Genomic DNA, 922,746 nt, shown 5'->3' on the forward strand with positions numbered 1-922,746 from the left:
CAGCCAGACGATGTTCGGGCGGATAAATTCCGCGAAATGGTTGTTCTAGCAAATAGCATAGAATCCACCAACTTCAAAACGATTACCGATGCTCTTCCATTAACAATTAACAGCAAGCCGTGATTAAAAGCTTAGTGCTGGCATTCCCCTTTTTATCGCATGGAGTTACTCGCTGCATGGACATGACAGAAACAAACAAGATCGTAATTCTCGTTGACGCTTACTCATCGGGCAATGGATTAGCCCCTGAATTTAATCAGCAAGGCTACCGCTGTGCACATATACAAAGTCGCAGTAACCTTCCTCAGAAACTGCTGGACAGCTATCAGACCGATGATTTCTTTATCAACCTGCTATACGCTGGTAATGAGACCATCAAGCAGCTCGAGAGCTATGACATAATCGCGGTGGTTGCAGGCAGTGAAACAGGGATTGAACTTGCCGACCGTTTGGCTGAGGTGCTTGGGCTTCCCGGTAATAAGACACCGAGCAGTCCTTCCCGGCGCAACAAGTATTTGATGCAGGAGAGCCTGAGAAACAGCAACCTGAGCCATATCCCCACACATCGCCTGACCAACCCAGATGAGGCGGTTCGGCATGCCGCCGACTTGTTGAAGACATACAACAAATTGGTCTTAAAGCCCGCTGACAGTGCAGGTACGGACTCCGTATTTGTGTGTAAAACCATTGAAGAGGTTATGACGCACGCGACTAGTCTGTTCAAAAAAAGCAATCAGCTTAATTTGAAAATGAAATCCTTATTTTACAGCCCTTTATCGAGGGTGAAGAGTATGTTGTGGATACCGTTAGTTACAATGGGCATCACAAGATTTGTGCGGTATGGAAAATGGGCAAAGGCAGCTACAACGGCTTCGATTCTATCTGTGAGTTCACAGAGCTGACCTCACTTGACGAGCGGCAACACACAATACTCAAAAACTATGTCTTTAACTGCCTAAATGCCCTCGGTATCGACTTTGGAGCCGGCCATTCCGAACTATTCTTGACCAAAGACGGCTGGAAACTAATCGAAACCGGAGCCAGACCTCATGGCGCTGGCTTCCCTGCACTGTCATCTCTGGCACTTAAGCGAACACAAATTGACGAGCTGGTCCTGAGCATCTGTTCAAGCGACAGCTTCCTGTCATCTGTTGATGAGCACTATCAGCCGTTAAACCACCTGAAAATTAAGGAGCTGATCTCTTTTAGCGCAGGCAAGGTAAAATCGCTGAGGCATATCGATACCATCGTCAATCTGCCATCCTATAAAAAGTCGAACATGCCGAGTGTTGGTCAGGAAATAAAACGCACGACCGATGTGTTCAGTTCCCCAGGCTGGATTGCTTTAAGTCATCCCAATGCCGATCAGTTGGATGCCGATTATCAGCGCATCGTTGACCTCGAAAGAAAGGGCATGTTTGATCTCTATGACAACTAAAATCAAGATGTCTGGCCCAGCCTATATACTTGGATATTGTATTTTGGGCGCGGCAATAGATGTATTGCTCTCTGGCCTGTTGCAAAGCATCGACCTGTTTGTTTTGTTGTTTTTGACCTTCGCCTTAACTTGGCTGGGATTCTTCCTAGCCTCTGTTTTATTCTTTCCAGTCAGGCTGAAAACGGTTATTGGCTCTTATCAGATCATTATCTTATTGAATATATCAACGCTGGGTTCATGGCTAGGGCTTTTCATTGGCTTAAAATGGACCGAGCCCTCAATTATGGTAGCCATCATCTTTGGCCTTAGCCCGATAATCTCTGTTCTCATCGAAATTTATAACAGAAACGCCATTGGCGTAAAAAACATCGTCATATCCGTATTACTCGCTTTTATTGTGACCCTGCTGATGATTCTGGCGGTAAAAGGCCAGAGGTTTAACCCGTTTGACTCAGACATGACGTTTGTCTTGGCACTTGGCTTGGTCTGTATTATTACCTCAGCCTGCCTGACCAGCGGCACCTACATCGCCAAATCACTTTCCAGTAAGGGATTTAATGCCGTAAACGTGCAGTCGTTCAGGTTTCCACTGCTGATTTTAGTATGCTTTGCCATGTTACCGAGCGAGCACGTGCTGCCCTGGATACAGTCCGACTTTTGGATGTATCTGCCAGTCATTGTGATCTTGGGCAATATACTGCCGCTATGGATGCTCCAAAAGGGCATTGAAGTCACCAGCGCATTGACGACGAATATAATTATTAATATTTCCCCCTGTATCACGCTGCTACTGGAGATGTTTGATCCTTCGATCGCTTACAGCAATATGAAGCTATTGGTGTTACTCATGCTGATGCTGGTTATGCTTATCGCCAATGACGGTACCAGCAAATTTGTCATCGGCAAGCTTAGAGGCAGGGTTGAAAAGATCCGTTAACCCCTTCCCCTTAAAAGTCAGCACGATAAGCTATAAAAAGACTATTACCGTTTAGCGTGGTCTCTTCTGCTTTCACTCTGCTTAAACAGAGGAAAATAGGCTCAGTGCAATTTCACTGAGCCGGCGGTGTTTATAGTGGTGAGGTTTGCCAGCCACTAAAGTAGTGACCAATCGCGGAAGAGTGGTCGAGAGGGGCGGTGGCGGCGATATAGCCATCTGGCCGAACTAACAGGTACTGATCGGAATAAGGGCTACTTCCCGTTGCAACGTGCAGGACATTGACGATATCAGGCAGTGATGCAGGTACAGCTGCCGTGCCAATGATGAGCAAACTGTAATGGTGATAATTTAGCTGTGAGTAAATGCGGTTTGGCTGACTGGATTGAGAATCACGCCACATAAAATCATGCAGCCTGTCGCCAACACACCCCTCTTCTCCATAACGAACGCCCATACCCGTGATGTAACCCGCACGTTTTTCGACAATCTTGACGTAGTCATCGGCATGGGTGCCGGTATCTGAGGTTTTGGTTGAACGCACGAGTTCCGCTGACGTTTTTACCACTTCCAGCGCGACCGCTTTTCGCTCTGTTTCGTAAGTCTGTAATAACGTTTGGGGCGCATGATGATGGGTAATCATCGCGATTTTCCAGATGAGGTTAAAGGCATCAGCCAACCCGGTATTTAACCCTTGCCCACCATTTACCGAGTGAATGTGGCTCGCATCACCAGCGATAAATATTTTATTTTCAAGGTTATAGTGTTCTGCTACAGACTCTTTAACCGAGAATTGTGAATACCACTCAATAGACTTGAAGCGCAGACGGTGTGGTTGCAGAGCATGGTTAATTTTATCTATCGCCTGCTGTTGCGTGAAATCCTCACTTTCCATCTGGATATAGAAACGATCAATCTTACCTTCACGTGGTATCCAGGCGACATCGGCGGTTTCTGCCTGGAAAACAATAATTTCCGGAACTTTGGGAAAATCAGTGTCTATTTCGCCATCAATCACTGCCCAGGTAATCTGTGGTCGAGTAATCTCAAACGGGATAGCGAAGTGTTGGCGCACAAACGATCGTGACCCATCGGCGCCAATCACGTACCGGGAGCGAACTACCTCACCGCTGGAAAGCGTGGTGAGGCAGCCGTCTTCCTCTAACACAATATCTTGCACGGCGGTATTGCGGCGCACGGCTTTGTTTAATTCGGTGAGCTTAGTATCGAGCGCCTGTTCTACATAAGCCTGACCAATCATTAAGAAATGTTTGTGAAAACAGCCTTGTAGAGCCTCCCACCAGGTAGACTGGCGTGAAATAAACTTGCCTTTTGACCAGACAGAGCTGGTATTGCAGGTTTTACCCAAGGGGTAAAGCTCATCGAATAAACCTATAATTTCAAGCAGTTGCAAGCTGCGGGCGTTTAGCGCATCAGCACGGCCGACCGTTAGCGGCCCTTGCGATTTGTCGATAATGACGGTGCTTAAACCGGACAGATGGGCAAGATAAGCACAGGCCAAACCGACCGGCCCCGCGCCGATAATCATGAGATCAACATGCTGTGGTTTCATGACGGTTGCACCAAATGTGGGTTATTCAATGGCTGTTTAGCATGGATATGCACCCGGCGGAGATGGCGACCACTTTGGCTCGAATAAGATTCTCGGCCGTGTAATAACGAGTAGTTATCTGCAATCGCAATATCTCCGCTTTGCCACTGGTGGGCATAATAAACCCGTGGATCATATAAGGCGTCTTGCAAGCTGCTGAGTAGGTGTTCTTGCTCTTCAGGTTCAATACCTGAGAAGTGATAAGTCGATGGATTCAGGAATTCTTTATCGCCCGCAATCGGTGGCTCACAAAAACGAATGACGGGATAAGTGCGGTAGGGGTGCTGTTCTATAATAGGCGCCTGTGCGGTACTGCTGTACAACTCGACTGCACGCTGATACTGACCGGTTGCACGCTGCCACAATGCTTTGGTTTCGGGTGATGCCAGGCGTAACGCCGCGGTGGTACTCGAAAACGTGGTTCTCCCCCCCTGCTCTTTACCAATGGCTGATACGCATTGGAAAACTTGTAGTTCAGGCACGGTTTTCAGGTACATGCCATCCCAGTGCAAGGGGACATAGTTGTTAGCAAAGATATGGTCGGTCGCATCGGGTTGTTCAACCAGTTCTAACACAGAGCCAAACGGCCATTGCATAATGTCACCCATGGCTGTGCAGTATGTTGTTAAATTTTCTGCACTGGTAAAGCTATCAAAGCCCCGCAGTATCACTAATTGCTGGGTTTCTACGAGTGTACGCAGCCAGTTAGGTGATAATTCGCCAATATGCACGCCTGACTGTTTAGGTTCAATACGTACACCAAAATGACAGGTTTCACCTTGAGAGTTAATTAAAGGTTGATAATCAAAGCGATCTTCTAAAGTGAATGAGTCCATTTTACTTCTCCGTGTATTATCCATTGCTGAAAGATCTTTCAGATAATATCGGCAACAAATATTCAACACCACGGATACAATTATAATAATTAGGGTGATTTGAATAGAGAATCACTCTCTCCCTATTTTTTCACCAATAGATAATAGACCTTAATAAAAACCCATAAAAAAACCCCAGATAAATATCCTAATACCGATCGTTTAAGAATCGAGATACCGGGAGCTACCACGGTGCGAGGTATCCCTACGGGAACCTCATCACCGTGTTTCCCCCTAAATCCATGCTTAAGCGAACAGCATTACAGATAAATATCCAGGGTTTTTAAATCATGAAAAACCGTTGCCATTTCAGGCTTAGCCGCGGTTCTCTTCAATGTAGCGAGCCAGGTCCGCAGGGGTTTTCAGAACGGTCGCGACTTCGGTCGGTGGGATCACGCAGCCGTAAACATCCTGCACTTCCAGCACCAAATCGACCGCCAGAATAGAGTCGAGAATATCAGACTCAATCAGCTCATCGTTAAAGCCCACTTTACGGGATAAGATCTTTTCAAACAGCGCGAGTATTTCTTGTTCCATCATTTTCCTAAGTCATTAGATCGTGCGGGCATGGGTGTCCAGCAGCTTACGGTCGATTTTGCCGTTAGGATTAAGCGGCAACGCATCTTTGATAATAATTTGGGAAGGTACCATATAGGGCGGAATCACCTTCGAGAGCGATGTTTTAATCACTTCTGGCGCTAAGTTCGTCACGCAGAACGCCGCGATACGCAACACACCGCCGCCCGATTTCATCAGCGGCAGAACCACCGCTTCGCTGATGTCGGACATCGCCAGCAGGCGGTTTTCAATCTCGTTGATTTCAATGCGGTAGCCATTCAGTTTGATCTGGCTGTCATTACGACCCTGACAGTATAGCAGCCCGTCCTCGTAGCCCAGATCGCCGGTTCTGTAACCCCGATACGCTTCACTTTCCCGATGCAGCAATTTTTCCGCATTCTCTTTCGCCAGCCCAAGGTAGCCGCGCATCACGTTTTTACCCCAAATGATCAGCTCACCTTCAGCGGTAATTTCCATTCTGGAATCCGGCATCATCGCACCGACCGGCAGCAGATCGTTGTCACTGTGCAGGATTTCATCGGTGATTTCGATGACGGTGGTCGCGATAGTCGCTTCCGTTGGACCATAGGAATTGAGAATTTTGGCGTGCGGGAAACGGCGGCGTAGCTGTTTGACCAGCGCTTTATTCAGTACTTCACCAATGAACACAAAAACGTTGAGTTCAGGTAAATATTCACTGTTGAACTGGGGGGAAAGCAGCCTCTGGTAAGCGAAAGACGGCGTTGACACCCAGGCGGAAACGCCGTTGTCTTTCAGGCGATCGAGCCAGTTTTCTGCCGCGATATCCTCTTTCGCATTCAGAACGATATGTCCTCCGGTTGCCAGATTTGCCAGCAGCGGGATCAACGAGAGATCGAAGCTGAACACCGCATGGTTCATCAGCACTGGCACGTCCGGTAGCGCAAAGTCCTGACGCACCCACTTCATGAAGTGCCACAGACTTTCACGTCCAATCTGCACCCCTTTCGGTTTTCCGGTGCTGCCGGAGGTGAACATAATATAGGCGAGATCCTGCTCGACCAGCGGCTGTGCGGCTTCTCCGGTCGCAATGAACTGTCGGGTCGCGACATCGTAATAGTAAGGGGCGCTCGCCAGATGACAAATCTCGTTAAGCCGCTCCTGCGGATAGATGCAGTCCACCGGGATATACGGAATGTTATGCAATAGGCAGCTATAGATCGCCACGGCAAACTCCGCCTGCTGGTGCCCATATAACACGACCGGCGGCCCCGCAGGTTGCCGACATTGCTGGTAGCGCTGCGCCCAGTCTGTCACGGCAACGGATAGCTGTTGCCAGGTCATCGCTTCATCGCTGCCACTAATCGCCAACCGATCGGGGTTAGCGGGGTTAAGCAATGCCGCACGGAGGAAATCTTGCAGTTCCTGAAGCTCGCAGTGTTGGTTCATAGAGGAGACATTCCGCTAAAGATGTAAAGGGAGGCCGCAGCGCTTGCCAGCGTCAGAATACGACCGATGAACGCAATAACCGGATGATGTAGACAATTGCTCAGCGCAGGGCTGCGTTTGGCTGACCACAGCAACATGTTATGAGCAACGGAAATGGCGCCAAACAGCGCGCCGCTGATGACATAGTGTCTTTCAAGCCCGTTCCATGCCCCCATACAAAACAAGGTGCAGAAGATGCCAATATTCTGCGCCAGCGTTTTGTTCTGTCGGAAAAAGTCGAGCTTCATCAGATTCATATAAATTGGCATAAAGACCACGTCCCTCAGCCATTCAGACAGGCTGATGTGGAAGCGCCGCCAGAAATCCTGCGGGTTTTTAGCCAGAATAGGCAGATTAAAGTTCGCCGGGATATTCAGGCCAAATAAGCGCCCTGCCCCGATAGCCATATTGCTGTAGCCGGCAAAATCAAAATAGAGATAGGCGCTGTAGGCCAGCGACATCACGACGCCCACGCTTAACGTAAACGGGCGCTGGCTCCACGATTCAATCACCAGGTTATTGATCAGCATGGCAAATAAGAACTTCTGAATAATGCCGGTAAAAATTTGTTCCATCGCCACTAAAAACTGCTCACGGGTAATGATGAAGACGGGCTTATTAATATCATTAACCCATGTCCGCCAGCGATACATCGGGCCGGCCAAAATAATAAAAGGCATAAAGAGATAGCAGAAGTAATGCAGGAAATGCTGCCCGTCTTTTTTGCTGCGATAAAGCAGCACATCAATGGCGCGGAAGGTCATAAAGGACAGACCGATCATGCCCCAATGGTTATTGAGGTGTAATTTCACCAAAAACAGCGGCAGCAGCGTCAGGCTGACCGCCTGCCAGGTTTTTAACCAGCCTTTCTCTTTTAAGGTCACGAGAATATAAAAGCTCAGGAAAACCGCCACGGGAACAATGTAATCCCCCTGGAAAATATATCCCCAGCCCAATACCGCCAGCACGGAAAAGGCGGATAAATACGTCAGTCGATAGCTGAATACGCGATTAACCAGCGCGAACAGTAACGCTGATGAAAACAGAAGGAAAAAAAACATTCCGGAGCTGTACATCATTTATCCTTCAGAATTTTTGATATTCAAAATGCACTTTTAAACTCATGCTTTCATCAACAGAGGTCCATGCAACGATGGTGACTGCCAGAAAGAGATAAAGGAAAAAAAGGCGAATGGCGGTTTTCATCATTTAAAACTCTCAGCAATAAATTGATCCATCGCGACCCATGCCGGATCGGTTGGGTGCAGGCGATCCCAATTCCAGCCGTTCTGATAAGGCTGCGCATACATATCAAAATAGCGAACCTGATTTTCTTCCAGCATCGTTCTGATTTGGCTGTCGACGGACTGGAATTTCTCGGAATTCTTAATCGCCCACGGATTAATCGGATCGACAATGACCACAAACTGGGCGTTGCGTGCTTTCAGCAGTTGGATCGTCGCCCGTAATGCCTCCATTTGTGCTGGCACAATCGGCGCGTCATCCCACTCTTCCTGCGTTGGATCGTCTGCAAAAACAGACTTATCCATCCACAATGTATCTGCACTTTGCTGGCGGGACTGGTTGAGCACCCGAGCCTGCTGCAACTCGCGAGGCCAGTCGGGGACCGTGTTGACCGTTGGCTGCTGAGGCCACGGTTGTGTCGGTTGGGGGATAATGCCCAGCATCGCCAGCCAGTCGTTTTTTATCAGCTCGCAGAAATTAGCAAATTGATAACTCACTTCCTGCCAGATAATTTGCGGATCCCAGCCATAGACTTTCATTTGGCCGAACGTTAAATGGCTGATCTCGTCTTTATCAATATGGCGTAAGTAATTGACCAAAAAGGGGCGCGTCTGGTCATCCTGCATCAAAGGATTAAAAATAGATGCCGGAAAATTGTTGGCGAAAATTGCCGGAGGAATGCCGTCTGAATAAAAGCTATCGGGCGCCAGCAGTAAAACAACTTTACTGTTAGCGTTCAGCTCATTTTTAAAACGTGAGAGCAGTAGAAAATGCGTAACGTTATCGACATAGCTATCGCCATAGGCCACGACCGGGCGCTGTAGCTGGTTATTAAAATAATTATAGACAGCGTAATGTTCATCTTCAGATGTGGAAACTTCGGACGCCCCGAGAAAGAAAATTGCATTGCCCTGCAACGCATGAGAAAGGGTGGCGATCTTTTCCTTTTGCTCCTTTTCTGTCCCTTCCATGGTTTTAATCAACGGCAGGAACGTCAGCGTCGGATCCACGCTTTTCACCAGCGGAGGAACGCTAAGCAACAGGATGGCAAGGGTCGCCATCAGGATATGTAGGCAGAGAGTATTTTTGATTTTCATTATAAAATAAGGCTACATGATATTTATTGTTTGAAATTTGTGAATTTTTATCTTCACGGTAAATCAATCCCTGTGTTTTTTGGGATTATATACCAGGCTTATCGCCGATGATGAGCGTTGCTGTGTAACGGTATGTACAGTGTTTACATCCGTCACAATAATCAGGCTGATAACCCGGTAAGAGAAGGGGTTTCCGGCATTCAACCTCACTTGCGCCGTCAGAATATGCCATAGCCAACGCGCGTTGACAGGCACCGTACACTCAGGATTATGAGTGATTTCAGGAGTGATTGAGTTCAAGAATCTTTGAGGCGATGAATAAGTGTCATAATAGCGCGATTCTCGCCTTCCTTTTTTATTTCATCTGACAAACCGTTCACTTAATGTTAGCTTAATAAATTCGTAATATTGCCTGCCCGCCCGGTATACCTTTCCCGGTTTACAGAGTTATCTGTCATTGCAAAAAAAGTAAAAGGAGGGTTGATGAAACGCTACCAAGCCAGTATCCGGCAGCTATTAATTACCTCGCTAGCCCTGTTTGCTATCGCCTGTTCATCGGGTGCAGCCCCCCCCAACAGATGAAACGCCAGCGTGTATGAAGTACCGTTCTATGATGACAGCGCCCTTGCCACCAGCGGTGGTGATGAGGCTAAAAAACCAGTGTGAACAGTCCAGATATTAATACGGTGGTATTTTATCCGCGGCCAAAAAGGAATCGTTTTATTTATAGAAAATAGGGTTATCCATAAATAAAAAGATTCCTTTAAGAGATAAGCTAACAAATAGCAGTCATGATTAAAATGGCCGCTATTTATATCACGTGGCTACTTGCTCCAAATCGCCATAAAATGAATACGGATAGCCATTTTCCAGCCACTCAGCTTCGTCAACGACACAGATACCGTCCTCTATATAAATATCTGATGCCATTATTTTTATTGCAAAGCCATTGGTTTTATATTCCGAGCGATAATTATCATAAGTGATTTCACCTCTGCCAAAATAATCCTCGAGCGCTTCCCGCCATACCAGCTCTATCTCAGCACTAAACGGGCCACTCCCCATTTTCCCTTTCAGGCTGGCGATAATCCTTTTCTTCTCAACAAAAACCCACCTTACCGCATCCAGCGTCCAGGCATCGTCGCTCACGCTAAACTCACCGGAAAAAACATCGAAACACGCGTCATTCTTATCAGAGTGCATTTCATTTCCTTGAATATTAAAAAAATCAACATTCCAACCGCTAACGCGGGTAGCGCAGCGCTTCCACAAACAGTGAGAAGGCGGTGGTGTGCTGTTTACGGCTGGGATAGTAAAGATAGTAACCTGGGAATGGCGGACACCACTCCGTCAACACCCGAGTCAGGCGTCCGCTGGCAATCTCATCTCGCACCGCATCTTCCGGCACATAAGCCAGACCTAGCCCGATGAGTGCCGCATCGACTCGCTGACGCAGACTATTCATCGTCAGTTGTCCTTCAACACGCACCTTGATTTCCCGACCGTTTTTTTCAAACTCCCACGCGTAGAGCCCCCCCATCGTCGGTAAGCGCATGTTGATACAACGATGATGCTGCAAATCCTGTGGCGTCGTCGGGGCGGGATTACGCGCGAAATAATTCGGGGAACCGACCACCGCCATACTCATTTCCGGTGCGATACGCACGGCGATCATGTCTTTCGCCACCTGTTCACCCAGGCGAATCCCCGCATCGAATCGCCCAAGAACAATATCGGTTAACGCGTTATCTACCGTAATTTCGACGTTAATATCGGGGTAATTTGCCAAAAATGGTTTTAACACCGGCCATAAGAGGGAATCAACGGCATGTTCCCCCGCCGTGATGCGAATATTCCCCGCAGGCCGCTCGCGCATATCGCCCAGCGCCACCAGCTCGTTTTCAATATCTGCAAAGCGCGGGGCGAGGCTATCTGCCAGCTTCTTCCCTGCTTTCGTTGGCGCGACGCTGCGTGTGGTTCGGGTCAGTAAACGCACGTCCAGTCTCTCTTCCAGGCCACGAATCGAGAGAAACAGCAAAGCCACTCAGCGTGAAGACTGAATGGCTTTTCTACTTACTCTGCGATGCGGTTAGCGTATGTGGAGATTAACGCCAGAGACCTCTTTCCTGAGCTCGATAATCTCTTCAGCCAGTTCACGGCACAGCATCGCGTTCATCAGATGATCCTGTGCGTGCACCACGATAAGCTCGAGAGTCGTTTTTTCCTTACTCTGGTTGCCAATGAATCCGGTCTGAATCAATTGTGCCCGGTTCAGCGCCACCGCAGCCATTTTTAATAATTCATCGACATGATCCCACTCCCCTCGGCGAGCGGATCTCAGAGCTTCCATTGCGCAGGAACGTGTTTCGCCAGATTTAACGATGAGCTCAATCATCCGCGTTTCTACATCCATTTTTCACTCCCCCGAATATCAGTTGCTGTGTCACTTTTTTGTCGGTCAATTAACCCCAAATTGCAGACAAGCGCACGTGACACCGAAGAAATACGGTGCATTTGTTGTATCGCTACTCACAGCCTGCACAGTAAATATAGATGATGAATCAGGATTTGTTTCTGTAAATCATGATGTTATATCTCATTTCTGGTGAAATAAATTTCACACACGTACCCGACTGTTTTTTAAACCATGGGTTTATACAATTTCACACTGTGACATGGACTGAAATAAAGTGATGACCGCTATGTCACACCCAGCAAAACCTTAATTTAACCTTAAGAAAGCGAAATAATAATAACTATCATTATTATTACCGATATGTAGAATCCCTCCTCGACTGCCGCTACATATCGGCCAGTGTCGCTAAAATAGCGTGGCTATCGTGAGCGACACACGGGCTTACATGTAGGCCAGCAATACGCAAACACGACAGGTATTGATAAGGGTAAATAATATGAAGCTTGGTTTTGGATTACTGAGTTCAGCCGTTTTATTCGCTTCCGGCTTGGCTCTCAGCGCGTCGGCAAATGCAGCAGAAAACGATGAAGGGATTGTGATTTACAATGCCCAACATGAAAACCTCGTGAAATCCTGGGTTGACGGTTTTACCAAAGAAACCGGCATCAAGGTAACATTGCGCAATGGCAGCGACACCGAATTGGGCAACCAACTGGTGCAGGAAGGGAAATCATCCCCTGCCGATGTGTTCCTGACCGAAAACTCACCGTCAATGGTGCTGGTCGATAACGCCGATCTCTTTGCTCCGCTGGATAAAACCACCCTCGCGCAGGTGCCGTCTGACTATCGTCCGTCCCACGGCCGCTGGATCGGGATTGCCGCGCGCTCCACCGTTTTTGTCTACAACCCAACCAAATTTACCGACGCGCAGCTGCCGAAATCTTTAGCCGATCTGGCGCAGCCAGAATGGAAAGGCCGCTGGGCCGCCTCCCCGTCTGGTGCAGATTTTCAGGCCATCGTCAGCGCCTATCTGGAGCTGAAAGGTGAGAAAGCCACGCAAGACTGGCTGAAAGGCATGAAAGAAAACTTCACCGCCTACAAAGGCAACAGTACGGTGATGAAAGCCGTAAACGCGGGTCAGATTGATAGCGGCGTGATCTATCACTATTACCGTTTTGTCGATCAGGCTAAAACCGGTGAAAACAGTAACAACACGAAGCTGTACTACTTTAAACATCAAGATCCGGGCGCGTTTGTCAGCATTTCCGGTGGCGGCGTACTGGCTTCCAGCAAACATGCGAAAGACGCACAGGCCTTTATTAAGTGGATTACGGGCAAGTCCGGTCAGGAAATCTTGCGCACCAACGATGCCTTTGAGTACGCCGTTGGCGTTAACGCGGCCTCAAATGACAAACTGGTTCCGCTGAAAGATCTGGATGCACCGAAAGTCGATGCCGCCAAGCTCAACAGCAAAAAAGTCGTGGATCTGATGACACAGGCAGGTCTGCTGTAATCGATAGATCGTAATACGTCGGTTATCACACATCGATTGCTATACATCAATTGCACGGCATCGATGGTAACGACAGCCCTTTCGTCAGGGCGTTCCCGCCCTGACGAATCATCACCCAGAGAGCCTGCTCAGCAGGGTCTCACCGTCACCACACATCGTCCTGACGAGGCAGCAACAAGCCGTATGACAAACGTTAGCTACAGCGAAACCACCACGCTCACCGCATCCTCTCCGCCACGGCGTAAGCCAGCCGCATTGCTGACCCTCGTCGCCCTGACGCTATCCCTGCTAGGGTTTATTCCACTGGGATTTGTGATTGGCGTAAGCATTGATACCGGTTGGGAAACGGCGCGCGTCCTGCTTTTTCGCCCGCGCGTCGGCGAACTGCTGACCAACACGGTGCTGCTGATCGCCCTGACACTGCCCATTTGCACCGTTTTAGGCGTGCTGCTAGCCTGGCTAACGGAACGTACCACCCTGCCCGCCCGGCGTCTGTGGTCACTGCTGCTCACCGCACCGCTGGCGATCCCCGCATTTGTGCAAAGCTATGCCTGGATCAGCGCCGCTCCCGGTCTGCACGGTCTACCGGCTGGCGTGTTTTTATCCGTCGTCGCCTATTTACCGTTTCTGTATTTACCCTGCGCCGCAACGCTACGACGGCTTAATCCCGCACTGGAAGATGTCGCCGCCACGTTGGGCATCCCCCCTGTGACCGTCTTTTTTCGCGTGGTACTGCCGCAACTAAAGCTGGCAATAGGAGGCGGACTGCTGCTGATTGCGCTGCACCTGCTGGCGGAGTATGGCCTGTTCGCCATGATCCGCTTCGATACCTTTACCACCGCGATTTTCGATCAGTTTCAGTCAACGTTTAATGGCCCGGCGGCCAATATGCTGGCTGGCGTACTGGCACTGCTGTGCCTGTTTCTGCTGTGTGCCGATGCGCGCGTACGCGGCGTCACCCGTTATGCACATGTCGGTTCCGGCGCACCGCAGGCTGTCACGCCAATACGCCTGTCGCCGCTTTATCTTTCACTGGCGTTGCTGCTACTGACAGCGCTGGTCGTGCTAACGCTCGGCGTGCCTTTTATTACGCTGTTTCGCTGGCTGTGGTTTGGCGGCTGGGAAGTCTGGCTGCGCCGCGAGTTGCTCGCTGCGTTTCGCCAGACCATGACGCTGTCGCTGAGCGGTGCCGCACTGACGACGCTGGCGGCGATCCCGATGGCCTGGCTGACGATCCGCCACCCCAGTCGCCTGTATCGGTTGCTGGAAGGATGCAATTACATCACCAGTTCTCTGCCGGGTATCGTCGTCGCGCTGGCGCTGGTGACCACCACGATTCACCTCATCAGGCCACTCTACCAGACTGAATTCACCGTACTGCTGGCTTATCTGTTGATGTTTATGCCAAGGGCGCTAGTTAATCTGCGCGCGGGTATCGCGCAGGCGCCCGTGGAGCTGGAGCAGGTCGCGGCCAGTCTGGGGCGTTCACCGTTGCAGACGCTGATGACCGTGACCATTCGGCTGGCCGCGCCCGGCGTCGCCACCGGGGCAACGCTCGTCTTTCTGGCGATCGTCAACGAACTGACCGCTACGCTGCTGCTGGCACCCAACGGCACCCGCACGCTGGCAACCGGATTTTGGGCGCTCACCAGTGAGATCGATTATCCCGCGGCGGCACCTTACGCGCTTATTCTGGTGTTACTGTCACTACCGTGGACCTGGTTTCTCTACACGCAATCACAAAAAATGGCGGGGCTATAATCATGTTGGAACTTCATCGCGTCAGTAAAGGCTTTAACGGACGCACCGTGCTGTCTGACATTCATTTGACGTTAGAAAACAGCCGCCGCACGGCGATTGTCGGCCCGTCAGGCTCGGGAAAAACCACGCTGTTGCGCCTGATTGCAGGTTTTGAAAAACCGGATACCGGCGTCATCACGCTGAATGGACAAACGCTCTGCGATAACGGGCTTTCCGTCCCCGCCCATCAGCGTGGAATCGGCTATGTCCCGCAGGATGGCGCGTTGTTCCCACATCTTTGCATCGCGGACAACATCGCTTTTGGGCTAAAAGGCGCAAAGGCGGAAAAACAAAAACGCGTGGATGAGTTGATGGCGCTGGTTTCCCTTCCCGCGCATTTACAGAAACACTCGCCGCATGAGATTTCCGGCGGACAGCAACAGCGTGTCGCTCTGGCTCGCGCACTGGCACAGCGCCCTGCGTTGATGCTGCTGGACGAACCCTTTTCCGCGTTGGACACCGGCCTGCGTGCCACCACCCATAAAGCGGTGATGGACGTATTACAACAGGCTAACGTGGCATCGATTCTGGTGACCCACGATCAGGGGGAAGCGCTGTCTTTTGCCGATCGGGTCGTCGTCATGCGTGACGGCCAACTGTCGCAATCCGGCTCGCCGTGGATGCTTTACCATCAGCCTGCCAGCGAAGACATCGCGACCTTCCTTGGCGAAACGCTAATTCTCGATGCGCAGGTGACTGGCGGTCAGGCCGACTGCCTGCTTGGGCGCATCGCAGTGGATCGTCCAACCGCAAGCGGTAAAGCCCGCATCATGCTCCGTCCGGAACAGATCGCGATTCATGATGCAGGGGTCGATAGCGCTGAGATCGATAATATTGTGGGGAATCGCGCAGCGACGATTCGTGCAACCATCCGTAAAGTTGATTTTTCCGGCTTCGTCTCTACGCTGACGCTGCACGTCCACCATGCCACAGCCGACATCATTGAACTGAAAACCGTCAGCCACGCCGCTTTCTCCGTTGGCCAACAGGTCAGCCTGAGCGTCACAGGGACCGCACACGTCTTCAGTCAGTAATCAACCGCTAGCGGCACGCTCAGGCGGTTTAGCGCGCCGTCTGAGCGTGACGACTCACCAGCCAGACGCCCAGCATGATAATCAAAACGCCGAGGTTTTTACGCAGGCTCATCGGTTCATTCAGCCACGGCAGGAAAACCGCCGCCAGATAGACCACCGCATAGCTCAGGCTAATCAGCGGATAGGCACGACTGAGCGACAGATAGCGCAGCACCATGAACCAGCACACCATCGACAGGCCGTAGCAAACTATCCCGCCGATCACCGTAATCACAGGCCAGCCGCCCATTAAGGTACTCAGCGGAGGCCAATGCGTCAGGGAAATACTCGGCAGCGCCAGCATCCCGCTTTTCATTAACACCTGCGCGGCGCTGGCTAACACGATACTACCAAGCGCCCAGGCATAGCCTTTCTTCGCCATCATCCCCCCTGCATCAGGTAGATACCGGTGACAATCAGCGCAATACCCCACCAGTGGTGACGGTCCACGCGTTCGCCAAACCAGTAGTGCGCCAGCAGCGTAACCAGAACAAAATTGACGCTCAGCAACGGGTACGCCACGCCGAGCGGAATATGCTGCAACACCACCAGCCACAGCAATAGCCCGATACCCAGCAGCAACGCCGCCAGCATCAGCCACCCGAGCGTTACGCGCTGGCGTCTCTCCGTCGGCAAACGCCGCCAGCACTCCGCCGCCTGTTTCTGGCACAGTTGTCCCAGGCTGGTCAGCAGGCAGACGATAGCCACCAGTAGATAACTCATGGCGCTATCTGCTTATAAAACAGCAACACGTAGCGGTGCGATTTTTTCAACTGATCGGGCGCGGGCAGGCTACGGTATTCCTCATCGGTATCCCTATCAACCTTTAGCACCAGCGCGACATTTCCGCTCCGCCGTTTCTCAGCAAGCCAGGCCGGGAAAGCCCCCTCGTCCACAAAACTGTCAGTGGAGTCGGCGTAGTTCAGCCCGTAATTCAATTCGCCCCGCGCCTTGAACAAGGTGATATCGCTACGTTTGAGCTCCCACGCCAGCCCGGCTGCCAGCCCAACTTCATCGCTAAGGACATAGCGGCTCTCCTCCAGCAGTGGCTGGTGGCTACGAATGAAGGTTTGAGGATTCTTTGAATCGACCACACTCGCCGGAATGCTTCCACCGACGAGCAGCGCCAGAAATAGCGGACAGCCTGCGACCAGATACCCCCACGATCGCTGCTTTTTCAGGCTGACAACGGCAAAGGCTACCCAACCGATAAAACAGACAACGCCCGATACGATAGTCAGCCCTTCTCCCGGTTGATAGAGATGCGGCATGATGATGCCGAGGCCAAGCGCCGCAACAGCGAGCGCCAGCAGGCCACCGAACGCAATATTGAGCCAGCTATTGATGCGCAATAGACGCTCGCGTACCGCAGGAGCCAGCCCGGAAATCCATGCCGCCATCAGCAATGCCAGCGGGGCAAAGCACGGCAAAATATAAGTCAGTAGCTTGCCTTTAGCGATGCTGAAAAACAGCAGCGGCATCACCATCCAGCACAGCAGGAGGAACCGTTCCGGGTTCGCTTTTCGTTCCGTCCAACCGCTACGCAACGCGCCCGGCAGCAGCGCTAGCCAGGGGAATGCGCCGACAATCAGGACTGGCAGGTAATACCAGAACGGTGCTTTATGCTGCGCATCGTCTTCTGCAAAACGCTGGATATGCTCAATCCAAAAGAAGTAATGCCAGTAATCGGCTTCTCGCGCATGCACCGCCAGCGCCCACGGCGCACTCAGCAATACCGCAACGACAATCGCCAGCGGCCCGAACAGCAGCAATTCCTTAATCCGCTTTTGCGCCAGCGCTACCGGCAGCACGCTGATGACCGGCAAGGCCAGCGCCAGAAAGCCTTTGGTCATAAATCCCATGCCACAGGCCAGCCCCATCAGCCCCCAGGCCATAAGCCGTTCGCGCGTCAGCGTAGCACGCTGAATCAGCACGTGGCTGAACAGCGCCGCCGTCATCCAGAGCGTCACCATGGGATCGAGCACGCTGTACGTGCCGATACCATACACGAGCAGCGATGTCAGATAGATCGTCGCCGCCAGTAGAGCTGTACGCCGGTTTTTCCACAACAGCATCGCCAGCCAAAACACCAGCAGCGCGCTCAGCGCAGTAGAAAATACCGAACCAAAACGCACGGCAAAATTGGTATGACCCAATAACCACTGGCTGATGTTATTCAGCCAGTAGCCTGCAACGGGTTTCTCAAAGTAGCGAACGTCCAGCAAATGCGGCACGATCCAATCGCCACGCTGAAGCATCTCGCGGCTGATTTCCGCATAGCGCGTTTCATCCGGTGACCACAGCCAGCGGCCATTAAGCGGCAACAGGTAGAGCAAAGCAAATAACACCAGTATTACGGTACTTTTTAGCTTTATCATGCCTTTTTCCATGCTATCTCCTGCTTTATTTATTCTTCCGTTTGCACGCCAAGCCACCCTTCCCGTCCGGGAAACGGCGCGCGGTCAATCCGCCCGACGGGCAGCGTGGCGCGGTCATCAGGCAGCAATGAGGAAAGCGGACAAAATTCGATGTGCTGCTGACGGGCACGAAGCAGCAATTGGCGGAACAGCGCCAGCTTCGCGCCCCCTTCTACCTCCGCATGGATGGTGTAGACCGGCACGCCGCGATCCTGCTGGATCGCCTCAAGTATAAAGTCGTTGAATTCACCGTCACTCACGCGCTCACCGATAACTTCATCGTAAGTCGGCAGCGTTACCGGGATCTGCACGGTACCCAACTCACCATTTTTCAGGCGGGGTCGAAAAGGTCGGGTGCCGCGACAGTCGCTGTTATAGTCCAGATTCCAGCGCTGCTTCATCTCAACAACGCGCGAGTCGGCTCGCCAGCCCGCCACCGCAGAACAACGCACCGGTGATGGCAGCATCGGTGTCAGCGCATCTATTCCTTCACGGAACTGCGTGGCTAATTGCGCATCCGACCAGCGGGCGACATTCGCCTGCCAGCCGTGATGATCCCAGGCGTGTAACCCCACTTCATGCCCGGCATCGTGCGTCTGGCGGATTAACGAACCAAACCGTGCGCCGATATGGCGCCCCGGCCACGCCGTGCCGGCCAGCAAGATATCCCAACCGTAGAGCGAGGCCGCGTTGGAACGCAGCATCTTCCATAAAAAGCGCGGACGCAGCAGGCGCCACAGGTGACGCCCCATGTTGTCCGGCCCGACGCTAAAAAAGAAACTCGCCTGGATATCGAACTCCGCTAACACATCCAGCAGCGCGGGCACACCGTCCCGCGTACCGCGCCAGGTATCGACATCAATGCGCAGGCCGACGCGCGTCATCCCTGCGCATCCGTGGCGTCATCAGCGTGCTGGAGATCAACGGTACGCAGGAAATAGTCCAGCGTTTCCGCGACGGTTTGCTCCATCTTCACCGTCGGTTCCCATTCCAGCAGTCGTTTGGCGTTGCGAATGCTCGGCGTACGATGCGCCACATCCTGATAACCTTTGCCGTAATAACTGCTGCTTTCCACTTCAATAAACCCGGCGAACGGCGGGAAGCGGTCACGCAGCGGATGGTCATTAAAGCTGGTCAGCAGCATTTCGCCCAGTTCGCGGATACTGGCTTCATTGTGCGGGTTACCGATGTTGATAATCTGCCCGTCACACTGGCCGTTGCGGTTTTCAATAATACGGAACAATGCTTCGATGCCGTCGTGAATGTCGGTAAAACAACGCTTCTGCGCCCCGCCATCTACCAGTTTGATCGGCGATCCTTCCACCAGATTGAGGATCAATTGAGTAATGGCGCGAGAGCTGCCGATGCGCGCGGCATCCAGCGTATCCAGACGCGGCCCCATCCAGTTAAACGGACGGAACAGCGTGAAACGTAAACCACTTTTCGCACCGTACGCCCAGATCACTCGATCCAGCAACTGCTTGGACACAGAGTAAATCCAGCGCTGCTTGTTGATCGGCCCGACAATCAGGCGTGAGTTATCTTCATCAAACTCTTTGTCATCACACATGCCGTACACTTCTGAGGTGGACGGGAAAACAATGCGTTTGTTGTAGCGCACGCAGTCGCGCACAATTTTCAGGTTCTCTTCAAAATCCAGCTCAAACACGCGCAGCGGGTTACGGGTGTATTCGATAGGTGTCGCAATCGCCACCAGCGGCAGAATGACATCGCATTTCTTGATGTGGTATTCGATCCATTCGTTATGGATGCTGATATCGCCTTCCACAAAATGGAAACGCGGATCGCCAAGAAAACGGGCGATAGCATCTGAGCTGATATCCAGCCCGTAGATCTCATAGCGATCGTCACGCAGCAGGCGCTCGGTCAGATGGTTACCGATAAAACCGTTCACACCGAGGATCAGGACGCGCGTGCGGCGTCGTTGCACACGGCTGGCGAGGTTACCCAGTTTCGCCTGGGGCACCATGCCCATTTCCGCCGCCAGTCGGCTACCCGACATATACAGCCCGGTCTCACTCTGTCCGCTGACGATCTCAAGCGCGTCTTCACCACAGGCCACCACCAGCGGCGATGTCGAGATAATCGAGCCCGGTTTATGCTTCACGCCATTGGCTCTCACATCGTTGCTTTTAACGCGATTAACCTTCACTACACGAGCACGCCAGACGATCACTTTACGCTCACCGAGGAACGTAAACGCCCCCGGATACGGCTCCGTCACCGCGCGAATCAGGTTATTGATCTCGCGGGCGCTTTTTTGCCAATCGATCAGCCCGTCTGCCGCCGTGCGGCGTCCGAAATAGCTAGCCTGACTGTCATCCTGCGGCGTTAGCATAATGTCACGCGAGCGGATCAGCGGTAATTGCTGCGCCAGTAAAGCCGCAGCGGCGGTACGGCATTTTCCATGCAGCGTCAGCGCGGTATCTTCATCGTCAATCGCCACCACAGACTGGGCAACGATATCGCCGGCATCGGCGCGGGACACCATCTTGTGCAGCGTCACGCCCGTCTGCGTTTCGCCGTTCACCAGTACCCAATTCACCGGCGCCCGTCCACGGTAGCGCGGCAGCAGCGACCCGTGCAGATTGAAAGCGCCAAACGACGGCAACTGGAGAATGTCGTCACTTAATAGCGTGCGGTAATAGAAGGAAAAAATAACATCCGGTGCCAGTTCGCGAATGCGGTTCACCCAAAGCGGGTGGTTAACGTCTTCCGGCGCAAACACCGGCACATCCATATCGGCTGCCGCTTTCGCCACCGACGCATAGAAGTGATTCTCGCCCGGCGCATCGCTGTGCGTGAACACCGCCTGAATCTCATAGCCTGCGAGCTTTAACGCCTCAAGGCCGACGCAGCCGATATCGTGGTAGGCAAATACGATCGCTTTCATTCTTCTTCATCCCGTAAACTGGTGGTCAGTGGCGTTGCCGCACTCACTGTTTTTTGCACAAAATAGCGTGGCCGGGCCCGCACATCGGTATAGATACGACCGATGTATTCCCAATAGCCCCATCCCGACGAACTGCGCGCCGATAAACATAAACAGCACGGCAAACAGCGTGAACACCCCCTCTGCCGCCCATTCCGCCCCTAAGAACAAACGCAGGCCGATCAACAACAGCGCCAACAGGAAACCCGACAGCGCGACGACGCTGCCAATCAGGCTGAGTATGCGCAGTGGCGTCGTCGTCAGGCAGGTCAGCAGGTCGTACATCAGGTTAATCAGCTTCAGAAAGCTGTATTTGGACGTGCCGAATTCGCGCTCGGCATGCATCACATCGATCTCGATGGTTTTCCGCGCGAACGTGTTGGCCAGAATAGGAATAAAGGTGCTGCGTTCATGACAGTGCAGCATCGCGCTGACAATGTGACGACGATAGGCACGTAGCATGCAGCCGTAATCCGCCATAGATTTCCCGGTCGAACGCCGGATCATCAGGTTGATGGTTTTCGAGGCCAGCTTGCGAAACAGCGAATCCTGCCGGTTTGCCCGCACGGTGCCAACCACGTCATACCCTTGCGCGGCATACTCCACCAACCGTGGAATTTCCTCCGGCGGGTTTTGCAAATCGGCATCCAGCGTAATGACCACATCCCCCACCGCCTGCTGAAACCCAGCCATAATGGCCGAGTGCTGACCATAGTTACGGTTCAGCAGCACGGCGATAATGTGCTTTTCCGGGTCGTTCGCCGCCTCAGTCAGCAGGTCCGCTGAGCGATCGCTGCTGCCATCATCAACCAGAATAATTTCCCAGGGTTTACCAGTCTGCCGACAGGCCGCCAACGTGCGTTCAATCAGCGCCGGCAGGCTCTCTTCTTCGTTATAAACGGGAATCACAATAGATACATTTTTGATGTCATCAATCACGAACAGACTCCAGAATCGAGGTTAGCGCCGCGACAACGCGATCGACATCGCTGTCCTGCATATCGGGAAACAGCGGCAGCGTCATAAGCGATGCCGAATTCCATTCCGTTTCCGGCAGGTGCAAATGGGGATAGCGCTCACGGTAATATTTCTGCGTATGCACCGCTCTGAAATGCAGCCCGGTGCCAATGCCGCGCGCTTGCAGTGCCGCCATCAGGCTATCGCGCGATATACCGCACCGCGTTTCATCCACGCGCACCATAAACAGATGCCAGGCGTGCAGATGGGGATAGTCAGGAACCGCCAGCGGCTTGAGCGGCAGCGAGCGCAGTTGTGTGAGATAACGTGCGGCAAGCTGCTGACGGCGGGCGTTGATTGCCGGGAGTTTATCCAGTTGAACCAGCGCAATCGCTGCATTGATATCCGCCAGATTGTATTTAAACCCCGGCATCACCACTTCAGCCTGCGGCTTGCGACCTTGTCGCTGCCTGTCGAACGCATCAACGCCTAGCCCGTGAAACTTCAGGCTGCGTATACGCTCTGCGAGCGCCTCGTCGTCCGTCACCACCATGCCGCCTTCCGCACAGGTGATATTTTTAATCGCGTGAAACGAGAAAATGGCGGTGCCGCGTGCACCGATCCACTCATGGCGATATTGCGTCCCGACGGCATGCGCCGCATCCTCTATCAGCGGAATACCGTAGCGCTCGCTGATATCCCGCAGCGCCGTCAGATCGGCCGGAGCGCCAGCATAGTGCACGGGAATAATGGCTTTGGTTTTCGGTGTGATGGCTGCCTCGATATCCTGCGGTCGCACCATCAACGTATGCCGATCCACGTCAACCATCACCGGTTCCGCTCCCAGGAGCGTGATGATATTGACGGTTGAAACCCAGGTCTGGGACGGCGTAATCACCTCGTCGCCGGGGCCAATGCCAAGCGCCATCAGCGTCACGTGCATCCCGCCCGTCGCAGAACTCACCGCAATCGCCTGTCGGCACCCGACCTGCTGGCAAAATGCCTGTTCTAATTGCTGGCACTTCGGGCCCGTGGTTATCCAGCCGGAACGTAATACTTCCGCCACGGCAGCAATTTCCTCTTCGCCCATATTCGGGCGGGAAAAAGGCAAAAAATCCGTCATAACGTATTCCCAAAATAAATAATGGCGACAAATCATCATTGAGCAGTCTAAATAACGAAGCCTTAAGCCAACCTTAATTTATTACGACAATCATAAAACCATAGATAAACGGCACAACGTGACAAGCGGCAAAAAACATAATTAATTACAATGCAAAAATGAACTTTCCGCTAATAGCGAAATGTCGATTTATTTATTTACAACAAGAAATCAATCTTCACCAAATAAGTCTCTGGTATAAACTTTCCCTATCACATCTTTTAATTCGTCGGCATAACGGTTGGTAATAATAATGTCACACTGTTGTTTGAAACTATCGAGTTGGTGAATGACAGGGAAATCCAGGAAATCATCGCCATCAATCCCCGGTTCATAAACCACGACATTGATTCCTTTCGCTTTTATCCTTTTCATAATGCCCTGAATGGAGGAAAAGCGAAAATTATCCGACCCGGCTTTCATGATAAGACGATGAACGCCGACAGTTTTCGGATGACGGCGAATAATCGTGTCGGCGATGAAGTCTTTCCGCGTATGGTTTGCGTCCACGATCGCCTTGATAAGGTTATTCGGAACCGTACGATAGTTAGCCAAAAGCTGTCGGGTATCCTTCGGCAAACAGTAGCCGCCATAGCCGAAAGAAGGATTGTTGTAGTAGTTGCCGATACGCGGATCGAGGCACACACCTTCAATAATTTGCCGGGTATTCAGCCCCAGCGATTCGGCATAGCTGTCCAGTTCGTTAAAGTAGGCGACGCGCATTGCCAGGAAAGTATTCGCAAACAGTTTTATCGCTTCGGCCTCTGTCGGGTCGGTAAACAGCACGCGAATATCTTTTTTTAATGCGCATTCCATCAATAGGTTAGCGAAGAATCTGGCCCTTTCCGAGCGTTCACCCACCACAATCCGCGACGGGTAAAGGTTGTCGTGCAGCGCCTTTCCTTCACGCAGAAACTCGGGTGAAAAAATGATGTTATCCGTATCCAACTGCTGGCTGATTTTCTCGGTGAACCCCACAGGTACCGTCGATTTAATCACCATAATGGCCTGCGGATTCATCGCTAGCACATCGCGAATGACTGCCTCTACCGACGACGTATTGAAATAGTTCGTCTGCGGATCGTAATCTGTTGGCGTCGCGATAATCACGAACTGCGCATCGACATACGCTTCATGTTTATCCAGCGTAGCGGAAAAATTCAGCGTTTCGTGTTGTAAAAAACGCTCAATCTCGGCGTCATTAATCGGCGATTTTCGTTGATTCAGCATCGCCACTTTTTCAGCTACAATATCTAATGCCACAACCTGATGCTGTTGTGCCAATAATAATCCATTCGATAAACCGACATATCCCGTTCCGCTAATCGCTATTTTCATGAAGGGCTCTTTATTTCACCACTGGCTGAAAACCATATTGCACCGCAGTATCTTTCTTATTTTTCACTCTGAATAGAGAGGTTACATTTCAATTTATTTCTTGTCCCTTTCTCACGATGGTCACACCACATACACGTCACTCTCATTATCCGAAACGTAAAAAACACAATAGCCTTATCATTAGCAATTACAGTTAAACGCCAATTAAACATAGCGTATTTAATGATAAATAAAAATTTCCTTACACCTTGTGACGTTCTCTAATCGTTAGCATAAAAACGAATTTTCATGACGTTATGTGACACAACATCATTTATCGTAGATGATTTTAGTAAATAAGCATGATGATACCGCTTTATTTTAGCGTTTTTATCAACGGTAGATGGAGACGAAATCCAGAGGGGTTACCTTATTATCAAAGCGACTTATTGTTCGATAAAATCCGGCAAAAAATCATAAGCAATTCTCATCAATCACAGCGCAAATGGCAGAAACGTCTACACTTATCATCAGTCATATTTCTGGCTAGGGATGGGACGCACAATGAAGGACAGCACGCACGACAACGCTGACCACTATCAAATGCCGCTGCAAAAATTGATGATCATTTTTATGCTCTTCATTATCACGACTATAGTGACGTTGAACGGGTGGGAGATCGTCAATTCTCGTCAACAGCTTATCAATTCCACAGAGCGAGATGTCAAAAATCTGTCTCTGTCGCTGGCACGCCATGCTGAAGATACCTTTTCGCAAATAGATGTTCTGTTACAGGATTTACAATCACGTATCGATAAAGAGGGGTTAGCGCCAGAGCAACTCATCAAACTCGGTGAAATATTAAAAGTCAGAAAGGCCACAATGCCTCAGTTACACGGCATTTTTATCTACAATGAGAAAGGAGAATGGGTCACCAACTCTGGAATTACCAACCCATCAAAGAGTAATTATACAGACAGAGAATATTTCAAATATCATCAAAATAATGTAGGGCAAAGCCCGCACATCGGCAGTGTCATCAGAAGCCGTTCTACAGGGGATCTGGTCATTCCTGTTTCTATGCGTATCAACAATCCAGACGGCAGTTTTAAAGGGGTGTTGCTCGCCTCACTCTCTCTCGATTATTTCAAACAGTATTACGGTTACTACGCGATGGAAGACACAGACACGATCGCGCTCCTGCTCTCTGACGGAAAAATACTGTACAACCGCCCTTATGACGATTCTTACATCGACCGTAATCTGTTCAGTGGCTCGCGCGTGTCTGAATATCTGAAAAAGTCCGAAAGTGGCACCACAACATTCGTCCCCACACTGGATAACATTGAACGGATTTATGGCTACACAAAATTAAAACGCTACTCCATTGTTATGGCGGTAGGTTACGACCTCAATCTTTCACTCAGTCAATGGAGGACTGACAGCATCATCTACGGTGTGATTACGCTAAGTTTATTGTTCACCATGACACTGCTGAGTCTAATCATCCTAAAACAAATCCGCATCAATTTAAGAAACCAACTCAACTTGGCCCTTGTTCGTGATGAATTGACCTCCGTCAACCGCACCCTTCACACACTGGCTCTGTTTGACAGCCTGACAGGATTAGCTAACCGTCGTCAGTTTGATATTTTCTTGCAGCAAAATTTGCTACGTGTTTCAAACACAGAGCAATACATGGCACTGATCATGATCGACGTTGATGCCTTCAAAAAATATAATGACCATTACGGGCACGTAGCGGGCGATGAATGCTTACGCAAGATTGGTCAGATACTGGAAAGCATGCCAAAACGTAAAGAAGACTTGGTTGCCCGCTACGGCGGCGAAGAATTCGCCATTATTATCACCGAGACGGACAGACAAGGCGCCATCATGCTGGCTCAACGGGCATTGGATGCCGTGCGTGAGGCGCGAATCCCGCATGAAATCACATTGTTCCCGGAAAAAATTGTCACCATTAGTGCAGGTGTCTATATCTTTAACGTGACAAACCCACCACAAGAGGTATCGAAAGTTATTGAGATCGCTGACGAAGCGCTGTATCGCGCCAAAAAAGGCGGTAAAAATCGTATCGAGGTCTGTGAATAGCGAAAGCAATCTCAATAATATTGATGCAATACCTGACAGCACGCACAGCTTCTGACAGAATAGCGGCCATCTCCCCCCTATTTCACATTGATGGGTCTCATCTCAGATGGCAGCAAAGATTATTGATGGTAAAACGATTGCGCAGCAGGTCAAAGACGAAGTTGCCGCACGAGTCACGCAGCGTTTAGCAGCAGGAAAACGCGCACCGGGTCTGGCTGTTGTGCTGGTCGGCGAAAATCCGGCATCACAGATTTATGTCGCCAGCAAGCGTAAGGTGTGTGAAGAAGTCGGCTTTATCTCTCGCTCTTATGATTTACCCATCACCACCACGGAACCCGAGCTGCTAGCACTTATCGACCAGCTCAACGCCGACCAGACGATTGACGGCATTCTGGTTCAGCTTCCTTTACCGGAAGGCATTGATAACACCAAAGTGATCGAACGCATCGCGCCAAGTAAAGATGTTGATGGCTTCCATCCTTACAATGTGGGTCGGCTGTGCCAGCGAGCTCCGCTGCTGCGCGCCTGTACGCCACGTGGCATCATCACGCTGCTTGAGCGCTATAATATCGATACCTTCGGGCTGAATGCCGTGGTCGTCGGCGCGTCTAATATTGTGGGCCGTCCGATGAGCTTGGAGCTGCTGCTGGCAGGCTGCACCACGACCGTCACGCACCGCTTCACCAAAAACCTGCGTCACCATATTGAAAATGCCGATCTGCTGGTTGTCGCTGTGGGTAAACCGGGCTTCATCCCTGGCGAATGGATTAAACCAGGCGCGATTGTGCTGGACGTGGGTATCAACCGTCTGGAAAGCGGCAAAGTGGTCGGCGATGTGGAATTTGAAACCGCGCAGGAAAAAGCATCCTATATCAGCCCCGTACCGGGCGGCGTCGGCCCAATGACCGTTGCCACACTGATTCAAAATACGCTACAGGCGTGCGAAGAGTATCACGACCACGCCGAGTAACGCCGTGGGTAGAACACCGATAAGCAGGAATTTATGACAACGTTTCATCTTGAAAAGCATCCGCACGTTGAGCTGTGCGACCTCTTGAAATTGCTGGGCTGGAGTGAAAGCGGCGCAGCGGCCAAACTGTCTATCGCCGCTGGCGACGTGACTGTTGACGGCCAGACGGAAACGCGTAAGCGTTGCAAAATCGTCACGGGTCAAACCGTTCAGTTCGATGGCCAAACGGTAAAAATCGCCGACTAACACTTAAGGCATCGATCATTTAAAACATCGATCATTTAAGATATCGACAATGGTGAAAAAAAAGCCCGCAATGTAGACGTTGCGGGCTTTTTATTTACAGAAAGATCGGCGTTACTTACGGCGCCAGATCGTTCCTTGCGGGCCGTCTTCCAGCACGATCCCCATTTCATTCAGTCGATCGCGTGCCTGATCTGCCAGCGCCCAGTCTTTCGACGCGCGCGCATCTTTACGCTGCTGGATTAACGCTTCGATTTCTTTCACTTCGTCATTATCCACCTGCGCGCCGTTTTGCAGGAACTGCTCTGGCTCCTGTTCCAGCAGGCCAAGCACGCCAGACAGTTTACGCAGTGCCGATGCCAACTGATTCGCCGCCTGCACATCTTCCGCTTTCAGGCGGTTAACTTCACGCGCCATATCAAACAATACCGAGTAGGCTTCCGGCGTGTTGAAATCGTCATCCATCGCTTCGCGGAAGCGGGCTTCAAACTCGTCACCGCCGTGCGCCGCAACCTCCGGATCCGTTCCGCGCAGCGCCGTATACAGACGTTCTAACGCCGCACGCGCCTGTTTCAGGTTGTCTTCGCTGTAGTTCAACTGGCTACGATAGTGGCCTGACATCAGGAAGTAACGTACGGTTTCTGGATCGTAGTACGCCAGCACATCACGAACGGTGAAGAAATTGTTGAGCGACTTTGACATCTTCTCGCGATCAACCATCACCATGCCGGAGTGCATCCAGTAATTCACATACGAACCGTCGTGTGCACAGTTGGACTGCGCGATCTCGTTTTCGTGGTGCGGGAACATCAAATCGGAACCGCCGCCGTGAATATCAAAATGCGTGCCCAGCTGTTTGCAGTTCATGGCAGAACATTCGATGTGCCAGCCAGGGCGCCCTTCTCCCCACGGAGAAGACCAGTGCGGTTCACCCGGCTTGGACATTTTCCACAGCACGAAGTCCATCGGATTGCGCTTCACTTCAGTAATTTCAACGCGTGCGCCAGCCTGCAATTGTTCCAGATCCTGACGAGACAGCACACCGTAGCCCGGCGCGGTATCAACGGAGAACATCACATCGCCATTACTCGCAACATAAGCGTGGCGACGGGCAATCAGCGTTTCTACCATCTCGATGATATCGGCAATGTGGTGCGTCGCACGCGGCTCGGCATCCGGGCGCAGAATATTCAACGCATCAAAATCGGCGTGCATCTCTGCAATCATGCGGGTCGTCAGTTGGTCGCTGGTTTCCCCATTTTCGGCCGCACGTTTGATAATTTTGTCGTCAATATCGGTGACATTACGCACATATTTCAGTGAATATCCCAGATACCGTAAATACCGCGCCACCACATCAAACGCCACGAAAGTACGCCCGTGACCGATATGACACAGGTCATAAACGGTGATGCCACACACATACATTCCCACCTGACCGGCGTGGATGGGTTTAAATTCCTCTTTTTGGCGACTCAGCGTATTAAAAATCTTTAGCATCAGGGCGTTCCAGTGTTTTTATAAAAAATGGTTTTCACAAAAAAATGGTTTTCAAAGAAATGGTTTGCACAACCGCACAACGTTCAAAAGGCATCGTGTTAAAAAACATAGCACTCAAAAACGTAGCATACACACGATAGGTCAATCACAGCCGCCGTTAGCGTCAGTAACATCAATGCATTCAGGGTTGATACCCAACGGCGTATTGAAACCTGAACCCTACTGTATTGCAAGGTGAATAAGAAGAGGGAATCGGCGAGAAAGGATAAAAATGAAATGACCCGGATTTTCCGGGTCATTTCACACCATTAGTTGCTACTGACAAAAAAGAATCCGCCGACAGAAAACCATTAACGCCAGCGCGGATTCGACATCACAGAGTATTTACCGCTACCGAGCAGAGCAATGGCGATGCCCGCAAAGAAGAACACAGCCGCCCCTTCAACCGCCCACGCACCGGTTTTTTCCAGAGACAAGAAATCGCCGGAATGAACGAGCAACGCAGCAACGACCATTGTGAAAGAAAAAATCAGCGCCGCAGGACGAGTCAGAATACCGAGAATCATCATGATAGGGATAATGATTTCCCCGATATAAACCCCGTAACCGACAAAAGCAGGGATACCAGCATTGGTCAGCATACCTTCAATGAAACCAATGCCACCATGTAGTTTATGCCAGCCATGAAACAGCATCAACACGCTGAAAGATACGCGCAAAAACAGTTTGCCAAAGTCCGGTTTGTCTAATAAACGGTTAACACCATCCAGAATACCCAGCATAGTTCACCTATCTCTTTAGAGTTATGTAGGAAGAATAAGAATTACTCTCAGATTAATCTGAGCCACAAAAAAAGAACACGTTGATTACGCAAAACATTGATCTGGGGCAATAAAAATTTCATTCAAATTAATTAACTATAATTACGAAAATTGATCAATTTATTTGTTTTTAAAAGTCTCTCTTACCTGATTAACGCCTTAATTGCGCACTATTCTGCCGTGCATTCGTGATCTAACGCCTACCAAAATCAGAGTAGTAAACCTTTTTATACGATTTTCTCATCCAGCTAACCGCCAACCGCTGCGCGGTAAAACGTGAACTGCTGACTCAATCGACCAGTTATGCTATAACAGCGCTCTTGTTGTTCACCGCCTTTTGTGAACAACACTCTTATCACTAAGGCTATCTAGGGTTCATTATTATGATTACGCTTCATACCAATCACGGCGATATCGTTATTAATACGTTTGCAGACAAGGCGCCGGTTACCGTAGAAAACTTCCTGAACTACTGCCGCAGCGGTTTTTATGACAACACGATCTTCCACCGTGTGATTAATGGTTTCATGATCCAGGGCGGCGGCTTCGCTCCCGGTATGGATCAAAAAGAAACCAACGCGACAATCAAAAATGAAGCCAATAACGGCCTGAAAAACGCGCGTGGCACGCTGGCCATGGCTCGTACCAACGATCCACACTCTGCCACTGCCCAGTTCTTTATCAACGTTGTTGACAACGACTTCCTGAACTTCCGTTCAGAGCGTGCTGATGGCTGGGGCTACTGCGTTTTCGCTGAAGTCACTGAAGGCATGGACGTCGTTGATAAAATCAAAGGCGTAGCCACCGGCCGCAGCGGCATGCACCAGGACGTACCGAAAGAAGACGTGGTGATTACCCACGTAACGGTCAGCGAATAATTCGACTTGCATGGCAACGCTGTTCATTGCCGATCTGCATTTAAGTCTTCATGAACCGGCGATTACCGCCGGTTTTCTGCGTTTTTTACGCCATGATGCGATTCATGCCGATGCGCTGTACATTCTTGGCGATCTGTTCGATGCCTGGATTGGTGACGACGATCCCCAGCCGCTGCATACGACCATTGCTGCGGAACTCTATGCCTTACATCAGCGCGGTATTCCCTGCTATTTCGTACACGGTAACCGTGATTTCCTGATCGGTAAGCGTTTTGCCAGACAAAGCGGAATGAGGCTGCTGCCAACGGAAACCGTGCTCGACCTCTACGGCCAGAAGATCCTTATTCTGCATGGCGATACGCTGTGTACCGACGATTATCACTACCAACAATTCCGTCGCCGGGTCCACAACCCGTTCATTCAGCGACTCTTCCTGCTATTGCCTTTGTCATTACGCGTGAAAATCGCGGCGAAGATGCGGGCGACCAGCCAGCAGGAAAACCAGAAAAAATCGCAGCAGATTATGGATGTCAATCACGACGCCGTGCTTGAACGCCTACGGCATTATCAGGTGAAGACGATGATCCACGGCCACACCCACCGTCCTGCCATTCATCAGGTCGATCTTGGTGAGTCTGATGGCCGCCGCGCGGTTCTGGGAGCCTGGCATGAAGAAGGGTCGATGATTAAGGTCACGCCACAAAATATCGAACTGATTTCCTTCCCATTTTAATGCGTTTCCAGCCATTGACTTAACAGTCTCTCACCTTATTCCCCCAGCATTTCCGCATACGCAACCGTTTTCCTCGCCATAATGGCGTGATATGCTCTACGCCCTCAACGCCAGACCCTCCCTGTCTGGCCGACGCGAACGCGTCACGAACACGTACAATTATAGGTACAACTACAGGAGCGTTACAGGCATGTCATCCAACGTTGCCCCGGCTAAAATTGCCATCGTCATGGGTTCAAAGAGTGACTGGGCCACCATGCAGTTTGCTGCGGAAATCCTCACCACGCTGAACATTCCTTTTCATACCGAAGTCGTTTCCGCACACCGGACGCCAGACAAGCTGTTCAGCTTTGCAGAACAAGCGGCACAAAATGGTTTTGATGTGATTATCGCAGGCGCAGGCGGCGCGGCGCACCTGCCGGGTATGCTGGCAGCGAAAACGCTGGTTCCCGTGCTTGGCGTACCGGTACAAAGCTCAACGCTGAGCGGTGTAGACAGCCTGTATTCTATCGTCCAAATGCCTCGTGGTATTCCGGTTGGCACGTTGGCCATTGGCAAAGCGGGCGCTGCAAATGCGGCGCTGCTGGCCGCACAAATTCTCGCCCTGCACGATCGTGGCATCGCCATCCGACTGGCCGACTGGCGTCAGGCGCAAACCGATGACGTGCTCTCTCATCCCGATCCGCGGGAGGAGGCATGAAACCGGTCTGCGTATTAGGCAATGGTCAGTTGGGCAGAATGCTGCGTCAGGCGGGCGAACCGTTAGGGATCGCCGTTTATCCCGTTGGGCTGGATGCTGAGCCGGAATCGGTGCCGTTTCATAACAGTGTGATTACCGCCGAGATTGAGCGTTGGCCGGAAACCGCCCTCACTCGTGAGTTGGCCGAACACACGGCGTTTGCGAACCGTGATATTTTCCCCCGTCTGGCCGATCGCCTGACGCAAAAGCAACTGCTGGACTCACTGAATCTGGCAACCGCCCCCTGGCAATTGCTGGCCGGTGCCGATGAATGGCCACACGTCTTCGCCTCATTAGGTGAATTGGCTATCGTTAAACGCCGCGTTGGTGGTTACGACGGTCGTGGACAGTGGCGCTTGCGCGACGGCGAACAACAGACGCTGCCCGCTGATTGCTACGGCGAATGCATCGTTGAGCAAGGCATTAATTTTTCCGGCGAAGTCTCGCTGGTTGGCGCGCGCAATACGCACGGTAAATGCGTGTTCTATCCGCTCACCCACAACCTGCATCAGGATGGCATTCTGCGCACCAGCGTCGCCTTCCCTCAGCCCGATCCACAGTTGCAACAGCAGGCTGAGCAGATGTTGTCCGCCATTATGAATGCGCTGGGCTATGTAGGCGTGATGGCGATGGAATGCTTTATCGTCGGCGATCGCTTGCTCATTAACGAACTGGCACCACGCGTACACAATAGCGGACACTGGACACAAAATGGCGCGTCGATCAGCCAGTTTGAACTGCACCTGCGCGCCATTCTCGATCTGCCGCTGCCGGAACCCGTCGTCGAAACACCGTCGGTGATGGTCAACCTGATTGGCACCGACGTAAATATCGACTGGCTGACACTGCCGTTGGTACATCTGCACTGGTATGAGAAAGCCGTTCGCCCTGGTCGCAAAGTGGGACATCTCAACCTATCGTCGTCGAATGCCGCACAGTTAAGACGCTCGCTGCAATCGCTGGCCCCTCTCTTACCAGAGGAATACCACAGCGGTCTGGCGTGGGCAGAAGAAAAACTCACCGCCTGACGGCCAGGCAACCGTTATCCGGCAGGTTACAGCCTGTCGGATAACCGCCTCGTCTGTTAATCGTCCACGGTGAATAACAACACGATTCGATGCGTGCGCAGGAAGCACACTTGCGATACCGTCTCGTCAAACAGAGAAAAACCATCATCGCGCGTGACATCAGAAAAATTGCGTTTATTATTTCAGCTACCCTTTATTTTATTTATTGTTCATTTTTTATCACCCAGCAATTAAATAAAGTATCAATAACGAGCCGTTAAAAATATTTAAAATAAAGTATCAGGATTGATATTTTAATTCCCGCGGAAATTTATTAAAATATTTCCCGTCAATTCATTTATGTGATCGCCTCAATATTATTCGCTGACCACCACGATATAGAATGCCGCCACAAAACAGTATTGACCTGTTGACATAATTAGCAATATGTCTTGTTCGTTTTTCAAACTCTGTAACGGCAAGTTGCCGGTACTGTAATTTTTATACCCCAGTACGACGGGTATTAATGTGTTCACCGAGGAGAAACCAGTAAATGAGCACAATTCAAGATAGCAGCCAGGTGTTAGAACAGGCTTCAGGATGGCGTAAAAGCGATACCGTCTGGATGCTGGGCCTCTACGGCACAGCCATCGGCGCTGGTGTGTTATTCTTACCTATCAATGCAGGTATTGGCGGTTTAATTCCGTTAATTATCATGGCGCTGATTGCTTTTCCGATGACATATTATTCTCACCGTGCTTTATGCCGTTTTGTATTATCTGGCAAAAAAGGTGGCGAAGATATTACCGAAGTTGTTGAAGAACATTTCGGCGTTGGTGCAGGTAAATTAATCACTTTGCTTTATTTTTTCGCTATTTATCCGATCCTATTAGTTTATAGCGTCGCCATTACCAATACGGTAGATAGCTTTATTACTCACCAATTACATCTGCCTTCTCCACCGCGTGCCGTGCTGTCATTAATATTGATTCTCGGGCTAATGTTTATTGTTCGCTTCGGTGAAGCAATGATCGTTAAGGCAATGAGCATTCTGGTTTATCCTTTTGTTGCCGTGCTGATGTTGCTGGCGTTTTATTTAATTCCAAACTGGAATACCTCTGTTTTTGAAAACATTTCTCTGAGTTCCAGCGTCACGGGCAACGGTCTGTTGGCAACATTATGGCTGGCTATTCCGGTGATGGTTTTCTCCTTCAACCACTCGCCGATCATCTCTTCTTTCGCCGTTGCCAAACGGAAAGAATATGGCGATGACGCAGAGAAAAAATGCTCACGCATTTTGTCTTACAGCCACATCATGATGGTACTGACCGTGATGTTCTTCGTCTTCAGTTGCGTACTGAGCCTGTCTCCGGCTGAGCTGATGGAAGCGAAAACACAGAACATTTCTATTCTGTCCTATCTGGCGAACCACTTTAACAACCCGGTCATGGGCTATTTGGCACCGGTTATTGCCACCATCGCGATCTCTAAATCGTTCCTGGGTCACTATCTGGGGGCGGGCGAAGGCTTTAACGGCATGATCGTGAAAACCCTGCGCAGCAGAGGAAAAACCATTTCCCACACCAAATTGAACCGCATCACTGCGCTGTTCATGCTGGTCACAACCTGGATTGTAGCGACGCTGAACCCAAGCATTCTGGGCATGATCGAAACATTGGGCGGCCCGATTATCGCATGCCTGCTGTTCCTGATGCCGATGTACGCCATTCAGAAAGTCCCGGCAATGAAGAAATACAGCGGCCACATCAGTAACGTTTTTGTCACCCTGATGGGACTGATCGCTATTTCTGCCATCGTTTACAGCCTGCGCGATCTGCTGTAAGCCCCCCACTCGACTTTAACGCCGATACGTTATTTAACTATCGGCGTTTTTTTAAGGAAATCGCTATGGTCAGCGTATTTGATATCTTCAAAATCGGTATCGGCCCGTCCAGTTCTCATACCGTTGGCCCAATGAAAGCGGGCAAAATGTTCACCGACGATCTGGTGAATCGTGGGCTTATCTCATCGGTGACACGCATCGTCGTTGATATTTACGGCTCGCTCTCCCTGACAGGAAAGGGACACCATACCGATATCGCCATCATTATGGGGCTAGCTGGCAACCTGCCAGATAGCGTCAACATCGATAGCATTCCGGCGTTTATTCAACAGGTGAAAGAGACTCAGCGATTACCGATACTCAACGGTCAATATGAGGTCAGTTTCCCTCTGGATACGTCCCTGCGTTTCCAGCCTGAGAACCTGCCACTGCATGAAAACGGTATGACCCTTCGTGCCTACAGCGGACAAGAGCAGGTTTATAGCAAAACGTATTACTCCATCGGGGGCGGATTCGTCGTCGATCAGGAAAACTTCGGCAAACCCAATCTGGCTGAGGAAAGCGCACCCTATCCGTTCTTTTCTGCCCAGAAACTGCTGCAACACTGCCACGATCACTGCCTGTCTTTATCCGCCATCGTCCTGAAAAACGAGATTGCGATGCATGGTCGGGAAGCGCTTGAGCACTACTTTGCCGATGTGTGGAAAACCATGCAGGACTGTATGCATCGCGGCATGAATACGGAAGGCGTGTTGCCTGGCCCGTTACGCGTTCCCCGCCGGGCATCGGCGCTGCATCGTCTGCTGTTCATCAACGATCGTTTTTCTAACGACCCGATGGATGCGATGGACTGGGTTAACATGTTCGCAATGGCGGTGTCGGAAGAAAATGCGGCAGGCGGACGCGTGGTCACTGCCCCCACTAACGGTGCGTGCGGCATTATTCCCGCCGTGCTGGCCTATTACGATCGCTACGTTCAACCAGTCACCCCAGAATCTTACCTACGCTACTTCCTGGCATCCGGCGCTATCGGCATGCTCTACAAAATGAACGCCTCTATTTCCGGTGCGGAAGTGGGCTGTCAGGGAGAAGTCGGCGTGGCCTGTTCGATGGCCGCGGCCGGTCTGGCAGAGCTTCTCGGCGCTAACCCGGAGCAGGTGTGCATCGCGGCAGAAATCGGTATGGAACATAATCTGGGGCTAACGTGCGATCCGGTTGCGGGTCAGGTTCAGGTGCCGTGCATCGAACGCAACGCCATTGCCTCCGTGAAAGCCATCAACGCTGCAAGAATGGCAATGCGCCGCGCCAGCGAGCCACGCGTATCGCTCGATAAGGTGATTGAAACCATGTATGAAACAGGCAAAGACATGAACGCCAAGTACCGTGAAACCTCTCGCGGGGGGTTGGCGATTAAAGTGGTCTTATGCGAATAGCGAATACTAAAGCCGCCTTGCCGCGTTAACTACCAAGCGGCTTAACGCGACAATCAGGGTTCATGCGTAGGGATTTATACATAAGGGTTAATGCATTGGCATTAACCCTTTATTTTTTATCGCTTTCAGGCAGCGACCAGACGATGTTGTTTCAGCCGCCGCGATATACCAATCTACCGTGCTATTAGCCGGCTTCTTGATATTTTCATGCTTAGTGAGTGATTTGGCAGGAAACGTGGCGGCTTTCTTTCTGATACGCAGCGGCGTCTGTTTTTTCTCACCGCTGATCTGCGCATGGAAGGATTCCACTTCGGCATCGAAAAGCACGCCTTCAATCTGATGCAGACGATTTAACCCACGCAAAATAGAGAGCAGGCTGCTAAGCGTAATAGATTCGCCCATTTCTGCACGCTTGATCGTCGCAATCCCCAGCCCCGCCCGTTCGGCGAGATCGACCTGCGATAGACGCTGTTGGATTCTGGCGTCTTTTATTCTCCGGCACAGTTCGGTAATAATTTCGCCTTCGTTCATGGTACTGAATTTCATCTTACCCGCCACTTGCCAGAGTCAAAAAATTTGCGCGCATTTTATCATCAATTTTTCAAATGGCACGGAAAATTGATGAACGGTATCCATAATTTTTTTATGGTCGATACACACTGACAAGGAGACTACCGTATCTCACTGTCAGTACTGATTGCTTTTAGCTCAAAACATTAATTAATTGAATAATTAAAACCATTAATAAATCACTAAAAAAACTAATCAATTGATTTGTATGATTAAAATAACAATATTGATTTTCGAGTGTGAATAACAAACAAAAACACATAAATTAAGGTAAACTTTATTCCATATTCGTACGATTGCACCGTACGCTGATTCTCTACTATTGAACCTCAATCCCATAGGAAAGGAACTTCCGTAATGAGCATCACGAACCTTAATAGTATCAACTACTCAGTCCCCTCGCTGAACCGTAAGGAATCTGCGGAAAATGCGTTTTCACTCAGTGGCAACACATCAAAGTCAAACCTCCATTCAGTTTCTACTATGACTAATCCCCCTTCCACGACTCAGTCAAGCAAGCGTTATGATTTTTCCAATATGACGCCACAGGAAGCGATTGATGCGACAAGAGAGCTCACCGCCTCCGGCGATATGTCATTTGAAGAAAGTTTGGAAATCGGTATGGCGGCACTACTCATTTTGCACCCTCCTGTTGACGATGTCTCCTCCACCGATCCCAATCGGAAAATCAATTTTATACAAATGCTAAAAAATGGGATAAGCGGTTCGCTATCACGCGGCGAGCACTTACATGCAGAACAGCAAAAAACAGTATTAGATAAACTAGCACAACTTAGTTACACGCCGATTAGCGTAAAGGCATAATGAAAAGCAGGTTCTCTTTTAAGGGAACCTGCTGAGAATGCGGTATTATCGAATATTCAGTGAAGTACTGAGCGTTCTAAAAGGTGCATTAGTCGAAGTAGATTGATAGCGGAAAGGACCTGACTGCATACCATCGCCATTGAAATAAGCCATCCATCCCACATAAGTCGAGCCTACAGGGCATGACTCGGTATAATAACCACCGACGACACAGACGCCATTAACCTGATAGGGACTCTTTTGCGTACCATTCACCCAGCCAAAGCGGTTATTACCATAGCCCACTTCCAGCACTGCAATTCGCAGTTGCGCTCCACCATGATCCTGAGTTGTCGCAAGTTTATTTGGGCCAATATATTCCCAGGCTCCGCCATTCTGTGTTGACGCCACAGCATAGACATAGACAGAACTCAAAGCAGGCGCTGGCGCACGAAGTGGCTTATAGTCCTGAGAAGAGGGTTCATTTGCTGATGTTGGGTTCTCCAGAAGGGGGGAGTCGAATGCTGTAATTACCTCCGCTACTGGCTCTTCCTGAGCCTGAGAATAAACCGGAAACATCACACTAACCAACATACTGAATGCAACACCAATATATATTTTCTTTCTCATCCTGAGTAATTCCATTTAAATACAGCCAATCGCTGCATATAAACTATGAATCAAAATTTTATTTTTTCAGTAATTAGATCACAAAAAAACAAAAACTTTTAAATTAAAAAACAATAATTAATCGGTTATTTATTTTTATGAAAACTTAAAAATATTCGCAATATCATTACCATTCATAATAAAATGATACGCATAGAAATGATATTGCATTCTATTATTTAAGTACGATTCTAACCAAAGCGACCCGTAATATAATCCTCCGTGCGGCGCTGCGTCGGAGAGGTAAACAGATCGTCCGTACGGTTGTACTCAATTAATTTGCCCTGATTGATAAATGCGGTGTAATCCGATACGCGGGCCGCCTGCTGCATGTTGTGCGTCACCAGCACCAGTGTGAAATGCTGCTTTAGCGTTCCCATCAGTTCCTCGACAACTAGCGTCGAAATGGGATCGAGCGCGGAGGTCGGCTCATCCAGCAACAGCACTTCCGGCTCAATCGCGATCGCCCGGGCTATCACCAGGCGCTGCTGCTGCCCGCTGGATAGCGTCAACGCGTTGTCGCTCAGCCGATCCTTGACTTCATGCCACAGCGCCGCCGCCCGCAGCGCCCGTTCAACGGCATCATCCAGAAAGCGGCGATCGCGTAGCCCCTGTAATCTCAGGCCATAAATCACGTTTTCATAGATCGATTTGGGAAACGGATTCGGGCGTTGAAAAACCATGCCGACCCGGCGACGTAACACAGCAACATCCAACTGGGGATCGTTAATAGGCATGCCGTTCAACCAGATATCGCCCTCGGTACGACAGTCGTCCACCAGATCGTTCATACGATTAAAACAGCGTAACAGCGTGGATTTACCACACCCCGACGGCCCAATCAGCGCCGTGACCTGCTTCTTCGGAATACGAATCGAAATATCGTTCAGCGCCTGCTTGTCACCATAGTACAAATTCAGATGTTCCACGGTTAACATCGTCTGTTCATCACTCAGTTGATGAACATCAGGTAACGGTGCCATCTCCTTTTGTGTCATAAATCCCATAACTTCATCCTACTTTCAAAGTGATAACGAACGATATTTCTCACGCAGAACGTGGCGGATTCCAATCGCCGCAAGGTTCAACCCGACGACAATCAACACCAGTAGCAGCGCAGTAATGTATACCAGCGGCCTGGCGGCTTCCACGTCCGGGCTTTGGAACGCCAAATCGTAAATCTGGAATCCCAGATGCATAAATTTTCGCTCAAGATGCAGGTAAGGGAAAATGTCATCAACCGGTAACACCGGCACCGACTTCACCACGCCGACCAACATCAGCGGCGCCGTTTCCCCTGCGGCACGCGCCACGGCGAGGATTAAACCGGTCATCATCGCAGGAACCGCCATCGGCAACACGACGTGCCACAGCGTTTCGGCCTTGGTGGCACCTAACGCCAGTGAGCCGTGACGTACCGACATCGGGATACGTGACAATCCTTCCTCCGTCGCCACAATAACCACCGGCAGCGTCAGCAATGCCAGCGTCAGCGACGCCCACAGCAGCCCCGGTGTACCAAATGTCGGATTAGGCAGCGCTTCAGCATAGAACAGCTGATCCAGCGTGCCACCGATGAGATAAACAAAAAAACCTAATCCAAACACGCCATAAACAATGGAAGGCACCCCAGCCAGATTGACCACGGCAACCCGCACCCAGCGCGTTAAGCTGTTTTTCCCTGCGTATTCATGTAGATAAACCGCCGCGATCACGCCCAGTGGCATCACCACAATAGACATCAGCACCACCATCAAAACGGTGCCAAAGATGGCAGGGAAAAGATGGCCTGCGCTGTTGCTGTCCGGCGAGTAGTGCGCCAGCATATATTTCGCCTGACTGCCCCAGTGGCTGACTTTTTTCCACAGATTCATCGCATTCGGATACCAGGCCTGTTCAATGTCCCTGAGCGGAATAAGATGAATGCTGCCGTTCGCATCCTGTAGCTGCACGGTATCGCGATTAATATCCAGATTGAGTGCCGTTAACTGACGCGACAGCTCATCGAAGCGGCGTTGCAGCTCAATACGTTCAGCCTGAAGGCGAGCCAGTGCTTGATTATCTAACGTTCGGGTCTGCTGCCGCTTTTTCTCCTCCAGCCGTAGCGCTTCAAACTGCTGGTTGATCTTCGCCATCTCCCCCATGCGGATGGCCTGCGCCTTCGCGAGCAGCCCCTGCACCTGCTCGACGCGGTGCTGTAAGGTCGCCGGGAGATCCGTCGCCACCAACGGCTGTTCACCCTCCAACATGCCGGCAAGGTAACCATAGGCGGTGCCGTTGTTGGTTCGCTTTAACACCAGAATGTCGGCAGGTTTATCAAAACGAACAATGTCACGTGACAGCAACGAACGAAAACTTTGACCATGAATTTCACGCTGGCCAATCTTAATCAAATAGCGTGTTTCAGTATCCCCAGATGCAGAGGTTAGACCTGCCTGTACTAACTGCTGAGGTGAAAGCGTCTGCTCGGCATAAATTTCCCCCATTAGCGCGCGCTGCACACCCTGTTCCGGCTGTAGCGTCAGCAGCCAGACAGGCTGCGGCCACAAATAGCGCATGCCCTGCCCCGCCAGCAGCACGATGATTGCCAGCATCGCCAGCAGGCTAATGGAAATGGACGATGCGGTCAGCCACACCCAGGGCCTTCCCGAACGGAACCAGCGCTTCACGCGTTTTCTCCTTCATCACGGTAGCGTTGACGCAAACGCTGCCGGATAGTTTCAGCCAGCGTATTCACAATGAATGTGAAAACAAACAGCGTTAACGCCGTTAAGAACAGCACCCGATAGTGACCGCTATTCGTTACGGCTTCCGGCATTTCGATGGCAATATTCGCCGCCAGCGAACGCAAGCCCTGAAGCAGGCCTTCATCCATAATCGGCGTGTTGCCCGTCGCCATAAGCACAATCATGGTTTCCCCCACGGCGCGGCCAAAGCTCAGCATCAGCGCGGCGAAAATCCCGGCACTGGCGGACGGCAGCACGACGCGCCACAGGGTTTGCCACGCCGTCGCACCCAGCGCCAGCGAGCCCTGACTTAAACGCGCCGGTACGCTGAACAGAGCATCTTCCGCCAGCGAAAAAATCAGCGGAATCAGAGCGAAGCCGAGAGCGACGCCCGCCACCAGCGTATTACGTTGCACAAAGTCATCACCCAGCCACTTGTACAGCGGCTGCCCTAATACCCAGATTTCCATGCGTGGCGCAATCCAACAGCCGACGACAAATGTCAGCAGGATCGTGGGGATAAGGAAGAGTACGTCCCAGCCGACGGGGAAGCGGTGACGCCAGCGCGTCGGCAGGCATTCAATCAGCCAGCCGCAGCCGAGCACCGCCAGCATCCATAAAATCGGCATAACCAGAATGGCGGACAAGTATGTCGCAAAATGCGGAGCCAGCCAGATGGCGGCAATCAAGCCAACGACGACCGTCGGCAGCGCCCCCATGATTTCCAGCGTGGGTTTAATCCAGCGTCGCAGCGTCGGCGACATAAAGCAGGCGGTATAAACCGCTGCAGACAGCGCCAGCGGCGTGGCAAACAGCATGGCGTAGATCGCCGCTTTCATCGTACCCAGCATCAGCGGCATCATACTGAATTTGGCCTGATAACTGTCATCCGCAGACGTGGATTGCCAGATATAGGCAGGCTCCGGGTAATTCTCATACCACAATTTTTGCCACAGCCCGCGCCAGCCGATATCGGGATATGGATTATCAACCTGATAGCGGTGCCACCCCTGCGCCGTTTCAACCAGCATGGCAGATCCGTGCGGCGAAAACGCCAGTCTCTGCGCATGAGCCGGTAACGTCTGCGTCAGCAGCGCATGCGACTGCTTGCTGGCAAACAGCGACAGTTCACCCTGTGCGCTCAATGTGGCAAAGACGCGCCGCTGCCTCTCCGTTGCCAACAACACCGACTCGCCCGTAACGTGCGGAAACTGACGAATCTCTGTCAGCGTCGCGCCCTTTTCGCCCGGAACGTCAAACCATTGGCTAATCTGCCCGTCAGCAGCCTGCACCAACAGCGATCGTCCACCGGACAACAGCGCCAAATGCAGCGGTTCCGCCAGCTGCAACTGGCGCTCTTCCCGCAGCGTCAGCGCATTCGCCCCCACCTGCCATAGTGTTAATGTCTTACCGCTGAGCAAATACACCTGCTGCCCGTCGGGTGTCAGCAGCAGTTGGTTAATCGTCCCCGCCGGAAGCATAATCTGTGCCCGTTTCCGCACACCACTTTCATCAACATCAGCGATGATCAACGCATTTTCCTGCCCGATAGCCGCAACAACGGCATGCGTTTCGTCCACCGCCGCCACCGCCAGATGACGCAACGGCTGCGCAGGCAGCCCAAGCGAATAGGCCTGCTCCCCCAGCGGATAAACCCAGACGGGAGAACGGTTTTCCGTACGCGATAACACGGGCTGCACAAAAACCAAACGGCCGTCAGGCTGGCTCAGCGCGTAAGTCTGTCGATCTCCCTGACTTTGCGCCACTAAACTCAGCGCAGGAATCAGTCGAATGCGCGACATAGGCTGGTTTTCCGCAAACGGAATAAACTCCCCATAGCCCTGACGGTCGATGCGAAACCCAATTTGCCCGTTGTCGCTAAGCCCCAACACCAGTGACGCTTCCCCAGCCTGACGCTGCACCGTTTTTTGGCCATTAACCGTGGGGGAAAGGAACAGTGGCGTCACCACATACAGGAGATAAAAGAAGATTAACAACAGCATAGCCAATACCAGCAGCCCGCTGCCCGCCACAATGCGGTGAACCAAACGATCTACCCACGCTCGTCGACGATCCCGATACTGTGATGTGTTGACTGTTTTTACCATTATTCTCGCCGTTAGAGTGAAGCTGCCAGAGTCGTGTTGTTAACGTATTGCGGGTAGCATATGTTGCCTTTACGCCCATAATATGACAATGGTAAGTCTGTCTATGAATTAGATTTTATCGTCATCAACACGCCATAATGTTGTTGTACCCTATCTCCACAACGGAAGGGTATGAATATTGGATGAACCTTCAGTACATGAGTTGAGCGGAGTGACAATGGGTCAGGACAAACTCTACATAGAGAAAGAACTAAGTTGGTTATCCTTTAATGAGCGAGTACTTCAGGAAGCAGCAGACAAAAGCAATCCGTTAATCGAACGCATGCGCTTTCTGGGCATCTACTCCAGCAACCTTGATGAATTTTATAAAGTCCGTTTTGCCGATTTGAAAAGACGCATTCTGATTAATGAAGAACAAGGTCTGGACGGCAATCTACGGCATCTTTTAGGCAAAATTCAGGCGCGTGTTCTCAAAACCGATCAAATTTTTGACAGCTTGTACAATGAACTGCTGCTGGAGATGGCGCGTAACCAGATTTTTCTGGTCAATGAACGTCAGGTTTCCCCTAATCAGCAAGAGTGGCTGAGAGATTACTTCCGGCAATATCTGCGCCCGCACATCACGCCGATACTGATCTTTGATGAAACCGATCTGGTGGAATTCCTGAAGGACAGTTATACCTATCTTGCCGTCGAGATTATTCGTGGCGATGAGATCAACTACGCCCTGCTGGAAATTCCTTCAGATAAAATACCGCGCTTCGTCAACCTGCCAGCGGAAGCGCCGCGCCGTCGTAAGACCATGATCCTCATCGATAACATTCTGCGCTACTGTCTGGATGATATCTTCAAGGGCTTCTTCGATTATGATGCGCTGAACGCGTACTCCATGAAAATGACGCGCGATGCGGAATACGATCTGGTGACGGAAATGGAATCCAGCCTGCTGGAGCTGATGTCTTCCAGCCTGAAGCAGCGCTTAACCGCCGAGCCGGTGAGATTCGTTTATCAGCGTGACATGCCGGACGCGATGGTTGCCATGCTGCTGGATAAACTGGGCATCTCTTCCTACGATTCCGTCATCCCCGGCGGGCGTTACCATAATTTCAAAGATTTCATCTCTTTCCCGAACGTCGGACGCGCCAATCTGGTCAACAAACCGTTGCCACGTCTGCGACACACCGGATTCAACCATTTCCGCAACGGGTTTGATGCGATCCGTGAGCGCGACGTGCTGCTCTATTATCCGTACCACACCTTCGAGCATGTATTGGAACTGCTGCGACAAGCCTCTTTCGACCCCAACGTGCTGTCCATCAAAATCAATATTTACCGCGTCGCCAAAGATTCGCGCATCATTAATTCAATGATCCATGCGGCGCACAACGGTAAGAAAGTGACGGTCGTGGTCGAGCTACAGGCACGCTTTGACGAAGAAGCCAACATCCATTGGGCCAAGCGCCTGACGGAAGCTGGCGTGCACGTGATTTTCTCGGTGCCTGGGTTGAAGATTCACGCCAAGCTGTTCCTGATTTCCCGCCGTGAGGGGGAAAAGATTGTGCGTTACGCGCACATCGGTACCGGTAACTTCAACGAGAAAACCGCCCGCCTGTATACGGACTACTCGCTGCTGACCGCCGACGAACGCATTACCAACGAAGTGCGCCGCGTCTTCAACTTCATTGAAAACCCCTACCGTCCGGTTAGCTTCGAGCATTTGTTGGTGTCGCCGCAAAACTCCCGCGACAAGCTTTACCAACTGATCGACACCGAGATCGAGAACGCGCTGGCGAATCGTGATGCAGGCATTACGCTTAAGGTAAATAATCTGGTGGATAAAGGGCTGGCGGAAAGCTGTATCAGGCTTCCTCTGCGGGCGTGAAAATTAATCTGCTGGTGCGCGGCATGTGCTCACTGATTCCTAATTTACCGGGGATCAGTGAAAATATTCAGGTCATCAGTATTCTTGACCGCTATCTGGAACACGATCGGGTGTATGTCTTCAACAACGGCGGGGACAAGAAAGTCTATCTTTCTTCCGCAGACTGGATGACACGCAACATTGATTATCGCATTGAAGTCGCCGTGGAAATTCTTGACCCCACGTTGAAAACTCGCGTGCTGGAAACGCTGGATATCCTGTTCAGCGATACGGTGAAAGCCCGTGTCGTTGATAAAGAATCGAGCAACCGCTATGTATCCCGCGGTAACAAGCGTAAAGTACGCGCGCAAAATGCCATTTACGACTACATCAAGGCGTTGGAGCAACCTGGAGATAAGCCTGAATAATGCCGTTAACGAACAATGAAAAAACCGAGATGAAGCCGCAAGAATTCGCGGCCATCGACCTGGGTTCCAATAGTTTTCACATGGTGATCGCACGCGTGGTAAACGGTGCGCTTCAGGTATTGGGGCGTTTAAAACAGCGGGTACATCTGGCCGATGGGCTGGACAACAAAAATGTACTCAGCGAAGAGGCCATTCAACGCGGCCTGAGCTGTCTCGCGCTGTTTGCTGAACGCCTGCAAGGCTTCCCCGCCATGAACGTGTCCATCGTCGGCACGCACGCGCTGCGTCAGGCGGTCAACGCGCAGGAATTTTTGCGCCGCGCGGCGGACATCATCCCCTACCCAATAGAGATCATTTCCGGCCACGAAGAAGCCCGTCTGATCTTTATGGGCGTGGAGCATACGCAGCCGGAAAAAGGCCGTAAGCTGGTCATCGATATCGGCGGCGGTTCTACCGAGCTGGTTATCGGTGAAGATTTCGAGCCGATGCTGGTGGAAAGCCGTCGTATGGGTTGCGTCAGCTTTGCACAGCAATTTTTCCCGAACGGTGAAATCAGCGAAACCAACTTTAAGCGCGCCCGACTGGCTGCGGCGCAAAAGCTGGAGACACTGTCTTGGGAATACCGTATATACGGCTGGAAATTCGCCCTCGGCGCGTCTGGAACGATCAAAGCCACGCACGAAATTCTGGTGGAGATGGGAGAGAAAGACGGCCTGATTACCCCCGAACGGCTGGAAATGCTACGCACGCAGATCTTGCAGTTTAAGCATTTCAAATCACTGAGCCTACCGGGTCTGTCCGAAGATCGTCAGTCGGTGCTGGTGCCCGGTCTGGCTATTCTGTGTGGTATTTTCGATGCGCTGGCGATCAAAGAGCTACGCCTGTCCGATGGCGCGCTGCGTGAAGGCGTGCTGTACGAAATGGAAGGGCGTTTCCGCCATCAGGATATTCGCATCCGTACCGCGCAGAGTCTGGCGACCCATTACAATATCGACCGCGAGCAGGCGCGACGCGTGCGGGAAACCACGCAGCAGCTTTACGCGCAATGGGCACAGCAGAATCCTAATCTGGTACATCCCCAGTTGGAAGCGATCTTAAACTGGGCTTCCATGCTGCATGAGGTCGGGTTGGGCATTAACCATAGCGGTATGCACCGCCATTCCGCCTACATTCTGCAAAATACCAACCTGCCCGGTTTTAATCAGGAACAGCAGCTTGTGCTGTCGATGATCGTGCGGCTGCACCGTAAGGCGATCAAGCTGGAAGAGTTGCCGCGGCTGAACTTGTTCAAAAAGAAACAATATTTGCCGCTGGTACAGCTCCTGCGTCTGGCCACGCTGTTGAACAACCAGCGCCAGGCAACGACAACGCCGGAATCGTTACAGCTGCATACCGATGACAACAACTGGACACTGACGTTCCCACACGATTTCTTTAGCAACAACACGCTGGTACAACTAGATTTGGAACGGGAACAGGAATATTGGCAGGACGTCACCGGCTGGAAGCTGATGATCGAGGAAGAAAAAGCCTGATGACTGAAAATGTTGTCGGGTAATACGCGCATACGCCAAACCGCAGCGTGACGAAAAATTGTGCAATCGGGCTGTCTGATGAAGTCTGGTTAACATAAAGTTTACAGGGATAGGGCCGATACCAAATTGATGGCTGGCGAGAATTTTCGCTACCATCATGCAACCTCGGTGAAAAGGCGTACTTCCTTTTCGTCGGATAGGGCTCCCTACTCAGCTATGAGGAGAGTAAAATGGATGTATCACAGATTGCATCATTCGCCAGTGACCTCAGCACCATGCGTACCAGCAGTGAGGCCAGCGCGCTTATGACGAAAAAAGCGATCGATAATCAAGAAGCTGTCGTTTCCGGTATTCTGAAGGCATTACCACCTCTGCCTGCAAATCCGGCGATTGGGCGTAACGTCAATACTACGGCGTAATCCCTTGCACTACTCAACCCGCTTACCCGCTGTGGTTTGAGCGGGTTTCTGGTGTATCTTTCATTCCCCTCAGGCTCCCGCCTCTTCGTACTTACCCCCCTATTTCTTTGTACCGAACGTGCGAAAACCAAATCAGCCATCATCTTTTTCACTTCGGCAGATTGACCTCTCCTACTGCTTGTGCCTAAATAAACAACAGCGAATGTTCGCTTTCACAGAGGATTCACTGATAATGTCCACACTTATCCACAAACGGCGATTATCGATACGCCCACGACGAAGTGGCTCTCGGATCGCCCGTGCCGTTTTACTCATCAGTTTCATTATTCTTTTAGGCCGCTTTGCCTACTCCACCATCACCGCGTTTGGTCATCATCAAGACAAACAGCAGCAGCGTGCGGAACAATTACTGCTTCCTGCCAACGTACTCGTCAATCAGAAAGAGTAGCGCTTAACCCATCCGCACCTCACATTTTTCCTTTTCCTCATCGGGCTTATTGCTTACGTATTCTTGTGCCCGCTATTTACGTTTACGTCCGCTCCCGTTGCCTATTCAGACGACACCGTACAAATAAAAAAACGGCAGTGCGAATCTTCGCAGCCACCGTTTTCATCAATTAATCGTGTTCATCAATCAATAATAGACTGACGTCAAGCCGGGCTTAGACGATAGTCAGCGTCACGTCGATGTTGCCACGCGTTGCATTGGAGTATGGGCAAACGATATGGGCTTTCTGCACCAGATCTTCAGCCACCGCGCGATCCAAACCCGGCAGGGAAATTTTCAGTTCGACTTCGATACCAAATCCGGTAGGGATGGCACCGATGCCTACGCTGCCGTTTACTGTGGTATCAGCAGGTACGGCGATTTTCTCACGTGCGCCAACAAACTTCATCGCGCCCAGGAAGCAGGCAGAGTAACCCGCGGCAAACAGCTGTTCTGGGTTCGTGCCTTCACCGCCAGCGCCACCCAACTCACGTGGGGTCGTCAATTTAATATCAACCGCGTTATCGGAAGATACTGCACGACCATCACGACCACCCGTGGCCTGAGCATGAGCAACGTATAATACTTTTTCAATAGACATAATATGACTCCAGATAGTTAGGAATGGCCTAAGCGAGTGTCGATAGAACTCAGGCGTTATTTATATAGTGAAAAATTAAATCGCAAACTACTTATTTACTTAAAAAAAGCGACGCCAACAAGATGCTGCAAGCTAACTGACTGACTTCGCGGTGTATAAACCAACCGCTAACATCGTCAAAGATGTCCGATCAGGCTCTTACGCAGCGTTTCCAAATCTTTTTTGATCGTCTGTAATTGTTCGAGATGACATTCCGTCGCACAAAACACGCTTTCAGGAATCTCTCGCGCCTGTTGCTGAAGTGCTCGACCTGCTTCAGTTAAGCCAACCAGCACCTGGCGTTCATCTTCTGTTCCCCGGTTACGCACCACTAAACCGGCGCTCTGTAAACGTTTGAGCAGCGGTGTCAACGTAGCGGAATCCAGATACAGGCGTTCACCCAACTCAGATACCGTCAAACCATCACGCTCCCACAGCACCAGCATCACCAGATATTGGGGATAGGTCAGGTTCAAGTCAGACAGCAAACGACGATACAGTTTATTCATCGCCAGATTGGCTGAATACAGCGCAAAGCACAGCTGTCCATCCAGTTTGTAAGCGTTGTCGTTCATCGTCTCTGCCATCGGTGTTGGTTACGTTTCTTGCACTGACTATATATCGCTAAAAACTAAATAGCAAACGATTTAATAACTCATTAGACGAATGACCACAATAAAAAAACGCCTCAGGACACCATCGCCCTGCTTTTCAGACTGCGATTCGCCAGTAATCCTATTCTTAATCCACTGATTTTGCGCTACGTTTAATAAAATACGGACAAAAAACAGATCGAGCATAAAACATTATGTCGAGTGTAAAAAAACTTACCGACCTCCGGCGCCACATCTCCCTTCTGCTGTTGGAAAACAAGGAACTGGTTGAAGACATTATCAACCGGCAGCCGCGCGTGACAGAGCGCGATGGCGCACCGTTAAGCGACAGCGACGTATTAAGTAACAACATCGGGCTGCGTGAAAAAAGCATTCTGCTCGACCAAACCGCAGAAATCAGCGAGCTTATCATCGGGCTGCACGCCGCTGACCTTGCCGATTTACTGGAGTCTTTACCGCAGGATGAGCGTCTGGCGCTCTGGCGACTGATCCCCATAGAGAAGCGCGGCCGCGTGTTGATTGAGGCCTCAGACAGCATTTCCGACGACCTGATCGGCGATATGCAGGATAAAGAAATCCTGAGAGCCGTTCGAATACTGGATGTCGATGAACAGGCTCAGCTTTCTCGTCTTGTTCCTCGTCACCTGTTAGGCAGAATACTGACCTCGCTTGAGCCGAAGCAGCGTGCGCAGCTACGCGCCGCCATCAATTATGATGAAGACTGCCTCGGGCACATGATGGATTTCAAACTCATCACCGTGCGCGCCGACGTCACGCTCGCAGCCGTACAGCGCTACCTGCGCTACCGCAAAGCCATCCCCGAATCGACCGACAAACTGTTCGTTACCGATCGCAAGAACACGCTGATCGGTGAGCTGTCGCTGGCCAGTATTCTGCTTCACGCACCTCAGACAAGGGTTAATGACGTCATGGACGATCAGCCATTGAGGTTTCAGCCTGAAGATAAAGTCGAAGAAGCCGCGGGGGCGTTTGAACGTTACGATTTAATTTCCAGCGCCGTGGTCGATAGCAAAGGAAAACTCATGGGACGCCTGACGATTGAGGATATCCTCGACGTCGTGAACCGGGAAAGCGACAGCAATCTGCGGCGTTCAGGGGGGTTGACGCCCTCTGAAGATGTTTATGCTCCCGTGTATAAATCGTTCCGCAATCGCTGGGCATGGCTGGCCGTCAATCTTTGTACGGCGCTCATCGCCTCGCGGGTCATTGGCCTGTTTGAGCACACATTATCTCATTTGGTGGCGCTGGCGACGCTGATGCCGATTGTCGCGGGAATTGGCGGGAATACCGGCAACCAGACGATCACCATGATTGTGCGTGCACTGGCGCTGCATCAGCTTGAACATGGTAAAAAATCGTACCTGCTGCTCAAAGAGCTCGGCGTCGCACTGGTTAACGGGGTGATATGGGGCACGATTATGGGCGTGGTGACCTTCCTGCTCTACGGCAGCGCCGCTATGGGTGGCGTAATGATGCTGGCGATTCTGCTAAATTTATTGCTCGCCGCGCTAATGGGCGTTGCGATCCCACTGATCATGATGAAACTCGGCCGCGATCCGGCCATCGGCTCCAGCGTAATGATTACCGCCATTACCGATACCGGCGGTTTCTTTATCTTTCTTGGGCTGGCAACCCTGTTTCTGCTGCCTTGATAAAAGCACTTAAGTTAACACCTGCGTTTCATTAAGAAACATATAAGTTGTCATTTTATACAAATAAGTTAATGTAGCTATAGGGTGAAAACTGAGCAACATGGCGGGATGCCAAATGAAATACTCTGAATTCAGACGCTGGCTTCTGCAACAAGGAGCAGAATTGACTAAAGCATCAGGAGGTGGGAGCCACCTTAAAGTTAAATTAAACGGAAAAGCATCCGTTCTGCCTTTTCATGGCGCAAAAGAAATACCTGAGCCTCTTCGTAAGAAAATCATGAAAGATTTGGGACTATGATACTTAAGGCTTACCAGCCAATTTGGCTTTTTTATATACCAAAATTTCTGTAAATTCAGCGAATTGGTTAGAAGAACCACTAATATGATTAAGTTGATACCACTATAATCTATGTAAGTGCGATTCTCGTTACATAGGGGGAAACCCCATTTAGAGGTAAAAGTATGTTCAACTATCCCGTAAAACTGGAACTCGACGAAGTAACCGGACAATACGTGGTTTCTTGCCGCGATTTGCCATTAATGAATTCGGTTGGTGACTCCGTTGACTCAGCCCTTCTGGAATCTGTTGACGGAATTGTTACCGCCATAGCCATCGAAATTGAAGAACGCCGCCCTGTTCCTTACGCTAGCGCGCCAATAGCAGGAGAGCACGTTGTCACGATCCCAGTATTAGTGACGATGAAGGCAGCATTACATAATGCAATGATTGAAACAGGAACGCGCAAAGCTGAACTTGCCAGACGGTTAGGCCAAAAAGGTCCGCAAATCGATCGCCTTTTGGACGTTGAACATTCATCAAAAGTTGAAACGATAGAGCTAGCTCTGCGCCAGCTTAACCGTGATGTTAATGTCTCTATTTCCCCACAAGTTCGACAATAAACTGAAAAGGTGAGGTTCCCCTCACCTTTCCCCAGCCAGAACTTAGCTTACGCGCCCGGCACCGCCGGATGCCTGACACAGATAGATGGACGGCTGAAGCCCGGTGCGCGCCGGATATTCACGTTCAATCACCTGTTTGACTTCGTCAGTCAGCGCTGAAGGGATAAGGGCGACAATGCAGCCGCCGAAACCACCGCCAGTCATGCGCACACCGCCCCGCTCGCCGACATAATCCTGAATCAGCGCGACCAGTGTATCGATCGGCGGCACGGTGATTTCAAAATCCTCGCGCATGGAGACATGGGATTCCGCCATCAGCGTAAACAAACGGTGAGCATCCTGACGCGCCAGCGCATCAGCCGCTTCCAGCGTACGGCGGTTCTCGGTAATAACATGTCGCGCACGACGTACCGCTACCGGATCCAGCCCCTCGATTCCCGCTTCAAACTGCGACAGTGAAACATCACGCAGCGCTTTAACGTTAAAGTGACGCGCTGCCGCTTCACACTGCTGGCGACGCGTGTTGTATTCGCTGTCCACCAACCCACGACGCACGTTAGAGTTCACGATCAGAACATCAACGCCGTCGAGCATACGCACCGCGCGCCCTTCCAGAGAGCGGCAGTCGATCAACATCGCCTGCCCTGCACGCCCTTGAGCGGAAATAAACTGATCCATAATGCCGCAGCTACAGCCGACAAAATCGTTTTCCGCCTGCTGCCCGTTTAACGCAATATCCAACTGGCTGATGTCCAGATTATTCAGCTCTTTGAACGTCTGCCCAATTGCCACTTCCAGCGAGGCCGATGAGCTTAGCCCTGCGCCAGACGGCACATTGCCGGAAACCACCATATCCATGCCAGTGAGCGGCAGGCCACGTGCCTGCAAAAACTTCACCGTGCCGCGGATATAGTTCGCCCAGGTGTATTCTGGATGAGGCACGATCGCGTTGGCGAGATCGAACTCGTCCTGCTGGTTGTCAAAATCCACCGCCACGACCCGCACGATGCCGTCCTGACGCACCGCCGCGCTGACCACCGTCTGGTAATCAATAGCACACGGCAAGACAAAACCATCGTTATAGTCGGTGTGTTCACCAATCAGGTTGACCCGACCAGGTGCCTGAATAGCGGCATGCGGCGCATAGCCAAATAATCGGACAAAAACAGACTCGGTTAACTGACGCAGAGAATCAATACGGCTCATAAAATGACCTCAAATTTGCTCACGAAAATGGATATCACTTACGCTGCGTAAACGTTCAGCGGCCTGCTCTGCCGTCAGATCACGCTGTGCTTCGGCCAGCATTTCATAGCCAACCATAAATTTGCGCACGCTGGCGGAACGTAATAGCGGAGGATAAAAATGGGCATGCAGTTGCCAGTGCGCAATGTCGCCATCTTTAAATGGCGCGCCATGCCACCCCATCGAGTAGGGAAATGAACACTGGAACAGGTTGTCGTAACGGCTGGTCAGCTTTTTCAGGAGCAGCGCCAGATCGTCACGCTGAACGTCACTCAGTTGCGGCAACCGCTGTACGGCGAACTTGGGCAGGACCAGCGTTTCAAACGGCCACGACGCCCAATAAGGGACAACCGCTAGCCAATGATCTGTTTCCACCACGATGCGCGAGCCGTCAGCCTGTTCGCGGCGAACGTAGTCCAGCAGTAACGGCGAACCATGACGTAAGAAATAGACGCGCTGCTGCTCATCTTCACGCTGTACTTCATTCGGCAGGAAGTCATTAGCCCAAACCTGCCCGTGTGGATGGGGATTCGAGCACCCCATCATCGTTCCTTTATTCTCAAAAACCTGAACCCACGGATACCGCTTGCCCAGTTCCTCGGTTTGATCGCTCCACGTATCAATCACCGCTTTCAGCGCTGGCAGCGAAAGTTGCGGCAGGCTTTTACTGTGATCGGGAGAAAAACAAATGACGCGGCCGATGCCACGGGCCTGCTGAACGCGGAAAAGCTCGTCGTCACCCGACGGTGCATCCGGCGTGTCTTCCATCAATGCCGAAAAATCATTCGTAAAAACAAAGGTGCCCTGATAGTGCGGGTTGATATCGCCAGTAATGCGTTTGTTGCCCGCACACAGGTAGCAGGTCGGATCGTAAGACGGTGGCGTGGAACGATCGGGCTCATCCTGCTGTCCCTGCCAGGGGCGCTTCGCGCGATGTGGCGAAACCAGAATCCACTCGCCCTTCAGCGGATTAAAACGACGATGCGGATGTTCAGTTGGCTCAAACTGCATAAGCTATTCCTCAATACAAAACACAAATTCGGTACAACGGCGTCGCCATCCGCGGCCAATTGTATGGCGCCAACAGCCCGTCAGCGGCCTGGAAGAGGCATCCGGCCAGCCGGTAAACACAGCCAGAAAAACCCCTAAATGTAATCAGTTTCACTATATATTATGAATAAAATAGCTGTAAAAAAGCCGAATACCGATAGTTCGCTATCGTTTAGCCATCATATAAGTGTAATCGGTTACCCTAAATTTAAACCTCAGAATGGTATTTTGGAAGAGAGAAATGACCGATGATTGTTGATAGCGATCACATAAGTACGGTCTGGATCAAAAAGGCAAGGAGGTCGGATAGGTAACATCACCCAAAAACCTGTACATTTATAAATATTAAGTAATCGATTTTTTCCTTTTTAACTTCTGCGTTAGGCTGCGGTTCGCCTCATAGCGCATTTGACCGTTCAGGAATGCCAATGGCCACAATAAAGGATGTCGCTCGTCTATCAGGTGTATCAGTCGCTACGGTTTCGCGCGTAATTAATAATTCGCCCAAAGCCAGTACCGCCTCAAGGGAAGCCGTACACAAGGCCATGGCGGAACTACAGTATCATCCGAACGCCAATGCCAGAGCGCTCGCGCACCAGAGTGCAGAAACTATGGGTCTGGTTGTTGCGGATGTCTCCGATCCCTTTTTTGGGACGATGGTTAAATCTGTCGAACAAATTGCCCAGGCAACCGGCAATTTCCTGTTGATTGGCAACGGCTATCACAATGCCGAGCAGGAAAAGAAAGCCATTGAGCAGTTGATTCGTCACCGCTGTGCGGGGCTTATCGTGCATGCAAAAATGCTCTCAGATGAAGAACTGGCTGCCTTGATGAGTCACATTCCTGATATGGTGCTGATCAACCGTACTTTGCCAGGCTATGAAAACCGCTGTGTTGCGCTCGATGATCGCTATGGTTCCTGGCTGGCAACGCGTCATCTCATTCAGGAAGGGCACCAGAAGATCGGTTTCCTCTGCTCTAATCACCAAATTTCCGACTCCGCCGATCGCCTGCAAGGTTATATGGATGCGCTGCAAGAGCACGGCATCCCACGGGATGAACGGCTCATTGCGCGCGCCTCACCGGACGAAGTGGGCGGCGAAGCCGCCATGATGGAGCTGCTGAGCCGAGGCGGCAATATGACGGCGGTGGTGTGCTACAACGATTCTATGGCCGCAGGCGCCCTTTCCGTCCTGAGCGACAACAGCATCAGCGTACCGCAGGATATGTCGGTAGTGGGATTTGATGACGTATTGATCGCCCGTTACCTTCGTCCTCGCCTGACAACCGTGCACTATCCGGTTTCCGCCATGGCCATTCAGGCGGCAGAACTTGCCATCGCCTTATCCCACGGTAAAGAGCTTAGCGAAACCACGAACATGTTTAGCCCGACGCTGGTACGCCGCCATTCCGTCAGCCCCCCAACCCGTAAGAAGTAACCACCGTTTATCGACACCACTTGCCTGATACCGAACGTCCTCGCATCAGACAAGTGGTGCTTCTGAACCCTCTTGTTTTCTGTTTCCCTTCATCAGATATCTTTCTCTATTTTCCAGAAACGTTTCCTATTCGGCATCGCGCCACACTTTTTATGCAACGTTTCCGACTCTGCTATAAAAAAATTTTATGCTGTATTTGAAGTATACAGACAAAATGTGTAACCAGTTACACAGCATTACCTAGCAAATAACATCACAATAAGACTAAAAAACATGCAAAACACAGCCTGTAACATCGTTAATTCAGTGTAAATTTTGGTGTAACTCTTTTGTATTTTGTGAGAACAATCATGTCACGCACCGTTTTATTCCCCATAATCCCTCGCCATGAGTGGAAGCGTTTTACCTCCGTTCACGTCATGTTATTTGGAACATCCACATTCTTACCCGAATAAGCGAAAGGTATATTATGAAAAGAAAACTGCTGACAACGTCCATTGCGCTGAGTTTGGCAATGCTGGCACCCCCTTCTTATTCTGTTGATTTTTCAGGTTACTTCCGTTCTGGCGTGGGTGTATCAAACCACGGGAAACAACAAACTGCCGATAAAAATTATGTGGGAAGATTAGGTAACGAAGATGACACCTACGGCGAAATCCAATTAGGGCAACAGCTGTATAACGAAAATGGGAAAACGTTTTACTTCGACAGTATGATTTCCATGTTCTCAAATGGCTCGAACGATAATGAAACGACAAAGGATGACGATGCCGAGTTTGGTTTACGCCAGTTGAATCTTCAGGCGAAAGGCTTTGTACCTGGGCTGCCGGATGCCACGGTCTGGGCGGGGAAACGTTACTACCAGCGCCATGACTTGCACATCATTGATACCAAATACTGGAATATCTCCGGCGCAGGTGCCGGGATCGAAAACGTCAAAGCCGGTGAAGGCGCGTTCTCGTTTGCCTGGATCCGCGCCGATGCCGAAAATATGAACGTCGACTGTAGCAACAGCCAGAACAGTCAGGAGTGTACGTCCAGACGAGATACCTACGACGATCTGAATATCAACTATCTGGACGCACGCTATGCAGGCTGGAAGCCGTGGGACGGCGCGTGGACAGAGTTCGGTATCTCCTACGCGATGCCGAATGAAGCGGACACTCAGAAAAATATCTTCCTCGCAGAAGGCCAAAAATTCGATCCTAAAAACTCGATGATGATCACGGGTGAACTCAGCCACTACTTCTCTGGCCTCAAATCCAGCCAGAAACTGGTGCTGCAATATGCCGACAAAGGGCTGGCGCACAACATGGTCGATCAGGGCGGCGGCTGGTATGACGTCTGGAGCATCAACGACAACGCCAAAGGCTACCGCGTCATTCAGGCCGGTGACCTGCCGATCACCGATGCTATTTCTCTTAGCCATGTTCTGACCTACGGCAAAGCGGATGAAATCAGCCGTTGGCGCGACAGCACAGAATTATTGTCAGCGGTAGGTCGCGGCCAATATGCCTGGACCAAGAACCAGAAAACCTATCTGGAAGCGGGTGCCTATCAGAAAAAAGATAGCTGGACGAGCGGTACGGAAAGCAAATATAGCGGCCAAAAATACACGCTGGCCCACGCCTTCAGCGCCGATATTCCGATGCTGACCCGCCCGGAACTGCGCTTCTTTGTTTCTTACCTGAACGGCGGGAACGAAAACAAAAACCGCTTCAACGACGATCGCAGCAATGCAGTGAACTTCGGTATTCAGGCAGAAGCCTGGTGGTAATACGGCTCTAACCCTCAGCCCGGCGGGCTCATCATTCCCGCCGGGCATTTCCCAAAAGGCCTTCGGTAGAAGGCCTTTTTCCATTTCTGATATCTATGCACTCACTGTTTTTCTTACATCGGCGTAAAAAATCGCGCTGAGATGTACATGATCGCCGGATGAGCGGCATGGACGCCGCGAAAGTCTGCGCCGTGCCGGACAAAAACGTCAACGACGTTTTTGAACAGCACTTGTGCTGGCCCGTAGGGCGAGTCCCGTTTATGGGACGAGTATTCACGTCGCAGGCGGTCCGAGCAGCGGACATGAACACCGAAGGAACCGCATAGCGGCGCGAATCACGCCGAAAAGCCAGTGGTCAAGGCGCTGCGGCGATTGAGCGCGCCTTGTCGGGCGTGTAACGATGTTACAGAGAAATAAGATGCCTAACACGCACGAAACACTTACACCGCATCAGCATAAAGAAAAACAGTTTCTACAAGAGGCCGTAGACAGCGGAAGCAAAGCCAGCGCCCACGAAGGGCGCTGGTTATGTTTAGTAGGGATTTGGGCTGAGATTCAGCGATGCCATTGCTTAACTAGGCGCTGATACGCAAACCATCGGCGTTGAACACCAGACAGTTATTCGGGGAGAAGAACACCTCAATATGCTCATAAGGCTTGAAGGCGCTGTCGCCCGCCAGCAGCAGTTTGAAGTTATCAATCCCGCAGCATTGGCCGAACAGGTAGGTACTGTTACCTAAACGCTCGACAACCTCACAGCCGAATGACAGACGAATGCCCTCGCCTTCCGGTGACACATGTTCCGGCCGCAGCCCCAGCGTTACCGTGCTGCCAACGCGCAATTCGCCAGTACGAATCGGCAGTTCAAGCTGTAGCTGTTCGGCAATATTCACCGTCAGGCATTCCGGCGTCCAGTCGATCACCTGCGCTGGTAGGAAGTTCATTTTCGGCGAACCGATAAAGCCCGCCACAAACTGGTTAACCGGATGATAATAAAGCGCCATCGGCGATCCAACCTGCTCAACTTTGCCGTAATTCATGACCACGATTTTATCCGCCAGCGTCATGGCCTCGACCTGATCGTGCGTCACGTAGATCATCGTCGTTTTCAATTCCTGATGCAGCTTGGCAATATGTAACCGCATATCCACGCGCAGCTCTGCATCCAGGTTCGACAGCGGTTCATCAAACAGGAACACTTTCGGATTACGCACGATGGCACGCCCGATCGCCACACGTTGGCGCTGGCCGCCGGACAGCTCTTTCGGCTTGCGCTCAAGCAGATGAGACAGTTGCAGCGTCTTCGCCACCATCTCGATCTGGTGCTTAATCTGGTCTTTCGGTACGCCATTCACGCGCAGGCCATAGCCCATATTCTCAGCGACGGTCATGTGCGGATACAGCGCATAAGATTGAAACACCATCGCAACGCCACGGTGAGCGGGGGCGACATCATTGACCACCGCATCATCAATCATGATTTCACCGCCCGTGACATCTTCCAGCCCGGCAATCATTCTCAGCAACGTCGACTTACCACAGCCAGACGGCCCGACAAAAACAGCGAACTCACCATCTGCAATCGTCAGATTCACATCGTGAAGCGTAATCGTTTTGCCAAAATGCTTACTCACTTTATCCAACTGGATAGACGCCATAACGGTAACCTCTTGATAATTTTACTTTTCAGTATATAAGCGTTGAGTCGAGATAGCCTGGTGCTCACCCACTCAAAATGGCTCGACAGCCCTTCCAGACGCGTCAACATCTGGTCAGGCTGGCCTGTACGCTGGTCATAATCTCAATATAACAGCATGGTGTAACCGTTTGCACAAACAGGGGGTTACTTTTGTGCATGAGATCACAGCCTTTACATGTTTCGCTGGCAGACGTGGCGCACTCTGCTTAATGTAATCGCAACTGGTGTAACCGTTACCCTACATTGTGGCAAACGCGCAATAAAGCGCCAGCCGCCATACAGAGACGATGACCAGAAAACACGTACCGTCAGATGCTTCATTTCCTGCTTTGTCGTGCCGTGCGGTGTAACGTTACACCAACACCGCACAGAGGCCGCAAAAAGGGCAAAAGAGAACAGAGTACGCGACGATTTCCGACCATGATGGGCCCACCAGGGCTTTGAGGATTAATGATGAAAATGAAAACACTGACCACCGTCATTATGATTTCACTGGGTATCACTGGCGTACTCAGCAAATCAGCGCTGGCAGCCGATAAAACGCTTCTGGTATGGGAAGATATCAAGAAATCCGACGGCATCGCCGATGCGATCAAAGCCTTTGAAAAACAGAATAATGTCAAAATCACTGTGCTGGAAACGCCTTATGCTCAGCAGATTGAGAAACTCCGTCTGGACGGCCCGGCGGGTATCGGCCCGGATGTGATTGTCATGCCGCACGATCAGGTGGGCACCGCCGTCGTTCAGGGGTTGATTAGCGAACTGAAACTGGATCAGACGTTCCTGTCGAGCTTCACCAAACCGGCTCTGGAAGCCCAGACCTATAACGGGAAGCTGTACGGCGTGCCGAAAGCCGTTGAAACCACCGTGCTGGTGTACAACAAAGACCTGATGCCGCAGCCGCCGGAAAAATTCGACGACCTGTTCACCTTCTCCAAACAGCAACGAGCGGAAGGCCGCTACGGCCTGCTGGCAAAATTTGACGAAATTTATTACGCCTATGGCGTCATCGCCGGAATGGGCGGCTACATTTTCGGACAGAACAGCAACGGTTCACCGAATGTAAAAGATATCGGTCTGGATAAGCCAGCCACCATCGATGCGGTGAACTACATCAAGAAATTCTATGCCGATGGCCTGTTCCCACCAGGCATCGTCGGTGAAACCGGCGCTAACGCCATCGATTCTCTGTTTACCGAGAAAAAGGCCGCCGCCGTCATTACCGGCCCGTGGGCGTTCCAGCCGTACAAGAACGCCGGCGTAAACTATGGCGTGGCGCCACTGCCGCTGCTGCCAAACGGTGAGCATCCACGTTCGCTGCTGGGCGTGAAAGGCTACAGCATTTCTACCTACTCCAAAAACAAAGCGTTAGCGCAGAAATTCATTGAGTTCATCAATCAGCCTGAATACGCCAAAGTTCGCTTCCAACTGACCGGTGAAATCCCACCGATCGCCGCGCTGATTGACGATCCGCTGATTAAGGACGACGAGAAATCCCGCGCTGTCGCGATCCAATCCAGCTATGCCGTCCCTATGCCAAGCGTACCGGAAATGCAGGAAGTCTGGACGCCCGCTAACAGCGCGCTACAGCTGAGCGTGACTGGCAAGCAGGACACCAAAGCGGCGCTGGAATCCGCCGTGAAAGTCATAAAAATGCAGATCGAAGCTAACCACAGTAACCAGTAACCCCCTGCTCCACCGTGGGTCAACATGGGTTTCCTCCTTTTCCCCCAATAAATTTCGGGGTGTGAGGATACCCATGTTTTTAAGAAAATGGAGGTAGATGTGACCGTCAACGCCAGCGGCCTTGCGCCACAAGAGAGAGGACGTCGCCATGCCAGAACAGCGGTATTATTGGCGCTCGTCCCCGGCCTTGGGCAGATTTATAACCGTCAGATCGTCAAAGGCGCGTTTTTCTTTATCGTCATGGTCTGCTTCATCAGCATATTCCATGATTTCCTGCGAAACGGCGCGTGGGGGCTGATTACGCTGGGCACCGAGCTACCGCGCGATCACTCTATTTTTCTGCTGGCAAAAGGCATTATCAGCCTGATCGTCGCTGCTTTTGGCGTCGGTGTTTACTATTGCAGCCTGCGCGATGCCTATGTGTGCGGCACCCGACGCGATAAAGGTCTGCCGCTGAACAGCGTGAAGAAGCAATATCAGATGCTGCTGAGCGAAGGCTTCCCTTATCTGATGATCACGCCCGGCTTCATCCTGCTGGTATTTGTCGTGGTTTTCCCGATTATTTTCGGTTTTTCCATCGCCTTTACCAATTACGACCTCTACCACACGCCACCCGCCAAGCTGGTCGACTGGGTCGGGATGAAGAACTTTATCAACATCTTCCGGCTCGATCTCTGGCGATCGACGTTCTTTGACGTGCTGCAATGGACGGTTATTTGGACGCTGATTGCGACCACGCTTCAGTGCGCCGTGGGCATCCTATTGGCGATTCTGGTGAACCAGAAAGGCCTGCGTTTCAAACCGCTCATCCGCACCATCCTGATCCTGCCGTGGGCAGTACCGGGTTTCGTCACCATTCTGGTCTTCGCGGGGATGTTTAACGAAACCTTTGGCGTAATTAATAACGGTATTCTGGCCGCGCTGGGGATTGAACCCAAGGCGTGGATGACCGATCCGTTCTGGACCAAGACCGCACTGATTTTGATGCAAACGTGGTTAGGTTTCCCGTTTGTGTTCGCCATGACGACTGGCGTCTTGCAGGCGATTCCTGACGACTTGTACGAGGCCGCGACGATTGACGGCGCCAGCAGTTGGTACAAGCTGACCACCATCACGCTTCCGCTGGTGCTCTACTCCATTGCGCCGATCATCATCACGCAGTACACGTTCAACTTTAATAATTTCAACATCATCTATCTGTTCAACAACGGTGGACCGGCAGTAATCGGTTCCAACGCTGGCGGAACGGATATTCTGGTGTCCTGGATTTATAAGCTGACCATGTCTTCTTCCCAATATGCGATCGCAGCCAGCATCACCATTCTGCTGTCGATCTTTGTCGTGGGAATCGCGCTGTGGCAGTTCCGCGCCACCAATTCCTTCAAACAAGACAATATGGCATAGGAAAGCGCGCAGATGAAAAAACACAGCGTTAAACGCCAGAATTTTATCAAACTCGGCCTGACCTACCTGCTGCTGACGATAGTCTCCATCATCATTATCTATCCACTGATCTGGACGGTAGGCGCGTCGTTGAATCCCGGCAGCAGCCTGCTCAATACGTCAATCATCCCGGATAACTTCTCCTTCATTCACTATGAGGAGCTGTTTAACGGCCAGATTGACTACGCCGCCTGGTACTGGAATTCGATGAAAATCAGCTTCCTGACCATGATTCTGACGCTCGTCAGTGTCAGTTTCACCGCGTATTCGTTCTCTCGTTTCCGTTTTCGCGGTCGCCAGAACGGGCTGATGCTGTTTCTGCTATTGCAGATGATCCCGCAGTTCTCGGCACTGATTGCCATCTTTGTGCTGGCGCAGATGTTAGGGCTGGTGAACAGTCATATTGCGCTGGTACTGGTTTACGTCGGCGGCATGATCCCGATGAATACCTACCTGATGAAAGGCTATCTGGATGCCATTCCCAAAGATCTGGATGAGTCCGCGCGTATGGACGGCGCAGGCAACTTCCGCATCTTTATCGAGATCATTATGCCGCTGTCCAAGCCGATCATCGCGGTGATTGCCCTGTTCTCATTTACCGGCCCGCTGGGCGACTTCATTCTCTCCAGCACCATCCTGCGTACGCCGGATCAGTACACGCTCCCCATCGGGCTTTACAACCTGGTCGCGCAGAAAATGGGAGCCAGCTACACCACCTACGCTGCGGGAGCCGTGCTGATCGCGGTACCGGTCGCCATTCTTTATCTTTCATTACAAAAGTACTTTGTCTCCGGCCTGACGTCAGGTGGAACCAAAGGGTAATTACTCAACATCTGTACATACTCCAGGAACGTAAAATGAAAATGAAAAAACGCGTACTGATGGCTGCCATGCTCGCAACGGGCCTGCTGACCGTCTCCCTGCCGCAAGCCCTGTATGCAGCTGAGAATGTGACAATCAATAAATTGACGAACGTCCCTGCCGACTTCATTAAAGGCGCGGATATTTCCATGCTGAACGAGGTGGAAAAGCACGGCGGAAAATTTTATGACGAGCACAGCAAACAGAAAGACGCCATGCTGATTCTGAAAGAGAACGGGATTAACTACATCCGACTGCGTATCTGGAACGATCCGAAAGATGCGGCGGGCAACGCCTACGGCGGCGGTAACAACGATCTGGCGACCACGCTGGCGCTGGCTAAGCGCGCCAAAGCGAACGGTATGAAAGTGCTGCTGGATTTTCACTACAGCGATTTCTGGACCGATCCGGCTCACCAAAACAAGCCTAAAGCCTGGTCTGGCCTGAACATAGCGCAGCTCACAACGGCCGTACATGACTACACCAAAGCCACCATTAGCGAATTCCAGAAAGCAGGCGCCATGCCGGATATGGTGCAGATCGGTAACGAACTAAACGGCGGGATGCTGTGGCCGGAAGGAAAAAGCTGGGGTCAGGGCGGTGGCGAATTCGATCGTCTCGCGGCACTGCTGAAAGCCGGTATTCAGGGCGTTAAGGACGTACAGGGCGCGAATAACGTTAAGATCATGCTGCATCTGGCAGAAGGCACCAAAAACGACACCTTTATCTGGTGGTTCGATGAAATCGTCAAACGCAATGTGCCATTCGATGTCATCGGTGCCTCGTTCTACACCTACTGGAACGGCCCTATCAGCGCGTTGCAGTACAACATGAACGACGTCACCAAACGCTACAATAAAGACATCATCGTGGTGGAAGCCGCCTACGCCTATACGCTGGAAAACTGCGATAACGCGGAGAACAGCTTCCAGCAAAAAGAGCAGGATGCGGGTGGCTATCCGGCTTCCGTACAGGGTCAGGCCAACTACCTGCACGATCTGATGCAAAGCATCATCAACGTCCCCAATCAACGCGGCAAAGGCATCTTCTATTGGGAGCCGATCTGGCTGCCGACTCCCGGCGCAACCTGGGCGACGAAAGCCGGTATGAAATACAACAACGACGAATGGAAAGAAGGCAACGCGCGAGAAAATCAGGCGCTGTTCGACTGCAAAGGCAACGTCCTGCCTTCCATCAAAGCGTTTAAGCCGTAAACCGAATTCAACACGTTGACAACCCGTTTAGGAGAGAACGATGTTCAAATTCCCCCCGCTAAGCAGCAAAGTCCCTGTTCTGCTACACGGTGCTGACTATAACCCCGACCAATGGCTGGACAACCCAGAGGTGCTGGAAAAAGACATTGAAATGATGAAGCAGACCCAGTGCAACGTCATGTCCGTGGGGATTTTCAGCTGGTCCGGGCTTGAACCGGAAGAAGGTCGCTACGAATTTGGCTGGCTGGACAGCATCCTCGACACGCTGTATGCCAACGGTATTTTCGTTTTTCTGGCCACGCCCAGCGGGGCGCGCCCTGCCTGGCTGTCGCAGAAATACCCCGACGTGCTGCGCGTAGGTAGCAACCGCGTACGGGCACTGCACGGCGGTCGCCACAATCACTGCCTGAGCTCGCCGAACTATCGCGAAAAAGTGAAACAAATCAACACCCAGCTGGCAAAACGTTATTCACATCATCCTGCGGTGATCGGCTGGCATATTTCCAACGAATACGGCGGCGAATGCCACTGTGATACCTGCCGCAGTACCTTCCAGAACTGGCTAAAAGCCCGCTACGGCACGATAGACGCGCTGAATAAAGCGTGGTGGAGCAGCTTCTGGAGCCATACCTACACCGATTGGTCACAGCTAGAACCGCCGTCGCCCATTGGTGAAGTCTCCATTCACGGCCTGAATCTGGACTGGAAACGCTTTAACACCTCACAGGTCAGCGATTTCTGTGCCGCAGAAATTGCCCCGCTCAAGGCCGAAAATCCGTCTCTGCCAACCACGACGAACTTCATGGAATATTTCTATGATTACGACTACTGGCAATTAGCGAAGGTGATCGACTTCATCTCCTGGGACAGCTACCCGCTGTGGCATAACGCGAAAGATGACTGCACGCTGGGCGCCTATACCGCGATGTATCACGACCTGATGCGTACGCTGAAAGGCGGAAAGCCTTTCTATCTGATGGAGTCCACGCCGAGCCTGACCAACTGGCAGCCGATCAGCAAGCTGAAAAAGCCGGGTATGCATATCCTGTCTTCCCTTCAGGCCGTCGCGCACGGTTCAGACTCGGTGCAGTATTTCCAGTGGCGTAAGAGCCGCGGTTCCGTCGAGAAATTCCACGGTGCCGTGGTCGATCATGTCGGGCATATTGATACTCGCGTCGGGCGTGAAGTACAGGAATTGGGTGACATACTCAACAAACTCGCTCCCGTGGCAGGCAGCCGGGTTGACGCCAAGGTCGCCATCATTTTCGACTGGGAAAGCCGCTGGGCGATGGATAACGCCCAAGGGCCGCGCAACGCGGGGCTGTTCTATGAAAAAACCGTCACCGAGCACTATCGTACGTTCTGGGAACAGGGCGTGGCGGTGGACATTATCAACGCCGATGTCGATCTCAGCGGCTATCAGCTTGTGATTGCACCGATGCTCTACATGGTACGCGATGGCTTTGCCGAACGCGTCGATGCATTCGTCAAACAGGGCGGCCGCTTCGTCACCACCTACTGGTCTGGCGTCGTCAACGAAACCGATCTGTGCCATCTGAACGGTTTCCCTGGGCCGCTTCGTCCTATCATGGGCATTTGGGCGGAAGAGATCGACGGGCTGTACGATCATGAAAGCAACAGCATCAGCGGCCTGAGCGGTAACGAGCAGCGTCTGGTCGGTCCGTATCAGGTCACGCACCTGTGCGAGCTGATTCACCTTGAGGGTGCACGAGCGCTGGCGACCTATGACAGCGATTTCTACGCTGGACGTCCCGCCGTTACGGTCAATGATTACGGCAAAGGTCAGGCCTATTACATCGCCTCACGCAACGACCTCGCCTTCCAGCGTGATTTCTTCACCACGCTGATACAGGCGCTGGCTCTGTCGCGCGCGCTACCGACCGACCTGCCTTATGGGATTGTCGCTCATCGTCGCGATGACGGGGAAAGTGAGTTTATCTTCGTACAGAACTACACGGCAACGGCACAGCAGGTCACGCTGCCTGCCGCCTACGAAGAAATGACCACCGGCAGCACGCTTTCAGGATCCATCACGCTGCCAGGCTACGGCTGTCGGATCCTACGCCGCGCGTTGCAGTAACTACGCCTGCTTGCCGGTTAAGCATCACGGGACTGGGGTGGTCACGGTGATAGGTGTTCCGACGAAACCTCATCACCGTGTGTCGCCTAACAGTAATGTTACGTGAACCGCATTATCATACGCACGCTGATAAACAAACGAAGAGGTGACTACGATGGGCAAGATTCACAATTTTCGGAAATTGTTCGCGTCAATGTTGGGTAAGCAAATTACCGAGATTGAAATCGCTTCACCGCTAGATAAAGAGAATTTGCAGCAGTTAGTGAACGCCTTTGGCGGCAAAGAAAATATCGTCAGCCTGGATGCCTGCATCACCCGCCTGCGCGTCGAGGTTCACAGCCTGCGGCTGGTTAACAGCGACAGTCTGCAAAAACTGGGCGCTATCGGCGTGATCATCGTCGGTCATCAGGTACAGGCTATTTTCGGCACACAGTCGGATAACCTGCGCCGCGAACTGGCCGCCTGGTTTGAGGATGATGGCGCAGAAGCGCGGTAGCGGTTTTAAACCTGCTTGGTCGCTGTTTCTATGCCACTATTGGGGCAGTTTCGTGCGCGATAATACCGTCATTTTCATGCTACCTCCTAGCACGCGCCCGACACGGGGCGGCTCAAACGCCACTCGCCCCGTGACCCCTAGGCTTTTGGCGGAAATTATGCCGCTACGCGGTCCCATCGGTATTCATGCCCGCTAATCGAGCCGCCAGTGACGCGTTCCAGACGCGGCACTGGCTTTCGCGGCGTCCATGCCGCTCACTCGGCGGTCAAGCCTACCGATGCATAATTTTTTACGCCGGATAACAACAAGGTCATCATAAGTCACGACATTTGTGGCGCACGAAACCATTTCCAAGCCTGCATAAAATGTGACGAAGAAAGCCGCTTCCTAATAACGACTCGCGCGATTCAGCAACTCAATATCTTCTGCCGGCAGCACCAGTCGCGTGGCGCTCGCCAGTTCAGCTACCTGCTCCAGCGATGTCGCGCTGGCGATCGGGGCGGTAATGCTCGGACGTGCAATCAACCAGGCCAGCGCCACCTGCGACGGCGTCGTCTGGTGTGCATTCGCCACGCTATCCAATGCCTCCAAAATGGTGCGGCCGCGCTCGTTGAGGTATTTCTCTACCACGCCCTGTCCGCGCGCACTTTTCGAGGCATCCTTCGGCTGACGATACTTGCCAGACAAGAACCCACTCGCCAGCGAATAATAGTTAATGACCCCGATCCCTTGTTCGCGCACCAGCGGTTCCAGCGCGGCTTCATAGCCTTGTCGATCGTACAAGTTGTATTCCGGTTGCAGCGTTTCATAACGTGCCAGATGGTTGGCTTTACTGATTTTCAGCGCCTCAGCCAGACGTGTCGCGCTGTAGTTAGACGCGCCAATCGCGCGCACTTTTCCCTCTTTAATCAGCGCATCAAACGTGGCCAGAGTTTCTTCCAGTGGCGTATCTTTGTCGTCCGTGTGTGCCTGATAGAGATCGATATAGTCCGTTTGCAAACGCTGTAATGAAGCCTCAACCGCCTGACGAATATAGCGAGGAGACAGCCCTTTTTTGCCGTCCCCCAAGTCCATCCCCACCTTAGTCGCGATAATGACCTTGTCACGCTGGCCGCTTTTTTTCAGCCAGTTACCGATGATCGTTTCAGATTCACCCCCCTGATTACCGGGTGCCCAGCGCGAATAAACATCGGCGGTATCAATAAAATTCAGCCGATGCGCCAGCAACGCATCCAGCAGACTGAATGATGTCGGCTGGTCAACCGTCCAGCCAAAGACATTACCGCCGAACGAGAAAGGTGGAACCACGATCCCAGAACGTCCAAGCTCACGTGTGGTATTTGATACTGACATAATCACTCTCCTTTTGAATCATGCAGAAAACATCATAAAAATACTCGCCAACCTGCAACCTAAAGCAGGGCAATGCCACTTTACGTTTGGGATAAGAATAATGAATGACCAGAAAAGTGCGAATAACGAGACGTAGCATTTAGTTTAGATAAAATCCCAAGGTATAATTGTTTTTTTGCGTTCTTCCTCTCATTTTTAATGCACGCGTTACATAAAATGACGTGGAAAATTTGGCCTGCCTCATATTTGGAGCACACATGTCCCTGTCCCATATCGCGCAATTTATTCTGGCGCTGGTTGTTGTTACGGCGCTGGCGCTGCTTGTCTGCCGCGATCGTAAAAGCATTCGTATTCGTTTTATTATTCAGCTACTCGTCATCGAAATTCTGCTTGCTTACTTCTTCCTGTACTCAAACATTGGGTTAGGTGTCGTCAAAGGATTCGCAGCGGTATTCGACAAATTACTCGGATTTGCAGGCCAGGGGACGGACTTCGTATTCGGTGACATGGTGAATAGTGAGAAGAACCTGATTTCCTTCTTCTTCAAAGTGCTCTGCCCTATCGTCTTCATTTCCGCGCTGATCGGTATCCTGCAACACATTAGAGTGCTGCCGATCATCATCCGCGCCATTGGTACGCTCCTGTCCAAAGTGAACGGCATGGGTAAACTGGAATCCTTTAACGCCGTCAGTTCACTGATTCTCGGCCAGTCCGAAAACTTCATTGCCTATAAAGATATTCTGGGCAAGATGTCTGAAAAGCGCATGTACACCATGTCCGCAACTGCCATGTCGACCGTGTCGATGTCTATCGTCGGGGCGTACATGTCTATGCTGGATGCCAAATTCGTCGTTGCTGCGCTGATTCTAAACATGTTCAGTACCTTCATCGTGCTGTCGCTGATTAACCCCTACAAAGTCGGTGAAGAGCCGGAATTGCAGTTGGGTAATCTGCATGAAAATCAGAGCTTCTTTGAAATGCTGGGCGAATACATTCTGGCGGGCTTTAAAGTCGCCGTTATCGTGGCAGCCATGCTGATCGGTTTCATCGCACTGATTGCCGCGGTCAACGCGATTTTCAGTGCCATTTTTGGCATCAGCTTCCAGGAAGTCCTCGGATACGCGTTCTACCCGTTTGCCTGGATCATGGGTATCCCCTCTAATGAAGCCCTGCAGGTGGGTAGCATCATGGCGACCAAACTGGTTTCTAACGAGTTTGTTGCGATGCTGGAACTGCAAAAAGTGGCAGGCGAACTGTCTCCACGCAGCGTGGGCATTCTGTCCGTGTTCCTGGTGTCCTTCGCCAACTTCTCATCCATCGGGATTATTGCCGGCGCGATTAAAGGCCTGAACGAGCAACAGGGCAACGTGGTTTCCCGTTTCGGTCTGAAACTGGTTTACGGTTCCACGCTGGTGAGCATCCTTTCCGCCGCTATCGCCGGTCTGGTGCTGTAACCCTTCATCGTGTTATAGAATTTTTATCTCTATCCGGCAGCCTCGCGCTGCCGGATTTTTTTTCCCTACAAACCCTGACATATCTTCCATATTTCCTTCATTTTTATCCGGCATCTCCTGTTTAAACTAGTAAAATAAGGCCATTGGTCCCACAACCTGCTTGCTAAAGTGACAACGCACGCAAGTGCAGTTTGAAGTATGACGGCTACGCCGTGCTTCCCGCGCAACCTGGAGAGAGTAATCCATCACTATGAATGCCAAACGTATCCGAGGCCTGCTGGTACTTGCCGCCGTTATCGCTATTGCCGTGCTGATCTGGCGCCATTTTACCCAGACGTCGCCTGCCGCTTCTGGTGCAGGTGAGCAGCACGCCGCCCGTACGTCACATTCGGCAAGCAGCAGCGGTGGCGGTGGACGCCGTGCCGCCATGCGTACACTGGCCCCCGTACAGGCTGCGCTAACGCAATCCGCTTCCGTGCCCTACTACCTGTCCGGTTTAGGCACCGTCACGTCGGCCAATACCGTGACGCTGCGCAGCCGGGTGAACGGTCAACTGATGGCGCTACATTTTCAGGAAGGGCAACAGGTTAAGGCTGGCGACCTGCTGGCGGAAATTGACCCACGTCCTTTTCAGGTTGAACTGACGCAAGCACAAGGGCAGTTGGCAAAAGATCGGGCCGTGCTGGCTAATGCTCAACAGGATTTGGCGCGCTACCAGCAACTGGTGAAAACCAATCTGATCTCCCGTCAGGAGCTGGATGCCCAAACCGCCGCCGTTCGTCAGGCGGAAGGCACGCTAAAAGCCGATGAAGGTGCCGTCGCCAGCGCACAGCTCCAGTTGGATTACAGCAAGATCACTGCGCCTATCAGCGGTCGGATCGGCTTAAAGCAGGTCGATGTCGGGAATTATATCACCAGCAGCGACACCAATGGCCTTGTCGTGATCACACAGACCTACCCGATTGATGTCGTCTTTACCGTACCGGAAGCGGAAATTTCCACCATTCTGAACGCGCAGAAATCAGGCCAACCGCCCGTGGTGGAAGCCTGGGATCGTGCCAATCAAAAGAAACTCTCACAGGGCACGCTGTTGAGCATGGACAACCAGATCGACGCCACTACGGGCACGATCAAACTCAAGGCACGTTTTGATAATCTGGACGATGCCCTGTTCCCGAACCAGTTCGTGAATATCCGCATGAAGGTCGATACGCTGAAAAACGCTGTCGTCGCCCCTTCCGCCGCCGTGCAAATGGGGAATGAAGGCCGTTTCGTCTGGATTCTGAATGATAAAAACGAAGTCAGTAAGCGTCAGGTGACCACCAGTATTCAGTACGGCCAGTTGGTTGTGGTAACGGCCGGATTAGACGCCGATGTGAAAGTCGTCACTGACGGTATCGACCGCCTGACCGAAGGGGCGAAAGTAGAAGTCGTGCCCTCAACGCTGACGGAGAAAACGCCCGCCATCGCTGGGGAGAAATCCTGATGCAGGATACCGTTCCAGCCAGCGGTGGCGGGCCGTCACGCCTGTTCATTCTGCGCCCGGTCGCGACGACACTGCTGATGATCGCCATTCTGCTGGCCGGTATCATCGGCTATCGGGCGCTGCCGGTTTCCGCGCTGCCCGAAGTGGATTACCCAACGATTCAGGTCATTACCCTGTATCCCGGTGCCAGCCCCGATGTGGTGACGTCTGCGATTACCGCGCCGCTGGAGCGGCAGTTCGGCCAGATGTCCGGGCTGAAACAGATGTCGACGCAGAGCGCAGGCGGTGCATCCGTCATCACGCTTCAATTCCAGCTTGAGCTATCTCTGGACGTCGCCGAACAGGACGTACAGGCCGCCATCAATGCGGCCAGCAACCTGCTGCCTAACGATCTGCCCTACCCGCCAACCTACAGCAAAGTGAATCCGGCGGATCCGCCGATTATGACGCTGGCTGTGACCTCCAGCGCCATGTCGATGACGCAGGTGCAGGACATGGTGGACAACCGCATCGCGCAGAAAATCTCGCAGGTGGCAGGCGTCGGTCTGGTGTCGTTAGCCGGTGGGCAACGTCCGGCGGTACGGGTCAGGCTGAACGCGCCAGCGCTGGCAGCGTACGGCTTGAGCAGCGAGACGATCCGCACCGCGATTACCGCCGCCAACGTGAATTCCGCCAAGGGGAGTCTGGATGGCCCGACGCGCTCGGTCACGCTCTCCGCCAACGATCAGATGAAAACCGTTGATGATTACCGCAAGCTGATTGTTGCATGGAAGAATGGCGCGCCGGTGCGGCTTCAGGATGTCGCAACGATTGAGCAGGCCGCCGAGAACATTCATCTCGGTGCCTGGGCGAATCGGCAGCAGGCGATCATTATCAACGTTCAGCGCCAGCCGGGTGCCAACGTCATCACAACCACGGACAGCATTAGTAAGATGCTACCGGCTCTAAAAGCCAGTCTGCCAAACTCTGTCGAAGTCACCACGCTGACTGACCGCACCACCAGCATTCGCGCCTCAGTGAAAGACGTCCAGTTCGAGCTGCTGCTGGCTATCGCGCTGGTCGTGATGGTGATTTACCTGTTCTTGCGTAACGCCGTCGCCACGCTGATCCCCAGCATTGCCGTGCCGCTGTCGCTGATTGGCACCTTTGCCGCGATGTATTTTCTCGGTTTCTCCATCAACAACCTGACGCTGATGGCGCTGACCATTGCCACCGGTTTCGTGGTGGATGATGCCATCGTAGTCATTGAAAACATCGCCCGCTATATCGAAAAAGGGGGAAAAAACCGCTTCACGCCGCGCTAAAAGGCGCAGGAGAAATTGGCTTCACCATCATTTCTCTCACCTTCTCGCTCATCGCCGTGCTGATCCCGCTGCTGTTTATGGGCGATATCGTCGGACGCCTGTTCCGCGAATTCGCCGTCACGCTGGCGGTATCCATCCTGATTTCCGCCGTCGTGTCGCTCACGCTAACGCCCATGATGTGCGCTCGAATGCTGAGTCATCAGTCGCTGCGTAAACAGAACCGCTTTACCCGCGCCAGCGAACGGTTCTTCACTCGCCTGATTGATGCCTACGGCGTCTGGCTGCGCAAGGTGTTGAATCATCCGTGGCTGACGCTCAGCGTCGCGCTTGGTACGCTGCTGCTAACGGTTCTGCTCTATATCTGGATCCCGAAAGGCTTCTTCCCGATACAGGATAACGGCATCATTCAGGGCACCGTGCAGGCACCGCAGACGGTCTCGTTCAACAATATGGCCGACCGCCAGCAGCGCGTCGCATCCATCATCATGAAAGATCCGGCGGTGGAGAGTGTCTCTTCATTCATTGGTGTTGACGGCACCAATGCCGCGCTAAACAGCGGCCGACTGCAAATCAATCTGAAACCGCTCAGTGAACGCAGCGAACGTATCCCAGAGGTCATCAGTCGTCTGCAACAACAAACCGCGCAGATTCCCGGTATTCAGCTCTATCTGCAACCGGTGCAGGATCTCACCATCGACACCCAGATTAGCCGCACGCAGTACCAGTTCACATTACAGGCGATGTCGCTTGATGAGCTGAGCCAATGGGTGCCGAAGCTGATGGCTGAACTGAAAAAGCTGCCACAGATTGAGGATGTCAGCAGCGACTGGCAAGACGGTGCCGCCGTTGCCTACGTCAACGTAAATCGCGACAGCGCTAGCCGTCTGGGCATCACGATGTCACAGGTCGATAGCGCGCTGTACAACGCCTTTGGTCAGCGACTGGTTTCCACCATCTATACGCAGGCCAGCCAGTACCGCGTGGTGCTGGAGCACGATACGACCAACAACACCGGCCTGGACGCGCTGAACGACGTGCGCCTCATCAGCAGCGACGGCGGGACCATTCCGCTCAGCAGCATTGCCACCATTGAAGAGCGTCAGGGGCCGTTGGCGATCAACCATATCGACCAGTTCCCGTCGACGACAATCTCCTTCAACGTCGCCAGCGGCTATGCGCTGGGGGCAGCGGTGGATGCCATTACCCAGACCGAACAGCAGATGAACCTGCCTGCGGATATCACCACTCGTTTTCAGGGAAGTACGCTGGCGTTCCAGTCAGCGCTGAGCAGCACCGTGTGGCTGATCGTGGCAGCGATTGTCGCGATGTACATTGTGCTTGGCGTGCTGTACGAGAGCTTTATTCATCCCATCACCATCCTATCTACGCTGCCCACGGCAGGCGTCGGCGCGTTGCTGGCGCTCATGATGGCCGGGAACGAGCTGGATGTGATTGCCATTATCGGGATCATTTTGCTCATCGGGATCGTGAAGAAGAACGCCATCATGATGATCGACTTCGCGTTGGCGGCAGAGCGAGAACAGGGGATGACACCGTATGACGCGATTTATCAGGCCTGTCTGCTGCGTTTCCGGCCGATTCTGATGACCACCATGGCGGCGCTGCTGAGTGCGCTGCCGCTGATGCTGAGCACCGGCGTCGGCGCGGAACTGCGTCAGCCGCTGGGGATCTGTATGGTCGGTGGCCTGATCATGAGCCAAATTCTGACGCTGTTTACCACACCAGTAATTTATTTGCTGTTTGACCGTCTGGCGACGCGTTTCCGCCGGACGCCGCGTCAGGAGGAAGAAACCGAGTGAAGTTCTTCGCCCTGTTCATCCACCGCCCCGTCGCCACCCTGCTGCTGACGCTGGCCATCGCGCTCTGTGGCGTATTGGGTTTCCGCCTGTTGCCGGTGTCGCCGCTGCCGCAGGTGGATTTCCCGGTGATCTCGGTCAGCGCCTCGCTGCCCGGTGCCTCGCCGGAAACCATGGCCTCTGCGGTCGCGACGCCGTTGGAACGGGCACTCGGCCGGATCGCGGGCGTCAGCGAAATGACCTCTACCAGTTCGCTCGGTAGTACGCGCGTCATTCTGGTATTTAATCTCGACAGGGATATCAACGGCGCGGCGCGTGATGTACAGGCGGCCATTAACGCGGCACAAAACCTGCTGCCATCCGGCATGTCCAGCCGCCCAACCTACCGCAAAGTCAATCCGTCCGACGCCCCCGTCATGATTCTGACGCTGACCTCGGACACCTACAGTCAAGGACAGCTGTACGACTTTGCCTCTACCCAGCTGTCGCAGAAAATTTCGCAGATGGAAGGCGTTGGCGATGTCTCCATCGGCGGGAGCTCGCTGCCCGCCGTGCGCGTCGCGCTGAATCCAGTGGCGCTGTTTAATCAGGGAATTTCCCTCGATGAGGTGCGGCAGGCTATCGCGCAGGCGAACGTGCGCCAGCCGCTGGGGAACGTGGAAAACAGCCAGAAAAGCTGGCAGATAAAAACCAACGATGAGCTAAAAACCGCCGATGCCTATGCGCCGCTGATTATCCACTACAACAACGGGGCCGCCGTCCGCCTGAGCGACGTCGCCACGGTAGAAGATTCGGTGCAGAATTCCCGTAACGCGGGGATGGCGAACTCGAAGCCTGCGATTCTGGTGATGATTCGCCGCGCGCCGGATGCCAACATTATCACCACGGTAGACAATATCCGCGCCGCGATGCCGGAACTGCGCGCTAGCCTGCCTGCCGAAATTCAGTTGGACGTCGCGCAGGATCGTTCGCCCACCATTCGCGCCTCGCTGGCGGAGGTCGAGCAATCGCTGGTTATCGCCGTCGCGCTGGTTATTCTGGTCGTTTTCCTGTTCCTGCGTTCAGCCCGTGCAACCGCCATTCCAGCATTGGCCGTACCGGTATCGCTTATCGGCACCTTCGCGGCCATGTACCTGTGCGGTTTTAGTCTGAACAACCTGTCGCTAATGGCGCTTACTATTGCCACCGGTTTCGTGGTGGATGACGCCATCGTGGTGCTGGAGAATATTTCCCGCCACATCGAAGCTGGCATGAAGCCGCTACAAGCATCGCTTCAGGGCGTGCGCGAAGTGGGGTTTACCGTCTTATCGATGAGTCTGTCGCTGGTGGCGGTGTTCATCCCGCTCCTGCTGATGGATGGCTTGCCGGGGCGGTTATTCCGCGAATTCGCCGTCACGCTGTCGGTGGCGATCATGATTTCGCTGCTGATCTCGCTGACGCTGACGCCGATGCTGTGCGCCCGCCTGCTGCGTGCTGTTCCCAAGCGTAGCCAGCCGCGCACCCGTGGCTTTAATCGTGTCTTGCTCGCCATGCAGCAAGGCTACGGGCAATCGCTAAAGTGGGTGCTCAACCATGCACGTTGGGTGTTGCTGCTCCTGCTGGGCACCATTGCGCTCAACGTCTGGCTGTATATCAGCATCCCGAAGACCTTCTTCCCGGAACAAGATACGGGCCGATTGATGGGCTTCATTCAGGCCGACCAGAGCATTTCTTTTCAGGCCATGACGGTGAAACTCCAGAACTTCATGACCATTGTCAGCAGCGATCCGGCGGTGGATAACGTGAACGGGTTTACTGGCGGATCGCGCACTAACAGTGGCTCGATGTTTATCTCACTTAAGCCGCTGTCCGAACGTGATGTATCGGCACAGCAGGTGATCAGCCGCCTGCGCGTCAAGCTGGCAAAAGAACCCGGTGCCAACCTGTTTTTAATGCCGGTGCAGGATATTCGTATCGGCGGGCGGGAAGCGAGCGCGGGATACCAGTACACGCTGCTGTCTGACGATCTAAGCGAGCTGCGCACCTGGGAACCCAAGATTCGTGCTGCTTTCAGCAAACTCCCTGAGCTGGCCGACGTGAACTCCGATCAGCAGGATAAGGGCGCGGAAATGGCGCTCACTTACGATCGCGATGCGATGGCGCAGCTCGGCATCAGCGTTTCTGCCGCTAACGCGCTGCTCAATAACGCCTTCGGACAGCGTCAGATTTCAACCATTTACCAGCCGTTAAACCAATACAAGGTGGTGATGGAAGTGGACGACGCCTACACGCAGGATGTCAGTTCACTGAACAAGATGTTCGTGATCAATAACGAAGGTAAACCCATCCCGCTCTCTTATTTCGCCAGTTGGAAGCCGATCAATGCACCGCTATCGGTGAACCATCAGGGGCTGTCTGCCGCGTCGACGATCTCTTTTAACCTGCCGGAGGGTACCGATCTTTCCAGCGCGACGGCAGCGATAGAAAGAACCATGACGTCGCTGGGCGTGCCGTCAGCAGTGCGCGGTCAGTTCTCCGGTACCGCACAGGCGTTCCAGCAGTCGCAGTCTTCCCAACTGTTGCTGATTCTGGCGGCGATTATCACCGTGTATATCGTGCTGGGCGTGCTGTATGAGAGCTATGTGCACCCGCTGACGATTCTGTCTACCCTGCCCTCGGCGGGCGTAGGCGCGCTGCTGGCACTGGAGTGGTTTGGCGCGCCGTTTAGTCTGGTGGCACTGATTGGCATCATGCTGCTGATTGGGATCGTGAAGAAGAACGCGATCATGATGGTGGATTTTGCGCTGGTGGCGCAGCGCAGCGGCAAGCTGAGCGCACAGGATGCGATTTTCCAGGCCTGCCTGCTGCGTTTCCGCCCGATTATGATGACCACATTAGCCGCCCTGTTTGGGGCTCTGCCGCTGGTGCTGACCAGCGGCGACGGTGCAGAACTGCGACAGCCGCTCGGCATCACGATTGTCGGCGGGCTGGTGATGAGCCAAATCCTCACGCTGTATACCACACCGGTGGTGTATCTGTTTTTCGACAAACTGAGGCATATTCGGCGCAAAGCACCAGAGAAGGATTTGTCACTGTCGTGACGGAATAGAATTAACGTTAGCTATCTAATTAATATGCTATTTATGGGGATATTTCGTGCGCTTAACGTTCACTGTTTTTCTAGTAGCGCCCCGAACGCGCCCGACCAAGGGCGGCTCAATTGCCGTCGCCCTTGGAACCCTGGCTTTTGGCGCTAAATTGTACCGCTACGCGGTGCCTTCGCCGAAAGCCGTCTCTTTACGGGCCGCCAGTGACGCGCTCCCGGCGCGGCACTGTCTTTCGTGGCGTCCATGCCACTCACCCGTGAGCCAGCTTCCGTCTCAGTACAATTTTTTACGCCAGAGGCAACAACGATGAATTCCGCCTCCGTCCGCTGGCAGCTCTGGATTGTTGCCTTTGGCTTTTTTATGCAGACGTTGGATACCACCATCGTGAATACCGCGCTGCCTTCGATGGCCGCGAGTCTGAATGAAAGCCCGCTGCATATGCATTCGGTGATTGTTTCCTATGTGCTGACCGTGGCGGTGATGCTGCCTGCCAGCGGCTGGTTGGCGGATCGTATCGGCGTGAAGAATATCTTCTTTGCCGCGATTCTGCTGTTTACGCTCGGCTCACTGCTGTGCGCCCGTTCGGAAACGCTGAATGAACTGCTGGCCTCACGCGTTATTCAGGGCGTCGGCGGCGCAATGATGGTGCCGGTAGGACGGCTGACGGTGATGAAGATCGTCCCGCGCGATCAGTATATGGCGGCAATGACATTCGTAACGCTACCCGGCCAGATTGGCCCATTGATGGGGCCCGCGCTCGGCGGCTTTCTGGTGGAATATGCCAGCTGGCACTGGATTTTCCTTATCAACCTGCCCGTCGGCATTATCGGCGCGCTGGCAACCTGGTTCCTGATGCCCAATTACACTATGCGAACGCAGCGCTTTGACATCAGCGGCTTCCTCTGGCTTGCGGTTGGCATGGCCACCTTAACACTGGCGCTGGACGGCAACCGCAGTCTGGGCATTCCACCGATTGCCATTTTCGCGTTAATCGCTATCGGACTGATCGCCCTGTTAAGCTATTGGCTGCACGCTCGCCACAACAAACGCGCGCTGTTTAATCTGCATCTATTCGATACCCACACCTTCTCTATCGGCCTGACTGGCGGGCTATTGGCGCGCATCGGCAGCGGTATGCTACCGTTTATGACGCCGCTATTTTTGCAGTTGGGAATGGGGTTTTCTCCCTTCCATGCCGGGCTGATGATGGTGCCGATGGTGTTAGGCAGTATGGGCATGAAGCGGATCGTGGTACAGGTCGTTAATCGGCTCGGTTACCGACACGTACTGATTGTCTCCACGCTGCTGCTGGCACTGGTCACGGCACTGTTCGCGCTGGTCGCGCTGATGCAATGGATCTGGATGATCCCGATTGTCTTGTTCTTCCTTGGCATGGTGAACGCCATTCGTTTTTCCACCATGAATACACTGACGCTGAAAGATCTGCCGGATACGTTGGCCAGCGGCGGCAATAGCCTGCTGTCGATGACGATGCAGCTGTCCACCAGTCTCGGCGTCAGCATCGCAGGCATTCTGCTGGGCATGTTTTCCCAACCGCATATGGCGGCGGGGAGCGGAGAAACCCACATGGTGTTTATTTACACCTACCTGAGCATGATCGTGATCATCGCCCTGCCAGTGCTAATTTTTAACCGCGTTCCACTGGACAGCGTCAAGCAGTCCGTGCTGCCGAGTAAATCGTGAGGTCGTTATGAAATTCGGAATCACCGCCAAACTGTTTCTCGCGATTTTCGCCACCTGCATGCTGGTACTGATTACCATGCATTGGGGTGTGCGCGTCAGCTTCGAACGCGGCTTTATCGACTACATTAAGCGCGGCAACGAACAGCGGGTCACGCAATTGCGCGATGCGCTGGCGGAACAATATCAGCAGCACGGCGACTGGTCATTCCTGCGCAACAATGACCGGCTGGTGTTCAAAATGCTGCACTCGTTGGATCAGAACAACGACACCGACAACAATATGCAGGGGCTACGCGTGCGCCTGTGGGTGCTCGATACCGGCAAGCGCAAGCTGTTCGGCTCTCCGGCACCGATACCGAACGAAGGCACCTGGCAGCCGATTCAGGTGCAAAACCAGACGGTCGGCTGGATTGTTGCCTCGCCCGTTGAACGCCTGACCCGCAACGCCGATATCAGTTTCGATCAACAGCAGCAGCGCACCAGTTGGCTGATTGTCGCGCTCTCGACACTGCTCGCGATCATCGCCACCTGGCTGACCGCGCGTGGCCTGCTCGCGCCCGTCAAACGGCTGGTCAACGGCATGCACAGTTTGGCCTCAGGAGATTTCAGCACCCGCGTGACGGCAAGCTCGCACGATGAACTGGGCAGGCTGGCGCAAGACTTCAACCAGCTAGCCATCACGCTGGAAAAAAACGAGCAGTCGCGTCGTGCGTTTATGGCCGATGTCTCCCACGAATTACGCACGCCGCTGGCGGTGCTGCGCGGTGAGCTGGAAGCCTTGCAGGATGGCGTACGCAAGCCTGACGCGCATTCGCTGCATTCGCTCCAGTCTGAGGTGACGACGCTCACTAAACTGGTGGATGACCTGCATCAGCTTACGCTGTCCGATCGCGGGGCGCTGGCCTACCGCAAAACGGCGGTGGACGTGGTGCAACTTCTGCATATTGCTATCGCCGCGTTTCATGAACGCTTCCAGAAAAAACAGATTACGATCACCACGGATCTACCCGCTCAGGCTGGCGTCTTTGGTGACCCTGATCGGTTAAGCCAGTTATTTAACAATCTGCTGGAAAATAGCCTGCGCTACACTGACGAGCAGGGACAGTTGATCATTACCCTCATGCAGCAGCATAAACACTGGGCTATTATCTGGCAGGACAGCGCCCCCGGCGTGACCGACGAGCAACTCACGCTGATTTTCGAGCGCTTTTACCGTGCGGAAAGTTCGCGCAACCGCGCCAGCGGCGGCTCCGGGCTGGGGTTGGCTATCTGTAATAATATCGTTGAGGCGCATAGCGGACGACTGTATGCTGAACATTCGCCGCTAGGGGGAGTGATGATTACCCTTGAGCTTCCCTCGCACGTACCGGATTAAGCGTTATCCCGATCGCTATTCCTGAAACCGACAATAAGCAGAGCTATGACAACCGCATCCGATTTCGCTATGGCATCACCTATTCTGATTGTCGAAGATGAGCCCAAGCTGGGGCAACTGCTGGTGGATTATCTTCAGGCAGCGGACTACGCCACGCACTGGCTGTCCGACGGTAACGATGTCGTCGAGTGGGTGCGGCTGCATTCCCCTTCACTCATTTTGCTGGATTTAATGCTGCCGGGCTGCGACGGCCTGACGCTCTGCCGCACCATCCGCCAGTTCTCCAACGTGCCGATTATTATGGTCACCGCCCGTAGCGAGGAGATCGATCGCCTGCTGGGGCTGGAAATTGGTGCCGATGACTATATTTGTAAGCCCTTCAGCCCACGCGAAGTCGTCGTGCGCGTCAGAACGCTGCTGCGTCGCTGCGGCTGGCAGAACGACGGTATGAAAGCCATCGAGAAAACCGAAACGGCTCTGCTGATTGATAAAAGCGGCTTTCAGGCCAGCTATCTGGGGCAGAACCTTGACCTGACGCCAGCCGAGTTTCGCCTGCTCAAGACGCTTTCTACCGAGCCGGGGAAGGTGTTTTCCCGCGAGGCGCTGCTGGATAAGCTCTACGACGATTATCGCGTCGTGACCGACCGCACCATCGACAGCCACATCAAAAACCTGCGTCGTAAGTTAGAGCAGTTGGACGAAGAGACCTCATTTATCCGCACGGTATACGGCATCGGCTATCGCTGGGAAGCCGCCCCCTGCAATGAGGTATAACACCAATCACGCGATGCTGTTATTGGATATTATGCTGCTACGGAGGCCATTTTGAACGGACCCGATCCGGATAACCGCTACCCCATGGCCGGTTTTCCCCAAGTGTGTTTCATCAAGAATATTGTCACCAACCCGAATATCGAAATTGGCGACTACACCTATTATGACGATCCCGACGGCGCGGAAAATTTCGAGCAAAATGTGCTCTACCACTATCCGTTTCTCGGCGATAAATTAATCATCGGTAAGTTTTGCGCCATCGCGCGCGGGGCAAAATTTATCATGAACGGCGCAAATCATCGGCTTTCCGGCCTGTCGACGTATCCCTTCCAGATTTTTGGCAACGGCTGGGAAAAAGTGACGCCGAAGCCAGAGGAACTGCCTTATAAAGGTGACACGTTCATCGGCAATGATGTCTGGATTGGCTATGATGCACTGATCATGCCCGGCATCCGCATCGGAAATGGCGCCATCATTGCGTCACGCGCCGTGGTCACCGCCGATGTGCCCGCTTATACGATCGTCGGCGGCAATCCGGCAAAAATCCTGAAATCCCGTTTTACGCCAGGCGTCATCAATACGCTGGAAGCGCTGTGCTGGTGGGACTGGCCGATAGAAAAAATCACGCGTCATCTGGACATCATCGCCGCGGGTGATATTGCGACACTACAAGCGTGCCATCTGTCAGAGTAACCGTCTTCCATTCCATACGAATCCATTCCACACAGAAGAGGCTTTCGCGATAATGACCAGGCTATTTTCCGAAACGACCAAAATCGAGACACCTCGCCTGCTGCTGCGCCCGCTCTATCGTGATGATGCGTCTGCGCTGTTCGTTTTTATGTCCGATCCCGTCGTGATGCGTTTCTGGAATCATCCGCCCTGGCAGCACCTCGAACAGGCGCATGATGCGATTGACGAATACTGGAGCGCACTGTGCGCCGGGCAATACATGAAGCTAGGTCTGGAAGTAAAAGCGAGCGGCGAACTGATCGGTACCTGTGTGCTGTTCAACCTTGAGATTGACTCTAAACGCGCCGAGATCGGCTACTGTCTGGCGGCAAGTGCGCAAGGGAAAGGTTATATGGCGGAAGCGCTCTCTGCACTGCGGGATTTTGCCTTTGAAACGGCGGGACTAAGCCGACTGGAAGCGGAAATCGATCCCCGCAATGTGGCCTCAGCCCGATCGCTGGAGCGGCTGGGGTTCACGCAGGAAGGGCTGTTAAAGCAGCGTTGGATTGTGGACGGCGAGGTGTCAGATTCCGCGCTGTACGGCCTGCTGGCAGCCAAACGCTAGCGACCTCATTCCCAGACTGGTCAAAAATACTGTCTGACTTAATGAAAATTTTGTCATTTTCTCTTTTCCCAAGGCTGTTACTCTTTTAAGCCTACAATAATAACGGGTATCACCCCGCACACCGTGCGGGACATTGGTCACCTGCAACAGAACGGACAAGGGGAAAAGAGATGTCAGGCTTAGTGAATGGCAAATGGGTTAACGGCGATGTCGCGGCGGAAGAGATCAAAAACGGCGCGTTCCATCGCGAAGAAACCAAATTTCGGCAAACCGAGCTGGTGCCAGAAGCGGGGCGTTACCAGCTTTTTGTCTCCTATCTCTGCCCGTGGGCGTCACGCACGCTGATTTTCCGCAAGCTGAAAGGGCTGGAGAGCATCATCTCGCTTTCGGTTGCCAATCCGCGCATCGCCGATAACGGCTGGGAATTTGCCACCCCGCAGGATGCGGGTGAGCATGTGGGCGAGATTCGCTATCTGCACCAGTTGTATACCGCCAGCGTACCCGACTACACCGGCAAGGTTTCGGTGCCGGTGTTGTGGGACCGGGTGGAAGGCCGCATCGTGAATAACGAATCGGCGGATATCATCCGTATGCTGAACAGCGAATTTAACGACCTGACCGGCAACTCCCTCGATTTCTACCCGTCAGAACTGCACGCTGAGATCGATCGCTGGAACGAAACCGTGTATCACAACGTCAATAATGGCGTGTATAAAACCGGCTTCGCCAAAACACAGGAACACTATAACGCTGCCGTCACGACGCTCTTCACTACGCTCGACGAGTTGGACGAACATCTGGGCAACCATCGCTATATGCTCGGTGACACGCTGACCGAAGCCGACTGGCGTCTGTTTGTGACGCTGGTACGTTTTGACGTGGCCTACCACGGCGCGTTCAAATGTAACCTGAAGCGCATTGCCGACTACCCGAACCTGTCGAATTACCTGCGCGAGCTGTACCAGTGGCCGGGCGTCGCAGAGACGGTCAATATCGACCACATCAAAACGGGCTATTACGGCATTGCCTGGCTGAACCCGACGCAAATTGTGCCGGTTGGCCCATTGGTCGATTTGTCTCAGCCCCATAACCGTGAAGCGTTCGGAAAATCCCGTATCGCCACGCGTTAATACGGCTTTATCTGGCCTGCTCGATTAATGGCAGGCCATTCTTTATTTAGGTCAAAAAATTGATTTGCATCAAACGATTGATTTATGTCAAACAAAGGCCCCACTTTTCGTGTGTCGTCTACTGCAATTTTCCCCTATTAGCGCTAGAATCCTCCGCCTTTACTGCTCCCGCCGCGGAGCAGCCTGACTTGTGATCAGAATCGAGAGATACCATGTTTAAACCGGAACTTCTTTCTCCGGCCGGTACGCTGAAAAATATGCGCTACGCCTTTGCCTATGGCGCGGACGCGATTTATGCCGGTCAACCTCGCTACAGCCTGCGCGTGCGCAATAACGAATTCAACCATCAGACGCTGGCGCAAGCCATTAACGAAGCGCATGAACTGGGCAAGAAATTCTACGTCGTCGTTAACATCGCACCGCACAATGCCAAACTGAAAACCTTCCTGCGTGACCTGCAACCCGTCATCGAAATGGGGCCGGATGCGCTGATCATGTCCGATCCGGGTTTGATTATGCTGGTGCGGGAAAACTTCCCACAGATAGATATTCACCTTTCCGTTCAGGCCAACGCGGTAAACTGGGCTACGGTGAAATTCTGGCAGCAAATGGGGCTGACACGTGTCATTCTGTCCCGCGAACTGTCGCTGGAAGAAATTGCAGAAATCCGCCAGAACGTGCCGGATATGGAACTGGAGATCTTCGTTCACGGCGCACTGTGCATGGCCTACTCTGGCCGCTGCCTGCTGTCCGGTTACATCAATAAACGCGATCCGAATCAGGGTACCTGCACTAACGCCTGCCGCTGGGAATATAAGGTTCAGGAAGGTAAAGAAGACGACATCGGCAATATCGTCCATCAGCACGAACCTATCGCGGTGAAGAATGTTGAGCCCGCGCTGGGCATCGGCGAACCGACTGACAAAGTCTTTATGCTGGAAGAAAGCATGCGCCCCGGCGAGTACATGAGCGCCTTTGAAGACGAACACGGCACCTACATCATGAACTCCCGCGATCTGCGTGCCATCCAGCACGTTGAACGCCTGACGCAGATGCAGGTGCACTCGCTGAAAATCGAAGGCCGCACCAAGTCATTCTATTACTGTGCCCGTACTGCACAGGTTTATCGCCGTGCCATCGACGATGCCGTGGCGGGTAAACCGTTCGATCCAACCTTGCTGGAAACGCTGGAAGGGCTGGCGCACCGTGGCTACACCGAAGGCTTCCTGCGTCGCCACGTGCATGAAGATTACCAGAACTACGATTACGGCTATTCTGTCTCCGATCGTCAGCAGTTTGTCGGTGAATTCACCGGCATGCGTCGCGATGGGCTGGCGGAAGTCGAGGTGAAGAACAAATTTTCCTGCGGCGACAGCGTGGAGATGATGACGCCAAACGGCAATATTCAATTCACCATCGACTCCATGCAGAACGCCAAAGGGCAACCCGCCGATGTGGCGCCGGGTAACGGCCATATCGTTTACCTGCCCGTGCCGGACGATATCTCGCTGGACTATGCGCTCTTGCTTCGCAATCTGCCGGGCACTACCACGCGTAACCCTAACGCGGAATAAACCGGTCATACCGCCGGATGTCCCGTACATCCGGCAATGCCTCCCACAAGCGATCCCTTCCTTCTCGTATGCCCCCCTATTCTCGACCGTTCTCAACCGCGACTCGGTACGTCAATCGCTCGACGGTATCGTTACAAAGCTCAGGGTTTTTAACGAATATTAGAAACAGATCACATCAATTCACCGGTCTTGTGGTTAGTATTGCGTCGCTGAGAAAACATAGAACGAAAAATAAGCGTAGTGATACTACTAGGAACCACCTCCTTGGCCAGCTCAATCTCCCTTGAGCTGGCTTTTCTTTTTCTCCCGCCCGCGCATTTTCCCCACCGCACATTCACCGACTCTTCTGATGTCTACCTATCGATTTAGTGACTATTATTAATCCCACGATCCTGCTTAGGAGAAATGGCCATGGAAAAAAATCCAATCACACTGCTAATTCTGAATGGGAAGAGTGCGGGTAATGAAGAACTCCGCGAGGCCATTGATACGCTGCGACAGGACGGCTATACGCTGCATGTCCGCGTGACCTGGGAATATGGCGATGCCAAACGCTATGTAGAAGAGGCGATTCAGCTCAGCGCGGATAACGTGATCGCCGCCGGTGGCGACGGCACCGTCAATGAAGTCGCCGCCGCATTAGCGGTACAGCCGGAAGCGGTGCGCCCGTGTTTGGGGATTGTCCCGCTGGGTACGGCCAACGATTTCGCCACCAGTTGTCAGATTCCGATGGAGATGCACAACGCGCTAACGCTGGCGATCAAAGGCCGCGCCACCGCCATTGATGTCGCCAACGTGAACGACAGTCACTATTTCATCAACATGGCAACGGGCGGCTTCGCCACGCGCATTACCACCGAGACACCCGCCAAGATGAAGGCCGCACTGGGAAGTGCGTCTTACGTGCTGCACGCGCTCTTTCGCATGGACATGCTGCAAGCCGAGCGCTGTGAGATTAGCGGGCCGGATTTTCACTGGTCAGGCGATACGCTGGTCATTGCGGTGGGGAATGGTCGTCAGGCAGGCGGCGGACAACAGCTTTGCCCTGAAGCGCTGGTCAATGATGGGCTGCTGGAACTGAGCGTACTATCGGCAACCGAGCTGCTGCCGAATATGCTTCAGGCCTGGTTTACCGGTAGCGAAAATCAAAACATGATTTCCGCTACCCTGCCCTGGCTGGAGATCACCGCGCCGGATGATATGACATTTAATCTGGACGGCGAGCCGCTCACCGCCAAACGCTTCCGTATCGAGGTGCTTCCCGCCGCGATTCGCTGCCGGCTGCCGCCCCAGTGCTCTCTGCTGGAATAGCGGTGCGTTTCGACGATTCCTGTTTCTCCTATTCCCGTTTCAGGCGATTACTGTTTGCCAGGTACAGCGTCACGACTAGCAGCAGGATCGCCGCAGAATACACCAGCGTATCCGACGGGCTTTTGTGATCGACAATAATCAGGCGAATGATGGCCGTAATGCCGATGTAGATAAAATAGCGCAGCGGGAAGTGATAGCCGGACTGGAAATACTTCACGATCAGCGCAATAAACTCAAAATACAGGAAATAAATTACAATGCCTTCTATCAGCTGATAGGAGGAATCTTTCTCATTGGAGATCAGCAGCACCTTCGCCAGATGAAACGTTTCTTTGACTAAAAAAATCACCAGAATAGTCGCCAGCACCAGCAGGCCGATATTGAGTATCGTCTGAAGCGCTTTGGCAGCCATCGCACTGCGAGCAGAACCTGCCATATGTTATCCCCACACCCTGTTTCACATTAACGCCAAGATTTCACAGCAAAGTAACCGGATGCCCCCACACTGTCACGCCAAAAGACGCTTTAATTTATCCCATAATACTTCAAGTTGCATGTGTGTTGGCTTTCCTCGCTCACCCCAGTCACTTACTTATGTAAGCTCCTGGGGATTCGCTGTGTCGCCGCCTTCCTGCAACTCGAATTATTTAGGGCACAGTTTGAAATTACTGGCAAAGATGTCACGCAAAGTACAAGTCAATTTACTTATGGTTTTACCACCAGCGATGGAAATGGTGAACGGGGCCGATGCCGTGCCCGACCTCCAGCGTGTCGGCCTGTTGTAATGCCTGCTGCAAATAATCCTTCGCGGCGTAGACCGTTTCGCTCCAGCTATCGTGGCGCGGTCGCAACGCGGCCAGTGCGGCAGACAGCGTGCAGCCGGTGCCATGCGTATGACGGGTATTCACTCGCGGGGAACTAAAGCGCTGCGGTTCGGCCTGTCGGCTGAACAGCCAGTCCGGGCTTTCCGCTTCACTCAAGTGACCGCCTTTCATCAGCACCGCCTGACAGCCCATTGCCAGCAGCGCCTCCCCCTGCTCACGCATTTCCCGTTCGTTGGTGGCCGGTGACGTATTCAGCAGCGCCGCAGCCTCGGGCAAGTTGGGCGTAATCAGGGACACCAGCGGCAGCAGTTCACGGCGGATCGATTCCACCGCCTCGGGTGCGAGTAGCGGATCGCCACTTTTCGCCAGCATCACGGTGTCCAGCACCACAAAAGGCACCGCGTAGTGACGCAGGCGCTCGGCAACCGCGTCAACAATATCGGTCTGCGCCAGCATCCCAATCTTGGCGCTGTCGATGCGTACATCGCTCAGCACGGAATCCAACTGCGCCGCGACAAAATCCGGCTCAATTCGGTAGACGGACTGCACGCCGCGCGTATTTTGCGCCACCAGCGCGGTAATGACTGACGTCCCATAAGCCCCCAGCGCGGAAAAAGCTTTTAGATCCGCCTGAATACCCGCCCCGCCGCTCGGATCGGTGCCTGCAATCGTCAACGCATTGATACGTTTCATGCCAGATCCTCCGCGCGCAGGGTATAGAGCCTGTCGAGAAAGTTGGGGATAAAACTGCCTGTACCTTGAGACACCGAAGCCGCCTGCTGCCCCGCGAAAGCCATGACATAGCACGCCGCCGCTACGTGGGATAAGCGTTCCCCCTCCAGAGCACAGAAACCCGCGACGACTGCCGACAGCGCACAGCCCGCACCAACCACGCGCGTCATCATGCTATCGCCACCAGTCACCGCGATATCACGTACGCCGTCCGTGACATAATCCACCACGCCGGTCACCGCGACGATCGTCCCCACTTGCCGCGCCAGTTCGCGTGCAGCAGGAAGCGCTGCCAGCGAGTCATCGGTGCTATCCACACCCCGCCCCTGTGCGGCTAAGCCCGCCAGCGCCATGATTTCAGACGCATTGCCGCGAATCGCCGCGGGCTTCCACGCCAGCAATTCCCGACAGAATTCACGCCGAAAGGTCAACCCGCCTACGGCAACCGGATCGAGCACCCACGGCGTCCCCGCCTGATGCGCGCGGTTTACCGCCGCTCGCATCGCCTCGGCGCGCGAGCGCTCCAGCGTCCCGACATTAATCAGCAGCGCATCGGCCACCGCGCTGAACTGCGCAGCTTCTTCAGGATCGACCACCATTGCCGGCGACGCATTCAGCGCCAGCAGCACATTAGCGGTAAAAGATTGCACCACGTCGTTGGTCAGGCAGTGCACCAGCGGCGAGGCAGAACGGAATTGGGTGAGTGAGGTTGCTGCCTGAGCGGCAGAAAGGTCGGTGGGTCGCGTGTTCATAGGTCTCCCAACCGGCGTGGAAGAAGGCGGCAACCGGTGGGCATACCGTGACTTCCCTACGCTGGCATTATCCAGATCAGGTGGTACGGGTATTTCTCAGCCTTCACAAAGAAGGGCACCCCGAGTCATGTACTACGCTTTGCAGCATAAGTAAGTGGGTAACGTAAAGCAAGCGCTCCCCCGCTTCTCTTGCCCACCCGACACCCAATGAAAAACCACAGGCACGTTGTGACATAGAGAAAAACGCCATAACCCTTTAGACTGGTTAATCAAACCCATACTGAGGAGATTGTGATGACGATGATAAAGAGTTATGCCGCACCGGAAGCAGGCGCAGCGCTGGAGTTGTATGAGTTTGATGCGGGTGAACTACAGGCGGAAGACGTAGAAGTTGTGGTGGATTACTGCGGCGTGTGCCATTCCGATCTCTCGATGATCGATAACGAATGGGGCATATCGAGCTATCCGCTGGTTGCCGGGCATGAAGTAATTGGCCGTGTGCACGCCCTGGGCAACGCGGCGAAGAACAAAGGATTAAAGGTTGGTCAGCGTGTCGGTATTGGCTGGACGGCACGTAGCTGTGGGCACTGCGATGCCTGTATCAGCGGCAGCCAAACCAACTGCCAGCAAGGCAGCGTGCCGACCATCCTGAATAAAGGCGGTTTTGCCGATAAGATCCGTGCGAACTGGCAGTGGGCTATCCCGCTTCCTGATTCCATTGATATCGAATCTGCAGGTCCGCTGTTGTGCGGCGGTATCACCGTTTTCAAACCGCTGTTAATGCACCATGTCACCGCAACCAGCCGCGTCGGCGTGATCGGTATCGGCGGTCTGGGGCATATCGCGATTAAGCTCCTGCACGCAATGGGTTGTGAAGTCACGGCGTTCAGCTCAAACCCAGCCAAAGAGCAGGAAGTGCTGGCGATGGGTGCCGATAAGGTCGTCAACAGCCGCGATCCTCAAGCGCTGACGGCATTAGCGGGTCAGTTCGATCTCATCATCAACACCGTGAGCGTCGATCTGGAATGGCAACCCTACTTCAACGCACTCGCCTATAACGGGAAATTCCATACCGTCGGCGCGGTGATGAAGCCATTTAGCGTGCCGGCCTTTACGCTCATCGCAGGTGACCGCAGCGTTTCCGGCTCTTCTACCGGCTCACCGCATGAACTGCGTTCTCTGATGAAGCTCGCCGCGCGTGCCAACGTGAAGCCGCAGACAGAGCTGTTCCCGATGTCAAAAATCAACGAGGCCATCCAGCACGTACGCGACGGCAAAGCCCGCTACCGAGTCGTACTGAAAGCCGATTTCTAATCGGTAAAGACGCCTGAGCAATCGGGCGTCTGCTTTTTGCACATCAGCTCAGCCAACGCCATTCTCTGGACTACACCGCCCCGTACAACGATGCTGAATGTATTCAATCGGTTTCATGATAGGATTGAAAGGTGATGCAAGAGGAGAGCCGCAATGCCTTTTAAAGAATATGACCACGATTTTATTGATAGAAATAAGAAAGCCTCCTCGTCTGTAAGGCTCGCCCTGCTATTGTCTGCATTGGTCATTATATTCAACCTTGTATTCTTCAAGCACCGTGACTTTCAAGAACAGTTGCACAATAATCCAGGGTCTTATACCGATTCGATTGCGCTGATTTTGCTTTTTTTTATCCTGTCCTGTACCAGTAAAATATCACTGAACCATACCTCCGCGTTATCCATTCGCCTCGGGCTGCACGTCTGGATATGCGCCGCCACGTTTGATTTTATGGATGAGTTCATCTATCAGCCCAGACTGGTTGGGTATTATGTTGAAGATCTGCTGAGAATCATTGGGATGTTTGGCGTCGGATTTGGTGTCTATACCCTGATACAGCAAATCAATAATAAATATGTCGAAGCCAGAATACAGTCATTCAGCGACGAACTCACACAGCTCCCTAATCGTCGGTTTTTTATTAACGAATTAAAAAAACTCGAAGCGAAAACACCCTATTTATTTATTATCGACATCGATAATTTCAAAGTCATTAATGATAAATATGGCCATGCAAAAGGCGATGAAATATTAAGTAAGTTCGGCCATATTCTTTCCCGTTTCGATAACAGTGAGATCGTAGCAACCCGAATCGGGGGCGAAGAGTTCGCGATTATTCTGTATGCCGGAACGCAAGAGCGGGCAGAAACGCTGGCAAGGTCGGTATTAAAAAACGCGAACAAAATCATTATCAAGAATATGCACCACCTTTCTGTCAGCATTGGCGCGGGTAAAAAACAGCCGCAGGAACCCACTGAACACTTTATGAAACGCGTGGATGTCGCACTTTACCAGGCTAAAAACACCGGTAAAGGCAAAGTGGAATGGGCTCCTGAGCCGAAAGAAAAAACCCAGTAGCCCGACGTAGTTTCATTCCCACAATACGGCCGCACGGACGCGCCACTCAGCTAATCATCATAAAAACTACTGAAAACGATATTCCCCTCGCCTTTACTCGCTCCTCCGCCAGCTATCATTTTGTAACAAAATTAAATACTTCCTGATTAATCAACTTTTCGGCCAGCGTGTACCCTTTTATAGGTAGAATCCAATACATTACCTCTACAACACATTCCCCCCACAACACATTCAGTAAAAGGAAGACGAATGAAAGCAGCCATCGTAACGAAAGACCATTCCGTTGAGATTCAGGACAAAAAACTGCGCCCCCTCCAGCACGGAGAAGCCCTGCTGAAAATGGAATGCTGCGGCGTGTGCCATACCGATCTACATGTCAAAGACGGGGATTTTGGCGATGTTACCGGCATCACGCTCGGCCATGAGGGTATCGGTATCGTCAAAGAAGTGGGACCCGGCGTAACCTCACTGAAACCCGGCGATCGCGCCAGCGTCGCCTGGTTCTATCAGGGCTGTGGCCACTGTGAGTATTGTAATAGCGGTAACGAAACCCTGTGCCGCGAAGTAAAAAACGCGGGCTACTCCGTTGATGGCGGGATGGCTGAAGAGTGCATCGTCGTTGCCGATTACGCGGTAAAAGTACCGGAGGGTCTGGATTCTGCCGCCGCCAGCAGCATTACCTGCGCGGGCGTGACAACCTACAAAGCGGTGAAGGTCTCGCAAATCAAACCAGGACAGTGGATCGCCATTTATGGTCTAGGCGGATTGGGCAATCTGGCGCTGCAATATGCCAAGAACGTCTTTAACGCGAAGGTCATCGCGATTGATGTCAACGATGCACAGCTGGCCTTTGCTAAAGAGATGGGCGCAGATCTGGTCATCAACCCGGCTAAAGACGATGCCGCCAGAATCATTCAGGAAAAAGTAGGTGGAGCACATGCGGCCGTGGTCACTGCCGTGGCGCGTGCAGCATTTAACTCCGCGGTCGATGCCGTTCGCGCCGGCGGGCGTATTGTCGCCGTCGGCCTGCCGCCGGAATCCATGGATCTGAATATTCCGCGTCTGGTGCTGGACGGCATTCAGGTATTGGGATCGCTGGTCGGCACGCGTGAAGATCTGAAAGAAGCGTTCCAGTTTGCAGCCGAAGGGAAAGTGAAACCGAAAGTGACGCGTCGCCCGCTGAAAGACATCAACGCCATTTTTGCGGAAATGAAAGGCGGAAAAATCACCGGTCGCATGGTGATTGATCTGTCAATGTAAACGGCGTTTTTTATATAAACGGGATAGCACCGCGCTATCCCATTTTTTATATTTTAGCCAAACGCTTGGGTATTACCGGGGCATACGAGCTGCTTACTTTTAATATGGTAAACCTCGACGTCAGGGCGCGTGAAAAAGGCGATTTCCCACGGATTCTTGGTGACGAATTCATGGCGCACTTTTTCGTAGAGCGGATTGTCCTGTGCGATAATAAACGCTTCCCCTTCAATAAGGGTGTAATTCCATTCAATTGCCCGCTCGAAGGTATAATGGCTGCGCTCATCCATCGCAAAAAAGCAGTGCGGATTGCGTTTCAGCAGTTGAGATTTAAAGGTTTCAGGGAACGTAATCAGGAAGATATCGTTATCCACAGAGGACAGGAACGCCAGTACCGTGGTATGTGGCTGCTCTTCCGCCATCGTAATAAGTACGCCGACCTTATTAGTGAAATCTTGCTTTTCCGTTGGAGGAAAATCGACCATCGGCGTCAGTGGTACCGGCTTTGACGGGCGATTATCTTCTGGAAACTGGTAGCCCGGCTCGCGGATATCCAGCACAGGGGTGAAACCGTGTAAAAGCTGGCACTCTCTATTTAAAGGAATAAATAGGAATTAAGAGCGATAACGATGATGTTTCACACCATTATTTCAGCACCAACATCGTGATACCCACGCCGACCAGCATGAGACAAAACGCGCCGCGCAAATAAGCAACCGGAAGTTTGTGAGCAACAGCGACACCCCAGGACACACTGATGATCCCTCCCAGCGCCAGTGGTAAACCGATACTCCAGTCAACATTACCCGCCTGCGAATAAGACAGTAGTGCCGCCAGCGCCCCCGGAACCACGAGAATCAACGCCATTCCCTGCGCCTGCGTTTGCGCAAAGGCAAACAGTGTCACCAACACTGGCACCACCACCAGACCACCGCCAACGGTAAAAATACCGGACATAAACCCACTCGCCACGCCAATCAACGGAAGATATTTGGGCGACAACACAATCTCAGGCTTTTTGCTGCGCTTCTTGTTATACCACTGCCACATATAGTACGCCGCCAGCACCAGCAGGAAAGTGGCGAAAGCGCGCTGGAGGTGGTGAACATCAATCGATGACGCAATGTGAGCGGCAAGGTAGGCAGATCCCGTCGCAAAAGCACACAGGGTTAACGCGACTCGCGTATCAATACGGTTACGTTGACGATAGCGTAGAAAACCAATCAGCACGTTAGGCGTAATCATCACTAACGCGGTTCCCTGTGCCATATGCTGATCCATCCCGAAGAGCACACCCAGAATAGGAATCGCAATAAGCCCACCGCCGATCCCCAACATACCTCCGCAAAACCCCAACCCAATCCCCAAAAGCAAACACAACAACATATCGCTGAACATCATTAAGCTAAACATAACGTAACCAGGTAACCCGTAAGGTAAAAAGAGAGAGGAGAACGCCATCCTAGGCGCAGAGCCGCATTTTGATAATCCCTGAATAGTCAATGACCCTTTCCTGTCAGGAAAACCTCCAGCTGTGTTAACGTATAGATTGACATAAACCATGTGACGACATGCTGCGCGGAATCAAACTGCCAGCTATTGTGCTGGTTTCCAGTTCTGCTGAGGGCTCTCAATACATCATGATTAATCCTGCGCATTTTGACCTTCAGTCGCTCCGCATCTTTTTGCAGGTTGCCCAGACGGGAAGCCTGACGAAAGCCGCAGAGAAGTTTCACATCACGCTTTCAGCCCTGAGCAAGCGTATCGCCGAACTGGAGCGTACCGTGGACTGTGCGCTATTTGTCCGCATGCCGCGCGGCCTGGCGCTAACCCCAGCAGGCAAAGAATTGGTGAATCTTGCAAGCAATGTGTTGAGCAACGTCGAGCGCATGGCGAGCGAAATGAACGACTACGCCGTTGGCGTGCGCGGCCACGTGCATATGTGGGCAAATACCTCGGCGGTTATTCAGTTTCTTCCACAGGATCTGGCGTCATTCCTTCAGACTCGCCCACTCATCCGTATTAACCTGGAGGAAAAGCTCAGTAAAACCGTGGTGACCGCGCTGGCGATGGGGGAAGCGGATATCGGCATCTTCGCGGACAATGTCGGCTCACAGGGCGTCGAGAAAATTCCTTACCGTCAGGACAAGCTGGTTGTTCTCGTTCCTCCTCAACATCCGCTTTCCGCACGGTCAGAAGTGAGCTTTAACGACACATTGCACTACGATTATGTCGGCCTCAATAGCGGCAGCTCTCTGCTGAAACAGCTGAGAGATGCGTCGGATGAACTAGGGAGAGTGCTGCGCCTGCGGGTGCAGCTCAGCAGCTTTGACGGTATTTGCCGGATGATAGAAGCGGGACTGGGTATCAGCGTCTTGCCGGAAGGCGCGATTCGCCCGGAAGTGCTGGGGACCGGGTTACGTGCCATCAACCTCACCGATGAGTGGGCTTCACGCCAGCTCTGGCTGGGCGTGAAATCCGGCGCGATTCTGCAACCCGAAGTCGCCAATCTGCTGACACACCTGCGACAATGCGGAACGTAAGGAAGAGATGCTACGCTTAGCCTTCTTCGCGACCCGTTTTCTCATAGCCGAGACGGCCAACAAAAGGCAAACGCAGCGCTGGCGGGTTAATATCCACGCCCATGTTCAGCCCCAGAATATTGGCTTCGATGCCCTCTTCAACCCCCATCGTGATACCCAGCACACCTAACAGCGAGATCTGCACGCCGCTTCCCGATGGCGACAACCCAACCGGACGCGTGATCGGGCGGTAATCCTTACCAATAGCGTTAGCGGGCATGTCCAGTTTGAGCGCAGGCACTTCGCGGCCAATGTGTGCGAGAAACGTATTGCTATTCGGCCCCGGCCAGGCGTGGTAAGTCTTTGGCCAGATAGCTCACAGAAAAGAGATGGAACGGAATCGATACGCCCGCGGGCGAGCGCCCACAGTGAAGATCGGTCAAAAAAAGCATTTCACCAGTTTACTGCCTGTTGTCGGTAAGGTTAAGACATTGGGTGAAATATTGACCTATTTTTACGTTGCGTGGGGACTATAGGCGAGAGCCTTCCTTATTCAGACCGCATACCACATTCTATCCCCGATGTTCCGCATGAAACCAATTGCGCTCGGGGATCCGCATGATTTTTATCGAACGCTGAAAAATTTCATCTCAGCAAGCAATATCATGGCGTGTAAAATAACTTACTATGAAAATAATATATTCAAAAAACATATTCATTAAATAATCAATCAACATTCCTCTATCTATTTTACGATTTTTAACGTCATTAAATAATCGCTGACTATAATCAATGGGCGAGTTCTATTAACGACACACCTCTGGAAATAGAGAATGGAGTAATTAAATGAAAAAAAAATAATAAGCAGATTAAGTCTACGGTATGTGCACTATCATTAGTCGCATTAACGCTAGGCTCAGCGGTTTCGCTTGCCTGTACACGGCTCGTTTATAAAGATATCAATAATCCTGATTACCCTATTACCGCCCGATCAATGGACTGGGCCGAAGATACGCATACTAATCTCTGGATTTTCCCACGAGAACTAAAACGTTCTGGTGCAGCTGGTCAGTATTCTCTGGAATGGACATCAAAATACGGCAGTGTTATTGCCTCTGCTTTTGATGGCAACGAAAAAATGGCTTCCACAACCGATGGCCTGAATGAGAAAGGGTTGGCGGCTAACGTGCTCTGGCTGGCGGAGTCTGAATACCCTAAAACCAAGCCGACCGCGAAAAAACCGGGCTTAAGCGTCGCCGCATGGGCACAGTATGTGCTGGATAATTTTGCTACGGTCGATGAAGCCGTGAAATCGCTACAACAGGAAAAATTTATACTGGTAACCAAAGACGTACCAGGACAGGATCGCATGGCAACGCTCCATCTGTCCTTGTCAGATTCGTCTGGCGATAGTGCCATTATTGAATACATCGACGGCAAACAGGTTATTCACCACAATAAGGATTATCAGGTAATGACCAATTCTCCAACCTTCGATCAACAGTTGGCGCTGACTGCCTACTGGGATCAGATTGGGGGGAATGTGATGCTACCGGGAACGAATCGCGCGGCCGACCGCTTTGTTCGTGCCTCATTCTATGTGAAAAGTGTTGCTCCCAATAAACTCATTCCCGGGGTAGCAGAAAAAAGTAAAATAGAAAAAGATAAAGCGGACTTAGCCACCGCATTCAGTATTATACGTAATGCATCGGTTCCTTATGGTTATTCCTTACCGGGTATGCCAAACATTGCCTCAACACGCTGGCGCACGGTCATCGATCATAAATCGCTACAGTACTTTTTTGAATCTGCCGTCTCCCCCAATATTTTTTGGGTTGATTTGAAAAAATCGACTTTGCTCCGCGTGGAGATAACGCCAGCAAATTAGATTTAGGGCCAAACCAAAGCACCATTTATTCTGGTCAGGCTTCGGCACACTTTAAGCCCGCTACGCCATTTAAATTTGCTGGGCTGTAAATAATAAGATTATTTACGATATTATTTTTATTCCACGATGATGTTAAAGCGCCATATTCATATGGCGCTTTAATACAGGCATAATAAATAAGGATATCGATAGGCTATTTACAGCACCTTCGCATTCCCTACCCATTCGGCATAGAAATGGCTCGAACAGATTCCAGGTTCGATTGCCTTTATCTCTGTCTTAACTAATCCCAGATTGATGAATGGATCGTCCGCCAGAATGTCTTCCATGTCAGCACTATCTAACCCGTAGGCTAAAATAAGGTTCATCGCGCTTAAGCGTGAACCAATAGAAAACGGCGGTAAAAGTGGTTAGTTTTGTATTCGCCAAAACACTAACCGACCACTCAACCGCCGTCTGCCATGAATGCTAACCTCTCTTCCCTTTTCTGGGAAGGCTTTACCGTTGACTCCTTTTCCCATTCCTCATCTGATGCGCTGCTTATTACGCTTCGCCCAGACCCCCGTTTTGCACCCCAGTGCCGCCGATGTGGCCGAAGAGACTGTGCCGTTCATGATGTCTCTGTACGTCAGGTTCGTGAGCGGGATTTGCTGCACTGGCGCGTCACCCTTCTGGTTCCTGTTCGTCGTCTTCGCTGCGCCTGCTGCGGTGTTGCCACCGAACGTATCTCCTGGTTGCCTGAGAGGCAGCGTTACACCTCTACATTATCCGTCTGGGTTGAGTCTCTTAGCCGTCTACTCCCCGTGAAGCACGTAGCACAGCTGACAGGCCTGCACTGGCACACCATCAAGAATATCGACCTCCGCCGTTTGCGTCGGGAATTGCAGGAGCCAGAGCGACATACACTTCGCCGCCTGATAATGGATGAGTTCGCCCTGTTTAAAGGCCATCGCTATGCCACTGTGGTCGTGGACGCTGATACGCAGCAGGTGCTGTGGGTCGGGGAAGGTCGCAGCCGCGCGGCCTTCCGCCCGTTCTTCACCTGGCTGGGACCGGAAGGCTGCGCGGCTATCGAGTCTGTCGCAATGGACATGAACACGGCGCTGGACCTTGAAGTCAGGGAGCAATGCCCACAGGCGGAAGTGGTCTATGATTTGTTCCACGTGGTGGCGAAGTTCGGTCGCGAGGTCATCGACAGGGTGCGGGTTGACCAGGCGAATCAGCTACGTGACAACGCGAAAGCCCGGAAGGTTATCAAGCGCAGCCGCTGGCTGTTGCTGCGTAACGCTGAAAATCTGCCAGCAGGTCATGATGTAAAGCTGGCAGAGTTGCTGGAGGCCAACCAGCCGCTGAACACCGTGTACGTGATGAAAACTGCGCTGAAAGAGCTGTGGTATGCGCCGGATAAGGAGGTGGCCCGGCATCGCTGGGATGAATGGTACAGGCAGTCTCAGGAGAGCGATATAAAAGCGCTGCAGCAGTTCGCAGATAAGCTCAAGGGCTACGTGAGCGGGATAATCGCCAGTGCTGAACATCGTCTGAATACGAGTGTGCTGGAGGGGATGAATAACAAAATCAAGGTACTAAAGCGAATGGCTTATGGATACCGGGATAACGACTACTTCTTCCTGAAAATTAAAGCAGCGTTCCCCGGTAAAGCGCGATGAACCTTATTAATACCGTACACCCCTTGCTGCTGCGTGCTGAACAACTCATCCGCTATGAGAACCCAGCAATTACCGCAGAAGAATTAGCCAGCGCCCTGAATTTCAGTGACCGAACGCTTCACCGCAAGCTCAAAGAGCTCACAGCGGAAAGCCCAAAAAACTTTATTACCCGCGTCAGGATCGAAATGGCCTGCCGGCTGCTTGAAAACCCGATGACCAATATCAAGCAGGTCGCCGCCGAATGTGGTTACAGTGAAGACACCGCCTTCCGGCGCGCCTTTTCCCAGCAGATGGAGATGACGCCAACCCAGTTCAGGAAATGGGCGCTGTTGAGGAATAATCAGCAGACAGCGCTGGATCATGAGGATGATGATTAAGGCGATGACTCTGAAAGACACGACTTACGGTAAACCACCGTCTTGATTGGCGTCTTTGGTACACATTGCTATTCACTCAGGGAATGTATTAAGGACATAAAATCGATGATAAGGAAAACCGTTATTGCCACGCTGATCGGCCTATCGGCAGTATCCATCAGCCAGGCAAATGACAAGATAGATACGCTCTACGAACGCCTCACGCAGCAGGATGCGACTGCATTAACCGCGTTGACGGCGCTAGCAAAAGACAACGACCCGCAGGCATTGAGCACGCTGGGGTTCATCTATGAATACGGCATCACCGTCCCGCAAAATACGATGCAAGCGCGCCAGTATTATCAGCAGGCCTGTGAAATAGACGGCAATTTTGGCTGCTACAACGTCTGGTATTTTTATCAATACGGCAAAGGTGTCGAACAGGATAAGGCACGTGCCAAACAGTTCGCAGAAAAAATGAACCGAACCGACATAAAAATACCCGTTGATGTGATGGATAAGGTTGTCGACTACATTTATTCCGCGAAAGCCGATGCCGACAGTGATATATCCTATCGTCCTAAATTGATTCGAGCAGTGAGACGATATTTGACGAGCGGTGATGCCGATACTCAACGCTTCTTCACCCATATTGGTTTTAGCAAGCAGGATATTCTGCGACTCGCGACATTCTGGGCAAAGGATGGAGATCCAAAAATTAATTTCCATGTCGGTCATTTCTATAATTTTGGCTATGCCGATATCAAAAATGAGAATATTGAGGCGTTAAAGTGGTTCCGTGTCGCCGCTGAAGGTGGCCATCGAGAAGCACAGAATATACTTGGGTTCGTCTACGAAAAAGGGCGTTGGGGTGTTTTCCCTGATGGGGTAGAAGCTGAAAAATGGTATGAGCGTGCAGCAAAGCAAGGCGATGATGATGCATTAATGAATCTGGGAAAAATGTATTATAACGGTGTGCTTATCAAGGCCAATTACAGTAAGGCCTATACCTTACTTGAACAAGCCTATAAGCGTGACCTGACTGGTGCCAGCCGCTATTTATCTCAGATGTATTACAGTGGGCAATACGTTGACGTAGATTGCCATCAGGCTCAAAAATACGCAGGGAGCACAGATAATAATTATCTTCGCCAGTGTGAAAAAGATAAACGCGAGAGAATAGCGACCCGCGACGTATTACCGTTTTTAACGTTAAAACATGAATCTAGCCCATACGGTGGGAATAATAATCCCTATAAATGCGAGCTTAATTTCTCTATCAATACGAATAAATTAGGCGAAGTCGCCAATTTTCGCGCCACGCTGCGACTCAAAAATAGTGAAGGTGCTTCGGCCGAACAAACACTCGCCTTCCCGCCTTTTGGGTTGAGTAGCCTTGATGCCGGAATGATCGGAGAAAAATTCATTTTTTCCCAGGAATCAACCCTGCTCCCGCAGTACCAATCCGATTTTTGCCAGTTCCACGCTTTGGAATATCAGGTCACCGCAGCTACCGCTACGATCAACGGCGAGGAGGTCGATGTGCTTAAGGCGGGGATTTTGAAGCAACTGGAAAAGCGTTAGCGCTCACGATGAATGCTTGATTCTCCCTACTGATAGCCCAGAGATCTGGGCTATTTAACCTTTCAGCGCATTCGCCGACGTGGCTACAGTTAGTTCTCACGAACAGAGAGGAAATTAGACAGAAAAATCCTCTACATCTCATGCACGATGTGAATATAATATTGTATGGATAACAGAGATCGTAAAGAAAATGGAAACAGACAATAAAGAATTCATTATTCATCAGACGTTAACACAAAACGACTATGAAAAGAGTATTAAGTCGATATCTAGCTGGAATGAAAAGAGACAGAGTTATAAGCACAGGATAATTAATTCCCTGTCAATGCTTTCATTTGTTTTGTTACTTTTGTCGCTCTTTATATTACTGGCGATCATTTTCTTATCCAGCGAACGTGAAGCCCATCCAGTCATAAAACTATTTTCTTACCTTACGGCTTCACTAGTCGTACTTTATATTTTACTTTCATTACTCACCAGAAAAATAAAAAGCTATCCTTCAGGGGTATTTCCAACAAAGGTAAAAATAACGATAAACAATGATGGCATCTACGGAGAAACGGAAAGTTCACACAGTCGCTATAAATGGCATGCAATTTCTCACCTTAATAAAATCGATAATCATTTATTTTTACTCGTTGATAATATTATTGCTATTTCTCTTCGTAATTTTTCTGATGAAAAAGAAGCTGAGTCACTCATTCTTTTTATTGAGGAAAGAATGGGGAACCCAGAAGCAACGCCATAGCGGTGGTCTCTGCATGACTCGGTCATGTGGCTGAGTCATTTAAACAAAGCGCCGTCATTCGATGGCGCTTTCTCGCTTATCTCTCCTACTCCCTGCCCTCATTTCACGCCTGAATAACGCGACGGCCAAATCTCTTCCGGCCTTTTCCCCATCGCTTCGGCAATCAGCCGTTCGCCTTTCGGCCAATGTCTGGTGAGCGCATTCGCCAGCGTGGATGACGCCAACCCCGCTGCTCTGGAGACCGCCGCCAGCGTCGTCCCTTTCTTCCGTAATCCCGCGATGATATCCGCCGGGTGCCAGTCAGTGTGATTCATTCCATTCCCTCCACCTATCAAAAGCCCTTTTTGATTTCCGAGTGGGTAGGATCGCGTGTTGTAATGCGTAAGACCACGGACGATGAGTCACAATTTTAAGGCGTTAGACGAGTGTTATGATTCTGACTATCTATTTATGCGAGTAGATACAAAAGTTTCGTGCGTACTAACCGCCGTATTTTTCTGTCATTTCATCACACGCCCGACAAGGCGCGTTTGTGCAACAAAGCAATTCATTACCTATCACGCACGAAACCTCCCCCATCCGTAAATAAAAAACTCAGTTCCAAAGCCTGATGTACCAATACGCTCGAAGGCATCCTTGCAAGATTGTCGTTTTTAAGTTACAAACATTAAAGGACTAAGGACTTGCGAGGACGCTATCTTGTATGCAGTAAAACGTTACAAATGCAGTGACGGTAAAGTCCCTTACACTGAATGGATACAGAAACTACGCAAGAAAGATCCTCGCGCTGCTTCAAAAGTAGATATCCGAATAGACCGCGCAGAAAAGGGAAATTTCGGCGACCATAAATTTGAAAGAGACGGTGTCTGGGAGCTCAGAGTTGATTATGGTCCAGGCTATCGAGTGTATTACGCGATAGAAGGCGATAAGATAATTTTGCTCTTCACCGGCGGAGATAAATCAAGCCAAAGCAAAGATTTAGATAAAGCAATGCAATACTGGCGGGATTATCAAAAGAGGTAACATAATGGCAATCATCACCCAATCCACTACATTCGAAAAAGCCATTAGCCACGATGATGCAATGGTTGCAGAACTACGAGAAAACCCTCAATACGCAGAAATATACCTCCAGACAGCACTAGAGGATATTTATGAGGAAGGTGGCATCGCTGCATTCCTGACAGCATTACGCCGTGTTGTTGAAGCGCGTGGTGGAGTGGGCGAAATAGCCAAAAAATCGGGACTGTCTCGCCAACAGCTATACAGAACATTGTCTGAAAATGGCAACCCGACGCTGACGACGCTCACCGAAATCACCAGAGCCGCAGGCGTTCGGCTTATTCCAAATGCTCACAATAATTAAAAATATCCGTAGCTCAATTATGTAGTCAGACGTAAAAAAACCCGCAGTTACGCGGGTTTAGATTTTTTGTGGTTTAGCACAACGCTATTTCAGACGCAGGCTTACTCCCACTCAATCGTCGCAGGTGGCTTGCCCGATACGTCGTAAACCACGCGGGAGATGCCGTCGACTTCGTTGATGATGCGGTTGGAGACACGGCCTAAGAAGTCGTATGGCAGGTGTGCCCAGTGCGCGGTCATAAAGTCGATGGTTTCTACCGCACGCAGCGAGACAACCCAATCGTATTTACGGCCATCGCCCATCACGCCCACGGAACGAACCGGCAGGAAGACGGTGAATGCCTGGCTAACCTTGTTGTACAGGTCGGCTTTGTGCAGTTCTTCGATGAAGATCGCATCCGCACGACGCAGCAGGTCACAGTATTCTTTCTTCACTTCACCCAGTACGCGCACGCCCAGACCTGGACCAGGGAACGGGTGACGGTACAGCATGTTGTACGGCAGACCCAGTTCCAGACCGATCTTACGCACTTCGTCTTTGAACAGCTCTTTCAGCGGCTCAACCAGACCCAGCTTCATCTCTTTCGGCAAGCCACCCACGTTGTGGTGGGACTTGATGACGTGTGCTTTGCCCGTCGCAGAGGCTGCGGATTCGATCACGTCAGGATAAATGGTGCCTTGCGCCAGCCATTTCACGTCTACTTGCTTGCTGGCTTCTTCATCGAACACTTCAACGAACACGCGACCGATGATTTTACGCTTGGCTTCTGGATCATTTTCGCCAGCCAGTTCGCCTAAGAAGCGATCTTCCGCCGCCACATGCACAATGTTCAGACCGAAATGATCGCCGAACATTTCCAGCACCTGATCGGCTTCGTTAAGGCGCAGCAGGCCGTTATCGACAAACACGCAGGTCAGGCGGTCACCAATCGCACGGTGCAGCAGCATCGCGGTCACAGAAGAATCCACGCCGCCAGACAGACCCAGAATCACTTTGTCGTTGCCGACCTGCTCACGAATACGGGTCACCGCATCGTCGATAATCTTGGCGGGCGTCCACAGTGCTTCACACTGGCAGATGTCACGGACGAAACGCTCTAACATGCGCTGCCCCTGACGGGTGTGCGTCACTTCCGGGTGGAACTGTACGCCGTAAAAACGCTTCTCTTCATTCGCCATGATGGCAAACGGACAGGTATCGGTGCTGGCAACGGTGGTAAACCCTTCAGGGATTGCCGTCACTTTGTCGCCGTGGCTCATCCAGACATCCAGCAGCGGTGCACCTGCGGCGCTCAACGCATCCTGAATATCACGCACCAGCGCGCTATCGGTCTTCACTTCTACCTGCGCATAACCAAACTCACGCTCGTTGGAACCTTCAACGTGGCCACCCAACTGCATCGCCATCGTCTGCATGCCGTAACACACGCCTAATACCGGTACGCCAGCATTGAAAACGTATTCTGGCGCACGCGGGCTGCCAAACTCCGTAGTGCTTTCCGGGCCGCCGGACAGGATGATCCCGTTCGGATTAAACCCGCGAATCTGCGCTTCCGTGACATCCCATGCCCACAGTTCACAGTAAACGCCCAGTTCACGCACGCGACGTGCCACCAGTTGCGTGTACTGCGAGCCGAAATCCAGAATAAGAATGCGGTGTTGATGAATATTTTGAGTCATGAGGAGCATGTTCCAAAAAGCAAAAGACAAAAGCGAAAGAAAAAAAGTAAACCCATCTGGCCGCTCGGCCTTACACAAAGGCAGAGCGGCGCAAAATAGTACAGGGTTTATCGCGTTAAATCACCTTATGAACCCATACGGTAGTTCGGTGACTCTTTAGTAATGGTAACGTCGTGAACGTGGCTTTCCTGAATGCCCGCGCCGCTGATGCGTACAAACTCAGCCTGCGTGCGGAGTGCGTCGATAGTCGCGCAACCGGTCAGCCCCATACAGGAGCGCAAACCGCCCATCTGCTGGTGAACGATCTCTTTCAGGCGGCCTTTATAAGCTACGCGGCCTTCGATACCTTCCGGCACCAGTTTGTCGGCTGCGTTATCGGTCTGGAAGTAACGGTCTGAGGAGCCTTTAGACATCGCGCCCAGTGAGCCCATGCCGCGATAAGATTTGAATGAACGACCTTGATACAGTTCGATTTCACCCGGAGATTCTTCCGTACCCGCCAGCATCGAACCGACCATGACACAGGCAGCGCCAGCCGCGATGGCTTTAGCGATGTCGCCAGAGAAACGGATACCGCCGTCGGCGATGACCGGAATGCCCGTGCCTTCCAGCGCTTCAACTGCATCCGAGATCGCCGTAATTTGTGGTACGCCGACGCCCGTTACGATACGCGTCGTACAGATAGAGCCAGGGCCGATACCCACTTTCACGGCGCTAACGCCCGCTTCAACCAGCGCTTTCGCACCTGCACCCGTCGCGACGTTACCGCCGATAATTTCGAGGTTCGGGTATTTCGCACGCGTTTCACGAATACGCTGCAATACGCCTTCGGAATGGCCGTGTGAGGAGTCGATCAGCAGAACGTCAACGCCTGCGGCAACCAGCGCATCAACACGCTCTTCGTTACCCGCACCCGCCCCCACCGCTGCGCCAACGCGCAGGCGACCGTGCTCGTCTTTACAGGCGTTAGGCTTACGTTCTGCTTTCTGGAAATCTTTTACCGTAATCATGCCGATCAGGTGGAATTTGTCGTCAACGACCAGCGCTTTCTCGACGCGTTTTTCGTGCATTTTTTGCAGCACGACGTCACGCGCTTCACCTTCTTTAACGGTGACCAGACGCTCTTTCGGCGTCATGAACGCGCTAACCGGTTTTTCCAAATCGGTCACAAAACGCACGTCACGACCGGTGATGATACCGACCAGCTCGTTGTCTTTCGCGACAACCGGGTAGCCCGCGAAGCCGTTGCGCTCGGTCAGCTCTTTCATTTCACGCAGCGTAGTTTCTGGCGTCACTGTTTGTGGATCAACCACAACGCCGCTTTCGTGTTTTTTCACGCGGCTCACTTCTTCAGCCTGACGCTCAATTGACATATTTTTGTGAATAAAGCCCAGACCGCCTTCCTGCGCCAGCGCAATGGCCAGACCGGATTCGGTAACGGTATCCATCGCTGCGGATAGCATAGGAATATTCAGGCGAATGTTTTTCGTCAACTGCGTGGACAGATCGGCAGTGTTAGGCAGAACGGTAGAATGAGCGGGAACCAGGAGGACGTCGTCAAACGTCAGTGCTTCTTTAGCGATACGTAGCATGGGCAATATCTCACCAAGGTAGATGTAAGAATAGATAAAATATTGCCGTGGCATTATACAGAGCGTAATCGGTTGCCTCCAGCATTATTTTACTAAAATGCTTGATTACCTGTTTCAGGTAGGTAGTATCGATCAATTAAGTGACTGTTTTAAAATTTGATCTGGCTCACAATGTCTCAATTTCCCTCCTCTGCAATTTTTACCGTTAGCCGACTGAATCAGACGGTTAGACAACTGTTGGAAATGGAAATGGGCCAGATTTGGCTCTCCGGCGAAATCTCCAACCTCTCTCAGCCCTCATCCGGCCACTGGTATTTCACGCTGAAAGACGAGCGTGCGCAGGTGCGCTGCGCGATGTTCCGCACCAGCAACCGCAGGGTAACGTTCCGTCCGCAAAACGGCCAACAGGTACTGATTCGCGCCACCATTACGCTGTATGAACCGCGTGGCGACTATCAACTGCTGGCAGAAAGTATGCAGCCTGCCGGCGACGGTCTGTTGCAGCAGCAGTTTGAACAGCTCAAGCAGAAACTTGCTGCCGAAGGATTGTTCGACCAGCAATTTAAACAAGTGCTTCCTTCTCCCGCCAGACAGGTCGGCGTGATTACATCAGCCAGCGGTGCCGCCCTGCACGATATCTTGCAGGTATTGCAGCGCCGCGACCCGTCGCTGCCGGTGATCGTGTATCCCACCTCGGTGCAAGGCGCGGACGCGCCGCTACAGATTGTTCGCGCTATTGAACTGGCTAACCAGAGAGATGAGTGTGACGTGTTAATCGTCGGGCGCGGCGGCGGTTCTCTGGAAGATCTGTGGAGCTTTAATGATGAACGGGTCGCACGTGCCATCTTCGCCAGCCACATTCCTATCGTCAGCGCCGTCGGCCATGAAACCGATGTCACCATCGCCGATTTCGTCGGCGACCTGCGCGCGCCCACACCGTCGGCCGCTGCCGAGTTAGTGAGTCGTAACCAACTGGAGCTATTGCGCCAGATACAGTCCCAGCGCCAGCGTCTGGAAATGGCAATGGATTATTACCTTGCCCAGCGCAACCGAGACTTCACCCGTCTGCACCACCGTTTACAGCAGCAGCACCCGCAGCTGCGGCTGGCACGTCAGCAGGCACAGTTGGTCAAACTGCGTCAACGGCTGGATGATGCTATGCAGCAGCAGCTACGGCAGACGTCACGCCGGAGTGAACGCTTACAACAGCGTTTGATGCAACAACAGCCGCATGCCCGTATTCATCGTGCACAGCAGCGTTTGCAGCAGTTGAGCTATCAGATGCAAAGCGCGGTGGAGCGCCAGTTAAATCAGAACAAACAAAAACTGGGCATCGCCTGTTCGCGACTGGAAGGTGTAAGCCCGCTGGCAACGCTGGCGCGCGGCTACAACGTCACCACAGCCCCGGACGGTAAAGTGCTGAAAAACGTCACGCAGATTACCCCCGGTGAAACGCTGAAAACCCGTTTGCAGGACGGCTGGATAGAAAGTCAGGTCACAACGCTAATGCCGAATCCAGATTCCGTGAAAAAGCAGCGAAAACCCTCATCCCGGACGCCAAAATAACGCGATCGGCATAAAATGCATGAATGGGGATTTATCCTAAAACAACGGCGATCCCCCATTATTGACCCTGCCATCTGAACTATACTCATTTCCAGTTCACTAATTCATATTAACCGTTTTCACCACACGGGTTCCGGCCTCTGCGCGGTGACACGGATAGGATAAAACTAGTGAGCTTTATTGATCGTCTGTGTTACCCCAATGGTTGCCTTTCAAGGAGATGAGGTATGAAGTCCAGACCGATTTGTAGCGTGATTCCCCCTTATATTTTGCATCGCATTATTGCAAACGGCACAGACGAACAGCGCCACTGCGCGCAACAGACGCTGATGCACGTTCAGTCATTAATGGTCAGCCATAATCCACGCCCGGAACCCCATGAGAAATTACCCGCCAGACAGGCCAATCGCAGCATCCACGATGCCGAACAACAGCAACAGTTACCCGGCAAGCTAGTCCGTGCAGAAGGCCAGCCCGGCAACGGTGATATCGCCGTCGATGAAGCCTACAGTTACCTGGGCGTGACCTATGATTTCTTCTGGAAGATTTTCCAACGCAACTCGCTGGACGCCGAGGGACTGCCGCTGACTGGCACGGTGCATTACGGTCAGGATTACCAGAACGCCTTCTGGAACGGGCAGCAGATGGTATTCGGGGATGGCGACGGCAAAATCTTTAATCGTTTCACGATTGCGCTTGATGTGGTCGCGCATGAACTCGCTCACGGCATTACCGAACATGAGGCAGGACTGATTTATTTTCGTCAGTCCGGCGCGCTGAACGAATCACTATCCGATGTCTTTGGCTCCATGGTCAAACAGTACCATTTAGGACAAACCGCTGAGCAGGCGGACTGGTTTATCGGCGCCGATTTACTGGCAGACGGTATTCATGGCATGGGGCTGCGATCGATGTCTCAACCGGGCACGGCGTATGATGATGATCTACTGGGTATCGATCCCCAGCCCGCTCACATGAATGAGTATGTGAATACGCGCGAAGACAACGGCGGCGTACACTTAAATTCAGGCATCCCCAATCGGGCATTCTATCTAACGGCCATCGCGCTGGGCGGGCATTCCTGGGAAAAAGCCGGTCGCATCTGGTACGACACACTCTGCGATAAAACGCTGCCGCAAAATGCAGACTTCGAGATTTTCGCGCGCCATACCATTCAGCATGCCGCTAAGCGTTTTAACCACACCGTTGCCGACATCGTCATGCAGTCGTGGGAAACCGTGGGCGTGGAGGTTCGTCAGGAGTTCTTATGAAGACGTTGCCGGAGCTCAACGAGGACGCCATCATTGAGCTGGCGCGTGAAGGGATTCGCCTGGATCCCCAAGCTGGCGGGGCCGCGACGCTTCGCACTCGCCAGCGTGCCGTCATCCGAACGGGAACGCATTTGTAATGCGATCCGTAATGCCTTTCCTCAGGCTCGCAACCCCGGAGAACCGGATGGTCCAGGACGTGGCGACCAGTTCTATTACCGCATCCATATCAGCTACCGTCACCCGCAACAGAACCAGTATGCCGATGTCATTTTGCTGATCCCCGAAGACCATGCACCACCAGAGCTGACCGAGCTGTGGCGCAACGGCGTACAGGAGTAACCAACAGGCTTAATCAGCAGGTAAATAGCTGAACACAACGCGCCGTTTGGAAATCATCCCGTGCTGCTGGCAGAAGTAATCTACCGCACCACAGGCTTTCAGTTCCTGAAGCAAGTGCTTACATTCAGGGCACACAGCCTCACGCAGATAACGCTGTTGGCACTCTTCACATCGGAATGAACCATCAGGCTGCCACAGCATCATGTGGTGACAATCAGGACAATGTGCATCCATCTTTTCTCCTCCATTGTGCTATATAACAAGCGGTGTTAGACGTTAAATCACACCGAGGGAACGCAGCACGTACAGCCCAATAGCAATCATGAAAAACGCACCAACCGTCGTCAATCCGATAATATTCGCTGCCAGCGTGGCGTTTCCGCCCATCGCGCGAGTCATGGCATAGCTACCTGCTGCGGTTGGCGTTGAGGAAAACAGAAAAATAATCCCCAGCTCAACACCGCGAAAGCCGACAAGCCATCCGCCCAGCGTGAGCAGCCCCGGCACAACGAATATCTTCGCCACAGAAGACAGCACGGCCACATTGGACGAACGAAACATACTGCGCCACTCCAGACTGGCTCCGGCACACAGCAGCGCCAGCGGTAACGCCATTGAGGAAATAAAGCCACCGGTCTGCTTAATGACGCCAGGCATCGGCAGTTGGCTTTGCCCATAGGCCGCACCAAGCAGCAGACCAATAATCAGCGGATTGGTCACAATGCCCCGCAGCAGTTGGCTTACCGGAATCTTCTGTTCAGGCGATTGCCGCTGCAAGCTGCGCGTCAGCGTAATGACAGACAGGGCGTTAAACATAATGACCGTCACCATCAAATACAGTGAGCCAACAGCAATACCTTCATCGCCATAAGCACTCATCGCAAACGCCAGCCCCATTACACCCGTATTCGAGCGGAACCCGCCTTGTACAAAAATACCGCGTTCTTTTGGATTCTTGACCAACTTCACTGCCGCGATTTCCAGCAGCAGAAATGTCGCCAATGTCCCTACCGTGCCATACACCACCAGCGGCCACTGGCTCGCGAAAGACTGGTGATTGCCTGCAACACTAAAAAACAGCAGACAGGGAAGAGAAAGATTAAATACCACCCGCATTGCCGTATCACAAAACGCATCATTCAGCAGATTGAATTTGCGTAACGCAATACCTATCAACAACATCAGCACATTGGGCATCGTGACGTTGAAGGCAAAACTCCAGGTTTCCCAGGACATGACTTTCCTTGATGATTATTGGTTTTGTTAACCAGGCTTCGTCTATGACAAAACGGGGCGAATATCACTATTCGCCCCGTTAATAAATTACTTACCTTTTTTAATGTGTGACATCAAACGCTTACGCTTGCGTAGCTGGTTTGGCGTCAGCGTGTTGCGCTTGTCTGCAAAAGGGTTTTCCCCTTCTTTAAACTGAATACGAATCGGCGTGCCCATGACGTCCAGCGAACGACGATAGTAGTTCATCAGGTAGCGCTTGTAAGAATCCGGCAGATCTTTCACCTGATTACCGTGGATCACCACGATCGGTGGATTGTAGCCACCGGCATGCGCATATTTCAGCTTCACGCGACGACCGCGCACCAGCGGCGGCTGGTGATCGTCTGATGCCATCTGCATGATACGGGTCAACATCGCCGTGCTCACGCGACGGGTAGCGCACGCATAGGCTTCGGTGACGGACTCAAACAGGTTGCCCACACCGCTGCCGTGTAGCGCGGAAATGAAATGAATACGGGCAAAATCGATAAAGCCGAGACGTAGATCCAGCGTCTCTTTCACCTGCTCACGCACTTCCTGTGACAGGCCATCCCACTTGTTCACCACGATCACCAGTGAGCGCCCACTATTGAGGATAAAGCCCAGCAGTGAGAGATCCTGATCGGAAATACCTTCACGCGCGTCGATGACCAGCAGTACCACGTTGGCATCTTCAATCGCCTGCAACGTCTTGATAACGGAGAATTTCTCTACCGTATCCGTTACTTTACCGCGCTTACGCACACCAGCGGTATCAATCAGAATGTATTCGCGTTCGTCGCGCACCATCGGAATGTAGATACTGTCGCGCGTCGTACCCGGCATGTCGTATACCACCACGCGTTCTTCACCCAGAATACGGTTAGTCAGCGTAGATTTACCCACATTCGGGCGCCCGACAATCGCCAATTTGATCGGCAAATCTTCAGGATTGAAATCATCTTCGGCTTCTTCTTCGCTGGCCTGTCCTTCCGCTTCTAACTCTGCCCAGTAAGCCGCGTTCTCTTCCTCTTCAGTCAATTCGACCGGTTCTTCGATTTCATCCTGTACAAATGGCAGCAGAACCGTTTCCAGCAATGAGGTCACACCACGGCCGTGAGACGCGGCGATAGGGTACACTTCGCCCATACCGAGCGAGTAGAAATCTGCCGTGACCATATCCGGGTCAAGGCCATCAGTTTTGTTCGCGACCAGCACCGTCGTTTTTTCACGGCTGCGCAAATGTTTGGCAATGCCTTCATCCGCAGGCATCAATCCCGCGCGAGCATCCACCATGAACAACACGATATCCGCTTCTTCAATCGCCACCAGCGATTGACCCGCCATACGGGTTTCCACACCATCTTCAGTACCGTCGATCCCACCGGTATCAACGATAATAAATTCATGCCCTTCCACTTCTGCACGACCATACTTGCGGTCACGAGTCAGCCCTGGGAAATCCGCCACCAATGCATCACGAGTGCGCGTTAAGCGGTTAAATAGCGTGGATTTCCCCACATTAGGACGCCCGACCAGCGCGACGACAGGTATCATTGTTACAACCTCATTACTTATATTTCAATACGTTACAGCGAAATACTCGCTGACGATAAAAAGACGAAACGGCCCCTGATAGTGTCAGGAGCCGTTGTGGTTACACATGGAAAAGTGGTAACACATTCAAAAGTACGAGCACATTCAAAAGCACGGTGCTCCACATCAATACGGGGTTACCTAGCGGGTGAACGCGTAGACGTCACCGTTTTTCGCCTGAATCAGCAGTTTGTCACTGGCAATCACAGGCTTGCTCAGGAAGCCAGAGCTATCCACTTTTTGTTGCGCCACGAAGCGGCCATCCGCCGTATTCAGCCAGTGCAGATACCCTTCGGCATCCCCCACCACCAAATAACCGTTATACAGCGCCGGAGCCGTTAAGTTGCGGTGCAGCAGATCGCTTTGACGCCACAGGCTTACGCCACCGTTAGTATTCAATGCAACAACGCGATCGTCCTGATCGACCAGATAGATACGGTCACCGTCGATGATGAAATCATGCACTGAGCCCAGTTCACGTTTCCACAGAATCTGGCCGGAACGCAGATCCAGCGCGGTCATATTGCCATTGTAGCCCAGTGCGTAAACCACTTCGCCCGCGACAACCGGCGTCGTATCGACATCGTTCAGACGATCGATTTCGGTCGCGCCACTCGGCTGCGAAATACGCTGTTGCCAAATGAGCTGGCCCTGATTAATCATCACGGCGTTCACACGGCCGTTGTCACCGCCTACAATCGCCGCACCAAATGCCGTTGTCGGGGCTGATTCGCCGCGCAGAGACAGCGTTGGCATATCCAGGTTGACGCTCCATTTGATGGCGCCATCCGCTTCATTCAATGCCTGCAACATACCGTTGCCAGTGTGAATCAACACTACACCGTCGCTGACGACAGGGCGAGACAGCGCTTCACCTGCCACTTTCGTCTGCCATACTGGCGTACCATCTTCTGCATTCAGCGCATAGACCTGCGCCTTTTCACTACCGACATAGACATGGTTGCCAGAAACCGTTACGCCGCCAGACAGCAGCGCTGGGTTATTGCGGGAGAAGAAGTTAGTCTTCTCCGACAGGTCGGCACGCCAAATTTCTTTGCCGTCATTCAGATCCATCGCTTTCACCGTGCCACGACGATCGGCGGCAAAAACGCGGTTATCCTGCCATGCGGGGTGAAGATTGGAATAAAATTCACCAATACCACTCCCTACCGAGCTGTTCCACACCTTGGTTGGCGTGAACTGGTTTTCCACCTGCGGCAGTGGAGACATAGTGACGACATCTTCTTCGCTGTTAAACAACGAGCATCCGCTCAGCAGGGCAACAGAAACCAGTCCTACCAAAAGTGTTTTACGCAATTGCATGGAATTCCTCTTAGCTGGACAGGTTATTCAGTTTCATACGCAGTAACGCTTGCTGTGCCTGCGATGGATTGGAAGACAACCCTTTGTTGTAGGCATCACGCGCGGCCTGATTATCCCCTTTGCTCACCAGGATATCGCCACGCACTTCCGCAGCCTGCGATGCCCAGCCTTCCAGCTTGATGGCATCCAGTGTTTTCAGCGCGTCATCCGCTTTATTTTCCTGTAGCTGAACCCGCGCCAGACGCAGGTTCACTACCGCCAGCAGGTCGGCGTCTTTAGTCTGCGACTGCGCCTGTACCAATTGCTGTTCTGCTTTCGCAAAATCTTTCAGATCGACGTAATGACGAGCCAACTCCAGAGAAGCCAGCGCGCCATAGGCGTTTTTATTCTCAGCCGTAAACTTCTCGGTTGCCGCAATCGCGTCGGTTTTGCCTTCGGCCAGTTGCTCTGTCACCTGCTGGTAGGATGCAGACGCTGCCATCACGCTATCATTCTGGTGGTTTTGCCAGAAACGCCAGCCAACCAGTGCGCCAACACCCAGCACAACACCGACAACTAACGCCTTTCCGTTCTCCGCGAGGAAACGACGTAGTGCATCAACCTGTTCATTCTCTGTGGTATAGACTTCCACGGTGTCTCTCTCCTCAATCCAGTAACGTTGCCAGCCGCGATGCGACGTCGGCATGTGCCAATGTATCCTGCTCGCCATTGCTCAGGTTTTTAACCACAACCTGACCGGCCGCCACTTCATTTTCACCTAATACCAATGCGACGCGAGCGCCCCATTTATCAGCGCGGGCGAACTGTTTCTTAAAGTTGCCACCACCGTAGTTGGTCATCAGCTTCAACTGCGGTAGCGCGTCACGTAATTTCTCCGCCAGTTGCATTGCGGCAACCTGCGTTCCCGCACCGGAAGAAATCAGATAAGCATCTACGCCTGACTGCGCGTTGAAATCCGGGTTCACCGACTGCACCAGCAGTACCAGACGCTCCAGCCCCATCGCAAAACCGACCGCTGGCGTCGCATGGCCGCCCAATTGTTCCACCATACCATCATAACGCCCACCGGCACAGACCGTGCCCTGCGCGCCCAGGCTGGTGGTGACCCATTCAAATACAGTGCGGTTATAGTAATCCAGACCACGAACCAGACGCGGATTAACGGTATATGGGATACCGGACTGCGTTAAAAGTTCACCCAACGCCTCAAAGTGTTCACGCGATTCGTCATCCAGATAGTCCGTCAGCACGGGTGCGTCGTTCAGCAGCACCTGAATTTGCGGATTTTTCGTATCCAGAACGCGCAACGGATTGGTGTACATCCGGCGCAGGCAGTCTTCATCCAACTGATCTTTATGCTGTTCGAGGAACGCAACCAGCGCTTCGCGATAGCGCGCGCGCGCATCTAATGAACCGATCGAGTTCAGTTCCAGCTTCACGTGATCGGCAATCCCCAGCACACGCCACCAACGAGCCGTCATCAGGATCAGTTCGGCATCGATATCCGGCCCTTGCAGACCAAACACTTCACAGCCCAACTGATGGAACTGGCGATAGCGCCCTTTCTGCGGACGCTCGTAGCGGAACATCGGGCCGACATACCACAGGCGCTGTTCCTGATTGTAGAGAATACCGTGCTCAATACCGGCCCGGACGCAGCCAGCTGTCCCTTCCGGGCGCAGTGTCAGACTGTCGCCATTGCGATCGTCAAAGGTATACATCTCTTTTTCGACGACATCCGTCACTTCGCCGATAGCGCGCTTAAACAGCGGCGTTTGCTCGACAATCGGCAAACGAATTTCATTGTAGCCGTAGCTGCTGAGCACCTGTTTCAGGCTGTTTTCAATACGCTGCCACAATGCCGTTTCGGCTGGCAGGTAATCGTTCATGCCGCGAATGGCTTGAATATTTTTTGCCACGTCAGTTCTCTATGCGTTTTTCAAAAAATAAACCCGATTATAGAGGGATTGTCGTCGCATCTTCAATGCGGGGCATCCCCATCGGGTTCAGGAATCGTGAATTAGGCGGGTGACGGCATACCGCCACGCCGTCAGGGTTATTTATCCACCAGATTGACGGTAATACGCTGATTTTCGTCCATCATGGAGGCTTTCGCGCGGATCTTGGCTTCTAACTGATCGATCATCTGTTCGTTATCGAAGCGCTCTCTCTGCCGCACGCCGTCTTCATAGAAGCCGCTCTTGTTGTGTCCACCAGTAACACCAATGGTCGACACCAGCGCTTCACCAGGGCCATTCACCACACAGCCGATAATCGACACATCCATCGGCGTGATGATGTCTTCCAGTCGTTGTTCCAGCGCGTTCACCGTCCCGATCACGTCAAACTCCTGACGAGAGCAGGTCGGGCAAGCAATGAAGTTAATTCCGCGTGAACGAATGCGCAGCGATTTCAGAATATCGAAGCCGACTTTCACTTCCTCAACCGGATCGGCCGCCAGCGAGATACGCAGCGTGTCGCCAATGCCTTCAGACAGCAGCAGTCCGAGGCCGATAGCCGACTTCACCGCACCACTACGCGCGCCACCCGCTTCGGTGATGCCGAGGTGCAGCGGCTGATCGATACGGGCCGCCAGCAGGCGATAAGACTGCACGGCAAGGAAAACATCCGAGGCTTTGACGCTGACCTTAAACTGATCGAAGTTCAGGCGATCGAGAATATCGACATGGCGCATCGCCGATTCCAGCAGCGCTTCCGGCGTTGGCTCGCCGTATTTTTCCTGCAAATCTTTTTCCAGCGAACCGCCATTCACGCCAATACGGATCGGGATATTGTTGTAACGCGCACAATCGACAACAGAGCGGATGCGCTCCTCGTTACCAATATTGCCAGGATTGATACGCAGACAGTCAACGCCGTACTCCGCGACTTTCAGCGCGATGCGGTAGTCAAAATGGATGTCGGCGACGAGCGGAACATTCACCTGCTGTTTAATAAGCTTAAAGGCTTCCGCCGCGTCCATCGTTGGCACGGAAACGCGGACAATATCCCCCCCCACGCGCTCCAGCGATCTGATTTGATTGACGGTAGCTTCAACGTCGGTGGTTCGGGTGTTGGTCATGGATTGCACCGCAATCGGCGCACCATCACCTACAGGCACCTTGCCGACGTAAATCCGTTTTGATTTTCGACGGGTTATGGGTGCAGCGTTATGCATTACTTCATCTCCAACATTGCAGTCTTACCTGAACAACACGTTATTCTGCGGTCAGCGTCAGGCGTGCAACCTGATTGCTGCGCACAAAGCGGCTTAAATCAACCGGCTTGCCTTGAAATTGAATCTGTACCGCAGCAGGTGCGCCAATTTTAAGTTTATAGGGTGACTGACCATCCAGATTCAGCGTGCCACCATTACGCTGCATACCGCTGAACAGTTTTTTGCCGCTGGCATCGGTCACTTCCAACCAGCAATCGGCCGTGAAAGTCATGACCAATGCATGGGCAGCAGAGACGGGATTGCTCTCCGCTACCGTACCCGTAGCAGGGGCAACTGCCCCAGCGCCTAACAGCGCACTACCCGCAGCCTGAGGCTGCGCGGCGTTCGCCTGTGAAGGCGATGGGCTGGAAGAGACTGGTGACGGGGTTGTTGCAGAAACGGAAGAAGAAGGCGCTGAAGGTGTCGCCGCGACAGTCGCAGACAGGTCAACCGGCGTTGAAACCGGTACCGCAGCAGAATTCTGTGCCGCTGTTTCCTGCGGTGCGCTGTTGTCCATCAACGGGACGGGCTGCCCTTCCGTCTGCGCCTGCATCGAACTGGCGTGATCGACCATGCTGTTGATTTCCGCCTGCTGAGCCTGATGGTTTTGCCACCACCATGCGCCCGTTAGCCCTAGCACAACCAGCACGACCAGCCAGGTGATTGTCATCAACCAGCCATCACGCTTTTTGCGGCTTTTTTTCAGCGAAAAACTCTGCATCGGCGAGACAGAGATCGTTTTAGGTATGGCCTGTTTATCCACAATGGGAAGCAGCTCATCTTCGGGTAAATGAACCAGCTTGGCATAAGAACGGATATAGCCGCGCAGAAAAGTCGGCGCTAAATCGGCAGGCGTCGTACCGTCTTCAATATCACGAACGGTGGAAATTTTAAGGCACAAACGCTCGGCAATAGTTTGCTGGGTAAATCCAAGACGTTCACGCGCCTCACGCAGACGTTCACCGGGTAGTTTTGCTTCTGTTGTATCTTGGGTGGCTTCAGTATTCATTAGCTAAGAAGTGCTGGTACTGTTTAGATTGTGGAAAACTTCGCGCCAGCAGGTTGCCATAACGTTTTTTATCGCCATCATGGCCCGCCAACGCGGCGAAACGAATCTGTAACCATAAGCTTTCGGCACTGGCCGAAAGAGTATGCTGATAAACATCAAGCAGCAGCCGCGCTTGCTCATTTTTCCCGGCATCAAACTGTCTGTTTGCTTCCGCCAGCAAGGCACTGCCTTTCGTCGGGTCATATTTCAGCGCCCGACTTAATAAATTGCGCGCGTTTTCAGTCTGTCCGGCATGGAAAAAGCAGTATCCCGCATTTTCCAACGCATCAGCAACCTGACTGTAATCAGGAAGTTGTGCAGCCGCACTAAACTGTCGCTGCGCCGCTACATACTGCCCTAAACTACACAGAAACGCACCGTAATTATTCATGACGCTGCCATTTTCCGGCGCCATGTTCAACACATGCTGATAACGCTGTTCGGCAAGGCGGTTTTCACCTATCCGCTGTTCGTAAAGCGCCATCCCCAATTGTGTTCGATAATCCTGCGGAGCAATCGCCACCGCTTTTTCAAGATTCTGCCGAGCCGAATCCAGATTATTGTGCGCCAGATACGCCAGCCCCAGTTGCAAGCGGGTTTGAGCGAGCGCTGGGCTTGTCGCCTCCTGAGGCGAATGCATACACCCCACCAGCAACAGCACCGCGAACAGGCCACTCAGCCCGTACGTTCCGCGTAATAACGCGATTCTCTGTGATAGAGACCATCCCTGTGATAGAACCTTTGCCATCCCTGTTCCCTCTCATTGTCATCCTAGCCAGACATCCTTGTGTCAGAGAGGTTACCTGAATATAAGCAGAGTGGCAGTCAGGCCTGGCAACAACGCGGCGCGCCTCGCAATTTGCTCACGTTTGTCCTGCAAATTACCTCAGCGGCAGACACCGGGTTAGCGTTTCCACGCTAACCCGCGCGCCATTTGATCTTAGACCGCTTTCACCGCGATAGGTTCACCTGCCATTTTCTTCTTCAGCGTACGTTTAGTTCTGTCCACGACTTCGCCCGCCAACTGGCCGCAGGCCGCATCAATGTCATCCCCACGGGTTTTACGTACGATCGTCGTGAAGCCATACTCCATCAGTACCTTGGAGAAACGGTCAACGCGGCTGTTTGAGCTGCGGCCATACGGCGCGCCCGGGAACGGGTTCCACGGAATCAGGTTAATTTTGCACGGCGTATCTTTCAGGCATTCAGCCAGTTGATGTGCGTGCTCGGTGCCGTCATTGATATGATCCAACATCACGTACTCAACGGTAACACGTCCCTGATTCGCATTGGATTTTTCCAGATAGCGACGCACCGCGCTCAGGAACATCTCGATATTGTACTTTTTGTTGATCGGCATGATTTCGTTGCGGATGTCGTCGGTCGGCGCATGCAAAGAAATCGCCAGCGCAACATCAATCATATCGCCCAGTTTATCCAACGCAGGCACGACACCAGACGTGGACAGCGTCACACGACGCTTGGACAGGCCGAAACCGAAGTCATCCAGCATGATTTCCATCGCTGGCACCACGTTGGTCAGGTTCAGCAGCGGTTCACCCATTCCCATCATGACGACGTTGGTGATGGGACGCTGACCAGTGACTTTAAAAGCGCCGATAATCTTCGCCGCACGCCACACCTGGCCGATAATTTCCGATACGCGCAGGTTACGGTTAAAGCCCTGCTGTGCCGTTGAACAGAATTTGCACTCCAGCGCGCAGCCTACCTGAGAAGATACGCACAGCGTGGCGCGATCTTCTTCAGGAATATAAACCGTTTCGACCCGCTGGCCGCCCACCAGAATCGCCCACTTAATCGTGCCGTCGGAAGAACGTTGTTCATCTACGACTTCAGGCGCGCGAATCTCAGCGACTTCCTGCAATTTGCTGCGGAAGACTTTGTTAATATCCGTCATCTGGTTGAAGTCATCACAGCAGTAGTGATAAATCCATTTCATGACCTGATCGGCGCGGAACGGTTTCTCTCCCATCGACATGAAGAGGTCACGCATTTGCTGGCGGTTAAGATCCAACAGGTTGATTTTTTCCGCACTGGTTTTAACGGATTGAGAGGCATCAGCGGACGCCGGAGAGAATTCGGACACGGTTTGCTCGGATACGGTAGTTGTTGTAGATGCGACAGTCGTAGATGCGGTCGTTTCAGGCACGACGGTTTCAGACGCGATTTGCTTAGACATTGTCAATCCTGGCCTCGTTATTACACGTTATGGCGCTAAAAAGAAGGTTGAATTCGATGGTTATGACCAAAGAAACGCCCCGGATAAGTGCAGGCTCATCTGGGGCGCAGCATTGTACAAAGTTTAAAACAGGTAAGCTACCATCACCGCTTTTTTTCTGTGTCATTGCTTCGACACGGCACATTAACGCAACGAAAAAGAAGCAACATCACACGCGCTAACCTGTTTATTACCCGCAAGATTACGCGCGCGGGCAGATTTCATCATCGCTGAAGAAATACGCGATTTCACGCTGAGCAGATTCAATAGAATCAGAACCGTGTACCGCGTTCGCCGTGAAGCTGTCAGCGTAATCCGCACGCAGCGTGCCCGCCAGTGCATTTGCCGGGTTGGTGGCACCCATGATGTCACGGTTACGTTGAACGGCGTTTTCACCTTCCAGCACCTGCACCATGATTGGGCCAGACATCATGAATTCAACCAGGCCATCAAAGAACGGCTTGCCTTTATGCTCAGCGTAAAAGCCTTCCGCTTGCTCACGGCTCAGGCGCAGCATTTTAGCCGCAACAAGGGTAAAACCGGCGCTTTCAAAGCGTGCGTAAATCGAACCAATGGCATTCTTGGCAACCGCATTCGGTTTTACGATGGAGAAGGTACGTTCTATCGTCATATTGACCTCATTAACTAAACTGTCAGATTGCAGCCGGATTATAAGAATTGTCTACCCAGCCAGTGAAAGTGGCGCAAATTATAGGTGCAGAGACCTTTGTTGCCTACCAAGGAAATAACATTTTATTAAAAAAATGTTACCTCTCATTTCCTCTTCATTAACGATTACGCCTCGCACTTTTTCGTCCCCCACAGCCCTTGCGCGGGATGTAACAAATCATCAGCGATCACAGTTCTGAAGGTTACTTGTAACGTTATAGGTTATTTGTTTTTAAAACAATAAGATAACTAGAATTCTCTTATCGTTCACTGCTAGCCTTGCTGCTGTACCCACCATAATGGCCAGTAAGAGGGCTGATAATGAAAAGAGCGGTCAATGCATTGCAAAATTTCGGCAAGTCCCTGTATGGGCCAGTGCTGATACTCCCGATTGTCGGGCTATTCATCGCATTTGGGAACGTGTTTGGTAACGGCAACTTAGCGGGCTATGTCCCTTTACTTAATCACCCTTTAATTCAGGATTTTGGTCAACTGGTTTCCAAATCTGCTGTAGCGATTCTGGCTAATTTGGCGCTGGTATTCGCCGTTGGGATCCCGATTGGATTGGCAAAACGCGATAAGGGCTACGCTGCGCTGATCGGTCTGGTGATGTTCATCATCTTCATTAACGCCATGAATATCACGCTGCAATTACAGGGCAAACTCGTGCCAGTCGCAGAGATGCGCTCCGCCGGACAAGGCATGGTGCTGGGCGTTCAGGTGCTGGAAATGGGCGTTTTCGCCGGTATCCTGATCGGCGGATTCGCAGGCTATCTGTATAACCGCTATTCCAGTAAACAGTTTAACGGTGTCATGGCGATTTATTCCGGCCACTGCTTCGTTGCCATTCTGGTTATTCCGCTGGCGATTGCGCTGGGCTTTGCGATGAGCGCGCTGTGGCCGTTTGCTCAGCACGGCATTACCTGGCTGGCTTTCGCGATTAAGGGGGCAGGCCCTGTTGGCATCGCCATTTATGGTTTTCTGGAACGCGTGCTAATCCCCACCGGGCTGCATCACCTGGTCTATACCCCATTCCTGTACACCGAACTGGGCGGCACCGCAGAGGTATGCGGCAAGTTGTATCAGGGCGCACGCAACATCTATTTTGCTGAAATGGCCTGTCAGGACGTCAAACAGCTGAGTTCCACCGTAGTCTGGGACGCACGTGGCATCAGTAAAATGTTTGGTCTGACTGCCGCCGCATTGGCGATGTACGTCACAGCGAAGCCAGAAAAGCGTCTGGCAGCCAAAGCCATTCTGATTCCGGCCGCTTTTACCTCTTTCTTGCTGGGTGTCACCGAGCCGCTGGAATTCTCCTTCCTGTTCGTCGCGCCCATGCTATTTGCCGTCCACGCCGTACTAACTGGCATAGGCATGATGCTGTTCTCCATCATGGGCGTGCATGCCATTGGTGCCAACGGCGTCATCGACTTCCTGCTTTATAACCTGCCGCTGGGCATCGAGAAATCTAACTGGCCGATGTACATCGCGGTTGGGCTGACTATGTCGGTGATTTACTTCTTCGTCTTCCGCTTCCTGATTCTGTATTTCGATATGCCAACACCCGGACGTGAAACCGATGAGGAAGAGACGCGCCTGTACTCTAAAAACGAATATCAGGCGAAAGCCGAGAGCCAGGTAAAAACGCAGGACGCAGTGAAGAACGATGCTCCGCCTGTCGGCGCTACCATTATTGCCGGACTGGGCGGTAAACCAAACATCGAGGTAGTGGATAACTGTTACACGCGCCTGCGGGTCACGCTGATCGACCCGAATCTGGTAGACGAACAACAGCTTAAGAACACCGGTGCGAAAGCCGTTATCCGGCAGGGTAACAACGTACAGGTGGTTTACGGACTTCACGTCAAAACGATACGCGAAGCAGTTGAAAACGCGCTTTAACAGGAGACTGACCATGACGAAACCCCCATTCATTCTGACCATTGCCGGCGGCGGCAGCACCTATACCCCAGGCATCGTAAAGAGTCTGATGGTACGTCTCGCGGATTTCCCGCTGGCAGAGATTCGTTTGTATGACATCGACGGCCCACGGCAGGACATCATCGCGCCGGTGGTGGAAAAGGTCATTCGTGACCACAGTGACAGCATCGTTTTTACCGTCACGACCGACGCGGAGACCGCGTTTAGCGGCGCCCACTTTGTCTTTGCCCAGATGCGTGTCGGGCAGTACAAGATGCGCGAGCAGGACGAGAAAATCCCGCTACGTCACGGCGTCGTCGGGCAGGAAACCTGTGGCCCCGGCGGACTGGCCTACGGCCTGCGCACCATTCTGCCTATGGCTGAGCTGATCGATCTGGTTGAGCGCTATGCGCATAAAGAGGCGTGGATCGTCAATTACTCCAACCCTGCCGCAATCGTTGCCGAAGGCGTACGCCGCCTGCGTCCTAACGCCCGCGTGCTGAATATCTGCGACATGCCGGTTGCCGCGATGCGTAACATTGCCGCCGTGCTGGGCGTCGATCGTCACGACATCACGGTGGACTATTTCGGGTTGAACCACTTCGGCTGGTTTACCCGCGTGCTGGTCGATGGTGTCGATCGTATGCCGGAGTTGCGCGAACACATCGCCCGCTACGGTCTGCTGACCGCCGATGCCGCCGATACTGACCCACAACACGCCGATCCATCGTGGGTGAAAACCTGGCGCAACATCAAACCCGTCATGGATCATTTCCCGGAGTTCGTGCCAAATCCGTATTTGCAGTACTACCTGATGCCGAATCAGATCGTGGAGCATCAGGACCCTGACTACACGCGCGCCAATGAAGTGATGGACGGGCGTGAGAAGAAGCTGTTTGCAGCCGCCGCCAGCTACAAAGAAACCGGTATTCTGTCGGATGCGTTCCACGTTGGCGTACACGGCGCGTTCATTGTTGATGTCGCCTGCTCGCTGGCGTTCGATCTGCGTCAGCGTCATCTGGTGATCGTCGAGAATAAAGGTGCCATCGCCAATCTGCCGTACGACGCGATGGTCGAAGTGCCCGCCTATATCACCGCGCAAGGGCCGGAGCCGGTGCGGATGGGGAACGTACCGCAGTTCCATCGTGCCTTACTGGAACAGCAGTTGGCGTCCGAACAATTGCTAGTAGAAGCCACGCTGGAAGGCAGCTACGAGAAGGCCTTGCAGGCATTTACCCTGAACCGTACCGTGCCGACGATGCAGCACGCCAAAGCCATTCTGGATGAGATGATTGAAGCCAATCAGGATTACTGGCCGCAATTAAAACAAGCATATAGAGACGGTATCGCCCAATAATCTGCGACTTGTCGGATGAGGGAAAATCGCTGACAATGAATCTACCATTGAATATCAATGGTAGATTCGGGGCTGAATTCGTCGGCCCCAACGTGGAGGATCTATGTCAGCATCGTCTTCTGATTTGCCCGTTTCTCATGAGCGGTTTGTTTCCGCAGACTGGCTTGCCAGCCGCCTGAATAACAGCAGTATCACACTCATTGATGCCCGAATGCTGCCACCGGGCAACACCACCCGTGATATTCATGCCGAATACCGCGCCGGTCACCTACCTGGCGCGGTTTTTTTTGATATTGAAACCCTGTCCGATCACAGTACCGATCTGCCGCATATGATGCCAACTCGCGAAAACTTCGCACGGGCGATGAGCGAGTTGGGGATTGATAACCAGCAGCATCTGGTGATTTACGATGAAGGAAATCTCTTCTCAGCGCCGCGCGCGTGGTGGATGTTGCACACCTTCGGTGCGACATCCCTTTCAATCCTGAGCGGGGGTCTGGCAGGCTGGAAAGCGCAAAATATGCCGTTGGAACAGGGTGATGTGACACCGAAACCAACCACGTTTCACGCTACGTTGGATGAAAGCGCGATTCGCTCACGCGATGATGTACTTTCCATCAGCCGGGATAAATCAGAACAGATTGTCGATGCCCGTCCCGCGCCGCGCTTTCATGCCGAAGTGGACGAACCGCGTCCCGGCCTGCATCGCGGCCATATTCCCGGCAGCCTGAACGTGCCGTGGACCGATTTAGTACATAACGGTGCGCTGAAACCCAACGCTGAACTGGCAACCATTCTGCATAAGAATGGGGTGGATTTCACTCGCCCTATCGTCGCTAGCTGTGGCTCCGGCGTCACGGCATCTGTCGTTGTGCTGGCGCTGACGCAGTTAAATGTCCCGAATGTGACGCTGTACGACGGTTCATGGAGTGATTGGGGTAGCCGCGATGATGTTCCGATTGCGCGCGATTAATCCCGTTCAGTGTGTTATTTGCCGTCAATCAGGGGTAGCGGGTGGATAATCGGCTGGCATCCTTAATGCAGCATGGTCAGGTACTGACGCGCGCGGAGTATCGCGTGCTGGCTTTTATCGCCGAACATTCGTCGTTGATAGGCAAAATAACGGTGCGTGAACTGGCGCAGAAGACCTATGTCTCCACCGCCACCATCATGCGGCTGTGCCAGAAAATCGGCTTTAGCGGCTACAGCGAATTCATTTATCACTGTAAAACGCTGCTCACGGATAATCCGCGTCTTGCTCCCTCGCCCGTCGACACGCCTGATGACGCTTCGCTTCCCGATGCCTTCCCGCATTTTGTCGATAATTACCGCCGCACATTTGCCTACATTAGCCATCAGGATAGAGCGACGTTCAGCGCTATCCTGCGACAGGAAAGCCATTTTTTCCTCTATGGCGCGGGGTTCTCCCATCTGTTTGCCGAGTATTTGGCGAAGAAGTTACAGGTGTTGGGGAAAGATGCGTTCTCTTCCGGGCTAGGAGACAGCCGAGGCATTTTTCTTAATAACGCACCGAAATATCAGGTGTTTATCGCTATCTCCCGCAGTGGAGAGACCGAACAAGTGTTGGATAAGGCGCGTATCGCCAAAAACATTGGCATGAAGGTGATCGCGTTTACCCGAGCGTCGTTGAATTCATTAGGCGAGTTGGCCGATTTACACTTCCGGCTCTACGATGATGCGGTTCACTATGCGGCGGAAGCTGGCGAGATTAGCTCATTTGAATCGAATCTGGTGATGCTGATCGATTTACTGTTGTTGCAGGCAACAGCGGAAAAATCGTAATCCGCTGTCGCCTGTATCAAATTTACATAATCGGTATCAGGCGTTGCCGGTGGCCTTAAACTCCCTCAGGAAACTCCCCCACTTGCGTTCATAGAACGGCGTGGTGTGTTTAATCATGTAGTGGCTGATCCCCGGCTCACCTTCTTTCACCAAACACAGATCGACAGGACGCTCGTCCGGCAAGGTATCACTGGCGACGCTGCCCGCTTCACGGATGATGGTTTCTTCATCCTGATCGACATCAATCCCAATCAGCAGGTGGGGCTGTTCTTCGCCCGGCTCCTGAATCTGCGCCAAAAACGCTCGTTTTACATGGCGATGCTTGGTAAACAGCTGCGTCAGGGAATCAATCATCTGTGCTGGCATCTCGGCTGGCTGACTCAGCAAGACCTGCATCTCTTCTTCGACGATACGCTGCTGAACAAAACCGTGACCTTCGCCAGACAGAATATGTTCAATTTCCTGCGGCAAAAACTCTTTGCCATACGGAAGTTTAGGATTGAGGAACAGCGTGACGCCCTGTGTCATTTCAAACAGCGAACGCGTCGGTAGAGCCAGAAAAGACGCTTCTTCCGTAATCACGCTCTGTAAAGCTTCCAGAGAAGAGAAGAAAGGAATAGCAGATGAGCCATCGTCTTTTTCCCAGTGTTGGATATTCACATTACTGCCCGCATGCAACACCACCTCACCGGATTCATCCCCGTCATCGGTCGTGCCCAACACAAACACCGTGGCTTCCATCAGTTCACTGAAAAACTCAGGACGATGTGCGGGTTCCGTTGCAGCCAGAATCAGCACTTCTTCCAGTTTATTACGTGGCGAAAACTCCATACTTTCCTCAACATGATTACGTTAAAAAACCGACGCGTGAGGCTCTAATGCCGATCGGTTAAGGATCGAGATACCGGGGGCTACCACGATGCGAGGCATCCCTGCGGGAGCCTCATCACTGTGTTTCCCCCTAACCCCATGCTTAAGTGACTAGCATTACGCATGAGGCGCGGCGTTATGTCTCAACACATTCGGTAAATGGCAGATAAGTCTGAAACGACTATTTGGCGTTGCTCAGCAAGAGATTCGCCAGCGTGCGTACGCCGAGCCCCGTTGCACCTGTCGCCCACTGATCCACCGCGCCTTTACGGTACGTCGCGGAACAGTCGATGTGCAGCCAGCCCTGTTGGTAATTTTTCACAAAGTGCGACAGGAAAGCCGCCGCCGTGCTGGCACCGGCGGTGTGCGCACCGCTGGCAATATTGTTCAGATCGGCAAAGCTGGACGGCAGGTGACTACGGTGGAACTCTTCCAGCGGCAGACGCCAGAACGGCTCATTCTCTTCTTTCGCACTGTCCTGCAATGCCGCCACCAGCTCGTCATCAAAGCTGAACAGCGCGTGATAGTCGTTGCCCAGCGCCGTTTTCGCCGCGCCCGTCAGCGTTGCACAGTCGATAATCCACTGCGGGTTCTGCTCGGAGGCATCGATCAGGCCGTCCGCCAGTACCAGACGCCCTTCCGCATCGGTGTTCATGACTTCAACCGTCTTGCCGTTGCGGTAGCGAATAATATCGCCCAGTCGGAATGCATTGCCACTCACCATGTTGTCCGCACAGCACAGATACAGTTTCACGCGCTGTTGCAAACCACGCGCCGCCGCCAGCGCCAGTGCGCCAGTCAGAGTAGCTGCACCGCCCATATCTGATTTCATGGAATCCATAGAGCTGCTCGGTTTCAGACTGTAGCCGCCGGTATCAAACGTAATCCCTTTCCCCACCAGACAGGCGAACACTGGCGCATCCGCATTACCCGTTGGGTTATAGTCCAGCGCCAGTAGCACCGGCTGACGTTCAGAGCCGCGGCCGACCGTGTGCAGGCCGGCATAATTTTGCTCACGTAGATCTTCACCTTTGGTGATGCGGTAGCTAACAGCATCACAGGCAACGTCACACAGCAGATCGACCGCGCGGGTTGCCAACTGCTCTGGCCCCAAATCTTCAGCAGGCAGGTTAATGGTGTCACGCACCCAGTCCACAATCTTCAGCCGATCGTTAAACTCTTTCTGATCGGCCTCATTCAGTTCCGCCCACTCAACCGTTCTTTGCCCTTTCGGCCCGCGATAACCCTGCCAGAATGCCCAGCTGTTTGCCAGATCCCAGCCTTCACCTGCCAGTTTAACGTGTTTGATCCCCTGCCCATCGATTTTGCGGGCAGCACGCTGGATCACCGCCAGTGCAGCTTTACCATTCAGCGACGTCGTTCCAACATGAATGGTAAACCCCTGCTCATTCACACTCAGCGTCGCTTTTTCTCCCCAGCGCGCATCAGCAGGTTGAGTGGAGAGTGAAATCAGCATGGTATTGTTCGTCATAGTGCTTCTCCGATAATGGGTATGCCTGCCACTTTTCATGTTTGCAGGTGCTTTTCATAGTTGCAGATACGTTATTTATCAGTGCTTGTTTATCAATATTCAGCTTACCGATAAATAAACTGTGCATCATGACATGAAAATGTTACGAATTTTGGCACGAGAATAAAACGGGCCACCCAAGGCAGCCCCGTCATTGTGCTATTCAGCTTCATCTAACCAGACCAGCAGGATCGCTTCCAGAATTTTTTCATTGGAAGCGTCCGGCCGATCATCAAATTCATCCAGTTCGCAGATCCATTGGTGCATGTCTGTGAAACGCACGGTTTTCGGATCGAGATCGGGAAACTGATCGTAAAGCGCTTCGCCGATAGCCCGGCTGTCTGTCCATTTTAATCCCATCGCGGTTTCTCCTTATTCAGATCAATGCTCGCGTGCATGGTTGATCGTGTAGCGCGGCATCTCGACAACCAGATCGTCCCCGGCGATACGCGCCTGACAGCCCAGACGGCTTTCCGGCTCCAGCCCCCACGCTTTATCCAGCATGTCGTCTTCTTCTTCCGTGCTTTCCGCCAGCGAGTCAAACCCTTCACGCACGATGCAGTGGCAGGTGGTGCAGGCGCAGGATTTCTCGCAGGCGTGCTCAACGTCAATACCGTTACGCAAAGCGACTTCCAGAATGCTTTCACCGCGTTCCGCTTCCAACACCGCACCTTCAGGACACAGATCCTGATGCGGTAAAAAAACTATCTTAGGCATGTTACACCTCATCCACAGAATGGCCTGCCAGCGCGCGACGGATAGAGGCATCCATACGACGAGCCGCGAATTCCTGGGTTTGTTGATCGACTGTTTTAATCGCGGCTTCAATCGCCATGGGATCGCTGCCCTGCATTATCGTGTGCAGGTGTTCGGATGCCGCGACAATGATGCCTTTTTCGTCATTGCTCAATAACTCGGCGTCGGCCACCAGCGCGCTTTGCAAACTTTCCAGCACGCGTGCCGCTTCCACTTTTTGCTCTGCCAGACGACGCGCGCCGACATCTTCCTTCGCGTTCAGCATCGAATCGGTGATCATGGTGGCAATTTCTGTATCGCTCAGGCCGTATGACGGTTTCACCTGAATGGATGCCTCAACGCCCGTCGATTTCTCCATCGCCGTCACGCTCAGCAGGCCATCCGCATCCACCTGAAAAGTCACACGAATGTGGGCTCCACCGGCAGGCAACGGCGGCAAGCCGCGCAGCGAGAAGCGCGCAAGCGAACGGCAATCCGCCACCATTTCACGCTCGCCCTGCAAGACGTGGATCATCATGCCACTCTGGCCGTCTTTGAAGGTGGTAAATTCCTGTGCGCGGGCAACCGGGATCGTGGTATTGCGCGGAATGATTTTTTCCACCAGTCCGCCCATCGTCTCCAGCCCCAGCGACAGGGGGATAACATCCAGCAGCAGCATGTCACTATCTGGCTTGTTACCCACCAGAATATCCGCCTGGATCGCCGCGCCGATAGCCACGACTTTATCTGGATCGATCGACGTCAGCGGTGTACGGCCAAAAAACGTCCCTACCTGCTCACGCACCAGCGGAACGCGCGTCGATCCGCCCACCATCACCACTTCCAGCACGTCTTCTGGCGTCAGTCCCGCGTCTTTCAGCGTACGACGACAGGACAGCAGCGTGCGTTTCACCAGTTGAGCGATCAGCGAATCAAACTGCTCGCGAGTCACATCACCTTGCCAGCCAGCAACATCTACACGGGCTGACTCGGCGCTGCTAAGTGCAATCTTGGCTTTCACTGCCGCGTCGCGAAAGGCATGATCCAACTGGCGATCGTCACGATCGTGAATGCCCGCCTGCTCACGCAACCACTCTGCCAGCAGATGATCGAAATCATCACCGCCCAGCGCAGAATCCCCGCCCGTTGCCAGCACCTCAAATACGCCGCGGCTCAGGCGCAGAATAGAAATATCAAAGGTGCCGCCGCCCAGATCGTAAATAGCGATCACGCCCTCTTTACCGGAATCGAGCCCGTAGGCAATCGCGGCGGCGGTCGGTTCATTCAGCAGGCGCAAGACGTGCAGCCCAGCCAGACGTGCTGCGTCTTTGGTGCCCTGACGCTGTGCGTCATCGAAGTACGCAGGAACCGTAATCACCACGCCATCAGGCACGCCGCCTAATGCCGCTTCCGCGCGCGCGGCCAGTGCGGACAAAATATCCGCCGACACTTGTACAGGATTGAGGTTGCCAGCTGAGGTCTGAATCAGCGGCAGGCCGTTATCGCTGGCATGAAAACGATACGGCAAATGAGGATAGCGCTGCTGAATATCATCCAGAGAGCGCCCCATCAGGCGTTTAACTGAACTGACGGTATTTTCCAGATCGTGTGCAGCATTATCGCGCGCGTGCCAGCCAACGCTGTGACCATCGCGGCGGTAGTGGACAACCGACAGCAGCAGATCGCGCCCGTCGCTATCTGCCAGCGTCTGGGCTTCGCCACTGCGTACAGTGGCAACAAGAGAATGGGTGGTACCTAAATCAATACCGACAGCCAGACGGCGCTGGTGCGGTGCGGCACTCAGGCCAGGCTCACTAATTTGTAATAAGGCCATATTGAGCTTCCATCAATTGGCTAGCGAAAAATCCAATCTGGCAATGGCCATCGGGTTTCCCGCCGAATTAACCCGTTATTTGTCCAGCAGTTGTTCTTCGAGTGCTTCAACTTGTTGCTGGAGCTTGTCTAAAAAGCGTAGCTTGCGCACGGTGTCTGCGGCGTCTGTCCACGTCTCACTATTGAGTTCATCACGCATCTGCGAACGGCGTTTGGCAATCGTTGCCTGCAACCGCTCGGAAAACGCGGCTAGCGCCTCATCCGCATCAGAACGCTGCGAGATCGCATCCAATTCTTCGCGCAATTCCAGCTGTTCCATCAGGAATGTCGTATCCTTCATCGTATGCTGTTCGTTGTTCACATCAAAACCGTGCAGCGACAACATATACTCCGCGCGTTTCAGCGGATGCTTGAGCGCCTGATAAGCATTGTTGATCGTCGCCGCCTGTTGCACCGCCAGCATACGCTCGCGCTCCGGGCTGGCAGCATAACGATCAGGATGGAACTGACGTTGCAGCTCCTGAAAACGGGATGAAAGCAGGCCGCCATCCACATCATAGCGAATCGGCAGCCCGAATAACGTAAAGTAATCCATAGTGGTACTCAGGGAGTGCTGGGTAGCTGCGCCGATCATTCACTGACAGCACGCGACTACCCAAGAGGGGTCAGACGTTGAAACTTTCGCCGCAACCGCATTCGCCGGAAATGTTAGGATTATTGAACTTAAAGCCTTCGTTCAGCCCTTCTTTGACGAAATCCAACTCGGTTCCATCAAGATAGACCAGGCTTTTGCCGTCCACGATGACTTTGACGCCTTTGTCTTCAAAGACCGTATCGCCATCGTTCAAATCATCAACAAACTCCAGCACATACGCCATACCGGAACAGCCGGATGTTCGTACGCCAAGACGCAGCCCAAGGCCTTTACCCCGGTTTGCGATGAAAGCGCTCACGCGTTGTGCCGCACTTTCGCTCAGAGAAATCGACATACTGTTACCTCGATCGTTCGCCGCCTCGACGGGAACAGGCACCGAGAGAAACGGTGACCCGCCGAGTTCAGCCGCAGAGATTACTGCGCGTCGCGTTTACTTTTGTAATCCGCAATCGCTGCCTTGATAGCGTCTTCCGCCAGAATGGAGCAGTGAATCTTCACCGGCGGTAGCTCAAGCTCTTCGGCAATCTGCGTGTTCTTAATCGCTTCTGCTTCATTCAGCGATTTGCCTTTTACCCACTCTGTGACCAGCGAGCTGGAGGCAATGGCAGAACCACAACCGTACGTCTTGAAGCGGGCATCTTCGATGATACCCTCATTGTTGACTTTTATCTGCAACTTCATCACATCGCCGCACGCTGGCGCGCCGACCATGCCGCTGCCGATAGAAGGATCGGCGTTGTCAAATGAACCCACGTTGCGTGGGTTTTCATAGTGATCAATTACTTTTTCGCTGTAAGCCATGATAGTCGTCCCCGATCGGGTGAATTAATGATGCGCCCATTCGATGCTGCTGATATCCACGCCCTGCTTAAACATTTCCCACAGCGGAGAAAGATCGCGCAGACGACCGATGGATGTACGCACCAGCTCGATGGTGTAGTCGATCTCTTCTTCGGTGGTAAAACGCCCCAGCGAGAAACGGATCGAGCTATGCGCCAGCTCATCATTCATGCCCAGCGCACGTAACACGTAGGAGGGCTCCAGACTGGCCGACGTACAGGCAGAACCGGACGACACCGCCAGATCCTTGAGCGCCATAATCAGCGATTCGCCTTCAACATAGTTGAAGCTGACGTTCAGGATGTTAGGCGCGCCCTGCTCAATGTCACCATTCAGGTAGACTTCTTCAATATCATTAATTCCGTTCCACAGACGATCGCGCAGCGTGCGCAGGCGATCCATTTCTGCGGTCATCTCTTCTTTCGCGATGCGGTAGGCTTCGCCCATACCGACAATCTGGTGCACAGGCAAGGTGCCAGAACGCATGCCGCGCTCATGGCCGCCGCCGTGCATCTGTGCTTCGAGACGAATACGGGGTTTACGACGAACATACAGTGCCCCGATCCCTTTCGGCCCATAGATTTTATGGCCGGAGAAAGACATCAGATCCACTTTTAACTGGTTGAGATCGATAGGCAACTTGCCTACGCTCTGCGTGGCGTCGACGTGGAACACGATACCGCGACTGCGGCACAGGTCGCCGATCGTTTCGATATCCTGCACAACACCGATTTCATTGTTGACGTGCATGATGGAAACCAGAATGGTGTCTTCACGCATTGCCGCTTCGAGTTCCGCCAGATCGATAATGCCATTACGCTGCGGAGCCAGATAAGTCACCTCGAAGCCTTCGCGTTCAAGCTGACGACAGGTATCCAGCACGGCTTTATGTTCGGTCTTGCTGGTGATGATGTGCTTGCCCTTCTTCTGGTAGAAGTTGGCAACACCTTTAATCGCGAGGTTATCGGCTTCGGTCGCGCCTGACGTGAAGACGATCTCACGTGGGTCGGCGCCGACCAGCTCAGCAATTTGGTTACGGGCGATATCTACCGCCTCTTCCGCCTGCCAGCCAAAACGGTGGGAACGGGAGGCCGGATTACCGAACGTGCCGTCCAAAGTCAAAAATTGCATCATTTTCTCAGCGACGCGCGGATCAACTGGCGTGGTGGCTGAGTAGTCGAGATAGATAGGTAACTTCATTGCTCATAAACTCCGTACATCACTTCAAAACGTACAATGCGTTTTGTTTTATTGACAGGCTGTTTATACCCGCAACCTTTCGGGCCAATGCAAAAACCCTGACGATGTTATTGTTGGCACAATTTATCGTCGGAACACATTATCGTCAGAACACGCCGTGATAGTCGGGCTAGCACCAACGCCACATTGGACAATGTGGTCAGGATTATGCGGCTATCAGAAAGGCAAAACGTGACGAGTAAAATGTTTACTCGTCACGTTGAAAGTGTGTCAGGCACGCAGGTTAACGTTGATCGTTTCCTGAATACGTCCGTTAGCGGTGCGGCGAATGTCCGCATCCTGACGATCCGCCACATCCAGCACTTCCTTATTGTTCACCAGCTCATCCAGCGTGATATTATTCAGGAAATCAGTGATACGGTCGCTCAGATCGCGCCACAGCGTGTGCGTCAGGCAGCGATCGCCACCCTGGCAGCCTTCACGCCCCTGACAACGCGTGGCGTCAACGGATTCATCGACGGCCGAAATGACCATGCCGACAGCGATTTCATTCGCGTTTTTACCCAGCAAGTAGCCGCCGCCCGGACCGCGAACGCTGGCAACCAGTCCATTCTTGCGCAGGCGCGAAAACAACTGCTCCAGATAGGACAGTGAAATACCCTGGCGTTCAGAAATATCCGCCAATGGAACTGGCCCTTCCTGGGAATGCAGAGCCACATCGAGCATGGCGGTAACGGCGTAACGGCCTTTGGATGTCAGTCTCATGATAGTGGTACCTGTAGGTAAAACATGTATTATGAAAACATGTATTGGCAGAACATACCGCGAGTCTGACATTCCTGAGTATTTTAGTCAACTATTTAACCGAGCAAAATACTCAAGTATTATTCGTCGTGTGTTTTTTGTACCGAGCTTAATATGCCACGCAGGATGTTAAGTTCCTGAGCTTCAGGCCTGGCGCGGGTAAACAGGCGGCGCAATTTGTTCATCACCTGGCCTTGATGCGCCGGTCGGATAAATCCGGTTTGCAGCAGCGTCTGTTCAAGATGCTGATAAAACCGCTCCAGATCGTCAACCAGCGGATACGGGGATTCTTCGTGTTTCGGCTGCCCAGCCTGTAACCGATCCAAATACGCGATGCGCACTTCATAAGCGATAATCTGCACCGCCATCGCCAGATTGAGCGAGCTGTATTCCGGGTTCGCGGGAATCGCCACATGGTAATGGCATTTCTGAAGCTCATCATTCGTCAGCCCCACACGCTCGCGCCCAAACACCAGCGCCACTGGCGCGTGCTCCGCTTCCTGTGCGCTGCGAACGCCACACTCACGCGGTTCCAGCATCGGCCAGGGTAAGGTTCGGGAACGCGCGCTGGTGCCAACGACCAGGCCACATCCTTCGAGCGCCTGATCGAATGAATCAACAATGGTGGCATTACCGATAACATCGCTGGCGCCTGCCGCCAACGCAATGGCCTGTGAATCAGGCTTAACCAACGGGTTGACCAGATAAAGTTTGCTTAACCCCATGGTTTTCATCGCCCTGGCCACTGACCCCATATTGCCAGTGTGCGACGTTTCAACCAGAACAATGCGAATATTGTCTAACATATGAACTCTGTTGTGCGAATAGATAGAAGGAAGTGGTGCGAAAAGGAAATCGCCATACCTTAACACAAACTTAGCTATTTTACTTTTCTGCTGCTATACTCTGCGCCGCTTTCCGTTCTTTAACATTCCAGTGGACCGATACCATGCATCCGATGCTCAACATCGCTATACGCGCTGCGCGTAAAGCCGGCAATTTGATTGCCAAAAACTATGAAACGCCAGACGCCGTCGAAGCCAGCCAAAAAGGTAGCAACGATTTTGTAACCAACGTCGATCGGGATGCAGAACGTCTGATCATTGAAGTCATCCGCAAATCTTACCCACAGCACACCATCATTGGTGAAGAGTGTGGCGAGTTGGCTGGTGAAGATCCGGCAGTACAATGGGTTATCGATCCTCTGGATGGCACCACCAACTTCATCAAACGTTTACCTCACTTCGCTGTATCTATCGCGGTCCGCATTAAAGGCCGTACCGAAGTTGCCGTCGTTTACGATCCTATGCGCAATGAACTGTTTACCGCGACTCGTGGTCAAGGCGCGCAGTTGAACGGCTATCGTCTGCGCAGCAGCACTGCCCGCGATCTGGAAGGCACCGTACTGGCAACAGGCTTCCCCTTCAAATTAAAGCAACACAGCAAAAGCTATATCAATGCTATCGGCGCCCTGTTCACCCACTGTGCGGATTTCCGCCGTACGGGCTCTGCCGCACTGGATCTGGCGTATGTTGCGGCAGGTCGCGTTGACGGCTTCTTTGAAATCGGCCTGAAGCCGTGGGATTTCGCTGGCGGCGAGCTGCTGGTGCGTGAAGCAGGCGGGATCGTAACGGACTTCGTGGGCGGCCATAACTATATGGCGTCCGGCAACCTGGTTGCAGGCAATCCACGTGTGGTGAAAGCGATGCTGGGCACCATCCGTGAAGAACTGAGCGACGCGCTGAAACGCTAATTTCGATCGACTCCGGCTCCTACATAAAAATGCAAGGGGCTGGAGTTGTTATTTTTCTTTACATATGAATCCTGTATACGCATTGTTTATCCTTATACGATAATAATTATCAACCGCATTACACTGATAACTTCATCACATTGATAAACTGTGAATTAGGATCGCCACCATGTTAAGAAAATCAGTCAGATCACTCTTTCTGACCGCACTCTGCACCGCGCCATTCTTCAGCTACGCTACCCAATATCCTCTTACCGTCACCGATCTCGCCGGAAAAAGTGTCACCATTAAACAAGAACCACAGCGCATCATTCTGCAAGATGGCCGCGATATTATGGCGATGGCATTGCTCGATCGCGATAATCCTTTCCAGCGTCTGGTCGCCTGGAACAATCTGGCGAAAAAGCAGGACACCGCAACCTGGGACATGCTGAAAGGAAAATGGCCTCAGTCCGTCGGTATTCTGGATATGGGGTTCAGTGACAAAGGCAATGTCGATCTGGAAAGCGTGCTGTCAAAACAGCCTGACCTGATGATTGCCCAACTGCGTGCCAAAGCTGCGCTGAAAGAAAGCGGCGTAATCGACAAGCTCAACGCGCTCAATATTCCTGTCCTGTTTGTCGACTATGAAGTCAATCCGGCTCAGGATACCGCCCCCAGCATCGACTTGTTAGGTCAGGTTCTGAACCGTGAAGCCAATGCCAAAGCGTATACCGATTTCTACCGTAAACACCTCAACGACATTCAGCAGAAAACCGCTGCAATCACGCCAAAACCGAGCGTCTTTGTTGAGCCGATTGCCGGAAACTCGGACTCCTGCTGCTTCACACACAGCAAAAGCGGCTGGGGCGGATTAGTTGAAGCGGTCGGCGCGAAAAATATTGGTTCAGATTTGCTGCCGGGCGCAACGGGTTTTGTCTCGCTGGAAAAAATCATCAGCATGAAACCTGACGCCTACATCATGACGGGCTCTAAACGTGGCAACAGTCAGGTGTTGCCATTAGGCTATGGCGCCAGCGTCGACGATGTCCGCGCTCAGGCCAATACGTTGTTAAGCCGTACCGGTATTAGCCAGATTCCGGCTGTTGAGGCGAAACACGTTTATGGCATTTACCACCATTTCTACAACCATCCCTACAACATTGTCGGTATGGAATATCTGGCAAAGGATATTTATCCTCAGGCGTTTACCAGTTTGAATCCTGATGACACCTATCACCATATCATTCAAAATTTTACCTCGCTGCCTGACAGTGGCTTTATCTTTGCCTGGAAACAAGGTGAGTAATTTTTCATGAGTACAACCACTGAACCGGGCATCCGCCAACCTATAGCGGATGCCAACACCGTTATGGACAACTATCGCGGCATCATTCGACGCCGTGTGAGTGTTATGGCGATACTGCTGTTGATCATCATCGGCTCGTTGTTATTGGATTTTACGATGGGGCCTTCTGGCCTGACGCTTGATGTGCTTTGGCAGACGCTGACCGATCCGGCCAGCGCCGATGCGGGTACGCGCGTAATCGTCTGGGATATTCGTCTGCCTTACGCGCTGATGGCGATTATTGTCGGGCTGTCGCTCGGGCTGGCGGGTGCAGAAATGCAAACCATCCTGAACAACCCGCTGGCCAGCCCGTTTACGCTCGGCGTGTCTTCCGCGGCCGCATTCGGCGCCGCGCTGGCTATCGTCCTCGGCATCGGTATCCCCGGTATTCCGGCTCAGTGGTTTATCTCTGCAAACGCCTTTATCTTTGCGCTGCTGGCAGCCTTGCTGCTTGATGGAATTACGCGCTGGACGCAGGTAGCCACCTCTGGCGTTGTGCTGTTCGGCATCGCGCTGGTATTCACCTTCAACGCGCTGGTTTCCATGCTCCAGTTCATCGCCAACGAAGACACGCTGCAAGGTCTGGTGTTCTGGACGATGGGCAGTCTGGCACGCGCCTCGTGGGAAAAACTGGGTATCCTCCTGCTGGTGCTCGCTATCGTGATGCCAATTTCACTGATGAGCTCCTGGAAACTGACCGCACTGCGGTTGGGTGAAGATCGCGCCGTGAGTTTTGGCATTAACGTTCGCCGTCTGCGTCTAGCGACGCTGTTGCGCATCAGTATTTTGTCCGCTATTTCAGTCGCGTTTGTCGGCCCCATAGGCTTTATCGGTCTGGTTGCTCCGCATATCGCACGTATGATTTTCGGTGAAGATCACCGCTTCTATCTGCCTGCCAGCGCGTTAACTGGCGCGCTGGTGCTGTCGATGGCGTCCGTGGCCTCGAAAAACCTCATCCCCGGCGTCATTATCCCGGTTGGTATCGTCACATCACTGGTGGGCGTGCCCTTCTTCCTGAGTATTATCCTGCGCCACAGAGGAAACGTATGAGCCAGCACACCTCTTCTGGATTACGCCTTTCCCACTTTCGCGCCGGTTACCCCAAGCGTCAGGTGATTCGCGATCTGTCCGTACCACAGCTGCCGCGCGGGAAAATTACCGTGCTGCTTGGCCCCAACGGTAGCGGTAAATCCACGCTGCTGCGTGCAATGGCGGGTCTGAACGCTTCTGAAGGCGAACTGTGGCTGGATGACACCAATCTGATGACGTTGCCGTTCGCTCAGCGGGCGGAAAAAGTCGTTTATCTGCCGCAGTCACTGCCCGCAGGCGTTCACCTGCACGTGCTGGAATCGATCATCGTCGCCCAGCGAGCCTCCGGCGGCATGCACAGTGTCGAAAAGCAGGATGAGGTGATGAGCCTGCTGCGTCAGTTGGGCATTGAGCATCTGGCGTTGAGCTATCTCGATCAGCTCTCCGGCGGACAGAAACAACTGGTTGGATTAGCGCAATCGTTGATCCGCCAACCCTCGCTGCTCCTGCTGGATGAACCGCTCAGCGCGCTGGATCTGAACTATCAGTTCCACGTGATGGATTTGGTGCGCAAGGAAACACGTAAGCGCAACATCATCACTGTGGTGGTGGTACATGACATCAATATCGCACTGCGTCACGGCGACCACGTACTGATGCTGCAAAACGGCAATCTGATTGCCAACGGCGCGCCGGCTGAGGTCATCAGCTCGGAAAGCCTGTCTGCAGTCTATGGCGTTCGTGGACGCATTGAGCGCTGTTCACAGGGCGTGCCACAGGTGATTATCGACGGATTAGTTAGCGAACCCACCATCTAAGCCCGTCGCCGGACGAAAAGACGGTGAGGGCACTCACCGTCTTTGCTTCCTTACCTTATCGGAACCACTCGGCACTATTCAACACTACGACGTTTGATTCGCCGCACCCACACTATTTATATCGCATACGCTGCGTTGACGTTGGCAATGCCATTATTCAACACAGGACAGGCGTTCAGAGCCAAGCATATCGCGCATGTTCGTCACCATGTTCTCAAACAAACGCAGCGCCAGACCAACGCTGTTTACGTTGTAGTATAACGGCGCGTCATAATGCTTCAGATAATGTTCGAACTCTGGTTTATCGAGCAGCTTATAAATTGCCGTAAAGCGCAAAATAAGGTGACGGCAATTATTGAGGTAGAGATCGAGCGTGCGGTAATCGCTTTTCATTAGCTGAGTAAGCAACGCGGTCATATGTTCGAATTCCGTCAGCAGCGACGCATAATCCTCCAGATTTTCCGCTCTGTGCTCAGTCGATTCCATATCGTTATCTCCCTGGGTTTTTCACCACGGGCCAATTGAGCCAATAACCGCATGCCGTTTCACCTCACAGCATGCGATTTGAGGGATCAGAAACGCTGCCAGTCTGCTTCATCCTGAGCAACAGCACTTTTTTTCCTCACGGGCGAAAGACGCGGCGTGGATATTCCCGGTAACACGGATGCCGAGGCGGAAGCCAGCGCCAGAGAAGGCACCTGCCCTACAATAAACTGCCCCACCAACTGGCTCAGCGTACTCGCCTGCTCTTGTAGCGACTGCGATGCCGCAGAAGCCTCCTCCACCAATGAGGCGTTTTGCTGAGTGACATCGTCCATCTGGTTAACAGCCTGATGCACCTGACTAATACCCCGGCTTTGTTCGTCGGTTGCTGCCGCGATTTCATTCACCAAATCCGTCACCTGCTGGATCGCGTCTTTCATCGCCGACATGTTTTTCCCTACATCGCTGGCTTGTTCAACCCCTGCCGATACCAGCGAGTTTGAGGCGTCAATCAAATCCTTGATCTCACGCGCCGCCGTGGACGAACGCTGTGCCAGCGTGCGTACTTCACCCGCAACCACCGCAAAGCCACGCCCCTGTTCCCCGGCGCGTGCCGCTTCTACCGCCGCATTCAGGGCAAGAATATTGGTCTGGAATGCGATGCCTTCGATAAGCGCAATAATGTCGGTGATCTTGCCTGAGCTGGTGCGAATATGTTCCATCGTATTCAGCATCGTACTGACTGAATCCGCGCTATTGATGGAAATCCGGCTGGCGTTCCCTGCCAGCAGACTCGCCTGTTGCGTGTTCTCGGCGTTCTGGCGCACCGTCTCGCTGATTTCCGTCATACTGGCAGCGGTTTGTTCCAGCGACGCGGCCTGCTCTTCGGTGCGAGATGACAAATCTTCATTGCCTGCTGCAATCTGCGTTGCCGCACTGCTCACGGACTGCGATGAAGCACTCACCGAAGCCAGTGCAGAAGAGACCCGATTCATTAGGTTATTAAAGGCACGGGCGGTATCTCCCACTTCATCCTTGCGTCGATCGTCAGCTTGAATCGTCAGGTCGAGAGTAGTGCTAACGCTTTCCATCGTTTGACTCATATTGTTCAAACTCTTTCTGATGCCCAGAATGGTTCTCACCGCGAAAAAGCCGATCAACAACAACACCAATAAGGTTCCGGACAGCAGACCAAACCACGTTTGTTCATAGATCCGTTGATTCACCTGACGCAGGTCATCGCCAATCTTGATATTCAGATCAAACTGTTTGCGATAGTTGGCGATCAAATTACGTACGGCCTCACCTGGCCCTCCCATGCCCTGGAGAAGGCCAAGCGCAGTGTCATTTTGATTTGCACGTGATGCATTCAAAAAGGCAGGCAGTGAGGCCTGCAATTTTCCGATGAGATCGATCGCCTTGTTTGTCAGTTGAAGATCTTCTTCACTCGATATGTCATTCTTCAGGTAATACTCATTAAGCGCCTTCAATTCCTCAATGGTTTTAGTGATGTCCTGCTCGATCGCCGGCAGCTTACGATCGTCACCCGCAGTCTGATGGCGATACAGAAAAAGCACCAGCGAATTGCTTTTATCCACCAGACTATTTAAATCTTTGATGCTCGGAATTGCATTGTCCTGCACATATTCAAAACGGGACTGGAACCCCGATAACAATGATAAAGCGACTATAACTGATGAGAGAAGTGCTAATGACATTAGTGAAAACGTCAGCAGCAGGCGTTGCGTGATATTCATGACCGCTCCATTTTTGAGTTTATATAGCGTATTTTTTTCTGATTCCTATATGTCAAATAAACAATGTCGTCCTCCGTATATGGCATATTGAGTAAAAATCAGACATACCTTTACCACTTTCAGTTATCGACACAGAAGCGAGCAGCTTGATAGCAAAAACAAATTAAAAAATACAAAAATAATAAATAATAACTATTAAAGAAAGGTAATTGATCGTCAAAAACAACTGACGATCCTGTAACCAAGTAAGTAGAAAAGTAAAAATTTGCTTTGCTCTCTCGCCAAACTAAAGAATGCGGAGAAGTCAATAGGGAGTTGAACCAGCAAAAAAGGCATAAAAAAGCACTGAACGATGAGATTCAGTGCTTTTTTATTACAGAATTTAGTGTATGGCAAATATCGCGTTATTTCTTCGCAGGCAACGTAACCCAGTAGCCAGGCTGATACGGCAGCGGCAGGAACTTCTCATGGAAGGTACGGAACGTCGCGTCAGGATCGATATCCTTAAACAGCTCCGGGTGCATCCATTTTGCTAATACCTGAATCGCTACAAACTGATATGGGCTGTCATAGAACTGATGCCAGATTGCATGAGCATTGCCATTGGTCGCAACAGGTAGCGTTTTAAATGCTGAACGTTCCATCAGTTTTTGCAGGCGTTGCAGCGCTTCTTTCTGATCGGCACCTGGCCCAACGCCAACCCAGCCATTCGCCGTGTTGTAGTTTTTCCAATTCGCCCCTGTCACCACCACCACATCCGGGCGCGAGCTGATAATCTGTTCAGGGTTCAGTGTACCAAACGTGCCGGGGATGATGTTCTTGGCAATGTTGTCACCGCCAGCGGCCTCAACCATACGGCCAAAGTTCTCATCACCGAATGACATACAGCACTCTTCATCATAGCCGCCCGCGCGGTCGATCATCACTTTCGGGCGCGGGCCCTGATAGTTCTTCAACCGATCGGTGACCAGCTCAATCTGCTCACGACGGAATTTAATAATCTCTTCCGCACGCTGTGGTTTACCCACCAGTTGACCCATGATGTGAATGCTTTTCTCAGCGTTTTCAAACGGCTTCTCGCGGAAATCGATAAACACGACCGGAATACCCAGCGAATTGAGTTTCTCGATCAATTTGCCTTCATCCGTCGCCGCTTTTGACTCCAGATTCATCAACACCAAATCTGGTTTCAGCGTCAGTGCCTGCTCAACGTTGAAGGTACCGTCTTTCGCGCCGCCGAAGGTCGGCAGCTTTTTGATTTCTGGGTATTGCTTTTCATAAGCCAGATAGCCGTCGTAATCCGCTTTTGGCAGATCGTCACGCCAACCAACCACACGCTGGAACGGGGCTTCCGTATCAAAGGCAGCCAGCAGATAAATCTGTCGGCCTTCACCCAAAATAATCCGCTTCACTTCGGATTTAATTTCTACCTTCCTGCCACTAACATCTTCAATAACAATCGGGTTAGCGCTGGCGATAGCACTCGCACTCAGCCCCAACAGAACAACGACTGAGAACAGCCATTTCTTCATTATTATTCCCTTCTGAGATTACGGTTATAAATGATAATGGTTATCATTATTGAAATAATATCCCGCCGTGATTATCGGAAGCAATGGATTTTTAGCGCGAGGTTAATAAAAGGTAAAATTAGCCGGAGAATGGCCGAATACCGCCCATCATCGCAGGCTGTGCACTGAGATAAAGCAGGACGCCGGAGCCAACCAAAATCAGCCCGCCAGCAAACGCCAGAAGAGAAAACGTCGCGCGTTGCCATACGGGCGATGCACGATTTGCACCTAAACGCTCAACGATACGGCGGCAGTAAAAAACCAATACGGCCAGCGCCGAGATCGTGATCGCCGTTCCGGCAGCCATCACCAGCGCAGAGGCGACGCCCCACAGATAAACGCCGATCACTTTAGAGAAAAGCAGCACCAGAATAGCGCCTGAGCACGGGCGCATTCCCATCGCCAGCACAATCATCAGGCGCGTGCGCCAACGGCTATCGCGCTCCAGTTCCTCATTGCTCGGGAGATGGCGGTGCCCGCAGCCACAGTCGGCATCGTGCTGATGCAAAGAATGGGATAGAACGGGCGTAGGGCGAAGCGTCATCGGTCTATCCGTGGCGGGATGAAGCGGAGTGACACGCAAAATAGTCGCGGGTTTAGGCTGCTGTGCGAGGGCGGTATACAGCTGTTTTAACGCACGAAAACAGAGCAGTAGCCCCAGTCCCGCGACCAGCACAAAGCTCCCCTTTTCCATCCAGAAACTGCTGTTATGCAACGTTCGGCTGGATAGCTGCAAGATCCCTAATACCAAGGTCACCAGCGCCACCGCCACCAGCCCCTGAACCAGCGACGCCGCAAGTGTCAACTTCAGGCTGCTTTTGAGCTTCGACGGGTGTGTCGCCAGATAGGTCATGATGACCACTTTACCGTGCCCTGGCCCGACGGCATGGAGTACGCCATAGACCAGACTGAACATCATCAGACTCAGCCCCGCCTGATGCGGCTGCTGTTCCACCATTTGCAACAGGTGCGACATTTGCTGATGCAGCGATTTCTGCCAAATCGCGCTTTGCAGCACGAGTTGCGGCCAGTACCCTACGATGTAATGCAGCGCCGAAGCCAACAGTGCCAAAAACAGCCATAGCGGCCACAGATCGCGCAGCCGATTCAACAACGAACGCTGACGCGGCAACGACCCCAGGTTCACTGACATTGCAACGTCACCCGCTGTGCAAACTGTTTACCCAGCTCCATATCTTCGTCCGGCGTATCGTTCTTATCCAGCGACAACGCATAGGATTGCAGGTCAGCATTAGGTTCCGGCGTGACGAGCGAGGTTTTACAGCGCGCAGCTAACTCAGGTGCGAGCTTCACAGCGTTGTCGTTCTGATAGGACATATCGACAAAATAGGTAGGATCGTAAGTAGAAATCAGTAAAGGTTTTCCGGCCAGCGGCTGTGGATGTGCCAACGGCAGTACAAATTCCAGCACCGCCTGATTACCTTTGCGAGAAAGGTGATACTCGGTTGGCAGCGGCGTATATTTCACGGGCTGACCATCACGATAGATATCAGTAAAATAGTGCTGCCCCCAGACATTAGCCATGACTTCCGCCGCCAGTTTTTTCCAGATTTCAGAATCCGTTTTCGCCTTTCCTGCGTCATACAGCAAATCGGCCGACGTGATGGGATCCATTGTCCATTGCATACGTAAACCGGTGATGTGGTCGTTCTGGCTCTCAACTGTGGTCTGCATATCAATAAAACTGTGTGGGTGAGCGAAAACGGGTTGGCCGAATGCCAAGCCTGCCATCAGCAACGTTATCCGTCCGCACCTGCGTTTCAAAGCGTTATAATGTAACATTATTTTTACCACACGACGTTATCTTGACAGTAGATACCACTTTATTAGACCTTTTCGACTGCGGCACGGTGACTGACGGAAGGCCGGATAAACAGTGCTGGCACCGCCAGCAGCGCCATCACCCAGAACGTACCGCCCTGTAAATGTTCAAACAGGAAACCGGATACCATCGTCATCACCGCGATGCTTCCCCCCATTGCCAACGCGGAATACACCGCCTGTAGCCGCAGGATGTCACCACCGGAACGCGCGGCGATAAAGCGCATAGCAGCCAGATGGCACACGGTGAACGTGCCACAGTGCAATATCTGTATCACAATCAGCCACGGCAGAGCCACCGTCGAGCCCATTAGCCCCCAGCGCACCACACCACACACGGCAGAGAGCAGCAGAAGCTGTCTGGCGCTCCAGCGTCGGAACAGACGCTGGCTGAAGGTAAAGATGATAATTTCCGCGACCACGCCTAACGACCAGAGATAACCGATGATCGAGGCGGAATAACCCGAATCCTGCCAATAAATGACGCTGAAACCATAGTACGCCGCGTGTGCGCCCTGTAGCAGGGATACGCAAAGCAGGAAACGCCATACCGCCGGTTCAGTCAGCAAGGTTTTCCACGGCGTCACGCTAACCGACTGCGCGGTTGACGCTGCCGCTTGCGGCATCACGCTGGGGCGGAGCAGCATGCCTAACAGCATGACAACCAACCCCGCGCTGAGAATGGCCAAAATCGCGGGGTGTCCCCAAATGGCAACCAGTTCGCCCGTCGCCGCAGAAGCGATAACAAACGCGATCGAGCCCCAAACCCGCACCTTACCGTAATCCATCACGACCTGCCGCTGCCAGGTCGCGGCTAATGCATCGGTCAGCGGCACCAGCGGCGCGAAAAACAGGTTAAACCCAATCATCACGATCATCAGCCACAGCCAGGCATTTCCCAGCCAGAAACCGACGACTAACGCCAGTGACAGCAACGCCAGCCCGCGTAATACTGTAATCAATTTGGACGGATCTTTTACGCTGGGCGTGATAACCAGACTGCCGACAAAACGCGCCACCAGCCCCGCTCCCAGCAGCATCCCGATCGACTCGGCGGACAGCCCCTCGCCTTTCAGCCATCCTCCCCAAAATGGCAGGAAAACGCCATAGCAAAAAAAGTAGGTGAAATAGCTCAGCGCCAACCAGCGCGTCGATTGCAAAACCATGATGTCTCCCTTTCGATGGCGAAGACTCCCGTTCACCATCCTGCGAACCGTCGCAAATGCGATGTTTCTTTACTGGTTACTCTTTTTTGCCGATTACTCTGTCAGAGAGCATGCGACGGCGCAACGCGTTATTCACCATGAAACGTAAACGAGGGTATCGACCCGCCCAACTGGCATAATAATTTCCGGGCAACGCTCTTAACGTGTTGTCAGTTGCGGCTTGTAAGAGCACGGCGAGGAATCGCACGCCATAAAAAAACGTGGGGAACGTTTTTCAACGTCGCCTACGACGGCCCGCAGGGTGGTGGCCAGGGATGGCCGCCATAAAAAAACGCCAGCACACGGGCTGGCGTTCAGGACATGTTCCGACAGTGATGTCAGAGAAACGACCGAATTATGCGTAAACCGGGAAGCGAGCGCAGATATCCAGCACTTTCTGTTTCACGCGCTCAATGGTCGCTTCGTCATTGATGTTGTCCAACACATCACAGATCCAGCCAGCCAGCTCACGCACTTCCGCTTCTTTAAAGCCGCGACGGGTTGCCGCCGGTGTACCGATACGGATACCGGAAGTCACGAACGGACTCTTCGGATCGTTAGGCACGCTGTTTTTGTTCACGGTGATATTCGCACGACCCAGTGCAGCATCAGCCTCTTTACCAGTCAGGTTTTTGCTAACCAGATCCAGCAGGAACAGGTGGTTGCTGGTTCCGCCAGAAACGACGTTGAAACCACGTGACAGGAATACTTCAACCATCGCTTTGGCGTTTTTCGCGACCTGCTGCTGATACACCTTGAATTCAGGCTCCATCGCTTCTTTCAGCGCAACCGCTTTACCCGCGATAACGTGCATCAATGGGCCACCCTGACCACCAGGGAACACAGCTGAGTTCAGCTTTTTGTACAGCTCTTCGTCACCACCTTTCGCCAGAATCAGACCACCGCGTGGGCCAGCCAGCGTTTTGTGCGTCGTCGTGGTCACGATGTGGGCATGAGGAACCGGGTTAGGGTAAACATCTGCGGCAATCAGGCCAGCAACGTGCGCCATATCGACAAACAGGTAAGCGCCGATGCTGTCAGCGATTTCACGCATCTTCGCCCAGTCAACCACGCCAGAGTAGGCAGAGAAACCGCCGACGATCATTTTTGGCTTGTGCGTACGCGCCAGTTCCGCCATTTCGTCGTAGTCGATTTTGCCGCTTTCATCGATACCGTAAGGAATAACTTTATACAGTTTGCCTGACAGGTTAACCGGAGAACCGTGCGTCAGGTGACCACCGTGCGCCAGGTTCATACCCAGAATGGTGTCGCCCGGTTGCAGTAGCGCGGTGTAAACGGCAAAGTTAGCCTGGGAACCAGAGTGCGGCTGCACGTTGGCATAATCTGCACCGAACAGCGCTTTCGCACGATCGATCGCCAGTTGCTCAACTACGTCAACATACTCACAGCCGCCGTAGTAACGTTTGCCCGGATACCCTTCAGCATACTTGTTCGTCAGCTGAGACCCTTGAGCCTGCATAACGCGTGGGCTGGTGTAGTTTTCTGACGCAATCAGTTCAATGTGCTCTTCCTGACGCACCACTTCTTGCTCCATTGCTTGCCACAGGTCGGCATCATAATCGGCAATGTTCATTTCACGCTTTAACATCCGGATCTCCTGACTCAGCTAACATAAATATACTGGGAATTAATGGCCCGTTTGGGAATTGGGCTACCCTCTTGGGGAATGTCGTATAGTGTAAACCGTTTTTCACTAATGAAGATAGGTCTTGACAGAGGTTTTTACGCAAACGATTAGCTACAGGCAGCACAAGGCTTCAGCAAATATGAGTCGCGTGGTGGTAAACGGATTTTTCTTCATTCTCAACCTGCTCTTTCTTCATGTTATTCCCTTTAGCTCCCACCTAAAAAAGCCCTACCACTAAAAAGGTAATTTACAGTGACGGACAAACCCAATAAGATGTATTTAAAATGCAATTTATAAGTCATACCAATAATAAGGAGTCACCATGCTGGATAACCAAACTATCGCCATTGTTAAATCGACCATTCCTCTGCTGGCGGAAACCGGCCCGAAACTGACCGCGCATTTTTACGATCGCATGTTTACCCATAACCCTGAACTCAAAGATATTTTTAACATGAGCAACCAGCGCAATGGCGATCAGCGAGAAGCGCTGTTCAATGCCATCTGTGCGTATGCGACGAATATTGAAAATCTGGCCGCGCTGCTGCCTGCGGTTGAGCGTATCGCCCAGAAGCACGCCAGCTTTAACATTCAGGCCGATCAGTATCAGATCGTGGGTAATCATTTATTGGCAACGCTGGATGAAATGTTTAGCCCAGGGCGAGACGTGCTGGACGCCTGGGGTAAAGCCTATGGCGTGCTGGCGAATGTCTTCATTCAGCGCGAAGGCGATATCTACCGCAACACCGAAGCGAAAAACGGCGGCTGGAGCGGTGTACGACCTTTCCGCATTGTGAACAAGCAGCCGCAAAGCGCCGTGATTACCAGCTTCACGCTGGAACCTACCGATGGCCAACCGATTGCTGATTTTCAAGCAGGTCAATATCTGGCGGTTTACGTCAGGCATGACAGTTTTGCCAATCAGGAGATTCGCCAATACTCTCTGACTCACGCGCCAAATGGAAAATCCTACCGGATTGCGGTGAAACGTGAAGCACAGGGCACCGTTTCTGGCTATCTTCATGATACCGCACGCGAAGGCGACATCATTCATCTGGCGGCTCCGCACGGCGATTTCTTCCTTGATATCTCCTCTTCCACACCAGTTGCCCTGATTTCCGGCGGCGTGGGGCAAACCCCCATGTTGGGCATGCTGCATACGCTCAAACAACAGGATCATCAGGCAAAAGTGTTATGGTTGCATGCGGCAGAAAACGGCGCAGCGCATGCGTTTGCGAATGAAATCAAACAGACGGGGCAGCCGCTGCTGCAGTTCCAGCAGCACATCTGGTATCGGGAACCGCAGCAGAACGATCGTCCAGGGGAAGATTATCACCATAGCGGACTAATGCAGTTGGCCTCGCTAAAAGAAGAGTTAACCACGCCTGCTATGCACTATTACCTATGCGGCCCTGTGGTTTTCATGCAGTTTATCGCTCAGCAACTGCTGGCACTGGGGATCCCGGCGGAGCAGCTACATTACGAATGCTTTGGTCCACATAAAGTTGTCTAACCCTCATTGATTCTGGATCAAACCCAAAGGCCGCTTTTGCGGCCTTTTTTCATCTTTTAGAGAATCACCTTCTCAGAAACACTTTATCGATCACACTTTTATGCGCTGATACACAGGCTCTCTGCTAAAAAAGAGGTCGGTCACAAAAAATCACAGCTTATTAAAATAACATTTCATTTTTAATGAATGGTTATTTCATCAAAAGGACCTGCGTTTAAGCATCGCCCTTGAGTCGGCTTGGGTGCACAATAAAAGCCCCGACGTTTCTCTAAAGGCCGTGACAAGAACGATAAAAAACAGCGACCTTCCTTTGATAACGCTTGGGTCCATTAACCGTTTTCGATTAACCAACAAGGGATATGTCTGACCATGGCAAAACGTTTTTCAGAAAGTGTCGCTTTAGCTCTGATACTTTCCGCCCCTTTCACACTGGTACATGCTAAAACCCCCGCTGCGGCACACCCAACCACCGCAACAGACAGCGTTAAATTACTGTCGGGTTCAACACTGGGTGAGAAAACCGGTTTATCCGGTAATGTCACCGCACGGGATATCCACCTGCCTGCCACCATCATTATCAGAGACCAGCAGGGCCAGAAGCGGCAGACACAGACCGATGATCAAGGAAAATACCACCTTGATATCTCGGGCCTCACGCCGCCACTACGTCTGTTAGCCATCGAATCCGGCGGCAATAATTGCCTGCTGAATAATATCTACCGTGCCATTTGCCTGTCCGCTGTCGCCCCTTCGTTACATGACGGCAAAGAAAACACCGCCAATATCAACCCGCTGACTGACCGCATTACGTCTGATATCGCGGTAGCGGCAGGCTACATTGGCCCACAGCAGCTCACGGACGATACAGCATCACCAAAACTGGACGCCGCAGCCTGGAAAAAAGCCTACTCGGATTTCAATGCAGGCTTTAATCACGCATTAAAACAGGTGGGCATCAGTGCACCTACCCGTTTCGATCCCCTAACCTACCCTGCCGCTCAGCAGGACGCAGTCACCAAAATCGTCAGCGTCATTAATCATAACCGCAATTATCATAACAATACGGGCTACTCAGGCCATACGGTGCTGACCGACAGCGCGTTCCACCCGATTGTCGGCTTGAACGATAAAGGCAACTATGAACCGTTAGATTATCGCGCTGCTCGCCAGAGTCTGGACGCGATCCAGAAAGCGCAAACCCGTATTTTCATCGTCGGCGACTCAACTGCGGCAACCTACGAAAAAATGCGCTTCCCGCGCATGGGATGGGGACAGGTTTTTGAACAACAGTTCAGCAAAAACAGCGGCGTAAAAGTTGTTAACGGCGGACGCGCAGGTCGTAGCTCGCGTGACTATTTTTATGAAGGCTGGTTCCGTCAGATGCAGCCACTGATGAAAGAAGGCGATTTCCTGTTTATCCAAATGGGACACAACGATCAAAACTGCAACGGGGCCAAAGCGGTACGTGGCCCTGCTGATGTCGCTAACCTCTGCACTTACCCAAACGATGCAGCAGGGAAAAAGCAGGCACCGCAGGGCAAAGCCGATATGTCATTCCAGACGTCACTGGAACGCTACATCACCTTCGCCCGCCAGCACAAACTCACGCCCGTTCTGCTGACGCCAACCACCCGAGTGAAAACGGCTGAAGGCAAAGAGGGTACACCCGCCGTACACAGCCATTTTACCAAGCAAAATTCAGATAACGGCTACGCGTTCATTGGCGATTACAGCCAGACCATCAGGGATACGGCAGCGGATAACAAGGTGATTTTACTGGACGTGGAACCTGCCACTATCGCCCTGGCGAATCAGGGCAACAGCGACCACTGGAAACAGTATTGGTTAGTGATCGATCCCAAACAATACCCTTACTATCGCGATCAGGCAGGTAGCCTGAGCAAACCGGATACCACCCATTTTCAGAAAAAAGGCGCGATTGCCGTGGCAGAGATTGTCGCTGACGCCATTCGGCAGGAGCCCGCTTTAGCTGCTCTGGCGGAGAAAACCGTCAGCAAGCATAAGTAGTTATCAGTCAGGCAAAACGATAAGACAGAACCACGCGCGGCGTTATTTAGCCGCGCGTTATAGACCTTCCTCTTTCCTTTACCGATTACAGGACTCTGGACATGATAAACACCCCACACCTCTGCAAGACGCTGACCTTAGCCATGTTAATTTCTTCCCCCTGGGCATTAGCACAGGCAGCCGACTATAATGCGCTGGTTTCCGCCAATGCAACGGACGCCAAGGCCTACAAAACCATTACTGAAGCCATTGCCAGCGCCCCGGCAGACAGCTCCCCGTTTGTTATCTATGTCAAAAATGGCGTATACCACGAACGCCTCACAATTACGCGCCCCAACATTCATTTAAAGGGCGAAAGCCGTAACGGCACCGTGATCACCGCGACCACCGCCGCTGGGATGCTCAAACCCGATGGCAGCAAATGGGGGACTTACGGCAGCAACACGGTGAAAGTCGATGCGCCTGACTTCAGTGCCCGTTCGCTGACCATCCGCAATGATTTTGATTACCCCGCCAATCAGGCTAAAGCCAGTGACGACCCGACTAAACTAAAAGACTCACAGGCCGTTGCGCTGCTGGTTGCCGAAAATAGCGATCGTGCATGGTTCCATGATGTCAGTTTGGTCGGCTACCAAGACACGTTGTATGTGAAGGGCGGACGTAGCTTCTTCTCACAATGTCGGATCAGCGGTACCGTTGATTTCATCTTTGGCAACGGCATTGCGCTGTTTGACGACTGTGACATCGTCGCGCGTAACCGCACCGATGTGAAAGATCAGCCGCTTGGCTATCTCACCGCCCCAAGCACCGACATTAAGCAAAAATATGGATTGGTCATTACCAATAGTCGGGTGACCAAAGAGAAAGACGTTCCGGCGAAAAGCTATGGTCTGGGCCGCCCGTGGCACCCAACGACCACCTTTGACGATGGTCGCTATGCCGATCCTAACGCGATTGGCCAAACCGTCTTCCTGAACACCAGCATGGACGACCACATCTATGGCTGGGACAAAATGTCCGGTAAAGATAAACAAGGTGAAACAATCTGGTTCTATCCGCAGGACTCACGCTTTTTCGAGTATAAATCCAGCGGTAAAGGAGCAGAGAAAAACGCTCAGCGCCGTCAGTTAAGCGATGCGGAAGCAGCAGAATACACCGCAGACAAGGTGTTGGCTGGCTGGGTTCCTACCGCGCCTAAAGGGAAGTAGACATTAGAGTAGACGTAAATGTGACGAAGCCAGCCCTCGTCAGGCTGGCTTCTAAAACGGAACAACGCGAGGCGAGACGATTAAATCGCTTCCTCGTCCTCTTCGCCGGTACGAATACGGACAACGCGCGCCACGTCAAAGACAAAGATTTTACCGTCGCCGATTTTACCCGTCTGTGCAGTCTGCGTGATAGTTTCTACACAGGTATCGACGATATCATCGGACACGACAATTTCGATTTTTACTTTTGGCAGAAAATCGACCATGTATTCTGCGCCGCGATACAGCTCGGTGTGGCCTTTCTGACGACCAAAACCTTTAACTTCTGTTACCGTCATCCCTGTGATGCCCACTTCAGCTAACGCTTCACGCACATCGTCCAGTTTGAACGGCTTAATAATCGCATCAATTTTCTTCATGGAGGAACCTTTGTGTTATCTATGTTGCGGCCAAAGCCGAGCATCAGCAAATAAACAGCATGTCAGAACTCAGGCAGACAATCCATATCCGTCATACTTCAAGCAGCTTATGCGTTAACTGCGCTTACTCACCTCTGTCACTGATGTAAGCTCTTGAGGATTCGGACGGTTGCCGCCTTTACGCGGCTCGAATTATTTCGGATTACCCCACCTCGCATCACGCTGCAAGCGTGCTGCCAGCTATCTCAACGCTAGTCTTTAAAATCGTTGGCATCCAGTTCATGGCGACCCAACAGTTTATAAAATTCTGTTCGGTTACGCCCAGCCATTCGCGCAGCCTGTGTCACGTTGCCTTTTGCCATCTGTAATAATTTTCGCAGATAGTTCAGTTCAAACTGATGACGTGCTTCAACAAACGTTGGCAACGCCGTGTTTTCACCTTCCAGCGCCTGTTCAACCAGCGCGTCACTGATGACCGGAGCGCTGGTCAGTGCCACACACTGTTCAATGACATTCACCAGTTGACGCACGTTACCCGGCCAGCTTGCCGTCATCAAGCGCTTCATCGCATCGGTTGAGAAAGTGCGCACAAAAGGCTTGTGGCGATTGGCGGATTCACGCAGCAGATGATTTGCCAGCAGAGGAATATCTTCGGCACGTTCATGCAGCGCGGGCAACTTCATATTCACCACGTTGAGTCGATAATACAGATCTTCGCGGAATTCATTTTTCGCCATCGCCTTCGGCAAGTCTCGGTGCGTAGCGGAAATAATCCGCACGTCGATATCCAGATCGCGGTTGCTCCCCAGCGGACGGACTTTTCGCTCCTGCAGCACGCGTAGCAGTTTAACCTGCAGAGACAGCGGCATATCGCCGATTTCATCTAAAAACAGCGTACCACCTTCCGCCGCCTGAAAAAGCCCCTCACGGCTGCTCACCGCACCGGTAAAAGCGCCTTTTGCATGACCGAACAACTCAGATTCCAGGAGTGGTTCCGGCAGCGCACCACAGTTAATGGCAATAAACGCTTTCTTCGCACGTGGGCTGGCCGCATGAATGGCCTGAGCCAGCACCTCTTTCCCGGTTCCGCTCTGGCCATTAATCAACACGCTGACATCCGACTGTGCGACCATTCTAGCCTGTTCCAGCAGGCGCAGCATAATGGGGCTGCGCGTCACGATAGTTTCGCGCCAGCCTTCATCACCCGCTGGCGCGGACAGCGCCAGCGCTTCATCTATCGCTTTATAAAGCGCATCACGGTCTACCGGCTTCGTCAGGAAGCTGAATACCCCCTGCTGCGTGGCAGCAACGGCATCGGGAATCGAACCGTGAGCTGTTAAAATAATCACCGGCATACCCGGCTGATAGCGCTGAATTTCAGAAAACAGCGCCATGCCATCCATCTCGTCCATGCGGAGATCGCTGATCACCAGATCGAACGTCTCGCGCGTTAACAGCCGCAGCGCCTCTTGACCGCTCTCCGCCGTCATCACGCTAAATCCTTCGCTGGTCAGGCGCATGCCTAATAGCTTCAGCAGACTGGGGTCATCATCCACGAGCAATAAATTCGCCGTTTTTCGGGCTGTCATTGTCTTGTTGACTCCTTCTTCGTCGTCGGTTTATCCGTATGCGATTCCATCGGCGGCGTATAGGTGTCATCCGCATCCACTGGCTCACTTCTGGATTTCACTGCCGAATTACGTGAACCGTCTCTATTCGCCCCCGCCCCGCCACGGCGATCGGTATCGTTATCCGGCATTTCTCCCGACAGTTGCTTACGCGACGACAGCTGACGTTCAATATCCGTCAGATTTTCCAGTTTCTGCGTGGTCGTTTCTAACTGGTATTGCAGGTGACTTTGCTGAACGCGCAGGGCATCTAACTGCTTGTCGCTGGACTCCTGTAAACGCTTATAGCGCAGGCGCTCATCCGACAGCGCCAGAAACAGCGTTTGCCTGTCACGCCAGGTTTGCATCAGCGGGCGCAGCGCCGCAGGAAAAGCCAGACGGTATAAATTGATCTGCTCCAGCACCTGACGTCGCTCGGCCTGAGTAATACCGGCATTATCCAGCAGAATGCCCTGCTTAAACACGCGATCCCAACTATCCCCCGCAACCAGCCCGGCTTCCTCGCGAGCCTGGAATTGCGTCAAACGCCCGGCACAATCCATCGCCCGTAACCAATAAAGGGCGTTATTCATGGATTCACGATCGTCTATCTGCCACAGGTGCTCGCATTGCGCGATACGGAAATCCGCAACCTGCTCTTTCGGCGGAGTAGCTTCTGTTTCCAGCAGCGCCGAACTATGATTCACATGGCTATTACACGCTGCCAAAACGAGTGGCGACGACATAAGCGCCGCCTTCAAAAGACGGGAAAATACGCTATTCGTAAGCCATCCCTTCATAACCCATGCATTCATTATCTATTCATTCTCAGACTTTATTCATTATCGGACTATTCGTTATCGGGCAATAAGGGTAGCTCAATGCGGAAACACACATCAGCATAATCCACGGTAATCAGGCTCAATTCACCACGCATACGACGAATGCAATCACGCGCGATACTTAGCCCCAACCCGCTTCCTTTAACCGCACCACGGCGCTGATGGCTTCCCTGATAAAAAGGCTCAAAAATCATGCTCCGTTCTGCCTCAGGAATAGGCGTACCATTGTTGGCGACATCAATCTGAATGCGATTGCCAATTTGACGGCTATAAATCCAAATGTTACCGGATTCCTTACCGTAGTGCACCGCATTGGAATAGAGATTATCAATCACTCGCATCAGTAGGGTCGTCTCCGCCCAGCAGTGCCCAACAATCAGCGCCACATCGGTATGAATCATTTTGGCGCGGGCAGGCAGACTGTGGGACGACACGACAATATCGACGATCTCTTCAATTTCAACCCGTTCCAGTTCGGTCGGCGTATCCGCCAGCTTACGGTTATAATCCAGCAGTTGGTCGATCAGTTGTAACAAATGGCGACTGCTGCTATCGAGGATAGCGACAACCTCTTTTTGATCGGCAGTCAATGGGCCCACCACCTCATCAGCCAGCAGTTCAGTGCCTTCCCGCAGGCTCGCCAGCGGCGTTTTAAGTTCATGGGAAATATGGCGTAAGAATTCATGTCGCTGCGACTCCAGCCAGGACAGACGTTCACTCAGCCAGATAATGCGCTGCGCCAGCGTCCGAATCTCACGCGGGCCTTTGAAGGTGCTGGTGTTCCCCAGCGATCGGCCTTCACCAAGGCGGTTAATCATCCGCTCTACGCCATTAACCGGACCGATAATCATCCGTGTAAAGAGAACCACCAGCATCACGCTGACCAGAAATAAGATCAGCGCCTGCCAACCAAAGAACTGGCCACGTTCGGAAATAGCCTGCTGGAGCTGTTGCCCGCGAGAGAAAACAACGTCACGCGTCACCTGCACCATCTGTCCGTTGGCGCGAGAGAATCCCTCTAGCAGACTCGATGCGGTTTGTTCCGGACCGCTGTTATGGCAGCGAATTTCGCCAAGCTGAGTAAGAAGCTGACGCAGCGTCTGGTAATAGCGGGGATCGGGTAGCACCTGCGCGTGGGAATCCAGCATTTGCGAATACTGTTTACGCTGATTCTGGTAGAGCGTTGCCAGCGTCTGATCGTCCAATACGCAGTACTGGCGGTAGCTACGCTCCATTGCCAGCGCCACGCTGGTCATCGCCTCACTGCGGCGGGCATCCGCCAGCGTTGTCCGGTTGATATCGGCAGCCTGTTCGCTCAGCATGTTCAGGCTTTGGTAAGCCTGATAGGCCAGCACCAACAGCGGCAACAGCACCAACAAGAACGCCATAATTACTAATTGCCGCAGGGAACGCGGGAATAAACGCCATCGTTTCAAAGAAATCATCTCGTTACTTATCGAATCCGCATTGATGCTAACCGAGTCTTATAAAAGTTCAACGTTTTCCCTTGTGACATGCGCAACGCTTCGCAATACGGCGTGAATGCCAATGTAACGTCGTGAAAAAGTAGCGCCGTAAAAAGCAATCAAAGGGATTGGATTCTAGAGGTGACGGGGGGTAAAACGTCACGCGGCCAGAAGAATCGCTCCCTCTGGCCGCATAACTGAATAGGCGGTGCCTCACTCAACGTGTCGCCCGATGCTTGATAACGTTCGTTTTCACGCCCGGTTATCGGTCTGGTGGACGATAGGCACCCTTTCTTTTGGCATCATTCCAGATGTTATGAGCGAAAATATTTGCCAGTCAGCAACGCAATCATAACCAGTTGAATGAGCAACATAAGTTATATAGCACTTATCATGCCAATCATTAATGATTTAATTTAAAACCATGATTATAAATGACATTTAACTAAATTTTTGCCGAAAAAATCATTATCCAGGATAGCAATAACGGAAATACGCGCGAAAGTAGCCATTTATGTCGCTAAAAACAGACAGCTTTATAACAACACCATGTTACCACTATAAATCAATTAGTTAAGTGTCACCAATTAGAGACAACAAAAAACCAGTACGTCGCAAAAAAACGACAAACGGAGAAAACAGACGTAAAAAAGGGGCCGAAGCCCCTAATGCCGATCGTTTAAGGATCAGTTGAACGATCCAGCCGTTGGTGTACAAAAGGTTCATGACATTCATGGACCTTTTTTTATGCAACTTTCTCAGGCTCTTGGCATTATCAATCTTACTGCGCCGGAACAGATTCATACTCTGGCTGATTTCCTGCCCGTTAGCATGATCGAACAGGCATTTACGCTCACTGATACCGTCACGCTGCGCAAGCGAAAACTCCCCCTTGAGTCCATGGTGTGGCTGGTTATTGGCATGGCTGTATTCAATCAGCGACCTCTTTCCCACATCGTTAATCTCATGGATATCGCCGACCGCTCCGGCTCCCCGTTCATCGCCCCCAGTTCAGTCATACAGCGGCGGAAGACGCTCGGCGAGGCCGCTATCAGGGAACTGTTTGATATCACACAACGACACTGGAACGAACAGGCTCAGCATCCGCAATGGCATGGGCTCAACCTGTTTGCCGTCGACGGCGTGGTCTGGCAAACACAGGATACACCGGAAAATGAGGCGGCCTTCGGCAAGGCTTCGAATCAGTACGGTGACAGAGGCTATCCTCAGGTGAGAATGGCTTGCCTGATGGAGTTGAGCAGCCATCTGATAACCGCCAGTGCGTTCGGCCGTTACGATGTCAATGAGATGCGGCTGGCAGCAGAGCTGACCGAAAAAACACCAGACAACAGCATTACCTTGTTCGATAAAGGGTTTTACTCCGCAGGCTTATTACATCACTGGCAGAGTATGGGAGAAAACCGGCACTGGTTGTTGCCCCTGAAGAAAAATACGCAATATGAAGTGATAAGCAAGCTGGGCAGGCAAGACAGACTGGTGCGGATTAAGACATCGCCGCAGGCGCGTAAACAATGGGCAGAACTGCCGGAGAGCATCACCGCACGGTTGTTAACGAAGACGATAGAGGGAAAAACGCGCGAGGTGCTGACGTCACTGACGGACCCGATGCGTTATCCGGCAGCGGAGGTGAACGCACTTTACGCTCACCGATGGGAAATCGAGTTAGGATATCGCGAGGCGAAACAAGTTTTACTGGGTAACAGGTGGCATTTACGGAGCAAACTGCCGGAAATGGTGAGGCAGGAGTTGTGGGGCGTGCTGCTGACGTACAATCTGGTGCGTTATCAGATGGTGAAAATGGCGTTTAGGCTGAAAGGAGATTACCTGCCGTATCAGTTGAGCTTCAGCGGCGCCCTGACGGAAATCTGGCGATTACTTATCAGTCTGCCGGGTTCATCACCGGGTGCAATACCAGGACATCTGAAGCATTTTTATGAGCAGGCAGTCTATCTGGTATTGCCGTTGCGCAGGGAGCGAAGTTACCCCCGAGAAATCAGGGGAAGACGAGCGAAATATCCGTTAAAAAACAATGCCGGTCACCTTAATTGACCGGCATTAGGCCGAAGCCCCTTCACTATCAGACACTCACTCAGCCGAGCTGTCTGCGTGCATTACGGAACATACGCATCCACGGACCATCCTCGCCCCACTCTTCCGGATGCCAGGAGTTGCTAACGGTACGGAACACACGCTCAGGATGCGGCATCATGACCGTTGCCCGACCGCTGGTGCTGGTGACCGCCGTAATACCGTTTGGTGAACCATTCGGGTTAGCCGGATAGTTTTCGGTTACCTGACCGTAGTGATTGATATAACGCAGCGCCACCAGGCCGTGCTCTTCAATCGCCGCTAAATGTGCATCATCACGGACTTCAACCTGCCCTTCACCGTGTGAAACGGCAATCGGCATACGCGAGCCAGCCATGTCGTTCATGAACAGCGACGGGCTTTTCTCCACTTCGACCAAGCTGAAGCGCGCTTCAAAACGATCAGACTTATTGCGGACAAAACGCGGCCAGAGATCGGCACCCGGAATCAGTTCACGCAGATTGGACATCATCTGGCAACCGTTACATACGCCCAGCGCCAGCGTCTGCGGACGAAGGAAGAATTCCGCGAATTCATCACGCACGCGAGAGTTGAACAGAATGGATTTAGCCCAACCTTCACCCGCGCCTAGCACATCACCGTAAGAGAAGCCGCCGCAAGCAACCAGCGCCTGGAAATCCTGCAAATTACGACGATTTGCCAGCAGGTCACTCATATGGATATCGATCGCATCAAAACCAACGCGATGGAATGCCGCTGCCATTTCGACATGAGAGTTCACACCCTGTTCACGCAGGACAGCCACTTTAGGGCGGACATTCTTAGCGATATAAGGTGCAGCAATATCTTCCTGCGGATCGAAGGTCAGCGACACGTTAAGACCGGGATCGTTATCATCCTGTCTGGCGATATGTTCCTGATCGGCACACTGCGGGTTATCACGCAGGCGCTGCATCTGCCAGCTGGTTTCTGCCCACCAGCGGCGCAACGTTGAACGGCTTTCCTGATAGACCGCTTCCGCACCCTTATTGATGGTAAAACGCGTTCCTTCCTCAGCGTGACCGAGGTAATGCACACAGTCGGCTAACCCATGCAGCGCCAGAACGGCATTCACTTCAGCACGACGTGCAGCAGGAATCTGGATGACGGCGCCAAGCTCTTCGTTAAACAACGTCGCCAGCGTATCTTCACCCTGAGAGGCGATATCGACGGTAATGCCACAGTGGCCAGCAAAAGCCATCTCTGCCAGCGTCACCAGCAAGCCGCCATCTGAACGGTCGTGGTAAGCCAGAAGCGCTTTGTCCGCGACCAGTTGCTGCATAGCGTTAAAGAAGCCCGCCAACTGCTCTGGACTATGCACATCAGCCGTCTTACGACCCAACTGACGATAAACCTGTGCCAGCGCCGTCGCGCCCAGCGCTTTATTGCCTGCGCCCAGATCGATCAGCAACAGCGCATTATCCTGCCCGGTACGCAGCTGTGGCGTTACCGTGTTACGCACGTCTTCAACACGGGCAAACGCAGAGATCACCAGCGACATCGGCGAGGTGACCGCACGATCTTCACTGCCTTCCTGCCAGCGAGTTTTCATCGACATGGAATCTTTACCGACCGGGATCGTCAGACCCAGCGCCGGACACAGCTCCTCACCCACGGCTTTCACCGCTTCGTACAGCCCGGCATCTTCACCTGGGTGCCCCGCAGCCGCCATCCAGTTCGCGGACAGCTTCACGCGAGTCAGTGGGCCAATGTGCGTAGCAGCAATGTTCGTCAGTGCTTCACCGACGGCTAAACGCGCAGAAGCCGCGAAGTTACGCAGCGCCACGGGTGCACGTTCGCCGATAGACATTGCCTCACCGTAATAGCTGTCCAGGCTGGCGGTAGTCACCGCACAGTCAGCCACCGGCACCTGCCACGGGCCAACCATCTGATCGCGCGCCACCATGCCGGTAACAGAGCGGTCGCCAATGGTAATCAGGAAGGTCTTTTCTGCCACCACAGGCAAATGCAGCACGCGCTCGACCGCTTCGGCCAGATAGATTTCGTCACGCTGTAACAGTGCACCTTCAACCCGCTTACGCTCAACGTCACGCAGCATCTTCGGCGTTTTACCCAACAGCACATCCAGCGGCAAATCGATAGGCTTGTTGTTAAAATGACGATCGTTCATCGTCAGATGCAGTTCTTCCGTCGCCTCACCGATCACCGCATAAGGTGCGCGCTCGCGACGACAAATTTCATCAAACTGTGCCAACTGTTCTGGCGCAACAGCCAGAACGTAGCGCTCCTGCGATTCATTACACCAAACTTCCAGCGGGCTCATGCCCGGCTCATCGTTCAGAATATCGCGCAGTTCAAAGCGGCCACCGCGGCCACCGTCGCTCACCAGCTCCGGCATGGCGTTGGACAAACCGCCCGCACCAACATCGTGAATGAACAGGATCGGGTTGGCTTCACCCAACTGCCAACAGCGGTCGATCACTTCCTGACAGCGGCGCTCCATTTCCGGGTTATCGCGCTGTACTGAAGCAAAATCCAGATCCGCATCAGACTGACCCGATGCCATAGAGGAAGCAGCACCACCGCCCAGACCGATATTCATGGACGGCCCGCCCAGAACAATCAGTTTGGCACCAACGCTAATTTCCCCTTTCTTGACGTGATCGGCGCGGATGTTGCCAATGCCGCCCGCCAGCATGATCGGTTTGTGGTAGCCGCGCAGTTCTGTGCCATTGTGGCTATCGACGCGTTCTTCATAAGTACGGAAATAGCCCGTCAGTGCAGGACGACCGAATTCGTTGTTGAATGCCGCGCCGCCCAGAGGGCCTTCGGTCATAATATCCAGCGCGCTGACAATACGCTCTGGCTTGCCAAACTCTTCTTCTTCCCACGGCTGAATAAAGCCTGGAATACGCAGGTTCGAGACGGAGAAACCCACCAGACCCGCTTTCGGCTTGGAGCCGCGGCCTGTTGCGCCTTCATCACGAATTTCACCACCGGATCCTGTTGCGGCGCCCGGCCACGGCGAAATCGCGGTTGGGTGGTTATGCGTTTCAACCTTCATCAGGATATGTGCATCTTCCTGATGGTAAGCATATTGCCCGTTGGTATCCGTGTAGAAACGGCCGACGGCGGATCCTTCCATGACGGCGGCGTTATCTTTATAGGCGGAGAGAACGTGATCGGGCGTATGTTCAAACGTGTTTTTAATCATTTTGAACAGTGATTTCGGCTGAGCGACGCCGTCGATCACCCAATCAGCGTTAAAAATCTTGTGGCGACAGTGTTCAGAGTTCGCCTGTGCGAACATATACAGCTCGATATCGTTAGGATTGCGCCCCAGTTTGGTGAAGGCTTCCAGCAGATAATCAATCTCATCTTCCGCTAATGCCAGCCCCAGACGGACGTTAGCCTCTTCCAGCGCCTGGCGCCCTTGCAGCAGAATTTCGATGCGTTTGAAAGGTGCAGGCTTATGATGAGAGAACAGCGCTTCGGCCTGTTTCAGGTCGCTAAATACGCTTTCCATCATCCGGTCATGCAGCAATGCCCCCAGTTGCTGCCACTGTTCATCGCTCAGCGTAGGCGCATGAATATAGAAAGCCAGACCGCGTTCCAGACGCAGCACTTTGCTTAATCCACAGTTATGGGCGATATCCGTTGCTTTGGAAGACCACGGTGAAATCGTGCCGGGACGCGGCGTGACCAGTAACAGATGGCCTTGCGGCTCGTGCTCCGCGAGAGAAGGACCATACTTCAGCAAACGTGTCAGTTTGGCCTGTTCATCAGTGTTCAGCGGGGCGCTGACATCGGCGAAATGTACGTATTCAGCATAGATATCGCTAACCGGCAAAACGTGCTCTTTGCAGCGGACCAGCAATTTATTAATACGAAAAGCCGATAAAGCAGGTGAACCACGCAGTATTTCCATAATCTAAAGTTCTCTCGTCTTCGATGCTCTGGCTGCGATACAGCCATTGGGCACAACAGGGGGGAAACGCGCACATTATAGAGAATCCTTCCCCCGGACGAAACCGTTTGCGTGGCGATAATTTCATATCGCATCGGGAGAATGATGAATCGGTGACCAAATCAATAAAAGTTGCACACTGGCGGTTTGTTAAGCAAAATGCCCCCACTCTGGGAAATGACGTATAAAAAAACTGCCGTTACAGACAGACAGGCCGCACGGCCGCCGAGAGATAACTATTTGAAGCCTTTAAAATTAAATTATTTTTTCATCGGGATTATCACGTTACTGCTGGCGTTAGCGCTATGGCCTAGCATTCCCTGGCGCAGTAGCCAGGATGCTCAGCTCAGGCAGATCCTCTCACGCGGTGAGTTGCGTATCAGCACCGTTAATTCACCGCTGACTTATGCATTGAGCAACGGATCCCCGACAGGTCTGGATTATGAACTGGCAAAACGTTTCGCCGATTACCTCGGCGTCAAGCTGGTGGTCTCGTCACGTAAGAACCTTGACGAACTGTTTGACGATCTGGACGGTGATGACGCCGACCTGCTGGCTGCCGGGCTGATCTACAACCATGAGCGTCTGGAACGCTTCCGTGCTGGCCCAACCTACTATTCCATTTCACAGCAAATAGTCTATCGCCTCGGCTCGCCCCGTCCGAAAACGCTGGATAAGCTGCAAGGCCGGCTCGTCGTTACATCCGGTTCCGCGCACGCGGCAACCCTGCGCGATCTAAAAGCAGAGAAATACCCGCAGTTGAACTGGGAATCCGCCTCGGACCAGAGCACGCAGGAATTATTGAAGCAGGTTGCTGACGGCAAGCTGGACTACACGCTGGGTGATTCGGTCACGATTGGCTTGATGCAACGCATTCACCCGCAGCTCGCCGTCGCCTTCGATCTCAGCGACGAAGAACCCGTCACCTGGTATATGCGCCGTTCGCACGATGACAGCCTGTCTGCCGCGCTGCTGGACTTCTTCAGCCAGATTGTCGAAGACGGCACGCTTGCGCGTCTGGAGGAGAAATATCTCGGTCACGTGGGCGAATTTGACTATGTCGATACCACCACATTCCTGAGTGCAATTGATGACACACTGCCGGACCTACGCCCGCTGTTTGAAAAATACGCCACCGATATCGACTGGAAGCTGCTGGCCGCCATCTCCTATCAGGAGTCACACTGGAACCCGCTGGCGACGTCACCGACCGGCGTACGCGGGCTAATGATGCTCACACGCAACACCGCAGAAAGCCTGAACGTCACCGATCGCGTCGATCCTGAACAAAGTATTCGCGGTGGCGCGCAGTATATGTCACACATGATGCAGAAAATGCCGGACACCATCCCAGAGGATGAAAAAATCTGGTTTGCGCTGGCGTCCTACAATATGGGGTACGCCCATCTGCTTGACGCGCGTAAATTGACGGAAAAACAGAAAGGTAACCCCGACAGTTGGGTCGATGTGAAAATGCGCCTGCCGATGCTAAGTCAAAAGCGCTATTACACGCAAACCACCTACGGCTACGCGCGCGGACACGAAGCCTATAACTACGTGGAAAACATTCGGCGCTATATGGTGAGTCTGGAAGGTTACCTGATAGAAAAAGAAGCGAAAGCGCAGCAACAGACCCAGATCGCCCAAGGCTACCCTGCCGTGCCGCTCAGCAAGGTACCGGAATAAAAAGCACCGGAATAAATCCGTATGGAAGGGAAAACGCACCGCTACTCCTGCGCGGCGTTTTTGACTGCGGCACGACGGGCTTTATGTTGCTCACGGCGCAGGCGAAAGAAGGCGCTGAGCGTAGCAGAACATTCATCAGCCAGAATGCCGGATTCAATCACAATCTGATGATTCATTCCTGGGTGGCGCAGAATATCCACCAGCGACCCCGCCGCCCCCGTTTTCTCATCTGACGCGCCGTAAACCAGACGACCAATTCGGCTGTGTATCATCGCGCCTGCGCACATAATGCAGGGTTCCAGCGTGACATACAGCGTGGTATCCAGCAGGCGGTAATTTTGCAGCACCAGTCCCCCCTGCCGCAGCGCCATAATCTCAGCGTGCGCGGTAGGATCGTGATGCCCTATCGGCCGGTTCCACCCTTCACCGATCGCGTCGTTATCCAGCACCAGCACCGCTCCAACCGGCACTTCACCTTCATCCTGAGCACGCTGAGCCAGCGTTAATGCGTGGCGCATCCAGTATTCATCGTTACGCAGGCTACTCACGTTTCCTCACTTAGAACCTATCCCATTAGGACTATTTTACTTGCCATTTTGGCGGCGCATTATACCTATATGGATGGCGTATTGAAGGCGTTACTCCAACTGTTGCAGACTGCCTTCGGGCGTCACGCGCCAGCGGTGTTCACAGAAATAAAGCAGCGGATTGTCTTGCTTACTGTCGCTGTAACCGCTGTAGAGCTTGAGCGGCGCGCCCAGACGCTGCTCCATCTGAACGACTTTTTCATGCCCCAGACAACGCAGCGTCAACACCCAGCCGCCGTAGCGGCGTGTAATCTGGCTACCCATCAGGCGAACGCCGGGTAGGAAAGGTGAATCATAATAGACCTGTTCCACCAGCCGCTGCGGCGATCCGGTCACCAGCCAAACCTGCGCATCGCTGTCTTCAAGATAGGTTTTCAGCCGCTGCTGAACCTGTGGAAACGGGATGACATCATGGCGAAACGCGCCGACAAACTGCTTTTCCAGTTGAACCAGTTCATCTTCAGAGCGCCCAAACGTAATCGCCCACAGCAGCCAGCTCATCGGCCAGCGCGCCGCGCGACCGCGAATCAATAATCCCAGTCCAATAATAGGTAATAGCGGGATAACCAAAACCAGATTTAGCGGCAGCCGACGAAGTAAAAAGCGCAGAAAACTGCCAAACATGTCCTGCTGATGCAACGTGCCATCCAGATCAAAAAAAACAATGCGTTGCTCTCGCTTATCACTCAAAACGTTTCTCCCGATTTACCTCAAAATAGCACCGACACCAAAATAATCTTATCCGCCAATCAGCGCCTCACGCAGGTAGCCGTTGTGCTGTTTCAGGCGCTCACGCGCCGCGTCGACATCAATATTAGCCAGAAGCATCAGAATCGCAGGCTTCACTTCGTTATCCGCCTGCACCAGCGCCTGCCGCGCCCTTTCCCGCTCGGCGCCCGTCGCTTCAACGACAATGCGGCAAGCGCGATCCAACAGCTTCACGTTGGTTGCCTTCACATCCACCATCAAATTCTGGTACACCTTTCCCAGCTTAACCATTACGCCGGTAGAAATCATATTCAGGACGAGTTTTTGCGCCGTTCCTGATTTCAGCCGCGTCGAGCCCGTTAACGCTTCCGGGCCAACCACCGGAGAAATCGCCACCTGCGCCTCCTGCGCGATAGGTGAATGTGGATTGCAGGAGATCGCCGCCGTCCGGCAGCCTACATCACGCGCATAGCGTAGCGCGCCAATCACATACGGCGTCCGGCCTGATGCCGCAAGGCCGATCACCATATCCACAGCGGTTAAATCCAGTGCTTTCAAATCCGCTTCACCGAGTGCGGGATCGTCTTCCGCACCTTCCACAGCCTTCAGCAGCGCGCCCGGCCCACCGGCAATCAGGCCGATCACCAACCCGTGTGGTACGCCAAACGTTGGCGGACATTCTGAAGCATCTAGTACACCTAAACGGCCACTGGTGCCCGCACCCAGATAGATCAGCCGCCCACCCGCCTGTAGCGACGCCGTCGACAGATCGACCGCTTCGGCAATCGCAGGTAAAACCTGCGCAATGGCTTCAGGCACTTTCCGATCTTCCTGGTTAAACGCGTGCATCATCTCCAGCGTAGAGAGCTGATCCAACGCCATCGTTGCCGGATTTCTCGTTTCGGAAACCAGTTTCCCTAAATTAAGGTTATCGCCATTCATCACATCTGAATGCATTCCACTACCTCATGCTTTATCTACATGTTTATGACAAACCACTATTTTCACCACTATACTGCTTTTGAGACCTATGAAAGTACGCTATTCTGCATCGAATTCACTCTCCACATTTATCTCGCAAGGTAAACAGAGAAACCTCAGTGCGGCTCCTCGGGTTCAGACTCTCCAGTTACAAGCTCTTCTTTATTAGCTGTCTGCTGTTTCTGCTGGCGGGTTCGCTACGTGCTGACTGGGATTTTATTACCATTAATCAGCGAACCGAGCAGCTTTATGGCCCGGCAACGCCCGATGCTCGTCGCCGAATAGATGAATGGCAGACGCTGCTGGTCAATTCCCGCAATAAAGAGGAAAAAACTCTGCTGAGCAGCGTGAACCAATTTTTCAATGACCATATGCTGTTTCGCGATGATATCGTCGTCTGGAATCAGGAAGATTATTGGGCAACCCCGATTGAAGCACTGCGTAAAGGTGCCGGGGACTGCGAAGATTACGCGCTCGCCAAATATTTTACGCTGCGCCATTTAGGCGTCCCGGCGGATAAATTACGTATTACCTATGTTAAAGCCGTGCGTCTGAATAAGGCGCATATGGTGGTGACTTATTATCCCACGCCCACCTCGATTCCACTGGTGCTGGATAATCTGACCGACAAGATCCAACCGGCGACAGAACGCAATGATTTAGTGCCGGTGTACGCCTTTAATGGCGGCGGGCTATGGCTGCCCGGTGCCAGCGGCAGCAACAAACGCGTCGGTGACAGTAAACGACTTTCACGCTGGCAGGATGTATTAACCAAAATGCGTGCCGAAGGGTTTTTAATTGAGGAGTAAGGGTAGGCTATGTCTCTATACAAACAATTACTGATAGCCATTTGCCTGTTTGTGCTAATTATTTTCAGCGGGAGTTTTTTCGTCAGCCTGGAAAATTCGCGTGAACAGTACAATAACCAGCTTCACTCTCACGCGCAGGATGCCGCCACCGCGCTTGGGCTTTCCCTGACGCCAAATATTGATGACCCGGCAATGGTAGAGCTGATGGTCAGCTCAATTTTCGACAGCGGCTATTTTTCCAGTATTCGCGTGCGAGATTTAAAAACCGGCAACGTCACGCTGGAGCGTACCGCCTCGCCAGATATCCCTGACGTACCGGCCTGGTTTGTCCAGTTAGTGAACCTGCAACCCGGTGCAGGCGAAGCCATCGTGATGCGCGGCTGGGAACAGGCGGCAAAAGTTGAAGTCATCAGCCACCCGATGTTCGCAGTCACCCGCCTGTGGCGCAGCAGTACCGCGTCTTTCCTGTGGCTGCTCGGCTGTGGCACGCTGGGCGTGTTTATCGGCGCGCTGTTCTTGCGCCGTCAGTTACGTCCGCTCGATTATATCGTCGATCAATCGCTGGCAATTACCCGCCGCGAATTCCTTAGCCAGCCAGATTTACCCAATACGCCGGAATTTCGCCGCGTCGCACAGGCGATGAATCTGATGGTCAGCAAGCTCAAAACGCTGTTCGAAGAAGAAGCGGAACGAAGCGAGCGCTTACGTCAGGAAGTCTATCAGGATCCTCAAACAGGGTTGAATAACCGCCGCGCGTTTGACATGCAGTTCAACGATAAGCTGGCTGATGAGGAAACGGCACCTGGATTCCTTATCATGATTCGCGTTCAGGATCTGGCGGGAATGAACCAACGGCTGGGCGGTCAGCGTACCGATGCGCTATTAGCCTCCGTCGGGCATATCCTGCGTAACACACAGAAACAGCATACGAATGCAGAGAGCCTGCTGGCGCGCATCCGCGGGGGAGAATTTGCACTATTCTGCCCAGGGCTGGTCGATAAAGAAGCCTATGCGCTCATTGGCGAACTGACGCGCAATATCGAAACGTTGCATCTGACAGGCGAAACCGACGTTTCCCCTGTCGCCCAATTCGGCATGGTGCCTTTCCGTCCCGGCGATACCGCACAATCGCTATTTATCCAGGGCGATCAGGCGCTCACGCGAGCCGAAAGCAATACCGATACCAGCGCCCCTCATGAGATTCCGTCCGTCAGCGCCGAACAGGTCGAAACCGATCGCCATAGATGGTTTAACCTGCTCGACCCTATCCTTGAACAGGAACGTTTGCAGCTTTTCCTGCAACCCGTCGTCGCCTGTGACGATCCCAGTCGGGTTCTCCATCACAAGGTGCTGGCTCGCATTCAGGATGAGCGAGGAAACAGTATCGCCGCAGGTCGTTTCCTGCCGTGGATCCAGCGCTTTGGCTGGGATACGCGTCTGGATCAGACGATGCTGCGCGAAGTGCTGGACTACCTTCGCCAGCACGACGGCAACCTCGCATTGAGCCTTTCCGGCACTACCGTCCTGAACCTTCATCTGCTCGCCGATCTGCTTGCTCCGCTAAAACACCAGCCGGATGTCGCCAGCCGACTGATTCTGGAGCTGGATGAAAACCAATTGCCAGACAGCGCCCAACTGGAAGCTTTAATCAAGTTATTGAATGAACATGGCTGTGCGCTGGGGCTACAGCATTTTGGTGGGCGCTTTAATATGATAGGCAACTTGTCCCAGTGGGGGCTGGCGCATCTGAAAGTCGATGGCAGCTACATCCGTAATATCGACCAGGAAGACGATAAGCAAATGTTTATCGAGGCGCTGTATCGCGCCACCAACAGCATTGCTCTGCCGCTCATCGCCGAACGTGTTGAAACTGCAGGTGAGATGAAAGTACTTCAGGAGATGGGTTTACAGGGCGCGATGGGACGGCTGCTGGGTGAACCGGCACCTGCGGTTAGAGTCTGATTGGCTAACCGCGTTTAATGCCCCCGGCTTCTCGCTACGATGTTGAGAAGCCGGAAACGGCTGAACGAAACGGTAGACATGGTTTATTCAAAACATGGTCTATTCAAAACATGGTCTCTTCGTCGTCACCAATCAGCTTGTTCAATCCGCCATTTAACGCTTCACGCGCCTGCGCGCGATTAATCAACTTCAGCTGTGCCGCCTGAGGGAAATCAGTAATGCTCACCACACCTTTCTGAATCAACACCTGAATTAAATCCTCCAGCACGCGTACCATTTCCAGATCGCTTTGCCGTAGCTGCTCCAAACTGGACATCGCCGCCTGATGGCTGCGGAACCAGGCCTGTGCCTCGCGCGAATCATCCGGCAACTCGCCATTCATTTCAGGAAAAGGACGCTTTTCTACCTTCATCAGGTGGCCATCACTGTCGCGCTGGATATAAAACATTCTCGGAGACCTTTTAAATTTTTGATAAAGAAAGGAGCCGGACAGGCTCCCCCTTTTCGTCAGCTCGACTGTTCTGGTTTGCTGACCAGGCTTTCAAGCGACGGCAATGCACCGTTATAGTGTTCCAACGTAATCGACACTGCAACCGTTCCGCCTTTATCCGCCGTAAAGTTCCCCGCCGTGCTAACCTCAATCGTCGGTGAACCATGATTATCGGTGATACGAATATAGCGGCTAATATCGGTCCCTTCCTCCAGTTCGCCCACCAGATCGCTTAAATCAATCCGGTCACCTTCTTTGGCATTGAAGTCTTTGATCACATCGTTGCCGATATCGCCAGCCTGCCACTTAAAGATATCCGCGCCCGCGCCGCCGATGAGCGTATCGCCCCCCGGTCCACCGATCAGGATGTCATCCCCCGCACCACCGTAGAGCAGGTCATTCCCTTCTCCACCAATCAGCGTGTCATTTCCGCCCTGACCGAACAGAATGTCGTTCCCCGCTCCACCGTTGAGTGTGTCGTTGCCATCTTTCGCAGACGACAGATCAAACTCCGCGCCGTGCGTGGCAATATAGCTATGCATCTCTTTCGCCGTCGGTACGCCGGTTTGCATACCTAACTGCTTGCCAATGTAGTTCTGCAAGGCGGTGATACCGTTGCCGTCGATATTAGGAAACGACACCACATCGCCGAACAGAATGTCATTCCCCAATCCGCCATTAAGTTGGTCATTACCTGCATGCATTGACTCACTGCTGCCCAGAATCGCTTTATTCAGGTTAGCAGGGTCAATATGATCCTGAACCACGCCATCGGTGTCATAGCGCTTCAGCGTATTACCATTTAAATCCGCACCAATACCGATCGCTTCAATGGTTGACTGCTTCTTCAGTAAACTGAAAGCCTCAGTCGCATTGGTGTTGCTGACATCACGGTTACCAGAGTTATCGACCCAGTACCATTTGCCGCGGTAGTCCTGCGCCCAGTAGCTGCTGTTATTACCCACGCCGCCCAGAGAGGAGATTTCATACGTTCCATCCCCCTGTGCGTGTACCTGACCAATCACCGTACCCGTGACTTGATTGCTTTTATCACTCCATGCATATTGATAGACGTTCCCTTTGCTATCAATCACTTCACGCACTGCACCGCGAACATCCATAGAGTAGGACTGCCCGGGTTTGTAGGCGAAACTATCGATGTTCAGCGTTTGGTTCCAGTCACTCACTTTCACGACATCGGTTTCATTCTTCTGATAGAACGTTGGCTCACCATCGGTAATGAAGTACGTCAGGTTATTACCCACATTCTTTTTCACCGCATCGCTTTGGAACCAGTTAGCCGTCGTCTTGAATACATCTTCATAGTTGGTTCCACCGCCTTTCTCCGATCCGCCAACCATTGAGTTCAATACAGCGGTCAGCTTATTCAGCGCATTGGTGTCGCTCAGGTTTACGGATGCGGTTTTCCCCACCTGCGTATCAAAGTCAGCCAGGAAAATGTTCACCGTACCGGAATTCACACCACTTGCGCTGTTGATCAGGCTTTTGAACACATTACTCAACGACGTACGCGTATTCTCAATATCCGTTGACGACATACTGCCGGATGAATCGACCATAAAGGCAATGTTGTAATTCTGTCCTTCAATGATCTGCAAACCAGACACATCCGCGACCATCACATCGTGGCTGTGCGTACCGGACATGTTGTCATCGCCTATCGTACCAACGCTCATGCCATACTGCTCAACGCCTCCGGCAGAGTAACCCGTCGCCGTGTCATGGTTGGCAATTTCTGTCGATGTCGCCTGCGCCACCACGTTGAATTTACCCGCATCGACAGGCACTTCGAGCGTAATCTTGCCAGCCAGCGTCTGGGCATTGTTGGCGTTCTTGATGAGATACGATCCATCGTCACCAACGGTATACGTCACATTGTTAATGTGGTCAGTCAGCACTGTTCCTTTCGGGATCCCTGTGAGTGTAATCCCTGACAGGGTTTCACTGCCGTCACGATCGGTCAGGGCTGCCGACACATCCAACGTATGCGTCTGCGTACCAGCCTGACCAGGCACCGTTTCAATCTTCGCGCTATTAGTGCCCGGCGTGTATGTCGTACCGTCACTGTAGATCACGCCTTCAATATTGTTACTGACCTGCGTGGTAAACGAGCCTGACTTGCCGCTGCTATCGGTATAGTTAACTTTCAGTCCGTCCAGCGTGTTAACCGACGTATCCTGATTGTTGTTCGTGCTATAGGTTGCGTTATAGGTGTAACCCGTCTCTTTCATAACGAACACATAGTCAGAATGTGCGCTGCTGCCGTTATTCGTCCGGTTACCGTTAAACGAATCCAGATCGCGATGATCCTTACGATCGGCTGGCCAGTCACTCTGTCGATAGAAATACCCGCTGTTGGAATGCACAACAAAGATATCGCTGTAGTTGCCATCCCCGCTGGTATTGCCCTGACTGTAGTACGCGACCTTACCAGTACCGACCACCGTGGGTACCGGATCCCCTTCGGTTAGCCAAACGCGGACACCGTCGCCCACGGCGACAATTTTCCCATTTTGTACGTCAAAGCCACCGTTGGCGCTACCGCCATTGACCTTAATAATTTCCGAAGAGGTCGGCGTTGTCGCACCGCTGGTGATGCTCAGGCTCACTACCGGCGCATCTGCTACAGGTGTTATGCCAATATGCAGCGCAGCTTTATCACCGGTGTTCCCCGCGACATCAAAGGGCCGATAACCAATATCACCCAGCGATGCGCCTGAGATATTGCCCACTGGCGTAAAGCGCAGATCGGTGTTGCCAGCGGTAAAGGTTTGCCCAACCGTGACCGCTTTCCAACTTCCGCTATCGTTAAAATAGAGTGTGCCAGCGCTGGCTGGCGGTAAAGACGAAATCACGATACTTGTGGTATCGCTCGATACGCCCAGATCGCCCCAGCCAATATGGAGCGGCGTGTCTTCCGTGCCAGACACCGAATTGTCGTGTGCGGTTGGCGGCGTAATATCCATGATCGCCTGGCTCTTATCATGCGCCTGATTACCTGCCGCATCGGTCGCCGTCGCGCCAGCGGTAATCTTGCCTTCCGCTAACGAGCTCAAGTCGACATTCGCCTGCCATTTACCATTCGTCACAGGCACATCATGCAGCGTAACCGACTTACCATTCACATCGGTAAAGACCAGATCGACCGTTTTCTCGTTACTGGTACCGCTGATTACCGTATTTTTCGACTCACTCTGGCTGACATACCCATCGTTACCAGCGAAATTCGTAATATCAATTTCTGGTGCAGTCGTATCCACACCGTATGCATGATGGATATTCGCTGTGGTGACGTTACCCGCCGGATCACGGGTGGTAACCGTGGCGCTCACATCGCTATTGGCGGCCAGTACGGAACCCGGCACGTTCACGCTCCAGGTTTTACCATCGGCATTGACCGTCGTCTGGTAGGTTTCCGTGCCGACTTTGACCGTCACCGCATCGCCCGCTTTGACGTCGTTATCGACGTTACCGGTGACGGCGATGGTCTGACCGGACTCGGTGGCGTTAATCACATTATCGGATGTCACATCGTCGATAGATATCGACGCCGTTGGTGCGACGGTATCGACACCGTAAGCGTGACTGGTATTGGCGGTGGTGACGTTACCCGCCGCATCACGCGTGGTGACCGTGGCAGAGATATCACCGTTGGCGGCTAACACCGAACCGGGAACATTGACGCTCCAGGTTTTACCATCGGCATTCACCGTAGTCTGGTAGGTTTCCGTGCCGACTTTAACCGTCACCGCATCGCCCGCTTTCACGTCGTTATCGACTTTACCGGTCACTGCAATGGTCTGCCCGGACTCGCTAGCATTGATGACGTTATCGGACGTCACATCGTCGATAGATATCGACGCCGTTGGCGCGACGGTGTCTACACCGTAAGCATGAGTCGTGTTAGCCGTTGTGACGTTGCCTGCCGCATCGCGCGTGGCGACGGTAGCGCTCACATCGCTATTGGTGGCCAGTACAGATCCCGGAACATTGACGCTCCAGGTCTTGCCGTCAGCATTCACCGTCGTCTGGTAGGTTTCCGTGCCGACTTTCACGGCCACCGTATCGCCAGCTTTCACGTCGTTATCGACTTTACCGGTGACGGCGATGGTCTGCCCGGACTCAGTCGCATTAATCACGTTATCCGACGTGACATTGTCGATAGTAATCGAGGCAGTTGGCGCCACCGTATCGACACCGTAAGCGTGGCTGGTATTCGCCGTCGTGACGTTACCTGCGGTATCGCGCGTGGTAACCGTCGCGCTCACATCACTATTCGCCGCCAATATGGATCCCGGAACGTTGACGCTCCAGGTCTTACCATCGGCATTCACCGTCGTCTGGTAGGTCTCGGTACCGACTTTAACCGTAATGGCATCACCCGCTTTCACGTCGTTATCGACGTTACCGGTGACGGCGATGGTCTGACCGGACTCGGTGGCGTTAATCACATTATCGGATGTCACATCGTCGATAGATATCGATGCCGTTGGTGCGACGGTATCGACACCGTAAGCGTGACTGGTATTGGCGGTGGTGACGTTACCCGCCGCATCACGCGTGGTGACCGTGGCAGAAATATCACCGTTTGCAGCAAGAACAGATCCCGGAACATTCACGCTCCAGGTCTTGCCGTCAGCATTCACCGTCGTCTGGTAGGTCTCGGTACCGACTTTGACCGTCACCGTATCGCCGGCTTTGACGTCGTTATCGACCTTACCCGTTACCGCAATCGTCTGGCCGGATTCGGCGGCATTAATCACGTTATCCGACGTCACATCATCGATAGTAATAGACGCCGTTGGCGCCACCGTATCGACACCGTAAGCATGAGTCGTGTTAGCCGTTGTGACGTTGCCTGCTGGATCGCGGGTCGTGACCGTGGCACTCACATCGCTATTCGCAGCCAGTACGGAACCCGGCACGTTGACGCTCCAGGTTTTACCATCGGCATTCACCGTAGTCTGGTAGGTCTCGGTACCGACTTTCACGGTAATGGCATCGCCCGCTTTCACGTCATTATCGACGTTACCAGTGACGGCGATGGTCTGCCCGGACTCGGCGGTGTTAATCACGTTATCGCTGGTGACATTGTCGACAGTAATCGACGCCGTTGGCGCCACCGTATCGACACCATAAGCATGAGTCGTGTTGGCGGTGGTGACATTGCCTGCGGTATCACGCGTGGTCACGCTGGCACTTACATCGCTATGCGCGGCCAACACAGTTCCCGGAACATTCACACTCCAGGTCTTGCCATCGGCATTCACCGTGGTCTGGTAGGTATCGGTACCAACCTTAACCGTAATAGCATCACCGGCTTTCACGTCGTTATCGACGTTACCGGTGACGGCAATGCTCTGGCCGGACTCGGCGGCGTTAATCACATTATCGTTGGTGACGTTATCGATAGTAATCGAGGCAACTGGTGCCACCGTATCGACACCGTAAGCGTGAGTCGTGTTCGCCGTCGTGACATTGCCCGCCGCATCACGCGTGGTAACCGTGGCACTCACATCGCCATTGGCGGCCAGTACAGAGCCGGGAACATTGACACTCCAGGTCTTGCCATCGGCATTGACGGTGGTCTGGTAGGTCTCGCTGCCGACTTTAACCGTCACCGCATCGCCCGCTTTCACGTCGTTATCGACCTTACCCGTCACCGCAATGGTCTGCCCAGACTCGGCAGCGTTAATCACGTTATCGGATGTGACATTGTCGATAGTAATCGACGCGGTTGGTGCCACCGTATCGACACCGTAAGCGTGAGAAGTATTGGCGGTGGTGACGTTGCCTGCCGGATCGCGGGTGGTCACCGTGGCGCTCACATCGCTATTCGCGGCCAGTACGGAACCGGGAACATTGACACTCCAGGTTTTATCCGTCGCGACAGTGGTCTGGTAAGTTTCGGTGCCGACTTTAACCGTCACCGTATCACCGGCTTTGACGTCGTTATCGACTTTACCCGTCACCGCAATGGTCTGCCCAGACTCGGCGGCGTTGATGACGTTATCTCTGGTGACGTTATCGATAGTAATCGACGCCGTTGGCGCAACGGTATCGACACCATAAGCGTGAGTCGTGTTAGCCGTTGTGACGTTGCCTGCTGGATCGCGGGTCGTGACCGTGGCACTCACATCGCTATTCGCAGCCAGTACGGAACCCGGCACGTTGACGCTCCAGGTTTTACCATCGGCATTCACCGTAGTCTGGTAGGTCTCGGTACCGACTTTCACGGTAATGGCATCGCCCGCTTTCACGTCATTATCGACTTTACCCGTCACCGCGATGGTCTGACCCGACTCGGCGGCGTTAATCACGTTATCGCTGGTGACATCATCGATAGTAATCGAGGCAACTGGCGCCACCGTATCGACACCGTAAGCATGAGAAGTATTGGCGGTGGTGACGTTGCCTGCCGTATCTCGCGTGGTAACCGTCGCGCTTATATCACTATTGGCGGCCAGTACAGAACCGGGAACATTCACGCTCCAGGTCTTGCCGTCGGCATTCACCGTGGTCTGGTAAGTCTCGGTACCGACTTTCACTGTGATGGCATCGCCCGCTTTGACATCGTTATCGACTTTACCGGTGACGGCAATCGTCTGCCCTGATTCGGTGGCGTTAATCACGTTATCCGACGTCACATCGTCGATAGTAATCGAGGCAACTGGTGCAACGGTATCGACACCGTAAGCGTGAGTCGTGTTCGCCGTCGTGACATTGCCTGCGGTATCGCGCGTGGTAACCGTCGCGCTCACATCATTATTGGTGGCCAGTACAGATCCCGGAACATTGACGCTCGAGGTTTTGCCATCGGCATTCACCGTGGTCTGGTAAGTCTCGGTACCGACTTTAACCGTAATGGCATCACCCGCTTTCACGTCGTTATCGACTTTACCGGTGACGGCAATGGTCTGCCCGGACTCGGCGGCGTTAATCACGTTATCCGACGTCACATCGTCGATAGTAATCGAGGCAGTTGGCGCAACGGTGTCGACACCGTAAGCGTGACTGGTATTCGCAGTCGTAACATTACCTGCCGCATCGCGTGTGGTGACCGTGGCAGAGATATCACCGTTTGCAGCAAGAACAGATCCCGGAACATTGACGCTCCAAGTCTTACCATCGGCATTCACCGTGGTCTGGTAGGTCTCGGTACCGACTTTAACCGTAATCGCATCGCCCGCTTTCACGTCGTTGTCGACTTTACCGGTGACGGCAATGGTCTGCCCGGATTCGGCCGCATTAATCACGTTATCCGACGTGACATTGTCGACAGTAATTGACGCCGTTGGCGCGACGGTGTCTACACCGTAAGCATGAGTCGTGTTAGCCGTTGTGACGTTGCCTGCCGCATCGCGCGTGGTGACGGTAGCGCTCACATCGCTATTGGCGGCCAGTACGGAACCCGGCACGTTCACGCTCCAGGTTTTACCATCGGCATTGACCGTCGTCTGGTAGGTTTCCGTGCCGACTTTGACCGTCACCGCATCGCCCGCTTTGACGTCGTTATCGACGTTACCGGTGACGGCGATGGTCTGCCCGGACTCGGCGGCATTGATGACGTTATCGCTGGTGACGTTATCGATAGTAATCGAGGCAACTGGCGCAACGGTATCGACACCATAAGTGTGGCTGGTATTCGCAGTCGTGACGTTGCCTGCTGGATCGCGAGTGGTGACGCTAGCACTCACATCGCCATTGGCGGCCAGTACAGAGCCGGGAACATTGACACTCCAGGTCTTGCCATCGGCATTGACGGTGGTCTGGTAGGTCTCGGTACCGACTTTAACCGTCACCGCATCGCCCGCTTTGACGTCGTTATCGACTTTACCGGTCACTGCAATGGTCTGGCCGGACTCGGCGGCGTTGATGACGTTATCGCTGGTGACGTTATCGATAGTAATCGAGGCAGTTGGCGCCACCGTATCCACGCCATAAGCATGAGTCGTGTTAGCCGTTGTGACGTTGCCTGCTGGATCGCGGGTCGTGACCGTAGCGCTCACATCGCCATTGGCGGCCAGCACCGAGCCCGGAACATTCACGCTCCAGGTCTTACCATCGGCATTCACCGTCGTCTGGTAGGTTTCCGTGCCGACTTTAACGGTAATCGCATCGCCCGCTTTCACGTCGTTGTCGACTTTACCGGTGACGGCAATGGTCTGCCCGGATTCGGCCGCATTAATCACGTTATCCGACGTGACATTGTCGACAGTAATTGACGCCGTTGGCGCCACCGTATCCACGCCATAAGCGTGACTGGTATTCGCCGTCGTAACATTGCCTGCCGCATCACGGGTGGTCACGCTGGCGCTCACATCACTATTGGCGGCCAGTACAGAACCCGGCACGTTGACGCTCCAGGTCTTGCCGTCGGCATTCACCGTGGTCTGGTAGGTCTCGGTACCGACTTTAACCGTCACCGCGTCACCGGCTTTGACGTCATTATCGACTTTACCAGTGACCGCGATCGTCTGGCCGGACTCGGCGGCGTTAATGACGTTATCGCCGGTGACATCGTCGATAGATATCAAGGCAACTGGTGCCACCGTATCGACACCGTAAGCGTGAGTCGTGTTAGCCGTCGTGACATTGCCTGCGGTATCACGTGTGGTGACCGAGGCAGAGATATCACCGTTGGCGGCCAGCACGGAACCGGGAACATTCACGCTCCAGGTCTTGCCGTCGGCATTCACCGTGGTCTGGTAAGTCTCGGTACCGACTTTCACCGTCACCGCGTCACCGGCTTTGACGTCATTATCGACTTTACCAGTGACCGCGATCGTCTGGCCGGACTCGGCGGCGTTAATGACGTTATCGCCGGTGACATCGTCGATAGATATCAAGGCAACTGGTGCCACCGTATCGACACCGTAAGCGTGAGTCGTGTTAGCCGTCGTGACATTGCCTGCGGTATCACGTGTGGTGACCGAGGCAGAGATATCACCGTTGGCGGCCAGCACGGAACCGGGAACATTCACGCTCCAGGTCTTGCCGTCGGCATTCACCGTGGTCTGGTAAGTCTCGGTACCGACTTTCACTGTGATGGCATCGCCCGCTTTGACGTCGTTATCGACTTTACCGGTGACCGCAATCGTCTGGCCGGATTCGGCGGCGTTGATGACGTTATCGCTGGTGACGTTATCGATAGATATCGAGGCAACTGGTGCCACCGTATCGACACCGTAAGCGTGAGTCGTGTTAGCCGTTGTGACATTGCCTGCGGTATCGTGCGTGGTAACCGAGGCAGAAATATCACCGTTGGCGGCCAGCACGGAGCCCGGAACATTGACGCTCCAGGTCTTGCCGTCGGCATTCACCGTCGTCTGGTAGGTCTCGGTACCGACTTTTACGGTCACCGCATCACCCGCTTTCACGTCGTTATCGACCTTACCCGTTACCGCAATCGTCTGCCCGGATTCGGCGGCGTTAATCACGTTATCGCTGGTGACATCATCGATAGTAATCGAGGCAGTTGGCGCCACCGTATCCACGCCATAAGCATGAGTCGTGTTGGCGGTGGTAACGTTGCCTGCGGTATCGCGTGTGGTAACCGAGGCAGAAATATCACCGTTTGCAGCAAGAACAGATCCCGGAACATTCACGCTCCAGGTTTTGCCGTCAGCATTCACCGTCGTCTGGTAGGTTTCCGTGCCGACTTTAACCGTAATGGCATCGCCCGCTTTGACGTCATTATCGACTTTACCGGTGACGGCAATGGTCTGGCCGGACTCAGTCGCATTAATCACGTTATCGCTGGTGACATCATCGATAGTAATTGACGCCGTTGGCGCGACGGTGTCGACACCGTAAGCGAGACTGGTATTCGCAGTCGTAACATTACCTGCCGCATCTCGTGTGGTGACCGTGGCAGAGATATCTCCGTTGGCGGCTAACACCGAGCCGGGAACATTGACACTCCAGGTTTTGCCATCAGCATTCACCGTGGTCTGGTAAGTCTCGGTGCCGACTTTCACGGTCACCGCGTCGCCCGCTTTGACGTCGTTATCGACCTTACCCGTCACCGCAATGGTCTGCCCTGACTCGGCAGCGTTGATCACGTTATCGGACGTCACATCGTCGATAGTAATCGACGCGATTGGTGCCACCGTATCGACACCGTAAGCATGAGTCGTGTTAGCCGTCGTGACATTGCCCGCTGCATCGCGCGTGGTGACCGTCGCGCTCACATCGCTATTGGCTGCAAGAACAGAACCGGGAACATTGACGCTCCAGGTCTTACCATCGGCATTCACCGTCGTCTGATAAGTCTCGGTGCCGACTTTAACGGTAATGGCATCGCCGGCTTTGACTTCATCGCCTACCTTGCCGGTAACGACTATCGTCTGCCCGGACTCGGCGGCGTTAATCACGTTATCGCTGGTGACATTGTCGATAGTAATTGACGCCGTTGGTGCGACGGTATCGACGCCGTAAGCGTGAGAGGTATTGGCGGTGGTGACATTACCTGCGGTATCACGGGTGGTGACCGTGGCAGAGATATCACCGTTTGCAGCAAGAACAGATCCCGGAACATTGACGCTCCAAGTCTTACCATCGGCATTCACCGTGGTCTGGTAGGTCTCGGTGCCGACTTTTACCGTAATGGCATCACCGACTTTCACGTCGTTATCGACCTTACCCGTCACCGCGATGGTCTGGCCTGACTCGGCAGCATTAATCACGTTATCGCTGGTGACATCGTCGATAGTAATCGAGGCAACGGGTGCCACCGTATCCACGCCGTAAGCGTGAGTCGTGTTAGCTGTCGTGACGTTACCTGCCGCATCGCGCGTGGTAACCGTCGCGCTCACATCGCTATTACTAGCCAATACAGCGCCGGGAACATTCACACTCCAGGTCTTGCCATAGCCATTCACCGTCGTCTGGTAGGTCTCGGTACCGACTTTGACCGTCACCGCATCGCCCGCTTTGACGTCGTTATCGACGTTACCGGTGACGGCGATGGTCTGCCCGGACTCGGCGGCATTGATGACGTTATCGCTGGTGACGTTATCGATAGTAATCGAGGCAACTGGCGCAACGGTATCGACACCATAAGTGTGGCTGGTATTCGCAGTCGTGACGTTGCCTGCTGGATCGCGAGTGGTGACGCTAGCACTCACATCGCCATTGGCGGCCAGTACAGAGCCGGGAACATTGACACTCCAGGTTTTACCATCGGCATTGACCGTCGTCTGGTAGGTCTCGGTGCCGATTTTAACGGTAATGGCATCGCCGGCTTTGACTTCATCGCCCACCTTTCCGGTAACGGCTATCGTCTGACCGGACTCGCTGGCATTAATCACATTATCCGACGTGACATCGTCAATTGAAATTGAGGCCACAGGAGGCAGAGTATCAACCGTTACCGCTTCACTTCCGCCTGTACCAGGAATGCCTGCGGCATCGGTGTAACTGCCATCAGGGATGCTGACCAGAACTTCACCCTCAAAATTGGCGGCTGGCGTTAATGTCGCCGTCCAGCGAGTGGGATCGTTAGGATCCTGCACCAGATTCGTTACTGAGCCGTTTGTTACGATGATATCCGTGAGGTCAAAACCAACGGGCGGTTTTGTAAAAACGAAATTTATTGTGCCGTCACTGTTTATGACAAGAGTGACAGAGGGAGGTGTAGTATCGGTAGTATCCGCTGCGGCAGTCAGCAGCGTGGATGAATCGACGCCATCCAGAACGGACGAGGCACGGTCAGTAAACGATAGACCAGCGGTATCATACCCAATCGGGGTCGTCACAACCTCGGCTGTTAAGTTCAAAACGACCGCGGGATTAAAGTGCCCGCCGCCGCCGTCACCCGCCTCTCCGGTGCTGTCATTACCTGCGGCAGTCGCTTCAAGCACCTGTGTCGGGTCAGCGCCCTGAGCAATCGCATCTTGTATCGCGGCGACATCATTCGCAACATCCGCACTGCTCTGAGAAGACGCATTGCTGACATCGCTCCAGCGGCTATCACGTCCCAGATCCAATGTTTTGCCATCCGGTAATGTGATTGAAACCGCGCCATTAGCCCCGGTCACGACCTCTTCACCGCTGTAAACCCGATCGCCAGCAACCAGCAATCTCTGGCTCCCATCAAGCGCGACGATAAAAACCTGTCCAATAACGAATTTAATGACGCCAATCACACTGTTCAAAATACTTTCTCCTTGATATCTATAATTATTTTTATAATGTGGCGATATTGCGGCTATAGATTTTTGCTATCATCCTGATAGGGTTGGTTTGCTGTGTGTCATCCTGACATTTTATTAAAAAAAGCGTTACGATAGGGTTGTTGTGATGCGTCAAACGCTTGACTCAATGCACGATATAATAAAAAATTCAGAATATTCTTTCCAGAACTTTACTCACTTAGAGTAATTTCTATTTTTTTCGCCTTAGATGCATCAGAAAAATAAATTAAAACATTGATATAAATGGAATAAAATAAAATCAATTCGTTAAGCGTTTATATAACATTCAAATACTCCAATAGGAATAATCACAAATAAAGTTTTTGTGAAGGAAAACTGCTGATGATTCGTAGATACCAATTTGCTTTATTGCCTTTTATTACTGTTTTTTCCACAGCGCTCCATGCCGAGACGATTCAGGAAGCCATTAGAAGCACGCTCTACACCCACCCCGAAGTGAGTGCATCCATTAATAATCGTTTTTCTGCCGAACATGATTTACGCGCAGCAAAAGGAGGATATCTTCCCTCCATCACCCTAAGCGCAGGCGTGGGCCGCGAAGAAACCGATAGCCCCTCAACACGTGCCAGCGCTAATAAGCGCGTTGAACTCAGCCGTCAGGAATCGAGTATTAATCTAAGCCAGACGGTGTTCGATGGTTTCGCCACCTCAAGTGAGGTCGGCAGACAACGCGCCACCGTCAATTCACGCGCCTATAAAGTATTAAATACTAGTGAGTCGACAGCGTTAGATACGGTTCAGGTTTATCTCAATGTGTTACAGCGTCAGGAATTCGTCCGTCTGGCGCAAGCCAACCTGACAAGCCATGAGCGTATTTACGATCAAATCAGACTGCGCAGCGAACAGGGCGTTGGTCGATTGGCCGATTTGGATCAGGCCGAAGCTCGTCTCGCACAGGCTCGTAATAACGTGCTGACAGAGCAAACCAATCTGGACGATGCCAAAATCAACTACATGAGCATTGTAGGCAAAGTACCCGATAATTTGGTGATGCCCGATGCTTCTGTGATAAAACTCCCCGCCTCGTTGGAAGAAGCCCAGCGCATCATGCTGGCTAACAGCCCGGCGCTGAAATCCGCGGAGTCAGATATTGAAGCCACACAGCAACAATATGAGGCTTCAAAATCAACATTTTATCCACGCCTCAACGTTGAACTCTCTCGTACGATGGATAACAACGTTGACGGGACGCGCGGCCAAAACAATGAATGGCAGGCGATGGTGCGGATGCGCTACAACCTGTATGAAGGCGGTAGCAGCAAGGCGAATATGGAATCAAAAGCCTATCAGGTAAAAGAAGCGCAGGATGTGCGAAATAATGCCCTGCGCCTGCTGAGCGAAGAGCTAAAACTAGCCTGGTCAGCGTTAAATAACTCGCGTCAACAGTTGCCGATCGCCGCCGAGTATGCCGACCGCAGTATGAAAGTGCGTACCGCCTATCAAAAACAATTTGGCCTGGGGGAAAGGACGCTATTGGACTTGCTGGACAGTGAAAACGAGCTGTTCACAGCACAACGCCGTCTGGTCGAGGTTCGCTTCACTTCACTCTATACCGAATACCGGATCGCATCACGCATGGGAGAACTATTAAATCGTTTGGCGATCCCAGCACCTGAGGCCGGTACCAGCTTGACAAACGTAACCACCCACGCAGAGTTGCCGAGCCTTAATTAATATATTTCATTGGTCAGACGGCGATAAATTATGGTTTATATGCGAGGGAATTACGTTGCGTAAGGGAACGTTCCGTTAAATGAAGTTGCATTCAGTACAAGAGACTCATGGTTCTGATACATCAGTTACCCAGGAGCCTGTCGCCCATGAGTCTGCTGTTTTTCATGAATCAACGGTTGTTCATGAGTCAACGGCCGTTCATGAAGCGACTGCCGCGCATGAAAATAATAGTGACCCTCGTAGCCGTCATGATGACCCGCTATTGGATAGTTTACTGATCCTCTGTGCCTTGCAGGGGAAATCGGTCAGCCGTACCACACTCACCGCCGGGCTCCCCTTAGCCAACCAGCGGTTATCGGTAAAATTGCTTCCGAGAGCTGCGGCGCGTGCAGGGCTGCAAGGGCGTGTTCTCAAACGTTCGTTGAATAAAATTTCCGACATGTCACTCCCCGCGATGTTGCTGTTACGGGAAGGACGCGCGGCAATTCTGCTAGGCTGGAACGCTGACGGTAGCGCACGCCTGATGCCCAGCGAAACAGAAGGCGGGGAAATTTCCGTCGAGCACAATACGCTGCAACAGAATTATCTGGGCCTGGTGATGTTCGCCCAGCCTCGTCACCAGTTCGATCTGCAAAATCCGTCGCTGATCCCCCGAACCAAATCCTGGTTCAAGGATACGCTTAAGCTTTCACGTTCGCTCTACCTCGATGCCATCCTCGCCACGCTGCTGGTGAACATCATCGCACTGGCTACGCCGCTGTTCGTGATGAATGTCTATGATCGGGTTGTGCCGAATCAGGCAACGGCGACATTGTGGGTGTTGGCTATCGGCGTTACTGGTGCTTTTGTTTTCGATTTGATACTCAAAACGCTGCGCGGCATTTGCCTTGATATGGCCGGTAAAAAAACCGATCTGATTATTTCCGCCACGCTATTTGAACGCATTACCGGTATGTCGATGAAGGCCCGGCCACCACGTGTCGGTAGCTTTGCGCAGAATATTCATGAATTTCAATCGCTCAGAGACTTCCTTTCCTCGCTGACGCTGACGACACTGATCGACTTTCCTTTTACGCTGCTTCTGTTGTTGGTTATCGGCATTATCGGCGGCCCGCTGGTCTGGGTTTCCATCCTCGCCTACCCTATCGCCCTGTTGGCGAGTTGGGCGATGCAAAAGCCGCTATCCGCCACCATTGAAAAAACAATGCACCTTGCCAGCGAGCGGCAGGCTACGCTGATCGAAACGCTGAGCTGTCTGGATGCAATCAAGGTCAATAATGCAGAAAGTGAACGTCAGCACCAATGGGAACAGACTATTGGTAGCCTGAGCAAGCTGGAAATGCGGGCCAAGGCGTTGTCTTCACTGGCAGTAAACCTGACGCAATGGTTCCAGCAATTTGCCGGTGTTGCCATGATCGTCGTCGGCGTCTACATGCTGATTAACGGTAAGCTCAGTATGGGTGGATTGATTGCCTGTTACATGCTGAACGGCAGAGCGCTTATGCCGCTGGGCCAACTGTCTGGTTTGGTCAGCCGTTACCAGCAGGCGCGTTTGACGATGCAAACCACCGAACAAATGATGCAGTTGCCACAAGAGCGTAGCGATAACGAACGTCCGCTGAAGCGCGAGAGCATCCGGGGCGGTATCGAATTTCGCGATGTGACGTTCAATTATCCAGAACAAAAAACCAGTTCGCTGCAAGGCATCAGCCTGACCATCGCTCCCGGCGAGAAAGTCGGCGTTATTGGTCGTAGCGGGTCAGGAAAAAGCTCACTGCAAAAACTGATAGTGAACCTCTATCAGCCTAACACCGGCAATATTCTGATCGACGGCGTCGATGCCCGTCAGTTGGATGTCAGCGATTTACGCCACAATATCGGCTATGTTCCTCAAGATATTCAGCTATTTAGTGGCTCACTGCGCAATAACCTGATTAGTGGCGCACGCTATGTCGAAGATGAAGCGATGCTGCGAGCCGCAGAGATTTCAGGGGTGAACGAATTTGCCCGTCTGCATCCGGATGGCTACAACCTTCAGGTTGGCGAACGCGGTCAACAGCTCTCCGGCGGGCAGCGTCAGGCTGTCGCGATAGCCAGAGCGCTGTTGCTCGATCCGCCGATTCTGGTGCTGGATGAACCCACCAGTTCGATGGATAACACCAGTGAAGATCGGTTAAAGCAGGCTTTGGCCCCCGTCATTGCGGAAAAAACGCTTTTACTGGTTACCCATAGGGTTTCCATGCTGGCACTGGTCGATCGTTTAGTGATCGTCGATAAAGGCAAAATTATCGCGGATGGGCCGAAGGCGATCGTGATGGATGCGTTGAAGAAGGGGCAGATCAATGCGTCTCGGTAAATATATCAAACGAATCAAACGCTATTTTGTCGGCGGAGATGAAGAAAGCCTGCAAACGATGCCTGAAGTGAGCCGGGCAATGGCTGAAGATTCGCCACGTTCTATTCGCTTTACACTATGGGCTATCGGCGCTTTTTTCCTGTTTTTCATCCTGTGGGCCGGGCTGGCGGATATTGATGAAGTCACGCGGGGTGACGGTAAAGCCATCCCCTCTTCCCGATTGCAAAAAATCCAAAACCTGGAAGGTGGGATCGTCACGGAAGTGTTCATACGTGAAGGCCAGGTCGTCAATGCCGGCGATCCTTTGCTGCGTCTTGATGATACACGTTTTGCGTCCAACGTCGGTGAAACAGAGGCCGATCGGCTTGCGCTGCTCTCGCGCATTGAACGTCTGAACGCCGAAATCAACGATCGGGATCTGGTGCTTTCGGAAGAAATTACAACGCAAGCGCCCAAAATCGCAGCAGGAGAAAAAGAGCTGTATAACAGCCGCCGCCAGCAGCTCCACAATGAGGTGTCCGGTTTGGAAGAGCAGTTGATCCAGCGTCGCCAGGAACTGAGAGATTTCTCTGCCAAGGAAATTCAGTTCCGCAATAGTCTGGGTCTGCTCCAGCAAGAAATTAAAATGTCAGAACCGCTGATCGCAGAAGGTGCAATTTCTAAAGTAGAAGTTTTACGCCTGCGCCGCGCAGAGGTCGAAACCCGTGGCCAGCTTGATTCCATCAAGCTTTCGATTCCGCGGGCGGAGTCTGCGATTAAAGAGAGCGAGAATAAAATAGAGGAAACGCGCAGCCGTTATAAAAGCGAGGCGTTATCTCAGCTAAGTGAAGCACAAACCAACCTGAACAAAATTGAAGCCACGGGCAAAGCACTTGAAGACCGGGTAAACCGAACGCTGGTCGTCTCCCCCGTTCGCGGTATTGTGCAGCAGGTTTTAGTGAATACCATCGGCGGGGTGATTCAGCCGGGTAGCGACCTGGTGGAGATTGTTCCACTGGACGATAACCTGTTGGTGGAAGCCAGGATTCGGCCACAGGATATTGCGTTTTTGCACCCAGGTCAGAACGCCATCATAAAATTAACAGCCTATGACTACACCATCTATGGTGGTTTAAAAGGCCAGTTGGAACAAATCAGCCCAGATACCGTAACCGATAAAGAAGGGAACAGCTTTTATATTATTCGCTTACGGACTGATAAGAATTATTTAGGCTCAGCCGATAAACCACTTCTTATCATTCCAGGTATGGTAGCCTCTGTTGATATAATAACGGGAAAGAAAACGATCCTCAGCTATTTGTTAAAACCAATTATTCGAGCAAAAGCAGAAGCACTACGGGAAAGATAATAAAAAAGGCGCCCAAACAAGCGCCTTTTTTCTATTCCATTTATCAATGATCGTTCATATTGTGATAAATCTGAGTTTGACTACGCCCCATGGCCTTAGCCTGATACATGGCAGAATCAGCATTAATTGCCAATGTCAGAGAGTCTGTACCGTGTTCTGGATACAACGCAATACCGATACTGCATGATATATCCAGCGTTTTCCCATCGATCTCGAAAGGCTTGTTCAACGCATTATGGATTTTATCTGCCACATAAAGCGTATTGTCAATTTCCTTAAGCCCCTGAAGCAGAATAATAAATTCGTCACCGCTACGGCGATATACCGTATCTGAATCACGAACCGCACCGCGCATACGCGCCGCGGCTTCTTTCAATAGCAAATCGCCAACAGCATGCCCGAACGAGTCGTTTATCTGTTTAAATTTATCGAGATCCAGAAACATCAGCGCAATTTTCCTGCCCGTTTGTTTGGATAACAGAATCGCCTGCTCCATCTGCTCGGCAAATGTCAGGCCATTAGCCAATGACGTTAATGAGTCATAGTGCGCCAGTTGACGATAGTGTTCCTCGCTGCGCCGCAGCATATCAATGGCATGATACCGCTCTATGGCTATCGCAATCAGCTGTGCCGATTTCTCAATAGAGAAGATTTCCTCTTCAGCCGGGACATACACTTTGCGATGGTAAACGCTTAAAACACCTAATATTTCTTTGTTCTGACCGATGATAGGTTCAGACCAGCAGGAACGCAGCCCAGCATACAATGCGAGCCCTTTGTATAACGACCAATGCGGATGGACAGAAATATCATCAGCAATGACGCGCTTTCCGGTATAAGCAGCGGTACCAAAAGAAGCCACACCATCGGCAATTTTCACATTGTGAATGGCATTTTTATAAAAGCCCGGCAGGCTCGGCGCCGATCCAAGCGTCAGGCATTTTTTGTCTTTATCGACCAACAAGACAGAACAAACGATACGACCTGGATTTTTTTCCTCGACGCTGAAAATGATCGCATCCAGAATATCTTTCAGTGGTGCGCCACTTGATAACAATTCCAGTGCACGATTGTATGAATTATCATGATGTTCCTGTGATTTTCGTTCCGTAATATCTAACTTAATGCCGACATACTGGGTTGTGTTACTCGCCTTATTATATATTTTAACGATATTGGCCTTTTCCCAATACAACTGTCCATCTTTGCGTCGGTTAACGAACTCACCACTCCAAACATTACCTTTATTTATGGTAGACCACAGATCTTCATAGACGCTGGCGTTAGTCATACCCGAGTTTAATATATTCGTTTTTTTGCCGATAACCTCATCCGGCATATAGCCTGACATGGTAATAAACTGACGATTGACGTAAATAATTTCACAATTTTCATCTGCGATCATAATTGAAGCTGGACTATATTCCATCGCAAAGAAAGTCATGTTGAGAAAATCTTGCTTTTTCTGCTCAGTTTTAAACTTTTGTTTAATTTTTCTATTTTTTACAGAAGAAAACAATAACAACAGCAATAGTAGGGTTATTATAATTTCATACACAATAACACTCTCCTCAGGCCCGAGTGGTCCTGATCGTACAAATCACAACGCTGATGACGAAAAATCCCGGTAACAAACCCCTACCCCGTCGATTTTCGGGACTGGTGCATTTCCGGAGAGCAGAAAGGATGAAAGAAAAAACGCTCCATGAAGCAGGAGTATTTAGAAACATAGCAACGTCAGCATAAAGCCCTCGCATATGACTGTGCGCAGATAAAAACAACAAATTCAAAAGAGTATCTTAATTTAATAGTAGTAATTGTTCGGGTTATAAGCTTCTCTAATGGAATAAAAGAATATTCCTAAGGGTACATGGCGATATATTCTGAACATCAATTTTTTGTAAGCAAATCAATTATACCAATAAGTATCATTGTTTTAATCAACAAAATCTATCACAAAATGATTTTTGATCGTTAACAGTAAACATTATATTTTTTTACCATTAAAAATCAAATAATTAAAAGAAAAAAATAAAATCATTAACGCAAGCGTTTGATTATATATGTCATAATTTGATGCAAAATCAGCAGTCCTTCTTCTTATCATCTATCTAAAATTAAATACTGCCATAACAAATAAAACAAGAACTAAATAACAAAATTAAAACAAAATTCAGTATTATGCGTTGTAAATCAGAGGGGAATGCTGAGCGGCTAAAGAGGAGATATTTTGTACGACAATGATATATTAGAAAATATAATGAATGAATATAGCGGGGAGGAGTAGAAGGGCATATAACAGTACGTTAATACAAAAAGTGATAGCCTAAACAACAGGTTACCACTTAAAGTTCGAGCTTCAGTGCCTCAAAGTTCTCAAATGGCTGAGGGCGCGAGAGATAGTACCCTTGTGCGGCGTAAGCATGAGATGCTTGCACAATTGCCCACTCCTCCTTAGTTTCGATCCCCTCAATCACAACATAGTTGCAAAAACGCGATAGCAAAGCGATCAGCGCCGGAAACACGGTCTTCCCCTCACCACTCTGTTGCAGGAGAATAAAGAGCTCACGCGCTACTTTAATGCAATCGTATTGAGCCAGCATCAGTGATGAAAAATTCGCCATACCGCAGCCGAAATCATCCAGCCACAGTGTTTGCGCTTCAGGAAGCTTGGTTAATATTTCTTTTGGCAGCCCTCCCTGATTTTCGACCATTTCAAAACGAATCCAGGGCATTGCTGCGATCAGGCGTTTGGCTTCAAGATTATTTTGCAGCGCCAGTAGCGTCATACCATCAATATTGACGGAGGCAAAAAGATCGTCGCGAGTAAATCGAAAACTCCACTCAGATAAAAGTTGCAGCTGTTCTACAATAATTAACAGGCGGGTTTCAACATCAATATTCGCGAAGTATTTTTCAGGAGAGATGAATTTTTGCGGCAGGGTAGGAGAAAAAACGGAAGTCAGTAACTCAATAGCCATTAATTTACCTGATGTTCGATAAATTGGCTGAAAAGTATACCGCCGTTGACATTGATGCCAGTAATCAGCGCTTAATGACTCCTCGTTTCCCTGTTGGAAAAATCCGGCCCCAACCTGATTAAAATGACCTTCCTGCTGCACTATGAGTTCCGCCATTAAACTGACACTATTAGTTATAAAATTATATCATACGGACATGCACCGTCATCGACTCTCCAGATGCAAACTTCATCGGCAATACCGATTAAATCAATGTCCATTGATATGACAAAAATAAGTGGTTCAATATCACAACTAAATTTATTTAAATTGTAAATCAATAAATTAAAACCCAAGAAACACAGTCGCACTGGCTGATTCATACAGTCTAAAGCATGCGTATGAAACCAATTTAACGAACAGATGGTAATTTTACCCTGTAACCTCACTATTTATGCAGCCAATCGGTTACATGCTGAAGGGCCCCGAAAACACGTAAAACCCGCAATAAACCGCCCGGAAAAAGGGTTGGTCAAAAACAACCAGAACCGATTCTGGCAGTATATTCTGCATCCATGACGGTTACGCGTGTTTAAACGCGCCCCAACGGGTATAATCTGCGCCCTGTTTGTAAGGTAGAAGAACATCATGGCGTTACTCATCACCCATAAATGCATCAACTGTGACATGTGTGAACCTGAATGTCCTAATCAGGCCATCTCCATGGGCATGGACATTTATGAAATTGATACCACTCGCTGTACGGAGTGTGTTGGTCACTATGACACGCCTACGTGTCAGAAAGTCTGCCCGATCGACAACACGATCGTTAAAGATCCAAACCATGTTGAAGGTAATGAACAGCTGTGGGAAAAATATGTGCTCATGCACCATGCCGACAGAATTTAAGCATCCAGTTACAGATAATCAGCTTTCGACAATCACCGTCGCACAGGCATAGCGTCTTTCGTCAGCCAGCGTCACATGGACGTGTTTGACGCCCATCTGTTCAGCCAGCTCTGCCGCTTTAGCAAAAAATCGCAAACAGGGCTTACCCAGTTCGTCATTAAAAACTTCAAACTGGTTAAACGCGAGCCCGTTGCGAATTCCGGTCCCGAAAGCTTTTGCAGCCGCCTCTTTCACGGCAAAACGCTTGGCAAGGAAACGAACAGGCTGCTGATGCTGCCGATAATGTTCCCATTCAGCATCCGTCAGAACGCGGCGAGCTAATCGCTCACCTGAACGCTCAATCACCGCTTCAATACGGGCAATTTCGACAATATCCGTTCCGAGCCCAAGAATCGCCATCAGCGACGCGCTTCCCGCATCAAACTTTTCATTTCGGCAACCGCATCCTTCAACCCGCTCATCACCGCGCGCCCGATAATCGCATGCCCGATATTTAATTCATGCATTTCCGGCAACGCCGCAATCGGCTGAACGTTATGGTACGTCAAACCGTGGCCAGCATTGACTTTCAGCCCTTTGGCCGCAGCGTAAGTCGCCGCATCACGAATGCGCTCGAACTCATGTTGACGTGCTTCATCATCTAGGGCATCGGCGTATGCCCCGGTATGAATCTCGATATAAGGCGCACCGCTGGCAACAGCAGCATCAATTTGCCGTTTATCCGCATCAATAAAGAGCGAAACCAGTATGTTAGCCTGACTGAGCCTGGCAACCGCGTTATTGATTTTTTCCTGCTGGCCCGCGACATCCAGCCCGCCTTCTGTTGTCACTTCCTGGCGTTTTTCCGGCACCAGACAACAAAAATGCGGCTTTACCTCACAGGCAATGTTCAGCATTTCTTCCGTGACCGCCATTTCAAGGTTCATGCGAGTTTGGAGCGTTTCTCTCAGGATCCGCACATCACGATCCGTAATATGGCGACGATCTTCACGTAAGTGCACCGTGATGCCGTCCGCTCCCGCTTGCTCAGCGACAAAAGCCGCCTGAACAGGATCGGGATACGCCGTTCCACGCGCATTACGCAGCGTTGCAATGTGATCGATGTTAACGCCAAGCAGCAGTTCAGCCATGATAAATCCTCGGTAAAGTCATGCACGTTACGTGGCAGTTTACACCGATGTCACAGCGGCAGGGTACAGAGGAGACGGGATTATTTATCAGAAGGTGTGGGTTTGGACAAATTAACAGCAGGAACAAACTGACGGAACAGTTCGCGACTTTTCAGTGGTTTTCCCCCCAGATAGGGCTTTAACGCGATGCGGGTGAAACGCTTTGCCGCCTTCAGTGTGCCACTGTCAGGAAATTCACGCGATGCCAGAGAGCGTAGCTCATGCCCGGTAAAACTTTTATTATCGATCACCAGGCTGGCAATAAATCCCCTTTCCTCTCGATATTGATAGGTCATGGTATCTGCCACAGGTTCACCGCTACCGGCACAATGCAGGAAATCCACGCCGTACCCCAGATAGCCCAGCAGCGCTAACTCAAAACGTCTTAATGCCGGTTCAGGGGAGGCATCCTGTGCAGCAAGATGTTGTAAACAGTGGAGATAATCGAAGAAAAGAGCGGAGTAGTTGGTTTCATGCTCCAGCACGCGAGCCAGCAGTTCGTTAACGTATAAACCGCTATAAAGCATCGTGCCAGTCAGGGGTAACGCAAGCGAAACAGGCTCGGCGCTGCGTAACGTTTTCACTTCTCCCCGGCCACTCCAGCGCACCAGCAGCGGAGTGAAAGGCTGTAAACAACCTTTCAGGCTAGAGCGACGGGCTCGCGCGCCTTTGGCAAGCACGCGAACGCGGCCATCGCTTTCGGTAAACAGATCCAGCAACAAGCTGGTTTCACTATAAGGTCGCCCATGTAAGACAAATGCGCGCTGCCAGCCTTCCATCGGCGTGAACCTTACAGGTCTTCGCTATAACCCAGGCTGCGCAGGGCACGTTCGTCATCTGCCCAGCCGGATTTCACTTTAACCCACAGCTCAAGGTGCACCTTGGCCTCGAACATCTCTTCCATATCCTGACGAGACTCAATACCAATGGTTTTAATTTTGGCGCCTTTATTGCCAATGACCATCTTTTTCTGGCCTTCACGCTCAACCAGAATCAGGCCATTGATATCATAACCACCGCGTTCGTTAGTCACGAAACGTTCGATTTCGACCGTGACGGAATACGGCAATTCTTCACCCAAGAAGCGCATCAGTTTTTCACGGATGATTTCCGATGCCATAAAACGCTGTGAGCGATCGGTAATGTAATCTTCCGGGAAGTGGTGCGTTGCCTGCGGTAAGTGCTTACGTACAATGCTGGCAATCGTATCGACATTCGTCCCCTTCTCCGCCGAGATCGGAACAACATCAAGGAAATCCATCTGCTGGCTGAGGAACTGGATATGCGGCAGCAGCTTGGTTTTATCCGTGACGTTATCGACTTTATTGATCGCTAACAGCACGGGGAGTTTTTGATCGCGCAGTTTATTCAATACCATTTCATCGTCGTCGTTCCAGTGTGTCCCTTCAACAACGAAAATGATCAGCTCAACATCACCGATTGAACTGCTGGCGGCGCGATTCATCAGGCGGTTAATCGCCCGTTTTTCCTCAATGTGCAATCCCGGCGTATCCACATAAATAGCCTGATACGGCCCTTCAGTGTGAATGCCCATGATGCGGTGCCGCGTCGTTTGGGGCTTACGTGACGTAATGGAGATCTTCTGCCCCAGTAATTGATTCAATAACGTCGATTTACCGACGTTTGGTCGACCAACAATCGCGATAAAACCGCAGTGTGTCTGTACTTCGCTCATTCAAGCTCCAGTTTTTTCAACGCTTGTTCAGCCGCAGCCTGTTCGGCTTTACGACGGCTCGATCCTGTACCAATGACCGACTCGCTAAAGCCGCTCACCTGACAGTGGATAGTAAACTCCTGATCGTGTGCTTCCCCACGAACCTGTACCACCAGATAGGTCGGCAAAGGTAAGTGACGCCCTTGCAGAAACTCCTGCAACCGCGTTTTCGGATCTTTTTGCTTATCGCCGGGACTGATTTCATCCAGACGCGTTTGATACCAGTTCAGGATCAAACGTTCGATGGTCTGAATGTCGCTGTCGAGGAAAATGCCGCCGATCAGCGCTTCAACCGTATCAGCCAGAATTGATTCCCGACGGAAACCACCGCTCTTTAATTCACCAGGACCGAGGCGTAGGCACTCTCCCAGTTCAAATTCACGTGCGATTTCCGCCAGCGTATTTCCCCGTACCAGCGTCGCCCGCATCCGGCTCATATCCCCTTCATCAACCTTGGGGAAACGATGATACAGCGCATTGGCGATCACAAAACTCAGGATGGAATCACCCAGGAATTCGAGTCTTTCATTGTGCTTGCTGCTGGCGCTACGATGCGTCAACGCCTGTAACAAAAGCTCGTACTGCTGAAAAGTATAGCCCAGCTTTCTTTGTAAACGATTTATCAGGATGGGATTCATGTGTTACCAATAGATCAACGATGCGTCAAAAACAGCAGCATACGGAACAGCCCTGCTTACCAATTCGGTCAAAACTGTTTCGTTTGCATTGGCTCCCGCGAGGGAGCCTGCCTTTCTGCCCATCATACTTCGCGTTGCCTGTCCATTAGCGTTGTGAAAACGGACATATTTTGTTCTGCAACTCGCATTATTTAGGGCATGTTCTTTTAAAAAGAGCGTTTCAAAAAATATTCTACAACGGACAGCATCAGAATGCTGCCTGTATCTTATTTTGCTGAATGCTTACTTCGATTAATGCTTACTTTGGTTAATGAATACCGCCAATGCGACTCAAACGAACACCGGTAGGCCATTCACCTTCCTGTTTCTCAAAGCTCATCCAGATCGCGGTGGCTTTACCGACCAGATTTCTCTCCGGCACAAAGCCCCAGTAGCGACTATCCAGACTGTTGTCACGGTTATCACCCATCATGAAGTAGTGCCCTGCGGGAACCACCCATGTTGCAAGCTGCTGTTGCGATTGCTGGTAATAACCACCGAGCTGATCCTGTTGGCCCGGCACCAGAAGAATATTGTGCGTTACATTGCCCAGTGACTCTTTGCGCGTGCCCATACGGACACCATCCACGCTGTTATCATTGGCAGGAACCTGATAAAAACCACTACGCGACTCCAGCCCAGGCTGATTGAAGGTCTGAACAAAATCACTAGGCTGTACATTACTGTATGTAACCGCCAGCGCCGTATCACACGCCTGTTGTCCCTGACAGGATGGACGAATCGTCACCTGCTTGGTCATCGGGTTATAACTGACACGATCGCCCGGTACGCCCACCACACGTTTGATAAAGTCAACTTTAGGGTCGGACGGATATTTAAACACCACCACGTCGCCGCGCTTCGGATGTCCCGTTTCGATCAGCGTTTTTTGCGTGAAGGGTTCTTTAATGCCATAGGCAAATTTTTCCACCAGAATAAAATCACCGATCAACAGCGTCGGCATCATAGAACCAGATGGAATTTGAAACGGCTCATAAATGAAGGAGCGCACAACCAATACCAACGCCACGACCGGGAATACTGACGCGATGGTTTCAATCCAGCCGGGTTGTTGAATGGCTTTCGCTGAAACGGCACCATCAGCCAGATCGGCACCGCTCATGGCGGCAAATTTTTTCCGGCGAGCAGGTGCCCAGACAAAGCGCTCTAAACACCAGACAATCCCCGTGACCAGCGTCACCAATGCCAGAATTACGGCAAACATATTGGCCATGCCAACTCCTCAGAATTTATTTACTGTCTTTGCCGACGTGCAGAATTGCCAGAAACGCTTCTTGCGGCAGCTCGACGTTACCGACCTGTTTCATACGTTTCTTACCATCTTTCTGTTTCTGCAACAGTTTTTTCTTACGGCTGACGTCACCACCATAACACTTGGCCAGTACGTTCTTACGCAATTGCTTAACCGTGGAGCGTGCAATAATGTGGTTACCAATCGCAGCCTGAATCGCGATATCAAACTGCTGACGCGGGATCAGATCTTTCATTTTTTCGACCAGTTCACGGCCACGATATTGTGAATTATCGCGGTGCGTGATCAGCGCCAATGCATCCACACGCTCGTTATTGATCAACACATCCACACGTACCATGTCTGATGCCTGGAAGCGTTTGAAGCTGTAATCCAGCGACGCATAACCACGAGACGTTGATTTCAGGCGGTCAAAGAAATCAAGCACCACTTCAGCCATCGGAATCTCATAGGTCAGTGCAACCTGATTACCGTGGTAGACCATGTTCGTCTGCACGCCGCGCTTCTCGATACAAAGCGTAATCACGTTGCCCAGATACTCCTGAGGCAGCAACATGTGACATTCGGCGATCGGTTCGCGCAGTTCCTGAATATTATTCAGCGGCGGCAGTTTGGAGGGACTATCGACATAAACGGTTTCTTTTGCCGTCGTCTCAACTTCATACACTACCGTCGGTGCCGTGGTGATCAGATCCAGATCGTATTCACGTTCCAGACGTTCCTGAATGATCTCCATGTGCAGCAGACCCAGGAAGCCGCAGCGGAAGCCGAAGCCCAGCGCGGTAGAACTTTCTGGCTCATAGAACAGAGAGGCATCATTGAGGCTCAGTTTGCCCAGCGCATCACGGAATGACTCATAGTCATCGGAGCTAATCGGGAACAGGCCAGCATAGACCTGCGGTTTGACTTTCTTGAAGCCCGGCAACGCTTTTTCAGCCGGTTGGCGGGCCAGCGTCAGGGTATCCCCTACCGGAGCGCCCAAAATATCTTTGATGGCGCACACCAGCCAGCCCACTTCGCCACAGTTCAAGACATCGCGGTCGATCTGCTTCGGTGTAAAAATACCAAGACGGTCAGCGTTATAAACCTGGCCGGTACTCATCACCTTAATTTTATCGCCTTTGCGCATCGTGCCGTTTTTGATACGAACCAGCGACACAACGCCAAGGTAGTTATCAAACCAGGAGTCGATGATCAGCGCCTGTAGCGGCTCATCCGGGCTACCTTCTGGCGGAGGAATATCACGCACCAGACGATCCAGAACGTCCGGCACGCCAATCCCGGTTTTCGCGGAACAGCGCACGGCGTCGGTAGCATCAATGCCGACAATGTCTTCAATTTCCTGAGCAACACGATCCGGATCAGCGGCAGGCAAGTCGATTTTGTTCAGAACCGGCACCACTTCCAGATTCATATCCAACGCGGTGTAGCAGTTAGCCAGCGTTTGCGCTTCAACGCCCTGCCCAGCGTCAACCACAAGCAGCGCGCCTTCGCAGGCAGCCAGCGAGCGGGAAACTTCATAAGAGAAGTCAACGTGCCCTGGGGTATCAATGAAGTTTAACTGGTAGGTTTGGCCATCCTGCGCTTTATAATCCAGCGTTACGCTTTGCGCTTTAATCGTTATTCCACGTTCACGTTCCAGATCCATGGAATCCAGAACCTGCGCAGCCATTTCACGCTCGGTCAAACCGCCGCAAATCTGGATAATACGGTCAGATAACGTTGATTTACCGTGGTCGATATGGGCAATAATGGAGAAATTTCGTATGTGCTTCATTATAAAAATTTTTCTACCTTGATATTCCTGAAATTCTTGCCGATGGGCATGCGCATAGGTGAAAACAGCAGCGATGTTATTCCACCTGAATCGCAGCATTCTACATGCGAGAAGCGTGAAAACCTAGTCATGTCCGGTGCATTCCCCTTGATTATGACGGTTTTATTTGGAATAGCAGAACAACAAGAGGAAAGCAGGAAGTAAAGTGTCATTACGTGGCAAACATCGTGTCGAAAAATCACAAACATGTGAATAATCTACGTGTGGACAACGTTTCCTTCCGCTCCGCGCGTCATTTACGCCCGGTTAAGCAGGTCAATTTTGTAAGAGCGTGCCAGGCAACGCAATTTGCAGGATAACGGGTTCATAACGTTTATTCTTACCCAATTGCTTCGCCCAGCGTTTCACGCCGATAAACGCCAGCCCACCGCCCAGCAACGCGCCGATGACCGCAGCCAGATCGGTGCCAAATAACGTTTGACAGATCGCCGCACCAATCAGCAACCCGACCAACGGCACGAAATAAACCAGAGTGGCGGAGAACAGCAGCCGCCCCTCAGAAATCCCCAATTCGACTTTTTGCCCGACTTCTAAGGGCCGATCGTAAGGGACATACAGCGTATTGTCGGCAGAAAGCCCAAGCTGACTTAATAAGCCGGTTCCACACGACGAACGGGATTTACAGCTACCACACCCCGCACTCGGCTCACACCGCAGCTCTGCAATGCCATCCTGCCATGAAACCACTGTCGCCCATTCTTTGATCACGGTTGCCCCTTCAAGATAATGCTGTCAGCCACCCGTTTAGCCGTAGAAGGTGGAATGTCACCGACGACGGTAATCTCGCGGTTGCCTTTCATGACAGTGTGAATGGAGCGTCGCCCCGTAAGCAGCGACTGTTCTTCACTCACATCAGAAGACGGGCTAATGTTAATGGAAAAACTGAATAAACCATCGCTATACAGACGAGTTTCGATCGGAACGGACGAACCTGGCAATATTTTTTTGCTGTGTGAACGTTCTTTCATCCCGGCAGGCAGCCATTCAGGCTCCCAGGTAAAATCACCTTTTTCCCCAGCAAGCGTGGGGGGTAACACAGGAGGCAGTTTAATGCCTTCCAGCGGACGCATCACGCTCACCACATCATCATCAACAATCAGCGATGTCGTTAAGAATTGTTCCAACCGCTTGTCACCATTGCGATCCTGCAAATCGATACGCAATGGAAGTTTCGATTCCGCATCAATCCACACCATATAACTGTAGCGTGTCCCATCGCGTGAAATGACTCGAATGCCTGATGCCAGACGATCGGCAATACGCACCCGTCCGTCGGCGGGAATGAAATCATAATAAGGCGATAGTTTCTGGAAATCGGCAAAGACCAGCGCAGGGAGAGAGTCAACGATATGATCGCTGGTGAGCGTAAATGGCTCAAAACCGGGATCGAAGTAGCTCACTTCATTACCACGCAGCACGATCTCGCGTCGCGGCCCGTCCATAAACAGCAATTGCGCTAAGGAACGATTGTTGACCACGGCATGACGATACCGTACCGACTCGAACCCTTGCAGGGTAATGTTGATAAAGGAAATTTCGTAATTCAGAGAACGAACGGCGCTGTTCATCTGTTGCAGCAACGCACCCGGCTCAACATTCTGAGCCGGGGCGAACGTAGAATAAAACAGACTGCCAATCAGAAAACAGGCGGCGGACCAAACACGCTTCATTACCGAGGCTGCGTTCCTAATGATTGAGTACCAGGAACCTGAATGGCCGCTTGCTGATCGTCCTGCGGCAGAGCGTGTTCGGCATGCAGCCGACGCTGTAATTCGTAGTCCTGCAAAATAGCGTTAAGGCGGTTGCGCTGCATATCGGATTTCTGCTGACCGCTGTGAGGGGCAACATTTTCTGACGGCACGCCCAGACTCACAGGAGAGGCGGTGCCCATAGCAGGTAAGGTACTGAACACGCCGGATTCAACCACCGGTTCGGATACATTTCCCTGCTGGTAATTTTGTACGCCGACAATCACGGCTAACGATACGCAGGCAGCAACACCAACTTGCGTCAGTTGGCTGCCCCACGGGCGGATTTTGTGCCAGAACGGCATCTTCGTCCATTCGACAGGTTGTGGCTGAGATTCAGGCTGCGCTTGTGGAACCAGACGAACAGGTTCTTTCTCGATTGCAGCAGCAACACGAGAAGCAATGTCCAGATGAATCACGTTTTCACTGACATCACCACGCAACGCATCACGAATTAGATGATAACTTTGCCAACTTTGCTGCAACGCATCATCCCGTGACAATGCGCTTAGCAGTTCGGAATCTACTGCTTCGCCATCCATTAAAGCGGAAAGTTTCTCTTTCTGCATACCGACACCCTTACCTTGTCAAATCCATCATTAGTCATGCGGATAGCTGAAAACGCTCGCTAGCGCTGAATAAGCGGTTGTACTTTATTATCAATCGCTTCCCGCGCCCGGAAAATACGAGAACGAACAGTGCCGACGGGACAATCCATAATCACGGCAATCTCTTCGTAGCTTAAACCGTCCAATTCGCGCAGCGTAATCGCTAAACGTAAATCTTCTGGCAAAGACTCGATAGTGCGGAAAACAATGCTTCGTAATTCTTCAGACAACATTAAATTCTCAGGGTTCGATATTTCTTTCAGTGCACCCGCATTTTCATAGTTTTCCGCGTCATTCGCATCAATGTCGCTGGAAGGCGGACGCCGCCCCTGAGCGACCAGATAATTCTTGGCCGTATTCACTGCAATACGATACAGCCATGTATAAAATGCACTATCGCCGCGAAATGACTCTAACGCGCGATAGGCTTTAATGAACGATTCCTGTACCACGTCCGGCACGTCTCCCTGAGGAACATACCGCGATACCAGGCTCGCTACCTTATGCTGATAACGAACGACCAACAAGTTAAACGATTTTTGATCGCCTTTTTGGACTCGCTCGACCAGAACCTGATCTGCCAGTTGCTCGCTCATCCGAGGTAATCTCTACTCAAACCGTTCTCCACGCGTAAACGTAAAATAGTACTGCCAGCTATATAAGTCATGTTTAGAGCAAGCTCCTCATTAGAACCAAGACATCCAATAAAGTTCCGAGCTATCGTTTTTCTTTTGCTTAGCGCCGTTACTTGTCTTTGCGATGCGTATCATGACGCATTCTCTTCATCACACATTGCCTTTATCAAAAATGGTCTTCATTTGAGGCTCTACGTACTTCCGGGGGATGATACGATAAATCTGGGGTATTCGCACGATTCCCCCTGATCTGCCATGCGTTTATTTATAGCGCAGAGAAGGGGCTAAAAACCAATGCAGCAATCAAGCATTGGGTGCTAACATCGGATTTCCTCTTCTTTTTGCATCCACGACACAACCATGCAAACGACCACTGAATACGTCTGTGATGTTTTAATCATTGGCAGCGGCGCTGCCGGGCTTTCACTGGCGCTGCGTCTGGCTTCTCATGCCAACGTGACGGTATTAAGCAAAGGCCCGCTCAACGAAGGCGCGACGTTTTATGCTCAGGGCGGCATCGCAGCCGTTTTTGATGAAACCGACACGATTGACTCCCATATCGAAGATACCCTGATCGCTGGCGATGGCCTGTGTGAACGGGAAGCCGTTGAGTTTATCGCTAGCAATGCCAAACACTGCGTGCAATGGCTTATCGAACAAGGCGTGCTATTCGATACTGAAACCAGCACCAGCGGCGAAGAACGCTATCACCTCACGCGCGAAGGCGGGCATAGCCACCGTCGAATTCTGCACGCGGCGGATGCAACCGGAAAAGAAGTGGAAAATACGCTGGTGCAGAAAGCGCTATCCCATCCGAATATTCAGATTATGGAACGCTGCAACGCCGTCGATTTGATTACCTCAAATAAGCTGGGTTTGCCCGGTACACGTCGCATTGTCGGTGCTTATATCTGGAACCGTGAACGCGAGCGCGTCGAATCCTGCCGGGCAAAAACGGTAGTTTTAGCGACGGGCGGGGCATCCAAAGTTTATCAATACACCACGAATCCCGATATTTCCTCTGGTGATGGCATCGCCATGGCCTGGCGCGCGGGTTGCCGCGTGGCAAATCTGGAATTCAATCAGTTTCACCCGACCTGCCTATTCCACCCACAGGCGCGAAATTTCCTGCTGACGGAAGCGCTGCGCGGTGAAGGCGCATACCTGAAACGCCCTGACGGCACGCGTTTTATGCCCGACTTCGACGCCAGAGGCGAACTGGCCCCACGCGACGTGGTCGCCCGCGCGATTGACCATGAGATGAAACGGCTCGGCGCAGACTGCATGTATCTGGATATCAGCCACAAACCCGAAGCGTTCATCAAACAGCACTTCCCGACCATCGATGAAAAGCTACAGTCTCTCGGCATCGATCTGACACGTGAACCGATCCCCATCGTCCCTGCGGCACACTACACCTGCGGTGGCGTGATGGTCGATCAACATGGCCGTACCGATCTTGACGGCCTGTATGCGATTGGCGAAGTCAGCTACACCGGATTGCACGGTGCGAATCGCATGGCGTCCAACTCATTACTGGAGTGTCTGGTTTACGGCTGGTCCGCCGCGGAGGATATCTTGCAGCGCTTACCGCAAATCAAAGCAGTGAAAAAATTACCAGATTGGGATGAAAGCCAGGTCGACAACTCCGACGAACAGGTGGTGATCCAGCATAACTGGCACGAACTGCGTCTGTTTATGTGGGATTACGTTGGGATCGTACGAACCACGAAGCGGCTGGAGCGGGCACAGCGCCGCATCCATCTGCTTCAGCAGGAAATCAATGAGTATTACGCCCACTTCCGTATTTCCAACAATTTGCTGGAGCTGCGTAATCTGGTGCAGGTCGCCGAACTCATCGTCCGCTGCGCGCTGGAAAGAAAAGAAAGCCGCGGGCTGCACTATACTCTGGATTATCCAGAACAGTTCGACGCGCCGACGCCAACCATTTTAGTGCCGTAGTTTATAAAGACATAGTTTATAAAATCGTCGTTCACAGAGAATCATTCGTTCAGCAAAGGCAGACGCAGCAACAAGGCGTCTGCTTTTTACATAAAAGAATAAGAGTTATATAAAGAGATAAAAATCTTTTGTCAGCTGTTGGAAAGCCGTCGAGTAACGTCTTTCTGCATCACGAATTGCGAGCGAGGCATTCACACATTCTCTTGTCTGACGAGACAACGCCAGCAAAACACGGTGCGCGGGTTTATCTTCCTGTTCAGATACGCGAAGCTGCTGGTGAACGTACCAGTTATGCTGCTGTGCCAGCGGAATAAATTTCTCCGCAACCTGAACGGGCAGCACCACGCAAAAAAGCCCCTCAGGGGCCAGCAGTTGATGCGCACAGCGCAACAGGGCGTCATGAGTTAATAAGGTGGTATAACGCGCCTGCTCACGTTCAGCCGATCCGCACGCGATCCCCGGCGGGAAATAAGGCGGATTGCTAATAATCAAGGAGTAGTCGGCGATTCGTGTCTCAGCAAACCCCACGATGTCCTCAGCATAGACCGTAATTCTGTCGGCCCATGGCGAAGCTGCAACGTTTTCCTTCGCCTGCTGACTCGCTGCGCTATCCAGTTCGACGGCATCAATCCGAACATGCGGTTCAGAACGTTGCGCCAGCATCAGCGCGAGCAGACCGGAACCACTGCCGATATCCAGAATCCGCGTGGCAGAGCACACTGGCGCCCAGGCCCCCAGCAAAATACCGTCGGTTCCTACCTTCATGGCACAGCGATCGTGCGCCACAAAGAATTGCTTGAAGGTAAATCCATCCCGACGCAATGTCAGTTTATTATCAGCCTGATGACTCATGAAAATAAGATTCCAAACGCAAACCGCAGTAGCATAGGTGAAACGTCAGTACAGGAAAAGCGCCGTTGTCTGCTTAAACAGGTGAAGAACCCGGCCAATGCGTCTATAATCGGCGCCCCAAACAGAGGTAGACCATGACTGTAACCAATTTTTCCGAGCTCGATCTTGATGAAAGCCTGTTAGACGCCCTGCGTGACATGGGCTACGAACGCCCGACCGCGATTCAGGCTGCGGCAATCCCACCGGCGATGGAAGGCCGCGATGTACTGGGTTCTGCGCCGACAGGAACCGGTAAAACCGCCGCTTATCTGCTGCCGGTTTTGCAGCATCTTATCGATTTCCCTCGTAAAAAATCAGGTCCGCCTCGTATTCTGATCCTTACGCCAACCCGTGAACTCGCCATGCAGATAGCCGATCAGGCGCGTGCGTTTGCGGCACATACGCACCTGGATGTCGCCACGATCACCGGCGGCGTTGCCTACATGAACCACGCTGAAGTCTTCAGTGAAAATCAGGATATCGTCGTCGCGACAACCGGTCGTCTGCTGCAATACATCAAAGAAGAAAACTTCGATTGCCGCGCAGTAGAAACGCTGATTCTGGATGAAGCGGACAGAATGCTGGACATGGGCTTCGCTCAGGATATTGAACACATCGCCGGGGAAACCCGCTGGCGTAAGCAAACGCTGCTCTTTTCTGCGACGCTGGAAGGGGACGCGATCAAAGATTTCGCCGAGCGTTTGCTCAACGATCCGGTTGAAATCGAATCCGATCCATCTCGTCGGGAACGCAAAAAAATTCTGCAATGGTATTACCGCGCCGACGACATCAAACACAAAACCGCCCTGCTCTGCCATCAGCTTAAACAGCCGGATGTGACGCGTTCTATTGTCTTTGTGCGCAAACGTGAGCGTGTGCATGAACTGGTTGCCTGGCTGCGTGAAGCGGGCATTACCGCCTGCTACCTCGAAGGTGAAATGGTGCAGGCCAAACGTAACGAAGCGATCAAACGCCTGAGCGACGGGCGCGTCAACGTGCTGGTTGCTACGGACGTGGCGGCACGCGGCATCGATATTAACGATGTCAGCCACGTCTTCAACTTCGATTTACCACGCACATCGGACACTTATCTTCACCGTATTGGCCGCACTGGCCGCGCGGGCCGTAAAGGCTGTGCTATCTCTTTCGTCGAAGCGCACGATCATCTGTTGCTGGGAAAAATCAGCCGCTACCTGAATGAACCGCTAAAACCGCGCGTCATTGATGAACTTCGCCCAACGACCAAAGCACCAAGCCCTAAAACCACGGGCAAACCGTCGAAAAAAGTGCTGGCTCAGAGAAAAGAGAAGAAAGCGAAGGAAAAAGAAAAAGTTAAGGTGAAAGTTCGCCATCGCGATAGCAAAAATATCGGTAAGCGTCGTCAGCCAACGCAGAAAACTAGTGAACCGACCGGCGAATAAACCGTTGGTGTGAACACGATAAAAACACAGATGTAAAAAAGGGAGCTTCGGCTAATGCCGGTCACTTAAGGTGACCGGCATTGTTTTTTAACGGATATTTCGCTCGTCTTCCCCTGATTTCTCGGGGGTAACTTCGCTCCCTTCTTAACGGCAATACCAGATAGATTGCCTGCTCATAAAAATGCTTCAGATGTCCTGGTATCGCACCCGGTGATGAACCCGGCAGACCGATAAGTAATCGCCAGATTTCCGTCAGGGCGCCGCTGAAGCTCAACTGATACGGCAGGTAATCCCCTTTCAGCGTAAACGCCATTTTCACCATCTGATAACGCACCAGATTGTACGTCAGCAGCACGCCCCACAACTCCTGCCTCACCATTTCCGGCAGTCTGCTCCGTAAATGCCACCTGTTACCCAGCAAGCCTTGTTTCGCCTCGCGATATCCCAACTCGATTTCCCATCGGTGAGCGTAAAGGGCGTTCACCTCCGCCGCCGGATAACGCATCGGGTCCGTCAGTGACGTCAGCACCTCTCGCGTTTTTCCTTCTATCGTCTTCGTTAACAACCGCGCTGTGATGCTCTCCGGCAGCGTCGCCCATTGTTTACGCGCCTGCGGCGATGTCTTTATCCGTACCAGTCTGTCTTGCCTGCCCAGCTTGCTTATCACTTCGTATTGCGTATTTTTCTTCAACGGCAGCAGCCAGTGCCGATTTTCCCCTGCTGTTCGCCAGTGATGCAGTAAACCGACGGAGTAAAACCCTTTGTCGAACAGGGTAATGCTGTTATCGGGTGTTTTTCCGGTCAGCTCTGCTGCCAGCCGCATCTCGTTGACATCGTAGCGGCCGAACGCACTGGCGGTTATCAGATGACTGCTCAGTTCCATCAGGCAAGCCATTCTCACCTGCGGGTAACCCTTGTCGCCGTGCTGATTGGAGGCCTTGCCGAAGGCCGCCTCATTTTCCGGTGTATCCTGCGTTTGCCAGACCACACCGTCGACGGCAAAGAGGTTAAGCCCATGCCATTGTGGGTGCTGAGCCTGTTCGTTCCAGTGTCGTTGTGTGATATCAAACAGTTCTCTGACAGCAGCCTCACCGAGCGTCTGCCGCCGTTGTATGACTGAACTGGGGGCGATGAACGGGGTGCCGGAGCGATCAGCGATATCCATGAGATTAACGATGTGGGAAAGAGGGCGCTGATTGAATACGGCCATGCCAATAACCAGCCACACCATGGACTCAAGGGGAAGTTTTCGCTTGCGCAGCGTGACGGTATCAGTGAGCGTTAATGCCTGTTCAATCATGCTAAGGGGCAGGAGATCAGCCAGAGTGTGAATCTGTTCCGGCGCAGTAAGATTGATAATGCCAAGAGCCTGAGAAAGTTGCATAAAAAAAGGTCCATGAATGTCATGAACCTTTTTTACACCAACGGCTGGATCGTTCAACTGATCCTTAAACGATCGGCATTAGAGCTTCGGCTCCCTTCTTGTTAAGACTTCAGTAACAACTTACAGGCTTGCAGTAAAAGTACGGGCGATAACATCGCGCTGCTGTTCTGGCGTCAGTGAGTTGAAACGCACAGCATAGCCAGATACACGGATGGTCAGCTGTGGATATTTTTCTGGATGCTTAACGGCATCTTCCAGCGTCTCACGGCGCAGAACGTTCACGTTCAGGTGCTGACCGCCTTCCACACGCACTTCAGGTTTGATTTCCAGCGGAATTTCACGATATTCGATCTGACCCAGATCGCTCACTGGAACGATTTGATCTTCGCTATAGCCTGATTTAGCACACACGCAACGCGCCTGTGATTTTTCTTCGTCCAGCAACCAGAAAGAATTGATCAGCGCGCTGTCGTTAGCCTTGGTGATTTGAATACCCGTAACCATAATTGCCTCCGTAAAACGGCGTGTTATTGTCTTAGTTAAAACTGATTTAGTTAACATCGTTATCGGTAAAAATTGACGAATTTCGTAACGATCGTATAAAACCGTTTGTATCTGCCTTCTTATATACCAGCCTGATAGCCAAGCATCCTTGACTTAAATCAATTTTAAAACCCCACCATGCCACCACACGAAGGCAATTTATTGTTTTATATCAATTTTACCAGAACGCCAAGTTGCAAATATTTTTGTAAATTTTCAATTTTTTTTCAAAGAAAGCCCTTTTCATCCAGAGAACGACGGTTACGGTTTTACCTAGGCACGATAGATCGGTAAGCTACCCACAACACCATTAAACCTGTAAAAGAAGAGTGCATGATGGCGACCTCTCTCACCTGGCATGACGTGCTGGCACAAGAAAAGCAGCAGCCTTATTTTATCGATACCCTTGAATTCGTTGGAAAAGAGCGTGCCGCGGGTAAGACTATCTATCCCCCGCAGAAGGATGTTTTCAACGCATTCCGCTTTACCGAACTGCATCAGGTCAAAGTCGTCATTCTGGGGCAAGACCCCTATCACGGCCCGAATCAGGCACACGGGCTGTCATTTTCTGTCCGTCGAGGCGTACCCGCTCCGCCTTCTCTGGCCAATATTTATAAAGAATTGGCGAACGACATCCCTGGATTTGAAATTCCACGACACGGCTTTCTACAAAGCTGGGCAGAGCAAGGCGTTTTACTGCTCAATACGGTATTAACCGTTGAAGCCGGGCAGGCACATTCGCATGCTAATCTGGGCTGGGAAACGTTTACCGACCGAGTGATTGCGGCACTCAATGAGCAACGGGAAGGTCTGGTCTTTCTGCTGTGGGGTTCGCATGCCCAGAAGAAAGGCAATATTATTGACCAACGGCGCCACCATATTCTGAAATCGCCGCACCCTTCTCCACTGTCTGCACACCGCGGTTTCCTCGGCTGCAAACATTTTTCGCAGGCTAACCGGCTTCTCGAGCAGCAAGGGCTATCGCCAATAGACTGGACGCCAAGGCTTCCAGAAGAGGCCTAAGCGATAACGGTTTGGTTGCCTTCAAAGCACGAGGGCGACCAGCGATCCTTTATAAGGAAACATTCACAAAGAACCGCTCACACGCAATTACTGACAAACGTATTGAGCAAATTAAGCATGTCGATTGAATCGGAATAAATCGAGATAACAGGATAATAAGAAAGGATAAGAGAATTTGGTGGAGCTAAGCGGGATCGAACCGCTGACCTCTTGCATGCCATGCAAGCGCTCTCCCAGCTGAGCTATAGCCCCACAATGTGTGGAATGTTCGTGATAATCAACCAAACAGAGGGAGTGTTTGGTGGAGCTAAGCGGGATCGAACCGCTGACCTCTTGCATGCCATGCAAGCGCTCTCCCAGCTGAGCTATAGCCCCGTATCTTACAGCATCACCGTAAAGGCGAGTACTGTGCGAACGCGTCGCATAATATGAAACCCGATTAACAGTGTCAACGGCTAAATCCGGTAATCCGATTAACCGCTGAAAAAGACGCCAAAGGTGAGAAAAAACAGACGACAATTTCGATGTTGTCCCATCATAAGCACAATAAAAAGCTGCTAACGATAACGCGATTTATTATCATCACTCTACGTTACGCTTCTGCCTTCTACTATAAGCCCCATCACATGCGCTATTTTCCTATGATTGTATTCTCTCTGATAGTATCAGCGTCTGGTATTTTGCCCGTCCGGGCACAGCCAACCATTCCTGATATTACCGAACACGCAAAAGCTCAATTTGAGATCAGGCAAGTCGAGATGAAAAGCGACGCGCAACATGCTTATCGACTTTTTATCGCACTTCCCCGCCACCCGGCACCAGAAGGTGGCTATCCGGTTCTGTATATGCTGGATGGCAATGCCCAGTTTCCTGTTGCCGTAAACAGCTATAACGCAAAAAACGGCGCGGCACCGCTGATTGTCGCGATCGGTTATCCGATCGATAAACCTTACGATGTTCCCGCTCGCACGCGCGACTACACGCCACCAACCACCATTACCGACCCAGATTTTGCCGCGGGCGGCGAAGCGGAGGCGTTTTACCAATTCCTGCAATCCACGGTAAAACCCTGGGTTGAAGCAAACTACGCCGTCAATAAGCAAAAACAAACGCTGGCTGGGCACTCTTTCGGCGGTCTGTTTACGCTCTATACGCTTTTTAACCACACCGAATCTTTCCAGCGTTATGTTGCCGCCAGCCCATCTATCTGGTGGGGAAATGGCGTTGTGGTTCCCGCCAGAACGCCGCTGCTTTCCACATCGCCGTTATCAATTACTGTCACAGTTGGGGAAAATGAGGATGAGCCTGTGAAAACACAGGCGGGTAAACCGGTCGATGAGAAGCGGGCAGAACGACTCAGCCAAAGAAAAATGGTGGAAAGGGCAAAAACGCTGGTCGCGCAGCTCAACGAACAGGGCACAAAAACTGACTTTATTCTGTTCCCCGGTAAAGGACACGGCGACGTGATCCCAGATGCCATCGGCAAAGCGGTCGCTATCGCTGGTGAATAGTTATCAGGCAGCACCGTTCTCAAATAAAACGGTTCTCAGATAAAACAATAAAAAAACCCCGACTCTCAGGCCGGGGTTCGTTTTGTATAGCGCTATTTACGCAACAGCGATTACTGCTGTGCTTCACGCTCGCTAATGAACGCCAGCGCTTTATCAATACGCGTCAGCGAACGCTGCTGACCAATCGCATGCACTGTCACATCAACACCCGGAGATTGGCCTGCCCCCGTAACCGCAACGCGCAGTGGCATACCGACTTTACCCATGCCTTGACCCAGTTCATCTGCCGTGCCCTGAATGGCGTGATGAATGTTCTCCGCCGTCCAATCGGTAATCGCTGCCAGCTTCTCACGTACCAGCTCAAGCGGTTGACGTGCAACCGGACGCAGATGTTTCTTCGCAGCATCGGCATCAAACTCAGCAAAATCTTCATAGAAATAACGGCAAGAGTCCGCCATTTCTTTCAGCGTTTTGCAACGTTCGCCCAACAGGCCAACCAATTCACTCAACTGCGGTCCGGTACGGGTATCAATTCCAGCTTGCTCAATATGCCATGACAAATGCGTTGCCACGTATTCTGCTGGTAAATGGTTAATATAGTGATGGTTCAACCATTGCAGCTTCTCAGTATTGAAAGCGCTCGCAGACTTGCTGACGGCGTCCAGCGAGAACAGAGACTTCATCTCATCAATAGAGAAGATTTCCTGATCGCCAGATGACCAGCCTAAACGCACCAGATAGTTCAGCAACGCTTCCGGCAGATAGCCGTCATCGCGGTATTGCATCACTCCAACCGCACCGTGACGTTTGGACAATTTCTTGCCATCATCGCCCAGAATCATCGACACATGCGCATATTCCGGCACCGGTGCGCCCAACGCTTTCAGAATGTTAATCTGGCGCGGCGTGTTATTGATATGGTCTTCACCACGAATAACGTGCGTGATTTCCATATCCCAGTCATCGATAACGACACAGAAATTGTAGGTTGGTGAGCCGTCGGTGCGGCGGATAATCAGATCGTCGAGTTCCTGATTGCTGAATTCGATCGGCCCGCGAATGCGGTCATTGAAGATGACCGAACCTTCCTGCGGGTTAAGGAAACGCACAACGTGTGGCTCATCATCAGCATGATGCTCGTGAGAACCACGGCAATGGCCGTCATAACGCGGTTTTTCGCCGTTTTCCATCTGCTGTTCACGCAGCGCTTCCAGACGCTCTTTAGAGCAGTAGCATTTATATGCCGTTCCGTTTTCCAACATCTGGTCAATAACCGCGTTATAACGGTCAAAACGTTTAGTCTGGTAGTACGGGCCTTCATCCCAGTTCAGGCTCAGCCAGTTCATACCATCCATAATGGCATCAATCGCGTCTTGGGTTGAACGCTCCAGATCGGTATCTTCAATACGCAGCACGAACTCGCCGTCCTGATGACGGGCAAACAGCCAAGAGTAAAGCGCGGTACGAGCGCCACCGACATGAAGATAGCCAGTAGGACTAGGGGCAAAACGGGTTTTGATTTTCATTTGGGATTACAGCCTTATTACGCAACGGCTGTCGGCACAGACCGACATAAGCTCAGAGAACAAAAGTGGGCAACATTCTATCACTCTGCTTCGATTCCTCAACGCCGTAACATGCCGCCCGTGCTTTTATTCTGGCGGAAATAACAAGATAGCAGGCTAAATTGCGCAAGGATGCAGCGCTAGCGGCGATAAATACGACGCCTTGCCTAATTTTGCAACGAACAATCATTTTAGTTTTAAAAAGCGTTGACTCACATTCAAGGATCCCTATAATGCGACTCCACACAGCGGGGGTGATTAGCTCAGCTGGGAGAGCACCTCCCTTACAAGGAGGGGGTCGGCGGTTCGATCCCGTCATCACCCACCACTCTTTACGAAATTTATGTAAAAGTGTCTCGCTGTGTAGAGTAAGAAGATTTGAGATTGGGTGATTAGCTCAGCTGGGAGAGCACCTCCCTTACAAGGAGGGGGTCGGCGGTTCGATCCCGTCATCACCCACCAATCTCATACCAGCTGGTCTTCTTATTAGAAGTTGAAGTAAATCAAGAAGTAAATGTAGTTCAGAAGTGGGTGATTAGCTCAGCTGGGAGAGCACCTCCCTTACAAGGAGGGGGTCGGCGGTTCGATCCCGTCATCACCCACCACTTCTGCGGGTCGTTAGCTCAGTCGGTAGAGCAGTTGACTTTTAATCAATTGGTCGCAGGTTCGAATCCTGCACGACCCACCACTTCCGCAAAGTGATTCCTCTCTGAAGTAAATCCATTAAATTTTACTTACCGCACTTATCGTGCAGGTGAGAAGCTGCGTTCAGGTTCGAGCCGAGCGAAGCGAGACAGCAACGCGCCAGCGTTGACCCCAAAGGGGCGAGGCCAAAGGCCGAGTCATCCTGCACGACCCACCACTTCCGCAAAGTGATTCCTCTCTGAAGTAAATCCATTAAATTTTACTTACCGCACTTATCGTGCAGGTGAGAAGCTGCGTTCAGGTTCGAGCCGAGCGAAGCGAGACAGCAACGCGCCAGCGTTGACCCCAAAGGGGCGAGGCCAAAGGCCGAGTCATCCTGCACGACCCACCACTTCCGCAAAGTGATTCCTCTCTAAAGTAAATCCATCAAATATTCTATTTCTCTGTTTCATCTGTATTTCAAACCAAACTACCTCGTTCGCATTAACGCGAAGGGCAAGTCGAGCGATAACATCAGCCTGCACATCTCACCTATTTTGATGTATTACCAAAATCAAAATGAAAAAATAATTGAAGCTAGGGAGCCACCCAACCATCATGATGGTGACCCTACCCTATTTGACCTGTGAAGGCGGGAATCCATACTGCTTCTTAAACGCAGCGCTGAAACTACTGACATGTTCATAGCACGCCAGCGCGGCCGCTTCATCGACAGACACGGCATGTCGGTGGAGCGCCTGATAGGCTCGTTCCAGCCGATGCTTACGTAGGTAGGCAGCAATAGTGATACCGTTACGGGTACGAAAACCATTCTGCAAATCAACCGGGTTAGTCCCCAACGTCTTAGCCATCTGGCTGATGCTCAGGCGATCGGCTTCTCCGCTATCCAGCCAGTCTTTCAAGCGTATCAGGCAACATTCAAGGTGAGCGCCAAAACGCTTTTGCTGGGGCGACGCATCAATACTCCGTAATATATCCGTCGCCAGATCCAGCGCAAAACTCTCGCATTGCAAACGCTGGATAAGCGAAACCGGAGACCGATCGTCGAAAACCAGCCGACAGGCACGTTGCAGGACATCCGGAGCGGGTTGCCATGACAGGCTTTGCCAGTGCGCACGCCTGAATTGCAGCAAACTGCTGCTGCACAGGCCACTCTCGTTGGCAAACCGTTCAAACCAGGCAGGGCTGAAACTCAGGCAGATCTTGGTTTCCCGTCGGCCCGCCTGCCAATGACGTTGAAACTGATCGCTATCCGTCAGATTAACTAGCATTGCGCGCTGACGGGCGGAATGAGCATCGAAACGCAGACGCTGACCAGCCAGACTCACATCCGCTTGCCCCTGGAGCAGAAATGCGGCAGTAATACCCGGTGACAGCAAATTCTGACTAAACGCATCGATCAAATCTTCACTCTGGCTCAGATACAGTACCAGACCATTACCCAAGGACTGAATCCGCTGCCAACCAGCCAACACGGGCTGGTCGCTCGGCAACTCCTGGCCGAAATGCAGCTTTCCTCCCTGTTCACTGGCTGCCTGACTTAATTGGTCGCAGGTGAATACACGCATGAAACGTACCTGAATAAATATCGTCGCGCCTAACTTTTTCTTTTTTTAGCCTAAGCGAACGATTTGAATTAGAAGTATTCTCATTTGTAACATGACGGCAATCGACTGTCTAAGGTCTGTGACATTTTTCATTTTAAGGGTAACAACGCATGGTTTTACGTGTCACGCAAACCGCGCTGGTCGACGCGGTGTTTCAGGAGAGTGTCAGCGCAGAGGAAATACGTGAATGGCTGGCGTGCATTGAGCAGCTTCTCGAATCGAAACAACCCTTTTTCTTCATCGCTAGCACGCTAGCGCACACCGAGTTCGCTCCCGATTACCGATCCATTCAGGCATTCTGGTATCGACAGCACAAACCCGCGTTTCAGCACTACTGCCGTGGTCTGGTGCGCATTGCCCGTGACGCAGCCGAACAGGCTCGTCTGGATGTCCCCGCCCTACACCGAACCTGGGGCGTGCCGTACTTCGTCACACTTGAGAGGTCCAGTGGCTATCACTGGATTGCTGAACGCATGATGGGCATGGGTGAATGATGAAACGAGCGAGTGAGTTCGCGCCGATCGGCCGATTAGGGCTGACGGCGATCGTGATTCTCTATTTAGCGCATGCCCTGCCGCTGTATTTCTACAACGTCGCTCTACCGAGCATTCTGCGTAGCCAGGGAGTGGATCTACGCTGGATAGGCATGCTTTCACTGCTTTATCTGCCTTGGGCCTGCAAATTTATCTGGGCACCGGTAATTGACCGTTACTATCTGCCTGTGCTGGGGCGTCGTCGCACCTGGTTATGGCTGACGCAACTCGCACTGGCAGGCGGTGTATTGGTTCTGGCGTTCACCGGATTGGATTATGGCTTGCTTCCCTTCGTACTGATTGGGTTATGGATCTCGACCTGGGCTGCCACACAGGATATCGCCATCGACGGCTATACGGTGGAATCACTGGCAGAATCCGAGCATCGTCTTGGAAGCATGGCGCAAAGCATCGGCGTGGCGCTGGGCAGCATGATCGGCGGAGCTGGCATCCTGCTGTTGTATCAATTGTCCGGCTGGCGCAGCGCCTTGCTGTCTCTGGCGGTATTAACTGCACTGACCATGATCGCCGTCACCTGGATTAATGAACGTCCGCAACTATCCCCGGCATCCGAACGCCCAAATTTCGCCAATACGTTCAGGCGTCGTGAAATACGCTGGGCTTTACTGCTCATTCTGCTTTACCGACTGGTTGAAGCCCCCGCCATGGCAATGCTGACTCCGCTGCTGGTCGATCAGCAATGGACACTGGTGGAAATCGGCCTTTTGATGTCGGTGGCGGGAGCGGGAGCCGGGTTGCTGAGTGCTGTCATCACCGCATGGGCGCTCAAACGTTACTCGTCCGACGTACTGCTGGTTCGCGCTGGCTGGCTGCGCAGCGGCGTCTATCTGTTGCTCGCCGCGCTGCTCTACAGCGGCTCAGCCATGATGTCAGGATTTTGGCTCGGCACACTGGTCATCGTGATGTTGGCGATCCGCTACATGGCGATGACCAGCCTTTATGCGCTGTTCATGCGCCTGTGCTCCCGTCAACAGGCAGGCACCGACTTCACCGTGCTGGTGTGCTTTGAACTTCTGGTGTTTTTCCTTGGCGGTTCGCTTTCCGGCTTTCTCGCCGCAGGGCTGGGCTATGGCGCTTATTATCTGCTGCTCGGCGTGCTGTCGCTACTTAGCGTTCTGCTGTGCCGACCGCTCATCAGACAACATCTGACCAAAACTATTTAACCCTTATCATTCAGTTATTCAGGAGACATTATGCGATATCTTGCGCCCCCCGCGCGGGTAACCTTCTTGAGTCTGGCCATCAGTGCTCAGGTATATGCACAGACCGATACGCCTCCCGTGCAGGACACCGATGTCATGACGGTAACGGCTGCCCGCTCGGTGAAAAACATTGCCGACATCGCCGGGACGGTTTACAGCATTGAACGCGAAGATATCGCCAAACAATCCTCCGCAGGCAGGTCTACTGCCGATATTCTCGGTCAGTTAGTACCTGGCCTGGCTACCGCTTCCGGGACCACCAGTAACTACGGTATGACCATGCGCGGACGCACGGTACAGGTCATGATCGACGGCGTGCCACTCACCGGCTCGCGTGACGGTTCGCGGCAGCTCAACAGCATCTCACCGACAATGATCGAACGTGTCGAAGTCGTATCGGGTGCCACAAGCCTCTATGGCGCGGGTGCTACGGGCGGCATAATCAATATCATCACCCGTAACGCCGATGATGAACCTTATGCTTTCAGCAGTCAGTTTGGATTGAAAAGCGTAGATAAGCCGTCTACATCCGATCTGGCTTACAGCGGTACGCAAACCGCCTCTTTCCATAACGATGACGTCAGCGGTTTTGCCGGACTGAGCTATACCTCACAAGGGGACATGCGCAATGCCCACGGCGATCGAATCGGGCCGGAAATCGCCCAAACCGATCGTCAGAACACGACCAGTCTCGATTTCAACAGTCGGCTAACCTGGAATCTGGATGACAACCAGCAGTTGAGCGGCGCGTTCAGGTATTACAATGATGAGCAAGACAGCGACTACGGCCCCGATTATGGCCCCGGATTGGCCGCACTGTTCACTCCCGCAACGTTTCAGCCCAGCCTCAAGGGCATCAAAGGGCTGCAACTTGACGACCAACCCCGTACCCGGCATTACGGTTTCAATACCCAATACCAGAATCGAGACATACTGGGCGGTCAGCAACTGACAGCTGAGGCCTATTATCGCAAAGAGCAATCACGCTGGTTCCCTTCCGTCTCTGCGGTCACACACTCAGCGCTGCCTGGCGGCAGCACGTATGTAGCAATGCAATCGAATACGGATATTGATGTCTGGGGAGTGCGTACCGCATTGCAAAAGAACCTAAGTCTGGCAGGACGTGACCTACAGTTAACCTATGGTCTTGACTACGAACAGGAAAAAGACAGCCAGAGTGGGCAGTCCTATGGTATCAACACCTTCATCGCCAGTAACGGCTTGCGTTATCAAGCCGAAAACCGTTACGCCATGGGGCCGGATGTTCAAGTGGACAAAACCGGCCTATTCTTGCAATCGGACTATGCGCTGACTCAACGTCTTAACCTACAGGCGGGTCTGCGCCACGAGATCATCCGCAACAAGGTTTCCACCTCAACGCCTTACAGCGAAGCCATCACGGCAGATCGGGTAGCTGGCTATCAGGCCAGGCAGTTAGAAGGCGGTCAAGTGAAGCACGGCGAAACGTTGTATAACCTGGGATTAGTGTACCAGTTGACCGATACTCATCAGTTATTCACCAATTTTTCTCAAGGCTTCAGCCTGCCCGACACACAGCGCATGTTGCGCGACGTACCAGCGACATTCACCATTAACGGCGACAGTATCGACTCCATCAAAGTCAACAACTATGAGCTCGGTTGGCGTATGAGGGATAACCGTGGCCTGAATGCTGGCGTTACTGCGTTCTACAACACGTCCGATAAAGTGGTGCAGTTCAACCGTGACTACAGTGTATCAGTAGCCGATACCGACGAACGTATTTGGGGCATGGAAGGCAACCTGCAATATCCGCTGTCTGAAAGCTGGAATGTTGGCGGCACGCTTGCCTATACCCGAGGCGAATATAAAGACGCCGCTGGCAAATGGCGCGAACTCAACGCGTTCCGAGTCGCTCCGCTGAAAGCCACGTTATACAGCGACTGGACATTCGCTGATGGATACGGATTACGTCTGCAATCCCTGACCGTCGGCGGAACCGACCGCGCTTATAATGACGCCAAATCCGCAGCTGTCAGCTCAAGCATCCGTTCCACGCCAGCAGCCAAGATTCAGGGTTATACCGTGTTCGACCTCATCGCGCATGCTCCGTTGTTGGGCGGCCAAGTTGGCTTTGGCATCTACAATCTGGCCAATCGTGACTATAAAACCGTCTACAGCCAGCAGGCCGAAGCCACCTATGGCAAACTTTCCAGTCTGCCAGCACAAGGGCGCACATTCGCTCTGACGTATTCGATTGACTATTGAAACGCAAGGTAGCCGATACGGCAGCGTGATGTTCTGCACTGCCATTACGTGCCTTCTCAAACATCAGCGATAGATGGGTGTTGAACGCCCATCTATCGTTAGCCCTCTAAAATCGCGGTGTGATGCTTATCCAGGTTGACGCGCTTCACCTAATTTTTTGACAGAAAATATCAAATTTATTTGTTTTCTATTCAGGCGTTAAATCGACGACACTGCCGCCTTATATCCAATAGCACTTTAGCACTTTTCGCTAACTCACGAGGTTGTCTAGTATGATTTCTCAGTTGAATCAGTGGTTCACGCGTTTAACCGATCATCCCGATGCAGGTAAACTTTTACTGCGTTTAACCGTGGGTATTCTGCTGCTGTTTCACGGCGTAGCAAAAATTGAGCACGGTGTGGGTTGGATCGTACAGATGCTGCAAGGCGCAGGCCTGCCAGGTTTTATCGCTTACGGTGTCTACGTGGGCGAAGTCGTTGCACCGATTCTGATTATTCTGGGCGTATTTACCCGTATTTCCGGCCTGATTGCCGCGCTGACGCTGGTTGTGGCAACGCTGATGGTTGGCACGGGTAAATTCTTCACCCTAACCGACGTTGGCGCCTGGGCGCTGGAACTGGAAGCACTCTATTTCTTTGCTGGCATTATCATCATGCTGGTGGGCAGCGGCCGTTACTCTGTTGCCTCTAATCCCGCTTATCGGTAATCCTTACCATACGGCAGGCATTTCCGATAAAAGCAAAAAACCCGCGAATTTCGCGGGTTTTTTATTTCTACGATCTACCCATCAAATTTCCCAATCGTGGCTGTAGCGCTTAGGCTTGAACTGAATCACATCGCCTTTCTGTAGTCCGTTCAGGCTTGCATCATCTTTTGCGACTTCCGCTTCAATCAGCTCTGACTGTTCACCCAGCTTCAACGACAGACGTGTTAAGGCACCAAGTGGACGAATATCCCGTACCGTCACCGCCTGATAACCTTCCTGTGCCTGAACAGATAGCGACACCTCATGCGGACGGAACAGAATCGTCTCTTCCGTCTGCGCCACTTTCAACCGGTTGCTGTCGCCAAGGAAATGGTAAACAAATTCGCTGGCAGGGTTGTTATACACCTCCGCCGGCGTACCGATTTGTTCAATCACGCCTTTATTCATCAGCACGATGCGGTCAGCCACTTCCATCGCTTCTTCCTGATCGTGCGTCACAAATACCGACGTCAGATCGATATCTTCATGCAACTGAGACAGCCAGCGGCGCAGCTCTTTGCGCACCTTGGCATCCAGCGCGCCAAAAGGTTCATCCAGCAGCAGAATGCTCGGTTCGACGATCAAGGCACGCGCCAGTGCAATACGCTGGCGCTGACCGCCGGAAAGCTGCTCAGGATAGCGATCCCCCAGCCAGTCCAGTTGCACCAGATTCAGCAGCTCATGCACTTTCTTTTCGATTTCACTCTTTGATGGCCGGATATTTTTCGGCTTCATGCGTAGCCCAAACGCGACGTTATCGAACACGGTCATGTGACGAAACAGCGCGTAGTGCTGGAATACAAACCCTACGTTGCGTTTGCGCACATCGTGGACGGACACATCCTGACCGTGGAAAATAATACTGCCGCTATCGGGCTGTTCCAGCCCGGCGATAATACGCAGCAGCGTGGTCTTACCGCAGCCCGATGGCCCCAGCAACGCCACCAGCTCGCCGCTGTGGATCGACAAATTAATCTCGTTCAGCGCCCGGAACTGGCCAAATTGTTTATTAATATTGCGAATCTCAATGCTCATTTTTGGCCAACTCCTGTTGTTTCTGTATTTGCTTCGTCAATCGACCTTCACTCCACTGGCGCAGTAACAGCACTACCAGCGACATGATCAGCAGCAGAATCGCCACGCTGAAGGCCGCAACGATGTTGTACTCGTTATAAAGAATTTCGATATGCAGCGGCAGCGTGTTCGTCAAGCCGCGAATATGGCCGGAAATAACGGAAACAGCACCAAATTCCCCCATCGCGCGCGCAGTACACAGCACCACGCCGTAGATCAACGCCCACTTCACATTCGGCAGCGTGATGTGCCAGAACATTTGCCAACCGTTCGCACCCAGCAGACGCGCGGCTTCTTCTTCCTGCGACCCCTGTTCTTCCATCAGCGGAATCAGCTCACGGGCAACATAAGGCAGTGTGACGAAAATCGTCGCCAGCACGATGCCCGGCACGGCATAAACAATTTGCAGATCGTGTTCAAGCAGGAAGGGATAAATCTTGCTTTGTGCGCCAAACAGCAGCACATAAACCAACCCCGCCACAACGGGGGAAACGGAAAACGGCAGATCGATCAGCGCCAGCAAAAAGCTCTTGCCACGAAATTCGAATTTCGTCACACACCACGCCGTCGCCAGCCCGAACACCACGTTCAATGGCACGGAAATGACGGTCGCAAGCAGCGTCAGCTTAAGTGCGGAGATCGCATCCGGTTCAGTAATTGCGTCCCAAAATGCATCGATCCCCTTATCCAGCCCCTGAGTCACCACCATCATCAGCGGCAGCACCAGAATCAGAAAAAAGACGATCCACGCCAGTGAAACCAGAATGTAATAGGCTGCGGGCTGCTTTTTTCTTTTAGCCGCGCTGGCCTGAGCGGAAATAACCTGTTCCATGACGACCAGCCCTTACAGTTTCGGTTGAATGCGGCGCTGCAACACGTTAATCAGCAGCAACATAATGAAAGAAACCAGCAGCATGAACACGCCGATCCCAGTAGCGCCTTTATAGTCATACTGATCGAGCTTGGAGACGATCAGCAGCGGCAGGATTTCGGTTTTAAACGGAATGTTCCCCGCGATAAACACCACGGAGCCGTATTCCCCAACGCCGCGGGCAAAGGCCAGTGCAAAACCCGTCAGCCACGCCGGCAACAGTGCAGGCAGCAACACATGGCGGAAAACCTGAAGCGGACGCGCGCCCAGACAGGCGGCGGCCTCCTCGACCTCTTTAGGAATATCAGCAAGCACCGGTTGCAGCGTTCTGACCACAAAAGGCAGCGTCACGAAAATAAGTGCCAGCGTGATACCAATACCGGTATAGGCAATTTTGAACGGAAACAGCGAGCCAATCAGGCCATTCGGTGCATACAACGCCGTCAGGGCAATCCCCGCGACTGCGGTTGGCAGCGCGAAGGGCATGTCGATCATGGCATCGATCACTTTACGGCCGGGAAAGGTATAACGCACAAGCACCCAGGCCAGTAACGTCCCGAGAATGCCGTTAATAAAAGCCGCCGCCAGCGCCGTACCAAACGAAAGCCGCAGGGAAAAAAGCACCTGACGGCTGGTTATCAAATCCCAAAATTGCCCAAACGTTAGTTGGCTGGCATATAAAAACATCCCCGCCAACGGAATGAGGACAATTAATCCTAAATAGCTCAGGCTGAACCCTAACGTTAGCCCGAAACCGGGAATCACTGAGGAAGAACGCTGTGACATACCGTGCCTTTAATTTTCATACTCACTAACCAGCCAACAACTGCTTGCCGACACGCGCTACCTGACAGAGGGTTTAGTGCAGCTCTCGCCAGCCTTTTAACCTGAAAAAAGCCGCTATGTGATAGCGGCCTTAATCCGTCAGACGTTAAAACTTACTTATTGATCTCTTTAAAGATTGCGTCGAACACGCCGCCATCGTTAAAGAATTTGTCCTGTGCCGCTTTCCAGCCACCGAAGTCCTTATCAATTGTCACCAGATTCACTGGCGCAAACTGATCTTTAAACTCTTCGGCAATCTTGGCGTTGCGCGGACGGTAGAAATTTTTACCGATGATACGCTGCGCTTCATCGCTGTAGAGGTATTGCAGATAGGCTTCAGCCTGTTTCTGCGTTCCCTTGCGCTCAACGACTTTGTCGACAACGGCAACCGGCGGTTCAGCCAGAATCGACAGAGACGGTGTGACGATCTCCAGCTGATCGCCGCCCTGCTCTTGCAGAGACAGGTACGCTTCGTTTTCCCATGCCAGCAGCACATCGCCTAACTGACGCTGTACAAAACTAATGGTTGCCCCACGCGCACCGGTATCCAGAACTGGCGCATGACGATACAACTCAGTCACAAATTTCAGTGCGCTTTCATCATTGCCGCCCGGTTGCGCTTTAGCATACGCCCACGCAGCCAGGAAGTTCCAACGCGCGCCGCCAGAAGTTTTAGGGTTTGGCGTGATGACTTCAACGCCCGGCTTCACCAGATCGTTCCAGTCTTTGATTTGTTTTGGATTACCTTTACGCACCAGAAAAACGATGGTGGAAGTGTAAGGCGTGCTGTTGTCAGGCAAACGTGCCTGCCATTTAGGATCGATCAGCTGTTGATTCAGATTTAATGCATCGATATCCCCAGCCAGAGCCAGCGTCACCACGTCAGCCTGCAAGCCGTCAATCACCGAACGCGCCTGCTTTCCAGAACCGCCGTGCGAGTTTTTGATGGTGATATCTTCACCGGTGGTCGCTTTCCAATGCTTAATAAACGCCGCATTGTATTGCTGATACAGCTCACGTGTCGGATCGTAAGACACGTTTAATAATTCGGTAGCCGCCGAGGCCACACCGGAAAACAACAGTGCTGCCGTAGCAACAGATAACCCCAGACGACGTATTGACATTCTTATCACTCCCTAATGCTCGAAAGTATCAGATAAAATCATGACGGATGTGACTGATTAATAAATTAAATAATTCAACTTGCAGGACAAAACGCTATCGTTTTGCACAGCGCGCATGCAGCTTGAAATAGGACGGGTATATCAGGCTGACAACATGGAAGTGACAATAGTGGATATAGGGAGGGGGCAAAAATATTGTTTCGCGATAATTTATGCTATCGCGTTATATTGTTAATGGTTATGTAATAGTTTTCAATCTAAGCAATTTTGTCGCCGTTGACGACATTTTGTGAGGGAAGATGGGGTAGCCCTGATGCCCTACGGCATCAGGTGAGTGCGGCGGAAAAACCAGCTTGAGTCAGGATGGGCGTAAACGCCGTTTCTTTCGGCCCTACTCTTCTTCATCGAGTTGCAAAGCCACGTACAGCAGCAAACGATCGTCGAAATTCCCCAAATCTAACCCCGTCAGTTCAGAGATACGGTTGAGACGATACTCCAGCGTATTGCGATGAATAAACAGCGCTTTCGCCGTCGCACCGGGCTGAACATTATTACGGAACCAGGCACCCAGCGTCCGACGCAGCAGACCATTTCCATCCATTGCTTTCAGCTTCGAGAGTGGCCGCACCAGCTCGTTTGCCTGCCAGCCGCCGCGCAGGCTGTCCAACAGTACGGGCAACATCAGATCCTGATAGTAATAACAGCGCTGAGCGGGCATACGTTGCTTACCCACGCTCATGGTCGTACGTGCCGTGCGATAAGAACGCGCGATACTGCCAGGGCCAGCAAAATAGTTTCCTAGCGCCAGCCGTACCCGTAGCCGGCTGCTTTCAGCCATGCGCGACATCAGTGTATCCACCCGACGCCGGTGATCTTCTGCATCCCAGCGTCCGTGGGTATTTAGCGCCGGTTTCAGCACCACCATTTCCGTCAACGAAACGATAGCGATAAGGTTGTCACGTTCCGGCGTGGTCAGCAGCGTTTGCAACTGCTGTAGCTCCGCCATAGCGGAATCCACCCCAAGCTGCCCGCTGTCCACTTCGATCACCGCCGCGACGCGGGGCTTATTCAGATCGATGCCCAAGCGCTGCGCCCACTCCATCAGGGCGGGGGAGAGATCGTCGGTGCGAATCAGGTTCAGTACCAGCTCTTCGCGCAGGCGGCTATCCTGCGCCAGCATATGCAGCAGCCTCGCCTGTTCCAACATCATTTCCGCCGTCATGCAGACCAGTTCGCCGTATTGCCGTAGCTGGCTGGGGTTGCCCGTCAGGCCGATAACGCCAACGATTTCACCGTCGATGCGCAAAGGTAAATTAATGCCCGGACGTACGCCGTGCAGATGGCGCACCACGGCATCATCAATATCGACAACCCGTCCCTGCGAGAGCGCCAGCAAAGCCCCTTCATGTAACTCCCCCAATCGTTCCTGATCGCCACTGCCGATAATCTTACCGCGAGCATCCATCACGTTGATATTGCTATCAATGATCTGCATGGTTCGCGCGACAATATCCTGTGCCATCTTGGCATTGAGATGATACGACGCCATTTTTACCTCTGAGAGGAACATTGACAATTGCACCAGCATACCGCCACACGGTACGCCACACATTGTGCAAATTAACAAAGAAACGGGAATTAGATTAAATCTGTGGAAGAACTCACAAAAGCACGTTTATGAAAAAGTGGGAAACGGTCGGGCACCTAAGTGCCCGACCAGTCTATCAACTCAACACATTGTCTTAAAAGGTAATTATCCGCTTAGGTACTGAGCGGTGCGGTTATTGAGCCAGCAGATAAATCGTGCTGCCGCCACGACGCACATTCAGCGCCAATACTGCCGGTTTGCTGTCGAGAATTTTACGCAACTCGCCAATATTCTGTACCGCCTGCTGGTTAACCCCGAGAATAATGTCGTCCTTCTTCAGACCAATTTTAGCCGCGGCGGAACCGGGTTTGACGTTATCCACTTTGACGCCTTTCTCACCGTCGACCTGCGTGTTGCTCAGCTCGGCACCTTCAATGCCAGAGTAGAGATTACCGGAAGCCACCTGAGCCTGATTGCTTTGTTGCAGCCTCACTTCAACCGTCAGCGGTTTACCCTCGCGCAACAGCCCCAGATCCACCTTGCTGCCCACCGGTAGCGATCCGACTTGCGCCCGCAGCGCGGAGAAGCTGCTGACCGCTTTTCCATTCAGCGTCACGATCACATCGCCCGCCTTGATGCCCGCTTCATCGGCTGCCGATTTCGGCCGAACCTGGCTTACAAACGCGCCACGCTGGGCATCCACTTTCATTGCCTGCGCCAGCTCAGAATTCAGCTCCGTCCCGGTAATGCCCAGCTCGCCGCGCTTCACTTCGCCAAATTCGACAATCTGTGCCACGACACTTTTCACCATATTGCTGGGGATAGCGAAACCAATCCCGACATTGCCGCCATCTGGCGCAAGAATCGCGGTATTCAGACCAACCAGTTCTCCATTCAGGTTCACCAGTGCCCCACCGGAATTCCCCCGGTTGATCGCCGCATCGGTCTGAATAAAGTTCTCATAGTTTTCAATATTCAGCCCACTACGCCCCAGCGCGGACACAATGCCCGAGGTCGCCGTTTCGCCCAGACCATACGGGTTACCAATCGCCACCGTATAGTCACCGACCCGCAACTGGTCAGAATCCGCGACCTTGATAGCCGTCAGATTTTTGAAGTCTTTCAACTGCACCAGTGCGATATCTGAACGCGGATCTTTTCCTAACATCTTGGCGTCATACTTGCGGCCATCACTGAGTCGAATCTGAATCTTATCGGCGTTCTCCACCACGTGGCTGTTAGTCACCACATAGCCTTTCTCCGCATTAATCACGACACCTGCACCCAGCGCCTGGAAATTTTCCTGTTTTGGTTGCTGTTGGCCGTTGTCATCATCGTCCCCTTCTCCCTGACACACAGGCGACGACTGGAACGGCGATCCGTCCTGGCAGAAAGGCGAGTTTTCACCAAAAAATGGCTGAAGCTGCTGTGGGATACCTTCTTTTCCCGCATTGCCCGCATTGGTGGTATGCCCTTCCACATAGATGCTCACTACGGAAGGCATGACCTTTTCCAGCATGGGAGCCAAACTAGGGAGCTGACCCGATGACGCGGCAGACGCCGCTGACTCAGCCGCATTCGCCGTGGTGGAGCCCATCGCCATCGCCAGACTTAACGCCAGCGCACTCAGAACCAGTGATTTTCTTTTCATAGGAGTATGTCTCATAGTAATCAACACGCGAGTCTTACGGCCCGTGTACCCGACACCAGGTACACTCAGTGGTCGTGCTGTATGAGATAAATATGGACCAACAATGTTCCCAAGGGGAAGATCGTGAAGCGTAAGGAAATATTGAACGGCTTTACAAAACTCGCGATTTCCATTGCCGTCTGTTCGTCGTTAATCTGCCGCCATCAGCTTGCGGTATTCGTCGTAGGCGTACAAATCCGTCATGCCGCTGATGTAATCCTGAATCAGACGCGCCCGATAATAATACTCACGGACGATTCGCTCACTTTCGGGTAAGGCTTCCAACGCGGCAACCGCTTCGCAATAAGCCAGACAGTGCTTGCTAGATAGCTTGTGATAAAGCCGCGTTTCAATCGGATAACGCCTGTGTGTATCTTCGCGAACGAGCTGGCTGAAATCCTGATAGGGCATGTCGAGCAGTGGGCTATAAATATCCAGCAGACCGCGAATCACACGATCCCCCTGTAGCTCCAACTGTTCAACTTCATGATGATTAAAAACGTGTTTTAAGGCGACGCGTTTGAAAATCCCTAGCAAGCGATTCTGTGGGCTATCGTCTTCAAGCAACGCCTGATTGAACGATCCGGCATACACCTCCGGCAGGTTATCAATAAAACGCAGCGCGGCATGCGGCACCATTTGCCCCACGGTATAAACGCGAAGATTCATGAAGAACTGATCGTCGTGGCTACGCCATTGAAAGCGCTCGCGTTCTTTGTAGGCACGTTCAATCGTTTTCGCGAAGATGTCTTTCTCTGCCCCCTCGCCCCAATTCTCACGCAGGCGATCGTAAAGCTCTTCGATCGTGAGAATCTCTTTCTCCACAGCATCTTCTAAATCCGCAATGCAGTAGGACACATCATCCGCCGCTTCCATAATGTAGCTCAGCGGATGACGATGAAATTCCCCCATATCCAATTCTTCACGCAGTCTGGCGACAAACGCTTCTTCTGCCAGATAGTAGCCCGGCTTCTTCATTAAATAGTGGTAATCCGCCGGCAGTTCGCCGTGCCAATATGCGGGACGGGTATATTTCAAAATACACGCCACCTGCCCGTAGGTCAGATTAAGCTTCAGCAACGTGTGTACCAGTCGGATCGCCTGTGCGTTACCTTCAAAGTGGCTCAGATCCTGCCGGATTTGCCCACGCAATTCGTCCAGCCCGTCCTGCTGCATCCGCAGCGTAGGGACTTTACAGTCATCGACCCGTTCCAGGGATTCATTGTCCAGATAATGGCTATCCAGCAATGTTCTAAACCATTGGTTAATCGCGGATTCGCCAAAATGCCCAAACGGCGGATTGCCGATATCATGCATCAGGCACGCCATTTCGACCATGCTTTCAAATGGCGTTTGTCTGTCTTCCAGACCCAGCGACGCCAGCCGGCCATCGGCTTGCAGCCGGTGCAAAATCTCTTTGGCGATATAGCGCCCCACCTGCTGAACTTCCATCGAATGGGTCAGACGGGAACGGACTGCCGCATTACGTTCCAGCGGAAAGACCTGGGTTTTTTGCTGTAAGCGACGGATGGCGGCGGAGTTAATAATACGACCACGATCGCTCTCAAACTGGCGCACAATCGCATATTCACTGTCAGCCGTTTTAGGTCGGCTGAAATGCCGCTGAAAGCTCATTTTTTTGGCGAAATCGATATCAGACATACAGTTCTCCATGTCATCCCGCTACAGCACAATGATGGACACTCCATCTCATCCCGCTAGCCATGATAGACTAACGTCCGTGATGCACACCTTCCATTTATAACAGAATTTGCGGGGAACCTTATGAAAGTCGGTATTATCGGCGCGATGGAACAAGAAGTAACACTGCTGCGCGATCGGATTGAAAACCGTCAAACCTTCCAACGCGCAGGTTGCGAAATTTACACTGGACACATCAACGGCGTAGAAGTCGCGCTGCTAAAATCCGGTATCGGCAAAGTTTCCGCCGCACTCGGCACCACGCTGCTGCTGGATCACAGCAAGCCTGACGTCGTCATTAACACCGGTTCCGCAGGCGGGCTAGCACCTAGCTTAAACGTGGGTGATATCGTGGTGTCTGATGAAGTTCGTTACCACGATGCCGACGTCACGGCCTTTGGCTATGAGCCCGGTCAGATGGCAGGCTGCCCTGCCGCTTTCCCTGCCGATGAAAAACTCATCGCGCTGGCACAGGAAACTATTGCCGATTTACAACTGAACGCCGTGCGCGGTCTGGTTGTCAGCGGTGATGCCTTCATTAATGGCGCAGAACCATTAGCCCGTATCCGCACGACCTTCCCGAACGCCATTGCCGTGGAAATGGAAGCAACGGCAATCGCACATGTCTGCCACCAGTTCGCCGTTCCGTTTGTGGTGGTGCGTGCCATTTCTGATGTAGCCGATAAAGCATCACACCTGAGTTTCGATGAATTCCTGAGCGTTGCGGCACAGCAATCCACGCGGATGGTGGAAGCGATTCTGGCCAAGCTGGCCGCACGCTAATCGTGACAGTCAGGTTCTTCTGCTGGCTAACCGGGCTACTGCTCTGCACCGCCGCTTACGCCATTCCACAGCGCGTCATTAGCCTCGCACCGCACGCGACGGAAATGGCCTATGCGGCAGGCATGGGCGAACAGTTGGTTGCGGTCAGTGCCTGGTCAGATTACCCGCCAGAAGCGAAAAAATTGGAACAGGTGGCTTCCTGGCAGGGAATCAATTTGGAGCGAATCCTCGCCCTCAAGCCCGATCTGATTCTGGCCTGGCGCGAGGGCAACCCGCAGCGACCACTGGAGCAACTTGCCAATTTCTCGATACCCATCGTTTATCTGGATGCGAAAACGTTAGACGATATCCCTGCATCATTGAGGCAGTTGGCGACCTACAGCCGCCATCCTGAGCAAGCAGAAAAAGCTGCGACAGATTTTCAGCAAGAAATAGGCAAACTCCAGCACGCTAACGAGAGGCATAATGCCCCTCCGTTGCGGGTGTTCATTCAATTCGGCACTCAGCCGCTGTTTACGTCTTCTCAAGCGACGCTGCAAAGCCAAATCGTTTCACTATGCGGTGCAGAAAATGTCTTTAGCGACAGCCCGGTGCCCTGGCCGCAGGTCAGTCGCGAACAGGTGCTAAGACGGCAGCCACAGGCCATCATTGTTGGTGGGACGCCAGAAAGGATTGCCAGCGTGCAGGCGTTTTGGCAGCCACAATTAGCGGTGCCAGTGATGACCGTCAATGAAGACTGGTTTAGCCGCAGCGGCCCTCGTTTGCTATTGGCAGCCCAGCAAATTTGTTCTCAACTGGCAGAAGTAAGATCCACATTTTCGTCAACGAAGTGATTGTTAATTAACACAGTGAAATCATTCCGATAACAATAGCTTCATTAGTATACAAGTTGTAACACTAGCAGGCTTTTATTTCGCCAATATTTGCCGATAATCTGAACGCAACGGTGGAATTATAGGCATCACTCATGGTGTTGATTACCACCCGGCGATAACGCCAAAGCAATACGAAATGAGAAAACTTTGAACCGGTATCGGTTCCTTTAACACCAGGTAGCTTTAAATATGAAAAATGCGTTGCTTTACGCGGGCTTACTGATGGCGGCCTGTAGCACGGCATATGCAGGTAGTCAGGGTGGGCAAATTAACGCTCAACTGACCATACAACCGGCGTGCGGCGTAACGCCTCAATCCGGTCAATATCAAATGACATGTAACGTAGCCTCTGTACCACAACCTAAGATTACGGAGTCACGTATTCAGATCGATCAGGCAAAATTTTCGACGTCTGCGGCAAAAACAACGCAGGGTACGGAAACGCGTTTGATTACGGTCGAATGGTAATCACAGTAAAAACACACCTGCGATAAAAAAACCGTGTCTTTTTGCCAGGACACGGTTTTTATTTTTTAGTCGGTCAATAACCGCAATGCAGAATCAAATGCTGAAAGAGGAACCACAGCCACAGGTGGATTTCGCATTCGGGTTTGTCACGACAAAGCGAGAACCTTCCAGCCCTTCGGTATAATCCACCGCTCCGCCAACCAGATATTGCAGGCTCATCGGGTCAACCACCAGCGACACACCTTGCTTCTCAATCGTCATATCGCCGTCGTTGATTTGATCATCAAAGGTAAAACCATACTGGAAGCCACTACAGCCGCCGCCCGTGATATATACACGCAGTTTCAGCTCTGGGTTTTCTTCATCAGCAATCAGGTTTTTCACCTTGCTTGCCGCTGCATCAGTAAATTGCAGAGGCAGTGCTGCTATATCGTCGCTCATATTTTTACTCCCAACTCAGGGCTTATCAGGTGATAGACCCACATTCATACGCTCATTATCCGGCAGGATGAGAAAACGTTCAAGATTTGACAGCGGTTGTTGAATTTATCTCCGCCTCAGCCTGTAATTGGCGCTGTAACGTTCTGGCCAGAATGGACGAATACAACGGCTTGCCTCCCAGGAACTGAGCTAACAATGTCGCCCCCAGACAGGTCACTATCATCGGCAAAATCAGCTGATAATTATCCGTCATTTCCAGTACCAGCACGATCCCAGTCAAGGGCGCCCGTACGGAGGCCGCGAACAGCGCCCCCATTCCCGCAATCGCAAAGGTACTCGCATCAATCGCATAATCAGGGAACAGAAGCGCTGACGTCATACCGAATGCCGCACCTAATAGCGTTCCTAATGCCAACATGGGGGCAAAGATACCGCCGGGAGCCCCGGAGCAAAAACACAGCAATGTCATCAGCACACGTACGGCAAAAATAACGAGCAGCATGCCAATGCTGTAATGCGCGGCCGCCGCAGCAGGAATTAACGCAAAACCACCGCCGGTTGCCTCATTGAATACCAGAGACAGTACGCCACAGATGCCACCAGCCAGCGCGCCAACCAGTAAAAATCGAGATAAATGCTGGCCGTGAAAGCGTAAAAAAACGGCCTGAGTCCGCAACACAAGTTGGTTAAAGATCACGCCAACCACACCAAAGATCATGCCGAGCAGCAAATAAAGCCACAGCGTACCCAGCGGCGCAGAAGCAAGCTGCCCGACATCGATCACCGCTCGCTCGCCGTTAAACACGCGGAAGACAATACTCGACATAATCACACCGATAAAGACGGCTTTGATCGAGATAGGGTTATAGCGAAACTGAGGACGCATTTCCTCAATAATAAAAAGAATGCCCGCCAGAGGCGCATTAAACGCAGCGGATAACCCCGCCGCCGCCCCCGTGGCCAAAAGCGTATGCCGCCCTTCCTGTCGTTTTCGGAGAAATAAATCGGCAATCATTCCACCAACATTACCGCCGAGCTGAACCGTTGGCCCCTCTCTGCCCAGCACCATACCCGAGCCGAGCGTTCCAATGCCGCCAAAGAATTTTACTGGAATCACGCGCCACCACCGCACAGGACGCAGCTCTTCAAGCGCCCCTTCAATTTCAGGAATCCCCGAGCCGCCAGCTTCCGGTGCAAAGTAACGCACCAGAAAGTAACCGCATAGCGCCAACAGCGCTGAAACCCCAAACGCCAGCACCCAGATAAAACTGCGGTCCGAGAATTCAGCAAGCGTTGTCATACGAAGCGCCATCACCCCATTGACTGCTTTTTCAAACGCGACCCCGAGTAATCCCACCAGAGAGCCGACAGCGGCTGCCAGCAGTAAAATCAATACGGGCGTTTTATCCTGCCGCATAAACTGTTTTATTGCGGCTTTGCGCGTTGCAGAGAAAGAAGACGAGGAAGCGGTAGATAATTTAACCACAGGTCGTACTGCCACATCAGAATAAGAGAGAAGTCAATCTTACTCCTTTTAAGGTAATGGTACCCATGATCGCTCAGAGCAAAACAAAGAAAACTCAATGGTATTCGCACAGCGATTTCATAACGGCGGTCAGTTCATTAGAATACCCCTACATTTTACGATCAAGACCAGTCAGGACCGCGTAATGAACAAATCTGAAAGCCTGTATGCTGCGGCACAGCAACTTATTCCCGGTGGCGTGAACTCACCCGTTCGTGCTTTTAACGGCGTTGGCGGTACTCCGCTGTTCATCGAACGGGCTGATGGCGCTTATCTCTACGACGCTGACGAGCAAGCGTACATTGATTACGTGGGGTCGTGGGGTCCGATGGTGCTGGGGCACAATCACCCGGCAATTCGTGATGCGGTGATCGCCGCCGCAGAACGCGGCCTGAGCTTTGGCGCGCCGACAGAGATGGAAGTACAGATGGCGCGTCTGGTGACCTCCCTGGTGCCCAGCATGGATATGGTGCGGATGGTCAACTCCGGGACAGAAGCCACCATGAGCGCAATCCGTCTGGCGCGTGGTTACACCGGCCGCGACAAAATCATCAAATTTGAAGGCTGCTACCACGGCCACGCCGACTGCCTGCTGGTGAAAGCCGGTTCCGGTGCGCTGACGCTCGGTCAACCGAATTCCCCCGGCGTTCCGGCCGACTTTGCTCGCCACACACTGACCTGCGTCTATAACGATCTGTCATCCGTTCGTGCCGCATTTGAGCAATACCCTGACGAGATCGCTGCAATCATTGTCGAACCCGTCGCAGGCAACATGAACTGCGTTCCACCGCTGCCAGATTTCCTTCCCGGCCTGCGCGCCCTGTGCGACGAGTTTGGCGCCCTGTTCATCATCGATGAAGTGATGACCGGCTTCCGTGTCGCACTGGCAGGTGCACAGTCACACTATGGCGTGGTGCCGGATCTGACCTGTCTGGGGAAAATCATCGGCGGCGGTATGCCAGTTGGCGCATTCGGCGGTAAGCGTGAAGTCATGCAAGCGCTGGCACCGACCGGTCCGGTTTATCAGGCAGGCACGCTGTCCGGCAACCCCATTGCGATGGCAGCAGGCTTCGCCTGTTTAACGGAAGTGGCGAAACCCGGCGTACATGAAAAGCTCACCGCGTTGACCAATCAGCTGGCAGAAGGCTTGCTGGCTGCGGCGAAAGCCGAAAATATTCCGCTGGTCGTGAATCAGGCGGGCGGTATGTTTGGCCTGTTCTTCACCGATGCAGAGAGCGTCACCTGCTATCAGGATGTGATGAAGTGCGACGTCGAACGCTTTAAGCGGTTCTTCCACATGATGCTGGAAGAAGGGGTTTATCTTGCACCGTCCGCTTTTGAAGCTGGCTTTATGTCGCTGGCGCATACGCCACAGGACATCGAACGCACCATCGAAGCCGCGCAGCGCTGCTTCTCACGCCTGTAAAAGCGCATCTCGACGGCGTCATTCACTAACACTGACGCCGTCGTATTCATCCGTTGTTTCAGCCTTCATGACGTCCCCTCCCCGCTTTTTTCGTCAGGATTCTCGTTTGAGAATGACAAGCCGTCTCAAATTGGTTATGAGTAAGTCTATGTTCCTGAAAATAGCAGAGAGATCATGTTAAAGATTCTAGGACGCACGTCGTCGATCAACGTTCGGAAAGTGCTGTGGCTGTGTGATGAGTTGGCGATTTCCTTCGACCGCGAAGATTGGGGTGAGGGCTATCAGTCACCGCAATCACCGGAATTTTTAGCGCTCAATCCCAATGCCATGATACCGGTTATTCAGGACGAGGATTTCGTCATGTGGGAATCGAACGCGATTATACGTTACCTCGCCAATGCGAAGGACGGAGCCTGGCTCTACCCGCAAGATCCACGCATCCGAGCTTCGATCGATCAATGGATCGACTGGCAGGCCAATGAGCTCAATCCTTCATGGCGTTACGCCTTTATGTCGCTGGTACGCCAGTCTCCCGCCCATCAGGATCCACAACTGCTGGCCGCCTCCTGCAATCTTTGGTCACGCACCATGGGTATTTTGAATCAACAACTGGAGCGAACCGGCCACTACGTTGCTGGAGACGCCTTTACACTGGCCGACATTCCCATCGGGCTGTCGGTAAATCGCTGGTATGAAACGCCGCTAGAGCACACAGACTATCCCGCCGTCCGTGCCTACTATGAGCGCTTAAGCGCACGTGCAGGCTACCTGACCTGGGGACGAAACGGCACGCCATAAGCGATGTTTATTCAGCTACGTTCATAGGGATAGGACTACGTTGCGCTACCCGGCCCGATACCGCTCATTTCACACGCCAGCGCCCCCGCGCGCTTAAGTGCATAGGTGTAGCGTTCATCAAACGGGTAGCAGCACGAAAGCCGCAGCGCGTGCTTACAGCGGCCACTCAGCGTATAAAGCTCGCCGGGCGTGACGCAAATCTGCTCTTGTAGCAGACGATGGAATAACTCAACCCCATCCACATTACCCGGTAATTCCAACCAAAAGACAAAACCGCCCTGCGGCTGCGTCGCCCGTGTCCCCTGCGGAAAATGCCGGGCGATCAGCCAACGGGCCTCATCCATCTGTGCGGCATAGCGACGGCGCAGCGTACGCAGATGGTGATCGTAACCGCCGGATTCCAGAAACTGCGCCAGTGTTTCCGATAGCAGCGCCGATTCCGCCATTGACGATACCGCTTTCAGCCTCGCCACTTTGGCACGGAAACGGCCCGATGCCATCCAGCCAATGCGAAAATCCGGTGCCAGCGTTTTCGTGAAACTGGAGCAGTAAATCACCCACCCTTCGCGATCAAAGGCTTTCACCGTCGGCGACAGCGGCCAGGTAAATTGAAGTTCGCTGTATAACCCATCCTCAATGAGCGGAACCTGATAGTCATTCACCAGCTTTGCCAGCCGCTTTTTATCCGCCAGTGTCATACTGCATCCCAGTGGATTTTGAGCATTCGGCATCGCGATAATCGCCTGTAGCCGCCCTTCTGACAGCAGCAATTCCAACGCGTCCAGCGCGAGGCCACGTTGCGGATCGGTGGGAATTTCTACCGTTTTCAATCCCAGGCTGGCCAGCAGAGGAAAGAGATAGAAATAGGTGGGCGTTTCCAGTCCAACACAGTCACCCGGTTGCGTGACGGTGCGCAGCGCCAGCTGTAGTGCCTCCATGCAGCCATGAGTGATCGTGATGTCTTCACGCGTCAATGTCATACCCAAGTCCATGGCTCGCCGCGCCACTTCGCGCCGCAGCCGTTCACTGCCCGGCGGTAACGCATAGCGACCAATCAGCTCAGGCTGTCGCCGCAGCAAGGAAGCGGTAATACGGCTGATCTTTTCGGTTGGATAGAAATCGGCATGTTGTGGGCACGCCAGAGAAATGTTGGTGTAATCCGGGTGCGTCTGAGCAGCAAACACCGTATCAATCAGATCCAGTTTCTCACTGCCCGGCACAATCACCTGCGCACGATGAGGCTTACTTTCCGTCAGTGACGGCAAACGTCCTCGTACAAAATAGCCGGACTGCGGCCGTGCTTCGATCAACCCGCGATCTTCGAGGATACGCCAGGCATTCAATACCGTATTCACGCTCACCTGATGCGATCCGGCGACGCGACGAATAGAGGGCAAGCGGCTTCCCGGTGCTAACGTCCCTTGATGAATAGCAGTGGCGAAGGTTTCCGCGAGCTGTTGATAGAGCGTACTTTCTTGTGAGTCGATGATGGACACAGTTCCCTCGCCAGCCAATGAGTACAGTTAAGGATTAATGCATTTTGTACCCATTACAATAATCGTTTTGTGTATCTGTAACCATTTCTTTTTTCTGCCTACCATAGTGTTCTTCCCCATCATCAGGATAACACCATGCTCGATCCTTCTTTTTTCAGCTACGTCACCGTCATGTCCATCACGCCGGGACCCAATAATCTGCTGTTAGCAACGTCAGGCGTCAATTTTGGCCTGCGTCGCACCTTACCCATGCTACTGGGAATTTTTCTGGGCTGCGGGATACAAACGGGGCTGATGGGCGTGGCATTGGATCTGTTGTTGAGCTGGATAAGCATGATTCGCCTCCCACTCACCGTGCTGGGATGTGTCTATCTGCTGTGGCTATCGTGGAAAATTGTGCGTTCATCCGCGCCCGAATTAAAAGAGCGAGTACAGCCTATGACGATACTGCAAGCTGCGTTATTTCAGGCGGTTAACCCAAAAGCTTGGCTGATGACCAGCAACGTAGCGCTGCTCTATACCACCAGCAACGGTGTCTTCACCATTATGCTTGGCTTTATGGCGCTGAATCTACCTTGCATTTTAGTCTGGGCGCTACTTGGCGATCGCATCGGCAAACATCTTCAGGAACCGTGGAAACTGAAAGCCTTCAACGGCGTCATGGCGTTTTCTCTGCTACTCACCACATGCTGGATGCTGGCTGAAGCCATCAATCTCTCCCGCTAATCACACAGTTGAGGCGGTTTTTTCTTCCCGCCTCAGCCCGCGTTATCGTTATTTTACCTGCTTGCGGAGCAGATAAACGAAGTAAGGCGCACCGATAAACGTCGCGAGCAGCCCCGCCGGAACCTGTGCCGGAAAGAGGATCATGCGACCAAACCAGTCCGCCATCACCATCAGCGCGCCACCAATCAATGCTGAACTGACGATTTGCGGCAACACGCGGTTAAAGCCCAGCATTCGCGCCATGTGAGGCGCCATTAAACCGACAAAACTCATCGGCCCAACCATCAGGGTTGCCATCGCAGTCAGCACCGATGCCAGCAGCAACACCAATAGACGAACTGGCGTGACAGCCACGCCGAGCGCTCTGGCCGTTGTGGTACCAAGCGGCAGAATACGCAGCCAGCGCTGGCACAGCGGGACTATCAACAGTAGCAGAACGGCAATCACCGCCGTGCGTATTGCGTCTGCCGGCTCGACCGCGTAGGTTGAGCCTGACAGCCAGGTCAGCACCGTCCCCATCCGCGGATCGCCACTGGCTAACAGCAGCGCAATTACCGTGGAGAATGCCATACTCAGCGCAATCCCCGCGAGCAGCATACGCTGCGTCGAGAAACCACCGCGTCCGGCGATAATCACCATGACCAGCAGCGTTAGTGCCGCACCCGCGCTACCGGCAGGAAGTAGCCATACGAATGCATTGCCCGGAACGAAGAACAGCAAAATAATGACGCCAAACGACGCGCCGGAACTAATTCCCAGCACTTCCGGGCTGCCCATCGGGTTACCCGTCAGTTTCTGTATTAACGTTCCTGCGATCGCCAGCATCACCCCGGCCGTTAGCGCCGCCAGAACCCGGGGCCAACGCCACGAAAGCAATTGCGCGAATACATCGCCACCGCCCCACTGCCAGCCTTCAGCATTCTTCCCTAGCATCAGAGCCGCAAGCACCACCATGCCCAATAGTACAAGACCGAGTACCAGCCATATTCCCCACAGGTGCCGTTCAGGCGTCGGCGTGCTGTTGCTGTCGATCATCGCGGGCTGGCCGCTATTACGCAGGCGCGGCAGTAGCCACAGTAGCAAAGGTGCACCAATCAGCGCCGTCGCGGCACCCGTTGGAACCTCAAACCACACACGACTCAGCCAGATAACGCCCTGATCGGCGACACCGAGCAACAGCGCCCCCAACAGCGGCGCGAGCAAAAGGCGGTGAAACAAGCGCCGTGCACCCAGCATTTTCGCCAGCAGCGGTGCAAACAGGCCGATAAAACCGATAATGCCTGCCGCATTCACCAACTGGGCACACAGGAAAATCCCCAACCCCAGCGCACTCAAACGCGCCAGCGACAGCCCAAGCCCCAGATTACGCGCGACGCCATCATCCAATCCCAACAGCGTTAGCGGGCGAATCAACAGCAGCGCCAGGCAGAAGCACACCAGAAGACGTGGAAGCACAAACTGTACACTGCTCCAGTCCTGCTGGTTAAGTACGCCGCTGCTCCATAGGAACAAGCCCTGAAGCTGCTCATGGTGAAAGAGCACCAGCAGTTGATTGACCGCGCTACAATAGAAATTCAGCACCAACCCCGCCAGTATCAGCGTCACCGGCGATAACCGCTTGCCCCAGGCGACGCCAAAAACTAGCACCCCCACCACCAGCGCGCCGATCATCGCCGCAGCCTGCTGGATCCATATGCCGCCGGGCAGCGCCCACAGCGTTACCACCGTGATCCCGAGCTGTGCACCCGTGGCAATCCCCAGCGTTGACGGTTCGGCCAGCGGATTACGCAAAACCTGCTGGAATAACACGCCACACAGCCCCAGCCCCGCGCCAATCAACAACGCCAACACCATGCGTGGCAACAGACTGTAATGAAAAAGAAGCTGTTGCATATTGTGCAAGACGGGCTGAGTCAGCCCTTCAAGCCACTGTGATACCGGTAATTGCTGCTGCAAATTGTAGCTGCCCATACCCAGCATCACGATCAGTAGAAAACCAATCACGACCACCGGCAGCAACAGCGGATGACTCACGCGTTGATGCGCGGGCGAGGAACCAACGGACAGAGGATTAGCCATGATTTCTCGCCTCCAGAGCCTGATTCAATACGCGGCAGAAGCGCATCGCCGAGAGCGTTCCGCCATACAGCCAGACAGCCGGCACGCGCTGCACATGCTGTTGACGTAAAAACGGCATGGCCTGCCAGATCGGATTGCTATCAAGCCGATCGAGAGCGGCACTATCACCGTGTTCAAAACAGAGCACATGGGCATCGCCGATCTCTGCCAGACGCTCAATACCCACAATCGTACTGCCCCAGAAGCTGGTTTCACCACGCCAGGCATTCTCTATCCCGATGTGATCCATCACTTCCTGAAACAGACTGTTCTTGCCAATAACCAGCACATGGCGACTGTCGACCAGCGTGATCAACAGCAGAGGTCGCTGGGTATACGGCTGAAGGGTGATTTTTTCCTGCTGAAGAAATTGAGCTAGTTCCGTCAGATGCCGCTCCCCGGCAGCTTTCAAATTTAACGCATCAGCCAGTTTCATGACCGAGGACTGTGCCGCCGTCAGCGGTTTTCCTTTTTCACTGCTAAAGCCAAAGCCCAGCATCGGAGAGATACGGGACATTTTCGCGACCGAAGGGCCATAACCTTCAGAATAAAGAATCATGGACGGACGAATCTGCGTCAGCAATTCCAGATTAGGCTCAGTACGCAGCCCCACATCAATCACCGATTCAGGTAGCGCAGGCTCTTTCACCCACAGGTTGTAGTTATGTTTATCCGCGATCGCGAAGGGGGTGACGCCCAACGCCAGAAGCAGCTCAACCGGCAGCCACTCCAGTGCCACAATACGGTTTAGATCGGGAAAATCACGTGTTCCCCCCCTGCTCGCCGCCGAATAAACCAGCGGCGACAGCAGCAGCGCCGTCAGCAAACGGCGGCGGATCGGATCGGGAGAGTGCGGGGAAGAAAAAAATTCAGGCATCATAAGCAGGGAAACCGAGTTAACAAACGAAGCTGACCGGTGCGCCACCAGCCGGATGGGGCAGAATGCCCATGGGAATGCCGTAAATGTTTTCGAGCACATCCCCTTTCATCAGCGCGACAGGCTCACCCTGTGCAATCATCTTGCCACCGCGCAGTGCCACCAGATGATCGCAGTAGCGGGCAGCCATATTGATATCATGCAGCACCGCAATGACGGTGATGCCGCGCTCACGGCTCATGCGCTGGATCAGTGCCAAAACCTCAACCTGATGCGCAATATCCAACGCGGAAGTCGGCTCATCCAGTAACAGACAGCGGCTATCCTGCGCGACAGTCATCGCCAGCCAGGCTCGCTGCCGTTCACCGCCAGACAGGCTATCCACCAAACGGTTAGCAAAGGGCTTCAACCCAACCAGCGTGATGGCTTCTTCGACCTTTTCCCGATCGGCGCTGCCGAAACGGCCTAATGCGCCATGCCACGGGTAACGCCCTACGGCCACCAGCTCACGCACGGTCATCCCTTCGGCAGCGGGAAGCTGCTGCGGCAAATAGGCAACCTGACGGGCGAATAATTTGCTGTCCCAGCTTCCGGTCGCCTGTTCCCCCAGCAATGCGGTTCCGCTGCTGGCGGGCTGGTGCCGGCCCAGAATTTTCAGCAAGGTCGATTTGCCTGAGCCGTTGTGCCCAATCAGACCGCACACTTTTCCGACGGGAAAAGTGATAGAGAGCGGGTGTAGCAGCGTGCGTCCGGCGACGGAAAAGCTGACGTCGTCCAGTCTGAAGGTGGTATCAGGCAGTACAGTTTGATTTTGCATAGCGTTTTTGGTTTTTAGTGTCACTGAAGGACAGAAGTAAGCCGCGATCGCGACACCCGTCACTCTCGAATTCCCCGCGTAACAACCGGGCTAAAAGAGAACGATAATGATTACGATAAAGGCAGCATGATAGGCGCAACAGAATACCAATCGCAAGACTTTTACCTGTCAGCAACAGAATGGCATGTCAGGAAAAGCGGTCTCAGGCAGGATGCGGTGCTCGACTCAAAATAGCAGGCACAAAAAAATACCCCCAAATTAATCCTGTCCCTTATACACAAGTCTAGAAGTATCGCGGTTTTTGCCGTGGTCAGGCGTAAAAAATTATGCTGAGGAGGTAGCTGGCTTCGGATGAGCCGCAGGACGCGGCGAAAGCTTGCGCCACGTAGGGAACGTGTCGCAAGCGGTCCGCTAAGCCAGATACAGACGAAGGTACCGCGTCAGCGGCATAATTTCCGCCGAAAGCCTGGGGTCACGGGGCGGCGGCGTTTGAGTCGCCTCGTGTCGGGCGCGTGCTACGCGGTAGCATAAAATAACCGTATTGTAAGCGCACGAAACCGTCTCTCAGGCTGCATAAGATATAGCTAAGAGACGGCAACCAGTTGAAGCAACGATAGATTATTGACCAAACATTTGTTTGATCCAATCGGCGACGCCTTCTCCATCTTGCTGTTCCTGCTGCGCGGAAGGCTGCGGCTGGCTGGCCTGACACAGCGCCTGCGGATTATCCGTCCAGACCGGCAATACCCGTCCGGCGCTGCTGCCGTTGCAGATAAAGTTACCGCTGGCATCCACCGTCATCGTCGTGATGCCTTCCGGCGGCGTCAGCATTAACGGCAGCGGCGTTTGGTTTTCCAGATAGCGACGGTAAATCGTCAGCGCACCGTTCGCCCCGGTCAGCTTGGCCGGGCCGTTGTTATCACGCCCTACCCAGCTAATCGCCACTTCTTTACCGTCGATACCGGCAAACCAGCTGTCACGCAGGTCATTGGTGGTACCGGTTTTCGCCGCCAGATGATAATTCGGGAATTTCACCGCCAGCGAACGCGACGTACCGCGTTCAACAACCTGCTGCATACCATACAGCGTCAGATAGGCCGCCTGCGCGGGGACCGCTCGCTCAGCCTGCGGGAAGCTCTGGTACAGTACCGTACCGTCTTCCGCAATCACCGAACGCAGTGAGGAAAGCGGTGCACGGTTGCCGCCGCTGGCGATCGTCTGGTATTCCTGCGCCACTTCCATCGGCGTCAGACTGATCGCACCGAGCAGCATCGCCGGTACAGGCTGAATCACGTTTTCCGGAATACCCAGACGCTTCAGCGTTTCCGTGATCTGATTCAGCCCCACGGCCATCCCCAGATTAACGGTCGGCACGTTCAGCGAGTTCGCCAGCGCATCAACCAGCATGACGCGGCCACGGAACTCACGATCGTAGTTCTTCGGCTGCCACAGCTGTCCGTTAGGCTGTTTGATCGACAGCGGCTCGTCCGCCAGCAGGGTATTCAGACGATAGGTATCCGGCTGACTCAGCGCGGTCAGATAGGTCGGCGGCTTCGCCAGCGACCCGACGGGACGGCGCGCCTGTAGCGCACGGTTAAACCCGGCGTACTGCGTTTGAGAACCGCCAACCATCGCGCGAACTTCACCGCTAAAACGATCGACAATCACCATCGCCGCTTCCAGATCGCTGACATTACGGCCTGCGCGCAGCGCCGGAACCCCGACTTCCACCGCTTTTTCCGCCGCATCCTGCGAAACCGGGTCGAGCGTGGTAAAGATCTTCACGCCAGAGAGATCGTTAACCTTGTCGCCAAGCCGCTGTTGCAGTTCCTGCCGCACCAGTTGCATAAACGCGGGCTGAGGGCTGATCACGCCGCCTTTTGGCTGCACACCCAGTGGACGCGCGCTCAGCATGTTGTACAGATCGGCATCAATAACTTGCTGATTCTGCAACAGGCGCAGCACCAGATTACGTCGTTCTAACGTAAGCTGCGGGTTACGCCACGGGTTATACAGCGACGCACCTTTCACCATCCCCACCAGCAATGCCTGCTGATCGAGGCTCAGTTCATTCACTGGCCGGCCGAAGTAGTACAGGCTGGCAAGCGGGAAACCGCGGATCTGGTCGTTACCGCTCTGACCGAGGTACACCTCGTTGAGATACAGCTCAAGGATACGATCCTTGCTGTAGCGGTAATCCATGATCAACGCCATATAGGCTTCATTCGCTTTACGCCACAGCGAACGCTCGTTAGTCAGGAACAGGTTCTTAACCAATTGCTGTGTCAGCGTACTGCCGCCCTGCACCGCCCGTCCCGCCGTGATGTTAGCTAAAAATGCACGGCCAATGGAGTACAGGCTGATACCGTCGTGCTCATAGAAATGGCGGTCTTCGGTCGCAACCAGTGTATCAACCAACAGATCGGGGAAGCCGGAACGCGGCACGAATAAACGCTGTTCGCCATTTGGCGACTGCATCATGGTGATCAGTTTTGGATCGAGACGGAAAAAGCCGAAGTTGCGCTGGTTGTCCAGATTCTGGATCTGCGACAGGCGATCGTTGGCAAACGTCAGACGCGCCTGAATCTGCCCTTCTTTTCCATCGGGGAAATCAAACGGACGGCGCAGCATATCGATACTGTTGCCGCGCACGCTAAATTCGCCCGGACGGGTAATCCGGCTTACCTGACGATATTGCATGCCTTCCAGCAAACTAACCATCTCTTTCTGACTGTAGGCCATGCCGGGTTCAAGGTTGACCATGCGGCCATAGACGGCAGCGGGCAACTGCCAGACTTTGCCTTCAATACGGCTGCGGATCTGGCTGTCGAGGTACACACCATAGATCGCCATCGCCACGGCAAAGATCAGGAACAGTTTAATCGCCAGTCCTAGCCAACGTCGCCTTCTCTGCGATTTACGCGTCATGGTTTCGTCGCCGTCGTCATCATCGTCGTCATAGTCGTCCTGATAATCATCGTAGTCATCATCATCATAGTCGTCATCCCTGCGACGTCGTATAGCCTGTTTGCGTTCAGGTTTACGTTTTGGCGCTCTCCCTTTGCGTCCGATAGGTTCGCGGTCATCCCCAGACATTACAATAACTTCTCCATCAGGTTGTTCACGGCTATCTGCAGTGCGCTCAAGCCGCCTACTCTGTTTCCAGCCCCTTTTTTGGGAAAGCGGAAACGTCTGAAATTAGTGATTCTGATATTTCTTGGTACGCCTCGTCGGCGCCGTATTCGCCGGATCGTCCGGCCAGACATGCTTGGGGTAACGCCCCTTCATCTCTTTCTGTACCTCACGGTAAGCACCTTGCCAGAATGCGGCTAAATCCCGCGTAATCTGTAATGGACGCTGCGCTGGCGATAAAAGTTCCAATACCAGCGCGACACGTCCCTCCGCCAGCATCGGGCTCTGCTGCTCACCGAACATTTCCTGCATCCGCACCGATAGCACCGGTGGCTTATCGTCATAATAGGCGATAGGCAGGCAACTGCCGCCGGGTGCCGTGTAGTGCGTGGGTAATGCGCTATCCAGCCGCTGACGTAGTGACCAGTCCAGCAACCGCAGTAGCGCCTCACTCAAATTAATCTGGTGTAGCGCGCGTAAGTCACGCACGCCAGACAGCGACGGCTGTAGCCAGATGTCCAGTGTTGCCAACAGCGTGTCATCATCCACCTGCGGCCAGTCAACCTCGGGCAACCACTGGTGGGCGCACTGTAGCCGGGCGCGGAGCTGTAACGCCGCAGCGTCCCAGTTTAATGCCTCAATCCCCTGCTCCCGAATCCAGGATAACAGCGCCAGTTGCAATGCCTCATCGGATGGCTTGTTCAACGGACGTGTTCGCAGCGTCAGGCAACCTATCTGGTCGCGCTGGCTGGCGCGCAGAGTACCCTTTTCTTCGTCCCAGTGCACCACGTTATGTTCATTTATTAATCCCGGTAGCCGCCGTTCCAGCCGTTCAATATCCAGTGGCAACGCCAGCAGGATCCGTGCATCCGCGCTTTGCTTGTTTTGCACTAATCGATCGTTCTGTAAGAGCACCGGAGCCAACAACCACTCCGTACCCGACAGTGCGTCATCAGCCGACATCATCGCACCGCTGCCATTAGCAAGCTGGTAGCGCCCATCCTGACTGCGCCGCCGGGCGATGCGATCGGGGAAAGCCAGTGCCAGCAGCCAGTCGGCTTCTCCGCTGTCAATATGTCCAAAATCAGCGATACGCCCCGAAGCCGTCGATAAACGACGCGTCAGCTGTTTTGCCCGCCGCAGCCAGTGCGGCAGCGGACGATGCAGCCAATCGGCCAGATTGATCGACCCGCTACGCGGCGGCTCTTCCAGTATCGCCGCCAGACATCCGGCGGTAGCCAGCGCATCTGAATTTTGCTGTGACGCGGCATATAACATCGTCGCCAAACGAGCATCGCTACCTAGCGCGGCGATCTTGCGCCCCTCTGCGGTCAATCGCTCCTGTCCATCGGTAATGCCAAGCTGACGCAGTAGCTGGCGTGCGGCATACAGCGCGGGGGCTGGAGGCCTATCCAGCCAGGTTAACTGTGCCACATCGGTACAGCCCCACTGTAATAAATCCAGCCAGACGCTGCTTAAATCGCTGTTCAGTATCTCAGCGTCGCTTTGCGCCGCTGCGCGTTCTGCCTGTTCACGCGAGCACAGGTGCCAGCAAATGCCGGGGCTTAAGCGTCCGGCACGTCCGGCGCGCTGTACCATAGAGGCCTGGCTGATTCGCTGCGTCACCAGTCGGGTGACGCCACTTTTCACATCAAAGCTGGCGACACGTTCAAGACCGCTATCCATCACCAGCCGGATACCTTCAATCGTCAGGCTGGTTTCAGCAATATTGGTAGCCAACACCACCTTACGGCGCCCCGGTTCGGCAGGTAGAATCGCCTTTTGCTGTTCCGCCAGCGTCAATGCACCGTATAACGGGCAGAGATCCGTCTCGCCCGACACGCTATTTTCCAGCAGCGCCTGCACACGACGAATCTCCGCGACGCCGGGCAAAAACAGCAGCAGCGACCCTTCTTCTTCACTGAGCAAACGTCGTACCTGCCGCGCCACGCCCTCTTCCAACCTTTCCTGATTATTCAGCGGTGCATAACACCGCTCAACCGGATAGCTGCGGCCTTCAGACACCACGCAAACGGCTTCTGGCAGCAGCGCCGCCAGCCGCGCATTGTCGAGCGTCGCGGACATAATCAGCAGTTTTATATCGTCACGTAGCCCTTGCTGTACATCAAGCAGCAGCGCCAGCGCCAAATCAGCCTGTATGCTGCGCTCATGAAACTCATCAAGGATAATCAGCGCCACGCCTTGCAGCTCCGCATCCTGCTGTAACAGACGGGTCAGCATCCCTTCGGTGACAACTTCCAGTTTCGTTGCGTCGCTCACGCGGCTTTCTGAGCGCATGCGATAACCTATCGTCTCTCCCGGTTCCTCACCGAGCTGCTGCGCCAACCGCCAGGCTACGCTCTTCGCCGCCAGACGACGCGGCTCCAGCATGATGATGCGCCCGTTCAACTTACCCTGTTGCAGCAATTGCAACGGCAGCCAGGTCGATTTTCCCGCCCCTGTTGGGGCATTGAGCAGCACCTGAGGCGCAGTATGTAGCGCCGTTATGACATCATCCAGCACGGCGCTGACGGGCGGTAAAATCACAGACATCTCCGTATAAGGTTAACTTTCAGCGGCGAGCATTGTAGCATCATGATGAATGTAGCATCGGATGGAATCAGAACAGAGAGATCGCCATGTCAGCCCCCCGCCGCCTGTTTTTTGCCCTATCACTACCGGAAACCACACAGCAAGAGATTATCCGCTGGCGTGCCGAGCGCTTCGCTCCAGAAGCCGGTCGTCCGGTCGCGGCGGCCAATCTTCATCTGACGCTGGCTTTTTTGGGGGACGTTAGCGAACAAAAAGCGCAGGTTCTACAGACACTGGCAGGCCGCATTCGTCAACCCACTTTTTCCCTTACGCTGGATGACGCCGGACACTGGCCACGACCCGGCGTAGTCTGGCTGGGCTGTCGCCGCGCACCACGCGGGCTGCTGCAACTGGCAGAACTGCTGCGTTCCCAGGCCGCACGCAACGGCTGTTATCAAACGGCATTACCTTTTCATCCACACATTACGCTACTACGCGGCGCGACTCGTCCCGTTGCGATTCCCGCCGCGACCTTCAGTTGGCAGGTTGATATGACGCACTTTTCGCTTTACGAATCACTTTTCGATAATGGCAAAACCCGCTATCAACAGTTGGAAAGTTGGTCATTTATTCAATAAGAGACCACGCGGATAAACAATAGAATAGGATACGCATGGACTATACCCCACGTTTACAACCTGCCCGGTTGATTAAACGTTACAAACGCTTTTTGGCCGATGTCGTGACCCCAGAAGGCGAGACGCTCACGCTGCACTGCGCCAATACGGGAGCGATGACGGGCTGTGCCACGCCCGGCGATACCGTCTGGTATTCAACGTCTGATAATCCTAAGCGTAAGTATCCACAGAGTTGGGAACTGACTGAAACGCAAAAAAATCACTGGATTTGTGTCAATACTCTGCGTGCCAACACATTATTGTACGAAGCCTTATTGGAAAATCGCATAGAAGAGCTGGCTGGCTATTCAGACGTAAAAACAGAAGTGAAATACGGTACGGAAAATAGCCGAGTCGATTTGCTTTTACAGGCGCCGGGTAAGATTGACTGCTATATTGAGGTGAAATCCGTCACATTATTGCAACATGAATGTGGTTACTTTCCCGATGCGGTTACACTCAGAGGGCAGAAGCATCTACGTGAGCTGCAACAGATGGTTTCCAATGGAAAACGCGCGGTACTGTTTTTCGCCGTGCTCCATTCAGGAATCCAGCAGGTTTCTCCCGCCCGGCATATCGATTCACGCTATGCGGAATTATTTACAGAAGCGCGGCGGGCAGGGGTTGAAATTATATGTTACGGCTCCACATTATGCCCTGACGGTATTACATTGACGCACAAACTACCGTTGTTGGGATGACGTAAAAGCATTGCATAACACGCCAAACGCACCATAAAAGGCGTAACACATTGTTTATTATTTAATGTACACCCTAAATAATTCGAGTTTCAGGAAGGCGGCAAGAGAAGGAATCTCGATGAGCTTACTCAAGTAAGTGATTCGGGTGACTGAACGTAGCCAACGCACATGCAACTTGAAGTATGACGGGTTAAGCAGGTTGTTCCTCACACTTTATCAGGCCGGTGTCAGGAAGCATTGCCAACCCCATCTCCATCTGCTATTTATAGCGGCCTGTTTTTTCCCCCTTTGGGGCCGATATACCCAGATAGCTGAAGTTCTGGTCAACAATGCCGCAACTTCACTGCATAAAAGGGTATTATGCGTGTCGTGTTATGTAGGAGAAGCAACATGCAAGAAGGGCAAAACCGTAAGACATCTTCTCTGAGCATTCTCGCAATTGCCGGAGTAGAGCCGTACCAGGAGAAGCCGGGCGAAGAGTATATGAACGATGCTCAACTCGCTCATTTCAAGCGTATTCTTGAAGCATGGCGCAACCAACTCATGGATGAAGTGGATCGTACTGTATCGCACATGCGCGATGAGGCCGCTAACTTCCCTGATCCTGTGGATCGTGCGGCGCAGGAAGAAGAGTTCAGTCTCGAACTGCGTAACCGTGACCGTGAGCGCAAGCTGATCAAGAAAATCGCCAAAACTCTGGTGAAAATCGAAGAAGAGGATTTCGGATTCTGTGAATCCTGTGGCGTCGAAATTGGCATCCGCCGTCTGGAAGCACGTCCGACAGCCGATCTGTGTATCGACTGCAAAACACTGGCAGAGATACGCGAAAAGCAAATGGCAGGATAATCTTCCTGCTCAGAATCGGCTCCTGCCCGTCGCAGGGGCCGACTTCAGGCACACTACCGCTGATGAATAATGATGTTCATCACGCTATTTTTTGTCTGGATAAAACGCTGACGAGATAGCACCGACCCCTTATGTCTGGAACAGCTTGTTTTACACAAAAAAGTCGTTTTACCGAGAAAAGTAGTTCTACAGAGAAAAATAGCTTTACCGAAACGCCCTCTTCTCCTGAAGTGAATCCCTTTACTGAAACCGACCGCTATGTCGGGCGTTTTGCGCCCTCTCCTTCTGGCGATCTGCATTTTGGCTCACTGATTGCCGCACTGGGTAGTTATCTTCAGGCGCGTTCCCAACAAGGGCGCTGGCTGGTACGCATTGAAGACATCGATCCGCCACGGGAAATTCCCGGTGCCGCCTCCCGTATACTCGCACAGCTAGAACACTACGGCCTGCACTGGGATGGCGATGTGGTTTACCAATCACAGCGCCATGCGCGTTATCGTGAGATTCTTCAGCTACTGCAACAACAGGGAATGAGTTATTACTGCACCTGTACGCGTAGCCGTATTCAGCAGTTAGGCGGACACTATGACGGCTATTGCCGGACGCGTAACCTGCCCGCCGACAACGCCGCGCTACGCCTGCGTCAGACGACGCCAGTATTTCATTTTCACGATAGATTGCGTGGCGACCTGCATGCCGACACGGCTCTCGCGCAGGAAGATTTTATTATCCACCGCCGTGACGGGCTGTTTGCCTATAATCTGGCCGTCGTGATCGACGATAACGATCAGGGAATTACGGAGATCGTGCGCGGTGCCGATCTTATCGAACCGACAGTCCGGCAAATTTCGCTCTATCAGCAATTGGGCTACGCGATCCCTACCTATGTTCATCTGCCGCTGGTGCTGAATACAGAGGGAAATAAACTGTCCAAACAGAATCATGCCCCGGCGCTGCCGAACAGCGATCCGCGTCCCGTGCTACTTGCCGCACTGCAATTTCTGAATCAACCGCTGCCGGAAAACGCGCAAGACATGACGCTTTCCGCACTGCTGGCATGGTCTGTCGCGCACTGGTCCCTTGATATCGTCCCGTTACAGGCGGCAATAAACGCGTCCGCGATCACATCAGCATTCTCAAAGGGACATTGGTGAGCTATGATTAGCCGCTATTTTTCATGGCGCGCCATCCTTAGCCGCCCCTTTGGGGGGCGACGCCAATGCTGTGCTGTTGATTTATCCATCACTATCGAGGTGTATTATCTTTTCCCGAGTTGCTAATTTTTGTCGTAAAGTACTGAATCGTGAGAACGAAATGGTCGAATCAGAGGAAACGCGTCAGAACCTGACGGTCATCCCGCGTGACCAACATACTATTTCACGCAGCGACATCAGCGATAACGCGCTGAAAGTACTTTATCGCCTGAACAAAGCGGGCTACGAGGCTTATCTGGTTGGCGGCGGCGTACGCGACCTGCTGCTGGGCAAAAAGCCAAAGGATTTTGATATCACCACTAACGCTACGCCCGATCAGGTACGCAAGTTGTTCCGCAACTGTCGTTTGGTTGGGCGTCGTTTCCGTCTGGCCCATATCATGTTCGGGCCAGAGGTGATTGAAGTTGCCACGTTCCGTGGTCACCACGATCAGCATCAGGAACAGCAGGAAACCAAGAATTCTTCTCAGCAGGCTCAGAGCGGCATGCTGCTGCGCGACAATATTTTCGGCTCGGTTGAAGAAGACGCCCAGCGTCGTGATTTCTCGATCAACAGCCTCTACTACAGCATTTCTGATTTCAGCGTTCGTGACTATACCGGTGGCCTGAACGACCTGCGTCAGGGTGTCATCCGAATGATTGGCGACCCTGAAACGCGCTACCGTGAAGATCCGGTGCGTATGCTACGCGCAGTCCGTTTCGCGGCCAAACTGAACATGACTGTCAGCCCTGAAACCGCCGAACCGATCCCTCGTTTAGCTTCGCTGCTGCACGATATCCCTGCGGCGCGTATGTTTGAAGAGTCGCTGAAGCTGCTTCAGTCAGGGTATGGTTACCCAACCTATAAAATGCTGTGTGAATATCAGCTGTTCCAGCCGCTTTTCCCGCTGCTGAGTCGCTATTTCACACCAAACGGCGATTCCACGCTGGAGCGCATGGTTGCACAGGTGCTGAAAAACACCGATCAGCGCCTGCAAAACAATATGCGCGTCAATCCGGCATTTTTGTTCTCCGCCATGCTGTGGTATCCGCTGATTGAACATGCACAAAAGCTGGCTCAGGAAAGCGGTCTGGCCTACTTTGATGCCTTCTCGCTAGCGATGAACGATGTGCTGGATGAACAGTGCCGTTCTCTGGCGATTCCTAAGCGTATTACCTCTTTAGTCCGCGATATCTGGCAACTGCAAACGCGCCTGTCCCGTCGTCAGGGGAAACGCGCGTATAAACTGATGGAACACCCGAAATTCCGCGCCGCGTATGACTTGCTTTGTCTGCGTGCCGAAATCGAGAACCATCAGGAGCTGCTGCGTCTGGCGCAATGGTGGGGGGAATTCCAGGTTGCTGCGCCGCCGCGTCAGCAAAACATGCTGAAGTCGCTGGATGACGGCCCGACACCACACCGCCGTTCCCGTCCTCGTCGACCGCGTAAACCAATAGCGGCACGCCGAGATCAAGCCTGATGACACGCGTGTATCTGGCGCTGGGCAGCAACCTTGCCCAGCCTTTGCAACAGGTACGCGCGGCGTTGTCTGCGCTAGACGCGATTCCTCATACTCGCGTCGTTTGCTGCTCCTCGTTTTACCGTAGTCGCCCGCTCGGCCCGCAGGATCAGCCAGACTATCTCAATGCCGTCGTTGAACTGGAAACCGAACTTGCAGCCGAGTCGCTGTTGGATCGCACACAAGCCATCGAACTGGAACAAGGCCGTGAGCGCAAGGAACACCGCTGGGGCCCGCGCACGTTGGATCTGGATATTCTGCTGTTCGGCAATGACGAGATCCAGACTGAACGCCTGACCGTACCGCATTACGATATGAAAAATCGTGAGTTCATGCTCTACCCGCTGGCGGAAATCGCCCCAGACCTGGCGTTCCCTGACGGTGAAACACTTGCCCAGCGGCTAACCCATGTCGATCGCAACGGTCTGACATTATGGGACAGACAATAAACCGACGGAATCGCGAGGCCAACTGACCGCCCCGCTTATCAACACCTCTCACATCTGCAACTTGAAGCATGACGGGTATATCGCTACACGTCAGCTTACATTAGAATGTCCCCCTTAATTCTTCGCCCTATTGACATAGGAAGACCGTCATGAAACCGACGACTATCTCCCACTTGCGCCAATGGAAACAAGATCAGCGAAAATTCGCTACGATTACCGCTTACGACGCCAGCTTCTCTCGCCTATTTTTTGAACAAGGCATTCGCGTGATGCTGGTAGGTGATTCTCTGGGAATGACCGTGCAAGGTCACGATTCCACCTTACCCGTGACCACCAACGACATCGTTTACCACACACAGTGTGTGCGCCGCGGCGCCCCACTGGCGCTGGTTCTCTCCGATATGCCTTTTATGACCTATGCCACGCCAGAACAAACGTTCAGCCAGGCCGCAGAGCTAATGCGTGCAGGTGCGAATATGGTGAAACTGGAGGGCGGAAGCTGGCTTGCCCCAACGGTAAAAATGCTGACTGAGCGCGCCGTGCCAGTCTGTGGTCATCTGGGTCTGACGCCGCAGTCCGTTAACATCTTCGGTGGCTATAAAATTCAGGGCCGGAGCGAAAGCGATGCCAATCAACTGCTGGCCGATGCGCTTGCGCTTGAAGAAGCGGGAGCACAGTTGCTTGTGCTGGAATGTGTACCGGTTGCGCTGGCTAAACGCGTTACGGATGCGCTGTCGATTCCGGTGATCGGCATTGGCGCCGGCAACGTGACCGACGGGCAGATTCTGGTCATGCATGATGCTTTCGGCATTACCGGTGACAACACGCCTAAGTTCGCCAAGAACTTTCTGGCGCAAAGCGGGGGGGATATCCGTTCGGCAGTGCGTTTGTATGCACAAGAAGTCGAACAGGGTGTCTACCCAGCCGAAGAACATTCATTTCATTGAGAACATTCATTTCATTGAGAACATTCATTTCATTGAGAACATTCATTTCATTGAGAACATTCATTCCATTGAGAACACTCGTTTCATTAAAAACGAGCATTCCGTTAATCAGGCTGTTTTGTTTAGGAGTACGGGTGTGTTAATAATCGAAACCCCTCTGCTGCTGCGCCGCGAAGTTCGCCGCTGGCGTCAGGAAAGGAAACGCATTGCGTTGGTTCCCACCATGGGTAACTTGCATGACGGGCACATGACGCTGGTCGATGAAGCCAAGGCACGTGCCGATATCGTTATTGTCAGCATTTTTGTCAATCCCATGCAGTTTGAGCGGCCAGATGATTTAGCCCGCTACCCCCGAACATTGCAGGAAGACTGCGAGAAATTGAACCGTCGCGGAGCCGATCTGGTTTTCGCACCGAGCCCAGATGTGGTATACCCCAATGGACTGGAATCACAAACGTTTGTCGATGTACCTGGCCTGTCTTCCATGTTGGAAGGTGCCAGCCGTCCCGGCCATTTCCGAGGCGTAGCTACCATCGTCAGTAAGCTGTTCAATCTGGTACAGCCAGATTTAGCCTGCTTCGGTGAGAAAGATTATCAGCAGCTAGCGCTGATTCGGCAACTCGTCCGAGATATGGGCTATGACATTGATATCATTGGCGTCCCTATCGTACGTGCAAAAGATGGGCTGGCATTGAGTTCACGTAATGGCTATCTCAGTGCCGAAGAACGCCAGTTGGCACCGAAACTTTACCAGTTGATGATGGATCTGTCGGCGCAGTTGGACAACGGCGAGCGCCAGATAGACACATTACTGGAGCAAACGGCAGAGAAGTTGCGCGATGCAGGCTTTACGCCTGATGAACTGTTTATTCGCGATGCGGATACGCTACAACCGCTGAACGCTGCCAGCACGCGCGCTGTGATTTTGATGGCTGCCTGGTTAGGCAAGGCCAGATTGATTGATAACCACCAGGTCGATTTGACTGTATGAACCGAGGTAACAAAGCGATGATACGTACCATGCTGCAAGGCAAGCTGCACCGGGTAAAAGTGACTCAGGCTGACTTGCATTATGAAGGCTCTTGCGCCATCGATCAGGATTTTATGGATGCCGCTGGCATTCTGGAATACGAAGCGATTGATATCTACAACGTTGATAACGGCCAGCGTTTTTCGACCTACGCCATTGTGGGCGAAAGAGGCTCACGCATTATCTCCGTGAACGGTGCCGCCGCTCGCCTTGCCTGTGTTGGCGACAAACTGATTATCTGCTCCTACGTGCAGATGTCTGATGAGGAAGCCAGAAACCACAGCCCGAAAGTGGCCTATTTCTCTGGTGATAACGAGCTGCAACGTCAGGCTAAAGCGATTCCGGTTCAGGTTGCCTAATCGCTAAACGTCTGACGAAATACCCGAGCGGTAGTAATGGATAGATCGTAAAGACGCTGCAAGTACCTCCCTGTAAGCTCGAGCCGCGCCATCCCTGGCGCGGACGCTTTACTCTTCTATTCCATTACTACCGTTTTCGTTTCTTAAATCGGTCCGCCAAAAGGCAGGCACAGTGTTACCACCGCCTTCTCATTTACAAACTATGTCCGCTTTACAAACTATGTCCGCAGCCCACGTCCGCGTTCAATCAGCCACCAAACCAGCAGATAAAACACCACGATAAAGGCAATCAGTACCGACATCGTAAACAGCAGCGGCACGTCCTGAATCCCGAGAAAACCGTAGCGGAAGCCGCTGATCATGTACACCACCGGGTTCAGTTTAGACACCGCCTGCCAGAACGGCGGCAGCAGCGTCAGTGAGTAAAATACTCCACCCAGATAGGTCAACGGCGTTAACACAAACGTCGGAATCAGACTGATATCATCAAAGGTTTTCGCAAACACCGCATTCAACAGCCCCGCCAGTGAGAACAGCATTGCCGTCAGCAATAGCGTCAAAACAATGACCCACCAGGCATGAACATGTAACGGCACGAAGAACAGCGACACCGCCGTCACCAGAATGCCCACGCACAGGCCACGCGCGATACCACCGCCAACATAACCCGCGATAATCACATAGGTCGGCACGGGCGCAACCAGCAGCTCTTCAATATTGCGTTGAAACTTAGCGCTGAAGAAGGAAGAGGCCACGTTGGCATACGCGTTCGTGATCACCGCCATCATGATCAACCCCGGCACGATAAACTGCATGTAGGTAAACCCGTGCATCTCGCCGATACGTGAACCGATCAGGTTGCCAAAAATAATAAAATACAGCGTCATGGTGATCACTGACGGCACCAGCGTCTGAATCCAGATCCGCCCAAATCGAGTGACTTCTTTCACCCAGATACTCTGTAGCGCCACCCAATACAAATGCATCATGCCTTTTCTCCCTTACCGCTTGTCCCATTTACCAGCGTGACAAACAGCTCTTCCAACCGGTTCGCTTTATTACGCATACTTAATATCGTTATCCCCTGCGCGTTGAGCTGACTGAATAACGCATTCAGGCCTTGCTCACGCATGACATCGACTTCCAGCGTTGACGTGTCCGTCAGACGGAAGGTGTAGCCTTCCAACTGCGGCAGCGGGCTTTTCGCTGCCAGATCGAAAATAAATGTTTCTGATTTCAGCTTGCCAAGCAGCTGCTTCATAGAGGTATTTTCCACCAGTTCTCCGCGCTGGATGATCCCGATGTTGCGGCATAGCATTTCCGCTTCTTCCAGATAGTGCGTCGTCAGAATAATCGTCGTACCTTGCGCGTTCAGCTCTTTCAAGAAGCCCCACATGGAACGACGTAATTCGATATCCACACCCGCCGTCGGTTCATCAAGAATCAGCAACTTAGGCTCATGCATTAACGCACGCGCAATCATCAGACGACGCTTCATCCCACCGGACAACATCATCGCCTTTTCGTTGCGTTTCTCCCATAGATCCAGCTGTTTCAGGTATTTTTCCGCACGCTGCAAGGCATCCTGACGTTTCACGCCATAGTAGCCCGCCTGGTTAACCACAATCTGTAATACCGTTTCGAAGGGGTTGAAGTTAAATTCCTGCGGAACCAACCCCAGTTGGCGCTTCGCATTCACTTTATCCAGCTCAAGGTCATAGCCGAAGACGCGAACTTTACCGGCGGTTTTATTCACTAACGAGCTGATAATCCCAATCGTCGTGGATTTTCCCGCGCCATTCGGCCCCAGCAGCGCGTAGAAATCCCCCGCTTCCACGTTCAGGTCGATCCCCCGTAACGCCTTGACGCCTCCCGGATAGGTTTTGGTTAATTGCGCCAGTTCCAGTGCATATGTCATAAGAAATGGATTGCCTTATTATCAGTGAGTTCTACAGGTTCAAAGTTATGATGGAGATAAACTATCGTTTTTCAAACGACGCATGTTGCCTTATATTACTCCTCACTGCCCCTTGTTTGTTACAGGTCATTTACTTTCATGAAAGAAATTGAAACGCTCATCGCGAACAACCAGCTTTGGTCTAAAACGATGGTGGAAGAGGATCCTGGCTACTTTGAACGCCTGGCGCAGGCACAACGACCCCGTTTTCTATGGATTGGATGCTCGGACAGTCGCGTACCTGCGGAAAGTCTGACCAGCCTTGAGCCTGGTGAACTGTTTGTTCACCGCAATGTCGCCAATCTGGTTATTCACACCGACCTCAACTGCCTGTCTGTCGTGCAATATGCCGTCGAAGTTCTCGAAGTCGAACACATCATCATTTGCGGCCACTACGGCTGCGGCGGTGTTCAGGCTGCGGTGGAAAACCCGGAACTGGGTTTGATTAACAACTGGCTGCTGCATATCCGTGATTTGTGGTACAAGCATAGTTCTCTGCTGGGGGAATTGCCTCCCGAACAGCGCCTGAACACGCTTTGTGAAATCAACGTTGTCGAGCAGGTGTATAACCTCGGCCACTCCACTATCATGCAGTCCGCATGGAAGCGTGGGCAGAAAGTCACGATCCACGGTTGGGTGTACGGCATTCAGGATGGCCGTCTGCGCGATCTGGAAGTGACGGCGACCAACCGGGAGACGCTGGAACAGCGTTATCGCCGCGCGATTTCCTCTCTGCCCTGATTCACTGCCTGACGCCCACTCGTTGGGCGTCGCTCACGGCATCGGCTTTATCTTGTCATTATTCCTGCGGAACAACCTTGCCGACGTAAGGTAAGTGGCGATAGTGTTGAGCATAGTCGATGCCGTAACCCACGACGAACTCATCAGGAATCGAGAACCCAACCCACTCGACTTTCACCGCGACTTCACGGCGCTCCGGTTTGTCCAGCAACGTACAAATAGCCAGCGATTTAGGCTCCCGCAGTTGCAGAATTTCCCGCACTTTGCTCAAGGTATTACCTGAATCGATGATGTCTTCGACGATCAACACGTCTTTACCGCGAATATCTTCATCCAAATCTTTCAGGATCTTCACATCGCGCGTACTGTTCATACCGCTGCCATAGCTGGATGCCGTCATGAAATCCACTTCGTGAGGGACGTCGATCGCCCGGCATAAATCGGCCATAAAGATAAACGATCCACGTAATAACCCCACCAGCACCATATCGCTGCCGCTATCACGGTAGTGTTCGCTGATCTGTTGCCCCAGTTCGGTAACCCGCGCCATCACTTCCTGCTCAGAAATCATGACTTCCACGGTATGTTTCATCATACTGATAACTCTTTGAAGTAAGGTATTCAGCACCATCGGCAAATGACAGACTCATTATCGATGATGCGCCAACGCTGATGTTTAAACACACAAACGTTTACATCAGTCTGGGCAATGCCCAGGCGCGCGAAGTATATCAGAAACCACACCACGAAGGAGACATCATGAGCACCCCCTCTGTGGATGTTTGCTACAAAGTGAACGCCCCGCTTTCCAGCCAGCAGTTCGTTGAGCTGTTGGCGAAAACCTCATTAGGGCCACGTCGCCCACTAGATGACGAGACAGCGATTGCAGGTATGCTGAAACATGCCAACCTGCTGGTTTCCGCCTGGCAAGGGGAAACGTTGGTGGGAATTGCGCGTAGCGTGACGGACTTTCATTTTTGCTGCTATCTGTCCGACCTGGCAGTGTCAGAGGACTTTCAGCATGCGGGAATAGGCAAAAAGCTGATTCAACAAACCGCCCAGCAGCTTGAAAAAGGCTGCAAAATCATTTTGCTGGCCGCGCCGCTGGCGGTGGATTACTACCCGAAATTAGGGTTTGAAAAGCACAATAGCACGTGGCTCATGCCAGCAGCAGACCTGCACGAAGCGTAATCATGGCTTTTCAGGGCCGCCAGCCGGACTGCTAACGGCGGGTAAAGCCGGATACAAGACCGGAGGGTCTGTCTTAATGCTTAAACGCACCTGCTGTCCTGGCTCAAACCAGTTACCCGTCTGCACCAGCAGCATCAGTTCCCCTAACTTTACCCGATACAAATTTGATGTGCCCATAAACAGCCGATCTTCGATTGACGCCGGACCGTCAGGGTCAAGCGCCAGTGCGACATCAGCCGGGCGCACCATCCAGTCGCACGCTGAATCAATTTGCTGATTGAGTGGATGTGTCGCATGGTGATCGCCCAATGGGCTCTGCCATTGGTGGTCGCTCATAATTTTCACGGGCAAATAGTTCGTATTCCCCATGAAATCAGCCACAAAACGGCTATTCGGACGATGGTACAGCTCAGAGGGATAGCCCTGCTGCATAATTTTCCCTTCATCCAGCAGAATCAAGTGGTCAGCGCAGGCAAAGGCTTCCTCACGGCTGTGTGTAGCGAAAACCGCCGCAACATGACGCTGTTTGAGAACCTGCCGCAATTCGGTGATCAGGCGATAGCGAGTTTGGCTGTCCAGACCGGGAAATGGCTCATCCAGCAACAGCAGTTTCGGCTCACAGGCCAGCGCGCGGGCTATCGCCAAACGCTGTTGCTGTTCGTTCGATAGTTCGTGTGGATAACGCGCGGCAACCTCATCCAGTTGTAAAAGCGCCAGCATCTCCACACAGATTGGCTTTACCTCACTTTCAGGGCGGCCATATAACCCAAACGCAATGTTGCCTTCCACCGTCAGATGCGGAAAAAGCGCATAGTCCTGAAAAATCAGGCCAACCTGTCGCTGCTCAGGCAAAACATACGCTTGCGGCGAGCTGACGGGCTCACCTTCCAACAAGACCTTACCCTGAGTAATCGGCAGCAGGCCAGCTATCACCTGCAATAACGCCGTTTTACCGCAGCCGTTTTTACCCAGCAGGCAGATCGTCTCATCGCCACGCACGGTAAATGAAATATTCTCCAACACGGGAGACTGCTGCAACGTACAACTGACTGCCTGAACGCTCAGAATATCTATCGACGCGGCCATGTGATTATCCTTTTATATTCAGTGCGCGATGCAGCCAGAAAACAGGGATCAGCCCCACCGCCACCAGCACCAGCGCAGGAAAGGCAAATGATGCAATCTGCTCATCCGCCGCAAAGCGGAAAACATAGGTTGCCAACGTATCAATCCCGAAAGGGCGCAGCAGCAATGAGACATTCAACTCTTTCATGCTTTCCGTAAAAATCAGCAGCGCCCCGATAAACAGGCTGCGACGCAACAGCGGAATATGCACGCGTGACCAACGGCTGAGGGGGGAAGCCCCTAGCACAAGGCTCGCACTGTCCAGTGAGCGTGGAATGGCCTCCATGCTGCGCTCAAGGCTGTCCAGCATCAGGCGCCCGAATTTAACGCTATAGGCGAGGATGAGAATAAACAGCGACCCCGCCAGCAACGCATCTGCGGTAGGTAACCCCGCTGCGCGGGCAAGCAGGTTAATCCCGCTATCTACCAGTGATAGCAAGGTAAACAGCCCGACAGCCAGTACCGCGCCGGGTAAGGCAAAACTCAGGCTGACCAGCCGAACCGGCGTCTGGTTGGCAAACACCCCAGCCGTGCGCGTATAGAAAATAAACGACAGCGCCATCAGTGTAATGATGACTGTCGCCGTGGCAGACGCCAACAGGCTATTCATCACCGCGTGGAGGAACGCCATATCCCATACTGACATCATGTAGCGGAGAGCCAGAAAGAGCAGATACAGAACCGGGAGCAGGAAAGACAAACAAACGACTCCCCAGCAGTAGACACGAACCACCCTGCTACGCCACCCATTCAACTCGGGCGGCACTACCGGGGAAGTCGTGGCATGTGCCTGATAAATTCGTTGCTTCCGACGCCAGACATTAACCAGAAACATCAAGAGAAAGATTGCGGGCAAAATCAACACACCAAGACGCGCAGCCGCGCCTAAATCGCCTTGCTTCTGCCAGATATCCAGCACCTGTGTCGTCATGGTGGGAATACCAAGGTAAGACGCGGCGCCATAATCCCCCAGCGTCTCCACAACCACCAGCGCGCCCCCACAGGCGATCGCAGGCAGCGCAAGAGGCAAACATAAGCGGCGAAATACCTGAGTGCGCGTCTGATTGAGCAAACGAGCAGAATGGATGAGGCTCGCAGGCTGTTTTACCAGCGCTTCACGCACCAGCAGATAAATGTAGGGATACAACACCAGCGCCAGTATCAGGCTTACGCAACCCAGTGAAACAGGTAGCCCAGCAATGTGTGATGTTACCCATGATGAGACTATCGACAGCCCCCCTTCTTGCAACAACAGCGAAAAGTGCCGTAATACATCGGTATAAAGATAGGCAAGCAGGAAGGCAGGCATTGCGAGAGGCAGGCAAAGCGCCCATTGCAACACTCGATGGCCGGGAAAGCGGTACATGGCGATAAACCAGGCTGAAGGCAATCCAAACAGTAAACTGAAGAAAAGCGTACCCAGCACGATAACCGCGGAATATATCAGGTAGGTGGGCAACCCGATTTGCCACAGTTGGGTAAATCCCATCCCGTCGGCGAAAAAAGCCTGATAGAAAACCGTTGCTAAAGGAAGCAGCAACAGTCCCGCCAACAACCAACTACTGACGCGCCAGACACCGGAGATCATAGAATAAAAACTGTATTGGATGACATCGTTGTTATTAATATCAGAGCCTGACGGCGGCGTCATCGTATCAAACAGCGATAAATGCGCTTTAATCTTGCGATTAATACGAGGTGATTTTGTTCACCGAACGGCAATAAAATAAAAAATAGCGATTTCAATGTATTACGCTTCTCATTTTCCCGCGTCTTCCACCGCTATTTTTTATCGCAATCGGAGGTTTCCCATAAGAAAACTTGGAACCTCATGGGATATCTGTGATAACGTCATCTGACAACATTTGGAACAGGTTCAACCATGAAAAACTCTGCGCTGGCTCTGCTCCTGCTAAGCCTGATGAGCTTCTCTTCCGCCAGCAAGGCGCTGAATGAATTTGAAGCGGAAGATCTTGCCGATCTGACCGCGATCTTTGTTTATTTGAAAAACCACTGTGGCTATCAGGATCTGCCGAATGAGCAGATTCGTCGGACGCTGGTCGCCTTTGCTCAGCAGAACCGCTGGGATCTCAGCAACTACAGCGCCTACGACATGACCGCGATGGGCGAAGACAGCTATCGCGATCTGAGTAAAATCGCTATCCCGACCCCGAAAAAATGCCAGTCCCTGGCACGTAATTCGCTCGGTTTACTTTCCTACGCGCAGTAACGCCCTTCCCCCTCCTCCGCGCTGACTGAAATTTGACCGTGCAAGCGGTAAAAGAGTCGGCTATGATGGCGCGCCAATTTTCATGGCTGTTATCGCGGAGGAAGCCCTAACATGTCCCAGAAAGAAATTTGGTATGAAACCCTGCATGCCAACTTTGGCCAGTATTTTTCGGTTGATCGCGTGTTGTATCACGAGAAGACCGATCATCAAGATCTCATCATTTTTGAAAACGACGCATTAGGCCGTGTCATGGCGCTCGACGGCGTGGTGCAAACCACCGAGCGCGATGAATTCATCTATCACGAAATGCTCACCCACGTTCCTCTTCTGTCACACGGCAACGCCAAACGCGTCCTGATTATCGGTGGCGGCGATGGCGGTATGCTGCGGGAAGTCAGCCGACACCATAGCGTCGAACAGATCACGATGGTGGAGATCGATGCGGGCGTGGTGGAGTTCTGTCGCCAGTACTTGCCCAATCACAGCGCCGGTAGCTATGACGACCCGCGTTTTAATCTGGTGATTGATGACGGTGTTAATTTCGTCCGACAGTGTAGTGAAAAGTTTGACGTCATTATTTCCGATTGCACCGACCCCATCGGCCCCGGCGAAAGCCTGTTCACCTCTGATTTCTATCAGGGTTGCGCACGCTGCCTGAATGAAGGCGGAATTTTCGTCGCACAGAATGGCGTATGCTTCCTGCAACAGGATGAAGCCGTCGGTAGCCATAAAAAACTCAGCCACTATTTCAGTGATGTCAGCTTTTATCAGGCGGCGATCCCGACGTATTACGGCGGCATTATGACGTTCGCCTGGGCCAGCAATAACCCGGCACTGCGTCAGATAGACGCCGCCACGCTGCACCAGCGTTTTGCTCAATCCGGCATCACCTGTCGCTATTACACGCCTGATGTTCATATCGGCAGTTTTGCCCTGCCACAGTACCTGTTAAGCGCGCTACAGAAAGCGCAAGAATCCATCACTTAGGGTGATCACATAACCACAAGGGGGTGACGTAAATTGCACAAGCTGAAACTACACGGCTTTAACAACCTGACGAAAAGCCTGAGTTTTTGTATCTACGATATCTGTTACACCAAAACGGCCGACGATCGTGACGGTTATATCGCCTATATCGACGAACAATATAACGCTAACCGTTTAACAGAAATCCTCACTGAAACCTGCTCAATTATCGGTGCCAACGTCCTTAACATCGCACGTCAGGACTATGAACCACAAGGCGCCAGCGTGACCATCTTGGTCAGCGAAGAACCCATCGATCCGCGCGATGTCGATACCTCCGAACACCCAGGGCCGCTGCCCCATTCCGTCGTCGCGCATCTGGATAAAAGCCATATCTGTGTTCATACCTATCCAGAAAGCCACCCGGAAGGCGGGCTTTGTACCTTCCGCGCAGATATCGAAGTGTCTACCTGTGGCGTAATTTCACCGCTGAAGGCGCTGAACTACCTCATCCACCAGCTTGAATCCGATATTGTGACCATCGACTATCGCGTGCGGGGATTTACCCGTGATGTCAATGGCATAAAACATTTCATCGATCACCAGATCAACTCGATTCAGAACTTCATGTCCGAGGACATGAAAGCGCTTTATCACATGATGGACGTGAACGTGTATCAGGAAAATATCTTCCATACCAAAATGCTATTGAAAGACTTCGACCTGAAACACTACTTGTTCAACGTCAGCCCGGAAGAACTCAGCGCTGCTGAACGGAAAAGAATCACCGATCTGCTGTATCACGAAATGCAGGAAATCTATTACGGCAGAAATCTACCAGTAATGTAATCGATACCTCTCCCTTCACAGGGTTGTCTCTTAGTTACATTTTTATGCCGACGAAGAGACGGTTTCGTGCGCGATGGTGTCATCATTTTCATGCTACCCCGTAGCACGCGCCCGACGCAGGGGCGCTCAATCGCCGCACCCCTGCGAACCCAGGCTTCCGGCTAAATTATGCCGCTACGCGGGGCCATCGGTGTTCATGACCACTCTTCGAGCCGCCAGTGACGCGTTCCCGACGCGGCACTGGCTTTCGCAGCCTCCATGCCGCTCACTCGGTGTTCATACCCACCGCTGCATAATTTTTACGCCGGATAAGGACAAAACCCATGATGACTCCTTGTATTTATGTACAAGGTACAGCGCCTGAGGAAGATTGAGGTGTAGTGAGTTCATCTCTCTTTCATTTCTTCGCACACTATTTCGTCAAAAATGATGCGCATCACATTTATTTCTTTCTGCATTTTTTACTTGCATTCTCTACCAGCCTTGCTGCATCAGGGTTTGCGTCAATTTGTATAAGGTCAACTAAAAATCATATATCTTGTGTGGTTGAAATTTAAAACACCCACATCTAGTATTCTTTGTGTGGCGCTCGCGTAACGCGTCGCTACCCAGTGGATCGGTTCGGGTGCATATGCCCTGGGGATAGCCGCTCCGACATACTTCTTTCACGCCAAAGGATAAATACGAATCATGCGTATTACTATTTTCACTAAGCCGGATTGTGTTCAATGCAACGCCACATGTCGTGCGCTGGATAAGCAAGGAATTCACTATCAACTGGTGGACTTAACTGAAGATGAACAGGCGTTACAGCAGGTAAGAGCGTTGGGCTATCAGCAGGTGCCCGTCGTGATGACGGCCGACGATCATTGGAGCGGTTTCCGCCCGGATAAGATCAGTACTCTGAACGCCGCCCTGCAATTGCAGTAAGGGGGCAATATGAACCCGCTGGTCTATTTCTCCAGCCAGTCGGAAAACACGCATCGCTTCATTTCCAGGGTGAGCTTACCCGCCCTGAGAATCCCGATAGCGACAGAACAGCCTGCATTGAAAGTTGATCGCCCCTATATCCTGGTTGTCCCCAGCTACGGCGGAGGCAGCACGAAAGGGGCTGTGCCGCGTCAGGTCATCATCTTTCTCAACGATCCGCACAATCGCGCTTACCTGCGCGGCGTGATTGCCGCAGGCAATACCAATTTTGGTGCAGCGTACTGCATCGCCGGTGACATCATTGCGCAGAAATGTCAGGTGCCTTACCTGTACCGCTTTGAATTGCTCGGCACGGCAGAAGACGTTGCAAACGTGCGTAAGGGAGTAACTGAATTTTGGCAACAACAGACCACGTGAGTGCAAAAGCAACCAAGACAGACTCGGATGCCCACTCGCTCGATTACCATACACTCGACTACCATGCGCTGAACGCGATGCTCAACCTCTACGACGCAGAGGGGAATATCCAGTTCGATATGGATAAGCTCGCGGCACGCCGTTATTTCCTACAGCATGTAAACCAGAACACCGTGTTCTTCCACAACCTGGAAGAAAAGCTGCGTTATCTGGTGGAAGAAGGCTACTACGAAGCAGACGTGCTGGAGCAATATCAGTTTGATTTCATCAAAAGCCTTTTCCAGCAGGCTTACGCTCACAAATTCCGCTTTCAAACCTTTCTGGGTGCGTTCAAATACTACACCGGCTATACGCTGAAAACCTTTGACGGCAAACGCTATCTGGAGCGCTATGAAGATCGCGTCTGCCTCGTGGCATTGACCCTCGCCAAAGGGGACACCGCACTGGCTAGCGCGCTGGTCGATGAAATCATCAGTGGACGCTTCCAGCCCGCGACTCCCACGTTCCTCAATTGCGGCAAAAAGCAGCGCGGCGAACTGGTTTCCTGCTTCCTGCTGCGCATTGAAGACAATATGGAGTCGATTGGTCGCGCGATTAACTCCGCGCTTCAGCTCTCAAAACGCGGCGGCGGCGTGGCTTTCATGCTCAGTAACATCCGCGAAACCGGTGCGCCGATCAAACGTATCGAAAACCAGTCGTCCGGCATTATCCCGATCATGAAAATGCTGGAAGATGCCTTCTCCTACGCTAACCAGCTTGGAGCGCGTCAGGGTGCAGGTGCGGTGTACCTGCATGCACATCACCCCGATATTCTGCGTTTTCTGGATACCAAGCGGGAAAATGCTGATGAGAAAATTCGCATCAAAACGCTGTCTTTGGGGGTGGTCATCCCCGATATTACGTTCCAGTTAGCGAAGAATAATCAGGTGATGTACCTGTTCTCGCCTTATGACGCCGAACAAGTTTATGGCGTGCCGCTGTCGGAAATTAGCGTCACCGAAAAATATCACGAGATGGTGAACGACAAGCGCATCCGCAAATCCCAAATCAAGGCGCGCGAATTCTTCCAGATCCTCGCCGAAATCCAGTTCGAGTCCGGCTATCCCTACATGATGTTTGAGGATACCGTGAATCGCGCGAACCCGATTCACGGCCGCATCAATATGAGTAACCTGTGCTCTGAAATTTTGCAGGTCAACGACGCCAGCCTGTACGACGACGATCTTGGCTATCGCCACATTGGCAAGGACATTTCCTGTAACCTCGGCTCGATGAATATTGCCAACGCAATGGCCTCGCCCGATTTCGGCCAGACGGTTGAATTGGCGATCCGCGCGCTGACCGCCGTTTCCGACATGAGCCACATCCGCTCCGTACCGTCCATCGAGAAAGGCAACGACGAGTCACATGCGATTGGCTTAGGCCAGATGAACCTGCACGGCTATCTGGCGAAAGAACGTATCTTTTACGGTACAGAAGAAGCTGTCGATTTCACCAATATCTATTTCTACACCGTCGCTTTCCACGCGATTCGGGCATCGAATGCGTTAGCAATGGAGCGAAATCAGCGCTTCTCTGGCTTCGAACACTCCAAATACGCCACGGGCGAGTATTTTGATAAATACATTGAACAGCGTTGGGAACCGACAACGGCACGCGCCCGTGAACTGTTTGAACTGGCTGACATCGACATTCCCACTCAACAGGACTGGGCGGCACTACGCGAATCCGTTATGGCACACGGCATTTATAACCAGAACTTGCAGGCCGTGCCACCGACCGGTTCAATTTCGTATATCAACCACTCGACGTCCAGTATTCACCCGATTGTGTCACGCATCGAAATTCGTAAAGAGGGCAAGATCGGCCGCGTCTACTACCCTGCCCCGTATATGAACAATGACAATCTGGAGTATTACCAGGATGCCTATGAAATCGGGCCGCAGAAGATTATCGATACCTATGCCGCCGCCACGCAGCACGTCGATCAGGGACTGTCGCTGACGCTGTTTTTCCGTGATACCGCCACGACGCGTGACATCAATAAAGCTCAGATCTACGCCTGGACCAAAGGCATTAAGACTATTTACTACATTCGCATACGGCAGATGGCGCTGGAAGGCACCGAAGTTCAGGGCTGTGTGTCCTGTGCGCTATAAGCCATCGCGGAAGGAAATCGAAGCATGACCGCACTCTCTCGCGTCCAGGCGATTAACTGGAATAAAATTGAAGACGATAAAGATTTGGAAGTCTGGAACCGCCTGACCTCTAACTTCTGGCTACCAGAAAAGGTGCCACTGTCGAACGATATTCCGTCCTGGAGTACGTTGAATGCCCGCGAACGTCAGTTGACGATCCGCGTTTTCACTGGTCTTACGCTGCTGGACACCATCCAAAATACGCTGGGCGCACCGACACTTATGCCCGATGCGGTGACGCCACATGAAGAAGCCGTGCTGTCTAACATCAGCTTTATGGAAGCGGTGCACGCTCGTTCGTACAGCTCGATTTTCTCGACGCTGTGCCTGACGAGTGAAGTGGACGATGCGTATCGCTGGAGCGAAGAGAATCCAGCACTACAGAAGAAGTCCGACATTATTCTGTCGCACTACCGTAGTGACGATCCGCTGATGAAGAAAGTCGCTAGCGTGTTTCTGGAGTCATTCCTGTTCTATTCTGGATTCTACCTGCCGATGTACTGGTCAAGCCGCGCCAAACTGACCAACACGGCGGATTTAATCCGACTCATCATCCGCGACGAAGCGGTACACGGCTACTATATCGGCTACAAATTCCAACGCGGGTTGGCGAAGGCCGATCCCGCTCGTCAGCAACATGTGAAGAATTTCGCCTACGATCTGCTACAGGATTTGTACGACAATGAGGTGTTGTATACGCAGGAACTGTATGACGGCGTCGGCTGGACGGAAGATGTGAAGAAATTCCTCCACTACAACGCGAACAAAGCGCTAATGAATCTGGGTTATGAAGCGCTGTTCCCCGCCAGCATGACGGATGTGAATCCCGCGATTCTTTCGGCGCTATCGCCAAACGCGGATGAGAACCACGACTTCTTCTCTGGCTCCGGTTCATCTTATGTGATCGGTAAAGCCGTCAATACTGAAGACGAAGATTGGGATTTCTAAAAAAACGGCCGCTGTTTTTCAGGCGGCCGCATTTTTCTATAGCCGCTTATCTACAGTCTTTTTCGATAAACCCAGAAATGAAAAAACCCTGAATCATTGCTGATTCAGGGTCTTCATAATAAGTGGCGGAACGGACGGGGCTCGAACCCGCGACCCCCTGCGTGACAGGCAGGTATTCTAACCAACTGAACTACCGCTCCACTCATGCTCACTGAGCGGGATGAATACTAAGATGATGGCACTATTACGTCAATGCTTTTTATAACTAACCGTTTCTGTTTGCTTATAATTTCATCTTACTGATTATTCTCTCGCCCGTGGTGCACGAGAGCGCTCTATTTCACTACATCAAGGTCGGCGCTCCGGCGATATTATTCAGCCCGCCACAAGCAGCTACCGCCCTTTTTCGCAATTAAATCCAGACGCTGTTCATGTGCTAACAGTTCAGCCTCATCTGCATAAAGCACCTTTAACGCCGATTGAGGACGAACAATTCTCTGGATCGTTTCAGTATTCTCATTCTTCTGCTGCGTTTCGCCTTCCATTGAGAAAGCTAGAGACGTTTGACCACCGGTCATCGCCAGATAAACTTCAGCCAGAATCTCGGCATCGAGCAATGCGCCGTGCAGCGTACGCTTACTGTTATCTATCTGGTAGCGGTCGCAAAGCGCATCCAAACTGTTGCGCTTGCCGGGAAAGATCTTCCGCGCCATCAACAGGCTATCGGTGATCTTACAGAACGTCTCCGTCTTAGGAATATCCCGATTCAGCAACCGAAATTCATAATCCATAAAGCCGATATCAAACGTTGCGTTATGGATGACCAGTTCCGCGCCACGGATAAAATCGAGGAACTCATCCACGATATCGGCATACGTCGGATAGTCAGCAAGAAACTCATCGCTGATACCGTGTACGTTATACGCTTCGGGATCCACTAAACGATCGGGTTTGATGTAGACGTGAAAATGACGGCCTGTCAGGCGGCGGTTAATCACTTCAACCGCACCGATCTCGATAATTTTATGCCCTTCGTAGTGAACCCCCAGCATATTCATACCGGTGGTTTCTGTATCCAGGACGATTTGTCGCGTAATTTCAGTGCTCATCGTTTTCGTTTATGTCAGACTTGCCGTTTTTACCATAAGGGAGAGTCTACCAGAGATGCGCAAACAGGTAGAAATTTTCACCGACGGATCGTGCCTCGGTAATCCCGGCCCCGGTGGTTATGGCGCCCTGCTGCGCTACAAGCAGCACGAAAAACCGTTAAGTGCAGGCTATCGTCTTACGACGAATAACAGAATGGAGTTGATGGCCGCTATTGCAGCGCTTGAAACGCTGACGACCGAGTGTGATGTCGTGCTCTGCACTGACAGCCAATATGTTCGTCAAGGGATAACCAGTTGGATTCATAACTGGAAAAAGCGGGGCTGGAAAACCGCCGACAAAAAACCGGTTAAAAATGTCGATCTTTGGCAAAGGCTGGATACCGCGATTCAACGCCATTCTGTGCGCTGGGAGTGGGTAAAAGGACATGCCGGACACCCTGAAAATGAGCGCTGTGATGAACTCGCTCGCGCCGCCGCGAGTGCGCCAACGCTTGATGACACCGGCTATCAGGCGGAGTAAATCACCATAGGCATGCGTCTCATCGCCGATATATCTTTGTTGCGCCCACCGTGCGGCGCACCGATGCTTTACGCAACCGTGTCCTCATTGGCGTAAACGTCAGCGGAATCGTGCGCTTTCGGGCAATAATCAGCGTCAGGCATCCTAACATCGGGATATGTTTATTCAACTTCCCTTTATTTCTTCTCCATGGCGTAACGTGAAAATGGGTCTGATGGATAACCTCATAGTTCAAAAGTCCCAACCAGTCCGTGATACGCATTTGAGTAAACATGCGGCTGCAATAGGGATGCTTTTTATTGAGTCTGGGGATCAACTTACCTAGGCCAACCAGACTGATCGGATTAAACGTGCTCAAAATTAACCACCCATCGTCGACCAAAACACGGTCAACTTCACGCAAAACACGATGTGGGTCCGAGGAATAAGATAACGTTTGAGCGAGCAGACAGGCATCAATCGACTTTTCAGAGAACGGTAATTGATGAGCATCAGCCACGACCTGAAGATTATCACCGTGTGGAGCCACGTTAACCTGATGCGCAATCGCGCACTCCGTGATGTGGATTTCCGCACTCAGCGCTCCGACCTTAATAAGATGGAAGCCAAAGAGCTTTGGCCACCATGGAAATAAAGCCAACTCCAGCGACTCGCGATAAAATTGCCCACCGGTGATATCATCCCATGAATCAGGTGCAACAATGGTCTGAGGGATTTGTGCCGATTTCATCTTCTGTTCTCGTCCTCAGGCTACTCGCAAAAAGAGGTGATGAATGAATCTTATCAGTATCCCCGCACTTCAGGACAACTACATTTGGCTATTGAGCAATAAAGAAAACCGCTGTGTGATCGTCGATCCTGGTGAAGCGCCCCCGGTGCTTAAAGCGCTCGATCAACATGCACTTTTTCCTGAAGCTATCTTACTCACTCACCACCATAACGACCATGTGGGGGGCGTCAGTGAACTCCTCAAGCACTACCCTAATCTGCCTGTTTTTGGCCCAAAAGAAACTGCTAAATGTGGCGCAACCAGCCTGGTTGAGGAAGGAAATTCCGTCTCTTTGTTAAATTCGGAATTTTCTGTAATTGAGGTTCCAGGGCACACATCTGGTCATATTGCCTACTATAATGCGCCATTTTTGTTCTGTGGCGATACCCTGTTTTCAGCGGGATGCGGTCGTATTTTTGAAGGCACACCGAAACAAATGTATGAATCCATTCAGAAAATATCAGCTTTTCCTGATGATACGGTAGTGTGCTGTGCGCATGAATACACGCTATCAAACTTAAGATTCTCTAATGCTATATGGCCTGAAGATCAAGATATCGAAGCTTATCTCCATGAAATCAGTCAGATACGAGAAAAATCGCAGTCTAGTTTACCAACAACATTAGGACTGGAAAGAAGAATCAACCTATTTCTTCGTTGCCATGAACTTGATTTAAAAAGAAAATTATCAAAAGAACCTGAAAATATAGAGAATTGGCAAGCTTTTGAGATGCTACGCAGCAAGAAAGACTACTTCTGAAGGTTTAGGTTGTGCTATTCCTCTAATCAAAGTATCCTTGCTCGTCTTTTAAGCAAACTATTGACCAACATATGAAGGCTAAAGCGATAATCATCGCCTCAGTCTTGCTGGCGGGTTGTCAGGTTTCACCACATGACACCTCGCAACCCAAGCAGCATGCACAGAGTTTGTCTTCGGCAAGTCAAAGTGAAGCAGGAAAGTACACAGATGGTCGAGAGGCCTCAGCGCGATGGTTAGATGACGATAGCCTTGCGCAACGAGATCTGTGGAACTTCATTGGCGACGAGCTGAAGATGGAGGTTCCGGATAACGCCCGGATCCGCGAGCAAAAAACGCGTTATTTGAAAAATAAGAGCTATCTCCACGATGTAACATTACGGGCAGAGCCGTACATGTACTGGATAGTCGAGCAGATTAAGCAACGTAAAATGCCGATGGAACTGGTACTGCTACCCATAGTGGAGAGCGCTTTTGATCCAAGTGCCACATCATCCGCCAATGCCGCTGGGCTATGGCAGATTGTCCCTGGTACAGGACGTAACTATGGTTTGAAACAGAACCAATGGTACGACGGACGTCGCGACGTGATTGCGTCTACGACGGCTGCGCTGGATATGATGCAGCGGCTCAACAGCATGTTTGATGGCGATTGGTTATTAACCGTTGCCGCTTATAACAGTGGTGAAGGACGCGTCATGCAGGCAATGAAAGCGAATAAAGCGAAAGGGAAATCAACCAACTTCTGGGCATTGGCGTTACCGCGTGAAACGTCAATTTATGTTCCTAAGATGCTGGCCTTGAGCGATATTCTGAAGAACAGCAAGAAGTACGGCGTAAGTCTGCCGCAACCCAATGAAAGCCGAGCATTAGCAAAGGTTGAACTGGGACAGCAGATAGAATTGACACAAGCCGCTGAGATGGCGGGTCTGTCGTTGAATAAGCTGAAGAGCTATAACTCGGGCTATAAGCGTAATGTCACCGCACCCAATGGGCCACATTACATTATGGTTCCTAAAGCTCACGTTGAGCAGTTGAAAGATTCACTAGCTGATGGTGACATCGCAGCGATTCAACCAACACGCTTAGCGCAAGCACAGCCAACGACAGCATCACAGCAGTATAAGGTACGCTCAGGCGATACTTTATCAGCAATTGCAGCGCGGCTTAATGTCAGTACGAAAGATTTGCAAAGCTGGAACAATCTGCGTAGCGCTGGTGCGCTCAAGGTTGGTCAGACCCTGCAAGTTGCCAAAGCTTCAGGCAATAGCAGCTCTATCACCTATCAAGTTCGTAAGGGTGATTCGCTGGCAAGCATTGCCAAACGTCACGGCGTAAATATCGCTGATGTGATGCGCTGGAATACTGTTATCAACAAGAATGCTAACATCCAGCCGGGCGATCGTCTGACGCTTTACGTTAGCAGCAATATAAAGCCTGATTCTTAACGTCATATCTGAGTCAGTAACAAGAAACAGCCCTCATACAGATGTATGAGGGCTGTTTTTTTATAGTGATTAAATCAGGCTAAACTCAACGAGCAGTGGGTTGTGATCTGAAGCTTGAGTCACAAGTACAGAAGACTGATTTACGGTTAGCTCACGGTAAAAGATGAAATCTAGCGGTCGACCAAATGCCTTGCGCCGTTGGTCATCAACGAAATGCACTTCCATTAGCCCCATCGTTGTCGCAAATCGGTTAAGTGCGTTGATACGCTGCTGACTCCATGCATTAAAATCCCCAGCCATAATAGCAGGCCCTTGATGATGGGCGAGTTGTTCCCCAATTGCAGCTAACTGCTTGGTATACACCTCAACACCAAAACTAAAGTTAACTGCATGGATATTGATAACCATCAGTCTCTGCCCATTCTGAAGCGCATAGACCGTCACCAGGGAGGATTTGGCCAAACGCAGCAAAGGCTCCCTTTCACGTAAAGGACAGCAATATACCGGCTGAGCCGCTGATAGCGTCATCACACCAGAAGGATGTTGCGGGAGAATAATAGCGGGCACCTGATCGGCGGAAAGGTAGTTACTGGTTGCAAAACGGATGAGATCTGGCGTACTTTGCGCCTCCTGCAACAGAACTAGCTGAGTATCCTTACCGAAATTCTGTAGGACGGAAAGCCAATTCATTCGTTGTTGCTTGAAAATATTCCACACCATTACGCGTAAAATATCGCCCTCCAGCAACAATGAGCCTGTCGGTAGAGCTTGCCCCGGATAATGCATTTCCCCGGGAGGAAAGATACGTTCAACCGGTTGGCCGGCAACATACCTCATTGCATAGGTTTTTTTCCGCACACCTTACCCACTATCAATTTCAATACACTAAATACCCTATCAAAAAAGAGCTCTCTTCTGTTATAAGAATTTTATCGCAGACTTGCAATGTACGCTCGGAGATAGGGAAGGAAAGAATAGTGGGAAAAACAGAAAGTAGAGGAAGAGAGGAATCCATATAAAATTCGAATGACCAGATATGCAAAAAGCCTTAAGCGTTAACTTAGGGCTTTTTGCATAATAAGTGGCGGAACGGACGGGGCTCGAACCCGCGACCCCCTGCGTGACAGGCAGGTATTCTAACCAACTGAACTACCGCTCCACCGAATTCCTTTACAACCACCAGATTACTCCGGCTTACTGCTTAATTTGATGCCTGGCAGTTCCCTACTCTCACATGGGGAAGCCCCACACTACCATCGGCGCTACGGCGTTTCACTTCTGAGTTCGGCATGGGGTCAGGTGGGACCACCGCGCTATCGCCGCCAGGCAAATTCTGTTTCATTCCAACCGTCGCACTTCAGTCGCTTTCGCTTCTCTCTGCACAACCATCAGAACCAATCTTCGAACAAGCTGAGTATTGTTTTTTATGAGTCGCCTCACAAAACACCTTCGGTGTTGTAAGGTTAAGCCTCTCGGGTCATTAGTACTGGTCAGCTCAACGTATCGCTACGCTTACACACCCAGCCTATCTACGTCGTCGTCTTCAACGGCCCTTCAGGGGTATCAAGTACCCAGGGAAGACTCATCTCGAGGCAAGTTTCCCGCTTAGATGCTTTCAGCGGTTATCTCTTCCGCACTTAGCTACCGGGCAATGCAATTGGCATCACAACCCGTACACCAGTGGTGCGTTCACTCCGGTCCTCTCGTACTAGGAGCAACCCCTCTCAATCTTCCAGCGCCCACGGCAGATAGGGACCGAACTGTCTCACGACGTTCTAAACCCAGCTCGCGTACCACTTTAAATGGCGAACAGCCATACCCTTGGGACCTACTTCAGCCCCAGGATGTGATGAGCCGACATCGAGGTGCCAAACACCGCCGTCGATATGAACTCTTGGGCGGTATCAGCCTGTTATCCCCGGAGTACCTTTTATCCGTTGAGCGATGGCCCTTCCATTCAGAACCACCGGATCACTAAGACCTGCTTTCGCACCTGCTCGAGCTGTCACTCTCGCAGTCAAGCTAGCTTATGCCTTTGCACTAACCTCCTGATGTCCGACCAGGATTAGCTAACCTTCGTGCTCCTCCGTTACGCTTTGGGAGGAGACCGCCCCAGTCAAACTACCCACCAGACACTGTCCGCAACCCGGTTTACGGGCCCACGTTAGAACATCAAACATTAAAGGGTGGTATTTCAAGGTCGGCTCCATGCAGACTGGCGTCCACACTTCAAAGCCTCCCACCTATCCTACACATCAAGGCTCAAGGTTCAGTGTCAAGCTATAGTAAAGGTTCACGGGGTCTTTCCGTCTTGCCGCGGGTACACTGCATCTTCACAGCGAGTTCAATTTCACTGAGTCTCGGGTGGAGACAGCCTGGCCATCATTACGCCATTCGTGCAGGTCGGAACTTACCCGACAAGGAATTTCGCTACCTTAGGACCGTTATAGTTACGGCCGCCGTTTACCGGGGCTTCGATCAAGAGCTTCTCCTTACGGATAACCCCATCAATTAACCTTCCGGCACCGGGCAGGCGTCACACCGTATACGTCCACTTTCGTGTTTGCACAGTGCTGTGTTTTTATTAAACAGTTGCAGCCAGCTGGTATCTTCGACTGGTCTCAGCTCCATCCGCGAGGGACTTCACCTTACACCAGCGTGCCTTCTCCCGAAGTTACGGCACCATTTTGCCTAGTTCCTTCACCCGAGTTCTCTCAAGCGCCTGAGTATTCTCTACCTGACCACCTGTGTCGGTTTGGGGTACGATTCGGTGTTACCTGGAGCTTAGAGGCTTTTCCTGGAAGCGTAGCATCAGTTACTTCATCACCGTAGTGACTCGTCATCACGCCTCAGTGTTAACGATGACCCGGATTTACCAAAGTCACCCACCTTCACGCTTAAACCGGGACAACCGTCGCCCGGATAACCTAGCTTTCTCCGTCCCCCCTTCGCAGTAACACCCAGTACAGGAATATTAACCTGTTTCCCATCGACTACGCTTTTCAGCCTCGCCTTAGGGGTCGACTCACCCTGCCCCGATTAACGTTGGACAGGAACCCTTGGTCTTCCGGCGTGCGGGTTTTTCACCCGCATTATCGTTACTTATGTCAGCATTCGCACTTCTGATACCTCCAGCAACCCTCACAGGCCACCTTCGCAGGCTTACAGAACGCTCCCCTACCCAACAACACCTGAGTGTCGCTGCCGCAGCTTCGGTGCATGGTTTAGCCCCGTTACATCTTCCGCGCAGGCCGACTCGACCAGTGAGCTATTACGCTTTCTTTAAATGATGGCTGCTTCTAAGCCAACATCCTGGCTGTCTGTGCCTTCCCACATCGTTTCCCACTTAACCATGACTTTGGGACCTTAGCTGGCGGTCTGGGTTGTTTCCCTCTTCACGACGAACGTTAGCACCCGCCGTGTGTCTCCCGTGATAACATTCTTCGGTATTCGCAGTTTGCATCGGGTTGGTAAGTCGGGATGACCCCCTAGCCGAAACAGTGCTCTACCCCCGAAGATGAATTCACGAGGCGCTACCTAAATAGCTTTCGGGGAGAACCAGCTATCTCCCGGTTTGATTGGCCTTTCACCCCCAGCCACAAGTCATCCGCTAATTTTTCAACATTAGTCGGTTCGGTCCTCCAGTTAGTGTTACCCAACCTTCAACCTGCCCATGGCTAGATCACCGGGTTTCGGGTCTATACCCTGCAACTTAACGCCCAGTTAAGACTCGGTTTCCCTGCGGCTCCCCTAAACGGTTAACCTTGCTACAGAATATAAGTCGCTGACCCATTATACAAAAGGTACGCAGTCACCTAACAAGTAGGCTCCCACTGCTTGTACGTACACGGTTTCAGGTTCTGTTTCACTCCCCTCGCCGGGGTTCTTTTCGCCTTTCCCTCACGGTACTGGTTCACTATCGGTCAGTCAGGAGTATTTAGCCTTGGAGGATGGTCCCCCCATATTCAGACAGGATGTCACGTGTCCCGCCCTACTCATCGAACTCACAATCTGTGCATTTTTGTGTACGGGACTATCACCCTTTACTGTGCGACTTTCCAGACGCTTCCACTAACACACAAACTGATTCAGGTTCTGGGCTCTTCCCCGTTCGCTCGCCGCTACTGGGGGAATCTCGGTTGATTTCTTTTCCTCGGGGTACTGAGATGTTTCAGTTCCCCCGGTTCGCCTCATTAACCTATGGATTCAGTTAATGATAGTGTGTCGAAACACACTGGGTTTCCCCATTCGGGTATCGTCGGGTATAACGCTTCATATCAGCTTACCGACGCTTATCGCAGATTAGCACGCCCTTCATCGCCTCTGACTGCCTAGGCATCCACCGTGTACGCTTAGTCGCTTAACCTCACAACCCGAAGGTGTCTTTGATAAATCAAAGTCATTATCGTGCTGTGATTATTTGAGAGACTCATTGACAGACAGAATCATCACAACTCACCCGAAGGCAGTCATGCATATTCAGCTGTCATGTTTCAATTTTCAGCTTGTTCCAGATTGTTAAAGAGCAATATCTTAAACCCTGACTATTGCTAATCAGTTTTAAGATATGAGGTAAGCAGATTACTTACTGAAGACCCCCGCTTTCACCGGAATGGTCGGATGCGCTGGCGTCCCCTAGGGGATTCGAACCCCTGTTACCGCCGTGAAAGGGCGGTGTCCTAGGCCTCTAGACGAAGGGGACACGACACCGTACTTTGTTGACGCTTTTGCTCGTTATTTTCATCAGACAATCTGTGTGAGCACTTCACTCAACGCACATCTTCTTGGTAAGGAGGTGATCCAACCGCAGGTTCCCCTACGGTTACCTTGTTACGACTTCACCCCAGTCATGAATCACAAAGTGGTAAGCGCCCTCCCGAAGGTTAAGCTACCTACTTCTTTTGCAACCCACTCCCATGGTGTGACGGGCGGTGTGTACAAGGCCCGGGAACGTATTCACCGTAGCATTCTGATCTACGATTACTAGCGATTCCGACTTCATGGAGTCGAGTTGCAGACTCCAATCCGGACTACGACGTACTTTATGAGGTCCGCTTGCTCTCGCGAGGTCGCTTCTCTTTGTATACGCCATTGTAGCACGTGTGTAGCCCTACTCGTAAGGGCCATGATGACTTGACGTCATCCCCACCTTCCTCCAGTTTATCACTGGCAGTCTCCTTTGAGTTCCCGGCCTAACCGCTGGCAACAAAGGATAAGGGTTGCGCTCGTTGCGGGACTTAACCCAACATTTCACAACACGAGCTGACGACAGCCATGCAGCACCTGTCTCAGAGTTCCCGAAGGCACCAAAGCATCTCTGCTAAGTTCTCTGGATGTCAAGAGTAGGTAAGGTTCTTCGCGTTGCATCGAATTAAACCACATGCTCCACCGCTTGTGCGGGCCCCCGTCAATTCATTTGAGTTTTAACCTTGCGGCCGTACTCCCCAGGCGGTCGATTTAACGCGTTAGCTCCGGAAGCCACGCCTCAAGGGCACAACCTCCAAATCGACATCGTTTACAGCGTGGACTACCAGGGTATCTAATCCTGTTTGCTCCCCACGCTTTCGCACCTGAGCGTCAGTCTTTGTCCAGGGGGCCGCCTTCGCCACTGGTATTCCTCCAGATCTCTACGCATTTCACCGCTACACCTGGAATTCTACCCCCCTCTACAAGACTCTAGCTTGCCAGTTTCAAATGCAGTTCCCAAGTTAAGCTCGGGGATTTCACATCTGACTTAACAAACCGCCTGCGTGCGCTTTACGCCCAGTCATTCCGATTAACGCTTGCACCCTCCGTATTACCGCGGCTGCTGGCACGGAGTTAGCCGGTGCTTCTTCTGCGGGTAACGTCAATCGATGAGAGTATTAATCTCACCGCCTTCCTCCCCGCTGAAAGTGCTTTACAACCCGAAGGCCTTCTTCACACACGCGGCATGGCTGCATCAGGCTTGCGCCCATTGTGCAATATTCCCCACTGCTGCCTCCCGTAGGAGTCTGGACCGTGTCTCAGTTCCAGTGTGGCTGGTCATCCTCTCAGACCAGCTAGGGATCGTCGCCTAGGTGAGCCATTACCTCACCTACCAGCTAATCCCATCTGGGCACATCTGATGGCGCGAGGCCCGAAAGTCCCCCGCTTTGGTCCGAAGACGTTATGCGGTATTAGCTACCGTTTCCAGTAGTTATCCCCCTCCATCAGGCAGTTTCCCAGACATTACTCACCCGTCCGCCGCTCGTCACCCAAGGAGCAAGCTCCTCTGTGCTACCGCCCGACTTGCATGTGTTAGGCCTGCCGCCAGCGTTCAATCTGAGCCATGATCAAACTCTTCAATTTAAGATTTGTTTGATTTGCTGAACTCGTCAGCGATGCTCAAAGAATTAAAACTGTTTATTCGTAATGAATTTACTGTTGTTCACTCTTCAAGACTTTTTATATCGTCAAGATACGGTCTTGTGAGTACCCACACAGATTGTCTGATTAAATTGTTAAAGAGCAGTGCCACAATCTCTCGTGGCGCGGGTCGCATATACTATGCTAATCCGCTTTAAAGTCAAGTCATTGCTGACTGCTTTATGAAATCTTTTTCCTGTCATCACAACTGCGTTTGCGCTGTTGCCGTGTCAGTGGAGGCGCATTATAGGGACTTCTCACCGCCTGACAAGCGCTAAATGCAAATTATTTTCTAACCGTTCAAAAACAAACCAAAAGACTCCATTTCGCATACTTCACATACAGAAAGTGAACATAATCCGAGCTCGCCGTATAAAAACCGGGGGGCATCAATTAACGAATGCCCCCGTTTATCACTTACCGTTTCACTCACAGATTTATTGCCGTGCGACGATCTGTTCACCTTCAACATCTAATATGATCGGTTTACCGGGTATCAATTTCCCCCCCAGTATCTGCTGAGCAAGTGGGTTTTCTATCAATTGCTGTATCGCTCTTTTAAGCGGGCGAGCACCATAGACAGGATCAAACCCGACCTCTCCGAGCATATCTAAAGCCGCATCCGTCATCGTGACGCTATATCCACGCTCTTCAAGACGTTTGTATAGTCTCTGAAGCTGAATTTGTGCGATCGACGTAATGTGCGCTCTTCCCAGTGGGTGGAAAACCACGACTTCATCAATACGGTTAATAAATTCAGGACGGAAGCTGTGGCTAACGACCTCAAGCACCATATCTCTCATTTCGGTGTAGCCGCGCTCACCAAAACGCTCCTGAATAAGGTCAGACCCCAGGTTTGACGTCATGATGACCACAGTATTACGGAAATCGACCGTTCTGCCCTGACCATCGGTGAGACGACCATCATCCAATACCTGAAGCAGGATATTGAACACATCAGGATGTGCTTTTTCGATCTCATCCAGCAAAATGACCGAATAAGGACGACGACGCACAGCCTCTGTCAGATATCCCCCCTCTTCATAACCAACATACCCAGGAGGCGCACCAACCAAGCGTGAAACGGAGTGTTTCTCCATAAACTCAGACATATCAATACGGACCATAGCGTCGTCACTGTCGAAGAGGAACGTCGCCAGCGTTTTGCAAAGTTCCGTTTTCCCCAACCCCCCGTTGGGCCAAGGAACAGGAAGGAGCCAATTGGACGATTAGGATCAGATAGCCCTGCCCGGCTACGACGAATAGAATTCGCTACCGCTTCGACGGCTTCGTTCTGCCCAATCACACGCTGATGCAGCTCATCTTCCATTCGCAATAATTTTTCTTTCTCGCTTTCCAACATGCGAGAAACAGGAATCCCTGTCCAACGCGCCAGCACATCGGCAATTTCAATATCCGTTACTCGATTACGCAGCAAATGCATCGTTTTCCCTTCCTGCTGCGTTGCTGCCGCCAACTGTTTCTCTAGCTCAGGGATTTTGCCGTATTGCAGCTCAGACATTCTCCCCAGATCGCCCTGACGGCGAGCCTGCTCCAGCGCAATTTTCGCCTGCTCTAAAGACGCTTTAATATTTTGCGTTCCCGTCAGCGACGCTTTTTCTGCTTTCCACTCTTCTTCTTGCTGGGAATATTCACGCTCTTTTTGGTCAAGTTCCGCACTCAGCAATTCAAGCCGCTTTTGGCTGGCCTCATCAGATTCTTTTTTCAGTGCCTGTTGCTCCAGCTTTAACTGGATGATCCGGCGCTCAAGCCGATCGAGGGGCTCGGGTTTCGAATCAATCTGAATACGAATGCTGGATGCAGCTTCATCAATCAGATCAATCGCCTTATCTGGCAATTGACGATCCGCGATATAGCGATGAGAGAGCATTGCCGCCGCCACAATCGCCGGATCGGTGATTTGTACATGATGGTGCAATTCATAGCGCTCTTTCAGTCCACGCAGAATCGCAATCGTGTCCTCAACGGTTGGTTCCGCGACAAACACCTTCTGGAAACGGCGCTCAAGAGCCGCATCTTTTTCAATATATTGCCGATACTCATCCAGCGTGGTCGCCCCGACGCAATGCAACTCACCGCGAGCCAGCGCAGGTTTTAGCATATTACCAGCATCCATCGCGCCATCAGCTTTACCCGCACCCACCATCGTGTGGAGTTCATCAATAAACAGAATGACGCTGCCTTCCTGCTTAGATAGATCGTTGAGCACGCCTTTCAAACGTTCTTCAAACTCACCACGGTATTTCGCACCAGCCACCAACGCGCCCATATCCAATGAAAGTACGCGCTTGTTTTTCAGGCCTTCAGGCACTTCACCATTAACGATACGCTGGGCTAACCCTTCTACTATCGCGGTTTTACCCACGCCGGGTTCGCCAATTAATACCGGATTATTTTTAGTTCGACGCTGCAAAACCTGAATAGTGCGGCGAATCTCTTCATCACGCCCGATCACAGGATCGAGTTTGCCTTGTTCCGCACGTTCCGTGAGATCAATCGTGAATTTCTTCAATGCCTGGCGCTGATCCTCAGCCCCTTGATCGTTCACTTGTTCTCCCCCTCTCACTTGATCAATCGCGTTTGTTACCCCTTGCTGCGTAACACCCGCCTTTTTCAATATATCCCCCAGCGTGCCGCGAGACTCCAGCACAGCTAGCACGAAAAGTTCCGAAGAGATAAAGGTATCGCTACGCTTTTGCGCCAGCTTGTCGCACATATTCAATACGCGGACTAACTCGCTTGAAGGTTGGACATCACCATCGGTACCTTCAACCTGAGGCAAACGCGTGATTGCCTGGTCGATTTCGGTTTTCAGGTGATTAAGATTGGCTCCGGCAACAGTCAGAAGTGGACCAACAGTTCCACCATCCTGATGAAGCAAAGCGCTCATCAAGTGAAGGGGTTCAATAAACTGGTGGTCACGCCCAAGGGCGAGAGACTGAGCATCAGCAAGAGCAAGTTGGAATTTGTTGGTAAGACGATCCAGACGCATAACTCCTCCCATACACTGGTCAAAATTGCTACTGGAGATTAAATGAGGTCATCCCTCAAAAATTTCAAGGTTATTTTGCCAGTCGTGACAGGATTTAAACGTTACTTGTCCTGGATCGTCTTAATTCAATAGGTTATATCAGCCAGATTAAACTTGCCATACGGCCTGTCACGCCATCACGCCGATAAGAGAAAAATTTGTGAGGTTCGCTCACAGTACAGGCGTTTCCACCAAAAATTTGCGTTACCCCTGCGGCGCGTAAACGCAAACTTGCCAGTTGGTAGATATCGGCAAAAAATTTATTTCCTTCAGGCCGAAATGCTGAAGCCGCCGCAGCATCATGCTGAATAAACGCGTCTCGCACCTCAGAACCGACTTCAAAAGCATCAGACCCGATAGCGGGACCCAGCCACGCCATGATCTGCCTAGGCTGCGCACGGAAACAGGCTAACGTTTCTTCCAGCACCCCCGCATGTAATCCACGCCAACCAGCATGCGCAGCAGCCACTTCATCGCCGTTGATTGCACAAAAAAGCACGGGTAGGCAGTCAGCCGTCATCACCGCACAGACCTGCCCTTTCTTATTCGTATATGCAGCATCACCGCAAACGGACGCGGGTGACTCCTCACCAATACGAATTACATCAGTACCATGAACCTGTTCCAGCCAATGCGGCATGGCCGGGAGACCAGCCATTTCCACCAGCGCGTGCCGATTTGCGGTAACGCATGCGGACTCATCGCCCACATGATTCCCCAAATTCAACGAATCATAAGGGGCAACACTATGCCCACCGATGCGCGTCGTACTACAAGATTTCACACTGTCTGGCAAAGGCCAGTCGGGGTATATCAGCATAGTTCGTCACCTCGATAAATCGGCACTTATCGTATTGAATTCATTACCAGTCGAGCTGATCTTTAAACGCTTCGGTATCGGCTTTCAGCGCATCAATCAAATTGACCATATCCTGCGGCAATTCCGCATGCCATTCCATGTGAATACCGGTAATAGGATGATAGAAGCGTAACATGGTGGCATGTAACGCCTGACGATCGAAACCACGCAGCGTCTCAATGAACGCTTCCGAAGCGCCTCTCGGTGGACGAGGACGACCGCCGTATAGCTGATCGCCAACCAGAGGATGATTAATGTGCGCCATATGCACACGAATCTGATGGGTGCGCCCCGTTTCCAGACGCAACCGCAAACGGGTATGCGCACGGAAATGTTCCATGATGCGATAATGTGTCACAGCGGGCTTACCCATTGGGTGCACCGCCATGTGAGTTCGCTTGGTCGCGTGGCGAGCGATAGGCTGATCGACCATGCCGCCCGCAGTCATCGAACCAATCGCAACCGCCTCGTACTCACGGGTAATTTCACGCGCCTGTAGCGCCTCAACTAAACGCGTCTGTGCTGGAACAGTTTTCGCGACGACCATGAGCCCTGTCGTATCTTTATCAAGCCGGTGCACAATCCCAGCGCGGGGCACATCGACAATCTCAGGATAGTGATGCAACAAGGCATTCAATACTGTCCCATCCGGGTTACCCGCACCGGGGTGAACCACCAGATCTCTGGGTTTGTTGATGACCAGGATGTCCTGATCTTCATACACGATATCCAGCTTGATATCCTGTGCTTCCCAGCGGGCTTCTTCCTCAATCAATGCATCAATCGCTACCGATTCGCCGCCAAGTACTTTCTCTTTTGGCTTATTGGTGACATTGCCGTTAATCTGTACCCGATTCTCAAGAATCCACTCTTTTATGCGGGATCGTGAATAATCAGGGAACAATTCGGCCAAAGCCTGATCTAAACGTTGTCCGAGTTGAGATTCGGCCACCGTTGCGGTGAGTTGTACTTGTTGTGCCATATTATGCAGCTTCTTCGTTAACGTTGGGTTTTGACGGCGACGCCGTTTAAAATAATGTACTATTGTAGCTGGTCTAAATCGGGAGCTTAACGGACAGCCTCCCGGAATAACATTCTGAGGATAATCAAAACGTCATGACGCGTATGAAATATCTGGTGGCTGCCGCCACGTTGAGCCTGGCGCTGGCTGGTTGCTCCAGCAATTCCAAAGATGCGGTTCCTGATAGTCCGCCATCTGAAATCTATGCCAATGCTCAACAAAAACTGCAAGACGGCAACTTTAAAGCAGCCATCACGCAGTTGGAAGCACTGGATAACCGGTATCCGTTTGGTCCCTACTCGCAGCAAGTACAGTTGGATTTGATCTACGCCTATTACAAATCCGCAGAGTTGCCATTGGCTCAAGCTTCTATTGACCGCTTCCTGCGGCTCAACCCGACTCATCCAAACGTGGATTATGTCCTGTACATGCGCGGCCTTACCGACATGGCGCTGGATGATAGCGCGTTACAAGGCTTCTTCGGCGTCGATCGTTCCGATCGCGATCCGCAGTACGCCCGCACCGCATTTCGGGATTTCAGCAAGCTCATTCAGGGGTATCCGAACAGCCAATACGCCACCGACGCAAACAAGCGTTTGGTTTACCTCAAAGAGCGTCTGGCCAAGTATGAACTTTCTGTCGCGCAATACTACACGAAACGTGGCGCTTATGTGGCAGTAGTTAATCGCGTTGAGCAAATGCTGCGTGATTACCCTGATGCCCAGGCAACAAAAACGGCCCTGCCGTTGATGGAAAACGCCTATCGTGAACTGCAACTTGCCGCCCAAGCGGATAAAGTGGCAAAAATCATCGCGGCTAACCCGGCATAAGCGAGAGAAGTCACACAATAATGAGACGGCAGCTTCGGTTGCCGTTTTTTTATGGTTCGAACAGTTCGCAATGCATTGATGAGCAGAAAAAACAGCTTGGCGGGAGTCAACAACAAGGCGGTGGCGTCAATACATCCTGTCAATAATGGCACAGGCCAGATGCCCTCTCAAGCACTTCCCTCTTATTCCCGATGGCACCTCACAAATCCCGTTTTCTTGACAAAAAGTGACGAAAAAAAGCGATCAATATCACGCTTTTTGTCGCAACTCACTGTATGCTGAAATCATCCAAGACGGACATAGGCAGAGAGGTAAGTTTATATGACTATTAATATTACCAGTAAGCAAATGGATATCACCCCCGCAATTCGTCAACATGTCGAAGACCGTCTTTCTAAGCTGGATAAGTGGCAAACCCAGCTGATTAACCCGCATATTATTCTGTCAAAAGAGCCTCAGGGTTTTGTCGCCGATGCCACGATCAGTACGCCAAATGGCCCGCTGGTTGGCAGCGCTAAACATGATGATATGTATGCCGCCATCAATGAGTTGATTACCAAACTCGAACGCCAGTTGGACAAACTCCAGCATAAAGGCGAAGCCAGACGCGCAGTCGCTAGCGTCAAAGAAGCCAATCTTCAGCCGACCCAAGAAGAGTAGTTCACTCTCTTCACGTCAATATAACGCGCCTGAGGGCGCGTTTCTGCATTCTACGCCCCCCGTAACTCACGTCCTAAAGTACCAACGCGCGACATGGTTTAACATTGCATGTGGCGATTTTGTATTGACAGGATGAAAAGCCAACAGTTACCTTACCTGCTAAGAATCTGGATTTTTCTGACTAACCGAGCACGCATGACAAATAAACTGTTTTTCTTCGTATTCTTTTTCACCTTCCCCTGATTTGGGAGGCGATTCGTCGTAAGAGCAAGAATACGAAGACGAACAAAAAAGCCTCCTGACCAGGAGGCTTTTTTTATATAAGAACATAAGGCAGGTAATAGCATCATGACAGACAACCCATTACTGGCACTGCGAGAACGCATCAGCGCATTGGATCTGCAATTAATTGAATTGTTGGCACAAAGGCGAGAACTGGCGCTAGATGTTGCCCGCAGCAAATTACATTCACATCGCCCTATCCGTGACAAAGAGCGTGAACGTGATTTGTTGGACAAGCTGACCGCCGCTGGGAAAAAGCATCATCTTGATGGTCACTATATTACCCGCTTATTTCAGCTCATTATTGAAGATTCGGTACTGACGCAGCAGGCTCTCTTACAGCATCACCTCAACCAAACAACATCACATTCTGCTCGTATTGCGTTTCTCGGTCCGAAAGGGTCTTATTCCCATCTTGCCGCCCGCCAGTATGCCGCACGACACTTCGAGCAACTTATCGAATGTGGCTGCCAAAAGTTTCAAGATATCTTTAACATGGTGGAAACAGGGCAAGCGGACTATGCCGTACTGCCGATTGAAAACACCAGCTCCGGCTCGATAAACGATGTCTATGACCTGCTGCAACACACCGGATTATCCATTGTCGGCGAATTAACCAACCCGATAAATCACTGCGTTCTGGTGGCCACCGATACGTCGCTGGAACAGATCGAAACGGTTTATAGTCACCCACAACCGTTCCAGCAGTGCAGCCATTTCATTAATCGTTTTCCACACTGGAAGATTGAATATTGTGAAAGCACCGCTGCGGCGATGGAAAAAGTCGCGGCGCTCAACTCACCAAAAGCAGCGGCACTCGGCAGCGAAGCCGGCGGTCAGCTGTATCAGCTACAGGTGCTGGAACACGATCTGGCAAATCAGTCGCAAAACATCACTCGTTTCATTGTGTTAGCACGTAAGCCGATTGACGTGACTGAACAAGTACCAGCAAAAACCACGCTAATTATGGCAACCGGCCAACAGTCCGGCGCACTGGTGGAAGCGCTATTAGTATTGCGTGATAACGGCATTGTGATGACCAAGCTGGAATCCAGGCCGATCAACGGTAACCCGTGGGAAGAGATGTTCTATCTTGACGTACAGGCCAACCTGCGCAGCGATGCCATGCAGAAAGCGCTAAAAGGATTAGCTCCCATTACCCGATCGTTAAAAGTGTTGGGCTGTTACCCCAGTGAAAACGTCGTCCCCGTCGATGTGAACGAATAGTCGATACGGACGAATCATTGAAAAAGCCATCCTGATTTTCACCGGGATGGCTTCTCGAACACAATTCTAATATCGGATAAAATTCAACTATCAAACACAGCCTGAAGCGCAAACGTACTTACTGACGAATATCGTTTGCCTGCCGTAAAAGTACCCGGCTCTCCGCCTGAAAACGTTTGGCATAGTCACCAAACCAGTGTTCGACTTTTTTGAAGCTGTTAATAAACTCGGCTTTATCCGTCTGCTCCAGTAACGTAATCGCTTCACCAAAGCGTTTGTAGTAACGCTTAATCAACGCCAGATTATCCTCTGAAGACATAATAATGTCGGCATACAGTTGCGGATCCTGTGCAAACAGACGCCCGACCATGATCAACTCCAGACGATAGATTGGTGATGACAGCGCCAACAGCTGCTCAATCTGCACATTCTCTTCGGCTAAATGCAGGCCATAAGCAAATGTCGCAAAGTGACGCAATGCCTGAATAAACATCATGTTCTGATCGTGTTCGACTGCACTAATGCGATGCAAACGCGCGCCCCATACCTGAATCTGTTCCAGCAACCACTGGTAAGCTTCCGGCTGCCGACCATCGCAATAGACGACAACCTGCTTGGCAAGGCTCCCGCTGTCTGGCCCGAACATCGGGTGCAGACCCAGTACCGGACCACTATGTGCCGCCAGCATCGCCTGAAGCGGGCCATTTTTTACCGATGCCAGATCAACCAAAATACAGTCATCCGGTAAAGCAGGAAGGCGAGCAATAACCTGCTCAGTAACGTGAATCGGCACGCTAACAATCACCATACCCGCGTCAGACAGCAGTTCATCTGCGCGCGGCCAATCATCCTGTTCAAGAATCTTGACCTGGTATCCCGACAGCGTCAGCATTTTTTCAAACAGGTTGCCCATTTGACCACGGCCACCGATGATGACGACCGGGCGCAACTGCGGACACAGCGTTTTAAAGCCTTTGTCATTTTCGCTGGTATAGGATTCGCGCATGGTTCGCCGCAGGATATCTTCAATGAGATCCGGTGGAACCCCCATCGACGCCGCCTCTTGACGGCGTGAGCTGAGCATGGCCGCTTCACGATCGGGTGCATAAATAGGCAAGCCATAGCGGCTTTTCACTTCACCCACTTCCGCCACCAAACGCAACCGACGTGATAACAGCGCGACAAGCTCCTTATCCACCTCATCTATCTGATCACGTAATGCGGTCAGTTCAGCTACCATATCTTGTTACTCTCCTGAATGTTTCACACGCGCAGCACTCAGCTCTTGATGAACGGAACGCAGCAGCGCTTCTGTACTTTCCCAACTGATACAGGCATCCGTGACTGATACACCGTAGCGCATATCTGAACGCGGCTGTTCTGAAGACTGGCTCCCCTCGTTAAGGTGGCTTTCCAGCATCAGTCCTATAATGGAACGATTTCCCGCCTTAATTTGTTCAATCGCAGATTCAACAACAAGTGGCTGACGGCGGTAGTCTTTATTCGAATTACCGTGACTACAATCTATCATCAGCGCCGGTCTCAGTCCCGCATCCTGCATCTGTTTTTCACATTCAGCGACATCCTGCGCACTGTAGTTTGGTTTTTTACCACCGCGCAGAATCACGTGGCCATCAATGTTCCCCTGCGTTTGTAGCAGACAAACCTGGCCCGTTTGGTTGATGCCCACAAAACGATGCGGCATTGCGGCCGCTCTCATCGCATTGATCGCCGTTCCCAGGCTGCCATCCGTGCCGTTTTTGAACCCAACAGGCATTGACAGGCCGGAAGCCATCTCACGGTGCGTTTGTGATTCAGTTGTACGAGCGCCAATAGCCGACCAGCTGAACAAGTCGCCCAGATACTGCGGGCTGTTTGGATCAAGTGCTTCGGTCGCCAGCGGCAGCCCCATATTCACCAATTCCAGCAGCAGGCCGCGCGCGATATGCAGCCCTGATTCCACATCAAATGAGCCATCCATGAATGGATCGTTGATGAGTCCTTTCCAGCCCACGGTAGTACGTGGTTTTTCAAAATAAACGCGCATTACAATATAGAGGCGATCGTTTAATTCAGCGGAGAGCGATTGCAGACGACGTGCGTATTCCAACGCGGCATCGGTGTCATGAATCGAGCAAGGCCCACAGACGATCAGTAGACGATCGTCACGGCCATGAATGATATCCGCAATGGTTGCTCTCGCTTGGGCAATATCGCGTTGCTCTGCATCGTTAAGTGGAAACTTGGCTTTCAATTCATCGGGGGTAATCAAAACCTGTTCTGCACTGATATTAATATTGTTAAGTGAATCTTTTTGCATGATCCCATTCCTGAAAAGTTCGGTATGTTCGCGACTGTCTGTACAATCTATTGTCTGTACACTTCATTGCCTGTACGACCTACGCATGATGTTTACACCATAACACGAACCGTAAAGATTTCAATCCAACTGGTGTAAATAAAAAATTACCACCCTAAATATTGTCATAAAAACAATCTCTGCATGCCCAATCACTTCCCGACGCAACCATACCTCTGTCCAGTGTGAATAATGATAGAATCACGCCAACAAGGGGGAAGGATGCTGAAAGCGATAATCATCGATGACGAACAGCTGGCACGTGAAGAGCTCAGTCTGTTACTGGAAAATGAATCTGATATCACCATCATTGCACAGTGCAGCAATGCGCTGGAGGCAATACCTGCGATTCATCGGTTGCAACCGGATGTCATTTTTCTGGATATACAGATGCCAAAGGTCAGCGGATTAGAGCTGGTCGCCATGTTGGATCCAGAGAATATGCCTTATGTCGTCTTCGTGACAGCCTATGATGAGTACGCGGTGAGAGCATTTGAAGAACATGCTTTTGACTATTTACTGAAACCACTGGATGCACAGCGGCTGGGTAAAACGCTAAATCGTTTACGGCGCGGCACAAGCGTAAATAAAAACGTACAGATAATTTCAGAACCCTTGCTTCGTCATATCCCCTGCAACGGGCACAACCGTATTTTTTTGCTCAAAATTGAGGAAGTCGAGTATCTTTGTTCGGAACTCAGCGGCGTGCACGTCGTGGGCGTTAGCCAGTCTGGCTACACCCAACTTTCACTGAAAACGCTGGAAGAGAAAACGCCTTTCGTCCGTTGCCATCGTCAATATATGGTTAACACCGAGCAACTGAAAGAAATACAATTAATGGAGAATGGCGCAGCAGAAGTATTGACCCACACGGGAAAACACATCCCCGTCAGTCGCCGCTATCTCAAGTTACTGAAAGAAAAACTGGGCATCGCCTGACAGCATGCTCCTTCAGGCCAATGGCCGAAACATTGAAGGTTTGATGATGAAATACAGTTATGTCTTGGCTGTAATTCTTTTAATGACAGCATGCCAAAGTAACATCCCTTCGTTACCCGCTAAAAGTGAATCAGGATTCTGGTACGAAGCGGGCTATCAGGATGCAATCTCTGGTATGGTCGTAAAGGACGATAGCACCTTACAGGAATGGTTTGGTAATCCGCAGATCGACCGTGAAACCTACCTGCGTGGTTATCAGGCTGGACAATCGGCTTTTTGCGGTACAGATAACATGGAGGAATGGGGAAAAGCTGGGAAAAACTTTCCTGCTAGCTGCGATGGCGTAGAGAATGCGGAAACGCTGCGCACTCACTGGCAGCAAAACCTGCCTTAATCACCTTCCACAGATAAGACGATGGCCCATACTCATCAGCGAGTTAGCTGATCAAAACCTATGGTTCATCGCATCTGGTAACAATTCCACTCATTTTTGTACTCGCATAGAAATACGTCAGACATACCTCCCCTTCATTATATCCAACACAAATAATCACATCATGTTATTAATAATCTGATGCAGGGATAACGAAAAAATCACAGGTCATTGATCGTTGATTTCATTATCCCTGACAGCGATTGATATTATGGAGTGCTCACATGGCCGGTTCACACAAAACTCATAATCCGTCTCCGAATAACAGCTCAAGACTCTTATCACACGCAACGTCATCGCAAGAAAACCATGATGAGCGCGTCGCTGCAATAAAGAATAGAATTATCGAATCCGGCGACCATCCCGGCATTTATGTAGAGGAGCAACTGGCGCTTCTCGAGGCTTTCTCCCACTTTGAATTAGGCCAGTTTTTACTGAAACATCATGGGTTAAATGCGTACTGGACACATAATGTGATAGCACATCAGCCAACTCATTATGTGAACCCGCTCGAAGAAATCATCTACACACAACTCCCCAACGTGTTAGCGACGCGCGAACGGTTCGGGATTTTCCAACGTCTGCTTCAAGAACGCTTACAGCCGAATACCGTCATGGTATCCGTCCCTTGTGGCGTCATGGCCGATTTACTACTGCTGGACTATACGCAACATCAAGATGTGAAATTAATCGGGATCGACCTGGATAGACAGGCGCTGGAAGAGGCTTACAAACTTGCCAGTCAACGAGGGCTGGAAAACCAGATATCGTTAGTACTGACTGATGCCTGGACTGTTGATTTAGCCGCACAAGCTGATGTAATTACCAGCAACGGACTCAATGTTTATGAGCAAGATGATGACAAAGTGACCGAACTTTACCGCGTGTTCTATTCTGGGCTGAAACCGGGAGGCACGCTGATAACCAGTTTTATGACGCCTCCTCCTACGCAATCGCAAGACTCCCCATGGATAAACGCCGACCCGAAATTGCTGGCGCTCCAGTATGTTCTTTTCTCACGCTTAGTAGAGCCTGTACATAAATTTGTGTAATTGCCTGATTTTGATATGTTCAATCCAACATCAAAAGCAGGTTAATTTATGGACGAAAAACAATTACAGGCACTGGCTAACGAACTGGCCAAAAATCTTAAAACACCTGATGATCTCAGCCAGTTCGATCGCCTGCTGAAAAAAATCAGTGTTGAAGCCGCCCTTAATGCTGAAATGTCCCACCATCTCGGGTACGAAAAAAACCAGCCCAAAGCGGGTCTTAACGCACGTAACGGTTATTCCACAAAAACGGTCATTACTGGCGATGGCCCGCTCGAACTGCGTACTCCGCGAGATCGTGATGCCACATTCGAACCTCAACTGGTGAAGAAAAATCAGACCCGGATAACCAGCATGGATAACCAAATCCTGTCGTTATACGCCAAAGGCATGACTACCCGAGAGATCGTCGCGACGTTTAAGGAACTGTATGACGCAGATGTGTCGCCGGCCCTGATTTCAAAGGTCACGGACGCAGTGATGGAGCAGGTTGTTGAATGGCAGAATCGGCCGTTGGATAGCCTTTATCCCATTGTTTATCTTGACTGTATTGTCCTTAAGGTCCGTCAGGATAGTCGTGTCATCAACAAATCCGTGTTCCTGGCCCTGGGCATCAATATCGATGGTCAGAAAGAACTACTGGGTATGTGGCTGGCGGAAAATGAAGGGGCGAAGTTCTGGCTGAATGTGCTGACGGAGCTGAAAAACAGAGGTCTGAACGACATTCTCATCGCCTGCGTTGACGGTCTGAAAGGCTTCCCTGACGCTATCAATGCGGTCTATCCGCAAACCCGCATCCAGTTGTGTATAGTCCATATGGTGCGCAACAGCCTGCGCTTCGTCTCATGGAAGGACTATAAGGCCGTCACTCGCGACCTGAAGGCGGTTTATGGGGCCGCGACGGAAGAAGCGGCGTTGCAGGAGCTGGAAACATTCGCCAGGGTCTGGGATGAGCGCTACCCGCAAATCAGCCGGAGCTGGCGTGCAAACTGGGCGAATCTGTCAACATTCTTCGCGTACCCGAGTGACATCCGTAAGGTGATTTACACGACCAATGCCATTGAATCACTGAACAGCGTCATCCGGCATGCCATAAAGAAACGCAAGGTGTTCCCGACAGATGACTCAGTAAGGAAAGTGGTGTGGCTGGCAATACAGTCGGCATCAAAAAAATGGACGATGTCGATCCAAAACTGGCGGCTGGCGATGAGCCGCTTTATTATCGAGTTCGGTGACCGCCTGGACGGTCACTTCTGAGAAATGGCATTTACACAGAATCATGTACAAGGTCCTTTAGTACCTTGATTTTGTTATTCATCCCCTCCAGCACACTCGTATTCAGACGATGTTCAGCACTGGCGATTATCCCGCTCACGTAGCCCTTGAGCTTATCTGCGAACTGCTGCAGCGCTTTTATATCGCTCTCCTGAGACTGCCTGTACCATTCATCCCAGCGATGCCGGGCCACCTCCTTATCCGGCGCATACCACAGCTCTTTCAGCGCAGTTTTCATCACGTACACGGTGTTCAGCGGCTGGTTGGCCTCCAGCAACTCTGCCAGCTTTACATCATGACCTGCTGGCAGATTTTCAGCGTTACGCAGCAACAGCCAGCGGCTGCGCTTGATAACCTTCCGGGCTTTCGCGTTGTCACGTAGCTGATTCGCCTGGTCAACCCGCACCCTGTCGATGACCTCGCGACCGAACTTCGCCACCACGTGGAACAAGTCATAGACCACTTCCGCCTGTGGGCATTGCTCCCTGACTTCAAGGTCCAGCGCCGTGTTCATGTCCATTGCGACAGACTCGATAGCCGCGCAGCCTTCCGGTCCCAGCCAGGTGAAGAACGGGCGGAAGGCCGCGCGGCTGCGACCTTCCCCGACCCACAGCACCTGCTGCGTATCAGCGTCCACGACCACAGTGGCATAGCGATGGCCTTTAAACAGGGCGAACTCATCCATTATCAGGCGGCGAAGTGTATGTCGCTCTGGCTCCTGCAATTCCCGACGCAAACGGCGGAGGTCGATATTCTTGATGGTGTGCCAGTGCAGGCCTGTCAGCTGTGCTACGTGCTTCACGGGGAGTAGACGGCTAAGAGACTCAACCCAGACTGATAATGTAGAGGTGTAACGCTGCCTCTCAGGCAACCAGGAGATACGTTCGGTGGCAACACCGCAGCAGGCGCAGCGAAGACGACGAACAGGAACCAGAAGGGTGACGCGCCAGTGCAGCAAATCCCGCTCACGAACCTGACGTACAGAGACATCATGAACGGCACAGTCTCTTCGGCCACATCGGCGGCACTGGGGTGCAAAACGGGGGTCTGGGCGAAGCGTAATAAGCAGCGCATCAGATGAGGAATGGGAAAAGGAGTCAACGGTAAAGCCTTCCCAGAAAAGGGAAGAGAGGTTAGCATTCATGGCAGACGGCGGTTGAGTGGTCGGTTAGTGTTTTGGCGAATACAAAACTAACCACTTTTACCGCCGTTTTCTATTGGTTCACGCTTAAGCGCGATGAACCTAAAAAAAGGGGTTAGCCTTTGGCTAAACCCCTTATTCATAACAACTTTCGGATGTTGCGAAAGCGCTATCTTAGTTAAGACGCTCTTTGATACGAGCAGACTTACCAGTACGCTCACGCAGGTAGTACAGTTTGGCTTTACGCACGGCACCACGACGTTTAACAGCGATGCTGTCAACAACTGGAGAGTGAGTCTGGAATACACGCTCTACGCCTTCGCCGTTAGAAATTTTGCGAACAGTGAATGCAGAATGCAGACCGCGGTTACGAATAGCGATAACCACGCCCTCGAATGCCTGCAGACGTTTTTTGCTACCTTCAACAACCCATACCTTCACTTCTACGGTATCACCCGGACGAAATGCAGGTACGTCCTGCTTCATTTGTTCGTCTTCGATTTGCTTAATAATGTTGCTCATAATATGTCTCTTACCCTAGGTAAACTGATAGTTGGGTTCGCCAGATCAAACCGGCGTAACCACCTAATACTCTTGTTGCTCAGACTGATATTCACGTTGGAATTCAGCCAGCAACCTTGTTTGCTCGTCAGTCAGAGCTAGGCTTTTCAGAAGTTCAGGTCTTCTAAGCCAGGTTCGGCCCAGCGACTGCTTCAATCGCCAGCGACGTATTTCCGCATGGTTTCCAGACAGTAACACCGCCGGAACCTCCATGCCTTCCAGTACTTCAGGGCGAGTGAAATGAGGACAATCCAGCAACCCATCGGCAAAAGAATCTTCTTCTGCTGAAGCCTGATGCCCCAGTACACCCGGTATAAAACGGGCAACGGAGTCAATCAGGGTCATCGCTGGCAGTTCCCCACCGCTGAGTACGTAATCCCCGATCGACCATTCTTCATCGATTTCGGTTTTAATTACGCGCTCATCAATCCCCTCGTACCGTCCACAGACCAGAATCATCTTCTGGTTCGCAGCGAGTTGACGTACGCCTTGCTGATCTAATTTACGGCCCTGAGGTGATAGATAAATCACTCTCGAGCCTTCGCCTGCCGCTGCTTTTGCTGCGTGGATCGCATCCCGTAAAGGTTGCACCATCATCAACATTCCGGGGCCGCCACCATAAGGTCGGTCGTCCACGGTGCGATGCCGATCGTAAGTGAAGTCACGTGGACTCCAATATTGTACGTTCAGCAGGCCATTTTTTACTGCCCGGCCAGTGACTCCGTAATCAGTAATTGCCCGGAACATCTCTGGAAACAGGCTAATCACCCCAATCCACATAGTCTCGTTCCGCTGGGTACTACTGGTCGATTCAGAGCTCAAAAACCAGGATCCCAATCTACTTCAATAGTTTGAGTAGACAGGTCGACGCGCTTAACAACCTGTTCAGTGAGGAACGGAACCAGCCGTTCCTTGACTCCGAAGGCATCTTTTAGGTTGGCTTTTATTACCATCACATCGTTCGAGCCGGTTTCCATCATATCGATGACTTTACCCAACTCATAACCTGTTACGGTCACGACCTGACAGCCAATAAGATCCTTCCAGTAATAATCACCTTCGCCCAGATCGGGCAGCTGTGACGAATCTACGACAATTTCGCAATTAGTCAGTAAATTAGCCGCATCACGGTCATCAACACCTTTCACTTTGATGATCAGGTCCTGATTGTGATACTTCCAGCTTTCAATTTCGACAAGCTGCCAACCGCTTTTACTCTGGGTGAACCAAGGCTGATAATCAAAAATGCTCTCGGCATCTTCGGTGGATGAAAACACTCTGAGCCAACCTCGGATGCCGTATGCCGACCCAATCTTCCCCATAACAATCGGGTTAACGGGAGGTTTTGGGCTGAGTTGATTGCTCATTATCACCACCGCAACAGATTATGCTGCTTTTTTAGCGTCTTTGATCAGCGAAGATACGCGATCAGACACAGTTGCACCCAGACCAAGCCAATGCTCGATACGGTCCAGATCCAGACGCAATGCTTCTGCTTGACCTGATGCGATTGGGTTGAAGAAACCAACGCGCTCAATGAAACGACCGTCACGCGCATTGCGGCTATCGGTCACGATTACTTGATAGAACGGGCGTTTTTTCGCGCCGCCACGTGCCAAACGAATTGTTACCATAACATCCTCTTTAGTGAATAAAACAACTGGGCTCCATCGAGGAACGGAGCCCAGTATGTCATATAAAAAGCCCGAAAATTTTACTCATTTTGGCGCAAAAAGCAATCTAAAGCGTGTAATCACGCCAAGAGTTTATCCACGCCAGGGAATTTCAGTGATTAACGCCCCGGAAAACCAGGTGGCATCATCCCTTTCATACCGCGCATCATTTTCGCCAGACCACCATTTTTCATCTTCTTCATCATGCGTTGCATATCATCGAACTGCTTCAGAAGACGGTTCACGTCCTGGACCTGCATACCTGAACCCATCGCGATACGGCGCTTGCGCGACCCTTTGATAATCTCAGGCTTAGCACGTTCCTGAAGCGTCATTGAATTAATGATCGCCTCCATGCGTACCAGCACTTTGTCATCCATTTGCGATTTTACATTATCAGGCAGTTGGCCCATGCCCGGCATTTTGCTCATCATGCTCGCCATGCCGCCCATATTGCGCATTTGCTTGAGCTGATCCAGAAAATCGGTCAAATCAAACCCATCGCCCTTCTTCAGCTTCTTCGCCAGCTTCTCTGCCTGTGTACGGTCGACCTTGCTTTCAATATCTTCAATCAGTGAAAGCACATCGCCCATACCGAGAATGCGCGATGCCACGCGCTCAGGATAGAACGGCTCTAGCGCTTCGGTTTTTTCACCGACGCCGAGGAATTTAATCGGCTTACCTGTAATATGGCGGATAGATAACGCCGCACCGCCGCGGGCATCACCATCAATTTTAGTGAGGATGACACCCGTTAACGGCAGCGCTTCATTAAAGGCTTTCGCCGTATTCGCCGCATCCTGCCCCGTCATGGCATCAACCACAAACAGCGTCTCAACGGGCTTAATCGCCGCATGAACCTGTTTGATTTCGTCCATCATCGCGTCATCGACGTGAAGACGCCCTGCGGTATCGACCAACAAGACATCGTAGAATTTCAGCTTCGCGTGTTGTAACGCACGTTCTACAATCGCAAGTGGCTTTTCCTGTGCGTCTGACGGGAAGAAATCGACGCCCACCTGCTGCGCCAGTGTTTCCAACTGCTTAATCGCCGCAGGGCGATAAACGTCGGCAGAAACCACCAGCACTTTTTTCTTCTGCTTCTCACGCAGGAATTTACCCAGCTTGCCCACGCTGGTGGTTTTACCCGCACCTTGCAGACCCGCCATCAGAACAACCGCAGGAGGCTGCGCGGCAAGATTCAGCTCGGCGTTGATATCCCCCATGGCGCTGACGAGTTCGTTTTTAACAATTTTGACGAACTCTTGGCCCGGCGTCAGACTTTTATTAACTTCATGCCCTACGGCACGCTCTTTCACGCGATTGATAAAATCACGTACCACAGGTAACGCGACGTCGGCTTCCAGCAATGCCATACGCACTTCACGCAGCGTTTCTTTTATGTTGTCTTCAGTCAACCGCCCGCGGCCACTGATATTGCGCAATGTGCGCGAGAGTCGATCGGTTAAATTTTCAAACATATCTCATGCTCAACGTAAGACAGGCCGCCAGCGCGACACGAATGGAAGAGATTATACACAAAAGCGGGAACGATCTCAGCGCTGCTGACTGAGAACTGTTGGTGCCCACGGCGACTAACGCTATACTGACTCTTCATTTTACCTAGTTGATATTTAATAACCTATTTGTATGTCTGTTTTCGCTATTGTGGCGCTTGTCGCCTACACACTCAGCCTCGGACTGATTATCCCCAGTCTGCTGCGCAAGAACAGTGCATATCGTCGGCTGGCAATACTCTCGGCCAGCGCTGCGCTAATCTGCCATGCGGTGGCGCTCTATCAACGCATTTTCGATGTTCAGGTCGGGCAAAACCTTAGCCTGCTGAATATCGGTTCGCTGGTCAGTCTCATCATCTGTACGGTGATGACGATTGTCGCCGCGCGCGATCGTGGCTGGTTTATTCTTCCTATCGTCTACACCTTTGCGCTGATCAATCTGGCCTTTGCCAGCTTCATGCCGAGTGAATTCATTACGCATCTGGAAGCGTCACCGGGCTTGATGATCCATATCGGTCTGGCACTTTTTTCCTATGCCACACTGTTAATTGCGGCCCTTTATGCGCTCCAACTCGCCTGGCTTGATTATCTGCTCAAGAATAAAAAGCTGGGTTTTGCGGCTGATATGCCGCCACTGATGGGCATTGAACGTAAAATGTTCCACATCACGCAGATTGGCGTCATTCTGCTCACGCTGACGCTCTGTACCGGCTTGTACTATATGGATGACCTAATCAATAACAAAGAGAACTTGCATAAAGCCGTGTTCTCCCTGTTTGCGTGGTTCATCTATATTCTGCTGCTTTGGGGGCATTACCATGAAGGGTGGCGCGGTCGCCGCGTTGTCTGGTTCAGCCTGCTCGGTGCGCTGATGCTGACGCTTTCTTACTTTGGTAGCCGGGTGATACAGCACTTTCTTGCCGTCTAACCACTCCTCGAACACAAAAAAAGAGAGCCAACATCCGGCTAATGCCGATCGTTTAAGGATCAGTTGAACGATCCAGCCGTTGGTGTACAAAAGGTTCATGACATTCATGGACCTTTTTTTATGCAACTTTCTCAGGCTCTTGGCATTATCAATCTTACTGCGCCGGAACAGATTCATACTCTGGCTGATTTCCTGCCCGTTAGCATGATCGAACAGGCATTTACGCTCACTGATACCGTCACGCTGCGCAAGCGAAAACTCCCCCTTGAGTCCATGGTGTGGCTGGTTATTGGCATGGCTGTATTCAATCAGCGACCTCTTTCCCACATCGTTAATCTCATGGATATCGCCGACCGCTCCGGCTCCCCGTTCATCGCCCCCAGTTCAGTCATACAGCGGCGGAAGACGCTCGGCGAGGCCGCTATCAGGGAACTGTTTGATATCACACAACGACACTGGAACGAACAGGCTCAGCATCCGCAATGGCATGGGCTCAACCTGTTTGCCGTCGACGGCGTGGTCTGGCAAACACAGGATACACCGGAAAATGAGGCGGCCTTCGGCAAGGCTTCGAATCAGTACGGTGACAGAGGCTATCCTCAGGTGAGAATGGCTTGCCTGATGGAGTTGAGCAACCATCTGATAACCGCCAGTGCGTTCGGCCGTTACGATGTCAATGAGATGCGGCTGGCAGCAGAGCTGACCGAAAAAACACCAGACAACAGCATTACCTTGTTCGATAAAGGGTTTTACTCCGCAGGCTTATTACATCACTGGCAGAGTATGGGAGAAAACCGGCACTGGTTGTTGCCCCTGAAGAAAAATACGCAATATGAAGTGATAAGCAAGCTGGGCAGGCAAGACAGACTGGTGCAGATTAAGACATCGCCGCAGGCGCGTAAACAATGGGCAGAACTGCCGGAGAGCATCACCGCACGGTTGTTAACGAAGACGATAGAGGGAAAAACGCGCGAGGTGCTGACGTCACTGACGGACCCGATGCGTTATCCGGCAGCGGAGGTGAACGCACTTTACGCTCACCGATGGGAAATCGAGTTGGGATATCGCGAGACGAAACAAGTTTTACTGGGTAACAGGTGGCATTTACGGAGCAAACTGCCGGAAATGGTGAGGCAGGAGTTGTGGGGCGTGCTGCTGACGTACAATCTGGTGCGTTATCAGATGGTGAAAATGGCGTTTAGGCTGAAAGGAGATTACCTGCCGTATCAGTTGAGCTTCAGCGGCGCCCTGACGGAAATCTGGCGATTACTTATCAGTCTGCCGGGTTCATCACCGGGTGCAATACCAGGACATCTGAAGCATTTTTATGAGCAGGCAGTCTATCTGGTATTGCCGTTGCGCAGGGAGCGAAGTTACCCCCGAGAAATCAGGGGAAGACGAGCGAAATATCCGTTAAAAAACAATGCCGGTCACCTTAAGTGACCGGCATTAGCCAACATCCGGCTCTCTTTTTTATTTGGATCTTATCCGACAACCTAGATATGCAGCTCGGCCAGCTTATCTTTCGGCAATGCCAGATCGTCATTTTGGTTGATACCAATATCGTGATCCACAATGTGCTGAGCAATTTCCTGCGCTTCTTTCAGCGAGTGCATCTCATAGGTGCCGCACTGATATTCATTCAGCTCAGGGATTTTACGCTGGTCGGTCACTTTCAGAACGTCCGCCATCGCTGCTTTCCAGGAATCGGCAACACGTTGTTCATCCGGCGTGCCAATCAGGCTCATGTAGAAACCGGTACGGCATCCCATCGGAGAAATGTCGATAATTTCCACGCCATCCCCGTTTAAATGATCGCGCATGAAGCCAGCAAACAGGTGCTCTAGCGTATGAATCCCTCGTTCCGGCATCACTTCGATGTTCGGGCGACAGAAGCGCAGGTCAAATACCGTAATAGTGTCGCCATGAGGGGTTTTCATGGTTTTCGCGACCCGAACGGCAGGTGCTGCCATACGAGTATGATCAACAGTAAAGCTATCTAGTAACGGCATAATGCCACCTCCTCATAGAAAAATTTATTTTTTCTCGTTTCCGGGAAACTTTTCTTTTTTATGCGAGTCTGACTTACTGAAAGACGCGCATTTATTATCATCATCCCTATTAGAGATGTTTATTTGGCCACAGTTTCTGTGGCCTTTTCTTTTTAATTCGCCGCCAGATAATCGTCAAAACTCATCGTATCTTCAGACTCAATCTGACGTTGGCGCTGCCAGGATTGCTCGCTCGCCGCAGCCAATTGTTCTTCCGTCAATACCTGCAACGGTTCGTTGCTGAGCATTCTGCGATATTCTTCCGCTAAATTCAGCCCCACGCTACCATTGCCTTCTTGCTTCATCAACGTTAATAGTCGACCAGAGAACGTCGCTTCTGGATCATCAAAGCCAGCAAGCAGCTCATCACAGACCTGCTGATAGTGCGGTTGACCGCTTTCCGCGTCCAGCACTTCCGCAACACGACGTAAATCCGCAAACAGGGATTTCCCTACCTCGGCAATCGGCTGTTGGATGGTTTCACACCGCATCCCCACCGTTTGCCCCGGTTTACGTCCTTCCAGAATCACCCGGTTCCAGTTTTTACGCGTACACAGCAGCTCATCAGCGCTCATTTCCGGCGCATCTGCGAGCGCACACCAGATCAGGAATAAATCCATGAAACGTACCTGACTTTCACTCACTCCCGTCGGAGAGAAAGGATTGATATCCAGCGAGCGCACTTCAATATATTCGATTCCACCACGCAGCAAGGCATCAGACGGCGTTTCACCCGCACGTGTTACACGCTTCGGACGAATCGGCGCATAGAGCTCATTCTCAATCTGCAAGACGTTCGTATTCAATTGCAGATAACGACCATCCTTCTTCATACCAACCCGAGCATATTCCTCAGACGGCGTTTTTATCGCGCGTTTTAACGCCGCGACATAGGTCTCCAGATCGTTGAACGTAATTCCCAAATTGCTCTGTGATTTATTGGTATAGCCTAAATCACTGAGCCGCAGAGAGGTGGCATAAGGCAGATAAAGCATGCCTTTTTCCGTGCGCTCAAACGGGAGAGCCGTCTCGCGCCCTTTCAGGAAAGAAGAACAGATCGCCGGAGAAGCGCCGAACAGGTAAGGAATTACCCAACCAAAGCGGTAATAGTTGCGGATCAGTCTGAAATATCCCGCAGAAATGGCTTTTTTCCCGCTTTCTGCATCAGCGACACCCTCGCGCGCCTGCCAGAATGACAGCGGCAGGGAGAAATTGTAATGCACGCCGGAAATGGTCTGCATCAACGCGCCATAGCGGTTTTTTAACCCTTCGCGATAAAGCGTTTTGAAGCGCCCGATATTTGATGAACCATACTGCGCCAGCTCTATATTTTGCTCACTGTCGATAAAGCACGGCATGCTCAATGGCCACATTCGCTCATCGCCCAGATTGCGGGAAACGTGGCGATGAATATCGCGCAGAAACGTCAGCAGGTGATCAACATCTTTATCAACTGGCGTAATAAACTCCAACAGCGCTTCTGCAAAGTCTGTCGTAATCCAAGGATGTGCCAACGCCGAACCCAATATCTCCGGGTGTCCTGTCGCAGCAAGATGTCCGTTTGCTGTTACGCGCAAAGTTTCGCGTTCAATTCCACGCTGAATACCCTTCACCGCCAGTGGGTGTTTTTCCAGCCAAGAAAGTGCTTCTGAAATGTCCGGGATCAAATCGACCTCCCGTTGTTAAAATGTAATGGTTGTAAGCATAATTGAAACTCAGTAGCACTCACCAGTTCACATTGCAATCTGGTTAAGACCACCACGCCATCCCCTGTAACGTTATACCTGCCAATACGATATACCGCAGCGCTTTTCCAATACCAATGAAAATCGCCGATTGCACCCAGGGCATGCGTAGCCAACCCGCTAACACGCACAATAAATCGCCTACTACCGGCACCCAACTAAATAACAGCGCAGCGCAACCATAGCGCTGCAACCAACGTATGGCCACCGTATAGCCTGCTTGTTGTTTTGGCTGAGGGAGTAAGCGCCCTATAAAAATATTTGTTAACCCGCCCAGCGTATTTCCTACCGTCGCCACAGCGATCAACAGGTAGGGTTTTGCGCTGTCAGCCAGCAATAACGTTACCAGCAGGACTTCTGAACTGCCGGGCAACAGTGTTGCACTGAGCAAGCTACTCCAGAAAAGGGAAAAAACGGCCCAGAACTCACTCACAATGTACGGACGTCAACCACGGCCATGTTAGCTCGCTTAGCCGCTTCAATACCGTAGTCTGCATCTTCAAACACAATACATTGTTCCGGTGCGACAGAAATCAATGCGGCACAACGCAAAAAGGTATCTGGAAAAGGCTTATGTTGAATGACATCATCAGCGCCAACGATCGCATCAAAATAATCATGCAATCCCAAATGTATTAGCAATCTATCCGCCATGCCATGCGTGCTACCCGTACCGACCGCCATAGGGCGCCGTCCGCGATAATGTTTAACCACATCAATCAGCGGTAGTGGTTTTACTGTATCCAGCAGCATTTCTTCAACAACGGCCGTTTTTTCCGCCGCCAGTTGGTGAGCATCAATATCAGCCTGATAGCTGTCGATAATACGCTGTGCAATATGCCAGGTGGGCGAGCCGTTCAATGCGGTCATGCCGCTGGCATCATATCTCATACCATACCGTGCAAGAACCTCATCCCACGCCTTATGGTGCGTCGGTTCAGTATCGAGTAAGGTGCCATCCATATCAAAGATCAGCCCTTGATAGCGATCGTACATCATGACTCCATGATCACTGAAAAGAGAGCTTACTTTATCGTAAAGTGAAAACGTTGTCGCTTACTCAATAACCTTATAAAAAACAGGTTATTACTACCATAGTGGTAAGAAAACCTTTATTTATTCACCGATTCAATATCGGTATACAGACTGGATAGGAGACAAGAATTAAGGTACGAACGTAATGAGAGAAATATCGTTATGATATATAGGTAAGAGAGCACAATGATGCTATCGCACCACAAGCAGATAAAGGATATTTGATAAAATAAGCGTGGTGTATCTGAACACATTATCTGACTTATATCGTAATAACAGGGCGTCGATTACGGGATGTCACTCTTGCGCTGATTAATCCACGCTAAGGTAGAAAGCAATACAGATATTTTATTTACATCAGAATATGGTGCATCCGGGAGGATTACTCGGCTTCGCCTCGCCCTTCGGGCCGTTGCTAAAGCAACGTTTTCCTCCCTTGTTCCTATAAACCAAGACTATCGGTTATAAGAGCAAGATAACAACCTTATCCATATCGAAATATGGTGCATCCGGGAGGATTCGAACCTCCGACCGCTCGGTTCGTAGCCGAGTACTCTATCCAGCTGAGCTACGGATGCAGAGTGTGGTGCAGAAATAAGGGAATTGAACGAGATACTTAAGAATGGTGCATCCAGGAAGATTATTCGGCTTCGCCTCGCTTTTTGGCGCTGTTGCTAAAGCAACGTTTTCCTCCCTTGTTCCTATAAACCAAGACTATCGGTTATAAGAGCAAGATAACAACCTTATCCATATCGAAATATGGTGCATCCGGGAGGATTCGAACCTCCGACCGCTCGGTTCGTAGCCGAGTACTCTATCCAGCTGAGCTACGGATGCATTAATAATTCTTTATCTACGACAAAACTTTCTTTTATTAATACTGCGTGCCTTGCAAAGGCATCTATTTAATGGTGCATCCGGGAGGATTCGAACCTCCGACCGCTCGGTTCGTAGCCGAGTACTCTATCCAGCTGAGCTACGGATGCATATTAAATGGCGGTGAGGGAGGGATTCGAACCCTCGATGCAGCTTTTGACCGCATACTCCCTTAGCAGGGGAGCGCCTTCAGCCTCTCGGCCACCTCACCTTACATTACCTGATGCGCTACTAAGAACTTCTTGTTAGTGCTCACCGGTACTGCGTGGCGCACATATTACTTTCCCAGACTTATAAGTCAAACAATTTTTCCCACCTTGTGTTCGTTTGAACAATTCGCATCCAAGACGAGCATTTTCACAACAAAAAGTTTGTTTTATCGACAGAAAAACAGGCGGTTACCTTGAGAAAGGAATCACACAGTAAAAATGAATCTATCGATAAATGTGTGGGGGAAAAGCGGGAAAGAGCAATTGCGTCCCGCGAAGACGAGACGCATTGTCAATCAATATGACGTTGGTTGAGATTTTTCGGCCTGAATACGCTGATAGATCTCTTCACGGTGGACAGAAACCTCTTTAGGTGCATTAACACCAATACGCACCTGGTTGCCTTTCACTCCTAATACGGTAACCGTTACCTCATCGCCGATCATGAGGGTTTCGCCAACTCGACGAGTCAAAATAAGCATTCTTTGCTCCTTGAAAGATTATAAAGAGTCGGGTCTCTCTGTCTCCCCGCCATTATCCATCATGTGCCGTGAAAACGTAAACCTAGACGATGGTATAAGCACCACCACCACACTCCGGTTTGTCACTACTTGTTAGTTTAGTCGATATCAGTAGCTTGTGCTTTTGTTATCACAACAGCAGGGCTGAGCGTGTCATACTTCATAATCTCTGAAGGTAGCACACGTCCCCCCCCACTTGCCGGACCCTTTTCCGCAGGCAAAAACGCCACAACCAGAAAGTTATGGCGTTTTTGTTGGATAACGCGAATAAAACGTTATCTCTTGTTTATAGCTTAGCAGCGACCCAAGATTCAACACTTGCCAGCGCAGCAGGCAATGCTGACACGTCTGAACCACCAGCCTGGGCCATATCTGGACGGCCACCGCCTTTACCACCAACCTGCTGGGCAACAAACCCAATCAGTTCACCGGCTTTTACGCGGTCAGTCAGATCTTTCGTTACACCAGAAATCAAGCTAACGCGGCCTTCTGCCGCCGTTCCGAGAACAATAACAGCAGACCCTAGCTGATTCTTCAGGTCATCCACCATCGTGCGCAGCAGCTTAGGATCCACGTTGTCCAGTTGCGTAACCAGCAACTTCACGCCGCTCACCTCTTTTGCTTTGCCGGACAGTGACGAGCTTTCCTGCGCCGCCTGCTGAGCCTTCAACTGCTGAAGCTCTTTCTCCAACGTGCGGGCACGATCCAGAACAGAGCGTACCTTATCCGTCAGGTTGTGACTATCCCCTTTCAGCAGTTGCGCGATATCTTGCAGAACGTCGCTCTGGCGGTGCAGCGCAGAAAGCGCATTTTCACCCGTGGTCGCTTCAATACGACGCACTCCGGCTGCGGTACCTGATTCTGAAATGATTTGGAACAGGCCAATATCACCAGTACGGCTTGCGTGTGTGCCCCCGCACAGTTCAATGGAGAAATCCCCCATCGTCAACACACGAACATGGTCGTCGTACTTCTCACCGAACAGCGCCATCGCGCCCTTCGCTCTTGCATCATCCAGCGCCATGACATCCGTTTGCACGGTAAGGTTGCGGCGGATTTGCGCATTGACGATATCTTCAACCTGACGAATCTGCTCAGGTTTCATCGCTTCCGTATGTGAGAAGTCAAAACGCAGATAGCTATCATTAACCAGAGAACCTTTCTGCGCGACATGATCGCCCAGAACCTGACGCAGCGCGGCATGGAGCAGGTGCGTTGCGGAGTGATTCAGACGAATACGATCGCGGCGTTGGCTATCAACGTTGGCATCAACACTGTCATTAACACGCAGTGTCCCCTGATTCAGTTTACCGACGTGGCCGATTGCCTGACCATATTTCTGAGTATCCTGAACAGCAAAGCTGACGCCCGCGTTTTTCAGTTCTCCCTGATCGCCAACCTGACCACCGGATTCACCATAGAATGGTGTTTCATTCAGGATCACGACCGCTTCATCACCTGCAGCAATCTGATCAACCGCGTTTCCATTGTGATAAAGCGCAATAACTTTCGCTTGCTGCTGCGTTTTTTCATAACCGCAGAATGGCGTAGTTTCATCCACACGAATAAGGCTGTTGTAATCAACGCCAAAGCCGCTGGCCTCACGCGCACGCTGGCGCTGAGCCGTCATCGCAGCTTCAAAACCTTCTTCATCGACTTTCAGGCCACGCTCGCGGCACACATCCGCAGTGAGGTCGACAGGGAAACCATAGGTGTCATACAGACGGAAGGCCGTTTCGCCATCCAGCGTATCCCCTTTCAGGTTTTTAATTTCTTCGTCCAGCAGTGACAGGCCGCGCTCCAGCGTACGAGCAAACTGCTCTTCTTCCATCTTCAGCGCTTGCTCAACGACAGACTGCTGCTTTTTCAACTCTTCCGCTGCCGGCCCCATGACTTCAATCAGTGGCGCAACCAGTTTGTAGAAGAAGGCATCCGTAGCGCCCAGCATGTTACCGTGACGTGCAGCGCGGCGAATGATACGGCGCAAGACATAACCACGGTTTTCATTAGACGGCGTCACGCCATCCGCAATCAGGAACGCACAAGAACGGATATGGTCAGCGATAACACGCAGCGATTTATTCGTTAAATCCGTCGTACCGACGGCTTTAGCAACCGCCTCAATCAGCGTTTTGAACAAATCAATGTCATAGTTTGAATTGACGTGCTGCAACACGGCAGAAATACGCTCTAACCCCATTCCGGTATCGACGGAAGGTTTCGGCAGCGGCAGCATCGTGCCATCAACCTGACGGTTGAACTGCATGAATACCAAGTTCCAAATTTCGATATAGCGGTCGCCGTCTTCATCAGGGCTTCCCGGTGGGCCACCCGCGATGTGTTCACCGTGATCGAAGAAAATCTCGGTACACGGACCGCATGGCCCAGTTTCGCCCATCTGCCAGAAGTTATCAGAGGCGTAAGGTCCGCCTTTGTTATCACCAATACGAATAATTCTTTCGCGCGGTACGCCAACTTCATCAGCCCAAATGTCGTAGGCCTCATCATCCGTTGCGTATACCGTTACCCACAGTTTCTCTTTCGGCAGGTTGAACCACTGGGGAGAGGTCAGCAATTCCCACGCATAACGGATCGCATCATGCTTAAAGTAATCACCGAAGCTGAAGTTACCCAACATTTCAAAGAAAGTGTGGTGGCGGGCGGTATAACCTACGTTTTCCAGGTCATTATGTTTACCACCGGCACGCACGCAGCGCTGCGAGGTTGTCGCACGGACATAGTTACGTTTATCCAGCCCGAGGAACACATCTTTAAACTGGTTCATACCCGCATTGGTGAATAACAATGTCGGATCGTTGTTCGGCACCAGAGAGCTGCTATCAACAACCTGGTGTCCCTTACTGTGGAAAAAATCGAGAAACGCTTGACGGATCTCAGCGGTGCTCTTGCTCATAATTGTCCTGGAATCAAGCTAGAAGAACAGGTCGCGGGCAAGGTTAGTCCAGCATGCTGACGCTACCGAGCAACTCACGAACAAAAAAGTGGGAATAAGATAAATTTTCTTCGATGGGAAGTAAAATCCCGTATGCGTTCAATCTGAAAAATTCGTATAAATTGACTGGATTTCTTCATGAAAGAAGCCGCGATAGAGCAGATATCGCTGATGTTTGACTTTGTCTTTCCATTCATCGGACAGAGGGTGCCCGAATTTTCGCTCTACAACTGATTTCGCCAGCGCGCACCAATCAATATCGCTCTCGTCTAATGCCGTGGCTAATATCGTCTTATCGATTCCTTTCTGGCTAAGCTCCATTTTAATTCGCTGAACGCCATAACCTTTGCGACTTCGGCTGCTGATATAGCGGCGTGCATAGCGCGCGTCATCCAGCCAACCGTGCTCTTTGCAATAAGCAATAGCCGCTTCCACATCTTCTGCTGCAGCTCGGGCAGTCGCGTCGTCCGCTTCATCTTCTGCTTCTGCACTTTCTGATTTATATAAATACGCCGCACATTTGCGGCGTATTTCGGCTTCACTATAATCCCGAACAGACAGCACATTCATCGCATAGCGTAAGGGTTTATTCATCCATCTACCCGCTGATGTGTTTTCATCCGCTGATGTGCTTTGTCGCAGGGAATCCAGCCACCATTAAAACTCTTCGTTGCCTTCATCGGCGAATGCATCTTCGTCATGGCTGTTACCAGCTGTGGCAGGCGTTAGCTCATTGCCTTTATGCAGCAGCATTTCACGCAATTTCTTATCCAGTTCCGCAGCAACCGCTGGGTTCTCTTTCAGGAAATTACAGGCATTCGCTTTACCCTGACCAATTTTGTCGCCGTTATAGCTATACCAGGCACCTGCTTTTTCGATCAGCTTGTGTTTCACACCCAGATCGACCAGCTCGCCGTGGATGTTGATACCTTCGCCGTACAGAATCTGGAATTCAGCCTGTTTGAACGGTGCCGCAACTTTATTCTTCACGACTTTAACGCGAGTTTCGCTGCCGACGACTTCTTCGCCTTCCTTGATAGCACCAGTACGGCGAATATCCAGACGAACGGAAGCATAAAACTTCAGAGCGTTACCACCAGTTGTCGTTTCAGGGTTACCGAACATCACACCGATTTTCATACGGATCTGGTTGATGAAGATCAGCAGCGTATTGGCTTGTTTCAGGTTACCCGCCAGTTTACGCATCGCCTGACTCATCATACGAGCAGCCAGGCCCATGTGGGAGTCGCCGATTTCACCTTCAATTTCTGCTTTCGGCGTCAGAGCCGCAACAGAGTCGACGATGATAACGTCAACAGCACCAGAGCGCGTTAGCGCATCACAGATTTCCAGAGCTTGTTCGCCAGTATCCGGCTGAGAACACAGCAGATTATCGATATCTACGCCAAGCTTTTTCGCATAAATCGGATCCAACGCATGTTCAGCATCGATGAATGCACACGTTTTACCTTCACGCTGAGCGGCAGCAATAACCTGTAAAGTTAGCGTTGTTTTACCGGAAGATTCCGGGCCATAAATCTCAACGATACGGCCCATCGGCAAACCACCGGCACCCAAAGCAATATCAAGGGACAAGGAGCCTGTAGAAATAGTTTCAACATCCATTGAGCGATCCTCGCCCAACCGCATGATAGAACCTTTACCAAATTGCTTTTCGATTTGGCCCAGTGCTGCCGCAAGTGCCTTTTGTTTGTTCTCATCAATAGCCATTTCTGCTCCTGTCATGCGGCGTAAAGCTGCTGTCTCTACGCGGCTGCTTAATCATGAATTGCCGAATAATTACTGACATTATACTGTATGCGCATACAGCATCAAGGTTATTTTTTCAGAAACGCGTCAAGCAGCGTTTGCAGCGCAAAATGAACCGATTGCAAACGAACCGCGTTTCGATCTCCGCTAAACCGCATTGTCCGCGCAAATGCTTCGCCGCGTTTGTCTGTAAAGCCAAACCATACCGTACCGACAGGCTTCTCTTCGGTCCCGCCGTCAGGCCCGGCGACGCCGCTTACCGAGATGGCAAAATCTGCATCGGCAGCCTGCAACGCCCCTGCCGCCATCTCATTGACGACGGCTTCACTCACCGCACCGTGCCGTTCCAATGTCTCCGCGCCCACATTCACCAGACGCTGCTTGGCCAGATTGCTGTATGTCACAAATCCATAGTCAAACCAGCCGGAACTGCCTGCGACATCAGTAATAGACTTAGCCAGCCAGCCCCCAGTGCAGGATTCCGCGCACGTCAGCGTAGCACCACGCGCCTTCAGTTTTTCACCGACCAAAACACTTAACCGCAGAATGTCAGCTTCCGTCATTACCGCCTCATCTTAATCAAGGATTGTTGGGTCAGGGTAACACTTTTCCCTGAAAAAGACGCCTCGCTGCGCGGGATGCGAAGCGCATAGCAAAGAAGATGAAAAACGAGGGAAAGCGAATAAAACGCCGCCGGTAATCAGGAAGAAAATAACGCGACTTTACTCTGTAGTCAGTAGGGTACGAGTGGACAGTCAGGTACAAAGCATATAGATAAAAATAATACTAGGCTGTGTCCCTTAATCATCTGAGTTATAGTAACCACTTATTTCCACAACACTTTGAGATATGGCCCGATACGATCTTCCCGATGAAGCATGGAGCATCATCCAGCCCCTACTGCCTGCTGAACCTACATCCCCACGAGCCGGACGCCCATGGGCTGAGCATCGTAAAGTCATCAACGGTATGTTCTGGGTGTTGTGTTCTGGTGCGCCATGGCGCGATTTACCTGAGCGATATGGCTCCTGGAAAACGGTTTATAATCGCTTTAATCGGTGGTCTAAATCTGGTGTCATTAACATTATTTTCAACAGGTTACTTTCATTGCTTGATGCACATGGCCTTGTTGATTGGTCTGCTACTGCGCTGGATGGCAGTAATATCCGTGCGCTGAAATGTGCTGCCGGTGCTCAAAAAAACATCCCGATATCACCGGAGATAATGGGCTGGGTCGCTCTCGCGGTGGTTTTGCCACCAAAATCCATCTGGCGACAGATGCAGGCGGTCTCCCGCTAAACATTGTGCTGAGTCCCGGACAGGCTCACGAGAGCCAGTTCGCATTACGCCTGCTGGATGGTATTGGTGTTCAGCGTCAGAACGGCAGCATGAAGCGCCGTGGTTATGCGGTTTTGGCTGACAAAGCTTATTCAGGGCATGCGCTTCGTAACGAACTGAAACGAAAAGGGATAAAAGTAGTTATCCCCCGAAAATCTAATGAAAAAATGGCTTCTGACGGACGCTCACGGTTCGCCAGAGACGTTTACCGCCGCCGCAACGTAGTGGAGAGATGTTTTGGTCGGTTAAAAGAGTACCGGCGTATCGCCACACGCTACGACAAAACGGCGAGAAATTATCTGTCGATGGTGAAACTGGGCTGCATCCGACTCTTTTACAAGAAGTTATGCAATTAAGGGACACTGCCTAGTCAGATTACAGAAATATCAACGTTCAAGCACATATCATCTGTATTAGTGGAATGTATTTTCGTCGCTGATATATGCTTGAACAAAGTCATTTCTGATAAAATCTTTACCACTCCAAAATGATGAGGGTACATTTATTTTATTTACTGTATCTTATGGCGTATTTCGATGATTAAGTTACTTTGTGACAAGGTATTAATTCGTTCATCAATTTCGCTTGTGTTGACAACATCTAGATTTGCATCCCACTCATCTAAAAGGATAATACGATTCCGTACCCCTGATAATGATTCAAGTTGATGCAATTGTTTTTGTCCTGTGGAGCCAGGTATTGTGTCCTCGTCTATATCAATGCCAGGCCCAAAAAATAGCGCATCGGAATATTTGCTCTTCAAATATTTTATGAGCGATGATTTACCTGCGCCATTTGTCCCCATGATCAATACCCTTCCATTAGGATTACGATCAATGAAACTGCCACCTAAGATATCCTGTACGTTTATCTCGTTGCCATTATAAAGTTCGGTAATTGACAATTTTGCAGGATCAATATTATCAAGATAATCATAACCTTTGAGTGTTGTAGAAAAGGAATATAACTTTGTAATTTTTCGCATCAACAATAAAATCTGGCTTGTGCTCATACTTGCAGCATGAATGTTCTGGAACAACTGTAAACTTCTTGGCAATACAGCAACCAACGCACCGATAGCGACCTCATTAGCAGAAACCTGATAATATGAAAATCCTACCAGTAATGGAATAGAAATAAGAATAGGTGTACAGGAGATTATTTGCTCCAGTAATTTGTACGATTCTTTCCGTTTGAAATAAATAGATGCCTTATCTCGGGCTAACGCCTGTGCTGAAACCAGACGTTCTCGATCACCATAGAACATGCTATCCCATATCTTACTCACAAAATGCAATGTCGTGATTTTATCATTTTGCATGTTTCCAGCCAGCCCGTCGATCTTTCCTTTCGCCAGAAACAAGAGTATGACTGAAAATAGCATGCAGAATACAATCACTCCAGCCAAGTCTATGCCCAAAACGATAAATAGCGCAACAGTAGTGAAAATGACGTTAAAATATATGGCGAGGATCTCAACAAACTCAAAGCCGACTTCATCAAAAGTACTGAGCGCTTCACCACTGAACCAAAGTTGTGTCATTCTTTTATTTTCATCTGTAGAAACAGAATGATTAAGAGAAATAACCTCTAAAGTTGATAGATAATAACTCTGCCATAATGAATTCGATAATTTAACACGATAAAATAAAGATAGAGAACCCAAAATATAAGCAATAAAAATAGAAAAGAAGAACAAAGCAGTATAAAAAATGGCCCCTAAGGGGCTTAAACCAATACTTCCTCCAGCTTGCCCAATAAAATACGTCGACAATCCAACAAGTATTTGTTGAAGGCAAACAAGCCCAACACTTATTATAAAAAATTTATTAAAAAAAACGTTATTCATATTTTTTAATAATCATCCCTGTTAGCTTCAGCGCATGTAACATACGGGGTTTTAGATGCGATGGCAAATTATCTATTATACTATAAATTACGTCTTCTGATTTTTCAACACCCAATTGATGAAACATTTTAACTCTATCCTCTTGATTGTAAGAAGCAGCAAGGCAGGACAATATAAGTCGTTGCTCATTGTTATCAAATAGAGGTTTTATTTCATCAATAAAAAATTGAGACGTTTTACGCAATGTTACTGCGGAGACTACTTTTACTTTTCGTTTCTTTTCATCTTCCGTAGTTGCCAAGTTAACGTATTCATTGAGTAACTCTATACTTTCCGAATGATAAATCATCTTTGACAATTTTAGAATGAACCAAAACTGTTCAGTTAATGAAAGCTGTTTTAAATAACTTTGCCAAATAGTAGATCACTTGAAGGGAACTCAGTCCGAGTTATGCGATCTGATCAATCGCCAAATCAAAACAAATCACCAACCGGACTGAGCGATGCCGATCATAGCAGCAATCCCTGATGAAGAACGACGACTAATGCGTAAAGAAGCCCAACAGACACATGATAAAAATTACTCCAGACGACTCATCGCCATACTGATGCTGCATCGGGGAATGACTGTCACCGACGTTGCCAGACTGCTTTGTGCGGCCCGCTCATCGGTTGGAAGATGGATAAATTGGTTTACTTTACATGGTGTTGAAGGTCTAAAGAGCCTCAAAGCCGGACGAGCACCGCGCTGGCCAGTCGCTGATATCCTGCATATGCTACCGCTTCTTATTAAACGCTCTCCTCAGGATTTTGGCTGGCTGCGCTCCCGCTGGAGTACCGAGTTGTTGGCACTTATCATTAACCAGCTTTTTAACGTGACGCTTCATCCTTCCACGTTACATCGCTATCTGAGACGAGCGGGTATTGTCTGGCGCAGAGCCGCGCCAACACTGAAAATCAAAGACCCGCATTATGAGGAAAAGCGACTCGCCATCGAACAGGCCGTCTCCCAGAAGCAGACGAACCATCCGGTATTTTATCAGGATGAAGTGGATATCGACCTGAACCCGAAAATCGGTGCAGACTGGATGCTCAAAGGGCAACAGAAACGTATTACTACGCCGGGACAGAACCAAAAGTATTATCTGGCAGGGGCACTGCATTCGGATACGGGACGAGTCCATTACGTTGGCGGCAGTAAAAAGTGTTCTGATTTATTTATCAAGCTGTTAGAGACATTACGGCGGACATATCGGCGAGCGAAAACCATTACGCTGGTCGTTGATAATTACATCATTCATAAAAGCCACAAGGTGAAAAAGTGGCTGGGAAAAAATACGAAGTTCCGGTTGTTGTTCCTGCCCACGTATTCGCCGTGGCTAAATCCAATCGAGTTGCTGTGGTTGTCGTTACACGAAACGATAACGCGTAACCATCAGTGCCGGTATATGTGGCAGTTACTGGAACAGGTAAAATTATTTATGAATGCCGCTTCACCGTTCCCCGGCAATCAGCATGGTCTGGCTAAAGTGGAGCGGTATTAGGCGAAGTCATTTAATTCATGCAACATTTGCTTTCTACACTGGACAGAATCGATCATATTTAAAAGTCTAAAATATTTTATTTTCTTATTAAACATAATATCAGTCGCAGAGTGATTAACTCTCAGCCCAGGAGGAAAATAGTTAAGCTGCGGAGACAATTACATGACTGGATGAGTCCTTACTATCAAGCTGACTGTCGGTTTTTCTAAGTGAAGAACAGCATGTTTTTCCTTTCTGCCATAGGGGATGACCCGACAGTCTCCTTTTTTACTGATATAGGCCTCAGTGAGTTTGATGTCACCTAAACTAAGATTGTGGCTAACTTCGTCGGTTTCATCAAATGAATATATCGCATTCAAAGAACTTCCTTCAAGCTGGAGCAGAACCCCAGAAAATCCATGATCATGAATTGAGGTATCATTATCCCACCAATTAAGTACCTCAATGTAAAAACGAGAATTGTCGAAAAGTTTCAGGTGTAACTCAGAGAATTCAGAGACTATTTGGATTTTAGACATTTCACTATTGTCCAAAACATCGATTAGCCCAGTAAAAGAAAAGAGAGAGGTTAAATCAACCTTATCTAACTCTGATTTAGCGATATCGGTGAAAGTGTAACAACTATAGTCATCATCACGCCACCGAGCATCAATATTTCTTGCCAAAGACTTAATTAAATTGGTAATGCGTCCAATTAGTAGAACATGTGTTTTTCAATGAATGCCCCGATGACTTTTTCATGCAATTCTATCGAACGCGAGAAGCAGATTGTTTTACGGGCCAGACGTTTAAATAGCTTTGCATAATAGCGCTACACTCGCTGAAGACGGCATCCCGTCAGCACTGGCCTCGCACGATGAGAAGTGAAGCATCAATGTGCGAAGTTATTTAATACGTGTCCTCAGTGTCAGGTTGTTACGCTCAATACGCTGAGTGAAGATTTTTCCTGTCAGATGCTTATCTTTCGGGAGTTCTCTGGCATAACTGCCCCAGTCATCGCTGGTTATCATACCGATGTTAAACGGCGTCAGCAGAGCCAGAAGTTCACGGCAGGTGTTATCCGTGCGCGGTCCAAACGTGTAAGCCAGAACGCCACCTGTTTTGGTGTTGTATGCATACCAGAGCCAATGCTGCCGGGCTTTATTGCCGACAAAGCTCCATTGCTCATCAAGCTCACAGATAAGTGCTACATCGGCATGAGCGACCGGAGAGGAAGTTATTCGCTTCGGCGCGAGTTTTTTAACGTGCGAATGACGGTGTTAATACCGATTTTCAGTGTTCTGGCTGTATCACGAACGCCGGCGCCGTTGAATGCCATTTCGGTAATTTGTTGTTTGACACCGGGCTTACGCGCTTCATAAGTATAGGTGAGCAGAAACACGCGGTGACAGTCACGACAGCGAAACCGGTCACGACCTTTAGGGTTCTGTCCATGACGGTAAACCTGAACAGACTGACAGCGAGGACAATGAACATTAACGCTGGCCATGAGCAAACCTCAAAGCGGTCATTATATATCAATTCAACTAATTAGAGGCACCACCAAAAATTCTCAGTTACTGATATTTTAACAATTCCTATTGGGATAGGCTCTAAGAATAGTGGGCGGGGTACTGCTATTATCGTTATATAAAAACCCTGGTGTTTTGCGGCACTTCATTCGGCTTCTGTCTGACTCTTACAGTACCGAACGAACATTAACGCAACATTAGGCGCATAAAAATTCTGACGATTGCTGTGATAGCCTGCGCCAACACTATCGCCACCGTCTCCGCTTTGCTTCGTTGGTCGAGATCGTTCAGAATGGCCTGCACATGCCCATAAAGGGGTAATAATCCATTAGGGAGGATGACGGGTGTTTCCCTCTTTCTTAAGAAGAACCACAGCGAAAAACGGCAGTTATGCCAATGAAATCAGCAGCAGCATTACTATCAATCGTCCGGCAGAACGTTTGTTTGATCTTTGGCGTAAACCGGAAACGTTGCCGATCCTGATGGGGCATTTCGCCAGTATTGAGATACTGAACTATACCGACTCCAACTGGCGGATTAACACGCCGATTGGCGCGCTCATTGAATGGCAGGCTCGTATTATTGATGAGAAGCTTGGGGAGTACATCCACTGGCGTTCGCTGGAAGGGGCACGGGTTCCCAATGAAGGCAGGCTCTCTTTTCAACCTGCCGCATCGGAAGCAGGTACAGCCGTGACGCTGACAATTCGCTACAATCCACCGGGAGGCTTGATTGGGAAGAAGATCGGCCAAATGTTTGATATGTTTTCTCGCGATATGCTGACGAAAACGCTCTATCGTTTCAAAAAATTAGCGGAGGATGAGCTGGTCTAAGCCACACCAGCCCTCCAGCAGCAGGTCATCATCGACCCTTTTCCTGAACTGAAGACAGCGCCCAAAAAGAGGAACGTAGAATGCTGGAATTGATTCAAACCATTGGTCTTGGTCTGGTGTTAATCCTGCCACTTGCGAATCCACTGACAACGGTAGCCGTATTTCTGGCAATGTCCGGCAACATGAGCCAGGGGGAGCGAAATCGTCAGATCTTTCAGGCTTCGCTCTATGTCTTCATCATTATGACCGTCGCGTACTACGCAGGTCAGGTCGTGATGAATACCTTCGGAATTTCCATTCCCGGCTTGCGCATCGCTGGCGGGCTCATCGTGGTATTTATCGGTTTTCGCATGCTTTTCCCTCAGCAAAAACCAGAACATGCGCCTGAAGTCAAAAGCAAAAAAGAAGAAATCAACGACAGTTTCTCTGCCAATGAGGTCAATATCGCTTTCGTTCCGCTGGCGATGCCCAGCACCGCGGGGCCTGGAACCATTGCCCTCATCATTAGTTCTGCCTCACAAATCAAGAGCGGCGTCGATATTACGCCATGGGTGATTACCGTTGCCCCCGTACTGACTTTTATGTTGATCAGCCTGATCGTCTGGCTCAGCCTGAAAAGCTCTGGTCTGATTATGCGTTTGATCGGTCAAAGCGGCATTGAAGCCATTTCACGTCTGATGGGATTTCTGCTGGTTTGCATGGGGGTGCAATTCATCATTAATGGCACGCTGGAAATCGTGCATTCTCTCCATTAAGTCGAAGATGATGGAGAGATATCAATACGTTGCCAGATAGCCTAATTAGCGTCTATAACTTTGAATGGCGGGTTTATTCATTGGCCGCAAGCGATGCCCCGCCAGTTTGCCATTGATGGTGACATAACAAAAAGAAAACGTGATTTTGCTTACCTAGCGGAAAATAGGTGCGGCCACCATGAAAATAAGAAAACGGCTCCCGGTCAATTTACGTTCGCTCATTTTATCCCTCGCCATTATCAGCATGCTCATTACGCTGACTAATGCCTATGTTGCTGTTTATAAAGTACAAAAAAAGCTCATTACCGATCAGATACTGAGTTCAAACCTTAATTACTCTTCCAAACTCGCCGCTACCACGGAAAGTTTTTTATCCTCCGCACAACAAGAGCTGGCCTACAGCTCAATATTGATGGCAGAAAGCTTTGATGACGATAAAGCATTGCAGGAGAAAAGCGAGCAGACATACCGCATGAGCGAAAGTTTTAATTCCGTGTTCGTGGCAGATACGCAAAATCACATACGCACGGTTTATCCAACATCGCTGAATCTGAAAGGAAACACACTCACCTCAGCGGCCAGTAAGCAAGCACTCACGGAGCGGAAGCCGTTAATCAGCCAGCCTTATATATCGGTTACGGGAAATCTGATCGTACTGGTATCCTCCCCCATCAAAGACAAACAGGGAAATTATCTCGGTTACATCGGCGGAACCATTTATTTAAAAAGCAAAAGCGTCTTGAACGAATTCATGAATACCCATTTTTATAACGATTACTCCAGCGTTTACGTGATCGATAAAAGTGGGATTGTTCTCTACCATCAGGATAAACAATGGGTCGGCAAATCCATCAGAGATGAGAAAATCAAAGCCGCATTTCAGAACAAAAAAAGTGGAACCCTCGCGATACCCGATATGCTAGGTACCCCATCGCTGGCAGGTTTTGATACGGTCAAGTCATCTGGCTGGATTATCGTTACCTTGCATCCTTCCCAAAATGTTATTGATTCACTTAACGGCGTCATGCGTTCCGTCTTATATGAAGGTGCGCCAGTGATGGTATTAATACTTATCGCGCTCACCTTGTTCGCCTTCTCCATAGCTAACCCTCTACGCCTGCTGGCTGTTTCTGCCAGTAAAATGGAGGAGCCCGACGTGATTGAGAAAATAAAGAAAGTCCCCTCCTGGTACTTTGAAGTTGAGCAGCTAAAACGCGTCATTCTTTTCGGTACGGTTTTGTTGCACAAACGGATCGGCAAACTGAGCTTGCAGGCCCACACCGATCCGCTCACCGGGTTACTCAATCGCCGTGGTGTCTATGAAAACATTGAGCTCATTCTGTCAAAGAGCCATCAGGTTGCCGCCATCGTGATCGATATCGACCATTTCAAACGCGTGAATGATACCTACGGGCACAATATCGGCGACGATGTCATTAGGCTGCTGGCTAAAAGCATAAAACAGGGTTCACGTGACTCCGATCTGATTTGCCGTACTGGCGGAGAGGAATTCCTCGCACTCCTGCCTGATACAGACATGAGGCAAGCTGTTGATATTGCAGAGCGGCTGCGTAGAAAAGTGGAAAAAATGCCGCTGCCGATTCCTGAAAACATCACGATTTCATTAGGCGTCACCTGCTTTATTCCGGGAACGGAACAGATAGACAGCGTGTTGAAAATCGCGGACGACGCCCTCTATCAGGCCAAACATGAAGGCAGAAACCGGGTCGTCACCAAAATCGTGCCTGAGAGTGCAATCCACAACGACACAAAATAGTTATGCTCATCACGCGTCTCATGAGCGGGAAAACAGGCAAAAAAAACCCGCACAAGGCGGGTAAGGTCATTCTAATGACAGGGATGGTTAACTAACACAACAACTCACAGGGATGTGAGGTACTGACAAGGGATAGAAGGACTATAGCAAGCCAAATGTATAGTATTGTCATCAGCAGGTAAGGTTAATCTACCGGTTGTAAAACAACATTGACGATGTTTCCCTGTCATCCTGTCTGGCTATTTCAGCTAGTTTCCCGGCCACTATCACGCTTTTTTCGTTTTCATCAGTGCAGCCAGCAATGCCATGATTGCCAGCGCGCTGGCAAGCCCTCCGACCATCAGCCATCCCCCCTGATGCCAGGCGACCATCGCAACCGAGGAGCCTCCTGCTCCGCCTAAAAACATCCCCCCCATGAATAGGGTATTGATTCGGCCTCTCGCCGCTTCACCAAGCCCATAAATCACATGTTGGTTGGCCACTAAGGCGCTTTGCACGCCAAGATCGAGCAGGATAACACCAATAATCAGGCCAATAACGGAATCGAAGCCGATGAATATTCCCCATGAGAGCAGCGTCAGCAGCGCGCCGGCAATCACAACCGGGCGACTACCGGTTCTGTCGGCGATGCCTCCCGCCAGCGGAGCGGCAAAGATCCCTGCCACACCAATCACGCCGAACAACCCCGCAGCAGCGGCGCCCATTTGAAAACGTCCGCTTTCCAGATACAGCGCAAGCACGCTCCAGAACGCGCTGAACGATGCAAACAGCAGCGCCTGAATCAGCGTGGCTTTGCGTAATGCGCGTTCACCGCGCCACAGCGTCACCAATGAATGCATCAGTTCACGGTAACGAACGGTTTGATTCGATGGTGAAGCCGGTAACATTCTTCCCATTGCCCACGCGCCCGCCAACGCCAGCGGGACGCTCAGCCAGAACATCGCACGCCAGCCGGCGCTTTCCGCCACAAGACCCGCAATCGTACGGCTAAGCAGAATCCCGCTTAGCAACCCGCTCATTACCGTCCCGACAATGGCGCCGCGCTGTTTCGCATTGGCAAGCGCCGCTGCAGCCGGAACGATCTGCTGTGCGGCAGTCGCCCCAAAACCGATGAGCAACGAAGCACTGAGCAAAGCAACAGCCGATGTCGATAAGGCTGCCGAAGCCAACGCCAGCATCAAAAATTGCCACACAATCAACCGACGGCGATCGAATTTATCACCGAGAGGAACCAGCAGTAACAGCCCCAAAGCGTAACCCAACTGCGTTACGGTTGGGATCAGCGAGACTGCGCCGCTCGACGTAAAACTTTCACTCATCACGCCCAGCATCGGTTGGTTGTAATAGATATTGGCAACAGAAATACCGCTGGCTGCGGCCATCGAGAAAATCAGTAATTTGCCGGGAACCTGCTGCGTTCTAACCTCGGCTGCGCTGGATAATGTACTCATCATCATACCTGTCTGTGTGTTTCCCGCCGGAAGTCGGCAAGTGATGAACACAGCATAAGGCGCCGAGTTCATTCCCAGTAGAGAGGTAAAATGGATATCAGCTATTCCAATCAGGAATGGATTAGGAGAAAAGACGCTGAACGAAACCGGTAAAAATTCTGGCGCGAGCGGATGTCATACGGCCTCCGGGGTAGACAGCCCAGAGATCCATCTTTCCTAGCGACCATGAATCCAGCACGGTGACGACCTGCCCACTTTCCAGCTCTGGCGCAAACATCCATTCAGATGCCACGGCCAGCCCTGCGCCGGACAGCACGGCCGCACGCACGCCTTCCGCCGCAGAGACACGGATGCGCCCATTAGGGAATACGGTGGTCTGTGTTCCCTCTTGAGAGAAAACCCAGCGATCGGTTCTCTCACCCTGTAAATAGATGACGGCAGAGTGCGCAGCCAGTGCATCAGGGGAGGCAGGCACGCTATGACGCGCAAAATAGTCGGGAGTCGCCAGCAGTCGCATGGAACACGATGCCAGCCGCTGGGCAATCAGGCTGGAATCCTTCATCTCCCCCAAACGCAATGCCACATCAATCCCTTCAGCAATCAGATCGATGGGACGATCGTCCAAAATGACATCGACATTTAGCTGAGGATGTTCTGCCATGAACTCATGGAGCCGAGGCATGATGTGCAGCCTGGCAAAGGTTACTGGCGCGCAGATGCGCAGCCGCCCGGACAGTGCCGCGCTCCCGCTCACTACCTGCTCTTGAGCCTCACCCAGCATCTTTAACGCAGGGGCAATTCGCTCATAAAAATGCTGTCCCGCTTCTGTCGGCGTCAACCCTCGGGTAGAGCGAAGCAACAACGGCGTTGCCAGTTGATTTTCAAGCTGCATGATCGCTTTGGAAACCGCAGGCTGGCCGATACCGAGCCTGCGGGACGCAGCGGAAAACGACCCCGTTTCAAAAACGCAGATAAAAGTTTCCAGCGCGCTAAGGCGATCCATAGCTTCTCTTCCGCAAAAGGAGTTTCCCTGCATCATACAACAATCCGGCGAGGGTAAGATGGATTCACACACGCTCTTCCTTTCCCCATCCTCTACTGCGGTGAAGCACATTCGCTTTACCGCCAACCACATCAGGTATTACTCTGATGGAATGACTTGTCATGACAGGGCTGGCAAACTTTTGCCACCTTTTTCAAAATATTACGAGGCGATGCATGAAACTTTTCATTTACGAACACTGCCCATTCTGTGTCAGAGCCAGAATGATTTTTGGTCTGAAGAATCTGCCTGTTGAGCAATCCGTCATTATGGAAGGTGACGTCGACACGCCGACGCGTATGGTGGGCCGTAAAGTGGTGCCTATCCTGCAAAAAGAAAATGGCAGCTTCATGCCGGAAAGCATGGATATCGTCCACTATGTCGACAGCAAACAAGCGCCGTTAATCGCCGACAAACCGGTTGATGCGGAGATTGAAGCCTGGTGTAAATCCGTTTCCAGCGCGGTGTTTAACCTTGCCGTTCCCCGCTTCACGAAAGCCGATTTCAAAGAGCTTTCCACGCCAGAGGCGCGTCATGCCTACACCTTGCGCGAAGAAAAAGCCTTCGGTGACCTGGATGCGCTGCTCGCGAAAACGCCAGAACTGATGGCGGAAGTGGAACAAAAACTCGAAACACTGGAACCGCGTCTGGCAAACGTCAGCGCCATTTCCACCACCGATTTTATTCTGTTCCCGATTTTACTGTCGCTCACGATCGTGAAAGGTGTGCAATTTGGCCCTCACGTCCAGGCGTATCTTGAGCGAGTATCAAACGCCAGCAAGGTTGCGTTGTTGACCGATAAAGCGCTGTAGGGTTAATAGTATTCGAATAGCGTTATGGGGCGCAGTTTCACCCCATAACAGCGACATAACTACGCATGGATAAACACTACGCATGGAGAAACGGTGAATCCCTGTCTGGTGTTATCTCCTCCTCCTGTGGAGAACATAGTGCATTCACTTCGGCATGAATCAAAGCAAGCGCATCATGGCTTGCATAATCGGCCTTAATCCATCTTGCACGCTGTAAATAGCCGGGATCTTCCAATATCTCAATAACAGACTGCTTGATCTGCTGCTCACTCGGCGTACTGGTTTGCAGGTTAATCCCGCATTTGGCAAATACCACGCGCGCAGCGCTTTCCTGTTTATCTTCCCCTACCCCCGCCACAATTAAGGGAACACCTTCTTTCAGTGCAGCATTAATCGAACCGTATCCGCCATTGGTGATAAATATCGACGCCCTAGGAAGCCAATCGTCATAAGCGAGGAAACTCACTACTCTGATATTTTCAGACAAGGAGGCTTGCAGCGACTCAACCGCACGTCCTCCGGTCGTCGCCAATACTCTGACGGGTAAGTCAGCTAATGCGCGCAGCGTTGGCCCAATCAACTGCTGGAGATCGACATTCGCCAGCGTTCCCTGTGAAACGATAATAAGCGGCCGCCTATCGTCCGGAGCCCACCATTGCGGGACACGTTCTGCTGCAATCTGGCGAGATAATGGCCCAATAAATCGCACGCTTGGTGGTAAATCGTCACGCTGATACTCAAGCTCTGTAGTGGATAGCTGCAAGAAACGATCGCAATTCCCAATCAGCGCATCCATAAAAGGCTGTTCAAGCGGCTTTCCTCCCGACTGCACCATCGCATGATTAAATGCGTGCTGCACCTCGCTCATCAATCCCCGTGTTTCTTCATCGACCAGTTGTTCATGGCTTAGGTTGGGCGGCAGCAATTTAGGAGGAATGCGAGGCCCATAGAAAACCGAATCTCGTGTCGAATAGGACAGCGGCGTAACGCCTATTAGGATGATGGGCGGTCGTTGCCCGGAAAACAGCAAAGGCAAGACACCATAAAAACAATTTTCAACGATGAGCAAATCGGCATGAGTCTTCGCCAACGCGTCGCACAGTTGGCGATCCAGCAGTGGAATCGGTGCCGCAAAGAAATCCTTCAAAGCCAAAGCCATCTGTGCGTTACCCGGCGGCAACATGGCACGTTGAGGGAAATGCTGTTCAAGGTGTCGGTAGTCGAAATCAATGTTATCGCTAAAAGGAATGAACCCGACGCCAGCCGCCTCCGCGCGATCGCGGAATAATGCGCCGCTAAACAGCGTCACATCGTTCCCTTGTTCAACCAAATAGCGCGCGATGGTCAGTAAAGGATAAACGTGTCCCGGTGTTGCCATCGCCGCCATAAGAATATGTGCCATGATGACTTCCCTATGCCGCGTTATCAATGCAGGTATTCACACAAACCGGGGTTCCCTGAATGTGCACACGTTGCAGGTGGCGCGCAGACTGAGCCGTAAAGGCTTCGCGACCGTGTAGTAGAGAGAAGTTGTCGGCTATGACAACATCGCCCTGCAACCATTTATGTGCGTAGTAATAACGGGGATCGTACAAATGTCGCCGCAACGTCTGGCTAAATTCGCTTTGTGCTTCCGACGCAACATTATGGTATTCCAGCGCATGTTGGTTAAGGAAACGCTCCCCTTCAGTCGGTGGTTCGTTATAACGAATAATTTCCCCTGTCCCGTTGGGATGAGGAATAACCAGAGGAGACGTCACTTCACCACCGTAATGCACAACGGCTTTAATCCGGTAAGTAATTGAAACAATACGCCATTCATCAACCAACTGGGCGTCAGTCTCTGTCAACAAACGCGTGGTATCAACAAAGGTGGTGCGTCCACCTTGATCCTGTCCTGGCGCAGAAACGCAGTGGAACAGTTGAAACTCGGGTATGGTCGGCTTGTACATGCCATCCCAGTGCAATGGTACATAGCTGTTATCAAAGATGTGATCCTGGGTATCCGCATGCTCCTTCACATCCAGCACGGCTCCGAAAGGCCACATCATGATTTCCCCCCAGTGACCAGCATATTCCGTCAGTATTTCAGGATCGGAAAACCCGGAAGAAAACCCACGTAGTACCAGAAGATGATGTTCTCGGGCGAGCGCACGCAGTGTGTCGATCGGCAATGTGGCGATGCTCTGCCCCGTTTCCACAGGCGTCAGCAGCGCACCAAAAGGGGAAAGCGGTTCAACGCGGCAGTTCATGCTATTTTTCATCGTGTATATTCCTTTATAAGATGACAATATCGGCGTCTCAGTGAACGATAACGTTCATGCCATATCAGGCTGATTAACTAAGTAATGGCTAGGCGTACCGCGAATCTCCACAACCTCACCCTCCAACTGCTGTGCTTCAACATTCTTCATCAGCACAAATTGCCCATTCACATTGGCGGCAACACCATGCCAGGGCGTCAGCCAATCATCCTTGGTAGGCATCATATGAATACCCAGCTTCAGGCTGTCCGAAGGCTGAGGGTGAATAGACAAACGGATGGCATCAGGGAATTGCTCAGCAAGCAGGTTGCCCCACGCCCAACTGCGTTGAATCACGCCGCATGCACGTTTTTTGGCATCCTTCTGTAACGCCGCGTTAGATCCGGTATAGTCAGGCCGCAGACTATCCTCATAGAGAAAGCGGGTTATTGAACGATAAAGCTGTAACCCTTCTTCGCTCTGCATGAGCTGCACCTTGATGTCCTCTTCTGACTCGGCGTAATCCTCAACCAGGCGCTGGCGAAGATGATCATAATCAGCAGTAAGTGATGCCATATTCTCTACGTCTTTAAGGTTAAAGACGCTGAGATGAACGGCCCCCAGTTCATGCAGCAAATTTTCAATCTCATCCTGATAGATGTTAATCGTTTCGTCACTGGTTCCAATCAGATCGCCAAATACATGCCCATCCGAGCAAATACGGATATGCGCGCCGGGCGGATAATAAAGCTGAATACGCTGGCATAACGAATTAAGGAAGGTCAGGGACAAACGTTCCGCCATATCTGGCATTCTGCCCAGCACTTTATAGGGGCTAGGAGATTTAACGGGAAACGCTGGCAGAATAAGTTCAATACGACGCCCCTCTTCAACAAAAGCACGAATTCTGGGTAATTGAACCTGAGTCACCTGAGACTCTTCTTCACTAATCGGCTTCGTTGAATGGGTAAATCTACGTCGGTATTGGATCAACTCACTTAATATTAGCGATGAAACCAATTCATTGTTCATTATATCCAAAATAACCTCATTAACTTACATTAATTTAAAGAAGAAAATTAACCACATTATTACAACGTAGAAACAATAAAATAAAACCCTTGTACGCGCACAAAAAAAATACTGAATAACATATTCAGTATTTTTATTTACACCGCTAATAATTCTCATCGATCATAAAAAACAATAAAATAATTAAGAGCCTATCCCAATAGGAATTGTTAAAATATCAGTAACTGAGAATTTTTGAGGACATTGCATGACTGGCAGCAAGTGGCGGATTAGTGATGAACTCTGGGAAAAAATAGCGCCGCTTATTCCTGAACATAAAACTAACCATCCACTGGGAACGCACCGAAAACGGGTTGATGACCGAGTGGCTATGGACGCCATTTTCTTTGTTCTTCGCACCGGATGCCAATGGAACGCACTGAATTAAACGGGGATCTGTTCATCAAGTTCTGTACACCGCCGCTTTCAGGAATGGCGCGCAGCGGGGGTTTTTGAGCGTTTCTGGCAGAGCGGATTGATGACCAGCGAGCAACTGAAAGCCATCGACTGGTCATGGTTGTCGATGGACGGCTGTATGACAAAATCCCCGCTGGCAGGCTCAAAAAAACAGGCCGGAACCCCACGGACCGGGGGAAACAGGGGGTAAAGCGTAGCCTGATGACCGATGCGAACGGGCTGCCGCTCTCAGTGGTTGTCGCAGGGGCAAATACTCACGATATCAGGTTAGTCACAGAGACCCTTGATGCGCTTCAGACGGGGAGGCCGGGCAGAAGGCTGAATATCTGTCTGGATAAGGGGTATGACGCGGAATGGCTGGAAAGTGAACTGAAAAATCGGCGTTATGAACCGCATATCCAGTCGCGTAAAGAAGAATCCGATGCGAGCAAAGAGAATATGAATGACAAAGCCCGTCGGTGGGTAGTGGAGAGGACGCACAGCTGGATGAACCGCTTCCGTCGGCTTCTGACTCGTTGGGAGAAAAAAGTCGAAAACGATGAGGCGATGCTGCATTTTTCCTGCGGCATTATTGTCTGGAATAAAATCCTATTGGGATAGGCTCTAAGTGAGTAAACTCTCTACCAGAGGTAGCTCACATGACAAAAGCCGTATCAACCAGTAAAAAACCACGTAAGCAACATACGCCTGAATTTCGCAACGAAGCCCTGAAGCTTGCAGAGCGTATCGGTGTGGCTGCCGCTGCTCGTGAACTCAGTCTGTACGAATCCCAGCTTTATAACTGGCGTAGCAAGCAGCAGAGCCAGACAACGTCCTCTGAGCGAGAAAGTGCACAGGCAGCAGAGATTGCCCGCCTCAAGCGCCAACTGGCGGAGCGGGACGAGGAGCTGGCCATTCTCCAAAAGGCCGCGACATACTTTGCAAAGCGCCTGAAATGAAGTATGTCTTTATCGAAAAACATCAGGCTGAGTTCAGTATCAAAACCATGTGTCGGGTGCTCAGAGTCGCGCGCAGCGGTTGGTATGTCTGGCGGTCTCGCCGTCATCAGGTCAACTCGCGTCAGCGGTTCCGACTTGTCTGCGATGCTGCCGTCAGCAAGGCATTCAATCATGCCAGACAGTGGTATGGTGCCCCACGACTGGCTGATGAGCTACCGGACTATAACGTGAAAACCATTGCTGCCAGTCTGCGCCGTCAGGGGCTGCGGGCAAAAGCCGCGCGAAAGTTCAGTCCGGTCAGCTACCGGGAGCACGGCCTGCCCGTGTCTGAAAATCTGCTGAAGCGAGATTTTATCGCCAGCGGCCGATAATAGGAGTCTAACCAATCCAGTCATCCCATTGTTTTTATTAGTTATTTTTTGTTATGAAAATTTCATTTATACACATACCTATACATATCGGCGGTTGAGCCACAAAAAGCAAACGCAAAACTTCGCTGTGTAATATACACAATACCGCCCAATGAAAAGATTTTTCACAAAACTGTTCACTCTCTTCACTACGGGTTTTTATTTTTATTAATCAATGTATTAAAGGATGATGAGTTGGTGAACAGGTGACGAGTTACTCATCACCTTGATGATAGGTATGTCGCACAACAAGATAGTCGAGCCCGATCTTATAATCGGTCTTTCGCTGCTTTATAAACCTCTGAGCGTTCCCGTTTGCCCACAGCTAAAACCAGTACCACGATCTCATGCTCGAGCACTTGATACACTAGACGATAGCCAGCGGAACGAAGTTTGATTTTGTAGCAGTCGGCCATTCCATGAAGTCGGTTGGCGGGAACGTGGGGATTTTGTAAAACCTCTTTCAGTTTTTTGGTGAACTGCTCCCGCACGGGCGCACCCAACTTCTTAAATTCTTTCAGCGCATGCTCTTCAAACTCCAGCTTATAACTCATCCAGATCGACCTTCACACGTTTCCCCTTCATCCGGGAACGGGCTATTTTGGCAAGTTCGATATCTTCCTGATAGTCGGCCAGCGCCTCCCATGTTTCGGGGGAAACATAATAGCCAGAGATACGACCATTAGTGAGCACCGCTACAGGCTCGCCGTTAGCTTCTTTAAGCGCGGCATTGGGAGATTTTTTAAAGTCGCTAATACTCACAGCAGCATTAGCAAGAATAGGTTGTACGGACATAATCAGCCTCTTTTAAGTATGATATTTGATACTGAATTTAGCACTTAATCAAAAAAGCAGCAACATCATGGTATAAACGTGATGCCACAATAAAAAGATTTTGCACAAAACAGTGCACTTTCTTCACCATGTTTTTTATTTCTACTAATCAATAGATTCATGGGGATTGGATATTTGCATTCACTTGACTACCTGTTTGCACTTCGCTTGGAAATTTCCAACAGAATATGAAGGGCGGCTTCCTACTGAGTTGATCGGCAGCTAAGTGCCAAAGGCGGACCATACAATCTGGAAAGGCCCTTGGTCTGGCATTGTGAATGCTTGTTATGTTTGCTAACGGCGGCTGGGTGACTATGATGTGTTAGATATAACCTGTAGTAGAATGCAATAGCTCTCAGGTTTTTGAATAAGTAATGTGGTAACAGTTATAATCTAGCAAGTCGATGCGCCTAATTTAGGTCTGCATTTCAATTATATGTTGATAAGCCTACGTTATTATGAGGAAACTAATCAGTATCTAATTTAATTATTTTTAACTAGTTTTAGTGTAGAATTCATAAAAAATTATCAATCTGAGCAAGGAGCTATAACTATGCACGCAGTTCTTCAACAGTATGTTCAAGATCTTTCTACTCAATTTGAAATTGAAGCTGAAGAGTCGAATCTATTTGAATATTTTTGTAATTATGTCATAGCCTCAAAAAAATATTTAGGTAGATTCAATCCAGTCGATATCACCACACAAGAAGATGACGCCTCATTAGATGGTGTGATTTTTATAGTTGATGGAGAATTGATATATAATATTGACGATGCTGAGGCGGCATTTAATACATATAAAACATCATTGCCAGTTGAAATAATTCTTACTCAAGCAAAATCAGGGGAAAGCTTCTTAAAGAATGATATATCAAATTTTAAATTAGGCATAGAAGACTTTCTAAGTTTAGACCCAAAACTTCCAAATGGCATTTATAACACTCAAGCAATAGAAATTCTTAAATTAATCTTTAAAAATGTCAAAAAAATTCATAATAAAAAACCTTCTCTGACGATAAATTTTTGTACTAGCGGGACATATAATGCAGAGAAAGAAATCGAAGCTACGTTCGATATTATCCAACGCTTTTGCATTGGGACTGACTATTTCAGCAAGGTGGAAGTAAAACCACTGGGCAGAAAGGAGTTGATGGACTTATGGATATCAATCACTGAGAAAAATGAAGCAGAACTACAGTTAATTGATTATATCGGCATTGAATCCATGCCCGGTATTCCTCAATCATATATTGCGACTGTTAAAGCAAAACACTTCATTGAAAAAATAGCTATGGATGAAGACGGAAAAATTAAAGAGTCTGTTTTTGAAGAAAATATCAGGGCTTTTCTTGGTGATGAGAATAAGGTAAATAAAAAAATATCAGGAACAATACTAGATACTGAAATAAAATCGAAACAATTCCCAGTTTTAAATAACGGGGTTACAATTATCTCTCCAGAATTATCCATCCAGCCTAATACTAAAGTAATAAATCTTACTAACTACCAGATAATAAATGGCTGCCAAACGACTAATACATTGCATCATCACTATAATGCAATCAATGATGATGTAAGATTAATTGTGAAATTTATTGAGTCTCAAGATACTGATGTTGCTAGCAGAATCATTGAAGCTACTAATAGTCAGTCTGCTATTGAGGGGGAAGCTTTTTTAGCACTTAAAGAAAAAGCCAGGATGGTACAAAAGTTCTTTGATTTGAAACGTAAGGATGATAAGTTAGAAAGCCTTTATTTTGAACGTAGAGAAAATGAATATCGCGGCCACGAAATTCAATCAACTAGGATTTACGATATCAAAGAATTGGCTAGGTGTTTTATATCTGTATTTAAGGCTAATCCTCACAATGCCGCAAGGTATGTGAAGAAAGTTTTGAATCAAAAATCATCAGGCCAAAAAGTTCCAGACCAACAAGCGGCAGACCAACAAACATCTGATAAAAACGAAGATGTTATATTTAACCCTTCAGACAATGAGTGCGCTTACTTCACTTCTGTTTATATATGTTATAAATACAACACAATGATTAACGGTAGAAGAGAAAACGCACAAAGATACAACAAATATCGTTGGCATATCGCAATGCTGTACCCTTGGGTGGTTCATGGTAAAGTTGAAAAAGTCGAGCTAAATTCCAAAAAAATTAATACTTATTGCGATAAAATAATTAAAAGTTTTGAAAATGATGCTTACATTACAAATTTTTCTAAATGTCACGAGATTATAGACACGGTAGTTAATGAAAGTAATGGCGAAGTGACGGATGATCAATTAAAAAGGTCTAGATTTACATCGGCATTAATAGATAAAACACGGAGTTTACTTGGCTAAATAATTTAGTTGAGTTGAGTGAAAATGAAAAGCTAAGGTTCAAGAGCTTTAGCTTTCTTTGCATTAATTAATAATTATATAGTCTAAGAATTAGCATTTCATGAGCTAACCATTTATTTCTTTCATACGCGCCTGAATTGGTGTTAGTTCGTTGATCACAAAATGAGACTGCTATTTTCAACCTTACTAAATCCGTCCGTATTGTTTGGAATTATCCTCATCATTGGCGGCGGAACCCGGTGAGCGGCCAGCATATCATCACGGCTCACATTCTTGATATTCGAAAACTTATCCTTGGCCGCTACTGTAAGTGTCTCGTTAAAAAGGATCATTCGCTTATGGAGAGTTTATGTTAAATTTTGTTTAGGTTCCTTTAAAGCCAATGTCCGCTGTTCGCTCAAGGCTGCCTGTCAATACAGTAGGTGATTTGCGCCCGTTTTTTTGTTGGAGATGGTCAAGTAAGATGCAATGACGCAGATGATGAGCCACTCATCACCGTTCAAGATATTTTGACGTAAAAAACCGGCCGGAGCCGGTTTTGTCGTTTCTGGTGCCTACCTCGCTATCTCACACTTGGGCAGCCAGTCGGCGTCGGATTCGTCTTTCAGTTCAAGATTGGTCTGTATGCCCTGATTGGTTCTGCCTTTGAGGTACGTCTGCCCGTATTCCGACATCATGTTAGGCAGCACCTTACCGAAGGCCGTCAGGCTGATGGGCTTCTGGTGGCCGTGCGACTCCATAAAGGACAGGTAAGCGTGGTACAGGTATTTACGCGGGTTACGGGGCGTAATGTTGGCGTTGCCCATATACAGCCCGGTGGTGTCACTGTGTGCCAGCAGGTAGCCGCAAAAATCAACCAGCGGGTCAGCCTGTCGTTTGATTTCCAGCGCCTCAGCGGAGTGTTGCTGTGCCTGTAACAGCGTCCGGGCGTCGTTCGGGTCGGCAAAACGTTTCATCAGGTGACGCACTATCACCGCCAGCTCTGTGCGGATTTTCTCTTTCAGCTTGGGGTCGCGTTCGCTGGCCGGGATAGTTTCGCCGAAGTGGATAATCACCCGGCGACGCGATACGCCGCCGCTACGGTCGCTAAAACGCATCGGCGAGTTGTTGACGGCCAGAATCACCGCTGGAATCCGGGTGGAATAGGCGTCACGGTATTTTGGGTCAACCATCACCGCATCGCCGCCGGTAATGGCCTTGATACCGGCACCGTCACCGCTCCATTTCTCTTGATCCGGCAGTACGATGAGTGAGAAGCCAATAATCGACGAGCGCTCACGGGATGATTCAATGGTGTTGATGGTCGCCGCCGTGGCGTTATCGTCCCCGGCCAGCATGATGGCGATTTCCGCCAGAATACTTTTGCCGCTGCCTCCGGGGCCGGTGACTTCAAGGAACAGTTGCCAGTCGTAGCAGTTCGCCAGCACCATAAACAGCGCGGCCAGAATGCGCTCCTGTTTATCAGGGTGGTTTCCGGCTGCTCGGGTCAGCCAGCGCCAGAAGTGCGGCGCGTTGTCGGCAAGGTTTTCCCCGGCCTTAAACGGGGTGTAATCCACGTCATTCACGGTATGCAACCAGTGCTCCCGGCGATGAGGTTTAAATTCCCCGCTGACAGTATCAAACACGCCGTTACGAAAACCGATTAACCGGCGCTGGGAGGCTTCCTGCATCGGAACAATCAGTTTCAGCGTGTTTATCACACTGTCTATACCCGCTGCGGTAAAGGGTGCCTGTATCTTCTGAAACAGCGCGGCGATATCGCGGCTTAACAGACGGTGAGGCAGGACTTTCCATGCGCCGTTCTGGTACTGGAAGAACGTTTCCCCGAACGCGTCAATTGCCAGCGTGTCGCGGTAGTGTTCACGTATCTTCTCCGCTTTCTCGCTGGCGCTCATGGCTTTGAATTCGGCCTCGCCCAGCGACTCAAACGGGCTGACTGGCTCTGGTTGGGTAAACGCATTCAGGTGCTGCCGGGTAGCGTCAGCGCCTTCAGTAAGATAAACATCATTCCAGTCACCAAACACCGGCGGCAGCGCGACACGGCCATTGACGGCAGCGGCGGCCTGTTCCGCTTTGGTCTGCCCGGTGCCGTTCTCGTCCCGGTCAGCCGCTATCAGCAGCGTGACCGCCGGGTAGCGGGTTTTCAGCTCACGGGCAAGGGATGGCAGGTTGTTAGCACTGAGCGCGACATACACCGCATCACCGGTTAACTGATGCAGCGTTAAGCCGGTGGCGTAGCCCTCGGCCAGCCAGATAACGCTGGCCTGTTTGCCGCTGAAACAGTGAAAGGTGCCCTTGACCTGCCCGCCTTTCAGCGTGCGCTTGTCGCCCTGTGCGTTAATAAGCTGGAGATTGACCACTTCACCGTCCGGTGTGGTCAGCGGCACCAGTACATCGCCGGGCTGATAGGTGATACCGCCCACGCGCAGCGGCTTACCCTGTAGGGTGGGTACAGCGATATCTGGCCAGCCTTTGGCGCAGAGATACGCATTGCCGGGTTGTGTCACCGCCTCTTTCAGTTTTGCCTGTGCCTGAACCGCCGCCCGTTGCCGGGCGGCCTCGCTGTCTGCGTCATCAGATGTTGATGCTGCCGGGCTGTCCGGCTGGTCGCCCAGCCATGCGCCCACTTTCAGGGCGGCTTCTGTCGGCGTCAGGTTCAGGGCTTTCTCAACCAGATTCAGGCCGTCACCCGCGCCGCACTGGTTACAAATCCATGTGCCACGCCCTTCTTTGTTATCGAAACGGAAACGGTCTTTGCCCTCGCACATCGGGCAGGCGGTATGCTGCCCGGTGGCATCAATGCGAATACCCACAGCCGGGAGCAGTTGCGGCCAGTGGCCGCTGGCGCGTTTCACAGTCTGTGTCACGGTAAGGTGTGCCATGCGTTGCCCCTTAATGCAGTGTGGTGTCGGTGTAGTCAACATCGCTCAGGTCGCCGAGCGCGTCGGGTGTATCCAGCGTGGCCGAGAGTGCTTCCAGCCGTTCGGCCAGCACAAACAACAGCACCTCTTTTGCCATCGGGTTATCCAGTTCAATCACGGCATGGGTTAAGGCGCGGCACTGGTCGGTCAGCTCTTCCGGGGTCAGGGGCGTGTCATCAAACATGGTGCGTACCCCGCAGCGGCAGACGGCCAGCAAACGACAGCACATAGTCACGCGCCAGCAGACGGCGGGCGCTGATTTCATCCGGGGCGATAACGGCTTCACGGTGCGGCAAGGCGCGTAATTCGGCGCGGCGCACGGCCAGAAACAGAAAGGTAAATTGCGGGTGTGACGGGGTGGGGGTCGTAGCCATATGGCAGTCTCCGTTGAGTAGCGAAAGCTGCTACCACCGGAGTTCCTACACTCATGGGTGGTAGCCCAGACGGGGGTAGGAATACCGGCCTCAACGAACACCGGCCAGCCCGAAGGCTGCCCCGCCTGAGCCACCATAATCTGGATGCAGTTACGGCGTAAAACATGCCGCATTTTATGCAGGTGTGCTAAGGCTGCGACGTAAAAAAAGACGCATGGCGCGTCTGGTGTCGCCGTTGAGTAACTCGGGTTCCTACGCCCGACTGCCGATTTTGCGGCAGCGACGAAACTATAACGCCAAAAAGCCCCGGCAGGCAAGCCGGGGAAACGGATAAATTGCGCAGTCATGAACAGCCTCAGCAGTTGGTCAGCGCATCACCGGCACGGGATGCGCAGTAACGCCGGGGAGAATCAGAGGCGGCGGGCGTTGGTGCAATGCTCAGCAGCAACGCGCCGAAACGCTGTTCACAGGCGGCAACAGTGGCCGGGTTACGGATAGCGGGAAACAGTTGGTCGCACAGGCTGAGGGCTTCGCGTTCATCGAGTGTGACTGACTGCCCGGCGATAGTTAAGGTGATCATGCGTGGTTCTCCTGTTGACGGGCGGCGATACGTTCGGCCACCCAGTGATGAATTTCGGACTCAACCCATGCGACGTTCTTCCCACCCAGTGGGACTCGGGCGGGAAAGGCCTTGCGGCTGCTCAGTTCATACAGCGTTGAGCGAGAAATGCCGGTGACGTGCAGCACTTCCGGTAAACGCATTAAGCGCTCTCTGACCGGATGCTGTGACATCGGGGGCATAGCAGGAATAGGAGTTGGGGGTGTGGCTGACAACACGTGGCGCTACCTCGTTAATGTCCGCCCGGCTCTGGCCGGATGGCGCTGGATTTCTCTGGTAGCTCGCTATTATGTGAATATTTTCGGAGCTGGCAACAAGGGGCTGTTGTGTGATGAATGAACAAAGTAAAGGCGGAAAGTTATGTTAATTCTGATAGTTATCGGTAGTTACTGAATATTGCTGAGTTGAAGAAAAGTACCTTGCCCATCCCTATTAATCCTTACGATATTGATAGCAAAAAACATGGGAAAAACGGCTCGCCAGAAAAAAGGCTCAAAAAACCGAGTGAACAGTGTGAACACTCGGTGAAGAGTTATTCATCAACTCTTCACCTCTTTATTTATTGATTTATCTATTCTTTTTTCTCAGGTGAAGAGTGGTGAATAGTTTTATAAAAGAGTTAGTTCTCAATTGGGGAAACGGCCTGCTGTCGAGATTGTTTTGTGTGGGAAGTGGCACAACCAGCTCAGATAGCGGGAGTTGTGTGGTGAATTGCACAATAGCCACCAGACACTCACCCCATACAGAGAAATGACCATGAGCCAGACAACAACACCAGACACTAAGCCCGTTAATACCCTGCCAGAGACGCTGAAAAGAGCGACTAGCTATTACCTGAGAATGCGAGAAGAACACATCGTTAACGCAGGTGAACTGGATAATATCGATACCGCGATTAATCGTGCCAAAGAACAGAAAGCCAGCACTGAAGCGGAAAATCAGCTTTCTGATACCGACTGGCGCGCACGTTTTCTTGCGGCACGTGGCGAAATGACGGAAGAACTGAAAAATCAGCAGCTACAACGGCTGGCACAACGCGAGCTGACACAGGAGTATGATGGGTTGCTGGCACAGTTGGAAATCGAGCAACTCAGGCAGAAAGCGAAATGCCATGCATCAGCAAAAGATTGCTGTGATGCTCACGCAAGCGCCCTGCGTGACTACGCTGAATGGGAATTTAATCAGGCATTAAATAGCATCAGCACAAACCTGATCAGGGCGATTGAGTTAAAGCGGCGTATGCTGGATATCACCACATCCGAATCTAAACAGGGTCTCGCCTATCAGAAACCCGAAAAAGTAATTATGGATTTGATTACTAATAATCTCCGGGTGAAAGCGGATAACTACCGCTTTGATATGAGTAACGAGGAAGTATTGTCATCGCTGGGGCTTAATGTTCCCTCATTGCCGCATTCCTATTTTGAGCCCGTGGCAAGCCCGGCACAAAGAATGAAATTTTTCTGTGAATTAAAAGAAAAAGAGGAAGCGTTAAAAGTTCGGGGGCCAAAAAAGCATGATGTCTTGCCCGTTCTGCGGCCATGCTGCCCATGCGCGAACCAGTCGCTCGTTATCGGAGAACGTTAAACAGCGCTATCACCAATGCCGGAATATTGAATGCTCAGCAACTTTCCGCACACTGGAATCGATAGAGGAAATTATTCAGCCATCGAACCGAAAAGATTTACCGGTGCCGGATATTCCGTTATCTCCGGTCATGCAGAAAAAATATAAGCATTACCCAGCCTCAGCCCTGCGGAATTAATTAGCCAGATTATAATTTCATTACCGTCAGTCTCAGGAGGTCGCCCGCCATTGCGCGGGCTTTTTTACGCGCTTTTCTCTCTGGCTAGCGATTTTTTGACCGTGCATGCATACGGTGCATGGAATTGCATGCATGAGAAGGCTTCAAAAACGCCAGTTTCCCTTTGCTACAAGGCTTCTGGAGCAATTTGTACCATGCATGGAAAGTGCATGATCTAGTGAGAGCGGGCAGGCGGGGAGAGGGTGCGCGCGACGGGATAGAGTGCCGTGGGGTAGGATTGCGCGCTAACCCCAAAAACAATTTGAAATTTATTAATTTTCAAATTTCTTAATAATCTCTTCTATTTTATTGAGTGCCGACGTGTACTCTTTCATCTCTTTTTCTTCAACCAAATATCTCAAGACATGTTCATATGAAAGAGCTTCTGTAGAATATTTATACTTTCCAAATTGCCCCATTGCTTCTTCAGCCTCTTTAGCGAGTGATGTATCAATTGAAGTTATTCCTGATGCCATCAAAAAAAGACCCAACCTCAATTTTTTATTGGGATTAAGTTTTGATGACGGAATTGACTTAACATAATCAACAAGTATTTCCTTTACCGTATCATTAGCAATCAAATACAGCCCATATATAATAGTTTCTACAGAGCGAGCTCTATCATCATCTTTCAAACTCGATAATTTCATCACCAATGCTTTTGCGGTATCTTTATCTTCATATGTTATTTTTAATTCTTTAGCGACTAAAAAAATATTTAGAACACCTTTTGTAATAAAAGCTATTCTTTCAGAACCATTTATTCTCCACTCAGCGAGTTTAGTTACAATCAAGTTAATTACTTTCTCTACAAAATCTTTATTGTAATCTAATAAAAGCCTGTTAAAACCCAAAGTAATGAAATCTTCTATAGCGTCAATTAACTGAATGGAATTAGAGTTATGGTTTAGCAACTTAATGACCATGTCATAAACCGTGCTTTTATGATTTTCAATCTCCTTTGAGTTTGAAAACAAAAATAATAGCTTAACAATATAATCATCGCCTTTACTGTAAAATTTACTATCAGTAACATATGACTCAGTTAAATTTAAAAAAACACGTTCCACTAACCATCGAGCATCATCATCACATACTTCCAACAACAAATAACTCTTATTCCTATTACTTTTAAAGTACTCGCGTAGTTTTTTGCTTTCAATATACTTTATACAAGAAAATAACTCTTCCTTTTTTAAGGTTATACAATCTTCTTTCTTTTGCTTGGTGATAATTATTTGTATAAATTTATTGATGGCGTATCGAAACTCTTTATATACGTCAATCAAAAAACCATTTTTCATTACAAAATTAACTAAATTCATATGTAAGAATTCAGGCTTGAATTCTTCAGAGTCCCAAGAGAACAAACTATTGCTATTTTTCCTATCCTTGGCCTTTATCAAAAGTGAGTCAATAGTATAGTTAAAATTAAACAGATAATTAAAGTTGACCAATTCTAAAACCATCGACGCTGAGCGCCTTATCTTTCTAGGAAACCCTTCGAAAATATCAAGAATATTGTTCGACTCGATATCATTATATTTATCATTCGTCGAGAAACCATATTTTAACTGATGAAGAATAACATTTTGATTGAATAGAGTAAGCAAAAGTGATGCATAGTTTTTAAGTTTTAGATCGTAAGCTATTAGATCTTCTGATGCCATGTACGCTAATTCATTATGCCCATTCTGATAAAATATATACGGATCAACACGGTCATAAGTAAGATTGATTGATGACCTACCTTTCCTTGTATAATCAAATTCCTTTTCATAATTAAAATCAAAATGAATGTCATTTAATTCGCTGTCATTAATATCACTAAACACTACCGCACTTTCTTTTTTCTCATCTACAATTATTCCACTAATGTCAGCCTTTTTCAAAATATCATATACAGATTCTAATTTATTAGTAATGACTTTATTTTCTTTTTCGTCATTTTCTTTCACGATTTTCACAAATTGTAAATAAATACTTCTTAAACTTTCATTGAAATCCATCGTAACTTCTTCACTATAAAAACGCAAAAATGCACGAGGATTACCATCCATGTTAGTATAAACCAAACCACAGTTAGTCAAACTTTTAACTACCTGCTCTGCAAGAATTCCCTCCAGGGTATTTAGGGGCAACAATCTATTATGAACTTGTTTTATTATATTACTAGGTGAAACACTGGAAATATTTCTATTTTTAATCAACAGTAAAAAGTTATATAATTGACTTGTATAATGGTTATTAAAGTGATCTACCGCAGTTTTATCATCTAATATTAGCGTTGTAATACCATGACTTAACAAATATTTAGATTGAGCAGGATCTGCTTTGAAGACTGCCAAGAACATTGGCGGCCTTATATTTGAATGATTTTGAGTCCATTTAATAATTTGCTTAATATCAAAGTCATTATAAGAATAGCCAAGAAACAAGACAGTATGTGTAGATAAGATACTCTTAATATAATTTGAAACTAATGGGAAATTATACTCATAGTTTATGTAGTCATCTTCTTTAAACACGATATTATGATTCGTGAAATCTCCGTGCATTTTAATTAGTTTTTTATCTAAACTAGATTTCATTAAGTCTTTATCGCTTGCGACTAAACCATAAATATACGCATTATCACGAATAACGCTTTCAAGTATACAATCCCAATTTGTTGTTATGACAACATGAGGGTTAATTTCAAAAATTAACTTATGTATTTTTGAGGGAGGTATATCTGTAGGGAAAAATGATTTTATTTTCTTATAATATAAATTCTCCCCAAACTCTAGAAAATATAACTGAGCAACTTTCAGGTAATCAACTTCATAATCGATATTTAATTCCATTTTTAACTCTTCGATTAAATCTCCCCAACTAGGTAATTTTATCATTTCATTTTCAGAAGATTTTGAAACGCCAGCACCAACAAATATCGCAAGTGAATCTTCATCAACAGCATTTAAAATAGTATCGATATGTTTATTGTTAATACTCATTTCACATTCCATAAATAGTCTGAATACCATTGTAACATCTTTGCACGCCCATCAAGATACAGCGCATGATTATAAGTTCCACGAATACTATTTTTATCCACATGCGCCAACTGCATTTCAATCCATGCAGAGTCATAGCCTTGTTCATGCAAGATAGTGGACATGGTATGCCTGAAGCCATGCCCCGTTAGCCGTCCCTCATAACCTATATGCTTTATCATACGGTTGATGCTTCCCTCGCTCATGGGCTTATTGGGATCGTTCCGACCGGGAAACACATATTTATAGTTGCCGCTGATGGTTTGTAACTGGCTTAACAAAGATAGCGCTTGTGTGGACAAAGGGACAAGATGAGAACGCCGCTTTTTCATTCTTTCCGCTGGAACTTCCCAGATTGCGTGTTCGAGATCAAATTCTGACCACTCCGCTGAACGGAGTTCTATCGTTCTCACACCGGTTAACATCAGCAGTTTGGCCGCGATTTGCACTAATACGCTACCGGTATAGGACTCAACCGCCTGAATGAACGCCGGAATCTCATCAGCTTTAAGGAATGGGTAATGCTGTGCTTTGTGCGTGGTAAGTACACTAGTCAAGTCCGCCGCTGGGTTGATCTCTGCCCTCCCCGTTGCGATTGCATAGCGGAATACCTCGGAACAACGCTGGCGAACCTTTTTCATTTTCTCTAATGCGCCGCGCTTCTCCATCTTGCGTAGCACATTAAGCAGTTCTAGCGGTTTTATCTCCGCGATGGCGCGTTTCCCCACATAGGGAAAAATATCATTCCTGAAGGCTTCCATGATGTCAGAAGCGTACCCCGCAGACCAACGCGCACTTTTCATGGAGTGCCACTCACGCGCGATTATTTCAAAGGTATTCTCTGATTCAGACATCAGATTAAGTTTCTGTGCTTTGCGATGCTCGCTTGGATTAATACCGTCTAATACCTGCTTACGGGCCTCATCGCGCTTTTTACGTGCTTCAGCCAGACTCACCAGCGGATAAGGACCGAAAGATATCATCTTGGGCTTACCGCCAAAACGATAGCGGAAACGCCAGCTTTTGCTGCCGCTCGGTTCAATGAGTAAAGACAATCCTAAACCGTCACCGAGTGTATAGGGCTTTTCTTCAGGCTTCGCGCTGCGAACCTGCATATCGTTGAGTGGCATGTGTATAGGCGTCCTTTATCTAACCTGTCTATACACAATCCTATACACATTTATAGCCGGATGTCACTGGACAATATCGGACGCATACGGACGTAAAAGCAGTAATTATCGTTGATTTAAAAGGATTTTATGGACGTTTTTGGATGTACTCGGATGAGTTAGTGGTGCCGATAATAGGAGTCGAACCTACGACCTTCGCATTACGAATGCGCTGCTCTACCAACTGAGCTATATCGGCTTTGGGATCGTCGTGGCAAGAACCAGACGCGAACTACGGGGTGACAAATTAGTGATAATGGTACATCAAGTCAAGCGTTTGGCGATCGTCTGCTGGTTTTATCATCATCCTGTTGAAGATGATACGGTTCTGATAATTTTCCGTACTAATAATACTGCATGCTATAGCTTTTGGGCTTAACGGAGAAGCCAGAATCTGGATTCTCTATCACCTTGCTTCGGGAGCCGATTCCAGACAGATAATATCTGACTATACAAACGCTGCTCATTTTTAAGCAATATATTTCCCAGTAGAGTAGGAACGTTACAATAAAAATAACTTTTTACCTTTATGATAAAAATGAAATAAGTCTCAACCAAACGGTCATTTTGTTTTAGGAGAAATCCCTATTCTTTTTATTTATTATTTTTCTCTACTACTGCCAAGGCAATAAGGATGCTGTCTATACGTTAATGCCAAAATAATATCTCACCATCAAAATATTATTTTCGGCATGACAAGAAAGTACCGTGAGAGGGTGTGAATAATGAAGATGAAAACACTATTTTTAGGCTTGTTATTGGGTACAAGCTATATCGGTATGGCTGCAGCGGATAGCTTTGCCTCAGCAACCGCCAGTGCTCAGTCGACTCATGATGGCAAAACTGAGCGCGTAACCAAAACTGAATCATCATCGGGTCAAGGGATCAGTCACGTCAGTGCTAGCGCTCATGCCGGTACTGTGGGTGAACCGCAGAAGACAAGCAACAGCGAATCTCACTTCCGGGATAAAACTAATGCCATCAAAGCCGATATAAAGGCAAGAGAATCAGAAAATAAAAGCAGGGAAGAAAAAGTCAAAGCCGATGTGAAATCCAGAGAAACTGAAGCCAGAAAAGATGCCGAAAAAGGCTGGGCTGATGCCAAAACTAAAGCGGATAATTTTAACAGTCGTGCGGAAAAACAGGCTCGTGAAACGGCCCGTTCAGTCCACAATGCAGCAGAGAAGCATCAGCATTAATAAATAACGCATTATTGCAGCATAGGAAAAAATTACTATTTATCCTCCGATAGCCAGACAGACTATGTATTTGTGACACGTTACACAAAGCATAGTTTGTTACTATTGGAGGATATTTCTCTAATGTAGTTACTTTATTGGGTTTCTATTATTGCATTAATTTTTAATTAAAAACAACACCACAAATAAAAGAATCACGGCTGGAGCGAGATGTTTTATTTAAAAAATAGCGAAATAAAAGAACGGAGTGAAAATGACGCTGCGCATATCACTTTGCTATGCGCAGCCATTAAACGATTAGGCGCGAATCAAATTGTCGCCATAACCAATCCACTTATAGGTGGTCAGCGCTTCCAACCCCATTGGACCACGCGCATGCAGTTTCTGGGTGCTGACCGCCACTTCAGCCCCCAGACCAAACTGGCCGCCGTCGGTGAAGCGCGTACTGGCGTTGACATACACCGCTGAAGAATCCACTTCACGTACGAAGCGTTCCGCATTGCTCAAGGAGCGCGTCAGAATCGCATCAGAGTGCTGCGTACCATGCTCGCGAATATGGGCAACCGCCGCATCCAGGGAGTCCACCAGCGTGACGTTCAGGTCATTAGAGAGCCATTCATCGTTATAGTTAGCCTCTTCCACCGCAACGACGCTTGCCGGGCCACCGGTCAGGTAAGGCATCGCGGAAGGACTGGCATGGAGCGTCACACCTGCCGCCGCCATTTTCTTGCTCAGTTCAGGCAGGAAGCGGTCAGCAATATGTTGGTTGACCAACAGCGTTTCCAGGCTGTTGCAGGCGCTAGGACGCTGCACTTTGGCGCTTTCAATCACCGTCAGCGCCTTGTCGAAATCAATGCTGTCATCCGCATAGATGTGACAAACACCAATTCCACCCGTGATAACCGGAATCGTCGATTGCTCACGGCATAGCTTATGTAAGCCAGCGCCACCACGAGGAATCAGCATATCCACGTAGCGATCCAACTTCAGCAGTTGGTTAACCAACTCACGATCCGGGCTTTCAATCGCCTGTACTGCGGCAGCGGGCAGGCCACACTGCGACAGCGCCTGCTGAATCACTTTTACCGTCGCCGCATTGGTGCGGTACGTTTCTTTGCCACCGCGCAGAATCACCGCGTTACCGGTTTTCAGGCACAGCGATGCCACATCAATGGTCACATTCGGGCGCGCTTCATAAATCACACCGACCACGCCCAGCGGCACGCGGCGACGTTCCAGCTTCAGGCCGTTATCAAGCATGCTGCCGTCAATCACCTGCCCTACCGGATCGGTCAGGCGACAGACCTGACGCACATCGCTGGCAATCGCGCTCAGCCGTGCCGGCGTTAAGAGCAACCGATCCAACAATGCGTCACTCATACCATTTTGGCGCGCATCGGTTAAATCCAGCGCGTTAGCCGCTAGAATCGTCGCACTCTCGGCTTCCAGCAAATCCGCAATCGTCAGCAGCGCACGATCTTTTTGTGCCGTACTCAAGACCGCCATCTGATAAGAGGCCGCTTTTGCCGCTTTACCCATTTGTTCAAGCATCGCGAACTCCTTAATTAATAATCATATCGTCGCGATGGATAGCCACCGGACCATATTCGTAGCCAAGAATCTCGGCAATTTGTTGAGAGTGGTGTCCGGCAATCATACGCAGCGCATCGCTGTTATAGCGTGTCACTGCATGCGCCACATCGCGCCCCGCCAGACTACGCACGCGGATCACTTCACCGCGAGAGAAATTCCCTTCCACGCTACGAATGCCTTTCGGCAGCAGCGAACTGCCGCGTTCGAGGATCGCCGAAAGCGCGCCGTCATCAACGGTGATTTCCCCCGCCGGCGGTGCGCCGAAAATCCAGTGCTTGCGGCTTTCCAGCGGCGCATCCAGCGCATGAAAACGCGTTCCGACGGAGATATCCGCAATCACATCGCCGATAACGCCTGGCTTGCTGCCTGCGGCAATCACCACGTCGATACCGGCACGGCAGGCCACATCGGCAGCCTGTAATTTGGTCGACATACCGCCTGTTCCGAGGCCTGACACGCTGTCCCCCGCAATGCTGCGCAGTGCATCGTTGATGCCGGTCACTTCACGGATCAGCTCTGCATCAGGATTATTGCGCGGATCGGCGGTAAACAACCCGGCCTGATCGGTCAGCAGCAGCAGCTTATCTGCATCAGCCAGAATCGCCGCCAGCGCAGACAGGTTGTCGTTGTCACCCACCTTGATCTCGGCGGTGGCAACGGCGTCGTTTTCATTAATCACTGGAACAATATTGTTATCCAGCAGCGCCCGCATGGTGTCGCGCGCGTTAAGGAAACGCTCACGATCTTCCATATCCGCACGCGTCAGCAGCATCTGCCCGACGTGGATGCCGTAGATGGAAAACAGTTGTTCCCACAGTTGAATCAAGCGGCTTTGACCCACGGCGGCCAGCAGTTGTTTGGTCGCAATCGTGGCCGGGAGTTCGGGGTAACCCAAATGTTCACGCCCGGCGGCAATCGCCCCTGAGGTGACAATAACAATCCGATGCCCTGCCGCATGTTGCTGCGCGCACTGGCGCACCAGTTCAACAATGTGGGCGCGGTTAAGACGGCGCGAACCGCCGGTTAGCACGCTGGTGCCCAGTTTCACAACCAAAGTCTGGCTGCCGCTCATAATTTCTCTGCCGTTGGATGTCAAAAAATAAGAATAAGGAAAACGTTGTAGCAGGACAGACGCGTTATGCCAACAGGCATAACGCGAAAACCTGCGAATAAATCGGGGATCGTCAGGGAAGCATCACGGTCGTGCGACGAGGGTACAGGCGGGTTCCAGCGAGTGCAGCAGTTTCTCCAGTCGGACATGGAAAGCCTGTTTAGCATTTTCCACCTGTTCCATCACGGCTTTGTCCTTGATTTTTTCCTCACGCCAGTTGCCCTGTTTATCAAACAAACCGTAGTGATAGTCATAGGCAAACGTTTCGCCGGTATCTTCCAGATTCAACCACCAACCCCAGAACTCGCGATTTTCCGGTGCGGGTTTGATGTTGACGCAAACCGCCAGGCAATCAAAGAAGAACCCAGTATTCTCGCACTGCGCTTCACGGATATAAGGTCCCAGTGCCGTAAAATTTTTCATGAGTCGGCTTTTGGAGTGTCCACTCGGTAATATCATCTACGCTCTCCTTTGGTTGAACCTTCTTTTTAGCAGAGAATGGCAATTTATCAACTACCTGCATGACAACTCACGTCTATCCCTCTTGTTCGAGCAGGCTTTCCTGAAAAAGCATTGCCGCCCGACACGGAGTATTCAATACTCTGGTCTCTTCGTTTCCGTTAATTGAGACGTGACACCTTATGCCACATTGTATCGCCGAACATTCGTCAAACATTGATGTAAATGCCCTGCTCCCTGCGATCTATCGCGGTGCACTCGAATCTGGCTTGTTTGCCAGTGACGGCAGTGACATCAAAGTCAGATCCCTTGCTTACGATAGCTACACGACCGGTGGCGAACGAGCCAGTTTCATTCATGTGGTAATCAAGGTGCTTTCAGGGCGGACGGGAGAGCAGAAAAGTAATCTCTCCAATCTGGTACTTCAGAAGATCGAAGCACTTGGATTGAAGGATCTGTCGGTTACAGTTGAAGTGATTGATATGGAAAGACTTTACTACGCCAAAAAGATCCTGTGATCGACGTAATACTGTTCACTTAAGCGTGGATTTAGGGGGGAAACACGGTGATGAGGTTCCCGCAGGGATACCTCGCACCGTGGTAGCCCCCGGTATCTCGATTCTTAAACGATCGGCATTACTGTGATCGACGGCGATTATCTGGCAGGAACAACGGTCCGTGTAGCGAAGATTCGCCTGCACAGACCGTGCGTTACAACTGCTCTTCTACACTTTATCCTGCAACCATCCGCTGATTTGCTGTAGTGCGCGGTGGAAATTCTGGTACACCGGTGAGAAATTAACCGGCAGCAGTTTCCCTTGTGCGGATGAATTCACAATCAGGCTGGCTTCTTCTTTCGGGCAGAGCGGATCGTTATCCCAGTAGCCTGCCAGCATCGGCGTCGGACAGCGGCGTCCTAACAACCCTGCGTTTTCAGCGAATAGCGCCCCAGCTCGGTTTTCAGCGAGGAATCCGTCGAGAACGGCATACCCAGCCGACTCGCCAGCACATCCATAAACATATCCGGTACCTGCTGCTGACGATTTGGTTCGCTTAACAGGTGGTGCACCACGGGGCCGAGACAGGCCACTCCGCGTAAGCGCTGCGATTCCAGATATGCCAGCCGAACGGCGATATTGGCGCCAAAGCGGAAGCCAAACGCGACCACACGGGAGTGATCGACCCACGGGACATCCGGCAGCGCACGCAAGACCTGTTGATGCAGAAAACTGGAATCCTGAGTCAATTTCCAGCGGGAAGAAAATCCAACGGAGGGGACATCAATCGTCAGCATCGCCATGCCCGCCGGCGCAAAATAGTCCTGAAACAGGCGATGATAATCGCTCTGCAACATTTCCAGGCTGCCGCACATCAGAACGGTAGGGAAAGGTGCTTTCGCTTGCGAGGGCATATGCAGAAACCCGGTCAGCGTGCCACCGCCCGTAATCGGGAAGGTTAGTTCTTTGAGTTCATAAGGCAGGTATTTAGCAGCCTCTTCATAGGCGCGGTTTGCCAGCGTTTGCGCCTGTTCTGCCAGTTCATCGCCTTTAATATGTGGATACGCGGCAATACTGTAGAGGTTGGCAGCCTTCAGCCAGAACTGCCCGGTCTGCGCGTCATCGCCGCTCTCTGTTGCTCGCTGCTGCCAATCTGCCCCCTGCTTCACCCATTCATAAATCCAGTTACCACCCCGGTAACCGATCACCGTATCAAGCAGTTGCTCGTTGCTTCTGTCCGCCTTGCTGGCAGCGATACGCGACAGCACGTCTTCGATTTCCCACGGGTCGACGCCACGCCAAATCCACATCAGCCGGTTAATCATGCGATACCAACTGCGGGTCTTTTCCCCTTCCAGCGTAGAATGCAGCCCCTGCACATCCTGACTATTCCGCGTACGTCTGACCAACGTCGAGGTTTCCGGATGTTTAAAGGATGGTTTGAATAGCGTTTCAGACAGGTTAGCTTGCGCCACAGCAGCCTCCGTTAATGTGAACCGCTGTTAGCGGACATCAGACGACTTCTTCGTCACCCGCTAAAGTGTAACGAACTCAGGCCAGAGAAGACAAATGCCTGCGGCAGAAACATACGTTTGGATCAAAGCCTGCGGCAGAAATGATGCGGATGAGAAACCGCTATCGATAAAAATAATCATGATCAAAAACAACAATCACCATAAACAACAATGCCCGGCTAAACCGGGCATTGGTGAAAACGAAGATTCGCTCAGGCGATTAACGACCAGACAACGGCGGAACAAATACCACGCCCATGTCCCACGGCTGTTCAATCCAGGTATCCTGCGGGATATCGATCACGTAGTCGTCAACCAGCGGCTTACCGGCTGGCTTGGCGAAAATGGTCACGAAGTGCGCTTTCGGATACATATCACGAATTGCCTTCGCCGTACCGCCCGTGTCAACCAGATCGTCAATCACGATAAACCCTTCGCCATCTCCCTCGGCACGCTTCAGCACTTTCATTTCGCGCTGGTTGTCGTGGTCATAACTGGAGATGCAAACGGTATCAACGTGACGAATGCCCAGCTCACGCGCCAGCAGTGCGCTTGGCACCAGACCACCACGGCTAACGGCAATGATGCCTTTCCATTGATCGGCAGGCAGTAAACGCTGTGCCAGTTTGCGGGCATGAATTTGCAACATATCCCAGGTTACGACGTACTTTTCGCTCATAAAATATATCCCAGCCGGATAAAAATCGGCTTAATTTGAGTCTGAGGGGGGAAAAAGGTTGCGCGAGATTATAGATAGCCGACAACATAAAAACCAGTTTTTCTCAACGTGAGAGCCGAGTTTTTCCCGTCAGCCGCCGCCCTGCCAAGCCCGTTGGTTCATATTGCAGCAGGAAAAATCAAGCAGGGCCGACGGCAATTCCCCTGCTTCGATGGAAAATGATATTCTGTTGTGACACGCCATGTTATGTGGCTCACCGCGATTAACTTTTAACCTGTAGCCCTGCCCGCCAGAACGCGAAGGCGTGCCGCTAAAAAGGAGACTGAAATAGTGTCTGAATTGTCTCAACTTTCCCCAGCCTCTGTGGGATATTTTCGCCAAGATCTGTTCCATTCCGCATCCGTCTTATCATGAAGAAGCGCTGGCTGCACACATTCTGGAATGGGCTAAAGAGAAAGGCATTCATGCCGAGCGCGATGAGGTCGGCAATATTCTGCTGCGCAAACCGGCAACCGCCGGCATGGAAAATCGCAAGCCTGTCGTATTGCAGGCGCATCTGGACATGGTGCCGCAGAAAAATAACGACACCGTACACGATTTCACTACCGATCCGATCCAGCCTTATATTGACGGTGAATGGCTGAAGGCGCGCGGCACCACGCTAGGTGCGGATAACGGCATTGGTATGGCCTCTGCACTGGCAGTGCTGGCCGATCCGAACGTCGAGCACGGCCCGCTGGAAGTGCTGCTGACGATGACGGAAGAAGCCGGAATGGATGGCGCGTTTGGCCTGCAACCAAACTGGCTTCAGGGCGAAATCCTGATCAATACCGATTCGGAAGAAGAAGGCGAAATCTACATGGGTTGCGCAGGCGGTATTGATTTCATTACCCGTCTGCCGCTCGAACGCGAAGTGCCACCAGTTGGTTACCACACGCTGAAGCTGACGATTAAAGGGCTGAAAGGCGGCCACTCCGGCTGCGACATCCATCTGGGACTGGGCAACGCCAACAAGCTGCTGGCACGTTTCCTGTTCGAGCAGGCGAAAGCGCTGGATATCCGCATTCTCGATCTGAACGGCGGGACGCTGCGTAACGCGATTCCGCGTGAGGCCTTCGCCACGCTGTCTCTGCCAGCCGCTAACGTCGAGTCGTTAAAAACGCTGAGCCAGGAATATCTGGCGGTGCTGAAAAATGAACTGTCTGCCGTTGAGAAAAACCTGACCGTACTGGTGGAAGCCAGCGACAGCAATGAGCACCCACTGACGCAGGACAGCCGCGATCGCCTGCTGGCTCTGCTCAATGCCACGCCAAACGGCGTGATCCGCATGAGCGACGAAGTCAAAGGCGTGGTGGAAACGTCACTGAATCTGGGCGTTGTGACGATGGAAGACGACCACGCGGAAATTATCTGCCTGATTCGTTCGCTGATCGACAGCGGTAAAGATGCCGTCGTTGGTACGCTGACGTCGCTGGGCCAGTTGGCTGGTGCGAAAACGTCACCGAAAGGCGGCTACCCAGGCTGGCAGCCGGATGCGCATTCACCAGTCATGGCGCTGGTGCGCGAAACGTATCAGAAACTGTTCAACAAGACGCCGAACATCATGGTGATTCACGCCGGTCTGGAGTGTGGTCTGTTCAAGAAGCCTTATCCAGAGATGGATATGGTTTCTATCGGGCCAACCATCACCGGGCCGCACTCGCCGGATGAACAAGTTCATATCGGCAGCGTGGATCTGTACTGGAAATTGCTGACAGAACTGCTGAAAGCGATTCCGCCACGTGCCTGATCGCTAACGAATAACACGCACACGAGTAAACACAGGGCGACGGGGAGATGTCGCCCTTTTTTATCCTCAACCACACCTCTTTACCCCCAATCAAACACCAGCTGTCGCTCAATTTGTGGGTCGAGCAGCGTTACATGCAGCCCCACCAGCCGGACGCCTCTGGATTTACGCCGCTCCTGCCAGGTTTGTTGCGCGATCTTCAACAGATCCTGTTTATTCAATATCGGCCACACATGTTCCTGCGTCGTTTGCTGAAAATCATCAAACTTGAGCTTTACCCCCTGACGCGCAATGTGCAGATCGGGCTTAACCCGTTTCAGGCGAACTTCCAGCTCCTGATAAAGCTGTTCTATCAGACTTTCACACTGTTCCCAGTCGTGGATATCCTGCGCCAGCGTCTTCTCCACGCCAACTGACTTCCTCAACCGATCGGGGGAAATCCGTCGCTCATCAATCCCCTGGCATCGCTCCCACAGCACACGGCCAAACTTACCGAATTCTTTAAGCAGATCCGCCAGCGCATATCCCCGCACATCCGCACAGGTATGCAGACCGCGTTCTTCCAGCCGTTTCGCCGTCACTTTCCCGACGCCGGGGATTTTCTCCAGCGGCAGCGCCAGCAGGAAATCATCCACCTGATCGGGTGTGATCACATATTGTCCATTCGGTTTATTTAACTCTGACGCGATTTTCGCCAGAAACTTGATTGGCGCAATCCCCGCCGAGGCGGTCAGATTCAGTTCATCCGCGATGGTTCGACGGATTTCTTCAGCGATGCGCGTCGCCGAACCATTGCAGTGCGGGCTATCGGTGACATCCAGATAGGCTTCATCCAGAGAAAGCGGTTCGATAAGCGATGTGTAGCGGGCGAAGATATCGCGGATTTGGCGGGAGGTGGACTTATACACCTCCATACGCCCAGGTAACAAGGTAAGGTGAGGACACAGGCGCAAGGCCGTTGCGGTCGCCATCGCGCTGCGAACACCGTAACGTCGGGCAGGATAGTTAGCGGTGCTAATGACACCACGACGATCGGCGCTCCCGCCAATCGCCAGAGGAATATCGCGCAGGCGCGGGTTATCACGCATCTCAATTGCTGCGTAGAAGCAGTCCATATCAACATGAATGATTTTGCGCATACTGGCCCTCTGACAACACTGTATAAATATACAGATCAAAGTCAGTATAGACAAGCAGCGCAATACCGCCCACGTTTACTGCGCGATCAGCATCACCAGCTTCAATTCCCCCTGTCCGGCAGGATGGAAAGTCTGTTGGTGATAGGCCACATCCCCCAACAAAGGGTAGTGGAAACGTCGCTCGCCACCTTCACGGGCGGTTACCGCCTGCTGCGACCACCAGAGATTGAACTCGCGGCTTTCTTCACACAGCGCCATCACGACTTGCCGCACAGCCTCGGCAGACACGTAATGGCTGGATTCCGCCCGAAACTCCGCCACTACCCGTTTGGCGCGTTCTGACCAATCAACCACCAGCGATCGTGCCAGCGGATTGAGAAACATAAAGCGCAGCAGATTCGGTTCGGGATCGGTTCCCAGCCATCCGAAAAACAACTGTTCCGATGGCGCATTCCACGCCAGCATGTTCCAGCAGCCATCCAGAAGATACGCAGGACAGGTAATATGGTGCAGGCTGGCGGCAACCCGCGTATCCAGCGACGTTGCCCTGCTCTGCTTTTGAGGGTCCTTCACGCCAGCCAGACTAAAAAGATAGTCATGCTCTGCGGGTTCCAGCTTTAACGCCAGCGACAAGCGAGTCAGCGCCGAGGCTGAAGCAGACACGTCACGCCCCTGCTCAAGCCAGGTATACCAGGTGGTGCTGATTCGGGCGATTTGCGCCAACTCTTCGCGGCGTAATCCGCTGGTGCGTCGCCGTCCGGACGCTGGCAGGCCGACCCTTTCCGGCGAGGTCCGCTCACGCAGCGCCCGTAAAAAAGCCCCCAGTGCCTTTGGGCCGCTCAGAGAATTGGCAGACATAAACGAATTTGCAGACATAACCCGGTGTCCTTTTTATCCCGCCCGCTCAGGCAACTTGCGATGGCAGCAGCATCAGTGAAAGCGGTGTTAATCAAACAGGGAGTATTTTATACCCGTATAAATGCTCATATTGTACCCGTATTTTTCTCTCACTATAGTGTTCTTAAGCCAAAGACAGTGTTCTTAAGCCAAAGACAGTGTTCTTAGACCAAGGATGTTCTTAGACCAAGGATGTTCTTAGACCGACGTCTTCTTTAGTGGCTGGCGCGCCGCCGTTTACCCCTGATGAAACAAGAACAATTCAGATAGAGCGAGAGCAATGATGGAAGAAAAGCAGAATCATAATCGTCGCGTCGAACATCAGTTCGGCTCACAAGCGCAGAACTACCTGACCAGCGCGGTGCATGCGCAGGGCAAAGATTTAACCCAGTTAGCGGCTTTATTAGCGCCTTTCCCGCAAGCGCGCGTCATCGATGTCGGCTGCGGTGCAGGACACGCCAGCTTCGTTGCCGCACAGGCCGTCGCAGAGGTTGTTGCCTACGACCTGTCTTCTCAAATGTTGGAGGTTGTCAGTCAGGCTGCTGCACAAAAAGGGCTGAATAACATCCGCGTTCAGCAAGGCGTAGCCGAGTCTTTACCGTTCGAGGATAGCAGTGCAGATATCATCATCAGCCGTTACTCTGCGCATCACTGGCATGATGTCGGGCAGGCGTTACGTGAAATGCGGCGCGTCCTGAAACCGGGCGGGCGCGTAATCATGATGGATGTCGTTTCGCCCGGACATCCGCTGCTGGACAGCTACTTGCAGACGGTAGAGAAGTTGCGCGACACTTCACACGTGCGTAATTACGCACCGGGCGAGTGGCTGAGTCTGTTTACGGAAGCCGGGTTCATCGTGCGTAACGCCACCAGCGACAGGCTGACGCTGGAGTTCAGCAGTTGGGTTGCCCGTATGCGTACGCCAGAACATTTCACAGTGGCGATTCGTGAACTGCAAAAAACGCTGGCGGACGAAGTGATACAGCATTTTGAAGTACAGGCGGACGGTTCGTTTGTCACCGACATTATGATGATAGAAGCCACCCGCGCCTGACCCGCTTTCTCCTACCATTAATAACCTCACACGTAGCAGCCCGTATCCATTCGGGCTGTTTTTTGTAAATGTTATTTTTTAGCGCTTTTCAACGCTTGATTAATATGAAACCAATGATAATGTGATTTCGTTTTCGTCGTTATCTATTCGCCGACGAAATATATACCGATAACGGCTGTCCTAACACTTTCGCTAACACACCAGTAGCGCGACGCGGACGCCGCGTGTAGCAGGCAATTTTATTATCAGGAACCATAATGCAAAAAATCGCGCTGTCGTTTGCGATGTTGTTTTTTTTGCCTTCTCTTGTTGTTACCAGCGCCGCCAGCGAGACCGCACCGCCGCTCGCGCCGATAGCAAAAGAATTAAAACAGCAATTATTAGGCTCTCCGATCTATATTCAGATCTTTAAAGAAGAGCGAATATTCGAACTCTATGCGAAAGTCGGCAACGAATACCGTTTATTGGACCAATACCCAATCTGTAAATATTCGGGCGGATTAGGGCCAAAACGCGTTGAAGGCGATTTAAAAAGTCCGGAAGGTTTCTATCAGGTCGATCTGCGTCAGTTAAAACCAGACAGCCAATATTACCGCGCGATCAATATCGGTTTCCCCAACGAGTATGATAAATCACAGGGGTATTCCGGCCGCTATTTAATGATCCACGGCGAATGTGTGTCAGTTGGCTGTTATGCCATGACCAACACCTACATGGATGAGATTTATCGCTATGCCGAAGCAGCGCTACGCAACGGGCAGGCGAAGATTGATATTGCCATCTACCCGTTCCGTATGACGGAACAGAACATGCTGCGCCACCGTAATTCCACCTACGCCAGCTTCTGGAAACAGCTTCAGCCGGGGTATGCCTATTTTAATCAGCACAATCAGCCGCCAGCCATCACTGTGTTTAATGGGCAATACGTCGTTAACCCACCGTTGATGACCAGCCAGCCAACCTTAAAGTACGCGCTCGCCGAAACAAAATAGAACGAATTCACCTGGCATGATTTGATGCCAGGTTTCGTTGCCCGTTAGCGGCTGCGTCGCCAGTACCGTGACGACATCATTGGGTGTCGTCTGCTGCTGGAAATCAATCTCCACATCCTGATCCAACAGCGTCGCTTTACCAAACGGCGCGCGACGGGTGATCCAGTAGAGTTTGGTTGAGCAATACCCCATCACAAAGCGCCCGTCCGACAGCAGCATGTTAAACACGCCTTTCTCCCGCAGGACATCCGCCTGTTTCGCGATATAGCGGAACACCGCAGGCCAGTTGCCCGGTGTGCGCGGATAACGTTCGGACAATTGAGAGAGCAGCCAGCAGAAAGCAAATTCGCTGTCAGTCTGGCCTACGGGGCGAAACATGCCCGTTTTTAGGGTGTTGTAACCTTTCAGTTGCCCGTTGTGGGCGAACGTCCAGTTCCTCCCCCACAGCTCGCGGGTAAAAGGATGGGTATTTTCCAGCGACACCGCGCCGCGATTCGCCTGCCGGATGTGTGAAACCACCGCACATGATTTGATGGGATAATCCTGCACCAGCCGGGCAATCGGCGAGTTATAGCTTGGCAGCGGATCTTTAAACGTGCGACAGCCGTTCCCTTCATAAAAGGTAATTCCCCAGCCATCCCGATGCGGCCCGGTATTCCCACCGCGTTGTATCAGCCCGGTAAAGCTAAAGCAGATATCCGTCGGTACATTCGCGCTCATCCCCAGCAGTTCACACATCTGACTTTCTACCCTTCCCTTCTCGCCTTTTTAGAGCATGTTAACGTGGCTTACTGATCTGCCATTTCTTTTTCAATCAACTGAATCAGGATGTGAATCGCTTTGATATGGATCTCCTGAATACGGTCAGCATAGCCGAAGTGCGGAACACGAATTTCCACGTCGGCTGAACCTGCCATTTTACCGCCGTCTTTCCCGGTCAGCGTAATGACCTTCATGCCTTTCGCTTTTGCTGCGGCAATCGCTTTAATAATGTTGCCGGAGTTACCCGAAGTGGAAATGCCCAGCAGCACATCGCCTTCACGCCCCAGTGATTCGACATAGCGGGAGAAGACAAAATCATAGCCAAAGTCATTGCTGACGCAGGACAGATGGCTCGGATCGGAAATCGCAATAGCCGGATAGCCAGGACGGTTCTCGCGATAGCGCCCCGTCAGCTCTTCAGCAAAGTGCATGGCATCACAGTGTGAACCACCGTTACCACAGGAAATCACTTTACCACCCGCTTTGAAAGCGTTAGCCAACAGCACCGCAGCGTTTTGGATCGACTGAATGTTCGCATCATCACTCAAGAAATTATTCAGTGTTTCTGCCGCTTCTTTCAGTTCACTACGGATTAAATCCTGATACATGGAATCCTCTCATTTTGTCTGGTGACAGTATCATCTTCTGCCATGCAGTGTAGCGGATCGTACTAACAGCGAGAAGCGCGTAATCACGGGATCGAGAGGATCGCTGACGCGCGTCAGAAAACGCACGACGGCCGTTCGGTTTGTGAAGTGAGTTGTAATTATGATGTAAACGAATTGATAAACATAATTAGATAAACTACAACCAATATAAGCAACAGGTCAGACCTCTTACGGCATTGACCTATTACGCCTTATTTCACTGATAAAAACGGTTCTCGCTTTCCCCCGTAATACAACGCTCAGGGGAAGAATGAAAACCCTCCATTCGCTCACAATGCTGGAGACACGTTATGGTTGCTGTCAGTATCCTCCTCCTACTGATTATCATCGGCGCGATGTTTTATCATCGGCTCAGCCTGCTGCTCGGCAGCGCCATCCTGCTGGCCTACTTTGCAGCCATGTCCGCCATGTTGCTGTGGCCTGTCTGGCTGATGATTCCACTCGTGATTCTGCTGATTCCGATTACGGTTCCTTCTCTGCGCCAAAAGCTGGTTTCCGCTTCTGCGCTGCGCATGTTCCAGAAAGTCATGCCGCCGATGTCGAACACGGAAAAAGAGGCGATCGACGCCGGGACAACCTGGTGGGAAGGCGACCTATTTCGCGGCGCGCCGGACTGGAACAAGCTGCATAACTACCCACGTCCGCAGTTGACCGCCGAAGAACAGGCGTTTATCGACGGGCCGGTGGCGGAAGCCTGCCGGATGGCAGACGACTTTGAAATCACCCATGAACGCGCCGATATTCCACCGGAACTGTGGGAATACTTAAAAGAACACCGCTTCTTCGCGATGATCATTAAGAAGCAATACGGTGGGCTGGAATTCTCTGCCTACGCGCAAGCGCAGGTGCTGCAAAAGCTGGCGGGCGTCTCCGGTATTGTGGCAATCACCGTCGGTGTGCCGAACTCACTCGGCCCCGGTGAATTGCTGCAACACTATGGTACGGAAGCGCAAAAAGATCACTACCTGCCACGTTTGGCGCGCGGTCAGGAAGTCCCTTGCTTTGCATTGACCAGCCCGGAAGCAGGCTCTGATGCGGGCTCGATTCCCGATACCGGTATTGTCTGCTACGGCAACTGGCACGGCGAACAGGTTTTGGGTATGCGCCTGACCTGGAATAAACGCTATATCACGCTGGCGCCAGTTGCCACCGTGCTGGGGTTAGCCTTTAAGCTGTACGATCCCGATCATCTGTTAGGCGATGAAGACGACGTAGGCATTACCTGTGCGTTGATTCCGACAGATACCGACGGCGTTAAAATCGGCCGCCGCCATTTCCCGCTGAACGTTCCGTTCCAGAATGGGCCAACGCAGGGTGAGAACATTTTTGTTCCGCTGGACTACATCATTGGCGGTGCGAAGATGGCAGGTCAGGGCTGGCGTATGTTGATGGAATGCCTGTCAGTCGGGCGCGGTATTACACTGCCGTCCAACTCCACTGGCGGGCTGAAATCGATTGCCCTCGGTATCGGTGCTTACGCGCACATTCGCCGCCAGTTCAAGATCTCCATCGGTAAGATGGAAGGTATTGAAGAGCCGCTGGCACGCATTGCGGGTAACGCTTATGTGATGGACGCCGCCGCCACATTAATTACCAGCGGCATCATGCAGGGTGAAAAACCGGCGGTGCTCTCCGCTATCGTCAAATATCACTGTACCCACCGCGGTCAGCGCAGCGTAATGGATGCGATGGATATCGCCGGGGGCAAAGGTATCTGTCTCGGCCCGACCAACTTCCTGGCGCGCAGCTATCAGGGCGCACCGATTGCGATCACCGTGGAAGGGGCGAATATCCTGACGCGCAGTATGATCATCTTCGGGCAAGGCGCCATCCGCTGTCACCCTTATGTGCTGGAAGAGATGGCAGCGGCGCAGGAGAACGATGTATCGCGCTTTGACCGTGCGCTGGTCGGTCATATCGGCCACGTCGGTAGCAACAAGGTGCGCAGCTTCTGGCTTGGGTTGACCAATGGCCGTCTAAGCCGTGCGCCAGTAAACGACAAAACGCGCCATTACTATCAGCAGCTCAACCGACTCAGCGCGAATTTGGCTCTGCTGGCGGATGTGTCGATGGCGGTACTGGGCGGCAGCCTGAAGCGTCGCGAACGTATCTCGGCGCGTCTGGGGGATGTTCTCAGCCAGCTCTATCTGGCTTCCGCGACGCTGAAACGCTATGAGGACGAAGGGCGTCAGAAAGCAGATTTACCACTGGTGCACTGGGGCGTGCAGGACAGTCTGCATCAGGCCGAGCAGGCGCTGGACGATTTGCTGCGCAACTTCCCAAATCGTATTGTTGCAGGGCTGCTGACGGTCATCATCTTCCCACTGGGTCTGCGCTGTCCGGCACCGTCTGACCGCCTCGACCACGAGGTCGCGAAGATTCTTCAAACGCCGTCGGAAACACGTAATCGTCTGGGACGCGGCCAATATCTGGTTGCCAGTGAACACAACCCTGTCGGGCTGTTGGAAGAGGCGTTGTTGGATATCATCGCCGCCGAGCCGATTTATCAACGTCTGGCGAAAGCCAGCGACAAACCACTGCCGTTCATGCGACTGGATCAGTTGGCAGAACAGGCGCTGGTGGAAGGTCAGATTACCGCAGAAGAAGCGAATATTTTGACCAAAGCCGAAGCCAGCCGCTTACGTTCAATCAACGTGGATGACTTTGCATTCGATGCACTGGCCGCCAACAAACCTAAACCGGTCGCGCAGTCAGAAAGAAAAACCGAAGCAGCATAAACAAAATCAGGCCGCCAATATGGCGGCCTATTCTTCCTTTGCAGGTCAAGCAGTTGTAAAATCCACATCCTCTTTCCTTCTGAATGAAACCCGACACATGGCTTACATCCCCAAGAACTACGCCAGACTTGAAAGCGGCTACCGCGAAAAAGCGCTCAAACTTTTCCCGTGGGTATGTGGTCGCTGTTCACGCGAATTCGTCTATTCCAACCTGCGTGAATTAACCGTTCACCACATCGATCACGATCACAGCAATAACCCGGAAGACGGCAGTAACTGGGAAATGCTGTGTCTCTACTGTCACGACAATGAGCATTCAAAATATACCGATGCGGATATGTACGGTTCGACTGTCGTCGCGGGTGAGGATGCGCAGAAGGATGTCGGCATCGCCACGCATAATCCTTTCGCGGATTTGAAGGCGATGATGAATAAAGGGAAGAAGTAATCTGTTGCCGCTCCCATCCGGTTCACGATGGGAGCGACGAATTGCATCGTACAGCCACTAATTCATGGTGCCACGGCGCATTAAATAGCCCAGTTCATTAATCGTGCCGCGAATCAGGCACCGCTCTGCCGTACACGCGCCACTAGCGCGTCCACATCAGCAATATGCGGAGCCGCCAGTACCAGCGTTCTGCCCAGTGAAATCGCATGGCGCTGACACGCTAAACGCGCTTCCGTCTCCTGAATGCTGTCCAGATCGGCGACGTGCGCCAGCCCAATCGTGCGCCGAATCAGTTCGGTGCCACAGTAGCCAACAGCATCTCGCCACACCTGCTGTAAAAACAGTGCAGCATAGCCCGATTCCGCCAGTGCCGGATCGCGGCTGTCATTTGCGCTCAGCGCCAGAAAACGGGCGGAAAAGGTCTGCCACAGCGTACGAATATCTTCCAGACGTCGTTCACGCCCCGCCGCTGCCTCACGCGGTGCCAGCAATCCCGGCAGACCGCAATAATTCAGCAACAGATTGCCGATTGCCGTACCTACATCAAAACCAATCGGCCCGTAGAAGCCGAATTCAGCATCGATGGCCTTCAGTCGCCCTTCTGCGACAAAGATCGACCCACTGTGGATATCACCGTGCAGCAGCGCTTCGGCTTTGCTCAGGAAACCGTGCTTCAGCCCGGCAACCGCCAGCTTCAACGCTTTATCGTCACGCAACGCCTGTACATCCGGCGTCAGCGCAGCATCAAACTGGTTTCTTTCATGGTCGATATAGGGGTCGGTAAAGAACAGATCTTCGGTAATCTGACACAGCTCAGGGTTAGTGAACTGGCTTACTGCTGCCTTCTTCTCATGCGGATGCTGATAAAAATCAGAGGTATGGAATAGCGTCTGTGCCAGATATTCTCCCAGCTGTGCCGCGGCCTGCGGATAATCCGCGCCGTTAACCAGCTCGCTACGCCAGATGCGATGATCGGAGAGATCTTCCTGCACCATCACGGCCAATTCGGGATCGTGATAGAGCACGGTCACGGTATGCTGCGGACAAAAGCGTGCGTGCGTCAGCAACGTTTCGGCCTCAATACGAGCACGATCGAGCGTCAGCGGCCAGGATTCCCCAACGCAACGCACATAGGGCAGCGCCTGTTTGACGATGACTCGACTGACGCCCGCTTCATCTTTAATTTTAAACACCAGATTCAGATTGCCATCGCCGATCTCTTCTGCGGCTACCAGCGCCTGCGGCTGACTGACACCGCCGAACTGGCGGGCATATTCAACAGCGTCATCCGCCGTAAAAGTGCGGTAAAGTGACATTCCAACTCCTCGCTATTCTGCAATCAAAACGTATTCTGTAATCAAAACGTATTCTTTAATCAAAACCAGGCAAAAACCAAAGATACGGACATAAAAACGTTCGGACGTCTATACATCTATTAGGCATCTTGGCAGAATAAGAATATCGATGCAACATGGATTTAACGACCTATGCAGACACTTAACACAACCAGCCTGAAAATTGTTGATAACCAACTGTGGATCCTCGACCAGCAGGCGCTGCCGCAAGAAAAATGCTGGAGTCCTTGCCCGGATGTCAGTTCACTGGTTGAACATATTCAGACACTGCGCGTACGCGGTGCGCCGCTGATTGGCCTGTCCGCCAGCCTGCTGCTCGCGCTATTGGCGGAGAGAGGGTTATCGCAGGCCGAGCTGGCGCAGGCGCTGGAGACGCTGCGGGCATCACGTCCTACCGCCGTCAACCTGATGAACAATCTGGATCGCATGAAGCTGGCGCTGGCACAGCCGCAGTTTGTCGATGCGCTGGTGCAGGAAGCGTTGCGGTTGGTCGAAGAAGATCGCGCGCTGTGTGAACGCATCGCCGATCATGGCACCGCGCTGGTGAAGCCAAACAGCCGCTTGCTGACCCACTGCAACACTGGCGGGCTGGCCACAGCAGGCATCGGCACCGCCATTGGCGTACTGCTGCGTGCACATCAACAGGGGAAAGTCGCTCAGGTGTGGGTCGATGAAACGCGACCACTCTTGCAAGGCGGACGCCTCACGGCCTGGGAACTGGGCGAGCTGGGCATTCCTTATCAACTGATTTGTGATTCGATGGCCGCCAGCCTGATGGCACAGGGTCAGGTTGATGCGATTTGGGTCGGCGCAGATCGTATTGCCGCCAACGGCGACGTCGCCAATAAGATCGGCACCTACAGCCTCGCGGTACTGGCGCATTATCACCAGATTCCGTTCTACGTCGCGGCACCTCACACCACGCACGATCCCGCGTGCCCGGACGGCCGAGCCATTCCTATCGAACAACGCGCTGCTGCCGAAGTCACCGGCGTATCCGGCAGCTTCGGTCACTGCCAGTGGGCACCGCAGAACGCGGCGGTCTACAACCCGGCCTTTGACGTCACTCCCGCCGAATTAATCAGCGGCTGGGTACTCGACACTGGCGTGGTCACGCCACAGGATGTGAAAGAAGGGATATTCCAGAACACCCTGAAATAGAAAAACAAATTTCAGTAATGTCGTTCTTTCCGGCGTAAAAAATTATGCTGAGGAGATAGCGGGCTTCGGATGAGCCGCAGGGACGCGGCGAAAGCTTGCGCCACGTATGGAACGTGTCGCAAGCGGTCCGTTAAGCCTGATACCGACGAAGGTACCGCGTCAGCGGCATAATTTCCCGCCGAAAGCCAGGGTTCCCAGGGCGACGGCGATTGAGCCGCCCTGGGTCGGGCGTTTCGTAACATGCAACATAGAGCGGCAAATGTCGAAACGCACGAAACATACTCGTTCATTCACAGAGCATTCGTTCACAACAACCGAGTGCGCTAGCGCTCCAGCCTCGGATACGCATCCGCGATCTTATCTCCAGTAAAATGCGCGATCCAACCTTCCGGGTTATCGAACAGGCGGATGGCAGTGAAGTGCGGTTCCGGCCCCATATCAAACCAGTGCGCTGTGCCCGCGGGTACAGACAGCAGATCGTTCTTTTCACACAGGATCTGGTAAATCTTACCGTTCAGGTGCAGGCAGAACAGTCCCGCGCCTTCCACGAAAAAGCGCACTTCATCTTCATGATGCACGTGCTCAGATAAAAACTTGGTGCGTAGCTCCGCACGCTGCGGGTTATCAGAACGCATGCTGATAACATCCCAACTCTGATAGCCTTTTTCTGCCACCAGTTTATCAATTTCATGCTGGTAGGCTGCCAGCACTTCTTCAGACGATGGCGCATCGCTCAGTTTCTGGCTGGCTTCCCAGCGTTCAAAACGCACACCAATTTCGTTCAGTTGCTTCTGAATCGCCTCGGCATCCTGACTTTGCCAAATCGGCTGGCTTGCATCGCTGTCGCTAAAAATGGTTAATCCACTCATTGGGCGTACTCCGGTAAGTCGATCTGGTCAAAACGTGCCACCTGACGGTGGCGGCTTACGTTATCCGCGTCATCACGAATAAGCTGACAGGTGTGCCAACCGGCTTCCTGTGCTGCATCCAGCTCCTGACGAATGTCCGACAGGAACAGCAGTTGTTCGGCAGGCAGCCCGATGGCTTGTGCAATCGTGCGATAAGCGTCAGTCTCGCGCTTGGCACCGACACGCGTATCAAAATAGTCACTGAACAGCGGACGCAGGTCACCCGCGTTGCTGTAGCCAAATAGCAATTGCTGCGCTTCTACCGAACCTGATGAGTAAACATACAGGCGAATACCCTGCTGCTGCCACGCGGCGAGCTGCGCCGCCACTTCAGGGTACAAATGCCCCTGAAAATCACCGTTGCGGTAGCCCGCGCGCCAGATAATGCCTTGCAGCAGCTTCAACGCGGTGGATTTACGATCTTCATCCATAAACTGGTTCAGTGCGGCAATCAGCGTCTCACTATCCGCTTCAGGCTGACCTAGCTCTTGGCGCAACGCATTCAGCGCCTGCGCGATCTCCGGATCGCTGTCGTGCCGCCGCACCGTGTCCGCCAGACGTTCACGCGCGTAGGGAAACAGCACGCGGTGCACAAAACGGATATCACTGGTGGTGCCTTCAATATCGGTCACAATCGCCTTAATCATGCTTTCGCCTCCAGCAATCGGCGCTGCAACTCGCACTGGAACAGGAACTCTAACCCTTCCAGATGACGACGTGCTTCTTTTACCGTGGCACCCCAGCAGTAAAGGCCGTGACCGCGCACCAGAAAGCCGTAACGCAACGGCGTGTGGCTGGCGTATTCCGCTACCCGCTGCGCCAGCGCTGGAATATCCTGATCGTTATCGAAGATTGGGATCGCTACGCGATCCAAATGCGTGGTCTGCCCCGCCAGCGACTTTTGCATTTCGTAGCCGTGCAGCACCAGTTCAGCGCCTTTCTCTACACGGGATAATACCGTGGCATTCACCGAGTGCGTGTGCAGCACCGCGCCGATAGTCGGCTCGCGGCGATACAGCAGCGTGTGCAGCCCAGTTTCCGCCGATGGCGTGCGGCCACTCGGCACGTGGTTCGTGGCAATCTCCACCAGCAGGAAATCCTCTGCCTGAAGGCTGCCCTTGTCTTTACCCGATTCGGTAATCAGGCATTGCGCTTCATCAAGGCGTACGGACATATTGCCGCCCGTTGCCGGACACCAGCCCTTCTCACCTATCCAGTGGCAGGCCGCAAGCAGCGCCGTCAATTGTTGATTTTCAGTCATGAGGCTTCCTGTTTTGCTCCATTTTTCTAACAACGTTTCTGGATGATTTTTGGAGATATAGACCATTCCGTTATGTCTTAGTCCATAACAGAATTTAGCCGTTTAAACGTCCAAGCGTCTTGATTGCCAAATACTAGCAGCATGTTATATTACGAGGCAATACAGGCTTGCAGGAGTCCTACCCGCCATGAGCGCCGCGTTAATCCCCGACAGTAAACTGCCTTCGCTGGGCACCACCATTTTTACCCAGATGAGTGCGCTGGCCCAACAGCATCAGGCCATCAATCTATCACAAGGTTTCCCTGATTTTGACGGCCCGGACTATTTACAGCAGCGGCTGGCGTATCACGTCAGTCAGGGCGCCAACCAATATGCGCCGATGACCGGCGTCGCACCGCTGCGTCAGGCGATTGCCGAAAAAACAGAAGCTCTGTACGGCTGGCGACCGGATGCCGATAGTGAAGTCACCGTCACGGCAGGCGCGACCGAAGCGCTGTTTGCCGCCATTGCGGCACTGGTACGACCCGGCGATGAAGTGATTTGTTTCGATCCCAGCTATGACAGCTATGCGCCTGCCGTTACGCTGGCGGGCGGCGTACTCAAGCGCATCGCCTTGCAGCCACCTGCGTTTCGCGTGGACTGGTCACATTTTGCCGATGTGCTGAGCGATCGCACCCGGCTGGTTATTCTGAATACGCCGCACAATCCGTCCGCCACCGTCTGGCAGAAAGCGGATTTCGAGCAACTGTGGCAGGCGATTGCCGCGCGTAACATCTTTGTACTGAGCGATGAGGTCTACGAGCACATCTGTTTCGACAGCGAAGGGCACGCTAGCGTGCTGGCACACCCGTCGCTGCGCCAACGCGCCATCGCCGTCTCATCGTTTGGTAAAACGTTCCACATGACCGGCTGGAAAGTCGGCTACTGTGTCGCCCCCGCGGTATTGAGTGCGGAAGTGCGTAAAGTTCACCAGTATCTGACGTTCTCCGTGAACACACCTGCCCAGTTTGCTATTGCCGATATGCTGCGTGAACAGCCGCAACACTGGCGTGAACTGCCCGATTTTTACCGTGCCAAACGCGATCGCTTCATCAATGCGCTGGCGGGTAGCCGTTTTGACATTTTGCCCTGCGAAGGCACCTACTTCCTGCTGGCGGACTATCGGGCGATTTCCGATCTGGACGATGTCAGTTTCTGCCGCTGGTTAACCGAGCACGTTGGCGTTGCCGCCATTCCGCTTTCCGTCTTTTGCGCCGATCCGTTCCCACATACGTTGATTCGGCTATGCTTTGCTAAACAGGAAGCCACGTTGGATGCCGCTGCGGAGCGTTTATGTCGACTTTAAAGATTTCATTGCTGCAACAGCCGCTGGTCTGGCGCGATGGGGAAGCCAATCTGCGCCACTTCGATACCTTACTGGCGGAGATGAGCGGGCGTGATGTGGCAAGACGTGATGTGATCGTGCTGCCGGAGATGTTCACTACCGGCTTTGCGATGGAAGCTGCCAAAGGCAGTCTGGATCAATCGGTTGTAGAAGCGTGGCTGCATCAGTGGGCGCAGAAGACGAACGCGCTGATCGGCGGCAGCGTCGCGGTAAATACGCCGAAAGGCGCGGTGAACCGGTTCCTGCTGGTCGATCCGCACGGCGAGGTGCATCACTACGATAAGCGCCACCTGTTCCGCATGGCGGACGAACACCACCACTATCAGGCAGGCACGGAGCGCGTCACCCTTGAGTGGCGCGGCTGGCGCATCTGCCCGATGATCTGTTACGACCTGCGTTTCCCAGTCTGGTCGCGCAATCGACAGGACTACGATCTGGCGCTGTATGTCGCCAACTGGCCAGCACCACGCGCCGCACACTGGCAAACGCTGCTGGCGGCACGCGCCATTGAGAATCAGGCCTATGTCGCAGGCTGTAACCGCGTCGGCACCGACGGCAACGGCCACAGCTACCGTGGTGATAGCCTGATTATTAACCCGCAAGGGGAAATCCTTGCCTCTGCCGCCCCCAACCAGCCCGCCTGTCTGGACGCCGAGCTGTCGCTGGAAGCGCTGCAAAGCTACCGGGAATCCTTCCCCGCCTGGCGCGACGCTGACCGTTTTACGCTATAGAGACCGAACGCATCATCCCAACCCCGTCATATAAAGATGAGGTTGGGAAACCGTTTCAGCTACAGCGCCGTATGAAAATCCACGGGCGCATTAAGCACAGGCATAACAATTTTCGCCCTGATAACAAAATCACCAAAGCCTTCACCCGCCTTTCTCTCTTTCGCCCATAAACCAATCAGCCGTTCAATTTCGCTAAGTAATGTCGGTACGTCGATATTATCTTTATATAAGCGAGGAATGCGCGTCCCTTCACGATTGCCACCAATGTAAAGGCTATAGCGCCCCACCGCGCGTCCAATCAGTCCCACCTCCGCTAACATGGCTCGTCCACAGCCATTTGGGCAGCCAGTGATACGAAAAACGAACGACTCATCACCTACGCCATATTGATGTAGCAGATGCTCTATCGCTGAAACCACATCCGGCAGAACCCGCTCCGCCTCGGCCATCGCCAGCGGGCAAGTGGGAAACGAGACGCAGGCCATGGAATCCTTACGCTGTAACGATAGCGCGGTCCCCAATAACCCATATTGCCGGGCGAGCGTATCTATCTGCGCTTTGTCTTCACTTGCCACCCCAGCGATGATGATGTTCTGATTCGCTGTCAGGCGAAAATCACCTTTATACACGTTGGCAATTGCCGCAATCCCGCTTTTATTCGGTAAGCCCGGTTTATCCAACAGACGCCCACTGGGAATAAACAGGGTCAGGTGATGTTTGCCATCAATCCCGTCAACCCAACCAATACGATCGCCACGTTCAGAAAAGACATAAGGTCTCAACGGAGAAAACGTCACTCCGCTACGCCGCTCGACTTCAGCTTTAAAGACATCGACCCCGACACGTTCAAGCGTATATTTTGTCTTCGCGTTACGGCGATTCTCACGATTCCCCCAATCGCGCTGGGTCGATACCACCGCTTCGGCAATCGCCAGCGTATGCGCCAATGGGATAAAACCAAACTCCGTCGCCAGACGAGGATACGTGCTGGTGTCTCCCTGCGTCATCGCCAACCCGCCGCCCACCAATACATTGAAACCAACCAACTGGTCCCCCTCGCCGATGGCAACAAAACTCAGATCGTTGGCGTGAATATCCACGTCATTCTGCGGCGGAATAACCACTGCCGTTTTGAATTTTCTCGGCAGATAACTTTTTCCCAAAATTGGTTCTTCATCCGTCTGAATAATTTTCTCTTTATCCAGCCACACTTCGGCATAAGCGTGGGTACGCGGTAAAAGGTGCTCAGATATCTTCTTTGCCCATTCCCAGGCCTGGCGATGCAAAATAGATTCAACCGGGTTAGCCGTACACAACACATTACGGTTAACATCCCCTGCGGTGGCCCGCGAATCCAGCCCGAGATGATTAAGCAGTTTATGTACCGGCTTGATGTCATCTTTCAGCACGCCGTGCAGTTGCACCGTCTGTCGATTGGTAATACGAATGCTGCCATAAAGCGTGTGCTCGCGCGCAAAGGCATCGATACCTAACCACTGATGCGGCGTAATGAGCCCACCCGGCAAGCGGACACGCAGCATAACGGTATGCAGTGGCTCTAATTTCTGAGCGATACGTTCTTGCCTGATGTCCCTATCGTCTTGTTGATACATCCCATGAAAGCGAATTAGCTGAAAGTTATCTGCGACAAATCCTCCCGTTAACGGGTCGGCCAAATCGTCTTGAATGGTTCCTCGCAGATAATTACTTTGTGTTTTAAGCCGCTCATTATCCGACAGTTTTTTATCACTCATTATGCTATCTCACTCGTTATTATTTATTGGAATAATACAAACGAAGTAAAACAGCGATAATTCTGCGTATACAGATACAGTCCTTTCGCTTTCACCTATAACAGTAAATTATCCATAAAAAACAACACACTCACGCTTCAAACCGAAAATAACAAATAAACATTTCATATAGCGATAAAACATATCTACGATATAAAAAATAAATCCTGCTATGCCATTAAATATCAGAGTTGTTATATGAAAATAAGAACAATAAGCAGGAGAACGCTAAGGAAAGGATAATACCGCTCAGGCTAAAGGCTGCCTGAGCGATGTCAGAATGATGATTCAATCAGAAAAATAAAATACCTATCGTTACCGATTACATCACGCCACTTGATGCACCGCGCGATAAAGTGCTGACAGCGCCAGCGCCACATCCGCCGTGGTCACGGATTCATCAGGATGGTGACTGATGCCACCGCGACAGCGGACAAACAGCATTGCCACCGGCCAACGTTCGGCAATAGCAATCGCATCGTGCCCCGCGCCGCTTGGCAGCATCAGCGTTTTCCCCTGCACCTGCGTCACCGCGTCGTTTAGTACCGACTGCAACGCGGGATCGCAGCGGGTGGCCGCGATACGATAATATTCTTCGGCGCTGAACTGACAGCCGCGCTGGTGCGCGATAGCCTGCCCCAACATCAGGAGTTTTTCCAGCAACGCATCCAGCGGCGCATCCTCCGGCCCGCGAATATCCAGCGTCATCTTCACTTCACCGGGGATGACGTTCGCCGCACCCGGTAAACACTGCAACGTGCCAAACGTCGCGACCAGATGAGGATCGCTTTCCCGCGTGACCCGCTCAGCCTGCGCCATCCAGTCCGCCGCCGCCGCCAGCGCATCCTGCCGCTGCGTCATCGGCACCGTGCCAGCATGTCCAGCCAGACCGAGGAAGGTACAGTTGAGCCGCCGCGCTCCGTTGATCGCGGTAACGACCCCCAACGCCAGATCCTGTTGTTCCAGACACGGCCCTTGTTCGATGTGCAATTCCAGATAGGCGACAATATCACTGACCGGGCGCGCCGCCTCCGCCACCTCAAGCGGATCCAGCCCCGCAATGGTCAAGGCCTGCGCCACGCTGGTGCCTTCGGCATCCTGACAATCCAGCCAGCTCTCCGGCCAGGTGCCCGTCACCCCCCGGCTACCGAGCAGGGTAATACCAAAGCGTGTCCCTTCTTCATCCCCGAAGCCAATAATCTCCAACGCCACAGGCAGACGAATGCCCTGCTGGTGAAACGTACGCACCACTTCAATTGCCGTCAGTACGCCCAGCATGCCGTCGTATCGTCCGGCATTGCGCACCGTATCCAGATGCGAGCCGAGCAGCAGCGCTGGCGCATCCGGCGTGAGTCCGTCATAGCGACCACAAATATTGCCAACGCTATCCTGCCAGACGTTCATGCCCGCTTCGCGCATCCATTCCCCTACCTGCACATTGGCACGCAGGTGCTCCAGCGACAGATAAACGCGGGTCAGTTGCCCAGGAGTTTCGCTGATTTCTGCCAGCGCATCACAGCGCAACATAATCTGTTCAGCCGCTGCTTGTGCCGCAGCCGGCGACAGTAGAGGTTCACTCATGCACGCTCCTCATTCGCCGCATAGCTGTTCCACGCGGCCTGCAAGGCCTCGCCCTGCACCGTGCGGAAGCCCAGACGATTCAGCACCGCCTCCAGTGCCGCCAGCGTTTGCATCACACAGTCTTTACGCGCGTTATAGCCCATCGTGCCAATACGCCAGATCTTGCCCTGAAGCGGGCCAAACGAGGTGCCGATCTCAATGGCGAAATCTTCCAGCAGCAGCTTACGTACCTGTTCGCTGTGAACACCGTCAGGAATCACTACGCCCAGCACGTTATTCATTTTGTGTTTAAGATTGCCAAAAGTTTCCAATCCCATTCCCTGAATCCCCGCCACCAGCGCATTACCGTGCAACGCATGGCGGGCAATGCTGCGATCCAGCCCTTCTTCGAGGATCGTTCTCGCGCACTCGCGCGCGGCAAACAACATGCTCGTCGCTTCCGTGTGGTGGTTCAGACGCTCCGGCCCCCAGTAATCCATCACCATGCCCAGATCGAAATAGTTGGAATAGATCATTTCGTCGTCGCCGTCCTGATGCGCGTCCGTTCGTATCCCTTGTTCCACACATTTACGACGGCGGATGACCGCCTCCATCTGTGGACTCAACGTGATCGGTGAACTGCCGGACGGCCCGCCGAGGCATTTCTGTAACCCTGCGGAAACCGCATCCAGTCCCCATTGATCCGTTTCCAGCGGGTTCCCCCCGAAAGATGCGGTGGCATCGGTATAAAACAGTACGCCGTGACGGCGACAAATCTCGCCCAGTTCTTCCAGCGGTTGCAGCATGGTGGTCGAGGTATCACCCTGCACTGTCAGCAACAGACGCGGGCGCACCGCCTTGATCGCCTCTTCAATCTGCTCTGGCGAGAACACCTCGCCCCACGGAACCTCAATGGTATGCACCTCAGCCCGACAGCGGCGGGCAATCTCACACAGCAGATGACCGAAACGACCAAACACCGGCACCAGCACTTTGTCACCGGGGCGGATCGCCGACAGTAAAATCGCTTCGATCCCCGCACGCGAGGTGCCGTCAACCAGCATCGTCCAGCGGTTTTCCGTGCGGAAAAGCTGACGGTAGAGCGCCATGACCTGATTCATATAGTTCGTCATTGCGGGGTCATACTGGCCAACCAACTGGCTTGCCATTGCCCGTAATACGCGCGGATCGGCATTGATCGGCCCCGGCCCCATCAGTAAGCGATGAGGTGGATTAATTTGCGCGTACAGTTCGCTGCTCATGGTTATAGGCTCCAAATTCTTGTTTCTCATCCCCTTTCAAAGAGGCTCATTACGCTTCTGACAGTCCTCGGACCGAGGCGATAAACTGTTTCAATTCCGGCGTTTGCGGGTGAGCAAACAGCGTTTTGCTGTCGCCCTGCTCCCAGACGGTGCCCTGATGCATAAACACCACGCGGTCACCCACTTCACGAGCAAAATTCATTTCATGCGTGACCAGAATCAACGTCATCCCTTCTGCGGCCAGCTGTTCCAGCACTTTCAGCACTTCACCGACTAATTCAGGATCGAGTGCCGAGGTTATTTCGTCACACAGCAGGACTTTCGGGTTCATCGCCAGCGCGCGGGCAATCGCGACACGCTGCTGCTGGCCGCCCGACAGGCTGGCAGGATAGTAGTGAAGGCGCTCACCCAGCCCAACCTTGTTGAGCATCTTCTCACCCAGTTCACGGCATTCCGCCGCGCTTTTCCCCAGCACGCGGCGCGGTGCCAGCATCACGTTTTCCAGCGCCGTCATATGCGGGAACAGATTGAAATTCTGGAACACCATCCCGACCGAGCGGCTGATTTCCCGCGCCTGTGAATCCCTGTCGGTGACCGTCATCCCGCCCAGCTTGATGCTGCCGTCCTGATAGCCTTCCAGACCGTTCATGCAGCGCAGGAGCGTGCTCTTACCGGAGCCGCTGCGCCCAATGATCGAGATGACTTCGCCCATTTCAATATCCAGATCGACGCCTTTCAGGACATGGTTCTGGCCGTAATATTTTTGAACCTGATTAATGGTGATGAGCGGCATTGAATTTCTTCTCCAGATAGCGGCTGTAATAAGAGAGCGGATAGCACATCAGGAAATAGCCCAGCGCCACCAATCCGAATACTTTAAACGGCTGATAGGTCACGTTATTCAGCATGGTTCCCGCTTTGGTCAGCTCAACAAATCCGATGATTGACGCCAGCGCGGTGCCTTTAATCACCTGTACGGAAAACCCTACCGTGGGAGCGATGGCGATACGCATCGCCTGCGGCGCAATCACCCGATAGAGCGTCTGGCCGAAGTCCAGCCCGAGACAGCGCGAGGCTTCCCACTGCCCTTTCGGCAAGGCTTCGACGCTGCCACACCAGATATCCACCAGAAAGGCGCTGGTAAATAGCGTCAGCGCCAGTGCCGCTGCCGTCCACGGGCTGACATCGATACCGAACAGCGCCAGCCCGAAAAAGGCGAGGAACAGTTGCATCAGCAGCGGTGTCCCCTGAAACAGTTCGGAATACAGTTGAACAAAGCGCGTCGGCCACTTGCGTTTGGTCAACCGCAGCAGCATCAGCGGAAACGTCACCAGCGCACCGCCGATGAAGGCCGTCAGCGACAGCAACAGTGTCCAGCGCGCCGCCAGCAGCAGGTTGCGCACAATATCCCAGTCGGTAAATGCCATTATGACTGACTCCCTAAGAAACGCCGTCCCGCCAGCAGCAAGAGTTGCCGCATCAGGACAGACAGCGCCAGATAACACAGCGTGGTCGCCAGATACACTTCAAAGCTTAAAAACGTACGGGACTGAATCAGGTTGGCGGCAAAGGTCAGTTCTTCATAAGACACCTGCGATACCACTGACGACCCCAGCATGACGATGATGCATTGGCTGACCAGCGCCGGATAAATCCGCTGGAGCGCAGGCGGCAGAATGACACGTAAAAAGGTCTGCACACGCGTCAGCCCCAGCACACGGGCGGCTTCCCACTGGCCTTTCGGCGTCACCTGAATCCCCGCACGGATAATCTCAGTACTGTACGCACCGAGGTTAATCAACATCGCCAACAGCGCGGCCTGCCCGGCGGTGAGTTTCCAGCCCAGACTCGGCAAGCCGAAGACGATAAAGAACAACTGCACCACAAACGGCGTATTGCGGATCAGCTCGACGTAGACACCCCATAGCCGACTCAGCAAGGTGGGCTTGCCGCTGCGCAAGGCCGCACCACAGATACCGATGGCAATGCCGCCAAGGGTTGCCATTACCGTCAGCTCAATGGTGACCCACAACCCCGCCAGCAGCTCAGGCCAGAATGGCAACAGCGCGGAAAAATTAAGCTGATAGGTCATGGCGTGCTCCCGTTACGCTTTGATGCTGGCTGGCAGCGGCGCTTTCAGCCATTTTTCTGACAGGCTATTAAGCGTGTCGTCTTTCAGCGCTTGTTCGATCAACGCATCGACTTTTGCTTTCAGCGCGGGCTCGTCTTTTTTCAGCCCGATGTAGCACGGCGAATCTTTCAGCATAAACTTCGCCACCGGTGCTTTCGTTGGGTTCTGCTCGGCGATGGCGGCAACCACCAGGTTACCGGTGGCGACATATTCCACCTGACCTGACAGGTACGCCGACAGCGTCGTGTTGTTATCTTCGTAGCGCTTAATCTGGGCAGCCTTCGGCGCGATATCCGTCAGCACCATGTCTTCTACCGCACCGCGCGTCACGCCGATGCTCTTACCTTCCAGCGCGTCAGACGATGTCAGCGTGCTGTCTTTTGGCCCGAATACGCCCAGAAAGAACGGCGCATAAGCGCGACTGAAATCGATCACTTTTTCGCGCTCGGCGTTTTTGCCCAGGCTGGAGATCACCAGATCAACTTTGTTGGTTTGCAGATACGGTACGCGGTTGGCGCTGGTGACCGGCACCAATTGCAACTTTAGTTTCATCTCTTTCGCCAGATAGCGGGCGATATCGATGTCATACCCCTGCGGTTGCAGATCTGTCCCTACCGATCCAAACGGTGGGAAGTCCTGCGGCACCGCGACACGCAGCACGCCGCGCTTCTCGATATCCTGCAACTGATCGGCCATTGCGCTACCGGCTTGAACCAGTAACATTGCCGCGCCCATCACTGCCAGTAACCCTTTTTTGATGCCCAGTTTATTGATCAACATCGTCTCTGCCCCCGGTTAGTGTAATTGAAACGAAAGATTCTTTAAAAACAAATACTGAAACTATCGTTACAGATATTAAGCAAGGAGCATGCCAGATCACGTGGTTACCCTTGACTGTGAGGAACAACGTAGAAGGTCAGAGAATCGTGCTGGAATATGGCATAGCTGTGGATATGGAATATTGAAGAACAATTTCGGGCGTGATTACAGAGAGATCATTTATGCAACTCATACACCACGCCCGACGTAGGGCTGCTCAGTCGCCGCAGCCCTACGAACCCTGGCTTTCGGCGTGAATTATGCCGCTACGCGGTACATTCAAAACGTGTGTCATCCTGTCGAACCGCCTGTGACGCGATTACTCGCCCCATAAATGGGACTCGCCCTTCGGGTCAGCACAAGTGCTGTTCAAAAACGTCGTGACGTTTTTGTCCGGCGCGGCACAGGCTTTCGCAGCGTCCATGCTGCTCATTCGGGATGATCCACATTTCTCATCATAATTTTTTACGCCTATGAACAGATAACAACGAGAAACAATCCACAGCGCTGCGTCACAAAAATAATCAGGTACTATCACGCCCGAAACGATCTGCACAGCTATATGGCAATCAGTTAAATAGCACCATTTTAGTGCAACAGCACCATCCCAACGCACCATTAGCGTTGCTCTAGCTCATCCAATTCACCATAAAGATCCGCGATCTGGTGAATACGCTGGCGTCCGTCACGCAGCATTTCATGTAATAACGCGTTGCTGATCACGTTCACCAGACTCATGGCAGAGGAATAGCTGTCGAATGCCGAGACGCTGTCCAACGGGACGCACAATGACCAGGTTGCCAGCGACATCAGCGCACTGGCTTGTGGTTCACACAGCAGCAGCACAGGCACGCCGCGTTTTTGCAGTTGGGCCAGCAGCGGCTGAATCAGGCGCGGGCGACGGCGAAAGGCCACCATAATGACGACATCCTGTGCAGTGAGATCGACCAACTCTTCGGATAGCGTCTGCCCCGGCTGCGCCAGCAGGGTGACATGTTGACGAATCTGGAGCAGTTGTTGACGCAGGTGCAGCGCCACCGGATAGCTATTGCGCAACCCAATCAGGCATAGGCGCTGCGCCTGCGTCAGCGCCTGAATCACCGCACCGAACTGTGTCGGGTCAATCTGGTTGATCCACTGCGTCAGGTTTGCCATTTCCTGTTTGTAATGCCGCGCCAGCAGCGTATTGCCCTGCACGGCATCGCGGTTATCCGCCAGCGGCATCCCGCTCTGGCGCAGCGTTCTGAGCTCATCGCGCATGTCGCGGTAGCTGGGGTAACCCAACCGTTTAAACAACCGGCTGACGGTCGCTTTGGAGACACCGCTCAGCCGTGCCAGCTCGGCGCTGTTGTAGCTAATCAGATCGTCAAAGTGATCGAAGATGAAATCCGCGACGCGCTGTTCCTGCGGTGAAAGTTCGCCATAGCGATCCCGTAATCGTTCATCTATTTGCATCATCGTCTCTCACCCATTGCACTTACTGTAACGTTTGTTTCATGTCGCAGAACATAGCACAGGATTGTCGGGATGATACAGATTCTCCCTCCGGGCACGCATACCGACTTTTCATCACCCGAAAAACTGGAACGCCGTTTGCTTATAGCTAGGGTTAATGGAGCAATTCACACTTACCCTACATACAAAAGGAATCCTGAAATGATGCAAAGCAATACCGCCCCGCTGGGCATGGCGGTGGCACCTCATCATTTAGCCAGTGCCAGCGCGTTGGCGGTTCTGCGTGAAGGCGGAAACGCCATTGAAGCCATGGTCGCAGCGGCGGCAACCATTGCGGTAGTGTACCCGCATATGAACGGCATCGGCGGAGACGGTTTCTGGCTGATTGTTCCACCACACGGCGAACCGATCGCCATTGATGCCAGCGGTGCCGCCGGGTCGCTGGCCTGCCGTGAATACTATCAGGGCGAAAGCCGCATTCCACATCGTGGACCTAAAGCGGCACTGACCGTCGCGGGCACCGTCGGCGGCTGGCAGGAAGCGCTGGCCTACTCACAAGAACTCACCTATTCACAAGAAATGGACAGTTCCCCGATTCCGCTCGCCCGCCTGTTATCTGACGCCATTCGCTACGCGGCTGACGGTATTCCCGTCACCCAATCACAGGAAGATGCTCTCACCCAGCGCTATCACGAACTGAGTGATTTCCCAGCCTTTAGCCAGATTTTTATGCCGCAGGGGAATGTCCCACGCGCGGGCAGCCGTTTCACACAGCCAGATTTAGCCGATACCCTGACGACACTCAGCATTGAAGGACTGGACAGTTTTTATCGCGGCTCCGTCGCTGACCGACTATCGAAACAGATGGCGCTGATCGGTATGCCGCTGACGGCTGACGATCTGGCGAATTACCGCGCCAAACGGACAGCGCCGCTGGTGCTTAAGCACAGTAAAGGCGACATCTATAACCTCGCGCCGCCGACGCAAGGTCTGGTGTCGCTCGCAATTCTCGGCCTGACAGACCATTTAGCAATGGAAGATTTGAACGATAGCCAGACGATCCACCGCATTGTCGAGTCAACCAAGCTGGCGTTTGGTTTGCGCGACCGTTTCATTACCGATCCCAAAATGATGACGCAGGACGTTCAAACGCTGCTGGACAACGATGCGCTTGGTGCACTCGCGCGGCAGATCGATACCCGAAAAGCCGCACCGTGGGGCGAAGGTAAAGGCCCAGGGGACACCGTCTGGATGGGCGTATGTGATAGCAGCGGCCTGTGCGTCTCTTTCATTCAAAGTATTTACCACGAGTTCGGCAGCGGCGTTGTCTTGCCGGGAACCGGCGTGCTCTGGCAGAACCGCGGTGCCTCGTTCAGCCTCGATCCGGCGCACCTGTTGGCGTTAGAACCGGGTAAGCAGCCTTTTCATACGTTAAACCCTGCCGCCGCACGCCTGTCCGATGGCCGGACGATGGTCTACGGTTCGATGGGCGGAGACGGACAGCCACAGACGCAGGCGGCCATCTTTATCCGCCACGTCCAGCAGGGTCTACCGCTGCAGCAGGCGATTACCGCCCCGCGCTGGCTGCTGGGCCGAACCTGGGGACAAACCTCCGATACGTTGAAGCTCGAAGATCGTTTTAAACCCGCCACCATCGATGCCCTGCGCCAGCTTGGTCACGATGTCGAGCTGCTGGGCAGCTTTAGTGAAACGGTCGGCCACGCTGGCGCCATCGTGCGCCACACCAATGGCATGCTGGAAGGGGCTTTCGATCCACGCAGCAACGGCAGTGCGGCAGGCTTTTAATCATCAATTAACCGGGAGAACATCTCATGACGACAACCGCTATCCATAGCGACACGTTAGCCGCTTACCTTCAGCACATGGAAGCGCTACTGGCGCTGCAACTGAGTCAGGAACGGCGTCAGGAGCTGTTAGTGCAGTTCAGCCGCATCCACGCCATGGCGCAGCCACTGATGGCTTTTCCTCTTGATGAGCATCAGGAGATCGCCGGTGTTTATACGCTAGGAGCTTATACGCTATGAGTTTATACGCGAGAAGCGCGCCCTCATCGTTATCGATCCGACAGATTCAACAAGGTTTGCAGGCTGGCACGTTCTCCGCGAAGGAGCTTGCACAACAGACGCTGGACGCCATTGAGCAGGCTAACCCCACCATTAATGCCTATACCCATGTCACCGGCGAACGCATGCTGGCAGAGGCTGAACATCTGGATGCTAGCCGTCAACGCGGAGAAAGTTTGCCAGCGCTGGCCGGTGTACCTTACGCCGTAAAGAATCTGTTTGACGTCAGCGGTGAAACCACGCTGGCAGGTGCCGAACTTCTCAGCCAGCGCCCGCCCGCGACACAAGATGCCTTTGCCATCCGCCAGCTTGCCAGCCGGGGCGCACTGCTGTCCGGCATGTTGAATATGGATGCCTACGCCTATGGCTTTACCACCGAAAACAGTCATTACGGCGCTACGCATAACCCGCTTGATACACTGCGCATCGCTGGCGGATCGTCTGGCGGATCGGCGGCGGCGGTAGCGGCGGGACTGGTTAATTTCACGCTGGGCAGCGACACCAACGGTTCAATCCGCGTGCCATCGTCGCTATGCGGTATTTTCGGGCTGAAGCCAACATTTGGCCGTTTATCGCGTCACGGTAGCCACCCGTTTGTCGCCAGCCTCGACCATATCGGCCCGCTGGCGCGCCGTACAGACGATCTGGCGTTAGTGTTTGATGCACTACAAGGCTACGATGAGAAAGACCGTTTTCAGGCCGAACGAGAAACGCAGCAGACGGCCACACAGTTAGAAGCGGGCAGCGACGGATTGCGCTACGCGGTACTGGATGGCTATTTCTCCACATGGGCCAACGAGGAGGCCAACGCCGCCGTTCGTCAGATCGCACAGGCGCTGGGCGCACAGAACAGCCTGACGCTCACCGATGCCGCACTGGCACGCAGCGCCGCCTTTATTCTGTCGGCCAGCGAAGGGGGAAATCAGTATCTACCCGCCTTACGCACACAGCCTGAACGCTTCGAGCCACTGTCACGCGAGCGGCTGCTGGCTGGTGCGATGATCCCCGCCGCCTGGTATGTGCAGGCTCAGCGCTTCCGTCACGCTTTTCGTCAACAGGCGTTGGCATTGTTTGAACACACCGACCTGCTGATCGCCCCCGCGACCCCCTGCTCCGCCACACTCATCGGGCAGGACACCATGCGAATTAATGATACCGACCTGCCCGTCCGCGCCAATATGGGCATGTTGACACAGCCGATCTCTTTCGTCGGTCTGCCTGTCGTGACGGTGCCGGTGGCGACCGCAAACGGTCTGCCAATCGGCGTGCAGATTATTGCCGCACCGTGGCGTGAGGATCTGTGTTTGCGGACGGCGTGGGCGCTTGAGCAGCAGGGCATCACCTATATCTTATGAGGAAAGCAACGATGTTACCTGAGGATATTAACCAGCCGGATGTGCTGGCCGACGTGACAGAAGCATTCTATCGCTACGAAAAAGCCTTAACCGGTAATGACATTGCGATACTGGATGAACTGTTCTGGCACGATGAAAAAACGGTGCGCTATGGCGCGGGAGAAAACCTGTACGGGATTGAGGAAATTCGCGCCTTTCGCCTCGCTCGCCCCTCTGCCGGTCTGGATAGAACGCTGCGTAATACCGTTATCACGACCTACGGACATGATATGGCTGTCGCCAGCACGGAATTCACCCGCGCAGGCAGCACGAAGATTGGTCGCCAAATGCAAACCTGGGTAAAAATGCCGGAAGGCTGGCGCATTGTCGCCGCCCACGTCAGCCTGATGAGCGAATGATGGAGGGGGATTTCCCCCTCCTGTTACTGAGTAGATACTTCAAGGCTGACGGTGATAGACCGCTTCAATATTGTATCCATCGGGATCGTGCACGAATGCGGCGTAATAATTCTGATGATAATTCGGACGTAATCCCGGCGGCCCATTATCTCTGCCTCCCGCCGCTATCGCGGCAGAAAAAAACGCTTCCACCCGCTCTCGCGAGGCGGCGCCGAACGCAAAATGCACTGCCGGGCAGGGCTCGTCCTTTGACTGGTAAATCCAGAATTCACCACCGGGATCGCTTGATTGACCATACCCTTCCGTTACCGCAAAACTGACGGCGAATGACATATCCTTAATCAGGCAATAACCCAACGGCTTGAGTGCCGCTTCATAGAAGTGTCGGCTGCGGGCAATATCCCTCACCGGGATGCTCAGGTGATCTAACACGTTAACCCCTTTCGATAGTCATTATGAATGAAGTCGTGATGGATGATAACCAGCCACTATAACCATAATTTTCACATGGATAACATGATCGCGATCGGCAAAATAGAAAGGCGCGATAGCTGGCAAAACAGCTTATCAAATCCGCATTACTACCCTGCTTTTATTTCCCCTGTATTTCCTCTGAATATGACAAATATATTATTCAGAACACTCTCATTTATTGGTGAGAATTAACACTATCATTTCACCCATTATATCTTTGCTATACTGTATAAAATACCGACAGTTATCATAAGTAAAAAATCTATTTATGTCGGCCTATTTGGGTGCCTACAAGCCAAAAAAAGTGATTTATTCACCCTATTATTCGATTAGTGGAATTCACTATAAATCGCGGTTTATCCATAATCAGAAAAGGTTATATCCCCCGCGAATACGTCACGTAAAAGTTAACAGGTAACGTACTGTTATAAAAATAATTATCTTCAAAACAGAAATCATAAAGATCGCGTAAATCATGAAGATAACACAGCATCAATAGCACTTCAGATATCGCTAGAATTAGCCCAACCAGAACCCCTACCGAGGCAATAAAGGGTTGTCTCAGAATCTGAGTATGGTAGGGTAGATTATGTTTAATCATTATCAGGGCTACGTTATAGAATTATAAACGACACAGGAAAACAATAATTTCATGGCAATTAAACTTGAAGTAAAGAATCTTTATAAGATATTTGGCGAGCACCCAGACAGAGCATTTAAACTGATTGATAAAGGCCTGAGCAAGGATCAGGTATTTGAAAAAACAGGGCTTACTGTCGGGGTAAAAGATGCCAGTCTGGCCATTGAAGAAGGCGAGATATTTGTCATCATGGGATTATCCGGTTCCGGCAAATCCACCATGGTACGCCTTCTCAATCGTCTGATAGAACCCACTCGGGGTCAGGTGCTGATCGACGGTGAGGATATCGCTAAAATATCCGATACCGCGCTGCGCGACGTGCGCCGCAAGAAGATCAGTATGGTGTTCCAGTCCTTTGCGCTAATGCCGCACCTGAATATTCTCAGCAACACCGCGTTTGGTATGGAACTCGCTGGCGTGCCGAAAGCGGAACGTGAGCAAAAAGCACTGGATGCCTTACAGCAGGTCGGTCTTGAAGCCTACGCCGCGTCTTACCCGGATGAGTTATCCGGCGGGATGCGCCAGCGTGTCGGTCTGGCTCGCGCATTAGCGAACGACCCCGATATCCTGCTGATGGATGAGGCATTCTCCGCACTCGATCCGCTGATCCGTACTGAAATGCAGGATGAGTTGATCAAACTCCAGTCTCGTCATCAACGCACTATCGTCTTTATCTCGCACGATCTGGATGAAGCGATGCGCATCGGTGACCGAATTGCCATCATGCACGGCGGTGAAGTGATTCAGGTCGGTACGCCCGATGAGATCCTGAATAACCCGGCCAATGACTACGTGCGCACCTTTTTCCGCGGTGTCGATATCAGCCACGTGTTTAGCGCCAAAGATATCGCCCGTCGCCGCCCGGTCACCCTAATCCGTAAAACCCCCGGCGTAGGCCCACGTTCCGCGCTGAAAATCCTTCAGGACGAAGACCGTGATTACGGCTATGTGCTAGAAGGCGGAAAACGCTTCATTGGCGTTGTGTCTATTGATTCACTGAAGCAGGCGCTGAAAGAACAGCAGCCGCTGGAACAGGCGTTACTGCCCGAACCTGCTCCCGTGCCCGCAGATATGTCACTCAACGAGCTGATTTCTCAGGTCGCACAGGCTCCCTGTGCCGTCCCTGTCGTCGGCGAAAATCACGAGTACATTGGCATCATTTCCAAAGGAATGTTGCTACAGGCACTGGATAAGGAAGGAGTGACCAATGAGTAAATCAACGTCAAACCCGTGGGATACCACCACCACACAAAACCAGCCCGCCGATCAAGGCGCGGCCTCTCAACAGGGCAATACCACGCCAAACGATCCGTGGGCAACCAGCACGCAGAATGCACCTGCCGATTCTGCACCAGTTCAACATAACGCGACGGCAGATAGCACCCCGCAGGGCGATCCCTGGTCCACCAGCGCGCCAGCTCAGGATACACCGGCTAACGGCAGCGATGCCTGGAATAGCGCACCGGCTCCTGATGGTTCCGCCGATGCAGCCCATCAGGCTGCTCAGTCCGGTAGCGACTGGCTGAACAACGCCGCCCCCGCGACACCCGAGCATTTCAACCTGCTCGATCCGTTTAAGGACACGCTGATCCCGCTGGACAACTGGGTCACCCACGGTATCGACTGGCTTGTGCTGCACTTCAGGCCGGTTTTTCAGGGCGTTCGCGTCCCGGTCGATTTTATTCTGGGCGGCTTCCAGCAATTTCTGCTGGGGATGCCAGCGCCAATCGCCATTCTGGTGTTTTCGCTGCTTGCCTGGCAGATGTCCAGCCTCGGCATGGGGGTCGCCACCCTGCTGTCGCTGATCGCCATTGGTGCCATTGGCGCCTGGTCGCAGGCCATGATCACGCTGGCTCTGGTGCTCACCGCACTGTTCTTCTGTGTGCTCATCGGGCTACCCATGGGGATCTGGCTGGCGCGTAGCGAACGAGCCGCGAAGTTTATTCGTCCCTTGCTGGATGCCATGCAGACCACGCCCGCGTTTGTCTATCTGGTGCCTATCGTCATGCTGTTCGGTATCGGTAACGTGCCGGGCGTCGTAGTGACCATCATCTTTGCCCTGCCGCCGATTATTCGCTTAACCATTTTGGGTATTCGTCAGGTTCCGGCCGATTTGATCGAAGCCGCGGAATCCTTCGGTGCCAGCCCGCGTCAGATGCTGTTTAAGGTTCAGCTTCCGCTGGCGATGCCAACCATCATGGCAGGCGTTAACCAAACGCTGATGCTGGCACTGTCGATGGTGGTGATCGCCTCGATGATCGCCGTGGGTGGTCTGGGTCAGATGGTACTGCGCGGCATTGGCCGTCTGGATATGGGACTGGCTGCCGTCGGCGGTGTCGGGATCGTTATTCTGGCAATTATTCTTGACCGTCTGACTCAGTCTCTGGGACGCGATCGCCGTAGCAAGGGCAACAAAAGCTGGTACGCCAGCGGCCCGATTGGCCTGCTGACCCGTCCTTTCATCAAGCCATAACGCTCGTCCCGTTTGTCTGGCACGCGTCAGACAAACGGCGACATTCACTATTCGTTTAATCCGCAATATTCATTTTATTAGCAACATTCGCGAATCAACACACGATAAAAAACAGAGGGAATCATGATGCGTAACACCACACTTTGGGCTGCCGCCCTGACGACCACACTGTTGAGTACACACGTTTACGCCGCTGACACCGCACAACCGGGCAAAGGTATTTCCGTTATCCCGGTGCAAAGTACCATCTCCGAAGAAACATTCCAGACGCTGCTGGTCAGCCGCGCGTTAGAAAAGTTGGGCTATGACGTGCAGCCTCCCCGTGAAGTGGACTACAACGTGGCCTACACGTCGATCGCCTCCGGCGATGCGACATTTATTGCCGTGAATTGGGATCCGCTGCATGCCGACCAATATAAAGCCGCAGGCGGGGACGCGAAGTTCTACCGTCAGGGTGAATATGTCTCCGGTGCCGCACAGGGTTACCTGATCGATAAGAAAACGGCTGAAAAATACAAAATCACCAATATTGCGCAGTTAAAAGATCCGAAAATCGCCAAGCTGTTTGATACCAACGGCGACGGCAAAGCCGACCTGACCGGCTGTACGCCGGGCTGGGGATGCGAAGCGGTCATCAATCACCACCTTCCTGCCTATGGCTTAAGCAACACGGTTGAGCATAATCAGGGTAACTATGCCGCGATGATCGCCGACACCATCACCCGTTATAAAGAAGGCAAGCCGATCCTGTACTACACCTGGACGCCATACTGGGTGAGTGACGTGCTGGTGCCGGGACGTGACGTGGTGTGGTTGCAGGTACCGTTCTCTTCTCAACCGGGAGAAATGAAAGGCGTCAGCACTAAACTGCCTAACGGCGCCGACTACGGCTTCCCGGTTAACAACATGAGAATTGCGGCAAATAAGGCATGGGCAGAGAAAAACCCGGCAGCCGCGAAGCTGTTCGCCATCATGAAACTGCCGATTGCCGATGTGAATGCGCAGAACCTGCGTATGCATGAAGGCCAGGGTTCACAACAGGATATCGAGCGTCATGTTGATGGCTGGATCAAAGCCCACCAGCAGTTGTTTGACGGCTGGGTGAAAACCGCCGCTGACGCCGCAAAATAATCACCTATAGATCAGCGCCCTTTCCAGCGAAAGGGCGCTTTTTATTGAAGAATAGCAATTACGGCAGATTAACGATTTCGACCCAGTTCGCGCCTTTTCCCGTCGGATATTGCCCAACTCGGACTAAATCCCCGTTGTCCTGATTGATGCGATACACCGACAGTGACGTCGATTTTTCACCGCTGGCGATCAGGAATTTCCCGCTTGGATCGATCTGAATACCGCGCGGCTGCGTTTCTGTCGGGTAACGCGTAATGTATTTCAACTGGCCGGTTTTCGGTTCTACCCGCAGCAGCGTAATCGTGCTTTTGGTGCGCTCCGATACGTACAGGAATTTTCCATTTGGCGTCAGACGTAAATCGGCACTCCAGATCTGCGGTCGGCTATCGGTGTTCTTTTTATCCGGTGTGATCGTCCCCGCCCGCATGCCTGCATCGGCCGGAACGGTGTCCGTGTAATCCAGTAACGTCAGTTGCCCCGTCTTTTCATTCAACGCCAGACGCGCGACATTGCCAGACAACTCATTGCTCACATAGAGCGTTTTGTTATCTGGCGATAACACCAGATGGCGAGGCCCGTTCCCCTCCGGCAGTTTAATTTCCGCCGGCTCATTCGGCGTCAACGTGCCCGTTTTCGCATCAAACCGGAACTGAACGATCTGATCGCTGCCCAGATTGCTGGCAAAGACGAACTTATTTTGGCGATCGGCAATAATACTGTGCGCCTTCTCCCCTGTCGGCACCACCCCATTGCTGCGCACGCGTGCCATTCTGGGCTGTCTGTCCTTTGCCAACTTCAGCATTCTGTGGACGTCGATGGCCTTCCTGCTGGCTTCACCGCCATACGGTTATTCCGAAGGCGTAATCGGTCTGTTTGGTCTGGTTGGTACCGCGGGAGCATTAGCAGCATCGCGCGCAGGGCGTCTGGTCGATCAGGGCAAAGCCAAGCCGACCACCAGCGCGGGGATTATCCTGCTTTTGCTGTCATGGGGCTGTATCGCGCTCGGCATTCATTCCATCGCTGCGCTGCTCATTGGTATCATCGTGCTGGATCTGGCGGTTCAGGGCGTGCACGTCACTAACCAGAGCGTCATCTACCGTATGATGCCTGAAGCACGTAACCGACTGACAGCCGGTTATATGACCAGCTACTTCATTGGCGGCGCGCTGGGTTCACTCCTTTCTGCCTCGGCTTATCAGCATTGGGGCTGGCTCGGTGTTTGTGGCGCGGGCGCGATTATCAGCCTGTTGAATCTGGTGGTGTGGTGGCGAAACCATCATCACGAGACGCAGGAAGCCATGTCGGCGCTGTAGCTCCTCGCGTTTATCACTCTCCCGGTTGAGCCCTCTCCGTTGAGACCATTTCTTCCGGGAAAGTGACGTCCGATACCATTGCGCTGAAAATTATCACGTCCGTTTCGCAATAGCGTGAAATTCCGGTAACGCTTTGCTACTGTTATCGATTAATTCCCTTTAAGTACAAAAAATATCAGGCCAGTGAAGACATTCATTACTCCCGCACCATCAGTACCGACAAAGTCTGCGTCCTTTAGCGAAGGCGTCTTTGACAGTCTTCCCATTGTTATCGGCTACATGCCCGTGGCATTCGCGTTTGGCATGAACGCGGTCAAGTTAGGATTTACGCCGCTGGAAGGTATTTTCCTCTCCTGCATCATTTACGCGGGTGCCAGCCAGTTTGTCATCACCGCCCTGCTTAGCGCCGGCATGTCCATCTGGGTGGCGGCCTTGACCGTTATGGCGATGGATGTTCGCCATGTGCTATATGGGCCGGCGCTACGGCATCGCATTGCACAGCGGCTGCCGACCCGCAAAACCGCGCTCTGGGCGTTCGGCCTGACGGACGAAGTCTTTGCCGCCGCCGCTACCCGGCTGGCAAAAGACAACCGACGCTGGTCAGAAAACTGGATGATGGGCGTGTCACTGCTCGCCTGGCTCTCATGGGTGCTCGGTACGGTGATCGGCGCCGTGTTCGGCAACGGCCCACTGGACGACTACCCTGCCGTCGAAGCCGCGCTGTCTTTCATGCTGCCCGCGCTTTTCCTCAGCTTTTTACTCGCCTCTTTCAAGCGCAAACAGAGTCTGGTCGTAGCCTGCGCGCTAGGCGGCGCGCTGCTGGGATTGCTGCTTTCCTCCATTCCCGCCGCAATACTGCTCGGCATTCTCAGCGGCTGTCTGGCTTCGCTGGTTAACCCCGCCACGCCACAGGTGAACACATGAGTACGGAAGTCATTCTTATCGGGCTGATTGTAGGGCTGGTGAACTACCTATTCCGCTATCTGCCCCTGCGGCTGAGCGCCTCACGCGCCTCCGGCTCGTTGCAGCGCGGTAAAAAAGCGCTGTTGCTTGATAGCATCGGCATTGCTTCTATTTGTGCGCTGCTGATTGTTTCCAGCGTGCCGGATGTTCTCGCGCATCACGAAAAGCTGCTGCCAACGCTGGTCGGCTTTATGACGCTGACAGCCTGTTTTTATAAAACCCGCAGCATCGTCTTATCAACGTTACTGGGCGCGCTGTGCTATGGAATTGCGTTTAAGCTGCTTTGAATTCGCAGCCTGAATTATCAAATAAGATTTTGATTTAAATAAAGTAAACGGCGAGTTATTCCTTATTTACGCTATTCTTCGTTTACTTTCTGTCACAGAAATAAGCACAATTTCCCACCTGAATGCCGTTTACCCATTTAGTAACATTAGTTACTATGCACTCCGTGATTAATGAGGTTTATATAAAAAATGGACAGTTCATTCACTCCTATAGAACAAATGCTCGACCTGCGTGCTTCACGTAAACCAGGATTCCCACGTCAAGAAGTCTTACTATTGCGCCTTTTCATGCATGTCCAAGGCAAAATTCTGGAACACAGAAACAGAATGCTGAAAGATCAGGGCATCAATGAAACCCTCTTCATGGCATTGCTGACGCTGGAATCTCAAGAGTCTTATAGCATTCAGCCTTCCGAACTCAGCGCAGCGCTGGGGTCATCACGTACCAATGCAACGCGTATTGCTGACGATCTGGAGAAAAGAGGCTGGATTGAGCGGCGCGAAAGTAGCAATGACAGACGCTGCCTGCACCTGCATCTGACAGAAGAAGGCAAAGCCTTTCTCGGTAAATTACTGCCACCACAGCACCACAGCATGCATGTGCTGTGCTCGGCGCTTGAGTCCAGTGAACAAGCTCAGCTTGAAGCCCTGATGAGAAAACTTCTGGCTCGGCTGGATGAAATGGACGACCTCGATAACCTATAACGTCGCTATTCCATAGTGCCGACAGTCAATAACATCAACGGTTAATAACAACAGAAAACAACAAAGCATCATAGTCGGCACTTTTTTCACCCGGAATGACCCGATGCATGCGTATCGGGCAGGTGGGTTTTGCTGCGAAAAACAGGCATGACCTTTCCGCCGTCGCGACGTGCGGTTTAGCAAAACGGCAATCTCAGGCTCCGGGCGAGGCGATCTGCAAACGCCACCGAGCGGCACAACAAGATGAATTCATTGCGACTATCGCCAGGCTGCCCAGTCTGGTGCGACAGGCGATACAAAGAGAATAAAAAGAGAGAGAACAGCATGAGTGAAAGTGTGGAAAATCAGGTGCCAAAAACGCCACCAAGAAACAAAAAACAACAGCGTAAGCGAGTGCTATCGCTGATGACGTTTATTTTCGTCGTGCTGGGCTGCGCTTGGCTGGTTTACTGGTTCCTGGTACTCAGACACCACCAAAGCACTGACGATGCCTACGTCGCAGGTAATCAGATTCAGATCATGGCGCAGGTCAGCGGCAGCGTCACCCATGTTAACGTCGACAATACCGATTTTGTTAAGCAGGGACAGGTACTGGCGGAGCTGGATCCTACCGATGCTCAACAGGCGTTTGAACGCGCGAAAACCGAACTGGCCAACAGCGTGCGCCAGACGCACCAATTGATTATTAACAGTAAGCAGTATCAGGCTAACATTGAACTGCGCCAAACCGAGTTGAACAAGGCACAAAGCGATTTGAGCCGCCGGGAAGCGCTGGGCAGCGCCAATGCCATCGGGCGTGAAGAAGTGCAGCATGCTCGTGATGCCGTCGCGACCGCCAAAGCCGCGCTGGAAGTCGCCAGACAGCAATATCAGGCGAATCAAGCGATGATTCTGGATACGCCGCTTGAGAAGCAGCCAGCGATACAGCAAGCCTCGGTAGCAATGCGCGATGCCTGGCTGGCGCTACAGCGCACCAAAATCGTCAGCCCGATTGACGGTTATGTCTCACGTCGCAGCGTACAAATTGGTGCGCGTATCTCTCCGACGTCAGCGCTAATGGCCGTGGTGCCTGCCAATCACCTGTGGGTCGATGCGAACTTCAAAGAGACACAGTTGGCCAATATGCGTATCGGCCAGCCAGCTACCGTGGTCGCAGATATCTACGGTGATGACGTGGTGTACCAGGGGAAAGTCGTCGGCCTCGATATGGGAACCGGTAGCGCGTTCTCTCTGTTGCCCGCTCAAAATGCGACCGGCAACTGGATTAAGGTCGTTCAGCGCCTGCCCGTCCGTATTGAACTCGATCCCAAGCAGGTCGCCGAACATCCGTTGCGTATCGGCCTGTCTGCGCTGGTTAATGTCGATACCGCCAATACAGAAGGCAGCGCGTTAGCAGAAACCTCACGCACCACGCCAGCCTACCAAAGCGATGCGCTGACGCTGGATCTCACCCCTGTTAACCAGGACATCAGCGCCATTATTCAGGCGAACGCCGGTTAATCGGGCAGGAGAGAAACGTGCAGAGAGAACCGCTTAAAGGTGCCAGTCTGGCCTGGATGACCGTTGCTCTGTCGCTGGCAACGTTCATGCAGGTGCTGGACTCCACCATCGCCAACGTCGCTATTCCGACCATCGCCGGTAATCTGGGTGCGTCCAACTCGCAGGGAACGTGGGTCATCACCTCGTTCGGGGTCGCTAACGCTATCTCCATCCCTATCACTGGCTGGCTGGCCAAACGGTTTGGCGAAGTCCGCCTGTTTCTGTGGTCAACGGCGCTCTTCGCCCTGACGTCCTGGCTGTGTGGTGTATCCAGCAGCCTGGAAATGCTGATTTTCGCCCGCGTGTTGCAGGGGATTGTCGCCGGGCCGCTGATCCCGCTGTCACAGAGTCTGTTGCTCAGCAACTACCCTCCGGCGAAACGCAGCATCGCCTTGGCGCTGTGGTCAATGACCGTGGTCGTCGCGCCGATCTGTGGCCCGATTCTGGGCGGCTGGATTAGCGACAACTATCACTGGGGTTGGATATTCTTCATCAACGTTCCGTTGGGCATCGCCGTGGTGTTTATTGCTATGCAAACGCTGCGTGGGCGAGAAACCAAAACCGAGATCAAGCCTATCGATACTATCGGGCTGGCGCTGTTGATCGTCGGTATCGGTAGCTTGCAGATGATGCTCGATCGGGGAAAAGAGCTGGACTGGTTTAACTCGACGGAAATCATCACCCTGACCGTTGTGGCGGTGATTGCAATCGCATTCCTGATTGTCTGGGAACTAACGGACGACCATCCAGTGGTGGATTTGTCGCTGTTTAAGTCGCGCAACTTCACCATTGGCTGTCTGTGTATCAGTCTCGCCTACATGTTCTACTTCGGGGCGATCGTACTCTTGCCGCAGCTGTTGCAGGAGGTGTATGGCTATACCGCTACTTGGGCCGGGCTGGCGTCCGCACCGGTTGGGTTGATGCCAGTGGTGCTGTCGCCGATTATCGGTCGCTTCGCACCGCGTCTGGATATGCGCAAGCTGGTGACGTTCAGCTTTATTATGTACGCAGTCTGTTTCTATTGGCGTGCGTACACCTTCGAGCCGGGGATGGATTTCGGCGCCTCGGCCTGGCCGCAGTTCGTGCAGGGGTTTGCCGTGGCCTGCTTCTTCATGCCGCTGACGACCATCACGCTGTCCGGGCTTCCGCCGGAACGTTTGGCGGCGGCATCGAGCCTGTCGAACTTTGCCCGAACGCTGGCAGGTTCGATCGGGACATCGATTACCACCACGCTCTGGACCCAGCGCGAATCGCTGCACCATGCGCATCTTACGGAGTCGATCACGCCGTATAACCCCATCGCGCAGGAAACGTATCAGCAGCTTCAGGCAATGGGAATGAGCCCGACACAGGCCTCAGCTTACATCGCACAACAGATTACCGCACAGGGACTGATTATCTCCGCCAACGAGATCTTCTGGGCCGCCGCGGGCGTATTCCTTGGTGCTGCTGGTGCTGGTCTGGTTCGCTAAACCGCCCTTTACTACCGGCGGTGGAGGCGGTGGCGCGCACTAGTTCGTTCACAATCTATCTTTCCCCTTCCGTCAACTGCGGGCAGAAGGGGAACCTTCTCTTATTATTCCCCCTTCCCTGATTAATCAGATGCCCTTAATCCTGATAGCACAGTAGCGAATAACGATTTACAGATTCGGGATAAACATATTTTCACATTCCGATTACAATGCGCCTCTTTTATTCGGGGATTACGTGGTTCTGCTATGTCACAGGTTTTACATTTCATTTTGGCAACAGCGGCAATTTTTTTGCTGGCATTGCTCGTCAGCCACGACAGAAAGCGTATTCGACCGCGCTTTATTGTGCAGTTGCTGGTGATTGAAATTTTGCTAGCCTATTTCCTTTTGCATTCCAGCATCGGACTTAACGCGATTAGTTCCTTTGCCGGGTTGTTTGAAAAACTATTATCTTTCGCCAATCAAGGAACCGATTTTGTGTTTGGCGGCATGAATGCACAGGGTCTGTCTTTTATCTTCCTCAATGTGCTCTGCCCTATCGTCTTTATTTCCGCGCTGATCGGTATTTTGCAGCACTGGCGAATTTTGCCTTTGATTATCAAAGGTATCGGCACCTTGCTGTCTAAGGTCAACGGGATGGGGAAACTGGAGTCGTTTAACGCCGTAAGTACGCTGATGCTCGGGCAATCGGAGAACTTTATCGTCTATAAAGGCATCATCGCCGACATGTCGCCACGGCGGATGTACACAATGGCCGCGACGGCGATGTCGACCGTTTCGATGTCGATCATCAGCGCTTACATGACCATGCTGGACGCCAAATACGTGGTTGCGGCGCTGATTCTGAATATGTTCAGCACCTTTATCGTGCTGTCGATCATCAACCCTTATCAGCCTGGCGATGAACCAGAATTGAAGCTGGAAAAGTTACATGAAAACCAAAGTTTCTTTGAAATGCTGGGGGAATACATCCTGGCCGGTTTTAAAGTGGCGATGATTATTATGGCAATGCTGATCGGCTTCGTGGCCTTGATTGCCGCCGTCAATGCGCTGTTCAGCACCGTTTTCGGTATTAGCTTCCAGGCAATTATGGGCTATGTCTTTTCACCGCTGGCGTGGCTGATCGGCATTCCGTCTTCCGATATCCTGAATGCGGGCAGCATCATGGCGACCAAGCTGGTGGCGAATGAATTCGTTGCCATGATCGAATTGAAGAAGATCGCGGCAGAGATGTCACCACGCGGACTGGGCATTTTGTCCGTGTTCCTGATTTCCTTCGCCAACTTCGCGTCAATCGGCATTATCGCGGGCGCTATCAAAGGGCTGAATGAAGCACAGGGCAACGTGGTATCACGCTTCGGCCTGAAGCTGGTTTATGGTTCTACGCTGGTGAGCTTGCTGTCTGCGGCAGTGGCGGGACTGGTGCTTTAATTTTTAATTACAAATCAAAAAATTAATAACCAGATAATGACGAAATCACATATTAGGGGAAACGCGGGGATAAGGTTCCCGCAGGGATGCCTTACCCCGTGGTAGCCCCGAGTATCTCGATCTCATCGCCATGATTTTCAACAAAACCATCAGCCCCTGAAAAGGGGCTGATAAAAAAATCAGAACGCGACGCAGACGGGTGCATCGATCCGCATGACGGACTCCTGCGCGAAACGAGCTTTGTAGGTGGTGCGCAGCGCTTCAATATCACGCTCTTTATCGGAACCATGAATCAGCATCAGCGCTTTGCTGTTCTCCCGGGCAACAACCCCATCGTTCCCCAGCCATTGTCCTTTAGCATCGAACACCGTGAGCCCTTCTTTAAAGCGCGGTGTCACCTCGCCGTCCAGAAACGCTTTCCACTCAGCATCGGAGATCACCGGGCCAGCGGGACGATTCAAACCAAAATACAGCGTGGTCTGTACCTGTTTGTCGCCAATCTTACACGCCTCAACGACTGGTGCAGCGGCAACCGGGGTGGATGCGCGCGGTAGCGAACTGCAACCGCTTGCCAGTAATGTGCCCAACAACAACGATACCGCAATAACGTTCTGCTTCATTAATCATTCTCTCATCCGTGGTTATGCCTTCTCAGGGAGAACATTCCCCCTGAGAGTCGACACGTACTATCAGGCCTGATTCTGTCGCCACCACTCGGACAGTAAAATGCCCGTTGCGACCGAAATATTCAGACTTTCAACCTTACCAGTACCGCCGATAGAGACTTTCACATCCCCTTGCTGCCAGGCGCTATCTGACAGGCCATCACCTTCCTGACCCAGCACAATCACGGTTTTCGCCGGAAGCGTCGCTTGCGACAATGCCGTGCCTTTATGGCTGGATGTGGTCACGATGGTGTAGCCAGCGCGACGGAATTCCGCCAGCACGGACAGGAAATCGTCAGCGTTAATCGCCTTAACGTGTTCCGCCCCGCCTTCCGCCGTACGCACAGCCGCGCCGGATTCCAACAGCGCCGAATCCTGCACCAGAATACCTTTCACGCCGAAATGTGCGCAACTGCGCATAATGCCGCCGAGGTTGTGCGGGTTACCCACATCTTCCAGTGCCAGTACACAGTCGTGCTCACCCGCCGTTTTCAGGTACTCACGCACATCCATGCCCTGACGCTTTTTAATCAGGAAGCAGACGCCGCCGTGGTGTTCAGTACCGGATGCCTTAATCAGCTCTTCCTCTTCCACAACGTGGTACGCCTTGCGGTTTGCCGCCATCCAGCGCAGTGCATCGCGGAAACGCGGCGTCACTTCTTGCAGGAACCAGGCGCGAACAATCACCTCAGAGCGGTTTTTAAACAGCGCCTGGCAGGCATTCTCGCCGTAAACACGAGTTTCTTCCTGACGCTGGCGACGCAGTTGCTCAGGATCGATCTGGCTTTTGCCCGTAATACCGCCGTGATCCGGCGTTTCGCTATCGCCCGGCGCACGAGACACGGTTTTCCACGGAGATTCATAACCGCCCGTTTCTTCACCGCGTGGACGCCGAGGACGATCGCCGCTGCGTTCGTTACGATCTTTATTGCCCCACGGCGTTTTATTGCTCTCGCCGTCGCGGGACGGATTTTCCCGGGCATAGCGCGGGTTAACGTCACGCGGATGCTTCGGCTTTTCACGCGGATCCCGTGAACCGCCGCCATCACGCCGATCGCCACGACGATCTTTGTCAGTTGGGCGCTTGTTTTTATTCTCTTTCTCGCCCTCATCATCACTGCGGACGTACATCACACGGACTTTGCCGCTTTTACTATTGAATGAATCGCTCATTGTTTTCTCCACCTACGCGCTGGGCGCGAAGATTACCTTATGTACACCCGCTTAGCCACACGCTTGTGGTAAAAGAGCGCTAACAGTCAGAAGCTATTGTAGCTATTGGGCAAACCACGTTGTTGCCATCATGTCTCCCCACCATAATTTATTCACTTTTAAGCAACATGCCGTTGACTTTCCAATGCCGCATTACGCGCATTTTATCAGCGACATCTTTATTTTAGCCCTTTTATCTGAGGCCCTGTTATGAATACGGTATGTGGATCTTGCCAAACAACCAATCGCTTGCCAGAAGCGCGTGTTGATGACCATGCAAAGTGTGGCCGTTGCGGAGAAACCTTATTCAGCGGCGACGTCATCAACGCCACAGAGGCAACGCTCGATAAACTATTGCAGGACGATCTTCCCGTCGTGGTCGATTTCTGGGCACCCTGGTGCGGCCCCTGCGTCAACTTCGCTCCCATATTTGAAAATGTCGCGCAGGAACGTAGTGGGAAAATCCGCTTTATTAAGGTCAATACCGAAGCTGAACCGGCGCTCAGCGCACGTTTCCGCATCCGCAGCATTCCAACCCTCATGATCTTCAAGCAGGGCCAGATGATCGACATCCTTAACGGCGCGCTGCCGAAGGCACAGTTTGAAGAGTGGTTGGATGAATCACTGTAGAAAACAGTGAGGCATTATTGCCTCTCCCCTTTTGGTCAACCCGCCTGTCGATTAGAATGTCGCCTTTCTGAACCTGCTTCCCGATGATTACAACGAAGCAGGTTCGTTGCAGAATCTCATGGCGTCACCTATTTCATGATCAACCATCCTTTAATGGTCAACCGTCCTACCCTGGACAATGCCGTACTTCGCCTGCGTCAGCAGCGTCTTGAGCAGTCAACCAAACCGTTCCGCGCCCGTGGCTGCCGCGTCGTACGCTGCCAGCAGTGTTTGTTGCCCGCAACCACCTGTCTGTGCCACACCTTTCAGACACAGCCATCCCGCAGCCGCTTCTGTCTGGTGATGTTTGATACCGAGCCGCTAAAGCCAAGCAATACCGGACGCCTCATCGCCGATATCCTGCCTGAGACACAGGCGTTTCTCTGGTCACGCACCGAGCCCGATCCCCAATTGCTTGCGGCTCTGCAAGACCCGGATGTTCAGCCCTATCTGGTCTTCCTCGCCGATGCCGCGGAAGAAGGGCGCCAGGTGTTTCACCAGCTTCCCGCCACGGAAAAGCCTGCGCTATTTGTCTTACTCGATGGTACGTGGCCGGAAGCGCGCAAGATGTTCCGCAAAAGCCCCTATCTGGACAATCTGCCAATCCTGTCGCTGAATGTAGAGGCCCTTTCCCGCTATCAGTTGCGTGAAGCCAGCAGCGCAGGACAACACTGCACCGCCGAGATTGCTATCGCCCTGCTTGCTCAGGCAGGCGATACCGTTGCAGCTGACGCGCTATCGCAACACTTTGACCGTTTCCGGCGACACTATCTGGCCGGGAAATCACACCACAGCGTGCAGGAAAATTTACCCATCGTCACAGCACAACCGGCAGAAAGCGTTTAGTATCAAAGGGGATTGCTGTGTAAGGAGTGACGCATGAGCCAGCGCGGATTGGAAGCACTGTTACGCCCTAAGTCTATTGCCGTTCTCGGCGCATCAGAAAAGCCGGGACGAGCCGGTTTTCTGATGATGAAAAACCTGCTGGACGGCCATTTCAGCGGCCCTGTGCTGCCCGTTACGCCGAAATATCGTGCCGTTTGCGGCGTGCTGGCCTACCCGACGGTCGCCAGCCTGCCCATGACGCCCGACCTTGCCGTGATTTGCACCAACGCCAGCCGTAATCTCACACTGTTAGACGATCTGGGACAGAAAGGCTGCAAAACGGTCATCATCCTCTCCGCACCACCGACCCAGTTCAGCGAATTAAAGGCCTGCGCTGCACGCTACCACATGCGTCTGCTTGGCCCTAATAGCCTCGGGCTACTCGCGCCCTGGCAAGGTCTGAATGCCAGTTTCTCCCCTGTCCCGATTATGAAAGGTAAACTGGCATTCATTTCGCAGTCGGCCGCCGTTTCTAACACGATACTGGATTGGGCGCAGCAGCGCGGTATTGGCTTTTCCTATTTTATCGCCTTGGGCGACAGCCTGGATATTGATGTCGACGACCTGCTCGATTTTCTGGCCCGCGATGGCAAAACCAGCGCGATTCTGCTGCATCTGGAACACATTAGCGATGCACGCCGCTTCCTTTCCGCCTCTCGGAGCGCCTCCCGAAATAAACCGATATTGGTGATCAAAAGCGGGCGCAGCCAGCAGGCACAGCAACTACTGAATGACCAGCGCCACGGTCTGGATGCCGCCTATGATGCAGCCATTCAACGAGCAGGCTTGCTGCGAGTACGGGATACGCATGAGCTGTTTTCCGCAGTGGAAACCTTAAGCCACCTGCGACCGCTACGCGGTGAACGCTTGATGCTAGTGAGCAACGGCGCATCACCGGCCGCACAGGCACTGGATCAGCTTCTCAGCCGGCAAGGCAAACTGGCACAGCTCAGCGAGGCGACCCGTCAAGCGCTACAGGAAGCATTGCCGCAGACCGTTACTATCGGTAATCCGCTCGATCTGCGTGATGATGCGACAGCCGCTCGCTATCAGGCAGCGATTTCGGTCCTACTGGACAGTGACGACGTCGATGCGCTCTTGATCATTCACGCGCCCAGCGCTGCCGCCCCCAGCACCGAAAGCGCTGCCCAACTGATTACGCTCTTTCAACAACATCCGCGTGGGAAAAGAATTACGCTACTGACCAACTGGTGTGGCGAATTCTCCTCGCAGGAAGCACGGCGCTTATTTAATGACGCTGGCATTCCGACCTATCGCACGCCAGAAGGCGCGGTAACCGCCTTTATGCATATCGTCGAATATCGGCGTAATCAGAAACAGTTAAAGGAAACCCCAGCGCTGCCGCTGGATTTGGGCATCAACGCCAGTCAGGCACATGCGCTAATTCATCAGGCACTGTCAGATGGCGTCACTCAGCTCGATACGCATGAAGTTCAGCCAATTCTGCAAGCCTATGGTTTAAATACCTTACCCACCTGGATTGCTGGCGACAGTGCAGAAGCCGTCCATATTGCCGAGCAGATTGGCTACCCGGTCGCGATTAAGCTGAGATCGCCAGATATTCCGCATAAATCGGAAGTGCAGGGCGTCATGCTATACCTGCGAACCGCCAGAGAAGTCCAGCAGGCGGCAGATGCCATTCTTGACCGGGTGAAACGTACCTATCCGCAGGCGCGTATTTACGGCCTGTTGGTACAAAGCATGGCAAATCGCGCCGGTGCGCAGGAACTCAGGATTGCCGTCGAACAAGATCCCGTTTTCGGCCCGCTGATTATGTTGGGCGAAGGCGGCGTTGAGTGGCGAGAACAACAGGCTGCCGTCGCCCTGCCTCCGCTGAATATGACGCTGGCTCGCTATCTGGTGCTGCAAGCCGTGAAAGGTGGCAAGATTCGTGAATACAGCGCGTTGCGCCCGCTGGATATTCCCGCGCTCAGCCGCTTGCTGGTTCAGGTTTCTAACCTGATTCTCGACTGCCCTGAAATTTACCGACTAGACATTCACCCCTTGCTGGCGTCCGGGGATGCGTTCACGCTGCTGGATGTCACGCTACATCTAACACCGTTCAGTGGCGATCCCCAATCAAGGCTGGCAATCCGCCCCTACCCACATGAACTGGAAGAAACGGTCATCCTCAAAAATAGTGATACCTGCCTGTTTCGGCCGATTTTGCCGGAAGACGAACCGCTGCTCAGCTCGTTCATCGCAAGGGTGACAAAAGAAGACCTGTATTACCGTTATTTCAGCGAAATTAATGAATTTACTCACGAAGACTTAGCCAATATGACGCAAATTGACTACGATCGTGAGATGGCATTTGTTGCCGTACGCCAGCTCGGTGAGGAAACAGAGATTATTGGCGTGACACGCGCGATTTCCGACCCGGATAATACGGACGCGGAATTTGCCGTGCTGGTACGCTCCGATCTAAAAGGGCTGGGCCTAGGCAGACGGTTGTTGGAAAAGCTGATCGATTACGCACGGGCGCACGGTCTCTCTCGCTTGACCGGCATTACCATGCCGCATAATCAAGGCATGATTCAACTGTCCAAAAAGCTCGGTTTTCACATCGACGTACAATTAGAAGAGGGTATTGTGACGCTGGAATTGCCGCTGAAAGACTGATCGCACGACGTGACATGGCTCTTGCAACGGGAATTGTTATCACAAAACAGGGTCACAACAGCCGGAAAGTAATGGTATTATCGCCCATTCGGCTACTCCTTAACTTTTGATAATGACCAGAAGGTCATATACCCTAGTGCAGCTCGAAGTATGGTGGGTATAAACTGATGAGAGAAGAAACGCACTGTGATGCTGTCAAATTTTAAACGCAATAAATACCAACAGCACCTTGCACAACTGCCCAGAATCCCTCAGAACGCAGATGATGTTCAGACGTTGCATTCGCCTGAGCTTTTCCGCACGACGCTGATTAACGCCATTTTGAGCGCTAAAAAGCGCGTCTATATCGTGGCGTTGTATCTTGAACGTGACGATGGCGGCATGGGGATTCTATCTGCAATTTATGAAGCCAAACGGCAGTGTCCAGAGCTGGATGTCCGTGTTTTGGTAGACTGGCATCGTGCTCAGCGTGGCAGGATCGGCGCAGCGGCAGAAAATACCAATGCCGATTGGTATTGCGACATGGCGAAAAAACATCCAGACACGGATTTCCCTATCTATGGTATTCCAGTCAACACGCGCGAAGCGTTGGGCGTGCTGCACCTGAAAGGGTTCATTGTCGATGACACGGTCATCTATAGCGGAGCCAGCCTGAATGATGTTTATCTGCATCAGCATCAGAAGTACCGCTATGATCGCTATCAGCTGATCCATAATCCGGTATTGGCTGATACGATGGTGCAATACATCCAGACAATGCTGTCGGCACCGGCAGTGCAGCGGTTGGATCATACCGATCGCCCGAAGAGTCTGGAAATCAAAAATGATATCAAGCAGTTCCGCCAAGCGTTGCGCACCGCCAGTTATCAGGCCCCGGAACACCGTGCGGATGCGAATGAATTAACCGTCACACCATTGGTCGGACTGGGAAAGCAAAGCCCGCTGAATAAGACCATACATCATCTGATGTATTGCGCTGATGAGCATCTGGTCATCTGTACCCCTTATTTCAATCTGCCAGCACTGCTGGTCAGAAATATCATCAGGCTCTTGCGGGACGGCAAGAAAGTAGAAATTATTATTGGCGATAAGACCGCTAACGATTTCTATATTCCAGAAGACCAGCCTTTCAAAATCATCGGTGCACTACCCTATCTCTATGAGATCAACCTGCGACGCTTCCTGAGCCGTTTGGAACGCTACATTGAGAATCAGCAGCTTGTTGTGCGGTTATGGAAAGACGGCGACAACAGCTTCCACCTGAAAGGCATGTGGATCGATGACAAATGGCAACTGCTGACGGGGAATAACCTTAATCCTCGCGCATGGCGTCTGGATCTGGAAAACGCCATCCTGATTCACGATCCTCAGCAGGTTTTATTACAGCAACGTCTGGACGAACTGGATAAAATCAGAACGCATACCCACATCGTAAAAAGCTATATGGAACTGGAAAGCATCGCGCAATATCCGGTGAAAGTCCGTAAGCTAATACGACGCCTGCGCCGTATTCGTATCGATCGGCTCATCAGTCGCATTCTCTAAGACTCACGCTATACTTTGAAAAACCTCGGCTTCCGGGGTTTTTTATTATCTCTGGGGAAGCTCTATGCGCTTACTGTGCGTCGCCGCAATAATTTGCTGCTCTGGATGCAGTCACATCGCGCAAGATCGCTGGACAGGTCAGGATAAAGCCCAACATTTTCTCGCCTCAGCCGCCATCAGCGCCGCCGGATATGAATATGGCACGCATCAGCGCTGGAGTTCAGATCGTAGCGGCGGATTCGGCATTATGTTGTCAATCAGCATGGGGATGGCAAAAGAGCTTTATGATAGCCGAGAAGGCGGAACGGGCTGGAGCTGGCAAGATCTTGTTTGGGATATAGCCGGTGCCACCACCGGCTATGCGCTATGGCAATTATCTGAACACTAAAGCTTCATCCCTTTGCCTTTACGGTGCAACGTTAGCGATACAATAAACGCAATCGCTCCCATTCCTGATACGTACCAGAAGAAAGCCGTTTCCATACCAAACGATTTCAGCGAAAGCGCAACATATTCAGCCGAACCACCAAACAAGGCATTCGCCACGGCATAAGATAAACCAACGCCTAACGCACGGACTTCAGGCGGGAACATTTCTGCTTTTAAAATACCGCTAATGGACGTGTAGAAACTGACAATAATCAGTGAAAGCATCACCAGCGCGAAAGCAATGACAGGGCTAGTCACACTCTGTAGCACCGTCAGAATAGGCACCGTCAGCAGTGCCGCAAGCCCACCGAAGAAAAGCATTGAACTACGCCGCCCAATCTTATCCGACAGCGCGCCAAAGAACGGTTGCAGCAGCATAAAAATGAACAGGGCGAGAGTCATTAACCCACTCGCCGTTTTCGCATGCATTCCCGCCGTATTCACCAGATATTTTTGCATGTAAGTGGTAAACGTATAAAAGGCTAAGGAACCACCGGCAGTAAAACCCAGTACGGTAATAAAGGCGCGGCGATGTTTCCACAACCCCGCAAGAGAACCAGCATCTTTATGTTCGCGAGTCGTTTTATCCGATGTTTCATTCAAAGAGCGGCGTAAATAAAGCGCCACAATTGCCAAAATAGCACCGAGAGCAAAAGGAATACGCCATCCCCACGCATGCAAATCTTCATCACTCAGAATCTGCTGCAAGATCACAACAACTAACAGTGCCAGCAATTGGCCACCAATCAGCGTGACATATTGAAAAGACGCATAGAATCCCTTTCTTCCCTCAACGGCAACCTCACTCATATATGTTGCACTGGTACCATATTCTCCACCGACGGAAAGACCTTGAAATAAGCGAGCTAATAACAATAAAAAGGGAGCCCAGGTACCAATAGTTTCATATCCCGGCAAGCATGCAATAACCAGCGATCCAAAACACATCATGCAAACCGAAATTAACATTGAATTTTTACGACCATGCTTGTCAGCAATGTAACCGAAAAGCCAACCGCCGATCGGTCTCATTAAAAAGCCTGCTGCAAAAACCCCTGCTGTTTGTAGTAATTGAGTGGTGGTATTTCCCGAAGGGAAGAAGATATGGGCAAAATAGATTGAGCAAAAGGAATAAACATAAAAATCAAACCACTCGACTAAATTACCCGATGAAGCGCCAACTATAGCTCGGATACGCTGACGCGTATCTTTCGCATTCTCTGTTAGATCAGTCATCCTATTTTATTCTCCTATTTTTTCCGGGCATAAAACGATGCCCTTTATAGTAAAGCAGCACTTAAAGTTTGAGGCAAAAAGTTCCTGATTGTAATAATTTATTAATGCAACAACGCAGGCAGCACTTTTAATTATTCGTAAATGAAACAGGGATAAATAAAGCAGATATAAACAGAACGTTATTATGAGGAGAGTTAATAAGAAGATAAGTAGAGTTTATTCAGATAAAGGAAACGAGCCAGTATTCCAAAATAGAAATAAACAAAAGGCCATCCTTAACAGGATGGCCTTTTGTCTTAATTGATACCTGGCAGTTCCCTACTCTCACATGGGGAAGCCCCACACTACCATCGGCGCTACGGCGTTTCACTTCTGAGTTCGGCATGGGGTCAGGTGGGACCACCGCGCTATCGCCGCCAGGTAAATTCTTTTTTAAGCCGAACATTAACCCAAATAACTGGTGCTGATACCCAGAGTCGAACTGGGGACCTCACCCTTACCAAGGGTGCGCTCTACCAACTGAGCCATATCAGCGCACCTGTGTAATTTGATGCCTGGCAGTTCCCTACTCTCACATGGGGAAACCCCACACTACCATCGGCGCTACGGCGTTTCACTTCTGAGTTCGGCATGGGGTCAGGTGGGACCACCGCGCTATCGCCGCCAGGCAAATTCTGTTTCATTCTAACCGTCGCACTTCAGTCGCTTTCGCTTTTTGTCTGTACAACCATCAGAACCAATCTCTGAACAAGCTAAAATATCAAAATCTCTGAGTCTCTTCGTCACACCAAAACACCTTCGGTGTTGTAAGGTTAAGCCTCTCGGGTCATTAGTACTGGTCAGCTCAACGTATCGCTACGCTTACACACCCAGCCTATCTACGTCGTCGTCTTCAACGGCCCTTCAGGGGTATCAAGTACCCAGGGAAGACTCATCTCGAGGCAAGTTTCCCGCTTAGATGCTTTCAGCGGTTATCTCTTCCGCACTTAGCTACCGGGCAATGCAATTGGCATCACAACCCGTACACCAGTGGTGCGTTCACTCCGGTCCTCTCGTACTAGGAGCAACCCCTCTCAATCTTCCAACGCCCACGGCAGATAGGGACCGAACTGTCTCACGACGTTCTAAACCCAGCTCGCGTACCACTTTAAATGGCGAACAGCCATACCCTTGGGACCTACTTCAGCCCCAGGATGTGATGAGCCGACATCGAGGTGCCAAACACCGCCGTCGATATGAACTCTTGGGCGGTATCAGCCTGTTATCCCCGGAGTACCTTTTATCCGTTGAGCGATGGCCCTTCCATTCAGAACCACCGGATCACTAAGACCTGCTTTCGCACCTGCTCGAGCTGTCACTCTCGCAGTCAAGCTAGCTTATGCCTTTGCACTAACCTCCTGATGTCCGACCAGGATTAGCTAACCTTCGTGCTCCTCCGTTACGCTTTGGGAGGAGACCGCCCCAGTCAAACTACCCACCAGACACTGTCCGCAACCCGGTTTACGGGCCCACGTTAGAACATCAAACATTAAAGGGTGGTATTTCAAGGTCGGCTCCATGCAGACTGGCGTCCACACTTCAAAGCCTCCCACCTATCCTACACATCAAGGCTCAAGGTTCAGTGTCAAGCTATAGTAAAGGTTCACGGGGTCTTTCCGTCTTGCCGCGGGTACACTGCATCTTCACAGCGAGTTCAATTTCACTGAGTCTCGGGTGGAGACAGCCTGGCCATCATTACGCCATTCGTGCAGGTCGGAACTTACCCGACAAGGAATTTCGCTACCTTAGGACCGTTATAGTTACGGCCGCCGTTTACCGGGGCTTCGATCAAGAGCTTCTCCTTACGGATAACCCCATCAATTAACCTTCCGGCACCGGGCAGGCGTCACACCGTATACGTCCACTTTCGTGTTTGCACAGTGCTGTGTTTTTATTAAACAGTTGCAGCCAGCTGGTATCTTCGACTGGTCTCAGCTCCATCCGCAAGGGACTTCACCTTACACCAGCGTGCCTTCTCCCGAAGTTACGGCACCATTTTGCCTAGTTCCTTCACCCGAGTTCTCTCAAGCGCCTGAGTATTCTCTACCTGACCACCTGTGTCGGTTTGGGGTACGATTCGGTGTTACCTGGAGCTTAGAGGCTTTTCCTGGAAGCGTAGCATCAGTTACTTCATCACCGTAGTGACTCGTCATAACGCCTCAGTGTTAACGATGACCCGGATTTACCAAAGTCACCCACCTTCACGCTTAAACCGGGACAACCGTCGCCCGGATAACCTAGCTTTCTCCGTCCCCCCTTCGCAGTAACACCCAGTACAGGAATATTAACCTGTTTCCCATCGACTACGCTTTTCAGCCTCGCCTTAGGGGTCGACTCACCCTGCCCCGATTAACGTTGGACAGGAACCCTTGGTCTTCCGGCGTGCGGGTTTTTCACCCGCATTATCGTTACTTATGTCAGCATTCGCACTTCTGATACCTCCAGCAACCCTCACAGGCCACCTTCGCAGGCTTACAGAACGCTCCCCTACCCAACAACACCTGAGTGTCGCTGCCGCAGCTTCGGTGCATGGTTTAGCCCCGTTACATCTTCCGCGCAGGCCGACTCGACCAGTGAGCTATTACGCTTTCTTTAAATGATGGCTGCTTCTAAGCCAACATCCTGGCTGTCTGTGCCTTCCCACATCGTTTCCCACTTAACCATGACTTTGGGACCTTAGCTGGCGGTCTGGGTTGTTTCCCTCTTCACGACGAACGTTAGCACCCGCCGTGTGTCTCCCGTGATAACATTCTTCGGTATTCGCAGTTTGCATCGGGTTGGTAAGTCGGGATGACCCCCTAGCCGAAACAGTGCTCTACCCCCGAAGATGAATTCACGAGGCGCTACCTAAATAGCTTTCGGGGAGAACCAGCTATCTCCCGGTTTGATTGGCCTTTCACCCCCAGCCACAAGTCATCCGCTAATTTTTCAACATTAGTCGGTTCGGTCCTCCAGTTAGTGTTACCCAACCTTCAACCTGCCCATGGCTAGATCACCGGGTTTCGGGTCTATACCCTGCAACTTAACGCCCAGTTAAGACTCGGTTTCCCTGCGGCTCCCCTAAACGGTTAACCTTGCTACAGAATATAAGTCGCTGACCCATTATACAAAAGGTACGCAGTCACCTAACAAGTAGGCTCCCACTGCTTGTACGTACACGGTTTCAGGTTCTGTTTCACTCCCCTCGCCGGGGTTCTTTTCGCCTTTCCCTCACGGTACTGGTTCACTATCGGTCAGTCAGGAGTATTTAGCCTTGGAGGATGGTCCCCCCATATTCAGACAGGATGTCACGTGTCCCGCCCTACTCATCGAACTCACAATCTGTGCATTTTTGTGTACGGGACTATCACCCTTTACTGTGCGACTTTCCAGACGCTTCCACTAACACACAAACTGATTCAGGTTCTGGGCTCTTCCCCGTTCGCTCGCCGCTACTGGGGGAATCTCGGTTGATTTCTTTTCCTCGGGGTACTGAGATGTTTCAGTTCCCCCGGTTCGCCTCATTAACCTATGGATTCAGTTAATGATAGTGTGTCGAAACACACTGGGTTTCCCCATTCGGGTATCGTCGGGTATAACGCTTCATATCAGCTTACCGACGCTTATCGCAGATTAGCACGCCCTTCATCGCCTCTGACTGCCTAGGCATCCACCGTGTACGCTTAGTCGCTTAACCTCACAACCCGAAGGTGTCTTTGATAAATCAAAGTCATTATCGTGCTGTGATTATTTGAGAGACTCATTGACAGACAGAATCATCACAACTCACCCGAAGGCAGTCATGCATATTCAGCTGTCATGTTTCAATTTTCAGCTTGTTCCAGATTGTTAAAGAGCAAAATACTTCGCAGCATACTGTTTCCAATACGCTCTGAAGTCTTTTTAATGGTGGAGCTATGCGGGATCGAACCGCAGACCTCCTGCGTGCAAAGCAGGCGCTCTCCCAGCTGAGCTATAGCCCCATCGTTGCTTACAGATACCTTACATACCACTCACGGAAGAGTTGGTAGGCCTGAGTGGACTTGAACCACCGACCTCACCCTTATCAGGGGTGCGCTCTAACCACCTGAGCTACAAGCCTATTAAGGTATTTCTGCTCGTTATTTTCATCAGACAATCTGTGTGAGCACTTCACTCAACCTACATCTTCTTGGTAAGGAGGTGATCCAACCGCAGGTTCCCCTACGGTTACCTTGTTACGACTTCACCCCAGTCATGAATCACAAAGTGGTAAGCGCCCTCCCGAAGGTTAAGCTACCTACTTCTTTTGCAACCCACTCCCATGGTGTGACGGGCGGTGTGTACAAGGCCCGGGAACGTATTCACCGTAGCATTCTGATCTACGATTACTAGCGATTCCGACTTCATGGAGTCGAGTTGCAGACTCCAATCCGGACTACGACGTACTTTATGAGGTCCGCTTGCTCTCGCGAGGTCGCTTCTCTTTGTATACGCCATTGTAGCACGTGTGTAGCCCTACTCGTAAGGGCCATGATGACTTGACGTCATCCCCACCTTCCTCCAGTTTATCACTGGCAGTCTCCTTTGAGTTCCCGGCCTAACCGCTGGCAACAAAGGATAAGGGTTGCGCTCGTTGCGGGACTTAACCCAACATTTCACAACACGAGCTGACGACAGCCATGCAGCACCTGTCTCAGAGTTCCCGAAGGCACTAAGCTATCTCTAGCAAATTCTCTGGATGTCAAGAGTAGGTAAGGTTCTTCGCGTTGCATCGAATTAAACCACATGCTCCACCGCTTGTGCGGGCCCCCGTCAATTCATTTGAGTTTTAACCTTGCGGCCGTACTCCCCAGGCGGTCGATTTAACGCGTTAGCTCCGGAAGCCACGCCTCAAGGGCACAACCTCCAAATCGACATCGTTTACAGCGTGGACTACCAGGGTATCTAATCCTGTTTGCTCCCCACGCTTTCGCACCTGAGCGTCAGTCTTTGTCCAGGGGGCCGCCTTCGCCACCGATATTCCTCCAGATCTCTACGCATTTCACCGCTACACCTGGAATTCTACCCCCCTCTACAAGACTCTAGCTTGCCAGTTTCAAATGCAGTTCCCAAGTTAAGCTCGGGGATTTCACATCTGACTTAACAAACCGCCTGCGTGCGCTTTACGCCCAGTCATTCCGATTAACGCTTGCACCCTCCGTATTACCGCGGCTGCTGGCACGGAGTTAGCCGGTGCTTCTTCTGCGGGTAACGTCAATCGATGAGAGTATTAATCTCACCGCCTTCCTCCCCGCTGAAAGTGCTTTACAACCCGAAGGCCTTCTTCACACACGCGGCATGGCTGCATCAGGCTTGCGCCCATTGTGCAATATTCCCCACTGCTGCCTCCCGTAGGAGTCTGGACCGTGTCTCAGTTCCAGTGTGGCTGGTCATCCTCTCAGACCAGCTAGGGATCGTCGCCTAGGTGAGCCATTACCTCACCTACCAGCTAATCCCATCTGGGCACATCTGATGGCGCGAGGCCCGAAAGTCCCCCGCTTTGGTCCGAAGACGTTATGCGGTATTAGCTACCGTTTCCAGTAGTTATCCCCCTCCATCAGGCAGTTTCCCAGACATTACTCACCCGTCCGCCGCTCGTCACCCAAGGAGCAAGCTCCTCTGTGCTACCGCTCGACTTGCATGTGTTAGGCCTGCCGCCAGCGTTCAATCTGAGCCATGATCAAACTCTTCAATTTAAGATTTGTTTGATTTGCTGAACTCGTCAGCGATGCTCAAAGAATTAAAACTGTTTATTCGTAATGAATTTACTGTTGTTCACTCTTCAAGACTTTTTATATCGTTAAGATACGGTCTTGTGAGTGCCCACACAGATTGTCTGATTAAATTGTTAAAGAGCGTTGCGTTGCGGCCTTAACCACTTCGCGAGGTGGCGTATACTACGCTTATCACCTGCAGAGTCAACGTTTATTTTAAAGCGTTTTCTCTTTCTTTATCGACCTAGTTGTGTGTTCACAGCGCCGTGTCGATGGAGGCGCATTATAGGGAGCCAATTCAGAAGCGCAAGCAAATCTCGTAAACTTTTTTCTGTTTGCGCATCTTTCATTCGTTCCGCTGGTTAAGTGCGCGTTTTTATCCATTTTGGCAGGTCTGCGAGGCTTTCCAACACGCTATCAGCCAGCTTTTCGCCTTGTTCAGTAACAGGTTTGCCCGTGCGAACTAGCAGTTTGGTTCCTACCCCTGCACCAATTGCAGCCTGCATATCTTCTAATTTGTCACCCACCATATAAGATGCCGCCATATCAATGTGCAAATCGCGCTGTGCAGAAAGCAACATGCCTGGCTCAGGTTTACGACAATCACAAGTCTGGCGGTATTCATCTTCTCCTGCTTCAGGGTGATGCGGACAAAAGTAGATGCCATCCAGATCAACACCGCGATCTGCCAACGACCAGTCCATCCACTCCGTCAGTTGCATAAACTGATCTTCTGTAAACTTGCCGCGGGCGATGCCGGACTGATTGGTCACAACAACTAGCACGAACCCCATGTTTTTCAACTCACGCATGGCATCAATGACGCCATCAATAAATTGAAAATGGTCAATGTCATGAACATAACCGTGATCGACATTGATCGTGCCGTCACGATCAAGAAAAATTGCTGGAACGCTTTGTGCCACTGACTTTGCTCCTGAATGGCCTAAATTACGCGGTAGTATCGCATGTTTTCGCCCATAGGGAGAATGCAGAGCCGCGACAATCCAGATTGACTTAGACGTCTAGACACCCTAACATCCATTTCATATTCTGTTAATACAGAAACTGATTTATCCAGCCATAGGCACTCACGATAAAAAACATATGATTGAACTTTCTAATATTACTAAGGTTTTTCAGCAAAACGGGCGGACCATTACCGCACTTGCTGATGTCAGCCTTCATGTTCCTACCGGGCAAATCTATGGTGTCATCGGCGCATCAGGCGCAGGTAAAAGTACACTCATCCGCTGCGTCAATTTATTGGAGCGCCCGACAGAAGGGAAAGTGCTGGTAGATGGACAAGAGCTGACCCAACTGTCAGATAGCCAGTTGACGCGCGCGCGCCGCCAAATCGGCATGATTTTCCAACATTTCAACTTGCTCTCTTCGCGCACCGTTTTTGGCAACATTGCGCTCCCTTTGGAATTAGATAACACGCCAAAAGCTGAGATTACCCAACGGGTCAATGAATTGTTGGATTTGGTTGGACTGGCGGATAAGCACGACGTGTATCCCGCCAATTTGTCCGGCGGACAAAAGCAGCGTGTCGCCATTGCCCGTGCGTTGGCCAGCAATCCCAAAGTTTTGCTGTGTGACGAAGCAACCAGCGCGTTGGATCCAGCAACCACCCGATCAATTCTTGAATTACTGAAAGATATCAATCGCCGTCTCGGCCTGACCATTCTTCTTATTACACATGAAATGGATGTGGTGAAACGCATTTGCGATCAGGTTGCGGTGATCAGCGACGGACGACTCATCGAGCAGGACACAGTCAGCGAAGTCTTTTCACATCCGAAAACCCCCCTGGCGCAGAAATTCATTCAGTCAACGCTACACTTGGACATCCCTGACGATTACCTTACCCGTCTGTCCCCCGACTCTCGCCCGGATACCACACCGTTATTACGGATGGAATTTACCGGCAAATCGGTAGATGCCCCGCTGCTCTCCGAGGTTGCTCGACGTTTTAACGTCAACAACAACATTATCAGTGCCCAGATGGATTATGCCGGTGGCGTCAAATTCGGCATCATGCTGGCAGAAATGCACGGCAACGATGCGGATATCAAAGCCGCAATCCAATTCCTGCAGGAAAGTCACGTTACAATTGAGGTTCTGGGTTATGTCTGAAGCAATGATGTGGTTAATGGCTAAGGGAATATGGGAAACTGTCGCAATGACGTTCGTTTCTGGTTTCTTTGGCTTTGTGCTTGGCTTACCCGTGGGAGTCTTATTGTATACCACGCGTCCGGGGCAGATTATCGCCAATCCAAAGCTTTACCGGACCGTTTCTGCACTGGTAAATATTTTCCGCTCGATTCCATTCATTATTCTGCTGGTATGGATGATTCCTTTCACTCGTATGATTGTTGGAACCTCCATTGGCCTGCAAGCGGCGATCGTGCCTCTCACCGTCGGTGCTGCACCGTTTATTGCCCGCATGGTGGAAAACGCGCTGCTTGAAATTCCAACCGGCCTGATTGAAGCCGCCCGTGCAATGGGCGCCACGCCCATGCAAATCGTCAGAAAGATACTCCTGCCAGAAGCATTACCAGGCCTTATTAATGCCGCAACCATCACGCTAATCACGCTCGTAGGCTATTCTGCTATGGGTGGAGCCGTGGGCGCAGGCGGCTTAGGTCAAATTGGTTATCAGTATGGTTATATTGGTTATAACGCGACGGTCATGAATACGGTATTAATATTACTGGTTGTTTTGGTTTACCTGATTCAATTCTGCGGCGACAGAGCAGTAAAAGCTGTCACACACAAGTAATCACCACAATACGCATTTGCCTGAAGGCATTTGCCAAGAGAATAGTTAATTAGGGGTAAGGATATGGCGATTAAACTGAAATCTATTGCGACCATTGGTGCACTTATTGGTGCTCTGGCGCTAGCGGGATGTGGTCAGGAAGAAAAGAATCCTAATCACATTAAAGTCGGTGTTATTGTTGGCGCAGAACAGCAGGTTGCGGAAGTCGCGCAGAAAGTGGCAAAAGACAAATACGGTCTGGACGTTGAATTAGTCACATTTAACGACTACGTGCTGCCAAATGAAGCCCTGAGCAAAGGCGACATCGATCTGAATGCCTTCCAGCACAAGCCTTATCTGGACCAGCAGATTAAAGATCGTGGCTACAAACTGGTTTCTGTCGGCAACAGCTTTGTTTACCCAATTGCAGGTTATTCCAAAAAAATCAAATCGCTGAATGAACTGCAAGATGGCGCTCAAGTCGCTATTCCAAATGACCCAACCAATCTGGGCCGTTCCCTGCTGCTGCTGCAGAAAGTCGGTTTGATTAAACTGAAAGACAATGTCGGCTTGCTGCCAACCGTACTGGATGTGACCGAAAACCCGAAAAACATCAAACTGGTTGAGCTGGAAGCGCCACAGCTGCCACGTTCTTTAGATGACGCACAAATCGCGCTGGCGGTAATCAACACCACTTACGCTAGCCAGATTAACCTGACGCCAACCAAAGATGGCCTGTTTGTTGAAGAGAAAGACTCTCCGTATGTAAACCTGCTGGTTTCACGCGAAGACAACAAAGACGCTGAAAACGTGAAGAAATTCGTTCAGGCTTATCAGTCTGACGAAGTAAACGACGCAGCAAATAAAATCTTTAATGGCGGCGCAGTGAAAGGCTGGTAATCCAGACCTAACGCGTTTAATTAAAAGATATTGTTAAGACGGGCTACGGCCCGTCTTGTTATTTATGCAATTGCTTGCTTCAATACTCGCTCTTTGAGAAAAAGCAGAGGAATCCTTAATGCGTGCTGTTCCCTTTATATTGTTGGCAATGTCGCTGACAGGCTGTTCTTTATTTCAGAAGCCACCGGCACCTGCTCCTCAACCTGTTATTGAAGCCAAAACCGCAGAACCCGCGCCTAAACCGAAGCCAGTCGCTCGCCCGACGCCCGCGGTGTTATATAAAAGTGCAGAAGAGTTAGTCGGTAAGCCTTTCCGCGATATGGGGGAAGTGTCAGGCTCCTCATGCCAGGTCAGCGCTCAGGATTCCCCTCCTAATGCGGCAAATGCGCGTAAAAGAATGCAAAACCGCGCCACTGCCATGAAAGCCAATGCGGTTTTGCTGCATGAATGCCAAACCGTCAGTGGTGTAGCGGGTTGCTACAGTCAGGTCGTTTGCCAAGGCACTGCGCTGAAAGTCTCTGCACAATGAGTCAGTTTGTTTTCAATCAGATCGGGATTATCCGCTCACCGTATAAAGAAAAATTTGCCATTCCGCGGCAGCCGGGTCTGATTGAAGATGGAGGAGGAGAACTTCAGCTATTACCGCCATATAACCAAGCGGAGTGCGTGCGAGGGCTGGACGATTTCAGTCACATATGGGTAGTCTTCATCTTTCATCAAACGATGGAAGGCGGCTGGCGTCCGACCGTTCGGCCACCTCGTCTGGGAGGAAACACACGGACGGGTGTTTTCGCTACGCGTTCGACTTTCCGCCCTAACCCTGTTGGCATGTCGCTGGTTGAATTAAAAGAGATTCGGGTAAAAGGCGATGCGATTACGCTCGAATTAGGCAGCCTTGATCTGGTCGATGGCACGCCGGTCATCGATATCAAACCTTACTTGCCCTTTGCCGAAAGCCATCCTCAGGCACGAGCGGGTTTTGCCCAAATGGCTCCCGATGCGGCAATGCCGGTGATTTTTTCGCCCCTTGCGGAAAACCAGATAGCCCAGCATCAAAAGAAATATCCCAACTTAAAGCGCTTTATCTCACAGGTATTAGCGCAAGATCCACGCCCGGCCTACCGCAAAGGTGAAAGCACCACGCGGGAATACGCCGTTTTACTGCTGGAATTCAATGTGCGCTGGCGCGTCTGTGGAGAACAAACCGAAGTGCTAAGCCTCGCCCCGTCAAACGCGTGTTAATACATTAACCACAGCAATATATTCTAAAATTGTTCCTGCTCTCTTTTGACGCGCCGTCTGCGCTGGTAAACTAAGCCACTTTTTATGTGCTTTCGGCTGCGCGGCAGCCCTATGCTATTTGTCGTTCTAACGGAACTAAAACCCCATGCGTACTAGCCAATACATGCTCTCCACACTCAAGGAGACGCCAGCCGATGCAGAAGTCATCAGCCATCAGTTGATGCTCCGGGCAGGAATGATTCGTAAACTGGCCTCCGGCCTTTACACCTGGTTGCCGACAGGTTTACGTGTTTTGAGAAAAGTTGAAAACATCGTGCGCGAAGAGATGAATAACGCAGGCGCGATTGAAGTGTCCATGCCCGTTGTTCAGCCTGCCGATTTATGGGTAGAAAGTGGACGTTGGGATCAATATGGCCCAGAGCTGTTGCGTTTTGTCGATCGTGGCGAGCGCCCTTTCGTACTCGGCCCGACACATGAAGAAGTCATTACCGACCTTATTCGTAATGAAATCAGCTCTTATAAGCAGCTGCCGCTCAATTTCTTCCAGATTCAAACCAAATTCCGCGATGAAGTTCGTCCGCGTTTTGGTGTAATGCGCTCACGTGAATTCCTGATGAAAGATGCCTACTCTTTCCATACTTCACAGGAATCATTGCAGGTCACTTACGACGCGATGTACGCCGCCTACAGCCAGATTTTCAGCCGTATGGATCTGGATTTCAGAGCCGTTCAGGCAGATACCGGTTCTATCGGCGGTAACGCATCCCATGAGTTTCAGGTACTGGCTGCCAGCGGTGAAGACGATATCGTTTTCTCAACGGAATCCGACTATGCAGCAAACATTGAACTGGCCGAAGCGGTTGCGCCGAAGCTAGGTCGCGCAGAAGCAACGGAAGAGCTGCGTCTGGTGGACACACCGAATGCCAAGACCATCGCCGAGCTGGTTGAGCAGTTTAAGCTGCCGGTAGAAAAAACCGTGAAAACGCTGCTGGTTAAAGCAACAGAAGAAAGCGGCCATAAACTGGTTGCTCTGCTGGTTCGCGGCGATCACGAACTGAACGAAATCAAAGCTGAGAAAATTGCTCAGGTAGCCAGCCCGTTGACATTCGCAACGGAAGAAGAAATTCGCGCTACCATCGGCGCGGGCCCAGGTTCACTGGGTCCGGTCAAGCTGTCGATTCCAGTCGTTGTCGATCGCTCTGTTGCAGCCATGAGCGACTTCAGCGCTGGCGCGAACATTGATGGCAAACACTATTTTGGCATCAACTGGGAGCGTGACGTTGCGCTGCCGCAGGTTGCAGATATCCGTAACGTGGTTGAAGGCGATATCAGTCCAGACGGTAAAGGCACACTGCAAATTAAACGCGGTATCGAAGTGGGCCATATTTTCCAACTGGGCAGCAAATATTCTGAAGCGCTGAAAGCCACGGTTCAAGGTGAAGATGGCCGTAACCAGACGCTGACGATGGGTTGCTACGGTATTGGTGTCACGCGCGTTGTCGCTGCGGCGATTGAGCAGAATCATGACGAACGCGGCATCATTTGGCCAGACGCGATTGCCCCTTTCCACGTTGCTATTCTGCCGATGAACATGCACAAATCTTTCCGTGTGAAGGAAGTCGCTGAGGATATCTATCAGCAGTTGCGCGCTAAGGGCATTGAAGTTCTGCTTGATGACCGCAAAGAGCGTCCAGGCGTGATGTTCGCCGATATGGAACTGATTGGCGTGCCGCACACCATCGTCATTGGCGATCGCAATCTGGATAGCGAAGAGATTGAATATAAGCACCGCCGGGTTGGTGAAAAGCAGATGATTAAAACCAGCGAAATCGTCGATTTCCTGCTGGCAAATATCGTCCGCTAATCGCTGCCGAACCGCCCTTTCACAGGAAAGGGCGAATGCAGACATAAAAAAATGGTGGGTTTCCCCACCATTTTTTATTTCAAGGCTTCAGTAACTTAGCGCGCATTATTCACGAAACAGTTCTTCAATGCTCAACCCCTGAACCTGCAAAATTTCCCGCAGGCGGCGCAAGCCTTCAACCTGAATCTGACGAACACGCTCACGCGTTAAGCCTATTTCACGACCGACATCTTCCAGCGTAGCCGCTTCATACCCTAGCAGGCCGAAACGACGCGCCAACACCTCACGCTGCTTGGCGTTAAGCTCAAACAGCCATTTAACGATATTCTGTTTCATATCGTTATCCTGAGTGGTGTCTTCAGGTCCGTTGTCTTTTTCGTCTGCCAGAATATCCAGCAGCGCTTTTTCCGAATCACCGCCCAGCGGGGTATCGACGGAAGTAATACGTTCATTCAGACGCAGCATGCGGTTGACGTCGTCAACGGGCTTATCGAGCTGTTCGGCAATTTCTTCCGCACTCGGCTCGTGATCCAGTTTGTGAGACAGTTCGCGCGCGGTGCGCAGATAAACGTTGAGTTCTTTGACGATGTGAATCGGCAAGCGAATGGTACGGGTTTGATTCATGATCGCCCGTTCTATCGTCTGTCGAATCCACCAGGTTGCGTAGGTTGAAAAACGGAATCCTCTTTCTGGATCGAATTTTTCAACCGCACGGATCAGGCCGAGGTTACCCTCTTCAATCAGATCCAGCAGCGCCAGACCACGATTGTTGTAACGGCGGGCAATTTTCACCACCAACCGCAGATTACTCTCAATCATCCGGCGGCGCGATGGGACATCACCACGCAACGCACGCCGGGCAAAATAAACTTCTTCTTCTGCGGTCAAAAGCGGCGAATAGCCGATTTCGCCTAAATAGAGCTGTGTTGCGTCCAGGACACGCTGTGGGACCCCTTGTGATAACAGCTCGTCTTCCGCCGAGTCATTATCATTGGTATCTTCCTCTACCAGCGCCTTATCGTCAAAAACGTCAAGTCCATTCTCGTCGAAATCGGTATCTTCATGTAACTCGTTAACTTTCAGCGTACTTTGGCTCATAAGTGGCTCCTACCCGTGATCCCTTGGCAGAATACCGAAATACTCTGCCCGATTTATCGCTGCGGCAGAAAACGCAGCGGGTTTACGGATTTCCCCTTGTAACGAATTTCAAAGTGCAAGCGAACTGAGCTGGTGCCTGTGCTGCCCATCGTAGCGATTTTTTGTCCTGCCGTGACGTCTTGTTGCTCACGGACTAGCATCGTATCGTTATGGGCATAGGCACTGAGGTAGTCATCATTATGCTTGATGATTATCAGATTTCCGTAACCACGTAGCGCGTTACCCGCGTACACCACGCGCCCACTGGCGGTTGCGGTGATCGGTTGCCCACGTGAGCCGGCGATATCAATCCCTTTATTTCCCCCTTCGGAATCGGAGAAACTATCTATGACTTTCCCATCGGTAGGCCAACGCCAACTGCCGACAGCAGCCGTATTGCTGCTGGCAACAGCCGCTGGTGCGGAAACAGGAGCGGTTGTCGTTGCCCCTGCCGTAGGTAACATCTTACCTACATTCTGTTTACCCTGATTACCAGAATACGCATTAGTTGACTGAGAATCAACCGATGTAGTTTGTATTTGAGCACTCGATGGCGGAGTTGGTACTCCCCCTCGGGTGGCATCGGTTGTTGCCAGCATGCCACCACCGCTCGTCAGACCACCGCCTGAAGCGTTGTTGCCGGACCCATTGCCTAAACTCAATGATTGCCCCACATTCAGGCTGTACGGTTCAGGAATATTGTTGCGCTGCGCCAGATCCCGGTAATCATTACCAGTGATCCAAGCGATATAAAACAGGGTATCGCCACGTTTAACGGTGTAGGAATTGCCACCGCTGTAACTGCCTTTTGGAATATTACCGTAGCTGCGGTTATAAACGATCCGGCCATCGGGCGTCGTTGCCACACTTTCACTCGTCGTTGAAATACGCGATGGTGGCGCAGATAACATTCCCCCTCGGCTGCCCGTATTTCCGTCAACGCTGCTGATCGGTGCGGATTTGGAATTATTGTTGGTACATCCAGCCAATCCTAAGACAATCACCGTACAAGCAGCAATGTGACGCAAATTCATCATTCGGCTTCCCATGCGCCTTACTCCCCTATAACTATAACGTTCAAAAAAATAGCGTTCAAAAAAGTGTCGATAACATTCAAGAAACCGTAATACTCAGAACCCAATTCGGACACGTTTGCCTCGCATCTGCTGCCGTTTTACTGGCTGTAGCCCAACTGCCCATTGCGTAGTTACTGCCGCTGCATAGTTACTGCCGTTGCGTAATTGCTGCCGTTGAGTAATTGATTGTAGCGTAAACGATATCCGCTCATGTATTCGTTAATTGGAACGAGAAAGATCGCTACTTCACCATCGCTGGCGCATAAGCAAAACGGGAAAGGCACCACGATGATTAGAGGCTAACAATATCAACAAGTTCGCACTATAAAACAGTTGTGTTGAAATTTTAAAGACTTAACAACAAATGCACACCAACGCCACGGTATCAGGCTAATTCCCCTTTGACCAGCGGAACAAACCGAACAGCTTCAACCGTTTGAATAATAAATTCACCGGCATGGCGCTGTACAACTTGCAGTATTTGCGACTGTTCCCCAACGGGCAACACCATTACGCCGCCTTCATCCAACTGTTCCAGCAGCGCACGGGGAATTTCCGGCGGCGCCGCGGTAACGATAATGGCATCAAACGGTCCGCGCGATGCCCAGCCCTGCCATCCATCGCCATGGCGGGTAGAAACATTGTGCAAATCCAGCTGCTTTAAGCGGCGCTTAGCCTGCCATTGCAGCCCCTTGATGCGCTCCACCGAGCAAACGTGTCGCACCAGATGCGCTAAAATCGCCGTTTGATACCCCGAACCCGTACCAATTTCCAACACGCGGGATACCGGCGTCAGACTGAGTAGCTCCGTCATTTTCGCAACCATATAGGGCTGCGAGATAGTCTGGCCGGAACCAATAGGCAGAGCGGTGTTTTCATACGCTTTATGTTCAAAAGCTTCATCAACAAAACGTTCTCTGGGTACGGCTTCTATCGCCTTCAGCAGACGTTCGTCCTGAATGCCCTGCTGACGCAGCTGCGCCAGCAACGTTTCTATACGCTTGTTTACCATTCCCCGCCGACCTCAGCTCTGGTTAACCTCGTCACCAATACAGCAATTTTACCGCACAAAGGCCAGCCCGCCGTCACGACCACACGGTTACTGGCATTTCTTCTCTCAACAATTTTCTGCAAAAACATCGCAGCACATCAGACTCATACCGACCACCTAAGGATCGAGATACCGAGGGCGACCACGGTGTGAGGTCTCCCTGCGGGAACCTCATCACCGTGTTTCCCTCTAATACATTCAGCCTTAAACGAACAGCATTAAGTACATCAGACACCGATATCGGCATCCTGATCTGAATGCAGCAATTCACGTACCACACTGGTCGCAAAACTGCCCGCAGGTAGCCAGAATGTCACTTCAACAGTCGCGTCGTCCTGCCATTCCCAATGCATCTGTTGCGGATACAGCAGTATCGCGCGCCGGGCCGATTCAACCCGTTCACGCTTGACCAACGACCACAGCGTTTCTTGTCCCGCCAAAGCCTGCTCTTCAAATTCGCGCGCCTCATCCTGCGTACCCAGCTCACCATCACCGGGCAACGGCGCAGTAATCTGGAGTTCGCCAGCATCAAGGCGCGTCTGTAAGGCTTCCAGTTCGTCAGGCTTAGCAACAAACCAGCTGCCGCGACCTGTCAACTGCAACGCGTCACCACACAAAACGGTTTTCGCCTGCGCTCCCGCCAGTCTTGCGCTGGCAACCTGATTAAACATCGCACTGCGGCTGGCGGAAAGATAAAAACTACGTTTATTACGCTCTTTTACCCGAATTTCGTTATTCGCCCAAAGACGCGCCTGCTCAAGATTATTTCCGTTGCGTCCGAAACGCTGGCTACCGAAATAATTAGGGACGCCGTTCGCGGCAATCAGCATCAAGCGCGCATCCACCTCGCGTCGATCGCTGACCTGACGCAGAACCAGAGTAAAATAGTTACCCCGCAGCGTACCGATACGCAGTTTGCGGCGGTGGCGAACGGACTCCAGCACGTCACAGCCTTCAAGCGCCAGCGAGGGGAAATCTGGCGTGTCCTTTCCCGGCATATGCAGACAAAACCACTGTTCGGTGACAGCATGACGATCTTTCAGGCCTGCATAGCTCACGGCCCGCAGCGGCAAGCGAGCGAATTTCGCCAGCATTTCGGCCACAAATTGCGTATTGCAGCCACGCTTGCGCACGCGCAACAGCACATGCTCACCGTCACCGTCTGGCTGGAACCCCAGATCTTCAACGACGACAAAATCTTCCGCAGCCGATTTCAATGAGCCGGTAGCCTGTGGTTCACCGTGCAACCAAACGAGTTGTTCGCTATTTTCCATCGTTATCCTACACGATCATGGCCGGATGACGCGCAGCCATGACCTTGTTTCTTATACTGTTAATTTTCTATGATTAATAGGATCATGTTGATAAGACATTACTGATAGAAAACGGCTTACCACGCAACAATTTCACCCGTTTCTTTTTTCACCAGCAAGGCAACGGCTTCGCAGGCAATGCCTTCACCACGACCGGTAAAGCCCAACTGTTCTGTCGTCGTGGCTTTCACATTGACGTCATCCATATGGCACAGCAAATCTTCTGCCAGATTCACGCGCATTTGCGGAATGTGCGGTGCCATTTTCGGTGCCTGCGCAATAATCGTGACATCCAGATTACCTAACTGATAGCCTTTTTCATTAATACGACGCCAGGCTTCACGCAGCAAGCCACGGCTGTCCGCGCCTTTAAACGCCGGATCGGTATCAGGAAACAGCTTACCAATATCGCCCAGTGCGGCGGCCCCCAACAGGGCATCCGTCACCGCATGTAGCACCACATCCCCATCGGAATGCGCCAGCAGGCCCTGAGTATAAGGAATTCGCACGCCACCGATCACCAGCGGACCTTCTCCACCGAACTTATGGACATCAAAACCGTGACCGATACGCATCGCGCATTCTCCTTATCTATATTTAACGAATAAATTTAGCGAATAAAATGAGGTTACTGCAAACGGGTTAAATAGAATTCGGCTAATGCCAAATCCTCTGGACGAGTGACTTTGATATTATCCGAACGTCCGCTGATAATTTGCGGGCGATAGCCACAATATTCCAACGCGGAGGCTTCATCTGTGACGGCAACGCCATCCTGAAGCGCCCGTTGCAAGCACTGTTTCAACAGCGCCGCAGGAAAAAGCTGCGGTGTCAGTGCATGCCATAAATCGTTACGTTCTACCGTGCGATCGATAAATCCATCCGTGCTGCGCTTCATGGTATCACGAACCGGGGCGGCCAAAATTCCACCAACGTCACTCTGTTCGACAATCGTCAGCAAGCGCGTCAGATCGTCCAGATGCAGACACGGACGCGCCGCGTCATGCACCAGCGCCCACGCGCTATCCGCAACGGCGGACAGGCCAGCCAGCACAGAATCAGCACGCTGCCGCCCGCCCGTAACGGCAAAAATACGGGGGTCGTTAGCAATCGCCAGAGTATGAAAAAATGCGTCATCAGGGCTAATAACGACAACGACACGCTGCACGCGCGGATGGCGTAAAAGCGCGTCGATAGTGTGTTCAAGAATGGTTTTATGGCCGGTTGCGTCATTACCAATCGTCAGATACTGCTTAGGACGATCGTTTTGCATTCTGCTGCCGTTACCCGCGGCGGGCAAAACGGCAACAATATCAGGCGGGGAAAGGCTCGGTGTCTGCATGCGTCAACGTTGTGTATTGTTGGATGGAGAAGGATTAGATGAAGTCGTATTCGCGCTACGGTGGTTCGATTCTGGTACCAGACGATAGAAGCTTTCACCGGGTTTGATCATACCCAGTTCATTGCGTGCGCGCTCTTCAATCGCTTCCTGTCCGCCATTGAGATCGTCAATTTCGGCAAACAGTTGTTCGTTACGGTCTTTTAATTTGGCGTTGTTCCCCTGCTGGACAACAACATCATCCTTCACCCGAACATAATCATGAATGCCATTCTTGCCCAGCCACAGTGAGTACTGAAGCCAGCCAAGCAATATCAATAATAACAGCGTAAGCTTTCCCATCCCGCCCCCTGAAAAACCGCCTAATCATCCCATAACTTTTGTTTCGACTCCACTGTGTCCGGCAGTGGAAGGCAAGATTCGCTCTGCCGCGTACCTAAATGGGGAGATTTCGGGCAAGAAGTCCCACTCAACACTCCCAGAAACCCTCGTATCTTCTATTCATCCCCCACTCTCCGCCACTTGTCAGAAGACGCAGATGTCCAGAAATAACGTAGATAAAACCGTCCACCGGAAAACGTCGGTTGAACCATTCGTGCTATCTGTGTATTTTTATGCATTCAAAGTGCATAAAAAAAGAAAATTTCACCTTTACGCTTTTATATCTAAACCAGGAGACACAATGTTCAAGAAACTGTTATTTGTTGGTGCGCTCTTCGCCACCGCACTCTCTACCAGCGCCTTCGCCGCTGAGCCTACTTACGTTGTCGGATCTGGTGGAACTTATCGCCCCTTTGAGTTTGAAAACGCGCAGAAAGAGTTGGAAGGCTTTGATATTGATATTATTAAAGCTATCGCCAAGGCAGAGAATTTTAATATCAAGCTGATCAATACGCCGTGGGAAGGCATCTTCGCGACCCTTAATTCCGGTGACCGTGACATTATCATTTCAGGTATCACGATTACCGACAAACGTAAGCAAATGGTCGATTTCTCCGCGCCTTACTTTCCTGCCGAACAGTCGATCGTCGTTCCTAAAGGCTCAACGATCGACTCGATCGCCGCGCTGAAAGATCACAAAGTGGGCGTGGTAAACTCCAGTACCGCCGATATCGTGGTCTCCGATGTATTAGGGAAAAACAGTACATCGATTAAGCGCTTCGATAACACGCCGTTAATGTTACAAGAGCTGTATGAAGATGGCGTGGGTGCAGCGGTTGGCGATGTGGGCGTGGTGAAGTTTTACATTAAGACTCACCCTGAAAAACAGTTCAATCTGGTTTCCGATGCCAAATTCGAACGTCAGTATTTTGGAATCGCCGTCGCGAAAGGCAACGATCAACTGCGTGAGAAGATTAACGCCGGGCTGAAAAAAATCGTTGCTGACGGCACCTACGCCAAGATCTACCAAACCTGGTTTGATAACAACGTACCAACTTTACCCGCAGAATAACGCCAGTAAGACACGGCGCGCTTCTCCTGGTCTTCATCGCCTCACGCGAGACATCGCACTCACCGGACAGCCAGCCTGTCCGGTTTAATTTAGAAGAATCATTACGTTAGCCTATTCAAAAAAGGAAACGATCTTGACGGGATTTCGTTGGGAGATCATTCAGGAATATGCGCCTCTCTTTATGGAAGGCACCTGGATGACCATCAAATGCACCATTATCTGTGTCATTCTTGGCACCTGCTGGGGATTAACACTCGGGTTAGGCCGCTTAGCGCAAGCGCCGCACGGCCCGTGGAAATATATCCTGCACTACGGCGTTCAATGGCCAGTACGCATCTACATCAGCGCCTTTCGCGGTACGCCGCTATTTGTGCAAATCATGGTGGTGCACTTCGCTCTGGTGCCGCTGTTCATCAATCCACGTGATGGCCTGCTGGTCACCAGCAATATTATGTCGGCCGATTTCGCCCGCACGCTGCGTGCCGATTATGGCGCGTTCCTCTCCTGCATTGTGGCGATTACTCTGAATGCGGGAGCCTATGTCTCCGAGATATTCCGGGCCGGTATTCAATCCATTGACCGTGGTCAGATGGAAGCATCACGCTCGCTCGGCATGAGCTATGGCCGAACCATGCGCAAAGTGATTCTGCCACAGGCATTTCGCCGTATGCTGCCACCGCTGGGCAATAACGCCATCGCGATTGTGAAAGATTCATCGCTGGCGTCGGCGATCGGATTGGCCGATCTTGCCTATGCCGCTCGCACGGTATCAGGGGCTTACGCCACGTACTGGGAACCCTACCTGGCGATCTCTATCGTCTATTGGGTTATTACTTTCCTGCTTTCGCTGCTGGTGCGGCACATGGAAACGAGGTTTGGCAAAAGTGATTCACGTTAAAAACCTGCAAAAACAGTTTGGGGATACACACGTCCTGCGCGGTATTTCCTGTGACATCGCGCCTCAGGAAGTACTCTGCCTGATTGGCCCATCGGGCTCAGGAAAAAGTACCTTTCTGCGCTGTATTAACGCGCTGGAGACGCTATCAGCGGGTGAGATTACGGTCAACGGTTTTGCCATTCACGATAAGAGAACCGACATCAACCGCATGCGTGAAAGCGTGGGAATGGTGTTTCAGCGCTTTAATCTGTTCCCGCACATGACAGTGTTGGAAAATGTGATCATGGCGCCGATGGATGTGAAGAAATTACCCCGTGCACAGGCCGTTGAACGGGCTAAAGCCTTGCTCAGCAAGGTTGGTTTGCTGGATAAAATAGATGCCTGGCCGAACAGCCTGTCCGGTGGACAGCAGCAGCGCGTCGCGATTGCCCGCGCGTTAGCGATGGAACCGGCCATCATGCTGTTTGATGAACCGACCTCCGCGCTGGACCCTGAACTGGTTGGCGAAGTGCTGGCCGTCATGAAAACGCTGGCGAACGAAGGTATGACCATGGTCATTGTGACCCATGAGATGGCATTTGCCAAAGAAGTCGCCGATAGAGTGATCTTCATCGATCAGGGGATCATTCAGGAACAAGGGACGCCAGAGGCGATCTTTACACATCCAAGTAATCCGCGTACGCAGGCGTTTTTGAGCAAAGTGCTGTAAATTCGCTCAATACTACAAAATCAGGCTGTCAGCGTCTTCCGCGCTGGCAGCCTGTTCTTTTACCACCCCGTTAGAAAAGAAAACACCAGCCAGAACAGACAGATCACCGTCAGCCCCGTCGCAAAAAGCGTATAAAAAATATAGCCTCTCAGCAAAAAACTAAACCCGACGCCAACCAGCACCGAAAACGGCATCAGCGCCAGAAAGAACGGCCAGGTGTAGAGCATGAAGAAAAACGTGGTATTGGAGCCGTATACCAGAAAGGGAATGCTAAAGGCCAACCAATAGAAGGAGAACCCCGTCACCGCCCCCATAAACAGGTAGGAAACGCCGTCATCCTCTTCTTGCGCTGGCCGAGTCTTGCTAATCGTTAACTGCGTGGCATTTTGCATAATCTTTCCCATTCTTCCCCTGCATCACCCAACAGCGCGGTGAAAAAAAGCGGGGATGTCAGAGCTTGATAATAGCTCGCTTGCCAAGCAGATCTAACAATTGGCCTGTCAAATTTGTTACTAATTGTTCACCATCCAGGTGACTATCGGGCGCGTCCGGCGCTTCATACGCCGAGTCGATCCCCGTGAAATTACGCAGTTCTCCCGCACGGGCTTTTTTATACAACCCTTTAGGATCGCGCGCTTCACAGGTCGCTAACGGCGTATCGACGAAGACTTCAATGAATTGCCCTTCACCCAGTAAATCCTGCACCATTTTACGCTCGGCGCGGTGCGGCGAGATAAACGCGGTCAGGACCACCAGACCGGCATCCACCATCAGTTTGGCGACCTCACCCACGCGGCGAATATTCTCGCGCCGATCGTCGTCGGTAAAGCCCAAATCCCGGCACAAACCGTGCCGGACGTTGTCGCCATCCAGCAGGTAAGTGCTGACGCCGCGAGCGTGTAGCGCCTGCTCCAGCGCTCCCGCCAACGTGGATTTACCGGAACCTGACAGCCCGGTAAACCAGATAACCACGCCCTGATGACCATGCAACTTCTCGCGCGACTCACGGGTGACATCGTGCGCATGCCAGACGACGTTCTCGTCAGTCGGTTCATCGCGTAAAGACACGTTATTTGCCCCCCAGCAGGTCGCGTGCACCCCAATGCGGGAAGTGACGACGCACCAGCGCATTCAGTTCCAGCTCAAACGCACTGTACGCGCCCGGCTCCTGATACACCTGCTCGATAGGTTCCCGTACCAGACCCGCGCCTACCGTGACGTTGCTCAGACGATCGATAAAGATCATCCCGCCCGTCACCGCGTTGTGCTGATAGTTGTCCAGCACCAGCGGCTCATCAAAAATCAGCTCAACCGAACCGATGCCATTCAGCGGCAGGTTCTCCGCGACGCGCTGCGTTAGCGTATTAATCTCAACCTGATACTGAATATTCTCGACTCGGGCACGCGTTTTTTTACCGCCAATCTTGATGTCGTAGCTCTGTCCCGGCACCAGCGGCTGCTCCGCCATCCAGACGACATCCACCAACGCATGCTGCACTGCTTTCAGTGATTCACTGCTATCGACCAGCAGATCGCCACGGCTAATGTCAATCTCGTCCGCCAGCACCAGCGTAATCGCTTCTCCCGCCTGTGCCTGCGGTAAATCACCATCAAAAGTCACAATACGGCTAACGGTAGATTCCACGCCAGACGGCAGCACCTTGACCCGTTGCCCGACGCGGATAATGCCGGAGGCCAGCGTACCCGCATAGCCGCGGAAATCCAGATTCGGACGGTTAACATACTGCACCGGGAAGCGCATTGGCTGTTCGAGGCTACGCTGCGCCACATTTACCGTTTCTAACACACCTAACAACGTCGGGCCGGTATACCAGCTCATCGTCGTGCTTGGCGTGGCGACATTGTCGCCATCCAGCGCGGAAATCGGCACAAAGGTGATATTCAGATCGGCAGGCAGTTGCTGGGCAAAATCCAGATAATCCTGCTTAAACTGCTCAAATACCGCTTGCTGATAATCAACCAGATCCATTTTATTCACCGCCACCACCAGATCGCGAATCCCCAGCAGGGTCGCAATAAAGCTGTGACGACGGGTTTGATCCAATACACCTTTGCGAGCGTCAATCAGCAGAATCGCCAGTTCGCAGGTCGATGCACCGGTCGCCATGTTGCGCGTGTACTGCTCGTGTCCCGGCGTATCAGCGATGATGAATTTGCGCTTTTCCGTCGAAAAATAGCGGTAGGCCACGTCAATCGTGATGCCCTGCTCGCGTTCGGCCTGAAGCCCGTCGACCAGCAGCGCCAGATCCAGTTTTTCACCCTGCGTCCCCAGACGCTTGCTGTCATTGTGCAGCGTGCTGAGCTGATCTTCATAAATTTGGCGCGTATCATGTAGTAAACGGCCAATCAGCGTACTTTTTCCATCGTCGACGCTGCCGCAGGTCAGGAAACGCAGCAGCGTTTTATCCTGCTGTGCGTGCAAATACGCTTCCACACCGCCCTGCTCGGCGATCTGCTGTGCAATCGCATTGTTGATGGCAACAGCATCTTTCTCAGCCCCATTTTCTGCGGCTGTGTCTTTTAACGAAATTTGGCTCATTCGACGATTCCTCAGAAATACCCTTGACGCTTTTTCAGTTCCATTGAACCGGCCTGATCGCGGTCAATTACCCTTCCCTGACGCTCGCTGGTAGTGGAAACCAGCATCTCTTCGATGATTTCCGGCAGCGTCTGCGCCTCGGATGCCACCGCGCCCGTCAGCGGCCAGCAGCCTAGCGTGCGGAAACGAACCATGCGTTGTTCGATAACTTCACCCGGTTGCAGGTCGATACGATCGTCATCCACCATCAGCAACATGCCATCGCGCTCTAGCACCGGGCGTGGCGCGGCCAGATAGAGTGGGACAATCTCGATGTTTTCCAGATAGATGTATTGCCAGATATCCAGTTCGGTCCAGTTGGAGAGCGGGAAAACGCGGATGCTTTCGCCTTTGTTAATCTGGCCATTGTAGTTATGCCACAGTTCCGGGCGTTGGTTCTTCGGATCCCAACGGTGGAAACGGTCGCGGAAGGAGTAAATGCGCTCTTTGGCACGCGATTTTTCTTCATCACGACGCGCGCCGCCAAACGCGGCATCAAAACCGTATTTATCCAGCGCCTGCTTCAGCCCTTCGGTTTTCATGATGTCGGTATGCTTGGCGCTGCCGTGTACAAAAGGGTTAATCCCCAATGCTTCGCCCTGCGGGTTACGGTGTACCAACAGCTCACAGCCGTAGGCCTTCGCCGTCCGGTCGCGGAATTCGTACATTTCACGAAATTTCCAACCGGTATCAACGTGCAGCAGCGGGAAAGGCAGCGAACCCGGATAGAACGCCTTGCGCGCCAGATGCAGCATCACCGAAGAGTCTTTACCGATGGAGTACATCATCACCGGATTACTGAACTCGGCCGCCACTTCGCGGATGATGTGAATGCTTTCGGCTTCAAGCTGCCGTAAATGCGTGAGTCGTTTCTCGTCCATACCCTTTCCTTAAGCCAAGTTTACTACCGCTGGGCGGCTGTCTTGCGGCACCGTCGGCGTTGTCTGACCAAACCAGGCAATCTGATGGTGTAAATCCACCACCTCGCCAATCACCAGCAGCGCCGGAGTCGGCGCTTGCCGTGCCAAATGTTCTAACTCGTGCAGCGTACCAATTTGCACCTGCTGATCGTGTCGAGTGCCACGGCTGATTACCGCGACAGGGGTCTGTGATGAGCGGCCATGCGCGATAAGCTGCTGTGCAATTTCCGCAGCTTTCATCGTTCCCATATAAATCGCCAGCGTCTGACGCCCGCGCGCCAGCGTTGACCAGTCCAGTTCATCGCCATCCGGACGGCAGTGGCCAGTAATAAAAAGCACGCTTTGTGCGTAGTCACGGTGCGTTAACGGGATCCCCGCATACGCTGTGACGCCCGCCGCAGCCGTCACACCGGGCACCACCTGAAACGTGATGCCAGCCTGCGCCACCGCCTGCAACTCTTCACCGCCGCGGCCAAAAATAAAGGGATCGCCGCCTTTCAGACGCACTACCCGCTTACCTTCTTGCGCCAGCGTCACCAATAGCTGATTAATCTCATCCTGCGGGAGCGAATGGGCACTGGCGCGCTTTCCGACGCAGATGCGTTCGGCATCGCGGCGCACCAGATCAAGCACGTCGGGGCTGACCAGATGGTCATACAGCACCACGTCCGCCTGCTGCATCACTTGTAATCCACGCAGCGTCAGCAGCCCAGCATCGCCGGGGCCTGCGCCAACCAGCGCCACTTCACCACGTGCTGCCGCGGGCAGTTGCTGCTCGTCTTGCTGATTAACCAGTTGCTGTTGCAGTTCATCTTCGGCCTGCGCCAACTGCCCAGCGGACACCAGCGAAGCGAAGCGTCCAACAAATAGCCGCTCCCAAAAACGACGGCGTGCCGGCATCGAATGCAGTCGGGTTTTAATTCTGTCACGCCAACTTCCGGCGATGTCTGCCATCGTGCCCAGACTGGTCGGCAGTAAGGATTCCAGTTTTTCACGCAGCAAACGCGCCAGTACGGGCGCCTGACCGCCGGAGGAAATCGCCACCACCAGCGGAGAACGATCGACAATCGAAGGAAAAATAAACGAACACTTTGGCTGATCGTCCACCACGTTCACCAGCAAATGACGCTGATTCGCCGCCTCAAACACCGCGGCATTCAGCTCAGCGTCATCCGTTGCGGCAATCACCAGAAACACGCCGGATAACAGCTCTGGCGTAAACGTCTGCGCCAGCCATTCAATCTGCCCAGCCTGATGTTGCACAGCCAACGGTTCAGCCAGTGCCTGCGCGACAATTTTTACCTCCGCACCCGCGCGTTGCAGTAGATCGATTTTGCGCGTAGCAACCTCGCCGCCGCCGACAACCAGTACCGGACGCTGACGAAGATCGGCAAATATAGGGAGATAGTTCACAATCGCCTTAACTAAGCAAAAAAGTAGATAATGCGACTATACGGTGAGGACAGAACACTTATGAAATGCCGAATTGGAATGACAAGTTCCGTAATGGAATAACAATACGTTCACAAGCGTTATTCAGGCGATAAAAAACCGGGCGGTGCCCGGTTTCTGTTCACCCTTCGTGCAGCCCACATTCGCGTTTCAGGCCGAAGAAGCGGGTTTCCTCTTCGCTCATGCCCGGTTCCCATTTGCGGGTGGTGTGGGTATCGCCAACAGACAGGTAGCCCTGATCCCAGAGCGGGTGATAGCTCAGGCCGTTTTCTTTCAGATACTGATAAACCGTGCGGTTATCCCAATCGATAATCGGCAGGAATTTGAAGACGCCACGCTGAATCGCCAGCACCGGCAAGTCTCCCCGGCTGCCAGACTGCTCGCGGCGCAGGCCAGCAAACCACGTTTTCGCCTTTAATTCGCTCAGCGCCCGATTCATCGGCTCGACTTTATTCAGTTGGTTGTAGCGCTCGATGCCTTCCACGCCCTGTTCCCATAGCTTACCGTAGCGCGCCTCTTGCCAGGCCGGAGATTCAGCAGCGCGAAACACTTGCAGATTCAGCTTCAGCTGCTCCGTCAGCGCATCAATAAACTGATAGGTTTCAGGAAACAGATAGCCCGTATCAGTGAGAATGACCGGAATATCCGGCCGCAGCTGCGTCACCAGATGCAGCGATACCGCAGCCTGAATGCCGAAGCTGGACGACAAAACATAGTCGCCCGGCAGATTCTCCAGCGCCCAGCTCACTCTTTCCTGCGCCGACAGCTGTTCAAGCTGACCATTCACGACAGCGAGCGCTGCCGCCTGCTCCGCTTTCGGTAACGCGTTGAGCGCCTCAAGATTAAATTCGGCCATCAGGCTCTCCTGTCAGTCATAAAAATCGCGGGCGGGATCCAGCACCGGTTTAATGATGTTGGTACGAATGGTGAAATCACCAAAGCCTTCATTCGGCTGGCGATCCTGCGCCCACAGCCCGATAAGCCGATCGATTTCTGCCAGGATCTCGGTTTCATTAATGTTTTCGCGATACATGCGGGGAATACGTGTTCCCTCGCGATTTCCACCGAGGTGCAGGTTATAACGTCCCACGGCTTTGCCCACCAGACCGATTTCCGCCAGCATCGCGCGGCCGCAGCCGTTCGGGCAGCCCGTGACGCGCAGAACGATATGTTCATCCCCCACGCCGTGCTGCTGCATGATGTCTTCCACTTTTGTGACGAACTCTGGCAGGAAACGCTCTGCTTCCGCCATCGCCAGCGGACAGGTCGGGAACGACACGCAGGCCATCGAATTCTTGCGCTGCTCGCTGACGCCGTCATCAATCAAACCGTGTTCACGTGCCAGCGCCTCAATCTTCGCTTTACTGCGTGCAGGAACGCCCGCGATGATCAAATTCTGGTTCGCCGTTAAGCGGAAATCCCCTTTATGGATTTTAGCGATTTCCGCCAGACCCGTTTTCAACGGGCGCCCTGGATAATCCAGAATACGGCCATTTTCGATAAACAGCGTCAGGTGCCATTTATTGTCGATACCTTTTACCCAGCCGATCCGATCGCCACGTCCGGTGAATTCATAAGGACGTACGGCGTCAAATTTCACACCAGCACGCGCTTCCACTTCCTGCTTGAAGTTCTCGACACCCACACGCTCCAGCGTGTATTTAGTTTTCGCGTTTTTACGGTTGGTACGGTTACCCCAATCGCGCTGCGTCGTCACCACCGCTTCGGCGATGGCCAGCGTATGCTCAACGGAGATATAGCCCAGCTCACTGGCCGTGCGCGGATAGGTTTCTTTGTCGCCGTGGGCGATAGAAAGCCCACCGCCCACCAACACGTTGAAGCCCACCAGACGGCCGTTATCAGCAATCGCAATAAAGTTAAGATCGTTGGCGTGCAGATCAACATCATTCTGCGGCGGGATCACCACCGTGGTTTTGAACTTACGCGGCAGATACGTCGACCCCAGAATCGGCTCTTCATCCGTCGTCGCGACCTTTTCCTGATCCATCCAGATCTCGGCATAGGCGCGCGTGCGCGGCAGCAAATGCTCAGAGATCTTTTTCGCCCACTCGTACGCCTGCTGATGCAGCTCAGATTCCACCGGGTTGGACGTGCACAGCACGTTACGATTCACATCGTTTGCCGTCGCCAGTCCATCCAGCCCAAGACGATTCAGCAGTTGATGCACTGGCTTCACGTTCGGTTTCAGAATGCCGTGAAACTGAAAAGTCTGACGGTTAGTAATACGAATACTGCCGTACAGCGTACTTTCGCTGGCAAATTTATCGATTCCCAGCCACTGTTCCGGCGTCATCACCCCGCCGGGTAAACGGCAGCGCAACATCATCGCATGGCGAGGTTCCAGCTTCTGTTCGGCACGCTCAGCGCGAATATCACGGTCATCCTGTTGATACATCCCGTGGAAGCGGATCAGCAGAAAGTTATCGCCGTTGAAGCCGCCAGTCAGACCATCATTCAGGTCTTCAGCAATCGTGCCGCGCAGAAAGTGACTTGCCAGCTTCATGCGCTCAGCATCAGCGAGTTTCCCTTCTACCACCAACGGACCAGGGTGTTTTTCACTGAAAACGTATTTTTCACTCATTAGTACACATCTCGCTGATAACGGCGCTCAAGGCGCAGGTCACTTAAAAATTCATCGGCTTGTTCACTGTCCATGCCGCCATGCTCAACTATTACATCCAACAGCGCCTGCTCGACGTCTTTGGCCATACGGTTGGCATCACCACATACATACAGGTGCGCCCCGTCCTGAATCCAGCGCCAGACTTCTGCGCCTTTTTCGCGCAGTTTGTCCTGTACATAGATCTTGTGTGCCTGATCGCGTGACCAGGCCAGATCGATATGGGTCAGCAGACCGTCTTTAACGTAGCGCTGCCATTCAACCTGATACAGAAAATCTTCCGTGAAGTGTGGGTTACCGAAGAACAGCCAGTTTTTCCCCCCGGCTCCTTCGGCATCGCGCTGCTGCATAAACGCGCGGAATGGCGCAATCCCCGTTCCTGGCCCAATCATGATAACTGGCGTGTCGGAATTGGCAGGCAGACGGAAGTTATCGTTATGTTCGATGAACACGCGGATTTCATCGTCTTCGCTCAGCCTGTCGGCCAGATAGCTGGATGCGCCACCCGCGCGCGCGCGCCCTTCGTAGTCGTAGCGCACCACTCCAACGGTGATGTGTACTTCGCTTTCGACTTCCGCCTGCGACGAGGCAATGGAATAAAGACGCGGCGTCAGCGGACGCAGCAGACCCAGCAGTTGATCCGCCGTCAGCTCAGTCGGTGCCTGTCGCACCATATCCACCAGCGGCGTACGCTGTGCAAACTGTTGCAGCGCAGGTTTATCGGCTATCAGCGACAGCAGTGTTTCATTGCGCGACAGTGCCGCATATTTCTCGACGATCGGCGCCGTGTTCTGCGTCAGCTCGAAGTGGCTTTTCAGCGCCTGCGATAATGGCAGCGTCTTGCCGTCAACGCTGACAGACTCATCACCTTTCAGCCACAGCAACTCCAGTAGTTCCTGCACCAACGTGGGATCGTTATCAAACCACACGCCCAGCGCGTCACCTGGCTGATAACGCAAACCGGAATCCCCGAGATCGATCTCAATATGGCGCACATCTTTTTCGGAGTTACGTCCGGTGACTTTCTGATTCACCGCAAACGTGGCATGCAGCGGGGACGCTTTGCTGTATGGGCTGCTGGTAATTTCATCCAGTGCCCCTTGAGAAGCGAGCTGTGCTACCGCCGTTCCCTGCACCGGCACACGTGCCTGCAAAATATCAACTAACTGACGGCGCCATTGCTCGGCCAGCGCCTGATAATCCACATCGGCATCAACGCGATCCAGCAGACGTTCAGCGCCTAACTCAGCCAGACGGCTGTCGAAATCCTTACCTGCCTTGCTGAAGAATTCGTAAGAGGTATCACCCAGACCAAACACAGCAAATGCCGTGTCTTTCAGCGCCGGCGCTTTTTTGGACAGCAGGAACTTATGCAGCGCAACCGCCTCTTCCGGCGGCTCCCCTTCCCCCTGCGTCGACGTCACGATCAACAGCAGTTTTTCCTGCCCGATTTGCTTAAACTTGTAATCACCCGCATTGACCAGATTGACGGACAGCTTGGCCGCCAGCAGATCGTCACGCAGCTGTTCCGCGACCCGGCGCGCATTGCCAGTCTGTGAGGCGGAGATCAGTGTGATCGTTTGTACTGGCACCGTGACTGCGGCGGCGGTCGTTGCCGTGGCGGTTATCGCCCCCGGCTGCACATTCCCAGGCTGCTGAACCAGCCCCCAGAAATAACCGGATAGCCAGGCCAGCTGCGTCGATGAGAAATCACCGGTTGCCGCCTGTAAACGCGTTAATTGCTCCGCACTCAGCGGAAGCAATGAAGTGGGGGAAACCGGAGTAGTCATTGTGATGTCTGTTTCCTTGTGCCTGTGCAGTTAGCCAACGACGCTAATACAAAAACATGCAATAAAAAGATGGATGGAGGATAAGGGTAACGATCTGCATCTTAACAATTAAAGAAATGATGGAAATATTAAATAACCAAAATGACTAAATGGTTTTTCTGATAATCCTTATTGCTTAAAGTGTTATGGCTGATGGCACGCGCGTTACATGGCGATATCAGTAAGAATGCATTCGAGAAAGCGGGGCTGCCACGCAACCCCATACAGACAGGATGTGAGTTAAATTTTCAGGACTTTTATGCCGAAATCATCTGGATTCACGATGTTTTCGAGCTGGCCGACCTGCAACAAGTCGCCTTTAGAGACGACGCTGCTGATATTGGTATCAGGAAAGCGCAGGTTCTTAACGAGGTGTACCGCAATAGGTCGGCCCTTTCTATCAATATCCATTACCCACCCGAGGAAGCCTCCCGAATATTTCGCCAGACTGCCTATCGGGTAGAGACCATAAATCTGGACATATTTGACCAACACGCCCTTGTCATAGGCGGCGTTCACCTCATAGATTTTGCGGTAGGCAGCCAATGGTGTGCGGGGCGAAACGCCATTGCGCGCATGCCTGAGCTTATTAATCGCCTTGATTACAGAGACCAGTCGGACTAAAGGCGACAATTGTTCAGCGCGTTTACCTTGCGGATAGCCGCTTCCGTCCAAACGCTCGTTAGCATTCTCAATCACATCACGGCAAGTGGGGCTGATCGCCCAGTCGAGTTCACGTAACTTCGCACACAACACTTCCACATGGCCGCTAAGGATCGCTTTCTGCGTCGGATTCATGTTGACCTTTAGCGATGGCAGACGGGCGTTAACCAGCAGCGGCTTGCCCATCGTGTGGAGTAACGCGCCCAACACCGCCTCGCGCACATGGGGATCGTGCGGATCGGCAAGAAGCAGCATATCCGCCAGCCGCCCTGCAACCTGTACCGCATGCCTGACCCAATCCGCCTCATCGCGCAGGAACGACAGCGCATACAGAAAAGCCTTTCTCTCTTTTTTGACCATATAGATCAGGGTGTCGACGCAGTCATAGAAAATCTCAACAGGCAGTTGATTGCGCGTTTTGATGTACATCAGCCCAATCTGAAGCCGATGGGCAACCTCCATGACGCCTCGTTCCATAGGCGTCTGGCGAGTACGTTTCTCACGTTCCTGGCTTTCTCGCAGCAAGAGGTTTTTCTCCTTGCTGCCCGGAATGAACAACGGGGACGAATACACCATGCTGCCAGTGACGCCAGTTCGATATGCCGCCTCTCTTTCCGACTCATGCGTATAATGAAGCAGGGCTTCAGACTGGGATGAAGACAAATTGATAAACTGGATACCGACAGCCGCATAGCCATTATTCCCAAAGGGCCGTATGTGGCGGATTCTTCCTTCGGCATAAAAGCTTTCCCCGTTAGGAAACTCCAGCGTAATGCCGGGAATATCCTGACCGACGTCAATCGCAATACTTTCCACCAGATCGATTTCAACCAGACAACCACCGGTCGATAAATTACGCAGCGTTCCAGGCACGTTAAGCGTATGCATATAAACTTCGATACGGACACGAGCCTGCATGCCAAGAATAAAAGGAATACGAATCGCCCCTCGGTTTTCAGTGACGAAAACCGAGTCTGGCAGGCGACACTCCAGACGATAAAACATACTGTCCGTCTTGAATAATTGCGTAGAAATATTACACAGACTGTAAGTTTCTCGTTCGATGTTCTCCGTACCTTTGAGCGCCTCCAAATCAAAATTCAAACCACCATCAGCAAGATATCTGTCGATATCTGAACCAGAATATTCTACTGCCAACACAATACGGTTTTTATCCAGATTCAATTCCGCAACGTCAGCCTTTAATGCATATAGCATATCCTTGGCATAGATAGACATCACATAGGGATGTTGCAGCAATGCGCTAATCACTTTAGCGGGAGGAGGAGAAAAATGTTCCACTATAATATCTACCTATTAACGCGATGGTGATATACCCCAAAATCCAAAAAGGACTTCTCTTTTTAATAAAATGAATGCTCACACGGAATTAAATGCTGATTCTTACTGAGTAGAACATCACCCAGATTCAATTCTGAGTTTTTCTCCCTCCTGATAGGATTACGAAACGGCAATCTTAACGTCGTTTATCATCCTAACAAGGATGCTATGAAGTCACAACGGTCACACGCCACTGTCAGATTGATTTAAATTCAAACAAAAACAACTTAACCACTAATTAAACAAAAATAATCAATTTAAAGCACCAAGTAAATTAATAAAATAAGAATTAAACACCAATCACAACATAGATTTAAACGATCATTATTTTTCATTCAATAGCCAATAACTATCAAATGAGAATTATTGATCATTTTAAACAATTTCCAACTATTCCAAATTGCTGTGTAGAATCCAGACGAGCAAAGCTATGGAATTCCTATTTCTATGGAGAGGGTGAGTAATCAGTAAAATGAATACAACAACATTGAATATTGATGGAAAAATTCTTAGGCTGACCGCAGAGTTCCAGCCTATCATCCATCTCCCTCACAATAAAATATTCCGCTATGAAGCCCTCGCCAGGTTTTATAATTCGGAAGGGACGCTCATATCGACTCAACAAACAATAGATAAAATAGAGAAGTATAAAGCAATTGATAAAGTGACAGACTTTATGTTTGATGTAGTCTGTCAGGTAATAAAAAACAAAAGCAGCATGACAATATCATTCAATCTTTCACATTTACTGTTTAATAACTCTGCCTATCTGGAAACGTTATACCAAAAATGCGTCATGCATCAGGTTAGCCCAAAGAATATAGAAATAGAGATCAGTGAAAAAACGACCCGACAGCAGTTAATAGACGGGATCCCCTTTTTAAATCAGGCCAAGAAATATGGCTTTATGCTTTCATTAGATGACTTCGGCGCAGGAAATCTACAAATAGACAGCCTGAGCCTGTTTGACTTCGATACCATAAAAATCGATCGCTCTATTATCGATGGCATCGGTAAAGAAGAGACAAAATCACAAAAACTAAAGGTCTTATTAAACAAACTCATTCCTCTTGGCGTAAACATTATCTGTGAAGGCGTGGAGAAGGCGACCGATTTGAACAGGTTAAACAAATACCACCCCATTGGGATTCAAGGATATATCTTCTATCGGCCACTCACATTCAGCCAATTAAGGCTGTTGGAAGGCTTTTAGCCGATATCCTTCATTTCTGTCACCCTACGTCGGCTGGTGAACGCGTCATCATGCCGCCGATAATCGACATCCCCACAATAACCGCCCCACCAACAACCTCTTACACGATCGACATTAGCGAACAGGCTCACATTTCTGGCGTTCGCTCCAGGAATTTATCCTTTGCGATAGCACATCAATGCGATACTCATACCAGTGGCAACGGGAGAAAAATGATGTGGCAACGGCGCGCGCTGGAACTCAATACGCAAGATATTTGGCATTGGCAACAGGTCCTTGCGGTCATCGATTATGCCCGCGAACAGGGTTTCAATACGCTGGTGCTAGGCGCAGCAGATTTGCTGGATAAGCTGGTCACGCCAGAAGCCTACAATAACGCGCGTTTTGACGATCGCATCAGCAGCCAGCAACGTTCTCGCTGTGTTTACCTGAATCAGGTCGCGGCGCACTGCCGTGAACAGGGGCTGGCGCTGTATCTGCAATGCAAAGAGCTGTCGTTCCCTACGGATTTACTGCTCCATCACCCGGAATTACTGGACGACAAACATAGCCTCCGTATGGATACCGATTTTTGGTGCGACTACCTTGCCGCCAAAGTCGAACTGCTGATGCAGCAGATCCCGCGGTTAAGCGGCCTGCTGTTGGCGATCTCCAATAGCGATAGCCTGCTGCGCTTTTCCGCGCCTTCTGGCGATGAGATCAACGGCGTCGTTCCCGTCACCACGCACTGGCCAACCAACGCCGACAGCGAACAGATCTATCACCGCCTCTTCTCCGCCGTCGCACGCGTGATGCACTACCATCAGCGCCACCTGGTCTTGCGTGCCTTTCCCGCCAGCCATCAGGATATCGGTAATGTCCTGAACGCCATTCGCACGCTGCCGGAATCCGTCTCTGTCGCGATCAAAGTCACGCCGGAACGCTTCTGGCCTGAGTTTCCCAATAACCCCGCGCTGCTGGATGTCAGCGGACGCGAAGTCTGGGTTGAGCTGGATTTGGCTGGGGAAGAAGTCGGCTGGGGTAACCTCCCCTTCCTGCGCTACACCGAAGTGCAAGGGCGGCTACTGTGGTGTCGGGAGAAAAATCCCGCCATTGTCAGCGCACTGTGTCGTATCAGTTGGGAGGGCGTAGATAATCACAGCGTGATCGGCACGCTCAGCGAATTTACGCTGTTCGCCTGTTCCCGTTTACTCACTCACCAGACCACATCGACCAACGAAAGTGCGCTGTTTGCACAATGGCTGATGACACGCTATGAGTGGCAACCGGATGAGGCGGTGCTGCACGCAATGCAAGCCTTGCTTGATCAGGCGCATCAGGCCATTTCCCTGTCGCTGTACACACGCCACCACGTGTTTCATCGCCACAGCCTGCTGCCAACCAGCTTTGGTCAGGCGATCTGGAGCCTGTACGGTCAGCTCAATCGTAACCACTGGTTGCCGGGCTCTGGTCAGGATATTACGTTCGATCCGCAGCATGCGGAGCTGGCTTCGCAGAACCTCTACCACATCGCGAAAGAGAAAGATGCCGCGTGGCAACTGGCGGAGCAGTGCCAGCAGGCCGCTCTGCAATTTTCTCGTGAACACACGATGCCAGAAGCGCTCAGGCAACGCTGGCAGCAGGAATGGCGCGGCCTGACGCTGTATTGCCGCGCTTTTGTTCACGCGCAGAAAGCCTTCTTTACGTTGCACTACTGCAAACAGGTGGAGAACAACTGGACGCTGCGGGAAATCGCCAAAACCAATATTCAGGCGCTGTACGGGATCGGGCATGAGATGGAAGATTTCTGCCTGCAACACCGGGCGTACCCGGTGAGCATGCATGTGATGTTTGATGCCGGGCGTCCACGCGCGTTAGCCGATAGCCTGCAACAGCAGTTGGCTGAACTGACGTAACGCACCGGCCAATAAAATACCTTAGTCAGTAACGACCTTCTCTGGTCAATGCTTAGCGAATCACCCGCTTCAGAATGCGCTCGCCTGAATTGCTGAAGTTTTTCGCCGATTCTTCCACGCTCTTCTTGCCATAGTCGAGCTGTTCGATAGTTTGCAGGATCAAGCTGGCAAGCTGAGGATCTTCAAGATAAGAGGAAACGGGCGTTTGCATCGGTTTTTCCAGCGCCAGTGATAATCCGACAACCGACAGATCGTTCGTATCCAGCTTCTGCTTTTCCTCCAGCGCTTGTCTGGCAATACGGCTGAGCGGAATACCGCGCTCGGTGCCCATCAGCAGCGCGCCTTCAGGATCGTTCATCAGATAGTTCAGCAACAGCGCCGCTTCTTTCGGATGTTTGGTATTTTTACTGATAGCAAACAGCATGGAGGGTTTGAAGAACTGCCCGGAATTATCCGACCCCGGCGTCATGATGTAGGGCCCTAATTCGAGCTTGCCGGGTGCCGCCAGCGGATCGGCGTATTTCTTCACAACCGAAATCCACAGATGAGCGCCGCCGTATTCCCCATTAATCCAGGGACGCGTTTCATACATCCCGACTTTGCCGAACGCATTGTAATACTTCGAGGACGGCATCACATGTTCGTCGATCAAACGCTTATAGAAGCGAAATGCCTCGATCCATTGCGCATCACTGTAGTTAAAGCGTTTGTTCTTTTCGTCGATCATGCCAATCTGGTATTTCTGCGTCATGTAATAGTTGAGCAGTTCCAGTAATCCTTCACCACTGTCCTGTGCAGGCGAGGCGATGGGGAAATAGTTATCGCCCAGTTTCTCTTTAAATACCTTGCCCGCCTGGAACAGCTCATCCCAAGTGGTGGGATACGGTAGCCCGGCTTTCTTCCAGGTTTCCGCGTTGTAATACATCACCAGCGCATTCAGCGAGGTGGAAATCGCGTTTACTTTGCCGTCAATTGTTGCAGGTTTTAGTGCATCTTCGGGAAAATCCTGCAATTTCAGCGTATCGGTCAGCTTATTCAGGTCATAAAAACCAGTACCGGTTTTGGAAAAAATCGGCAACCAGTTCCAGTTTACCTGCATGACATCCGGTTCTTCACCGCTGGCAATCTGCGTGGTCAGACGGGATAAGTGCCCGTCCCAGCCGGTATATTCCGGCCTCACGCTGATGTGCGGATATTTTTTCTGAAACGCTTCCAGCGCAGTCAACGTCGCCTGATGACGGCTGTTTCCTCCCCACCAGGAGAGGCGTAATTCCACTGGATCAGCAGCCTGCGCAACGGAACAGAGCGCAGAGAAGGCGATGAAAATCAGTCCAAGTAATCTCATTTTTCCCCCAACGACATTATTATTGTGTGTGTTTGGCGTACTGGTGTGGTGTGTGGATGAGAAAGCGGGTCGGGTACGTAACCGCCTGGCATTTTGGGAATCAACCTATCCCTCACCCTGACAAGATAGGCAGAACCCTTTTCGTCGCGCCAGCCGCGATGGCGGGAAAACGCGTGATTTGCGGGACTGGCGGAAGAAATGGTGATGGCCGCGTCGCGCTAGTCGGCGTTTCAACCACGCGACTCGAGCGCTATCTGGCACAGCAGGGAGGTGCCTCACATCATTAACTGACGCACCACACTAAAAAGAGATTTAATTCACAAATAAGAAACACAAAAACAACAAAACTGCACCGCGCGGGCGGTAAAAGAGAAAAGCAGCGTAAAAACGTGATGAAACACACATCGTATAAAACACCGCCTCACCTTCTTCGTTATGCCTTTCACATTCTCTTACGCCACATGCCATACGCTGTGAAGCCCGCTCCAACCTCCGCAGATTTCATCACAACAGGCGCAGCCAAAGACCAGCAAACGTGCTGCAATCCATTCATTAATGGCAAACCGTGGATGACACGATGAAACACTCTATTCAGTCATACTCCCCCGCTGCCGACGGCATCACGCTAGATACCGCCGTCTTTCAACAGGCTATCGATCGGATTGCGGCACAGGGCGGCGGCACCCTGACGGTCGAGCCAGGGCGCTATCTATTAGGAGGATTGCTGCTGCCGTCCAATTTTTGCCTGCTGTTGGAAGCGGGAGCAGAGTTAATCGTCAGCGGTGACTATGAGCAATTTACGCAGGCCACCACCATCAGCATGGCCGAACTGTCGCACCGTGCATTTCTTTATGCTTATCAGCAACGCAATGTCACGATCTGCGGTCAGGGTAAGATCATGGGAAATGCCGACGCCTATTTCTCGGCGGAACCCGACGATCAGGGCTATCGCCTGCCTGCGCAACATCGCCCACGCATTGTAGTCTTTGAGGATTGCGAACACGTTCGCCTGTGTGATTTTACGATTGAGCACGCCCCAATGTGGACCGTGCATCTGGTTAGCTGTCGTCAAATCATCGTCGAGCGTCTGACCATTGATAACGATCTGAGCATGGCGAACACCGATGCGCTGGATCTCGACAGCTGTCAGCAGGTACAAATCAGTAACTGTTCGCTGAGCGCCGCTGATGATGCGCTGTGCATCAAAACCACCCGTAAGCCGCCCCATCTGCAACGTAAAGTGCAGCAGGTCATCATCAGCAATTGTCTGTTGCGATCCAAGAGCTGCGCCCTGAAGGTCGGCACCGAAACCTTTGCCGATATTGAAGATATTTCTGTCAGCAACTGTGCCATTTACGAGACCAACCGAGCCATTGGCCTGATCTCCCGCGATGGCGGCACGTTCCGACGTCTACAGTTCAGCAACATTACGTTCCACTGTGTCGCTGCGCATCCGTGCCATTGGGGCAAGGCTGACCCGATCTTTATTTCCGTACGCTATCGCGATCCCGCTATCGAACCGGGCCGGATCGAAGCGGTACAGTTTTCTCAGATCGCAGGGATCAGCGAGGGGGCAATTAACCTGCACAGCACGCCTGTAGGTTACATTCGCGATGTCCATTTCCATGCCGTGCACCTCGAACAGCGGCAAAGCGACTCGCCAGAACAGGGCATGTACGATGTACGCCCGCCCTGCAACCCGGAACGCCCTACGGGTATGGGGCTGGATAATGCCTATCGGGTCGATCCCACAACGGGACGTGCATTCGGCGTTGAGGCCTACCCTGGCGGTATGCCTGCGTTATTCGCGCGTGGCGTTGTGAACCTGACCACCAGCCACATGACGTTCCACCGCCCTGAACCACTGCCTTCCGGCTGGAGCCACGCGACGATAGTGCAGTTGGAAGAGTAAGCGCTTTCGGGTAGTATGCGACGGTTTTTTGCATACTGTGTTCTGAAAGCCCCTTTTTCAGAACGAAACCGGGAACCTCGCTATGGTCACTACGCTATTTAAAGATTTTCAGTTTGAAGCCGCGCATCATTTGCCTCACGTGCCGGAAGGCCACAAATGCGGGCGGCTGCATGGGCACTCTTTCATGGTGAGACTGGAAATTACCGGTGAAGTGGATCCGCATACCGGCTGGGTGATGGATTTCTCTGAGCTGAAAGCCGCGTTCAAACCGACGTGGGAACGGTTGGATCACCACTATCTGAATGAGATCCCTGGATTGGAAAACCCAACCAGCGAGGTGCTGGCGCACTGGATCTGGCATCAGTTGAAGCCGACATTACCGCTGCTCAGCGCCGTGATGGTGAAAGAAACGTGCACCGCTGGCTGCGTCTATAAAGGCGAGTAATGAGGCACCGCGGCGCGATGAACATCCTGCTCTCACGCCGCGACGATCAGCCGCTATCATCAGTAGATAAATATCAGGCGATATTCAGGTACTTATGTGTCTGCATAGACAGCCGCCAGTTACGGGCGATGCAGGTCGCGATACACAGTTTGGTCGCATCGTCTTTCTGGCTGATCGGTTGTAGCGCGATAATGCGCGGCTTATCATCATCAAGCCGCGCCAGTAGCGCATCCAACGCTTCAATGTCACGCTCACGCGCCACCGGGTGTTTGATCTCATCCGCCCGTTGCAACGCCTGATCGAGCACCTTCATGCCACCGCGCATATTTACTTTCGGCGATACCGTCACCCAGGTTTTGGGCGAGCAGCGCACATCGTGCGTACCGCTGGTTTCGATCTGACAGCTGAAACCCTGCTTTTCCAGCTGTAGCGTCAGCGGTGCCAAATCGTGGATGCAAGGTTCACCGCCCGTGATCACAATATGGCGCGCCGTATAGCCTTGCTGCGTCATCAGCGCCAGAATATCCTCCGCCGTCGCCGCGCCCCAGGCATCGCTTTCTTCCGTTTTTACCAGCACCTGATCCAATGAGGTTTCCCGCTCTGCCAGTTTGTCCCAGGTGTGTTTGGTATCGCACCAGCTACAGCCGACCGGGCACCCTTGCAGGCGCACAAACACCGCCGGCACACCGGTAAAATAACCTTCGCCCTGTAACGTCTGGAATATTTCATTAATCGGGTACTGCATGTTTTTCACTGTCTCGTTCACTTAAAAAGGCATTATACCCTAAATCCTCCACGTTGCAGGACGGCGGTGATACGGTGGAAAATCTGGCGGACACATACGGTTCGGGGACAGTTGAGTAATTCGCCCCATGCGTCAATAATCGATCTGTTGTTACAATTTCGCCTGCTTTCATTACTCATTATTTACAAGGAAAAGAATCAATGAAGTTATTGAAACCGTTAGCCCTATTATTCGTCTCATGTGCCTTTGTGCCTGTATTTGCTCAGGCGCAGGACATCGCGCAGATTAAAACCCAGCCGGGCTATTACCGTATTATGCTCGGACAGTTCGAAATCACGGCACTGTCTGACGGCACCAACACCATGCCGATGGATAAACTGTTGCAGAGGACACCACCGGAAAAAATCACTGAACTGCTGGCAGAGAAAGCGCTGACGCCGCAGGTGGAAACCTCCATCAACGCCTATTTGGTCAATACCGGCAAACACCTGATTCTGATAGACACGGGCAACGGCAAACAAAGCAATCCTACCGTAGGAAAAGTGCTGCCGAACCTGATCGCGGCGGGCTACAAGCCTGAGCAGGTCGATACCATATTGATGACCCATCTGCACGGCGACCATTTTGGTGGTCTGGTACAGGACAGTAAGCTGAACTACCCGAACGCTACCGTGTATGTCAGCCAGCCAGAAACCGACTTCTGGCTCAGCCCAGATAATCTGAAGAGTGCGCCAGAGAGCAGAAAGGCCGCGTTCCAACGCGTGCAAAGTACCTTTGATGCCATTCGCAAAGAGAACAAGCTGAAAACGTTCCCAGCTCAGCAGACAGCACTGTTGCCTGGTGTCACCGCGATCCCAAGCCCGGGACATACGCCGGGGCATACGTCGTTTCTGATTGAGAGCGAAGGCAAAAAACTGCTGGCATGGGGAGACATCATTCATGCGGAAGCGGTACAGATGAGCTTACCGGCCACCACCATCAGCTTTGATTCAAATATGGATCAGGCGACAGAATCCCGTAATAAAACGCTGGCCGACGCCGCCAGTCAGGGTTACTGGGTTGCAGGCGCTCATCTGCCCTTCCCCGGCATCGGCCACGTGGGTACACGTCTGGAACGCAACGGCACCACCAACGGCTACCGCTGGCTTCCGGCGAATTACAGTGTGGCAGGATTATCGCAATAATCTCCTTGCCGTCACTCAAGCAGGGGGCGGTTCCGTCCCTTGCTCTGCCACCACCTCAGCAATTTGCCCATACAGCCACGTTATCGCCGGATTACTGTCCTGTCTGGCATGCCAGAGCGCCGAGAGCGTATAGGTCGGTAACGCTAGCGGTACGGGGCTGTCGATCAGGCCATAATGCTGACACCACAGTGTCGCCAGCTTTTCCGGTACGGTAGCGATTGACGGCGTTTGCTGCAAGATTCCCGGCAGAGCAGAGAAATGCGGCGTGGTGTAATGAATTGTCCGCGCCATTCCCTGCTTTTCCAACATGTCGTCCACAATGCCATGCGCACGTTCACGGTAGGTCACCAGTAAATGACGCTGATGGCTGTATACGGTCAAAGAAAGAGGACGCGGCAGATCAAGCTGCTGCGGATGCCACAACGCCCTGAATCCTGACGAGAGTAAGGCTTGTTGCTTCAGCCAACCTGCCTGTGAACTGGCGACGGACACCACCAGATCGATGCTGTCATTTTCCAGACGTGCCACATCCAAAAACGGATCGGTGGCCACAAGGTTGATACGTAAATAAGGAGCATGGGTTTTGAGCCGTTTCAGCAGCAGCGGCATCAACCAGATTTCCACCCAATCGGTCATTCCCAGCGTAATCACGCGCGAATCGGTCAGCGGATCAAACCTCTCAGGCTCACCCAGAACCGACTGTAAGTGTTCAAAAACGGGTGACAACTGGGTCGCCAGATAATCCGCACGCGCCGTCGGGCGCATCACCTGTCCCGTACGGATAAACAGCGGATCGCCAAACAGCGTACGTAAACGCGCCAGCGCCCCGCTCACGGCAGGCTGTCCCAAATGCAGCTTATCCGCCGCTGCGGAGACACTTTTCTCGCGATACAGCACCAGAAATGTCACCAGCAGGTTTAAATCCACGCCGTAAAAATCATTTTCCATGATAGTCAGTATCAAATTAATCAATTTGAACAATAGTACCGCTAGCAGAATAATCGTTCCACTCCCTGACGAGCAGGGCCACTTTCTAAGAGTGCACAATGAAAATGAATCTTCTGAAACAGACATTATTACCCGTGGTTTTGTCGGCAGGGGCGTCCTTTATCGCCGAAGCAGAATCGGTACCTCAACAAAGAACGCAGGCACCAGGCTATTATCGGATGATGCTAGGCCAGTTTGAAATTACCGCTCTTTCTGACGGTACGGTCACCATTCCGCTGGATAAATTGCTCACCCATATTCCCCACGAGGAAATGCTACATCTACTGGCACAAAAGAATCTCCAGCCGCAGGTGGAGACCTCCATTAACGCGTATCTCATCAATACGGGCAAACAGCTGATACTGGTAGACACGGGAGCCGGGCCGTTGTTTGGGAAACTGGGAGGGAAATTACCCGACAACCTGCGCGCCGCCGGCTATCCGCCCGAGAAGATCGATACCGTTCTGCTGACCCATATTCATGCCGACCATTCCGGCGGCGTGTCGCGTGACGGCAAGCTGGTTTTCCCTAATGCCACCGTTTATGTTAACCAGAAGGATGCGGATTTCTGGCTCAATCCGGCCAACAGCGCGCATGTGCGGGAGAGCGAGAAACACACGTTCGGACAATCTGAAGATTCACTGCAACCTGTGATTGCCGCCCATAGGCTAAAAACCTTCTCCGGCCAGCAGCAGCTTTTTCCCGGCATTACCGCTATACCAGCACCGGGACATACGCCGGGGCATAGCCTTTATCAGATCGAAAGTGATGGACAGAAATTGACACTATGGGGCGATACGATCCATGCCGAGGCCGTGCAATTTCCTCGCCCCATGACCACGATCGATTTCGATCGCAATATGGATGAAGCCGCAGAAACGCGTTTAACGATTCTGGCAGAGGCAGCGCGCAATAATGAATGGATTGGTGCGGCACACATTTCCTTCCCCGGTTTGGGTCAGGTCAAAGCCGTGTATGATGCTAACGGTAAACCAAACGGTTACCGCTGGCTCCCGGCGAATTACAGTATGGCGGGGCTCAAAAACTAAGGGGCAGAATGGAACGCAATTATGGGTTTTGCCGTTATCCGGCGTAAAAATTATGCAGCGGTGGGCTTGGCCGCCGAGTGAGCGGCATGGATGCCGCGAAAGTCAGTGCCGCGTCGGGAACGCGTCACTGACGGCTCGAATCGCGGTCAGGAACACCGATGGCACCGCGTAGCGGCATAATTTAGCCGGAAGCCTGGGTTCGCAGGGTGGCGGCGACTGAGCCACCTTGCGTCGGGCGCGTATACGGTATCGCATATGAATAGCGGCAGTATCGCGCACGAAACATGCCCCTTAGCCAGCATAATAAATATGACTAAGAGACAACATTCATGTTAACCCGTTACAGATACACCCGTAAGTATTCCGCCAGACACAGAATCGCCATTGCCTGACCGTACGGCATGGAGGTCAGCGCGATGTTGCGGTAGAAATCCAGATCGTTGCCCATCGCGGTGCCGAATGACACCTGCGTCAGTTCGCCGTCCTCATTAACGTGATTAATCACGCCGCGAATCGCTTTCTCCGCGACTTCCGCGTAGCTCGGGTCGACATAGCGCTTGCGCACCGCTTTCAAAATACCGTAGGCAAAACCGGCGGTTGCCGAGCTTTCAAGGTAAGAATTCGGATCGTCGATCAGCGTGTGCCACAGACCGCTGTCATCCTGATATTTCGCCAGTGCTTCAATCTGGCTTTCCAGCACCTGCAACAGGAAGCGGCGCGTCGCATTGTGTTCCGGCAGATCCAGCAGTTCGATAAACTCAGGAATCACGATGGTCAGCCAGCTGTTGCCACGCGCCCAGCGCGCTTTCGCGTAGTTGTGCTGCCCTTCGAACGTCCAGCCGTGGAACCACAGACCGCTTTCGCGATCCATCAAATATTGCACATGCAACAGGAACTGATACGTGGCTTCTTCCACAAACTCCGGCCGGTTTAACAACTTGCCGATTTTCGCCAGCGGCAGCACGCTCATCATCAGCGTGTCGTCCCACAGTTGCTGGTGGTTCTCGTTGTTATAAACAATGTGCTGCAAGCCCTGCTTGTCCGTACGCGGCATTTCATACATCACCCACTCTGCCCAACGCTCCAGATACGGCAACCAGCGCGCATCGCCCGTTTCTTCATAGCGATAAGCCAGCGTCAGGAACGGGCACACCGTGTTCACATTCTTCGTCGGCGTGCCTTCCGCCAGACGCGCAGTAAACCAGTCGTCGATGATGGCGCGCATCTGCTCGTCGCCCGTTTGCTGATAATACTGGTAAATCCCGTACAGCCCGATGCCGTGCGTCCATTCCCAGCCCGCCCAGCCTTTGGTATCAATCACCCGACCATCGTCCAGCCGTAACAAGAACTCACCGGTTTTATCCTCAATATTCACCAGATTGTCGGTGATGCGGCAAATCAGCGCCTTCAGATCCTCACGGGAGATGAAGCGTTCCGGCTGACGTAAAAGCGGGCTATGTTTTACACTGAATACGGTCATAGTCATTCATCCAATTGAGTTATCAGTTAACAGTTCAATACAGTTACGACTGCGTGGCATGCGTGACCGGCTTGTCGCCTTTATGGCGATTCAGGTAGCCGATGTTGTTGTTGCCCCACAGCGATTCATACGGCATACCGGCCAGCATTTCGACCGTTGCCCGCGCCTGCGGCGTAATCTTTTCCGGCACAGGGCGTCCGGCTTCGCGCATTTTCAGCGTTTCTTCCCGCAGCACGCTGTGCGGTGATCACATCATCCACATCGGCGATGTAAGTGTTCCACGGCACGTAGTTGATTCCGCCGCGCCCAATGCACGCCAGCCCAGAACTCAACAACAGCAGAGAGCTAAATAGTTAGCCAAACCGATCTTACGCATTTTCATCGCCATCCTTCTCCGAACATTTTTAATTATGAAGGTGTCACGCTGCTACGGTAGCGCCCGGCGATCGTGAAAACCTTTGCGCTTTTGCCACCCCTCGTCACACGCTGGCAACATGGGGAAGATGGGTGCGATCCGCGTCAAAGATTTTATAAAAACCGATTTTAGCTGAACGAAACCCGTAGTTAGCTTATGGCGATCACAGGATAGAAGAAGGGGTTTAGTTGATGGAGGTGGCACTGTCTGTAATTGAAGAGAAATTCAAGAAACTGGATGTGCTATACGGCATAAAAACCGTCGAAAGCGTTTTTCAACGTTGCGCAGCAACGGCCCGAAGGGTGGCAGACAAGGATGTCTGCCATAAAAAAATCCAGAAACGTTTTCACGCTTCTGGATTTTTAGGGTTAATCACGTTGGCGTATATCAGGCCGTTTTCTCAGCGACCTGATACGCCAGAAACGCAATTACTGGCCTTTAACTTCTTTCAGACCGTTGAACGGTGCAGCATCACCCAGCGCTTCTTCGATACGAATCAGCTGGTTGTATTTAGCAACGCGGTCAGAACGGCTCATAGAACCGGTTTTGATCTGGCCAGCCGCTGTACCTACTGCCAGGTCAGCGATGGTTGCATCTTCAGTCTCGCCTGAACGGTGAGAGATAACAGCCGTGTAGCCTGCATCTTTCGCCATTTTAATTGCAGCCAGCGTTTCGGTCAGAGAACCGATCTGGTTGAATTTGATCAGGATGGAGTTAGCGATGCCTTTCTCGATACCTTCTTTCAGGATCTTGGTGTTGGTTACGAACAGATCGTCACCAACCAGCTGGATTTTGTCGCCCAGAACTTTAGTCTGGTACGCGAAGCCAGCCCAATCAGATTCGTCCAGACCGTCTTCGATAGATACGATTGGGTACTGTTTAGTCAGATCTTCCAGGAAGTGAGTGAATTCTTCAGAGGTGAACGCTTTGTTGCCTTCGCCAGCCAGAACGTATTTACCGTCTTTGTAGAATTCAGATGCTGCACAGTCCATCGCCAACGTGATGTCTTTGCCCAGCTCGTAGCCTGCCGCTTTTACCGCTTCAGCGATAACAGCCAGCGCTTCGGCGTTGGAACCCAGGTTAGGCGCGTAGCCACCTTCGTCACCCACAGCCGTGCTCATGCCTTTAGACTTCAGAACTTTAGCCAGGTTGTGGAACACTTCAGAACCCATACGAACAGCTTCTTTCAGGGTTTTCGCGCCAACAGGCTGAATCATGAACTCTTGGATATCAACGTTGTTATCTGCGTGCTCGCCGCCGTTGATGATGTTCATCATTGGCAGTGGCATAGAGTATTTGCCTGGGGTGCCGTTCAGTTCAGCGATGTGAGCATACAGCGGCAGGCCTTTTGACGCAGCAGCAGCTTTAGCGGCAGCCAGAGAAACAGCCAGAATGGCGTTAGCACCAAATTTGGATTTGTTGTCGGTACCATCCAGGTCGATCATGATCTTGTCGATGTTCGCCTGATCTTTCGCGTCTTTACCCACAACAGCCTGAGCAATCGGGCCGTTAACAGCGGCAACGGCTTTCGTTACGCCTTTGCCCAGAAAACGGGATTTGTCACCGTCACGCAGTTCCAGCGCTTCGCGAGAGCCAGTAGAAGCTCCTGATGGCGCAGCAGCCAGACCTACAAAACCACCTTCCAGATGAACTTCCGCTTCAACAGTTGGGTTTCCGCGTGAGTCGATGATTTCACGGCCGATGACTTTAACAATTTTGGACATTAGATTTTCCTCAGTACAAGTTAAACTAAAACTTTAGACAGAACTAAAACCCTAGACGAACAACGCGCGATAGCGATCGCGCGTTGCTGTATAACTCTTACTTCACCTGACGCTTCTGGTACGCGCCAGCGGCTTTCACAAAGCCGGCAAACAGGGGATGTCCATCTCGCGGCGTTGATGTGAATTCCGGGTGGAATTGACAGGCAACGAACCAAGGATGATCGGGTAACTCAACAATCTCCACCAGTTTGCGGTCGGCGGAAAGACCAGCAACCCGTAATCCCGCCGCTTCAATCTGTTTCAACAGCATGTTGTTCACTTCATAACGATGACGGTGACGTTCGATAATCGTCTGTTCACCGTACATCTGACGCACCAGACTGCCTTCGGTCAGATGGCATTGCTGCCCGCCAACGCGCATGGTGCCGCCCAGATCGCTGGCTTCATCACGGACTTCAACATTGCCGTTCTCATCACGCCATTCCGTGATCAACGCAACCACCGGGTATTTACAGTCTGGCATAAACTCCGTTGAGTTTGCGCCTTCCATTCCGGCAACGTTACGGGCAAATTCCATTAATGCGACCTGCATCCCCAGGCAAATGCCCAGATAAGGGATATGGTTCTCACGGGCGTAACGCGCCGCCATGATTTTCCCTTCGACGCCACGATAGCCAAAACCGCCCGGAATCAGAATCGCGTCTAAATCTTTTAATACGTCGACACCACGGGTTTCGACATCCTGCGAGTCGATAAGCTTAATATTCACCGTCAGGCGATTCTTCAAGCCACCGTGTTTCAGCGCTTCAATCACGGATTTGTAAGCATCCGGCAGCGCAACGTATTTGCCAACCATACCGATAGTCACTTCACCGCCCGGATTCGCTTCTTCATACACAACCTGTTCCCATTCTGACAGGTTTGCTTCAGGGCAGTTTAAGCTGAATCGTTTACAAATATAATCGTCCAGCCCCTGTGATTTCAATAGCGCCGGGATTTTATAAATCGAATCAATGTCTTTAAGGGATATTACTGCTTTTTCCGGCACATTACAGAATAAAGCAATTTTTGCACGCTCATTGGCGGGCACCGTGCGGTCGGAACGGCAAATCAGCACGTCAGGCTGGATACCGATGGAAAGCAGCTCTTTAACAGAGTGCTGCGTCGGCTTGGTTTTCACTTCGCCCGCCGCCGCAAGATACGGCACCAGCGTCAGGTGCATAAACAGCGTGTGCTCGCGGCCGACTTGTACCGCCATCTGCCGAATCGCTTCAAGGAACGGCAATGATTCGATATCACCGACGGTACCACCGATTTCAACCAGAACGACATCGTGGCCTTCGCCACCTTCAATGATGCGCTCTTTAATCGCGTTAGTGATATGTGGAATCACCTGAATGGTCGCGCCCAGATAGTCGCCACGGCGCTCTTTGCGCAGGACATCAGAGTAGATACGGCCAGTGGTGAAGTTGTTGCGGCGCGACATTTTAGTGCGGATGAAACGCTCGTAGTGACCCAAGTCCAGATCGGTTTCGGCGCCGTCTTCGGTGACAAAGACTTCACCGTGCTGCGTCGGGCTCATCGTGCCCGGATCCACGTTGATGTACGGGTCCAGTTTCATGATGGTAACGTTGAGGCCACGGGCTTCGAGAATAGCCGCCAGAGAGGCTGCGGCAATGCCTTTACCCAGAGAGGAAACGACCCCGCCGGTCACAAAAATATAATTAGTTGTCATGCTGAACCTGAGAGTTTAGGTTTAAAGACGATGGAAGTACCAAGACGGGAAAGTAGTATACCTGAACCTGATGAACGCCACAAATGTTCGTTTTACACAATGTGACGATTCCAACACACGTGCAGACGAGGTGAAACCACCTTCACCCCTGCTAACAATCACCTTAAAAAACAATAAAATAAAAACCTTAAAATCAATAAAAAACGATCTTATCGATAAAAATGGATTAATGGCTGATTTCCTGTTTTTTCACCTGCTGCCATGCGGCTTCCATTTCGTCCAGCGTTGCCTGTTCCAGCGTTTTCCCCGATGCCGTAACGATTTGTTCTACCTCACGAAAACGTCGAGTGAACTTACGATTTGCCGCCTGTAACGCCGTCTCAGCCTTGTGTCCCAGATGGCGAGAAAGATTGACTGTAGCGAACAATAAATCACCAATCTCTTCACCTAATTTTTCTTCATCGACAACGGCTTGCCGCGCCTCAAACATCACCTCGTCGATCTCTTCGTAAACTTTATCGAGCACCGGCCCCAGGCTGTCCCAATCGAAGCCAACAGAGGCACAACGCTGCTGAATTTTTTGCGCTTTCATTAAGGCAGGCAGCGCATCAGGAATGTCATCCAACGGCGAATGACGATCTTTCTCCGCCCGTTCCTGCGCTTTGGTCTGTTCCCAGTTTGCCAGCACGGCATCGCTATCCGTCAGCGTCAGATCCCCGAAGATATGCGGGTGGCGGCGTTCCAGCTTATCGCTGATGGCGTTACATACATCGGAGAAATCGAACAGGCCCTTTTCCTGCGCCATCTGTGCGTAAAACACCACCTGAAACAGCAAATCCCCTAACTCACCGCGCAAATCATCAAAATCCTGACGGCTGATAGCATCCAGCACTTCGTATGTTTCTTCCAGCGTATAGGGCGCGATGGTGTCGAAAGTCTGCTTCTTGTCCCACGGGCAACCATTTTCGGGATCGCGGAGGGTTTTCATGATGGCGAGCAGACGCTCGACGGAGGATAAATTCGTCAAAGATACAGTCATAATATTCCTGAAAATCAAAAAATTATTTCTTACGAAGATTGCAGACAAGCCAGAGAGGTTTCGTGCGCGATACATTCCAACGATCATTTCCGCAACTGCGTCGCGCCCGACACGGGGCGTCCAATCGACGCCGCCCCGTGACCCCTGTCTTTTTCGCGGGAATTACGCCGCTTCGCGGTGCCTTCGGAAACACAGTCTTCTGGCGGACCGTCGCTGACGCGTTCCCTACGCGGCAGCGACTTTCGTGGCATCCATGCCACTCATCCTGGATGACTGTGTTTCCTCAGCGTAATTTTTACGCTTGAGGCAAACCACAGCATCAATACTTATGCCCCTTGCTGGCGCCGCGCATCAATCACATCCGGCAGTTGGTTGAGCTTCGCCAGAATGCGGCTCAGTACTTGCAGGTTGTAGATCTCGATATCCATGTCAATCGTTGCCAGTTGCTGTTTGGTGTCGCTGCGGCTGGCGACGCCCAGTACATTGACCTTCTCATTCGCCAGAATTGTGGTGATATCTCGCAACAGGCCGCTGCGATCGTTGGCAATCACCCTCACCACCAGCGAATAACCGCTGGAGTAGCTTTCGCCCCATACCGCGTCCACAATCCGCTCCGGCGAACTGGCGCGCAGTTCATCCAACTGTTCGCAGTCCGCGCGGTGAATCGAAATCCCACGACCACGCGTGATAAATCCGGTGATCTCGTCGCCCGGAATCGGCTGGCAGCAGCGCGCGATATGGTGCATCAGGTTACCGACGCCTTCCACGACCACACGACCGTTATCTTTATTGTTGCTGCGTACTGGCGGCTGATGCGATTTCTGCGTCAGCTGGCGCAGCGCTTCACGATCCAGTTCTTCCGCGCTCGGCTGTTTTAACTGCGATTGCAGGAAATTCACCATCTGGTTCAGACGAACATCGCCGCCACCGATAGCAGCCAGTAGTTCATCCAGCGAATTCACGTTATAGCGCGGCAGCAGCAATTTCTCTGCCGCTTTCAGGCTGATCCCCAAATGCGCCAGCTCGTCATCCAGAATCTGCCGTCCCGCCAGAATATTCTTGTCACGATCCTGCTTGCGGAACCAGTTCTGGATCTTGGAACGTCCACGGCTGGTGGTGATATACCCCAGATTCGGGTTCAGCCAGTCACGGCTTGGGTTTGGCTGCTTTTGGGTGATAATTTCAATCTGATCGCCCATTTGCAACTGGTAGGTAAACGGCACAATACGTCCGCCGATTTTCGCCCCGATGCAACGGTGCCCGATATCGCTGTGGATGTGATAAGCGAAATCCAGCGGCGTGGAACCAGCTGGGAGATCCACCACATCACCTTTCGGCGTAAAGACATACACACGGTCGTCAAATACCTGACTGCGAACTTCATCCAGCACGTCGTTCGAATCAGCCACCTCTTCCTGCCAGGCAAGCAGTTTACGCAGCCAGGCAATGCGGCCTTCATAGCCGGAGCGCCCGCCCACGGAGGTGCCTTCTTTGTATTTCCAGTGTGCCGCCACGCCCAGCTCGGCATCTTCATGCATCTGGCGCGTGCGAATCTGGATTTCAAGCGTCTTCCCACCCGGCCCTAACACCACGGTGTGAATGGACTGATAGCCGTTTGGTTTCGGGTTGGCAACGTAATCGTCAAATTCGTCCGGCAAATGGCGATAGTGGGTATGCACGATACCCAGCGCCCCATAGCAGTCCTGCAAACGTTCGACGACAATACGCACCGCACGCACATCAAACAGCTCATCGAACGACAGCGCTTTTTTCTGCATCTTGCGCCAGATGCTGTAGATATGTTTGGGACGGCCGTAGATCTCCGCCTGCACGCCCTCTTCTTTCATCGCATCGCGCAGCGTTTTGACAAAATCGTCAATGTACTGCGCGCGATCGATGCGGCGCTCGTGCAGCAGCTTGGCGATTTTTTTATATTCATCAGGATGCAGATAGCGGAAGCAGAAATCCTCCAGCTCCCACTTCAACTGGCCAATGCCCAGGCGGTTCGCCAACGGCGCGTAGATATTGGTACACTCTTTGGCTGCCAGCACCCGTTCTTCTTCCGGGGCATCCTTCACTTCACGCAGATGCGCGATCCGCTCGGCAAGCTTGATCACGACGCAGCGGAAATCTTCCACCATCGCCAACAGCATGCGACGGATGTTATCGACCTGCTCAGACGCGCCAGAGTCATTCTGCGTCGCTTTGAGCTGGCGAATTGCATCCATATCGCGCACGCCATGCACCAAATCAACGATGTTTTTACCAAACGCGGCTTCCAGCGTCGCTTCATCGACCACGCCCGCATCCGCCAGTGGAAAGAGCAGCGCCGCGCGCATGCTGTCATTGTCCATACTGAGCGTGGACAGGATTTCCACCATTTCAATGCCGCGCCACAGCAGCAGCGATGCATCGGCGTGATCGTGCGTTTGCTGCTCACAGTAACGCCAGGTTTCGGCTAAACGTTCACACGACTGCTGGCTGGCAATACCCAGCGAAGCAATCCACGCGTCAGGGACAAATTCACCTGCCGTATTCAAATGCGCACTTCTTACCGCAACCATAATTTCTCCCTACGTTACCCTTCACCTTGCAAACGACGCCGCTTTGCAGCCTATGACGCCTTTCGCGTGCCGGTATCGTGCAAAAACAGTGCCATCGATTCAAGGTGCCCGGTATGTGGAAACATATCCAGCATCGCGACATTCGCCAGTCTAAAACCGGCTGCCAATAACACTTTGCTGTCGCGCGCTAGCGTCGTGGCATTACAGGAAACATAGACCACCCGCTCAGGTGCCAGTCGGGTTATCTGTTCCATCACGCCTGCCGCGCCCGCACGTGCCGGATCAAGTAATATCTTATCAAAACCCTGAGCCGCCCACGGCTGCTGTGTGACGTCATCTTCAAGATTTTGGTGAAAAAATGTGACATTGGACAGCGTGTTGCGTCGGGCATTCTCGCGCCCTTTCTCTACCAGCGCGGTCACCCCTTCAACGCCAACGACGCTGGCGGCGCGCTGTGCCAGCGGCAACGTGAAGTTACCCATGCCGCAAAACAGATCTAATATTCTATCCTGCGGTTGCACATCCAACCACGCCAGCGCCTGTGAAACCATCTGCTGATTGACCGCGTCATTGACCTGAATAAAATCGCGCGGGCTAAAAGCGAGCGTCAGCCCAGCGACCTGATAAACCGGCTCTTCGCCGTGCAGACACGTCAGCGAATCAGCATCCGGCGCCAGGTAAACCGAGACGCCCTGCTGCCGGGCAAAATCTCGCAGCGCCTGTTCATCCGATGAATGCAGCGGATCAAGGTGCCTCAGCACCAGCAGCGGGCCATTTTCCGCCTGCACCAGTTCCACATGCCCAAGACGCTTCACCGCCTTTAATCGGTTCAGGCAATCGCGCAGCGGTTGCAGCAGCGCTTCAAGCTCTGGGCGCAACACCGGACAGGCTTTGATATCCACCAGATCGTGAGAATTGGATTGCCGATAGCCCATCAACAGACGTTGCTCTTTTGTCTGAAAGTATAACGCAAGCCGCGCGCGCCTCCGATAGGCATAAGGTGTGCCGGCAATCAGCGAGGCGTCAGGCAGCTCAACGCCTGTTTCCCGCGTCATCAAACGCATTAATGCAGCCGTTTTGCTGCTCTGTTGCAGCATGATGTCCGCGTGCTGCTGCTGGCAGCCGCCGCAGCGGGTAAAATGCGGGCACTGCGGCTCTACGCGCTGCGGGCTGTGCGTCAGAAGACGTTTCAGTTTTGCATGCGAAAACTGGCGTTTCTCTTCCGTCAGTTGAACCTCAGCCTGCTCTCCCGGCAGTACCCCCGTGACAAACACCGTCTTGCCTTCGTGACGCGCTACTCCCTGCCCAAACGGATCAAGTGACGTGACCGTAACAGTGAGGTTCTTAGCAGGAATCGCTTTCCGGGTCGTCACACGCCGGTTTGGAGAGTAGAATTGCGCCATAATGTACTATCGATTGATCTCTTGAGTTGAACGGCAGTGGCAGTATCCGGTAACTAAATTAAATAATAGGATGCCTGGCATCTGCTAATTCTCCCACATTGGAACCCCATGACCAAATACAGTCTTCGTGCACGGATGTTGATACTGATTTTGGCACCGACGCTGATGATCGGGCTGTTGCTCAGTTCGTTCTTCGTTATCCACCGTTACAATCAGTTGCAGTCACAATTGGCCGATTCGGGCACCAGCATCATTGAACCGCTGGCAACCATCAGCGCTTACGCAATTACCCATCGCCAGATGGACACGATTCCAGCATTAATCAATACGCTCCATCGCAGCCACTCTGCGATTATTCGTACCATTAGCGTGTTCGATACGCGCAATCAGCTCCTGGCCACCACCAACGTACGCAACAACGTGACATTGCAGCCGATCAGCAGCGATGCGCCCTCCTACAACAAACTGCACCTGCATCACACGAATGACGCGCTGATTCTGCACATGCCGATCGTCAATGACAGCGAATTTATGCCAACTGGCACTGTGCCCGCACTGCCCGGCACCGCCACACCTCTCGGCTATCTGGTGATCGAACTGGACACCAGCGCCATTCGGCTTCAGCAGTATCAGGAAATCTTCATCGCCGCACTCTTGTTGTTGTTATCGTTGGGTGCCGCCGTTCTCTTTGCCTATCGTCTGATGCGGGATGTCACGACCCCGATCCGTAATATGGTTGAGACCGTCGATCGCATCCGTCGCGGGCAGTTGGATAGCCGGGTAGAAGGGTACATGCTGGGCGAGTTGGACATGCTGAAAAACGGCATCAACTCAATGGCTATGTCGCTAACCGCCTACCATGAGGAAATGCAGCAAAATATCGATCAGGCGACTTACGATCTGCGGGAAACGCTGGAGCAGATGGAGATCCAGAACGTCGAACTGGATCTGGCCAAAAAGCGGGCGCAGGAAGCGGCACGCATCAAGTCTGAGTTTCTGGCCAATATGTCACATGAACTGAGAACGCCGCTGAATGGCGTGATCGGTTTCACTCGCCAGACGTTGAAAACACCGCTGAACACCACACAAACTGACTATCTGCTTACCATCGAACGTTCCGCCAATAACCTGCTGAACATCATTAACGATGTGCTGGATTTCTCAAAGCTGGAGGCCGGCAAACTGGTGCTGGAGGATATTCCGTTCTCCCTGCACAGCACGCTGGACGATGTTGTGATGCTGCTGGCGCATACGGCACATGAAAAAGGATTGGAGCTGACGCTCAGCATTCAGAATGACGTGCCCGAACAGTTTGTCGGCGATCCACTGCGGATACAGCAAATCATCACCAACCTGCTGGGCAACGCGATTAAATTTACCGAGCAGGGCAACATTGATATTCGGGTAGAGAAGCGTCGGCAGGAACATCATCAGGTTCAGCTAGAAGTGCAAATACGCGATACCGGCATCGGCATTGCCGAGTTGCAGCAATCGCAGCTGTTTCAGGCATTCCGCCAAGCCGATACCAGTATTTCACGCCGTCATGGCGGCACGGGACTCGGGCTGGTCATCACCCAACGTCTGGTCAAAGAGATGGGTGGCGATATCAGTTTCCAGAGCCAGCTCAACAAGGGATCGACCTTCTGGTTCCACATCACGCTGCCGCTCAACCCGCACGCCATACCGACAGAACCGGCTTATACGATGCTGCAAGGCAAACATCTGGCCTACGTCGAGTATCATCCCATCGCCGCGCAGGCCACGCTGGATATTTTGAATCAGACGCCGCTCATCGTGAGCTACAGCCCGACGTTTGAGCAACTGCCTGAGGGAGAGTTCGATATCCTGCTGCTCGGCATTCCCGTGCAATATCGCAATACACTGCTCGACTACACGCCCAGACTGCGTGATATCTGCCGTCGCGCCCCCTGTGTGATTTTGGCGCTGCCCAGTCTGGCGCAAATGGATGCCGAACAGCTGAAAACCTTCGGCGTACATGCATGCCTGAGCAAACCGCTCGCGGCATCGCGCCTGCTACCGCTGTTACAGGACAGCACGCTGTTCCAGCTCTCTTTCCTGCCGGACGACACCGCCTCTCACCCGAGTGCTATACGTCATCCGGCTCGTCTGCCGCTGAGCGTGATGGCGGTGGATGACAACCCAGCGAATCTGAAACTGATCGGCACGCTGCTGGAAGAGCAGGTCGAGACGATTATTCTGTGCGAAAGCGGGCAGGATGCGATTGCACAGGCGAAGCTGCACCCGTTCGACATTATCCTCATGGATATTCAGATGCCGGGGATGGACGGCATTTGCGCCAGTGAGCGGATCCGCCATATCCCCCATCATGCCACCACGCCCATCATCGCAGTGACGGCACAAACCATGACGGGTGAACGTGAGCATTTGCTGCGTTCAGGTATGGATGACTATCTGGCTAAACCGATAGACGAACAGATGCTGAAAAGCGTGCTCACGCGCCATGCGCGGAAGGATCCACTGAAGCACGATCGAGCCGATATGACAGGTTTACTGAGCGAGCACGACGATAGCCAGCTGTCTCTCGACTGGGCGCTGGCGCAGCAACAGGCGTCCAACAAGCCGGAATTGGCGCGCGACCTGCTGCAAATGCTGCTGGATTTCTTACCGGAGGTTCAGCAGAAAATAGAAAAGGTGCTGGAAGGTCAAACAGATGACAACATTATTGAGCTGGTGCATAAACTGCACGGCAGTTGCAGCTACAGCGGCGTCCCGCGTCTGAAACGCATTTGCCGCTATCTGGAGCAGCAGTTGCGTAAAGGCGTTCACGCCGGCGATCTGGAACCCGAATGGCTGGAGCTACTGGACGAAATCGACAACGTCAACAAAGCCGCCCAGCTGCATATCAACCCTATGCATTCGTAATTAATATCCCCACTGCGGAGACAGTTTCGTGCGCTTTGCTGTTATCAGGCGTAAAAAATTATGCTGAGGAGATAGCGGGCTTCGGATGAGCCGCAGGACGCGGCGAAAGCTTGCGCCACGTCGGGAACGTGTCGCAAGCGGTCCGTTAAGCCAGATACCGACGAAGGCACCGCGTTAGCGGCATAATTTCCGCCGAAAGCCTGGGGTCACGGGGCGGCGGCGACTGAGCGCCCCGTGTCGGGCGCGTGCTGCGAAGTAGCATGAAATAGCCGTATTGTGGCGCACGAAACCGTACCTCAATCTGCATAGAAATGTGTATAAATACCAAACACCATCGCATCACGATAGCGCTCAGCGCGACACAGACTGCGCCAGTCGGATCGTGGCGGCGATATTACGTGCCGCCATCCTCACATTCTCTGCCGCATTATCCAGCGCTTCTTCTAGTGAGCAGATGTTGTAAAGCACACTGAATACCGCGTCCAGGCCATGTTCATGTACCACGCCGACGTCTGCCGTCAGGCTGCCTGCAATACCAATCACCGGTTTATTATACTGTTTGGCGACCCGCGCCACGCCAATCGGCACTTTACCGTGGATCGTCTGGCTGTCGATGCGGCCTTCCCCGGTAATCACCAGTGTGGCATCGCGTACCAGTTCATCCAGCCCCAACGCTTCCGTGACAATCTCGATTCCCTGACGCAGTTCAGCGCCGCAAAACGCCTGTAGCGCCGCGCCCATGCCGCCCGCCGCGCCCGCGCCGGGAACGTGTTCCACGTCCATATCCAGATCGTGGCGAATCACCGCCGCATAATGCTTCAGCGCATTATCCAACTGCTCAATCATCTCCGCCGTCGCTCCTTTCTGAGGGCCAAAAATCGCCGATGCACCCTGTTTCCCCGTCAGCGGGTTGGTCACATCGCAAGCCACTTCAAAACGACAGCCTTTAATACGTTCATCCAACTCGCTGATGTCAATGCGAGCGAGTTTGTCGAGCTCACCACCGCCAAAACCGATCTGCTCGCCCTGTTTATCCAGCAGCTTCGCGCCCAGCGCCTGCACCATGCCCGATCCGCCATCATTGGTTGCGCTTCCGCCAATCCCGATGATGCAGTGCCGGATGCCGTGATCTAATGCGCAGCGAATCAGTTCACCCGTGCCATAGCTGGTTGTCTTTAACGGATTACGCTGCTGCGAAGGGACTCGCTCCAGCCCGCTTGCCGCCGCCATCTCAATAAACGCCGTTTTTTCATCGCCAGACAGGCCAAAGAACGCGTCGATGCTATCGCCTAACGGCCCTGTCACGTTAACATTCACAATCTTGCCATTGGTCGCGGCGACCATCGCTTCAACTGTGCCTTCCCCACCATCTGCAACAGGTAATTTGACATAGCAGGCATCGGGAAATATTTCGCGAAATCCCTTTTCAATCTGCGTAGCAACATCTTGTGCAGACAGGCTTTCTTTATAAGAATCCGGTGCGATCACTATTTTCATAAACGATCCGATTTCATCAACGTTCCGATTGCATCAATAATCCGCGCGCTCATGAAACGGCGCTTATACCCGCCAGCTTTCAGGGCAGCAGGTCCTGAAATTTATTGGATAGATCAGAATGATTATCTGCCAGTCGGCTGGCATCCTGTGCCAGCCTCGTGACTATCGCTTCACGGCTTATCGCGTAACTTCCACTTTGGCCAGTTTCTCGTAGTAGCATGCCAACGCACTGTGGTCAGCCGATCCCAGATCGTCCGCTTTCAGCGCCTGCATCATTTCCATCACAGCCGCCGTTAACGGCAGCTGTGCGCCAACGCCGTGTGAGGTATCCAGCGCGTTCGCCAAATCTTTGATATGCAGGTCGATGCGGAAACCCGGCTTAAAGTTACGCTCCATCACCATCGGCGCTTTCGCATCCAACACGGTGCTGCCCGCCAACCCGCCGCGGATCGCCTGATACACCAGGTCTGGGTTAACCCCGGCTTTTGTTGCCAGTACCAGCGCTTCCGACATGGCGGCAATGTTTAGCGCCACAATCACCTGGTTCGCCAGTTTGGTCACGTTGCCCGCACCAATATCACCGGTATGAACCACGGAGCCCGCCATCGATTTCAGTACCTCAAAACAGCGGTCAAACTGGGCTTTGTCACCACCGACCATCACGGACAGCGTGCCATCGATCGCTTTCGGTTCACCGCCGCTGACCGGCGCATCCAGCATGGCGATCTCTTTCGCCGCCAGTGCGGTAGCAATTTCACGGCTGGCAAGCGGTGCGATTGAACTCATATCCACCACAATGCTTCCGGCACGCGCGCCGTCGATGACGCCGTTTTCACCCAGCACCACGTCTTTCACGTGCGGTGAATTAGGCAGCATGGTGATGATAACGTCGCACTGCTCCGCAACCTGTTTCGGCGTCGCAGCCGCCGTAGCGCCTGCCGCAACGACTTCCGCGACGGCATCCAGATTTCGATCCATCACGACTAATGAGTAACCTGCTTTCAGCAGATTTTTACTCATCGGTTTTCCCATGATGCCCAGTCCAATAAAACCAATTTTCATCGCCCTAACCTCATTGTCTGATGTAGATATCACTTCAATTCACGATGAACCCACTTCATAGCGGATTCGATTCGCCGCGGAATGACTGAATTTGCTGACAAAATACACCGAGCAATGGTAATGGGTAGATCGTAAAGACACTGCAAGTACGTCCCTGTAAGCTCGAGCCGCGCCATCCCTGGCGCGGACGCTTTACTCTTCTATCCCATTACCATCGTTCTCGTTCCGTAAATAGGTTTGTCAACGGTCTGAATTACTTCTTGTACTTGTCGCTCAGCGCCTGTGTCGCGCTGCGGAACACACCCAGATCGCTACCAACCGCGACAAAGCTTGCGCCCCATTCCAGATAGCGACGAGCATCGGCTTCAACCGGTGCCAAAATGCCACAGGGTTTGTTATGCGCCGCGGCACGATCAAAGATGTGGCGAATCGCTTTCTGCACGTCAGGATGGTTAGGCTGACCGAGATAGCCCAGCGCCGCAGACAGGTCGCTCGGGCCAACAAACACGCCATCTACGCCATCGACCGCGATAATCGCATCCAGATTGTCGAGGCCGTCCTGACTTTCGATTTGCACCACGACAGTAATGTTGTCGTTAATCTTGGCGAAATAGTCCGGTTCCGTACCATAAGAGTTGCTACGGTGCGCCACGGAAACACCGCGGATACCCGCTGGCGGATAGCGGGTTGACGCCACTGCACGAGCAGCTTCTTCCGCCGTTTCCACAAAGGGAATCAGGAAGTTATTGAACCCAATATCCAACAAGCGTTTGATAACGATCGGCTCATTGCACGGCGGACGAACGACAGGCGCGCTGTGGCTGCCTTTCAGCGCCATCAGTTGAGGAATAAACGTCACGATATCGTTAGGCGCATGCTCGCCATCCAGCACCAGCCAGTCGAATCCCGCCAGTCCCAGCACTTCAGTGGAAATCGGGTTGCCCAACGCACACCAGCAGCCAATCAACGTTTTGCCCTGCTGCAAATCTTGGCGAAAACGGTTAGGTAACAGCGGAGTCTTCATTTTTTATCCTCGGTCATTCCAGCGCCGCCTGCCTGAAGCGGCGCGCTCAAAAAACGGAAAATCAGAACGTTAGCGAACCAGACACGGACGTTTATTATCAAACGTCCACTCAGGAATAAGGTACTGCATTCCAATGGCGTCGTTACGTGCGCCTAATCCCATGTTTTTATACAGTTCGTGTGCTTTCATCACCTGATCAATATCCAGTTCGATGCCCAGACCCGGTTTCTTCGGCACTTCCACCATACCGCCAACAATCTGCAACGGTTCTTTCGTCAGACGCTGGTTGCCTTCCTGCCAGATCCAGTGCGTATCAATCGCCGTAATCTTGCCCGGTGCCGCAGCGGCGACCTGGGTAAACATGGCCAGTGAAATATCAAAATGGTTATTGGAGTGAGAACCCCAGGTTAAGCCCCATTCGTGGCACATTTGCGCGACACGTACAGACCCTTGCATTGTCCAGAAGTGCGGATCGGCCAGCGGGATATCGACCGATTGCAGTGAAATGGTGTGCCCCATCTGCCGCCAGTCAGTGGCGATCATGTTGGTTGCCGTCGGCAACCCCGTCGCACGGCGGAACTCAGCCATGACTTCACGGCCGGAGAAACCTTGTTCCGCGCCGCACGGATCTTCCGCATAGGCCAGCACGCCGCGCAACTGTTTGCCCAGACCGATGGCTTCATCCAGCGACCAGGCTCCGTTCGGATCTAGCGTGATGCGCGCCTGCGGGAAGCGTTTCGCCAGCGCGGTAACCGCTTCGGCCTCTTCGCTACCGGCCAGTACGCCGCCTTTCAGTTTGAAATCGTTGAAGCCGTATTTTTCATACGCCGCCTCAGCCAGACGTACGATGGTTTCTGGCGTCAGCGCTTCTTCGTGACGCAGACGGTACCAGTCGCATTTCTCGTTAACCTGGCTCTGGTAAGGCAAGTCGGTTTTATTGCGATCGCCGATGTAGAACAGATAACCCAGCATCTCAACGGCATCACGCTGTTGGCCGTCACCCAGCAGCGAGGCCACGCTGACATTGAGGAACTGCCCCAGCAGATCGAGCATCGCGGCTTCTATCCCCGTGACGACATGGATAGTGGTACGCAGATCGAACGTCTGTAAACCGCGCCCGGAGGAATCACGGTCGGCAAACTGCTCACGCACCGCCGTCATCACATTCTTGTACTCACCCAGCGTTTTGCCCACGACCAGCACAGCGGCGTCTTCCAGCGTCTGGCGGATTTTCTCACCGCCGGGGATTTCACCGACACCGGTATGCCCGGCGTTATCTTTCAGAATCACAATGTTGCGAGTGAAATAAGGTGCATGTGCGCCGCTCAGGTTGAGCAGCATACTGTCGTGACCTGCAACCGGAATAACCTGCATGTGGGTAATAACCGGCGTTGAATTTTGCAATGTCATTTTCTTATCCTTTCTCTCTCATTTTTTATGTCGGGTTAGCGGCCAAAAACCGGGCGTTTGCGGTCAAATTTCCAACCAGGAATCAGATACTGCATGGCGACGGCATCGTTGCGTGCCCCGCTCGGTAATTTTTTGTACAGTTCGTGGGCTTTCATCACCTGTGCCATATCCAGCTCAATCCCCAGACCTGGGCGATCCGGCACCTTAATTTTGCCGTTGACGATTTGCAGCGGCTCTTTGGTCAGGTGCTGCCCTTCCTGCCAGATCCAGTGCGTATCAATCGCCGTCGGGTTACCCGGTGCCGCCGCCCCCACGTGCGTGAACATCGCCAGCGAAACATCAAAGTGGTTATTGGAATGGCAGCCCCACGTCAGCCCCCACTCATCACACAGTTGGGCGACGCGCACCGCACCGTGCATCGTCCAGAAATGCGGATCGGCCAGCGGAATATCGACCGCCTGTAGCATCACGGCATGGTTCATTTCGCGCCAGTTGGTGGCTATCATGTTGGTCGCGACTGGCAACCCAGTGGCACGACGGAATTCCGCCATCACTTCGCGACCGGAGAAACCTTGTTCAGCACCGCAAGGGTCTTCCGCATAGGTCAGAATCCCCTTCATGTCTTTGCACAACGCGATCGCTTCATCCAACAGCCAGGCCCCGTTTGGATCGACGGTAATGCGGGCATCCGGGAAACGTTTCTTCAGCGCCTTCACGGCATCGATTTCCTGCTCGCCGGGCAATACGCCGCCTTTGAGTTTGAAATCTTTAAATCCATAGCGGTCAGTGGTGGCTTCGGCCAAACGCACAATCGCCTCGCTGTCCATCGCCTGCTGGTGACGCAGGTGATACCACTCGTGCTTGCCTTTCTCACCGGATACTTTCTCACCGGATAAGTAAGGTAAATCCGTCTTCGTGCGATCGCCTATATAGAACAGATAACCGAGCACGGTGACTTCATCACGCTGTTTCCCCGGTCCCAGCAGCTCGGCAACGGGGACACCCATAAATTGTCCCAGCAGATCGAGCAGCGCCGCTTCGAGCGCCGCGACCGCATTCACTCGCAGCTCAAACGTCCAGGCGCCTTTGCCGAAGGAATCAAAATCAGAAGACTGGTTGCCGACATGAATGTCATGAACCAGACGGTTCATGCGGGCGATTTTTTCGCCTTTCACGCGGGGAATCGCCTCAACCAGCGTGTTGTAAATGACTTCACCGCCGGGCGCTTCGCCCACACCGGTATGCCCGGCGCTGTCGGTTAAAATGACGAGGTTACGCGTAAAATAAGCACCATGTGCGCCGCCGATGTTCAGCAACATGCTGTCATAGCCCGCGACGGGGATAACTTTCATGTCGGTAATTACAGGGGTCGCTGAAAAGTTTGTCATTACAGACTCCCGTCACGAGTGGCGCGCACAGGGTTTACGCTTAGATTTCCGATGTTTGCCAAAACGCAGGAGCACGTTGCGGCCGATGAAAATAATTCAGCCATACAGAAATAAAAAGCAGATGGTGCACCAGTAGATAATTTCATGTTGTTTTCCTACTCTTTAGCGCAACCTGGTTTTTACTCTGAGTTGAAATGAACAATGCTTGTAGGGCTTGTAAGATTGTCAGAATAAAAACAGGTTATTACTGTCCCGATACCGGAATAAACCAGTTAAGAAGGCGGTCTGATAATCCGCACCGCCTTACCAACCTCAGGAAAAAGTATAAGTTTTCTTATTTCACAACTCATTGGGCAATAGCACAGCATTCCCTGCCGAAATGCAGATTAAATATGTCATTATCACAGGGCAATGGGAGGTGTTTCACGAAAACCGGGGAAAGCGAATTTCCGCCTTACAGCCCACAAAATACATGGTACAGCGGTCAGATTTCAGGAATGAAAAACGCCCTATTTTTCATAAGAAAAATGGGAAAAAGTATAATAGCAAAACACCGCGCTACCATCCTGATAGCGCGGTGTTTTATGTTACTGCCCGAATTCGGATGCGTTATTTAACAAACGGCTTCAATTCGATACGTTTAATATTTTGCACAATAAACAGATAGCTGATGATAGCAAAGGCAGCATGAATACCGACATAAACTAAGCCGCCATTAAAAGAGCCAGTCATCCCTACGATATACCCGATAGCAATCGGGGTTACGATGCCAGAGATATTGCCAAACATGTTAAACAAGCCACCACTCAGGCCACTGATCTCTTTTGGCGCAGTATCCGCCATGACCGCCCAGCCCAGCGCACCAATACCTTTACCGAAGAACGCTAACGCCATTACAGCAATCACCACCCACTCTGTCGAGACATAGTTACAAATAACCATCGACATAGAGAGCAACATACCAAGAACAATCGGCGTTTTACGCGCAAAGGTCAGAGAGTTAGTTCGGCGCATTAAATAATCGGAAATCACGCCTCCCAAGACTCCCCCCACAAAACCGCAGATTGCAGGGACAGAAGCGACAAAGCCTGCTTTCAGAATTGACATACCCCTAGCCTGAACCAGATACACAGGAAACCAGGTGATAAAGAAGTAAGTCAGTGCGTTAATACAGTATTGGCCCAGATAAATACCGATCATCATACGAGAAGTCAGCAGTTGCTTAATTTGGAACCATTTCTCTGCTGATGGAACTTTCGCTTTATTCGATGCCACGTCCATATTAATCAACGCGCCACCCGCTTCGATATAGTCCAATTCAGCCTGATTAACCCCAGGATGATCTTTGGGATCGTGGATGACTTTCAACCAGATGAAACTGAGGATGATCCCCAATCCGCCCATGAACCAGAATACGTGCGACCAACCAACAGCGTGCACCAGCCACCCCATGATAGGAGCAAAAATTACCGTCGCAAAATATTGTGCGGAGTTAAAGATCGCTACCGCAGTACCACGCTCCTGCGCCGGGAACCAGGCTGCAACGATACGGCTGTTGCCAGGGAAAGAAGGCGATTCACAAATCCCCACCATAAAGCGCAATAAGAACAGTGCAATGACAATAGATGCCGTGGTAGGAAAGAGATCGACGAACCCTTGCAGCAACGTGAAGAGTGACCAGGTAAAAATACTCCAGAAGTAGACACGTTTTGAACCAAAGCGATCAAGTAGCCAACCACCAGGGATTTGGCCGATAACATAAGCCCAGGAAAACGCGGAGAAGATATACCCCATACCGACGGCATCCAGGCCAATATCTTTTGACATGGCAGAGCCCGCTATCGAGATAGTGGCGCGGTCGCCATAGTTAAATGACGTGACGATAAACAACATCACGACAATCCAGTAGCGGGCGTTTGTTCTCTTTTGTATCGCGCCAGCTGCTGAGCTTACTGTATTCATGATGAACTCCTGCTTCAATCGCGGTTCGCTCATTCATTCCGAATAACAGATAACGTGTAGGGTTATCAGAATGAAGATCAGTGGATATCCCCGTCATACTTCAAGTTACATGTGTGTTGGCTGCGTTACTCGGTCCACTTACGTGGACCTCGCCCCGCTGGGGCCGCTGCAAGCAGCGTTCAAATCTGCCTCTGGCAGATTTGTCAGTCACCCGAATCACTTACCTAAGTAAGTTCATCGGGATGAAATGAGAGACATCCTGTCTCTCACCGAAGGCCAGCCGTTGGCTGGTCAAATTCGTTCCCGACGAATTTGTCCTTCTCTTGCCGCCTACCTGAAACTCGAATTATTTAGGGTATAGTTAAATTCCCATTTTTAATTTTTTTTTGCGAATAGCCAGGCTATATAGCTTCAGAGTAATTAGCTGACATCTTCAACTCGCCAGATCATTATAATTTTTACCTACTGACCGCTCACTAGATAAAAGCCCAACATTAAAAATGTCCTTTTGAATATGTTGGTGCACTTGCCCTATATAGTGCGAGGTATTTCACGAAAAATGCCGCTATTCTCTTTTTACATTCCTACACATTATTTTCATTTCCTCCGTAAAAACCACACGCCAGCAGAATGTGATCAAACTCACCAAAAACTGGGTCTTCGCCTGATAAATCAGGAACAAAAAGCCCGGACTTAGGTCAATTGCATAATGTACGAGAAGAGAACCTCACGTATACTCGTTAGCGAGCAATGAAGTAATAGCGTGGTAATCACTACCACGGCGTTTCTGCCAAACCAATAATAAAGGCTTGCATCATGTCAGATAAATCAGAAAGTAATGCTGCACAAGAGCAGCCACTTTATATTAAGGTCCACGATTCTGATAATGTTGCCATTGTTGTTAATAATAATGGCTTACGTGTCGGAACCCGTTTTAATGATAATCTGGAATTAATTGAACATGTTCCGCAGGGCCACAAAGTTGCCCTTGTTGATATCGCCAAATCAGGCGCAATTATCCGCTATGGAGAAATTATCGGGTATGCGCTACGCGATATTCCTAAAGGAAGCTGGATTGATGAATCTTTAGTCGAGCTGCCTCAGGCTCCCGCGCTGGACACCCTGCCACTGGCGACGAAAGTCCCCCCCTCTCTTCCTTCGCTGGAAGGCTACACCTTTGAGGGCTACCGCAATGCCGATGGCAGCGTAGGCACGAAAAATCTGCTGGGCATTAGCACCAGTGTGCACTGCGTCGCCGGCGTGGTGGACTACGTCGTCAAAATTATCGAGCGCGATTTACTGCCTAACTATCCCAATGTGGATGGCGTGGTGGCACTCAACCACCTCTACGGCTGTGGCGTGGCAATCAATGCGCCTGCGGCGGTCGTTCCTATTCGCACCATTCACAACCTGGCGCTAAACCCGAATTTTGGCGGTGAAATTCTGGTTGTCGGCCTGGGTTGTGAAAAATTACAGCCGGAGCGCCTGCTCGAAGGGACATCAGACGTACAGGCTATCTCGCTTGATGACAGTAGTATTGTCCGTTTGCAGGATGAACACCACGTGGGTTTCCGCTCGATAGTGGATGACATCCTGACGATGGCAGACAAACACCTGCAACGGCTAAACAAACGTCAGCGTGAAACCTGTCCGGCCTCAGAATTGGTTGTCGGCATGCAGTGTGGCGGCAGCGATGCTTTCTCTGGCGTCACCGCTAACCCAGCCGTCGGTTTTGCATCCGATCTGCTGGTTCGCTGCGGCGCAACCGTTATGTTCTCCGAAGTGACTGAAGTCCGCGACGCCATTCATCTGTTAACGCCGCGTGCCATCAATGAAGAAGTCGGTAAACGTCTGCTGGAAGAAATGGCCTGGTACGATAATTACCTCGACAGCGGCCAGACCGATCGTAGCGCCAACCCCTCACCAGGCAATAAAAAAGGAGGTCTGGCGAACGTGGTGGAAAAAGCGCTCGGTTCCATCGCCAAATCTGGCACCAGCGCTATTGTCGAAGTTCTGTCACCCGGTCAACGCCCAACCAAACGTGGGCTGATTTACGCCGCAACGCCCGCCAGTGACTTCGTGTGTGGCACGCAGCAGCTTGCTTCCGGTATCACCGTGCAGGTCTTCACTACCGGCCGCGGTACGCCCTATGGCCTGCCCGCGGTGCCCGTCATCAAAATGGCAACCCGCACTGCATTGGCAAACCGCTGGCACGATCTGATGGATATTGATGCTGGTACGATTGCTACCGGAGAAGCCACAATCGAAGACGTGGGCTGGCAGCTTTTTCACTTAATTCTAGACATCGCCAGCGGCAAGAAAAAAACCTGGTCCGATCAATGGGGGCTGCATAACGCCCTAGCCGTTTTCAATCCGGCACCGGTAACCTGATTATCGTTCTCTGCAGGCCAGATCCATTATCTGGCCTGCGGATGGCATTATTTGATCTACAATAAATTCAGCATCAATAAAAATGAAAGAAAAGCGGTAATTAAAAGAATAAACCTCAGCAAGGCAACATTTAATTTCATTAACGCAAAGAAAAAATAAAAAAAACTTAACAAATGATTCTTCTTAGCGTCAACTTGATTGATTAAAAAACTTCTTTAAGAATAATCCCTATTTATCCCTACGCTTATTTTTAATCATTTTTTTACCGATTATTTATTGCCAATAAAATGAATCAATTGACAGGTAATCCTCCTCATCATAAATTTACGCGTGCTGAAAAAGCGTGCTAACACTGATGAAATATTTGTTACAAAAATATATATCCTAAATAATTCGAGTTTCAGGACAAACGTTAACGTTTGAACAACGCAAAGCGTTGGCTCGCTAAATAACTTCGCACATTGATGCTTCACTTCTCATCGTGCGAGGCCAGTGCTGACGGGATGCCGTCTTCAGCGAGTGTAGCGCTATTATGCAAAGCTATTTAGGGCAAGGCTTATTTATAAGCCTTGTAACGCGGCAAGCGAAGGACAAATTCGTCGGGAACGAATTTGACCAGCCAACGGCTGGCCTTCGGTGAGAGACAGGATGTCTCTCATTTCATCCCGATGAGCTTACTCAGGTAAGTGATTCGGGTGACTGACAAATCTGCCAGAGGCAGATTTGAACGCTGCTTGCAGCGGCCCCAGCGGGGCGAGGTCCACGTAAGTGGACCGAGTAACGCAGCCAACGCACATGCAACTTGAAGTATGGCGGATACAGTTACAAAAACTCCATCACGCACAATATAGGGTCAATAGCCCGCTCATAAATAATGCTTAGCATTATTTTATATAAATGAGTGAGCGCCCAAAAAATTTCAGTATACCCATTTGAATAACTTGAATATTTACACAGCAATATGCCTGACAGATTTCACGGGATGTACCACGCGGCAGCGACACAGCGTATCAGCCTCTGTAATAATCAGAACAACTGAAACGAGAAAAGCGGTCAGTATGGCTGAACCTGGGAACTGAGCGGGATACGTACGCCGGGGTTTCTCATGAGAGTGAATACACCTGTTACACAGCAGGAGTATCTGTTAGACATGGACACCATATTGATGTCCACGACAAATATTCACAGCCACATTACTTATGCCAACTCTGCCTTCATTAAGGTTAGCGGTTTTTCTGAAGAGCAGCTCATCAACCAGCCACACAATATTGTGCGTCATCCAGACATGCCCGTTGAAGCCTATGCCGACATGTGGTTTACGTTAAAACAAGGCGATAGCTGGACAGGATTAGTTAAAAACCGTCGCAATAACGGCGACCACTATTGGGTTCGCGCCAACGTTACGCCGGTCTACCAGCAGGAGCATCTCGCGGGCTATATCTCGGTACGTAACACGCCCAGCGCCGAGGAGATCAAATCTGCCGAAGCGCTGTATAGCGCCGTGCAGAAAAAACAGGCGGGTAGCCGTAAGTTTTACAAAGGGCTGGTGGTTCGCACCGGACTCTTTGCGCCGCTGTCGCTGCTGCAGAAATTGTCAGTCCGCTGGCGCTTACGCATCACGGTACTGACGGCGGGACTCATTCCCACGCTGCTTGCTTTCAGCGGCATGAATCCACTGTGGCTGCTGGCGCTCGCGCTGTCACTCATTGTCATCATGGATCAGTTTCTGCAAAAGCAAATTGCACAACCAATCAGGACGATACTGAAACAGGCTCAGCATGTGGTATCAGGCCGTAAAGTAAAGCATATCCATCTGAATCGGGTAGACGAAATCGGCTTGCTGCTGCGTTCCGTTAACCAGTTTGGCCTGAATTTACACTCGCTGGTTGATGACGTCAGCACCCAGGTAAACGGTATTACCAACGTCAGCCATAAGCTGGCGGAAAACAATATCGACCTGAATACGCGGACAGAAGAAACATCGGCAAATCTGCAACAAACCGCTGCCGCCATTGAAGAAATTACCGTTGCCGTGCAGCAAAGTGCAGAAACCGCGGCACAGGCCACCACCATGGCAGAAACCGCCAGTAGTACCGCACTTAAAGGTGGCAATATCATGAAGGAAACCATCGGTATGATGGATTCCATTTCCAGCGCCAGCGATAAGATCGTTGATATCATTGGCGTGATAGACAGTATTGCCTTCCAGACTAACATCCTTGCGCTGAATGCGGCGGTTGAAGCGGCACGTGCTGGCGTACAGGGACGAGGGTTTGCCGTGGTGGCCGCCGAAGTTCGCAATTTAGCACAGCATTCCGCCTCTGCGGCCAAAGAGATTAAAGCGCTCATCGACGCTAACGTTGAAAGTGTGAAACAGGGCAGCACAATGGTCGAAAACGCGGGCAAACATATTAGCGACATCGTTGATGAAGTCTTGCAGGTCTCCACCATGATCAAAGAGATCAGCAACGCAACACATGAGCAAACCTCGGCATTGGGCCTGATCAATACCTCCATTGCGCAGATAGAACAAATGACACAGCGCAATACCGATATGGTTACGCACTCTACAGAAGCCGCGGAAGGGTTAAACCTTCAGGCCAGGCGACTGAACAGCGCAATTAACGTGTACGGCAGTTAACGGACATTCTCTCTTCAATTGGGCACGTCGGCCGAAAAAGCGCAAAGCGAAGCCAAGCGTAAACTCATCAAGCAGCAGCAGCAGATGATCCAGGCGCAAATTCAGGCGCTCTATGCCGAAATTGCCCGTATCCAAAAAGAAGAAGCAGAAAAGAAAGCGGCCGAGGCTGCGTCAAAAACGACATCACAACAAACTGAAAATAAAGACAAAAAAGGCGGTATTGATATCTACGTCTGACCGGAATATCTGACGCATTCCCTTCTTTATTTCTCTCCCTTTCCTGATTGATACATTTTGTTACATGAGCTATCAGGAAAGTGAGTATTTCATGTTTCATTGCCAACAATATCCCCTTCGAGAAAGTGCTTAAATTGCCGATATAACGGCTTGTACCCCAAATAATTCGGGTATATCGGCATCTTTTCATTTTCAGGAGGGAAAATGTCAAACACCATCAGCAGTATCAGCGTAACGACAACAACAGCAAGCAGCAGTAAAAGCAGCAACACCTCAGAGCAGCAGATTGCGCAGCTAACCAAGCAGGTTCAGGCGCTTACCAAACAGGTGAGTAAATTGACCGAGTCAGCTTCCAGCGCAGAAAGCGATGATGAACGTAAACTGATCGAACAGCAACAGCAGGCCATTCAAGCACAGATCCAGGCGTTACAGGCACAAATTGCCCGCTTGCAGAGTGAAAAATCAGAACAGCAGTCTGACACCTCTTCCTCTGCTTCGGCTCAATATGCTAAAGAAGAAGGCGTTAATCGCCCGACAGCAGACAACCAGATTAATATCTACGTCTAGTCTGCATTAGGGATGGGTAGTCGATAAACGTAAAAGGTCGCTTGATTGAAGCGACCTTTTTTTCGTCAGACGTTACCGCAGAAAATGGACAGTCAGGATTGGGGTCGCTTTAGCGGTGTTACCAACCCTTGCAGACCCTCTATCTTGATTGCCAGCGTCATTTGCATCAGTTCCCCTAAACGACCGTTAGGAAATTCATCCTTGCGGGAGAACCACAGCAGGTACTCTTCAGGCAAATCAATCAGCACTCGCCCTTTGTATTTACCAAAGGGCATCTGCATCCTGGCAATGTCTATCAGGTCTTCTTTTTCCACCGCTTACTCCCCCAATAGTCGAATCATTTCCGCCTCGTCGATCACCGGGATCCCTAACTCCTGCGCTTTTGCCAGCTTAGATCCTGCGGCTTCACCCGCGATCACCATATCGGTTTTCTTCGAGACGCTGCCACTTACCTTTGCTCCTAACGCCGTTAGCCGATCTTTGGCTTCGTCACGGGACAAAATGCTCAACGATCCGGTCAATACCACCGTTTTCCCCGCAAATGGGCTGTCGATCTCTTCGACTTTAACGACCAGAACCTCAGGCCAGTGAATGTTGATGCCCGCAGGATCGGTCAGTTCACGAATAACGGTTTGGTTATGCTCTTCCTCAAGGAAATGGCGTACATGTGCGGCAACGACTTTACCGACATCCGGCACCGCCAGCAGTGCTTCTTCATCGGCAGCAAAAAGTGCTTCCAGAGAACCAAAATGGGCAGCCAGGTTGGCAGCGGTTGATTCGCCAACGTCACGAATCCCCAATGCATACAGGAAGCGCGCCAGCGTCGTGCTTTTCGCCTTTTCCAACGCATTGACCAGATTCATCGCAGACTTCGGCCCCATGCGATCCAGACCCGTCATGATCCCTGCGCTTAGGCGAAACAGATCGGCTGGCGTCTTGACGTACTCTTTTTCCACTAACTGATCGATGATCTTATCGCCCATGCCTTCCACATCCAACGCACGGCGAGAAACAAAATGCTTCAGCGCCTCTTTGCGCTGGGCGCCACAGATCAACCCACCGGTACAGCGCGTAACGGCCTCCCCTTCTACGCGTTCCACATCAGATCCACACACGGGACAGGCCGCAGGGAAAACGATCGGTTGTACCGTTTCTGGCCGTTCAGATTCCACGATGCCGACGATCTGTGGGATCACATCCCCCGCTCGACGCACAATCACGCGATCGCCAATCTGCAAACCTAGCCGCTCAATTTCATCCGCATTGTGCAGTGTGGCATTGCTGACGATGACCCCAGCCACGGCGACCGGTTCCAGACGCGCGACTGGCGTAATCGCCCCTGTACGCCCAACCTGAAACTCCACATCACGTACCCAGGTCAGCTGTTCCTGCGCCGGGAATTTAAAGGCTACTGCCCAGCGAGGCGCGCGGGCAACGAACCCTAGCCGCTCTTGCAGTTCCAGAGAGTCAACTTTGACAACGACGCCGTCGATATCAAAGCCTAGCGAACTACGGGTTTGTTCGACCTGACGATAAAAATCGAGCACCTCGGCTGGACCGGTACAGAGCTTGATGTTGTCACTCACCGGCAATCCCCACGCTTTGAACTGCATCAGCCGTTCCCAGTGGCTGGCAGGCAATTCGCCGCCTTCCAGCAGGCCGACGCCATAGCAGAAGAAGGTCAGCGGACGTTTAGCCGTAATACGTGGGTCGAGCTGGCGTAGCGATCCGGCAGCAGCATTACGCGGGTTGGCAAAGACTTTACTTCCCGTTCGGCGGGCTTCTTCGTTCAGCTTTTCAAAACCGCGGTGTTTCATAAACACTTCACCGCGCACTTCGACACGGCGCGGAATATTGTCACCGTCAAGGCGCAACGGAATCGCCGCCACGGTACGAATGTTACTGGTGATATTTTCCCCTGTCGTGCCATCCCCGCGCGTGGCTGCCTGCACCAGAACGCCGTCTTCATACAGCAGGCTGACCGCTAAACCATCCAGCTTTAGCTCACAGCAAAATGTCAGATCGTCACCGTTTTTCAGCCTGTCGCCAATTCGCTTGCTGAAGGCCAGATAGCTCTCTTCATCAAATACGTTATCCAGCGATAACATCGGCACTTCATGGCGAACCTGTTCAAATGCCGCCAGCGGCGCTGCCCCCACTCGCTGCGTGGGAGAATCGCTGGTTACCAGCTCGGGGTGATCCGCCTCTAACGCTTTCAGTTCCTGCATGAGTTTGTCATATTCAACATCAGGAATTTCGGGCGCATCTTCAACGTGATATTTGTATTCGTGATGGCGTAAGACCCGGCGCAACTCCGCTACCCGCAGTGCGACCACATTCACTTCGGCTGGTTCTTTCTTCACTGGTTTCATACCTGTTTTATCTGACGTGTCGCCCTGTCGGCGTTATGATTGTTATGATTCTCGCCCGTGATGTGTCAGAGCGAGAATCATTAGCTTGCGGTCTGAACAGCATCGGAACAGTGCGAACGCCGTCAGTTTTATTTTTTAAGATTGAGACGTGTTAGCTTTAATCGTGTTGATGATGTTCGTCGTCGAGCAGCCGTCCTCAAAGTTCAGGACTTTCACTTCACCGCCGTTGGCCCAGACTTCTTCACTACCGGCGATTTCATGTGGCTGGTAATCTCCGCCTTTCACCAGAATGTCCGGCAGAATGCTGGCAATCAGGCGCTGCGGCGTATCTTCTTCAAACGGCACAACCCAATCAACGGCTTCCAACGCACCCAGCACGATCATCCGCTGCGGCAGTGGGTTGACGGGGCGAGTCGGCCCCTTCAGGCGTTTGGTTGAGGCATCGCTGTTGACTGCAACAATTAACCGGTCGCCTAGTTTGCGAGCATTTGCCAGATAAGACACATGCCCAGCATGCAGAATATCGAAGCAACCGTTGGTCATCACAATCTTCTCGCCCCGCTGGCGCGCCAGTTCAACCGCCTGTTTCAGCTGTTCTTCTGTCATCACGCCAAACCCGGTGTCGGCACGGCCACGGATCGCATTTTCCAGCTCAATCGGGGTAACCGTTGACGTACCCAGCTTGCCAACGACGACGCCTGCGGCGGCATTCGCCAGAAAACAGGCTTCTTCCAGTGGATTACCTGCCGCCAGCGCAGCAGCCAGCACGCCAATGACGGTATCGCCTGCACCAGTCACGTCATACACTTCCTGCGCCTGCGTTGGCAAATGCAGCGGTGCTTTGCCCGGCTGTAGCAGCGTCATCCCTTGCTCAGAACGGGTAATCAGCAACGCGGACAGATCATAATCGGCAACCAGTTGCATACCACGCTCAACCAGCTCTTCTTCCGTTTTGCAACGCCCTGCGACTGCTTCAAACTCAGACAGGTTCGGCGTCAGCAATGTCGCGCCACGGTAGCGGGAAAAATCCGTGCCTTTCGGGTCGATCAGCACCGGAACACCAGCGTCTTTTGCCGTCTGAATCATGGTTTGCACATGCGCTAATGCGCCTTTTGCATAGTCAGACAGCACCAGTGCGCCAATTTTTGGCAGTGCCAGTTGAATACGCTCAATGATCGGCTGAGGATCAATGCCTTCAAAGCCTTCCTCAAAATCCAGCCGAATCAACTGCTGATTACGCGACAGCACACGCAATTTGGTAATCGTCGGATGTGTAGGAACCGAGACAAAGTCGCACTTCACATTCACTTCACCAAGCTTGGCATTCAGTGCGCGTGCAGCATCATCAATACCCGTTAACCCCACCAGCCGCGACCCCGCGCCCAGCGCTGCGATATTCATCGCGACGTTCGCCGCGCCACCGGGACGCTCTTCGATCGTATCCACCTTGACCACAGGTACGGGTGCCTCTGGTGAAATTCGGCTGGTCGGCCCGTACCAGTAACGATCCAGCATGACATCACCCACCACTAACACACCCGCTTGACGGAAATCAGGCAGCGTCACTTTCATCCTCTACTCCAGGCTTATTTCGCATAATGCGCGTAATAATATCATAGGCACGATAATTACACGTCACCGCCGCGTCACCGGACGCGGCATTTATCACATAACCCGTTGTCTAGATAGACGGAGGGAACTTACTCTCCTACCAGCCACTTATTCCAACTCACCAGCACCTGCTCTCTTTCCGCCACAAACCGATCCTTACTGACCCGCCCGGACAGTTCCTGCAAGGCCAGATGGTGTAACTCATTGCGCATGGTGACGTAGGCCAGCTTGAGCGCATTGGCTTCGCTCTCTTCCATCACGCCATACTGCGCCATCAGTTCCAGAATGCGCACGTTGTCTGACCAGCGGGTCAAACGCGGTTCCTGAGCGGCATAACGCAGTACCAGATACTGGGCAATAAATTCAATATCCGTAATGCCGCCCGCATCCGTTTTGATATCAAAGAGCGCTTTATCTTTGTTCGCCAGATGCTGACGCATTTTTTCCCGCATTTCGCGCACTTCAGTCCGCAGGGTATTCGCATCACGCTCTGCGCACAGAATACCGCGGCGAATAGACTCAAAGGTCTGCTGCACGCCGCTTTCGCCGTACACCATGCGCGCACGCACCAAAGCCTGATGCTCCCACGTCCACGCTTCATTACGCTGATACTCATCAAATGCTTCTACTGTACTCACCAGCATGCCCGCCGCGCCCGATGGCCGCAGACGAGCATCCACTTCATACAAAATGCCTGATGACGTCCGGGTGCTAAACAGGTGCATCACACGCTGTGCGAGACGCAGGTAGAACTGGCGACCATCAATACTGCGTTCGCCATCCGTCATCACGTCTGATGGACAATCCAGCAAGAACACCAGATCGAGATCGGAGCTATACCCCAGTTCCCAGCCGCCGAGCTTGCCATAGGCAATCACGGCAAACCCACGACCTTCACGATGCTGTAAATGGGACGGCTGACCGTAGCGCGCCACCATCTGTCCCCACGCCTGCTGAACCACTGCCGCAATAATCGCTTCTGCCAGGTACGTTAAGTGATCGCTCACTTTCATCACCGGCAGGACGCCGCCGATATCACCTGCGGCAATACGCAACTGCTGCGACTGCTTGAACTGGCGAACCGCTTCCAACTGCTGTTCTTCATCATCTTCAGGGACACGCATCAAATACTGGCGTAGCTCATCGGCATACGCGCCCGGTGCCGTCGGCTGATACAGTGTGGACGCATCGAGTAATTCATCCAGCAGAAGGGGGTAGCGCGCCAGTTGGCTGGCCACCATCGGCGAAGCCGCACACAGGCGAATCAACTGACCGAGCGCAGCACGGGATTCCAACAACAGTTCGAGATAAGTGGTACGGGTAACGATCCCCAGCAGCAGCGGCGTTAATCGAGACAGCACCGTATCCGCCTCCTGACGGGCGCAGACCTCCGCCAGTAAGCACGGCATAAGCTGATCCAGCACGTCCCGACCGCGCGGCCCGATTGTGCGTTTCGCCACATCGTTGCGGAACGCCACAATCGTCTTCATCAGCTTCTCACGCACGGTTTCCGTAAGATGTGGCGTCAACGGGGCCAGTTCACCGTCATCCAACGTATCCTGCCACAGACTGCTATAGCTGCTATGTTCGGGGATATCATTATTGTCTGGCGCATCATCGCCAATCAGATCATCAAATACGTGGCGCACCGCCTGCATATGCTGCGACAGCATGGATTGCAGTGTGGCCCAGCTGTCGCACCCCATTCCCCACGCTAGCCTCTGCTGGTTCAGTTCATCACCCGGCAGGGTTTGGGTCTGCTCATCGGCAATGGCCTGCAACAGGTTCTCCAGACGGCGCAGAAACAGGTAAGCGTTACTGAGAGCAAGCACCTGTTGCGGCGTTAATAGTCCCAGCGCTCCCACATGCTGGAGCGTCGGCAGCAGCGAACGCCCCTGCAATCCCGGCTCACGGCCGCCGCGAATCAGTTGGAAAACCTGCGTAATAAATTCGATTTCACGAATCCCGCCGGCACCCAGTTTGATGTTGTTGCGCAGATCCCGACGACGAACCTCGCGGGCAATCATGCTCTTCATATTTCGCAGCGACTGGATCACGCTGAAATCAATATAGCGACGGAAGACGAAGGGCTTCAGCGTACTGCGCAGTTCCTGACTGTAAGCATCGTCCATTCCGCCCATCAGGCGCGCTTTGACCATCGCATAGCGTTCCCAGTCGCGGCCTTGCTCCTGATAATAATCCTCCATGGCCGCAAAGCTGAGCACCAACGGTCCGCTGTCGCCAAAAGGGCGTAGCCGCATATCCACGCGGTAAACAAAACCATCGACGGTAGGCTGATCCAGCACCTTAATGAGCCGCTGCCCCAGACGCGTGAAGAACTGTGCGTTATCCAGTTCGCGCCGTCCGCCTTGTGTATGACCATTTTCGGGATAGACGAAGATCAGATCGATATCTGAAGAGAAATTCAGCTCTCCCCCGCCTAGTTTCCCCATACCCAGAATCAGCAGAGGCTGCGCCACGCCCTGCGCATTGCACGGCGTCCCCCATTCACGGCAACAGGCCTGATATAGCCAGCTTCTTGCCGCCACAATCACCACCTCGGCCAGTTCGCTCAACTGACGCAGCGTGTGTTCCGTGGTACTGGTTTGCAGCGCCTGCGACCACGCAATTCGCGTCAGCATATGGCGGCGAAACCGACGCAATGCCGCCATTAACGCATTTTCATCGTTAACATCGGCCAGGGCGCGACTTAACCAGTCGGCGTAATGCTGCCACTCTTCAGGCTGCGGCGGTTGCTGATGAATTCCTTGCCACCAGTCAGGATGTAGCGAAAGCGCATCGTTGACAAAATCGCTCAATGCCAAAACAGCAGTGTCGCTGTCCGTTATCGGTTCATCAGGTGCGGCTTCCCGCAAACGCGAGAGCGCACGCTGAGATTGTTCCGTCAGAAGCACAGGTAAAGCAGGCAAAGGAAGTATCGGCATGGGGGTTCCCTTGATGCGCCGCCTATCTTCACTGACAAGCGGCAGTTAACGGTTACTGTGACTGTCCGCCGCTATGTAGCCAGAACGGAGACAAGGCCAGCGCCTCTTTACGGTAGGCTTCCAGATACACGGAAGGCGCCTTCCCGGCAGCAAGTCTCTCAATTTCCTGGAGTAAGGTCCGCCAGTGTTCTATGTAGGCTTCCACCTGTTCCGCCGGATACGCACCGGACAAGAGAAGAAAAGCGCAGAGACTACGTTGCAGACGAGGGATTTGCTGTTCGTACTGCGTTTCCGTCAATTTAGAAGCAAAAGCGCTTTTCAGCTCGGCAGTGCTACGGCTTAGCATAATGTCAGCAAAGCGTTTGAACGATCCCTGTAGCTTAATGCGATCTTTATTATCCATATGGTCCCGCCAGCCAGACTCGACCAGCCAAGAAGTCAGTACCAACTTACTTTGCAGGTAGTCAGTGCTGTAACAGACGTCTGCGCCACTGGCGCTTTGTAACCGGGACTCCAAAGTAGCGAGAGCCGAGCGAAAAAGCGTGGTGACTTTGCGTAGCACGACGCCGCCTACCAGTACCAACATTTCGCGCATCAACGCGCTGGCTTCAGGCAGCGCTTCGCGGGCAGAAGGGTTCCCTCTGACCCACAGTTCTTCGTGGTATTGCCAGTGGCTCAACCCCAGTTCCAGCGCCGCACGGATAGCCTGATCGATAGTGGTTTTTGGATCGACAACTAATCTATTGAGAGGAAGATACTCGCGAACCGGGTTACCTTTTGCCAGATGGTATCCGCGCGCGGCCTTACTGAGGCTGCCCTGCCGCATACCACCAAACTCTGCGATTTCCTTTGCCAGTTCCAGCAGGTGGGTAGTCTGACCAATCTTAAGTTCCATCTCCAATTCACACAGCGGTTCACTCAGATCCCCGGCACGAATTTCACCACGATCTAACGCCACTTCAATCACGCTTTGATAGTAAGTAAACACCCACTTTTCACGCGTAAACTCCGTGCTAAACAGCGGGTTGAGCGATGACTGCAACGCCTCAACATCGCACTCTTCCGGCCAGACTTCCGCTGGAAACAGGCTGAGATCCAGCTCAGCTTTATCCAGTTCAACGTTATATTCAGGATGTTGATGCAGCCCGCCAATGACCTTACCGGCTGTCTTCGCCGTCATTTCATAGCGTTCATTCTCGCCACGAATACGCAGACCGATGCCGTTGCGTCGCAGATAGTTGTCCGCCGTCTCATAATAAGTATTGCTCAGACGCTGAGCACGCATGTGCTCATACTGGCTATAATCACTTTCCCATTCAGCCAGTTGCGTCAACAGCGATTCAACGCTGTCTGGATGAACAATAAACTTCAGTTCAATTTCTTCACTCATAGCATTCACAACACCAAAACCGCGTTCATTATCCTGTCAGTAAATAACATTTTACTTCGCCTTACTACCCTTACCGTACACACTCTTTTTCACCTGCGAACAAGCGCGCATTTCTTATGCAAACCTGTCACCAGTACGCTATTTTCCGCGCTTAAACACCGTCTAAGAACCTGTTCCAGCAGGTGTGATTGATGTGAAATAGCCCTAATGGCTAGGTTCTAAGACTGTTCTCATTTCGGTTTATACGTTGCCTCGTCAGACTTAAGCCTCTACTATCAGACCACCATTAACGCAACATGATGATCTTATGCAGAAATTAGGCTTACTCTGTTTTACTTTATTTTCTCTCACGCTGAGTTGGACCACACAGGCGGAAGAAAAACGCTATATTTCCGATGAGTTATTGACGTATGTCCACAGTGGCCCGGGCAATCAATATCGTATCGTCGGCACACTGAATGCGGGTGCAGAGGTCACGCTACTCAGCGTTAATGAAAACGCGGGCTATGCACAGATTCGTGATGACAAAAACCGCACTACCTGGATCCCGCTCGACCAGTTGAGCAATACGCCGAGCCTGCGCACGCGGGTGCCCGAACTGGAGAATCAGGTCAAAGACCTGACGGACAAACTGAATAATATCGATCAGACCTGGAACCAGCGCACCGCAGATATGCAGCAGAAAGTCGCGGGCAGCGATAGTGTTATCAACGGATTACGTCAGGAAAATCAGGATCTGAAAAATCAGCTTATCGTGGCGCAAAAGAAAGTCAGCGCGGCGAATGTCCAGCTTGATGATAAGCAACGCACCATCATTTTACAGTGGTTTATGTACGGCGGCGGCGTGGCGGGCATCGGCCTGCTGCTGGGTCTGCTGTTGCCACACATCATCCCGCGCAAAAAGAAAAATGACCGCTGGATGAACTAATCGAAATAAGTGCCTGCTTCTTGCATAATGCCGATCGTTTAAGAATCGAGATACCGGGGGCTACCACCGTGCGAGGTATCCCTGCGGGAACCTCATCACCGTGTTTCCCCCTAAATCCACGCTTAAGTGAACAGTATTACTGCTTCTTGCAGGCATTTTTCTTTGCAGCCTACGCGGCGGCGCAAAGATGGTAGTATGTGGTGAAGTATTGGTTATTGATTCAGGAGCCCGACGTTGAAGATTTACCTTGTCGGCGGCGCTGTTCGGGACAGCCTGCTGGGTTTACCCGTCACCGAGAAAGATTGGGTGGTGGTCGGCGCGACGCCGGAGAATCTGCTAGAGCAGGGTTACCAGCAGGTTGGAAAGGATTTCCCCGTTTTCTTACACCCCGTTAGCCGCGATGAATACGCACTCGCACGTACCGAGCGAAAATCCGACAAAGGCTATACCGGTTTTGTCTGCCATGCCGCGCCTGATGTCACGCTAGAGCAGGATTTGCTTCGCCGCGATTTGACCATCAATGCCATTGCCCGCACTGAGCATGGCGATCTCATCGACCCTTATCATGGTCGTCGCGATCTTGAGAATCGCGTACTGCGCCACGTATCCGACGCGTTCAGCGAAGATCCGTTACGAGTGCTGCGCGTTGCCCGTTTTGCCGCGCGTTTTGCTCATCTCGGCTTCCAGATTGCAGAAGAAACCATGGCGCTGATGCAAAAAATGGCGTATGAGGGCGAACTGGCTTACCTAACGCCAGAGCGGGTCTGGAAAGAGACGGAAAAAGCGCTTGGCACGTCATCGCCCGATGTCTATTTTCAGGTGCTGCGTGACTGCGGCGCGCTGGCCGTACTGTTTCCAGAGATCGATAATCTGTACGGTGTGCCCGCCCCTGCCAAGTGGCACCCGGAAATCGATACCGGCATTCATACCATGATGACGGTGGCGATGGCCGCACGCCTCAGCCCTGAGATTGACGTACGCTTTGCCACGCTGTGCCACGATTTAGGGAAAGGGTTGACGCCTCCCGAACTGTGGCCACGGCATCACGGCCATGGCCCGGCGGGTGTCAAACTGGTTGAAGCACTGTGTCAGCGCCTGCGCGTGCCTAACCCAATTCGCGATTTAGCGAAACTGGTTGCGGAATATCATGACCTGATTCATACCGTGCAGGTGCTACAACCCAAAACGCTGCTGAAGTTATTTGATGCCATTGATGTCTGGCGCAAACCACAGCGTCTGGAGCAGTTAGGGCTCACTAGCGAAGCCGATGCCAGAGGGCGGGCGGGTTTTGAAGATACGCCTTATCCACAAGGCGACTATCTGCGTGAAGCCTTCCGCGTTGCCAGTCAGGTCAGCAGTACGGCCGTCGTCGCTGACGGTTTTAAAGGCATTGACGTGCGCAATGAGCTAACACGTCGCCGCACTCAGGCATTGGCAGACTGGAAAGCCCAGCAGCCGGATGCCTCAGCCCCATCCTGAAACAAAGAGGCCACGCTAATGCGTGGCCTCTTCTCTCTCACGGTCTATCTAACGACTACCGACACGATCGGTCTTACATAAACACCATGTAAACGACGCCCGCGACGATAAAACGGTAAATCGCAAACGGGACAAACGAGATGCGTTTGATGACTTTCAGGAAGGTTTTAATCGCAATCAGCGCCACGATAAACGCCGTCACAAAACCAACGGCAAACATCGGTACATCGGACAGCGACAGGAAATGCCAGCTTTTATACAGATCCAGAACGGTCGCGCCCATCATCATGGGAACCGCCAGAATAAAAGAGAATTCGGAAGCCGCATAGCGGCTGACGCCCACCAGCATCCCGCCGGAAATGGTCGCCCCCGAACGTGAAAAACCGGGCCACAGCGCCAGACATTGAAAACAGCCAATCATAAATGCCTGACGATGCGTGATGTCATCCAGCCCGACGGCGCGCGGCTTTTTAGGCTTAAGCCATTCCGCCGCTAACAGCAGAAAACCACCGATAACCAGCGCATACATCACGTTCTGTGGGTAAAACAACGATTTGATCACGTCATGGAAAATCAGCCCAAGCACCACAGCGGGAATCATAGCCAGCAAGATGTGCGTCAATTTCAGACGACCCGCCGTATGCCCCTCATGCGGGACTTCACCGAAGTGAATACCAATCAAACCAAAGAGACGGCGCCAGAACATCACGACAACGGCCAGAATCGAGCCAAGCTGAATAATCACTTCAAACGTCTTGGCTTTCTCATCAACAAACCCTAACCAGTGACCAACAATAATCATATGCCCCGTAGACGATACGGGCAAAAACTCGGTCAGTCCTTCGACCACGCCAAGAATAAATGCGATTAGCAATGAATGCAGGTCAGTCATCTAAAAATCCTTGCCTTTAATAAAACGAAAATTCAGCCCATAAAAAAGCGGCCGCGTACTTTCGCGAGCCGCTATAACTGGGGTATAGACTATTTGGGTTACGATTTAGTTGCACGTAAATCAGTATTTTTCTGTTAAATAAGATTTATCGTGCGCCACGTTCAATAATGACCCCAACCTGACGCGCCTGCGCCACCGCCCCCGGCTTGCTGAGCTTGATCCGCAGCCAGGGAATAGAGAAGCGCTGCATCAGCATGTGTGCGACTTCTTCAGCGACACGCTCTACCAGAGCAAAGCGCTGATTTGCCACATGGGCAATCACCGCATCGCTGACATCAGCATAGCTCAGGCAGTCATTCACATCGTCACTGGCGGCGGCCTGACGGTTGTCCCAGCCCATTTCGATATCGAACACCAGTTTCTGCTGGATAGTCTGTTCCCAATCGTAAACACCGATGGTGGTGATTACAGTAAGTTCTTCAATAAATACGATATCCATCACGCCATTCTCTGTTTTTGTCGCTGTCGGATACCACTTCCGACGGAATGTGCGTATTATCCACAGATGAGAAGAGTAAAACGACCCTTATTAAACGGAATGGCGTTATGAGTGTTACCGCGCTTGGTATGATGTTAATCGCGTATCTGTGTGGCTCTATTTCCAGTGCGATTTTGTTTTGCAGAATTGCTGGGCTACCTGACCCGCGTCAGCATGGTTCCGGGAACCCCGGAGCCACTAACGTATTGCGTATTGGCGGCAAGGCTGCCGCTGCAACCGTATTAGTTTTTGATGTCCTGAAAGGCATGCTGCCAGTCTGGGCCGCTTACGCACTGGGCGTTCCCCCGCTCTATCTTGGGTTAACCGCCATCGCTGCCTGTCTCGGCCATATCTATCCGGTCTTTTTCCACTTTCGCGGCGGCAAAGGTGTGGCGACGGCTTTTGGTGCCATCGCACCAATCGGCTGGGATCTGACGGGACTGATGACTGGCACCTGGCTACTCACCGTCCTGCTGAGCGGTTATTCCTCACTCGGCGCCATCGTCAGTGCGCTCATCGCACCGTTTTATGTTTGGTGGTTCAAGCCACAGTTTACTTTTCCCGTCGCGATGCTCTCTTGTCTGATCCTGATGCGTCACCACGACAATATCCAGCGCCTATGGCGCGGACAGGAAAATAAAATCTGGAACAAGCTGCGTAAGAAGAAACAGCCAGAAGACGAACAAACGCCCCCCGAAGCATAAGGCAAAAAAATTCCCGTTTTCACGGGAATTTTTTTATGAAAGATCCCCCTAAATAATTCGAGTTGCGTGACAAAACGTGAGCGTTTTGAACAACGCTCTGCGTTGGTCCTTTAGGACAAGGCCGCATGGCCTTGTAACGCGGCGACGCAGTGAATCCCCAGGAGCTTACACAAGTAAGTGACTGGGGTGAGCGAGGACAAATCGGCTTAGCCGATTTGAACGCCGCTTGCGGCGGCCCTTCAGGGCGAGGCTCAAGATGGGCCGAGTATCGCCAACGCACATGCAGCTTGAAGTATGAAGGGGGAATTAGAATCGGCCGATAGCGGCAAGCTCCTGCGACTGCACTTTAAACTGCGCCATGCTTTCTGCCAGCAGACGCGCCTGATCTTCTAACGAGCGCGTGGCCGCGGCGGATTCTTCGACCAGAGACGCATTTTGCTGGGCGACCTCATCCATCTGCGACACCGCCAGATTCACCTGCCCAATCCCATTGCTCTGCTCACGCGTTGCCGTTGAGATCTCACGCATCAGGGACGTGACGCGTGCCACGGCGCCAGAAACGTCATTCATCGTTTCGCCCGCCATTTTTGCCATCGCGGTGCCTTCACTGACACGGCTCTGCGATTCTTCCATCAGCATTTTAATCTCTTTAGCCGACTGGGCACTGCGCTGCGCCAGATTGCGGACTTCTCCCGCGACCACGGCAAACCCACGCCCCTGCTCACCCGCACGTGCGGCTTCAACCGCTGCGTTCAGCGCCAGAATATTGGTCTGGAACGCAATACCGTCAATCACCGCCAGAATATCGGCAATACGCTCCGAACTGCTGGAAATCATCTGCATTTTCTCAATCATGCTGCCGACGGTCTCGCTGCCCTTATTAGCGATATCCGACACATTTTGCGCCAGCGTATGCGCTTGTTCCGCACTCTCCGCATTCAGCGCTACCGTGGCAGTCAACTGCTCCATACTGGCGGCGGTTTCTTCCAGCGATGAAGCAGACTCTTCCGTGCGCGCAGCCAGATGGGTATTGCCAGAAGACAGTTCACGCGTGCCGACATCAATTTGCATACCGGCATCGCGAACGCGCCCAACGGCGGTTGCCAGTGAAGACTGCATTACCTGCATCGCCTGAATCAGGCGGCCTATTTCATTATTCCCACCCTCGGCGATGCGCTGGGTCAAATCGCCACGGGCAATAAATTCCAATTGGGCGACCGTTTCTTCAAGCGGAGAAAGGATAGAACGCTTCAGCGCAATCCAGGCAGCCAATACCAGCAGCAGAACGACGACACAGGCAACACCAATGATCGTCAGGCGCTCAAACGCAAAGTTCTCGGCGTCTGTCAGCATAGTTTCTCCCACTTCCAGGCCGAAGTCGCGGAATTCGTTCGCCACCTTATCCATCTTAACGCTGAGCGGCGGCAGTACGTCTTGCAACAGCACGTAATAGGCTGCAACATCGCCGCGTTTCAACGCATCGACCATCGGCTGAACGCCAAGGCTCATGTACTGCTCGTAGCTACTTTTCACCTCAGCCGCCATTCTGGCGCCGCGCTCCGTTACGGTGCCGTAAGAAAGAAAACGCGCCATTTCTTTTTGGGAGAGCGCCGTGTAGGCTTCCGCTCGCGCGACCGATGCATTTGCGAGATCGGTCAACCCGCTTTCCATCTGACGAGCGGCCAACGCCGCGCCCGTTCTTGCACGCAGCGAGGCGGTATAACTCCCCGCCAGCGCCGTGACTTCTTTCCCCTGAATCTTGTCGATTGTCGTCAGCGACGTGACTCCCTGATTGATTGAGGTGATGCCAATTCCGCAGACCAGCAATAACAGCAGGACCATCGTGCCTAACAAAGCAATCAAGCTCGTCTTGATTGTGATATTTCTTAACATCGTTGTTTCCCTGGAATTACAAATGATAAATAAATGCGGAGAAATGCTCCACATAACGTGATCTTGATCATGTTCCTATCGGTAGCAAGCCTGCTTTCTTTAAAGAAACTTTAGTAACGAAAGTATTTTTACTTAAACGACCAACGCGAGCGCACTCCCCCTCACGCACACTAAAAATCAGGGACATTAAACGCTTTTTGGCTATAATGACGGCCACGCTATTTCAGGTTTAAGAGAAGGAAACCGACATGAGTCTGAACAATGTCCCGGCGGGTAAAGATCTGCCGGAAGATATCTATGTAGTGATTGAAATTCCCGCGAACGCCGATCCGATCAAATATGAAATTGATAAAGATACCGGTGCGCTGTTTGTAGACCGTTTCATGTCTACAGCGATGTTCTACCCATGCAACTACGGCTACATCAACCACACGCTGTCTCTGGATGGCGACCCGGTTGACGTTCTGGTGCCAACCCCGTATCCACTACAGCCAGGCTCCGTGATCCGTTGCCGTCCTGTTGGCGTGCTGAAAATGACTGACGAAGCAGGCGAAGATGCCAAGCTGGTTGCCGTTCCGCACAGCAAACTGACGAAAGAATACGATCACATTAAAGACGTTAACGACCTGCCTGAGCTGCTGCGTGCACAGATCGGCCACTTCTTTGAGCACTACAAAGATCTGGAAAAAGGCAAGTGGGTGAAAGTGGAAGGTTGGGATAACGCTGACGCGGCAAAAGCCGAGATCGTTGCTTCCTTCGAGCGCGCGAAAAACAAATAAGCGCCACGCGATATGCATTAAGCCCCTTACGGCTCAAGATATCGCACGATCAAAAACACCGCCTTGCGCGGTGTTTTTATTTATGCCCCTGACTTGATTGGCTATTCGACCTCAAGCCTCATCTTCTTCGTTACGCTTTAGCCAGTCACCGCTGGCTATACGCGTCAATCCTGCAACAGAGTGTTTGTACAAATAGATCCAGGCACTGCCCAGAGGGGTGGAAATCAGCTCACGTTGGTATTCGTGACCGTCCCGCTTTAAGGCATCCAGTTCCGTCAATATCGACGAACTAATGCGATAAACCTCACAATGGATTTCGCCATCACCAGGTACTACTGCCGGATAATGGCCGAGATCGTACAGCTCGAAACCTGCGAGCTGACAATCCCCTAGCCATTGCGCATTGGTCATCCAATGACTATTTCCCTGTTTGCGTCGTAAACTGCCGTAAACAATAATTCGCATCGCTAAAACTCAAACTGATAGAGCACATCTAATGCCTGGCTAATTCCAGACACCGCTTCCAAGTATAGCTTTGGCATCAGGCGGTAACGCAGCGTTAACGTTGCCAAAGAATCGAATATGCCAACACCATATTTCACTTGCAGACCCGGAAGGACGTAGCCGCTGACGACAACCTGAGAATTATCGCCAACACCCTGTGTATCCAGAGCTAAATTACTTACGCCAAAGGCCTCGCCGATTTTACCCACAACTTGACCACTTTGTGCAACCCCTAAACCGACTAACATTGAGGTCATTGCCGAGCTATCGGCTCCACCGCTGTCCAAACCTTGTCCACGCAGCAGATAAGAGAGCGCTTCCTGCTGCGACATGGCCGGATCGGAGAAGACTTCCAGCTTCGGTGTGGCGGCCATGCCGGTGACGCGCACACCAGCGGTAACGTCATCAGCAGTATTGTCTGGGTTACGAATGGCCTCTATATTCAGGATCGGCTGATCCGGCGGGCCAGAGAACAGAATCAGCCCTTTACGGACGATCAAATCCTGTCCGTAGGCTTTGAAGCGGCCAGACGGAATATCGATTTGCCCGTTCAGCCCTAATCCGCGCTCGTCCTGAACCATTTTCAGGTCGCCCTGTAGGCGGGCAGCCAGCCCGAACGCATCCAGCCGCACATCATTCCCGACACGGATGGTGAGATTGCTGTTAATCGGAATTGCCGCACTGGCTTTCTTCAGCGGCTGTCCCTGCGCATCCAGCATCACTTCATCCGATGACACCGCCACCGCGCTTTCCGGCATATCTTTCACCACAATACGCGCCCACGGAATACTGACTGAGCCGTTTAACGCAAACAGCTGTGGCGTGGCTTCGAAAACAATGTCCGGTGAGACGTCCAGCCGCGCCATAGGCGGAATCGTCACGCGTAGCTTCTGGCCTTTCGCTGCGATCCGCGCACGCCAGGCGTCCGGTCGCGACCAGTCGGCATTCCCGCCGAGGTTCAACTGCCCGTTATCTGTTTTCAGGAAGCCTTGCAGCGTTGACGACATCCCGCTGAAGTTCACCGCCAACCGCCCGTTGGTCAGATCAACCGGCATCCAGTTGCCATCAATATCCAGCCGTTCCAGCACCATCTGGCCGAAGATCTGAGGGCGCGCCGCATCCCCTGCCAGACGCAGGTTCGCATTCAGTATCCCCGCCGCTTTCTCTCCTTTACTCAACGCAGGGTTGAGTAAAGCCAGTGAAATATTGCTGATCGTGACATTGCCGCCGAGATTGCGCCGACCCTGTGGATCACTTACCTGAATATCGCCGCTGAATCGCCCGTTATCCCGAATGGCCATCAGCCAGCCAAGCTGCGCCCGCCCGCGATCGATCCCCGCATTCAGCGTAAAGGTGTCGAAATCAATCGGCAGCGTGTTGCCCTGCAGCTGCTGACGAACGCTCACCCCGTTGCCCACCAGCGACACTTTCGCCTGCGGTAAGCCTTGTCCCGCCTGCCAACTGATATCGGTACCGCCAGTGAACGTTCCAGCCAGCACGGTATCCGCCGTCAGGAACGGCTTTAACATCGCGAGATCGAAGCGATTCAGTCGAATGCTCGCCTGCCCGCTCGGCCCGGCTTCAATCGCCTTAGGTACGCAAAGCTCTGCGTTCGGGTTCCTCCAACAGTGCGTGCCGATAGTGATTTTCTGCTGTGCATTCAGGTAATCCAGCGCCATATCCTGTGTCAGACGCCACTCTCCCACTGGCGTGTCGAAGCGGGTATTGTTCAGCGTACCGCGCCAGCGCTGTTCCCGACGATCGAAGCTGCCCGAAAGCGCCAACTGACCCGCGACCGGCTCACCCTGCATATTCAGCCGAAGCTGATGCTGTTTTTCATTGCCGCTGGCATCCAACGTCAACAGCGCAATATTCAGGTCGTCCTGCTTCAGTGCTTCGAGACGTACAGCCAGCTTGCCCTGAATTTGCTGTTCGGAGCGAACATCGCCCTCTACTCTCACCTGACGAATCGTCATCGCCTGCCAGCGCAGGCCGGAAGCGGTGATATCCGCCAGCATCTGAGGTTCACGCAGATTGCCGCGTAATTTGAGCGTACCGAGGGCACGCCCTGCCAGACCGGGTAACATGCCGTCCAGCGATGGCGCATTGATATCTGCATCCAATTGCCACTTGTCGCTCAGTTCGCCTTTGACGTTCAACTGGTTGCGGCCTAATGCCAGATTCAGCTCGGGTATTGTCCACTGACCCGCCGCGTTGCCGCGGAGTTCACCTCTGGCCGTGAGCTTATTCGCTTTTACGTTGCCATCCAGCCGTAGCTCCGGCACCTGTAATTGCCAGCTCCCGCCATAGACGCTACCGCGCGTCGTTATCTTGCCGTCTATTTTCGCGGGCCATTCAGGCCACTGTTTTGCAGTGTTAATCCCGTTCAGCAGCAGCTCACTGCGCCAGCTAATCGCTTTGCTCCAATCGATAAGCGCGCTTAGATCGGCATTCCCCTGCAACGCCGCCAACCGCAGACGGCTCAGCGTAAACTGCTGTTCGTTACCTTTGCCATCCAGCAGCAGCGTCGCGGGGGGAATATCCGCACCGCTCAGATCGCCGCGCAGCGACAGCGCATAGTCGGTCGCTTTGCCGTTAAACCGCAGCCTGACGTTACTGGCCTGATACTGCGTGGCGCCCGTCAGCGGCCAACGCACACGCTCGGTTTGCAGCGTCAATGCCAGCGGCAGCCCGGCTTCTGCCAGTTTGGTTTGCACATCCAACTGAGCGCGCTGCGGCCCCGAGAGGTTCAGCGCCACATTCAGCTGTTCGCGCAGGCCACCATCAACCGCCAGTTTTAGCGTTTCACCTTTGAGCGGTTCGACATTCAACACGCCGTTTGCCGTCAGAGAGACAGGCCAGCTCTCGCTGAGGGTTGCCTCACCGCGTACATTCAATCCACCCTGCGGCGATTGCACGATCAACTTATCCAACCGCAAATGCTGTTGCTGGGTCGATGCCTGCACGAACAGGTTATTAATCACAATGTCCTGATCGCCCGTCAGCCGCAGTTGCTCGCCGTGAATCTCGACAATGTTCAGATCCAGAGGCAACGTGAACTGCGGCAAATCAGGTAATAACGGTTTGGAGAACAGCTCGCTCAGGCGTTCCCCCAGCGGCTGTTCAGGGACTGTCGGCTTGTCAGCGGTGCTATCCGTTTGTGGCGACGACGCGGTCGGTATCGGTGATGTCGTTGTGGCGGCCGCGACCGTATTATTGGCCTCTAATGCTTTATCGATTTGCAGCGTGTGATCGATATGAACGGTTTGCGATGCGCCTTGCTCGGCGGCATCACGCACACTCTTCGCGGTTTCTTTAACGACAGATGCCATTTCCGCCGCCGTTACTTTGCCATCCTCCAGCACGTCAACGGGCGTTTTCGGCAAAGCCACCAGCAACGCGCTGATTTTGGTCGGTAGCAGCGTCAACGCACGCCCTTCCCACTGCATTCCGGTACGGAATTCGCTCAGTGAAATCGCCGTGTCATCCACGGTAACCTGAACGTTGCTAAGCGTTAACTGGCGCAGTGAAATCGGGAACGGTGCGGAGATCTCCGTTACCGGCGTCGAAGGCGGCGGTGTCGCTTCCGCCACGGGTAAGGCTTTGGTATCGACGATTACATCGACGCGGTTCGCCGAGAGATCGTTAATACACAACTGACTTTTGCGCAGGCAGCCCAGTGCGAGCGACAGGTGAAATTCCTCGCTCTTTACCGTCACACCCGGCATCTCGTAGCTGACATTTTTCAGCGTTAAATCACGCCAGCCGCCGCTCACGCTGGCAATATCCAACCCCGGCACCACGCGGGCGGCGGTATTCAGCAACAAATGCAGGCCCGGCGTGGTGCCCACCAACATCCCCAACCCAACCACGAGCAGCAGTAAGAATACCACAAGGCCAATACCGACCTTTTTCCACCCGCGCCCTTTTCGTGCAGGCCGCGTCGGCGCGTTATCGTGCGCGACGTTTTCTTCTGTCACCGGATCCTGTACTTTTTTTTCGTTTTTCTCATCCATCATAATTCAGGCCCCAGCGCGATATAGAACTGAACATCATTCTTCTTCTCTGCATCGCCGATCGGCATGGCGACATCAAGTTTCACTGGGCCAATCGGCGAGGCCCAGCGTACGCCGACGCCCGTGCCCGTCTTGAAGTTACTCCGTTTGATGTCATTCACTGCTTCACCTGAATCAACAAAAACCGCGCCCCACCATTTTCCCGTTACGTTGTATTGGTATTCGAGCGAGCCAGTCGCCAGCTTGGACGCACCGGTCAGTTTGCCATCGTCGTCGCGTGGCGAAATAGATTTGTACTTATACCCACGAATGCTGCGATCGCCACCGGCAAAGAAACGCAGTGAGGGAGGAACGCGGGAGAAATTGTTGGTCTCAATCCAGCCCAGATTACCGCGTGCGACAAAGCGGTGTTTATCCGCCAGCGTACGAATCCAGACGTTTTGTGCCTGAACCACAGCAAAATCGATATCCGACCCCCAGGAGGTGTCAGAGATGTCGATGGAATAACGCTGTGTATCGCCCCACACCGGCATCAATCCGCCGCGTTGGCGAGTTCGATTAATGCTGACACCCGGATAGATCAGCATCGTGGTATCCGTCACACTCGCCTGCGTAAAGTGGTCGAGACTCCAGCGCAGGTTAATCGCCCGTTGCCACCCGCTGGAAAGATCCCAGTAGCGTGCCACGTTCAACGTCGTGCCATCCGATTTAGTATCGTTAAGATCTTCACGTTTGAAGCCGCCTTGCAGCAGGTAATACTGCTCAAGCGGACTCTTCAGCAAGGGGATTTTGTAGCTAAAATCAAGCGATTGCTCCGGTGCGGACACGCTCAGGCTGCTTTCAAGACTGTGGCCGCGTGAATTCACCCAAGGCTTATTCCAGGTTGTTTTAAAACGCGGCCCCACATCGGTAGCGTACCCCACCCCGGTTTCGATACGGTTACGGGTTCGCGGTGTTACCACGGCTTCCAACGGCAGCACTTTGGTGCTTTTTGACTGGTCGAAATCAGGCGACACCACGACGGAATTAAACCATCCCGTCGCAGAAAGACGGCGGTTTAACTCACCGAGATCTTCACTGGTATACGCATCACCTTCATGAAACGGTACCAGATTTTGCAGATAATCCTCGCGGATTTGTGCGCCCTGAAAGTGTACGGCGCCAAAGCGGTAGCGTTCACCGCTATCAAAGTCGATATCCCAAAACGCCTCTCTCTCTTCCCGCATCACGCCAAGCTGACTTTGCTGGAAGCGGGCATCGAAATAGCCTTTGCGTAATGACAAACCGTTCAGCCCGCTTTTAAAACGATCGAAATCGCCGTGGTTCAGCACTGAACCGATTGCGGGGCGATCGTCTTTAACCAGTTGCTGGTAATCTTTATCGTCGTGCGCACCACCGCGCAAGGTGATGTTCACCCCGGCAATTTTTACCGGTTCACCGGGCGTGACGGTAGCAATCAGTACAGGCCGCCCGCCATTAACGGCAGGCCGGAATTCGAAACCGATCTGTGGATCGTAATAGCCAAGCGCGCGCAATCCCTGACGGATCGCTTCATCAACGCGTGAACGGAAACGCCCATCGGCATTGACCTCATCGACCGCGATGGTGGATAAACGTGCCCGCACATTCTTTTGTAGTTGCCCTTCCAGCCCCATGACTTGCAGGCGCACATTCGCCGCCTGGCTCTCCGGTGCCAACATAAGCAGCGCGCACATCAGGCCAAGAAACCGGTACCGTGGCGAACCACAGCCAGCAAAACTGTTTTTTTGTCCTGCTATGCTTTTTTGCCCGGTAACGCTTTTTTTTCCAATGAAACGGTTCTTTGAAGTGAAACGTCTTTTTGCAATGAAACGTTTGTCTGCAATGAAAATAGTCACTGAGCTCCCTGATAAATCGGTCTGTCGCCTAAAACCTCGTCGTCTAAAACCTATAGCATGGCTTTTGTCACTTCGCCCGCCGCGTTGACGGACGACGCTGTACGCTTACCTGGCAATCCGCCACGTAGCGCCGAAATTCCCTACTAATGTTCAATTATCTTAGTGATAAATACTAATTTTTTATCTTAAGAATAGATTTTCAACTACAAACATCAATATGCGGCATTACAGATAAACATTACCTTAACATTAAACCCCAGTAAGATATAAAGACAGGTCAATGCTTCTTGGTTATGCTTTCTATGAAAGCGGGTTATTTACCCAGTCTAGCTGGAGTTAACAACGTGATGAGTTCGATTGATAAAACGCAGCGGATTACACAATCCGATGCTTTACCGGGACGTTCCACCCCGATGCCAGTAGCCAGGCTTCATGTCGTTCATGAACATTCCATGACGCATGTGCCGGATCACATGTCCGTGGCAATTTTTGCGATGGGCTGTTTCTGGGGAGTAGAGCGCTTATTCTGGCAACAGCCAGGCATCTACAGCACCGCAGCAGGTTACACTGGCGGTTACACGCCCAACCCGACCTACCGTGAAGTGTGCAGCGGGCTGACCGATCATGCCGAAGCGGTGCGTATCGTTTTCGATCCAGCGGTTATCAGCTACGAACAATTGCTGCAACTGTTCTGGGAAAATCACGACCCCGCGCAGGGTATGCGTCAGGGCGGTGATATCGGCAGCCAATATCGCTCAGCTATCTATACGCTCTCCCCTGAGCAGGAACAGGCCGCACAGGACAGCCTTCAACGTTTTCAGCAAGCGATGAGAGAAAACGGTGACAGCCGCGCTATCAGCACAGAAATCGAGCCTGTGGGGCCGTTCTATTATGCGGAAGACGACCACCAGCAATACCTGCACAAGAACCCGAACGGCTACTGCGGGCTAGGCGGCATCAGCATCTGTCTTCCGCCTCCGCGTTGACCACTGGCGGTAAATTCACCGCTCCTGCTATAATGCCCCGCAACCGGGCAGATCGTTGCCCGGTTATAGACCTTCAATTATTGCTATTAATTTATACTCTAAATAATTCGAGTTGCGTGAAGGCGGCAAGGGAAGGAGTCCCGATGAGCTTACTCAAGTAAGTGATTCGGGTGACTGAGCGTAGCCAACGCACAAGCAGCTTGAAGTATGACGAGTATACTCACCTTTCTGAGGATCGCTGCGTCAATCTCGACGCATGCGAAAACGTTAAAAATGATGTTAAACAGTCTATTGCTGATTCTTTGTCTCATTGCCATCAGTGCATTTTTCTCGCTGTCCGAGATCTCGCTGGCGGCATCCCGTAAAATTAAACTCAAACTGATGGCCGACGAGGGAAACCTCAACGCCGATCTGGTGCTCAAATTCCAGGAGACACCGGGCATCTTCTTTACCGTGATTCAAATTGGCGTCAACGCCGTCGCAATTCTGGCCGGTATTATCGGCGATGCGGCATTTTCCCCGACGTTTTCCATTCTGTTTGAACGCTTCATGTCACCCGAAGCCGCAGATAAAGTCAGCTTCATTTGTTCATTCGTCCTCGTCACCAGTCTGTTTATCCTGTTTGGCGACCTCACCCCGAAACGCATTGGTATGATTGCGCCGGAAGCCGTCGCGGTCCGCATAATCAACCCCATGCGCTTCTGCCTGTTTCTCTTCCGTCCACTGGTGTGGATCTTTAACGGCCTGGCTAATGTTATTTTCCGCCTGCTCAAGCTGCCGATGGTGCGTAAAGATGACATCACGTCCGATGATATTTACGCCGTGGTGGAAGCGGGTGCATTGGCTGGCGTGCTGCGTAAGCAGGAACACGAACTGATCGAGAACGTATTTGAACTGGAATCCCGCACCGTGCCGTCTTCAATGACCTCACGCGAAAGCGTGGTTTATTTCGATCTGCGCGAGCAGGAAGACAGCATTAAGGAAAAGATCGCCCAGCAGCCGCATTCCAAGTTTCTGGTTTGCGATGGCACGATTGATCAGATCGTCGGCTACGTGGATTCCAAAGACCTGCTGATTCGGGTGTTGGGAAACCAGAGCCTGACGCTGAGTAGCGGCGTGCAGATTCGTCCAGCGCTGATCGTACCGGATACGCTGACGCTGTCCGAAGCGTTAGAAAGCTTTAAAACCGCGGGCGAAGACTTTGCGGTCATCCTGAACGAATATGCGCTGGTCGTCGGCATCATCACGCTTAACGACGTGATGACCACGCTGATGGGCGATCTCGTCGGTCAGGGAATGGAAGAACAGATTGTCGCGCGCGATGAGAATTCCTGGCTGGTTGAAGGCGGCACGCCAATAGAAGACGTGATGCGCGCGCTGAATATTGATGATTTCCCGCATTCCGGCAACTACGAAACCATCGGCGGCTTCATGATGTATACGCTGCGGAAAATCCCGAAACGGACCGATGCGGTGCGCTTCTCAGGCTATAAGTTTGAAGTGGTAGATATCGACAGCTACAAGATCGATCAGCTGTTGGTGACGCGTCTGGAAGACCGCCCGATTGTCTCATCAAGCGTGAAGATTGATAGCGACGATTAACCGCCAGAAGACATGCGTAACCCACCAGTCTTCATAACAAACCAAAACGGCCCGCTACGGGCCGTTTCTTTATCACTCATCCCATCTCAGCCTGAAGCCGGATGACCTGGCGATTCACTTCGGACATCACCAGAAGATGCTGCTTATCCTGTTTCTTTGGCAGTAGAATTTTGCCGTAGTCGAACTCAAAAGCACCAACCCCTTTTATGTACAGCCGCCCGCGAAACAGGGTTTTCACATATTTAGCGACTTTCAAAGGATTGTAACGTTCGAAAATCCTCATCGTTTTACTCTCCCGTTTTACTCTCCCGTTTTATTTTTCTACGCTCTCCCTTTCGCCAACATGACTGAGGTTCTGGAGCGCTAATGAGATAACGGATACTGCTAATTAGTACAGCAAAACGGTATTTAGTTCCCCACACCCCAGTATTCTTAACTGCTTTTACAGATTTTTACAGAACAGTGTTTAAGTAAACCCTTAGTCACCAGTATAAACCTTCAAAAATAAGGGTTTTGTGCACTCAGGCACAAACCGTTTTACTGCGAAGCAGGACAGACCAGTTTCCTGAATCTACGCTTATTCCATAGCCTGATCTTTTCCATCACTGACATCGCATCAGGTTCCCTACACAGAAGGACATACCATGATAAAAATACGCCACCTGCTCCTCGCTCTTGCTATCACGCCGCTGTTAGGGCTTGCCTCGCTTCCTGCCTCAGCCCATACGCTAGTGCTCAACCAATTGGTTCCTCCCGTCGGCGTCGCGGACAGAGGGGAACTTCAGTACCAGAATAATCAGTTTAGTTATAAAAACTGGAACAGCGCGCAATTGCCCGGAAAAGTACGGGTGATACAACATATCGCTGGCCGCACCTCCGCCAAAGAGATGAACGACCCGCTCATCTCCGCACTGAAGGCCGCTAACCTACCGCACGATTATTACCAAACGACGACAATCGTGAATACCGACGATGCCATTATCGGCACCAGCATGTTTGTGCGCAGTAGCCTTGAGGACAACAAGAAAGCCTTCCCGTGGTCGCAATTTATTGTCGATAGCAACGGTAACGTGCGGAAAACCTGGCAGCTACAGCCGCAAAGCTCAGCTATCGCCGTGCTGGATAAACAAGGGAAAGTCCGTTTCGTGAAGGATGGCGCACTGAATGGGCAGGAAGTGCAGCAGGTGATGTCCCTGCTGCGCCAGTTGCTGGAAGAGAAATAACAAACGAGAGCGTCTGGCAGGCTAAAATAAAGAGACGCGAAAGCCGGGGTTGAGGAAGGATTCACGCGGCGTATAGGATAACGGCTGTCCTTGCCAGTCGTGAATCTGTGCCCCGGCAGCCACCGCCACCGCGTGGCCCGCCGCCGTATCCCAAATGTTTGTCGGTCCGAAGCGCGGGTAAAGCTGTGCTTCGCCTTCCGCCACCAGACAAAATTTGAGCGATGACCCAATCGCCACCGTCTGGTGCTCGCCCAGTTGGTTGAGGTAGTCCTTTAATTCACGATCGGCATGAGAACGACTGACCACCACCAGCGGCGGGTGAGCCTGCTTCACCGTAATGTGCCGACGCTGGCCGTTCTCTTCTTTCCAGGCTTTACCTGCCGCCGCAGAATACATCACGCCCGTGACCGGTACATAAACCACACCCAGCACGGCTTGACCATGCTCGATCAGCGCAATATTCACCGTGAACTCACCATTGCGGCTGAGGAATTCTTTGGTGCCATCCAACGGATCAACCAGCCAATAGCGCTGCCAGTGCTGACGGATTTCCCATGTGGGCGGATCTTCTTCTGACAGCACGGGAATATCAGGGAACGCCGCGGTCAGCCCATCCTTAATGACCCGGTGCGCCGCCAGATCGGCGGCGGTCACTGGCGAATCATCGTTCTTATGCGCGACATCCACAGGATGTTGCCCTTCGTAAACCTGCATAATGGCAGTACCGGCATCGCGAGCCAGTTGGCAAACAGTTTCTAACATGATCAACCTCGTCGTTATCGGTTACGCGTAACGCAGACTTCATCTCTGTCATTCATTATACATCTGTGAGGCAATCTACGATTATTGCCATTATTGATGTCATCCTCAGTATTTAGAGACGATAATCACTTTAACTTCACCATGATATGAAAGACACCCCCGATCGCCTCACGCGTCGATAATCACCGCACAAGGAGTTACACAATGAAGCATTCATTGGCACTCAGCCTGCTTGCTACGCTGGTCGCCACGACCGTTCATGCCGCTACCGTTGATCTACGGGTATTGGAAACCACCGATCTGCACAGCAATATGATGGATTTCGACTACTACAAGGATACGCCAACCGATAAGTTTGGTCTGGTGCGTACCGCCAGCCTGATTCACGCCGCACGCGAACAGGCCACTAACAGTGTGCTGGTGGATAACGGCGATTTGATCCAGGGTAGTCCGTTGGGCGATTACATGGCCGCAAAAGGGCTGAAAGCCGGCGACGTGCACCCGGTTTATCAGGCGATGAACACGCTGGATTATTCCGTCGGCAACATCGGTAACCACGAATTCAACTATGGCCTGGACTACCTGCACAAGGCGCTGTCAGGCGCGAAATTCCCTTATGTGAACGCCAACGTGCTGGATGCCAAAACGGGTAAACCGCTGTTTACGCCTTATCACATTGAAAACAAGTCGGTTAAAGACCGCGACGGCAAACCGCATACCCTGCGCATCGGCTATATTGGCTTCGTCCCGCCACAGGTCATGGTGTGGGATAAAGCCAATTTAACAGGAAAGGTCACCGTGGAAGACATCACGGAGAGCGCCAAAAAATGGGTGCCGGAAATGCGTAAGCAAGGGGCCGATCTGGTCATTGTTATCCCCCATTCCGGCCTTTCTGCCGAGCCGTACAAAGCGATGGCGGAAAATTCCGTTTACTATCTCAGCCAGGTTCCGGGCGTTGACGCGATCATGTTTGGTCATGCTCACGCGGTTTTCCCCAGCAATGACTTTGCCAACATCAAGGGCGCTGACATCAAACAGGGAACGCTCAACGGCATCCCTGCGGTGATGCCAGGACAATGGGGTGACCATCTCGGCGTCGTCGATTTCACGTTGAATAACGACAGCGGCACATGGAAGGTGGAACAGGCGAAAGCGGAAGCCAGACCGATCTATGACAAAGCGCAGAAGAAATCACTGGCGGCGGAAGACGACAAGCTGGTGAAAGTGCTTTCCGATGCACACCAGAATACACGCGAGTTTGTCAGCAAACCGATCGGCAAATCCGCAGACAACATGTACAGCTACCTGTCGCTGATTCAGGACGATCCTACCGTGCAGATCGTCAACAATGCCCAGCGCGCCTATGTAGAACACTTTATTCAGGGCGATCCCGATCTGGCCGATTTGCCGGTACTTTCCGCCGCCGCACCGTTTAAAGCCGGTGGACGTAAAAACGATCCGGCCAGCTATGTCGAAGTAGAAAAAGGCCAGCTCACCTTCCGTAACGCTGCCGATTTGTATCTTTATCCAAACACGCTGGTCGTTGTGAAAGTGAACGGACAGCAGGTGCAGGAGTGGCTGGAATGCTCGGCGGGTCAGTTCAAACAAATCGACACCAGCAAGCGTGAGCCGCAATCGTTGCTCAACTGGGATGGCTTCCGCACGTATAACTTCGACGTGATCGACGGCGTCAACTACCAGATTGATGTGACGCAACCTGCCCGTTATGACAGCGAGTGCGCGTTAATCAACGATAAGGCACACCGTATTAAAGGACTGACGTTTAACGGTAAACCGATTGATCCCAAAGCAACCTTCCTGATCGCTACCAACAACTACCGCGCCTACGGCGAGAAATTTGCCGGTACGGGTGAGAAATACGTGGCCTTCGCCTCGCCGGATGAAAACCGCTCCGTTCTGGCGGCCTACATCAGCGCGGAAACGCAAAAGTCGGGAGAAGTGAAACCGCAGGCGGATAACAACTGGCGCCTGGCACCTATCGTCAGCGATACGCCACTGGATGTCCGTTTTGAAACGTCGCCGTCAGAGAAAGCCGCGACGTTTATCAAAGAGAAAGCCCAGTACCCGATGACGTCCATCGGTAATGATGAAACGGGCTTTGCGGTTTATCGCCTTGACCTTCAGCACGCCAAATAAGGGCTGATCGCGTTGTGTCCACAGGCTCTTGCTACCGCAGGAGCCTGTGCGTTGCGCTTAGAGCGGTTCAGCCGTACTATTCGCCGACGCATCAAACTTTTGCTGAGATAACAGCACATTATCCATGTTCTGTTCTGCCCAATACGTGAGCTCGGCAATCGGCTTGGCCAGCGTTTTCCCCATTTGAGTCGAGGCGTATTCCACCGTCACGGGAATCGTCGGAAAGACGGTTCGCTCAACAAAGCCGTCACGCACCAGATTTTTTAGCGTTTGCGACAATACCTTTTGTGAAATCCCTTCTACGTCGCGTCTTAGCTGATTAAAGCGCATCGGTCGCTCAACCAAAATATTGAGGATCAGCAACGTCCATTTATCCGCCACGCGATCCAAAATCATGCGGGTCGGACAGTTTTGTGCATAAACATCATAACGTTTGCTCATCGGCGAGTTTCCATATAGCAGCCTGAAGTATGACGGGTATGGTTACCTTGAAGATACCAACTCACTTAAAAGTGCTGTCTTAACAGAACCATAAGGCTCCGATATAGTCCTCACATTATAAAGTTAGTATCGATTAGAAAGCACGTATCACTTGCGGGGCAGCATGACAAGGCTCCAGCGTATTGTTGATAAACACAGAGAAACGAGGAAAGGTTATGTCAAAAGCAGTCGTTATTTATCATTCAGGCTATGGTCACACGCAACGTTTAGCTCATGCCGTCGCCGAGGGTGCCAACGCCGAACTGATTGCCATCGATGCGGAAGGAAACATCAGCGATGCCGAGTGGGAGAAACTCGCCGCCGCCGACGCGATTATCTTTGGTACGCCGACCTACATGGGTGGCCCGACCTGGCAGTTCAAGAAATTTGCGGATGCCAGCTCGAAAGCCTGGTTTACCCGTGCCTGGAGCAACAAGGTGTTTGGCGGTTTTACTAACAGCGCCAGCCTGAACGGGGACAAGCAGGTCACCCTGATTTATCTGCAAACGCTGGCTTCACAGCACGGCGGAATTTGGGTCAGCCTGAACCAACTGCCCTCCAATGCCAAAGCGGCAAAACGCGACGATTTGAATAACCTCGGTGGTTCCGTGGGTCTGCTGGCACAGACGCCGTCTGACGCCAGCGCAGATGAAGTGGTTGCCGGCGATCTGGCGACCGGTAAGCTGTATGGTCAACGCATCGCTGATATCGCTGCAAAACTGGCTAGCTAGTTCAGCAACGCACTCTACGTACCATTATCCAATGCACAAGCGCCGCCCTTTCGCGGCGCTTTTTTTATCCGCTAGTCGCGAAACGATCCCCGCCCATTGCGATAATACCCATTCCCCCGCTCATGCCCGCGTCGGTCCCAATCACCGCGACGCGGCCCGCGATCGTCAACGTAGCGAGGGGGATCAAAGCGGCGATTATCATAATCGCGCCTGTCGCGCTGGCTCTCACGCCACCAGCGGGGATCGCGCCAACGCCAGCCATCCCAATAGTAACCGTGCCGATTACGTTCGCCACGGTGATAACCCCGATGCTCCTGCCACCAGCGCTCGCTGCGCCAGTCATAGCCATCCCAGTAATTACCACGTCTGTCACGTTCACCAATATTCAACGTGATACCGGGCATCAGATCAATGCTGGCCCCCTTAGCCTCTGGTGCTGGCATAACCGCAAACATTCCCATAAACAGGGCACTGATGACGAGTGGCTTAAACATAGGGTAACTCCTTGCTCACCGCGACTGCGGCCTTGCAAAGGTATACGGGGAATTCCTCTACGCCACTATCAGATAAATACGCATTTTCCTGACTTTACCATTCTTAACGTTTCGCTAACGCCAATGCCCGCTATTCATCATCACCCTATTAATTCATTAATAAATTTAATACCAAAAAACCTGAAATATACGAATAAATGCAGAATAACCGAGTAACCATAGGGAATAAATATTAGAAATATTCACCTAACGGTTAATACTTACTCTCAGAATATCCGTCATTCATAGAGGGAACAGCGATGAGCGAAAACTATACGGTGGGCGATTACTTACTGGATCGCCTGACACAAGTTGGTATTCAGCATCTCTTCGGCGTGCCGGGCGATTACAATCTGCATTTTCTCGACCACGTTATCAGGCACCCGGATATCACCTGGGTGGGTTGTGCGAACGAATTAAACGCCGCTTACGCCGCCGATGGCTATGCACGACGTCGTACAGCGGCGGCGCTGCTCACCACCTTCGGCGTGGGGGAACTCAGCGCAATTAACGGCATTGCGGGCAGCTACGCGGAATGCCTCCCCGTTATTCACATTGCCGCCGCGCCCAGTCTCGCTTCACAACGCAACGGTGAATTACTCCACCATACATTAGGCGACGGCGATTTCAGTCACTTTTCCCGCATGGCGGCCGAAGTCACTGTCGCACAGGCCAGCCTCACCGTCGAAAACGCCACCACAGAGATTGATAGGATTATTGGAGAAGCACTTTCTCAGCACAAACCGGTATATCTGTTTCTGCCATTGGACGTGGCTGCGGCACCGATCGACGCGCAACCGTACCCACTCGCGATCCCTAAACCCTTGCGCTCTGACGATGCTCTACGAGCCTTTACCGCAGCCGCCACAGCGATGCTCAGCGAGGCAAAATCGGTCTCACTGCTGGCCGACTTTCTGGCGCAGCGTGCTGGCGTCGCTGGGCAAATTCAACGCTGGCTCGATAAAACACCGTTCCCACACGCTACGTTGCTAATGGGGAAAGGCACATTAAACGAACAGCACCATAACTTTACTGGCACCTACGCGGGTCGCGGCAGTCACGAAGCGATCCGGGCACACATCGAAGACGCTGATGTTATCATTAGCATCGGCGTACGCTATACCGATACGATTACCACTGGCTTCAGCCACCAGATTTCCTGCGAAAAAAACATCGATATCCAGCCAACATTGGCTCGTGTCGGCAGTCAGGTTTTTCCTTCTGTTCCAATGTCGGATGCTATCGCCGCGTTGGAAAAAATCACCGCGCCGCTCGCGCCCCGCTGGGATCGCAGCCCCATTACGCCTCCGGCTTTACTGCAATCAGAGCATAAAGGCATGCTCAACCAGCGCGAGTTTTGGCAACAGATACAGCATTTCCTCCGCCCTGGCGATATTCTCGTGACGGATCAAGGCACCTCCTGTTTTGGGGCCGCCACGCTTCGGTTACCAGCGGGCTGTCATTTCATCGTCCAACCGCTGTGGGGGTCGATAGGCTATTCTCTACCCGCCGCATTCGGCGCACAGATTGCCGAACCGGAACGGCGCGTGGTGCTATTGATCGGCGACGGCTCACTTCAGCTCACCGTACAGGAACTTGGCTCTATCATTCGGGATCGCTTGAACATGGTCATTGTGGTGCTGAATAACGAGGGCTACACCGTCGAACGGGCGATTCACGGCCCTGAGCAGCGCTACAATGATATCGCCGCCTGGAACTGGACGCAGCTTCCCGCCGCGCTAGGCGCGGATGACAACGAGATACTCTGCGAACAGGTGCGCTCACCGGAAGCTCTCGCCCAGGTGCTTGAACTCGTGAACGCAGAATCTTGCTTGTCGCTTATAGAGATTGTGTTGCCGAGAATGGATATACCCGCGCTTTTACACACCATCACGCAGTCGATTGAGACCCGTAATACCGTGCAATAGCACCGCATACTTTATACCGCTTACCTCGTAAGCGGTATATTCAACGCATAAAGATGCATTTAAAATACAATTTATAGACTACATTCGTTGAGAGGCATCATCATGGCATACCGCGATCAATCTCTGGGTGAGTTGGCTATCGCTATTCCGCGCGCGACCAAACTCTTTCGTGAACTCAATCTGGATTTCTGCTGCGGCGGAAAGCAAACGCTCAGTCGCGCGGCTGGCAAAAAAGATCTTAATATCGACGAGCTGGAAGCACAGCTAGAAAAACTGGCCGCGCAGCCTTCTGACGCGCGAGACTGGCGTGAAGCACCGCTGGCTGACATTATCGCGTACATCATCCCTCGCTTTCACGATCGTCACCGCGAACAACTGCCAGAGCTGATTCTGATGGCGGAAAAAGTCGAGCGCGTGCATCACGATAAAGCCGATTGCCCGCACGGCCTCGCAAACCAACTGACCGCCATCTATAACGAGCTGTCTCAGCATATGATGAAAGAAGAGCGCATCCTCTTCCCAATGATCAGTCAGGGCATGGGCGCGAATGCTGCCGCACCGATTTCCGTGATGGAGCATGAGCACGATGACGCTGGACGTGATGTGGAAGTAGTCAAAGAGCTGACCAACGGCGTTGTACCGCCGGAAGGTGCCTGCAACACCTGGCGTGCGCTGTACTCCGGTATCAACGAGTTCATTACCGACCTGATGGAGCACATCCATCTGGAAAACAATTTGCTGTTCCCACGCGCGCTGCGCGGTGAGTAATGTCATTTCAATAAAAAAAGAAAGTCAGTAGAAAATAAGAAAGGCTGACGAGCGGGAATAACGGATAGATCGTAAAGACGCTGTGAACACATCCCTGTGCGCTCGAGTTGCGCCATCCATGGCGCAAACGCTTTACTCTTCTATTCCGTTACTCCCGTTTGCGGTCAACAAATAGATTTGTCAACGATCTGAAAGGCGCTCAGTGAGCGCCTTTCTTTGTCTGGAGATTACAGAATTTCCAGCAGTTCCACTTCAAAAATCAGCGCGCTGAACGGCGGAATGGAAGCACCCGCGCCACGTTCGCCATACGCCAAATTGTGCGGAATATAGAGTTCCCACTTGGAACCGACTGGCATCAGCGTCAACGCTTCAATCCAGCCTGGAATCACACCGCTTACCGGGAATTCAGCAGGCTGACCGCGCTGAACGGAGCTGTCGAACACGCTGCCGTCAATCAGACGGCCAGTGTAATGTACACGTACGCGATCCTGACGAGCTGGGATAGCGCCTTCACCCTGCGTCAACACACGGAATTGCAGACCAGATTCCGTGCTGTTCACACCTTCTTTCTGCGCGTTTTCAGTCAGGAACTGCTGACCTTCTACTGCCAGCACCTGTTGGCGCTCACGACGTACCGCATCGGCACGTTCATGAATTTCACGCAGCGCACGATGAACCACATCCACAGGCACCGCAGGCGCATTACCTTCCAGCGCATCACGTAGACCAGCAAGCAGAGCTTCTGGGATCAGACCTTCAAGACCTGATTCCTGTAACTGTTGACCAACCTGTAAGCCGATGCCGTAACTTGCCTGCGCTTCGACGCTATCAAAAGAAGGAGTTGTCATGGATGTTCCTTTTAATCTGTAAAAAACTGAAAGCGCAGCATAACAGCGACAGGGATTGGGGTAAAATCATGTGTGCAGGTAATCACGTTAACCGCACGCCAGCCAAGCCATTCCGGGAAGCTGTCCTATACTGGTAGTTCCGATGTTTCGGGTTCAGCGGTTACCTTAATCATCAACGCGTTAACTGGTCAGCTCATACAGATTATCGGTATACTGGATTGCGTTATCATCCTGATACTGTTTTTATGCCGACGCCGCTTTTCTACTGATATAGCGTAGTGACTGGCATAGCGTTGTTAATGACATTGTTTTATATGATGCCGTTTTTATACTGAACTGTTTTTATACTGAATTGTAGTAAGAGAGGTCACCATGGGCAGAATTGCGCCCAGGAAGCGGAAAACCACCTGGGATTATCAAACGCTAGTACGCTTCTGCCAGCGAATTATCCAGCGGCAGCCCTCACATGCTGTAGCCGTAGAAAACGACGGGGAACGCGAAGACCAGGAACGCCTGGCTCCTGCTTCCCCGCGTGAACGCCTTGGTGCCCTGCTGCAAAAAATCTGGCATCTGCCCGATGGCTACCACTGGATGGAACCTTTGCCGCTCCTCCACCGCCGTTGGATTTTAATCGCTATCGCCCTGCTTCTGGTTGTCTTGCTCTGGCCTTACAGCGCACAACACCCGCAACCGACCCGAACCATGCCTATTCCTCTGACCCAGGCGGATAATCAGGCTGCAATGCAGGCGGTGATTATTGAAAATCAGCCTTCAACGTCACATCAGCAACCTGCCACAACGCCGCCAACGCCGTCATCAGCACCGTGGCGGCAGTATGAGATTGCTTCAGGGCAAACGCTGGCTCAGCTCTTTCGCGATAACAATCTGCCCGTCAGCGACGTGTTCGCGATGGCACAGGTGGAAGGCAGGGATAAACCGCTCAGCAATTTACGGGCGGGTCAGGAAGTTAAATTACAGTTGAATGCGCAAGGCATGGTCGCAGAGCTGGAGATCGAAACCACGGCAAACCAGACGATTCGATTCACCCGCGGTGCAGATGGCGCTTTTACGCGTACTCGCTAATGTTTTAGCCGCTCCAATAGAAAATCGCGCAGAACAATAGCATGGTTGTGCTGCGCGTTTTTACTGCCATAAAGCAACGTGATGGCTTGCTTCTGTTCAAGCAACATCAACAGCCTCTCGCACGCCGTTCCCTGCGCTAACTCATTACGATAATAATCCACAAATTCCATCCAGCGCTCCGGCTCGGCGTGAAACCATGTCCGCAACTCGCTGCTCGGTGCGATGTCTTTAAACCACTCCCCCCCTTCCAGGCGCGCTTTACTGATGCCACGTGGCCACAGACGGTCAACCAGAAAAGTGGGAGAAGAGAAAGGCGCGTGCGCGTCATAGACGCGGATAAGGTGGATTAAATCAGACATGCGGCCTCCGGCCTCATTTTTTAGGTATCGGTAATGATAAGTCATTTCCCATTCCTAAAATGCAAAACGCTGGCACAAGGCCAGCGTTTCACATGTTAACTAAAGTATTAATTCGACGATAAACGTGAATTATGCTTCAGCAACAACAACGACATTCAGCTCAGCAAATACATCGCTGTGTACCTGGAAGCTTACTTCGTGCTCACCCAGAGTACGCAGAACGCCGTTCGGCAGGCGAACTTCGCTCTTAGCAATGTCAACACCGGCAGCCGTTACCGCATCAGCGATATCGCGAGTACCGATGGAACCGAACAGTTTACCTTCGTCGCCTGCTTTAGACGCGATGGTAACGCTACCCAGTTCTTTGATCTTAGCGGCGCGAGCTTCAGCAGCAGCCAGAACGTCAGCCAGTTTGGCTTCCAGTTCAGCACGGCGTGCTTCGAAGAACTCAACGTTTTTCTTGGTTGCAGGGACAGCTTTGCCCTGTGGAACCAGGAAGTTACGAGCGTAGCCCGCTTTAACGTTTACCTGATCACCCAGGCTGCCCAGGTTTGCTACTTTATCAAGCAGAATAACTTGCATTACTTTATCCTCTCAAAGTCTCGTTAATGGACAGTGGCCGATTACTGATGACGGTCAGTGTACGGCAACAAAGACAAGTAACGCGCACGCTTGATAGCGCGGGCCAGCTGACGCTGGTATTTTGCACGAGTACCGGTGATACGGCTCGGAACAATCTTGCCGCTTTCAGTGATATAGTTTTTCAGCGTAGCGATATCTTTATAATCAATCTCTACAACGCCTTCCGCGGTGAAACGGCAGAATTTGCGACGACGGAAATAACGTGCCATTTGGCTAGTCTCCAGAATCTATCAATTCAATCTGCTCGGCATGTAACACTATCTTGCTCAAGCCATTGCGCCCTTGATGGCAGCTAATGAACCCGTGCACGGTAAGTTGCGTGCCGACCGTTATACTGTGGGTAACTGCTTGTGACGAGAGTCCGCTGACAATCACGGGCATACGACACCATGCTTGCCGACTCAATCCGGCTTCCTCCTGCGTCGAGCGGTGCTCAAGCACAAACTGAAAGTGAGGAATACCTGACGGGCTGACTTTACGAATGGGCGTCTTGCACACTGTGCCGGACAACACCAGACGATTTACCGTCACCACAACAATTACTCTTCAGAATCCCCTGCATCCACATCATCGCCAGCTTCAGCGAAATCTTCACGACGCTCACGGCGTTCGTCTTTCGCTTTCACCATTGGAGATGCTTCAGTTACCGCGTGCTTAACGCGCATAACCATGCTGCGGATAACGGCATCGTTAAAGCGGAAGTTTGTTTCCAGCTCATCGATCGCTTCCTGCGGCGCTTCAACGTTCAGCAGAACGTAGTGTGCCTTGTGCAGTTTGTTGATCGGGTAAGCCAGCTGACGGCGGCCCCAGTCTTCCAGACGGTGGATCGTGCCCTGCGCACCAGTGATGGTAGCACTGTAGCGCTCGATCATGCCCGGAACCTGTTCGCTCTGGTCAGGATGAACCATAAATACGATTTCGTAATGACGCATCGAATTGCTCCTTACGGATTATTCAGCCTCCTGTCTGGGTCAACCGCGGCCCGTGGAGGCAAGGAACGTGTATGTGTGCGGCTGAAAAAATGACGCGTAAGTATAGTGCCCGACATTAAAGAACACAAGGAAGAAACACAGGAGTTTTCTACGTGGCGATATTTCAGCGATCGGTGCAGAATGACAGCGTCCGCAGGAAGAAATCAGCCCCCGCCTGCAACGCCGTTGGCGTAATGCGGTGCTCCACGCCCGGCTCGGTCAGATACGTCAGATTGGCCAGTTTATCACGCGCCTGTAATGCCTGATAAAGACGAACACTTTCTGCCGCCGGCACGACGTCATCCGCTTCACCGTGCCACACCAGCAGCGGTCGTTCGGACAGCGCGTCCAGACGCGCGGTGACATCATAGTCCGCCAGTTTGGTCGCTAGCGCCTGCAACACCGCCTGATTTTCCTCACGATCGGCCGGAACTGGCGGAAACAGCGCCGACGACAGCGTAGAGAAATAACCGGATCCCATAAACGCCGCCACCGCAGTAATCCAGGGATAACGCGCCATACACCCCAGCGCACTCATTCCCCCCAGCGACGCGCCGCAAACGCCAATCTGCTCGCTGTCGATCAAGCCACGCTGCCGATATTCCGCCACATAGCCAGGGAGCTCTTCAATATTCGATTGCAGAATATCCCAGAAGTGGCGCAGCCGCTGCGCATCATCCCCGTCATAGCGCGCGCCGTGCATGGCCGCATCGGGCAGTATCACCCGAAATCCGGCCTGCGCCAGCGCATAGCCAAAATATGAATACACGTCTTTAGATGAGGTGTAGCCATGAAAGAAAAAAATCGTCGGTAACGGCTGATCTTTTTTTCCCGCAGGTACCGCATGAATCACTTCAATACCGCTACCGAGCTTCTCCAATGACATTTCGACCATATTTCCCTCGTTTTCAGTTCTGTCAGCCTATTGTTATGTAGCGAAATCGTATTTAGCGGAAAGGAGGCGTCCTTTTACGATAAATCGACTCACCGCCATCTTCTTATCCCGTATCGTCATGAATTTCATGCTGATTTAATCGGCACATTTATGTAAATAAAAAAATCACATTGATCCAGATCAATAACTGAAATGAATATTTACACTCCGTGATTAATTTTTTTTCATCCACTGCCGTTAACGCATGTGAAGTAAGACTAAAAAATAACCTTTTTTATTATAAGAGACACACATATGTTGGGACTTTCTTTTAAACACTGGGGCCTGGGTATCAAGTTATCGGTCATCGCTTCATTAAGCGTGGCGATACTTTTCATTGCGTTCACCCTATCCCTCACCCGCTCCGCAGGCAATCAGCTCAAAGCCCTGACCCTCAACGACATGCAAAGCCAGGTGAATGGCGTCACCGACATGATCAACATGTACGATACCAGCCTGCAAGCCGAGGTCAGCAACTATACGCGCCTGCTGGCAAGCTTTCTGCCAACACAGTTTTCGCTGGATACCGTTAACCGCACGCCTTTCGGCACCACATCGCAACCAACGCTCAAGGCTGGCGATACGGTATTGAACCTCAATACCGAAGTGCCGGACGACTTTCTGAGCCGTACTCACGCGATCTCAACGATTTTTGTCCGTGATGGAGACGATTTTACGCGCGTCACCACGTCACTGAAAAAAGAAGATGGATCGCGCGCAATGGGCACCAAGCTTGATCGCGAAAGCCCAGCCTATGCGCTCGTGGTAAAAGGTGACACCTACAGTGGGCTAGCAACGCTATTCGGCAAACAATACATCACCCAGTATCAGCCGATACGCGACAGTGCAAATAAGGTTATCGGCATTCTGTTCGTCGGTGTCGACATCACGAAGCAGTTTACCGAGATGCAACAAACGATTCTGAACAAGAAAATTGGTGAGACAGGCCATTTCTTTGTTCTTAGTACGAAAAAAGGAAAAGATGCGGGCAACTATCTTTACCACCAAAGTAATGCCAACCAACGCCCTGACTGGTCAGAAGGGGCGTTAGAGAAAGTGTTGGCAACCGGTAATGGGACGATCGAATACGACAACAACACGATGACGGGTGAAGAAAAAACCCGAATCATGGTGTATCGCAGCATTCCACAATGGCACTGGATTGTTGCGGGAGCCGTAAGCAAAGAAAGCCTAATGGCTGAGGTTAATGACACTCGTAATTTATTTTTGGGTGGCGGCATTATTCTGGTTCTGCTCTTCGCTGCATTCTTTGTCGTGCTGACACGTAAATGGCTGAGCCAGCCGCTGGTTGAAGTCGTCAAGGTGGCGGAACAGTTTTCTGCCGGTAACCTGACAGCAACGCTCTCCACCGATCGTACCGACGAAGTAGGTCGCCTGATTGATGCCATTAACGGCATCGGACAGGGGCTGACCACCATTGTGTCACAGGTGAGAAACTCGGCAGAAGAAATCAGCACCGCGACCGATGCATTGGCTGCCGATAGCGAAAACATCAGCGAGCACATTGCCCGCCAGGCCAGTAGCGTCGAAGAAACCTCTGCCAGCATGGAGCAGCTCTCCGCCAGCGTGAAGCAGAACGCCGACAACGTCTCCGCCGCCAAAGGGCTGGCAGAAGAGAGCGCCGCAGCGGCACGTAAAGGCAGCCAGACCGTCACCGACTCCGTCTCCACGATGAGCGACATCAAGAACTCCTCACAGCGAATTGCCGATATCACGACGGTGATCGAATCTATCGCGTTCCAGACCAATATTCTGGCGCTGAATGCAGCAGTTGAAGCTGCTCGTGCGGGCGAGCACGGCCGAGGCTTCGCCGTGGTTGCTGCGGAAGTGCGCGCGCTGGCACAGCGCAGTTCTACCGCCGTGAAAGAGATCGAAACCCTGATTGATGAGTCGCTGGAGAAAATCGAAGCGGGTTACCATTTCTCAGAAAAAACGCAGGCGGTAATGGATGATTTGCGCAACCGCATCTTGCAGGTCAGTACCATCGTGAACGATATTGATATCGCCTCACGCGAGCAGTCCGCCGGGATTGGCCAAGTGAATATCGCGATTGTACAGATTGGTCAGGCAACGCAGGAAAACACCATTCTGGTCAACAACTCGGAAGACACCGCACAGAGTCTGCGCCAGAAAGGCCATCACCTCAGCGAACTGGTCAGCGTCTTCCGTATTTAAGCTGGTGAGCTATCCGCTTTTGTGCCGCTACTTTATCCTGTGGCGCAAAAGCGGGAAAACACATCACGGCCATCGTGTTGCAGATATTGCACGATGGCTCCCACTTGCGTATTATGCCGACGTTTTTTCACCCATCCCCCAACTGACAAAGGAGACGACATCATGACAACCATTACTCTGATTCTTTGCAGGACATCTCGGGACTAATTCCGCATTCTTTTCCGCTTTGCGTTATCCCCCCAGCTGTAGCCTGCCTTACCCTATTTTTAAATTGATCAGCAGGATGATCTATGGGCAATGCTATTCGCTCTATTTCGGCGCGCGTCAGTGTGATCGCGACTGAAAATACCTGGATTGAAGATAAAGCAATCCAACAGCTTCACATTACATCACAACTTCCCGATATGGTTCGCGTGGCCGGTATGCCAGATTTGCATCCGGGACGCGGCTACCCTATTGGCGCCGCCTTTTTCTCACAACAGCGCTTCTATCCGGCGCTGGTTGGCAACGATATCGGCTGCGGCATGGCGCTATGGCGCACTGGCCTTAATGCCAACAAGATTTCGTTGGATAAGCTGGAAAAGCGGCTTGGTAATATCGATGGTCCACAGGAAGACGATATCGAAATTCCCCCATCGCTGGCGGATTTCCGCTATTCGCTGGGCACCATCGGCGGCGGTAACCACTTTGCGGAATTACAGCAGCTTGATGAAATCTATCAGCCAGATGCGCTGCACGCTCTGCACATCGATCCTAAACAACTGTTGTTGCTCGTTCACAGCGGCTCGCGAGGATTAGGGCAAACCATACTGGAAGCCCACGTGCGAGAATTCGGCCATCAGGGGCTTGAAGCCAACACGCCTGCCGCACAAGCCTATCTGGAACAGCACCAGTTCGCGCTGACGTTTGCCACCAATAATCGGCGGCTGATCGCACAGCGGATGCTGGATCGCTGGCATACGGAAGGCGATGCCGCACTGGACGTGAACCACAATCTGGTGACACCGACAACGATTGAAGGCATTTCCGGCTGGCTGCACCGCAAAGGCGCAACGCCTGCCGACTGCGGCCCGGTCATCATTCCCGGTTCTCGTGGCGACTACAGCTATCTTGTGCAACCCATTCCTCACGCAGACAGCCTGTATTCGCTGGCGCATGGCGCAGGCAGAAAATGGATGCGCACGGAGTGTAAAGATCGGCTGTCTTCACGTTACAGCGTTCAGCAACTGGCGCGAACCCGCTTCAGCAGCCGCGTGATTTGTCAGGACAGGCAGCTGATTTTTCAGGAAGCGCCCGAGGCCTATAAACCGATAGACAGCGTGATCGGCGCGATGCAGCAGGCGGGATTAATCACGTTGATTGCGCGCCTGAAACCGGTTCTCACTTACAAAACGCGCGGGGAGGATAAATGATATTACTTCAGCTCTCCGCCGCGCAGGGACCGGAGGAATGCATGCTGGCAACGGCAAAAGCGTTGCAGGCTCTGGCACAGGATGCAGCACGGCAAGGTATCGAATGTGACATCATCGAAACCGAAGCAGGAAAACGCGCCGGTACGCTGCGTTCCGCACTGGTGCTGCTAAACGGTGACCAAGCGGAATCGCTGGCTGCTAGTTGGTGCGGCACGCTTCAGTGGACCTGCAATAGCCCCTGGCGTAAAGGTGGCGGACGCAAGAACTGGTTTATCGGCGTCGCGCGCTTTCATCAGGAACAGGCGTTTGCCGATAACGAGATTCGTTTTGAAACCACGAAATCCTCCGGCCCCGGCGGACAGCATGTGAATAAAACCGAATCTGCCGTTCGCGCCACCCATGTCGCCAGCGGCATCACGGTGAAAGTGCAGAGTGAACGCAGCCAGCACGCAAACAAGCGTCTGGCCTGTTATCTCATCGCCTATCGTCTGGAAGCGTTACAGCAACAGCAGCATGCTGAACTACGGGCACAGCGGCGTCTGTTCCACCATCAGATCGAACGCGGCAATCCGGTAAAAGTCTTCAAAGGCGAAGATTTCACGCTGGTCACGCCGCGCTAACCTCAACTCACGGGCGGGCACCGACTGCCGCCCGTTATTTTTCCCTCTTAAAGAGAATGCCATCGGCCCGGCGATAGCGTTACACTCCCGCTATCGATTCCTATCAGGCTGAAACGATGAACATCGTGCGGATACTTTTCTTACCCTTAATACTGATGCTATCGGGCTGCCAGATCATACAAGGAAAGCCTGTCGCGCCACCGCCGCCCGCGGAGAACGCCCTCGAAATTCGCTATGCGCAAACCAGCCAGTTGGAAAAAAATGGGGACGATTTCGGTGAGCATGCGCGGAAACGCAGATGATGTAGATCGCGCCCTTCAACAAAAAGCCGATGCCTCCGGTGTGATGCCGATCGTTTAAGAACCGAGATACCGGGGGCTACCACGGTGCGAGGTATCCCTGCGGGAACCTCATCACCGTGTTTCCCCCTAAATCCACGCTTAAGTGAACAGTATTAATGCCTCCGGTGCGCGCTATTACGTGATAGTGCTGAAATCCGAGGCCGCAACGCTCCCCGGCATGTGGTTCGCGCGTGCCGTGCTGTACCGCTGAATCTGCGGGACAGGTTGTCAAAATGCGGTCAACGAGGATGGCGGACACAAAAGCAGTCCACCATAAAAAATACCGGGCAGATTCTCGGTATTGTCATGCAACATCACATTAATACGACATACACGCCGCATTCAGAATCCCGCCGCTGAGCGAGGCCGCGCAGAGAAAGGCGCCAGAGGCAATATCGTTATTCTGGATATGCTGGCTGAGACGCGGCATATACAGACGGACAGCGAAATAAATCAGCAATTGCACCACCAGCGCCACCACGCCCCAGGTAATGTAATCTACCAGACTCACGGAATTAATCGCCGCACTGGAAAGCGGGATGACATAACCAATTAACGCCCCACCAAACCCAATGGCTGCCGTACCGTTGTTCTCTTTAATCAACGCCCATTCATCATGCGGCGTCACGCGGGTGTAGATAAACAGGAAGGCCAGTACCATGGCAAATCCGATAAAGAAATAGGAGGCAAAAGCAAGTAGCGACGTAACAATAGGCATAGCGATATTCCTTTTAAATGAGACTCGTTGGCGCATCAGTAATATAAGAGGAAGCATGAAGAATATAGATGATTCTTGCATAGCAAAGCGTTTATACATGACTTTACGTGATAAACAACGCAGGAGTCCCCAGCAGGGTGCTTTACCCCTCCCAGCAGCCATATCCGCACGATGTCTCCTCACATTTTTTAAGAAAATGAATAAGCATTGCGCCTGAAATACCGATAACAGATAAGGCATTTTTTATCAGTTAGATAGAGCCCGTTTCACATTCATCACCTGCCTTTTTACACAGACACGCAATTTATACAAACACACAATTTAGACAAATACACAACGACACCGCATCCGTTCTTGGCCTGCAATGACGGAAAAATAGATAAATAATTAATGAACGAAAGGAAGAGGTTTATGCTGCGCTGGATGTCATTTCAAAACCTGTCTGTAACGCGAAAGTTATTGGTAGGATTTGGTTTATTGCTCATCATGGGAGTGATTCTCTCCATGGTCGGCTTTTACGGATTAAACAATAGCGATCAGTCGTTAAAACGCATCAGTCGTCTTGGCGCTATGTATGACAAAACCGTTGTCGCGCGGGAAGGCAACTTCGGTTATGCGTTGGAGCGTAAAGCGCAGTATCTCGAACAGCACGATAGTGCGATCGGTAACATTAAGGAAGAACTCTCAGCACTGCTGAAAGCGATCGACACCGGTCATTGGCCAACGGAAGATAAAAGCGCAATTCAGGATATCAGCGCATCCCTCAACGCCTATATTTCACAGCGCCAGCAGGTTATGAGCCCGGATGTCAGCCAACAGCGGCTCAGTGAATTAAACGATCAAATGGCGGGGTTGCAGGAAAACATCAATAAGCTTTCCTTCACGGAAGAGAGCCGCGCGGGCCGTAACGTTATTAGCAGCGATATACAGCTAGGCGTGATCACACTTATCGCCATCATACTCGGTCTGACCACAGCCATCGTTATCTCACGACAGATTGTACGCCCGCTACATCAGGCGCTACACGCCACCCGCGCGATTGCGGAAGGCGACCTTACCGTACAGCTTCACAACGAACGCCGCGATGAGCTGGGCCAGTTGATTTCAGCCATGGGGCAGATGAACAACAACTTGCACAGCATGATTGATAAAATTCGCCTCAGCGCAAACCAGATTTCCTATGCTGCTGGGGAAATTTCTGCCGGTAACACCGACCTCTCTTCTCGCACAACGCAACAAGCTGCCGCACTTGAAGAAACCGCCGCCAGTATGGAACAGCTGACGTCAACGGTGAAACAGAATGCCGATAACGCCCATCAGGCCAACCGACTGGTTATGGATGCTTCTGACACCGCAAATCAAGGGGGAGAGCAGGTTTCTAAAGCCGTCAACACCATGCACGATATTGCGCAAAGCTCACATCGCATCGCTGAAATTACCTCAATGATCAACAGCATCGCGTTTCAAACCAATATTCTGGCGCTCAATGCTGCGGTAGAGGCGGCAAGAGCCGGTGAGCAAGGCCGTGGTTTCGCCGTTGTCGCCAGCGAAGTACGTAATCTGGCACAGCGCAGCGCGCAGGCGGCCAAAGAGATCGATACGCTCATTGGTGAGTCGGTTTCGCAGATTAATAACGGCGCGGCGCTCGTTAACGGTGCGGGGAAAACGATGGAAGGGATTGTCCATTCAGTGACGCAAGTCCACGCCATCATGAAAGACATTACTACCGCGTCTGACGAGCAGCATCGCGGTATTTCTCAGGTCGGTCAGGCCATTATAGAAATGGATCAGAACACGCAGCAAAACACCGTGCTGGTGGAGCAATCCTCTTCTGCCGCTCAGTCGCTGGAACAGCAGGCGATCGTACTTTCTGATGCAGTGTCTGTTTTCCGGCTTTTACAGCCTTCGCAACACGAGGTTCGCAGACTGACATCTGCTGCATAATCCCAACGACAGCGGGGTGCCTCATGGCACCCCGCTGCTATCAATCACCGTGCTGATTACGCCCGTTGGCGAACAGCTTCAAACAGACACACGCCAGTAGCAACCGACACATTCAGTGAAGACACACTGCCCGCCATCGGAATACTGATCAGTTCATCGCAGTGTTCACGAGTCAAACGACGCATACCTTCCCCTTCCGCGCCCATCACCAGCGCCAGCGGCCCGGTCAGTTTGCTTTGGTACAGCGTATGATCCGCTTCACCCGCCGTGCCAACAATCCAGATATTACGTTCCTGCAACAGGCGCATGGTACGAGCCAGATTGGTCACGCTGATAACCGGTACGGTTTCCGCCGCGCCACAGGCAACCTTCTTCACTGTCGCATTCAGTTGCGCAGAACGATCGCGCGGCACGATCACCGCATGCACACCAGCGCCGTCCGCATTACGCAGGCACGCGCCCAGGTTGTGGGGATCGGTCACGCCATCCAATATCAGCAGGAAAGGCGTTTCCAGATTGTCTAACAGCGCAGGCAGATCGTTTTCCTGATATTTCCGCCCTTCTTTGACTTTCGCTACGATCCCCTGATGCACCGCGTCATCAGCCTGCTTATCCAGCCATTGGCGATTCGCCACTTGAATGACGATGCCCTGCGCTTCCAGCTCCGCAACCACAGGCTGAAGGCGACGATCGTCGCGCCCTTTCAGAACAAAAACTTCCAGAAAACGCTGTGGATCGCGCTCAAGCAGTGCTTTAACCGCATGGATACCGTAAATAATTTCGCTCATTGATACTCTTCAGATTAACCATAACAGGCGGTGCCCGTTAATTTAGAGATAGCGGTTTGCCCCTGTCCTCCCCTTCACAGGGGAGGGAGCAGATTAGCTAACCTTACTCAGCAGACTTTTTCTTCGCCCGTTTCGCTTTGGTTGCGGCGGCGATTTTACGCGTTTTTTCCGCGTTCTTTTTCGCTTTATCGCGGTTCTTTTTCGGTTTGGCTTTTGGCTTATCCGATTTCGCGTTGCGGTCGCCTTCTTTACGGAACGCGGCATCCGGTTCAAAGTTTGCTGGCGCTTTGCTGCCGCTGCGACGACGTCGGGCTGGCTTAGCCTCACGCGATTCCGGTTTCTTCGCGCGGTCGCGCGCGGTTTTCCCTTCGCCACGGACCTTGCGCGTGCTGGAAATCAGCGCAAAATCAATGTTGCGCTCATCCATATGCACCGCCTCAACGCGAATTTCGACTTCATCGCCCAGGCGATAAACCTGCCCGCGCGATTCACCGATCAGGCGCTGACCGATATTATCGTAACGGTAGTAGTCATTATCCAGCGTAGAAACATGCACCAGCCCATCAATAAACAGATCTTTCAGGCGCACGAAGAAGCCAAAGCCGGTCACGCTGGAGATGATTCCCGTAAAGACTTCCCCCACGTGATCCTGCATAAAGTCGCACTTCAGCCAGTCCGCAACGTCGCGCGTCGCTTCATCCGCACGGCGCTCCGTCATCGAACAATGCATGCCCAGCTGTAGCATCTCGTTAATATCGCTATGCCAGCCGCCCGTTGGTGTCCAACGCTCATGGCGATTGCTCAGCAGATATTTAATCGCACGGTGCAGCGACAGATCGGGATAACGACGAATCGGCGACGTAAAGTGGCCGTAAGACGTCAATGCCAGACCGAAGTGACCCCGATTTTCCGGGTCATAAATCGCCTGCTTCATGGAACGCAGTAGCATAGTTTGCAGCATTTCCCGATCGGGACGTTCCGCTACCTCATTCATCAATTCCGCGTAGTCTTTCGGCTGTGGCTTCATTCCGCCTTTCAGCGTCAGCCCCAGCTCGCCCAGCACGCTGCGCAGGGCTAATACATGATCTTCACTCGGCTGATCGTGTACGCGGAACAGCGCAGGCTCTTCGTTTTTCTCCACAAATCTCGCGGCGGAGATATTCGCCAGAATCATGCACTCTTCAATTAGCTTGTGGGCATCGTTACGCACCACGGCTTCCACACGGTCGATACGGCGCTCGGCGTTAAAAATGAACTTCGCTTCTTCGGTTTCGAACGCGATGCCGCCGCGCACTTCACGCGCGTGCTCAAGCACCTTATACATGTGGTGCAGCTCTTCCAGCCCGCCCACCAGCGGTTTGTAGTGCTCACGCAGCTCGGCGTCACCTTGCAGAATGTTCCACACCTTGGTGTAGGTCAGACGCGCGTGTGAACTCATCACTGCTTCATAGAACTTGTAAGACGACAGCTTGCCCTGCGCCGAGATGGTCATTTCACACACCATACACAGACGATCGACCTGCGGGTTAAGCGAACATAGGCCGTTCGACAGCACTTCCGGCAGCATCGGAACCACCTGAGACGGAAAATACACCGAGGTGCCACGCGCCCGCGCTTCATGGTCAAGTGGCGTATTCGGCCGCACGTAATAGCTCACGTCCGCGATGGCAACCCACAGCCGCCAGCCGCCGCCGCGTTTCTTCTCGCAGTACACCGCGTCATCAAAATCGCGGGCATCTTCGCCATCAATCGTCACCAACGGCAGCTTACGCAGATCCACACGGCCTTTTTTCGCTGCTTCTGGCACTTCTTCAGCAAGATCTTTCACCTGCTCTTCCACTTTCGGCGGCGAGGTGTGCGGAATATCGTGGGTGCGCAGGGCGATATCCACCGCCAGCCCTGTGCCCATATTGTCACCGAGGATCTCGACGATCTTACCGACCGCTTTCGTGCGGCGTGTGGCGCGTTGCGTCAGCTCAACCACCACAACGAAGCCCATGCGGGCACCATTAATTTCTTCTTTCGGGATCAGAATATCGAAGCTCAGACGACTGTCATCCGGTACCACGAACCCGACACCCGCATCGACAAAATAGCGGCCGACAATTTGCCCGGTACGCGGTTCCAGCACGCGCACAATGCGCCCTTCACGCCGTCCTTTACGATCCGCGCCCAGCGGCTGTGCCAGCACAACATCGCCGTGAATCGCCCGTTTCATCTCTTCAGCTGATAGATACAGATCGTCTTTGCGGCCTTCCACACGTAGGAAGCCGAAGCCATCGCGGTGACCGATAACCGTACCACGCAGCAGATCGAGTTTTTCCGGCAACGCATAGCACTGACGGCGGGTAAAAATCAGCTGACCATCGCGCTCCATCGCGCGCAGACGGCGGCGCAGCGCTTCGAGGGGTTCTTCTCCGGTTAATTGCAGGTCGGCGGCTAATTCTTCCCGGCTAATCGGGGTATCGCGCTTGGCGATGTGCGCCAAAATATATTCACGACTGGGGATGGGGGATTCGTATTTTTCTGCTTCTCGTTCCAGGAATGGATCTTGTGACATTGCGGTTCCTCCGTTGTCATCAGCAGGAGGCTGAACAAAACTCATTCAACCAATAATAATTTATAAAGCGGCGGGTTTTCTTTGACCATATCAGCCAGCGTGTATTGATCCAGCTCATGCAGGAAATTTTGTACCGCCTGTTGAAGCACCTGCTTTAAGCGACAGGCTGGCGTAATGTGGCAAAACTCATGGCTACAGTTAACCAGCGTGAGCGGCTCCAATTCGCGCACGACATCGCCAATTCGGATGGTTTCAGCCGGTTTTCCAAGACGGATACCGCCATTCTTGCCACGCACAGCCATCACCAACCCAGCACGACTAAGTTGATTGATAATTTTGACCATATGATTACGGGACACGCCATACACTTCCGTTACCTCAGAAATGCTGGTCATTTTCCCGCCCGGCAGCGACGCCATATAAATCAGCGCTCGCAAACCATAATCCGTGAAACTTGTTAACTGCACATAAACCTCGGATACCTCTGGGTATCATTAACCGGCGTCTTAAGTACGCCCCTGAAAAACCAACGCTATTGACAGATAATAAACCAGGCGTAAACGCTACGGCTAATTATTTATCCCCTTTGTGTTGCGAGAAGCGCTCAACTACGCCCTTCTTACCGCCCGTGTTTATCCCTGCCATATCTTTTTAATTTTATCTCACCGCAACACAGATAACGTATTCTCTTTAGTTACACACACCACACCCAATGATGACTGGTTTATCACCGACGAAGGCGGCGTAAGGAAAAGGACACCATGAGGTTGAAAAATATTTCTATTCGTACCGGCTTATTAACGTTATTGCTGTTAACCACCCTGTTGCTACTTATCGTCAGCAGCATGGGCGTAGTCGCGATTAAGAAGGACAGAGAAACGCTGACCGCGCAAAACCAGATTCAGGGCATTGAGCTGGGCAACCTGATGAGCGGCTATAACCAAACGCTCAGCGCACGCGCCTCGGCAACGCTCGCCGTCAGGAAAATCGAAATCGGCCTACTGGACGACGGGGCGAAGGAAACTGGGGTCGTAGAGAAACACCTCAGCCAATCGCAGGAGGATATTGACCGCGTGATCAAATCAGCCAATGCCGATCCGAAGCAGCAGGCGCTCGCGCAGGAGGTATTAAAAACCTATCAGGCCTATTTTCAACAGGGCATGACCCCAATGCTGAGCGCGCTGCAAAAACAGTATACCGACGAATATTATGACGTTCTGGAAAAGCAGCTCGGCCCGCTGAGTGAAGCCTTTGATTTATCGATCCAAAACTTTCGTCAGTATGCCCAACAGCTGTCCGAACAAGGGCTGGCACAGTCCGAACGTAACGAGAACATGATGCTATTGCTGATTGCCGTTGCCTGCCTGCTGTCTATCACGTTGGTTGTCTTAGCCTGGATCGCACTGCGACACATGCTGCTCAAACCGCTGGATTATGCCATTGAGCAACTGGAGCAGGTGGCCGCTGGTAACCTGACCCGTCGCCTGATTCAAGGCGGAGACAACGAACTGGGTAGACTTAATGATGCCATCAGCCGCATGCAGGGTGCGCTGCTGGAGTCGGTTAGCCAGGTACGCGATGCCAGTACGCAAATCGATCTCGGCAGCCGCGAACTCTTTGAAGAGAACACCCAGCTTGCCCAACGCACCGAAGAATCCGTTGCTGCACTGGAACAGACGGCAGCAAGCATGGAGCAACTCAGCGCCACGGTGAAGCTCAATGCCGACCATGCCGAACTCGCGCACCAACTCGCCAACAACGTCTCGAACACCAGCAGCCGCAGCAACGAATCCGTCTGTTACGTGATTGAGAAAATGCAGGAGATCGCCGTCAGCGCTAAACGCATCAATGACATCCTCAGCGTCATTGACGGCATCGCGTTTCAGACCAATATTCTGGCGCTGAACGCCTCCGTCGAATCCGCTCGTGCAGGCGAACAAGGCAGAGGCTTTGCCGTCGTCGCCGGAGAAGTTCGTAATCTGGCGCAGCATAGCTCTCAGGCAGCAAAAGAGATCCGCTCGCTGATTCTGGATTCCCAGACGCGCGTGTCTGAAGGGCTGGAATTGGCTTCTAAAGCGGGTGAAACCATGGATGAAGTGACCGAAGAAATCATCCGCATTACGCAACTGATGCGAGATATTTCCACTGCCACGCAAGAGCAGCATCGCGGTATCGAACAGGTTAACGTCGCTTTCACACAAATCGACAAAGTCGCTCAACACAATGCACAGCTCGTCAAAGCCTCATCCGCGACTACGCAATCGCTGGAGCAGCAGTCTCAGCAGCTCATGCGATCGATGGCGCTGTTTCAGGTAGAGCCTCGCCTTTCCTAATCTGCGGGTGTATTACACCGCCTGTGGTCGGCCTCAGCGCTGGCCACAGGCATCCTCCCATCAATCCACTACTTACACCATCCTCTTTAAAAGACGAATAAATAATCGAACAAGGCAGGACCCCTCTTCATACTTAATGCACTTATTTTATAGGTATACTTTCAGAGAATTTGAGTATTATTTTTTTACCGCTATTCTCTGTTTTTACACATAAGCGTATAAGTAGAGTTTCAACGTAAAAATGGTCAACGTAATTACCTTAATGTATTGAATAAAAAGACAATGAGAAGCATTCCTTATTGGTGATATTTGCCGTACGTTTCCGGCCATTAATTACATTCCGATATAATATTTATTAATCTAATCAATAGCAGGCTATTTTATTAATTCGTCCCATTGATTTTCGCGTAAAAAAAGGGGGGACTGCCGATCGCCCGATAACACCACAGACGGCATCACGATAAAATCACACCTCTGACAACAGCGAATCAAGGATAAAGACAGAAAGAATATAGGCAGAGATAAACATGAATAATCAGTCAGTTGATTTGATTACCAGGTTTGACAGTGAAGCCAAACTGCACGCGCTTGATTCCATTTATGCCATTGCCGAATTCGATCTGGCAGGAAAACTGGTTGAAGCTAATCCTCTTTTTTGCAAAATGCTGGGCTATAAAAAAGAAGATATTATTCAGAAAAATCACACATTTTCTGCCAGAAGCCCAGCGCCAAAAACACGATCATTTCTGGCACGATGTGGTGAAAGGAAATATCAACGCAGGGGAATTCCAGCGAAAAACGCAAAAAGGAGAAATTATTTGGCTCCATGCTGCTTATACGCCAATTATTGATGATAAAGGCCGACGTATCGGCATCATAAAACTGGCAACGGATATTACGCAGGAAAGACTTCTTGTGTCAGAGCATCGCGCACGGCTGGATGCGATTGAGAACGCGCAAGGCGTAATCGAGTTTGATAAAGACGGCTATATTACCCAAATCAATAAACATTATCTGGTGCTAACGGGCTATGAGGAAAAGGAATTACTCGGTCAGCACCACAGACTACTCTGCAATCCCGTTGATACCGAACAAGCCGACTATCAAACGTTTTGGGAGACCCTGCACCGCGGTCACCCCATCAGCGGGCGCTTCCACCGGCTGGGCAAAGACAACCATTCATACTGGATACAAGCGACCTACAGCCCGATCATGGATAGCGACGGCAATGTGAGGAAAATCATTAAATATGCTCACAACATCACACAGAACGTCGAAACCGAAAAAAAAGCCCACCAGCAAGGCATCATTCTCGATATCCTGCTATCAGTCCACGATAGCTTTCTGCTCGACCATAATCTACCCTCCGCCTGCGATAAAGTCTTTGAACGGCTGCTTGACGTCACCAATAGCACCTTCGGCTTCATTGCCACGTTGCAGGAAGACGAAGACGGTCAGTCGCTCTACATTCCCGCGATATCCAATCTTGCCTGGGATGAAGAAACTTTGGCCTGGTACAGAAACCAGCGCAAAACCCACGGCGGCCTGAGGCTCCGTAAACTGGATAATCTGTTTGGTCACGTGGTCACCCACAATACGGTGGTGTGCACCAATAATCTGCTGAGACAAAAGGCTGGCCGGGACCTCCCGCCTATCCATCCCGCACTCTATTCCCTATTGGGGATCCCTATCACTCACAACGGCAAAGCGATCGGAATGATCGCACTGGCTAACCGTCGGGAAGGTTATGATCAAACGATGATCGAGCTACTGGCTCCGCTGGTGAAAACGCTCGGCATCATTATTCACGCCCGTTCACGGGAAGATGAGCGAACACAGATAGAAGCCTCTCTGCGTTTTCACGCGGGGCATGATTTTCTTACCGGCCTACCCAATCGCAGCAGTTTCTTCGAACAAGCCAACGCCTTTTTTCTGCACAAGCAGCAACACCAGCAGACGGACAAAAGCTGTCTGGCAATTATTGACATCGATTTATTCAAAAGCATCAACGATCAATACGGTCATCTGGCTGGCGATGCCGTCCTCAAAGAGCTGGCGATGCTCATGCGCATGTCGCTACGTCAGGAGGATCTCGTCGCCCGCCTTGGGGGAGAAGAGTTCATTATACTGCTAAAGGATGTCTCTTATGAAACGGCGGCGATGACCATCGAGCGTATCCGTAAGGCGATTGAGCTACATACGCTGGAATACGAATGCCAGACTCTGCATTTCACGATCAGCGCGGGGATTGCCGCTTACCGTTCCGACCTTGCTTCCGTTGAGGACTGGATTCAGTTAGCCGATGAAAACCTCTATGCGGCTAAACGGCAAGGGCGCAACTGTGTGAAATAAGCCCATCCCGACAGCGCTGCTGGTAGCTTTGCTCGAACGTTTGCATTCCCGCCGCCGTTCCCGTTTGAATCAGGCCGGGAAGCTGATGCGTTTTCCCTTCCCGAATCAGGTTGCTGACCGCCGCAGTCGCCGTCAGCACTTCATAAAGCGCAATGCGGCCGCCTTGCGCTGCAGGCAACAGCCTTTGCGTCACCACGGCCTGCAAACAGGTGGCGAGCTGGCTGCGAACATAGGCTTTTTCTTCACCGGGAAAGACGTCAATCAGACGATCGACCGCCTGCGATGCGCTGCGTGTATGCAGCGTAGATAACACCAGATGGCCGGTTTCCGCCGCCGTCAGCGCCAGCCGAATCGTATCTGTATCACGAAGTTCCCCCAGCAGAATCACATCGGGATCTTCCCGCAATGCCGCCCGTAACGCCTGCGCAAAAGACGCGCTGTGTGCACCGATCTCTCGCTGTTGAATCAGGCAACGCCGGCTGACATGGATAAACTCGATCGGATCCTCCAGTGTAATCACATGGCGATCGCTGCTGTCGTTTAACGCCCCGATCATGGCTGCCAGCGTCGTGGACTTGCCACTCCCCGTCGCACCAGTAATCAGGATCAGTCCGTTCGGTTTCTCCAGCAGCATCGACAGAACGGGTGGCGCCTGTAGCCCGTCCAATGAAGGCTGAGCCGACGGAATAATACGCAGCGCCGCAGACAGCCCTTCCCGCTGGCGAAACACATTCACCCGCAGACGTTGCCCATCGGGCAGCATTAACGCGCCGTCCACCTGACCAAACTGCCGCAGTTGCTCTCGCTGCGCGGGTTCGAGCCAGGCATTGCACCATTGCGCCACCTGCTCCGGCGTTAAACGTGGTAAGGTATTTTCAGGCTGTAGCCGCCCATCCACTCGTAGCACCGGAGGGTGGCCGCTACAAAGGTGCAGATCCGAGGCATTATGTTTTACACTACGCACCATCCACTCATCCAATTCCATAGATAACCTCCTGAACAACCATGACGACAATCCAGCAGAATCTACAGGACATCCGGCAGCAAATCGCCACCGCCGCTGTGCATTGCGCGCGAGCACCAGAAGAAATTACGCTACTTGCAGTCAGTAAAACCAAACCTGTGAGCGCGATCGAAGAAGCCATCGCGGCAGGGCAAAAGGCGTTTGGCGAGAACTATGTTCAGGAAGGCGTGGAGAAAATTCATTATTTCCAGGAAAACCACCCGACTACGCCGCTGGAATGGCACTTTATCGGTCCGTTACAGTCAAACAAAAGTCGGCTGGTGGCCGAGAATTTTGACTGGTTTCATACCGTAGATCGGCTACGCATCGCGCAGCGTCTGAGTGAACAACGTCCGGCCACGTTGCCGCCCTTAAATGTGCTATTGCAGATTAATATCAGCAGTGAACCGAGCAAATCCGGCATTATGGTGGCTGAACTCGCGGAGCTTGCCGCCAGCGTCGCCGCGTTACCTAATCTGCAACTGCGTGGCCTGATGGCGATTCCGGCACCGGAAACCGATTACGAACAGCAGTTGGCGGTTTTTAAACAAATGGCAACGCTGTTCCAAACGTTGTCCGCAACTTATCCGCATATTGATACACTCTCTATGGGGATGACGGACGACATGCGCGCGGCGATTACCGCTGGCAGCACGCTGGTGCGCATTGGCACGGCAATCTTTGGCGCGCGCGACTATGCTGCAAAAGACTATGCCGCAAAAAGCGTATAACTAAACCATCAGCCAAAAGCGCATAAACCGCAGAGGCACGCCCTGAACGGCACGTCATCTTTGACAAACAGGTGAGCAACGAGGATGCAGATGCAGCAACGTAAAATAGCGTTTATTGGTGCCGGAAACATGGCGCAGGCCATTATCGCCGGATTAGTCAACGGCGGTTACCCCGCTCAACACATCAGCGTCTGCGCGCCTTCGGGTAAGAACCGCGATGCGCTGGCTGCACAATACGGCGTGATCAGCAGTGCAGACAATGTCCGTTGCGCGCAGGAAGCGGACGTTATTGTACTGGCCGTCAAACCGCAAATGATGGCGACAGTTTGCGAACCGCTGCATGAACACGTCAACTTCACGGGTAAACTGGTACTCTCGATTGCGGCGGGCATCAGCATTGCCCGTTTTCAGACCCTGCTGGGAGAACCGCTGAATATCGTCCGGATTATGCCAAATACGCCGTCTCTGGTCGGAAAAGGCATGAGCGGGATGTATGCCCCCGCGTCCGTCAGTCAGGCTGATAAAGACTTAACCGCACAGCTGATGCAGAGCGTCGGTAAAATTTGCTGGGTGGATAGCGAATCAGGCATTAACGGCGTGATCGCCGCAGCAGGCAGCGCACCGGCCTATTTCTTCCTGTTTATGGAAGCCATGCAGCAGGAGGCTATTCGTCAGGGGTTCAGCCAGGAAACCGCTCGCCTGCTGGTGCAACAGGCCGCGTCAGGTGCTGCCGCGCTGGTTGAAGCCAATCCCGATACGCCGCTGTCAACGCTACGGGAAAATGTTACCTCCAAGGGCGGCACCACGGCAGAAGCGCTGCGGGTATTTAACGAACAACAGTTGACGCAAACTGTGGCTGAGGCCATGCAGGCGGCAATTGCTCGCGCACAGGAAATGGAAACGCTTTTTTAACCAAAGCGGGTTCCCCGATTCTTTATCTTATAAGGAAAAGACGTACTTATGCTCACCCTGACTTTTCTGGTCAAAACGCTGGTTGACCTCTATGTAATGGTCCTGTTGCTGCGCATCTGGATGCAGTGGTCACGCAGTGATTTCTATAACCCGCTGTCGCAGTTTGTCGTCAAAATCACCCAGCCGATTGTCGGGCCGCTGCGCCGGATTCTGCCGTCATTAGGGCCGATTGACAGCGCCTCGCTGCTGCTGGCCTTTATTCTGACGACGATCAAATACCCGTTACTGCTGTTGATTCAGGTTGGCGCGATTTCCCTCAGCCCAATGAACCTGCTGGTCGGGCTGATTTCGCTGATTAAATCCGCAGGCTATCTGGTTTTCTGGGTCATCATCATCCGTTCCATCATGAGCTGGGTCAGCCAGGGCCGTAGCCCTATTGAGTATCTGCTGCATCAGTTGACTGAACCGCTCATGGCGCCACTTCGCCGCATTATTCCGGTCATGGGTGGCATTGATTTCTCTGCGATGGCCGTCATTCTGATTCTGTATATGCTCAACTATCTGGGCATGGATCTGTTCCCGGGGCTGTGGTTCCTGCTGTGAGTGCCATTACCCGCCACGGCGATGCGCTGGTGATTCGGCTGTATATTCAGCCGAAAGCCAGCCGGGATCAGATCGTGGGTTTGCATGGCGACGAACTGAAAGTCGCCATTACCGCACCACCGGTGGATGGGCAGGCCAATGCCCATCTGACCAAATTCCTCGCCAAACAGTTTCGAGTCGCCAAGAGTCTGGTCGTGATTGAAAAAGGCGAACTCGGGCGGCATAAACAGATTAGAATTACCCATCCGCAACACATCCCGGCGGACGTCACGGACTTCATTGAATAAACACGCTTGAATAAACACGCAGGACAAGACGATGCAAAAAGTGGTTTTGGCTACCGGAAACCCCGGTAAAGTGCGCGAGCTCGCCAGCTTGCTGGCCGATTTCGGTCTGGATATTGTGGCGCAGACTGAACTGGGCGTGGATTCCGCCGAAGAAACCGGTCTGACTTTCATCGAAAACGCCATCCTGAAAGCACGTCATGCGGCGCAAATCACGGGATTACCGGCGATTGCCGATGATTCTGGTCTGGCTGTCGATGCACTGGGCGGCGCACCGGGTATTTACTCGGCACGCTACGCGGGTGTGGATGCCAGCGACCAGCAAAATCTGGATAAGCTACTGCTGACACTACAAGACGTACCAGATGCACAACGCCGTGCCAGCTTCCACTGCGTGTTGGTTTATCTGCGCCACGCTGAAGACCCAACGCCGATTGTCTGCCACGGTAGCTGGCAGGGTGTGCTGACGCATGAAGCGGCAGGCAACGGCGGTTTTGGCTATGACCCCATCTTCTTCGTGCCTGAGCTGGGTAAAACGGCCGCAGAGCTGACGCGTGAAGAGAAGAACGCACAGTCTCACCGCGGTCAGGCGCTGCGCTTGCTGCTGGATGCGCTACGCAATGCTTAAGCTTCCCCCGCTCAGCCTGTACATCCATATTCCGTGGTGCGTGCAAAAATGCCCGTACTGCGATTTCAACTCTCACGCGCTGAAAGGCGATGTGCCGCATCAGGAATATGTCGATCACCTGCTGGCGGATCTGGACGCCGATTTGCCGTTAGCGAGCGGTCGTGCGCTGCATTCGATCTTCATCGGCGGCGGCACGCCCAGCCTGCTGAGCGCGGAAGCGATGCAGGCGCTGCTCGACGGCGTTCGGGCAAGAATTCCGCTAACGCCGGATGCCGAAATTACGATGGAAGCCAATCCCGGTACGGTTGAAGCCGACCGCTTCAGTGGCTATCAGCGTGCAGGCATAAACCGAATTTCGATTGGCGTGCAGAGTTTCGATCCGCAAAAGCTGACGCGCTTAGGGCGTATTCACGGCCCGGACGAAGCCAAGCGTGCCGCACAGCTGGCGACCGGTCTGGGCTTACGCAGCTTTAATCTGGACCTGATGCACGGCTTGCCGGATCAATCGTTGGACGAAGCGCTGGACGATCTGCGTCAGGCCATTGCGCTCAATCCACCGCATTTATCGTGGTATCAACTCACCATTGAACCGAATACGCTGTTCAGCTCGCGTCCGCCGACGCTACCGGACGACGACGCACTGTGGGACATCTACGAGCAGGGTCACGCGTTACTGAGCGCCGCCGGTTACCAGCAGTATGAAACCTCTGCCTATGCCAAACCGGGCTACCAGTGTCAGCACAACCTAAACTACTGGCGCTTCGGTGATTATTTGGGGATTGGCTGTGGCGCGCACGGCAAGCTGACCTTCAGCGACGGGCGCATTCTGCGCACGGTCAAAGTCCGCCATCCGCGTGGCTATATGCAGGGCACGTATCTGGATAAACAGCACGACGTTGCCAACGACGATCGACCTTTTGAGTTTTTCATGAACCGCTTTCGCCTGCTGGAAGCCGCGCCGCGTGCAGATTTCACAGCGTACACCGGTTTGGAAGAACACAGCATCCGCCCGCAACTGGAGCAGGCGCTGGCGCAAGGCTACCTGACGGAAACCGCCACGCACTGGCAAATCACCGAACACGGCAAACTGTTTCTGAACTCCCTACTGGAGCTGTTTCTGGCGGAAGAAGAGTAATCATTCCGTGGCAGGTTTTCTCTGGTAAACCTGCCCATTGCTTCCCACCCTACTTCTCCTTTTGCAATGCTTACGGCGCCTTCATCAGTCGCAGGACATTGTGCGGCATCTTAAGTGGCTATGAGCCACTTTCAGCGACCATAAGCTGCATTAGTTCAGGCTTGAACTGTCAGTTTTCCAGTTTTCGCGGGCAGGACGCAATCATATCTGACAGGCTGTAATGAGCGAGGAGCGGAAGCTGTCGATTTACCACCTACAGGGCCCCTACGCGCATCGCCGTGTATTAAGCAACGGGGAGGAGGTCACTGTGTCACCAGAATAAATTCTATCATAGTCGCTAAGTTGCAGCTTACTTGCTAGGTAATATAGAATTACATCTTTGCACATCTCGTGAAGGAACATGGCGGAATCATGATACTAATTATTACCAGCAGCTACGATCATACGTGCGATTTTTTAATTAATAAGTATCCTGATGCATGTTTTTTTAGGTTGAATACTGACTATTTCTATGAATACAAAATCTCCTATGGAAGGGATGGTTTCAAAATAGCAAACAATAATGGAGAATCCATTGTATCGGCTGATTGTTCATCTATATATTATCGTAAGCCTGCAAATCAGGATCTTGAGAATGTCATCGAACCGAAATATAGAAACTTTGTCCATAAAGAGTGCATATCCCTAATCGAAGGTATTGCTGACTCTTTTGATGGATTGTGTCTGTCATCACCATCAAAAATGCGTAAGGCTGATAATAAAATTATACAGGCCAGTATTGCAGAAAAGGTCGGTTTTAAAATCCCAAAATTCTCAATTGGAAATAATAGTGATTTCATCGTTAAAAAAGATAAACATGATGAAAAACATATAGTAAAACCTCTAGCAAGTGGGGTTATTTCAGATGGACTGACGAAGGAGTTTGTGCAAACAAACTTGTATTGTTCAGGCATGACAGAGGAGATACTTAAATACTCACCTGTCTACTTCCAGATTTATCAGGAAAAAGATTATGAGACTAGGGTTACTGTTGTTAATGGATCTTTTTTCTGTATCAGAATTGACTCTGAAAACAAAATTGATTGGAGAAAACAGAATAACAAGACTTCGTACTCAGTGAACATCATCCCTGAAAATGTGCGCATCAAGTGTCTGAAGTATATGGAATACTTTGATATGACATTTGGTTGTTTCGACTTCATTATAAAAAATGATGTCTGGTATTTTCTTGAGATGAATGCTAATGGGCAATGGTTATGGCTTGAACTTGCAACCGGCGTTGAAATATCGGCTGAAGTAATGAAGGTGTTAGGATATGAAATTTGAACAACTAATTTCAAATATATTAAATTTTTCATTTTTTTTACATACATCATGTGATAAAAACTTTGACACTTACCAACCTGATCTTCCGGTTAGGATTTCATTGCTACATTTGAATATTGCAATGTCTCATTTTTACTTTTTGACATTTTGCTTGAATACTAAACGTTTTTTATTCTGGCACAGAATTAACTTTAAAGATCTCGTGCCACCCGTTGATCCTGTCATTATCAGGGGTAAAGTAAATGCGTTCAATCTGACACTGTTAGGTAAGAGTGATATTCATGACGCTCAAATTGATTTTCTTAAAGAAAAGAAATCCGATAATAAGGATGCTATTTCTGGGGCGTATAATAAAGCGAGTTTTTTTCTGGCTTTTATAACTTCAGTAGTGGGATTGCTTACATTTCTGTTACCGACAATCTCTGAGTACCACTCTCAATCATACTTAAAAATCGCTATCCTCTGGTTCCTGGTGGCTAGTTCTTTAGTAAACATACTAAATGCTGGTGTGTTTATTTTCGAAATACTGAACGTAAAAGGTTACGTAAGGTATGACTTCAAAGAGTTATCTTCATCCAAAGGAGATAACTTTGAGTTGCTATATCATTACTTTGAATGGAAGGCTGGCGATGCAGAAAGAGTAAATGTCATAAGCCTTTTGAAAAACGCCATAAAATATAGTGTGAGAGTGTTTTGTTTTTCTATATTATTATGGGCGTTTATACAATTTTTCCCTACAGAAAAATTTATTAATCAAAAAATATTAAGCATACCAATTTACTATATTGTAAAAAATTCCAAATCATTAACTTTTGAAGGTGTAGTTAAGAATGAAACCGTATTTATTTAATTACAGTGAAACAGTTCAGATAATTCCGTCCCAGACTAATCAATGCTTAAAAGGGGGGACGGTTAAAACGTTTTCGATTGAGAACAGTGATGCTGATGATCTGTTAATTGATGAAACAATCATTACTGAAAGTCTGGAGCATGTAGATTGCGATATTTATGATGCCAGTTCTACAATGGTAACAAACGTCGTTGAACATTCAGATCAAGATACCTACGTTGCTGAAACGTCTATGACCAGAACTCTTGAAATCTCAGATCATGAGGGAATAACTATTTTCGCAGGTAGCACCACAATTACAAAAACACTGGAATCAACGGACGCTGACTAAAAAAATTTGTTTGCATATAGTGATTATCAATGTGAATTAAGAAACAGGGATGCCCACTTAGCAATTGGCGCACTCCCCGTAACTAGCAAACATTGATGCAAGCAAAATCCTCTTCTGGCTCAGAGCTACCTATCAGATTAGGTTTAGCTCTGCGCAGTAACAGCGCCAGCTCAGCGCTGAGCGAATACGCATAAGCCGCAACATAATCTCAAACAATATCAGCTGGTTCAGGGTTCTAGAGGATTGAATTTTTACCTGCGGTTATGACACAGTAGAAACCTATCACGCTCTGTATCAACAACCTGCGGGTAACGATGATGAAACGTATAACAACGATCGTAGTAGCGTTGCTGGTCACAGCAACATTGAGCGGCTGTAACACCACGCGCGGCTTTGGCCAGGATGTGCAGAAACTGGGTAGTAAAATCTCACACGCAGCTAGCTAACCCCTCGTCAAATAAAAAAAACCGGCAATACGCTATGCCGGTTTTTTCTTTACGCTGCAACTCCCGATTCCTTTCGCCGCCTCGTCATATCCCTCAGAACGCCGACAGCATATCAATATGCGGAATGCCGTCTTCGTCGTACTCCTCACCGGTCACCACAAAACCGAACGCGCCGTAGAACGCTTGCAGATGAGCCTGCGCGGACAGGAACAGATGCTTTTGCGGCCAGTGGCGCGCGCAGGCAATCAGCGTGTGTTCCATCAGCTGGTGCCCCAGATGTTGCCCGCGGGCATGCGGCTCGACAATCACACGCCCAATCGTCACCACATCGTTGTTCGGATGGGGCGCGAGCAACCGGGCGCAGGCAGCCAGCTTGCCGTCACGGTACGCCGTAATATGGCGATTGCCGTCCACCAGATCGCGGCCATCAATATCCAGATAGGGACAGGTTTGCTCGACCACGAACACCTGATTGCGCAGCGCCAATATGTCATGCAGTGAATACACGTTAAGGTCTGCCACATCCCAGTCATGCCATATCAGACTCATTTCCACCCTTCCCTCTTACACCATACGTTTATTACACAAGACGTTTATTACATCAGACGTTTATTCTTTACCTGCGCCGAGGGAACGATCGCGGCGTTTAGCCAGAACCAACCATGCCCACAGTAGCGCAATCGCCAGCGCAAACAGGACGCCAAAGCCAATCCCGATAGCGATAACCGACACGCCCAGTTTCACTACCAGAGAATAGAGCCCAAGCATTAACAGCATAGCGCCGTTCTCACCCAAATTCTGTACGGCGATCGCATTCCCCGCACCGACGCTGGCTTTCCCTCGCTCCTGCAAAAGCGCGTTCAGCGGAACAATGAAGAATCCACCCAGCGCCCCCAGCAGAATCAGCAGCGAGTAGGCGCTCATGAGGTTATGCTGAAGCGTAAAAATCACCACCACTACGCCGATCAGGAACCCCGCAGGCAGGCAGCGTCGCACGCTATCGAGCGTTACCAGCTTCGCAGCCGCACCGGCTCCCACCACGATGCCCACGGCGACCATTGCGTTAAGCAGCGTCGGCGTCGCATTATCGGTAATGCCGAGCGCATGCGGCACCCACAGCACCAACAGAAAGCGCAGCGTCACGCCCGCCCCCCAGAACATACTGGTGCCAATCAGCGAGAGTCGGGCATCGCCATCGCGCCACAGCACCCGACAAGCAGAAAAGAAGCTGCTCGCCATCTGCACCGGATGCCACGGCTGCCCCGGTCGTGCCGCGTTCAGGCGAGGAATCAGCATATTCGCCCCCAGCGCTACGCCGTACGCCACCGCGCAAATCGACAGCGCGCCGTAAATGTTCCAGTCCGCCAGCACGCCACCTGCCACGGAACCGGTCAGGATCGCCGCAATCGTCGAGGCTTCCATCAGCCCATTCGCTTTGACTAACTGGTCACCACGCGTGATCTCACCCAGAATACCGTATTTCGCCGGGGAATATGCGGCTGCGCCAATGCCCACGAGCGTGTATCCCAGAAACGGATTACCGCCCACGCAAATCAGCAGCGCACCCGCCAGCTTCAGGGTATTGGCGAACATCATCACCTGACCTTTGGCGAAGCTGTCCGCAATTTGCCCGACAAACGGTGCCAGAATGATGTACGCAGCGACAAAGCCCATCTGTAAAAACGGCTGGCTCCAGTCGGGATACACCAGCTGTTTGATCAGCGCTAACGTGGCAAACAGCAGCGCGTTATCGCCAAACGCGGAGAAGAACTGCGCAATAATCACCGCGCTCATACTGCGCGACAGCAGGGGCGTCGCGGGTTCAGTCTGTTGACTCATGCATTCGGCTCCGACGCGTTAGTTGCAGGTTCTTCGGCCATGTGGCGCAGCGTGACAAAGTCAGGCTTGCCACTACCGAGTAGCGGTAAGGCTTTCACATAGCGAATATCGCGCGGCACCGCCAGTTCCGGTACGCCGCTGCTGCGAGCCTGTGCAAGCAAAGCGTCACGGGTTATCTGGTTGTCCGTCGTAAACAGCACCAGCGCTTCGCCTTTGCTGCTGTCGCTTTTCGCACTAGCCGCATGCTGCGCTTCCGGCGATACCTTCACCGCCAGCTGTTCCACACTTTCCAGCGACACCATTTCCCCCGCCAGCTTAGCAAAGCGCTTCACGCGGCCGATGATGGTGCAAAACCCTCTTTCATCCAGCTCGACGATATCGCCCGTGTCATACCAGCCCGGCTGCAACTCGCCCTGCGCGTTTTCTGCCGCAGGCGCTTCGAGCACGCCGGGGTTTTCCACCCGCAGATAACCTTTCATGATATTCGGCCCACGCAGTTGCAGACGGCCACCGCGCGTGATGCCCGGCACCGTAATCAAACGCGATTCGATTTCCGGCAACAGCTTGCCGACGGAATGGATTTTCGTTGCCATCGGCACGTTGATCGCCACCACCGGCGAGCATTCGGTCACGCCGTATCCTTCCAAAATGCGGATACCAAATTTATCCTGCCAAACCTGACGCGTGGTTTCAGACAGCTTTTCCGCCCCGGCAACCACATAGCGCAGACGAGCAAAATCATACGGATGGGCAAAGCGCGCGTAATTGCCTAAAAACGTAGACGTGCCAAACAGCACGGTGCAGTTCTGGTCATAAACCAGCTCCGGCACAATGCGATAGTGCAACGGGCTGGGATAGAGGAACACGCGAGCGCCCGTCATTAACGGCGTTAACAGCCCCACCGTCAGGCCAAACGCATGGAACAGCGGCAGCGCGGACATAAAGCGGTCGCGCGGCGTGAAATCCGCCACTGTGCGAATCTGCTCAACGTTCGCCAGTAGGCTGTCATGGGAATGCACGACACCTTTTGGATTCCCCTCGGAACCGGAGGTGAACAGGACGATAGCCGCATCGTCAGGTTTCTGCGGCAGCATCGCGCGGGCAGGAAACAGCAGATGAAACAGGATCCACAGCTTATCCGTCAGCGTCACGGTGTCTTTCAAATCTTCCAGATAGACCCAGTTGGCCTCACTAACCTGCTTCGGCAGATCCGTCAATTTGCCTTTTTCAAGAAACTGGCGAGACGTGACGATCGTTTTTATCCCCGCCGCTTTCATCGCGCTTTGCAGCCCCTTCGCGCCAGCGGTGTAGTTCAGCATGGCAGGAACGCGGTTACGCAACGATGCCCCCAGGATGGATGCGGCGGTAATGGTCGCATTGGGCAACAGCATGCCGACATGTTCATCGACGCGGGTGAAGCGCTGCAAAATGCGCGACACGCCCAGCGATTTTTTCAGTAATCCCTGATAGCTGTCTTCATTGAAGGAGATATCCGCAATGCTGGGGGAGCGCCGTCCATAACGGGTTCTCGCCGCCAGAAAGGCCTGATACAGCGTATGCTGTGGACGCGTGTCCATTCGCGCCTTCATCATAATCTGGTGCAAGTGTTCACCGGCCAACGCACGGCGTTCTCTGGCACTGCTGGCTTCCGGCATCGGCAGCGTGGTAGGCGGTAAATAGGTGATCGTGATCGGTGGGAAACAGCGGCGTTTAAACACGCCCGCCAACCGGCCAAACGGTGTGAATTCGGCGCCATCAATACGCACGGGGATAATCGTCGCCCCGGATTTCGCCGCGACAAACGCCGCGCCGCTGTAAATCTTCATCAGCGATCCGGTGACACTGATGCGCCCTTCCGGGAAAACCACGACGGGCTGACCGCGCTCGATCACTTTGATCAGCCCTTTGATCGCCAGAGGCTTGGTGGGATCTAACGGCACGAAATCGATATAAGGCTTCAGCCAGCGCATAAACCAGCGATCGGAAATGGAGGAGTACACCGCAAAGACGGGTTTTATCGGTAAGAATAACGCCAGCAAGACACCATCAAGGAAAGAGACGTGGTTAGGGGTGATGAGCAATTTGGATTGCTGAAACTGGCTGCTGTCGCCCTCGATCCGGATGCGGTACAGACGCTGGAACACCCAACGTAACAGGGTATGAATCATGCCTTCTCCCAATAGACAGATAAACGGGCAGCTTGCCGAAGCGCAAAACCACCGGGCGATACGTCAAAATACTACATACATATCATACTTCAAGTGACGGGTACGCGGCTGAACGTGAAGATTGCCGTCGGCACAGCATTCACATCGCATGAAAATTGCGGGAGATAATAAAAACGGAAAATTCAGGCAAAAAAAAACCTACGCATCCGCGTAGGTTGGTGTAATCAAATGGTTTCAATGTACAGAGCACATCGATATATCACCAATCAATACCTCTGGGACTTGTTACTCTAAGGATCGCCACTTATCTTCACCAGCGATGAATCGAAAGAGTTATTCTATAAGTGCAACCAACTGTAAAATTCTAGCGAATCATGTAAGGCCGCCCCCTTTTAGCGCGTTTTTCTAGCGTGATAGCGACTGGTGATATAGGCGTACGGCTTTGTCCGGGTAGTCCAGCCCCTCACCGATGTAACGCCAGCCGTGTTTTTCGTAATAGCCGCTAAACGTGGCGTACAGGTAGAGATCCTCAAAACCCTGACGGCGGCAGAAGTCCAGTACGTGCTGTTGCAGCGCGAGACCCAGCCCTTTGTCACGCTGGCTTTCTTCCACATACAGCGAGGCCAGCCAGGGCGTCAGATCCTGTCGGCTGATTAAATCGCAGCGCCAGAGCCCCACCGTTCCGACTAAGCGCTCGCCCTCCTGCGCGATAAACGTCAGCGGCAGTGCCGCTGGGTTCAGGCTATTGCGCACTACGCTTGCAAAGAAGTCGCGGCTGTTCTGGCTGCCGAACGCCTGCCATATCCAGTCAATCACCTGCTCTTGATGCTGGGGATGATCCGCCAGATAACCAATACTTATCCCAGAAATGTCCGTCATGACTACACCAGCTTCCCCTGAAAAATCGGTACAGAATCAAACAAATAGCCGTCAAACTCCGGCGCGTCGGCGTCTGAAATTTCCATCAGCGTATTTTTGACATTTTCGAGGTGCTGCCACATGGCCTGATAAGAGCCGGACACATCGCGACGCCGCAGCGCCGCCAGAATAGCCTGATGATCCGCCAGCCATTTCAGGCGATAACCCTGCGTCCCGACGTGGGTATAAAGCTGCTGCCAGAGCGCGTTATCGTCACGGCACGCCCAGATATTGCTGACCGTTTCCAGCAGCATCTGGTTTTGCGTCGCCCCCGCAATTTGCAGGTGGAACAAGCGATCGAAATCGCCACGGTAATCTTTTCCGGCAATCGCCGCCTGCTCTTGTTCCAGCGTCTTACGCAGGTTTTCGATATCCGCCCGCGTTGCCATGCGTGCCGCAAACGCCGCGATGTTGCTTTCCAGCAGTTGGCGTGCCTGTAACATTTCAAACGCGCCAATATGATTCTTGGCGCTGTCTGCCGCCTCGTCTTCATCGGGAATGCGCAGGACATACACCCCGGATCCCTGACGAATATCGACCGTGCCTTCCAGTTCCAGCATCAGTAGCGCTTCGCGCACTATCGTCCGGCTAACGCCATAGGTTTCCGCAATATTTCGTTCAGGAGGAAGGCGCGATCCAACGGGATAATCCCCTGACTGAATCTTCTGACGCAAATCACAACCGATTTCCTGATATTGCTTCTTCTCTTGCAGAACCACATCCTTCGCCACGCTTTCACCCTACATGCACTGTCGCCCTGAGTGCGGGCGTCAGGCCCGCTCTGAATGTACCCAGCCACATACTGACGTCGCGGCGGTGCGCTAGTCTACCAAACTCAGCGCCTGATCCAGTACTTTTGCGCCATTTAATGTGCCGTAGGCAACAGGGTCGATCACCGCGATAGGAATCTGGTAGCTATCCGTCAGCTTTTTATTTTCATTGAGCTTGAAGCGCACCTGCGGCCCCAGCAAAACGGCAATAATCTCACTGCTGAACTCCTGCAATTCATCTCGCAGATTTTGCTCTGGAATCGCATAGATCTTCAGCGCCATTCCTCGCGTTTCCGCTTCTTTCTCCATTTTGGTGACCACCAGTGAGGTCGACATTCCTGCTGAACAGGCCAGTACGATTCTTTTCATATTCCGTTCCTCATTTTGGTTACCTGCACCTATTTCTCTTCATCATCCAAAGTCAATTCAAGCCGACGCGAGTCGTGTAGCTGGCGAAACCAGGCAGCAGACTTTTTCGGCCGCCGCTGCCGATCCTGTTCCAGATCGATTTCGATTAATCCATAGCGATTTTTAAACGCGTTCATCGGCGAGACGTTGTCGGTAAACGCCCACAGCATGTAGCCACGGCAGTTTGCGCCCTCTTCCTTCGCCTTCAGCGTCCAGTAAAGGTGCTCGGCGATAAATGCGATACGGTAATCGTCCTGAATCACGCCAGCGTCATCTTTAAAGCGCGCTTCGTTCTCAATACCGATGCCGTTTTCCGCCACAAACCACGGCGCATTGCCGTAGTCACGCTCCATGCGTTTCGCCATGTCGTAAATGATTTTGGGATTGATCTCCCAGCCGCGCGAGGTGTTCATACGACGCCCCGGCAGCTCAAAATGCTCGTAGTAATAGGCCGGATGGAACGGCGTCTCTTTGTTCCACTCACGGCTGGGCGCTTTGACCCGGTGCGGGTAATACAGGTTGATTCCTACTTCATCGACCGTGTTATCCCGAATGATCGCCAGCTCTTCTTCCGTGTAATCCCACTTCACCTGATGCTGCGCCAGCAGCGCCACCAGCTCCGCCGGATATTCCCCTTTTAACGCCGGATCGAGGAAAACTCGGTTATAGAACAGATCGTAAAGGTGTGCGGCTTTCACATCGTGCGCTGCACGGGATCGCGGATACGTCACTTCGGGATTGAGAATCACGCCGATCGAGCCGCCATCCCGGTGATAGCCCTGCTGTCGAAACCGCTGCACCACTTTTGCCGTCGCCAGATTCTTGTGGTGATTCCACTGCATCCACGTGTGCGTGTTCTGCTCATAAGGGTAGCGTAGCGCGTCCAGATAAACGCGCGTCTGCACCACAATTGGCTCATTGAAGGTAAACCAGCGCTTCACTTTTCCGGCATAGCGAGCGAAAACCGCATCGGCATACAGCACAAACCATTCCACCACCTGCTTGGATGACCAGCCCTGATACTTCTCCAACAGGCAGGCGGGCAGTTCGTAATGCTCAAGACAGATCATCGGTTCGATCCCCTGCCGGTGCATCTCATCCAGCAGGTTATCGATATAGGCCGCGTATTCCTCGTCAACGATGCCTTTCTCATAATCCAACATGAAGCGTGACCAGTTTATCGACGTACGATAGTGCGTCAGCCCCGCCAGTTTCATCAGCGCCACATCTTCCCGATAGCGATTAAAGAAGTCCGTCGCTTTTGCCGGGCCATAGCCGTTGTGCCAGACCTGACGATCCTGCTTGTACCAGAGATCCAGATAGGAATCCTGCCCTTCTTTCTTGCCGCTCCATCCTTCCGTTTGCCATGCCGATGCCGCCGCGCCCAGAATAAAATCAGGTGGAATAGTCAGTGCAACCTTACTCATGCGTTACCTCTCTTCTCGTCCGTTTCAGGCTTTTTCCGCTGCGGCCTGCTTTTCCGCTTCCAGCTGCGCCAGTTCGGCACGACGGGACGCGACTTTGACAAACGGCAGATAGATCAGCGTTGCCACCATAATGCACACGATCTGTGTGGCGACCGCCCCCATTGAGCCTGCCGTCGACAGCCAGGCGTTAATGATCGGCGGCGTCGTCCACGGCACCATCACCACCGCTTTGCCCGCAAAGCCCATGCTGGTCGCGAAATAACCAATCGTACCGGTCACTAGCGGCGTGATAATGAAGGGAATAGCCAGAATCGGGTTGAGCATAATCGGCATACCAAAAATCACCGGCTCATTAATATTGAACACGCTGGGGCCGAAAGAGATTTTGGCAATCTCTTTCATCTCTTTGCGTTTAGACGCAATCATCACCGCCAGCAGCAGGCCAATTGTCAGGCCGGAACCGCCGATGCTCATGTACACATCCCAGAACGGCATAGTGATAATGTTCGGTATCTCATGCCCCTGTTCAAATGCCGTCATGTTGACGGCAATCGCCCCCAGCAATAGCGGTTCACGAATCGGTTTAATCATCTGGTTGCCGTGAATCCCGATCACCCAGAACAGCTGAGCGACAAACATCAGCACCAGTAAACCAGGCAGGCTTTGCACCACGGATTCCAGCGGCTGCTGTACGACTTTATAAACAGCGTCATACAGATACATGCCCGTCACGCGGTGAAACACAAACCCGAAGGTGGCGATAGCGACCACTGTGATGATGGAGGGGAACAGCGCAGAAAAAGAGGCCGCGACGTTGGGCGGCACGCTGTCCGGCATTTTAATCCGCAGCCGATCAACATTTTGCAGCTTGGTATACATCTCGACAGACAGGATGGCGATAAACATCCCCAGAAATAGGCTCTTCGTATCGGAGAACTGTTTCGCCAGCACGTCTTTCACCACCATCATCTGCCCGTTGACGGCCATTTCGATCGTGGTTGGCGTGACGGCAATAAAGCAGATCACCGCCAGCAGGCCGGGAAACAGCCCGCGTGAACCGTTAATCTTCCCAAGCTCGATACCAATCAGGAAGACGGCACCGATAGTCAGAAAGCTGAGTGTGGCATAGTTAATGCCGCTCATAATCGGTTTCAGTTCCGCCAGAAACGAGAACATAGAAAAACTGGCCAGACCATTTTTCGGGTCCATCACCATGTTGGAAATCAGAACGGAAAACGCCCCGACGATAATGACAGGCATCAGCGTAATAAAGGATGCCTTAATCGCCATAATGTAACGCAGACTGTTAAATTTATTGGCAAAGGAGCCCAATGAATCAATCAGTTGGTCCTTAAGTGACATAACACCACCTCTTTCATCATCATATTGTTATATCGCGTGTAACACGCGGGATGGCCGTTACGCGCAGGGTAAATCCAGGTACAGCGCTTTCGCGTTTGGCATACCAAAAATCAACCATAATGAATTATTTTTCTGTGACGCGATTCTCACAAGACGATATTGGAATTCCAATATGATGAAAATGTGATTTTTGGCATACCATAAATTATCAGTCGACTTAGGCTGCTTTCCTGACTGCGATAAGGAAACCTACGATGAAAGATACAGAAAACATTCCTGCATTCGATATGGAACAAACCGTGATGGAACTGCTGATTAATGCGGGTGAAGCGCGCTCAAGTGCCATGATGGCCATTCAGGCGGCGCGCCAACGGGAGTGGCAACAGGCTGACGATCTGCTCGCTACGTCACAAGAAGCGGCGCGTGCGGCTCACCGTGTTCAAACTCAGTTGATCGGTCTGGACGAAGGACAAGGAAAGGTGCCCGTCAACCTGATCATGGTACATGCACAGGATCATCTGATGACCGCCATGCTATGCCGGGATTTAGCAGAAGAGATTGTCTTGCTACGGCGCGAAATGGCTGCATCACAAAACTGAAAAAACCTGGTTGAGAAACGAGCACCGGACGTTAAATCCAGCAATATGCCTGTGGTAATATGTCGTAACAGGGATGGATAGGCGCTTAGCCCGTCATCATACTCAATTAAGGTGCAGCCATGAAAACCATGCAGGAAGTGGCGAAACGTGCAGGGGTGTCTAAAGCGACCGTATCCCGAGTGCTCAACGGTACTGGTCAGGTCAAACAGGCAACACGCGATGCGGTATTTCGGGCAATGGACGAGCTAGGCTACCGCCCTAATTTTCTGGCTCGTTCGCTGGCTCGTCGCACCTCAAACAGTATCGGTCTTGTTATCTCTAATTTCGACGGCCCTTACTTTGGCCGCCTGCTGCGCCGTGCTACGGATATCGCGGAAAGCCACGGTAAACACCTCATCGTGACCGATGGGCACCATACACCGGAGGATGAGCAGCGAGCGGTGCAGCTTCTGTCTGACAGGCAGTGCGATGCGATAATTCTCTATACCCGCTATATGTCCGAAGCGGATCTCATGGCGTTACTCAACACGCTGACCATTCCGATGATTGTGATGAATCGCGATCTGCCGCAAGCACGGGAGCGCTGTATTTTCTTCCGCCAGCAGCAGGCCGCGTTTGACGTGGTGAATTACCTGATCGAACAGGGTCACCGCGAGATCGCCTGCATCACCGCACCGATGCAAACGCCGACGGCACAGGCACGGCTTGCGGGCTATCAGCAGGCATTAACCACTCACCAGATCGCGTTTGAACCACAGCGGGTGGCGTATGGAACCAGCATGGTGGCCAGCGGCTATCAGGCCGCACGGCAGTTGCTGAACAGCGGCATGAGCTTTAGCGCACTGTTTGCCAGCAACGATCACATGGCAATTGGCGCGATGAAAGCGCTGTACGAGGCGGGGAAAACACTACCGCAGGATGTCTCCGTCTTCGGCTTTGACGATGAACCCTGCGCAACCTACCTGCACCCGTCACTCTCCACCGTGTACATGCCGATTGAAGAGATGGCCGCCACGGCGATTACCCAGGTGCTGGATCTGATCGCTGGCAAAGACGTTAAACCGCTACAACCTTTTACCGGTGAACTGAAACTGCGCGAGTCGGTTCAGAAAGGGCCGTATTATTCTCGTAGCGATCGCTGACCCCGCCATTCCCGCTGATATCGACCTGCTCCCTGAGCAGGTCCGGCAGCCTTGAAGCAAGGGCACCACAGGAGTACGTCCAGCGCCGTGCCCCCTTCGCCTCATTAAGACAGCTTACGTGACAGCAGGTAGGCCACCAGCATCACGGGCGGAATCACGGTCAATAATCCAATAGCGCCAACCAGCCCGATACTTTCGCCGACATTGCCAAGTAACAGGGGCGCCAGTAAGAGCGCCAGCCCTACCGACTGCGTTGCTCCCGCCGCGATTTTTGACAGAAACTGCGGCGGTTGCTGCGTTGCAACCGATAATATCAACGGGAAAAAATTCCCCAGACAGGCGCCTAAAATCGCCAGGCTCACCAGCGCAACGGTGACATGAGGAACCAGCCACAGAATAACCAAACCGATTCCACCAACGATGATTGCCCCGATCAGCAGCGTGTTGATTTCATAGCGCAGCAGCAGGCGACTCACCGCAATTCGCCCGACAATCGTACCGCCGAAGTAGGCAGACATCATCCCCACGCTGGTCGCAACCGTTACGGATAACTGCTCTTCCAGAAACTGTGCGCCCCAAAATCCAATGCCCCACTCGGCTGAAATGCCGAGGAAAATCATGCCGAACATCAGGAACGCTACCAGCGGCAGACGAGGGGAACGCTCCGCAGGATTGCTGGTTGAAGTGGCGATATTGACAGGCACCCGCGATAGATTTTCGGGCGCAATAAAGAGAAGAGGCAGCAGCGCGATGATGGGCACGAACATTGCCATCCGCCATCCCCAACCTGACTCCACCGCGAGGCTGACAAAGACCGGTCCGGCAAAGACCCCGATGGCGGCAAAAATGCATCCTTCCGTGATGGCAACCCCGCTGTTTTCACCGTGATGACGTGCCAGCGATTCCTGAATGGCAATTTGCATGGCGCCCCCCGCCAGCCCTAACACCAACGACATGCCCAACGTTGCCGATGAAGGCATTGGCAGGGAAAAAATGGCCACTGCAATCGTCACCGCAAATGAGCTGGTGAGCAGGATACGCTTTGGCGATACCCTTCTTGAACAGTAGGTAACGATAAAGCCTGTCGCAAACATACCAATGGCGTAGAGGCTAAAGTGCCAGCCAATCACGATTCTGGACAGCTGTAATTCATCGCGTAGGAAAGGAGTGATAGAGCCCGGTACGGCCTGATGAAAACCGCACACCACCGACAACATATATAAATAGAACGTGTAATAGTCGCGCTTGAATTGGGGTTTAACCAGGCTCTGTTCCGTCATCTATTCATGTCCTTTAGAGGAGAATTACGGCTTACAAATATTTTTAATCACCAGGTGCTGAAGCAAAATAATGGTTTTGGCATCAATAATCTGGCCGTCATCAATCATTTGCAGCGCATCTTTAATCGGGATTTCCATGACCTTGATATCTTCGCCCTCTTCCGCGATACCGCCGCCTTCATTGATGCGCATTTCGTGCGTAAACGGCGCAATAAAGAAGTGTAGACGCTCAGTAACAGAACCGGGGCTCATGAATATTTCACCAATTTTGGTGACCTCATTGAGTTTATATCCGGTTTCCTCCTCCGCCTCTTTTCTGATGGCCTCTATCGGGTCGCGTTCATCCAGCAGACCTGCACACGCTTCGATCAGCTCATAATGATGACCCAGCAGAAAAGCGGGCAGCCGAAACTGACTGGTGAGAATGACCGTACGCGCATCCGGGTTGTAGAGCGCAATGGTCGCGCCGTGACCACGATCATAGGCTTCACGAACCAGCCGCTGTTCCGTTCCGTTTGAGCGTGTGTAAGTGATGTCGTATTTAGTGAGCTTTCCCCAGTCATTGGCTAATACCCAACTGCCATTGACGACCGCCGTCGTGGCAGAGGGTGCATAAGTCGTGTTTTTCATAGGTGATTACCGTTTGCAATGGATTCAAGTTGGGATAACCAGCGGGTTCGATTTTTTACCGCGTTTTCAGCATCAATAACAAATAGCCGGCTATCCGGTTTTCCGAGAATAACTTTGTTGTAGCTGGCATAAATCCCTTCAGCTTCTTCTGACCTGAGCCATTCCAATGCCTGAGTGACCAGCAAAGGGTGACGGGTCGTGGTAAAGCCAGTAAAAACCTCGGATTCAATGCCGATCGCATCCTGCGGCTCAACGATGCCTAGAGAGGGACGTTCCCGCTGCCGGTTTGAGGCCGCTATTTTTACCGTCACGCCAGCCGCGATCTGTCCTTCTCCGGTCAGCCGGGCGGGTTCCCACGCAGAAGGCGGCCTGATATGTGCATTACGATAAATATCAGCGAGGATCGCCCAGCCTTCGGGTTCACCGTAGAATTGCAGAATCGTTGCTAACGCCAGAAACCCCGCGCCCGACACGGCTGGGTCTGGGAACGCAATCTTCCCCTGAAGCGCGGGTTGGGCAAGATCGACCCAGGATGCGATATCTACCCCTGTCTCAGAGAGGACAGCGGGATCGACGACAAACGCGGTTGAAAAACCAGTGATGCGCATATACCCATCGGCGTCAGCGCCCGGCGCAAATAGCACCTCGCTTAAATCGAGGGTTCGCGAGGCGGTATCTGCCCACCCCAGAATCATATCCACCTGAGGGGCATGCTGTTCCTGAGCCAGCCTTGCCGTCAGGGCTGCCGTAGGCATTCTTTCAATATGGATCGCCACATCAGGCATGTGATGCGCGAGAGCACGCAGATAATCTGCAAGCTCATAAGGTTCAAAAGAACTGTAGGCCTTGAGCGTAGCCTTCGAGCCGTCGCCCGTTGGGGCATGAATGAGAGTGGCGGTCATGTTGGTTACTTTACCTCACGCACTAAGCTTGCTGAGCATGGACGTCAGCTTGTCGTCTTTGAAATCTGGGATCGCCGCTGATGCGCCATACTTCAGCAACGCCGCTTCATCCAGCGCGCCCGTCATACCGAAGGTAAATACCCCCGCCGCCGCCGCAGACTGAATACCGGGGCCGGAATCCTCAAACGCTAAGGCGTTTTCACGCCCAACGCCCAGCAGCCGCATCGCTTCCGCGTAGGGATAAGGATCGGGTTTGCTACGCGGCAGCTCCGCACCGATAAGCAGATGATCGACGGACTCCAATAAATGTAGCCCCTTCAACATCATGATGGCGCTTTCACGCGGCGCGTTGGTTACCACAGCGATCCCAATGTTTCTGTCCTGCGCCCACTCGAAGAGTTCAGTCACGCCAGGGCGGCCTTCCAGCGGCCCCGTAAGCTGCTTCCTGAACAGCGCTTCTTTACGTTCTCCCAGTTCATAACGGTGCTCGGGCGATAGATTGGGGAAAAGATCGCGCGTGATGTGGTCCATCGGCGCGCCCATGATTTTTTCGTTGTAATAGTCAATCGTGACGGACTGACCAAAGTCGGCCAGGAGTTCATTAAACGCGGCCAGATGCAACCGGTCTGTATCGAGCAATGTTCCATCCAGGTCAAACAACAATCCTGCGGTAGTTTTCATTCCAATCTCTCCCAGCTAAGCAACGATTTCAGGACGACATATCGTCCTGGATAACACGGTCAAGTAACGGTGAAAAACGGCTAATGGCTTCGGACGTGATCAGGCTGAAATCCGTCATGATGGCGCCATCTAACGCGTGTTGGCAGCGATCGCGGCATAGCGCCTCACGCTGTGCGAGTTTTGGCACGATGACGGATAACAGAGACTCGGCTTTCTTAATATTATCAGCCATCTGCTCGCTGACCATAGCGGCATTCACCGCCTCATGGGAGGTATGCCAGCAATCGTAATCGGTCACCATCGCGACCATGTTGTAGCAAAGCTCCGCTTCGCGGCAGAGCTTTGGCTCTGGCATGGCGGTCATGCCAATAACCGTGCCCCCCATTTGGCGATGGAATGCGGATTCCGCTTTGGTTGAAAAGTGCGGCCCTTCCATCACGACATACAGCCCCTTTGCCAGATGCGGAATGGCGAGTTCGCCCAGTGCATCAACCAGCAGCGAATGGTTATCCGTGCAAACCGGCTTCCCAAAAGGAACATGCGCCACCACCCCTGAACCGAAGAAGGTATTTACGCGGCGGTACGTCCGATCGATATATTGATCGATCGCGACAAACGTACCTGGAGGGGCTTCTTCGACCAGACTGCCGACGGCGCTAAACGAGATCACCTGCGAAACCCCAGTGCCTTGAGCGCGGCAATGTTAGCTCTGACGTTAATTTCCGAGGGCAGCAGCCTGTGACCGATGCCATGCCGATTAACGATCGCTACCGGAACCCCGGCTATCTCGCCCAGTGTGATGATGCCGGAAGGGTCGCCAAAGGAAGTCGTGACGTTGATGCGCTCAGGCGCCTCGATGATCGACAGAGAATCCATACCGCTGCCGCAGATGATCCCAATACGGGGTGGCGTAGTCGTTCGTTGATCAGTCATTAATCGTTCCTCTTTCCCTGTTTAGTGGCGATTGAACAGCCGTGTTGACGAGCCGATGGTATAGCTCAGAGAGCGCAGCAGGTTGCCCTCCTGAACCAAAGATCATTCCCTTCGCGATGTACTGCGTGTATCGCGGTTCATTGACTTTCAGCGCCCAGTCCACGGCGGGCATATATTGATAGCGAACGGTTGGATAAATGTGGTGTGCCAAATGATAGGCGTCGGACATCGGAAATATCAGATATCGCTGAATCGCGCCGAACACACCGGAAAAATCCGTGGCGCGGCCATGTTCATAGTCATGGGCAAGCCGGTAGCGGGTTGGGGTATAGGGCGTGTGCCAGCGGTGCTTGGAGAGCAGCGACCACCATGAAAACAGTGGGTAAATGGAGAAAACGGGAATCACCCACCCAACAATCAATGCCGCAACGCCTCCCACCCACAGATACAGCGCTACCACGCTTATCGTCACGATGACGCGCAGCAGTGCGGTCTGCTTCGAGGTATTTTCGCGAAACACATCGCGAAAGTTGCCCTTGATGTTATTAACCAGACCTTTAAGGCTAACCGGATAGAACAAGGCTTTGATAAACTGACCACGGCTGATGCCGGGCACCATGCCTGCGGCAATCACCCGCCGCAGATTCGGATCTTTACCCGGAACGTCCGCATTAGGGTGATGTTCAATGACGTGCGTAATAAAGCGCGAATCCATATCCCTTTTCAGCGTCGGGAACTGGAAAAACGTGTTGGACAGGAACCACTGTAACTTCTTCGAGGGGCACAGCGCCACGTGCAGCGCATTGTGACCCAGCTCTTGTAGCGCTCTCATCCGCCCCGAGGTCACCACCGCCAGCAGCACACCAGACAGCACGTTATAGTCTGTCCAGCGGAAAAACAGCACGGCGGCAAAAATCTCCAGCCAACAGTAGATAAACGGCAACGGCGCGAAGAGCGTATCAAATCGCTTGTAGTAACTGATCTCATCTCTGTTGCCGGGGCTAAGTTTGAATTTCGGCAGGATCCGCTCACCGTCGCGATAATAAAGCTTGATCGCCAGCCGGAGAAAAAGACTTAACACGATCAGTACCACCATCACATCGAACACACGATCTTGGCTTAGCATGTGAAACCCTCCATGGCATTGGCGAAATTAGCGGAAATAGGCGCGGTATACCGATGACAGATCCCCGAAAACAAACGGGTGAATAGCGCTCAGCCGTTCGTGCGTCTGATGGCCGTGTGAGACAGAGGCCATCTGCCAGCCACAGGCGTGTGCGACGTCGATGTCATGGTCGGTATCACCGATCATCAGGGCGTCCGTTCCCGGATTGCCCAGTACCGAGTCTAGCTCCAGAGCAATACCCTGCTTGCCTTTAGCCTGAGTATTCGTGAGGCCAAACACATGATCGACCAGGTGATCGATGCCAGCGCTGGCTAGATTGTTCTGCAACGTCTCGTGCTGGCTGGCAGACAGCACGGAGATGCTCACACCGGTACGTCGCAACATACTGATGATATCCACGGCCCCCTGATGGAGAGGACACTGGTTGATTTCGCTATTGAAAATACTCAGATACGTGTGGATCAAATCGTCGAATCGCCCGCTCTCGCAGTCGATCCCGACCGCCTGATAGAACGACTGGATCGGGAACCCGAAATGCTCGCGATATCTCTTTGCATCGAGAGGGGGCAGCGTTTGGACATCGACTGGATGCCATGCAGCTTGCTGGCGCCGTCGCGATTCTGCTGTCTGCCGCCGGAATGACGTTCGGCTGGCACATCAGGTTCAGGGGACAAGCAAATCGCTTTCCCCTGATACCACCGAATAAAAACGATTAAAGCGCTTCCAGCGCCAGCAACTCTTCCAGCGTCTGACGACGGCGAATCAGACGCGGTTCGCCATTTTCAAACAGCACTTCCGGCAGCAGCGGACGGCTGTTGTAGTTAGAGGACATCGATGCGCCATACGCGCCAGTGTCATGGAAGACCAGATAGTCGCCCACCTGTGCATCCGGCAGCGGGAACGTCTCCACACCACCACCCGCCTGCTGGGTAAACACATCACCGGATTCACACAGCGGCCCGGCAATCACGCTATCGCGCAGCGTGGACTGGCTGATATCGCGGCCATCACCCGGCAGCAGAGAAACATGGTGATAGCTGCCGTACATCGCCGGACGCATCAGGTCGTTAAACCCGGCATCAACCAGCACAAAGTGACGGCTTCCCATGGATTTGACCGCCCGCACTTCCGCTACCAACACGCCAGATTCCGCGACCAGAAAACGTCCCGGTTCGATTTCCAGCGTCACCGGATGACCGAGATGCGCGGCAATTTTCTCACGCGCCGCGTTCCACAGTCCGTAATAGTGCTCGGTATCAATCGCTTCTTCGCCGTGGCGATACGGAATGGATAACCCGCCGCCTGCGGAAATCGCCTCAATATCCTGCCCCAGCTCAACAACCTGACGCACCATCGCTTCACACACCTGTTCCAGATGGCCATAATCCACACCGGAACCAATATGCATGTGGATGCCCACCAGCTTCAGCTGATAGCGCTGAATATGCGCCAGCGCCAGCGGCAAATCACCGTACCAGATACCGTGCTTGCTGTTTTCACCGCCGGTGTTAGTTTTCTGGCTGTGACCATGACCAAAGCCCGGATTCACGCGCAGCCATACCGGGTGCCCCGGCGACTGCTGACCCAGTTGTTCCAGCATGTCGACCGAACCAGCGTTCACCGGAATATTCAGTTCGGAAACGCGCTGTAGCGTCGAGCGATCCAGCAGATCGGCAGTAAACACGATCTCATGTGCCTCGGTGCCCGGCACAAAGCCGGCAAGCAGCGCACGTTCAATTTCCCCCAGCGATACCGAATCGACCTTCACGCCCTGCTCACGCATCAGACGCAAAATGTGCGTGTTGGAACACGCTTTTTGCGCGAAGCGGATCGTGTCGAACTGGCGCAGTTGGGCGATACGGTTAACGATGGTCTGCGCGTCATAGGCCCAGACCGGGCAACCAAAGCGGGCAGGCAGTTCACGCAGGCTTTGCGCATTCAGAGCATGGGTTACGTCATTCAGATCGTGAGGCATAAAAAGTTACCGATTTACAGGGTTAAACATGGTTGAGAAACACTATAAAAATCCTCCAATGGGTAAACAAATATCGTTTTAAGCAGACTCTATTCATTTCTGATATGGTTTATCACAACGGTAGTAATAAGAATGAAGGGGAGCGGCATGGCGGCAATATCTTTGCGGCACATCGAGATTTTCCATGCGGTCATGACGACCGGGAATCTGACGGAAGCGGCAACGCTGCTGAACACCTCGCAGCCGACCGTCAGCCGCGAGCTGGCTCGTTTTGAGAAACTGATTCAGATGACGCTGTTCGAGCGGCTGCGCGGCAGGCTTTACCCCACCGCGCAGGGGCTACAGCTGTTTGAAGAAGTGCAGCGTTCCTATTATGGTCTGGATCGCATTATCAACGCCGCCAGCGATATTCGCCGTTTTCAGCAGGCGCAACTTTCCGTTGCCTGTCTGCCCGTGTTCTCACAGTCGCTGCTGCCGGATGTCTGCAAGCCGCTGCTGGCACGCTATCCGCGGCTTAATCTGCACATCATTCCGCAAGAATCGCCGCTGCTGGAAGAGTGGTTGTCCGCCCAGCGCCACGATTTAGGCTTAACGGAAAACAGCCTCACGCCCGCCGGGACAGAGCGGCAAACGCTGATGTTACTCAATGAAGTGTGCGTGCTACCTGCCGGGCACACGCTGGCGAAAAAAGCGGTGCTCACGCCGCAGGATTTTGCCGATGAGCCCTTTATCAGCCTGTCGAGCGCCGATAGCTATCGCCAGTTGCTGGATAAGCTGTTTCAGGAACAGGGCGTATCGCGCCGGATGGTGCTGGAAACCCACAGCGCGGCGTCAGTATGTGCGATGGTGCGGGCAGGCGTCGGGCTGTCTATCGTCAATCCGCTCACCGCATTGGATTATGCCGCCTCCGGCCTGGTCGTGCGGCCTTTCAGCATTGACGTGCCCTTTACCGTTAGCCTGATTCGTCCGCTGCACCGCCCTGCGTCGGCGCTGGTCGATACCGTCATTGAGCAGCTCAGGCAGTACGCTGCCAGCGTGCCTTCACGTCTGGAGCAGGTCTTGCGGCGCTAACGTACCATTTGAGTCGTTAGCCCCATCACTGTGCCGATGGCAGTGCCAGCGCCCGCCAGCGAGGATCGTGCGCAAACCAGTCCACCAGAAAATCCAGCAGGGTGCGCAGCGCGGCAGGCATCTGGCGGCGCGAGGTGTAAATACCATAAATCCCCATCGCCTGTGGCCGGTATTCCGGCAACAGCGCCACCAACTGTCCGCTGGCGAGGTAAGGCGTCACAGAATAACGCGGTTGCAACGCAATCCCCGCGCCTTCCAGCGCGCCTGCCAGCAGCACCAGTGATTCATTGCCGCTCAGGTTGCCGCTGACCGGTATCGTAAACTTTTCATCGCCACGGGAAAAATGCCACAGGCTTTTGCCAAAATAGGTATAGGTCAGGCAGTTGTGAATCGAGAGATCGGTCAGCTGTCGCGGAATACCATGTTCATTCAAATAAGAAGGCGATGCACACAGCATCGACTCACAGCGTGCCAGCGGTCGGGCAATCAGATTAGGATCCAGCTCGTTGGTGATGCGTAGCGCCAGATCGATGCGTTCCTCGACCAGATTCACCGCGCGGTTATTCATTTGCAGATCGATAGCGACCCGAGGATGGTGGCGCAGGAACGTCGTGATCGCCATGCAGAGCGCTCCCTGTGCCAGCGATTGCGAACAGCTAAGGCGCAGCAAGCCACTTAACGTGGCATCGTCGGTCTCGGCCTCGACGCGCATATCCGCCGTCAGCGCCAGCATCTCCCGACAGCGCGCCAGCGTTTTTTCACCGGCATCCGTCAGGCTCAGCTTGCGCGTGGTGCGGTGCAATAGCCGCGCACCTGCCCATGCTTCCATCTCCGCCAGATAGCGCGTCACCATCGCCCGGGACATGTCCAGCGTCTCTGCCGCGGCGATCATGCTGCCGCGATCTATAATAGTCACGAACACTTCGGCTGCCGTAATACGATCCATTTATTAGTCCGTTTTATGCAACAAACAATTGCCTGATTTGCGGTTTTTCGTACGATTAATGCAACATAACATGAACCCACTTTCTGTCATACCTGTTACCTGTGGAATATCACCATGTCTAAATCTATCGCTTTTACCGTATCTTTACTCGCTGCCTCGCTGGGCCTGGCTTCTGCTGCTCACGCCGCTGAGTTAAAAATTGACGTATTTAATCCAGGTGAAGCCAGTGTATTCCCTGTTTCCTCTGAAATTATCAGCGGCGATAAAGAAGTCGTCCTGATCGATGCACAGTTCCAGCGTAACGACGCCCAAACGCTGGTTGATCGCATCAAAGCCACTGGCAAAAAACTGACTACCGTTTATATCAGCCATTCCGATCCTGACTACTATTTCGGTCTGGACGTGATTAAAGCCGCCTTCCCAGACGCGAAAATTATTGCCACTCAAGCCACCATCGACGCGATCAACGCCAGCAAAGACGGCAAAGTGGCGCATTGGGGCCCGGTTCTGAAAGAAAACGCACCGAAAGAGATCGTGGTTCCTCAAGCGCTGGAAGGTGATAGCTTTACCGTTGATGGCAAAAAACTGGAAGTAAAAGGGCTGAAAGGGCCAACGCCAGATCGCACGTTCGTCTGGATCCCTTCGCTGAAAGCCGTTGTCGGCGGTATTCCGGTGTCTGCCAACATCCACGTATGGCTTGCCGATACCCAAACGCCAGAATCTCGCATTCACTGGCGTGACACGCTGAAATCCATTGAAGCGCTGAAGCCAACCACCGTCGTGCCAGGTCACTTTATCGCTCCAACCGATTACACCTTGAAAAATGTGACGTTTACACTGCAATATCTGGATACGGTGGAAAAAGCACTGGCAAAAAGCAAAGATTCTGCCGAACTGATCGCTGCAATGAAAAAACACTACCCTACACTGAAAGAAGAATCGGGTCTTGAATTGAGCGCCAAAGTCCTGAAAGGTGAAATGAAGTGGCCACAGTAAGACTGCATTATATTTACGATCCCTTGTGCGGCTGGTGCTACGGTGCCGCCCCACTCGCACTGGCAGCACAGGAGATTGACGGGTTGGATCTGATCCTCCACGGCGGCGGAATGATGACGGGCAGCAATAGCCGTACCATCACCCCGGAGTGGCATGATTACGTGATTCCCCACGATCACCGCATTGCACAAATGACCGGGCAAACCTTCGGGGAAGCGTATTACGAAGGGCTGCTGCGTGATACCAGCGTCATACTGGATTCCGCGCCGCCGACGGCTGCCGTACTTGCTGCGGAAGCGATGGCTGACAAAGGCATGGAGATGTTGTACCAGATTGAGCAGGCGCACTACGTTTCCGGGCTCAAGATCGCCGATGCTGCCGTGCTGCGTCAGTGCGCGGAAGCAATCGGTCTGGATGGCGAGGCTTTCAGCACCGAGTTCGCCTTTATCCAGGAAGAAACGCTGTCAAAACACATCAGCGCTAGCCGGGAATTACTGGCGAAAGTACGCGGGCAAGGCTTCCCCACGTTTGCACTGGAAGATGCCAACGGGAATTTCCAGCAAATCCCTGCGGCAAACTACCTCGGCCAGGTTGACGCGTGGCGACGCGTGCTGACACAGATGGTCAAACACGCCACCGCATAAGCGTTCTCATCAACCTTCATAGGTAGTCATTCTTTGAATCCTTATCATCGGATTCAAAGAATGACTACTGTGCTCAAAATGAGTAGCGGTACACTGTAAGTATCACACTTAACCGAACCATTCACTTTTAGAGATCTTCAGACATAGTAGTTATGTTCCGTTGGGGAGATAACGATGCGCAAAGCACGATTTATCGAGCACCAGATCACCGCCGTTTTGAAGTCCGCTGAAGCCGAACGTTCCGTGAAACCCATCTGCCGTGAAGCGGGAATAATAATGGACTTCTCGCGCCCCTGAAAGCCTACAGATAACGCCCTGATTGAATCATTTAACGGGAACCTGCGGGATGAATGTCTGAACCTGCACTGATTCATGCCACTGGAAGATGCTCAGGAAAAGAGAAAACACTGGCGACAGGAATATAACCAGTACCGTCCACATTCATCGTTAAATAACCAGACTCCGGCAGAATTTGTCCGAAGTCTGCACATAGCCCCGGATTTCTGATTTATCCGGACGCCGATATTGGAAGAAGATCACAGGGAGTACTCAGGTTTTGCCATAAAAAACTGCACCTTACTCTGTTAGGTATCCAGCATTTGGAGTTGAATCTGCCATCTTCAATGCGCACAGGTATATAACTTTTATTTATATAGGAATAATTACATCAATAAACAACACCAATCTTATTTATACTCGTAATACTTCAAGTTGCATGTACGTTGGCGGCGTTCACTCAACCGAATCACTTACCTGAGTAAGCTCATCGGGATTCCTTCTCTTGCCGCCTTCCTGAAACTAGAATTATGTGGAGTATATGTTGTTGTTTTCAGCGTTCATTAATAACGGGATATTCGTTTTTTAATAAAAAACGTGGGTAAATAAGGATTAAAGGAGAATTAACATGAATAAGGGAAAAGGCCTGCTGGCAGGAATTATTGGAAGTCTTATTATTATGCTGCCGTTTTCATCAGGAATAGCTGAAGAAGAGTTGTCAAATGCTGCGGTATCGGCGGCTAAAACTGCGACAAAAGCAGATTTTTCTTACACCGCAAGCGTACTCACCATCGTATTTGATGGCGGTCTATCTTCTTTTGACCTCGATCGTATTGGTACTTATCAATGGGATTTTGGTGATGGTGTGACATCCACGGAAATGAGGCCACGGCATACTTATGCCAAAGACGGAAACTATACCGTTTCTCTTACGGTGAAGGATATCAATGGCCGTAGCAAAACTCTCAGTAAAAAAATATCTGTCCGTTCAGCCAAGACCGGATTCGAGAATGGCTGGCAATTAGGGAGTGAGCGCTCACATGAGGGCGCGATGCAACCCATGCACATGTGTACAACTCAATCTCCAAATTGGGTCAGTATTGTGGATCTAAAAGATGAAGGAATTAGTACGTCTGATATTGTTGGTACCAAAGCGATTAAAAGCTTTTGGACTGAGACGGGCTATAATTATACGACGCATCCAAGACTGAGACGTGGTGCGGAAGCCTGTGCTGGACCGGATAATGGTACACAAAAAGAGGCGTGGATAGGGTTTATGGTCTATCTGCCTTCGAAAGGCTATCCAATGGATAAACGTGGCGGTATTTTCCAGTTATTTAGTGGTAACGGTAGTTGCACATCGTGGGCAGGGATGTTGACGGTGGTTAACAACAGCCTGATGTTTTCACACCGTACCGGATGTGTGACACCAACTGAACCCATACTCGTTAAGGATATTCCCCGAGATCGCTGGATTCCGGTGATTGTTCATGTAGTGGTATCACGTCAGCAGCAAGGTCAGGTCGAGTTATGGTTTGATGGTGCGCCTAAAAATAAGCCGACCTATAGTGCGAAAAACATCAATTTTGGTTTTGGCGTATGGCGTGATGATGACACCATTGAAGGTCGGATGCATTTTACTTTTGGACAATATGCCTGGGATGACTCTAACTACACACCCAACGAAACTCGGGTCAACTATTTTGACAATATCCATATTGTCAATGAAGGTCGTGACGATGGCTGGGAGAATGTCAATCCACTGACAGCTCATAACCAGTACACTGGTGCACAGGTATGGGCAAATAGGCAGTGGGAAGGCAGCGGTGTTCAGCGAGCATTTGATGGTGATATCAACACCAAGTATGCGGCAAATGAGAGCAATACACCGCTTTACTTGCAATATCGTCTCCCTAAAGGTGAATCATTACAAGCGGTTAGTTATAAAATCAGCAGTACCGACTCATCCACAGACAAACGCTATCCACGAGACTGGACGTTGCTAGGATCGAATGATGGCGTGACTTGGAATACGCTTGACCAACAGATGAAACAGTACTTTGGTAGACGTGCAACCCGTGAATTTCAGGTTGCGATACCGGGGGAATATTCCTACTATCGATTGCGTATTGACGCCAATAACGGCGCTGATGCTACAGAAGTTGGCGATATTGTTTTTCTGGATAAGTAATTAATCAAACAGTTCATCGTCACCCAGAAAATAGGCTGCGTGACGATGTACGACGGCCTGCACCTTATCAGCGTATTCTGTTTTCCCTTGTCGCATGAATGGTTTTTTCCAACACTGCTTTTTGCTTATTAATAGCATGATGACTGATCATGGTTATATACTCGTAATACTTCAAGTTGCATGTACGTTGGTTGCGTTCAGCGTTCACTCCCCCGAATCACTTACCTGAGTAAACTCATCGGGATTCCTTCTCTTGCCGCCTTCCTGCAACTCGAATTCTTTGGGGTATAGAATAAAGTCCTATTGGGATATGCTATTAGCATTAGGCAAGTTGAGGACATGGTCAGACGGGTATAATGAACGAAAGGATCCCACTAACCCAAAGTAAGATAACACTCAGTCACGATGCGCTCCCTATGCTATAGTCGCGCCAGAAAAGGTAACCTCAGACAACACCGCCAGACACACGAAACGATAACTGACAAATCATGACCGACGTAAAATCAGGTACACACCATACGGTATCAGCCGACTCCCGCGCTTCTCGCCTTAACCGCTTCTCCATCGCGCCGATGCTCGACTGGACCGATCGCCATTGTCGTTACTTTCTGCGCCAGTTGACTAGCCAAACATTGATGTATACTGAAATGGTCACGACGGGCGCGATTCTGCATGGCAAAGGCGACTACCTGGCCTACAGCGAGGAAGAACATCCGATAGCGCTACAACTCGGCGGCAGCGATCCGCAAGCACTGGCGCAATGTGCCAAACTGGCAGAGCAGCGCGGCTATGATGAAGTTAACCTGAACGTCGGCTGTCCGTCCGATCGTGTACAGAATGGCCGTTTCGGTGCCTGTCTGATGGGCGAAGCGGCGCTGGTGGCAGACTGCATCAAAGCGATGAAAGACAGTACCTCGATCCCGATTACGGTGAAAACCCGCATCGGGATTGACGATCAAGACAGCTATGAGTTCCTGTGCGATTTTATTCAAACCGTTGCCGAACGCGGCGAGTGCGATACCTTTATCGTCCACGCACGCAAAGCCTGGCTATCAGGCCTTAGCCCGAAAGAAAATCGTGAAATTCCGCCGCTGGATTATCCGCGCGTTTACCAGCTCAAACGCGATTTCCCCGCGCTCACCCTCGCTATCAACGGCGGCGTCAAAACGCAGGAAGAAGCCAAAACGCATTTGCAGCATCTGGACGGGGTGATGATGGGGCGTGAGGCCTACCAGAATCCCGGTATTCTGGCGCAGGTTGACCAAGAACTGTTTGGCATTGATGCCGCCACGCCGGATCTGGCTGGCGTGGTACGTGCCATGTACCCTTATATCGAACGCGAACTCTCAGGTGGTGCAGCATTAGGCCACATCACGCGTCACATGCTCGGCATGTTTCAGGGCATCCCCGGCGCGCGCCAGTGGCGACGCTACCTGAGTGAAAACGCCCACAAACCCGGTGCCGATGCGGCGGTGGTAGAGCGTGCGCTGGCGCTGGTTAATCTGGTTTAAAAAACACTAATAGTTAGTCTTTTTCATCAACATTCGTTCCTTTCTCTTCCCAGCGCCGCTGATAAATCAATCACTTAACAGCGGCACATCTTGGCATAATTCTTGTAATTGCTTGTGTAGCACGCAGAGCTATCTTTTTCTCTTCCCTGCGTCAGATGCGGTTTAACAGCTACAGGAGCGCACCATGTTGGAAATTTTCTTCGTTATTGGCTTTTTTATCATGCTGATGTTGACGGGCGTGTCACTGCTGGGCGTGATTGCAGCACTGTTTGTGGCGTCCCTTTTTATGCTGATTGGCGGGCTGTTTAGTATGGCGATAAAGGTGCTGCCGTGGTTAATTTTAGCCGTTGTGGCGGTGTGGCTGTGGCGCAAATTCAGCGGGCGTCCCGTCTACAATTCGCACCGCTATACCTATCGAAAATACACTTATCGCCAACGCAACGGGAATGAGTGGTAATGCCAGAAAGGGAAAAATCTGGGTTACGCGAAAATGAGTTACGCGCAAAAATGACGGGCAAGACCGTATTTAACAGCGACTTATTTTAGTGCGGCCTGTTTTAATACGGCCTGTTTAGTACAAAAGTGTGCGCCAGCAGATATTTTTTCCCTGATGTGGCTGCTAGGATGACGCCACAGTTTTACGCCTGAGTGTCGTTTAAAAGGTGAAATTAAGCTGGGTAAATAAAATAGGGTGGCAAAAAGCCACACGATTTCATCGTCGTCAGGGCAATAATAGCCGCGCAGCGGCACCTTCGTGACGATCACTACGCTGTACCCTACATACAGTTTGATGAAATTAGCGTAATGGCACAGGCCTCCCGATGGGAGGCCCTCTGCTTTTCAGAAGCGGACATTAGGGAATCAGCAGGCATGACCCTTGTGTGCCACGACTTTCCAGCGCCCGATGCGCCGCTTGCGCCTCCGACAGTGCAAATTTCTGGCTCTGTGGCACGTCCACCGTAATCGCTCCGCTGGCGATCAGTGAAAAAAGTTCATTGCTGGCCTGTTCCAGTTCGGCACGGTTGGTGACGTAACCAAACAGCGACGGACGTGTGACGTACAGCGACCCCTTCTGGTTCAGAATCCCCAGATTAACGCCGGTGACCGGCCCAGACGCATTACCGAAGCTGACCATCAATCCACGGCGACGCAGGCTATCGAGCGAGGCTTCCCAGGTGTCTTTCCCGACCGAGTCATACACGACGTTCACCTTCTGCCCTTCGGTCAGATCCGCAACGCGCTGTGCGATATTCTCGGTGCGGTAATTGATGGTTGCCCAGGCACCCGCCTGTTTTGCCCGCTCCGCTTTCTCATCAGAACCCACCGTTCCGATCAGCTTCGCCCCTAGCGCCTTCGCCCACTGGCAGGCAATCAACCCAACGCCACCCGCCGCCGCATGGAACAGGAAGACTTCATTTGGCTTGATCTCGTACGTCTGGCGCAGCAGATAGTAAACCGTCAGCCCTTTCAGGAAAGAGGCCGCCGCCTGCTCAAAGCTGATGGCGTCCGGCAGCAGCGCAACTTTCTCCGCGACCACGTTATGTACCTCGCTATACGCGCCCAGCCCGGACAGCGCATACACGACGCGATCGCCGACTTTCAGCACGCTCACCCCTGCCCCGACTTTCGTCACGACGCCCGCCGCTTCGGTTCCCAGCCCGGACGGTAAATCCGGCACCGGATACAGACCGCTGCGAATATAGGTATCGATAAAATTAATGCCAATGGCGCGGTTCTCAACCTGAACCTCTCCCGCTGCGGGTTCGGCAGGCGTGAAATCCACATATTGCAGAACCTCTGGGCCACCATAAGCCCGGAACTGAACGCGTTTTGCCATGTTATCTCCTTAATCGTGACAGGTTCATCGTTTCATCATTATAGGTATCCGATTGTGTTATTTCGGACGTGTGGCATATACAATGCCCCCTAATCCAATGGCAAATCAACCGGTAAAGAACCCGTTTCATGGCAGAGAAAAGACCCACCAATAAATCGAATGAACCCCGTGACCGCCAGATGGAAGGTCTGAAACTTCCGCCACATTCGCTGGAAGCGGAGCAATCGGTATTGGGTGGCCTGATGCTCGACAATGAACGCTGGGACAATGTCGCCGAACGTGTTGTCGCGAACGACTTCTATAACCGCGCTCATCGTCTGATTTTCACTGAGATGCAGCGCCTGCTCGAAATGAGCAAACCGATCGACCTGATTACGCTGTCCGAATCGCTTGAGCTGCAAGGTTCACTGGAATCCGCCGGTGGCTTCGCCTATCTGGCCGAGTTGGCAAAAAATACTCCGAGCGCTGCTAACATCGGCGCCTATGCCGACATCGTACGCGAGCGCGCTGTAGTGCGTGAAATGATCTCCGTCGCCAATGAGATCGCCGATGCGGGTTACGATCCACAAGGTCGCAGCAGTGAAGATCTGCTCGATCTGGCGGAATCCCGCGTCTTCCAGATTGCCGAAAACCGCGCCAGCAAAGATGAAGGCCCGAAGAGCATTGACCGTATTCTGGAAGATACCGTTTCCCGAATCGAACAGCTGTATCAGCGCCCGCACGACGGCGTAACCGGCGTGTCTACCGGCTATCAGGATCTGGATAAAAAGACCGCGGGCTTGCAGAAATCTGACCTAATCATCGTCGCCGCGCGCCCCTCGATGGGGAAAACCACCTTCGCGATGAACCTGTGTGAAAACGCCGCGATGATGCAGGACAAACCCGTGCTGATCTTCAGTCTGGAGATGCCCGGCGAACAGATCATGATGCGTATGCTAGCGTCGCTGTCCCGCGTGGATCAGACCCGCATTCGTACCGGTCAGTTGGACGATGAAGACTGGGCGCGTATTTCCAGCACCATGGGGATCCTGCTGGAAAAACGCAACATGTACATCGATGACTCCTCCGGCCTGACGCCAACCGAAGTGCGTTCCCGCGCCCGTCGCGTGTTCCGTGAACATGACGGCCTGAGCCTGATCATGATCGACTACCTGCAATTGATGCGCGTGCCGTCGTTGTCCGACAACCGTACGCTGGAAATTGCGGAAATCTCCCGCTCGCTCAAAGCGCTGGCAAAAGAATTGCAGGTTCCGGTTGTCGCCCTGTCGCAGCTTAACCGTAGTCTGGAACAGCGCGCCGATAAGCGCCCGGTTAACTCGGATCTGCGTGAATCCGGCTCTATCGAGCAGGATGCCGACCTGATTATGTTTATCTATCGTGATGAGGTTTATCACGAAAACAGCGATCTGAAAGGCATCGCTGAAATCATTCTGGGGAAACAGCGTAACGGTCCGATTGGTTCCGTGCGTTTGACCTTTAACGGGCAGTGGTCGCGCTTTGATAACTATGCCGGCCCACAATATGACGATGAATAACGCAGCGCTCAGCAATGACAACACTGCACTAAGGAACAAGAATGAAAACGGCAACAGCCGTCATTAACCGGCGTGCTTTGCGCCACAACCTGCAACGTATCCGCCAGCTCGCGCCTGGCAGCCAGGTCGTTGCCATCGTGAAAGCCAACGCCTACGGCCACGGCATGATCGAAGCGGCCCATACCTTTTGCGACGCGGACTGCTACGGCGTCGCACGCCTCTCCGAAGCGCTGGCACTGCGCGCCGCGGGCATCACCAAGCCTATCGTCCTGCTGGAAGGCTTCTTCTCCGCTGACGACCTTCCGCTTCTGGTCGAGCACCAGCTAGAAACCGCCGTTCACAGCCCCGAACAGCTTGCCGCGCTGGAGCAGGCCACGCTGCCGCAACCGCTACGCGTGTGGATGAAGCTCGATACCGGCATGCACCGGCTTGGCGTTCTGCCGGAACACGCCGACGCGTTTTGGCAGCGCCTAAGCACATGTCGCAATGTGGTTCAGCCCGTCAATATCATGAGTCACTTTAGCCGCGCCGATGAGCCCGAAGCCGGCACCACCGAACGCCAGTTAGCGTGCTTCGATGCCTTTACACAGGATAAGCCCGGCGCGCAGTCCATCGCGGCTTCCGGCGGCATTCTGCTGTGGCCTCAGTCGCATCGCGATCGCGTCCGCCCCGGCATTATTCTCTATGGCGTGTCGCCGCTGGATAACGAAGACGCCGCGCATTTCGGCTTCCAGCCTGCGATGACCTTTACCTCTCACCTGCTCGCCGTGCGTGAACACCACGCGGGTGAAGCGGTCGGTTACGGCGGCACCTGGACCAGCCCACGCAATACCCGCCTGGGTGTGGTCGCCGTCGGCTACGGCGATGGCTACCCGCGCTGCGCGCCAGCCGGCACGCCCGTACTCATCAACGGCCGTGAAGTGCCGCTTTCCGGTCGCGTGTCGATGGATATGATCACGGTGGATTTAGGGCCCGATGCGCAGGATAAGGTCGGCGATGCGGTTATCCTTTGGGGGCCGACGCTACCGGTTGAACGCATTGCCGCGCACACCGGTGCCAGCGCCTACGAACTGATCACGCGCTTAACACAGCGCACCGTATTGGAATACGTCGACGGTGAGTAAAAACGGACTGACTGGTTTTTATCGGCAGGCTCACAGCCTGCCGGCTTTCAGAGAGGTTATCTACTATGCGGCAAGCTGGCTTGCCGTATCCGCGATTCTGGCGCTGTTTGCCTTCATTAATTTCTCAACCCTGAAACCGACGGATGTCGGTGGCACGCTGTTTGGCGGCATGTTTAGCGCGATGTTCGATCTGATTTACTGGTCTTGCGCGGCATCGGGATTCTGCTTTCTGGCGCTCTTTCGGCTCTCGGGATGGCGTGTTGCCTGGATACTCGCAGGGCTGGTGCAAATCGGCATCAGCGCCCTGTGGCGGGTTCAATATTGGCAGGAGTATGAAAACGACAATCTGATACTTTCACCCATGCCCGGCGAACTGTATGTTTCCATGCTGGTGGGCGCAGGTATGGCCGCTATCGGCATCGTGAAATATCGGCATGCCCGGCGCAACCCGGTCGCCCCGCATCCAACCTACGCTAAAGCGGTCGCCGCGCTGATGCTCATCGCGCTGTATCTGGCGCTTCCGTTGCATCTCTACCTACGTGCCCCCCTTCCCTACTGCGCCTTTAGTCCTGACGGGCAGCAGTTAAGTGTCTGTCTGGGAGAAGAGGATGAACGGATCATTGTAAAATAAGTTATGCCCAATACTGGCCGTCACGCCGGTTAATATTGGGCACCATGCACGATTAATTCACATTAGCAGTCAATGTTGCCGAATTACTCTTCTTCTTTTTCACAACGTAGCTCACGCCTAACGCCAATAGCCAAAAAGGGATCAACAACACCGAAATCTGGATACCCGGCGTCATCGCCATAATGACCAGAATCCCCGCCAGAAAAAGCAGGCAAATGACGTTCGTCACGGGGTAACCCAGACTTTTAAAGCGCGTTTCCTGCCGTGCTTGCTTTTTCGCAGCGCGGAACTTCAGGTGAGTAATGCAAATCATCGCCCAGTTGATAACCAGAGCAGATACCACCAACGCCATCAGCAGCTCAAAGGCTTTACCCGGCATCAGGTAGTTGATGAGCACACATCCTGCCGTCGCTAAAGCGGAGACGCCAAGCGCCGCCAGCGGGATACCGCGCTGATTGACCTTCAACAGCGCACGTGGAGCGTTTCCTTGCTTAGCCAACCCAAACAACATGCGACTATTGCAGTACACACAGCTGTTATAAACCGATAACGCAGCAGACAGCACCACCAGATTCAGCACGGTCGCGACAACGTTGCTATCCAAAGCATGAAAAATCATGACAAATGGGCTACCGCCTTCAACCACTTTCCCCCACGGGTACAGTGATAACAGCACCGCCAGCGCGCCAACATAAAAGAGAAGAATGCGGTAAATAACCTGATTCGTCGCCCGCGGAATGCTGTTTTGCGGATCGTCCGCCTCAGCCGCGGTGATCCCCACCAGTTCCAGCCCGCCGAAAGAGAACATGATCACTGCCATCGCCATCACCATGCCACTCACACCGTTCGGGAAAAAGCCGCCGTGTTGCCACAGATTCGCGACGCTAGCGTCTGGGCCACCCGCGCCGCTGAACAGCAAATAGCATCCAAAAGCGATCATCCCCATGATCGCCGCCACCTTTATGATCGAAAACCAGAATTCCATTTCGCCATATACCTTAACGCTGGTCAGGTTGATCGCATTGATCAGCAAGAAGAATATTCCCGCAGAAACCCAGGTTGGTACATCCGGCCACCAATATTGGATATAAATCCCGACGGCCGTTAATTCAGCCATACTTACCAGGACATACAGCACCCAATAGTTCCAGCCGGACATAAATCCGGCAAAACTCCCCCAGTACTTATAGGCAAAGTGGCTAAATGAGCCAGCAACCGGCTCCTCTACAACCATCTCACCCAGTTGCCGCATGATAAAAAATGCAATGACGCCCGCAATCGCATAACCCAGTAGTACCGATGGCCCAGCCATTTTGATCGTCTGCGCGATCCCTAAAAATAGCCCGGTTCCGACTGCGCCCCCCAGTGCTATCAGTTGAATATGACGATTCTTCAGACCTCTTTTCAACTGCCCTTCTGCCTGTTCTGTATCCATGATTTTCCCCGTCAGCAATAAAATTCGAACCGAGAGGGTTTAGCAACTATCAGGCCAGATAACCGTCCTTAGTCTGTAGACAGACTCACTATTGCTAGTAACACAATGAAAATTTTCATAATTTATTCATGACAACAATTTCACACATCGCGCATTTAACCCAAAAAACACCCACACTTAGTGCAAATAAAAGACACAAATGCACGAAATTAAATCATTCATCCCTCTTCGATGCATGAACATGACCTATCATGGTGCACACGGATGAAAAGGTGCCTTGCTACGATAAAAAACTCATAGGCAACGCGCCCTAAAAAACTGGTAGTCTGTTTGGCTCACTGCCTGACACTGTTTAGGGAACGCGATGTACACCATTGATGATTTCGATCTGAAAATCCTGACGCTGCTACAAACTAACGGCCGCCTGACCAATCAGGAACTCAGCGAGCTGGTCGGGCTGTCCGCCTCACAATGCTCCCGCCGCCGCATCGCACTGGAACAGGCGCAGTTGATTCTCGGCTATCATGCCCGCCTGTCGCCGAACGCGGTCGGACTGGAGTGTCTGGGATTAATTGAAGTGCGGTTGATCAACCACACCAGCGAATACGTTGAGCGCTTTCACCAAATGCTGGGAGAGGTGGACGCCATTATCGACGCGTATAAAACTACGGGCGATGCCGATTATCTGTTAAAAGTCGCCGTGGCGGATCTGCCTGGGCTCAGCACGCTGATTAGCCAGATTCTGTCGCAGAACAAGAGCGTCGCGCACCTGAAAACCTCTGTGGTATTAAACCGCCTCAAAGAAAACGGTTTAATGATGCCGGAACTGCCTGCGTTGCCCTGAATTAGGGCAACCGCCTCTATTTGGTGCAGAAAATGAATGATTCACGCAAAAAAATCAAATTAAATGCACGAATCAACCAAATAAAGAATAAAACTCGCATGAATCACGCATTATTTTCATTCATATAATTCAATACGTTGCTCTTATCAGTGACGATATTACATACAGACCCACCGCTAATTTTCACTATCTGGTGCGATTCTTGCTTTGGTAAGCACATGTTTTTACGACAGTCTATTGAGTGCTCACCATGGATAACGTTATTCCCACACAAAAAATATCACACACGCTGCTGGAAGATATTCTGGCAATACTATTCGGCACGCTGCTGGTGTCATTTGGCGTCATTCTGCTACGTCAGGCAGGTGCGCTCACTGGCGGCACCGCAGGCATGGCTTTCCTTATCCACTATCTGACCAACGTCTCCTTTGGCATCGCCTTTTTCCTGCTGAACCTGCCTTTTTATTATCTGGCTTTACGCCGCATGGGGTGGGCATTCACGGTGAAAACGTTCTGCGCCGTCGGGCTGGTTTCTCTGTTTTCCGACCTGCACCCGATGTTCGTTCATTTCGATCAGCTCAACCCGTTCTACGCCACGCTGTTTGGCAATATCATCACCGGAATCGGCTTCGTGGTGCTGTTTCGTCATAAGGCCAGCCTCGGCGGTGTGAATATTCTGGCGCTCTATCTTCAGGACAAATACGGCCTACGGGCAGGAAAACTCCAGATGGGCGTTGACGTTGTGATTGTGCTGACTTCCCTGTTCGTGGTAAGCATACCGATGTTGATTGCTTCGATTCTGGGGGCAACCATTCTGAACCTGATTATCGCGATGAATCATCGCCCCGGCCGTTACGCGGCCTGATTGTCCCCCACCGTCGTCGGGGTTGCGGTACCCATAAAAATGACACACTCAGGAGAGCTATACTGTGTTTCAAAACGTTGATACCTATGCCGGAGATCCTATCCTGTCTCTGATGGAAAAATTCAAACAGGATCCAAGAGCAGATAAGATCAATTTGAGTATCGGGCTCTACTACAACGAGCAGAATATTATCCCGCAACTGCGCTCCGTCAGCGCGGCAGAAAGTAGCCTGAAACAGCCAGCTCAGAGCGCAAGCTCTTATCTGCCGATGGAAGGGTTACAGCCTTACCGTACTGCGATCCAACACCTGCTATTTGGCGAAAACCACGCGGCGCTGGAAGCGGGTCGCATCGCCACCATCCAAACGTTGGGCGGTTCCGGTGCGCTGAAAGTGGGTGCGGATTTCCTGAAACGTTACTTCCCGGATTCAGAAGTATGGGTCAGCGATCCAACATGGGAAAACCATATTGCGATTTTTGAGGGCGCGGGCTTTAACGTTCACACCTACCCGTATTTCGATGGCGAAAGCCTGGGCGTGAAATTTGACGCCATGCTTGCCACGCTGCAAACGCTGCCAGCGCGCAGCGTCGTACTGCTGCACCCGTGCTGCCACAACCCAACGGGGTCAGACCTCACCACCGAGCAGTGGGATCGCGTCATTGAGGTCATCATCCAGCGTGAGCTGATCCCGTTTATGGACATCGCCTATCAAGGCTTTGGCCTCGGGATCGAACAGGATGCCTATGCGATTCGCGCCGTTGCCAGCGCGGGCGTTCCGGCACTCATCGCCAACTCGTTCTCCAAGATTTTCTCACTGTATAGCGAGCGCGTCGGCGGCCTTTCCGTGGTGTGTGACGATGCCGACAGCGCACAGCGTGTGCTGGGTCAGTTAAAAGCGACCGTCCGCCGCAACTACTCTTCCCCACCGAATTTCGGCGCACAGGTCGTTTCTAAAGTTCTGAATGACGTGCAGTTGAACGCTGACTGGAAAGCAGAAGTCGAAGAGATGCGTACACGTATTCTGAGCATGCGTCAGGAACTGGTTTCAGCATTGAAAAATGCGCTGCCGAACCGCAACTTTGACTACCTGCTCACTCAGCGCGGCATGTTCAGCTATACCGGTTTCAGCGCGGAGCAGGTTGATCGTCTGCGTGAAGAATTCGGCGTCTACCTGATCGCCAGCGGCCGTATGTGTATGGCGGGACTGAACCACAGCAACGTCCAACGCGTCGCTGCGGCCTTCGCCGCGATTCAGTAAATCGTAAAATGACAACGCCACGGGGTTAACCGACTCACCGTTGTGAACTCGCTTAACTCAGTGGCTTGTGTGATAAAAATTTCATGACCCAACTACGCTACCTGAACGGTTACCCTCCGGCGATTGTTGCCCAAGTTCAAATGCTCCTCGATCAAGGCAAACTTGGCCCCTGGCTGGAAAAAAGATACCCTGACCGCCATCCGATCCAGAGTGACAAGTCGCTCTATCAGTTTGTCGCCGAGCTGAAACAGCGCTATCTGAAAAACGCCCCCGCAATATCAAAGGTACTCTACGACAACAAACAGAATCCGATAAAAGGAACGCTGGGAACCAATACGTTTGTGGCGCGCGTACAGGGCGGAAAATTAAAATCCAATAACGAAATCCGAATAGCGACGCTATTTCGTGATGGGCCGGAAGATTTCCTGCGGATGATCGTGATACACGAACTCGCCCACCTCAAAGAAAAAGACCACAACAAAGCCTTTTATCAACTTTGTTGCCACATGGATCCTGATTATCACCAGTTGGAATTTGATATGCGACTCTGGCTCAACTGGCGAGAAATAAGTGCGGGTTAGGATCTACGTTCCCTGCAAAAGGGAAGGCGGGTTAGTCAGAAAAACAGAATAAATGTGATTTTATTTTAATACGTTGATTTTTATTATTTCATATCGCGTAAAAATAACGCTGAGGTGGTGGTGCCTCTAATTAGTTGAATTGATATATAATGACCGCTTTGAGGTTTGCTCATGGCCAGCGTTAATGTTCATTGTCCTCGCTGTCAGTCTGTTCAGGTTTACCGTCATGGACAGAACCCTAAAGGTCGTGACCGGTTTCGCTGTCGTGACTGTCACCGCGTGTTTCTGCTCACCTATACCTATGAAGCGCGTAAGCCCGGTGTCAAACAACAAATTACCGAAATGGCATTCAACGGCGCCGGCGTTCGTGATACAGCCAGAACACTGAAAATCGGTATTAACACCGTCATTCGCACGTTAAAAAACTCGCGCCGAAGCGAATAACTTCCTCTCCGGTCGCTCATGCCGATGTAGCACTTATCTGTGAGCTTGATGAGCAATGGAGCTTTGTCGGCAATAAAGCCCGGCAGCATTGGCTCTGGTATGCATACAACACCAAAACAGGTGGCGTTCTGGCTTACACGTTTGGACCGCGCACGGATAACACCTGCCGTGAACTTCTGGCTCTGCTGACGCCGTTTAACATCGGTATGATAACCAGCGATGACTGGGGCAGTTATGCCAGAGAACTCCCGAAAGATAAGCATCTGACAGGAAAAATCTTCACTCAGCGTATTGAGCGTAACAACCTGACACTGAGGACACGTATTAAACGTCTGGCCCGTAAAACAATCTGCTTCTCGCGTTCGATAGAATTGCATGAAAAAGTCATCGGGGCATTCATTGAAAAACACATGTTCTACTAATTGGGCGCATTACCGGAAAAATGATGATTTTTAAATGGGAATAATGCCCAACTCGCAATTTTTTCATTCCCTCAAAAAGAAACTAATTACTTAAAAAATTTACGAAATAAGGCCATCAATATGCGTTATTTAAAGCCTAAATGGATTGAGCACTTGGCGCAGCGCTACCTCGATAATAGCCAGACAGCAGCGTTTAAGATCGTGGATAAACTACCTGTGCGGCAGTGAACGCGTATCGAAATCTAACGCGGCGCCGATGTCTTTTCTAAGCTGCCTATTCGACAGTGAACATCTTTGAGTGATTCCGCTGCGGTGTATGCCTTTTCTAAGCTGCCTGTCCGGTAGCTTAGAAATCCGTATTCATTCTATAAATTGATGCTTGGAGGTTCACTGCCGTACAGGCAGATATCGCGGTCAGCAACTATTTAACCCAATCTTCCAACGTTAGCCCTGTACTCGCTCAAACTCTCTCAGATTATTGGTAACCAATATGGCCTTAGCGCTGATGGCATGACCGGCGATGGCCGCATCATTTGGGCCAATGGGTGTACCAACCGCGGCTAACGCAATTTTGATTTTCGTCGTCGCGTCTACCGCGGCGCTATCCCAAGGTAACACCGCATCGAGCCGACGACAGAAAGCATCAACCAGTTGCATATGGCGTGGCGAAGCTTTTTTGCCAACCGCACCAAAGCGCATTTCGGCGTAAGTGATGGCAGAGACCACAATTCGATCACGTCGTAACGTGCACTGCTGCAACTTATCAATCACTGCCGCCGGGTGTTCACGCATAATAAAGGAACAGATATTGGTATCCAGCATGAACAAGCGGCTCACAGCTTGAATCTCCCCTCTTCAATCACATCCTGACGTTCTGTCATAAAGTCAGCGTCAGCGCGCTCTTCTTGCAAAAATGAATGCCAATTGGGCTTCACTGGACGCAGCATGATGGTATCCCCCTCACGCACGATCTCCAGTTCGTTGACGCCCTCAAAATCCATATCACGCGGCAAGCGAATAGCACGGTTGTTACCGTTTTTAAAAACCGAAACAATACGCATGATGCATCTCCTCTTTACAGGGAATTCAGCCAGTTACTTACCATTTAATAGTGCTGGCTAAAACATAAGCTCAGTATAGATATTAATCATGTAATTGTATATCCATAGCCTATGCAGATACCCAGCATAGGTCTATCGACGAAAAATAAAATCTTTGCCAGACATTTATGACCCTTTTTACGTATCGTAATAACTCATTGATTTTTAATTTCTATTATCAACCATAATAAAAAAGGGTTTTTCGGGGGAAATGGTTTATTTTCTTTTAAAATTAGGTAACTACCGTAAAATATGAACGGTTCACTGCCGCATAGGCAGCTTAGAAATGAGCCGCCAAAAGCAGATTACGTGCCTGTACGTTCACTGCCGCACAGGCAGTTCGGTATTTATCGGGATGCGTCGCTGGTACGACGCATGTCGTTGGACTATTCCCCGTTGAGTGTGACAACCAGCGAGCGGCTGCCGCCGTGGTTGCGGTGCTCGCACAGGTAGATGCCCTGCCAGGTGCCAATGTTCAGGCGTCCATTGGTTACGGGGATTATCAGGCTGTTTCCTAACAGGCTGCCCTTCAGGTGCGCCGGCATGTCGTCGCTCCCTTCATACGTATGGCGGTAGTACGGTTCATCCTCCGGCACTAAGCGATTAAAGAAGCTTTCGAAATCCTGCCGTACCGTGGAGTCCGCATTCTCGTTAATCGTTAGCGCCGCCGAGGTGTGCTTGATGAACACCTGCATCAGCCCGACGTTTATCTGGCGCAGTGCAGTGACCTGCGCCAGTATCTCGTCAGTCACCAGATGGAAACCTCTGGCTTTCGGTTTCAGGCGGATTTCATATTGCATCCACATCGCCATCTCCCTGCTATCAGGCTTCACGTGCCAGAATCGGTCGCAGGAAGCGTGCGGTATGAGACTTCTCGCACTCTGCCACCGTCTCCGGCGTGCCAGAAACCAGAATTTCGCCACCGCCGCTGCCGCCTTCCGGCCCCAAATCGACAATCCAGTCTGCCGTCTTAATTACATCCAGATTGTGTTCAATCACCACGATGGTATTGCCCTGATCGCGCAACTGATGCAGAACGGTAAGAAGCTGCTGAATATCGGCAAAGTGCAAGCCGGTCGTGGGTTCGTCAAGAATATACAACGTCTGCCCGGTTCCGCGTTTTGACAGCTCGCGAGACAGTTTCACACGCTGCGCTTCCCCGCCGGACAGTGTGGTGGCCGACTGGCCAAGACGAATGTAGGACAGGCCAACGTCAATCAGCGTTTGCAGCTTCCGCGCCAGTGCCGGAATGGCATCAAAGAACTCTCGCGCTTCTTCGATAGTCATATCCAGCACTTCATGAATGCCTTTGCCTTTATATTGAATTTCCAGCGTTTCGCGGTTATAGCGCTTGCCTTTGCACTGGTCGCACGGCACATAAACATCCGGCAGGAAGTGCATTTCGACCTTAATTACGCCATCGCCCTGGCAGGCTTCACAGCGCCCACCGCGCACGTTAAAGCTGAAACGGCCAGGGTTATAGCCGCGGGTACGCGCTTCCGGCACGCCGGCAAACAGCTCACGAATTGGCGTGAAAATACCGGTATAGGTTGCCGGGTTGGAACGCGGTGTGCGGCCAATCGGGCTTTGATCGATATCGATCACCTTATCGAAATGCTCCAGCCCCTGAATCTCACGGTGAGCGGCAGGCTCTGCCAGCGTCGCGCCGTTCAACTGACGCTGCGCCAGTGGGAACAAGGTATCGTTGATCAGGGTCGATTTGCCCGATCCCGACACACCGGTGATACAGGTAAACAGCCCAACTGGCAGCGTCAGCGTGACGTCTTTCAGGTTGTTGCCTTTCGCGCCAATCAGTTTCAGCACTTTGGTCGGATCCGCAGGTACGCGCTGTTTCGGGATGTCGATCTTGCGTTTGCCGCTGAGGAACTGCCCCGTCAACGAATCCGGCACCGCCATAATCTCTTCCATCGTGCCTTCTGCAACAATCTGTCCACCGTGCACGCCTGCACCGGGACCGATATCAATCACATGGTCAGCGGCGCGAATCGCGTCTTCATCATGTTCCACCACAATGACGGTATTGCCCAGATTACGCAGATGAATCAGGGTTTCCAGCAGGCGCTCGTTGTCGCGCTGATGCAGGCCGATAGAGGGTTCATCCAGCACGTACATGACACCAACCAACCCGGCACCGATCTGGCTTGCCAAACGAATACGCTGCGCCTCACCGCCGGACAGCGTTTCCGCCGAGCGGGAAAGCGACAAATAGTTCAGCCCGACGTTCACCAGAAACTTGAGCCGATCGCCAATCTCTTTCAGCACTTTCTCGGCTATTTGGGCACGCTGCCCGCTGAGCTTCATATTCTGGAAGAACGTCATCGCATGGCCGATGCTCATATCGGAAATCTGCGGCAGCGTCGTCTGCTCAACGAACACGTTACGCGCCTCTTCACGCAGGCGCGTCCCGCCGCAGCTGGCGCAGGAACGGTTGCTGATGAATTTCGCCAGCTCTTCGCGCACCGCCGTGGATTCCGTTTCTTTATAGCGGCGCTCCATATTGTGTAGCACGCCTTCGAACGGATGGCGGCGTATCGAGGTATCACCGCGATCGTTGATATATTTGAATTCGACGTTCTCTTTACCGGAGCCGTACAGAATGACTTTCTGGACTGAGGCGCTTAGGCTTTCAAACGGAGCATCGACGTCAAATTTGTAGTGCTCCGCCAGTGAGCGCAGCATCTGAAAATAATAGAAGTTGCGGCGATCCCAGCCGCGAATCGCGCCGCCAGCCAGCGACAGCTCCGCGTTTTGCACCACGCGAGCCGGATCGAAGAATTGCTGCACGCCCAGACCATCACAGCTCGGGCACGCACCCGCCGGATTGTTGAACGAGAACATGCGCGGTTCCAGCTCGTGCATGCTGTAGCCACACACCGGGCAGGCAAAGTTCGCCGAGAACAACAGTTCAGGCTGGGTAGGGTCGTCCATATCCGCCACCACCACGCTACCACCAGAGAGATCCAGCGCGGTTTCGAATGACTCTGCCAGCCGCTGCGCCAAATCGTCGCGCACTTTAAACCGATCGACGACAACTTCAATGGTGTGCTTTTTCTGTAATTCCAGCTTCGGCGGATCGGACAGATCGCACACTTCGCCGTCGATACGGGCGCGGATATAGCCCTGTGAAGCCAGGTTTTCCAGCGTTTTACTGTGTTCGCCTTTGCGATCTTTCACAATCGGCGCCAGCAGCATCAGGCGTTTGCCTTCCGGCTGCGCCAGCACGTTGTCTACCATCTGGCTGACCGTTTGCGCGTCCAACGGCACATCGTGCTCCGGACAGCGAGGCTCACCCACGCGTGCAAACAGCAGACGCAGGTAGTCATGAATTTCGGTAATCGTCCCGACCGTAGAACGCGGGTTATGCGAGGTGGATTTCTGTTCGATAGAGATGGCGGGCGACAGCCCTTCGATATGATCGACGTCCGGTTTTTCCATCAACGACAGGAACTGACGGGCGTAAGCGGAGAGGGATTCCACATAGCGCCGCTGCCCTTCGGCGTACAGCGTGTCAAACGCCAGCGATGACTTACCCGAACCCGACAAGCCGGTGATTACGATCAGCTTGTCACGGGGGATTATCAGGTTGATATTCTTGAGATTATGGGTACGAGCACCACGAACTTCGATCTTATCCATTCACACACTTCCCGGAATAAAAACGGTTTGTCATCGCCTCTCGAACGGAGAGAACCGGTACGAAACGAGCAATTATGGCACAAAAAAAACTGAATGGATATCCAGTATTAAACCCGTTTACCTTGCAAACGCTGCAAATCTTACTTTCATTTCGGAAGCCATTTCGCAGGTATGACATAGAGTTTTCCACATGGTAAGATTGATCGTTTAGACTTAGAAAATAAATCTACCGATTCATCAGGAGACACGAGCATGGCCAGCAGAGGCGTTAATAAAGTGATTCTTGTCGGGAATCTGGGTCAAGACCCGGAAGTCCGCTATATGCCGAATGGCGGTGCAGTTGCCAACATCACGCTGGCGACGTCGGAAAGCTGGCGTGACAAGCAAACCGGTGAGCAGAAAGAGAAGACCGAGTGGCACCGTGTGGTTCTGTTCGGCAAACTGGCAGAAGTCGCAGGCGAATACCTGCGCAAAGGCTCTCAGGTTTACATCGAAGGCGCACTGCAAACCCGTAAATGGTCCGATCAGGCTGGCGTAGAGCGCTACACCACCGAAGTCGTCGTTAATGTCGGCGGCACCATGCAGATGTTAGGTGGACGCCAGGGCGGCGGCGCACCAGCAGGCGGTGGCAATGCAGGTGGCGGCCAAGGCGGTTGGGGTCAACCTCAGCAGCCGCAGGGTGGCAACCAGTTCAGCGGCGGCGCGCAGTCTCAGCAACGCCCAGCGCAAAATAGCACGCCAGCACAAAGCAACGAACCACCAATGGATTTCGACGACGACATTCCGTTCTAAAAAATGCCTCTTTGAGGTTGGCAATCCAGAACCATCAAACCCTGCTTCGGCAGGGTTTTTACTCACCACGGCTAAGCCAGTTTCTCCAGCCACACTGATTTTGACCACATCCCCATTAAGCATGTCATAACGATGTCATTGTTAAATTTGTCAGCCACAACGCCTGATTTATTAATCATCGCGGGTTAATAACCATTTATTTTTTGTTGCTATTCCACGCGTATTTATCATTGGATATGACGCTTAATAAAACTGCCATAAAAAATAAACCACACTCGGTGTTTTACATACCCTGCGTTATTTATGGATAACGACTAAAACCAGAACTATCAGAATAAGTTATAGAAAATAAATTATCCCTTCACTTCCCTTTGAAGGAATGGTTCAAAAACAATTACCAGACAAATAATAACTATAGAAACCAAATAAAAATCCATATATAACAATAAGACAATAAAATAACAACACGAATTATTTTTATCTCAAGGACATTGACAAAACTATTTCTTGAATATAATTTATATCTTGCACTAATTGTTATTGAAATAGCCAACAGCAATACTCCTGAAATAAAGGATCACTAGAATTATTTATTAACAAGGATTAGCTATGTCCACTACAAAATTTCAAGTTGCTAAAGTTCAATCTGGTGCAACACAGAATATCGATTTCGGAACTCGTGTACTTAACGCCTCTGTCGCGGTTCAAGCCTTTGAACTTTCTTTTGGTAGTGCTGACCACCACTTAAAAACCATCAGTGTGTCCAGTTCCATATCCAGTTTTAGCGGCAACGGTGTCACCATTTCTGCAACCTGTTATATGGAAGACAAATCCAACAATAAAGCTTATGGTAGCGTCAACGTTCTGGTTATCGCAGAATGTGATTCATAATCTTATATTTCTCTTTTTTGATTAATTATATCGCAGGTAGCAGAAATGCTATCTGCGATTTTTAAATACCACCACCGTTCATAATATAATTTTTCATCCCCCAGACAGCCATAACCGCCATTACACATTATTGCCTATAATTTAACGCACACAGCCTGACTGATACGCTTCATTAAAAGGATATAAAAAATGAGTAACAGTACGAACAGTCAAACCCCACAAATACGTCCAGGTCAATTCGAAAAGAATATCAATAACATATTCAAGGACAGCGTTAATTTGTTTCGTGGTGATATCAATTTACCTTTAGATTTGGTTTCACTAAAAGGAAGAAACAAGCTGGATGTGAAAGTGACGGCATCCTATGGCAGTAATGTTAAAAATGAAATCCATCAGTCAAATGCCAGCGCGCCAACCAGTATCCTGGGGTTAGGCTGGAAGCTGCCCTTTGAGAGAATAGAAGTAGAAACACGAGGAAATGCCTCACCAGGCGACAACACTTATCAAATTTATACCAATAATAGCGCAACAGAACTGATCAGAACAAAAAATGAATGGCATCGTGCGACACTTCCAAGTAATAACATTGACACACTGAATAAAGGAAAAATAGATTCTGCCATTCAATCTCAGTTTATTGAATCTGGAATAGAAATTGATATTAATGCCCGTGTCAGCACCGTAAACGCCAATCAACAATGGCAAATCATTGATAGCCAGAACCAACGTACTTTTATCGTTAATCGCCAGGATGACTATCTGAATGTGCTTTCCGGCGGCTTTGCCTTTGAATGTTTCCAATATGATTTCAGTAAAATTTTATATTACCCAGAGTTTGAACGCTGGGAAATGGTAAAAGATGATGGCACTAGCTATTTTTATGGTGGAATAACGGCTACCCAACATGCCATTCAATGGAAAGTGAGATGGGGTAACTGGTCAGGACAATCTGCGCTCACGCATTCCGGGGACAAAACATTATTACAATCGAGGTTCGCCGCAACCTGGAATCTGGCACAAATCAAAAGTCTCTGGGGAGATACGATTACTTTCAGTTACGATGTGGTGGAGCAGCAGGTTGGGGACAGCGGGTTATCGTTTACTAAGGCCTGCTATCTTTTAACGATAACCGACATGTTCAATCGCACCATTAATTTCAACTACAAAGAAAAACAGTACGATATCCATTCCCCTGCCAGCCCGCGCGAATACTTGTCTCCACATTGGAATACCCCCTATACACAGATTCCAGATAATCAACCTAGTCCCTATCAGGACAGATACGAAACGCGTTATCTGGATCATATTGTCGTCAATAATCCTCAAGGTGATCTGCTTTATGCCGTGCAACTGGGTTATGACGTTAGCAGCAATTTCAGCCACTACACAAAAAATGATTATCTCTACGGCGATACGGTCAAACGCACGCTGACCAGCATACAACGCAAGTATGCCAACCAATGTTCTCTGCCAGATCTGCAACTCAGCTACTGGGCCGTAGGCAACGTTAACGCCGGTGCGCTAAGCCGCGCGATTACGCCCGATGGAGCCGATATCGCCTATCGATACAAACAGCAGACATTGCCACTTTGCGACAGGCAACAGCAGATTACCAATCCCTGGCCACGCGCCGCGAAGCCCCGAGTCTGGTTCGGCGCGGACTATGTCGTCAGTCTCTGGCTAAACGAATCAACCGACCAAATTCATGTCACACTCTATACTTGGTTAGGCCGATGGCAACAATGGACGCCCCAGCAGCAGATAATCAAGGCCGCATTCGACATCAACAGTGTGAACGTCATTACCAGTGCTGATTTTGCCTGTCTGACCTATTCCAGCCCCCAGAACGGGAAATCAGGCGTACACGTTTACCATAAAGACAACCGCAAGTGGGGCGAATGGTTCGAAGCCGCACCGATTATCGAAAAGACCGCCCACTTGCAGCTTGCCGCAGGCGATAATTTCTTCGTCACCTGTGATAAAGATCATCGTAAGCTCGTGCGCTACACATGGAATAACTTTGCCAAATCATGGGGTATTGAAGAGAGATCCTCAGATCTGACGGCGAACAAACCAAACAATAAGCCTTACATCACCGCTACAAACAAATACTACGCCATTCTGGACTACGCGCCGGAAAGTGGCGGCATGCACCACAACACCTTCACGCTTTATTATCAGGACGGCGACGAGCAGTGGCATACCGGCGCATCGACAACGCTAACCTTTACGATCGGTGGTGCTAACCCGGAAAACAGCTTTGGTTTTGCCAGCAGTGCCTCGTTTATTGCACTGACCTATATCACTCAGGAAGCCTCACTTAGCGTTGATTACACGATTAAAGTTCTGGAATGGGATGCGGCTTTTAGCACGATAAAGAGTGTTGACTTCCCCTGCCGGTTACCGAAAAGTCATCCATCGAAAGTGATTACCATCCCCTTTATCGCCAGATTCATTAACAACAGCATGATTGCTTCCGGCCCTCATTTGCTGCGTTACAACGGCGCATCATGGCTGTTCAACAAAAGCCTGAACTTCCGCGATACCTGTAGCGATCAGGACATAAACTGGTACGCCTACGGCACCGATTACGCCATTGCCGTCAGCAATCGAGAATCTGCCGTACAAGCTAAACTGATTGGCTACGATCCCGTGACCCACATTGCGCGTTGGGATAACAGCGCCACGGACTTATATAGCAAAGATGGCCCAACATCAGCACGGAAGATACATTTCTTCCCCACGGCAGGCGCCGATATTGCCACAATGGGGAATCGTATCTATCAGCGAGGCTCATCGCGTAATTGGCAGGATGCGGTAAACCACTATCAGGAAGTGCCGTATGAGATAGACAGCACCACGATGATCAATCAGGGGCCACGTTTTATTTCTTATCTGAATTTAGCGGGGAGTGCGGTCAAAGATACGACGGTCTGGCCATTCCTTAACCAGAATCTTGCCAATAAAGACGTGATCGTTCAGCGCTACTTCACACAGATCAACGCTGACGGGCAAATTAAAACCAACATTAATGGTCAATACCCTTCCGGTCTTTCCACTTTTGTCACCTACTTACCACTGGAAAAGAGCTTTGATAACGCAGAAACCCTGACACTGAACCGTTATTTAGATAATACCTTGCAAGGTACACTGGTGGATTATTGCGTCGATACGGTCAGTATCAATGATGGCTATACTACCAGCACTACAGCGTATGTCTTTGATATCGCAACAGCGACCTGCGATCCAACCGGTGCCGTGTTTAAGTATTACAAAAGCGCCTATTATCCAGGTACAGATACGCCAGCCCTCCCTCGTTTTGGCTATACCGAGAATCGTTACTTCAATGGGTTAACCAAAAAAAACCAGAAGGTTAACGTAGCAGACCAGGATGACTCAGGTCTTCTGGACGGGCAGCTTATTGAACAAAAAACCTTCGATAGCAACAATATGCTGCTGATTCATGAGCAGAAACATATCAAGGTGTTTACCACGCTCAACGTCAAAGGCGTACAGCGTGACCTGTTTGGCGGCTACATCCGCTGTATCACCGACACGAGCATCAATGATGGCCTGCTGACCAGCACGAACTACACGTATGACAGCCAGTTTGGCAAGCTTGTAGAAGAGACGTTTGATAATGTCACCCGTGATGGTACGGTGGAAACGATCACCAAACACTATGGCTATGCCTATCAGGCCTATCCGTGGTTCTTGCTTAAGCACGTTATTGACGTCCCTTTCACCCATTTTGATTCAGTCACCACCCCGGCGAGTGGCGGAAAAAAAGAGGTATTTTCCGGCAGTTTGCAACAATACCATCCTCAGTCACGCCAGCACCCCATTTCTGGCAACCCGGCACCAACCGTGTGGGCAACAAGTAACGCATATATCCTGCAACAGGCACCTGACAATACAACACCAGAGAATCCACATCTCATCACCGCCAATCCAGGCGCATCGTGGTTGAAGGTCAGTCGCGTCCTGCACAGGAGTTTTTATGGGGCGATTACCTGCGGGAGTGACGCCACGGAACAGATAGAAAGTACGCTGTGGGATAAAAACGAAATTCTGCCTGTCGCTACCTTCACCAGCAAAGACGATAACAGCTGTGATTTTGTCGGTTTTGAACCCTATGAAACCTATCCATCGCGCTGGCAACTAGCGAATGGCAAGGGAACGATGGCAGACGCTCTCATCTCTGGCGATGCCTGCACGGGCACCAATAGCTTTAAGCTGACGGCCCATAGCGCTCTGTTGCGAACAATGCCATTGCAACACACCCAAACAACCATCATTGCTGGCTGGATAAAAGCGGAAAAAGGGTTTCTGACCAACGCGGGCAACGTTTATCTGGAAACGCGCTCAGGAAGCGGTGAACGTAAAAAAGTGGCGGTTATCCCTACCCATGAAGCGAAATGGGTGTACTGGCAGGCGGTCATCGACTATCAGGGAGACGGAGCGCCTCTCCCGCTTACGGTGTCATTCACCAATGAAAAGTCCTCCGCTTATCTTCTGATCAACAATATCAGCATTACCCCGTTGACCAGCAACATGGAAGCAAAATGCTACGATCCGATCTACTGGGATGAAACAGCCACACTCGGCAATAATGCCAACATCACACGTTATGGTTACGATCCACTGCGTCAGAAATTCACCGAAGTCGGTCCACAGGAAAACAGCAAAAGAGGTTCGGTAAGTTACGCGACGAGAAGCTGGAATAACGCACAGCCCTTTGCCTATCCTCAAAACGACCCGTCCAGCAGTTGTGACATCATGGCGGCTGAAGGCGGCCTCTACGAAACCTTTATGGACGGCGAACAAACCTGGGAGCGGTGGATCCGGGATGGCGCTTCTGCCTGGCGTCTCAATAACGGCCAGCTTTGTCACACAGGTTCCGCCGTTAACACCATTTCATGGCGACCCACCCAGCAACATGGCCGCTATGCTATCGGCGTCACACTATCTTCTGGCGCGCCTCAGACTGTCGCTTTTGGCATCACTATCGGCAATCGACTAAGCGTCAAATGGCTATCATCAACGGGCTGGACGCTGGAGCTGGATGGCACAACACACAAAAACAGCAAGATTAATGGTCAAGTGCCCGCAACCGTCTTGCTGATCCCCGTGAATGGTGCGGTGATATTACTCGCCGATGGCCGACAAGTTTTCGCAATAAAAAGCCCGACACCGCTGAGTGGAGAATGCGTTTTTTCAGCACAGGGCGAGCTGCAACTCGCTAACCCAGTGACATATCGCTCCCCTCAAATCTCAATGAGTTATAAAAATGCTAATCGGCAGGATATACAGTCTCAGGTGCTAAATGGTACCCAGTGTCTGGTTAAAGAAAAATGCTATGACGCACTAGGGAACTGCATTGCTGAAACCAAGATAGCGACGTTTGACGACACGCTCTTCGGCTACCGTTCAGGATTTGTCAGCGGGCTAGATAGCGCAACGGGCATAATGAGTGGCGAAATCAGCACGCGTTATCCACAAGATGAAGGATACCCTTACAGCGGCACGCGTTATGAAGCGTCATCACTCGGGCGACCGCTCAAAAAAGGGTTACCCGGTAAACTGTTTGCCCTTACTGACAGCAATAACCATACCACCCAGATTAAGTATGCCGTTGCCGATCAGAAAAGCATCGCGGGCATTCTGTATCGACCAGGCGAGTTATTGGTTACCGCGCTGACCGATGCGAATGGTTCCCAGGTTCTGGAAATTAAAGATCGCAGAGGGCAAACGTTAGGTAAACAGACCAATGCGGATAACACGGTTGTTGATGCCGTTCAGCAAGTTTTTGATGCTGCGGGGAATATCTGCCAAATTCTGCATCCGAACGCCTTTTTATCAGGCAACGACACCGGAGCTTTTACCACCCACAATCGCTATAACTTCTTGCAGCAGCTCATATCCCGAACGACGCCAGATACAGGAGAAACGCGCTATATCTACGATTCCGCAGGCCGTCTACGCTTTAGTTCAACGCCATTAACGGTTGAGAAAGGCACCGTTCTCTATAAGAAATATGACATTCTGGGTCGTATCATTGAGGAGGGAGAAATTACGCGTTCCTGGGGAGATGGCACCCAACTACAGAGCATAGCGAACAGCGATCCGCATTACCCGCAGAACAACCACTGGGAAACCCAGAATAGTTATGACGGAACAGGAGAAGACGTCACATTGCGTGGGCGTTTATGGAAAACACAGAAACGAAACGCCAGCGGAGCGATCATCGAAAATAGCTACGGCTACGATCGCTATGGCAATACGACACGCACTACATTGAGCGTGCCGGAGCACGTCGCGCAAACCACGACATATACTTACAACAATCTGGGTAATACCACACGTATTGATTACCCCGCGGGCGCCCCCATCCCCAGCGTCATATATACCTATAATGACATGGGGCAGAACACGGCTATCGGAACAGAGAACGAACCAGCGAAATTTGCCCAATATCGCTATCACGCGGATGGCAGCCTCGCCGGAGAACAGCTTAATAACACAGGAAGCCGCCCACTGTTGCGCCGTCTGGCCTACAATTCTCCCGGATGGATAACAGAGATAGCGAACCAGTACGCTGACGGTAGCCCGCTGCTCAAGCATACTTTTAGCTACACATCCGGTGGCTATAACGGTTCAGGTTACTACAACGGTAACATTGCCAGCGCCACCAGCGAGAACAGTATTAATCCAGAAAATACATTTACTTACCGCTACCAGTACGACAAGCGCAGCCAGTTGATCGTCGCTCAGCACAGCACTAACGCTGACTACAGCCTTGGTGTCGGCCATCCGCTCACCTTCGATCCTAATGGCAATATCTTGTCTCTTCAGCAAGGCACGGCACGGCGTACATATGATTACTTAAAGAACAGCAACAAGGTTACCGCCGTCCATCACGATAATGCGCCAACACAGCACTACCGCTATGACACGTTCGGCAACGTCACTGCCTCATCGCATCGCCAGATTGCACGTATCGACTACAATGCGCTGAATAATTTACCGCTGTTTGTTTCACTGGAAGATGGCCATTCGCTGGAGTTTACCTATAACGGCCTTAACCAGCGTGTCATCAAAAGGCATAGCAACGGCGCACAAACGTTGTATGTACATGGGCTGAGTGACTTTCCGCTGATGGAGTCAGGGGAACAAGACACCCAGTATATCTATGGCATTGGTGGCCTGCTGGCGCTGGTGAAAAACCATACAACATACTATGTGTTGAAAGACTTACAGGGGTCAGTGCGAGCCGTCATTGCTGACGACGGCACCGTTGCTACCATGCTGGACTACATGCCGTTTGGTCAGCGATTTGCCAATAGCGTTGGTACCCCAGAGATCGTGCACTATCGCTATACTGGCCAAGAGTTTGATGCGGAGCTGGCACTCTACAACTATCGTGCGCGTTTCTATGACCCTCAGCTTGGTCGTTTCTACTCGTGCGACCCGAGATTCCAATACGGTGGCCCTTTCGTTTACTGCTACAACAACCCTGTCAACCAAACCGATCCTTCAGGAGAAATAGCGCCCATTCTGGTCATTTTGCTCATGGGGGCGCTTGTTGGTGCAGTGCTTGGCGGCGGCATGGCCGCCTACACTGGCATTCAATCCGGGCTAAAAGGTGGCGCACTGGCAGGTTACATCTTTGCCGGAGCAGGTATCGGCGCTGTTGCGGGTGCACTATCCGCAGCAGGCGGGGTCGGCGCTTTTGCTGCCGGGTCGGCAGCGGCGGCGGCAACATCGACAACCGCTGGCGGCATCATCGCCGGCTCATTTGTCGGCGCAGTATCTGGAGGAGTCATTGGCGCAGCACAAGGCGTCAGCCAACATTTTGTCAATGATGCCTTTGGCGTCGCCAACTCGGGAACCTGGCAGCAATCCATGCTCAGCGGCGCGATTACGGGGGCGATTGGTGGGGCGATTACTGGCGCAGTCTCCGGCGCTGGCGGTGCGTTTGCCCACCAACAGTCGAAGATTTACGACAACATTCTGGGTGCGGGTAATCGGCTTTCATTCAGCCCGTCATCACTTACGGATGTCAGCAACGCTTACAGCTCGTTTGGCAGCCTCGGTATCGTACCGCAGTTCACTTGCCTCAGCCGTATTCCCGTCATAAAAACGCTGCAAAGCCTCTCATTGGGCAAATTAACGATACCCGCGTTTGGCAGCCTGACCGGAGCGATAGCCAAACAGGGAGTGAAACCCTTTATTCCCACATCTGGCGGAGCAAGCAGCTCGTCATCGACAGCAAAAAGTCAGCTTCCATCATTCTACGGGAAACAGGCTTACAACCCGTCGATGAGCGGCAGTGTAGGGATGCAGTCAGCACTCATTATGAATCCAGCGAACTGGAGCAATAACAAGGCGTAACCGTATCGCAGATGAGGAAAGTGGCGCGTCCTCATCTGCCCAACCAATGAAAAGGAGAATGAAATAGACAACGTACCCGTTCATGTTGTGATCTGCGGTTAAGCAGGTGGTTAAAAAAGCAATACGCCTTAGCTTTTCCAGTAACGAGATACGCCCGTCGCGCTGCCGATCAGCCAGTCAAAGGCTCGATCGGATAACAGCCCGCGTAAAAAGATCATCGGTTTGGCACTGAACCCCACCGCATAACGTGTTTTTGGTCGCCGCGCGCTAACCGCACGGGCAATCGTGTCAGCAATAACGTCTGGAGGTGACAGGCGCTTACTGTTCGCTTCCCCAATCATCGATTCACTCATTGCCCTCGCCTGAGGCGCGTAGGGACCCGTGCCGGAGACATCACGCAGTTTATTCGCGGCGATACTCCCCCACTCGGTCTTAATACCTCCCGGCTCAACGATCACCACATCAATACCGAACGGCTTCACTTCCAGTCTCAGGCAGTCACTTATTGCCTCCAGCGCAAATTTTGTGCCGTGATACCAACCGCCCAGTGGGGTATACATCTTGCCCCCCATCGAAGAGATGTTGACGATGGTGCCCGCATGCTGAGCACGCATGTGGGGCAGCACCAGTTGAATCAGGCGCACGGCGCCAAAGATGTTGACGTCAAACTGTGCCCGAGCCTCATCGGGTGAAACCTCCTCCAGCGCCCCGTATGAACCATATCCCGCGTTATTGATCAGCACGTCGATACGTCCCGATTTTTGAGGATGTCATGAATACCGGCCTGCATAGAGGCATCATCGGTGACGTCCATCGCCAGCGTGTGGATACCGGCATCGGACAGATTTTGCATTCTGTCGACCCGACGAGCAGCAGCATATACCGTATGGCCCAGCGCTTTTAATCTGAGGGCCGTCGCCTGCCCGATTCCAGAAGACGCCCCTGTTACTAAAGAAACTTTCGCATTCATATTGGCTATTCCTGTCTGAGGTAAGGTTGCAAATGGGCCGTTTTCAGCACCGTGTGACTATGGCTGCTACTCTATAAGGCAGCGTGCGCCAATCATCTAGCGCGATACGCCATAGCACTTGCCGATTGCGCCAACCGTATTCAGCATGTTCGGCGAACGTTCAGTGGCGCGATGGAGAGGATGAAATTGATCGCCGCGATCGGATTGTCTGACGCGCATTGTCGGGCGTTTGCCCTGTCCATCCCTGAAATGCACGATAGAACGAGTTAGGGTCTTCAAAGCCAAGAAGAAAAGCAATTTCACCGCCGGACATCGTGGAGTTAGCCAGATAATGTCGGGCCAGTTTCTCTCTGGTACGGTTAACCAACACCCGGAAGTTCTCTCCCTCCTCCTCTAAGCGACGCTGTAGCGTCCGCTTGCTCATCGCCAGACGCTCGGCAACGGTATCAATGGTTGCCGTGTTGCTGGGAATTAACTCCAGCAATAAGGCTTGCACACGCTCGGCGATCGCTGCGGCGGCATCCAGTTCACTCAAACGCCGACGTAATTCAGGTTCAAATACGCGCCACATACCTTCATTGACGGTCAGAAACGGGCGAAGGGCATCTGCGGCGGAGAACGTCACACTCAAATTCGGATCGTGCTGTACTGCTACGCCGAAAAAGGCCTTGTAGTGCGGCGCATAAGCGGCGGAAAGAGGAACGGGCAGGCTGACGCGTTTGGCCTTAACGGGTTCACGTGTCGCCAGCCGAGCCAGCCGAACCAGAAAGGCGATCTCTGCAACCTGTAATGAAGCAGGGACATCTCCCTGTGCAAACAGCCAACGCGGTGAAATGTTCAAATCACCATTGTCGGCAACATCAATATCCAGACGCATAGGGAGTATCAACTGTTTGTACCTGGCAAGCCGTTGCGTTGCCTGCATCAGATTCGCACTACAGAGCGCCGCGAAAAGAGGAGGATCAAAGAGTTCCGCGGTGACCAGTTCGATAAGTTTCAAGGGAAATAATGGATCGTCAGCTTCTGTCTCCAGACTGCGCCAAAACCGAAAGTAATCCTCCACGGAAAGCGTCTGTTCTCCACGGGCAAAGAGATCTTCCGGTAACCCCGCCCGGCGCAGGACATGCTCAGGCCGAAATCCAAAATCCTTTAGCAAAGCCTGCCAGCCAATATCTAAAGAAAAACCCTGATTACGAGTCATGAAATCTCCATTGTCGCGTGAAAAGCAGGCTACACGTAAGCCCTACAGCAATGAGTATATGCCAATGCGCGATGCCCGATATATGCAATGTGCGCCAGAAAACCCGCAATGGGTGCCATTCATGTATCGAGTTATAGGGTGTGAAAGAATTGGTCTGCCCCTCTATCAATAAGTGGATGGGCATATCCGTCTATTCCGCTGCTATTTTATTACTACAAATATCAGCCTGATTTTCAGCGCCTGTCCGCGACAACATGAGAGTAAAAATAATGCCTTCAAACCAACAGATCATGGTGAATTCCGTCGAGCCACAAGATTACGATCAGTGGCTACCTTATTGGCAAAATTATCAGGCGTTCTATAACGTCCAGCTTAGCGATAACGTCACTAAAACCACCTGGGAGCGCTTTTTTCACCCCGACATCCCGGTGTATTGCTCGGTAGCCAGGGACGGTTTACGCATTGTCGGTTTCGTGCACTTTGTTTTTCACGATTCCACCTGGGGAATAAACCGCTATTGTTACTTAGAAGACCTTTTCGTTGATTCAACCGCGCGCGGAAAAATATTGGAAAGAAATTAATTGAATATGTGAAAGAAAAGGCACAAGAAGAACGCTGCGATCGGCTGTATTGGCATACGCAGGAAACCAATAAAACAGCTCAGCGACTTTATGATTGGGTCGCAGAAAAACCCGGCGTAATTGAATACAGAATGCCGCTTTAACTGTAGTGCTTATGCAGAGTGAAACCACCCTGTAAATAACGCCCGCCTACCTCACCCGCCGAACCGACTCTCTGACCACCACCTGTCCGGCCAGCTCCGTGCGCTGGGCAATACCGAGCGCCTGTGAAGGCGTCATTTGCTGCGCCAGTAGCTGTAGCGCCGCGCGGGCGATGGTCTCAAACGGCAGATGCACCGTGGTGAGTGAAACCGGCAGCATGTCGAACGGCAGGATATCATCCATCCCCATGACGGAGATATCCTCCGGCACCCGTAACCCGTGCTGATACAGCGCGTCGATCACGCCGATGGCCTGATTATCCGCCGCGCAGAAAATCGCGGTCACCCCCAGTCTGTCGGGATTCGCCGTCAACCAGCGCAGCAGCGCGTCACGCGCCGTACGCGGGTGAAAATCCGGCAGCGAGAGGATCAGATCGTCATCCACCGCAATCCCTGCCTGCATGAGCGCATCCCGATAGCCGCGCTCACGCTGTTTGATCGTCATGCGTGACGTCCAGGTCAGGTGCAGGATCCGCGTATGCCCTTGCTCGATCAGGTAACGCACTCCCGCCGCCGCCGCATAGTGGTTGGCGGGCGTGACGCTGCTCAGGCGCATCGAGGGATCTTCACCGTTAATCAGCACCGCCGGAATCCCGCTTTCCGCCACGGCGTTCAGCAGGGTCGGATGATCGTCATTCACGATCAGAATGCCGCTCTCTTTTCCGCCCTGAAGCTCACGCAACAGCTGCTGTTCGTTAATGGTGTCGTGCTCCCCCAAAAACGGACGCAGCTGGATATTGCGTTGCAGACAGAGCGTTTTCAGGGCGTTAATCAGCGTCAGCGACACCAGATTGTATTCGCTCTCCAACATCAGATTACGCGGCGTCGCGAGCAGAATGTGGCGCAGCGGTTCCGTCTGCGCGACGGTCGCTTTAGCCACTTTATGCAGCGGATAGCCCTGTTCGGTGGCGATCGCCATAATATGCTGCCTGACTTTGGCACTGATCGGCGCCGTGCCGTTCAGCGCGCGGGAAACCGTGCTGATGGAAACCCCCGCGCGGTCGGCAATATCCTTGAGTGTCGCCATTATTTCATCCCCGTGTTGGCAATCCCCGTCGTGATGTATTTTTGCAGGAAGACGAACACCGCCGTTACCGGCAGAAGCGAGAGCATCGTCATCGCCAGTATATAGTGCCACTGCACCGAGAACTGCCCCTGAAACGCATTCAGGCCAATTTGCAGCGTAAAATTATCCTGACTGGAGAGGACGATCAACGGCCAGAGGAAATCGTTCCAGCGCCAGATCACCGAGAAGATCGCCAGCACCGCCAGCGCGGGTGCAGTTAACGGCAGGATGATCTTCCAGTAAATACGGAACTCGCTGGCGGCATCGATACGCGCCGCCTCGATCAGCTCATCGGGGATGGTCAGCATATATTGCCGTAACAGGAATACGCCGGTCGGCGTTGCCACCGTGGGAATAATCACGCCCCACAGGTTATCGCCCATGTTCAGGCCAATCACCACCAGAAACGTCGGTACCATCACCACCGACAGCGGAATCATCATCGTGGAGAGAAACAGCGTCAGCACCGTACCGCGCCCGCGAAACTCGTATTTCGACAGCGCAAACGCCGCCATAGAACTAAGCAGCAAGGTCAGCAGCGTCGCCATCACCGTCACGAACACGGTGTTCTTCAGGTAGGTAGCAAAGTGGAACTTCGTTATCGGCGTCGTGTAGTTATCCGTCTCCAGATGCAGCGCTTTCATCGGCACCAGATCTTTGGTCGGCACACGAACCACCTCACTCGGTGCATCCGGGTTCACCAGCTGTGCGATCAGGCCGATGCGTCGCACCAGCGCCATGGTTTTCGCTTCTCCGTCGTCCTGCTTAACCTGCCACAGCTCCAGCGGCTTCGGGTACTCTGGCAGCGTGACGGTATCCGCCGCCTGCGGCAGAAAACTCGGTGGAAAACGGTTGATCTCCGCTGGGGTTTTGAACGACGACATCGCCGCCCACATCACCGGAATCAGCACCAGCAGCGTACCCACCACCAGCCAGACCCAGCTCATGATATCCGTAATATGAATGCGCCCCGGATGACGGGTACGGGTGAGAAATGCGATTATTTTCATCATGGCTCCCGTTATTATTTCCCTTCCAGCCGACGCGTCAGCAGGAACTGCAACGCCGTCAGGATCATCAGCACCACCCCCATCAGCACCGAGGCCGCCGAGGCCAGCCCGTAGAGCGACGCGTTAGACGAAAAAGCGGTCTGGTAGATGTACTGCACGATAAAGCTGTTGGCCGTACCAGGGCCGCCGCCGTTGGTTAACACCCAGGCTTCATCGAAGATCTGCACGCTGTTGATGGTCAGCAGAATCACCACCACCAGAATGTTCGGCGCCAGCAGCGGTAGCGTCAGGCGATAAAAGCCGCGCCAGCGCGAGGTGCCATCCACCGCCGCAGCCTCATAAATATCACGCGGGATCGCCTGCAATCCGGCCAGCAGGATCAGGGTATAAAACCCAACGTGAAACCAGACGGAGACAAACACCACCCAGAAGCGCGACAGCGTCGGATCGAGCAGGAAGGTAATCGGCTGCCCCCCCAGCGACGACAGCACCAGATTCAGCAAGCCGTTGCGGTTAAGGAACCACTGCCAGATCAACCCCACCACCACCGGAGACAACAGCACCGGATAGAAGAACATGGCACGGAAAAAACCACGGGCGATAATCTTGCGGTTGAGGATCAGTGCCGTCACCAGCGCCACCAGCAGCGTGCAGAGCACGTTGAAAAAGGTGAACGACACCGTGTTGTAGACGCCAGTCCAGAACAAATCCTGTTCACAGCTCGATGGCTCGGCGTAGTTGCCGCAGCTCAGCAGCGTGGCAAAGTTATCCACGCCCACGTAGGGGCGTTCCCACAGCAGAATATTGGTGCCGCCGGTAAAGGCGTAACACACCGCCAGCAGAATCGGAATAAAGACAAAAACGGCGAACAACAGCATATTGGGCGCGATAAAAAACCACGGCATCACTTTGCGGCCACCGAGTTTTTGTAGCAGATTCACCGCTTTTTCTACTGGCGTCACCAGTTTATCGACCAGCGATCCTGCGGGTAGTAAGGCAATCTTTCTCATGTCGTCCTCTCCCGTCGCGATAATTACTGCTCAGCACAGCGCGGCAATGTGTCATCCGTGTCGCCATCGAACAGATGGCAATACGCCGATGGGAAGCGGACGAACACCGATTCGCCCGCCGCGAACTCGCGGTGCTGCGCCAGATGGACGATCATCTCATCATCAATGCCGCCCATTCGCCCGTAGATGAAAGTCTCATGCCCCATCATCTCGCAGCGATCGACGCACAGCGCAATCCCCTCGCCTTCCGCCACCAGTTCACAGTGTGAAGGACGAATGCCGAGCGTAACGTTCTGACCGACCGTGCCAATAAACGGCAGCGCCAGACGATTGCCGGACGGGCACTGTACCTCGACGCCGTCCGCACGGGTGGCGACGATCTGCGCCGGGAACATATTCATGCGCGGTGAACCAATGAAGCCGGCGACAAATTTGTTTTTCGGCCGATTAAACAGTTCCAACGGCGTGCCAACCTGCTCGATACGCCCGGCGTTCAGCACCACAATGCGCTGCGCCATCGTCATCGCTTCCACCTGATCGTGAGTCACGTAAATCATGGTGGTGCGCAGTTTCTGGTGCAGACGGGACAGCTCGCCGCGCGTCTGCACGCGCAGCTTGGCATCCAGATTGGAGAGCGGTTCATCAAACAGGAACAGGTCGGGTTCACGCACGATGGCGCGACCAATGGCAACACGCTGCTGCTGCCCACCCGACAGCGCGCGTGGCTTGCGATCCAGATAGGGTTCCAGCCCCAACATACGCGCCGCTTCATCAATACGGCTGTTAATTTCCGCTTTAGGGAAGTGCAGGTTTTCCAGCCCAAACGCGAGGTTCTTACGCACCGAAAGATGCGGATAGAGCGCGTAAGACTGGAACACCATCGCAATCTTGCGCTCTGCTGGCGTGAGATCGTTCACCTTGCGCTGGTCGATCCACAGTTCGCCGCTGCTGATCGCTTCCAGTCCGGCAATCATGCGCAGCAGCGTGGATTTTCCACAGCCCGACGGGCCGACAAAAACCATGAATTCACCGTCATGAATCGTGAGATCCACGCCTTTGATGATGTTCACCGCACCGTAACTTTTGTGGACGTTTTTTAGTTCCAGACTCGCCATTGTCAGCCCTCGCAAACAGAATCTAACTGTGCCAATAACATCAGCATGACCAGCGCCTGCCCGTAAGGCACGGCAACATTGGGAATATCGCGATAGAACTGTAAGTCGTGTCCCATCGCCGTGCCGTCCGAGACCCCCTGCACCACGCCCTGTGCGTCAATCTGCGCCACCACGGCGGCATAGCCTTTTTCCAGCACGTCCTGCGGGAAATCGCGCAACATGCCCAACCGACGTGCCGTCAGAATACCGGCGATGAACCCCGCGCTGGCGGAGGTCTCCAGCGGCGAATCCGGGTCATCCAGCAACGTGTGCCACAAGCCGGATTCATGCTGACAGCGTGCCAGCGTGGTCGTTTGCTGCTCCAGAATCGCTTCCAGCGTGCGCAGTACCGGCGTGGACAATTCATCGTCCGCCAGCACCCGCATTTCCGGCAGCACCAGCGTGATCCAGGCGTTGCCGCGTCCCCAGAACGCATTGGCATAATGGTGGCGACCAACGAATGTCCAGCCGTGATACCACAGCCCACTGCGCACATCGGCCAGATAGCGGGCGTGCGTGACGAGCTGATATTCCGCTTCTTCGATCAGATCGCGGCGAGAGAGCAATTTCCCCGCGACCACCAGAAACAGGCCAGCCATGAACAGCGTGTCATCCCACAACTGCCCGGTGTTCGGGCGCTCTTTCACCGTGTGCTGGAAGCCGCCGTCCTCGGTTTTCGGCAGCGAGTGCAGCAGCCAGTCCGCCCAATCGCTCACGGTGTCACGCCACTGCGCGGGGGCATCCGGTTTGTCCTGACACAGCAGCGCCAGTACCAGCATCGGCGCCGTCGAGTTGATCTGGCGCGGCGGCAGCCCGGCATCCAGCTTTTGCTGATACCAGTTCGCCAGCGTCGTCAGCATGGTGTCGTCCTGCGTCAGATGCGCCAGCTTCCAAAAACCGTACAGCCCGACACCGACTTCCCAATCCCACTCTTCGAATTGAATCGTCAGCCCGGCATCCGGCGTGTCGTCCTGCGTCACGCTGTCGATCGCTTTCAGGCGGCAAAATGCCCGCGCCACTTGCGCCAGCAGTGCTTCGGTTTGTTGTCGGTTAAGTGAACCTGTCTGCATGTCATGGGTTTCCTGTGTTGAACTGCGGGACGACCGGGACATCGTCGGGAAAAATGAAAGGCTGCTGCGCTACGCTGAATCCTGCCGCGTGGCTAAAGGCCAGCTCGCCGTAATCGGGATCGTCGATACGCACGCCGTCGCTATCCTGTACCAGCGAACGCCCCCGGAAACGGGCAACGAATGCGGTGAATCCTTCTGCACCATCGCCGCTGTCTACGGCAACGAACCACACGTTCTGCTCGCCATATGCCCGTAGTTCGCCTTCCGCCTGCTGGCCTGCGCTCGCAAACGACTGTAATCCGGCAGGATTATGGAAGGCGGCATAGCCATTGCCGCCGCGTACGAAGCACCAGACCGCGTCAACGATGACGTCATCCAGCGCGGTTTGCGGCAGATAGAGATGTGTCCACGGGCGGACATCCTGTTGCAAATCGAACACCATCAGCGCGCGGTTGCGATACTGCATCAGGTGCGGCAAACGCCCGTTCCCCGCCCAGTAAGACGGACGGTGCACACCATCAGGGCGATCTTCGCCGGGGTGATTCACCCACAGGCGGGCGGCATAGTGCGTGCCCAGCCGCACATCCAGCAGATGCTGCTGGTGCCCATGTTCACCGGGGTGATGATTGAAAACGGAAGAAAAGGCGACGTCGCGCTGCTTCCAGGCGATGATGCGGGCGCTGCGGTTCAGCCCCTGCACCCAGCGAGCTTCTGCCCCGTGCGGCAGTGACCAGTGCGCAATCCGATCCGTCGTTTCCGGCGGCTGATAGTCGCTCAGGCACAGCAATGGCAACGCGGCGCAGTGCGGAATCAGCCAGCCCTCGCCCCACATCAGCGCACACAGGCCAGACAGTTCGGTCAACATGCCGGAACGCAGCTCTTTATCGTAGGCGCGCCCCATGGTGCCAACCGCAACGCCGTTCTGGTGTACCCACGCCGTCATCAGCATGATGCGGTCAATCACCACGCGGGATTTCTCGCGCAGATCGGCATCCTGCGCCAGCTCGTACAGGGCCACCAGCCCAATCAGGTCGATGGGGTAATAAGCCGCCGAATTCCACTCCACCAGCCCGTGTTCCAGAATGGAATCAAACCAACGCGTCAGGCGTTCGTGGGCCATCGCCTGTTGCTCCAGACCACGGCGGCCGCTGCACGGGAAAGTATCGTCAGGGAAGTTTTGCCCTGCCAGATACTGTGCAACGTGGAAACACAGGCAGTGGTTTTCACTCCAAAACCACATGGTGTCGTTGCCCGGTTCATCAATCCAGTAGCGGAAACCGAGAATGGCGCTGCGCACACGCCGCCAGTCCTGCGGCGGTAGCGCCTGCCCCTGATAGCGCTGCCACAGCCAAATCAGCGGCACCAGTTGGAAATCCGCACAGTCTTCACGGCGGCTGATTTTTTGCAGTGCGCTGTTGAGAATCGGCGCCGCAGCATCGTTGCCCTCACCCGTTGCAACAATCGCCAACAACCGCCCGAGGCGCTCAAAACCGTGCCGCGCGGTGTGACGCAATACCGCTTCGCGCCGCGCTGCCAGCGTCGGTAAGGCGGGCATCGTTTGTTCAGGCAAGCGCCCAAAGCTCAGCGTTCGCGTCAGCGTAATACCGTTGCAGGTCGCCGCGCAGACCAGATCGTAGTAACCAACCAGAACCGCAGGCAGATCCACCTGCCAGTCCAGATTACCCGCGGGCAGCGTCTGTTTCTGCTGCCAGACGGGGATGGATTCGTTGACGTTGCCAATCAAGCGATGCGCCATCGTCACAGATTCCGGCAGCGGCAGCGCGCTGTTCAGCACCAGTACGGGCGGTTGGATCAGATTATTTTCCAGCGTCAGCCCATTTATCCAGCCATCCAGCGCGGTCAGTGGCGCGCTGAGTGCTGCGTCCTCATCAAGCTGCCAGAAGAGCGTATCTTCCCCCTGATAGCACAGACTGAACAGGTAATCGGTATCGCGCTCGCACAGCTCTTCACTATGTACAACCAGCGTGTTCATCCCTGCTTTTAGCGGCAGCGTGATCGCACAGGTTTGTTCGGTATTACGGGTAAAGGGCGTAAAGCGGGTAACCTGCTCGCCGTTCAGCCACAGCGTGACGCCGCCGCAGGTGCTGAGCGTAAACGGTGCAACCTGCACGCTGTCGCTGTGAATCGCGCAGCGAGCAAAGCGCTGAACGTGAACCGGACACGGCCAGAAATCGCTGAAATTCACGTTGCGGCTTTCATCGCCGCCGCTCCACATCAGCGGAAAGCGTAAATCGTCTGGCAACGTCACCTCACGCTTTGCCTCTTCCTGCAAAAAACACACGCGGCAGGGCAACACGCCGACATCGACAAAGCCGTTAATAAAGCGGTAATTCACCTTATCCGGCAACGTATCCGGTTCGGCGAAATAACGTTTTTCCGTCAATTCGGTAATCAAAAACCGATTAATGACGCCGTTCTTCTTTAATTTCCAACCGATATTCATACGGAATCCTGTTTACGGCTTTGACAAATAAAATAACGAAAATGTATGGCTGCACGTATTTGCACTTTCGCTGTGCACACGCTGCCAATATTTAGGGCAACGCACCATTTTTTGCACCGTGACATCGCAATTAGAATGCAAATTTGCATAAAATTGTCATTTGCATTCATTTATTGACATTTCGCATTAATAAATAAGATTATCGCGTTTATATATGTGATTAATATCACAAAAACGCTTTATTTAAATCAACATTTAAAATATCTTTAACCTGCTTCACATAAATCAATCAGGGTTCTGTCCATGATTGCATGATGAAAATGACAGATGAATGCAAATTTGCATTAATAAGAAAACGGAATAACTCACAGCAAGAAAATAAACCCCGTTAACCGCGACAGGGTATTTACGTCATTAATCAAACATAAGATGTGCTCATCAACGGAGAGGTTTATGATGCGTTCCAACACCGCGTTATTTTTTTCCGCCCTTGCACTGGGGTTATTCAGCACCAGCGCGTTAGCCGCTAAAACGCAAATAACATTTTTATATAGTGACGACGATCCCGAATTAGTGCATTTCATGGAACAGAAAGTGAAAGCTTTCTCCCAAAGCAATGAGCGCATCGATGTGAATTTTGTTAGCACCGGCTATAACGCGCTGCAAACACAATTGCCGATGCAGTTGGCGGCAGGCTTAGGCCCGGATATTGCCAAAACCACGCAAATGGGGCTGCTCGGGTATACGCTGGATTTGCGCCCTTATCTGAAAGACCCTGTCGCCTTTGAGAAACGCTATAGCACTGGCATCGAAAAAATCATGCGCGTGAAAGGCGTGCATAAAGCGGATGCGCTGCCGGGCTTTGTCGCGTCCTGGACGGCCGATCTGCCATTCGTTAACGTGACGCTGTTTGAACAGGCAGGCGTTCCTCTGCCACAGCCGGGCTACACGATTGATGATTTGATGAAAGCCTCGAAGCGGGTCGCAGAAAAAACCGGCGTGCATATTCCCTTCACCATCGACCGCAGCGGTTTCCGCTTCTCCGGCCCTGCCTACTCCTATGGTGCACGTTACGATAAAGACGGGCTGATCAACTTCCCGGATGCGGCAGCACAGCAGTGGATTAAAGATCTGAAACGCTGGTCGGATGAAGGCGTGTTCCCGCGTGAAATGTGGGGCGCGGCGGGCGGCGGTCAGTACAAGAGCATGGCGGACGATTTCGTGAACGGCAACATCGTGACCTACTTCTCCGGCAACTGGCTGTTGAACCAGTTCAGTAAGCAGATTGGCGACGGTTTTGACTGGAAAGTGCTGCCTGCACCTTGCAAAGAGAAGTGCATCTCGATGGGCGGCGCGACCTTCATCATGCCGTTCACCACCACCAAACACCCGCAGGAAGTCGCCGAATTCATGGAGTGGCTGGGCAGCGAACCGCTGCAACGTGAGATCGCCGAGCGCTTCAATATCATCGTCGGTGCCGATATTGCCGATCTGCACTACCAGACCAAAGATAAGCACGTGATCGACGGCCTGAACACCGCGCGTGAAGAGATCAAAAAGATCCCGTCTTACGTCTTTGATTGGGAACGCATGGAAAGTCTGGGCGCGAACGAACTGTACCCCATCATCCTGACACGCTTTACCCAATACCTGAACGATCAGTTGTCGTTTGATGAGTATCTTCGCCTGACGTCAAACGATGTGAAGCGCCTCAACGAAACGATCGCGACCAATCAACAACAGCGGAAAAGCGCACCGTGAAATGGCAACTGAGGGAGATCGACATTGATGGCGATCGCCCCTTTGATCGGGCGCAGGAAAGTGCGTTGTGCGAACAGCGCTGGCCTGGACAACATCGCTATTTTCTCGTCACTGGCGGCTTTACCCGGCTGCTGCACTGGCATGACGGCCTTCTGACCTGTCGCGGCGGCGACTGCTTTCCTATCGGCACCCCGGCTAGTCTGTCGCGGCTGGGGCTGTGGGCGGTACAGGAGATGCTTCAGGCCGTGGAAGGCATCACGCCGCTTACGCCGCTCAGTGACGCGCTGTTCCTGCACTTCAATAAACAGGTCGATCGGGTTATCGACTGGTCAAAACAGGCGCAGGCCGCAGACTACACAACGCTCGGACACGTTGTGCTGGCACACCCGCAGGACGCGCTGGCGGTGCAACTGCTGGCCCGCTGCGCCGACGAGCTGACCCTGCTACTTAACAGCCTGCCGGATTCGCCGCACGATGCGGTCTTTCTCAGCGGCGATCTGGCGGTAGCCTGCCTTCCCTATCTGGATTCAGGAGCGAGCACATCATGACAACATGGCTCTATGCTGGCGTGGATGGCGGGGGAACAGGCTGTCGGGCACGGATTTATCAGGCCGACGGCACGCCGCTCGGTCAGGGACACGGCGGTCGCGCCAACCTGCTGCTCGGCGTGGAAAGCGTGCGTCAGTCGGTGGACGATGCCATCGCACAGGCGTTGAAGCACAGCGGGCTGTCACTGGATGACATATCCCGGCTGAAAGTCGGACTGGCGCTCGCCAGCGCGGAACATCGCGTCGCCTACGAGGCGTTTCTGGCGTTGCCGCATCCTTATGCCGTTCAGGTACTTAATACCGATGCGCTGGGTGCCTGCCTGGCCGTCAATCAAGGGGAAGCGGCGGGCGTCGTCATTGCCGGAACCGGCTCCTGCGGGCTGGCGTGGCAGAATCAGACGATTACCGCTTACGGCGGTCATGAATTCCCGATTTCCGATCAAGGGAGCGGCGCACGCCTCGGGCTGGCGGCGTTGCAACATACCTACGATGTCCTGCAAGGTGGGTGCGCGCCGTCCGCGCTCAGTCAGAGCATCGACGATTACTTTTCCGCCAGCACAGCACCCGCGCAAGCCGCCAACACGCTTGAGGCATTCCAGACGTTTATCCAACAGGCGAAACCGGGCGACTATGCACAGTTCGCTCGCCGCGTATTTGACTGCGCTCAGCAGAACGATGCCATTTCTCACGCGCTGCTAACGCAAACAGCCAGCGAAATCAGCCTACTGTTGGCCGCCGTGGCACGCCACTCGCCTCCCCGCCTGTCGCTCATGGGCAGCATCGGCTTACATATTCGCCCGTGGCTACCGAACGAATGGCAATCCCACCTCGCCGCCCCGATAGGCGATGCGCTCGACGGCGCACGATTGATTGCCTGTCATGATTATGCGTTATACCGCTAGTCCTTTGGGTTCGACCAGCAGCCCCACCTATGGAGATTAATCATGGAACCACTCACTCGCAGAACCTTCGTCAAGCTCGGTGCTGGCAGCGCCATTACGCTGGCTGGCGGTTTTTTTCATGCTAACGCCGACATGACCGCGCCCGCTGGGCCGCTGCGCATTGCCATTATTTCGGATGTCCACGTCCACAATATCTACGGCAACTACGATTTTGACGGCCTGCCCGATGCGCAGACCGGAAAGAAGCTGACCATTCGCACGCTAAAAGATTCGGTGAATTCGACCCGCATCTTCAATGAGCCTTACTTTGCGCTGCTGGCCGCGCTGGACGAACTGGCAAAACAGCAGGTGAAATACGTGGTGCTGTCCGGCGATTATTCTGATGACGGCCAACAACCTACCGTTGAAGGCATTGCCGCCATCCTGACGCAGTATGAGCAGCGTCACGGTATGCGTTTCTTCGCCACCCCCGGCAACCACGATGTCAATCGCCCACAGGGCGATGACTCCTGGCAAAGAATGCTCAACGCCGACGGCAGCAGCACCATGCTGAGTAGCAAACCCGGCGTTAAGCTTGGCGACGCACAGTCTCTGATCGTCACCGCCAAAATGCAGGCACTCGGCTATGAACGCGGTCTACCGCTGATGAAGCCGTTTGGTTTCTTTAAACGCGACGACTTCCTGCACTGGGAAACACCGTTTGGTGACAGCGACGAACTCAGTAAACGCCAGTACCTCGCCCGATCACCGGACGGCAGCAAACAGTGGAACATTGTGGACGCGTCCTATCTGGTAGAGCCGGAAGCGGGACTGTGGCTGCTTTCCATCGATGCCAACGTGTATCAGGTCAAAGACGGCCCAGAGAAACGCGAAGGGATTGAAGGCTATTCCACCAGCAGCAATACCGGTTGGAATGCGCTGCTGACCGAGAAGCCGTTCATACTGCCGTGGGTGAAATCGGTGGTACAGCGGGCGAAAGCGCAGAATAAGAAGCTACTGGTGTTTTCACACTATCCGCTGGTCGATTTCCTCGACGGCACGGTAGAGGACGAAAAGCAGCTGTTTGGCAGCAACAGCTTCATTAAACGCACGCCACGACCGGAGGTTGCCGAACAGGCGCTGGCGGCTGGAATTCGCCTGCACTTCAGCGGCCACCTGCACGTCAATGACACTGGCGTGTATCGCGGTTCGCAGGGGACGCTGGTGAATGTCGCAGTGCCGTCGCTGGCCGCTTACCCGCCTGCCATGAAGCTGGCGACGCTGCATAGCGATCGCGTCGATATCGATACGCTGGTTCTGCGCAACGTGCCACAGTTCAACCATCTGTTCCCGTTTTATCAGAAAGAGTTGGATCGCACCGGTGAACCGCTGGGCGACATTCTGAAAAGCCGCGATTATTACGACTTCCTGCATCATCATCTGGCGCTGCTGGTACGCCAGCGTTTTCTGGTGAAAGACTGGCCGGAAGATTTATCGCCTCTCATTAATACGCTGAACTGTGGCGATCTGCTGTGGATCGCACAGCAGCAGGAACCGCTCAGCACCAAAACGCTGCCCGATGCCGCTGGGCGCAAACCAAAAGCAGTCACAGGCACAGATGGGTTACAGGCTATTTCCCTGCTCACGCTGGTGACCGACTGGTATTGCCTGCGCAACGGCAGCGATCTCGCCTGGCAGGATATTCCGTCTGCGCGGGTGAAACAGTACCGCGCCCTGCTGGCGGCCTACACGCCAACAGCCACACTGCCGCCGGACAGCCTGCAATACCGCTTCGGCCTGATGCTAAAAATCCTCGCCGGTTACATCAACGATGAGCCTGCAACCCGCTTTGTGGTGGATATGCAGGGGAATTTCGTCACGGTGTGATGTGTTCACGTGGTTACCTTTTAGTCACATGAGTTATGTAGATACAGAGACAGTTTCGTGCGCATCGAGCACTGTTCTCTTCATGCTACGTCGTAGCACGCGCCCGACATAGGGGGCTACGCCAGCCCCCTATGAACCCCGGCTTTTGGCGGAAATTATGCCGCTAACGCGGTGCCTTCGGTGCCCATAACCGCTTTTCGAGCCGCCAGTGACGCGTTCCCGACGCGGCACTGGCTTTCGCGGCATCCATGCCGCTCACTCGGCGTTCATGTTCCCCTCAGCATAATTTTTTACGCCGTGAAGAGAAAAGCCATCGCGATATGAGTTGGCTGGGGTTTGTCAGCAGTGCGGCGCACGAAATACTGCACTCCCGTCCAGCAACTACTTACAACCGAACCCAATCACTTACATACTTTCTTACCTATTCCCTCTGTCGTCATCACCAAAAAATGATACGTTATAATATAACATATTGATTTTTTACCGATGATAATGACAAGTTTTTACTCTCTCTCTCTGCGCTGAAGCGCGTGTTGCTGGTTTCCCTGCTGTTGGTGCTGTTGTGGCTCTTGGTGGGGTGGGCGGTGGTGTTGCCATGATTGCCCTACAGGAACTGGCCTTTGGCTATCGCAGCCAGCCGCCTCTCGCGACACTCAGCGGATGTTTCCATCAAGGATCGCTGACGGCGATTATTGGTGCGAACGGCAGCGGAAAATCCACATTGCTGAAAACGCTGGCAGGCCTGCTGCCGCCGCTTTCCGGTTCATTCAGCCTCGGCGATGGCAGCAAGGATAATGCTATCGGCTATTTGCCGCAGCTCTCCGAATTCGATCGGCAATTCCCTATCAGCGTACGCGATCTGGTTCTCATGGGATCGCTGCCCCATCGTGGCCTGCTGCGGAGTATTCACGTCAACTGGCATCGCAAAGCCACTGATGCACTCGATGCCGTCTCCATGAAGGATTTCGCCGATCGGCATATTGGCGTCCTGTCCGGCGGGCAGCTACAGCGCGTGCTCTTCGCGCGGCTACTGCTGACACAGGCTCCCATCATTCTGCTGGACGAGCCTTTTACTGGCATCGATAGCCATACCACGCAGGCACTCTTACAGATTATCGAGCAACTTCACGCCGAAGGCAGAACCATTCTGGCCGTTTTGCACGATCTGGAGCTGGTCGGTCAGCACTTCCCGAACATCTTGCATCTCACCCCGGACGGCCATCGCTGGGGAGAGGCTCAGCCCATATTGCATAGCCTGCGCCAGGCCGACAGCGATACGCCAACGCTCAGGATCGTCACGTCATGATGTTATTTCACCTGATCGCTTCTCCTTTTGCCGAATTCGGTTTTATGCGCCGTGCGCTAGTCGGCTGTCTGGTCATCACGCTGAGCGCCGCGCCGCTGGGCTGCTTCCTGCTGCTGCGACGCATGAGCCTGATTGGCGATGCGCTGTCTCACGCAGTCTTACCCGGCGTCGCTATCGGCTATCTCATCTCCGGGATGTCGCTGCTGGCGATGGGTATCGGCGGCTTTATCGCCGGGCTATCCGTCGCCATGATCTCCGGCTTCGTCACTCGCCACACGGAGTTAAAAGAGGACGCCAGCTTCGCCGGATTTTACCTCGGATCGCTGGCGCTCGGCGTCACGCTGGTGTCACTGCGCGGCTCCAGCGTCGATCTGCTGCATGTGCTGTTCGGATCGATTCTCGCGGTCGATCGCGCCGCGCTGATCGACATTGCGCTGATCGGATCCGCCTCCCTGTTGGTGCTGGCCGCTCTCTATCGGGCGCTGGTGATCGAATCGTTTGACGTGACCTTCCTGCGCATGTGTTCAGGACGCTATCGGGCGTTGATTCACGGCCTGTTTCTGTCGCTGGTGGTGCTGAATCTGGTCGCCGGATTCCAGCTGTTAGGCACGCTGATGACGGTCGGCATGATGATGCTGCCTGCCGCTAGCGCACGCTTCTGGACGCAGCGTCTGCCCGTCATGCTCGGCATTGCGGTGCTGCAAGGAATGGCCGCCAGCCTGATCGGCCTGCTGTGGTCTTACTATGCCGAACTGCCCGCCGGGCCCGCCATTATCCTGACGATTACGCTGTTTTTCTGTTTCTCGGTCTGTGTTGGTCACCACGGTGGGCTGTTACGCCAGCGTCGTTGACCGATGAATCTCGTTATCTGCAACTTTCTGTGAGGGAAAAATGAAACGTTCACTGTTAGCTATCGCGTTATCCGGCCTGCTGCTTAGCCCATTAGCGATGGCAAAGAATCTTGATGTTGTTGCCAGCTTTTCCGTACTTGGCGATATGGTGAGCCATATCGGTGGCGATCGTGTGACCGTGACCGATCTGGTGAAACCGAATGGCGATCCGCATGAGTTTGAACCGTCACCGAAAGACAGCAAAACGCTGGCTCACGCCGATCTGGTTTTCGTTAACGGGCTGGGGCTGGAAGGGTGGATCGACCGGCTGGTCACCGCATCCGGTTACCGTGGCGACATCGTGACGGCCTCAAACGGCATTGCCACCCGCACCATGGTGGAAGACGGCAAAACGGAAACCGATCCCCATGCCTGGAACAGTATGAGCAACGGTGTGGTCTACGCGCACAACATCGTCAACGCATTGGTAAAAGCCGACCCGGCGAATGCCGATTACTATCGTCAGCAGGGCGAAGCCTACATCAGGCAGCTACAGGATCTGGACAGCTACGCGAAGAAAACCTTTGCCACGATTCCACCAGAAAAGCGTAAGGTGCTGACTAGCCATGACGCGTTCGGCTATTTTAGCCAGGCCTACGGTGTGAAGTTCCTGTCACCGGTGGGCTACTCTACCGAATCGGAAGCCAGCAGCAAAAAAGTAGCCTCGCTGATTAAGCAAATTAAACAAGAGAAAGTGAAAAGCTACTTCATTGAAAACCAGACCGATGCGCGTCTGGTGAAACAAATCGCCGATGCCAGCGGCGCGAAGCCCGGCGGTGAACTGTACCCTGAAGCCCTGACCGACGCCTCGGGCCCCGCCGCAACCTATACGGCGGCGTTTAAGCACAACGTCGATACCATTGCCGCTAGCATGAAATAAATCATATTAGCCAGCACACAGAGTATCAGGAAAGACAGCGCCACGGATGGCACCTCGTTTCACTTACACCAGCGTCAGATTGAACGTTTTACCTTTCATTTGCGCCTGCACCTCGGGAGCCAGCGCGCTGTCGGTGATGATGTCGGTCAACTCAGACAGCGGCGTCACGCAAAACAGCGAATACGCGCCGTATTTGCTGCTGTCGGCCAGCAGTATCCGGCGGCTAGCATTCACGGCGAGATCTTGCTTCACGCCCGCTTTCTCTTCCGTCGGCGTGGTGATCCCTTTATCCAGGCTCCACGAGTTGCAGCTGATAAACGCGATATCGGGATAAATGCTGCGTAACAGACGACGACCATGCTCACCAATACAGGACTGGCTGCTGTCATCAATACGCCCACCGATAATCGTCACTTCAATCTGTTTGAACTCAGACAGGAACAGCGCAATTTGCAGATCGGCAGTAATCACGCGCAGCGGCAAATGCGTCAGGTTACGCGCCAGTTCCAGCATGGTCGTTCCCGCATCCAGCACCACCGCACTGCCCGGTTTGACCAGCGTTGCGGCATAGCGAGCTATCGCTTGCTTCTCCTGAAGACTGCGCTGTAATTTTTCATTCGTGGTCGGCTGGGAAGGAATAAAACGATTGAGCGTCACGCCACCATGACTGCGGCTAATCACGCCTTGCTCATCCAGCTTGATTAAATCACGACGGATCGTCGCCGGAGAAGCGTCGATCACGGACACCAGCTCATCGACTGTCACCAGATTATGGCTTTTCAGATAATCCATAATCTGATCAAGACGGCTCTGGCCTCTTACTTTATCCCCGCTCATGCGGAAAGCATCGGTTAATGTAGGATCCACGGCGATATCCATCTTGCTGTTGTTAAACTCTCTATTCTTGATTGCAGGATACCAGAAACCTTCCCAAACACGGGAAGGAAGATATCCTGCAATGCGCACTGTATCGCGTTTTATTCGCTTACAACACCATGTCATCAACGGTGATGAGTTAGCCTGAATCAGGCCAGCTGCATCGCGAGCTGAATAGAGATCGCCATACTTTCAGACTTCGCTTTACCCGTCCAGGCAATGTCAAACGCCGTGCCGTGGTCAGCAGAGGTGCGGATGAACGGCAAGCCGGCAGTGATGTTCACCCCATCATAGAAGCCCAGCAACTTGAGCGGAATGTGTCCCTGATCGTGATACATCGCCACCACCATGTCGTACTGGCCTTCATACGCCTGCAAATAGACGGTATCCGGCGGGCACGGGCCATAAACATCAATGCCTTTGGCCTTCATGGCTTCAACCGATGGCGACACGATGGTGATCTCTTCGTCACCAAACAGGCCGTTCTCGCCCGCGTGCGGGTTAACCCCGGCAACAGCGATACGCGGGTGGGTAAAACCGACGCGCTTGAGGAAAACATCCGCCATCTCGATCACCGTTTCCACGCGATCGCGGTTCAACGTATCCAGGAATTTACGCAGCGCGATGTGCGTTGAAACATGAATAACCTTCAACTTATCGGTATACAGCACCATCGCGTAGTCACGGCTGTTGGTCAGCTTAGCCAGCAGCTCGGTGTGGCCCGGATAAATATGCCCCGCAGAGTGCAGCGCTTCTTTATTCAGCGGCGCGGTCGCAATCGCGTGGACCTCACCCGCCATCGCCAGCGCCGTCGCTTTCTTGATGCAGCGATAAGCCAAATCGCCCGCCTGTGCCTGAACGACACCAGGCTCCAGCGCCTGAGGATCTTCCAGCGGCTCATCAATGATGTTGATAACACCCGGCGCGAAGACCGCATCGGCAGGCTTATCAATGATTTTCAGTTCGACGGCGGGCACCACATTCAGCGCCAGAATACGTCGCATCGTCTGTACGCAGCCCACCACCACGGCAGGCGCGCCGGAAAGCTCGCCTTCGGCCAGAGACTTGATAATAATTTCCGGTCCAATCCCCGCCGGATCACCCATGGTTACCGCAATAATTTTACTCACTGACCTTCTCCTCAATAAAACGTAAAACGTCGAGCAAAGTAGTTTCGTTGCCAAAACCCCCCGCTTTAGTCATCACAGGGGTCGTGCCGACAACGCTGTTCAGCAGGTATCCCCAGGGCACACAGGATGCGATTTGCCCTTTAATCTGAAAGCCGGTCGCGCCCAGTGCGGTTGCCACAGCAATCGCAATGTCACCACCGGATAAATACAGCCCACCCGGCAGACGCCGGTTCGTTCTGTCCGCTGTCAGGCTGTCTAGCGCCTGAACAATGCTGCGCGTAAGTTCCCCAGATAGTGGCTGATCGTTTCGCCAAGCTGCTGTCGGCTAAGCCCAAGCTGCTGGCACCGCGCATCGATTTCGAAGCGCTGATTTTCGTTGTGACAGGTACGAATAATGCAATGGTGGCCGTTCATCAGCGCGGTTACCGCCTCTTCACACTGGGAGGCCATGACGGTGGATGAATGGGATGAAAAGAGCGCGTTGATATCGATCTCAACCAGCGTGACATCGCTGCGCAATCTGACGGTCGCAATCTGTTTTTGAGCGATATCGCTCATTGACCCAACGACAGCCAGCAGCGGCTTCTCCGTTTTGCGCGTAAAGTCCTGCGCGTTTGCCAGCGCTTCGCTCAGGCCAGCCGAACCGACCAGCAAGGGGCGAAACGGTAACGCTCTGACGGCGTCAACGATATGCGCCAGATCGTCCTGCTCGTCGGTATCAAGAATAATCAGACGTACGCCCTCATCCGCCAACTGCTGCAAACGGTGAGCTAAATTGGCCTGACGAACGTCATCAAGGTGTATTTCCGCCACCGGTAAGGCAGTTTGCTCCGCCAGACGGGCCGCAATAGAAGCCGAGGCCACTGGCGTTTTGGGATCGCTGGCAAATTCCGTGTCGGTAAGCAAACGACCATTTACCCAGACCTCGCCTTTGCGAGTCACGCGTCCCAGCGTCGGCGACGCGACAGCAATCAACGCAATGGGTATCCCGGTGGCAAAAAGAGCAGCGGTCACTTCTGCACCCAGATTCCCACGCAGCGTCGAATCAATTTTCTTAACAATCCAGCCTTGTCCGCCGGCTGCCTGCCAGGCTGTAACCGCTTCTGCGGTACGTTGAGACGCCACGTCATCACGCGCCGCACGGCTATCGGTGTTGATCACCACCGCATCGCCCAGTAAATCCGCATGCAGTTTATTAACGTCAAATACGACGCTAACCCGCGCGCCATGCTGCGCCAGAGCGACGCCCGCATCATTGGCACCCGTAAAGTCATCAGCGACCACTAATACCTGTTCTGCTGATTGCTGCACGTTTGACATACCTCATCCCCGGTTCGTGATTACCTGATAATGATTATATTGAATCACATTTGATTATATGTGAGCAATATCAAATTATTTAAAAGGAATTTCACCTATAAATTATCACCACGATGTGGCAAATGGCGTTTCTGCGTGATGAGAACCACGCTATTTGACTGAAAGTAATCACCATCGCAACCATTATCATCATAGCGATAACGCTCTGGCGAAAGAGAAAAGGCAAGGTAATAAGCATGAACATCAATAGCACTATCCTCAGCGGTTACCGGGTACTTCAGGACATTAGTCACCTGTTGGCAGGGAAACAGCACGTTTTATTTGTCACCGACAAAAACATCGTCGGGCTGCCTGACGTTCAGGCGCTGATCGCACAAGTTAAGCAAGCCGTTCCGCAGGTTCTGTTGGTTGATAATGTTCCTGCCGAGCCAAGCCAGCACGACGTTGCCCAGATACTGAGCCAGCTCACACAAACCCAGACCGATCTGGTGATCGGCGTCGGTGGCGGCAGCGTGCTGGATGTCGCCAAGCTGCTTTCCGTACTGTGCGCAGGCGATGACACCGTTACGCTGGATAGCCTGCTGGCAGGGGAAAAACCGCCCCGCCGCACGACATCCCTGCTCATCCCGACCACCGCAGGAACCGGTTCAGAAGCCACGCCGAATGCCATTCTGGCGATCCCGGAAAAAGAGACCAAAGTCGGTATTATCACGCCGGTGATGCTGCCAGATTACGTTGCGCTGGTGCCGGAGCTGACCATCAGCATGCCGTCACATATCGCCGCTTCAACGGGTATTGATGCACTCTGCCACCTGATTGAGTGTTTCACTTCAACGATTGCCAACCCGGTCAGCGACAACTACGCGCTGATTGGTCTGAAAAAGCTGTTTGCCAACCTCGAAACCTCCGTGCGTGAGCCAGGCAATATGGAAGCCAAGCTGAACATGCTGTGGGCGTCCTACTACGGCGGTGCCGCCATTGCCCACTCCGGTACGCATCTGGTGCACGCCATGTCTTACCCACTGGGCGGCAAGTACCACATCCCACACGGCGTGGCGAACGCTATCCTGCTCGCCCCTTGCATGCGTTTCGTGCAGGACGCCGCACAGGACAAATTCGCACAGGCGTATGACCTGCTGCCGGATGCCGATCTGGCGCTGAGTACCGCGGAAAAAGCACAGGCGCTGGTGACCTATTTCAGCGAGTTGGTTAAACGCCTCAACCTGCCCAACACCTTACAGCAGCTCGGCGTGGAAAAAGACCACCTGCCTTATCTGGTTGATGCCGCGTTACAGGTGCAGCGCCTGATGAAAAACGTGCCGACACAGGTCAGTGCCGACGATGTCCGTGAGGTTTATCTGACGCTCTTTTAACCATACGCGATCGTTTAAGCATCGAGATACACGGGGCTACCACAGGGGTGAGGCCTCCTGCGGGAACCTCCCCCTGTGTTTCCCCTAATAGTGGGCTTAAGTGACCGGCATTCGTTTTAAGTAGGACGGTTTTAACTTTTCATCTTTTTGATTACGTGTCACGAGGAAGAACAATGAGTAAAAATATTACTGGCGTCCTGACCGCCATCGTCACGCCGTTTGATAACCAGGGCGAATTTAACCCCGCTGCCATGCGCCTTCAGGTGCAGCGCCAGATGCGCTACGGCAACGGTATTTTTTGTAACGGCACCAACGGTGAGTTTTTCGTACTGCACACCGATGAGAAAGTCGCCGTCACTGAAACCTGCGTTGATGAAGTTGCCGGAAAAGTGCCGGTTGTCGGCCACATCGGTGAAATCTCCACGCGGGAAACCATCAAGCTCGGTAAGCGCATCGCCGCACTGGGTGTTGATGCCGTTTCGGTCATCACCCCGTATTTCATCCCACTCAAACAGGAAGAATTGATTGCCCACTACACCGCCGTCGCCGATGCGCTGACTGTGCCGGTGTTTCTCTACAACATTCCTGCACGCACGGGGAATACGCTGGCACCGGAAACCGTCCGCACGCTAGCGGATCACCCCAACATCATCGGCATCAAAGACAGCGCAGGCAGCTATGAAAGCCTGAGCGGCTATGTGCAAGCGGTGAAAGGTGTGCAGGGCTTTAACGTACTGAATGGCCCAGACTCGCTCATTCACCAGGGCTTTGTTGACGGCTGCTCCGCCTGTATTTCCGGACTGGCTAACGTGGCACCGGAACCGATCAGCCAGATCTGGCATCGCTTCCATGCGGGTGACATTGAAGGCTCCCGTCAGGCACAAGAACAGGTTGCCGAACTGCGTAAGACACTGTACGCCATCGCGTTCTCACCCGCCGTGGTGAAGAAAGCGCTCGCGATCATGGGTGAAGATGTCGGCGTCAGCCGCTATCCGATCCAGTTTTCCGCACAGGATGAAGACAACATCCGTAACATCCTTAATCAATTCTCGCAGTAACAGAGAAATATCAATTTCCATTTAAGGCCGAGAAGATATGAACCATTTTAACGTTACCGATACCCTCATCATCATTGGGATGATTGTGTTTTATATCGCATTCACCTCATGGTTAACGCTCAAATTACGCAGTAAATCAAGTACCGAGTTCATGGAAGGGTCACGCGCGCTACCGGCGTTTATCGTCGGTATCCTGCTGATGACCGAATTCATCGGCGCCAAATCGACGGTCGGTACGGCACAGTCTGCCTTTGAGAACGGCATCGCCGCCTCCTGGTCAGTCATTGGTGCCGCTATCGGCTTCCTGCTGTTCGGGATGATTTTGGTTAAAAAAATCTACAATACAGGAAAGGTCACCATCTCTGGCGCTATCGCCGAGAAGTACGGCACCAGCACCAAGAACATCATTTCGATCATCATGATCTATGCGCTGTTGCTGGTAAACGTGGGCAACTACGTCAGCGGTGCGGCAGCCATCTCCACCGTACTGCACATCTCCCTGCCAGTTGCCGCGCTGATCACCGCGATCGTGAGTACCTTCTACTTCTACTTTGGTGGTTTAAAAGGCGTGGCTTATGTCACGTTGATCCACAGTGCCGTGAAGTACGTTGGCGTGATGATTATTCTATACGTTGCATTGAAAATGACTGGCGGCTTCAAGCCAATGATCGAACAAATGCCGGATTACTACTGGACGTGGGACGGTAAAATCGGTGCCAGCACCATCTTCGCCTGGCTGATCGGGACTATCGGTTCTATCTTCTGTACCCAGTTCGTTATTCAGGCTATTTCCGCCACCAAAGATGCAGCGTCAGCAAAACGTGCAACCTGGGTCGCCTTCCTCTTCTGCATGCCGATTGCATTGGCTATCGCGATTATCGGTGTCGCAGCGAAGTTTGCTCACCCAGAAATCAATAGCCTGTACGCCATGCCAATCTTCCTTCAGGATATGAATCCTTGGGTTGCGGGTCTGGTTACTACATCACTGGTTGCGTCGATATTTATTAGTGTGAGTACCGTCGCACTGGCGATTGCCTCACTGATTGTTAAAGACTTTTATGTTCCGTATTACAACCCAACACCAGAAAAAGAGATGAAGATGACGCGCGTATTCTCGCTCATCATCGGATTCCTGCCATTGATCTTCGTTTTACTGGTGCCTGAAGTTCTGAAATTGTCATTCTTTACCCGTGCAATCCGCCTTTCTATCTCGGTGGTCGCCATCATTGCCTTCTATTTGCCGTTCTTTAACAGCACCCGCGGCGCCAACGCCAGCCTGATATCAGCCTGTGTGGTGACGTCCGTCTGGTACATTCTCGGCAACCCGTACGGTATCGATAACATGTATGTCGCACTGGTGACCCCAGCTATCGTCATGGCGATCGATAGCGTCATTCCGAACAAAGCGAAAAAAATCCAAACTTCTCCAACTGAAAATAAATCAGGAGCCTGAGTCATGAGTAGCGAAACCATTACCGTAGAACGTAGCGGAAAAATTCATCACGCAGAAGGCGATGCCGTGCGTCTGGATGCCTACATTCCATCGGAATGCCCGCAGAACCATGCCGCTAATCTGCTCCATCTGCCGAACGGCGATGTGCTGTGCGTCTGGTTTGGTGGCACTCAGGAAGGCATTGCAGATATCTCTATCTACCTATCCCGCCTGGTGAAAGGCAGCGATGGCTGGAGTAAAGCCGTTAAGTTGTCCGAGGACGCGACCCGTTCCGAGCAAAACCCGGTGCTGTTCCTCGCACCCGATAACGTGCTGTGGCTGCTGTATACCGCGCAGAAATCCGGTAATCAGGACACCGCCATTGTGCGCTACCGCCAATCCACGGATTTCGGCGCTACCTGGGGAGAAATCGGCACGCTGCTCGATCAGCCGGGCACCTTCATCCGCCAGCCCATCACCGTGCTGGCAAACGGCGATTGGCTGCTGCCGGTGTTCTACTGTCGCGTTCAGCCGGGTGAGAAGTGGGTTGGTAACAACGATGACAGCGCCGTGAAAATCTCCAGCGATCAGGGCAAGACCTGGCAGGAATATCCGGTGCCAAACAGCACGGGCTGCGTACACATGAACATCACACCGTTGCAGGACGGCACGCTGCTGGCGCTGTACCGCAGCCGCTGGGCGGATTTCATCTACCAAAGTCGTTCAACGGATGGCGGTAAAACCTGGTCAGACCCTGTGCCGACCGATTTGCCGAACAACAACTCCTCCATTCAGGTGACCACGCTGGAGAATGGCCATCTGGCGCTGGTGTTCAACCATATGAGCGCTGCCGATGCCACCGAGCGCCGTCTGTCGCTGTACGATGAAATCGAGGATGAAGAGGACAAAGCCAGCAATGCCAAAATGCCGGAAGTGCAAGCGGGCAGCCGCAGCGCTTTCTGGGGTGCTCCGCGCGCGCCGATGACGCTCGCCATTTCGGAAGACGGCGGCAAGAGCTGGCCGTGGCAGCGTAATATCGAAGTGGGTGACGGCTACTGCATGACCAATAACTCCACAGAGAAGCTGAACCGCGAGTTCTCTTACCCCAGCGTCAAGCAGGCGCAGGACGGTAAACTGCACGTGGCATTCACCTACTTCCGTCAGGCGATCAAGCATGTCGTGGTGAGCGAGGAGTGGGTCAAAGCGAACTAAACCGCGCTACTTTTTCTCTTTGTCAGCGGGGGTACTCCCCCGCTAGTTTCAGGACTCGATTATGATTGCAGGAAACCTAAACGCCCTCAAACTCGCCACGCTGCCCGATGCACTGTGGACCATTCTGTCCGCACCGGGCATGTCGTTAGATGAACTGAATGCGCTACCCGAAGGCCGTTATCAGCCGGAAGGTGCCGACTGGTTTTACAGCATCGGTACCGTGAACACCGCACCGCGTGCCACGCGACATACTGAATTTCACAGTAACTACCTCGATATACAACTGATTCTGGAAGGCGAGGAAATTATCGGTTACGGTCTGAATGATGTGCATGGTCAGCCCGCGACCGAGCGTAAACCGGATCTCTACATTCTGGATAACCCACAGGTGCCGCATCAGATCCATCTGCGGGCAGGCGACTTCGTCACGTTCTATCCGGGTGAAGCGCATCAGGCGCTGTGTGCCATTAACGACAGCCCTGCTCCGGTCAAAAAAGCCGTGTTTAAAATCCCCGTCACGTTGTTGTAATTCAGAATGGGCATCAAAGCCGTTAAGTTTGATTAAGGAGACACATGTCAGCGACAGCCCCTAAACACGCCCTGATTACCGGCAGCAGCTCAGGGATTGGTGCCGCCATCGTACAAAAATTACTGGCGGAAGGCTGGCGGGTAACCGGCCTGTCGCGCAAGCCGGGTGATTATTCACATCCACACTTTACCCACTGCGCAGTGGATATTATGGATACGCCCGCGCTAACGGCCATTCTGGACAACATTGCGCAGGTTGATGCCGTCATTCATGCCGCGGGCATTATGAAAGCCGCCCCGCTCGGTCAGCTTTCGCTGGAAGACGGTGAAACGCTATGGCGCTTGCATATTCAGGCAGCACAGGTGCTCGCGGACCGTCTGGTCGATAAGCTGCCGCAAGGCGGGCGCATCGTGCTGCTGGGCAGCCGCACGTCGAACGGCTCCGCAGGGCGCAGCCAGTACGTCACGACGAAATCCGCGATGATCGGCATGGCAAGAAGCTGGGCGGCGGAACTGGCTCCGCGTGGCATTACGGTAAACATCGTCGCGCCAGGTGCCACAGAAACCCCGATGCTGACCATGCCGGGTCGCCAGAGTTCTCCGCCAAAACTGCCACCGATTGGGCGCTTCATCCAGCCACAGGAAGTAGCCGATCTGGTGGGTTATCTGCTCTCCCCGTCTGCCGCGGCCATTACCGGCCAGCAGTTGGTGATGTGCGGTGGTGCGTCGCTGTAATTCATCACAATTTCCGTTCCAAACCGGCTCTACAGGCCGGTTTAGCTAGCTGCTGGCGCGAGGTTCAAAGATAAACTTCACTTTTTCCACTACCGGTGGATGTTCGTCGTTGTCCATCATGGCGAGTACCAGACGCCCGACCTCCGCGCCCAGTTTTTCATAATCAAGCCGCATCGCGGTCAGCGCGGGGAACGTATGCTCACATTGTTCAGAACCATCCAGACAGGCAATCGCCAGATCGTAAGGAACTTTCATCAGGCGGCGCTGGCATTCAAAGAGTGCGCCCAGCGCAATTTCCTCATGGCTACAGATAATCGCATCCAGCTCCGGCTGGCTTTGCAGCAGTTCCGTCATCGCATAGCGGCCAAACTGTAGGCTGGGGGCTTCCGGGATCGTAATTTTCAAATCCGCATTGTGATAGCGTGCCAGCATGGCTTTATTCCAGCCGTTCAACTGCTGTTTTTGCAAACGGTTATCCGTATGCGCGCCGATATAAGCCACGTGACGATACCCCTTTTCCAACAGCGACATCGTCAGTTGTTCCGCCGCTTCGGCAAGGGCGATATCAATATTGATATTCGCACTCAGCACGTCAGCACCGGATACATTCACCGTAATCACGTTACTGGCCTGAATAATGTCTCGGGTTCGCTGTGAGAGTTGTGCGCTGAATAACACCAGCGCCGCTGGCCGCTGCTGTAGGAGCTTTTCGACCATTCCCGCTTCGGTATGCTGGCGATATTCATGGCAGCCCATGATTAACGACACATGATGTTTGCCAACCGCCTGCTGTAATGCCTGCACAAAACGCACGCTGGCGCGGTCTTGTTGAAAAGGATAAAGCACCGCGATAGTGGGCTGATAGGCCGATGCCAGCATGCCTGCTGCCTGATTCGGAACATAGCCCAGCGTTTTTATCGCCTCATTGATTTTCTTCTGCGTGGCATCGGAGACCAGCCCCGGCTCCCTCAATGCGCGGGACACCGTCATCGCGCCGACACCCGCATGGTTTGCAATATCCTGTAGCGTGACGCGACTCGTACTCTCGGTAAGCTGACTGGCTTCCTGATTGGGTTCATAGCCTAATGTTCTGGCGGCCAGTTCCACTTTGCTGCGTAACTTCTCAGAGACCAGATCGGGTTTGCGCATCACGCGCGATACCGTCATCGTCCCGACGCCCGCGTAGTCGGCGACATCCTGTAGCGTAACCTTACCGGTACTACGACGCTTACGCATGCTCACTTCCTCTCCATTCGTCATTTTTCTCATCGCACGCTCGCGATAACAGCCGGTAACGTCATTGCCTTCAGGCTAGCGTGAAGGGGTCGGCAACGAGCGAACAACCCCGACTTCCTTACTGCGTCATTCACGCCCTGTCAGCGCTGCTCATAGTGTGCCTGCGGCGACACGGGGGAACAAATAATGGCCCCACTTGTGCTAAGTCGGTCACAGTTAATGATATGCATATCAGTTAGCGCTATCTTTTTAGAGATTAATCACATTATTTTCGCCATCGCCACACTATCCTGCGTTCAGAATGATACAGAGGTGACTCCAATGCTTAACACTTTACTAACACCAGACGTTGTTCAGATTTTACCTGCCTGTGATGGTTGGCGTCACGCTATTGCCTTGTCCTGTAAGCCTTTATTAGATAACGGTTCAATTGAACCTACCTATCTTGAGGCGATCTATCGCTCTCATGAGGCCATCGGCCCTTACTATGTCGTCGGCCCTGGGATTGCCATGCCGCATGCGCGCCCGGAAGATGGCGTGAATCAACTCGCCGTCAGCCTGACGCTGATTCGTGAAGGCGTGGTGTTCCATTCTGAAGGCAACGATCCCGTTCATTTGCTGATTGTTCTGGCCGCCACGGACAGCAATAGCCACATCGATATTATTTCACAGCTCGCTCAGTTGTTCGACACACCTGATGACATCGCCGCGTTACTCCGCGCGACGGACGTAGAGCAGGTGCTTTCCGTTATTTCTCGTTATTAATCGCCACCAGAGGACACAGATTATGAAAATTACAGTCGTATGCGGTAACGGCCTGGGTACCAGCCTGATGATGGAAATGAGCATTAAAAACATCGTTAAAGAGCTCGGCGTGGTTGCTGATGTGGATCACGTGGATTTGGGGTCTGCGAAAGGCACGGACAGCGACATCTTCGTCGGTACCAAAGATATTGCCGATCAGCTCATCGCGCAGGCGGTAGGGGGAAAAATTGTTTCCCTGAATAACATGATCGACAAAGTGGCGATGAAAGAACGCCTGTCGGTCGCCCTGACAGAACTTGGCGCCTTATAAGCTGGGGGGATCAAAAATGGAATTCTTCCGTTTTTTAATGAGTGATGTGCTGTCTGAACCGTCGATCCTGGTCGGTTTAATTGCGCTTATCGGCCTGATTGCACAGAAAAACCAGCCACAGAGTGCATCAAAGGTACCGTGAAAACCGTGATGGGTTTCCTGATTCTCGGCGCAGGTGCCAGCCTGATTGTGTCCTCGCTGGGTGATTTTGCCGAGATTTTCCACCACGCGTTTGGTATCGCCGGTGTGGTACCTAACAATGAAGCCATTGTCGCCGTCGCACAGAAGAACTTCGGCACCGAGATGGCGATGATCATGTTCTTCGCGATGGTTATTAATATCGCGATCGCCCGCTTTACGCCGTGGAAATACATTTTCCTGACTGGCCACCACACGCTGTTTATGTCGATGATGGTTGCCGTGATTCTGGCAACGGCGGGTATGAAAGGTGTGCTGCTGATTACCGTTGGATCGCTGGTCGTTGGGGTCTCGATGGTACTGTTCCCCGCCATTATTCACCCGTATATGAAGAAAGTCACAGGCTCGGACGACGTCGCCTTTGGTCACTTCTCTGCGATATCACAGCTGCTGTCAGCGTTTATCGGCAGCAAGTTTGGTAATAAAGAGAAATCAACAGAAGACATGGAAGTACCGAAAAGCCTGCTGTTCCTGCGCGATACGCCGGTCGCCATCGCTTTTACCATGTTTTTCATCTTCATGTTTACCTGTCTGTTTGCTGGCCCGGAAGCGGTGAAAACGATGAACGCCGGTGGGAAAAACTGGTTCATGTTTTCGCTGATTCAGTCCATTACCTTTGCCGCCGGCGTGTACATCGTGCTGCAAGGCGTGCGGATGGTGATTGCGGAAATCGTGCCCGCGTTTAAAGGCATTTCTGACAAACTGGTCCCCAATGCTAAACCGGCATTGGATTGCCCTGTCGTCTTCCCCTACGCGCCAAATGCCGTGCTGGTCGGCTTTCTGAGCAGTTTTGCAGCCGGGGTGGTCGGTATGGTGCTGCTCTATCTGTTAGGTATGACAGTGATCATTCCTGGCGTGGTGCCGCACTTCTTCGTCGGCGCAGCTGCTGGCGTTTTCGGTAATGCCACCGGTGGGCGTCGCGGTGCGATTTTAGGCTCTTTCGCCAATGGACTGCTGATTACCTTCCTGCCTGTCTTCCTGCTGCCGGTGTTGGGCAGTATCGGACTGGCAAACACCACGTTCAGTGATTCCGATTTCGGCGCGGTGGGCATTCTACTGGGCATTATCGTGCGCTAAGTCAGCATGATGAATGTCATCCGCAACACGAGTTTTCGTTAACGGGGGAAATGATGGAATTCTATTTAGATACGGCTGATGTGGCCGCAGTAGAACGACTTGCTGGCGTGTTACCGATTAAAGGCGTGACCACCAACCCAAGTATTGTCGCACGCGGAAAATCCGATATTTATACCGTGCTACGGGACATGCAGGCCATTATCGGCACGGAAGGCCAGCTGTTTGCTCAGGTGATGGCACGCGATCCTGACGTCATGGTGGAGGAAGCGCTGAAACTCAGAGACGTGATTCCTTCTCTGGTCATCAAAGTTCCGGTGACGCATGGCGGTTTACGTGCCATTAAGCATTTGACGGCGCTGGATATTCCTACTCTCGGCACCGCCGTCTACGGCGCGGGGCAAGGGTTTTATGCCGCGCTGGCGGGGGCTCGCTATATCGCCCCTTACGTCAATCGCATCGATGCACAGGGCGGAGACGGGATTGCGCTCGTAAAAGAGCTGCAAACCCTGATTAACCTGCACAGCCCGCACACTCAGGTACTGGCAGCCAGCTTTCGAACGCCACGTCAGGTACTGGACTGCCTGCTGGCGGGGTGTCGGGCTATTACGGTTGACCCTGCGGTTGCCGAGCTGTTCCTACAAGACCCTGCGGTTGACGATGCGCTTAACCGATTCGATCATGACTGGCAGGCACGTTTCGGCCATGCCGATCTTGGCTGATTGATGGAAAAACACCACTCGTCTGTCGGGTGGTGTGTCCAACATAACCGTGTTCTCAACACGATCGCATGGCCAAATGCGGTTGTGTTGCCAAAAGCATCAATGCAGGACGAACTCGCGATATTTTTCCACCAGCGTCAGAAAATCATCCAGTCCGCATAAAGACAGGCTTTCCTCGTCGTAATAACTCATGCCTTCTTCCAGCTCGTCCGTGGTGAAAGACAGCTGATTTGCCTGCACCATCACTTCTTCTTCATCCAACGACAGCGTGTATTCATGACCCACGCGCCGCCACTGCCGTTCGCTGCCAGCCACAGAACGTGCCGCTTCTTCAACATCAGTTAAGACCGTTAGCTGGCCTTTTACTTCTTCATTGAACCAGTGCCCGATCGCTTCATGTCCCATCGACATACGAACGATGACCTGGCCCGTCACATCCCGCAAAAATTCATAGTCCATGATGTCATCCTCACTGTGATGTTTCTTCTATTCAGTTTAGTCACCTCTACTCTCTACCGTCGTGATGCATCTCCACCTTTAAGGCGTCCCTGTTGCCATCAGTCAAGCAGGCAGAAAAAAGGAGGCCTGTGTAGGCCTCCTTCGGTGTAGAGATGCGAACTATAGCGAGTTAGACAGTCGTCTGGAAGATCACGCCATCGGCTTTCTCGGTATATTGGCCTAACTGGTCAAAATTCAGATAGCGATAGGTGTCCTGCGCGGTTTTATCCACCTGAGACATGTAGGTCTGGTACTCTTCTGACGTCGGCAGGCGACCCAGCAGAGACGCCACCGCCGCCAGCTCAGCAGACGCCAGATACACGTTGGCACCAGTTCCCAGACGGTTCGGGAAGTTACGCGTCGAGGTAGAAACTACCGTCGCCCCATCCGCCACGCGCGCCTGGTTACCCATACACAGCGAACAGCCTGGGATCTCGATACGTGCTCCGCTCTTACCAAACACGCTGTAGTAACCTTCTTCGGTCAGCTGTGCCGCATCCATCTTGGTCGGCGGCGCAACCCACAGGCGGGTCGGCAACTGGCCTTTGTGGCTATCCAGCAGTTTACCTGCCGCACGGAAGTGCCCGATGTTGGTCATACAGGAACCAATGAAGACTTCATCAATCTTCTCGCCCTGCACGTCAGACAGCCAGCGAGCATCGTCCGGATCGTTCGGCGCACACAGGATCGGCTCTTTGATGTCAGCCAGATCGATGTCGATCACCGCGGCGTACTCGGCATCGGCATCGGCTTCCAGCAGTTGCGGATCGGCCAGCCATTTTTCCATGCCCTGAATACGGCGCTCCAGCGTACGGCGATCGCCGTAGCCTTCGGAGATCATCCACTTCAGCAGTACGATGTTGGAGTTCAGATACTCAATGATCGGTTCTTTATCCAGCTTGATCGTACAGCCAGCCGCAGAGCGTTCCGCCGAGGCATCGGTCAGTTCAAACGCCTGCTCGACTTTCAGATCTGGCAGACCTTCGATTTCCAGAATACGACCCGAGAAGATGTTCTTCTTACCTTTCTTCTCAACGGTCAGCAGGCCTTGCTTGATGGCATACAGCGGGATGGCATGAACCAGATCGCGCAGGGTAATGCCAGGTTGCATTTTGCCTTTGAAGCGCACCAGAACGGATTCTGGCATATCCAGCGGCATCACGCCCGTCGCGGCAGCAAACGCCACTAGACCGGAACCCGCCGGGAAAGAAATACCAATGGGGAAACGCGTATGGGAGTCACCGCCCGTACCAACGGTATCCGGCAACAGCATACGGTTCAGCCAGGAGTGGATAACCCCATCGCCCGGACGTAGCGATACGCCGCCACGGTTCATGATGAAATCAGGCAGCGTGTGATGCGTGGTCACGTCAACCGGCTTCGGATAGGCGGCAGTGTGACAGAATGACTGCATCACCAGATCGGCGGAGAAGCCCAGACAGGCCAGATCTTTCAGCTCATCACGGGTCATTGGGCCAGTGGTGTCCTGTGAACCGACAGAGGTCATCTTCGGTTCGCAGTATTCGTCAGGGCGAATACCCGCGACGCCACAGGCACGACCCACCATTTTCTGCGCCAGCGAGAAGCCTTTTTTGCTGGCTTCAACCGCTTTGGAAATACGGAAGACATCGCTGTGTGGCAAGCCCAGAGACTCACGCGCTTTGGAGGTCAGTCCGCGACCGATAATCAGTGGAATACGGCCACCGGCACGCACTTCATCCAGCAGTACATCGGTCTTCAGCGCGAACGTCGCCAGGACTTCATTGGTGTCATGACGGCGAACTTCGCCTTCATACGGGTAAATATCAATGACATCGCCCATATTCAGATCGTTCACATCCACTTCGATCGGCAGCGCACCGGCATCTTCCATCGTGTTGAAGAAGATCGGAGCAATTTTGCCGCCCAGCACCACGCCACCACCGCGTTTGTTCGGAACATAAGGGATATCTTCGCCCATGAACCACAACACGGAGTTGGTCGCCGATTTACGCGATGATCCTGTACCGACAACGTCGCCGACGTAAGCCAGCGGGAAGCCTTTCTTGTTCAGTTCTTCGATCTGTTTGATCGGGCCAACAGTGCCAGGCTGATCGGGATCGATACCTTCACGGGCGTTTTTCAGCATCGCCAGCGCGTGCAGAGGGATATCAGGGCGTGACCAGGCATCAGGTGCCGGAGATAAGTCATCCGTGTTGGTTTCACCGGTGACTTTAAAAACGGTAACGGTAATTTTTTCCGCCAGTTTCGGGCGGGACAGGAACCACTCGGCATCAGCCCAGGATTGAATCACTTTCTTGGCGTGCGCATTGCCCGCTTTCGCCTTTTCTTCCACATCGTAGAAGTTATCAAACATCAGCAGCGTGTGAGACAGCGCTTCGGCGGCAATCGGTGCCAGCTTGTCATTGTCTAACGCATCAATCAGCGGATGGATGTTATAACCCCCTTGCATGGTACCCAGCAGCTCAACCGCTTTTTCCTGGCTAACCAAGGGGGAAGTGGCTTCGCCTTTAGCGACGGCAGCCAAAAAACCGGCCTTTACATAGGCGGCTTCATCAACGCCGGGAGGGACGCGATTAATCAGCAGATCAAGCAATGCTTCTTCTTCGCCTGCCGGGGGATTCTTGAGTGACTCAACCAGCGCGGCCATCTGCGTGGCATCTAACGGTTTAGGAACAATCCCCTGCGCAGCCCGCTCGGCTACGTGCTTACGATATTCTTCTAGCACGACGTTCTCCTCGCTCTCATTGTCTTCATTATGCCGGCGCTCTTGTTCCCAATTGTGGTGTCCATGCCTGGGTGTCAGCGTGTGGATGTAAGGTAGTAGAGTGTCCGGTCCAGCCTCGTCAGCATATCAGGATTTGAATTGATTGTTAATTCGTTCACATAATAGCAACATTAATTTTTATTCAACTATGCTATGTGCCCAATTTCGCTCTCACTGAAAAATACCGACATCAGCAGAATAGCATGTCCCTGACAGACCACACTATATATACACCCAAAGCCGATGCTATGATGGTCTCAATACATTAGATATAGCTAAATTAATCAGAAAAACAGTGTGGAGTAGCCCATGACGTTAAGCAATTCGGATCGCGAATTCATGCAGGACGGTGCGGAAAAAGCGGCGGCGCTGCTGCGCGCGATGGGTAACGAAAACCGGCTGCTGGTACTTTGCCTGCTCATCGAGCGCAAGGAAATGTCGGTTGGTGCGCTGCTTGAGCACATCCCGCTCAGCCAGTCCGCTCTCTCACAACATCTGGCGAAAATGCGTGAGGAAGAGTTGATTAGCTATCGACGCGAATCTCAAACGCTGTACTACCGCATCGAAAATCAGAATGTAGAAGCCCTCGTCGCTACGTTGAAAACCCTTTTCTGCCCCTGATATCCGTACGTCCCCACAGGATGACAGACAGGGATGACTCGCCATAAAAAACGCCACGGTACAATGGCACCGTGGCGTTGATGATTACGTGGGGCGTTATGATTTAGAACGACGTTTTCACACTCACAAAGAACGTCCGACCCGGTTCGTTATAGGTTGCAGCACCGGCTCCCGCGATGGTCACCACGTTATTGTTCACCACATCCTGCGCATTACCGGCACGGAACAGGCGTTTATCAAACAGGTTTTCTACGCCGCCCGTCACGCTCAGGTTCTTGTTAAACGTATAGGTGCTGCTTAACCCGAACAGCGCATAAGGGCTTAACTCGTTGGTCGCGCTACCGGTTACACGTTCACCTTTGTAGTTATATTTCTTCGGCTTTTGACGGCCATACCAGGTCACATCAGCCAGGAAAGAGAGCTTCTCCGTCGCCTGCCAGTCCACCGAGGAATTCAGGGTAAATTCCGGCGTAATCGACAGATAATCGCCCGTGGTTTTATTTTTCGATTCCAGCATCCAGGTCAGGTTATTACGCCAGTTGATCGTCTCCGTAACAGGAACCGTCAGGTTACCTTCCAGCCCCTGAATAACCGCTTTCGGCACATTGCCCCACTGGAAGATATTGGCGTTGGCATATTGATTATTGGTTCCGCCCACCGCTTTACCGATAACCGTGTTGCCTGCTTCAATTTTGTTACGGTAATCGTTATGGAAGTAGGTGATGCCCGCGATCAACCCATCGCGATGAAACTCCAGACCAATCTCTTTATTCAGGCTGGTTTCCGCTTTCAGGTTTTCATTACCGATCAAATAGCAGGACGTCCCACCCGCACAGCCCTGCCCACGGCTATAGAGGAGGTAATTCTCGTTGGTCTGGTACAGGTTTGGCGCTTTGTAAGCGCGGGCGATACCTAACTTCAGCGTATAGTCGTCACCTAATTCCTGCGACAGGTTGAGCGACGGGCTCCAGTTGGTGCCTGCCGTGCTGTGATGATCGACACGCAGCGCCGGCGTTAACATGGTGCTATCCGTCAGTTCGACGTTATCTTCCACGAAAGCAGAAGCCAGACGCGCGGCAGATTTCTCACTGCGGCCGCTGCTGCTCAGCGATCCTACACTCCCCGCTTCGGTTGTCGTCTGCGTGTTCGACACCGGATCCGTCATCTTCTGTTCATTCCACTCCACCCCGAACGTTAACACCTGATCGACCCAGAGATTCAGCGGAAGATTGACCTCGTTGTGCGCGGTAAAATTATCCAGTTTGATGGTGCCGAATTGGTTCGGATTATTGGTATCAAAAATACCTTCTAAGCCGCCAGACAGCCCCTCAAGGATACGGGTGTTGTGCGTACGTTCATATTGCAGATACGACGTAGAGCTGACGCCGCTGTCCCAGTAGCCGCGATGCGTAACCGCAAAATTCTGGCGGTACATGCGGTTGGTTTCCTTGCCGTAATTGCTAACAACGAGCGGGTTGGTGTTGGTATTTTGCGAATCACCCGCATAGATGTTGCCCTGACGGCTGGAACCTGCTTCAAACTCTAGCGATTGTTGCTGGGTCATATCCCAGCGCAGCATCCCGTTGATATCTTTATTACGCACCCCTTCACGCCCGGAAGGCAGGGAAGCTGACTGATTACCTGCGCGTGCAGACTGATGCCCTTCGTTAATATCGCGTGCATCAGCCTGGGTTTTGTTCAGGTTACCGTACAGACGGAAGCTCAGGTTGTCGGTCAGGCCGCCCATCAGGCTGAAATCGGTACGCTTGGTGGCGCCTTCCGAGCTATGCTCCGGCGCGTTCAGATAGGTATTCCAGGTACCGTGCCATTCCTGACTTGGCTGCTTAGTGATGATATTGACTACGCCGCCCGCGGCACCGTTACCATAGCGTGCCGCCGCCGGGCCACGCAGCACTTCAATACGCTCGACCATATCAGCAGGCACCCAGTTGGTGTCACCGCGGGTATCACGTTCGCCACGCCAGCCATAACGCACGGCGGTACGGCTTGATACTGGCTTACCATCCACCAAAATCAAGGTGTTTTCCGGCCCCATACCGCGAATATCGATCTGGCGATTGTTACCGCGCTGGCCGCTGGTTGAGTTACCGGACAGATTGACGCCCGGCATGGTACGAATCAGATCCGACAGATCGTTAGCAGGTGGACGCTTGCTGATATCCTCAGACGTAATCACCGATACGCCCGGAGCCTGACGGGTTTGCTCTGCGGCCGTTACCACCATCGTGTCGCCCGATGTTTTCGTTTCGGCCTGATTTTGCACCTGAGGAGCAGGTTCTGTTGAAGGCATGGTCGAGGTCTGCCCAGCGCTCAGAAACGATGTCATCCCGCAGCTAACGCCAATGAGCGTCGCCAGATAACGACGCGATTGTGGTAGTTTCATCAAAATTATCCTGCCCTGTAAGAAATGAGGCCTCGCCATGTGACGTCCTCAACGAAAAATGCTATTGAGAAGTATTTGCATTACCATTTTGGCGCGGTCATTGTTACATTTGTCATTCAGGACGGGGTTTGCTCTAGCAGCAAAATGTTTTGCCAAAGCATCAAAATGGAAGGCGCAGGTCGAAGGGTTTAATCAGGTAGGTAATCACGTGCGCAGCTTCACGCAGTCATCAAAGCCGATCTATAAAGATCACATCGTTCAGCAATCCAGTCTGGTGGCGAATAATTACCGTTTCATCGGTCCACGGTTGATCGATAACACACCGGTGCTCTTTGGGTCATTCACCGTTGTGCAGCTTAATCCGCATCTGATCCTGCATACCGCAGATGTGATTAATCGCCACAATATGAAAACCCAAAACCTGCTGGATGACGCAATCAAACTCGCCATCGTGGTGAGCGGCAATGCGCATATTTCATTTGGCCATCAGGAGTTACATCTGGGAGAGAGCCAACCGGCCTCGCTGATTGCGCTGACGGAACCGACGATGTTTACCCGCATCGGCAAGCGTGATGAATATGAACGAACGATTACGCTGACGTTCGACAGAGAATGGCTTTACGGCAACATGATGGACACCGTTGGCGACTGGCAGGCCATCCACGATTTCACACAGACCCATCTGGCGACACACCTGTGGACACCGTCCCGGCAGGCGCTGGCTATTGCCTTACAAACGCTGGACGCTGAACCTTGCCAAACACCGCTCCAGCGTCTCTATCTGGAAACGCAGTGCATGAGCCTGATTATTGAGGCGTTGACGTCATTAACGGCCAGCGTGGCGCAGGAGAAAAGCAGCGGCGTCACCCTGCGCGGCTACCATCGCATTCAACAGATCAGAGATATGCTGGAAAGCGGCAGCGCCGACCATCTTTCGATGAGTGAGATCGCCAAAAGCGTCAACATGAGCGAAAGCACGCTACAGCGCCATTTTCGCCAGACGTTCAATATGAGCGTGTTTGAGTACCTGCGTAACTGCCGCTTACAGCGCGCCATGTTGGCTTTGCAGAAAGACGGTATCGGTATTGCACAAGCAGCCAGCATCGCCGGTTACAACAGCCCCGCTAACTTTGCCACCGCGCTACGACGTGCATTTGGTATTACACCGGGGCAGTTAAAAGACCGCTTCTGACGCCGAAGCACTAATAACCAAATGGAATTTATTATTCCGTTTGGTTATTAATCGCTATTCAACAAGGCGCAGTAAATTACTATTTTTCTGCCAGCACACATGACGACCCATGACCAATCAGACTGATATCACCGCAACGCTTGCCCACCACATCATCCATAGCGAACCCAATCGGGAAGCAATAGAGGCCGCCCGTGACGGAGTGACTGACTTCATCTCTACTGCGCTCCCGATCGCACAAGGAGCCATTGCTGATAGCGGGCTTGCGCCGTTAAAGCAGGTATTCAGCGGCACGGACAGCCTGACGCGTAGTCTGATCCTGGGCTATTCCGGTCACGTGCTGGACTTTGACGATTATCATCCAGCGTTTCGTGGACACCCCAGTACCGTCATTCTGCCCGCACTGTTTGCCCTTGCCGCAGAGGATTCATCCGTAACGGAAGAGACGTTTTTGACGGCATACGTGATTGGCGTGGAAACCGCAGGCAGAATCGGGCTGGCATGTGGCCCGCGCCATTACAGCCTCGGCTACCACAACACGGCGACGCTCGGTGCTATCGCCGCGGCCGCTGCGGCAGCACGCCTGGCTGGCGCCTCGGTGGAGCAGACGCAGATCATTCTTGGCTTAGCCGCCACACAGGCCGCAGGGCTGAGGGCGCAGTTTGGTTCAGCGGTCAAACCGCTACATGCCGGGCTTTCCGCCAGAGCGGGGCTAACAGCGGTCAAACTCGGACTGGCGGGCTTCGAGGGCAACACACAACAGGTCGTTGACGCCTTTCTTGCGGCGCACGGCGATCAACAACACCAACCGGAACTGCTGGTTGAAAACTGGGGCACGCCGTGGCGCATGCTGTCTCCCGGTCTGGAGTTCAAGCGCTACCCAACGTGTGGCGGCACCCACAGCGCGGCCGAAGCCGCGTTTGCCCTGCGGGAACAGTGGCATAAACAGAATGGCGCGGATGCCGATCTGGCCGATGCTATCGAACAGATCACGGTGACGTTCCCGCCGGGTGGCGATGTGGCGCCGTTTATCCGTAACGCGACAAACGGTGTAGAAGCGCGCTTCAGTCTGGAATATGTGATTGCAGCGGCGCTAATTGAAGGGGAATTGAAGCTGGCGCATTTTTCGGAAGCACCGGTTGAAGCAACGATCTCTGCGCTGGCGAATCGCGTCATACGCCGCGCCGATGAAACTGCGCCGCCCGATGAGCTTGACCCGGAAGCACGCTTTCATGAGGTGACACTGCACCTGCGTAACGGCAGTACGTTAATCCAGCGCACCACACGTCAGGAAACCTCGTCGCGCCCCACTGACCTCCGTGCCAAGCTGCAACAAACGCTCGGTTCGTTGACGCACCTCGACAGCGACCAGATCGCTGACCGCTGCGCATTACGACAAGCAGGCGATTTACGCTACTTACTGGGGCTGCTGTTTTAATTTCTCACGACTCAAACCGCAATAACGGTTCTGTGTTGCAGGCGCTGTCGATAATCCTCTTATCGTCAGCGCCAATATCAGCGTTCCGCGATATCCACTCAATCGGCCTGATGGGAAAGCCATTTCCCTTTGTCATCAAATACCGTCACGCCCGGCACTCTGGAGTAACTCCCTTCCCCCTCTGATTTATAGTGGGTCGCCAGTATATGGGGAGAGCGATAGATAAACTCAAAATAGCCATCATCAGGATTCTTGACGATCAGCTTACCCGTGCTGTCGATGAGACCTTCTTCTACCTTGAAGTAGCGATTATCAAGGTTGTTTTTAAAAGATGTCGCTTCGCCATAGGTAAACAGGTTCTTTTTCTCTTGTGCAGAAATAGCGGGGAAACGCGTCACATCAAGCTGACGTAATACATGCAGGAACATCAGGCGTTCCAGCGGCGTTCCCGCATCTTTCGGCACTAGAAATTGTAATGTAAGCCCACTTCCCACATTCACATCGTATTCATAGCCGACAAATGCGCTGTCGCCATAAATAAAAATGTTATCGACTTCTTTTCCTTCAGGAACGATCTCTTTGGTTTCAGCCATGAGCTCGGGAATAGATTGAGGAGAAACCTTAAAATAAATGTCATATTTAAAGCTTTCCGACGGAAACTTTATCTCAATACGCGTTTTTGACATGCTCCGTTTAATAAAGCGTTCCGGCTTTTCCATGCGCTGTTCAAGTTCTTTCCAGATCGCCTTGTGCATATCGGCAATTGCAAATTCTTCAGCGATCGTTACACCATACTTTGCTTCTAACGCCTGCTGAGATAATGCCAGATCGTACATCGACAACGTCTGTTCACCGCGGTAGCGTTCATCCATTGTCCGCAATACGGCAAACGCGTTGGCTAACGCAACGGAGTCTTCAGCATTCGCTAACCCGATAAAATAGCGTTGCTTAGCCTCATCATATTGAAAATAGACGGCTTCCAGTTTGCCCTGTTGATTATCGTATGCCGCCCCGTTTTCCGATTGGAACAACACGCCCTTTTGCCCTTCCAGCCACGATGCCAGATTAAAATCTGCTTTCGCCGCACTCACGGTAAACAGGTCAACGTCGGTGTGATGTTGCCGATCGCGATAGGTATAGATCTGCGTGTCTTTATTTTCCCGATCGATAAGCAGACGCCCCATTCTGCGCACATAAGTCCCGTATTCCTGCAAACTCAGCTTGTCGTATAGGTTAAACGGCAGCTTAATCGTAAAGTCATCTTCAGGATGAAAAGGAATACCAGGAAAATCGTTCATTGGCGCGTGGTTGAATGCTGCTTTCTCTGCAAGAAGCCACGCCTGATAGGCTTTTTTATGTTCGTCAAAACGTTGCTTGATCTTAAGTAAATCGGGTGACTGTTCTTCCGTCTTTTTCAAGACCATAGTGATTTCACAATAATAAAACGCACAGGCAGCGCTTTTATCCGAGACGAACTGCACCGTGTTTTTCCCGGTGATTTTTAGCGTGTGCCACATACCGTTGACCTGTATGCGGTTGTCTTTAATCTCCTCGGTATATTCACCCTCTGCGCTGTAATAGCTCACCTGCGTCGGCGTCAGATTAAAATAGAGGTCGTTTTTAATGCTTTTGAGGTTTTGCTTAATATGATCCTGAAGCTCATCTCTGTTTTTATTCGCTTCTTTATGTTCGCTGTTATCAAACACCACGCGAATATCCTCAACCAGATATTTCCCCTCGCGAAGCGTTTCTTCTCCGTTACAGCCCGACAGCCATAACATCATGATTAAAACACCCAGGTATTTCTTCATCACTGCATCCCTGTAAAATTAAAACGCCTCTGAATGCTACAGCACTCAGAGGCGAATCACGCATCAGCAATCTGATGTTATCAAAAAACTTATTATAATTCAGGCACTGGCGGCTATGGCTTTAACCAGTGGTCCAGAAAGCGAAAGACACCTTCCTGCTGTTCCTGATAGAACACGTGTCCCAGCTCAGGCCATATTTTGGTTTGCAGGTTGTTGTCCGCCCCTTGAGATTGCCACACCTTGTGCATTTTCGCGTAGGCATCTTCAACGGATTGCGTCGGGAACAGTTTGTCTTTGCCACCGTTAAATAACAGCATCGGTTTTGGTGCGGCAACGCTCGCCACATCCGGGAAATCAAAGCGTGTCGGTTGCCCCGGATGCAACATATAGAACGCCGACTGTCCTCTCAGCACATTGTTACCCGGCGTCATCAGACCGTCGTACGTGCCAATCCATGACACCGCCGCCGTCGCCGCGACTTTATCCGACAGCGCTGCGAGCTGCCAGGCGCGATAGGCGCCCATGGAGAACCCCACGACGCCGATACGTTGCTTATCAACCTGTTCAAGTGATGCCAGAAAGTCCGTTGCCCGCATGTCTTCGTAGGCCATCAGACCCGCGAGCGAGCGCCCCAGATTAAAGAAGTTGCTCGCCAGCGCCTGCTGCTGCTCATATTTAATTGGCCCGCGCGATCCCCAACCGAGTGCATCCACTGCCAGCACCACATAGCCCCGTTTCGCCAGTTCATCCCCGACAAAGCGCCCGGTGAAAAACTTATCGGCCCATGCCTGTGCAGAATCAAGCTGTGCGTCATTCCCCCACGGCTTGATCATCTTCTCTTTGCCAATATCAAACTTCGCGCCGTGATCGTGCAGCAGGATAACCGCGGGATGCGGCCCCGCGCTTTTTGGCGTCAGGAGCAACGCGTCTACACGACTTTCATCGGTCAGGTTGAAGGCAATTTTCTCCGCCATGTAGCTGCCGCGATCTTGTTTTTCTATCGCTTGTGGCGCGAAGTCTTTGGTGGAATCCGGCGTCAGCAGTAGCGCACGCAGCGTTTTTCTCGACTGGGATTGCCACTGGCTAAAATCCGTAAAATTCCCGGATAGCCAGGAGTCCGAGTAGGTCATCTGCTGTTTAAGCTGCGGATAAAATGAAGGCAGACCTTCATCCGTCACCGCCTGATCCGTCGCGGGTTGAATCGTAGGGTTCATGTCGTTCGCCATCAGTGAAGGGCTCGCCAGCAAAGCCGCCAATAGCCAGACAGAGGTGCGTAAGGTATTCAGATTCATCATAACCTCAAAAACAAAACATCGTTTCTTTTTTGAAGTTTGATTGTAATTGACGCGGCTAAAAATAAACGGACGGAGGGCGCATTCTGCGAAGCATCTGGCAAAAAAGGTTCGTCGCGGCAGCGTAGACCCAAGGAGGAATACCACACACGCCAGCGATCAAAGTATTCAATTTATTGCATAGTTAAAGATTTATTGCATAGTTAACGATTTAAGATCACTTAATGTCTCAGAGCAGAACGACCTCAGGCGGCCGATTCGTCTCGTTTACGTTCAGCCACCAGCACCACTCCTTTTCGCGATTCATTCGGTGCAAGGCTCCAGATATCGCTTTCGGGAATGCTGCGACCATCGTATCGAATCCGTTCTCCGTCATACGGCCAGAAAGTACGTTGTTCTGAGTCGAACACAAATACCTCAATGCCAACCTCTTTACGTGCCATACGCGCCCACAACGCTTTCCCTCCAGGGAACTGAACGTTATCGCTAACCAGCACAATACCGTCGTTAATGAGCGCCTTATACATGGCGCTGGCGACATTAGCATTTCGTTCACGTTTGGTGACAATCACGCCTTCAACCTGAGTGAGATGATCATTTATCGGTTGCAAGTTCTCGTAGTAACCGATGACGGCCAAAATAGTTTCAGCATCGTTGTCGCTGTTACGGGATTTCAGGTCGATCTTTGCAACAACAATATGCCGTAAATCACCGTTAACATCATCAGGCTCTCCATATATGGCAACAGCGTGATGCCGCTCAGTATGGATATAAATATCCACGGCGCGACCATTCACACTCGTTTCGCCAATTTTCCGATATTCCCGCGCCATAGTGGCGGGGCTATATGACATTGGAAGAATCGCCATATCAAAACTCCCGCTATCGTTGAGGACTGGTGACATTATAAGCATAGCCTGTTGCACATCGTTGGATGTCTATAATATCAAACATCATGCGTGTTTATTAGCCAATTTTCGCAGCAGTATTATCCTCGTTAACCTTGCGTTGGGCTGAACGGGGAATCATTTAGTTCGCACTAACCCACGATACTCCCTCAAAATAACCCGATACATTGAACGAAAATCGGCACGATCGCGATCGTGCCGAGAACGCATTATTTAGGTACGGTATAAACGCTTTCCCACTTCACTGGAAACGTCATTCCTTCCCCAAGATAGAAGCTGGTATGTGGCGGCTGGTTATAGCCCGCGTTCTGCGCCGCAACCTGTGTCCGATAGGCCGGGTCATGCATCAACGTCGGCATACGGTATGTCGTTTCCGTCGTGGTACTGAAAATCTGTAGCTCGCTACTATCAGACTTGGGAATGATGAACTCTTCGCGCCAATCGCCAAACAGATCGGCACTCAAAACGGGTGTCGCTTTCGTCCCGTTTATCGATGTTCCCGAATTGTAGGTGTAAGCACTGAACAGCCGAGTCGATGCCGACTTGGACGGTACCCACTTATCAATCACCGCACGATCCCATGTTTCACGCAGCAGGTCGCCATCCCACCAGATACCAAAATTGATGTGAGATGGTTTTTTATCAGAGATCTGTTCGCCTTTCGCGTTAAATAGCCCGCCTTGTGAAGACCAGCATTCCACTCCCAGGTGGGCAGGATCGACATCCATACAGACGCCGCGCCCGTTATCGCCACCAGACCCATTACTGTATCCCCAAAGGATCTCGCCCGTAGCCGCATCATGCATTTCCATCGCGTTCTTGCCATATTGGCTCGCGGACTCATGCACCATAAAGACCTGCTTACCGGAACGAGAAGGATCGAGAACGCCAAAGTGCAACGCATCACCATGCCCCAACCCAGTAGAATTCAATAATCTTCCGTTGCTACCTATCGTTGCGGCACCAAAGATAATATCGTCTTTCCCATCCCCATCCGCATCGCCGGTACGAAAGTGGTGCGCACCTTGCCCATACGCCGTATTCAGCACATCACCAGTGGTACCGCTGTCGTACGTCCAGCGTTTTGTCAGCTTGCCATTGCGCCAGTCCCACGCAACCACCACGGCACGTTTATAATAGCCGCGAGAAAACACCGCGCTGGGACGCTCGCCATCAAGATAGGCGACACCCGCCAGAAAACGGTCAACGCGATTGCCATAGCAGTCTCCCCAACCGCACACATCGCCACGTTCCGGGAGATAATCCACTGTCGCCATCGCTTTCCCAGTTTGGCCATTAAATACTGTCAGGTATTCAGGCCCGGTGAGAATATAACCGTTGTTACTACGGTAATCCGCCTGACTATTACCGATAACCTTTCCTGTACCATCCACCGTCCCATCGGCGGTTTTCATCATCACTTCCGCTTTGCCATCACCATCCAGGTCATACACGATGAAATCGTTGTAATGCGCTCCAGATCGGATGTTCTTTCCTAAATCAATGCGCCACAGCCGTGTTCCATCCTGTTTATAGGCATCGATATACACATTGCCGGTATAGCCAGAGTGCGCATTATCTTTCGAGTTACTCGGTGCCCACTTGATCACATATTCATACTCGCGGTCGCCATCCAGATCGCCCACCGAGCCATCATTCACCTCATAGGAATAGGTATCACCCTTTGGCGTCACCCCATCGGCCGGTTTCTTTAACGGGATAGACAGATAACGTTGACCATTCAGTACCGATTTAGCGACCTCCTCTTTCCCTGCAACGCCGTTAATGACCGGGCGTATCGCATACGTAGAATCGGCTTTACCGTCGGGATCGATAAAGTTGGTCGTTGTACTGATAGGGGAAGCATTGATGAGTTGACCATCTCGATAGAGATTAAAAGCGATGTTTTCGGGGTCCGTAGCGAAAAGTCGCCAGCTCAAAAAAACATGTTCCGATGATTTGAATGCAAACAGTCCGCGATCCAGCAATTCAATCTGCTTACTTTTTCCTGCCGCATGGGCCGATGTTATCAGCCCAGCCTGACCCCCGCCTAGCAGCGCAGCAAGCAATGCAACAGCCATGACGCCTGCCCGCGGCGTTGATAAATAGCGTTTCATTTTCTCTCCTTGATGATGTGAAGAATGCCTTAAATCCAGTTGTACAAATTACATACAGGCATATCCACGCCAGACTAGTACAGCGGCGTAACTATCAATCACGAAAACAAGGCAAGAAATAATGGCGTCTATGTATGATAAATAAACAGTTTATTGCGCTAGGAAGAGTTACCGACACAAAAATCCGTCCACGGGATCCTCACCGCCGCGCCATAGGGAAACCGTGTTGTCTGGCAGACCAGACGACAACGACCGCAATCAATAACAGCCCCAGCAGCACCGGAGAGAATGCGATAACGCCGACGTGCTCCAGCAGAATGCCGCCGATAATACCGCCCCCAGCGATAGCCATGTTCCAGGCCGTAACCAACATCGACTGCGCCACATCGGCTCCCTCTTCCGCCGTTCTGACAATAGCCGTCTGGAATAACGTCGCCGCGCCGCCAAAGGCGAGTCCCCAGACGGCCACAGCCACATAGACCACGGCCTGCACATCCCCCGCCACACCAAGCGCCAGTACGGACAGGCAAAATAATACCGAGCAGGCAAGCGTAAGCACGCGTAAATAGCGATCAATCAGCACGCCGATAATCCAGATGCCCAGCAGCGATGTGATGCCGAAGACCAGCAGCACCAAACCTGTCTGCGCGACCATGCCTACCGACGCGAGAAACGACGCAATATAGGTGTAGAGAATGTTGTGCGCCAGCACAAAGGCCAGCACGACACATAACACGGGGCGCACGCCTGCTATCGTGAACACGCGTCCCAGAGATAGCCTGTTGCCTGCGGATTGCCCAGCAAAATCCGGCACCTGAATACGTACCCACAACATCAGTATTAAGGCCAAACCGCTCATCATACCGAAGCACATGCGCCAGCCGATCACGTTGCCAAGAAAGGTTCCAGCGGGCACACCGAGCGACAAGGCTAATGGCGTGCCAACCATCGCAATAGCAATCGCGCGCCCTTTCTGGTGCTCAGGTACCATACGCGCTGCGTAGCCCGCCAGTAGCGCCCACAGCAGCCCAGCAGAAACACCTGCCAGAAAACGCGCCGCCATCGTCAGCAGATAACTGCTGGACAACGCCGTAACCGTATTGGCGACAGCGAAACCGGCGATGGCTGCCAGCAGCAGCAAGCGGCGACGCACACCTTGCGTCGCCGCGGTCAACGGAATCGCAGCGACCAGAGAACCGATAGCGTAGATAGTGACGGTTTGCCCGACCCAGGCTTCGGACACCGCCAGTCCCTGCGCCATCTGCGGCAGCAGGCCTGCTGGCAGCGCTTCAGTCAGGATAGTGATGAAAGCTGCCGTAGCCAGCGCCAACAGTGAGGCAACGGGCAGTCTGTCATGGTGTGTCGCCGTCATTGAAGCCGTCATCGTGCTGCCTCCAGGTCGCCATACACGGCATCGCGCAGTTCAGTGACAAAACGCCCCGACATCCCTTCGTACATCGTGTTGGTGAAAGCCACCACGCTCAACCCCTGCGCCCGATCGACAAACCATGAATGGCCGTAGGCTCCCCCCCAACGCCAGGTGCCTGATGATTCCGGCGACTCGGCTAACTGCGGATCGCGCAAGACCGAGAAACCGAGGCCAAAACCACAGCCCGGCGCATTGGGCAGTTCCAAACCACCGGTCTGATCGCGCCCCATCTCCTCAATCAACCCGTCAGGCAACGGGATACCGCCTCCTTTACGCAGGGCTTCCAGTAGGCGCAATAGATCCCAGGCTGTGCCCGCCATGCCCGCGCCACCGGATGGAAAGGCTAAAGAATCAAGGATGCGAGCGGGGCTGTACGCGATGCCGATGGCGCCTTCGAAGGGAGACACCGTTTCGCCTTCGGCCAGGCGATGTGGCTGCGGCGTGTCGTTCACGTAAGCGGTAGTCAGGCGCGATGGGTCGCGTACAACAAAACCGGTATCGTGCATGCCCAGCGGGTCGGTCACCAGTTGGCGAACCGCCTCGTCCAATGACGTACCGTGAATGCGTTCAATCAAGGCGCCCAATACATCCGTTGCCAGCGAATAACCCCAGGCCGTTCCCGGCGCGTATTGCAGGGGAACGCTGGCGATGCGGTGCAGGTTCTCAGTCAAGCTGATGCCGGAGGCATCCATACCATCGGAGACCCCCGCCTGTGCGTAAGGGCCGTCCGCATGGGCTTCGAAAAAGCGGTAGCCCAGACCCGCAGTGTGGCTAAGCAACTGCCGTACTGTGATGCGCGCAGGGCTGCCGTCGGTCAGCCGGAGTTGGAACATCGGCATCCAGCGAGTGATGTCCTCATCCAGATCGAGCCGGCCTTGCGCCACAAGCACCAGCGCTGCCACGGACACAATGGGCTTGCTAACGGAGGCCAACCGGAAGATGGCGTCCAGCGCCATAGGACGGGCGTTCTCCCGGTCAGCCCATCCTGCGGCCTGCTGATGAATCAATTCTCCGTTGCGCACAACCAGCACGACAGCACCGACCAAACGCCGTTCGTCCAACGCCTGTTGAACGGTGGCCTGAATTCGGGCAGAGATAGGCGCTGTTGCAGCACGGGTATACAGAGGAAATGCGGGAGTTATCACGAAATATTCCTTTCATCAATGAGCATTCCCGCTACGATAAAAAATCACCCATTAAAGAAAAAGTGGGATACTGTTCCTAGGTATGCGGAACAAATTGTCCGCAATAGAGAGAGGGTGTATGGATAGCCTGAACGGCTTTGTGGTGTTTATACAGGTGGCCGAAACGCGCAGCTTCGTTGCTGCGGGTCGTCTACTGGGCGTGTCCGCGTCCGCGGTAGGCAAAAGCGTCGCACGGCTCGAAGAAAAACTGGGCGTGAGGCTGTTTCACCGTAGTACGCGCAGCATCACACTGACGGCTGAAGGATCACTATTTCTGGCGCGTAGCCGGCGTATTCTGGCAGAAATCGAGGCCGCAGAACTGGAACTGTCGCAGACCAGAGTCGTTCCACGCGGACGCCTGCGGGTAAGCCTGCCGTTAGTCAGTTCACTGGTGCTCCCCGTACTCGGTGAGTTCATGCGCGAGTATCCCGAGATAGAACTGGATCTGGACTTCACCGACCGAATGGTGGACGTCATTGAGGAAGGTTTCGATGCCGTGGTACGAACAGGAGACCCCGTTGATTCACGCCTCACCGCACGTAAATTGGGCACTTTTCGTTTTATGGTGGTGGCCGCACCGGACTACCTTATTCGGCACGGTACGCCTCAGAAACCTGCCGATTTGATGCAGCACACCTGCCTGCACTATCGCTTTCCCAACAGCGGCAAGCTGGAACCGTGGGCGCTGCGGCTTCCCCCCGGCGAGCCAGAGTTGCCATTGCCTACCTCGATTGTCTGCAACAACATCGAAACGCGCCTCTGCTTCGCACTGCAAGGGCTGGGGATCGCCTACCTGCCAGACTTCTCCATTCATAAACTGCTGGCCAGCGGCCATCTACAGCCGATTCTGACCGACTATGTGGAACGCAACGGCGTCTTCCATGTGTTGTGGCCTGCCAGCAAACATCCGTCGCCCAAAGTGCGGGCACTCGTGGATTTCCTCTGCGCGAGGGTATTTCCCGCATCCGATACATAAAAAAAATCCGGCACCTGTAAAAGGTGCCGGATTGAATTCACGCTAATCGAACCTACGAGAACTTACTTCTTCTTAGCTTTCGGGTTCGGCAGGTCAGTGATGCTACCTTCAAAGATTTCAGCGGCCAGACCAACGGACTCATGCAGCGTTGGGTGCGCATGGATAGTCAATGCGATATCTTCTGCATCACAGCCCATTTCGATCGCCAGACCGATTTCACCTAACAGTTCGCCACCGTTAGTACCGACAATCGCACCACCGATAACACGGTGAGTTTCTTTGTCAAAAATCAGTTTGGTCATACCGTCAGCGCAGTCAGAGGCGATGGCACGACCAGACGCTGCCCATGGGAAGGTCGCGGTTTCGTAGCTGATGCCTTTCTCTTTCGCTTCTTTCTCGGTCAGACCCACCCACGCCACTTCCGGTTCGGTATAGGCAATAGAAGGAATAACTTTCGGATCGAAGTAATGTTTCTTACCGGAGATCACTTCGGCAGCAACGTGGCCTTCATGCACGCCTTTGTGCGCCAGCATCGGTTGACCGACGATGTCGCCGATAGCGTAGATGTGTGGCACGTTGGTACGCATTTGCTTATCAACGTGGATGAAGCCGCGATCGTCAACTTCCACGCCCGCTTTGCCCGCATCCAGGTTTTTGCCATTCGGTACGCGACCGATAGCCACCAGAACCGCGTCGTAACGCTGTGGTTCGGCAGGCGCTTTTTTGCCTTCCATCGTCACATAGATGCCGTCTTCTTTAGCTTCTACTGCCGTCACTTTGGTTTCCAGCATCAGATTGAACTGCTTGCTGATACGCTTGGTGAAGACTTTGATGATGTCTTTGTCAGCTGCCGGAATCACCTGATCGAACATTTCAACGACATCGATCTGTGAACCCAGAGCGTGGTAAACGGTACCCATTTCCAGACCGATGATACCGCCGCCCATAACCAGCAGACGTCCAGGGACGCTTTTCAGCTCCAGCGCATCGGTAGAATCCCATACGCGCGGGTCATCATGAGGAATGAAAGGCAGTTGGATCGGACGTGAACCCGCAGCGATAATCGCGTTATCGAAGTTGATCGTCGTTTTGCCGTTTTCACCGTCAACTTCCAGCGTGTTGGCGCCCGTGAATTTGCCCAGACCGTTAACCACTTTAACTTTACGGCCTTTCGCCATGCCAGCCAGACCACCGGTCAATTGGGTGATAACTTTTTCTTTCCACAGACGGATTTTATCAATGTCGGTTTTAGGTTCACCGAACACGATACCGTGTTCCGCCAGCGCTTTGGCTTCTTCGATAACTTTAGCGACGTGCAGCAGGGCTTTAGAAGGAATACAACCCACATTCAGACACACCCCACCCAGCGTGGAGTAGCGCTCTACCAGTACGGTTTCCAGACCCAAATCCGCCGCGCGGAATGCAGCAGAGTAACCCGCGGGGCCGGCACCAAGTACCACTACCTGAGCTTTAATTTCAGTACTCATCATGACCTCTTAATTGATTTCCGGCGGGTCTGTGACGTCACACCCGTCATCATTCAGACTTAGGGTGCCATTTTTAATAACGCCCTCTTCCACCGGGACGTGTCTTTGCCGCAGTAGTTTACAAAATCGTTAACAATTTTGAAACAACAAGCGACTAACGATTTGTCCTTAATCACTGATCGCTGTAACAAATAACAGCTTATCAGAAAAAAGCCGGCCGTCAGGCCGGCTTTTCGATTACATCACCAGACGGCGGATGTCAGACAACGTGTTGTTAATGATGGTAATGAAGCGAGCACCATCAGCACCGTCAATGACACGGTGGTCGAAGGACAGAGACATCGGCATCATCAGACGCGGAGTGAACTCTTTACCATTCCAGACCGGCTCCATTGCGGACTTAGACACACCCAAAATAGCCACTTCAGGCGCGTTGACGATCGGCGCAAAGTGCGTAGTCCCGATACCGCCCAGGCTGGAGATGGTGAAGCATCCGCCCTGCATTTCGCCAGCAGTCAGCTTACCGTCACGGGCTTTCTTGGAGATCGCCATCAGTTCGCGAGACAGCTCAATGATGCCTTTCTTGTTCACGTCTTTGAACACTGGAACCACCAGGCCATTCGGTGTATCAACCGCAACACCGATGTTGATGTATTTCTTCAGCGTCAGACGTTGAGCGTCTTCAGACAGTGAACTGTTGAAACGTGGCATTTGCTCAAGGGCAGCAGCAACGGCTTTCATGATGAAGACAACTGGGGTGATTTTCACATCCAGTTTGCGCTTCTCAGCTTCCACGTTCTGCTGTTTACGGAACGCTTCCAGCTCGGTGATGTCAGTTTTGTCGAAGTGCGTAACGTGCGGGATCATCACCCAGTTACGGCTCAGGTTAGCACCAGAGATTTTCTGGATACGGCCCAGTTCCACTTCTTCCACTTCACCAAACTTGCTGAAATCGACTTTCGGCCATGGCAGCATGCCCGGCAGACCGCCGCCAGCGGCAGCAGCTGGCGCAGATTCGGCGCGTTTCACCGCATCTTTCACGTAAGCCTGAACGTCTTCGCGCAGGATACGGCCTTTACGGCCAGAACCCTTCACTTTCGCCAGATTCACACCGAACTCACGTGCCAGACGACGGATAACCGGCGTCGCGTGAACGTACGCGTCGTTCTCAGCAAATTCGCTCTTGCCTTCCGCTTTCGCAGTCGGTGCAGCAGCAGATTTTGCTGCTGGAGCCGATGCCGCCGCTTCTTGCTTGGCAGCCGGAGCTGGAGCCGCAGCAGGTGCAGCGCCTTCCACTTCGAAGACCATGATCAGTGAGCCGGTTTTCACTTTATCGCCGGTGCTGATTTTGATTTCTTTAACCGTACCCGCGAACAGTGCCGGGACTTCCATCGAAGCCTTGTCACCTTCAACGGTGATCAGTGATTGCTCAGCCGCGATTTTATCGCCAACTTTAACCATCACTTCAGTCACTTCGACTTCGTCACCGCCGATATCCGGTACGTTGACTTCTTTCGCCGCAGAGGCCGCTGGCGCAGTTGGAGCCGCGGCTTGTGCCGGAGCAGCAGCAGGTGCAGCACCCGCCACTTCGAATACCATGATCAGAGAACCGGTAGACACTTTATCGCCAGTGCTGATCTTGATCTCTTTAACCGTACCCGCGAACGGTGCAGGGACTTCCATAGACGCTTTGTCGCCTTCTACAGTAATCAGAGACTGTTCAGCCGCAACGGTGTCGCCTACTTTAACCAGCACTTCAGTCACTTCGACTTCGTCGCCGCCGATATCTGGTACGTTGACGTCTTTCGCAGCCGCTGCCGCAGGTGCAGCAGCAACTGGTGCCGCTTCTTTCTTCTCTTCTGCCTTGGCAGGTGCAGCGTCAGCTGCACCGTCGGCGGAATCGAAAATCATGATCAGTTTGCCAGTTTCAACTTTGTCGCCAACAGAGACTTTAATCTCTTTAACAACACCAGCCTGCGGAGAAGGGACTTCCATAGAAGCCTTATCACCTTCAACCGTGATCAGCGACTGTTCAGCTTCAACTTTGTCGCCAACCTTCACCAGCACTTCGGTGACTTCAACTTCATCTGCACCGATATCCGGTACGTTGATTTCGATAGCCATGTAATCTTTACCTCTTATGCCAGACGCGGGTTAACTTTATCTGCATCGATGTTGAATTTAGTGATGGCATCAGCAACCACTTTCTTATCGATTTCACCGCGTTTAGCCAGTTCACCCAGAGCCGCAACCACGACGTAAGACGCATCCACTTCAAAGTGGTGACGCAGGTTCTCACGGCTGTCAGAACGACCGAAACCGTCAGTACCCAGTACGCGGTAATCGCTCGCTGGGATGAAGTTACGGATTTGCTCAGCAAACAGCTTCATGTAGTCAGTAGATGCAACCGCTGGCGCATCGCTCAGTACCTGAGCCACGTAAGGGACGCGTGGCGTTTCGGTCGGATGCAGCATGTTCCAACGCTCACAATCCTGGCCTTCGCGTGCCAGTTCAGTGAAGGACGTTACGCTGAATACGTCAGAACCGATACCGTAGTCTGCCGCCAGAATCTGAGCCGCTTCACGTACGTGACGCAGGATAGAACCGGAGCCCAGCAGTTGCACTTTACCTTTGCTACCTTCAACCGTTTCCAGCTTGTAGATACCCTTACGGATACCTTCTTCCGCACCCTGCGGCATCGCAGGCATGTGGTAGTTTTCGTTCAGCGTGGTGATGTAGTAGTAAATGTTTTCCTGCGCTTCACCGTACATGCGGTGCAGACCGTCATGCATGATGACCGCGACTTCATAGGCGAATGCTGGATCGTAGGAGATACAGTTCGGGATGGTCAGCGACTGAATGTGGCTGTGGCCATCTTCGTGCTGCAAACCTTCGCCGTTCAGCGTCGTACGACCTGAAGTACCACCGATCAGGAAGCCACGCGCCTGTTGGTCACCCGCTGCCCAGCACAGGTCGCCAATACGTTGGAAACCGAACATGGAGTAGTAGATGTAGAACGGGATCATTGGCAGGTTGTTGGTGCTGTAAGACGTTGCAGCAGCCAGCCAGGATGAGCCTGCGCCCAGTTCGTTGATACCTTCCTGCAGAATCTGACCTTTCTGGTCTTCTTTGTAGTAAGCAACCTGCTCACGGTCCTGCGGGGTGTACTGCTGGCCTTTCGGGCTATAAATACCGATCTGGCGGAACAGGCCTTCCATACCGAAGGTACGCGCTTCGTCAGCGATGATTGGAACCAGACGATCTTTGATAGATTGGTTCTTCAACATCACGTTCAGGGCACGAACAAATGCGATAGTGGTAGAGATTTCTTTGTTCTGCTCTTCCAGCAGGGTGCTGAAATCTTCCAGCGTTGGCAGGTCCAGCTTCTCGTCAAAGTTCGGCTGACGAGACGGCAGGTAGCCACCCAACGCCTGGCGGCGCTCGTGCAGGTACTTGTACTCTGCAGAATCTTTATCGAAAGTGATGTATGGCAGTTTTTCGATGTCATCATCAGACACTGGCACGTTGAAGCGGTCACGGAAGTAACGCACGCCATCCATGTTAACTTTCTTAACCTGGTGAGCGATGTTCTTACCTTCAGCCGCGTCGCCCATACCGTAACCTTTAATGGTATGCGCCAGAATAACGGTTGGTTTGCCTTTGGTGTCCTGCGCTTTTTTCAGTGCAGCGTAGACTTTCTTCGGATCGTGACCACCACGGTTCAGTGACCAAATCTGATCGTCGGTCCAGTCTTTAACCAGTTCTGCCGTCTCCGGGTATTTACCGAAGAAGTGCTCACGCACATAGGCACCGTTTTTGGATTTGAAGGTTTGGTAGTCACCGTCAACGGTTTCTTCCATCAGTTGGATCAGTTTACCGCTGGTGTCTTTACGCAGCAGTTCGTCCCAACGGTCGCCCCACATGACTTTGATCACATCCCAGCCAGCGCCGCTGAAGATACCTTCCAGCTCGTTGATGATCTTACCATTACCGGTAACTGGGCCATCCAGACGTTGCAGGTTACAGTTGATGACGAACACCAGGTTGTCCAGTTTTTCACGGGTCGCGATAGTGATCGCACCCTTGGATTCTGGTTCGTCCATTTCACCGTCGCCCAGGAAAGCATAAACGGTTTGCTTAGAGGTATCTTTCAGACCACGGTTTTCCAGATATTTCAGGAATTTAGCCTGGTAGATAGCACCAATCGGGCCCAGACCCATAGAAACGGTCGGGAACTGCCAGAAGTCCGGCATCAGTTTCGGGTGCGGATAAGAAGACAGACCGTTACCGTGAACTTCCTGACGGAAGTTGTTCATCTGGTCTTCGGTCAGACGGCCTTCAAGGAAGGCACGAGCGTAAACGCCCGGAGAAATGTGGCCCTGGAAGTAGACCAGGTCGCCGCCGTCCTGCGCAGTGCGAGCACGGAAGAAGTGGTTAAAACACACTTCATAGAAAGTGGCGGAAGACTGGAAAGAAGCCATGTGGCCACCCAGATCCAGATCTTTTTTCGAAGCACGCAGTACCGTCATGATCGCGTTCCAGCGGATTGCTGAGCGAATACGACGTTCCAGATCCAGATTACCAGGGTACTCCGGCTCGTCTTCCACTGCGATGGTGTTGATGTATTGACGTGCAGCCGTACCAGCAGCAACGCTGACACCGCCTTTACGTGCTTCACTCAGAACCTGATCAATCAGGAACTGGGCGCGTTCAACACCCTCTTCACGGATGACCGATTCGATCGCCTGCAGCCAGTCGCGGGTTTCGATCGGATCCACGTCATTATTTAAACGATCTGACATGGTTATTCCTTATCTTCTCTAATAAGTTGGTTTGTTGGAGCCTGTCTTCCTGCATTCTGGCTTAAGGTAGCCATAAGCAAAACGCATGAAGACAGGCTCATCGTCGTGATTGCCGCATTCAGAGCACCAAAATACGGGGGCTCAGTCCTTGCGTTGCTGGAGCCGACGCAGCGATCTCTCGCGCCGACTATGTTCCCGGTTAAGATCCAGCAATACTTCCTCAATAAACGCCAGATGACGGTGTGATGCTTCGCGCGCCTTCTCTGGCTCACGGGCAACAATCGCCTCAAAAATGCTGGCGCGATGAATGCTAACCTGAGCCAACACTTCACGGCTCAAATAAAGCAACTCAAAATTCTGCCTCACGTTCTGTTCGAGCATCGGCCCCATACAGCGCACCAAATGCAGCAAAACCACATTATGCGTGGCTTCTGTTACAGCAACCTGATACTGCATAACGGCTTCTGACTCGGCGTTCAGATCGCCCGCTTCCCTCGCCTTCTCAATCACGGCATGACAATCCCGGATACGTTGCAGGTCCGACTCTGTGCCACGCAGTGCAGCGTAGTAGGCAGCAATGCCTTCCAGCGCATGACGCGTTTCCAGAAGATCGAACTGTGATTCGGGATGTGTGCTCAGTAATTCTGCCAGCGGATCGCTGACGCTTTGCCATAGATTGGCTTGAACGAAGGTACCACCACCCTGACGGCGCAAAAGGAGACCTTTGGCTTCCAGGCGTTGAATGGCTTCTCTCAGAGAAGGGCGGGAAACATCGAACTGTTTTGCCAGTTCGCGCTCCGGTGGGAGCTTCTCGCCGGGGCGCAAGGTTCCCTCAAGTATCAGAAACTCCAACTGTTGCTCAATCACATCTGACAGTTTGGGCTGACGGATCTTGCTGTATGCCATAATGAATTCTTCTCTGCGAATGGCGCGGAGTCAATTGGTAATACCAATTTAAAAAACGTGACGCTAAAGTAACAAAGTATTCACCTTCTGTCCATAAGGACCTTGAGCTAAATCACCAATCCCACCAGATTTTAACAAATGCACGAGAAACCTGCGGCAAAGTGATAGCCCACCTGTGGTATTACCATTAATCCCCTCTGTCTATATTTTAACTTTTTTGAAACGTGAAGCAGGCATTGCTGAACCGTTTAAATGCGTAAAAAATGAATTTTAATTCAAAAAATAAGAATTTTTATTCTTTAAAAAAAGAAGTTACCCGCCAGCCCTCACCCTGGTCAGCACCGTTTTTACCGCAGGGATAAAGAGGTAATAAAAAGGAGTAAAACCAAAGAGGTATCAAACACACCATTTCCTACCCATTTTCTCGTAGTCAGGGACTCAATCTGGGAACGGTAAAAATTTTGATGTAGCGATAGTTTTTAATTATCAGGCAACAAGAAATCAGTGCAATTTTGCGCACTTACCACTATTCTCTGGCAAACGGTAGATATTTTCTTATTTTAAGAAATACCACTCCGTAAAAATAAAATTACACAAACGTACAGTCACTAATACGCGTGCTCGTTCACACCGTATTTTTTACTGCACTGGCAGAGGGTTAAATTTGATGGATGATCAACAAACAGACGGCACGCTAAAACGTGGTTTGAAAAACCGTCATATTCAGTTGATTGCCTTGGGTGGCGCGGTAGGTACTGGCCTCTTTCTTGGTATTGCGCAAACAATCAAAATGGCTGGGCCATCGGTCCTGCTAGGCTATGCGATTGGCGGGCTGATCGCGTTTCTCATTATGCGCCAGTTGGGCGAAATGGTGGTTGAAGAGCCGGTAGCCGGATCGTTCAGCCACTTTGCTTATAAATACTGGGGCGATTTAGCGGGATTTGCATCAGGATGGAACTACTGGGTGCTGTATGTTCTGGTCGCCATGGCCGAGCTCAGCGCCGTAGGAATTTACGTCCAATACTGGTGGCCAGACATTCCAACCTGGGTGTCCGCTGCCGTGTTCTTCCTGCTGATTAACGCCATCAATCTGGCAAACGTCAAAGTCTACGGTGAGATGGAGTTCTGGTTTGCCATCATCAAAGTCGCCGCGATTATTGGCATGATCGTCTTCGGTGGCTGGCTGTTGCTCAGTGGTACAGGCGGGCCAGAGGCCACCGTGACCAACCTCTGGGCGCAGGGCGGATTCTTCCCGAACGGCGTGCTCGGTCTGGTGATGGCGATGGCCGTTATCATGTTCTCATTTGGCGGGCTGGAACTGGTGGGGATCACCGCAGCAGAAGCGGATGACCCAGAGAAAAGCATTCCACGCGCGACCAATCAGGTAATCTACCGCATCCTGATTTTCTATATCGGTTCGCTCGCTATCCTGCTGTCGCTTTACCCATGGGGCAAGGTTGTAGAAGGCGGTAGCCCGTTCGTGATGATCTTCCATGAACTGAACAGCAACGTCGTGGCGACGGTGCTGAATATCGTAGTACTGACCGCCGCGCTGTCCGTTTACAACAGCTGTGTGTACTGCAATAGCCGTATGCTGTTCGGTCTGGCGAAACAGGGTAATGGGCCGAAAGTACTGAAAGCTGTCGATCGTCGCGGTGTGCCAGTTGTTGCTATCGGGATCTCCGCGTTGGCGACAGCACTGTGCGTGCTGATTAACTACCTTATTCCAGGTAAAGCCTTCGAACTGCTGATGGCGCTGGTTGTGTCCGCTCTTGTGATTAACTGGGCGATGATCAGTCTGGCGCACCTGAAGTTCCGTGCACAAAAGGACAAAGAAGGTACGGTGACCAAGTTTAAGGCGCTGTTTTACCCATTGGGTAACTACCTCTGCCTGCTGTTCCTGGCGGGAATACTGGTCATCATGTTCCTGACGCCGGGCATTCAAATTTCCGTCATGCTGATTCCGGTCTGGCTGGTTATTCTGGGCGTGGGATACTTTATCAAAAAGAAAAATCAGGCGAAGTAACATATTTCCACGTTCACCGCCTCCGTTTTCATGGCCGACGTTTGTCGGCCATTTTTATCTCTGGCAAACGGTTAGAAATCACACCAGCGCACCGTATATCGTCAGAATCGCGACCACCACTACCAGCACCAACGTCACCTTTTTAGCCAGCGTCACGGCGGCTTTGGGCGTTTCGACAGGCTCAATATGAGGTTCACGCGCCAGAGAAAATTGCGCCAGTTGAGTGAGTACCCAATATTGCGAACTGCGAAAATCCCCCAGCGAAGCGAACCAGGCAGGCAGCGCTTTTTCACCGTGCCCCAGCAAAGCGTAAGCGGCACCAGCCAAACGCACAGGAATCCAGTCAAGCCAATGCAGCAAGCTATCCACACCAGATTGCGCACGTTCCAACGGGGTGTGATGGCGAGCAAGCCAGGTCTGTCTGGCACGTAAAAATGCATATCCCATCAGCGCAATCGGCCCGTATGGCCCAGCCGCGATGAACCAGAACAATGGGGCCAAATAAAAGCGGAAATTTATCCACAGCAGCGCGTTTTGCAGTTCTTTCAACTGCTCGCTTTCCCCCGTGCCAACGGGCAGACCGTGAATCAACGCCAGTTCCGCCGCCATTTCCCGGCTGGCATCCGCCTCGCCACGCTGCGCTGCCTGTAAATAGCGTCGATAGTGCTGGCGAATATCGCCTGCGCCAATACACATCAGGCTGATAACAATCCACAGCAGAAGAGAAATCAAGCCGAACAGAATGCCGCTGGTGAGCCACATCAGGCCAGCCACGATGCCCATACTGCACAACGTCAGAAACAGCGTTTGAAATAAAGACGGGGATGGAACGTGCCGGAATACGACCTCAAGCCGATGATCGATCTGCCAGTGTTCCCCCTGTTTGAACAAGCGCTCCCAGGCCAGCGTAAGCAACAGTGTAAACAGCGTCATTAATCTAGGCTCCCTTTGTTTCTGTCCAATGTTCTTGTAGCTGACGATGATAGCCGTCCCAGTCAAATGCCGGGCCGGGATCGGTTTTACGGCCCGGAGCGATGTCGCTGTGTCCGGTAATGCGCGACAGCGTGATGGGGTAAGTCCGCATTAATAGACGTGTAATCGCCACCAGCGAGTGATATTGCTCAGGGGTAAAAGGCAGCGTATCCGTCCCTTCCAGCTCAATACCAATAGAAAAATCATTACAGCGTTCGCGGCCTTCAAACACCGAAACACCAGCGTGCCAGGCGCGCTGATCGAACGACACATATTGTGTGATTTGTCCGTCACGGCGTATCAGGCAGTGCGCCGCAACACGTAGATGGGAAATATCGGCGAAATAGGGATGCGCGGTGGGATCTAACGTCGCCGTAAACAGTTGATCAATATAGGGACCACCAAACTCACCGGGCGGCAAACTGATATTGTGGATCACCAGTAAGGAAGGCACCTCATTATTCGGGCGACCATCATAATGCGGTGAAGGCGTGTGTGTAATGTCAGATAACCAGCCATTTTCCAAAAGCATCGGCGATAACCTCGCATCGTATCGTTTGCCGGCTGAATGAGGCGTAAAAGCGCATTTCTAGCGTAATAAACATTTCTAACGTAATAAACCAGGGTAGCCCAAAAGCCCTTGTATCCAAGATACCATGTTTAGCGCCATCCTATCTATTCAACAGAGTATCAATAGATTTTACCGTTCATTTTGTGATGCTCACGCCGCTTTCTTGTCCGCTCTTATACTCGTCATACCCTGTCAGCCAGGTGAAATCTACCGGCTGGGGTTACTATCTGGTCGTCGGTTACAACTTCTAAAATCACCTTCCCTTTCCGGCGGCCAGCGATGGTCGCCGGGAAATAACAGTAAAGCATTGAATTATAATAATTATTCATTCTGGATGTCCTGATATAAACAAGGTAGCATAGACCTCCGAATCCCCCTTCGGAGTTTTGTCATGTCAACGCGTCGCTACAGTCAGGAACAACGCCAACAGGCCTTGCTCGCTCGTATTGCACAAGATATCCCCGCCAGCGTGCAACTGGCATTGCGTGAAGATTTAGGTGGCATCGTCGATGCTAATCAAGACATTACCGCACTTCTGTTACCCGATAACGAGACCGTCAGCGCACGCATTATCACGCGTGAAGCGGGTATATTCTGCGGTGCGCGCTGGCTTGAGGAAGTCTTTTCTCAATTGGGCGACACGACAACCATTACCTGGCACGTCGTCGACGGCGACGCTATCGTCCCCAACCAAACGCTGTGTGACATTACGGGGCCAGCCAAACAGCTTCTGACTGGCGAACGCACGGCACTGAATTTCCTGCAAACGCTGTCTGGCGTCGCAACGGAAGTCAGCCGCTATGTCGCGGTATTGCAGGGAACACACACCCGATTGCTGGACACCCGCAAAACGCTGCCGGGGCTGCGCACCGCGCTGAAATACGCCGTCTCATGCGGCGGCGGCGACAACCATCGGCTCGGCCTATCCGATGCGTTCCTGATCAAGGAAAACCATATCATCGCTGCTGGCTCCATCAAAAATGCAGTAGAAAAAGCCCAGTATCTGCGCGGTGATGTCCCGGTAGAGGTTGAGGTCGAATCGCTGGATGAGTTACAGCAGGCGCTGGAAGCGTGTGCTGATATCATCATGCTGGATAATTTCAGTCTGGATAACATCCGGGAAGCCGTTAACATCACACAAAGCCGCGCACTGCTGGAGATATCCGGTAATGTCACCCTCGACACGCTGCGTGGCTATGCAGAAACCGGCGTGGACTATATCTCGGTGGGAGCATTGACCAAGCACGTGCAGGCACTCGATTTATCCATGCGCTTTATCTAATCGTTCTTCTTTTTCTTCCGACGAGGTGCCCTCTCGCACCTCGTTCTCGCGACTGAATGAATCTCCATTCTTCCCACCATCGTAATAATGAAAACGTCCTACGCTGCGCAAACGTTTTTTGCTGATAGAACGAAAATTGCGTATCTGCCCGCAAAAATTTTTCAACGTTCTGCAAATCGCTAAAAACACGTCGGGGCGCTTTCCTGTTTTGATTTTCCCCACTCGTCAGACATCACGCCCTTTTCTATGCTGCCGGCTATCCGTATGGATTTGTTTGCCAAAAAATTTATATGCAACAACAGGGAAATCAACATGACAACACAACAAGGATTCACACTGATTGAGCTGATGATCGTCATTGCGATCGTCGCCATCCTCAGCGCCATTGGCGTCCCCGCCTATCAAGGCTATCTGCAAAAAGCGGCGCTGACGGACATGCTGCAAACCATGGTGTCTTACAAAACACCGGTCGATCTCTGCGGTCTGGAAAATGCCGGCTTTACGGCCTGCAACGCAGGCAATCAGGGCATTCCGGGGAGCAAATCCTCACGCTATGTCAGCGCCGTTAGCGTCGCCCAAGGGGTGATTACACTCACCGGACAATCCACTCTGCAAGGGCTGCGCGTTATTCTGACGCCAACATGGGATACCGAAACTGGCGCGTCACGCTGGACGAAAAACTGCGCCACGGATGGCAGTACAGAGAGCCTGCAATCCGCCTGTCAGGACGTTTTCCGTTTCGATAACACGGCGGGTTAAGCATGACAGACTCATCCTTCTCTTCCGAGCATACGCTCAGCGAGCTACAGACGTTGTGCCGACGTTATCAGGCATTATTGCTTAGTCTTGATGACCAAACGCTGTCGGTCGCCGTCACAACGTCTCCTTCCGAGGAGATGATTGCCGCGCTGCGTTTCGCCAGCAATCGCCGCATTATGGTGGAGCAATGGCCACAGGCCAGAATGGAACAGCAGCTTAACCCCGTGAACGCCGTTGCCGAGCCAGCAGAAACCTACCATGCCAGCACTTATCACAATTTCAGTACTCATAACAACAGCAGCGGGCAGCAGGATCATGGCGACGACTCCCCCGTGGCACAATTTATCCATCAAACACTGCGTCTCGCCGTTCAACGGCGCGCCTCTGATATTCACTTTGAACCGTTACTGGACAGCTATCGCGTGCGGCTACGCATTGATGGCGTGCTACAAGCCATCTCCGCCCCACCTCCTGAACTGACAAACCGTATTACCGCGCGGCTGAAAATCATGGGCAAGTTGAACATCGCCGAACGGCGGTTACCGCAAGATGGCCAGTTCAGCCTGATGCTGGATCAACAAGCCTACTCGTTGCGTATCGCTACGCTCCCTGTGCAGCAGGGAGAAAAAGTCGTGTTGCGTATTTTGCAAACACACCAGCAGGAGCTGGTGCTGGATAAACTCGGGCTTACCGCAAAAGCATTACAGCAGGTGATTAACGTACTGAGCGCCTCACAGGGGATGCTGTTAGTCACGGGTCCAACAGGCAGTGGAAAAACCGTCACGCTTTATAGCGCGATACGCTGGCTGAACGAGTGCAGCCGCAATATCTGTAGCGTAGAAGATCCCGTCGAGATCCCTTTGCAGGGCATCAACCAAACGGCAATCAATCCTAAAGCCGAGTTGGGGTTTGGCCGAGTATTACGTGCGCTGCTGCGACAGGATCCAGACGTGATTATGATCGGCGAAATCCGCGATGTCGAAACCGCAGAAATTGCAGTAAAAGCGGCACAAACCGGCCATCTGGTCATGTCCACATTGCATACCAATTCTGCCGTAGAAACGCTGACCCGCCTCAGTCATCTGAGCATCCCCGGTTATCTGTTAGCCGCAGCGTTGAAACTCATCATCGCACAACGCCTTGTACGTCGGTTATGCCCGCACTGCAAAACGCTGGGAGAGCCGATCCTTTCACTGCCAAACGACGTATGGCAAGGGCCACTGCACCATTGGCAAGCCCGCGGCTGTAGTCACTGTTTCTCTGGCTACTATGGTCGAGTCGCGATCTATGAATTACTGCCCATCACGCCGGATTTTCAGTCAGCGTTAGCAGGCAACGCCAGCGCAGGGGAATTATCGGCACTGGCTCGCCATTCTGGTTTCCCAACGTTGCTGGCCGCAGGGCTTGAACGGGTCAATGACGGCCTAACCTCACTCGCTGAAGTTTATCGTGTTGTGGGCGATGAGTACGCCATGAATCAGGAGGTACAATGCGGCTAGCGCGTTTATATCACTGGCAGGCTATTACGTCCGAAGGTGAGTTTATCGATGGCGAACTCATTAGCACACAACGCCAGCATGCCTATGCAAGCCTGATAACCCAAGGCTACCAGCCGCTCATCGTAAAGGCAGGCCATTATCTGTCGAGCCGCTATTGGAAGCGCGAACAGCTAGGCGAGTTAATCAAACAGCTTGCAGCCCTGCTACAAGCCGGATTGCCGCTGCTGGACGCCCTAAAACTGGTATCGGAACAACATGAGCGCCCCGGTTGGCGCTGTGTATTACGGGATATCCGAACCCGTGTTGCGCAGGGAAATTCGTTCTCTGAGGCGTTACAGGAATACCCGCATATCTTTCCCGTTCTGTATCGTTCCCTTATTGCCGTCGGCGAGTTGACCGGGAAGCTGGACGTGTGCTGCCTACAGTTGGCACAACAGCAAGAAAAGCAGTCCAGACTGCAACAGAAAGTCATCAAAGCACTACGCTATCCCTGCTTTGTTTTGGCAATCGCTGTGCTGGTCAGCATGATGATGTTGACACTGGTTCTACCCGAATTCGCGATGCTCTACTCCTCATTTGATACACCGTTACCGTGGTTTACTCGACAGTTGCTTTCTCTGTCAGAAGTCATCACAAGCTACGGATTAATTGGGTTGCTTTCTCTTAGTAGCCTGATCGCGGGATATGTCCGTTTAAGGCAGAAAAGACCCTTATGGAAAACCAGAGAACAAGAATGGCTGCTGAAGCTTCCCATCGTATCCAGTCTGTTACTTGGTAAGTCGCTGAACCAGATATTCAATATTCTCGCTATGACACAACAGGCTGGTTTGACGCTGCCTGAAGGGCTGGATGCCGCCGCGACAATCCGACATCCGCTTTATCAGGATGCGATTCAACAGATGCAGGCGCAGCTGCATCAGGGCACATCGCTATATTATGCCACACAGCATCACGCCACGCTCTTCCCTGCACCCTGTCCACAGTTGATTCGGGTTGGGGAAGAAACCGGGGCACTGGATGCGATCTTCATGCAGTTGGCAGAATGGCATGAAGGACGAGTACAACAGCAGGCCGATATGCTGACCCAAACGCTGGAACCGTTGCTAATGATGGTCGTAGGGGGAATGGTTGGAGCGCTGGTGGTTGGCATGTATTTGCCTATCTTCCAACTAGGGAATGTATTGGCCGGAGCCTGAACCGACCAATACGGCACCAAAAAGCGACAAGCTACGCTACACCGTACCCGACACCGTTAGCGGCAGAAAGACGGCGCGAAACAGCAGCAGCTAACCGTTGAAAATACGGTTTTCCTGCTCAGCCACGCGGATAAACGTTGTACGCTTCGTCAGCTCTTTCAAACGGGATGCACCAACATAGGTACAGGCAGAACGCAGGCCGCCAAGAATATCGCGCACGGTATTGTCTACCGGACCGCGCAGGGGCAATTTCACAGTTTTTCCTTCCGCAGCCCGGTACTCCGCCACGCCGCCAACATGGCGCTCCATCGCGGACGCAGAGCTCATGCCGTAAAACAACATCATTTTCTCGCCGTTTTCTTCGACGATGGTGCCTTCACATTCATCGTGCCCTGCCAGCATACCGCCCAACATGACGAAATCGGCTCCGCCGCCAAATGCTTTCGCGACATCGCCCGGCATGGCGCAGCCGCCATCGCTCACGATTTGTCCACCAAGACCATGTGCCGCATCGGCGCATTCAATCACTGCGGAAAGTTGAGGATAGCCAACCCCTGTTTTAACGCGCGTCGTGCAGACAGAACCGGGGCCAATGCCAACTTTCACGATGTCAGCGCCGGAGAGGATCAATTCTTCCACCATTTCGCCGGTCACGACGTTTCCTGCACAGATAACCTTGTCTGGGCAAGCCTCACGCGCTTTTTGCAGGAAGGTCACAAAGTGTTCAGAGTAGCCATTTGCCACATCGATACAGATAAATTTCAGCTCGGACGACAGTGCCAGAATCTGCTTTAACTTGATGAAGTCAGCGTCAGACGTCCCGGTCGAGACCATAACATGACGCAGCACCGATGCCGGTACGCGTTGCACGAACTGGGACCATTGCTCGACAGAATAGTGTTTATGAACGGCAGTCAGAACATCAAAAGAGGCCAGTGCTTTCGCCATGCTAAACGTACCCACAGTGTCCATATTAGCTGCGATAATTGGTACACCGGACCAGTTGCCTCCGGCATGGAGGAAGGTGAATTGACGTTCCAGTTCAACGTCGGAGCGGCTTTTCAGCGTCGAACGCTTTGGCCGGATGAGAACGTCTTTAAAGCCTAACTTTAAATCTTCTTCAATACGCATGAGGTTCGAGCTCCTGGTGAGTGACGGCGGAATACTCAGTATTGCTGCTGAGTGAAAAAATAATGCCCTTTACCAGTGACGTTATCATACGCAGGAATAATCCTGCGGCAAGACTGCGATTTTCACTTTATTTGGGATAAAATCAGAGAAATTTACCTATCGCCGAGCAACGTGATAGCGTGAAGCAAACTGCGGTTGATGCCTGATTGGCTTTAGAGGAGCGGGAAGGTATTCCTCCCCCCTTGAAAATAGTAGCAATGTTAACTTTTCAACACGGGTGCAATGACATACATCGTAGCCTTAACGGGCGGTATCGGCAGCGGCAAAAGTACCGTAGCCGATGAATTTGCCAAATTAGGGGCCACTATCGTTGACGCGGATATCATCGCGCGTCAGGTAGTCGAGCCAGGGAAACCCGCGCTGGATGCCATCAGGCTCCGGTTTGGCGACGCTATACTCAATATCGATGGTTCATTGAACCGCACCGCACTACGCCAACGGATTTTTTCCTCGCCAGAGGAGAAACAGTGGCTGAATAATTTACTCCATCCGTTGATCCATCAGGAAACACAGGCCCAGTTTCAGGCGGCATCCGCACCGTATATTCTATGGGTCGTCCCCCTGCTGGTGGAGAACGGTTTACAACAGCGAGCGCAGCGTATTCTGGTCGTTGATGTAGACAGAGAGACACAGCTTGAACGCACGCTGGCTCGCGATAGCATCAGTCGGCAGCAAGCAGAAAACATACTGGCAGCACAGGCAACCCGAGAACAGCGCCTGGCTTATGCCGATGATATTATTGACAACAGTCGATGCCCAAGCCAGCTGGCGTCACAGGTTGCGGGATTACACCGCCATTACCTTGAGCTAGCCGCCTCCGCAGCCGACAGGATGACTAAGAATGAGTGACGCTTCCTCAACCATTTTATTCGAATACCCGCTGAACGAAAAAACACGTACCTGGTTGCGTATCGAATCATTATTGCAGCAGCTGCATCAAAACCACTCCCTGACCGATATGGGAAGCGCGCTGACATTTTTTCGTGCTATCGCCGAGCTGCTTGATGTGCTGGAACGTGGAGATGTGCGTACCGAACTGCTGAAGGAATTGGAGCGTCAACAGCAAAAACTGCTGCAATGGAGTGATGTGCCGGGCGTAGACATGGAACGCATCCATACGTTGAGACGTCAGTTGAAAGATTTGGCCAGCACGCTGATGGCGGCACCGCGGATGGGGCAGTTCTTACGAGAAGATCGTCTGATTGGCATGGTACGCCAGCGGCTCGGAATTCCCGGTGGATGTTGCAGTTTTGACTTACCGACGCTGCATAGCTGGCTGCATCAGCCCCAGGAACTTCGTGAGAAGTTGGTTTCTGGCTGGCTTGGTTCGCTATCTCCGCTTAAACACGCGTTGGATATGATCCTGGAATTGATCCGTCACTCCGGTACATTCCGCCCGCAGATCAGCCTGAACGGTTTCTTTCAAGACAATGCCTCCGATGCCGATCTGCTGCGCTTGCGTCTTGAACAGGCACACCAGCTCTACCCACAAATATCTGGCCATAAAACACGCTATGCCATCCGTTTTCTACCATTAGATAGCGAAAACGGACACATTCCTCCTCGTTTAACGTTTGAGCTGGCCTGCTGCTAACCCCAGCGTCACCGACAGACAAAATGTGTTAAACATCAGGTATGGATTACGTATCAAATAGAGTGAAAAGAACCTTATGACAACAGAAATTACGACGGTGAAGTGTCCAACCTGCAAACAGGCGGTCGTCTGGGATGAAACCAGCCTCTATCGCCCGTTTTGCAGTAAGCGTTGTCAGCTCATCGATTTAGGTGAATGGGCCGATGAAGAAAAGCGCATCCCCAGTGATGATATGGTTTCTGATAGTGAAGACTGGAGCGAAACGCGGTAACAGCCACGTTTCGCCACTATAGTTTTCAGGCAGGGATTTTCAGACAGGCACAAGCAAAGCCGCTTAAAACGATTTCAGCCAGCGGATCATCTCCGCATTCGCTGGCGGAAATTCTTCCTCACGTAATTCTTCTACGCTCACCCAGCGAGATTCCTGCCCTTCCCGACCATAGGGTTCCCCCTGCCATGTTTCAACCAGGAAGAAATGAAGCGTAATGATTCTTTCTGGCGTAGAAAATGTTTTGTCGTTTAGCGGTTGGGGCGCGACAGCATCGATGCCCGTTTCTTCACGCAGTTCACGAATCAGCGCCTGTGCTGGCGTTTCTCCCTCTTCAATTTTACCGCCGGGAAATTCCCACATCCCTGCCATGTGAACGCCATCTGGGCGACGAGCAATGAAGTATTGCTGTTCCGCATTGCGAATGATGCCTACCGCGACGGATAACTGTTTTTGCGTCATGACACTTCCTATCAGGTTCTTATCAAGTAAAAGGCGGTCAATGACCGCCTTTCTTTTGCACTTATCACATTTTATTCGCTGATTTCAGCGGTCAATTATTTCTGTAAGCGGCCGTGGCACTGCTTATATTTCTTGCCTGAACCACATGGGCAAGGATCGTTACGTCCAATTTTACGATCTGCCTGCGCTGGTGAACCGGTGTTCAGGCTATCTTCTTCCTGATGGCTCAGTTGCTGCTGCCGTGCCAAACGTTCGGCTTCTTCACGGCGCTGCTGCTCCAGCGCTTCGATCTCTTCCGGCATTCTCACCTGGACTTTGCTCAGCGTGCTGATCACTTCATATTTCAGTGATTCCAACATCGCAGCAAACATAGAGAACGACTCACGCTTATATTCTTGCTTCGGATCTTTCTGTGCATAGCCACGCAGATGGATGCCCTGACGCAGATAATCCATTGCCGCCAGATGCTCTTTCCACAGTGAATCCAGCGTCTGCAACATCACGCCTTTTTCAAAGTTGCGCATGACTTCGCTGCCGACCACGTCCTCTTTGCGCTGATAAACCTCAATCGCCTGCTGGAAAATACGCTCACGCAGCGTTTCTTCGTGCAGTTCTGGTTCTTTATCCAGCCACGCTTTGACTGGCATATCCAGATCGAAATCGTTCTTCAGACGTTGTTCCAACCCTTCTACATCCCACATTTCTTCCAGAGATTGCGGTGGAATGTAGCTGTCGATCGTCGCTTTGAACACATCTTCACGAATGCTGGTGATGGTTTCACTGATATCAGATACATCCAACAACTCGTTACGCTGCGTATAGATCGCACGACGCTGATCGTTTGCCACATCATCGTATTCCAGCAATTGCTTACGAATATCAAAGTTACGGCTTTCTACTTTACGCTGAGCGTTAGCAATCGCCTTCGTGACCCACGGGTGCTCAATGGCTTCACCTGGCTTCATGCCCAGCTTACGCATCATGTTAGAAACGCGATCGGAGGCAAAAATACGCATCAGCGCATCTTCCATCGACAGATAGAAGCGTGATGAGCCCGCATCCCCCTGACGACCAGAACGGCCACGCAGTTGGTTATCGATACGACGAGACTCATGGCGCTCCGTACCGATAATGTGCAAACCACCTGCTGCCAACACAGCATCGTGACGCACTTTCCAGGCTGCTTTAATTTCTGCAATTTGCTCGTCACTCGGGGTTTCCAGAAGCGCCACTTCCGCCTGCCAGCTACCGCCCAAAACGATATCCGTACCACGACCCGCCATGTTGGTCGCGATGGTCACCGCGCCAGCCTGACCCGCCTGAGCAACGATATCAGCTTCCATGGCGTGGAATTTCGCGTTCAACACATTATGTTTGATACCCGCTTTTTCCAGCGCATGAGAAACCACTTCCGATTTCTCGATGGAGATCGTACCGACCAAAATCGGCTGACCTTTTGCTGAACGCTCTTTGATATCTTCAATGATGGCATCGATTTTTTCCTGCTCGGTCATATAGACCAAATCAGGTAAATCTTTACGAATCATCGGACGGTTGGTCGGCACCACAATCGTATCCAGCTTGTAAATAGAGCTGAACTCGAACGCTTCAGTATCTGCCGTACCGGTCATACCCGCCAATTTTTCATACAGGCGGAAATAGTTCTGGAAGGTAATGGAAGCCAGCGTCTGGTTTTCATTCTGAATCGTTACCTTCTCTTTTGCTTCCACCGCCTGATGCAAGCCGTCGGACCAGCGACGCCCCTGCATGGTACGGCCCGTGTGCTCGTCAACTATGATCACTTCACCGTCTTTCACAATGTAATCGACATCGCGGGTAAACAGCACATGCGCACGCAGTGCGGCGGTTACATGGTGCATCAGCATAATGTTCGTTGGGGAGTACAGTGATTCTCCCTCTTCCATAATGCCTTCTTTCACCAGCAGTTCTTCGACCAGAACCAGACCACGCTCGGTGAGGTTAACCTGACGCGCTTTTTCATCAACAGAGAAGTGACCTTCACCGTGGAAGGTATCTGAATCCTCTTTCTCCTGACGGATCAGGTGAGGAATAATTTTATTGACGCTGATATACAGTTCGGAGCTATCTTCAGCCGGACCGGAAATGATCAGTGGCGTACGCGCTTCATCGATCAGGATGGAGTCAACCTCATCCACCAGCGCGTAGTACAATTTACGCTGCACGCGCTCTTCTGGGCTGAACGCCATGTTGTCGCGCAGGTAGTCAAAACCGTATTCGTTATTGGTACCGTAAGTAATGTCTGCGGCATAGGCTTCACGCTTCGCAGGAGCAGGCATCCCCGGCAGGTTGATACCAACGCTCAGGCCAAGGAATTCAAACAACGGGCGGTTATTTTCGGCATCACGCTGTGCCAGATAATCGTTCACGGTCACCACGTGTACGCCACGGCCCGTCAGCGCATTCAAGTAAGCAGGCAACGTTGCCGTCAGTGTTTTACCTTCACCGGTACGCATCTCCGCAATGCAACGCTCGTTCAGTACCATACCGCCGATAAGCTGCACATCGAAGTGACGCATGCCAAATACACGTTTACTGGATTCACGTACTACTGCGAAGGCTTCCGGCAACAAGTTCTCCAGAGACTCACCTTTTTCCAGACGAACACGAAACTCCAGCGTTTTCGCTTGCAGTTCCTCATTCGACAGCTTTTCCATTTCAGGTTCTAAGCGATTGATGACATCGACGTTTTTACGCATACGGCGCAGCGTACGATCGTTACGACTACCAAAAATTTTGGTTAGGATATTCATGATCATAATAGTTTTTAATCTCACAAGTGCCACGTATCCAGTGGCAACACAACATCGAAAAACTGAGAAACTCAGTGAAAACGAGAGAAATTTCTTCAGCTAATTATCCATTACACGTTCAGCTGAGAAGGTATGGCCCTGCACGGATGCCGCGAATTTGGGCAAGCCAGATGCCAATTTGATGATGTGCCTGAGGATAGAAAGTGACTCGCCCAGCGTGGGGGGAAATCACAAAAGGATATTGAGAATCTTGGGTTAACAGCGCGTTGAGCGTATCCAGCAAAACCAGAGAATGGGGTTGCAGATCGTCAACCTGCTGTGCATTGACCGTCTGCGGTGTCGTCAACGCAAAAGAAAGGTGGCGAATTACCGTACGAATCGCATGCTGATGCCAGTAATCAACGCTGTAGGACGAGCGCCGATGCGCTTCCTTTAACGCCACCAAGTCGGTGAGGCTCAGCGATACGTTATTCTGGCGGCTGACGCTGGAGGTCGAATTAGGGAGTGAGGTGATATCCTGTGATTCGTTCAGACTTGTCGGCAGACCAAGACTCGCCGCGACCATCCCCAATAAGAGATGCGGCCAGAAATAACGTCTGCCAAATTGTCGCCAACGATTTAGAATACCAATCACGAGTTAACATCCACCGGAGCCAGGTCTATGCGTGATAGCCGCCCACAATCACTGGAATTTCTGTTTGATAACGCATCCACGTCGGGTAAAGGCCCGTTACGAGATGTGCAACAGCGCGCTATCGCCTTATTAAAACTCAACCGTGCCGTACGCGGATTACTGCCTGCACCGTTGCACCCATGGTGCCGCGTCGCTAACTACCGGCAAGGTTTACTGATACTGGAAACCGCCAACGCCAGTTGGCTGATGCGGTTACGTTACGAACAACCTGCGCTGCTCTCTGCCTTACGCGCACAAATACTACCATCATTGGCCTCAATCGACATCAGGATTAATCCAACGCTTGCCGCAAAAGGGCATGAAATCGTGAAAAATAGTGACATTTCAGCGACGGAAAATGTCGATGACAAACCGCTGCGTCAGTTGAGCGAACAAAGTGCGGAAACATTGAGGACGTTAGCAGGAAACAGCCCGGAAAAACTCGGAAAGATATTAGAACGACTGGCTTCACTGGCCGGAGAGAGTACCAGTAAAAACCAGTCGTAATAAGAAGTAACGGCGTTAAGCGTTACGCCAGCACGATAGACGGTGCTTTAAACGCCAGCGGCATTTCAGCTTCGTCTTCAAAGGTCACGTATTCCCACGCTTCCTGATTGGCCAACACAGCCTGCAACAGTTTGTTATTCAGAGCATGGCCGGATTTAAACGCAGAGAACGCACCGATGATGTTGTGACCACACATAAACAGATCACCGATGGCATCCAGCATTTTATGGCGGACAAACTCATCTTCAAAACGCAGACCGTCTTCGTTCAGTACGCGGTAATCGTCAACGACGATGGCACAATCCATACTGCCGCCCAGGCACAACCCACGAGACTGCAAGTATTCGATATCGCGCATGAAGCCGAAGGTACGCGCACGGCTGATCTGGCGAACAAACGCATCAGCAGAGAAATCCAAACGATAGCGCTGGTTGCCCGCATCAATAGCCGGGTGGTTGAAGTCAATGGTGAAATCCAGGCTGAAGCCGTTAAACGGTTTCATTTCGGCCCACTTATCGCCATCTTCAACGCGAACTGGCTGTTTGATACGCACGAATTTCTTGGCGCAGTTCAGCTCTTCAATACCCGCATCTAACAGCAGGTAAACGAACGGACTGGCGCTGCCATCCATGATTGGAATTTCTGGTGCGTCAACATCAATGACAATATTGTCAATGCCCAACCCTGCAAGCGCAGCGTTAAGATGCTCCACTGTAGAAATACGCACGTCATGCTCATTAACCAGGCAAGTACAGAGCATGGTATCACGCACGGATTTTGCATCAGCCGGAAAATCAACCGGGGGATTCAAGTCTGTGCGGCGATAGATGACCCCGGTATTTGCCGGTGCAGGACGCATAGTCAACGTGACCTTCTTGCCGGTATGTAACCCGACACCAGTCGCCTGAACAATACGTTTTAGTGTACGTTGTTTGATCATCATTTTATCTCGCATGTTACTGAACCTACCGACCTAGTATACACCAGGCTCGGTGGCACAGTTTAGCACAAAGAGCGGAGATTCCAACGTTATCTGGCAGCAAATTAGTCTGCCTGCTTACGCAGAAACGCCGGGATATCCAGATAGTCTGGCTCTTTATTTGTCTGCGGATTCTGGTCGTTAACCACTTTGGCAGCCGGTTTTTCTTGCGCCAGTGGCGTCATACCGTGCTGCTGATAGCGATGATCCATCACAGGCTGGCTGGCCTGCTTGTTCGTCACCAGCGTAATCTCAGGACGTTTGTCCATGCCGATACCCGTCGCAACAACCGTGACACGCAGTTCATCATTCATTTCCGGGTCAAGCGACGTACCGATTACGACTGTCGCATTATCGGATGCGAATGCACGGATAGTGTTACCTACGGTCTCGAACTCATCCAGACGCAGATCAAAGCCCGCCGTGATGTTGACCAACACGCCACGTGCGCCGGACAGATCGATATCTTCCAACAACGGGCTGGAGATCGCCATTTCAGCCGCTTCTTCTGCACGGTCTTCACCACGCGCAACACCGGAACCCATCATGGCATAACCCATTTCGGACATCACGGTACGCACGTCTGCAAAGTCGACGTTCATCAGACCCGGACGCGTGATCAGCTCGGCAATACCCTGCACCGCGCCTTTCAGTACATCGTTTGCCGCGCCAAAGGCATCCAGCAGGGAGATACCGCGTCCCAGCACTTTCAGCAGTTTGTCGTTTGGAATAGTGATCAGCGAATCGACGTGCTTAGACAGCTCGGCGATACCCTGCTCCGCAAACGCCATACGCTTTTTGCCTTCAAAGTTGAAAGGCTTGGTCACCACAGCGACAGTCAGAATGCCCAGGTCTTTTGCGACTTCGGCCACAACCGGCGCAGCACCCGTCCCCGTGCCACCGCCCATACCTGCGGCGATAAACACCATGTCCGCACCTTCCAGTGCTGAACGCAGCGCTTCGCGATCTTCTTCAGCCGAGTTACGGCCGACTTCCGGGTTAGCACCTGCGCCCAGACCTTTTGTGATGCCACTACCGATCTGAATCGTCTGGCCGACAGCCGTTTTACGCAATGCCTGCGCATCCGTGTTAACCGCGAAGAATTCGACGCCTTCGATGCGCTCACGCACCATGTGTTCAACGGCATTACCGCCGCCGCCACCGACGCCGATGACTTTAATCACCGCGTCGTTGGTTAATTCCATTGGTTCAAACATAATTTCTCTCCGTTTGTGCCTGTAACTGCGAGATCATAAAACTGTGCCAGGTGATCTCTTTGATAAAATTAAAATTCTTTCCTCAACCAACTGTTGATTCGTTTGAACCAGTTGCTCACTGAGGCTCGTTTTTCGACTTCATGCTCACCACCCAGATGAGATTCTTTTCCGTAATGCAGCAACCCAACCGCCGTTGAGTAATAAGGCTCTTGGGCATAATCCGTCAGCCCTGTTATATTCATTGGTTGTCCAATACGCACCTGTGTATGGAACACACGCTGCGCACAGGCCGCCAGACCGTCTATTTGCGCGGCACCGCCCGTCAGCACAATCCCTGCTGCCAGATGGTGTTTCACGCCTTGTTGACGTAACTGCTCCTGCAACTGTAAAAGTTCATCGTTCACCAAGTTCAACAGCTCGGTGTAACGTGGTTCAATCACTTCCGCCAGTGTCTGCCTTTGCAGACTGCGGGGTGGACGTCCTCCAACGCTCGGGACTTCCACATTCTCATCTTTGCCGACAATCGCGCCTAATGCGCAACCGTGACGTACCTTGATCGCTTCGGCATCCGTCGGCGGCGTACCAAACGCGTAGGCAATATCGCTGGTAACCACATTGCCCGCATACGGAATCACTTTAGTGTGTCGCAATGCGCCGCCGGTGTAGACCGCGATATCCATTGTACCGCCACCGATATCCACTACGCACACACCCAGCTCACGTTCATCTTCTGTCAGCACCGCATAACTGGAAGCCAGTCCCGCAAAAATCAGCTGATCGACTTTTAAACCACAGCGTTCAACGGCTTTAACAATATTCTTCGCCATATCGTTATGGCAGGTTATCAGGTGGACTTTCGCCTGCATACGTACGCCGGATAAGCCAACCGGATTTTTAATCCCTTCCTGATAATCGATCGCGTACTCCTGTGGAATCACATGGAGAACCCGATGTTCATCACGCACGCGTACGGATTTGGCGGTATGCACCACGCTTTCCACGTCGTCCTGCGTAACCTCTTCTTCCGAAATAGGCACCATCCCTATTTCATTCTGGCAACTGATGTGCTTTCCCGACAGCGCCAGATATACGGAGGAGATCTGGCAGTCTGCCATCAACTCAGCCTGATCAATAGCGCGCTGAACACATTTAACGACTGATTCCAGATCGTTTACGCCGCCTTTATCCATACCGCGTGACGGGCAACTGCCCACGCCAATAATATTGACCATGCCATCGGGCAGAACTTCCCCTACCAGCGCAGCCACTTTTGCTGTACCGATTTCCAGCCCAACTACCAGTTTTCTGTCCGTCGACTTGATCATTGTTGTTTAGCCTGTGCCTGTTTCTGGTTACTGTTTTGTTGCTGATCAATGTCTTGTTACTGACCAACTCGTTGCCGATCAACATTTTGATTTTGTTGATCAAGCAAGGCTGGAGCCCAACCTATCGCGGCCCCGCTGTCATACCGCAAGTCCACATGGCTGATACGTTTGTTTTCGCTCTGAGCCTGGCGCTGTAACAGCGGATACAGCTCGATAAAGCGTTGCAGACGTTTGGCCCTATCGTCCCGCCCCAATTCAAGGCGAGTATCATCGTCTAACCCCAGTTGCCAGGAATGCCGCGCACTCATCGCCACTGTCTTTAACGTAAATTTCCCAGCGGCTAACGTCTGACTCATTGTGCGATAGCCTTCCAACACTTCTGTCTCGCTGCCTTCCGGGCCATACAGCAACGGCATCTTGCGATTGCCAATACGTTCGGCAGGTACACTGAACGAATTTCCTTCAGCATCAACCATTAGCTGATCATTCCAACGCGCTACCGGAACATATTCAACCAGATGAATCTTTAATTCGTCCGGCCACTGCTTACGCACGCTAGCCTGTTTTATCCACGACAAACGTTCAATCTGCTGCTGGATCACATTCACATCCTGTGTCATGAACGTGCCCGGCGACCCCAACGACAAAATGGCCTGACGGATATCGTCGTTGGTGGTGTACTGTCTTTCCCCTGTTACAGCCATGCGGGAGAGCGGTAAACGGCTGGCATCTTTCATCCATCCCACCACCATCCAGCTTCCCCAGACGATAGTCCCTATCACCATCAGCAGGAAAATCATCCCTGCCAATTGGCCTCCATTACTGCGACGTGTTCCTTTCGTTTCAGGCTCTCGTCCGCGTGTATTCAGGGCTGCCTGCGACATATCAGCCAGCGAGCGCCAAAATTTTCACGACCAGTTGCGAGAACGTCAGGTCACGCTGACGCGCCGCCATAGGAACCAGACTGTGGCTCGTCATCCCTGGAGACGTATTTACCTCAAGCAGATAGAAGGCACCGTCGTTATCCAACATAAAATCGACGCGTCCCCACCCGCGACAGCCCACCGCACGATAGGCCGCCATCGCCAATCCAGCTAACGCCTGTTCTTGCTCGTCCGGCAGACCACTCGGGCAAAAATACTGCGTATCATCCGATAAATACTTCGCTTCATAATCGTAAAACGTACCGGCAGGCTGAATACGAATAGAAGGCAACACCTCATCACCCAGGATAGCAACGGTATACTCTGGGCCACTCAGCCATTTCTCGACCAGAACATCGTCATCGTGACGGAAGGCTTCTTCCAGTGCCGCGGGCAGTTCGCTCAGCGTATTCACTTTGCTCATACCGACGCTGGAGCCTTCGCGGCTTGGCTTGACGATCAGCGGCAACCCAAGATGAGAGAATTTCGCCAACAATGCCTTTGCCGCCGTTTCTGAATACTGGCGACGATCCAATGCCACGTAAGGTGATACTGGTAATCCCACCGCTTGCCACACCTGTTTAGTGCGGAGTTTATCCATCGTCAGCGCAGATGCCATAACGCCGCTACCGGTATAAGGCAGCCCCAGGAATTCCAGAACCCCCTGCAATGTACCGTCTTCGCCACCACGACCATGTAAGGCGATGAAAATTTTGGTAAAGCCTTCTTCCTTCAGCGTCGTCACAGAGACGTCACGGGTATCAACCGCATGTGCATTGATGCCCGCTTCTTTCAGACCAGCCAGCACTGCCTGACCGGAAAGTAACGACACTTCACGTTCGGCAGAGGTTCCACCAAGCAATACAGCAACTTTCTCAGTCATGATGTTCCTCATTCACTCATCTGCGGCTGTAATCTGGAATCAGCCAGTTTACGCGCCAGTTTACCGATGTTGCCGGCTCCCTGAACCAAAATCAGGTCTTCACCTCGAAGCGCCTGTGACAACAGTTCCGGTAAAGTATCCACATCCGTCACCAGAATCGGATCAATCTTACCTCTTCCGCGAATCGTACGGCACAGCGAACGGCTGTCCGCCCCCGGAATTGGCGATTCGCCTGCAGAATACACATCCAGCATCAGCAGCACGTCAACCTGTGATAACACATGCGCGAAATCGTCATACAAATCGCGGGTTCGCGTATAGCGATGCGGCTGAAAAATCATGACCAGCCGCTTCTCCGGCCACCCTGCACGGGCAGCTTTAATCGTGGCATCGACTTCCGTCGGATGGTGGCCGTAATCATCCACCAACATTGCCGTACCGCTTTGTCCATTCACCAACTCAAGCGGATATTCACCGAGAAAATCGAAGCGGCGCCCCGTGCCCTGAAAACGTTCAAGCGCACGCAGAATCGCCTCATCATCAATGCCTTCATCGGTCGCCACGGCAACCGCAGCTGCTGCGTTAAGCGCATTGTGACGCCCCGGTGCATTCAGCGTGACGGTTAGCAGCGGTTTATCTTTCCGTTCCAGCGTAAAGTGCCCTTGCGCGCCAACCTGGCGATAGCCTGAAACCCGCACATCGGCATCATCACTAAAACCATACGTGGTGATATGACGACCCACACGTGGCAGCAGTTCACGAATGACCGCATCATCAATACACATCACCGCTTGCCCGTAAAATGGCAGGTTGTGCAGAAAATTGATGAACGTCTGCTTCAAGTTCTCAAAATCACCCTGATACGTGTCCATATGGTCGGCTTCAATGTTGGTCACAATCGCCACCATCGGCTGCAAGTGCAGGAAAGACGCATCGCTTTCATCTGCTTCTGCAATCAGGTAACGGCTTGAGCCCAAACGCGCGTGCGTTCCCGCCGCCTTAACCAATCCACCGTTCACAAACGTCGGATCCAGTCCCGCTTCCGCGTAAATACTGGTGACCATCGCTGTCGTCGTTGTCTTGCCGTGCGTCCCCGCAATCGCGATACCGTGACGAAAACGCATCAGTTCCGCCAACATCTCGGCGCGGCGGATCACCGGAATACGTGCATCATGCGCGGCAACAATTTCAGGGTTATCCGCAGTAATCGCACTCGAGACTACCACCACGCTAGCGTTCAGAACGTTCTCCGCACGGTGGTGGAAATAAATCTGCGCGCCCAGTTCGGTCAACTGCTGCGTCACCGCATTCGGTGCCAGATCGGAGCCGCTAATTTCATAACCTTCGTTGGCCAACACTTCGGCGATACCACCCATGCCAGCACCGCCGATGCCGACAAAGTGTATGTGCCGGACGCGATGCATCTCGGGCACGATTGAACGTAGTTTCGCCAGTTGTTGAGTATTCACTTTATTCTATCGCTACCTTGTTGCGCGGTCGCACAGCCTTCTGCCCGACCACACTGTATTAATTAACCGTGAGCCACAGGTGTGGTCCGACTGCCTGCCGCTGCACTGACTTCCGCAGCAACCCGATCGGTTGCATCTGGAATCGCCACTGCGCGGGCTTTCTGCGCCATTGTCAGCAAGGTTGCACGATCCCAACCGGACAGCACCTCGCTGAGAGCAGCCACGTTAAACTGTGGTTGCTCAATAATTTTTGCTGCGCCCGCTTTTTCCAACGGCAACGCATTCCAATACTGCTGCCGATCTTTATGCTGGAACGGTACAAACAGTGCTGGCAGTCCAGCCGCCGCAATTTCGCTAACGGTTAATGCGCCGGAACGGCACACCACAACATCCGCCCAAGCGTAAGCTTCCGCCATGTCATCAATAAACTCGGTAATTTTGTGCTGCGTCTGTCCAACATCCTGATAAGCCTGTTGAACTGTTGATAACGCGCCTTTACCGACCTGATGCCAAATCGTCACACGCTCGCCCAGCTGTGCCGCCACGCCAGGTAGCGTTTGGTTCAGCACTCTTGCGCCCTGACTACCACCAACAACCAGCACTCTCACAGGGCCTGAGCGATCGGCTAATCGTGTTTCTGGTGCAGCCAACGCCAGCACATCAGTTCTGACCGGGTTACCCACAACATCCGCTTTGGGAAACGCGCCCGGAAACGCCTGCAATACTTTTCTTGCGATGTGGGATAACCAGCGGTTGGTCAACCCTGCGATCCCATTCTGCTCATGTAGGACGACCGGAATGCCGCACAGCCAGGCGGCCAAACCGCCGGGGCCGGAAACGTACCCCCCCATCCCCAGCACCACATCTGGCTGATAGCGGCGCATAATCGCCCGCGCCTGGCATACCGCCTGAAAAATACGAATCGGTGAGCTTAACTGCGCCCGAATGCCTTTACCACGCAATCCAGAAATGCGGATAAAATCAATTTCGATACCATGCTTAGGCACCAAATCGGCTTCCATGCGATCCGCCGTACCTAACCAGCGAACCTGCCAGCCCTGCGCCATCAGGTGGTGCGCAACCGCGAGTCCAGGGAAGACGTGTCCGCCCGTACCGCCAGCCATCACCATCAAACGCTTGCCTTCGCCACTCATCGGGCACCTCTCGTAAACGCCTGCGCTTTCGTCAGGCGCGTTTCAAAATCAATGCGTAACAGCAAAACAATCGCCGTCGACATAATCAGCAAACTGGAACCACCATAACTGATCAGCGGCAACGTCAGCCCTTTCGTCGGTAGCATCCCCGCCGCCGCGCCTACGTTCACCAGCGTCTGAAAACTGAACCAGATACCGATAGAACACGCCAGAAAGCCCGAAAAACGCTGATCGATCTCCAGCGCCCGCTTCCCGATAGACATCGCGCGAAAAGCGACGAAGAATATCATTAACAACGCCAAAACCACACCGATATAGCCGAGTTCCTCACCTAAAATAGAGAAAATGAAATCGGTATGCGCCTCCGGCAAATATTCCAGTTTCTGTACTGAATTCCCCAGCCCTTGTCCCCAGAATTCGCCGCGCCCAAATGCCATCAGGGATTGCGTCAACTGGTAACCGCTGCCGAACGGATCGTCCCACGGGTTCCAGAAAGACGTCACACGTCGCATACGGTAAGGCTCAGCGATAATCAACAGACCAACGGCAAACACGCCACAGCCGATAATCGCCAGAAACTGCCACATCTTGGCACCAGCCAGAAACAGCATCGCCAGCGTTGTAATAAAGAGCACAACCACAGTGCCTAGGTCAGGCTGCGCCAGCAGAAGCACCGCCAACACCACCATCACACCCATCGGTTTGCAGAAGCCCCAGAAGTTATTTCTCACTTCTTCAACTTTGCGCACCATGTAGCTGGACAGGTAGCAAAACAGCGCCAGCTTGGATAATTCCGCAGGCTGAATACGCAGCGGCCCCAGCGAAATCCAGCGGGATGCACCGTTGACCGAGCTTCCCACCGCCAGCACCACCAACAGCATAACCATCGCAAGCAATAACAACACCGGGCTGTAGCGCTGCCATATCTCCATCGGGATACGCAACGTGACTAACGACAAACCAAATGCCAACCCGAGATAAATCGCATCACGTTTCGCAAACAGGAACGGGTCGCTGGCAAGGCGTTGTCCTACTGGCATAGAAGCCGACGTCACCATCACAAAACCAATCACAGCCAGCCCAAGCGTCAACCACACCAACGTCCTGTCATAGAGAACCACGCTCAGCGTATCGCTTTCACGTGTTCCCATAACCCAGCTCTTGATGCGTTCGATAAACGCCAGCCCGAAGAACCGCATCAGCCTAACTCCTCCGCCAGACGAGCGAATTCATCGCCTCGCTGTTCAAAATTGCGGAATTGATCCAGACTTGCGCAGGCAGGCGACAGCAACACCATATCGCCTGGCTTAACACGTTCGGCGATGACACGCATCGCCTGTTCCATCGTTTCTGTCTGCTCGGCAATTTCTGGGCGCAGCGCAGACAACTGTTGCCCATCCTGACCGAAGCAGTACAAACGAACGTGCTCACCCTGTAAATACGGCACCAGTGGTGAGAAGTCGGCAGATTTTCCATCACCACCTAGCAGCAGGTGCAGCGTGCCTTCGACGGTCAACCCGCTCAGTGCAGCTTCAGTGCTCCCCACATTGGTGGCTTTAGAATCATTGATCCACCGCACGCCATTGCGCTCGAAGGCCATTTGAAAACGATGCGGCAACCCGGTAAACGTCGTCAGCGCCGTCAGCGCTGATGCACGTGGAATCTTCACGGCATCAGCCAGCGCCAGTGCCGCCAATGCATTCGTATAGTTGTGCTGCCCAACCAGCTTGATTTCACGGGTGTTAAGCACGCGCTCACCGTCTACCCGCAGCCAGGTTTCTCCCTGCTGACGATTAAGATGATAATCGCCCACGTCGACACCAAAACTACGGCAGCGCGCATCCGCACCGCGAACTGGCATGGTCAGCGCATCATCAGCGTTTACCACACACAACTCTGCGTGTTCATAAATGCGTAATTTCGCTGCCCTATACTGCTGTAGACCAAACGGATAACGGTTGGTGTGATCTTCCGTCACGTTCAGAATGGTTGCCGCAGTCGCGTGCAGGCTGCTCGTCGTTTCCAGTTGGAAACTCGACAGCTCCAACACATAAAGCTGAGCGGGCTGATCAAGCAGTTGCAGCGCGGGAAGACCGATATTACCGCCAACGCCCACCTGCCAGCCTGCAGCACGCGCCATTTCACCGACCAGCGTCGTCACCGTGCTTTTACCGTTAGAACCGGTAATCGCCACAATCGGAGCCTGTGCTTCACGGCAGAACAGTTCAATATCGCCAACGATTTCAATGCCAGCGTCGGCAGCATCGCACAGAACCGGCGTCGCCAACGCCACACCGGGGCTAGCGACGATCAAATCCGCGTTCATCAGCCAGTCTTCATTCAGACTGCCGAGGTGTCGCCCTACCTGCTCAGGCAGTTTATCCAGACCCGGCGGACTGATACGGGTATCCACCACGCGCGGTATCACACCGCGTGCGAGAAAGAAATCAACACAGGAGAGCCCAGTCAGGCCCAACCCGATAATGACAACTTTTTTACCCTGATAGTCCACCATGTCTTATCGTACCTTCAACGTTGCCAGGCCAATCAGCACCAGCATCAACGAAATAATCCAGAAGCGCACAATCACGCGCGGTTCCGGCCAGCCCTTAAGTTCATAATGATGATGAATCGGCGCCATGCGGAAAATCCGCTGCCCACGCAACTTAAAGGACCCAACTTGCAGAATCACCGACAGCGTTTCGACCACGAAGACGCCGCCCATAATCACCAACAAAAATTCCTGACGCAGGAGAACCGCGATAGTGCCCAACGCGCCGCCCAGCGCCAGAGACCCCACGTCCCCCATGAAAACCTGCGCCGGATAGGTGTTAAACCACAGAAACCCAAGCCCCGCGCCCACAATCGCAGTACAAACAATCACCAGCTCACTGGCATGGCGGATATACGGAATATGCAGGTAGCCGGCAAAATTCATGTTCCCTGTTGCCCATGCGACCAGCGCAAAGCCAGCGGCCACAAACACGGTCGGCATGATCGCCAACCCGTCCAGACCGTCGGTCAGGTTTACGGCATTACTGGTACCGACAATCACAAAGTAGGCCAACGCAACATAGAGCAAGCCCAGTTGCGGCATCACATCTTTGAAGAACGGAACAACCAACTGTGTGGCTGGCGTATCCTTACCGATGGAATACATGGAGAACGCCACCACGAGTGCAATCACCGACTGCCAGAAATATTTCCAGCGGGCAATCAGCCCTTTGGTATCCTTACGGACGACTTTGCGATAATCATCAACAAAACCGACCGCACCGTAGCCTGCTAACACCAGCAGTACGCACCAAACATACGGGTTAGACAGATTTGCCCACATCAAAACGGAAAGGATAATCGCCACCAGGATCATCACGCCCCCCATCGTTGGGGTGCCGCGCTTGCTGAAATGTGATTCAGGCCCTTCGTTACGCACCACCTGACCAATCTGCAAACGCTGCAGCCAGCGATCATGTGCGGCCCCATCCATAAGGAAATAACCAATGCGGTCAGCAGGCTGACAATGGCGCGGAACGTCAAATAAGAAAAGACGTTAAAGCCGGTATAAAGTTTGGCCAAATGTTCGGCCAGCCATACTAACATTGCGCATTCTCCTGTAATGCATGTACAACCTGCTCCATCGCAGCACTGCGTGAGCCTTTAACCAATACACTGATGACGTTATGTTCTGACATCAGCACCTTCAAACGTGAAACCAGTGCAGCTTTATCCTGAAAATGCTCACCATTGCCGCTGGCAGTGCCGATCAATTCACTCAATGTTCCCACACTCAATACGCGATCGATGCCCGCAACCCGCGCCGCTTCGCCTACCTGACGATGGCACTCTGGAGCGTCATCCCCCAGCTCGCCCATGTCACCCACAACCATCACGCGGTAGCCGGGCATTTCCGCCAGTACCTGTGCTGCCGCCGTCATGGAACCCACATTGGCGTTGTAACTGTCATCCAACAGCAGCTTGCCTTCAGACAGGACAATCGGAAACAGCCTTCCCGGCACCGCCTGTAGCTGAGATAACCCGGTTTTAACGGCTTCCAGCGTCGCCCCAACGGACATTGCCAGCGAAGCCGCCGCCAGTGCGTTCGAAATGTTATGCCGACCCGGTAAAGGCAGCAGAACCTGCGTTTCACCAAATGGCGTGTGCAGAGTGAAACGGGTACCCTGCGCTAACACCTCTACGTCGCTGGCAAAAAAATTGATATCGCAAGCAGCCTGCGGCGAGAAGCGCCAAACAGTTTTATGATTCAGCATGACCTGCCAATGCGGGAAATCATTGCTGTCTGCATTCACGATCGCCACGCCATCTGCCGGCAAACCGGCAAAAATCTCACCTTTCGCCTGCGCCACACCAGCCAGTGAACCAAAACCTTCCAAATGCGCAGCAGCCAAATTATTGACCAGCGCGCTTTCCGGGCGCACCAGATCGGTGGTATAGGCAATCTCACCAATATGATTGGCGCCCAGCTCAATCACCGCAAACTGATGTTCCGCGGTCAGACGTAACAGCGTAAGCGGCACACCGATATCGTTGTTAAAATTACCGGCGGTATACAGCACGGAACCGCACTGGCGCAGAATCGCCGCTGTCATCTCTTTAACCGAAGTTTTGCCGGAAGAGCCGGTCAGGGCGACTACGCGCGCCGTTGACTGCTGGCGAACCCAGGCGCCCAATTGCCCCAAAGCCAAACGCGTATCGCTTACCAACAGTTGTGGCACATCAATAGGTAAGTGCTTACTGACTAACAGAGCCGCCGCGCCGCCTGTTACCGCATCAGCAGCGTAATCATGCGCGTCGAATTTCTCGCCTTTCAGCGCGACAAACAGGCAGCCAGGCGCCAGCTTACGCGTATCGGTTGAAACATCTTCAATATCTATGTTTTTACCAATCAGTTGCGCATTCAGCACCGTGGCAAGCTGTTGCAGGGAGACGCGAATCATGCAATCACCCCCAGCAGACGGGCAACGGTGATACGATCGGAGTAATCAAGACGCTGATTGCCAACCAGTTGGTAATCTTCGTGCCCTTTGCCTGCAACCAGCACGACGTCATTTTCCTGCGCCTGCATGATCGCGCTGGTAACCGCTTCAGCACGCCCGTGAATAACCTGAACCCGCCCGGCATCCAGCAGCCCGGAGAGAATATCGGCAACAATCGCCTGAGGTTCTTCACTGCGCGGGTTATCATCCGTAACCACAACACGATCGGCCAGTTGTTCTGCGATGCCACCCATAAGTGGGCGCTTACCTTTATCACGATCGCCGCCGCAACCAAACACACACCAGAGTTTCCCCAGACAGTGCAAACGTGCAGCGTCGAGCGCTTTTTCCAGCGCGTCCGGCGTATGGGCATAATCAACAACGACCGTAGGTTTTCCTTCAGCATGGAAAACTTCCATGCGGCCACACACGGGTTGCAATTGAGAGCCCGTAATGACCAACTTGTCGAGCGGATAGCCGAGAGACAGCAGCGTTGCCAGCGCCAACAGCATATTGCTGACGTTAAACGCGCCCATCAGGCGACTTTCGATTTCGCCGTTCCCCCAGCTTGAATCAAACGCAATCGTGGCCCCGTTGTCGTGATAATCAATCTGTGTCGCCTTCAGCCAGCGCCCACGGCAGCCGGGGACCAGATTGTTCTCCATAGTGACAGCAACCGCATCCGGCAACTTTGCCAACCAGCGCAGCCCAACTTCATCATCGGCATTGATAATCATCTGCCCTACGCGATGATCGGCGAACAGCGCCCATTTGGCCGCTTCATAGCTCTCCATATCGCCGTGATAATCAAGATGGTCGCGGCTCAGGTTAGTGAACACCGCTGCCGCGAATGGCAACGCCGCGACACGATGCTGCACCAACCCGTGGGAAGAGACTTCCATTGCGGCGAATGTCGCACCTTGCTCGACCAACTGGCTCAACACCTGCTGAACATCAACGGCGGATCCCGTCGTATTCTCTGTTGGAATCGCACGACCCAGTAGGCCATTGCCGACAGTGCCCATCACGGCGCTTGTTTCGCCTAGTGCCTGACTCCACTGCGCCAGAAGCTGAGTCGTCGTCGTTTTTCCGTTGGTTCCCGTTACGCCGATCAGCTGTAACTTTTCCGCCGGCTGCTGATAAAAGCGGCCTGCCAGTGCGGAAAGCCGCTGGTTCAGATTACTGAGATAGACCACTGGCACACCGTGCATTTCGCGAACGGTGCCATCAGCAGCCTCACCTTCTGCTTCGGCCACGATCGCTGCTACGCCTTGCGCAATTGCCTGCGGAATATAGCGCCGTCCATCTGTTTTATGCCCGACAATCGCGACAAACAGATCCCCGGCAGCCGCAACGCGGCTGTCTAATGTCATTTCCCGCAGCGCGCGCGCCGGAGTGTCTTGCACCCACGGCGCAAGTAAATCGCGCAAATTACGATCTGCCACCTGATCCCTCTTCTCTATTAATTACAAACTCGTTTTTGTCGCCCGACGGCAACGCATCCGGTTCGATATTCATCGTACGCAGAACGCCACCCATGATGGCGCCAAAGATTGGCGCAGAAACTGCACCGCCGTAATACTTCCCTGCCTGCGGATCGTTGATCACGACAACCAGAGCAAAACGTGGGTTACTGGCTGGAGCTACGCCAGCCGTATAGGCAATATATTTGTTGATGTATTTGCCATCCGGGCCGACCTTTTTAGCCGTACCGGTTTTAATCGCGATACGGTAGCCTTTGATGGCGGCTTTGGTACCGCCGCCGCCGGGCAGCGCAACGCTTTCCATCATGTGCACCACGGAACGTACCAGCGCTTCAGGGAAAACACGCTCGCCGGGAACGGGTGGATCAACTTTCGTAATCGACAGCGGACGATAAATGCCGAAACTGCCGATCGTGGCGTAGACTCGGGCTAACTGTAACGGTGTTACCATCAGCCCGTAGCCGAAAGAAAAGGTGGCCCTCTCTATGTCAGACCACCGTTGTTTTTGAGGGTATAAGCCACTGCTTTCTCCGACCAACCCCAAATTGGTCGCTTTTCCTAATCCAAAACGCGAGTAAGTATCTACCAGCGCAGAGGAAGGCATCGCTAACGCCAGTCTGGAAACACCGACGTTACTCGATTTCTGCAGCACGCCCGTCAGCGTCAATTCGCTATAGCGCGCTACATCTTTGATTTCATGACCATTAATGTAATAAGGTAGCGTATTGAGCACGCTATTTTCTTTGATGACACCGCGTTGCAGCGCCGTCATCACCACCATCGGTTTCACCGTAGAACCTGGTTCGAAGATATCGGTGATGGCGCGGTTACGCATAATCTCTTTCGGCGTATCCGCCAGATTATTAGGGTTATAAGACGGGCTATTGGCCATCGCCAGGACTTCACCGGTATTCACATCAACCAGCACGGCCGTGCCTGACTCCGCTTTGTTAAAGGCAACGGCGTTGTTAAGTTCGCGGTAAACCAGCGCCTGCAAACGCTCATCAATACTCAGCGCCAGATTATGTGCAGCCTGACTATCAACCGAGGAGATATCTTCAATGACGCGGCCAAATCGGTCTTTACGCACGGTGCGTTCACCGGGTTGCCCGGTCAGCCAGCGATCAAAGCTTTTCTCTACCCCTTCAATGCCTTGTCCATCGATATTAGTGAAGCCGATGAGGTGAGAGGTCACTTGACCGGAAGGATAATACCGGCGAGATTCCTGTCGCAGATTAATGCCCGGCAGTTTCAGTTTATGGACGTATTCGCCAATGGCAGGATTCACCTGACGCGCAAGGTAAACAAAGCGCCCTTTCGGGTTAGCGTTGATCTTCGTAGCCAGTTGATCCAGCGGGATATCAAGTGCGTCAGACAGGGCTTTCCAGCGCGTATCCAACGTAATCCCACCACGATCGTTCACTTCTTTCGGATCCGCCCAAACGGCATTCACCGGTACGCTGACAGCTAAAGGACGACCCGCGCGATCGCTAATCATACCGCGTGCCGTCGGCACTTCCTGTACGCGCAGGGAACGCATATCCCCTTCACGCACCAGTTTGTCTGGATTGATCACCTGGAGGTAAGCCGCACGAGCCATCAGACCAAACATCGCAAGCAGGATACAGCCGCAAAGCAACGCAAAACGCCAGCTAACAAAGCTGGCTTGATCTTCCTGGCGCTTTAACTTTCCTGTACGGGCTGCTTTCATGCTTAACTGGTTGCCTATTTAGTTCATTGCTTAACCACAATATTTTCCTGTGACGGATCGACATGCCCCATTTGCAGTTTTTCCGTCGCGATCCGCTCAACGCGGCTATGATCCCCAAGTGAGTTCTCTTCCAGGATCAGATTTCGCCATTCGATATCCAACGCATCACGCTCCAGCAGAAGCTGTTCACGTTCCGCTGTCAGCAAACGCGTCTTGTGTGCTGTTGTCACCACAAAAACGGCAGAAACCAGTACGGCAATCATCAGCAACATCGGGAGCTTTGCATTACGCAGCAGATCCTCACCGATGACGCCAACCAGAGTGTGCCGCTCGTTACCGATCATGCCGGCAATCTCTCAGCGAACCGCAGCACGGAACTGCGCGCGCGCGGGTTTTCTGCAATTTCTGCTTCCGAAGGCATCAATTTCTTTCCGACGGCTTTTAACGTCTGCCCGCCCTGACTACGCAGTTGCTCTTCTGTTAACGGTAAACCAGCAGGCACCTGTGGCCCACGGCTCTGGTGGCGAATAAACCGTTTCACAATTCGATCTTCTAATGAGTGGAAGCTAATGACTGACAGACGTCCCTGCGGAGCCAGTACGCTTAACGCACCTTCTAACGCACGCTCGATCTCTTCCAGCTCGCTGTTGATATAAATGCGGATCGCCTGAAAACTGCGCGTCGCCGGGTGCTTATGTTTTTCTCTCACCGGGCTGGCAGCCGCGATCAATTCGGCCAGCTCTTTTGTCCGCGTCATCGGCTCAGTGCGGTTACGTTCTACAATCGCGCGGGCAATGCGCTTGGCAAAACGCTCTTCGCCGAACGTTTTCAAGACCCAGACAATATCTTCCGCTTCCGCTTTCATCAGCCACTCGGCGGCGGACAAGCCGCGCGTCGGATCCATACGCATATCCAGCGGGCCATCGCGCATAAACGAAAACCCACGCTCAGGGTCATCAAGCTGTGGAGAAGACACGCCAAGATCGAGCAGAACACCGTCGATCTGCCCGGTCAGACCAAGCTCCGAAACATACTCCGCGATGGCGGAAAACGGCCCGTGAATAATAGAGAAACGAGGATCGTCAATCGCTTTAGCAGCTTCAATAGCCTGAGGATCGCGATCGATAGCTAACAGGCGTCCTTCCGGCCCCAGTTGGGAGAGAATCAGACGAGAGTGACCACCACGGCCAAACGTGCCGTCGATGTATATGCCGCCGCTGCGAATGTTCAGACCATTTACGGCCTCATCCAACAGGACGGTGGTATGTTTATAATTTTCCAGCATGACTATAGCGATAGGTCCTGCAACCGATCAGATAAGGGTTCCTGAGTCGATTGTTCAGCGTCAATATCATCCCTGACCTGTTGATACCAAGTCTGTTCATCCCACAGCTCAAACTTGTTGAACTGCCCGACTAGCATCACTTCTTTTTTAAGGTCCGCATGCTGCCTTAACGTATTCGCAATCAACAAACGCCCTGCACTATCCATTTGGCACTCGCTGGCATGCCCTAATAACAAGCGCTGAACGCGGCGTTCAGCGGGGTTCATGCTCGATAAGCGAGACAGCTTTTGTTCAATAATTTCCCATTCAGGTAAGGGATAAAGCAGCAGGCATGGCTGATGCAGATCAATGGTGCAAACCATTTGACCTTGCGATTCCCCATTCAGCATTTCCCGATATCGGGTAGGCACAGCAAGGCGCCCTTTACTGTCGAGGTTAACCAGCGTAGCCCCACGAAACATACCTGAGTTACCCCTTCATCACCTTTTTCACCACTTTACCCCACAAATTCCCACCTTTAAGAGTGTACGGAGGGTATGAAAACCTTGTCAAGCCAGAGCTGGCGCGCTTTGGGATTATTCCTGAATGAATTGGAGCCGGCATAGAGGTAAAAGGAATAAGGAGTCAAAATTAACGAAGATTAACGTCATGATAATTTGAGAAAAATTCATAACAGAATGGGAACATTACAAACATATCGCTATTCACTACGGCATCTCGATTATTTTTACTGTCATACGCTGATACCAAAGACAACCGTTTTCAGAATTGTCTTACTCGCCCAGAATACCTTGAATACCAAGGGCTGCATGCGCGCGCAGAATCATACCGCGCAGCTGACAGTTGCTCAATGTCACATTTTTAACATCAGCCTCATCGATTCTTGATGAATCAGCCGATTTACCTGACTTAATGCTCCGCCAAACCCGCAACTAACGATTCCCTGAACGGCCATGCTGGCTCAGAAAGTGGGGTCACACAACGTGTCTCATTTATCCTCCCAAGAGAAGCATGAGTGGGTGCCATAAGCAGCCCTCTTTTATCGGTCATTTACTCACTTCCTTTAATACCATTACCCCCTCGCGGAAACACCTTGCCCTAAAAAACCATAACATATTGTTTCTAAAAAATTTTAAATCTCTTACCGCGATAAAAAAACGGGAAACTTATCGGATAGATATAAAGTAGCGGGAAAGTATAAAAAATGCGCACAAATAAATATTTTTAACTAGTACAAAGCCAATAAGTCAGTGATGTAAACTACACAAATAAAATAAGGCATGACAAAAACCACACAAAACCATTACACCAGTTTATCCACCCTAAGAATGGAGCAACACGGTATGTTTTCCCCGACGTCACGATTGCGAAGCGCCACCGCAGATACCTTTGCGCTCGTTGTCTATTGTTTCATTACTGGGATGGCGATAGAAATCATGCTTTCAGGGATGAGCTTCGAGCAATCGCTGTCTTCACGTTTACTGTCTATCCCCGTTAATATTGCCATTGCCTGGCCGTACGGGCTGTATCGCGATCGCGTGTTGAATATAGCCAGACGTCACGGTGGTGAGCATTTTCTGGTACGCAGCCTTGGCGATCTGTTTGCCTATGTCAGTTTCCAATCCCCGGTTTACGCCATCATTCTCTGGTCTATCGGGGCGAATCCCGCGCAAATCCTGACGGCCGTTACCAGTAATCTGGTGATATCGATGGTGACAGGCGTGATATACGGTTATTTCCTGGAATATTGCCGTCGGCTATTCCGCGTGGCGTTGCCATAAAAGCAAAGTAAGAGTGGGTTGTGAGTTGAGATTGAGCAGTAGCGAGTCGTCAAGAAGAAGCGCCATAGTCATCTATGGCGCAGAAAGGCAGAGAGATTACACGCGGCTTAATGAGCCACGACGGTACAGGTTACGCCGGATACGATTCAAACCGGGCTTCGGTCTTTTCGGCTCATCCAGACTGGCCAACACCAGCTCCAGTACGCGTTCCGCGACTTCACGATGGCGCTGAGCGACAGACAATACCGGGCATTCCAGATAATCCAACAGTTCATTATCCCCAAAGGTCGCGATAGCCAGATTATTCGGCAAACGTCCGTTAATCTTCAGGTTAACGTCCATCACTCCCTGCAATAGCGGAAATGACGTCGTGAACAGCGCTTCAGGCATCGGGTTATTTTTCAGATAATCCATAAACGCGGCAGCGGCGGCTACGCGCTCATAACTATTGGAATAAAGATAATTCACTTCACGCGGATCGCCCGCCCACGCCTGACGGAACCCTTGCTCGCGCAAAAAGCTAACAGAAAGCTCAGGCAAAGCGCCAAGATACAGTACCGATTTCGCAGGCACTTTGCGTAATTCCTGCGCCAGCATTTCGGCATCTTCAAGATCGGCTCCAACCACGCTGGTAAAGTGCTCGCGATCTAACGCTCTGTCCAACGCTATAATCGGCAGGTTGCCGTTTATCCAGCGCTGATAAAACGGATGCTCGGGGGGTAATGCGGTAGAAACGATAATAGCGTCAACCTGACGCTGTAACAGATGCTCAATACAGCGCATCTCGTTGTCCGGCTGATCTTCTGAACACGCAATTAATAACTGGTATCCGCGCTGTCTGGCCTGACGCTCCAGATAATTGGCGATGCGTGTATAGCTGGTATTTTCCAGATCGGGAATAACCAAACCAATTGAACGTGTGCGTCCGGCACGTAATCCAGCCGCGACGGCGTTGGGATGATAATTGTGCTCCCTGACGACAGCCATGACTTTCTCAACGGTCTTATCGCTCACGCGATATTGCTTCGCTTTCCCGTTAATAACATAGCTGGCTGTCGTGCGTGAAACACCCGCAAGACGCGCGATTTCATCCAGTTTCACGGTAACCCCTTAGTAGGCCGGAAAATAAATAGGCCGGATAAATAATAAATAGTGTGATGACCATAAAATCATCATGGATATGGCGTAGATCTAACAGCAGAAGCTTTTGTACGGCAACTGCTTTTATCACGTTACCCGCATATTTCAAGCTGTCATATCAATAATGGACGTCTTTTAACCTGAAATATATTGCGTCTATATAAGATAAGGGAAATAAAAAGGTTCATCGCGCTTAAGCGTGAACCAATAGAAAACGGCGGTAAAAGTGGTTAGTTTTGTATTCGCCAAAACACCAACCGACCACTCAACCGCCGTCTGCCATGAATGCTAACCTCTCTTCCCTTTTCTGGGAAGGCTTTACCGTTGACTCCTTTTCCCATTCCTCATCTGATGCGCTGCTTATTACGCTTCGCCCAGACCCCCGTTTTGCACCCCAGTGCCGCCGATGTGGCCGAAGAGACTGTGCCGTTCATGATGTCTCTGTACGTCAGGTTCGTGAGCGGGATTTGCTGCACTGGCGCGTCACCCTTCTGGTTCCTGTTCGTCGTCTTCGCTGCGCCTGCTGCGGTGTTGCCACCGAACGTATCTCCTGGTTGCCTGAGAGGCAGCGTTACACCTCTACATTATCCGTCTGGGTTGAGTCTCTTAGCCGTCTACTCCCCGTGAAGCACGTAGCACAGCTGACAGGCCTGCACTGGCACACCATCAAGAATATCGACCTCCGCCGTTTGCGTCGGGAATTGCAGGAGCCAGAGCGACATACACTTCGCCGCCTGATAATGGATGAGTTCGCCCTGTTTAAAGGCCATCGCTATGCCACTGTGGTCGTGGACGCTGATACGCAGCAGGTGCTGTGGGTCGGGGAAGGTCGCAGCCGCGCGGCCTTCCGCCCGTTCTTCACCTGGCTGGGACCGGAAGGCTGCGCGGCTATCGAGTCTGTCGCAATGGACATGAACACGGCGCTGGACCTTGAAGTCAGGGAGCAATGCCCACAGGCGGAAGTGGTCTATGATTTGTTCCACGTGGTGGCGAAGTTCGGTCGCGAGGTCATCGACAGGGTGCGGGTTGACCAGGCGAATCAGCTACGTGACAACGCGAAAGCCCGGAAGGTTATCAAGCGCAGCCGCTGGCTGTTGCTGCGTAACGCTGAAAATCTGCCAGCAGGTCATGATGTAAAGCTGGCAGAGTTGCTGGAGGCCAACCAGCCGCTGAACACCGTGTACGTGATGAAAACTGCGCTGAAAGAGCTGTGGTATGCGCCGGATAAGGAGGTGGCCCGGCATCGCTGGGATGAATGGTACAGGCAGTCTCAGGAGAGCGATATAAAAGCGCTGCAGCAGTTCGCAGATAAGCTCAAGGGCTACGTGAGCGGGATAATCGCCAGTGCTGAACATCGTCTGAATACGAGTGTGCTGGAGGGGATGAATAACAAAATCAAGGTACTAAAGCGAATGGCTTATGGATACCGGGATAACGACTACTTCTTCCTGAAAATTAAAGCAGCGTTCCCCGGTAAAGCGCGATGAACCAATAAAAAGGCCCGATACTATTATCGGGCCTCTGAAAGGAAAAAGCAGCGAAAAGTCGATTAACGCATGATTTTATCGCCGCGTGATACGCCGACGATCCCGGAGCGTGCTACTTCAACAATTTCGGCCACTTCACGCACGGCACTGAGGAAGGCGTCCAGTTTGTCGCTGGTGCCAGCAAGCTGTACGGTATAAAGCGAGGCAGTAACATCCACAATCTGACCGCGGAAAATATCGGCGCAGCGTTTCACTTCTTCGCGACCATATCCTGTGGCTTGCAGCTTCACCAGCATGATTTCACGCTCAACGTGCGCGCCCTGACCCAGTTCACTGACGCGCAGAACATCCACCAGCTTGTGCAGTTGTTTTTCGATCTGCTCCAGCACTTTCTCATCGCCTACCGTCTGAATCGTCATCCGGGATAGCGTAGGATCTTCGGTTGGGGCTACCGTCAGGCTTTCGATGTTGTAGCCGCGCTGTGAAAACAGGCCGACGACACGTGACAAGGCGCCTGATTCATTCTCAAGTAATACTGACAAAATCCGCCGCATGATCAGGTCCTCTCCGTTTTGCTCAACCACATTTCATCCATCGCCCCACCGCGAATCTGCATGGGGTAAACATGCTCGCTGCTGTCGATGTTGATATCAACAAACACCAGACGATCTTTCTGCGCCAACGCCTGCGACAACTTACTTTCCAGTTCGTCCGGCGTATCGATAGAAATCCCGATGTGGCCGTATGCTTCAGCCAGCTTGACGAAATCCGGTAGCGATTCCATGTAAGAACTGGAATGACGGCCAGAGTAAATCATGTCCTGCCACTGCTTCACCATACCGAGGAAGCGGTTGTTCAGGTTAATGACCACAACGGGCAAATCATATTGCAGAGCCGTAGAAAGCTCCTGAATATTCATCTGGATACTGCCGTCGCCCGTTACGCAAATCACGGTCTCTTCCGGCAGCGCGAGCTTGATACCCAGTGCCGCAGGCAGGCCAAAGCCCATCGTGCCCAACCCACCGGAGTTCACCCAGCGGCGCGGTAAATCGAACGGATAATACAGCGCGGCGAACATTTGGTGCTGACCAACGTCTGATGCCACATAGGCTTTGCCTTCAGTCAGACGATGCAGCGTTTCAATCACCGCCTGCGGTTTGATTTTCTCGCCTTCGGTGCTGTATTTCAGGCAGTGACGGGCACGCCACTGCTCAATGCTCTGCCACCAGTCGCGTAGCGCATCAAACTGCTGCGGCGCGCCATCCTGTTCCAGCAGCTCCAGCATCAGGGTTAGCACCTGTTTAGCGTCGCCAACGATAGGGATATCGGCGTTGACCGTTTTGGAAATCGACGCGGGATCGACATCAATGTGCAGTACAGTCGCATTCGGGCAATATTTCGCCAGATTGTTCGTCGTACGGTCGTCGAAACGCACCCCCACGGCGAAAATCACATCGGCGTTATGCATCGCCGTATTGGCTTCATACGTCCCGTGCATCCCCAGCATACCGAGGCACTGACGGTGCGTACCGGGAAAACCACCGAGTCCCATCAGAGAAGTGGTCACTGGCAGGTTAAGTTTTTCCGCCAGCGTCAGCAGCTCTTCGTGACACTCCGCGTTAATCACGCCGCCGCCGCTGTAGATAATCGGTTTTTTTGCCGCTAGCAGCGTTTGCAGCGCACGACGAATCTGGCCTTTGTGCCCCTGAACCGTCGGATTATAGGAACGCATGCTGACGCTTTCAGGATAAACGTACGGCAGCTTATTTGCCGGATTCATGATGTCTTTCGGCAAATCGACGACGACCGGACCCGGACGCCCGCTGGACGCCAGATAAAACGCTTTTTTCAGGATCGTTGGGACATCTTCGGTTTTTTTGACCAAAAAGCTGTGTTTCACGATAGGGCGGGAAATCCCCACCGTGTCGCATTCCTGAAAGGAATCATAACCAATCAGCGAAGTCGCAACCTGACCGGACAACACCACCATAGGAATGGAGTCCATATACGCCGTGGCGATACCGGTAATGGCGTTGGTCGCACCAGGGCCGGACGTGACCAGCACAACGCCGACCTCGCCCGTCGCACGCGCATAGCCATCGGCCATATGTACCGCACCTTGCTCATGCCGCACCAAAATATGCTCGATGCCACCGACCGTATGCAGAGCATCATAAATATCCAACACCGCACCGCCCGGATAACCGAACACATGTTTTACGCCCTGATCGATCAACGATCGGACCACCATTTCGGCGCCTGACAACATCTCCATGGGTTTGCCTCTTTTGTTCAGAAAGCGGAATCCGCTTCTGTATTGACCGGGGGAAATCCCCGCGCTCACCTTAAGTTAATAAAGTTAAGTGTTAATACTGTTAATTTTTAGTACAAGAAGACGAAATATTATAGGGGTGACTAATAACCCATTAACATAACGCCAGATTATGACGCAGACAAACGGCAAAAAACCACCGCCCTTAATCAGGACCAGGGGAAATTGAACGTGAGGGAAAAAAGAACTGAGATAAAATACTGACAGGGAACCGTCATACCTGAGAGATCGTCCATGAAGGACATGAATTACAGAGCGAAATCTTGAGGCCGAAAAATCCCTTTTCTTTTCAGGAAACGGGTTATCCGGCCTCCAACACCATCAGGATTCTGCGTACATCGCATCAATTTCCAGCTGGTAACGCTGGTTGATAATCTTCCTGCGTAGCTTGAGCGTTGGCGTCAGCTCCCCTTCCTCCATCGAAAACGGTATAGGCAACAGCGTGAATTTCTTCACCTGCTCAACCCGAGAAAGTTCCTTCTGCATCTCCCGCAGGCGCTGCTCGAACAGCTCAATAATATGGCTGTGACGCAGCAATTCCAGTCGATCGTGGTACTTCAGATTGATGGAGTGAGCGTATTCTTCCAGTGCTTCGAAACAGGGAACAATCAGCGCAGACACGTACTTGCGCGTATCCGCGATAATCGCCACCTGCTCGATGAAACGATCCTGTCCCAGCGTCCCTTCCAGATGCTGTGGGGCAATATATTTACCGCCCGACGTTTTCATCAGATCCTTCAAGCGTTCGGTAATAAACAGGTTACCGTTGGCATCCAGCTCTCCCGCATCGCCAGTTCTCAGCCAGCCGTCCTCAGTAAAGGTTTCTGCGGTTTCTTGCGGGCGATGGAAATAACCCCGCATGATGGTCGCACCGCGTACCTGAATCTCGTTTTCCTCACCAATACGAACTTCAATACCCGGCAGCGGCGTACCGATAGAGCCTAAGCGGAAACGGCTCTCTTCCCAGCAGGAAACCGTCGCACAGGTTTCGGTCATGCCGTAACCGTAAATGATGCGAATCCCGATCGCGCGGAAAAACAAAATGATGTTGTCATCCAGTCGCGCGCCCGCTGCGGGCATAAAGCGAATCTCGCCTCCCAGAAGCTGGCGAAGTTTCCCTAACACCAGACGATCGGCATAGCGATGCATAACGCGGCGGAAGAGCCCTGCTTTTTTCGCCGTCTGACTAGCCAGAAACACGTGTTTCCCCTGCGTCACCGCCCAGTTGAAGAGCCGCTGGCGATACCACGGCGCCTGCGCCACTTTTTCATGAATTGCGCTGTAAACTTTCTCATAAAAACGCGGTACAGCGCACATCACGGTAGGTTTGACCGCCTGCATCGCATCACGAACCAGATTCGTGTTGTTGAGATACACGTTCTGGGCGCCACGATGCATAATGACAAAGCTCCACGCGCGTTCAAATACGTGAGAAAGCGGTAAAAAACAGAGCGATACGTCATTTTCTGACATATCCAGACGATCGTCGTGTAGCTTAAGCTGCATCGCCATGTTGGTGTAATCCAGCATGACGCCTTTCGGCTCACCGGTGGTGCCAGAGGTATAAATCAGCGTAAACAGATCGTTGAGATCGCGACTGTCGATACGCGTTTGCCATTCATCACGCCAGAAATCGTCTACGGCCTGCGCTTCAAATTCCTGTAGAGATTGCGCAATGTCGCTACCGCGCAGGTTAACGCCCTCATCCATCACGATAATATTTCGCAGTTGCGGGCAGCTCTCGCGTAACGACAGCAACGCATCCAACTGCTCCTGACCACCAACGAATATCGTACGGATATCGGCATCATTGATGATGAACGCCGCCTGTGCCGCCGTATTCGTGGCATAGATTGGCACACTGATCGCCCGCAGGTGCAGCAGCGCCAGGTCGGCCAGCGACCAGTTCATCGAGTTATAAGAAAAAATGGCCACCCGCTCCTGAACATCTACGCCCAACGCTAAAAGCGCGCTGGCAATGCGCTGAATGCGCTGTCCGGCCTGTGTCCAGGTGAGCTGTTGTTCGCCCGCAGGCGTCCACTCGCGCAGCGCAATACGACCCGCACACTGATTGATCCGATCTTGAACCCGGTGCACCACATGATATGGCTGTAAATGATTAGTCATCTGTAAAAGAATTTATAAGGGAAGTGAAGTCGACAGCGTTTCAGCGTACAGCTGTACATTATTTGGCGTGCAGTCTACCGCCATTGTTCAAAACCGCAACGTTCTTTCGTGCATTCGCCGCTGGCTATCGCTGGTTTACTTGACGCGCATCACACCAATCAAAAGTTGACATATCCCTGATAATCGCGTACCAATAAAGCAACACCGAATTTTAGATGACGAGACACCATGTTCAACTTTACTGTCCTACTAAGCCTACTACTAAACGCATCCTTCTTGCGCGGTAGGTTTGTGGGCAGAATTCAGAACTAAGTTTCTCGCCACACGATACAAAAAACCCGCGCTGATGCGCGGGTTTTTTTTTACTCGCCGAGCGCCAAGTACAAGTAGACACGACAAGGAACTAAACCGATGAGCGAGCAAGTCATTATTTTTGATACCACATTACGCGATGGTGAGCAGGCTTTACAGGCGAGTCTGAGTGTAAAAGAAAAGCTGCAAATTGCTTTCGCCCTGGAACGTATGGGCGTTGATGTTATGGAGGTGGGCTTTCCAGTTTCCTCTCCCGGCGACTTTGAATCCGTTCAGACCATCGCCCGCAACATCAAAAACAGTCGTGTGTGCGGCCTGACCCGCTGTGTCGAAAAGGACATCGATGTCGCCGCAGAAGCGCTGCGTGTCGCAGAAGCGTTCCGTATCCACACCTTTATCGCGACCTCGCCGATGCACATCGCCACGAAGCTGCGCAGCACGCTGGATGAAGTGATCGAACGCGCCATTTACATGATCAAACGCGCACGTAACTACACAGACGACGTTGAATTTTCCTGCGAAGATGCGGGCCGCACGCCAATCCCAGACTTGTGTCGCGTGGTTGAGGCTGCCATCAACGCCGGCGCCCGCACCATCAATATCCCGGATACCGTCGGCTATACCATGCCGCATGAGTTCGGCAACATCATCTCCTCTTTGTACCAACGCGTTCCTAATATCGATAAAGCCATTATTTCTGTTCACACCCACGACGATCTGGGTTTGGCGGTCGGCAACGCTATGGCGGCGGTGCACGCCGGGGCTCGTCAGGTCGAAGGCACATTGAACGGTATCGGCGAACGTGCGGGTAACTGTTCACTGGAAGAAGTCATCATGGCGATCAAAACCCGCCATAACATCCTGAATGTCCACACCAATATCAATCATCAGGAAATCTACCGCACCAGCCAGTTGGTCAGCCAGATTTGTAATATGCCTATCCCTGCTAACAAAGCGGTGGTAGGTGCCAACGCCTTCGCTCACTCTTCCGGTATTCACCAGGATGGCGTGCTGAAGAACCGTGAAAACTACGAAATCATGACGCCGGAATCCATTGGCCTGAAAGAAGTGCAGTTGAACCTGACTTCCCGTTCCGGTCGCGCCGCGGTGAAACACCGCATGGAAGAAATGGGCTATCAGGACAGCGATTACAATCTGGACGATCTGTACTCCGCCTTCCTGAAACTGGCAGATAAGAAAGGTCAGGTATTTGATTACGATCTGGAAGCGCTGGCCTTTATCAACCGTCAGCAGGAAGAGCCTGAGTTCTACCATCTGGATTATTTCAGCGTTCAGTCCGGTTCCAGCGTGATGGCAACCGCTTCTGTCAAACTGATCTGCGGCGAAGAGACCCAGTCAGAAGCCGCCACGGGGAATGGCCCGGTCGATGCCGTTTATCAGGCAATCAACCGCATTACCGGTTATCAGGTTTCACTGGTTAAATACCAACTGACTGCCAAAGGTCAGGGTCGTGATGCGCTGGGTCAGGTTGATATCGTTGCAGATTATCAGGGCCGCCGTTTCCACGGCGTCGGTCTGGCGACGGATATCGTTGAATCTTCCGCACAGGCAATGGTAAATGTATTAAACAACATCAAACGTGCTCAGCAGGTAGAAAAAGAAATTCAACGTCTGCAGCAGCACAATAGCCAACAACAAAACGATAGCAAACAACAAAACAGTCAGGAAACAGTGTGATGACAAAGAGCTACCATATCGCCGTTTTACCCGGAGACGGCATTGGCCCGGAAGTAATGGCGCAGGCCCATAAAGTACTGGATGCGGTACGTCAGCGTTTTGGCATCCGCATTACCACCAGCGAATATGACGTTGGCGGTATCGCCATTGACCGTCAGGGTACGCCGCTGCCGCAGGCAACCATTGCGGGCTGTGAGCAGGCCGATGCAATTCTGTTCGGTTCCGTGGGCGGCCCGAAATGGGAACACCTGCCACCGGCAGAGCAGCCGGAGCGCGGTGCGTTGTTGCCTTTGCGTAAACACTTCAAACTGTTCAGCAACCTGCGCCCTGCTCGCTTGTATCAGGGGCTGGAAGCGTTTTGCCCACTGCGTAGCGACATCGCCGCGAAAGGCTTTGATATTCTGTGCGTCCGCGAACTGACGGGCGGCATCTACTTCGGCCAGCCAAAAGGGCGTGAAGGTAGCGGTCAGTATGAGCGTGCTTTCGATACCGAGGTGTATCACCGTTTCGAGATTGAGCGTATCGCGCACATCGCGTTTGAATCCGCTCGCAAACGTCGCAGCATCGTGACCTCTATTGATAAAGCCAACGTGCTGCAAAGTTCGATTATGTGGCGCGAAATCGTTAATGAAGTCGCCAAAGCCTATCCAGATGTGAAGCTGTCTCATCTGTATATTGATAACGCGACGATGCAGTTAATTAAAGATCCGTCTCAGTTTGACGTGATGCTGTGTTCTAACCTGTTCGGTGACATTCTGTCCGACGAGTGCGCCATGATCACCGGTTCAATGGGCATGCTGCCTTCCGCAAGCCTGAACGAGCAAGGCTTTGGCCTGTACGAGCCTGCTGGCGGCTCCGCGCCGGATATCGCAGGTAAAGACATTGCCAACCCGATTGCGCAGATTCTGTCGCTGGCGCTGCTGCTGCGCTACAGCCTGGGTGCGGATGATGTCGCAGACGCGATCGAAAAAGCGGTCAATACCGCACTGGCTGAAGGTTACCGTACCGCCGATCTGGCAAGTACCAGCAACGCGATCGGTACCAATGAAATGGGCGACGTGATTGCGCGTTTTGTGGCGCAAGGGGCATAACCATGGGTAAGACGTTATATCAAAAATTGTTCGAAGCGCACGTGGTTCATGAAGCGCCAAACGAAACGCCGCTGCTGTATATCGACAGACATCTGGTACACGAAGTGACTTCCCCGCAGGCGTTCGACGGCCTGCGCGCGATGGGCCGCAAGGTTCGTCAACCGGGGAAAACTTTCGCGACGATGGACCACAACGTGTCCACGCAGACCAAAGACATCAACGCCAGTGGCGAGATGGCCCGCATTCAGATGCAGGAGCTGATCAAAAACTGTGCGGAATTCGGCGTTCAGTTGTATGACCTGAACCACCCGTATCAGGGCATCGTTCACGTTATTGGGCCTGAGCAAGGAATGACGCTGCCGGGCATGACCATTGTCTGCGGTGATTCGCACACGGCAACGCACGGCGCATTTGGTTCACTGGCTTTCGGCATCGGTACGTCGGAAGTGGAACATGTGCTGGCGACACAAACCCTGAAGCAGGGTCGCGCCAAAACCATGAAGATTGAAGTCACCGGCGATACGCCACACGGCATCACCGCAAAAGACATTGTGCTGGCGATCATCGGTAAAACCGGTAGCGCAGGCGGCACCGGTCACGTGGTTGAATTCTGCGGCACCGCTATTCGTGCACTGAGCATGGAAGGTCGTATGACGCTGTGCAACATGGCGATAGAGATGGGGGCGAAAGCCGGGCTGGTCGCGCCGGATGAAACTACCTTCAACTACCTGAAAGGCCGTCAGTTTGCGCCGAAAGACGCCAACTGGGACGCTGCCGTTGCCTACTGGAACACGCTGAAATCGGATGATGATGCGCAGTTCGATACGGTTGTCACGCTGGACGCTGCTCAGATCGCACCGCAGGTCACCTGGGGCACCAACCCCGGTCAGGTTATCGCCGTCAATCAGGAAATCCCTAACCCAGATTCCTTCAGCGATCCGGTAGAGCGCGCCTCTGCCGCCAAAGCATTGGCTTATATGGATCTGCAACCCGGCATCAAACTGACCGACGTGAAGATCGATAAGGTTTTCATTGGTTCCTGCACCAACTCGCGCATTGAAGATTTGCGTGCTGCGGCAGAAATCGCCAAAGGGCGCAAAGTCGCCGCTGGCGTACAGGCTATCGTTGTACCCGGCTCCGGCCCGGTAAAAACCATGGCAGAGCTGGAAGGGCTGGATAAAGTGTTCATCGAAGCAGGCTTTGAGTGGCGCTTACCGGGCTGCTCCATGTGTCTGGCGATGAACAATGACCGCCTGAACCCCGGCGAGCGTTGCGCCTCAACCAGTAACCGTAACTTTGAAGGCCGTCAGGGGCGCGCAGGCCGCACCCATCTGGTCAGCCCGGCAATGGCTGCGGCTGCCGCGGTGACGGGTCGCTTTGCTGACGTCCGCGAGTTGAATTAAGAGAGAAACCAACATGGCTAAATTTACTCAACACACGGGTCTGGTGGTTCCTCTGGATGCCGCTAACGTCGATACCGACGCCATCATTCCCAAGCAGTTTCTGCAAAAGGTGACGCGTACCGGTTTCGGCCAACACTTGTTCCACGACTGGCGTTTTCTGGACGATGCGGGTCAACAGCCTAACCCTGAGTTTGTGCTGAACAAGCCGCATTACAAAGGGGCAAGTATCCTGCTGGCGCGGGAAAACTTCGGCTGCGGCTCTTCCCGTGAGCATGCGCCGTGGGCGCTGACCGATTACGGCTTCAAAGTCGTTATCGCGCCAAGCTTCGCCGATATCTTCTACGGCAACTCGTTTAACAACCAGTTGCTGCCGGTGAAACTGAGCGACGAGGAAGTAGACGAGCTGTTCAAGCTGGTTGACGGGCAGGAAGGCATTAACTTCACGGTCGATCTGGAAAATCAGGTCGTGCAGGCGGGCAGCAAAAGCTATCCGTTTGAAATCGACAGTTTCCGCCGTCACTGCATGATAAACGGGTTGGACAGCATCGGACTGACACTGCAACACGAAGCGTCTATCACCGAGTATGAAAAGAATCAGCCTGCCTTTTTGAACTGATTTGAGATTACAAATAGCTCTGAAGCCCTCTTCAGGGCTGACAAAGTCCATAGAGCGGTAGTAACGGATAGATCGTAAAGACGCTGTAAACACATCCCTGTGCGCTCGGATTGCGCAGATATGAATCTCATCCCTGAGATTCACCCTTGCAGGGTCGTCGCAAGCGACGTTCAAAAACGTTCCTGACGTTTTTGTCCATGGCGCAAACGCTTTACTCTTCTATTCCGTTACTACCGTTTTCGTTCGGCAAATAGGTTTATCAACAGCCTGAGCCTGCATGACTTCCTGTGGGCTTTTTCTTTTGGAAGAATGACGTGGATTACAGCAACCCGGCAATCAAATAAAAAGCCAGCATACTCAAGAGTACCGCGACCACAATATTTCTGATAAAAAAGGAAATCACCACACTCACCATCGCGCCGAGAAAATACGGGTTATCAGGAAATGCGCGAATCACGCCGTGTTCCATCAAGATAATTGGCCCACAAATCGCGGTGAGTAAGCATGGCGCGGAATACTTTAATGCTCGATGGAGTAAAACCGGAATTTTTACCGGCACCGCAGGTTCGAGAAAGATATAGCGATTAAAAAACACGATCCCTGCCAGAACGAATATCAATAACCAACTCATTTTTCCTCCTTAAGCACGGTCGCGATGAATACAGAGAAAAACATGCCGCCAACACCAGCGATAGCGATGGCACCTTCTATCTTGAAATAACTCAATAGCATCGATAGCAGCAGAGAAAACAGGACGCCAGAGAAGGTACTGATCTTCTTTATCATCGGCACAACGATGGTAATGAACGTGGCAACGATAGAGTAATCAAGGTGATACTTATCCAAATCAGGCACAGAAGACGCCATCACCACCCATAATGCTGAAGATATTCCAAGAAATATAAAAGGTCAGGCCTGCGCCCACTAAATAACTGGCACTAAAATTATTCTTCCTGTCTTTCTTTTCACTGAGTGCAAAAAGCTCATCCGATAATAAATATCCGATAGGAAGACGTTTGCTTAATCTTAACGTTGAAACATATTCGCGTAACGTCAGGCCATATATTAGGTGTTGTGCGGTAATAAAAAAAACGGAGATTAATAGTGTCGCGACATTCGCCCCAGACATCAGCAATCCCAACGAAACTAATTGTGCCGCCCCTGCAAAAATAATAGCGGACATCCCGATACTTTGTCCGACGGATAATCCCGACTGGATGGCCATCGAGCCGGCCAGAATACCCCAGGGCACAACGGATAAACAGAGCGGCAGCATCTCAACCACACCGGTCATAAAGTGCTTCCAAGGGCTAATTGTGTCTTTTGCTACAGAAGATGAATGGACTACGGTATTTTCCATATAACATTGCACTACCATAAATAAATCGATAGCGGGAAAACTAACAAAACGTTTTTTAAGAGTATTGGATGAATTTGCTGCGCCCAGAATAGGGATAGCGTTTAGCGTGAATTACCTTTCGCAAACTCGCCTGGCGTCAGCCCCAGAGAATTTTTGAAATGGCGATGGAAGTGGCTTTGATCGGTAAAACCGCACCGTACGGAAACATCGAGGATCGCATCGCCTTTGCGCAACAATGCTTTAGCTTTGCGCAGACGAGCCTGAATCAAATAAGCATGAGGCGTAATCCCCACCACCGCTTTAAACTGTCGTAAGAAGTGCCAGACGCTGAGTTCGGCCAGCGCTGCCAATTCAACGAGAGCCAGTTCCCTCTCGGGGTAGCTGTCCATAAAGGCTTTAACATTCAGTATATTTTGGGTCGCAACGGGCAGCGTCTGTGGCGTCAGGCGCGTCTTGCTATAGCGCATCGTCAGCCAGGTTAATGACGACAACAGCAGCGTTTCTTTCAATAACAGATTGCCCGGTTGAGCAAGCATATTGAACGTCATCAGCAACTGATCCGACAGGCCAGGGTCGTGGACAACGGCGTCGGGGAACCACGGAATGGAATCTTTTGAGCGTTGCAGATCCTGATTAATCGAGTGAAAAAGATCGGGATGCGGATAAATAGCACGATAAGCCCAGCCGGTTTCGACCTCCGAGCTTCCCGTGTGCACATCGTCCGCATTCACCAGAATGATGTCGCCTTTGGGCGCAACGTGCTCTGCACCAGAACGATAAAAACGCTGAGCGCCCTGCTCAATCACGCTAATACAATAGGTATCATGGACATGACGAGGAAAGCGCTGCTGATAATATTGTGCCTGCAGCATATCCAGCCCGCCGAGCGCCTCCAGATGTCTGAAGTGTGTCTGCTCTTGCACTACCGGCTTTTTATGCACGCGTTAACCCTCTTATCGTTTGTACAAAATTGCTCTGGCAGAGAAGCGACATCGGCATACTTCTTTATCGCCATCAACCGCGCACCTGTTCACTGATTCTATCAGAAGCAGATTCATATCCCCATGCTGGAAAAAACAGCGAAAAAAAGCCAGCGACAAAACCGCTGGCTATGGATGATGATTCGTGTCTTTTACCACGTTGGCCTTTTTACCAACTGGATTACATTTACCAACCGGATTACATCAGATGAAATCGGGACACCCCAATATTCAACCGCTCGGCCTGCTGCTCCAGCGAGGAGGCAGACGAGGAAGCCTCCAGCACCAGCGTCGCATTCTGTTGCGTGACCCGATCCATTTCTGATATCGCTAACGACACCTGATTGATACCACTGCTTTGTTCATCAGAAGCCAGCGCTATCTCATTGATAATACGGGTGACGTTATTAATTTCAGAGACAATCTCGGCCATCGCTTTACCCGCTTCGGACGCCAAGGTCGTTCCTTCCGTCACTCTGGTTTCGGATTCTTTAATCAACGCGGCAATTTCCGTTGCGGCGTTAGCCGAGCGCTGTGCCAGATTACGCACTTCTCCCGCCACCACCGCGAAGCCTTTGCCCTGCTCACCCGCTCTGGCCGCTTCAACCGCCGCATTCAACGCCAGAATATTGGTCTGGAATGCAATCCCGTTAATGAGCGCGATAATCTCAGAAATTTTGTCCGAACTTCTGGCAATCTCCGACATAGAACCCACAACCTGTTCCACAATGCTGCCGCCGTTCACCGCTTTGGCTGAGGTATCCGTCGCCACAACGCTGGCATGGTGCGCATTATCGGTATTCTGCTTCACCGCAGCCGTCAGTTGTTCCATGCTGGCCGCCGTTTCCGCCAGCGCCGCGGCCTGCTGCTCCGTTCGAGCAGACAAATCCGTATTGCCGACAGCGATTTTCGTCGAACTGCTGTGAATCGACTCAGCGCTATCACGCACCGAGCCAACCGTTTCAGAGAGCGAATCCTGCATTTGCTGGATATTGCTCCCCAGAATGCCGATTTCATTGCTGCCTACAGCCACGCTCGCGCGCGTTAAATCGCCGTGTGCAATCGCCTGTATGCGTGATACCCAATACTGAATTGGGTTAATAATAATCCGACGAATGACTAAGAACGTCATACCCGTTAATACGATGGCTAAAATAAAGGCACCCGTCATGAGCGTATATCCCAGTGTCGAATTCCTTTCTGCCGTCACATTAATATTTTTTGCCATCTCAATCCGATAAAGATAAGACGCTTTCAACGGCACATCATAGTCATCATCCAATTTAGACATCACCGTCGATTCAAACGCGTTGAGTTCTTCGACATTCCCTTTTTCGCGATGTCAAACATAGGTTTTATCCCGCGCTCAACATAATCGCTATAACGTGCTTTTAATTCATTATCGCGAGCAAATTCGACATCAGAACGAGCCGTTCTGTTTTGATATCCATTAAACATTTGCTGAGACAGCGACAGGCGCTCCTCTGCGGCTTTCATGCTGGCGTTATAGTTATCAGTAAGGCCATTACGTAAATGATTTACCGCATGAAGCAAATTCATACGCGCTGCACGCATATGGTTAGCACTATCCACTAACTCCATTCGCACATTTAATTCCAGCGTAGAGTCATTTAAGGACAGTTCGGCCTGCTTCAGAAAATACGATGATGTGGAGATCGCCAAGGCAAAAAGCAGTAAAACACCAGAAAAAACAACGATGAAAAGTGGCGTCAGTTTGATGTTATGCAATCCGGAAGCGGAATGCCGGGATTCTGGTTGCTCATAAATCGCTATTGACTGGTAAGGGACATCGCTCATTTTTACATCCATCGGGTTATTCAAAACATTGCTGTGAAGTAAATTGCAGACAAGCGGCGAAAAATAGCACTTCGCCACATGTTACATAATATTTAAAGATTGTAACAATCTGCGTTAAATACAAGAAGAAAAACAGTCATTACTAAAAAATAATTTCACCTATAAGATCGTCATCACGAAAAAACGTCATTTCAACGATTATTATTTCAATTAAAAATCATTCAAAAAATAAACTATCACACAATGTTAGTGAATTATCTTAGTCACTATTATTACAGTAATATTAACTATAGAAGTAAAAATTAAATTCATTCTATTTTTCTGAAAACAATCCCCCTCTGACATTCAACGTGGCTGATTAGTTTATCCTTCATCCATTCTGAATATAAAAATCCCACGGCACACACGGGCTAACAAAGATCCCGCACGCGGATAAAAGCAGTGGCAAGGTTGTCGTGTCGATCATGGTATTTTTCCACCGACATACTATGCTAAACATCAGTGATTCAATGAGTGAGAGGAGCCTATGGCGCGCACGATTCAGCGTTACCGTTTAAGCATCTCTGGCGATTGCCGGGCCTGGTTTAACATCGACCATCGCCTCACCAATGATTTTCCTCACCCGCATCATGCCTGAATCAGCACCGCGCTGATCGCTTCCCGTTGCTGTATTCCTTTCCCAGCGTCACATAACGTGTCGCAACGGACTCTTTTTTCTGGAGAATTTTTCTGGAGATCGATGGCATGAAACGCATTCCTGAACCATTCCGCATTAAAATGGTAGAAAACATCCGCATGACAACGCAGGCGGAACGTGAAAAAGCGCTGACAGAGGCGGGGTATAACCCTTTCCTACTGCGTAGCGAAGACGTCTACATCGACCTGTTGACCGATTCTGGCACCGGCGCGATGAGTGACCGCCAGTGGGCCGGTTTAATGATGGGTGATGAAGCTTACGCGGGGTCACGTAATTACTACCATCTGTGTGAAAAAGTCGAAACGCTGCTGGGCTACCCATTTACGATTCCCACCCACCAAGGACGCGGTGCCGAACAGATTTTATTTCCGTGTTTGATAGCTAAGAAACAGCGGGCTGGCGGCGCGAAAAAACCCGTCTTCATTTCCAATTTTCACTTCGATACCACCGCTGCACACGTCGAGCTAAACGGCGCACGGGCCATTAACGTCGTTACGCCAAAAGCCTTTGATACCAACACGGCTTATGACTGGAAAGGCGATTTCGATCTGGATCAGTTACAAAGCGTGATTTCACAGCATGGTGCGGAGAATGTCGTCGCCATCATCACCACGGTAACCTGTAACAGTTCCGGCGGTCAGCCTGTCTCGATGAGCAACATGCGCGAGGTTTACCGTATTGCACAACAGCACCACATCCCCGTAGTGATTGATTCGGCACGTTTCTGCGAAAATGCCTGGTTTATCAAACAGCGTGAAGCGGGCTATGCGGACAAATCTATTAAAGCCATCGTGCATGAGATGTATGAATACGGCGATATGCTAACGATGTCCGCAAAGAAAGATCCGATGGTCAATATCGGCGGATTATGCTGCTTCCGTAGTGATGAAGACCTGTTTAACGAGGTGCGCATTCGCTGCGTTCCAATGGAAGGTTTCGTCACCTATGGCGGACTGGCTGGACGAGATATGGAAGCGCTCGCCATCGGGCTGGAAGAAGGGATGGATGAAGACTATTTGGCCTATCGCATTGGGCAAGTCGCCTATCTCGGAGAACGCCTGAAAGCCGGAGGAATTCCGATTCAGTACCCAGTTGGTGGACATGCTGTGTTTGTCGATGCAGCGCGGCTATTGCCCCATATTCCACCAGAGCAGTTTCCGGCACAGGCGCTTAACAATGCGCTGTATCTGGAAGCCGGTATCCGCAGCGTTGAAATCGGCTCGCTTCTGCTGGGGCGCGATCCTGATACCGGGCAACAGAAAGCATCACCGCTTGAGCTGCTGCGCCTCACCATCCCGCGTCGAGTCTATACCAACGACCACATGGACTATATTGCAGATGCCCTTATCACACTAAAAGCCCGCGCCAGCGATATTAAAGGGCTAACGTTCACCTATGAACCGCCCGTACTACGGCACTTTGTCGCCCGCCTAAAACCGGTGGAATAACCAGCTATCAGCATGCCCGACGCCTTTCTCTGCGGGCATCAGCGCTATTCACGATATCGAGTCGGCAGGCAAACACCATAAAAAAAGCCAGCGAAAAATTCGCTGGCTGGTGAAACGTCACCATTACTCAGAATACATTGTTTTACTTAAAAAATTTTTACACAGAATAAATTGTTTCGACCACCTAGAGCCAATGACGGTACTCATCATCAGACATCTCTTTCAGGTGCCACTGCGTCGCCTGCTGCAATAACGCGATGCGCTGCTGGGAGACATCCATCGCAACCACGTTGCTTTACAGCTCGATAAGTAGTTTTGATAGAACAGGTACAAACGGGAAATCGCCATCAGCCACCTCCTCTCTTTCCTTGTGAGAAAGTATCGACGTAATATAGGGAAAGATAAATTGATGACTTTGGTGCAGGGAGTTCCTCTTTTATGTCTTCTCCTCGTCTACAACAACAGTTCATCCGCCTGTGGCAACACTTTCAGGGGCAGGTCACCGACACCACCTTGCAAGAGTTAACCGGAGTGCTGAACTGTTCTCGCCGCCATATTCGTTCACTGTTGAACGCCATGCAACAGGAAGGCTGGCTCGTGTGGCAGGCAGAAGCCGGAAGAGGAAAACGTTCGCAGCTTTCTTTTGTGTATACCGGATTGGCCCTCCAGCAGCAGCGGGCCGAGGATCTGCTAGAACAGGATCGCATTGAGCAGTTGGTACAGTTGGTGGGTGATAAAGAAGCCGTACGTCAGATGTTACTCGCCCATCTTGGGCGGAGTTTCCGGCAAGGAAAGCATATTCTGCGCATCCTCTATTACCGTCCGTTACGCAATTTACTGCCCGGTTCAGCGCTACGGCGTTCAGAAATGCACATCGCACGGCAAATTTTCAGCGGACTCACCAATATAAATGAGGAAAACGGGGAAATTGAACCCGATTTGGCTCATCACTGGCAGAGTATTTCCCCCCTGCATTGGCGCTTCTACCTGCGCCCGGCAATCCGTTTTCATCATGGTCGAGAGCTCACAATGGACGACATCACTACGTCACTCTCTCGTCTTATTCCGTTTCCGCTCTTTTCTCATATTGAAGCCGTCACCTCACCGATGCCCTTCGTCATTGATATTCGGCTACACAGCCCGGATAAATGGCTACCGTGGCTATTAGGTAGCGTGCACGCTATGATCTTGCCGCAAGAGTGGCAAACGCTACCGGATTTTGCCCAGCACCCGATCGGCACTGGCCCGTATGCCGTGGTGCGTAATAACAGTAATCAATTGAAAATTCGTGCCTTCGATGATTATTTTGGCTATCGGGCGTTAATTGATGAGGTCAATATCTGGGTTCTACCGGACGAACCGGAGGAAATGCCGGTCTCCATCCAGCTACAGTCTGACAATTCTCGTCACGAACAGTTGGAAAGCCGGATGGAAGAAGGCGGCTATTTCCTGCTGTTCGACAAACGCTCACCGTTAGCATCACAGCCAGAAGCACAGCAGTGGCTCAGGCAGGTATTTAACCCAATTTCGCTACTCAACCACGCCAATACCAGCAATCAGCGTGACTGGTCACCGGCCTACAGCCTGCTCCCGCGCTGGCACCATCACCATCCCGATGTGCCGCAATCCCTTCCGAAAGGGCTGACGGAGGTCACACTCACGTTCTATCAGGCACACCCTGAATACCGGATATTAAGCGAGATTATGCGCACACTACTGGCGCAGCACGGCGTCACGCTGCATATCCAGACGGTCAGCTACGAAGACTGGTATCAAGGCAATGCCGAGAGCGATATCTGGTTTAGCAGCGTGAACTGTTATTTGCCGCTCGAATTCTCCCTGTTCGCGATGCTCTACGAACTCCCGCTGGTGCAGCACTGTCTGGATGACGATCTGCACGCGGATGCGCAACAGTGGCGTAACCACGCGCTGCCGATGGCGGAATGGTGTGAAAAGCTGATCGCCAGCGGCCAACTGCACCCTCTGCTGCACCACTGGCTACAACTTCAGGGACAGCGCAGTATGCGCGGCGTCAGGATGAACATGCTGGGCTGGTTTGATTTTAAATCTGCCTGGTTTGCACCGCCGGAACGCTGAGAGCCTTTCGCTGCGCGGCTTAACCCTTTACAATGTGCCGTTCTCAACGGGGTGCGGAAGATTTTTCGCTGAGAAGATACCCGTCGAACCTGATCCGGTTAATACCGGCGAAGGGATTTGAGAGTGCGGCTTATTGCTGCCTCGAAGTCCTTTGCCACCCTATGATTCTCAGGAGTGCAAAGTGTTAAATCAATTACTACACCGTTCAGCCACCGTGCTGAAAACCAGCCTGCCTTGCCTGTTACTGATCTCTGCTTCGGCCTTCGCCAAGCCCGCACTTACCGTTTATACCTATGACTCATTCGCTTCCGAATGGGGGCCAGGGCCCGTCATCAAGACCGCATTTGAAAAAGAGTGCGAGTGCGAACTGAATTTCGTCGCGCTGGAAGATGGCGCTTCACTGCTGAATCGCCTGCGTATGGAAGGCAAGAACAGCAAAGCGGATATCATTCTGGGGCTGGATAACAACCTGTTGCAGGCGGCAGAGCAAACCGGCCTGTTTGCGCCGCACAATCAGGACACCCGTGCCGTCACGGTGCCAGGCGGTTGGGACAACAAGACCTTCGTCCCTTACGACTACGGCTATTTCGCGTTTGTGTATAACAAAAACACACTAAAGAACCCGCCGAAAAGCCTGCATGAGCTGGTGGACAGCAACGAGCCGTGGAAAGTGATCTATCAGGATCCGCGCACCAGCACGCCGGGTCTGGGTCTGCTGCTATGGGTGCAGAAAGTATACGGCGATGATGCGCCGCAAGCGTGGCAGAAGCTGGCGAAGAAAACCGTCACCGTCACCAAAGGCTGGAGCGAAGCCTATGGTCTGTTCCTGAAAGGGGAAGCGGATCTGGTGCTGAGCTACACCACGTCACCGGCCTACCATATCATTGAAGAGAAGAAAGACAACTACGCAGCAGCAACCTTCAGCGAAGGGCACTATCTGCAAATTGAAGTCGCCGGGCAGCTGGCTTCCAGCAAAAATCCCGAACTGGCAAAACGCTTTATGCAGTTCATCCTGAGCCCAACCTTCCAGCAGGCTATCCCCACCACGAACTGGATGTACCCTGCGGTTAAAACTGACCTGCCAGCGGGCTTCGCCACGCTCGCGGTGCCGGAAAAAGCCATGCAGTTCAGCGCGCAGGACGTGGCCGATAAAAGGACGCAGTGGATTCAGGCATGGCAACGCGCCGTCAGCCACTAATCGGCGGACGTCTGTGGCCGGGGCTGCTGGCCACAACGCTGTTAATTTCCGTTGCCGCACTGGCTTTCGGTGCCCTGTGGCTACAGGCGCCCGAAAGCCAGTGGCGCACGCTATGGCATGACAGCTATCTCTGGCATGTTATTCGGTTTACCTTCTGGCAGGCGTTTCTCTCTGCGCTGTTTTCTACCGTTCCGGCCATTTTTCTCGCCAGAGCGCTGTATCGACGGCGCTTTCCCGGCTACCGCTGGCTGCTGCGCCTGTGCGCGATGACGCTGGTACTACCCGTACTGGTCGCCGTGTTTGGCCTGCTCAGTGTATATGGTAGACAAGGCTGGTTGGCCTCCGCGCTGGGCTGGTTTGACCTGAAATACACATTTTCTCCCTATGGATTGCAGGGCATCCTGCTGGCGCACGTCTTCTTCAATCTGCCGCTAGCAACCCGATTGCTGTTGCAGTCGCTGGAAGGCATCGCCACCGAACAGCGTCAGTTGGCTGCAAACCTGGGCATGAACAGCTGGCAGCATTTCCGTCTGCTGGAGTGGCCCGCCCTGCGCCGACAGATTTTACCGACTGGGGCACTGATTTTTATGCTCTGTTTTGCCAGCTTTGCGACGGTGCTGTCGCTGGGCGGCGGCCCACAGGCAACGACGATTGAGCTGGCTATCTATCAGGCATTAAGCTTTGATTACGATCCGGCACGCGCGGCGCTGCTGGCGTTAATTCAGATGGTTTGCTGTCTGGGTTTGGTGCTACTGAGCCAGCGGCTAGGTCGCATTCTGCCCGTCGGCAGCACACAGCAGCTTGCCTGGCGCAACCCGCAGGATAGCGCCGTAAGCCGCCTCATCGACGGCCTGCTGATTGGCGCGCTGTTGCTGTTAGTCATCCCTCCCTTGCTGGCCGTCGTGGTCGATGGCGTGAACCGCTCGTTGGTTACCGTGCTGCAACAACCTGTGCTCTGGCAAACGCTGTTGACCTCGCTGCGTATTGCTCTGGGTGCGGGGCTCCTGTGTCTGGTACTGACCATGATGTTGCTCTGGAGCAGCCGTGAGCTCAAGCTACGTCAGAAGCCGCTCTACGGGCAGTTGATGAACCTGAGTGGTATGCTCATCCTCGCCATGCCCGGTATTGTGCTGGCAACCGGCTTTTTCCTGCTGCTGAATAACAGCATCGGATTGCCGCAATCCCCCTACGCACTAGTGGTGCTCACTAATGCGCTGATGGCGATTCCCTATGCGATCAAGGTGCTGGAAAATCCGATGCTGGACGTCGCCGAACGTTACAATCGACTCTGCACCTCGCTGGACATTCGCGGTTGGCAACGGCTGAGACTGATCGAGCTTTCCGCCCTGAAGCAACCGCTCGCGCAGGCGTTAGCCTTTTCCTGCGTGCTGTCACTCGGTGATTTTGGCGTCATCGCGCTGTTTGGCAATGAGCAATTCCGCACGCTGCCGTTCTACCTGTACCAGCAAATTGGTTCCTATCGCAGCGCCGACGGCGCGGTCACGGCGCTGCTGTTAATGCTGCTGTGCTTTATGTTATTTACCCTGATTGAGAAACTGGCAGGCCGTCATGATCGCGCTTGAGAAATTGACCTACTTCTATCAGCACTTGCCCATGCGTTTTGATTTTCACGTCAAACCGGGCGAACGCATCGCTATCCTCGGCCCCAGCGGCGCAGGGAAAAGTACGCTGCTGAATCTGATTGCCGGTTTCCTGATGGCTGACAGCGGCGAATTACGGCTTAACGGTGAACCTCATCGCGAGACGCCTCCCGCTAAACGGCCAGTTTCAATTCTGTTCCAGGAAAATAACCTGTTTCCTCACCTGAGCATTGGGCAAAACATCGCGCTGGGGCTCCATCCCGGCCTGCGTCTCAATGCCGCACAGCGTGAAACCCTACGCCAGATCGCCGATCGGGTTGGTCTGGCGGATCTTCTGGATCGTCTGCCGTCTCAGGTTTCCGGCGGGCAGCGCCAGCGCGCGGCATTAGCACGCTGTCTGGTTCGTCACCAGCCCATTCTACTGCTGGATGAACCCTTCTCGGCTCTCGATCCGGCGCTGCGGCAGGAAATGCTCGATCTGGTTGAAAGTGTGTGTCAGGAGCGTGAATTCACGCTGTTGATGGTGTCCCACAATCTGGATGATGCCATGCGGATCGCAAAACGTACGGTGCTGATCGTGGACGGAAAAATTTATTATGACGGGCCGACTCAAGCGCTACAGGATGGCAGCGCCGATGCAGCCGCCATCCTGGGAATTTCACGCCCGTCTGCGGATTGAGGCGTTAAGGCAACGCCTGATAGCGCAGGTTGCTGAATGTGACCTCGCCCTCGCCCGACGCATACAAGGCGGGTCGCAAACTGAGGAAGTCATACGCAACGTTGTGATGGTAGCCGGAGACTTCCATCTGCACCGGGTATTTCTTCCACGCTTCCTGATCCGACGTTCGGGTGTAAAACGTCACGATATGACGATCGTTTTTCATCCGAACCTGCACCTCATTGCCTGTGATGTGCGGCAGTTTCTTCTCCGCTCTTTCCAGCCCATAGCGGTGCATGACGGTGCCATCCTGATTAAACGACAGCCCGACGTACAGCTTCGCGTTGTAGAACAGCAGTAAACCAGCCTGTGCGCCAGGGGCAAAATTCGCCGTGACCTCAATTTGGTAAGCCTGATCGCCGGGGATCATCGTCAGCGGCGCGCTGTCTTTCGGCGACGTTCCTTTTGCTTTCAGATGCAGCGTGCCGTCGCTAAGCGTAACCCGTTTTAGCTCTTCCACATTGGCGCGGTAGAAATGCCAGCGTGCCGGAAATTTTTCGTCGGTAAAGCTATCAGACCAGCCGATACCGTGCGGCACCGCTTCGCCCCCTGCCGGTTTGCGAATCGGCTTACCGGTATCAAACCCGGCGGACGTGAACCAGCCGTCATCGCCCCAGACAATCGGCTCCAGCATCGCCTGCCGCCCCAGCGTCATAAAGCCGTTCTCATAGCCGTGATACACCATGTACCAATTTTTATCCGGCCCTTCAATCAGCGTCGCATGGCCGCGCGACCACCACTTCTCTGAACGATCCTGCGTGCGGATAATCGGATTATGCGGCGAGTTTTCCCACGGCCCGTTGATCGATTTGGAACGTGCGGCAATCACCATGTGCCCAGTTGGTGGCCCAGCCGTGCCACCTTCCGCCAGCACCATGTAGAAGTAGTCGCCGTGGCGCAGCATCTTCGGCCCTTCCTGCGAGAAGCTTTCCACATCCCACTCTTCTGGGTACTGCCATCCCTGATAAACCACCGCCATGTCGCCGACCGTCGACAGCCCATCGTCCGTTAATTGCACGCGATTACCGCCAGACATAAAGATGTAACGTTTGCCATCCTCTCCTACGACGTGGCCGGGATCGCTGGCCGGATTTTTCAAGCCCGTGTCTTTCGGTGGCGTCCACGGGCCACGGATATTATCGGCGGTGATCACATACAGCGTTTTCTTTTTCGTTCCTTTGGCGTCGATAATCCGGTTCGTGGTGAAGTAGATATAATATTTGCCGTCGTGTTTCACCAAATCCGGTGCCCAGATTGCATCGACAGGCGTCGCGATCGCGGGGCCAAGCGGTTCCCAGTTAACTAAATCGCGCGAGTGCCAAATCAGCAGCCCGGGGATGTCGTCAAATGACGAGAACGTCATGTAATAATCATCCCCGTCTTTGATAATCGTGGGGTCAGGATGATCGCCCGCAATAATCGGATTGAGATAACAGCCATTGCCCAAATCCGCCTGACGCTGATATTCAATACCCCGTTTCCATTCGTTGGCAGGGCCAGCCTGACAGGCCATCACCGTGCCGATACCCATTGTCATCAATAAGATACCGCTTAATACGCCTTTCCCTACCGCTCGGGACACACCCATTTGTCACCACCTACTATCCCAATGATTATTTTATAATTTATAACATTGAAACCCTGTTCCAATTGTGAAAACAGTCACGCTTCTCTGGTTCTGCGGCGAAAAATCAAGCGGTAATCACACCGTCAAATTTTCAATATACTGTGACCAGTTCGACATATTCAGTTTTTATACCTTGTAGGTATTGTGTCTTTTTGTACTGCTGTGCTTATATAAATTGTCGATTGATAATTCATTCGAATACAACACCCGACCATAAATAACAGTACATAACATAAGTAAACAGGATTCCCGTGACGCACTACTCTTCTTCCACTTCAGCACTACTAAGCACCGCGCATGTTGACGCGGTCGTCGTCGTGCGCGTGGCAGTCGTCGTGGTCGTCGTCGGCAGCGCGCCGTAACGGGTTCCGAATCCAAACCAGATTCTCAAACCCCGCCGGCGCCAGCCGAGCGGGGTTTCTTGTTTCAACCCTCCCCGCTCCGACACCGCACCGGCCCTGATGAAGGATGTAAGCATGCGTTATACAGGCGCTCAGTTAATTGTTCGGCTGCTCGAACAGCAGGGCATCACCACCGTAGCGGGTATTCCCGGCGGCGCGGCGCTGCCGTTATATGATGCTCTGGGACAAAGTAAGACGATCCGCCACGTCTTGGCTCGCCATGAGCAAGGCGCTGGGTTTATGGCGCAAGGTATGGCGCGTGCAAGTGGGCGTGCCGCAGTTTGCATGGCCTCCAGCGGGCCGGGCGCAACCAACCTGCTCACCGCGATTGCCGATGCCAAACTGGATTCAATCCCGCTGGTGTGTATTACCGGACAGGTATCTTCTGGCATGATCGGCACCGATGCGTTTCAGGAAGTCGATACCTACGGCATCTCTATTCCCGTCACCAAACATAACTATCTGGTTCGCGACATCAACGAACTGCCGCGCGTGATCCCGGAAGCCTTTCGCATTGCGCAGTCGGGGCGTCCCGGCCCGGTGTGGATCGATATTCCAAAAGACATCCAGACTGCAACCATTGAGCTAAGCGAACTGCCGGGCGTCTTTCCTCTCGATACGCCACCCACCATCGCGCAGCAGGAGATCGAGCGGGCTGCTGCCATGATTAACGCGGCTCAGCGTCCGGTGCTCTATCTGGGCGGTGGAATCATTAGCAGCGCCGCGCACGAACAGGCGGTTCAACTGGCGGAGCGTTCCAGCCTGCCAACCACCATGACGCTGATGGCGCTGGGTGCGATGGCCGTCGATCACCCGCTGTCGCTCGGGATGCTGGGGATGCACGCCGCACGATCAACCAATCTGATCTTACAGCAGGCAGATTTGTTAATTGTGCTGGGTGCTCGTTTTGACGATCGCGCGATTGGCAAAGCGGAACAGTTTTGCCCGCAGGCCAGCATCATTCACATCGATATCGATCCCGCAGAATTGGGCAAGATCCGCCAGGCGCATGTGGCGATCAACGCGGATGTCGCGGAGGCGCTGGATCGCTTGCTGCCGCACATTACGCCGCAACAGCGTGACGTGTGGCGTACCACCGTTCGCGGGCTGCAAGAGGAGTTTCCGTTCAACATGCCGAATGCTGACGATCCCTTAAGCCATTATGGACTGGTACAGGCCACGGCGCAGGCACTGACGGATGATGCCATCATCGCAACCGATGTCGGCCAGCACCAAATGTGGGTCGCTCAATCTTATCCGCTGCGGCGTCCACGTCAGTGGCTGACATCAGGCGGGCTTGGGACGATGGGCTTTGGCTTGCCTGCGGCAGTTGGCGCAGCGCTGGCCGAGCCGGAACGCACCGTGGTGTGCTTCTCGGGTGATGGCAGCCTGATGATGAACATTCAGGAAATGGCAACCGCGGCAGAAGAAGGGCTTAACGTCAAAATCGTTCTGATGAACAACCAGTCACTCGGTCTGGTTCATCAGCAGCAGGATCTGTTTTTCCAGCAGCGCATTTTCGCTGCCGATTACCGTTACAGTCCAAATTTCCTCGCGATTGCCGCAGGTTTTGGCTTTGCGACCTGCGATCTGAACGCAGCCGCCGATCCACAGGCCGCGTTGCAGGAGATACTGAATCAACCGGGACCCGCGTTGATCCACGTACGCATTGACGCCAATGAGAAAGTTTTCCCGATGGTGCCACCGGGCGCAGCAAACATCGATATGATCGGAGATTAATGACTATGTCCACTCAACAAACGTCGCTAACACAAGCAATGTCGTTAACACCAGTAACGTCAAATCAGGTCACGCTAGAGCTCTCTGTGCGCAACCACCCTGGCGTCATGTCACACGTTTGCGGTCTGTTTGCCCGTCGGGCATTTAACGTGGAAGGCATTCTGTGTATGCCGTTGGCAAGCGGCGAGGAAAGTCGCATCTGGCTACTGGTTAAAGATGACCAGCGACTACAGCAGATGATCAGTCAGGTGGAAAAGCTGGAGGACGTCCTTCAGGTTCGTCGCCACGGTGAAGAAATGCGTATTTTCGAGCAGGTCGCCGAATTTTACCGCTAGTGAATGTTACCGTGATTAACTTTACTACTACGAGTTTTACCACTACGCATTTTACCGCGATATAGATAGTTTGGCCGGGTCTCTCCCGGCCAGCCCACGCTTACCCGTTTAACACTTTTACCCGTTTAATACCTGCCACAGCAGATGACGATAAACCGGCATCAGCGGATGCTGAATCAACACGATCAACAACGCGACTGCCGCTATGGACACGCCAGGCGCCACCCAACGCAGACGTCTGAGCGGCATCGTTCTGCTAAACCAGTCATGCTGTTTGCGCTTATCGCTGTGCCACCAGCGCCAGTTTAGCCAGCCAGCGACCCACACGACGACAGCTGTGAATAATAACAACCACTTAAACCCCGTACTGTTCGTCCCTGCGGGAATATCAATCGCCACGCCAGCCAGAATACCGGGTAAGAAATAGGCCGGCGGCCACAGCAGGCAACCAATGATATTCGGTACGGCAAATTTATAAGGCGGTAGCCCCAGCATCCCCGCCACCATCGGAATAAGGGGGCGCGTCGGGCCAACAAAACGCCCGATCAATATCGTCGGCATCGGATGCTGATACAGGGCATATTCGGTTTTATTCAGCAACGCCTGATACTTTTTCAGGAAAGACCAGTTATGCAGGGGTGCCTTAAAACGCATGCCAATAAAATAGGAAATCCAGTCACCTAGCAGGCAACCGATGATACCGGCCGCCCATGCCGGATAAAGCCCCATTTGTCCGCTACCGATCAGCGCGCCCAGCGTTGCCATCATCACCGTTCCCGGCAACAACAACCCCACCAGCGCCAGTGATTCCAGAAAGGCAACCAGCATGACGGCGATCAGTGAATACGCTAACGATTGGGTAACCAGATGATCCAGCCACGCTTCCATAAACCTACCCGTATTTTATAAAAACAAGGATTGTCTGGATCATAGCAGAAGCCGTCAACTCCTGATTGTTGGTCAATTCTTTTGCACCTCCGGGCGCCAACACTTATGATAGCGGTCATTTTTTGCCACTGTGCCACACTGCCACTATGTTTTTTAAACAATTCAAGTTTTTTAAACGATTCAACCATTTCGGATTACGACGTCTTATCCTACTTCTGGCAGTAGCGAGCGCATTGGTGACGCTGGCAAACAGTTTTTATGCCAGCTACCGCGTCCAACGAGAGCTGCTGATTGATAACACGCTTGAAGCCAACCGGGTTTATGCCACCAAACTCGCAGCGATGACCCACTCTTTTTTTAAAGAAGCCCAGCAGCAGTTAGCCTACAGCGCCAATATCGTCGCCCCCCAGATGGATGATAAGGCCAGCCTGCTTAAAGAAGCCGACCGTCTGCGGCTACAGACCAGCAATTTCAACTCTGTCGTTATTGCTGATGAAAAAGGTATCGTCAGAGCCACCTCACCCGATACGTTTCAATTGATTGGGAGAAGCCTGACCACCGAAGGCGCACTCGAAGCCTTACGAGAAAAGCAGCCTCTTATCAGCCAACCCTATCTATCTGCTGCCAATAACTTCATTGTGCTGATATCTGCACCGATCTTCACGCGAGATGGCCGTTACAAAGGATTTATCGGTGGATCGATCTACCTCAAGCAGCCCAGCGTTCTCAATACGCTCTTGGACAAACATTATTACCGCGACGGTTCTTATATTTACGTCATCGATAAGAACAAAAAATGCTGTATCACCGCGATATCGAGCGAATTGGTAAAACAGAGACCAATAACCTAGAGATCGACGCACAGCATGAGAAGAATGGTAGCCAGCATATGGTGAACTATCTGGGTGAGAAGATGCTAGCGGGCTATGCCGTTGAGTCGACCTCGCAGTGGCAGATTGTAGCGCTCCGTCCAACGGACATTACGCTGAAACCGCTGGATGGCCTGATGCTAAATGTCCTGCGCCACACGCTCCCTCTCGCATTTTTAACTATCTTCGGCGTTTGGCTGCTTGCCCGGCTCATCGCCCAGCCGCTGTGGCTGCTGGCGCGCAGCGCCAATAAGATGGATGCGACGGATGTCTCCGACGACATCAGAAATATTCCCTCCTGGTATTTCGAGGCCTCTCAGCTTAAACAGGCTATGCTGCTCGGCATCGATTTACTTCAGCGCAAAATTGGTAAGTTACGTTCGGAGGCACACTCAGACCCGATGACCGAGTTGCTCAATCGCCGTGGATTGGATAGCGTTCTGCGCTACTGGCAGATGGGACAAAAAAGTTTTTCGATCATCGCGCTGGATATCGATCGCTTCAAGCGCATCAATGACACCTACGGTCATGATGTCGGCGATAATGTCATTCGCTATCTCTCACAGCTTATTCGTACCAGCTCACGCGATTCCGACATTCTATGCCGCAGCGGCGGTGAAGAATTTTTGATCCTGCTGCCGGAAACCAGCCTCGATATCGCACTTAGCATTGCTGAACGCTTGCGGCAGCGCATGGAGGAAGCAACCATTCCTGTCGTGGGTAATATCACCATCTCATTAGGCGTTGCCCTGTGGGAACCGGGCGTCAACAACATGTCGATCGAGCGCACCTTCAAACTGGCGGATGAAGCGCTGTATCAAGCCAAACAAGAAGGCCGCAACCGCGTGGTGTCTGCCTCCGGCAACGAGAGTTAACACCAATTCCTCTCCTCTTTATATCGGTATATCGGTGATGTCGCAGGACGCTGGACATCACCTGTATAAATAACCATACTTACTCCTACTATCCTTTCTTATCCCGCTCGCTATAAAAGGCCGCTTAGTGACTCAGGTTCGTCAGGGGTTTCTGCTGACCCGCCACTGGAATGACACACCAACTGGCACACAGGTTGAATTCTGGCTGGCCACCGATGAGGGGCCGCAACTGGCTCGTCTGCCGCTACAGCAGGCCATTGCTTTTATTCCCGCCCAGCAGGAAACTCGTGCAAGAACGCTCTTACAGCAGGAAAAACGCTGGCAGTTAAAACCGCTTGCGATGCAGGATTTCCACCATCAGCCGCTATTGGGGCTGTATTGCCCACAATACCGGCAGTTGCTGCGGCTAGAGAAATTGCTGCGTGAAGGTGGCGTTCAAATCTACGAAGCCGATATTCGCCCGACGGAGCGCTTTCTGATGGAACGCTTTATCACGGCACCGGTGTGGTTTAGCGGTACGCCCACGTCAGACGGCCTGCTGACGGATGTTCGAATGAAACCTCATCCCGATTACCGCCCGACGCTCAGGCTGGTGTCGCTGGATATCGAAACCAACCGCCACGGCGAGCTTTACTGCATCGGGCTGGAAGGCTGCGGGCAGCGTCAGGTTTACATGCTCGGCCCGCCGAACGGCACGCCAGCCGAGCAGGAGGATTTTACGCTGGAGTACGTCGCCAGCCGCCCGCAATTGCTGGAGAAGCTGAATGTCTGGATGCAGCAGCACGATCCCGATGCCATTATCGGTTGGAATCTGGTGCAGTTTGACCTGCGCGTCTTACAGAAACATGCCGAGCGCTACACTATTCCGCTCAAGCTGGGGCGCAATGGGCAGGCGTTAGAATGGCGGGAACACGGTTTTAAACAGGGGCATTTTTTTGCAAGCGCCACCGGCCGTTTGATTATTGACGGCATTGAAGCGCTCAAATCCGCGACGTGGAATTTTGCGTCGTTTAGTCTGGAATTTGTTGCGCAGTCCCTGCTGGGGGAAGGCAAAGCCATCGACACGCCCTATCAGCGGATGGATGAGATTGACCGACGTTTTGCCGAAGATAAACCCGCGCTGGCGCGCTATAACCTGCAAGACTGCGAACTGGTCACGCGTATTTTCGACAAAACCGAACTGCTGCCTTTCTTACTGGAACGCGCCAGCGTCACCGGACTAGCAGCAGACCGCAGCGGCGGTTCCGTTGCCGCCTTTTCCCACCTCTATTTACCGCGCATGCACCGCATGGGTTACGTGGCGCCCAATCTGGGCGATGTCGCGCTTGAAACCAGCCCCGGCGGATTTGTGATGGATTCGCGCCCCGGCCTGTATGATTCGGTGCTCGTGCTGGATTATAAAAGCCTCTACCCTTCCATCATCCGTACATTCTTAATCGATCCGGTCGGGTTGGCTGTGGGAACACAAAATCCAGACGCACAGCACGCCGTCCCCGGCTTTCGCGGTGCGTGGTTCTCCCGCGAGCAGCACTGCCTGCCCGCGATTGTCGAGCAAATCTGGCAAGGGCGTGAAGCCGCGAAGCGCACCAATAATAAGCCGCTGTCTCAGGCGTTGAAGATCATCATGAATGCCTTTTACGGCGTACTCGGTGCCACAGGCTGCCGCTTCTTCGATCCGCGCCTCGCCTCCTCCATCACCCTGCGTGGCCATGAAATCATGCGCAAAACGCGCGAACTGATCGAAGAACAAGGCTATCAAGTGATTTATGGCGATACCGACTCCACATTCGTCTGGCTGAAACACGCGCATCGCGAAGAAGAAGCGACAGCGATTGGCAAAACGCTGGTGCAGCACGTTAACCAGTGGTGGACACAGCACTTGCACGACACCCAGCAGTTGACCAGCGCGCTGGAACTGGAGTTTGAGACGCACTTTCGCCGCTTCCTGATGCCAACGATTCGCGGTGCCGAGCAAGGCAGCAAGAAGCGCTACGCCGGGCTCATCGACACGCCGCAAGGCGAAAAGATGGTGTTCAAAGGGCTGGAAACCGTGCGCACTGACTGGACACCGCTAGCGCAACAGTTTCAACAGCAGCTCTATCTGCTGATTTTTCAACAACAGCCGTATCAGGAGTGGCTGCGGGATTATGTCGATCGCACCCTGAACGGGGAGTTCGACGATCTGCTGATCTACCGTAAACGCTTACGCCGCCGACTGGATGATTACCAACGCAACGTGCCGCCCCATGCCAGAGCCGCAAAAATCGCCGATGACTATAACCGCCAACAGGGGCGGCCGTTGCAATACCAAAACGGCGGCTGGATCAGCTATGTGATGACCGTGAATGGCCCCGAGCCGCTGGAAACCCGGCATTCGCCGCTGGATTATCAGCATTATGTCGAACGCCAGCTCCAGCCAGTCGCGGACGCTATTTTGCCTTTCCTGCATGATGATTTTGCTACACTGGTAACAGGCCAGATGGGTCTGTTTTAAACGTCAGGGATCAAGGCGTTAGCTAGCGGGTATTCCTGTTTTTACATGACCGGTAGTTATGTTTTTGAGTGGCGCATATTTATGTTTTTAAGTGACGCGTATTTCTGTCTTTAAATGAAAGGGGTTAATTCGCGGTACAGCAAGTTTGAGGGGTGACGAACGCACCGTCATCCATTACCATAACGCCCTTTCTGAATTTGCATCAGCAACATTATCGGCACCCGGTAATGTAATCAGACATTCCCCCGAACAGACGAAAATCGAGCTAAGAATTTATGCCTTTTACACTTGGTCAGCGCTGGATCAGCGATACGGAAAGCGAACTTGGACTGGGAACGGTTGTTGCCGTCGATACGCGTATGATAACGCTGCTTTTTCCTGCCAGCGGTGAAAACCGACTTTATTCCCGCAGCGACGCCCCCATCACCCGCGTGATGTTCAACCCCGGCGACACCGTCACCAGCCATGAAGGCTGGCAGCTCAAAGTTGATGACGTGCGAGAAGAAAAAGGGTTACTGGTGTATTGCGGCCAGCGTCTGGATGATGAAACGCCAGCAGAACTGCGTGAAGTCTTTCTGGACAGCAAACTGACGTTCAATAAACCGCAAGATCGTCTGTTCGCCGGGCAGATTGATCGTATGGATCGCTTTGCCCTGCGCTATCGCGCCCGCAAGCATCAAAACGAGCAGGCGCTACAGCAACAGGTCGGGTTACGCGGCATGCGTGCCAGCCTCATCCCTCATCAGCTCCATATCGCTCACGAAGTCGGCCAACGTCATGCGCCACGCGTCTTGCTGGCGGACGAAGTCGGTCTGGGGAAAACCATTGAAGCCGGTATGATCATCCATCAGCAGTTGCTGGCGGGTCGTGCCAGTCGAGTGCTGATTATCGTACCGGAAACCCTGCAACATCAGTGGCTGGTTGAAATGCTGCGCCGCTTTAATCTGCTGTTCTCACTGTTTGACGACGAGCGCTATGCCGAAGCCAAACTGGACAGCAGCAACCCGTTTGAAACCGAACAGCTCGTTATCTGCTCACTGGGATTTGTGCAGCGCAGCGCCCAGCGTTTTTCGCAACTCGTCAACGCAGATTGGGATCTGCTGGTGGTGGATGAAGCTCACCATCTGGTCTGGAGCGAAGAAAGCCCTAGCCCGGAATATCAGGCCATTGAAACACTGGCACGCGCCACGCCGGCCGTTCTGCTGTTAACCGCAACGCCGGAACAGCTTGGTCAGCAGAGCCACTTTGCGCGTTTACGCCTGCTCGATCCTAACCGTTTCCACGATTATCAGGAATTCCTTGCCGAGCAGCAGCAGTATCGTCCGGTCGCCGATGCGGTCACGCTGTTATTAGCGGGTGAAAAAGCCCAAACGGCTGAACTGAATGCGCTGAGCGATCTGCTGGGCGAGCAGGACATCGAACCGCTGCTAAAAGCCATTAACAGCGACAGCGATGATAATCAGAAGGCGCGTCAGGAACTGATCGCCATGCTGATGGATCGCCACGGCACCAGCCGCGTGTTGTTCCGTAACACGCGTCAGGGGGTTAAAGGTTTCCCACAGCGTATCCTGCATCAAATCCGTCTGCCGCTGCCATCCCAGTACCAAACGGCCATTAAAGTATCCGGCATTATGAACGCGAATAAGACGCTGGAGGTGCGCGCCCGCGACATGCTGTACCCGGAACAAATTTATCAACAGCTCGAAGGGGACGATGCGACCTGGTGGAACTTCGACCCGCGCGTGGAATGGCTGTTGAACTATCTGACCGCCAACCGTGATGAAAAAGTGCTGGTGATCTGTGCGCAGGCCGCCACGGCGCTACAGCTGGAGCAAGTGCTGCGTACGCGTGAAGCGATTCGCGCCGCCGTTTTCCATGAAGGTCTGTCGATTCTGGAACGTGACCGCGCTGCCGCGTATTTGCTTCCGAAGAAGAAGGCGCACAGGTGCTGATCTGTTCAGAGATCGGTTCTGAAGGCCGTAACTTCCAGTTTGCCAGCCATTTAGTGATGTTCGATCTGCCGTTTAACCCCGATCTGCTGGAACAGCGTATCGGCCGTCTGGACCGTATCGGGCAGGCAAAAGAAATTCAGATTCTGGTGCCGTATCTGGAAAATACCGCGCAGGCCATGCTGGTGCGCTGGTATCACGAAGGGTTGGACGCGTTTGAGCACACCTGCCCGACAGGCCGCACCATCTATGATGTGCACCATGCACAGCTGATCGAGCGCATGACGACCGTCGGTGAACAGCAAGGGCTGGATGAATTTATTCACACCTGCCGACAGCAGCACGACAGCCTGAAACAGCAGCTTGAACAAGGCCGCGATCGTCTGCTGGAAATGCATTCTAACGGTGGCGAACAGGCGCAGCAGTTGGCACAGGCCATCGCCGAGCAGGATAATGACGTCAATCTGGTGACATTCGCGCTGAACCTGTTTGATATTGTTGGCATCAATCAGGAAGATCGCAGCGATAACCTGATCGTCCTGACGCCATCCGATCATATGCTGGTGCCGGATTTCCCTGGCCTGCCGCAGGACGGTTGTACGATCACGTTCGATCGCGATCAGGCCCTTTCCCGCGAAGATGCACAGTTTATCAGTTGGGAGCACCCGCTCATCCGTAACGGGCTCGATCTGGTGCTGTCCGGCGATACCGGAAGCTGTGCGGTGTCGCTGCTGAAAAATAAAGCCCTGCCGGTCGGCACACTGCTGGCTGAACTGGTTTACGTTGTAGAAGCACAGGCGCCAAAACACCTGCAACTGACCCGTTTCCTGCCACCAACGCCGGTTCGCCTGCTCATGGATCGTAAAGGGACCAATCTGGCGGCTCAGGTTGAGTTTGAGAGCTTCAACCGCCAGCTCAACGCGGTAAACCGTCATACGTCCAGCAAGCTGGTGAATGCGGTACAGGCCGATGTTCACGCGATGTTGCAGCAGGCGGAAGCGTTAGTCGAAACGCAGGCACGCCAGTTGATTACCGACGCGCAGGAGCAGGCTGACCTGCAATTGCGCCGCGAGCTGGAGCGTCTGGAAGCGCTGAAAGCCGTCAACCCTAATATTCGTGAAGATGAACTGACTGCGCTGGAAAACCAGCGTGAGCAGGTGCTGAGCAATCTCCATGAGGCTAACTGGCGTCTGGATGCGATTCGTCTGGTGGTGGTTACACACCAGTAAACGTTTCTGACAGCGGTATAGGCATAAACCTCATACCGCTGTTATAAAGACACGTTGTTTGCAAAATCGAGATACACGGGCATACCACGGGGCAAGATCTCCCTGCGGGAACCTCATCCCCGTGTTCTCCCTAATATCACACAGTATATGTTGTCTGAAGGTGCTCCGATGGAACCCTATAATCCGCCTACCGATCCCTGGCTGCACATTCTTTACCAGGATCAGCACATCATGGTGGTGAATAAACCCAGCGGTTTGCTGTCGGTTCCCGGCCGTGCGCCAGAACACAAAGACAGCGTGATGAGCCGCATTCAGGCTGACTATCCCACAGCCGAATCCGTTCATCGCCTGGATATGGCGACCAGCGGCGTCATTGCCGTCGCACTCACAAAGGCCGCCGAGCGTGAACTAAAGCGCCAGTTTCGCGAACGCGAACCGAAAAAATCCTACCTTGCCCGCGTCTGGGGACATATGGCACAGGATGAAGGCGTCATCGACCTTCCGCTTATCTGCGACTGGCCGAACCGCCCAAAACAGAAAGTCTGCTTTGAAACAGGCAAAGCGGCACAGACAGAATATCAGGTACTCTCACGCGACGATGACGGTACGACACGCGTCAAGCTGATGCCGATTACGGGGCGCTCCCATCAACTGCGCGTTCATCTGCTGGCACTCGGCCACCCGATCCTCGGCGATGGCTTTTATGCACATCCTGATGCTAAAGCGATGGCGCCCCGCCTGTTGCTGCACGCACAAGAATTGGCTATCACGCACCCGGCTTTCAATACCCCGATGCACTTTCGTTGCGAAGCGGATTTCTGAGGCAACCGTGCCGACGGTATTTGCACATCGAATGTGGTAGAGCGGTAAAACGGGGAAGTAAAAAGAAGGGAAAGGTGCGGGTTATTTTGCTTGATTCGCGCTTTTCAACAGTTCATAGGCCGCCTGAATATCCTGCGCTTTGCGCTTGGCTATCTCCATCATCCTCGGCGACAACTTCTTGGCGACCAGCTTATCGGGATGATGCTCGCTCATGAGTTTACGGTAAGCACGCTTAATCGTCGCGGCATCATCGCTACTGCGCACCCCCAGCGTACGGCAGGCGCTTTCGACCGTTGGCCCACGTGGCGGTGACGCCGGACGCTGACCGCCATAAGAGTGACCGTTGGAATAGCCATTATTACGACGCTGATGCGATTTACCGTTCTGTCGTGACTGATTCTGCCGGGACTGTTGCCCCGAGGTTCCTTCCATATTGCGCAGGAAGAACTCAAACTGTTCGCGCGTCACGCCCAGCTCATCGGCAATCACGTACAACACACGTCGCTCATTCGGGTGCAAAACACCATCAACAAACGCGACCTGAAGCTGAATTTCCAGAAACATCTTAATTAAATCAAAGCGTCCCAGACAGGCATCGCGCAGCTTGCGTAATTTTATGCGCAAAGGGAAATGACCAGCCTTCCCTTCGCGGAAAGCCTGTTGAGCCGCGCTTCTGGCTTCACCAAATAGCTCAAGGCGATCCATCATTTTGGTCGCAATCTTGATATCAGCTTCCGTCACCCGGCCTTTGGATTTGGTCAGGTGCCCCATAGCCTGAAAGGTCGTGAGAAAGAACAAGGACTGGCGAGTAGACTGGGCCGAAAAATAATCACGGCGACGCGATGCCCAGGCTTTGTCAATCCAATGCCCCATCAGTAAACCCATGATCATTCCCCAGATGCCAGCGCTTGAGACGATTCCCAATGCTAACCCCAGCAACTTTCCCCAATACCGCATATACTCCTCAAATCCTCATGCCGTCAGCCAAAAATTGCTTTATCATACCTGTCATTTATCTTTGCACCTAACGGCGGTGCGTATAGGCGGTGGGGATTTAACACTGGCGCAACGCTAACGAGTGATATAGTCTCTGACCGTTTGCCGGCATGATGCCCCTGATGACGGAACACCTAATACTGCGTATGAAAAAAAGTTTCCCAACTCTGCTGGCCACTCTGGTTTGGTCGGCGCTTTACAGCCAGCACGCGCTGGCCGATCTCGCTGAACAGTGCATGCTGGGTGTACCCACGTACAACAGACCGCTGGTCACTGGCGATCCCAATCAACTGCCGGTCAACATTCAGGCCGATAAAACCGAAGCCAACTATCCAGACAGCGCCAAATTCACTGGTAATGTTAACATCCAGCAGGGCAACAGCGTCATGACTGCCGAGCAGGTGGAACTGAATCAGTTGGATCCGACAACGCAGGGCGGCACACCCACGCGGACGATTACCGCGACGGGAAATGTCCACTATGATGACAATCAGGTTATCCTGAAAGGCCCTAAAGCGTGGGCCAACCTGAACACCAAAGATACCGACGTCTATGAAGGCGACTATCAGATGGTGGGCCGTCAAGGGCGTGGTTCCGCCGACAAAATGAAAATGCGTGACAGCAATCGCTACACCATTCTGGAAAACGGCTCCTTCACTTCCTGTCTGCCGGGAGATAATAGCTGGAGTGTCGTCGGTTCGGAAGTGATTCAAGACAGAGAAGAGCAGGTTGCTGAAATCTGGAACGCGCGTTTCAAGATTGCTGGCGTACCTGTGTTCTATAGCCCGTATTTGCAGCTTCCTATCGGCGATAAACGACGCTCTGGCTTCCTGATCCCCAATGCGAAATATGGCAGCAGCAACGGCTTTGAACTGCTGACGCCTTATTACTGGAACATCGCGCCTAATTTTGACGCCACGATCACACCGCACCTGCAAACTAAACGTGGTATGCAGTGGCAGAACGAATTCCGCTACCTGACCACGCCAGGCCTCGGCGTGATTCAGTTCGACTGGCTTCCTAGTGACAATGAATACGCCAAAGTCGCCCCACAGGATAGTAACGACACCCGCTGGCTGTTCCATTGGGGCCACAGCGGCGTGATGGATCAGGTGTGGCGTTTTAACGCGGACTACACCAAAGTCAGCGATGACCGCTACTTCACCGATCTGGACTCGAATTACGGGTCAACCACCGATGGCTACGTCACCCAAAAACTGAGCGTAGGCTATGCGAACCAAAACTGGGACACTGCGCTATCCACCAAACAGTTCCAGGTCTTTTCCAATGCGACCAGCCGCGATGTCTATCGTGCTGAGCCGCAGCTCGATATCAATTACTACCAGAATGATATCGGCCCGGTTGATATGCATCTTTATGGTCAGGCGGTAAAATTTACTAACGTCAACAATAGTCGGCCAGAAGCGACACGTCTGCACGTTGAACCCACGCTGAATCTGCCGTTAGCAAATCGCTGGGCCAGCCTAAATACTGAAGCCAAGCTCTTGGCGACACATTATCAACAAGATAATCTCGATCGTTACCGTGCGACACCAAGTAGCTCTCAAGAGATACAAGATTCAAAAAATGCACTAAAAGATTCAGTGAATCGCGTAATGCCGCAATATAAAGTCGATGGCAAGATGGTCTTTGAGCGCGAAATGGACTGGTCGCAGGCTTATACTCAGACGTTGGAGCCTCGTGCGCAATACCTCTATGTGCCTTATCGCGACCAGAGCAGTATTCATACCTACGATTCTACGCTGATGCAGACCGACTATTCCGGCCTGTTCCGCGATCGCAGTTACAGTGGTCTGGATCGTATTGCATCAGCGAATCAACTAGTGACTGGTGTCACTACACGTATTTATGATGACGCATTGGTTGAACGTTTTAACGCTTCTATTGGTCAAATCTATTACTTCGATCGCCCACGCACAGGGGATCGCAATACTGCGCTCGATAAAAGCGATAACAACGGTAGCCAGGTATGGGCAGGTGACTCCTTCCTGAAAATCGATGACAGATGGGGTGTTCGCGGAGGTCTACAGTATGACAATCGCCTGAACGAAATCGCGCTGGGCGACGCCGTGTTAGAATACCGTCGTGATGCGGAACGTCTGGTGCAGCTGAATTATCGTTACGCGAGCCCAGAATATATTCGAGACATGATCCCTAATGTCACGAACCCTGGCTTCCAGCAAGGTATCTCGCAGGTCGGTATCACCGCGAGCTGGCCGATTGTCGAGCGTTGGGCCGTGGTGGGTGCTTATTATTACGACACCAAGGCCAATCAGCCGGCGAACCAGCTCATTGGCTTACAGTACAACACCTGCTGCTGGGCCGTGAGCGTCGGTTATGAGCGTAAAATTACCGACTGGAACAGCGTTAGCCGCAGCAGCGAATACGACAACAAAGTGTCGTTTAATATCGAATTACGTGGTTTAAGCAGTAATTACAGTCTGGGTTCCGACAAAATGCTGCGTTCAGGTATTTTGCCTTACCAGCGCGCATTCTGATGTCATCCAGAGTGCTAAGCCGATAAGGATGTAGCAAAAACAAACAGGCTGTCTTACAGCAATGTTGGAACTTTAACCCGCCTTGCGGATGAAATAATGGGAAAGGTATGAAGAACTGGAGAACGCTTATTCTCGGATTGGCACTGAGTGCCTCTACCGCGTTCGCAGCACCACAGGTGGTTGATAAAGTCGCAGCAGTGGTCGACAACAGCGTTGTGTTGGAAAGTGATGTCAATGCGCTTTTGCAGTCGGTAAAACTGAACGCCCAGCAGGCCGGGCAACAATTGCCGGATGATGCCACGCTGCGCCATCAGATTACCGAGCGTTTGATCATGGACAACATCATCCTGCAAATGGCGCAGAAGATGGGGATTCAGGTGAACGATGAGCAACTGAATCAGGCGATTGCCAATATTGCCTCTCAGAACCGTATGTCTCTGGACCAGCTAAAAAGCCAGTTGGCCTACGAAGGTCTGAACTACAACACCTACCGTAACCAGATTCGCAAAGAGATGCTGATCTCGGAAGTCCGTAACAACGAAGTCCGTCGTCGCGTGACGGTACTGCCGCAGGAAGTCGATACGCTAGCGAAGCAGATCGCCAACCAGACCGGTGAAAATGATGAGCTGAACCTGAGCCACATTTTGATTCCCCTGCCGGAAAACCCGACTCAGCAGCAGGTTGATGAGGCAGAAAATCTGGCAACTTCTCTGGTGAAACAAATCAATGAAGGCGCGGATTTTGGTAAGTTGGCCATCACCTATTCGGCTGACTCTCAGGCGCTGAAAGGCGGCCAGATGGGCTGGGGTAAACTGCAAGAGATCCCAACGCTGTTTGCCGAGCGCTTAACTCAGGCGCAAAAAGGCCAAATCGTCGGCCCAATCCGTTCTGGCGTAGGTTTCCACATTCTGAAAGTGAACGATATTCGCGGTGGTAACAAAAGCGTATCGGTAACTGAAACCCATGCTCGCCATATTCTGATCAAACCTTCCGTCGTCATGACGGACAGTCAGGCGCAAGCCAAGCTGGCCGAAGTAGCACAGCAGATCAAAAACGGCAGCACCGATTTCGCCTCGCAAGCCAAACTGCTCTCTCAGGATCCCGGTTCAGCGAATCAGGGCGGCGACCTTGGCTGGGCTTCTCCAGATATGTACGATCCGGCCTTCCGCGATGCGTTGTTGAAACTGAAGAAAGGCGAAATCAGCCAGCCTGTTCATTCCTCTTTTGGCTGGCATCTGATTCAGTTGCTGGATACCCGCCAGGTGGATAAAACCGACGCGGCACAAAAAGAGCAGGCGTACCGTATGATCTTTAATCGTAAATTCGCCGAAGAAGCACAAACCTGGATGCAGGAACAGCGTGCATCGGCCTATGTCAAAGTGATTAATGGCGCGACTAACTAATGCTGATTGAAACTAATGCTGATTGAAACTCATGCAGACTGAGAGCAATACGCCACGCGTTGTGATCACCCCCGGCGAACCCGCCGGGATTGGCCCCGATCTGGTGATTGCTCTGGCTCAGCAGGCCTGGCCTGTGGAGCTAGTCATCTGTGCGGATCCCGAGCTGCTACTCAGTCGCGCGCTGCAATTGTCTATGCCGCTGACGCTGCGTGACTATCAACCCGGTCACCCCGCACAGCCACAGCAGGCAGGTAGCCTCACCATCCTGCCAATCGCCGCACCGGCAACCGTCATTCCAGGCCAATTGAATGTCGCTAACAGCGCTTATGTCGTTGACACCTTGGCGCGAGCTTGCGATGGTTGCCTGAACGGTGAATTTGCCGCGCTGATTACCGGCCCGGTACATAAGGGCATTATCAACGATGCCGGCGTCCCGTTCAGTGGACACACTGAATTTTTCGCCGATCGCAGCCACTGTGACCGCGTCGTCATGATGCTGGCGACGGAAGAGCTGCGTGTTGCCCTAGCGACCACGCATCTGCCGCTTGCCGCCGTTTCTGCGGCTATCACCCGTCAGAGCCTGCACGAAGTCATCACTATTTTGCATCATGATTTGCAGACAAAATTCGGCATCGTTCAACCGCAGATTTATGTTTGTGGATTGAATCCTCATGCCGGTGAAGGCGGCCATATGGGCCGTGAAGAGCTGGATGTGATTAACCCTGCGCTGGACGAACTTCGGCAACAAGGCATCACGCTGGTTGGGCCGCTGCCTGCCGACACGCTTTTCCAGCCCAAATATCTGCAACACGCTGACGCCGTGTTGGCGATGTACCACGATCAAGGGCTCCCGGTTCTGAAATATCAGGGCTTCGGGCGCGCCGTTAATATCACGCTGGGGTTACCCTTTATTCGCACATCAGTTGACCACGGAACAGCACTTGAGCTGGCCGCAACGGGTAGCGCCGACCCCGGCAGCTTCATCACGGCATTAAATCTTGCCATTAAAATGATAAAACACAGTAATGAATAATCGCGTACACCAAGGTCACTTCGCCCGTAAACGTTTTGGGCAAAACTTTTTAAACGATCACTTCGTGATCGATAGCATTGTGTCGGCCATTCATCCTCAGCCGGGTCAAGCAGTCGTAGAGATCGGGCCAGGCCTCGGCGCACTAACCGCGCCTGTCGGCGAACGGATGGATCGTTTTACCGTTATTGAGCTGGACAGGGATCTGGCCGCGCGGTTGGAAACGCATCCGACGCTGAAAGATAAGCTGACAATTATTCAGCAAGATGCCATGACGATCGATTTTGCCGCACTTGCTGAGCAAGCTGGGCAACCGCTGCGCGTTTTCGGTAACCTACCGTATAATATTTCCACACCGCTGATGTTCCACCTGTTCAGCTATACTCAATCTATCCGCGACATGCACTTTATGTTGCAGAAAGAAGTGGTTAACCGTTTGGTCGCTGGGCCGAACAGCAAAGCGTTCGGGCGCCTGAGCGTCATGGCGCAGTATTATTGTCAGGTGATACCGGTGCTTGAAGTGCCACCGGAGGCATTCAAGCCCGCACCTAAAGTTGATTCCGCCGTAGTGCGACTCGTGCCTCATACCGAGATCCCCTACCCGGTCAGCGACATTCGCGTGCTAAGCCGCATCACGACGGAAGCATTTAACCAGCGCCGTAAGACACTGCGTAACAGTCTGGGCAATCTGTTCACCCCAGAAGTGCTCGCTGAGCTGGGGATTGATGCCACCAGCCGCGCAGAGAATGTGTCCGTTGAGCAATATTGCCGATTGGCGAACTGGTTAAGTGAGCATCCGGCAAAACAGGAATAACTGGAGTTCATCATGATTAATGCGCCCCGTGTTTGTGTACAGGTTCAGAGCTTCTACGTGGAATCACAATCGGAGCCTGATGAAGAACGTTTCGTGTTTGCTTACACGATTACGGTTCGCAATCTGGGGCGTCATGAAGTCCAGCTCTTGGGGCGTTATTGGCTGATCACCAACGGTAACGGCCGACAAACTGAAGTTCAGGGTGAAGGCGTGGTCGGCGAACAGCCGATTATCCACCCTGGCAGCGAGTTCCAATATACCAGCGGTGCCGTTATAGAAACGCCCCTCGGTACAATGGAAGGCCACTACCATATGACTGACCATCAGGGTAAAGCGTTTCAGGTTTCCATCCCCGTTTTCCGTCTGGCTATCCCTTCACTGATACATTAATTATGTCTACCTATTTAGTTGGCGATGTTCACGGCTGTTTAGTTGAACTCAAAGCGCTATTGGCGCAAGTTTCCTTTAATCCTGAGCAAGATACGCTGTGGTTAACCGGCGATTTAGTCGCTCGCGGCCCGGATTCGCTTCAGGTTCTGCGCTTCGTTCGCTCTCTCGGTTCTGCTGTTCGCATGGTGCTCGGCAACCACGATCTGCACCTGTTGGCTGTTTATGCAGGCATCAGCCGCAACAAACCGAAAGATCGTATCAGCGATCTCCTCACCGCACCGGACGCAGACGAGCTCATCAACTGGCTACGCCGCCAGCCGATCCTACAGGTCAATGACGATCTGAAACTGGTGATGGCGCACGCGGGCATCACGCCGCAGTGGGATCTCCCTACTGCACAGATGTGCGCTCGAGAAGTCGAAGCGATCCTGAGCAGCGACAGCTATCCGCTTTTCCTTGATGCCATGTATGGCGATATGCCGAACCACTGGAGTCCAGAACTTAGCGGCCTGGCACGTCTACGCTTTAGCACCAACGTCTTTACCCGTATGCGCTACTGCTTCTCCGGCGGGCAGTTGGATATGCTCTGTAAAGAGCCACCGAGTCAGGCTCCTTCTCTGCTAAAACCGTGGTTTGATCTGCCAAGTCAGGTTGCCGGGGAATATGCTATTGCCTTCGGTCACTGGGCATCGCTGGAAGGGAAAGGCACACCGGAAAATATTTACGCGCTGGATACCGGGTGCTGTTGGGGGGGAGAGTTGACTATGCTGCGTTGGGACGATAAGCGCTATTTCACGCAGTCGTCACTTTCATCAAATACCGAATCTTCTGGTGATATCGCGCTCTGAACGTGCGGATTCATACGCTCATGCGCAGCGCACCACCGTTACAGAAAGGGGAAGGCCGTCCCAGACTGAACCTTTTTGGACGGCGGAGCGGCTAACTCCTCGGCGGGAATCGACCAAATACCACCACCAAGAAACCCAGCCAGGCCAACGGCTTCTACATCGCCTGAGGGTAATTCACGGCGGCGTGGATCGCTCAGGCGGTCAGTATTCAGATTGCTGTTTCTATTCGTCATGCTTACTGTCTCCTACCTATCAAACACAGCGGCTTAACGACATCTTGATTTAACGACGGAAAGCCGCAACCCGTTGTCATACTAGCGATAATAGATGACGAAAATGTGACCCATTCCGGCTAAAAAATAGAGAGATCGCCGCTCATTGTGGTTGCTTATGGGTTTCAACGGCAGGTTTTGTCAGCGGCGGAGAAACCGCAGAGTATTGCACCACCAGCATCCCCATAACGATTAACGCAACCCCCGCGATTCGCCCCAGCGTCGCAGGCTTCACCGCCAGCCCCATCAAACCAAAATGATCGATAATCAGCGATGCCACCACCTGACCAGCAATCACACAGACAATAAAGCCTGAGGCACCGAGCTTTGGCGTCAGCAACAACGCGGCGGTGATATAAGCAACGCCCGCGACACCACCCAGCCAAACCCACCACGGCCCCTGCAAAGCAGCGCCAACCGCAGGCGTCGGTATCCGGGCAGCAAACAGGATCGGTAACAACACACAAATACTGACCAGCAGTGAGACCAGCGTCGCCCAAAGAGGATGCCCTAACGCACGTCCCAGCGCCGCATTGCTGGCAGCCTGAAAAGGCACAATGCTCCCGGCAAGCACAGCAATACCCAGCGGCAGCAGCAATGAGAGAGAAAAAGAAGAGAATAACGACATGGAACCCCCTCGTTCACACTATAAAGTTCACAACATAATTGGGATGTTCCAATACTCATATATCCATTACACTGATGGAAATTCGTAGTTTATACGTAAGGTATGCATAGAATGGATGATTTGCGGCGTATCGATATGAATCTGTTGTTAACACTGCACGCGCTGTTGACGGAAAAACACGTCACGCGGGCAGCGCTGCGCCTGCACCGCAGTCAGCCTGCCGTCAGCCATTCATTAGCACAGCTGCGCCAGATTTTTAACGATCCGCTGCTAGTCCGGCGTGAAATTGGCCTGACACTGACGACCCGCGCTCAGGCGCTACTCGATCCGCTGGAACAGGCGCTGGATCAACTGAACGGGCTGATTCAAGCGCCACAGTTCGATCCGCGCCATACCACGCGGCATTTCCGTTTAGCGCTCTCAGATTATGGTACGAATGCCGTCTTGCCAACGCTCATGAGGTATCTACGCACACAGGCCCCCGGTATTTCGCTGGCCGTCAGCCATGCAGGCCGTGAAATGATGCTGGCACAGTTGATTGATGGAGAAATCGATTTAGGCCTCGGCGTTTTCCCCACACGCCCACCCGAGGTGCACGCCGAGCTCCTCTTTGAAGAGCAATTTGCCTGTCTGGCTGACCGTGACACGCTGTCAGAAAACGGTACGCTGTCGCTTGAGGCATGGCTGGATCGGCCACATGTTCTGGTCACCATGCATCCTGATTCTGCCAATGAAATTGACAACACGCTGACCGCAAGCGGCCTGTCGCGCAATGTCGTGCTGACGCTGCCCCATTGGCATGCCGCCATCAACCTCATTGCCGGAACTGACCTGATATTGACTGCCGCGCGGCGTAGCATGGCACGAATCAATACGCCAGATTTGCACATTTTTCCGCCTCCGTTCACGATGCCCGACTTTGCCTTCCAGCAGGTATGGCACACGCGACGCGGGAGCGATCCTGCGCATCGCTGGCTGAGAAACGCCATTTGGGAAAGCTGCCAGACGGCAAATTAAAAACATTGGGTCAGAAAACGAAAAAACCCGCACAAGGCGGGTTTGGCGAGTATGGTATGTCGACAGCGCTATTACACTTAGCGACGTTCCAGAATTTCGAAGCAATAACTGTGTGAGTTACGCTCGTCAGCATCATGGAATTCGCTGAAAACAGACTGCCATTCATCCGGCTCATAGTCAGGGAAATGCGTGTCGCCTTCCACTTCAGCGTCAATGTGCGTCAGGTAAAGACGGTTAGCCTGCGCCAGCATTTGTTGATAAATACTGCCGCCGCCAATCACCATCACTTCATCAAGGTCACCCGCCGCCGCCAGCGCAGCATCCAGCGAAGAGACCCAGGTCACACGATCGTCATCACCGGGATGATTACTGACGACAATGTTCAGTCGGCCGGGCAGCGGCTGACCGATAGAACGGAAAGTATTACGCCCCATAATAATCGGCTTATTCAGCGTATTACGCTTAAACCATGCCAGATCGGCGGGCAAATGCCACGGCATCGCGTTTTCCATACCGATTACGCGATCCACTGCCAGTGCAGCAATCAAACTAATAACCATGGTGAAAAAACCCTGTAGGTCAGAAAATTGCTGACACTATACGGAAAGCCCTTTCGCTCGTCGATATAGATACGAGACCGAAACGTAATATAAGAGTTTTATACTCCCGGCCGTTTGCGATAGAGCCAGATTCCCGGTAAAGACAGGCCGATAGAGAGCGCGCCAACGATAAAACTCGCTTTCAGGAAATGCGTCACCATGACGTTCATCAGCGCCTCGCTGTAGCCAAGATGCGAAATTTCCACTACCGAAATCATCGCCGTGTAGGCAGAAATCCCCGGAAACATCGGGATTACGGCCGCGACGGTAAAGACTTTCGGATGCGCTAACAGCCAACGTGACCAACGAATACCGATGATACCAATCAGGATCGCCGCCAAAAACGATGCCCACTCAATATTCATACCGAAGTGGACCGCCAGAAACCGTACGCCGTGCCCGACGCCGCCCAGCAGCGCACAATAAGGCAATGCTCTTAGCGGAACATTGAAGACCATCGCAAACCCTAACGCCGGAACAGCCGCCAGCACCATATCCTGCAAGAGCGCCCACAGTAAACTTAAGCCCATCCGCGTAACCCCCACAGTGATAACGCCATCACTACACCGATACAGGTTGCCAGCGTCAGTAAACTCGCCACCGTCCAGCGCGCCAGACCGGTATTCACGTGCCCTTTAAACATATCCGCCACGGCGTTAATCAGCGGAAAACCGGGAACCAACAGCAGCACGCTCGCCGCCATCGCCACTGTAGAGGTTTGAGAAAAAGTGGGTAAACGCATCAACAGCCCGGATGCCGACGTGGCAACAAATGCCGTAATGCAGAAGTTGATCAACGGATTCAGGTGTCGCGCCGTAAAGACCTGCCGAACATACATCGCCAGACCGCTGGCAATCAGCGTGACGATAAACGCGTCCCACCCGCCGCCATTCAAACGGCTGAAGCAGCCGCAGGAGAGCGCCACAACCGAAACCATCAGCCAGCGCGGGTAGCGCAAGGGTTTGATGTTCCCCAGACGCTTTTCCACTCCCGCCACATCCAGCAGTTTATGCTCGGCCATGATGACCGCATGCTGAACTTCAATGACAACGTGCATGTTAATGCCGCGGTCGACATTCTTTCGTGTCGACGTCAGGCAATGTCCCTGCATGATGGTGGTCAGGACAATCGAGTTTGCCGAGATGGAACTCTCAACGCTATCAGCACCCAGCGCCATACCCAGCCGTGACGATAGCTGTTCCACGACCATACTCTCTGCGCCATGCTGTAATAGCAGCAGTGCGCACTGGATGCACAGCCGGGTGATTTCCCGCTGCTGTGGCGCTTCCCCCATCCGTTTTGTATTACTTAGTAATTCACGGTTCTCACATTCACTGACCATGTTGTTATCTCAACCCGCCCCTGAAATTAACCACAAAAAATGAAAGGATAATTGTTAACATATCACCGCCGAATAACCAATAAGCATGATGCGAATTCATTATTCTGGCGCTATCATTTCAACCATTCTGACTCCTTTCGCGCTCTGGAATGACCATGCTAGAAACATCGCTGTTTGTCGCCACCATCGCCACGCTGGGAATGCTCTCTCCCGGCCCGGACTTTTTCCTCATTATCAAGAACGCCACACGCTATCCACGCGTCGCCGCGCTGATGACTGCGTTTGGCGTAATCTGCGGCGTTGCAACCCATATGGCGTACTGCGTCGCCGGGTTGGCCGTCGTCATCACGACGACACCGTGGCTATTTAATGTACTGAAATATGCCGGCGCCGCCTATCTGATCTGGATCGGTATTCAGGCATTATTCGCGCGCGGTGGCAGCAAGATGGATGTTTCAACTCAGGGGCCGCAAAGCGTCAGCCTGAAAAAAGCATTTCTGCAAGGTTACCTCTGTAACTTGCTTAACCCGAAAGCGACACTGTTCTTTCTGGCGATGTTCACACAGGTCCTGAATATCCACTCTGGTATCGGTGAAAAGCTGTGGTATGCCATGATTATCTGGCTGCTCGCGGCCATCTGGTGGCCGGTGCTGGTGCTGCTTTTCCAAAGTGAGCCGGTACGGCGTGGGCTGGCTAAAGTGCAAAAACTGGTGGATAAACTGCTAGGAACGGTATTGATCGCATTGGGCATCAAGGTGGCACTGGGGTGAGATTGCCACTAGGCTTGCTCGCCTGTTGCCGTCTGGATTGATATAAAAACCCCCTCGATTTTCACCGAAGGGGTTATGTTCTTATCCTGACGCTAGCTTAGTAGCTGGCATAATAAACACGTAACCGATGGTGATCGGGATCGAGTGCTACGAATGTCAGGCCAAAATCCATCTGGGTGATGTCCTGAGCGATAGTCATATCCCGTGCCTTCCAGTTTTCATAAATCGCGTTCAGTGCGACCTCACTCTCGACACGAATGGCTAATTCGCTACCACCGCCCGCCAGTTGGGTTAGCGGTTTAACCTCATGCTTAGACCACAACCCCAATAATAGCCCTGAGTCAAAGGCAAACATGGCAAAGTTTTCCGACTTCTCAACAGGCTGAAAATCAAACAGTTCACGATAGAAACGTTCGCTGGTAATGGCATCTTCCACATATAAAATAATAAAATTTGGTGCGTTCATCAGAGACTCCCTGTAATCAGGTGGGTAATAAGCAGAAGGCTTCTGCTTGCCTGAATGCATCGTAGTACGCACTGATGTCAATTTCTGTCAGTAGCCATTACTGCTGAGGAATGTCCTCTTTTTCATGCCATTCTTTTAATAACTGCTGGCGACGACGAAGATAACGCTGCTCCAACACCGTCATACTACGGATGCGTTCAGCCCTGAAGTGACGAAACTGCTGACGGCGTTCGCACCAGGCGGCAATCACATGCGTTTGATCGAAAAATCCCAATGCAAACGGCCAGATAATTCGGAGAGACTCATTGCCCTGAAGGTCACAATAAGCAATCTCCGTGCGCCGTTCTGCCCGAATAGCGTAACGTAAGGCTGATAAGTCGATAGCAACAGCGGGAGTAAATTCCGCCTTACCCACTAATAGTCCTGAAGAATCAAGCGCGTTACGCAACTCTGGTGGTAATACCGCGGCAATCTTCATCAACGCATTACGGGCTGCCCCCGCCAAACGCTCATCTGTTCTTCGGACAACCCAGCGCGAGCCCAACACTAATGCTTCAATTTCCTCTTCTGAAAACATCAGAGGGGGCAGAATGAACCCTGGGCGCAGGATATAACCTAATCCCGCCTCCCCCTCAATATGCGCTCCCTGCAACTGTAGCGTGGCAATATCACGATAGACCGTTCTCTGGCTCACACTTAACTTTTCCGCCAAATACGCCCCTGTTACGGGAAACCGGTGATGGCGTAATATCTGTAAAAGCTCAAGCAAACGCTGCGTTCTGGACATCATCTCACCCTGATATCAGGCATAGGAAACCTGCTCAATACCTGCCTCAAAACAGAATGACTGGAAAGAGGATTTCAGGCTAAACAAAAATACAAAAAAGCCAGCGCTGTTACCAACGCTGGCTTTCATCATCAGCTTATTGTCTACCGAGGTCGGTCAATCAGCCTTTAATCATCGCATGCATTTCCTGCACGGAGGTGACTTTCTCCGTCGGATCGGCCGTTAACGACATTGCCGTGGCGAAACCGCCGTTCAGCGTCGTGTCGTAATGCACCTTGTATTGCAGCGCACTGCGGCGAATCAGCTTGGAGTCTTCAATCGCCTGACGCCCTGCGGTGGTGTTGACGATGTAGGTGTACTCGCCGTTCTTGATGCGGTCCTGAATGTGCGGACGACCTTCATGCACCTTGTTCACCAGACGCGGATTAATGCCCGCTTCACCCAGTTCAATCGCCGTACCGTGCGTCGCATCCAGCTCAAAGCCGTGCTTCAGCAGTTTGGCCGCCAGATCCACCACGCGCGCTTTGTCGCCTTCACGCACCGACAGCAGCGCACGTCCGGTTTTCTTCATGTGCGAATTGCTGCCCAGCATCGCCTTGGCAAACGCTTCGGCAAACGTGCGGCCAACGCCCATCACTTCCCCAGTCGAACGCATTTCTGGCCCCAGAATCGGGTCAACGCCAGGGAATTTGTTGAACGGCAGCACCACTTCTTTCACCGAATAGTACGGCGGGATAATCTCTTTCGTGACGCCCTGCTCAGCCAGCGTTTTGCCTGCCATCACACGTGCCGCGACTTTCGCCAGCGGAACGCCAGTCGCTTTCGAGACAAACGGTACAGTACGCGCCGCACGCGGGTTCACTTCAATCAGATAAACTTCATTATCCTTCACCGCAAACTGCACGTTCATCAGGCCGCGAACGCAGAGTTCAAACGCCAGTTTTTCAACCTGCTGACGCATCACGTCCTGAATCTCTTTGCTCAGCGTGTAGGCTGGCAGTGAGCACGCCGAGTCACCGGAGTGAACCCCAGCCTGCTCGATGTGCTCCATAATGCCGCCAATCAGTACACGTTCACCGTCACAGATCGCATCGACATCGACTTCGATGGCATCGTCAAGGAAGCGGTCTAACAGCACCGGCGCATCGTTGGACACGCTAACGGCGGTCTGGAAGTAACGACGCAGGTCAATTTCGTCATACACGATTTCCATCGCGCGGCCGCCCAGAACATAAGAAGGACGCACAACCAGCGGGTAGCCGATGCCACGCGCTTTTTCTACCGCCTGTTCAATCGTCGCTACCGTAGCGTTAGCAGGCTGCTTCAGCCCCAGACGATTAACCGCCTGTTGGAACCGTTCACGGTCTTCTGCACGGTCAATCGCATCCGGACTGGTACCGATAACCGGCACACCTGCCGCTTCCAGCGCACGCGCCAGTTTCAGCGGCGTCTGGCCGCCGTACTGCACGATAACGCCTTTTGGCTTCTCGATACGTACAATTTCCAGCACGTCTTCAAACGTTACCGGCTCGAAGTACAGACGGTCAGATGTGTCATAGTCGGTTGAAACAGTTTCCGGGTTACAGTTGACCATGATGGTTTCATAGCCATCTTCACGCAGCGCCAGAGAAGCGTGGACGCAGCAGTAGTCAAATTCGATCCCTTGGCCAATACGGTTTGGTCCGCCGCCCAGTACGATGATCTTGTCACGATCCTGACTCGGATTAGCTTCACACTCTTCTTCATACGTGGAGTACATGTAAGCCGTGTCGGTCGCGAATTCTGCCGCACAGGTATCAACACGCTTGTACACCGGGTGCAGGTCGAACTTATCGCGCAGTTTGCGAATTTCGCTTTCCGCCACGCCAGCTAACTTCGCCAGACGCGCATCGGCAAAGCCTTTACGCTTCAGCATACGCAGGAACTCGGCATCCAGCGCGGTGGCGCCTTTTTCTGCCACTTGCTCTTCCAGACGTACCAGCTCTTCAATTTGCACCAGGAACCAGCGATCGACGTTAGTCAGGTTAAAGACACCATCGACTGACATCCCCGCACGGAAGGCATCGGCGATGTACCAGATACGCTCGGCACCCGCATCTTTCAGCTCGCGGCGAATTTTGGTCAGCGCTTCTGGGTCGTCTAAATCCACTTTCGGATCGAAGCCCGTTGCCCCCACTTCCAGCCCACGCAGCGCTTTTTGCAGGGATTCCTGCTGTGTGCGACCAATTGCCATCACTTCCCCCACAGATTTCATCTGCGTGGTCAAACGGTCGTTGGCACCGGCGAATTTTTCGAAGTTGAAACGTGGGATCTTGGTGACAACGTAGTCGATAGCCGGTTCGAAGGACGCTGGGGTACGGCCACCGGTGATGTCGTTCATCAGTTCATCAAGCGTGTAGCCCACCGCCAGCTTGGCTGCGATTTTTGCAATCGGGAAGCCCGTCGCTTTAGAAGCCAGTGCGGAAGAACGCGATACGCGCGGGTTCATTTCGATAACAATCAGACGACCGGTTTTCGGGTTCACCGAGAACTGGACGTTAGAACCGCCAGTTTCTACGCCGATTTCACGCAGTACCGCCATCGAGGCGTTACGCATGATTTGATATTCTTTATCGGTCAGCGTTTGTGCAGGTGCGACGGTGATGGAGTCTCCGGTGTGAATCCCCATCGCATCGAAGTTTTCGATGGAGCAGACGATGATGCAGTTGTCGTTCTTATCACGCACCACTTCCATCTCGTACTCTTTCCAACCGATCAGCGATTCATCAATCAGCAGCTCTTTGGTTGGCGAAAGATCCAGCCCGCGTTCGCAGATCTCTTCAAACTCTTCGCGGTTGTACGCGATACCGCCACCAGTGCCGCCCATCGTGAAGGAAGGACGGATGATGCACGGGAAGCCCACATCAGCCGCCACGGCTAGTGCTTCTTCCATCGTGTGCGCAATACCGGAACGCGCGGTGTCCAGACCGATCTTCTTCATCGCGACGTCAAAACGGCGGCGATCTTCTGCTTTATCAATGGCATCCGCCGTTGCACCAATCATGGTGACGCCGAACTCGGCCAACACGCCCTGACGTTCCAGCTCCAGCGCACAGTTCAGCGCGGTCTGGCCGCCCATCGTTGGCAGCACCGCGTCTGGACGCTCTTTTTCAATGATTTTACGCACCACTTCCCAGTTAATCGGCTCGATGTAGGTCGCATCGGCCATTTCCGGGTCAGTCATGATGGTTGCCGGGTTGGAGTTCACCAGAATAACGCGGTAACCCTCTTCACGCAGCGCTTTACAGGCTTGTGCACCCGAGTAGTCAAACTCACACGCCTGGCCGATAACAATCGGGCCGGCGCCCAGAATCAGGATGCTTTTAATATCTGTACGTTTTGGCATTGTCTCGCTCCTGATTATTTAGCGGAAGAACGGTAAGTCTGAATCAAGTCAATAAAGTGGTCGAACAGCGGCGCAGCATCATGCGGGCCTGGGCTCGCTTCTGGGTGCCCCTGGAAGCTGAACGCTGGCTTATCCGTGCGGTGAATCCCCTGAACCGTGTGGTCAAACAGGGATTTGTGCGTGACGCGCAGCGTGTCAGGCAGATTATCTTCATCCACCGCAAAGCCGTGGTTCTGCGCGGTAATCATCACGCAGTTGTTATCCAGATCTTTTACCGGATGGTTGCCGCCGTGATGACCCAGCTTCATTTTGATGGTCTTCGCACCGCTCGCCAGCGCCAGCAGTTGGTGACCAGGGCAGATACCGAATACCGGAATATCCGTTTCCAGGAAGGTTTTGATCGCGCGAATTGCGTAGTCACACGGCTCAGGGTCGCCTGGGCCGTTAGAAAGGAAAATACCGTCTGGATTCAACTTCAGCACATCTTCAGCCGGTGTCTGTGCCGGAACCACCGTCAGGCGGCAGCCGCGATCCACCAGCATACGCAAAATGTTGCGTTTCACACCGTAGTCATACGCCACAACGTGGTAAGGCAGTTCGCTTTCGTTTTTCGCCGCGGGCAATTCACCTTCCAGCGTCCAGCTTCCCTGTAACCAGCTGTAGCTTTCTGCCGTCGTCACTTCTTTTGCCAGATCCATTCCCTTCAACCCGGGGAAGGCTTTCGCTTTCTCCAACGCGACAGTGGCGTCCGGCGCATCGCCCGCGATGATGCAGCCATTCTGTGCGCCTTTTTCACGCAGCAGACGAGTCAGTTTACGGGTATCAATATCAGCAATGGCGACGATGTTGTTGCGCTTGAGGTATTCAGACAGGCTTTCTTCACTACGGTAGTTGCTGGCAATCAGAGGTAAATCGCGAATAACCAGACCTTGAGCCTGTACAGAGGGAGATTCTTCATCGTTGGCATTGGCGCCGACATTACCGATATGGGGATAAGTGAGAGTGACAATCTGGCGGGAATAGGAAGGATCAGTAAGGATTTCTTGATAACCGGTCATCGACGTATTGAAGACCACTTCCCCCACTGCCGACCCTTCTGCCCCAATGGCCCGACCGTGGAATTGGGTTCCGTCTTCCAGAACCAATAGCGCTGACTTAATCAAAACACCCTCCAAGGAATAAACAATCACGTTATTTGCATATTAATTCAGATTCGAGCCACTAAATCAATGCAAAAACTACCTGTAAGGCCAATTTTTGGCAAATTGGGCGCATTTTAATGATGGTCTTCCTGATTGTCTACCCAAACCGCTTTTTTTCTCTTATTTTTATGCTTTCCGGAATAAATCGCTGCCCACTGACGTAAAAAACCATATCAACTTAGGTAAGTAAACGGTTGCGAGGCAACATCGTTAAAATAAGGATAACAAATCACCAGCAAAGGACATTTCAGGAGTAAAGGGGACGTCTTGCCGCTAAAAAACCGAACAAAATACGAATAAAAACAAGTAAGGAGAAGAAATTAAAACGTAACCAATGAAAATAAAGGTGATTATTAAAATAACCACCTTTATCAGTATGATATGAATTATTTATAAATAATTAAAAACTATAAATCATCCAGAGAAAGCACATCTCTCATATCAAAAAGACCACTTTCTTTCGAACTAATCCAGATAGCCGCTCTTACTGCACCATTGGCAAACGTCATACGGCTGGATGCCTTATGGGTAATCTCAACACGCTCGCCAATATCCGCAAACATCGCCGTATGTTCACCGACAATATCGCCAGCCCGCACGGTCGCAAAACCAATACTTTTCGGATCGCGTTCGCCGGTATGACCTTCACGCGCATACACCGCACAGGATTTCAGATCGCGCCCCAGCGCATCGGCAATCGCTTCGCCCATTGCCAGCGCGGTGCCAGACGGCGCATCCACCTTGTGCCGGTGATGTGCTTCAATGATTTCGATATCAGTATAATCGCCCATGACCTTCGCCGCTTTTTCCAGCAGCTTCAGCATGACATTGACGCCAACGCTGAAGTTCGCTGCAAACACAATCCCGATATCCTGTGCAGCCTGCTTAATCGCCGCCTTCCCTGCGTCATCAAAACCGGTTGTCCCAATAATCATGCCCTTACGGTGCTGACGGCAAAAGGCCAGATGCGCTAATGTGCCTTCCGGGCGAGTGAAATCGATCAAAATATCGAAATCATTCTGCACGACATCCAGGCTTTCATTCACGGTAATACCGCTTTTACCTAACCCGGCGAGTTCACCAGCATCGCTGCCGAGCAGAGACGAACCAGAACGTTCCAGCGCCGCGCCCAATACCACGCCGTCCATTTGCTCGATAGCCTGAATCAGCTGACGCCCCATGCGGCCGCCCGCACCTACAACCGCAATACGGATGGATGAATCCTTCATAATGTCTCTCTCTTTTTGATCCTGACGACATAAAAATAACATCAGGTTAACGGGCACCGCGCACTATCGCCAGCGGATTTACCACCAGATTAGAAAATACTGTTTGAAGCCGCAGAAAATCAGCAAAACTGTCTCACTACTGATAGCAGAATCACGTCTGAAAGCGATGAAACATCGTGAGGCATTTGAAAACATGCAGGGAAGGTCAAAAATAAACCACATGACATAACGCATAAAAATTCATTTTTATGCATTAACATTTTCATGAGTGAATACAGGGGAGAGAAAACAGAGGGGGCATAACAGCGGTAGGGCCGAAGCCCTACCACAGAAACAGCGTTAATCTACCTGTTTGACTTCAACACGTAGCTCTTTTGGCACTTCAAAGACAATGTTTTCTTCACGCCCCTGCATTTCAACGGCAACCTTGCCGCCTAATGCTTTCAGGCGCTGAATCACCTGTTGTACCAGGATATCCGGTGCGGATGCGCCTGCGGTTACCCCAACATGCGAAGCGCCCTCTACCCATGACTCCTGGATATCTTCGGCTGAATCAATCAGATAAGCCGCTTTCCCCGCTCTCTGTGCCAATTCAGCAAGACGGTTAGAGTTTGAGGAATTTTTAGACCCCACAACAAACACGACATCCGCCTTATCCGACAAATGGCGAACGGCTTCCTGACGATTGGTCGTGGCATAGCAGATATCATCTTTACGCGGGCCGACGATCTGCGGAAAACGCTCACGTAACGCATCAATCACCGCATAGGTATCATCAACAGAAAGCGTGGTTTGCGTCATAAAGCACAGGTTGCTTTCGTCTTTTACCTGTAGCTGCCAGACATCCTCGGGGGATTCCACCAGATACATGCCACCATCCGCATTGCTGTACTGACCCATCGTCCCTTCAACTTCAGGGTGTCCGGCATGCCCAATAAGAATCGCTTCTACACCTTTCTTACTGGCTCTGGCCACTTCCATATGTACTTTGGTCACCAGCGGACAGGTGGCATCGAATACCGTCAGGTCACGGCTTTTTGCTTCATTGCGTACCGCTTGCGAAACGCCATGTGCCGAGAAAATCAGAATCGCGCCGTCCGGCACGTCTTCAATCTGCTCAATAAAAATGGCACCACGTTCGCGCAATCCGTTAACCACATAGCGGTTATGTACCACTTCATGACGGACGTAGATCGGCGTACCAAACAGCTCTAACGCGCGTTCCACAATGCTGATAGCACGATCGACACCGGCACAAAAGCCGCGTGGATTAGCCAGCAGGATCTGCATGGGACACCTCCTGTTGTACGGGATCGATATCCAGCACGTCGAGATCGAAGGTAATCGCCTGACCGGATAGAGGGTGATTGAAATCCACAGTGACCGATTCCTCGGTCACATCACGGATAATCCCCGGCATATCATTTCCGGCAACACCACTGAACAGCATGATGGTGCCCACATCCGGCACACCGGTCTGAGCGAAATCACGACGCAGGAAGAATTGGATCAGGTTCGGATTGGTCGGCCCAAAGGCCGACTCCGGCGGCAGCGTAAACTTGCGTTTATCGCCACGCTTCAATCCCAACAGGTTTTGTTCCAGCGCATCAGACAGGCTGCTATCGCCAAGGCGGAACAGCGCTGGTTTGCCGCGCTCACGCGTAGACTCGGCAATGGAGCCATCCTCCAGCGTGAGAATAAAATGCACCAGCAGCGCGCTGTTGTGCTGCACAGTCTCGGACATCAGTGACCCTTTTGCTTAACGGTATCAGTATCATCATGCGTACTGAAAAACCCTTCCAGTACGATGAGCGCTGCTCCAATACAGATGGCGGTATCGGCCAGGTTAAACGTGGCAAAGTGCCAGTCACCGACATAGAAGTCGATGAAATCGACGACAAACCCATGCCATGTCCGATCAAACAGATTGCCCAATGCGCCGCCGATAATCAGCGAATACGCAATGTTATTCAGCCTGTGTTTGACGCTACCGCGATACATCATCACCAGCAGCGCCACCACGATAGCAATCGCGATACCGGCAAAGAACCAGCGTTGCCAGCCGCCTTTATCCGCCAGGAAGCTGAACGCTGCGCCGTAGTTACGGGCGTAATGCAGATTCAGAGAAGGCATTACTGGCACCGTATCCCCCAGCGCAAAGTGGGCAAGGATCCACTGCTTGCTGCCAAGATCGATCACTAAAACCAGTATCGCTAACCAGAGCCAGCGCAGTCCACTCGAACAGATTTTATTCATCAGACAAATTTACGCTCTTCGCCGTTACCACCCACGTTAGTCGCACAGCGACCACACACTTCAGGATGATCGGCATTGCTACCGATATCCGTCTCGTAATGCCAGCAGCGTGGACACTTGTGCCCTTCTGCCTCACTTAAGGCAATTTTCAGTCCGGTGAGTTCCGTTGCCTGCGCGCTATCCGGCGCATTTTCATAACGTTCGACCAGCGCTTTTGACGTCAACAGCGCGAAATGCAGTTCCTGACGCAGCTGGTTCAGCTTGCCCGCCAGATTGGCATCGGCGTACAGCGTGACAGAGGCTTCCAGTGAGCCACCGATGCGCTTGTCGTTACGCGCCTGCTCAATGACTTTGTTCACTTCGCTACGCACTTTCAGGATATCCGCCCAGAACGCATCGTTCATGGTTTCTGCGCTATCCAGCGAGAACAGACCGTCATACCACTCTTCGGTAAACACATATTGCGCACGCTCTCCCGGCAGGTAGCTCCAAATCTCATCTGCCGTGAAGGACATGATCGGTGCCATCCAACGCACCAGCGCTTCTGAGATATGGTATAGCGCAGTCTGGCAACTACGACGTGCAACGCTATCGCTTTTTGCCGTGTACTGACGATCTTTAATGATATCCAGATAGAACGATCCCATCTCGATCGAGCAGAACTGCATCAGGCGTTGTACGACGCGGTGGAAATCATAGCTTTCATACGCTTCGAGGATCTCCTCCTGTGCCGCTTTCGCACAGCCGACCGCCCAGCGATCCAGCACGACCATATCTTCTGGTTTCACCATATGTTGCTGTGGATCGAACCCATTCAGGTTCGCCAGCAGGAAACGCGCGGTGTTCCGGATACGGCGATAGGCATCGGCAGAACGCTTCAGGATCTCATCAGATACGGCGATTTCACCGGAGTAATCCGTTGAACCGATCCACAGACGCAGAATGTCAGCACCCAGCTTATTCATCACGTCCTGCGGACTCACAGTATTCCCGATCGACTTGGACATTTTGCGTCCCTGACCATCAACGGTGAAACCGTGAGTCAGTACCTGACGATAAGGCGCTTTGCCTTTGATCGCCGTTGAGATCATCAGGGAAGACATGAACCAGCCACGATGCTGGTCAGACCCTTCCAGATACATATCCGCCGCATGGCCACCGAACTCAGGGCGAACGTCCACGACAGACGCGTGCGTCGATCCAGAATCGAACCATACGTCCAGCGTGTCCGGCACTTTGACGTAGTTGTCAGCGTCTGCGCCCAGTACATCGGCCGGATCGAGATCCCACCATGCCTGAATGCCGTCGGCTTCAACACGTTTCGCCACCGCTTCAATCAGCTCAGCGGTGCGCGGATGCAGCTCTTCCGTCTCTTTATGAACGAACAACGACATCGGTACGCCCCAGGTACGCTGACGGGAGATACACCAGTCAGGACGGTTGGCGACCATCGCTTCGATACGCGCCTGACCCCAATCCGGGATCCACTGCACGCCTTTTATTTCAGACAACGACTGCTTACGCAGGCCTTTCTGATCCATGCTGACAAACCATTGCGGCGTCGCACGGAAAATGATCGGCGACTTATGACGCCAGCAGCACGGGTAGCTGTGCTGTAATTTCTCTACGTGCAGCAACATGCCTTTTTCACGCAGGATTTCAACGATCAGGTCGTTGGCTTTGAAAACGAATTTGCCGTCCAATTCCGGATACGTGCCGCTCAGGTAGCAACCGTTCGGCCCTACCGGGTTAGCGATTTCCAAATTGTATTTCTGGCTGATCACATAGTCGTCAGGACCGTGACCACCGGCGGTATGCACCGCACCGGTACCCGCATCCAGCGTCACGTGCTCGCCCAGAATGGCGGGGACGTCGAAGTTCAGGAACGGGTGTTTGAAACGCAGCAGCTCAAGATCCGCGCCTTTACAGTCGCCCAGAACGCTCCACTGCGTCACGCCGACGCGCTTCATCACGCTTTCAACCAGATCGGCTGCCAGAATCAGCGCCTGACCGTCAATTTGCACCAGCTGATAATCGAATTCCGCATTCAGTGAGATCGCACGGTTTGCTGGCAGCGTCCACGGCGTCGTCGTCCAGATCACCAGCGAAACAGGGCCCTCTACGCTACTCACACCAAACTTGGCTAATACCGCTGCCACGTCGCTGGCGTTAAACGCCACATCAATGGATGGAGAGGTTTTGTCGTAATATTCGACTTCTGCTTCCGCCAGCGCGGAACCGCAATCCGCACACCAGTGAACTGGCTTCGCGCCCTTGTGCAGGTGACCATTTTCAATGATGCGACCCAGCGCACGAATGATGTTCGCTTCGGTTTTGAAATCCATTGTCAGGTAAGGACGATCCCAATCGCCCAGCACGCCGAGACGAATAAAGTCGGCTTTCTGACCAGCAACCTGCTCTGCCGCATATTTGCGACACTCTGCGCGGAATTCCGCAGCGCTGACTTTCTCGCCCGGCTTACCGACCAGCTGCTCTACTTTCAGCTCAATCGGCAGACCGTGGCAGTCCCAGCCCGGCACATAAGGGGAATCGTAGCCAGACAGGCCTTTCGATTTAACGATAATATCTTTCAGAATCTTGTTAACTGAGTGACCAATATGAATACTGCCATTCGCGTACGGAGGGCCATCGTGCAGAATGAAAGTCTTCTTTCCCTTCTTCGCATTGCGAATAATCCCGTACAGATCCTGCTCATACCAACGTTTCAGCATGTCAGGTTCGCGCTTGGCCAGATCGCCACGCATCGGGAACCCTGTTTCCGGCAAGTTCAGGGTAGTCTTATAGTCACTCATTAGATTCTCGATTTCGTTTCGGCTAGAAAAATTAAACCGGTGTCTTTAACCCGAAGAACGTCCGGGCTGTCACCACATCATCGGCGATTTGCTGTTTTAACGCATCGAGCGAAGCAAAACGCTGTTCATTACGGATCTTTTTACGCAGTACGACTTCAATATGGCGACCATAGAGGTTCATCGCCACGTCCAGCAAATGCACTTCAAGCTGCTGGCGTTGGTCACCGTTTACGGTCGGACGTGTGCCAATATTGGCGACGCCCGGCAGCGGTTTTTGCCCCAGCCCATAAACGCTGACGGCATACACGCCACTGACAGGGGAAACCTGGCGCTTCAGCGGCAAGTTGGCAGTGGGAAACCCGATCGTTCGCCCCAGCGCTTTACCATGTTCCACGCGCCCGGAAATGGAGTAAGGGTGACCCAGCAGGCTTTCCGCCCGTTCGAGCTCATCACGACTCAGCGCTTCTCGCACCGCCGTGCTGCTAACCCGTTTGCCGCCATTACAGAACGAATCGGTGCTGATAACATCAAATCCCGACTCACGTCCAGCCTTCTGTAATAACAGGAAATCTCCCTGACGACCAGCCCCGAAGCGGAAGTCATCCCCCACAACCAGAAACTTCACGCCCAATTTCTTCACCAGCAGAGAAGAAACGAACGTCTCGGCATCATTGGCGGCAAAACGCGCATCGAATCTGACGCACAGCAGATAGTCCACGCCGGCCTGCGCCAGATATTTCACCTTGTCACGCAGACGCGTCAAACGGGCTGGCGCTTTTTCCGCAGCGAAGAGTTCCAGCGGCTGTGGTTCAAAAATCATCACCATCACCGGCAGCCCACGAGCGCGCCCTTCCTGCTTCAGTCGTTCAAGCAGCATTTGGTGTCCGAGGTGCACGCCGTCAAAATTACCAATAGTGAGCACACAGCCGTAATGGTGTGCCCGAAGATTGTGTATACCGCGAATTAGCTGCATGGCTGGCCCAGAACAAAGGGTTAATATTATGGAAATCGGCGGATTATACCTTGTACAGCGAGTAAGGTTAACCCGCGATTCGCGCCTTTTGCAGCCACCCTGTAAATAGTGCCGATATTTGCACGTTTTTTAGCGGAATCCTCGATGAATGACGTCCAGACGCAGAATATCCAGATAGCCGATGCCCTGCACAATCCGACTTTACCGATGGCAGACAGGGTTTTATCACATTCAGGATGAATTTCTGCTGCGAAAGGCTGTATTCCACCGCGTGAAGCTGCTAAAATCCTGCGCCATCACAACGTAACAAGTGTCGACGTACAACGACGCTTATTTGCACAAATCCATTGACAAACGAAGGCTAAACGAGCATATTCCACGGCCTTTGAATTGTCCTCGATTGAATATATTTGGGAGTTGGACCTTGGCTAATATCAAATCAGCTAAGAAACGCGCCGTACAATCTGAGAAGCGCCGTAAGCATAACGCAAGCCGTCGCTCTATGATGCGTACTTTCATCAAGAAAGTATACGCGGCGATCGCGACTGGCGATAAAGAAGCGGCACAGAAAGCGTTTAATGACATGCAACCGATCGTGGATCGTCAGGCTGGTAAAGGCCTGATCCACAAGAACAAAGCTGCACGTCATAAATCCAATCTGGTTGCGCGCATCAACGCCATGCAATAATCACGCACCTGCGTGTTGTTGCTAAGAAAAAACCGGCTCAGGCCGGTTTTTTTGTGTCTGTCGTATCACAGAAGAGCGCCGAAAAATCCGCGTTACACACACGCTGTACCGCCGGATGCTGGATCATTCTGGCCGCAAAGATCGCGTAATACTCGTCCTGAATGTTCTCGATCCTGCCGATCTCGACGATGTCGCCCTGCTGGTAGATTTCATTGGCATACAGCGATGGCGCAACGAAAATGGCGTCATTATTAATGCCGAACGCGGTCATCAGCGCCGCATCATCAAATTCCCCCAAAATGTTCACCTGAATATTCTGCGCAGTAAACCAATTCAGCAGTTTCCGTCCCAGCATAGTTCGCCGTCCTGGAATCAGTAACTTACGCTGTTCAAGGCAGGCAGGAAAAGCGTCTTCGGGCTGAGGACGTTTACAGTAAAAGCTTACGCCACACTCGCCCAACTTGATTGAAAATAGCCCTTCCTGCTGCGTTGAATCTACCGGACAATCCGACAAAATCATATCCAGCTTATGCTGGCTCAACTGCTCCAGCAGCATTTCGTGCGTCGACTCAAAACAGCGCAAATGGATATGCTCCTGTTCCGTCACGACCGTTTCCAGCACCCTGCTCACCAGCCGTTTGGACAATGCATCTGCCACGCCGACATCGAATAACAGGTTCGATTCTTTGCGGTAGTTCACAATATCCAACATTTCCCTGGCTAAGCTGAAACATGCTATCCGCATAGCGAAAAACTAGCTGCCCCAGCTCTGTCGGTTCCAGCCCCCGTCCCTTGCGCTTGAAAAGCTTGCCTTGCAGACGCTCTTCCAGGCATTTGATCTGCCCGGTAATGGTCTGCGGCGTTAAGAACAGCGTCTCTGCCGCACCGGCAACGGAGCCCGACTTATAAACCTGCCAGAAATAATAGAGATGATTAAAATTCAAATGAGACACACCCGCCCCCTCTTCGCGTCTCCGGCATAGCCTCAACCCTTACACGGCTGCACCGCCTTGTCCAGCGCAGGCAACACCCCACGTAGTGCCAGATAGCCAAGCAGCGCCGCCAATCCCGATGCCAGCAAGATTCCCAGCTTGGCATAGGTAATCAATTCCGCATCACCGCCAGAAAAGGCCAGCAGCGTAATGAATATCGACATGGTAAAACCGATGCCACACAGCACGGACACCGCCACAATCTGGCTAAAGCCAACGCCAGCAGGCAAACGCGCGTAGCCCAGCCGAATGGTTAGCCAACTGAACAAGGTAATACCCAGCGGTTTACCGATCAGTAGCCCGGCGGCGATACCCAGACTAAGAGGGGAGAACAGTTTTTCCAGCACAATTCCCTGTAACACAATGCCAGCGTTAGCGAAGGCAAACAGCGGAATAATCAGAAACGCGACCCACGTTTGTAAACCGTGTTCCAGCGTGGTTGCCGGAGACGTTTCCCCGTCGGACGTGCGCAAAGGGATAAAGAATCCGACGATCACCCCAGCCAACGTCGCATGAACGCCACATTTCAGGATGCAGACCCACAGAGCAATCCCCACCAGCAAATAGGCGGATGTTTTCCTGACCTGTTGCCTGTTCAAATAGGCCAGCGCTGCAACCGCCAATACCGCGCCGCCCAGCGCAGGCCAGAAGATCTGCTGCGTATAAAACAGAGCAATGATTAGGATCGCCCCCAGATCGTCAATGATCGCCAGCGCCAGCAAGAAGACTTTTAACCCTGCGGGAACGCGCTTGCCCAATAGCGTCAGCACACCAATGGCGAATGCAATATCTGTCGCAGCGGGAATCGCCCAGCCAGAACGCGTCACTTCATCATTCGCATTGAAAAGCAGAAAGAGCAAGGCGGGAAAAATCATTCCGCCTACCGCCGCCACTAGTGGCAACATCGCCTGTTGACGACTGGCTAGCGAGCCTTCAACCAGTTCTCGTTTCACTTCCAGACCAATCAGCAGGAAGAAAATCGCCATCAGGCCATCATTAATCCACAGCAGCAGATTCTTATTAATTTCCAGTGCGCCAAAGCGCATTTCCACTGGCATCATCAGGAACTGTTGATAACCAGCAGCAGTAACAGACCAATTGGCAAACGCGAGCGCGAAAACCGTTGCCATCATCAGCATGATGCCAGCCGCCGCATCCAATCCGATAAAACGGCGAATCATTGTTATCATTGACTTCATCTCCCATCAGGCGCGAACACCAATACCGTACGTCCGCTTTCTTGCTGGCAAGATTACGCAATATAACTACTCGTTAAAAGCAGATTAAAACTGGCATAAAGATCGTAAAAACCGATCATTTAAGGTGATAACTATTCAGAGGAAGAGATAAAAAACGTCGGGAGCGTTTTTCAACATTGCGCAGCAACGGCCGCAAGGTGGCGGACAAGGATGTCGGTCATAAAAAACCGGCGGGTTTACCCCACCGGTCTTTTGATTACGCATTCACGATAAGCTATTAACGGGTTAAATCGTCGAAGAATTTCTTCACGCCATCGAAAAAGCTTTTCGAACGCGGGCTGTTTCTTTCACCGGACGGGCCGCCGAAACTCTCATCGAGTTCTTGTAGCAGTTGTCTTTGACGTTCGTTCAGATTAACTGGCGTTTCGACCACTACACGGCACAGCAGATCGCCCTGCGCACCGCCACGTACCGATTTCACACCTTTGCCGCGCATACGGAACAGTTTGCCGGTTTGCGTTTCCGCAGGCACTTTCAGCTTCACACGGCCATCCAGCGTCGGGACTTCAATCTCGCCGCCTAATGCAGCCATCGCAAAGTTGATCGGCACTTCGCAGTACAGGTTATTCTCTTCACGCTGGAAGATCGGGTGCGCTTTAACCTGCACCTGAACGTACAAATCTCCTGACGGCGCGCCGTGCTCACCGGCTTCACCTTCACCGGACAAGCGAATACGGTCACCCGTATCCACGCCCGCCGGAATTTTCACCGACAGCGTTTTGCTCTTCTCTACGCGACCATGACCGTGGCATTTGACGCACGGATCTTTAATGATCTTACCGCGCCCATGACAGTGTGGACATGCCTGCTGTACGGTAAAGAAGCCCTGACGCATCTGAACCTGGCCATTACCATGACAGGTTGGACAAGTGATCGGAGAACTACCCAGTTTCGCACCGCTGCCGTGGCACACATCACACTCTTCCAGCGCGGGAATTCGGATCTCTTTGGTGACGCCACGTACCGCTTCTTCCAGCGTCAACTCCATGTTGTAGCGTAAATCGGATCCACGGCTCGCGCGCTGACGGCGGCCACCGCCAAAAATGTCCCCGAACACGTCGCCAAAAATATCACCAAAATCGGCACCGCCGCCGCCAAAACCACCGCCGCCTCCGCCCATACCACCTTGCTCAAACGCCGCATGGCCGTACTGATCGTAGGCGGCGCGTTTTTGCGAGTCGGTAAGGATCTCGTAGGCTTCTTTGATCTCTTTGAACTTGGCTTCTGCCTCGCTATCACCCGGATTGCGATCGGGGTGGTACTTCATTGCCAGACGCTTATAGGCTTTCTTTATCTCGCGCTCATCCGCGCTTTTCGAAACGCCCAGGCTTTCGTAATAATCTTGCTTCGCCATTTCTTTTCCTGCCCTCAACATGCGTGCACGGGCGCAGAGTTTCCTCGACGCCCGTGCTGATTGCCAGCAATAGCCTTGTGGCTGCTACTGCGCCCGCTCAAGGGCGATTACTTTTTATCTTTTACTTCTTCAAACTCAGCATCAACGACATCGTCGTCGCGACGAGCAGAGGCATCATCAGCGGCACCTTCAGGGCCTTGCTGTGGTTGAGACGCTTCCAGCAGCTTGCCGGAAACCTGAACCAGCGCCTGCATTTTCGCTTCAATTTCTGCTTTGTCTTCGCCTTTCAGCGCGCTTTCCAGCGCTTTCAGTGCGTCGTCAATGGCAGCTTTATCGTCAGCGGCCAGTTTATCGCCCGCTTCTTCCAGCTGCTTACGCGTGCTGTGCAACAGGTGATCGCCCTGGTTGCGTACCTGAACCAGCTCTTCAAACTTACGGTCAGCTTCAGCGTTCGCTTCTGCATCGCGTACCATTTTCTGGATTTCTTCTTCGTTCAGACCAGAAGATGCCTTGATGGTGATTTTCTGCTCGCGGCCGCTGTTTTTGTCTTTCGCGGAAACATGCAGGATACCGTCAGCATCGATGTCAAAAGTGACTTCGATCTGCGGCATACCGCGCGGCGCAGGCTGAATACCATCCAGGTTAAACTGACCCAGTGATTTGTTATCGTGCGCACGCTTACGCTCACCCTGCAGAACATGAATCGTTACCGCAGACTGGTTGTCTTCCGCCGTTGAGAACACCTGACTGTGTTTAGTCGGGATGGTGGTGTTCTTGGCAATCAGCGCCGTCATCACGCCGCCCATGGTTTCGATACCCAGAGACAGCGGGGTAACGTCCAGCAGCAGAACGTCTTTCACGTCACCAGACAGAACACCGCCCTGAACCGCAGCACCGATAGCAACGGCTTCATCCGGGTTCACGTCTTTACGCGGCTCTTTACCGAAGAAGTCAGCGACTTTCTTCTGCACCAGAGGCATACGCGTCTGACCACCCACCAGAATCACGTCCTGAATTTCAGAAACGGACAGGCCAGCATCCTGCAACGCCACTTTCAGCGGCTCCAGAGAACGGTTAACCAGCTCTTCTACCAGTGATTCCAGTTTCGCACGAGTCACCTTGATGTTCAGGTGCTTAGGACCCGTCGCATCCGCCGTGATGTACGGCAGGTTAACGTCGGTCTGCTGAGCAGAAGACAGCTCGATCTTGGCTTTTTCTGCCGCTTCTTTCAGACGCTGCATCGCCAGCGGGTCATTGCGCAGGTCGAAACCTTGCTCTTTCTTAAATTCGTCAACCAGATAGTTGATCATGCGGCTATCGAAGTCTTCACCACCCAGGTGGGTATCACCGTTGGTCGCCAGCACTTCAAAGGTTTTTTCGCCATCAACTTCGTCGATTTCGATGATGGAAATATCGAACGTACCGCCGCCCAGATCGTAAACCGCGATAGTACGGTTGCCGACTTCTTTATCCAGACCGTATGCCAATGCTGCCGCTGTCGGTTCGTTGATGATACGTTTGACTTCCAGACCCGCGATACGGCCGGCATCTTTGGTCGCCTGACGCTGTGCATCGTTGAAGTAAGCCGGTACGGTGATAACCGCTTCGGATATCGTCTCACCCAGATAGTCTTCTGCCGTTTTCTTCATTTTTTTCAGCACTTCAGCTGAAATCTGCGGCGGAGCCATTTTCTGATCTTTCACTTCCAGCCATGCATCGCCATTATCTGCCGCGATAATTTTGTACGGCATGATGTTGGCATCGCGCTGAACTTCTTCGTCTTTGAAACGACGACCAATCAGACGCTTGATAGCAAACAGGGTATTTTTCGGGTTGGTCACTGCCTGACGTTTAGCCGGTTGGCCAACCAGAGTTTCGCCATCTTGCGTATAAGCAATAATTGAAGGCGTGGTGCGATCGCCTTCGCTATTTTCCAGTACTTTTACCTGCGTACCGTCCATAATCGCGACACAAGAGTTGGTTGTACCCAGGTCGATACCAATAATCTTACCCATCTAAACATCTCCACTAAAAAGTCATATTCGGTGTGGTGGTTAAACCTACTGTGCGGGCGAAATGTCATTTTTCAACAAGATTTCTCGTTTTCCAACGACACACCCTCGTTTTCATCAGCAGCACACGTTTCATTGTCATGCTAACCACCGATGTAACGGCCCGACACACGCCTTCGCGGCAGGTCAAACTGTTTCGGTTGGAAATAAGATGGGGCCAACATTTCTATCATCAAGGGGGGAAGATGAAAAAAAATGACCTTTATCCCTCGTACGATCAAACTATTCTGCCTTCCCCATGTTGTGTCCATTCCAAACGCCCGATATGATGCCGCGCTCGCCGCAAAAATGGGGACATTTCCCTACACAATGGCGGGCAATAACACCTAAACGACACCTATCCCAACGTGATTGGCGCATTCGCTAGCCTTAATGCTGCGCCCGACGCGAAGGGACTATTAATAATCTGTTATTGCAGAGGATTTATGAGCACGAACACGTTGGCAAATCCTGGTCCATTAGGACTGATGGGCTTCGGGATGACCACTATTCTGTTGAACCTGCACAACGCAGGCTTTTTCCCACTTTCTTCCATCATTCTCAGCATGGGTATTTTCTACGGCGGCATCGCCCAGATTCTGGCCGGTCTGCTGGAGTATAAAAAGGCAATACATTCGGCGTGACCGCGTTTACGTCCTATGGCGCATTCTGGCTGACGCTGGTTGCCATTCTCATGCTGCCGAAAATGGGTCTGGCGGAAGCCAGCGATGCCCAGTTCCTTGGCGTGTTTCTTGGCCTGTGGGGCATCTTCACGCTGTTTATGTTCTTCGGTACATTCGGCACCAACCGCGCACTGCAATTTGTTTTCGGTAGCCTGACCGTACTGTTTGCTCTGCTGGCCGTCGGTAACTTCACCGGCAACCACGCGCTGCTGACCTTCGCGGGTTACGAAGGCATCATCTGTGGCGCAAGCGCAATTTATCTGGCAATGGCTGAAGTGCTGAACGAGAAGTTTGGCCGTAGCGTCCTGCCAATCGGTTCATGTGGCGCGTCCCACTAAGTTCTGATGCAATATAATTTCTGACGCGGTAAGCTCTCGCCGCGTTAAATGCCAACGGGCCCTGTCTATCTGACAGGGCCCGTTTGTTTTTGATGATGACGCGTTTTTAATGACAGTACGTTTTAAGAACGAGACAACACGCTTAAACCTCAACAGGCGAACGATCCCGCGCGTCGCTATCAACCACAGCCTGCAAATCAGCATCCAGATCGCGCTGCAAATACATCCCCAACAGCAGACCTACCGCGGCTAGCGTCAGCACATAAAATGCCGGTGCCAGCGGCGTTGCCTTCATAATCAGCGTGACAAAGACAGGCGTAAGGCCACCGAAAATGGCATAGGAAACGTTGTAGGAAAAAGAAATCCCCGAGAACCGCACCGCAGCCGGAAACGCCCGCACCATAACATACGGCACACCGCCCACCACACCCACGCTGAGCCCTACAATCGCATAGCTGACAAAGAGCAGCGTCGTACTATTTGCTGCCGAGCTGTAGAAGAACCAGCTACAGGCGGCCAGCGACAGGCTACCCACCATAAACAGCTTGCTGGCGCCAACGCGGTCAACCAGCAGCCCCGCACCGACGCAACCCACCATCAACGCAATCGTTGCCAGACAGTTCGCCTGCAGCGCCAGCGCCGCAGGAATACCGTGGACTTTTTGCAGGTAAGTCGGCGCCATCAGAATAACGACGACGATGCACGCAGACAGCAGCCAGGTCAGCAGCATGGAAACCACAACCGCACGTTTATGGTTTAAGACGACAGATTTTAGCGGCAGCTCTTCCGCCAACTTCTTCTGCGCCTGCATTTCCATAAAAATAGGCGTTTCCTGCAACCAGCGGCGCAGATACATGGCAACAAGGCCGAAGACCCCGCCGATGAAGAAGGGGAGCCGCCAGCCGCCGCCCGACATCTGCTCCGGCGTGAGCATCGTATTCAGCAGCGTTGCAATCAACGAGCCCAGCAGAATCCCCATCGTCAGCCCGGCAGTCAGCGTGCCGCAGGCAAATCCAATGCGGGCGCGAGGCACATGCTCCGCAACAAAAACCCACGCACCGGGGACTTCCCCACCGATTGCAGCCCCTTGCAGCACGCGCATCAACAGCAGCAGCAGCGGCGCAGCAATGCCAATGGCTTCATAGGTCGGCAGCAGGCCCATTGCCAGCGTCGGTAGCGCCATCAGCAATATACTGAGGCTGAACATTCTCTTACGTCCGCTCTTATCACCAAAGTGGGCCATGATGATGCCCCCAAGCGGGCGAGCCAGATAGCCTGCGGCGAAAATACCGAACGTCTGTACCTGCCGCAGCCATTCAGGAATATCCGGCGGGAAGAAGAGATCGCCAATCACGGCAGCAAAGAAGACGAAAATAATAAAATCATAAAACTCTAACGCGCCACCCAGCGCAGCCAGAGACAGCGTTTTATAGTCCTGCCGGTTCAACCGGCGGGGATCGGCGTGTTGATCCTGAGTCATAAGATACCGTGCATTGCCAGAGTGAAAAAATCCACCACAGTGTGTAAAGTAGAAATTACTATAGCGGCAAAATTTTTAGACACCAGCAAAGCTGAATCTTATGTTTCAAATCGCCTAACTTTAGTCTTTTATTTCGCGCACGGCATTTTTAGGGCGAAAAGCTGCTACTACATCTGGATTGGTTTCGATGTAGGGGCCTTCCAGCAGTTGGATACAATACGGTACGCTGGCAAAAATACCGGCCACAACCACCTTGCCATCGGTATCTTTTAAACCTTCCAGCGTCTCCTTAATCGACTTAGGCTGCCCCGGCAAGTTAAGAATCAGCGCCTGTTTGCGCAGCACACCCACCTGACGAGAGAGAATCGCGGTAGGCACGAAGCGCAGGCTGATCTGCCGCATTTGCTCGCCAAACCCCGGCATTTCTCGATCGGCAACGGCCAGCGTGGCGTCCGGCGTGACATCACGACGTGCTGGCCCTGTGCCTCCGGTCGTCAACACCAGGTGACAGCCGCGCTCATCAACCAGTTCACACAGCGTTTGTTCAATCATCGGTTGCTCATCAGGCACCAGTCGCGTTTCCACTTCGAAAGGCGTGGTCAGGGCACTACGAAGCCAGGATTCCAGTTCTGGGATGCCTTTATCCTGATAAACCCCGTTGGAAGCGCGGTCAGATACGGAGACCAAACCAATACGCAATACGTTCATAAGCACCTCAGTCTAAATAAAACACCAATTTTATCAGGATATTGAGCGCTTTTAGCAAACAATTAGCTGTTATGAGGAAATTCACACTGCATCTGTTATTTCACGCTGATCGCAATACAGCATTTGATAATAATTATTAAATAGCGTCTCAAAAAATCGAAGCACATGACTTGAATTAATAATACCGTTTCGCAATTAAAATTTAAGAATAGCAGGCGCATAAAAAAGATCGCTTACCCATTAAGAGCGGGTGAAATAAGCCGATAGATTAAAGAGAAAATAATGGCGTCCGCCAAGGCAGAACATCTCGTTAAAGCGAATAATATGATAAAATTAAAGCACTTCTTTCGTATCACAATAAGTAAAAAAAGCCCTATCAAGGAAGTCGCCATGAACGATCTTAAATATAAGATATTAAAGCTATTCTCACACCCCACCTCGGCATTTTTCCTGTTTGGTTCCCTTTCCTTTTTGATCACTATCTTTCTTACGCATGAAGCGAATAAAATTCGTGGAAAGTCGAGCGGCAAAACTTGGACATCACAATAAAGACCTATGAATCCTATAATTCCGGTGGAGAAGTTACGGAGAATGATATCACCCGGAAAACCGGCTCTTACGTATTCGCACGAATGAGAACATGGGTATTTAATACACGTGATGTGCGCAGCGAGTGTATCAATCGTTTGTCGTCATCCGATCTGACATTTAATGATATGGCGATCATCCGCATTTGCCAGAATAAACTGCCATCAATTGGCGAATATGCAGGGAAAGGCACCCTTACTATCATATTTCCTGTGTTATCGCCCACGGATGAATTATTGGGTGTTCGAATTAGAACCACGTCAGAAACGCCCTCTCCTACGTTTTTTTATACACTGACCTCTCTTGGTTCAGCAGCCGTCATTCTCAGCGTTGTACTGCTTTCTGCAATTTTAGGCAGCCTGCTCTCGCTTCTGGCAAAAAAATACCTGATAGAACTGCCTATTATCGCGCGCTATGACGATCTCACCGGCTACTTGCGGCGAGACGCGTTCTTTCTGGCCGCCAATAAAGCCTTTAGTATCGCTAACCTCACCAAACGGCCCGTTAGTGTCATTCTGATCGACATCGACTACTTTAAGCAGGTGAATGACAGCTTCGGTCACAGCGTCGGAGATGAGGCCCTGAAATTTGTTGCCGACACGTTCAAAAAATCATTTCGCCGCGAAGATATTTTTGGCCGTATTGGCGGCGATGAATTTGCCATTGTGTTGCCGAATACCGGATTAGACGATTCATACACCATCGTGGATAAAGCGAGAGCGCGTGTTAGCGAAACACCTTGTGAAACCGCCGCAGGAAAAATCAGGCTGACGGTCAGTATTGGGCTGGTTGAATACCATATCGCTGGAGAAGACCTCAGCGAAGTGATGAAGCGGGCCGATGATAATCTTTATATCGCGAAGAAAACCCGTAACGCGACGGCAAAATAGACTTTCCCCTTCCAAAATACCAATTCACAGACAAAAAAATAGCCGGGAATCCCGGCTATTTTCATGTGACAGAATGTTTACAGTAAATCTGCAATCATCTTTTCCAGTTTTTCCCTGGTCGATAGCAAATTTACGGATCCCGTCGGCCAGTTTATCGATCGCCATTGGGTCTTGATTGTGCTGCCAGTAGAATTCCGCTTCCGTCATTTTAGCCGGACGAACTTTCACTTCACCAGCATAAGACAGTTTGCGAACCACTTCGCCTTCGCTTTCTGACAGTTCTTTCAGCAACGCTGGGGCAATCGTCAGGCGGTCACATCCGGCCAGTTCCAGAATCTCACCCACGTTACGGAAGCTCGCGCCCATCACGACGGTTTCATAGCCGTGCTCTTTGTAGTAATCGTAGATTTCGCTAACGGAAACCACACCTGGATCTTCGTGCGGCGCGAATTCTTTCTTATCGCCATTGGCTTTGTACCAGTCAAGAATACGACCAACGAATGGTGAAATCAGGAACACGCCCGCTTCAGCACAGGCACGCGCCTGTGCAAAGGAGAACAGCAGCGTCAGGTTACAGTTGATGCCTTCTTTTTCCAGTTGCTCCGCCGCACGGATGCCCTGCCAGGTTGAAGCCAGTTTAATCAGGATACGCTCGTTGCTGATGCCTGCATCGTTGTACAGTTTGATCAGGTGTTTTGCCTTCGCCACGCTTGCTTCGGTGTCATAAGACAAACGTGCATCCACTTCCGTGGAGATGCGGCCTGGGATCAATTTTAAAATTTCGAGACCGATGTTAACCGCCAGTTTGTCCGTAGCATCGACAACCTGCTGTTTGCGATCGCTGCTCTGCTCGCGTGCCCAGGCAATCGCCTCGTCGATCAGCTTGCGGTATTCAGGAATTTGCGCCGCGTTCAGAATCAGCGAAGGGTTGGTAGTCGCATCTTGCGGTTGGTACAGTTTCATTGCCGCAATATCGCCGGTATCAGCTACAACCGTGGTCAATTGGCGTAGGGAAGTCAGTTTATCCGTCATGTTGGCATGTCTCGTTGTTTATACGTGGTGCTCGTGAATGAAAATAGCTCGTATATGAATCGACTTATTATCTAATCGGGTGGCCGTCTGTTTTGCGCCGAAATCTGATAATAACACGCGCGTTTTCCCACGCAAGCCAGCCTTTTCCTACGTCCCCTTGCAACAGTGATTACACACTGGTGATTCCCCTTTCCAAACGCGCTCGGACGTAAAAGACAAGGCGTATTGTAGCTATTGGCGTATTGTAGCTATCGCCGTTTTCTTACGGCGTTCTTGCTATAGTAGGACCATCTCAAATCAAACCGACAGGACATGGCGCATGCTTATTACTATTTCACCCGCAAAAACGCTCGACTACACCAGTCCTTTGGCAACGACGCGTTATACGCAGCCAGAACTTCTGGACCAGTCCAGTCAATTGATTGATGTGTGTAAAAAACTGACGCCGGCACAAATCGCCTCTCTGATGAGTATCAGCGATAAGCTGGCTGATCTGAACGCAGGGCGGTTTAGCGAATGGCACCCGGATTTCACGCCTGAGAACGCGCGTCAGGCGTTGCTGGCATTTAAGGGCGACGTCTATACCGGATTAGCCGCGGAAGATTTCAGCGAGGATGATTTCGATTTCGCCCAGCAGCATTTGCGTATGCTGTCAGGCTTGTATGGCGTGTTGCGCCCGCTGGATTTGATGCGCCCGTATCGGTTGGAAATGGGCACCAGGCTGGAAAATAAAGCCGGCAAAGATCTCTACAGTTTCTGGGGCGATACCATTACTGAAAAGCTGAATCAGGCGCTGCGCGATCAAGGCGACGATGTGCTGGTTAATCTGGCATCGGATGAATATTTCAAAGCGGTTAAACCGAAAAAACTCAATGCCCGCCTGATCAAGCCCGTCTTTTTGGATGAGAAAAACGGCAAATTCAAAGTGATCAGTTTCTACGCCAAGAAAGCACGCGGCCTGATGAGTCGTTTCATTATTCAAAACCGCCTGACGCAGCCGGAACAGTTGAAAGCGTTTAATCTGGACGGTTACTTCTTCGCAGAAGCAGACTCTTCGACGGATGAACTGGTGTTTAAGCGCCACGAACAGTAAACAAAGTAGTACGATAGGCAACAAAGAGAAAGGCGGCGAAACCGCCGCCTTTTCAGCAATCTTATTCCGGCAGTGACATCAGGAACTCACGCAGCTTCGCGAAATCATCCGGGAAGTTGTGCGACAGCAGATCCAGATCGGCACGCTCAGCCAGCGCTTCCGGCAGATCCAGTTCTTTGCCCAGAATGTCTTCTACGCTTTCCTTGAATTTCGCCGGGTGTGCCGTCCCCAAGGGAACAGGCCGAACTCACCCGCTTGCAGTTGATCGCGTAGCAGGCGATAAGCAATCGCCGCGTGCGGCTCAGAAACATAGCCTAACGCATCCAGCTCATGCATGGTTTCTTTCGTGGTCTCATCGCTCACCGCGCCAAAGCCCAGCGTTTTCAACTGCCAGTTTTTACGACGGAACAGCTCTTCCACGCGCGGCCAGTTGTTCGGCTGGCTCACGTCCATCGCGTTGGATAAGGTTGCCACCGTTTTATTCGGCTCCCAATTTCCGCTGCTCAGGAAACGCGGCACGGTGTCATTGGCGTTGGTCGCCGCGATGAAGCGCTTAATCGGCAGCCCCAGCGATTTTGCCAGCAGACCAGCCGTCAGATCGCCGAAGTTACCGCTCGGCACAGAAACCACCAGATGATTACGCGCTTCCTGCGGCAGTTGTGCAACCGCTTCAAAGTAGTAGCAAATTTGCGCCAGCAGACGGCTGATATTGATGGAGTTTGCCGAGTTCAGGCCAATCGCCTTTTTCAGCTTTTCATCATCAAACGCCTTTTTCACCAATGCCTGACAGGCATCAAAATCGCTGTCGACCGCGATGGTGTGAATGTTGCAGCCCAGCGTACAGAACAGCTTTTCCTGCAACGGACTGATCTTGCCCTGCGGATATAAAATCACCACACGGACATTTTCCAGACCGTAAAAGGCATGCGCCACGGCAGCACCGGTGTCACCAGAGGTCGCCGTCAGAATGGTAATTTTCTCGTCGCCAGACACTTCCGTCAGCATTTGCGCCATAAAGCGGCCGCCGAAGTCTTTAAAAGCCAGCGTCGGGCCGTGGAACAGTTCCAGCGCGGCGATATCTTCCGCTACCGGCGCAACGGGTGCAGGGAACGCAAAGGCCGCTTTTACGCGCTCGAACACGGTTTCAGCCGCAATTTCATCGCCGATATACGCAGACAGAATGCGGCTGCTGCGGGTAACGAAATCCAGATCCAGCAGGGCATCGATTTCGGTGCGCTCAAATTCCGGCAGTTCCAGCGGGAAGAACAGCCCTTGCTGGCTACCCAGTCCTTGCTTGATAGCCTGAGCAAAACTGACCTGCTCGTTATGATCTTTAAGGTTGTACAGTTTCATGCGTTATCCCAGTTGTCGTGCGCCAGTCGTATCAAGACGGCAAATATGAACAAAACCTTCATCGTTCTGCAAATAGTTATCCCGCAGCCAGTCGGCCAGGCGCTGTGCGCTCGCCATGTCGTTGCAGACGGAGAATAACGTCGGGCCGGAGCCGGAAATACCGCAGGCCAGTGCCCCGATATCTTCAGCGGCCTGGCGAGCGGCAGCAAAGCCGGGCAGCAGTTTCGTCCGATAAGGTTCCGCGATGACATCCTTCATCAGTTTCGCCGCCAGCGCAGCCTGTCCGGTATGGCAAGCGTGGATAAAACCAGCCAGATAACGGCCGTGACTGATGCAATCCTGACGACGATATTGCGCAGGCAGAATCGCGCGCGCTTCGGCAGTCGAGACCTTAATCCCCGGATACGCCATGACCCACAGCCAATCATCGAATGACGGCACAGACTGGCTGATAATGCCGTTCTCTTCCAACATCAGTTGGACGCCGCCAAGGAAACACGGAGCCACGTTATCGTAGTGAACGCTGCCAGAAATGCGCCCTTCCAGCTCACCCATCAGTTTCAGCAGACGGGTATCATCCAGCGGCTTGCCGCAAAATTCGTTCATCGCCATCAGCCCGGCGACGACAGAACAGGCGCTGGAACCTAGCCCTGAACCAATCGGCATATTCTTTTCGAGCGTCATCGCCACCGGCACGGTTTTGCCAATTTCCTGACAGAAAAGCTCCCAACATTGGTACACAATGTTTTCTTTCGGGTTGTCCGGCAGTTTGCTGACAAAACGCCCTTCATTACGCAGGCTGAACAGATCGGCCGCCTCGACAGAGACGCAATCTCCCAGCAATGAACCGTCTACCGGCGAAACGGCCGCACCCAGTACATCAAACCCAACGCTGACGTTACCGATTGATGCAGGTGCATACACCTTAACCATAATTATGCTCCCAACTTCCATGACAAGGTGCGCAGCAGATCTGCGAACACACCAGCAGCGGTAACATCGTTACCCGCGCCATAACCGCGCAAGACGAGCGGCAGTGGCTGATAATAACGGCTGTAGAATGCCAGCGCATTCTCACCATCTTTGACTTTAAACAGCGGATCATTGCCGCCAACGGCGCTGATCTTGACCTTGCAGCGACCTTCTTCAATGACGCCGACATAGCGCAACACTTTACCTTCATCGCGCGCTTGTGCAACACGGCTGGCGAACTCATCGTCTACCGACGGCAGGCGCTGCATGAAGCTGGCAACGTCGCCGGAGGCATCGAAGCTGGCAGGCAGAACAGATTCCACCTCAATATCGCCCAGCTCCAGCTGATAACCCGCTTCACGCGCCAGAATCAGCAGCTTGCGCGCCACATCCATACCGGATAGATCGTCACGTGGATCGGGTTCGGTATAACCTTTCTCTTTCGCCTGTGTGGTCGCTTCCGACAGCGACATACCTTCATCGAGTTTACCGAAAATAAAGGACAGCGAGCCAGAGAGAATACCGGTAAAGCGAATCAGTTCATCACCCGCATTCAGCAGGTTTTGCAGGTTCTCAATCACCGGCAGACCAGCACCGACGTTAGTGTCATACAGGAAACGACGGCGGGATTTCGCCGCAGCGCTGCGCAGTTGGTGATAATAGTTCATCGACCCCGTGTTGGCTTTCTTGTTTGGCGTCACCACGTGGAAGCCGTCGGCCAGGAAATCCACATACTGATCGGCCACGGCCTGATTCGACGTACAGTCAACGATAACCGGGTTCAGCAGGTGGTACTCTTTAACCAGACGAATCAGACGGCCCAGATTGAACGGCTCGCGGGCTTTCGCCAGCTCTTCGCGCCAGTTGTCCATCGAAATGCCGTTAATATTGGTCAGCATGGCTTTGGAATTCGCGATCCCACAAACACGCAGGTCGATATGTTTGTCTTTCAGCCACGGCTGCTGACGGTGAATCTGCTCCAACAGTGCGCCGCCCACGCCGCCCACGCCGATAACAAATACGTCGATCACCTGATCGGTGTTAAACAGCATCTGGTGCGCCACGCGCACGCCAGTGGTCGCTACATCGTTGTTCACTACAACGGAGATAGAGCGTTCGGAGGATCCCTGCGCGATAGCCACGATATTGATATTGGCCGTCGCCAGCGCGGAGAACAGACGCGCAGACAGGCCGCGCAGCGTGCGCATACCATCACCGACGACAGAGAGGATTGCCAGACGTTCCATTACATCCAGCGGCTCCAGCACGCCTTCTTTCAGTTCCAGATAGAATTCGTCTTCCAGCGTTTTGCGGGCGCGTGCCAGCTCGTTTTGCGATACGCAGAAGCTGATGCTGTATTCGGAAGATGACTGCGTAATCAGAACAACAGAGATACCCGCACGCGACATCGCGGCAAACACGCGTGCCGCCATGCCAACCATGCCTTTCATGCCAGGGCCGGATACGTTGATCATCGCCATGTTGTTCAGGTTGGTAATCCCTTTCACCGGATACTGAGTATCCGTGCTGTCCATGCCGATGAGTGTGCCGGGAGCCTGAGGGTTTTCGGTGTTTTTGATGAGGCAGGGAATTTGGAACTGGGCGATAGGAGCGATGGTGCGGGGGTGGAGGACTTTGGCGCCGAAATAGGACAGCTCCATCGCCTCCTGATAGGACATCGATTTCAATAATCGAGCGTCCGGCACCTGACGCGGATCGCAGGTATAAACACCATCTACATCGGTCCAGATCTCACAGCAGTCCGCACGCAAACACGCAGCCAGTACCGCAGCGGAATAGTCTGAACCGTTGCGGCCCAGTACCACCAGCTCACCTTTGTCGTTACCGGCCGTAAAGCCCGCCATCAGGATGACATGATCTTTCGGAATGGCACTTTCGGCGATGCGGCGAGTCGATTCCGTGATATCCACGGTGGATTCAAGATAGTGTCCCTGCGCCAGCAGCTTCTCGACCGGATTGATAACGGAAACCCCATAGCCGCGCGCCTGAAAGACCGCTTCCATGATGGCGATAGACAGTTTTTCCCCTCGGCAGATAATTGCGGCGTTCACACTGTCAGGACACTGGCCCAGCAACGCGATGCCATGCAGAACGTGTTTCAGCTGTGCAAATTCCTGATCCACGAATGCCTTCAGACGGGCATGATCAAAACCGGGTTGAGACTCAGCAAGGCCTTGCAGCAGCGAAGAAAAGATTGTTTCGGCGTCATTCAAATGAGGCAGGATATCTTGTCCGGCGACGGTTTTCTCAATCATGGCAACCAGATGGTTGGTAATTTTCGCCGGAGCGGACAATACGGTAGCCACCTGTCCCTGGCGCGCGTTGTTTTCGATAATGTCGGCAACGCGCGCAAAACGCTCCGCATTTGCTACTGAAGTCCCGCCAAATTTCAACACTCGCATTTTTATCTTTTCTCCTGAATTTCTGCCAACCAAACGCCGGAAGCGTTTTTGTATGCCGCTTGCAGGCGGCGCTGAGGGATAACCTGCCGTAAAAAAAAAGCCCGCACTGTTCGGTGCGGGCTTTTTCTGGAATCTTTATATGCGTCAGCCCGCACCGTTACTGGTTGTATCGGTGATGGTAATAATCGTGGTGATCAGGCTGATAGTGCGCATGCTAAAATCGAATCTCATTAGAAGTAGAGTTATCTGCCCTATTAGTTAGGCCAATCGCCCTTTGAAGTCAACGGATTTCTTTTTTTTCTTCTCACCGAACGAAAAATGTCTACCGCTAAACCCACTGCCGAAACGGGAATATGCCGGACGAACCATTGTCAAAATACACGTTTCAAGATGTTCGACTGCCAAAAAAGCCATCTTTGCTATCTTATTTCGGCAAATTTTTTTCAATGTCGTGTAGCAGCCGATGGAGCATAGCCGTATCGCGCTGCTCTAAACGTCCCAGCCGCTGATGCAGCCAGTCTCGCAGTTTTTCATCATCCTCAACCGCCAAATTTACCAGTAGCCGATCCAAACGATCGTGCAGCGCCGACAATTGTCCCACTGCCGCAGGCTGTGCCACTTCCGGTTTAACGTCCATCAGTTCAGCCAGTTGGTAACAGTACACCATCACCGCCTGACCAAGATTCAACGAAGGGTAATCTGCTTTCATCGGTACGCCGGTCAATACATCCGCCAGTTCGAGTTCTTCATTCGTCAGGCCAACATCCTCCCGACCAAACACCAGCGCCGCAGAAGCCATCCATTGCACCTTCTCCTGCAAGATGCCAGTCAGTTCAGCTGGCGTGCAGTAATAACGATACTTAGCCCGGCTGCGCGCGGTGGTCGCAATCGTAAAGTCGACATCCGCCAGTGCTTCAGCCAGCGTGGCAAACACCTGTACGTTATCCAGAATGTCCCCCGAGCCGTGCGCTACCCAACGAGCTGCCGGTTCTTGATGTGCAGTGCTACCGACAATACGCAAGCTGCTGAATCCCATCGTTTTCATCGCACGGGCTGCCGCCCCTACATTTTCTGCCCGAGCGGGCTCAACCAAAATAATATGAAACTGCATAAACTCCTCAGTATGGGTTACGTGCGTTCTGTCACTATCTCCACCAGCCGTCAAATAAAACAGCAGCGTCATCGATAGCGATTACTGATAACGATTGATTAATAAGTGCTATTCGTTGATAACCGCAGCGTGTTGATCGTTACGGTGAAAAGTTAACAATAAACCAACAAAATTTCCGGTATCAATTCAGCCTTCGGCAGGAAACATCAGAGAGTCCAAAAAAATAGGCAGGAAGAGAAAACCCTAAGAAAAACAGGGTAAATTATTTTATTTCAATAAGTTATAAAACGACTACCGACTGTGTAGCGCCAATTATGATTATTGGCATTTGCTATGCTAAATCGTTCATAAAAAGTGCTAAATTGTGACGTAAACTGGCAATCCTATAAGTGTTTATCACAAAATAGTTAACGTGCTAAAATGAAATTTGATATATGTCAACAGAACCGTAGATTTATCAGCAGGCAAAATCCGTGCTTACTGTTATGTTGCTGTTAATAAGGTTAAACTATGCGCCACTTTGAGCGCAGTTAAATTAGCGCCACGCTCATCCGCTAGCAGTACCTCTAAGCGGGTAGAGAATGAACACCAGTAACGCCTTTACGTACTTGAGTCTGATGTTGAGCGAGAGCGTAGTTTACCTCGATAAGCTCCAGGGAAATACCCGGAATAACTGGCGTTGTAGCCAGCGGGCCAGCAGGGTATGACAGCGACTTCTGTACTTCCGATTTCTATAATTTAAGTTGGCAATTTTAGGTAGCAAACATGCAGACGCCGCACATTCTTATTGTTGAAGACGAGCTAGTAACTCGTAATACCCTCAAAAGCATTTTTGAGGCGGAAGGATACGTTGTTCATGAAGCCACTGATGGCGCAGAAATGCACCACATTTTGTCCGAGAATGACATCAATCTGGTGATCATGGACATCAACCTGCCAGGAAAGAACGGCCTGTTGCTGGCACGTGAACTGCGCGAGCAAGCCACCGTTGCCTTGATGTTCCTCACCGGTCGTGACAATGAAGTCGATAAGATTCTCGGTCTGGAAATCGGTGCGGATGACTACATCACCAAACCGTTCAACCCACGTGAATTGACGATCCGCGCGCGTAACCTGCTGTCACGTACCATGAATCTTGGCAGCGGCACTGAAGAGCGCCGTCTGGTGGAAAGCTACCGCTTCAACGGCTGGGAACTGGACATCAATAGTCGTTCTCTGATTAGCCCTGCTGGCGAACAATACAAGCTGCCGCGCAGTGAATTCCGCGCCATGCTGCACTTCTGCGAAAACCCGGGCAAGATTCAGTCTCGTGCGGAACTGCTGAAGAAAATGACCGGCCGTGAGCTTAAGCCACACGACCGTACCGTTGACGTCACCATCCGCCGTATCCGCAAGCACTTTGAATCAACAGCCGATACGCCGGAAATCATCGCGACGATCCACGGCGAAGGCTACCGCTTCTGCGGCGACCTGGAAAATTAATCCCTCTCAGCCGGAACAGACATCTGTTCCGGCTGTTTTCCCTTCTTACCGCATTACCGCACGTTATTCACTCTTTGCCCACGGCATAACCGGCACTGCGCTTAACGCATTTTTCGGCGAACCATCGACTAAGCGATCGGAGTAAGCGAGATAGATCAGCGCATTACGCTTTTGATCGTAAAATCGAACAACCTGTAATTTCTTGAAAACCAGCGATGTTCTTTTCTGGAACACCACAGATCCGCGGTCACCGCCGTTTTTGATTTTATCGGACAGCGTAATCGGCCCAACCTGCTGGCAGGAAATAGCGGCGTCCGATGTGTCTTCAGCCAGGCCTAAGCCGCCCTTGATTCCGCCCGTTTTGGCTCGGCTAATGTAGCAGGTAACATTTGATACATCTGGATCGTCAAACGCTTCCACGACGATCTTATGATCCGGCCCCAGCAGTTTAAAGGCGGTATCGACAGACCCGACTTCTTCCGCACTGACGACGCCAGCGGTGGATAGCAATAGCAGACCCGCTCCCATGATGCGCTTTATGTTCATATTTCAGGCCCTGTGACAATTCATGACAAACGATTAATAACCACAATTTAAAAGAGGATGTACAAAATAAACCACTATCGCAATCCTCCTTATCCAAATTACCTGCGGAATATTTTCAAAAATCTTCGGCAGTACCAAAGTGAAAATATTGCTATGATGCGGGATCTCAATACGCTCGCGCCCAATGTGTTTGATGAGGAAGATTATGGATCAAGCCGGTATCATACGTGACTTGCTTAACTGGCTGGAAAGCCATCTCGACCAGCCGCTATCACTGGATAATGTGGCGGCAAAAGCGGGTTATTCCAAGTGGCATCTGCAAAGAATGTTCAAAGACGTGACGGGCCATGCCATTGGTTCATATATCCGAGCGCGGAGATTGACCAAAGCGGCGGTTGCACTTTGTCTAACCAGTCGCCCTATCCTTGATATTGCCCTGCAATATCGTTTTGATTCACAACAGACCTTTACCCGCGCGTTCAAAAAGCAGTTTACCCAAACGCCTGCGTCTTATCGTCGTTCCGATAATTGGAATACATTCGGCATTCGTCCGCCGATCCGGCTTGGTGCGTTTACCCTGCCACAGCCGCAGTTTGTCACCCTGCCAGAAACACAGTTGCTTGGGCTAACGCAAACCTATACCTGTCGTCTGGAACAGATTTGTAACTTCCGTACGGAAATTCGCGTCCACTATTGGCGTCAGTTTTTAGGCGAAACCTGCTCCGTTCCCCCCGTGCTTTACGGGCTGCACCATTCACGGCCGAGCAAAGAGAAAGACGACGAGCACGAAGTGCTCTACACCACCGCGTTGGAGCCACAGTACCTGCCGGATGATGTCCACACGGGCGAACCCATTACGCTACCGGGCGGTGACTACGCGATGTTTGTTTTTGAAGGGCCAAACGACGAGCTACAAGACTTCATCATCACGCTGTATGACACCTGTCTGCCGACCTTCCAGCTCACACGCCGCAAAGGGTTCGACGCCGAGCGTTTTCACCCCAGCCGTGATACAGACGGGGAAATACCCGCGATCATCCGCTGCGAGTATTTGATCCCATCCAGCACCCAGAGCCGCTCTCAGCGCTGTAGCTCATCCAGTGCCGGAATATCCAGATGCGAGATATCTCCGGCCGTTTCCACCACCCATCCCGGTGCCAGCCACGGACTTTGCTGATAATCGATACGCGACAGGGAGCAGTTGCGCAGGCGCAGGCGCCGCTCAGCCGACGCGGGTAGCCCCAGAACCGTACTCAGCAGACAGCCCAGCGCCATCCCGTGGCTCACCAGCAGAGGACGGCTTCCCGCAGGCAATGCCAGACAACGTTCCAGAACGCCGTGCATGCGCAATGCGACATCACTCATCGATTCACCTTCCGGGATGCGGCCATCGGGCGTGCCATCTACCAGCCCTTTACGCAACCCTTCTTCCTCGGCGGTCAGCGAGTCCAGATCGCGCGCTTCCAATACGCCCATGTTCAATTCACGTAACCCAGGCTCCAGGATTATCTGGCAATTACCACAAGATTTAGCGATGATTTCTGTCGTCTGACGCGTTCTTCCGAGATCGCTGGTAAAAATATGCGTAATCCCTAACGTCCTGATTCGTTCAGCAACTCGCTGTGCCTGTTGCTCACCTCTTGGCGTCAGCGCACTGTCCGATTGACCTTGAATACGTCGAGCCACATTCCATTCTGTTTCGCCGTGGCGAACAAGATATACCTGTAACATGGTTATTTTCCGTTATACTGCGTCAAATTAACTAAAGGTACGAAACTGTTATGTATCACGTTGTTGCTGCAACTACCAACCCGGCAAAGATTAAGGCTATTACTCTGGCATTCACCGATGTCTTTGGTGCAGAAAATTGCCGCATCGAAGGCGTTGACGTCGATAGCGGCGTCCCGCGTCAACCTCTTGGTTCTATCGAAACCCGTACTGGCGCCAGAAACCGCGTCATGATGGCACGTCAGGTGCGGCCTGAAGCCGATTTTTGGGTCGGTGTCGAAGCGGGCATTGAAGAAAGCATGACGTTCGCCTGGATGGTGATCGAAAACCCCCACCTGCGTGGCGAGTCACGCTCTGCAAGCCTGGTTCTTCCAGAAAGTATATTACATGGTATCCGTGAAGGGCGGGAATTAGGCGATGAAATGGAACGTTTGACGGGCGTTCAGAATATTAAACATAAAGGTGGTGCCATCGGCGTCTTCACCGACGGCAAATTGTCACGTACCAGCGTATACCATCAGGCGCTGCTGCTGGCGCTGGTGCCGTTCCATAACCCGATCTATCAGATTCCCGTTCACGCCGCAAAACCGTAACGGTTACGCGTCGTCACCCAACGGTTTATCTGCCGACAGCAACTGCGCTTCCAGCCAGCTTTTTAACGCGGGGGGCGCGGCTTTCAGACTATTTGAACCGCGCGTGATGGTAGCAATCCCTGCACCTAACTCGCTTTTCAACTCACGCTGACTCATGTCACCCCGCATCAGTTCCTGCACAATTCTCACCCGCGTTCCCAGCGCAGTACGTTCGTCCGGCGTCAGTAGCAATTGAAGCAGCGGCAATTGCAGATCCTCCGCAATAGACTGCTGCAATAGCGCGACAAAGCGCAACCAGTTCTCATTGTCTTGTTCAGAAAGTGCCGGGTCGATAAGCGATAACGGAGTCATAACGGGCTGCCATACTATTTAACTAGTACGGCAGCATAACACAATTTCAGGCAACAATCGCAACGCCGCGTCTCAATAACGCCGCTGCCATTCCGCATCCGTCAGCACATTGGCTGGCTGGTGAAGGAAATAGCGATAGAAGACATCATAGGCCAGCACATTTTTCACATATCCCCGCGTTTCCGAGAACGGAATACTTTCGATAAACGCAACAGGATCAATGCGTCCGGCGCTGTTTCTCAGCCAGGTATTCACCCGCGATGGCCCGGCATTATAAGCCGCAGAAGACAGGATGCGGTTACGGCCAAACGTCTGGTACACGTACTCCAGATAGCTCGTTCCCAACAGAATATTGGTCTCAGGATCGAACAGTTGGCTGCTGTTCGTGTAGAACGTGATATTGCTCATTTTGGCAGTATGCTGCGCCGTCGCGGGCATCAACTGCATTAAACCCGATGCACCAACCGGAGAACGCGCTTTCGGATTCCAGGCACTCTCCTGACGAGCGATCGCCATCGCATAACTCTGGCTAATACCTTTCCCCTGCGTTTCACGGCGGAATTCATCATTCCAGGCCAGCGGGAAACGCTCTTCCAGATGATCCCACAGCTTCGCGACAATCGTTGCCTGCACGCTCAAATCCGCCCAGCGCTGTTCAAACGCATAGCGAGCCAGCGCTTCCTGCTGTGGTTTGCTACGGTTCGCGACTAACCCGACCCATTCGCTGCGTGCCAGATTATCCATCTGCCAGAACATCAATTCCCGCACACGAGCGACTTCCGGTAGCTGGGACAGAGAAGGATCCGGCTTCACTGCTGTCATGATCGTAATGGGATAGCGCTCATTGAGCTTCTGCGCTGCCGCCATCGGATAGAACCCGCGTTCCTGCATCAGACTGCGTAATAACGGCTCGCCTTCCTGACGTTTACCTTGATCCAACAGCACCACCGCACGCCAGTAGCGCCATTCGTCTTTCTGTAACGCCTCCGCTGGCAAACGCGCCATCCAGCTTGTTAGCCCCTGACGGTCGCCTGCGCCCAACGCCATGCGTACACGACGCTCCAGCAAAGTGGTCGACGTACTTTTTCGCACCACGCCATCCCGCCACTGCGCCTGCTCGGGTGTGGCATCGTTGCCCATCAATCTCCAGGCAATGGTTTCTTCCATCTCCTGACGCTCTGCGGCACTCATTTTCTGTAGACGGACAATAATCGGCAGCATCGAACGGGCATTATCAGCATCCTGACGCGCCGTGCGCGTGAAGGCCGACAGCGTGACTTTCCGGGTGAAATCCGTTGGCCCGACAGTACGAGCGAAACTCTCCAGCGAATTCGGATCGTTCTGGAGTTTGAGCAGCGCATCGCCCATCGTTTTATAATCGCCAGGTAACTGCTTGATGAGGTAGCTCACCAGACTACTGCTGCCCTCATCCATCGCCAGACGCGCGCGCTCCAGCGTCGTCAACGGCGTCTGTTCGCCCGCCTGCTGCCACACGGAGAAAAGTTTATCGCACACCGCAGGGAGCGAGCGTCCAGTCAGCCAGATATCACGCGTAGCTTCCCACACCCCCTGACGCTGGCCGGTAGCCCACTGGGCATAATAAAAGTTACAGCGGGCGCTGACCGGTTTCGGCGGCTGCGGGCTAAATGCCAGTAGCCCGATCCAGTCCTGACGACGCGCCAGTTCATTCACAAAGCTGGTATTGAGATTACGGGCGGGCGGCAGCGTCGGATGCGTTGCTATAAACTGCCTCACCTGCGTCGCGCTGATCTGGCTCAAGTCCTGCGTGAGCGAACGGTACTCAAGATAAGGATAAAGCGGGTAACTGCGCAGCGTCGGCATCAGTTGCGCTACCGTGTCCATCTGGTTGCTGTCCCACGCTTGTTTAACCTGCTGATAGCGCTGACGCTGTTCATCCAGAGAATCCGCCAGCACATGACCGGAGACCCCAGCCAGACATATCGCCGCAACGGCGTACCACCAATAACCCGCTTTCATCACCTACATTAACCTCATCCGTTATCGAACTTGCTATCGGCATCCTTCATCGTATCAATACCCCTATCCTATACCCAAAATAATTCGAGTTGCGTGAAGGCGGCAACCGCATGACAAATTCGTCGGGAACGAATTTGACCAGCCAACGGCTGGCCTTCGGTGAGAGACAGGATGTCTCTCATTTCATCCCCAGGAGCTTACTCAGGTAAGTGACTGGGGTGAGTAAGGGCAGCCAACGCACAAGCAGCTTGAAGTATGACGGATATATCGGGCAGATCCAGTGTGGCACATCATGCCAGACAACGATACGTCGATCCGCAAACCGATTCTGAAATTCATCAGGCGGGCTGACCTCTCATATCGGCCATGGCAAATCGCCGGATAGCTGGGATCGCGGGCTGAAACCCGCTACACTCAACGGTTAGGATAATCGAGCGTTGCCGAGGTGTTTTCTCAGCGGCGCTATTCGTATTCAGTAGCACAGTGCTACACATCGTCACCCGCTTAAGGTGACAAATCATAGAGATAAGAGAGAGGCGAAGTCGCAACGTGGCTCAATATGTTTATACCATGCATCGCGTCGGTAAGGTCGTACCGCCGAAGCGTCACATTCTGAAAAACATCTCCCTCAGTTTTTTCCCCGGAGCCAAGATCGGCGTGCTGGGTCTGAACGGAGCCGGTAAATCAACACTGTTGCGTATTATGGCTGGCATTGATACGGACATCGAGGGCGAAGCTCGCCCACAACCTGGCATCAAAATCGGCTATTTGCCGCAGGAACCGCAGTTAAACACGGAGCACACTGTACGTGAATCCGTAGAGGAAGCGGTGTCTGAAGTCGTGACCGCGCTGAAACGTCTTGATGAAGTCTATGCGCTGTATGCCGACCCGGATGCGGATTTCGATAAACTGGCTGCCGAGCAAGGTAAGCTGGAAGAAATCATTCAGGCGCATGACGGTCATAACCTGAATAACCAGTTGGAGCGCGCCGCCGATGCGCTGCGCCTGCCGGAGTGGGATGCGAAAATCGCTAACCTGTCCGGGGGGGAACGTCGCCGTGTGGCCCTGTGCCGTCTGCTGCTGGAAAAGCCGGACATGCTGCTGCTCGACGAACCAACCAACCACCTGGATGCCGAGTCTGTCGCCTGGCTGGAACGCTTCCTGCATGACTTCGAAGGTACCGTGGTCGCTATTACCCACGACCGTTACTTCCTCGATAACGTCGCAGGCTGGATTCTGGAGCTGGACCGTGGCGAAGGCATTCCGTGGGAAGGCAACTACTCTTCCTGCTGGAGCAGAAAGATCAGCGTCTGGCACAGGAAGCGTCTCAGGAAGCGGCACGCCGTAAGTCCATTGAGAAAGAGCTGGAGTGGGTGCGTCAAGGCGCTAAAGGCCGTCAGTCCAAAGGTAAGGCTCGTCTGGCACGCTTTGAAGAGCTGAACAACACGGAATACCAGAAACGTAACGAAACCAACGAACTGTTTATTCCGCCTGGTGCTCGCCTCGGAGACAAAGTGGTGGAAGTCACCAATCTCAGCAAATCTTACGGTGAACGCCAGCTCATCGACGGGCTTTCTTTCTCCGTACCGAAAGGCGCGATTGTCGGTATCATCGGCCCGAACGGTGCCGGTAAATCGACGCTGTTCCGTATGATGTCCGGTCAGGAGCAGCCAGATAGCGGCACGATTGAGCTGGGTGAAACGGTGAAACTGGCGTCAGTCGACCAGTTCCGTGATGCGATGGATAACAGCAAAACCGTCTGGGAAGAAGTATCTGGCGGGCAGGACATCATGCGTATCGGCAACACAGAAATGCCAAGCCGTGCGTACGTTGGCCGTTTCAACTTCAAAGGGGTTGATCAGGGCAAACGCGTTGGCGAGCTGTCCGGTGGTGAACGCGGCCGTCTGCATCTGGCGAAGCTGTTGCAGGTCGGCGGCAACGTGCTGCTGCTCGATGAACCGACCAACGACCTGGATATCGAAACCCTGCGTGCGCTGGAAAACGCCTTGCTGGAATTCCCAGGCTGTGCCATGGTGATCTCGCATGACCGTTGGTTCCTCGACCGTATCGCAACACACATTCTGGATTACCAGGATGAAGGTAAAGTGGAATTCTTCGAAGGTAACTTTACCGAATACGAAGAATACAAGAAACGTACGCTGGGCGCCGATGCGCTGGAACCACACCGCATCAAATACAAGAAGATCGCTAAATAAGCAGTCATCGAACGTGATAAAAAAATGGCCCGCATTGCGGGCCATTTTTTTCCATACTCGTCATACTTACTTCATTTACCGGGAATCAGAACGTTTCCCAGTTTTGATTATCGCTGCCTTTGCTACTGATCCCGGCAATCGCCATTGCTGGCGCTAGACGCGGTTGCGGCGTAGCCTTCGGCAAGGACGTTTTCAGTCTCTGAGCCACCCCAGCCAGCTTGAATACCGCGACAGCCTGCGTCAGACGCGCGGCCTGCTCTTCAAGTGACACGGCGGCGGCCGAAGCTTCCTGCACCAATGCCGCATTCTGCTGCGTCGCACTGTCCATTTCAGACACGGCCTGACTCACCTGCCCAATGCCACGGCTTTGTTCGTCGGAAGCGGAAGCAATTTCCCCCATGATGTCGGTCACGCTGACAACCGCGCGGACAATCTCACCCATGGTTGTGCCCGCCTGAGACACAAGCCCAGACCCCGTTTCCACCAGTCGGCTCGATTCGCCGATCAGCCCTTCAATCTCTTTCGCGGCCTGTGCGCTGCGCTGCGCCAAATTACGGACTTCACCCGCCACCACAGCAAAACCACGCCCTTGCTCACCCGCTCGCGCAGCCTCCACCGCCGCGTTCAGCGCCAGAATGTTGGTCTGGAATGCAATGCTATTAATGACGGAAGTGATTTCAGAAATACGTCGTGAACTGGTGGAAATATCCTGCATGGTATCCACCACGCTCTTCACGATCTGCCCGCCCTTCTCGGCTTTTTCAGAAGCATTCTTCGCCAATTGGCTAGCGTGATGGGCGTTATCAGAGTTCTGTTTCACCGTTGCGGTTAGCTGTTCCATGCTCGCGGCGGTTTCCTCCAACGCGGCCGCCTGCTGCTCGGTACGCGAAGAGAGATCGACGTTACCCGCCGTAATTTCTGACGATCCCTGATAGATCGAATCCGCACCTTCACGCACGATCGTCACCGTATCCGTCAGCTCCGCCTGCATGTTCTGGATATTTACTCCCAGAATGCCGATTTCATTACGCCCCATCACCATCGGCGGTTGCGTCAGATCGCCTGCGGCAATCTTCTGGATACGCTCAACCAGTCTGTTGATTGGCGCAAGGATCACATTGCGCACCATGATGTAGGCCATGATCGCCATAATGATCGACAGGGCAAAGGAGCCCGCCATCATCCAGTAACCCAGCTTGGCATTCTGTTCTGCTTGTAGATTGATATCCTGCGCGGCTTTCGTGAGTTCAGTTACCTTCTTGCGTACTGGAACACTGAACGCTTCGTCTAACTGGCGAGCCACTGTGCTTTCCAACGACACCAGGTCTTCAAATTCACCATCACTCGTGGCTTTCTGCATCACAACAATCGCATTATCGCGATAGTTGTTATAAGCCTTGAGGATATCCTCGTCCAAGGCCTTTTCACCCTCCAGTTTGTCTGGGCGTGCGAGATATTCATCCAGACGCTTCTGTGAGGCTTTGACTCGACCCGCAGCCTGATCTGAAGCGGATTTAAACACCTCGTGATCGCTAATACGATTTGCTGCGCCAGCTTGAATCAGCAGCAGCCGGGCAACACGTAGCTGATCGAGGCTGCTACTGATACCGGCGCGGATATCAGACAACTCATTAGCCTTATCAAGTGAATCATTACTCTGCTTTAAAAAATAACTCGCTGTGCCAATAGAAAGCGCAAATAAAATTAGGATAATTGAAAAAAGAGTAATAAATAACGAAACGAGGCGTATATTGTTGATGTAACTCAACTTCTCTTTTTGAATAGACATCGGTTGCATTCTCATTTTCACCATCACTGGTATACATTATCTCTGCCATGACAGGCACGGCAGAGCCCAGATATCACTGTGACAATAACGCCACGCAGGACGAACCTTTTATAAAAAAGCCAAAAGGAACCAAAAGTGTTATCGGCATTTCCAATTTAAAACGTACCTAAAATAAATTGATAGAAATCACGTTTCAATAAAAATTAAAAAACAACCAGAAAAAATGAAACAAAAATATTGTAGGTATGGCATCACGGCTGATTTTTCAAAAACGCTGAGTAATCATCCAGCGCGCGATGTTGTAAAACAAAGTCAATAAAACACGCCAATGCGGGCGAATTCAGTTTGCGGCTGGGATAAACCAGATAAAGGTCGTTAGCTTCCACCTGCCAATCCGGCAAGACCTTAACCAGCTTCCCAGACACCGCGTCATCCAGGCAGAGGAAATCCGGCAATAGGGTAATCCCCGCCCCGCAATGGCGCACTCACGGGCGTAAAGCAGGTTATCTGTGATATGCGTCTCGGGCAGCAGCCAGCGATAGAGTTCTGAACCGCGATGAAGTAGCCACTCCGTCCAGGCATGGTGCGCAATACAGCGGTGCTGCTGAAGCTGCTGTGGATGGAGCAATGCCGGATGCCGCGCCAGATAGTCAGGTGCTGCCAGCAAATAGCGGGGAGTCTGCCCAAGCGAACGCCCGATCAATGAAGAATCGTGCGGTTTCCCAGTACGAAAAGCGACATCGAAACCTTCCTGAACCAAATCGATCACCTCATCTGAAATCAGCACATCCAGCGATACCGCCGGAAAGCGCTGCAAAAAATCGGCAGTAAGCCGTGCCAGCAAGGTGGAACCGAATCCTGCAGGACTGGTGATACGCAGTCGCCCGCTGGGATTATCACGCAGGCGCTGTATAGCAAGATCGGCACGCTCGCTGGCTTGCAGCATTTCCTGACAGTGAACCAGATAGCGCTCGCCTGCAAACGTCAGATTGAGCTGGCGCGTCGTTCGATTCAACAACCGCAGGCCAATCTGCTGTTCAAGCTGGCTAATGCGCAGGCTCAGGCTGGATTTCGCCAGCCCGGCTTTTCGCGCCGCCTGTGTAAAACTGCCACACTCGGCCACCAGCGCAAACAACGCCATATCCTGCAATTGCTTAAACATAATTGTTCACCTTAGACGAACACTGCATTATTTATTGTCCATCTTATCAGCCCTATCGCCGTGTTCTACACTTGGTTCTATTCAGTTTTATTCACAAAACCGCATTCTGAAAATAATGAGGAACAGACCATGACCGCTCATGCCATAGCCGTTGCTCCACAACAGCCAGAAAATTTCATTGCCATCACTCAAGACATCCCCGAGCCCGGTGAATACGATCTGTTGATCGATGTAAAAGCCGTTTCCGTGAATCCGGTGGATACCAAGGTTCACGCAGGCTTGCGTCAAAATGGGTTAGAGCAGCCCAGAATTCTCGGCTGGGATGCCAGCGGTGTCGTGCTAAAAACCGGCAGTGCAGTAAGCCAATTTCAGGTAGGCGATGAAGTCTGGTACGCCGGCGATATTACCCGTCCCGGCAGCAACACCACACATCAGTTGATTGATTCACGTATCGTGGCACGCAAACCTGTGTCTCTGAACTGGGCTTCAGCGGCGGCAATGCCGCTCACAGCGCTGACTGCGTGGGAAGGGTTGTTCGAACACCTGAAAATACAGCAGGCAGACAGCGATAAAACGCTGTTGATTATCGGTGGCGCAGGCGGCGTAGGCTCCCTTGCGATTTCTCTGGCAGCCCTGCGCAGTTCGGTAAACATTATTGCTACCGCATCGCAGCCTGACTCAGCAGCGTGGTGCCGCCAACGTGGTGCACACAAGGTCGTGGATTACCGTAATTTGGTGGCTGAGCTAGAAAAAGAAGGGATCAAACAGGTCGATTACATTTTCTGCCTGAACGACACGGACGGCCACTGGGATGCCATTAGCAAACTGATCGCACCGATGGGACACATCTGCACCATCGTGGAAAACAAAAATCCGCTCGACCAAACGGCGCTGAAACTCAAAAGCGCGGCGCTGCATTGGGAACTCATGTTCACCCGCAGCATGTTCACCACGCCAGATATCGCCGAGCAGGGGAACATTTTGCACGAAATCGCACAGTTGGTTGATGCAGGAAAACTTCAGGGAACCGCCAGCGAAACGCTGCAAGGGTTAACGGTAGACACGCTGAAGCAGGCTCATGGTAAAGTGCTGGAAGGGCATATGCGCGGCAAGATCGTTATCGCGCTGTAATAACGCAGCCAGTCCCAAAAGGGCTGGCTGTTTATTCACTGATTAAAACGAATCAGAACAGCAGACGGGCACGAATGGTGCCAGGAATGGCCTTCATAAGCTGTAGCGCCGTTTGCGCGCCATCCGTTTCTACGTCAATGACCACATAACCAATTTCAGGCGTCGTTTGCAGGTATTGCGCGGCAATGTTAATGCCTTGCTCAGCAAAGATCTGGTTAATTTTGGTAATAATGCCAGGACGGTTTTCATGGATGTGCAGCAGGCGGCTGGCGCGTGCGCCATGAACTGGCAGCGACACTTCCGGGAAATTCACCGCAGACAGCGTAGAGCCGTTGTCTGAATATTTCGCCAGCTTTCCGGCGACTTCATCACCGATGTTTTCCTGTGCTTCCTGCGTGGAGCCGCCGATATGCGGCGTCAGCAGCACGTTGTCAAACTCACACAGCGGCGACAGGAACGGATCGCTGTTGGTGGCTGGTTCCTGTGGGAACACATCAATGGCCGCACCGGACAGATGCTTACTGCTCAACGCTTCGCACAGTGCAGGAATATCAACCACCGTACCGCGAGCAGCGTTAATCAGGATGGAACCCGGCTTCATCAGCGCCAGCTCTTCCGCCCCCATCATATTCTGCGTGCTGTCATTTTCCGGCACGTGCAGGCTCACTACGTCGCTCATATTCAGCAGGTCGGACAGGTGGCGCACCTGCTGGGCATTACCCAGAGGCAATTTACTTTCGATATCATAGAAGTAAACGTGCATACCCAGGCTTTCAGCCAGAATACCCAACTGAGTACCAATATGGCCGTAGCCGATGATCCCCAGCTTTTTGCCGCGCGCTTCAAACGAGCCTACGGCCAGTTTGTGCCAGATACCGCGGTGTGCTTTCGCGTTCGCCGCTGGGATACCACGCAGCATCAGCAGCATTTCGCCGATCACCATTTCTGCCACGGATCGGGTATTGGAAAACGGTGCGTTAAAGACCGGGATACCGCGTTTGGTCGCGGCCGACAGATCAACCTGATTCGTTCCGATACAGAAACACCCTACCGCGATCAGTTTTTCCGCAGCAGCAAAAATCTCTTCTGTCAGATGGGTACGCGAGCGGATACCCACAAAGTGCGCATCGCGAATAGAGGCTTTCAGTGCCTCAGGATCCAGCGCGCCCTTATGGAACTCGATGTTGGTGTAACCGGCTGCACGCAGGTTATCCAGCGCGCTCTGGTGCACGCCTTCCACTAACAGAAACTTAATCTTGTCTTTTTCCAGTGATACCTTTGCCATTTCCCGACCTTATTTTCAGACTTCAAATGTGACAGAGTGCTAAATAGCCTCTGCCAACATAACAAAAATTACGCAGTCAGCAATACAAACGATTGCTTCGCCCGAATCACGCCACAAAGAGGCGCGCCTGATTTATGGCAAAAAATATTGCCAAAGATGTGCATTGCCATATCGGCGATAAACAAAATAAGAAAATGTGATATTAAGTACCAAAAATGAGCCGTTAACTAAATAGATTTTTTTAGCTAAAAAATTTCTGACGTGGACGTTCACCACGTCAGAACGATCTCGCACTCATTTAACGACGGTTTTTACCCCATCAGCCGTCCCGACCAAGGCGACATCCGCGCCGCGGTTGGCGAACAGCCCAACGGTCACCACGCCGGGGATACCATTGATGTGGTTTTCTACGGCGACCGCATCCATGATATTCAGGTTGTGCACATCCAGAATGACGTTGCCGTTATCCGTCACGACGCCCTGACGGTAGACCGGCTGCCCGCCCAACTTCGCCAGTTCACGCGCCACGTAAGACCGCGCCATCGGAATGACTTCAACCGGCAACGGGAATTTACCCAGCACATCAACCTGCTTGGATGCATCAACAATGCAGATGAACTGGCGCGACAGTGCTGAAATGATTTTCTCACGGGTCAGCGCCGCACCACCGCCTTTGATCATCTGCATGTGGCCATTGATCTCATCCGCACCATCGACATAGACATCCAGTGAATCGACCTCATTGGCGTCAAACACGGGAATACCCAGACTTTTCAGTTTTTCCGTTGAGGCATCTGAGCTGGAAACCGCGCCTTTGATTTGGTGTTTTATCGAACCCAGCGCATCAATAAAGTGTGCTGCTGTCGATCCGGTTCCAACTCCCACAATGGTGTCCGGGCGGACGTAGTCGAGCGCTGCCCATCCCACTGCTTTTTTCAGTTCATCTTGCGTCATAAGCTGCTTCTGGCCTGTAGAATCGATATACGAAAACGTGTGCGTATTATAGAACATGCTCATTGGGGAAAGCGTGTAAATTCACTTCACCGCCGATGCATTATTTCATGCGCCTCATTCCACACCTACCCTGCTGAATCGTAATGGCGCACAAGAGCCAAAATAAGATTTCTGCATGGCAAATCAGCAAAATGTGGCATAGTGAAAAAAACAGGCTCATTCAGAGGATTTTGACTTTCATGAAACGCCCGGACTATCGAACGCTTCAGGCTCTGGATGCCGTCATCCGCGAGCGTGGTTTTGAGCGCGCCGCCCAAAAATTGTGTATTACCCAATCTGCCGTTTCACAGCGTATCAAGCAGTTGGAAAACCTGTTCGGCCAGCCGCTTTTGGTCAGAACCATTCCCCCCCGCCCAACGGAACAGGGGCAAAAGTTGCTGGCGCTGCTGCATCAGGTTGAGCTGCTGGAAGAAGAGTGGCTGGGAAATGAAACCAACAGCGATATCCCGCTGCTGCTGTCGCTGGCGGTGAACGCCGACAGTCTGGCAACCTGGCTGCTGCCTGCGCTACAGCCGGTGCTGGTTGATTCCCCGATTCGCCTTAACTTGCAGGTAGAAGATGAAACACGTACGCAGGAAAGGCTGCGCCGGGGTGAAGTGGTAGGGGCGGTGAGTATTCAGTCCCAGCCGTTGCCAAGTTGTCTGGTGGATAAGCTGGGCGCATTAGATTATCTGTTTGTGGCCTCGCCGACCTTCGCCGCCCGCTATTTTCCCAATGGCGTGACACGTTCGGCACTGCTGCGCGCGCCTGCGGTCGCCTTCGACCATCTGGATGACATGCATCAGGCTTTTTTACAACAAAACTTTGATTTGTCGCCGGGCAGCGTTCCCTGCCACATCGTGAATTCGTCGGAAGCGTTTGTACAGCTGGCACGACAAGGCACAACCTGCTGTATGATCCCGCATCTGCAAATCGAGAAAGAACTGGCCAATAACGAGTTAGTCGACCTGACGCCGGGACTGTTTCAACGGCGGATGCTCTACTGGCACCGCTTCGCGCCAGAAAGCCGGATGATGAGAAAAGTAACGGATGCCCTGCTAGCGCACGGCCATCAGGTACTGCGCCAGTCATAACACCTTGATATTTCAGTAAAATGCCACAGGCCTGTCTGAGCAGGCCTGTGGGGATTATTAACGAGTGAGAACAGTGCTTACGGCGTACGCTGTAGCTCAAAGACAACATCCACCTGATCGTCAAAGTGAATAGTTTGCTGTTCATAGGTTTGTGATGCTTCGGTTTGCACCGCCGCGTCTGCCGTTTTAAACATCCGCGCCATCGGCATCGGCTGATAGTTGGCAACGTGGTAGCGAACGCTGTAAATCGGCCCCAGCTTGGCATTAAAGCCCTGTGCCAGCGCGGCCGCCTGACTCGTCGCCTGCTCAATCGCTTTTTTACGCGCTTCATCACGATAGGCTTCGGGATTGGCAACACCTAATTCTACCGTGCGAATCTCATTCAGCCCCGATTTCAGCGCCCCATCCAGCAGTTCATTCAGCTTGTCTAACTGGCGCAGCGTCACTTCCACCTGACGCACAGCACGATAGCCTTTCAGCACCGAGCCACCCGTTTTAAGATAGTCATACTCCGGCTGCGTGCGTAAATTGGCGGCATTAATATCTTTTTTCTCAATGCCGTTTTTACCCAGAAAATCAAAATATTGTGCAACACGGGCATCGACCTGCTTTTTCGCTTCCGCCGCATCCTTCGATGACACGCTGACTTCAATCGCCAGACGGGCGATATCTGGCGTCGCATCGACGCTGGATGTCCCTGACGTCACGATATGCGGGCCATCCGGCAGTTCCGCAGCCTGAGCGACCATCGACATACCGCCCAATCCTACCGCAGCGGCCAACGCCAGTGCATTTAGCTTCATCATACCTTGCTTCACAATCTCTCCTTACTTATGTTTCGTCGCATGCCGCTGGCAGATTGTCTGTGCCAATAGATTATCTGCACCAACACGGTCTCTTCCAGAATGAAAGAGACAAGACGGAGTGCTTTACCGACTAACATAACGCATGACCAACTCCACACAATATAGGTGAATTTCTGAAACCTAGATGTCTTTCTGAAGCCTAGCGTAAGGGGATGTCATTTATTTCCCGCCATTATTGCCAGCCGTGACGCGCCAGTTGCAAGGCAATGCCCCACATCACTACGCCGACACAAAAGTTGATCCCCCGTTGTACCCGTGGCGTATTCAGCCACGGTGCCAGCCAGGCGGCCAATAGCGCCAGTGCAAAGAACCAGGTGAAAGAGGCGGTCATCGTCCCTAGCGCAAACCAGCGACGGGCATCATCCGCAAACTGGCTTCCCAGACTCCCCAGCACCACAAACGTATCCAGATAGACATGTGGATTAAGCCAGGTCACCGCCAGCATCGTCGCGATAATGCGCCAGCGGCTTTGTTTCATTACCTCGGCGCTGGCGAGTGAAATATTCTTGCTGAAGGCTGTTTTCATCGCGCCCCAGCCGAACCAAAGCAGAAACGCAACGCCGCCCCAGGTCACCGCACCCAGCAGCAATGAAGATTGACTGAGCAACGCGCTACCGCCAAAAATTCCTGCGGTAATCAGCACCATGTCGCTCAAGGCACATAACATTGCCACCATCAGGTGATATTGCCGGCGAATCCCCTGATTCATCACAAACGCATTCTGTGGCCCCAAAGGCAAAATCATCGCAGTCCCCAACAAAACGCCCTGTAAATACACCGCCCACATACTTCTCTCCTGCATCATTTGTTGTTATCGCGGGGGAGTGTATGGAAGCCGATAAGATAAGTGAAATTGAATATTCTAACGCTACATTAGCTAAGCTAATGTGCTGAAGGCAGAGGAAGTCCGTGTCGGACGAGAAGATAATTTCTGACGATGCACCACGCCGATAAGGACATGGTGCATACCTGAAGGCTTATGTCAGAGAGGTTATTCTGGCTGTTTCGCTGCGGATGGTAAGTTATGCAGGTGTACGTCCATCTGCGGATAAGGAATGCCGATACGGTGCTCATCCAGCACACGTTTAAAGCTTTCAAGCAGATCCCAATACACCGCCTGCGCGTTGCCATTGGTTGTCCACACCCACACCACAAAATTCAGCGATGACGCCGCCATTTCATTCAGGCGGATCGTGACGCCCTTGTCGTGCTGAATACGTTCATCCGCCGCAACAATATCGCCCAATAGTTTTTTCACTACGTCGATATCGGCATCATAAGCCACTCCGACAATAATTTCGGTACGGCGATCCGGCTCACGTGAACTATTGATGATGTTGCCAGCAATGATTTTGCCATTCGGCACCACGATGATTTTGCCGTCAGAGGTACGCAGCGTCGTCGAGAAGATCTGTACCTGCGTGACCGAGCCAGACACACCGCCTAAGTCAACCCATTCGCCAGTACGGAAAGGCCGGAAAATCACCAGTAAGACGCCCGCAGCAAAGTTGGCTAACGACCCCTGCAATGCCAGACCGACAGCCAAGCCCGCCGCACCCAGTACGGCAATGACCGATGCCGTCTGCACGCCAACCCGGCTCAATACTGCAATCAGCGTGAACGCGATAATGCCATAACGTACCAATGCAGAGAGGAAATCCGCCACGGTTGAATCGATAGAGCGACTGACCATCAGTTTATTAATCGTGCCGGAAACAATCCGAGCGATCACCAGACCAACGATGAGGATCACTAATGCGGCGACAATATTCACGGCATACTGTAAAAACAAGTTCTGATGCGTCACCAACCAGTTCCCTGCCTGATCCAGACTCGTATTAAGTTCTTCCATTTGAAGGCTCCTGTTTTTTAATCACTGGGAAAGCATAACGTCCATCACTTAAAGCGCAACATTACCACCAAAAATTAAGGCTCCCGTAGGAGCCTTAGCATCAAATCATGTTTACGTCGTCTGTCTTACAGCACATCAACAGCGTTAAGTTCTTTGAAGGCTTGTTCCAGACGCGTCACCATGCTTGCCTGAGCGGAACGCAGCCACACACGCGGGTCATAGTATTTCTTGTTTGGCTGGTCTTCGCCTTTCGGGTTACCCAATTGGCCTTGCAGATAAGCTTCGTTATCTTTGTAGTACTTCAGGATACCTTCCCACGTTGCCCACTGGGTGTCGGTATCGATGTTCATTTTCACCACGCCGTAGCTGACAGAATCTTTGATTTCCTGCGCGCTTGAACCAGAACCACCGTGGAACACGAAGTCCAGGCTGTTGTGCGGCAGGTTATGTTTCTTGGAAACATATTCCTGAGAATCACGCAGGATGGTTGGAGTCAGCTTCACGTTACCTGGCTTGTAGACGCCGTGTACGTTACCGAAAGAGGCAGCGATGGTGAAACGTGGGCTGATCGCGTTCAGTTTGGTGTACGCGTAGTCAACGTCTTCTGGCTGAGTGTACAGAGCAGAAGCGTCCATGTGGCTGTTATCCACGCCGTCTTCTTCACCACCGGTACAACCCAGTTCGATTTCCAGGGTCATATCGATTTTGGCCATACGCGCCAGATACTTAGAACAGATTTCGATGTTCTCTTCCAGAGACTCTTCAGACAGATCGATCATGTGGGAAGAGAACAGAGGTTTGCCGGTAGCCGCGAAGTGTTTTTCACCCGCGTCCAGCAGGCCATCGATCCACGGCAGCAGTTTCTTGGCACAGTGGTCAGTGTGCAGAATGACCGGAACACCATAATGCTCAGCCATTTGGTGAACATGATGAGCGCCAGAAATCGCACCCAAAATTGCCGCCTGCTGGCCTTCTGCTTTCAGGCCTTTACCCGCGATGAATGCTGCACCGCCGTTAGAGAACTGAACGATGACCGGCGCGCGTACTTTGGCTGCGGCTTCCAGCACAGCATTGATTGAGTCGGTACCGACACAGTTCACTGCTGGCAAAGCGAATTGGTTTTCTTTTGCTACTGCGAAAACTTTCTGAACGTCATCACCAGTGATGACACCGGGTTTTACGAAATCAAAAATTTTAGACATGTTACGTGTCCCGTTTCGTTGGCCGTGGAGGGGTTAGAGAAATCGATGTTGAATCGACAGATTGTCTCGGCACGCTATTGCATAACGGCATGCCGAGACAACCACAGGAAAGGGAAAAAGCAGCCCTTACCTTAAATTACTGCTTGGCGCGTTCTTCCAGCATAACCACTGCTGGCAGTTTTTTCCCTTCAACGAACTCCAGGAATGCACCACCGCCGGTAGAAATGTAGGAGATTTTGTCAGCAATACCAAACAGATCGATCGCAGCCAGCGTATCGCCGCCGCCTGCGATAGAGAATGCTTCGCTATCTGCGATCGCACGAGCAATGGTCTCGGTTCCTTTACGGAAGTTTGGGAATTCGAAGACGCCAACCGGGCCATTCCACAGGATGGTCTTGGCATTCTTCAGAATTTCAGCCAGACGCTCAGCGGAAACATCGCCCAGATCCAGAATCTGCTCTTCGTCTTTGATTGCCGTAACTGACTTCAGCGTTGCGGCCGCAGTTTCAGAGAATTCTGACGCAACACGTACATCGCTCGGTACAGGAATATCACAGGTTTCCAGCAGCTTTTTCGCTTCAGGAATCAGGTCAGCTTCGTACAGGGATTTACCCACGTTGTGGCCTTGTGCTGCCACGAAGGTGTTAGCGATACCGCCACCGACGATCAGTTGATCGGCGATTTTAGACAGAGAATCCAGCACGGTCAGCTTGGTGGAAACTTTAGAGCCGCCCACAATAGCAACCATCGGACGTGCTGGTTCGCTCAATGCTTTGCCCAGCGCTTCCAGCTCATCAGACAACAGAGGGCCTGCACAAGCGATAGGCGCAAATTTACCCACGCCGTGAGTGGAAGCCTGCGCGCGGTGTGCAGTACCGAATGCGTCCATGACGAACACATCGCACAGCGCCGCGTATTTCTTGGACAGAACTTCGTCGTCTTTCTTTTCGCCTTTGTTAAAGCGGACGTTTTCCAGTACAACCAGCTCGCCTTCGGCGACATCAACACCATCCAGATAATCTTTCGCCAGACGCACAGGCGAAGAGAGTTTTTCTTTCAGGTAGTCAACAACAGGCAGCAGAGAAAATTCTTCGTTGTATTCGCCTTCGGTCGGACGTCCCAGGTGGGAGGTGACCATAACGCGAGCGCCTTGTTTCAGAGCGATTTCGATGGTCGGCAGAGAGGCACGGATGCGCGCATCAGACGTCACTTTCCCTTCTTTTACTGGTACGTTCAGATCCGCACGAATAAGAACACGTTTACCAGCCAGATCCAGATCGGTCATCTTAATTACAGACATGGTGAATCCTCTTGTTGATTCTCTTTTAAAGTTGCTTGAGCGAGATAGCGACCCCTGATCGCCACCGTCGTACTAGAAACCGCAGGCTGCCATCGCCCGTGTTGTATCCAACATCCGGTTGGCAAAGCCCCATTCGTTATCGCACCAGACCAATGTTTTAATCAGATGCTGACCACTGACCCGTGTCTGCGTGCCGTCAACAATGGCACTGTGCGGATCGTGGTTAAAATCAGCTGACACTAATGGCAATTCAGTATAATCAACTATACCACGAAACGACTCATGCGCTGATTTTTGCAATAGTGCATTAATTTCATTCACGTTTACGGCTTTCCTGACGCTAACGCTCAGGTCAATTGCCGTAACGTTGATTGTCGGCACCCGCACCGAGATCGCCTCAAAACGGTCAACAAACTGTGGAAAAATACGGGTGATTCCCGCCGACAGTTTGGTATCCACCGGGATGATCGACTGGCTGGCGGCTCGCGTACGCCGCAGATCGTAATGATAAGCATCGATCACCGGTTGATCGTTCATGGATGAGTGGATCGTCGTTACCGTGCCATTCTCGATGCCGAAGGCATCATCCAGCAGTTTAATCACCGGAATAATGCAGTTAGTCGTACAAGACGCATTGGAAACAATACGATGCCCACTTTCCAACTGCTGGTGATTGACGCCAAACACCACCGTCGCATCCAGATCTGCCGTGCCCGGATGAGAAAACAACACTTTCTTCGCGCCCGCCGCCAGATGGGCTTCCCCATCTTCCCGGCTACCGTAGACACCGCTGCAATCCAGTACGATATCGACACCGAGTTCTCGCCAGGGCAGTTGCTGAATCTCAGCCTGATGCAACAGGCGAATACAGTCATCACCAACATAAAGCTGATCGCACTCCTGACGCACATCCCACGAAAAACGGCCGTGACTTGAGTCGTACTTGAGCAAATGCGCCATACCTTCCGCACTCGCCAGCTCGTTAATCGCCACAACGGCAATCTCAGCTCGGCGACCTGATTCATACAACGCACGTAAAACACTGCGGCCTATGCGGCCAAAACCGTTTATCGCAATACGGATCGTCATGGCGTTCCTTGTGGTTCCTTATGTCATCGCTGGGCTAGCCAGCGCATAGGATATACCCTTCTTAGACACCAGAGAACCCCTGACGAAACGCCGTCAGCACAACAACTGAAACGCTTCAGCTAGAATAAACGAATTAACGCATAAAAGAAATATTCTCGTCTGGCACGCGCCAGAAGAGTGACCTGCGTCATAAAAATGAAAAAACGGCGTTTGGGGAGCAGGCAAAGCACATTGAAAATAAGGGGAAATTCAGGATGAAAAAAAGCCGCTAGCATTAGCTGACGGCTTCTCATATCGGGGTTAACGCGGCGTGATTACTTCAGCAGCGCCTGCGCTTTTTCCACCACGTTGTCCACGGTGAAACCGAAGGTTTCAAACAACTGCTCAGCCGGCGCCGATTCGCCGAAGCTCGTCATGCCGACAATCGCGCCATTCAGGCCAACATACTTGAACCAGTAGTCTGCGATACCCGCTTCAATCGCTACGCGCGCCGATACTGCCTTCGGCAGCACCGCTTCACGGTAGGCCGCATCCTGCTTGTCAAACGCATCCGTAGACGGCATCGACACCACGCGTACCTTGCGGCCTGCGGCAGTCAGCTTGTCATAGGCACCAACCGCCAGTTCAACTTCAGAACCCGTCGCAATCAGGATTAGCTCAGGCTGACCGTCGCTGTCTTTCAGCACATAGCCGCCTTTCGCCACGTTCGCCAGTTGCTCCGCGGTACGGGGCTGCTGCGCCAGATTCTGACGGGACAGGATGAGCGACGTCGGGCCGTCCTGACGCTCAATCGCGTATTTCCACGCCACCGCCGTTTCCACCTGGTCCGCCGGACGCCAGTTGCTCATGTTCGGCGTCACGCGCAGGCTCGCCAGCTGTTCAACCGGCTGGTGCGTCGGGCCGTCTTCGCCCAGACCGATGGAGTCGTGGGTGTAAACGTAGATGCTGCGGATTTTCATCAGCGCGGCCATACGCACGGCATTACGCGCGTATTCCACAAACATCAGGAAGGTCGCGGTGTACGGCACAAAGCCGCCGTGCAGCGCAATCCCGTTGGCAATCGCCGTCATGCCGAATTCGCGCACGCCGTAGTGGATGTAGTTGCCCGCGTGGTCTTTGTCCAGCGAGACCGAGCCGGACCAGATGGTCAGGTTGCTCGGCGCCAGGTCGGCAGAGCCGCCCAGGAATTCCGGCAGCAGTTTGCCGTAGGCTTCCAGCGCGTTCTGTGAGGCTTTGCGGCTGGCGATTTTCGCCGGATTGGCCTGCAAATCGTCGATAAATTTCTGTGCATCCGCCTGCCAGTTGCCTGGCAGCTCACCGCCGGTGCGGCGCTTGAACTCGGCGGCCAGTTCCGGGTAGGCGCTGGCGTAGGCGGCAAACGCCTCGTTCCAGGCCGCTTCCTTACGCTGGCCCGCTGGTTTGGCGTCCCAGGCTGCATAGATATCCGCCGGGATCTCAAACGGCGCATACGCCCAGCCCAGCTGTTCGCGGGAGGCGGCCACTTCGGCATCACCCAGCGGCGCACCGTGGGAGTCGTGCGTACCGGCCTTGTTCGGTGAACCGAAGCCAATCACGGTTTTGCACATCAGCAGCGACGGTTTGTCAGTGACAAGCTGCGCTTCGCCGATGGCGCGTTTGATGGCGTCCGCATCGTGACCGTCTACGCCGCGCACCACGTGCCAGCCGTAGGCTTCAAAGCGGGCGGCGGTATCGTCGGTGAACCAGCCTTCAACGTGGCCGTCAATAGAGATGCCGTTGTCATCATAAAACGCGGTCAGTTTGCCGAGCTTCATGGTGCCGGCCAGCGAGCAGACTTCGTGAGAAATCCCTTCCATCATGCAGCCGTCACCGAGGAAGGTGTAGGTGTGATGGTTAACAATCTCGTGGCCCGGACGGTTGAACTGTGCGGCCAGCGTGCGCTCGGCAATCGCCATACCGACCGCGTTGGCAACCCCCTGACCCAGCGGGCCGGTGGTGGTTTCAACGCCGGCGGTGTAGCCGTATTCAGGGTGACCCGGCGTTTTGGAATGCAGCTGGCGGAAGTTTTTCAATTCTTCAATCGGCAGGTCGTAGCCGGAGAGATGCAGCAGGCTGTAAATCAGCATGGACGCGTGGCCGTTGGACAGCACGAAGCGGTCACGGTTGGCCCAGTTAGGGTTGGCCGGATTATGGTTGAGATAATCGCGCCACAGCACTTCGGCGATATCGGCCATGCCCATCGGTGCGCCCGGGTGACCGGATTTGGCTTTCTGCACCCCATCCATGCTCAGCGCGCGGATAGCATTGGCAAGTTCTTTACGAGAGGACATGCTTGACTCCAGATCGGATTGAACGACTGCCCTTCCTGTAAAACAAATAAAAATCAATAAGTTAAACAAGAATGACAAAATAAATATGATTACAAATGTACATGAAAAATGTAGCGAATGCACATGGAACCGTGAGCAAAAAACAGGGATTTATTGGCTGACGAATCAATAGCGGTTCTTTTGCCAATTGCGCAGTGAATTACAGCGCCATACGCGATGTTTTCTAGTGGGTTCACCTTTATTTGGCGTGCCTTTTGGGAACGTATCAGAAACAAAATGCATTGCCTGCGCGCTCTCGTAAAAAGTACAAATCAGATTTTCCGATCTATTTCTCAATGTCGTTTTCGGGTAGTTTATAGCCGATTTTCTTTCGTACTAAAAAACAAGAACGCTCGTAGGGAGATGATTTTTATGGTAATTCGTTCTTCTGTGCTGGCGCTGTGTGTCGCAACGTTGCTGACCGGCTGCCAAAACTTAAACACCAATACCTTAATGCAATCCGGCGCTCAGGCGTTTCAGGCGGCAACGCTCAGCGATGCGCAGGTTAAAGCGCTTAGCAACCAGTCCTGTGAGCAAATGGACAAAGAGGCAAACATTGCCCCTGCCGACAACAAGTACACACAACGCTTGAATAAAATTGCAGATGCGCTGGGTCATGACATCAACGGTACGCCAGCCAACTACAAGGTTTATCTGACAAAAGACGTTAACGCCTGGGCAATGGCTAACGGCTGTATCCGGGTGTACAGCGGCCTGATGGACATCATGAACGACAATGAAGTCGAAGGCGTTCTCGGCCACGAAATGGGTCACGTTGCGCTGGGACACACGCGTAAAGCGATGCAGGTTGCCTATGCTGCGACGGCCGCCCGTACTGCCATCGCCTCTGCGGGCGGTGTCGCGCAGTCCTTGTCAGAATCTCAGCTAGCGGATCTGGGAGAAAAACTGGTTAATTCCCAGTTCTCTCAAACTCAAGAAACGCAGGCCGATGATTACTCCTTTGATTTGCTGAAGAAACGCGGCATCAATCGGGAAGGCCTGGCGAGCAGCTTTGAGAAACTCGCAAAACTCGATGCTGGCCATGAGAGCAGCATGTTCGACTCCCACCCTTCATCTGAAGGGCGCGCCAAACACATTCGTGAACGCATTGCTGCCGAGAAGTAACCCCGCGTTCTGATGACGCACAGAGCAGGCACATCGTGGGCAATTGAAAAAATCTCAATTGCCCGCTAGTCATCCGACCACTATCATCCCCGCCATATTCGCTGTAAGCTGTCATGAAATTGCCATCTTTAATCTCGCCATCGTCATGATGATAGGATTTAAGAATTAATCGATAATAAATAGATAGCTATTTTCAATCGCACTAACTTTTCGTTCTCTTTTTAAGAAACGATACTCCGTGGATTTCCAGATGCTGGAAAGCCGTCATCCACCAATGCGGCGGCATACCGACAAACAGGTAACCACGATTAGCACAGAGACCTACGTCTCAATCAGCAGGAATCTTGTGGTAACCCCCTGTATTTAAAGATAGAAATAAACCAGTAAATCAAGCATACTATGTTAAACCAATAAAAATTTTTCCAGTTTGATCATATAGATATATGATAACCCCTGTTGTCTCTTTCACAGGTTTCTCTAGAGGCTCCACCTTTTAGCGATTTAACGGCATTTCAGGATCGCGATTTCTTAATAACTGGATAACATCAGCAGCAATTATTGGTTTGTGGCCACTTTCAGACAATAAACTCATATGTGTTAAAAATCATGGATGTGAGAATTTTCAGTAAATGCAATTTTACCACGGTAGGATTACGGGAAATCCTATCCGGTATCCCTATGCTCTCGATAAAGCCCGTCAACAGGTTTACGCTGCAGCAGGGAAAGAAAAATGTATTTTCATCATCGACGGTAGCAGTGAGGGCTTTGAGGAATACTATGAGTCGATAAGAACTCACTTTTATAATATGGCGTCGTCGTTCGTGATCATCAATAATTCCCCCAATCACCCTCCCGTGTGCATTGACGAAAAAACGATTCTTATTTCAAAATCAGCAGCCATCGATTCTTTTTATAAATTACTCGATTTCGTCCACCTTCACGATCGCCGTTTATTCAGTCCCGTCAGGTTGTCAAAATCTGAATATGCCGTATTCCAGTATTGGTGTGCGGGCTACACGGCGGAAGCGATTGCCGATATCATCGGATTAAATAAGAAGTCAGTACTGAACAGCAAATCACGATTACTGAATAAATATGGCGTTCAGGATAAAAACTCTTTACTGCTAATTGCCAAGATTATCTTCAAAGACAGCGTCATTGAAGAATTTGATTCCCTTCCCAAACCAGCAACCGATATCAATATAAGTAATTCGCTTATCTGATCGATGGCCGAAAAAAAGGGATGCGCGCTCGCATCCCCTTTACTTCGTCAGTCACACTTATTCTTCATCTTCCAAATAAGTATAGCCGTACAGCCCGGATTCAAACTCTTCCATGAACTGTGCCTGAAGTTCAGCATCCAGATCGGTTTCTTTAACCTGATCGCGGAAACGAGTCATCAGCACGTCAGGGTCAAGCTGCACATATTCCAGCATGTCGGCAACCGTGTTCCCTTCGTCGGATTCTTCAATCTCGACGGTGCCATCCTGGAAGACAAACACGTCTACGGTCGACGTATCACCGAACAGGTTATGCATGTTCCCCAGAATTTCCTGATAGGCACCGACCATAAAGAAGCCCAGCAGCGGCGGGTTTTCTGGATCGTAAGGCGGCATTGGCATCGTGGTCGCAATGCCGTCACCATCGACATAGTGATCGATCGTACCGTCGGAATCACAGGTGATGTCCAGCAGCACCGCGCGGCGTTCAGGCTGCTTATCCAGCCCTTCCAGCGGCAGTACCGGGAACAGTTGATCGATACCCCATGCGTCCGGCATGGATTGGAACAGCGAGAAGTTGACATACAGCTTGTCCGCCATCCGCTCCTGTAACTCATCAATCACCGGCCGGTGCGCACGGTTACTCGGATCCAACTGCTCCTGAATCAGCTTACAGATGCTCAGATAAAGTTGCTCTGCTTTCGCACGCTGTGTCAGATCCAACATGCCGTGCGTGTACTGGGTATGTACATCGTGCAAATCCATCTGGCTGTCATGCAGCCACTCACGCAACGAACGACGTTTTCCTGGCTGCTTGATTTCCTTCCAGGTCGACCACAGGCTCTCCAGCGCGCGCGGCGCATCTTCTTCCGGCTCGGTAGGTTCGCTGAACTCGTTGCGTTCCACCCCGATAATATTGGAAACCAGTACGGTATGGTGCGCGGTGACCGCACGACCGGATTCGGTGATCACCGTCGGATGCGGCAGCCCGTGTTCATTACAGGCATCGCCGATACCCCAAATCACGTTGTTGGCGTATTCATTCAGGCCATAGTTCACTGAACAATCGGATTGAGAGCGCGTACCTTCATAGTCCACGCCCAAACCGCCACCGACGTCAAAACACTGGATATTCACGCCCAGCTTATGCAGCTCGACATAGAAACGCGCGGATTCACGCACGCCCGTCGCGATATCGCGGATATTCGCCAGTTGCGACCCCAAATGGAAATGCAGCAGTTGCAGGCTATCCAACCGCCCCGCGTCACGCAGCATCTCAACCAATTGCAGAACCTGAATCGCCGCCAGACCAAATTTGGATTTTTCGCCGCCGCTGGATTGCCACTTGCCCGAGCCCTGAGAAGCCAGGCGCGCGCGGACGCCAAGACGCGGCACCACATTCAAACGCTCGGCTTCTTCCAGCACCAGACGAATTTCAGACATCTTCTCGATGACCAGATACACCTTGTGGCCCAGCTTTTCACCGATGAGTGCCAGACGGATGTATTCACGGTCTTTATAGCCGTTACACACGATCACCGTGCGCGTCATGCCGGCGTGGCCGAGAACAGCCATCAGTTCCGCTTTTGAACCGGCTTCCAGACCCAACGGTTCACCGGAATTCGCCAGTGACTCAATCACGCGACGATGCTGGTTAACCTTGATGGGATAAACCAGAAAATAGCCACCTTCATAGCCAAACGATTCACGAGCCTGTTTAAACGCCGCATTAATAGAACGTAGGCGATGCTGAAGGATTTGCGGAAAGCAGAATAGCGCAGGAAGACGCTGGTGGTGGTCTCTCTGCATATCTTTGACCAATCTGGCCAGATCGACGCGAGCTTCTGGTACGTCAGGATCCGGGCACACGCTAATGTGACCCAGCTCATTGACGTCATAGTAATTATTGCCCCACCAGGCAATATTGTAGGTACGAAGCATTTCGCTGGCATTACGGTCATTCATGGCAACCTCCTGCATTGAGCGCAAATTTTCATGTTTACCCGTCGCTGACGAGCCGTGATGAATCATGTCGTCAGACATAACGAACCTCTTCTTTTTCTAGACTGCTGATCACATCAGTACCTGAATAAACCGCCCACATGAGCATACCTGCAACATGCGGCGTCGACAGTGAAAAAACCGGCGTAGTGAAATATGCCGTCACTTTATTACTCTTATTAGTGTAAAACACGTTGTCAGGCTCCGTATTACGGGTCGATAAAACTCGTCGTGAAAATCACCGGGCGAACGTGACCAGAAAGGCGTTAAGCGCTTCTGGCAGAAAGAATAACAGGCGGATTAACCAGCCCTGGAGTCCTGTGTCGAATTCAAAGACAGGCTACGTCGGGAAACGGAAAAGAAGGGTTGAGTCGCGGACGCGATAGCGTCAAAAGGGACATATTGCGAACGCAATATACTCAGTAAACAACGGATCATTAATCCTACCACCTCCACGTGCGCCGCAGGTCATGCGGTCAGCTATCAATAAGCAATTCAAGATGTCGCGGATTGCATCACCGCTCGCCGTTTATACCTACATGCTACTGGAAAAGCAAAATGAAAATTGTCGCTAGTCATCTCTTGTAAAAGAAAAAACGGCCGATGATAAAAGGACGATGGCATGCTAATGCGAAAAACTACTGGCACTGAGACTAAAAGGTGACCTAGAATAGCCATCCAGATGTTAATCCGTCTATACCGATTAACTGATACACTGCTTAACGGCTTTGATTTGAAGGTAAAGAAACTCATGGCTAAACACCTTTTTACGTCCGAGTCAGTCTCTGAAGGACATCCTGATAAAATTGCTGACCAGATTTCTGATGCGGTTCTCGACGCCATTCTGGAGCAAGACCCAAAAGCGCGTGTCGCTTGTGAGACTTATGTAAAGACCGGAATGGTGTTAGTCGGTGGAGAAATCACCACCAGCGCCTGGGTCGATATCGAAGAAATTACCCGTCGTACCGTGCGTGATATCGGTTATGTCAATTCCGAAATGGGTTTTGATGCCAACTCTTGCGCCGTACTGAGCGCGATTGGTAAGCAATCTCCAGACATCAATCAGGGCGTTGACCGCATCGATCCGCTGGAGCAAGGCGCGGGCGATCAGGGTTTGATGTTCGGCTACGCGACCAATGAAACCGACGTGCTGATGCCAGCCCCAGTGACTTACGCGCACCGTCTGGTTCAGCGTCAGTCAGAAGTCCGTAAGAGTGGCACTCTGCCGTGGCTGCGCCCGGATGCGAAAAGCCAGGTTACGTTCCTGTACGACGATGGCAAGATTGCCGGCATCGATGCCGTGGTACTGTCTACCCAGCATTCGGAAGACATCAGCCAAAAAGATCTGCATGAAGCGGTGATGGAAGAGATCATCAAACCGGTTCTGCCTGCCGAATGGCTGTCTGCCCATACCAAATATTTCATCAACCCGACCGGACGCTTTGTTATCGGCGGCCCGATGGGTGACTGCGGCCTGACCGGTCGTAAAATCATCGTTGATACCTACGGTGGCGCGGCGCGTCACGGCGGCGGGGCATTCTCCGGTAAGGATCCGTCTAAAGTAGACCGTTCTGCAGCCTATGCCGCGCGCTATGTTGCCAAGAATATCGTTGCGGCTGGCCTGGCCGATCGCTGCGAAATTCAGGTGTCCTACGCTATCGGCGTAGCAGAACCGACCTCTATCATGATCGAAACCTTCGGCACAGAGAAAGTGTCTACCGAGCAACTGACGCTGCTGGTACGCGAATTCTTCGATCTGCGTCCTTACGGCTTAATTCAGATGCTAGACCTGCTGCACCCGATTTATCAGGAAACGGCAGCCTATGGTCACTTTGGCCGTGAACATTTCCCGTGGGAAAAAACAGACAAAGCCGCACAGCTGCGCGAGGCCGCGGGTCTATAATCCGGCGATGCAATAAAGACCAAACAGCGAATGAAGATTCGCTGTTTGAGGTTACTGATAAAGTCCGTAGAGCGAGAGCAACGGATAGATCGTAAAGACGCTGTAAACACGTCCCTGTGCGCTCGGCTTGCGCCATCCCTGGCGCAAACGCTTTACTCTTCTATTCCGTTACTCTCGTTTTCGTTCGACAAATAGGTTTGTCAACTGTCTGAAACGGCGAATTCTCATTCGCCGTTTTTCATTATGATTTCCCTCCGCGTCACCTATTGCGTCTCCCTGCTACTCACTTTATCCTCACCGAATATGAATACACCCCGAATCCCCATTGCCAGCCATCAGGCTGTGATGCGCTGTCTGCGTGATAAATTGCAGCAGGCTAATCTCGCGTTGCAAACGGACTACACCGAACCCACGGTAAATTACCAGCAACGTGGCGCCACGGCAGGAACGGCCTGGCTGCAACACTGGGAAATTCGGCTGAATCCTGTCTTGTTGCAGGAAAATCAGCAGGCTTTTATCGATGAGGTGGTTCCTCATGAACTGGCTCATCTTCTGGTCTACGCGCGCTTTGGCCGTGTCGCGCCACATGGCAAAGAATGGCGCTGGATGATGGAAAGCGTCCTGCATGTTCCGGCAAAACGCACGCATCGGTTTGCAGTGCAATCCGTGCAGGGGCAAACCTTCACGTACCTGTGCGATTGCCAACGGCATGAACTGACGATCCGCCGACACAATCGGGTGCTGCGCGGCGAAACAGAATATCGCTGCCGTCGTTGCGGGAAAACCTTACGTCATGATGTAAAAAGTTCTATTTAAAAGGGAATTTCCAGTTTTAAAAACTGCTTTTGCATTTGCCTGCCGACGAGACATCCGGTAGTCTGCCAGCTTTACAGCCTGTGGATTATTTGGAATATGCTACGCAAAATTCTCGCTATCTCCGCCGTTGGCGCGGCGCTGTTTTCGGCCACCGCGTTAGGTCAGAACATCAATAATTTTTCGCAGGCAAAAGCCGCCGCAGTCGAAATCAACCGGGATGCGCCGGGTTCGTTTTACTGCGGCTGCAAAATTACATGGCAAGGCAAGAAAGGCACTCCCGACCTTGAATCCTGCGGCTATCAGGTCAGAAAAAATGAACAGCGTGCCAGCCGTATCGAATGGGAACACGTTGTGCCTGCCTGGCAGTTCGGCCACCAGCGTCAGTGCTGGCAGGATGGCGGCAGAAAGAACTGTAGCAGCGACCCCGTCTACCGTGAGATGGAAACCGATTTGCATAACCTGCAACCGGCTATCGGCGAGGTAAACGGCGATCGCGGCAATGCGATGTATGGGCAGTGGAACGGTGGTACATCCCAGTACGGCCAATGCGAGATGAAGATCGATTTTAAAAACAATCTGGCAGAGCCACCTGCTCGCGCTCGCGGCCAGATCGCCCGTACCTATTTCTACATGCGCGATCGCTATCAGTTACGCTTGTCCAGTCAGCAAACTCAGCTGTTCGAAGCCTGGGATAAGCAGTACCCGGTCACACCGTGGGAATGTACCCGCAATCAGCGCATCGCCGCAAAACAGGGAAACCCGAACCCCTACGTTCAACAAGCTTGCCAGCGCTAGTTCGTCTACCTACTATAGCGAATCTGTTTCCAGCAACACCGCCGTCAGATAACGGTGGTGTTGCCTGTTTCTGGCGTTCATTCGCTTCTCTTTTATTCAAAGGTCTGAATCCGCATGCGAGTACCACGCATTTTTCATCCCGAGACGCTCCCCCTACACGGCGGTGAAGCCGAACTGAGCGACGATGCCGCCAATCACGTTGGTCGCGTGTTACGCATGAATACGGGACAGGCGTTGCAGTTGTTTGATGGCAGCAATCATGTCTTTGATGCAGAAATCATCGCGGCCAGCAAAAAGAGTGTGCGCGTTCGCTTCACAGCAGGTAAGTTGGAAAATAAAGAATCGCCCCTACATTTACATCTGGGACAGGTGATGTCACGCGGCGAAAAGATGGAGTTTACTATCCAGAAATCTATCGAGCTGGGCGTCAATGTGATTACCCCACTGCTTTCCGAACGCTGTGGCGTAAAGCTGGATGCCGAGCGTATGGAGAAAAAAATTAGCCAGTGGCAGAAAATTGCGGTTGCCGCCTGTGAACAATCTGGCCGCAACTGTGTGCCGCTGGTGCGGCCAGCGATGACGCTGGAAGCCTGGTGTGCGGAACAAGACAACGCGTTGAAATTAAATCTGCACCCACGCGCCACACAAAGCATCAATACACTGCCGCTGCCGGTAGAACGGGTCAGATTGCTAATAGGACCAGAAGGCGGGCTCACCGCCGATGAAATTACCATGACCTCAGAACACGGATTCACTGATATCCTGTTGGGGCCACGCGTCTTGCGCACAGAAACCACTGCACTCACCGCCATGACCGCCTTACAGGTACGTTTCGGCGATTTGGGGTAAAGGAGAAAAGAATGATCAAACTCGGTATCGTGATGGACCCGATTGACACCATCAATATCAAGAAAGACACCAGCTTTGCCATGCTGCTGGAAGCACAGCGCCGTGGTTGGGAACTGCATTACATGGAGATGAACGATCTCTACATGCACGCAGGCGTCGCCCGTGCGACAACGCGTCGCCTGAGCGTCCAGTACGATTACGACGGCTGGTACGATTTCTCCGGCGAGCAGGACATTGCGTTGGAAGAGCTGGATGTGGTGCTGATGCGTAAAGATCCACCGTTCGATACGGAGTTCATCTACGCCACCTATATTCTGGAACGCGCAGAAGAGAAAGGCACGCTGATAGTCAACAAACCGCAAAGCCTGCGTGATTGCAATGAGAAGCTGTTCACCGCCTGGTTCCCGCACCTGACTCCCGATACGCTCGTCACACGTCGTGCCGATAAGCTGCGTCAGTTCCATGAAAAACACGGTGACGTCATTCTCAAGCCGCTGGACGGCATGGGTGGTGCGTCTATTTTCCGTTTGAAGCAGGACGACGCCAACGTCTCCGTGATCATCGAGACGCTGACCGAACACGCAACCCGCTACTGCATGGCGCAAAACTATCTGCCGGCAATTAAAGATGGCGACAAACGCGTACTGGTGGTTGATGGCGAACCCGTGCCTTACTGCCTGGCACGTATCCCGAAAAGCGGTGAGACACGCGGCAATCTGGCAGCCGGTGGGCGCGGCGAAGCGCGTCCGCTGACAGAAAGCGACTGGAAAATTGCCCGTGACGTCGCTCCGACGCTAAAAGCCAAAGGCCTGATTTTCGTCGGTTTGGATATTATCGGCGACCGCCTGACAGAAATTAACGTCACCAGCCCAACCTGCGTGCGTGAAATCGAAGCGGCTTACCCAGATGTTTCCATCACTGGCATGCTGATGGACGCCATTGAAAAACGTCTGGCTGCACGTACTCGCTAAGACCAGAGACACCTGACACGCCACCCGGCCCGCGCAATACGGGCCGTTTCTCCAACGCTGACGGATATCGATAAAAATACACAATGAATTTACAGCATCACTTCCTCATTGCTATGCCAGCACTACAGGACTCTGTATTTAAACGTTCGGTGGTCTATATCTGCGAACATAATGAAGACGGAGCCATGGGGCTGATCATCAATAAACCGATGGATCAGTTTTCCGTGGAAAATGTGCTGAACAAGCTAAAAATAGATCCGACACCGCGCGATCCTGCCATTCGATTGGATAAACCCGTCTTCATGGGCGGCCCGCTGGCGGACGATCGGGGTTTTATCCTGCACACGCCCTGCCCCGGCTTTGGCTCCAGCATCAGTATTTCTGAAGACACCATGATCACCACGTCAAAAGACGTGCTGGAAACGTTGGGGACACCTAGCCAGCCGAAAAATACGCTGGTCGCCTTAGGCTATTCCGCCTGGGAGAACGGCCAGTTGGAAGAAGAGCTGCTGGAGAACGCCTGGCTGACCACGCCGGCCGATAAAGACATTCTGTTCCACACGCCGATTGCAGAACGTTGGCGGGCGGCGGCCAGAAAGCTGGGCATCGATATTCATAATATCTCCACCGAAGCGGGACATGCTTGATGAACAGCAGAACCATCCTTGCCTTTGATTTTGGGACAAAAAGCATCGGTGTCGCCATCGGTCAGGAGATTACCGGTACAGCACGCCCACTGACCTCATTCAAAGCGCAGGAAGGCATCCCAGACTGGCAAAAAGTGGAGAAGCTGTTGTCAGAATGGCAACCCGATCTGGTCGTCGTCGGCTTACCGCTCAACATGGATGGCACCGAACAGCCGTTGACGGCACGGGCGCGAAAGTTCGCAAACCGACTGCATGGCCGTTTTGGCGTCGCGATTGAGTTACACGATGAACGCTTGAGTACCGTAGAAGCGCGCGCGGATCTCTTTGAACGTGGCGGCTTTAGAGCACTGGATAAAGGGAGTGTAGACGCGGCCTCTGCGGTGATTATTCTGGAAAGCTGGTTCGAGGCACAACACTAAAAAAGGCGGGTTACGATGAACCACAAGGATGGCGTACTGGACAGCACGCCATAAAGTCACCCCGCGTTGGCAGAAAGCCCGACAACACGGGAAAGCGCTAATTAAGCGTCTGGGAATTCACGGATAAAGCGTTCAACGTCATTCACCATTGATTCCGTCCCGACGAAGAACGGTGAGCGCTGGTGCAGTTTCTCCGGCGTAATATCCAGAATACGGTTTTTACCGTCACTGGCCTTACCGCCCGCCTGCTCCGCCAAAAACGCCATCGGGTTGCATTCGTACAGCAAACGCAGTTTGCCTTTCGGGTAGCTCGCCGTGCTCGGATACAGGTAGATTCCGCCTTTCAGCAGATTGCGGTGGAAATCCGCCACCAGTGAGCCGATATAACGCGACGTATAAGGACGCTGCGTTTCTTCATCCTGCTCCTGACAGTATTTGATGTATTTCTTCACGCCGACAGGAAACTTGATGTAGTTCCCTTCGTTGATGGAATACATATTCCCTTTTTCCGGGAAGCAAACTTTTTCATGCGAGAGACAGAATACACCGAGCGACGGATCGTAGGTAAAGGCGTGCACGCCGTGACCCGTGGTGTACACCAGCATGGTGGAAGAACCGTAAACAATGTAACCCGCAGCAACCTGCTCACTACCCGGCTGTAAGAAGTCAGCTTCCGTGACTGACGTTCCCAGCGGCGTAATACGGCGATAAATAGAGAAAATCGTACCGACGGAGACGTTCACATCAATATTCGATGAGCCGTCCAGCGGATCCATCAGAACCACATACTTGGCATTTTCCGCCTTATCACCTTCAAAGATAACAATTTCGTCTTCTTCTTCGGAGGCAATACCTGCCACTTCACCACGCGCTTTTAATGCCGCTTTCAGTTTCTCATTGGCATACAGATCGAGCTTCATCTGCACTTCGCCCTGAACATTAGAAATGCCGCTGGCACCCAGGATATCAACCAGACCCGCTTTATTGATATCACGGTGAATAATCTTGGCACCCAGTTTAATAGCAGACAGCAGCGCGGTAAGCTCACCTGTGGCGTGAGAGAAATCGTGCTGTTTTTCGACGATAAATTCGCCTAACGTTTTCATAACACTATTCCAGAATCTACGGATGAAAAGCGGTTTCATTTCTGCACCGCCAACGTTTGCGCATGCAGTGTAGCCCAAAGAGAAAGTGAGTACCTAGTCAAATCCATTTCTTATGGCGGATTCATAGCGTTAGAATGTGACGCAGACTCACTGTGAAGATGGAAAATGTATGCGTATTCATATTTTAGGTATCTGCGGCACCTTTATGGGTGGCCTTGCCCTGCTTGCTCGTTCGCTGGGGCATGACGTCACAGGCTCAGATGCGAATGTTTATCCCCCCATGAGTACCTTACTTGAAGAGCAAGGAATCACGCTGATTCAGGGCTACGATCCGGCACAGCTTACTCCCGCCCCTGATTTAGTCATCATCGGTAATGCGATGACGCGGGGAAACCCATGCGTTGAAGCCGTACTGGAACAGGGATTACCCTATGTTTCCGGTCCACAGTGGCTGCACGATCATGTATTACGCGATCGCTGGGTGATTGCCGTTGCGGGTACACACGGCAAAACCACGACGGCGGGAATGGTCACCTGGATTCTGGAAGATTGCGGCTACCAACCCGGTTTTGTGATCGGTGGCGTTCCCGGCAACTTCACCGTTTCCGCACGGTTGGGCGACAGCCCGTTCATGGTGCTCGAAGCCGATGAATATGACTGTGCGTTCTTCGACAAGCGTTCCAAATTCGTACATTACTGCCCCAGAACGCTGGTACTCAACAACCTTGAGTTCGATCACGCCGATATCTTCGACGATCTGAAAGCCATTCAAAAACAGTTCCACCATCTTGTACGGCTGGTACCCGGCAGCGGAAAGATCATCCTGCCAACCAACGACCTTAACCTCAAACAGGTGATGGGAATGGGATGCTGGAGCGAGCAGGAACTGGTTGGCGAAGAAGGCACATGGCGGGCACAGAAAGTGTCGATCGATGCCAGCCAATATCAGGTTTACCTGAACAATGAACTCGTCGGTGAAGTCCACTGGAAGCTGGTGGGTGAACACAACATGTACAACGGGCTGATGGCCATTGCGGCAGCACACCACGTCGGCGTGCTACCCGCAGATGCCTGCCGTGCGCTGGGTGGATTTATCAACGCGCGTCGCCGTTTGGAATTACGCGGTACGGCGCATGGCGTCGCAGTTTATGACGACTTTGCACACCACCCTACCGCGATTCTGGCGACGCTGTCGGCGCTACGCAGCAAGGTTGGCGGCACGGCGCGTATTTTGGCCGTGCTTGAACCCCGTTCCAACACCATGAAATTGGGGATGTGTAAAAACGAGCTGGCACCGTCATTAGGCCGTGCAGATGAAGTGTTCCTCTTCCAGCCAGCACATATTCCGTGGCAGGTCGTAGAAGTCGCGGAAGCATGCGTACAGCCTGCGCACTGGAGCGCGGATATTGACACGTTGGTAGACAACATCGTCAAGACCGCACAGCCTGGCGACCACATTCTGGTGATGAGTAACGGCGGATTCAGCAACATCCACAATAAGCTATTAGATGGGCTGAAGAAGAAAGCGGAAAACGCTCGGGAATAACAGATAGAAGCCGTCGTTATTCACACGACGACGGTTAACTGACAGATAGCAAAAAGGACGGGAATCCCGTCCTTTTTCATCTTCGCATCACCCGTTGAGGGGACGAGATCAAGCGTCGAACGGATCGCGCAACACCATCGTTTCGCTACGATCCGGGCCGGTAGAAATAATATCAATCGGCACACCGGTGACTTCTTCGATACGTTTGATGTAGTTCAGAGCAGCCTGCGGCAGCTTGCTGTGATCTTTCACACCAAACGTGCTTTCAGACCAGCCTGGCATCGTTTCGTAAATCGGCTCAAGACCTTCCCAGCCTTCAGCAGCCAGCGGAGTGGTATCCACTTCGGTGCCATTCGGTAAACGATAGCCTACGCAGATTTTAATCTCTTTCAGACCGTCCAGAACATCCAGCTTGGTCAGGCAGAAGCCAGACAGCGAGTTGATCTGCACTGCACGACGCACGGCAACGGCATCCAGCCAGCCAGTACGACGACGGCGACCTGTTGTCGCGCCAAACTCGTTGCCTTTCTGAGACAGGTGCTCACCGACTTCTTCAAACAGTTCAGTCGGGAATGGACCGGCACCTACACGAGTAGAATAAGCTTTAACGATACCCAGTACGTAGTCTACATAGCGTGGACCCAGACCAGAACCGGTAGCAACGCCACCCGCAGTGGTATTTGAGGAAGTCACGTACGGATAAGTACCGTGGTCGATATCCAGCAGCGTACCCTGTGCGCCTTCAAACATAACGAAATCGCCACGCAGGTGCGCTTTGTACAGCAGATCGGAAACATCAACCACCATCGCAGTCAGGATGTCAGCAATCGCCAGCACATCGTCCAGCACTTTCTGGTAGTCGACCGCATCGGCTTTGTAGTAGTTAACCAACTGGAAGTTATGGTATTCGACGATCTCTTTCAGTTTGACGGCAAAGGTTTCTTTATCAAACAGATCGCCAACGCGCAAACCACGGCGAGCAACTTTATCTTCATACGCAGGACCGATACCACGGCCAGTCGTACCAATTGCTTTCGCACCACGCGCTTTCTCACGGGCGTTATCCAGCGCGACGTGATAAGGCAGGATTAACGGACAAGCTTCAGAAAGCAGCAGACGTTCGCGTACCGGGACGCCACGCGCTTCAAGCTCCGTCATTTCTTTCATCAGTGCGTCAGGCGCCAGCACAACACCGTTACCGATGATGCTGACAACATTTTCACGCAGAATGCCAGAAGGAATTAAATGAAGGACGGTTTTTTCACCGTTGATAACCAGCGTGTGGCCAGCGTTGTGTCCACCCTGATAGCGCACAACATATTTAGCCCGTTCAGTCAGCAGGTCAACGACCTTGCCTTTACCTTCGTCACCCCATTGGGTGCCCAGTACGACGACGTTCTTACCCATTTCAAGAATCACCAGGTTGCTTAAAAAAGGATTCTAACATCTCATTTGGATGCTTTCAGTACTTTTAGCACACGATTGCGCACATTTTTCCGCTTAATTTTAGCCCCCCATGCGGCTACGCAACATGTAGTAGATCACGCACCCAGCAACAACTATTCCACCGCCAAAACGGCGCAAAACATTATCCGGCAACTGTGCGATACCCAAAATCATACGCCGCCAGAGACGGGGAAACAGCAACGGCCCAAGCCCTTCAAGCACCAAAACCAGACCAAGCGCCAGCCAAATCGTTGAATTCATAACAACCTCTTTTCCCCGCATCCGATTCGTGCAGGAGCAAACCCTTGAATATCTCTGCCAGAAAATGGCAAAAAAAAGCCCGAGAAAGAACCCGGGCTTGATGAAAGACGTCAGTGAATGACGATCAGCGGCGTGGTGCCATACTGCTATCCGGTGACTTCATGTAGCGGAAGAAGTCGCTATCCGGGCTGAGAACCATCACGTCCTGATTATTACTGAAACTGCTTTCATACGCGCGCAGGCTACGAACGAAAGCGTAGAAGTCAGGATCTTCACTGAATGCATTAGCAAACAGTTTCGCCGCTTCGGCATCCCCTTCACCACGGGTGATACGCCCCTGACGCTCAGCTTCAGCCAGCGTACGGGTGACTTCATAGTCTGCTGCCGCTTTCAGCTTTTCAGCTTCTTCCTGACCCTGTGAACGGTGGCGACGCGCGACCGCTTCACGCTCTGCACGCATACGTTGGTAAATCGCGTCAGACACTTCAGTTGGCAGGTTGATTTGCTTAATTCGCACATCAATAACCTGAATACCCAGCGCAGCCATACTGTTAGGGTTAATGTGAGATTCGTTACCTGTCGTCTCTTTCTCAACGCGCGCCGCCGCAGAAGCAATCGCATTATCGGCTTCGGTGGTTTCACCGGTGCCGGTATTCAGCGCTTCACGCACGTCAGACATCAGTTGACCACGCGAGTCGGTAACAATCCCTTTCACATCCAGACGACCAATCTCAGAACGCAGACGGTCACTGAACTTACGTTTCAGCAGCACTTCAGCCTGAGAGATGTCGCCACCGCCCGTTGCCAGGTAGTAACGGCTGAAATCGCTGATACGCCATTTCAGGTAGGAATCGACAATCAGGTCTTTCTGCTCTTTAGTGATAAAGCGGTCAGCCTGGTTTTCCATCGTCTGGATACGCGCGTCCAGCATTTTCACTGAGTCGATAAACGGAATCTTGAACTGCAATCCCGGTGCATAAATCAGCGGCTTGTTCTCGTCATCACGCAATACTTTGCCAAAACGCATCACAATGCCGCGCTGGCCTTCCTGCACCACAAACAGTGACGCATAGACCACCATCAGTACCAGGATCAGGATAAATAGTAAGGGCTTACGCATCGATTATTCTCTCCCTACTCGAGTGAAGTCATCACGCTGCGCATTTGCTCTGCGCTGATCCATGATATTTCCATTGTTGCTGCTGCGCGTCTGGTTGCTATTCGCCGCCCCGCTGTTGCCAGTGGGCAGACGCAGTGGGCTAGCGCTGGTGTTACTGCTGTTGCTTTGCGTATTGTCAGCACTTTGTCCACGCAGCATCTGATCCAGCGGCAGAACCATCAGGTTGCCGCCCTTGTCATTGACCAGCACTTTGCGGGTATGACTCAGCACGCGTTCCATCGTTTCGATATACAGACGCTCACGGGTAATTTCCGGTGCAGCTTTATATTCCGGTAAGACGCGAGCAAAGCGAGCAACTTCACCCTGTGCTTCCAGAACGGTACGGGTTTTATAAGCGCGAGACTCTTCGAGAATACGCTGAGCCTGACCATTAGCACGCGGCTGCACTTCGTTCGCGTACGCTTCCGCTTCACGAATGTATTGCTGTTCGTTTTCACGAGCGGCAATCGCATCGTCAAACGCGGCCTTCACTTCTTCCGGCGGACGCGCGGTCTGGAAGTTGACGTCCAGCAGCGTGATCCCCATGTTGTACGGACGAACGGTTTCTTCCAGTACGCGCTGGGTATCCGTACGCACAATGGTACGGCCTTCCGTCAAAATTTTGTCCATCGTGTACTTACCAATCACGCCGCGCAGCGCGCTGTCAGTTGCCTGACGCAGGCTGTCATCCGCATTGGTTACGCTGAACAGATATTGTTCTGGCTGCGTGACACGATATTGCACGTTCATTTCAACGCGCACGACGTTTTCGTCTGACGTCAACATCACGCCCGACGTCGCCAGTTCACGCACCGACTCGACGTTCACGGCGCGAACAGAGTCAATGAAGGTCGGTTTCCAGTTAAGACCTGGCCCCACCAAATGGCTGAATTTACCAAAGCGCGTAACGACACCGCGTTCCGCTTCTTTAATGGTATAGAAACCCGTAGCAGCCCAGATGACAACCGCAGCGACGGCAGCGATACCGACGATCCGGCCACCCAGTGCTGGGCCGCCAGAATTTCCGCTGTTGCTTGAGCCAGAACCTTTTCCGCCACCCAGATCGCTGAGTTTTTTGCTCAGCTTACGGAAGATGTCGTCCAGATCCGGCGGCCCCTGATCTCGGCCACCTTTATTGTTATTTCCGCCAGAGTTGCCGCCATTATTGCTGCTGCTCCCCCACGGGTCGCGGTCTTGTCCGTTATTACCGGGCTGATTCCACGCCATGTTTTAGCTCCATTCTTTATGATAGGTGTTCTTCAGGTTCAATATCCCAGAGTCCGTCAGACTATTTCACCGCTCAGACTGTTTCTGCCAGTCAAATCAGACAATATAGTCCATCAGTTCCTGCTCTTTTTTGCAGAGGCGGCGCCAGTCAGCAATCGGCATACGAATAACCAAACCAATTTGCCCATCCTCTTCAATCCATTCTTTTTCTATTGCCTGAAGCTGGTAAAAACGACTACGCAAGCGTCCTGCCTGCGGGGGAAGATGCAAGGTATATTGTGCGATTTCCCCGGAAAGCCGCTCAGTCAATGCCTGAAATAGCAACGGAATACCGTCGCCGGTCTGTGCTGAAAGCCAGACCCGTACCGGTAAATTCTCTTCGTTGCGATCGATACGCGGAACGAAATCATCCAGCATATCAATCTTGTTCATTACCAACAGCGCAGGTATTTCATCCGCCTCGATTTCCGTCAGTACGTCATTAACCGCCTCAATGTTCTCGTCAAGACGAGGATCGGCAGCATCAACAACGTGCAACAGCAGCGAGGCCTGACGTGTTTCCTGTAGTGTAGCCTTAAACGCAGCCACCAAATCATGGGGCAACTGCCGGATAAAACCTACGGTATCCGCCAGCACTGTATCACCGACATCATCCACTTCAATGCGGCGCAATGTAGGATCCAGTGTGGCAAATAACTGATCGGCGGCATAAACGCCCGCCGATGTAATCTTGTTAAACAGCGTGGATTTACCCGCATTGGTGTAGCCCACCAACGAAACGGTGGGTACATCTGCACGAACTCGCGACCGCCGCCCCTGTTCACGCTGTTTTTCTACCCGTTCAAGACGCGACAGTATCTGAGTGATACGGTTACGCAATAAACGGCGGTCGGTTTCAAGCTGGGTTTCACCTGGGCCACGCAAACCGATACCGCCTTTCTGGCGCTCAAGGTGCGTCCAGCCGCGAACCAATCGGGTCGCAAGGTGGCGCAGCTGTGCCAGTTCTACCTGTAATTTCCCCTCGTGAGTACGCGCACGCTGGGCAAAAATATCTAAAATCAGTCCGGTACGATCGATCACCCGACACTCGCACAAACGCTCCAGATTACGTTCCTGAGCTGGCGTCAGCGCATGATCAAACAGCACGACAAACGCGCCGGTTTCTTTTACTGCCTGAGCAATTTCTTCTGCTTTGCCTTCCCCGACAAAATACTTGGGGTGAGGCGCCTTACGGCTACCAGTAACCACCTGCAAGGATTCAATACCGGCAGAAGAAACCAGAGATTCGAACTCCAGCAGATCTTCCGTATCTTTATCTTGCGAGAAGTAAATATGAACTAATATGGCCCGTTCACCTGATTCATAACGGTCAAACAAGCGAGTAACCTCTCAAACGAGCAAAAAACACCACAGCGAAGGAGCCGAGCGATGCGTCCAGCTCTCCCGCGCCGTGGTGAATTGACAATACGCCTTATTCGGCGTCATCAGCTTCCTGCGACTGCTGCGAAGCCGCCGTGTTGTTACCGTGATAATTGCTGCCGCCGCCTGGATTGTTGCTATGGTGAGATACAGGACGAGAGGGAACAACTGTAGAGATGGCGTGCTTATAAACCATCTGACTTACCGTGTTTTTCAACAAAATCACGAACTGATCGAAAGATTCGATCTGACCTTGCAGCTTAATACCGTTCACCAAATAAATCGAAACCGGAACACGTTCACGACGCAAAGCGTTCAAGAACGGATCTTGCAAAGATTGCCCCTTAGCCATTCTATATTTTCCTTATTTGTATGTTGTTTGTAACAAAGAACCCTACGGTTCTAAAATAACGGTGTAAAAAACTTGCACGCTGAGACTCACCGATTGTACACAATCACTCAACCTATGCACTAACAAACCTATGCCTTAATGACCTGTATAACGTTGTGCAGTGCTTCAGTCGGTTTTTCGCTATCCAGCCAGCAGACATCATCCCAACCGCGTAGCCAGGTCATTTGCCGCTTCGCTAACTGACGCGTCGCACAAATGCCCCGATAAACCATTTCATCGTAATCAATTTCACCGGATAAATATGACCACATCTGGCGATAACCAACGCAACGAATAGAGGGCATATCCGTATGAAGGTCGCGCCGGGCAAACAATGTCCGGGCTTCTGTCTCAAACCCCGCCGCCAACATCTGGTGAAAGCGCTGTTCAATTCGCTGATGCAACAATTCACGCGTCGCCGGGGCGATAGCAAACTGATGAACCTGATAGGGCAGCGCGTCGCCAGACGTTTTTGTCAGTTCAGTTAAAGTGTTACCTGAAACGAAAAAAACTTCCAGTGCTCGCGAGAGTCTCTGCGGATCATTTGGATGAATCCGAATTGCTGCTACCGGATCGATCTCACTGAGCTGCCGATGCATCGCTTCCCAGCCGATTTCTTTTGCCTGCTCTTCAATGCGCTGGCGCACTGCGGCATCGGCTGGCGGCAGAGGAGAAAGCCCCTCCAGCAGCGCCTTGAAATACAACATCGTCCCCCCGACTAAAAGGGGAATGCGTCCGGCGGCGGTAATCTCCGCCATCTCACGTAGCGCATCGCGGCGAAAATCGGCCGCAGAATAAGATTCCGCCGGGTCGAGAATGTCAATTAACCGATGCGGCGCCAGTGCCAGCTCTTCCGCACTCGGCTTCGCTGTCCCGATATCCATACCTTTATAGATGAGGGCGGAATCGACGCTAATCAACTCTACTGGCAAATATTCTCGTAACGCCATTGCCAGTGCCGTTTTTCCTGACGCCGTTGGCCCCATGATAAAAATGGCGGGCGGCAACGGCGCGTTTTCTACATCACTCATGCTTTAAAGCCTTGATGGCATCATCGATGTCCACCATATATAAAAGTTCAGACGGCGGCGCTTTCGCCAACTGCGGACAAAGCCGCTCGACATCCGCCAGTAATTGTATGGCCTGAGAATGGCTCCAGCTTTCCTGCTCACTCTGCAATCGCGTTGCCATCCACGATGCCAGGGCGCCAGGTTCCACCTGCTGTGTCTCAACCGTCTGATAGTCGGCCAGATAGCCTATCAGTTCAGAGATCAAGTTTTGTAAATTTTGTTGGCGCAATGGTAAAGGTACGGCACGCAATGTGGCACGCTGTGACTCAACGAGTACATCAATACCAAAACGCGTCAGCAAAGCGTGATGCGCAGACAACACGCTCAGCTCAGATTTACTCAACGTCAGGCGCTGCGGAATCAGTAACGGCTGCGCCCGCAGCCCCTCTTCCGACGGCGTCAGTTGCACCGCTTTCAGATAGCGCTCGGCAACGGCAAGCGACAGCATCGCCAACCCCTTATGGTACTCCAACAGCGCGTAGCACGGCGGATAAACCGTCAATACTCGCCCAAAACCACTCGATTGACTTTCCAGCGGCGGCTCAATCGAAGTACGTGCCCTGGGATTGCTCGCTGCCGTCTCTAACGTAGCGCGATGTGGAGGGAAAACGGGTAATGCCGTCGACGGCACTGCCGCATCTGGCGGCATAATGCGATTCGGCGGTACAGAAACGCGCTCGCCAGATGGGTTTGGCGAACTTGCCGCGTTATCCGCTGGTTGCAACAGCGTCTTATACAGATCGCCCTGCTTTTTCTGGTACGGATTTTCCGGTTGATAGCCGGAATAAGCAGTTTCTCTCGCCTGACCGGTATGGCCGACGCGCGGCGTTTTCCCGCCATACGATGGAGCGTTATCGGTACGTGACGGCTGAGCAAAGTGATTTTCGCCAGCGGCGGGACGATTTTCCTGCTGCCATTGCACGGGTTTCCCGGTTTCCGGCTCCGTCATACCAAGCCCCGGTGCGGAAGCCTGTTGCAGAACGGACATCACCGCCTGATAGATAAAGTCATGCACCAGTCGAGCCTGATGGAACCGAACTTCATGCTTGGCGGGGTGAACGTTGACATCAACCTGATGTGGGTCGATCTCCAGATACAAAACATAAGCGGGCTGCTGATCGTCGCTAAGCTGATCCTGATAGGCCTGTCGGATGGCGTGATTGATGAGCCGATCGCGCATCATGCGCTGGTTCACGTAGCAATACTGCATATCAGGCAGTTGTTTCGCGCCAACCGGATCGGCCACCCAGCCATGAATGGTGAGATCGCCGTGTTGCCATGACACCGCCAGCGCATGTTGCAGGAAAGTCGCACCGCAAATGCTGCCTAACCGACGTTCATGCTGGCTTTTATCCGGTGCCGCACGGTACTGCCGCATCAGCTTACCGTTATGATGCAGCGTAATAGCGACATCGAAACGCGCCAGCGCAATGCGGCGCACCACCTCATCAATATGGGTGAATTCGGTTTTTTCGGTGCGCATAAATTTACGGCGGGCGGGCGTGTTATAAAACAGATCCAGCACTTCCAGCGTAGTGCCGACAGGATGGGCGGCAGGTTTGACCGTCACGGCCATATCACGCCCTTCGGCGTAGGCCTGCCAGGCTTCGGATTGTTCGGCGGTGCGTGAAGTCAGGGTTAAGCGGGAGACAGAACTGATACTCGCCAGCGCTTCGCCGCGAAATCCCATGCTGACGATCGCTTCCAGATCGTCAAGCGTCGAGATTTTGCTGGTCGCATGGCGTGCCAGCGCCAGCGTTAAGTCATCCTTTCCAATGCCCGAGCCGTTGTCACGAATACGGATCAGCTTCGCACCACCGCGCTCGATGTCGATATCAATCCGGGTCGCCCCTGCATCCAGACTGTTTTCCACCAGTTCCTTCACGACCGAAGCCGGACGTTCAACCACTTCTCCGGCAGCAATCTGGTTAGCCAACTGCGGTGGCAACACCTGAATCGGCATGGCGCATCCCTCTTAATAACGTCAATCTATCGACATTGTCAGCATGAAGTCTCAGGCAGACGGAATAATCAGCGTTTGTCCCAGTTGTACTGTGCCGGAGCGCATATTATTCGCCTGTTGGATATCCTTCATACTAACACCGTAACGGGCAGCAATCGCACTCAGGCTATCACCCTTTACGACCTTATGCTTTACCGGCGCGGCCTTTTTGGGCGCTGGCGTTGATGCCGTCTGTTTCGACCCTGTGGCCGGAATATTCAGGCGCTGTCCAACCCAGACAATGTCCTTGTTTAGCTTATTCACATCACGCATGGCCGCGAGGCTGACACCATAACGCCGGGCAATGGAAGAAAGTGTTTCACCACGTGCAACGGTATGACGCGTGCTACCCGCTGTCACCTTTGCCGCGCTGACGTTATCACTCGACGCTGCGGTATCACTTGCCGCCGACTGTAGTGGGCGGCTTTCCTGCTTTGGGAGAGATTGCATCGGATGCGTCTGGAAGTATCCCCTCAATCCCTGATAAATCGCATTAGCGAGTTTTTCCTGATAGTCGTTACTGCCCAACAGACGCTCTTCTTCCACGTTACTGATAAATCCGGTTTCAACCAGTAGGGAAGGAATATCCGGCGAGCGTAACACCCCTAAACTGGCGTGCTCAGGACGCCGTTTATGCAGCCCCCCGACACGCTGGAGTTCACGCAGCACCTTCGTTGCCACGTCATACCCGACGCGTTGGGAGTGACCAAATTGCAGGTCCAGCACTGCCTGACTGAGGTAAGGATCCGCGCTGCTGTTTGCCAGCAGATCGCCTGCGCCGCCCAACAGCTCAGACTGTTTCTCATGCTGCTCCAGCCAGTTTGCCATTTCGCTGTTCGCACGGCGGTTGGACAACACCCAAACAGAGGCACCTTTAGCATTACGGTTTGGTGCCGCATCCGCGTGAATCGACACTAACAGGTTCGCGCCCTGCTTACGCGCCACGTCCGAACGCCCCATGACGGAGATAAAGTAGTCACCGTCACGCGTCAGCACGCCTTTAAAGGCCGGATCGCTATTCAGTAAGGCTTGTAGCTTACGAGCGATAGAAATGGTGACATTTTTCTCCCGCAACCCGTTAGGGCCAATCGCCCCTGGATCCTGCCCGCCGTGACCGGCATCAATCGCTACCACAACGCGTTCATTCCCCTGTCGGGTCGGTACGCGGGCTGATGACGTACTGCTATTGACGACCACAGTCGGCTTGTTGGTAAACGGATTTTTGGCGGGTTCTATCGGTGCGGTATTCTGCTGCCGTGAAGCCGGAGGCGCTGAGGCTGTTACCGTTTTCGCTTTATCGCCGGTGATAGTGAAGACCACCACGTAACCCGATCCTTCTTTTTGCGTCACCGCTCGCGTTTTAGCCGCTTGGGTCAAATCCAGCACCAAACGCAGGCTTTGTGCGTCCTGCGCATTGCTGGTACGCACACGCTTAATCAGGTTTTGCCCGCTGAAATCCAGCGGCAATCCCTGAATGACGCCAGTCTGACGAATATCAATCACCACTCTGGCAGGGTTACTGAGTGGGAAAAAAGCATAAATAGGCTGACCGCTAAAGCTCAGACGCACCGTGGCCTGGCCTGAGGCATTGTCCACCTTAATGTCCGACAGATTAGCGGCCCACGCCGAACCCGCCAGCAACAGCCACACGCCGATGAACAGCTTAACCATACGACTCATCATGATTCTGTTGTTCCTGGCTGGAGAGAAAAACGTTGTAACATCGCGTCTCCCGTTGCAGAGACAGCGGACAGTTCAGCCTGTCGACCCTGATCCTGATAGCGCAAATGCAGTTCGATATCCGCATCAGGCAATACCCCGGCACCCTGCTGCGGCCACTCAATCAAACAAATGGCATCCTGCGTCAAATAATCGCGGATCCCCATGAATTCCAACTCTTCCGGGTCAGCCAGTCGATAAAGATCAAAGTGGTAGACGGCCAGCGGCGATAACGCATAAGGCTCGACCAGCGTATAAGTGGGACTTTTGACATTGCCCTGATGACCGCGTGCCTGTAGGAACCCGCGACTAAACGTCGTTTTTCCTGCCCCGAGGTCGCCATAAAGGTGGATAACACAAGCGCCGTCACAAGCTTGCGCCAGCGCCGTGCCTAACGAGATAGTGGCTGCCTCATCCGGCAGAAGTAAGACTATTTTTTTCATTCTATTGTTCTAACAACATAAGTCCTAAAAACATCGATTTCTAAAAACATCGGCTCTAAAAACATCAGCTCGGATTAACATACCGGAACAGCACGGGCAGTAAATCGGTTGCCAGCATACCCCGGGTGCCGCGTCGCTCCGCCAACCAATCGGCCGCCGCACCGTGTACGACACATCCTGCACAGGCCGCATCATACAGCGAGAGCTTTTGTGCCAGCAAACCGCCGACAATACCTGACAGCACATCACCCATGCCACCTGTCGCCATGCCAGGGTTACCCACATCAGCAATGGCAACCTCGTCTCGCTCGCTGACGATGACCGTTCCCGCGCCTTTTAACACGACAACGCCACCATAGCGTTTTACCAATCTTGTCGCTGCAAGTAAGCGATCACTTTCAATATCAGAGACGCGACAATTCAGTAAACGCGCCGCTTCGCCGGGATGAGGTGTCAGCACGCGATTCTGCCGCTTATGCGGATTGATTGCCAGCAGGTTAAGCGCATCCGCATCCCATAACATGGGTTTGTTACAATTTTCTGCCAGACGCAGCGCATTTTTACCCCATTCATCCTGTCCTAAACCGGGTCCTATCACGATGACATCCGCCCATTCCAGCCCCTGCCGCAGGGTATCTGTCGTCATTTCCTGCACCATCAGCTCAGGTCGGGCCGTCAGAAACGCCGATTGACATTGTTTGTGAGTAAGTACTCGCACCAAGCCTGCGCCACTGTGTAACGCCGCATCGGCAGCCATCAATACCGCGCCACCGAAACCGGCGTTACCGCCCACCACCAGCAGTCTGCCATTATCGCCCTTATGCTGTCCGGCCGGTCGCGGAGACAGCCATTCGGCAAGGTGCGCCGCAGTCAGTCGCCGTATCGGTGCAATTTGGTCATCCAGCCATGTCTGTAAGCCTAGCGAGTGGTAATGTAATTTCCCAACCTGTTCACGCGCACGACCCGTCAGTAACCCTGGCTTCAGCGCGATAAACGTCACCGTCTGCGCGGCACAGATCGCGACGCCAGCACAGGCACCGGTTTCGGCATGTAATCCAGAGGGAATATCCAGTGAAACGATGGGGGCGGGATAAGCATTCGCCTGCGTCATTAACGCGGCATAGGGTGCGCGCGGTGCGGCGGAAAGCCCGGTGCCGAGCAGACCATCAACGATGAGATCGATCCCTTCCGGCCACGGCGTATCAGCATCCTGTGCATTCACGTCCTGAACACGACCGCCCTGCTCAAGCCAGCGTTGGCGGGCAAGGCGAGCATCATCGGGCAACGGCTTGTCGCTGGTACAGGCAACAACATCCACGTCAATGCCCGCCGCCAGCGCCAAACTGGCGACCACATATCCATCGCCGCCGTTATTGCCGTGTCCAGCCAGCACCCGCCAACGGCGGGTCGAGGGATAGCATTGACGAGCTACTTAGAATGCGGCATCTCCCGCACGCTGCATGAGCACCCACAGCGAAAGCCCTGACTCGCGCGCCGCTCTGGCTTCTTCACGGCGAACCCACTCGGCGTAAAACACCGAATCAGGCAATGTGGTTTCTGCCGTATCGAGCCGATACGGCTCAGTGGCATGATGCATGTTGTTCTCCATCAATGGCATGGAACATGCATTTCAAGTTAGCAAGGTCTGCCCAGGTTAGCCAGAGAGAACGGGCAGACGATCAGGACAGATTAGCGAGAAATGTCAGGCAACGAGGCAAAGAACTGCTCGATTCTCTTTACCGAGTATTGCAACGTTTGTTCATTAAAAGCGCTTTTCAATACATCAAGCGCGCCCGACATAAAGCCAGAGGGGGTGGACACATCAATATCGGCAAAGGGATTACTGATTTCTGCGTGCTTCAGCTCGTTAACCTGCCTGGCAGCGTTGCTCTGATACTCACGTCCCCACTCAGGATGTTTAATCGCCGCCGTGGTGACGAAGCTGATAAATTCCTCTAGCCCTTTTACGGCATCACCGGATGCGAGGGCCTCCTGATACTTCTCATATCTCTCCGGCTCTTTCTCTTTCATAATCACACCCCAGTCCACCTTATATTCCGTCGTTCCGGGGATATATGAAGGAGGTGTGTAATAAGAGACATTGCCTGTTTCGTCCGTTGTCCGCGTCTGCGAAATCGCGGCTATTTGCTGCATCGCATCCAGAAAGGATTGTTTCTGGTCGTCATTGATATAGTGTTCAGCCAGATAAGCAGCCTGAGAAAGCCCCAGCGCTAACGAAGCCTGACGTTGCGCTCCGCTTACCGCGGAGCTATTCATGAAATTTTCATCGATGATACGATAAACCGCCTGAGACACCTGTTCAGGCTGTTCGGCTAACGCCTGTGACAAGGCATTATCGATATCAGAGGAGAAAAAACGGCGAGCAGGCTGCGATATAATCTCGTCCTGTAACTGATCCCGGCCTTCCTGACTAATTTGTACCGGTTCAACGTCAAGGGTAGTCGCCGATTTCTCAACGTTAACTAACTGCGCTGCCTGCCGCTGATTAACATCAATGCTGAGCTCCAAGCCGTGAATCGTGGTGCGATAAAATGACAATGGTGCCATTTCCATGAGGTGCTCCCAGAGGTATTCATACGTTTTTATTTGCTATGTCTAAAATTATCGACGACCGTCTCAAAGTCTTTATCTGTTCTTTTTATCGACAATACAGTTCTGTTCAACAACAATGTCTAAACGTTATGGTAAAATCGGGGTAATACAGTACATTTTACGGTTCCCCATGTCATACCCCTACGATCTCAATGAATTAGCGCAACACATCAAACAATGGGGACAGGAATTGGGGTTCCAGCAGGTCGGCATCTGCGACACTGATTTGTCCGCAGAAGAGCCCCGACTTCAGGACTGGCTGGATAAGCAATACCACGGGGAAATGGACTGGATGGCACGCCACGGCATGCTGCGGGCGCGTCCGCATGAGCTGCTGCCCGGCACACTGCGCGTCATCAGTGTTCGTATGAATTACTTGCCAGCCAAAGCCGCATTCGCCAGTACCTTAAAAAACCCAGAACTCGGCTACGTTAGCCGCTATGCGCTCGGTCGTGATTACCACAAGCTATTACGCCAACGTCTGAAAAAACTCGGCGACCAGATTCAGGAATACTGCGGTGAACTGAATTTTCGCCCCTTTGTCGATTCCGCGCCCATCATGGAGCGCCCGTTAGCGGCAAAAGCCGGGCTTGGCTGGATTGGTAAACACTCACTAATTCTCAACAGAGAAGCCGGTTCCTGGTTCTTTCTCGGCGAATTGCTGATCGATTTACCCCTGCCCGTCGATCGGCCGCAGGAAGAGCAGTGCGGCCGCTGTGTCGCCTGCATGACTACCTGCCCAACTGGCGCGATTGTCGCGCCTTATACCGTCGATGCCCGCCGCTGTATTTCCTATCTGACTATCGAATTAGAAGGCTCGATTCCTGAAGAATTTCGTCCGCTAATGGGCAATCGCATCTATGGCTGCGATGACTGTCAGCTTATTTGCCCGTGGAATCGGTTTTCGCAACTTACCGACGAGGCGGATTTCAGCCCGCGTGCCGCGCTGCACACGCCCGAGCTACTGGCGCTATTCGGCTGGAATGAAGAGAAATTTCTGCGGATTACGGAAGGGTCGCCGATAAGGCGCATCGGTCATCTCCGCTGGCTACGCAATATTGCCGTCGCGCTGGGGAATGCTCCCTATCAGGATAGTATCGTGCTAGCCCTGCAAGCCCGTCTGGGTGAAAGCGAACTGTTGGATGAACATATCCACTGGGCGATGCGTCAGCAGTTGGAACGTCGCGCGTCACTGGAAATTGACGTCCAGTCTACACAGAAAAAACGACTTATTCGTGCAGTAGAGAAAGGATTACCGCGCGATGCGTGAGTCGCCCAAACCGTTGTCATCAGTTTGTCGCACGCGCTGTGAATAAATAAAAAAAACCGTTGCCAATCAACTGTCACAAAAAGTACAAGCGATCGTTATAACGTTTTATAAGTAAAATTTATGAATAGATATCAATAAGATACTCTACAGTATTTTATCAACAATACAGTGTGATTAATAAATAACCAACAAACAGCCTGTGGATAAGTCTGTTAAGAAGAATATGATTTTTTGTATTAACTGATAAAAAATGATGTGGACTGAGGTAACGCTAGCGCTCGAAATACGATGCTGTGTAGACAGCAAAAACGTGCAATAGCACAGAGCGGCCAGCATTATGAATTTCTTATCGCCCCTTGGCAAGGGCTGAGATCTAATTTTTACGATCGAAGGGGGCGTTTTATGATCAAAAGGAGAATTTTATGATCATAAACAAAAAGCGCGGCGACACCTGCTTATGGGGCATCGCCGCGCGAAGCGTTAAGATCGCATTTAGAGAACCGGGAGAGTGACCCCTCCCTTTCCCACGAATTGATGTTATGCGCGGGTTCTAATCAGGTAGTCAAAAGCGCTCAAGGATGCTTTTGCACCTTCACCCGTCGCGATGATGATCTGCTTGTACGGCACCGTCGTACAGTCGCCAGCAGCAAAGACACCTTTTACGCTGGTTTCGCACTTGGCATCGATCTCAATTTCCCCGATGCGGTTTCTGGCTACCGTACCTTCCAGCCAGTGGGTGTTAGGCAGCAGGCCAATCTGCACGAAGATCCCTTCCAATGCTAAATCGTGCACCGTATCGGTAAGACGATCTTTGTAGCTCAGCCCCGTCACCTTCTGTCCATCACCTTTCACTTCTGTGGTTTGCGCATTCAGAATGATGTCAACGTTCGGCAGGCTACGCACTTTATCTTGCAATACAGAATCCGCTTTCAGTTCGGGGGCAAACTCAAGCAGCGTGACATGTTTTACCACACCAGCCAGATCGATCGCTGCTTCCACGCCGGAGTTCCCGCCGCCAATCACCGCGACGCTCTTGTCTTTGAACAACGGCCCATCGCAGTGCGGACAGTACGTAACACCGCGCGTACGATACTGATCTTCGCCGGGTACATTCATATTCCGCCAGCGCGCACCGGTCGCAATGATCACGCTACGCGCTTTCAGCGTCGCACCGGATACGGTGATGACCTGATGCGGTTTACCCGGTTCGCCGCCGGGAATTAAGGCTTCTGCGCTCTGCGCGTCGATCACATCGACATCATAGTCATCAACATGGCTCTTCAGTGCGGTCGCCAGTTTGGCACCTTCCGTTTTCGGAACGGAAATGTAGTTTTCAATATCGACGGTATCCAATACCTGACCGCCAAAACGTTCGCCGACCAAGCCAGTACGAATGCCTTTGCGTGCCGAATAGACCGCCGCCGCTGCCCCCGCCGGGCCGCTACCGATAATTAATACATCATAGACGTCGCGCTGGTTCAGTTTCTCAACCTGTTTAGCCCCCGCGCCGGTATCGATTTTAGTCACGATCTCAGCCAGGGTCGTCCGCCCTTGACTGAAGTGTTCACCGTTCAGGAAAACGGTAGGGACGCCCATCACATTACGGCTTTGGATCTCATCCTGAAACACACCGCCGTCAATCGCGGTATGGGTGATATTCGGATTCAACACGGCCATTAAATTCAGTGCTTGCACCACATCCGGACAGTTATGGCAGGACAACGAGTAATAGGTTTCAAAGTGGAACGAACCGTCAAGGTGGCGGATTTGATCGAGTAATTCTTTCGCTTCTTTCGACGGATGGCCGCCCACCTGCAATAACGCCAGGATCAGGGAGGTAAATTCGTGCCCCATTGGCGCACCGGCAAAACGCGGGCCGCTTTGGGAATCTGGATTGGTAATCAGGAATGAAGGCTTACGCACTGCCAGATCATTCTTTTCAACGAAACTTACCCGTTCGGACAGCTCAGCGATCTCAGTCAGCAAGGTTCTGACTTCAGCAGATTTAGCGGAATCATCCAGAGTCGCAATCAACTCAACAGGTTTGGTTAATTTTTCCAGATAGGCTTTCAACTGGACTTTCATCGTATTGTCGAGCATCGGTCGTCCTTAATTAGGCAAGTGGGTACAAAGACCAAGTGGTGCAAAAGCAAAATCGTAGAGGGAGCTGGCCCCAAAAAACCGGGCCAGAAAAATCGGGTGCAACGCACCCGACAAAACAGCCATGTTTTCTATCGCGATGTTTTCCGAGGTGTTAGCTTAGATTTTGCCAACCAGATCCAGAGACGGAGCCAGCGTAGCTTCGCCTTCTTTCCACTTGGCTGGGCACACTTCGCCTGGGTGAGAAGCCACGTACTGCGCCGCTTTCACCTTACGCAGCAGGTCGGAGGCATCGCGGCCAATACCTTCCGCCGTGATTTCTACCGCCTGGATGATGCCCTGTGGGTCAACGATGAACGTACCGCGATCGGCCAGACCTTCTGCTTCGCGCATGTTTTCAAAGTTACGCGTCAGTTGGCCCGTTGGGTCACCGATCATGGTGTATTTGATTTTGCCAATCGTTTCAGAACTGCTGTGCCACGCTTTGTGCGTGAAGTGGGTGTCGGTGGAAACAGAGTAGATTTCGACGCCACGCTGTTGGAATTCGTCGTAATAGTCAGCGACATCACCCAGTTCGGTCGGGCAGACAAACGTAAAGTCAGCCGGATAGAAGAAGAATACGCTCCACTTTCCTTCAATATTCTTCTCAGTCACTTCGATGAATTGACCGTCTTTGAAAGCCATGTTTTTGAATGGTTTAACTTGGGTATTGATTACTGACATCACTTTATCCTCATGTGTTTTCGTATGTGGCTAAAGTACAGAAACGTGATCGTTATCACCAATCTGTTGTCTTTATCGAATCAATAAGCAATACCTAATTTGATTCCACTTCAAGGGGATCAATCTGCATGTCCTTGCCACCAATTCTGAGCGTTTTGAAGCGTGGCGTAACAACCTCAACCTTGCCTGCTTTAATCAAATCAATCAGCTTTTCCGTGCCCATTGAGCCAAACAGTCTGCCCACAGGCTGCCATTGTCCTTTATCATTACGCGCAAGGATCTTCGCACCAATTCCCCATCCCACCCGAGGAAAAACGAGCACTTCGTTATGGCCGTCGCCTGTCAAATCAATAGCAAAGAGCAGACAAACCGATTCTCTGCATTGATTACCCAAGTTATCCTTCTTCAACATGCCTTCGGCTCCGTCTTCCAGCGGCCCCACCCATTCGACCTGAACAGGAAGGACTTGTGCGGGTTTCCCCTTCAATCGATCGAGCAGCGCCTGACGCCCGACAGCATCCAGTATTCGGTCATGCTGCAATTCTTCAGCCAGCCAATTAAACTGTTGCCTCCCCGCCATTCCTAACTCATCACGCAGTGCCCACAGGTCAAACTTATCGATCGGTGTTTTCCCGTTAAGCAGGCGCTGAACCTGATTCCTCGCACTAAACGCTTCCGGGCTTAACAGCGGCGTATGCAGTAATACCATGAACACGCAGGTGGCCGCGGCAAGCAGCGGATTGCTTGTACGCAAATTCCCCAACCAAACGCCAGAGCGGCGAATCACGGCCCACACCATCGCCAGACTGTACAACATCGCAATCGCCACCACGAAGATCGACTGAAAACGGGCAGGCGTCAGGCCATATTGTTCGATGCGCAGCCAGCTGGAATAGCCCGCCAATACCACCAACACTGGCAAGCACAGCGCGCTGGCGCTAACCAACCCGCGTAACACGGCAGGATAAGCGCGCCCCTCGTTATCATCCTGAGAGGCGCAATTAATCAAAAAGAGGCTTACGCCCATCAGGCATAACAGAATGACGGTGGAACGACCGGTATCCCATATCGGATCCAGACCGCTAAAAGGCAGCGTTAAGGTGAAAACCACCGTAATCAGTGCACTAAACGGCAGCAGGAAACGACAAGCCGATAGCAGAATCCCGCGCAGCAACCCGACTACGGTTTCTTTGGTCATTCCAATATATATGCCGAGAGAAAACACCACCGGCAAAAGCAGCATATAAAACCGAGAATGGGCGAATACACGGTTAATCTGTGGAAATCCCAACATGTTGAACAGCATACCGCACAGTACGAGCAGCAATACCACGACCAGAACTAATAGCCAGGCTAATAGCACAGTAAAAATATTGACCCAGGCATGTTTACAGAGTGCCTCATAAGACGGCCATCGCCCTTCACGGGTTGCCCAGCAGCCAATAAACGTACAGCAGATATAAACGAGGAGGATGCTACACACTATCCAGGAATCGGGCAGTTGATCTACTCCGCTGTCATAGAAAGCCCAGCCACCGATCGCCGTCATCAGCGAGGTCAAGACGAAGACCCATAGCCAGGTCTTTTTCACAAAGAGAGTACGTTCCAGCCATTGCAGACTGATGCCGCCAACCGCCGCCATCATGATCAATAGCGTCTGAAGGATGCCTTCTTTCATTTCTAGCGCGGTGACAAATAACAGCCCCTGAAGCAGGCCAACAACCAGATAAAACCGTAACGATGGGGAACTGGCAGGCATAGCAAATCCTTTTGTCGGCGTACCGTCACATATTGGGTGCTGGCGTACAAACGCATTCACTGCTCGAATAGTGTGAAGGTAGCAAGATAAATGATGTGTGAAGTCTACAGACAAACGCTTCGGGTATCACGTTGATACCAGGCTATATCCTGAAGTCAATCAGTAAAGGAGTTGTACTTCACCCGCCTCCAGCCCGGCGATTTCTATGCCCTGCGCCACGGCTCTCCCCAGCGTCACGTTGATTTTCTTCGGCGTAGCGTCAGCGGTCGGACGGTAAATCACATAGGCACGCCCCTTCTCGTCGGTATGCACAGCCTGCGCAGGCACGGCGATACCCCGCTCGTTACGATAGACAATAATAGCCAGCCGCGCGCTCATCCCCAGACGAATAGTTTGCCTTAACTCCTCCAATGGCGTATCGAGTGATACCACCACAGCATAGTAAGCACCGCTGCCGGACATATCCGCAGCATCAGCCTGCATATCAATCGACACAACCTTGCCTGTCAGCGTTTGTCCGGCAAAGCCATCTCCGGTCACGTTAACCGCCATTCCCTCTTGCAGTTGATGCAGGTCGGTCTCTTCTACCCGCGTCGCTACCTGAAAACGATCCTGAGCAATGACATCAAACAGCGGTGTCCCCTGGCTGACCAGTAAACCAGGTTGGATGACCACAGGCTTGCCGTTATCAGGCTGCGCAGGTCTCACGACAACACCGCTAAACGGCGCTTTGACGATTTGCCGTTCGACCTGAGCCGCCAGCGCCTGATAGCGCACCTGTGCATTGGTCAGTTCCATCTCCGCAATCTTGCGATCTTCGCCGTTCCCACGCGCCAGAACCGTTCGCAGTTCTTCTTGCGCCGCAATCATGTCCTGTTCCTGTGAACGAATTTGCTGTTTTAACGTATCCACTTCCATACGCGCGACGATGCCGCGTTCGAACAGCGCCTGAGTATCCCGCAGATTGGCCTGCGTATTGCTAAACGTTGACCGAGCTGAGTTGACTGCACGACGCGCACGCGACACCTCCGTGCTCTGTTCCCATTGCCTGAGCGATTGCACTTCGCGCTGTGTCTTGAGCACATCGGCCTGCGCCTGACGCAATTGAATCTCAATTTGTCCGGGATCCAGTGTCAGCAACGTTTGCCCTTTTTCGATGCGCTGCCCCTCATGCACCAGAACCTCACGGATAATGCCTTCAAAAGGCGCGGCCAGCGTGGTCTGCGTCGCCGCCTGAATTCGTCCAACCAGTCCTAGCTGATTTTCCAGTAACTGGGGCTGAACAGAAAGCCATTGCCCCTGAAGTGCGCTTTTTTCCTGCTCATTCGTGCGCCCTGCCAGTAGCCAAATCAGCAGCCCAAGCACCAGGATCAGCGACGAGACAATAAGATGACGCCGACGCAGGAGAGAGGAAAAGTGATACCTAATCATTGAGTGCGATATCCCAGCTTTGTAATGTGGTGCCCAGCGTTTCATCCAGTTCCGCTTGCGCATTGAGGTAGCCGATCAGCGCATTGAGGCGGGCGTTTTCAGCATTGCGTAAATCGTTCTCAAAACTCAACACCTGAAAGTTACTGGAACGCCCAACCGTGAGCTTCTCGCGTTCAATTTCCAGCTTACGGCGCGACAAATCCCGTGCGCGTTGGGATATCTCGAACTGCCGCCAGCGCGTACCGATATCTCGCACCGCATTGGTGACATCACGTTCAAGCTGCTGCCTGACTTCATCCAGTTGAATATGCTGATTACGCACGTTGACCCGTGCTTGCACTTCTGCCTGACGGGTACTCAGATCGCCGATCGGGATCTCCACCTGAACGCCGACATAGTTCTCCCAGGTACGCGAGGTGTTGCTCTGTGCGGCTCGGTCGCGCACCTGACTCGCGCCACCAACCAACGAAACATCCCACAGGCGATCGTTACGGGCCACCACCAGACTGAGCGCCGCCTGCTCGTTAGCGATGAGCTGTGCGAGATACGCCGGCCGGGAGGCTTCGGCCTGTTTCAACGCTTGCGCAGCGTTAACCTCCACGCGCTGCGCCTGCATAGACTCTGTCGCCACAACCAACGTATTTAAATCCAGAGCAAGAAGTTGCAGCAACGCAAGGCGTGAGGTATCCAGTTGGTTTCTGGCTTCTTCATGCGCCAGTTCCTGTGTGGCCACTTCGGCTTCGGTTTGCACAATTTCAAATTCAGCCATACGCCCTGCGGCAATCATCGCACGGTTGACCTCAACCAGTTGGCGCGCACGCGCCAGCGCATCACGAGCGATTTGCAGTTGCTCTTGTGAACGCAACAACTCCCGATAAGCGGCGATAATCTGCGTAATCGTCTGTGAAACGGTGGATTTCAGCGCCAAACGATTTAACTGCTCAGTTAACTGAGCAGTATGAACCGGCGCAGTGGTGACGTCTTTACCTGCGCCACGCAACAAAGGTTGAATCACCGTGATGTTGGCACCATCGTTACGCGACAATCCGGCGTTATCAGCCTGCGTGTGACGGTAGGTCCAGCCAAGGCTGAAACGGGTGCCATAAGGCGTGAGCAGGGTTGACGTCGGCGTCAGATTGCCCTGCCGATAGCGATCGCTTTGGTTACGATTGGAGAGGTAACTGCCCGTCAGCGACAGTTTGGGGGTAAAACGATCCTCCGCCACCCGAAGATCAAATTTCTGCGCGATACGATCCAGATAAGCGCTACGGATCGCGCGATTGTCGCGTAAACCAAGATAAATGGCATCGCTCAGCGTGAGATCGATCGTTTGTGCATTAAGCGATGTACTGATTGTCGCCTGCCCCTGCCGCGTCGCCTGAGAAGGATTTAACGCCGTTTCTGCATACCCTTCATGAGCAAGAAGCAAAATAAGTAAACACAGGATAGCGTTACGCATCACGTAGCGCCTGTAAAGGTTCAAGCCGCGCGGCAGTCATCGCCGGGTTAAGCCCAAAAAACAGGCCAATCGCCAATGAACTGCCAATCCCAAGGGGAAGTGACAACGCCGAAAGCGAAAAGGCAGACCAGTCTGAAAAAAAGACAAACAGCCACGCTGCCGCAATGCCACACACCGCGCCAATCAAGGCGCCGCAGGCGGATAACACCACGGCCTCCAGTAAGAACAGCCCCGCAATATCGCGCGGCCGCGCGCCCAATGCCATACGAACACCAATTTCACGGCGTCGTTCGGACACATTCATCACCATGACATTCATCACCCCAACCCCGCCAACCAGCAGGGAAATCCCGCCCAGTCCCGCCAACAGCCATGAAAACATCCGCGACTGCTGCGCCATTCCCTCCAGTAGCTGCTGTGGGATTTGCACATCGATATCAAGTTTCGGCATCAGGAGTGACAGGTAATCCTTTAACTGTGAGCCCGTTTGCACCAGCGCATCACTGCTGCGGCTACGTGCAATCACGCTGACAATTTGCGGGGCAGGCATGACACGGCGCATACCGGAGATCGGCATCAGGATAGCGTCATCAACCGAGACGGGAACCAACGGGTTGTGTCCCCGCGGTTGAAGAATGCCTACGACCTCGAACAGATATTCGCCCACCTGCACGCGCTCACCCACAGCGGCGACGCCTCCCTGCGATGCCCATTGTGTCGCAACATTCGCGCCCAGCACGATGTAGGTACTTTGCTCGTCGAAATCACTCAAGTAGCGGCCCTGTGCGAGCGTGAGTCCTAACACGTCCGACAATTCAGCCCGGCTGCCCACGACCATGGCAGTGAGTGAACGCCCACGCAGCCGCGCTTCGGTGGAAGTAATAATTAACGCCGTTGCCGCCTTAATATCAGGCAGATGCTGTCGCAACACCGGGATATCCAAATCTGCCGGAGCCGAGTTGGTAGCATGGCTGCCCACCCGATTCTGCACAGTGGCCACAAGCAGGTCACTGCCCATCCCTCGGAATACCCCCATGGCTTCGGCTTCCGCGTTGTGCCCGATGTTGAGCAACGCGACAACCGATCCGCACCCAACGGCAATCCCAAGCAAAGCCAGAACTGCACGTCGCCCCAGAAGCATAAGACTGTTCAACGGCTCAAGCAGACGCTGCTGCAACGAAGGGCCATAGTGGACTGGACTCGCTTTCATCCGTGAACGAGGTTCAGACATGGTTTACCTCATGGATGCGACCATCTTGCACATGAATGCATCGAGCCATACGGCAGGCCATGCCTTCGTCATGCGTCACCATCACGAGCGTCGTACCCTGTTCGCGGTTCAATGCCAGCAATAGCGTGATGATGTCATCAGCCGTTTGGCTGTCGAGGTTGCCGGTCGGTTCATCCGCCAGCAGAAGCGCAGGTTCACCAACCAGCGCGCGCGCAATCGCGACCCGTTGGCGTTGACCGCCAGAGAGGTCGGCAGGCCGATGGTGAGTTCGCTCCGCAAGACCGACGCGCGCCAGCTGTATTTGCGCAGCCAGCCGTGCGGCCTGACGCGAGATGCCACGGTAGGTCAGAGGAAGCGCAACGTTATCCAACGCATCCAGACGCGGCAGTAAATTAAAACTCTGGAAGACGAAACCAATGACCTGATTACGCACGATCGCACGTTCATCAGCACTTGCCTGAGACATATCCTGCCCCGCGAGCAGTAAACGCCCCGAGACAGGCTGATCGAGCAAGCCGATGATGTTGAGCAACGTGCTTTTGCCGGAACCCGATGCACCCACGATCGCGCAACTTTGCCCGGCAGGAATAGACAGTGAAATATTGTGCAGTACCGATTGAGAGGAAACACCGGTACGGTAGGTGTGTGAAATACCTTGTAAACAGATCAGATCCGTTATTCTTTCATCAGACATCCTTGCCTCTTTGTTGACCCCCTAGAGCATCACCGTTGCCGAATTATCCTACTGTTTGTGCTTTAGGAAAAGCTGCCCAAGGCACTTTCTCCATCGTTGGTAGACTACTCATGAATTTTCGATGAAGGAATCTATCCTCATATAGGCTTATGCCCAAATTCATACTCACGTTACTGCAAAAGATTCTGCCACCAGCGTCGAATACTTGTCTCGCTGGTTTCAGCGGCACGTAAGATATCGATAATGGAATGAGAGCCTTCGACAAGTCGTTGAACAGGTTCACCATTAACCATCTCAAACCCATTTTTTCGCCCAGTATCTGTAATGATGAAAACACCATCTACAGAACGCACATCCGGTTCTTCGACAGAAAGCACAACTTCATTGGAAGTTTCGATAACAAAGTTATCCTTCCTCTCATGTGTATAAGTAGAAAATTTCGCATCAATAGATTGACCCGCTTCAACGGCTCCAGAACCAAATTTATTGACCACCTGTTCAAGAAACGCGAAATCTGTACGGTGATTGAATGAAAAACCGGGATCGAGTTGATAACGCAGAAATCCCTGATCCAAACTCGTAGATGATATGCCTTGCCCCGTTAGAATTCTCGTGGCAGTCGCGTCGTCGGAATCGGTGAAATGAAAACGTTGTGCATGTCCGTTCACATCGTACATGCCCCCAGAGTTTACATTCGCCATCACACCACCGAACATACGATAACTCCCTAGATCGCTCGCAAGGTCATCAACATAGCTCAAATCCACGCCCTGTTGTTGTGCTTGAGAATAGAGTTCGGAGAGCATCTCACGATCGCTACGGGTAAGAAAATGGCTGGAAGGCAAAGACATGGTGGCCTGTGTCAATTGCGTTTGCACTGATGGCTCTGAATTCGAATCGCCAAACAATCGGGACAGCATAATCGCTTTACCGCTGAGTGTAATTTGCCCAGAGGTTGAGGAAGCTTGGCCTTGCACACTTTCCACTTGTGAAGCAGGTGATATTTTTGATTTTTTAATAGTATTTTCTGAATTCGTCGTCTGAGTATAAGCCGTTGCCGCCGTACTGACTTTCATGGTGTATATCTCTTTGTATTGTGACCGAAATTAAGTGGCAATAGCAGCACTATCGCCACAGACGAATGCGAGCAGAAGCTCAGTAGCTATAATCCCACGTCACACTTTCTTTACGAGAAGGCCGAACATTATCACCAGGACGGCCAGTAACCTCATGCCGAATTTGTAGACCCACGCCAGTATCAAAACGTAGATCATTGAACTGTGTGGTCGTGCCAGACGAGCCACTTGGTACTGTAATACATCTTGTCGGCAGACTTTGATAAGGTTGTAAGTAGCATAATTGAACAGAGTCCGTAAGAGACTGAGGATAAGCAGCTACCTCATATCTTACTTGTGTCAACGTCTTGGGCTTGTTAAGCGTACCTGGGATAAAATTACTTGAATTAGCAAAGAACCCACTCAGCCCCGATAAGCCTTCTCCTGTTGAAAGAATAAAAATAATCTTTGCCGACTCTGATTTCGTAATACTGCCAGTAACGGCTTGTGCAGGGAAAGTAACAACAGCAGTAATAAAAAATAAAATCAGGGAAAATATTTTTTCCATAATTCCTCCATGAATTGAAATTCACGTTATTACATTTGCTAATTACTCATCAAAAATGATTGAGCAGAGAACATATAAACGACATAATTTTAAAAAACTTTAGGATAATCGTTTTAAAAACCATTAAAATCAACAAAAATAATTAACAAACTAACAAAATCACATCAATTATTTTATTTATCAGGCTAATGAGCGCGATAAAAAATTTACTTATTTAGGAAGCGATACCATTAATAACGTGATGAAATAATCAGCCGTCTAACGACTAACATTACAGCTCGATTCACCCACCCACGATCGCGCAACTTTGCCCGGCAGGAATAGACAGTGAAATATTGTGCAGCACCGATTGAGAGGAAACACCGGTACGGTAGGTGTTTGAAATACCTTGTAAACAGATCATATCCGTTATTCGTTCATCAGACATCCTTGCCTCTTTATTAACCCCCTAGAGCATCATTGTTGCCAAATTATCCTTCGAGGTTCGGCCAGTTTATCCTTCTAAGGAAATGTTCTGGTTGCTGGCTCATGTGCACCTGAATTTTTAAATAAATGTCTGAAGATGACGTGCCTTTAGCTCGTTCATCATAATATATCCTTGTTGTATCCGCTAATACCGACTGATCCCACTCAGAAAATTTTTCAGCAGATTCGGGGGTTACCCGTTCCCCCGTATAAGAATTGAATACATCAGGATAATGCTCAATAGAGACTAACTCACCTGAATGACGTGGTGTTGCGTAGGCATCTTTAATATAAGAATCAACTTCATTCTGATCGGTACGGCTACGCAGTTCCTGGTACTTGCTAAAAACAGAATCAGGTAATGTAGACTGCTGCTGTGCCTGAGATGAAAGCGACACCTTAGTGCTAGAGGTTGAGATAATGGGTTGGTTAATTTCACCTTCATTACCAATTAAGGAATAATTGCGTTTTTCAGAGCCAGTAGTAGGAAGGATTCCTGATGTTAACTCAATCTTTGATAACACTTTTATATCTCCTCAAGTCGTACTAATTTTATAAGTTTATCGATTACAGGAACATTTGACTCTGACGATAAATAAACATGCAAACATTCTATCGTTTAACAATGAATGTTTGCATATAATTTATTTTTTGATTACTGATTATTTTGCCAGTTTACCGTTACCTGCGTTGTTCCTGAGCCATAGATAGATCCAATCGTTGAGCGACTGTTTACACGATAGTACAAAAAGAATGGTGTCGTTGCTGATTAATCTCTAAATGTCTCGGTAGAACCTGAGTTCATATTCGATATATCAAAACAAGTTCACCGTTGCCGAATTATCCTACTATTTCGCTCTCTCCGTCATACGATCCATAAATGCTTGTAAGGCATCCACGCTTTGAGACGCATTGCCGCTTTCCGAAGCGTGAATTTGAGACAGTAGCTGCGCATCATATCCTTTAGGCAATTGTGCTTCTTCAATTGCTGGCAGTGATTGGTAATGCTTCAGAATCTCTGACAAGGTATCAGAAGAGACTTGTCCAGTACGGTTATACTCTTCATCCATTTTGGCAATCGCTGCACGCTTCCACTGTTGTTCTTGATCATAAGATTCCAGCCAAGCCGCACGTCTTTCATTGACAGTGAAATCACCACTTTCATCGTAGGCGATTAACGCTAACTGCTCGCGGGACATCCCCTTGAACGGGTTAGTACCATTGCCATTCACGAAGCTGGTCGCTTGTTTGGCTCGAGCGAGTAAATCGGGGTCTTCTGTTTTAGGCACTTCAGCATCATGAGCCGCTTTATTCATATCGTAGCTCGCCCCTAACAGCTTCTCAGTGACTGCACGAGCGATCGCCCCTAAACCATCACGGTCTGTAGCTGCATCTCGGGCAGCCGCTCGAACGGCGGCGTCACTTAACTGACGAGCTAATGCAGAGACCTGCGTGCTCTCATCTTTCGTCGTTGTTGCCGTATTCTCTTTAGCCGATGCTGTCGTCTTTGCATCAGCAGCACTTTTTCCAACCGCATTTGCCGATATATAGCGGCTGGATGTAGCATTAAGTGAATCTATTTTTTCCATAATCTGCCCCTATTTAAAAGCAGCGATGCAACGACATCGATCGTACCGCTATACAATACCCGTAAAGCTGAGCGAGCCAAGAAAGGGGCGTCAATGATGCATAACGCCCCAAGATATACATAACAATAGCGCTAGCCATGCGTTTTATACAAAACGCGGTCTCTCGCCAATCAGCAACAGGATGTCACCTGCAGATTATTTCATTGTGAATTCAACGTTCCACGCATAGGTAGATAAACTCTGCGAGGTAATCGTTGCAGTACAGACCGCCCCACCGCTCCCCTCAGCTGATTTATTCCATTTTGGAACCTTGTTAGGCGCACCAGGATTGAAAATGCCACCAGGGATGATGGTATTCACGAAGGTAGTACCGAATACGCATGTTTTACTCCCTATGGTATAACGAACAATTGCAGCATTCGCATCAGGGCTGATGACATTCTGAACCCGATAAATATCAGACCCCTTTGCCGGAACCGTCGTGGCTGGTTTTGGACTGGCGCTGGCGTTAGTGCTGACCTCATTGTTAGTGACAATTTTATATGTCGCAGTTTCATTGCTCAGATTCTTGAAAGTCACCGTCACTGGAGGCCCGGCATAAGCCGTTCCAGCAGCAAATATAGAAGTCACAATACTAGCCAAAAGCACCTTTTTAAAAGTCATCGCACTTTTCTCCATGTGTTAATGTATTTTTGCTTGCATGACGGAACATCCGCCCTGCTCAGATGCGGCACAGATTTTAAATCAGCACCGCAAATCCACTCCAGTGACGTAGTAATATTCCCTTCACTATAATTCCAGAGAAAGGCTAAGAAAATAACATTAATACTTGTAAAACCTTAACGACAGCACGAACAAAAACTTTAATTTATTTCTATATAAAGCCATCAACATCACAAAATACTAGCAATAATAAAAATAACCACAGGAAATAAATAGAACAGGTAGAATAATTAACACAAGAATAATTATCGTGATCATTTTATTGGTAATAAGCTAACGTCAACTCAAAAATAACAATATTTTATGAAAAGCTCATAACCGTTATAAATAACCAAGACATTTTAAGACTCAATGATTAATAAGGATAAGTAGAGATCGAGCAGAAATAATAATCTGATGTCAGACTAAATGAAGATATATGAGGAAAAACGATGAAGAATTTTGGAGCGGGAAACGAGACTCGAACTCGCGACCCCGACCTTGGCAAGGTCGTGCTCTACCAACTGAGCTATTCCCGCTGAGAATCGGATTTATTCTCTATGACTTCAACACTTTATAGTGAAATCAACGTTGATTAAATCCTGCTGAATCACATGTAACTTAATGAATTTAATCATTATTTACTCACCTAGCGATTCAACGGTCAGCATTATGTACCAATCAACTTAACGTGGCAAGCCCTTTTCACTGAAAAACAGTATCGCTCAACTGCAAGTCGCGTTATCGCTGTGGAAGCGAAACCATGATCCCGCCTCCACAGCCAGACCGCCTGAAGTTAAGGCGGCCTGATATTTCATTGTCTTCTGCGTATCAGGATTTTACGCTGGTAATCAAGGTTTGTTTGCAAATGTGCCCGAAGGTGACGTAAGTCCCCGTACTACCTACACCAATGCCATCCTGAGCTGGGACATCAATAATCCACGCCCCTACATCATAAGTGGTGCGCCACGTATTAATATAGCCCATGCTATAGTCTTGGAACTGTGTAGTGTGATCGGCATAACAGCCATCCAGCTTTACGGAGCCCGAAGCACTCCCGTTTGAATCAGTGATTATTCCGTGGGCATTGGCAGCATTAAACTCTAACGCACCATTATTTTCTCGTTGGTCGAGTATAAGAATCGCCACGATATTTGGAATACCTGCACCAGTTGAATCAGTTACACGAACTCCCCAGGTAATATCCCGATAGGCTTGTGTTGTCATAAAACCATACGCTGTCGGTGCAGAACTTGGGATACGCAGGACATTACTTTCTCCCGAAAGAGAATGGGTAAATTTGACAATTTTGGAACCTAAAACCAGTTTATATTTCTGGGATACTGTCGGCAATCGTGATGGATTAGGCTGTACTCTCACCAAAACTTTCTCATTCGGCTGAGATGGGATAATGGTAATTTCCTGTCCGGTATTACGGGCTGTCCAGGTATTCCCCCCATCAGTGGAAGACGCCAGCAACCAATTGTTATTGGTTCCACTCGTCACCCCATCAAGGCGAAGTAAAAGGTGTTGACCACGAGTTGCAGTAAAGGCGTAGTAATCCGCATCAGAGTCGCTGTCAGAGTTAGCCTCAATTTCTCTCAGACTATCAGACAACGGGGTGGCCAGAGAGGGAATATCATTTAACTCATAGTCATCGACATTCGTATTAACGATGGCACCAAAATTAAAAGCGGAACCATCTGCCGCATTGGCTTCCATAAACCAATAATAGTGACCCGGCTGCGTTAAATTCAGCGTAGCCTCATCAGCATTACCCGGCTGATCGGAATAGTTAATTGCCGTCAGATTGTTCTGCCCATCGTCCCGAAACAGGCTCAGCGCGATGTCGGTTTCAGCGCTCTGCCCGACAACAAAAGCGGTTGTTTTAGAACGCTGAGTGATTTCGAAATGATAACAGGCACTCCCGCCCGTTTGCAGACCATCCAGCGTATAAATTGAATTGACTGCCAGAGTTGGACACAAAGGCGTGAATGCGCTGTCATTAGCAAGAGGCTGAGTGCTTGATAAAGATTTTTTTTGTGTGTTTTTTTCATCAGTCTGCGCCGTTGATGCATTAGGGGAAATGACAACAACCCCCTCATTTTGCGCTTTGTGAAATTTATAATTACCTGCGGCATCGGATTGCATATTATTTGGCGCATTAAAGATAGAAACCGTGCCTTTTTTTTGCAGCTTACCAATATCCTTCACTTCAACAGGAACGCTGGTTTCAGCAAGCGCAGCACTCATACAGAATGCCAGTCCTGCTGCGGCAAGACATAAATTCAAACGATGACATTTCATCCCAAGATTTCCTTATTTTTGAGTCTTCTCAAATAGAACGCAGACTTATTATTTAGAAATTAACAAATAATCATTCTTAGCAACAGTAGTATTACACTGACACGCCATATAATCTCAATATTTTTTTACAAAAATATTTAAAATAAAATCTTTACATGAGTGAATTGAAATTATTGTAAAATATATAAATTCACTCATTTATAATTATCTTAATTATTATTTAATATTCTCGATTAAAATCCACTTCGCCACGCAGCCTATTATCAGCCTGAAAGCGAGCGAGATTGTCCAGAAATAATCGTCCCATCAGCCCCGGCACCATCGGTCCGGCAATGTGCGCCGTCAACGTTAGATTCGGCATGTTCCAAAATGGGTGACTGTACGGTAGCGGCTCTTGCCTGAATACATCCAGTACCGCTCCTGCAATCTGCCCATCACGCAGCGCCGTCTGTAAATCATCATCCACCACGGCGCTACCGCGCCCGACATTGATGAACAACGCAGAAGGCTTCATCGCGGCAAACAGACGGGCATCATAGATATCGGTGGTTGCCGAGGTATCAGGAAGAAGATTGATGACATAGTCAGCCTTCGGTACCGCGGTGGGTAGCTCCGCTAAGCTCATGATCTGTTTAAAATCAGGCCGCTGTCTGGGTGTACTGACGATACCGTATAGCTCGACGCCAAACGGACGTAGAAAGCCTGCAACCTCGCAGCCGATCTCTCCGGCACCGACAATCAACACATGCTTATCTGCCAGCGATCCCGGTAAACGGTGATCCCAACGTCGTTCTTCCTGACTGGCTTGCCGTTCTCCCAGGCGCAACTCATGCCTGAGCATATAGGCAATCACATATTCGGCTATTGGCTGCCCAAACACGCCCACGGCACGACTTAAACGGTAATCGCGCGGTAAGCCACTGGTCAGCAGCGGCCTGAACCCCGCCCAGGTAGACTGTAGCCACGTCGGTTTCGCCCCCTGAGCCAGCAATGCCGCTGCGGTATCAGGTTCGCCCAACCAAATCGGACAACCCGCCGCCTGCTCTGCTGTACCGTTTGAGAGCACCAGTTCAAGCTCCGGCGCAGCGTGATTTAAGACAGAACCGATCTCATCGGCACGCGAGTCCAGCAGCAGAATAGCAGTCATAAATATGTTCCTTTCCGGGATGAAGCCCTGCGAGGCGCACCCGTCGTTATTACATTTAAGATTCGGTCGACGCCTGAATGAGCGACGTTAATAACGCGCCGCGCTTCGCTTCCGATTTTTTCACCAGTGCGGCGAGTTTCTTGGTATTGCCCCAGATGAGATACAGAACATGTTCGATCACGGCGGGTTCCCGTCGCCGAACCTCATCGACCAGTTGTTCGAACAGCATGTCATCCTCTAACGCAGGCAACATATTCAACTTTAGGCTTTCTGTCGCATGACTCAGGCAGGCAACCAGTGTCGCCACATTGTGCGCCGTCACGCTATGCTTATCGAAAAACGCCCGAATGAAAGCATCTTGTACCGATTGATGCTCATCATCCACGCTTTCCATATACGCTTTTACAAGTGGGAAATAGCCAGCATCAGTCAGGCCTAACCCAAATACGGCATAGCTTCCCGGCATAATGCACTTCTCACCTTCAGAATCGGCGTACCATTCAAATTGCTCAATCGCTGCACGCGCATACTCCTCAAGAAGCGTATAGTTCGATGCGTACTGCAATGCGTTAGCAAAAAAACGATGGGTATCCGATTTTGCTAACCCTTTAATAGGAAGGTACTGTCGCACCGACGATTTCAGGACGATCTTGTAGCTCTTTGGGAAGCCGAGCGTCAGTAAGCGTGTAATGAAGCCCAGCGCCAGCGCATACGCTTCGGCGCTTTCCTTGCGAATACGCACGGTGATGGTCGCAAGCACATCATTCGCCACGCATTCAACCCCTTCATTCTTCAGATTAATCAGCGCGTGTTCAAACGTACCGCTTCCCTCTTCCATCATGCTTACCGCACGCGGATAGCCCAACTGCTTCGCGATATCCAGGTATTCCAAAGCCTGCGGCTTACTGTAAGAAGGTTCATAGCGCAGAATCATGATTGCCGCATAGAGCACTAATTCAACGGGATGAAGCGTTTGTGAACCTTGTAACTCCAGTGCGATACCGGGCTTGAGGGTATAGCTATCTGGTTCAAAAAAATACTCGGGTTTGGACACATCGCAATAGCGCAACAAAAAGTGCTGATCCACCCACGCTTTTAACTCACGGGTAATGGTGCGTCGATGCTCAGACAATTCCGCACTTCCTGCGTTTTTCTGCTGAATCAGCTCAAGCAGAGTGATGACGTTGTCGATATCCATCGCAGGAAAGAGATGCGCATCTAACAAGTGACGAACCAGAAAGAAAGTTTGTAACTTCTCTGTTGGCGCAGTGCCGTGGGTAAGATAGCGATCGATATAGTCGTGAATAGCATTAAGTAGCCGCTGTTTTTTCACCTCATTGGTGAATGTAAACAGCGTAATCAGCAAGCGGCCTTCTGTTGCCGGAAATACAGCCCGAAAACAAAACCGGTAGTCAATCAGCGCCGTATCGGCCAGTTTCTCAACACGCTGCGCGATAGCCTGCGCCAGCACAGGAACGATACTGTCCTGTATCTGCGCCACACTCAGCGCACCTTTGCGACTGCCGGGCGACAGCCCGTCAGCATCCGGTTTCGCTTCAGAGGATATCAACGTACGCCCCGGCGCATAATCCAGTATCAGATCGTCATGGATACCGACCTGCAATGTTGTTCGCGATATAATCTCATCGAGCCCCGCCCTTTGCTCCTGCGTATCAAACCATTTGTTGATTGCCGTAAGCGATTCATCCCGCATCGGCAGGTCGTGTTGTGGTAATACCCCGGTTTCGTTTGAATGCCTGTCCGTCATTTTTCTCTTTATCCTTGTTTATCGCAGATGAAACGTTGCCCCAAAGAACTGTATTAATGGTGTCTACCAACCGCCCAAAAGATATGCCTTGCTCGTTACTCTGTAGCAGTAAGAGGTAGCGAACATTACAGGAGAGCTAAACCAAGATAAATTTCCATTTTCAACTGTCTTTTCGCTGTGATAGAGAAGGAAAATCAACGCGTTGGTGTAACAATGAGGAGTAGCGACGAATAGTACCGCATCCATGCGTCTTTGGTGACAGGAAATTACGACGGCTTGATTTTTCTCATGATGTCGAGAAGGCGTGATAAATCACTTGATGCTTGATGATAGTCCCACAGCGTCGGGAGGAAGTCTGTGCTATGGGACCCAGGCCAATCAGGCGTTCAGCGTGGCGTTATCAATGACGAAGCGGTATTTCACATCGCCTTTGAGCATCCGCTCGTAGGCCTCATTGATTTCGTCGGCGCGGATAAGCTCAATATCGGACACAATCCCGTGCTCGGCACAGAAATCCAGCATCTCCTGCGTTTCAGGAATGCCGCCAATCATCGATCCCGCCACCGTGCGGCGTTTCATGATCAGGTTGAACACGTTAGGAGAAGGATGCGGCGACGCAGGCGCACCGACTAGCGTTAGCGCGCCATCGCGCTTCAGCAGAACCAGAAACGCATCCAGATCGTGCGGTGCGGCAACGGTATTCAGGATTAAATCGAAGCTGCCCGCGTGCGCCGCCATCTCTTCCGCGTTACGAGACACCACGACCTCATTGGCGCCCAGCGCCTTAGCATCTTCACGTTTGGATTCAGACGTGGTGAACGCCACAACATAGGCCCCCATGGCATGCGCCAGTTTGATCCCCATGTGGCCAAGCCCACCGATACCTACGACGCCGACCTTCTTACCCGGCCCGGCATTCCAGTGGCGCAGCGGCGAATAGGTGGTAATCCCCGCGCACAGCAGCGGCGCAACAGCGGCCAGTTCCGCCTCGGAATGACGGACGCGCAGCACATAGCGTTCATGCACGACGATCTGCTGAGAGTAACCGCCGAGCGTCCAGCCGGGCTCATCCGCCGTCGGGCCGTTATAGGTGCCGACCATACCATCACAGTAGTTTTCTAAGCCATCATCACATTCTTCGCAGTGTCGACAGCTGTCCACGATGCAGCCGATACCCACCAGATCGCCCGCCTTAAAGGCGGAAACATGGGCCCCAACCGCAGACACACGTCCGACGATTTCATGGCCAGGCACGCAGGGAAACTGTGTGCCCGCCCATTCAGCACGCACCTGATGCAGATCCGAGTGGCAGATGCCACAGTACGCAATCTCAATCTGGACATCGTGAGCTCCCGGCGTACGGCGGACAATCTGCAACGGCTCGAGAGGTTTATCGCCCGCATGGGCCCCATACGCATGAACAAGCATGGCTATTTCCTTTTCTGTTGAGAAACCGATTCGGTGGAAAAAAATAGACTGTGTAAGAAACACACTATTTTCCCCAATTCCCCCAGCAAACAGGTATAGCATTCCCACTGTTTTCTTGCCTGATCCTCCATTTTTTATCTACACGCTATCGTTTTCGGCAGTTCGGCTTATTACAGAGCAGGTGATTTCCCTCCGCTCTCTTAGAGGGCAATCTTGGTCAACGCCAGCGAAGCGCCTAACGTAATCAGCGCAATGCCAATCCCTTTGTCAACCAGACGTTGCCTGTCGAGCAGGCGGCGGCGCATGACTGGAGTAGCAAAAAACAGCGCAACGATGCTGAACCAGACCCAGTGAGCGATAGACATAAATAACCCATAGCCAACATTATGGCTCAGTGGGCTACCGGGTTGTACAACTTGCGTGTAGGTAGAGACCACAAACAACATCGCTTTTGGATTCAACGCATTGGTGAGAAAGCCCATGCGAAATGCGGTAAGCGATGATGGCGCATGGCCGGACGCTTCTTCCAATGTTATTTTTGTCGTGTTGGTGAGGGATTTATACCCGATATAAATCAGATATGACGCCCCCAGAATTTTCATCGCCATGAATAGCAGCGGGGAGCTAACAATCAATACGGCGATGCCAAAAACGGTATACATCACATGAACCTGAATACCACAGGCAATGCCGAATGCGCTGAACAATCCAACCCGTGAACCAAAAGCATAGCTATTGCGGGTCACCATGGCAAAATCAGGTCCTGGGCTGATCACCGCTAAAATGGTGATCGTCGCGACAGCAATTAACTCATTCATTAACGTTTCCCTTGTTCGGCAAGCCATCTTTTTTCACGATGATTTTGCACAGATAGATGAAAGACTGGCGAAGGGAGGAATGCAAAGGTGATTGACGCAACACGGCGATCAAAGAGGCTGGCCTCACGATATCTCTTCACTATTTAGGTAATTACGCCTCCTATCGCCAGAAGGCAGTGTGATTATTCAGCGTTTGCATGTGGCAAAAAAGCGATTTATCTTGGTGTAAATCTGTCAAATTTCATCGTGTATATGAAACTTCCCTCGCTAGCTTCTTTTCGCTTCTTTGAAGCGGCCGCACAAACCGGTAGCTTTGTTAAAGCCGCTGAGTCTCTGCACGTCACGCATGGCGCCGTCAGCAGGCAGATTAGATTGCTGGAAGAGGCGCTGGGGGTGGAGCTGTTTGAACGACGCAACCGGGCGATCTTTTTAAACGCCGCAGGCCGTTCTTTGCATACGGTCACACAGTCCGTTTTCGAGCAGCTCGAAGGGGCAGTCTATCGTCTACAGCAAGGTGCGCAGGATGACGTGCTGACGCTGTCATGCGAACCCACCATTGCGATGAAATGGCTGATTCCGAGGCTGCCGGCGTTTAATCAGGCAAATCCCGATATCAAACTCCATCTGGTCGCGGCAGGCGGGCCGATTGATTTTGTACGTAGCGGCGTTGACCTTGCGCTGCGGCGCGACGATTTTCACTGGGATCCGCAAACGCATGGAGTAAAGGTGTGCGACGAATGGATGGGGCCGGTAAGCCGCGACAAAGCCGAACGCAAAAGCAGTCTGGAAGGGACGCGCCTGCTCTATACCGGAACACGACCGAAAGCGTGGGTAACCTGGCAACGGCAGACGCACGTGTCCATCAAAGGCAGCATCAGAGCGGACTACGAGCACTTCTATCTGTGTATTCAGGCGGCAGTCTCGGGGTTGGGCATGGCAATGGCGTCTTTCCTGATGGTGCAGGACGAGATTGCGAACGGACAACTGCATGCCCCCTACGGATTTGCGCAGGACGGTTCAGCGTATTATCTGCTCTCGCCCATCCCTCTTGAGCAAAATGAGAAGTACATACGATTTCATACCTGGCTAATGCAGGAAGTGTCCACCTGCCTTTCCGGGGTTGAGGACGCCTGTTAAACCCGCAACTGGAAAGACAATGACAGCACATTCCCGTGAAACCCATTTCACGACACTGAACATGATTATCGCCGCCTCGCTTGTGGGGCTGGTGACAGGCTACACCCTGCCGCTGATCAGCCTGAAGCTGGCCGAGCACGGGCACAGCACGGCAACACTCGGCGTGCTGGCGGCCCTTCCGGCGGCCGGGATGATGCTCTCTTCATTCGTTACCCCGTGGCTCAGTCGCCGTCTGCACGCCAGCTATCTGCTCTCCGGCAGCCTGATTATTCTGGCGGCATCCACCGTGGCCTCATTCCTGCTGTCACATCCTGTTTCGCTCACCTTACCCCGCCTGTTAACCGGGCTGGCCTCAGGGGTGTTGGTCGTGCTGGGAGAAACCTGGGTCACCAGCCGGGCTTCAGACAAACACAAAGCGACGCTGACAGGGCTATATGCCGCCGTTTTCACAGGGTGTCAGTTGCTAGGGCCGTTGCTTATTGCCGCTGGGGAGCCGATGCAAATCTATGCGCTATGGCTGATTTGTGGCATTTCCGCCGCATGCGCGTTCATGCTGAGGAACTGTGCCACGATGGTTCAGACAGAGGAATCGTCTTCAGCGTCTTATCGGGATCTTCTCCCTTTTCTCCCAGCCATCGCCTCTGGCGTACTCTGCTTTTCCTTCTTCGATGCCAGCATACTGGCGCTCTTTCCGCTTTACGGTATGGAACAAGGTTTAGACGAAAAATCCGCGATCTTATTGGTTACGCTCATTTTTCTGGGCGATGCCGTATTTCAGACGCCGATTGGCTGGCTGGCAGACCAATGCGGCATTATCAAAACCCACATAGCCTGCGGCATCCTGTTCTGTGTGATGCTGGTATTGATCACCTTCTCATTCTCCTCCCCTGCACTGCTGGTTCCCGTCTGTATCGTACTGGGCGCCGCCGCAGGCGGGCTTTACACGCTGTCTCTGGTACGGGCTGGTCAGAAATTTGCGGGTCAGCGACTGATCGTAATGAATTCCCTTCTGGGGCTAGTGTGGTCTGCGGGCAGCATAAGCGGGCCGCTGTTCTCTGGCGCAACCATCACGTTTTATGGCTACGACGGCCTCATCGCCATCTTGCTGCTAACCGGCGTGCTGTTTGTTGGCATACAGGGCACATTAAGAAAAGAACGCGTATCGCGTTCGCTGGGTGAAGAGTGAATGTCGGCATCAGGCACACCAAGCCAGCGACGGACTGGCGTGCCTGAAATGGAACGGCAGAGGGGTGGCCTATGCGGCCATTTCGCGTTTGAACACCTCCAGCGTGTGCGCCTTGACGCGAATAAACTCAGGGTCGCTCATCGCCTCCGCACCGCGTGGACGCGCTAAATCAAACGGCACAATCTCCGACACCGTCGTCGGTCGACGCGTCAGCAGCAGGATTTCATCCGCCAGAAACACCGCATCTTCTAAATCGTGTGACACGATGACCATCGTCACGCCGGTCGCCAGTTGCACCTCTTGCAGCTTGTCGCGGATAAACAGCGTCATTTCAAAATCCAATGCGGAGAACGGCTCATCTAAAAACATCACCTCTGGCCCCGTCGCCAACGCCCGCATGATACAAACCGTCTGCTGTTGTCCACCTGAAAGCTCATACGGATAACGCTGAAGATCGAAACGAATATCAAACATCGCGATCAGTTCATCCATCCGCGTCTGCACATCGTGTTTACTCATCCCGCTACGTACCAGCGGATAGGCAATATTCTTCCAGGCGCTCATCCAGGGAAAAAGCGCATCACGGTAGTTTTGAAACACATAGCCAATGCGGGTTTCCGCCAGCGTCTTGCCATCAAACAGGATATCGCCGCTATCCACGGGAATCAGCCCGGCAATCATGTTCATCAGCGTCGATTTACCACATCCGTTCGGCCCGAAAATCGACACAATCTTGCCGCGCGGCAAATCCAGATTCAGATCGGTATACAGCGGCTGACCTGCAAACGACTTGTTCAACCCGCGAATGGTGACGTGGGTGTTCGGTGCCGGATAAGGCGGTAGCGCCGTCTCCGGTTTTTCCACTTGCGCTATGCTCTGTGTCATCATGCTTTGCCACTCCAGTGAACAATTCGTTTTTCTACAATCAGAAACAGGACGTTAAGCAGATATCCCAGCGCGCCCGTAATCAGAATGGAGGCGTACATATCCCGAATGTTGAACACCTGCTGCGCATCGATGATGCGGTGCCCCAGCCCTGTTTCCGAGCCAATAAACATCTCCGCGACAATCACAATCACCAACGCCATCGACACACCGGTGCGCAGGCCGACAAAGGTTTGCGCCAGACTTTCCAGCAGCATGATGTCTTTAAAAATATGCCAGCGCGAAATCCCCATGACCTGCGCCGCCATCAGACGGGTTTTCTTGGCATTCATCACGCCATAAGCGCTGTTGAACAGAATCACCAGCACAGCGGCAAAAGCCGAAATAGCAATTTTATTCGCGTCGGTGATGCCAAAAATCAGCAAAAATAGCGGGATCAGCGCTGATGACGGCGTAGAGCGGAAGAAGTCGATCAGAAACTCCAGGCTGCGGTAAATCTTTTCGTTGCTTCCCAGAATAACGCCCAGCGGCACGCCAATCAGTGCAGCAAAACCAAATGCGGCAAGCGTACGGTACAGCGTCGCGCCGATATCCGTGCGCATGCTGGCATCCGCGAAGGACTGGAACATATAGCTCAACGTATCGACCGGCGAGGGTAATAAAATGGGGTTCAGCCATTTTGCGCTGACCGCCAACTGCCAGAAGAGAAACAGCAGAATCGGGCCGACAGCGGGCAATAATTTAGACGTCCAGTGCTGGCGCATAATAAAGCTCCTCCCTTAAGGCTGATAAATCAGGCTGCTGACATCCACCGGCTGCCGGAAGATTTTTCTTTCGGTGAACACATCATAAAACTTCTGGAACCACGCCAAATTGTCGCCTTTTAGCTCGTCATACATGACAAACCCAAGCAACGGCACCTCTTTACTCAGCTCGGCTTCAATGCTGGTGTATCCGGTGATGTGCTCACGAGCCGCTTCCGGATTCTGCTGAATAAACTGCACCGATTTGGCATAGGCCTGCGTGAAGCGTTTTGCGTCCGCCGCACGGCTTTCGATAAAACCGCTATTGAGTGCCGCCGCACCGCCAAACCACGGCGCATCAGGGTTACCGAGCACATAGCGTGAGATCACGCCTGTTTCCAGCGTACGCGACAGCCCTTTCAGTCGGCCTACCGTCCCCGTCGGTTCCAGCGTATAAACCCCGTCAATCTGACCCGCAGCCAGTGCTGCGGCATGCTGCCCAACCGGCAACTCCGTCACGCGCAGTTCATCCGCCGTAAAGCCGTTTTTTTCCAGAATGATTTTGGTCATCACCACATTCTGAATACCCGGTCCACAGGCAATACGTTTGCCTTTCAGCTCTGCGATGCTTTTTACGTCGCTGTTTAACGGCACCAGAAATTCATCCAGTACCATCTGATGATTCGACGGGTTCGAACAAATGATCTTGAACAGGCCGGGTGAGGTAATCTCGCCTAATCCCAACGCGCCGGTGGCTGTACCATTGGCGCATCCGTGTATGCGCCCCGTGATCATCCCCTCGACAATCTGTTGCGGGCTGGCGAATTTCACCGCTCGCACATTCAACCCTGCCTCTTTGAAAAAACCCCGCTCAACGCCCACGTATAAAGGCAAACCGCCCACAATGGGCCAGTAGCCGATGCGGATCTCTTCACCGTCGGCAGCAAAAGCCATGCCCGGCAGCAGGCTGCTTAGCGTCAACGCGCCTGCGCTAACTGCTGACCACTTCATCAACTGCCTGCGTTTACGATCGATCTTGTCATTGTTATTTTTCATGTGTTCCCCCTTCAACGGTGAGCTAACAACAGCCGATAAACCCCAGCCTGAAAAAACCGATCAGGTCGATTGCCTGAGTCGCCCCAACTTGTACACAAGATGGTATATAAGACTAAGCACAGGCCGTGCCATGATTTCCAATGCGGTGAAAATGCAGTAAACACAGGGATTCCGGCGGCGTTAACGCACCAAAAAAAGGCAAAACGTTACAAAAATGCATTATGGGTGATGCAGAGTGGCTTGCCGTCAGTACATCGCCTTCTTGCTGAGGCAGGCAAATGTGGCATCATAGAAACGATGGGTTGCTGCGTTTTTCTCTGCGTTATTTCGTGCTTTATTGCCCCTCTATTCGGGCTACAGGCGACGGATCGGGATGAGCACACTTTTCGGGCAGACATAGTCTGAGAGTCGTGTCGCTAAGCTCCTGTTCTAAGGAGCAAGTATTCAAACAGGAGTCGTTATGCCAATCATACACATGGAAGAGTCGGCCAATCCCTCCGTGGCTGTCGAACCCGCCCTGCGCCCGCTGCTGGCGGAACATTCTCCACAGCGACAACATCTTCTGAACTCGCTGCTCTCAGCGAATGCTATCGCCCCCATCGCTGATGCTGTGGCTGGCACCTTACGCAGCAGCGTCGATTTCTATCATGGCACAGAGGACGACCAGACCGCACTGGGCAATCATCGGCTGGGCGGCCTGCCGGATTTACCTGTTGATATCCCCTACCCTTGCGTCAGCATCACCGAAGATACCTTGCTCGCATACGAGGAGTGCTGGCAAGAAGGTGAAGACGGAAAAGATGTGTGCATTTTCCCCTGGGACGACGTCACACAGCGCTATCATGTACCGCTGGAATTTATTGCCCAGATAGACTGCCGCGCCTTAGCACCGTTACAGGACTATCTGCCGCGCGAGGGGACCCTATTCTTCTTTCTGGAATGTGGAAGTAGCCCTGTAACAACCCGAGGGAAAGTCATCTATGTGCAGGATGCCGCCCGTCTGTGCAGCGGTATGCGCTTTGCCGGCCTGGCCTTCAATGACGAGAAGACCCTCGGGCAAAAGCCCGCCTTTAAACTGCATCCAAGAACCAGCATCGCCGTACCCAGCTTTTATGCATTGCGCCAAAATCCTCACCTTGACGCCCTATTGTGCTCACATCTGAGTCAGGAACAACAGACAGCATTGCATGATGATGCGTATGACAATGCGCTGTCCCGTCTTGGCTTTGCGCAATATTACGCCTGGCAGTTGCGGCAACTGGGCGCATTCAATCTGTTACCTAATAGTAAAGCGACGGAAGAGCAACTCGTCTGGATGATCGAAAAGGAGATGCTGCCATCGGACTTTCCGCCTGATGCCCCGTTGCCTGAATATCAGGGTATTGCCCGAGTCAACGGCTGTGGTTTCAGCCAGCATGAATTGCCCGAGTTGCAGGCAGCACAACAATTGGGCGGCGAAGCGCAGGACTGGCTGGTGCTGTTTCAGGCCTGTCTGGATGGACAATTTCAGTGGGATGACGGCACGCTAAATTTCATCATCCACCGTAGCGACCTCGCAGCCCAACGCTTCGACCGCGTATTTCTGGTCTGCGACTACTGAGGGGGTATTTCATGAAAACGATCGCAAAGGCAAGGCATAGCCATTTTGCGGGCTGCAGTAAGAAAATAGATTGCACATTGCGACAATTTGTCGCAAACTAAGATCCGTAGTGCGTCGAAAGGTGACGTATCATCAAAACCATCACTAAGAGGCTGTGGTGACTACATCATGGAGTACCGAAATATGGCAACAAGCATCCGCCTGGATGATGATTTTGTTGAAGAAGTGAAAGTACATGCAGAAGCAATGAGCCGAAGCGTGCCAAAGCAAATAGAGTACTGGGCTAAAATTGGCCGTATTGCTGAGGATAACCCTGAATTACCTTTTTCCTTCATCAACGAAATTCTGCTGGCGAAATCAGAAATCGACAATGGAAGAATGACAAAGTATGTGCGCAGAAGAGACCGGGAAAAATCTTGAGGTATATCAGTCACGCCGTTTTGAGAAGAAATTTGCCACTCTGACAGAACAAGAACAGAAAACCGTCGATGAACAGATTGAACTTATCATTGACGAACCTGAGATGGGTGAGCGCAAAAAGGGTGATCTAAATTATCTTTGGGTACATAAATTTTATATGAGTAACCAGCAATATCTCCTGAGTTATCGCTGGGTTGACGCTAAACTCGAAATATATTTATTGAACCTCGGCTCACATGAAAATGTCTATGATGATCAAAAGCGTCACAGAAAAGCTGACCTGAAGCTAATTAAATAACCAATATCAGCCGTTCCTTTTATCTTAAGCGGTTTTATTATTCAGGAAACAGCTAAGTAGAGTCCGACGACAACCCAAAGCGGGTCGATAGCAGTGATTGTCGCCAATGCGGCATGGTACAGGTTTACACGCTGGTACCGATCTGTGTGAAGACATCTTGCAGGGTTGCGGCCTCATAAGTTGGCGCAATATCCGAATCGTTGGCAGCCCCACTGGCATTGAACCAACAGCTGTCGATGCCGTACAGGTTTGCACCCAGAATATCGGCATCAAGTCTGTCGCCCACGATGATCGCCTCGGCTTTTTTGAACGAGCTGAACTTGCTGGCTGAGAATTCAAAGAAGCGCGCATCCGGCTTAGCGAAGCCGCAAGCTTCAGAGGTAGCAACAAACGTGAGCCAGTCCGCCAACCCCGAGTTCGCCACCCGCTGCGCCTGCACATACTCAATGCCGTTGGTAATAATGCCAACTTCACCGATCTCGGCAAGCGCTTCGCATAGCTGAACCGCGCCATCCACCAGCACGACGGTCTCAGGCAGGCACTCCAGATAGAGGCTGCTCGCCTTGTGAGGATCGATATCAATGCCATGAAGGGAGAAGGTGCGACGGAATCGTTCGAATTTCAGTACATCTTTGGCGATCTCCCCCTTTTCGAACGCGCTCCATAGCTGAGAGTTTTCTCGCTGATAGTCCGCAAACAGGGTCGTATTTTCAATATCGACGCCAAGATCCTTCAGCGTACGCGCAAACGAAAGACGCTCAGAGGCTTTGAAATCCAACAGCGTGTCGTCAAGGTCAAACAGAAAATGGCGGTATTTCATAAATGTTGGTTACTCAGAATTAAATAATCGTTTTGTCGGAAACGAATAGTGCAGTTGGGGCTACCATCTCGGTGCGCGATTAACGGCACACGGCATTTGGCTATCTTATCGTGGATGATATCATCCTTATACAATCAGGTAACATAATGACTCCTGACGGTCATCATGCTGCTTATACACATGCAGGTGCGCAATACGCGGTTGGTAGGCAATATTGAGAATACTTTTTTTAATCTTTTTATTACGTACTTGAAAGCATCGACCATTCGGCATCCAGACATTTTTGGGCTTAAGGATTTTTCGCCGACAGAGCTGCTTTCTCAAGGGTACGAATTAGTCGGCGATCCGAAAGACTTTCATTGTTATGAGAAGGACTATGTTGTTGGTTACCATAATAAAAAACTTAGTGTTGTTTTTAAACGCTATTTTTATCTCGATGAGAATGCCGGAAGCGGTCTTTCCATAGGAAGAGGAGCGAGCCTTATTTCTCTTTTGAAATGCTATAAGGCCGTTTGTTTAGCAGATGGGATGGCAATAGGCGGTTTGTTCCGCATTAAGCCGACTTGCCGAGCCGCCATTTTCAGGTTTGAGTTTACGCTGGTTGACGTAATCGTTGATGTGCTGATTTACCGTCGTTTCGTGCAGACGTAGAGCTTGAGCAATCATCGCAGAAGTCCAACCTTCTGAAGCAAGAAGGACGGCTTTAATGCGGTCACGAACACGACCGTCACGAGTATTGTCATGAAGGTGCTCAAGTTCGGCTTTCTGTTCGTCGGTAATAAATATCTTCATAGCGGATGAGCATGATCTCCTTAGTGCGTAAAATCAAGCATCTTCAATGATCACGGGTATATCACCAAACAAGGAAGCGACGCCGCGTACTAACGGTATCGTTGCACAACGGAAAAACGAATAGATTTTAGGCACGACAGGGAAATTGATGGTACAAGAAAAAAGAGAGATGAAAAGATTGGAGCGGGAAACGAGACTCGAACTCGCGACCCCGACCTTGGCAAGGTCGTGCTCTACCAACTGAGCTATTCCCGCATATCGGACAGACATTAACAGGCGTTACGTCTGATTACTGCGCACTGATTGTATGGTGACAAACAGTGATAAAACGTGGAGCGGGAAACGAGACTCGAACTCGCGACCCCGACCTTGGCAAGGTCGTGCTCTACCAACTGAGCTATTCCCGCCCGGGAAATCTTCACACGATGTTGAAGTTCTTTAATTGAAATTCTTCATCGTTATGGGGTGCGCATTATACGAGAAATCCGTTTAACCGCAAGCCCCAAAAAATGAAAAATTGTCTGACTGCTGATAAAAAAAACAATGTGTTGATAAAACAGACTCTCGCTGACAAAACAAACGTTGTTGCGTAGAGTTGTGGCGTAAATAGCAGCAATTCGCTGCACATCACGCCCTACCCATCTTGCTTCATCTACAACCGCAGAAAATTCTCACGGTAATAAGCCAGTTCCGCCAGGGATTCTCGAATGTCGTCCATCGCCTGATGCGTGCCCTGCTTCTTAAAGCCTGTCAGAACTTCCGGCTTCCAGCGTCGCGCCAGCTCTTTGAGCGTGCTGACATCCAGATAGCGGTAGTGAAAGTAAGCTTCCAACTCCGGCATATAGCGGAACAGGAAGCGGCGATCCTGCCCAATGCTATTGCCACAGATCGGTGATTTACCCGCTGGCACCCATTTTTGTAGAAACGCCAGCGTTTCCAGCTCGGCGGCACGTTCATCCGTGGTGCTGGCTTTGACGCGATCCGTCAGGCCGCTGGCGCCGTGTGTACGCACATTCCAATCATCCATCAGCGCTAATTGGCTATCCGGCTGGTGCACCGCCAGTACCGGCCCTTCAGCCAACACGTTCAGATTAGCATCCGTCACCAGCGTTGCGATCTCAATGATACGATCGCGATCCGGGTTCAGGCCGGTCATTTCGAGATCGATCCAGATCAGATTATTTTCATCTACCATCGTGGGTGTTCCTGTTGCGTGGGTGTTACTGTTGCCTTGTGCCCTGTCATCGATACAAGGATAACAGTATCCGCCCCAGTGCTGATACCGACAAGGTGGTATCAGTTAATTAAAGTAAAAATCCACCTCTTCAAGAGGTGGCTTTAAGTGGGGCCCCCTAGAAGGGGGCCTTGTCCGTTTTAATCCTGCAATAATTCCATTTGCTGTTCGTACTCTTGGTCTTTCTTATCCTGATACCTCACGTAACGTCTGATAATTTCTTCGTTCACTCCCACCGTGTCCGCAAAGTATCCTCTAGCCCAAAAGTGATTGCCCCACAGTTTCTTTCTTATATGCGGGAATTTATTGTAGAGACGAATTGCCGTGCGCCCTTTCAGGACGCCCATTAGCGTTGAAATTGAGAGTTTCGGTGGAACCATCACTACAAGATGAACATGGTCTGGTTGAACATTTAGTTCCAATATCTCGCAATCTTTCATATTGCAAAGTATGTAAATCGAACGGTAAAGCTCTTTCCCTACTGTGCCCGTTAAAATCTTGTAGCGATATTTTGGGGTCCAAACCAAGTGGTATTTGCAACGCCAAAACACATGTGCTGAACTTCTATAACTGCTCATGTCAGTGATTTCCTTCTTACTTGTGGTGAGTAAGCTGGAATTTTCTGGCATGGGCTTCCTTCAGGCTATAGCCTCACAGGGACAATCACCACCTCCTGAGGAGGTGGTTTAAGGCTGACAATCAAATAGGGTGTATTATACACCCTAAATAATTCGAGTTGCAGGAAGGCGGCGACGTAGTAAATCCTCAGGAGCTTACACCAGTAAGTGACTGAGGTGAACGAAGGAGCCAACGTACATGCAGCTTGAAGTATGACGGGTGGGGCGATAACGCGCTGCCGCGAACGATAAATCTTATTAAGTGAGGCTCAGTGAGCAAAAAGAAACTGTCGAAAGGTCAGCAGCGTCGGGTTAGCGCAAACCATCAGCGTCGCCTGAAAAAAACGGAAAGCAAAGTCGAATGGGAAGATAGCCAACTGGGCGATGCGCAGGAAGGCATTATCATCAGCCGATTCGGTATGCACGCCGATGTCGAAGCCACCGATGGCGTGGTGCACCGCTGCAACATTCGTCGGACCATTTCATCGCTGGTGACTGGCGACCGCGTCGTCTGGCGCCCCGGCCATGAATCACTCGCTGGCATCAGCGGGATCGTGGAAGCCGTTCACCCCCGTCATTCCGTCCTGACACGTCCTGACTATTACGATGGCATTAAGCCGATCGCCGCCAATATCGATCAGATCGTGATCGTCTCCGCGATCTTGCCTGAACTGTCGCTGAACATTATCGATCGCTATCTGGTCGCCTGCGAAACGCTGGAGATCGAACCGCTGATCGTACTGAACAAAATTGATCTGCTGGATGACGAATCCCGCCAATTTGTTGATAAATTGATGGATATCTACCGCGCGCTCAACTATCGCGTGCTGATGGTGTCCAGCCACACTCAACAAGGTATCCCTGAGCTGGAACAGGCGCTCACCGACCGTATTAGTATTTTCGCCGGACAATCAGGCGTAGGGAAATCCAGCCTGCTTAACGCGCTGCTCGCACTGGATGAAGAACGGATTCTGGTGAATGAGGTTTCCGATACCTCAGGATTGGGACAGCACACAACCACCGCCTCCCGACTTTACCATTTCCCGCACGGCGGCGACGTCATCGACTCACCGGGCGTGCGCGAATTTGGTCTGTGGCATCTGGAACCCGAACAGGTTACGCGTGGTTTCATCGAGCTACGCAAATACATCGGTTCGTGTAAGTTCCGCGACTGTAAACATGAAAACGATCCGGGCTGCGCAATTAACGCCGCACTGGAGCGCGGAGAGATTGCCGTAGAGCGCTATGATAACTATCACCGTATTCTGGAAAGCATGGCACAAGTAAAAACGCGTAAAGGCTTTTCAGATACAGATAACTGACATTTATCATGACCATCGTTACAATGCGCCCCCTTTGAGAGTTAACGAATTCGCTGACTCTCTTTCTGGGCTACCGCTGACAACGTCAGATGTGTTTCCCAGACAGCTTATTTTATGGCGCACTATTAATCCAAGAGGCTCACCGTGCTGGATAATATCAAAATCAAATTACAGTATTGGCTTCCCAAGATCTGGCTGACCCGCTTAGCTGGCTGGGGAGCCAATAAGCGTGCGGGAAAACTCACCAAGCTGGTGATCGATCTGTTTGTCCGCCAATACAATGTCAACATGCAGGAAGCGCAGCAGCCGGATACCGCATCCTATCGCACGTTTAACGAGTTTTTCGTTCGCCCTCTGCGTCCGGGCATTCGCCCTGTCGATCCCCATGCGCACCGTCTGGTGCAGCCTGCTGACGGCGTACTGTCGCAATTTGGCCCCATTACCGACGGCAAGCTGATTCAGGCGAAGAAGCACGACTACACGCTGGAAGCGCTGCTGGCCGGTAACTATATAATGGCCGATTTGTTCCGCGACGGTCTGTTTGCCACCATTTATCTTTCACCGCGTGATTATCACCGCCTCCACATGCCATGTGACGGCGTGCTGCGCGAGATGATTTATGTGCCGGGCGATCTGTTCTCCGTCAATCTGCTGACGGCCGATAACGTGCCGAATCTGTTTGCGCGTAACGAACGCGTCATTTGCCTGTTCGATACTGAATTCGGGCCATTGGCACAAATTCTGGTCGGTGCGACCATTGTCGGCAGCATCGAAACCGTGTGGTCCGGTGTGGTGACGCCACCACGTGAAGGCATCATCAAGCGTTGGACTTACCCGCAGGCGGGTGAAGAAGGTGCCGTCGTACTGGCGAAAGGCGAGGAAATGGGCCGCTTCAAGCTGGGTTCAACGGTGATTAACCTGTTTGCCGCAGGCAACAATCTCCAGTTTGCCGCTCATCTAAACCCCCTGAGCGTGACCCGTGTGGGTGAACCGTTTGCCGAAGTCCGTCAGGATGAACCAACGCCTGTCATCTTCCCGGAAGGAACCGAACTGGCAGCAAACGACGCCGCACCGTCGCCTGTCGTTGCAACGCCTGAGCCTGCTCAGGCTCAGGCTCAGGCTCAGGCTCAGGGACAAAATACTGCGATTGACGCGTCCGGCCAGACGGGCCACAAGCCCGACGCGCCGTAAATAGCGTCCGGCTTTAGTCGCTTGTAAGCGTGTTGTTTGTAATAAAGGGTAGCTAACGTGCGTCTGATTCTGACTTTTCTTCTGGGATGTTTATTATCAACTGCCACGTTGGCTGCCACCGCGCCCAATGAGGCGCAGCTACGCCAGCAGCTACAGCAGGCGGAGGCCAATAAAGGTGCAGCCGATCAGGCAAAAGTCGTTGAGGAATATCAGGCTGCGCTGAACACCCTACAGGATCGTAAAGAGGCGCTGGAACGCGCCACACAATATCAGCGCGTTATTGATGATTTCCCCAAGCTGGTTCAGGAACTCCGTCGCCAGCTTAATGCCGAAGACAGCAAACCTTCGTCGATTCCCGAGGGACTCTCCAGCAACGATCTTGAACAGCAACTGCTGCAAACAAGCAGCCAACTGCTGGAACAGGCCCGCCAACTCCAACAGGAACAGGATCGACTGCGTGAAATCGGCGATTCGCTCAGTCAACTTCCGCAGCAGCAAACCGAAGCCAGCCGTATGCAAAGCGATGCGGAACGCCGCATTCAGTCTCTCGGTACGCCCGCTACGCCGCTGGGGCAAGCGCAGCTCGTCGCGCTTCAGGCGGAATCCGCGCTACGCAAAAGCCGGGTGGACGAACTGGAGCTGGCACAGCTGTCAGCCAGCAATCGTCAGGAGCTATCCCGGCTGCGCGTCGAGCTGTATAAAAAGCGCCACGACAGGCTGGATCTGCTGCAACAGGATTTACGCAGCAGGCTCAATAACCTACGCCAGCGCGAAGCCGAGCAGGCATTAGAGCGCACAGAGCTTCTCGCGGAACAAAGTGGTGATTTGCCCAGCGTCATCAGCAAACAGTTACAGGTAAACCGCGAGCTCTCCGTCGCGCTGAACCAACAGGCGCAACGGATGGATCTGATCGCCTCTCAACAGCGTCAGGCTGCCACGCACACCATTCAGGTTCGTCAGGCGCTGAGTACCATCCGCGAGCAGGCACAGTGGCTCGGCGTTTCACCGATATTGGGAGAAACGCTACGGGCGCAAATCGCGCGTCTGCCGGAAATGCCCAAACCTCAGTTGCTGGATAGCGACATGGCGCAGTTGCGCGTACAGCGGCTGCACTTTGAAGACCTGATCAACAAACCGCAGGATCTTGATAATGCCAAGCAGGATAACGGCGATCCGCTGACCAGCGCACAACAGCGGATTCTGACCGACCAAATGCGTACCCAGCGCGACCTGCTGACTTCACTGATCTCCGGCTGTGACTCACAGATACTGGAACTGACCAAGCTCAAAGTCGCCAATAACCAGCTGGCGGATGCGCTAACCGAAACACGGGAAGCGGCCCACCGCGATCTGTTCTGGGTGGCGGATGTCGATCCTGTGACGTTCGCCTATCCGCTCAAACTGGTGCAGGATCTGACGCGTCTGCTGTCTCTGGATACGCTGACGCAGTTGGGTAGCGCGCTGGTGATGATGGTCACCAGTCAGGAAACCGTGCTGCCGCTGCTGGGCGCGCTGCTGCTGGTGGGCTTCAGTATCAGCTCCCGCCGCCACTATCATGCGTTTATGGAGCGCGCCAGCAGTCGCGTCGGTAAAGTCACGCTAGATCACTTTATGCTGACACTGCGTACCGTGTTCTGGTCCATCCTTACTGCCCTGCCGCTGCCGGTGCTCTGGGCCGCGCTGGGCTACGGGCTGCAAAACGCCTGGCCTTATCCGATTGCCGTCGCCATCGGCGACAGCGTGACCGCCACCGTGCCGTTGATGTGGCTGGTGATGATCAGCGCCTCATTCGCGCACCCGCAGGGGCTGTTTATTGTCCACTTTCGCTGGTCGCCGGAACGCGTCGCCAGAGCGATGCGCTACTATCGCCTTTCCATCGCCTTTATCGTGCCGCTGATTATGGCGCTGATTACGTTCGATAAGCTCAACGATCGCGAGTTTTCCAGCACGCTGGGGCGGCTCTGTTTCATCCTGCTCTGTATGGCGTTGAGTCTAGTTACGACCGGGTTAAAACGCGCCGGTATCCCGCTGTATCTGGATAAAGAAGGTTCTGGGGAAAACTCCGTTAACCGTGCGATGTGGAACATCCTGATCGCCATGCCGCTCATTGCAGCCTTAGCCTCCTGCATCGGCTATCTGGCAACCGCGCAGGCGCTGCTGGCACGCCTGGAAACCTCCGTCTCTATCTGGTTCTTCCTGTTGGTGGTCTACCACATTATTCGCCGTTGGATGCTGATTCAGCGACGCCGTATCGCCTTTGACCGTGCCAAACAGCGACGTTCGGAAATTCTGGCGCAGCGTGCCAAAGGTGAAGAAGACGCGCCGTCTGCGTCGTCCCATGAAAGCAGTTCGGAAGCGGTGGAAGAGCCTGTCGTCGATCTGGACGCCATCAGCGCCAAATCCCTGCAACTGGTGCGATCCATCCTAACGCTGATCGCGCTGGTTTCCGTTATCGCGCTGTGGTCGGAAATTCATTCAGCCTTCGCCTTCCTGGAAAATATCAGCCTGTGGGATGTTTCCAGCACGGTCAAAGGCGTGGAGAGCGTTCAGGCGATTACGCTGGGATCGGTGCTGATCGCCATTCTGATCTTTATTATTACCGCACAACTGGTGCGTAACCTGCCTGCGCTGCTAGAGCTGGCGATCCTACAGCACCTGGATCTGTCGCCGGGCAGCGGCTATGCCATTACCACCATCAGCAAATATATTTTGATGCTGATCGGCTGTCTGATGGGGTTCTCGCTGATCGGGATCGAATGGTCGAAGCTGCAATGGCTGGTGGCCGCACTAGGTGTGGGACTCGGGTTCGGCTTGCAGGAGATCTTCGCCAACTTCATCTCTGGCCTGATCATCCTGTTTGAGAAACCGATCCGTATCGGCGATACCGTTACGATCCGCGATCTCACCGGTAGCGTCATGCGTATTAATACCCGCGCCACCACCATTTCCGACTGGGACCGCAAAGAAATCATCGTGCCAAACAAGGCATTTATTACCGAGCAGTTTATCAACTGGTCGCTGTCGGATTCCGTCACACGTGTCGTGCTGACGGTGCCTGCCCCAGCGGACGCAAACAGCCAGGAAGTCACGGAACTGCTTATGGATGCGGTGAAGCGCTGTTCGTTGATTCTGGATACGCCAGAGCCAGAAGCCTTTCTGGTTGACCTGCAACAGGGGATTCAGATTTTCGAGCTGCGCGTGTTCGCCGCCGAAATGGGGCACCGTATGCCGCTGCGCCATGAGTTGCATCAGTTGATTCTGGAAAACTATCGCAAGCACAATCTGGATCTCCCTTTCCCACCGTTCCAGGTGAGAATGGACAATCTGTCGCGCAGTGGAAGAACGCTGACGCCACGGCAGCGGACGCCAGGCAGCTTATAAGAAGGGCAAATGGGCGGCAGCCAGATATGGCTCCGCCCTGGATCAGATGGGTTACGCGCGTTCTACAGAGAACGCAATCACGTCACTCAACTTCTCGGCATTTAGCGCCAGCATGATCAAACGATCCACGCCTAACGCAACACCTGCACACTCCGGCAGACCGTGTTTCAACGCCGCCAGCAGATTTTCATCAATCGGCTGCTGTGGCAAATCACGTGCGGCACGCTTACGGTTGTCCTGCTCAAAGCGCTGACGCTGCTCATCGGCGTCGGTCAATTCACGGAAGCCGTTCGCCAGCTCGATCCCCTTGAAATAGACCTCAAAACGCTCGGCGACGCGATGATCTTCCGAGCTGATCTCAGCCAACGAAGCCTGAGTGGCCGGGAAATGGTAGACAAACGCCGGTTTGTCGCGCCCGATGTGCGGCTCCACGCCAAAGGTAAACAGCATCTGTACCAGCGAATCGCGATCGTCTTCACGGCAAGCGATATCACCCAATCCGATTTTTTCTGCCGCTTCGCGCAGCTGCGCTTTGTCGACAGACAACGGGTCGATTTCCAGATGGCGTAGAAATGCCTGCTGATACGAGAGCATCTCCGCGCTTTCACAATCCAGTACCTGCTGCAACAGATCATCGACCTCATTCATCAGGCGGTACATATCATAGTGAGGGCGATACCATTCCAGCATGGTGAATTCAGGGTTGTGGTGTCGGCCTGACTCTTCATTGCGGAAACTTCGGCACAGCTGAAAGATCGGTCCGCTGCCAGCAGCCAGCAGACGTTTCATGTGGTATTCCGGGCTGGTCATCAAATACAGCGTCATGCCATCCGCAGCGCCGGGGCCAACGAAACGGGTCTGGAACGGGTATAAGAAAATATCCGTTACCGTAGCCTGGCTCATCGCAGGCGTTTCGACCTCCAGTACACCACGATCGGTGAAGAAGCGCCGGATAGCGGCAATGATCGACGCCCGTTTCAACAAATTAGCGACAGAAGCACTAGGTTGCCAACTTGTCGTCTCGCTCATGGTTCTTACTCCAAAGTCAAACAGGGCGTGCAGTCTACCCGCCTCAGCCCAAATTTCCAGCGGAAAAAAGCCTGACGCGCTTTTCAGCAAGGTATGCTCTACCCTTTAAGAGGGTGCGCTCAGGATAGCAGCCGTAAATTATCTCCAGTGGATCATTTTCTTATATCCCCTTCAAAAGGGTTATTAAAGAAATAAAAGCATCATTTCCACCTAAATAAGTCTTTCGATCACGTTTTTATCAATAAATACGAGATTCGCTGAAAAAACGACAAAATACGGGATCACATCAAATTTCATCTACCTATAATTCGGTATAATTATTCCCACACAAAAATTATAGGTTTATCTATTCTTTATACCTCTATCACATAATTTTCAGCGGGTTTGATATTAAGCTCGGATATAAATACAGAAATGAATAGATATTATTTTTTTATTTTAACTTAATTAACTTAAGTAACTGGAGGAATGCATTGCAAACCTTTAATGCCGATTTGGCCATTATCGGGGCCGGAGGTGCTGGCCTACGAGCGGCAATTGCTGCCGCAGAAGCCAACCCTCAACTGAAAATTGCGCTGATCTCAAAAGTCTACCCAATGCGTAGCCATACCGTGGCGGCAGAAGGTGGGTCAGCAGCAGTGACTCAGGAACACGATAGTTTCGATTATCACTTCAACGACACCGTCTCCGGTGGCGACTGGCTGTGTGAACAAGACGTGGTTGAGCACTTCGTCAAACACTGCCCGGAAGAGATGATTCAACTGGAACAGTGGGGCTGCCCCTGGAGCCGTAAACCGGATGGTTCTGTCAACGTTCGCCGCTTTGGCGGGATGAAGATCGAACGCACCTGGTTTGCCGCCGATAAGACCGGCTTCCACATGCTGCACACGCTGTTCCAAACGTCCCTTAAATATCCACAAATCCAACGTTTTGACGAGCACTTTGTCCTCGACGTTCTGGTCGATGACGGCCAGGCGCGCGGTCTTGTTGCCATCAATATGATGGAAGGTTCGCTGGTTCAGATCCGCGCGAATGCCGTGGTACTGGCAACAGGCGGCGCAGGTCGCGTGTACCGGTACAACACCAACGGCGGCATCGTCACCGGCGACGGCATGGGCATGGCGTTCCGCCACGGCGTCCCGCTGCGTGATATGGAATTCGTTCAGTATCACCCGACCGGTCTGCCCGGTTCCGGTATCCTGATGACTGAAGGCTGTCGCGGCGAAGGCGGCATCATGGTCAACAAAGACGGCTACCGTTACCTGCAAGACTACGGCATGGGCCCGGAAACGCCGCTCGGCCAGCCGAAAAACAAATACATGGAGCTGGGGCCACGCGATAAAGTCTCGCAGGCGTTCTGGCACGAATGGCGCGCAGGCCGCACCGTCTCAACCCCGTTGGGCGACGTGGTTTACCTCGACTTGCGCCACCTCGGCGAGAAGAAGCTTCTGGAACGCTTGCCGTTCATCTGCGAACTGGCAAAAGCCTATGTTGGCGTCGATCCGGTGAAAGAGCCAATTCCTATTCGTCCTACTGCGCACTACACCATGGGCGGTATTGAAACCGATCAAAACTGCGAAACCCGCATCAAGGGTCTTTTCGCCGTCGGCGAATGTTCCTCTGTTGGCTTGCACGGCGCGAACCGTCTGGGCTCCAACTCGCTGGCCGAACTGGTGGTCTTCGGGCGCGTTGCGGGTGAACATGCCGTACAGCGCGCACAGGCGGCAGCACCCGCCAACGGTGCGGCGCTGGATGCACAAACGCGTGACATCGAACAGCGCCTGCACGACCTGATGAATCAAGAAGGCACCGAAAGCTGGGCGAAAATCCGCGACGAAATGGGCATGTCGATGGAAGAAGGCTGTGGTATTTACCGCACCACCGATCTGATGCAGAAAACCGTCGATAAGATTGCTGAGCTGAAAGAGCGCTTCAAACGCGTGAAAATCACCGACCGCTCCAGCGTGTTCAACACCGACCTGCTGTACACCGTTGAGCTGGGTCACAGCCTGGATGTTGCGGAATGTATGGCGCACTCGGCGTTCAACCGTAAAGAGTCTCGCGGCGCGCACCAGCGTCTGGATGAAGGTTGCACCGAGCGTGATGACGTTAACTTCCTGAAGCATACGCTGGCGTTCTATAACCCGGAAGGCGCACCACGTCTGGAGTACAGCGATGTGAAGATTACCAAACTTCCACCGGCCAAACGCGTATACGGTGCAGAAGGTGATGCGCAGGAAGGCAGCAAGAAGGAGCAGGCGAATGGCTGAGACGATCAAAACCCTGAAAATGGAAGTCATGCGCTATAACCCTGAACAGGACAATGAACCCTATTTTGAAACGTTCGATGTCCCGTACAACACGCAGACTTCCCTGCTGGATGCGTTGGGTTATATCAAAGATAACCTAGCGCCGGACCTCTCCTATCGCTGGTCCTGCCGTATGGCGATCTGTGGCTCCTGCGGCATGATGGTGAATAACGTCCCTAAATTGGCCTGTAAAACGTTCCTGCGTGACTACACGAAGGGTATGAAGGTCGAAGCGCTGGGCAACTTCCCCATCGAGCGCGATTTAGTGGTCGATATGACCCACTTCATCGAGAGTCTGGAAGCCATCAAGCCGTATATCATCGGCAACGATCGTAAACCAACTGATGGCCCGAACAAGCAGACTCCGGCGCAAATGGCGAAGTATCACCAATTCTCCGGCTGTATTAACTGTGGTTTGTGCTACGCGGCATGCCCGCAGTTTGGCCTGAACCCTGAGTTCATCGGCCCGGCGGCGATTACGCTGGCGCACCGTTATAACCTGGACAACCGCGATCGCGGCAAGAAAGAACGTATGCCGCAGTTGAACGGTAATAACGGCGTGTGGAGCTGTACGTTTGTGGGCTACTGCTCAGAAGTGTGTCCGAAGCATGTCGACCCAGCCGCGGCTATCCAGCAAGGCAAAGTCGAAAGCGCGAAAGACTTCATGATCGCCATGCTGAAACCACAATAAGGGAGGGACAATGATGACAACTAAACGTAAAGCGTATGTTCGCGACATGTCGCCGACCTGGTGGAAAAAGCTGGGGTTCTACCGCTTTTATATGCTGCGTGAGGGGACGGCTGTCCCCGCCGTCTGGTTCAGCATCGTACTGATGTGCGGCGTTTTCGCACTGAAGAACGGGCCGGAAGGCTGGGCACACTTCGTCAGTTTCCTGCAAAACCCGCTGGTGCTGCTGATTAACATCGTTGCACTACTGGCCGCCGTGCTGCACACCAAAACCTGGTTTGAACTGGCACCGAAGGCCAGCATCATCATCGTTAAAGATGAAAAAATGGGGCCGGAGCCACTCATTAAAGGGCTGTGGGCTGTCACCGTGGTGGTAACCGTAGCCGTTCTGGCGATCGCCTTACTATTCTGAACAGGAGAAATAACGTGATTAACCCAACGCCAAAACGTTCTGACGAACCGCCTTTCTGGGGCCTGTTCGGCGCCGGTGGGATGTGGAGCGCGTTCTTCGCCCCGGTGATTATCCTGCTGGTCGGCGTGATGCTGCCTCTGGGGCTGTTCCCGGATGCGCTAACCTATGAGCGCATCGCCGCGTTCAGCCAGAGCTTTATCGGCCGCGTCTTTTTGCTGCTGATGATTGTGCTTCCGCTCTGGTGTGGCTTACACCGCATCCACCACGCGATGCATGACCTGAAAATCCACGTTCCTGCCGGAAAATGGGTGTTCTACGGTCTGGCGGCAATCCTAACCGTGGTGACCGTCATCGGCGTCGTCACGCTGTAAAGCTCACACCGTAAATTGGTACCTCACGGCCTGCACGACATCGTCGCAGGCCGTTTTATTTCCGCACCTGCACACCCCATCGTCTATACTGGAACAGAGATGAAAACGATGAGACGTCAATATGATGCACTTTAACGCGATTCGCTTTAACACGCTTTTCTTCAAACCCCTGTTACTCACCATCAGGCGCTGCGGAAAAGCCTGCATTGCCGCGCTGGTGGCACTCTTTTCTGTCGCCTGTAGCGTAACGCCGCCCGATAACGTCACCGTCGTGGAAAATTTTAACGTCAATCGCTACCTCGGCACATGGTACGAGATCGCTCGTCTCGACCATCGCTTTGAACGCCATCTGGAACGCGTGACAGCAACCTACAGCCCACGGGATGATGGCGGTATCAAAGTAATCAACCGTGGTTTTAACGTCGAAAAACAGGAATGGAAAGAAAGTACCGGGAAAGCCTACTTCACAGGTTCGCCTCAGCGTGGCGCGCTAAAAGTGTCGTTCTTCGGGCCATTTTATGGCGGTTACAACATTATTGAGCTGGATGACGATTACCGCTATGCCCTGATTTGCGGGCCGAACCGTGACTATCTGTGGATACTCTCACGCACGCCAACGCTGGATGCCGCGACACGCGACAAACTGGTCGCCATAGCCAAACGCTACGGCTTCCCGACAGAAGCGCTTATCTGGGTTAATCAGTAATCTAAGCGTATTGGGCGCAACAATGGGATAACCGGTACGTTATCCCTATCCCATAATCTTATCGCGGAACATAAAGAAAACCGCGCCCAGCAGGCACAGCCCCGCCCAAATATAATCGGTGCGGAACGGTTCTTTTAGAATGATCATTGAGAAAGGGATAAATACGGAAAGGCTGATCACTTCCTGCAATATCTTCAATTGACCGGCAGAAGCAACCTGATAGCCAATCCGATTTGCTGGCACCTGCAAGAGGTATTCGAATAACGCAATCCCCCAACTGACCAACGCGGCAATTATCCAGGTACGGCCGCTGAAATAGCGTAAATGCCCGTACCAGGCAAACGTCATAAATATATTACTCAATGTCAGCATGCCGACAGTAATGAAAATAGGCGACATTATTACTTCTCCGAGTGATCCACTTTCACATTATCTCGCCGCGGGGAAGAAAACACCACAAACGGCATTTTCTTCCACTCGGAAAAGTTATTACGACTTATTTCCTATGTTGATTATTGGGCGCTGCGCTGAATAGCCTTCCCACCCGCCTCAACATCTTGTCCAACCCCTCGGGTGGTATTACACCCAACCACCGCAGAGAGAATAACCAGAGAGAAAATGGCAACAAACGCTTTCTTCAACATACTCGGTTCCTTCTTTATGAGAGTAGGATTTCAACGGTACGAAAGTGACTGCTTTTTAAGCGTAGCCAATTTTAATTCTTGTGGGGATTTTTTCGGATGAGGGGAAAAGCAAGAAGGTGATTTCAATGAGGCTACGGGATCAAAAAAGCCGCCCTTCCAGAAAGGCGGCCTTTTCAGATACATTACTTAACGCGTGAAACGTACTCACCAGAACGCGTGTCAACTCTGACCACTTCGCCGATCTGTACGAACAATGGCACTTTAACGACCGCGCCAGTGCTCAGCGTAGCAGGCTTACCACCTGTTCCTGCGGTATCGCCTTTCAGGCCTGGATCGGTATCGGTGATTTCAGCTTCGATGAAGTTCGGCGGCTGAACAGCGATAGGACGACCATCCCACAGGGTAACGATACATTCAGCGTTGTCCTGCAGCCATTTTGCAGAATCACCAACGGTCTTCTCTTCAACCTGATGCTGTTCAAACGTCTCAGGGTGCATGAAGTGGTAGAACTCACCGTCGTTGTACAGGTAGTTCATGTTGGTATCTACAACATCTGCGCCTTCTGCAGAATCGGTAGATTTGAAGGTTTTTTCAACGCGAGAGCCCGTCAACAGGCGACGCATTTTTACACGAGCAAAAGCCTGGCCTTTACCCGGCTTCACAAATTCACTGGATTCGATGGCATACGGCTCGCCTTCGAACATGATTTTAAGACCGGAACGAAAATCGTTGCTAGAATAAGTCGCCATAAAGGCCCTCTACAATTTAATACTGGTACGAAGCCAAAAAAATGGCACACATTGTAACCCTAAATATACCTTCCAGAGAAGATTGGTTGCAGCAACTTGCAGACGTAATTACCGATCCTGATGAATTACTGCAACTTTTGGCACTGAACGATCACGCTAAACTCCGACAAGGTAACGATGCACGCAGGCTTTTTGCTCTGCGAGTACCACGCGCATTCGCTGCACGGATGCAAAAAGGCAATCCTGACGACCCGTTGCTGCGACAGGTATTGACCGCGCGTGAGGAGTTTATTGCCACGCCAGGCTTCACCCACGATCCACTTGATGAGCAACACAGCGTCGTGCCGGGGTTGCTGCACAAATATCACAACCGCGCGTTATTGCTGGTGAAAGGCGGCTGTGCGGTGAACTGTCGTTACTGCTTCCGCCGCCATTTCCCGTATCAGGATAATCAGGGTAATAAGGCCAACTGGCGTCAGGCACTGGATTATATCCGTCAGCATCCCGAATTGGATGAAATCATTTTTTCCGGCGGCGACCCGCTGATGGCCAAAGACCACGAGCTGGACTGGCTGATCACCGAACTGGAAGCTATCCCACATCTAAAACGCCTGCGCATTCACAGCCGTTTGCCGGTAGTGATCCCCGCCCGCATCACCGACGCGCTGTGCGATCGCCTGTCCCGCAGTTCGCTTCAGGTGCTGCTGGTGACGCATATTAATCATCCGCAGGAAATTGATCCTGATTTAACACAAAGTATGGCGCGTTTGCGCCGCGCTGGCGTGACGCTGCTCAACCAAAGCGTGCTGCTACGCGGGGTGAATGACAGCGCAGAAACGCTCGCCCGGCTCAGCAATGCCTTATTTGACGCAGGCATTCTGCCTTATTACCTGCATGTGCTGGACAAGGTTCAGGGTGCCGCGCATTTTCTGGTGGATGACAACGAGGCGCGCGTCTTGGTCAAAGCGCTCATGAAACAGGTATCCGGCTATTTGGTGCCGCGTCTGGCGCGGGAAATCGGCGGGGAAGCCAGCAAAACGCCGCTGGATTTAGGGATGAAGCAGCATCAGGACGACACTGGGATAGTCGGTTGAGCAATACGTTAGGAAAAGCGGTGAGAGCAACATGTCACTCTCACCGGGTTTTTCTTTAGCTTAAGGGCATTTGTAGACGCTGCCGTTCATTTTGCTGTCCAGCGGCGCAAAGCTTGACCAGAAGGTCTCACTCGGACTGGTTGCGCCATAGACCGTATTGCCCCCCATCGCCGCCGCCTTATTACGCAGATCGTTTGCCGCACCGCGCATAGAACTGCCGTCGCTATGGTTGCCTGCCAGCCAGTTAGACTGGCTACCGCTGGCCTGCCCCAACAGCTGACATTCGCTTCCTGGCTTGGTATCCGTGAACGTCACGGCCTGCCCGGCGGCGCTGAGTTGGCTACTGCTACTGCTGCACCCTGCCAGCAACACTGCCGCGGCTAGTCCCAACAAAATACGAACCTGCATGTCTTCCTCCTTGCGATTGAAAAACCAAAGGGCACAGGCCCGATTAGTTACGCCACGCTTTGAAGCGGTTGATCAGTCCGTTGGTAGAACTGTCATGGCTGTCGATCGTACTGTCATTTTCCAGCTCTGGCAGAATACGGTTCGCCAGTTGTTTACCTAACTCCACGCCCCATTGATCGAATGTGAAGATGTTCAGGATCGCGCCCTGAGTAAAGATTTTGTGCTCATACAGTGCAATCAGCGCGCCCAGGCTGTACGGGGTGATTTCGCGCAGCAGGATCGAGTTGGTCGGGCGATTGCCTTCAAATACTTTAAACGGTGCAACGTGCTCCACGTCTTTGGCACTTTTGCCGGCCGCAGCAAATTCCGCTTCCACCACGTCACGGCTCTTACCAAACGCCAGCGCTTCCGTCTGCGCAAAGAAGTTCGACAGCAGCTTGCTATGGTGATCGCTCAATGGGTTATGACTAATTGCTGGCGCAATGAAATCACACGGAACCAGTTTGGTGCCCTGATGGATCAGCTGGTAGAACGCATGCTGGCCATTCGTGCCCGGTTCGCCCCAGATAATCGGCCCAGTCTGGTAATCCACCGGATTGCCGTTGCGATCGACATACTTTCCGTTAGATTCCATATTTCCCTGCTGGAAATAGGCCGCGAAACGGTGCATGTATTGGTCATACGGCAGAATCGCTTCGGTTTCAGCACCGAAGAAATTGTTGTACCAAATGCCGATCAGCGCCAGCAGCACGGGCAGGTTTTTCTCCGCGGGCGTGGAAGCAAAGTGCTTATCCATCGCGTGCGCGCCGCTGAGCAGTTTTTCAAAATTTTCAAAGCCCAGAGAGAGGATGATCGACAGCCCAATCGCCGACCACAGGGAGTAACGTCCGCCCACCCAGTCCCAGAATTCGAACATGTTGTTGGTATCAATACCAAATTCGCCGACGGCTTTCGCGTTAGTGGACAGCGCGGCAAAGTGTTTGGCAACGTGCTTCTCGTCCTGCGCCGTGTTCAGGAACCAGTCGCGAGCGCTGTGCGCGTTGGTCATGGTTTCCTGCGTGGTGAAAGTTTTTGACGCCACGAGGAACAGCGTGGTTTCTGGGTTCAGCGGCTTCAACGTTTCAGCAATATGCGTGCCGTCAACGTTGGAGACAAAGTGCATGTTGAGGTGGTTTTTATACGGCTTCAGCGCTTCCGTTACCATGAACGGGCCCAGATCGGAACCGCCGATACCGATGTTCACCACGTCGGTGATCGTTTTGCCGGTATAGCCTTTCCACTCACCGCCGATAACGCGTTCGCTGAAATCTTTCATCTTCGCCAGCACCGCGTTGACTTCCGGCATCACATCTTTGCCATCCACGACAATCGGCGTGTTGCTGCGGTTACGCAGGGCAACATGCAGAACGGCACGATCTTCCGTACGGTTGATTTTCTCGCCGGCAAACATGGATTTAATCGCCGCAGACAGGTCGGTTTCCCGCGCCAGCGCGTGCAGTTTTTCCATCGTTTCCGCCGTGATGCGGTTTTTGGAGTAATCCACCAGCATCTGATCGTCGAACGTCGCGGAAAAATGCGCAAAACGATCGCTATCCTGTGCAAACAGCTCGCTGATTTGCACCTCTTTCATCGCGTCAAAATGGGTTTGTAATGCCTGCCAGGCGGCAGTTTGGCTTGGATTGATATTTTTCATAATGCGACTTTCTCTCTAAGCATGAGTTCAAAGTGACTGAATCGATTGTATCCCTTAAAATCCCGATTGAGATCCCTTTTCTTGCTAAAAGCGATTTATGCCCTGTGGTTTACTGACAGCTTGTCGTTTACTGACAGATTGTTTATTGACAGATTGTTTATTGACAGAAACCGCATAACCCGTTATTTGTAACACCGTACTTGCACACTCGGTGTGCAAGCCAGAAGAGGCGCGTCGCCCAGGTAAGGTATCGGAGGAACCGTAATCCACTGATGATATCCGAGGGGGAGCGACGCCGAGATGCGGTGAAATACGGCTTTCACCCTATCGACTACAGAGGCTGAATCCTCTGGGTTGTCACCGGATTCGTCCTGATGGACGTTCAGCAAGGTGGAGCGCTTCTGGGTGTATCGTAGCGATTTTCTACGCCTGCCCCCTACTTCTGCTCTCCCCCTGTGCCAAGGCTGATTAATGGAATGCTGTTGACTGAAAACAGCTTACCCCCTGACACGAGGTTTTTTGACATGTCTGCAACTGAAGTCTCCGCAAACGCGAACTCTACCGTTATTGCCAAATTTGGCGGCACCAGCGTGGCGGATTTTGACGCCATGAATCGCAGCGCCGATGTGGTGTTATCTAATCCCAATGTACGCGTTGTGGTGCTGTCGGCATCGGCGGGTATCACCAATTTACTGGTCGCACTCGCAGAAGGGTTAGCACCGGAAGCGCGCGCAGAGAATCTGGCGAAAATCCGCCAGATCCAATACGCCATCATCGACAAACTCACCAACCAGAGCGTCATTCGCGATGAGATTGACCGCATGCTGGACAGCGTCACCACGCTGTCTGAAGCGGCGGCGCTTGCCACATCGAACGCCCTGACCGATGAACTGGTCAGCCACGGCGAACTGATGTCTACCCTGCTGTTTGTCGAAATCCTGCGCCAGCGCGATGTGGTGGCAGAGTGGTTCGATGTGCGCAAAATCATGCGTACCGACGACAACTTTGGTCGTGCACAGCCGGACTGTGACGTGCTGGGCGAACTGACGCGTAGCCAGTTGCAACCGCGTCTTGAGCAAGGTCTGGTGATCACACAAGGCTTCATCGGTAGTGAAGCAAAAGGCCGCACGACCACATTAGGTCGTGGCGGTAGCGATTATACGGCGGCGCTGCTGGGCGAGGCGCTCAACGTCAGCCGAATTGACATCTGGACTGATGTGCCTGGCATCTACACCACCGATCCTCGCGTGGTGCCGACAGCAAAACGCATCGACCAAATCATGTTTGAAGAAGCGGCCGAAATGGCGACATTTGGCGCGAAAGTCCTGCACCCGGCCACGCTGCTGCCTGCGGTACGTAGCGATATTCCTGTGTTCGTCGGCTCCAGCAAAGATCCCGCCGCTGGCGGTACGCTGGTGTGCAATAAAACCGAAAACCCGCCGCTGTTCCGCGCGTTGGCGCTGCGTCGTAAACAAACGCTGCTCACGCTGTATAGCCTGAACATGCTGCACGCACGCGGCTTCCTGGCCGAAGTGTTCAGTATTCTGGCACGTCACAACATCTCCGTTGACCTGATCACCACATCAGAAGTCAACGTCGCGCTGACGCTCGACACAACTGGCTCCACCTCCACGGGCGACAGCCTGCTGTCCAGCGCCCTGCTGACCGAGCTGTCATCACTGTGTCGTGTCGAGGTTGAAGAGAATCTGTCGCTGGTCGCGCTGATCGGCAACAAGCTGTCTCAGGCCTGTGGCGTCGGGAAGGAAGTATTTGGCGTACTGGAACCGTTCCGTATTCGCCTGATCTGCTACGGTGCCAGCAGCAACAACCTGTGCTTCCTGGTTCCTGGTGACGACGCCGAACGCGTGGTACAGACGCTGCACCGCAGCCTGTTCGAGTAAATTCACGACGCGTAGTCGGTCTCTTCGTCATATTTTTATGCAGACGCGGATTTTGCCGTTATTCGGCGTAAAAAATTATGCTGAGGAGATGGCAGGCTTAGGATGAGCCGCATGGACGCGGCGAAAGCTTGCGCCACGCATGGAGCGTGTCGCAAGCGGTCCGTTAAGCCCGATATCGACGAAGGCACCGCGTCAGCGGCATAATTTCCGCCGAAAGCCTGGGGTCACGGGGCGAGCGGCGTCTGAGCCGTCCCGTGTCGGGCGCGTGCTACGAGGTAGCATGAAAATGGCAGCATTATCGCGCACGAAAGTATCTCTCAGTCAGCATAAAAATAGACGGCTGTATCCAGTGAAACCCCACAAAGAGAATCACAGTGTCAGCGGTGACTCTTCGCGTTCTTCGTCGCCATCCTGTTGCACAATCAAGACGTTATACGCTACCGCACAGAACAGTGAATTCAGTCGGTTCATGTCCCCGAGTAAGCTCAAGTGGAGCGAGCTGGTTTCCAGACTCTGTACGTTGTGCTGATGTAAGCGATCGACGTGCGCGTGCGCATAACGGCGGTTCATAATGCGGAAGCGGTGTTTGGCACGACGCAAGCGTTTCGCGCTGGTGATATCCTCCGACAGGAAAACCGATAGCCCCAGACGCAGATTCGCCAGCAGTTGTTCATGCAGTTGATTCAGCTCTTCCAGCCCCTGTGCAGAAAACGCCATCCGCACGCCGGAGGAATGATTGGCGATGTCGTCTGCCATGCGCTCGATAATATCTCCCGCCTGTTCCAGATTCAGCGCCACTTCGATCACTTCAGCCCAGCGTCGGGAATCCCGCTCATCCAACCCGTCTTTCTGAATCTGCGCCAGATAGAGCTTAATCGCGGTGTAAAGAATATCGACATCATCATCGAGTCGACGAATCTCCCGGCGCTGCATATGGTCGCCCTGCAACACGTCGCGGTACAACCGCAGCATCTGCTCCAGCACATCGCCAATTCGCAGCGTTTCCCGCGCAGCATTGGTCAACGCCAGCGCTGGCGTGTCCAACGAGCTGGTGTCCAAATGGCGCGGTTTCATCTGAAGATCGGCCTGCGGTGAGTCCGCAATCATCGCACAAGACAGGCGTGCCACCACGCTGGTAAGCGGAATCAGCAGCAGGCAACGAATCAGGTTGTAGAACAGGTGGAAATAAATCACCAGTTCTTCGGCACCCAGCGGAATACGCGTCAGCCAGCGCGAAAGCGGCTCAACCAGCGGCATCACGACCAGACACCCGATCAGCTTGAACAGCATGCTGCCGAGCGCCACCCGTCGCCCCTCCGCATTCTGCGTCGAGGTGCTCATCATCGTCAGTAATCCGCTGCCCAGATTGGCACCAATGACCAGACACATCGCCACTTCCAGCGAAATCACACCGCTTGCCGTCAACGTTGCCGTCAGCAGCACCGCTGCCAGACTGGAATAGGTAATCACCGCGAACAGCGCGCCAGCCAGCGCGTCCAGCATGACGTCACCCGTCAGCGAGGAAAACAGCACCTTCACGCCCGACGTCTGCGTGATCGGGGCCGCAGCCACGACAATCATTTCCAGCGCCAGCAGAATCAGCCCGAGCCCGATCGCCACACGGCCAATCTGACCAACCCGCGTCTGCTTGCGGCTAAGGAAGAAGATTACGCCAAGAAAAATCAGCAGCGGAGACAGCCAGGACAGGTCGAACGTCAGAATTCGCACCATCAGTGCCGTCCCGACATCAGCCCCGAGAATAATCACCAGCGCAGGCGTTAGCGCCACCAATCCCTGTGAGACAAACGAGGTCGTCAGCAGCGCGGTCGCATTGCTACTCTGCACCAGCGCAGTAACACCAATGCCCGCCATAAAAGCCAACGGTTTTTTCTCAACGCTGTCGCTGAGAACCCGCCGTAGCTGGGTGCCATAAACCCGCATGATACCGGTACGGACAATGTGAGTGCCCCACACCAGTAACGCAATCGCAGAAAGGAGATTCAGCAGTGTTAACAAAAAGTCCGCGCCTCCAGCTAATCATGTGTTGATGAAAGACAATCTGTTGATGACGTAATAAACCATCATCTTACCAGATGTTAGCAGGCCATACTGCGAGGCAGCCCGCGTCAGAGCAAAATCATCCCGGCAATAAATTAATGATAAAAAATTAATTAACTGAAAATATTAAAAAAACAGAATCCAGATCAATAAGCCGATGATTTTGCCTCACGCCTTCCCTGGTTAGCGCTATGCTCTTTTTATCCCTATAATTTTTATGGGTTATAACCCCGCAGTATTCCGCTAGCTCGTGTAAGGAAAATGGATGAAGACGAAAACCTCTTATGGACTGAACTGGTTCCCGCTGATCGTTATTGTTGCCATCGCCGCCTTTTTTTGGCACATGGAACCCCCAACCGGCTTAAGCCCGGCAGCCTGGCACTCCGCCGTCATTTTCGTCGCAACGATCGTGTGTATTGTCGCGAATGTTCTCCCGATTGGGGCCATCGGTATTATCAGTATCACGCTCTTTGCGCTGACGTATGCCGCGGGGGATACAACGGCCAGCGGCGCGATACAAACGGCACTCAGCGACCTGAACAGCTCGCTGATTTGGCTGATTGTTGTCGCCTTCATGATCGCACGCGGCTTTATCAAAACGGGGCTAGGTCGCCGCATCGCCTTGCAGATGATCCGCTTGCTTGGAAAGCGCACGCTGGGTCTGGCTTACGGGCTAGCTTTTGCCGATCTGGTGCTTTCCCCCGCCATGCCGAGCAACACCGCACGCTGCGGCGGGATTATTTATCCCATTGCCGACTCTCTATCGCGCAGCTTCGATTCCAAACCGGAAGATGCCTCGCGCAGTAAGATTGGTACCTTCCTGATTACCTGCATTGGTAACGTTAACGACGTGACGGCGGCGCTGTTTATGACCGCTTACACCGGCAACCTGCTGGCGGTGAAACTCGCAGCCAACGCGGGCGTAACCATTACCTGGGGAAGCTGGTTTCTGGCGGCGCTCGTGCCCTGCTTAATTTCTCTGGCGGTTGTCCCGCTGCTCGTCTATTGGCTAACCAAGCCGGAAATTCGCCATACGCCGGATGCGCCAAAACTGGCCGTCGCCGAACTGGCCAAAATGGGCAACATGAGCCGCGGTGAATGGCTGATGGCATTTACTGTCATCCTGCTGCTGGTGCTGTGGATTTTTGGCGACCGCTTAGGCGTGGATGCCACGACGGCCTCGTTCGTCGGGCTGTCTTTCCTGCTGTTAACCGGCGTACTGAGCTGGGAAGACGTGAAGAGCGAGAAAGGCGCCTGGGATACGCTGATTTGGTTCGCTGCCCTGCTGATGATGGCGAATCAGTTGAAAAAACTCGGCTTCACTAACTGGTTTGGCGATCTCATCGGCAGCAACATCGGCCACCTGATGCAGGGAACCAGTTGGGTATTGGTGCTGTTGTTGCTGAATGCGGCCTATTTTTACACCCACTATTTCTTCGCCAGCGGCAACGCGCAGATCGCCGCGCTTTTTGCGGTGTTCCTCGGTGTCGGGATCAACCTGAACATTCCCGCAGTGCCGATGGCGTTCATGCTGGCATTTACCAGCAGCCTGTACTGTTCACTGACGCAATATACCCACGCACGCGGCCCCATCCTGTTCGGCGCGGGCTACGTGCCCACTGCAATCTGGTGGCGCACGGGTTTCGTCGTCAGTCTGGTCAATCAGGCGATCTTTATGAGCGCGGGTCTGCTGTGGTGGAAGGTCATTGGCTTGTATTGATCGTTAGCGAATACATGATATGCAAAAGCCGGGTTACCCCGGCTTTTTCTTTGCATTGCAGCAACACACGCGATCAGAACGAATAAGAGACGCTGCCGACGACGCTGCGTTCGGCACCGAAGTAGCAGAACTCCAGCGAGTTACAGGCGGAGACATAGCGTTTGTCGGTCAGGTTGTTCACATTAAGCTGCGCGCTCAATCCTTTCAGACCCACTTTCGAGAGATCGTATCCCACAGCCAGATCCACCAGCGTATAGGACGGTAGCGTATGGGTATTGGCACGATCGGAGGTCACACCATTCACGTAACGCACACCGGAACCTATCGTCAGGCCGTCCAACGGACCGCTTTTGACATCATAGCTGGCCCAGGCGCTGGCCTGATTGCGCGGCGCATACACCGCACGTTTTCCTTGCTCAGCCACACTGCTCTTCTTATAGCGAATATCCGTATAGGTATAAGCCGCTTGCAGGCGCAGATTCTCCGTAACATGGCTCACGGCCTCCAGCTCCACCCCTTCCGATTCAATTTCACCCACGGAACGGTAAGGGTCGTTAGGCTGAACTTTGGTCGCTACGTTCTTCTGATTAATACGGAATACCGACAGGCTGTACTGATCTTGAGAGCCTTCAGGCTGATACTTCATCCCGGCTTCCCACTGCTTGCCTTTCATCGGTTCCAGTACGTTGCCGTTATCATCAGCGAAGCTGGTCGGCGTAAAGGCCGTGGAATAGCTGACATACGGCGCAAAACCATTGTCAAACAGGTAGAGCAACGCGGCACGCGAGCTAAAGTTGTTTTTATCCAACTCGCTGTGCGTTCCTTTCGTCTGGTTAATGTGGGTGACCTTCACCTGATCGTGACGACCGCCCAACGTTAAACGCCAGCGTTCCCAGCTCATTTGATCCTGCACATAGATGCCGGTTTGTTGCAGCTTGTGCTTTTCCAGCGTGCCAGACATGCCTGTTGGCCCAGCACCGTAAACAGGGTTAAATGCGTCGATCGCCGGGAAGGAACCCGAAGGCCAGTCCATATTGTTATTACGCTGCTGATAATCGATACCCACCAGCAGACGATGGTTTACCGCACCGGTATCCACGCTACCATCAAGCTGGTTATCTAATGTGATCGCCGACAGCGACTCACGGGAACCGGAGTAGTAGCGGGTCAGCGTATCGGCGCTCGGCTGCGTCCAGCCATAGGCATATACCTGATCCAAATGCACCTTGGTACGCAGATAACGCAGTTTTTGGCGTACTGCCCAGCCGCTATCAAAACCGTGCTCAAAGTTGTATCCCACCATGTTTTGCTTACGGTCGTATTTCTCATAATTCTCTTCCCCTTCATAGAAGGTGTTCGAAATTTTCTGCCCGTTATGCGCCACCACGGTGCCTTCATACGGTAAACCCGAGTGGCTGCCTCCCTCAGGATCGCGTTGCAGGTAAGCCATAAATTCCAGACGAGTTTTGTCGGAAATCCGCCACAACAGGCTAGGCGCAACCGCATAACGTTCTTCTTTCAGCGGCCCAAATTGCGTATCCGCCTCACGCACCATCCCGCCTAGGCGGAACGCAAAACGTTCGTCATCATCCAACGGTCCGGTAACGTCAAACGCCGCACCACGCTGCGCATTGTTGCCTGCGAACAGTTTGATCTGTCCGCTGCGATCGAACGACGGCTGACGGGAATTCAGCGCCACAATCCCGCCCGGAGAAGAACGCCCGTAGAGTACAGACGCCGGGCCTCTGACCACTTCAATGCTGTCGAGGAACCAGGGATCGATAACCAGTGAGCTATGGGAGTTGGTATCTCCCATCACCTTTAGCCCATCAAGATAGACATTATCCAGACTGCCGTCGGAAAAGCCGCGTAATACCATGTAGTCAAAACGATTAGACGCGCCAATCTGGTTGTTATACACACCCGGTGTATAGCCAACCGCCTGCCGAACGCTGGTCGCGCCCTGTTCCTGAATCTGATCGCGCGTAATGATAGAAACAGCCTGAGGAGTCTCGATATCCGGCGTTTCCAGCTTGGTAGCCCCGCGTTGCGTTTGAGACGTGACGACTAACGTATCACCCTGAGAAGAAGAGGATGGCGTATCCTGCGCCAGTACCGACACCGTCAATCCACTGGTGAAACAGCCAACCACCAGCGCCAGCCGCGTTTTTCTGAACATGGGAATCTCCACAGACCTTATTATTGTAAATAAGAATTATTACTGTTTTCGGTCTGGCGATAGCTATGCGCAGTGACAGCTTACGTATGCGCAATGACAAAATGGGAACTCAGCGAGAAAACGCCAGACGAGCGGCACGGCGGAAAAGTCAGGCGTAAAGGGTCAATGAGTTGATGTGGATTGATGTTGATAAGAAAAGAAACGCTAGCTGACCATCCGCACATCGCTTGGCGCCATACCGTAACGCCGCCGGAAAGCCGTGGCAAAGTTGGTCGCGTGCTGGTAACCCGACATCCAGGCCGCCTGCTGAACGCTGTATCCCTGCACCAGATAGCGCCGAGCCAGTTCCAGCCGACAGTCACGCAGGTAATCAAAAACCGAATGGCCATATGCCTGACGAAACTTGGTGCGCAGGCTGCTGCTGCTCATCGCGGCCAACTGCGCCAGTTCATTAAGGGTGTACGCTTTTTCAGGCTGTTGCGCCATAAGCCGCCGGACGTTCTCCAGACGCTCTTGTTCACCAGGTGGAGGCAATACGCGCCGTTCCCCGCCACGTTGTCCGAATGACAGGCCTTGCCCCAGCAGCTGTAGCATTACGCCTTCCAGCATCAGCTGGCGCGATAGCCCCGGTGTTGTGTTTTCCAGCGCGTGCTGCAACCCAGATAATAAATAGCCGGGAACCTGCCATAAAAACGTCGGATTCCCCCCCTGTTCCCACTCGTTCAGCAACGAGCCTAACAGCGGATCCAAAGCGAAGGTGGTGGGAAAAATACCCAGCGATACGGTGCGAAGGTGACAATCCGCAAGGTGGCTGGCGTTCATGACTAACGGGTCGCCCAGCCGAGTGCTGAATGCCATACCGGCTCGCACCACAAACTCCTTACCGCTCAGGCGCAATGCAACGCACCCTTCCAGCACCACCAGCGTATAAAACGGGCAACAGTGCAAAGACGTCGATTCGTAGGGCTGCAACACGCGCACGTTGGAATTCGTCAGGCAAATACCGGAGGAGAGCGTCATTTCTTCGACATCACCCTGCACGACGATACGTTTTTCTTTCATACGATCGCGGCAAGACGACAGCTGCGGGAAGTGGTAATCGATCCCGTAGCGTTCGCCGATGTCGAAGAAATCCTCAATGGAAAAGAGTCGTTTTAGCATGAGCGGGAAGATACCCTCACCCTGTTTAACGCCCAGAATCAGGCCTGCGGTTAGTGGAAATGCGTGGAATGAAAACAGAACAGCGCTTTCTGCTTAATTGATGCTCACCTTACCATTACCATGAAATCGCATCAATAAGACTGATAACTATTCTCATTGAAATGCATTCTAAATCCTGAACACCTTAGTTAGCGTAGGGAAGGTTCTTTGGCTGGCATCAGAAATCATGCTGAGGTATCAGTGAACGCCGAGTGAGCGACAGGACGTCGCGAGAGCCAGTGCCGCGTAGGGAACGCGTCACTGGCGGCTCGATAAGCGTTCAATGATTCCGAAGGCACCGCGTAGCGGCAGGATTTCAGCCAATAGCCTGGGTACATAGGGCAAGCGGCGTTTGAGCTGCCCTATGTCGGGCGTGGCGCTAGTGTCACAGAGAAAAATGTGGCTTATCACGCACGAAACACCCACCCTGCAATACATAATTCAGACAACAATATCAGTAAGTCACTTACTCAATTCCTTAATCGGCATCATAGCCGAGGTTTGGTGCTAACCAGCGCTCTACCTCGCTCACTTCCATGCCTTTGCGCACCGCGTAATCTTCTACCTGATCGTGCTGGATTTGTGCGACGGCGAAGTATTTGCTGCCGGGGTGGCTGAAATACCAGCCAGATACCGATGCACCCGGCCACATGGCATAAGACTCGGTTAACTTCATGCCAGTATGTTTTTCCACATCCAGCAACTGCCAGATTTGCACTTTCTCCGTGTGATCCGGGCAAGCCGGATAGCCCGGTGCAGGGCGAATACCCTGATAGTTTTCTCGAATCAGCAGCTCATTACTGAGGTTCTCATTCGGCGCATAGCCCCAGTACACCTTACGCACACGCTCATGCAGGTATTCCGCAAAGGCTTCCGCCAGACGGTCAGAGATCGCCTTCACCATGATCTTGTTGTAATCATCATGCTGAGCTTCCCATTGATCGGCCAACATATCTTCTTCCAGCCCGCCAGTGACCGCAAAGGCACCGAGATAATCTGGCTTACCGCTAGACTTCGGCGCCACGAAGTCGGACAGGCAATAATTCGGGAAGTCAGTTTTCTCCGTCTGCTGGCGCAGATGGTGGCTGACTGACAGCACCGTTTCACGCCGTTCATCGGTATAAATCACGACGTCATCCCCAACGCGGTTCGCCGGGAATAAGCCCACCACACCACGGGGGTTCAGCGCACCGCGCGCGGATAAATCATCCAGCATCGCGTTGGCATCGGCAAACAGGCGTTTAGCCTCTTCTCCCACCACCTCATCTTCCAGAATGCGAGGATATTTTCCCGCCAGCGACCAGGTCATAAAGAACGGCGTCCAGTCGATGTAGTTGCGCAGCGTTTCAATGCTGGCCGTCACTTCCTGAACGCCCAACCGATGCGCCACCGGCGGCGTGTAGTTTTCCCAATCTAAATCGGAGGCGTTAGCGCGAGCCGCTTCCAGCGTCACGGGCGGCGTTCGCGGTTTTTTACGCGCGTGCTGAATGCGCACGGTTTCGTACTCTTTACGGGTGCGCGCGACAAAGTCGTCATATTGCGTACTGGACAGCAGCGCTGACACCACACCAACAGAGCGGGACGCATTCTGCACGTAGACCGTCGGGCCGCTGTAGTTTTGTTCAATCTTCACGGCGGTGTGCGCTTTAGAGGTCGTCGCGCCGCCAATCAGCAGCGGCAGCGTAAAGCCCTGGCGCTCCATTTCTTTCGCCACGTTAACCATTTCATCCAGCGACGGCGTAATCAGCCCGGACAGCCCGATGATATCGACGTTCTCTTCACGCGCGGTCTTCAGGATCTTATCCGTCGGCACCATCACGCCCAGATCGATAATTTCGTAGTTGTTACATTGCAGCACCACGCCGACGATATTCTTACCGATGTCGTGAACATCGCCTTTAACCGTCGCCAGCAGGATCTTGCCGGCTGACGTCCCTTTGGCCTTGCTGGCTTCAATATAGGGTTCGAGATAGGCCACCGCCTGCTTCATCACGCGGGCAGATTTCACCACCTGCGGCAAAAACATTTTCCCCGCGCCAAACAGATCGCCGACCACGTTCATGCCATCCATCAGCGGACCTTCAATCACCTCTATCGGCCGTGCAGCCTGCTGGCGCGCTTCTTCGGTGTCCAGCTCAATGAATTCGGTAATGCCTTTAACCAGCGAATATTCCAGACGCTTCTTCACATCCCAGCCGCGCCATTCCGCCTGCGTTTTACTGCCTTCATCTTCTGTTTTGCTGCCGCGGTATTTTTCTGCCAGTTCAAGCATACGTTCGGTGGCATCTCTGCGGCGGTTAAGGATCACATCCTCCACCGCATCGCGCAGTTCAGCAGGGAGATCGTCATAGATCGCCAACTGCCCGGCATTCACGATCCCCATGTCCATGCCGTTGCGGATCGCGTGATAAAGGAAAACAGCGTGGATCGCCTCACGGACCAGATCGTTACCGCGGAATGAGAACGACACGTTGGACACGCCGCCGGAGATCATCGCATGAGGCAGTTGCGCCTTGATATCTGCACAGGCTTCGATGAAATCCACCGCGTAGTTGTTGTGCTCGTCGATGCCCGTTGCCACGGCGAAAATGTTCGGGTCGAAAATAATGTCTTCTGGCGGGAAACCGACTTCTTCCGTCAGGATGCGGTACGCCCGGCTACAAATCTCAATTTTGCGCGCGCGGGTGTCTGCCTGCCCGACTTCATCAAAGGCCATCACTACCACGGCTGCGCCATAGCGCCGCACCAGCTTAGCGTGATGGATAAAGGCCTCAACGCCTTCCTTCATGGAGATTGAGTTAACAATCCCTTTGCCCTGAATGCATTTAAGCCCTTTCTCAACCACATCCCATTTTGAGGAGTCGATCATGATCGGCACACGGGCGATATCAGGCTCACCGGCAATCAGATTCAGGAAGCGGATCATCGCCGCTTCCGCATCCAGCATGCCTTCATCCATGTTGATATCGATGATCTGCGCACCGCTTTCCACCTGCTGACGGGCAACATCCAGCGCTTCGTTGTATTTCTCTTCTTTGATCAGACGTTTAAAACGTGCGGAGCCGGTAACGTTCGTCCGCTCCCCGACGTTAACAAACAGCGTGTTGGCATCGATATTCAGCGGTTCCAGGCCGGATAAGCGGCAGGCGACCGGAATCTCCGGCAGCTTGCGCGGCGGCACGCCTTCCACCACTTTCGCCATCGCGGCAATGTGTGCGGGCGTCGAGCCGCAGCAGCCGCCAACAATATTCAGAAAGCCGGAACGCGCCCATTCGCCGATATGTTTCGCCATGTCGGCCGGATCCAGATCGTACTCCCCAAAGGCGTTGGGCAGGCCTGCATTGGGGTGGGCGCTCACATAGCATTCTGAAATACGGGACAGCTCGGCGACATACTGGCGCAGCTCATCTGGCCCCAGTGCACAGTTCAGACCGAAGGAAAGCGGGCGCGAATGGCGCAGGGAGTTGTAAAAGGCTTCCGTGGTTTGGCCGGATAGCGTACGCCCCGACGCATCGGTGATCGTGCCGGAAATCATCACCGGCAATGTGATCCCTAATGCTTCAAATTCGCTTTCAACTGCGAAACTCGCCGCTTTGGCATTCAAGGTATCGAAAATGGTTTCGATCATGATCAGATCGACGCCGCCTGCGATCAGTGCGCGTGTCGATTCGCGATACGCCTCCACCAGTTGATCAAAACTGACGTTGCGAAACGCCGGATCGTTTACATCGGGAGAGATCGACGCAGTACGGTTGGTCGGGCCGAGCACACCAGCAACATAACGCGGTTTATGCGGCGTTAATGCCGTCCATTTATCCGCGCAGGCGCGCGCGAGCTGTGCGGCGACGGTATTCATTTCCGCCGACAGCGACTGCATATCATAGTCCGCCATCGCAATGGTGGTGGCATTGAAGGTGTTGGTTTCGAGAATGTCGGCACCAGCTTCCAGATAAGCATCATGGATTTCGCTAATCACCTGCGGCCTGGTGAGCACCAGCAGATCGTTATTTCCCTTCACATCGCTCGGCCAGTCGGCAAAGCGCTCGCCGCGATAATCTGCTTCCTGTAGGCGATAACCCTGGATCATGGTTCCCATACCACCATCCAGCACCATAATGCGTTGCGCCAACTGGCGCCGTAATTCATCTACCCGATTACTCACGCGAACCCCATTCCCGGCCAATAAATACGCTATCTATTGCGTCTATCCTAGCATAAGTAATGAACACACTAACGCCGTGCAGCATGAGACTTTTTCAGATCATTTGCCGATAAAAAACCCAGAGAAAGAAGAGTTGCATTCTGCGGCAAAAAAACGAAAATCAATTCCATTACCATAAAAAGGAATCGACGCCATGACGCCACCAGAGCCAGCCAAACGTGGGAAAAAACCCCGATCCAGCACGGGCGCTACCGCACAGCCGACCGGGCAGGTTCAGTCGCTGACCCGTGGCCTGACGCTGCTGGAGTATATCGCCAGAGCAAACGGCAGCGTGGCGCTAACCGATCTCGCTCAACAGGCAGGTTTACCGAATTCTACGACCCATCGCCTGCTCACGACCATGCAACAGCAGGGCTTTGTGCGTCAGGTTGGCGATTTGGGGCTGTGGACGATTGGCTCGCACGCGTTTATCGTCGGCAGTAGCTTTCTGCAAAGCCGCAACCTGCTGGCGATTGTGCATCCGATAGTACGCAAGCTGATGGAAGATTCGGGCGAAACCGTCAATCTGGCCGTGCTTGATAAGACCGACAGCCAGGCGATCATTATCGATCAGGTGCAGTGCACGGCACTGATGCGTATGTCTGCACCGATCGGCGGTAAGCTGCCGATGCATGCTTCTGGTGCCGGGAAAGCCTTTCTGGCGCATTTGCCTGATGCACAGGTCACGCAGTTGCTGCACAAAAAAGGGCTGCACGGCTACACGCCACACACGTTTAGTTCGCCGCAAGCCCTGAAGGAAAACCTGTCGCTGATTCGCAAGCAGGGCTATTCGTTCGATGACGAAGAGCACGCGCTGGGGCTACGCTGTATCGCGGCCTGCATTTTGGATGAACACCACGACGCCTTCGCCGCCATTTCCATCTCCGGCCCCGTATCTCGCATCACGGACGACCGCGTCACGGAACTCGGCGCACTGGTAATCAAAGCCGCCAAGCAGGTGATGCAGGAATACAGCGGGTTATGAATAAGGTGTGTTCCTCGTAATAAGCTGCCAATTATGGCGTGCTTTACCATTATCCGGCGTAAAAATTATGCAGCGGTGAGCATGATCGCCGAGTGAGCGACAGGACGTCGCGAAAGTCAGTGCCGCGTCAGGAACGCGTCACTGACGGCTCGAATAGCGATCATGAACACCGATGGCACCGCGTAGCGGCATAATTTAGCCGGAAGCCTGGGTTCGTAGGGCGGCGGCGACTGAGCCGCCCTACGTCGGGCGCGTATACGGTATCGCATAAGAATGGCGGTGCTGTGGCGCACGAAACGCTCTCTGAAACAGAATATAAACGAACCGAAGAAGGGAACTGTTCAAATTTCTATTCGTTGACTAAAACGCTTCCTCCGCCGGTAGGCGTACACATCCTCAATGTGCCCTTCCCTGATACGCTGCTGTAGCGCCCGCCAGTAATCCGCGCAAAACAGATCGCCGTGCATTTCCTCAAACAGCGCGCGAATGTGGTGGTCGCTACACAGGAAATGGGGGAACTCTTCGGGAAACACATCATTCGGCGCAACGCTGTACCACGGCTCTGCGGCCAGTTCATCTTCCAGGTAACGCGGCGGCGGTATTTTGCGGAAATTCACCTCGGTCATGTAGCAAATTTCATCGTAGTCATAAAACACAACCCGCCCATGACGCGTGACGCCGAAATTCTTGAATAGCATGTCGCCGGGGAAAATGTTCGCCGCCGCCAGCTGTTTGATGGCATTGCCATACTCTTCAATCACATCATGCAACTGCTGTGCATTTGCCTGCTCCAGATAGAGATTCAGCGGCGTCATCCGGCGTTCCATGTACAAGTGCCGAATCACCAACCGATCGCCCAGATCTTCCAACTTCTCCGGCACCTCATGCCAAAGCTCATCCAGCAGTTCCGGGCTGATGCGATGCTTATCAATGACGAAGTTTTCATATTCCTGCGTATCCGCCATGCGCCCAACGCGATCGTGCTCTTTCACCAGTTGATAGCACGCCATGACCCGCTCCGCGCTCACTTCTTTCTGCGGCGCAAAACGATCTTTGATGACCTTAAAGACGCGATCGAAAGAAGGCAGCGTAAACACCAGCATCACCATCCCTTTCACGCCGGGCGCGATGATGAACTGCTCTTCTGATTCAGCAATGTAGTGCAGATATTCACGGTAATACTCGGTTTTACTGTGCTTCTGGCAGCCAATAGCCAAATAAAGCTCCGCCGTCGTCTTCCCCGGCAAAATATCCCGCAGCCAGGCCACCAGCGCAGACGGCAGCGGGGCATACACCATGAAGTAAGAACGGGCGAAACCAAACACAATGCTGGCATCCGCCTGACTGGTTAAGCAGGTATCAATAAATAGCGCACCGCGCTCATTGTGGTGAATCGGTAACAGGAACGGAAAAATACCGTCAGGGAGCGACAGCTTGCCCACCAACCAGGCCGCTTTGTTGCGATAAAACAGCTCGTTAGCCACCTGTAATGTCGCCTGAGCCAGCTGCTCCGCAGAGAAAGTGCGCTGTAAATACGCCGCGATATAACCAATATCACGTGGCAAATCTTCCCACGGTAACCGCAGCGGCACATCACCCAACAATTTTTCCAACATGTTCTGCCAGCCGTCGGTTGGCATAAATGTCTTGGCGATAGGTCGGGGAATCTCACGAAAACGCTGTTCAGGCTGAGAACTGAAAACAAATAGCTTATCCGGCGTCAGTTCCCGATGGTTAAACAGCCGACAGTAGACGGAATTAAAGAAACTCTCAGCAATCTCAAAACGCGGGTAGTCCGGCAGTAAGCGGGTGTAGATATGCTTCACTCGCGCCAAAAAATCCGCGTCATCACAGCGGATACCGGTAATACAGCGCAACTGTTCAACCACCAAACCAACGTGGTGATCGTATAGATGAATACGCTGTTTCATTGCCTGTTGTACGGCAGGCCAGTCAGCCTGTTCAAAGCGCTGCTGCGCCCCCGCCGTCACTTCGAGAAAACGTCCATATTGCGCATCAAACCCTTGCAGGATCGTCTGCGCCACCAGCTTTTCAAGGTCACGCGTCATCATGATCTCCAGATGAAACCCGGCCAGCGGTTCACTGACCGGGTTAGGATCAGAACTGCTGTTCTTCCGTCGATCCCGTCAGCGCCGTCACCGAAGACTCGCCTCCCTGAATGATGTTTGTCACCTTATCGAAGTAGCCGGTCCCTACCTCCTGTTGATGTGATGAGAAGGTATAGCCATCTTTAATCGCTTCAAACTCAGGCTGCTGTACCTTTTCTACGTAGTGTCTCATCCCTTCACCCTGCGCATAGGCATGCGCCAGGTCAAACATGTTGAACCACATACTGTGGATACCCGCCAGCGTAATGAACTGATACTTGTAGCCCATCGCCGACAACTCATCCTGAAAACGCGCAATCGTGCTGTCATCCAGATTCTTCTTCCAGTTAAAGGAAGGTGAACAGTTGTATGCCAGCAGCTTACCGGGGAACTTCGCGTGGATAGCTTCAGCAAAACGGCGCGCCAGCGATAAATCCGGTGTAGACGTTTCACACCACACCAGATCGGCATAAGGTGCATAGGCCAAACCGCGGCTGATAGCCTGCTCAATCCCCGCACGGGTGCGATAGAATCCTTCTACCGTGCGTTCGCCGGTGATGAAATCACGATCGTACTCATCACAGTCAGACGTCAGCAAATCCGCCGCATCCGCATCGGTTCGCGCAACCAGTAAAGTAGGCACCCCCAACACATCTGCCGCCAGGCGCGCCGCAATCAGCTTCTGAACCGCTTCCTGAGTGGGAACCAGCACTTTACCGCCCATGTGGCCGCATTTCTTCGCCGATGCCAGTTGATCCTCAAAGTGAACCGCTGCGGCTCCCGCTTCAATCATCGATTTCATCAGCTCAAATGCGTTAAGCACGCCGCCGAATCCCGCTTCCGCATCTGCCACAATCGGCAGGAAGTAGTCGGTATGGCGCTTGTCGCCCGGCTCAATGTGGTTTGCCCATTGGATCTGATCGGCACGCCGAAACGTATTATTGATGCGTTCAATCACCGCAGGCACAGAATTCGCCGGGTAGAGCGACTGATCGGGATACATGCTCGACGCCAGATTGGCGTCCGCCGCCACCTGCCAGCCGGAAAGATAAATCGCTTCAATACCGGCTTTCGCCTGCTGTAAAGCCTGCCCTCCCGTCAGCGCCCCCAGGCAATTCACATAGCCTTTGCGGGCGTCACCATGCAGCAGATTCCACAACTTAGCTGCACCGAGCTGCGCGAGCGTACATTCCGGGTTCACCGAGCCCCGTAGATTAATCACATCTTCTGCGCTGTAAGGGCGCGTAATGCCTTCCCAGCGGGCGGTTTTCCACTCTTTTTCAATATGCTGGACTTGTTGGGTACGAGAGGTCGTCATAGCAGAGGTTCCTTTTTATTATCAGTCAGGGTTAATCAAGCAGTGCGTAGCCGGGTAATGTCAGGAAGTCGATCAGCTCATCTTGCGTGGTAATTTGCTCCATCAGCCGGGCGGCATCATCAAAACGCCCTCCGCTGAAACGGGCATCACCGAGTTCTTCCTGAATCACAAACATCTCTTCGGCCAACATCTGGCGGAACAGCGCCTTGGTGATCACGCGACCATCGTTCAATGTCTTGCCGTGACGAATCCACTGCCAAATTGAGGTACGGGAAATTTCTGCCGTCGCTGCGTCCTCCATCAGCCCATAAATCGGGACGCAGCCATTACCGGATATCCATGCTTCGATGTATTGCACCGCAACACGGATATTCGCGCGCATCCCCACTTCCGTGCGCTCTCCCGGACAAGGCTCCAGCAATTCCTCGGCGCGAATGGGGGCATCTTGCTCACGGCGAATATCGAGCTGATTTTTACGCTCACCTAACGCCCGATCGAACACCTCCATCACCGCATCTGCCAGCCCCGGATGAGCCACCCAGGTGCCATCATGCCCATTGTGAGCTTCCAGCTCTTTGTCTTTACGAACCTTGTCTAACACCCAGTTATTACGTTCCGCGTCCTTACTTGGGATGAACGCCGCCATCCCACCCATGGCGAACGCACCACGGCGATGGCAGGTTTTGATCAACAGCCGTGAGTAAGCGCTAAGGAAGGGTTTTTCCATCGTCACCGACTGGCGGTCAGGCAGAACGCGATCGCCGTGGTTCTTTAATGTTTTGATATAGCTGAAGATGTAGTCCCAGCGGCCGCAGTTCAGCCCAACGATATGATCGCGCAAGTGGTAGAGGATTTCGTCCATCTGGAAAACAGCAGGCAGCGTTTCAATCAACACCGTTGCTTTAATCGTCCCGCGTGGCAGGTCAAAACGATCTTCGGTATAGCAGAAAACATCATTCCACCAGGCCGCTTCCTGCCATGACTGCGTCTTTGGCAGATAGAAATAAGGGCCACTCCCTTTCTTCAGTAATTCCTGATAGTTATGGAAAAAATACAGCGCGAAGTCGAACAGGCTGCCGGGGATCGCTTCCCCCTGCCAGGACACATGTTTTTCGGGCAGATGCAAGCCGCGCACACGGCAAATCAATACGGCAGGATTGGGTTTCAACTGGTAGATTTTTCCTGTTTCATTGATATAGGAAATCGTACCGCGTACGGCATCACGTAAGTTGATTTGCCCGTCAATGACCTTTTCCCATCCCGGCGACAGTGAATCCTCAAAGTCCGCCATGAAAACCTTCACATTGGCATTCAATGCATTGATTACCATCTTGCGTTCAACTGGGCCGGTAATCTCAACACGACGATCCTGAAGGTCATCGGGAATACCGCGTATTGTCCACGCTTTATCAAGAATGGAAGCCGTTTCTGAAATAAAATCAGGTAGCTTACCCTGATCGATATTACGCTGCTGGACCTGCCGTTCGGCGAGCAACTGATTACGTGCCGGTGTGAAATGCGCGACCAGCTCCGTTAAAAAATCAATCGCTTCCTCCGTAAGAATTTGCTTCTCACCTTCGCCAAAACGCTGACTAAACGCCAATTCTCTGTTTATCGTCTGCTGCATCATTCGTGGTTCCTTTTCAGATTCCGCTTCATTCATCAACAACCGCCAAATCGGCAAACCAGTATGTACATTTCTTAGCCGACAGAATTAAGCGTAATACAATAAAAAACAAAATCAAAAACAATTTCCATTTTTATGATTTTTTAAACATAACTTATTAATAAAAATGAAGATAAAAATAGAAAGAGAAAAGAAATGACTTTCACTCATCAGCAGAAATGAAATGATTCAGCACGAAAAAGAAAGGCACCTTAAAAGGTGCCTTAGAGAAAAGAAGGGAGGTGACTTAGTCCAGCGTAGGGTTCATGCGACGTAAATCATAAGGCGTAATCTGGTAGACGTAGTAATTCAGCCAGTTAACAAAAAGCAGATGGCCGTGGCTACGCCAGCTCGCTTTCGGCGCCAATTCAGGGTTGTCGTCAGGGAAATAGTTAACCGGTACAGCCGGATCCAATCCAGCGTCGTAATCACGGAAAAACTCTCCCGCTAGCGTGAGGGCATCATACTCTGGGTGTCCGGTAACAAACGCCAGACGCTTATCTTTGCTGGCAAACAGATAGGCGCCCGCTTGCTCTGACTCAACCAAAATATCCAAATCTGTATGCTGGCGAATCACATCAACCGGAAAATCCGCATAGCGCGAATGTGGTGCCAGGAACGTTTCGTCAAAGCCACGGGTCAACAACGCATGGGGTTGTAATGTTTGATGCGAATAAACGCCAGATAGCTTTTCCTTACGGGTCATTTTTGGAATGCCGTAGAGGATATTGAGAGCAGCCTGCACAGCCCAACACACGAATAATGTGGAGGTCACATGCTCTTTTGCCCACTCGATGACACGCGCGATCTGTGGCCAATAAACAACATCGCAGAAATCGACTAGTCCCAGTGGTGCGCCCGTCACAATCAGGCCATCAAAATTGTCGTTCTGAATATCGTCAAAATCACAGTAGAAATTATTCAAATGCTCAGCCGGCGTATTCTTTGATTCACGACTATCGATACGCAACAGCTGGATATCAATCTGTAGGGGAGAATTGGATAACAGGCGCAGAAACTGGTTTTCAGTCTCAATTTTTTTAGGCATCAGGTTCAGCACCAGCACTTTGAGGGGACGAATTTCCTGCGTTTTAGCACGCGAGGACGTCATGACAAAGACGTTCTCATTACGCAGAAAATTGACGGCTGGTAACTCATCAGGAACCCGAATTGGCATAACCTTATATCCTCAAAGCATACGTTTAAACGTTTAGACATCCAGATGCCCGAAGATAGCGAGTTTTCGTTCTAATGTCGAGTGCTCAGCGCATAAGGTGAAAATGTTTCACGAGATTCAGTATGCACCATCAGAACGACTTCTGCTGAATACGTTTGAGCGCGTCAGAATCACTCAGAGGAACAGCGCTAGAAATAACAATGAGCCTAGACTTACGATAGCTCATGACTGTGATCTCCTGAAGTATGCGTTCCTCTACAGGAGAAAGCCCTCCTTCATTCATCTCCAGAGCGTGAATCAGTAGTGTTGTGCTACTGAACCAGTTACACCAATTACAGGGAGCAACCTGACGAACAACACCCCGTAGAGTCTCTGCGGCATTCATAAAATCAGCGACCAAAATTCTATTGTTGCTAAATGCACTCTGCGTGGAAGCCTCACGCTGAGTGGCAAGATTACGTACGGTTATTTGATTTTTACGGATTTGGATATAGAGATTCATGATGGGTCTTCCTGACGGTTCACTCTTCCCCGAACGCGCACAGCAAAAAGCCCCTGTCTTTCGACAGGGGCCTTCCACTATTTGATGCCTGGCAGTTCCCTACTCTCACATGGGGAAGCCCCACACTACCATCGGCGCTACGGCGTTTCACTTCTGAGTTCGGCATGGGGTCAGGTGGGACCACCGCGCTATCGCCGCCAGGCAAATTCTGTTTCATTCCAGCCGTTACTTAACATGGCTTTTCTCTTCACCATCTCCGTAACCACCAGAACCAATCTTCGAACAAGCTGAGTATTGTCTTTTGAGTCATCTCTCAAAACACCTTCGGTGTTGTAAGGTTAAGCCTCTCGGGTCATTAGTACTGGTTAGCTCAACGTATCGCTACGCTTACACACCCAGCCTATCTACGTCGTCGTCTTCAACGGCCCTTCAGGGGCATCAAGTGCCCAGGGAAGACTCATCTCGAGGCAAGTTTCCCGCTTAGATGCTTTCAGCGGTTATCTCTTCCGCACTTAGCTACCGGGCAATGCAATTGGCATCACAACCCGTACACCAGTGGTGCGTTCACTCCGGTCCTCTCGTACTAGGAGCAACCCCTCTCAATCTTCCAGCGCCCACGGCAGATAGGGACCGAACTGTCTCACGACGTTCTAAACCCAGCTCGCGTACCACTTTAAATGGCGAACAGCCATACCCTTGGGACCTACTTCAGCCCCAGGATGTGATGAGCCGACATCGAGGTGCCAAACACCGCCGTCGATATGAACTCTTGGGCGGTATCAGCCTGTTATCCCCGGAGTACCTTTTATCCGTTGAGCGATGGCCCTTCCATTCAGAACCACCGGATCACTAAGACCTGCTTTCGCACCTGCTCGAGCTGTCACTCTCGCAGTCAAGCTAGCTTATGCCTTTGCACTAACCTCCTGATGTCCGACCAGGATTAGCTAACCTTCGTGCTCCTCCGTTACGCTTTGGGAGGAGACCGCCCCAGTCAAACTACCCACCAGACACTGTCCGCAACCCGGATTACGGGTCTACGTTAGAACATCAAACATTAAAGGGTGGTATTTCAAGGTTGGCTCCACGCAGACTGGCGTCCACGCTTCAAAGCCTCCCACCTATCCTACACATCAAGGCTCAAGGTTCAGTGTCAAGCTATAGTAAAGGTTCACGGGGTCTTTCCGTCTTGCCGCGGGTACACTGCATCTTCACAGCGAGTTCAATTTCACTGAGTCTCGGGTGGAGACAGCCTGGCCATCATTACGCCATTCGTGCAGGTCGGAACTTACCCGACAAGGAATTTCGCTACCTTAGGACCGTTATAGTTACGGCCGCCGTTTACCGGGGCTTCGATCAAGAGCTTCTCCTTACGGATAACCCCATCAATTAACCTTCCGGCACCGGGCAGGCGTCACACCGTATACGTCCACTTTCGTGTTTGCACAGTGCTGTGTTTTTATTAAACAGTTGCAGCCAGCTGGTATCTTCGACTGGTCTCAGCTCCATCCGCAAGGGACTTCACCTTACACCAGCGTGCCTTCTCCCGAAGTTACGGCACCATTTTGCCTAGTTCCTTCACCCGAGTTCTCTCAAGCGCCTGAGTATTCTCTACCTGACCACCTGTGTCGGTTTGGGGTACGATTCGGTGTTACCTGGAGCTTAGAGGCTTTTCCTGGAAGCGTAGCATCAGTTACTTCATCACCGTAGTGACTCGTCATCACGCCTCAGTGTTAACGATGACCCGGATTTACCAAAGTCACCCACCTTCACGCTTAAACCGGGACAACCGTCGCCCGGATAACCTAGCTTTCTCCGTCCCCCCTTCGCAGTAACACCCAGTACAGGAATATTAACCTGTTTCCCATCGACTACGCTTTTCAGCCTCGCCTTAGGGGTCGACTCACCCTGCCCCGATTAACGTTGGACAGGAACCCTTGGTCTTCCGGCGTGCGGGTTTTTCACCCGCATTATCGTTACTTATGTCAGCATTCGCACTTCTGATACCTCCAGCAGCCCTCACAGGCCACCTTCGCAGGCTTACAGAACGCTCCCCTACCCAACAACACTTAAGTGTCGCTGCCGCAGCTTCGGTGCATGGTTTAGCCCCGTTACATCTTCCGCGCAGGCCGACTCGACCAGTGAGCTATTACGCTTTCTTTAAATGATGGCTGCTTCTAAGCCAACATCCTGGCTGTCTGTGCCTTCCCACATCGTTTCCCACTTAACCATGACTTTGGGACCTTAGCTGGCGGTCTGGGTTGTTTCCCTCTTCACGACGAACGTTAGCACCCGCCGTGTGTCTCCCGTGATAACATTCTTCGGTATTCGCAGTTTGCATCGGGTTGGTAAGTCGGGATGACCCCCTAGCCGAAACAGTGCTCTACCCCCGAAGATGAGTTCACGAGGCGCTACCTAAATAGCTTTCGGGGAGAACCAGCTATCTCCCGGTTTGATTGGCCTTTCACCCCCAGCCACAAGTCATCCGCTAATTTTTCAACATTAGTCGGTTCGGTCCTCCAGTTAGTGTTACCCAACCTTCAACCTGCCCATGGCTAGATCACCGGGTTTCGGGTCTATACCCTGCAACTTAACGCCCAGTTAAGACTCGGTTTCCCTGCGGCTCCCCTAAACGGTTAACCTTGCTACAGAATATAAGTCGCTGACCCATTATACAAAAGGTACGCAGTCACCTAACAAGTAGGCTCCCACTGCTTGTACGTACACGGTTTCAGGTTCTGTTTCACTCCCCTCGCCGGGGTTCTTTTCGCCTTTCCCTCACGGTACTGGTTCACTATCGGTCAGTCAGGAGTATTTAGCCTTGGAGGATGGTCCCCCCATATTCAGACAGGATGTCACGTGTCCCGCCCTACTCATCGAACTCACAATCTGTGCATTTTTGTGTACGGGACTATCACCCTTTACTGTGCGACTTTCCAGACGCTTCCACTAACACACAAACTGATTCAGGTTCTGGGCTCTTCCCCGTTCGCTCGCCGCTACTGGGGGAATCTCGGTTGATTTCTTTTCCTCGGGGTACTGAGATGTTTCAGTTCCCCCGGTTCGCCTCATTAACCTATGGATTCAGTTAATGATAGTGTGTCGAAACACACTGGGTTTCCCCATTCGGGTATCGTCGGGTATAACGCTTCATATCAGCTTACCGACGCTTATCGCAGATTAGCACGCCCTTCATCGCCTCTGACTGCCTAGGCATCCACCGTGTACGCTTAGTCGCTTAACCTCACAACCCGAAGGTGTCTTTGATAAATCAAAGTCATCATCGTGCTGTGATTATTTGAGAGACTCATTGACAGACAGAATCATCACAACTCACCCGAAGGCAGTCATGAATATTCAGCTGTCATGTTTCAATTTTCAGCTTGTTCCAGATTGTTAAAGAGCAATATCTTAAACCCTGACTATCGCTAATCAGTTTTAAGATATGAAGTAAGTCGATTACTTACTGAAGACCCCCGCTTTCACCGGAATGGTCGGATGCGCTGGCGTCCCCTAGGGGATTCGAACCCCTGTTACCGCCGTGAAAGGGCGGTGTCCTAGGCCTCTAGACGAAGGGGACACGACACCGTACTTTGTTGACGCTTTTGCTCGTTATTTTCATCAGACAATCTGTGTGAGCACTTCACTCAACCCACATCTTCTTGGTAAGGAGGTGATCCAACCGCAGGTTCCCCTACGGTTACCTTGTTACGACTTCACCCCAGTCATGAATCACAAAGTGGTAAGCGCCCTCCCGAAGGTTAAGCTACCTACTTCTTTTGCAACCCACTCCCATGGTGTGACGGGCGGTGTGTACAAGGCCCGGGAACGTATTCACCGTAGCATTCTGATCTACGATTACTAGCGATTCCGACTTCATGGAGTCGAGTTGCAGACTCCAATCCGGACTACGACGTACTTTATGAGGTCCGCTTGCTCTCGCGAGGTCGCTTCTCTTTGTATACGCCATTGTAGCACGTGTGTAGCCCTACTCGTAAGGGCCATGATGACTTGACGTCATCCCCACCTTCCTCCAGTTTATCACTGGCAGTCTCCTTTGAGTTCCCGGCCTAACCGCTGGCAACAAAGGATAAGGGTTGCGCTCGTTGCGGGACTTAACCCAACATTTCACAACACGAGCTGACGACAGCCATGCAGCACCTGTCTCAGAGTTCCCGAAGGCACTAAGCTATCTCTAGCAAATTCTCTGGATGTCAAGAGTAGGTAAGGTTCTTCGCGTTGCATCGAATTAAACCACATGCTCCACCGCTTGTGCGGGCCCCCGTCAATTCATTTGAGTTTTAACCTTGCGGCCGTACTCCCGAGGCGGTCGATTTAACGCGTTAGCTCCGGAAGCCACGCCTCAAGGGCACAACCTCCAAATCGACATCGTTTACAGCGTGGACTACCAGGGTATCTAATCCTGTTTGCTCCCCACGCTTTCGCACCTGAGCGTCAGTCTTTGTCCAGGGGGCCGCCTTCGCCACCGGTATTCCTCCAGATCTCTACGCATTTCACCGCTACACCTGGAATTCTACCCCCCTCTACAAGACTCTAGCTTGCCAGTTTCAAATGCAGTTCCCAAGTTAAGCTCGGGGATTTCACATCTGACTTAACAAACCGCCTGCGTGCGCTTTACGCCCAGTCATTCCGATTAACGCTTGCACCCTCCGTATTACCGCGGCTGCTGGCACGGAGTTAGCCGGTGCTTCTTCTGCGGGTAACGTCAATCGGTGAGAGTATTAATCTCACCGCCTTCCTCCCCGCTGAAAGTGCTTTACAACCCGAAGGCCTTCTTCACACACGCGGCATGGCTGCATCAGGCTTGCGCCCATTGTGCAATATTCCCCACTGCTGCCTCCCGTAGGAGTCTGGACCGTGTCTCAGTTCCAGTGTGGCTGGTCATCCTCTCAGACCAGCTAGGGATCGTCGCCTAGGTGAGCCATTACCTCACCTACCAGCTAATCCCATCTGGGCACATCTGATGGCGCGAGGCCCGAAAGTCCCCCGCTTTGGTCCGAAGACGTTATGCGGTATTAGCTACCGTTTCCAGTAGTTATCCCCCTCCATCAGGCAGTTTCCCAGACATTACTCACCCGTCCGCCGCTCGTCACCCAAGGAGCAAGCTCCTCTGTGCTACCGCCCGACTTGCATGTGTTAGGCCTGCCGCCAGCGTTCAATCTGAGCCATGATCAAACTCTTCAATTTAAGATTTGTTTGATTTGCTGAACTCGTCAGCGATGCTCAAAGAATTAGTCACTGTTTATTCGTAATGAATTTACTGTTGTTCACTCTTCAAGACTTTTTATATCGTCAAGATACGGTCTTGTGAGTGCCCACACAGATTGTCTGATTAAATTGTTAAAGAGCGTTGCGTTGCGGCCTTAACCACTTCGCGAGGTGGCGTATACTACGCTTATCACCTGCAGAGTCAACGTTTATTTTAAAGCGTTTTCTCTTTCTTTATCGACCCGGTTGTGTGTTCACAGCACCGTGTCGATGGAGGCGCATTATAGGGATCCGTTTTCGTTACACAACAACTTTCTTGATCTTTTTTTCTGTTCGCCTGTTTTTCGACCCTTTCGATGAGATCTTACTCGATCCACCCCACTTTTCAGTTGCCGGTGTCTCATATCTGTCGATATTTTGTCTGTAATGCGAATAATCAGTAATGTGGTAAATAACTACATATGCTAAATAACTACGAGGTTATCGATGAGTGCAAAAACATTCCGCCGTTATAACGGTATTTCTCCCGTTTTAGGAGAAAGAGTCATGGTCGATCATTCCAGCGTGGTGATTGGCAAAGTAACACTAGGCGATGATGTCGGTGTCTGGCCCCTTGTCGCCATACGCGGTGACGTTAACTACATCACTATCGGTGCCAAGAGTAATATTCAGGATGGATCCATGCTCCATGTCACCCACTGTTCAGAGAAAAAGCCAGAAGGTAACCCGCTTATTATTGGGGAAGATGTCACTGTAGGCCATAAAGCGATGTTACATGGCTGCCAAATAGGAAATCGGGTTCTGGTAGGAATGGGATCAATACTCCTGGATGGCGCCGTTGTTGAGGATGATGTCATGATCGGCGCCGGTAGCCTGGTCCCTCCTGGAAAGCGGCTAGAGAAGGGACATCTATACCTCGGCAGCCCAGTTAAAAAAATTCGACCGCTGACTCAAGAAGAAATAGAGGGATTAATTTACTCGGCAAACAACTATGTTCGTTGGAAAGATGAATACCTTGCTCAGGACAGCGAGTAGCACCCCTCATCATCCCATTCTTCAGCGACGATCATTTTTTCCAATTCATCCTCAAGATCCCATCGATATTCCCTGAACAGCGCCAGCCACTGTTCAGGGCTATCGCCGCCATAGCGTTGCTGGAGCTGTGTTGCGCTCACTAGACATTCCTGCTGAAAGCCATTCACTAAAACGGGAAAGCGGATCGCCATTACCTTATCATCCCAACTTTCACGATCTGGGAACTGGATCGCCTGATTCACTTTGCAAGATCCTGCTTGAGTAAACCGATCACGGGTTCCACATCAGGCATCACGCCATGCCAAAGCTTAAACGCATGGGCCGCTTGCCCCACTAACATTCCCAAACCATCTGCATAGCGGATAGCACCATGCTGTACGCACCATGACAAAAAAGGTGTCAGTTGCGGCAGATAGAACATGTCATAGCAACCTGTATCAGGCGAAATGAGTTCTGGCGGTAAGTTAGGAATACTATCGTACATCCCAGAAGATGTCGCATTAATGATCAGATCGAATGACTGGCCATGTAAATCGTCGAGAGCAACAGCTTGAATATCTCCAATGCCACTGAAGATCTTAACTAATTCATCAGCCTTGGAAAACGTCCTATTCGTCAGCACAATCGTACAGCCATAGGCCAGTAAGGGTTGGATAACCCCTCGCGCTGCACCACCAGCACCAACCAGCAACACACGATCCAACGGCTTTACCAGCGCCAATCGTTGCAGATCGCTAAGTAAACCAATGCCATCTGTATTATCACCAAACAGGCGACCGTCACTCAGCCTCTTCAATGTGTTGACCGCCCCAGCAAGCGCCGCGCATTCGCTACGTTCATCGGCTTCGGCAAAGGCACGCTCTTTAAAGGGCGCAGTCACATTCGCACCGCCTGCGCCATCGAGAAAATACTGGCGTAGCACCTGCTCAAAATCATCCAGAGGCGCTAAAACGCGCTCATACGTCAACGTTATCCCCGTCTGTGCAGCAAATAGCTCATGTATGCGAGGTGATTTACTATGTGCAATCGGATTGCCAAAAACTGCAAAAGACGTTACTTCAGACACGTTCCCCTCCAACTTACCGTTACCCCTGACGAATAAGTTCGCCTGTTAATACATCCCTGATTTCTGATGGGTTCATTCTTCCGCCGACATCCCCAACTAGCACAGGAAAATCATCACCAAACTGTTGAGAAACTTCCTGAGCCGTGCGGCAAGGAGGTTGACCACTTAAATTGGCGCTAGTCGACACCAGCGGTTTATCGTAACGCTGGCACAGTTCTTTGACTAACGGGTGGTCGCTAACGCGCACCGCAAGTGAAGAAAATTGCCCCGTTAACCACCGCGGAGTCGTGCGTTTTGCAGGCAATACCCAAGTAACCGGACCAGGCCATGTGGAAAACATCATAGCTTTCTGCTCATCGGATAACGCGCTGTCATCAATATAAGGAGCCAGTTGGCTAAAATCTGCCGCAATCAAGATCAGTCCTTTTTGCCAAGGGCGCTGTTTTAACGCTAGCAGGCGATTAACCGCCACTTCACTATCAGGATCGCAGCCCAACCCGAATACTGCTTCAGTCGGGTACGCAATAACCTGCTGGTTATGTAATTCCCGTAAAACGGGAATCATTAGTTCATCAGAGACATCACTCATTCTTATCAACTTCTGCCGCTATCGGCTTTCCACATAATTTACTGGCACAAAATAGCTTGGTACCTTGTGCCGTTTTTTTCTCAAACAATAAGGCGTAATGGCAAGAAGGACACTCACCCGCTATCGGTTTATGGTTTAACGTAAACTGACAATCGGGATAGCGATCGCAAGAATGAAACACCTTGCCGTAGCGAGACTTACGCTGTAACAACGTACCTTCATGACACTGTGGACATCGAATCGCCGTTTCATCAGGGCGATCGATAGTCTCGGTATGATGGCATTCAGGGTAATTGCCACAGCCGATGAACATCCCATAACGGCCTTGCCTGAGTACCAATGTCGACTGACAAAGTGGGCATTGCTGCCCATCCAACACTTTGACGATATGTCCATCAGCCTGTGCTTTCAGTGGGCGAATGAATTCGCATTCTGGATACGCAGAACAGCCGAGAAACGGGCCGTGCCGACCAGAACGGATAACCAGCACTGACCCACAGTCTGGACATATTTCCTGTTTTCTTTCAGCAAACAGTACGGGCTTAGCCATTCGAAATGTTATCCCTCTGGCTATTGCACATAACCGTCATTGACCTCAAAGAGTAATTCTTCCATTTGCTGATAGGCATTCTCACAGCCAGGCACATTGAAAAGCACCATGAGGATGACCCACTTCAGATCTTCCAGATCAAACTCCTGCGTTTCCAACGCCATGACGCGTTCGATGACCATCTCCCGCGTTTCAAGATTCAGAACCTGAATTTGCTCAAGGAACAATAAAAAGCCACGACATTCCGCATCAAGACGCAACTCTTCATCCTGCATATAGATCCGCATAGCCAGAGGATCGTTCGCCAAATAAAGCGGAGCAGTCTGCCCTTCCTGAATATCGGCCAATTTTTCCAGCCAACTCAACGCGCTATAGATATCGTTACGATCGAATCCAGCGCGGGTGAGGTCATCAGTTAACGTATCCTGATCGACACGCATTTCAGTTTCATTGTGGATGTAGCTCTCAAACAAGTACATGAGTACGTCGAACATGGCCTGCCCTCCTTAATCGGACATAGCCGCCGGGTACTGCTGCGATCCATCCTGCTAACTCCAGCTCTAATAGCTTGGTGACTATCTCTGGCACAGGTTGGCCGGCACGTTCAGCGACAACGTCAACAGGTGTAACCTCATCTCCTACGTTAGCCAACACGTCGGCAAATGGCAATTCGCCATCCTCTTCTTCGTTAGAAATAGTTTTCCCGCTTTCCATTGACAGCCACTGTAGCTCACTCACCAACTGCTCAAGAATATCCTTCGGATGTGTAACCAGGCAGGCTCCTTGCTGGATCAACCAGTGCGTCCCTTCAGTCATAGGATTACCTATTGGCCCTGGCAGAGCGAAAACCTCCCGTCCTTGTTCTAAAGCATAACGCGCCGTGACCAGCGATCCGCTGCGGATAGATGCCTCAATGACCAGAACACCCAACCCTAGTCCGCTAATGATGCGATTTCTTCTGGGAAAGTTGGTTGGGAAAGGCGGCATCGCAAGGGGAAATTCGGAGACCAATGCACCGCCAGTGCCACAAATACGTTCTGCAAGCTTAGCGTGCCGCTTGGGATAAATATTCTCCAACCCACTTCCCAATACGGCAATGGTTCTCCCCCCTGCATCCAAAGCAGCCCGATGAGCAATACCATCAATGCCAATGGCTAACCCACTTGTTATTGTGAGGTCACTTGCGGCAAGTTCTTGAGCAAAAAATCCTCCCCAGCGTTCACCGTAAGCACTGCAGCCTCGGCTACCAATAATCGATATTTGTGGCGATGCCAATAACTCAGGAGAGCCAGATACAAAAAGCAACAGTGGAAAATCACGAATGTTGCTCAACAGAAAGGGATACAGGGCATCTTCGCACGTCACGATATGATGATTAGGATAAGACAACCAATTGAGTGTTTCTTCCAAGGTCTTACGATCATAGGAACAGAATTGTTCTATTTGATCATCAGACAGGCCTAACGCACTCAGGCTCTCGTTATCGAACGCCTTTAAATCAATAAGTTTTCTGACAATAGCCCGAGCACGTAAAGCGCCCAGGTGCCTTACGCCCGTCATACGTAGCCAAATTTCCGTTGATAGCATCAGCGTCCCTTATTCCGCTATGTTCAGATAAGTGGTGCAATTCAGAGCTGATGCTGTCAATCGGGGCAGGAAATGTCTAGAATGAGCGCTAAGACTCTCTCACTATTCAGATACAGATCTAAACATATATGTCAGTTTTGCAGGTATTACATTTTCCAGACGAGCGGCTCCGCATCACTGCGCAGCCCGTAAAAGAAGTCAATGCAGATATTCAACGTATCGTGGATGATATGTTCGATACCATGTACGAAGAAGAAGGTATTGGGCTGGCCGCAACACAAGTGGATATTCATCAACGCATCATTGTCATTGACGTTTCTGAAGAACGAAACCAACGGCTGGTGCTGATCAATCCCGAACTGATTGAAAAGAGCGGCGATACGGGTATTGAAGAAGGTTGCCTGTCGATCCCTGAAACGCGTGCGCTGGTTCCTCGTGCAGAGCATGTAAAAGTGCGTGCATTGGATCGTGAAGGTAAAACGTTCGAACTTGAAGCAAGTGAGCTACTTGCCATTTGTATTCAGCATGAAATGGATCATCTGGTTGGGAAACTGTTTATCGATTACCTTTCCCCACTTAAACGCCAGCGCATTCGTCAAAAACTGGAAAAACTGGCTAAGCAGAATAGCCGGGCCCGCTAATTTTCATCCTGACAGGAAGCACCGTGTCTGATTCTTTACGCATAATCTTTGCCGGCACCCCTGACTTTGCAGCGCGTCACCTTGACGCGCTTTTATCATCAGGACATGAGGTCGTTGGCGTTTTCACCCAGCCCGATCGCCCAGCAGGCAGGGGCAACAAGCTCACCCCCAGCCCGGTAAAAGTACTCGCAGAGCAACATAGCATCCCTGTTTTTCAGCCCAAATCTCTGCGACCGGCAGAAAATCAGGCGATGGTTCAGGCGTTAAATGCCGATGTTATGGTCGTTGTCGCCTACGGCTTAATTCTGCCGCAGCCCGTATTATCCATGCCGCGCCTTGGCTGCATTAATGTCCACGGTTCTCTGTTGCCTCTCTGGCGTGGTGCGGCGCCAATTCAGCGCGCACTGTGGGCTGGGGATAGTGAAACCGGTGTGACGATCATGCAAATGGATGTCGGACTCGATACTGGCGCAATGCTGCACAAAATTTCATGCCCCATCCTGCCTCAAGATACCAGCGCAACGTTGTACGATAAACTTGCTGAGCTGGGACCACGTGGCTTATTGGAAACGCTGGAACAACTTGCTGATGGCAGCGCTGTCGCTGAAGCGCAAAATGACGCCCTTGCTACCTATGCAGAAAAACTCAGCAAAGAAGAAGCTCGCCTAAACTGGCAGTTATCTGCTGAGCAGCTTGAGCGCTGTATTCGTGCTTTCAATCCCTGGCCAGTCAGTTATTTCACAGTAGATGAACAACCGGTGAAAGTCTGGAAAGCGGAAGTCATGACCACAGCACATGGCTCATTGCCCGGAACCATCCTTCAGGCAGATAAACAAGGTATTCAGGTGGCAACAGCTGCGGGTATCTTGAATATTCAGGAATTGCAGCCTGCTGGCAAAAAAGTAATGAGTGCACAGGATCTGCTTAACTCACGTCGTGAGTGGTTCGTTCCCGGTAATACACTGAACTAATCTATTTTTCATACCGGCGTCATGCCGGTATATCCTCTCTTTTTACGTATACGTCATCGCTAACACATGAAAAGCTCATACAATTTACGCAGCATTGCCGCAAAAGTGGTGGGACAGGTTCTGGATCAGGGACAGTCGCTCAGCGCCTTATTACCCGTTCATCAGCGTGAAGTCTCCGATAAAGATCGCGCACTTTTGCAAGAGCTTTGCTTTGGCGTATTACGCGTTTTACCACAGTTGGAATGGTGTATTCAGCAACTGATGTCAAAGCCCCTGACGGGTAAACAGCGCACGCTGCACTACCTCATCATGGTCGGCATCTACCAACTGCAATATACGCGGATCCCGCCACATGCAGCGCTGGCTGAAACAGTAGAAGGTGCTGTGGCGTTAAAAAAACCGCAACTCAAGGGGCTGATTAATGGTGTATTACGCCAATTTCAGCGTCAGCAGGAAGAACTGATTCAACGTGAGGCAACTCACTCGTCCCACTACCTGCATCCAAGCTGGCTGCTGGCGCGCATTGAGCGTGCCTATCCAAATCACTGGCAAAACATCGTTGAGGCGAATAATCAACGCCCCCCAATGTGGTTACGTGCGAATCGATTACACCACACACGTGAAGCGTATTTAAACTTGTTAGTACAAGAGGGTATCGAGGCATTTCCTCATGCTGAATACAGCGATGCGATACGACTTGCCTCTCCCTGTGCGGTCGATCAATTGCCAGGATTTTCTCAAGGATGGGCAACGGTACAAGATGCATCGGCTCAAGGCTGCGTCTATTGGCTCGATCCACAAGATGGCGAACAGATCCTCGATCTCTGCGCTGCACCCTGGCGGAAAAACGACACACATTTTAGAAGCGGCACCAAAATCTCATGTACTCGCTGTCGATGTAGATGAAACACGTTTAGGCCGAGTAAAAGAAAATTTACTGCGGTTACAAATGCATGCCGAAGTAAAACAAGGCGATGGACGTTACCCCGATTCATGGTGTGAAGGGCGTGTGTTTGATCGCATTCTGTTGGATGCCCCGTGCTCAGCCACGGGTGTGATTCGTCGTCATCCTGATATTAAGTGGTTGCGCCGAGACAGAGACATTGAAGAGCTGGTTGCACTACAAAAAGAGATCCTTGATGCCATTTGGCCACATCTCAAAACCGGCGGCACAATGGTCTATGCTACCTGCTCCATTCTGCCGCAAGAAAATGCTCAACAAGTTACGGATTTCCTAACTCGCCATGCCGATGCAAAACTGGTTGATACAGGTACAAGAGAAATGCCAGGTATACAGATGCTTCCTCATGCTGATGGTGGCGATGGTTTCTTTTATGCGAAGCTGGTAAAAAACTGATATTGAACCCAGTATTGTCTGCAACAGGAAGCAATCAATAAACGGCATGGCTTATTATGAAAATTATCATCCTTGGCGCGGGTCAGGTCGGCGGAACACTGGCAGAAAATCTAGCAGGTGAAAACAACGACATCACTGTCGTTGATACTGATGCAAACCGGTTACGCCAGCTTCAGGATAAGTTTGATCTGCGTGTCGTTACTGGCTATGCCTCTCACCCGCGAGTGCTACGTGAAGCGGGAGCGGAAGATGCTGATATGCTGGTCGCCGTTACCAATTCCGATGAAACCAATATGGTAGCCTGCCAGATCGCTTATTCTCTTTTCAAAACACCAAATCGGATCGCGCGCATTCGTGCTGCCGAGTACATCCGTGAATCAGAACAGCTGTTTTTACCCGAAGCGGTTCCCATCGATCACCTGATCTCGCCAGAGCAACTGGTGATCGATAACATCTACAAACTGATCGAATATCCCGGAGCACTTCAGGTCGTCAACTTCGCTGAAGGCAAAGTGAGTATTGCAGCGGTTAATGCTTATTATGGCGGCCCATTGGTTGGTAATGCCCTCACCTCTCTCCGTGAACACATTCCTCATGTAGACACTCGCGTTGCGGCTATTTTCCGTCACGATCGTCCAATTCGCCCACAGGGTTCCACTATCATCGAAGCCGGTGACGAAGTGTTTTTTGTCGCTGCTTCCCAACATATTCGCGCAGTGATGAGCGAATTACAGCGCCTTGAGAAACCGTATAAAAGGATCATGATCGTTGGCGGAGGTAACGTCGGTGCTGGATTAGCTCAACGGTTAGAAAAAGACTACAGCATCAAGTTGATAGAACGTAATGCAGATCGTGCAGTTGAGTTGGCTGAACTTCTGCAAAATACGGTGGTATTTCACGGCGATGCTTCAGACCAGGAGCTCCTTGCCGAAGAACATATTGAGCAAATTGATGTATTCATCGCCATTACCAATGATGACGAAGCGAATATTATGTCAGCGATGCTGGCCAAACGTATGGGGGCGAAAAAAGTCATGGTGCTCATCCAGCGCCGGGCTTATATCGATCTGGTCCAGGGTAGCGTCATTGATGTCGCTATCTCCCCACAGCAGGCAACCATTTCTGCGCTACTCAGCCATGTCCGTAAGGCAGACATCGTTAGCGTATCCTCCTTGCGCCGTGGTGTGGCTGAAGCAATTGAGGCCATCGCCCACGGTGACGAGGGCACATCGAAAGTTGTTGGAAGAATGATCGAAGATATTAAGCTTCCACCGGGTACCACTATCGGCGCAATTGTTCGTGGTGATGACGTCATTATTGCCAATGCAAATAGCAAAATAGAGCAAGGCGATCATGTCATTATGTTCTTAGCGGACAAAAAATTTGTACCTGATGTTGAACGACTATTTCAACCAAGTCCCTTCTTTTTGTAATGTAGGAATAGATTTATCGCGAATCGATAATCTGGCAAAGATACGGCTATTGGTTAGAATTAATTTATATTTTTGGCAAGGAGAACGGATATGAGCATCATCAAAGAATTCAGAGAGTTTGCCATGCGTGGCAACGTTGTCGATTTGGCGGTGGGTGTCATTATTGGTGCTGCTTTCGGCAAAATTGTCTCTTCGTTGGTATCAGATATTATTATGCCGCCACTTGGACTTTTGATTGGCGGGGTTGATTTTAAACAATTCAGCCTAATCCTTCGTGATGCCCAAGGCGACATTCCTGCCGTTGTCATGAACTATGGCGCTTTCATTCAAAATATCTTCGACTTTGTCATCGTCGCTTTCGCAATCTTTATGGCAATCAAACTCATGAACAAGCTACGCCGTAAGCAGGAAGATGCGCCTGCTGCGCCGCCTAAGCCTAGTGCTGAAGAGAATCTGTTAGCTGAAATTCGCGACTTACTGAAAGAACAACAACCTAAACAATAAGAGCTGAGTGTCTAGCAACTCTTGCTTTCGTTACACAGAAAGCAGGAAGGCCAGAGGTAAATAATCGCTTGATTGCTTACCACTGGCCTCCCAACTACCTTTCTTCACATGTTTTTCTTTTCTACGATAACTTCCTTTCCCTTTTTCATTTACTTCAATACGTTGGCGAAACAGTGGGTCATGTAACAGTGCCTCAATGGCGTTGTCCTGAATTTTCCCACGCTTATGACGATATGTGGTCATCATCACTCCTAAGAAAGTTGGGCTAATGAATTGTATATGTATAAATAAATCAGACGGAGTATATAGCCGAAATGGAAAGATGAGAATAGCACTCCAGCGAATTCTTCTGGCAGCTAGAATTTCTTATTGAGTTGTATTTTGTAATCCTGATGTAGAAAATCAGTATTGATCCCTTTCTGCTGCAAGCTGATTTCCAACATACGCAAGCGCCGGGAAGCTTCCTCATATTCAGGAGAATCGCGGGATATCGTTTTAAGAAAGTCGGTTAGCTGTAAAGCAGCTTTTCTTTCTTGAAGTTCTACAGGTAAATAGCCAGCATTCTTGAGCAACCGATAGGCTGTTCTGAGCTCCTGTGGTATGCCGCTATCATCATCAAGAATCAAAGGGCTGCCGGAACCTGAAAGATTATCAAAAACACCATCTTCCTGAGCCTTGCGGATATGTTTTTCAACTAACTCATCAATCAACCACATGGCAATCTCTTACCTGTTTTCATTAATGGAGCTTAGTTTATTCCAGATGTAAAAAAACCGGGTTTCCCCGGTTTTTTTATGCTCTTACAGATTACTCTGCAGTAGCAACTTCTTCTGTCTGAGAGACTGAGCGATCAACAAGCTCGATGTATGCCATCGGCGCATTGTCACCAGCACGGAAGCCACACTTCAGAATACGAGTGTAACCACCGGCACGGCTCGCGAAACGCGGGCCCAGTTCATTAAACAGTTTTGCCACGATCTCGTTATCACGAGTACGGGCGAATGCCAGACGACGATTAGCAACGCTGTCGGTCTTGGCAAGAGTAATCAGCGGTTCAACAACGCGACGCAGCTCTTTCGCTTTCGGCAGGGTCGTCTTGATGATTTCATGACGAACCAAAGAACTAGCCATGTTACGGAACATAGCCTGACGATGGCTGCTGTTACGGTTCAGTTGACGACCACTCTTACGATGGCGCATGACCTTATCCTTCTCAGTAAAACCTTAACCTGTGATCTGGTTACTCATCAGCAATGCTTGCCGGTGGCCAGTTTTCCAGGCGCATGCCCAGAGACAGACCACGGGAAGCCAGTACGTCTTTAATCTCAGTAAGAGATTTTTTACCCAGGTTAGGCGTTTTAAGCAGCTCAACCTCGGTACGCTGTACCAGATCACCGATGTAGTGGATAGCTTCTGCCTTAAGGCAGTTAGCAGAGCGGACAGTCAATTCCAGATCGTCAACAGGGCGCAGCAGAATCGGATCGAATTCTGGTTTCTCTTCTTTAACTTCTGGCTGACGAACATCACGTAAGTCAACAAAAGCTTCAAGTTGTTCAGCCAGAATGGTAGCCGCACGGCGGATCGCCTCTTCAGGATCGATCGTGCCATTGGTTTCCATTTCGATGACTAGCTTGTCCAGGTCAGTACGCTGTTCTACACGAGCCGCTTCAACATTGTAGGCAATACGCTCTACAGGGCTGTAGCAAGCATCAACTAACAGACGACCAATCGGGCGCTCATCTTCTTCCGTATGAATACGGGCAGATGCCGGCACATAACCACGGCCACGTTGAACTTTGATACGCATGCTAATAGATGCGTTCTCATCGGTCAGATGGCAAATTAAGTGCTGCGGCTTGACGATTTCGACATCACCATCATGGATGATGTCGGCTGCAGTCACAGGGCCAATGCCAGATTTATTCAGGGTAAGAATAACTTCATCTTTGCCTTGAACTCTCACCGCCAGCCCTTTCAGGTTGAGCAGGATTTCCAGGATATCTTCCTGTACGCCTTCTTTGGTGCTGTACTCATGCAGTACACCATCAATCTCAACCTCGGTCACCGCGCAACCTGGCATGGATGAAAGCAGAATACGGCGCAGTGCGTTGCCAAGAGTATGGCCGAAGCCCCGCTCTAATGGCTCAAGGGTCACCTTGGCGTGCGTCGAACTCACTTGCTCGATATCAACCAGGCGCGGTTTTAGAAACTCTGTCACAGAACCCTGCATTGTGTCCTCTCTTTGGTACTAAGCTTTACTTGGAGTAAAGCTCGACGATCAGGTGTTCATTAATGTCCGCAGACAGATCGGTACGTTCAGGAATACGCTTGAACACACCTTCCATCTTGGCAGCATCAACTTCCAGCCAAGTTGGCTTTTCACGCTGTTCAGCCAGCTCCAGAGCGGCTTTCACGCGAGATTGCTTTTTAGCTTTCTCACGGATGCTGACTACGTCATTCGGGGATACCTGATAAGAAGCGATGCTAACAACGCGACCGTTTACCATGATAGCTTTGTGGCTTACCATCTGACGTGCTTCAGCACGAGTGGCACCAAAACCCATACGATAAACAACGTTATCCAGACGACCTTCCAGCAGTTGCAGCAGGTTTGCACCTGTATTGCCTTTCAGACGTGCAGCTTCTTTATAATAGTTACGGAACTGACGCTCCAGAACACCGTAGATACGGCGAACTTTTTGCTTTTCACGCAACTGTACACCATAGTCAGACAGACGCGGTTTACGCGCACCGTGCTGGCCAGGAGCTTGTTCAATTTTACACTTGGAATCGATCGCACGAACACCAGACTTCAGGAACAGGTCGGTGCCTTCACGACGGCTCAGCTTGAGCTTAGGACCCAAATATCTTGCCATTTTCTTTCTCCAACAATCCTAAAAGCGGCGTTATACGCGGCGCTTTTTCGGCGGACGACAACCGTTATGAGGGATCGGAGTCACATCAGTAATATTAGTGATGCGGAAACCAGCCGCGTTCAATGCGCGGATAGTAGACTCACGGCCCGGACCAGGTCCTTTAACCATAACTTCTAGGTTCTTAATACCGTACTCTTTCACGGCCTCTGCGCAACGTTCTGCAGCTACCTGAGCAGCGAACGGCGTAGATTTACGAGAACCACGGAAGCCGGAACCACCGGCAGTTGCCCAACCCAGCGCATTACCCTGACGATCAGTAATGGTTACGATGGTGTTGTTGAAAGAAGCATGGATATGAGCCACACCGTCAGAGACTTGCTTTCTTACACGCTTACGTGCACGAATAGGTGCCTTTGCCATTATTCAATCACCCCGATTATTTCTTGATCGGTTTGCGCGGACCCTTACGGGTACGGGCGTTAGTCTTGGTACGCTGACCGCGAACCGGCAGACCACGACGATGACGCAAACCACGATAAGTACCAAGGTCCATAAGACGCTTGATGCTCAGGGTAACTTCACGACGCAGATCACCTTCTACAACAAACTTGGCAACTTCGTCACGCAGCTTATCGATTTGCTCTTCAGACAGCTCACTGATCTTAACATCTTCGGCAATTCCTGTTGCAGCACAAATAGCCTGCGAACGGGTTTTACCGATACCGAAAATCGACGTTAACGCAATAACGGTATGTTTATGATCAGGAATGTTAATGCCTGCTATACGGGCCACTATGCACTCCTACAATTTTATACAGCAACACCATTCTGAAAAGCCCGTTTTCAGGATACTCAAATAATGTTGCAGTTACATACAAAAGATTGGCTGGCTAATCTAGCCAGCTCAATCCAACTTTGCAAGAAAAATATGCGAGATAATCAGCCTTGACGCTGTTTATGCTTCGGCTCGGCACTGCAGATCACACGAACGACACCGTTACGCTTAACAATCTTACAGTTACGACATAATTTCTTGACGGAAGCACGAACTTTCATTTTTACTCTCCGTAACTTCTCAAGCTCACCTAATTAACGGTTATAGCCTTTCAGGTTTGCTTTCTTCAATGCAGACTCATATTGACTCGACATCATCAGAGTTTGCACTTGAGCCATAAAGTCCATGATGACGACAACAACGATCAATAAAGATGTACCCCCGAAATAGAAAGGTACTTTCATTGCGTCACGCATAAACTCCGGGATCAGGCAGATAAAAGTAATATACATCGCACCAATCAGAGTCAGGCGAGTCATCACTTTATCGATATATTTCGCCGTTTGCTCTCCCGGACGAATTCCTGGCACGAATGCACCGGACTTCTTCAGGTTATCTGCTGTTTCACGCGGGTTGAAAACCAACGCAGTGTAGAAGAAACAGAAGAAGATGATTGCAGACGCATAGAGTAACACATAAAGCGGTTGTCCGGGCTGCAAATACAGCGAAATAGTTGTCAGCCAGTTCCAACCGGTACCGCCCCCAAACCAAGATGCAATCGTGGCAGGGAACAGAATAATACTGGAAGCGAAGATCGCGGGAATAACCCCAGCCATATTCACTTTCAGCGGTAAATGCGTACTCTGTGCTGCATAAACACGACGACCTTGTTGACGTTTCGCATAATTAACGACGATACGACGTTGACCACGCTCAATGAAAACAACGAAGAAGGTTACTGCAAACACTAAAACTGCAACCAACAGCAACAGGAGGAAGTGCAGGTCGCCTTGCCGAGCTTGCTCGATGGTATGGCCAATGGCCGGCGGTAAACCCGCGACAATACCAGCGAAGATTATGATCGAAATACCGTTACCGATACCACGTTCAGTAATCTGTTCTCCCAGCCACATCAGGAACATTGTCCCAGTAACCAGACTCACAACAGCGGTAAAGTAGAAAGCAAAACCTGGATTTATCACCAAGTCTTGCATTCCAGGCATATTCGGCAAACCAGTAGCAATACCGATCGACTGGAATATGGCCAATACCAAGGTACCGTAACGGGTATACTGGCTGATCTTACGACGTCCAGCTTCCCCTTCTTTCTTTATTTCAGCTAACGCAGGATGAACCACCGTCAGTAACTGGATAATAATTGACGCCGAAATATACGGCATAATACCCAGAGCAAAGATAGAAGCACGGCTGAGAGCACCACCAGAGAACATATTAAACATTTCAATGATGGTGCCTCGCTGCTGTTCAAGCAATTTGGCAAGCACAGTGGCATCAATACCAGGAATCGGAATAAAAGAGCCAATACGGAAAACAATTAGCGCACCGATAACAAACAAAAGTCTGCGCTTCAGTTCACCAACTCCGCCTTTAGCACTCTGAAAATCTAATCCTGGTTGTTTGGCCATCTGCTACTTATTCCTCAATTTTACCGCCAGCAGCTTCGATAGCAGCACGAGCACCTTTAGTGACACGCAGACCACGAATCGTTACCGGACGAGCAACTTCACCAGACAGAATCACTTTCGCAAATTCAATCTGAATGCCAATAACATTAGCGGCTTTCAGCGTATTCAGGTCAACTACGTCGCCTTCTACTTTAGCAAGATCAGACAGACGAACTTCTGATGTGATCATCGCTTTGCGAGAAGTAAAACCGAATTTCGGCAGACGACGATATAAAGGCATCTGACCACCTTCAAAACCACGACGTACGCCACCGCCAGAACGAGATTTCTGACCTTTGTGACCACGGCCGCCAGTTTTGCCCAGGCCAGAACCGATACCACGACCTAAACGCTTCGGTGCGTGTTTAGCACCTTCGGCCGGAGACAGAGTATTTAAACGCATCTGTTACTCCTCCACTTTAACCATGTAGGAAACCGCGTTGACCATACCACGAACCGCAGGAGTATCCTCACGCTCAACAGTATGACCAATACGACGCAGACCCAGGCCAAGCAGTGTCGCCTTATGTTTCGGCAGACGACCGATTGCACTACGGGTTTGAGTGATTTTAATAGTCTTTGCCACGGTCATTACCCCAGAATTTCTTCAACGGATTTACCACGCTTGGCAGCGACCATTTCCGGGGACTTCATGTTGGCCAAACCATCAATCGTTGCACGAACCACGTTAATCGGGTTAGTGGAACCATAGGCTTTAGCCAATACGTTGTGAACCCCTGCAACTTCCAAAACGGCGCGCATTGCACCACCGGCGATAATACCGGTACCTTCGGAAGCTGGCTGCATGAACACACGAGACCCCGTGTGAGCACCTTTAACTGGGTGCTGCAGGGTGCCGTTGTTCAGCGCGACATTCATCATATTGCGACGGGCTTTTTCCATCGCTTTCTGGATCGCTGCTGGAACTTCGCGAGCTTTACCGTAACCAAAACCAACGCGGCCGTTACCATCACCCACTACAGTTAGTGCGGTGAAGCTGAAAATACGACCACCTTTAACGGTTTTAGATACGCGATTTACCGCGATCAGCTTTTCCTGCAGTTCGCCAGCTTGTTTCTCGATGTGAGCCATCTTACACCTCTACCTTAGAACTGAAGGCCAGCTTCACGGGCAGCATCTGCCAGTGCTTGGACTCGACCATGATATTGGAAACCGGAACGGTCGAAAGAGACATCTTTGATGCCTTTTTCTAACGCGCGCTCTGCAATAGCTTTACCTATTGCGCTTGCTGCGTCTTTGTTACCGGTAGACTTCAGTTGTTCAGCGATAGCTTTTTCTACAGTAGAAGCGGCTACCAGGACTTCAGAACCGTTCGGTGCGATGACCTGCGCATAAATATGGCGTGGAGTACGATGTACCACCAGACGCGTCGCACCCAGTTCCTGGAGCTTGCGGCGTGCGCGGGTCGCACGACGGATACGAGCTGCTTTCTTATCCATAGTGTTACCTTACTTCTTCTTAGCCTCTTTGGTACGCACGACTTCGTCGGCGTAACGGACACCCTTGCCTTTGTAAGGCTCAGGACGACGGTAGGCGCGTAATTCCGCAGCAACCTGACCAATAACCTGCTTATCAGCACCTTTCAGTACGATTTCAGTTTGGCTTGGGCATTCTGCAGTAATACCTGCCGGCAGTGCATGATCTACTGGGTGTGAGAACCCAAGAGACAGGTTAACCACATTGCCTTTAACAGCAGCACGGTAACCAACACCAACCAGTTGCAGCTTCTTAGTGAAGCCTTCGGTAACACCGATAACCATTGCGTTCAACAGAGCGCGAGTGGTACCCGCCTGGGCCCATCCGTCAACGAAACCTTCGCGCGGGGCGAAAGTCAGAGCGTTGTCAGCTTGTTTCACTTCAACAGCATCGTGGATCTTACGACTCAGCTCGCCGTTTTTACCCTTAATCGAAATATCCTGACCGTTGAGTTTTACCTCTACGCCGGCAGGAATGACGACGGGTGCTTTTGCAACACGAGACATTTTTCCTCCCGATTAAGCTACGTAGCAGATAATCTCGCCACCAAGACCAGCCTGGCGAGCTGCACGATCAGTCATAACACCTTTAGAGGTAGAAACAACTGCGATACCCAAACCGGCCATAACTTTTGGCAGCTCATCTTTTCTTTTATAGATGCGCAGACCTGGACGGCTTACTCGCTGAATGCTTTCTACCACAGCTTTGCCCTGGAAATACTTAAGTTCTAATTCCAGAACTGGCTTGGTGTCGCCTTCGATTTTGAAATCTTCAATGTAACCTTCTTCCTTCAGCACGTTGGCAATTGCCACTTTCAGCTTGGAGGAAGGCATGGTGACCGCAACTTTGTTCGCGGCTTGACCGTTACGGATACGGGTCAGCATATCCGCGATCGGATCTTGCATGCTCATCTGTCTTTACTCCCGTGATTCAATTGGTGACAATTACCAGCTAGCCTTTTTCAGACCCGGAATTTCACCGCGCATAGCGGCTTCACGGACCTTGATACGGCTCAACCCGAACTTCCGCAGGAAAGCGTGCGGACGACCAGTTTGGCGGCAGCGATTACGCTGACGAGACGGGCTGGAATCACGCGGCAGAGTCTGCAGCTTAAGAACAGCATCCCAACGATCTTCGTCGGATGAGTTCACACCAGAGATGATAGCTTTCAATTCCTCGCGTTTAGCGCGGTATTTTTCAGCCAGTTTCACACGAACAACTTCGCGTGCTTTCATGGATTGCTTAGCCATTAGTAACCCTACCTTACTTGCGGAATGGGAAGTTAAAGGCGGCCAACAGCGCACGGCCTTCATCATCGGATTTCGCAGTAGTGGTAATGGTAATGTCCAAACCACGAACGCGATCGACTTTATCGTAGTCGATTTCCGGGAAGATGATCTGCTCACGCACACCCATGCTGTAGTTACCACGACCATCGAATGACTTGGCAGACAAGCCACGGAAGTCACGAATACGCGGTACAGCAATGGAAATCAGACGCTCAAGGAACTCCCACATGCGTTCGCCACGCAGAGTTACTTTACAGCCGATCGGATAGCCCTGACGGATTTTGAAGCCTGCAACAGATTTGCGTGCTTTGGTGATCAACGGTTTTTGACCGGAGATTGCTGCCAGATCAGCTGCTGCGTTATCCAGCAGTTTCTTGTCAGCGATCGCTTCACCAACACCCATATTCAGGGTGATCTTCTCGACCCGAGGGACTTGCATGACAGAATTGTAGTTAAACTCAGTCATGAGTTTTTTAACTACTTCGTCTTTGTAGTAATCATGCAGTTTCGCCATCGTACTACTCCAAATTACTTGATAGTTTCGCTGTTAGATTTAAAGAAACGGACTTTTTTGCCGTCTTCGAATCTAAAGCCTACACGGTCAGCCTTACCAGTTGCCGCATTGAAGATTGCAACGTTAGAAACTTGAATTGCAGCTTCTTTTTCAACGATGCCACCTGGTTGATTCAGGGCCGGAACCGGCTTCTGATGTTTTTTAACCAGGTTAATACCTTCAACGATGACCTTACTAGCAGACAGGACATTTTTTACTTTACCGCGCTTACCTTTATCTTTGCCGGTTAGCACGATAACTTCGTCATCACGACGGATTTTCGCTGCCATGATTCGCTCCTTAAAGTACTTCTGGTGCCAGAGAGATAATTTTCATGAACTTCTCATTACGCAGTTCACGAGTTACCGGCCCAAAAATACGCGTACCGATAGGCTGTTCGCTGTTATTGTTTAAAATAACGCAAGCATTGCCATCGAAGCGAATGACAGAACCGTCCGGGCGACGAACACCCTTCTTGGTGCGCACCACTACCGCCTTCAGAACATCGCCTTTTTTCACCTTACCGCGAGGAATTGCTTCCTTGATGGTAATTTTGATGATATCGCCGACGCCTGCGTAGCGACGGTGCGAGCCACCTAGAACCTTGATACACATTACGCGACGTGCACCGGAATTATCGGCCACATTCAGCATAGTCTGTTCTTGGATCATTTTAGTGCTCCGCTAATGTCAACTACTACTTTAGGACCCTTTCGGGCCATTAAATACCCCATAATTGAGGGCGCAGCATTATAACACCGCTTCCTTGGTATGGGTAGAAAAAATAAACGGCCCTTTGCAGAGCCGTTTATCATAAGAGAAGAGCGCTACTTTATTACAGAATCGCTTTCTCTACAACGCGAACAAGTGTCCAAGACTTAGTTTTGGACAGTGGGCGGCATTCGCGGATTTCAACCACGTCACCGATACCACATTCATTGTTCTCGTCATGTACGTGCAGCTTAGTCGTACGCTTGATGAATTTACCGTAAAGCGGGTGTTTCACAAAACGTTCGATAGCAACAACCATGGATTTCTCCATTTTGTCACTTACAACACGACCTTGCAGAGTACGGATTTTATCGGTCATTACGCACCCGCCTTCTCAGTCAGTAAAGTCTTAACACGTGCAATATTGTGACGCACTTGTTTTACCAGGTGAGTCTGTTGCAGTTGACCACTGGCAGCCTGCATACGCAGGTTAAATTGCTCGCGCAGTAAGCCGAGCAGTTCAGTGTTCAGCTCTTCAACGCTCTTTTCACGCAGCTCATTTGCTTTCATTACATCACCGTCTTAGTTACAAAGGTGGTTTTGATAGGCAGTTTCGCTGCTGCCAGTTGGAATGCCTCACGGGCTAACTCTTCCGGCACACCGTCCATTTCGTACAGGACTTTACCTGGCTGAATCAAGGCAACCCAATATTCCACGTTACCTTTACCTTTACCCATACGAACTTCAAGCGGTTTCTCGGTGATCGGTTTGTCCGGGAATACACGGATCCAGATCTTACCTTGACGCTTAACAGCACGGGTCATGGCACGACGTGCAGCTTCGATTTGACGAGCAGTCAGGCGACCGCGGCCAACAGCTTTCAGACCGAAAGTGCCGAAGCTAACATCCGTACCCTGCGCCAGACCACGGTTGCGGCCCTTGTGCACCTTACGGAATTTTGTACGCTTTGGTTGTAACATCAGCGACTCTCCTTACTTGCGGCCTTTACGCTGCTGCTTTTTAGGTTGAGCAGCCGGTTTTTCCGGTTGTTCAACGGCAGCCATACCACCCAGGATCTCACCTTTGAAGATCCACACTTTCACACCGATAACACCATAAGTGGTGTGCGCTTCGGAGGTGTTGTAGTCGATATCCGCACGCAGTGTGTGCAACGGAACACGACCTTCGCGGTACCATTCGGTACGTGCGATTTCAGCGCCGCCAAGACGGCCGCTTACTTCAACTTTAATACCTTTAGCGCCCAGACGCATGGCGTTCTGTACCGCACGCTTCATAGCACGACGGAACATGACACGACGTTCCAGCTGAGAAGTGATGCTGTCAGCAACCAGTTTTGCGTCCAGTTCAGGCTTACGAACTTCTGCGATATTGATCTGTGCAGGTACGCCAGCGATATCCGCTACGACTTTGCGCAGTTTTTCAACATCTTCACCTTTTTTACCGATTACGATACCTGGGCGAGCAGTGTGAATAGTCACACGGATGCTTTTTGCAGGACGTTCGATAACGATACGAGAAACGGAAGCCTTCTCCAGTTCCTTCGTCAGGTATTTACGAACTTTAAAGTCGCTGTCCAGGTTGTCAGCGAATTCTTTGGTATTCGCATACCAGGTAGAGTTCCAAGGTTTGACAATACCCAGGCGAATACCATTAGGATGTACTTTCTGACCCATTGCTAGTCTCCAGAGTCTCAGCGATCGGACACAACCACAGTAATGTGGCTGGTACGCTTCAGGATGCGATCCGCACGACCTTTAGCACGCGGCATAATGCGCTTCATGCTTGGGCCTTCGTCTACGAAAATTTTCGCGACTTTCAGATCATCAATGTCAGCGCCATCGTTGTGTTCTGCGTTAGCAATAGCAGACTCCAGCACTTTTTTAACCAGACCAGCAGCTTTCTTGTTGGTGTAGGTCAGAACTTCCAGAGCTTGCGACACTTTCTTACCGCGAATCAGGTCTGCCACCAGGCGAACCTTTTGAGCAGAAGAACGAGCGTGGCGATGTTTAGCGATAGTTTCCATCTCTTCCTCCTACCTTAGCGCTTCTTGGCCTTTTTATCGGCCGCATGGCCGCGATAAGTACGAGTCGGCGCGAATTCACCCAGCTTGTGACCGACCATTTCATCGGAAACAAACACTGGTACGTGCTGACGACCATTATGGACAGCGATGGTCAAACCGATCATGTTTGGAAAGATCGTTGAACGACGGGACCAAGTGCGCAAAGGCTTCTTGTCACCGCTTTCCACCGCTTTCTCTACCTTCTTCAGCAAGTGCAGGTCAATAAATGGACCTTTCTTGAGAGAACGTGGCATGGTTTATCCTCTAAGATTATTTAGTACGGCGACGTACGATAAATTTATCAGTACGCTTGTTGCTGCGGGTCTTCTTACCTTTGGTCTGAACGCCCCACGGACTAACCGGGTGCTTACCAAAGTTACGACCTTCACCACCACCGTGTGGGTGGTCGACTGGGTTCATTGCCGTACCGCGAACGGTAGGACGAACACCACGCCAGCGTGCAGCACCAGCTTTACCCAGAACGCGCAGCATGTGCTCAGCGTTGCCAACTTCGCCCAGCGTAGCGCGGCAGTCGGATTCGACTTTACGCATTTCGCCAGAACGCAGACGCAGGGTAACGTAAGAACCGTCACGAGCAACGATCTGAACGTAAGCACCAGCAGAACGAGCCAATTGGCCGCCTTTACCTGGTTTCATTTCTACGTTGTGAACCGTTGAACCGACAGGGATGTTACGCATCGGCAGGGTGTTACCCGCTTTAATCGCAGCATCAACGCCAGATTGGATCTGGTCGCCGGCTTTCAGGCCTTTCGGCGCCAGGATGTAACGGCGTTCGCCGTCTTTGTACAGAACCAGCGCGATATTCGCGGAACGGTTCGGATCATACTCCAGACGCTCAACAACCGCAGGAATACCATCTTTATTGCGTTTAAAGTCAATCAGACGATATTGCTGTTTATGACCACCACCGATGTGACGGGTAGTGATGCGGCCATTGTTGTTACGGCCACCGGATTTGCTGTTCTTTTCCAGCAACGGGGCATAAGGTTTGCCCTTGTGCAGCTCAGGGTTAACCACTTTAACAACGTGGCGACGACCCGGAGATGTCGGTTTACATTTAACAACTGCCATTGTCTTTCTCCTCCGACTTACTCAGCGCCGCCGATGAAGTCCAGATTCTGGCCTTCTTTCAGGGTGACGTAAGCTTTTTTCCAGTCGCTACGACGACCAATACGCTGTCCGTGACGCTTAACTTTACCCTTAACTACCAAGGTGTTTACGTCTTTAACTTCTACTTCGAACAGTTTCTCGACAGCAGCAACGATCTCTGCTTTAGTCGCGTCTTTAGCAACTTTGAGAACGATGGTGTTAGTTTTTTCCATCGCGGTAGATGCTTTTTCAGATACGTGCGGCGCGCGCAGTACTTTCAGCAGACGTTCTTCACGGATCATGCCAGCATCTCCTCAACTTGCTTAACTGCGTCAGCAGTCATAACGACTTTGTCGAAGGCGATCAGGCTAACTGGATCGATTGCAGCTGCATCACGCACGTCAACCTTGTACAGGTTACGCGCAGCCAGGAACAGATTCTCATCCAGTTCACCGGTAATGATCAGCACGTCTTCCAGTGCCATTTCTTTCAGTTTCTGAGCCAGCAACTTAGTTTTCGGTGCTTCTACAGAGAACTTCTCGACAACGATCAGACGATCTTGACGTACCAGTTCGGACAGGATGCTTTTCAGCGCGCCGCGGTACATCTTTTTGTTAACTTTCTGACTGTGGTCCTGAGGCTTAGCAGCGAAGGTCACACCACCGGAACGCCAGATCGGGCTCTTGATAGAACCAGAACGCGCACGGCCAGTACCTTTCTGACGCCAAGGTTTTTTACCGGAACCAGTTACTTCAGCACGGGTCTTCTGGGCGCGAGTACCTTGACGGGCACCTGCTGCATAAGCAACAACAACCTGGTGTACCAGCGCTTCGTTGAAATCACGACCGAAGGTAGTTTCGGAAACAGTCAGCGCGCTTTGCGCGTCTTTCAATACTAATTCCATTGCTATCTCCTCACGCCTTCACAGCTGGTTTAACGATCAGGTCGCTACCGGTAGCTCCCGGTACAGCACCTTTAACCAGCAGCAGGTTGCGCTCAGCGTCAACACGCACTACGTCCAGGCTCTGAACAGTTACACGTTCGTTACCCAACTGGCCTGCCATTTTCTTGCCTTTGAACACTTTGCCCGGAGTCTGGTTCTGACCGATAGAACCCGGAACGCGGTGGGACAAGGAGTTACCGTGGGTAGCATCCTGGGTACGGAAGTTCCAGCGCTTAACTGTGCCAGCAAAACCTTTACCTTTAGATGTACCAGTAACGTCTACTTTTTTAACGTCCGCGAAAATTTCAACACTGATGCTCTGACCTACAGTGAACTCTTCGCCTTCAGACAGACGGAATTCACGCAGAGTACGGCCAGCTTCTACGCCAGCTTTAGCAAAGTGACCTGCTTCTGGCTTAGTAACACGGTTTGCTTTTTTAGCACCAGTAGTTACTTGCACAGCGCGGTAACCGTCGTTAGCCAAGTCTTTAACCTGAGTGACGCGGTTTGCTTCAATTTCGATAACGGTTACGGGGATAGATACGCCATCTTCAGTGAAGATACGGGTCATGCCCACTTTTTTACCGACTAAACCAATCATTGTTTCAACCTCTCAATCGCTCAATGACCTGATTAACCCAGGCTGATCTGCACGTCTACACCAGCAGCCAGATCCAGACGCATCAGAGCATCAACGGTTTTCTCGGTTGGCTCAACGATGTCAACCAGACGCTTGTGAGTGCGAATCTCGTACTGATCGCGCGCATCTTTATTGACGTGCGGAGAGATCAGAACGGTAAAGCGCTCTTTGCGGGTCGGCAGCGGGATCGGACCACGTACTTGCGCACCAGTGCGCTTAGCAGTCTCGACGATTTCCGCAGTTGATTGATCAATCAAACGATGATCAAACGCTTTCAGGCGGATACGGATTCTTTGGTTCTGCATGAGACCAGAGCTCCAATTATTTATAAACGTAAATAATTACTCCTCACACCCATTTCGATTGATGGGGGAGTGTAATCGTTAGCACATAACCCCCATATCGGGAGTATTGTTTTGGTCAATAAACGAATATCGACCCCTGATTCTGATTGAATCACGCTTACCTTATTTTGGTAAGCTCGCGCATTATACGCAAATTGGCTGAGGAAGCAACAAGCAGGATGAAATGATTTTAAACGCGGCCGGAGCAATGTGTCTGAGTCCGGCCGGAGTTAGGCTATAGGGCGATTTATGACGCTATGTTACTCAGCTTTTAACTGCGCTTGAAGATAGTTTTGTATACCAAGGCGTGAAATCAAATCCAACTCAGTTTCCAGCCAGTCAATGTGCCCTTCTTCATCGGCAAGAATTTCTATCATTAAATCCCTGCTGACGTAGTCATGCACCGAATCAGCATAGGCAATCGCCTCGCGCAGATTCTTTGCACCATCCAACTCAAGTTGAAGATCAGAACGTAAAATCTCTTCAACATCTTCACCAATGTTTAACTTCCCCAAATCCTGTAAATTTGGAATGCCTTCAAGAAACAGGATACGTTCAATGTAGCGATCAGCGTGCTTCATTTCGTCAATAGACTCATGATATTCGTGATCGTTAAGACGGGTTAAGCCCCAGTTTTTAAACATTCGGGCATGAAGAAAATATTGGTTAATGGCTACCAGCTCGTTGCCCAATAACTTATTCAGGTGTGTAATGACTTTTTTATCGCCTTTCATGACATGCTCCTCCGCTCCAGTTCTTAAAGTGTAGAACCGGTAAGCAGAGAGTCAAAAAAACGACCCTACATTTTATGCTACTTCATACATGTCAGGAATTTTGGCTTGTTCTTCCTCGAAAATGACACGCGCCTGACGAATGCACTTACCGCAGTCTGTACCAATAGGAACGAGTTTGCGTAGCTGCTGCATGGATTGAGGCTGGTGCTGACGAACAGCATTACGAATAGTTTTGTCAGAAATTGCGTTGCACAAACAAACATACATACCGAAATGACTCATCGTTATCGCGAGTGTCTTTTACGCTACCTTTCGGGACACTGCAAACGGTATTTGAAACCGCTCCTAGCGATTTTTTAATCAATCGACACATTGTAAATAAGAATTGTTTTTATTTCAATTTACATCTTATCGTTCAGATATAAAAAATCGCCGTAAGCAATTTTCAATATTGCTTATGACGATGCGATGAGTGGCAGCTATGAGTCTTCGCCATAAAAAAAGGCACCGAAGTGCCTTTTTCATGCATTAAGTTTATCAGCGATTAAGCGATAACTTTAGCAACAACGCCCGCGCCTACTGTACGGCCGCCTTCACGGATTGCAAAACGCAAACCGTCATCCATCGCGATTGGGTGGATCAGGGTAACAACCATTTTGATGTTGTCGCCCGGCATTACCATCTCTACGCCTTCTGGCAGTTCGATGGTGCCCGTTACGTCAGTGGTACGGAAGTAGAACTGAGGACGGTAGCCTTTGAAGAACGGAGTATGACGGCCGCCTTCATCCTTGCTCAGGATATACACTTCTGATTCGAACTTGGTGTGCGGCTTGATTGAACCCGGCTTAGCCAGTACCTGACCACGCTCGATTTCTTCACGCTTGATACCACGCAGCAGAACACCAACGTTCTCACCCGCACGACCTTCGTCCAGCAGTTTGCGGAACATTTCTACGCCGGTACAGGTAGATTTCGCGGTGTCTTTGATACCAACGATTTCCACTTCTTCACCAACTTTAACGATACCGCGCTCTACACGACCGGTAACAACGGTACCACGGCCGGAGATGGAGAATACGTCTTCGATTGGCAGCAGGAACGGCTTGTCAATTGCACGCTCTGGCTCTGGGATATAAGAATCCAGGAACCCTGCCAGTTCGATGATTTTCGCTTCCCACTCAGCGTCGCCTTCCAGCGCTTTCAGCGCAGAACCACGAACCACTGGGGTATCGTCGCCTGGGAAGTCGTACTGAGACAGCAGCTCACGCACTTCCATCTCAACCAGTTCCAGCAACTCTTCGTCATCAACCATGTCACACTTGTTCAGGAACACGATGATGAAAGGAACGCCAACCTGGCGACCCAGCAGGATGTGCTCACGCGTCTGAGGCATTGGGCCGTCAGTCGCAGCAACAACCAGGATCGCGCCGTCCATCTGGGCAGCACCGGTGATCATGTTCTTCACATAGTCGGCGTGTCCTGGGCAGTCAACGTGCGCGTAGTGGCGAGTCGGGGTGTCGTATTCAACGTGAGACGTGTTGATGGTGATACCACGAGCTTTTTCTTCTGGCGCGTTATCGATCTGGTCGAATGCACGTGCGTTACCACCGTAGGTTTTAGCCAGAACGGTAGTGATTGCAGCGGTCAGCGTTGTTTTACCATGGTCAACGTGGCCGATAGTACCGACGTTAACGTGGGGTTTTGTACGTTCAAATTTTTCTTTAGACACGGCGATATTCCTTACTCAAATGCTCTCCCCCTATGGAGAGAGCACGGGATTTTGTTTTAACCCTGAGGCTTATTTACCACGGGCTTCAATTACGGCCTGAGCAACGTTGTTAGGCGCATCATCGTACTTCAGGAACTCCATGGAGTAAGAAGCACGGCCTTTGGTCAGAGAACGCAGTTGAGTTGCGTATCCGAACATTTCAGACAACGGAACTTCAGCGTGAATCACAACGCCAGTAACGTTGGATTCCTGACCGCGCAGCATACCACGACGACGGCTAAGGTCACCGATGACGTCACCAGTGTTCTCTTCCGGCGTTTCAACTTCAACCTTCATGATTGGCTCAAGCAGAACAGGTTTTGCTTTCTTAAAGCCATCTTTAAAGGCGATAGAAGCAGCCAGTTTAAACGCCAGTTCAGAGGAGTCAACGTCATGGAAAGAACCGAAGTGCAGACGCACACCGAGATCAACCACTGGGTAACCAGCCAGAGGACCCGCTTTCAGTTGCTCCTGGATACCTTTATCAACGGCAGGGATGTATTCGCCAGGAATTACACCACCTTTGATGTCGTTGATGAACTCGTAACCTTTCGGATTTGAGCCCGGCTCCAGTGGGTACATGTCGATAACAACATGACCATACTGACCACGACCACCAGACTGCTTGGCGTGTTTACCTTCGATATCGGTAACTTTCGCACGAATCGCTTCACGATAAGCAACCTGTGGTTTACCCACGTTCGCTTCAACGTTGAATTCACGCTTCATACGGTCAACGATGATATCGAGGTGCAATTCACCCATACCAGCGATGATAGTCTGGTTAGATTCTTCGTCAGTCCATACACGGAAAGACGGGTCTTCTTTAGCCAGACGGCCCAATGCCAGACCCATTTTTTCCTGGTCAGCTTTGGTTTTTGGTTCTACCGCGATGGAGATTACCGGCTCAGGGAATTCCATACGCTCCAGAATGATGACGTTGTCTGGATCACACAGAGTGTCACCCGTCGTTACATCTTTCAGACCGATAGCAGCAGCGATATCGCCTGCACGAACTTCTTTGATCTCTTCACGCTTGTTAGCGTGCATCTGAACGATACGACCAAAACGTTCACGTGCTGATTTAACTGGGTTCAGTACGGTGTCACCGGAGTTAACAACACCAGAGTACACGCGGAAGAACGTCAGGTTACCCACAAATGGGTCGGTAGCGATTTTGAACGCCAGCGCAGCAAACGGCTCTTCATCACTTGCGTGACGCTCAGCCGGCGTGTCTTTACCGTCATCCAAAATACCGTTGATCGCAGGTACATCAACTGGAGATGGCAGGTAATCCACTACCGCATCCAGCATCGCCTGAACACCTTTGTTCTTAAATGCAGAACCACAAGTTACCAGGATGATTTCGTTGTTCAGAACGCGCTGACGCAGAGCTTTTTTGATCTCTTCTTCAGTCAGTTCTTCGCCACCCAGGTATTTTTCCATCAGCTCTTCAGAAGCTTCAGCTGCGGACTCAATCAGGTTCTGGTGCCATTCGTCAGCCAGATCTTGCATATCAGCCGGGATATCTTCGTATTCGAAGGTCACGCCCTGATCGGCATCGTTCCAGTTGATGGCTTTCATTTTCACCAGGTCAACAACACCGGTGAAACCTTCTTCAGCACCAATCGCCAACTGCAACGGAACAGGGTTCGCGCCCAGACGGGTTTTGATCTGACCAACAACTTTCAGGAAGTTAGCACCCATGCGGTCCATTTTGTTAACGAACGCAATGCGTGGAACTTTATATTTGTTTGCCTGACGCCATACGGTTTCAGACTGTGGCTGAACACCACCAACTGCGCAGTAAACCATTACCGCACCATCAAGTACACGCATAGAACGTTCTACTTCGATAGTGAAGTCAACGTGTCCTGGGGTGTCGATGATGTTTACGCGATGCGGTTCATACTGCTTAGCCATACCAGACCAGAATGCAGTAGTCGCTGCGGAAGTGATAGTAATACCACGTTCCTGCTCCTGCTCCATCCAGTCCATGGTAGCAGCGCCGTCATGAACTTCACCGATTTTATGGTTTACACCAGTGTAGAACAGAATACGTTCGGTAGTAGTGGTTTTACCGGCGTCGATGTGCGCACTGATACCGATGTTACGGTAGCGTGCGATGGGTGTTGTACGAGCCATTTGTATCCTCTATATACTAGGGCGTTCAATTTAGTTAACCCAAGCGGGTTGGCTATTTTTAGCGCCCGCTTGGTTAGCATGACTACAACGAAGGGATTACCAACGGTAGTGAGCGAACGCCTTGTTGGCTTCAGCCATACGGTGAACGTCTTCACGTTTCTTAACAGCAGTACCTTTGTTTTCTGCTGCATCAGAAAGTTCGTTCGCCAGGCGCAGAGCCATAGATTTATCACCGCGTTTACGAGCAGCTTCTACGATCCAACGCATTGCCAGAGCATTACGACGAACCGGACGGACTTCTACTGGTACCTGATAAGTAGAACCACCAACGCGGCGCGACTTAACTTCGACAGTCGGGCGAACGTTGTCCAGAGCTACTTCAAAAGCTTCCAGATGATCTTTACCAGAACGCTGAGCCAGGGTCTCCAGCGCGGTATAGACGATTGCTTCAGCAGTAGATTTTTTACCATCTACCATCAGGATGTTTACAAATTTGGCCAGCAGTTCTGATCCGAACTTAGGATCCGGCAGAATTTTACGTTGACCAATGACGCGACGACGTGGCATGGAAATACTCCGTTGTTAATTCAGGATTGTCCAAAACTCTACGAGTTTAGTTTGACATTTAAGTTAAAACGTTTGGCCTTACTTAACGGAGAACCATTAAGCCTTTGGCTTCTTCACGCCGTATTTGGAACGGGATTGCTTACGGTCTTTAACACCTGAGCAGTCCAGCGCGCCACGAACGGTGTGGTAACGCACACCTGGCAGGTCTTTAACACGACCGCCACGGATCAGGATCACGGAGTGCTCCTGCAGGTTATGACCTTCACCACCGATATAGGAGGTAACTTCAAAACCGTTAGTTAAACGAACACGGCATACTTTACGCAGTGCGGAGTTCGGTTTCTTAGGGGTGGTAGTATATACACGAGTACATACGCCACGTTTCTGCGGGCATGCTTCCAGCGCCGGAACGTTGCTTTTAGCAGCCTTCAGGGAGCGTGGTTTGCGTACCAGCTGGTTAATTGTTGCCATTAAAAAAGCTCCTGGGTTTTGCTTCGTAAACACGTAATAAATCGTCTCATGTCTGCGCAAGGCAAAGTATGAGGACGCAGAATTTTAGGGCTGGCAGTGGAAGGAGTCAAGAAATATACAAAAATTCGGCGTTACCACGCGAGTTGCTGCGGGTGCTCCACTGTCAGTTGGACAAATTTATTATAGTCAATGAGTACGACACTGTTTGAAATTTGTTCAGCCATGCCTCTCGCTACGACATCAGGCCGGAGCGCATAGAGAGGAACTGACGAATCCAGAAGACGATGGATAATGCTGCCACCAGCCAGAGCCGCGATAACACCATCCTGCAGTAGGACGACAACATCGCCGTTACCCAAGCTACGCAATAGCGTATCGAGGTCAGCGTGATAAGGGGAGCATGAGAGCGTATGCAGCATAAATGGAGAGATCCGTCGCTAGAATGAAAGGATAGAATGATAGCTAGCCAGTTTGCTGCGCCAGGCTTCCGGCGCTAACAGCTCCACATCCAAAACCCAGTCGGTATCGATATTCAATCCACGCTGACGCACGGACGTTTCGCACAGATAGCAACTGTCGATATCGTACAGCGGCAGCACGCCAAACGTTGCGATGTAATTACGCATCAAAATCTGCTCTGGCTGCTGCTGCGGCAGCAGTTGAAATACACCGTCGCCGACAAAAAACACGCCAATGTCTTCCGTCAGAGCAGACATCGCCAACAGCGCATCCAATCCCTCTCGCCCGGACGCGTTACCATGTGGGGAATGCGTAAAAACAAATGCGATTCGCTTCATAACGCTACCTTAAAACTGAATAACCCGATCGCAGGTCAGTACCGATTGCGCTAGCTCCCCTAACCCGCTAAGAACAAAGCCGGGTTGCAGGTTTGCACCGGCAAGATTGAGCTGGGTGGCTTGCTGTGCATCGGTTACGCCTCGGCGCAGCGCAGCAGCAACACAGACATTCAGCGCCACCTGATGCGTTGCCCCCAACTGCTGCCAGGCGCGTACAAGATCAAACTCATCATTAGCGGGCGACGTCAGTTGGTTGGCATTCAACACGCCTTCCCGATAGAAGAACACACTTTTCAGCCTGTGCCCCTCAGCCAACAGCGCCTGCGCAAACTGCAACGCGCTGCTCGCCTGCTGGGTACCATAGGCAGGGCCAGTCACCAGCAAACAGTAACTCAGCATCAACGTTCGTGTCCGCTGAAGTCGCCGCTTTTGAATTGACGGATATAAAGGTAGACCGTGTGTTTGGAAATATTGAGACGTTCAGCGACCTGGTTGATGGCGTCTTTAATATCAAAGATGCCTTTCTCATACAGGCTCAGTACGATCTGGCGATTCTTCGCATTATTGGAGACGTTGCGATCCGCATTAACTTCTTCGATCGAAAATTCCAGCGTTTGCGCCACGAGGTCGTCAACCGACGACGCAAAGTTAACAGAAGATGCAGCATCATGCGTTTCAGGTGGGATAAAGGTCTGCACAATCTGGGAGAAAGGCACATCCAGATTCATGTTGATACACAGCAGCCCAATCACGCGCTGATCGCGATTACGGATTGCAATCGTGACTGACTTCATCAACACACCGCTTTTTGCGCGGGTAAAATAGGCCTTCGATACGCTGCTATCCTCACCTGCCATGTCATGCAGCATACGCAATGCAAGATCCGTAATCGGCGAGCCAATCTTCCTGCCGGTATGTTCTCCATTCGCAATACGCACGGCGGAACATTTAAGATCCTCAAGCGAGTGCAACACAATCTCACAATGCTCGCCAATCAACATGGCCAAGCCATCAACCACCGCTTCATATGATTTCAGGATCTCATAGTCCGTCTGGCTGAAAGGACGTTCATCCAGCAAATCAAGCTCATAAGATTCGCCAGATACAAGCGAATTAGACATGGCAGACACCACCCTCAGCATCATTATCCCCACAATAATTCGAGTTGCGTGACAAAACGTTAGCGTTTTGAACAACGCTCTGCGTTGACCCTTTAGGGCAAGGCCGATTCATGGCCTTGTAACGCAGCAACCGCACAAATCCCCGGGGCTCACTCAGGTAAGTGACTGGGGTGAGTCAGGCGGCCAACGCACAAGCAGCTTGAAGTATTACGGGTATCTTTATTTTGTATTGACAAGGGACATAGTCTAGCAAATGTCCACTCTCGCGTCCCTGAATTTAACGGGCTACCTCTTAAGGTTGTATTAATTTAATCCCGCTAGAGTCTGCGTCTTCTTTCCTCTCACTCATGGAAATCACGAGAGACGTATATGAAAAAACGAATACCGATGGGCAGACCACACCTGAGCAGCATCACGTTCGTACTGATTTTTTCTGCCTTTATTACTCTGGTTCAGAACATCGCTTACTATCGTCAGACGCTGCAACTGCTGGACATGACAGACTGGATCAATATTCCTTTCTTTCTCAGCATGCCCGTCGTGATCTTCGCGGTGCTGAATATTATTTTCACTCTTCTGGCAGTACCTTATCTGCGTAAGGCCGTGATTGTTTTCTTCCTGCTGAGCGGCGCCGCCGCGCAGTACTTCATGTTGAACTACGGCATTATCATTGACCGCACCATGATCCAGAATATTCTGGAGACAACGGCCAGCGAATCTTTTTCGCTGCTTACGCCACAGCTTGTCACGTGGGTATTCTTCATTGGCGTCATTCCTGCCGCACTCGCCATCTGGATAAAAATAAAACCCGCTAAGCCGACAACGCTCTATATTGGCATGCGCTTTCTTAGCGTTATTATTTCGTTATTCGCCATTTTATCTGTCGCGGCCTTATTTTATAAAGATTACGCCTCGTTCATGCGTAATAACAAAGAGCTGGTAAAAGCGATTACGCCCAGCAACATTGTGGCAGCCAGCTTGTCCTACCATAAACACAGCGCGCTGGCTAATTTACCCCTGGAGCAAATCGGCCTGGATGCTCACAAAGTGTCGTCACCGTCTCCGACGGCAAAAAAGAACCTGGTTATCCTGGTCGTGGGAGAGACATCCCGGGCACAAAACTTTTCGCTAGGCGGCTACGAGAAAGAAACGAACCCGCTGCTGGCAAAAGACAATGTGGTTTATTTTGAAAACACCTCATCGTGCGGTACCTCAACGGGCGTCTCTGTTCCCTGCATGTTCTCCAACATGCCACGCCAAAGCTTTAACGGTGACTTAGCGAGCCATCAGGAAGGGCTGCTGGATATATTACAACGGGCAAAGGTTAACGTACTCTGGCAGGAAAATGACGGCGGCTGCAAAGATGCCTGTACGCGTCTGCCAACCGTTGATGTGACATCGCTGAAGCTGCCGGAACTATGCACCAACGGCGAATGCCATGATGAAGCGTTATTTCACGGCGTCGAAGACTATATTAATAAGCTCGATAATGACGGGATTATCGTATTACATACGATAGGTAGCCACGGCCCGAGCTATTACCAGCGCTACCCTGATGCCTTTAAGAAATTTACCCCAACGTGTGATACCAACCAGATTCAAACCTGTACGCAGGAAGCGCTGACCAACACGTATGACAATACGATCCTGTATGTCGATTTTGTTGTGGATAAAGCGATCAATTTATTGAAACAGCATCAGGATAAATTTAATACCTCACTGGTTTACCTGTCCGACCACGGCGAATCATTAGGAGAAAACGGTATCTACCTGCACAGCATGCCCTACTCTATTGCGCCGCAGCAGCAAACGCACGTGCCAATGCTGATGTGGTTATCGCCGGGTTACCAGCAACAACAGACCATTCAGGACACCTGTCTGCGCCAGAACGCGAAACAGCAGGCGTATTCGCAAGATAATCTTTTCCATACCATACTGGGGATGTTTAGTATCGCCACGAAAGAATATCAGCCTCAGCTCGATATCCTTCAGCCGTGCAGGGACAAGGCAACATGAAACTATTGATTGTTGAAGACGATAAGCTGTTGCAGGAAGGATTATTACTGGCATTGAGTCACGAAGGTTATGCCTGCGATTGCGCGGGCACAGCCAAAGAAGCAGATGCGCTCATCAGCAGCGCACACTACAGTCTTGTTATTCTCGATTTGGGTTTACCTGACGAAGATGGTCTTACTTTGCTCACTCGCTGGCGTAAAAACGATTACCAACATCCCGTGCTCATCTTAACGGCACGGGATAACGTCAACGATCGCGTTAATGGGCTGGATGTGGGCGCAGACGATTATCTTGCTAAACCGTTCGCATTGACGGAATTACAGGCGCGTGTACGCGCGCTGATTCGACGCAACCAAGGCTCAAGCAACAGCTTGATACAGGTTGACAACATCACGCTAGATTTAAACAATCAGCAGGTTTTGGTCGACGGCAAGCCTGTCGTGCTGACACCAAAAGAATTCGCGATACTGTCTCGTTTGGTACTAAAAGCAGGCTCTCAGGTGCATCGAGAAGTTTTGCATCAGGATATTTACTCCTGGAGCGATGACCCGTCTTCTAACTCTCTGGAAGTGCATATCCATAACCTGCGGCAAAAAATCGGGAAAGACCGTATCCGAACCCTACGAGGCTTTGGCTATCTGCTGACTAAAGGTGAACAACCATGAAAGACGATGCCGTCATCAGCATGCGTCTGCGTTTAGTGTTGGCACTGGGTGGTATTTTACTGGTTTGCCAAATGATTAGCGTATTTTGGCTCTGGCACGAAAGCGAAGAGCAGATCAACCTGCTAGTCGATAAATCGCTCAGCGCCAGCGCCCAGAACATACAGATCGATCAAGAAATTAATGAGGCAATTGCCTCGTTGAGTGTTCCAAGTCTGGTGATGGTTATACTGACATTGCTCATGTGTGTTCAGGCGGTCAATTGGATCACTCGTCCACTTTCCCGTTTGCAGGAAGAATTACAGGAGCGCACCGCCGAAAATCTGGAACCCTTACCACAACAGAGTGACATAAAAGAGATCGCGGCCGTCACACACAGTATCAACCAGCTTTTTCAACGTCTGGACGAAACGTTGAAACGCGACAGGCAATTTACTGCGGATGTCGCACATGAATTACGCACCCCGTTATCCGGTATTCGGTTACATCTCGAATTATACCAACAGCAGCATCAGATTGACGCCAGCGCCCTTATCAAACGCATTGATAAAATGGTGAAAACTGTCGAGCAGTTGTTGTTACTCGCCCGCGCAGGACAAGATTTTTCAGCAGGCCATCACCAGAATGTTGCATTACTGAGAGACGTCATTTTTCCCATGCAGGATGAACTGACTGAGATGCTGCAAAAGCGCCAGCAGACATTGAGGTTGACCTTACCCCAAGACGATACCGTCATTCGCGGTGATGCCACCCTCCTTCAGCTACTGTTACGCAATCTGGTAGAAAATGCCTACCGTTATAGCCCGGAAGCCAGCCAGATCACCGTGAGTCTGAAAACATTGCAACATCTTGAATTGCAGGTCGAAGATGAAGGTCCGGGTATTGATGAAAGTAAGGTTGGTGAGCTGAGCAAGGCATTTGTCCGCATGGACAGCCGCTATGGCGGTATCGGCCTCGGACTGAGTATCGTGACACGCATTGCTCAATTGCACGATGGGCAGTTTTTCCTGAGTAATCGACCACAAGGTTCCGGCACCCTCGCCCGCGTGGTGCTTACCATCCCTGATGAATCCCCAGACGCCGTCTGAACGACAATTAAGCGGTAGCACACATTTCTTTAAGGTTGGACGGCACATCCCTGTGCAACAATCTCGCCTGCCTTATTGGTACACCGGATAACGTCGGCCAGTTCCGGGTCGAAGTCGGTGAGGGTAAGAGAAGCGTCATACATGGGCATCGTCCTATACGTTCGTCATTGGTTTTTTAATCGAGTGATTCTGTGAGGGGTTCGTCAGGCCAGTAGTAGCTATCCGGTAACGGACGGGCGCCAAAGATTGCCTGACCGACGCGTACCACGGTAGCGCCTTCCTCAATGGCTATTTCGAAATCACCGGACATGCCCATGGATAATTCATCCAGTTCAATGCAGGCAGGGAGATTTTGCTGCAACCGATCGCGCAACTGATGCAACCGTATAAAACACTGACGTACG

General features: G+C 52.2%; 772 protein-coding genes, 21 tRNA genes, 10 rRNA genes, 2 other RNA genes, 45 pseudogenes, 3 riboswitches and 2 other annotated features (2 of these 855 running past the window's edge). Of the genes and pseudogenes, 348 read left to right on the forward strand and 502 right to left on the reverse strand.

Annotated features, from left to right (window positions below; genetic code table 11):
* The 4 genes in view from NAL19_RS14930 to NAL19_RS14945 are tightly spaced (at most 53 nt apart) and all read left to right on the forward strand, a layout consistent with a single transcriptional unit that may run on beyond the window.
* Positions 1 to 123: the end of a phosphotransferase gene (locus NAL19_RS14930; protein ID WP_263057753.1), read on the forward strand. It extends 864 nt beyond the left edge of the window; the window shows 123 of its 987 coding nt (coding positions 865-987); its start codon lies beyond the left edge, outside the window; the stop codon is at positions 121 to 123.
* Positions 124 to 176: 53 nt separating this feature from the next.
* Complete coding sequence (locus tag NAL19_RS14935; RefSeq protein ID WP_263057754.1) at positions 177 to 902, forward strand: hypothetical protein; 726 nt, start codon at positions 177 to 179, stop codon at positions 900 to 902.
* Positions 848 to 1,438 carry a hypothetical protein gene (locus tag NAL19_RS14940; protein ID WP_263057755.1) on the forward strand — a complete coding sequence of 197 codons (591 nt, stop codon included), beginning with the start codon at positions 848 to 850 and terminating at the stop codon, positions 1,436 to 1,438. Before NAL19_RS14935 ends, NAL19_RS14940 begins: the two co-directional genes overlap by 55 nt.
* On the forward strand, positions 1,428 to 2,375 hold the full coding sequence (locus NAL19_RS14945) for a hypothetical protein (protein ID WP_263057756.1): 948 nt from the start codon (positions 1,428 to 1,430) through the stop codon (positions 2,373 to 2,375). Before NAL19_RS14940 ends, NAL19_RS14945 begins: the two co-directional genes overlap by 11 nt.
* Before the next feature lie 130 nt (positions 2,376 to 2,505).
* Here NAL19_RS14945 and NAL19_RS14950 read toward each other — a convergent pair whose 3' ends face one another.
* The 9 genes and pseudogenes from NAL19_RS14950 to NAL19_RS14990 form a co-directional block, all read right to left on the reverse strand.
* Entirely contained in the window at positions 2,506 to 3,945 is a 1,440-nt protein-coding gene (locus tag NAL19_RS14950) for an FAD-binding protein (RefSeq protein ID WP_263057757.1), read from the reverse strand.
* Positions 3,942 to 4,820, reverse strand: a complete 879-nt coding sequence (locus tag NAL19_RS14955) for a TauD/TfdA family dioxygenase (RefSeq protein ID WP_263057758.1) — start codon at positions 4,818 to 4,820, stop codon at positions 3,942 to 3,944. Before NAL19_RS14955 ends, NAL19_RS14950 begins: the two co-directional genes overlap by 4 nt.
* A gap of 354 nt (positions 4,821 to 5,174) precedes the next feature.
* The gene (locus tag NAL19_RS14960) at positions 5,175 to 5,396 is read right to left on the reverse strand and encodes an acyl carrier protein (RefSeq protein WP_010300175.1); all 222 of its coding nucleotides are present in this window, start codon (positions 5,394 to 5,396) and stop codon (positions 5,175 to 5,177) included.
* A 15-nt stretch (positions 5,397 to 5,411) separates the two neighbouring features.
* Positions 5,412 to 6,845, reverse strand: a complete 1,434-nt coding sequence (locus tag NAL19_RS14965) for an AMP-binding protein (RefSeq protein WP_263057759.1) — start codon at positions 6,843 to 6,845, stop codon at positions 5,412 to 5,414.
* Complete coding sequence (locus NAL19_RS14970) at positions 6,842 to 7,960, reverse strand: membrane-bound O-acyltransferase (RefSeq protein WP_225088195.1); 1,119 nt, start codon at positions 7,958 to 7,960, stop codon at positions 6,842 to 6,844. The genes NAL19_RS14965 and NAL19_RS14970 overlap by 4 nt, the downstream gene beginning before the upstream one ends.
* Positions 7,961 to 8,089: 129 nt before the next feature.
* A complete protein-coding gene (locus tag NAL19_RS14975; RefSeq protein ID WP_263057760.1) occupies positions 8,090 to 9,226 on the reverse strand; it encodes a D-alanyl-lipoteichoic acid biosynthesis protein DltD in 1,137 nt (378 codons plus the stop codon).
* Positions 9,227 to 10,042: 816 nt separating this feature from the next.
* On the reverse strand, positions 10,043 to 10,429 hold the full coding sequence (locus NAL19_RS14980; protein ID WP_263057761.1) for a hypothetical protein: 387 nt from the start codon (positions 10,427 to 10,429) through the stop codon (positions 10,043 to 10,045).
* A gap of 40 nt (positions 10,430 to 10,469) precedes the next feature.
* Positions 10,470 to 11,252: pseudogene (locus NAL19_RS14985) on the reverse strand (LysR substrate-binding domain-containing protein); the annotation flags it as partial.
* Between the two features lie 63 nt (positions 11,253 to 11,315).
* Complete coding sequence (locus NAL19_RS14990) at positions 11,316 to 11,639, reverse strand: PTS lactose/cellobiose transporter subunit IIA (RefSeq protein WP_225085332.1); 324 nt, start codon at positions 11,637 to 11,639, stop codon at positions 11,316 to 11,318.
* A gap of 499 nt (positions 11,640 to 12,138) precedes the next feature.
* Between NAL19_RS14990 and NAL19_RS14995 the strand changes: the two genes are divergently transcribed.
* The 3 genes from NAL19_RS14995 (at position 12,139) to NAL19_RS15005 (ending at position 15,989) form a co-directional block, all read left to right on the forward strand.
* The gene (locus tag NAL19_RS14995; protein ID WP_263057762.1) at positions 12,139 to 13,155 is read left to right on the forward strand and encodes an iron ABC transporter substrate-binding protein; all 1,017 of its coding nucleotides are present in this window, start codon (positions 12,139 to 12,141) and stop codon (positions 13,153 to 13,155) included.
* Positions 13,156 to 13,338: 183 nt separating this feature from the next.
* Positions 13,339 to 14,916 (forward strand): ABC transporter permease, encoded by a 1,578-nt coding sequence (locus NAL19_RS15000; protein ID WP_263059727.1) that lies wholly within the window; start codon positions 13,339 to 13,341, stop codon positions 14,914 to 14,916.
* A gap of 2 nt (positions 14,917 to 14,918) precedes the next feature.
* Complete coding sequence (locus NAL19_RS15005; protein ID WP_263057763.1) at positions 14,919 to 15,989, forward strand: ABC transporter ATP-binding protein; 1,071 nt, start codon at positions 14,919 to 14,921, stop codon at positions 15,987 to 15,989.
* Positions 15,990 to 16,017: 28 nt separating this feature from the next.
* Here NAL19_RS15005 and arnF read toward each other — a convergent pair whose 3' ends face one another.
* The 8 genes and pseudogenes from arnF to NAL19_RS15045 form a co-directional block, all read right to left on the reverse strand.
* On the reverse strand, positions 16,018 to 16,410 hold the full coding sequence (arnF, locus tag NAL19_RS15010) for a 4-amino-4-deoxy-L-arabinose-phosphoundecaprenol flippase subunit ArnF (protein ID WP_263059728.1): 393 nt from the start codon (positions 16,408 to 16,410) through the stop codon (positions 16,018 to 16,020).
* Complete coding sequence (gene arnE, locus NAL19_RS15015; RefSeq protein WP_263057764.1) at positions 16,410 to 16,751, reverse strand: 4-amino-4-deoxy-L-arabinose-phosphoundecaprenol flippase subunit ArnE; 342 nt, start codon at positions 16,749 to 16,751, stop codon at positions 16,410 to 16,412. The genes arnF and arnE overlap by 1 nt, the downstream gene beginning before the upstream one ends.
* Positions 16,748 to 18,418, reverse strand: a complete 1,671-nt coding sequence (arnT, locus tag NAL19_RS15020) for a lipid IV(A) 4-amino-4-deoxy-L-arabinosyltransferase (RefSeq protein ID WP_263057765.1) — start codon at positions 18,416 to 18,418, stop codon at positions 16,748 to 16,750. Before arnT ends, arnE begins: the two co-directional genes overlap by 4 nt.
* A gap of 17 nt (positions 18,419 to 18,435) precedes the next feature.
* Positions 18,436 to 19,329 (reverse strand): 4-deoxy-4-formamido-L-arabinose-phosphoundecaprenol deformylase, encoded by an 894-nt coding sequence (gene arnD / locus NAL19_RS15025; RefSeq protein WP_263057766.1) that lies wholly within the window; start codon positions 19,327 to 19,329, stop codon positions 18,436 to 18,438.
* A complete protein-coding gene (arnA, locus tag NAL19_RS15030; RefSeq protein ID WP_263057767.1) occupies positions 19,326 to 21,359 on the reverse strand; it encodes a bifunctional UDP-4-amino-4-deoxy-L-arabinose formyltransferase/UDP-glucuronic acid oxidase ArnA in 2,034 nt (677 codons plus the stop codon). Before arnA ends, arnD begins: the two co-directional genes overlap by 4 nt.
* A pseudogene (gene arnC, locus NAL19_RS15035) lies at positions 21,356 to 22,337 on the reverse strand (undecaprenyl-phosphate 4-deoxy-4-formamido-L-arabinose transferase). The gene arnA and the pseudogene arnC overlap by 4 nt, the downstream one beginning before the upstream one ends.
* On the reverse strand, positions 22,330 to 23,478 hold the full coding sequence (gene arnB, locus NAL19_RS15040) for a UDP-4-amino-4-deoxy-L-arabinose aminotransferase (RefSeq protein WP_263057768.1): 1,149 nt from the start codon (positions 23,476 to 23,478) through the stop codon (positions 22,330 to 22,332). Before arnB ends, arnC begins: the two are co-directional and overlap by 8 nt.
* 210 nt (positions 23,479 to 23,688) lie before the next feature.
* Complete coding sequence (locus NAL19_RS15045) at positions 23,689 to 24,855, reverse strand: nucleotide sugar dehydrogenase (protein ID WP_225085341.1); 1,167 nt, start codon at positions 24,853 to 24,855, stop codon at positions 23,689 to 23,691.
* A gap of 543 nt (positions 24,856 to 25,398) precedes the next feature.
* Here NAL19_RS15045 and NAL19_RS15050 point away from each other — a divergent pair.
* The 3 genes from NAL19_RS15050 (at position 25,399) to ybcJ (ending at position 28,162) form a co-directional block, all read left to right on the forward strand.
* On the forward strand, positions 25,399 to 26,946 hold the full coding sequence (locus NAL19_RS15050; RefSeq protein WP_263057769.1) for a sensor domain-containing diguanylate cyclase: 1,548 nt from the start codon (positions 25,399 to 25,401) through the stop codon (positions 26,944 to 26,946).
* Between the two features lie 106 nt (positions 26,947 to 27,052).
* Entirely contained in the window at positions 27,053 to 27,916 is an 864-nt protein-coding gene (gene folD / locus NAL19_RS15055) for a bifunctional methylenetetrahydrofolate dehydrogenase/methenyltetrahydrofolate cyclohydrolase FolD (RefSeq protein WP_263057770.1), read from the forward strand.
* A gap of 33 nt (positions 27,917 to 27,949) precedes the next feature.
* Positions 27,950 to 28,162 (forward strand): ribosome-associated protein YbcJ, encoded by a 213-nt coding sequence (gene ybcJ / locus NAL19_RS15060; protein ID WP_263057771.1) that lies wholly within the window; start codon positions 27,950 to 27,952, stop codon positions 28,160 to 28,162.
* A 111-nt stretch (positions 28,163 to 28,273) separates the two neighbouring features.
* Here the strand turns inward: ybcJ and cysS are convergent, their stop codons facing one another.
* Positions 28,274 to 29,659: a cysteine--tRNA ligase gene (cysS, locus tag NAL19_RS15065; RefSeq protein WP_263057772.1), complete on the reverse strand. Its 1,386-nt coding sequence runs from the start codon at positions 29,657 to 29,659 to the stop codon at positions 28,274 to 28,276.
* Between the two features lie 350 nt (positions 29,660 to 30,009).
* Complete coding sequence (locus NAL19_RS15070; protein ID WP_225085346.1) at positions 30,010 to 30,441, reverse strand: DoxX family protein; 432 nt, start codon at positions 30,439 to 30,441, stop codon at positions 30,010 to 30,012.
* 422 nt (positions 30,442 to 30,863) lie between these two features.
* Here NAL19_RS15070 and ppiB point away from each other — a divergent pair, with 422 nt between their 5' ends.
* The 6 genes from ppiB to NAL19_RS15100 all read left to right on the forward strand — a co-directional run bounded on the left by ppiB (position 30,864) and on the right by NAL19_RS15100 (position 37,113).
* The gene (gene ppiB, locus NAL19_RS15075; RefSeq protein WP_180741836.1) at positions 30,864 to 31,358 is read left to right on the forward strand and encodes a peptidylprolyl isomerase B; all 495 of its coding nucleotides are present in this window, start codon (positions 30,864 to 30,866) and stop codon (positions 31,356 to 31,358) included.
* Positions 31,359 to 31,368: 10 nt separating this feature from the next.
* Entirely contained in the window at positions 31,369 to 32,091 is a 723-nt protein-coding gene (lpxH, locus tag NAL19_RS15080; RefSeq protein WP_263057773.1) for a UDP-2,3-diacylglucosamine diphosphatase, read from the forward strand.
* A 190-nt stretch (positions 32,092 to 32,281) separates the two neighbouring features.
* Positions 32,282 to 32,791, forward strand: coding sequence for a 5-(carboxyamino)imidazole ribonucleotide mutase (purE, locus tag NAL19_RS15085; RefSeq protein ID WP_263057774.1), 510 nt, complete (start codon positions 32,282 to 32,284; stop codon positions 32,789 to 32,791).
* The gene (gene purK, locus NAL19_RS15090) at positions 32,788 to 33,858 is read left to right on the forward strand and encodes a 5-(carboxyamino)imidazole ribonucleotide synthase (RefSeq protein ID WP_263057775.1); all 1,071 of its coding nucleotides are present in this window, start codon (positions 32,788 to 32,790) and stop codon (positions 33,856 to 33,858) included. The genes purE and purK overlap by 4 nt, the downstream gene beginning before the upstream one ends.
* Positions 33,859 to 34,390: 532 nt before the next feature.
* Positions 34,391 to 35,680 (forward strand): HAAAP family serine/threonine permease, encoded by a 1,290-nt coding sequence (locus NAL19_RS15095; RefSeq protein WP_263057776.1) that lies wholly within the window; start codon positions 34,391 to 34,393, stop codon positions 35,678 to 35,680.
* Between the two features lie 65 nt (positions 35,681 to 35,745).
* A complete protein-coding gene (locus tag NAL19_RS15100; protein WP_225085351.1) occupies positions 35,746 to 37,113 on the forward strand; it encodes an L-serine ammonia-lyase in 1,368 nt (455 codons plus the stop codon).
* A gap of 109 nt (positions 37,114 to 37,222) precedes the next feature.
* Here NAL19_RS15100 and NAL19_RS15105 read toward each other — a convergent pair.
* Positions 37,223 to 37,659, reverse strand: a pseudogene (locus NAL19_RS15105) (helix-turn-helix domain-containing protein).
* A 381-nt stretch (positions 37,660 to 38,040) separates the two neighbouring features.
* On the opposite strand from NAL19_RS15105, the gene NAL19_RS15110 reads away from it, so the two are divergent.
* Complete coding sequence (locus NAL19_RS15110) at positions 38,041 to 38,508, forward strand: hypothetical protein (RefSeq protein WP_225085352.1); 468 nt, start codon at positions 38,041 to 38,043, stop codon at positions 38,506 to 38,508.
* 45 nt (positions 38,509 to 38,553) lie between these two features.
* Here NAL19_RS15110 and NAL19_RS15115 read toward each other — a convergent pair whose 3' ends face one another.
* From NAL19_RS15115 to NAL19_RS15130, 4 genes are all read right to left on the reverse strand, one after another.
* Positions 38,554 to 39,117 (reverse strand): YolA family protein, encoded by a 564-nt coding sequence (locus NAL19_RS15115; RefSeq protein ID WP_263057777.1) that lies wholly within the window; start codon positions 39,115 to 39,117, stop codon positions 38,554 to 38,556.
* Positions 39,118 to 39,347: 230 nt separating this feature from the next.
* A complete protein-coding gene (pstB, locus tag NAL19_RS15120; RefSeq protein ID WP_180741829.1) occupies positions 39,348 to 40,163 on the reverse strand; it encodes a phosphate ABC transporter ATP-binding protein PstB in 816 nt (271 codons plus the stop codon).
* Between the two features lie 15 nt (positions 40,164 to 40,178).
* Complete coding sequence (gene pstA, locus NAL19_RS15125) at positions 40,179 to 41,825, reverse strand: phosphate ABC transporter permease PstA (RefSeq protein WP_263057778.1); 1,647 nt, start codon at positions 41,823 to 41,825, stop codon at positions 40,179 to 40,181.
* Entirely contained in the window at positions 41,822 to 43,990 is a 2,169-nt protein-coding gene (locus NAL19_RS15130; RefSeq protein ID WP_263057779.1) for an ABC transporter permease subunit, read from the reverse strand. Before NAL19_RS15130 ends, pstA begins: the two co-directional genes overlap by 4 nt.
* A 217-nt stretch (positions 43,991 to 44,207) precedes the next feature.
* On the opposite strand from NAL19_RS15130, the pseudogene ppk1 reads away from it, so the two are divergent.
* The 4 genes and pseudogenes from ppk1 to NAL19_RS15150 all read left to right on the forward strand — a co-directional run bounded on the left by ppk1 (position 44,208) and on the right by NAL19_RS15150 (position 48,681).
* Positions 44,208 to 46,279 (forward strand): annotated as a pseudogene (ppk1, locus tag NAL19_RS15135) (polyphosphate kinase 1).
* The gene (gene ppx, locus NAL19_RS15140; RefSeq protein WP_263057780.1) at positions 46,279 to 47,814 is read left to right on the forward strand and encodes an exopolyphosphatase; all 1,536 of its coding nucleotides are present in this window, start codon (positions 46,279 to 46,281) and stop codon (positions 47,812 to 47,814) included. Before ppk1 ends, ppx begins: the two are co-directional and overlap by 1 nt.
* A 230-nt stretch (positions 47,815 to 48,044) precedes the next feature.
* On the forward strand, positions 48,045 to 48,233 hold the full coding sequence (locus NAL19_RS15145; protein WP_180741824.1) for a YjfB family protein: 189 nt from the start codon (positions 48,045 to 48,047) through the stop codon (positions 48,231 to 48,233).
* Positions 48,234 to 48,465: 232 nt separating this feature from the next.
* A complete protein-coding gene (locus NAL19_RS15150) occupies positions 48,466 to 48,681 on the forward strand; it encodes a YfgG family protein (RefSeq protein ID WP_015841127.1) in 216 nt (71 codons plus the stop codon).
* A 214-nt stretch (positions 48,682 to 48,895) separates the two neighbouring features.
* Here NAL19_RS15150 and NAL19_RS15155 read toward each other — a convergent pair whose 3' ends face one another.
* On the reverse strand, positions 48,896 to 49,321 hold the full coding sequence (locus tag NAL19_RS15155) for an organic hydroperoxide resistance protein (RefSeq protein ID WP_137740329.1): 426 nt from the start codon (positions 49,319 to 49,321) through the stop codon (positions 48,896 to 48,898).
* A gap of 176 nt (positions 49,322 to 49,497) precedes the next feature.
* The gene (locus NAL19_RS15160) at positions 49,498 to 49,947 is read right to left on the reverse strand and encodes a MarR family winged helix-turn-helix transcriptional regulator (protein WP_225085359.1); all 450 of its coding nucleotides are present in this window, start codon (positions 49,945 to 49,947) and stop codon (positions 49,498 to 49,500) included.
* A gap of 221 nt (positions 49,948 to 50,168) precedes the next feature.
* On the opposite strand from NAL19_RS15160, the gene mgtE reads away from it, so the two are divergent.
* The 3 genes from mgtE to NAL19_RS15175 all read left to right on the forward strand — a co-directional run bounded on the left by mgtE (position 50,169) and on the right by NAL19_RS15175 (position 52,547).
* Complete coding sequence (gene mgtE / locus NAL19_RS15165) at positions 50,169 to 51,647, forward strand: magnesium transporter (protein WP_263057781.1); 1,479 nt, start codon at positions 50,169 to 50,171, stop codon at positions 51,645 to 51,647.
* 115 nt (positions 51,648 to 51,762) lie between these two features.
* Positions 51,763 to 51,945: a type II toxin-antitoxin system HicA family toxin gene (locus NAL19_RS15170; RefSeq protein WP_039515475.1), complete on the forward strand. Its 183-nt coding sequence runs from the start codon at positions 51,763 to 51,765 to the stop codon at positions 51,943 to 51,945.
* A 164-nt stretch (positions 51,946 to 52,109) separates the two neighbouring features.
* Complete coding sequence (locus NAL19_RS15175) at positions 52,110 to 52,547, forward strand: hypothetical protein (RefSeq protein ID WP_225085361.1); 438 nt, start codon at positions 52,110 to 52,112, stop codon at positions 52,545 to 52,547.
* Between the two features lie 42 nt (positions 52,548 to 52,589).
* On the opposite strand, the gene galK is transcribed toward NAL19_RS15175, so the two are convergent.
* Together galK and galT are read right to left on the reverse strand one after the other, a co-directional pair.
* A complete protein-coding gene (galK, locus tag NAL19_RS15180) occupies positions 52,590 to 53,753 on the reverse strand; it encodes a galactokinase (protein ID WP_263057782.1) in 1,164 nt (387 codons plus the stop codon).
* A 9-nt stretch (positions 53,754 to 53,762) separates the two neighbouring features.
* Positions 53,763 to 54,803: a galactose-1-phosphate uridylyltransferase gene (gene galT / locus NAL19_RS15185; protein ID WP_263057783.1), complete on the reverse strand. Its 1,041-nt coding sequence runs from the start codon at positions 54,801 to 54,803 to the stop codon at positions 53,763 to 53,765.
* A gap of 467 nt (positions 54,804 to 55,270) precedes the next feature.
* Between galT and galR the strand changes: the two genes are divergently transcribed.
* Both galR and NAL19_RS15195 read left to right on the forward strand, forming a co-directional pair.
* Complete coding sequence (gene galR / locus NAL19_RS15190) at positions 55,271 to 56,281, forward strand: HTH-type transcriptional regulator GalR (protein WP_263057784.1); 1,011 nt, start codon at positions 55,271 to 55,273, stop codon at positions 56,279 to 56,281.
* A gap of 469 nt (positions 56,282 to 56,750) precedes the next feature.
* The gene (locus tag NAL19_RS15195) at positions 56,751 to 58,058 is read left to right on the forward strand and encodes a maltoporin (RefSeq protein WP_263057785.1); all 1,308 of its coding nucleotides are present in this window, start codon (positions 56,751 to 56,753) and stop codon (positions 58,056 to 58,058) included.
* Between the two features lie 575 nt (positions 58,059 to 58,633).
* Here NAL19_RS15195 and NAL19_RS15200 read toward each other — a convergent pair.
* Positions 58,634 to 59,716 carry an ABC transporter ATP-binding protein gene (locus NAL19_RS15200; RefSeq protein WP_263057786.1) on the reverse strand — a complete coding sequence of 361 codons (1,083 nt, stop codon included), beginning with the start codon at positions 59,714 to 59,716 and terminating at the stop codon, positions 58,634 to 58,636.
* A 494-nt stretch (positions 59,717 to 60,210) separates the two neighbouring features.
* Here NAL19_RS15200 and NAL19_RS15205 point away from each other — a divergent pair, with 494 nt between their 5' ends.
* From NAL19_RS15205 to NAL19_RS15230, 6 genes are all read left to right on the forward strand, one after another.
* Complete coding sequence (locus NAL19_RS15205) at positions 60,211 to 61,443, forward strand: extracellular solute-binding protein (RefSeq protein WP_263059729.1); 1,233 nt, start codon at positions 60,211 to 60,213, stop codon at positions 61,441 to 61,443.
* An 87-nt stretch (positions 61,444 to 61,530) separates the two neighbouring features.
* Positions 61,531 to 62,847, forward strand: coding sequence for a carbohydrate ABC transporter permease (locus tag NAL19_RS15210; RefSeq protein WP_225085367.1), 1,317 nt, complete (start codon positions 61,531 to 61,533; stop codon positions 62,845 to 62,847).
* Between the two features lie 12 nt (positions 62,848 to 62,859).
* A complete protein-coding gene (locus tag NAL19_RS15215; RefSeq protein ID WP_263057787.1) occupies positions 62,860 to 63,708 on the forward strand; it encodes a sugar ABC transporter permease in 849 nt (282 codons plus the stop codon).
* A 35-nt stretch (positions 63,709 to 63,743) separates the two neighbouring features.
* Entirely contained in the window at positions 63,744 to 64,961 is a 1,218-nt protein-coding gene (locus tag NAL19_RS15220) for an arabinogalactan endo-beta-1,4-galactanase (protein ID WP_411561401.1), read from the forward strand.
* Positions 64,962 to 65,001: 40 nt separating this feature from the next.
* Positions 65,002 to 67,062, forward strand: coding sequence for a beta-galactosidase (locus tag NAL19_RS15225; RefSeq protein WP_263057788.1), 2,061 nt, complete (start codon positions 65,002 to 65,004; stop codon positions 67,060 to 67,062).
* 154 nt (positions 67,063 to 67,216) lie between these two features.
* Entirely contained in the window at positions 67,217 to 67,558 is a 342-nt protein-coding gene (locus tag NAL19_RS15230; RefSeq protein ID WP_180779761.1) for a glucose PTS transporter subunit EIIB, read from the forward strand.
* Positions 67,559 to 67,945: 387 nt separating this feature from the next.
* Here the strand turns inward: NAL19_RS15230 and NAL19_RS15235 are convergent, their stop codons facing one another.
* Positions 67,946 to 68,911: an aldo/keto reductase gene (locus NAL19_RS15235; RefSeq protein WP_225085369.1), complete on the reverse strand. Its 966-nt coding sequence runs from the start codon at positions 68,909 to 68,911 to the stop codon at positions 67,946 to 67,948.
* Between the two features lie 263 nt (positions 68,912 to 69,174).
* On the opposite strand from NAL19_RS15235, the gene NAL19_RS15240 reads away from it, so the two are divergent.
* The 12 genes and pseudogenes from NAL19_RS15240 to yegS all read left to right on the forward strand — a co-directional run bounded on the left by NAL19_RS15240 (position 69,175) and on the right by yegS (position 87,223).
* A complete protein-coding gene (locus tag NAL19_RS15240) occupies positions 69,175 to 70,365 on the forward strand; it encodes a NupC/NupG family nucleoside CNT transporter (protein WP_284144964.1) in 1,191 nt (396 codons plus the stop codon).
* 250 nt (positions 70,366 to 70,615) lie between these two features.
* On the forward strand, positions 70,616 to 71,851 hold the full coding sequence (locus NAL19_RS15245) for an MdtA/MuxA family multidrug efflux RND transporter periplasmic adaptor subunit (RefSeq protein WP_263057789.1): 1,236 nt from the start codon (positions 70,616 to 70,618) through the stop codon (positions 71,849 to 71,851).
* A pseudogene (locus NAL19_RS15250) lies at positions 71,851 to 74,975 on the forward strand (MdtB/MuxB family multidrug efflux RND transporter permease subunit). The gene NAL19_RS15245 and the pseudogene NAL19_RS15250 overlap by 1 nt, the downstream one beginning before the upstream one ends.
* Positions 74,972 to 78,052, forward strand: coding sequence for a multidrug efflux RND transporter permease subunit MdtC (gene mdtC, locus NAL19_RS15255; RefSeq protein ID WP_263057790.1), 3,081 nt, complete (start codon positions 74,972 to 74,974; stop codon positions 78,050 to 78,052). Before NAL19_RS15250 ends, mdtC begins: the two are co-directional and overlap by 4 nt.
* A gap of 312 nt (positions 78,053 to 78,364) precedes the next feature.
* Entirely contained in the window at positions 78,365 to 79,762 is a 1,398-nt protein-coding gene (locus tag NAL19_RS15260; protein WP_411561402.1) for an MFS transporter, read from the forward strand.
* Positions 79,763 to 79,769: 7 nt separating this feature from the next.
* Positions 79,770 to 81,137, forward strand: a complete 1,368-nt coding sequence (baeS, locus tag NAL19_RS15265; RefSeq protein ID WP_263057792.1) for a two-component system sensor histidine kinase BaeS — start codon at positions 79,770 to 79,772, stop codon at positions 81,135 to 81,137.
* A 45-nt stretch (positions 81,138 to 81,182) separates the two neighbouring features.
* On the forward strand, positions 81,183 to 81,911 hold the full coding sequence (gene baeR / locus NAL19_RS15270; protein WP_263057793.1) for a two-component system response regulator BaeR: 729 nt from the start codon (positions 81,183 to 81,185) through the stop codon (positions 81,909 to 81,911).
* Positions 81,912 to 81,959: 48 nt separating this feature from the next.
* Entirely contained in the window at positions 81,960 to 82,604 is a 645-nt protein-coding gene (locus NAL19_RS15275; protein WP_411561438.1) for a Vat family streptogramin A O-acetyltransferase, read from the forward strand.
* Positions 82,605 to 82,656: 52 nt separating this feature from the next.
* A complete protein-coding gene (locus tag NAL19_RS15280; RefSeq protein ID WP_225085377.1) occupies positions 82,657 to 83,208 on the forward strand; it encodes a GNAT family N-acetyltransferase in 552 nt (183 codons plus the stop codon).
* Positions 83,209 to 83,378: 170 nt separating this feature from the next.
* Entirely contained in the window at positions 83,379 to 84,338 is a 960-nt protein-coding gene (locus tag NAL19_RS15285; RefSeq protein ID WP_263057795.1) for a glutathione S-transferase family protein, read from the forward strand.
* A 212-nt stretch (positions 84,339 to 84,550) separates the two neighbouring features.
* Positions 84,551 to 85,912, forward strand: a complete 1,362-nt coding sequence (yegQ, locus tag NAL19_RS15290) for a tRNA 5-hydroxyuridine modification protein YegQ (protein WP_225085379.1) — start codon at positions 84,551 to 84,553, stop codon at positions 85,910 to 85,912.
* A gap of 411 nt (positions 85,913 to 86,323) precedes the next feature.
* Positions 86,324 to 87,223: a lipid kinase YegS gene (yegS, locus tag NAL19_RS15295; RefSeq protein ID WP_263057796.1), complete on the forward strand. Its 900-nt coding sequence runs from the start codon at positions 86,324 to 86,326 to the stop codon at positions 87,221 to 87,223.
* A 28-nt stretch (positions 87,224 to 87,251) separates the two neighbouring features.
* On the opposite strand, the gene psiE is transcribed toward yegS, so the two are convergent.
* The 3 genes from psiE to thiM all read right to left on the reverse strand — a co-directional run bounded on the left by psiE (position 87,252) and on the right by thiM (position 89,531).
* Positions 87,252 to 87,659: a phosphate-starvation-inducible protein PsiE gene (psiE, locus tag NAL19_RS15300; protein ID WP_039486479.1), complete on the reverse strand. Its 408-nt coding sequence runs from the start codon at positions 87,657 to 87,659 to the stop codon at positions 87,252 to 87,254.
* A gap of 277 nt (positions 87,660 to 87,936) precedes the next feature.
* Entirely contained in the window at positions 87,937 to 88,740 is an 804-nt protein-coding gene (thiD, locus tag NAL19_RS15305; protein ID WP_225085381.1) for a bifunctional hydroxymethylpyrimidine kinase/phosphomethylpyrimidine kinase, read from the reverse strand.
* Positions 88,737 to 89,531, reverse strand: a complete 795-nt coding sequence (gene thiM / locus NAL19_RS15310) for a hydroxyethylthiazole kinase (protein ID WP_225085382.1) — start codon at positions 89,529 to 89,531, stop codon at positions 88,737 to 88,739. The genes thiD and thiM overlap by 4 nt, the downstream gene beginning before the upstream one ends.
* A 36-nt stretch (positions 89,532 to 89,567) precedes the next feature.
* Positions 89,568 to 89,664, reverse strand: a riboswitch (TPP riboswitch).
* Between the two features lie 161 nt (positions 89,665 to 89,825).
* Here thiM and ahr point away from each other — a divergent pair.
* From ahr to adhP, 3 genes are all read left to right on the forward strand, one after another.
* On the forward strand, positions 89,826 to 90,845 hold the full coding sequence (ahr, locus tag NAL19_RS15315) for an NADPH-dependent aldehyde reductase Ahr (RefSeq protein WP_263057797.1): 1,020 nt from the start codon (positions 89,826 to 89,828) through the stop codon (positions 90,843 to 90,845).
* A 153-nt stretch (positions 90,846 to 90,998) separates the two neighbouring features.
* The gene (locus NAL19_RS15320) at positions 90,999 to 91,922 is read left to right on the forward strand and encodes a GGDEF domain-containing protein (RefSeq protein ID WP_263057798.1); all 924 of its coding nucleotides are present in this window, start codon (positions 90,999 to 91,001) and stop codon (positions 91,920 to 91,922) included.
* Positions 91,923 to 92,171: 249 nt separating this feature from the next.
* Positions 92,172 to 93,182, forward strand: a complete 1,011-nt coding sequence (gene adhP / locus NAL19_RS15325; protein ID WP_225085385.1) for an alcohol dehydrogenase AdhP — start codon at positions 92,172 to 92,174, stop codon at positions 93,180 to 93,182.
* Between the two features lie 53 nt (positions 93,183 to 93,235).
* Here the strand turns inward: adhP and NAL19_RS15330 are convergent.
* Together NAL19_RS15330 and NAL19_RS15335 are read right to left on the reverse strand one after the other, a co-directional pair.
* A pseudogene (locus NAL19_RS15330) lies at positions 93,236 to 93,772 on the reverse strand (hypothetical protein); the annotation flags it as partial.
* A gap of 52 nt (positions 93,773 to 93,824) precedes the next feature.
* The gene (locus tag NAL19_RS15335; RefSeq protein WP_263057799.1) at positions 93,825 to 94,592 is read right to left on the reverse strand and encodes a sulfite exporter TauE/SafE family protein; all 768 of its coding nucleotides are present in this window, start codon (positions 94,590 to 94,592) and stop codon (positions 93,825 to 93,827) included.
* A gap of 158 nt (positions 94,593 to 94,750) precedes the next feature.
* On the opposite strand from NAL19_RS15335, the gene NAL19_RS15340 reads away from it, so the two are divergent.
* Complete coding sequence (locus tag NAL19_RS15340; RefSeq protein ID WP_225085388.1) at positions 94,751 to 95,722, forward strand: LysR family transcriptional regulator; 972 nt, start codon at positions 94,751 to 94,753, stop codon at positions 95,720 to 95,722.
* 16 nt (positions 95,723 to 95,738) lie between these two features.
* Here NAL19_RS15340 and NAL19_RS15345 read toward each other — a convergent pair.
* Positions 95,739 to 96,071: pseudogene (locus NAL19_RS15345) on the reverse strand (DUF3750 domain-containing protein); the annotation flags it as partial.
* 498 nt (positions 96,072 to 96,569) lie between these two features.
* Here NAL19_RS15345 and NAL19_RS15350 point away from each other — a divergent pair.
* Positions 96,570 to 97,678 (forward strand): annotated as a pseudogene (locus NAL19_RS15350) (linear amide C-N hydrolase).
* Between the two features lie 108 nt (positions 97,679 to 97,786).
* On the opposite strand, the gene NAL19_RS15355 reads toward NAL19_RS15350, so the two are convergent.
* Positions 97,787 to 97,957 (reverse strand): hypothetical protein, encoded by a 171-nt coding sequence (locus NAL19_RS15355; protein WP_225085391.1) that lies wholly within the window; start codon positions 97,955 to 97,957, stop codon positions 97,787 to 97,789.
* 93 nt (positions 97,958 to 98,050) lie between these two features.
* On the opposite strand from NAL19_RS15355, the gene NAL19_RS15360 reads away from it, so the two are divergent.
* The 4 genes and pseudogenes from NAL19_RS15360 (at position 98,051) to NAL19_RS15375 (ending at position 101,944) form a co-directional block, all read left to right on the forward strand.
* Positions 98,051 to 99,256: an ISL3 family transposase gene (locus NAL19_RS15360; RefSeq protein WP_225086319.1), complete on the forward strand. Its 1,206-nt coding sequence runs from the start codon at positions 98,051 to 98,053 to the stop codon at positions 99,254 to 99,256.
* 5 nt (positions 99,257 to 99,261) lie between these two features.
* Positions 99,262 to 99,633 (forward strand): annotated as a pseudogene (locus NAL19_RS15365) (helix-turn-helix transcriptional regulator); the annotation flags it as partial.
* Between the two features lie 105 nt (positions 99,634 to 99,738).
* Positions 99,739 to 101,196 (forward strand): hypothetical protein, encoded by a 1,458-nt coding sequence (locus tag NAL19_RS15370; protein ID WP_263057800.1) that lies wholly within the window; start codon positions 99,739 to 99,741, stop codon positions 101,194 to 101,196.
* Positions 101,197 to 101,386: 190 nt separating this feature from the next.
* Entirely contained in the window at positions 101,387 to 101,944 is a 558-nt protein-coding gene (locus NAL19_RS15375) for a YcxB family protein (protein ID WP_263057801.1), read from the forward strand.
* Positions 101,945 to 102,042: 98 nt separating this feature from the next.
* On the opposite strand, the gene NAL19_RS15380 is transcribed toward NAL19_RS15375, so the two are convergent.
* Complete coding sequence (locus tag NAL19_RS15380; RefSeq protein WP_010279992.1) at positions 102,043 to 102,258, reverse strand: helix-turn-helix domain-containing protein; 216 nt, start codon at positions 102,256 to 102,258, stop codon at positions 102,043 to 102,045.
* A 382-nt stretch (positions 102,259 to 102,640) separates the two neighbouring features.
* Here NAL19_RS15380 and NAL19_RS15385 point away from each other — a divergent pair, with 382 nt between their 5' ends.
* Together NAL19_RS15385 and NAL19_RS15390 are read left to right on the forward strand one after the other, a co-directional pair.
* A complete protein-coding gene (locus NAL19_RS15385; RefSeq protein WP_263059731.1) occupies positions 102,641 to 102,967 on the forward strand; it encodes a type II toxin-antitoxin system RelE/ParE family toxin in 327 nt (108 codons plus the stop codon).
* A gap of 4 nt (positions 102,968 to 102,971) precedes the next feature.
* Positions 102,972 to 103,310 (forward strand): addiction module antidote protein, encoded by a 339-nt coding sequence (locus tag NAL19_RS15390; protein ID WP_263057802.1) that lies wholly within the window; start codon positions 102,972 to 102,974, stop codon positions 103,308 to 103,310.
* A 101-nt stretch (positions 103,311 to 103,411) separates the two neighbouring features.
* On the opposite strand, the gene guaA is transcribed toward NAL19_RS15390, so the two are convergent.
* Positions 103,412 to 104,989: a glutamine-hydrolyzing GMP synthase gene (guaA, locus tag NAL19_RS15395; RefSeq protein ID WP_263057803.1), complete on the reverse strand. Its 1,578-nt coding sequence runs from the start codon at positions 104,987 to 104,989 to the stop codon at positions 103,412 to 103,414.
* A gap of 125 nt (positions 104,990 to 105,114) precedes the next feature.
* Positions 105,115 to 106,581 (reverse strand): IMP dehydrogenase, encoded by a 1,467-nt coding sequence (gene guaB, locus NAL19_RS15400; RefSeq protein ID WP_015841181.1) that lies wholly within the window; start codon positions 106,579 to 106,581, stop codon positions 105,115 to 105,117.
* A 171-nt stretch (positions 106,582 to 106,752) separates the two neighbouring features.
* Between guaB and xseA the strand changes: the two genes are divergently transcribed.
* From xseA to NAL19_RS15415, 3 genes and pseudogenes are all read left to right on the forward strand, one after another.
* Positions 106,753 to 108,147 carry an exodeoxyribonuclease VII large subunit gene (gene xseA, locus NAL19_RS15405; protein WP_263057804.1) on the forward strand — a complete coding sequence of 465 codons (1,395 nt, stop codon included), beginning with the start codon at positions 106,753 to 106,755 and terminating at the stop codon, positions 108,145 to 108,147.
* A 227-nt stretch (positions 108,148 to 108,374) separates the two neighbouring features.
* Positions 108,375 to 109,418, forward strand: a complete 1,044-nt coding sequence (locus NAL19_RS15410) for a M4 family metallopeptidase (protein WP_263057805.1) — start codon at positions 108,375 to 108,377, stop codon at positions 109,416 to 109,418.
* Positions 109,415 to 109,757, forward strand: a pseudogene (locus NAL19_RS15415) (protealysin inhibitor emfourin). Before NAL19_RS15410 ends, NAL19_RS15415 begins: the two are co-directional and overlap by 4 nt.
* 9 nt (positions 109,758 to 109,766) lie before the next feature.
* On the opposite strand, the gene NAL19_RS15420 reads toward NAL19_RS15415, so the two are convergent.
* From NAL19_RS15420 to ndk, 11 genes are all read right to left on the reverse strand, one after another.
* Positions 109,767 to 109,991 (reverse strand): zinc ribbon domain-containing protein, encoded by a 225-nt coding sequence (locus NAL19_RS15420; RefSeq protein WP_225085401.1) that lies wholly within the window; start codon positions 109,989 to 109,991, stop codon positions 109,767 to 109,769.
* Between the two features lie 42 nt (positions 109,992 to 110,033).
* A complete protein-coding gene (locus NAL19_RS15425; RefSeq protein ID WP_263057806.1) occupies positions 110,034 to 110,993 on the reverse strand; it encodes an AEC family transporter in 960 nt (319 codons plus the stop codon).
* Between the two features lie 87 nt (positions 110,994 to 111,080).
* Entirely contained in the window at positions 111,081 to 112,568 is a 1,488-nt protein-coding gene (der, locus tag NAL19_RS15430) for a ribosome biogenesis GTPase Der (RefSeq protein WP_225085403.1), read from the reverse strand.
* A 180-nt stretch (positions 112,569 to 112,748) separates the two neighbouring features.
* The gene (gene bamB, locus NAL19_RS15435; protein ID WP_263057807.1) at positions 112,749 to 113,930 is read right to left on the reverse strand and encodes an outer membrane protein assembly factor BamB; all 1,182 of its coding nucleotides are present in this window, start codon (positions 113,928 to 113,930) and stop codon (positions 112,749 to 112,751) included.
* Positions 113,931 to 113,940: 10 nt separating this feature from the next.
* A complete protein-coding gene (locus tag NAL19_RS15440) occupies positions 113,941 to 114,561 on the reverse strand; it encodes a YfgM family protein (protein WP_263059732.1) in 621 nt (206 codons plus the stop codon).
* 13 nt (positions 114,562 to 114,574) lie between these two features.
* A complete protein-coding gene (gene hisS / locus NAL19_RS15445) occupies positions 114,575 to 115,849 on the reverse strand; it encodes a histidine--tRNA ligase (protein ID WP_263057808.1) in 1,275 nt (424 codons plus the stop codon).
* A gap of 137 nt (positions 115,850 to 115,986) precedes the next feature.
* A complete protein-coding gene (ispG, locus tag NAL19_RS15450) occupies positions 115,987 to 117,108 on the reverse strand; it encodes a flavodoxin-dependent (E)-4-hydroxy-3-methylbut-2-enyl-diphosphate synthase (protein ID WP_263057809.1) in 1,122 nt (373 codons plus the stop codon).
* A gap of 40 nt (positions 117,109 to 117,148) precedes the next feature.
* A complete protein-coding gene (rodZ, locus tag NAL19_RS15455; RefSeq protein ID WP_263057810.1) occupies positions 117,149 to 118,156 on the reverse strand; it encodes a cytoskeleton protein RodZ in 1,008 nt (335 codons plus the stop codon).
* A complete protein-coding gene (gene pilW / locus NAL19_RS15460) occupies positions 118,146 to 118,943 on the reverse strand; it encodes a type IV pilus biogenesis/stability protein PilW (RefSeq protein WP_263057811.1) in 798 nt (265 codons plus the stop codon). Before pilW ends, rodZ begins: the two co-directional genes overlap by 11 nt.
* 192 nt (positions 118,944 to 119,135) lie before the next feature.
* Positions 119,136 to 120,395, reverse strand: coding sequence for a bifunctional tRNA (adenosine(37)-C2)-methyltransferase TrmG/ribosomal RNA large subunit methyltransferase RlmN (locus tag NAL19_RS15465; RefSeq protein WP_225085408.1), 1,260 nt, complete (start codon positions 120,393 to 120,395; stop codon positions 119,136 to 119,138).
* A gap of 241 nt (positions 120,396 to 120,636) precedes the next feature.
* Positions 120,637 to 121,065, reverse strand: coding sequence for a nucleoside-diphosphate kinase (gene ndk, locus NAL19_RS15470; protein WP_015841195.1), 429 nt, complete (start codon positions 121,063 to 121,065; stop codon positions 120,637 to 120,639).
* Between the two features lie 359 nt (positions 121,066 to 121,424).
* On the opposite strand from ndk, the gene NAL19_RS15475 reads away from it, so the two are divergent.
* The 4 genes from NAL19_RS15475 to NAL19_RS15490 all read left to right on the forward strand — a co-directional run bounded on the left by NAL19_RS15475 (position 121,425) and on the right by NAL19_RS15490 (position 126,183).
* Positions 121,425 to 123,005 carry a PTS transporter subunit EIIC gene (locus tag NAL19_RS15475; protein ID WP_263057812.1) on the forward strand — a complete coding sequence of 527 codons (1,581 nt, stop codon included), beginning with the start codon at positions 121,425 to 121,427 and terminating at the stop codon, positions 123,003 to 123,005.
* 13 nt (positions 123,006 to 123,018) lie between these two features.
* The gene (locus NAL19_RS15480; protein ID WP_263057813.1) at positions 123,019 to 124,380 is read left to right on the forward strand and encodes a 6-phospho-alpha-glucosidase; all 1,362 of its coding nucleotides are present in this window, start codon (positions 123,019 to 123,021) and stop codon (positions 124,378 to 124,380) included.
* Between the two features lie 103 nt (positions 124,381 to 124,483).
* The gene (sseA, locus tag NAL19_RS15485) at positions 124,484 to 125,353 is read left to right on the forward strand and encodes a 3-mercaptopyruvate sulfurtransferase (RefSeq protein ID WP_263057814.1); all 870 of its coding nucleotides are present in this window, start codon (positions 124,484 to 124,486) and stop codon (positions 125,351 to 125,353) included.
* A 41-nt stretch (positions 125,354 to 125,394) separates the two neighbouring features.
* On the forward strand, positions 125,395 to 126,183 hold the full coding sequence (locus NAL19_RS15490) for a MurR/RpiR family transcriptional regulator (protein ID WP_263057815.1): 789 nt from the start codon (positions 125,395 to 125,397) through the stop codon (positions 126,181 to 126,183).
* 36 nt (positions 126,184 to 126,219) lie between these two features.
* On the opposite strand, the gene sseB is transcribed toward NAL19_RS15490, so the two are convergent.
* From sseB to trmJ, 11 genes are all read right to left on the reverse strand, one after another.
* Entirely contained in the window at positions 126,220 to 127,014 is a 795-nt protein-coding gene (gene sseB, locus NAL19_RS15495; RefSeq protein WP_263057816.1) for an enhanced serine sensitivity protein SseB, read from the reverse strand.
* A 220-nt stretch (positions 127,015 to 127,234) separates the two neighbouring features.
* Positions 127,235 to 128,545, reverse strand: a complete 1,311-nt coding sequence (gene pepB / locus NAL19_RS15500; RefSeq protein ID WP_225085414.1) for an aminopeptidase PepB — start codon at positions 128,543 to 128,545, stop codon at positions 127,235 to 127,237.
* 198 nt (positions 128,546 to 128,743) lie between these two features.
* Positions 128,744 to 128,944, reverse strand: coding sequence for a Fe-S cluster assembly protein IscX (iscX, locus tag NAL19_RS15505; RefSeq protein WP_010280073.1), 201 nt, complete (start codon positions 128,942 to 128,944; stop codon positions 128,744 to 128,746).
* A gap of 21 nt (positions 128,945 to 128,965) precedes the next feature.
* Positions 128,966 to 129,301, reverse strand: a complete 336-nt coding sequence (gene fdx, locus NAL19_RS15510; RefSeq protein WP_263057817.1) for an ISC system 2Fe-2S type ferredoxin — start codon at positions 129,299 to 129,301, stop codon at positions 128,966 to 128,968.
* A gap of 1 nt (position 129,302) precedes the next feature.
* Positions 129,303 to 131,153, reverse strand: a complete 1,851-nt coding sequence (hscA, locus tag NAL19_RS15515) for a Fe-S protein assembly chaperone HscA (protein ID WP_263057818.1) — start codon at positions 131,151 to 131,153, stop codon at positions 129,303 to 129,305.
* 75 nt (positions 131,154 to 131,228) lie between these two features.
* Positions 131,229 to 131,747 (reverse strand): co-chaperone HscB, encoded by a 519-nt coding sequence (gene hscB / locus NAL19_RS15520; protein ID WP_263057819.1) that lies wholly within the window; start codon positions 131,745 to 131,747, stop codon positions 131,229 to 131,231.
* A gap of 70 nt (positions 131,748 to 131,817) precedes the next feature.
* The gene (iscA, locus tag NAL19_RS15525) at positions 131,818 to 132,141 is read right to left on the reverse strand and encodes an iron-sulfur cluster assembly protein IscA (protein WP_010307854.1); all 324 of its coding nucleotides are present in this window, start codon (positions 132,139 to 132,141) and stop codon (positions 131,818 to 131,820) included.
* 80 nt (positions 132,142 to 132,221) lie between these two features.
* Entirely contained in the window at positions 132,222 to 132,608 is a 387-nt protein-coding gene (iscU, locus tag NAL19_RS15530; protein WP_005970177.1) for a Fe-S cluster assembly scaffold IscU, read from the reverse strand.
* A gap of 24 nt (positions 132,609 to 132,632) precedes the next feature.
* On the reverse strand, positions 132,633 to 133,847 hold the full coding sequence (locus NAL19_RS15535; RefSeq protein WP_263057820.1) for an IscS subfamily cysteine desulfurase: 1,215 nt from the start codon (positions 133,845 to 133,847) through the stop codon (positions 132,633 to 132,635).
* Between the two features lie 270 nt (positions 133,848 to 134,117).
* A complete protein-coding gene (gene iscR, locus NAL19_RS15540) occupies positions 134,118 to 134,612 on the reverse strand; it encodes a Fe-S cluster assembly transcriptional regulator IscR (protein ID WP_180741757.1) in 495 nt (164 codons plus the stop codon).
* 119 nt (positions 134,613 to 134,731) lie between these two features.
* The gene (gene trmJ / locus NAL19_RS15545; RefSeq protein WP_225085419.1) at positions 134,732 to 135,457 is read right to left on the reverse strand and encodes a tRNA (cytosine(32)/uridine(32)-2'-O)-methyltransferase TrmJ; all 726 of its coding nucleotides are present in this window, start codon (positions 135,455 to 135,457) and stop codon (positions 134,732 to 134,734) included.
* Positions 135,458 to 135,600: 143 nt separating this feature from the next.
* Between trmJ and suhB the strand changes: the two genes are divergently transcribed.
* From suhB to NAL19_RS15565, 4 genes are all read left to right on the forward strand, one after another.
* Positions 135,601 to 136,404: an inositol-1-monophosphatase gene (gene suhB, locus NAL19_RS15550; protein ID WP_225085420.1), complete on the forward strand. Its 804-nt coding sequence runs from the start codon at positions 135,601 to 135,603 to the stop codon at positions 136,402 to 136,404.
* Positions 136,405 to 136,573: 169 nt separating this feature from the next.
* Positions 136,574 to 137,692 (forward strand): ABC transporter substrate-binding protein, encoded by a 1,119-nt coding sequence (locus NAL19_RS15555; protein ID WP_263057821.1) that lies wholly within the window; start codon positions 136,574 to 136,576, stop codon positions 137,690 to 137,692.
* A 6-nt stretch (positions 137,693 to 137,698) separates the two neighbouring features.
* Positions 137,699 to 138,781: a FecCD family ABC transporter permease gene (locus tag NAL19_RS15560; protein ID WP_225085422.1), complete on the forward strand. Its 1,083-nt coding sequence runs from the start codon at positions 137,699 to 137,701 to the stop codon at positions 138,779 to 138,781.
* On the forward strand, positions 138,778 to 139,578 hold the full coding sequence (locus NAL19_RS15565) for an ABC transporter ATP-binding protein (RefSeq protein WP_225085423.1): 801 nt from the start codon (positions 138,778 to 138,780) through the stop codon (positions 139,576 to 139,578). The genes NAL19_RS15560 and NAL19_RS15565 overlap by 4 nt, the downstream gene beginning before the upstream one ends.
* A 153-nt stretch (positions 139,579 to 139,731) precedes the next feature.
* Here NAL19_RS15565 and NAL19_RS15570 read toward each other — a convergent pair whose 3' ends face one another.
* The 7 genes from NAL19_RS15570 to glyA all read right to left on the reverse strand — a co-directional run bounded on the left by NAL19_RS15570 (position 139,732) and on the right by glyA (position 148,045).
* Complete coding sequence (locus NAL19_RS15570; RefSeq protein ID WP_263057822.1) at positions 139,732 to 140,064, reverse strand: hypothetical protein; 333 nt, start codon at positions 140,062 to 140,064, stop codon at positions 139,732 to 139,734.
* An 86-nt stretch (positions 140,065 to 140,150) separates the two neighbouring features.
* Positions 140,151 to 141,818 carry a methyl-accepting chemotaxis protein gene (locus NAL19_RS15575; RefSeq protein WP_225085425.1) on the reverse strand — a complete coding sequence of 556 codons (1,668 nt, stop codon included), beginning with the start codon at positions 141,816 to 141,818 and terminating at the stop codon, positions 140,151 to 140,153.
* Between the two features lie 404 nt (positions 141,819 to 142,222).
* Complete coding sequence (locus NAL19_RS15580; protein ID WP_225085426.1) at positions 142,223 to 143,350, reverse strand: ABC transporter substrate-binding protein; 1,128 nt, start codon at positions 143,348 to 143,350, stop codon at positions 142,223 to 142,225.
* Positions 143,351 to 143,468: 118 nt separating this feature from the next.
* The gene (locus NAL19_RS15585) at positions 143,469 to 144,542 is read right to left on the reverse strand and encodes a nickel/cobalt transporter (protein ID WP_263057823.1); all 1,074 of its coding nucleotides are present in this window, start codon (positions 144,540 to 144,542) and stop codon (positions 143,469 to 143,471) included.
* Complete coding sequence (locus NAL19_RS15590; protein WP_225085428.1) at positions 144,533 to 145,192, reverse strand: DUF1007 family protein; 660 nt, start codon at positions 145,190 to 145,192, stop codon at positions 144,533 to 144,535. Before NAL19_RS15590 ends, NAL19_RS15585 begins: the two co-directional genes overlap by 10 nt.
* 44 nt (positions 145,193 to 145,236) lie before the next feature.
* Entirely contained in the window at positions 145,237 to 146,397 is a 1,161-nt protein-coding gene (locus tag NAL19_RS15595) for a 3-phenylpropionate MFS transporter (RefSeq protein ID WP_225085429.1), read from the reverse strand.
* Positions 146,398 to 146,791: 394 nt separating this feature from the next.
* Positions 146,792 to 148,045, reverse strand: coding sequence for a serine hydroxymethyltransferase (gene glyA, locus NAL19_RS15600; RefSeq protein ID WP_180741746.1), 1,254 nt, complete (start codon positions 148,043 to 148,045; stop codon positions 146,792 to 146,794).
* Between the two features lie 361 nt (positions 148,046 to 148,406).
* Here glyA and hmpA point away from each other — a divergent pair, with 361 nt between their 5' ends.
* From hmpA to pemA, 3 genes are all read left to right on the forward strand, one after another.
* Positions 148,407 to 149,597 (forward strand): NO-inducible flavohemoprotein, encoded by a 1,191-nt coding sequence (gene hmpA / locus NAL19_RS15605; protein WP_263057824.1) that lies wholly within the window; start codon positions 148,407 to 148,409, stop codon positions 149,595 to 149,597.
* Positions 149,598 to 149,966: 369 nt separating this feature from the next.
* Positions 149,967 to 151,625, forward strand: coding sequence for a pectin acetylesterase PaeY (gene paeY, locus NAL19_RS15610; protein WP_263057825.1), 1,659 nt, complete (start codon positions 149,967 to 149,969; stop codon positions 151,623 to 151,625).
* Positions 151,626 to 151,726: 101 nt separating this feature from the next.
* The gene (gene pemA / locus NAL19_RS15615; protein WP_317630289.1) at positions 151,727 to 152,833 is read left to right on the forward strand and encodes a pectinesterase PemA; all 1,107 of its coding nucleotides are present in this window, start codon (positions 151,727 to 151,729) and stop codon (positions 152,831 to 152,833) included.
* Between the two features lie 80 nt (positions 152,834 to 152,913).
* Here pemA and glnB read toward each other — a convergent pair whose 3' ends face one another.
* The 4 genes from glnB to NAL19_RS15635 all read right to left on the reverse strand — a co-directional run bounded on the left by glnB (position 152,914) and on the right by NAL19_RS15635 (position 157,146).
* On the reverse strand, positions 152,914 to 153,252 hold the full coding sequence (gene glnB / locus NAL19_RS15620; RefSeq protein ID WP_005970202.1) for a nitrogen regulatory protein P-II: 339 nt from the start codon (positions 153,250 to 153,252) through the stop codon (positions 152,914 to 152,916).
* Positions 153,253 to 153,503: 251 nt separating this feature from the next.
* On the reverse strand, positions 153,504 to 154,841 hold the full coding sequence (glrR, locus tag NAL19_RS15625; protein WP_225085432.1) for a two-component system response regulator GlrR: 1,338 nt from the start codon (positions 154,839 to 154,841) through the stop codon (positions 153,504 to 153,506).
* Entirely contained in the window at positions 154,838 to 155,674 is an 837-nt protein-coding gene (gene qseG / locus NAL19_RS15630; protein ID WP_263057826.1) for a two-component system QseEF-associated lipoprotein QseG, read from the reverse strand. The genes glrR and qseG overlap by 4 nt, the downstream gene beginning before the upstream one ends.
* A gap of 35 nt (positions 155,675 to 155,709) precedes the next feature.
* Positions 155,710 to 157,146 (reverse strand): sensor histidine kinase, encoded by a 1,437-nt coding sequence (locus NAL19_RS15635; RefSeq protein ID WP_263057827.1) that lies wholly within the window; start codon positions 157,144 to 157,146, stop codon positions 155,710 to 155,712.
* 768 nt (positions 157,147 to 157,914) lie between these two features.
* Here NAL19_RS15635 and NAL19_RS15640 point away from each other — a divergent pair.
* A complete protein-coding gene (locus tag NAL19_RS15640; protein ID WP_263057828.1) occupies positions 157,915 to 159,237 on the forward strand; it encodes an IS4 family transposase in 1,323 nt (440 codons plus the stop codon).
* A gap of 40 nt (positions 159,238 to 159,277) precedes the next feature.
* On the opposite strand, the gene purL is transcribed toward NAL19_RS15640, so the two are convergent.
* Positions 159,278 to 163,165, reverse strand: a complete 3,888-nt coding sequence (gene purL / locus NAL19_RS15645) for a phosphoribosylformylglycinamidine synthase (protein ID WP_263057829.1) — start codon at positions 163,163 to 163,165, stop codon at positions 159,278 to 159,280.
* Positions 163,166 to 163,381: 216 nt separating this feature from the next.
* Between purL and mltF the strand changes: the two genes are divergently transcribed.
* On the forward strand, positions 163,382 to 164,890 hold the full coding sequence (mltF, locus tag NAL19_RS15650; RefSeq protein ID WP_263057830.1) for a membrane-bound lytic murein transglycosylase MltF: 1,509 nt from the start codon (positions 163,382 to 163,384) through the stop codon (positions 164,888 to 164,890).
* Positions 164,891 to 164,931: 41 nt separating this feature from the next.
* Here the strand turns inward: mltF and tadA are convergent, their stop codons facing one another.
* The 3 genes from tadA to murQ form a co-directional block, all read right to left on the reverse strand.
* Complete coding sequence (tadA, locus tag NAL19_RS15655; RefSeq protein ID WP_263057831.1) at positions 164,932 to 165,438, reverse strand: tRNA adenosine(34) deaminase TadA; 507 nt, start codon at positions 165,436 to 165,438, stop codon at positions 164,932 to 164,934.
* A 90-nt stretch (positions 165,439 to 165,528) separates the two neighbouring features.
* Positions 165,529 to 166,167, reverse strand: coding sequence for a phosphatidylglycerophosphatase C (gene yfhb, locus NAL19_RS15660; RefSeq protein WP_225085437.1), 639 nt, complete (start codon positions 166,165 to 166,167; stop codon positions 165,529 to 165,531).
* Between the two features lie 48 nt (positions 166,168 to 166,215).
* Positions 166,216 to 167,142, reverse strand: a complete 927-nt coding sequence (gene murQ, locus NAL19_RS15665; protein ID WP_263057832.1) for an N-acetylmuramic acid 6-phosphate etherase — start codon at positions 167,140 to 167,142, stop codon at positions 166,216 to 166,218.
* A gap of 143 nt (positions 167,143 to 167,285) precedes the next feature.
* On the opposite strand from murQ, the gene lapG reads away from it, so the two are divergent.
* Positions 167,286 to 167,975: a cysteine protease LapG gene (gene lapG, locus NAL19_RS15670; protein ID WP_263057833.1), complete on the forward strand. Its 690-nt coding sequence runs from the start codon at positions 167,286 to 167,288 to the stop codon at positions 167,973 to 167,975.
* Between the two features lie 9 nt (positions 167,976 to 167,984).
* Positions 167,985 to 169,937 (forward strand): cyclic di-GMP receptor LapD, encoded by a 1,953-nt coding sequence (gene lapD, locus NAL19_RS15675; RefSeq protein ID WP_263057834.1) that lies wholly within the window; start codon positions 167,985 to 167,987, stop codon positions 169,935 to 169,937.
* Between the two features lie 103 nt (positions 169,938 to 170,040).
* Here lapD and NAL19_RS15680 read toward each other — a convergent pair whose 3' ends face one another.
* Entirely contained in the window at positions 170,041 to 170,385 is a 345-nt protein-coding gene (locus NAL19_RS15680; RefSeq protein ID WP_225085441.1) for a tryptophan synthase subunit beta, read from the reverse strand.
* A gap of 59 nt (positions 170,386 to 170,444) precedes the next feature.
* Entirely contained in the window at positions 170,445 to 182,606 is a 12,162-nt protein-coding gene (locus NAL19_RS15685; protein WP_411561403.1) for an Ig-like domain-containing protein, read from the reverse strand.
* A gap of 381 nt (positions 182,607 to 182,987) precedes the next feature.
* Between NAL19_RS15685 and NAL19_RS15690 the strand changes: the two genes are divergently transcribed.
* From NAL19_RS15690 to NAL19_RS15700, 3 genes are all read left to right on the forward strand, one after another.
* A complete protein-coding gene (locus NAL19_RS15690; RefSeq protein ID WP_225085442.1) occupies positions 182,988 to 184,340 on the forward strand; it encodes a TolC family outer membrane protein in 1,353 nt (450 codons plus the stop codon).
* Positions 184,341 to 184,419: 79 nt separating this feature from the next.
* Positions 184,420 to 186,696, forward strand: coding sequence for a type I secretion system permease/ATPase (locus NAL19_RS15695; protein WP_263057835.1), 2,277 nt, complete (start codon positions 184,420 to 184,422; stop codon positions 186,694 to 186,696).
* Positions 186,683 to 188,044 (forward strand): HlyD family type I secretion periplasmic adaptor subunit, encoded by a 1,362-nt coding sequence (locus NAL19_RS15700; protein ID WP_263057836.1) that lies wholly within the window; start codon positions 186,683 to 186,685, stop codon positions 188,042 to 188,044. The genes NAL19_RS15695 and NAL19_RS15700 overlap by 14 nt, the downstream gene beginning before the upstream one ends.
* Before the next feature lie 43 nt (positions 188,045 to 188,087).
* Here NAL19_RS15700 and NAL19_RS15705 read toward each other — a convergent pair whose 3' ends face one another.
* Both NAL19_RS15705 and pdeH read right to left on the reverse strand, forming a co-directional pair.
* Entirely contained in the window at positions 188,088 to 189,602 is a 1,515-nt protein-coding gene (locus tag NAL19_RS15705) for a bifunctional diguanylate cyclase/phosphodiesterase (RefSeq protein ID WP_225085445.1), read from the reverse strand.
* A 787-nt stretch (positions 189,603 to 190,389) separates the two neighbouring features.
* Positions 190,390 to 191,181, reverse strand: a complete 792-nt coding sequence (gene pdeH, locus NAL19_RS15710) for a cyclic-guanylate-specific phosphodiesterase (protein ID WP_263057837.1) — start codon at positions 191,179 to 191,181, stop codon at positions 190,390 to 190,392.
* A 471-nt stretch (positions 191,182 to 191,652) separates the two neighbouring features.
* Between pdeH and NAL19_RS15715 the strand changes: the two genes are divergently transcribed.
* Positions 191,653 to 191,913: a YfhL family 4Fe-4S dicluster ferredoxin gene (locus tag NAL19_RS15715; RefSeq protein ID WP_180743920.1), complete on the forward strand. Its 261-nt coding sequence runs from the start codon at positions 191,653 to 191,655 to the stop codon at positions 191,911 to 191,913.
* An 18-nt stretch (positions 191,914 to 191,931) separates the two neighbouring features.
* Here the strand turns inward: NAL19_RS15715 and acpS are convergent, their stop codons facing one another.
* The 7 genes from acpS to lepA all read right to left on the reverse strand — a co-directional run bounded on the left by acpS (position 191,932) and on the right by lepA (position 198,544).
* Positions 191,932 to 192,312: a holo-ACP synthase gene (acpS, locus tag NAL19_RS15720; RefSeq protein WP_225085447.1), complete on the reverse strand. Its 381-nt coding sequence runs from the start codon at positions 192,310 to 192,312 to the stop codon at positions 191,932 to 191,934.
* Positions 192,312 to 193,043, reverse strand: coding sequence for a pyridoxine 5'-phosphate synthase (gene pdxJ / locus NAL19_RS15725; protein ID WP_263057838.1), 732 nt, complete (start codon positions 193,041 to 193,043; stop codon positions 192,312 to 192,314). The genes acpS and pdxJ overlap by 1 nt, the downstream gene beginning before the upstream one ends.
* Positions 193,044 to 193,123: 80 nt before the next feature.
* Positions 193,124 to 193,861 carry a DNA repair protein RecO gene (recO, locus tag NAL19_RS15730; protein WP_263057839.1) on the reverse strand — a complete coding sequence of 246 codons (738 nt, stop codon included), beginning with the start codon at positions 193,859 to 193,861 and terminating at the stop codon, positions 193,124 to 193,126.
* Between the two features lie 11 nt (positions 193,862 to 193,872).
* Positions 193,873 to 194,778 (reverse strand): GTPase Era, encoded by a 906-nt coding sequence (gene era, locus NAL19_RS15735; protein WP_015841243.1) that lies wholly within the window; start codon positions 194,776 to 194,778, stop codon positions 193,873 to 193,875.
* Entirely contained in the window at positions 194,775 to 195,455 is a 681-nt protein-coding gene (rnc, locus tag NAL19_RS15740) for a ribonuclease III (RefSeq protein WP_010280465.1), read from the reverse strand. Before rnc ends, era begins: the two co-directional genes overlap by 4 nt.
* A gap of 307 nt (positions 195,456 to 195,762) precedes the next feature.
* A complete protein-coding gene (gene lepB, locus NAL19_RS15745) occupies positions 195,763 to 196,728 on the reverse strand; it encodes a signal peptidase I (protein WP_225085450.1) in 966 nt (321 codons plus the stop codon).
* Between the two features lie 16 nt (positions 196,729 to 196,744).
* Positions 196,745 to 198,544, reverse strand: a complete 1,800-nt coding sequence (gene lepA / locus NAL19_RS15750; RefSeq protein ID WP_180743915.1) for a translation elongation factor 4 — start codon at positions 198,542 to 198,544, stop codon at positions 196,745 to 196,747.
* Between lepA and NAL19_RS15755 the strand changes: the two genes are divergently transcribed.
* The gene (locus NAL19_RS15755; protein WP_047710066.1) at positions 198,536 to 198,748 is read left to right on the forward strand and encodes a hypothetical protein; all 213 of its coding nucleotides are present in this window, start codon (positions 198,536 to 198,538) and stop codon (positions 198,746 to 198,748) included. The two genes, lepA and NAL19_RS15755, sit on opposite strands and share 9 nt — an antisense overlap.
* Positions 198,749 to 198,859: 111 nt before the next feature.
* On the opposite strand, the gene rseC is transcribed toward NAL19_RS15755, so the two are convergent.
* The 4 genes from rseC to rpoE are packed head-to-tail and all read right to left on the reverse strand — an operon-like array spanning position 198,860 to position 201,556.
* Positions 198,860 to 199,312 carry a SoxR-reducing system protein RseC gene (rseC, locus tag NAL19_RS15760; RefSeq protein WP_225085451.1) on the reverse strand — a complete coding sequence of 151 codons (453 nt, stop codon included), beginning with the start codon at positions 199,310 to 199,312 and terminating at the stop codon, positions 198,860 to 198,862.
* Positions 199,309 to 200,274: a sigma-E factor regulatory protein RseB gene (gene rseB, locus NAL19_RS15765; protein ID WP_225085452.1), complete on the reverse strand. Its 966-nt coding sequence runs from the start codon at positions 200,272 to 200,274 to the stop codon at positions 199,309 to 199,311. The genes rseC and rseB overlap by 4 nt, the downstream gene beginning before the upstream one ends.
* Complete coding sequence (gene rseA / locus NAL19_RS15770) at positions 200,274 to 200,921, reverse strand: anti-sigma-E factor RseA (protein WP_263057840.1); 648 nt, start codon at positions 200,919 to 200,921, stop codon at positions 200,274 to 200,276. Before rseA ends, rseB begins: the two co-directional genes overlap by 1 nt.
* A gap of 59 nt (positions 200,922 to 200,980) precedes the next feature.
* A complete protein-coding gene (gene rpoE, locus NAL19_RS15775; RefSeq protein WP_005973561.1) occupies positions 200,981 to 201,556 on the reverse strand; it encodes an RNA polymerase sigma factor RpoE in 576 nt (191 codons plus the stop codon).
* Positions 201,557 to 201,955: 399 nt separating this feature from the next.
* On the opposite strand from rpoE, the gene nadB reads away from it, so the two are divergent.
* On the forward strand, positions 201,956 to 203,557 hold the full coding sequence (gene nadB, locus NAL19_RS15780) for an L-aspartate oxidase (RefSeq protein WP_263057841.1): 1,602 nt from the start codon (positions 201,956 to 201,958) through the stop codon (positions 203,555 to 203,557).
* Between the two features lie 105 nt (positions 203,558 to 203,662).
* On the opposite strand, the gene trmN is transcribed toward nadB, so the two are convergent.
* Positions 203,663 to 204,409 (reverse strand): tRNA(1)(Val) (adenine(37)-N(6))-methyltransferase TrmN, encoded by a 747-nt coding sequence (gene trmN, locus NAL19_RS15785; RefSeq protein WP_263057842.1) that lies wholly within the window; start codon positions 204,407 to 204,409, stop codon positions 203,663 to 203,665.
* Positions 204,410 to 204,543: 134 nt separating this feature from the next.
* On the opposite strand from trmN, the gene srmB reads away from it, so the two are divergent.
* Positions 204,544 to 205,869 carry an ATP-dependent RNA helicase SrmB gene (gene srmB / locus NAL19_RS15790; protein ID WP_263057843.1) on the forward strand — a complete coding sequence of 442 codons (1,326 nt, stop codon included), beginning with the start codon at positions 204,544 to 204,546 and terminating at the stop codon, positions 205,867 to 205,869.
* Between the two features lie 61 nt (positions 205,870 to 205,930).
* Here srmB and NAL19_RS15795 read toward each other — a convergent pair whose 3' ends face one another.
* Positions 205,931 to 207,253 carry an IS4 family transposase gene (locus tag NAL19_RS15795; RefSeq protein ID WP_263057844.1) on the reverse strand — a complete coding sequence of 441 codons (1,323 nt, stop codon included), beginning with the start codon at positions 207,251 to 207,253 and terminating at the stop codon, positions 205,931 to 205,933.
* 120 nt (positions 207,254 to 207,373) lie between these two features.
* Positions 207,374 to 207,757 (reverse strand): autonomous glycyl radical cofactor GrcA, encoded by a 384-nt coding sequence (gene grcA / locus NAL19_RS15800; RefSeq protein ID WP_263057845.1) that lies wholly within the window; start codon positions 207,755 to 207,757, stop codon positions 207,374 to 207,376.
* Between the two features lie 375 nt (positions 207,758 to 208,132).
* On the opposite strand from grcA, the gene ung reads away from it, so the two are divergent.
* The gene (gene ung / locus NAL19_RS15805; protein WP_263059735.1) at positions 208,133 to 208,819 is read left to right on the forward strand and encodes a uracil-DNA glycosylase; all 687 of its coding nucleotides are present in this window, start codon (positions 208,133 to 208,135) and stop codon (positions 208,817 to 208,819) included.
* Positions 208,820 to 208,995: 176 nt separating this feature from the next.
* Here ung and NAL19_RS15810 read toward each other — a convergent pair.
* Positions 208,996 to 209,071: transfer RNA gene (locus NAL19_RS15810), tRNA-Ala, on the reverse strand.
* A gap of 47 nt (positions 209,072 to 209,118) precedes the next feature.
* Positions 209,119 to 209,194: transfer RNA gene (locus tag NAL19_RS15815), tRNA-Ala, on the reverse strand.
* A gap of 383 nt (positions 209,195 to 209,577) precedes the next feature.
* Here NAL19_RS15815 and NAL19_RS15820 point away from each other — a divergent pair.
* Positions 209,578 to 210,330: an alpha/beta hydrolase gene (locus NAL19_RS15820; protein ID WP_263057846.1), complete on the forward strand. Its 753-nt coding sequence runs from the start codon at positions 209,578 to 209,580 to the stop codon at positions 210,328 to 210,330.
* Between the two features lie 110 nt (positions 210,331 to 210,440).
* Here the strand turns inward: NAL19_RS15820 and gltX are convergent, their stop codons facing one another.
* A complete protein-coding gene (gene gltX, locus NAL19_RS15825; RefSeq protein ID WP_263057847.1) occupies positions 210,441 to 211,856 on the reverse strand; it encodes a glutamate--tRNA ligase in 1,416 nt (471 codons plus the stop codon).
* 291 nt (positions 211,857 to 212,147) lie between these two features.
* Here gltX and NAL19_RS15830 point away from each other — a divergent pair.
* From NAL19_RS15830 to NAL19_RS15855, 6 genes are all read left to right on the forward strand, one after another.
* Positions 212,148 to 212,223, forward strand: a tRNA-Val gene (locus NAL19_RS15830).
* A 58-nt stretch (positions 212,224 to 212,281) separates the two neighbouring features.
* Positions 212,282 to 212,357 (forward strand) — tRNA-Val (locus NAL19_RS15835).
* 67 nt (positions 212,358 to 212,424) lie between these two features.
* Positions 212,425 to 212,500, forward strand: a tRNA-Val gene (locus NAL19_RS15840).
* A gap of 7 nt (positions 212,501 to 212,507) precedes the next feature.
* Positions 212,508 to 212,583 (forward strand) — tRNA-Lys (locus NAL19_RS15845).
* Between the two features lie 46 nt (positions 212,584 to 212,629).
* A non-coding RNA gene (locus NAL19_RS15850) (RtT sRNA) lies at positions 212,630 to 212,757 on the forward strand.
* Positions 212,758 to 212,803: 46 nt separating this feature from the next.
* Positions 212,804 to 212,931, forward strand: a non-coding RNA gene (locus tag NAL19_RS15855) — RtT sRNA.
* Positions 212,932 to 213,154: 223 nt separating this feature from the next.
* Here the strand turns inward: NAL19_RS15855 and NAL19_RS15860 are convergent.
* Entirely contained in the window at positions 213,155 to 214,108 is a 954-nt protein-coding gene (locus NAL19_RS15860) for a helix-turn-helix domain-containing protein (RefSeq protein ID WP_225085460.1), read from the reverse strand.
* A gap of 149 nt (positions 214,109 to 214,257) precedes the next feature.
* Here NAL19_RS15860 and NAL19_RS15865 point away from each other — a divergent pair, with 149 nt between their 5' ends.
* From NAL19_RS15865 to NAL19_RS15880, 4 genes are all read left to right on the forward strand, one after another.
* Positions 214,258 to 214,641 carry a hypothetical protein gene (locus NAL19_RS15865; RefSeq protein ID WP_225085461.1) on the forward strand — a complete coding sequence of 128 codons (384 nt, stop codon included), beginning with the start codon at positions 214,258 to 214,260 and terminating at the stop codon, positions 214,639 to 214,641.
* On the forward strand, positions 214,638 to 215,864 hold the full coding sequence (locus tag NAL19_RS15870) for an MFS transporter (protein WP_263057848.1): 1,227 nt from the start codon (positions 214,638 to 214,640) through the stop codon (positions 215,862 to 215,864). The genes NAL19_RS15865 and NAL19_RS15870 overlap by 4 nt, the downstream gene beginning before the upstream one ends.
* A gap of 30 nt (positions 215,865 to 215,894) precedes the next feature.
* Positions 215,895 to 218,150 carry a TonB-dependent receptor gene (locus NAL19_RS15875; RefSeq protein ID WP_263057849.1) on the forward strand — a complete coding sequence of 752 codons (2,256 nt, stop codon included), beginning with the start codon at positions 215,895 to 215,897 and terminating at the stop codon, positions 218,148 to 218,150.
* 272 nt (positions 218,151 to 218,422) lie between these two features.
* Entirely contained in the window at positions 218,423 to 218,857 is a 435-nt protein-coding gene (locus NAL19_RS15880; protein ID WP_225085464.1) for a DoxX family protein, read from the forward strand.
* A gap of 81 nt (positions 218,858 to 218,938) precedes the next feature.
* Here the strand turns inward: NAL19_RS15880 and NAL19_RS15885 are convergent, their stop codons facing one another.
* The 7 genes from NAL19_RS15885 to dgt form a co-directional block, all read right to left on the reverse strand.
* Positions 218,939 to 219,931 (reverse strand): sulfate/molybdate ABC transporter ATP-binding protein, encoded by a 993-nt coding sequence (locus NAL19_RS15885; RefSeq protein WP_225085465.1) that lies wholly within the window; start codon positions 219,929 to 219,931, stop codon positions 218,939 to 218,941.
* Positions 219,921 to 220,802, reverse strand: a complete 882-nt coding sequence (cysW, locus tag NAL19_RS15890; RefSeq protein WP_225085466.1) for a sulfate ABC transporter permease subunit CysW — start codon at positions 220,800 to 220,802, stop codon at positions 219,921 to 219,923. The genes NAL19_RS15885 and cysW overlap by 11 nt, the downstream gene beginning before the upstream one ends.
* Before the next feature lie 12 nt (positions 220,803 to 220,814).
* Positions 220,815 to 221,627: a sulfate ABC transporter permease subunit CysT gene (gene cysT / locus NAL19_RS15895; protein WP_010280704.1), complete on the reverse strand. Its 813-nt coding sequence runs from the start codon at positions 221,625 to 221,627 to the stop codon at positions 220,815 to 220,817.
* A 152-nt stretch (positions 221,628 to 221,779) separates the two neighbouring features.
* Positions 221,780 to 222,784 carry a sulfate ABC transporter substrate-binding protein gene (locus tag NAL19_RS15900; RefSeq protein ID WP_411561439.1) on the reverse strand — a complete coding sequence of 335 codons (1,005 nt, stop codon included), beginning with the start codon at positions 222,782 to 222,784 and terminating at the stop codon, positions 221,780 to 221,782.
* A 397-nt stretch (positions 222,785 to 223,181) separates the two neighbouring features.
* Positions 223,182 to 224,339, reverse strand: a complete 1,158-nt coding sequence (locus NAL19_RS15905) for a CdaR family transcriptional regulator (RefSeq protein ID WP_263057851.1) — start codon at positions 224,337 to 224,339, stop codon at positions 223,182 to 223,184.
* A gap of 232 nt (positions 224,340 to 224,571) precedes the next feature.
* Positions 224,572 to 226,029, reverse strand: a complete 1,458-nt coding sequence (gene degP, locus NAL19_RS15910) for a serine endoprotease DegP (RefSeq protein WP_263057852.1) — start codon at positions 226,027 to 226,029, stop codon at positions 224,572 to 224,574.
* 189 nt (positions 226,030 to 226,218) lie between these two features.
* The gene (dgt, locus tag NAL19_RS15915) at positions 226,219 to 227,730 is read right to left on the reverse strand and encodes a dGTPase (RefSeq protein WP_225085469.1); all 1,512 of its coding nucleotides are present in this window, start codon (positions 227,728 to 227,730) and stop codon (positions 226,219 to 226,221) included.
* A gap of 123 nt (positions 227,731 to 227,853) precedes the next feature.
* On the opposite strand from dgt, the gene mtnN reads away from it, so the two are divergent.
* The 3 genes from mtnN (at position 227,854) to NAL19_RS15930 (ending at position 229,895) form a co-directional block, all read left to right on the forward strand.
* Complete coding sequence (gene mtnN / locus NAL19_RS15920) at positions 227,854 to 228,552, forward strand: 5'-methylthioadenosine/S-adenosylhomocysteine nucleosidase (RefSeq protein ID WP_263057853.1); 699 nt, start codon at positions 227,854 to 227,856, stop codon at positions 228,550 to 228,552.
* A 2-nt stretch (positions 228,553 to 228,554) separates the two neighbouring features.
* A complete protein-coding gene (btuF, locus tag NAL19_RS15925) occupies positions 228,555 to 229,385 on the forward strand; it encodes a vitamin B12 ABC transporter substrate-binding protein BtuF (protein WP_263057854.1) in 831 nt (276 codons plus the stop codon).
* Between the two features lie 231 nt (positions 229,386 to 229,616).
* Entirely contained in the window at positions 229,617 to 229,895 is a 279-nt protein-coding gene (locus tag NAL19_RS15930; RefSeq protein ID WP_225085472.1) for a hypothetical protein, read from the forward strand.
* A 93-nt stretch (positions 229,896 to 229,988) separates the two neighbouring features.
* Here the strand turns inward: NAL19_RS15930 and erpA are convergent, their stop codons facing one another.
* Together erpA and clcA are read right to left on the reverse strand one after the other, a co-directional pair.
* Positions 229,989 to 230,336: an iron-sulfur cluster insertion protein ErpA gene (gene erpA, locus NAL19_RS15935; protein ID WP_225085473.1), complete on the reverse strand. Its 348-nt coding sequence runs from the start codon at positions 230,334 to 230,336 to the stop codon at positions 229,989 to 229,991.
* A gap of 79 nt (positions 230,337 to 230,415) precedes the next feature.
* On the reverse strand, positions 230,416 to 231,753 hold the full coding sequence (gene clcA, locus NAL19_RS15940) for a H(+)/Cl(-) exchange transporter ClcA (protein WP_411561440.1): 1,338 nt from the start codon (positions 231,751 to 231,753) through the stop codon (positions 230,416 to 230,418).
* Positions 231,754 to 232,006: 253 nt separating this feature from the next.
* Between clcA and hemL the strand changes: the two genes are divergently transcribed.
* Both hemL and NAL19_RS15950 read left to right on the forward strand, forming a co-directional pair.
* Positions 232,007 to 233,287, forward strand: coding sequence for a glutamate-1-semialdehyde 2,1-aminomutase (gene hemL, locus NAL19_RS15945; RefSeq protein ID WP_225085475.1), 1,281 nt, complete (start codon positions 232,007 to 232,009; stop codon positions 233,285 to 233,287).
* Between the two features lie 174 nt (positions 233,288 to 233,461).
* Positions 233,462 to 234,085, forward strand: coding sequence for a glutathione S-transferase family protein (locus tag NAL19_RS15950; protein WP_263057856.1), 624 nt, complete (start codon positions 233,462 to 233,464; stop codon positions 234,083 to 234,085).
* Positions 234,086 to 234,120: 35 nt separating this feature from the next.
* On the opposite strand, the gene NAL19_RS15955 is transcribed toward NAL19_RS15950, so the two are convergent.
* Positions 234,121 to 235,581 (reverse strand): PLP-dependent aminotransferase family protein, encoded by a 1,461-nt coding sequence (locus tag NAL19_RS15955; RefSeq protein ID WP_263057857.1) that lies wholly within the window; start codon positions 235,579 to 235,581, stop codon positions 234,121 to 234,123.
* 135 nt (positions 235,582 to 235,716) lie between these two features.
* Between NAL19_RS15955 and NAL19_RS15960 the strand changes: the two genes are divergently transcribed.
* A complete protein-coding gene (locus NAL19_RS15960) occupies positions 235,717 to 236,307 on the forward strand; it encodes a LysE family translocator (RefSeq protein WP_263057858.1) in 591 nt (196 codons plus the stop codon).
* A gap of 48 nt (positions 236,308 to 236,355) precedes the next feature.
* On the opposite strand, the gene fhuB is transcribed toward NAL19_RS15960, so the two are convergent.
* The 5 genes from fhuB to hrpB form a co-directional block, all read right to left on the reverse strand.
* The gene (fhuB, locus tag NAL19_RS15965) at positions 236,356 to 238,386 is read right to left on the reverse strand and encodes a Fe(3+)-hydroxamate ABC transporter permease FhuB (protein WP_263057859.1); all 2,031 of its coding nucleotides are present in this window, start codon (positions 238,384 to 238,386) and stop codon (positions 236,356 to 236,358) included.
* On the reverse strand, positions 238,379 to 239,305 hold the full coding sequence (gene fhuD, locus NAL19_RS15970) for a Fe(3+)-hydroxamate ABC transporter substrate-binding protein FhuD (RefSeq protein WP_263057860.1): 927 nt from the start codon (positions 239,303 to 239,305) through the stop codon (positions 238,379 to 238,381). The genes fhuB and fhuD overlap by 8 nt, the downstream gene beginning before the upstream one ends.
* Before the next feature lie 16 nt (positions 239,306 to 239,321).
* A complete protein-coding gene (gene fhuC / locus NAL19_RS15975; protein ID WP_263057861.1) occupies positions 239,322 to 240,119 on the reverse strand; it encodes a Fe3+-hydroxamate ABC transporter ATP-binding protein FhuC in 798 nt (265 codons plus the stop codon).
* A gap of 618 nt (positions 240,120 to 240,737) precedes the next feature.
* Entirely contained in the window at positions 240,738 to 243,215 is a 2,478-nt protein-coding gene (gene mrcB / locus NAL19_RS15980; protein WP_263057862.1) for a bifunctional glycosyl transferase/transpeptidase, read from the reverse strand.
* 102 nt (positions 243,216 to 243,317) lie between these two features.
* On the reverse strand, positions 243,318 to 245,798 hold the full coding sequence (gene hrpB / locus NAL19_RS15985; protein WP_263057863.1) for an ATP-dependent helicase HrpB: 2,481 nt from the start codon (positions 245,796 to 245,798) through the stop codon (positions 243,318 to 243,320).
* Between the two features lie 92 nt (positions 245,799 to 245,890).
* On the opposite strand from hrpB, the gene thpR reads away from it, so the two are divergent.
* The 9 genes from thpR to panD all read left to right on the forward strand — a co-directional run bounded on the left by thpR (position 245,891) and on the right by panD (position 253,504).
* Entirely contained in the window at positions 245,891 to 246,421 is a 531-nt protein-coding gene (gene thpR, locus NAL19_RS15990; RefSeq protein ID WP_225085484.1) for an RNA 2',3'-cyclic phosphodiesterase, read from the forward strand.
* Positions 246,422 to 246,456: 35 nt separating this feature from the next.
* Positions 246,457 to 247,161: a DNA/RNA nuclease SfsA gene (gene sfsA / locus NAL19_RS15995; RefSeq protein ID WP_263057864.1), complete on the forward strand. Its 705-nt coding sequence runs from the start codon at positions 246,457 to 246,459 to the stop codon at positions 247,159 to 247,161.
* Positions 247,162 to 247,551: 390 nt separating this feature from the next.
* Entirely contained in the window at positions 247,552 to 248,007 is a 456-nt protein-coding gene (gene dksA, locus NAL19_RS16000; protein ID WP_010280759.1) for an RNA polymerase-binding protein DksA, read from the forward strand.
* Positions 248,008 to 248,138: 131 nt separating this feature from the next.
* Complete coding sequence (gene gluQRS, locus NAL19_RS16005; protein ID WP_263057865.1) at positions 248,139 to 249,161, forward strand: tRNA glutamyl-Q(34) synthetase GluQRS; 1,023 nt, start codon at positions 248,139 to 248,141, stop codon at positions 249,159 to 249,161.
* A gap of 106 nt (positions 249,162 to 249,267) precedes the next feature.
* Positions 249,268 to 250,680: a polynucleotide adenylyltransferase PcnB gene (gene pcnB, locus NAL19_RS16010; protein WP_263059736.1), complete on the forward strand. Its 1,413-nt coding sequence runs from the start codon at positions 249,268 to 249,270 to the stop codon at positions 250,678 to 250,680.
* Positions 250,680 to 251,168: a 2-amino-4-hydroxy-6-hydroxymethyldihydropteridine diphosphokinase gene (folK, locus tag NAL19_RS16015; protein WP_225085487.1), complete on the forward strand. Its 489-nt coding sequence runs from the start codon at positions 250,680 to 250,682 to the stop codon at positions 251,166 to 251,168. Before pcnB ends, folK begins: the two co-directional genes overlap by 1 nt.
* Before the next feature lie 149 nt (positions 251,169 to 251,317).
* Complete coding sequence (panB, locus tag NAL19_RS16020; RefSeq protein ID WP_225085488.1) at positions 251,318 to 252,115, forward strand: 3-methyl-2-oxobutanoate hydroxymethyltransferase; 798 nt, start codon at positions 251,318 to 251,320, stop codon at positions 252,113 to 252,115.
* 136 nt (positions 252,116 to 252,251) lie between these two features.
* Complete coding sequence (gene panC / locus NAL19_RS16025; protein ID WP_225085489.1) at positions 252,252 to 253,106, forward strand: pantoate--beta-alanine ligase; 855 nt, start codon at positions 252,252 to 252,254, stop codon at positions 253,104 to 253,106.
* Between the two features lie 17 nt (positions 253,107 to 253,123).
* Positions 253,124 to 253,504 (forward strand): aspartate 1-decarboxylase, encoded by a 381-nt coding sequence (panD, locus tag NAL19_RS16030; protein WP_180740744.1) that lies wholly within the window; start codon positions 253,124 to 253,126, stop codon positions 253,502 to 253,504.
* Positions 253,505 to 253,722: 218 nt separating this feature from the next.
* On the opposite strand, the gene NAL19_RS16035 is transcribed toward panD, so the two are convergent.
* Positions 253,723 to 254,493 carry an ABC transporter permease gene (locus NAL19_RS16035; RefSeq protein ID WP_263057866.1) on the reverse strand — a complete coding sequence of 257 codons (771 nt, stop codon included), beginning with the start codon at positions 254,491 to 254,493 and terminating at the stop codon, positions 253,723 to 253,725.
* Positions 254,490 to 255,422 carry an ABC transporter ATP-binding protein gene (locus tag NAL19_RS16040; protein WP_225085491.1) on the reverse strand — a complete coding sequence of 311 codons (933 nt, stop codon included), beginning with the start codon at positions 255,420 to 255,422 and terminating at the stop codon, positions 254,490 to 254,492. The genes NAL19_RS16035 and NAL19_RS16040 overlap by 4 nt, the downstream gene beginning before the upstream one ends.
* 138 nt (positions 255,423 to 255,560) lie before the next feature.
* On the opposite strand from NAL19_RS16040, the gene can reads away from it, so the two are divergent.
* Complete coding sequence (gene can, locus NAL19_RS16045) at positions 255,561 to 256,202, forward strand: carbonate dehydratase (protein WP_010280785.1); 642 nt, start codon at positions 255,561 to 255,563, stop codon at positions 256,200 to 256,202.
* A gap of 58 nt (positions 256,203 to 256,260) precedes the next feature.
* Here the strand turns inward: can and hpt are convergent, their stop codons facing one another.
* Positions 256,261 to 256,794, reverse strand: coding sequence for a hypoxanthine phosphoribosyltransferase (gene hpt, locus NAL19_RS16050; protein WP_172644812.1), 534 nt, complete (start codon positions 256,792 to 256,794; stop codon positions 256,261 to 256,263).
* Between the two features lie 167 nt (positions 256,795 to 256,961).
* On the opposite strand from hpt, the gene NAL19_RS16055 reads away from it, so the two are divergent.
* Positions 256,962 to 257,393, forward strand: coding sequence for a GNAT family N-acetyltransferase (locus NAL19_RS16055; RefSeq protein WP_225085492.1), 432 nt, complete (start codon positions 256,962 to 256,964; stop codon positions 257,391 to 257,393).
* Here the strand turns inward: NAL19_RS16055 and NAL19_RS16060 are convergent, their stop codons facing one another.
* Positions 257,394 to 258,479, reverse strand: a complete 1,086-nt coding sequence (locus NAL19_RS16060) for an ABC transporter ATP-binding protein (RefSeq protein ID WP_263057867.1) — start codon at positions 258,477 to 258,479, stop codon at positions 257,394 to 257,396.
* A 4-nt stretch (positions 258,480 to 258,483) separates the two neighbouring features.
* Complete coding sequence (locus NAL19_RS16065; RefSeq protein WP_263057868.1) at positions 258,484 to 260,169, reverse strand: ABC transporter permease; 1,686 nt, start codon at positions 260,167 to 260,169, stop codon at positions 258,484 to 258,486.
* A 231-nt stretch (positions 260,170 to 260,400) separates the two neighbouring features.
* Here NAL19_RS16065 and NAL19_RS16070 point away from each other — a divergent pair, with 231 nt between their 5' ends.
* The 7 genes from NAL19_RS16070 (at position 260,401) to nrdF (ending at position 267,056) form a co-directional block, all read left to right on the forward strand.
* On the forward strand, positions 260,401 to 260,748 hold the full coding sequence (locus tag NAL19_RS16070) for a YacC family pilotin-like protein (protein WP_010280797.1): 348 nt from the start codon (positions 260,401 to 260,403) through the stop codon (positions 260,746 to 260,748).
* A gap of 111 nt (positions 260,749 to 260,859) precedes the next feature.
* On the forward strand, positions 260,860 to 261,735 hold the full coding sequence (speE, locus tag NAL19_RS16075) for a polyamine aminopropyltransferase (RefSeq protein ID WP_263057869.1): 876 nt from the start codon (positions 260,860 to 260,862) through the stop codon (positions 261,733 to 261,735).
* A 33-nt stretch (positions 261,736 to 261,768) separates the two neighbouring features.
* A complete protein-coding gene (gene speD, locus NAL19_RS16080; RefSeq protein WP_225085496.1) occupies positions 261,769 to 262,563 on the forward strand; it encodes an adenosylmethionine decarboxylase in 795 nt (264 codons plus the stop codon).
* Positions 262,564 to 263,253: 690 nt separating this feature from the next.
* The gene (gene nrdH, locus NAL19_RS16085) at positions 263,254 to 263,493 is read left to right on the forward strand and encodes a glutaredoxin-like protein NrdH (protein WP_039352306.1); all 240 of its coding nucleotides are present in this window, start codon (positions 263,254 to 263,256) and stop codon (positions 263,491 to 263,493) included.
* Between the two features lie 9 nt (positions 263,494 to 263,502).
* Positions 263,503 to 263,910: a class Ib ribonucleoside-diphosphate reductase assembly flavoprotein NrdI gene (gene nrdI / locus NAL19_RS16090; protein WP_263057870.1), complete on the forward strand. Its 408-nt coding sequence runs from the start codon at positions 263,503 to 263,505 to the stop codon at positions 263,908 to 263,910.
* Positions 263,907 to 266,069 carry a class 1b ribonucleoside-diphosphate reductase subunit alpha gene (gene nrdE, locus NAL19_RS16095; RefSeq protein WP_263057871.1) on the forward strand — a complete coding sequence of 721 codons (2,163 nt, stop codon included), beginning with the start codon at positions 263,907 to 263,909 and terminating at the stop codon, positions 266,067 to 266,069. Before nrdI ends, nrdE begins: the two co-directional genes overlap by 4 nt.
* 24 nt (positions 266,070 to 266,093) lie before the next feature.
* Positions 266,094 to 267,056, forward strand: a complete 963-nt coding sequence (nrdF, locus tag NAL19_RS16100) for a class 1b ribonucleoside-diphosphate reductase subunit beta (RefSeq protein WP_263057872.1) — start codon at positions 266,094 to 266,096, stop codon at positions 267,054 to 267,056.
* 123 nt (positions 267,057 to 267,179) lie between these two features.
* Here the strand turns inward: nrdF and NAL19_RS16105 are convergent.
* Positions 267,180 to 267,256, reverse strand: a tRNA-Asp gene (locus NAL19_RS16105).
* Positions 267,257 to 267,427: 171 nt separating this feature from the next.
* Positions 267,428 to 268,165, reverse strand: coding sequence for a DNA polymerase III subunit epsilon (dnaQ, locus tag NAL19_RS16110; RefSeq protein ID WP_225088205.1), 738 nt, complete (start codon positions 268,163 to 268,165; stop codon positions 267,428 to 267,430).
* Here dnaQ and rnhA point away from each other — a divergent pair.
* Positions 268,119 to 268,685: a ribonuclease HI gene (rnhA, locus tag NAL19_RS16115; protein WP_256598819.1), complete on the forward strand. Its 567-nt coding sequence runs from the start codon at positions 268,119 to 268,121 to the stop codon at positions 268,683 to 268,685. The two genes, dnaQ and rnhA, sit on opposite strands and share 47 nt — an antisense overlap.
* 19 nt (positions 268,686 to 268,704) lie before the next feature.
* Here the strand turns inward: rnhA and NAL19_RS16120 are convergent, their stop codons facing one another.
* A complete protein-coding gene (locus tag NAL19_RS16120; RefSeq protein WP_263057873.1) occupies positions 268,705 to 269,415 on the reverse strand; it encodes a class I SAM-dependent methyltransferase in 711 nt (236 codons plus the stop codon).
* A 43-nt stretch (positions 269,416 to 269,458) separates the two neighbouring features.
* Between NAL19_RS16120 and gloB the strand changes: the two genes are divergently transcribed.
* A complete protein-coding gene (gloB, locus tag NAL19_RS16125; RefSeq protein WP_263057874.1) occupies positions 269,459 to 270,214 on the forward strand; it encodes a hydroxyacylglutathione hydrolase in 756 nt (251 codons plus the stop codon).
* Positions 270,215 to 270,285: 71 nt separating this feature from the next.
* Positions 270,286 to 271,659 carry a murein transglycosylase D gene (mltD, locus tag NAL19_RS16130; RefSeq protein WP_263057875.1) on the forward strand — a complete coding sequence of 458 codons (1,374 nt, stop codon included), beginning with the start codon at positions 270,286 to 270,288 and terminating at the stop codon, positions 271,657 to 271,659.
* Between the two features lie 69 nt (positions 271,660 to 271,728).
* Here the strand turns inward: mltD and NAL19_RS16135 are convergent, their stop codons facing one another.
* The 9 genes and pseudogenes from NAL19_RS16135 to rluD form a co-directional block, all read right to left on the reverse strand.
* On the reverse strand, positions 271,729 to 272,517 hold the full coding sequence (locus NAL19_RS16135) for an endonuclease/exonuclease/phosphatase family protein (protein WP_263057876.1): 789 nt from the start codon (positions 272,515 to 272,517) through the stop codon (positions 271,729 to 271,731).
* A gap of 224 nt (positions 272,518 to 272,741) precedes the next feature.
* A tRNA-Asp gene (locus NAL19_RS16140) sits at positions 272,742 to 272,818 on the reverse strand.
* A gap of 52 nt (positions 272,819 to 272,870) precedes the next feature.
* Positions 272,871 to 272,986, reverse strand: a 5S ribosomal RNA gene (rrf, locus tag NAL19_RS16145).
* 132 nt (positions 272,987 to 273,118) lie between these two features.
* Positions 273,119 to 276,025: ribosomal RNA gene (locus NAL19_RS16150) — 23S ribosomal RNA — on the reverse strand.
* Positions 276,026 to 276,285: 260 nt separating this feature from the next.
* Positions 276,286 to 276,361 (reverse strand) — tRNA-Glu (locus NAL19_RS16155).
* An 86-nt stretch (positions 276,362 to 276,447) separates the two neighbouring features.
* A 16S ribosomal RNA gene (locus tag NAL19_RS16160) occupies positions 276,448 to 277,989 on the reverse strand.
* The 16S, 23S and 5S rRNA genes sit together here with 2 tRNA genes alongside, the layout of an rRNA operon.
* 494 nt (positions 277,990 to 278,483) lie before the next feature.
* Positions 278,484 to 281,059 (reverse strand): annotated as a pseudogene (gene clpB, locus NAL19_RS16165) (ATP-dependent chaperone ClpB).
* 133 nt (positions 281,060 to 281,192) lie between these two features.
* Positions 281,193 to 281,918 (reverse strand): purine nucleoside phosphorylase YfiH, encoded by a 726-nt coding sequence (gene yfiH / locus NAL19_RS16170; RefSeq protein WP_225085505.1) that lies wholly within the window; start codon positions 281,916 to 281,918, stop codon positions 281,193 to 281,195.
* Between the two features lie 43 nt (positions 281,919 to 281,961).
* Positions 281,962 to 282,939 (reverse strand): 23S rRNA pseudouridine(1911/1915/1917) synthase RluD, encoded by a 978-nt coding sequence (gene rluD / locus NAL19_RS16175; RefSeq protein WP_225085506.1) that lies wholly within the window; start codon positions 282,937 to 282,939, stop codon positions 281,962 to 281,964.
* Between the two features lie 134 nt (positions 282,940 to 283,073).
* Between rluD and bamD the strand changes: the two genes are divergently transcribed.
* The 3 genes from bamD (at position 283,074) to pheA (ending at position 285,977) form a co-directional block, all read left to right on the forward strand.
* On the forward strand, positions 283,074 to 283,808 hold the full coding sequence (gene bamD, locus NAL19_RS16180; protein ID WP_225085507.1) for an outer membrane protein assembly factor BamD: 735 nt from the start codon (positions 283,074 to 283,076) through the stop codon (positions 283,806 to 283,808).
* A gap of 321 nt (positions 283,809 to 284,129) precedes the next feature.
* Positions 284,130 to 284,468 carry a ribosome-associated translation inhibitor RaiA gene (gene raiA, locus NAL19_RS16185; RefSeq protein ID WP_225085508.1) on the forward strand — a complete coding sequence of 113 codons (339 nt, stop codon included), beginning with the start codon at positions 284,130 to 284,132 and terminating at the stop codon, positions 284,466 to 284,468.
* 194 nt (positions 284,469 to 284,662) lie between these two features.
* Positions 284,663 to 284,788: a sequence feature (Phe leader region), on the forward strand.
* A gap of 28 nt (positions 284,789 to 284,816) precedes the next feature.
* Entirely contained in the window at positions 284,817 to 285,977 is a 1,161-nt protein-coding gene (pheA, locus tag NAL19_RS16190; RefSeq protein WP_263057877.1) for a bifunctional chorismate mutase/prephenate dehydratase, read from the forward strand.
* A gap of 118 nt (positions 285,978 to 286,095) precedes the next feature.
* Here pheA and tyrA read toward each other — a convergent pair whose 3' ends face one another.
* Both tyrA and NAL19_RS16200 read right to left on the reverse strand, forming a co-directional pair.
* Entirely contained in the window at positions 286,096 to 287,217 is a 1,122-nt protein-coding gene (tyrA, locus tag NAL19_RS16195; RefSeq protein WP_225085510.1) for a bifunctional chorismate mutase/prephenate dehydrogenase, read from the reverse strand.
* 6 nt (positions 287,218 to 287,223) lie between these two features.
* Entirely contained in the window at positions 287,224 to 288,297 is a 1,074-nt protein-coding gene (locus NAL19_RS16200) for a 3-deoxy-7-phosphoheptulonate synthase (RefSeq protein ID WP_263057878.1), read from the reverse strand.
* A gap of 261 nt (positions 288,298 to 288,558) precedes the next feature.
* On the opposite strand from NAL19_RS16200, the gene btsR reads away from it, so the two are divergent.
* The 4 genes from btsR to NAL19_RS16220 all read left to right on the forward strand — a co-directional run bounded on the left by btsR (position 288,559) and on the right by NAL19_RS16220 (position 292,017).
* Entirely contained in the window at positions 288,559 to 289,275 is a 717-nt protein-coding gene (gene btsR / locus NAL19_RS16205) for a two-component system response regulator BtsR (protein ID WP_225085512.1), read from the forward strand.
* Between the two features lie 46 nt (positions 289,276 to 289,321).
* Positions 289,322 to 289,669: a DUF2799 domain-containing protein gene (locus NAL19_RS16210; protein WP_225088206.1), complete on the forward strand. Its 348-nt coding sequence runs from the start codon at positions 289,322 to 289,324 to the stop codon at positions 289,667 to 289,669.
* Positions 289,670 to 289,932: 263 nt separating this feature from the next.
* The gene (locus NAL19_RS16215; RefSeq protein WP_263057879.1) at positions 289,933 to 290,760 is read left to right on the forward strand and encodes an SAM-dependent methyltransferase; all 828 of its coding nucleotides are present in this window, start codon (positions 289,933 to 289,935) and stop codon (positions 290,758 to 290,760) included.
* A 48-nt stretch (positions 290,761 to 290,808) separates the two neighbouring features.
* Positions 290,809 to 292,017: an IS256 family transposase gene (locus NAL19_RS16220; protein ID WP_263057665.1), complete on the forward strand. Its 1,209-nt coding sequence runs from the start codon at positions 290,809 to 290,811 to the stop codon at positions 292,015 to 292,017.
* A gap of 10 nt (positions 292,018 to 292,027) precedes the next feature.
* Here NAL19_RS16220 and NAL19_RS16225 read toward each other — a convergent pair whose 3' ends face one another.
* The 6 genes from NAL19_RS16225 to ffh all read right to left on the reverse strand — a co-directional run bounded on the left by NAL19_RS16225 (position 292,028) and on the right by ffh (position 296,891).
* On the reverse strand, positions 292,028 to 293,179 hold the full coding sequence (locus tag NAL19_RS16225) for an ISL3 family transposase (RefSeq protein WP_263057880.1): 1,152 nt from the start codon (positions 293,177 to 293,179) through the stop codon (positions 292,028 to 292,030).
* 171 nt (positions 293,180 to 293,350) lie between these two features.
* On the reverse strand, positions 293,351 to 293,698 hold the full coding sequence (gene rplS, locus NAL19_RS16230; protein WP_010285987.1) for a 50S ribosomal protein L19: 348 nt from the start codon (positions 293,696 to 293,698) through the stop codon (positions 293,351 to 293,353).
* Between the two features lie 63 nt (positions 293,699 to 293,761).
* Positions 293,762 to 294,517 (reverse strand): tRNA (guanosine(37)-N1)-methyltransferase TrmD, encoded by a 756-nt coding sequence (trmD, locus tag NAL19_RS16235; protein WP_263057881.1) that lies wholly within the window; start codon positions 294,515 to 294,517, stop codon positions 293,762 to 293,764.
* A 38-nt stretch (positions 294,518 to 294,555) separates the two neighbouring features.
* The gene (rimM, locus tag NAL19_RS16240) at positions 294,556 to 295,104 is read right to left on the reverse strand and encodes a ribosome maturation factor RimM (protein WP_225085517.1); all 549 of its coding nucleotides are present in this window, start codon (positions 295,102 to 295,104) and stop codon (positions 294,556 to 294,558) included.
* Between the two features lie 18 nt (positions 295,105 to 295,122).
* Positions 295,123 to 295,371, reverse strand: coding sequence for a 30S ribosomal protein S16 (gene rpsP / locus NAL19_RS16245; protein ID WP_225085518.1), 249 nt, complete (start codon positions 295,369 to 295,371; stop codon positions 295,123 to 295,125).
* A gap of 158 nt (positions 295,372 to 295,529) precedes the next feature.
* Positions 295,530 to 296,891, reverse strand: a complete 1,362-nt coding sequence (gene ffh / locus NAL19_RS16250) for a signal recognition particle protein (RefSeq protein ID WP_225085519.1) — start codon at positions 296,889 to 296,891, stop codon at positions 295,530 to 295,532.
* 169 nt (positions 296,892 to 297,060) lie between these two features.
* Between ffh and NAL19_RS16255 the strand changes: the two genes are divergently transcribed.
* Positions 297,061 to 297,855 (forward strand): inner membrane protein YpjD, encoded by a 795-nt coding sequence (locus tag NAL19_RS16255; protein WP_263057882.1) that lies wholly within the window; start codon positions 297,061 to 297,063, stop codon positions 297,853 to 297,855.
* Positions 297,856 to 297,975: 120 nt separating this feature from the next.
* Positions 297,976 to 299,298 carry an IS4 family transposase gene (locus NAL19_RS16260; protein ID WP_263057883.1) on the forward strand — a complete coding sequence of 441 codons (1,323 nt, stop codon included), beginning with the start codon at positions 297,976 to 297,978 and terminating at the stop codon, positions 299,296 to 299,298.
* A 53-nt stretch (positions 299,299 to 299,351) separates the two neighbouring features.
* On the opposite strand, the gene luxS is transcribed toward NAL19_RS16260, so the two are convergent.
* From luxS to pncC, 13 genes are all read right to left on the reverse strand, one after another.
* Positions 299,352 to 299,867, reverse strand: coding sequence for an S-ribosylhomocysteine lyase (gene luxS, locus NAL19_RS16265; protein WP_225085522.1), 516 nt, complete (start codon positions 299,865 to 299,867; stop codon positions 299,352 to 299,354).
* 152 nt (positions 299,868 to 300,019) lie between these two features.
* Positions 300,020 to 301,573 (reverse strand): glutamate--cysteine ligase, encoded by a 1,554-nt coding sequence (gene gshA / locus NAL19_RS16270; protein ID WP_225085523.1) that lies wholly within the window; start codon positions 301,571 to 301,573, stop codon positions 300,020 to 300,022.
* An 82-nt stretch (positions 301,574 to 301,655) separates the two neighbouring features.
* On the reverse strand, positions 301,656 to 302,084 hold the full coding sequence (locus NAL19_RS16275; RefSeq protein WP_263057884.1) for a YqaA family protein: 429 nt from the start codon (positions 302,082 to 302,084) through the stop codon (positions 301,656 to 301,658).
* Complete coding sequence (yqaB, locus tag NAL19_RS16280; RefSeq protein WP_263059737.1) at positions 302,081 to 302,647, reverse strand: fructose-1-phosphate/6-phosphogluconate phosphatase; 567 nt, start codon at positions 302,645 to 302,647, stop codon at positions 302,081 to 302,083. The genes NAL19_RS16275 and yqaB overlap by 4 nt, the downstream gene beginning before the upstream one ends.
* Before the next feature lie 540 nt (positions 302,648 to 303,187).
* Positions 303,188 to 303,264: transfer RNA gene (locus NAL19_RS16285), tRNA-Arg, on the reverse strand.
* Positions 303,265 to 303,446: 182 nt separating this feature from the next.
* Positions 303,447 to 303,523: transfer RNA gene (locus NAL19_RS16290), tRNA-Arg, on the reverse strand.
* A gap of 72 nt (positions 303,524 to 303,595) precedes the next feature.
* Positions 303,596 to 303,672, reverse strand: a tRNA-Arg gene (locus tag NAL19_RS16295).
* A gap of 8 nt (positions 303,673 to 303,680) precedes the next feature.
* Positions 303,681 to 303,773, reverse strand: a tRNA-Ser gene (locus NAL19_RS16300).
* Between the two features lie 294 nt (positions 303,774 to 304,067).
* The gene (gene csrA, locus NAL19_RS16305) at positions 304,068 to 304,253 is read right to left on the reverse strand and encodes a carbon storage regulator CsrA (RefSeq protein WP_005972168.1); all 186 of its coding nucleotides are present in this window, start codon (positions 304,251 to 304,253) and stop codon (positions 304,068 to 304,070) included.
* Positions 304,254 to 304,578: 325 nt separating this feature from the next.
* Complete coding sequence (alaS, locus tag NAL19_RS16310) at positions 304,579 to 307,206, reverse strand: alanine--tRNA ligase (RefSeq protein WP_263057885.1); 2,628 nt, start codon at positions 307,204 to 307,206, stop codon at positions 304,579 to 304,581.
* A gap of 138 nt (positions 307,207 to 307,344) precedes the next feature.
* Positions 307,345 to 307,839, reverse strand: coding sequence for a recombination regulator RecX (gene recX / locus NAL19_RS16315; protein ID WP_225085526.1), 495 nt, complete (start codon positions 307,837 to 307,839; stop codon positions 307,345 to 307,347).
* 63 nt (positions 307,840 to 307,902) lie between these two features.
* Positions 307,903 to 308,976, reverse strand: coding sequence for a recombinase RecA (gene recA, locus NAL19_RS16320; protein ID WP_015841372.1), 1,074 nt, complete (start codon positions 308,974 to 308,976; stop codon positions 307,903 to 307,905).
* A gap of 107 nt (positions 308,977 to 309,083) precedes the next feature.
* Positions 309,084 to 309,578: a nicotinamide-nucleotide amidase gene (pncC, locus tag NAL19_RS16325; protein WP_263057886.1), complete on the reverse strand. Its 495-nt coding sequence runs from the start codon at positions 309,576 to 309,578 to the stop codon at positions 309,084 to 309,086.
* Between the two features lie 286 nt (positions 309,579 to 309,864).
* Between pncC and NAL19_RS16330 the strand changes: the two genes are divergently transcribed.
* A protein-coding gene (locus tag NAL19_RS16330) for an IS5 family transposase (protein WP_263057887.1) occupies positions 309,865 to 310,709 on the forward strand; the annotation gives its coding sequence in 2 pieces (ribosomal slippage) (positions 309,865 to 310,210 and positions 310,210 to 310,709; 846 coding nt in all).
* A gap of 155 nt (positions 310,710 to 310,864) precedes the next feature.
* Here NAL19_RS16330 and NAL19_RS16335 read toward each other — a convergent pair.
* Together NAL19_RS16335 and NAL19_RS16340 are read right to left on the reverse strand one after the other, a co-directional pair.
* On the reverse strand, positions 310,865 to 312,202 hold the full coding sequence (locus NAL19_RS16335) for an ABC transporter ATP-binding protein (protein WP_263057888.1): 1,338 nt from the start codon (positions 312,200 to 312,202) through the stop codon (positions 310,865 to 310,867).
* Entirely contained in the window at positions 312,195 to 312,503 is a 309-nt protein-coding gene (locus NAL19_RS16340; protein WP_263057889.1) for a hypothetical protein, read from the reverse strand. The genes NAL19_RS16335 and NAL19_RS16340 overlap by 8 nt, the downstream gene beginning before the upstream one ends.
* A 202-nt stretch (positions 312,504 to 312,705) precedes the next feature.
* On the opposite strand from NAL19_RS16340, the gene NAL19_RS16345 reads away from it, so the two are divergent.
* On the forward strand, positions 312,706 to 313,746 hold the full coding sequence (locus NAL19_RS16345) for an IS630 family transposase (RefSeq protein WP_263057345.1): 1,041 nt from the start codon (positions 312,706 to 312,708) through the stop codon (positions 313,744 to 313,746).
* Between the two features lie 158 nt (positions 313,747 to 313,904).
* Here the strand turns inward: NAL19_RS16345 and NAL19_RS16350 are convergent, their stop codons facing one another.
* From NAL19_RS16350 to NAL19_RS21865, 4 genes are all read right to left on the reverse strand, one after another.
* Complete coding sequence (locus tag NAL19_RS16350) at positions 313,905 to 314,411, reverse strand: hypothetical protein (protein WP_263057890.1); 507 nt, start codon at positions 314,409 to 314,411, stop codon at positions 313,905 to 313,907.
* 29 nt (positions 314,412 to 314,440) lie between these two features.
* Positions 314,441 to 314,491, reverse strand: coding sequence for a hypothetical protein (locus NAL19_RS21855; protein WP_077789228.1), 51 nt, complete (start codon positions 314,489 to 314,491; stop codon positions 314,441 to 314,443).
* Between the two features lie 139 nt (positions 314,492 to 314,630).
* Complete coding sequence (locus tag NAL19_RS21860; RefSeq protein WP_411561441.1) at positions 314,631 to 314,966, reverse strand: IS1 family transposase; 336 nt, start codon at positions 314,964 to 314,966, stop codon at positions 314,631 to 314,633.
* The gene (locus NAL19_RS21865) at positions 314,963 to 315,235 is read right to left on the reverse strand and encodes an IS1-like element transposase (protein ID WP_411561404.1); all 273 of its coding nucleotides are present in this window, start codon (positions 315,233 to 315,235) and stop codon (positions 314,963 to 314,965) included. The genes NAL19_RS21860 and NAL19_RS21865 overlap by 4 nt, the downstream gene beginning before the upstream one ends.
* Positions 315,236 to 315,601: 366 nt before the next feature.
* Between NAL19_RS21865 and NAL19_RS16360 the strand changes: the two genes are divergently transcribed.
* The 3 genes from NAL19_RS16360 to NAL19_RS16370 all read left to right on the forward strand — a co-directional run bounded on the left by NAL19_RS16360 (position 315,602) and on the right by NAL19_RS16370 (position 318,622).
* A complete protein-coding gene (locus NAL19_RS16360; protein ID WP_263057891.1) occupies positions 315,602 to 316,090 on the forward strand; it encodes an SRPBCC family protein in 489 nt (162 codons plus the stop codon).
* A gap of 80 nt (positions 316,091 to 316,170) precedes the next feature.
* Positions 316,171 to 316,845, forward strand: coding sequence for a MarC family NAAT transporter (locus NAL19_RS16365; protein ID WP_263057892.1), 675 nt, complete (start codon positions 316,171 to 316,173; stop codon positions 316,843 to 316,845).
* A 178-nt stretch (positions 316,846 to 317,023) separates the two neighbouring features.
* Positions 317,024 to 318,622, forward strand: a complete 1,599-nt coding sequence (locus NAL19_RS16370; protein WP_263057893.1) for a sensor domain-containing diguanylate cyclase — start codon at positions 317,024 to 317,026, stop codon at positions 318,620 to 318,622.
* A 266-nt stretch (positions 318,623 to 318,888) separates the two neighbouring features.
* Here the strand turns inward: NAL19_RS16370 and NAL19_RS16375 are convergent, their stop codons facing one another.
* Both NAL19_RS16375 and NAL19_RS16380 read right to left on the reverse strand, forming a co-directional pair.
* A complete protein-coding gene (locus tag NAL19_RS16375) occupies positions 318,889 to 320,079 on the reverse strand; it encodes an MFS transporter (RefSeq protein ID WP_263057894.1) in 1,191 nt (396 codons plus the stop codon).
* 115 nt (positions 320,080 to 320,194) lie between these two features.
* Positions 320,195 to 321,076, reverse strand: coding sequence for a LysR family transcriptional regulator (locus NAL19_RS16380; RefSeq protein ID WP_263057895.1), 882 nt, complete (start codon positions 321,074 to 321,076; stop codon positions 320,195 to 320,197).
* A gap of 215 nt (positions 321,077 to 321,291) precedes the next feature.
* Between NAL19_RS16380 and grxB the strand changes: the two genes are divergently transcribed.
* Positions 321,292 to 321,927, forward strand: a complete 636-nt coding sequence (gene grxB, locus NAL19_RS16385; RefSeq protein WP_263057896.1) for a glutaredoxin 2 — start codon at positions 321,292 to 321,294, stop codon at positions 321,925 to 321,927.
* 76 nt (positions 321,928 to 322,003) lie between these two features.
* On the opposite strand, the gene NAL19_RS16390 is transcribed toward grxB, so the two are convergent.
* From NAL19_RS16390 to pvcA, 3 genes are read right to left on the reverse strand one after another with little or no spacing between them, the layout of a single operon-like run.
* Positions 322,004 to 323,329: a glycosyltransferase gene (locus NAL19_RS16390; RefSeq protein WP_263057897.1), complete on the reverse strand. Its 1,326-nt coding sequence runs from the start codon at positions 323,327 to 323,329 to the stop codon at positions 322,004 to 322,006.
* Between the two features lie 10 nt (positions 323,330 to 323,339).
* On the reverse strand, positions 323,340 to 324,191 hold the full coding sequence (locus tag NAL19_RS16395; RefSeq protein ID WP_263057898.1) for a TauD/TfdA dioxygenase family protein: 852 nt from the start codon (positions 324,189 to 324,191) through the stop codon (positions 323,340 to 323,342).
* Positions 324,192 to 324,245: 54 nt separating this feature from the next.
* Complete coding sequence (gene pvcA / locus NAL19_RS16400) at positions 324,246 to 325,211, reverse strand: L-tyrosine isonitrile synthase (protein WP_317630290.1); 966 nt, start codon at positions 325,209 to 325,211, stop codon at positions 324,246 to 324,248.
* Between the two features lie 238 nt (positions 325,212 to 325,449).
* Here pvcA and NAL19_RS16405 point away from each other — a divergent pair.
* A pseudogene (locus tag NAL19_RS16405) lies at positions 325,450 to 326,258 on the forward strand (IS5 family transposase).
* 38 nt (positions 326,259 to 326,296) lie between these two features.
* Positions 326,297 to 326,961: pseudogene (locus NAL19_RS16410) on the forward strand (transposase); the annotation flags it as partial.
* A gap of 314 nt (positions 326,962 to 327,275) precedes the next feature.
* On the opposite strand, the gene NAL19_RS16415 reads toward NAL19_RS16410, so the two are convergent.
* Both NAL19_RS16415 and NAL19_RS16420 read right to left on the reverse strand, forming a co-directional pair.
* Positions 327,276 to 327,560: a type II toxin-antitoxin system RelE family toxin gene (locus NAL19_RS16415; RefSeq protein WP_039534786.1), complete on the reverse strand. Its 285-nt coding sequence runs from the start codon at positions 327,558 to 327,560 to the stop codon at positions 327,276 to 327,278.
* Positions 327,550 to 327,801, reverse strand: coding sequence for a type II toxin-antitoxin system Phd/YefM family antitoxin (locus NAL19_RS16420; RefSeq protein WP_005973616.1), 252 nt, complete (start codon positions 327,799 to 327,801; stop codon positions 327,550 to 327,552). The genes NAL19_RS16415 and NAL19_RS16420 overlap by 11 nt, the downstream gene beginning before the upstream one ends.
* A 592-nt stretch (positions 327,802 to 328,393) precedes the next feature.
* On the opposite strand from NAL19_RS16420, the gene NAL19_RS16425 reads away from it, so the two are divergent.
* Positions 328,394 to 330,193, forward strand: coding sequence for an AIPR family protein (locus NAL19_RS16425; RefSeq protein WP_263057900.1), 1,800 nt, complete (start codon positions 328,394 to 328,396; stop codon positions 330,191 to 330,193).
* A 105-nt stretch (positions 330,194 to 330,298) separates the two neighbouring features.
* On the opposite strand, the pseudogene NAL19_RS16430 reads toward NAL19_RS16425, so the two are convergent.
* The 7 genes and pseudogenes from NAL19_RS16430 to NAL19_RS16460 form a co-directional block, all read right to left on the reverse strand.
* A pseudogene (locus tag NAL19_RS16430) lies at positions 330,299 to 330,498 on the reverse strand (capsid portal protein); the annotation flags it as partial.
* A 249-nt stretch (positions 330,499 to 330,747) separates the two neighbouring features.
* Positions 330,748 to 333,075 (reverse strand): phage/plasmid primase, P4 family, encoded by a 2,328-nt coding sequence (locus NAL19_RS16435; protein ID WP_263057901.1) that lies wholly within the window; start codon positions 333,073 to 333,075, stop codon positions 330,748 to 330,750.
* Positions 333,076 to 333,085: 10 nt separating this feature from the next.
* Positions 333,086 to 333,298 (reverse strand): hypothetical protein, encoded by a 213-nt coding sequence (locus NAL19_RS16440; RefSeq protein ID WP_039508802.1) that lies wholly within the window; start codon positions 333,296 to 333,298, stop codon positions 333,086 to 333,088.
* The gene (locus tag NAL19_RS16445; RefSeq protein ID WP_039508738.1) at positions 333,291 to 333,488 is read right to left on the reverse strand and encodes a host cell division inhibitor Icd-like protein; all 198 of its coding nucleotides are present in this window, start codon (positions 333,486 to 333,488) and stop codon (positions 333,291 to 333,293) included. The genes NAL19_RS16440 and NAL19_RS16445 overlap by 8 nt, the downstream gene beginning before the upstream one ends.
* 47 nt (positions 333,489 to 333,535) lie before the next feature.
* A pseudogene (locus NAL19_RS16450) lies at positions 333,536 to 333,835 on the reverse strand (ash family protein); the annotation flags it as partial.
* A gap of 8 nt (positions 333,836 to 333,843) precedes the next feature.
* Entirely contained in the window at positions 333,844 to 334,068 is a 225-nt protein-coding gene (locus NAL19_RS16455; protein WP_039508739.1) for a hypothetical protein, read from the reverse strand.
* Positions 334,065 to 334,325: a helix-turn-helix transcriptional regulator gene (locus NAL19_RS16460; RefSeq protein WP_039508741.1), complete on the reverse strand. Its 261-nt coding sequence runs from the start codon at positions 334,323 to 334,325 to the stop codon at positions 334,065 to 334,067. The genes NAL19_RS16455 and NAL19_RS16460 overlap by 4 nt, the downstream gene beginning before the upstream one ends.
* Between NAL19_RS16460 and NAL19_RS16465 the strand changes: the two genes are divergently transcribed.
* From NAL19_RS16465 to NAL19_RS16475, 3 genes are all read left to right on the forward strand, one after another.
* Positions 334,312 to 334,446 carry a hypothetical protein gene (locus tag NAL19_RS16465; protein WP_263057902.1) on the forward strand — a complete coding sequence of 45 codons (135 nt, stop codon included), beginning with the start codon at positions 334,312 to 334,314 and terminating at the stop codon, positions 334,444 to 334,446. The two genes, NAL19_RS16460 and NAL19_RS16465, sit on opposite strands and share 14 nt — an antisense overlap.
* Positions 334,447 to 334,863: 417 nt before the next feature.
* A complete protein-coding gene (locus NAL19_RS16470) occupies positions 334,864 to 335,694 on the forward strand; it encodes a capsid size determination protein (RefSeq protein ID WP_263057903.1) in 831 nt (276 codons plus the stop codon).
* On the forward strand, positions 335,624 to 335,872 hold the full coding sequence (locus NAL19_RS16475) for an ogr/Delta-like zinc finger family protein (protein ID WP_072037848.1): 249 nt from the start codon (positions 335,624 to 335,626) through the stop codon (positions 335,870 to 335,872). The genes NAL19_RS16470 and NAL19_RS16475 overlap by 71 nt, the downstream gene beginning before the upstream one ends.
* A 311-nt stretch (positions 335,873 to 336,183) precedes the next feature.
* On the opposite strand, the gene NAL19_RS16480 is transcribed toward NAL19_RS16475, so the two are convergent.
* The 3 genes from NAL19_RS16480 to NAL19_RS16490 form a co-directional block, all read right to left on the reverse strand.
* A complete protein-coding gene (locus NAL19_RS16480) occupies positions 336,184 to 338,907 on the reverse strand; it encodes an SIR2 family protein (protein WP_263057904.1) in 2,724 nt (907 codons plus the stop codon).
* Positions 338,904 to 340,076, reverse strand: a complete 1,173-nt coding sequence (locus NAL19_RS16485; RefSeq protein WP_263057905.1) for a tyrosine-type recombinase/integrase — start codon at positions 340,074 to 340,076, stop codon at positions 338,904 to 338,906. The genes NAL19_RS16480 and NAL19_RS16485 overlap by 4 nt, the downstream gene beginning before the upstream one ends.
* Before the next feature lie 162 nt (positions 340,077 to 340,238).
* Positions 340,239 to 340,314, reverse strand: a tRNA-Thr gene (locus NAL19_RS16490).
* A 526-nt stretch (positions 340,315 to 340,840) separates the two neighbouring features.
* Between NAL19_RS16490 and NAL19_RS16495 the strand changes: the two genes are divergently transcribed.
* Positions 340,841 to 341,314 carry a hypothetical protein gene (locus tag NAL19_RS16495; RefSeq protein ID WP_225085546.1) on the forward strand — a complete coding sequence of 158 codons (474 nt, stop codon included), beginning with the start codon at positions 340,841 to 340,843 and terminating at the stop codon, positions 341,312 to 341,314.
* A 297-nt stretch (positions 341,315 to 341,611) separates the two neighbouring features.
* Here the strand turns inward: NAL19_RS16495 and proA are convergent, their stop codons facing one another.
* The 3 genes from proA to crl form a co-directional block, all read right to left on the reverse strand.
* The gene (gene proA / locus NAL19_RS16500; RefSeq protein WP_263057906.1) at positions 341,612 to 342,865 is read right to left on the reverse strand and encodes a glutamate-5-semialdehyde dehydrogenase; all 1,254 of its coding nucleotides are present in this window, start codon (positions 342,863 to 342,865) and stop codon (positions 341,612 to 341,614) included.
* 10 nt (positions 342,866 to 342,875) lie between these two features.
* Entirely contained in the window at positions 342,876 to 343,979 is a 1,104-nt protein-coding gene (proB, locus tag NAL19_RS16505) for a glutamate 5-kinase (protein WP_180740672.1), read from the reverse strand.
* A gap of 123 nt (positions 343,980 to 344,102) precedes the next feature.
* Complete coding sequence (crl, locus tag NAL19_RS16510; protein WP_225085548.1) at positions 344,103 to 344,477, reverse strand: sigma factor-binding protein Crl; 375 nt, start codon at positions 344,475 to 344,477, stop codon at positions 344,103 to 344,105.
* A 182-nt stretch (positions 344,478 to 344,659) separates the two neighbouring features.
* Here crl and NAL19_RS16515 point away from each other — a divergent pair, with 182 nt between their 5' ends.
* Positions 344,660 to 344,995: a 5-carboxymethyl-2-hydroxymuconate Delta-isomerase gene (locus tag NAL19_RS16515; RefSeq protein WP_225085549.1), complete on the forward strand. Its 336-nt coding sequence runs from the start codon at positions 344,660 to 344,662 to the stop codon at positions 344,993 to 344,995.
* Positions 344,996 to 345,202: 207 nt separating this feature from the next.
* On the opposite strand, the pseudogene frsA reads toward NAL19_RS16515, so the two are convergent.
* Positions 345,203 to 346,449: pseudogene (gene frsA, locus NAL19_RS16520) on the reverse strand (esterase FrsA).
* 259 nt (positions 346,450 to 346,708) lie between these two features.
* Positions 346,709 to 347,167, reverse strand: coding sequence for a xanthine phosphoribosyltransferase (gpt, locus tag NAL19_RS16525; RefSeq protein ID WP_010282559.1), 459 nt, complete (start codon positions 347,165 to 347,167; stop codon positions 346,709 to 346,711).
* Between the two features lie 330 nt (positions 347,168 to 347,497).
* On the opposite strand from gpt, the pseudogene pepD reads away from it, so the two are divergent.
* Positions 347,498 to 348,956, forward strand: a pseudogene (gene pepD, locus NAL19_RS16530) (beta-Ala-His dipeptidase).
* A gap of 80 nt (positions 348,957 to 349,036) precedes the next feature.
* Here pepD and dinB read toward each other — a convergent pair.
* Together dinB and NAL19_RS16540 are read right to left on the reverse strand one after the other, a co-directional pair.
* Entirely contained in the window at positions 349,037 to 350,095 is a 1,059-nt protein-coding gene (dinB, locus tag NAL19_RS16535; RefSeq protein ID WP_225085553.1) for a DNA polymerase IV, read from the reverse strand.
* Between the two features lie 75 nt (positions 350,096 to 350,170).
* Positions 350,171 to 350,971 carry a helix-turn-helix transcriptional regulator gene (locus tag NAL19_RS16540; RefSeq protein ID WP_263057907.1) on the reverse strand — a complete coding sequence of 267 codons (801 nt, stop codon included), beginning with the start codon at positions 350,969 to 350,971 and terminating at the stop codon, positions 350,171 to 350,173.
* 295 nt (positions 350,972 to 351,266) lie between these two features.
* Here NAL19_RS16540 and NAL19_RS16545 point away from each other — a divergent pair.
* Both NAL19_RS16545 and dpaA read left to right on the forward strand, forming a co-directional pair.
* Positions 351,267 to 352,046 (forward strand): annotated as a pseudogene (locus NAL19_RS16545) (class I SAM-dependent methyltransferase); the annotation flags it as partial.
* A 257-nt stretch (positions 352,047 to 352,303) separates the two neighbouring features.
* Entirely contained in the window at positions 352,304 to 353,038 is a 735-nt protein-coding gene (gene dpaA, locus NAL19_RS16550; RefSeq protein WP_225085556.1) for a peptidoglycan meso-diaminopimelic acid protein amidase, read from the forward strand.
* Here dpaA and NAL19_RS16555 read toward each other — a convergent pair.
* Both NAL19_RS16555 and lpcA read right to left on the reverse strand, forming a co-directional pair.
* The gene (locus NAL19_RS16555; protein ID WP_225085557.1) at positions 353,009 to 353,776 is read right to left on the reverse strand and encodes a class II glutamine amidotransferase; all 768 of its coding nucleotides are present in this window, start codon (positions 353,774 to 353,776) and stop codon (positions 353,009 to 353,011) included. The genes dpaA and NAL19_RS16555 overlap by 30 nt on opposite strands.
* A 50-nt stretch (positions 353,777 to 353,826) precedes the next feature.
* A complete protein-coding gene (gene lpcA, locus NAL19_RS16560; RefSeq protein WP_005975726.1) occupies positions 353,827 to 354,408 on the reverse strand; it encodes a D-sedoheptulose 7-phosphate isomerase in 582 nt (193 codons plus the stop codon).
* Positions 354,409 to 354,758: 350 nt separating this feature from the next.
* On the opposite strand from lpcA, the gene fadE reads away from it, so the two are divergent.
* The gene (gene fadE / locus NAL19_RS16565; RefSeq protein WP_263057908.1) at positions 354,759 to 357,206 is read left to right on the forward strand and encodes an acyl-CoA dehydrogenase FadE; all 2,448 of its coding nucleotides are present in this window, start codon (positions 354,759 to 354,761) and stop codon (positions 357,204 to 357,206) included.
* A gap of 97 nt (positions 357,207 to 357,303) precedes the next feature.
* Complete coding sequence (gene yajD, locus NAL19_RS16570; RefSeq protein ID WP_225085559.1) at positions 357,304 to 357,654, forward strand: HNH nuclease YajD; 351 nt, start codon at positions 357,304 to 357,306, stop codon at positions 357,652 to 357,654.
* A 113-nt stretch (positions 357,655 to 357,767) separates the two neighbouring features.
* On the opposite strand, the gene mtnK is transcribed toward yajD, so the two are convergent.
* Complete coding sequence (mtnK, locus tag NAL19_RS16575; protein WP_263057909.1) at positions 357,768 to 358,970, reverse strand: S-methyl-5-thioribose kinase; 1,203 nt, start codon at positions 358,968 to 358,970, stop codon at positions 357,768 to 357,770.
* A gap of 171 nt (positions 358,971 to 359,141) precedes the next feature.
* Here mtnK and mtnA point away from each other — a divergent pair, with 171 nt between their 5' ends.
* Positions 359,142 to 360,170, forward strand: coding sequence for an S-methyl-5-thioribose-1-phosphate isomerase (mtnA, locus tag NAL19_RS16580; protein WP_263057910.1), 1,029 nt, complete (start codon positions 359,142 to 359,144; stop codon positions 360,168 to 360,170).
* Positions 360,171 to 360,493: 323 nt separating this feature from the next.
* Here the strand turns inward: mtnA and NAL19_RS16585 are convergent, their stop codons facing one another.
* From NAL19_RS16585 to NAL19_RS16595, 3 genes are read right to left on the reverse strand one after another with little or no spacing between them, the layout of a single operon-like run.
* Positions 360,494 to 361,039 carry a 1,2-dihydroxy-3-keto-5-methylthiopentene dioxygenase gene (locus NAL19_RS16585; RefSeq protein ID WP_225085562.1) on the reverse strand — a complete coding sequence of 182 codons (546 nt, stop codon included), beginning with the start codon at positions 361,037 to 361,039 and terminating at the stop codon, positions 360,494 to 360,496.
* Positions 361,036 to 361,725, reverse strand: a complete 690-nt coding sequence (gene mtnC, locus NAL19_RS16590; RefSeq protein ID WP_225085563.1) for an acireductone synthase — start codon at positions 361,723 to 361,725, stop codon at positions 361,036 to 361,038. The genes NAL19_RS16585 and mtnC overlap by 4 nt, the downstream gene beginning before the upstream one ends.
* On the reverse strand, positions 361,722 to 362,339 hold the full coding sequence (locus tag NAL19_RS16595) for a methylthioribulose 1-phosphate dehydratase (RefSeq protein ID WP_225085564.1): 618 nt from the start codon (positions 362,337 to 362,339) through the stop codon (positions 361,722 to 361,724). The genes mtnC and NAL19_RS16595 overlap by 4 nt, the downstream gene beginning before the upstream one ends.
* A gap of 187 nt (positions 362,340 to 362,526) precedes the next feature.
* Between NAL19_RS16595 and NAL19_RS16600 the strand changes: the two genes are divergently transcribed.
* Entirely contained in the window at positions 362,527 to 363,684 is a 1,158-nt protein-coding gene (locus NAL19_RS16600) for a pyridoxal phosphate-dependent aminotransferase (RefSeq protein ID WP_263057911.1), read from the forward strand.
* Complete coding sequence (locus tag NAL19_RS16605; RefSeq protein WP_263057912.1) at positions 363,672 to 364,454, forward strand: amidohydrolase; 783 nt, start codon at positions 363,672 to 363,674, stop codon at positions 364,452 to 364,454. Before NAL19_RS16600 ends, NAL19_RS16605 begins: the two co-directional genes overlap by 13 nt.
* Before the next feature lie 59 nt (positions 364,455 to 364,513).
* Here NAL19_RS16605 and cysI (NAL19_RS16610) read toward each other — a convergent pair whose 3' ends face one another.
* The 9 genes from cysI (NAL19_RS16610) to NAL19_RS16650 all read right to left on the reverse strand — a co-directional run bounded on the left by cysI (NAL19_RS16610) (position 364,514) and on the right by NAL19_RS16650 (position 373,477).
* The gene (gene cysI / locus NAL19_RS16610) at positions 364,514 to 366,208 is read right to left on the reverse strand and encodes an assimilatory sulfite reductase (NADPH) hemoprotein subunit (protein ID WP_263057913.1); all 1,695 of its coding nucleotides are present in this window, start codon (positions 366,206 to 366,208) and stop codon (positions 364,514 to 364,516) included.
* A gap of 366 nt (positions 366,209 to 366,574) precedes the next feature.
* A complete protein-coding gene (gene hpxK / locus NAL19_RS16615) occupies positions 366,575 to 367,828 on the reverse strand; it encodes an allantoate amidohydrolase (RefSeq protein ID WP_263057914.1) in 1,254 nt (417 codons plus the stop codon).
* Positions 367,825 to 369,069, reverse strand: coding sequence for a pyridoxal-phosphate-dependent aminotransferase family protein (locus NAL19_RS16620; RefSeq protein ID WP_263057915.1), 1,245 nt, complete (start codon positions 369,067 to 369,069; stop codon positions 367,825 to 367,827). Before NAL19_RS16620 ends, hpxK begins: the two co-directional genes overlap by 4 nt.
* Before the next feature lie 49 nt (positions 369,070 to 369,118).
* Positions 369,119 to 369,862: an amino acid ABC transporter ATP-binding protein gene (locus tag NAL19_RS16625; protein WP_263057916.1), complete on the reverse strand. Its 744-nt coding sequence runs from the start codon at positions 369,860 to 369,862 to the stop codon at positions 369,119 to 369,121.
* A complete protein-coding gene (locus NAL19_RS16630) occupies positions 369,843 to 370,496 on the reverse strand; it encodes an amino acid ABC transporter permease (RefSeq protein ID WP_180740697.1) in 654 nt (217 codons plus the stop codon). The genes NAL19_RS16625 and NAL19_RS16630 overlap by 20 nt, the downstream gene beginning before the upstream one ends.
* A complete protein-coding gene (locus NAL19_RS16635) occupies positions 370,496 to 371,161 on the reverse strand; it encodes an amino acid ABC transporter permease (RefSeq protein WP_180740698.1) in 666 nt (221 codons plus the stop codon). The genes NAL19_RS16630 and NAL19_RS16635 overlap by 1 nt, the downstream gene beginning before the upstream one ends.
* A 12-nt stretch (positions 371,162 to 371,173) precedes the next feature.
* Positions 371,174 to 371,959, reverse strand: coding sequence for a transporter substrate-binding domain-containing protein (locus tag NAL19_RS16640; RefSeq protein ID WP_043881978.1), 786 nt, complete (start codon positions 371,957 to 371,959; stop codon positions 371,174 to 371,176).
* 379 nt (positions 371,960 to 372,338) lie between these two features.
* Positions 372,339 to 372,638: a hypothetical protein gene (locus tag NAL19_RS16645; RefSeq protein WP_263057917.1), complete on the reverse strand. Its 300-nt coding sequence runs from the start codon at positions 372,636 to 372,638 to the stop codon at positions 372,339 to 372,341.
* Positions 372,638 to 373,477 (reverse strand): MurR/RpiR family transcriptional regulator, encoded by an 840-nt coding sequence (locus NAL19_RS16650; RefSeq protein WP_263057918.1) that lies wholly within the window; start codon positions 373,475 to 373,477, stop codon positions 372,638 to 372,640. Before NAL19_RS16650 ends, NAL19_RS16645 begins: the two co-directional genes overlap by 1 nt.
* Before the next feature lie 198 nt (positions 373,478 to 373,675).
* Between NAL19_RS16650 and NAL19_RS16655 the strand changes: the two genes are divergently transcribed.
* The 4 genes from NAL19_RS16655 to hpxZ are packed head-to-tail and all read left to right on the forward strand — an operon-like array spanning position 373,676 to position 377,311.
* On the forward strand, positions 373,676 to 375,280 hold the full coding sequence (locus NAL19_RS16655) for a gamma-glutamyltransferase family protein (RefSeq protein WP_263057919.1): 1,605 nt from the start codon (positions 373,676 to 373,678) through the stop codon (positions 375,278 to 375,280).
* Positions 375,281 to 375,306: 26 nt separating this feature from the next.
* Complete coding sequence (gene hpxX / locus NAL19_RS16660) at positions 375,307 to 375,519, forward strand: oxalurate catabolism protein HpxX (RefSeq protein ID WP_263057920.1); 213 nt, start codon at positions 375,307 to 375,309, stop codon at positions 375,517 to 375,519.
* The gene (locus NAL19_RS16665; protein WP_263057921.1) at positions 375,516 to 376,913 is read left to right on the forward strand and encodes an AtzE family amidohydrolase; all 1,398 of its coding nucleotides are present in this window, start codon (positions 375,516 to 375,518) and stop codon (positions 376,911 to 376,913) included. The genes hpxX and NAL19_RS16665 overlap by 4 nt, the downstream gene beginning before the upstream one ends.
* Before the next feature lie 11 nt (positions 376,914 to 376,924).
* Positions 376,925 to 377,311, forward strand: a complete 387-nt coding sequence (gene hpxZ, locus NAL19_RS16670) for an oxalurate catabolism protein HpxZ (RefSeq protein WP_263057922.1) — start codon at positions 376,925 to 376,927, stop codon at positions 377,309 to 377,311.
* Positions 377,312 to 377,350: 39 nt separating this feature from the next.
* Here the strand turns inward: hpxZ and NAL19_RS16675 are convergent, their stop codons facing one another.
* Positions 377,351 to 377,743: a VOC family protein gene (locus NAL19_RS16675; RefSeq protein WP_263057923.1), complete on the reverse strand. Its 393-nt coding sequence runs from the start codon at positions 377,741 to 377,743 to the stop codon at positions 377,351 to 377,353.
* A 694-nt stretch (positions 377,744 to 378,437) separates the two neighbouring features.
* Between NAL19_RS16675 and proV the strand changes: the two genes are divergently transcribed.
* The 3 genes from proV to proX all read left to right on the forward strand — a co-directional run bounded on the left by proV (position 378,438) and on the right by proX (position 382,029).
* Positions 378,438 to 379,640 carry a glycine betaine/L-proline ABC transporter ATP-binding protein ProV gene (gene proV / locus NAL19_RS16680; protein WP_180740705.1) on the forward strand — a complete coding sequence of 401 codons (1,203 nt, stop codon included), beginning with the start codon at positions 378,438 to 378,440 and terminating at the stop codon, positions 379,638 to 379,640.
* On the forward strand, positions 379,633 to 380,898 hold the full coding sequence (proW, locus tag NAL19_RS16685) for a glycine betaine/L-proline ABC transporter permease ProW (RefSeq protein WP_263057924.1): 1,266 nt from the start codon (positions 379,633 to 379,635) through the stop codon (positions 380,896 to 380,898). The genes proV and proW overlap by 8 nt, the downstream gene beginning before the upstream one ends.
* 126 nt (positions 380,899 to 381,024) lie before the next feature.
* Positions 381,025 to 382,029 (forward strand): glycine betaine/L-proline ABC transporter substrate-binding protein ProX, encoded by a 1,005-nt coding sequence (gene proX, locus NAL19_RS16690; protein WP_263059738.1) that lies wholly within the window; start codon positions 381,025 to 381,027, stop codon positions 382,027 to 382,029.
* Between the two features lie 58 nt (positions 382,030 to 382,087).
* On the opposite strand, the pseudogene NAL19_RS16695 reads toward proX, so the two are convergent.
* Positions 382,088 to 382,774 (reverse strand): annotated as a pseudogene (locus NAL19_RS16695) (lactonase family protein); the annotation flags it as partial.
* On the opposite strand from NAL19_RS16695, the pseudogene NAL19_RS16700 reads away from it, so the two are divergent.
* The 8 genes and pseudogenes from NAL19_RS16700 to NAL19_RS16735 all read left to right on the forward strand — a co-directional run.
* A pseudogene (locus NAL19_RS16700) lies at positions 382,773 to 383,342 on the forward strand (MFS transporter); the annotation flags it as partial. The pseudogenes NAL19_RS16695 and NAL19_RS16700 sit on opposite strands and share 2 nt — an antisense overlap.
* Before the next feature lie 183 nt (positions 383,343 to 383,525).
* The gene (locus tag NAL19_RS16705; protein ID WP_263057926.1) at positions 383,526 to 384,266 is read left to right on the forward strand and encodes an AzlC family ABC transporter permease; all 741 of its coding nucleotides are present in this window, start codon (positions 383,526 to 383,528) and stop codon (positions 384,264 to 384,266) included.
* Entirely contained in the window at positions 384,263 to 384,592 is a 330-nt protein-coding gene (gene ygaH, locus NAL19_RS16710) for an L-valine transporter subunit YgaH (protein ID WP_263057927.1), read from the forward strand. Before NAL19_RS16705 ends, ygaH begins: the two co-directional genes overlap by 4 nt.
* A 189-nt stretch (positions 384,593 to 384,781) precedes the next feature.
* Positions 384,782 to 385,297, forward strand: coding sequence for a transcriptional repressor MprA (gene mprA, locus NAL19_RS16715; RefSeq protein WP_225085583.1), 516 nt, complete (start codon positions 384,782 to 384,784; stop codon positions 385,295 to 385,297).
* Between the two features lie 107 nt (positions 385,298 to 385,404).
* Complete coding sequence (locus NAL19_RS16720; RefSeq protein WP_263057928.1) at positions 385,405 to 385,605, forward strand: hypothetical protein; 201 nt, start codon at positions 385,405 to 385,407, stop codon at positions 385,603 to 385,605.
* A 16-nt stretch (positions 385,606 to 385,621) separates the two neighbouring features.
* Positions 385,622 to 386,797 carry a multidrug efflux MFS transporter periplasmic adaptor subunit EmrA gene (gene emrA / locus NAL19_RS16725; protein ID WP_263057929.1) on the forward strand — a complete coding sequence of 392 codons (1,176 nt, stop codon included), beginning with the start codon at positions 385,622 to 385,624 and terminating at the stop codon, positions 386,795 to 386,797.
* A gap of 56 nt (positions 386,798 to 386,853) precedes the next feature.
* Positions 386,854 to 388,351, forward strand: a pseudogene (gene emrB, locus NAL19_RS16730) (multidrug efflux MFS transporter permease subunit EmrB).
* Positions 388,352 to 388,554: 203 nt separating this feature from the next.
* Positions 388,555 to 389,739, forward strand: a complete 1,185-nt coding sequence (locus NAL19_RS16735) for a NupC/NupG family nucleoside CNT transporter (RefSeq protein ID WP_263057930.1) — start codon at positions 388,555 to 388,557, stop codon at positions 389,737 to 389,739.
* 179 nt (positions 389,740 to 389,918) lie between these two features.
* Here NAL19_RS16735 and NAL19_RS16740 read toward each other — a convergent pair whose 3' ends face one another.
* Together NAL19_RS16740 and NAL19_RS16745 are read right to left on the reverse strand one after the other, a co-directional pair.
* Positions 389,919 to 390,359 (reverse strand): DUF3574 domain-containing protein, encoded by a 441-nt coding sequence (locus tag NAL19_RS16740; RefSeq protein ID WP_263057931.1) that lies wholly within the window; start codon positions 390,357 to 390,359, stop codon positions 389,919 to 389,921.
* Positions 390,360 to 390,428: 69 nt separating this feature from the next.
* Positions 390,429 to 391,577, reverse strand: coding sequence for a tRNA/rRNA methyltransferase (locus NAL19_RS16745; RefSeq protein ID WP_225085589.1), 1,149 nt, complete (start codon positions 391,575 to 391,577; stop codon positions 390,429 to 390,431).
* 249 nt (positions 391,578 to 391,826) lie between these two features.
* Between NAL19_RS16745 and trxC the strand changes: the two genes are divergently transcribed.
* From trxC to NAL19_RS16770, 5 genes are all read left to right on the forward strand, one after another.
* On the forward strand, positions 391,827 to 392,246 hold the full coding sequence (gene trxC / locus NAL19_RS16750; protein WP_263057932.1) for a thioredoxin TrxC: 420 nt from the start codon (positions 391,827 to 391,829) through the stop codon (positions 392,244 to 392,246).
* A 135-nt stretch (positions 392,247 to 392,381) separates the two neighbouring features.
* The gene (locus NAL19_RS16755) at positions 392,382 to 393,131 is read left to right on the forward strand and encodes a tRNA-uridine aminocarboxypropyltransferase (protein WP_317630291.1); all 750 of its coding nucleotides are present in this window, start codon (positions 392,382 to 392,384) and stop codon (positions 393,129 to 393,131) included.
* 33 nt (positions 393,132 to 393,164) lie between these two features.
* Positions 393,165 to 395,813: a bifunctional acetate--CoA ligase family protein/GNAT family N-acetyltransferase gene (locus NAL19_RS16760; protein WP_263057933.1), complete on the forward strand. Its 2,649-nt coding sequence runs from the start codon at positions 393,165 to 393,167 to the stop codon at positions 395,811 to 395,813.
* Between the two features lie 189 nt (positions 395,814 to 396,002).
* Positions 396,003 to 397,358, forward strand: coding sequence for a CDP-diacylglycerol--serine O-phosphatidyltransferase (gene pssA / locus NAL19_RS16765; RefSeq protein ID WP_263057934.1), 1,356 nt, complete (start codon positions 396,003 to 396,005; stop codon positions 397,356 to 397,358).
* A 64-nt stretch (positions 397,359 to 397,422) separates the two neighbouring features.
* Complete coding sequence (locus tag NAL19_RS16770) at positions 397,423 to 397,746, forward strand: YfiM family lipoprotein (protein WP_225085592.1); 324 nt, start codon at positions 397,423 to 397,425, stop codon at positions 397,744 to 397,746.
* Here the strand turns inward: NAL19_RS16770 and NAL19_RS16775 are convergent.
* From NAL19_RS16775 to gmhB, 9 genes are all read right to left on the reverse strand, one after another.
* Positions 397,743 to 399,023, reverse strand: a complete 1,281-nt coding sequence (locus NAL19_RS16775) for an MFS transporter (RefSeq protein ID WP_263057935.1) — start codon at positions 399,021 to 399,023, stop codon at positions 397,743 to 397,745. The genes NAL19_RS16770 and NAL19_RS16775 overlap by 4 nt on opposite strands.
* 305 nt (positions 399,024 to 399,328) lie before the next feature.
* Positions 399,329 to 399,444, reverse strand: a 5S ribosomal RNA gene (gene rrf, locus NAL19_RS16780).
* Positions 399,445 to 399,481: 37 nt separating this feature from the next.
* Positions 399,482 to 399,557 (reverse strand) — tRNA-Thr (locus NAL19_RS16785).
* Positions 399,558 to 399,575: 18 nt separating this feature from the next.
* A 5S ribosomal RNA gene (gene rrf / locus NAL19_RS16790) occupies positions 399,576 to 399,691 on the reverse strand.
* A gap of 140 nt (positions 399,692 to 399,831) precedes the next feature.
* Positions 399,832 to 402,738: ribosomal RNA gene (locus NAL19_RS16795) — 23S ribosomal RNA — on the reverse strand.
* 210 nt (positions 402,739 to 402,948) lie between these two features.
* Positions 402,949 to 403,024 (reverse strand) — tRNA-Ala (locus NAL19_RS16800).
* A 42-nt stretch (positions 403,025 to 403,066) separates the two neighbouring features.
* Positions 403,067 to 403,143, reverse strand: a tRNA-Ile gene (locus NAL19_RS16805).
* 73 nt (positions 403,144 to 403,216) lie between these two features.
* Positions 403,217 to 404,758 (reverse strand): 16S ribosomal RNA (locus NAL19_RS16810).
* Positions 404,759 to 405,138: 380 nt separating this feature from the next.
* Positions 405,139 to 405,702 carry a D-glycero-beta-D-manno-heptose 1,7-bisphosphate 7-phosphatase gene (gmhB, locus tag NAL19_RS16815; protein ID WP_263057936.1) on the reverse strand — a complete coding sequence of 188 codons (564 nt, stop codon included), beginning with the start codon at positions 405,700 to 405,702 and terminating at the stop codon, positions 405,139 to 405,141.
* Positions 405,703 to 405,883: 181 nt separating this feature from the next.
* Here gmhB and metN point away from each other — a divergent pair, with 181 nt between their 5' ends.
* From metN to proS, 6 genes are all read left to right on the forward strand, one after another.
* The gene (gene metN, locus NAL19_RS16820) at positions 405,884 to 406,915 is read left to right on the forward strand and encodes a methionine ABC transporter ATP-binding protein MetN (protein ID WP_225085595.1); all 1,032 of its coding nucleotides are present in this window, start codon (positions 405,884 to 405,886) and stop codon (positions 406,913 to 406,915) included.
* On the forward strand, positions 406,908 to 407,561 hold the full coding sequence (locus NAL19_RS16825) for a methionine ABC transporter permease MetI (protein WP_039497700.1): 654 nt from the start codon (positions 406,908 to 406,910) through the stop codon (positions 407,559 to 407,561). The genes metN and NAL19_RS16825 overlap by 8 nt, the downstream gene beginning before the upstream one ends.
* A gap of 63 nt (positions 407,562 to 407,624) precedes the next feature.
* On the forward strand, positions 407,625 to 408,440 hold the full coding sequence (locus tag NAL19_RS16830) for a MetQ/NlpA family lipoprotein (RefSeq protein WP_010299810.1): 816 nt from the start codon (positions 407,625 to 407,627) through the stop codon (positions 408,438 to 408,440).
* A 118-nt stretch (positions 408,441 to 408,558) separates the two neighbouring features.
* Positions 408,559 to 408,969 (forward strand): Rcs stress response system protein RcsF, encoded by a 411-nt coding sequence (rcsF, locus tag NAL19_RS16835; RefSeq protein WP_263057937.1) that lies wholly within the window; start codon positions 408,559 to 408,561, stop codon positions 408,967 to 408,969.
* Positions 408,966 to 409,682: a tRNA (N6-threonylcarbamoyladenosine(37)-N6)-methyltransferase TrmO gene (tsaA, locus tag NAL19_RS16840; protein ID WP_263057938.1), complete on the forward strand. Its 717-nt coding sequence runs from the start codon at positions 408,966 to 408,968 to the stop codon at positions 409,680 to 409,682. Before rcsF ends, tsaA begins: the two co-directional genes overlap by 4 nt.
* A gap of 145 nt (positions 409,683 to 409,827) precedes the next feature.
* On the forward strand, positions 409,828 to 411,546 hold the full coding sequence (gene proS / locus NAL19_RS16845) for a proline--tRNA ligase (protein WP_263057939.1): 1,719 nt from the start codon (positions 409,828 to 409,830) through the stop codon (positions 411,544 to 411,546).
* A 105-nt stretch (positions 411,547 to 411,651) separates the two neighbouring features.
* Here the strand turns inward: proS and rpoS are convergent, their stop codons facing one another.
* The 7 genes from rpoS to ftsB all read right to left on the reverse strand — a co-directional run bounded on the left by rpoS (position 411,652) and on the right by ftsB (position 417,804).
* Positions 411,652 to 412,644, reverse strand: a complete 993-nt coding sequence (gene rpoS, locus NAL19_RS16850; protein ID WP_205947660.1) for an RNA polymerase sigma factor RpoS — start codon at positions 412,642 to 412,644, stop codon at positions 411,652 to 411,654.
* A gap of 53 nt (positions 412,645 to 412,697) precedes the next feature.
* Complete coding sequence (gene nlpD / locus NAL19_RS16855; protein WP_225085598.1) at positions 412,698 to 413,720, reverse strand: murein hydrolase activator NlpD; 1,023 nt, start codon at positions 413,718 to 413,720, stop codon at positions 412,698 to 412,700.
* 424 nt (positions 413,721 to 414,144) lie between these two features.
* Positions 414,145 to 414,771: a protein-L-isoaspartate(D-aspartate) O-methyltransferase gene (locus tag NAL19_RS16860; protein ID WP_225085599.1), complete on the reverse strand. Its 627-nt coding sequence runs from the start codon at positions 414,769 to 414,771 to the stop codon at positions 414,145 to 414,147.
* Positions 414,772 to 415,037: 266 nt separating this feature from the next.
* Positions 415,038 to 416,084: a tRNA pseudouridine(13) synthase TruD gene (truD, locus tag NAL19_RS16865; protein WP_263057940.1), complete on the reverse strand. Its 1,047-nt coding sequence runs from the start codon at positions 416,082 to 416,084 to the stop codon at positions 415,038 to 415,040.
* Positions 416,085 to 416,200: 116 nt separating this feature from the next.
* Entirely contained in the window at positions 416,201 to 416,698 is a 498-nt protein-coding gene (gene ispF, locus NAL19_RS16870; protein WP_039361198.1) for a 2-C-methyl-D-erythritol 2,4-cyclodiphosphate synthase, read from the reverse strand.
* 53 nt (positions 416,699 to 416,751) lie between these two features.
* On the reverse strand, positions 416,752 to 417,465 hold the full coding sequence (ispD, locus tag NAL19_RS16875; RefSeq protein WP_263057941.1) for a 2-C-methyl-D-erythritol 4-phosphate cytidylyltransferase: 714 nt from the start codon (positions 417,463 to 417,465) through the stop codon (positions 416,752 to 416,754).
* A gap of 3 nt (positions 417,466 to 417,468) precedes the next feature.
* Complete coding sequence (gene ftsB, locus NAL19_RS16880) at positions 417,469 to 417,804, reverse strand: cell division protein FtsB (protein ID WP_225085602.1); 336 nt, start codon at positions 417,802 to 417,804, stop codon at positions 417,469 to 417,471.
* Between the two features lie 340 nt (positions 417,805 to 418,144).
* Here ftsB and NAL19_RS16885 point away from each other — a divergent pair, with 340 nt between their 5' ends.
* The 3 genes from NAL19_RS16885 (at position 418,145) to NAL19_RS16895 (ending at position 420,522) form a co-directional block, all read left to right on the forward strand.
* A complete protein-coding gene (locus NAL19_RS16885) occupies positions 418,145 to 418,915 on the forward strand; it encodes a basic amino acid ABC transporter substrate-binding protein (protein ID WP_225085603.1) in 771 nt (256 codons plus the stop codon).
* Positions 418,916 to 419,048: 133 nt separating this feature from the next.
* Positions 419,049 to 419,813: an amino acid ABC transporter permease gene (locus NAL19_RS16890; RefSeq protein WP_225085604.1), complete on the forward strand. Its 765-nt coding sequence runs from the start codon at positions 419,049 to 419,051 to the stop codon at positions 419,811 to 419,813.
* On the forward strand, positions 419,800 to 420,522 hold the full coding sequence (locus tag NAL19_RS16895; RefSeq protein ID WP_225088213.1) for an amino acid ABC transporter ATP-binding protein: 723 nt from the start codon (positions 419,800 to 419,802) through the stop codon (positions 420,520 to 420,522). Before NAL19_RS16890 ends, NAL19_RS16895 begins: the two co-directional genes overlap by 14 nt.
* Positions 420,523 to 420,581: 59 nt before the next feature.
* Here the strand turns inward: NAL19_RS16895 and NAL19_RS16900 are convergent, their stop codons facing one another.
* From NAL19_RS16900 to NAL19_RS16940, 9 genes are all read right to left on the reverse strand, one after another.
* Entirely contained in the window at positions 420,582 to 420,926 is a 345-nt protein-coding gene (locus NAL19_RS16900; protein ID WP_205559389.1) for a DUF3561 family protein, read from the reverse strand.
* A gap of 46 nt (positions 420,927 to 420,972) precedes the next feature.
* Positions 420,973 to 421,653, reverse strand: a complete 681-nt coding sequence (gene cysC / locus NAL19_RS16905) for an adenylyl-sulfate kinase (RefSeq protein ID WP_263057942.1) — start codon at positions 421,651 to 421,653, stop codon at positions 420,973 to 420,975.
* On the reverse strand, positions 421,592 to 423,019 hold the full coding sequence (gene cysN, locus NAL19_RS16910) for a sulfate adenylyltransferase subunit CysN (protein WP_411561442.1): 1,428 nt from the start codon (positions 423,017 to 423,019) through the stop codon (positions 421,592 to 421,594). The genes cysC and cysN overlap by 62 nt, the downstream gene beginning before the upstream one ends.
* Before the next feature lie 74 nt (positions 423,020 to 423,093).
* Positions 423,094 to 424,002, reverse strand: a complete 909-nt coding sequence (gene cysD / locus NAL19_RS16915) for a sulfate adenylyltransferase subunit CysD (RefSeq protein ID WP_180741696.1) — start codon at positions 424,000 to 424,002, stop codon at positions 423,094 to 423,096.
* Between the two features lie 9 nt (positions 424,003 to 424,011).
* On the reverse strand, positions 424,012 to 425,454 hold the full coding sequence (cysG, locus tag NAL19_RS16920; RefSeq protein WP_225085607.1) for a siroheme synthase CysG: 1,443 nt from the start codon (positions 425,452 to 425,454) through the stop codon (positions 424,012 to 424,014).
* 160 nt (positions 425,455 to 425,614) lie between these two features.
* Complete coding sequence (locus tag NAL19_RS16925) at positions 425,615 to 426,349, reverse strand: phosphoadenylyl-sulfate reductase (protein ID WP_263057944.1); 735 nt, start codon at positions 426,347 to 426,349, stop codon at positions 425,615 to 425,617.
* A 12-nt stretch (positions 426,350 to 426,361) separates the two neighbouring features.
* The gene (gene cysI, locus NAL19_RS16930; RefSeq protein WP_263057945.1) at positions 426,362 to 428,095 is read right to left on the reverse strand and encodes an assimilatory sulfite reductase (NADPH) hemoprotein subunit; all 1,734 of its coding nucleotides are present in this window, start codon (positions 428,093 to 428,095) and stop codon (positions 426,362 to 426,364) included.
* Positions 428,095 to 429,924, reverse strand: a complete 1,830-nt coding sequence (gene cysJ / locus NAL19_RS16935) for an NADPH-dependent assimilatory sulfite reductase flavoprotein subunit (protein WP_263057946.1) — start codon at positions 429,922 to 429,924, stop codon at positions 428,095 to 428,097. Before cysJ ends, cysI (NAL19_RS16930) begins: the two co-directional genes overlap by 1 nt.
* Before the next feature lie 279 nt (positions 429,925 to 430,203).
* The gene (locus tag NAL19_RS16940) at positions 430,204 to 431,928 is read right to left on the reverse strand and encodes a PilZ domain-containing protein (RefSeq protein ID WP_263057947.1); all 1,725 of its coding nucleotides are present in this window, start codon (positions 431,926 to 431,928) and stop codon (positions 430,204 to 430,206) included.
* 511 nt (positions 431,929 to 432,439) lie between these two features.
* Between NAL19_RS16940 and NAL19_RS16945 the strand changes: the two genes are divergently transcribed.
* On the forward strand, positions 432,440 to 433,180 hold the full coding sequence (locus NAL19_RS16945) for an EAL domain-containing protein (protein ID WP_225085612.1): 741 nt from the start codon (positions 432,440 to 432,442) through the stop codon (positions 433,178 to 433,180).
* A gap of 215 nt (positions 433,181 to 433,395) precedes the next feature.
* Entirely contained in the window at positions 433,396 to 435,075 is a 1,680-nt protein-coding gene (locus tag NAL19_RS16950) for a hypothetical protein (RefSeq protein WP_225088214.1), read from the forward strand.
* A 52-nt stretch (positions 435,076 to 435,127) separates the two neighbouring features.
* On the opposite strand, the gene NAL19_RS16955 is transcribed toward NAL19_RS16950, so the two are convergent.
* Positions 435,128 to 436,420 carry an ABC transporter substrate-binding protein gene (locus NAL19_RS16955; protein WP_225085613.1) on the reverse strand — a complete coding sequence of 431 codons (1,293 nt, stop codon included), beginning with the start codon at positions 436,418 to 436,420 and terminating at the stop codon, positions 435,128 to 435,130.
* Between the two features lie 56 nt (positions 436,421 to 436,476).
* On the opposite strand from NAL19_RS16955, the gene NAL19_RS16960 reads away from it, so the two are divergent.
* From NAL19_RS16960 to queD, 3 genes are all read left to right on the forward strand, one after another.
* Positions 436,477 to 436,707, forward strand: a complete 231-nt coding sequence (locus NAL19_RS16960; protein WP_263057948.1) for a hypothetical protein — start codon at positions 436,477 to 436,479, stop codon at positions 436,705 to 436,707.
* Between the two features lie 290 nt (positions 436,708 to 436,997).
* Entirely contained in the window at positions 436,998 to 438,332 is a 1,335-nt protein-coding gene (locus NAL19_RS16965) for a glycoside hydrolase family 28 protein (RefSeq protein WP_263057949.1), read from the forward strand.
* A gap of 82 nt (positions 438,333 to 438,414) precedes the next feature.
* The gene (queD, locus tag NAL19_RS16970) at positions 438,415 to 438,777 is read left to right on the forward strand and encodes a 6-carboxytetrahydropterin synthase QueD (RefSeq protein WP_015841518.1); all 363 of its coding nucleotides are present in this window, start codon (positions 438,415 to 438,417) and stop codon (positions 438,775 to 438,777) included.
* A 73-nt stretch (positions 438,778 to 438,850) separates the two neighbouring features.
* Here the strand turns inward: queD and queE are convergent, their stop codons facing one another.
* Positions 438,851 to 439,522: a 7-carboxy-7-deazaguanine synthase QueE gene (gene queE, locus NAL19_RS16975; RefSeq protein WP_263057950.1), complete on the reverse strand. Its 672-nt coding sequence runs from the start codon at positions 439,520 to 439,522 to the stop codon at positions 438,851 to 438,853.
* 200 nt (positions 439,523 to 439,722) lie between these two features.
* On the opposite strand from queE, the gene NAL19_RS16980 reads away from it, so the two are divergent.
* Positions 439,723 to 440,706: an MBL fold metallo-hydrolase gene (locus NAL19_RS16980; protein ID WP_263057951.1), complete on the forward strand. Its 984-nt coding sequence runs from the start codon at positions 439,723 to 439,725 to the stop codon at positions 440,704 to 440,706.
* A gap of 15 nt (positions 440,707 to 440,721) precedes the next feature.
* Here NAL19_RS16980 and NAL19_RS16985 read toward each other — a convergent pair whose 3' ends face one another.
* Positions 440,722 to 441,654 carry a LysR family transcriptional regulator gene (locus tag NAL19_RS16985; RefSeq protein WP_263057952.1) on the reverse strand — a complete coding sequence of 311 codons (933 nt, stop codon included), beginning with the start codon at positions 441,652 to 441,654 and terminating at the stop codon, positions 440,722 to 440,724.
* Positions 441,655 to 441,752: 98 nt separating this feature from the next.
* On the opposite strand from NAL19_RS16985, the gene NAL19_RS16990 reads away from it, so the two are divergent.
* Positions 441,753 to 442,742 (forward strand): MBL fold metallo-hydrolase, encoded by a 990-nt coding sequence (locus NAL19_RS16990; protein ID WP_263057953.1) that lies wholly within the window; start codon positions 441,753 to 441,755, stop codon positions 442,740 to 442,742.
* 340 nt (positions 442,743 to 443,082) lie between these two features.
* Here NAL19_RS16990 and NAL19_RS16995 read toward each other — a convergent pair whose 3' ends face one another.
* The 7 genes and pseudogenes from NAL19_RS16995 to rlmD all read right to left on the reverse strand — a co-directional run bounded on the left by NAL19_RS16995 (position 443,083) and on the right by rlmD (position 453,102).
* Positions 443,083 to 444,222, reverse strand: a complete 1,140-nt coding sequence (locus NAL19_RS16995) for a glycoside hydrolase family 105 protein (protein WP_263057954.1) — start codon at positions 444,220 to 444,222, stop codon at positions 443,083 to 443,085.
* Between the two features lie 43 nt (positions 444,223 to 444,265).
* Positions 444,266 to 444,566, reverse strand: a pseudogene (locus NAL19_RS17000) (hypothetical protein); the annotation flags it as partial.
* A gap of 499 nt (positions 444,567 to 445,065) precedes the next feature.
* Positions 445,066 to 446,361 (reverse strand): phosphopyruvate hydratase, encoded by a 1,296-nt coding sequence (gene eno, locus NAL19_RS17005; RefSeq protein ID WP_180741677.1) that lies wholly within the window; start codon positions 446,359 to 446,361, stop codon positions 445,066 to 445,068.
* A gap of 97 nt (positions 446,362 to 446,458) precedes the next feature.
* Positions 446,459 to 448,096, reverse strand: a complete 1,638-nt coding sequence (pyrG, locus tag NAL19_RS17010; RefSeq protein ID WP_263057955.1) for a glutamine hydrolyzing CTP synthase — start codon at positions 448,094 to 448,096, stop codon at positions 446,459 to 446,461.
* Positions 448,097 to 448,322: 226 nt separating this feature from the next.
* The gene (gene mazG, locus NAL19_RS17015; protein ID WP_263057956.1) at positions 448,323 to 449,135 is read right to left on the reverse strand and encodes a nucleoside triphosphate pyrophosphohydrolase; all 813 of its coding nucleotides are present in this window, start codon (positions 449,133 to 449,135) and stop codon (positions 448,323 to 448,325) included.
* 326 nt (positions 449,136 to 449,461) lie between these two features.
* Positions 449,462 to 451,699, reverse strand: a complete 2,238-nt coding sequence (gene relA, locus NAL19_RS17020; RefSeq protein WP_225085624.1) for a GTP diphosphokinase — start codon at positions 451,697 to 451,699, stop codon at positions 449,462 to 449,464.
* Between the two features lie 50 nt (positions 451,700 to 451,749).
* On the reverse strand, positions 451,750 to 453,102 hold the full coding sequence (rlmD, locus tag NAL19_RS17025) for a 23S rRNA (uracil(1939)-C(5))-methyltransferase RlmD (RefSeq protein ID WP_263057957.1): 1,353 nt from the start codon (positions 453,100 to 453,102) through the stop codon (positions 451,750 to 451,752).
* Positions 453,103 to 453,210: 108 nt separating this feature from the next.
* Between rlmD and barA the strand changes: the two genes are divergently transcribed.
* Entirely contained in the window at positions 453,211 to 456,006 is a 2,796-nt protein-coding gene (barA, locus tag NAL19_RS17030) for a two-component sensor histidine kinase BarA (protein WP_263057958.1), read from the forward strand.
* A gap of 351 nt (positions 456,007 to 456,357) precedes the next feature.
* On the opposite strand, the gene NAL19_RS17035 is transcribed toward barA, so the two are convergent.
* The 6 genes from NAL19_RS17035 to NAL19_RS17060 form a co-directional block, all read right to left on the reverse strand.
* Entirely contained in the window at positions 456,358 to 457,503 is a 1,146-nt protein-coding gene (locus tag NAL19_RS17035) for a glycerate kinase (RefSeq protein ID WP_263057959.1), read from the reverse strand.
* Between the two features lie 177 nt (positions 457,504 to 457,680).
* Positions 457,681 to 458,595, reverse strand: a complete 915-nt coding sequence (gene garR / locus NAL19_RS17040) for a 2-hydroxy-3-oxopropionate reductase (RefSeq protein ID WP_263059740.1) — start codon at positions 458,593 to 458,595, stop codon at positions 457,681 to 457,683.
* Between the two features lie 223 nt (positions 458,596 to 458,818).
* On the reverse strand, positions 458,819 to 459,589 hold the full coding sequence (gene garL, locus NAL19_RS17045) for a 2-dehydro-3-deoxyglucarate aldolase (RefSeq protein ID WP_225085629.1): 771 nt from the start codon (positions 459,587 to 459,589) through the stop codon (positions 458,819 to 458,821).
* Positions 459,590 to 459,658: 69 nt separating this feature from the next.
* Positions 459,659 to 460,999, reverse strand: coding sequence for a glucarate dehydratase (gene gudD / locus NAL19_RS17050; RefSeq protein WP_263057960.1), 1,341 nt, complete (start codon positions 460,997 to 460,999; stop codon positions 459,659 to 459,661).
* A 35-nt stretch (positions 461,000 to 461,034) separates the two neighbouring features.
* Positions 461,035 to 462,387 (reverse strand): glucarate dehydratase family protein, encoded by a 1,353-nt coding sequence (locus tag NAL19_RS17055; protein WP_263057961.1) that lies wholly within the window; start codon positions 462,385 to 462,387, stop codon positions 461,035 to 461,037.
* Positions 462,388 to 462,996: 609 nt separating this feature from the next.
* Positions 462,997 to 464,349, reverse strand: a complete 1,353-nt coding sequence (locus NAL19_RS17060) for an MFS transporter (protein WP_225085632.1) — start codon at positions 464,347 to 464,349, stop codon at positions 462,997 to 462,999.
* 816 nt (positions 464,350 to 465,165) lie between these two features.
* On the opposite strand from NAL19_RS17060, the gene garD reads away from it, so the two are divergent.
* From garD to NAL19_RS17080, 4 genes are all read left to right on the forward strand, one after another.
* Positions 465,166 to 466,740 carry a galactarate dehydratase gene (gene garD / locus NAL19_RS17065; RefSeq protein WP_263057962.1) on the forward strand — a complete coding sequence of 525 codons (1,575 nt, stop codon included), beginning with the start codon at positions 465,166 to 465,168 and terminating at the stop codon, positions 466,738 to 466,740.
* A gap of 1,105 nt (positions 466,741 to 467,845) precedes the next feature.
* Positions 467,846 to 469,381 (forward strand): methyl-accepting chemotaxis protein, encoded by a 1,536-nt coding sequence (locus tag NAL19_RS17070; protein ID WP_263057963.1) that lies wholly within the window; start codon positions 467,846 to 467,848, stop codon positions 469,379 to 469,381.
* An 18-nt stretch (positions 469,382 to 469,399) separates the two neighbouring features.
* A complete protein-coding gene (locus tag NAL19_RS17075) occupies positions 469,400 to 469,618 on the forward strand; it encodes a FlxA-like family protein (protein WP_263057964.1) in 219 nt (72 codons plus the stop codon).
* 204 nt (positions 469,619 to 469,822) lie between these two features.
* Positions 469,823 to 470,185, forward strand: a complete 363-nt coding sequence (locus NAL19_RS17080; protein WP_225085636.1) for a FlxA-like family protein — start codon at positions 469,823 to 469,825, stop codon at positions 470,183 to 470,185.
* A 92-nt stretch (positions 470,186 to 470,277) separates the two neighbouring features.
* Here the strand turns inward: NAL19_RS17080 and NAL19_RS17085 are convergent, their stop codons facing one another.
* From NAL19_RS17085 to NAL19_RS17105, 5 genes are all read right to left on the reverse strand, one after another.
* Positions 470,278 to 470,499, reverse strand: coding sequence for a DUF3820 family protein (locus NAL19_RS17085; protein WP_225085637.1), 222 nt, complete (start codon positions 470,497 to 470,499; stop codon positions 470,278 to 470,280).
* 3 nt (positions 470,500 to 470,502) lie between these two features.
* Positions 470,503 to 472,557 (reverse strand): NAD-dependent DNA ligase LigA, encoded by a 2,055-nt coding sequence (ligA, locus tag NAL19_RS17090; protein ID WP_263057965.1) that lies wholly within the window; start codon positions 472,555 to 472,557, stop codon positions 470,503 to 470,505.
* 135 nt (positions 472,558 to 472,692) lie between these two features.
* Complete coding sequence (gene hldE / locus NAL19_RS17095) at positions 472,693 to 474,129, reverse strand: bifunctional D-glycero-beta-D-manno-heptose-7-phosphate kinase/D-glycero-beta-D-manno-heptose 1-phosphate adenylyltransferase HldE (protein WP_263057966.1); 1,437 nt, start codon at positions 474,127 to 474,129, stop codon at positions 472,693 to 472,695.
* A 128-nt stretch (positions 474,130 to 474,257) separates the two neighbouring features.
* Positions 474,258 to 477,113 (reverse strand): bifunctional [glutamate--ammonia ligase]-adenylyl-L-tyrosine phosphorylase/[glutamate--ammonia-ligase] adenylyltransferase, encoded by a 2,856-nt coding sequence (gene glnE / locus NAL19_RS17100; protein ID WP_263057967.1) that lies wholly within the window; start codon positions 477,111 to 477,113, stop codon positions 474,258 to 474,260.
* Between the two features lie 52 nt (positions 477,114 to 477,165).
* On the reverse strand, positions 477,166 to 478,503 hold the full coding sequence (locus tag NAL19_RS17105; RefSeq protein ID WP_263057968.1) for an inorganic triphosphatase: 1,338 nt from the start codon (positions 478,501 to 478,503) through the stop codon (positions 477,166 to 477,168).
* A 307-nt stretch (positions 478,504 to 478,810) separates the two neighbouring features.
* On the opposite strand from NAL19_RS17105, the gene NAL19_RS17110 reads away from it, so the two are divergent.
* Both NAL19_RS17110 and NAL19_RS17115 read left to right on the forward strand, forming a co-directional pair.
* The gene (locus NAL19_RS17110; RefSeq protein WP_225085642.1) at positions 478,811 to 479,431 is read left to right on the forward strand and encodes a TIGR04211 family SH3 domain-containing protein; all 621 of its coding nucleotides are present in this window, start codon (positions 478,811 to 478,813) and stop codon (positions 479,429 to 479,431) included.
* 234 nt (positions 479,432 to 479,665) lie between these two features.
* Positions 479,666 to 480,910 (forward strand): multifunctional CCA addition/repair protein, encoded by a 1,245-nt coding sequence (locus NAL19_RS17115; RefSeq protein ID WP_263057969.1) that lies wholly within the window; start codon positions 479,666 to 479,668, stop codon positions 480,908 to 480,910.
* A gap of 73 nt (positions 480,911 to 480,983) precedes the next feature.
* Here the strand turns inward: NAL19_RS17115 and bacA are convergent, their stop codons facing one another.
* The gene (gene bacA, locus NAL19_RS17120; RefSeq protein WP_225085644.1) at positions 480,984 to 481,802 is read right to left on the reverse strand and encodes an undecaprenyl-diphosphate phosphatase; all 819 of its coding nucleotides are present in this window, start codon (positions 481,800 to 481,802) and stop codon (positions 480,984 to 480,986) included.
* A 145-nt stretch (positions 481,803 to 481,947) separates the two neighbouring features.
* Entirely contained in the window at positions 481,948 to 482,301 is a 354-nt protein-coding gene (gene folB, locus NAL19_RS17125) for a bifunctional dihydroneopterin aldolase/7,8-dihydroneopterin epimerase (RefSeq protein WP_039293439.1), read from the reverse strand.
* Positions 482,302 to 482,408: 107 nt separating this feature from the next.
* Between folB and plsY the strand changes: the two genes are divergently transcribed.
* A complete protein-coding gene (gene plsY / locus NAL19_RS17130) occupies positions 482,409 to 483,044 on the forward strand; it encodes a glycerol-3-phosphate 1-O-acyltransferase PlsY (RefSeq protein WP_263057970.1) in 636 nt (211 codons plus the stop codon).
* A gap of 306 nt (positions 483,045 to 483,350) precedes the next feature.
* Here plsY and NAL19_RS17135 read toward each other — a convergent pair whose 3' ends face one another.
* On the reverse strand, positions 483,351 to 484,937 hold the full coding sequence (locus NAL19_RS17135) for a methyl-accepting chemotaxis protein (RefSeq protein WP_263057971.1): 1,587 nt from the start codon (positions 484,935 to 484,937) through the stop codon (positions 483,351 to 483,353).
* A 248-nt stretch (positions 484,938 to 485,185) separates the two neighbouring features.
* On the opposite strand from NAL19_RS17135, the gene ppa reads away from it, so the two are divergent.
* On the forward strand, positions 485,186 to 485,716 hold the full coding sequence (gene ppa, locus NAL19_RS17140) for an inorganic diphosphatase (RefSeq protein ID WP_263057972.1): 531 nt from the start codon (positions 485,186 to 485,188) through the stop codon (positions 485,714 to 485,716).
* 111 nt (positions 485,717 to 485,827) lie between these two features.
* On the opposite strand, the gene NAL19_RS17145 is transcribed toward ppa, so the two are convergent.
* Genes NAL19_RS17145 through NAL19_RS17155 form a run of 3 tightly spaced genes read right to left on the reverse strand, consistent with a single transcriptional unit; the run spans position 485,828 to position 491,951 of the window.
* Positions 485,828 to 486,181: a gamma-glutamylcyclotransferase gene (locus NAL19_RS17145; RefSeq protein ID WP_225085647.1), complete on the reverse strand. Its 354-nt coding sequence runs from the start codon at positions 486,179 to 486,181 to the stop codon at positions 485,828 to 485,830.
* A gap of 2 nt (positions 486,182 to 486,183) precedes the next feature.
* Positions 486,184 to 490,239 (reverse strand): translocation/assembly module TamB domain-containing protein, encoded by a 4,056-nt coding sequence (locus tag NAL19_RS17150; RefSeq protein ID WP_263057973.1) that lies wholly within the window; start codon positions 490,237 to 490,239, stop codon positions 486,184 to 486,186.
* On the reverse strand, positions 490,236 to 491,951 hold the full coding sequence (locus NAL19_RS17155) for an autotransporter assembly complex protein TamA (RefSeq protein ID WP_263057974.1): 1,716 nt from the start codon (positions 491,949 to 491,951) through the stop codon (positions 490,236 to 490,238). Before NAL19_RS17155 ends, NAL19_RS17150 begins: the two co-directional genes overlap by 4 nt.
* Before the next feature lie 509 nt (positions 491,952 to 492,460).
* Here NAL19_RS17155 and msrA point away from each other — a divergent pair.
* Positions 492,461 to 493,099 carry a peptide-methionine (S)-S-oxide reductase MsrA gene (gene msrA, locus NAL19_RS17160; RefSeq protein WP_263059741.1) on the forward strand — a complete coding sequence of 213 codons (639 nt, stop codon included), beginning with the start codon at positions 492,461 to 492,463 and terminating at the stop codon, positions 493,097 to 493,099.
* A 276-nt stretch (positions 493,100 to 493,375) separates the two neighbouring features.
* Positions 493,376 to 494,701, forward strand: coding sequence for a hemolysin family protein (locus NAL19_RS17165; protein ID WP_225088215.1), 1,326 nt, complete (start codon positions 493,376 to 493,378; stop codon positions 494,699 to 494,701).
* A 76-nt stretch (positions 494,702 to 494,777) separates the two neighbouring features.
* Here NAL19_RS17165 and NAL19_RS17170 read toward each other — a convergent pair whose 3' ends face one another.
* Positions 494,778 to 494,984, reverse strand: coding sequence for a DUF1107 domain-containing protein (locus tag NAL19_RS17170; RefSeq protein WP_005974755.1), 207 nt, complete (start codon positions 494,982 to 494,984; stop codon positions 494,778 to 494,780).
* Positions 494,985 to 495,345: 361 nt separating this feature from the next.
* Between NAL19_RS17170 and NAL19_RS17175 the strand changes: the two genes are divergently transcribed.
* Positions 495,346 to 495,924, forward strand: coding sequence for a YtfJ family protein (locus tag NAL19_RS17175; protein WP_225085651.1), 579 nt, complete (start codon positions 495,346 to 495,348; stop codon positions 495,922 to 495,924).
* A 21-nt stretch (positions 495,925 to 495,945) separates the two neighbouring features.
* Here the strand turns inward: NAL19_RS17175 and cysQ are convergent, their stop codons facing one another.
* Positions 495,946 to 496,686, reverse strand: coding sequence for a 3'(2'),5'-bisphosphate nucleotidase CysQ (cysQ, locus tag NAL19_RS17180; protein ID WP_225085652.1), 741 nt, complete (start codon positions 496,684 to 496,686; stop codon positions 495,946 to 495,948).
* 204 nt (positions 496,687 to 496,890) lie between these two features.
* On the opposite strand from cysQ, the gene NAL19_RS17185 reads away from it, so the two are divergent.
* Positions 496,891 to 498,843: a bifunctional 2',3'-cyclic-nucleotide 2'-phosphodiesterase/3'-nucleotidase gene (locus NAL19_RS17185; RefSeq protein WP_263057975.1), complete on the forward strand. Its 1,953-nt coding sequence runs from the start codon at positions 496,891 to 496,893 to the stop codon at positions 498,841 to 498,843.
* A 57-nt stretch (positions 498,844 to 498,900) separates the two neighbouring features.
* Here the strand turns inward: NAL19_RS17185 and NAL19_RS17190 are convergent, their stop codons facing one another.
* Entirely contained in the window at positions 498,901 to 499,284 is a 384-nt protein-coding gene (locus NAL19_RS17190) for a winged helix-turn-helix transcriptional regulator (protein ID WP_225085654.1), read from the reverse strand.
* A 215-nt stretch (positions 499,285 to 499,499) separates the two neighbouring features.
* Here NAL19_RS17190 and NAL19_RS17195 point away from each other — a divergent pair, with 215 nt between their 5' ends.
* Positions 499,500 to 500,054: a flavodoxin family protein gene (locus NAL19_RS17195; protein ID WP_263057976.1), complete on the forward strand. Its 555-nt coding sequence runs from the start codon at positions 499,500 to 499,502 to the stop codon at positions 500,052 to 500,054.
* A 71-nt stretch (positions 500,055 to 500,125) separates the two neighbouring features.
* On the opposite strand, the gene NAL19_RS17200 is transcribed toward NAL19_RS17195, so the two are convergent.
* Positions 500,126 to 500,548: a DUF2502 domain-containing protein gene (locus NAL19_RS17200; RefSeq protein ID WP_263057977.1), complete on the reverse strand. Its 423-nt coding sequence runs from the start codon at positions 500,546 to 500,548 to the stop codon at positions 500,126 to 500,128.
* 299 nt (positions 500,549 to 500,847) lie between these two features.
* Here NAL19_RS17200 and ipdC point away from each other — a divergent pair, with 299 nt between their 5' ends.
* Together ipdC and ytfE are read left to right on the forward strand one after the other, a co-directional pair.
* Positions 500,848 to 502,515, forward strand: a complete 1,668-nt coding sequence (gene ipdC, locus NAL19_RS17205; protein WP_263057978.1) for an indolepyruvate decarboxylase — start codon at positions 500,848 to 500,850, stop codon at positions 502,513 to 502,515.
* 102 nt (positions 502,516 to 502,617) lie between these two features.
* A complete protein-coding gene (gene ytfE / locus NAL19_RS17210) occupies positions 502,618 to 503,283 on the forward strand; it encodes an iron-sulfur cluster repair protein YtfE (protein WP_010279034.1) in 666 nt (221 codons plus the stop codon).
* A gap of 227 nt (positions 503,284 to 503,510) precedes the next feature.
* On the opposite strand, the gene fklB is transcribed toward ytfE, so the two are convergent.
* The gene (gene fklB / locus NAL19_RS17215) at positions 503,511 to 504,131 is read right to left on the reverse strand and encodes an FKBP-type peptidyl-prolyl cis-trans isomerase (RefSeq protein WP_225085659.1); all 621 of its coding nucleotides are present in this window, start codon (positions 504,129 to 504,131) and stop codon (positions 503,511 to 503,513) included.
* A gap of 372 nt (positions 504,132 to 504,503) precedes the next feature.
* On the opposite strand from fklB, the gene NAL19_RS17220 reads away from it, so the two are divergent.
* Positions 504,504 to 505,214: a LysM-like peptidoglycan-binding domain-containing protein gene (locus NAL19_RS17220; protein WP_263057979.1), complete on the forward strand. Its 711-nt coding sequence runs from the start codon at positions 504,504 to 504,506 to the stop codon at positions 505,212 to 505,214.
* Here NAL19_RS17220 and NAL19_RS17225 read toward each other — a convergent pair.
* From NAL19_RS17225 to yjfP, 6 genes are all read right to left on the reverse strand, one after another.
* Positions 505,211 to 505,573, reverse strand: a complete 363-nt coding sequence (locus NAL19_RS17225) for a DUF488 domain-containing protein (protein WP_263057980.1) — start codon at positions 505,571 to 505,573, stop codon at positions 505,211 to 505,213. The genes NAL19_RS17220 and NAL19_RS17225 overlap by 4 nt on opposite strands.
* Positions 505,574 to 505,702: 129 nt before the next feature.
* Positions 505,703 to 506,155 (reverse strand): 50S ribosomal protein L9, encoded by a 453-nt coding sequence (rplI, locus tag NAL19_RS17230; RefSeq protein ID WP_010279043.1) that lies wholly within the window; start codon positions 506,153 to 506,155, stop codon positions 505,703 to 505,705.
* Between the two features lie 41 nt (positions 506,156 to 506,196).
* Positions 506,197 to 506,424 carry a 30S ribosomal protein S18 gene (gene rpsR, locus NAL19_RS17235; protein ID WP_005974788.1) on the reverse strand — a complete coding sequence of 76 codons (228 nt, stop codon included), beginning with the start codon at positions 506,422 to 506,424 and terminating at the stop codon, positions 506,197 to 506,199.
* A gap of 4 nt (positions 506,425 to 506,428) precedes the next feature.
* Complete coding sequence (gene priB, locus NAL19_RS17240) at positions 506,429 to 506,749, reverse strand: primosomal replication protein N (protein WP_263057981.1); 321 nt, start codon at positions 506,747 to 506,749, stop codon at positions 506,429 to 506,431.
* Positions 506,750 to 506,754: 5 nt separating this feature from the next.
* The gene (gene rpsF / locus NAL19_RS17245) at positions 506,755 to 507,147 is read right to left on the reverse strand and encodes a 30S ribosomal protein S6 (RefSeq protein ID WP_225085663.1); all 393 of its coding nucleotides are present in this window, start codon (positions 507,145 to 507,147) and stop codon (positions 506,755 to 506,757) included.
* Between the two features lie 163 nt (positions 507,148 to 507,310).
* Positions 507,311 to 508,081 carry an esterase gene (gene yjfP, locus NAL19_RS17250; protein ID WP_263057982.1) on the reverse strand — a complete coding sequence of 257 codons (771 nt, stop codon included), beginning with the start codon at positions 508,079 to 508,081 and terminating at the stop codon, positions 507,311 to 507,313.
* A gap of 294 nt (positions 508,082 to 508,375) precedes the next feature.
* Here yjfP and NAL19_RS17255 point away from each other — a divergent pair, with 294 nt between their 5' ends.
* The 4 genes from NAL19_RS17255 (at position 508,376) to NAL19_RS17270 (ending at position 512,708) form a co-directional block, all read left to right on the forward strand.
* Complete coding sequence (locus tag NAL19_RS17255) at positions 508,376 to 510,316, forward strand: methyl-accepting chemotaxis protein (RefSeq protein WP_263057983.1); 1,941 nt, start codon at positions 508,376 to 508,378, stop codon at positions 510,314 to 510,316.
* Positions 510,317 to 510,606: 290 nt separating this feature from the next.
* Entirely contained in the window at positions 510,607 to 511,728 is a 1,122-nt protein-coding gene (locus NAL19_RS17260) for an RNA ligase RtcB family protein (RefSeq protein WP_263057984.1), read from the forward strand.
* On the forward strand, positions 511,725 to 512,348 hold the full coding sequence (prfH, locus tag NAL19_RS17265; RefSeq protein ID WP_225085667.1) for a peptide chain release factor H: 624 nt from the start codon (positions 511,725 to 511,727) through the stop codon (positions 512,346 to 512,348). The genes NAL19_RS17260 and prfH overlap by 4 nt, the downstream gene beginning before the upstream one ends.
* Positions 512,349 to 512,582: 234 nt before the next feature.
* Positions 512,583 to 512,708 (forward strand): YdgH/BhsA/McbA-like domain containing protein, encoded by a 126-nt coding sequence (locus NAL19_RS17270; protein WP_225085668.1) that lies wholly within the window; start codon positions 512,583 to 512,585, stop codon positions 512,706 to 512,708.
* Between the two features lie 300 nt (positions 512,709 to 513,008).
* Here NAL19_RS17270 and NAL19_RS17280 read toward each other — a convergent pair whose 3' ends face one another.
* Complete coding sequence (locus tag NAL19_RS17280) at positions 513,009 to 513,407, reverse strand: DUF350 domain-containing protein (protein WP_137741253.1); 399 nt, start codon at positions 513,405 to 513,407, stop codon at positions 513,009 to 513,011.
* Between the two features lie 411 nt (positions 513,408 to 513,818).
* On the opposite strand from NAL19_RS17280, the gene NAL19_RS17285 reads away from it, so the two are divergent.
* On the forward strand, positions 513,819 to 515,351 hold the full coding sequence (locus NAL19_RS17285) for a methyl-accepting chemotaxis protein (RefSeq protein WP_263057985.1): 1,533 nt from the start codon (positions 513,819 to 513,821) through the stop codon (positions 515,349 to 515,351).
* Between the two features lie 56 nt (positions 515,352 to 515,407).
* Here the strand turns inward: NAL19_RS17285 and rlmB are convergent, their stop codons facing one another.
* The 3 genes from rlmB to nsrR all read right to left on the reverse strand — a co-directional run bounded on the left by rlmB (position 515,408) and on the right by nsrR (position 519,166).
* Positions 515,408 to 516,139 carry a 23S rRNA (guanosine(2251)-2'-O)-methyltransferase RlmB gene (gene rlmB, locus NAL19_RS17290; protein ID WP_225085672.1) on the reverse strand — a complete coding sequence of 244 codons (732 nt, stop codon included), beginning with the start codon at positions 516,137 to 516,139 and terminating at the stop codon, positions 515,408 to 515,410.
* A 103-nt stretch (positions 516,140 to 516,242) separates the two neighbouring features.
* The gene (rnr, locus tag NAL19_RS17295) at positions 516,243 to 518,699 is read right to left on the reverse strand and encodes a ribonuclease R (protein ID WP_263057986.1); all 2,457 of its coding nucleotides are present in this window, start codon (positions 518,697 to 518,699) and stop codon (positions 516,243 to 516,245) included.
* A gap of 41 nt (positions 518,700 to 518,740) precedes the next feature.
* On the reverse strand, positions 518,741 to 519,166 hold the full coding sequence (gene nsrR / locus NAL19_RS17300) for a nitric oxide-sensing transcriptional repressor NsrR (RefSeq protein ID WP_010279087.1): 426 nt from the start codon (positions 519,164 to 519,166) through the stop codon (positions 518,741 to 518,743).
* Between the two features lie 294 nt (positions 519,167 to 519,460).
* On the opposite strand from nsrR, the gene NAL19_RS17305 reads away from it, so the two are divergent.
* The 3 genes and pseudogenes from NAL19_RS17305 to NAL19_RS17315 all read left to right on the forward strand — a co-directional run bounded on the left by NAL19_RS17305 (position 519,461) and on the right by NAL19_RS17315 (position 523,384).
* Positions 519,461 to 521,032 (forward strand): methyl-accepting chemotaxis protein, encoded by a 1,572-nt coding sequence (locus NAL19_RS17305; protein WP_225085674.1) that lies wholly within the window; start codon positions 519,461 to 519,463, stop codon positions 521,030 to 521,032.
* A gap of 527 nt (positions 521,033 to 521,559) precedes the next feature.
* Positions 521,560 to 521,881, forward strand: a pseudogene (locus NAL19_RS17310) (PAS domain S-box protein); the annotation flags it as partial.
* A 66-nt stretch (positions 521,882 to 521,947) separates the two neighbouring features.
* Positions 521,948 to 523,384 (forward strand): diguanylate cyclase, encoded by a 1,437-nt coding sequence (locus NAL19_RS17315; RefSeq protein ID WP_263059742.1) that lies wholly within the window; start codon positions 521,948 to 521,950, stop codon positions 523,382 to 523,384.
* Here NAL19_RS17315 and NAL19_RS17320 read toward each other — a convergent pair.
* Positions 523,353 to 524,369, reverse strand: a complete 1,017-nt coding sequence (locus NAL19_RS17320) for a type IV pilus twitching motility protein PilT (protein ID WP_263057987.1) — start codon at positions 524,367 to 524,369, stop codon at positions 523,353 to 523,355. The genes NAL19_RS17315 and NAL19_RS17320 overlap by 32 nt on opposite strands.
* A gap of 20 nt (positions 524,370 to 524,389) precedes the next feature.
* On the opposite strand from NAL19_RS17320, the gene NAL19_RS17325 reads away from it, so the two are divergent.
* The 10 genes from NAL19_RS17325 (at position 524,390) to NAL19_RS17370 (ending at position 531,633) form a co-directional block, all read left to right on the forward strand.
* Positions 524,390 to 525,118, forward strand: a complete 729-nt coding sequence (locus tag NAL19_RS17325; protein ID WP_225085677.1) for a YggS family pyridoxal phosphate-dependent enzyme — start codon at positions 524,390 to 524,392, stop codon at positions 525,116 to 525,118.
* Positions 525,119 to 525,208: 90 nt separating this feature from the next.
* Positions 525,209 to 526,030 carry a pyrroline-5-carboxylate reductase gene (proC, locus tag NAL19_RS17330; RefSeq protein WP_263057988.1) on the forward strand — a complete coding sequence of 274 codons (822 nt, stop codon included), beginning with the start codon at positions 525,209 to 525,211 and terminating at the stop codon, positions 526,028 to 526,030.
* Positions 526,031 to 526,078: 48 nt separating this feature from the next.
* Positions 526,079 to 526,633, forward strand: a complete 555-nt coding sequence (locus NAL19_RS17335; protein WP_010295003.1) for a YggT family protein — start codon at positions 526,079 to 526,081, stop codon at positions 526,631 to 526,633.
* Positions 526,630 to 526,920 (forward strand): DUF167 family protein YggU, encoded by a 291-nt coding sequence (gene yggU, locus NAL19_RS17340; RefSeq protein WP_225085679.1) that lies wholly within the window; start codon positions 526,630 to 526,632, stop codon positions 526,918 to 526,920. Before NAL19_RS17335 ends, yggU begins: the two co-directional genes overlap by 4 nt.
* 31 nt (positions 526,921 to 526,951) lie before the next feature.
* A complete protein-coding gene (locus NAL19_RS17345; RefSeq protein WP_263057989.1) occupies positions 526,952 to 527,545 on the forward strand; it encodes an XTP/dITP diphosphatase in 594 nt (197 codons plus the stop codon).
* Positions 527,538 to 528,680 carry a radical SAM family heme chaperone HemW gene (gene hemW, locus NAL19_RS17350; RefSeq protein ID WP_263057990.1) on the forward strand — a complete coding sequence of 381 codons (1,143 nt, stop codon included), beginning with the start codon at positions 527,538 to 527,540 and terminating at the stop codon, positions 528,678 to 528,680. Before NAL19_RS17345 ends, hemW begins: the two co-directional genes overlap by 8 nt.
* A 411-nt stretch (positions 528,681 to 529,091) precedes the next feature.
* Positions 529,092 to 530,006: an MvdC/MvdD family ATP grasp protein gene (locus tag NAL19_RS17355; RefSeq protein ID WP_263057991.1), complete on the forward strand. Its 915-nt coding sequence runs from the start codon at positions 529,092 to 529,094 to the stop codon at positions 530,004 to 530,006.
* Entirely contained in the window at positions 529,996 to 530,856 is an 861-nt protein-coding gene (locus NAL19_RS17360; protein WP_263057992.1) for a hypothetical protein, read from the forward strand. Before NAL19_RS17355 ends, NAL19_RS17360 begins: the two co-directional genes overlap by 11 nt.
* Positions 530,837 to 531,187 (forward strand): hypothetical protein, encoded by a 351-nt coding sequence (locus NAL19_RS17365; RefSeq protein ID WP_263057993.1) that lies wholly within the window; start codon positions 530,837 to 530,839, stop codon positions 531,185 to 531,187. The genes NAL19_RS17360 and NAL19_RS17365 overlap by 20 nt, the downstream gene beginning before the upstream one ends.
* Positions 531,188 to 531,504: 317 nt before the next feature.
* Positions 531,505 to 531,633 (forward strand): entericidin A/B family lipoprotein, encoded by a 129-nt coding sequence (locus NAL19_RS17370; RefSeq protein ID WP_039347108.1) that lies wholly within the window; start codon positions 531,505 to 531,507, stop codon positions 531,631 to 531,633.
* A gap of 93 nt (positions 531,634 to 531,726) precedes the next feature.
* On the opposite strand, the gene NAL19_RS17375 is transcribed toward NAL19_RS17370, so the two are convergent.
* From NAL19_RS17375 to NAL19_RS17410, 8 genes are all read right to left on the reverse strand, one after another.
* Positions 531,727 to 532,182, reverse strand: a complete 456-nt coding sequence (locus NAL19_RS17375) for a GNAT family N-acetyltransferase (protein ID WP_263057994.1) — start codon at positions 532,180 to 532,182, stop codon at positions 531,727 to 531,729.
* 60 nt (positions 532,183 to 532,242) lie between these two features.
* Positions 532,243 to 533,472 carry a lysophospholipid transporter LplT gene (lplT, locus tag NAL19_RS17380; protein ID WP_263057995.1) on the reverse strand — a complete coding sequence of 410 codons (1,230 nt, stop codon included), beginning with the start codon at positions 533,470 to 533,472 and terminating at the stop codon, positions 532,243 to 532,245.
* Positions 533,469 to 535,640 (reverse strand): bifunctional acyl-ACP--phospholipid O-acyltransferase/long-chain-fatty-acid--ACP ligase, encoded by a 2,172-nt coding sequence (gene aas / locus NAL19_RS17385; RefSeq protein WP_263057996.1) that lies wholly within the window; start codon positions 535,638 to 535,640, stop codon positions 533,469 to 533,471. The genes lplT and aas overlap by 4 nt, the downstream gene beginning before the upstream one ends.
* 405 nt (positions 535,641 to 536,045) lie before the next feature.
* Positions 536,046 to 536,519: a GNAT family N-acetyltransferase gene (locus NAL19_RS17390; protein WP_263057997.1), complete on the reverse strand. Its 474-nt coding sequence runs from the start codon at positions 536,517 to 536,519 to the stop codon at positions 536,046 to 536,048.
* A 2-nt stretch (positions 536,520 to 536,521) separates the two neighbouring features.
* A complete protein-coding gene (locus tag NAL19_RS17395) occupies positions 536,522 to 537,289 on the reverse strand; it encodes an FCD domain-containing protein (RefSeq protein ID WP_263057998.1) in 768 nt (255 codons plus the stop codon).
* A gap of 90 nt (positions 537,290 to 537,379) precedes the next feature.
* Positions 537,380 to 537,697 carry a PTS sugar transporter subunit IIB gene (locus tag NAL19_RS17400; protein ID WP_225085688.1) on the reverse strand — a complete coding sequence of 106 codons (318 nt, stop codon included), beginning with the start codon at positions 537,695 to 537,697 and terminating at the stop codon, positions 537,380 to 537,382.
* 29 nt (positions 537,698 to 537,726) lie between these two features.
* Entirely contained in the window at positions 537,727 to 539,163 is a 1,437-nt protein-coding gene (locus NAL19_RS17405) for a glycoside hydrolase family 1 protein (RefSeq protein ID WP_263057999.1), read from the reverse strand.
* Between the two features lie 24 nt (positions 539,164 to 539,187).
* Positions 539,188 to 540,525, reverse strand: coding sequence for a PTS sugar transporter subunit IIC (locus NAL19_RS17410; RefSeq protein ID WP_263058000.1), 1,338 nt, complete (start codon positions 540,523 to 540,525; stop codon positions 539,188 to 539,190).
* Between the two features lie 254 nt (positions 540,526 to 540,779).
* On the opposite strand from NAL19_RS17410, the gene NAL19_RS17415 reads away from it, so the two are divergent.
* Positions 540,780 to 541,124, forward strand: coding sequence for a PTS lactose/cellobiose transporter subunit IIA (locus NAL19_RS17415; RefSeq protein WP_263058001.1), 345 nt, complete (start codon positions 540,780 to 540,782; stop codon positions 541,122 to 541,124).
* A gap of 119 nt (positions 541,125 to 541,243) precedes the next feature.
* On the forward strand, positions 541,244 to 542,266 hold the full coding sequence (locus NAL19_RS17420; RefSeq protein ID WP_225085691.1) for a LacI family DNA-binding transcriptional regulator: 1,023 nt from the start codon (positions 541,244 to 541,246) through the stop codon (positions 542,264 to 542,266).
* Between the two features lie 104 nt (positions 542,267 to 542,370).
* On the opposite strand, the gene NAL19_RS17425 is transcribed toward NAL19_RS17420, so the two are convergent.
* From NAL19_RS17425 to lysA, 9 genes are all read right to left on the reverse strand, one after another.
* The gene (locus NAL19_RS17425; protein ID WP_225085692.1) at positions 542,371 to 543,546 is read right to left on the reverse strand and encodes an MFS transporter; all 1,176 of its coding nucleotides are present in this window, start codon (positions 543,544 to 543,546) and stop codon (positions 542,371 to 542,373) included.
* 24 nt (positions 543,547 to 543,570) lie between these two features.
* The gene (locus NAL19_RS17430) at positions 543,571 to 544,176 is read right to left on the reverse strand and encodes an NUDIX domain-containing protein (RefSeq protein WP_225085693.1); all 606 of its coding nucleotides are present in this window, start codon (positions 544,174 to 544,176) and stop codon (positions 543,571 to 543,573) included.
* On the reverse strand, positions 544,173 to 545,078 hold the full coding sequence (locus NAL19_RS17435) for an ABC transporter substrate-binding protein (RefSeq protein ID WP_263058002.1): 906 nt from the start codon (positions 545,076 to 545,078) through the stop codon (positions 544,173 to 544,175). The genes NAL19_RS17430 and NAL19_RS17435 overlap by 4 nt, the downstream gene beginning before the upstream one ends.
* Positions 545,079 to 545,093: 15 nt before the next feature.
* Entirely contained in the window at positions 545,094 to 545,759 is a 666-nt protein-coding gene (locus NAL19_RS17440; RefSeq protein ID WP_263058003.1) for an HAD family hydrolase, read from the reverse strand.
* A 28-nt stretch (positions 545,760 to 545,787) separates the two neighbouring features.
* Positions 545,788 to 546,429: a 5'-methylthioadenosine phosphorylase gene (locus NAL19_RS17445; RefSeq protein ID WP_263058004.1), complete on the reverse strand. Its 642-nt coding sequence runs from the start codon at positions 546,427 to 546,429 to the stop codon at positions 545,788 to 545,790.
* On the reverse strand, positions 546,426 to 546,692 hold the full coding sequence (locus NAL19_RS17450; RefSeq protein ID WP_263058005.1) for a hypothetical protein: 267 nt from the start codon (positions 546,690 to 546,692) through the stop codon (positions 546,426 to 546,428). Before NAL19_RS17450 ends, NAL19_RS17445 begins: the two co-directional genes overlap by 4 nt.
* Positions 546,685 to 547,818 carry a fatty acid desaturase family protein gene (locus NAL19_RS17455; protein WP_263058006.1) on the reverse strand — a complete coding sequence of 378 codons (1,134 nt, stop codon included), beginning with the start codon at positions 547,816 to 547,818 and terminating at the stop codon, positions 546,685 to 546,687. The genes NAL19_RS17450 and NAL19_RS17455 overlap by 8 nt, the downstream gene beginning before the upstream one ends.
* 27 nt (positions 547,819 to 547,845) lie before the next feature.
* Positions 547,846 to 548,388: an HAD family hydrolase gene (locus NAL19_RS17460; protein WP_317630328.1), complete on the reverse strand. Its 543-nt coding sequence runs from the start codon at positions 548,386 to 548,388 to the stop codon at positions 547,846 to 547,848.
* Between the two features lie 142 nt (positions 548,389 to 548,530).
* Positions 548,531 to 549,793 carry a diaminopimelate decarboxylase gene (lysA, locus tag NAL19_RS17465; protein WP_263058007.1) on the reverse strand — a complete coding sequence of 421 codons (1,263 nt, stop codon included), beginning with the start codon at positions 549,791 to 549,793 and terminating at the stop codon, positions 548,531 to 548,533.
* A 147-nt stretch (positions 549,794 to 549,940) separates the two neighbouring features.
* Between lysA and NAL19_RS17470 the strand changes: the two genes are divergently transcribed.
* Positions 549,941 to 550,864 (forward strand): LysR family transcriptional regulator, encoded by a 924-nt coding sequence (locus tag NAL19_RS17470; protein WP_263058008.1) that lies wholly within the window; start codon positions 549,941 to 549,943, stop codon positions 550,862 to 550,864.
* A gap of 25 nt (positions 550,865 to 550,889) precedes the next feature.
* Here NAL19_RS17470 and NAL19_RS17475 read toward each other — a convergent pair whose 3' ends face one another.
* A complete protein-coding gene (locus NAL19_RS17475; protein WP_263058009.1) occupies positions 550,890 to 551,810 on the reverse strand; it encodes a LysR family transcriptional regulator in 921 nt (306 codons plus the stop codon).
* Positions 551,811 to 551,924: 114 nt separating this feature from the next.
* On the opposite strand from NAL19_RS17475, the gene NAL19_RS17480 reads away from it, so the two are divergent.
* The 6 genes and pseudogenes from NAL19_RS17480 to pspG all read left to right on the forward strand — a co-directional run bounded on the left by NAL19_RS17480 (position 551,925) and on the right by pspG (position 557,885).
* Positions 551,925 to 552,806, forward strand: a complete 882-nt coding sequence (locus NAL19_RS17480; protein ID WP_263058010.1) for an MBL fold metallo-hydrolase — start codon at positions 551,925 to 551,927, stop codon at positions 552,804 to 552,806.
* Positions 552,794 to 553,450, forward strand: a complete 657-nt coding sequence (locus NAL19_RS17485; protein ID WP_225085708.1) for a DsbA family protein — start codon at positions 552,794 to 552,796, stop codon at positions 553,448 to 553,450. The genes NAL19_RS17480 and NAL19_RS17485 overlap by 13 nt, the downstream gene beginning before the upstream one ends.
* A 261-nt stretch (positions 553,451 to 553,711) precedes the next feature.
* Positions 553,712 to 553,957: pseudogene (locus NAL19_RS17495) on the forward strand (integrase core domain-containing protein); the annotation flags it as partial.
* 397 nt (positions 553,958 to 554,354) lie between these two features.
* Complete coding sequence (locus tag NAL19_RS17500) at positions 554,355 to 555,917, forward strand: heparin lyase I family protein (protein ID WP_225085709.1); 1,563 nt, start codon at positions 554,355 to 554,357, stop codon at positions 555,915 to 555,917.
* A 488-nt stretch (positions 555,918 to 556,405) separates the two neighbouring features.
* Positions 556,406 to 557,428: a tRNA dihydrouridine(20/20a) synthase DusA gene (dusA, locus tag NAL19_RS17505; RefSeq protein ID WP_263058011.1), complete on the forward strand. Its 1,023-nt coding sequence runs from the start codon at positions 556,406 to 556,408 to the stop codon at positions 557,426 to 557,428.
* A gap of 184 nt (positions 557,429 to 557,612) precedes the next feature.
* Positions 557,613 to 557,885, forward strand: coding sequence for an envelope stress response protein PspG (pspG, locus tag NAL19_RS17510; RefSeq protein WP_225085712.1), 273 nt, complete (start codon positions 557,613 to 557,615; stop codon positions 557,883 to 557,885).
* A 396-nt stretch (positions 557,886 to 558,281) separates the two neighbouring features.
* On the opposite strand, the gene NAL19_RS17515 is transcribed toward pspG, so the two are convergent.
* Positions 558,282 to 559,265 (reverse strand): quinone oxidoreductase, encoded by a 984-nt coding sequence (locus NAL19_RS17515; RefSeq protein WP_263058012.1) that lies wholly within the window; start codon positions 559,263 to 559,265, stop codon positions 558,282 to 558,284.
* Between the two features lie 128 nt (positions 559,266 to 559,393).
* On the opposite strand from NAL19_RS17515, the gene dnaB reads away from it, so the two are divergent.
* Genes dnaB through NAL19_RS17530 form a run of 3 tightly spaced genes read left to right on the forward strand, consistent with a single transcriptional unit; the run spans position 559,394 to position 562,555 of the window.
* On the forward strand, positions 559,394 to 560,800 hold the full coding sequence (dnaB, locus tag NAL19_RS17520) for a replicative DNA helicase (protein ID WP_010279223.1): 1,407 nt from the start codon (positions 559,394 to 559,396) through the stop codon (positions 560,798 to 560,800).
* 41 nt (positions 560,801 to 560,841) lie between these two features.
* Positions 560,842 to 561,924: an alanine racemase gene (gene alr, locus NAL19_RS17525; protein WP_263058013.1), complete on the forward strand. Its 1,083-nt coding sequence runs from the start codon at positions 560,842 to 560,844 to the stop codon at positions 561,922 to 561,924.
* The gene (locus NAL19_RS17530) at positions 561,917 to 562,555 is read left to right on the forward strand and encodes a hypothetical protein (RefSeq protein ID WP_263058014.1); all 639 of its coding nucleotides are present in this window, start codon (positions 561,917 to 561,919) and stop codon (positions 562,553 to 562,555) included. Before alr ends, NAL19_RS17530 begins: the two co-directional genes overlap by 8 nt.
* Positions 562,556 to 562,607: 52 nt before the next feature.
* On the opposite strand, the gene NAL19_RS17535 is transcribed toward NAL19_RS17530, so the two are convergent.
* On the reverse strand, positions 562,608 to 563,990 hold the full coding sequence (locus tag NAL19_RS17535) for an amino acid permease (RefSeq protein WP_263058015.1): 1,383 nt from the start codon (positions 563,988 to 563,990) through the stop codon (positions 562,608 to 562,610).
* A 364-nt stretch (positions 563,991 to 564,354) separates the two neighbouring features.
* On the opposite strand from NAL19_RS17535, the gene NAL19_RS17540 reads away from it, so the two are divergent.
* From NAL19_RS17540 to NAL19_RS17560, 5 genes are all read left to right on the forward strand, one after another.
* The gene (locus NAL19_RS17540) at positions 564,355 to 564,834 is read left to right on the forward strand and encodes an Lrp/AsnC family transcriptional regulator (RefSeq protein WP_180741597.1); all 480 of its coding nucleotides are present in this window, start codon (positions 564,355 to 564,357) and stop codon (positions 564,832 to 564,834) included.
* Between the two features lie 250 nt (positions 564,835 to 565,084).
* Positions 565,085 to 565,699 carry a YitT family protein gene (locus tag NAL19_RS17545; RefSeq protein WP_263058016.1) on the forward strand — a complete coding sequence of 205 codons (615 nt, stop codon included), beginning with the start codon at positions 565,085 to 565,087 and terminating at the stop codon, positions 565,697 to 565,699.
* A gap of 64 nt (positions 565,700 to 565,763) precedes the next feature.
* Positions 565,764 to 566,957, forward strand: coding sequence for an aromatic amino acid transaminase (locus NAL19_RS17550; RefSeq protein WP_263058017.1), 1,194 nt, complete (start codon positions 565,764 to 565,766; stop codon positions 566,955 to 566,957).
* A gap of 83 nt (positions 566,958 to 567,040) precedes the next feature.
* A complete protein-coding gene (locus NAL19_RS17555) occupies positions 567,041 to 567,538 on the forward strand; it encodes a M48 family metallopeptidase (protein WP_263058018.1) in 498 nt (165 codons plus the stop codon).
* Between the two features lie 171 nt (positions 567,539 to 567,709).
* A protein-coding gene (locus NAL19_RS17560) for an IS1 family transposase (protein ID WP_263058019.1) occupies positions 567,710 to 568,404 on the forward strand; the annotation gives its coding sequence in 2 pieces (ribosomal slippage) (positions 567,710 to 567,956 and positions 567,956 to 568,404; 696 coding nt in all).
* A 421-nt stretch (positions 568,405 to 568,825) separates the two neighbouring features.
* Here NAL19_RS17560 and NAL19_RS17565 read toward each other — a convergent pair.
* From NAL19_RS17565 to uvrA, 4 genes and pseudogenes are all read right to left on the reverse strand, one after another.
* A pseudogene (locus NAL19_RS17565) lies at positions 568,826 to 569,226 on the reverse strand (type II toxin-antitoxin system VapC family toxin).
* Positions 569,227 to 569,237: 11 nt separating this feature from the next.
* Positions 569,238 to 569,465 (reverse strand): type II toxin-antitoxin system VapB family antitoxin, encoded by a 228-nt coding sequence (gene vapB, locus NAL19_RS17570; RefSeq protein WP_225085721.1) that lies wholly within the window; start codon positions 569,463 to 569,465, stop codon positions 569,238 to 569,240.
* 425 nt (positions 569,466 to 569,890) lie between these two features.
* On the reverse strand, positions 569,891 to 570,310 hold the full coding sequence (locus NAL19_RS17575) for a secondary thiamine-phosphate synthase enzyme YjbQ (RefSeq protein WP_263058020.1): 420 nt from the start codon (positions 570,308 to 570,310) through the stop codon (positions 569,891 to 569,893).
* A gap of 16 nt (positions 570,311 to 570,326) precedes the next feature.
* Positions 570,327 to 573,161 (reverse strand): excinuclease ABC subunit UvrA, encoded by a 2,835-nt coding sequence (uvrA, locus tag NAL19_RS17580; protein ID WP_263058021.1) that lies wholly within the window; start codon positions 573,159 to 573,161, stop codon positions 570,327 to 570,329.
* 252 nt (positions 573,162 to 573,413) lie between these two features.
* On the opposite strand from uvrA, the gene ssb1 reads away from it, so the two are divergent.
* From ssb1 to NAL19_RS17595, 3 genes are all read left to right on the forward strand, one after another.
* Complete coding sequence (gene ssb1 / locus NAL19_RS17585) at positions 573,414 to 573,953, forward strand: single-stranded DNA-binding protein SSB1 (RefSeq protein ID WP_263058022.1); 540 nt, start codon at positions 573,414 to 573,416, stop codon at positions 573,951 to 573,953.
* Between the two features lie 609 nt (positions 573,954 to 574,562).
* Positions 574,563 to 574,844: a hypothetical protein gene (locus NAL19_RS17590; RefSeq protein WP_263058023.1), complete on the forward strand. Its 282-nt coding sequence runs from the start codon at positions 574,563 to 574,565 to the stop codon at positions 574,842 to 574,844.
* Between the two features lie 279 nt (positions 574,845 to 575,123).
* Positions 575,124 to 583,238, forward strand: a complete 8,115-nt coding sequence (locus NAL19_RS17595; protein ID WP_263058024.1) for an RHS repeat domain-containing protein — start codon at positions 575,124 to 575,126, stop codon at positions 583,236 to 583,238.
* Positions 583,239 to 583,366: 128 nt separating this feature from the next.
* On the opposite strand, the pseudogene NAL19_RS17600 reads toward NAL19_RS17595, so the two are convergent.
* Both NAL19_RS17600 and NAL19_RS17605 read right to left on the reverse strand, forming a co-directional pair.
* Positions 583,367 to 584,208: pseudogene (locus tag NAL19_RS17600) on the reverse strand (oxidoreductase).
* Between the two features lie 160 nt (positions 584,209 to 584,368).
* Positions 584,369 to 585,409 (reverse strand): AraC family transcriptional regulator, encoded by a 1,041-nt coding sequence (locus NAL19_RS17605; protein WP_225085728.1) that lies wholly within the window; start codon positions 585,407 to 585,409, stop codon positions 584,369 to 584,371.
* A 269-nt stretch (positions 585,410 to 585,678) separates the two neighbouring features.
* Here NAL19_RS17605 and NAL19_RS17610 point away from each other — a divergent pair.
* A pseudogene (locus tag NAL19_RS17610) lies at positions 585,679 to 586,133 on the forward strand (GNAT family N-acetyltransferase).
* 46 nt (positions 586,134 to 586,179) lie between these two features.
* On the opposite strand, the gene NAL19_RS17615 reads toward NAL19_RS17610, so the two are convergent.
* The 6 genes from NAL19_RS17615 to NAL19_RS17640 are packed head-to-tail and all read right to left on the reverse strand — an operon-like array spanning position 586,180 to position 593,964.
* Entirely contained in the window at positions 586,180 to 587,217 is a 1,038-nt protein-coding gene (locus NAL19_RS17615) for a LacI family DNA-binding transcriptional regulator (protein ID WP_225085730.1), read from the reverse strand.
* Positions 587,217 to 588,269: a carbohydrate ABC transporter permease gene (locus tag NAL19_RS17620; RefSeq protein ID WP_225085731.1), complete on the reverse strand. Its 1,053-nt coding sequence runs from the start codon at positions 588,267 to 588,269 to the stop codon at positions 587,217 to 587,219. The genes NAL19_RS17615 and NAL19_RS17620 overlap by 1 nt, the downstream gene beginning before the upstream one ends.
* Before the next feature lie 11 nt (positions 588,270 to 588,280).
* Entirely contained in the window at positions 588,281 to 589,276 is a 996-nt protein-coding gene (locus tag NAL19_RS17625; RefSeq protein ID WP_180778586.1) for a carbohydrate ABC transporter permease, read from the reverse strand.
* Positions 589,277 to 589,299: 23 nt separating this feature from the next.
* On the reverse strand, positions 589,300 to 590,391 hold the full coding sequence (locus NAL19_RS17630) for an ABC transporter ATP-binding protein (protein WP_225085733.1): 1,092 nt from the start codon (positions 590,389 to 590,391) through the stop codon (positions 589,300 to 589,302).
* Between the two features lie 2 nt (positions 590,392 to 590,393).
* Entirely contained in the window at positions 590,394 to 591,500 is a 1,107-nt protein-coding gene (locus tag NAL19_RS17635) for a glycoside hydrolase family 105 protein (RefSeq protein WP_225085734.1), read from the reverse strand.
* 1 nt (position 591,501) lies between these two features.
* The gene (locus NAL19_RS17640) at positions 591,502 to 593,964 is read right to left on the reverse strand and encodes a hypothetical protein (RefSeq protein ID WP_263058025.1); all 2,463 of its coding nucleotides are present in this window, start codon (positions 593,962 to 593,964) and stop codon (positions 591,502 to 591,504) included.
* 453 nt (positions 593,965 to 594,417) lie between these two features.
* On the opposite strand from NAL19_RS17640, the gene NAL19_RS17645 reads away from it, so the two are divergent.
* From NAL19_RS17645 to NAL19_RS17675, 7 genes are all read left to right on the forward strand, one after another.
* Positions 594,418 to 595,725 carry an ABC transporter substrate-binding protein gene (locus NAL19_RS17645; protein WP_263058026.1) on the forward strand — a complete coding sequence of 436 codons (1,308 nt, stop codon included), beginning with the start codon at positions 594,418 to 594,420 and terminating at the stop codon, positions 595,723 to 595,725.
* Positions 595,722 to 596,273, forward strand: a complete 552-nt coding sequence (locus NAL19_RS17650; protein ID WP_263058027.1) for a glucosamine kinase — start codon at positions 595,722 to 595,724, stop codon at positions 596,271 to 596,273. The genes NAL19_RS17645 and NAL19_RS17650 overlap by 4 nt, the downstream gene beginning before the upstream one ends.
* Positions 596,270 to 597,175, forward strand: coding sequence for a BadF/BadG/BcrA/BcrD ATPase family protein (locus NAL19_RS17655; RefSeq protein ID WP_263058028.1), 906 nt, complete (start codon positions 596,270 to 596,272; stop codon positions 597,173 to 597,175). Before NAL19_RS17650 ends, NAL19_RS17655 begins: the two co-directional genes overlap by 4 nt.
* 42 nt (positions 597,176 to 597,217) lie before the next feature.
* Positions 597,218 to 599,041: a metallophosphoesterase gene (locus NAL19_RS17660; RefSeq protein ID WP_263058029.1), complete on the forward strand. Its 1,824-nt coding sequence runs from the start codon at positions 597,218 to 597,220 to the stop codon at positions 599,039 to 599,041.
* Between the two features lie 595 nt (positions 599,042 to 599,636).
* Positions 599,637 to 600,347: a metal ABC transporter ATP-binding protein gene (locus tag NAL19_RS17665; protein ID WP_263059744.1), complete on the forward strand. Its 711-nt coding sequence runs from the start codon at positions 599,637 to 599,639 to the stop codon at positions 600,345 to 600,347.
* Positions 600,344 to 601,198, forward strand: a complete 855-nt coding sequence (locus tag NAL19_RS17670) for a metal ABC transporter permease (RefSeq protein ID WP_225085740.1) — start codon at positions 600,344 to 600,346, stop codon at positions 601,196 to 601,198. The genes NAL19_RS17665 and NAL19_RS17670 overlap by 4 nt, the downstream gene beginning before the upstream one ends.
* Positions 601,199 to 601,238: 40 nt before the next feature.
* A complete protein-coding gene (locus NAL19_RS17675; protein WP_263058030.1) occupies positions 601,239 to 602,117 on the forward strand; it encodes a metal ABC transporter substrate-binding protein in 879 nt (292 codons plus the stop codon).
* 63 nt (positions 602,118 to 602,180) lie between these two features.
* On the opposite strand, the gene NAL19_RS17680 is transcribed toward NAL19_RS17675, so the two are convergent.
* The 3 genes and pseudogenes from NAL19_RS17680 to dtnK form a co-directional block, all read right to left on the reverse strand.
* Positions 602,181 to 602,996: a DeoR/GlpR family DNA-binding transcription regulator gene (locus tag NAL19_RS17680; RefSeq protein ID WP_263059745.1), complete on the reverse strand. Its 816-nt coding sequence runs from the start codon at positions 602,994 to 602,996 to the stop codon at positions 602,181 to 602,183.
* A gap of 146 nt (positions 602,997 to 603,142) precedes the next feature.
* A complete protein-coding gene (locus tag NAL19_RS17685) occupies positions 603,143 to 604,123 on the reverse strand; it encodes a D-threonate 4-phosphate dehydrogenase (RefSeq protein WP_225085742.1) in 981 nt (326 codons plus the stop codon).
* Positions 604,116 to 605,443 (reverse strand): annotated as a pseudogene (gene dtnK / locus NAL19_RS17690) (D-threonate kinase). Before dtnK ends, NAL19_RS17685 begins: the two are co-directional and overlap by 8 nt.
* Before the next feature lie 236 nt (positions 605,444 to 605,679).
* Here dtnK and NAL19_RS17695 point away from each other — a divergent pair.
* From NAL19_RS17695 to NAL19_RS17720, 6 genes are all read left to right on the forward strand, one after another.
* Positions 605,680 to 606,816, forward strand: a complete 1,137-nt coding sequence (locus NAL19_RS17695; RefSeq protein WP_263058031.1) for an iron-containing alcohol dehydrogenase — start codon at positions 605,680 to 605,682, stop codon at positions 606,814 to 606,816.
* A 173-nt stretch (positions 606,817 to 606,989) separates the two neighbouring features.
* Positions 606,990 to 607,874 carry a dihydrodipicolinate synthase family protein gene (locus NAL19_RS17700; RefSeq protein ID WP_110162421.1) on the forward strand — a complete coding sequence of 295 codons (885 nt, stop codon included), beginning with the start codon at positions 606,990 to 606,992 and terminating at the stop codon, positions 607,872 to 607,874.
* Positions 607,875 to 607,911: 37 nt separating this feature from the next.
* Positions 607,912 to 609,327: a sodium:solute symporter family protein gene (locus NAL19_RS17705; RefSeq protein ID WP_263058032.1), complete on the forward strand. Its 1,416-nt coding sequence runs from the start codon at positions 607,912 to 607,914 to the stop codon at positions 609,325 to 609,327.
* Between the two features lie 3 nt (positions 609,328 to 609,330).
* Positions 609,331 to 610,518 (forward strand): sialidase family protein, encoded by a 1,188-nt coding sequence (locus NAL19_RS17710; RefSeq protein ID WP_225085747.1) that lies wholly within the window; start codon positions 609,331 to 609,333, stop codon positions 610,516 to 610,518.
* 61 nt (positions 610,519 to 610,579) lie between these two features.
* On the forward strand, positions 610,580 to 611,047 hold the full coding sequence (locus NAL19_RS17715) for a YhcH/YjgK/YiaL family protein (RefSeq protein ID WP_225085748.1): 468 nt from the start codon (positions 610,580 to 610,582) through the stop codon (positions 611,045 to 611,047).
* 44 nt (positions 611,048 to 611,091) lie between these two features.
* Positions 611,092 to 611,781 carry an SDR family NAD(P)-dependent oxidoreductase gene (locus NAL19_RS17720; protein ID WP_225085749.1) on the forward strand — a complete coding sequence of 230 codons (690 nt, stop codon included), beginning with the start codon at positions 611,092 to 611,094 and terminating at the stop codon, positions 611,779 to 611,781.
* 45 nt (positions 611,782 to 611,826) lie between these two features.
* On the opposite strand, the gene NAL19_RS17725 is transcribed toward NAL19_RS17720, so the two are convergent.
* Positions 611,827 to 613,017, reverse strand: a complete 1,191-nt coding sequence (locus NAL19_RS17725; protein ID WP_263058033.1) for a LacI family DNA-binding transcriptional regulator — start codon at positions 613,015 to 613,017, stop codon at positions 611,827 to 611,829.
* Between the two features lie 321 nt (positions 613,018 to 613,338).
* Here NAL19_RS17725 and NAL19_RS17730 point away from each other — a divergent pair, with 321 nt between their 5' ends.
* From NAL19_RS17730 to fsa, 4 genes and pseudogenes are all read left to right on the forward strand, one after another.
* Complete coding sequence (locus tag NAL19_RS17730; RefSeq protein WP_263058034.1) at positions 613,339 to 613,782, forward strand: PTS sugar transporter subunit IIA; 444 nt, start codon at positions 613,339 to 613,341, stop codon at positions 613,780 to 613,782.
* 22 nt (positions 613,783 to 613,804) lie between these two features.
* Entirely contained in the window at positions 613,805 to 614,092 is a 288-nt protein-coding gene (locus NAL19_RS17735; RefSeq protein ID WP_015841685.1) for a PTS sugar transporter subunit IIB, read from the forward strand.
* 16 nt (positions 614,093 to 614,108) lie between these two features.
* Positions 614,109 to 615,367, forward strand: a pseudogene (locus NAL19_RS17740) (PTS ascorbate transporter subunit IIC).
* A 53-nt stretch (positions 615,368 to 615,420) separates the two neighbouring features.
* On the forward strand, positions 615,421 to 616,086 hold the full coding sequence (gene fsa / locus NAL19_RS17745; protein ID WP_225088219.1) for a fructose-6-phosphate aldolase: 666 nt from the start codon (positions 615,421 to 615,423) through the stop codon (positions 616,084 to 616,086).
* Positions 616,087 to 616,185: 99 nt separating this feature from the next.
* On the opposite strand, the gene yacL is transcribed toward fsa, so the two are convergent.
* Both yacL and acnB read right to left on the reverse strand, forming a co-directional pair.
* Positions 616,186 to 616,545 (reverse strand): protein YacL, encoded by a 360-nt coding sequence (yacL, locus tag NAL19_RS17750; protein WP_015841688.1) that lies wholly within the window; start codon positions 616,543 to 616,545, stop codon positions 616,186 to 616,188.
* 169 nt (positions 616,546 to 616,714) lie between these two features.
* Positions 616,715 to 619,312, reverse strand: coding sequence for a bifunctional aconitate hydratase 2/2-methylisocitrate dehydratase (gene acnB / locus NAL19_RS17755; RefSeq protein WP_180741566.1), 2,598 nt, complete (start codon positions 619,310 to 619,312; stop codon positions 616,715 to 616,717).
* Positions 619,313 to 619,660: 348 nt separating this feature from the next.
* Here acnB and NAL19_RS17760 point away from each other — a divergent pair, with 348 nt between their 5' ends.
* Positions 619,661 to 619,972: an ArsR/SmtB family transcription factor gene (locus NAL19_RS17760; RefSeq protein WP_225085754.1), complete on the forward strand. Its 312-nt coding sequence runs from the start codon at positions 619,661 to 619,663 to the stop codon at positions 619,970 to 619,972.
* Positions 619,973 to 620,075: 103 nt separating this feature from the next.
* Here the strand turns inward: NAL19_RS17760 and NAL19_RS17765 are convergent, their stop codons facing one another.
* Positions 620,076 to 622,376, reverse strand: coding sequence for a TonB-dependent siderophore receptor (locus tag NAL19_RS17765; RefSeq protein WP_263058035.1), 2,301 nt, complete (start codon positions 622,374 to 622,376; stop codon positions 620,076 to 620,078).
* Positions 622,377 to 622,584: 208 nt separating this feature from the next.
* On the opposite strand from NAL19_RS17765, the gene NAL19_RS17770 reads away from it, so the two are divergent.
* Positions 622,585 to 623,568: a helix-turn-helix transcriptional regulator gene (locus NAL19_RS17770; RefSeq protein WP_225085756.1), complete on the forward strand. Its 984-nt coding sequence runs from the start codon at positions 622,585 to 622,587 to the stop codon at positions 623,566 to 623,568.
* A 109-nt stretch (positions 623,569 to 623,677) separates the two neighbouring features.
* Entirely contained in the window at positions 623,678 to 625,006 is a 1,329-nt protein-coding gene (locus NAL19_RS17775; RefSeq protein WP_263058036.1) for an MmgE/PrpD family protein, read from the forward strand.
* Positions 625,007 to 625,104: 98 nt separating this feature from the next.
* Here the strand turns inward: NAL19_RS17775 and NAL19_RS17780 are convergent, their stop codons facing one another.
* The 6 genes from NAL19_RS17780 to NAL19_RS17805 form a co-directional block, all read right to left on the reverse strand.
* The gene (locus NAL19_RS17780; RefSeq protein WP_263058037.1) at positions 625,105 to 626,817 is read right to left on the reverse strand and encodes a hypothetical protein; all 1,713 of its coding nucleotides are present in this window, start codon (positions 626,815 to 626,817) and stop codon (positions 625,105 to 625,107) included.
* 113 nt (positions 626,818 to 626,930) lie between these two features.
* Positions 626,931 to 628,109 carry a dienelactone hydrolase family protein gene (locus tag NAL19_RS17785; protein WP_263059746.1) on the reverse strand — a complete coding sequence of 393 codons (1,179 nt, stop codon included), beginning with the start codon at positions 628,107 to 628,109 and terminating at the stop codon, positions 626,931 to 626,933.
* A 245-nt stretch (positions 628,110 to 628,354) separates the two neighbouring features.
* Positions 628,355 to 628,978, reverse strand: coding sequence for a hypothetical protein (locus tag NAL19_RS17790; RefSeq protein WP_263058038.1), 624 nt, complete (start codon positions 628,976 to 628,978; stop codon positions 628,355 to 628,357).
* 248 nt (positions 628,979 to 629,226) lie between these two features.
* A complete protein-coding gene (locus tag NAL19_RS17795) occupies positions 629,227 to 631,134 on the reverse strand; it encodes a rhamnogalacturonan lyase (protein ID WP_263058039.1) in 1,908 nt (635 codons plus the stop codon).
* Positions 631,135 to 631,333: 199 nt separating this feature from the next.
* On the reverse strand, positions 631,334 to 632,518 hold the full coding sequence (locus NAL19_RS17800; RefSeq protein ID WP_263058040.1) for an MFS transporter: 1,185 nt from the start codon (positions 632,516 to 632,518) through the stop codon (positions 631,334 to 631,336).
* Positions 632,515 to 633,708 (reverse strand): serine hydrolase domain-containing protein, encoded by a 1,194-nt coding sequence (locus NAL19_RS17805; protein WP_263058041.1) that lies wholly within the window; start codon positions 633,706 to 633,708, stop codon positions 632,515 to 632,517. The genes NAL19_RS17800 and NAL19_RS17805 overlap by 4 nt, the downstream gene beginning before the upstream one ends.
* A 118-nt stretch (positions 633,709 to 633,826) precedes the next feature.
* On the opposite strand from NAL19_RS17805, the gene NAL19_RS17810 reads away from it, so the two are divergent.
* Positions 633,827 to 634,723 carry a LysR family transcriptional regulator gene (locus NAL19_RS17810; protein ID WP_263058042.1) on the forward strand — a complete coding sequence of 299 codons (897 nt, stop codon included), beginning with the start codon at positions 633,827 to 633,829 and terminating at the stop codon, positions 634,721 to 634,723.
* Between the two features lie 62 nt (positions 634,724 to 634,785).
* Here NAL19_RS17810 and lpdA read toward each other — a convergent pair whose 3' ends face one another.
* The 4 genes from lpdA to pdhR all read right to left on the reverse strand — a co-directional run bounded on the left by lpdA (position 634,786) and on the right by pdhR (position 641,918).
* Positions 634,786 to 636,210 carry a dihydrolipoyl dehydrogenase gene (lpdA, locus tag NAL19_RS17815; RefSeq protein WP_039278363.1) on the reverse strand — a complete coding sequence of 475 codons (1,425 nt, stop codon included), beginning with the start codon at positions 636,208 to 636,210 and terminating at the stop codon, positions 634,786 to 634,788.
* 237 nt (positions 636,211 to 636,447) lie between these two features.
* A complete protein-coding gene (gene aceF / locus NAL19_RS17820) occupies positions 636,448 to 638,334 on the reverse strand; it encodes a pyruvate dehydrogenase complex dihydrolipoyllysine-residue acetyltransferase (protein ID WP_263058043.1) in 1,887 nt (628 codons plus the stop codon).
* Between the two features lie 14 nt (positions 638,335 to 638,348).
* Positions 638,349 to 641,012: a pyruvate dehydrogenase (acetyl-transferring), homodimeric type gene (aceE, locus tag NAL19_RS17825; protein ID WP_263058044.1), complete on the reverse strand. Its 2,664-nt coding sequence runs from the start codon at positions 641,010 to 641,012 to the stop codon at positions 638,349 to 638,351.
* Positions 641,013 to 641,153: 141 nt separating this feature from the next.
* Positions 641,154 to 641,918: a pyruvate dehydrogenase complex transcriptional repressor PdhR gene (gene pdhR / locus NAL19_RS17830; RefSeq protein WP_015841704.1), complete on the reverse strand. Its 765-nt coding sequence runs from the start codon at positions 641,916 to 641,918 to the stop codon at positions 641,154 to 641,156.
* A 667-nt stretch (positions 641,919 to 642,585) separates the two neighbouring features.
* Here pdhR and NAL19_RS17835 point away from each other — a divergent pair.
* The gene (locus NAL19_RS17835) at positions 642,586 to 643,944 is read left to right on the forward strand and encodes an amino acid permease (protein WP_263058045.1); all 1,359 of its coding nucleotides are present in this window, start codon (positions 642,586 to 642,588) and stop codon (positions 643,942 to 643,944) included.
* 78 nt (positions 643,945 to 644,022) lie between these two features.
* Here NAL19_RS17835 and ampE read toward each other — a convergent pair whose 3' ends face one another.
* Together ampE and ampD are read right to left on the reverse strand one after the other, a co-directional pair.
* Positions 644,023 to 644,877 (reverse strand): beta-lactamase regulator AmpE, encoded by an 855-nt coding sequence (gene ampE / locus NAL19_RS17840; protein ID WP_263058046.1) that lies wholly within the window; start codon positions 644,875 to 644,877, stop codon positions 644,023 to 644,025.
* Between the two features lie 4 nt (positions 644,878 to 644,881).
* The gene (gene ampD, locus NAL19_RS17845; RefSeq protein WP_263058047.1) at positions 644,882 to 645,448 is read right to left on the reverse strand and encodes a 1,6-anhydro-N-acetylmuramyl-L-alanine amidase AmpD; all 567 of its coding nucleotides are present in this window, start codon (positions 645,446 to 645,448) and stop codon (positions 644,882 to 644,884) included.
* A gap of 430 nt (positions 645,449 to 645,878) precedes the next feature.
* Between ampD and nadC the strand changes: the two genes are divergently transcribed.
* The 4 genes from nadC to hofC all read left to right on the forward strand — a co-directional run bounded on the left by nadC (position 645,879) and on the right by hofC (position 650,223).
* Positions 645,879 to 646,769 carry a carboxylating nicotinate-nucleotide diphosphorylase gene (nadC, locus tag NAL19_RS17850; RefSeq protein ID WP_263058048.1) on the forward strand — a complete coding sequence of 297 codons (891 nt, stop codon included), beginning with the start codon at positions 645,879 to 645,881 and terminating at the stop codon, positions 646,767 to 646,769.
* Positions 646,770 to 647,081: 312 nt separating this feature from the next.
* Positions 647,082 to 647,528, forward strand: a complete 447-nt coding sequence (gene ppdD / locus NAL19_RS17855; protein ID WP_263058049.1) for a prepilin peptidase-dependent pilin — start codon at positions 647,082 to 647,084, stop codon at positions 647,526 to 647,528.
* Positions 647,529 to 647,530: 2 nt separating this feature from the next.
* A complete protein-coding gene (gspE, locus tag NAL19_RS17860; RefSeq protein ID WP_263058050.1) occupies positions 647,531 to 649,027 on the forward strand; it encodes a type II secretion system protein GspE in 1,497 nt (498 codons plus the stop codon).
* The gene (gene hofC, locus NAL19_RS17865; protein WP_263058051.1) at positions 649,018 to 650,223 is read left to right on the forward strand and encodes a protein transport protein HofC; all 1,206 of its coding nucleotides are present in this window, start codon (positions 649,018 to 649,020) and stop codon (positions 650,221 to 650,223) included. Before gspE ends, hofC begins: the two co-directional genes overlap by 10 nt.
* A gap of 90 nt (positions 650,224 to 650,313) precedes the next feature.
* On the opposite strand, the gene NAL19_RS17870 is transcribed toward hofC, so the two are convergent.
* Positions 650,314 to 651,354 (reverse strand): GMP reductase, encoded by a 1,041-nt coding sequence (locus tag NAL19_RS17870; protein WP_263058052.1) that lies wholly within the window; start codon positions 651,352 to 651,354, stop codon positions 650,314 to 650,316.
* A 282-nt stretch (positions 651,355 to 651,636) separates the two neighbouring features.
* Here NAL19_RS17870 and coaE point away from each other — a divergent pair, with 282 nt between their 5' ends.
* The 3 genes from coaE to yacG all read left to right on the forward strand — a co-directional run bounded on the left by coaE (position 651,637) and on the right by yacG (position 653,279).
* Positions 651,637 to 652,263 (forward strand): dephospho-CoA kinase, encoded by a 627-nt coding sequence (coaE, locus tag NAL19_RS17875; RefSeq protein ID WP_263058053.1) that lies wholly within the window; start codon positions 651,637 to 651,639, stop codon positions 652,261 to 652,263.
* Positions 652,256 to 653,008, forward strand: a complete 753-nt coding sequence (zapD, locus tag NAL19_RS17880; protein WP_263058054.1) for a cell division protein ZapD — start codon at positions 652,256 to 652,258, stop codon at positions 653,006 to 653,008. The genes coaE and zapD overlap by 8 nt, the downstream gene beginning before the upstream one ends.
* Positions 653,009 to 653,084: 76 nt before the next feature.
* Complete coding sequence (yacG, locus tag NAL19_RS17885) at positions 653,085 to 653,279, forward strand: DNA gyrase inhibitor YacG (protein WP_225085776.1); 195 nt, start codon at positions 653,085 to 653,087, stop codon at positions 653,277 to 653,279.
* A 63-nt stretch (positions 653,280 to 653,342) separates the two neighbouring features.
* Here the strand turns inward: yacG and mutT are convergent, their stop codons facing one another.
* From mutT to secM, 3 genes are all read right to left on the reverse strand, one after another.
* Positions 653,343 to 653,738 (reverse strand): 8-oxo-dGTP diphosphatase MutT, encoded by a 396-nt coding sequence (mutT, locus tag NAL19_RS17890; RefSeq protein WP_263058055.1) that lies wholly within the window; start codon positions 653,736 to 653,738, stop codon positions 653,343 to 653,345.
* A gap of 95 nt (positions 653,739 to 653,833) precedes the next feature.
* Positions 653,834 to 656,536 (reverse strand): preprotein translocase subunit SecA, encoded by a 2,703-nt coding sequence (gene secA / locus NAL19_RS17895; protein WP_263058056.1) that lies wholly within the window; start codon positions 656,534 to 656,536, stop codon positions 653,834 to 653,836.
* A gap of 112 nt (positions 656,537 to 656,648) precedes the next feature.
* Complete coding sequence (secM, locus tag NAL19_RS17900) at positions 656,649 to 657,164, reverse strand: secA translation cis-regulator SecM (protein ID WP_263058057.1); 516 nt, start codon at positions 657,162 to 657,164, stop codon at positions 656,649 to 656,651.
* 27 nt (positions 657,165 to 657,191) lie between these two features.
* Here secM and NAL19_RS17905 point away from each other — a divergent pair, with 27 nt between their 5' ends.
* The gene (locus NAL19_RS17905; RefSeq protein ID WP_263058058.1) at positions 657,192 to 657,710 is read left to right on the forward strand and encodes a DUF721 domain-containing protein; all 519 of its coding nucleotides are present in this window, start codon (positions 657,192 to 657,194) and stop codon (positions 657,708 to 657,710) included.
* Positions 657,711 to 657,732: 22 nt separating this feature from the next.
* Here the strand turns inward: NAL19_RS17905 and lpxC are convergent, their stop codons facing one another.
* From lpxC to mraZ, 16 genes and pseudogenes are all read right to left on the reverse strand, one after another.
* Positions 657,733 to 658,650, reverse strand: coding sequence for a UDP-3-O-acyl-N-acetylglucosamine deacetylase (gene lpxC, locus NAL19_RS17910; RefSeq protein ID WP_039278868.1), 918 nt, complete (start codon positions 658,648 to 658,650; stop codon positions 657,733 to 657,735).
* Between the two features lie 104 nt (positions 658,651 to 658,754).
* Positions 658,755 to 659,906, reverse strand: a complete 1,152-nt coding sequence (gene ftsZ, locus NAL19_RS17915) for a cell division protein FtsZ (protein WP_005975217.1) — start codon at positions 659,904 to 659,906, stop codon at positions 658,755 to 658,757.
* Positions 659,907 to 659,974: 68 nt separating this feature from the next.
* Entirely contained in the window at positions 659,975 to 661,231 is a 1,257-nt protein-coding gene (ftsA, locus tag NAL19_RS17920) for a cell division protein FtsA (RefSeq protein ID WP_010298002.1), read from the reverse strand.
* Between the two features lie 56 nt (positions 661,232 to 661,287).
* Positions 661,288 to 662,115 carry a cell division protein FtsQ gene (ftsQ, locus tag NAL19_RS17925; RefSeq protein ID WP_263058059.1) on the reverse strand — a complete coding sequence of 276 codons (828 nt, stop codon included), beginning with the start codon at positions 662,113 to 662,115 and terminating at the stop codon, positions 661,288 to 661,290.
* Between the two features lies 1 nt (position 662,116).
* Positions 662,117 to 663,037 carry a D-alanine--D-alanine ligase gene (locus NAL19_RS17930; RefSeq protein ID WP_263058060.1) on the reverse strand — a complete coding sequence of 307 codons (921 nt, stop codon included), beginning with the start codon at positions 663,035 to 663,037 and terminating at the stop codon, positions 662,117 to 662,119.
* A gap of 8 nt (positions 663,038 to 663,045) precedes the next feature.
* Positions 663,046 to 664,506: a UDP-N-acetylmuramate--L-alanine ligase gene (murC, locus tag NAL19_RS17935; protein ID WP_317630292.1), complete on the reverse strand. Its 1,461-nt coding sequence runs from the start codon at positions 664,504 to 664,506 to the stop codon at positions 663,046 to 663,048.
* Positions 664,507 to 664,568: 62 nt separating this feature from the next.
* Entirely contained in the window at positions 664,569 to 665,660 is a 1,092-nt protein-coding gene (murG, locus tag NAL19_RS17940) for an undecaprenyldiphospho-muramoylpentapeptide beta-N-acetylglucosaminyltransferase (RefSeq protein ID WP_263058061.1), read from the reverse strand.
* Complete coding sequence (gene ftsW / locus NAL19_RS17945; protein WP_263058062.1) at positions 665,657 to 666,859, reverse strand: cell division protein FtsW; 1,203 nt, start codon at positions 666,857 to 666,859, stop codon at positions 665,657 to 665,659. The genes murG and ftsW overlap by 4 nt, the downstream gene beginning before the upstream one ends.
* Positions 666,859 to 668,175, reverse strand: a complete 1,317-nt coding sequence (gene murD, locus NAL19_RS17950) for a UDP-N-acetylmuramoyl-L-alanine--D-glutamate ligase (protein ID WP_263058063.1) — start codon at positions 668,173 to 668,175, stop codon at positions 666,859 to 666,861. The genes ftsW and murD overlap by 1 nt, the downstream gene beginning before the upstream one ends.
* 3 nt (positions 668,176 to 668,178) lie before the next feature.
* A pseudogene (gene mraY, locus NAL19_RS17955) lies at positions 668,179 to 669,260 on the reverse strand (phospho-N-acetylmuramoyl-pentapeptide-transferase).
* Complete coding sequence (murF, locus tag NAL19_RS17960; protein ID WP_263058064.1) at positions 669,254 to 670,615, reverse strand: UDP-N-acetylmuramoyl-tripeptide--D-alanyl-D-alanine ligase; 1,362 nt, start codon at positions 670,613 to 670,615, stop codon at positions 669,254 to 669,256. Before murF ends, mraY begins: the two are co-directional and overlap by 7 nt.
* Positions 670,612 to 672,099, reverse strand: a complete 1,488-nt coding sequence (gene murE, locus NAL19_RS17965; protein WP_263058065.1) for a UDP-N-acetylmuramoyl-L-alanyl-D-glutamate--2,6-diaminopimelate ligase — start codon at positions 672,097 to 672,099, stop codon at positions 670,612 to 670,614. The genes murF and murE overlap by 4 nt, the downstream gene beginning before the upstream one ends.
* Positions 672,086 to 673,849, reverse strand: a complete 1,764-nt coding sequence (locus NAL19_RS17970; RefSeq protein WP_225085788.1) for a peptidoglycan glycosyltransferase FtsI — start codon at positions 673,847 to 673,849, stop codon at positions 672,086 to 672,088. The genes murE and NAL19_RS17970 overlap by 14 nt, the downstream gene beginning before the upstream one ends.
* Before the next feature lie 23 nt (positions 673,850 to 673,872).
* Positions 673,873 to 674,193 carry a cell division protein FtsL gene (ftsL, locus tag NAL19_RS17975; RefSeq protein WP_180741529.1) on the reverse strand — a complete coding sequence of 107 codons (321 nt, stop codon included), beginning with the start codon at positions 674,191 to 674,193 and terminating at the stop codon, positions 673,873 to 673,875.
* Positions 674,190 to 675,134, reverse strand: a complete 945-nt coding sequence (gene rsmH, locus NAL19_RS17980; RefSeq protein ID WP_263058066.1) for a 16S rRNA (cytosine(1402)-N(4))-methyltransferase RsmH — start codon at positions 675,132 to 675,134, stop codon at positions 674,190 to 674,192. Before rsmH ends, ftsL begins: the two co-directional genes overlap by 4 nt.
* Before the next feature lie 2 nt (positions 675,135 to 675,136).
* Complete coding sequence (gene mraZ, locus NAL19_RS17985) at positions 675,137 to 675,595, reverse strand: division/cell wall cluster transcriptional repressor MraZ (RefSeq protein WP_015841733.1); 459 nt, start codon at positions 675,593 to 675,595, stop codon at positions 675,137 to 675,139.
* A gap of 882 nt (positions 675,596 to 676,477) precedes the next feature.
* Between mraZ and NAL19_RS17990 the strand changes: the two genes are divergently transcribed.
* Positions 676,478 to 676,915, forward strand: a complete 438-nt coding sequence (locus NAL19_RS17990) for an L-alanine exporter AlaE (protein WP_225085790.1) — start codon at positions 676,478 to 676,480, stop codon at positions 676,913 to 676,915.
* A gap of 96 nt (positions 676,916 to 677,011) precedes the next feature.
* On the opposite strand, the gene cra is transcribed toward NAL19_RS17990, so the two are convergent.
* Positions 677,012 to 678,016: a catabolite repressor/activator gene (gene cra / locus NAL19_RS17995; RefSeq protein WP_180778507.1), complete on the reverse strand. Its 1,005-nt coding sequence runs from the start codon at positions 678,014 to 678,016 to the stop codon at positions 677,012 to 677,014.
* 320 nt (positions 678,017 to 678,336) lie between these two features.
* Here cra and NAL19_RS18000 point away from each other — a divergent pair, with 320 nt between their 5' ends.
* Complete coding sequence (locus tag NAL19_RS18000) at positions 678,337 to 679,542, forward strand: ISL3 family transposase (RefSeq protein ID WP_225086319.1); 1,206 nt, start codon at positions 678,337 to 678,339, stop codon at positions 679,540 to 679,542.
* Between the two features lie 62 nt (positions 679,543 to 679,604).
* Here the strand turns inward: NAL19_RS18000 and ilvN (NAL19_RS18005) are convergent, their stop codons facing one another.
* The 3 genes from ilvN (NAL19_RS18005) to NAL19_RS18015 form a co-directional block, all read right to left on the reverse strand.
* The gene (ilvN, locus tag NAL19_RS18005; RefSeq protein WP_005975253.1) at positions 679,605 to 680,096 is read right to left on the reverse strand and encodes an acetolactate synthase small subunit; all 492 of its coding nucleotides are present in this window, start codon (positions 680,094 to 680,096) and stop codon (positions 679,605 to 679,607) included.
* A 2-nt stretch (positions 680,097 to 680,098) separates the two neighbouring features.
* Entirely contained in the window at positions 680,099 to 681,817 is a 1,719-nt protein-coding gene (gene ilvI, locus NAL19_RS18010; RefSeq protein ID WP_263058067.1) for an acetolactate synthase 3 large subunit, read from the reverse strand.
* 378 nt (positions 681,818 to 682,195) lie between these two features.
* Positions 682,196 to 684,001 carry an AMP-dependent synthetase/ligase gene (locus NAL19_RS18015; RefSeq protein WP_263058068.1) on the reverse strand — a complete coding sequence of 602 codons (1,806 nt, stop codon included), beginning with the start codon at positions 683,999 to 684,001 and terminating at the stop codon, positions 682,196 to 682,198.
* A 228-nt stretch (positions 684,002 to 684,229) separates the two neighbouring features.
* Here NAL19_RS18015 and leuL point away from each other — a divergent pair, with 228 nt between their 5' ends.
* The 5 genes from leuL to leuD all read left to right on the forward strand — a co-directional run bounded on the left by leuL (position 684,230) and on the right by leuD (position 689,121).
* A complete protein-coding gene (gene leuL, locus NAL19_RS21870) occupies positions 684,230 to 684,313 on the forward strand; it encodes a leu operon leader peptide (RefSeq protein ID WP_225088222.1) in 84 nt (27 codons plus the stop codon).
* A gap of 99 nt (positions 684,314 to 684,412) precedes the next feature.
* Positions 684,413 to 686,011, forward strand: coding sequence for a 2-isopropylmalate synthase (leuA, locus tag NAL19_RS18020; RefSeq protein ID WP_263058069.1), 1,599 nt, complete (start codon positions 684,413 to 684,415; stop codon positions 686,009 to 686,011).
* Positions 686,011 to 687,102, forward strand: a complete 1,092-nt coding sequence (leuB, locus tag NAL19_RS18025) for a 3-isopropylmalate dehydrogenase (RefSeq protein ID WP_225085794.1) — start codon at positions 686,011 to 686,013, stop codon at positions 687,100 to 687,102. Before leuA ends, leuB begins: the two co-directional genes overlap by 1 nt.
* Positions 687,103 to 687,104: 2 nt before the next feature.
* On the forward strand, positions 687,105 to 688,505 hold the full coding sequence (gene leuC / locus NAL19_RS18030) for a 3-isopropylmalate dehydratase large subunit (protein WP_225085795.1): 1,401 nt from the start codon (positions 687,105 to 687,107) through the stop codon (positions 688,503 to 688,505).
* A gap of 13 nt (positions 688,506 to 688,518) precedes the next feature.
* Entirely contained in the window at positions 688,519 to 689,121 is a 603-nt protein-coding gene (gene leuD / locus NAL19_RS18035; protein WP_039545752.1) for a 3-isopropylmalate dehydratase small subunit, read from the forward strand.
* 319 nt (positions 689,122 to 689,440) lie between these two features.
* On the opposite strand, the gene NAL19_RS18040 is transcribed toward leuD, so the two are convergent.
* The 4 genes and pseudogenes from NAL19_RS18040 to NAL19_RS18055 form a co-directional block, all read right to left on the reverse strand.
* Positions 689,441 to 689,752, reverse strand: a complete 312-nt coding sequence (locus tag NAL19_RS18040; RefSeq protein ID WP_225085796.1) for an AzlD domain-containing protein — start codon at positions 689,750 to 689,752, stop codon at positions 689,441 to 689,443.
* Positions 689,749 to 690,481: pseudogene (locus NAL19_RS18045) on the reverse strand (AzlC family ABC transporter permease). Before NAL19_RS18045 ends, NAL19_RS18040 begins: the two are co-directional and overlap by 4 nt.
* A 101-nt stretch (positions 690,482 to 690,582) precedes the next feature.
* Positions 690,583 to 691,422, reverse strand: coding sequence for an AraC family transcriptional regulator (locus NAL19_RS18050; protein ID WP_225085798.1), 840 nt, complete (start codon positions 691,420 to 691,422; stop codon positions 690,583 to 690,585).
* Positions 691,423 to 691,660: 238 nt separating this feature from the next.
* Positions 691,661 to 693,279 (reverse strand): annotated as a pseudogene (locus NAL19_RS18055) (methyl-accepting chemotaxis protein).
* A gap of 526 nt (positions 693,280 to 693,805) precedes the next feature.
* On the opposite strand from NAL19_RS18055, the gene tnaC reads away from it, so the two are divergent.
* Complete coding sequence (gene tnaC, locus NAL19_RS18065) at positions 693,806 to 693,916, forward strand: tryptophanase leader peptide (RefSeq protein WP_225085800.1); 111 nt, start codon at positions 693,806 to 693,808, stop codon at positions 693,914 to 693,916.
* Between the two features lie 107 nt (positions 693,917 to 694,023).
* A complete protein-coding gene (gene tnaA / locus NAL19_RS18070; protein WP_225085801.1) occupies positions 694,024 to 695,424 on the forward strand; it encodes a tryptophanase in 1,401 nt (466 codons plus the stop codon).
* A gap of 184 nt (positions 695,425 to 695,608) precedes the next feature.
* On the opposite strand, the gene sgrT is transcribed toward tnaA, so the two are convergent.
* Complete coding sequence (gene sgrT / locus NAL19_RS21875; RefSeq protein ID WP_411561405.1) at positions 695,609 to 695,704, reverse strand: glucose uptake inhibitor SgrT; 96 nt, start codon at positions 695,702 to 695,704, stop codon at positions 695,609 to 695,611.
* Positions 695,705 to 695,862: 158 nt separating this feature from the next.
* Between sgrT and sgrR the strand changes: the two genes are divergently transcribed.
* The 4 genes from sgrR (at position 695,863) to thiQ (ending at position 700,999) form a co-directional block, all read left to right on the forward strand.
* Positions 695,863 to 697,521 (forward strand): HTH-type transcriptional regulator SgrR, encoded by a 1,659-nt coding sequence (gene sgrR, locus NAL19_RS18075; RefSeq protein WP_263058071.1) that lies wholly within the window; start codon positions 695,863 to 695,865, stop codon positions 697,519 to 697,521.
* Positions 697,522 to 697,558: 37 nt separating this feature from the next.
* Positions 697,559 to 697,655, forward strand: a riboswitch (TPP riboswitch).
* An 80-nt stretch (positions 697,656 to 697,735) separates the two neighbouring features.
* The gene (thiB, locus tag NAL19_RS18080; RefSeq protein ID WP_263059748.1) at positions 697,736 to 698,719 is read left to right on the forward strand and encodes a thiamine ABC transporter substrate binding subunit; all 984 of its coding nucleotides are present in this window, start codon (positions 697,736 to 697,738) and stop codon (positions 698,717 to 698,719) included.
* Positions 698,695 to 700,302 carry a thiamine/thiamine pyrophosphate ABC transporter permease ThiP gene (gene thiP, locus NAL19_RS18085; protein ID WP_225085804.1) on the forward strand — a complete coding sequence of 536 codons (1,608 nt, stop codon included), beginning with the start codon at positions 698,695 to 698,697 and terminating at the stop codon, positions 700,300 to 700,302. The genes thiB and thiP overlap by 25 nt, the downstream gene beginning before the upstream one ends.
* On the forward strand, positions 700,289 to 700,999 hold the full coding sequence (gene thiQ, locus NAL19_RS18090) for a thiamine ABC transporter ATP-binding protein ThiQ (RefSeq protein WP_263058072.1): 711 nt from the start codon (positions 700,289 to 700,291) through the stop codon (positions 700,997 to 700,999). The genes thiP and thiQ overlap by 14 nt, the downstream gene beginning before the upstream one ends.
* A 4-nt stretch (positions 701,000 to 701,003) precedes the next feature.
* On the opposite strand, the gene NAL19_RS18095 is transcribed toward thiQ, so the two are convergent.
* Complete coding sequence (locus NAL19_RS18095) at positions 701,004 to 702,626, reverse strand: family 43 glycosylhydrolase (RefSeq protein WP_263058073.1); 1,623 nt, start codon at positions 702,624 to 702,626, stop codon at positions 701,004 to 701,006.
* 515 nt (positions 702,627 to 703,141) lie between these two features.
* Here NAL19_RS18095 and ilvB point away from each other — a divergent pair.
* A complete protein-coding gene (ilvB, locus tag NAL19_RS18100) occupies positions 703,142 to 704,806 on the forward strand; it encodes an acetolactate synthase large subunit (protein WP_263058074.1) in 1,665 nt (554 codons plus the stop codon).
* Between the two features lie 5 nt (positions 704,807 to 704,811).
* Positions 704,812 to 705,141, forward strand: coding sequence for an acetolactate synthase small subunit (ilvN, locus tag NAL19_RS18105; protein WP_225085808.1), 330 nt, complete (start codon positions 704,812 to 704,814; stop codon positions 705,139 to 705,141).
* 117 nt (positions 705,142 to 705,258) lie between these two features.
* Here ilvN (NAL19_RS18105) and NAL19_RS18110 read toward each other — a convergent pair whose 3' ends face one another.
* On the reverse strand, positions 705,259 to 706,029 hold the full coding sequence (locus NAL19_RS18110) for a DedA family protein (protein ID WP_250160540.1): 771 nt from the start codon (positions 706,027 to 706,029) through the stop codon (positions 705,259 to 705,261).
* 146 nt (positions 706,030 to 706,175) lie between these two features.
* Between NAL19_RS18110 and NAL19_RS18115 the strand changes: the two are divergent.
* From NAL19_RS18115 to rluA, 4 genes and pseudogenes are all read left to right on the forward strand, one after another.
* Positions 706,176 to 707,773, forward strand: a pseudogene (locus NAL19_RS18115) (diguanylate cyclase).
* 127 nt (positions 707,774 to 707,900) lie between these two features.
* Positions 707,901 to 710,267: a DNA polymerase II gene (locus NAL19_RS18120; RefSeq protein ID WP_263058075.1), complete on the forward strand. Its 2,367-nt coding sequence runs from the start codon at positions 707,901 to 707,903 to the stop codon at positions 710,265 to 710,267.
* Between the two features lie 275 nt (positions 710,268 to 710,542).
* Positions 710,543 to 713,445: pseudogene (gene rapA / locus NAL19_RS18125) on the forward strand (RNA polymerase-associated protein RapA).
* Positions 713,446 to 713,613: 168 nt separating this feature from the next.
* Positions 713,614 to 714,267: a bifunctional tRNA pseudouridine(32) synthase/23S rRNA pseudouridine(746) synthase RluA gene (rluA, locus tag NAL19_RS18130; RefSeq protein ID WP_225085812.1), complete on the forward strand. Its 654-nt coding sequence runs from the start codon at positions 713,614 to 713,616 to the stop codon at positions 714,265 to 714,267.
* A gap of 81 nt (positions 714,268 to 714,348) precedes the next feature.
* Here the strand turns inward: rluA and djlA are convergent, their stop codons facing one another.
* Positions 714,349 to 715,224 (reverse strand): co-chaperone DjlA, encoded by an 876-nt coding sequence (gene djlA / locus NAL19_RS18135; protein WP_263058076.1) that lies wholly within the window; start codon positions 715,222 to 715,224, stop codon positions 714,349 to 714,351.
* A gap of 149 nt (positions 715,225 to 715,373) precedes the next feature.
* On the opposite strand from djlA, the gene lptD reads away from it, so the two are divergent.
* The 6 genes from lptD (at position 715,374) to apaH (ending at position 722,267) form a co-directional block, all read left to right on the forward strand.
* Positions 715,374 to 717,782, forward strand: coding sequence for an LPS assembly protein LptD (lptD, locus tag NAL19_RS18140; protein ID WP_263058077.1), 2,409 nt, complete (start codon positions 715,374 to 715,376; stop codon positions 717,780 to 717,782).
* Positions 717,783 to 717,889: 107 nt separating this feature from the next.
* Complete coding sequence (surA, locus tag NAL19_RS18145) at positions 717,890 to 719,185, forward strand: peptidylprolyl isomerase SurA (protein ID WP_263058078.1); 1,296 nt, start codon at positions 717,890 to 717,892, stop codon at positions 719,183 to 719,185.
* A gap of 31 nt (positions 719,186 to 719,216) precedes the next feature.
* Entirely contained in the window at positions 719,217 to 720,218 is a 1,002-nt protein-coding gene (gene pdxA, locus NAL19_RS18150; protein WP_263058079.1) for a 4-hydroxythreonine-4-phosphate dehydrogenase PdxA, read from the forward strand.
* Entirely contained in the window at positions 720,211 to 721,029 is an 819-nt protein-coding gene (gene rsmA / locus NAL19_RS18155) for a 16S rRNA (adenine(1518)-N(6)/adenine(1519)-N(6))-dimethyltransferase RsmA (protein WP_180776764.1), read from the forward strand. The genes pdxA and rsmA overlap by 8 nt, the downstream gene beginning before the upstream one ends.
* A gap of 12 nt (positions 721,030 to 721,041) precedes the next feature.
* Positions 721,042 to 721,419: a Co2+/Mg2+ efflux protein ApaG gene (gene apaG / locus NAL19_RS18160; RefSeq protein WP_015841767.1), complete on the forward strand. Its 378-nt coding sequence runs from the start codon at positions 721,042 to 721,044 to the stop codon at positions 721,417 to 721,419.
* A gap of 2 nt (positions 721,420 to 721,421) precedes the next feature.
* The gene (apaH, locus tag NAL19_RS18165) at positions 721,422 to 722,267 is read left to right on the forward strand and encodes a bis(5'-nucleosyl)-tetraphosphatase (symmetrical) ApaH (RefSeq protein WP_263058080.1); all 846 of its coding nucleotides are present in this window, start codon (positions 721,422 to 721,424) and stop codon (positions 722,265 to 722,267) included.
* A gap of 38 nt (positions 722,268 to 722,305) precedes the next feature.
* Here apaH and NAL19_RS18170 read toward each other — a convergent pair whose 3' ends face one another.
* Together NAL19_RS18170 and NAL19_RS18175 are read right to left on the reverse strand one after the other, a co-directional pair.
* Complete coding sequence (locus tag NAL19_RS18170) at positions 722,306 to 722,500, reverse strand: hypothetical protein (protein ID WP_015841769.1); 195 nt, start codon at positions 722,498 to 722,500, stop codon at positions 722,306 to 722,308.
* A 142-nt stretch (positions 722,501 to 722,642) separates the two neighbouring features.
* Positions 722,643 to 723,167 (reverse strand): DMT family transporter, encoded by a 525-nt coding sequence (locus tag NAL19_RS18175; protein ID WP_015841770.1) that lies wholly within the window; start codon positions 723,165 to 723,167, stop codon positions 722,643 to 722,645.
* A 111-nt stretch (positions 723,168 to 723,278) separates the two neighbouring features.
* On the opposite strand from NAL19_RS18175, the gene NAL19_RS18180 reads away from it, so the two are divergent.
* Positions 723,279 to 724,184, forward strand: a complete 906-nt coding sequence (locus NAL19_RS18180) for a LysR family transcriptional regulator (protein ID WP_263058081.1) — start codon at positions 723,279 to 723,281, stop codon at positions 724,182 to 724,184.
* 77 nt (positions 724,185 to 724,261) lie between these two features.
* Here the strand turns inward: NAL19_RS18180 and folA are convergent, their stop codons facing one another.
* The 3 genes from folA to NAL19_RS18195 all read right to left on the reverse strand — a co-directional run bounded on the left by folA (position 724,262) and on the right by NAL19_RS18195 (position 726,077).
* The gene (folA, locus tag NAL19_RS18185) at positions 724,262 to 724,744 is read right to left on the reverse strand and encodes a type 3 dihydrofolate reductase (protein ID WP_263058082.1); all 483 of its coding nucleotides are present in this window, start codon (positions 724,742 to 724,744) and stop codon (positions 724,262 to 724,264) included.
* 98 nt (positions 724,745 to 724,842) lie between these two features.
* Positions 724,843 to 725,313 (reverse strand): threonine/serine exporter, encoded by a 471-nt coding sequence (locus NAL19_RS18190; RefSeq protein ID WP_180741494.1) that lies wholly within the window; start codon positions 725,311 to 725,313, stop codon positions 724,843 to 724,845.
* The gene (locus NAL19_RS18195) at positions 725,304 to 726,077 is read right to left on the reverse strand and encodes a threonine/serine exporter family protein (protein ID WP_225085823.1); all 774 of its coding nucleotides are present in this window, start codon (positions 726,075 to 726,077) and stop codon (positions 725,304 to 725,306) included. Before NAL19_RS18195 ends, NAL19_RS18190 begins: the two co-directional genes overlap by 10 nt.
* Before the next feature lie 203 nt (positions 726,078 to 726,280).
* Here NAL19_RS18195 and NAL19_RS18200 point away from each other — a divergent pair, with 203 nt between their 5' ends.
* Positions 726,281 to 726,895: a LysE family transporter gene (locus NAL19_RS18200; RefSeq protein WP_263058083.1), complete on the forward strand. Its 615-nt coding sequence runs from the start codon at positions 726,281 to 726,283 to the stop codon at positions 726,893 to 726,895.
* Positions 726,896 to 726,992: 97 nt separating this feature from the next.
* On the opposite strand, the gene NAL19_RS18205 is transcribed toward NAL19_RS18200, so the two are convergent.
* The 10 genes from NAL19_RS18205 to ribF all read right to left on the reverse strand — a co-directional run bounded on the left by NAL19_RS18205 (position 726,993) and on the right by ribF (position 740,006).
* A complete protein-coding gene (locus NAL19_RS18205) occupies positions 726,993 to 727,361 on the reverse strand; it encodes a VOC family protein (RefSeq protein ID WP_256554282.1) in 369 nt (122 codons plus the stop codon).
* A 97-nt stretch (positions 727,362 to 727,458) separates the two neighbouring features.
* Positions 727,459 to 728,148: a helix-turn-helix transcriptional regulator gene (locus tag NAL19_RS18210; RefSeq protein ID WP_263059749.1), complete on the reverse strand. Its 690-nt coding sequence runs from the start codon at positions 728,146 to 728,148 to the stop codon at positions 727,459 to 727,461.
* A 160-nt stretch (positions 728,149 to 728,308) separates the two neighbouring features.
* Positions 728,309 to 731,533: a carbamoyl-phosphate synthase large subunit gene (gene carB, locus NAL19_RS18215; RefSeq protein ID WP_225085825.1), complete on the reverse strand. Its 3,225-nt coding sequence runs from the start codon at positions 731,531 to 731,533 to the stop codon at positions 728,309 to 728,311.
* Positions 731,534 to 731,547: 14 nt separating this feature from the next.
* Positions 731,548 to 732,696: a glutamine-hydrolyzing carbamoyl-phosphate synthase small subunit gene (carA, locus tag NAL19_RS18220; protein WP_263058084.1), complete on the reverse strand. Its 1,149-nt coding sequence runs from the start codon at positions 732,694 to 732,696 to the stop codon at positions 731,548 to 731,550.
* A 446-nt stretch (positions 732,697 to 733,142) separates the two neighbouring features.
* Positions 733,143 to 733,964 carry a 4-hydroxy-tetrahydrodipicolinate reductase gene (dapB, locus tag NAL19_RS18225; RefSeq protein WP_225085827.1) on the reverse strand — a complete coding sequence of 274 codons (822 nt, stop codon included), beginning with the start codon at positions 733,962 to 733,964 and terminating at the stop codon, positions 733,143 to 733,145.
* A 339-nt stretch (positions 733,965 to 734,303) separates the two neighbouring features.
* Positions 734,304 to 735,254 carry a 4-hydroxy-3-methylbut-2-enyl diphosphate reductase gene (gene ispH, locus NAL19_RS18230; protein ID WP_225085828.1) on the reverse strand — a complete coding sequence of 317 codons (951 nt, stop codon included), beginning with the start codon at positions 735,252 to 735,254 and terminating at the stop codon, positions 734,304 to 734,306.
* Complete coding sequence (gene fkpB, locus NAL19_RS18235; RefSeq protein ID WP_225085829.1) at positions 735,235 to 735,708, reverse strand: FKBP-type peptidyl-prolyl cis-trans isomerase; 474 nt, start codon at positions 735,706 to 735,708, stop codon at positions 735,235 to 735,237. Before fkpB ends, ispH begins: the two co-directional genes overlap by 20 nt.
* The gene (lspA, locus tag NAL19_RS18240) at positions 735,708 to 736,223 is read right to left on the reverse strand and encodes a signal peptidase II (protein WP_155116488.1); all 516 of its coding nucleotides are present in this window, start codon (positions 736,221 to 736,223) and stop codon (positions 735,708 to 735,710) included. Before lspA ends, fkpB begins: the two co-directional genes overlap by 1 nt.
* Positions 736,220 to 739,033 carry an isoleucine--tRNA ligase gene (ileS, locus tag NAL19_RS18245; protein WP_263058085.1) on the reverse strand — a complete coding sequence of 938 codons (2,814 nt, stop codon included), beginning with the start codon at positions 739,031 to 739,033 and terminating at the stop codon, positions 736,220 to 736,222. Before ileS ends, lspA begins: the two co-directional genes overlap by 4 nt.
* A 31-nt stretch (positions 739,034 to 739,064) precedes the next feature.
* Positions 739,065 to 740,006, reverse strand: a complete 942-nt coding sequence (gene ribF / locus NAL19_RS18250; protein ID WP_263058086.1) for a bifunctional riboflavin kinase/FAD synthetase — start codon at positions 740,004 to 740,006, stop codon at positions 739,065 to 739,067.
* Between the two features lie 424 nt (positions 740,007 to 740,430).
* Between ribF and rpsT the strand changes: the two genes are divergently transcribed.
* A complete protein-coding gene (gene rpsT / locus NAL19_RS18255) occupies positions 740,431 to 740,694 on the forward strand; it encodes a 30S ribosomal protein S20 (RefSeq protein WP_010681770.1) in 264 nt (87 codons plus the stop codon).
* Between the two features lie 37 nt (positions 740,695 to 740,731).
* On the opposite strand, the pseudogene nhaR reads toward rpsT, so the two are convergent.
* The 4 genes and pseudogenes from nhaR to dnaK all read right to left on the reverse strand — a co-directional run bounded on the left by nhaR (position 740,732) and on the right by dnaK (position 746,314).
* A pseudogene (nhaR, locus tag NAL19_RS18260) lies at positions 740,732 to 741,647 on the reverse strand (transcriptional activator NhaR).
* 32 nt (positions 741,648 to 741,679) lie between these two features.
* The gene (gene nhaA, locus NAL19_RS18265; protein WP_263058087.1) at positions 741,680 to 742,876 is read right to left on the reverse strand and encodes a Na+/H+ antiporter NhaA; all 1,197 of its coding nucleotides are present in this window, start codon (positions 742,874 to 742,876) and stop codon (positions 741,680 to 741,682) included.
* A gap of 286 nt (positions 742,877 to 743,162) precedes the next feature.
* Positions 743,163 to 744,299, reverse strand: a complete 1,137-nt coding sequence (dnaJ, locus tag NAL19_RS18270) for a molecular chaperone DnaJ (protein ID WP_263058088.1) — start codon at positions 744,297 to 744,299, stop codon at positions 743,163 to 743,165.
* Positions 744,300 to 744,406: 107 nt separating this feature from the next.
* Positions 744,407 to 746,314 (reverse strand): molecular chaperone DnaK, encoded by a 1,908-nt coding sequence (gene dnaK / locus NAL19_RS18275; protein ID WP_263058089.1) that lies wholly within the window; start codon positions 746,312 to 746,314, stop codon positions 744,407 to 744,409.
* A 482-nt stretch (positions 746,315 to 746,796) separates the two neighbouring features.
* Between dnaK and satP the strand changes: the two are divergent.
* Positions 746,797 to 747,371: pseudogene (gene satP / locus NAL19_RS18280) on the forward strand (acetate uptake transporter).
* A 142-nt stretch (positions 747,372 to 747,513) separates the two neighbouring features.
* On the opposite strand, the gene NAL19_RS18285 reads toward satP, so the two are convergent.
* Entirely contained in the window at positions 747,514 to 748,851 is a 1,338-nt protein-coding gene (locus NAL19_RS18285) for an MFS transporter (RefSeq protein ID WP_263058090.1), read from the reverse strand.
* 120 nt (positions 748,852 to 748,971) lie between these two features.
* On the reverse strand, positions 748,972 to 749,559 hold the full coding sequence (gene mog / locus NAL19_RS18290) for a molybdopterin adenylyltransferase (protein WP_263058091.1): 588 nt from the start codon (positions 749,557 to 749,559) through the stop codon (positions 748,972 to 748,974).
* 282 nt (positions 749,560 to 749,841) lie between these two features.
* Between mog and NAL19_RS18295 the strand changes: the two genes are divergently transcribed.
* A complete protein-coding gene (locus tag NAL19_RS18295) occupies positions 749,842 to 750,108 on the forward strand; it encodes a hypothetical protein (protein WP_263058092.1) in 267 nt (88 codons plus the stop codon).
* A gap of 275 nt (positions 750,109 to 750,383) precedes the next feature.
* On the forward strand, positions 750,384 to 751,037 hold the full coding sequence (locus tag NAL19_RS18300; RefSeq protein ID WP_263058093.1) for a GGDEF domain-containing protein: 654 nt from the start codon (positions 750,384 to 750,386) through the stop codon (positions 751,035 to 751,037).
* A 77-nt stretch (positions 751,038 to 751,114) separates the two neighbouring features.
* Here the strand turns inward: NAL19_RS18300 and tal are convergent.
* Positions 751,115 to 752,069: pseudogene (gene tal, locus NAL19_RS18305) on the reverse strand (transaldolase).
* 319 nt (positions 752,070 to 752,388) lie between these two features.
* On the opposite strand from tal, the gene yaaA reads away from it, so the two are divergent.
* Positions 752,389 to 753,162: a peroxide stress protein YaaA gene (gene yaaA, locus NAL19_RS18310; protein WP_263058094.1), complete on the forward strand. Its 774-nt coding sequence runs from the start codon at positions 752,389 to 752,391 to the stop codon at positions 753,160 to 753,162.
* Positions 753,163 to 753,223: 61 nt separating this feature from the next.
* Here yaaA and thrC read toward each other — a convergent pair.
* The 5 genes and pseudogenes from thrC to NAL19_RS18330 form a co-directional block, all read right to left on the reverse strand.
* Positions 753,224 to 754,515: pseudogene (thrC, locus tag NAL19_RS18315) on the reverse strand (threonine synthase).
* Positions 754,516 to 754,518: 3 nt separating this feature from the next.
* On the reverse strand, positions 754,519 to 755,448 hold the full coding sequence (thrB, locus tag NAL19_RS18320; protein WP_103161141.1) for a homoserine kinase: 930 nt from the start codon (positions 755,446 to 755,448) through the stop codon (positions 754,519 to 754,521).
* 2 nt (positions 755,449 to 755,450) lie between these two features.
* Positions 755,451 to 757,910 carry a bifunctional aspartate kinase/homoserine dehydrogenase I gene (gene thrA / locus NAL19_RS18325; RefSeq protein ID WP_263058095.1) on the reverse strand — a complete coding sequence of 820 codons (2,460 nt, stop codon included), beginning with the start codon at positions 757,908 to 757,910 and terminating at the stop codon, positions 755,451 to 755,453.
* A gap of 90 nt (positions 757,911 to 758,000) precedes the next feature.
* Positions 758,001 to 758,116: a sequence feature (Thr leader region), on the reverse strand.
* The gene (thrL, locus tag NAL19_RS21880) at positions 758,055 to 758,141 is read right to left on the reverse strand and encodes a thr operon leader peptide (RefSeq protein WP_071531141.1); all 87 of its coding nucleotides are present in this window, start codon (positions 758,139 to 758,141) and stop codon (positions 758,055 to 758,057) included. Its footprint overlaps the feature before it by 62 nt.
* A gap of 193 nt (positions 758,142 to 758,334) precedes the next feature.
* Positions 758,335 to 759,021, reverse strand: coding sequence for a tRNA/rRNA methyltransferase (locus NAL19_RS18330; RefSeq protein WP_263058096.1), 687 nt, complete (start codon positions 759,019 to 759,021; stop codon positions 758,335 to 758,337).
* Between the two features lie 765 nt (positions 759,022 to 759,786).
* Here NAL19_RS18330 and arcA point away from each other — a divergent pair.
* Positions 759,787 to 760,503, forward strand: a complete 717-nt coding sequence (arcA, locus tag NAL19_RS18335) for a two-component system response regulator ArcA (RefSeq protein ID WP_010300511.1) — start codon at positions 759,787 to 759,789, stop codon at positions 760,501 to 760,503.
* A 63-nt stretch (positions 760,504 to 760,566) separates the two neighbouring features.
* Here arcA and creA read toward each other — a convergent pair whose 3' ends face one another.
* Positions 760,567 to 761,049, reverse strand: a complete 483-nt coding sequence (gene creA / locus NAL19_RS18340) for a protein CreA (protein ID WP_225085844.1) — start codon at positions 761,047 to 761,049, stop codon at positions 760,567 to 760,569.
* 205 nt (positions 761,050 to 761,254) lie between these two features.
* Between creA and robA the strand changes: the two are divergent.
* A pseudogene (robA, locus tag NAL19_RS18345) lies at positions 761,255 to 762,109 on the forward strand (MDR efflux pump AcrAB transcriptional activator RobA); the annotation flags it as partial.
* A gap of 20 nt (positions 762,110 to 762,129) precedes the next feature.
* Here robA and gpmB read toward each other — a convergent pair.
* The gene (gene gpmB / locus NAL19_RS18350) at positions 762,130 to 762,780 is read right to left on the reverse strand and encodes a 2,3-diphosphoglycerate-dependent phosphoglycerate mutase GpmB (protein WP_263058097.1); all 651 of its coding nucleotides are present in this window, start codon (positions 762,778 to 762,780) and stop codon (positions 762,130 to 762,132) included.
* A gap of 50 nt (positions 762,781 to 762,830) precedes the next feature.
* On the opposite strand from gpmB, the gene yjjX reads away from it, so the two are divergent.
* Positions 762,831 to 763,370: an inosine/xanthosine triphosphatase gene (gene yjjX / locus NAL19_RS18355; RefSeq protein ID WP_225085847.1), complete on the forward strand. Its 540-nt coding sequence runs from the start codon at positions 762,831 to 762,833 to the stop codon at positions 763,368 to 763,370.
* A 3-nt stretch (positions 763,371 to 763,373) separates the two neighbouring features.
* On the opposite strand, the gene trpR is transcribed toward yjjX, so the two are convergent.
* Positions 763,374 to 763,721, reverse strand: a complete 348-nt coding sequence (gene trpR, locus NAL19_RS18360; protein WP_263058098.1) for a trp operon repressor — start codon at positions 763,719 to 763,721, stop codon at positions 763,374 to 763,376.
* 72 nt (positions 763,722 to 763,793) lie between these two features.
* Positions 763,794 to 765,719, reverse strand: coding sequence for a murein transglycosylase (gene sltY / locus NAL19_RS18365; RefSeq protein ID WP_263058099.1), 1,926 nt, complete (start codon positions 765,717 to 765,719; stop codon positions 763,794 to 763,796).
* 549 nt (positions 765,720 to 766,268) lie between these two features.
* Here sltY and ettA point away from each other — a divergent pair.
* Positions 766,269 to 767,935, forward strand: a pseudogene (gene ettA / locus NAL19_RS18370) (energy-dependent translational throttle protein EttA).
* An 85-nt stretch (positions 767,936 to 768,020) separates the two neighbouring features.
* Here ettA and NAL19_RS18375 read toward each other — a convergent pair.
* A complete protein-coding gene (locus tag NAL19_RS18375) occupies positions 768,021 to 769,724 on the reverse strand; it encodes a methyl-accepting chemotaxis protein (protein ID WP_263058100.1) in 1,704 nt (567 codons plus the stop codon).
* 251 nt (positions 769,725 to 769,975) lie between these two features.
* Positions 769,976 to 770,886 (reverse strand): annotated as a pseudogene (locus NAL19_RS18380) (LysR family transcriptional regulator).
* Positions 770,887 to 771,015: 129 nt separating this feature from the next.
* Here NAL19_RS18380 and NAL19_RS18385 point away from each other — a divergent pair.
* Positions 771,016 to 772,017, forward strand: coding sequence for a zinc-binding alcohol dehydrogenase family protein (locus tag NAL19_RS18385; RefSeq protein WP_225085852.1), 1,002 nt, complete (start codon positions 771,016 to 771,018; stop codon positions 772,015 to 772,017).
* 52 nt (positions 772,018 to 772,069) lie between these two features.
* On the opposite strand, the gene serA is transcribed toward NAL19_RS18385, so the two are convergent.
* The gene (serA, locus tag NAL19_RS18390) at positions 772,070 to 773,302 is read right to left on the reverse strand and encodes a phosphoglycerate dehydrogenase (RefSeq protein ID WP_263058101.1); all 1,233 of its coding nucleotides are present in this window, start codon (positions 773,300 to 773,302) and stop codon (positions 772,070 to 772,072) included.
* Positions 773,303 to 773,596: 294 nt separating this feature from the next.
* Complete coding sequence (gene rpiA / locus NAL19_RS18395) at positions 773,597 to 774,256, reverse strand: ribose-5-phosphate isomerase RpiA (protein ID WP_263058102.1); 660 nt, start codon at positions 774,254 to 774,256, stop codon at positions 773,597 to 773,599.
* A gap of 239 nt (positions 774,257 to 774,495) precedes the next feature.
* Here rpiA and NAL19_RS18400 point away from each other — a divergent pair, with 239 nt between their 5' ends.
* Positions 774,496 to 775,389, forward strand: coding sequence for a LysR family transcriptional regulator ArgP (locus tag NAL19_RS18400; RefSeq protein ID WP_015841813.1), 894 nt, complete (start codon positions 774,496 to 774,498; stop codon positions 775,387 to 775,389).
* Between the two features lie 77 nt (positions 775,390 to 775,466).
* On the opposite strand, the gene NAL19_RS18405 is transcribed toward NAL19_RS18400, so the two are convergent.
* The 7 genes from NAL19_RS18405 to tkt form a co-directional block, all read right to left on the reverse strand.
* The gene (locus NAL19_RS18405; RefSeq protein WP_263059750.1) at positions 775,467 to 776,192 is read right to left on the reverse strand and encodes an oxidative stress defense protein; all 726 of its coding nucleotides are present in this window, start codon (positions 776,190 to 776,192) and stop codon (positions 775,467 to 775,469) included.
* Positions 776,193 to 776,427: 235 nt separating this feature from the next.
* The gene (gene argO / locus NAL19_RS18410) at positions 776,428 to 777,042 is read right to left on the reverse strand and encodes an arginine exporter ArgO (RefSeq protein WP_225085855.1); all 615 of its coding nucleotides are present in this window, start codon (positions 777,040 to 777,042) and stop codon (positions 776,428 to 776,430) included.
* Between the two features lie 204 nt (positions 777,043 to 777,246).
* Entirely contained in the window at positions 777,247 to 778,107 is an 861-nt protein-coding gene (gene mscS, locus NAL19_RS18415) for a small-conductance mechanosensitive channel MscS (RefSeq protein ID WP_263058103.1), read from the reverse strand.
* Between the two features lie 125 nt (positions 778,108 to 778,232).
* Positions 778,233 to 779,309 carry a class II fructose-bisphosphate aldolase gene (gene fbaA / locus NAL19_RS18420; RefSeq protein ID WP_015841829.1) on the reverse strand — a complete coding sequence of 359 codons (1,077 nt, stop codon included), beginning with the start codon at positions 779,307 to 779,309 and terminating at the stop codon, positions 778,233 to 778,235.
* A gap of 136 nt (positions 779,310 to 779,445) precedes the next feature.
* Positions 779,446 to 780,609, reverse strand: a complete 1,164-nt coding sequence (gene pgk, locus NAL19_RS18425) for a phosphoglycerate kinase (protein ID WP_180742948.1) — start codon at positions 780,607 to 780,609, stop codon at positions 779,446 to 779,448.
* 72 nt (positions 780,610 to 780,681) lie between these two features.
* Positions 780,682 to 781,698 (reverse strand): erythrose-4-phosphate dehydrogenase, encoded by a 1,017-nt coding sequence (gene epd, locus NAL19_RS18430; protein ID WP_263058104.1) that lies wholly within the window; start codon positions 781,696 to 781,698, stop codon positions 780,682 to 780,684.
* Positions 781,699 to 782,012: 314 nt separating this feature from the next.
* A complete protein-coding gene (gene tkt, locus NAL19_RS18435) occupies positions 782,013 to 784,007 on the reverse strand; it encodes a transketolase (protein ID WP_263058105.1) in 1,995 nt (664 codons plus the stop codon).
* 411 nt (positions 784,008 to 784,418) lie between these two features.
* On the opposite strand from tkt, the gene NAL19_RS18440 reads away from it, so the two are divergent.
* Together NAL19_RS18440 and NAL19_RS18445 are read left to right on the forward strand one after the other, a co-directional pair.
* Positions 784,419 to 785,171 (forward strand): M48 family metallopeptidase, encoded by a 753-nt coding sequence (locus tag NAL19_RS18440; protein WP_225085859.1) that lies wholly within the window; start codon positions 784,419 to 784,421, stop codon positions 785,169 to 785,171.
* Between the two features lie 678 nt (positions 785,172 to 785,849).
* A pseudogene (locus tag NAL19_RS18445) lies at positions 785,850 to 786,394 on the forward strand (helix-turn-helix transcriptional regulator).
* Between the two features lie 57 nt (positions 786,395 to 786,451).
* Here the strand turns inward: NAL19_RS18445 and speA are convergent.
* Complete coding sequence (gene speA / locus NAL19_RS18450; protein WP_225085860.1) at positions 786,452 to 788,434, reverse strand: biosynthetic arginine decarboxylase; 1,983 nt, start codon at positions 788,432 to 788,434, stop codon at positions 786,452 to 786,454.
* Between the two features lie 709 nt (positions 788,435 to 789,143).
* Between speA and metK the strand changes: the two genes are divergently transcribed.
* From metK to ruvX, 7 genes are all read left to right on the forward strand, one after another.
* Positions 789,144 to 790,295 (forward strand): methionine adenosyltransferase, encoded by a 1,152-nt coding sequence (metK, locus tag NAL19_RS18455; RefSeq protein ID WP_263058106.1) that lies wholly within the window; start codon positions 789,144 to 789,146, stop codon positions 790,293 to 790,295.
* Between the two features lie 303 nt (positions 790,296 to 790,598).
* Positions 790,599 to 791,111, forward strand: coding sequence for a SprT family zinc-dependent metalloprotease (locus NAL19_RS18460; RefSeq protein WP_225085862.1), 513 nt, complete (start codon positions 790,599 to 790,601; stop codon positions 791,109 to 791,111).
* A gap of 96 nt (positions 791,112 to 791,207) precedes the next feature.
* Positions 791,208 to 791,906 carry a deoxyribonuclease I gene (endA, locus tag NAL19_RS18465; protein ID WP_225085863.1) on the forward strand — a complete coding sequence of 233 codons (699 nt, stop codon included), beginning with the start codon at positions 791,208 to 791,210 and terminating at the stop codon, positions 791,904 to 791,906.
* Between the two features lie 114 nt (positions 791,907 to 792,020).
* Positions 792,021 to 792,755, forward strand: coding sequence for a 16S rRNA (uracil(1498)-N(3))-methyltransferase (rsmE, locus tag NAL19_RS18470; RefSeq protein WP_263058107.1), 735 nt, complete (start codon positions 792,021 to 792,023; stop codon positions 792,753 to 792,755).
* An 11-nt stretch (positions 792,756 to 792,766) separates the two neighbouring features.
* A complete protein-coding gene (gene gshB, locus NAL19_RS18475; protein ID WP_010285797.1) occupies positions 792,767 to 793,726 on the forward strand; it encodes a glutathione synthase in 960 nt (319 codons plus the stop codon).
* Positions 793,727 to 793,809: 83 nt separating this feature from the next.
* Entirely contained in the window at positions 793,810 to 794,373 is a 564-nt protein-coding gene (locus NAL19_RS18480; protein ID WP_263058108.1) for a YqgE/AlgH family protein, read from the forward strand.
* Positions 794,373 to 794,792, forward strand: coding sequence for a Holliday junction resolvase RuvX (gene ruvX / locus NAL19_RS18485; RefSeq protein WP_225085866.1), 420 nt, complete (start codon positions 794,373 to 794,375; stop codon positions 794,790 to 794,792). The genes NAL19_RS18480 and ruvX overlap by 1 nt, the downstream gene beginning before the upstream one ends.
* 101 nt (positions 794,793 to 794,893) lie before the next feature.
* Here the strand turns inward: ruvX and fbp are convergent, their stop codons facing one another.
* Positions 794,894 to 795,898, reverse strand: a complete 1,005-nt coding sequence (gene fbp / locus NAL19_RS18490) for a class 1 fructose-bisphosphatase (RefSeq protein ID WP_263058109.1) — start codon at positions 795,896 to 795,898, stop codon at positions 794,894 to 794,896.
* Positions 795,899 to 796,067: 169 nt separating this feature from the next.
* Between fbp and mpl the strand changes: the two genes are divergently transcribed.
* Entirely contained in the window at positions 796,068 to 797,444 is a 1,377-nt protein-coding gene (gene mpl, locus NAL19_RS18495; RefSeq protein WP_263058110.1) for a UDP-N-acetylmuramate:L-alanyl-gamma-D-glutamyl-meso-diaminopimelate ligase, read from the forward strand.
* Between the two features lie 108 nt (positions 797,445 to 797,552).
* Here mpl and NAL19_RS18500 read toward each other — a convergent pair whose 3' ends face one another.
* The 12 genes and pseudogenes from NAL19_RS18500 to NAL19_RS18555 form a co-directional block, all read right to left on the reverse strand.
* Positions 797,553 to 798,851 (reverse strand): adenylosuccinate synthase, encoded by a 1,299-nt coding sequence (locus tag NAL19_RS18500; RefSeq protein ID WP_015841843.1) that lies wholly within the window; start codon positions 798,849 to 798,851, stop codon positions 797,553 to 797,555.
* Between the two features lie 99 nt (positions 798,852 to 798,950).
* Positions 798,951 to 799,151, reverse strand: coding sequence for a DUF2065 domain-containing protein (locus NAL19_RS18505; protein ID WP_225085869.1), 201 nt, complete (start codon positions 799,149 to 799,151; stop codon positions 798,951 to 798,953).
* A 124-nt stretch (positions 799,152 to 799,275) separates the two neighbouring features.
* Positions 799,276 to 800,271, reverse strand: a complete 996-nt coding sequence (hflC, locus tag NAL19_RS18510) for a protease modulator HflC (protein WP_263058111.1) — start codon at positions 800,269 to 800,271, stop codon at positions 799,276 to 799,278.
* Positions 800,272 to 800,274: 3 nt separating this feature from the next.
* On the reverse strand, positions 800,275 to 801,537 hold the full coding sequence (gene hflK, locus NAL19_RS18515; protein WP_225085871.1) for an FtsH protease activity modulator HflK: 1,263 nt from the start codon (positions 801,535 to 801,537) through the stop codon (positions 800,275 to 800,277).
* 96 nt (positions 801,538 to 801,633) lie between these two features.
* Complete coding sequence (gene hflX / locus NAL19_RS18520) at positions 801,634 to 802,914, reverse strand: ribosome rescue GTPase HflX (protein WP_225085872.1); 1,281 nt, start codon at positions 802,912 to 802,914, stop codon at positions 801,634 to 801,636.
* 94 nt (positions 802,915 to 803,008) lie between these two features.
* A complete protein-coding gene (gene hfq, locus NAL19_RS18525; protein ID WP_015841848.1) occupies positions 803,009 to 803,308 on the reverse strand; it encodes an RNA chaperone Hfq in 300 nt (99 codons plus the stop codon).
* Between the two features lie 128 nt (positions 803,309 to 803,436).
* Positions 803,437 to 804,378 (reverse strand): tRNA (adenosine(37)-N6)-dimethylallyltransferase MiaA, encoded by a 942-nt coding sequence (gene miaA, locus NAL19_RS18530; RefSeq protein WP_263058112.1) that lies wholly within the window; start codon positions 804,376 to 804,378, stop codon positions 803,437 to 803,439.
* Positions 804,371 to 806,380, reverse strand: a complete 2,010-nt coding sequence (gene mutL / locus NAL19_RS18535; protein WP_263058113.1) for a DNA mismatch repair endonuclease MutL — start codon at positions 806,378 to 806,380, stop codon at positions 804,371 to 804,373. Before mutL ends, miaA begins: the two co-directional genes overlap by 8 nt.
* Positions 806,381 to 806,431: 51 nt before the next feature.
* Entirely contained in the window at positions 806,432 to 808,102 is a 1,671-nt protein-coding gene (gene amiB / locus NAL19_RS18540) for an N-acetylmuramoyl-L-alanine amidase AmiB (RefSeq protein WP_263058114.1), read from the reverse strand.
* The gene (tsaE, locus tag NAL19_RS18545; protein WP_263058115.1) at positions 808,099 to 808,581 is read right to left on the reverse strand and encodes a tRNA (adenosine(37)-N6)-threonylcarbamoyltransferase complex ATPase subunit type 1 TsaE; all 483 of its coding nucleotides are present in this window, start codon (positions 808,579 to 808,581) and stop codon (positions 808,099 to 808,101) included. The genes amiB and tsaE overlap by 4 nt, the downstream gene beginning before the upstream one ends.
* Positions 808,578 to 810,178: pseudogene (gene nnr, locus NAL19_RS18550) on the reverse strand (bifunctional ADP-dependent NAD(P)H-hydrate dehydratase/NAD(P)H-hydrate epimerase). The gene tsaE and the pseudogene nnr overlap by 4 nt, the downstream one beginning before the upstream one ends.
* A gap of 92 nt (positions 810,179 to 810,270) precedes the next feature.
* Positions 810,271 to 811,155: a hypothetical protein gene (locus NAL19_RS18555; RefSeq protein ID WP_263058116.1), complete on the reverse strand. Its 885-nt coding sequence runs from the start codon at positions 811,153 to 811,155 to the stop codon at positions 810,271 to 810,273.
* Positions 811,156 to 811,324: 169 nt separating this feature from the next.
* On the opposite strand from NAL19_RS18555, the gene queG reads away from it, so the two are divergent.
* Positions 811,325 to 812,464: a tRNA epoxyqueuosine(34) reductase QueG gene (gene queG, locus NAL19_RS18560; protein ID WP_225085879.1), complete on the forward strand. Its 1,140-nt coding sequence runs from the start codon at positions 811,325 to 811,327 to the stop codon at positions 812,462 to 812,464.
* A 537-nt stretch (positions 812,465 to 813,001) separates the two neighbouring features.
* On the opposite strand, the gene ahpF is transcribed toward queG, so the two are convergent.
* From ahpF to NAL19_RS18655, 19 genes are all read right to left on the reverse strand, one after another.
* Positions 813,002 to 814,564 carry an alkyl hydroperoxide reductase subunit F gene (ahpF, locus tag NAL19_RS18565; protein WP_263058117.1) on the reverse strand — a complete coding sequence of 521 codons (1,563 nt, stop codon included), beginning with the start codon at positions 814,562 to 814,564 and terminating at the stop codon, positions 813,002 to 813,004.
* 159 nt (positions 814,565 to 814,723) lie between these two features.
* Entirely contained in the window at positions 814,724 to 815,287 is a 564-nt protein-coding gene (ahpC, locus tag NAL19_RS18570; RefSeq protein WP_010287114.1) for an alkyl hydroperoxide reductase subunit C, read from the reverse strand.
* A 94-nt stretch (positions 815,288 to 815,381) separates the two neighbouring features.
* A complete protein-coding gene (locus NAL19_RS18575; protein WP_263058118.1) occupies positions 815,382 to 817,046 on the reverse strand; it encodes a DUF4153 domain-containing protein in 1,665 nt (554 codons plus the stop codon).
* A gap of 159 nt (positions 817,047 to 817,205) precedes the next feature.
* Positions 817,206 to 818,477: an efflux RND transporter periplasmic adaptor subunit gene (locus tag NAL19_RS18580; RefSeq protein ID WP_263058119.1), complete on the reverse strand. Its 1,272-nt coding sequence runs from the start codon at positions 818,475 to 818,477 to the stop codon at positions 817,206 to 817,208.
* Positions 818,470 to 819,936: a TolC family protein gene (locus NAL19_RS18585; protein WP_263058120.1), complete on the reverse strand. Its 1,467-nt coding sequence runs from the start codon at positions 819,934 to 819,936 to the stop codon at positions 818,470 to 818,472. The genes NAL19_RS18580 and NAL19_RS18585 overlap by 8 nt, the downstream gene beginning before the upstream one ends.
* Positions 819,929 to 821,167, reverse strand: coding sequence for an ABC transporter permease (locus NAL19_RS18590; RefSeq protein WP_263058121.1), 1,239 nt, complete (start codon positions 821,165 to 821,167; stop codon positions 819,929 to 819,931). The genes NAL19_RS18585 and NAL19_RS18590 overlap by 8 nt, the downstream gene beginning before the upstream one ends.
* Positions 821,160 to 821,861 (reverse strand): ABC transporter ATP-binding protein, encoded by a 702-nt coding sequence (locus NAL19_RS18595; protein WP_180742975.1) that lies wholly within the window; start codon positions 821,859 to 821,861, stop codon positions 821,160 to 821,162. Before NAL19_RS18595 ends, NAL19_RS18590 begins: the two co-directional genes overlap by 8 nt.
* 170 nt (positions 821,862 to 822,031) lie before the next feature.
* A complete protein-coding gene (locus tag NAL19_RS18600; protein WP_263058122.1) occupies positions 822,032 to 822,937 on the reverse strand; it encodes a hypothetical protein in 906 nt (301 codons plus the stop codon).
* 79 nt (positions 822,938 to 823,016) lie between these two features.
* Positions 823,017 to 823,484: a hypothetical protein gene (locus NAL19_RS18605; RefSeq protein ID WP_263058123.1), complete on the reverse strand. Its 468-nt coding sequence runs from the start codon at positions 823,482 to 823,484 to the stop codon at positions 823,017 to 823,019.
* Between the two features lie 283 nt (positions 823,485 to 823,767).
* Positions 823,768 to 823,911, reverse strand: coding sequence for a hypothetical protein (locus NAL19_RS18610; RefSeq protein WP_263058124.1), 144 nt, complete (start codon positions 823,909 to 823,911; stop codon positions 823,768 to 823,770).
* A gap of 43 nt (positions 823,912 to 823,954) precedes the next feature.
* Positions 823,955 to 824,473 carry a hypothetical protein gene (locus NAL19_RS18615; RefSeq protein ID WP_263058125.1) on the reverse strand — a complete coding sequence of 173 codons (519 nt, stop codon included), beginning with the start codon at positions 824,471 to 824,473 and terminating at the stop codon, positions 823,955 to 823,957.
* Between the two features lie 324 nt (positions 824,474 to 824,797).
* Complete coding sequence (locus NAL19_RS18620; RefSeq protein WP_225085886.1) at positions 824,798 to 825,538, reverse strand: hypothetical protein; 741 nt, start codon at positions 825,536 to 825,538, stop codon at positions 824,798 to 824,800.
* A 195-nt stretch (positions 825,539 to 825,733) separates the two neighbouring features.
* Entirely contained in the window at positions 825,734 to 826,201 is a 468-nt protein-coding gene (locus NAL19_RS18625; protein WP_225085887.1) for a hypothetical protein, read from the reverse strand.
* Between the two features lie 502 nt (positions 826,202 to 826,703).
* A tRNA-Gly gene (locus NAL19_RS18630) sits at positions 826,704 to 826,779 on the reverse strand.
* A 292-nt stretch (positions 826,780 to 827,071) separates the two neighbouring features.
* Positions 827,072 to 828,547, reverse strand: a complete 1,476-nt coding sequence (locus NAL19_RS18635) for a hypothetical protein (protein WP_263058126.1) — start codon at positions 828,545 to 828,547, stop codon at positions 827,072 to 827,074.
* A gap of 220 nt (positions 828,548 to 828,767) precedes the next feature.
* Complete coding sequence (locus tag NAL19_RS18640; RefSeq protein ID WP_263058127.1) at positions 828,768 to 829,694, reverse strand: D-2-hydroxyacid dehydrogenase; 927 nt, start codon at positions 829,692 to 829,694, stop codon at positions 828,768 to 828,770.
* Positions 829,695 to 829,749: 55 nt separating this feature from the next.
* Complete coding sequence (locus NAL19_RS18645) at positions 829,750 to 831,462, reverse strand: DUF6138 family protein (RefSeq protein WP_263058128.1); 1,713 nt, start codon at positions 831,460 to 831,462, stop codon at positions 829,750 to 829,752.
* 378 nt (positions 831,463 to 831,840) lie between these two features.
* A complete protein-coding gene (locus tag NAL19_RS18650) occupies positions 831,841 to 832,890 on the reverse strand; it encodes an NAD(P)-dependent alcohol dehydrogenase (protein WP_263058129.1) in 1,050 nt (349 codons plus the stop codon).
* 200 nt (positions 832,891 to 833,090) lie between these two features.
* Positions 833,091 to 833,708: a LysE family translocator gene (locus NAL19_RS18655; protein ID WP_225088228.1), complete on the reverse strand. Its 618-nt coding sequence runs from the start codon at positions 833,706 to 833,708 to the stop codon at positions 833,091 to 833,093.
* Positions 833,709 to 833,960: 252 nt separating this feature from the next.
* On the opposite strand from NAL19_RS18655, the gene NAL19_RS18660 reads away from it, so the two are divergent.
* Complete coding sequence (locus NAL19_RS18660) at positions 833,961 to 834,845, forward strand: LysR substrate-binding domain-containing protein (RefSeq protein ID WP_263058130.1); 885 nt, start codon at positions 833,961 to 833,963, stop codon at positions 834,843 to 834,845.
* 19 nt (positions 834,846 to 834,864) lie between these two features.
* A complete protein-coding gene (locus NAL19_RS18665; protein WP_263058131.1) occupies positions 834,865 to 836,031 on the forward strand; it encodes an MFS transporter in 1,167 nt (388 codons plus the stop codon).
* A 69-nt stretch (positions 836,032 to 836,100) separates the two neighbouring features.
* On the opposite strand, the gene NAL19_RS18670 is transcribed toward NAL19_RS18665, so the two are convergent.
* The 3 genes from NAL19_RS18670 to NAL19_RS18680 are packed head-to-tail and all read right to left on the reverse strand — an operon-like array spanning position 836,101 to position 838,715.
* Positions 836,101 to 836,919, reverse strand: a complete 819-nt coding sequence (locus NAL19_RS18670; RefSeq protein WP_263058132.1) for an ABC transporter ATP-binding protein — start codon at positions 836,917 to 836,919, stop codon at positions 836,101 to 836,103.
* The gene (locus tag NAL19_RS18675; protein WP_015841873.1) at positions 836,916 to 837,680 is read right to left on the reverse strand and encodes an ABC transporter permease; all 765 of its coding nucleotides are present in this window, start codon (positions 837,678 to 837,680) and stop codon (positions 836,916 to 836,918) included. Before NAL19_RS18675 ends, NAL19_RS18670 begins: the two co-directional genes overlap by 4 nt.
* 15 nt (positions 837,681 to 837,695) lie before the next feature.
* On the reverse strand, positions 837,696 to 838,715 hold the full coding sequence (locus tag NAL19_RS18680) for an ABC transporter substrate-binding protein (RefSeq protein ID WP_263058133.1): 1,020 nt from the start codon (positions 838,713 to 838,715) through the stop codon (positions 837,696 to 837,698).
* Positions 838,716 to 839,175: 460 nt separating this feature from the next.
* Here NAL19_RS18680 and NAL19_RS18685 point away from each other — a divergent pair, with 460 nt between their 5' ends.
* From NAL19_RS18685 to NAL19_RS18695, 3 genes are all read left to right on the forward strand, one after another.
* Positions 839,176 to 840,315 (forward strand): YwqG family protein, encoded by a 1,140-nt coding sequence (locus tag NAL19_RS18685; RefSeq protein ID WP_263058134.1) that lies wholly within the window; start codon positions 839,176 to 839,178, stop codon positions 840,313 to 840,315.
* A gap of 183 nt (positions 840,316 to 840,498) precedes the next feature.
* On the forward strand, positions 840,499 to 840,735 hold the full coding sequence (locus NAL19_RS18690; protein ID WP_039317656.1) for a TA system antitoxin ParD family protein: 237 nt from the start codon (positions 840,499 to 840,501) through the stop codon (positions 840,733 to 840,735).
* Complete coding sequence (locus tag NAL19_RS18695) at positions 840,704 to 841,033, forward strand: type II toxin-antitoxin system RelE/ParE family toxin (protein WP_225085897.1); 330 nt, start codon at positions 840,704 to 840,706, stop codon at positions 841,031 to 841,033. Before NAL19_RS18690 ends, NAL19_RS18695 begins: the two co-directional genes overlap by 32 nt.
* A gap of 124 nt (positions 841,034 to 841,157) precedes the next feature.
* Here the strand turns inward: NAL19_RS18695 and NAL19_RS18700 are convergent, their stop codons facing one another.
* Entirely contained in the window at positions 841,158 to 841,853 is a 696-nt protein-coding gene (locus NAL19_RS18700) for a YjjG family noncanonical pyrimidine nucleotidase (RefSeq protein WP_263058135.1), read from the reverse strand.
* 165 nt (positions 841,854 to 842,018) lie between these two features.
* On the opposite strand from NAL19_RS18700, the gene NAL19_RS18705 reads away from it, so the two are divergent.
* On the forward strand, positions 842,019 to 842,504 hold the full coding sequence (locus NAL19_RS18705) for a hypothetical protein (RefSeq protein WP_263059774.1): 486 nt from the start codon (positions 842,019 to 842,021) through the stop codon (positions 842,502 to 842,504).
* Here the strand turns inward: NAL19_RS18705 and NAL19_RS18710 are convergent.
* The 5 genes and pseudogenes from NAL19_RS18710 to tnpA all read right to left on the reverse strand — a co-directional run.
* Positions 842,388 to 842,645, reverse strand: a pseudogene (locus tag NAL19_RS18710) (helix-turn-helix domain-containing protein); the annotation flags it as partial. The gene NAL19_RS18705 and the pseudogene NAL19_RS18710 sit on opposite strands and share 117 nt — an antisense overlap.
* A gap of 179 nt (positions 842,646 to 842,824) precedes the next feature.
* Positions 842,825 to 842,900: transfer RNA gene (locus NAL19_RS18715), tRNA-Gly, on the reverse strand.
* Between the two features lie 76 nt (positions 842,901 to 842,976).
* Positions 842,977 to 843,052 (reverse strand) — tRNA-Gly (locus NAL19_RS18720).
* A 245-nt stretch (positions 843,053 to 843,297) separates the two neighbouring features.
* Positions 843,298 to 843,840, reverse strand: coding sequence for an oligoribonuclease (orn, locus tag NAL19_RS18725; RefSeq protein ID WP_225085954.1), 543 nt, complete (start codon positions 843,838 to 843,840; stop codon positions 843,298 to 843,300).
* Between the two features lie 179 nt (positions 843,841 to 844,019).
* The gene (tnpA, locus tag NAL19_RS18730; protein WP_263059751.1) at positions 844,020 to 844,457 is read right to left on the reverse strand and encodes an IS200/IS605 family transposase; all 438 of its coding nucleotides are present in this window, start codon (positions 844,455 to 844,457) and stop codon (positions 844,020 to 844,022) included.
* A 311-nt stretch (positions 844,458 to 844,768) separates the two neighbouring features.
* Between tnpA and rsgA the strand changes: the two genes are divergently transcribed.
* The 3 genes from rsgA to mscM all read left to right on the forward strand — a co-directional run bounded on the left by rsgA (position 844,769) and on the right by mscM (position 850,390).
* Entirely contained in the window at positions 844,769 to 845,818 is a 1,050-nt protein-coding gene (rsgA, locus tag NAL19_RS18735) for a small ribosomal subunit biogenesis GTPase RsgA (protein ID WP_225085955.1), read from the forward strand.
* 144 nt (positions 845,819 to 845,962) lie between these two features.
* Complete coding sequence (gene asd, locus NAL19_RS18740; protein ID WP_263058136.1) at positions 845,963 to 847,009, forward strand: archaetidylserine decarboxylase; 1,047 nt, start codon at positions 845,963 to 845,965, stop codon at positions 847,007 to 847,009.
* Between the two features lie 57 nt (positions 847,010 to 847,066).
* On the forward strand, positions 847,067 to 850,390 hold the full coding sequence (mscM, locus tag NAL19_RS18745; RefSeq protein ID WP_225085957.1) for a miniconductance mechanosensitive channel MscM: 3,324 nt from the start codon (positions 847,067 to 847,069) through the stop codon (positions 850,388 to 850,390).
* A 51-nt stretch (positions 850,391 to 850,441) separates the two neighbouring features.
* Here mscM and epmA read toward each other — a convergent pair whose 3' ends face one another.
* A complete protein-coding gene (gene epmA, locus NAL19_RS18750; RefSeq protein ID WP_263058137.1) occupies positions 850,442 to 851,419 on the reverse strand; it encodes an elongation factor P--(R)-beta-lysine ligase in 978 nt (325 codons plus the stop codon).
* 473 nt (positions 851,420 to 851,892) lie between these two features.
* On the opposite strand from epmA, the gene frdA reads away from it, so the two are divergent.
* From frdA to NAL19_RS18775, 5 genes are all read left to right on the forward strand, one after another.
* A complete protein-coding gene (gene frdA, locus NAL19_RS18755; RefSeq protein ID WP_263058138.1) occupies positions 851,893 to 853,689 on the forward strand; it encodes a fumarate reductase (quinol) flavoprotein subunit in 1,797 nt (598 codons plus the stop codon).
* Positions 853,682 to 854,419: a succinate dehydrogenase/fumarate reductase iron-sulfur subunit gene (locus tag NAL19_RS18760; protein ID WP_263058139.1), complete on the forward strand. Its 738-nt coding sequence runs from the start codon at positions 853,682 to 853,684 to the stop codon at positions 854,417 to 854,419. Before frdA ends, NAL19_RS18760 begins: the two co-directional genes overlap by 8 nt.
* 13 nt (positions 854,420 to 854,432) lie before the next feature.
* Positions 854,433 to 854,828, forward strand: a complete 396-nt coding sequence (frdC, locus tag NAL19_RS18765; RefSeq protein WP_263059752.1) for a fumarate reductase subunit FrdC — start codon at positions 854,433 to 854,435, stop codon at positions 854,826 to 854,828.
* Between the two features lie 14 nt (positions 854,829 to 854,842).
* Entirely contained in the window at positions 854,843 to 855,199 is a 357-nt protein-coding gene (gene frdD / locus NAL19_RS18770; protein ID WP_005972985.1) for a fumarate reductase subunit FrdD, read from the forward strand.
* Between the two features lie 121 nt (positions 855,200 to 855,320).
* Positions 855,321 to 855,905, forward strand: a complete 585-nt coding sequence (locus NAL19_RS18775; protein ID WP_263058140.1) for a lipocalin family protein — start codon at positions 855,321 to 855,323, stop codon at positions 855,903 to 855,905.
* A 45-nt stretch (positions 855,906 to 855,950) separates the two neighbouring features.
* On the opposite strand, the gene NAL19_RS18780 is transcribed toward NAL19_RS18775, so the two are convergent.
* The 3 genes from NAL19_RS18780 to efp form a co-directional block, all read right to left on the reverse strand.
* Complete coding sequence (locus NAL19_RS18780; RefSeq protein ID WP_015841889.1) at positions 855,951 to 856,304, reverse strand: DMT family protein; 354 nt, start codon at positions 856,302 to 856,304, stop codon at positions 855,951 to 855,953.
* A 113-nt stretch (positions 856,305 to 856,417) separates the two neighbouring features.
* Entirely contained in the window at positions 856,418 to 856,549 is a 132-nt protein-coding gene (locus tag NAL19_RS18785) for an entericidin A/B family lipoprotein (RefSeq protein WP_005972977.1), read from the reverse strand.
* Positions 856,550 to 856,731: 182 nt separating this feature from the next.
* Positions 856,732 to 857,298 (reverse strand): elongation factor P, encoded by a 567-nt coding sequence (efp, locus tag NAL19_RS18790; RefSeq protein ID WP_180742814.1) that lies wholly within the window; start codon positions 857,296 to 857,298, stop codon positions 856,732 to 856,734.
* Between the two features lie 41 nt (positions 857,299 to 857,339).
* Between efp and epmB the strand changes: the two genes are divergently transcribed.
* Positions 857,340 to 858,392 carry an EF-P beta-lysylation protein EpmB gene (gene epmB, locus NAL19_RS18795; protein ID WP_225085961.1) on the forward strand — a complete coding sequence of 351 codons (1,053 nt, stop codon included), beginning with the start codon at positions 857,340 to 857,342 and terminating at the stop codon, positions 858,390 to 858,392.
* 60 nt (positions 858,393 to 858,452) lie between these two features.
* Here the strand turns inward: epmB and NAL19_RS18800 are convergent, their stop codons facing one another.
* Both NAL19_RS18800 and pgi read right to left on the reverse strand, forming a co-directional pair.
* On the reverse strand, positions 858,453 to 858,800 hold the full coding sequence (locus NAL19_RS18800) for a DUF4156 domain-containing protein (protein ID WP_015841893.1): 348 nt from the start codon (positions 858,798 to 858,800) through the stop codon (positions 858,453 to 858,455).
* Between the two features lie 43 nt (positions 858,801 to 858,843).
* Entirely contained in the window at positions 858,844 to 860,493 is a 1,650-nt protein-coding gene (gene pgi, locus NAL19_RS18805; RefSeq protein WP_263058141.1) for a glucose-6-phosphate isomerase, read from the reverse strand.
* 216 nt (positions 860,494 to 860,709) lie between these two features.
* A riboswitch (Lysine riboswitch) is annotated at positions 860,710 to 860,902 on the forward strand.
* Between the two features lie 115 nt (positions 860,903 to 861,017).
* On the opposite strand from pgi, the gene lysC reads away from it, so the two are divergent.
* Positions 861,018 to 862,394: a lysine-sensitive aspartokinase 3 gene (gene lysC / locus NAL19_RS18810; RefSeq protein ID WP_263058142.1), complete on the forward strand. Its 1,377-nt coding sequence runs from the start codon at positions 861,018 to 861,020 to the stop codon at positions 862,392 to 862,394.
* 369 nt (positions 862,395 to 862,763) lie between these two features.
* Here lysC and NAL19_RS18815 read toward each other — a convergent pair whose 3' ends face one another.
* Complete coding sequence (locus NAL19_RS18815; RefSeq protein ID WP_263058143.1) at positions 862,764 to 864,410, reverse strand: Na/Pi cotransporter family protein; 1,647 nt, start codon at positions 864,408 to 864,410, stop codon at positions 862,764 to 862,766.
* 307 nt (positions 864,411 to 864,717) lie between these two features.
* Here NAL19_RS18815 and NAL19_RS18820 point away from each other — a divergent pair, with 307 nt between their 5' ends.
* Complete coding sequence (locus tag NAL19_RS18820; RefSeq protein ID WP_263058144.1) at positions 864,718 to 866,172, forward strand: anion permease; 1,455 nt, start codon at positions 864,718 to 864,720, stop codon at positions 866,170 to 866,172.
* A gap of 73 nt (positions 866,173 to 866,245) precedes the next feature.
* Here the strand turns inward: NAL19_RS18820 and NAL19_RS18825 are convergent, their stop codons facing one another.
* The 3 genes from NAL19_RS18825 to metH all read right to left on the reverse strand — a co-directional run bounded on the left by NAL19_RS18825 (position 866,246) and on the right by metH (position 873,713).
* Positions 866,246 to 868,351 (reverse strand): ferrioxamine B receptor FoxA, encoded by a 2,106-nt coding sequence (locus NAL19_RS18825; RefSeq protein ID WP_263058145.1) that lies wholly within the window; start codon positions 868,349 to 868,351, stop codon positions 866,246 to 866,248.
* Between the two features lie 204 nt (positions 868,352 to 868,555).
* The gene (locus tag NAL19_RS18830) at positions 868,556 to 869,512 is read right to left on the reverse strand and encodes a helix-turn-helix transcriptional regulator (RefSeq protein ID WP_263058146.1); all 957 of its coding nucleotides are present in this window, start codon (positions 869,510 to 869,512) and stop codon (positions 868,556 to 868,558) included.
* Positions 869,513 to 870,029: 517 nt separating this feature from the next.
* Entirely contained in the window at positions 870,030 to 873,713 is a 3,684-nt protein-coding gene (gene metH / locus NAL19_RS18835) for a methionine synthase (RefSeq protein WP_263058147.1), read from the reverse strand.
* Positions 873,714 to 873,906: 193 nt separating this feature from the next.
* Between metH and iclR the strand changes: the two genes are divergently transcribed.
* Positions 873,907 to 874,737, forward strand: a complete 831-nt coding sequence (gene iclR, locus NAL19_RS18840; RefSeq protein ID WP_263058148.1) for a glyoxylate bypass operon transcriptional repressor IclR — start codon at positions 873,907 to 873,909, stop codon at positions 874,735 to 874,737.
* Between the two features lie 341 nt (positions 874,738 to 875,078).
* On the opposite strand, the gene aceK is transcribed toward iclR, so the two are convergent.
* From aceK to NAL19_RS18885, 9 genes are all read right to left on the reverse strand, one after another.
* Positions 875,079 to 876,806 (reverse strand): bifunctional isocitrate dehydrogenase kinase/phosphatase, encoded by a 1,728-nt coding sequence (aceK, locus tag NAL19_RS18845; RefSeq protein ID WP_263059753.1) that lies wholly within the window; start codon positions 876,804 to 876,806, stop codon positions 875,079 to 875,081.
* Between the two features lie 49 nt (positions 876,807 to 876,855).
* Entirely contained in the window at positions 876,856 to 878,163 is a 1,308-nt protein-coding gene (gene aceA, locus NAL19_RS18850; protein WP_263058149.1) for an isocitrate lyase, read from the reverse strand.
* Between the two features lie 31 nt (positions 878,164 to 878,194).
* Positions 878,195 to 879,793, reverse strand: a complete 1,599-nt coding sequence (gene aceB, locus NAL19_RS18855; protein ID WP_263058150.1) for a malate synthase A — start codon at positions 879,791 to 879,793, stop codon at positions 878,195 to 878,197.
* Between the two features lie 283 nt (positions 879,794 to 880,076).
* Positions 880,077 to 881,006, reverse strand: coding sequence for a homoserine O-acetyltransferase MetA (metA, locus tag NAL19_RS18860; RefSeq protein ID WP_180779201.1), 930 nt, complete (start codon positions 881,004 to 881,006; stop codon positions 880,077 to 880,079).
* A gap of 130 nt (positions 881,007 to 881,136) precedes the next feature.
* A complete protein-coding gene (locus NAL19_RS18865; protein WP_263058151.1) occupies positions 881,137 to 881,508 on the reverse strand; it encodes a YjaA family stress response protein in 372 nt (123 codons plus the stop codon).
* Positions 881,509 to 881,594: 86 nt separating this feature from the next.
* Positions 881,595 to 881,710: ribosomal RNA gene (gene rrf / locus NAL19_RS18870) — 5S ribosomal RNA — on the reverse strand.
* Between the two features lie 132 nt (positions 881,711 to 881,842).
* Positions 881,843 to 884,749, reverse strand: a 23S ribosomal RNA gene (locus NAL19_RS18875).
* Between the two features lie 260 nt (positions 884,750 to 885,009).
* Positions 885,010 to 885,085: transfer RNA gene (locus NAL19_RS18880), tRNA-Glu, on the reverse strand.
* 86 nt (positions 885,086 to 885,171) lie between these two features.
* Positions 885,172 to 886,713 (reverse strand): 16S ribosomal RNA (locus NAL19_RS18885).
* A gap of 507 nt (positions 886,714 to 887,220) precedes the next feature.
* On the opposite strand from NAL19_RS18885, the gene NAL19_RS18890 reads away from it, so the two are divergent.
* Positions 887,221 to 887,769 carry a gamma carbonic anhydrase family protein gene (locus NAL19_RS18890; protein WP_263058152.1) on the forward strand — a complete coding sequence of 183 codons (549 nt, stop codon included), beginning with the start codon at positions 887,221 to 887,223 and terminating at the stop codon, positions 887,767 to 887,769.
* Here the strand turns inward: NAL19_RS18890 and NAL19_RS18895 are convergent.
* The 6 genes from NAL19_RS18895 to dprA are packed head-to-tail and all read right to left on the reverse strand — an operon-like array spanning position 887,754 to position 891,561.
* Positions 887,754 to 888,011: a DUF1488 domain-containing protein gene (locus tag NAL19_RS18895; protein ID WP_263058153.1), complete on the reverse strand. Its 258-nt coding sequence runs from the start codon at positions 888,009 to 888,011 to the stop codon at positions 887,754 to 887,756. The two genes, NAL19_RS18890 and NAL19_RS18895, sit on opposite strands and share 16 nt — an antisense overlap.
* Positions 888,008 to 888,835, reverse strand: coding sequence for a shikimate dehydrogenase (aroE, locus tag NAL19_RS18900; protein ID WP_263058154.1), 828 nt, complete (start codon positions 888,833 to 888,835; stop codon positions 888,008 to 888,010). Before aroE ends, NAL19_RS18895 begins: the two co-directional genes overlap by 4 nt.
* A gap of 19 nt (positions 888,836 to 888,854) precedes the next feature.
* The gene (gene tsaC / locus NAL19_RS18905; protein WP_263058155.1) at positions 888,855 to 889,424 is read right to left on the reverse strand and encodes an L-threonylcarbamoyladenylate synthase type 1 TsaC; all 570 of its coding nucleotides are present in this window, start codon (positions 889,422 to 889,424) and stop codon (positions 888,855 to 888,857) included.
* Positions 889,417 to 889,974 (reverse strand): topoisomerase DNA-binding C4 zinc finger domain-containing protein, encoded by a 558-nt coding sequence (locus tag NAL19_RS18910; protein WP_225085978.1) that lies wholly within the window; start codon positions 889,972 to 889,974, stop codon positions 889,417 to 889,419. Before NAL19_RS18910 ends, tsaC begins: the two co-directional genes overlap by 8 nt.
* A gap of 20 nt (positions 889,975 to 889,994) precedes the next feature.
* On the reverse strand, positions 889,995 to 890,468 hold the full coding sequence (locus NAL19_RS18915) for a DUF494 family protein (protein WP_225085979.1): 474 nt from the start codon (positions 890,466 to 890,468) through the stop codon (positions 889,995 to 889,997).
* A complete protein-coding gene (gene dprA, locus NAL19_RS18920; RefSeq protein ID WP_225085980.1) occupies positions 890,440 to 891,561 on the reverse strand; it encodes a DNA-protecting protein DprA in 1,122 nt (373 codons plus the stop codon). Before dprA ends, NAL19_RS18915 begins: the two co-directional genes overlap by 29 nt.
* 128 nt (positions 891,562 to 891,689) lie before the next feature.
* On the opposite strand from dprA, the gene def reads away from it, so the two are divergent.
* The 5 genes and pseudogenes from def to mscL all read left to right on the forward strand — a co-directional run bounded on the left by def (position 891,690) and on the right by mscL (position 896,467).
* Positions 891,690 to 892,202 carry a peptide deformylase gene (def, locus tag NAL19_RS18925; RefSeq protein WP_225085981.1) on the forward strand — a complete coding sequence of 171 codons (513 nt, stop codon included), beginning with the start codon at positions 891,690 to 891,692 and terminating at the stop codon, positions 892,200 to 892,202.
* A 23-nt stretch (positions 892,203 to 892,225) separates the two neighbouring features.
* Entirely contained in the window at positions 892,226 to 893,173 is a 948-nt protein-coding gene (gene fmt, locus NAL19_RS18930) for a methionyl-tRNA formyltransferase (RefSeq protein WP_225085982.1), read from the forward strand.
* A gap of 66 nt (positions 893,174 to 893,239) precedes the next feature.
* Positions 893,240 to 894,530, forward strand: a pseudogene (gene rsmB / locus NAL19_RS18935) (16S rRNA (cytosine(967)-C(5))-methyltransferase RsmB).
* 56 nt (positions 894,531 to 894,586) lie between these two features.
* A complete protein-coding gene (gene trkA, locus NAL19_RS18940) occupies positions 894,587 to 895,963 on the forward strand; it encodes a Trk system potassium transporter TrkA (protein ID WP_263058156.1) in 1,377 nt (458 codons plus the stop codon).
* 90 nt (positions 895,964 to 896,053) lie between these two features.
* Positions 896,054 to 896,467, forward strand: a complete 414-nt coding sequence (gene mscL / locus NAL19_RS18945; RefSeq protein WP_225085984.1) for a large-conductance mechanosensitive channel protein MscL — start codon at positions 896,054 to 896,056, stop codon at positions 896,465 to 896,467.
* A gap of 30 nt (positions 896,468 to 896,497) precedes the next feature.
* Here the strand turns inward: mscL and NAL19_RS18950 are convergent, their stop codons facing one another.
* The 40 genes from NAL19_RS18950 to NAL19_RS19145 all read right to left on the reverse strand — a co-directional run bounded on the left by NAL19_RS18950 (position 896,498) and on the right by NAL19_RS19145 (position 918,576).
* Positions 896,498 to 896,710: an alternative ribosome-rescue factor A gene (locus tag NAL19_RS18950; protein WP_180743850.1), complete on the reverse strand. Its 213-nt coding sequence runs from the start codon at positions 896,708 to 896,710 to the stop codon at positions 896,498 to 896,500.
* A 113-nt stretch (positions 896,711 to 896,823) separates the two neighbouring features.
* Positions 896,824 to 897,183, reverse strand: a complete 360-nt coding sequence (locus NAL19_RS18955; protein ID WP_225085985.1) for a DUF1992 domain-containing protein — start codon at positions 897,181 to 897,183, stop codon at positions 896,824 to 896,826.
* A gap of 91 nt (positions 897,184 to 897,274) precedes the next feature.
* Entirely contained in the window at positions 897,275 to 897,667 is a 393-nt protein-coding gene (gene rplQ / locus NAL19_RS18960; protein WP_005970246.1) for a 50S ribosomal protein L17, read from the reverse strand.
* Positions 897,668 to 897,707: 40 nt separating this feature from the next.
* The gene (locus NAL19_RS18965) at positions 897,708 to 898,697 is read right to left on the reverse strand and encodes a DNA-directed RNA polymerase subunit alpha (protein WP_005970247.1); all 990 of its coding nucleotides are present in this window, start codon (positions 898,695 to 898,697) and stop codon (positions 897,708 to 897,710) included.
* A gap of 25 nt (positions 898,698 to 898,722) precedes the next feature.
* On the reverse strand, positions 898,723 to 899,343 hold the full coding sequence (rpsD, locus tag NAL19_RS18970; RefSeq protein WP_010286047.1) for a 30S ribosomal protein S4: 621 nt from the start codon (positions 899,341 to 899,343) through the stop codon (positions 898,723 to 898,725).
* A 30-nt stretch (positions 899,344 to 899,373) separates the two neighbouring features.
* Positions 899,374 to 899,763 carry a 30S ribosomal protein S11 gene (gene rpsK / locus NAL19_RS18975; protein ID WP_002919257.1) on the reverse strand — a complete coding sequence of 130 codons (390 nt, stop codon included), beginning with the start codon at positions 899,761 to 899,763 and terminating at the stop codon, positions 899,374 to 899,376.
* A gap of 16 nt (positions 899,764 to 899,779) precedes the next feature.
* Positions 899,780 to 900,136 carry a 30S ribosomal protein S13 gene (gene rpsM / locus NAL19_RS18980; protein ID WP_010286058.1) on the reverse strand — a complete coding sequence of 119 codons (357 nt, stop codon included), beginning with the start codon at positions 900,134 to 900,136 and terminating at the stop codon, positions 899,780 to 899,782.
* Positions 900,137 to 900,282: 146 nt separating this feature from the next.
* A complete protein-coding gene (gene rpmJ, locus NAL19_RS18985) occupies positions 900,283 to 900,399 on the reverse strand; it encodes a 50S ribosomal protein L36 (protein WP_002227352.1) in 117 nt (38 codons plus the stop codon).
* A 33-nt stretch (positions 900,400 to 900,432) separates the two neighbouring features.
* The gene (gene secY, locus NAL19_RS18990) at positions 900,433 to 901,764 is read right to left on the reverse strand and encodes a preprotein translocase subunit SecY (RefSeq protein ID WP_005970255.1); all 1,332 of its coding nucleotides are present in this window, start codon (positions 901,762 to 901,764) and stop codon (positions 900,433 to 900,435) included.
* A gap of 7 nt (positions 901,765 to 901,771) precedes the next feature.
* Positions 901,772 to 902,206 (reverse strand): 50S ribosomal protein L15, encoded by a 435-nt coding sequence (gene rplO, locus NAL19_RS18995; RefSeq protein WP_015841922.1) that lies wholly within the window; start codon positions 902,204 to 902,206, stop codon positions 901,772 to 901,774.
* Positions 902,207 to 902,209: 3 nt separating this feature from the next.
* Entirely contained in the window at positions 902,210 to 902,389 is a 180-nt protein-coding gene (rpmD, locus tag NAL19_RS19000; protein WP_004846568.1) for a 50S ribosomal protein L30, read from the reverse strand.
* Between the two features lie 5 nt (positions 902,390 to 902,394).
* The gene (gene rpsE / locus NAL19_RS19005) at positions 902,395 to 902,895 is read right to left on the reverse strand and encodes a 30S ribosomal protein S5 (RefSeq protein WP_005970257.1); all 501 of its coding nucleotides are present in this window, start codon (positions 902,893 to 902,895) and stop codon (positions 902,395 to 902,397) included.
* A 14-nt stretch (positions 902,896 to 902,909) separates the two neighbouring features.
* Positions 902,910 to 903,263: a 50S ribosomal protein L18 gene (gene rplR, locus NAL19_RS19010; protein WP_010286111.1), complete on the reverse strand. Its 354-nt coding sequence runs from the start codon at positions 903,261 to 903,263 to the stop codon at positions 902,910 to 902,912.
* 9 nt (positions 903,264 to 903,272) lie between these two features.
* Complete coding sequence (rplF, locus tag NAL19_RS19015) at positions 903,273 to 903,806, reverse strand: 50S ribosomal protein L6 (RefSeq protein WP_015841923.1); 534 nt, start codon at positions 903,804 to 903,806, stop codon at positions 903,273 to 903,275.
* A gap of 12 nt (positions 903,807 to 903,818) precedes the next feature.
* Entirely contained in the window at positions 903,819 to 904,211 is a 393-nt protein-coding gene (gene rpsH, locus NAL19_RS19020) for a 30S ribosomal protein S8 (protein ID WP_005970261.1), read from the reverse strand.
* A gap of 33 nt (positions 904,212 to 904,244) precedes the next feature.
* On the reverse strand, positions 904,245 to 904,550 hold the full coding sequence (rpsN, locus tag NAL19_RS19025) for a 30S ribosomal protein S14 (protein WP_010286114.1): 306 nt from the start codon (positions 904,548 to 904,550) through the stop codon (positions 904,245 to 904,247).
* Between the two features lie 13 nt (positions 904,551 to 904,563).
* Positions 904,564 to 905,103: a 50S ribosomal protein L5 gene (gene rplE, locus NAL19_RS19030; protein WP_005970265.1), complete on the reverse strand. Its 540-nt coding sequence runs from the start codon at positions 905,101 to 905,103 to the stop codon at positions 904,564 to 904,566.
* Positions 905,104 to 905,117: 14 nt separating this feature from the next.
* Complete coding sequence (gene rplX, locus NAL19_RS19035) at positions 905,118 to 905,432, reverse strand: 50S ribosomal protein L24 (RefSeq protein WP_015841924.1); 315 nt, start codon at positions 905,430 to 905,432, stop codon at positions 905,118 to 905,120.
* A gap of 10 nt (positions 905,433 to 905,442) precedes the next feature.
* Entirely contained in the window at positions 905,443 to 905,814 is a 372-nt protein-coding gene (gene rplN, locus NAL19_RS19040; protein ID WP_000613954.1) for a 50S ribosomal protein L14, read from the reverse strand.
* 163 nt (positions 905,815 to 905,977) lie between these two features.
* Positions 905,978 to 906,232 carry a 30S ribosomal protein S17 gene (gene rpsQ, locus NAL19_RS19045; protein ID WP_011095505.1) on the reverse strand — a complete coding sequence of 85 codons (255 nt, stop codon included), beginning with the start codon at positions 906,230 to 906,232 and terminating at the stop codon, positions 905,978 to 905,980.
* Entirely contained in the window at positions 906,232 to 906,423 is a 192-nt protein-coding gene (gene rpmC, locus NAL19_RS19050; RefSeq protein ID WP_005970272.1) for a 50S ribosomal protein L29, read from the reverse strand. Before rpmC ends, rpsQ begins: the two co-directional genes overlap by 1 nt.
* On the reverse strand, positions 906,423 to 906,833 hold the full coding sequence (gene rplP, locus NAL19_RS19055) for a 50S ribosomal protein L16 (RefSeq protein ID WP_005970273.1): 411 nt from the start codon (positions 906,831 to 906,833) through the stop codon (positions 906,423 to 906,425). The genes rpmC and rplP overlap by 1 nt, the downstream gene beginning before the upstream one ends.
* Positions 906,834 to 906,845: 12 nt before the next feature.
* A complete protein-coding gene (gene rpsC, locus NAL19_RS19060; protein WP_005970274.1) occupies positions 906,846 to 907,547 on the reverse strand; it encodes a 30S ribosomal protein S3 in 702 nt (233 codons plus the stop codon).
* Positions 907,548 to 907,564: 17 nt separating this feature from the next.
* On the reverse strand, positions 907,565 to 907,897 hold the full coding sequence (rplV, locus tag NAL19_RS19065; RefSeq protein ID WP_180743836.1) for a 50S ribosomal protein L22: 333 nt from the start codon (positions 907,895 to 907,897) through the stop codon (positions 907,565 to 907,567).
* A gap of 14 nt (positions 907,898 to 907,911) precedes the next feature.
* On the reverse strand, positions 907,912 to 908,190 hold the full coding sequence (gene rpsS, locus NAL19_RS19070; protein WP_004929772.1) for a 30S ribosomal protein S19: 279 nt from the start codon (positions 908,188 to 908,190) through the stop codon (positions 907,912 to 907,914).
* Between the two features lie 16 nt (positions 908,191 to 908,206).
* Positions 908,207 to 909,028, reverse strand: a complete 822-nt coding sequence (gene rplB / locus NAL19_RS19075; protein ID WP_010286179.1) for a 50S ribosomal protein L2 — start codon at positions 909,026 to 909,028, stop codon at positions 908,207 to 908,209.
* A 17-nt stretch (positions 909,029 to 909,045) separates the two neighbouring features.
* On the reverse strand, positions 909,046 to 909,348 hold the full coding sequence (gene rplW, locus NAL19_RS19080; protein WP_005970277.1) for a 50S ribosomal protein L23: 303 nt from the start codon (positions 909,346 to 909,348) through the stop codon (positions 909,046 to 909,048).
* The gene (rplD, locus tag NAL19_RS19085; protein WP_015841926.1) at positions 909,345 to 909,950 is read right to left on the reverse strand and encodes a 50S ribosomal protein L4; all 606 of its coding nucleotides are present in this window, start codon (positions 909,948 to 909,950) and stop codon (positions 909,345 to 909,347) included. Before rplD ends, rplW begins: the two co-directional genes overlap by 4 nt.
* Before the next feature lie 10 nt (positions 909,951 to 909,960).
* Positions 909,961 to 910,590, reverse strand: coding sequence for a 50S ribosomal protein L3 (gene rplC, locus NAL19_RS19090; RefSeq protein ID WP_010304941.1), 630 nt, complete (start codon positions 910,588 to 910,590; stop codon positions 909,961 to 909,963).
* 32 nt (positions 910,591 to 910,622) lie between these two features.
* A complete protein-coding gene (gene rpsJ / locus NAL19_RS19095) occupies positions 910,623 to 910,934 on the reverse strand; it encodes a 30S ribosomal protein S10 (protein ID WP_001181005.1) in 312 nt (103 codons plus the stop codon).
* A 299-nt stretch (positions 910,935 to 911,233) separates the two neighbouring features.
* Positions 911,234 to 911,707 carry a bacterioferritin gene (bfr, locus tag NAL19_RS19100; protein WP_010286186.1) on the reverse strand — a complete coding sequence of 158 codons (474 nt, stop codon included), beginning with the start codon at positions 911,705 to 911,707 and terminating at the stop codon, positions 911,234 to 911,236.
* Positions 911,708 to 911,779: 72 nt separating this feature from the next.
* A complete protein-coding gene (gene bfd, locus NAL19_RS19105) occupies positions 911,780 to 911,974 on the reverse strand; it encodes a bacterioferritin-associated ferredoxin (protein WP_039349749.1) in 195 nt (64 codons plus the stop codon).
* Positions 911,975 to 912,251: 277 nt separating this feature from the next.
* On the reverse strand, positions 912,252 to 913,436 hold the full coding sequence (gene tuf / locus NAL19_RS19110) for an elongation factor Tu (protein WP_263058157.1): 1,185 nt from the start codon (positions 913,434 to 913,436) through the stop codon (positions 912,252 to 912,254).
* A 69-nt stretch (positions 913,437 to 913,505) separates the two neighbouring features.
* Positions 913,506 to 915,620 (reverse strand): elongation factor G, encoded by a 2,115-nt coding sequence (gene fusA / locus NAL19_RS19115; RefSeq protein ID WP_039352652.1) that lies wholly within the window; start codon positions 915,618 to 915,620, stop codon positions 913,506 to 913,508.
* Positions 915,621 to 915,716: 96 nt separating this feature from the next.
* A complete protein-coding gene (rpsG, locus tag NAL19_RS19120) occupies positions 915,717 to 916,187 on the reverse strand; it encodes a 30S ribosomal protein S7 (RefSeq protein ID WP_009111198.1) in 471 nt (156 codons plus the stop codon).
* A 96-nt stretch (positions 916,188 to 916,283) separates the two neighbouring features.
* Positions 916,284 to 916,658: a 30S ribosomal protein S12 gene (rpsL, locus tag NAL19_RS19125; RefSeq protein WP_005969567.1), complete on the reverse strand. Its 375-nt coding sequence runs from the start codon at positions 916,656 to 916,658 to the stop codon at positions 916,284 to 916,286.
* A gap of 131 nt (positions 916,659 to 916,789) precedes the next feature.
* Positions 916,790 to 917,077 carry a sulfurtransferase complex subunit TusB gene (tusB, locus tag NAL19_RS19130; protein WP_225085987.1) on the reverse strand — a complete coding sequence of 96 codons (288 nt, stop codon included), beginning with the start codon at positions 917,075 to 917,077 and terminating at the stop codon, positions 916,790 to 916,792.
* 18 nt (positions 917,078 to 917,095) lie between these two features.
* Complete coding sequence (gene tusC, locus NAL19_RS19135; RefSeq protein WP_263058158.1) at positions 917,096 to 917,455, reverse strand: sulfurtransferase complex subunit TusC; 360 nt, start codon at positions 917,453 to 917,455, stop codon at positions 917,096 to 917,098.
* A 9-nt stretch (positions 917,456 to 917,464) separates the two neighbouring features.
* Entirely contained in the window at positions 917,465 to 917,854 is a 390-nt protein-coding gene (gene tusD, locus NAL19_RS19140; protein ID WP_180743220.1) for a sulfurtransferase complex subunit TusD, read from the reverse strand.
* Complete coding sequence (locus NAL19_RS19145; RefSeq protein ID WP_010296984.1) at positions 917,854 to 918,576, reverse strand: transcriptional regulator; 723 nt, start codon at positions 918,574 to 918,576, stop codon at positions 917,854 to 917,856. The genes tusD and NAL19_RS19145 overlap by 1 nt, the downstream gene beginning before the upstream one ends.
* Positions 918,577 to 918,945: 369 nt before the next feature.
* Here NAL19_RS19145 and eptA point away from each other — a divergent pair, with 369 nt between their 5' ends.
* From eptA to pmrB, 3 genes are read left to right on the forward strand one after another with little or no spacing between them, the layout of a single operon-like run.
* Positions 918,946 to 920,592: a phosphoethanolamine transferase EptA gene (gene eptA / locus NAL19_RS19150; protein ID WP_263058159.1), complete on the forward strand. Its 1,647-nt coding sequence runs from the start codon at positions 918,946 to 918,948 to the stop codon at positions 920,590 to 920,592.
* Entirely contained in the window at positions 920,589 to 921,257 is a 669-nt protein-coding gene (gene pmrA / locus NAL19_RS19155) for a two-component system response regulator PmrA (protein WP_263058160.1), read from the forward strand. The genes eptA and pmrA overlap by 4 nt, the downstream gene beginning before the upstream one ends.
* Positions 921,254 to 922,342: a two-component system sensor histidine kinase PmrB gene (pmrB, locus tag NAL19_RS19160; protein WP_225085992.1), complete on the forward strand. Its 1,089-nt coding sequence runs from the start codon at positions 921,254 to 921,256 to the stop codon at positions 922,340 to 922,342. The genes pmrA and pmrB overlap by 4 nt, the downstream gene beginning before the upstream one ends.
* A 175-nt stretch (positions 922,343 to 922,517) precedes the next feature.
* On the opposite strand, the gene NAL19_RS19165 is transcribed toward pmrB, so the two are convergent.
* Positions 922,518 to 922,746, reverse strand: partial view of a YggS family pyridoxal phosphate-dependent enzyme gene (locus tag NAL19_RS19165; protein ID WP_263058161.1) — the 3' end only. Its footprint extends 584 nt past the window's final position; the window shows 229 of its 813 coding nt (coding positions 585-813); its start codon lies beyond the right edge, outside the window; it ends in the stop codon at positions 922,518 to 922,520.

Origin of the sequence: Pectobacterium sp. F1-1 (genome assembly GCF_025643735.1) — a bacterium.
GTDB classification, from domain to species: Bacteria; Pseudomonadota; Gammaproteobacteria; order Enterobacterales; family Enterobacteriaceae; genus Pectobacterium; species Pectobacterium colocasium.

Coding starts and splice junctions, on each gene's coding strand:
- NAL19_RS14935 (WP_263057754.1), top strand. CDS start 177: ATGGACATGACAGAAACAAACAAGATCGTAATTCTCGTTGACGCTTAC.
- NAL19_RS14940 (WP_263057755.1), top strand. CDS start 848: ATGGGCAAAGGCAGCTACAACGGCTTCGATTCTATCTGTGAGTTCACA.
- NAL19_RS14945 (WP_263057756.1), top strand. CDS start 1,428: ATGACAACTAAAATCAAGATGTCTGGCCCAGCCTATATACTTGGATAT.
- NAL19_RS14950 (WP_263057757.1), bottom strand. CDS start 3,945: ATGAAACCACAGCATGTTGATCTCATGATTATCGGCGCGGGGCCGGTC.
- NAL19_RS14955 (WP_263057758.1), bottom strand. CDS start 4,820: ATGGACTCATTCACTTTAGAAGATCGCTTTGATTATCAACCTTTAATT.
- NAL19_RS14960 (WP_010300175.1), bottom strand. CDS start 5,396: ATGGAACAAGAAATACTCGCGCTGTTTGAAAAGATCTTATCCCGTAAA.
- NAL19_RS14965 (WP_263057759.1), bottom strand. CDS start 6,845: ATGAACCAACACTGCGAGCTTCAGGAACTGCAAGATTTCCTCCGTGCG.
- NAL19_RS14970 (WP_225088195.1), bottom strand. CDS start 7,960: ATGTACAGCTCCGGAATGTTTTTTTTCCTTCTGTTTTCATCAGCGTTA.
- NAL19_RS14975 (WP_263057760.1), bottom strand. CDS start 9,226: ATGAAAATCAAAAATACTCTCTGCCTACATATCCTGATGGCGACCCTT.
- NAL19_RS14980 (WP_263057761.1), bottom strand. CDS start 10,429: ATGCACTCTGATAAGAATGACGCGTGTTTCGATGTTTTTTCCGGTGAG.
- NAL19_RS14990 (WP_225085332.1), bottom strand. CDS start 11,639: ATGGATGTAGAAACGCGGATGATTGAGCTCATCGTTAAATCTGGCGAA.
- NAL19_RS14995 (WP_263057762.1), top strand. CDS start 12,139: ATGAAGCTTGGTTTTGGATTACTGAGTTCAGCCGTTTTATTCGCTTCC.
- NAL19_RS15000 (WP_263059727.1), top strand. CDS start 13,339: ATGACAAACGTTAGCTACAGCGAAACCACCACGCTCACCGCATCCTCT.
- NAL19_RS15005 (WP_263057763.1), top strand. CDS start 14,919: ATGTTGGAACTTCATCGCGTCAGTAAAGGCTTTAACGGACGCACCGTG.
- arnF (WP_263059728.1), bottom strand. CDS start 16,410: ATGGCGAAGAAAGGCTATGCCTGGGCGCTTGGTAGTATCGTGTTAGCC.
- arnE (WP_263057764.1), bottom strand. CDS start 16,751: ATGAGTTATCTACTGGTGGCTATCGTCTGCCTGCTGACCAGCCTGGGA.
- arnT (WP_263057765.1), bottom strand. CDS start 18,418: ATGGAAAAAGGCATGATAAAGCTAAAAAGTACCGTAATACTGGTGTTA.
- arnD (WP_263057766.1), bottom strand. CDS start 19,329: ATGACGCGCGTCGGCCTGCGCATTGATGTCGATACCTGGCGCGGTACG.
- arnA (WP_263057767.1), bottom strand. CDS start 21,359: ATGAAAGCGATCGTATTTGCCTACCACGATATCGGCTGCGTCGGCCTT.
- arnB (WP_263057768.1), bottom strand. CDS start 23,478: ATGACGGATTTTTTGCCTTTTTCCCGCCCGAATATGGGCGAAGAGGAA.
- NAL19_RS15045 (WP_225085341.1), bottom strand. CDS start 24,855: ATGAAAATAGCGATTAGCGGAACGGGATATGTCGGTTTATCGAATGGA.
- NAL19_RS15050 (WP_263057769.1), top strand. CDS start 25,399: ATGAAGGACAGCACGCACGACAACGCTGACCACTATCAAATGCCGCTG.
- folD (WP_263057770.1), top strand. CDS start 27,053: ATGGCAGCAAAGATTATTGATGGTAAAACGATTGCGCAGCAGGTCAAA.
- ybcJ (WP_263057771.1), top strand. CDS start 27,950: ATGACAACGTTTCATCTTGAAAAGCATCCGCACGTTGAGCTGTGCGAC.
- cysS (WP_263057772.1), bottom strand. CDS start 29,659: ATGCTAAAGATTTTTAATACGCTGAGTCGCCAAAAAGAGGAATTTAAA.
- NAL19_RS15070 (WP_225085346.1), bottom strand. CDS start 30,441: ATGCTGGGTATTCTGGATGGTGTTAACCGTTTATTAGACAAACCGGAC.
- ppiB (WP_180741836.1), top strand. CDS start 30,864: ATGATTACGCTTCATACCAATCACGGCGATATCGTTATTAATACGTTT.
- lpxH (WP_263057773.1), top strand. CDS start 31,369: ATGGCAACGCTGTTCATTGCCGATCTGCATTTAAGTCTTCATGAACCG.
- purE (WP_263057774.1), top strand. CDS start 32,282: ATGTCATCCAACGTTGCCCCGGCTAAAATTGCCATCGTCATGGGTTCA.
- purK (WP_263057775.1), top strand. CDS start 32,788: ATGAAACCGGTCTGCGTATTAGGCAATGGTCAGTTGGGCAGAATGCTG.
- NAL19_RS15095 (WP_263057776.1), top strand. CDS start 34,391: ATGAGCACAATTCAAGATAGCAGCCAGGTGTTAGAACAGGCTTCAGGA.
- NAL19_RS15100 (WP_225085351.1), top strand. CDS start 35,746: ATGGTCAGCGTATTTGATATCTTCAAAATCGGTATCGGCCCGTCCAGT.
- NAL19_RS15110 (WP_225085352.1), top strand. CDS start 38,041: ATGAGCATCACGAACCTTAATAGTATCAACTACTCAGTCCCCTCGCTG.
- NAL19_RS15115 (WP_263057777.1), bottom strand. CDS start 39,117: ATGAGAAAGAAAATATATATTGGTGTTGCATTCAGTATGTTGGTTAGT.
- pstB (WP_180741829.1), bottom strand. CDS start 40,163: ATGGGATTTATGACACAAAAGGAGATGGCACCGTTACCTGATGTTCAT.
- NAL19_RS15130 (WP_263057779.1), bottom strand. CDS start 43,990: ATGGTAAAAACAGTCAACACATCACAGTATCGGGATCGTCGACGAGCG.
- ppx (WP_263057780.1), top strand. CDS start 46,279: ATGCCGTTAACGAACAATGAAAAAACCGAGATGAAGCCGCAAGAATTC.
- NAL19_RS15145 (WP_180741824.1), top strand. CDS start 48,045: ATGGATGTATCACAGATTGCATCATTCGCCAGTGACCTCAGCACCATG.
- NAL19_RS15150 (WP_015841127.1), top strand. CDS start 48,466: ATGTCCACACTTATCCACAAACGGCGATTATCGATACGCCCACGACGA.
- NAL19_RS15155 (WP_137740329.1), bottom strand. CDS start 49,321: ATGTCTATTGAAAAAGTATTATACGTTGCTCATGCTCAGGCCACGGGT.
- NAL19_RS15160 (WP_225085359.1), bottom strand. CDS start 49,947: ATGGCAGAGACGATGAACGACAACGCTTACAAACTGGATGGACAGCTG.
- mgtE (WP_263057781.1), top strand. CDS start 50,169: ATGTCGAGTGTAAAAAAACTTACCGACCTCCGGCGCCACATCTCCCTT.
- NAL19_RS15170 (WP_039515475.1), top strand. CDS start 51,763: ATGAAATACTCTGAATTCAGACGCTGGCTTCTGCAACAAGGAGCAGAA.
- NAL19_RS15175 (WP_225085361.1), top strand. CDS start 52,110: ATGTTCAACTATCCCGTAAAACTGGAACTCGACGAAGTAACCGGACAA.
- galK (WP_263057782.1), bottom strand. CDS start 53,753: ATGAGCCGTATTGATTCTCTGCGTCAGTTAACCGAGTCTGTTTTTGTC.
- galT (WP_263057783.1), bottom strand. CDS start 54,803: ATGCAGTTTGAGCCAACTGAACATCCGCATCGTCGTTTTAATCCGCTG.
- galR (WP_263057784.1), top strand. CDS start 55,271: ATGGCCACAATAAAGGATGTCGCTCGTCTATCAGGTGTATCAGTCGCT.
- NAL19_RS15195 (WP_263057785.1), top strand. CDS start 56,751: ATGAAAAGAAAACTGCTGACAACGTCCATTGCGCTGAGTTTGGCAATG.
- NAL19_RS15200 (WP_263057786.1), bottom strand. CDS start 59,716: ATGGCGTCTATCCAGTTGGATAAAGTGAGTAAGCATTTTGGCAAAACG.
- NAL19_RS15205 (WP_263059729.1), top strand. CDS start 60,211: ATGAAAATGAAAACACTGACCACCGTCATTATGATTTCACTGGGTATC.
- NAL19_RS15210 (WP_225085367.1), top strand. CDS start 61,531: ATGGAGGTAGATGTGACCGTCAACGCCAGCGGCCTTGCGCCACAAGAG.
- NAL19_RS15215 (WP_263057787.1), top strand. CDS start 62,860: ATGAAAAAACACAGCGTTAAACGCCAGAATTTTATCAAACTCGGCCTG.
- NAL19_RS15220 (WP_411561401.1), top strand. CDS start 63,744: ATGAAAATGAAAAAACGCGTACTGATGGCTGCCATGCTCGCAACGGGC.
- NAL19_RS15225 (WP_263057788.1), top strand. CDS start 65,002: ATGTTCAAATTCCCCCCGCTAAGCAGCAAAGTCCCTGTTCTGCTACAC.
- NAL19_RS15230 (WP_180779761.1), top strand. CDS start 67,217: ATGGGCAAGATTCACAATTTTCGGAAATTGTTCGCGTCAATGTTGGGT.
- NAL19_RS15235 (WP_225085369.1), bottom strand. CDS start 68,911: ATGTCAGTATCAAATACCACACGTGAGCTTGGACGTTCTGGGATCGTG.
- NAL19_RS15245 (WP_263057789.1), top strand. CDS start 70,616: ATGAATGCCAAACGTATCCGAGGCCTGCTGGTACTTGCCGCCGTTATC.
- NAL19_RS15260 (WP_411561402.1), top strand. CDS start 78,365: ATGAATTCCGCCTCCGTCCGCTGGCAGCTCTGGATTGTTGCCTTTGGC.
- baeS (WP_263057792.1), top strand. CDS start 79,770: ATGAAATTCGGAATCACCGCCAAACTGTTTCTCGCGATTTTCGCCACC.
- baeR (WP_263057793.1), top strand. CDS start 81,183: ATGACAACCGCATCCGATTTCGCTATGGCATCACCTATTCTGATTGTC.
- NAL19_RS15280 (WP_225085377.1), top strand. CDS start 82,657: ATGACCAGGCTATTTTCCGAAACGACCAAAATCGAGACACCTCGCCTG.
- NAL19_RS15285 (WP_263057795.1), top strand. CDS start 83,379: ATGTCAGGCTTAGTGAATGGCAAATGGGTTAACGGCGATGTCGCGGCG.
- yegQ (WP_225085379.1), top strand. CDS start 84,551: ATGTTTAAACCGGAACTTCTTTCTCCGGCCGGTACGCTGAAAAATATG.
- yegS (WP_263057796.1), top strand. CDS start 86,324: ATGGAAAAAAATCCAATCACACTGCTAATTCTGAATGGGAAGAGTGCG.
- psiE (WP_039486479.1), bottom strand. CDS start 87,659: ATGGCAGGTTCTGCTCGCAGTGCGATGGCTGCCAAAGCGCTTCAGACG.
- thiD (WP_225085381.1), bottom strand. CDS start 88,740: ATGAAACGTATCAATGCGTTGACGATTGCAGGCACCGATCCGAGCGGC.
- thiM (WP_225085382.1), bottom strand. CDS start 89,531: ATGAACACGCGACCCACCGACCTTTCTGCCGCTCAGGCAGCAACCTCA.
- ahr (WP_263057797.1), top strand. CDS start 89,826: ATGACGATGATAAAGAGTTATGCCGCACCGGAAGCAGGCGCAGCGCTG.
- NAL19_RS15320 (WP_263057798.1), top strand. CDS start 90,999: ATGCCTTTTAAAGAATATGACCACGATTTTATTGATAGAAATAAGAAA.
- adhP (WP_225085385.1), top strand. CDS start 92,172: ATGAAAGCAGCCATCGTAACGAAAGACCATTCCGTTGAGATTCAGGAC.
- NAL19_RS15335 (WP_263057799.1), bottom strand. CDS start 94,592: ATGTTTAGCTTAATGATGTTCAGCGATATGTTGTTGTGTTTGCTTTTG.
- NAL19_RS15340 (WP_225085388.1), top strand. CDS start 94,751: ATGCTGCGCGGAATCAAACTGCCAGCTATTGTGCTGGTTTCCAGTTCT.
- NAL19_RS15355 (WP_225085391.1), bottom strand. CDS start 97,957: ATGAACCTTATTTTAGCCTACGGGTTAGATAGTGCTGACATGGAAGAC.
- NAL19_RS15360 (WP_225086319.1), top strand. CDS start 98,051: ATGAATGCTAACCTCTCTTCCCTTTTCTGGGAAGGCTTTACCGTTGAC.
- NAL19_RS15370 (WP_263057800.1), top strand. CDS start 99,739: ATGATAAGGAAAACCGTTATTGCCACGCTGATCGGCCTATCGGCAGTA.
- NAL19_RS15375 (WP_263057801.1), top strand. CDS start 101,387: ATGGAAACAGACAATAAAGAATTCATTATTCATCAGACGTTAACACAA.
- NAL19_RS15380 (WP_010279992.1), bottom strand. CDS start 102,258: ATGAATCACACTGACTGGCACCCGGCGGATATCATCGCGGGATTACGG.
- NAL19_RS15390 (WP_263057802.1), top strand. CDS start 102,972: ATGGCAATCATCACCCAATCCACTACATTCGAAAAAGCCATTAGCCAC.
- guaA (WP_263057803.1), bottom strand. CDS start 104,989: ATGACTCAAAATATTCATCAACACCGCATTCTTATTCTGGATTTCGGC.
- guaB (WP_015841181.1), bottom strand. CDS start 106,581: ATGCTACGTATCGCTAAAGAAGCACTGACGTTTGACGACGTCCTCCTG.
- xseA (WP_263057804.1), top strand. CDS start 106,753: ATGTCTCAATTTCCCTCCTCTGCAATTTTTACCGTTAGCCGACTGAAT.
- NAL19_RS15410 (WP_263057805.1), top strand. CDS start 108,375: ATGAAGTCCAGACCGATTTGTAGCGTGATTCCCCCTTATATTTTGCAT.
- NAL19_RS15420 (WP_225085401.1), bottom strand. CDS start 109,991: ATGGATGCACATTGTCCTGATTGTCACCACATGATGCTGTGGCAGCCT.
- NAL19_RS15425 (WP_263057806.1), bottom strand. CDS start 110,993: ATGTCCTGGGAAACCTGGAGTTTTGCCTTCAACGTCACGATGCCCAAT.
- der (WP_225085403.1), bottom strand. CDS start 112,568: ATGATACCTGTCGTCGCGCTGGTCGGGCGTCCTAATGTGGGGAAATCC.
- bamB (WP_263057807.1), bottom strand. CDS start 113,930: ATGCAATTGCGTAAAACACTTTTGGTAGGACTGGTTTCTGTTGCCCTG.
- ispG (WP_263057809.1), bottom strand. CDS start 117,108: ATGCATAACGCTGCACCCATAACCCGTCGAAAATCAAAACGGATTTAC.
- rodZ (WP_263057810.1), bottom strand. CDS start 118,156: ATGAATACTGAAGCCACCCAAGATACAACAGAAGCAAAACTACCCGGT.
- pilW (WP_263057811.1), bottom strand. CDS start 118,943: ATGGCAAAGGTTCTATCACAGGGATGGTCTCTATCACAGAGAATCGCG.
- NAL19_RS15465 (WP_225085408.1), bottom strand. CDS start 120,395: ATGTCTAAGCAAATCGCGTCTGAAACCGTCGTGCCTGAAACGACCGCA.
- ndk (WP_015841195.1), bottom strand. CDS start 121,065: ATGACGATAGAACGTACCTTCTCCATCGTAAAACCGAATGCGGTTGCC.
- NAL19_RS15475 (WP_263057812.1), top strand. CDS start 121,425: ATGAAAAGAGCGGTCAATGCATTGCAAAATTTCGGCAAGTCCCTGTAT.
- NAL19_RS15480 (WP_263057813.1), top strand. CDS start 123,019: ATGACGAAACCCCCATTCATTCTGACCATTGCCGGCGGCGGCAGCACC.
- sseA (WP_263057814.1), top strand. CDS start 124,484: ATGTCAGCATCGTCTTCTGATTTGCCCGTTTCTCATGAGCGGTTTGTT.
- sseB (WP_263057816.1), bottom strand. CDS start 127,014: ATGGAGTTTTCGCCACGTAATAAACTGGAAGAAGTGCTGATTCTGGCT.
- pepB (WP_225085414.1), bottom strand. CDS start 128,545: ATGACGAACAATACCATGCTGATTTCACTCTCCACTCAACCTGCTGAT.
- iscX (WP_010280073.1), bottom strand. CDS start 128,944: ATGGGATTAAAATGGACAGACAGCCGGGCTATCGGCGAAGCGCTTTAC.
- fdx (WP_263057817.1), bottom strand. CDS start 129,301: ATGCCTAAGATAGTTTTTTTACCGCATCAGGATCTGTGTCCTGAAGGT.
- hscA (WP_263057818.1), bottom strand. CDS start 131,153: ATGGCCTTATTACAAATTAGTGAGCCTGGCCTGAGTGCCGCACCGCAC.
- hscB (WP_263057819.1), bottom strand. CDS start 131,747: ATGGATTACTTTACGTTATTCGGGCTGCCGATTCGCTATGATGTGGAT.
- iscA (WP_010307854.1), bottom strand. CDS start 132,141: ATGTCGATTTCTCTGAGCGAAAGTGCGGCACAACGCGTGAGCGCTTTC.
- iscU (WP_005970177.1), bottom strand. CDS start 132,608: ATGGCTTACAGCGAAAAAGTAATTGATCACTATGAAAACCCACGCAAC.
- NAL19_RS15535 (WP_263057820.1), bottom strand. CDS start 133,847: ATGAAGTTACCTATCTATCTCGACTACTCAGCCACCACGCCAGTTGAT.
- iscR (WP_180741757.1), bottom strand. CDS start 134,612: ATGAGACTGACATCCAAAGGCCGTTACGCCGTTACCGCCATGCTCGAT.
- trmJ (WP_225085419.1), bottom strand. CDS start 135,457: ATGTTAGACAATATTCGCATTGTTCTGGTTGAAACGTCGCACACTGGC.
- suhB (WP_225085420.1), top strand. CDS start 135,601: ATGCATCCGATGCTCAACATCGCTATACGCGCTGCGCGTAAAGCCGGC.
- NAL19_RS15555 (WP_263057821.1), top strand. CDS start 136,574: ATGTTAAGAAAATCAGTCAGATCACTCTTTCTGACCGCACTCTGCACC.
- NAL19_RS15560 (WP_225085422.1), top strand. CDS start 137,699: ATGAGTACAACCACTGAACCGGGCATCCGCCAACCTATAGCGGATGCC.
- NAL19_RS15565 (WP_225085423.1), top strand. CDS start 138,778: ATGAGCCAGCACACCTCTTCTGGATTACGCCTTTCCCACTTTCGCGCC.
- NAL19_RS15570 (WP_263057822.1), bottom strand. CDS start 140,064: ATGGAATCGACTGAGCACAGAGCGGAAAATCTGGAGGATTATGCGTCG.
- NAL19_RS15575 (WP_225085425.1), bottom strand. CDS start 141,818: ATGAATATCACGCAACGCCTGCTGCTGACGTTTTCACTAATGTCATTA.
- NAL19_RS15580 (WP_225085426.1), bottom strand. CDS start 143,350: ATGAAGAAATGGCTGTTCTCAGTCGTTGTTCTGTTGGGGCTGAGTGCG.
- NAL19_RS15585 (WP_263057823.1), bottom strand. CDS start 144,542: ATGTCAGTGAACCTGGGGTCGTTGCCGCGTCAGCGTTCGTTGTTGAAT.
- NAL19_RS15590 (WP_225085428.1), bottom strand. CDS start 145,192: ATGTTACATTATAACGCTTTGAAACGCAGGTGCGGACGGATAACGTTG.
- NAL19_RS15595 (WP_225085429.1), bottom strand. CDS start 146,397: ATGGTTTTGCAATCGACGCGCTGGTTGGCGCTGAGCTATTTCACCTAC.
- glyA (WP_180741746.1), bottom strand. CDS start 148,045: ATGTTAAAGCGTGAAATGAACATTGCCGATTATGATGCCGACCTGTGG.
- hmpA (WP_263057824.1), top strand. CDS start 148,407: ATGCTGGATAACCAAACTATCGCCATTGTTAAATCGACCATTCCTCTG.
- paeY (WP_263057825.1), top strand. CDS start 149,967: ATGGCAAAACGTTTTTCAGAAAGTGTCGCTTTAGCTCTGATACTTTCC.
- pemA (WP_317630289.1), top strand. CDS start 151,727: ATGATAAACACCCCACACCTCTGCAAGACGCTGACCTTAGCCATGTTA.
- glnB (WP_005970202.1), bottom strand. CDS start 153,252: ATGAAGAAAATTGATGCGATTATTAAGCCGTTCAAACTGGACGATGTG.
- glrR (WP_225085432.1), bottom strand. CDS start 154,841: ATGACAGCCCGAAAAACGGCGAATTTATTGCTCGTGGATGATGACCCC.
- qseG (WP_263057826.1), bottom strand. CDS start 155,674: ATGAATGCATGGGTTATGAAGGGATGGCTTACGAATAGCGTATTTTCC.
- NAL19_RS15635 (WP_263057827.1), bottom strand. CDS start 157,146: ATGATTTCTTTGAAACGATGGCGTTTATTCCCGCGTTCCCTGCGGCAA.
- NAL19_RS15640 (WP_263057828.1), top strand. CDS start 157,915: ATGCAACTTTCTCAGGCTCTTGGCATTATCAATCTTACTGCGCCGGAA.
- purL (WP_263057829.1), bottom strand. CDS start 163,165: ATGGAAATACTGCGTGGTTCACCTGCTTTATCGGCTTTTCGTATTAAT.
- mltF (WP_263057830.1), top strand. CDS start 163,382: ATGACGTATAAAAAAACTGCCGTTACAGACAGACAGGCCGCACGGCCG.
- murQ (WP_263057832.1), bottom strand. CDS start 167,142: ATGCATTCAGATGTGATGAATGGCGATAACCTTAATTTAGGGAAACTG.
- lapD (WP_263057834.1), top strand. CDS start 167,985: ATGTCTCTATACAAACAATTACTGATAGCCATTTGCCTGTTTGTGCTA.
- NAL19_RS15680 (WP_225085441.1), bottom strand. CDS start 170,385: ATGTTTTATATCCAGCGCGACAGTGATGGCCACCTGATGAAGGTAGAA.
- NAL19_RS15690 (WP_225085442.1), top strand. CDS start 182,988: ATGATTCGTAGATACCAATTTGCTTTATTGCCTTTTATTACTGTTTTT.
- NAL19_RS15695 (WP_263057835.1), top strand. CDS start 184,420: ATGAAGTTGCATTCAGTACAAGAGACTCATGGTTCTGATACATCAGTT.
- NAL19_RS15700 (WP_263057836.1), top strand. CDS start 186,683: ATGCGTCTCGGTAAATATATCAAACGAATCAAACGCTATTTTGTCGGC.
- pdeH (WP_263057837.1), bottom strand. CDS start 191,181: ATGGCGGAACTCATAGTGCAGCAGGAAGGTCATTTTAATCAGGTTGGG.
- NAL19_RS15715 (WP_180743920.1), top strand. CDS start 191,653: ATGGCGTTACTCATCACCCATAAATGCATCAACTGTGACATGTGTGAA.
- acpS (WP_225085447.1), bottom strand. CDS start 192,312: ATGGCGATTCTTGGGCTCGGAACGGATATTGTCGAAATTGCCCGTATT.
- pdxJ (WP_263057838.1), bottom strand. CDS start 193,043: ATGGCTGAACTGCTGCTTGGCGTTAACATCGATCACATTGCAACGCTG.
- recO (WP_263057839.1), bottom strand. CDS start 193,861: ATGGAAGGCTGGCAGCGCGCATTTGTCTTACATGGGCGACCTTATAGT.
- era (WP_015841243.1), bottom strand. CDS start 194,778: ATGAGCGAAGTACAGACACACTGCGGTTTTATCGCGATTGTTGGTCGA.
- rnc (WP_010280465.1), bottom strand. CDS start 195,455: ATGAATCCCATCCTGATAAATCGTTTACAAAGAAAGCTGGGCTATACT.
- lepB (WP_225085450.1), bottom strand. CDS start 196,728: ATGGCCAATATGTTTGCCGTAATTCTGGCATTGGTGACGCTGGTCACG.
- lepA (WP_180743915.1), bottom strand. CDS start 198,544: ATGAAGCACATACGAAATTTCTCCATTATTGCCCATATCGACCACGGT.
- rseB (WP_225085452.1), bottom strand. CDS start 200,274: ATGAAGCGTGTTTGGTCCGCCGCCTGTTTTCTGATTGGCAGTCTGTTT.
- rseA (WP_263057840.1), bottom strand. CDS start 200,921: ATGCAGAAAGAGAAACTTTCCGCTTTAATGGATGGCGAAGCAGTAGAT.
- rpoE (WP_005973561.1), bottom strand. CDS start 201,556: ATGAGCGAGCAACTGGCAGATCAGGTTCTGGTCGAGCGAGTCCAAAAA.
- nadB (WP_263057841.1), top strand. CDS start 201,956: ATGCAAACGACCACTGAATACGTCTGTGATGTTTTAATCATTGGCAGC.
- trmN (WP_263057842.1), bottom strand. CDS start 204,409: ATGAGTCATCAGGCTGATAATAAACTGACATTGCGTCGGGATGGATTT.
- srmB (WP_263057843.1), top strand. CDS start 204,544: ATGACTGTAACCAATTTTTCCGAGCTCGATCTTGATGAAAGCCTGTTA.
- NAL19_RS15795 (WP_263057844.1), bottom strand. CDS start 207,253: ATGCAACTTTCTCAGGCTCTTGGCATTATCAATCTTACTGCGCCGGAA.
- grcA (WP_263057845.1), bottom strand. CDS start 207,757: ATGGTTACGGGTATTCAAATCACCAAGGCTAACGACAGCGCGCTGATC.
- ung (WP_263059735.1), top strand. CDS start 208,133: ATGGCGACCTCTCTCACCTGGCATGACGTGCTGGCACAAGAAAAGCAG.
- NAL19_RS15820 (WP_263057846.1), top strand. CDS start 209,578: ATGAAAAGCGACGCGCAACATGCTTATCGACTTTTTATCGCACTTCCC.
- gltX (WP_263057847.1), bottom strand. CDS start 211,856: ATGAAAATCAAAACCCGTTTTGCCCCTAGTCCTACTGGCTATCTTCAT.
- NAL19_RS15860 (WP_225085460.1), bottom strand. CDS start 214,108: ATGCGTGTATTCACCTGCGACCAATTAAGTCAGGCAGCCAGTGAACAG.
- NAL19_RS15865 (WP_225085461.1), top strand. CDS start 214,258: ATGGTTTTACGTGTCACGCAAACCGCGCTGGTCGACGCGGTGTTTCAG.
- NAL19_RS15870 (WP_263057848.1), top strand. CDS start 214,638: ATGATGAAACGAGCGAGTGAGTTCGCGCCGATCGGCCGATTAGGGCTG.
- NAL19_RS15875 (WP_263057849.1), top strand. CDS start 215,895: ATGCGATATCTTGCGCCCCCCGCGCGGGTAACCTTCTTGAGTCTGGCC.
- NAL19_RS15880 (WP_225085464.1), top strand. CDS start 218,423: ATGATTTCTCAGTTGAATCAGTGGTTCACGCGTTTAACCGATCATCCC.
- NAL19_RS15885 (WP_225085465.1), bottom strand. CDS start 219,931: ATGAGCATTGAGATTCGCAATATTAATAAACAATTTGGCCAGTTCCGG.
- cysW (WP_225085466.1), bottom strand. CDS start 220,802: ATGGAACAGGTTATTTCCGCTCAGGCCAGCGCGGCTAAAAGAAAAAAG.
- cysT (WP_010280704.1), bottom strand. CDS start 221,627: ATGTCACAGCGTTCTTCCTCAGTGATTCCCGGTTTCGGGCTAACGTTA.
- NAL19_RS15905 (WP_263057851.1), bottom strand. CDS start 224,339: ATGGCGTCGTATCATCTCAATGCCAAGATGGCACAGGATATTGTCGCG.
- degP (WP_263057852.1), bottom strand. CDS start 226,029: ATGAAAAGAAAATCACTGGTTCTGAGTGCGCTGGCGTTAAGTCTGGCG.
- dgt (WP_225085469.1), bottom strand. CDS start 227,730: ATGTCTGATATCGATTTCGCCAAAAAAATGAGCTTTCAGCGGCATTTC.
- mtnN (WP_263057853.1), top strand. CDS start 227,854: ATGAAAGTCGGTATTATCGGCGCGATGGAACAAGAAGTAACACTGCTG.
- NAL19_RS15930 (WP_225085472.1), top strand. CDS start 229,617: ATGAAAAATGCGTTGCTTTACGCGGGCTTACTGATGGCGGCCTGTAGC.
- erpA (WP_225085473.1), bottom strand. CDS start 230,336: ATGAGCGACGATATAGCAGCACTGCCTCTGCAATTTACTGATGCAGCG.
- clcA (WP_411561440.1), bottom strand. CDS start 231,753: ATGCGGCAGGATAAAACGCCCGTATTGATTTTACTGCTGGCAGCCGCT.
- hemL (WP_225085475.1), top strand. CDS start 232,007: ATGAACAAATCTGAAAGCCTGTATGCTGCGGCACAGCAACTTATTCCC.
- NAL19_RS15950 (WP_263057856.1), top strand. CDS start 233,462: ATGTTAAAGATTCTAGGACGCACGTCGTCGATCAACGTTCGGAAAGTG.
- NAL19_RS15960 (WP_263057858.1), top strand. CDS start 235,717: ATGCTCGATCCTTCTTTTTTCAGCTACGTCACCGTCATGTCCATCACG.
- fhuB (WP_263057859.1), bottom strand. CDS start 238,386: ATGGCTAATCCTCTGTCCGTTGGTTCCTCGCCCGCGCATCAACGCGTG.
- fhuD (WP_263057860.1), bottom strand. CDS start 239,305: ATGATGCCTGAATTTTTTTCTTCCCCGCACTCTCCCGATCCGATCCGC.
- fhuC (WP_263057861.1), bottom strand. CDS start 240,119: ATGCAAAATCAAACTGTACTGCCTGATACCACCTTCAGACTGGACGAC.
- mrcB (WP_263057862.1), bottom strand. CDS start 243,215: ATGTCTGGGGATGACCGCGAACCTATCGGACGCAAAGGGAGAGCGCCA.
- thpR (WP_225085484.1), top strand. CDS start 245,891: ATGTCAGCCCCCCGCCGCCTGTTTTTTGCCCTATCACTACCGGAAACC.
- sfsA (WP_263057864.1), top strand. CDS start 246,457: ATGGACTATACCCCACGTTTACAACCTGCCCGGTTGATTAAACGTTAC.
- dksA (WP_010280759.1), top strand. CDS start 247,552: ATGCAAGAAGGGCAAAACCGTAAGACATCTTCTCTGAGCATTCTCGCA.
- gluQRS (WP_263057865.1), top strand. CDS start 248,139: ATGTCTGGAACAGCTTGTTTTACACAAAAAAGTCGTTTTACCGAGAAA.
- folK (WP_225085487.1), top strand. CDS start 250,680: ATGACACGCGTGTATCTGGCGCTGGGCAGCAACCTTGCCCAGCCTTTG.
- panB (WP_225085488.1), top strand. CDS start 251,318: ATGAAACCGACGACTATCTCCCACTTGCGCCAATGGAAACAAGATCAG.
- panD (WP_180740744.1), top strand. CDS start 253,124: ATGATACGTACCATGCTGCAAGGCAAGCTGCACCGGGTAAAAGTGACT.
- NAL19_RS16035 (WP_263057866.1), bottom strand. CDS start 254,493: ATGATGCATTTGTATTGGGTGGCGCTACAGAGTATCTGGGTGAAAGAA.
- NAL19_RS16040 (WP_225085491.1), bottom strand. CDS start 255,422: ATGACATATGCACTGGAACTGGCGCAATTAACCAAAACCTATCCGGGA.
- can (WP_010280785.1), top strand. CDS start 255,561: ATGAAAGAAATTGAAACGCTCATCGCGAACAACCAGCTTTGGTCTAAA.
- hpt (WP_172644812.1), bottom strand. CDS start 256,794: ATGAAACATACCGTGGAAGTCATGATTTCTGAGCAGGAAGTGATGGCG.
- NAL19_RS16055 (WP_225085492.1), top strand. CDS start 256,962: ATGAGCACCCCCTCTGTGGATGTTTGCTACAAAGTGAACGCCCCGCTT.
- NAL19_RS16060 (WP_263057867.1), bottom strand. CDS start 258,479: ATGGCCGCGTCGATAGATATTCTGAGCGTTCAGGCAGTCAGTTGTACG.
- NAL19_RS16065 (WP_263057868.1), bottom strand. CDS start 260,169: ATGACGCCGCCGTCAGGCTCTGATATTAATAACAACGATGTCATCCAA.
- NAL19_RS16070 (WP_010280797.1), top strand. CDS start 260,401: ATGAAAAACTCTGCGCTGGCTCTGCTCCTGCTAAGCCTGATGAGCTTC.
- speE (WP_263057869.1), top strand. CDS start 260,860: ATGTCCCAGAAAGAAATTTGGTATGAAACCCTGCATGCCAACTTTGGC.
- nrdH (WP_039352306.1), top strand. CDS start 263,254: ATGCGTATTACTATTTTCACTAAGCCGGATTGTGTTCAATGCAACGCC.
- nrdI (WP_263057870.1), top strand. CDS start 263,503: ATGAACCCGCTGGTCTATTTCTCCAGCCAGTCGGAAAACACGCATCGC.
- nrdF (WP_263057872.1), top strand. CDS start 266,094: ATGACCGCACTCTCTCGCGTCCAGGCGATTAACTGGAATAAAATTGAA.
- dnaQ (WP_225088205.1), bottom strand. CDS start 268,165: ATGAGCACTGAAATTACGCGACAAATCGTCCTGGATACAGAAACCACC.
- NAL19_RS16120 (WP_263057873.1), bottom strand. CDS start 269,415: ATGAAATCGGCACAAATCCCTCAGACCATTGTTGCACCTGATTCATGG.
- gloB (WP_263057874.1), top strand. CDS start 269,459: ATGAATCTTATCAGTATCCCCGCACTTCAGGACAACTACATTTGGCTA.
- mltD (WP_263057875.1), top strand. CDS start 270,286: ATGAAGGCTAAAGCGATAATCATCGCCTCAGTCTTGCTGGCGGGTTGT.
- yfiH (WP_225085505.1), bottom strand. CDS start 281,918: ATGCTGATATACCCCGACTGGCCTTTGCCAGACAGTGTGAAATCTTGT.
- rluD (WP_225085506.1), bottom strand. CDS start 282,939: ATGGCACAACAAGTACAACTCACCGCAACGGTGGCCGAATCTCAACTC.
- bamD (WP_225085507.1), top strand. CDS start 283,074: ATGACGCGTATGAAATATCTGGTGGCTGCCGCCACGTTGAGCCTGGCG.
- raiA (WP_225085508.1), top strand. CDS start 284,130: ATGACTATTAATATTACCAGTAAGCAAATGGATATCACCCCCGCAATT.
- pheA (WP_263057877.1), top strand. CDS start 284,817: ATGACAGACAACCCATTACTGGCACTGCGAGAACGCATCAGCGCATTG.
- tyrA (WP_225085510.1), bottom strand. CDS start 287,217: ATGGTAGCTGAACTGACCGCATTACGTGATCAGATAGATGAGGTGGAT.
- NAL19_RS16200 (WP_263057878.1), bottom strand. CDS start 288,297: ATGCAAAAAGATTCACTTAACAATATTAATATCAGTGCAGAACAGGTT.
- btsR (WP_225085512.1), top strand. CDS start 288,559: ATGCTGAAAGCGATAATCATCGATGACGAACAGCTGGCACGTGAAGAG.
- NAL19_RS16210 (WP_225088206.1), top strand. CDS start 289,322: ATGAAATACAGTTATGTCTTGGCTGTAATTCTTTTAATGACAGCATGC.
- NAL19_RS16215 (WP_263057879.1), top strand. CDS start 289,933: ATGGCCGGTTCACACAAAACTCATAATCCGTCTCCGAATAACAGCTCA.
- NAL19_RS16220 (WP_263057665.1), top strand. CDS start 290,809: ATGGACGAAAAACAATTACAGGCACTGGCTAACGAACTGGCCAAAAAT.
- NAL19_RS16225 (WP_263057880.1), bottom strand. CDS start 293,179: ATGAATGCTAACCTCTCTTCCCTTTTCTGGGAAGGCTTTACCGTTGAC.
- rplS (WP_010285987.1), bottom strand. CDS start 293,698: ATGAGCAACATTATTAAGCAAATCGAAGACGAACAAATGAAGCAGGAC.
- trmD (WP_263057881.1), bottom strand. CDS start 294,517: ATGTGGATTGGGGTGATTAGCCTGTTTCCAGAGATGTTCCGGGCAATT.
- rimM (WP_225085517.1), bottom strand. CDS start 295,104: ATGAGCAATCAACTCAGCCCAAAACCTCCCGTTAACCCGATTGTTATG.
- rpsP (WP_225085518.1), bottom strand. CDS start 295,371: ATGGTAACAATTCGTTTGGCACGTGGCGGCGCGAAAAAACGCCCGTTC.
- ffh (WP_225085519.1), bottom strand. CDS start 296,891: ATGTTTGAAAATTTAACCGATCGACTCTCGCGCACATTGCGCAATATC.
- NAL19_RS16255 (WP_263057882.1), top strand. CDS start 297,061: ATGTCTGTTTTCGCTATTGTGGCGCTTGTCGCCTACACACTCAGCCTC.
- NAL19_RS16260 (WP_263057883.1), top strand. CDS start 297,976: ATGCAACTTTCTCAGGCTCTTGGCATTATCAATCTTACTGCGCCGGAA.
- luxS (WP_225085522.1), bottom strand. CDS start 299,867: ATGCCGTTACTAGATAGCTTTACTGTTGATCATACTCGTATGGCAGCA.
- yqaB (WP_263059737.1), bottom strand. CDS start 302,647: ATGTACGATCGCTATCAAGGGCTGATCTTTGATATGGATGGCACCTTA.
- csrA (WP_005972168.1), bottom strand. CDS start 304,253: ATGCTTATTTTGACTCGTCGAGTTGGCGAAACCCTCATGATCGGCGAT.
- alaS (WP_263057885.1), bottom strand. CDS start 307,206: ATGAGCAAGAGCACCGCTGAGATCCGTCAAGCGTTTCTCGATTTTTTC.
- recX (WP_225085526.1), bottom strand. CDS start 307,839: ATGAATAAACCCTTACGCTATGCGATGAATGTGCTGTCTGTTCGGGAT.
- recA (WP_015841372.1), bottom strand. CDS start 308,976: ATGGCTATTGATGAGAACAAACAAAAGGCACTTGCGGCAGCACTGGGC.
- pncC (WP_263057886.1), bottom strand. CDS start 309,578: ATGACGGAAGCTGACATTCTGCGGTTAAGTGTTTTGGTCGGTGAAAAA.
- NAL19_RS16335 (WP_263057888.1), bottom strand. CDS start 312,202: ATGAATAACGTTTTTTTTAATAAATTTTTTATAATAAGTGTTGGGCTT.
- NAL19_RS16345 (WP_263057345.1), top strand. CDS start 312,706: ATGCCGATCATAGCAGCAATCCCTGATGAAGAACGACGACTAATGCGT.
- NAL19_RS21865 (WP_411561404.1), bottom strand. CDS start 315,235: ATGGCCAGCGTTAATGTTCATTGTCCTCGCTGTCAGTCTGTTCAGGTT.
- NAL19_RS16365 (WP_263057892.1), top strand. CDS start 316,171: ATGCTGGAATTGATTCAAACCATTGGTCTTGGTCTGGTGTTAATCCTG.
- NAL19_RS16370 (WP_263057893.1), top strand. CDS start 317,024: ATGAAAATAAGAAAACGGCTCCCGGTCAATTTACGTTCGCTCATTTTA.
- NAL19_RS16375 (WP_263057894.1), bottom strand. CDS start 320,079: ATGATGATGAGTACATTATCCAGCGCAGCCGAGGTTAGAACGCAGCAG.
- NAL19_RS16380 (WP_263057895.1), bottom strand. CDS start 321,076: ATGGATCGCCTTAGCGCGCTGGAAACTTTTATCTGCGTTTTTGAAACG.
- grxB (WP_263057896.1), top strand. CDS start 321,292: ATGAAACTTTTCATTTACGAACACTGCCCATTCTGTGTCAGAGCCAGA.
- NAL19_RS16390 (WP_263057897.1), bottom strand. CDS start 323,329: ATGGCACATATTCTTATGGCGGCGATGGCAACACCGGGACACGTTTAT.
- NAL19_RS16395 (WP_263057898.1), bottom strand. CDS start 324,191: ATGAAAAATAGCATGAACTGCCGCGTTGAACCGCTTTCCCCTTTTGGT.
- NAL19_RS16415 (WP_039534786.1), bottom strand. CDS start 327,560: ATGAGTTATAAGCTGGAGTTTGAAGAGCATGCGCTGAAAGAATTTAAG.
- NAL19_RS16420 (WP_005973616.1), bottom strand. CDS start 327,801: ATGTCCGTACAACCTATTCTTGCTAATGCTGCTGTGAGTATTAGCGAC.
- NAL19_RS16425 (WP_263057900.1), top strand. CDS start 328,394: ATGCACGCAGTTCTTCAACAGTATGTTCAAGATCTTTCTACTCAATTT.
- NAL19_RS16435 (WP_263057901.1), bottom strand. CDS start 333,075: ATGGCACACCTTACCGTGACACAGACTGTGAAACGCGCCAGCGGCCAC.
- NAL19_RS16440 (WP_039508802.1), bottom strand. CDS start 333,298: ATGTTTGATGACACGCCCCTGACCCCGGAAGAGCTGACCGACCAGTGC.
- NAL19_RS16445 (WP_039508738.1), bottom strand. CDS start 333,488: ATGGCTACGACCCCCACCCCGTCACACCCGCAATTTACCTTTCTGTTT.
- NAL19_RS16455 (WP_039508739.1), bottom strand. CDS start 334,068: ATGATCACCTTAACTATCGCCGGGCAGTCAGTCACACTCGATGAACGC.
- NAL19_RS16470 (WP_263057903.1), top strand. CDS start 334,864: ATGAGCCAGACAACAACACCAGACACTAAGCCCGTTAATACCCTGCCA.
- NAL19_RS16475 (WP_072037848.1), top strand. CDS start 335,624: ATGATGTCTTGCCCGTTCTGCGGCCATGCTGCCCATGCGCGAACCAGT.
- NAL19_RS16480 (WP_263057904.1), bottom strand. CDS start 338,907: ATGAGTATTAACAATAAACATATCGATACTATTTTAAATGCTGTTGAT.
- NAL19_RS16485 (WP_263057905.1), bottom strand. CDS start 340,076: ATGCCACTCAACGATATGCAGGTTCGCAGCGCGAAGCCTGAAGAAAAG.
- NAL19_RS16495 (WP_225085546.1), top strand. CDS start 340,841: ATGAAGATGAAAACACTATTTTTAGGCTTGTTATTGGGTACAAGCTAT.
- proA (WP_263057906.1), bottom strand. CDS start 342,865: ATGCTTGAACAAATGGGTAAAGCGGCAAAAGCGGCCTCTTATCAGATG.
- proB (WP_180740672.1), bottom strand. CDS start 343,979: ATGAGCGGCAGCCAGACTTTGGTTGTGAAACTGGGCACCAGCGTGCTA.
- crl (WP_225085548.1), bottom strand. CDS start 344,477: ATGATATTACCGAGTGGACACTCCAAAAGCCGACTCATGAAAAATTTT.
- NAL19_RS16515 (WP_225085549.1), top strand. CDS start 344,660: ATGCCACATTGTATCGCCGAACATTCGTCAAACATTGATGTAAATGCC.
- gpt (WP_010282559.1), bottom strand. CDS start 347,167: ATGAGCGAAAAGTACGTCGTAACCTGGGATATGTTGCAAATTCATGCC.
- dinB (WP_225085553.1), bottom strand. CDS start 350,095: ATGCGCAAAATCATTCATGTTGATATGGACTGCTTCTACGCAGCAATT.
- NAL19_RS16540 (WP_263057907.1), bottom strand. CDS start 350,971: ATGTCTGCAAATTCGTTTATGTCTGCCAATTCTCTGAGCGGCCCAAAG.
- dpaA (WP_225085556.1), top strand. CDS start 352,304: ATGCAAAAAATCGCGCTGTCGTTTGCGATGTTGTTTTTTTTGCCTTCT.
- NAL19_RS16555 (WP_225085557.1), bottom strand. CDS start 353,776: ATGTGTGAACTGCTGGGGATGAGCGCGAATGTACCGACGGATATCTGC.
- lpcA (WP_005975726.1), bottom strand. CDS start 354,408: ATGTATCAGGATTTAATCCGTAGTGAACTGAAAGAAGCGGCAGAAACA.
- fadE (WP_263057908.1), top strand. CDS start 354,759: ATGGTTGCTGTCAGTATCCTCCTCCTACTGATTATCATCGGCGCGATG.
- yajD (WP_225085559.1), top strand. CDS start 357,304: ATGGCTTACATCCCCAAGAACTACGCCAGACTTGAAAGCGGCTACCGC.
- mtnK (WP_263057909.1), bottom strand. CDS start 358,970: ATGTCACTTTACCGCACTTTTACGGCGGATGACGCTGTTGAATATGCC.
- mtnA (WP_263057910.1), top strand. CDS start 359,142: ATGCAGACACTTAACACAACCAGCCTGAAAATTGTTGATAACCAACTG.
- NAL19_RS16585 (WP_225085562.1), bottom strand. CDS start 361,039: ATGAGTGGATTAACCATTTTTAGCGACAGCGATGCAAGCCAGCCGATT.
- mtnC (WP_225085563.1), bottom strand. CDS start 361,725: ATGATTAAGGCGATTGTGACCGATATTGAAGGCACCACCAGTGATATC.
- NAL19_RS16595 (WP_225085564.1), bottom strand. CDS start 362,339: ATGACTGAAAATCAACAATTGACGGCGCTGCTTGCGGCCTGCCACTGG.
- NAL19_RS16600 (WP_263057911.1), top strand. CDS start 362,527: ATGAGCGCCGCGTTAATCCCCGACAGTAAACTGCCTTCGCTGGGCACC.
- NAL19_RS16605 (WP_263057912.1), top strand. CDS start 363,672: ATGTCGACTTTAAAGATTTCATTGCTGCAACAGCCGCTGGTCTGGCGC.
- cysI (WP_263057913.1), bottom strand. CDS start 366,208: ATGAGTGATAAAAAACTGTCGGATAATGAGCGGCTTAAAACACAAAGT.
- hpxK (WP_263057914.1), bottom strand. CDS start 367,828: ATGAGTGAACCTCTACTGTCGCCGGCTGCGGCACAAGCAGCGGCTGAA.
- NAL19_RS16620 (WP_263057915.1), bottom strand. CDS start 369,069: ATGAGCAGCGAACTGTACGCGCAAATTAATCCACCTCATCGCTTACTG.
- NAL19_RS16625 (WP_263057916.1), bottom strand. CDS start 369,862: ATGCCGCTCATCACCATTAATCAGGTTCAAAAATATTACGGCCAGAAC.
- NAL19_RS16630 (WP_180740697.1), bottom strand. CDS start 370,496: ATGGCATTTACCGACTGGGATATTGTGCGCAACCTGCTGCTGGCGGCG.
- NAL19_RS16635 (WP_180740698.1), bottom strand. CDS start 371,161: ATGACCTATCAGCTTAATTTTTCCGCGCTGTTGCCATTCTGGCCTGAG.
- NAL19_RS16645 (WP_263057917.1), bottom strand. CDS start 372,638: ATGGTGCGTTGGGATGGTGCTGTTGCACTAAAATGGTGCTATTTAACT.
- NAL19_RS16650 (WP_263057918.1), bottom strand. CDS start 373,477: ATGATGCAAATAGATGAACGATTACGGGATCGCTATGGCGAACTTTCA.
- NAL19_RS16655 (WP_263057919.1), top strand. CDS start 373,676: ATGATGCAAAGCAATACCGCCCCGCTGGGCATGGCGGTGGCACCTCAT.
- hpxX (WP_263057920.1), top strand. CDS start 375,307: ATGACGACAACCGCTATCCATAGCGACACGTTAGCCGCTTACCTTCAG.
- NAL19_RS16665 (WP_263057921.1), top strand. CDS start 375,516: ATGAGTTTATACGCGAGAAGCGCGCCCTCATCGTTATCGATCCGACAG.
- hpxZ (WP_263057922.1), top strand. CDS start 376,925: ATGTTACCTGAGGATATTAACCAGCCGGATGTGCTGGCCGACGTGACA.
- proV (WP_180740705.1), top strand. CDS start 378,438: ATGGCAATTAAACTTGAAGTAAAGAATCTTTATAAGATATTTGGCGAG.
- proW (WP_263057924.1), top strand. CDS start 379,633: ATGAGTAAATCAACGTCAAACCCGTGGGATACCACCACCACACAAAAC.
- proX (WP_263059738.1), top strand. CDS start 381,025: ATGCGTAACACCACACTTTGGGCTGCCGCCCTGACGACCACACTGTTG.
- ygaH (WP_263057927.1), top strand. CDS start 384,263: ATGAGTACGGAAGTCATTCTTATCGGGCTGATTGTAGGGCTGGTGAAC.
- mprA (WP_225085583.1), top strand. CDS start 384,782: ATGGACAGTTCATTCACTCCTATAGAACAAATGCTCGACCTGCGTGCT.
- NAL19_RS16720 (WP_263057928.1), top strand. CDS start 385,405: ATGCGTATCGGGCAGGTGGGTTTTGCTGCGAAAAACAGGCATGACCTT.
- emrA (WP_263057929.1), top strand. CDS start 385,622: ATGAGTGAAAGTGTGGAAAATCAGGTGCCAAAAACGCCACCAAGAAAC.
- NAL19_RS16735 (WP_263057930.1), top strand. CDS start 388,555: ATGTCACAGGTTTTACATTTCATTTTGGCAACAGCGGCAATTTTTTTG.
- NAL19_RS16740 (WP_263057931.1), bottom strand. CDS start 390,359: ATGAAGCAGAACGTTATTGCGGTATCGTTGTTGTTGGGCACATTACTG.
- NAL19_RS16745 (WP_225085589.1), bottom strand. CDS start 391,577: ATGAGCGATTCATTCAATAGTAAAAGCGGCAAAGTCCGTGTGATGTAC.
- trxC (WP_263057932.1), top strand. CDS start 391,827: ATGAATACGGTATGTGGATCTTGCCAAACAACCAATCGCTTGCCAGAA.
- NAL19_RS16755 (WP_317630291.1), top strand. CDS start 392,382: ATGATCAACCATCCTTTAATGGTCAACCGTCCTACCCTGGACAATGCC.
- NAL19_RS16760 (WP_263057933.1), top strand. CDS start 393,165: ATGAGCCAGCGCGGATTGGAAGCACTGTTACGCCCTAAGTCTATTGCC.
- pssA (WP_263057934.1), top strand. CDS start 396,003: ATGCTGTCAAATTTTAAACGCAATAAATACCAACAGCACCTTGCACAA.
- NAL19_RS16770 (WP_225085592.1), top strand. CDS start 397,423: ATGCGCTTACTGTGCGTCGCCGCAATAATTTGCTGCTCTGGATGCAGT.
- NAL19_RS16775 (WP_263057935.1), bottom strand. CDS start 399,023: ATGACTGATCTAACAGAGAATGCGAAAGATACGCGTCAGCGTATCCGA.
- metN (WP_225085595.1), top strand. CDS start 405,884: ATGATTGAACTTTCTAATATTACTAAGGTTTTTCAGCAAAACGGGCGG.
- NAL19_RS16825 (WP_039497700.1), top strand. CDS start 406,908: ATGTCTGAAGCAATGATGTGGTTAATGGCTAAGGGAATATGGGAAACT.
- NAL19_RS16830 (WP_010299810.1), top strand. CDS start 407,625: ATGGCGATTAAACTGAAATCTATTGCGACCATTGGTGCACTTATTGGT.
- rcsF (WP_263057937.1), top strand. CDS start 408,559: ATGCGTGCTGTTCCCTTTATATTGTTGGCAATGTCGCTGACAGGCTGT.
- tsaA (WP_263057938.1), top strand. CDS start 408,966: ATGAGTCAGTTTGTTTTCAATCAGATCGGGATTATCCGCTCACCGTAT.
- proS (WP_263057939.1), top strand. CDS start 409,828: ATGCGTACTAGCCAATACATGCTCTCCACACTCAAGGAGACGCCAGCC.
- rpoS (WP_205947660.1), bottom strand. CDS start 412,644: ATGAGCCAAAGTACGCTGAAAGTTAACGAGTTACATGAAGATACCGAT.
- nlpD (WP_225085598.1), bottom strand. CDS start 413,720: ATGATGAATTTGCGTCACATTGCTGCTTGTACGGTGATTGTCTTAGGA.
- NAL19_RS16860 (WP_225085599.1), bottom strand. CDS start 414,771: ATGGTAAACAAGCGTATAGAAACGTTGCTGGCGCAGCTGCGTCAGCAG.
- truD (WP_263057940.1), bottom strand. CDS start 416,084: ATGGAAAATAGCGAACAACTCGTTTGGTTGCACGGTGAACCACAGGCT.
- ispF (WP_039361198.1), bottom strand. CDS start 416,698: ATGCGTATCGGTCACGGTTTTGATGTCCATAAGTTCGGTGGAGAAGGT.
- ispD (WP_263057941.1), bottom strand. CDS start 417,465: ATGCAGACACCGAGCCTTTCCCCGCCTGATATTGTTGCCGTTTTGCCC.
- ftsB (WP_225085602.1), bottom strand. CDS start 417,804: ATGGGAAAGCTTACGCTGTTATTATTGATATTGCTTGGCTGGCTTCAG.
- NAL19_RS16885 (WP_225085603.1), top strand. CDS start 418,145: ATGTTCAAGAAACTGTTATTTGTTGGTGCGCTCTTCGCCACCGCACTC.
- NAL19_RS16900 (WP_205559389.1), bottom strand. CDS start 420,926: ATGGGAAAGATTATGCAAAATGCCACGCAGTTAACGATTAGCAAGACT.
- cysC (WP_263057942.1), bottom strand. CDS start 421,653: ATGCGCTGGTGCGTCGTCACTTCCCGCATTGGGGTGCACGCGACCTGC.
- cysD (WP_180741696.1), bottom strand. CDS start 424,002: ATGGACGAGAAACGACTCACGCATTTACGGCAGCTTGAAGCCGAAAGC.
- NAL19_RS16925 (WP_263057944.1), bottom strand. CDS start 426,349: ATGGCCGAATTTAATCTTGAGGCGCTCAACGCGTTACCGAAAGCGGAG.
- cysI (WP_263057945.1), bottom strand. CDS start 428,095: ATGAGTGAAAAATACGTTTTCAGTGAAAAACACCCTGGTCCGTTGGTG.
- cysJ (WP_263057946.1), bottom strand. CDS start 429,924: ATGACTACTCCGGTTTCCCCCACTTCATTGCTTCCGCTGAGTGCGGAG.
- NAL19_RS16945 (WP_225085612.1), top strand. CDS start 432,440: ATGAATACAACAACATTGAATATTGATGGAAAAATTCTTAGGCTGACC.
- NAL19_RS16950 (WP_225088214.1), top strand. CDS start 433,396: ATGTGGCAACGGCGCGCGCTGGAACTCAATACGCAAGATATTTGGCAT.
- NAL19_RS16955 (WP_225085613.1), bottom strand. CDS start 436,420: ATGAGATTACTTGGACTGATTTTCATCGCCTTCTCTGCGCTCTGTTCC.
- NAL19_RS16960 (WP_263057948.1), top strand. CDS start 436,477: ATGAGAAAGCGGGTCGGGTACGTAACCGCCTGGCATTTTGGGAATCAA.
- NAL19_RS16965 (WP_263057949.1), top strand. CDS start 436,998: ATGAAACACTCTATTCAGTCATACTCCCCCGCTGCCGACGGCATCACG.
- queD (WP_015841518.1), top strand. CDS start 438,415: ATGGTCACTACGCTATTTAAAGATTTTCAGTTTGAAGCCGCGCATCAT.
- queE (WP_263057950.1), bottom strand. CDS start 439,522: ATGCAGTACCCGATTAATGAAATATTCCAGACGTTACAGGGCGAAGGT.
- NAL19_RS16980 (WP_263057951.1), top strand. CDS start 439,723: ATGAAGTTATTGAAACCGTTAGCCCTATTATTCGTCTCATGTGCCTTT.
- NAL19_RS16985 (WP_263057952.1), bottom strand. CDS start 441,654: ATGGAAAATGATTTTTACGGCGTGGATTTAAACCTGCTGGTGACATTT.
- NAL19_RS16990 (WP_263057953.1), top strand. CDS start 441,753: ATGAAAATGAATCTTCTGAAACAGACATTATTACCCGTGGTTTTGTCG.
- NAL19_RS16995 (WP_263057954.1), bottom strand. CDS start 444,222: ATGACCGTATTCAGTGTAAAACATAGCCCGCTTTTACGTCAGCCGGAA.
- eno (WP_180741677.1), bottom strand. CDS start 446,361: ATGTCCAAAATTGTTAAAGTCATCGGCCGTGAAATCATCGACTCACGC.
- pyrG (WP_263057955.1), bottom strand. CDS start 448,096: ATGACAACTAATTATATTTTTGTGACCGGCGGGGTCGTTTCCTCTCTG.
- mazG (WP_263057956.1), bottom strand. CDS start 449,135: ATGACTGTATCTTTGACGAATTTATCCTCCGTCGAGCGTCTGCTCGCC.
- relA (WP_225085624.1), bottom strand. CDS start 451,699: ATGGTTGCGGTAAGAAGTGCGCATTTGAATACGGCAGGTGAATTTGTC.
- rlmD (WP_263057957.1), bottom strand. CDS start 453,102: ATGGCGCAATTCTACTCTCCAAACCGGCGTGTGACGACCCGGAAAGCG.
- barA (WP_263057958.1), top strand. CDS start 453,211: ATGACCAAATACAGTCTTCGTGCACGGATGTTGATACTGATTTTGGCA.
- NAL19_RS17035 (WP_263057959.1), bottom strand. CDS start 457,503: ATGAAAATAGTGATCGCACCGGATTCTTATAAAGAAAGCCTGTCTGCA.
- garL (WP_225085629.1), bottom strand. CDS start 459,589: ATGAAGACTCCGCTGTTACCTAACCGTTTTCGCCAAGATTTGCAGCAG.
- gudD (WP_263057960.1), bottom strand. CDS start 460,999: ATGACATTGCAAAATTCAACGCCGGTTATTACCCACATGCAGGTTATT.
- NAL19_RS17055 (WP_263057961.1), bottom strand. CDS start 462,387: ATGACAAACTTTTCAGCGACCCCTGTAATTACCGACATGAAAGTTATC.
- NAL19_RS17060 (WP_225085632.1), bottom strand. CDS start 464,349: ATGAATACAGTAAGCTCAGCAGCTGGCGCGATACAAAAGAGAACAAAC.
- garD (WP_263057962.1), top strand. CDS start 465,166: ATGTCAGATAAATCAGAAAGTAATGCTGCACAAGAGCAGCCACTTTAT.
- NAL19_RS17070 (WP_263057963.1), top strand. CDS start 467,846: ATGAGAGTGAATACACCTGTTACACAGCAGGAGTATCTGTTAGACATG.
- NAL19_RS17080 (WP_225085636.1), top strand. CDS start 469,823: ATGTCAAACACCATCAGCAGTATCAGCGTAACGACAACAACAGCAAGC.
- ligA (WP_263057965.1), bottom strand. CDS start 472,557: ATGAAACCAGTGAAGAAAGAACCAGCCGAAGTGAATGTGGTCGCACTG.
- hldE (WP_263057966.1), bottom strand. CDS start 474,129: ATGAAAGTGACGCTGCCTGATTTCCGTCAAGCGGGTGTGTTAGTGGTG.
- glnE (WP_263057967.1), bottom strand. CDS start 477,113: ATGCCGATACTTCCTTTGCCTGCTTTACCTGTGCTTCTGACGGAACAA.
- NAL19_RS17105 (WP_263057968.1), bottom strand. CDS start 478,503: ATGAGTGAAGAAATTGAACTGAAGTTTATTGTTCATCCAGACAGCGTT.
- NAL19_RS17110 (WP_225085642.1), top strand. CDS start 478,811: ATGCAGAAATTAGGCTTACTCTGTTTTACTTTATTTTCTCTCACGCTG.
- bacA (WP_225085644.1), bottom strand. CDS start 481,802: ATGACTGACCTGCATTCATTGCTAATCGCATTTATTCTTGGCGTGGTC.
- folB (WP_039293439.1), bottom strand. CDS start 482,301: ATGGATATCGTATTTATTGAAGAACTTACTGTAATCACCACCATCGGT.
- plsY (WP_263057970.1), top strand. CDS start 482,409: ATGAGTGTTACCGCGCTTGGTATGATGTTAATCGCGTATCTGTGTGGC.
- NAL19_RS17135 (WP_263057971.1), bottom strand. CDS start 484,937: ATGTTAAGAAATATCACAATCAAGACGAGCTTGATTGCTTTGTTAGGC.
- ppa (WP_263057972.1), top strand. CDS start 485,186: ATGAGTCTGAACAATGTCCCGGCGGGTAAAGATCTGCCGGAAGATATC.
- NAL19_RS17145 (WP_225085647.1), bottom strand. CDS start 486,181: ATGCGAATTATTGTTTACGGCAGTTTACGACGCAAACAGGGAAATAGT.
- NAL19_RS17150 (WP_263057973.1), bottom strand. CDS start 490,239: ATGATGGATGAGAAAAACGAAAAAAAAGTACAGGATCCGGTGACAGAA.
- NAL19_RS17155 (WP_263057974.1), bottom strand. CDS start 491,951: ATGTGCGCGCTGCTTATGTTGGCACCGGAGAGCCAGGCGGCGAATGTG.
- msrA (WP_263059741.1), top strand. CDS start 492,461: ATGAGTTCGATTGATAAAACGCAGCGGATTACACAATCCGATGCTTTA.
- NAL19_RS17165 (WP_225088215.1), top strand. CDS start 493,376: ATGTTAAACAGTCTATTGCTGATTCTTTGTCTCATTGCCATCAGTGCA.
- NAL19_RS17170 (WP_005974755.1), bottom strand. CDS start 494,984: ATGAGGATTTTCGAACGTTACAATCCTTTGAAAGTCGCTAAATATGTG.
- NAL19_RS17175 (WP_225085651.1), top strand. CDS start 495,346: ATGATAAAAATACGCCACCTGCTCCTCGCTCTTGCTATCACGCCGCTG.
- cysQ (WP_225085652.1), bottom strand. CDS start 496,686: ATGTTAGAAACTGTTTGCCAACTGGCTCGCGATGCCGGTACTGCCATT.
- NAL19_RS17185 (WP_263057975.1), top strand. CDS start 496,891: ATGAAGCATTCATTGGCACTCAGCCTGCTTGCTACGCTGGTCGCCACG.
- NAL19_RS17190 (WP_225085654.1), bottom strand. CDS start 499,284: ATGAGCAAACGTTATGATGTTTATGCACAAAACTGTCCGACCCGCATG.
- NAL19_RS17195 (WP_263057976.1), top strand. CDS start 499,500: ATGTCAAAAGCAGTCGTTATTTATCATTCAGGCTATGGTCACACGCAA.
- NAL19_RS17200 (WP_263057977.1), bottom strand. CDS start 500,548: ATGTTTAAGCCACTCGTCATCAGTGCCCTGTTTATGGGAATGTTTGCG.
- ipdC (WP_263057978.1), top strand. CDS start 500,848: ATGAGCGAAAACTATACGGTGGGCGATTACTTACTGGATCGCCTGACA.
- ytfE (WP_010279034.1), top strand. CDS start 502,618: ATGGCATACCGCGATCAATCTCTGGGTGAGTTGGCTATCGCTATTCCG.
- fklB (WP_225085659.1), bottom strand. CDS start 504,131: ATGACAACTCCTTCTTTTGATAGCGTCGAAGCGCAGGCAAGTTACGGC.
- NAL19_RS17220 (WP_263057979.1), top strand. CDS start 504,504: ATGGGCAGAATTGCGCCCAGGAAGCGGAAAACCACCTGGGATTATCAA.
- NAL19_RS17225 (WP_263057980.1), bottom strand. CDS start 505,573: ATGTCTGATTTAATCCACCTTATCCGCGTCTATGACGCGCACGCGCCT.
- rplI (WP_010279043.1), bottom strand. CDS start 506,155: ATGCAAGTTATTCTGCTTGATAAAGTAGCAAACCTGGGCAGCCTGGGT.
- rpsR (WP_005974788.1), bottom strand. CDS start 506,424: ATGGCACGTTATTTCCGTCGTCGCAAATTCTGCCGTTTCACCGCGGAA.
- rpsF (WP_225085663.1), bottom strand. CDS start 507,147: ATGCGTCATTACGAAATCGTATTTATGGTTCATCCTGACCAGAGCGAA.
- yjfP (WP_263057982.1), bottom strand. CDS start 508,081: ATGGTCGAAATGTCATTGGAGAAGCTCGGTAGCGGTATTGAAGTGATT.
- NAL19_RS17255 (WP_263057983.1), top strand. CDS start 508,376: ATGTTGGGACTTTCTTTTAAACACTGGGGCCTGGGTATCAAGTTATCG.
- NAL19_RS17260 (WP_263057984.1), top strand. CDS start 510,607: ATGGGCAATGCTATTCGCTCTATTTCGGCGCGCGTCAGTGTGATCGCG.
- prfH (WP_225085667.1), top strand. CDS start 511,725: ATGATATTACTTCAGCTCTCCGCCGCGCAGGGACCGGAGGAATGCATG.
- NAL19_RS17270 (WP_225085668.1), top strand. CDS start 512,583: ATGCGCAAACCAGCCAGTTGGAAAAAAATGGGGACGATTTCGGTGAGC.
- NAL19_RS17280 (WP_137741253.1), bottom strand. CDS start 513,407: ATGCCTATTGTTACGTCGCTACTTGCTTTTGCCTCCTATTTCTTTATC.
- NAL19_RS17285 (WP_263057985.1), top strand. CDS start 513,819: ATGCTGCGCTGGATGTCATTTCAAAACCTGTCTGTAACGCGAAAGTTA.
- rlmB (WP_225085672.1), bottom strand. CDS start 516,139: ATGAGCGAAATTATTTACGGTATCCATGCGGTTAAAGCACTGCTTGAG.
- rnr (WP_263057986.1), bottom strand. CDS start 518,699: ATGTCACAAGATCCATTCCTGGAACGAGAAGCAGAAAAATACGAATCC.
- NAL19_RS17305 (WP_225085674.1), top strand. CDS start 519,461: ATGAGGTTGAAAAATATTTCTATTCGTACCGGCTTATTAACGTTATTG.
- NAL19_RS17320 (WP_263057987.1), bottom strand. CDS start 524,369: ATGGAATTGGATGAGTGGATGGTGCGTAGTGTAAAACATAATGCCTCG.
- NAL19_RS17325 (WP_225085677.1), top strand. CDS start 524,390: ATGACGACAATCCAGCAGAATCTACAGGACATCCGGCAGCAAATCGCC.
- proC (WP_263057988.1), top strand. CDS start 525,209: ATGCAGCAACGTAAAATAGCGTTTATTGGTGCCGGAAACATGGCGCAG.
- NAL19_RS17335 (WP_010295003.1), top strand. CDS start 526,079: ATGCTCACCCTGACTTTTCTGGTCAAAACGCTGGTTGACCTCTATGTA.
- NAL19_RS17345 (WP_263057989.1), top strand. CDS start 526,952: ATGCAAAAAGTGGTTTTGGCTACCGGAAACCCCGGTAAAGTGCGCGAG.
- hemW (WP_263057990.1), top strand. CDS start 527,538: ATGCTTAAGCTTCCCCCGCTCAGCCTGTACATCCATATTCCGTGGTGC.
- NAL19_RS17355 (WP_263057991.1), top strand. CDS start 529,092: ATGATACTAATTATTACCAGCAGCTACGATCATACGTGCGATTTTTTA.
- NAL19_RS17360 (WP_263057992.1), top strand. CDS start 529,996: ATGAAATTTGAACAACTAATTTCAAATATATTAAATTTTTCATTTTTT.
- NAL19_RS17365 (WP_263057993.1), top strand. CDS start 530,837: ATGAAACCGTATTTATTTAATTACAGTGAAACAGTTCAGATAATTCCG.
- NAL19_RS17370 (WP_039347108.1), top strand. CDS start 531,505: ATGAAACGTATAACAACGATCGTAGTAGCGTTGCTGGTCACAGCAACA.
- NAL19_RS17375 (WP_263057994.1), bottom strand. CDS start 532,182: ATGAGTCTGATATGGCATGACTGGGATGTGGCAGACCTTAACGTGTAT.
- lplT (WP_263057995.1), bottom strand. CDS start 533,472: ATGAGTCAACAGACTGAACCCGCGACGCCCCTGCTGTCGCGCAGTATG.
- aas (WP_263057996.1), bottom strand. CDS start 535,640: ATGATTCATACCCTGTTACGTTGGGTGTTCCAGCGTCTGTACCGCATC.
- NAL19_RS17390 (WP_263057997.1), bottom strand. CDS start 536,519: ATGACGGACATTTCTGGGATAAGTATTGGTTATCTGGCGGATCATCCC.
- NAL19_RS17400 (WP_225085688.1), bottom strand. CDS start 537,697: ATGAAAAGAATCGTACTGGCCTGTTCAGCAGGAATGTCGACCTCACTG.
- NAL19_RS17405 (WP_263057999.1), bottom strand. CDS start 539,163: ATGAGTAAGGTTGCACTGACTATTCCACCTGATTTTATTCTGGGCGCG.
- NAL19_RS17410 (WP_263058000.1), bottom strand. CDS start 540,525: ATGTCACTTAAGGACCAACTGATTGATTCATTGGGCTCCTTTGCCAAT.
- NAL19_RS17415 (WP_263058001.1), top strand. CDS start 540,780: ATGAAAGATACAGAAAACATTCCTGCATTCGATATGGAACAAACCGTG.
- NAL19_RS17420 (WP_225085691.1), top strand. CDS start 541,244: ATGAAAACCATGCAGGAAGTGGCGAAACGTGCAGGGGTGTCTAAAGCG.
- NAL19_RS17425 (WP_225085692.1), bottom strand. CDS start 543,546: ATGACGGAACAGAGCCTGGTTAAACCCCAATTCAAGCGCGACTATTAC.
- NAL19_RS17430 (WP_225085693.1), bottom strand. CDS start 544,176: ATGAAAAACACGACTTATGCACCCTCTGCCACGACGGCGGTCGTCAAT.
- NAL19_RS17435 (WP_263058002.1), bottom strand. CDS start 545,078: ATGACCGCCACTCTCATTCATGCCCCAACGGGCGACGGCTCGAAGGCT.
- NAL19_RS17440 (WP_263058003.1), bottom strand. CDS start 545,759: ATGAAAACTACCGCAGGATTGTTGTTTGACCTGGATGGAACATTGCTC.
- NAL19_RS17450 (WP_263058005.1), bottom strand. CDS start 546,692: ATGACTGATCAACGAACGACTACGCCACCCCGTATTGGGATCATCTGC.
- NAL19_RS17455 (WP_263058006.1), bottom strand. CDS start 547,818: ATGCTAAGCCAAGATCGTGTGTTCGATGTGATGGTGGTACTGATCGTG.
- lysA (WP_263058007.1), bottom strand. CDS start 549,793: ATGCCTCACGATCTGAATGACGTAACCCATGCTCTGAATGCGCAAAGC.
- NAL19_RS17470 (WP_263058008.1), top strand. CDS start 549,941: ATGGCGGCAATATCTTTGCGGCACATCGAGATTTTCCATGCGGTCATG.
- NAL19_RS17475 (WP_263058009.1), bottom strand. CDS start 551,810: ATGGATCGTATTACGGCAGCCGAAGTGTTCGTGACTATTATAGATCGC.
- NAL19_RS17480 (WP_263058010.1), top strand. CDS start 551,925: ATGTCTAAATCTATCGCTTTTACCGTATCTTTACTCGCTGCCTCGCTG.
- NAL19_RS17500 (WP_225085709.1), top strand. CDS start 554,355: ATGAATAAGGGAAAAGGCCTGCTGGCAGGAATTATTGGAAGTCTTATT.
- dusA (WP_263058011.1), top strand. CDS start 556,406: ATGACCGACGTAAAATCAGGTACACACCATACGGTATCAGCCGACTCC.
- pspG (WP_225085712.1), top strand. CDS start 557,613: ATGTTGGAAATTTTCTTCGTTATTGGCTTTTTTATCATGCTGATGTTG.
- NAL19_RS17515 (WP_263058012.1), bottom strand. CDS start 559,265: ATGGCAAAACGCGTTCAGTTCCGGGCTTATGGTGGCCCAGAGGTTCTG.
- dnaB (WP_010279223.1), top strand. CDS start 559,394: ATGGCAGAGAAAAGACCCACCAATAAATCGAATGAACCCCGTGACCGC.
- alr (WP_263058013.1), top strand. CDS start 560,842: ATGAAAACGGCAACAGCCGTCATTAACCGGCGTGCTTTGCGCCACAAC.
- NAL19_RS17535 (WP_263058015.1), bottom strand. CDS start 563,990: ATGGATACAGAACAGGCAGAAGGGCAGTTGAAAAGAGGTCTGAAGAAT.
- NAL19_RS17540 (WP_180741597.1), top strand. CDS start 564,355: ATGTACACCATTGATGATTTCGATCTGAAAATCCTGACGCTGCTACAA.
- NAL19_RS17545 (WP_263058016.1), top strand. CDS start 565,085: ATGGATAACGTTATTCCCACACAAAAAATATCACACACGCTGCTGGAA.
- NAL19_RS17555 (WP_263058018.1), top strand. CDS start 567,041: ATGACCCAACTACGCTACCTGAACGGTTACCCTCCGGCGATTGTTGCC.
- vapB (WP_225085721.1), bottom strand. CDS start 569,465: ATGCGTATTGTTTCGGTTTTTAAAAACGGTAACAACCGTGCTATTCGC.
- NAL19_RS17575 (WP_263058020.1), bottom strand. CDS start 570,310: ATGTGGATGCAATATGAAATCCGCCTGAAACCGAAAGCCAGAGGTTTC.
- uvrA (WP_263058021.1), bottom strand. CDS start 573,161: ATGGATAAGATCGAAGTTCGTGGTGCTCGTACCCATAATCTCAAGAAT.
- ssb1 (WP_263058022.1), top strand. CDS start 573,414: ATGGCCAGCAGAGGCGTTAATAAAGTGATTCTTGTCGGGAATCTGGGT.
- NAL19_RS17590 (WP_263058023.1), top strand. CDS start 574,563: ATGTCCACTACAAAATTTCAAGTTGCTAAAGTTCAATCTGGTGCAACA.
- NAL19_RS17605 (WP_225085728.1), bottom strand. CDS start 585,409: ATGACTCGTAATCAGGGTTTTTCTTTAGATATTGGCTGGCAGGCTTTG.
- NAL19_RS17615 (WP_225085730.1), bottom strand. CDS start 587,217: ATGGCGACACTCAAGGATATTGCCGACCGCGCGGGGGTTTCCATCAGC.
- NAL19_RS17620 (WP_225085731.1), bottom strand. CDS start 588,269: ATGATGAAAATAATCGCATTTCTCACCCGTACCCGTCATCCGGGGCGC.
- NAL19_RS17625 (WP_180778586.1), bottom strand. CDS start 589,276: ATGAGAAAGATTGCCTTACTACCCGCAGGATCGCTGGTCGATAAACTG.
- NAL19_RS17630 (WP_225085733.1), bottom strand. CDS start 590,391: ATGGCGAGTCTGGAACTAAAAAACGTCCACAAAAGTTACGGTGCGGTG.
- NAL19_RS17635 (WP_225085734.1), bottom strand. CDS start 591,500: ATGCAGACAGGTTCACTTAACCGACAACAAACCGAAGCACTGCTGGCG.
- NAL19_RS17640 (WP_263058025.1), bottom strand. CDS start 593,964: ATGAATATCGGTTGGAAATTAAAGAAGAACGGCGTCATTAATCGGTTT.
- NAL19_RS17645 (WP_263058026.1), top strand. CDS start 594,418: ATGATGCGTTCCAACACCGCGTTATTTTTTTCCGCCCTTGCACTGGGG.
- NAL19_RS17655 (WP_263058028.1), top strand. CDS start 596,270: ATGACAACATGGCTCTATGCTGGCGTGGATGGCGGGGGAACAGGCTGT.
- NAL19_RS17660 (WP_263058029.1), top strand. CDS start 597,218: ATGGAACCACTCACTCGCAGAACCTTCGTCAAGCTCGGTGCTGGCAGC.
- NAL19_RS17665 (WP_263059744.1), top strand. CDS start 599,637: ATGATTGCCCTACAGGAACTGGCCTTTGGCTATCGCAGCCAGCCGCCT.
- NAL19_RS17670 (WP_225085740.1), top strand. CDS start 600,344: ATGATGTTATTTCACCTGATCGCTTCTCCTTTTGCCGAATTCGGTTTT.
- NAL19_RS17675 (WP_263058030.1), top strand. CDS start 601,239: ATGAAACGTTCACTGTTAGCTATCGCGTTATCCGGCCTGCTGCTTAGC.
- NAL19_RS17680 (WP_263059745.1), bottom strand. CDS start 602,996: ATGGATATCGCCGTGGATCCTACATTAACCGATGCTTTCCGCATGAGC.
- NAL19_RS17695 (WP_263058031.1), top strand. CDS start 605,680: ATGAACATCAATAGCACTATCCTCAGCGGTTACCGGGTACTTCAGGAC.
- NAL19_RS17700 (WP_110162421.1), top strand. CDS start 606,990: ATGAGTAAAAATATTACTGGCGTCCTGACCGCCATCGTCACGCCGTTT.
- NAL19_RS17705 (WP_263058032.1), top strand. CDS start 607,912: ATGAACCATTTTAACGTTACCGATACCCTCATCATCATTGGGATGATT.
- NAL19_RS17710 (WP_225085747.1), top strand. CDS start 609,331: ATGAGTAGCGAAACCATTACCGTAGAACGTAGCGGAAAAATTCATCAC.
- NAL19_RS17715 (WP_225085748.1), top strand. CDS start 610,580: ATGATTGCAGGAAACCTAAACGCCCTCAAACTCGCCACGCTGCCCGAT.
- NAL19_RS17720 (WP_225085749.1), top strand. CDS start 611,092: ATGTCAGCGACAGCCCCTAAACACGCCCTGATTACCGGCAGCAGCTCA.
- NAL19_RS17725 (WP_263058033.1), bottom strand. CDS start 613,017: ATGCGTAAGCGTCGTAGTACCGGTAAGGTTACGCTACAGGATGTCGCC.
- NAL19_RS17730 (WP_263058034.1), top strand. CDS start 613,339: ATGCTTAACACTTTACTAACACCAGACGTTGTTCAGATTTTACCTGCC.
- NAL19_RS17735 (WP_015841685.1), top strand. CDS start 613,805: ATGAAAATTACAGTCGTATGCGGTAACGGCCTGGGTACCAGCCTGATG.
- fsa (WP_225088219.1), top strand. CDS start 615,421: ATGGAATTCTATTTAGATACGGCTGATGTGGCCGCAGTAGAACGACTT.
- yacL (WP_015841688.1), bottom strand. CDS start 616,545: ATGGACTATGAATTTTTGCGGGATGTGACGGGCCAGGTCATCGTTCGT.
- NAL19_RS17760 (WP_225085754.1), top strand. CDS start 619,661: ATGACGTTAAGCAATTCGGATCGCGAATTCATGCAGGACGGTGCGGAA.
- NAL19_RS17765 (WP_263058035.1), bottom strand. CDS start 622,376: ATGAAACTACCACAATCGCGTCGTTATCTGGCGACGCTCATTGGCGTT.
- NAL19_RS17775 (WP_263058036.1), top strand. CDS start 623,678: ATGACCAATCAGACTGATATCACCGCAACGCTTGCCCACCACATCATC.
- NAL19_RS17780 (WP_263058037.1), bottom strand. CDS start 626,817: ATGAAGAAATACCTGGGTGTTTTAATCATGATGTTATGGCTGTCGGGC.
- NAL19_RS17785 (WP_263059746.1), bottom strand. CDS start 628,109: ATGAATCTGAATACCTTACGCACCTCTGTCTGGCTATTGGCGGCTTTG.
- NAL19_RS17790 (WP_263058038.1), bottom strand. CDS start 628,978: ATGGCGATTCTTCCAATGTCATATAGCCCCGCCACTATGGCGCGGGAA.
- NAL19_RS17795 (WP_263058039.1), bottom strand. CDS start 631,134: ATGAAACGCTATTTATCAACGCCGCGGGCAGGCGTCATGGCTGTTGCA.
- NAL19_RS17800 (WP_263058040.1), bottom strand. CDS start 632,518: ATGACGGCTTCAATGACGGCGACACACCATGACAGACTGCCCGTTGCC.
- NAL19_RS17810 (WP_263058042.1), top strand. CDS start 633,827: ATGGATAGCCTGAACGGCTTTGTGGTGTTTATACAGGTGGCCGAAACG.
- lpdA (WP_039278363.1), bottom strand. CDS start 636,210: ATGAGTACTGAAATTAAAGCTCAGGTAGTGGTACTTGGTGCCGGCCCC.
- aceF (WP_263058043.1), bottom strand. CDS start 638,334: ATGGCTATCGAAATCAACGTACCGGATATCGGTGCAGATGAAGTTGAA.
- aceE (WP_263058044.1), bottom strand. CDS start 641,012: ATGTCAGATCGTTTAAATAATGACGTGGATCCGATCGAAACCCGCGAC.
- pdhR (WP_015841704.1), bottom strand. CDS start 641,918: ATGGCATACAGCAAGATCCGTCAGCCCAAACTGTCAGATGTGATTGAG.
- NAL19_RS17835 (WP_263058045.1), top strand. CDS start 642,586: ATGGATGATCAACAAACAGACGGCACGCTAAAACGTGGTTTGAAAAAC.
- ampE (WP_263058046.1), bottom strand. CDS start 644,877: ATGACGCTGTTTACACTGTTGCTTACGCTGGCCTGGGAGCGCTTGTTC.
- ampD (WP_263058047.1), bottom strand. CDS start 645,448: ATGCTTTTGGAAAATGGCTGGTTATCTGACATTACACACACGCCTTCA.
- nadC (WP_263058048.1), top strand. CDS start 645,879: ATGTCAACGCGTCGCTACAGTCAGGAACAACGCCAACAGGCCTTGCTC.
- ppdD (WP_263058049.1), top strand. CDS start 647,082: ATGACAACACAACAAGGATTCACACTGATTGAGCTGATGATCGTCATT.
- gspE (WP_263058050.1), top strand. CDS start 647,531: ATGACAGACTCATCCTTCTCTTCCGAGCATACGCTCAGCGAGCTACAG.
- hofC (WP_263058051.1), top strand. CDS start 649,018: ATGCGGCTAGCGCGTTTATATCACTGGCAGGCTATTACGTCCGAAGGT.
- NAL19_RS17870 (WP_263058052.1), bottom strand. CDS start 651,354: ATGCGTATTGAAGAAGATTTAAAGTTAGGCTTTAAAGACGTTCTCATC.
- coaE (WP_263058053.1), top strand. CDS start 651,637: ATGACATACATCGTAGCCTTAACGGGCGGTATCGGCAGCGGCAAAAGT.
- zapD (WP_263058054.1), top strand. CDS start 652,256: ATGAGTGACGCTTCCTCAACCATTTTATTCGAATACCCGCTGAACGAA.
- yacG (WP_225085776.1), top strand. CDS start 653,085: ATGACAACAGAAATTACGACGGTGAAGTGTCCAACCTGCAAACAGGCG.
- mutT (WP_263058055.1), bottom strand. CDS start 653,738: ATGACGCAAAAACAGTTATCCGTCGCGGTAGGCATCATTCGCAATGCG.
- secA (WP_263058056.1), bottom strand. CDS start 656,536: ATGATCATGAATATCCTAACCAAAATTTTTGGTAGTCGTAACGATCGT.
- NAL19_RS17905 (WP_263058058.1), top strand. CDS start 657,192: ATGCGTGATAGCCGCCCACAATCACTGGAATTTCTGTTTGATAACGCA.
- lpxC (WP_039278868.1), bottom strand. CDS start 658,650: ATGATCAAACAACGTACACTAAAACGTATTGTTCAGGCGACTGGTGTC.
- ftsZ (WP_005975217.1), bottom strand. CDS start 659,906: ATGTTTGAACCAATGGAATTAACCAACGACGCGGTGATTAAAGTCATC.
- ftsA (WP_010298002.1), bottom strand. CDS start 661,231: ATGATCAAGTCGACGGACAGAAAACTGGTAGTTGGGCTGGAAATCGGT.
- ftsQ (WP_263058059.1), bottom strand. CDS start 662,115: ATGTCGCAGGCAGCCCTGAATACACGCGGACGAGAGCCTGAAACGAAA.
- NAL19_RS17930 (WP_263058060.1), bottom strand. CDS start 663,037: ATGACTGAGAAAGTTGCTGTATTGCTTGGTGGAACCTCTGCCGAACGT.
- murG (WP_263058061.1), bottom strand. CDS start 665,660: ATGAGTGGCGAAGGCAAGCGTTTGATGGTGATGGCTGGCGGTACGGGC.
- ftsW (WP_263058062.1), bottom strand. CDS start 666,859: ATGCGGTTCTTCGGGCTGGCGTTTATCGAACGCATCAAGAGCTGGGTT.
- murD (WP_263058063.1), bottom strand. CDS start 668,175: ATGGTGGACTATCAGGGTAAAAAAGTTGTCATTATCGGGTTGGGCCTG.
- murF (WP_263058064.1), bottom strand. CDS start 670,615: ATGATTCGCGTCTCCCTGCAACAGCTTGCCACGGTGCTGAATGCGCAA.
- NAL19_RS17970 (WP_225085788.1), bottom strand. CDS start 673,849: ATGAAAGCAGCCCGTACAGGAAAGTTAAAGCGCCAGGAAGATCAAGCC.
- ftsL (WP_180741529.1), bottom strand. CDS start 674,193: ATGATCGGTAACGAGCGGCACACTCTGGTTGGCGTCATCGGTGAGGAT.
- rsmH (WP_263058066.1), bottom strand. CDS start 675,134: ATGCTGGAAAATTATAAACATACCACCGTCCTGTTGGATGAGGCCGTA.
- mraZ (WP_015841733.1), bottom strand. CDS start 675,595: ATGTTTCGTGGGGCTACGCTGGTTAACCTCGACAGTAAAGGGCGCCTT.
- NAL19_RS17990 (WP_225085790.1), top strand. CDS start 676,478: ATGTTTTCCCCGACGTCACGATTGCGAAGCGCCACCGCAGATACCTTT.
- NAL19_RS18000 (WP_225086319.1), top strand. CDS start 678,337: ATGAATGCTAACCTCTCTTCCCTTTTCTGGGAAGGCTTTACCGTTGAC.
- ilvN (WP_005975253.1), bottom strand. CDS start 680,096: ATGCGGCGGATTTTGTCAGTATTACTTGAGAATGAATCAGGCGCCTTG.
- ilvI (WP_263058067.1), bottom strand. CDS start 681,817: ATGGAGATGTTGTCAGGCGCCGAAATGGTGGTCCGATCGTTGATCGAT.
- NAL19_RS18015 (WP_263058068.1), bottom strand. CDS start 684,001: ATGACTAATCATTTACAGCCATATCATGTGGTGCACCGGGTTCAAGAT.
- leuL (WP_225088222.1), top strand. CDS start 684,230: ATGTTCAACTTTACTGTCCTACTAAGCCTACTACTAAACGCATCCTTC.
- leuA (WP_263058069.1), top strand. CDS start 684,413: ATGAGCGAGCAAGTCATTATTTTTGATACCACATTACGCGATGGTGAG.
- leuB (WP_225085794.1), top strand. CDS start 686,011: ATGACAAAGAGCTACCATATCGCCGTTTTACCCGGAGACGGCATTGGC.
- leuC (WP_225085795.1), top strand. CDS start 687,105: ATGGGTAAGACGTTATATCAAAAATTGTTCGAAGCGCACGTGGTTCAT.
- leuD (WP_039545752.1), top strand. CDS start 688,519: ATGGCTAAATTTACTCAACACACGGGTCTGGTGGTTCCTCTGGATGCC.
- NAL19_RS18040 (WP_225085796.1), bottom strand. CDS start 689,752: ATGAGTTGGTTATTGATATTCGTTCTGGCAGGGATCGTGTTTTTTAAT.
- tnaC (WP_225085800.1), top strand. CDS start 693,806: ATGGCGCGCACGATTCAGCGTTACCGTTTAAGCATCTCTGGCGATTGC.
- tnaA (WP_225085801.1), top strand. CDS start 694,024: ATGAAACGCATTCCTGAACCATTCCGCATTAAAATGGTAGAAAACATC.
- sgrT (WP_411561405.1), bottom strand. CDS start 695,704: ATGGATGTCTCCCAGCAGCGCATCGCGTTATTGCAGCAGGCGACGCAG.
- sgrR (WP_263058071.1), top strand. CDS start 695,863: ATGTCTTCTCCTCGTCTACAACAACAGTTCATCCGCCTGTGGCAACAC.
- thiP (WP_225085804.1), top strand. CDS start 698,695: ATGGCAACGCGCCGTCAGCCACTAATCGGCGGACGTCTGTGGCCGGGG.
- thiQ (WP_263058072.1), top strand. CDS start 700,289: ATGATCGCGCTTGAGAAATTGACCTACTTCTATCAGCACTTGCCCATG.
- NAL19_RS18095 (WP_263058073.1), bottom strand. CDS start 702,626: ATGGGTGTGTCCCGAGCGGTAGGGAAAGGCGTATTAAGCGGTATCTTA.
- ilvB (WP_263058074.1), top strand. CDS start 703,142: ATGCGTTATACAGGCGCTCAGTTAATTGTTCGGCTGCTCGAACAGCAG.
- ilvN (WP_225085808.1), top strand. CDS start 704,812: ATGTCCACTCAACAAACGTCGCTAACACAAGCAATGTCGTTAACACCA.
- NAL19_RS18110 (WP_250160540.1), bottom strand. CDS start 706,029: ATGGAAGCGTGGCTGGATCATCTGGTTACCCAATCGTTAGCGTATTCA.
- rluA (WP_225085812.1), top strand. CDS start 713,614: ATGGAACCCTATAATCCGCCTACCGATCCCTGGCTGCACATTCTTTAC.
- djlA (WP_263058076.1), bottom strand. CDS start 715,224: ATGCGGTATTGGGGAAAGTTGCTGGGGTTAGCATTGGGAATCGTCTCA.
- lptD (WP_263058077.1), top strand. CDS start 715,374: ATGATGCCCCTGATGACGGAACACCTAATACTGCGTATGAAAAAAAGT.
- surA (WP_263058078.1), top strand. CDS start 717,890: ATGAAGAACTGGAGAACGCTTATTCTCGGATTGGCACTGAGTGCCTCT.
- pdxA (WP_263058079.1), top strand. CDS start 719,217: ATGCAGACTGAGAGCAATACGCCACGCGTTGTGATCACCCCCGGCGAA.
- rsmA (WP_180776764.1), top strand. CDS start 720,211: ATGAATAATCGCGTACACCAAGGTCACTTCGCCCGTAAACGTTTTGGG.
- apaG (WP_015841767.1), top strand. CDS start 721,042: ATGATTAATGCGCCCCGTGTTTGTGTACAGGTTCAGAGCTTCTACGTG.
- apaH (WP_263058080.1), top strand. CDS start 721,422: ATGTCTACCTATTTAGTTGGCGATGTTCACGGCTGTTTAGTTGAACTC.
- NAL19_RS18170 (WP_015841769.1), bottom strand. CDS start 722,500: ATGACGAATAGAAACAGCAATCTGAATACTGACCGCCTGAGCGATCCA.
- NAL19_RS18175 (WP_015841770.1), bottom strand. CDS start 723,167: ATGTCGTTATTCTCTTCTTTTTCTCTCTCATTGCTGCTGCCGCTGGGT.
- NAL19_RS18180 (WP_263058081.1), top strand. CDS start 723,279: ATGGATGATTTGCGGCGTATCGATATGAATCTGTTGTTAACACTGCAC.
- folA (WP_263058082.1), bottom strand. CDS start 724,744: ATGGTTATTAGTTTGATTGCTGCACTGGCAGTGGATCGCGTAATCGGT.
- NAL19_RS18190 (WP_180741494.1), bottom strand. CDS start 725,313: ATGGGCTTAAGTTTACTGTGGGCGCTCTTGCAGGATATGGTGCTGGCG.
- NAL19_RS18195 (WP_225085823.1), bottom strand. CDS start 726,077: ATGGGGGAAGCGCCACAGCAGCGGGAAATCACCCGGCTGTGCATCCAG.
- NAL19_RS18200 (WP_263058083.1), top strand. CDS start 726,281: ATGCTAGAAACATCGCTGTTTGTCGCCACCATCGCCACGCTGGGAATG.
- NAL19_RS18205 (WP_256554282.1), bottom strand. CDS start 727,361: ATGAACGCACCAAATTTTATTATTTTATATGTGGAAGATGCCATTACC.
- NAL19_RS18210 (WP_263059749.1), bottom strand. CDS start 728,148: ATGTCCAGAACGCAGCGTTTGCTTGAGCTTTTACAGATATTACGCCAT.
- carB (WP_225085825.1), bottom strand. CDS start 731,533: ATGCCAAAACGTACAGATATTAAAAGCATCCTGATTCTGGGCGCCGGC.
- dapB (WP_225085827.1), bottom strand. CDS start 733,964: ATGAAGGATTCATCCATCCGTATTGCGGTTGTAGGTGCGGGCGGCCGC.
- ispH (WP_225085828.1), bottom strand. CDS start 735,254: ATGCAGATCCTGCTGGCTAATCCACGCGGCTTTTGTGCCGGTGTCGAT.
- fkpB (WP_225085829.1), bottom strand. CDS start 735,708: ATGTCCGAGACTGTGCAGCACAACAGCGCGCTGCTGGTGCATTTTATT.
- ileS (WP_263058085.1), bottom strand. CDS start 739,033: ATGAGTGACTATAAGACTACCCTGAACTTGCCGGAAACAGGGTTCCCG.
- ribF (WP_263058086.1), bottom strand. CDS start 740,006: ATGCAGCTAATTCGCGGTATACACAATCTTCGGGCACACCATTACGGC.
- nhaA (WP_263058087.1), bottom strand. CDS start 742,876: ATGATAACAATGATTCGCCGTTTTATCGGATTGGATGCGGCGGCTGGC.
- dnaJ (WP_263058088.1), bottom strand. CDS start 744,299: ATGGCGAAGCAAGATTATTACGAAAGCCTGGGCGTTTCGAAAAGCGCG.
- dnaK (WP_263058089.1), bottom strand. CDS start 746,314: ATGGGTAAGATTATTGGTATCGACCTGGGTACAACCAACTCTTGTGTC.
- NAL19_RS18285 (WP_263058090.1), bottom strand. CDS start 748,851: ATGACTCAGGATCAACACGCCGATCCCCGCCGGTTGAACCGGCAGGAC.
- mog (WP_263058091.1), bottom strand. CDS start 749,559: ATGAACGTATTGCGTATTGGTTTGGTCTCCGTATCTGACCGCGCTTCC.
- NAL19_RS18295 (WP_263058092.1), top strand. CDS start 749,842: ATGGCGTCCGCCAAGGCAGAACATCTCGTTAAAGCGAATAATATGATA.
- yaaA (WP_263058094.1), top strand. CDS start 752,389: ATGCTTATTACTATTTCACCCGCAAAAACGCTCGACTACACCAGTCCT.
- thrB (WP_103161141.1), bottom strand. CDS start 755,448: ATGGTTAAGGTGTATGCACCTGCATCAATCGGTAACGTCAGCGTTGGG.
- thrA (WP_263058095.1), bottom strand. CDS start 757,910: ATGCGAGTGTTGAAATTTGGCGGGACTTCAGTAGCAAATGCGGAGCGT.
- thrL (WP_071531141.1), bottom strand. CDS start 758,141: ATGAGATTCGATTTTAGCATGCGCACTATCAGCCTGATCACCACGATT.
- NAL19_RS18330 (WP_263058096.1), bottom strand. CDS start 759,021: ATGCAGTTTCATATTATTTTGGTTGAGCCCGCTCGGGCAGAAAATGTA.
- arcA (WP_010300511.1), top strand. CDS start 759,787: ATGCAGACGCCGCACATTCTTATTGTTGAAGACGAGCTAGTAACTCGT.
- creA (WP_225085844.1), bottom strand. CDS start 761,049: ATGAACATAAAGCGCATCATGGGAGCGGGTCTGCTATTGCTATCCACC.
- gpmB (WP_263058097.1), bottom strand. CDS start 762,780: ATGTTACAGGTATATCTTGTTCGCCACGGCGAAACAGAATGGAATGTG.
- yjjX (WP_225085847.1), top strand. CDS start 762,831: ATGTATCACGTTGTTGCTGCAACTACCAACCCGGCAAAGATTAAGGCT.
- trpR (WP_263058098.1), bottom strand. CDS start 763,721: ATGACTCCGTTATCGCTTATCGACCCGGCACTTTCTGAACAAGACAAT.
- sltY (WP_263058099.1), bottom strand. CDS start 765,719: ATGAAAGCGGGTTATTGGTGGTACGCCGTTGCGGCGATATGTCTGGCT.
- NAL19_RS18375 (WP_263058100.1), bottom strand. CDS start 769,724: ATGTCTATTCAAAAAGAGAAGTTGAGTTACATCAACAATATACGCCTC.
- NAL19_RS18385 (WP_225085852.1), top strand. CDS start 771,016: ATGACCGCTCATGCCATAGCCGTTGCTCCACAACAGCCAGAAAATTTC.
- serA (WP_263058101.1), bottom strand. CDS start 773,302: ATGGCAAAGGTATCACTGGAAAAAGACAAGATTAAGTTTCTGTTAGTG.
- rpiA (WP_263058102.1), bottom strand. CDS start 774,256: ATGACGCAAGATGAACTGAAAAAAGCAGTGGGATGGGCAGCGCTCGAC.
- NAL19_RS18400 (WP_015841813.1), top strand. CDS start 774,496: ATGAAACGCCCGGACTATCGAACGCTTCAGGCTCTGGATGCCGTCATC.
- NAL19_RS18405 (WP_263059750.1), bottom strand. CDS start 776,192: ATGAAGCTAAATGCACTGGCGTTGGCCGCTGCGGTAGGATTGGGCGGT.
- argO (WP_225085855.1), bottom strand. CDS start 777,042: ATGTGGGCGGTGTATTTACAGGGCGTTTTGTTGGGGACTGCGATGATT.
- mscS (WP_263058103.1), bottom strand. CDS start 778,107: ATGGAAGAACTTAATACGAGTCTGGATCAGGCAGGGAACTGGTTGGTG.
- fbaA (WP_015841829.1), bottom strand. CDS start 779,309: ATGTCTAAAATTTTTGATTTCGTAAAACCCGGTGTCATCACTGGTGAT.
- pgk (WP_180742948.1), bottom strand. CDS start 780,609: ATGTCTGTAATTAAGATGACCGATCTGGATCTGGCTGGTAAACGTGTT.
- epd (WP_263058104.1), bottom strand. CDS start 781,698: ATGACGATCCGTATTGCGATAAACGGTTTTGGCCGCATAGGCCGCAGT.
- tkt (WP_263058105.1), bottom strand. CDS start 784,007: ATGTCCTCTCGTAAAGAACTTGCCAATGCTATCCGCGCGCTGAGCATG.
- NAL19_RS18440 (WP_225085859.1), top strand. CDS start 784,419: ATGGTAATTCGTTCTTCTGTGCTGGCGCTGTGTGTCGCAACGTTGCTG.
- speA (WP_225085860.1), bottom strand. CDS start 788,434: ATGTCTGACGACATGATTCATCACGGCTCGTCAGCGACGGGTAAACAT.
- metK (WP_263058106.1), top strand. CDS start 789,144: ATGGCTAAACACCTTTTTACGTCCGAGTCAGTCTCTGAAGGACATCCT.
- NAL19_RS18460 (WP_225085862.1), top strand. CDS start 790,599: ATGAATACACCCCGAATCCCCATTGCCAGCCATCAGGCTGTGATGCGC.
- endA (WP_225085863.1), top strand. CDS start 791,208: ATGCTACGCAAAATTCTCGCTATCTCCGCCGTTGGCGCGGCGCTGTTT.
- rsmE (WP_263058107.1), top strand. CDS start 792,021: ATGCGAGTACCACGCATTTTTCATCCCGAGACGCTCCCCCTACACGGC.
- gshB (WP_010285797.1), top strand. CDS start 792,767: ATGATCAAACTCGGTATCGTGATGGACCCGATTGACACCATCAATATC.
- NAL19_RS18480 (WP_263058108.1), top strand. CDS start 793,810: ATGAATTTACAGCATCACTTCCTCATTGCTATGCCAGCACTACAGGAC.
- ruvX (WP_225085866.1), top strand. CDS start 794,373: ATGAACAGCAGAACCATCCTTGCCTTTGATTTTGGGACAAAAAGCATC.
- fbp (WP_263058109.1), bottom strand. CDS start 795,898: ATGAAAACGTTAGGCGAATTTATCGTCGAAAAACAGCACGATTTCTCT.
- mpl (WP_263058110.1), top strand. CDS start 796,068: ATGCGTATTCATATTTTAGGTATCTGCGGCACCTTTATGGGTGGCCTT.
- NAL19_RS18500 (WP_015841843.1), bottom strand. CDS start 798,851: ATGGGTAAGAACGTCGTCGTACTGGGCACCCAATGGGGTGACGAAGGT.
- NAL19_RS18505 (WP_225085869.1), bottom strand. CDS start 799,151: ATGAATTCAACGATTTGGCTGGCGCTTGGTCTGGTTTTGGTGCTTGAA.
- hflC (WP_263058111.1), bottom strand. CDS start 800,271: ATGCGTAAGCCCTTACTATTTATCCTGATCCTGGTACTGATGGTGGTC.
- hflK (WP_225085871.1), bottom strand. CDS start 801,537: ATGGCGTGGAATCAGCCCGGTAATAACGGACAAGACCGCGACCCGTGG.
- hfq (WP_015841848.1), bottom strand. CDS start 803,308: ATGGCTAAGGGGCAATCTTTGCAAGATCCGTTCTTGAACGCTTTGCGT.
- miaA (WP_263058112.1), bottom strand. CDS start 804,378: ATGAGTGATGTAGAAAACGCGCCGTTGCCGCCCGCCATTTTTATCATG.
- mutL (WP_263058113.1), bottom strand. CDS start 806,380: ATGCCGATTCAGGTGTTGCCACCGCAGTTGGCTAACCAGATTGCTGCC.
- amiB (WP_263058114.1), bottom strand. CDS start 808,102: ATGATGAGTCGTATGGTTAAGCTGTTCATCGGCGTGTGGCTGTTGCTG.
- tsaE (WP_263058115.1), bottom strand. CDS start 808,581: ATGAAAAAAATAGTCTTACTTCTGCCGGATGAGGCAGCCACTATCTCG.
- NAL19_RS18555 (WP_263058116.1), bottom strand. CDS start 811,155: ATGGAAATGGCACCATTGTCATTTTATCGCACCACGATTCACGGCTTG.
- queG (WP_225085879.1), top strand. CDS start 811,325: ATGTCATACCCCTACGATCTCAATGAATTAGCGCAACACATCAAACAA.
- ahpF (WP_263058117.1), bottom strand. CDS start 814,564: ATGCTCGACAATACGATGAAAGTCCAGTTGAAAGCCTATCTGGAAAAA.
- ahpC (WP_010287114.1), bottom strand. CDS start 815,287: ATGTCAGTAATCAATACCCAAGTTAAACCATTCAAAAACATGGCTTTC.
- NAL19_RS18575 (WP_263058118.1), bottom strand. CDS start 817,046: ATGCCTGCCAGTTCCCCATCGTTACGGTTTTATCTGGTTGTTGGCCTG.
- NAL19_RS18580 (WP_263058119.1), bottom strand. CDS start 818,477: ATGATTAGGTATCACTTTTCCTCTCTCCTGCGTCGGCGTCATCTTATT.
- NAL19_RS18585 (WP_263058120.1), bottom strand. CDS start 819,936: ATGCGTAACGCTATCCTGTGTTTACTTATTTTGCTTCTTGCTCATGAA.
- NAL19_RS18590 (WP_263058121.1), bottom strand. CDS start 821,167: ATGTCTGAACCTCGTTCACGGATGAAAGCGAGTCCAGTCCACTATGGC.
- NAL19_RS18595 (WP_180742975.1), bottom strand. CDS start 821,861: ATGTCTGATGAAAGAATAACGGATCTGATCTGTTTACAAGGTATTTCA.
- NAL19_RS18600 (WP_263058122.1), bottom strand. CDS start 822,937: ATGAAAGTCAGTACGGCGGCAACGGCTTATACTCAGACGACGAATTCA.
- NAL19_RS18605 (WP_263058123.1), bottom strand. CDS start 823,484: ATGGAAAAAATATTTTCCCTGATTTTATTTTTTATTACTGCTGTTGTT.
- NAL19_RS18610 (WP_263058124.1), bottom strand. CDS start 823,911: ATGTCTGATGAACGAATAACGGATATGATCTGTTTACAAGGTATTTCA.
- NAL19_RS18620 (WP_225085886.1), bottom strand. CDS start 825,538: ATGGAAAAAATAGATTCACTTAATGCTACATCCAGCCGCTATATATCG.
- NAL19_RS18625 (WP_225085887.1), bottom strand. CDS start 826,201: ATGACTTTTAAAAAGGTGCTTTTGGCTAGTATTGTGACTTCTATATTT.
- NAL19_RS18635 (WP_263058126.1), bottom strand. CDS start 828,547: ATGAAATGTCATCGTTTGAATTTATGTCTTGCCGCAGCAGGACTGGCA.
- NAL19_RS18640 (WP_263058127.1), bottom strand. CDS start 829,694: ATGACTGCTATTCTGCTGCTGGACTCGCGTGCCGATGAGATCGGTTCT.
- NAL19_RS18645 (WP_263058128.1), bottom strand. CDS start 831,462: ATGACGGACAGGCATTCAAACGAAACCGGGGTATTACCACAACACGAC.
- NAL19_RS18650 (WP_263058129.1), bottom strand. CDS start 832,890: ATGCTTGTTCATGCGTATGGGGCCCATGCGGGCGATAAACCTCTCGAG.
- NAL19_RS18655 (WP_225088228.1), bottom strand. CDS start 833,708: ATGAATGAGTTAATTGCTGTCGCGACGATCACCATTTTAGCGGTGATC.
- NAL19_RS18660 (WP_263058130.1), top strand. CDS start 833,961: ATGAAACTTCCCTCGCTAGCTTCTTTTCGCTTCTTTGAAGCGGCCGCA.
- NAL19_RS18665 (WP_263058131.1), top strand. CDS start 834,865: ATGACAGCACATTCCCGTGAAACCCATTTCACGACACTGAACATGATT.
- NAL19_RS18670 (WP_263058132.1), bottom strand. CDS start 836,919: ATGATGACACAGAGCATAGCGCAAGTGGAAAAACCGGAGACGGCGCTA.
- NAL19_RS18675 (WP_015841873.1), bottom strand. CDS start 837,680: ATGCGCCAGCACTGGACGTCTAAATTATTGCCCGCTGTCGGCCCGATT.
- NAL19_RS18680 (WP_263058133.1), bottom strand. CDS start 838,715: ATGAAAAATAACAATGACAAGATCGATCGTAAACGCAGGCAGTTGATG.
- NAL19_RS18685 (WP_263058134.1), top strand. CDS start 839,176: ATGCCAATCATACACATGGAAGAGTCGGCCAATCCCTCCGTGGCTGTC.
- NAL19_RS18690 (WP_039317656.1), top strand. CDS start 840,499: ATGGCAACAAGCATCCGCCTGGATGATGATTTTGTTGAAGAAGTGAAA.
- NAL19_RS18695 (WP_225085897.1), top strand. CDS start 840,704: ATGTGCGCAGAAGAGACCGGGAAAAATCTTGAGGTATATCAGTCACGC.
- NAL19_RS18700 (WP_263058135.1), bottom strand. CDS start 841,853: ATGAAATACCGCCATTTTCTGTTTGACCTTGACGACACGCTGTTGGAT.
- NAL19_RS18705 (WP_263059774.1), top strand. CDS start 842,019: ATGCTGCTTATACACATGCAGGTGCGCAATACGCGGTTGGTAGGCAAT.
- orn (WP_225085954.1), bottom strand. CDS start 843,840: ATGGTAGATGAAAATAATCTGATCTGGATCGATCTCGAAATGACCGGC.
- tnpA (WP_263059751.1), bottom strand. CDS start 844,457: ATGAGCAGTTATAGAAGTTCAGCACATGTGTTTTGGCGTTGCAAATAC.
- epmA (WP_263058137.1), bottom strand. CDS start 851,419: ATGAGCGAGACGACAAGTTGGCAACCTAGTGCTTCTGTCGCTAATTTG.
- NAL19_RS18760 (WP_263058139.1), top strand. CDS start 853,682: ATGGCTGAGACGATCAAAACCCTGAAAATGGAAGTCATGCGCTATAAC.
- frdC (WP_263059752.1), top strand. CDS start 854,433: ATGACAACTAAACGTAAAGCGTATGTTCGCGACATGTCGCCGACCTGG.
- NAL19_RS18775 (WP_263058140.1), top strand. CDS start 855,321: ATGATGCACTTTAACGCGATTCGCTTTAACACGCTTTTCTTCAAACCC.
- NAL19_RS18780 (WP_015841889.1), bottom strand. CDS start 856,304: ATGTCGCCTATTTTCATTACTGTCGGCATGCTGACATTGAGTAATATA.
- NAL19_RS18785 (WP_005972977.1), bottom strand. CDS start 856,549: ATGTTGAAGAAAGCGTTTGTTGCCATTTTCTCTCTGGTTATTCTCTCT.
- efp (WP_180742814.1), bottom strand. CDS start 857,298: ATGGCGACTTATTCTAGCAACGATTTTCGTTCCGGTCTTAAAATCATG.
- epmB (WP_225085961.1), top strand. CDS start 857,340: ATGGCACACATTGTAACCCTAAATATACCTTCCAGAGAAGATTGGTTG.
- NAL19_RS18800 (WP_015841893.1), bottom strand. CDS start 858,800: ATGCAGGTTCGTATTTTGTTGGGACTAGCCGCGGCAGTGTTGCTGGCA.
- pgi (WP_263058141.1), bottom strand. CDS start 860,493: ATGAAAAATATCAATCCAAGCCAAACTGCCGCCTGGCAGGCATTACAA.
- lysC (WP_263058142.1), top strand. CDS start 861,018: ATGTCTGCAACTGAAGTCTCCGCAAACGCGAACTCTACCGTTATTGCC.
- NAL19_RS18820 (WP_263058144.1), top strand. CDS start 864,718: ATGAAGACGAAAACCTCTTATGGACTGAACTGGTTCCCGCTGATCGTT.
- NAL19_RS18825 (WP_263058145.1), bottom strand. CDS start 868,351: ATGTTCAGAAAAACGCGGCTGGCGCTGGTGGTTGGCTGTTTCACCAGT.
- NAL19_RS18830 (WP_263058146.1), bottom strand. CDS start 869,512: ATGCTAAAACGACTCTTTTCCATTGAGGATTTCTTCGACATCGGCGAA.
- iclR (WP_263058148.1), top strand. CDS start 873,907: ATGACGCCACCAGAGCCAGCCAAACGTGGGAAAAAACCCCGATCCAGC.
- aceK (WP_263059753.1), bottom strand. CDS start 876,806: ATGACGCGTGACCTTGAAAAGCTGGTGGCGCAGACGATCCTGCAAGGG.
- aceA (WP_263058149.1), bottom strand. CDS start 878,163: ATGACGACCTCTCGTACCCAACAAGTCCAGCATATTGAAAAAGAGTGG.
- aceB (WP_263058150.1), bottom strand. CDS start 879,793: ATGATGCAGCAGACGATAAACAGAGAATTGGCGTTTAGTCAGCGTTTT.
- metA (WP_180779201.1), bottom strand. CDS start 881,006: ATGCCAATTCGGGTTCCTGATGAGTTACCAGCCGTCAATTTTCTGCGT.
- NAL19_RS18865 (WP_263058151.1), bottom strand. CDS start 881,508: ATGAATCTCTATATCCAAATCCGTAAAAATCAAATAACCGTACGTAAT.
- NAL19_RS18890 (WP_263058152.1), top strand. CDS start 887,221: ATGAGTGCAAAAACATTCCGCCGTTATAACGGTATTTCTCCCGTTTTA.
- tsaC (WP_263058155.1), bottom strand. CDS start 889,424: ATGAGTGATGTCTCTGATGAACTAATGATTCCCGTTTTACGGGAATTA.
- NAL19_RS18910 (WP_225085978.1), bottom strand. CDS start 889,974: ATGGCTAAGCCCGTACTGTTTGCTGAAAGAAAACAGGAAATATGTCCA.
- NAL19_RS18915 (WP_225085979.1), bottom strand. CDS start 890,468: ATGTTCGACGTACTCATGTACTTGTTTGAGAGCTACATCCACAATGAA.
- dprA (WP_225085980.1), bottom strand. CDS start 891,561: ATGCTATCAACGGAAATTTGGCTACGTATGACGGGCGTAAGGCACCTG.
- def (WP_225085981.1), top strand. CDS start 891,690: ATGTCAGTTTTGCAGGTATTACATTTTCCAGACGAGCGGCTCCGCATC.
- trkA (WP_263058156.1), top strand. CDS start 894,587: ATGAAAATTATCATCCTTGGCGCGGGTCAGGTCGGCGGAACACTGGCA.
- mscL (WP_225085984.1), top strand. CDS start 896,054: ATGAGCATCATCAAAGAATTCAGAGAGTTTGCCATGCGTGGCAACGTT.
- NAL19_RS18950 (WP_180743850.1), bottom strand. CDS start 896,710: ATGACCACATATCGTCATAAGCGTGGGAAAATTCAGGACAACGCCATT.
- NAL19_RS18955 (WP_225085985.1), bottom strand. CDS start 897,183: ATGTGGTTGATTGATGAGTTAGTTGAAAAACATATCCGCAAGGCTCAG.
- rplQ (WP_005970246.1), bottom strand. CDS start 897,667: ATGCGCCATCGTAAGAGTGGTCGTCAACTGAACCGTAACAGCAGCCAT.
- NAL19_RS18965 (WP_005970247.1), bottom strand. CDS start 898,697: ATGCAGGGTTCTGTGACAGAGTTTCTAAAACCGCGCCTGGTTGATATC.
- rpsD (WP_010286047.1), bottom strand. CDS start 899,343: ATGGCAAGATATTTGGGTCCTAAGCTCAAGCTGAGCCGTCGTGAAGGC.
- rpsK (WP_002919257.1), bottom strand. CDS start 899,763: ATGGCAAAGGCACCTATTCGTGCACGTAAGCGTGTAAGAAAGCAAGTC.
- rpmJ (WP_002227352.1), bottom strand. CDS start 900,399: ATGAAAGTTCGTGCTTCCGTCAAGAAATTATGTCGTAACTGTAAGATT.
- secY (WP_005970255.1), bottom strand. CDS start 901,764: ATGGCCAAACAACCAGGATTAGATTTTCAGAGTGCTAAAGGCGGAGTT.
- rplO (WP_015841922.1), bottom strand. CDS start 902,206: ATGCGTTTAAATACTCTGTCTCCGGCCGAAGGTGCTAAACACGCACCG.
- rpsE (WP_005970257.1), bottom strand. CDS start 902,895: ATGGCTCACATCGAGAAACAAGCTGGCGAACTGCAGGAAAAGCTGATC.
- rplR (WP_010286111.1), bottom strand. CDS start 903,263: ATGGATAAGAAAGCAGCTCGTATCCGTCGTGCGACCCGCGCACGCCGC.
- rplF (WP_015841923.1), bottom strand. CDS start 903,806: ATGTCTCGTGTTGCAAAAGCACCCGTCGTCATTCCTGCCGGCGTAGAG.
- rpsH (WP_005970261.1), bottom strand. CDS start 904,211: ATGAGCATGCAAGATCCGATCGCGGATATGCTGACCCGTATCCGTAAC.
- rpsN (WP_010286114.1), bottom strand. CDS start 904,550: ATGGCTAAGCAATCCATGAAAGCACGCGAAGTTGTTCGTGTGAAACTG.
- rplE (WP_005970265.1), bottom strand. CDS start 905,103: ATGGCGAAACTGCATGATTACTACAAAGACGAAGTAGTTAAAAAACTC.
- rplX (WP_015841924.1), bottom strand. CDS start 905,432: ATGGCAGCGAAAATCCGTCGTGATGACGAAGTTATCGTGCTAACCGGC.
- rplN (WP_000613954.1), bottom strand. CDS start 905,814: ATGATCCAAGAACAGACTATGCTGAATGTGGCCGATAATTCCGGTGCA.
- rpsQ (WP_011095505.1), bottom strand. CDS start 906,232: ATGACCGATAAAATCCGTACTCTGCAAGGTCGTGTTGTAAGTGACAAA.
- rpmC (WP_005970272.1), bottom strand. CDS start 906,423: ATGAAAGCAAATGAGCTGCGTGAAAAGAGCGTTGAAGAGCTGAACACT.
- rplP (WP_005970273.1), bottom strand. CDS start 906,833: ATGTTACAACCAAAGCGTACAAAATTCCGTAAGGTGCACAAGGGCCGC.
- rpsC (WP_005970274.1), bottom strand. CDS start 907,547: ATGGGTCAGAAAGTACATCCTAATGGTATTCGCCTGGGTATTGTCAAA.
- rplV (WP_180743836.1), bottom strand. CDS start 907,897: ATGGAAACTATCGCTAAACATCGCCACGCTCGTTCTTCTGCTCAAAAG.
- rpsS (WP_004929772.1), bottom strand. CDS start 908,190: ATGCCACGTTCTCTCAAGAAAGGTCCATTTATTGACCTGCACTTGCTG.
- rplB (WP_010286179.1), bottom strand. CDS start 909,028: ATGGCAGTTGTTAAATGTAAACCGACATCTCCGGGTCGTCGCCACGTT.
- rplW (WP_005970277.1), bottom strand. CDS start 909,348: ATGATCCGTGAAGAACGTCTGCTGAAAGTACTGCGCGCGCCGCACGTA.
- rplD (WP_015841926.1), bottom strand. CDS start 909,950: ATGGAATTAGTATTGAAAGACGCGCAAAGCGCGCTGACTGTTTCCGAA.
- rplC (WP_010304941.1), bottom strand. CDS start 910,590: ATGATTGGTTTAGTCGGTAAAAAAGTGGGCATGACCCGTATCTTCACT.
- rpsJ (WP_001181005.1), bottom strand. CDS start 910,934: ATGCAGAACCAAAGAATCCGTATCCGCCTGAAAGCGTTTGATCATCGT.
- bfr (WP_010286186.1), bottom strand. CDS start 911,707: ATGAAAGGCGATAAAAAAGTCATTACACACCTGAATAAGTTATTGGGC.
- bfd (WP_039349749.1), bottom strand. CDS start 911,974: ATGTATGTTTGTTTGTGCAACGCAATTTCTGACAAAACTATTCGTAAT.
- fusA (WP_039352652.1), bottom strand. CDS start 915,620: ATGGCTCGTACAACACCCATCGCACGCTACCGTAACATCGGTATCAGT.
- rpsG (WP_009111198.1), bottom strand. CDS start 916,187: ATGCCACGTCGTCGCGTCATTGGTCAACGTAAAATTCTGCCGGATCCT.
- rpsL (WP_005969567.1), bottom strand. CDS start 916,658: ATGGCAACAATTAACCAGCTGGTACGCAAACCACGCTCCCTGAAGGCT.
- tusB (WP_225085987.1), bottom strand. CDS start 917,077: ATGCTGCATACGCTCTCATGCTCCCCTTATCACGCTGACCTCGATACG.
- tusC (WP_263058158.1), bottom strand. CDS start 917,455: ATGAAGCGAATCGCATTTGTTTTTACGCATTCCCCACATGGTAACGCG.
- tusD (WP_180743220.1), bottom strand. CDS start 917,854: ATGCTGAGTTACTGTTTGCTGGTGACTGGCCCTGCCTATGGTACCCAG.
- NAL19_RS19145 (WP_010296984.1), bottom strand. CDS start 918,576: ATGTCTAATTCGCTTGTATCTGGCGAATCTTATGAGCTTGATTTGCTG.
- eptA (WP_263058159.1), top strand. CDS start 918,946: ATGAAAAAACGAATACCGATGGGCAGACCACACCTGAGCAGCATCACG.
- pmrA (WP_263058160.1), top strand. CDS start 920,589: ATGAAACTATTGATTGTTGAAGACGATAAGCTGTTGCAGGAAGGATTA.
- pmrB (WP_225085992.1), top strand. CDS start 921,254: ATGAAAGACGATGCCGTCATCAGCATGCGTCTGCGTTTAGTGTTGGCA.